This is a genomic window from Bradyrhizobium sp. CCBAU 53338, assembly GCF_015291665.1.
GTDB lineage: Bacteria > Pseudomonadota > Alphaproteobacteria > Rhizobiales > Xanthobacteraceae > Bradyrhizobium.
In genome coordinates, this window is record NZ_CP030048.1 from 3,397,963 (window position 1) to 4,298,797 (window position 900,835).

A 900,835-nucleotide genomic window follows, 5' to 3' on the forward strand; every position below is an offset into this window, starting at 1 on the left:
TGGTCGTCCTTCACCACGTAGCTGCCGGTGTAATAGAGGTAGGCATCGCCGCCAAGGATCTTGCCGTCGCGAAAAAGAATCACGCCGCTGCCCTTGCCGACTCGACCATCGAGCAGGCGCACGTGAATCGAATAAAGGCCGTTCTTCATAACGTCCCGTCGGCCGGCCGCCATCGCCCAATGGCGTAGCCGGTGAAGCTTTTATGCCAAAGCGCAATCCCGCGCGCAACGCGGCAGTTTTGCCTGCAACGGTGTCCCATGCCGGCCCGCGAACCGTAGTCGTCCCGGCTTGTCTGTGACGCAGATGTGACGGTCTCATCATGCAGCGAGGCCAGTCGTTGCGAATCAGAGTTGGCCCGCGAAATGCATATTTATTGCTGCACTGGCCGCGGGGTGCTGGAGCAAGACGAACGTGAGCAACTGGATCGATTCCGGCGGCGATAAGCCGCGTCTGTACAGTGCGTGTCCCACGATTTGCGAAGCGCAGCGACGGCGGATTGGCCGTCCCCCACGGTGGCGACGCGCGGCCAGCCTTGCTTGCATGCTGACGCTGATCGCGCTGGTTGCCCCGCTTGGGCACGCACGTGACCGCGGCCAGTTCGTCAACACCAATGCCGAACTGAAGGCCTGGTTCGACGGCTTGCATAGCGGCAAGGGGCCATGCTGCTCCGACGCCGACGGTTCGGCGATCTCGGACTCCGACTGGGAGAGCAAGGACGGGCACTATCGTGTCCGCGTCCCCCGCCTTGGCTACGTGACGGAAGGCCAACAGCAGGAGCTCGTCTGGGTCGACGTGCCGGAAGAGGCCGTGATTTCGGAGCCCAACCGGGTCGGACGTACCATGGTATGGCCGATCTACGGCTATATGGGCGTCACCATCCGCTGCTTTATGCCCGGTAGCATGACTTAGCCGGAAAGCGGCTCGCCTGCGGTATCAGGTGTATTTCTTGTCGCGCTCGAGCAGCTCGATGGAAATGCCTTCGGGACCGCGGATGAAGCAGATGCGGACCCCGGGCCGGATCGTGGTCGGCTCGCGCGTGAACGTCACGCCCTTCGACTTGATTTCTGCGGCAACGGCGTCGATGTCCTTCACCGTGAGTCCGAAATGATCGAGGCCCTGGTGCGGGTGCGGGGGCGGTGGGTTGACGGCGCTGTCGCCCTCCAGCGGCGCGATGAATATCTTTGCGCCACCGAGATTCACGTCGATTCGGCCCGGTGCGCGCGCAATCTCGCCACCGAGGATATCGCGCAGCCAAGCCGCAGTCGTTTCCGGATCGGGGCTGCGCAGATGGACGTGATCCCAGGTAACGACGACCGGCATTTCAAACTCCTCCCGACAGGTCTTCGTGATATTGCAGCGCATGTTAGCGGTCCCCGTCGACGATCGCCACCCTGGCTCCTATGCGAGATTCGGGCTGACGAGGGAACTTTCGTTCGTCTTTGCGGATTGTAAGATGGAGCGAGTAACGCACCCATGAAAGCTGCGTCTGGCCGGTCCGGACTGGGACGCTTCGTCGGCAACGGCGAGGAGCGGAAATGGTCCCAGCCGGCCGCAAGCATTTGGCTCCAGCGAGGTGTGTTGGGGCTGCTGGCCGCGGGCGTGGTCGGTGGTGCCGTCTGGCTGATGATGCCGGCATCCGAAGGCCATGTTGCGCAAACCGAGCTAGTGAAGCTGGCGCAGGCAAATATTGATCCCGATCCTCCGACGTCAGCCTCGGACACATCCACTGCTGGGATCGTCGGGCCTGACCGGATGAGGATCTCGTCGCAGACTTGGCACCGCGGCGGGCTCGGCTCGAAGGCACTGGTGACGTTCACCGTGCGAAATGACAATGATTTTGCCGTAAAGGATGTCGAGATCGTCTGCGCTTTCGCGCGGCGCGACGGCAGCCATCTGACCGATCGCAGCCGCGTCCTGGCCGATACCGTCGGCATGAAGAGCCGCAAGACCTTTGCGCGCGTCCCCGTCGGGTTCGTCAACGTAAACGCTGATCAGGCGAAGTGTTCGCTGGTGACGGCGCGGCGCGCATAAACGGCCGGAGATTCCGCTAGCGGAAAAGTTACCTTGCTTGCCTCCTAGCCAAAAAACTTGGCGTTGCCATTTGAACCAAAGGCGGGGCGTAGGAACCAATTAAAGGATCGCCGGTTAAGGCGAAAAGCCCACGCGGGGATGCGGGGGGCGGAGCGCGGTCAATGCCCATCTTCCGGTATTTCATGTTCGTTGGTGGAGCACTGCTCGCACTGTTGTTTGCAGCTGATTTCATCTGGCCGACGGCGCCGGCTGTGCAGACCATCACAGCTGCAAGCTATGATCAGCCGCTGATCCGGATCCGGTCGGACCGTCATCTACCCGAACGCGTCGTGCTCGACACCAACCAGCCGACTATTGCCGCGCCGGTGGTGAAGACGGCGGCTGTTGCCGCGCCTCAGCCGACCGCGCAGGCGGACCCATTGGCTGACATGTCGGCGAAGTCGCGGGTGCGCGATACATTCGCCCAGTTCACCCCGATGGTCGACGGCAAGCCGCAGGTCCAGGTTGCCCAGGCCCAGGTTCAGACCCAGATTCGGCCCAAGCGCAGGGTCGCCCGGGCGCATCCGGCGCCGCAGCGCGGCCAGCCGATGATGCTGGTGGCACAGCAGCCCCATTTTGGGCTGTTCAACACGACTTGGTAACAACGCCGCTGCCCCGCTCCAATCGAGGCGGAGAGGGCTTTTTATTGTCGGACCTCTCTGCTAATCCGAACCGATCCGAACGTCATGGCTCAGCTGGCTCGCCAGCGGATGACTGGCGCGTCGGTTGCGGCCCAATGCCGGGGCCAGGGCGCTCGTAGCTCAGCTGGATAGAGCATCGGATTTCGATTCCGAGGGTCGGAGGTTCGAATCCTTCCGAGCGCGCCATTTGTCGGCCTGTCCAGCCCGGAGACATGGGTAACGGAACGTACCTAAGACATGGGTGACAACCTCGTGCCGAACGGGTTGTCGAGGGGTTGCAGGGTTTTCTGCTCCAGGTCGAAGTATCCCAAATCATAGTGCATGAAGCTGACGAGCCAAATGCCCTCGTCGACTTCCCGGATTCCGAGTTTTTGGCCTGCGAGCACGAGCGAGATGTTGATTTTCTTGCGATGCAGGCAGAGGCGACCGCAGGATGTGATGACGACGTCTCGATCGTGGAAGGGATAGGTCAATTCAGGCAGGCCATCGTAGCGACGGGTTGAGGCTGTGAAGAGGTCTGCCGGGCGCCTCATGTCGAGAGCCTCGTGGGGGCGCTCCTGATTGAACTCGTGCAGGAAGCTGTCGAAGCGATCCTGCTGCTGTAAGCTGTTGAATCCCGGCGGCCGGGTCGCTTCCTTCTTGAGCGTGAGGTGCATGCGCTCATGGCGGCCGTTCTGCTGGGGATGGCCTGGCTTGATGCGCTCGATCGCAATGCCGAGCCTAAGCCACCACACCGACAGCTTTGAAAGGTTGAACAAGGCATTGGGACTGGCAAAGGGCACGCCGTTGTCGGAGCGGATGGCGTGCGGCAGGCCGCGCTCGCGGAACAGCCGCTCAAAGGCTGTAATGGCAGGGTTTTCGCGCGTTGAGTCCAGCGCTTCACAGAGTAGCAGGAAGCGCGAGGCATGGTCGGTGACGGTCAGCGGATAACAGTATCGGCCATTGCCGAGCTTGAACTCGCCCTTGAAGTCGGCGCACCACAGATCATTGGGGGCTGTGCCCTGCGACAGCGGCGTGCCGCGCGCGCGGTGGCGCGGCCCGCCGCCGCGCCTGACCAAGCCGTGGCGGTCGAGCACCGCATGGATAGTGCTCTTGGCCGGAACCCTGACATCACCGTCGAGCCGCCTGACCAGGAGCTCGCGGATCTTGCGCGCACCCCAATGCGGCTTCTCGGCCTTGAGCTGGACGATCAGGGTCTCGATCTGGGTCGGCAACTGGTTGGCATAGCGGACCGGCCGCCGGGAGCGATCGCTCAGCGCCTCGAGGCCGTGCTCCTTGTAGCGGTCGAAAATCTTGTAGCCGGTCTTGCGGGATATGCCGAACTCCCGGCAGACCTCGGTCATGGCTTCCCCATCCAGAAGCCGGGCAACAAAACGCAGGCGCTCTTCCATCACCGAACTCGCTTTCCACGGCATCCACACCTCCCGCAGAACAAAAGCGGAAAGTGTAACCCATGTGTCCGGTACGTTCTGTCACCTATGTCTCGGGCCGTTCAGGCCCAAGTCCATCGGGGCGGGCCGTTCGGAGCCGTACGCCCTCGGGTGCGATCCCACGCAATCGGTGCGGCTTTTATCAGTTCGCGTATTGACGAGTTTGCCGCGCCCGCGCCAGCGTGTCCGAGGGCGCTTCGTGGAAGGTGGCGCGGTAAGCCGCAGCAAACTCGCCGAGGTGGTGAAAGCCCTGGGCGCGCGCGCATGAGGCAACCGACACACCACCGCTCCGGAGAAGCTGTGCGCGGGTAGCCCACAGCCGCTTCAGGCGGATGTATTGATGCAGGCTCATGCCGCGTACTTTGCTCACCGCGCCGCTCAGAGTCCGGACCGAGACGCCGAATTTGCCGGCGAGATCGGCGGTGTAGATCGGCGCGGTCGGATAGGCCGTGACATAGTCGTCGATCAGCTGCACGAGCCTTGCCGATCTCGCGCCCGCGCGCGGCGCGCTGCGCTCGGACAGTGGGTCAATCTGAAACAGATCGTCGAGGGCGAGCAGCAGGCCCTCCTGGAGATGGGCTGCGACTTCGGAGGTTTCGAACAGGTGCGGCTCGATCGACGCAATCCTGAGAATGTCTTTCACAAGCTCCCGCGCGTAGAGGTGAGCGGCAGTGTCTGCGACGCGAACCCGCAACGCGTCGGGCCGATCGAACCAGCCGCGATCCTTCAGTGTTGGTGGGAACATGAGCAACGCATGATGATTGATCTGAGGCTCGACGAAATGGCAATGGTGGTTGCCGCGCAAGCCGATGAAGAAGCGGGAATCGATATCCATTCCGCTCGAGCTGGCGCGCAGATCATCGCTCATCGGCAGGATCACCATGCCGCCCGGCGCGCGGTAGGTGGTCTCGAGGATGCGCGCGAACGACCTTGCGACGATGATCCGGCACGCCGGCAGGTTCACGATCGCTCGTGCCGCGGCGAAATTGGCGACGTCGAGGGGAATGCTCCGGGAATCTTCCAACGTTTCGGCCGGTCGAAACGCGTCGACATCGGTAAACCGTGTGAGCTGGAGTGCGGAGGAGGGGGCGAGAGCGTCGAAGAACATGCGTCTGGCCGTATGCTGCAATGTAACAATAAAATGAAGCGTCGGTACGTAGCCATCAATGGCGAAATGCAGCGACTGAGTAAACCGGATTCCTGGCCGTAGTATTGCGGACATCATGCCACGACGACCGAAGGGTCGCTGTCAGGGCCAACGGTCCCGGTTCATCGGCTGGCCGGTGGTGAGGTCGATGAAATGGAGTCTCGTACAGGCAGGGCAGGCAAAGGACTCAAAGCTTTGTCCCTCACGCTCTTGCCGCTTCTCGAGATGGGTTTGCACATTCATGCCCGTCTGCGGGCATCGGAAAACAATCAAATCGGCCATCGAGACAGAATGACGGCACGGCAAATTTCAGCTTTGATCCAGATCAGTTTTGGAATCGCTCCAGCCTGATGGCCGGTGGCGGCACCGTGATCTCGCAAAAGCGAAGGGGCCCGAGGGGCCCCTTCAAACTTCACCAGCGGCGATAGCGATAGCGCGGGCCATAATAACGCGGGCCGTAATAGCGCGGCGGTCCATAATATCTGGGACCGTATCCGTAGCCGTAATAGACGTTCGGCTGCCACCAGCAGCGTCCCCAGGCGTCGCAGACCGTGCGGACCTGCTCGACGTTTGAGACCTGCGGAGCCGCAGGCGCCGGGGCAACGGGCATGGCCGACGCCGATGCCGTGAGGGCACCAAACAGGAACGCGGCGACGAGGCCGATCTTAAGCTTCATGATGTCTTCCTCCGCTTACGCAATACAGAATACCGAAATTGTTCTGATCAAATTGTGGCAGAACCAAAATGTAATGCTGATGAACAAGCCTTCAGCCGGCCGGCCGTAACCCTGATCAGGCGCCGTCAAACTATCCCGGGCCTGCGCCGATCGCCAAGGGATTGCCAAGGGATCGCCAAGGGCGCGGCGTTCACCGCCATCGTTGATCTTGCGCAATTCGCGGGTCGGGCTTCCTTCGTAGTGTTATCTTTGTTGTGGGGCGTGTTTCGAGGAGTTCGAAGCGTGCGCGACCGGGCACGACACGCCGGTGGACGCTACGCCCGCAGATTGTTGGGAGCAGTGCAATGAACAAGATGAGGATCCATAAGGGCGACTGGCTCGTCGTGTGCGACGGACGCAAGGCGCTCATCCTGGAAAATCTCGGCGATGAGATGTTTCCGAACCTTCACACCAGAGAGGTCCGTGAGCAGGCCAATCCGTCAACGGCCGCGCAAGGGACCGATGCTCCCGGCAGGCTGCATGCATCGGTGGGCGGTGCCCGCAGTTCGACGGAGCAGACCGATTGGCACGACGAGGCCGAACGCACCTTCCTGCGTAGTCTCGCCGAGCGGCTCGACGCCGCGCTCAGCGCGGGGGAGACCTCGGGCCTGACCATGGTGGCCTCACCGCGCGCGCTCGGCATGATCCGCACCGACTATTCGGACGCGGTGCGCAGGGCACTCAGGGGCGAGATTGGCAAGGATCTCGTCAAGCTGCCGGTCTACGAGATCGAGAAGCAGTTGCTGCTGTCGGGAGCCATCGGATAGGACTCCCGCCGGCAAAGGACGTCGCTCGCGCGGCGCCCCCTAGTAGCAGGGGTGCCGCCGGCGGTCCTGACCGACATAGGCCGCCGCGCTCTGGTAGCAATGGCTGGTGGACGGGCCGTCGTAGAAGGCGAAGGTGCCGGGGGTGATACCCGGGCCGTAATTGTGCAGATAGCTGATCGGGTAGGGCAGCGGATTGGCGTGATAGCGGTGGTACCGGTGATGCACCCGCGCCTCCGCGAGGCCAGGGGCTAGGATTGCCGCCGACAGGGCAGCAACCGCGGCTACAAGCTTCAACTTGCTCATCTCGATTCTCCGGAACCTGCGCGAATAGCTCCGCCATCTATAGCCATTTCGGCTCGCGAGGGCACCCGTTCCGAGCCCCGAATTCGGAGCCAATCCGGCAGATTCCCGGGGAGGTGTGACAGAATTGCCGGGATTGGGGTCGGAGCCTGCCTATTTTTGGCCTTTTCGGGATGCTTAACGAATTCCCCACACAAGTATGGCCAAAGAGAATCGGGTCAAAGATTCCTCCCGCCGGCTCTTTGGGGTTTCATTGGGGTGCTCTTCGGGGCCGGTCCGTTCCTGCAAGGTTCTTGCCGTCAAGCTGTCATGCGCATCACGCTCTTCAGCCTGCTGTTGCTCTTCGTCGCCGTCGCGCCCGCGCGGGCTCAGTTGCACATCACCCGCGACCACGGCGGCTATGTCGAGGAGTACAAGGCAAAGTACAAGCGCGTCCGGGACACCGGCGAGCGCGTGATCATCGATGGCATCTGCAACTCGGCCTGCACACTTGTGCTCGGCATCGTGCCGCTGAACAAGATTTGCGTGACGCCAAAGGCGAGCCTTGGCTTCCACCAGGCCTATTACGACAAGGCCTTCACCTTCGGCATCAAGGTCACCAGCGCGGAGGGGACGTCCGATCTGATGTCCTACTACCCCGATAAGGTGAAGGACTGGATCCGCCGCAATGGCGGGCTCACGACCGACATGAAGAAGATCAAGAACGGGGTCGAACTCTGGAAGATCATCGATCCCTGTCCGGAAGAATGGTGATCGGCTGATCCGGTCAACCGCGTCCGTCGCAGCGCAGCATCAGAAATTCGCATTGCCGCACAGTCCCTCGCTCGGGCAATGAGGGGGCAATGAATCATAATCAAGATCAATTGGCCGCGCGGGCTGCGCCGGTGCTGTTCGTCCTGCTCTGGAGCACCGGCTTCATCGGCACCAAATACGTCGTCAACAACGCCGATCCCTTGACCTATCTCGCCATCCGCATGGCGCTGGTGGTTGGCTTGATGGCGATCATCGCAGGCGTCGCCCGCCCGAAATGGCCCGATCGCGCCGGCATCGCGCACAGCGCGGTCGCCGGCATTCTGGTCCACGGCTTCTATCTCGGCGGCACCGCGATCGCGATCGCACACTCGATTCCGGCGGGCCTCTCTGCGCTCATTCCGGGCCTGCAACCGATCCTGACTTCGACCATTGCCAACCGTTGGCTCGGCGAGAAGGTGACGCCGGTGCAATGGGGCGGCCTGCTGCTGGGGCTCGGCGGCGTGGCGCTGATCCTGCACAATCGCCCGATGACTGGAGAGGCCGGGCTGGGCTGGCTCGCCTCGGTGGTCTCGCTGATCAGCATCACGCTGGGTACGCTGTATCAGCGGTGCTACTGCAACCACATCGACTGGCGCGCCGGCAATCTCGTGCAATACGTGGCGGTCACGATCTTTTTCACGACCGGCGCCTTCCTGTTCGAGGATCGGGTCGTGCACTGGACGCGCGAATTCGTGCTTGCGCTCGCCTGGCTTGCCGTCGCGCTCTCGATCGGGTCGATCGGGCTCTTGTATTGGTTGATCCGCCACGCCGCGGCGACGTCCGTTGCGAGCCTGTTCTATCTGGTGCCTGCGGTGACGGCGCTGATGGCCTATCTGCTGTTCGGCGAGAAGCTTGATGCGCTGGCGATCGCCGGCATGGCGATGTGCGCAGCCGCAGTGCTCGTGGTCAACCGGCGCTTCGGCGCGTAGGGGAGGCTTGCCGGAACACATCCCTGACGTGCAGCATCCTTCGTGTTAGGCTGACCGCATTTCAGCGGCCTTTCACACGGTGATTTGCATGAAGAAGGCGAAGCGTGCACTGCTCGGCATGTCGATGAAGCCTGTCCGGATTGCCTGCATCAACTACGCCAGGGAGTCGATCAGCGACCGCGACATGAGCCGGCTCACCGCGGCGCTGCAGAAATGTTACGACAAGCATTTCCTGCCGGTGTGGGGCTATCCGGTCGACCTCTATGTCACGCGCAAGGCCAAAGGCACCGACTGGCAATTGGTCTATTTCGACGATGCCTTGCACAAGAACATGCTCGGGCGCCACGAACTGACCCATCGGGGCCAGCCGATTTCGAAGATCTTCGTCAAGGCACTGGGTGAGGAGCCGATCAGCGTGGCAGCCTCGCACGAGCTGTTCGAGATGGTGCTCGACCCCATGGCCAATCTCTGGGCCGACAAGAACCCGAACACCCAATACGCCTATGAGGTCTGCGACGCGGTGGAGGAGGATTCCTTCGACGTCGACGGCCTGCCGATGTCGAACTTCGTCTACCCGTCCTGGTTCGAGCCATTCAAGCATCCCCGCGGCACCAGGTTCGACCACAAGGGAACGCTGAAGGCGCCATTCTCGATGACCGAGGGTGGCTACGTCATCAAGAAGGTCAACGGCAGGAAGGTGATCAAGGCGTTTGGGTCACCTGCGAAGCGGCGGCGTTTCAACGCCGAAGACCGGCGCGGCCATCGCAGCGAATTTCGCGATCCGAAGGGAATGCACCATCCGGGGCGGCGCGCCGCGAAGCGGCGCGGGTAGTGAGGGAAGCCTCCGGGCGCCCCCGCACCCGGAGACTGTCGCGCGTTGCGATCAGCGCTTGGCCTTCTTGGCCTTCTTTTTTGATTTGGCAGCTTTCCTAGCCGTTTTCTTCACGGACCTCTTGGCCGCTTTTTTCGACGACTTCTTTGTAGCCTTCTCTGCTTTCTTCTTGGAAGCCTTCTTCGGCGCGACTTTCTTCGCGACCTTCTTGGCGGCCTTTTTCACCTTTTTCACGGCGGTGACGGCGGCGTCCTTGGTCGCTTCCACGGCGGTGGAGATCGTCTCCAGCGCCTGCTCGGTGATCGGCTTTTCGTCGTCCATATCGTGTCCCCCACGGTTTGCATGGAGCGATGACGATAGCGGGTTTCATGATTGTGTCAAAGCAACGCTCAACCTTTGCGGATCTTTGCGTAAGCGGCGAGCGCGCGCTCGCGTCCCTTGGCGTGATCGACGAGCGGTTGCGGATAGCTCTTGCCCAGCGTCACGCCCGCGCTCGCAAGCTCGATCGGCGTTGCCTGCCAGGGCTGGTGGATCAGCTTCGCCGGCACGTCTTTCAGCTCCGGCACCCAGCGCCGGACGTAGGTTCCGTCAGGATCGAACTTCTCGCCCTGGAGAACCGGATTGAACACGCGGAAATAGGGTGCTGCGTCGGCGCCGCAGCCAGCGACCCATTGCCAGTTGGCCGGATTGCTGCCGGCGTCCGCGTCGACCAGCGTGTCCCAGAACCAGGCTTCGCCGTCGCGCCAGTCGATCAGCAGGTGCTTGACCAGGAACGAGGCGACCACCATCCGCACCCGGTTGTGCATCGCGCCGGTATGCCAGAGTTCGCGCATCCCGGCATCGACGATCGGATAGCCGGTGCACCCGCGCTGCCAGGCAGCGAGCGCCTTCTTGTCGGGCTTCCAGGGGAAGTCGTCGAAATTGGTTTGCAGGTTCTCGGTGGCGAGGTTTGGATGATCGTGGAGCAGGTGGCGGCAGAACTCGCGCCAGCCGAGTTCGCTCAGGAACTTGTCGACACCCGGGCCGATCGCTGGGTTCTCGGCCGCTGCGAAGCGTGCGGCGTGAAAGACCTGGCGCGGGCTGAGTTCGCCGAACCGCAAATGCGGCGAAAGGCCCGAGGTGCCCTGGCGATCGGGCCGGTCGCGATCGCCGACATAACCGCGCGCGGTGTGCTTGAGGAAGTCGCGCAGGCGGGCACGGGCGGAGGCTTCACCCGGCGTCCAGGTCTCGCGCAAGCCGCCGGCCCAGTCGGGCTTGCTCGGCTCGAGCGTCCAATTCTCCAGCGTATCGCTGGCGAGCTTCGGCGCCGGGCGCAACTCCTTCGGCGCGGGCAGCGGCCTGGGTGGGTCGCCGAGCGACAGCACTCGCCGCCAGAACGGCGTGAACACGCGCAGGCCCCGGCCTTCCTTGTTGCGGATCGCGGAGGGTGGGACCAGCAGATCGCCGGGAAGGCTTTGCGAGTCCACGCCGAGCTTTGCCAGCGCTGCTTCGAGCTGTTTCTCGACGGCCTGATGCGGGGCTTGAGCGACCGTATTCCAGTAGACAGCACAGGCCCCGCTCTCGCGCGCCACGTCAGGGATCACCCGGGCCGCCGGGCCTCTGCGCAGGACAAGCGCGCCGCCGCGGGTTGCGATCTCGGCGCCGAGCGCGCGCAGCGACTGCGCCAGCCACCAGCGCGCCGCACCGTCCGGTGCACGTCCGGCCGCATCGTCGAGCACATACAGGCAGATCGTCGGCGCTCCGGTCCTGGCGGCGGCATGCAAGGCGGGATGGTCGGACAGGCGGAGGTCGTCGCGGAACCAGACGATAACGGGTGGGAGGCTTGTCGGGGGCAGGGAATGTCCTCGTCTACGTTCTGGAAACCATGCCGCGAGTGTGTCTGTGAACGACCGTTAATGGGGTCGTAAGCGGATTGCATGATTATGCAGGAATCCCGGGGGTAGTTCCAATCATGACCAACCTGTTAACGGCGAAATTTCTGCCGCAGTTCAAGCTGGGCACCAAGGCCGTCCTGTGTGCCGTGCTGCTGATTGCGATGAACACTGCATTGGTGGTCGGGGCCGGCTACTGGTCGCTCACCTCTGCCTTCAACGATCGTGCACTGCGCGACATCGAGGTCAGCCTGCGCACGCTGGCGCTGGCCTTCGCCGAGGTCGTTCCCGACGCGAAGATCACGATTCGGGATGGCGCGGTAGCGCGCGCCGAGATCGCCAAGATGCCTGACTTCAGGGATCACGCCATCGTCGATCGCGCGGTGTCCTATGTCGGCGGCAATGCGACCCTGTTCGTGTTTGACGATGCGAGCGGGCAGTTCGTCCGCCGCTCGACCAACGTGAAGAAGGAGAACGGCGAGCGCGCCGTCGGGACCCAGCTTGCCGCCGACCACCCGGCACAAGCCGTCCTGCGACGCGGCGAGGCTTATAAGGGCCCGGCTACGCTGTTCGGCAAGTCCTTCATGACCGCATATTTTCCGATCGCGGATGCGACCGGCAAGGTCGTCGGCATTCTCTATGTCGGCATTCCGATGGCGCAGTACGAGAGCATGCTTGGCCAGGCCATGTCGAGCATGGCGGTCGCGGCCGGCATCGCGGCCCTGCTGGTCCTGGTGCTCACCATGCTGGTCGTCCGCCGCATCACCAAGCCGCTCACCTCGGTTACCCGCTCGCTGACGGCGCTAGCCAACGGCCAGAGCGATGTCGCGATCGATTGCGAGGACCGTGCCGACGAGATCGGCGAGATCGCGCGTACCGTTGCGGTGTTTAAGAGCAATTCGCTGGAGCGGGCGCGGCTGCGCAGCGAGCAGGCGGAAGCCGCGGCTGCCGCCGTCGAACAGCGCAAGGCCGACCTTCGCAACTTCGTTGCCGAATTCCGCGGCGGTGTCGGCGGCATCCTCGACAAGGTGCTGCATTCTTCCGGCGAATTCGAGCGCGTGGCGCGGCAATTGACCGACACTGCGCGCTCCACCGCTGACCTGTCGGCGAAATCGGCCGGCGCGTCCGAGCAAGCTTCCGACCACGTCCGAGCGGCGGCGTCAGCGTCGGATGAGCTGTCGCAGTCGATCTCCGAAATCACCCGTCGCGTGCAGGAATCCAACGCGATTTCCGCCGAGGCGGTGCAGCAGGCCGAGGCCACCGACCAGCGCATCGCGAAGCTCTCGGAAGCCGGCGCGCGCATCGGCGACGTCGTCAAGCTGATCACCTCGATTGCCGAGCAGACCAATCTCCTGGCGCTGAACGCGACCATCGAGGCCGCGCGCGCGGGCGATGCGGGCCGTGGCTTTGCGGTGGTGGCCCAGGAGGTCAAGACGCTCGCCGGCCAGACCGCGAAAGCGACCGACGAGATCTCGACCCAGATCGCGAGCATGCAGCTTGCGACCGAGGAGTCCGTGACCGCAATCAAGGCGATAACCGAGACCATTGAGCGCATCAGCGGCATTGCGGGCTCGATCTCGGCTGCGGTGGAGCAGCAGCGCAGCGCCACCCACAGCATCGCGGCCAGCGTTCGCGCCGCGGCCTCCGGCACGGCCGACGTCGCCGTCAATGTCCGCCATGCGGCCGAGGGCGCGAGCGAGACGGGCGAGACCTCGAGCCGGATGTTTGCCTCCGCCAAGGCCCTGTCGGGCGAGAGCCTGCATCTGAAGGCCGAGGTCGACGGCTTCCTCGACCGCGTGCAGGCGGCTTGATCCCGGACTGGCGGACTGAAACCATCAGCCCGCCGTGACGTAACTGACGGCATGATGAACTGCCCGCAAAATGGCGGGCAGGGAGGCCGCCAGTGAACCGCATCGCCGTGCTTTACGTTGCAACCCTTGTCGTCCTGATCGGCCTGGACATCCTGTTCCTCGGCCTGATCGCCAAGGGCTTCTTCACCGCTGAAGTTGGCGACATGCTGGGCGAGCTGAAGCCTTTGCCCGCGATCCTGTTCTATCTGCTCTACGTCGTCGGCATCCTGACCTTCGTCAGCGGCGCGACCGGCGCAACCTCGCAGTCAACGCTGTTATACGGCGCGCTGTTCGGGCTGTTTTGCTATGCGACGTTCGATCTCACCGCGCTGGCGCTGCTCAAGCACTGGAGCTGGCCGGTCGCGTTCCTCGACATCGGCTGGGGCGCGGTGGTGACCGCGGTCTCATCGACCGCGGGTCTGTTGGTGGCGGATCGTGTGACTTGAGACCGTCATTCCGGGGACGGTCCGCAGGATCGAACCCGGAATCTCGAGATCCCGGGTTCGATGCTGGCGCATCGCCCGGGATGACGATTGATCATTTAGGCTGCGGCACGATGCGGATATAGGGCTTCGGCTCCTTCCATCCCTGCGGATAGATCGTCTTGGCCTCGTCGTTGGAGACCGAGCCCGCGATGATGACGTCGTCGCCCTGCGACCAGTCGGCCGGCGTTGCGACGCGATGCTTTGCGGTGAGCTGGAGCGAGTCGATCACGCGCAGGATCTCCTGGAAGTTCCGGCCCGTGGTCATCGGATAGACCAGCACCAGCTTGATCTTCTTGTCCGGCCCGATGATGAACACGTTGCGGACGGTCTGGTTGTCGGCCGGCGTGCGGGTGAGGGGATCGCCCGAGGTCGAGGCCGGCAGCATGCCGTAGAGTTTGGAGACGTTGAAATCGGTGTCGCCGATCATCGGGTAGTTCGGGGCGGCGCCTTGCGTCTCCTTGATGTCCTCCGACCATTTGGAGTGGCGGTCGACCGGATCGACCGAGAGGCCCATCAGCTTGACGCCGCGCTTGTCGAATTCCGGCTTCAACTTGGCGAGAGCGCCGAGCTCTGTCGTGCAGACCGGCGTGAAGTCCTTCGGATGCGAGAACAGGAGCGCCCAACTGTTGCCGATCCAGTCATGGAACTTGATCTTCCCTTCGGTGGTCTCAGCTTCGAAGTCGGGGGCGGTGGCGCCGATCGGAAGTGTCATGGTTTGACCTCATCACATTGAAATTGCTTGAGAATTACTGTCAGGCCGTCGTGCCCAATATAAGGGCTTGGCGACCTCAAGTGAACGGCAACTGAACTGCTTGAAGTAAAATGTGAATTCCTCCTCTGAAGGGCTGATTTCCGAGCACGTTTTTGTTACGGGGGCGCCTGCGGCGAAACATCTTCACCGGGGCTTCACGGTGTCGATTGCCCCGATAATGCCTTTTATGACCCGCATCACGCCCGCCCGACGCTCTCCGGAACCGAAATGGTCCTCGCAGCGACCAATCGGCAACCATGGAGAAAAGTCGCGATCCCCATATCGAATCATTAACCACCCCTTTACGCCAGCATGAAAATGCTGGTCGATCAGAAGAAATCTGGAAGTGAACTATGTCCGCCGCACTGCCCAAGTCCGCTGAAAAGTCCGTTGAGTCGTCGTCCCTCGAACCGTCCTGCCGCGATACCGCAGCCCATGCCCTTGCCGTCGTCCGTGACGGCGTGATCACGGGCGAAGGCCCGACCACCAAGGGCCGGGTTCACTTTTCCCGCTCCATCGATGCCGATGACACCGCCTGGTGCAAGCGCATCCTGACCGCCGCCGCGGTCAACGACCAGCCGGTCAGCCGCGCCGAAGCCGAGGCGCTGTTCGAGATCAACGAGGCTGCGACCGAGCGCGCCGACGGCGGGCGCTTCGACGATTTGCTGGCCAAGGCCGTCGCCCATTACGCCGCGAGCGCCTCTGGCCTGAAGGTTCCCTCGCGCAGCGTCGCACTGGCGCAGGACACCGACATCGAGAGCTGGGCGCCGTCCTATGCCTCGAAGGTCAAGAGCGAGATGCTGGAGTGGATCGCCGGCCAGATGCGCGGCAAGCGCCAGAACAACCGCCGCCTGATGGCGCTGGTGGCGACCTTCCTGGGCGCCACCGCGCTGCCTCTGGCGGGCCAGTTGCCGAACGTGTTCGACATCGGCATGTAAGGACCAAGACATTCGCGCGCCCCTCGCGGGGGCGCGAGAAAAGCGGCGGGGTTATTTCCCCGCCGTTTTTTGTTTGCCGGCGTCCGGCTCCAGGCCCAGCGTGCGGCCGGGGAAACCGGCGGCGTCGAAATAGCGCTGGCTGCCGACACGCTGGACGTTGAGCACGGTCTCCAGACCGTTCTCGGACTTCTTCTTTGACTTTTCGACGGACTTGAAGGCCTTCGGCACGATGCCGTTGGGCAGGGCCTCGGACATCACCCGGCCGACCAGACCGCCATTCCGCGAATCGCGCAGGCCGAGCAGCTGGGCCGCCGTCATGCCGACGTCGGCATTGCTGACCGGCAGCTCGTCGACATAGCCGGCTTTGAAGTCCGGACCGATCGCAGCCATGAAGTTGTAGGTGTCGCCGCGGCTGAAGCTGCCATGCATGCCCTGGCCCTGGCGCAGTACGGTGTCGGCGACCTGCACCGAGCAATTGGTCGGCGCCTCGCCGCATTCGCTGGCGTAGGAGCGGAAGTTGACCACGATCGCCGGTGTCGGCGTCGCTGCCTTGCCGCGCAGATTGATGCTCGACAGCGGCATGGTGCCGGGGAAGCGGCCGAGCTGATCGTCCACGAACAGGCCGGAGACGTAGTCCTGCTCCATCAGCGCCTTGATGGTCCTGGCCGCCAGCTTCTTGTCCTTGCTCGGCAGGTAGATCAGGTCCGAGCCGCCGTTGGTGGCGACGACGAGGTCGGGCTTGGTCGGATCCTTGCCGAGGACGCCGTTACCGGCCTTCGGATGCGCGTTGCCGGTGACGGCCGCGTTCTTGTCGTTGGGGTCGAACAGCGGCAGGTCGAGCGCCTTGGCGAGGTCGAGAGCGACGAAGCCCATCGGCAGGAAGTCCTTCGGCGTGTCGCCATAGCTGACTTTGGCCGAGGGGCTGGTCTTGCTCTCCTTGGAGATGGTCGAGAAGCCGTGGTCGGCCTGGATCATGATGTTGGTGTTGGCGGCAAGCCCGAGCTCGTCCAGCGCCTTGCGGATCTGGGCGAGGTTGTTGTCGACATTCTTGATGCTCGCCATCGTGCTCGGGCCGTTGATGCCCGGCAGGATCTGATTGAGGCTGTCACCCTGGTTATGCTGGGTGCCGTCGGGATCGCGCGACCAGAACACCAGCACGAACGGCTTGTTGCGCGCCTTGAACATCGGCAGCACGACCTTGGTCGCAACGTCGGCGAAATAGGCCTGTTGCACGACGTTGGCCGTCGTGGTGCCGGGCGTCTTGGCGTCGCCCGCCTTGGCGTTGTCGCCGCGGCTCGGAGCGACGAGGGGCAGGCCGGCCTTGGTCAGGGCGTCCTTCATCTCGTCCGACAATGCCACGCCGGCCTTGCCGCCGGTGGAATCGTCGATGACGATCGAGTGCTTGCCCGGCTTCTCCGGATGATCGGTGTGGTCGAACTGAAAGGTCGGGCCGACCTTGCCGATCGCGGCCGTGCTCAGGCCCTTGTCGCGGGCCATCTTCAACACGGTTTCTTCGTTGAGATAGTCGCCCTTGAAATGCTCGTCGACGTCGCCGAGCACGGCGTCGTTCTCGATGAAGGGGACCACGGTGTCTCCGGCGGGTGCCGAGGTGTAGTTGGTCCAGATCGTGTTGGAGAACACCCCGGTGTCGCCGAGATAATGGCCGGTCGACATCGCCGAGCCGTTGGCCATCGTGAAGGTCGGGAACAGCGAATGCGAGTTCTTGAAGTTGACGCCCTTGTCGCGGACCTCGGCCATGGCAGGCGCGGTCTCGGGGGTGATCTTCAGCGCGCGCAGCCCGTCGGGAATGAACAGGATCAGGTTGCGGGGCGTGTTGTTCTCAGCGGAGGCAAATCCGGTGGACAGCACTGTCAATCCGGCTGACAGCAACACCAGTGAACGGCGCATCAAAATCTCCTAGCGGTGAGGCGGCTTGGCCGCCGAACCGCGGCCCCCGGCAATCGTTTAGTTTTGCTGTGTGACGGTTTTGTTACAAGAGCGGATCGGCATGCAGAAGTGACGGGGAGGCGGCCAGGCATCCTCGGATTCGTCATTGCGGGGGCGGACAGGCGGCACGAGACCCATTTCAAGGTTAGACACGGATAATCATCCTCGCGGCTTATCCGCCCGAGCTTTGCCTCAACACCTCACCCTCAAATGAAAGAGGGTGCAGGGAAGACCGGGTGCTGACCTGGCACCCGCGGTCCACTGTGCGAAGGTTGCGCTACAAGAGGCTGCACAGCGGCATACAGGTGAAGCCAAACATCCGGCCTTCCCTGCGCAGTGGTTTGACGGCTTATGTCGTGATCTCCCCGGGGAGCGATGTACTATTGCCCCCGTCGCCCTGCAGATGGCTGATGTGCGCGTCCGGTTGGACCTCGCACATCACCGCAAGGCTTGGCGCACAGGCTCCGGGCGCCAGGACCACACGATTTTGCCGTGCGTGGATCACACCGGTCGTGTGCGCGATGGTCTTGCTCACGGTTGCCCGCCCTGCAAAACCCTTCGCGCCGATGAGACCCACGTCCACCACAGCCCGGCCCGCGTCGTGACGATCGCGATACGCCCCTCTTCCAAGGGCCGGGTTGCCGCGACACATACGCCATTTCCGAATTTCGGTAAAGCGGAATATTTTGAGCGGCCGGTCTCGACCAATGGATGGCGTGTTTTGCCGGTCAGGCACCGCAAGGGGTTGTAGCCCGGATGGGGATTCTCGCGGCGCGGGCAGCGGCCCCGGATTTCGCTGGCTTCATCCGGGCAACGGTCGCCGGAAATGCCGGGCGTTCTGCCGCAGCCAGTTCTCTGTTAATCCCGTGCCTTAACCAATAATTAATTATACGTTTGCGGGCGGGCGACAGGGCGGCCTAGCGTGCGGTGGGGAGCCGCAATTTGCGAAGCCAGACGAGTTGGTGCGTATCATGATGTCCAGATCAGTTGGGGCGTTGTTCGCCTCTCTCAGCGCAGCCGCGCTGCTCCTTGCCGCCAGCGATAGTTTTGCACGACCGGGCGGCGCCGCCCCGCATGGCATGGTGGCCGCCGCCGCGCCGCCGGCCGCGGCACGACCGTCGATCTCGGCGGGTGCGCGGTTCCGCGGCCGCGGCAATCGCTTCAACAATCCCTGGGTCTACTGGCCCGGCGGCGGCGGGTTCTTCTACGACGGCGCGAGTCACAGCGAACCTTTCGTCGATGCGGGGCAGCCTGTCACCAACGACGTTCGCTATACCTACACCTACGACGTTCCCTGGGACTGGGCACACCGCTTCCCGCCGAACGTCGTGCCATCCGACCGGCCCTATGTGTCGAGCTGCCCGACGGAGCAGGTGACCGTCCCCGGCCGTGGTGGTGTCGAGCACACCGTCAACATCACGCGCTGCTACTGAGCAGCGCGCCGGGTTTCACCGAACGCTACAGGATGCCTGCCGCGGCTGCCTCGTCGCGGTCCGACTGTTTCTGCCTCACATTCGCCAGCTCGCGGCTGCAAGCCACAAACGCGTTTGTCCCCGGGCGCAGCCCGAACTGACCGCAGACATCCCGATCCTCATTGGCAATGACGCGCGCGAGCTCCGCCTCGGCGGCGTCGCGCATCGCAGACGCCGAGACGAGCGTGTGCAGCCCGAGCGCCGTCACGACCGCAAGCAGCAGCGCAGCCGCAATCCCGAGGCGCTGGGTGTCGTCGGTCGTGTGTTGAGAGGGGCGGGCCTTGGTTCTGGCTTCGGTCATGAAATCCTCTGGACGGAAAATATCGATGGTCGGAAAATGACGTTCGCGCCGGCCGGACAATTCGGCGGGCCGAACACCAATACACGCTGCATCGCAGCGGGCACGTGAAACAGATTACAAATTTCCGGCAGCATGGGCCGAAATTAAAAGTCGCTATCAGCCCAGTTCAAAGCTGGTTACCCCGAACACGCGGTCGAGCCGCAATGACGCGATCGGTCCAGTGTACATTCGCGCCGTTTCGAACGTCGGCTTCAGCCTGAGGGATTCCGCAAGCGCCATAGCATCGCCGTTCATCGCGGGGATGTCGAGCACAATCTCGTTGCTTCCGGGACTCGCCAGCAAAGCCTGCAATACGGCCTCCGCCGAGGCGCGATCATCGGCCACCAGCGGGCCGATCTTGCGACCGCTCCGGCAGGGGCGGATCACGCCCCACGCGGCAAGCTTGCCGTCGCGCAGCAGTGCACGGCCGACGTGTCCCGGTGCGTTGATCCAGGCGCGCAAAAAGGCCGGGCGCGGGGCCGGGAAGACGGTGGCGTCGTCCGCTTGCACATGCGCGAACGGGATTGCGTCGAGCGCAACAACTGCGGCGGGCGGCTTCGGTGGCGCGGCAACGATGCCACCGCAGCGGATGTTGGCATAGGCCAGCTGGAAGCCGGACTTCCTGTAATTGTCCTGCTGGGCGACGACGCCGTCGAGCCCGATCACGCGCGCGCCTGCATGCGCGATCGCGGCGTTCCAGATGCGCAGGCCGTGGCCTCTGCCGCGAAAGCCAGCGCGCACGATGTAGAATCCGAGGAACGCGAAGCGCTCGTCGTAGGTGACGCAGGAGACGGTTGCGACCGGCTCGCCGTCGATCTCGCCGACGAAGAAGCCCCGCGTATCGGGGATCGCGAAGCAGGCGGCATCGGCAAGGCCGGGATTCCAGCCCTCAGCCGCGGCCCAGTCGATCGCGACGGAGATCTCGTCGGGTCGCAAATTGCGGATCTGCAAATCGCTCATGTCGCGTCGCCTCGTGGCTATGGGCCTGTTGGCAAGTCTGGTTTGCGGGCAAGTGTAGCGGTAGAAGGCCTGACGACAGGCTGAGCCTCAACACCTTATCACAGGGATATCCGGTCATGGCAGCAGAGAAGGTCGCACTCGTCACCGCAGGCGGCAGCGGCATGGGAGCAGGGGCCGCGCGGCGGCTCGCAGCCGACGGCTTTCGCGTCGCGATCCTGTCGTCCTCCGGCAAGGGCGAAGCGCTCGCGACCGAGCTCGGCGGGTTTGGCGTCACCGGGTCGAACAAGTCCAATGACGACCTCAAGCGCCTCGTCGACGGCGCGCTGGCGAAGTGGGGACGGATCGACGTGCTCGTCAACAGCGCCGGCCACGGACCGCGCGCGGCGATCACCGAGATCACCGACGAGCAGTGGCACCTCGGCCTCGATACGTATCTGCTCAACGTGATCCGTCCGGTCAGGCTGGTGATGCCGGCGATGCAGGCGCAGAAGGGCGGTGCCGTCATCAACATTTCGACCGCCTGGGCGTTCGAACCAAGCGCGATGTTTCCGACCTCGGCGGTGTTCCGCGCGGGCCTTGCCGCCTACACAAAAATCTTCACCGACACCCATGCGGCCGACAACATCCGCATGAACAACGTGCTGCCGGGCTGGATCGACAGCCTGCCGCAAGCCGATGCGCGCCGCGACAGCGTGCCGTTGAAGCGTTACGGCAAGGTCGAGGAGATCGCGGCGACGATCTCGTTCCTGGCCTCCGACGGTGCGGCCTACATCACCGGGCAGAACATCCGCGTCGACGGCGGATTGACGCGCTCGGTTTGATACGCCGGCCATTCGAGTCGCGTTTTCTTTGTCTCGTTGTCTGATGCGACACGGCGCTGCATCGCGCGTCGCCGCTGAAGGATGATGCGTGGCCCCGGGGTCACACTCGTCATCCGTTCGTACGATGCCGCGCGCACATTGCGTCACAGTCCCTGCGAACTTCGCCGCAGCCCAAGACGCCGCGCGAGGTGCTGCCTATGCCTAGCCCGTGCCGGAAACACCTGGCCGGTGCATGTGAAGACGCGCGTTTCGATCGCGTGGGGCAAGGAGACTGGAATGAAAAGGTTTTTGCTGGCGGCTGCGATGGCCGTGTTGGGCACCGTGGCCGCGCAGGCCGCCGACCTCGCGGCGCACTACACCAAGGCGCCGATGATGGCGGCCGCCTATAACTGGACGGGTTTCTACGTCGGCGGCAATGTCGGTGGGCAGTGGGGCAGTGCTGATGCTGCGACCACCACCCTCGACCCTCCGGTCGCGTACTTCGCAAATTCGAGCGTGCCTGCCATCGCAGCGGTCGGCGCGCAGCACGTCAACTCCTCGAGCGTGACCGGAGGTTTGACCGCCGGCTACAACTGGCAGGTCAACAGCGCGGTGTTCGGCCTCGAGGGCGACATCAACTATTTCGGCTTCAAGGGCAGCGCGACCGGTTCGGCGCTCTATCCTTGTTGTGCGCCGACGGGCTTCACCGTCAACTCGCAGGTCTCGGCCGACTGGCTCGCAACGATCCGCGGCCGCATCGGCTTCCTCGCAACGCCGAGCTGGCTGATCTACGCCACGGGCGGTGCGGCGATTGCCGACGTGAAGGGCAATTTCAACTTTTCCGACACGTTCGCAGCCGCGACCGAATCCGGCGCGATCCGCGATACCCGCGTCGGCTGGACCGCAGGTGTCGGCGGCGAATATGCGGTCGGCAACGGCTGGTCGCTCAAGGCCGAGTATCTCTATGTCGATCTCGGTCGCGCCAGCATGACCAGCAACAATCTCGTCGCTGGTGGGCCGCTGCCGGCCCAGACCTTCACGCATTCGTTCGACATCAAATCGAACATCGTGCGCATCGGCGTGAACTACAAGTTCGGCGGGCCCGTGGTCGCCAGATACTGATCCCGGTTTCGATGTGGCGAGGAAAGCCCCGGCCCGGCCGGGGCTTTCTGTCTTGGGAGGGCCGGGCACCCCATTTCACATTTGCGCGTTGTGGTTCCATTGCTGTGGCCTTGTTTCGTTAGCCGGATGGAGCGTCAGCGAAATCCAGCGAGATGATTCCGCGAGGCGATAATCCCGGATTGCGCCTTGCTCCGTCCGGGCTGCGAAAAATAGTTATCTTTCTGGCTAACAATTGTTGACGCCGGATCGCGGTGGCCCTATAGTTAGCTTCATGGCTAACCAATTACCCCAGCTCGACCAGGTCTTCTCGGCGCTCGCCGATCCCACGCGGCGGGCCATCGTGATGCGGCTGTGTGCCGGCGAGGCCTCGGTCGGAGAACTCGCCGAGCCGTTCGAAATGGCGCTGCCGAGCTTCATGAAACACATCCGTGTGCTGGAGACGAGCGGGCTCGTGCAGTCGGAAAAGTCCGGCCGCGTGCGGACGTGCCGCCTCAGTCCTGAGGCGCTCGTCGGCGCGGAAGACTGGTTCCAGCACCAGCGCGCGATCTGGGAGGCGCGGCTCGACCGCTTCGAGGCCTATGTGATGAAGCTGAAGAAGGAGAGGGCGGCCGCCAGGCGGCCGTCCAAAACGACCGAGAAGACCAACAACAAGCCAAGCAAACGAGAAGGTACCTGACGATGACGAATGCTGCCAATGCCGCCCTGTCGCAATGGTCGATCGACCGCGAGATCGTGATGTCGCGCGTGATCGACGCGCCGCGCGATCTGGTGTTCGAGGCGTGGTCCGATCCAAAACACCTGCCGCAATGGTTCGGGCCGAAAGGGTTCAAGATCGAGACCTTCGAGATCGACGTGCGCGTCGGCGGCGTCTGGCGCTTCAACATGATCGGCCCCGACGGCACCGTCTATCCGAACCGCATGCGCTTCCGCCGGATCGAGCGGCCGAAGCTGATGGAGATGGACCACGGCGACGACCAGGACGACGATCCCAGCATGTTCCGCTTCATCCTGACCTTTGCCGAACAGAGCAATGGCAAGACCGTGCTGATGATGCGGCAACTGGCATCGACCTCGGAGCAGCGCGACCACATGATCGGCTTCGGCGCCGTCGAATACGGCTACCAGACGCTCGACAAGCTCGCGGCCTATGTCGGCGGTCTGAAGAAATAAAACGCTGCGCATGATTCGGGGGCGCCACGCGAAGTGGCGCCTCCTGGATGAGTTTGGAAACGCAGGCGTCTTTGCAATTATGACAGTGCGCGTGCGAATTATGACAGTGGCGTCACGCAGATTTTTGTCGCGCCGTGCGCAAAATTTATGACAGAATTGCTACCGTTGGATGTCATCTCGACTACAGCGGAGCTCATCATGTTGCAGTGGCAGGCCCGGTCAAATCCCCTCGCGTGGTGGTGGGGGTCCCTGACGCTTGTCAGTGCGGCGAACATTCTCGTCTGGTTCATGCTGTACCGCGAGTTCTATCCGAGCGTGGCCGGCAGCGTCGGCGGTGGCTCGGACATCGGGCTGATGTTCCTGTTGTGCGCGGGCTATGTGTTCGGCTGCGCCTTCCGCTCGGTGCTGCCGCGCGCCGACGTGCAGCGCATCTGCCTGTTCGACACCTGGCTCTCCAGCGTCTTCATCGGGCGCACGGTCGCGACCGTGGCAGAGGTGTGCTTCGCTGCGCAATGGGCGATCATCCTGCATCAGCTCGGCAAGATGACGGGCGCGCAGACCGCGGTGAACGTCGCGCTCGTGATCGTGCCGATCATCATCGTCGCCGAATGCTTCTCCTGGTATGCCGTCGTCACCACCAACTTCCTCTTCAACGCGATCGAGAACTCGCTGTGGGCGGTGACGTTCTTCCTTGCCGGCATCGCCCTGTGCCGTCTGATGCCGGAATTCCAGGGACCGGTGCGCTGGGCGCTGGTCGCCGGCATCGTCGGCATCGCCTGCTTCCTCGCCTTCCTCGTCACCGTCGACGTGCCGATGTATCTCAGCCGCTGGCGGGCAGGGCATGCCGAGGGCAATAGGTTCCTAGGCTTCCTCGAGGGCCTGCATGACGTTTCGACGCGATGGGTGGTGACCCACGACATCGCGCACTGGAAGGGCGAGCTGACCTGGATGTTCCTGTATTTCAGCGCCGCCGTATGGTCGAGCCTTGCGCTCTGCGCGCTCTACGCCATGGAAGGCTATCTCACGCGGTATCTGGCGTAACGGCTACTTGCCGACCAGGCTGCACCTGCTGCGGTCGAGCGGGCGGAAGGCCTGCTCGGGCGGGATGGTCGCGACCAGCTTGACGAAGTCCCACGGGCCCTTGGATTCCTCAGGCGTCTTGACCTGCACCAGGTAGAGATCGTGCACCATGCGCTGGTCCTCGCGGATGTGGCCGTTGGTGGTGTAGGCATCCGACACCGGCGTCGCTTTCATCTTCGCCATCACGGTGGCGCTGTCGTCCGAGTCCGTATCCTTCACGGCTTGCAGATAGTGCCGCACGGCGGAGTAGACGCCGGCCTGGATCTGCGAGGGCATCGCCTTGCGGCGCGCATAGAACGCGTCGGAGAATTTTCGCGCGGCCGGCGAGACGTCCTCGAAGAACGAGGTGACGATCAGATCGCCGCGCGTCGCCTTCAGGCCAACGGCTTCGATGTCGACGTTCTGGAACGACATCGGCACGATCTTGATGCCCTGGTCGGCGAGGCCGAACTCCTCAGCCTGCTTGATCGCGGTGGCATTGTCGCCGGCGACGTTGATTGCGAGGATCTTTGCGCCCGAGGACTGGGCCTGCAGCAGGAACGACGAGTAGTCGGGCGTGCCGAGCTGGGCCTTGACGCTGCCGGCGACCTTGCCGCCGAGCGCGGTGATGCGGTCGCGCGCGGTTGCCTCGATCGAATGGCCGAAGGCGTAGTCGCCGGTGATGAAGAACCACGGCTCCTTGCTGGTCTGCATGACGCCGGAGACGACGGCCGTCGCCGTGGAGTAGGCGTCCTGGGTCCATTGCACGCTCGAGGGCGCGCAGGCCTCGTCGGTGAGCTGGTTGGCGCCGGCGCCGGAGACGAGGAATATCTTTCCGTTGCCGCGCACCAGCTCCTGCACGGCGAGTGCCGCGCCGGAGCTGCCGCCGTCCGCGATCGCCTGTACGCCGTCGCTGAACCACTTTCGCGCCAACGAGGCAGCAAGGTCCGGCTTGTTCTGGTGATCGGCCTGCAGGATCTCGATCGGCTTGCCGTTGATCTTGCCGCCGAACTCCTCCGCCGCCATCCGCGCGGCCTCGACCGAGCCGGGGCCCATCGCGGTCGCGAAAATGCCGTTCATGTCGGTGAGGACGCCGATGCGGACGGCGTCGCCCTTGATCTCGGCGCGCGCGGTGCCGGCGAGCGCCAGCGAGATCAGCAGGATGGCGGTGGATGTGGTGCGGAGAGTAGCCATGGCGTTTCCTGATTTTATCGTTGGTTTGATGGCGTTGGCGGTCAGGCCGCCTCGGCGACGACCTTGTTGCGGAGCGTTCCGATGCCGGAGATCTCGACCTCGACGGTGTCGCCGGGACGCATCCACAGAGGCGGCGTGCGCTTCAGGCCGACGCCGCCCGGCGTACCCGTCACGATGACGTCGCCGGGGACGAGGGGGCAGATCGTCGAGATGTAGGCGATCAGGTCGGGGATGCCGGTGATCAGCAGATCCGTGGTGGTGTTCTGCACCACGGCGCCGTTCAGGCGCGTCTGGAGCGTGAGCTTCGACGGGTCGGGAATCTCGTCCGCCGTCACCAGCCACGGGCCAAAGCTGCCGCTCTCCGCAAAGGTCTTGCCGGAGAGGAACTGGCTGGTGTGGCGCTGCCAGTCGCGGATGCTGCCCTCATTGTAGCAGGCGTAGCCGGCGATGTGGTCGAGCGCGCGGCTCGCCGGAATGTGCCGGCCCTGCTTGCCGATGACGAGCGCAAGCTCGCCTTCGTAATCGAAATCGTCGCTCACCCTCGGTTTTACGATCGGTTGAAGATGACCGACCTGGCTGCAGGGGAAGCGGACGAACAGCGCCGGCTTCTCGGTGACGGTGCGGCCGGTCTCGGCGACGTGGTCTCGATAATTCAGGCCGACGCAGATGATCTTGCCGGGATCGGGGATGACGGGCGCGAAGCTGATGCTGTCCAGCGGATGATCCGGCGCAGTGGATGCGACCAGCTTCGTCGCTTCGGTCACGCGGCCCGCTTCGAGCAACTGCCGCAGCGTTGCGCATCCAGCCATGCGTTTGCCGAGATCGACGACGCCATTGTCCCTGACGGCCCCGAACGAGGCGCGGCCGTCGACGATGAAAGAGAGCAGCTTCATGGGATATCCTCGAGAGATGTTCGGTCAGGCCGCGGACGGCACGTGGGTGGGAGGCGTGATTGCGGCGATGAGCCGGTCGAGTTCGGCATCGTTGCGGGCGGTGCCGCGGATGTAGCGGTCGGGGCGAACCAGCGCGGCGGTGAGGCTGTGCTCGCGCAGCCAGGGGCCGATGCCTTGTGCATCATCGCCGGTCAGGATTTTGATCCCCGCTTGCGAAAGCGCGGGATGCGCGGCGCTCTCGACCAGCAGCACATGGCTGTAGCCGATCAGGTCGTCGCCGCGGCTGCCGTCCTTCAGCACGAATTGCGGCGCGAGATGTCCGGTGAGCGCGAGCTCGCCGAGCGCGAGCCCGGGGCCGAGCAGGGGCTTTTTCACCTCCAGCTTGACCGGCGCGTTCTCGCGCGCTTGCCCGGCGGCAAGGCCCGCTTCGATCGCCTTGGTGTTGATGACACCGCCCAGGCGGATGGCGAGCTCGATGAATTCGCGCACATGCGGCTGGCGTTCGCTTTGATAGGTATCGAGCAAGCCAGGCGCGGCATCACCGCGGATGACGGCCGCGAGCTTCCAGGCAAGGTTGGCGGCATCGCGGATGCCGGCGCACATGCCCTGGCCGAGAAAAGGCGGGGTCTGGTGAGCTGAATCGCCGGCCAGCAGCAGCCGGCCGTTACGCCATTGCTGTGCGATCACGGAATGAAAGGTGTAGACCGCCGCGCGCTCGAGCTCGGCATCCTCGGGCGTGATCCAGCGCGACAGCAGCTCCCAGACCTTTGCGGATTGAGCGACCTCGTTCGAATCCTCGTCAGGGAGAACCGTGATCTCCCAGCGCCGCCGCGTGCCGGTGCCGCGGACATAGGTCGCGGGACGCCTGACATCGCAGTGCTGAAGGCTGTAGTCGCCGAGATCGTCGCGCGCGCGCTTGAGCAGCACGTCGATCACCAGCCAGCGCTCGTGAAAGCCCAGGTCGTCCATGCCGGAGCCGATGAAGCGGCGAACGATAGACCGAGCCCCATCGCAGCCGATGACGTAACCGGCGCGAACTTCGCTGAGCTTTCCGTTGGAGATATCCTCGTAGCGGATTCGAACGCCGGTCTCGTCCTGGTCCAGCGCGAACACCTCGCAGCGGCTGCGCAAGGTGACGTGCGGCCAGCGCGCGAGGCCGCCGATCAGCGCGTCCTCCAGATCGGGCTGGTGGAAGCGATAGCTGAGATTCCAGCCCATCGGCGTCAGCGTCTGCGGTCGCGACCAGTCCAGCAGCATCTTGCCGTCGGCGTCGAGGAACAGCATGCCGGGGCTGAGGATGACCTGCGGCAGGATGGCGTCGGCGAGGCCGATGGTCTGGAACACGCGCATGCATTCGTCGTCGAAATGCACCGCTCGCGGCAGATGATAGGTCCGCGCCTCGCGCTCCAGCACCAGCGTCCGCGCGCCGCAGAGGCCGAGCAGATTGGCAAGCGTGGCGCCGACCGGGCCACGGCCGACGATCACGACGTCAAACTCTTCAGGAGCGGATTTATCTTGCATGGGGCTATCTCTTCCCCATCAGGTGCCACCGCTTCAACGGCGCCGGCCGAAGTGTCCGCCCAGCGGACGACCCTAAGTCTCGACCGGAATGGCCGCAGCCGTCTCCTGAAGCTGGCTGACGAACTGCGCCATGGCTTCCTCGATCCCCAGCGCCGAGCGGATCCAGATGATGGAGATACAGCCGTAGACCGCGCCATTGCGCACGATGGGAACGGCAATCGACGCGGTCTTCGGATTGTATTCGCCCTCGCTGCGGGTTGCGTAGCCGCGTGCTTGAGTCTCGGCGATCATCTGGTCGAGGCGGGTCCGCTCGAGGAAGGGGCGGTCGTCAGCTTCGTCGATGCGGCGCAGATGGCTGACGATGAGATCGCGTTCGCGCGCGGGGCAGGCAGCGAGATAGGCCCGGCCCGCGGAGGTCCGCAGCATCGGCAAGCGCTTGCCGATCATGCCGCGGTCGATCGACAGCGGGCTGCGCGAATGCGTGGTCTCCTGCACCACCATCGCCGCGTTCTCGTAAGTGGAGAGATCGACCGGCCAGACCAGCGTCTTGCTCAGCTCGGCGAGAAAAGGCGCGGCCGCCTGGCAGATCACCACGCCGGGGTCGTAGCCGTCGCCGAGGCTCAGGGCGAGCCGGGTGACGCGAAAGCGATCGTCGCTGGCGCTGCGGGCGACATAGCCGAGTTCCTCCAGCGTTTCGAGCAGGCGATAGACGGTGGGGCGGGGCAGGTCGAGCGCGCGGGCGACGTCGCCGGCGCGGATGCCGCCGGAGCGGTTGACCTCCTGCAGCACGTCCAGCCCGCGCTTGAAGGCGCGCACGCCCTCCGACTGCCGCGGCTGGCCGTTCCGCGTCCGCTCCTTGGACACTTCGCATTTCCTCCCTTGTGGCCGACGGCTTCGCGATTATCGTCTTTGCGAACGCGAAGCGATTGCGGGACGCCACCGTAGGATTGCGCGCGGCCGGTATCAAGCTCGCCGCAATGCGGCGAAGGCGATGCCCTCGGGAGGAATTCGATGGAAATCACCGCGCTCGGCTATATCGGCATCAATTCGTCGCAGCTCGACCAGTGGGGCCAAATGGCGACCGGGCTGCTCGGCATGCAGCAGGTCGATCGTGGCGGCAGGATGCGGGCATTTCGCATGGACGATCGCAAGCAGCGCCTGATCGTCGACGGCAGCAGCGATGCCGGCCTTGCGGTCATGGGCTGGGAAGTTCCGTCTGCCGCCGAGCTGGACCGGCTCGCGGCGCGACTGGAAGGCCATGGCGTCAAGGTGACGCGCGGCTCGCGCGCACTCGCCGACGAGCGGCACGTGGCCGAGCTGATCACGTTCGCGGATCCCGCCGGAAACCGGCTGGAAGCGTTCTGCGCGCCTGAGCTCGCGAGCGAACCCTTCAGACCCGGTCGGCCGATCTCGGGCTTTCGCACCGGCGCGCTGGGCATGGGGCACGTCGTGCTCAATGTCGAGGACGTCGAGCCGCTGGTGCCGTTCTATCGCGACGTGCTCGGCTTCCACGTCTCCGATTTCGGGCTGAAGCCTTACGGGCTCTATTTCTTCCACGTCAACGGCCGGCACCATTCCTTCGCAATGGTCGGCTCGGGCCGCAAGGCGCTGCATCATTTCATGGTCGAGCTCGGCAGCCTCGACGATGTCGGCCAGGGTTACGATCTCGCCCAGCTCGAAGATGGCCGTGTCGTCTATACGCTGGGTCGCCACACCAACGACCACATGACCTCGTTCTACGTGAATACGCCCTCGGGCTTCTTCATCGAATATGGCTGGGGCGGACGGATCATCGATCCCGAGACCTGGCAGCCGCACGAGACGTTTGATGGCCCGTCACTATGGGGTCACGAGCGTCTCTACATGCCCGACGAGCAGCGCAAGCGCCTGCGCGAGATGCGGCTGGATGCTGCGGCCCGCGGCGTCCGCGTCGCCGATCCGCGCGTGCCGCCGCTGAACTGCGCGTGGCTGGACTCGGTGGTCGCGCGCGAATGATCCGCGGCCACGCGGCAATGATCTGACACTCAGGGAAGGACAATATGCTCAGGACTCTCTTGCGGGCAGGCTTCGTGCTGCTCGCGTTCAGCACGGCTGCGTCGGCCGAACCGATCAAGGTCACGCTGCTCGGCACCGGCGTGCCGACACCGCGGCCGACGAGTTTCAGCGCCTCGACGCTGGTGGAGGCGGGGAGCGAAAAGCTGCTGTTCGATCTCGGCCGCGGCTCGACCATGCAGCTCTACAAGCTGAAGATCCCGCTCGGCGCGATCACCGCCAGTTTCCTCACGCATCTGCATTCCGACCACATCGTCGGCCTTCCAGATATGTGGCTGACCGGCTGGCTCGCCACGCCCTGGGCCTCGCGCAAGGGGCCGATGAATCTGTTCGGGCCCAAGGGCACCGTGGCGATGACGGAGAACCTGACCAAAGCCTTCGCCAACGACATCCGCATTCGTATCGACGACGAGCATCTAGATCCCAAGGCGGTCGAATTTGCCGCAAAGGATATCGAGCCGGGACTTGTCTACGACAACAGCGGCGTCAAGGTCACCGCGATCGAGGTCAATCACGGTGAGAAGATCAAGCCGGCGTTCGGCTATATGATCGAGTATGGTGGGCACAAGGTCGTGCTTTCGGGCGACACGAAGTATGACGAGCGGATTGCCAAGGCAGCAGCGGGTGCCGATTTGCTGATCCACGAAGTCGCGGTGATCGAGCCGGAGCTGCTGGTCAGGAATCCTGTTTACAAGGACATCCAGGCGCACCACACCTCGCCCGAGGAGGCCGGCCGCATCTTTGCCTCAGCCAGGCCGAAGCTCGCGGTCTATTCCCACATCGTGTTCGGCACGGTGAAGCCCGGACCCGATATTCCGGAGGAGCCGCTGATCGAGCGCACGCGCACCGCCTACAACGGACCGTTGCTGGTCGGTCGCGACATGATGTCGTTCAGGATCGGCGACAACGTCGAGGCGTTCGCGCCTGATGGCACGAAGCTCGTGCCGTAACGCGGGCGCTCAGGCGTCGCCGAGATCGAGCTGCGTCAGGATTCCCTGTCGCAGCGCCAGCCGGACCAGCTCGATGTCGGAGCCGACGCCGAGCTTGTCCTTGATCAGCGAATGCAAATTCGCGACCGTCTTCGGGCTGACATGCAGCGTCTCGGCGATCTCCTCCGTCGTGTTCTCGGCGAGCAACAGCCGCAGCACCTCGAACTCGCGCGGCGTGAGCACGTCGGCGGCGGAGCTCTCGCCGCTGATCCGGCTGAGCGCCAGTTCGTGGTCGATATCAGGGCTTATCGCGATCTTGCCGGCGAGCACATCCATCACCGCGCGCACCAGTGTCTCCGGAGGACTGGTCTTCGTGACGTAACCTCGTGCGCCGGCGCGGATGGCCTGGACGGCAAAGCCGGCATTGTCGTGCATGGTGAAGACGAGGATCTTTGCCGCCTTGTCCCATTGCCGGATGCGCCTGACGGCCTCGACGCCGCCGATGCCGGGCATGCTGAGATCCATGATGACGAGATCTGGTGCCTCGGACTTGAAGAGGCGATAGGCGTCCGCGCCGTCGCCGGCTTCGGCGATGACGCGCAGGCCCGGCTGCTTCTGCAACACGGAGCGATAGCCTTCGCGGACAACCGAGTGGTCGTCGACCAGTAAGATGGTCGCGGTCATGCCGCGTGCTCCAGCGCCTGCGGACCCGCGGCGACAAGGGGAATGACGACGCGCAGTGCGGAGCCGCCGTTGGGGCCGGCCTCAAAACTCAGACGGCCGCGCAGGGCTGCGACGCGTTCGCGCATGCCGAGCAGGCCCATGCCGGCTTTTGCGGCGGGATCGGTCGAGCGGCCGTCGTCATCGACGGCGAGTGCGATTTCGGCCGCACGCATCGACAGTTCGAGGTTCACCTTGGTGGCGCCGGCATGCTTGGCCGCGTTGGTGAGCGCCTCCTGCACGATGCGGTAGAGGTTGGCGCTGATCGTGGCCGGCAGCGTCCCGAACGAGCCGTCGAAACGGATCGAGAAGCGTGTCTCACCGCGGCTGCGGCCGTTCCACCCGGCAACGAGGCCTTCGAGGCTGGCGACGAGGCCGAGCTCCTCGACATCAGGCGGGCGGAGCCGGAACAGCGCGCCGCGCAGCGTCTCCATCATGCCGGTCGCGGTCCGTGCGATCCCGTCGCATTCGCCGAGCAGGGAAGGGCAGTCCTGCGCGGCGGTCTGGCGGGCGGAGGCGGCGAGCGCGCGGATCGCGGCCAGCGACTGGCCGAATTCGTCATGGAGCTCGCGGGCGAGATGGCGGCGCTCCTCGTCCTGGAGCGCGATCAGTTTTCGGGTCAGCTCGGCGCGCTCGGCGAGTGCCGTGTCGAGGCTTTCGGCGAGATGATTGAAGACGTCGCGCACCGCGGAGAGCTCGGCGAGATCGAATGGCGGCAACCGCGCGGTGAGGTCGTTGGCGGCAATCCGCTCCAGGCCGGCGCGGATCATCCGGGTCGGGCGCAGGGCGCGGGCCAGCGCTGCGTAGACCAGGACGCACAGCAGCGGCAGCGCGATAGCCAGCGCCAGCATCAGGCGGCCGGCCTCGTGCCAGGCCTCCGCCGTCCGCACAGCCGGATCGACCGAGACCACGGCCTCACCCAGCTTTGTCCCGCGCAGGATCACCGGCCGCGCCGCCTCACGGCCGGGGTCGAACAGGCCATGATAGAACGCCGTGAAGATCTGCGGCGGCGGGTCATCCGCGACAGGCGCGCCGCTACAGAAGCGCTGCAGCATCTCGCCGCTGACGCCACGGAAGGCCAGGCACAGGCCGGGCGTCATCACATAAGCCGAGACGGGGTCGAGGTTGGGAAAGTCCGACCGGGGGTTCGCGGTCCAGAGCACCTTGCCCTGTTGAAGCTCCAGCGTCTTCGCAACGATGGCGGCGATGCCGTCGATGCGCGCATGGGCTGCGCGGTCGGCCGTGATGAGAAAATAGGCTGATATAGCGGTGAAGCAGGCAGCCGAGACGGCGGCCACGCGCAAGGTCAGGCGGACCTTGAGATCAAATCTCGGGCGGTTCCACATCAGCGGGCACCTGGGGCGAACGGTATGTCGCCTGCGCATTAAAGGGCAGAACGCTGCGTGCGCAAAGCGGCACTCTTACCGCGCTGCAACGTCGTGAAATTTTCCCGGGATCAGCCGGGAGCGCCACGGCTGCTATGCGTAATGCGTCCGCCTAGTTTGCGGCCTTTCCGTCATGCGAGGCCCGCGATGCGCCGTACCCGCTCGTTGCTGTCTTTCCTTGTTCTTCTTGCGACCGGGCTGAATGGCCGGGCCGTCGCCGCCGAGACCACGATTGCGCTCGACGATTTCAGCTACACTGACACCTCCGCCGAGCCTGTTGACCAGAGCGCCGCTCATGAGCGGCGGCTGCAGGCGTTCATGGTCGCGCTCCGGCGAGACATCGCCGCCGACCCGCGCTACCGGCTTGCGCCGTCGGTGCAAGAGGGGGCGGCGTTCAAGGTGATCGGCGGCATCCAGAAGACCAGCACGCTGGTGCAATGGGCCAAGGTCGCGGTGATCGACGTTGGCGCCAGGAAGGTCGTGATGGACAAGCTCTATACCTTCCGCGGCGACAACGACGAGTCCTGGGAGCGCGCGGAGGTCTTCGTCTCCCGCGAGGTCATCGCCGCGTTGGCGCAGCCCTAAAAGGTCAGCTGCACCTTCATCGACTGCGAGCGGTCGGTAGCCAATTCAAAAGCCGCGACCGCGTTCTCGAACGGCATCGTCGCCGTGATCAGCGGCTTCACGTCGATCAGGCCTTCGCCCATCAGCCGCACCGCCAGCTCGAATTCGGGGTCGAAGCGGAAGGTGCCGCGGAGCTGCAATTCCTTGGCGACGATCGAGTTGATCGGCAGCGTCATCTCGCCGCCGAGGCCGAGTTGCACCATCGTCGCGCCGGGGCGGAGCACGTCGAGCGCGGTACGCAGCGCGGCCTGATTGCCGGAGGCTTCGAACAGCGTGTCGAACACGCCCTTGCCGGCGCGCCAGGGATCGAGCGCGGCGGCATTGGTCGCGACATTGATGGCGTGGGTGGCGCCGAGCTTCCTGGCGACAGCGAGCGGGGCGTCGGCGACGTCAGTGACAACGATCTCGGACGCACCACCGAAGCGCGAGACCAAAATCATGAGAGCGCCGATCGGGCCGCAACCGGTGATCAGCACGCGCTTGCCGAGCAGGGGCCCCGCCTGCTTGCCGGCGTGCAGGCACACCGCGAGCGGCTCGGCGACCGCGGCCTCCGCCAGCGACAGCTTGTCGGAGATCGGCACCGCCTGCGTGGCATCGACCGTCATGAACTCGCGAAAACCGCCCTGCACATGGGGAAAGCGCATCGCGCTGCCGAGGAAGCGCATGTCGAGGCATTGGTTGCGCATGCCTTCCTGGCAATGCAGGCATTGGCCGCACGGTTTGCTCGGATTGACCGCGACGCGGGTCCCGGCCTTTACGCTGGTAACGCCATCACCCACCGCTGCGACCACGCCGGCGATCTCATGCCCCAGCGCCATCGGTTGCTGGATGCGCACAACGCCGAAGCCGCCATGATGGTAGTAGTGCAGGTCCGAGCCGCAGATGCCGCCATTGGCGATCTTGATGCGGACCTCGCCCGGGCCGGGCTCCGTGTCGGGGTAGTTGTCGATCCGGAGGTCTTTCGGGGCGTGGATGACGACGGCGCGCATGGGCTTGTTCCCTCGTGTTCGCGATTACATCGCGGCGATCATGCCGCCATCGACATAGATGATCTGGCCGTTGACATAGGTGGAGGCATCCGAGGCGAGGAAGATTGCCGCACCCACCAGCTCGTCAGGCTTGCCCCAGCGCTTGGAGGGGATGCGGCCCATCAGCCAGGTGTTGAAGTCGGTGTTGTTGACCAGTGCCTCGTTCATGTCGGTCAGCATGTAGCCGGGACCGATCGCGTTGGCCTGGATGCCGTGCTGGGCCCATTCCACCGCCATCGAGCGGGTCAGGTTCTTGATGCCGCCCTTGGCGGCGGTGTAGGGCGCGATGGTGGGGCGCGCCAGCTCGCTGCCGAGCGAGCCGATATTGATGATCTTGCCGTGCTTGCGCGGGATCATCCGCTTGGCAGCTTCCCGGCCGATCACGAAGGCGCTGGTGAGGTTGGTCTCGATCACCTTGCGCCATTCGTCGGTGGTGAATTCCACCAGCGGCTTGCGGTGCTGGATGCCGGCATTGTTGACGACGATGTCGACGGCGATGCCCTTCTTGTCGAAATCGTTGAAGGCTGCGACGATCGCGGGCTCGTCGGTGACGTTGAAGGCGGCGCCTTCGGCCTGATGGCCGGCGGCGCGAAACTCGGCGACGGCCTGCTCGACGCGCTTGGGATCGACACCGTTGACGATGATCCTGGCGCCGGCCTTGGCCATGCCTTCGGCGATGGCGCGGCCGAGCCCACGCGAGGAGCCGGTCACGAGGGCGGTGCGGCCGGAAAGGTCGAAGAGGGCAGTGCTCATCTCAAGAAATCCTCAAGCGTTGGAGCGGCGCACGATCAGATCAGAGCGCTCGAATACGGCGGGCAGAAGGTCGACGCCAAGGCCGGGGCCTTCCATCGGGAAGACGTAGCCGTCCTTGATGGTGGGCATCGTGGTGACGAGCTCATTGTACCAGCCCTTGTAGAAGGCGCGCACCGATTCCTGGATCAGGGTGTTCGGCTGGCTGAACGACATGTGGATGGCGGCGATGAAGCCGATCGGGCCGATGCAGTCATGCGGCGCGAAGGGGCGGTGGTAGGTTTCTGCCATCGCCGCGATCTTGCGGCCCTCGGTGAGGCCGCCGGTCCAGCACAGATCGGCCATCACCACGTGCATGGCGTCGCGGTCGAGCATGTCCTTGTAGGGGAAGCGCGAGCCCAGCGTTTCGCTGGCGCAGACCCAGACGTCGGTCGAGCGGGCATATTCGGCCAGCGCCTGCGGCGAGTTCATGCGGATCGGGTCTTCGTACCAGGTCGGCTTGTACGGCTCGAGCGCGCGCGCGATCTGCTTGGCGGTTGGCAGATTCCAGAGCGAATGGAGTTCGACCATGATCTCCATCTTGTCGCCGACGGCCTTCCTGATCTTCTCGAACGGCTCGATCGCCTGCTTCATCTGGGCGGCCGTGATGTAGAGACCCTTGTTCTCCTGCGCCGCCGGATCGAACGGCCAGATCTTCATCGCCGAGATGCCGCTTTCCAGCAGGCTTTCGGCGAGCGCATCCGCACGGTTCATGAAGCCGTCGAGGTCCTCATAGGGGCCCTTGTTGGCCCCGAGATTCCAGTTTGCGACCGGGCTGATATTGGTCGAGCGGACATATTGCGTGCCGGCGCAGGTGTTGTAGATGCGCTGCTTGTCGCGGCAGAGGCCGCCGAGCATCTGGTGCACCGGCTGATTGCAGACCTTGCCGAACAGGTCCCACAGCGCAATGTCGATCGCCGACGCCGCGCGGTATTCGACGCCGGTCGAGGACTGCGCCATCGGCAGGTTCAGCATGTCGCGATGGATGGCCTCGATGTGCAGGGGATTGCGGCCGAGCAGGCGGCCGGCAAAGGTGTCGTGGATCTGCGCCTCGACCGCGCCGGCGCCATAGAAGGTCTCGCCGAGACCGATCACGCCGCTATCCGTGTGAACGCGCACCCAGATGACGTTGGAAAATTCCTCGGTGCGCAGCGTCTCGATCGACGTGATCTTCACGGCAGATGTCCTCCCGTCACAGGCGCCTCGCGCCGGTCTTGTTCATTTTGCACCGCAGCACGTTGCGGGCCGTCGGGGGAGTCTTACGCCTGCTTGTAATATATCACAACATGTTTTAAGGGTGCCACAAACAAGCGCCGCCTTGCGAACGACAGCGCGGGCGGACGGGAGGCAAACATGGCACGGCGCAAGCGCGCGCTCGAGGTGGTGAGACCAGAGGACGACGGCGAGGGCAGGCCCTCGCGGCGCAACCGTCTCAACTTCTTCGAGCTGGCCTATCAGAAGATCGAGGAGCTGCTCGTTCATTGCGAACTCAAGCCCGGTCAGTTCATGACCATGCTCGAGTTGCAGCAGATCACGGGCTTCGGCCGCACGCCGGTGCATCATGCCGTCAATCGTCTTTCCGCCGACACGCTCATCATCATCCGACCGCGCCACGGCCTGCACATCGCACCGATCGATCTGGCGCGCGAGCGCATGCTGCTCGCCTTGCGCCGCGACATGGAGCGATTCGTCATTCGCCTCGCGGCCGATCGCGCCAGCCTGTCCCACCGCAATCAGGCACTGCACATCGAGCGTCTGCTGCGCGAGCGCCGTGCGACTTTGACCCTCGACGAGTTCAACAACATCGACCGCCGCATCGACGCGCTGGTGCTCGAGGCTGCGGGCGAGCCGTTCCTGGTGCACACGCTGCGGCCGCTGCACACGCTTTATCGCCGCATCGGCTACATTCACCACCGCTTCATGCCGGGAAAGACCGATTTGTCCGGCACGATCGATCACCATCTCGCCATTCTCGCGGCCGTTGCCGGCCGCCGCGTCGAGGACGCGGTGAAGGCGAGCGATGCCCTGATCGACTTCATGGATTCGATGTTTGCGGGCATGGAGGCGGGGATCGATCCGCGCCTGCTCGATTGCAGCATCGAGCCGCTGCTCGGCACATAGCAGGACTAGGCGCCTAAGAGTTTTGAAGAAGGGACCAAACATGTCGACGATGGCCATGCCACAACCGACCGCGAGCGAAGCCGCGGTCCGCTATCTCATCACCAATTACAGCCCCAAGGGCAACAAGGTCGGCTGGCTGATGATGGCCTCGATCCTGGTCGAGGCCTGGGATCTCTACTCGATCGCCTTCGTCCTGATCTTCATCAAGGAGCAGTACAATCCCGATCCACTGATGCTCGGCCTTGCCGCGGCCGGCACGCAAGGTGGTGCGCTGATCGGCGCGCTGCTCGGCGGCTGGCTGTCGGACAAGATCGGCCGCCGCGTGATGTTCCTGGTCACGATGGTGATGTTCATCGTGCTGGCGCTGGCGCAGGCCTTCGTGCCCAACGTGACCTGGCTCATCGTGATCCGCTTCCTGCTCGGCGTTCCGCTCGGCTCCGACATCTCGACCGGCTACACCTACATCATGGAATCCATGGCCAAGGGTGAGCGCGAGGTCATGGGCAACCGCTGGCAGTTCATGTTCGCCGTCGGCGAAGTGCTGACCATCGGCGTCATCGTGATCTTCCTCCTGCTCGACATCAACCACGAGACGCTGTGGCGCGTGACGCTCGGCCTCGGTGCGCTGCCGGCGCTGATCATCCTGGTGATGCGTCACGACGTGCCGGAAACGGCGGTCTGGCTGGTGCAGAAGGGGCGCTATCGCGAGGCCAAGCAGGTCGCGCGCGAGATGTTCAACGACGATCTCGCCATGCTGCCCGACCAGGACGTGGTGGTGCCGAAGGTCTCGACCCGCGCCTTCCTCGCCGACCTCAAGCAGGACCCGATCCGCTGGCGTGCGACGATCTACGGCTGGATTGCCTGCTTCGTGCAAGCCAGCGAGTTCTCGACCTTCGCGTTCTATCTGCCGGTGCTCTTTGTCATGGTCGGCGTGTCGAGCGTGCTCGGCATCAATCTGGTGACGATGGCGCTGTTCTCCTTCGCCGCCGTGTCGGGCTGGGTCGGTCCGCTGCTGACGCCGAAGATCGGCCACCGCGGCATCTCGATCGCGGGCTTCTCGATCGTGCTGGTCTCGCTGCTGGTCGCGGCTTTCGCGCTCTATACCGACAACAAGATCCTGCTGCCGTTCGCGGCCGCCGCGATGCTGTGGGGCCACTATTGGGACGCGTCGAACTGCATGACGATCCCGACCATGGTCGCCAAGCCGAAGTACCGCGGCACCGCCAGCGGCTTTGCCTACATGTTCGTGAAGCTGCCGTCGTTTCTGGCGATCTTTCTGTTCCCGACGGTATTCGCCGCGATCGGGCAGGCCAATGCCACGCTGATGGTCGCGATCTTCCCGCTGATCGGGTTGTGTGCGGCAATCTTCATCCTGCCGGAAGTGTACGGCTACGAGAACGACTGACGGACAAGGCCAAGCCACAAGAACTGGAGGAAGCGTCATGACGAAGTTTTCGCGCCGCACGATGCTGACGGGGATCGCGGGAGGGCTCGTCGCTCCATCCCTGATCAGGCGGGCTGCGGCCGCCACCACGTTGAAAATCTCGACCTCGTTTCCGAACGATCCGAAGTTTTCAACGGCCCGGATTTGGTACGATCTGTTCTTGCCGCGGCTCAAGGAGGCGACGGACGGTCAGATAGCCACGCAGTTCTTCCCGGATAATCAGCTCGGCCAGGAGGCCGATGTCGTCAACCAGGTCAAGTCGGGTGTGGTCGACATGATGCTGGTTGGCACGTCGATCTGGACTAACATCGTGCCCGAGATCGGAGCCTTCGATCTCGGTTACATCTTCCAGGACTTCGACCATATGCGGCGGGTCGCCGCCTCGCCGGCCGGCGAAGCCGTGCGACAGCTCCTGGTGCAGAAAGCCTCAGTGCATTTCCCTGCGTGGGGGCGCAATCTCGGCGCGCGCAACTTCATGACGAAGTTCGCGTTCAAGACGCCCGCCGAGCTCGCCGGCAAGAAGATCCGCTGTCTTCCGAACCCGGTTGTAACCGAAACCGTCAAGCTCATGGGCGCAGCCGCGACGCCGATGGCGTTTGGCGAAATCTACACCGGCCTTCAGGCTGGCGTGATCGACGGCCTGGAGCACGACGCCCCGACGGTCCTGTCGGCGAAGTTCTATGAAACTGCCAAGAACTTCACGCTGACCAAGCACATCCATACCCCCTTCGGCGCCTTCATCAGCGACCGCACCATGACAAAGCTGCCGGCCGCGCAGCGTGACGGGCTGCTCAAGGCCATCAAGGAGGCGACCGACGATCAGTTCGCCAAGGCCAGCCAGATCGAGGCTGACGCCATGGCAGAGTTGGCGAAGCTCGGTGTAACTGTAGCTGAATGCGATCGCGCGGCGTTCCGTGAGCGCGTTCGGCCGATGTGGGATCGCTTCGTAGAGAGGACGCCCGGCGCGAAGCCGTTGCTGGATGCAATTCAGCAGACCGCGAATGGGTGAGACGGTGGCGCCATCGGTCATCATCGAGCGCGCCGGACGGCAGGTGGCCGGGAGCGGCTGGCGAACTTTCCTGATGGGGCTTCTCGCTGTTCTGGAATGGGTGACGGCCATCCTGCTCGCGGCCGATCTCCTGGTCGTGATCGGCTCAGTCCTTGTCCGGCACTTTTTCGACGCGCCGGTCGAGTGGAGTGACGATGTTGCCCGTGCGCTGCTTCTTGCCGTGACCTTCCTTGGCGCCGCCGCCGCCATGGCGCGCGGCGACAATGCCGGTGTGACCTTCTTCGTTGATCGCTTGACACCGAGGCGGCGGGAGCAGGTTGACGCCGCCGTCGCCGTGCTCGTATTGATCACGACGTCTGCCATGTTCTGGTACGCCTGCAAGCTGCTGGTTGAGACCTCCGGGCAGACCGTCGGTGCCGGACTTCCGCAGGAAGTGTTCTTCGTTCCGCTTTGCGTCGCGACCGCAGCCATGACGCTCTTCGCGCTGGATGCGTGCCTCGGCTTCCGGCTGCAGGATACGCTCAGTGCGCTGGCCGGCTATGCGATCCTCGGCGCTCTCTGGGCTGCGTGGTCGTCTCTCGCACCGGATACCACGCCGGCGCTGCCGTGGGTCATGGGCCTCGTCTTCATCGCCTCGCTGATCGCCGGCGTGGCGATCGCTTTCGTGCTCGCGCTCTCCGCGCTCGTCTTCATCTGGTGCGGCGACATGTTGCCGGGCCAGTTCCTCGCCCAACAGATGGCGCGCGGCATCGACAATTTCGTGCTGCTCGCGGTGCCGTTCTTCATCCTGGTCGGATACCTGATGGAAGCGAATGGCATGTCCGTTCGCCTCATCTCGTTGTTGCAGCGAGGCGCGGGCCGAATTCGCGGCGGCCTCGACGTTGTGATGGTTCTCGCGATGGTCATCTTCTCCGGCATCTCCGGCTCGAAGATGGCCGACATCGCGGCCGTCGGCTCGGTCCTTGTGCCGGCCGCCCGCAAGTCCGGCCAGAAGCCGGGCGATGCAGTTGCGTTGCTCGCCGCGTCCGCCGTCATGGCAGAGACAATTCCCCCTTGCGTGAACCTGATCATCCTGGGCTTCGTGGCGAACCTTTCGATCGGCGGCCTTTTCATGGCGGGCCTGCTTCCGTCAGCGCTGATGGCATCCGCCTTGATCCTTGTTGCAATCGTTGCGGGGCGCCGTACCGCACAGGCGGCGGTCGTTGGGATCTCCGGCGAGTCGACGGCGAGCATGGCCATCAGCGGCCTCGCAGCGTTCGGCCTGATCGCGCTGATCTTCGGCGGTTATCGTTCGGGCTTTGCGACCGCGACGGAGATCTCCGCCTTTGCGGTTGCCTATGCACTCGCCGTCGGCTGGATCCTGTTCCGCGAGATGACGTGGGCGTCGGTCGGTTCGGTGATGCGGCACGCCGGCGTGCGATCCGGGATGGTGCTGTTCATCGTGGCGGCCGCTCAAAGCCTCGCTTACGTGCTCACGCTCCAGCAGATTCCTCACGCGATCGCGGATGTCCTGGTCGCCTTGACCGCCCAGCACGGCCGGTGGGTCTTTCTGCTTCTCTCCGTCCTGATCCTGATCGTGATGGGATCAGTGCTGGAAGGAGCCGCCGCACTGATCATCTTCGGGCCGCTGCTGATGCCCGTTGCGCGCCAGCTCGGTGTCGATCCTCTCCACTACGGCGTCATCCTTGTCGTTGGCATGGGGATCGGGCTGTTCGCGCCTCCGCTGGGTCTCGGCCTTTACGGTGCATGTCTCATTGGCGGCGTGCGGCTCGAGGACACTATTTTGCCGATCCTGAAGTATCTCGGGATACTGTTCCTCTGCCTGCTGCTGATCGCCTTTGTCCCTGAGATCAGCACGGCCTTGCCGAGGGCGCTGGGATACTGAGGGTCGCCTCAATGGGCCACTGTGTCGTGCCGCCGATGGTGACATCATGCCTCTGTTTTGCCCGACGGGTCAAGTGAATTCGGAAAAAGCGCATGGCGCAGCCGGTCGTCGGCTACTTTGCATGGGGTTGTTTTCGACATTCTTTGGGAATGACTGATGACGCTACCTGATCGCCGCCGCCAGCGCCACGATCAGGGCCGGCGGCGTCACCAGCATGCCGAGCTTGAGGAATGGCCAGGCCCCGACCTCGATTTTCTCCCGCCGCAACGCGACCAGCCAGAGGATGGTGGCGAGCGAGCCTGTCACCGACAGGTTGGGCCCGAGATCGACGCCGATCAGGATGGCGCTGACGACGGGCGCGGGCAGATGATCGCTCGCGGCCACGGAGCCGGCGACGAGGCCGACCGGCAGATTGTTGGCGATGTTGTCGGCGATGGCGGTGGCGATACCGACGCTCCAGGCGGCTTTTGGGGCTGATTGCGCGACAGCCTGATGCAGCAGGGCGCTGAGCTGGCCGATCACGCCGGTCTTGATCAGTGTCTCCACCATCACGAAGAGACCGCCGACCAGCGGCAGCACGCTCCAGGACACGCCCTTCAGCACGGGCAGCGGCGATTGGCGGCTGATCAGCAGCACGATCGCGGCCGTGACCACGCCGCAGATGAAGGTCGGCAGGCCCAGTTGCTTGTCGAGCGCGGAGGCCGTGACCAGCACGACACCGATGGCGACGATACCGACGGCCGTCAGCTTGCCGCCGCGGCCGAGTTTGGGGTGTGGCACGCTACGCGCGATCGTTTCTTCCTTCAAAGCGCGCTGCTGGGTCAGGCGAAGCACGATATAGGTGAGCACGATCGAGGCCACTGAGGGCAGGGCGAACAGACGCAGCCATTCGCTGAGCTGCGGCATGCGTGCGCCGAACACGACGAGATTGGCGGGGTTGGAGATCGGCAGCACGAAGCTTGCGGCGTTGGCGATGAAGGCGCAGACGAACAGATAAGGCAGCGGCTTTGCGCCGGCCGCGCGCGTGGCGGCATAGACGGCGGGCGTCAGCACGATCGCGGTGGCGTCATTTGACAGCAACACGGTCACGACCGTGCCGACGATGTAGATCAGCAGGAACAGCCGCTGCGGCGAGCCGGCGGCATATTCCACCGCAAGCGCGGCGAGATAGTCGAACAGGCCTTCGAGCCGGGCCAGTTCGGCGATCAGCATCATGCCGATCAGGAACAGATAGACGTCGATGCCCTTCTCGGTGCCGAGAAGCGCATCCTGCCACGATAGGAGACCGAGCAGCACGAGCGCGCCGGCGCCGAGCACCGCCCAGATCGCCTCGGGCAGGCGAAAAGGGCGGATGATGACGCAAGCAGTCGCGACGACGATGATGCTCCAGGCCCAGATGGCGTCAGATGGCACGTTCAATCCTTGTGGAACGAGTTCATTCGGCAGCGATAGCGGAAGCCGATCCCGCTGTCTTCCCCCGTGGCCGCGGACCGCCATCCGCGATTTGGCGCGTCTCGGGCAAAGCGAGGAGGCAGATGACGGCGCCGATCACCGCAACCGCGCCAAGCGTGATGAAGGCTGCGCTGTAGCCGGCGCCGACCACGACGAAGCCGGCCAGTGTCGTCGACAGCGCGGCGCCGATGCTCTGGGCTGTGATGACGGCGCCTTGCGCGATGTTGAAGCGTCCGGTGTTGCGCATGAGATCGGCGACGATGACGGGGAAGATTGCGCCAAAGATGCCGGCGCCGACGCCGTCGAGCAGCTGCACGCCGACCAGCCAGAACGGATTGTCCGAGAGCGTGTAGAGCGCGCCCCGAACGGTCAGGATCAACAGTGCCGCGAGGAAGAAGCGTTTGTGGCCCCAGCGGTCGGCTCGCGCGCCGACCAGCATTGCGAACGGGAGCATCACGATTTGGGCTGCCACGATGCAGGCCGACATCAGGCTGGTGCCCATGTTCTTGTCCTGGAGGGCCAGCTTCTGCCCGACCAGCGGCAGCATTGCTGCATTGGAGAGGTGGAACAGCGCCGTGCAGATCGCAAAGACGAGCAGGGGGCGGCAGGTCAGGAGAACGCTAAGCCCTGACGGCTGTTCGCTATGCGTATCGGCCTCGTCCAAGCCGCGGGCGAGGTCGTGGTCGATGGCTCGTTCCGGAATCGCAAGGATGCTGATGAGGCTCGCGATCGCCATCGCGCCAAGCAGATAGAACACCACGGTCGGGCCGAACCAGTAGGCGGACACGCCCGCGAGCCCGGCCGCGACGGCGTTGCCGGCGTGATTGAAAGTCTCGTTGCGGCCGATCCTTCGGGTGAAGGCGGCATGACCGAAAATGCCGAGCGAGACGGCCGCGATCGCCGGCGGGAAGATGACGGCGGCCGCCTGTGCGACGCCTTGCGAGATCGCGACCGGCAGGAACGTCGGAAACAACGGCAGCGACAGCGACGCCACCGTCACCATGATGGCGGCGACCGCCATCACCGTCCGCTTCGCACGCGTCGCATCGACCAGCGCGCCGGCCGGCGTCTGCGCGACGATGCCGGCGATGGTTGCGATCGACATCACGAGACCGATGCGCGCCTCGTGCCAGTGCTGCTCCGTGAGGAGATAGACGGCGAGATAGGGGCCGAGCCCGTCGCGGACGTCGGCGAGGAAGAAGTTGGCGGCATCCAGCGCGTGGCCGGCCTGCCTTGCCTGATCGGGGTTTTCGCTCGACATTGGTCTCTCGATCGAGGCAGGGAAGCGCCCCGGCAGAAACCGATCTCACATCAGCTTTGTTCCCGGCTTAGAGCTTCACGGCCAGGAGAACGGCGCCCGCACCGATCATGGCGATGCCGACCCAGCCTTGCGCCGTCGGCCGCTCGCCGAGAAAGGCGAAGGCGAAAAGCGCTACAAGCACGACGCTGAGCTTGTCGATCGGCGCCACCAGCGTGGCGGGTCCGAGCTTCAGGGCGCGGAAGTAGCAAAGCCACGAAGCGCCAGTGGCGAGTCCTGACAGCACCAGGAACGACCAGGTCCTCGACGAGACCGCCGACGGCACCGCGAACTGGCCGGTAAAGAACAGCAGCACCGAGAAGGCGAGCAGCACCACGATGGTGCGGATGAAGGTGGCGAGGTCGGGATTGATGTTCTCGACACCGACTTTTGCGAAGATCGCGGTCAGCGCGGCAAAGCAGGCGGAGAGCAACGCCCAGGTCTGCCAGGCGGAGAAGAGGGCGGGTTTCATGTGAGATATCTCTTACCTTGCCACCGACAGCTTCTCCGTAATCGCCTTGCGCAAAATGCGCGAGAGCGATTCCACCGAATACGGCTTCTGGATCAATTCAAATCCGCGATGGGCGTTTTCGGCGAGCACGTTGCTGTAGCCCGAGGTGAGGACGACGGGGAGGCCCGGATAGCGCTCGCGGATGATGCCGGCGAGCTCGACGCCGTTCATGCCGGGCATGATGACGTCGGAGAATACCAGATCGACCGCGAACTCGTTCTCGCCGAGGATGGCGAGCGCGGCGTTGGCGTTGGCGACACGGCGGGTGACGTAGCCGAGATCCTCCAACAGCTCGGTCGAGAACTGGCCGACATCGTCATTGTCCTCGACCACGAGCACGCGATAGCCGCGCCCGGTGGTCGCGCCTTCGCTGGTCAGCGACGCCGCTTCCTTCTCGGCGGCCGGGCTTTGTGCCTGCGGCAGATAGATCGTGAACTTTGCGCCCTTGCCAGGCGTACTCGTCACCGCGATGTCGCCCTCGGACTGTTTGGCGAAGCCGAAGGCCTGGCTGAGGCCAAGGCCGGTGCCCTTGCCGACCTCCTTGGTGGTGAAGAACGGCTCGAAGATCGCGTCGATGTTCTCGGGCGCGATGCCGCCGCCGGTGTCGGCGACCGAGATCGCGACGTAGTCGCCGCCGCGCGCCGATTGCGCACGCAGGTTCGGGATGCCCTGAACCTTGCGCACCGAAATAGTAAGGCGGCCTTCGCCGTCCATGGCGTCGCGGGCGTTGATGGCGAGGTTGATCAGCGCGGTCTCGAATTGCGCGATGTCGGCGATGGTGAAGCAGTCGGGGTCGTCGATCTCGACGACGATCTCGATACGGCCGCCGACCAGCGGCCGCACCAGCTGCGCCACGCCCTCGACCTGGCTGCCGACATTGAAGATCTGCGGCTTCAGCGGTTGCCGTCGCGCGAAGGCCAGCAGCTGCGCGGTCAGTTTTGAGGCGCGCTCGACGGTGTCGGAGATGGCGTCGACATAGCGGCGGCGGCGCTCCTCCGGCAGCTCGCGCCGGCGCAGGAAGTCGGTCGCCGAGCGGATGATGGTGAGGAGGTTGTTGAAGTCGTGCGCGACACCGCCGGTGAGCTGGCCGATCGCCTCCATCTTCTGCGACTGCCGCAACGCTTCCTCGCCGCGGCGGCGCTCGGTGATGTCGACGGCCTCGGGCACCGCGCCTGTAATGTTGCCGTGGCGGTCGAGCACCGGGCGCATGCCGAAATCGAAATCGCGCTCGCCAATGGGCAGCCGCAGCCGCATCTCCATCCGCACCGCTTCGCCCCTCAGCACGGTGTCGAAGGCCTCGCGCACGGCGGCGCTCATACCGTGGGTGGCGGTGAACCAGGGCGTTTCCCAGAACGGCTTCCCGATCACGTCCGCCGAGTCCGCCTCGATGCCGTCCAGGGCGGTACGGTTGGCGTAAAGCAGTTCGCCCTTGAGATTGACCAGGCCCTGATACTGGTTGCTGGTCGCCAGGATCGCGCGTAGCCGGGATTCGTTGGACTCCAGCTCGGCGGTGCGCTCGACGATGCGCTCTTCCAGCGTTTCGTTGAGCTTCCGCAGCTCGATCTCGGCCTGCTTGGCAACGGTGACGTCGTGGGCGACACCGATGAAGCCGATGTGCTTGCCGGTCGGATCCCAGCGCGGCTGCGATTCCGAGCGCAGCCAGCGCCATTCGCCCGAGGCGTCCTTGTAGCGCGCCTCCAGCACGAAGGGTTTGAGCGAGGCTTCGCCCTGAACCGATTGCTGCAGGACGCGCGGCAGGTCGTCCGGGTGCAGGACCTTGCGCCAGTCGAAGGCGATGGCCTGCTCGTAGGGCAGGCCGACGAAGTCGACATAGGCCTGGTTGGCGAAGGAGCGTGTGCGGTCGAGCTTCGTCACCCAGATCGGCACCGGCGCGCTGTCGGCGATCAGGCGAAAGCGTTCCTCGCTCTCGCGCAGCGTCTCGCGCGCGAGCGCCTGGTCGGTGACATCGATATGCGCGCCGACCAGGCGGATGGCGCGGCCGTCGGCGTCGCGCTCGATCTTGGCCACGACGCGGATCCAGCGGGTCTGGCCGTCACTCGGGCGGATGATGCGGTATTCGGCGGTGTAGTCCTCGCTGGTGCCGGCCAGCGCATCGAAGAAATGCTTGACGGTGGCGTCGCGGTCGTCGCGGTGGATGCGGCTGACCCAGTCCTCATGCGTCTCGTCGGCGGCCTCGGGCGGCAGCCCATGGATCATCAGATATTCCGGCGAGCGGCGGTTCTTGAAGCCTTCGCGGAAATCGACCTCAAGTCCACCGACCTTGCCGATGCGCTGGATGCGCGCCAGCTCAGCCTCCCGCTCCTGGAGCGCATGATAGGCGTTGTCGCGCTCGCGCGCGATCTCTTCGAGGTGCTGGCGCAGCCTTTCGGCGGCAAGGGTCTCGGGCAAAGGATCGTTCAAGGCGTCGGCCGTTGTGATGCTGGAGCGCACGTGCCGGTCAGATACTCACACAGACACAGCGTGATAGCCATTGCTCAAAAGGGAATTGATCAGGAAACACCAGCCGCACCGGGCGTGGCTGACATGAGCGAACGCGGGAGCTGGCTATTTGTTCCTGAAGTTGGAACGATGAGCAGTCGGCGCGCGTATCTGCGGGGCGCCATATTTGATACCAGCAAGACACCCTTTCCGAAGAGGCTAAACCTTGAAGCTCTTTGTCTGCCAGGACTGCGGCAACGTTCTCTATTTCGAGAACCGCGCCTGCGAACGCTGCGGCCACCGCGTCGCCTTCCTGCCGGAGAAGGAGACGATGTCGGCGATCGAGCCTGATGGAGCGGGCTGGAGGACGCTCGCGGACAAGGGCGAACGCCGCATGCTCTGCCGCAATGCCGAGTACGACGCCTGCAACTGGCTGACCGATGCTACCGATACCACCGGCTATTGCCGCGCCTGCCGCCACAACGGCATCGTGCCTGACCTCTCTGACCCCCTGCAACTGGGCGGTTGGCGCGAGCTGGAGGTGGCGAAGCACCGGCTGTTCTATTCCCTGATCCGCTGGAAGCTGCCGCTCCAGACCCGGCAGGAGAATCCCGAGCACGGGTTGATCTTCAACTTCCTCGCCGACGATCCCAACAGCGGGCAGAAAGTCATGACCGGCCATGACAACGGCTTGATCACGATCGCACTGACCGAGACTGACACCATCGAGCGCGAGCGGCGCAGACTGGAGATGGGCGAGCCTTACCGGACGCCGCTCGGCCATTTTCGCCACGAGGTCGGCCACTATTTCTGGGACGTGCTGGTGCGTGAGGGCGGCAGGCTGGACGAATGCCGCGCGGTGTTCGGCGATGATTCCGTTGACTACGGCGAGGCGCTGCAACGCCACTATGCCGAAGGCGCGCCGCCGGACTGGCAGCAGAACTACGTCTCGGCCTATGCCACCATGCACCCCTGGGAAGATTTCGCGGAGACCTGGGCGCACTACCTCCACATCGTCGACACACTGGAAATGGCCTCGGAGTTCGGCATGGAGGTGCGCCCGAAGGTCGACCGCGACGGGGAGTTGTCGACGCGGATCCGTTTCAACCCCTACGAGGCGCGGGACGTCCACGCGATCGTCGACGCATGGCTGCCCTTCACCTTCGCGATGAACAGTGTCAACCGCGCCATGGGCCTGCGTGATCTCTATCCGTTCATCCTGTCACCGGCTGTGGTAGCCAAACTGGGCTTCATTCACAGCCTGGTCCGGGACGTGGCCAAGGACCGGATCAAGGACGGGACCAAGGATAGCGCCAGGGACGGAAAAGCATAGGCCGGCCGGTGGCTCAGCGAGCCTGCCGGTCTTGCGCTGGTACGCCAGAGCGGGGCGGATTTAGACCGTTGCCTCCGGCCGATTTTGCTGTACCACGACAGGATACGGCCCCGTCCCACCGGCCCGCCAACGGCGTGGGGTAGGGTCCCGCCCAAGGGACGAAGCTCAAGACAATCATGTTCAAACGCATCCTGATCGCCAATCGCGGCGAAATCGCCTGCCGGGTCATCAAGACGGCCCGCAAGATGGGGATTCAGACGGTCGCCGTCTATTCCGAGGCCGACCGCGACGCCCTCCATGTCGAGATGGCCGACGAAGCCGTCCTGATCGGCCCGCCGGCTGCGGCCGAGAGCTATCTGGTCATCGAGAAGATCGTGGAGGCCTGCCGCAAGACGGGCGCCGAGGCCGTGCACCCCGGCTACGGCTTCCTCTCCGAGCGCGAGGCGTTCCCGCGGGCGCTGGAAGCCGCAGGCATCGTTTTCATCGGCCCGAACCCCGGCGCGATCGCCGCGATGGGCGACAAGATCGAGTCCAAGAAGGCGGCCGCGAACGCCGACGTCTCGACCGTGCCGGGCTTTCTCGGCGTGATTGAAGACGCCAGGCATGCGGTCAGGATCGCCGACGCGATCGGCTACCCCGTGATGATCAAGGCCTCTGCCGGCGGCGGTGGCAAGGGCATGCGCATCGCCTACTCGACCCAGGAGGTCGCGGAGGGATTTGGGCTTGCGAAGGCGGAAGCGAAGGCGTCATTTGGCGACGACCGCGTCTTCATCGAAAAGTTCATCGTCGATCCCCGCCACATCGAGATCCAGGTGCTGGGCGACAAGCACGGCAACGTGATCTATCTCGGCGAGCGTGAATGCTCGATCCAGCGCCGCAACCAGAAGGTCATCGAGGAAGCGCCGTCACCGCTGCTCGACGAAGCCACCCGCCGCAAGATGGGCGAGCAGGCTGTCGCACTGGCCAAGGCCGTGAACTACGATTCCGCCGGCACCGTCGAATTCGTCGCCGGACAGGACAAGAGCTTCTACTTCCTGGAAATGAACACGCGCCTCCAAGTCGAGCATCCCGTCACCGAGCTGGTCACCGGCATCGACCTCGTCGAGCAGATGATCCGCGTTGCCGCCGGCGAGAAGCTCGCGCTGGCGCAGAAGGACGTCGCGCTGACCGGCTGGGCCGTGGAGTCGCGTCTCTATGCCGAAGACCCGTTCCGCAACTTCCTGCCCTCGATCGGGCGGCTGGTGAAGTACCGCCCGCCGGCGGAAGCGAGCCAGGACGGCATCACCGTGCGCAACGACACCGGCGTGCAGGAAGGCGGCGAGATCTCGATCCATTACGATCCGATGATCGCCAAGCTGGTCACGCACGCCCCGTCGCGCGCGGCTGCGATCGAAGCGCAGGCGACTGCGCTCGACTCGTTCTACGTCGACGGCATCAGGCACAACATCCCGTTCCTGTCGGCGCTGATGCACCATCCGCGCTGGCGCGAGGGCCGGCTCTCGACCGGCTTCATCGCCGAGGAATTCCCCAAGGGCTTTGCGGTGCGCGTGCCCGAAGGCGAAGTCGCGCGTCGCATCGCCGCGGTCGGCGCCGCCATCGATCACGTGTTGGGGGAGCGCAAGCGGCAGATCTCCGGCCAGATGGGCGGGCGTGTCGTGCAGCGCGAACGCCGTCGCGCGGTCTGGCTCGATCGGCAGGAAGTCCAGCTCGAGGTCGCGCGCGAAGGAGACGCCATCGCGATCCGTTTCGTCGATGCCGACGGCAAGGCAGGCAATGCGCATCTGCTGCAGTCGCCCTGGAAGCCGGGCGATCCGGTCTGGCAGGGCACCATCGACGGTCACTTCATTGCGGTGCAGACGCGCCCGATCGCCAACGGCATTCGTCTGGCGCATCAGGGCGTCGAGGTACCGGTCTATGTCTGGACCGAAGCGGAAGCGGCCTCGGCACGCCTGATGCCGGTGACGACGGCTTCCGACACCGGCAAGAAGCTGCTTTGCCCGATGCCCGGCCTCATCGTCTCGATTGCGGTGATCGAGGGGCAGGAGGTCAAGGCCGGCGAGACGCTTGCGGTGGTCGAAGCCATGAAGATGCAGAACGTGCTGCGCGCCGAGCAGGACGGCACCGTGAAGAAGATCCACGCCACCGCGGGCGCCACGCTCGCGGTGGACGCGCTGATTTTGGAGTTTGCGTAAGGCGCTCCGGAGGACAATAGGAGACCCTCACCCTGGGGAGCGCGCCCCTTGGCACGCGTCTCGAAGGGCGAGGCCACCAAGCCGTAATCCTTCGAGACGCGCGCGAGAGGGCGCTCCTCGGGATGAGGAATTGAGAGAGGGCACCATGGCCTTTCGTTCCCGCCGCGAAAAACTGCGCCTCATCCTGTCGGGCGGGACTTGCGTCCATCCCGGCTCGGTCTATGACGCGATCTCGATCCGCATCGCGGAGGACCTCGGCTTTCCCCTCGGCATGTTCGGCGGCTCGGTCGCCTCGCTCGCGGTGCTCGGCGACCCCGACGTCACGCTGATCACGCTCACCGAGCTTGCCGAGCAGATGCGGCGGATGTCGCGTGCGGCGGTGCTTCCGGTGCTGGTCGATGCCGATCACGGTTATGGCAATGCGCTCAACGTGCGCCGCACGGTGCAGGAGCTGGAGACGTCGGGCGCCGCCGGCCTCACCATCGAGGACACGCTGCTGCCGGCGGCCTTTGGCGAAGCCAAGGCCCAGCTGATCTCGCTGGAGGAGGGCGTCGGCAAGATGAAGGCCGCTCTGGACGCGCGCGGTGATCCCTCGCTCGTCGTCATGGGCCGCACCGGTGCTGCCTCGATGACCTCGATCGAGGATGCGATCCGCCGTGCCAAGGCCTATGAAGCCGCCGGCGTCGATGCGCTGTTCTTCACCGGCATCAAGTCGCGCGCGGAGCTCGAGGCCATCGTGGCCGCGACGCGTCTTCCCATCGTGCTCGGCGGCGCGCCGGATGAGCTGAGTGCGATCGACTATCTCGCGAGCCGGCGCGTTCGCATTGCGCTTCAGGGCCACGCACCGATCGCGGCGGCCATGCAGGCCGTCTACGAGGTCCAGAGGGCGTTGCGCGAGGGCACGTTGCCGAAGGCTCTCGAGGGATTGCCGTCAGCCGAGCTGACCAGTCGTGTCATGCGCGACGCCGAGGTCAGGGCGCGCAGCGCTGACCTTCTCGGACTGAAAAAATGAGCCGGGCAATCCTGCAGGTCATGATCCGCGGCCGCGTCCAGGGCGTCGGCTATCGGGCCTGGGTCGAGTACCAGGCGACCGCGAGCGGCCTCGAAGGCTGGGTCCGCAACCGCAGCGACGGCAGCGTCGAGGCGCTGTTCGCCGGATCGCCGAAGCATGTCGCCGACATGGTCGCGCTCTGTCGCCACGGCCCGCCGTCGTCCCGCGTGGACAACGTCACGAGCGAAACGGCGAGCGTGGATGAACTGAGCCTGCGCAGGACAGGGGAGGCGTTTTCGGTGTTGCCGACGGTGTGAGTGCAGCCTCAAAGAAGGTCCTCATGGCCGGGCTTGTCCGGACAAGCCCGGCGATGAGGCCGTGGAGGCGGTAGTATCACCTCGGCAGCTTCGAAATCGCTTCGCTCAGCTCGTGGATCTCATACGGCTTGCGCAGGATCGGGAAGTCGCCGCGGACGCCGGCGGCGGCTTCGCTGTAGCCGCTTGCGAGCAGGATCGGCAGTTCGGGATGGGTCTGGCGCAGATGATGGGCGAGGCCGAGCCCGTCCATCTTGCCGGGCATGACGATGTCGGAGAAGACAAAGTCGACGCCGTTGTTCTCGAGCTCGCGTAGCGCGGATTCCGCATCCGCAACCCGGCGCACGTGATAGCCGAGCTGTTCCAGCAGGCCGATGCTGACGATGGCGACGTCGGGATTGTCCTCGACCAGCAACACCGTGCCGCTGCCGCGCACTGGCAGCGTCTCAGGTGGTTCGCTCAGTGCGGCTGCGGTCGCGCGCGGCAGCAGGATGGTGAAGGTCGTGCCCTTGCCGAGTTCACTCGAGACCTTGACCGTGCCGCCGGCCTGATGCGCAAAGCCGTGCACCTGTGACAGGCCGAGGCCAGTGCCTTTTCCGACCGGCTTGGTCGTGAAGAACGGCTCGAAAATCTTGTCGACCACGTCGGAGGGGATGCCGAGCCCGGTATCGGCGACGGTGATCGCGACGTATTCGCCGCGATGGAGCGGATCGTCCAGCACGATGTTATGCGCGCCGATGGTGACCGTGCCGCCGTCGGGCATGGCATCGCGCGCGTTGATGACGAGATTGAGCAGTCCAGTCTCGAATTCCGAAATGTCGGCCTTGACCGGCCAGACGTCGCGCCCGATGTCGAAGGCGAGGCGAACCGCGCTGCCGACGCCGGCATGGAGCACCTCGCGGATCGCCTCGATGCGATCGCCGAAACGGATCGCCTGCGGATTGACGCTCTGCCGCCGCGCAAAGCTCAAGAGTTGCCCCGTCAGCGCGGCGCCGCGCTTGGCGGCGGTCTCGATCGCCAGGATCGCACGCTGGAATTTCGAATCGTCAGGGTCACCCTTCTTCAGAATGTGAAGGCTGCCGCTGATGATCATCAGCAGATTGTTGAAGTCGTGCGCGACGCCGCCGGTGAGCTGGCCGAGGGCGTCGAACTTCTGCGACTCCGCAAGCTGCGTCTGCATCGCCTCGAGCTTGATCTGGGTGTTCCGGCGCTCGGTGATGTCGCGGGTGATCTTGGCAAACCCGACCAGCGCCCCGTCCTCGTAGATCGGGTCGATGATGACACTCGCCCAGAAGAAGGTGCCGTCCTTGCGGACGCGCCAACCTTCCTCCTCGTAGCGTCCCTGGTCGCGCGCGATGCCGAGCGCACGGGCAGGCTTGCCGTTGGCCCGGTCGGTCTCGGTATAGAAGCGCGAGAAATGCTGGCCGAGAATCTCGTCTGGCGAATAGCCCTTGATCCGCTCGCCGCCGATGTTCCAGCTCGTGATGATCCCGTTGGGATCGAGCATATAGAGGGCGTAGTCCGCGACTCCCTCAACCAACAGCCGGAAACTCCGTTCGCTTTCGAACAAGTCTCTCTGTTGACTGGACTTTTTCACCATTCCGGACCCCACCTCGACGGGGGCAAACGTTCCAGAGGGCGTTTGGTTCCAGGTTTCTGGAACGTTTTTAGGCAAATCAAGCAAACGGTATGCAGGAGGCGAGGCGGCGTGACGGCGGTCGACGCCTTCGAGGCGATCCTGTGAGATGTCAGATGGCGGCCACGCCCCGGAACGTCGCGGCTACCGCGCGCAGTGCCGCCAGCTTGGCGGGATCGCTGACCTTCGAATGCAGCATCACCTTCGATCTGCCGAGCTTCGGCAGCTTGTGCGTGGAACCGATATCGATCAGCCCCGGAGGCGCGATCCGCCGTGCCAGCGGCGCCACAGCAAGGCCAGCCAGCGCGGCCGCAACGACGGCAGTAACGCCGCCACCGACAAAGCGCTCGCGCCAGGCGATGCCGGCCTTGTCGAGCGCGCGCACGGCGATCGCGCGCACCCCGCAGGGTGGGGCGAGCGTCGCAAGCGGCAGTGCTTCGCCCTTCGGCAGCGTGAAGCGTTGGGAGGCGAACCAGCCGAATTCGTCCTCGGTCAGCTTTTCGCCGTCGCGGCGGCTACCTTCCTGGCGAACGATCACCGCGTCCAACCCTCCCGCGTCATAGGCATCCTGCATCTCGCGCGAGAAGCCGATGGTGACGGCGAGAGTCAGGTTGGACGACATCGCATGCAGCCGTTCGAGCAGCGGCACCAATTCAGGGCCCGCCGCATGGTCGGAGATGCCGAGCGAGAGTGATTGCGTAGCGGGTGCCTCACCCGACAGCGCACGGTCGTGTGCTGCCATCAGCGCTCGGGCGCGATCGAGGAAGCTCGCGCCCTCGGCGGTGAGCCGAACCGCGCGCGGCGAGCGTTCGACGAGGCGTTTGCCCAGCAGGGTTTCCAGCCGCTGAAGCTTGAGGCTGACCGCCGCCTGCGTCGTGCCGAGCACTTCTGCGGCGCGGGTAAAACTGTGGAGGTCGGCGACCAGCAGGAAGGCTTTGATGGTGGCGATGTCGAGGGTATCTGTCATTATGAATAGTTATCATTGGTATCATCAGATATAAGATATCAAAATGAAGGCTGAAGGTCTAGCTTCTCACCAACGCCGCGCAGACAGCGCGACATCTTGAGGAGAACGACAATGCCCTTGATCACCGTATCCTACACCTCGTCCCGCCAGTCGCCGTCGCTGAAGGCGGACATCGCGAGCGCCGTGTCCGAACTGACCGCAAAGATCCTGCACAAGGATCCTGAGGTGACCGCCATCATCGTGAAGTCGGTGGACGCGGGCGACTGGTTCGCTGGCGGCAAGTCGCTCGCCGAGCAAAAGCTCGCCAGCTACTGGATCGATATCCACGTCACCGAAGGTACCAACACCAAGGACGAGAAGGCGGCCTATCTCGCTGCGATGTTCAAGCGCATGGCCGAGATCCTGGGACCGCTGCATCCCGAGACCTACCTGCATGTCGACGAGGTCAAGGGCGACGCCTACGGCTTTGGCGGCCTGAGCCAAGAGCGGCGCTATATCGCCGGCAAGCTCGAGGTGTCGCTGAAGGCGGCGTGAAGCTGGCAAGCTGCGGGTGAGCCATCTCACCCGCAGCCCGTTTGTCAGCTCGCGGCCCGGAACTGGACTTCGGAGTTGTTCAGGAAGCAGGTCTTGTCGAACAGTTTCAGGTCCAACGGGTTCGGCAACCTGACATCGCCGAGATCAGGGCAGGGCTTGACCGCGGGATCATAGGACCGGTCGATCTGCGAGATGAACACGACGATCAGCCCCTTGTCGCGCGCGAAGGATCTTAGCGCGCGCACCTGGACTGTGAGGTCAGGGTTTTCCCGCCGCTGGTCGAGCAGTTGCAGATAGTCGATCACGACGACCGTGCCGCGCGGCGCTGTGGCCATCTGCTTGACGATGTAATCGGCGCTGATCGCGTCGGAGCAATCGACTTCGAGCAGCTTGTCGAACGGCGCCGGCTCCACGCCGATCGTGCGCAGGCCGTCCAGCACCTCCTTCTCGGTGTATTCGAGCGAGAAGAAAGCGGCGCGATGGCCTGATTTCATCGCCTCCACGGCAAGCTCAAGACTCATCAATGTCTTGCCCTGACCGGGGCGGGCGCCGATGAGCACGAGGTCGCCGGGCCCGAATTGCGGAAACAGCTTGTTCGCGGGCGTCATCGCCGCAGCCTTCGCCGCGAGCATGCTCCAGGCGGAAAAGCCTTCCGTCGCCGCGACGCGGTCGAGCGCGTCGTGGAGCGGGATGCCGCCCTCGCGGGACAAGCGTTTTGCTTTGCGCTTCAGATGATGGATCGGTGCAGAAAGCTTCATCGTCAGAACCTCCTGATGCGAGCAGAAAGCGCAATCCCTCCTTATGCCCGGTGCTCGAACAGTCGGTCCGATGGCTTAGTCGCCCGGCATGGTCTGTACTTTCCCGGTGGAGGGGGGAGGCGTGGGCGGCACCTGATAGAAGCGTAACCGATTCCGCGCTCGCGGAGAACGCGGTCGGCGTGTCTCCAACAGGAATGAGTCAGGCGGCAGCTTCCGGCGCCAACGCTTTGGTCGGCCCGAACAGCTGTTCAAACGACTGCCGGAGCGCGACGTCGACATCCTCAAGCGTCGCGAGCCGGCCGAGATCGACCAGCGAGGTGACGCCGTAGCGGGGATCGGCAACGCCGCAAGGAATGATGCCGGCGAAATGCGACAGCTCCGGCTCGACATTGATGGCGATGCCGTGGAACGAGACCCACCGTTTCAGCCGCACGCCGATCGCCGCGATCTTGTCCTCGTGCTCGGGTCCCTTGTCCGGCCGCTTCACCCAGACGCCGACCCGGTCCTCGCGCCGCTCGCCGCGGACGTTGAAGGCGGCGAGCGTCTTCAGGATCAGTTCCTCCAGGCTTGCGACATAGGCGCGGACGTCAGGCCGGCGGCGCTTGAGGTCGAGCATGATGTAGGCCACCCGCTGGCCGGGGCCGTGATAGGTGAGCTGCCCGCCGCGCCCCGTCGCGAAGGTCGGGAAGCGGGGATCGAGCAGGTCGGCCTCCTTGCCGGACGTCCCGGAGGTGTAGAGCGGGGGGTGCTCGAGCAGCCAGACCAACTCCGCCGCGTCGCCCGCCGCGATCGCGGCGACCCGCGCCTCCATTTCGGCCACCGCCTCCGGATAGGGCACCGGCGCGTCGGAGATTCGCCACTCGACGGGCTCGCCGCCTGAGGCGGAAAACGACGTCAAATCGAGCTCTTGGCGGGGGTTTTGCGGTGAATTAACCATTGGCTAACCATAACGTGGTGATCATCGTGGGAGCAAATACCAAGTCCCCAGTTGCGGCGGTCCTGACAGTGCCCACACTCGATAAAGTCACCGTGGATCTCATGGTCGTCCTCGGGACGACCACGATGCCGATCCATCAAGTATTACGTCTTTCCCGCGGCGCCATCATCGAGCTGGACGCAACCGAGGCCGACGAGGTCAAGGTCCTCGCCAACAATCTGCCGGTGGCTTCCGGCGTCGTGCTGGTCGATCGCAACCGGATCGCGGTCGAGGTCAAGCAGATGCTGCCGCGGACGCCGGGGACGCGGTAGCGGACCCGGCCTCACCCGATAGGGCCGATCCGGGCGGGGGATCGAGACTTTCCTGCCAGGCTTGTGGATTTCAGCGTCTTTGCAGGCTTGTATCCCCCTGATGGATTTGTTAGATCGGCGCCGCTGATCCGGCCAGCCAACGACCTCAGGCCGGTATCTTCTTGCGCTCGTGGCGGAACTGGTAGACGCGCTGCCTTGAGGTGGCAGTGGGTAACACCGTGGGGGTTCGAGTCCCTCCGAGCGCACCATCTTCAAATATTATCCCTGGAAGCCAGCGGCCCGCACGGGCCTCTCAACCATATTCGTCGCCGATCCCGTATTCCCGGTAGATCTCCAGCGGATCGAGGTCGGGGAACAGGCGGCATTTGGCCTGGGCGAGGTGCAAGGTCACCGCGTTCGGTTCCTTGCCGTGCGACAGCATCCTGCGGATGTCGTCCATATGCGCGCTCGGCTGGTGCTTCGCCTCGAGCTGCTCCAGCGCGACCAGGGCGGTCGCAAGCGCCTCGGTCAGAACCCAGTCGTCGTGGCCCGTGATTCCCTTCTTCGACATCGGCAGACCCCAATCCGCAGACTTCAGGCGTGACAGCGGCAGTCTACCGTAGCTTTACGCGAATCTCCATCGAGCAGCACTGCGTGGAACAGAACGGGCGCCTCGCGCACTCGCTTGCATTACGGCGGCGCGTGGCTAAAAGGCGGCGGCGCGCGGGGGATGGTATCTTTGTCGAAACAAAGTTGGCGTAGACGAGCCTCGCGCGACTTCTCGCGGCTGGAGCCAGCATGGTCTTTCTAAGCTTCGTCTACCGCTTCCTGACCAACTTCGCGTTCATGGCGCTGGTCTATTTCAGCCTGAACTTCATGGAGAAGTATCAGAACCGGGCGATCCTCGCGATCCTGGTGCTGGTCTATAGCGGCATGCGCGCGGCCTCGACGCTGCGCGCGTTCTACTTCTTCCAGAAGATCGAGAAGCTCGAGGCCGAGACCAAGCGGCTTCAGGCGCCGATCAATGACGGCTCGGGCGGGACCAACGCGCGCAAGCAGGTCGTGGCGGACGTGGCAAGGCTGCGCCGTGACGGCGAGCTCAAATCCTATATGGACCTGTTCTTCCTGGCGCTGATCGTGCTGCTGTGCGTCGCCAACATCATGCGGCAGTAAGCGCGCTATTCAGGCGCGCTTCTTGACGCTGGTGGCGAGGCGGGTCGGATGGGACGCCGTACGCTTGGCCTGAGCGGCGGGCCTCGGCCCGGTATGCGCAGCCGTTCGCCGAGCGTGAATCTTCCCAGCCCTGATCGTCCCGGCCTTGCCCTTGCCGGCATGCGGCCCTTCGGCCGCCATCGCGAGTCGCGTCGCGGCCCGCCGCGACAAGGTCGTCGAGAGCAGCACCTCGACCGATCCCTCGGGGATGGCAAAGACATCGCGGCCGGGCGCGGGCAGGGTGGCGGCGATATCGGCCTGCGCGATGGCCTTGCGCGGCAAGACCTGCGGCTGGTGCGCGGTCTGCGCGTTGAGATCGGCGAGGCCTGGGGCCGGTAACGTCGCGGTCTGTGTGAACACGAAGCTTGGTACGGCGGGCCAGCGCGCGATCGGCGTCGTCTCGGTCGGCGGATGCAGCAGCCATTCCACCGGTGTCGTCGGCGTCGCCGGACGGTCGGCCGTGGCGGGCACCACGTGCACGATGCGATAGCCCTTCGCCTTGAGGTCGCGAATGATCTTCGGCAGCGCTGCGACCGTGCGGGCCTGGATGTCGTGCAGCAGCAGGATGCCCTTGCCCTTGGCCTCCAGCCGCTGGATCGCGAGCTGGTAGACGCGGTCGGGCGAGATGTGGCGCCAGTCGTCGGCCGGGAAGTCGGCGCTCCACACCTGGATGCCGCGCGAGATCAGATAATTCTCGACGCCGTCAGCGCGCATCAGGCCGGGAATGCGGAAGAACGGCGCGAGCCTGGAAGGGTCCGTCATGGCCGCCGAGGTCCACTCGATGCCGCCGTCGATCTCAGCCTGAGCCTTCTCGATCGGCATTTTGTTCATCGTCAGCGGATGGTTCATACTGTGCGTGCCGACGGTATGGCCCGCCGCCACAAGCTTGCGCACGCCGTCCGGATTGGCCTTTGCCTGCTGACCGATGATGAAGAAGGTCGCCTTGATGCACTCGCTCGCGAGGATCTGCAGCACCTGGTTGGAATATTTCGGCAGCGGACCGTCGTCGAAGGTCAGCACCACCTCATGGTCCTTCAGCGGCAGGGTCTCGCGGTACTGCATGGTGCCGATGCGCGGATGCTCGCGCGGATCGACCACGAGCGTGCGGGAGGTGCCGAGCGCATCGGGATGTCCCGGACATTCGGCGGCGAAGGCTGCCGGCGACGCCGTGGTCAGCAATCCCAGGAGAAGGACGGTCCACGATCGCGTCCGAAAAACAGCGCTACTGCCGATCATGAACTCCGTAAGCCCTCATCTGCGACTGTCGCCATAATAGGTCGGAGACATCTGGAAACGGTTCAGGCGCAAGCACCTTCCCGCCGATGATGTCCCTCAATCATTGCATGGCGTAGCATGAACAGAATGTTAATAGGGCTCAAATCACCCCATTTTGGTCAGCCGTGACATTCCGGCATCAACGCGCGTCGGCGTTCTTCCGCGGCGTGTTCGCCGGCACGATGTGGACCACGTGATAGCCGTTCTCCCGCAAATATCTCAAGAAGGCTGGCATCATGGCCGCGGTACGCGCCTGGGCATCGTGGAACAGGATGATACCCTTGCGGGCAGCGGCCACGCGATCAGTGATCAGCTTGAGTTCCTGCTCCGGGGTCATGTCGTTCCAGTCGCTGGCCCAGAAATCCGCCCCGAACACGACGATGCCGCGCTGCTCGAGCAGATCGAGCTGCGCCGGCGTGGACTCGAAATAGGGGAAGCGGAAGAACGGCGTCGACGGGATCGTGGTCGAGACTCCGTGCAACGCCATCTCGTCGGAGGCGATCCCGTGGTCGATTTCGTACTTCGCCGTATCGGCCGGTATCCGCGTCATATGCGGGTGCGACCAGGTGTGGTGGCCGATGGTGTGACCCTCGCGGGCGATGCGCTTGACCAGATCGGGGAATTCGGTGGCGCTCCGGCCGACCAGGAAGAAGGTCGCGCGCACGCATTCCTGCGCCAGCGCCGCCAGCACCTTGTTCGTCGACGGCGGACGCGGACCGTCGTCGAAGGTCAGCACCACTTCGTGATCGGCGAGGGGAAGTGTCTGCGGAAAGCTCTTGAGGCCGACGCGGGGCGTGGTCTTGGCATCGACGCTCATGACCCTGAAGGTGCCGAGCGCATCGCTCCGCGGGCAGTCCGCGGCCTTCGCTGAGCCGATCGCGGTGAGGGTGGCGAGAGCGAGGCCCATCGTGATCGAGGTCGATTTCGGCCGCTGCATCTTTGCCATTGCACTCCCGATTGCCTTGAGGGTATTGCCTGACCGTCAGCCCAAATCACCAACCTGTCCAACGGCGAGGCGTTCCATGGATGAACATATGGATGGCGCTGCTTCCGCCGAGACATTGGTACTCGACCACGTCCCGATGCGCAATGAAGACGGCGAAATCCGGCAGGAATTCGTCGACGAAATCGCCCATGCGATCGAGGCCGCCGACAGCGCCACGCTCCGCGCCTGCGTTGCCGATCTGCACGAGGCCGATCTCGGTGACCTCATTGCCGCTCTTGCTCCCGAAAACCGCGTTCGCCTGGTCGAGCTGACCGGCGCCGATTTCGACTTCTCCGCTCTGAACGAGGTCGACGAGACCGTTCGCGAGGAAATCCTCGACGAGCTGCCGCCGGAGACGGTTGCCGAAGGCGTCCGCGAGCTGGAATCCGACGACGCGGTCGAGCTGCTCGAGACCCTCGACGAGGAGGAGCAGGAGGAGATCCTCGAGAAGCTGCCGCTCCAGGAGCGCGTCGCGCTCGAGCGCAGCCTGCTGTACCCGGAAAACTCCGCCGGCCGGCGCATGCAGACCGAGTTCATCGCCGTGCCGCAGGATTTCACGGTCGGTCAGGCGATCGACTACATGCGCGACACGCCTGATCTGCCCGACCGCTTCTACGAGATCTACGTCGTCGACAAGGACCAGCACTGGCTGGGCGCGGTCGCGCTCGACGTGCTGCTCCGCGCGCGCCGCCCGGTACCGCTGACCGAACTGACCGACGAGGATCGCCGCCGCGTCTCCGTCCTGGAGGACCAGGAGGAGGTGGCGCGCATGTTCGGCAAGTACAACCTCGTCGCCGCGCCCGTGCTCGACACCCAGGACCGCCTCGTCGGCGTCATCACCGTCGACGACGTGGTCGACGTCATCGAGGAGGAGGCGGACGAGGACCTCAAGGCGCTCGGCGGCGTCACCAGCGACGAAGAGCTGTCGGACACGTTTCTGACCATTGCGCGCGGCCGCTTCAACTGGCTGCTGATCAATCTCGCCACCGCCTTCCTGGCGTCCTCCGTGCTCGGCCTGTTCGAGGGCCAGCTCGAACAGATGGTGGCGCTCGCCGTGCTGGCGCCGATCGTCGCGAGCCAGGGCGGCAATGCTGCGACCCAGACCATGACGGTCGCGGTGCGCGCGCTCGCGACCCGCGAGCTCGGTGCCTCCAACGCCTGGCGCGTGATCGTCCGCGAGACGCTGGTCGGTCTCGTCAACGGCATAGGCTTTGCCGTGATCACCGGCATCGCGGCGGTCGCCTGGTTCAAGATCCCGGGCCTCGGAATCGTCATCGGGCTCGCGATGATCTGCAACCTCATTGCCGGCGCGCTCGGCGGCATCCTGATCCCGATGGCGCTCGAACGCGTCAGGGCCGATCCGGCGGTGGCCTCGGGCACGTTCGTGACGACGGTGACCGACGTCGTCGGCTTCTTCTCGTTCCTCGGCATTGCGACGCTGTGGTTCGGGTTGAAATAGGTCTCTTGCGGCAACCGCGCTCTCGTGTCCCGGGCGTGCAGCAACGCTCTTGGCGTTGCTGCGCAGAGCTGGGACCCAGACGGCGGCACGGCGCACCCGGGGCACGAGACCCCCATCCTTAATCCGACCTTAAGCGACCTGCCGCATGATCGCTCGTGCTTGGGGGAATGAGCATGCGCGTGCGGCTGAAGGCGGATGGACGGATCGTTGAGGTGCGGGACGGGCAAGAGTTTCCCGTCCAGCCGGTCCAGCCTGCGGTCGAGGCGTCGCCGGCCGAGGCCGGCTCGCTCGCGGTGCGCGATTTGCGCCGGCGCGCCTGCCTCACCCAGATGGAGTTCGCCGCCAAGCTTGGCGTGCCTGTCGAGACCATCCGCAATTGGGAGCAGGGCAAGCGCGCCCCGCGCGGACCCGCCCGCGCGCTGCTGGCCGTGATCGCACATGCGCCCGACACGGTTTTCCAGGCACTCGCCAAGGCCTGACACCAAGGCCTCACCTTGCGAACCTCCCGTTAGCATTGCGGCTGAAGATCTGGTTTCGCGATCGGCCTCGTCCGTTGCACTCTGGCGGCCCGGGTCCATAATGATGCGAGAGGCTGCCGCAACAGAGAGGATTCCTCATGCGGTTCGTCGAGGCCAATGGCGCGAAGATTCCGGCGGTCGGGCTCGGGACCTGGGAGCTCAGCGGCCGGACCTGCGCCCGCGTGGTCGAGCAGGCGCTGCGACTCGGTTACCGCCACATCGACACCGCCCAAGTCTACGACAATGAACGCGAGGTCGGCGACGGCTTGCGCGCTTCCGGCGTGCGCCGCGACGACGTCTTCGTCACCACGAAGGTCTGGACCAACCATTTCGCGCCCCACGATCTCGAACGGTCGGTCAAGGAGAGCTTGGTTCGCCTAAGGCTTCCAGCCGTCGACCTCGTGCTGTTGCACTGGCCCAATCCGCACGTGCCGCTGGAGGAGACGCTGGGCGCGCTGGCGCATGCCAAGCGCATGGGCCTGACGCGCCACATCGGCGTCTCCAATTTCACGGTGGCGCTGATCGAGCAGGCGGTCGCTCTGTCGGGGGAGCCGCTGGTCTGCAACCAGGTCGAATATCATCCCTATCTCGACCAGACGAAGGTGAGGGCGGCCTGTGACCAGCACGGGATGGCGCTAGTTGCCTACAGTCCGATCGCCAAGGGGCGCATCAAGGCCGACCAGACGCTCGCGGCCATCGGTCGTGCCCATCACAAGACGCCGGCACAAATCTGCCTGCGCTGGCTGGTGCAACAGAATGTGCCGGCAATTCCCAGAACGTCGCGCATCGAGCGCCTGTCGGAAAACATCGAGATCTTCGATTTCGAGCTCTCCGACGAGGAGATGGGGCAGATCGCCGCGCTGGCGAGCCCCAAGGGCCGCCTGACCGATTTCGGCTTCGCGCCGAAATGGGATTGAGGGGGAACCCGGGTATGCTAGGAGCAAAGCGGCAACCCAAGATCGGGCGATGGAACCGCGGAAGATCATACGGCCTGATATTGCGGCGTCAGCGATCGCGCATCTGACGCTGGTGGCGCTGATCATCCTGATCAGCGAGGTCCATCCGTTTCATGCCGCGCCGGCCGAGACCGTTGCGGTCGATATCGTTACCCCGGAGGAGGTGAAGCAGGAGGAGGCCAAGGCGGAAGAGAAGGCCCGGGAGGAGGCGAGGGAGAAGCCGCCCGAACAGCTCCCCGAGTTCAAGCTGCCGAAGCTCGACTTCACCGACAAGGACAGGCTGGACACATCGCCCAAGCCTGCGCCGTCCGAAGAGAAGCCCGCGGAGAAGGCGCCACTGCAGCAGAGGCAGCAGCCTCGGCCGCCACAGGCGGCGAAGCCGCAAGAGGCCAACGCACAGTCTCAACCCCAGCAATCTCAACCGCAACAGCCACCGGCTGCGATGCCGCAGCCGCAGGCCGCGCCTCCGGCCTACAAGCAACCGGAGCCGGATGTCACCGTCAGATACCATGTGACGCTGGGCCTGCCGCCTGCATTGCCGCCCGCGCCGAAAGACGCTCCCAAGGATGATGGCGGCGATGCCAAGGACTCGATCGCAGCCAAGCTGCCGCCTGAGGTCATTGCCGAGCTTCGCCGTCACCTGAGGAGCTGCTCGAAACTGCCCGCGGGGGTCGCGCCGACCGATGCCGTGCGCATCAGGTTGCGGGCGGTGATGGCCACGGACGGTACGCTGGCGCGCGACCCGATCCTGATCGAGGCGCCGCCGTCCGCGAAGGGCGTCGCCATCGTGAAATCAGCGATCAGCGCGCTCCAGAATTGCCAGCCCTACAAGATGCTGCCAACGGACAAATACGCGGAATGGAGCGTGATGGACCTTTCCTTCACGCCGGGGGATTTCGGGTCGTAGCCGCGCGAACGGCCCGACGAGGCTGGGCAAGAATTGGGCGTTGGCGGCTTCAGGCTGGAACGAAGCGGCCAATTGGGAGCGGCGGCCGGATATTGGTCCAAAGTGCCTCTGGAGTGACCTGGATGTACTGCAGGAGGGCTGCGAGGATACCTCGGCAAATGACAAGCGTCTTTGCGAGCGCAGCCAGGAACCCGTCAAATCCAAGGATGTTGAGCGCACGGGTGAAATTGTAGCAGAGCGCCATCAGGCTCCATTCGCCGCGGACCTTGTCGAAGCCGCGGACCAGAAAATGACGATAGCCGGCACGGCATTTGAGCGTGCCAAACGGATGCTCGACAATCCCCGAACGACGGCGCATCAGCTCGCCCGCGCCCTGCATCCGTGCGCGGTGGCGTTCGAGAACATCTTCATGCTCCCAGCGACCAATGGTGCGGTAGGTGGTGGTTGGTGAGAGACAGCGGACCTTGAGCGGGCAGCTCCTGCAGGTCACTCCGCGGGCCGCGTAGCGGATCTCGACGCGGCCACTGACGTTCTTTTGCCTGCTCTTGAACGGATGCAGCAGCTGGCCCGCGGGACAGCGATAGGCGTCGATTGCGCCGTCATAGTTGAAGTCCTTGAGCGCGAAGCGGCCTTGCTTCTCGAGCCGCGCGTTAGCTTCGGGCAGCGGCACATAGGCGATGATGCCCTCGTCCTCGCAGGCCTTCAGTTCGACACTGCTGTAATAGCCCTCATCGGCCAGCGCCTGCAGTGTCTCGGCTCCAAGGGCCTCTTTGGCCGCCTTGGCCATCGCAGAGAGCTGTCGAACATCACTGCTGTCGTTGACCACCTCACTCGCGACAATGAGCTTGTGCTTGTCGTCAACCGCGGTCTGCACATTGTAGCCTGCAATGCCCTGACCGTTCTTGACCAGAAGCCGGGCATCCGGATCCGTCAGCGACATTTGTGTCTCGCCACTCTCTTCCAGCCGAGCCACATCGGCCTCGGCACGCGAACGCTTCGCCATCAACGCCGCGACCTTCGCACCGATATCGCCGCCATCTCCTCGGCCATCACCGCCCGCGCGATCCGTCCCCGGCTTCTTGGCCTCTGTTGCATCATTGTCTTCAAGAGACTTGCGGTAAGCCTCGATCTCCTGGTCCAGCCTTGCGATCTGCTCGCCAAGCCGCCTGCGCGTGAAGATGGAAGCCTTGCTGGCGTCGCCCTGGAACAGGGAACCATCAATCGCTACGATCGTGCCGCCGACAAGCCCAAGCTCCCGAGCCAGCAGCACGAAGCTCCGGTTCGTGGCCTTCAGCGCCTTCCAGTTCTCCTTGCGGAAGTTGGCAATCGTCCGATAACCCGGCTTCAGCCCCTTCAGCAGCCAGATCAGCTCCAGATTGCGGCCAGCTTCCCGCTCTAGCCGGCGCGACGACCTGACCTGGTTGATGTAGCCGTAAAGATAGAGCTTCAGCAGATCGGCAGGATCGTACGGCGGCTGCCCGACTTCTTCCGCGCCACGATCCGCGTGGCCGAAGCCAAGCTTTGCAAGATCGAGCGCGCAAACGAAGCCATCGATCGCTCGCACCGGATTGTCCGGCCCGACATAGTCCTCAATCCGCGCTGGCAGAAGACTGGGTTGCTCCCGGCTCTCGCCGGTCTTAAATATGCGATTCGCCATAAGACGAATCCTACATCAACTCTCAAAAAATCCCGTTCTTGCCCAGCCTCGACGGGCAAAACACCGCCGATGCTGTCAATCCGCGCCGGCGAAAATATTCCACTTTACCGAAATTCGGAAATAGCGTATGTGTCGCCCATCCCGGTTCATCCTTGAGGGGCGATCGTACGTCGTCACGAATTGCGAGCCGGAGTGCGGTGGACGCGGCAGCGTCGGCACGAGAGGGTGCGGGCAGGGCGGGTAGTCCCTGTGAGCCCGAAACCGCGTGCGGACGAACGGCGCTGTTCAGTTCGTCTCGCCAGCATTCTTGCGGCGCGTGTGCACACGTCTGCAAGACCCTGTGGCGGCAACGGACGCGCGTACGGCAAAACCGTGTGGTCCCGGCCGTCGTCGCTACGGTCAAGCCTGTCGCGGAGGTGTGGAGCGTCCAACCGGATCAACCACATCGTCAATTCGCGGGGCGAGGGAGGCCAGAAGGAATTCGGCTCCCGGGAGAGCGCGGCATAAGCCGTCAACCCATCGCGCAGGGAAGGCCGTGTGTTGGGCTTCACCTGTATGCCGCTGTGCGGTCTTTCACTGCGCTACATTCGCGCAGCGGACCGCGGGTGCCGCCGGCACCCGGCCTTCCCTGCACCCTCTTGGACAAGAGGGCGGAGAGAACGAGCAAAGCTCGGGCGAATTGCGTCGCGAGAGCGCGCAGGTGTGTCTGCGATTCGAAATGCAAAACTGCAGGAGCGATGCCGTTGCCTCGAACTTCGTCATTGCACGCAACGACGTTGTGGCGAGAGCCGGACTCAACGACCCCGCTTCAATCCCTCGTCACCCGCGACCACCTCCGGCGCCATCGCGGCCCATGCGCTCGACGCGAACTGCCGCCGCCAGGTCACGACCACCACCGCGGCCGTGGTCACGAACAGCACCCAGGGGCTGACGAACCAGCCGAGATAGCCGAGCGCGAAGAAGAAGGCGCGCTGGCCGCGGTTGAAATGGCGGCCGGCGGATTCGAACACGCGCGAGGTGCGGACGACATGGGCCTCGGCTTCCGCCGTGTCGCGCATGGAGGCCGGCGGCATGCCGCCGAACAGGATCGCGACGTAGTTGAACAGGCGGTATGCCCAGGCGAACTTGAAGAAGGCGTAGACGCAGATCAGCACCAGGCCGACGCATTTCAGCTCCCACAGCGCCGGCGAGGGGCTGAGGTCGATCGGCAGCTTGGCCAGAATGGCGATGGCGTCGTTGGTCGCATGCAGCAGCGCCAGCGCGCCGCCGAGCGCGAACAGGCTGGTGGAGGCGAAGAAGGCGGTGCCGTTCTGAAGCGAGGCCATGATCTGCATGTCGACCATGCGCGCCTCGCGGTCGAGCAGGCGGCGGACCCAGACCTCGCGGTAGCGGTTCATTCGCGCAGACAGGCTGTCGCGGCCATAGGCGGAGTGTTCGAGCGTGGCGGCATAGACCAGCCATTCGACGATGAAGAAGCCGACGGCGGTGATGTCGACCCAATGCCTGCTCATGTCTCTCTCCTCGCGGGCCACACGATTGCCACGCATGGTGGGGTGCGGCAACGATTGATTGGGGGCAGGCGATGGCGCTAAAAGCAGCCGCACAGACGGACTTAGGTAAGGACCAGCGACATGGCAGCGCTCAAGCTCGCGATCGGCAACAAGAACTACTCGTCATGGTCGATGCGGCCCTGGCTCGCGCTTCGCGCCAACGACATCCCGTTCGTGGAGACCGTGATCCCGCTCTACACCGACAATCCCGCGGACAAGGAGCAGATCCTGTCCTTCAGCCGTGCCGGCAAGGTCCCGGTGCTGGTCGACGGCGACATCACGGTGTGGGATTCGCTCAGCATCATCGAATACATCGCCGAACGCTATCCGGAGAAGAAGCTCTGGCCCGACGATGTCGCGGCCCGCGCCTTTGCCCGTTCGGTGTGCGCCGAGATGCATTCCGGTTTCATGGCCCTGCGCGGCGAATGCGGTATGAACCTGCACCGTCCGGTGCGGCCCGTGACGCTGTCGGCGGACGCCAGGGCCAATGTCGCGCGCGTGGAGGAGATCTGGCACACGTGCCGGACCCGTTACGGCGCCGGCGGGCCGTTCCTGTTCGGTCGCTTCGGAGCTGCGGATGCGATGTATGCCCCGGTCGTGCATCGCTTCCGCACCTATGCCATCGAGGTCACGCCGGAGACCAAGGCCTACATGGACACGATGATGGCAATGCCGGCGTTCCAGGAATGGACTCGCGACGGCATCGCCGAAACGCTCGTCATCGAAAAGTTCGAGAACGTGTAATCACGAATGTGATCGAGCGCGGCTTGACGCCATACCGGCTTGCGGCGCTCAATCCAAGGGAAGACGGGCTCTGGAGAGGGACGACGATGGGAATCCTGGACTCACTCGAAAACAATCCCGCACTGCGCAGCGCGCTCGGTCAGCTCGGCGCCGCGGTTCTGCCGGCCGTGCTGGGCGAGGTGATGGGCAGCAACAACCAGGGCGGCCTCGGTGCGATCGTTGCAAAGCTGCAGCAGGCGGGCTTCGGCGACCAGGTCAAGTCCTGGCTCGGTAACGGCCAGAACCTGCCGATCTCGGCCGACCAGCTTCGTGCCGTGCTCGGCAACGACACCGTCCGCCAGCTCGCCGCCCGCTACAACATCCCGGTCGACCAGCTCGGCGAGATCCTGGCGCAGGAGCTGCCCAAGGCCGTGGACCAGGCGAGCCCGGACGGCCATCTGCCTCACGGCGCCTGAGGGGGAGGTTCCGGCGGGCGTCGCCGGCCGCCCGGTTCCCCAGCTATCACCCTGAAAATATTGCGGGATTGGTGCGTTTGCGCTGGCTGCATACTGCTGGCCAAAACGCCGCATCGCGTGCTATAGGTCGCACCGGGTTTTCAGCCGGTCCGTCGCAGTGGGACCCTGGGCACGGCCGGCGCTGTTTGAGTGATGGAGATGGGCGTTGAAGCATAAATTCCCCGTGGGAACGCGCGTATTGTTCACTGCCAGCAACATCGCGCGCCCGGCTGCGAGTGGTTCGTACGAGGTCATTCGCCTGCTGCCGACGGAAGGCGACGACTGCCAGTACCGGATCAAGAGTTCGACCGAAGCCTTCGAACGGGTCGCCAAGGAAAGCCAGCTCGCGCTCTCGTAATGCGCTGACGGCAGCCGCGCGTTGACATCGCGGACGAATTTGCTCCGCCCGCCGTCAAATGGCCCGCTTCGCCTCGCCAAGGTGAGGTGGGGGCGGTTGCCGACTCGCGGTGCTCGCTTGACCATCAGCTCTCGCGTGGGGGGACATCGCGCATGAACTGGGCATGGGCCTCATCGCTCGACGAAATCTGGCGCTCGCCGGCCTTCCCGATGTGGATGACGCTGGCAGCTGGCGGCTTCTTCGGATTGATCCTGCTGATCACGCTGGTGCGTGCCGAGAAATCGGTCGCCAACGGGGCGCTGACCGTCATCACGCTGCTCTCGATCGGCATCGCGGTGGCCGCGACCATGCGCATCTATGGGCCGCTGGGGCACGATAACCCGATTGCGGAAGTTGGCACGCAAGCCACGGTGACAGCGAGCCTGCCGGCGCTGTCCTGCCTCGACGATCTCGCCGGTGACGCCGTCGCCGCTGGCTGCGAGAAGGCCCTGTTCGGTGCGCCCGATACCGCGGCTGCTGCGGTCGCCTATACGGCGGCCCGGATCGATCGGCTGACCGCGCTCGGCGATGCCGCGACCGCCGACAAGAGCATGACGCTCGACACCAAGGTGCTGCGCAAGTCGCTGGAGCATGATCGCTACGGCCTCGTGGCTCAGGTGCTGGTCGCGCGCGACGGCTGCACCCAGTTTGATTGCGCAGCGTTCCGCTCTCTGACGGACCAGCAGCAGGTTGCCGCCAACATGGACGCGCATCTCTATGATCAGCTGGTCGCGCGCTACGCGCCGACCTGGAATACGCCGGCCGCCGCGCCGGGAGCGCTGCCGCCCAACCCGATCGCTGCGTTACCGCCATCGATGCCGACGGGCCGGCCGACCAATGCCGAGTTCCCGAGCGCCTCGTCGACCCCGCCGGTGAGCATCATGACGCCGGAGCCGCCGACGGCAGCCACGCGGCCGCCGCCGGCCGCCAATGCGGCGGCGGCACCTGCGACGCCTCGTGCTCCGGCCGCGAAGAAGCCCCCGGCGCCGAAGGCTGCGCGCGCGCCTGTTGCTGCGCCGGTTCCGCTGACGCCACCGCCGGGCTCGGTGCCCGCGGCTGCGGATAACAACTAGTTCGGCTTTGAAAAGCTGCGCATGGCCCGCTAATGCTGGGCCATGCCACTCCATCTGATCAAGCTTGCCGTCGGCTGCGACTCCGTCAAGGAATTGAAGGGGTGGATCGCCGAACGGATGCAAACGGCCAAGAAAAAAGGCCTGCCGCAACACCACATCCACATCACCCGCATGGTGCCGAAGCGCGATGCCGAGATTCTGGCAGGCGGATCGCTCTATTGGGTCATCAAGGGCGAGATCGCCGCACGCGAGAAGATCATCGGCATCGAGCCGTTCCGCGACAAGGACGGCATCGGACGCTGCCGGATCGTCATGCAGCCGAAGGTGATCTCGGTGTCGCCGCGGCCGATGCGTCCGTTCCAGGGCTGGCGCTATCTCACCGACGATTCGGTGCCGCCCGATCTCGGCAAATCCGCCGCGGGCACGATCGCGGCGATGCCCGAGCCGATGCGGCGCGAGCTGCGCGATCTCGGGCTGCTCTGAACCGCGATATTGTCGATCAGCCGCGCAGCCGGCTAACCTTAACAAGCGGCGGTCGTGGACGCCATGCATCGACATCGGGCACAGCATTCCCGTGCTGCGATGATGTCGCGTGATCGTGGGCTGGATCACAGGCGCAATGTCGCGGCGCGATTCATGATGACCCATCATCGCACGGTGATTTCGTCATCCCGTCACGCATTTCACTTGACCGCAGACGCGGCCAACTCGAAGATATTGTTCAGGGGTGTCGAGGATCGCCATGCTCGTGCAGGCTAGCCAAAGCCAATCCGGCTCGGCGCATGTCGTCGTGCTCGGCAATGAAAAGGGCGGCTCCGGCAAATCGACCACCGCCCTGCACATCGCGGTTGCGCTCCTGAAGGCCGGCCAGCGCGTCGCCACCATCGACCTCGATTGCCGTCAGCAAAGCTTCACCCGCTACATCAACAACCGCTCGGCATGGGCGCGCCGCACCAAGGTCGATCTCGAGCTGCCGGTGCATCGCTGCATCAAACTCGGCGAGACCATGCAAATCGCCGACAACGAGAATTCCGAGTTCCAGCAGTTCATGGAGGCGGTCTCGGCGGTGGAGAGCAGTTTCGACTTCATCGTCATCGATACGCCCGGCACCGACAGCTATCTGATGCGGCTGGCCCATTCGATGGCCGACACGCTGGTTACGCCGATCAACGACAGCTTCCTCGATTTCGACGTGCTCGGCACCGTCGATCCCGCCAACTACGCCGTGACGGGGGAAAGCCACTACGCCGAGATGGTGCGCGACGTCAGGCGCAAGCGCCGCCAGCTCGACGGCTCGACCACCGACTGGATCGTGGTGCGCAACCGCCTGTCGATGCTCGGCTCGCGCAACAAGCAGCTCGTCGCCGAGGGGCTGAAGGACTTGTCGCTGCGGCTGGGCTTCCGCTACGTCGACGGTTTCGCCGAGCGCGTCGTCTATCGCGAGTTCTTCCCGCGCGGCCTGACGGCGCTTGACGAGATCGACGAGGCCACGCTCGGGATGCGGCCCAATCTCGGCCATCTCACTGCGCGGGAAGAGGTGACGAGCCTGCTGCGCCAGCTCAAGCTGCCGCTCGATGAGCGCGGCCGTCGACGTGCGGCAAATCGCGCGGAGTGGTTCAGCCAGGTCGACAAGCCGCTCGAGGTTCATGACATCCTCGGGGCCTAGGCGGTACGCTGCTACTTCCGGTCGATGATGGCGACCGGTCCTCGAGGGAACCCAACGCCGCCCCAAGTCGTTTTCCCCCGGCATTCACCGCAAAATTGAACCCGATCGTGACGGGTTGCGTCGGATGCTCATCTGCATCCGGACGTAGCGGTACCATAACAGGGTGCCCACCAAACGTGTGCGTCGCACAATGAAAGGGCTGCCGGATCACAATATTTAGCCTTCCTGTCACGCTGCTGTGACATATATTAGGGAATAGGCGACCAGGGGCCGGAGAGCCCCGGAAGAAACACGATTTTCAACAGGGATTCAGGCCGCAAGAGCCTGAGGCTGAGGACGAAAATGAAGCGTGGAATTGCCGTTCTGGTTTCTGTCGGAGCCCTCTGCGGCGTCGCCTATTTCACGGCGAGCAAGTGGGCCATCAAGCACGAGACCATCACCTTCTATGACGCCTCGCGCGACAATCGTCCCGTGCCTGTCGACATCGCCATCCGTCGCGACAAGGAAATGCAGGCCAACGCCGGCATGATCACCCTTCCGGTTGCCGTGATCAATCACGGCAACACCGTCAAGAACACCGAGTACGGCTTCCTCGCCAACATCTTCGCTGCGCGTGGTTATCTGGTCGTCAGCCCCCAGCACGATTTGCCGACCGACCCGCCGATGGTGACCAAGCCCGGCGAGCTCTATGTCGGCCGCCTGCCGCAGATCCTGCGCGGCGTCGCCAACATCCATCTGGCGATGCAGGAGATGAAGAAGGTTCAGCCCAACGCCGACTACTCCAAGGTGACGATGGTCGGTCATTCCATGGGCGGCGACATCACCATGTATTTCGCCAAGCAGTACCCGGATGAGGTCAAGAAGGTCGTCACGCTGGACAATCTCCGTGTGCCTTTCGTCACTGCGGGCAAGTTCAAGATCCTGTCGTTCCGTTCTCATGATCCGCAGTTCAAGACCGATCCAGGCGTGATCCCGACCGACGAGGAGTGCGAGAAGGCCGGTATTGAGGTTGTGAAGACCAACTTCCAGCACAACGACATGCGCGACACTGGCCCGGATGACGCCAAGAGCTCGATCCAGGGCATGCTCGATAAATTCCTGAGCGACACCGACAGTGCGATCGCACCGGTCGATACCCATTCTGCTCCGCCCAAGATCCTCGAGCCCGGCCCGGTCGCCCTGATGGCGCCAGCCAAGAGCTGATCTGAGAAGAGCTGACTCGCTCGACATAGCTCGAAATGCCTCTCAAAGCCTCCGCCGACACCGTCGGCGGAGGCTTTGCACATTGACCGGGCAGGGCGCGCTATCCACATTGGTGGCGTGACACCGAGTGTGATCCCAGATGTCCGGCGACCCCATCAAACCGCGCAATAGCGATGCCGTGTCGGCGAGAGCCGAAGGTGACGGCGCACTGCCGCAGGCAAAGACCTCGACCGCGGAGGACGTCGCCGCCTTCGTCGCCAAGGCGCATGCGCTGTCGCCGCATGCACCCGGTGCGAAAGGCCGCTTGATCTTCGCGCTGGATGCGACGATGAGCCGGCAGCCGACCTGGGACATGGCCTGCGCGCTTCAGGTCGACATGTTTCGCGAGGCCGCAGCGCTCGGCAGCCTCGACATCCGGCTCGTCTATTATCGCGGCTTCAACGAATGTCGAGCGACGGGATGGATTTCGGACAGCGGCAAGCTTGCGACGCTGATGAGCAAGATCGATTGCCGCGGCGGCGACACCCAGATCGGCAGGGTGCTGACCGATGCGCGGCGTGAGGCGGTCGCATCGGGCGTGCGTGCCGTGGTCTTCGTCGGCGACGCCATGGAAGAGAAGGTCGATGCGCTCTGCGCCAAGGCCGGCGAACTCGGCATGCTGAAAGTGCCGGTGTTCCTGTTTCAGGAAGGTCATGATGTGGTCGCCGAACACGCGTTTCGCGAAATCGCACGTCTGACGGGCGGCGCCTGGTGCCGGTTCGATCCGGGCGCGGCGGCGCAGCTGCGCGAGCTGTTGCGCGCCGCCGCGGCCTACGCTGCCGGCGGTCGCGAGGCGCTGTTGAAATTGGCGAAGACGGCGAACGGCGCGGCGCAACTGATCGGGCAGATGAAGTAGTGCGTCAAGCCGGCGCGGCCTGCGCCGGAGGCTGAGCCGCAACCGGCGGCAGCAGGCGTCCCTGCACAATCGAGCGACTCGGCCCGCGCGAAAATCCAACGCAGCGCGAAGAGAGCAATCAGCGCAGCCCAGACGACGGAGGCGAGACCGAGAATGATTTCACCGACGATGGCGGGCAAGTGCCAGACCTGGTGCGCAGCGCGCCAGGCAAGGCCAAGACCTGCAAGGCCAAGCACGATACCGAAGAACGCGGCCGGTACTATCGGTGGCTTGAACACGTTGCTCATCGTTCCCTCGAAATCCTCACCATCACCCCTGCGATAATGATGCGACCTCCGCTACCGCCGACAGTGACGGAATTGAACCTCTCGTGTCGCCTTCCGATCGTGGACTGATGGAAGGACAACATGCTTTTTGACAAGAGGGCGACTATATTCCGGCCATGACCCTGATCGCCGGCGTTGTGGCCGTTATCACGCTTTATCTGTTGCTCCAGATGTTCCGCGCCGCGAATCCGGCGGCGTTGGCGCGGGCCATCAAGGTCGGCGGCGGCGTGGTCGCGCTCGCAGTGGCCGCCTTCACCGGATTGAGGGGCGAACTGGCGGTCGCGATCCCGCTCGGAATATTCGGGGCGGGATTGCTCGGCTGGACGCCGCTCGCGAATGCGGGGTTCGGGAATATGGGGGGGCTGTTTGGCGGTGGCGCAACGCGCCCGTCCGGCCAGAGTTCGCGCGTGCGCTCGCAATTCCTGGACATGCGGCTCGATCACGAGTCAGGCCAGCTCTCGGGCGAGATCGTCGCCGGACCTTACGCCGGACGCAGCCTCGACGAGTTCGATCTCGCTAGCCTGCTGGCGATGGTCCCGGCGTTCGACGCCGAGAGCGTGGCCCTACTCGAAAGCTATCTGGACCGCCGGTTTCCCGCCTGGCGTCAGAACGCGCAAGGCAACGCGGCAGGGGGGCAACGCCGCACGACGGCGAGCGGCAAAATGACGGCGGAGGAAGCCTATCAGATCCTTGGCTTGCAGCCGGGAGCGGGGCGCGACGACATCAGCCGGGCGCACAAATCCCTCATGAAGAAACTGCATCCCGACCAGGGGGGCTCGACGTACCTCGCTGCCCGGGTAAACGAGGCCAAGGATACTCTGCTTCGTACGCATAACGGCTAACTCCGGCACCACGCCACAAACGCCCGTACCGTGTAAGCTCCGCTTGCTCCGTTTGCCGTCGCCCGATGCCCGCCATTGTCGGCGTGGTCGATCCCTTGAGCAAAGTTTTAACCGTAAATTCTTGACGAGAGGTTGTCGCGGAACAGCTTCCCGCGCCACCGCATCCCCGAAACAAAAATGCCCGCGCAAGGCGCGGGCATTTCGGTTTGGAAAGGCCGGGAGAGCTCAGTTGCGGACGGTCATGCAGGAGATGTCGGCGCGCTTCAGCGTCCGGCACACTGCCTCGGCCTGGTCCCGCTCGAGGCCGGCGAAGCGGGCGCGGTAGAGCTTGCGATTGTCCCTGGCGACGACAGGCTCCGTGAACGGGTCGGCCTTGCTAAGCAGGCCTCGGGCCGAACTGCGGGCGGTTTCGATGCGCTGCTGGGCCTCGCTCTCGCTCTCGAGCGCGCCAACCTGGACGATCCAGCCGCTATGGGTAACAGCGGGCCTGGTTGTGGCGCTCATCTGGAGCGGCTGCGGTGCCGGATCGGCCGAGGCAAGCCTGGCGACGGGAGCGGGCGCCGGGGAAGCGGCCGTGGCCGCCGGGAGCACCCCGAGGATGCCCTTGCCGGTGCCGAAGCCTGCGGGCTGCTGCGGCATTTCGGACGGGGCGGGCTCCGACCTGTTGATGACGTCGGCCCGGGCGACGACGGCGCCGGAGGTCTCGGCGACGTCGTTGCGGGGTGAAATCGTGTTGGTGACCTGCGGGGCGACCTGGGTCGGTGCGGCGGAGGCAACCTTCACTGCGCCGGCCTTGACCTGAACCGTCTTGACCCGGACCGGCTTCATCGGCTCGGACGAACCCGGAATGAGGGAGAGCGGCTGGCTCGAGATCACGCCATTGGTCAGCGGCGCGGGTTCGATCCTGGACTCCATCGGCTTGGCTTCAGGCTTGGGCTGGACCGGCGGCATCGCGGCCGTCGCGGCGGCAAGGGTCGCCAGGCGCGAGGGACGCGGCGCGGCTGCCTCGGGGGAAGGAGCGGCCGCGACCTGAACCGGCTGAGCGGGGCGGGCTGGGATATCCGACGCATCGGCGACGTCGGTGTTGGCGTCGGCGCTATTACGCTCGGTCACCGCGGCGACGGTGTGGGTGGTCGCACCCTTCTCGAGGTTCTCCGCGAGCAGGTTGCGCATGATGGCATCGCGCGAGCCGCCGCTGCGGCCGCCCAGCACCACGCCGATCAAATGGCGGTTGCCGCGGCGCAACGAGGTCACCAGGTTGAAGCCTGAGGCGCGCGTGTAGCCGGTCTTGATGCCGTCCACGCCCTCGACGCTGCCGAGCAGGTGATTGTGGTTGCGGATCTGCTCACCGCGCCAGGTGAAGGAGGTGGTCGAGAAATAGCGATAATAGCGCGGGAAGCGCTCCTGGATGGCGCGGCCGAGCGTGGCCTGGTCGCGAGCGGTGGTGACCTGTTCGTCGTTCGGCAGTCCATTGGCGTTGCGATAGACCGTCTTGGACATGCCGAGCGCGCGCGCCTTGCGCGTCATCATCGCGGCGAAATCGTCCTCGTCGCCGGCGATCGCTTCCGCGATCACCACGGCCGCGTCGTTGGCCGAGCGGGTGACGAGGCCCTTGATCGCGTCTTCCACGCGGATGGTCTGGCCGGCATGCAGATTGAGCTTGGTCGGATCCTGGTCGGCGGCGTGCTGGGACACCGGCATCTCGGTGTCGAGCTTCATCTTGCCGGACTCCAGGCGCTCGAACAGAAGATAGAGCGTCATGATCTTGGTGAGCGAAGCGGGATGGCGCAGCCCGTCGGGGTTGTTCGACTGGAGCACCGCGCCGGAATTGCCGTCGACGATGATCGACGCGAATTTCGGGCTGGAGCTCTCGGACGCTTCGCGCTGCACCCGGTGGTGTGCGTAATGGCGCCGATGGCGCCGCGCGTCGGCTGCATCGGTCGTGAAGATGACGGCAGTTGTGACCGTGAGAAGCCCGAAAACGCCGACCCGCGCCAAGCGCGAGGAAGACCAGTTGTTACGAAGCATGGAACCCCGTCCCCGTTTGTGACTTGATCACCGGCTCGTGAGGCGAAATTGTGCCCTGCGGACCCGGGATCATTACCTGCTCATGCTGTCCCTCCGCTGGTGCTCACTGCGGGGGACGTTGGGCCTGAGCCGCTGTTCTGGCTAAGGTGATGTTCTCAAACGGCTTTTGACCGTCTGCGGAAGGTGAACACGTCCAGGGAATCAGGGTAGGGTGCCGCGGTTTCCAAAAGCTTAAGGAACCCTTGCGGGAAAGCCCGGGAATCTCCGTAACTTGCATCGATTTTTGTGCGTCGCACAAGATTCTTGACTTTTTTGTGCGTTGCACTAATTGTGGGCAGAGTCAGGGAGCCGGGGCTTCCGGACACGAGCCAGGGAAAAGGATTTCAAGATGTTCAAGGTTGAAGACTTCCAGAACTACGGGAAAGAGCATTTCGAGACGTGCGTTGCGTCCGCGACCTCGGTGCAGCATGGCCTCCAGGCGATCGCCAGCGCTTATGGCGACTACACCAAGAAGTCCTTTGAAGACACCAAGTCGTTCGTCGAGAAGCTTTCCGGCGTGAAGTCGCTGGACAAGGCGATGGAAGCCCAGACCGACTTCGCCCGCTCCGCCTACGAGACCTTCGTCGCGGAATCGCAGAAGATCGCCGGCCTCTACAGCGACCTCGCCAAGCAGGCGTTCAAGCCGGTCGAGACGGTCGTGTCGAAGTTCACGCCGGCCGCGCAGTAATTTCTAAACTCCTGGAATCAAAAAGCCCGGCTGAATCAGCCGGGCTTTTTTTCGTTTGTTGCGATGGCTTCGATCAGCGTGCCACGCGCAGCTTCGACAGCGATGTGCCGATGCTCTGGAAAACCGAGACGGTCTGGTTGGCCGACGTGATCAGGAAGAACTTGTCGGTGCTGCTCGCGCAATATTGCATCACGCTCGAGGTCGGATCGGAGCCGGTGTTGACCTGCACCGTGTAGATCGTGATGCCCTGGGCCTTGATGTTGTCGCACAGGATCTTCTGCCGTGCGTCGATCGAGCCGTTGAACTGGGTGTTGCCGTTGCCGTAGGCCGGCCAACGATCTTCGGTGTTGAGGCCGTCCGACAGCAGGATGATCGCCTGCTTGTAGGTGTAGTTGCTGTCGAGCGCAGGCGCATTCATCGGCGAACTTTGCTGAAGCGTCATCCACGCCCATGCCAGTCCGATCGGTTGGTTGGTACCGCCGGTGGGCTGCATGTTGTTGATCGTCGTCTTGATCGACGTCCAGTCGTAGCTCAGCGGCATGATCGGCTGAAGCTGGGGGCTGTTGCCGGTCTTGCAGTAATATTCGCCGTTTTCATAATACTCTTCGGCCGGGAACAGGGTCGCGACGTTGCTTGTCGTCGGCGTGGTGCTCTGCGTGTCGTAGGGCTGGGTGCGGTCGGTCACGCAGCCGGTCCAGGTGTTGTGGTTGGCCGGCGTCCAGGTCGAACTGGTGCATTGGCCCCAACTGTTGCGCGCAGTGCAGGTGCTGGTGCCGTTCGCAGAATTCCAGTCCGTCCAGTCGAGCCATGACTGGCTGTAATTGGTGCTGCCGACATTGACGTCCTTGGCGAAGGGGACGACCGAGATGTAGATGTCGCCATTGGTCTTCGCGAGCGTGCTGAGCTGGTCGACCAGGTTGCTGGCGGCGGTGCGCAGGGCGCCGATCTTCCCGCTCTGGGCCATCGAGCCGGTGTTGTCGAGTGCCATGGCGACGCGCATCCGCGTCATGCCCCAGGCACTGGTGGACGACGTGTTGATGTCGAGCGTCGGGTAGCCGGCAATCTTCATGAAGGTGGTCGTGAAGTTGCCGTCACCGGTGACCTGGATGGTCGAGCCCATGGACGTGCTCGCGGTGTAGGTCGCGTTAACCGTGACGTTCGGCAGTGCCGAGGTGTCGGTGAACAGCGCGTTGAAATAGGCGGTCGCCTTCGTGCTGATCTGCGCCGTTGTGATGGCGCCTGATGACAAGTCCTTGGACAGCATCAGCGCGGTCGAGTCGAGCGCTGCCTGCATCGAGGAGCGGGCCTGCACGGCGCGACTGTAGTCGACGGCCGCGCCGACGAAGCCCAGGATCGGGACCAGCGCGATGGCAAAGATCACGGCAATGTTGCCTTGCTCGGCCCCGGCGAAGCGGGCGAGCTGTCGTCTGGTGCGGCTGACAGCGGGCAAGCAAGACATGGCGATCCCCGAGATCTGTGATTTTGCCCGATTTCACGCCACATCTTTCAACGGCGGGTAAATTGGGCCGTAGAAAAACGGAGGAATCTCGCGCCGAACCGCCCCGGCCATGTCCGTGTCGGGTTCCTGGTCAACACGGTCTGAACAGGCTGACCGGAAATTTTTGTCAAATCGGTCCGGATTGATTAACCTTGATCAGGATCGCCCGGACCGGGAATCGGGACCGCCGCGGCCGCATTGGCTGGACCTTTGCACGCTTGCGACGAGCCGGGGGCAGGCCCATATTCCCACTAATCGATCCGGTGCCGACCGGACCGATGGGAAGCGGCGATCCAACAAGGCGGCGCGCCAGTGCGAGGTCCCGTAAGGTGGGGCTGCGCGGCAGACTGTCATACGCTTCCGTGGGGAATTTGAACGCCTGAGCCATGCCGCAATTGTCTTCCAGACTCGACCTGTCCGCGGCCGCCGCCGCCCACGCTCCCCGGATGAGCAATGACGAGAACCGTTCCGGAGGCCCGGCGGGTCCGAACACGTCGGTCATCACCAAGGTCAAACCGAAGACCAAGCGGCCGAACCTCTACCGTGTGCTGATCCTCAACGACGACTACACGCCGATGGAATTCGTCGTCCACGTGCTGGAGAAGTTCTTCCAGAAGGACGTCGAGGCAGCGACCAAGATCATGCTGCATGTCCACCATCACGGCATCGGCGAGTGCGGCGTGTTCACCTACGAGATTGCCGAGACCAAGGTGACGCAGGTGATGGACTTTGCCCGCAAGCATCAACACCCGCTGCAATGCGTGATGGAAAAGAAGTAGGGCACGACAAGGCACCTTCGAAGCCGCCCCTTGCGCATGGCACAGTGTGATCGTCGCGTGATCTGTTGGCGTGGCGTCGATGACCATCGGCAAAACTACGGAAATCCGCGCCGGCGAGAATCCGTCTGGGAATCCTGCCCAAATCGGAACGGGTTTTGCATCGAAAATACCGCAGGTGTGTCGCTGCCGAGTCGCGGAACCGGTCTTTCGCCGCGATCTTGTATAACTATATGTGACAAAGGTTGTTGTTGCCTGACCGGGCGATGACGATCATGATGGTGGGGGCCATAGAGGACGCGAATGCCGACTTTTTCCCAAAGCCTTGAACAATCCCTGCATCGTGCGCTGGCGATCGCCAACGAGCGTCATCACCAATACGCGACGCTCGAGCATCTCCTGCTTTCCTTGATCGACGATTCCGACGCAGCCGCCGTGATGCGCGCCTGTAGCGTCGATCTCGACAAGCTGCGCACGAGCCTCGTCAATTATCTTGAAACCGAATTCGAGAATCTGGTGACGGACGGCGCCGATGACGCCAAGCCGACCGCCGGTTTCCAGCGCGTGATCCAGCGCGCGGTGATCCATGTGCAGTCATCCGGTCGCGAAGAGGTGACCGGTGCGAACGTGCTGATCGCGATCTTCGCCGAGCGCGAAAGCCATGCCGCGTACTTCCTGCAAGAGCAGGACATGACGCGCTATGACGCCGTCAATTACATCAGCCACGGCATTGCCAAGCGGCCGGGCGTCTCCGAGGCACGACCCGTGCGCGGTGTCGACGAGGAGACCGAGACCAAGGGCAACGAGGACGCCAAGAAGAAGGGCGAGGCGCTCGAGACCTATTGCGTCAACCTCAACAAGAAGGCGCGTGACGGCAAGATCGATCCGGTGATCGGGCGCAATTCCGAGATCAACCGCGCGATCCAGGTGCTGTGCCGCCGGCAGAAGAACAATCCGTTGTTCGTGGGTGAGGCCGGCGTCGGCAAGACCGCGATCGCGGAGGGCCTCGCCAAGCGCATCGTCGACAGTGAAGTGCCGGAGGTTCTGGCGGCTGCGACCGTGTTCTCGCTGGACATGGGCACGCTGCTCGCGGGCACGCGCTATCGCGGCGACTTCGAAGAGCGTCTCAAGCAGGTGCTCAAGGAGCTCGAGGCGCATCCCAACGCCATCCTGTTCATCGACGAGATCCACACCGTGATCGGTGCGGGCGCGACGTCGGGCGGGGCGATGGATGCTTCGAACCTGCTCAAGCCGGCGCTCGCCTCGGGCACGATCCGCTGCATGGGCTCGACCACCTACAAGGAATACCGCCAGCACTTCGAGAAGGACCGCGCGCTGGTGCGGCGTTTCCAGAAGATCGACATCAACGAGCCGACGGTCGAGGACGCCATCGCGATTCTCAAGGGCCTCAAGCCCTACTTCGAGGACTACCACCGGCTGAAATACACCAATGAGGCGATCGAGGCTGCGGTGCAACTGTCCTCGCGCTACATCCACGACCGCAAGCTGCCCGACAAGGCGATCGACGTGATCGACGAATCCGGCGCGGCGCAGATGCTGGTCGCCGAGAACAAGCGCAAGAAGACGATCGGCATCAAGGAGATCGAGACCACGATCGCCTCGATGGCGCGGATCCCGCCGAAGAGCGTGTCGAAGGACGATGCCGAGGTGCTCAAGCATCTCGAGCAGACCCTGAAGCGCACGGTGTTCGGCCAGGACAAGGCGATCGAGTCGCTTGCGGCATCGATCAAACTGGCGCGTGCCGGCTTGCGCGAGCCGGAGAAGCCGATCGGCTGCTATTTGTTCTCGGGCCCGACCGGCGTCGGCAAGACCGAGGTCGCGAAGCAACTGGCGGCGACACTCGGCGTCGAGTTGCTGCGCTTCGATATGTCCGAATACATGGAGCGGCACACCGTGTCGCGCCTGATCGGTGCGCCCCCCGGCTATGTCGGCTTCGACCAGGGCGGCTTGTTGACCGACGGCGTCGATCAGCATCCGCATTGCGTTGTGCTGCTCGACGAAATCGAGAAGGCGCATCCCGACCTCTACAACGTGCTGCTCCAGATCATGGACCACGGCCGGCTCACCGACCACAACGGCAAGCAGGTCAACTTCCGCAACGTGATCCTGATCATGACCACGAATGCGGGCGCGGCGGATCTTGCCAAGCAGGCGTTCGGCTTCACGCGTTCGAAGCGGGAAGGCGACGATCACGAGGCGATCAACCGGCAGTTCGCGCCGGAATTCCGCAACCGCCTCGATGCCATCGTCTCGTTCGGCCATCTCAGCGTCGAGGTGATCGGCACCGTGGTCGAGAAGTTCGTGCTTCAGCTCGAGGCGCAACTCGGCGACCGCGACGTCACCATCGAGCTGTCTGAGCCCGCCAAGACCTGGCTGGTCCAGCACGGCTATGACGAGCAGATGGGTGCTCGGCCGATGGCTCGCGTGATCCAGGAGCACATCAAGAAGCCGCTGGCTGACGAAGTGCTGTTCGGCAAGCTCAAGGGTGGCGGCCACGTCCGCGTCGTCCTGGTCAAGGACGAGGCCGACGAGACCAAGGACAAGATCGGTTTCGAGTTCGTCGAAGGCCCGGTCACGCCGAAGCAGGAAAAGCTGCCCGGCACCCGCAAGCGCCCGCCGGGCAAGCCCAACAAGCCGGGCGGCCCCGGCGGCTCCAAGGGGCCGACCTCGAAGGGCCCGCTGGTCAAGGCTTGATCCGCGCTTCATGAATCTAAAAAGGCCGGCTGAAGAGCCGGCCTTTTTGTTCATGCCCTGTCATAAACTGAGGACGCTATTCGCCCCGCAGGCGCTGGTCGTCCTGCACGCGGACATGTTCGGCGCCGCGCGCACCCGCGGGCGACAGCCGCAGCATGCTCAGCATCGCGCCGCAGAGGGCAAATCCGACGCCGGTGAGAAGCGCGATCCGCGTTCCCTCAACCGGGTAGCGGCCGAGGAAGAGCGCGACCAGCGCCGCGCCCGTGGTTTGGCCGAGCAGGCGCGCCGTGCCCAGCATGCCGCTCGCGCCGCCGGCGCGGTCGCGCGGGGCGGCCGCGATCATGGTGCGATTATTGGGGGTCTGGAATAGACCAAAGCCGAAGCCTGCCAGGGCCATTCGCCAGACCACGTCGAGCGGCGTCGGGCTCACAGGCAGGAAAGCGAGCGAGGCAAGGCCACAGGCGAACAGCGTCAGCCCGACGCCGCCGAGCAGGCCGGCCGGATAGCGATCGACCAGGCGGCCGGCGAGGGGCGCTGCGCACGCCACCGCGATCGGCCACGGCGTGATCAGCAGGCCCATATGCACGGCCGAATAGCCGAAGCGGCTCTGGAGGTAGAAGGGGATCGCGACGAAGGCCAGCATCTGCCCGCAGAACGAGGCGATCGAGGTCGCAATCGACAAGCCGAACACCGGAATGCGCAGCAGGTCGACCGGCAGCAGCGGCGACTTCATGTGCGTTTCGCGATAAATGAGCAGTGCGCCGGCGACGATCGCGATCGCGAACTGAACCAGGCAGGTGACGGCCGCCTCGCCATGACCGACACTGTCGATCGCGGCGATGCCGACGCCAAAGGTGATTGCCGAGAGCCCCGCGCTCTGCCAGTCGAAGGAATGGCTGGCAGCTGTCGTATGTGGCAGGCTGCGTAGGCCGAACACGAGCGTGATCACGCCGAGTGGCACGTTGATGGCGAACAGCCAGGGCCAACTGCCGACGGCGAGGATGCCGGCGGCGAGCGTAGGGCCGATAGCGGCGGAGAAGGCGACGACGAGCGCATTGAGGCCGATGCCGCGGCCGAGCAGGCTGCGCGGATAGGTGAAGCGGACCAGCGCCGAATTGACGCTCATGATGCCGGCCGCGCCAAACCCCTGGATGATGCGTGCGATCGTGAGCAGCGGCAGCGTATGTGCCAGCGCGCAGAAGGCGGATGCGAGCGTGAACAGCACGAGTCCGACCAGATAGACGCGGCGATAACCTACGATCTCGCCGAGCGAAGCCAGCGGCAAGAGCGAGATCGTGATTGCAAGCTGATAGCCGTTGACGATCCAGATCGAAAAGGCCGGGCTCGCATTCAGGTCGGTTGCGATCGTCGGCAGCGCGACATTGGCGATGGCGCTGTCCACGACGGCCATGGTGATGCCGAGCGCAATCGTCAGGATTGCCTGGTTGCGCTGTGGCTGCGGCAGGCCGTCGGCATGCTCGATTAGGACAGACATGGTCAAAGCGCGCTTGATTCGAGCCGTGAGTATCCCCTCGATTAGGAAATTGCTTCGACCATCGCAACCCGGCAGGACACCGGCGGTTCCTGTGCCTTACGCAGGTCGCCCGGCGCTCCGGGCATGGATCGGCGCGCAGTTCGTGCGCTCACCAGCGCGCGGTCGCCTTGCCGTAGATGTAGAGCGCGACCAGGCCGAGTGTCACGACCGTCGAGAAGATCAGGATGCGGCGATCCCAATCGATCCGCGTCCGCTCAGCGCGGTCGAGATTGAGGGCCGTGAACAGGGCTTTCATGGCAAATCGGCGCATCGGGCTGCCTCGCCGGCGGCACGATGCCACGATCTGCATGGGCCGGATTGATGCAGCTCAAGCCAGCCCTTGCGGGCGCGGTCAATCACACCGGCGGTGGATTGCGGTCGGAGAAAGTGCCGCGCTGGTGCCAGTACGGATAGGGCAATGTCACCTTGCTCGCGGCATCGAGCTTGTTGATCTGGTCCTTCGACAGCGACCAGCCGACCGCCCCCAGATTTTCGCGCAGTTGCGCTTCGTTGCGCGCGCCGATGATCAGCGTCGAAACGGTCGGACGCTGGAGCAACCAGTTCAGGGCGATCTGCGAGACGCTCTTTCCGGTCTCCTTGGCGACCTCGTCGATGGCGTCGACGACGCGATAGACGTGTTCGTCGGGCACGGGTGGTCCGAAATCGGCAGTCTGCGGCAGGCGGCTCACTTCAGGCTTTGGCTGGTCGCGGCGGATCTTTCCGGTGAGGCGGCCCCACCCGAGCGGCGACCAGACCACGGCGCCAAGTCCCTGGTCGAGACCGAGCGGCATCAGCTCCCACTCATAGTCGCGCCCGACCAGCGAATAATAGGTCTGGTTGGCGACATAGCGCGGGAAGCCGTGCTTGTCGGCAACGCCGAGCGATTTCATCAGGTGCCAGCCCGAGAAATTCGAGACGCCGACATAGCGGATCTTGCCGGCGCGCACGAGCACGTCGAGAGTGGCAAGCACCTCCTCGGGCGGCGTCATGGCGTCGAAGCCATGGAGTTGGAACAGATCGATATGGTCGGTGCCGAGCCGCTTCAGCGAGCCGTCGATCGCCGCGAGCAGATGCTGCCGCGACGAGCCGATGTCGTTGAGGCCGTCGCCGAAGCGGAAGGTGGCCTTGGTCGAGACCAGCACCTTGTCGCGGCGGCCCTTGATGGCTTCGCCGAGGACGCGCTCGGATTCGCCGAGCGAATAGACGTCGGCCGTGTCGAACATCGACACGCCGGCTTCCAGGCAAATGTCGAGAAGGCGCCGCGCTTCGGTCGCGTCGGTCGTCCCCCATGCCGCGAGGCGACCAACACCGCCGAAGGTGCCCGTGCCAAGGCTCAAAGCGGGCACCATGAGGCCGGACCGGCCCAAGCGTCGGTATTCCATCGAACTGCTCCTCGTGGCCGGCGGTTGATTGGCGCGACCTTGGATGCCGATCGTAATGCAAGCAAGCGCCTTGTCCTATTGCGTGCTGACATACCCGCCTTGCTCGGGAATGGCCTGGTCGTGCAGACGCATGTCGTCGAAGGCTGCATCCTGCGACGCGCGAGTACCTTCGCCTGAGGCAAAGGCTCCAAAGGTGGCTGGCCGGACTGGATGTCAGTGCCGCAATTGGCTCTGCCTGAAGTCGCGCGGTGACATCCCGAAATGCTCACGGAAGACGCGGCCGAAATGCGAGACGTCGTTGAAGCCCCAGGCAAACGCGATCTCGCTCACGTGGCGATGAGCGAGCAGGGGCGAGGCGAGGTCGCGCTTGCATTGCGCCAGGCGCACGGCAAGCACATGGCGCTGGAACGAGGTGTCCTCGTCGGCGAGGAGATCGTTGACATAGCGCGAGGAGATGCCGAGCGCTGTGGCGGTCTCAGCCAGCGAGAGATCGGGATCGGCGAGGCGCGCACGGACATGCGCCTTGAGCCGGTAGAGCAGGGCGGAGCGATGAGTCGAGGACGGCAGCGATGTCGAGCCGAGCCGCTCGCTCAGTGCCATCGCCAGCAAGTCGACAGCCTGCTCGGACAACGCGGCGGCGCTGTTCGGAGCCAGCCGGTCCGCGCTCTGGCAGAGCCTGAAGATGAAATCATAGGCCAAGCGCTCGACCGGCATGTCGGCCCCGAATGTGATCGCGGTGAGTGTCTCGGTGCCGCCGAGCCGCCGCTGCAGCATCTCGCGGGGCACCTTGAAGATGGTCTGCGAGAACGAGTCCTTGAATTTCAGCTCATAGGGACGCGTAGTGTCGTAGAGCGCGAACTCGCCGGGATGGATCACGGTGTCGCGACCGTCCTGCACCACACCGCCATCGCCGCGATTGCCGAGCGCGACCAGAACATAATCCTGATCCGAGCGGGCGATGCGCGAGGGCGTGCGGAAGACGTGCTGGCGGTCGGAGCACACTTCGGAGCAGACGGCCTTGCCGAGCGGGGCTTGCGTGACCGAGCCATGAAAGGCGCTGCCGAGGTCGGACTTGCAGTCCAGCCCGACGAAGACGTCGCAGACGATATCCTGCCAGAGGGCGAGCCGCCGATAGCCGGGGCTGCCGTCGGTCGTGAACTGGATTGTCATCGGCAGGCCTCCCTTTCACCTCGGGCAAAACCGCATGGTGGCGCAGATCCAGCCTGACCGCAGGCAAGTTCCGTACCGGGGCGCGATCCCCTCCAGTCGAGTTTTTGTTCCGCCGTGGTCGAGCGCGCGGCCGCCCGGCTTGGCCCAATAGACTGCATCGGACGCGGTCTTGGATCAACCGGCAATGGAGGCGGCAATGGGCATCGAACATCCGAAATACAAGGTCGCGGTGGTGCAGGCGGCACCCGCCTGGCTCGATCTCGACGCGTCGATCGACAAGTCGATCGCGCTGATCAGGGAAGCCGCCGAGAAGGGTGCCAAGCTGATCGCGTTTCCGGAGGCTTTCATCCCCGGCTACCCCTGGCATATCTGGATGGACTCGCCGGCCTGGGCGATCGGCCGCGGCTTCGTGCAGCGCTATTTCGACAATTCGCTGTCCTATGACAGCCCGCAGGCCGAGCGGCTGCGCGAGGCCGTGCGCAAGGCCAAGCTCACGGCCGTGATCGGACTGTCCGAGCGCGACGGCGGCAGCCTTTATCTGGCGCAATGGCTGATCGGCCCCGACGGCGAGACCATCGCCAAGCGTCGCAAATTGCGGCCGACCCATGCCGAACGCACGGTCTATGGCGAAGGCGACGGCAGCGATCTCGCGGTCCATGCCCGGCCCGACATCGGCCGCATCGGTGCGCTGTGCTGCTGGGAGCATCTCCAGCCGCTGTCGAAATACGCGATGTACGCCCAGAACGAGCAGGTGCACGTGGCGGCGTGGCCGAGCTTCTCGCTGTACGATCCTTTCGCGCCGGCATTGGGGGCCGAGGTTAACAACGCCGCCTCCCGCGTCTACGCGGTCGAGGGCTCCTGCTTCGTGCTCGCGCCTTGCGCGACGGTGTCGCAGTCGATGATCGACGAGCTTTGCGACCGGCCCGACAAGAATGCGCTGCTGCATGTCGGCGGTGGTTTCGCCGCCATCTATGGACCCGACGGCAGCCAGATCGGCGACAAGCTCGCGCCGGACCAGGAGGGCCTGCTGATCGCCGAGATCGACCTCGGCGCCATCGGCGTCGCAAAGAACGCAGCCGATCCAGCCGGGCATTATTCGCGGCCCGACGTCACGCGTTTGCTGCTCAACAAGAAGCCCTACAAGCGGGTCGAGCAGTTCGCGCTGCCGGTCGACACCGTCGAGCCTGCCGACATTGGCGCGGCGGCGAGTTGATCACCGAGATCGAGGGGAGGACATGACCATGGAATCCGCAATTCCCGCGTATCTCGAAACCCAGCGCACGCGCCACAAGCGCGTGCCTGACGATTACCAGCCGCCATATCCGTCGTTTGTGGCGCGCTACAAGCCCGGCGTGAGCCGCGTCGTGATGGCCTATTTCGGCGTGCAGCATCGTGGGGCCGCACAGGCGGCCGCGATGCAAGCGCTCGCCGAAATCGCCGGGCTGTTTGCCGGCGAGGGCGGTCCCACGCACTGGGATCGCGCACACTATGTCGATCAGGTTGGCCACGGGAACACAGTCTCGGTGGCCTATTGGGACAACATCGCGCGCTTCGACGCCTGGTTTGCGCCGGCACGCGAGGCTTGGACGGGAAGGCAGCGCAACGGCATCGGCACCTTCGTCGAGATACTACGACCCGCTGTCGCGCGGCACGAGACGCTATTCTCCTCGCTCGGCAGGCCCGAAGGTGTCGCGGCGATTGCGGACGGCATGAGCGGGGAAGTGCAGGAGCACGCGTATTGGGGCGGCATGCGCGATCGCATTCCGCTGTCGCAGATCGATCCGATGTCGCCCGGCGGCAATCCCGAGTTGATCCGTGACGGTACGCGGCTGCGGGTAAAGGCGAACGACAATCTCTGTTTGATCCGCTCCGGGCAGGACTGGAGCGATACCGAGGCATCCGAACGGAAGCTCTATCTCGACGACGTCGAACCGGTGTTGCGCGAGGGCATGGATTTCCTGCGCGACGATGGGCTCGCGATCGGCTGCTATGCCAACCGCTACATGCAGGTGCTCTCCGCCGACGGCAAGGCGAGTGAAAAATCCTACGGCCAGAGCTGGTGGAAAAGTCTTGCTGCACTGGAGCGATGGGCGGAATCGCACCCGACCCACGTCAAAATCTTCGGCGCGGCGATGAAGTATCTGTCGACGCTGGGGCCGTCAGCGAAGCTGCGACTCTATCATGAGGTTACGGTAGCCGCCGCGGATGAGCAGTTCTTCGAATATCTGAACTGTCATCCGAAGACGGGAATGCTTGCGGCGGTCGAGACTGTTACGGCTTAGGCGACGCAATGGCCGAGCAGCTCCGGGTGCGCGGCGCAGATGTGATGCGCGCCTGCGCCTCGCAGCTCGGCCTCGCTGCCATAGCCATAGAGTACGCCGATTGCCGTCATGCCGTTGGTCCGGGCGCCGACCACGTCATGGCTGCGGTCGCCGATCATGATCGCGCTACGCGCATCGACCTTGGCTTCAAGGAGCGCGTAAGCAAGCAGGTCGCGCTTGTCGGCGCGCGTGCCGTCGAGCTCTGAGCCGAACACGCGCTCGAAATACGGCTTCAGGCCGAAGTGCTCGATGATGCGGGTAGCGTAGACGGCGGGTTTGCTGGTCGCGACGAACATGCGCGCACCGGTCGCGGCCACTGCCGCCAGTGTGCCGTGAATGCCCGGATAGGGTGAGTTCTCGAACAGCCCGACCTCGGAAAACCGTTCGCGGTAGAGCAGGAGCGCCTGGTCGGCCAGCGCGTCGGTTCCGGTCAGCGCCTTCAGGCTCGCATGCAGGGGCGGCCCGATGCACCAGGCCAATTCATCCTGGCTCGGGACCGCCTGCCCAAGTTTTTTCAGGGCATACTGGATCGAACCGGTGATCCCGGGCTTGGGATCGGTCAGCGTACCGTCGAGATCAAAATAGATTGTCTGCATTCGGGCCGGGCTCAGCATTGCCAATTCCGGCCGTTGCTAGTTGCCTTGGGGTTCGAGTTCAAGAGCCGATATTGGGAGCGACATGGCGTTCGTCCGGGCTCAGAAGCTGATCTGGTGGGGGCTCGCTGTGGCGTTCGTTTTCACGCCGGCGCTTGCCGAGGATGCTCCGGTCCCTCCTACCCAGCTTGGCCCCGAGGCGCCGGCAAAACCGGCAGGGGGCGAGCCTGTGCGCGAGAGCGACACGCGGGAGTCGATCTGCCTGATCGTGGAGGCGGCCGCGCGCGATGCCAACCTGCCATTGGAATTCTTCGCCCGCGTGATCTGGCAGGAGAGCCGCTTTCAGGCCGATGCGGTCGGGCCAATGACGCGCAGCGGCGAACATGCGCAGGGCATCGCGCAGTTCATGCCGGGCACCGCGAGCGAGCGCGGATTGCTCAATCCGTTCAATCCGGTGCAAGCGCTGCCGAAATCCGCCGAGTTCTTGAACGAGTTGCGCAACCAGTTTGGCAATCTTGGTCTCGCCGCGGCCGCCTATAATGCCGGTCCGCGACGGGTGCAGGAATGGCTCGCCGGCACCGGTGGCATCCCGGACCAGACGCGCAACTACGTCTACGCCATCACCGGTGCGAGCATCGACACATGGGCCAAGACCGGCGGCGCCGGCAAGGGGCCGCCCAGTTCACCGCCGACGAGTTGCCGCGATCTCGTGGCGCTGTTGAAGCGCGCACCGAACCCGTTCGTCGCCGAGCTCGAGCAGCATGTCGAGCTCGCCGCCGCCAAGATCTGGGGGGTGCAACTCGCCGCCGGCTTTGACCGCAACAAGGCGCTGGCGATGTATTCCCGCGCGGTGACGCGCCTCAGCAGCGTCATCGGCGAGCGCGATCCCAGCCTGTTGAGCTCTGTGGTGCGCAGCCGCGGTTCGCACGCGTTCTACCAGGTGCGCATTGGGGCTGACACGCGAAGTGAGGCTGACGATCTCTGCAACCGCATCCGGAAAGCAGGCGGGGCCTGCTTCGTGCTCAAGAACCGGGGCGTGAACGGATAAGGAGTGCCGAGCGCATGCCAGCCCCGCCGCGGGCTTCCTTGACGCGGCCGCTCGCATTGCCCGTTATGCAGGCACGATTCCGCAACCCTCGGCCGAGCTCGCGTGGCGCTTCCTCCGCTCGATTCCCCTCAATGGCAAAGTCCCTGGCGCGCCTTCGTCTGGGGGCTGCGCTCGATCACGCAGACGATCCTCACGCTCGTCCTGTTCGCGACCTATCTCGGCATCGGCGCGCTCGCCCACGACACCCATTTCAGCCTGCTCTGGGCGCTCTGCTCGACGCTGTTCGTGTGGGCAGGACCGGCGCAGATCATTTTGATCACCACGCTCGGCTCGGGCGCCACCATCGTCCAGTCCGCTATTGCTGTCACCGTCAGCGCTGTCAGGCTGTTTCCGATGGTGGTCTCGGTGCTGCCGCTGATGCGCACGCCGACGACCAGGCGGCGCGAGCTGTTCTTTGCAGCCCATCTCACGGCGGTGACGCTGTGGGTCGAATGCCATCGCTTCCTGCCGCAGGTGCCGCGCGAGCGACGGATCGCCTTCGTCAACGGGCTTGGCTTCGGTCTGGTCTCGGTGTGTCTCACCGCCAACACGGTCGGCTATTTCCTCGCCGCCAATCTGACGCAGTCGCTGGGCGCTGCGATCCTGCTGCTGACGCCGTTGTCCTTCCTGTTCTCGACCGCGCGCAACAGCCGCGAGGTCGCGGACGTGGTTGCGCTCGCGCTCGGGGTTCTGCTCTATCCGCTGGCGGCGAGGATGAACTCCGGCCTCGACATCCTCGTCAGCGGCCTTGTGGCCGGCACGATCGCCTATGGCGTGCATTGGTGGCGCGAGGTGCGCGCATGAGTGCTGCGCAGCTCATTGGCGACTGGCAGGCGCTGGTCGTGCTGTTCGTCGCCGGCGTCATTCCCAACCAGATATGGCGCATGCTCGGCCTGTGGTTCGGCGGCGGTATCGACGAGGGCTCCGAGCTGCTGGTCTGGGTGAGGGCGGTCGCGACCGCGATCCTGGCCGGCGTCATCGCCCAGATCGTGGTCCAGCCGCCCGGCGCGCTAGCCAGCGTGCCAGACGTCCTGCGCTATGGCGCGGTGGCCGCCGGCCTCGTCGTATTCCTTCTGACCCGGCGTTCGATCTTCGCGGGCGTCGTCGCCGGCGAAGTCTTCATGCTGGCCGGCAAGTGGTGGTTGGGCTAAAACCGCCAGCGAACAGCCAAGGAACTGGAAATATGGTTCGCGAAAACGAACTCCGCGAGGGCGAGGTCGCCATCGAGCTGCCACCCGTGGAGGATGCCGGTCTCGTCTTCATCGGCCGCATCCGCACGCCCTGGACCTCGCGGCTGGAGACGCCGCGGCAGGGGCGCCAGGACGGCCCGATCTGCCGCCTCGAGATCTTCGAGCCGTTCGTGCAGGCCATCAAGGGCGTCGATTTCTACAGCAATCTCGAAGTGCTCTATTGGCTCGACAAGTCGCGCCGCGACATCGTGCTGCAGAGCCCGAAGAACAACGAGAAGACCCGCGGCACGTTTTCGCTGCGCTCGCCGGTGCGGCCCAACCCGATCGGAACGTCGATTGTGAAACTGGTCGGCATCGAGGGCAATACGATCCTGGTGCGGGGCCTCGACTGCCTCGACAATACGCCGCTGATCGACATCAAGCCCGACCGCTGCGAGTTCACCCCGCTGGCTGCGCCGCAGCCGGGGGATTTTCAGACTGAATGACGATCAGCCCTTCAACGCTGCGATCAGCTTGGTCGCGTTCTCTTCCAGTACCTTGACGTCTTCCTTGCGGCTCGCGGGCGGCAGCATCGCCACGCCATCGTGGCGGGGCAGGACATGCATGTGGAGATGAAACACCACCTGTCCGCCAGCGGCCTCGCTGAACTGCTGCACGGTGATGCCATCAGCCTTGAAGGCCTTCATCGCGGCAGCCGCGATCTTGTGCGCACCGCGGGCGACATGGGCGTAGTCGTCCGGCTTGACGTCGAGGATGTTGCGGGCAGGGGCCTTCGGGATCACCAGCGTGTGGCCAGGCACCCGCGGCATGATGTCGAGGAAGGCGAAGACATGCTCGTCCTCGTAGACCTTGTGGCAGGGAAACTCGCCGCGCAGGATCTTTGCGAAGATGTTGTTGGGGTCGTAGGCGGTCATGGCGGGCTCCCACAAATTTTGCGCTTACTGTCACCAGCGACGGCAAACCGTCAAGGCGCCTCGTCTACGCTTTTCCGGAACGGGCCGAGCTCGGCGAGCTCCCGTCCAGCCTCCGCGACATAGGCGCGTTCGCGCTTGAGGTAGTCATCGATGGCGCGGCGCAGGCCGGGATCGGCGATGAAATGGGCCGAGTGCGTGGTCCGCGGCAGGTAGCCGCGCGCGATCTTGTGCTCGCCCTGCGCGCCGGCCTCGACATGCGTGAGACCGTGTTTGATGGCGAAATCGATCGCCTGATAGTAGCAGACCTCGAAATGCAGGAACGGATGGTGCTCGACGGCGCCCCAGTTGCGGCCGAACAGCGTGTCCGAGCCGATGAAGTTGATCGCGCCCGCGATCCAACGGTCGTTGCGGCGAGCCATCACCAACAGCACGTCCTTGCTCATCGTCTCGCCCACCAACGAGAAGAACTCGCGCGTGAGATACGGACGGCCCCATTTGCGCGAACCGGTCTCCATGTAGAATTCGAAGAAGGCGTCCCAGGCGTCCTCCGTAATGTCCTTGCCCGTGAGCCAGTGGATGGTGACCCCTGCGGCAAGCGCGTCGCGCCGCTCGCGCTTGATCGACTTGCGGTGGCGCGAGTTCAGCGTCGCCAGGAAATCGTCGAAGGTTTCAAAACCCTTGTTGCGCCAGTGGAACTGCTGGTCGGTGCGCTGGAGGAAGCCGTGCTGGGCGAGCAGCTTCCATTCGGCCTCGCGCGCGAAGGTCACGTGTACCGAAGAGGCCTTGCTGACGCCGCACAGAGCCACCAGGCCGCTCGCCAGCGCCTCGCTGATGCGCTCGCGATCGACGCCATCGCGGACCAGGAGCCGCGGTCCTGTGGCGGGGGTGAAGGGAACCGAGACCTGAAGCTTCGGGTAATAGCGCCCGCCGGCGCGCTCATAGGCATCGGCCCAGCCGCGGTCGAAGACATACTCGCCCTGGCTGTGCGACTTCAGATAGCAGGGCACGACACCGGCGACACGGCCGTCGATCTTGGCGACGAGATGCCGCGGTCCCCAGCCGGTGCGGATCGTGGCCGAACCTGATTTCTCAACAGCGGAAAGAAAGGCGTGCGAGACGAACGGGTTATAGGCGGGCTTTAATAGGCCGCGCGAGTCGCCTGGAAGCCCGGATGAGGTTCCCAGGTCATGCCCGTTACAGGCTTTGCCGGGATTGGCGCAGGCGTCCCAATCGTCCGGCGAGACTTCGCCAATGGACGGTACGGCCTCCAGGGTGATGTCGGATGATGCCATTGCGCCCAAGATCGTGCATTGCAGCAGCGACTTCAAGGGTCGGGAACATCAAGCTTACGGCACGAAGCCCTCAAAAATCATCTGATCGGCATATTGCCCGACCCGCGTCCGCTGCTCTCCCGTGCGCACGGTCCAGCCGAGCAGGGCGCAGCCGAACACGTTCCGGGCGATCCAGGGGGCGGGCGCCGGAAGGTGGTCGACCTTGAAGGCAACGAAATGCGGCTGGGTCCGAAAACCGTGGCGCAGGTACAGCATGCTGTCGCGCTGTTCCCGGGTCAGGTAGGCCCAGTATTCGTCCTCATAGCTCCGCTGCGCGACGATGCCGCGCGGGCGGTTGGGCAGCAGCTCGCGCAGCGCCAGCACCTGGTCGGGGTCGAAGGACATGCCGACCGCTTGGCCCTGATAGGACGTCAGCACTTCGGCCATCCGCTTCACCAGCTTACGGTCGCCGTCGAAATGGCTCTTCACCTCGATCACCAGCGGCACGCGGCCGGCGACCATGGTGCAGAGGTCGCTGAGCGACATCATCCGCTCGGGCGTGTCCTTGAACGTCACGGCCCTCAGCTCCGCCGCGGTCTTTGCGACCACCGGGCCTGTGGCCTCGGTGAGGCGGCCAAGCGCATGGTCGTGATGCACCATGGCCTCGCCGTCAGCCGAGAGCTGGATGTCGACCTCGATCGCAAAATTGCCTGCGATCGCGGCCCGAACCGCGCCCGGCATGTTTTCCACGATGCCACGCGAAATGTCATGCAGGCCGCGATGGGCGACCGGCCCCGCTGTCAGCCAATCCGGAGCACGCACGATTCTGACCTCAGGCGACCTCGAACACGCCTTCGACCTCGACCGCCGCATCCGCGGGCAGCGAGGCGACGCCGACGGTGGTGCGGGCGTGGCGGCCCTTGTCACCGAAGGCGGCGACCATCAGGTCGGAGGCGCCGTTCAGCACCTTCGGCCCGTCCAGGAAGTCAGGCGCCGAGTTGATGAAGCCGCCGAGGCGCACCACGCGCGTGACCTTGTCGAGGTCGCCGATGGCCGCCTTGACCTGTGCGAGCAGGTTGACTGCACAGCCGCGTGCAGCCGCCGCGCCGTCCTCGAGCGAGACGCCGGCGCCGAGCTTGCCCTTGGCGATCAGCTTGCCTGCGGGATCGAAGCAGACCTGGCCGGAGACGAACAGCAGATTGCCGCTGCGCACGAACGGCACGTAGTTGGCCACGGGGGTGGGGGCCTCGTGCAGCTTGATGCCCTGTTCCGCCAGTTTCTGCTCGACCGTGCCCGCCATGTTCGACCTCGTTGTCCAAAATCAGTTCAAGAATTCATCTGCCCCGGCGCGTCCTGGGGACGCCGGGCGGCGCCCTGTTTCGCCCATCGTGCGGCCACATGCAAGCAACCGGCGGGGACTTCGATTTGTTGGGGTGGGGCGGGCGGTTCACGGCGAGGGCCGCAACTTTACGTGAAACGGCCTCAGTTGCGGCGCAATAGAACGGTCATTAAAATGTCGAATCTGCGCTCTCCCTAGGACGCATCCTCAAGGAACAGACATGGTGCACCTTTTCCGGACTTCGCTCGGTGTGATGGCGCTCGCGGCGGCGGCTTTTGCCCCCGGCTGCGGGGCGCAGGCGGCCAGCGGTCCGTTCCTCGCGCACCAGGCGCTGTACGACCTGAGCCTGGTCAAATCGCGCTCCAACTCGATCAACAGCGCGCGCGGCCGCATCCTCTACAATTTCACTGGAAGCTCCTGCGAGGGCTACACCTCCGAATTCCGCCAGGTCTCCGAGCTCGACAGCGGCGAGGGCAAGATCACGCTGAGTGATCTCCGCTCCAATTCCTGGGAGGATGCCGCGGCGAAAAGCTACCGCTTCAAGATCGAGACGCGGATGAACGATACCCAAAGTGGCCTCGTCGACGGTTCGGCGGAGCGCGACGGCGACCACATCAACGTCAAGCTGAAATTGCCGGCGCCGAAGAAATTCACCCTCGACGGCAAGATCGTGTTTCCGACCGAGCAGATCCGGCGCATCATTGCCGCCGCCAAGGACGGCAAATCGCTGCTGGAGCTGTCCGTCTATGACGGCTCCGACGATGGCCAGAAGGTCTACAACACGCTGACCGTGATCGGTCAGCCGATCCCCGCCGACCGCACCGCATCGCCCGATCCGTCGACGTCGGACGAGCACATGAAATCGCTGACGCGCTGGCCGGTGACCGTCAGCTATTTCGACCGCGACGTCCAGCAGAAGGAAGGCGAGCAGACCCCTGTTTACGCGATGTCGTTCGAGCTCTACGAGAACGGCGTCTCCCGCCAGCTCGTGCTCGATTACAACGATTTTGTGATCTCCGGCGTGATGGGCAAGTTCGACGTCAAGGACAGCAAGCCCTGCAATTGAGCGTCGCGGCTGGTCCTCGGCGCCGTCTTTCGCTACGCTCGCTCCCAATCACAAACGTCGGGAGCCAGCCCATGCCCAAGCTCGATCATCTCCGCCCCAGCGGCCTGCATCACAATCCCGCTTATTCCCACGTCGTCACCGCCTCCGGAGCGCGAACGATCTACATCTCCGGCCAGGTGTCGGTGGATGAAGAGGGGCGGATCGTCGGCGAGGGCGATATCGCCGCGCAGACCACGCAAGTGATGCAGAATCTCGGCCACGCCCTGAAGGCGGCCGGCGCCACCTACGCCAACATCGTCAAGATCACGACCTTCGTCGTCGGCTACAAGCCGGAGCTGCGCCCGATCATCGGCAAGGCCCGCTCGGTCTTCTTCGAAGGCATGGAGCCGCCGGCCTCGACCCTCGTCGGCGTCTCCGCGCTCGCCGCGCCGGAATGGCTGATCGAGATCGAGGCCATCGCGGTCGCGGATTGAGGTGGCCTCGCCACAAAACACCGAAAACAACCCCATGCACAGTAGAGGCGCGTTCGAAGGGTAGACGTCAATTTCGTATTTCACGAATTTCATTTGACGCGTCGAGGCTGGGCAAGAACGGGATTTTTTGAGAGTTGATGTAGGATTCGTCTTATGGCGAATCGCACATTTAAGACCGGCGAGAGCCGGGAGCAACCCAGTCTTCTGCCAGCGCGGATTGAGGACTATGTCGGGCCGGACAATCCGGTGCGAGCGATCGATGGCTTCGTTTGCGCGCTCGATCTTGCAAAGCTTGGCTTCGGCCACGCGGATCGTGGCGCGGAAGAAGTCGGGCAGCCGCCGTACGATCCTGCCGATCTGCTGAAGCTCTATCTTTACGGCTACATCAACCAGGTCAGGTCGTCGCGCCGGCTAGAGCGGGAAGCTGGCCGCAATCTGGAGCTGATCTGGCTGCTGAAGGGGCTGAAGCCGGGTTATCGGACGATTGCCAACTTCCGCAAGGAGAACTGGAAGGCGCTGAAGGCCACGAACCGGAGCTTCGTGCTGCTGGCTCGGGAGCTTGGGCTTGTCGGCGGCACGATCGTAGCGATTGATGGTTCCCTGTTCCAGGGCGACGCCAGCAAGGCTTCCATCTTCACGCGCAGGCGGCTTGGCGAGCAGATCGCAAGGCTGGACCAGGAGATCGAGGCTTACCGCAAGTCTCTTGAAGACAATGATGCAACAGAGGCCAAGAAGCCGGGGACGGATCGCGCGGGCGGTGATGGCCGAGGAGATGGCGGCGATATCGGTGCGAAGGTCGCGGCGTTGATGGCGAAGCGTTCGCGTGCCGAGGCCGATGTGGCTCGGCTGGAAGAGAGTGGCGAGACACAAATGTCGCTGACGGATCCGGATGCCCGGCTTCTGGTCAAGAACGGTCAGGGCATTGCAGGCTACAATGTGCAGACCGCGGTTGACGACAAGCACAAGCTCATTGTCGCGAGTGAGGTGGTCAACGACAGCAGTGATGTTCGACAGCTCTCTGCGATGGCCAAGGCGGCCAAAGAGGCCCTTGGAGCCGAGACACTGCAGGCGCTGGCCGATGAGGGCTATTACAGCAGTGTCGAACTGAAGGCCTGCGAGGACGAGGGCATCATCGCCTATGTGCCGCTGCCCGAAGCTAACGCGCGGCTCGAGAAGCAAGGCCGCTTCGCGCTCAAGGACTTCAACTATGACGGCGCAATCGACGCCTACCGCTGTCCCGCGGGCCAGCTGCTGCATCCGTTCAAGAGCAGGCAAAAGAACGTCAGTGGCCGCGTCGAGATCCGCTACGCGGCCCGCGGAGTGACCTGCAGGAGCTGCCCGCTCAAGGTCCGCTGTCTCTCACCAACCACCACCTACCGCACCATTGGTCGCTGGGAGCATGAAGATGTTCTCGAACGCCACCGCGCACGGATGCAGGGCGCGGGCGAGCTGATGCGCCGTCGTTCGGGGATTGTCGAGCATCCGTTTGGCACGCTCAAATGCCGTGCCGGCTATCGTCATTTTCTGGTCCGCGGCTTCGACAAGGTCCGCGGCGAATGGAGCCTGATGGCGCTCTGCTACAATTTCACCCGTGCGCTCAACATCCTTGGATTTGACGGGTTCCTGGCTGCGCTCGCAAAGACGCTTGTCATTTGCCGAGGTATCCTCGCAGCCCTCCTGCAGCACATCCAGGTCACTCCAGAGGCACTTTGGACCAATATCCGGCCGCCGCTCCCAATTGGCCGCTTCGTTCCAGTCTGAAGCCGCCAACGCCCAATTCTTGCCCAGCCTCGTCGGGCAAAACAGTGGCACTATGCCAAGCTGGCATTTTTCGAAGGGGGCAAGGGCGATATCCCCACCAGCAACGCCATCGCTTCGTCTGCCCGGTCTACGGGCACGAAAAGGTGGTCGTGATGGAAGGCTGACACGGCGTTGACGCTGATGCCGGCTGCAGCGAGACGCGCGGTAATCGCCGCCAGGAATCCCACGGCGTCGAGTGCGGAGTGGACCTTCAACGTGATCAGGCGCGAGGCGAATGCGTGGTTGAGTCCTGCCGCCTCAGCCTCTTCACGCGGAACGACCAGCGTCGTTCCTTCCTGCTCGCGGAACGTCAGCAGCGGTTTGAGCGCTGCCGGAATCCGCGCATCCGTCGCGATCGTGCAGAACACGAAGATGCTCGGTTGCATCTCGGCCTTCACGTTCTTCAGCAGCGCGGTGAGATCGCGTTCGGCTGGCATGGTCGTTACCTCTCGCGAAATTCCTCACTCCTGCGCCTTCTCAGGTCCCTCATACGCGATGCCGCGGATCACGGCGGCATTGCCGAATTTCTTGCGCAGACTGTCCACGGCACGCTCCGCATGCGCTGCGCGGCGGTCGAGCATGTCGGTGTCGTCGGCGGGGGAGCCTTCGCGTAATGCGCTCACGCCGGCGCCCATCAGGCGGAAGGCAGTGCCGTCGATTTCTTTCGCCAGCATCTCGCGGCAGATCGAGAAGATCTTCGCGGCAAGCTGCGTCGGCGCTGCGATCGACTGCGACCGCGTGCGCTGGCGGAAATCGGCGGTCTTCAGTTTTAGCGTGACGGTCGAGCCGGCCAGCTCGCCGCTCTTGAGCCTAGTCGATGTCTTCTCGCACAGCCGCCACAGGATTTTCTCCAGTGACGCGAAATCGCGGATGTCGGTCTCGAACGTGGTCTCGCTCGAAATCGTCTTGGCGCCGCGGTCGGCCTCGACGCGGCGATCGTCGATGCCGCGCGCAAGGCGCCACAGCCTGCGACCGTCGCTCGGAAACTGCCGCATCATCTCGATCTCGTCGGCCTTTTGCAGGTCGGCGATGATGCGGAAGCCGCGTTGCATCAGGCGCTCCTGCGTGGCCGGTCCAACACCGAAGATGAAGCCGACCGGCTTCGAGGCCAGCATCGTCAGCGCTTCCTCCTGGTCGAGTGCGGCGAAGCCGCGGGGCTTGTCGAGATCGGAGGCGATCTTTGCAAGGAACTTGTTGCAGGAGAGGCCGACTGAAACGGAGATGCCGATCTCGCGCTCGACGTCGCGGGCAAAGCGCGCCAGCACTTTTGCCGGGATCATGCCATGCACCCGCTCGGTGCCGGAGAGATCAAGGAAGGCTTCGTCGATCGAGAGCGGTTCGACAAGCGGCGTCAGCGCCTGCATGGCCTGTCGCACCTCGCGGCCGACGCGCACATACTTCGCCATGTCGGGCCGGATCACGGTCGCATGCGGGCAGGCCTCCAGTGCCTTGAACATCGGCATCGCCGAGCGCACGCCATAGGTGCGCGCGATGTAGCAGGCCGCCGACACCACGCCCCGTTTGCCCCCGCCGATGATGACGGGCTTGTCGGCGATGTCAGGATTGTCGCGCTTCTCGACCGTCGCATAGAAGGCGTCGCAGTCGATATGGGCGATGGTGAGCCCGGCGAGCGCGTGGTGGCGGACGAGGCGAGGGGAGCCGCAGGCGGAACAGCGTCGCCCGCCCGGGTTCTTTGCGCCGACATCCAGATCGGCCAGACAATCCCGGCAGAAGCAGCGGGGACCGGCCGCCTCCGGGGTGCTCACGGCACGTCGCGCTCCCAGGTCCGGTCGCCGAGCGCATCGCCCAGCACCTGCCGCGCTGCGGCAACGTTGGTCGGGTGCAACTCCGTGGCCTTGGCAAACGCCTTCACGGTGTCGTCATCGCGCAGCACGAAATCGAGCACGCTGAGCAGGAAATTCGGGTCCGAGGCGGCGTTCCGGAGCGTCTCGGGGCCGACCCCTGTCTCAGCCAGGAACAGGCCCAGCCTTTCAGGGTCGCCGGCAACGAAGGATAGCGCCTGAATCGCAACGATTTCAGCGACTTCGCGAGGGTTGTGAACAGGCTTTTTCAACGGCCCGGTTTGCCTTTCCGTTAACTTTCGGTGTCTACTTTGGACTATGCCCGAGTCTCGAGACTGAGTCTTGGGCTTGAGTCTTGCTGGCCCGGACAAGCAACTGGAAACCACATCGCTGAAAGTGGCCCCTCGGGTTTAACGAAACTAGAGCGAATCTGAGGCTAGTTTGAATCCAGTTTTCGAAGCGCCGGAGAGCGGCGTCTGAGGCGCTATGGCTAAGACCGTCCTGATCGTGGAAGACAACGAGCTCAACATGAAGCTCTTCCGCGACCTGTTGGAGGCGCACGGCTACCAGACCTCGGGCACCAGCAACGGCTACGAGGCGCTCGACCTCGTGCGCAAGATGCGGCCTGACCTCGTGCTGATGGATATTCAGTTGCCGCAGGTCTCGGGGCTCGAGGTGACTCGCTGGATCAAGGACGATCCGGAGCTGCGCGCCATTCCCGTCGTCGCGGTCACGGCGTTCGCCATGAAGGGCGATGAAGAGCGCATCCGCGAGGGCGGCTGCGAAGCCTATTTGTCCAAGCCGATCTCGGTCGGCAAATTCATAGAGACGGTCCGGCGTTTCATCGGATAGGAAGTGAGTTCACAGTGTCCGCGCGTATCCTTGTGGTCGACGACGTTCCTGCCAACGTCAAGCTGCTGGAGGCCCGTCTCTCGGCCGAATATTTCGATGTGATGACCGCCTCGAACGGCACCGAGGCGCTGGCGCTGGCCCGCCGCGCCGAATGCGACATCATCCTGCTCGACGTGATGATGCCCGACATGGACGGCTTCGAAGTCTGCCGCCGTATCAAGACCGACCCGGCCACGCACCACATTCCCGTCGTGATGGTCACCGCGCTCGACAGCCCCGCCGACCGCAATCGCGGCCTCGAAGCCGGTGCCGACGATTTTCTGACGAAACCCGTCTCCGACATCGTGCTGATCGCGCGCGTGCGCTCGCTGACGCGGCTGAAGATGATGACCGACGAGCTGCGCATGCGCGCCATCACCTCGCTCGAGATCGGCATGCAGGCGCCCGAGCGCAGCGCGGTCGCCGACACCGGCAAGGGAGGCCGCATCCTGCTGGTCGACGACCGCGAGTCCTCCTATGAGCGGCTGGCCACGATCCTCGCCGCCGAGCACACCGTCGACGTCGAGCCCAACCCGACCGAAGCGCTGTTCCATGCGGCCGAGGGCAACTACGATCTGCTGATCGTCTCGCTCGACCTGAACAATTTCGATGGCCTCAGGCTTTGCAGCCAGGCGCGCTCGCTGGAGCGCACCCGCCACGTGCCGATCCTCGCGATCGCCGAAGCGGAGAACTCCACGCGGCTGCTGCGCGGTCTCGAGATCGGCGTCAACGACTATCTGCTGCGCCCGATCGACAAGACCGAGCTGTTGGCGCGCGCCCGCACGCAGATCCGGCGCCGCCGCTACACCGATCATCTGCGCGACAACGTGCAGAACTCGATCGAGATGGCGATCACCGACGCGCTCACCGGCCTGCACAATCGCCGCTACATGGAGAGCCATCTGGCGACGCTCGCGGAGCAGGCCTCCACCCGCGGCAAGCCGCTGGCGCTGATGATCCTCGACATCGACTATTTCAAGTCGATCAACGACAATTATGGCCACGATGCCGGCGACGACGTGCTGCGCGAATTCGCGGTGCGCGTGCGCAAGTCGATCCGCGGCATCGACCTCGCCTGCCGCTACGGCGGCGAGGAGTTCGTCATCGTGATGCCGGAGACGGATCTCCATGTCGCCGGCATGGTTGCCGAGCGCCTGCGCCGCTCGATCGCGGGCGAGCCGTTCGCCGTCCACAAGGGCACCAAGCGCATCGAGGTCACGATCTCGATCGGGCTGACCACGCTGGAGCAGAAGGGCGAGGCGGTCGCCGACGTGCTCAAGCGCGCCGACACCGCGCTCTATCGCGCCAAGCACGATGGCCGCAATCGCGTGGTGTCGCAGGCGGCGTGAGGCTGCTCGCGCAACTGGCTCCAACGTGGGGCTTGGGGCCATAACCGTTCCCTAAACTCCGCTGTCATTCCCCGCGAAAGCGGGGAATCCAGTACGCCGCGGCGTCTCGGCTCGAACCTCACCGTCTCTGGGATACTGGATCACCCGCTTTCGCGGGTGATGACACCGAGAAGTGCGGCGACAGTCATGATTGCGGCGCGCGCTTGCCCTTCATAAGCACAGGCTTCGCCGCGTCACCCTCCACATCCACCCCCGCATTCCGCAGCAACACCTTCGCCGCTTCCTTCGCCGCACGCGCCATCGCCGGATCGTCACGCACCAAATCCTGAGCGATCGAACCATCGACAAGCAGCACCAGCTGCGTTGCGAGCGCATCGGCATCCGCAACACCCAGCTCGTTCAGCCGCTCGCGAAACCAGAGGCGGCGGCTTTCCTTGAAGGCGACGGCGATCTTCTTCACGGCGCGGTCGGAGGGGCCGAGTTCGGCGACCGCATTCACGAACGGGCAGCCGCGAAAATCCTTTGCAGCAAAGCGCCGCTCCAGCGAATCGAAGGTGCCGAGAATCTGCTCGGCCGACGGCTTGTCCGAGGGGCGCGCGTGGACGAAGCGGCGTTCCAGATAAGCCGCGATCAGTGCGTCCTTGGATGGGAAGTGGTTGTAGAGCGTGCGCTTGGAGATGCCGATCTCGGCCGCGATGGTGTCGACGCCGACGGCGCGAATGCCTTGCAGATAGAACAGCTTGTCGGCGGTCCCGAGGATCCGTTCCTTCATGTCAGACTTTTCGGCGGACGGCATAACACAGACCTGTGTAACAAGCGCCTTGACAGCGCCCGCTACCTATAGACTAATTACACAGGTCTGTGTAACCAAAATCGACTGATCTTGCGGATGCCGGCGCGGGCCCCGCGCCCAAGAGGGAGACAACAATGCCCCTGTTTCAGATCCTGCGCCCGACATTGCCGATCCTGATCGGCGCCTCGATCATGCTGACGCTGAGCATGGGGCTGCGGCAGTCGCTCGGCATCTTCATGCAGTCGCTGACGCACGACATCCACCTCTCGGTGTCGGATTTCACGCTGGCGCTCGCCGTGCAGAATCTCGCCTGGGGCTTTCTGCAGCCGCTCGCCGGCGCGATGACGGTGCGCTTCGGCTTCCGTCCCATCATGGTCGCAGGCGCGCTGATGTACATCGCGGGCCTTGCCTTGATGACGACCGCGAACGGTCTCGCCGGCATCATGATCGGCGCCGGCGTGCTGATCGGTACCTCGCTCGCCTGCACGGCGAACGCGATCGCGATGTCGGTGGCCGCGCGCGCAGTGCCGGCGACGGTACGCTCGACCGTGCTCGGCCTCGTCTCCGGCGCAGGTTCGCTCGGCGCGCTGCTGTCGGCGCCGATCGGGCAGGTGCTCAACGAGGGCTTTGGCTGGCGCATCGGCCTTGCCGGCTTCGGCATCATGTCGGCGCTGATGATCCCGGCCGCCTTGTATGCCGGCCGCGTCGACAAGGTGCCGCTGCCAAAGCCCGCCGCAGACGAGATCGGCGATGCCACGCCCGCGTCCGTCGCCAGGTCGGCGTTCGGCAATGCCTCCTTCGTGGTGATGACCTGCGCCTATCTCGTTTGCGGCATGCAGCTCGTGTTCCTCACCACGCATCTGCCGTCGTACCTGGCGATCTGCGGCCTCGACCCGATGCTCAGCGCGCAGACGCTCGGCATGATCGGCGGCTTCAATGTGCTCGGCTCGCTGTTCTTCGGCTGGGCCGGCCAGCGCTGGAACAAGCTCGCGCTGCTCGGCGGCATCTATGTGCTGCGCTCGCTGGCGCTCGCCTGGTACTTCATGCTGCCGGCAACGCCGTTCTCGACGCTATTGTTCGGCGCCATCATGGGCTTCCTCTGGATGGGCGTCGGCCCGCTGGTCGCAGGCGCCGTCGCCGAGATGTTCGGCCTGCGCTGGCAGGCGATGATCCAGGGTCTCGCCTTCATGAGCCACCAGATCGGCAGCTTCCTCGGCGCCTACGGGGGAGGGCTGATCTACGACGCGCTCGGTTCCTACACCATGGCCTGGCGCATCGGCGTCGCGCTCGGCCTTGCCGGCGGCATCGTCCAGGTCGCGTTCGCACTGATCAGGCCTTCGCAACCGCCGGCGCCGGTGTTGCGGACGGCGTAGGCGGGCCGATCGCGACGACCAGATGCAGCCATTTGTCTCGTAACCCTCGCGGGTTATGATAGCCCAAGCTCCGGGTGGGCTCATGCAATGACTGTAAGGTCTGTCGACAATTGGCTACCTGCCGCCGTGCGAGCAGCCGCGGTCGACCGCAGGCTGATGGCAGGCGAGGCGCTGTTTCGATGCGGCGACAGGACCGAGGGACTTCTGGAAGTCCTGGCGGGACGCGTTCGGCTCACGCGGACCGATCGCTCCGGCCGCGAAGTCGTGTTGCACGTGGCTGATCCCGGGGAGACTTTGGCCGAGGCGTCATTGTTTTCAAGACAGTATCATTGCGATGCAATCGCAAGCACTGACGCAATTGTGCGGCTGTATCCGAAGCGCGAAGTGTTGGCCGCGTTCGAAGCAAACCCGAAGGCTAGTCAGGCGTTCTCGGCGACCTTGGCCCATCAGGTGATGAACCTGCGCACCCGCATCGAGCAGCGCAATATCCGTTCGGCAGCGGACCGCGTCCGGCACTTTCTCGTGCTCAACGCCGGCGCAGACGGTCGTACGGTCGAGTTGCCCGGCACCTTGAAGGACCTTGCCGGTGAACTTGGTCTAACCCACGAGGCCCTCTATCGGACGCTGGCGAAGCTCGAGCATTCAGGCGAAATCAAGCGTAGGGGGTCGAAGATCACTATCGCTTCAAGCATATGATTGAGATCATATGCTTGTAGGGGCGTGGCTGTTAAAAAGCAAAAAGGGGCGCACGCAGTCGAAGAGGTCCTCATGACGAAATTTCCCCGGAAAGCGGCCATCACCGTATCGGCGATCCTTGCTGCCACCGCGTACGCCTTTGCCCAGATGCCGCCGGACGGCGCGATGGGCATGCATGGCCACATGCAGCAGGGTGGAACGATGGACCAGATGCATCAGCAGATGATGCAGCGCGGCGGCGCCGGCAACCATGGCATGATGCACGGCGCGCAAGCTGGCCCAACAAGTATTCCGACCAGCTCGGGGCAAGATGCTTTCGGTGCGATCCAGGAGATCGTTCAAATGCTGCAAGCTGATCCGAAGACGGATTGGTCGAAGGTCAACATCGAGATGTTGAGGCAGCACCTCATCGATATGAACGAGGTGACCCTACATGCCATCGCTACCCAGCGCGACGTGAACAACGGTATTGAAATCAAGGTAACCGGCGAAGGCCGTGTGCTGCCGGCGATCAAGCGGATGGTTCCTGCGCACGTGACCGAGTTGCGCGAGATGGGCTGGAATGCAAAGAGCGACGATTTGCCGGATGGCGTCACTCTCACTGTGACAGCGAGCGAAGCGCAGCCCCTGATCAAGCTGAAGGCGCTCGGCTTCATGGGAATCATGGTGCAGGGCAGCCACCATCAGCTGCATCACCTGATGATGGCAGAAGGCCAGTTCGTTCATTGAAGGCGCGTTTTCAACATTGAACCTGTGCGGGATATCGGCCCACAGGTCCGTGGGTCGCCAGCGCGTGAGGACCGTTTCGTATCTGCGGTCCTGGTGGCTTGACCATCCCCGAGCCGCTCAGGTCCGATGTTGCGGACGGCGTCGGCGGGCGTCAGTTCATCACACGAATTTACTCGGCACGATGGTTCACCAGGCCGAACCGTGATGTACATCACGCAACTTGCGCGACTTCTTGCGCATTGTGATCGCCAGACTCAATGTTAGGGTCGGTTTTTATTGGCGATTTGGAATTTTGGGGATGCGCTTCCTGGTTGGCCTTTTCGTGTCGGTCTGGCTCGTTCTGCCGACGACACCAGCGTTGGCGGACAAGCGCGTCGCGCTCGTCATCGGCAATTCGACCTACCGCAACGTCGCCAAGCTCGGTAATCCCGTCAATGACGCGGCCGCCGTTGCGGCGATGTTCAAGGCAGCCGGGTTCGATTCCGTTGAGTCCAAGCTCAACGTGACCATCAGCGAAATGCGCAAGTCGTTGCGTGATTTCGGCAATGCCAGCCGCGATGCGGACGTCGCCGTCGTCTATTATGCCGGCCACGGCATCGAGCTGGACGGCACCAATTATCTCATCCCGATCGACGCCACGCTCGAGACGGACACCGACGTCCTGGACGAGACGCTGTCGCTCGACCGCGTGCTGGTCGCGGTCGAAGCGGCCAGGCAATTGCGGCTGATCATCCTCGACGCCTGCCGCGACAATCCCTTTGCGAAGAACATGAAGCGGACGATGGCCTCGCGCGCGGTCGGCCGGGGTCTCGCCAAGGTCGAACCGACGAGCCCGAATACCGTGATCGCGTTCGCCGCCAAGGCCGGATCGACGGCATCCGACGGCACCGGCAAGAACAGCCCCTTTGCAACGGCGCTGGTGGAGCACCTCGCCAAACCGGGCCTCGATCTGCAAAGAGCATTCCGCTATGTCCGCGACGACGTTCTGAAGGCGACCAACAACACGCAGGAACCGTACACCTACACGTCGCTTGGCGGTGATGACGTTCCCCTTGTCGCCGCCGCTCCGGCAAAGCCTGTGGTTGCCGCGCCTGCCGCAGCGGCCCCGATTGACCAGAGCGCGACCATGCGGCGTGACTATGAGTTCGCCTTGCAGGTCGGCACAAAACCGGCGTGGGACGCTTTCATCGAACAATACCCGACCGGATTCTTCACTTCGCTTGCGAAGGCTCAGCGCGACAAGCTCGCGGCGGAAGCGGCGCAGATCGAAGCCACCAACAAGGCCAAGGCCGCGCGCGAAGAGCAGGCCCGGCTCGCTGCGGAGGGCGCCAAAGCTTCGGAGCAGGCCAAGGCCGCAGAGCAGGCCAAAGCCGCCGAACGGGCACGGATCGCGGCGGAAGCGGCCAAGAAGGCCGAGGACGCCAAGCTCGCCGAAGCCGAACGTGTCAAGGCTGCCGAAGCCGCCAAGGCGCAGGCCCAGGAGGCTGAACGCGTCAGGGCGCTTGAAGCGGCCAATGTCACGCGAGAGGCGAAGCTGGTTGCCGATCAAAAGGCCAGAGACGAGCAACTGGCGATCGAGCAAAAGGCCAGGGAAGACAAGCTCGCCGCGCTGACCCCGCCTGCCGACAAACCGGATCTTGCGGCTGAGGCTGATCTTCCGCGCGCGCTTCAGGCAGAACTTCGCCGCGTCGGCTGCAACACCGGTGCAGTCGACGGCAACTGGAACGCAGCCGCGCAGCGGTCGCTCGATCTCTTCAACAAGCACGCCGGGATGAAACTCGACGTCAAGACGGCCAGCGCCGATGCGCTCGATGCCGTCAAGATGAAGCCGGGTCGGGTCTGTCCGTTGGTTTGCGATCACGGGTTCAGGGCCGATGGCGACCGCTGTACGAAGATTACATGCCGGGCTGGCTATCGCGTCAATGACGACAATGAATGCGAGAAAGATTCAGGAAAGAAGCCGGTTGCTACCCGCGACGATACGATAAAGCGAGACCAGCAGCGAAAGCAGATTGAAGCAGCACCAACGAAGCCTTCCGGATCCGGTCAAATGGTTTGCAACAATGCGGGCTGCCGTCCCGTCCGGTCCGGCTGCCGTATTGCACAAACACATTGGTGGAGCGGTACCAACGTTAATAGCGAAGTCTGCGATTGAGCGGCCGCAAATGCTTTGCGCGAAACTACGGCACGACATTGCCGGTTGGCTCGAAGCCAGCGGCTACGGTCAAATCGTCCTTCATGGCCTCCGCAGTCGCACCTATCGCCGACGCGGGTTGCGGTCCGGATGAGGCGGCAGCTGCGGCACGTAAGGGTTTTGCAGGCACATGGCGGAAAGGCCCGCAGCGCTCGCTCGACACTCTTCCCATGAACGATAGTCGCACGAAATCCAGGTGACGCCGCCCCATTCCCACCTCTGAAGGCACACCGGATAATTTCCGCCGAAGCGCTGAGCTGCCGCCGGAGTGGGCGCGGACATGGTGATCCACAGGATGAGGAGACAGGGAAGCGCGCGCATCATCATCAGTGTGTCCTTCGCGGCGCCGGCTGCTTGAACCTGACGCGCGGATTTATGTCGCAATAGGTGTTCCATCGCCCGGACGCCGAGGCCAGGCACTGTTCTCGTGTCGAATACATGCACTCGCCGGGAGCGCCGAGCCCTCCGCCAAAGACGCACCAGGGATAGTCGCGCTCGGCGTGCGCTGCGGGAGCAAACCCGATGAGTGTAAGGACGAGCAGTAGGGCGAAGCGCATGCGATCCTCCGTCATGTCAGCCGACGGCGCCGGACAAGCTGGGGTCTGGCAGGATAACCCGTCGCTGACTATCGCTCAAGAATTGTTCCCCAAGCGGCAAACGCGGCGGCTGCCAGAGCGCAGCCGGAAAGGGCTTTCCGGATTGCTTGGCCGCGATGGCCCGGCTCCCTCTGCGATTCATGAATGGTGGACGATGATGCGAAGCAGCCTCGCAACAAAAAGCAGTGAGGCTGCTTCGTCCAACCACGCCAGGATTTCACGAGGCTGACGGCCCGTTGAGCGTCCGGGACTGGGGACCGAACGAAAACGGGGCCCGAAAGGGCCCCGCAAAAGTCTTCAGCTTGTCCGCGATCTCACTTGATCTTGGCTTCCTTGAATTCGACGTGCTTGCGCGCGACCGGGTCGTACTTCTTCTTGACCAGCTTGTCGGTCATGGTGCGCGAATTCTTCTTGGCGACGTAGTAGAAGCCGGTGTCGGCCGAGGACACGAGCTTGACCTTGATGGTGACCGCTTTGGCCATGTTCTGAACCTCAGAATATTGGGGAATCTGGAGCCGGCCAAATGGCCCGCGTTGGCCGGCAACCTAGCCAGAAACCGCCTGATGTCAAGGTTTTACACCCCGAAAACCACTCAAATCGGGCCCTTTACGCCTCGAAGAAGCGGTTTTTCGGCCGGGGAAGGCCCAGATTCTCCCTCAAAGTGGCTCCTTCATACTCTTTCCGGAAAATCCCGCGCCGCTGCAGCTCCGGCACGACCTTGTCGACGAAATCGTCGAGGCCCGCAGGGACGAACGGGAACATGATGTTGAAGCCGTCGGAGCCGCGCCCGACCAGCCATTCCTCCATCTGGTCGGCGATGGTCTTCGCGGTGCCGACGAAGGACAGCCCGCCATAGCCGCCGACGCGCTGGGCCAACTGGCGCACGGTGAGCTTGTCGCGCCTCGCGAGATCGACCATGCGCTGGCGGCCGCTCTTGCTGGCATTGGTCTCGGGGATGTCAGGCAGCAGTCCGTCCGGATCGAAGCCGGAAGCGTCAGTGCCGAGCACGACAGAGAGCGAGGCGATGGCGCTCTCATAGTGCACGCGGCTGTCGAGCAGCGCGCGCTTCTCCTTGGCCTCATCGACACTGTCGCCGACCACGACGAAGGCGCCGGGCAGGATCTTGAGGTGTTCAGGGTCGCGGCCGATCTTCTCCATCCGGCCCTTGATGTCGGCATAGAGTTTCTGCCCGTCGGCGAGGCTGCCGCCGCCGGTGAAGACGGCCTCCGCCGTCTCGGCCGCGAGCTGCTGGCCGTCCTCCGATGCGCCGGCCTGCACGATCAAGGGCCAGCCCTGCACGGGGCGGGCGATGTTGAGGGGGCCGCGCACCTTCAGATATTTGCCGACGTGGTCGAGCACATGCATCTTCGACGGCTCGAAGAAAAGCCCGCTCTCGACGTCGCGCACGAAGGCGTCGTCGGCGAAGGAATCCCACAAGCCCGTGACGACGTCGTAGAACTCGCGGGCGCGCTTGTAGCGCTCGGCGTGCTCCATGTGATCGTCGAGGCCGAAGTTCAGCGCCGCGTCGGGATTCGAGGTGGTGACGATGTTCCAGCCGGCGCGGCCGCCGCTGAGATGGTCGAGCGAGGCGAAGCGGCGGGCGACGTGGTAGGGCTCGTCGAAGGTGGTCGATCCCGTCGCGATCAGGCCGATCCGCTCGGTGACGGCTGACAGCGCCGACAGGAGCGTGAACGGCTCGAACGAGGTCACGGTGTGGCTGCGCTTGAGCGCGTTGACCGGCATGTTCAGCACGGCGAGGTGATCGGCCATGAAGAAGGCATCGAACTTGCCGGCCTCGAGCTTCCGGATCAGCTGCTTGATGTGGCCGAAGTTGAAGTTGGCGTCGGGCCAGGCGCCGGGATAGCGCCAGGCGCCGGTGTGGATGCTGATCGGGCGCATGAACGCGCCAAGCTTGAGTTGCCGTTGTGCCATCGCGCCCAAAATCCCGTTCTGGTGTTCGTTGGCCAAAGACATAGGCAGCCTGCGGAACTCCGCCATTGGGGGAGGCGGGAAGAATTTTTTGTTTTTCGCGGGCACTTCAGCACAATCGCGTCATACCGGGTCGGCACGTTGTGGCGAGGCGGTCGAACCAACCTGGGGCTCGCGCCGACCAAGCCAGGACTTCGCTCCCGAGGAGACCTTTCATGACCAGCGCAATGACGGTAGACGGCGGCATCGTCCGGATCGACCGGCCGATGCCCTGGTTCGGCCGGCTGCTGTCGCTGCCGCTCTTGGCGGCGAGCGCCTATCTGCTCTGGAATGTCGCGCTCGGCCTGCGCCAGGATTTTTCCGGCTTCGGCAGGCTCGCGGACGACCTCGTGCCGGTGCTGGTGTTCACGGGTCTCGGCCTGCTCATCGGCATTCCCGGACTGATCCTGCTGACGTTCCGCACCTTCGTCGTGCTCAACGAGACGCTGCGGCAGATCGTCATCACCAGGCAGTTCGGCCCGCTGAATATCAGCAGGTCCCGCGATCTCGCCGACTACCACTTCATCAGCATCACCGACGACTATGATCCCGCGCTGACGACCTACGACGTCAATCTCTGCGGCAACAAGGGCATCGAGCCGATCACGCTTGTGAGCTTCACCAAGCGCGCGGAGGCGGACGAACTCGCCAGCGAAATCGGCCGCGTCCTGAATCTGCCGGCGCGCGACTATGTCGGCACCGAGCCCGATGACGACGACGCGCGCTGATCAGCTCAAAATATCCTTCTGCATCTTGCCGCCGTAGAAATGGAAGAACGGCACCGGCGCATCGTGGCGCAAGGGGCCGGTGGCGAGGCGCGAGTCGAGCTCGTTGAGCACATTCCGCGTCATGGGATGCAGATCTGCGAGCGGCTTTGAGCCGAGTTCGACCCAGACCAGTTCGACCAGTTCCGCATCGGCATGGATGACGCCCTCGACATGATGGGTGATCGCCGATGCATCTGCCGTGAAGAAGCGCGTGTCGAAGCGCTTGACGCGGCCGGGCGGTGTGATCGCGCGCGCGATCAGGAACAGGCTGGAGGGATCGGGCAGCAGGCCCGCATCGGCGAACGGCTTCCAGGGGCCTTCGAGCCTCGCCTTGCCCTCGCTCTTGCGCCCGAGGCAGAGGCCGGTTTCCTCGCAGGCCTCGCGGATCGCGGCAATCGCAAGCGACTTGGCGCGCGAGGCCGGCGTCTTCGGGCTGCCCTTGGCGAGATTGGCTTCGAGTTCGGTGGTGATGGGAGCCGCGACCGGCACGCGATGATCGTCCTTGTCGACGCGGCCTCCGGGGAAGACGAACTTGCCGGGCATGAACACGACCTTGTCGTGGCGCTTGCCGACCAGCACCTTCGGGATACTGCCGCTGCGATCGACCAGGATCAGCGTCGCCGCATCCCGGGGCCGGAAATAGGGATGGTGGTCGGCTTCCTTTTCCTCGTGGACCTTGGCCTTCTCGGCCGTCTGCGCCGTATCGCTCATATCCTCACCCAGGCTGTTCTTGCTTATTGTGCTTACACAGGCGGAATACCATCCGGCGGGTTGTCGTCAAACCCGTGCATGCGCAGAGCCCATTGCAAGCCGACCACAGCTCCCTTGACCGGCTGCAGCAGTCCGAGCGATGCAAAGAAGGTGAAGGGCAGGTAGGCCACGAAGCTGAGCCAGACCGGCGTCGTGTAATTGGTCTCGATCCAGAGGATCGTCGGCACCACGATGTGGCCGACGATGACGATGACGAGATAGGCCGGCAGATCGTCGGCGCGGTGCGGTGTGAAATCGAGACCGCAGGACGCGCAATTGTCCGCGGTCTTCAGGAACGCGCGGAACAGTTTTCCCTCGCCGCAGCGCGGGCAGCGGCCGCGAAAGCCGCGCTTCATTGCCGCCCAGAGGTCGCGCTTCTCGACGAGGCCGGTCTCGCGCGTCCAGATTTTGGGGGCCGTGCTCATGGTCACCATGCCTTGCCCTTCTTGCCTTTACTCTTGCCCTTGTTCTTTCCTTTGCCCTTCTTGCCCGGTTTTGGCTTCGGCGGCTTGCGTTTTTTATCCGGGCTGCGGCCGGGATGGGCCTTGAACGAGGGGCGACGTTGTGGACCTGATAGCCTGCGGTCGCGCGGCGCGGTCTCGCTGGACGACGACAGCAGCTCGAAACGCAGCGCGCCCGCGACGGGAGCCGCCTCAATCAGGCGGACGTCGACGACGTCGCCAAGTTGGTACATCGTGCGGCTGCGCGTGCCGATCAGCGCGTGGCGGCTCTCGTCATAGTTGAAATATTCCGTGCCGAGGGATCGGATCGGGATCAATCCGTCGGCGCCGGTCTCGCTCAGCTTCACGAACAGGCCGGCGCGCGTGACGCCGGAGACGCGGCCCTGGAAGCTCGCGCCGATGCGGTCGGCGAGATGATGGGCGATCAGGCGATCGACGGTTTCGCGCTCCGCCTTCATCGCGCGACGCTCGGTCAGCGAAATATGCGCGGCGACTTCGCTTAGGGTTTCCGCCGTCTCGCTGTCGGGCAGAGCGCCTTCGCCGAGCCCGAGCGCGCGGACCAGCGCGCGATGCACGACGAGATCGGCGTAGCGGCGGATCGGCGAGGTGAAGTGCGCGTAGCGGCGCAAGTTCAGGCCGAAATGACCATAGTTTTCCGACGAATATTCCGCCTGCGCCTGCGCGCGCAGCACGACCTCGCTCACCAGCGGATAGTAGTCGTGACCCTCGAGCTGGGCCAGCACGCGATTGAACAGGGTTGGGCGCAGCGCGCCTGATTTGGCGAAGGGGACGTCGAGCGTCTCCAGGAATTCCGAGAGCGCGTGGACCTTCTCCAGCGTCGGCTCGTCATGCACGCGGTAGATCAGCGGGAGCGATTTCTTCTCCAGCATCTCGGCCGCCGCGACGTTGGCGAGGATCATGAACTCCTCGATCAGCTTGTGCGCGTCAAGACGCTCAGGCACGACGACGCGGTCGACCGTGCCGTCGCTCTTCAGGAGGATCTTGCGTTCGGGCAGATCGAGATTGAGCGGATCGCGCTCGTCGCGGGCGCGCTTGACGCAGGCATAGGCCGCGTAGAGCGGCCTCAGGATCGGATCGAGCAGGGGGCCGGTGGTATCATCGCGCCGCCCATCGATTGCGGCCTGCGCCTGCGCATAACTCAGCTTCGCAGCCGAGCGCATCAGGATGCGGTGAAAGCTGTGCGACTTCTTGCGGCCATCGGGGGCAATGATCATCCGCACCGCGAGCGCGCCGCGCGGCTCGCCCGGCACCAGCGAGCAGAGATTGTTGGAGATGCGCTCGGGCAGCATCGGCACGACGCGATCGGGGAAATAGACCGAGTTGCCGCGGTCGAGCGCGTCGCGGTCGAGCGCGGTGCCCGGCCGGACGTAGAAACTCACGTCGGCGATGGCGACGTCGACGATGAAGCCACCCTTGTTGTTCGGATCGGGATCGGGCTGCGCATGCACCGCGTCGTCGTGATCCTTGGCGTCAGGCGGATCGATGGTGACGAGCGGCACGTCGCGCCAGTCCTCGCGTCCCTTCAAATTCGCAGGCTCCGCCGCTTCCGCATCGCGCTCGGCGGACGAGGAGAATTGCAGGGGAATGTCGTGGGCGTAGATCGCGATCAGGCTGATCGCCTTCTCTGATTTGACCGAGCCGAGCTTCTCTTTCACGCGGCCTGAGGCAAGGCCGAAGCTGCGCGTGCGGACGATATCGACGCTGACGAGATCGCCGTCCTGCGCACCCCTCGTGTCGGCCGCGGCGATATTCAGCTCGCGGTCGGCCATCTTCTTGTCGACGGGCACGAGCCGTCCACCGCCTTCGGGAAGCTCACGGAACACGCCGAGGATTCGGCTCTTGGCCTTGTCGAAGACCTTGATGATGCGGCCGCGATAGGCCGGGCCTTCGTCCTCGCCGGTGCGTTCGACCCGCAGCAGCGCACGGTCGCCGACGCCGGCGGCGGTGCCCGGCTTGGGTCGGCGCGGCATCTCGATGAAGATCTTTGGCGGCTCGCCGTTTTCGACCTCGTCCCATTCTGTCGGGGAGGCGATCAGCTCGCCGTCGCGATCGCGCCCGGTGATGTCGGCGACCAGCGTCGGCGGCAGGCTGTCCGGTTCCGAGACCGTGTGGCGTTTTTTCTTGATGGTGCCGTCATCGGCGAGCTCGCGCAGAATGCGCTTGAGCTCGATGCGATCGGCGTTCTTCAGGCCGAACTCGCGTGCAATATCGCGAGTTCCGACCTTTCCTGGATGTGCCTTGATGAAGGCGACGATGGCTTGCCGGTCGGGAAAGCCACGGTCATTCTTGCGTTTCACTTAACCTCTAATTGGTGCCGGCACTCTTCTTGGCCGGAGCCTTGGCAGCGCCACCTGACTTGGTCGCCGACGTTTTGGCCGTCGACGCCACGCCTGCGCGCGCCTTGCTGGTGGATTCAGTTTTGGTTTTGGCCGCCTTCTTGGCGGCCGGTTTCTTCTTCGGCGCGGCGTCGTCGCCGTCCGCGGTCTTCGCTGCAGTCTTCTTGGCCTTGGCCGGCTTCGCCGCCTTCTTGGCTTTCACCTTGCCGCCGCCCTTGGCCGCGCGCTCGTCGATCAGCGCTATCGCCTGAGCCAGCGTCACCGTGTCCTTTTCGAACTCGGCCGGGATCGTCGCGTTGACGCCGCCCGCGGTGACATAGGCGCCGTAGCGGCCGCTCTTCACGGTTACCGTGCCGAGCGAGGGGTGATCACCGAGCGCCTTGCCGGGATCGGCGCCGAAGCGGCGGCTCGGACCCTTGGCGACCTTTTCCGCAATCAGCGTCACGGCGCGATTGAGGCCGATGTCGAAGACTTCATCGCCGGCTTCGAGGCTGGCATAGGTCTTCTCGTGCTTCACGAACGGCCCGAAGCGGCCGAGGCCCGCCGTGATCGGCTGGCCGGTCTCGGGATGCTTGCCGATCTCGCGCGGCAGCGACAACAGTTTCAGCGCAAGCTCGAGCTCGACATCGCTGGGCGAGGTGCCCTTGGGGATGCCCGCGCGCTTCGGCTTCTCGCCTTCCTCGTAGTCCTTCTGCTCGCCGAGCTGGATATAGGGGCCGAAGCGGCCGGCCTTCACCCAGACATCGCGACCCGTCTCGGGATCCTGGCCGAGCGAACGGTCGGCGGTGGTCTCGCTGTCGGCGGCGAGCTGGCGGGTGTAGCGGCACTCCGGATAGTTCGAGCAGCCGACGAAGGCGCCGAACTTGCCGGCCTTCAGATTCAGCCGGCCGTTGCCGCAGCTCGGGCACTGCCTGATGTCGCCGCCATCCGCGCGCGGCGGATAGATGTGCTGGCCCAGCATCTCATCGAGCACGTCGAGCACCTGGGCGACGCGCAGATCCTTGATCTCGTCGACGGCGCCGATGAAGCCGGTCCAGAAATCCTTCAGCACCTGCTGCCAGGAGATCTCGTTGTTGGAAATGCGGTCGAGCTGCTCTTCCAGATTGGCCGTGAAATCGTACTCGACGTAGCGATTGAAGAAGCTTTCGAGGAACGCGACCACGACGCGGCCCTTGTCCTCGCCATGCAGACGCTTCTTCTCGAGCTTGACGTAGCCGCGATCCTTCAGAACCTGGAGGATCGAAGCGTAGGTCGAGGGACGGCCGATGCCGAGCTCTTCCATCCGCTTGACGAGAGAGGCTTCCGAGAAGCGCGGCGGCGGCTCGGTGAAGTGCTGGGTGACGGATAGCGACTGCCGCTTGATGGGCTCGCCCCGGTTCATCGCGGGCAGGCGGCGGGAGTCCTCGTCCTCCTCGTCGTCGCGTCCTTCCTGGTACAGCGCCAGGAAGCCGTCGAACTTGACGACCTGGCCGGTGGCGCGCAGCTCCAGCGTGCGGCCGCCGGCTTTCGCCGTGATGTCGACGGTGGTGCGCTCGAGCTCGGCCGATTCCATCTGGCTCGCGATGGTGCGCTTCCAGATCAGCTCGTAGAGCCGGGCCTGGTCGGCATCGAGCTTGCGGCTCATGCTGTCGGGGCGGCGCGAGAGGTCGGTCGGGCGAATGGCTTCGTGCGCTTCCTGGGCGTTCTTGGCCTTGGCCTGGTACTGGCGCGGGGCTTCGGGCACGTAGGCGTTGCCGTAATCCTCGCCGATCACCTTGCGCGCCTGGGTGATCGCTTCCGGCGCAATCTGCACGCCGTCGGTACGCATATAGGTAATGAGTCCGGTGGTCTCGCCGCCGATGTCGATGCCTTCATAAAGGCGCTGCGCGATGCGCATCGTGTGCGCCGGGGCGAAGCCGTATTTGCGGCTGGCTTCCTGCTGCAGGGTCGAGGTGGTGAAGGGCGCCTGCGGGTTGCGGCGAGCCGGCTTGGCGTCGACCGCGGTCACCGCGTAGGTGGCCAGCTCGAGCGCCTTCTTGAAGTCTTCCGCTTCCGCGCCGGTGCCGATGTCGAGCCGCTGGATCTTCTTGCCGTCGGCACCGACGAGGCGCGCCTCGAACGCATCGCCGCGCGGTGTCAGCAACGTCGCGATCAGCGACCAGTATTCGCGGGCTACGAACTTCTCGATCTCGAGCTCGCGGTCGCAGACGAGGCGCAGCGCCACCGACTGCACGCGGCCCGCCGAGCGGGCGCCCGGCAGCTTGCGCCACAGTACGGGGGAGAGCGTGAAGCCGACCAGATAGTCCAGCGCGCGTCGCGCCATATAGGCGTCGACCAGGGCGCCGTCGATCTCGCGCGGATGCTTCATCGCATCCGTGACGGCCTGCTTGGTGATGGCGTTGAACACCACGCGCTCGATCTTCTGATCCTTGAGCGCGCGCTTCTCCTTCATCACCTCCAGCACGTGCCAGGAGATGGCCTCGCCCTCGCGATCAGGGTCGGTCGCCAGAATCAGGCGGTCGGCACCCTTCAGGGACCTGGCAATATCGTTGAGGCGGCCAGCCGCCTTGGGGTCGACCTCCCAGATCATCTTGAAATTGCTGTCGGGATCGACGGAACCGTTCTTCGCCGGCAAGTCCCGGACATGGCCGAACGAGGCCAGAACCTCATAGGACGAGCCCAAATACTTGTTGATCGTCTTGGCTTTCGCCGGCGACTCCACAATGACGATATTCATGTAGTTCCAGTGACTTACGGGAAAATCCTGGGCCGAAATCGACAAGATTCGGGTCGGCCGTTTCGACCCGAACATGGGTGGTGAGGCGGGTCCTGTCAAATCGAAGGGTGTTGAAAGCTAGCGGATTGAGAAAAGTTTCATATCGAGAAAGTTGCGAAATACCACCTTGGAGTTGTGGCCGGTGTCAGCGTAATGTTTCCGCGGGGCATGGGATTCGGGTGGGGCTGGTGGCAAAGCCAGGGAAGAAGCGCGTGCGCGCCGCGTCGGGCGCAGAAGCACGTTCGCGCAACGAGGAACCGGGGGAAGGCGGGGTCGATGAAGCCGTGACCTTCATCGCCGAGCAGGTGGGCGCCTTACGCAAGCTCGCCGAGCGCCACAAGCTGGATGTGCTGCATTATCTCCTGGGAATGACCAAGCTCGAGGCCGACGAGCACCTGCGGCTGCGGAGCAAGCGCAAGCTGTCGTGAGGATGGCTATCGGGGAAGGTGCGAGCTCTGGCCGCGATGACGGGGCAGGAGATGCAGTCATCGTTGTCCAACTGGCGTTCGGAAGGCAGGTTTACGTATCCGTTACGCGATAGACGCACGCGGCCCCTTCCACCCCCCGAAGCGGTGCATCGAACGCGACGACATCGTGACCAGCGAGAAGCTGACTTACCCCCGGTGCCGAGTAGAGCGCCTCCGACAGGCAAATTTCGCCGGCGCCGGCCAATGCCTGTACGCGTGCTGCAACATTCACGGTCTGCCCGAAATAGTCGAGATTTTCGTTCAAGGTGACCGCGATCGATGGTCCGCAATGGGCGCCTATCTTGAGGATGATACTGGGATCGCCGTGCTCCGCATTGTAGCGCTCGATATCCGCCAAAATATGCAACGCTGCCGAGACTGCATCGCGCGGGCGGGAGAATACGGCCATCACGGCATCGCCGATCGTTTTGACGATCGCGCCGGAATGCTGCTGCACGGTTGAGCCAAGCAGAGCAAAGTGCTCGCGCACCAGCGCATAGGCATTGAGGTCGCCAAGCCGTTCGTACATGGCGGTCGATCCCTTGAGGTCCGTGAACAGCAAGGTGACCTGCCTGATGCCGAGGCCTTCCTTCTCATCGACACGCTCGGACCGGAACAGACGTCGGAAAGTCTGTCGGGCAAGCAGCATGCCGCCCGACAGGTAGGGATCAAAGTCGAGCGCCGGCTTGACCGTCTGCGCCAAAATCTCCGGTGGCCAGTTGATGAGAAGCAATGAGCCGCGTGTGGCGGAGCAGTTCTCCACCTCGACCACCGCCGGTCCGGGCGGCACGGCCGATGCGAGCGGTGAAAAGCGGCGTCCGTCATATTTCACGGACAAGCGCGTCGGTATCGCCGCAGTGTCGCCAGCCACATTGACTGCGAAGCTGGCCTGCGTCTGCACATTGACCCCGGAGAGCGCTCCGGGCGCGAGTTCGACCGGGAGCGCCGTCGTCGAGCCCGGAGGCAAGAACGACATGCCGCGAGCAAGGCCGCGGAGGACATCAAGAAAGCGGGTCGGCTGACCGGGCAAGCGCCCGTCGGCGAGAAAGCGGGCCTTCCAATGGAAGTCCTCGACTGAGAGCTGTTCGAGGTCGTGAAACTGAAGCCTTCGAAGCTGCGGAGACACCGTGAAAGTCACTTCGATGAAATCATCGAGGTCGGTATCGCCGCTGACGTCGCACAGACCGCAGACATAGTGGGTCTTCAGGGTCCGCAAGGCACCAAAACTGTCCAGCACCATGCCGGATTGGGGGCAGACGACATCCCAACTCATGTCGAACAGGCCGCTGCGTGCTGCATGGAGAAACAGGTCGATGCTCTCTGCTTCGCTGATGGCGCGGTCGCGGGCAAAGCCAAGCGGATTGACGCGGTAGAGAGAGAGATCGTCGCCGCCCCGGATCAGGCTTTCGAATTTGGAGATGACGCGCGGGCTCCAAGACCGGGCCTGCTCGACCTCGATCATCTTGCTTTCGAGGAGCCGTTCTTGAACGTGATGCATCTTCCCACCCAGGTCATCGACGAGGTTGAACGGGACGTCACGCGTCAGCAAAAATGGCAGCTGCTTCCAGCAGTTCTAGAGTAGCATAAAACCCAACGGGACAAATGCATCCTTGAGTGCACGTCGGGAGTGCTCCGGCCCCGTGCGCGTGCTTTGCGCGGACGGCCGGGAGCCGATGCGCACGCAGCTATCCTGCCGCGCGCCGGCGCGGCGCGGGCCTCGGTTTCAGCATGGTGTCGGCGGGACTGAGCAGCCGCCCGTCCTCCGCGTGCATTTCGAGCTTCCTGACCGGGCGGCCCTTCGCGCGATCGACCAGGATGGTCGCGATCTGCTCGGGATGGTCGTCGAACTCCTCGCTCCATTGCCGCAGCGCCACCAGGATCGGGAAGGTGCCGCGGCCCTTCGCCGTCAATACATATTCAGAATAAGCACTGCCGTCGGAGGCGGGGGCGGTTTCCAGGATGCCGTGGTCGACCAGCGATCGCAGCCGCGCCGACAGAATGTTCCTGGCCATGCCGAGCTTGCTCTGAAATTCGCCGAAACGGCGCACGCCGAACAGCGCCTCGCGGATGACCAGCAGCGACCACCAGTCGCCGATCGCTTCCAGCGAGCGTGCGATCGGGCAGGCATCGCCCTCAAAGCTCGTTCGTTTCACCATCGTTCCGGTCCTGTCGCGTTCGCACGATTTCGGCGCCGATCACGCGGATGTGTGGTTGCATCATAAAACCATATGCCCTAGATGGCAACATAGTTTTATCATGCAACTACTGGAGGCGAGCGTGAGGCTGAAGAACAAGACGGCACTGATTACCGGCGGCAACAGCGGCATCGGACTGGCAACGGCAAGGCTGTTCGTGGCCGAAGGCGCGAAGGTAATCATCACCGGGCGCAACAAGGAGACGCTGGAGGCCGCCGCGAAGGAACTTGGCCCGAACGCGATTGCACTTGCGGCTGATGCCACCGACATCGCCGCGACCGAAGCTGCGATCAAGAAGGGCACCGACAAGTTCGGCAAGCTCGACATCTTGTTTGCCAACGCCGGCATCCCCGGCGGCACGCCGCTGGGATCAGCGACGCTCGAGGTGTTCGAGAAAGTCATCAGCACCAATCTCACCGGTGTGTTCTTCACGGTGCAGTCGGCGCTGCCTTATCTCAACGACAACGCCTCGATCATCCTCAACGGCTCGGTGATTTCAGTGCTCGGCATTCCCGGCTATTCGGCTTACGGCGCCGCGAAGGCGGGCGTGCGGGCGATGGCGCGGATCATGGCTTCGGAACTGTCGCCCCGCGGCATTCGCGTCAACGTGGTCGCGCCGGGTGCGATCCGCACGCCGATCTGGGGCGCGGCGATCGCAACACCCGAAGCGGAGAAGGCGTTCGAGAAGCGCATCGCGCTGTCGACGCCGCTCGGCCGGATTGGTGAACCCGATCACATTTCGAAGACGGTGCTGTTCCTTGCGTCTGACGATGCCGCGCATGTTCAGGGACAGGAGATCTTCGTCGATGGCGGAGCGGTGGCGTCTCCGAGCGGAGCGCCGATCTATCGCGGTTGATCAAATGCTCTGAGAATTGAATCGGCCGGCGCCAACTGAAACGGTTGCGCCGGCCGGTTCCCTCGTCTTGCAGGACGTATTTTCTGAAGCCTGCGTGATACGTTGAACCTTCGCTTATGCTGCCAAGACTTTTCTACGGGCGTGGGGTGATAAGACCCATTTAAGGGAGCCCGTTATGCCGAAACCAGCACGCATTCTTGCTCCGATTTCAGAACCGCGTATCTACACCGAACATTCCGCAGTTCCGGCCAAGCATTCCGACATGTCGGAGTTCATCGGGGTTGCCATCTTCTCCGGCGTCGGGCTGCTCGTGTCGCTCGTTGCCGTGATCCTGGGCATGCAGGGTTCCTGGTTTTAGTTTTGTCGATTTTGCAGCCGCCGCCGGGGTCCGGCGGCGGCTCTCGCCGGTGTAGCGTTACGCCGCGCGCAAACTGGTGGCCGCCTGGAGCGCGCCGGCCAGCGCTTTCTCGCGATGCTCAGGGCCAACCTGGATGCCGTCAGCGACGATGAATTCGGGGCTCGTGATGCCCATGAATGCGAACACGCCGCGCAAATAGCTTTCGAGATGCTCGAGCGCGGCGGCAGGCGTACCCGCACCGTAATAGCCGCCGCGCGAAATCGCGAAGATCACGCGCTTGCCGCCGGCAAGGCCCTCCGGGCCGCTCGCGCCATATTTGAACGTCTTCCCCGCCACCATCACGCGGTCGATCCAGGCCTTGAGCTGGCTCGGGATCGTAAAATTGTACATGGGCGCGCCGATCACGACGACGTCTGCATCGAGGAACTCATTCAGCACGGCTGCGCTTGCCGCGAGATCGGGTGCGAGTTCCGCTGGCGCGGGCGCGCCTTGGGCGGCCGCGAGGTGCGAGCCGGAGAGGTGAGCCAGCGGGGTCTGGGTCAGATCGCGATAGGCGACCTCGAGCGAGGGCGTCGCCTGCCCGAGGCGGTCGACGATGGCGGCAGAAACCTGTCTGGAGACGGAGTGGGGGCCGAGGACGCTGGAGTCGATATGGAGGAGTTTCATTGGGGTCACCCATGGTATAGATTTGTAACCCGCACTACATGAGTGACTGGCGAAACCCCCGCAAGAACGCACTTTTTTGAGCCATGGGCACATCTTTGAGACCTGCACACATCGATTTTCCTGCTCCAGCGAGACCCGATCCGAACCATGCGGACTGCCGTGGGGTGGCTTCCGTGCTGTCCCGCGTCGGCGACAAGTGGAGCGTGTTCGTCATCATGATGCTGAGCGACGGGCCGAAGCGCTTCAACGAGCTCAAGCGCATGATCAATGGCATCTCGCAGCGGATGCTGACCTTGACCCTGCGCGGGCTGGAGCGCGACGGCCTCGTCACGCGGACGATCTTCCCGACCATTCCGCCGCGCGTGGATTACGAGCTGACCGATCTCGGTCGCGGGCTGTCGCAGCCGGTCGAGGCGCTCGGCAAATGGGCGAAGGACCATCTGGTGCAGATCGAGGCGGCACGCTCGCAATTCGACGAGCGCAACGATCGTTAGATCAGCGACACCAATCCGCCACCATGACGCTCGAGCTTTCCGGCGAGTTCGAGCTCCAGCAGCACCGTGCGCACGATCGCGGGCGAGGCGCCGGACATCCGCACCAGATCGTCGATCGTGATGGGGGCAGGGCCGAGCAGGCGCGTGATCTGATCGCGGTCGTGGCCTTGCGGGTCGCTCTCGAACGGTTCGCTGTCGGGCTCGCCCATCGGATGCATCAGCGGCCGCTCCATGATCGGCTGAACCGCGTTGATGATGTCGGCGGCTTCCGTGACGAGTGTTGCGCCCTGCTTGATCAGGTCGTTGGTGCCGGCGGCGCGCGGATCGAGCGGCGAACCCGGGACGGCGAACACCTCGCGGCCCTGCTCGGCCGCCATGCGCGCGGTGATCAGCGAGCCCGAGCGATGCGCGGCCTCCACCACGACCACGCCGAGCGCGGCGCCGGAGATAAGGCGGTTGCGGCGAGGAAAGTCGCGGGCGCGCGGCTCGTGGCCGAGCGGCATTTCGGAGACCGCAGCGCCCGTGTGGTCGAGGATCGCAGTGAGCAAGTCGCCGTGCTCGGGCGGATAGATGCAGTCGTGTCCGCCGGCGAGCACGGCGATCGTGCCGCTCGCGATGCTGGTGCGATGCGCGGCCTGGTCGACGCCGCGGGCAAGGCCCGAGACAATGACGAAGCCGGCCTCGCCAAGCTCGCGCGCGAGCTGGCCGGCGAATTTCAAGCCCGCGCCGGAGGCATTGCGCGAGCCCACGATGGCGATCATCGGCCGCATCGGCGTTGCGACGTTGCCGCGCACGGCGAGCAACGGCGGCGCATCGTCGATCATCGCCAGCCGCGCCGGATAGCCGTCCTCGCCGGGCGCGAGCCAGGCGATGCCGAACTGGCGGCTCGCGGCGAGCTCGGCCTTCGCCTCGTCCGCGCTGCAGATGCGCCCGGATCGTGACGCGCCGCCGCGGCGCGCCAGGTCCGGCAGCCGCTCCAGCGCGGCTCGCGCCGAGCCGAAATGATCGACCAGCGATCGGAATGTACGCGGCCCGACATTATCGGAGCGGATCAGCCGCAGGCGGTCGATCCTGTCAGCCTCGGTCAACTCTGCGCTTCTGTTGATGGCGTCCACGGCGTCTCCTTGTGGGCGCAGCATGAAGCAACCTGAGGGCGTGGGCAACCGCGGCGTGCGCTTGCGCGGCCTCGCCCCGATGCTAAAAGCGATGCCAATAAGAAGGATTTTGCCATGATCTCGCTTGCCGACCTCCAGCGCCGCATCGAAGCGGGGGAGCTTTCGCCCGATGACGCCGTCGCCCAGTCACATGCGGCGATCGAGGCCCGGGAGAAGGACATCCGCGCCTTCGTCCGCCACGACAAGTCGGCAAAAGCGCAAACTGCCGGACCCCTGCGCGGCATCGCCGTCGGCATCAAGGACATCATCGATACCGCCAATATGCCGACCGAGATGGGCTCGGAGATCTATCGCGGCTGGCAGCCGCGCGCGGACGCGCCTGTCGTGATGATGCTGAAGCGGGCGGGCGCCACCATCATCGGCAAGACCACGACCACGGCGTTCGCCTCGCGCGATCCGACCCCTACGCTCAATCCGCACAATCCCGGCCACACGCCGGGCGGCTCGTCCTCGGGCTCGGCGGCGGCCGTCGGCGCCGGCATGATCCCGCTGGCGCTGGGCACCCAGACCGGCGGCTCGGTGATCCGTCCCGCCGCCTATTGTGGTGCTGCTGCGATCAAGCCGTCGTTCCGCATGCTGCCGACGGTCGGCGTGAAATGCTATTCGTGGGCGCTCGACACGGTCGGCCTGTTCGGGGCGCGTGCGGAGGATCTCGCGCGCGGACTTCTGGGAATGACCGGCCGCACAGAGTTCGCAGGCATCGCGCCGGCGAAGTCACCGCGCATCGGCGTGGTCAGGCAGGAGTTTGCGGAAGCCGTGGAGCCGGCGGCGGAAGAGGGCCTGCTGGCCGCGATCAAGGCGGCCGAGAAGGCCGGCGCCAGCGTACAGTCGATCGACCTGCCCGAGGCGGTCAAGGAGGCCTGGCGCATCCATCCCATCATTCAGGATTTCGAGGCGCATCGCGCGCTCGCCTGGGAGTTCGACGAACGCCATGACGAGATCGCGCCGATGCTGCGTGCCAGCCTCGATGAGACGGTCGGCCTGACGCCGAAGGAATACGACGATGCGCGCCGGATCGCCCGCCGCGGCCGTCGCGAGCTCGGCGAGCTATTCGAAGGTTTCGACGTGCTGCTGACTTATTCGGCGCCGGGCACCGCGCCGGCCAAGGAGCTCGCCTCGACCGGCTCGCCTCGCTACAACCGGCTGTGGACGCTGATGGGCAATCCTTGCGTCAACGTGCCCACGATGAAGGTCGGCGGCCTGCCGATCGGCGTGCAGGTGATCGCGCGCTTCGGCAACGATCCGGGCGCGCTGGCGGCTGCGTGGTTTCTGGAGAATGCGCTGGCGAGGTCAGGCTAGCGCGGGTTCGGCCGTGGGCAGGGCGCGCCGGGCCTCTGCGCCTGTTGCGCCTTGCCTGACCCAGCGCTCGGCGGCTTCGCGGCCGCTTCGGTGCAGCGTGCGGATGAAGCCTCGGCCGAGATCGGTGGACGAGCGTTGCGCAAGGCCCTCGATCGAATCCTCTGCGGCGATTGTCGATAGCCGCAACGTCGGTGCAGCGTGCGACTGCGCCCACGCGATCGCCGCGATCTCGGCCTTGAGCGCAGCGTTGGCGGCGATTTGGTCGAGACGGCGATCGATCGCGGCGAGGGTGATCGGGACGTAGCTGTCGCGCGTGGGCGTGACCTGGATGAGCAGAAGGTCGGCGGTTGTCGATTGCTGCGCCAGCTTGATCAGCGGCGGATTGCCACCGAAGCCACCATCCCAATACGCCGCGCCGTCGATTTCGACGGCGCAGTGAACCAGCGGCGGGCAGGTCGAGGCGAGCGCAACGTCGGCGGTGATGGCGTCGTTGCCGAAGACCTGCTGCTGCCCGTCGCGGATGCGCGTCGCTGCGATCAGGAGCTTTGGGCATTTTGGATCGCGCAAAGCTGCAAAATTGATGTCGCGCGAGAGGGCTTGCCGGAGCGGGTCGAGATCGAACGGATCGAACTGGCCCGAGCGCAGCGTCGGGCCGAACGCGACGGAGCTTCCGGCCGGCGAGAAACCGCCGACCAGCATCAGCGAGCGGAACGAGGCTTCGTGCATCAGCCGGAGCCAGAACCGGTTCAGGCGATTGCGGGCACCTTCGCGGCCGCCCTCGGCAAGACCGCCAGCGAGCAGCAGCGCGTTGATCGCGCCGGCACTCGCGCCGCTGATCGCGTCGAATGCAATGGATGGCTCTTCAAGTAGCCGTTCGACCACGCCCCAGGTGAAGGCGGCAAACGTGCCGCCACCCTGGAGCGCAAGCGACAGTTTGCGCGGCGGCCATTGAGTGGGGCGAGTCGGCTCGGCGGGCTCGGCCGTCGCGGCCACCGGCGCATGCGCTTGCACGGAGGGGGCCGGCGGCGAAACGGGAGCAGGTTCTGGCGCAGCAGGCGGCGAGGGCACGTCGGACCAGATGCTGGTCGTCAGGAGCAGGCGGCTTGCCGCAGTCTCCTGCGCGCCTTCATCGTGCGTGCCGTCAATCGTCTCGCTCATTCTGAGCAACCGCGTAACGCCATGTCCTGTGCCAGGATGACAGGCATGGAACCGGTTCGCCACTGGCACCTGCCAACCGGACAGAAGTTGCGAACAGCATTTGGGCTATAATGCGAAAGGCCGGCGGCGGTATCCGTACTTTTTCCGGCTTCTGGCTTTAGGTCTTCTCGCCGATGCGGCCTTCTTTTCCTACTTGCAGCCGCTTGATGTTCTCGCGGTGCATGTAGAACAGCAGCAGCGTCAGCACCGCGAACAGGGAGGCCAGTGCGAGGTGGCCGAACCACCACAGGAACAGCGGCGTGATGAACGCCGCCACCAGCGCCGAGAGCGAGGAATAGCGGGTGGTGAAAGCGGTCGCCAGCCACAGCAGGCAGAACACGGCGGCGCCCGGCCAGAACAGGCCGAGCAGGATGCCGATATAGACGGCGACGCCCTTGCCGCCCTTGAATTTGAGCCAGACCGGGAAGAGATGGCCGAGGAAGGCGCCGAGGCCGGCCACCATTGCGGCATTGGGGCCGGCGATGTAGCCCGAGATCACGACCGCCGCGGTGCCCTTGAGCGCGTCGAGCAGCAGGGTCGCCGCGGCGAGGCCCTTGCGGCCCGTGCGCAGCACGTTGGTGGCGCCGATATTGCCGGAGCCGATCGAGCGCAGATCCTGCGTGCCGGCGAGCCTGGTCAGCACCAGCCCGAACGGGACAGAGCCGAGCAGATAGCCGATGACGAAGGCCACCGGCAGGAATGCATCAAACCCCATGTCTGTCTCTCCCCACCTCAGACATGCTCGTACACCGTGCGCCCGCCGACGATGGTCCTGACCGCGCGACCTGTAAAGCGCGCTTCGTCGAACGGGGTGTTCTTGCAGGGCGATTTGAGGTCGGCGGGATCGACCACCCAGGGCACGTCGGGGTCGATCACGACGACGTCGGCCGGCGCGCCGGGGCGCAGGGTTCCGCCCGCTAGCCCGAGCAGTTCAGCCGGCCGTGTCGACATCGCCCGGATCAGGGTCTTGAGGTCGAGTTCGTCATTGTGAACCAGCCGCAAGCCCGCCGGCAGCATGGTCTCGAGGCCGATCGCGCCGGGGGCGGCTTCCGCGAACGGCAGGCGCTTGACCTCGACGTCCTGGGGATTGTGGTCGGACATGATGACGTCGACGAGGCCGGATGCCACCGCTTCCACCAGCGCGCGGCGGTCGTCCTCGGTGCGCAGCGGCGGCGAGACCTTCAGGAACGAGCGATAGGGGCCGATGTCGTTCTCGTTCAACGCAAGATGGTTGATAGAGACGGAGGCGCTGACGGCAAGGCCGGCTTCGCGGGCGCGCTTCAGGATCTCGAGCGACTCGATGCACGACAGCGAAGCGGCGTGATAACGGCCGCCGGTCAGCGCGACCAGGCGCATGTCGCGTTCGAGCATCACGGCCTCGGCGGCCTTCGGGATGCCCATCAGGCCGAGGCGCGAGGCGAACTCGCCCTCGTTCATCACGCCTTCGCCGACCAGATCGGGGTCCTCGGTGTGATGCACGATCAGCGCGTCGAAATCGCGGGCGTAGGTCAGCGCGCGCCGCATCACCTGCGAATTGGTCACGCTGCGGTCGCCATCGCTGAAGGCCAGGGCGCCGGCGGCCTTGAGCAGGCCGAACTCGGTCATTTCCTCGCCGCGCATGCCCTTGGTCAGCGCGGCCATCGGCTGGATGTTGACGATCGCGGTGTCGCGCGCGCGGCGCATCACGAAATCGACGGTCGCCGAATTGTCGATGACCGGCGAGGTGTCGGGCTGGCAGATGATGGTGGTGATGCCGCCGGTCGCGGCTGCCTGGCTCGCAGAGGCAAAGGTCTCGCGATGGCTGAAGCCGGGCTCGCCGACGAAGGCGCGCATGTCGATCAGGCCGGGCGCGACGATCTTGCCCGAACAGTTGATGACGTCGGTTCCTTCGGGGACGCCGGCGGCTCCAATGCCGCGGCGGGTCTCGCGGATGATGCCGTCGGCAATCAGGACGTCGCCGGGGCCGTCGAAATCGCGGGACGGATCGACGACGCGAGCGTTGGCGAGCAGGATCGGGCGGCGGTCGGTCAGCATGGGCATCACGCGTTCGGCAGGTTACGGGCGAGCGCTTCCAGCACCGCCATGCGCACGGCAACACCCATCTCCACCTGTTCGCGGATCAGGGATTGTGCGCCGTCGGCAACCGCAGTGTCGATCTCGACGCCGCGGTTCATGGGGCCGGGATGCATCACCAGCGCGTCGGGCTTGGCGTAGCCGAGCTTCTTCTGGTCGAGCCCGAAATAGTGGAAATATTCAGAGGTCGACGGCACGAAGGAGCCGTTCATACGCTCGCGCTGGAGCCGCAGCATCATGACGATGTCGGCCCCGTTGAGGCCCTCGCGCATGTCGCGCGCGACCTCGACGCCCATCCGCTCGATGCCGGGCGGCAGCAGCGTGGAGGGGCCGACGACGCGAACGCGGGCGCCCATCGTGTTGAGCAGGATGATGTTGGAGCGGGCGACCCGCGAATGCAGCACGTCGCCGCAGATCGCGACCACGAGGCCTTCGATCCGGCTCTTGTTGCGGCGGATGGTGAGCGCGTCGAGCAGCGCCTGGGTCGGATGCTCATGCGCGCCGTCGCCGGCATTGATCACGGAACCGTCGACCTTGCGGGCCAGCAGTTCCACGGCGCCGGAGGCATGATGGCGCACCACCAGGATGTCAGGGTGCATGGCGTTGAGCGTCATCGCGGTGTCGACCAGCGTCTCGCCCTTCTTGATGGACGAGGAGGACACCGACATGTTCATGACGTCGGCGCCCAGCCGTTTGCCGGCGAGCTCGAACGAGGACTGGGTTCGGGTGGAGGCCTCGAAGAAGAGGTTCACCTGCGTCCGTCCGCGCAGGACGGTGCGCTTCTTGTCAACCTGGCGGTTGAGCTCGACGTATTCTTCGGACAGGTCGAGGAGGCCGGTGATGTCGGCCGCGGAAAGGCCCTCGATGCCCAGCAAATGCCGGTGGCCGAGGACGAAGGTCGATTTCGATGTCATTAAAGCCAGAGCTATAGGCGGGGATGGCGGGGTGGGCAAGGGCCAATCGGCGGAAGGCGAGTTATCCCCTGATCTGTAGCCTTGTCGTCATCCTTGCCGTCATTCCGGGGCGATGCGAAGCATCGACCCCGGAATCTCGAGATTCCGGGTCTGGTCCTTCGGACCATCCCGGAATGACGAAGGGAATTGCGGATGCATTTCGTTAAATCAATTCGATTGGCAATCATCGCGATCGCTGCTGCTTCATCCGCCCACGCCCAATCGCTCCCCGGCGGATTCGTCTATCTGCGCGATGTCGATCCCAGCATCGTCCAAGACATCCGCTACGCCACCTCGAGCAATTTCGTCGGCCGTCCGCTCGCCGGCTACGGCGCGGGCGAATGCGTGGTGAAGCGCGAAGTCGGGTTGCGGCTGAGGGCGGTTCAGCAGGATCTCGCCGCGCAGCAGCTGTCGCTCAAGATGTTCGACTGCTACCGGCCGGCGCGCGCCTCGCTCGACATGGTGAGGTGGTCGCAGAACGGCCACGAGACGGCGGCCGACCGGCGCTACAATCCGCGGATTCCCAAGACAGAACTGTTTCGCCTCGGCTATATCGCGAGCCACTCGCAGCATTCGACGGGGGCCGCGCTCGATCTCACGCTGGTCGATCTCAAGGCGGACAATTCCGCCAAGATCGATCCCTCGAAGGCCTACGCCGATTGCACGGCGCCGGTCGCGGAGCGGCTGCCGGAAGGCAGCGTGGATATGGGCACGGGCTATGATTGCACGGATGCAATGGGGCATACCGCAGCACCATCGATCACACGGGATCAGCGCGCCTGGCGCAAGCGGCTGGTGGCTGCGATGGCGAAGCAAGGCTTTGTGAACTATTCGAAGGAGTGGTGGCATTTTTCCCTGCCGGGGGCGGGCGGGGCGGCCTATGATTTCCCGATCCAGCCGCGACGGAACTGATTCCGGCCCGAGACACGCCATGACCCAGCCGAGTTTCGCAACCCACGAGGTCTTCAACCAGTCGCCGCCTTTCGAGGATGTCGACCTGTTCGCCGTGGACCGCCCGCTGGTCGAGGCAGTCAAGGCCAATGGCGGCGCAGCGGCAGAGCAGGAGCTGTCCGAGTTCGGCAAGCATTGGGGCTCCGCGGCGATGGCCGATCGCGGCCGCGTCGCGAACGAGAATTCGCCAAAGCTGCGCACCTTCGATGCCAAGGGCAATCGCCGCGACCAGGTCGAGTTTCACCCCGGCTATCATGAACTGATGGCGCACAGCGCGCATGCCGGCTTGCACAATTCGACCTGGACCGCGGACGGGAAGCCTGCCGGTGGTGCCGCCGAAGTCATCCGCGCCGCAAAATTCTACATCGCCTCGCAGGTCGAGACCGGTCACCTCTGTCCGATCACGATGACGCGCGCCTCTGTTGCTGCCTTGGCGATGCAGCCGGACGTGCTCGCGCGCGTGATGCCGGTGCTGTCGACCAGGAGCTACGATCCCAGCTTCGCGCCGTGGTGGGAGAAGCGCGGCATGACGCTCGGCATGGGCATGACCGAGAAGCAGGGCGGCACCGACGTGCGCGCCAACATGACGCGCGCGGCGCGCGACGGGCACGCCTACCGCATCACCGGCCACAAATGGTTCATGTCGGCGCCGATGTGCGATGCGTTCCTGGTGCTGGCGCAGGCCGAGCAGGGACTGACCTGCTTCTTCATGCCGCGCTTTGCGCCTGACGGATCGGTCAACGCGATCCAGTTCCAGCGGCTGAAGGACAAGCTCGGCAACCGCTCCAATGCGTCCTCGGAAGTCGAGTTCGTCGGCGCCCATGCCGAACGCGTCGGCGAGGAGGGCAAGGGCATCCGCACCATCATCCAGATGGTGCAGCTGACGCGGCAGGATTGCGCGATCGCCTCGGTGGGCTTGATGCGCTCGGGGCTCGCGCATGCGCTGCATCACGCTCGCCACCGCAGCGTGTTCCAGAAGCATCTGGCCGATCAGCCCTTGATGCAGGCCGTGCTGTCCGACATGGCGCTGCATGTCGAGGCGAGCACCGCGCTGGTGATGCGGCTCTGCCGCGCCTTCGACCGCACGCCGCAAGATGCGGCGGAGGCCGCCTACATGCGGCTGCTGACGCCCGCGATCAAATACTGGACCTGCAAGAGTGCACCGCCGTTTCTTTTCGAGGCGATGGAGTGCCTCGGCGGCAACGGCTATGTCGAGGACGGCATTCTGGCGCGCCACTACCGGGAGTCGCCGGTCAACGCGATCTGGGAAGGCTCGGGCAACGTGATGTGCCTCGACGTGCTCCGCGCGCTCTCGCGCGAGCCGGAGGCGGCGATGGTCGTGCTGCAGGCGCTTTCGGCCGAGACGAAAGGCCTGCCCGGAGCAGGCGAGGCGGCCGCCTTCATCGGCAAGACCTTCCGCCGCGCCGACAGCGAGCGCGTCGCGCGGCTCGCGGTGGAGAAGCTGGCGCTGCTGGCTGCTGCCGCCGCGCTCAACGGCGTTTCACCGCACAGCGCCGAACTGTTCGCGGCAACGCGTCTTGCCGCCAATCATGCCAGCATGTACGGCGCAGTCGAGCTCGACAGCGGCGATGTGCGTGCGCTGCTGGAGCGTGCGCTGCCATGATTATTCATCCGTCATTCCGGGGCGCCCAAAGGGTGAGGCTGGAATCTCGCGCTTCCGGGTTCGGTCCTTCGGACCGCCCCGGAATGACGGTGTGAACCTAACGAAAGCCTCTCGATGGATTCTCTCAATCCCGACCACCCGCCGTTCACGGAGATGCCCGCGCCGCCGCGCGTCTGGAATTTCTGGGGCACCGCGCTGTGGGGTCTGTTCGTCTTCGTCGCGATGTTCGTCGGCCAGGTCGGCGCGATCCTGGTGTTGATTGCGATGCGCGGTGTGCCGCTCGACATGGGCTCGATCCAGTCGGTCGGCCGCGAGCCGCAGGCGCTGGCACTATCGGTGATCATGGGGCTGCCTGCGACGCTCGCGGCGGTGTGGCTCGCCATCCGGATCAAGAAGGCATCCTTCGTCGAATACCTCGCACTGCACTGGCCGACCTGGCGGCAGCTTCTGCTTGGAGCCGCCGGCCTCATCGTGGTCGTCATGGCCTGGGAGGTGGCATCGCGATCCCTGGGCCGTGAAGCGACACCGGGCTTCATGACCGATCTGCTGAAATCGGGTCGTGACAAGGGTGCTGCCATGTTGCTGCTGATCGCCTTCAGCGTGGCGGCGCCGATGTCGGAAGAGGTGCTCGCGCGCGGCTTCCTGTTCCGCGGCTGGTCGGCGAGCTTCCTGCGTGTGCCCGGCGCGATCATCCTGTCGTCACTGGTGTGGACGGCGGTGCATCTGCAATACGATTTGTACTTCCTCGCCGAGGTGTTCTCGATCGGACTGTGGTTCGGCTACATGCGCCACCGTGCCAACTCACTGTGGCTCACCATCGTGCTGCATGCGCTGAACAACATGACAGCGGTGGTGCTGACGATGTGGCTGGGGGAGTGAGGGCGGAATTTGCTCGCGAAGGGCCGCCGCTCATCAAGCGGCTGGTCGTCTTGCCATGCCATATGATAGGTGGAACCAGGTCCGATCCCCGCGGATAGGTTGTTCACTTATGTCAGAGCTCCCTCATTTTCCGTCAGCCATGGGCTCGCCGCGGCCTCCAAGGACGTGGGATTTCATGGAGACGCTGCTCGTTGCTCTCATCGCTTATGCCGTTCAAACTCTGACATTGAAATTTGCCCTGAACGCGATGTGGGACTTGCGCCAAATCGTGACGCAATTCTCGTTGGCACAGGTGCGGGTAGGGTTTGCCGTTATTTTCGCGTGTCCGGCGACAATGGTCGTGTTCTGGATTGCGACACGCATGGCCAACCAAAGGTTCGCTGACTACCTCGCTTTGAGCTGGCCGACTTCACATGAATTGGTAATTGCGCTCGCTCTCACGGCGGCACTTCTCTTGGCTGAATCTCTCGCTTGGCCCATTCTCAATAGATGGGAATTGACTGCCTCCGATCATTCTTTCTCGAGCTCGCCGGACGGATTGCTGATTTACTTGATGGGCGGGTGCATTGCCGCGCCAATCACGGAGGAGCTCGCCTTCCGCGGCTTTATCTTTCGCGGTTGGTCGCAATCATTTCTGCACCCACGAGGTGCCATCGCACTGACGGCCGTCGCGTGGGCATTACTCCACACTCAATATAATTGGCTCGGCCAGGCTTCGGTGTTCGCCGGCGGGTTGCTCCTTGGATACATACGCTGGCGCAGCAATTCGACTTGGCTGACAGTCATGATGCATTCGGGAGTCAACATCATCATGTTCCTCAGAGGTGGTGTCTACGTCTAGCGCTCACGCCACCAGCGCGATCGCAATCGGCATGGTGATCACCGCCAAGATCGTCTGCAGTGTGATGATCTGCGCCAGCAGCGGCGCGTCGCCGCCCATCTGGCGGGCCAGCACATAGGCGCTGGGTGAGGTCGGCACCGCCGCGCAGATCGCGACGATCGCAAGGTTGGTGCCCGTCAGCCCGAACCAGACGGCGAGCGCCAGCGCGAGCACCGGCATCAGCGCCAGCTTGAATGCGACACCGATGGTCACGCCAAGGCTTGGACGGAACAGGCCCTTGAGCTGCAGGCCGGCGCCGGTGACGAGCAGGCCAATCGCGAGCGAGGAACGGCCGAGCGCGTCGGCAACCTCGTGCCAGATCTTTGGCAACGGCAAATGGACGACGTTGATGAAGAGGCCGATGACGCAGGCCCAGATCAGGGGATTGCGGATCACCGTCATGGCGATGGCACGCGCGGACTGCTTCTCTGGCGACGCGTAATGTGCGAGCACGGCCACGCTGAACACGTTGACCAGCGGGATGATCGCGACCATTGCCACCGAGGCCAGCGCCAGCCCGACATCGCCATACAAATTGGCCGACACGGAGAGGGCCACGTAGGTCTGCCAGCGCGTCGCGCCCTGGAAGATCGACGTGAAGGCGGGGCCGTCGATGTCGAGCCGCGCCAGCACCGGGCGCAGCGCCAGGCAGAGCAGAGACATCGCCAGCGCCGACAGCAGCAGCGCGCCGCCGACGCCGGCGACCGGCACTTTTGACAGATCGGCCTTCACCAGCGTCTGGATCAAGAGCATCGTGAACAGTACGAAATAGGTCAGCCGCTCCAACCCGTGCCATTGCGTGTCGAGCCGCATCAGGCTGTGCCGGAGCACGACGCCGAGCACGATGAGGATGAAGACCGGCAGCAGCGCCGCGATCACGACGGCCATGGATCAGCCATTCTCCGACGTCGAGCGAAGATTGGCGAGGCGGTCGAGCGCGCCCTGCAGGATGAAGATCGCGGCGTGCTCGTCGATCACCTCGGCGCGCTTGGCGCGGCTGACATCCATGCCGATAAGCTCGCGCTCGACCGCTGCGGTCGACAGGCGCTCGTCCCAGAGGCCGATCGGGAGCGTTGTCAGGTTGGCCAGATTGCGGGCAAAAGCCCGGGTCGACTGCGCCCGCGGGCCCTCGCTGCCGTCCATGTTGATGGGCAGGCCAAGCACGAAGCCGACGACCTTTCGCTCGGTGGCGATGGCGAGCAGTCGCGCCGCGTCCTGCTTGAACTGCTTGCGCTGGATGGTCTCGACACCGGTCGCCAGCCGCCGGTCCGGATTGGACACGGCAACGCCGATGGTCTTGGTGCCCAAATCAAGGCCGATCAGCCCGCCACGTTCGGGCCAATGGGTTGCAGCATCAACGAGGGGCAGGATAAGAGCCGGCATGGAATTAGCGCATAACATGCGTCGCGCCGCGGAGTGAACCCTGAACGATGGATGCACTGACACTATTCGGCTTGTTTGCCGTCACCGCGATGCTGGTCACTTACGCGATGGAGGACCGCAGCCATTGGTTCGTGCTGCTGTTCGCCGCCTCCTGCGCACTCGGCTCGGCCTATGGCTTCCTGCAAGGCGCCTGGCCGTTCGGCCTGGTCGAGGCGATCTGGGCCCTGGTTGCGCTGCGGCGGTGGTGGCTCAGGCCGCGATGATCTCGTCGTCCCCTGTCAGACAGGAGCGGAAGCCTTGAAGCGCGCTGGTTTGATGGCCGGCGCGGCGCTGGATGAACAGCGTCTCGACGCGCGCATGGGACGGGCTCAATGCATGCATCGTCACGCTGGAGTTCATCGTGCTGCGTTCGACGACGGCGCGGGGCAGCAGCGTCACGCCCATGTCGGCGGCGACGCAGCCGATCATGCCGTCGAGTGTGCCGAGCTCGAAGCGCATTGCGGACGGCCAGCCGAACTCGACAAAGATCTGCTCGAGGCGCTGGCGGTAGGTGCAGCCGGTGCGGAACACCAGCGCGGTCGGGCCTGACTCGGGCGTGCCGGCGCGCAACTCGGCCAGCGAGGACCAGCGCCGCGCGCTGACCAGCACCAGCTCTTCGCGGAACACGCTTGTCGTGGCGAGGTCGGCATGCGTGATGGGGCCGGCGACGAAGGCGCCGTCGAGCGTGCCTTCGAGCACGGCGGCGACGAGATCGGCGGTCGGCGACGTGCGGAGGCTGAGGCGCACGGCCGGGAAACGGCGGTGGAAATCGGCGAGCAACGGCGGCAGCCGCACCGCGGCCGTCGTCTCCATCGAGCCGATCGCAAGCGGTCCCTTCGGCTCGCCATCATCGCGCGCCGCGAGGACGGCTTCGCGCGATAGCGCGGCCATCCGTTGCGCGTAGGGGAGGAGGCGCTTGCCGGCGCCGGTCAGCGCCATGCCGCGGCTGTGGCGCTCGAACAGCGGCGTGCCGATCTCGGCCTCCAGAGACTTGATGCGCTGGGTGACGTTGGATTGCACCGTGTTGAGCTCTTCGGCGGCGCGGGTGATGCCGCCGGTGCGGGCGACCGCGGCGAAGGTCTGGATGTCACTCAGTTCCATGGTGTCGTTTCGCTTTTGTGATGGCAGCGTTCGCAAGAATTCATTTTTCGAGAATGCTAGTTGCACCTAATCTCCGTGTCCAGAGCGGGAGATCCCATGCCAATCACGACGCCGTTGACGGAGCTTCTCGGGATCAGGCATCCGATCCTGCTGGCGCCGATGGATATCGTCGCCGGCGGTCGCCTGGTGACGGCCGTGAGCCGTGCCGGCGGATTTGGCATTCTGGGCGGCGGCTATGGCGAGAAGGCGTGGCTGGTGCAGGAGACGGCGAAGCTCGCGGCATTAGATGCGCCGTTCGGGATCGGCTTCATCACCTGGAGCCTCGCCAAACGACCCGAACTTCTCGATGTCGCGCTCGCAGCAAAGCCGTCCGCGATCATGCTCTCGTTCGGCGATCCCGCGCAGTTCGCCGCGAAAATCAAATCAGCCGGCGCGCGGTTGATCTGCCAGGTGCAGGACGAGGCGATGGCGCGGCAGGCGCTCGATGCCGGCGCCGACATTCTGGTCGCGCAGGGGACAGAGGCGGGCGGCCACGGCGCCTCGCGCACCACCATCGATCTCGTACCTGCCATTGTCGATCTGGCCGTCGGCCGTGTGCCTGTGGTGGCGGCCGGCGGCATCGCCGACGGGCGCGGATTCGCCGCCATGATGATGCTGGGCGCGAGCGGCGTGCTACTCGGCACGCGCTTCTATGCCAGCCTGGAGGCCGATGGTGCTGATGAGGCCAAGCGGCGCATCTGCGCGGCGAACAGCGGCTCCACGGTCCGCGGCATCGTCTTCGATCTCTCGCGCAATAATGTGTGGCCGGCTCCGTTCACGGGACGGTGTCTGGTCAACGACCACGCCCGTCGCTGGATCGGGCGCGAGGTCGAGCTGATGCAGAATGTCGCCGCAGTCGCGGCGGAGTATGCGGCCGCGAAAGTCTCGGGCGATTTTGATATTGCCGCGGTCATTGCGGGAGAAGCGGTCGGCCTGATCCATGATATTCCACCGGCGGCCGAGATCGTCGAACGGATTGCGTCCGAGGCCGAACAGTTGCTGGCCGGCCGACGCAACTCCATCGCCTCGCTCGCCTGAACCAGGAGAGACCCACCATGTGGCCCGACCGTCGACTGATCGATCTTTTCAAGACCGAATTCCCGATCGTGCTGGCGCCGATGGCTGGTGTGATGGATGCCGAGCTGGTGATCGCGGTGGCTGAAGGCGGCGGGCTCGGCTCGCTGCCGAGCGCGATGCTGTCACCGGAGAAGGCGCGCGAGCAGGTCAACATCATTCGCCAGCGCGTCAAGGCGCCGGTGAACATGAATTTCTTCTGCCACACGCCGGTCGATCTCACGCCGGAGGCCGAAGCGCACTGGAAGAGGCGGCTCGCGGGCTACTACACCGAGCATGGACTCGATCCGGCGGCGCCGATCAATGCGGCCAACCGGGCACCGTTCGATGTCGCCTTCTGCGAGGTCGTCGAGGAGCTGAAGCCGGAGATCGTCAGCTTCCATTTCGGCCTGCCGGAGCAAGCGCTGCTCAAGCGCGTCAAGGCGGCGGGCTGTCTCGTCATCTCGTCTGCTACGACGGTGAAGGAGGCGGTCTGGCTCGAACAGCGCGGCGTTGATGCCGTGATTGCCCAGGGCGCCGAAGCGGGCGGCCATCGCGGCATGTTCCTGACCGACAAGATTGCGGAGCAGCCCGGCACCTTTGCGCTGGTGCCGCAGGTTGCCGATGCCGTGAAGGTGCCCGTCATCGCGGCGGGCGGCATCGCGGACGGGCGCGGCATCGCCGCGGCCTTCGCGCTCGGTGCCTCCGGCGTGCAGGTCGGCAGCGCCTATCTGCGCTGTCCCGAGTCCAAGGTCAGCGCAGGCGGCCGCAAGGCGCTGGCCGAGGCGCGGGACGATTCCACCGTCATCACCAACGTCATGACCGGCCGCCCGGCGCGCGGCGTGCAGAACCGCCTGATGCGCGAGGCCGGCCCGATCTCGCCGGATGCGCCGCCGTTTCCTCATGCGGCTACCGCGCTGGGGCCGCTCAAGGCGGCGGCCGAAAAGCAGGGCAAGGTGGACTTCACCAACCTGTGGGCTGGGCAGGCCGTGGCGCTGGGCCGCGAGGTCCCTGCGGCCGAATTGACCCGGGATTTCGCCAAATCGGCGCTGGCGCGCCTCCGCCAGATGGCCGGGTAGCGTCCGCCGCCGGTTGCGGCGCAAAACCGGCCTCTGCTATACGGCACATGAGTTTTGCCGTGAGAGGCCTTATATAATGTCCGTCGACGCCGCTACCGTCCGCCGCATCGCGCATCTGGCGCGCATTGCGGTTTCCGAGGACGAGGTTCCGCATCTGCAAGGCGAGCTTAACGCCATGCTCGCCTTTGTCGAGCAGCTCTCGGAGGTCGATGTCGAGGGCGTGGAGCCGATGACCTCGGTCACCCCGATGCAGATGAAGAAGCGGCAAGACGTGGTCAACGACGGCGAGATCGCCGACGATATCGTTGCCAACGCGCCTGCGACCGAAGGTCACTTCTTTCTCGTGCCCAAAGTCGTCGAGTAACTGTTAGGACGCCGTGCGATGTGCCTGCTTTGCGACGATGAGAAGGCCTATCAGGCCTACATGAACTACCTCGACAAGATGGAGCGGCAGGGCAAGGCTGCCGATCCCAATGTCGCCGTCAACGCCGTGCTCGACGAAATGCAAGCCGCCGCGAACGCGGCCGCCAAAAAAGACGACCCGGCCAACGACAAGACCCTGTCTCCGTTCTTCTGCAGCCCGATCAATAAATGACCGATTTGACATCGCTGACGCTCGCCGAGGCCCGCAAGGGTCTCGCCGACAAGACTTTCACGTCGCTCGAGCTGACCGACGCGCATCTTTCCGCGATCGAGAAGGCGCGCGTGCTCAATGCCTTCGTGATGGAGACGCCCGACCAGGCGCGCAGCATGGCGCGCGAGGCGGACGCCAGGATCGCCAAGGGGGACGCCGGCCCGCTCGCCGGCATCCCGCTCGGCATCAAGGACCTGTTCGCGACCAGGGGCGTGCGCACCACGGCGTGCTCGAAGATCCTCGGCAATTTCGTGCCGACCTACGAGTCCACCGTCACCTCGCAGCTCTGGCGCGATGGTGCCGTGATGCTCGGCAAGCTCAACAATGACGAGTTCGCGATGGGCTCGGCGAACGAGACCTCGTGCTTCGGTCCCGTCGGCAATCCCTGGCGGCGTGAGGGGAGCAACACGACTCTGGTGCCGGGCGGCTCGTCCGGCGGCTCGGCCTCGGCCGTCGCCGCGCTGCTGTGCATGGGCGCGACCGCGACCGACACCGGCGGCTCGATCCGCCAGCCGGCCGCGTTCACCGCCACCGTCGGCATCAAGCCGACCTATGGCCGCTGCTCGCGGTGGGGCATCGTCGCCTTCGCGTCCTCGCTCGACCAGGCTGGTCCGATCGCGCGCAGCACGCGCGATGCAGCCATGCTGCTGCGCTCGATGGCCGGCCACGATCCGAAGGATACGACGTCGGTCGACATTGCCGTGCCTGACTACGAGGCTGCGATCGGCAAGTCCGTGAAGGGCATGAAGATCGGAATCCCCAGGGAGTATCGTCTCGACGGCATGCCGGCCGAGATCGAGAAGCTCTGGAGCGAGGGCGCAGCCTGGCTGAAGGCGGCCGGCGCAGAACTGGTCGAGGTGTCGCTGCCCCACACCAAGTACGCGCTGCCGGCCTATTACATCGTGGCGCCGGCGGAGGCCTCGTCGAACCTCGCGCGCTACGACGGCGTCCGCTACGGCCTCCGCGAGCAGGCCAAGAACATCATCGAGCTCTACGAGAATACCCGCGCCGAAGGATTTGGCGCCGAGGTGCGCCGCCGCGTCATGATCGGCACCTATGTGCTCTCGGCCGGCTATTACGACGCCTATTATCTGCGCGCCCAGAAGGTGCGCACGCTGATCAAGAGGGACTTTGAGGATTGCTTCGCCAAGGGCATCAACGCGATCCTGACCCCGGCGACGCCGTCGGCAGCCTTCGGCATCGGCGAGAAGGGCGGTGCCGATCCCGTCGAGATGTACCTCAACGACATCTTCACGGTGACGGTGAACATGGCGGGCCTGCCGGGCATCGCCGTGCCCGCCGGCAAGGATAGCCAGGGCCTGCCGCTCGGCCTGCAACTGATCGGCCGTCCGTTCGAGGAGGAGACGCTGTTCTCGCTCGGCGAGGTGATCGAGCAGGCGGCAGGCCGCTTCACACCCGCGAGGTGGTGGTGAATGCCGCCGACTTCATCGCAAGCCTCGACGGCGCGGCGCCCGCGCCTGGCCTGACCGCGCCGCTCGCCGGTCTCTGGTGGGCGGCGAAGGGCGACTGGGACGAGGCGCACAGGATAGTTCAGGACGACACCAGCCGCGACGCTGCCTGGGTGCACGCCTATCTGCACCGCGTCGAAGGTGATCTCGGCAATGCCGGCTACTGGTACCGGCAGGCCGGTAAGCCTGCGGCAAAGGATTCATTGGAAGCGGAGTGGGAGCTGATCGCTGTCACGCTGCTCGGGAGCACAACATGAGCACGGCCACGCACAAGCTTCTCAAGGGAGCCACCGGCGATTGGGAGATGGTCATCGGCATGGAGATCCATGCCCAGGTGACGTCGAACTCAAAGCTGTTCTCGGGGGCGTCGACCGCATTCGGCGGTGAGCCGAACACCCATGTGTCGCTCGTCGATGCCGCGATGCCGGGCATGCTGCCCGTGATCAACGAGGAATGTGTCAGGCAGGCTGTCCGGACCGGGCTCGGGCTCAACGCAAAGATCAATCTGCGTTCGGTGTTCGACCGGAAGAACTATTTCTATCCGGACCTGCCGCAGGGCTACCAGATCAGCCAGTACAAGTCGCCCGTGGTGGGCGAGGGCGAAGTTCTGGTCGAACTCGACGGCGGCCGCAGCGTTTCGGTCGGCATCGAGCGGCTGCATCTCGAGCAGGACGCCGGCAAGTTGCTGCACGACCGGTCGCCGACGATGACCAATGTGGATCTCAACCGCTCCGGCGTCGCGCTGATGGAGATCGTCTCCAAGCCCGACATCCGCGATGCCGAGCAGGCCAAGGCCTACGTGACCAAGCTCCGCTCGATCCTGCGCTATCTCGGCACCTGCGACGGCGACATGGAGAAGGGGAGCTTGCGCGCCGACGTCAACGTCTCCGTTCGCAAGCCCGGCGCACCGCTCGGCACCCGCTGCGAGATCAAGAACATGAACTCGATTAACTTCATCGGCCAGGCGATCGAGTTCGAGGCGCGCCGCCAGATCGAAATTCTCGAGGATGGTGGTGCGATCGACCAGGAGACGCGGCTCTACGACCCCAACAAGGGCGAGACGCGCTCGATGCGCTCGAAGGAAGAGGCGCACGACTACCGCTACTTCCCCGATCCGGATCTGCTGCCGCTCGAGTTCTCGCAAAGCTTCGTCGACGAGCTGAAGGCGAAGCTGCCGGAACTGCCGGACCAGAAGAAGGCGCGCTTTGTCGCAGACTTCGGCCTGTCGGCTTACGACGCGAGCGTTCTCGTCGCCGAGCGCGAGAGCGCGGTGTTCTATGAGACGGTGCTCGACAAGCTCGCCGACCGCGCCCGCGACGGCAAGATGGCGGCGAACTGGGTGATCAACGAGCTGTTCGGCCGCCTCAACAAGGAAGGCCGGGATATTACGGGCTCTCCCGTCACGTCCGAGCAGCTCTCAGGGATCATCGACCTGATCGGCGAGGGGACGATATCAGGCAAGATCGCCAAGGATCTGTTCGAGATCGTCTGGCAGGAGGGCGGCGACCCGCGTGCGCTGGTCGAAAGCCGCGGCATGAAGCAGGTCACGGATCTTTCGGCGATCGAAAAGGTTGTCGACGACATCATCGCGGCCAATCCCGACAAGGCCGCGCAGGTGAAGGACAAGCCGCAGTCGCTCGGCTGGTTCGTCGGCCAGGTGATGAAGTCTTCAGGCGGCAAGGCGAACCCGCAAGCGGTCAACGAACTGCTCAAGTCCAAGCTCGGCGTCTGATCTCGCGCGTTCGGACGATGTGGCGACGCGCTTCGTCACCTCGCTTCGCGTCGCGATGCGGCGCTCGCACGCGTCATCGACGGCAATCATCATCGCTCAAGGGCGCGCAGCGCCACCGAATCGCAGGTCGCGCGATTCGCTCGAAACGGCGACTTGCTCGCGCTCTGGCGAGCGCTTCCGCCGTTAAGCATGAAAATAATTTCGTTGCCAAAACTTCCGACTCAGAGTCCGCGACTCCGTCTCGCGACGCCATCGCGCGCTTCGCGGTGTCCGTCGTCGCGCTGATCGCATGTGGTGCGCGTGCGCAGAATCATCCTTGCTGCATAGTGTTTTCCTGCAATCGTTGCGCTCGACGACGTCGATGTTGCGAGATGCATCTGCAATCGCAGACGCATGTCGCTGCCGACGGGCAAATCAAGCGCGGCTGTCGCACGCTCGCCACGTCGTCAACACTTCCTTAAGTGAGAAGATGTTTTTTTCGTCGTGTTGGTGTATTCGGGGTGAGTGCATTCGATCCCCGAATGCGCGCAGCGATTAAAGCCATCTCACACATCGGAGGGCAACATGGCCAAGAAAGCGAAGAAGGCGAAGAAGGCGAAGAGCGCAGTGAAGAAGACTGCGAAGAAGACCCGCAAGGTCGCGAAGAAGAAGAAGTAACTTCGCTTCTGAAGTTGCCGGCTCTTCGTAGCCGGCACGTCATCAGCGCCTTTCGGGGTTCTGGTCGACGATAGAGGGTGTCGGCGAGACATCAGGTCAACGGTCGGATCGTCAGCTTCGCGAGCTTGCTCGTCAAAGTCCGGTCCGGCAGAAGAAACAAGTTTTCTTCGTTCGGTGCGGGTCTCCTTCAAAAAGGGCTCCGCAATTCCACAAGCGGCCTTCGGGCTCATTTGGAATCTGGTCCTGACGTGTTCGCCGACGCCCTCGTTCCCTGAGGCCGGGGTATTGCCGGCAATCCCTTTTCCCCACATTGTTGATCTGATCGCGACGCAGCCGCATGATCTCGGCCGCGGTGCTTCAGCCGTTCTGCCCTGAGGCAGGCGAGGGCTGAGGCCCGGTTGCGCGTTGTTTGCGCGACGCTCCTCCATGCGCGGTGTCATCGCCCGGCTCCGACCGGGCGATCCCGTACGCCGAGATGTCAGTGGGTGAATCGATGAGCCGCGGCGTACTGGATTCCCCGCCTGCGCGGGGAATGTGGGCGGACGCGGTCCGCCACCGTGCGCGATGGTTATCGATGTCCTGAAGCCGCAGGGTAAACCGAATCTGACGAATCGTGGAAGTGCCTGCAAATCAGGGACTTCTTCAATCGTCCGCGGTTGCGGCGCGGCCTCGCGTTTACGTCTGCTTCATCGCGATACTTAAACTGCCATTCAAATTTGCCCGCCATCATCGCCTCCAACAAGCCGGTAAACGGCAACGGGCAAGAAGCCCTGGGGATGAGTTGAACAGCGCGATCCGGAAGGGTCACGCACATCAGAGTTGGACGGGAGCCGCGCTCGGGGGAACGAGGCGGCCTAAGAAAAAAAGGGGATGCGTTATGTTTCAGGGTACTTTCGATTTCGAGACGGCAACGCCGATCGATGCAAGCGCGCTGTCGGACGTTCTGTTCGAGCGCGGGATCTATTGGGCGAGCGGCCGCTCCGGCCTCGTCGATCTCGTCGCCGCGCACAAATGGTTCAACCTCGCAGCCCTGAAGGGCCGCAAGGACGCCGTCGCGCTGCGCCAGGAAGTGGCAGGCCAGATGTCGGAGACCGAGATCTCGGCCGCGCAGCGTGAGGCGAGGGCGTGGGTGTCCGCGCACTGAACTGAGCGGCTCATCCGGCCCGGTGGTTCTACGGGGCGCAGGAATTGCGCTGAATCAAGTTCGCAGGGCGTATCGCCATCTAGACCTGCGCGGCATGAGCGATTCCGACAACAGCGACCCGGGACCGAGTCCAAGACCGCGCGAATGGCTGCCGATTCAGATCGCGCCCGACGATTGCGATCTGGAACTCGGACGGCCGCACAAGTCAGGCATTCTGCCGCTGACCTTTCCATGCCGCCGCAAGGGCGGCGTGTGGTTCAATGTCTGGGCGAACGAGGCCGTGCTGATATCGCCTTCGCACTGGCGGGTCTGGCGATCGCGCATCTAGGTGTGCGCACACTTATATATAAGGTGAGCGCGAATCGGGTTGAGATCGGCCGCGCGGAACCTTGCGCTTGGCCTTTGCCCCGACGGCTTTCATAGGAAGACACGCGACAGAGCTGGAATCTGCGGCTGGGTGGCGGAGAGAGAGGGATTCGAACCCTCGATACAGCTTGAGACCGTATGACGCTTTAGCAAAGCGTTGCCTTCAGCCACTCGGCCACCTCTCCGGTGCGAGCCTTATGCATCTAATTGCTTGGGCCGGTCAATTTGGAAGCGTGTGTTTTCGTTCAAATATTCCCAACGAATTCCGCATCACTGCGCGCCGATAGAGACGGTTTGCTGTCCGGTTGCGAAACATTGAGTCGAAAGGGCTGACCAGGATCCAGCGCGATCGAAAGAGGCGACGTCGAAGGGGCCGCGCAAAACGTCATCCATCTCGCGTTAAGCGATTGAATTCACTAGAAAGTTGATGCGGAGGCACGGCGCCTGCAAGGCGTCACACCGGCTGGCTGCTGCATCCGAGGCTTATGAAGGGCCGTCCGCCGGGCGACGTCGTCCGTGGCCGCCGGCCCTGATGTCCCGATCCCCCGAGCGACTTCAACCCGCGCAAAGGGGCGGCGCTGCGGTGGTCGCGTTGGTCGCTTTGCGTAGCGCCCCCCTTGAGATCACCGCAAGTTACGGCGCGTTACGCATCCCCCGAGTCGCGCGCATCGATTCCACGATTCGAGCGCGTCGGAGCCGGCTCTGTGCGTAAGCCGGCGCGCGTACGGCTGGACCGGGAATTTCGACGGCAAATGGAACCGTTCAGAAAGCGGTAATGAAAACAATGTGTTACCGGCGCAGTTTGATCACATCTGCGTGTTATTTGTGCAACACTTTCAGGGAAACACGCTTCGTGGACCCGTTTCGGAGCGTTCTGTTGTTGTGTGTGCAAGGACGTTCGGTAATTGTGATCGGGCGACGGAGGGGGGCATCCCAAGGTCGTCCCGTTTAGGTCTTTCGCTTAAGTCCCTCGCGTTCATGCGGGTGTGTCCGAAGACGCGAAGGTGACCAAAGCGGTGATTTAGAGGGGGTTGGGGAATTGGCCGTCCGGGTCAGTGACCTTCCCTGAAGAGCAACTTGGAGGTTTAACATGAAGTTGGTTAAGAGCCTTTTGCTCGGCTCAGCGGCGGGTCTGATCGCCGTGGGCGGAGCTCAAGCAGCCGATCTCCCCGTGAAGGCCAAGGCGGTCGAATACGTGAAGATCTGCTCGCTGTACGGTGCGGGTTTCTACTACATGCCGGGCACCGACACCTGCATCAAGCTGGGTGGTTACGTCCGCGCTGACATGGTTCTCGGCGGCGCCGGAGACTATAACTTCAACGCTAACGGCCCGACGCTCAACGGTGGTTCGAACAACCGTCTGACGAACTACTACTACACCCGCGCTCGTATGGACCTCAACGTCGATACGCGTACCGCGACCGAATACGGTGTTGTCCGTACCTACGCTGACATGATCTTCTCGTATGATACGGGTCAGTGGTCCGGCAGCGCTCCGTCGACGTTTACCGCTGGCGGCGTTTCGCTCGGCCTCTACCATGCGTTCATCCAGTTCGCTGGCTTCACCTTCGGCCGCACGGTCTCGATCTTCGACGCTCCGTGGCAGAGCTACAATGCTGGCGGTCCCGATACCGTTCCGGGCGGTTCCAACCACGTGACCGGTATCAATCAGGCCGCTTATACTGCTGACTTCGGCCAGGGCATCACCGGTTCGGTCGCCTTGGAAATGCCCGATACGCAGTCCAACGGTCTGGGTAACCTCTGGAACGTTTCGGCCACCACTGCTAACGCTGCGTTCATCACGGGCTCCTACGGCAACAACGGTTGGGGTGGAACGCGTTCGCCCGACATCGTCGGTGCTCTCCGTGTCGACCAGGCCTGGGGTCTGGGCCAGATTTCGGTCGCCGCGCATGAACTGCATGCTGGCTACTACGGCACGACTGAGCCCACCGGTCATCCTTCCGACAAGTGGGGTTGGGCTGTGATGGGCGCCTTGTCGATCAAGAACATCCCGACCGGTGCGGGCGACACGATCAACATGAACGCCGTCTACACCGATGGCGACACCCGCGAGAACTTCCAGGTTCTGTTCCCGCAGACCTTCTTCATGTACAGCGGCACGGGCGTGGCTGGCGCTTATCAGAGCATCGGTTTCGCTGGTATCTCTGACGGCGTGTTCAGCTCTGCTGGCGGTGGCATCGAGACCACCAAGAGCTGGGGCTTCCGCGGTGGTTACACCCACAACTGGAACCCGAACTGGGCGAGCGCCATCTACGGCGGTTACGGTGGCGTGAGCTACAGCACCACTGCCAAGGCGACGATCTGCGCTGCCTTTGCTCTGGCTGTCACGACTGCCGGTGCGACCTGTAACCCGGACTTCAACTTCGGCGTTATCGGCGTCAACACCGTCTGGACCCCGGTCAAGAACCTGGCGTTCACGGCTGACCTGAGCTGGTCGCATCTCGACCAGAAGTACTCGGGCGTCATCTCGGGTGCGAACACTGCGGTCGCTGCTGCTGCGAAGCCGGTTGCGACGTATGAGCTGAAGGATCAGAACTCGCTGACCCTGCTGCTCCGCGCCAACCGCACCTTCTAAGTTCGACCACTCCACTCGAGCCCCCGGCGGGAAACCGCCGGGGGCTCTTGCTTTTGGGCGGTACGGCGATCGTCCCGTGTCACACCAATCAGGATGACCATCGACGAGGGCCGGGCGGACGAAGTCGACCTCGTCTTTTGAAACGAAAGAGGCCGCCTTGCGGGGCGGCCTCTTCGATTCCTGTGCCCCGCCGTCCTGGCTTCGGGCCAAGGCTCGGCAGATTGTCGAGGCTTTCAATATCGCTCCCGCTTCGACCCATCCAGGCGGTTCGGTCCGGCTCGTCCAGGCCACGCAACCCGGCAGGCGCCATTCGACCGAGAAGCTTGCCGTCAGCTTCGACCGCGGGGTGACGGGGCGCGGCGCGCACGTGCAATCGACCGGGCAGCAGCAACGAAGGTGCAATGCAGCTTCGCTTCCTGTTTGTTGTCCGGAGGCAGCAGATGCTTGGCCCGGGAGCGAGCGCAAGCGCAAGCGAGCCGGCATGAAGCAGCCTCGCGCACCCCGGCCTCGCCGGAAATCGGGGTGAGTGTCTTCCGTCCGAAAGGGAGCGGCTCTATTCGACGCTGCCGACGCCGCGATGCAGGTCGGCCTCGATCTGCAAGCGCGTGCCACCGCCGAAGCGGGCGCGGTAGACCTGAAGATTCTCCATGATCCGCTGCACGTAGTTGCGAGTTTCGGAGAAGGGAATCAGCTCGACCCAGTCGACCGCGTCGACCTTTGCGTCACGTGGGTCGCCGTAGCGGTCGATCCATTTCCTCACGCTGCCGCGGCCGGCATTGTAGGCCGCGAAGGTCATGATGTAGGAGCCGCGATAATCCTCGAGCAGGCCGCCGAGTTCGGCCGCGCCGAGCGTGGCGTTGTAGGACGGATCGTTCTTCAGCCGCGACAGGTCATAGGTCGCACCGTGCCGCTTGCAGACATAGCGCGCGGCATCGGGGGTTACCTGCATCAGGCCATAGGCCTGCGCCGGCGAGACCACGGCCGGATTGAACGCGCTTTCCTGCCGCGCGATCGCGTAGACGACGCTGCGCTCGACCTCGGGGCCGATCTGGGTGAAGTGCGGAATGCCGTTGACTGGGTAGGCGTAGAAATCGAACGGCAGGCCGCGATTGAGCGCCGCCTTGCCGACCAGCAGCATGCCGCGCGCGTCGCCGTAGCGCTGGGTCAGCTCGCCGAGGCCGGTCAGCGCCTCGGGATCGCCGTTCTCGCCCATGTCGGCAAGCATCGGCACCGCCAGATCGCGCTCGTCGAGCTCGTAGAGCAATTGCGCCGCGCGCACGATCTCCAGCCGTTCGGCGCCGCGGCCGCGCGGCTGGCTGTTCAGCTCGATTTGCGGCAGGCCGAGCTTTGCGCGAGCGAGCTGGCCGTAATAGCTGGTCGACTGCTCGGCAGCACGGGCATAGGCGTTGCGCGCCTCCTGCTGCCGGCCGGCGGCCTCGGCGGCGCGGCCCTGCCAGTACCCGGCACGCGCGAGTGTGGTTGGATTGACGCTGCCGACGCCGATGCGGGCAAAATGCTGGGCGGCTGCCGCGGGATCGTTGAGGAAGCGCAGCGCGATCCAGCCCGCGGTGAACTCCTGTTCGGTCTTGTAGATGTCGCGCGAGGGCAGGGCGGCGTCGCGCGCGATCAGATAGGCGCTGCGGAAGTCTTCGCTGTCGATCATCTTGCGTGCCAGCAGGCGTCGCTCGATCCACCATTCGTCGACATTGTAGAGCCGGTTGGGGTCCTTCGGCGCCGACAGCATCAGCTGAGCCGCTTCGGGAAACTTCTCTTCGCGGCGCAGAAGCTGAATCTTGCTAAAGATGAAGCCGGGATCGCCGTGCAGCTCGCGCGGCACCTCTTCGAGCAGCGCGCGCGTGTTGGGCGCTTTCCTGAAGGAGGCGATACGGGCCCTGGCGAGCGCGACATAGCCGGCGCCAAGCCGTTTTGCCGCGCGCAGGGCCGCCTCATGCTCGCTGCCATAGAGCAGCGCGTCCATCCGCGCCTTCTGGTCGCCCGGTGTGAGTAGCGCACCGAACTGGTCGAGCGCGTTGTTCTCGGTATCCTCCGACATCGGATCGCTGCGCCAGGCTTCGCGCACCAGCCGCTCGGCATTGGCGCGGTCGCCGCGCGCCAGCATTGCCTTGGCGAGGGCGAAGCGGCCCTTGGCCGAAACAGGGGATTCGTTCTCGAACCACGACCATGCAACTGAATCGTCGCGCCTGTCGTCCCACATTGCAGCTTCGAGGCGCCGACGCAGGAAGGTCTGCGACGGCCAGCTTGGATTTGCAGTGAGGAAAGCGCGGTAGCGCTCGACGCTCGCGCCATTGTCCTCGCTGCGCAGGATGATCCATTCCGCGAGTTTTCGCGCGACTGGATCCGAGATCGAATCCGCATAACTGGTGGCATCGCCTGGTTTGCGCTTGCGCACGAGCTCGATGACGTTCTCCAGCGTGTCCTTGTCGGCTTGCGATGTCGACGAGGTCGCCGCGACGGCGGCCGGCATGACCGGCTTGCGCGGCGCGGCGTGCTGGCGCGTTGCCGGCGCGAGCACGGGCGTTGCGACAGGTCTGGCCGAGACAGGTGCCGGGGCGGTGTGTCTCACGGTAGCCGTCGCCGTCGGCGCGACGTGGGAAGCCGACGCGTTGGAGGCCGGTCGCGACTTTGACGCGGAGGCAGCTGCAGGCTTCGGCTTGTCCTTCGCAGCGTTCTTGCTGGCAGGTTTCTTCGCCGCATCCTTGGCTGGCGCCGAGGCTGCGCCCTTGCTCGCTCCCTTGGCGGCCTCTTTGCTTGCGCCCTTGGCTGTGTGCTTGGACGTTTCTTTGGACGTTTCCTTCGCGGCGCCGGTGGCGAGTCCCTTGGCAGATCCCTTCGCCGCGTCTTTCGCTGGCTGCTTGGCGGCTGGTTTCGCGGTTCCCTTCGCTGTTTGCTTTACGGGTTCCTTCGCGGCGTCCTCTGTCGTCTCCTTGGACTTGGCCAAAGCGACGCAGCCGGCCGACAGGCCGGCCATCAGGCACAGCGCCAGACCGGCTGATCGCCATGCGGCACGAGCAAAGGAGGTCACGGCGTTTCGTCGCCCCGAATCAGTCAATTGGCTCAAGACCTATCTGTACAAGATCTGGCTGTATTTGATTGAATATGCGGACAAAATACCAACAGCCGCTTACCGCCGCCGGGTTTGCACCACCACAGCGGCAAAATCGCGGCTTAAACGGTGCGTCACACGGATGCAGGCCTTTTACGGGCGGGTTAGACTCGATAAGAATGGGGCTTGCTCTAAATCTCGCCGCGTACGGAGGAAGTCCATGGCAGCCAAGACGAAATTCCGGGGATCTTTCACCGCCTTGGTCACGCCGTTCAAGAATGGCTCGCTGGACGAAGCGGCGTTCCGCTCCCTGGTCAACTGGCAGATTTCGGAAGGCACCAACGGCCTGGTCCCGGTCGGCACCACCGGCGAGAGCCCGACGCTCAGCCACGACGAGCACAAGAAGGTCGTCGAATGGTGCATCGAAGAGGCCAAGGGCCGGGTGCCCGTGATCGCCGGCGCCGGCTCCAACTCGACCAAGGAGGCTGTTGAGCTGGCCCAGCACGCGGAGAAGGCGGGCGCCAACGCCGTGCTGGTGGTGACGCCGTACTACAACAAGCCGACCCAGGAAGGCATGTATCAGCACTTCAAGGCGATCAACGATGCGATCGGGATTCCGATCATCATCTACAACATCCCGCCGCGCTCGGTGATCGACATGTCGGTCGACACCATGAAGCGTCTGTGGGAGCTGAAGAACATCGCCGGCGTCAAGGACGCCACCGCCAGTATGGTGCGCGTGTCGCAGCAGCGCGCCGCGATGGGCGAGGATTTCAACCAGCTCTCCGGCGAGGACGCCACCATCATCGGCTACATGGCCCATGGCGGCCATGGCTGCATCTCGGTGACCTCGAACGTCGCGCCGCGCCTGTGCGCCGAGTTCCATGCCGCGTGGGCGAAGGGCGATACCAAGGCGGCGCTCGCGATCCACGACAAGCTGATGCCGCTTCACAACAACCTGTTCATCGAGAGCAACCCGGCGCCGATCAAGTACGCGATGTCGCTGCTCGGCAAGCTCGACGAGACGCTGCGCCTGCCGATGGTTCCGGTCTCCGAGCCGACCCGCGTTGCCGTGCGCGACGCCATGGTTCACGCCGGCCTCATCAACTAGGCGGCGTTCGTAAACTCGTCGCCACAGGCAAATCAGGGGGATCACCGATGCTGAAGGAATTCCGCGAATTCGCGATGAAGGGCAACGTCGTCGATCTCGCCGTCGCGGTCATCATCGGCGCCGCTTTCGGGGCCATCGTGACCTCGATGGTCAACGACATCATCATGCCGATCATCGGTGCAGTCACCGGCGGCCTGGATTTCTCCAATTATTTCATCGGACTTTCCAGCAAGGTCACCGCGACCAATCTCGCTGATGCCAAGAAGCAGGGGGCGGTGCTGGCGTATGGCAGCTTCTTCACCCTGGTCGTGAACTTTGTCATCGTCGCTTTCGTGCTGTTCATGGTCATTCGCACCATGAACCAGTTCAAGCGCAAGGAAGAGGTCAAGCCCGCGGAGCCGCCGAAGCCGTCGGCCGAGGTCGTGCTGCTGACCGAGATCCGCGATCTCCTCAAGAAGTGACGCGCGCGCTTCATCCAATCTGTTAGCGTCGCTGCGCATCCCGATCAGGTTTGTCTGCCAGGTTTTTGAAGGTCATGGCCGATAAGAACGAACGTCCGATCAAGGTCATGGCGGAAAATCGCAAGGCCCGCTTCAACTACGCCATCGAGGACACGATCGAGGCGGGCATTGCGCTGACCGGAACCGAGGTGAAGTCGATCCGAAACGGCAAGAGCACGATTGCGGAGTCCTACGCCGATTCCAAGGACGGCGAGATCTGGCTGATCAACGCCACCATTCCCGAATACCTCCAGGGCAACCGCTTCAACCACGAGCCCAAGCGGCCGCGGAAGCTGCTGCTGCATCGCCGGCAGATCAACAAGCTGATGGGCGCGGTCGATCGCGAGGGCATGACGCTGATCCCGCTCAAGCTGTATTTCAACGAACGCGGGCGCGCCAAATTGCAGCTAGCGGTTGCAAAGGGTAAGAAGCTGCACGACAAGCGCGAGAGCGAGAAGAAGCGCGACTGGAGCCGGGAGAAGGGCCGGCTGATGCGGGCGAGGGGATAGGGCCGAGAGGACGGGATGACGCAGAAGAACCTGCTCGAGGTGGACTGGAGCCGAATTCCTGCACCTGATGACGATGGCGGCGCTGCCCATCTTGCAGGTCTGACGCTGCCCGCGATCAGCCTGCTTGCGACCGACGATACGTCGGTCAATCTGTCGGCGCTACCGGGGCGCACCGTGGTGTTCGCCTACCCGCGCACCGGCGAGCCCGGAAAGATCGGATTGGTCGACGATTGGGACATGATCCCCGGGGCGCGGGGCTGCACGCCGCAGACCTGTGCGTTTCGCGACCTGTTCGCCGAGTTGAAGGCCGCCGGCGCGGCGCAGGTGTTTGGTCTCTCGACCCAGAGCAACGCCTACCAGACCGAGATGGCATCCCGGCTGCATCTGCCGTTCCCGGTGCTCTCCGACGAGAAGCTGGTGCTCACGCGCGCGCTCAATCTGCCGACCATGGAGGTCGCGGGCCTGACGCTGATCAAGCGCCTCGCGCTTGTTGTCGACGACGCCAGGATCACGCATGTGTTCTATCCGGTGTTTCCGCCCGACCGGAACGCCGGCGATGTGCTGGACTGGCTGAAGGCCCATCCCGCCAAGGATTCAGCAAAAGCCTAGTCGAGATCCGTCTTCACCTTCGCGAATACGCTGCGGAACATGTCCGGCGTGAGGACGCCCGTGTTCGTGTTGTAGCGGGAGCAGTGATAGCTGTCGTACAGCTTGAACGCGCCGGCCTGGTGCACGGCGCCGTGGCCGAAGGGGGCCTGCGAGGCCTTCAGCTTCAGCGGCTTGAGCACGCTGTCGTGCGCAATCCGCCCGAGCGCAATGATGGCGCGCAGCTTCGGCATCGTTTCGAGATTGGCGACGAGAAACTGCCGGCAGGTATTGATCTCGACCGGCAGCGGCTTGTTCTGAGGCGGAACGCAATGCACGGCATTGGCGATCCGGCAGTCGACCAGCTTCAACCCGTCATCGGGACGCGCCTGGTAGCTGCCCTTGGCGAAACCGTATTCGAGCAGCGTGGCGTAGAGCAGGTCACCGGCATAGTCGCCGGTGAACGGCCGGCCGGTGCGGTTGGCACCCTGCATCCCCGGCGCGAGACCGACGATCAGGAGGCGAGCCGAGATGTCGCCGAACGGCGCAACCGGAGCATTGTGCCACAACGGCTCGCGCGCGCGGTTCGCCTCGCGAAAGGCGACCAGGCGCGGGCAGAGCGGACAGTCACGGTCGGGGACGAGGTTGGGGGCCTGGCGGCTCGACTTTGCCGCCTCACTCCTCGAAGTCGTCATCGCCCCTCGGCGCCATCGTGGTCGCGCGCTGGAGGAATTGCGGGGCGTGGTGGCGGGCCTCGCGCTCGCCGCGATCACGTGGCGCTGGGCGCTCGGACGGGTCGCGGCCAAGCTTGGACTGCAACTCGACGAGATCGGTGAAGACGTCGGCCTGGCGGCGCAGCTCGTCCGCGATCATCGGCGGCTGGCTGGCGATGGTGGAGATCACCGTGACGCGGACGCCGCGGCGCTGCACGGCCTCGACCAGCGAGCGGAAGTCGCCGTCACCCGAGAACAGCACCATCTGGTCGACGTGCTCGGCGAGCTCCATGGCGTCGACAGCGAGCTCGATGTCCATGTTGCCCTTGACCTTGCGGCGGCCGGAGGCGTCGATGAACTCCTTGGTCGCCTTGGTGACGACGGTGTAGCCGTTGTAGTCGAGCCAGTCGATCAGGGGACGGATCGAGGAATATTCCTGATCCTCGATGATCGCTGTGTAGTAGAACGCCCGCAGCAACGTCCCGCGGCTCTGAAATTCCTTCAGAAGGCGCTTGTAATCGATGTCGAAGCCGAGAGTTTTCGCCGTTGCGTAAAGATTGGCCCCGTCGATGAAGAGCGCGATCTTGTTGGTAGGGGAAGGTGACATTCAGTTTGCTCGCGTAGCGTTCGTGATAATTCGTTTTTTGTTGGCGCGATGGCAGCAAGCCGCGCAGTTTTAAAGTGCTGCCGAAACCCGTCGAAACCGCAAATCCGGAGAAGTCGGGGCAATCAAGGTATAGTTATGGCGGCCCTTCATACACCCGGCGCCGCCCACAACGGCAGCCCGGGAAACCACCCATCCCAGCCCTAATGTGGAGGTAACAGAGCCGTTTGGCGAGGCCAAATCACAAATTGGCCTTGCGAAATCGCCCCGGCCCCTATAATTAGCCCCGATCATCCACATATTTCGTCCCACCCACAACGGAGCGACAGTCTATGGCTCGCGTCACCGTAGAAGATTGTATCGACAAGGTCGACAACAGGTTTGACCTGGTCTTGCTGGCCGCCCACCGTGCCCGCATGATTTCGTCCGGTTCACAACTAACGGTTGACCGCGATAACGACAAGAACCCTGTTGTATCCTTGCGCGAGATCGCCGACACGACCATCTCGCCCGAGGATCTCCGCGAGGAGCTGGTGCATTCCCTGCAGAAGTTCGTCGAAGTCGACGAGCCGGAGCCGGATACGGTGCCGCTGATCGGTTCCGCCGGCGCCAGCGTCGATGCCGACGACACCGAAGTCGCTGTGGAGCGCATGACCGAAGAGGAGCTCCTGAAGGGCCTCGAAGGCCTCGCGCCGCCGGAAGAGCAGCCCGAGGAGGACGAGTAATCGTCTTACTCGCGATCGTCGATTTCTTGTGATCTTATCAAAGGCCCGAACCTGCGTTCGGGCCTTTGCTTTTGTTGGCGTTTTCGTGGTTACCATAGCGTTGCCGGTTCGCGCCGCCCGCCTGTCATCGAATTGATCGGCCGCGTCCGCGATCGGGCTTAGGATGTATGCAACGGGCCGTCTCATGGTCCGTTTGAAGGCAGGATGGAATGGTGTATCGACGCCGCAGACCCACGCAGATGCTGGCCGCAACCGAATCGGTTGCCGTGGCCCCGACTGCGCCGGTGGCACGGCCGGCGAAGCCGCGCGCGCGGATGATGCGTCAATACGACCTCGTCGAGCGCGTCCGGTCCTACAACCCGAACACCAACGAAGACCTGCTCAACCGCGCCTATGTCTACGCCATGAAGGCGCACGGCTCGCAGACCCGCGCCTCCGGCGATCCGTATTTCTCGCACCCGCTCGAAGTGGCGGCGATTCTCACCGACCTGAAGCTCGACGACGCCACCATTGTTGCGGCCCTCCTGCACGACACCATCGAGGACACTGAAGCGACGCGCGCCGAGATCGATCAGCTGTTCGGGCCCGAGATCGGGGCGCTGGTCGAGGGCCTGACCAAGCTGAAGCGGCTGGAGCTGGTGTCGCGCGAGGCCAAGCAGGCCGAGAACCTGCGCAAATTGTTGCTGGCCATTGCCGACGATGTCCGCGTGCTGCTGGTCAAGCTCGCCGACCGCCTGCACAACATGCGCACGCTCGACTTCGTGCCGACCGAATCGCGACGGCGCATCGCCGAGGAGACGCTCGACATTTACGCGCCGCTGGCCGGGCGCATGGGCATGCAGGAAATGCGCGAGGAGCTGGAGGATCTGTCCTTCCGCACCCTCGATCCCGAAGCCTATTCGGTGGTGATGCAGCGGCTCGATGCGCTCGCCGAGCGCAACCGAAACCTGATCGGCGAGATCGAGGACCAGCTCTCCAACAATCTGCGTCACCGCGGCTTGGGGGCGCGGGTCTATGGCCGCCGCAAGAAGCCGTTTTCGATCTGGACCAAGATGGAGCGCAAGTCGATCGGCTTCGAGCAGCTGTCCGACATCTTCGGCTTCCGCGTCGTGGTCAACGACATCGAGTCCTGCTATCGCGCGCTCGGCATCGTTCACACCACCTGGCCGGTCGTGCCGGGTCGGTTCAAGGACTACATCTCGACGCCGAAGCAGAACGATTATCGTTCGATTCACACGACGGTGATCGGCCCCGGCAACCAGCGCGTCGAGCTGCAGATCCGCACCGAGGCGATGGACCAGATCGCCGAACGCGGCATCGCCGCGCATGTCTTCTACAAGGAAGGCGTGGGCTCGCCGACCGAATTCCTCAAGCGCGAGTCCAACGCGTTCGCCTGGCTGCGCCACACCATCGGCATCCTCTCGGAGAGCGCCAACCCCGAGGAATTCCTCGAGCACACCAAGCTCGAACTGTTCCACGACCAGGTGTTCTGCTTCACCCCGAAGGGCAAGCTGATCGCGCTGCCGCGCCACGCCAACGTGATCGACTTCGCCTATGCCGTGCATACCGACGTCGGCAACAGTGCGGTGGGCTGCAAGATCAACGGCAAGTTCGCGCCGCTGTCCTCTGAACTCCAGAACGGCGACGAGGTCGAGGTGCTGACGTCGGAGGCGCAATCTGCGCCGCCCTCGGCCTGGGAGACGCTGGCGGTCACCGGCAAGGCGCGCGCCGCGATCCGCCGTGCCACCCGCACCGCCGTGCGCGATCAATATGTCGGCCTCGGCCGGCGCATCGTCGAGCGCCTGTTCGAGCGCGCCAAGATCGAATATGCCGACGACAAGCTCAAGGGCGCGCTGCCGCGGCTGGCGCGCACCTCGATCGAGGACGTCATGGCGGCGGTCGGGCGCGGCGAGATCAAGGCCTCCCACGTCGCGCGCGCCATGTATCCCGACTACAAGGAGGAGCGCGTCGCGCGCTACGGCATCAAGAAGGGGCTCGCCGCCAAGCTCAAGGAGAAGGTGCTCGAGCCGTCACGCAGCCCGGTGGCGATCCCGATCGGCGGCATCAATTCCGACCTGCCGGTGAAGTTCGCGCCGAACGGCGGCGCGGTGCCGGGCGATCGCATCGTCGGCATCGTCACGCCGGGCGAGGGGATCACGATCTATCCGATCCAGTCGCCGGCGCTGAAGGATTTCGAGGAGGAGCCGGAGCGCTGGCTCGACGTCCGCTGGGACATCGAGGATTCCGCGCCGCAACGCTTCCCGGCGCGCATCAAGGTGGAGAACGTCAACGAGCCCGGCGCGCTGGCGCAGATCGCGACTGTGATCGCCGAGCACGACGGCAACATCGACAACATCAGCATGCAGCGCCGCTCGCCCGACTTCACGGAGACGACGATCGATCTCGAAGTCTACGATCTCAAGCATTTGAGCGCGATCCTGGCCCAGCTGCGCGCCAAGGCGGTCGTCGCCAAAGTCGAACGTGTCAATGGATAGGCGCCTCTCTCTCCGATCTCGTGAGTCCTGAAATGCCCGCATCTCCGCTTCGCCTCGGCGTCAACATCGACCATGTCGCGACCGTCCGTAACGCTCGCGGCGGCCGCCATCCCGATCCGGTCCGCGCCGCGCTGCTGGCGATCGAGGCCGGTGCCGACGGCATCACCGCGCATTTGCGCGAGGATCGCCGGCACATCCGCGACGAGGACATGGCGCGGCTGAAGGCGGAGATCTCCAAGCCGCTGAACTTCGAGATGGCGGCCACCGACGACATGATGCGGATCTCGCTCGCGACCAAGCCGCATGCCGTCTGCCTGGTGCCGGAGCGCCGTCAGGAGGTGACGACCGAGGGCGGATTGGACGTAGTCGGCCAGCACAACGCGCTCGCGCCCTATATAGCGCGGCTCAATGATGCCGGAATCCGCGTCTCCCTGTTCATTGCCGCCGACCCGGCGCAGATCGAGATGGCGGCGCGGCTGCGCGCGCCCGTGATCGAGATCCACACCGGCGCGTGGTGCGACGCCGTCACCGACGGCCACACCGACAAGGCTGAAGCCGAATGGCAGCGGATCGTGGCGGGCGTGAAGGTCGCGACGGTGGCGGGGCTGGAAGTCCATGCCGGACATGGCCTCGACTATGCGACCGCGGAGAAGATCGCCGCGCTGTCCGAGATCATGGAGCTCAACATCGGTTACTACATGATCGGCGAGGCGCTGTTCGTCGGTCTTGCCGAGACGGTGCGCAAGATGCGCGCGGCGATGGATCGGGGCCGGAGCCGGGCATGATCATCGGCATCGGCTCCGATCTCATCGACATTACCCGCGTGGCCAAGGTGATCGAGCGCCATGGCGAGCGCTTTCTCGACCGCATCTTCACCGCGGCCGAGCGGGCCAAGGCGGAGCGCCGGGCCAAGAACGAGAGGATGGTGGTGGCGACCTACGCCAAGCGCTTTGCCGCCAAGGAGGCCTGCTCCAAGGCGCTCGGCACCGGCATCCGGCAGGGCGTCTGGTGGCGCGATATGGGGGTGGTCAACCTGCCCGGGGGCCGGCCGTCCATGCGGCTGACCGGGGGCGCGCTGGCCCGGCTCCAGGCCCTGACGCCAGAGGGGTTCGAGGCCCAGATTGATCTATCGATCACCGACGACTGGCCGCTCGCGCAGGCCTTCGTGATCATTTCCGCCGTCCCGATGGCCAAGCCCTGATGGCTAAATGATCGTTTTATAATTATCGTTGAAAATCAACATCTTATGAAGTTTTGATGCGATCCTTGATTGCGTGGCCTGCGACAACCGTCTAAAAGTCCGCGAACGCAAATCAGGCTGGGCGAATTCGGCTTTACGCCGGAATTGGCCCTCACTATCAGAATCAGGACAATCTCCTTGGGCCGCGAACCGGTGGGCCGTTCGCGGGAGGAGGGCGTTCTATGATCGCCGGCCGGAATTGAGAGAGCAATGAGCGTGACTTCGGGAACGAAAACTGAAAGCGGCGTCGGCGAAACGGTCCGGGTCGTTATCCACGCTCTCCTGATCGCGCTGGTGATCCGCACCTTCCTGTTCCAGCCGTTCAACATCCCCTCCGGCTCGATGAAGGCGACACTGCTGGTCGGCGACTATCTGTTCGTCTCGAAATATTCCTACGGCTACAGCCACTACTCGATCCCGCTCTCGCCGCCGCTGTTCTCGGGACGGATCTGGGGCTCGGATCCGAACCGCGGCGACATCGTCGTGTTCCGGCTGCCCAAGGACGACACCACCGACTACATCAAACGCGTGATCGGCCTGCCCGGCGACCGCATCCAGATGAAAGACGGGCTGCTCTACATCAACGACACCCCGGTCGAGCGCCAGCGCATGAGCGAGTATGTCGGCGAGGATCCCTGCGGCTCCGAGGGCGGCGGAATCTCGCGCGTGAAGCGCTGGAAGGAAACGCTGCCGAACGGCGTTTCCTACGAGACGCTCGATTGCGCGGACAACGGCTACATGGACAACACCAACGTCTACACGGTGCCGCCCGGCCATTTCTTCATGATGGGCGACAACCGCGACAACTCCACCGACAGCCGCTTCCTCGGCCAGGTCGGCTACGTGCCGCGGGAGAACTTGATCGGCCGCGCCCAGATGATCTTCTTCTCGATCGGCGAGGGTGAGCACGCCTGGATGTTCTGGCGCTGGCCGTGGGCGGTGCGCTGGAATCGCTTCTTCAAAATCGTCCGATGAAAGACGAAGCCAAGGACATCACGACCCAGCCGATCGAGGCGCAAGCCGCTCCTGAGGGCGAAGCTGCAACAAAGACGCTTGCGCCGAAGACCCCTGAAGCCAAAGCTGGTGAACACAAGGCTGGTGAAGCCAAGACCGCCGACGCCAAGACTGCCGCGAAGAAAAAGCGGACGCGGAGCAGCAAGGCCAAGGACAAGGCGAAGGCCGCGGCTGACGCGAATGCTGCGCTCGAGGCCCGCATCGGCCACGGCTTTGCCGATCCGAACCTGCTGATGCAGGCGATCACGCATGTCTCGGCGCTGAAGTCGGGACGCAAGCGCGGTGACAGCTATCAGCGGCTGGAGTTCCTCGGCGACCACGTGCTCGGGCTCGTCGTTTCCGACATGCTCTATCACGCCTTCCCGAACGCTGATGAGGGCGAGTTGTCCAAGCGGCTTGCCGAGCTCGTGCGCAAGGAAAGCTGCGCCGACGTCGCCAAGTCGCTCGGTCTGCTCGACGACATCAAGCTCGGCTCGGTCGGTTCCAGCGCCGATGCCCGTCTGCGCAAGTCCATTCTCGGCGACATCTGCGAGGCCGTGATCGGCGCGATCTTTCTCGATGGCGGCCATGCGGCGGCGGACGAGTTCGTCAAGCGCAACTGGACCGAGCGCATGCACAAGCCGCGCCGGCCCTTGCGCGATCCCAAGACCGTGCTGCAGGAATGGGCGCAGGGGAAGGGACTACCGACGCCTGTCTATCGCGAGGTCGAGCGCACCGGCCCGCATCACGATCCGCAGTTCCGCGTGGCGGTGGATCTGCCGGGACTGGCGCCGGCCGAAGGCATCGGCGGCAGCAAGCGCGCGGCGGAGAAAGTAGCAGCTTCAGTGATGATCGAACGTGAAGGCGTTGGCGGCGGCAATGACGGCTGAAGCAAGCGGTGAGGCGCCTGCCGCGACACGCTGCGGTTTCGTCGCGCTGATCGGCGCGCCCAACGTCGGCAAGTCCACGCTGGTCAATGCGCTGGTCGGGGCCAAGGTCACGATCGTCTCGCGCAAGGTGCAGACCACGCGCGCGCTGATCCGCGGCATCGTGATCGAGAACAACGCGCAGATCATCCTGGTCGACACGCCCGGCATCTTCCTGCCCAAGCGCCGGCTCGACCGCGCCATGGTCTCGACCGCCTGGAGCGGGGCGCATGACGCCGACCTCGTCTGCGTGCTGCTGGATGCCAAGACCGGGATCGACGAGGAAGCCGAGGCGATCCTGGCCAAGGCTGCCAGCGTCAACCACGACAAGATCCTGGTCATCAACAAGGTCGATCTGGTCCAGCGCGAGAAGCTGCTGGCGCTGGCGCAGGCCGCCAACGAACGGATGAAGTTCGTAAGAACCTTCATGATCGCGGCGATCTCGGGCGACGGCGTCGACGACATCCGCACCACGCTGGCCGAGATGGTACCGCCAGGTCCTTACCTCTATCCCGAGGACCAGATGTCGGACGCGCCGATGCGGCAACTGGCGGCCGAGATCACGCGCGAAAAGATCTATCAGAAGCTGCACCAGGAATTGCCCTACCAGTCCACGGTCGAGACCGACAAGTGGGAGGAGCGCAAGGACAAGTCGGTGCGGATCGAGCAGACGATCTTCGTGGAGCGCGAGAGCCAGCGCAAGATCGTGCTCGGCAAGGGCGGCGCCACCATCAAGTCGATCGGTGCGGACTCGCGCAAGGAGCTGATGCAGATCCTGGACGCGCCGGTGCATCTGTTCCTGTTCGTGAAGGTGCGCGAGAACTGGGGTGACGATCCCGATCGCTATCGCGAGATGGGCCTGGAATTTCCCAGGGAATAGCCAAGAAAAGATCAGTCGCCGATGAGTGTGCCCCGCAACGTCCAGCGTTTCGAAGCGCTGCTTTATGCCTCGCTGATGCTGGATGCGTTGTCGGTGGCGGTGCAGGACCGCACGCCCACCGCCGAGATGACCGAACAGATGATCATGACGGCGACGCTGCTCGCCGGAGGGATGATCCTGCTGCTGGTCTATTTCGTCCGGCTCGCCGCGCATTGGCGCAAGAACTGGCCGCGCTGGGTGCTGGCCGCGGCGCTGGTGCTGTCCGTGATCTCGCTCGGCCAGATTCTCGGCGAAAGGGGCCTCGAACTCGACAGCGCCATCGAGATCGTCTCCTGCGTGCTGACGGCGTTCGGGCTGTACTTCTCGTTTACCGGCGACGCGCAGGGCTGGTTCAACGCGTGAATTGATACGTTCCATCATTCCGGCGCGAGGCGAAGCATCGAACCCGCAATTTCGAGATTGCGGGTTCGCCTCTTCGAGGCGCCCCGGAATGACGGGAGATAGCGCTGCGCGCCTCACTGGAATCCTATAAGCTTCCTGCCATGGAATGGACCGACGAAGGCATCGTGCTGGGCGTGCGGCGGCATGGCGAGAGCAGCGCCATCGTCGAGCTGCTGACGCGCCAGCATGGCCGGCATCTTGGTCTCGTGCGCGGCGGTGCCAGCTCGCGGCTGCGGCCGCTCCTGCAACCCGGCAACAGCGTCAGTGCGGTGTGGCGGGCGCGGCTCGACGAGCATCTCGGTACCTACGCGATCGAGGGACTGAAGCTGCGCGCCGCGACGCTGCTCGGATCGTCCCACGGGGTCTACGGCGTGACCCATCTCGCCTCGATTGCGCGGCTGCTGCCCGAGCGGGATCCGCACGAGGAGATATTCTCGCTGCTCGAACACTCGCTCGATGATTTCGACGACATCGGCAGCGCCGCCGTGCATCTCATCCATTTCGAGCTGGCCATGCTCGCCGAGCTTGGCTTCGGGCTTGCGCTGGAGAATTGCGCGGTGACGGGGGAGACCACGGACCTGATTTACGTCTCGCCGAAATCCGGCGGCGCGGTGTCGCGCGGCGCGGGCGAGCCTTGGCGCGACCGGCTGCTGCGGCTGCCGCCGTTCCTGCGTCATGGCGAAGCCTCGCATGAGCTCACTGACGAAGATATCCAGGACGGCTTTCGACTGACCGGCCTGTTCCTGCTGCGCCATGTGCTGGAACCGCGCGGGCAGGGCCATTCCGATGCGCGCGCCGGCTTCATCAATGCCCTGATCCGGCAGCAGGCCAAGGCGGCGCTTCCCGCGCCATGAATGGATCGCGCTGCTGTGCTGCCTGAGCATCAGGGTTCCCTCGGGAACGAAACGCCGCCAGATGCGTTGGGCGGGCAGGTTCCACAACGGGGACAGCCCAAATGTTGATCAGGGGTTTTGCGCTGACCGCGGCGCTGCTTGCCTTTGCGCCTGACGCAATGGCCGGCGAGCCGCAACCTGGCGTGTTTCGCCGGGCCTCCTGCACCGTCGTCCGGTACTATGTGGCGAAATATTCCGCTGCGGCCGCAGAGACATGGGCGCGGTCCCATGGCGCGACCGATGCCGAAATCGAGGCGGCCCGCCGCTGTGTCGCCAACATGCCGGCGACGCCTCCGGTCAAGGTCCAGCCGACCGTGACCGCGGGCTGGGCAGGGCAGTAGAAGCCCACCGGGAACCAATCCATCCTTGCCCGATTCGCTTCCACGGTTTAACCGGGCGGCATGGGAAAACGAATCGTTCCGCCGGAAGAACCGGCTGAAATTCACGACGTACCGCTGCGCGAGGCGCTGGAAGAGCGCTACCTTGCGTACGCGCTTTCGACCATCATGCATCGCGCGCTCCCCGATGCGCGCGACGGCCTGAAGCCGGTGCACCGGCGCATCCTTTACGGCATGCGCCTGCTGCGGCTCGAGCCTGGCGTTATCCCTAAGAAGTCCGCGAAGATTGTCGGCGAGGTGATGGGCTCCTACCATCCTCATGGCGACCAGGCGATCTATGACGCCATGGTGCGCCTCGCGCAGGATTTCAGCTCGCGTTATCCACTCGTCGACGGCCAGGGCAATTTCGGCAATATCGACGGCGATAACCCGGCAGCCATGCGCTACACGGAAGCGCGCCTGACCGACGTGGCCCGCCTGCTTTTGGACGGGATCGATGAGGACGGCGTCGAGTTGAAGCCGACCTACGACGCCAGCGGCAAAGAGCCCGTTGTCTTGCCCGGCGGCTTCCCGAACCTGCTCGCCAATGGCGCGCAGGGCATCGCGGTCGGCATGGCGACCTCGATCCCGCCGCACAATGCAGCCGAGTTGTGCGACGCCGCGCTGCATCTGATCGAGAAGCCGGACGCCAAGTCCAAGGCGCTGATGAAATGGGTCAAGGGGCCCGATTTCCCGACCGGCGGCATCTGCGTCGATTCCAAGCAGGCGATCGCCGAAGCCTATACGACCGGCCGCGGCTCGTTCCGCGTCCGCGCCAGGTGGCAGCAGGAAGAGGGCGCGCGCGGCACTTGGGTCGTCGTCGTCACCGAGATCCCGTTCCTGGTGCAGAAGTCGCGCATGGTCGAGAAGATCGCCGAGTTGCTCGACCAGAAGAAGCTGCCACTAGTCGGCGAGGTGCGCGATGAATCCGCCGAGGACGTTCGCCTCGTCATCGAGCCGAAGTCGAAGAACGTCGATCCGGCGCTGATGATGGAATCATTGTTCCGGCTGACCGAGCTCGAAAACAAGATTCCGCTGAACCTCAACGTGCTGATCAAGGGCCGCATCCCGAAGGTGGTGGGGCTCGCGGAGTGCTTGCGCGAATGGCTCGACCATCTGCGCGACGTGCTGATACGTCGGACCAATTATCGCAAGGTGCAGATCGAGAACCGGCTCGAGGTGCTCGGCGGCTTCCTGATCGCGTTTCTGAACATCGACGAGGTGATCAGGATCATCCGCAACGAGGATGAGCCGAAGCCAGCGTTGATGAAGCGGTTCAAGCTCACCGAGGTGCAGGCCGAGGCCATCCTCAACATGCGCTTGCGCTCCTTGCGCAAGCTGGAAGAGATGGAGATACGCACCGAGGACAAGAATCTCCGTGCCGAGCTCAAGGGCATCGACGCGGTGCTCGCATCCGAAGCCGAGCAGTGGAAGAAGGTCGGCGAGCAGGTCGGCAAGGTCCGCGACATGTTCGGACCGAAGACGCCGCTCGGCAAGCGCCGCACCACTTTTGCGGACGCGCCCGAGCATGATCTCGCCGCGATGGAGGAAGCCCTCGTCGAGCGCGAGCCGGTGACCGTGGTCGTCTCCGACAAGGGCTGGATCCGCACCATGAAGGGGCATGTCGAGGATCTCTCGGGGCTCGCCTTCAAGCAGGACGATAAGCTCGGCATCGCCTTCTTCGCGGAAACGACGTCGAAGCTGCTGCTGTTCGCGACCAACGGAAAGTTCTTCTCGATCGACGTGGCGAAGCTGCCGGGCGGCCGCGGCCACGGCGAGCCGATCCGCCAGTTCATCGATCTCGAGCCGGAGGCAGCACCGGTCACGCTGTTCGTCAACAAGGGCGGGCGCAAATTCCTGGTCGCGAGCCACGAGGGCCAGGGCTTCGTCGTCAGCGAGGACGATTGTGTCGGCACCACCAAGAAGGGCAAGCAGGTTCTCAACGTGGACATGCCCAACGAGGCGCGCGCGGTTACCGAGGTGATCGGCGACACCGTCGCGGTCATCGGCGAGAACCGGAAGATGCTGATCTTCCCGCTCGAGCAGGTGCCGGAGATGGCGCGTGGCCGTGGCGTGCGCCTGCAGAAGTACAAGGACGGCGGCCTCTCCGACGTTACGGTCTTCGAGGCCAAGGCAGGCCTGACCTGGAAGGACTCTGCCGGCCGCGAATTTTCCGCGACCATGAAGGAGCTCGCGGAGTGGCACGGCACCCGCGCCGACGCCGGCCGTCTGCCGCCTAAGGGCTTCCCGAAGTCGAACAAGTTCGGCAAGGCGATCGGGTAGCCGCTCTCTTATCCCCGATGTGCAGCAATGCGCTCGCATGGCTGCATCGGTATGCGCGTTCTGATACCGTCCGCCATGCCGGTCCTTGGGACCATTGAGAAGTAGCGCGATGTACGATGTCATTGTTGTCGGCGGCGGCTCGGCCGGCGCTGCCGTTGCGGCGCGGCTGTCCGAGGATCCCGCACGGCGCGTCCTGCTGCTGGAGGCGGGCCTCGACTGGCGCGCCGACGAGGCGCCCTGGGAAGTCAGGACGCCGAACCCGATCCCGATCATCCACAAGCGCGAGTACCAGGAGAAATGGCAGTGGCCTGATCTGCTGACGCGTCGGGTGGCAGGGCAGGAGCCGCGCTTCTACTGGCGCGGCAAGGGGCTTGGCGGCTCATCGATGATGAATGGCCAGATCGCCATCCGCGGCGTCGCCGATGCCTTCGACGAGTGGGCCGCCAATGGCTGCACCGGCTGGTCGGCGAAAGAGGTGATGCCGCTCTTCTCGGTCATCGAGGACGATCTGGAATTCGGCGACGCTGTAGGTCACGGCCGCGGCGGACCCCTGCCGGTCTATCGCGCGCCGCTTGAAAAATGGGGGCCGATCGATCGCGGCCTGCGCGATGCGGCACTCGCGAGCGGTTATCCCTGGTGCGCCGATCTCAACGGTCCCGATGGTGAGGGCGTTGCCTGCTATCCCATCAACAGCCGCGACGGCCGCCGTATCACCACCAACGAGGGTTATCTCGAACCCGCGCGCGGCCGCGCCAATCTGGAGATCCGCGGCAGGACGCTGGTCGATCGCGTGCTGATCAGCGATGGCCGCGCAACTGGCCTGCGCGTTCACACCGAAGGGCAGGGCACCAGCGAGATCAGCGCACGCCAGATCGTGCTCTGCGCCGGCGCCATCCACAGCCCGGCGATCCTGCTACGCTCGGGGATCGGACCTGCCGGGGAGCTGAAGGCGATGGGGATCGCGGTCGCGCGCGATCTGCCGGTCGGCCGCCACTTCTTCGACCATCCGCTGTTCCGTGCCACGATCCAACTGCACGAGAACCTGCGGCCGATCGATCCGGACACGCGCCACACCAATTGCTGCGTGACCTATTCGTCGGGCCTTGCCAATGGCGGCAAGCGCGACATGATCCTGATCGCGTTCAACCACCGCGGCATCGGCGTGCCAGGAGCGATCGGCGCCGGCCTGTTCAACGCCTATTCGCGCGGTACGCTCAAGCTGGCATCCGCCGATCCGTCCGTCGATCCCATCGTCGAGGAGAACATGCTGGCCGATCCCCGCGACATGCTGCGCATGATGGACGCGGTGAAGCGGCTCGCCGTGATCACCTCGCAGCCGGCGCTATCAGGTATCGCCGACTGGATCAGGCTCACCGACACCGATCTGACGTTGCCGCAGGCGGCCGGCTTGCCGGATCACGAACTCGATGCGCTGCTGCGACGAGAAACCGGCGACATCCAGCATGCCGCCGGCAGTTGCCGCATGACCGGCGCGAACGACGCCGATGGCGTGGTCGATCCTGACGGCTCGGTGAAGGGCATCTCGGGCCTGCGCGTCGCCGACGCCTCGATCATGCCGTCGGACTGCCGCGCCAACACGCACTTCACGACGGTGGTGATTGGGGAGGCGATCGCGCGGATGATGATGCGGTAGCTCTTGCTCCAGCCTCTCTGTCATTCCCCGCGCAGGCGGGGAATCCAGTACGCCGCGGCTTCTCTCCTCAATCACGTCGTCTCGGAGTACTGGATCGCCCGGTCAAGCCGGGCGACGACACCGAGGGTGATCGCTCCGATGCACGTTTCAGACAGCAGACACAGCTTCGCCTTCTCGCGGCGCCGTCGCCCGAGTTTGTCTGTTCGCTTCGCGCCTTCGCGAAGACGAGGGCGCAGGGAAGGCCGGGTGCCGGCTGGCATCCGCGGTCCACTGTGCGAAGGTTGCGCTACAAGAGGCTGCACAGCGGCACACAGGTGAAGCCGAACAACCGGCCTTCCCTGCGCAGTGGGTTGACGGCTTATGTCGTGATCTCCCTGGGGGAGCGATGCACTATTGCCCCCGTCGCTTTGCGGATTGGCGAAGAGGCTTGACGTGAGAGGTAGGAACGATCGCGGCTGTTTTTGCCCGACGGGCAAATACCCGTCATCGGCGGGGCGTGTCTTTGATGTCCGATCCGGTGCGCCGATCTGCCGTCGCCGCAATCATCGATCATGCCGTTTCGCGATAGTGCACTCCAGCCCAGGTAACATGCGCGCGCGCGAACAAGGCTGGTCCGTCATCCTCACATGTATTGTCTCACACTCTGGAGAAATCGTTCTTTCTCGCCCGGCGCGTAACCTTGGGAAGCTCCATAGTAGGGTTCGTTGAATTGATTGTACGGCGCAGCCCGGTAGTGGATCCGCGGCCTGGGTGGCGTGTATGTTTGGCGAGAATTGCGCCGATTGTTCCCTCTGGCCGTTGCACCAGCATAATACGGGTTGAGGACGCACATCTGACCGTTGGCCCACGCCCTGCATTGGTCCATCGTCGTGTAGCTGCATCTGTAGTATGGGCTGGTTCCGAAAGAGACGACATACAAGCAAACGGGAAAAGCGGGATCATATCTTTGAGCCCGTGCGTGCCCCACGGTGAGGGCGATACTCACTGCCAAAACCGTCAAAGCCAATTTGCACATGAGAGCTTCCTCCAGTTGGCCCAACACACCGGTGGCACGCCGACCGTCGACAGTGCTGATCCAAGTCAATACTCACGGAGTTCCGCGCCAAACCGCCTCCAGCCTCGACGCCCGAGCTAGATCACGCCCACCATTCTCAGCGCCACGCCGGCAGCACAGCTGCCGGCAAGCACCGTCAGCATGCCCAGCTTGAAGCGGAAGATCGCGGTTGCGGCCGCGATCGACAGCACGAGCGCGGGAATGTCGACGCTCGTCAGGACCGGCCTGTCGAAATCCAGCGGGAAGGCGTGAACCGGCACGGTCTCGCGGAACAGGGTGTGGAGCGCGAACCAGATCGAGAGGTTGAGTATCACGCCGACGACGGCGGCGGTGATCGCGCCGAGTGCTCCGGCCAACCCCGTGTTGCCGCGCAGGCGCTCGATGTAGGGCGCGCCGACGAAGATCCAGAGGAAGCAGGGCGTGAACGTGACCCAGGTCGCGAGCAGTCCGCCGAGCGTTGCCGCGACCATCGGCGACAGGCCGCTTGCATCACGATAGGCCGCCATGAAGCCCACGAATTGGAGCACCATGATCAGCGGGCCTGGCGTGGTCTCGGCCATGCCGAGGCCGTCGAGCATCTCGTGCGGCTTCAGCCAGTGGTAATGCTCGACCGCCTGCTGCGCGACATAGGCAAGCACCGCGTAGGCGCCGCCGAAGGTGACCAGCGCCATCTTCGAAAAGAACAACGCGATCTGGCTGAACACGCTGGCTTGCCCGAGTATCAGAAGCAGAGCCACCACCGGCACCAGCCAGAGCGAAAGCCACAGCGCAGCGGTCCGGATCGCGCGCGCGGTATTGGGACGAACATGCTCGGGCACGGCTTCGCCGAGCATGCTGTCGATGACGGCGCCGTTGCCGCCATGGCCGTGGCCGGCGGGCGCGAATTCGGGGCGGCCGGCGCGCGCGCCGGCATAGCCGATCAGGCCGGCGGCGATGATGATGACGGGGAAGGGTATCGCGAAGAAGAAGATTGCGACGAAGGCGATCACCGCGAGCGCAATCATGATGCGGTTCTTCAGCGCGCGTTTGCCGACGCGGAAGACGGCCTCGACGACGATGGCGAGCACGGCGGCCTTCAGGCCGAAGAACAGCGCCTCGATGAAGCTGACATTGCCGTAGGCCGCGTAGACATAGCTCAGGCCCATGATGGCGATGATGCCGGGCAGGATGAAAAGCCCGCCTGCCATCAGCCCGCCCTTGGTACGATGCATCAGCCAGCCGACATAGGTGGCGAGCTGCTGCGCTTCGGGGCCTGGCAGCAGCATGCAGTAGTTCAGCGCATGCAGGAAGCGGCCTTCGGAGATCCAGTTCTTCTCCTCGACCAGGATGCGATGCATCACCGCGATCTGGCCCGCGGGCCCGCCGAAGCTGAGGCAGGCGACGCGGAGCCAGACGCGAAAGGCTTCGCCGAAGCTGATGCCGTGACCGGCATCTGCTCCTGCTTGAGCGTTACGGACATCCATCACGCCTTCACCTTGTTGGTCGGCCAGTTGTGGGTTTCGCTCGTGGCGTCGCGGCACCAGCGGTAGAAGGCATCGTAGAGTAGCATGCCGGCCTCGAGCTGTTCGAGGTCGTCATCGTACATTCGCGAAAGTCCGAGCGAGGCGGCAAGCAGGCCGGGGGCCTCCGGCGCCAGGTCCGGCCGCCCCGTGTCGGCGCCGCGCACCAGCGTGGCCAGCCGCAGCAGCGCCGGTGTCGCGAGCCCGAATTCCTCCACCATGACGTCGAAGGTGCAGACCTCGCCGCGGTGGCTCCAGAACACGTTCTCGATGTCGAACGGCGCGGCATTGAATCGCTCGCCGACAGCGACCACCTCGGATGGCGCGACAAACAAGAACACCGCGGCGGGATCGACGAAGCGGCGGATCAGCCAGGGGCAGGCAATGCGGTCGACCTTCGGCCGGGCCCGCGTCACCCAGACGGTGCGGCCCCTGGTGTCACGCGGTGGCAGTTTTCGCGTGTCGACGAGCGGCAGCTTGGCCGCCTTCCACCCCTCGAAACCGTCTTCGAGGGTCTCTGCGTCGGCGCCGAGTTGCCTCAGCCAGGCGGCCGTGCCTTGTGCGAGCTTGCCGCCGCGCAGGCACGAGACGATGGCGGAGCGGCCGGCAAAGTCGCCGCCCCATTCGGCAACGCGCTCGTGGCTCAGCCTGATCGAGCCGGGAATCAGCCGCCGGTCGGCGGCAAAATCCTCATCGGTGCGGACATCGATCAGAACAGGGGCATTGGCCGTGCCGATCAGCCGCGCCAATTTGTCAGATGATATGGTCGTGAAACTTGACATGATGCGTCCTCGCATAAATCAAACGGGACGCGATACTTGGGCATGTCGCCTCGTGGGGAGATCGCTCAAATCCCCATGGCGCTGATTACAGCGAAACCGCGCCGGCCTGTCAACCGCCTGATACATTGGCCTTGCGCGTTAGAAAGATGTGCTGCCGCGGCCTATGGTGCGTGGAGGCGGAATTCTGCGGCAGGGACGGGGTTGATCCTCGGTCGCAGCCATAGGGCGTTGCCAGGAGGGATCAACGATGACGCGCAAGATCACGCTCGCTCTCGCCATCGCAGCACTCGCGCTGTTCGCCCAGGCTGCGTCTGCGCAGAAGCCCGGCGTGGAAAGGCTTTACATCATGAATTGCGGCGAGGGCGTCGCCGGCGATATCGGGCGCTGGTCTCCCGGAGTGAACGAAGGCAAGTCGATGGACTTCGTCGATACCTGCTATCTCATCAAGCACAGCCAGGGCTGGTTCCTGTGGGACACCGGTATTCCCGACGCGGTCGCATCAATGCCGAACGGGCTTGTGCCGGTCGATCCCAAGGCCATCACCTGGCGGCGCCCGAAGACGCTCGCCGCCCAGCTCGCGCAGATCGGCGTGAAACCCGCCGACGTCAAGGCGATGGGCGTCTCGCACACGCATCCCGACCACATCGGCAATGTCGAGATGTTCCCGCAGGCGATGCTCTACGTTCAGAAGGCCGAATATGACTGGCCCGGTGCCAACAACGAGCCGCGCTTCAAGCCCTCGCATCCGGTCGAGCTGCTTGCCGGCGACAAGGACGTGTTCGGCGACGGCAGCATCACCATCCTCTCGACACCCGGCCACACGCCGGGACACCAGTCGCTGATGGTTCGACTGCCGAGGACCGGCGTGGTGGTGCTCTCGGGCGATGCCGCGCATTTCAGGGACAACTTTGACAACCGCCGTGTTCCCGCGATCAATTTCAGCAAGGAGCAGTCACTCGCCTCGATGCAGAAGCTCGCCGACACGATTTCCAGGGAAGGGGCGCAGCTCTGGATCAACCACGACAAGGCTCAGCGCGACACCCAGAGGATGTCGCCGGAGTTCTACGACTGAGGCGTTGATCAGCTCTTCGGCGCGGCCACCGCCGGCGGGCTCGCGTCCGGCGTCTTCTTCGGCTTCAGCGTGCCGGCATAGAACGAGAGCAGCCACACCAGCAGCACGGCGAGCAGATAGACGCCCCAGGCCTGCGGCGGCGTCATGGCCCAGCGCACGAGGCCTTTGAAGGTGCGGGGCGGGGGGCTGTTGTCGGTCATGTTGCGCTTGTGCGCGAAAGCTGCGGGGGCGTCAATCCGGCCGCCGTTCTGCACGGATCAGGAGCAGCGCGGCCAATGCCGACAGGCTGAGCGCCGCCGACACCATCAGCACCCTGGCGCCCATGACGTCGATGAGCAGGCCGAAAGCCAGCGGTGCGATAGCCTGCGCCATTCGCGCCGGTGCGCCGATGATGCCGAGGCGATAGCCGAAGTCCTTCGGGCCGAAGATCGAAAGCGGCAGCGTGCCGCGGGCGATCGTCAAAATGCCGTTGCCGGAGCCGTGCAGCAGCGCAAAGGCGGTCGCGGCGGGGGCGCCGAAGATGGCGACGACGGCCGCTCCAATGGGGTGGGTGAGGCAGGCGAGCCGCGTCGACCATAGCGGATGGAAGCGGCTCAGGACGCTTGCCTCGAGAATGCGCGCGATCACCTGCGCCGGGCCGATCAATGCGCCGGCCGCGATCGCCTCGACATGGCTTGCGCCGGTGGCCTCGAGGATGCGCGGGAAATGCACGGCCATGGCGCCGGTGACGGTCCAGACCGCGGCAAAGACGAAGGCGAGCAGGATCATGGTGCGATCGAGCGGAACGTGCGGCTTCTCGGCCGTCACCGCAGCCTGCTTCGCGCCCTTGATCACCGGCAGCATGAAGAAGTTGAGCGGCAGGCCGATCAGGATGTTGGCCGCGGCCCAGGCGAAACAGGTGTCGCGCCAGCCGATATGGGCAAGGCCCCAGGCGGTCAGCGGCCAGCCGACGGTCGAGGCAAAGCCCGCCATCAGCGTGATGCCGGTGATCGAGCCGCGCGCCTCGGTGCCGTAGATGCGGCCGAGCGCGGCGAAGGCGGCGTCGTACAGCCCCATCGCCATGCCGATGCCGAGCACGAGCCAGGCGAACGCCATCACCGCGACCGATTGCGAGAAGCCGAGCAGGACGAGGCCGGCGGCGATGGTCAGGTTCGAGGCCGACAGCACCTGTCGGCCGCCGACGAGATCGATCTGCCGGCCGATGCGCGGCCCCAGCAACGCGGAGATCACCAGCGAAGCCGAGAACGCACCAAAGATCCAGTTGGTGGAGATACCGAGGTCGTGCGCCATGGGATCGGCGAGCAGGGCCGGCAAATAATAACTGGAGGCCCAGGCCAGGGTCTGCGTCGTGCCGAGCGCGAGGATGATCGGAAGCTGGCGCTGGCTCATGTCAGCGGATTTCTGGTCGTCGGTGTCATCTCCAGCATTTGCGGTGCAAGGCAAGAGCGCGTCAACAGCGTCCGCGACATATTCGACCTGCTGCGGGCGGGAGCCTGGCCCGGCACACGGTGCGCGCGTGGCCTTTCGCTCGTCACGAATGCACGCCATAATGGCGCATGAAACTCACCTCCCGCCTTGCGCTGATGAACTGGCTGGCCGGCCAGGGGCTTACCGGCCTTCCCGAAAACGAGCTGTTGCGCGGATTCTGCGAGCGCTGCCGCGCCGAAGGGCTGGACCTGTCGCGCGGGCTCGTCGTCATCGACACGCTGCATCCGATCTATGAAGGCCGCGGCTTCCTCTGGAACGACCGGGCCAGCAACGAGCGCGAAATGTTCGAATATGGCTCGACCGCCGAGGGCGATGCCAACAAGAGCTGGCGCCGCTCGGTGTTCTTCCACATGCTCGAGCACGGCGACGACGAGATGGTGATCGATCTCGCCGACGCGCCCTCGATGGATTTCTCGCAGATCGGCGATCTCGCCGAAAAGGGCCACAAGCACTATCTCGCCTTCGTGCATCGCTTCGGCGAGAGCGGTGCGCTCGGGCTGATGGATTGCCTCTATTCGTGCTGGACCACGCGGCGCGACGAAGGTTTTGAGGAGGCCGAGCTGGAGGCCCTGCGCGATCTCGTGCCGGTGCTGGGGCTCGCCATCAAGTCGGCGCAGCAGATGGACATCGCGCGGACGCTGGGGCGCGTCTATCTCGGTCGCGACGCCTCCGAGCAGGTTCTGCGCGGGCGGATTTCGCGCGGCGTCACCGAGCGCATCAAGGCCGTGCTCTGGTATTCGGATTTGCGCGGCTCGACCGGGATCAGCGAGAGCATCGGGCCGGACGAGATCATCCCGTTCCTCAACGACTATGCGCAAGCCGTGATCGATGCGATCCACGAGGCCGGCGGCGACGTGTTGAAACTGATCGGCGACGGCGTGCTTGCGATGTTCTGGGGCGAGGACATGGCGGACGCGCGGCGGGCAGCGCTGCGGGCCGAGCATTTGTTCCGCCGGAACGTCGCGGCGCTGAATGCACGCCGGGCCGCGGCGGGGCGTCCGACGACATCGGCCTATATCGGGCTTCACGTCGGCGAGGTCTTTTACGGCAATATCGGCAGCGAGGACCGGCTCGATTTCACCGTGGTCGGACCGACCGTCAACGAGGTCAGCCGCATCGCCTCGATGAGCCGCTCGGTCGATCGCGAACTGCTTGCCTCAGCCGAGTTCTACAAAGGCCTGGACGCCGCCGGCCGCCGCTACCTCGTTTCCACCGGACGCTACGCGCTCCGCGGCATCGGCCGCGCGCAGGATCTCTACACGCTCGACCCCGAGGTCGACGCGAGCGAGCCGGTGACGGGCAGCTACGAGCGCTATCTGGCGAATTAGCACCGCGCCGCTGCTTCATCCCCGACCATGGCCGGCTGCCGGTCCAGCGCCACTGCGGGCGACAGCCAGATCACCAGCGCCTGCACGCCGAACACGGCGGCTGCGAGATAGAGACACGCTTCCGCGCTCCACAGGCCGCCGACGATGGCGCCGAGTGCCGAGCCGAGCGGGCGGGCGCCATAGCTCATGATGTTAATCGCGGAGACGCGGCCCAGGAGGCGCGGCGGCGTCACCGACTGGCGCAGGGTCGTGGTCGAGATCACCCACAGGATCGGCCCGACGCCGAGCAGGAAGAAGCTCAAGGCCGCGAGCCACGGCGAGGGCACTACCACGGTCAGCGCCATCACGACAGCAGCGACGAAGCCGGTGACCGGGCCGAGGCCGACCACGGTGCCGAAGGCGATGCGCTTCATCACGCGCGTTGCGAACAGCGCGCCGATCACCATGCCGACGCCGTACATCGTCAGCACGGTGCCGACACCGGCCGCGGTCAGGCCGAGATGGCGCACCGCGTAGGGCACGAACACCGCGATCTGCAAGAACCAGCCGGTGTTGAAGATGAACTGCGTGATGAACACCGGCCGCAGCAGCGGATGGTGGAAGACGAAGCCCGCGCCCTCGCGGATGTCCTGGAACGGATGGCGGCGCGGCACGGGCGCACGTGCCGGCTCATAGAGGCCGGAGAGCAGCACCACGGCGATCGCCGAGAGCGCCGCGGCAAAGCCGAAGGCCGGGCTCGCGCCCCACCATCCCACCAGTGCGCCGCCGAGTGCGGGCCCGCTGGCAAAGGCGATAGTGCGCGCGAGCTCGATGCGGGCATTCGCCGCCGGCAGCAGCTCCGCGCTCACCAGCGAGGGTACCAGCGCTGGTGCGGCCACGCTGTAGACCACGGTGCCGCACACGGCCGTGAAGCCGAGCAGCGCCAGCAGGGGCAGGTTGAGCGCGCCGAGGGCGAGCAGCAGCACGATGGCCGCGAGCGCCACGGCCCGCAGCGCCTCGGCGCCCGCCATCAGCGAACGGCGGGAGATGCGATCGGCGAGGAGGCCGGCCGGAATCGCGAACAGGACGAAGGGCAGGGTGAGCGCGGTCTGGAGCAGGCCGGTCTGGCCTTCCGCCACGCCCAGCGTCAGCACCGCGACGATGGGGGCCGCGGCCAGCGCGATCTGTTCGGCCGACTGCGCCGCCAGATTGGACCAGGCGAGGCGGTTGAAAGTGGCGGGGAGGCGCGGCGAATTTGACATGGCTCATTTCCTGCAGAGTCTCGATGGCGCCAGTATCTGCGTCCGGACACGGCCAAACCCACCCGCTTCCCGACAGGGCGGGGCATAGCAGGGCGGCAGCGGGAACCGGAGCGGCTAGATGCAGTTGCAAATGAGTTGCAATAAGGCCCAAGTTCGGTATTCTGCCCCCATGGACGCCCGCTCGCCCGATCTGACCCAAAATGCCGCCGGCTGGCGCGCTGATGCGCCGACCACCAAGAGCCTGGCCGAGGTGAATGCCACCGTCTCCATTCCGACGGCGGGGGCGTGGTGGCGGCGACTGCTGGCCTTTGTCGGCCCCGGCTACATGGTCTCGGTCGGCTACATGGACCCCGGCAATTGGGCGACCGACCTCGCCGGCGGGTCGAAGTTCGGCTACACGCTGCTCTCGGTCATCCTGCTCTCGAACCTGATGGCGATCCTGCTGCAGTCGCTGGCGGCGCGGCTCGGCATCGTCACCGACCGCGATCTCGCGCAGGCCTGCCGCGCCACCTATTCGCCGGCTGTGAACTTCCTGCTCTGGCTCGCCTGCGAGGCCGCGATCATCGCCTGCGATCTCGCCGAGGTCATCGGCACCGCGATCGCGCTCAAACTTCTGTTCGGCATCCCCCTGATCGGCGGCGCGCTGATCGCAGCGCTCGATGCCTTCCTGCTTCTCGTGCTGATGAACCGCGGCTTCCGTTTTCTCGAAGCCTTCGTGATGGCGCTGCTTGCGGTGATCGCGGTCTGCTTCGCGGTTCAGATCGTCGCCGCGGCGCCGCCGGTGGCCGAGGTGCTGCGCGGTTTTGCGCCGAAGACCGAGATATTCACCAATTCCGAGATGCTCTACATCGCGATAGGCATCATCGGCGCGACCGTGATGCCGCATAATCTCTATCTGCACTCCTCGATCGTGCAGACGCGCGCCTATGCGCGCAACGACGAGGGCCGCCGCGAAGCCATCAAATGGGCGACGACGGATTCCACCGTCGCGCTGATGCTGGCGCTGTTCATCAACGCCGCGATCCTCGTGGTGGCGGCCGCGACCTTCCACACGAGCGGGCATTCCGACGTCGCCGAGATCGGCCAGGCCTTCGAGCTGCTCTCGCCGCTGCTCGGTCTCGGTATCGCCTCCACTCTGTTCGCCGTGGCGCTGCTGGCGTCGGGCCTGAATTCGACCGTCACCGCGACGCTCGCCGGCCAGATCGTGATGGAGGGCTTTCTCGACCTGCGCCTGCCGAGCTGGGCGCGCCGCCTCGTCACGCGCGGCATCGCCATCATTCCCGTGATTGTCGTCACCGCGATCTATGGTGAGCGTGGCACGGCCGATCTCCTCGTCCTCAGCCAGGTCGTGCTGTCGATGCAGCTTCCCTTCGCCATCATCCCGCTGGTCCGCTTCGTCTCCGACCGCCGCAAGATGGGGCAGTTCGCGATACCAACATACGTCGCTGCGGCCGCGTGGATCGTCGCGGGCGTCATCGTGGTTCTGAACGTGAAGTTGCTGGTGGATACGCTGCTTGGGTAAGCGCGCTCAGTCCTGCGGCTCGGACGTTGCATCGCCCTGTGCGTCGATGCGGAGCCAGCCCGAGGGGGCGAGGCGCTGCTGCGGCAGGAAGCGGGCCTTGTAGTCCATCTTCTTGGAGCCCTCGATCCAGTAGCCGAGATAGACGTAAGGCAGGCCTTGCCGTCGCGCGCGCGCGATGTGGTCGAGGATCATGAAGGTGCCCATCGAGCGGGAGACCTGGTTCGGCTCGAAGAACGAATAGACCATCGACAGCCCATCGCTGAGCACGTCGGTGAGCGCGACCGCGATCAGCTCCTCGCCGCGACCGGTGAGCCCGCTGTCGGGGCCGCGCTTGCGGTACTCGATGATGCGGGTCTCGACATGGCTGTCCTCGACCATCATGGCGTAGTCGAGCACGGTCATGTCGGCCATCCCGCCGTGGCGGTGGCGGGCGTCGAGATAGGCGCGGAACACCGAATATTGCTCCGACGTCGGCACCGCGCTGCGCTGCTCGCCGATGATGTCGGCGTTGCGCGCCATCACCTTGCGGAAGTTGCGGGAGGGGCGGAACTCGTTGGCGACGACCCGGACCGAGACGCAGGCGCGGCACTGATCGCAAGCCGGCCGGTAGGCGATCGACTGGCTGCGGCGGAACCCGCCATGGGTCAGGAGGTCGTTGAGGTCACCGGCGCGATCACCCACGAGGTGCGTAAACACCTTGCGCTCATGCCGGCCCGGCAGATACGGGCAGGGGGACGGCGCCGTGAGGTAAAACTGTGGGGTGTCGCGCGAGTGCTGGGTCAAGGGACGTCGTGGGCCTCCGAAGTGAGTACCAGCATCGCGCTACGAAAGCCCCTGGTCAATCGGTCCGCTCGGCGGATCAGGTCAGTCAGTCTAGCGGATTCCGGTTAGTAGGTTCTTGATCACCAGGTTCTGGCGGTCTGGACTATCGGTGCACGGACCGAATTGTTGATCACGACCGTTCCCAGCACGAAATCGTGCAACAGGCGCCGGCGTCCGTTGAACAGCCCGACCAGCACCACGAACGGCGACAGGAACGAGACCGTCACCCAGAACAGCACCGCATGGGTGGCGCCGAGCACAAAGTAGCCAGGCGCGCCGTACCAGGTGCGCAACTCCAGATCCATGATCCGCATGCCGATCGTCGCCGACGAAGGCCCGCCGATGCAGGCGCCGTAATATACGATGGCCCAGATCACGGAGGCCGGCCAGGCCAGCCAGAACAGCGCCCAGCCGAGGCCGAGCGTCACCACGCCGAACACCGCGATGAAGATGTAGCCGAGGATGACGGGAACGGAGATCACGACCATGTCGATCAGGAACGCGAACGCGCGCCGGGTCGCGACACCGCGGAACAATTCCGGATGCAGATAGGGATCATAGGCGTGCGGCTGCGCTGCGCCGCCATTGCGCCAGGGGCCCGAATTGCCCGAGTTTGAATACGACATGGTCCGTTCTCCCAGGGAAAACTCCGCATGGCAGGACATGGGAACAGGCTCTTCCCCTGCCAAGGGCGCAGCGGGATCAACAAGCCGAAATATTCCGGCGATTCGGGGGCGAAGGTGAGCGCGTGGATTATCCCTGCGCCCGCAGCTTCTCCGCCGCCTTTGGCGCAAAATAGCTGAGCACGCCGTCGGCGCCCGCGCGCTTGAAGGCCAGGAGGCTTTCCATCATCGCGCGCTCGCCGTCGAGCCAGCCGTTGTTGGCGGCGGCTGCGATCATCGCGTATTCGCCGGAGACCTGGTAGGCGAAGGTCGGCATCGCGAACGTGTCCTTCACGCGGCGGACCACGTCGAGATAGGGCATGCCGGGCTTCACCATCACCATGTCGGCACCTTCGGAGATGTCGAGCTCGACCTCGCGCAACGCTTCGTCGGTGTTGGCGCTGTCCATCTGATAGGTGCGCTTGTCGCCGGTGAGTGTCTTGGCCGAGCCGATGGCATCGCGGAACGGACCGTAGAAGGCGGAGGCGTATTTCGCCGCATAGGCCATAATCTGCACGTCGAGGAGGCCGGTGTTGTCCAGCCCTTCCCGGATCGCGGCGACACGGCCGTCCATCATGTCCGAGGGCGCGATGATGTCGCAGCCGGCTTCGGCCTGCACCAGCGCCTGACGCACCAGCACCGCGACCGTCTCGTCGTTCAGAATCTTGCCGTCGGAAATCAGGCCGTCATGACCGTGGCTGGTGAAGGGATCGAGCGCGACGTCGCAGAGGACGCCGATTTCGGGAAACTCCTTCTTGATCGCGCGCACCGCCTGGCAGACCAGATTGTTCGGGTTGGTCGCCTCCGAGCCTTCGTCGTCGCGCAAGGACGGGTCTGTGTAGGGAAATAGCGCAAGGCAGGGGATCGTGAGCTTCATGGCGCGCTCGGCCTCACGCACGGCCTGGTCGACGCTGAGGCGCTCGACGCCCGGCATCGAGGCGATGGTCTCGCGCTTGTTGTTGCCGTCGATCAGGAACAGCGGCCAGATCAGGTCGTCGGTGGTGAGCACATTCTCACGCACCATGCGCCGGGCCCATTCGGCCTTGCGGTTGCGACGCGGGCGGACGGTCAGATCGAGGGCGTGAGGCACCGCGGCACCAGTCCCGCGCGCGACCTCGCGCAATTCGATCGGACGTCCGTATTTGATCGCCATTACTCTTCTCCCGGCTGGAATTATTCTTATACCAGCTCGCATGGTTCCCGTCACCGCGGCTTGACCTTCCGCAAGGGAGGGGCTGCCGATTGATTTTGCGGGGCGAAACAGCCAGAAGGGGGCCATGTCCGATATCTCCACCCGCGACGCAGCCCGCGACAACGCCAATGCCAGGGACGCCGTCAGAGACAGCGCTCGAGACAGCGCGATGTCGGTGGCTGCGATCTCGTCAGAGCGGGCCGAGTCCGACGACAATGTCTGGACGCGCCGGCTGGTCCTGTTCCTGCGGGTGATGGCGCTGCTGTCGATCCTCAAGGGACTCTATCATTGGGCACAGGTGACGGGCTTCGTCGGCGGCGAGGACGACGCGTTCGAGAACCAGTCCATGGCCTGGCAGGCCTCGACCATCTACTTTGCAGTGATCGAACTCGTCGCCGCCGTCGGCCTCTGGCTCGCCACGCCCTGGGGCGCCGTGGTGTGGCTCACGACCGTGGTCTCGATGGCGGTGATCGAGCTGATGTTCCCGGGCATCTATGGCGGCAGCCTGATCGTCGTCGGCGTCGAGGTGTTCATGCTCGCCGCCTATCTCGCGCTCGCCTGGATGGCCGCGCGCGAACGGCCGCCGTAGGGAAGACGATTTCAACACGCACATTTTCTGGTGCCCCGGACGCAGCGCAGCACGCGGTGGCGCGCTGCTGTGCCGGGGCCCCTCGTATCTACAGCCTGCGTTCCTGGCCCTCTCGTGTCCCGGACCTTCGCTTCGCTCGTCCGGGACACGAGAGTGGCATTTGTGGAGTCGTGGTGACTTGGTTGACCGCTGGTTGCCTCAAATTCGAGGTAACTTTTCATTGACCTGGCGATTTCGGCCACAGCTCTTACGCGAGCGTTTCGAAACGGGGCGGGGCTGTTCTGGAATGTGACAGCAGGTGCGGACGGAGGGTGAACAGGATCTTGCGACGGTCAACAGACGGTTGCGAAAAGTGCTTGTGGCACAGGCTTAATCCGCAATTCACTGTCTTAAATTCATGATCTCTTTATTCTCTTATTTAAGCCGATCTTCAAACGCCCCTCTTAAGTTGCACCTATCAGACGGGACAAAAGTTTCGTCGAATGAGTGTCGATAAAAACGACAACAGGGGAAGTGTCATGATGAAAGCCGTCGCAACTGCGGCAGATACCGCAGAGCGCGTTTCCGGCCCGCAGGGTTCGGTGCAGTCGCTCTATCTGGAAGCATTGACTCTGGTGGAGCGGCTGCATCGCCGGCTCCTCGACGTGATCAAGGACGAGTTCGATCGTCGTGGCCGCGCCGACATCAATTCCGTGCAGGCGCTCCTGCTCTATAACATCGGCGACAAGGAGCTGACCGCGGGCGAGCTGCGCACGCGCGGTTACTATCTCGGCTCCAACGTCTCCTACAATCTGAAGAAGCTCGTCGAGCTCGGCTTCCTCGATCATCAGCGCTCCCGCGTCGACCGTCGCTCGGTGCGCATTCGCCTGACGCCGCAGGGCCAGGAAGTCCGCCGTATCGTCGACTCTCTCTACCAGAAGCACGTCAAGACGGTGGAGCAGGTCGGCGGCATCTCCGGCGAGGAGTTCTCGACCCTCAACAAGTCGCTGCACCGCCTCGAGCGGTTCTGGACCGACCAGATCCTCTATCGCCTCTGATATTCAAGGGATCATAGGCCAAGCCGGCCATCAACAAGACCGGCAGGCCTCCCGAACGTGCCTACTTCCCCAAGCGCGCCGGCCCGGCTTGCCCCGGACCGGTGCGTTTTGATGTCGTTTCGCGCTTGCGAGAAAATTGGCCCGATAGGCGGAACCAGCTCCTCGCGTCGCAGTTGTCTCTCCGGATCGGAGGATGCGATGCTGGTCGAGCGCGGGTTGCAGGCAATGAACGTCGAACTCGTGAGCGATTCCTACGCGATCGCCGCGAATTATCTCCGCCGCTCGGGCGCAATCCCCGACACGCTCGTCACCAACGAGCGCCTGCTCGAGATCATCATCAAGCTGCTCCAGCACGGCGAATTCAACAAACTCAGGCTCGCCAACAAGGCGATCGCGCGCTTCGAGGCGCAGGCCGGGGCCAGAGCGGTTGCCTGATCAAGATTCCCAGAATTCTGTACGTCCAGAGGGTGCCATGGAAGCTGCCATTGACCGCATCATGAAGACCTATGACCTGCTCGCCAACAGGACGGCGGCGGCCAGCGACGAGGCGCGGTTAAAGGTGACGAACTACCTCAATACCCTCATGGAAGCCGGCGAGAAGGACACCCACAGGTTGACGGTCTGCGGCCTGACCTATCTGCGCCAGCTCGACGGCAGCGTCGACCCCGTGAAGGCGGGGTATACAGGGCTGTAGACGAAGCGGCCCGAAGGGCGGCGAGCCCGGGCCAATTCGACCCCTGGGGGCCACCGGCCCCGGTTCGTCAGGGTAGGATGGCGCAGCCCGCCAACCTGCGCCGGGCAATCCCGTAAGCTTGCGGGGGTTAATCCCCGGCCATCTCCACCATATCTGGCATAATTCCCACGCCCGACCCGCAAATGCTTGGCCGGGGCGGGGTGATGTGGTAGATCGCGCTCGCCGCTTCCGATCGCCACACCAAGACCCCCGTAGCCCGCCACAAGGCTGCGGCGGTGGAGATATTCGCAAGATGACCCTCGCCAAGACCGCCTCTGCGCCCGATTCGTTTTTCGCCGCCTCGCTCGAGCAGGCCGACCCGGAAATCGCTGCCGCCATCAAGGGCGAACTCGGCCGGCAGCGCCATGAAGTCGAGCTGATCGCCTCCGAGAATATTGTCAGCCGGGCCGTGCTGGAAGCGCAGGGTTCGGTCATGACCAACAAGTATGCAGAGGGTTATCCGGGCGCGCGCTACTATGGCGGTTGTGAGTGGGTCGACGTCGCCGAGAACCTCGCGATCGATCGCGCCAAGAAGCTGTTCGGCGCCAACTTCGCGAATGTGCAGCCGAACTCCGGCAGCCAGATGAACCAGGCGGTGTTTTTGGCGCTGCTCCAGCCCGGCGACACCTTCATGGGTCTCGACCTTGCGGCCGGCGGCCATCTCACCCACGGCTCGCCCGTCAACATGAGCGGCAAGTGGTTCAATGCGTCGCACTACACCGTGCGCCGCGAGGACCAGATCATCGACATGGACGCGGTCGCCAAGCAGGCCGAAGAGGTCAAGCCGAAGCTGATCGTGGCCGGTGGCTCGGCCTATTCGCGCGCCTGGGATTTCAAGCGCTTCCGCGAGATCGCGGACTCGGTCGGCGCGTACCTGCTGGTCGACATGGCGCACTTCGCCGGTCTCGTCGCCGGCGGCGTGCATGCCTCGCCGGTGCCCCATGCCCACGTCACCACGACGACGACGCACAAATCGCTGCGCGGTCCGCGCGGCGGCCTGATCCTCAGCAACGACGAAGTGCTGGCCAAGAAGCTCAACTCGGCGATCTTCCCAGGCCTGCAGGGCGGCCCGCTGATGCACGTGATCGCGGCGAAGGCGGTCGCCTTCGGCGAGGCGCTGCGTCCGGACTTCAAGGTCTACGCGAAGAACGTCGTCGAGAACGCCAAGGCGCTGGCCGAGGCGATGAAGAGCCACGGGTTCGATATTGTCTCCGGCGGCACCGATAACCATCTGATGCTGGTCGACCTCCGGCCGAAGGGCCTGAAGGGCAACGTCTCGGAGAAGGCGCTGGTTCGCGCCGCCATCACCTGCAACAAGAATGGCATTCCGTTCGACCCCGAAAAGCCGTTCGTCACCTCGGGCCTGCGTCTCGGCACGCCCGCGGCGACGACCCGCGGCTTCGGCGTCGCTGAATTCCAGCAGGTCGGCGGCATGATCGCCGAGGTCCTCAATGCAATCGCGCAGTCCGACGACGGCAAGGCGCCGCTGGTCGAGGCCGCGATCAAGGAACGGGTCAAGGCGCTCACCGATCGGTTCCCGATCTATCAGTAAGGCCAAGAAAGCTGGTTAAGGTCAACGGATGCGCTGCCCGAACTGCAACAGTCTCGATACGCAGGTAAAGGACTCGCGTCCGACCGAGGACTCTTCCGTCATCCGCAGGCGGCGCGTGTGCGTCGCCTGCAATTTCCGCTTCACCACCTTCGAGCGCGTGCAGTTGCGCGAGCTCACGGTAATCAAGCGCAACGGCCGTCGCGTGCCGTTCGATCGCGACAAGCTGATGCGTTCGGTGTCGATCAGCCTGCGCAAGCGGCCGGTCGAGCCTGAAAGGGTGGAGAAGATGGTCTCCACCATCGTGCGCGAGCTCGAGACCGGCGGTGAGGCCGAGATCTCCTCCGAGGTGATCGGCGAGACCGTGATGGAGCATCTGCGTACGCTCGACGACGTCGCCTATGTGCGCTTCGCCTCCGTCTATCGAAATTTTCGCGAGGCCAAGGATTTCGCCGACGTGCTCGGTGAGTTGTCCGGTGAGGAGGAAGCGCGGCTCGCCGCGATCCGCAAATGATCTTCCGCATCCTGGAGGATCAGTTCGCCGCGAGGATCCGCGAGTCCAAGGACGCCGATCGCCGCTTCATGCAGCTGGCGTTGGCGCTCGGTCGGCGCGGGCAGGGGCGCACCTGGCCCAATCCGGCCGTGGGGGCCGTCATCGTCAAGGACGGTGTCATCGTTGGCCGCGGCTGGACGCAAGCAGGTGGACGGCCGCATGCGGAGCCTGAAGCGTTACGGCGCGCAGGCGAGGCGGCGCGCGGCGCCACGCTCTACGTGACGCTCGAGCCCTGCTCGCATTTCGGCAAGTCGCCGCCCTGCGCCGACGCGGTGATCGCCGCCGGTATCGCGCGCGTGGTGGCGGCGATCGAGGATCCCAATCCCGAGGTCGCGGGGCAAGGCCATGCGCGCCTTCGCGCTGCCGGCATTGCCGTGGACGTGGGCCTGTGCGCGGCGGAGGCCGCGTTCGACCATGCCGGTCATTTCCGCCGTATCCGCGACAAGCGCCCGCACGTGATCCTGAAGCTTGCGGTCTCGCCCGACGGCAAGATTGGCGCTGAAGGCGGCAAGCCGCTCGCGATCACCGGCGAGGCCGTGCGCGACCGCGTGCATCTGTTGCGTGCGCAGAGCGACGCCGTCCTGGTCGGCATCGGCACGGTATTGGCGGACGATCCGCAGCTCAACTGCCGCTTGCCGGGCATGGAAGCGCGTTCTCCGGTCCGCGTGGTGCTCGACCAGAGCCTGCGTATCCCGGCCTCGAGCCGGCTCGTACGCTCCGCGCGCGAGACGCCGCTTTGGGTGATCGGCTCGGAGCTTGCGGAAGCGGCCGCTGCGACACGTCTCGGCGCGGCCGGTGCGCAAATCATGCGCATGCCGCCGAACGGTGCGGCCGGCCTCGACCTTCCGGCCGTGCTGCATGCGCTGGCCGAGAAGGGCATCACGCGGCTGATGGTCGAGGGCGGCAGCCGCGTTGCGGCGTCCTTCGTAACGGCTGACCTCGTCGACGAGATCTGGCTGTTCCGCGGCGCGGAAGAGGTGGGCGCTGGTGGGGTCGATGCACTCGATGCATTGCCCCTGTCGAAAATCACGCAGTCGCAGGCCTACGAGGTTCATGCTAGCGAGACATTCGGCCACGATACTCTCACCATCTACGAGCGCGCCTAACATGTTCACCGGCATTGTCACCGATATCGGCGAGATCGTCAGCTTCAAGCCCGTGGCGCAGGGGCAACTGCACCGCCTGCGTATCGCTTGCAGCTACGATCAGACCACCATCGCCGACGGCGCCTCGATCGCCAGCAACGGCGTGTGCCTGACTGTCGTGGCTTCCGGCGTCGCTGGCGGCAAGACGTGGTATGACGTCGATGCGGCGGCCGAGACGCTGGCGCTGACGACCGCCAAGCACTGGAAGCTCGGCACGAAGCTCAATCTCGAGCGCGCGCTCAAGATCGGCGACGAGCTCGGCGGCCATATCGTCGCCGGCCATGCCGACGGCATCGCCACCATCGTCAGCCGCGAGGACTTGCCTGACATGGCCCGGTTCGAGCTCTCGACGACGCGGGAGCTGGCGCGCTTCATCGCCACCAAGGGCTCGATCACGCTCGACGGCGTCTCGCTCACGGTGAATACGGTGAAGGATGTGACCTTTTCGGTGCTGATCATCCCGCATACGCTCGAGGTCACGACGATCGGCGGCTGGAAGGCGGGCAGTGAGGTCAATATCGAGGTCGATCTGATGGCCCGCTATGCGGCGCGGCTGACGGAAATGAAGTGACCGGCGAAGCCGGATTTGCGCTTTAAAACTTGGCTTACACGCCTGCGGCGACTACATAACGCGCCGACCCCAGTGGAACGGATTGAACGATGGCAGACGCGCGGCGCGCACCCCTGAAGGACCAGACCGACATTTCCGGCGCGCGTGCGCTTGTCGTCGAGGCCCGGTTCTATGACGATCTCCAGGACGCGCTCCTGGATGGCGCGGTCGCCGAGCTGAAGGCGGCCGGGTTGACGCACGACGTCATCACGGTTCCCGGCGCGCTGGAGATCCCGGCGGCGGTTGCGATCGCCGTCGATGCGGCTGCAGCGAACGGCAAGCCTTATGACGCCGTGATTGCGCTCGGCTGCGTGATCCGCGGCGACACCATTCATTTCGAGATCGTCTCGCAGGAATCCTCGCGCGCGCTGATGGAGCTCGCGGTGGCGCGCAAACTGCCGCTCGGCAACGGCATCCTCACCGTCAACAATGAAGACCAGGCCTGGGCACGGGCACGCGCCAGCGAACTCAACAAGGGCGGCGATGCCGCTCGCGCGGCGCTTGCGATGCTGCGCATCAAGCGCCGTCTGGCGCGGGCCTGAGCCATGGCTGACACCAGAAAACCGGCGGGCGTGGCGGAGAAGAAAGCGAACCGGCGCGGTGCGGCGCGGCTCGCAGCCGTTCAGGCGCTGTACCAGATGGATATCGCCGGTGCCGGCATCAACGACATCTTTGCCGAGTTCGAGAGCCACTGGCTCGGCAACGAGGTCGAGGGCGACACCTATCTGCCGGCGGAAGCCGCGTTCTTCCGCGACGTCGTCTCCGGCGTCGTGCGCGACCAGAAGAAGCTCGATCCCTTGATCGACGAGGCGCTGTCGAAGGGCTGGCCGCTGAAGCGCATCGAAGCGATCCTGCGCGCGGTGCTGCGGGCAGGGGCTTACGAATTGGAACATCGCAAGGACGTGCCGGGCCGCGTCGTGATCTCCGAATATGTCGACGTCGCCAACGCCTTCGTTGACCGCGAGGAGACCGGCATGGTCAACGCCGTGCTCGACCAGATCGGCCGCCAGTTTCGCGGCGACGAGTTCGGGCGGGGATAGGGCAAAGCCGGAGGTTGGGCTGACATCGATGACCACTCCGCAAAGTCCTTCCGCCGAAGACTCCCTCATCGCGCGCTATTTCAAACCGCTGGCGACCGACCCCGGTGCGTTCGGGCTGGTCGATGACGCGGCGATCCTGTCCTCGTCCGGCGACGACATCGTCGTCACCACCGATGCCGTGGTCGAGGGCGTGCATTATCTTGCCACCGATCCCCCCGACACCATCGCGCGCAAGGCGCTGCGGGTGAATCTGTCCGACATCGCCGCCAAGGGGGCGGTGCCGGCCGGCTTCGTGCTGACGCTGGCGCTGCGCAGCAAGGAGGATGCCTGGCTCAAACCGTTCGCGGATGCGCTCGGCGAGGACGTGAAGACTTTCGCGTGCCCGCTGCTCGGCGGCGACACGGTGTCGACGCCGGGGCCGCAGATGGTCTCGATCACCGCCTTCGGCCGCGTGCCGAAAGGGCGGATGGTCGGCCGCACCGGCGCGAGGCCGGGCGACCGCATCCTGGTCACGGGGACGATCGGCGATGCCGCGCTCGGCCTCGACGTGCTCACTGGCGGCAAGGCAGCCGCGGCGCTCGTATCCGATCCCGCAGCAAAGGAAGCGCTCGTTTCGCGCTATAGGATCCCTCAGCCGCGCAATGTGCTGGCGCGGGCCGTGCGCGACCACGCGACAGCCGCGATGGACGTCTCCGACGGGCTTGCCGGCGATCTGACCAAACTCTGTGCAGCTTCGGGTGTCTCGGCCACCGTCGATGTGGCGAGCGTCCCGCTCTCAGCCGTGGCGGCCGGTCTGGTGGCTCGCAAGACCATTTGCGTTGAGACGCTGCTGGCCGGCGGCGACGACTACGAAGTGCTGTGCACGGTGCCGCCGGCAGAGAGCGATGCGCTGATCGCTGCAGGGAAGGTGGCAGGCGTGGCCATCACCGCGATCGGCACGATCGTCGCGGGCCAAGAGCGGCCACGCTTCCTGGACGGGCAGGGCCGAGAACTCACCTTGACGCGCCTGTCGTACAGCCACTTCTAGGGATTACGCTGAGTCGGCGGCTAGGCGCTCGGGATCAGGTCCAAATACCTGCCGAGATCGGCCTTTTCGCACCTATCTGGCGTTGCACCCTCAATTTGATTTTGGCAAGCTTGCGACCGACTGGGGCCGCCCCTTCGGGCAAGGGGCGGCCCTGTTCAACATAAGGGCGCCACTCCGTTTGACGGAAAAACAAAAGGCGCCGGGGGTACGTACATCAAGGATCTGAGGCAAAAATCACATGACAGCATTATGGTTGATAGTGCTCTGCGGAGTGCTTTCCGTCGTCTACGCGATTTGGGCGACGTCTTCGGTGTTGAGTGCGGATGCGGGGTCACCGCGCATGCAGGAGATCGCAGGAGCGGTGCGTGAAGGCGCACAGGCCTATCTCCGGCGCCAGTACACCACGATCGGCATCGTCGGCATCGTCATCTTCGTGCTGCTTGCCTACTTCCTCGGACTCTATGTCGCGATCGGTTTTGCAATCGGCGCGATCCTGTCGGGAGCCGCCGGCTTCATCGGCATGAACGTCTCGGTCCGCGCCAATGTGCGCACCGCCCAGGCGGCGACGACGTCGCTCGCCGGCGGCCTCGAACTCGCCTTCAAGGCGGGTGCCATCACCGGTATGCTGGTGGCGGGTCTCGCTCTGCTCGGCGTGACGCTCTATTTCGGCTTCCTGGTCCATTCGTTGAAGCTCGCGCCCGACAGCCGCACGGTCGTCGACGCCATGGTGGCGCTCGGCTTCGGCGCCTCGCTGATCTCGATCTTCGCCCGTCTCGGCGGCGGCATCTTCACCAAGGGTGCGGACGTCGGCGGTGATCTCGTCGGCAAGGTCGAAGCGGGCATTCCGGAGGATGATCCGCGCAACCCGGCGACGATCGCCGACAACGTCGGTGACAACGTCGGTGACTGCGCCGGCATGGCCGCCGACCTGTTCGAGACCTATGCGGTGACCGCGGTTGCCACCATGGTGTTGGCTGCGATCTTCTTCGCCAAGACGCCGATCCTCGCCAACATGATGACGCTGCCGCTCGCCATCGGCGGCATCTGCATCATCACCTCGATCATCGGCACCTTCTTCGTGAAGCTCGGGCCCAGCCAGTCGATCATGGGCGCGCTCTACAAGGGCCTGATCGCAACCGGCATCCTGTCGCTGATCGGCATCGCCGTGGTGATCTATTACCTGATCGGCTTCGGCAAGCTCGACGGCGTCGACTACACCGGCATGGCGCTGTTCGAATGCGGCGTGGTCGGCCTCATCGTCACCGCGCTGATCATCTGGATCACCGAGTACTACACCGGCACGGACTATCGTCCGGTGAAGTCGATCGCCCAGGCCTCGGTGACCGGTCACGGCACCAACGTGATCCAGGGCCTCGCTGTCTCGATGGAAGCGACCGCGCTGCCCGCGCTCGTCATCATCGCCGGCATCCTGGTCACCTACAGCCTCGCCGGCCTGTTCGGCATCGCGATCGCGACCGCCACCATGCTGGCGCTGGCCGGCATGGTCGTCGCGCTCGACGCCTTCGGCCCGGTGACCGACAACGCCGGCGGCATCGCCGAAATGGCGGGCCTGCCCAAGGAGGTGCGCAAGTCGACCGATGCGCTCGACGCGGTCGGCAACACCACCAAGGCGGTGACGAAGGGCTACGCGATCGGCTCCGCCGGTCTGGGTGCTCTCGTGCTGTTCGCGGCCTACAACCAGGACCTCAAGTTCTTCGTTGGGGATTCCGCGAACCACGCCTACTTCGCCGGCGTCAATCCGGACTTCTCGCTGAACAATCCGTACGTCGTGGTGGGCCTCTTGTTCGGCGGCCTGCTGCCGTATCTGTTCGGGGCGATGGGCATGACGGCCGTGGGCCGTGCGGCCGGCGCGATCGTCGAGGAGGTGCGACGTCAGTTCCGTGAGAAGCCGGGCATCATGCAGGGCACCGACAAGCCTGACTACGGCAAGGCGGTCGACCTGCTGACGCGGGCGGCGATCAAGGAAATGATCATCCCCTCGCTGCTTCCGGTGCTGTCGCCGATCGTCGTCTACTTCGTGATCTATGCGATCGCGGGCGGCGGCGTGGCCGGCAAGTCGGCGGCGTTCTCGGCCGTGGGCGCGATGCTGCTCGGCGTGATCGTGACGGGTCTGTTCGTCGCGATCTCCATGACCTCGGGCGGCGGCGCCTGGGACAACGCCAAGAAGTACATCGAGGACGGCCATTTCGGCGGCAAGGGTAGTGATGCCCACAAGTCGGCGGTGACAGGCGACACCGTCGGCGATCCCTACAAGGACACGGCGGGCCCCGCGGTGAACCCGATGATCAAGATCACCAACATCGTGGCCCTGTTGCTGCTGGCGATCCTGGCGCACTGAGCGGCGTCAACGACACAAGACAAAAACCCCGCGGTGCGAGCCGCGGGGTTTCGTTTGGTGCAGAGAGGGAACTACTGCACGTCCATCTGCAATCCTTCCTTCTGGATGATGCCGGCGAATTTCTTCGTCTCGGCGTCCACGAAGTCGGCGAATTGCTGCGGGGTGCCGTAGTCGGCGCGGGCGCCCATGGCGGTGATCTGCTTCCTGATGTCGTCGCGCTCCAGCAGCGCCTTGACCTGGAGGTTGAGCGCGTCGAGCACGGGGGCGGGGACACCCTTCGGCAGAAATACCGAGAACCATGACGACACGTCGAACTTCGCAAGCTCCGGCGCGCTCTCGCGCATCGTCGGCAGGTTCGGCGCAAGTTCGCTGCGCTCGGTCGTCGTGACGCAGAGCCCGTTGAGCGTGCCGTTCTGCACCTGCGGCAGACTCGGATAGAGATTGTCGAACAGGATCTGGATGTCGCCGGCGAGCGCGGCCTGGAGCGCTGGGCCCGCGCCGCGGAACGGGATGTGCGTCATCTTGAGCCCGGTGAGCTGGAGGAACCAGGCGCCGGTGAGGTGAGGGCTCTGGCCGACGCCGGACGAGGCGTAGCTCAGCTTGTCCGGGTTGGCCTTGAGATAGGCGATCAGCTCGGCGACCGACTTGATGCCGGTCTTCGGATGCGCCGACACGATGTTCGGGATCCGGATCATGTTGCTGACGGGCTGGAGCTGGTCCGGCTTGTAGCTGAGGTTCTTGAAGATGCTGTAGGCGATCGCGTTCGGCCCGGGATTGCCGATCAGGATGGTGTGGCCGTCAGCCTTGGAGCGAACCACTTCGCCGGTCCCGATCGTGCCGCCACCACCCGAGCGATTCTCCACGACCGCGGTCTGGCCCCAGGCGGATTGGAGATGGGCGGCGAGCAATCGCCCCATCACATCGGTCGAGCCGCCGGCCGCGGCCGGCACGATGATGCGGACATTCTCGGTCGGCTTCCAGTCGGCAAGGCTCGATCGCGGCAGGATCGCGGCGGCCGAGAGGCCAGCGGCGCCCGCAAGCACGCGACGACGGGACAACAATTTGTTCTGAAGTTTCTTGAGCACGAATCCCCTCCCAGCTTCTTGTTTTGCCGGGAGGGTAGGGAACCGGTCGCACGACGGCAAGCCGCATGCGAGAGCGCGCGTCGTGCGAAGAGCGGCACGACGCCGCAGGGCGGCCGAACTCAGCTCACGATCTCAGAAGCTGAGCAGCTTGAACAGCGGCGCGAGGTAGCTCATCTCCTGACCCGACGTCGGCGTGGTCCGGCTGATGGAGTCGAAGATCTTGCCGTCCTGGAGGCCGTAATTGGCAAGCCGGCGCACGCGCCGGTTCTTGTCGAAATAGATCGCGATCACACGTTGGTCGACGACCTTCTGGTTCATGAAGGCGACGGGGCGCTCCGAGCGCTGCGAGATGTAATAGAACACTTCGCCGTCCAGGGTTGCGACGGTGGAGGGCGTGCCCATCACGATCAGCACCTGGTCCTGACTCGCGCCGATCGGAATCTGCTCCAGCGCGCCGGGCGGCAGGATATAGCCTTTCTGGAATTGCTCACCGGTGCAGCCCGCGAGCGCGGCGCCGACCAGGGTCACGGCCGCGAGCATGCGCAGGCCGCGCCAGCGCGCGGAGAGGCCGCGCCGCTTGTCTGCGTGCAGGCTGGTCTGGTTCGTTATCGTCATAGCGGAACTGATTCCGTCCCCTTGCGTCGCGCGAGGCGCTGAAGTACCGGGCGGAGGCTTGGATTGCAACTCGCGCGCGCCCGCTTGCGGAAACCACAATGCTTTGGCCGTTCAATCACTTCAGGAAACCCCGGCTAGCCCCGGCCGGCACCATTGAAGCCATCTATGGCATGATCGTGACGCAGGCGCGAGAACCCATATTTTACCGGGACTTGGGCGTGCCCGATACGGTTAATGGCCGTTTCGACCTGTTGCTCCTGCACCTCTGGCTGTTGCTGCGGCGGCTGCGGACGGCCCAAGGCGGGGTGGAGCTGTCGCAGGCCCTGTTTGACCGCTTCTGCGAGGACATGGACGACAATCTGCGCGAGATGGGGGTGGGCGACCAGACCGTCCCGAAGCGGATGCGGGCCTTTGGCGAGGCCTTTTACGGCCGCGTCCAGGCCTACGACCAGGCGATCGATGCGGGCCCCGAAGCGCTGGCGCAGGCGATCTGCAAGAATATCTTGAACGGAGCCAGCATGGATCAGGCGCGGCTGCTGGCCGCCTACGGGCTGGCCACCAATGCGGATCTCGGCGAGGCCGGCGATCCCGCGCTGCTGCTTGGATCATTCAAATTTCCCGCACCGCTTCGGGAGGATGGGGCGTCATGAACCGACCGATGACCGGATCCGAACCAGATCCCTGGCGCTCGCCGGTGATGGTGGCGCAGATTCCCGACACCGGCCTGCACCGTGCGCTCGAGGCCTCGACGGCAGAACGCCAGGCCTTGGCCGATGCCGCGGGTCTGCGCGACATCCTGTCGGCCCATGCCGACTTCGACGTGGTGCCGAGGAGCGGCGGCCGGATCCAGGTCACGGGCCGCGTCCGTGCCCGGATCGGCCAGACCTGCGTGGTCACGCTCGATCCGATCGAGAGCGAGATCGACGAGGAGGTCGACCTGACCTTCGCGCCCGAGGCCGAGACGCGGCGGCTGGAGGACCTGATCGAGGAAGGGCAGGACGATGAGGAGCCGGCGGAGGTCGCCGATCCGCACGAAGCCATCGTCAACGGAATCATCGATCTCGGCCGCGTTGCGACCGACGCGCTGTTCCTGGCGATCGATCCCTATCCCCGCAAGCCGGGAGCCGTGTTCGAAGCGGAGGTCATCGCGCCCGACCCAGAGGATCATCCCTTCGCGGCGCTGAAGGCCCTGCAGGACAACGAGCAGGGCAAGAAGAAGGGTAAATAGTCGAAGCTTCCCCGTAAGACCTCTGTGTGACGGGACGTGAGGCGTTTGCAGGACTGGTTGGAAAGACCTTCCTATCATTCTGATTTATATGATAATTGTGTGAATTGCCGGATCCGTCGTCGGATCATCCTCAAACCAAAAGGCTGGGGGCAAGAGGTTGTTTCGGGATAGCAAAACGCTATTGTCCGCCCCGGTTCGGGTGCGGCGTGGCGCTTGGCCGGTCGCCATGTCCATGGCGAACCCACTTTGCGGCCCGCTCGTTCGAGACCGCACCAGACCAGGTTTTCCGGGACTTCTATGCCAAGCAAGGTTCGCATCGCGCTGGACGCCATGGGGGGCGACGACGGCGCTGCCGTGGTCATTCCAGGCGCAGCCATCTCCCTCGCGAGGCATCGGGACATCGAATTCCTGCTGGTCGGGGACCGTGCCAGGATCGAGCCCGAGCTCGATCGGCTCCCCCAGCTCAAGAGCGCTTCGAAGATCATCCATACCGACGTTGCCGTCAGCGGCTCGGACAAGCCGAGCCAGGCCCTGCGACGCGGTCGCAAGACCTCCTCGATGTGGCTTGCCATCGATGCCGTGAAGAAGGGCGAGGCGGACGTCGCGGTCTCCGCCGGCAACACCGGCGCGCTGATGGCGATGGCCCGCTTCCATCTGCGGACGCTGCCAGGCATCGATCGCCCGGCCATTTCAGCGATCTGGCCGACCCAGCGCGGCCAGTCCGTCGTGCTCGATCTCGGCGCCACGATCGGCGGCGATGCGCGCCATCTGGTGGCGCTCGCGGTGATGGGCGCGGCCATGGTGAGCGTGGTGTTCGACAAGAAGCGTCCGACGGTCGGCCTGCTCAACATCGGGACCGAGGAGATAAAGGGGCACGAGGAGATCCGCGAGGCCGCCGAAATGCTGCGTGCGATGGACCTGCCGGAACTCGACTATATCGGCTTCGTCGAAGGCGACGGTATCGGCAAGGGCGTGGCCGACGTAGTCGTGACCGAGGGCTACAGCGGCAACATCGCGCTCAAGGCCGCCGAGGGAACCGCGCGCCAGATGGCGGAATTACTCCGTAACGAGATCCAGCGGAGCTGGCTGTCCAAGCTCGGCTATGTGTTTGCCCGCAATGCCTTCCAGGCTCTGCGTGACAAGATGGACCCGAACAAGTCGAACGGCGGCGTGTTGCTGGGTCTCAACGGACTGGTGGTCAAGAGCCACGGCGGAATCAACGCCGAAGGCTTTGCCTACGCGATCGATGTTGGCTATGAGATGGCTCACTACGATCTCCTGAACAAGATCAATCAGATGCTCAACCGCGAGGGTGGTGCACTTAATTCCGTGCAGACCGCGCAGGAGGCTGTTTCGTGACTCAAATTCGTTCGGTCGTGCTGGGCTGCGGCTCTTATTTGCCGGAGCAGGTGGTGACCAACGCCCAGTTGGCGGCGCGCATCGACACGTCCGACGAGTGGATCGTGCAGCGCACAGGCATTCGCGAACGGCACATTGCGACCGAGGGCGAATTCACTTCTCATCTCGCGATCAAGGCGGCGCAGGCCGCGCTCTCGGATGCCGGCGTGGACGCCCAGTCGATCGAACTGATCGTGCTCGCCACCTCGACGCCGGACAACACGTTTCCCGCGACCGCGGTCTCCGTGCAGCACGGGTTAGGCATCAACCACGGTGTGGCGTTCGATCTTCAGGCGGTATGCTCGGGCTTCGTGTTCGCGCTTGCCACGGCCGACAATTTCCTGCGCACCGGCGCCTACAAGCGTGCGCTCGTGATCGGCGCCGAGACCTTCTCGCGCATCCTCGACTGGAACGACCGCGGTACCTGCGTGCTGTTCGGCGACGGCGCCGGCGCGGTCGTGCTGGAGGCGCAGGAGCAGCCGGGCAATCCCGCGACTGACCGCGGCATCGTCACCACGCATCTGCGCTCCGACGGCCGCCACAAGGCCAAGCTGTTCGTCGACGGCGGACCGTCCTCGACCCAGACCGTCGGCCACCTGCGCATGGAGGGCCGCGAGGTCTTCAAGCACGCGGTCGGCATGATCACCGATGTCATCGTCGACGCCTTCCAGGCGACCGGGCTGAATGCCGACGGCATCGACTGGTTCGTGCCGCACCAGGCCAACAAGCGAATCATCGACGCCTCCGCCCACAAGCTGCACATCGCGCCGGAGAAGGTGGTGCTGACGGTGGACCGTCACGGCAACACCTCCGCGGCCTCGATCCCGCTGGCGCTGTCGGTGGCGCGCAAGGACGGCCGGATCAAGCGCGGCGACATGGTCCTCCTGGAGGCCATGGGCGGCGGCTTCACCTGGGGCTCCGCGCTGGTGCGCTGGTAAAGCCACATCGATAAAATTTTGCCGGAATCAGCGCCCAACATCGATGCGTCTGCATTGATGAGCGGTGTTGACCGCCGTATCGTAACCTCATAATTTCAGACAACAATTGTTCGCCGTGATGTGGGGCAGGGCGATGACCGATCAAAGTAAAACCGTAACGCGTGTGGATCTGTGCGAAGCCGTCTACCAGAAGGTGGGACTGTCGCGCACGGAGTCGTCCGCCTTCGTGGAACTCGTGCTGAAGGAGATCACCGACTGCCTTGAGAAGGGCGAGACGGTGAAGCTGTCGTCGTTCGGGTCCTTCATGGTCCGCAAGAAGGGTCAGCGCATCGGCCGTAATCCGAAGACCGGCACCGAGGTGCCGATCTCGCCGCGCCGGGTGATGGTGTTCAAGCCGTCGGCGATCCTCAAGCAGCGGATCAACGCCCAGCACCGCACCAATGGCGATGCCAGCAAGGCTCAACCCGAGGCGTAAAATCGCGCCTCCGCGAAGGATTTGGCATTTGGACAAGGCGCCGGATGCGTTCCGAACCATCAGCGAAGTAGCGCAGGAACTCGACATTCCGCAGCACGTGCTGCGGTTCTGGGAGACCCGCTTCTCCCAGATCAAGCCGATGAAGCGCAGCGGCGGCCGCCGCTACTACCGCCCCGACGATGTCGACCTGCTCAAGGGCATCCGCCGCCTGCTGTACGGCGAGGGCTACACCATCCGCGGCGTGCAGCGGATCCTGAAGGAGCACGGCGTCAAATCGGTGCAAGGCCTGGCTGACGGCTCGGCCGCGGTCTCGTTCGGGGCGATCGAGGACGCCATCGGGGCGAGCCTGATGGAGCCCGACGACGAGGCGCCCATCAAGGGCGTCGCCGATACCGACGATGACGACTACCAGGGCGACGAAGAGGAAGGCATCGACTTCCGCTTCACGGAGGTCGACGACGAGGAGATCCTCACGACCTTCCGCAAGGGCGGCACCGCCGCCGCGCCCATCGGCCCCAGCGCGCTGGACCGGGAGCGGCTGGAACGGGTGCTCGGCGACCTCGTCGCTTGCAAGGAGATGCTGGACCAGGCCCTGAAGGACGGCTGAGCGGCCTTTGGCCGACTTTGCGGTCCGTTTCCTCGGCCTTTCGGCCAACACACCAAAATGGCGCGGCTCGCCTTGCGCATCGCGCCGATCCTAGCTAATGGAACGACGTTCGGAGCGTGGCGCAGCCCGGTTAGCGCACTAGTCTGGGAGACTAGGGGTCGGAGGTTCAAATCCTCTCGCTCCGACCATTTTCTTCCTGAGAGATCAACGACTTACGTCTGCGCGCATTCTCGCGCGCGCTGAGGATTTGGGAACGAAACGGCACCGGTTTGCACCGGTTGGCGCCAAAAGTCCCGAAATATCCCCGAAGACCGTTCTCGGAGCGTTCGCTACGGGAGCGCGGTCGTGATGGCGGATCTGATTCCATTTCCGGCGGCTCGCCGCTTCGACCTCGTGGCCGGCATTACAAGACGCGCTTTGGAATTGTCGCCAGAGGCTGGCGAGAAGCACATCCAGAGATCGCTCGACCTGCAAGCCACCGTCATGCGTCGCAAGGGCATCGGTGAGAATCTTATCGTTCGAGACGTCGCGGACCTCTCGGCCGCGATTCGCGCGGGCATCTGGCAAGCCGTCATGAGCCGGAAGGAAGGCTGATGGCTGACCCATTTACGAAGGCCAAGCTCGCCCTTCTGGATCGAGCAAATGCAGACCCTTGCCTAACCCACCTGGACTTTCGTGTTCTCTACTACCTGACCAGCGCCATGGACCGGACGACCGGTGTGGCTCGGCGTCGTCAGAACGTCGTCGCCGAGGCCCTCGGAACCAAGGGTGCTCGCGGCATCCAGAAGTCCATAGACCGCCTAGTGGCCGGCAGCTACCTGGTCGTTGAGAGCGGCAGATACGCTGGTCAGGCCAACTCATATTCGCTGCCAGAGTGGCTGGAGGGTACGAACGCCGGTTCGTACCCGGTACGAACGGAAGCGCAACAGGGTACGAACACAGGTTCGCAGGGGTACGAACCGCCATTCGTACATGATACTTCCCTTTCTTTATCCCTTGTTGAATCCCCTGAGAGTGAGAGAGCGCGCGCGCGAGGGATTCTTCTTCCAGAAGATTTCAAGCTCACTGACGAGAACTATATCTGGGCACTCGACTTGCTCGGCGTTCCCGAGGCCGTCGACAGATCGCTTGAGCGATTTAGGGATCATTACCGACAGGTCGCAGGCGGAGCCGCATATTCGCGAGATTGGCAGAGCAAGGCTCGCCTTTGGATCGGCGCCGACGCTCGCGAGCCATTCGACCGAGCTGTCAAGATGAAGAGGGCCAGGATCAACGCGGCGGTGGATCGCGCGGTCAAGGAACTCGACGGGACACTGACACCCACTGAAGCAGAGTGGCGAGCCGTCCTCAGTCACTACGCCAAGACTGAGCAGTGGACACGCTATGTGAATCGATTTGGGCCAGACCCGACCTCGCCTGCGTGCCACGCACCAGCCGAACTTCTCAGCGAATACGGGATCAGGAAAGCAGCCGCATGATCGACCAACCGCAAGAAGCATTCTTGGCGACTGCGTACACCCACGTCGACAACGGTTGGAGGCGGTCGTTCTCGTGGACGTGGTCCCGAACGCGGAACGACTGTTTCGAAACAGTCTATACGCGACCAACAGGCGGCGGCGGGCAGCGTGTAAGGGTCCGCGTCCACAAAAGCTACATCAAGGACGCGACCGCGGCGATCTTCGAGATCAACGGCCAGTTGAAGCAGGAGGCGCAGGCCGAGGACGAAAAGCGGCATCGGCGCCGTCGCCGTCGTCCCCGGCCCGGGAAGAGAGCGCGCGAAGCAATGCGACAGGTGGCGGCCGTCAATGGTCAGTAAGGTTGAACAGGTCTTCGATCAGATTCTAGCTCTCGTCGCCAGTGGAATGACGATACGCGATGCTCTGAAATCCCGTCCTGAGTTCCCCCCAAATCCGACCTTCAAGTCATTCGCATATGGCGGTGATCCTCAGCGACGAGTTCGCTTAGAGGCTGCGAAGGCCGCCGGTAAAGTCGCGGCGGCTGGGCGCTATAAATCGCGCTCTTTCACGGTGGAAAATTACTGTCGGTCTCTCGATATCATCTTCACAAGTGATCCCGCTGTTCGCCTGGAAGATCTGGATTACGAGAATGGGCCACCGTACCACACGTTACGATATCGCGCGGTGCGCGATGCAGCATTCGCCAGCCGTCTGAACACGGCCATGAAGGACCGGAAATGGGGCGGTCGCGCAAGGACATATTCCGACGCGCAAGTCGATCAGGCGATCAACATCATTCGAACTGAAGGCCACGCGCGCTATCGCGAGTCGCACGCGCAGCGCGGGCTTCCCCACTACTGCCAGATCCTGCGCCGAGCGGAAGGTGACCCGGCTCTGTTGCGACGTTACCAAAACGCCGTGCGTGCCTGGGTTGATACCTCAGGTGAGCTTCATCGCACTTCATTGCTGGCGAACCACATTTATCGCAGCATTGATGATGCTGTGCCCCGTGGCATTGAACGCGCCGACCGTGAAGACGTGATCTCTGACCTCTTCGAACAAGTGATTTCAGGCCGCATACCGATCGACAACGTCGCGTCGTTCGCAAGTGAATTCGTTCGGCGACACGATCGAATGTTCTCCCGGCATCGCAATCGATCGTTGGACGAGCCCGTTTTCAATGGCTCGCGCATCGATTCGGTATCGGCTGATTCGCCGGAAGTGTGGGGATATTGATGCGAAGGGGAGACATGGTGCGTGCCGGCGGTTCTGCGCCAATGCTGATCGTGGGGGAGGATGGTGGAACGGCAACTTGTGTGTTCGTGGATAGCAACGGGGCGATAAGGAAACGATCGTGCCTTGTCGGCCAGTTGACGCCGCTTTGGCTCTCGCTCAGTCCGAAAACGACTTGGCCAGATATTTCGCAGATCGACGTGATCACTATCGAAAAGGAGGAGCGCGATGCTGCCTCAGCACGCAAGGCAACCCGAGCCGCATCTCGCAAGGCAGCGCGCAAGGCTCGCCGCAGCAACCGCATCAGGCGGGGCCGCAATGCGTGAAGGCGACGACAAGGTTATAGGCGCGAAGGCCATTGCATTTGAAATGGGCTGCTCAATTCGAACGGTTTACCGACGCGCGGAGGAACCGGACTCTCCCATTTACAAGCCCTGCGGTAGATACCACGCGTTCAAGAGCGAGCTGCGCGATTGGGCCAAGAGAAAGCCGGAGTGTCATGTTCTGTCAGGTTTTGGCAGGTAGTGGCAGGTTTCAGGAATAGAGATCCGGCGGCGCTCCGACTTACACATGATGTAGGCGGAGAAGATAGCTCGTTTGTTCGATCGGCTGAAAAACATCTTCGGCTTCGGCCAGAAGTCCCTCTATGACCCTGCAAGCTGGCAGGCGCTAATTGATTTTGGCGCGCAGACCGCTGCGGGCATTCTCGTATCGCCGCGTCTTGCAGATCGCTGTCCGGCTGTTCACGCTGGCAAGCGCATTCGCTGCGAAACTCTCGCGACGCTTTCGCTGAAGCTTTATCGCCGCAATGGCGATGCGAGCGAAGAGGCCGTCGACCATCCTCTGTACAACCTACTGCATGACCGTCCGAACGGATGGACTTCCGCGACTGAATTCGTCACTGCGCTCGAGAACGACGTCATCGACCACGGACACGGCTACGCCTTTGCCAATCGAGTTAACGGCAAGATCATTGAGCTGATCCGCCTCGACCCCACGTCTGTCGCTGTCACCTTCGACCTGATCACGATGGAGCCGACATACCGGGTCACCGTGTCCTCGGGGCCGGCGCGAGAGTATAGCTGGCGCGACATCCTTCATGTCTCGTCCTGGAATAAGCGGTCCGCCGTCCGCGATTGCGCGGAGGCTATCGGCCTTGCAATTGCGCTAGAGCGGCACGCCTCCAAAATCCTCGGCAATGGCGCGCGTCCGTCCGGCGTCATCAAGGCGAAGACCAAGCTTAGCGACGTCGCGTATGCCCGGCTCAAGAAGTCATGGCGTAACGAGCAGTCTGGCGAGTCGGCAGGCGGAACGGCCATCCTCGAAGATGGTGCAGAGTTCGAGGCGCTGACCTTTTCGTCGGTCGACCTTCAATTCCAGGAAATGCGCAATTTTCAGATCCTGGAGATCGGTCGAGCTCTCGGGATTCCTCCTACACTGCTTTACGAGCTCGGCCGCGCGACCTGGGCTAATGCAGAAGAGATGGGGCAGGCCTTCCTTAGCTTCACCATGCTGGGCCGCTGCAAGCTCTGGGAGGGCGCCATCTCCCGGCTGCTGACTGAGGAAGAGCAGAAGGTCTATTACCCTGAATTCCTGACCGACACGCTAGTCCGAGCCGATCTTGCTGCCCGCTTCGAGGCGTTCGCCAAGGCCTGCGGCGGCCCGTGGATGGCCCCTGACGAGGTCAGAGCAATCGACAACATGGGTCCGATTGACGGCGGAGCGACGCTGCGTCCGCCGGCAAATGCCGTAGGCGTGACGCCGGACAACAAGCCGGCGCCCAAGCCCAGCCTGCAGGTGGCCGCATGAACGGCAAATTCGAATTCAAGGCCGATATTGCGGTCGACGATGCCGGAGTGATCAGTGGCATCGCCTGGCCCTTTGGGACACCGGACAGGGTAGGGGACGAGATCGCCCCGGGCGCCTTCAAGTCGGCTAAGGCGCCGTTGCCGCTCTTGTTCGCTCATGACCCATCACAGCCGCTGGGGGCATGGGATCAACTCGAGGAGACCGCCAAAGGTCTCCAAGTCAAGGGCCGGCTGCTCGTCGACGACGTCGCCCGGGCCAAGGAAGTCCGGGCGCTGGTCAAATCCGGCGCCGTCACCGGCCTGTCGATCGGCTTCATCACGAAATCCGCCCGTGCACGCCGTGGAGGCGGGCGCGTCATTAAGGCCCTCGACCTGGTCGAGGTCTCTCTCGTCACCGTGCCGGCGCATCCCGGCGCGCGCGTGACATCAGCGAAATCCGCGACGGCTCTAATCGCGCTGGCCGACGCGATCAACCGGGCCAGCGCAGCCCTCCAACCGAAAGCATCCAAATGAGCTTCCACGACCACAAGCGCCGCATGCTGTCCGGCGCGATTGAACTGAAGGACGGCGACGAAGATCCGGCTGCGATCGTGCAGAAGGCGCTGGAAGACCTGACGAAGTCGGTCGACGATCGGCTTAAGTCGGTCGAGGGCAAGACGATCGACCACAAGAACCTTCAGGACCGCCTCGACAAGCTTGAAGCCAAGATGAACCGCCCCGGCGCCACCAGCGGCAATGAAGATCCTAGCGCCGAGATCGAAAAGAAGGCTTGGGACGCGTTCATCCGCCGCGGACCGGAACGTCTTTCCTCCGATGAGGCCAAGTCTCTGCGCGTGTCTGACGACACGGCGGGCGGCTATTTGGCGCCGGATTCCTACCAGCAAGAGCTGGACCGCAATATCGTCCTGTTCTCTCCCGTGCGTTCCGTGGCGCGCGTTATGTCGACCGGCTCCGGTGCCGTCCGTTGGCCCAAGCGTACCGGTGGCCTGACCTCTGCATGGGTGGGCGAGACCGACGACCGCTCGGAAACGACCGTGACCTTCGGTGAGAACCGCTATGAGGTCCGCGAGATCGCCGCTTATGTCGACGTGTCGAACGCCATGCTCGAGGACTCGTCCTTCGACATTGGCGCGCTGCTGGCCTTCGAATTCGCCGAGGACATGGGCGCTAAGGAAGGAACGGCGTTCGTCAATGGCGCCTCGCAGTTGTCGCCGATTGGCTTCATGCAGGACAGCAACCTGTCCTATACGCCGGGTACCGACGCCAGCAACGTCAAGGCCGACGGCCTGATCGATCTGTACCACGCCCTGAAGGCTCCTTACCGCGCCAACGCGGTCTGGGGCATGAACAGCGCTACGCTGGGCGCCATCCGCAAGCTAAAGGACACAGCGGGCAACTACCTGACCGCGATGCAGGGCATCAACAATGCGCCGGTGACCACGATCCTCGGTCGCCCGGTGGTCGAGATGCCGGATATGCCCGACGTGGCCGGCAATGCCTATCCGATCATCTTCGGCGACTTCTCGCAGGGTTATCGGATCTTCGATCGCGTGGCGCTGTCCATCCTTCGCGATCCGTACAGCCAGGCCACCAAGGGCATGACCCGCTTCCATGGTCGTCGCCGTGTGGCCGGCGGCGTCGGCAAGGCCGAAGCCATCCGCAAGCTCAAAATCGCAACCTCCTAAGGATGACCGCAATGCGCGATCAGGCAAACAACATCCATCTGAAGACGGCGTTCGCGCCGGCCGCGGCCGTCACCGACAACACGGCCCAGGTCAGCGCCATCCTCGACGTGCTGGGTTACGGCTCGGCTACGTTGGCTTTCGTGACCGGTACCCTGTCGGACGCCGACGCGACCTTCACGGTGCTGCTCGAAGAGAGCAACGACAGCGGCATGAGCGGCGCCGCTGCCGTGGCCGACAAGGACATGATCGGTACCGAGGCTTTGGCGAGCTTCACGTTCGCAGACGACGGCGAGGTCCGTAAGCTCGGTTACATCGGTTCGAAGCGGTACATCCGCGCGACGATCACGCCGTCCGCAAACACGGGCAACCTGTTCTTGGCCGGCATGTGGATTCTCGGCAAGCCGTCCAGCGTGCCAACTGCAAATCCGCCGCAGTAAACCAAACGGCCCCTGCGTCCCTCTGCGATGGCGCATATTCGAGAGATGCGCAGGTGCCTGAGCGGGTGTGGCGAAGCTCAGTCTTCCCCGCCGGTTTGACGTCGAACAACGTCACACCCGCTTTTCCTTCGAGATCCAGGAAATGATCACCGTCACCGTTGCGGCCACTGACCTCAATCTGACCCGCCTCGACACCGTCAAGGCGGAGTTGGGCATCGTCGATCGTGCATCTGACGAGAAGCTCAAGAAACTGATCGGTCAGGCAAGCGGCGTCGTCGCATCGTATTGCAACAGGGCGTTTGCCCTGGAGACAGTGCAGGAAACCTTCCGGGTTCGCTGCGGTACCCATGGCCTCACCACTGGCCGATACCCGATCACGGAAATAGCCTCGATTGCCGAAAACGACACTCAGCTTTCGGATGAAGACTTCGAGGCGGATCTCGAAGCTGGGATCATCGAACGCCTGCGCTCCGGCTGCGTGGTGAGGTGGCCACAAGGCAAGGTCACGGTCGTTTATAGCGCCGGGTACGAGCTTCCGTCTGACGTTCCAGAACCCGTCGAACGGGCCACCATTGAGCTCGTGAAGCAATTCTACGCCTCTGGCGACCGCGACCCGCTCGTCCGCAGCGAAACGGTCGAGGGCGCCGGCAGCACCGACTACTTCGCACCGTTTACCGGGGGATTCACCCCAGAGGTCGAGGCGTTGCTCGAACCCTTCAGGAAGCTCTCCAATGCTTAATCCAGGCGACTATACGCTTGCCGCGCTCGGCATCACCACTGCGCTGACGGGCCAGGCTCAGACCTCGATCCAGGATCTTGAGGGAATGAACGCTGCCACGATCGAGGCGCAATTCGCCTACGGGTCGGGCGGAACGAGCTGCAAGGTTTGGATTCAGACCACACTTGACGCCGGCCAGACATGGCTTGACGTCGCCTGCTTTGCGTTCACCACGTCGAGCGGGACCAAGGTCATCAATCTGTCCGGCCTTACACCCGTGACCACTGCCGTCGTTCCGACTGATGGCTCGATGGCAGACAACACGGTCCAAGATGGCGTGCTCGGCTCGGCGCTGCGCGCCAAGATCACCACCGTGGGCACCTACGCCGGCAGCACCGCGCTCAGCGTGAGGGCCTGCGTCCGCTAATGAACCGGCTGCTGTCCCAACTGAACCGGAGGCTGGATAAGCGCGGCGAGCCTGTCTGGCTGCAGCGCGCCACCTCGGGGACCAACGTCCGGGCTGAGGTGCCTGCCATCGTGCGCGCGCTCACTGCGGAACAGTTGATCGGCAACATCACCCAACAGAGCTTATTCATCATTATTTCGCCAACGCATCTATTCGATCGCAAGCAGTGGCCTGGTGGCGTCACCCCTACGGTGCAGACGTTCGGCATCATCGATCCAACCGACCCACGCTTTCCTCGCACCAGTGACGCCATCTTCGTGCGTGGTCCTCAGCGGACGCTTACCAACGTCAAGCCGGTCTTTGACCGCGGCGAGTGCATCCGCATTGAGCTGAGCTGTACGGGGTAGCGCCATGCCAATGCGTGCACCACGTATCTGCGTCTGTGGTCTGCGTGTGGCTGGCGGTGCTCGGTGCGTCTGCCAACAGGAACGCAAGGCCCAGGCCGATAAGCGTAGACCATCGGCACGAGAGCGCGGCTACACCACCAAGTGGGAGCGCGAGAGCAAGTCGTTCTTGGCGCGTCCAGAGAACCAGCGCTGCGCCTGTGGCTGCGGCCGATTGGCCGACATGGTCGACCACATCATCCCCCACCGAGGCGATCAGCGGCTGTTCTGGAGCCGGTCCAATTGGCAGCCGCTGGCCTCGTCACCCTGCCATTCCAGCCGGAAGCAGTCGATCGAAGCGCGGTCCGCGCGAGGCACTATGGGGCCCCCGGGGGCATCGCAGACTTCGGCTTGGGGGCCTGGGACCGGTTCCGGGATCGGATTTTTGGCCATGCAGGATACGAAAACGGGAATTGAGCCATGAGCAGGCCAGGCCCCAAGGGAAAGCCCCCGGAGCTGAAGGTCATTTCGGGCACAGATCAGCCCGTTAGGCGCCGGGAAAGGGTGGTTTCCGTGCTCGACGGCCAGCCGGTTAAGCCCGCCTGGCTGAAAGGTCGAGCGGCCAAGCTGTGGGCGGAGAAGGTCGCGACATACGTCGAGCGCGGCCAGTCGGTGGTCGGGTGTGAGAGCGCTCTGGCTCAATATTGCTCGCTTGAGGCATCCCTGATCGAGCAATTCGTGAAGAAGCTCACCCCGCCAACCAGCCAGCTCTCCGCTTACCGCACCTATGCGGCGGAGTTTTTCGACACGCCGGCATCGCAGATCGGATCGCCGAAACAGCCCAAGGCGGGCAAGTTCGCCGGGAACGGCCAGCCTCCGCCACCGGAAGGCGGCCCTTGTGCGTGATTATCCGGGCATCGCCGAGCGGTATTGCCGGGACGTGATCGCCGGAACGGTGGTTGCGGGCAAGTGGACGCGCCTTGCATGTCGGCGGCATCTCCGCGACCTGGAGCGCGCCGCCGACCCGACGTTTGCCTACACCTTCAGCGCCTGGCACGCCTCCGACGTCTGCGACTTCATCGAGAAGCTGCCCCATGTCGAGGGCAAATGGGCGTCACCGACCATCACGCTCGAGCCGTGGCAGGTGTGGTTGCTGGTGTGTGTGTTCGGATGGCGTCGGAAGTCAGATGGCGGCCGTCGATTCGAGCAATCCTATATCGAGGTGGCCCGCAAGAATGCCAAATCGGCTCTGACGTCGGGTGTGTCCCTGTATTGCCTAACGTGCGACGGCGAAGTCGGGCCGCAGATCAAGACAGCCGCGACGACCGGCGGGCAGGCGAGGATTGTGTTCGACGTAGCCAGTAAGATGGCGCGCGCGACGCCGGATCTCAGGGAAGCATTCGGCCTCGAGGTTATGGCTAATTCGGTCGTCTGCCACCAGAACAACGGCAGCATTCAGCCGATCAACGCCAAATCCTCCACGCAGGACGGTCTGAACCCGCATTTGACCGTGGTCGACGAACTCCACGCGCACAAAGACCGCTCGCTGTTCGACGTGCTCAGGTCTGCCACTGGCGCGCGGAAAAATCCGCTCATGTGGGCCATCACGACGGCCGGCTATTCCACCGTTGGCGTCTGCTACGAACAGCGGGACTATATTTGCAAGGTGCTCGAGGGCGTGGTCGAGGACGATACCTATTTCGGCGTCATCTACACGCTGGACGAGGGCGACAATCCCTTCGATGAGCGGGTGTGGCCCAAGGCTAACCCGAATCTCAATGTATCCGTCGACATCGAAAAGATGCGCGCATATGCGCGGCAGGCCAAGAATTCACCGGCCAGCGAGGGCGAGTTTCGGACCAAACGGCTCAACCTCTGGCAAAATTCACACTCGACTTGGCTGTCAATCGAGCAATGGAAGGCGTGCGCCGACACGGCGCTGAAGATCGACGACTTCGCGGGCGAGCTGGCCTGGATCGGCATCGATCTGGCGGACACGAACGACGTTGCCGCGCTCCTCATCGTCTTCGAGCGTGAAGGTGTTCATCACGCGTTCGCTCGCTTCTACTTGCCGGAAGACCTGGTCGAGATTTGCGCTCACCGCACCACAACGCACTACAAGGTGTGGGCTGACCAAGGCTTCATCACTACGACCAAGGGCGACTTTATCGACCACAACGCGATCGAGCAGGACATCCGCGCACTCTGCGAAGCGCACCAAGTGATGAGTATCCGCCTCGAACACTACGGCTCAGCGCAGATCGCTGCAAACCTCATGGAAGACGGTCTCCCGGTTGAGATCGTTCATAAGAAACCAGAAACCTACAGCGAGCCAGCGAAGCTGTTGGAGGCGTGGGTTGAGATCAAGAAATTCCGGTTTGATGGCAACCCGGTGCTGACGTGGATGGCTTCGAACTGTGTCGTCGATCGCCGCGTCAACGGTTCGATCCTGCCGAAGAAAGAGCACAAAGACAGCCCGAAGAAGATCGACGGTATCGATGCGCTGATCATGGCGATCGGCGCGGCCACTGCTGGCGAAAGCCGCTCAGCATACGATTCGGACGATAGGGCAGAGGGCATCCTGCATGTTTGAACGAGCTAGATTATGAGCACAACACGCGACGCGCTGGTGGCCATACGTTCACGACTGGAAGCCGACGACAGCGGCATAACCATTCCGTTGCGGTGGCATGGCGAGCCGTCAGATCCGCTATCTGATGAACCGGAGCCCTTTGGCTACGTAATCTTCAACAACGAGGGTTCAGGCAATGGGCCGATTGAATTCGGTGGAGGCAGAGGACAAAACCGCTACAGGAGCAACGCGACCGTAGAGGCTTACGTCTTTGTGCCAGCGCAATCGGGCTTGCCGGCCGCGCTGGACCTCGCTGAGACCGTCGCATCGAGACTCCGCAGTTTCAGGGACGATACCGTCTCTTGCTTCTCTGCCGATGTCATCCCGATCGGCGGCGGCTCCAGCATCGCACCGCCCGGTCTGGACAGCGACGTGTCGAACTTCGTCGCCGCCTTGGCCGAGGCGAGGGTTACGTTCGATCAGATTGGGTAATGGAATGCACAGCCCCCCGCTAATTGATCACACCATCACCGGAGATTTTTCATGAGCATCCAACCATTCGTTGGTCGTCCGTTCTTGCTGGGCCCCGATCCCCGTGTTCAGGCGGGCTCCGGCATCGTCACGACGGGCCTGACCCTTAACGCCGCTAACATGTCTGTGGTTTGCATCGGCCGGGTGCGTACATCGGACGGCGCCTCGCACACGATCGACACAACCGGCTCGTCTAATCTCGCCTTCCGCTCGGGGGCGCCGAACACGTTCGCCAACGGCGGATCTACGGTCAAGATCGGCATCGCGACTGTCGGGTGTGGACTGCGACTTCGTCCTCTACAGCGACCCGCTGGGCACGCCCGGGGCGCAACGCACGGTGTCGATGGTGGCCAAGACCCAGTACCAGAGCAGCGGCCAATACGTGTTCGAGACCTTCTCGTCGCCGTATGACGTTCCCGCCAATACGCCCATCGGAGCTGTGCTGAAGCCCGGCGCGTCGAGCGCGACCGCGTTCTATAAGACGCTGAATCACGCCGATCACCGGATCGCGGAGGCCTATGGCACTAGCGGTTACGGAATTAGCCGCAACACAGGCGCCTTCTCAAACGACAATTCCAGTCTCAACAACTATTACATTGGATTGATGCTGAGCGGCTTCGACGGGGGCGGTGGCACGTCGATGTACGGCGTGATTGGGGGGTGACTTGGCGACCACCAGGTTGAGCAAAAACCCGGTGGCATTTAACTGTTCAACATCGGCCGAGATGGCCGAAATAAGGAGACGCAGATGACGCGCGTTGAAACCGTTGTAACTGACAAATGGATGATTGGTCTCATAGCCGACAACCCAGCTAGGCCAACGGTTTTGATTTTTGAATTCGAAGATCGCGAGAACATCTCCCTTGCGATCTTGCCTCAGAATGCAATCGAGATTGCGAAAGCGATCTTGGCGCAATACGAAAATCCGCCGCCGCCAGTTGAGCGATATGAGCCATCCTTAGACCCTAGCTTGCCGGTGCCGCACAGGTTTTCTCGATGAGATCAGTCATCGAGTGACCAGCTATCATCATTCCCTCTGGACCGATCGGCATGATACGCCGCCCCTCCGTGAGTTTCAGTCTGGGTAGCACCCAGGTTTCTTTCATGACGATGTAGCCTGGGCCGGTTCGTTGCACATTGGCGCAAATCTGCGGGTTCAAGCGAGGGGCCGGTTGGCGGTACTCAATCGTGGCGGCTAGCATTACTGCGAAAATGATCATGGGTGCTCGGGCACGAGGGAAGGGGCGATAACGTAATCCGCGGCCCTGAGGGGCTAGGAGGTGGGGAGTTACGTTCGATCTGATTGAGTAGGATACACCCGCGTCTTGCGTCCTTGTAGCCACTCGACGGCTAGCCATCCCTTGTTTGTGATCTTGAAGGTGCGGCCGTGCAACGACCGGTCACCTTCAATCGCCAGCCCTTTTGCGATGAGTGAGTCCATACTTTTCTGGCCTACTCCACTGGCCTTTGCCAAGGGCTCAAACCCTATGGCGACCCTCGAAAATATTCTGAGAGCCTTTTTGTCGGACGCCGTGAGGCTTCTCCAGTCCTCTTCATCGAAGGTTGCTAGATCATCCTTCATCGTGGCGCCCGTCGTTTGGCTTCGAGCGGTGGTGTCGCAGATGAGGCGATCATTATCTCTTGTCCATAAGGGGTGATCATAAAGCCGCTGTTGGGATTTTGCCGCAAGCAATTGAGTTTTACGAGGTGTTCGACGGAGAATGACGCGGCAGATTGTCTTAGATGATAGGCTGCAGCTAAATCACCTTCGTTGAAGTAGGGCTTGCTGGCGTCAAGCCTATTCATCGCAAGCGTCATCGTAAGAATATCTATGGGGTGCCACGCCCGGACGGTTTCCACGAAGTCTGGGCGAACGAGGTCGGCGTAATCTGGATCCATTGCGTTGGCGAGAAGCGCCGCGAAAATCTCCTGCAGTTCTTCACGCGGCTCGCCTTGCGCCGCCTCGAGTAAGGGGACGGCTAGGCTCTCCGGAATTGGTGTGGTTTTGTCAGCAAGATCACGCTCTTCAATGATGCGCTTTGTCTTCCTCTGGAACTGATCTAAGTTCCGCTCGCGAGCCTGCGCAATGCGATCGCCGATCATCCAGTTGTAAATGTTGCTGATCGCGGGACTTGCCTTGTCGACAAGATCGACGACTTTGCCAGTAGCCTTGGCGGTTTCCGTGATCGCCTTCTCATACGGCATCTCAGGGCGCTCGGTCATAAACCATCCCTCACTAGGCGGTCCGCCTTATTCGAGCTATTTTCTTGATTGCACCACCTCTTGAAGGTCAGCCACGGCCTGCGCGGTCTCCTGTAGCGTTCCTATAAGAGCGCGCAGCAAGTCGTTCGTAGTATCCTGAGTTTCCTTCTGCTGCATGATCGCGGCCCTGAGGTCGACCAGGGCGTCGTACACGTTGTCATCCATCATCCCGCTCCCTTGGCGATGCAGTTCGGATAATCGCTCAACCTCAGCGGGCGGGCAAGGGCGCGCGAAAGCCGCCCCAGAGGGGCTTGGCAATCGCTGCAAATCAGGAATACGGTGCTGGCGGAGCGTCGAAACTCCCGCCAAAGACCCTTGCCGGGGTCCGTTTGGCACCAGGGCGATGGCAGGGCGATCCTTGCCGGGATCAACTGTCGCCATCGATTTAGAAACGCGCTGGTCAACCGCCAGCGTGAACGGCAGCACTATGCCGGGCAGGCGGCGGTTATACAAGACCCGAAAGGGAAAGACCGTCGCGCGTCGTCTCTGGCGGCGTTTCGAACTGCTCCCGGCGCCAGTGCTGACCACTGGCACACTACGGCCGTCGAAAGCCGTCAATCCAGAGACCGCCAATGAAAAATCACGCCGCAGAGGCCCTTCCGGAGCCTCAAGAATCGTTCGCCGCGCTGTCGGCTGCCGTGCACCCGGCATGGCACCAAGCCATCATACGACTCGCCAATGCCTCCGAGAGGGTTGCCTTTCGCCTTGAGGCGTTCATGGGGACACCAATCGACGGAGGGATGGCGCGCCATGCCCGGGAACTGGTCAAGGATCTGATCGACTTCCTGGACCAACTCGAGGCAGATCCTGACCTCGAACCATCTGCTGGCGGCTCCTGCACCGACGAGTGCGAGGAGATCGGCGACACCGAGCCCAGTTTGGGCAGTCTCGACCGGGCGATAAACCAGGAGCAATGGAGCAAGGGCCATTCATGGGGGCCGGGTGACGCGGACCTGGAGCTAGACCGGAGCGACGACGAGCCCGCCCTCGGAGCGACCGAAAACCATCCCAGCGCACCGGCGCCCATCGTGATCGGGCACAAAGGGCCGGGCGCGTCTTCGCACCAATACCGCGACAATAGCGGGTCTCAGGTCTTCTGGTCGTTATCCGGGCGCGACGACCGGGAGGACGAGGTCGACACAGGGATTGGCGATCAGGACGGTTTGCTCGAGCAAGTCGGCGCCGCTTGGAAGGGCGGAGGGATGGCATGAACACCATCAGCGAAGACATCATGGTCGTCGTGGATCTCACCAACCTGCTTGTGGTGCTATTGGCACAGCCCGACGCTGAAACTGCGATTGATGGGATGCACAAGGTTGCTCAGGTAATCTCTGACCGCGCGCGGTCGATCCAGGATCAGGTTGAGAGGCAGGTCGGCCCGCGGCGGGTGGCGCGCGTCCGGTAAATTGTCCTCGATGCTCAAGACGCCCGGGACAATCCCGGGCGTCTCTTTTGGGACCACCGGCGCGAACTAGGGCCGAGCAACAGCCAAGCAATTGCTCTGATTTTGCTTCGGCGAAATTTTGTAAATCCTTACAACGACAGCGGGGCGGCGCCGGGAGTAGGGTCATCCGGTAAACCGTTGGGCAACTTTTGGGATACTGACTGTTGCACTAACGGCGATCTACGTTCCGAGCCGGCAGGTGTCTCATCCCAGCTATTACCGGGGATAACCCGTACAAACTATGCAGCCCATGCCGTTTGGCCTTATGGCTCAATCCAAGTCGACTAACTGGCATCAATGTAATGTAGTTTCCGTACATGCCAAATCATCAAACCATTTGACCATTTGGCATGTGCGGAACAATGGTTTTTTAGCGAGAAATGAAAGGCGGATCGGGCTTGGCGCGCGGTATATGGCCGGGGACTCGGACAACCGCTGTTTCATAGGGGCCATCCGAGACACCTTGCGAGCCACTCGGTCGCAGGTATGAAGGGCGAATGCCTGGAATGATTTTATGGGAAGCCCTCACATGATCGACACAGGTTCGATCCTCCAAGCGGCCCCGGTCCTGCCCCCGAAGGATGCAGCACGCTATCTCGGCGTGTCGGTCAAGACGCTTCTCGCCTTCGTCCGCGATGGCGAACTCAAATACATTCATCTGGGCCGAGGCCGGAAGAAGATCCGCCGCGGTTTTGATCTTCAAGACATCGAGGAATTCAAGCAGAGTCGCACTCGGAGGGATATGCCGTGTCAGTTTACAGGCACAACATCAGCGGCATCTACCATTTCGACTTCCAGATCAAAGGTCATCGGTTTCACGGCTCGACGGGAGTTAAGAATGAGCGAGAAGCGCAGGCCATCGAGCGTGTAGAGAAGGCCAAAGCTCGCAAGTACGTTGAGGCCGCAGGCAAGGCGAAAGCGTCTCTGCGGTTGGACGATGTCGCCGACCGCTACTGGGAAGAGATCGGGCAGCACCACGTCGGTAGCGACACCACCGAGCGCGATCTGGCTCGGCTCATCGAATACTTCGGGCCGGACAAGCTGCTTACTGACATCGACGACGACGAGGTCACGAAGCTTGTCGCTTGGCGGAGAGGGCAAAAGGTAGTCCGTCGCAAGAAGGTCGATGGTCGGATGAAACAAGACCCGGAGGCGCCATTGGTGTCGCCGGCAACCGTGAACCGGAGCACCACCGAGGTGCTGAAGAAGTTATTCACGCGCGCCAAGGCTTGGCGGGTTCAATTCGACCACGAGCCGGACTGGAAGAAGCACTGGCTCCCGGAGCCCGAGGAGATCACCAGGGAGCTAAAGCCAGACGAGCTCGAGCGGTTCGACGCGACGGCGCGCGAGGACTACCGGGACATCCTCGACTTCGCAGACGCATCCGGGGTGCGGCTCAACGAGTGCCTTTTGAGGTGGTCAGAGGTCAACTGGCAGGGCCAGCAGATCGTCAAGCAGGGGAAGGGCGGCCTGAAGATCACTGTCCGAATCACGCCCCTGATCCGATCGATCCTGTGGCCGCTCCAGGGCCACCACTCCGAATTCGTGTTCACCTACGTCGCGAAGCGCACCAGGAAGGACAAGTGCCTAGTCAAAGGGCAGCGCTATCCGGTGACGTACAACGGCCTAAAGACCGAGTGGAAGCGCCACAGGGCGCGGGCCGGTGTCGAGGGCTTCAGGTTCCACGACAAGCGCCACGACTTCGCTACGAAGCTCCTACGCGACAGCAAGAACCTGAAGCTAGTCCAGAAGGCGCTCAATCACCGGAACATCAAGACGACGCTGAAGTACGCGCACGTCCTCGACGAAGAGGTCGGCAGCGCGATCGAGGCGATGCAGGAGAAGCGGGAAAAGTCCCGAAATTTGTCCCGAAGCGCGTCGAAGAACTAGCCTAACCCACTGAAGGATAGACCTAATTATGTTTCTGGCAGACCATCCTGGGAGACTAGGGGTCGGAGGTTCAAATCCTCTCGCTCCGACCATTTTCTTCAAAGAGATGAGCCTAACCCTTGCGCGATCGCTGGTCGTCAAGCGATCTCCCGTATTCCGAGCATACTGTTTCATTGGCCCGTGGGCACCGGCTTCGGGGACGTGGCTGCTCCCGCAGGAGCGCTGCCGCGGGCCCAGGTCGGAAGGGCGAAGGCAAGTTGATACTGCCCCATCGGGTCCACGAATGAGGCTTGCGCGTTCTCCAGACGCCGGGTCAACCCGCTGGCGTTCAGGTCGAGGGCGTCGACGGCCAAAAGTGACATCGACACGCATGCGATCGTCGCTGCAATCGCGATGGCCCTCCATTCTGGTGACTCAATCATGTGACTTTCTAAGGTATTTTCACCTGCCGGGATAGATAGGGCTCCCGCACGGGATTCAACCCCCTCGCACGGCGCGCGCACGCATTTTTGAAGCCCGGCAATTCTGCAACGAGGCGGCCTTGAGGCTTGCTGATGGCGACGTCTAGGCGGATGGTTTCAAAAACCCCACCACCATCCTTGTCGTCTCATCCACCAGCGTCCGCACGGTCTTCTCCGCGAGCATCGCGGCCTGGTTCAGCACCGTGTTGTGCGCGATCGCCTCGATCGCGCTGACACAGACGAAGGCTGCGATATCGAGGTCGATCTTGCGCATCTCCTTGCGGCGGCTGTCGAGATAGGCGCGCACCAAGGTGTGGACCTCGCGGTTGAAGGCTTCGACGTCGAGCTTTCCGGCGCGCGGGATCTGCTCGGCGAGGACGCGGTGCAGTTCGGGATTGATGCGGTGTGCATCGATCGCGACGGTGACGAGGCGGCGCACGGCCTTCTCGATCGGCATGTCCATGACTTCGCAGAGTGTCGTGCGGACGATGCCCATGATCTCCTCGTGATGACGGTCGATCACGGCTGCGACGAGGGCCTCCTTGCTCGGGAAATATTGATAGAGCGAGCCGACGCTGACGCCGGCGATTTCGGCGATCCGGTTGGTGCTCGTCTTCTCAAAGCCTTCGCGCACCAGAATGCGAGCAGTTGCCTCGATCAGTGCGTCAACCGTGGCGCGGGACCGCTCCTGCGAGGCATTTTTCCGGGGATTTGTCGGGGGCTTGCGCGCCATGATCCTGCATTCCGAATGCGAGTAGGAAAAGCGAGTGAATGCTCGCATTATAAGTGAGGTCGGCGGCCGATGGATAGAAGCAAGATGGCAGCGACCGGGCGCAGCAGATGAGGGCAGGACGATGAGCGTTGCGAAGATGCTGTCGATCGGGCGGCTTTGCGAATGCAATTTCTCGCTGGCGAAATCTTCAGCCGATCGCGCGCCGAGCCTGCAGAGCCGCCTTTTCAACTTGCTGCTCGGGCTGCTTCCCTACAAGCAGCAGCTTGCCTCCGCCGAGGCCGTGCAGGCGCATGTGCAGAAGCTCGCGCTGCAGCCGGCCTCGCATGAGCCTGCGGGGCTTGGCCGCGGCGTCGATGCGACGCTGACGAAGATGGGCGGATGGCCGGTCTACTACACCGCGCCCGCGTCGGGCTTCGAGGGCCGTAATCACGTCATGTTCCTGCATGGCGGCGGCTATATCAACGAGATCGTGCCGGCGCATTGGCGCCTTGTCGGTCAAATGACCCGCAAGGCGAGCGTCGTCTGCGTCGTGCCGGTCTATCCGCTTGCACCGCGCGCGACCGCGAAAGACGTCGTGCCGGCGACAGCCGAGTTGTTGCGGATGCTGCTGGAGGACGCAGGGCCCGCAAAGGTCACGGTGGTCGGCAATTCGGCCGGCGCGGGCCTTGCCGTTGCCGCGTGCCAGTGGTTGCGCGACCGCGGCCATCGGCAACCGAATCGGCTGGTGCTGATCTCGCCTGCGGCCGACGCGTCCGTCAGCCGCCCCGAGCAAGCCGAGATCGCCGTACGCGATCCGATCCAGGACATTCCCGGCATCATCGAAGCGGCGCGGCTCTATGCCGGCGAGCTCGATGTCGGCCATCCCTTCGTCAGCCCGCTCAGCGGCGCGTTCCGCTCACTCGCGCCGATGACGATCTTCTCGGGCACGCGCGATCTGCTGTACCCTGACAGCGTCGATCTCGCCGCGCGGGCGCGGGCGGCTGGCGTGTCGGTCGAGCTGCATCTGTGGCGCGACCAGCCGCACAATTTCGCGCTGATGCCGACGCCGGAGGGGCGGCGCGCGCGTGCGATGATTTTGCAGGCGGTGGCTTAAAGAGGGAGCGTGACTGATGTCACGCTGCGCGCCGTCCCGTGCGAGACTTGTAGCTGGCGAGGCTTTGTAGCTCGTGAGCCTTGGCGCTGATCGTACCGCGCGGAGGAACGACAGCGGCCCCCGGGCGTCTCCTCGGTATCAGTAGTTTTGCGGGGCCTTAGGCGTGGCCCTTGATCTCGTAATGGCCCGGCACGCACTTGTAGCGCTCGAGGCGCCAGTTGTTGTGATAGATCGGATGCTCGTCCATCCATTTTGCCAGCGGGGCCTGTGCGCCGACGGCACACGCCATCATCGACATGTCGGGCGTCATATTGCTGTCGGTCACGATCTCCTCGACACAGCTGCCCGAGGCAGCAGCGCCAAGCCGGCAGAGTACGGCAACGACGGTAATGAACATTCCAGTCACCTCATTGGTAGTTTCGACCACGAGGAGGATGCAAGCCGAGTGCCACAGCCTGTGTCGTAAACGACACGTCGGCCAGGCCTGCGCGTCCAGCGTTCCCCATTGGACGATTCGGATTGTAAAAAAATTGCCCCTAAACCGAAGCCGGACAAATACGGGGAACCCCCAGGAATCAAGTCAGGGATGAGCGATTGTGGGGGCTGCGCCGCGCCGGCAGGGCTTCACAAGGCGCAAGCAGCCGGTACGCTTCGAGGCGTGCGGAATACTCGCCAGGAGAGCGGGACCGCAGCAGGACCAACGGAAACGCGAGGGCAGACCATGAAGGTACGACCGACCGGCGTGATTCCGCCGATGACGACGCCGTTCCGGAAAGACGGCGAGATCGACACCAAGCTGGTGGCGCCGCAGGTCGACTGGATGATCGGTGCCGGCGCGCATGGCGTTGCGGCCGGCGGCTCGACCGGCGAGGGCCACACGCTCGATCACGAGGAATATCGCGACCTGATGACGGCGACGGTGGAGGCGGTGAGGGGACGCATCCCCGTCATCGCCGGCATCATCGTCGACTCCACGCGCGATGCGATCCGCCGCGGCAAGCTGGTGCGCGACATGAATGTCGCTGCCCTCCAGGTCACGCCGGTGCACTACCTGTTCAAGCCGGACGACGAGGCGATGGTCGCGCATTTTCGTGCCATGGCCGATGAAACCGGCATGCCCATCATCATCTACAACGTCGTGCCCTGGTCTTATCTGTCGCCGGCGCTGCTGACGCGGATCATGACCGAGGTGCCGCTGGTCGTCGGCGTCAAGCAGAGCGCGGGCGACCTCAAGCTGTTCGCGGACCTCATGATGATGGCGCCGGACAAGCTGATCTACAGCGCGGTCGATGCGCTGATGTATCCGTCCTACACGCTGGGCGCCCATGGCTCGATCGCCGCGATCCTGACCGCGGCGCCGCACGCTTCCGTCGCGCTGTGGGACGCGGTGAAATCAGGCGATCATCCACGCGCACTCGCGCTCCACAAGAAGCTGCTGACGCTGTGGAACGCCATCATCGCCGACAATCTGCCCGCCTGCACGCGTTACGCGCAGACGCTCCAGGGCCTGCCGAAGACGTATCCGCGCGCGCCGATGCCGGAGGCCTCACCGTCGCAGCAGGCGGCGACCCGCAAGGCGCTGGAGGCGCTTGGCGCGCTGGACGGACGGCACACCGAGGCGGCCGAATAGTCCGCATGCCGAAATAACAGACGTCGAGATGCAGCGCCGATCCGCTTTTACCTGCGGATGCGGCGCTGCTACATTTTGTGCGCGTCGCATCCGCGGCGTGCCAACGATGAAGAAACGTAACGACAAGGGGAGGGGCCGAAAGTCCCATGAAGGAATTTGCTGGAAAGACGGCTGTTATCACCGGTGGCGGTACGGGCATGGGGCGCGAGCTCGCCCGGCAGCTCGTGGCCGAGGGCTGCAATGTTGCGATGTGCGACGTCTCGGAAGCCGCGATGGCCGAGACCAAGCGACTGTGCGAGGTCGAGAAGCTGCCGCAGGGCTTGCGCGTCACCACGCATGTCGCCGACGTCTCGATCGAGGATCATCTCAAGCGCTTCCGCGACGAGCTCGTCGAGCAGCAGAAGACCGACAAGATCCACCTGCTGTTCAACAACGCCGGTATCGGCGGTGGCGGCAGCCTGTTCACCAACACGCGCGAGCAGTGGGAGCGCACCTTCAACATTTGTTGGGGCGGCGTCTATCTCGGCGTCCGCACCTTCCTGCCCATGCTGGTCAAGGCGGATGAAGCCCACATCGTCAACACCGCCAGCGTCAACGGCTTCTGGGCCTCGATCGGCATGGGCCAGGCGCACACCGCCTACAGTTCCGCGAAGTTCGCGGTGAAGGGGTTCACCGAGGCGCTGATCAACGACCTCCGTTTGCACGCGCCGCATGTCAAATGCTCGGTGGTGATGCCCGGTCATATCGGCACCTCGATCGTCTCCAATTCACGCAAGGTGCAGAGCGGCGACGGGTCGGAACGTCTCAATCCCGACGAGGTGGTGCTGACCCGCAAGCGGATGGTCGCGGCGGGCGTGCCAGATGCTGACAAGATGTCGGACGACGACATCCAGGCGGTGTTCGCCGAGCGTGCCCGCAGCTTCCTCGAGGATGCGCCGACGACCGCTGCGCAGGCTGCCAGGATCATCCTCGACGGCGTGAAGGCGGAGCGGTGGCGCATTCTCGTGGGGGACGACGCAAAGCGCCTGGACGAGCGTGTGCGCGCTGCGCCGGAGCAGGCTTACGACAGGGCGTTCTACGAAAGTTTTGCTCAGGAGGTCGGCTGGCGGCTCGGCTGAGGCCGTCTACGATCGCGCGTGTAGATAGGGATGATGATTGTCATCGCAAGAGGTACGCCAACGGTTTTACGCAGGTAATTTTACTCAGGTCACTTTACCTGCCTTCCCGCGCGTGTCTGCTTATGGCGATACGGAATGTCACGCATGCGACATGTATCACGCGTTCAAGCGATGGTGATCTCGAACGGGTCTCATTCGGCGCACGGCAGCTTGGTTAGGGAACTAAAATAGTTTAGTGAATCAGGGTCACGCCATCATAAAGCGTAGCTCCGATGATACCCGCATGCCTCTCCGACGACTTCATCCTCTGCCCGGAGAGAGAGGATATCTCTGCTGAGTTCACGCGGCTGCTGACCGCGGCACAGGAGGGCGGCGCCACCATCGCCGAATGCCTGATGATCGCGCGGCAGCTGAAGCGCGGCGACGAACAATCCTGGCATCGCGAGTGGAAGAAGCTGGCTCGGGCCAACCGGCATCGCGCCGAGGCGGCGTTCGCGGAAGGCCACTTGGTAACCGCGCAGCGCAACTGGCTGCGCGCGATGAACTATTACGGTGCGGCCGCGATGCCGCTCGATCCCGCCGACGAGCGCCGTTGGGTCGCGGTGCTCGCGATGCAGGAATGCGCCCGCCGCTTCCTCACCGCGCGCGGGCCGGCCGGTGAAGTCGTGACGATCCCCTGGATCGAAGGACATGCGCTGCAGGGCTACTTCCTGCCCGCGCCTGCGGCGAACGGTCGCGCGCCGACGGTGATCTGCATCGGCGAGCCCGGACATCGCAAAGAGGAGTTCCTGGTCAAGCTTGCCCCGCATGCGCGTGAGCGGGGCTTTGCGATGCTGGCGCTGGACCTGCTCGGCGACCAGCGCGACGACTACGCCAACACGCTGCTGCAGCGTCGCGACCTCGAGGGCTCGATTGGCAGCGTGATGGACTATCTGGAACTGCGCGGCGACGTCGATTTCGATCGCGTCGCGATCGTGGCGGACGGGTGGGGCTCTTCGTTCGTGGCGCGCGCCGTGTTGCAGGAGCCGCGCCTGGCGGCGGCGGTTTGTGACGGCGGTCTGTGGGACCTGCACGAACGATCTTTCCTGGCCAGCCGTTTCGCGATGAGCGACCTCAGCATCGTTCCGGTGCCGCATGCGCCGCTGATGGCCTCCAGTGCCGAATGTCCGGTGCTGATCACGATCGGCGAGGACGGCTGGCTCAAGGCCGACCGGGCGCGTCAGATCGTGCAGACATCCCGGCTCGGCAGCTCGGACGTCGTGCTGAAAGTGTTCACCGCGGCGGAGACCGGCGCGGCCCAGGCCCACGCCGACAATCCGAGCCTTGCCAACGAATACATCTTCGACTGGCTCGAATCGCAGCTCGGCGCGGCCGGCAAGCGGATCTGAGCGCGGCCTCCGGGCCGAGACGCGGATTTGCGCCTCAGAAGTCGAGAGAGATCCTGATGCAGGCTTTCTCGAGCCGGGTCTTCAGCGTCGCGAGCTTGGCGGTGAATTCGGTCAGCTCGTCCTCGTCGAACTCCTGGAAAACGAATTCGCGAATCGTCTTGTACTGTTCGTTGAGACTGGCGATGTGCTTCTGCGTCTTCTCGACCAGCGACAGCCGCACCACGCGCGCATCGGTAGGCGAGGGGCGACGCCGCAGCAGGCCCTTCTTCTCGAGAAGCTTGGACTGGGTTGTGACGAAGGACGGGTCGACGTGAAGGAGTTTCGAGACCACGTTGACGGGGACGCCATCGTCCTTGTCGAGATCGGAAATCGCCATCAGAATAAGCCATTGCGGTCCGCTGATGCCGAGCGTTCTGGCCCAGAACTGACGCAGCTCCTCCAGATACATGTTGATCGACGATATCTCCCAGGTGAATCGCCTGATGATATCGAGATTGCCGGCGGAGCGGAGGCGCGCCCCTTCTTTCCTCGTCGCTGACACAGCGTCACTCCCGCAGGCGGATCTCTTTCCGACCGTTAATTCGCGGCGGGCATAGTCCACGCAACTCTGCTCTGACGCAAGTGCAGGGCAGGGTAATTATGTCACGGAAATTACAAATATGATCCGATCAGCCTTTTGGCTCAGGTCCGGTGTGGCGCCGCAGACACAGGGTTAGTGAAACCACAAAGCTGATCTAATAAACTATTTTGATTAACGGAAAGGCGCAGGCATATTGCTTCGTGACGGTGGGGGGTTCTCGATCGTCCCGTTGCAGGTGGTTCGCTCACGTCCCTCGCGTTCGAATGCGGGTACGTCCGAAAGCGCGAAGCGGCCGAGCGGATTTTGAAGAGACGGGGATCTGGGGGGCCTCACGGTCCGGTCTCCGTAAAATGAGCAACTTGGAGGTTTTAAATGAAAGTGGTGAAGAGCCTTTTGCTCGGCACTGCGGCGACCCTGATCGCCGCCGGTGGAGCTCAGGCGGCTGATCTTCCGGTCAAGGCCAAGGCGGTCGAATACGTGAAGGTCTGCTCGCTCTACGGCGCCGGTTTCTACTACATGCCCGGCACCGACACCTGCATCAAGCTGGGCGGTTACCTGCGCGCTGACGCGATTCTCGGCGGCGCCGGCGACTACGGTTTCAACAACAGCACCAGCAGCGCGAACGGCGGGTCGAACAACCGCGTCACCAACTACTATTACAGCCGCGCCCGTTTCGACTTCAACGTCGACACCCGCACGGCGACCGAGTACGGCGTCGTTCGCACCTACGCCGACATGGTCTTCAGCTACGACTCGACCAACGCCACCGGCAGCAATCCGTCGACGATCTCGTCCAGTGCGGCAACGCTCGGTCTCTACCATGCGTTCATCCAGTTCGCAGGCTTCACCTTCGGTCGCACGGTCTCGATCTTCGATGCCCCGTGGCAGAGCTATCCGGCTGGCGGTCCCGATACCATCCCGGGCGGCTCCAACCACGTCAACGGTGTGAACCAGGCGGCCTACACGGCTGACTTCGGCCAGGGCATCACCGCTTCGTTCGCGTTGCAGGACGAGACGTCGGCGAACAACGGCCAGTCGAATCTCTGGAACGTATCGTCGGGTACGGCTGCCCAGTTCGTGACGGGCGTCTATGGCGCCAACGATTGGGGTGGCACGCGTTCTCCCGACATCCTCGGCAACGTGCGCGTCGACCAGGCCTGGGGTCTGGCCCAGTTGTCGGTTGTCGGGCATGACCTCCATGCCGGCTACTACGGCACGACCGAACCCTCGGGTCATCCCGCCGACAAGTGGGGCTGGGCTGTTCAGGGCGCGTTGTCGATCAAGAATATCCCGACCGGTGCGGGCGACGTGATCAACCTGCAGGCCGTCTACACGGACGGTGCAACGCGTTACAACTTCCAGAGCCTGTTCCCGCAGAGCTTCTTCATGTTCAGCGGTAGCGGCACGGGCGCGTATCAGAGCACCGGCTTCGCCGGTCTTGCCGACGGCGTCTTTGGAACGGGCACCGGCATCGACACCGTCAAGACCTGGGGTCTCCGTGGTGGCTACACTCACAACTGGAACCCGAACTGGGCGAGCGCCGTCTATGGTGGCTATGCCCAGCTGAAGTACGGCGACTCTGGCAAGGCCCTCATCTGCACCAACTTCGCCGGGATCGCAGTGGCCGGCTCGACCTGTAATCCGGACTTCAACTTCGCGGTGGTCGGTGTCAACACCGTGTGGACTCCGGTCAAGAACCTGGCGTTCACGGCCGACCTGAGCTGGTCGCGTCTGGACCAGAAGTACTCTGGCGCCATCAACAGCCCGGGCGTCGCCTCCGCTGCGAAGCCGGCGGCCGTGTACGAGCTGAAGGACCAGAACTCGGTCACCATGATGCTGCGCGCTCAGCGCAACTTCTGATCATCGACCGCGCTTATCGAGCAGAGAACCCCGGCGGGAAACCGCCGGGGTTCTTTTCTTGATGACATGTTGATTTTCGGAAGCGCGGATCTCCTCCGCGAGCCCGGAAGACGAGCTATGCGATTCGATCGCGACCAAATTTATTTACTTACCTGAGTTGCTCAGCTATATAGCTGTCAGCCGGTTTCGAAAATTCACGGCTCTTAGCTTGATGCTAAGCCTCCAGAAACCTCCGGTAGTGCCCTGCCGGAGGTTTTTCGTTGCGGGAGCCGGCATGGCCCGCTTCAGCCTCGCATGACACGAGTGCGGGAATTCGGCCGATAGGCGAGGCGGCTGTGGCCGGCGCAATAGGGCTGGCCGTCATGCGCGGCATTGCCGCAGAAACAGAAATCTTCCGCACCCGGCGTCGAGATCGGCCAGCGGCAGCGATTTTCGCCGAGCTCCATCAGCGAGCAGCGATTGGCATCGTCGATCGGCCCGGTCGCGACCGGCGCGTCCGCTTCGCCATAGATCGTGGCGAGCATTTCAAATTGCAGCCGGGGGACCGCCTTCGGCGCTCGCGGCGCGCTCGTTCGGTCCTGAGGCCTGCGCTCGTCGAGCGAGCGGCCGCGCGTGAGATTCAGTCGCGACAGCTTGCCGATCACGGCATTGCGGCTGACGCCGATGTCGGCGGCGATCTCGCGGCAGGACAGGCCGGCCTCGAAGTGCTGCTTCAGAAGTTCAACGCGTTCGTTGGTCCAGGTTGGTGAGAGAACAGGCATTTGTAACGGTCCCAGGTTGCGACATCTGGCCATCAGTCGCCGAGATCCGTCCGCTTCCCGCTCAGTGCGCGTGCGCGTTCACGTCCTGCCGTTGTCGCGAATCGACAAAAGTCCGTCCTTGATGGCGAGACGGATGCCCTCCTCGATCAAGGTACGTGCGACGCCGGGGACGCTGGTGCCGTGGGTGCCCTGCCTCACCAACTTCTCCAGGTAGGTGATGGTCGAGAGCGCCAAGGTTACGGGAATGCGGTCAGTCTCGGCTTTTTCGGTGGCCATGGCCCGAACGCTAGCCTCTTACTCAGGTACATAAAAGTAACGATTAAGACTCTATTTAGATTTAGGGGCGGAAGTCAAATCCGGGTTGTCACGGTGGAGCAGCACGTTGGAATCGCTGGAAAAAAGACGCGATCAAGCACGCCGCGCGGAATCCCGGGCGGCGGCGTCGCGTCGAGAGGTCGGGAAGATGTGGCCCGGCTCAGCCGTGCACGATCGCTTTTTCGATCATGCAATGGATGCCCTTTGAGCCGTTGACGGTCTGGGTGACGCGCAAATCGGCCGCGAGGCTGCACAGCGTATAGGCGTCCTCGCGCGACAGGTTTCGGATCTCGCCGAGCAGCACGATCATGTCGCGCAGCGCACGCACCGCGCATTGGTCGAGGTCGGGGTCCATCGCCATGGTGATGTAATGGGTCGGCGACTCCGCGCGCGGGTAGTCGAACCGCAAGTCCTTGCGCAATGTCAGCCGGAAGCGACCCTGGAGCGCGGTCTCGATCGCGGTGACGCAGACTTCGCCGTCGCCTTGCACGCCATGGCCGTCGCCGCAGGAGAACATTGCGCCCGGGACGAACACCGGCAGATACAGCGTCGCACCGGCGCCGAGCTCCTTGTTGTCGAGATTGCCGCCCATGGCGCGCGGCACGAGCGAGGAGATGCGGCCCCAGGCCGGCGGCGGCGACACGCCCATCACGCCGAAAAACGGCTTGAGGGGCAGGTCGAGACCCCAGGGCATGCGGCCGACCATCCGCGTCCGGTCCAGCGGGATGTTGAGGATGCGCGTCTCGTGAAAATCGTCGGGCAAGGTGCCCGACAACGGCCTGATCAGATTCCAGCCCCAATCCTGCCGCAGCTGGACGTCGAGGATATCGATCTGAAGCACGTCGCCGGGCTCGGCGCCGTCGACCGCGATCGGGCCGGTCAAGATATGACCGGGGAGCATGCGCTCGCTTTTGGCATGTACCTCGAACGCCTCCGGCGGAATGTGAAACTTGCTCCGGTCGGGCAGGACGTCCGGGCCGCCGCTAATGGTATCGACGGTGACTTCGTCACCGCTCCTGACGGTGAGGACGGGCTTGAGAGCGGCCTCGAAGAAGCCCCAATGGCAGGTCTCGGGACTTGAATGCAGGTGATGATGGGTCATTTGCCGCGTCCGATTGGTTTCACAGGGCTCGTCATCAGATCGTGCGATGGCCGGGCTTGACCCGGCAATCGATCCTCTTCCAAGAAGATTTCTGAAGACAAGCGGGCGGGTCAAGCCTGCGTGTCACCGGCACGATCATTTCAGCGAGGTTTCTCCTGTTCTTCGTTCTTTCCAAGACGCTCGGCGCCGCGGTGCTGCCTATCAATCTTCTGGTCGAGCTCGGGATCATCTCGGTCGTGCTGATGGCAACGCGCTTTGCCGGGCTCGGCCGGAAACTGGCCGCGACGACGCTGGTCCTGTTCGCGCTCACCGCCTTTTCGCCGCTCGGCAATTGGTTGCTCTATCCGCTGGAGTCGCGCTTTCCCGCGTGGGACCCGACGCGCGGTGCACCCGACGGCATCATCGTGTTGGGCGGCTCCGTCGACACCGAGCTGTCGGCGGCGCATCACACGCCCGTGGTCCCGCACGCTGCCGATCGCCTGTTGGCGCCGGCCGAGCTTGCGCGCCGTTATCCCAATGCGCGTATCGTCTTCACCGGAGGCTCCGCGAATCTGATCGCAAATGACGCCAGAGAGGCCGACTATTCTGCGCCGATCCTGGAAAATGCGGGCGTCCCCAAGGAACGCCTGATCCTGGAGCGGGACTCGCGCAACACCTACGAGAACGCGATCTTCACCAAGCGCCTGGTGGCGCCGAAGCCGGGTGAGCGCTGGTTGCTGGTCACCTCAGCCTATCACATGCCGCGCGCGATGGGCATTTTCCGCAAGGCTGGATTTGACGTCGAAGCCTATCCGGTCGATTGGCGGATGGGCGGCCGCGACGATCTGTTCTCGTTCACGAACAATGCTCTGGAGGGCTTCGGCCATACCGACGTGGCCGCGCGCGAATGGATAGGCCTTCTGGCCTACCGTCTCATGGGAAGGACCGGCGAGTTGCTTCCCGGGCCTGCCGAGGACTAGAACGGTTCTCGGAAGCGCAACGATCCGCGTCGGGAGGATGCCATGCAGCAGCAAGCCGCTGATACGATCGACCTTGCCGGCCTCGTGGCCGATCTGAACAGCCTGTTGCGGCTGAAGACGACGGTGATCGGCATGAAGCTGTTCGCGCATGCCGCGGACATGGAGGCGATCCCGAAAATCCGGCGGCCGAATGCTGTTCACACCACCGACCAGATCGTCAGCATGGCTTCGCGGCTCGGTTGGACCGTCGGCATCACCGGCGAGGATCTCGTCGGCGCACAGTGCCGCGCGGTGATTGGCCTTAGCCCCCAGGACGAGAACTGGCTCGCCGGCGAAAACTATGTCGGCGTCTGGCACGGCACGGCGGAGGATGCGCGCAAGCGCCAGGAGGCGCTGGACGTGGTCCCGTTCGGGCAGTATCAGGCGCTCGCGGTCAGTCCGCTCGCAAGCGGTCGGCTCAATCCGCCCGACATCTGCCTCGTCTATGCGACCCCTGGGCAGATGATCATCCTGATCAACGGGCTGCAATATACCGGCTACAAGAAGTTCGAATGGGGCGTGGTCGGCGAGACCGCTTGCGCGGATTCATGGGGCCGGGCGCTCAAGACCGGCGAGCCCAGCCTGTCCTTGCCATGCTATGCCGAACGGCGCTATGGCGGCGTGCCGGACGAGGAGATGCTGATGGCCCTGAAGCCTGCGCATCTCGCCAAGGCGATCGAGGGCATGAAGGCGCTGGCCAGGAACGGCCTGCGTTATCCGATACCGCCTTATGGAATTCAAAGCGACGTCCGCGCCGGCATGGGCGTGAGTTACGCAAAGAAATAAAGGCCGACCATGAGCTCTGCGAAGTTCGACATCGTTGTCTATGGCGCGACCGGTTTCACCGGCCAGCTCGTCGCCGAATATCTGGCGGCGCATTACAAGGGCGATAAGTCACTGAAATGGGCGATGGCGGGGCGCAGCCTCGACAAGCTGAAATCCGTGCGCGACGCCATCGGCGCGCCCGCCAATACGCCGCTGATCGTGGCCGATGCGTCCGATGCCGCCTCGCTGAAGGCGATGGCGGAGCAGACGATGTCGGTGATCACGACGGTCGGTCCGTATCAACTCTACGGCGAGGAACTGCTGGCGGCCTGCGTCGCCACCGGCACCGATTATTTCGATCTCTGCGGTGAGCCGATCTGGATGCGGCAGATGATCGACAAATACGAAGCGGCGGCGAAGGACAGCGGCGCGCGCATCGTGTTCTCCTGCGGCTTCGATTCCGTGCCGTTCGAGCTCGGCACGTTCTTCGTGCAGGAAGAGGCCAGGCGGGTGTTCGGCGCACCGGCCGTGCGCGTGAAGGGTCGCGTGCGCGACATGCGCGGCACGCTCTCGGGCGGCACCGCGGCGAGCGCGAAGGCGACGTTCGACGCGGTCGCCAAAGACATCAGCCTCGTCGCGATCCTGAACGATCCATTCGCGCTGACGCCAGGCTTCACAGGCCCGAAGCAGCCGAGGGGTAACAAGCCGCTGCTCGAGGACGACCTGCAATCCTGGGCCGCGCCGTTCATGATGGCGCTGATCAATACCCGCAATGTCCATCGCTCCAACATGCTGATGGGCTTTCCCTACGGCCAGGACTTCGTCTACGACGAGATGGTCTTGACCGGTCCCGGCGAGAAGGGCGAGGCCAACGCCAGGCGCGTGATGGCCGCCAACGCCGAGAAGACCGGCCCGAGTGCGCCGAAACCGGGTGAGGGGCCCTCGAAGGAAGAGCGCGAGAACGGGCTGTTCAACCTGCTCTATGTCGCGGTTGCGCCCGACGGCCGCATGGTCCGCGCCGGCGTCACCGGCGATCGCGATCCCGGCTACGGCTCGACCTCGAAGATGATCTCGGAATGCGCGATCTGCCTGCTGCGCGATGCGACTGACGTCGCCGCCGGCTTCTGGACGCCGGGCGCAGCGATGCAGCACAAGCTGATCAAGCGGCTGCGGGACAATGCCGGCCTGACGTTCGAGGTGGAAGCGTAAGGTCCGTGCCCTCGAAGTTCGACATCGTCGTCTACGGCGCAACCGGATACACCGGCCAGCTCGTGGCCGAATATCTCGCTGCGAACCATGTCGGCGACGGGCCGCCGACATGGGCGCTTGCCGGGCGCAGCAGAGACAAGCTCGTCTCGGTGCGCGACGCGATCGGCGCGCCCGCGGAGACGCCGCTGATCGTCGCCGACGCAGCCGATCCCGCGTCGCTGCGGGCGATGGTTGCTCAAGCCAAGCTGGTCGTCACCACGGTCGGTCCCTACCAGCTCTATGGCTCCGATCTGCTTGCCGCCTGCGTCGCTGATGGCACCGACTACATGGACCTCTGCGGTGAGCCGATCTGGCTGAAGCAGATGATCGACATGCATGAGGCGGCAGCCAAGGCCAGCGGCGCGCGCATCATGTTCTCCTGCGGCTTCGATTCCATGCCGTTCGAGCTCGGTGCGTTCTTCGTGCAGGAGGAAGCAAGGCGCGTGTTCGGAGCGCCAGTGCCGCGCGTCAAAGGGCGCGTCCGCGATCTCAGCTGGAAATTCTCCGGCGGCACCTCGGCGAGCGCGAGGGTCACCTTTGAAGCGGTGGCGCAGGATCTCAGCCTCGTGTCGATCCTCAAAGACCCCTTCGCCCTCACGCCCGGCTTCGAAGGGCCAAAGCAGCCGCGTGGCAACAAGCCTGTGTTCGAGGAGGACCTGCAATCCTGGTCCGCCCCGTTCGCGATGGCGACGCTGAACACGCGCAACGTTCACCGCTCCAACATGCTGATGGGATTCCCCTATGGCAGGGACTTCGTCTACGACGAAATGGTGCTGACGGGGGCGGGGGACGAAGGGCAGGCCAATGCGAAGCTCGTCATGGCCGCCAACAGCGAAAAGACGGGCCCCGAAGCGCTCAAGCCTGGCGAGGGACCGTCGAAAGAAGAGCGAGACGCCGGCCATTACGACCTGCTCTATGTCGCCATTGCGCCTGACGGCCGTCAGGTGCGCGCGGCAGTGAAGGGCGATCTCGATCCCGGTTACGCATCAACGGCAAAGATGGTTTCCGAATGCGCGATCTGTCTGCTGCGCGACGCGCCCGATGTGCCGGCCGGCCTCTGGACGCCGGGTGCGGCGATGCAGCACAAGCTGATCAGGCGACTGGTCGATCACGCCGGTCTGAGGTTTGAGGTCGAGACATAGCGTTTCCTGCGCCTCCCCCCGCGTGCGGGGAGAGGAGAGGAGGAAGTCACGCCGCGCGCGCGTCATACGCATACATGAAATCCATGCTCTTCGACCCCAGCGGCAGCAGCCATTTGATCATCTGATTGCGGATGAAGGCGCCGGCGGCGCCGAGTTCGCGCTTGTTGTTGCCGTTGCGGCGGGCGATGGCGACGATCTTTTCCGCACGGGGGCGCCGCTCGGCCTCGAAGGCCTGGAAGGTGGCGCTGAGTTCCTGGCCTTCCTGCATCAGGCGGGCGAGCCGCATGGCATCTTCCAGCGCGAGCGAGGCGCCCTGGCCGGCATGAGGGCTGGTTGCATGCGCAGCATCGCCGATCAGCAGCGAGCGCTTGCGCGACCAGGTCGGCAGGGTCGCGACGTCGAGCGTGTCGGTGACTACGATGTTCTCGGCAGCCTCGATGATGGCCGGGATCGGATCGTGCCAGCCCTGATGGAAACCGCGCAAATGTTGCTTCAGCGTTTGCTCGTCGAGCGCTCGGAACATCGCGGCGTCCATGCCGTGCGCGGGCTGGGTGCTCCACCACATCACGCCGTCCTTCGGATCGGAGCTGCAATAGCCGTAGCCGAAGAAGCCGCTTTGTCCAAACGTGGTCTCGACATGCCGGCCGATCGCCCTTCCGTCGAGCACGGCATGCGGTACGAAGCCGCCGAAGCCGATCAGGCCGGTGTTGAAGGGTTTGGGACCATCAGGCACCACCTGGCGCCGCGTGATCGAATGCACGCCGTCGGCGCCGATCAGGAAGTCGCCCTCGGCGGTGGTGCCGTCGGCGAAATAGGCGATAACAGGCTGGTCGCCCCGGTCCTCGATCTTGATCAGGCGCTTGTCGAAATAAAGCGAGACGCAGGCGCACCAGGCCTTGTCGATCAGGATCTCGTTCAGCGTGGCGCGGCAGACATTGACCGCGGGCTGGCCGAAGCGCCGCGCCATGTCGCGGTTGATAGAGCCGAGCCGTCGACCTTCTTGCGAATAGAAGTCGAAGGACTCCGCGATCGAGCCGCGGCTGATCAACTCTTCCGCGAGCCCGATCTCGTCCATCACATGCATGCCGTTCGGCGCGATCTGGAGGCCGCCGCCGATGCCTTTGGAGTAGGGCCATGCTTCGTAGATCGCCGATTCGATGCCGGCGCGGCGCAGCAGGATCGCGGTCACGGGCCCGGCGATGCCGGCGCCGATGATCAGGGCCTTGCGGGGACGATGAGGCATTGGCTTGCTCCGGACGTTTCCGTGGTGCTAGGAGAAATTACGGTCGCTAAATCTCTTAGCAACTAAGATATACATCGAGTAAGATATGAGGTGAGCCTTGTCAAGGACAAAGGCGCGCGCGGCGTTGCTGGGGGAATTGGAGGAGGCGATGCGTCGGTCGTCCGCGCAGGGCGTCCTCTATGGCCAGACCGTTGCGAACGTTGCCGGAATTGCCAATTCCGACCTCGAATGCATGGACATTCTCTATCTCGAGGGCCGCGTGACGGCGGGCCGGCTTGCCGAGGTGACGGGGCTGACGACGGGCGCCATCACTGGCGTGGTGGATCGGCTTGAGAAGGCGGGGTTGGTGCGCCGCGAGCGGGACGAGGCCGATCGCCGCAAGGTCTACATTGCCGTCGTACCGGAGACCGCGATGAAGATCGGCCAGCTCTACGTGCCGATGCAGCAGGCGATGGAGAAGGTGTTCAGCACCTATACCGACGAAGAGCTGCGCCTGCTGCTGCGTTTCGCCAATGAGGGCTACAAGAGCATCCTGGCTGCGACCGCGACGTTGAAGGGCCTGCTCGACACGCCGCCGGAGAAGCGGCCCGATCTCAAGCTGAAGCAGCATCGTTAGTCTTGTAGGCCTGTGCGGCTGCGATCATGCCCCACATCGCGCCCAGCATCATCCAGAAGTGCCGCCAGTGGTCGGTGTCGATCACGAAGCTTTCGCCGACAGTGCCGACGAAGGCCGAGAATACCGCCAGGTAAGCGCGCTGCCAGGGCACGCGGACGAAGATGTGGCGGAAGCCCATGACGACGGTGGTGAAGACCAGCGCGGGATAGCATACGCCGGAAAGCCAGCCGCCGGACATGAACGCGTTCAGATAGGAATTGTGGGTGTCTTCGGGGAAGAAGCGGTGGAATTGCAAGGGGCCGATGCCGAACGGCAGGTCGAGCGCCATCTCCGCACCAAGGATGTGCCGGCCGAACCGGCCGAAGCGGCCCTCGTCGTAGCTCTGGTCGAAGCTCGCGCGCTGCTTGAACATCTCGGCGACGGAGTCGAACGACAGCAGCACCGCGATCAACGCGAGGCCCAGCACCACGGCGACGATGGCCATGATGATGATGCGCGAGCGCTGCGCATTGGTGCGGCTGGTCAGCACCATCAGCGCCAGCATGAAGGCTGACGTCAGGATCAGTCCACCCCAGGCGGCGCGGGAGAAGGCGAGCAGGATCGCCAGTGACATGATGCCGAAGGCGATGACGTTCCGGAAAGCCTTGGCGAGCTTGTCCGAGACCACGCTCTGGAGCGCAAACAGCGCCGGCAGGATCAGGAAGGCACCCAGCACGTTCGGGTCTTTGAAGGTGCCGCGGGCGCGCTCATAGAGCGTCAGGAGGTCGTGGCCGCCGGGAACCAGATTGAAGTAGCCCGCGATCGCCGAGAGCGAGGCGATCATCGCACCGACCACGAGGCCGCGGCGCAGCATGTCGAGCCGCGCCGCCGTGTCCTCGGAGGTGACCATGGCGAAGAACACCACTGTTACCGCCATGTACCAGGACGTCGCGATCCAGCTTGCGACCTCGGACTGGTCGAGCAGCGGGATCGCGCTGATGGTGTAGCCGACATTGAGCAGGACCAGGGCCAACACCAGCGGCATCAGCACGAGCTTGAGCCGCAGGCCGGTGGCGAAGAAGGCGACGGTGGCGAGCAGCGTCACGATCTCGTAGGGGCTCGGCTCGATGAAGACGATCGCGCCTGATGCGCCGACCAGCCACACCAGCGCGCGCTGGAGGGCCAGCACGCCGGGTGCAGCCGGTGCGGCTGTTGTCATTCCACCGGCTGTCGCCGCATACGCCATCAGATGCTCACGCTACTGGCACGCTACAAATACCGCTGTCATCGCCCGGCCTGACCGGGCATGACGGAGAAACTCAATACGCGTTCTCGTTCTTGGTCAGCAGCGAGAGCGGCGTCTTCAGGAGAATGACGAGGTCGAACAGCACCGACCAGTTCTCGATGTAGTAGAGGTCGAACTCGACGCGCTTCTGGATCTTCTCTTCGTTGTCGATCTCGCCGCGCCAGCCGTTGATTTGGGCCCAGCCGGTGATGCCGGGCTTGACGCGGTGGCGGGCGAAATAGCCGTCGACGGCCTCGTCGAACAGGCGGCTCTGCAGCTTGCCCTGCACCGCGTGCGGACGCGGGCCGACCAGAGACAGATTGCCTGAAAACACCACGTTGAACAGCTGCGGCAGCTCGTCGAGACTGGTCTTGCGGATGAAGCGGCCGACGCGGGTGACGCGTGGATCGTTCTTGGTGACGACCTTCGAGGCGGTCGGGTCGGCCTGATGGTGATACATCGAGCGGAATTTGTAGACATCGATGCGCTCGTTGTTGAAGCCGAACCGCTTCTGGCGGAACAGCACGGGGCCGGGGCTGTCGAGCTTCACGGCCAGCGCGACCAGCGCCATCACTGGGAGGGCCGCGAGCAGTGCGAGGCCACCGACGACGCGGTCGAACAGCCATTTCATCACGAGGTCCCAATCGGTGATCGGGGCCTCGAACACGTCGAGCGTCGGCACCTCGCCGAGATAGGAATAGGAGCGCGGGCGGAAGCGCAGCCTGTTGGTATGCGCGGACAGACGGATGTCGACCGGCAGCACCCATAGCTTCTTCAGCATCTCCAGGATGCGCGTCTCCGCCGAGATCGGCAATGCGAATAGCACGAGATCGACACGGGTGCGGCGGGCGAACTCGACGATGTCGTCGACCTTGCCGAGTTTGCTTGCGCCAGCGCAGGTGTCGAGTGCGCGGCTGTCATTGCGATCGTCGAACACGCCGAGCACGTGGATGTCGGAATCCTCCTGCGCCTTCAGTGCCTCGACCAGCTCCTCGCCGTTGCTGTCGGAGCCGACGATGATGGTGCGGCGATCGAGCCGGCCCTGACGCGCCCAGCTGCGCACCAGCGAGCGCAGGACGAGGCGCTCGGCGATCAGCGCGGTGAGGCCGAGGAAGTAGAAGGCGGCGAGCCACAGCCGCGACATGTCGCTGCCGAACTTGGCGAAGAAGGAGATGCCGATGAACAGGAGGAAGACGAACGACCAGGACGAGATCATTCGCGTCATCTGCTTGAGCTGGCCGCGGAACAGCTGCACCTGGTAGATGTCAGCGGCCTGGAAGCAGACCACGGCGGCGACCGCGACGGCGACGATCTCTGCGGGATAGACCCAGCTGAATCCGATCACCGGCATGACGTAGCCGACATAGACGGCGATGCCGATCATGCTCAGCAGAACGAAATCGACGGCGCGCGCGATCCCGGCGATCACGATCGGCGAATAGGCGCGCGCGACCTTCTGATTGACGACATCGAGCGCAGCCGGCGTCAGGCGGCGGCGGCGCTCGACAAAAGGCTGTTCAGCAGGTTTGACCGCGGCGCTGGTCGCGGCATCGAGCATCGAGCGTGCGTTGAGCGGTTCCACGGGCGAACGTCCATTCCAAAGACCCGCGGGCGCGGCGTTGCGTCCCCGGGCATGCATCCCCTGGCGCTTCGATTATCGGACAAATCGGAAGATTCTCTAAAGCCGGCTTAAGAATGGTTAATGATTGGCAAATGCATCGCGGTATCCCGCGAGCACGCCGTCGACCATCGCATGCTGGGAGAAATGCGCCGAAATGCGCTCGCGCAAGGCGGATGCGCGCTGCGCGGTCGCTCCCGTATCCGCGAGTGCGGCCTCGATCGCCTGGGCCATGGCTTCGGCGTTGCTCGCCGCGAACAGGGCCTGGCTCTCGCTGCCAAATATCTCGGGAATACCGCCGACGCGCGCTGCGATCATGGGAATGCCGGCCGCGCCCGCCTCGATCACGACATAGGGCATGGAATCGCCGCGTGAGGGCACGACCAGCAGCCGGCCCTTGGAGAAGCCGTATCGCGCCTTGACGTGGCCGATGAAGCGGATCGTGTCCGTCAGGCCTAGTCTCTCGACCTGCGCCTTCAGCGCGGCGGTCTCTTCGCCATCACCGCCGAGTGTCAGCGTGACCTTGTTGCCGCGCTCATGCAGCAGCGCCACCGCGTCGACCAAGAGATCGGCGCCCTTGATGTGCCTGAACTCGCCGACATAGGCGAGGTCGGTGGCGTCGTCGGCGACGACGACCGGCTCGAACTCTTCCGGCGTCACGCCGTTGAAGACGCAACGCACCACGCCCTTGGGCGTGCCGACGATACGCTGATATGTGTCGCGGGCGAAGGCGCTCTCGAACAGGAACAGATCCGTCGAGTCCATCAGCGTGCGCTCGAGGCGCGCGTAGAATTCGCCCTTCAAGGTGTTGAGGGGATAGTGCAGCGAGCCGCCGTGCGGGGTGTAGATGCGGATGGTCTCGTCGGACCGCCGCCGCATGCGGACAAAGGCGCCGGCCTTGGCGCCGTGGCCGTGCATGACGTCCGGCTTGAGCTGGCCGATCAGGCGCCGCATCCGGAGCCAAACCAGAAAATCGTCCGGCGAAGGTTCGCGGCGGATCGCGAGCCGATGCACGCCGAGCTTCAGGCGCGGCGCGAGCTCGGTCAGCGCCTTCTCGGCGCGCTCGCCGCCGGTGAGGCTGTCCGCGAGAATCCCGACATGATGGCCGCGATCGATCTGGCCGTTGGCCAGGTCGAGAATGTGGCGGAAGATGCCGCCGACGGGCGCGCGCACGGCGTGCAGGATTCGAAGCGGCTGGTCAGGAGAGGGGGGCATTCATCAAAACCAGCGCTCGACTGCGACTGCCGACCAATGTTCTCGAAATATCGAGATGGATTAAGGGCCCTCGTGGTTAACAAACGGTGACGAGCGCGCGTACGCTGCCCGCGAGATGCCCCCGATTAACCCAGCGGCAACCTTAATGGAGTGTAATCGGCCCATCGAGGTACACGAGTGGCGTTGCCCTGCGGGAGTGTTCGATGCGTTTAGCGTTCTGGCGTGCCGGCAAGGACAAGGCCGTCATCGAGCGGGCCGTTTCGAAAGCCAAGCACGAAACCAAGCCTGAGGCCAAGCATCAGGTTGAAGCCAAGCCCGCGCCGATGGCCGTAAAGCAGGTGCCTGCCGAATCCGGCGACATCGATCTGCATGCGCTCGGTGGCGCGCTCGCGCGCAAGCGCGGCTGGATCGTCGTGCCGACGGTGCTGGCGCTCGTCGCGTCGGTCGCCGTCGTCAATCTCGTCACGCCGCGCTACAAGTCGGAAGCCCGCATCCTGATCGACGGCCGCGAGAACGTCTTCCTGCGCCCGAGCAGCGACCGCAGCACCGAGGAGCGGCAGGCGCTCGACCCCGAGGCCGTCACCAGCCAGGTGCAACTCGTGCTGTCGCGCGACCTCGCCCGCGAGATCATCAAGAAGAACAAGCTGGCCGAGCGGCCGGAATTCGATCCCGTGCTGCAAGGCGTCTCGCCGCTGAAATCGCTCGCCGCGCTGATCGGCATCGGTCGCGATCCGTTCTCGATGACGCCGGAAGAGCGCGTGCTTGACGCGTATTACGACCGGCTTCAGGCTTACGCCGTCGACAAGTCGCGCGTGATCGTGGTCGAATTCCAGTCGCAGGATCCCGAGCTTGCGGTCCGCGTCGCCAATTCGATCGCCGACGGCTATCTCGTGCTCCAGCAGGCCGCGCGCCAGGATCAGGCGCGCAACGCCAGCCAGTGGCTTGCAGGCGAGATAGAGAATCTGCGCAAGAAGGTCTCCGACGCCGAAGCCAAGGTCGAGGACTTCCGCTCGAAGTCGTCGCTGTTCGTCGGCACCAACAACACCACGCTGTCGAACCAGCAGATGGGCGAGGTCAACACCCAGCTCAACAATGCGCGCGCGCTGAAGGCGGACGCCGAGTCCAAGGCCCGGTTGATTCGCGAGATGCTTCAGAGCGGCAAGCCTATCGAGGCCTCCGAGGTCGTGAACTCCGAGCTGATGCGGCGCTTGTCGGAGCAGCGGGTGACGCTGCGTGCGCAGCTCGCGGAGCAATCGTCCACGCTGCTCGGCAATCATCCGCGCATCAAGGAACTGAAGGCGCAGCTCAGCGACCTCGACGGTCAGATCCGCGACGAGGCGGCCAAGATCTCGCGCTCGCTGGAAAACGACGCGCGGATCGCCAGTGGCCGGGTCGACGGCCTGACCACCAGCCTCGAGCAGCTCAAGAAGCAGGCCACCTCGACCAACGGCCAGGACGTCCAGCTCCGTGCGCTCGAGCGCGAAGCCAAGGCGCAGCGCGACTTGCTTGAAACCTATCTCGCCAAATACCGCGAAGCCAATACCCGCGAGACCATCGATACCGCCCCGACGGAGGGCCGCATCATCTCGCGCGCCATCGTCTCCAATACGCCGGCCTATCCGAAGAAACTGCCGATCGTGCTGATCGCGACACTGGCGACGCTGCTGCTCTCGTCCGGTCTCGTCGTCACCGGCGAGCTTCTGCGCCAGACCGCACCGCGTGCCATCGGCACGCTCGCGCCGGCGGTGGTTCGCCAAGAGCCGGTTGTCCAGGAGCCGGTCGTGCAAGAGCCGATCGCCGATGCGGTCGAGATCGAGTCTGCACCGCTCCAGCCGGAGATGACAGCCAGCGTCAATGTCAGCGAAGTCGCCGAGATCGGGCAGCTGGCCGAAAACCTCAAGGCCGCAGGTCCGGCCGCGAAGAAGGTGACCGTCCTCGGCACCGCGTCCGGCGACGCCATCACGTTGTCCGCGCTGACGCTCGCCCGGCATCTGGCGCGCGACGCGCGTGTTGTCGTGGTCGATCTCGCCGCGTCCTCGCCCACGATCGCCGCAGTGTCCGTCGATCCGACGGCGCCCGGTCTCGCCGAGCTCATGCAGGGGCAGGCTTCGTTTGCGCAGGTCATCACGCGCGACAAGCTCTCGCGGCTGCATCTGGTCATGGCCGGTCGTCCCGGCTTCGATCGCAGCGTGCTCCAGTCGCCGCGGGTGACGCTCGCCATCGACGCGTTGCTGCGTGCTTACGATCATGTGCTGGTCGATGCCGGGAGCGCCGAGGATCTGCCGGCCGAACTGCTGACGGCACATGCCCGCGCCGTCGTGGTACCCGATGTTTCGATGGAGGCCGACGCGCGCGCGCTGATGTGTGAGCAACTCAAGGCGGTCGGTTTCAGCGATGTGACCATGCTGAGCCGGCCGGTGCAGCCGTCGGATGCTGGCGAGGCGCCGCGCGTGGTGGCGGCGTAATCTCCCGCAAGCGAATCGAGTTTTCGAAAGCTTGGTCCGCTAACCGAACGCCTGGCGCAGCCGCCGTGCCAGGTCGAACAGCATCTGGTTCTGCTTCACCAGGCGCTTGCCATGGTTCAGCGAGGACATCGCCATTGCCGCGAGCTTGCCGCGCGAGGTCAAGGGCACGAAGCTGTCGAAGATGTCCTCGTCGCTCTTGCAGAACATGCGCTTGTAGTCGTCCGAGCCGATGCCGAGGTCGAGTGATCGGTAGCCGCGCTCGGCGTAACGGTCGATGATGTAACGCATCAGGATCAGGCCCGGGCTGTAACGGGCATGCTCGGACATCGTGTAAGTGTTGAACATCGAGGAGAAGCGCTGGCCGTCGGCGACGCCGGCGAAGATTGCGATCACTTCCTCCTGGCATTCGAGCACATGGATGTCGATGATCCGGCCTTCGCCGCGCGGCGTGAGGCAGGCGTTGCGGATGAACTGTTCGACCCCAGGCTCGGCAAAGACATCAGGCAGTTTCTGCTCCGCCATCCGCGCCGGCTTGACGCGGAAGAACCAGTCGAGCAGGCGGGCGATGTCGGCGTCCGTTGTCGCAAGGTGATAGCGGTAGCCGGCGAGCGCCTGAAGCTTCTTCTCCTTGCTCTTCAGCCGGCGGCGGAAGGAGTTGCTGATCCGCGAGGCTGGGGGACCGCCCGGCTCGATCGTCAGCAGCGGGCAGCCGTTGATGGCACTCTGCTGCGGCAACAACGCAAACGGGTTTTGCTGGTCGTGCCAGCGCTTGGGCTGCTGCGTCAGCGCGAGCACGTCGACCTGATCACGCAAGGGGGCGAACAGTGCGTCGATATCCGTGGCAACGGCCTGTGCCGCGAACTCGGCGTTCCACAGCCCCATGTTGAAGGTCGTATGCTTGCCGCCCATGAAGCAGGCCGTACGGACGCCGTGGCTTTGGCGGAGTGCGAGCGGCAGCAGCGCGAGCGGCCGCGCCTCGGCGTCGCGCGCAATGACGATGAAGGGGCGGGCGCCCTCGCGTTCTCCGACCGAGCGCTGCCACGAGGCGAGGAAATCGAACCGCTGATAGGGCGTGGAGAGGTGACCGGGCTCTTCGAGCGCACGCCAGGCCGCCTCGGCCTCCGCAAGATCTCGGACGACGTCGACATGCCCGATACGGCTCGCTTTCGACCGTGCTGGCGATTCTGCCGTCCGGCTTTGCACCGCCGCAGCCATGGTCATTCGCGAAACCTGTCGAGAAAACGAAAAATACGTATTTCGGCCTGTGGCCGACCTTTGCAAATAAATGTCAACAAAGGGTAATGACAATGGCTGCGGGAACCGGCCGCCGGCGAACGCGAAGGTGGGGTTTTGGCATCCGACGACAGATGGCTGGAGCGATTGCGATTGGAACTGGCCTGGCTCACCGGCCAGCCCTTGCTGCGCAGCCGTGGTGTCGGCGCGATCCTGCGGTTCGAGCGCGTGCGGCCGCATCAGCGCGGCGCATTTCAGCCGCTGCGCCAAAGCGAGATCACGCCGCGATTTCTCGATCGCGCCATCCGCGCGCTGAAGCGCTGGGACTACGACTTTCTCGGCATGGACGAAGTCTGCCGGCGCGCGGTGACGCTGCCCGAGAAGCGGCGCTTCGTGGCGCTGACCTTCGATGGCGCGTCCAAAGACCTCATCAGTCATGCCTATCCGGTGCTCGCGCGCCACGCGGTGCCGTTCGCGCTCTACGTTCCCACGGCGTTCCCTGACGGCGTCGGCGAGGCATGGTGGCTCGGGCTGGAGCAGGTGATCGCGCGCGAGAGCCGCATCAGCCTGATGATGGGTGACAAGGAGCAGCGCTTCAACGTCACTGGCAATGCCGAGAAGCAGGCGCTGTTTTCGCATCTCGAGAATTGGATGCGCTCGCTGGCACCGTCGGATCTGTCGGCCGCGATCGCCGATCTCTGCACACGCTACCGCATCGATCTCGCCGCACTCTCGCGCGAGGCCTCGATGGATTGGGAGGATCTGGCGAGGTTGGCTGCCGATCCGCAGGTCACGATCGGAAGCGCGACTGTGAACTATCCCAACCTCGCCAACATGAAGGACACGGCTGCGTTGCGCGAGATGACGATGGGCAAGGCGGTGACGGAGGCGTCGTTCCGCCGCGAGATCCGGCATCTGGCCTTTCCGTTCGGCGATCGCTCCTCGTTCCGGCGCGCCCACGTCGTGATGGCGGAGGAGGCGGGTTTCGCCAGTGCGGTGTCGACCATCTCGGGGATTGTCGATGCCGAAGGGCGCACCAATCTGCGCGCGCTGCCACGGATTTCCTGGGACGGACGACTGCGTTCACTGCGGATGATGCGCGTGCTGGTGTCGGGGGTGGTCTTTGCGCCGGTAAAACCGACGGCGAGCATTACGAGCTAGATTTGGCGCGGTCGGGCCGCTGCATCCAGCTCACGATCGGCATCGCCGGCAGCACCCAGCCCATGCCGACCACCACGTAATAGATCGCCTGCCGCCAGCCGGACTCGGCGATCCACGGCATCTGCGCCGCCGCCATGCCGAGCAGGGCCCAGACAGTGGCCAGCACCAGGAGCAGGATGGCGCCGAGGAACTTGCGGGTGCGGATCGTCATGGCAGGGACTTGCGGCCTTCACGTAACTTGCGCTGCGGGAGCGGGGGACTATAAGGGGCACGCAGCCCGGTTCAAGCCTTGGTTTCAACCCCTCAAATGACAGCGAATTCCGCCTCGACCAACCCGCATCGCGCCGTGCGCTGGTGGCTGATTTCGGTGGCCGCCCTGATCGCGCTGATGGTGCTGGTCGGGGGGGCGACGCGGCTGACGGAATCGGGCCTGTCGATCGTCGAGTGGAAGCCGGTCACCGGCAGTGTTCCGCCGTTGTCGGAGGCGCAGTGGACCGACGCGTTCGAGGCCTACAAGAGGATTCCGCAATATCGCGAGCTCAACGCGGGCATGAGCCTGTCCGAGTTCAAACAGATCTTCTGGTGGGAATGGAGCCACCGGCTGCTCGGTCGCTTCATCGGCGTCGCCTTTCTGCTGCCGTTCCTGTTCTTCCTGTGGCGCGGCGGCCTGTCCGGTGAGTTGAAGCGGCGGCTGTGGCTGCTGTTCGCGCTTGGCGGCCTCCAGGGCGCAGTGGGCTGGTGGATGGTGGCCTCTGGCCTCTCCGAGCGGGTCGAGGTGTCGCAATATCGTCTCGCAACGCATCTGGTGCTGGCGCTGCTGATCTTCGCCGGCATCGTCTGGACGGTGCGCCGGCTCGCCGACCGGCCGCAGCTCGCGGTTCCAGCGCGATTGCGGCTCACCAGCGCAGTGCTGGTGATCCTGACCTTCATCCAGATCTATTTCGGTGCGCTGGTCGCGGGCCTGCGCGCCGGACGCGCCTACAACACCTGGCCGCAGATCGACGGCGCGTTCATTCCGTCGGCGGAGCGGCTGTGGTTCGAGACGCCGTGGTGGCGCAACATGTTCAACAATGTGCTGACGGTGCAGTTCGAACACCGCATGACGGCTTACCTGCTGGCGGCGCTGGCCGTGCTGCACGCGTTCGACGCGGTGCGTTCGCGTGCAGGCTCGGCGGCGAGCGGCGCGCTTTGGCTGCTGGCGGCGGTGAGCCTGCAGGCGCTGCTCGGCATCCTCACGCTGCTCAATCAGGTGCCGATCGATCTGGCGCTTTCGCACCAGGCGGTCGCGATCGTGGTGCTCACGCTTGCGATGATCCAGGCGGAGCGGCTGGCGTCGCGACGATCAGCCGAGCCGCAGCCGCGGGCCGCTCCGCTGGGGCAGCCCGGCTGATCAGCAATAGCCGTAGATGCCGCACGAGTAGGGCAGGCGCCAGAAATAGTCGACCTGCTTCCCGCCATAGTACGAGCCTTGATAGTCGTAGTCCCAGGGGCGGCCGTAATAGCCCGGCAGCGTATGCGAGCCCGGCAGCAACGGCGTTCCCGGCAGGTTGCTGATGTAGCTGCCGATGCCATAGGCCGGCGAGATCAGCGCATCCGGATCGGTCTCGACGTAGACCTTGGGCGCGTCCTGCGGCGTTGCGGCCGCCCGCCGCTTCGGATGGGCCGACAGGTCGGCGGCATATGCGGCTGAGGCGGTCAGCATCACTGCCAGGGCAGGTACCATCCAGCGCAGCATCGTCGGCTCCGAATCAAAGGGCGATCCAACGACGATGTATGCGGTAGGTATGGTTAACGAGTGTTAACTGCGGCCCTTGCCGGGGCGTGTTTTCACGCGCTCCGCGGGTCAGGCGGGAACCGGCTCGCTTGGCTTCGGTATGGCGCGCCGCCAGATTCCAATGGGGATGGACGGTGGTGGAGTCTTACGCGCCAAGCGCCTGCTCCAAATCGGCGATCAGGTCTTCCTTGTCCTCGATGCCGATCGAGAGCCGGACCACGTCGGGGCCGGCGCCGGACTTCACCTTGGCGGCGTCGTCGAGCTGGCTGTGCGTGGTCGAGGCCGGGTGGATGACCAGCGAGCGGGTGTCGCCGACATTGGCGAGATGCGAGAACAGCTGCAACTTCGACACCAGGCTGACGCCGGCGTCGTAGCCGCCCTTGAGGCTGAAGGTGAACACGGCGCCTGCGCCCTTCGGCGCGTATTTGCGCGCGAGCTGGTTGTACTTGTCACTCGCAAGGCCCGCATAGCTGACCGAGGCCACCGCCGGATGGCCGGCGAGGAATTCCGCGACCGCCTTGGCGTTGTCGCAGTGCTTCTGCATGCGCAGCGGCAGTGTCTCGATGCCGGTGAGGATCATGAAGGCGTTGAACGGCGACAGCGCCGGTCCGAGGTCGCGCAGGCCGAGCACGCGGCAGGCGATCGCGAAGGCGAAATTGCCGAACGTCTCCTGCAGTCGGATACCGTGATATTCGGGCCGCGGCTCCGACAGCATCGGGTATTTGCCGCCGGTCGACCAGTCGAACGTGCCGGCATCGACGATGATGCCGCCGAGCGAATTGCCGTGACCGCCCAAAAACTTCGTCAGCGAGTGCACGACGATGTCGGCGCCGTGGTCGATCGGGCGGATCAGATAGGGCGAGGCCAGCGTGTTGTCGACGATCAACGGCACGCCGGCCTTGCGCGCCACCGTCGATATCGCCTCGATGTCGGTGATGCTGCCGGCAGGATTGGCGATGGATTCGATGAAAATCGCTTTCGTACGCGGCGTCACAGCGCGCTCGAAGCTCGCGATATCATCGGGATCAGCCCACACCACGTTCCAGCCAAAGCTCTTGAACGCATGCGTGAACTGGTTGATCGAGCCGCCATAGAGCTTTCGCGCGGCGATGAACTCGTCGCTGGGCTGGAGCAGTTGCTGGAGTACCACGACCTGCGCGGCGTGGCCCGAGGCGACCGCAAGCGCAGCAGTGCCGCCTTCGAGCGCGGCGACGCGCTCTTCCAGCACCGCGTTGGTCGGGTTACCGATGCGGGTATAGATGTTGCCGAACGCCTGCAAGCCGAACAGCGAGGCGGCGTGGTCGGCATCATTGAACACAAATGAGGTCGTTTGATAAATCGGAGTCGCGCGCGCACCGGTAGTCGGATCGGGCTGTGCACCGGCATGCACGGCGAGAGTGGAAAATCCCGGAAGGCGATCGCTCATTGAGGGCGTCCTGTTCTTGTGGTCTGAAATCGCGCGGCATGCTGATGGGAGCCGTGCCCGGCGTCAAGCCGCGGCTTCACGTCGCAACGATCGTGCTGCGCATCGACGCGCTCGCGAAACGAATCCTTCGCAATTGCGTCAGCTTTGCTCGCTCTTGTTCTTGGCCGCGCGATCGGAAGCCGCAGTGTCGCCGCCGCCGACACTCATCCGATTGAGGGACAGGCGCATGCCCTGTGTCGGCGCCGGCGGTCGCTTGGAACTGAGCGTGCGCGAATTGACGCCCATCCAGGAGATCTCCGACGACAGCCGGCCATATTCGATCTTGGGGCAGCGGTTCATCACGACCTTGATACCGGCGGCCTCGGCCTTTTCCGCCGCCGCGTCGTCGCGCGCGCCGAGCTGCATCCAGATGACCTTCGGCAGCGGATCGAGCGCCAGGGCCTCCTCGACGACTGGCATGATGTGGCTGGAGTTGCGGAAAATGTCGATCATGTCGATGGGGCGGCCGATGTCGCGCAGCGAGGCGACGAAGGGCTTTCCGAGCAGCTCCTTGCCGACATGGCCGGGATTGATTGGGATCATGTCGTAGCCGCGCTGCGCCAGATATTTGAACGCGAAATAGCTCGGCCGCACGTTGACCGGAGAGGCGCCGACCATCGCGATCGACTTCACGCTGTTGAGGATGCCGCGGATGTAGTTGTCGGGATAGGCGTCGTGGTTCATTGCTGGTCTTTTCTTGTTGTCACTCGTCCCGCCAGGTCGGCGTGCGCTTTTCGATGAAGGCGCCGATGCCTTCTTCGGCATCGCGCGCCATCATGTTCTCGGTCATCACCTCTGCGGCATAGCGATAGGCATCGGCAAGGCTCATCTCGGCCTGGCGGTAGAACGCCTCCTTGCCGAGCTTGACGGTGTAGGCGGATTTCAGTGCGACCTGTTCAGCGAGCGCAATCGCGGCGTCGCGCTCGGTGCCGGCGGCGACCACGCGATTGACGAGGCCGATCTCGCGGGCGCGCGCGGCCGGGACGGGCTCGCCCGTCAGCAGCATCTCCATCGCCTGCTTGCGCGGCACGTTGCGCGACAGCGCCACCATCGGCGTCGAGCAGAACAGGCCGATGTCGACGCCGGGCGTGGCGAAGCTCGCCGCTTCCGATGCGATCGCAAGGTCGCAACTCGCCACGAGCTGACAGCCGGCCGCAGTCGCAATGCCCTGGACGGCGGCGACCACCGGCTTTGGCAGATGCACGATCGCCTGCATCATCGCGCTGCAGGCGTTCATCGTTTCGGCGAAGAAGGCGCGGCCGCGATCTGGGTCGGTGCGGCGTGCGGTCAGCTCCTTCATGTCGTGACCGGCCGAGAAGGCGGGACCGTTGGCCGCCAGCACGACCCCGCGGACGGTCTTGTCGCTGCGGAGATCGTCGAGCGCGGCATGGAGGCCGGCGATCATCGCCGTCGACAGGCTGTTGCGCGCAGACGGCCGGTTGAGGGTCAGCACCGCGATGGGGCCGACCATTTCGCGCAGCAGAACTGGCTGATGCGGGGAGGGGGCACGGGCGGCCTGGGTGGACATGGCGGCGTTTCCGATTGGATTATTACAGTTGGATGATGCAGATAACCTAATGCAGCAGGCAACGTGAAGCGAGGGTGGGGAACAGCATGGCGGCAGCGAAAATGAGCGTGGCGGAGCTCGAGCAGTTTCTCCGCGACGAGTTTCCCCAGGCCTTCAGCGGCGACGACATTACGATCGAGAGTGCGGACGGCCAGACCTGCCTCCTGCGCCAGCGCTACAGCGAACGGATGCTGCGGCCGGGCGGAACCGTATCGGGTCCGACGCTCATGGCGCTCGCCGATTTCGCCATGTACGTGGTGCTGCTGTCGGCGATCGGGCCGATCGGGCTCGCGGTAACGACCAATCTCAACATCAATTTCCTGCGCAAGGGCCAGCCCGGGCAGGACGTGCTGGCGGAGGCCCGGCTACTCAAGCTGGGCAAGCGCCTCGCGGTCGGGGAGGTGAACCTGTTGTCGGGGACCTCGCCCGATCCGATTGCCCATGTCACATCGACCTATTCCATTCCAAATGTTTGATCTTTTTGCAGGTAACATAGAACCATATTTTCAAGATATTGATTTTGCTTCGATAATTTACCTCCTTGGACATTGACCGTTGCGCGTGTCTTCTCTAGAAACCAGCGCAGTCCGGCGCGGTGTTCGCGCCGATGCTCCCCGTCCACGGAAACTCTGACATGAAAACCTTTTCGGCAAAGCCGGCTGAGGTGACGAAGAAGTGGGTGCTGATCGACGCCAAGGGTCTGGTCGTCGGCCGTCTCGCCACCATCGTTGCCATGCGCCTGCGCGGCAAGCACCTCCCGACCTACACCCCGCACGTTGATTGCGGCGACAACGTCATCATCATCAACGCCCAGCATGCGGTCCTCACCGGCCGCAAGCGCGAGCAGAAGACCTATTACAAGCACACCGGCTATGTCGGTCACGTCAAGGAGCGCACCGCGCGCCAGATCCTCGAGGGCAAGCATCCCGAGCGCGTGCTCGAGAAGGCCGTCGAGCGCATGATCCCGCGTGGTCCGCTCGGTCGCGTCCAGATGGGCAACCTTCGCGTTTACGGCGGTGCCGATCATCCGCACGAGGCCCAGACGCCCGAGAAGCTCGACATCGCCAAGTTGAACCGCAAGAACACGAGGGCCGCATAATCATGGCCGAATCCATTCAGTCGCTCGACCAGCTCTCGCAGCTCAAGACCGCAGCTGTGGCGCCCGATGCGCCCAAGCACGAGAAGAAGGTCGACAAGTTCAACCGCGCCTACGCCACCGGCAAGCGCAAGGACGCGGTCGCCCGCGTCTGGATCAAGCCGGGCGCCGGCAAGGTCACCGTCAATTCGCGCGAGGTCGAGGTCTATTTCGCTCGTCCCGTGCTGCGCATGATGATCGAGCAGCCGTTCTCCGTGGCCCAGCGTTCGGGCCAGTACGACGTGATCTGCACGGTTGCCGGCGGCGGTCTGTCCGGTCAGGCCGGCGCGGTGCGTCACGGCATCTCCAAGGCTCTCACCTATTTCGAGCCCGAACTGCGCTCGGTCCTCAAGAAGGGCGGCTTCCTCACCCGTGACTCGCGCGTGGTCGAGCGTAAGAAGTACGGCAAGGCCAAGGCCCGCCGGTCCTTCCAGTTCTCGAAGCGTTAATCGCTTCGGTCACATTCGCCGCGAAAGCGGCTTCAATGAGATGTAAAAAGGCGCTGATTTCAGCGCCTTTTTTGTTACTCGTTTGTACGCAAATTGAGCGCGTGTTTCCCGAAAACTTGGGCTCGCGTGAAAACCTGAATGGAACCCGCGGGACATAGCGTCGCATTTGGAAGGGCGCGCAAGTCGGCTGGGCCGATCGCGTAACTGCTATGTTTAGAAGGGGGCCGACATGATGTCGCTCGATAGCATCACGCTCTATTTGGTCGCCACGATGGTCGCCGCATTGCTCGGCGCCATGATGGTGTTTTTCGGCAAGCAGGAGAACAGCGCCGCGCTGAAATGGTGGGGCACCGCCTATCTGCTCGGCGCGGCGTCCGTCGCGTTGTGGACGGCGACCGGCGACAAGCTCGGCCCGCACCTCTATCTCGCATTGAACGCCGTCGGCTTCGTCGCCTGCGGCATGGTGTGGAATGCGGCGCGCGTCTTCCACGGCCGCAAGCCGAACTGGCCCGGTCTCGTGCTCGGTGCGATCGCCTGGGTCGCGGCGGTGATGCTGCTCGATCCCGCAGCGTCCATGCTGCGCATGATCATCGGTGCCGGCATCGTTTCGGTCTATGCGGCGCTGACCGCGAGCGAGCTCTGGGTCGAACGGCGCAAGAGCCTGAAACGGCGCTGGCCGGCCTTTGTCGTGCCCGTCATGCACGGCTGCGTGCTGATGCTGCCGATCCTGCTCGGCAGCTTCCTGCGCCCGCACGACGCCGGCTTCTCCACCAGCGTCTGGGTCACCGTGTTCGCGGTCGAACTCGTGCTCTATGCGGTCGGCACCGTGTTCGTGATCTTCATGCTGGTGTCCGAGCGCACCGTCACCGCACACCGCACCGCGGCGTCGACCGATCCGCTCACCGGCATGCTCAACCGCCGCGGCTTCTCGGAAGCCTGCGCGCGGATGATCGAGCGCGAGGCCAAGGGCGGCCGCCCGGTCACCGTGATGATCTTCGACATCGACCATTTCAAGTCGATCAACGACCGCTTCGGCCATCCCGCCGGCGACGAGATGCTGAAACTGTTCTCGACCGTCGTCGTCAACAATCTGCGCATCTCGGACCTGTCGGGCCGCATCGGCGGCGAGGAGTTCGCTGCGCTGCTGCCTTGCGCACTGGAGGAAGGCGTGCTGGTCGCCGAGCGCGTGCGCGAGGCGTTCGAGACCTCGGGCGTCGTGGTCGATGACGGCGCGGTCGACACCACCGTCAGCATCGGCGTGGCGGGCGGTCCTGCCGGCACCGAGCTCGAGGTGTTGCTGGCCTCGGCAGATACCGCGCTCTACCAGGCCAAGCGCGGCGGCCGTAATCGTGTCGAAGCGGCGGAGGAGCTGCCGTTGTCGCTGGAGAACTGGCGCCGCCAGAGCGCCGCGCGGATCGGTGCGTCCAAGACTCAGCCGGCAACGGCCTGAGACCGGGAGAGATTGCGGTAATCCTCTGTTTACCATTCGATTCCTACCATCGCGGTCATGGAATCGATCGGTCGACAGAACCCGCAAGCCGCCCTGATCTCGCTTGAAGCCGCTGCGGCCTCGGCACGCGGCGGCTTCGCCTGTCTGTTCTCGACTGCGGACGAATACGAGACCGCGCTCATCGCCGAGCGCCGCGCCCAGGGACGTTATTCGCAGGCCCCGAACTATTGGCCGGTCGCATTATTCATCGGCTGCACGCTCATCGTACTCGGCACCGCGCTGCTGTTCGCCTGAGAGCGCCGCATTTTCGGCCGGGCAGGGCGCCGTTTCGGCGCCTTTTTCTTTGCCCCCGGCTGCGGTAGACACGGGCACCAACAAAAGGGTGGAAACCGATGATCACCGAGATCGCGCAAATCGACGTCAAGCCGGGCAGCGAGAAGGACTTTGAGGCTGCCGTCGCCAAGGCCAAGGCCGCCTTCGGCCGCTCCAAGGGCTTCCACGGCTTTGAACTGCACAAGTCGATCGAGAGGCCGCAGCGCTACCGGCTGATGGTGAAATGGGCGACGCTGGAGAACCACACCGTCGATTTCCGCGGCTCCGAGAATTTCACCGAATGGCGCGGCCTCGTCGGCCAGTATTTCGCCTCGCCCCCGGAGGTCGAGCACACCGAGACCGTGCTGACGACCTGAGGATCAGGCCGTCTCGGCGAGAGGCGGCGCCTCATATGTCTTGAAATGATCGATCATGACCTTGGCGATGGCGACGAGTGGCAGCGCCAGCGCCAGGCCCCAGATGCCGAACACGACGCCGAGCAGGATCTGGAACGCGAACAGCGTGGCCGGCGGGATGTCCAGCGCCTGGCGCTGGAGGATCGGCGTCAGCACATAGCTCTCCATCGCATGCACGCCGAGAAACAACACCAGCGCCGATAGCGCCGGAATCCAGCCCGAAGCGAGGCTCGCCAGCACCACGACGACGCCGGCGATGATGGCGCCGACGGTCGGGATGAAGGCAAGCAGGCCGGCCTGGATCCCCAGGATGAACGAGCCGGGGATGCCGATGATGGCAAGCCCGATCCAGGTCACGACGCCCACCGCAATCATCACGATGATCTGCGCGATCAGCCAGCGCTCCAGCGTCTCGCCGATGCGGTCGATGATCAGCGTCGCGCGCATGCGATGTTTCGCCGGTGTGAGAAACAACAGCCCGTCGTGATAGACGCCGGGTTGCGCGGCGAAGGCGAGCCCGAGGAACAGCACGATGAAGACATTGCCGACCGCGCTGATCGCGCCGAACAGCAGCTTGAAGGTCTGGCTCACGATCGCCCCGCCGCTGGAGGCGAGCGCGCCTGCCCCCGGCAACGGGCCGTGCGAGTTCTGGTTCGAGGCAGGCGTCGCCGGCGTGAGGTCACCCGAGGACGAGGCTGCCGAGTTGGCATTGCCGAGATCGAAGACGCTGGTGTCGATGCCGTGGCTTTCCAGGAAGGACCTCAGATGCGAGATCTGCGACTTGATGGTGTTGCTGAGTACTGAAGCCTGGTCGGCGATCGTCGCACCGCCGAGATAGGCGACGCCGGAGAGCAGCACCGCAAGCACGATGCAGACGGTCGCAAGCCGCACGGCATGTGGCAGGTGAACGTGGCGGCCCAGCGCATTGGTCAGGGCGTTGAGGCCGACCCCCAGCAGCATACCGGTGAATATCAGGAGCAGAGTGGCCGCAAAATACCAGGTGAAAACCAGAGCTGCAGTGAACAGCACGACCCCGATGCCGCCGACTGCGACAGCCCAAACGAGATCGTCGCGAGTCTGGGCCCGTTCATCTCTGGAGATCGTCACATCAAGTCCTTTTCGGCGGCTGCGGGGCAAGGCACTCTTTCGGCAAACGCGCTTGCGATCAAGACCGCGTCAACGCGCTGGTTTGACGCTGCCGCGCGAACGGTGCAGACCGGTGAGAAAAGAACAGGTGGGGGGCGCTTGAGTTTCATCAGCAAATGGGCCGGTCTGCTAGGGCTCCTGGCCGTGATCGTGATTGGCGACCAGATCCGTATCAATCGGCCTGGCCACAAATATCGCCTCACGGTCGAAGTGACGACGCCTGACGGAATCAGGACCGCCTCCGGTATCCTGGCCGTCGTGCCCGACCGCAACTACAACCGCGGCGGCCGCACCACGATCCACGGGGAGGCTGTGTTCGTCGATCTCGGACAGGGCAGGAATTTGGTGGCGCTGCTGGCGCATCAGCAGGGGACCAAGCTCGACCTCGACGACATCAACTACGTCGCCGTCCGCGCCTATGGCGCTACGCGCGGCAATCGCGTCTCATTCACCGACATCAACAGGCAAGTGGGCATCGTTCCGGTGCAGGGGGAGGTGATCCCTGTGCTCGTGAGCTTTGGCGATGTGAGGGACCCCACCACCGCACGCCTTGTCGCCGCTGATCACGCGGATGTGGTTCTGGGCGACGGTTACGCCATCCGCGGCCTCACCGCCGAGGTGGTGCCCAACGGATTTTGGCCGATCGATTTCGGCGGCGTGCTCGGGGAGCCTGTGACGCGCGGAATCGAGGCGAAATTGCCCTGGCTGGCCGCGCCGGGCGACCAGGCGGCAACCGCGCTGAAGGCGGCCGGCCTGCCTGCCACAGGTGCGGTCGAGGCCCGAGAGGCATTTGCGCGAAAATAGCATTGCCGTCCCGCGATCCCCTCTGTTGAATTTGTTCCATCCGAGGGGCATGTTTCAAGAATCTTCTTCGGCGGGGAGGTCGGAACGAGAGATGAGAAAGCCGGTCGTCGGCGTGATCGGGAACGCCCATCGTGTCGAAAATCGATTTCAGGTCCAGATGGTCGGCGAGCGCAATTTGCGCGCGGTCGCAGAGGTCTCCGGCGGCTTGCCGGTGATGTTCGCGGGCTCGCCCGACATCACCGATATTGCCGCACTCCTCGACACCGTCGACGGGATCGTGCTGACCGGCGCTCGCGCCAACGTGCATCCGACCCGCTTCAACGTCGACCCCTGCGAGAAGCACGAGCCCTACGACATCCACCGTGACGAGGTCGCGCTGGCGCTCTCGGTCGCCTGCGTTTCGCGTGGCATCCCGCTGTTCGGCATCTGCCGGGGCCTCCAGGAGATGAACGTCGCCTTCGGCGGCTCGCTGCATCCCGAGATCCGCGAAATCCCCGGCCGCATGAACCATCGCATGCCAAGGCTCGAGAACGGCGAGATTCATCCAGATCCGACCGTCGTGTTCGCCGACCGTCACGACGTCGACCTCACCCCGGGCGGCGCGTTCGCCAAGCTTCTCGGCTGCGAGAAGATCCGGGTCAATTCGTTGCACGGACAGGGCATCCTCGATCCCGGCAAGCGCGTGCTGATCGAAGGCGTCGCCGAGGACGGCACCATCGAAGCGATCCGCATCGCGGAAGCCCCGACCTTCGCACTCGGTGTGCAATGGCACGCCGAATACGACCCGCAGCGCAATCCCATCAATCGAAAGCTGTTCGAAGCTTTCGGCGAAGCGATGGTGGCGAAGCAGAAGGCCGCAGCGTAGCGGGCGCGGGCGCGGGCGAGAGGCCGTACGGCATGCTCTCGCCCGGCCGTCATTGCAAGCTCTGCAAAGCAATCCAAGTCTTTCCGTGTCGGGATTCTGGATTGCTTCGCTCGAATAAACCAATCGGCAAGAATTGGTTCGCATCAATTTTTGCGATTCCGATTCGTTCTCTGGGAACGAAATGGAGTCAGATGCAGAACGAAAGTTGATGGCTTGCACTCCACCATGCCGCGCGCGCAAGCGCGAGCGCGGAAGCCATCTCAAAACAGAGCATGCGGCCTGATGGATGCCGGGCCTGCGTGCTAGTGCGCGCATACAGGAATGACTGGGGACCTGGTCCGCGACAGGGGCGCCGCAATTCGACCGGACCGTTGCATCGCACAATAGCAATTGCGGGCGACGTGCTCCGCATTGAGGTTTGCGTGACGGCCACCATATCTTCGGCAAGGGAGCCCTTGCCGTGAAGATCATGAAGGCGACCCTCGTTGCGGCGATCGGCATCGTCGCTTGTCTTGCCTGTCTCCGTCCCGGCTCAGCGGAGGATCCTCGCCGTGTTGCGCTCACCGTCACGATCGATGGCGCCATTGGCCCGGCGTCGGCGAGCTATGTGAAGGAGGCCCTGGTCAAGGCCAGCGAACGACGCGCAGAGATCGTGATCCTTCGCATGAATACGCCCGGCGGCCTGAACTCCAGCATGCGCGAGATCATCGCAGACATGCTCGGCTCGTCCGTTCCCGTCGCCGGCTACGTCGCGCCGGCCGGCGCCCATGCGGCAAGCGCCGGGACCTATATCCTCTATGCGACCCACATCGCCGCGATGGCGCCGGGCACCAATATCGGGGCCGCGACGCCAGTGCAGATTGGCGGACCGCTTCAGGGCCTGCCCAGCGGCACGCCGGACAAAGACAGCAAGGACAGGAAGGACGAGCCGAAGGACGCGATGACGGCGAAGGTGACGAACGACGCCGTTGCCTTCATCCGGAGCCTTGCCGAACTGCGCGGCCGCAATGCCGATTGGGCGGAGAGGGCGGTGCGCGAAGCCGCCACGCTGTCCGCCAATGGCGCCTTGCAGGCGCACGCCATCGACCTCGTCGCACGCGATGAGACCGACCTGCTCAGGCAGATCGATGGTCGCGTGGTCGAGCTTGGCGGCGGCACGACGCAGCACCTGGCCACGCGGGATGCCGTCATCGAAGCCGTCGATCCCGGCTGGATCTCCCGATTCCTGGCGGTCATCACCGATCCCAACGTCGCGTTCATCCTCCTGATGGTCGGCATCTACGGCCTCATCTTCGAGTTCATGTCCCCCGGCGCCGTTGCTCCAGGCGTGGTCGGGACGATCTGCCTGCTGCTCAGCCTCTACGCACTCAATATGCTGCCGATCAATTATGCCGGGCTCGCCCTGATGCTGGTCGGCATCGCGCTCCTCGCCATCGAGGCCTTCAATCCGACCGTCGTGATTGGCCTTGGAGGCGTCGTCGCCTTTGTGCTGGGCGCCATCATGCTGGTCCGGGTCGAATCGCCGAGCTACCGGCTGTCGTGGTCGGTCATCGCCATCGTCGCGGCGATCTTCGCGGGGTTTGTTCTGGTCGTGCTCGGCGCGCTCCGGCGCGCCCGCCGCAGTTCGCCACGGGTCGGCGCGCAAGCCATGCGAGGCCTTATCGCCGAGGTGCTCGACTGGAACGAGAACGAGGGGCACGTCTTCACCCATGGCGAACGCTGGCAAGCGCGCGGCGCCGACACCTTCAAGCCCGGTGAGAGGGTCGAGGTCGCCAATATCGTCGACTTGACCCTGGTGGTCCGGCGGCCAAGCGGCGAGGGAGGTCAAGTCTGATGTTCGAATATTCGCTTTATGCAGCGCTTGCGCTGATCGTCATCCTGTTTCTCACCCAGGCCATTCGCATCCTCCGGGAATACGAGCGCGGCGTGATCTTCACGCTCGGCCGTTTCACCGGGGTGAAGGGGCCGGGCCTCGTCATCCTCATTCCGGTCGTGCAGCAGCTGGTTAAGGTCGACCTCAGGGTTATGGTGCAGGTGGTGCCGCCCCAAGATGTGATTTCGCGCGACAACGTCTCGGTCAAGGTCAACGCGGTTCTCTACTTCCGCATCGTCGATCCCGAGCGCGCCATCATCAAGGTCGGCGACTACATGGCCGCGACCAGTCAGCTCGCCCAGACCACACTGCGCTCGGTGCTTGGCAAGCACGAACTCGACGAGATGCTCGCCGAACGCGACAGGTTGAACGCCGACATCCAGGAAATCCTCGACAAGCAGACCGACGTCTGGGGCATCAAGGTGACCGGCATCGAGATCAAGGACGTCGATCTCAACGAGACCATGGTGCGCGCGATCGCCAAGCAGGCCGAAGCGGAACGGCTGCGGCGCGCCAAAGTGATCAATGCGACGGGCGAACAGCAGGCCGCCGAAAAGCTGGTCGAGGCCGGCCGGATTCTCGCGCAGGAGCCGCAGGCAATGCAGCTGCGCTACTTCGCGGCCCTCCACGACATCGCGGGCGAGCGATCGTCGACCATCGTGTTTCCGCTGCCGACGGGGCTGCTCGACCATTTGATGTCGCCGCGTGAGACGACGTGAGCGTGGATCGACGGAGAATGGGTCGAGCGCAGCGAAACCCATCGTTGTCGCGAGCCTTGAGGCGATGGGTTTCGCAAGGGCTCAACCCATCCTCGTAAGTAAAAGGCGCCCCTCGCGGAGCGCCTTTTGCCTGTCTTGATCGCTCGAGCCGCTCAGCCCGAATAGTACATGTCGAACTCGACCGGGTGCGGGGTCATCTCGAAGCGGGCGACCTCCGTCATCTTCAGCTCGATGTAAGCGTCGATGAAGTCGTCGTCGAACACGCCGCCGGCCTTGAGGAAGCCGCGGTCCTTGTCGAGGTTTTCCAGCGCCTCGCGGAGCGAACCGCAGACGGTCGGGATCTGCTTCAGTTCTTCCTTCGGCAGATCGTAGAGGTCCTTGTCCATCGCCGGACCCGGATCGATCTTGTTCTTGATGCCGTCGAGGCCGGCCATCAGCATCGCGGCGAAGCCGAGATAGGGATTGGCCATCGGATCGGGGAAGCGCACCTCGACACGCTTGGCCTTCGGCGAGGCGGTGTAGGGGATGCGGCAGGAAGCCGAACGGTTGCGCGCGGAGTAGGCGAGCAGCACGGGGGCTTCGTAGCCCGGGACCAGACGCTTGTAGGAGTTGGTCGACGGGTTGGTGAAGGCGTTGATCGCCTTGGCGTGCTTGATGATGCCGCCGATGTAGTGGAGGCAGGTCTCCGACAGGTCGGCATATTTGTTGCCGGCGAACACCGGCTTGCCGTCCTTCCAGATCGACTGGTGCACGTGCATGCCCGAGCCGTTGTCGCCGTAGATCGGCTTCGGCATGAAGGTGGCGGTCTTGCCGTAGATGTGCGCGACCTGGTGGATGCAGTACTTGTAGATCTGCATGTGGTCGGCCATCAGCGTCAGCGTGTCGAACTTCATGCCGAGCTCGTGCTGGGCGGAAGCGACCTCGTGGTGATGCTTCTCGACCTTGACGCCCATCTTGGCCATGGCGCCGAGCATTTCCGAGCGCATGTCCTGCACCGAGTCCTGCGGCGGGACCGGGAAGTAGCCGCCCTTGGTGCGGATGCGGTGGCCGAGATTGCCGCCTTCATATTCGGTGTCGGAGTTGGTCGGCAGCTCCGAGGAGTCGAGACGGAAGCCGGTCTTGTAGGGGTCCGCCGAATAGCGCACGTCGTCGAACACGAAGAACTCGGCCTCGGGACCGACGAACACGCTGTCACCCACGCCCATCGACTTCACCATCGCCTCGGCCTTCTTGGCGATGCCGCGGGGGTCGCGATTGTAGGGCTCGCCGGTGGTCGGCTCGAGCACGTCGCAGGTGATGACCATGGTGGTTTCGGCGAAGAACGGATCGATCGTCGCGGTCACCGGATCGGGCATCAGGCACATGTCGGACTCGTTGATCGCCTTCCAGCCGGCGATCGAGGATCCGTCGAACATCGTTCCTTCGGCGAAAATGTCCTCGTCGATCATGCCGACGTCGAACGTCACGTGCTGCCACTTGCCGCGCGGATCGGTGAAGCGCAGGTCGACGTACTTAACGTCGTTGTCCTTGATCGATTTCAGGACGTCTTTGGCGGTCTTCATGCATACCCCTTTTGGCTCTGCGGGTCGGTTTCCAGGTGAGCAGATTCGTTCTCGCTTTCGGCGAGTTTGGCGCAACCGCACAAACGAAATCAGGCCGCCGAAGCAGCCTTTTTTCTTTCAGAGTGTCGCAAAATTCGGGATAGCACCCGGCTCAGATAGCGTCCAGCCCGGATTCGCCGGTTCGGATGCGGATCGCCTCTTCGATGTTGGAGACGAAAATCTTGCCGTCGCCGATGCGCCCTGTTTGCGCAGCGCGGCGGATCGCGTCGATCGCGCGCTCGACCAGGTCGTCGCCGATCACGATCTCGATCTTCACCTTCGGCAGGAAATCGACGATGTATTCTGCGCCGCGGTAAAGCTCGGCGTGACCTTTCTGACGACCAAAACCCTTGGCCTCGGTCACCGTGATACCTTGAAGGCCGACTTCCTGAAGCGCTTCCTTCACCTCGTCGAGCTTGAACGGCTTGATGATGGCTTCGATTTTCTTCACTGCGCGCCTCCCGGCCTTTCGATCAATTAGCAACGTCTTCGTCAGGATGCGCTTGTCTCACGCACGATTTTGTCCTCGTCATGCCGGGACCTGACCAACCCGGCAACAGCGGCCGGCCACACCCAGATAATGCCAGTGAGCACGACGAACCGAAGCGGCTTCCTCGAAAGCAGGGTCTATGCCAAGTTGCAAATGCCCTGGATATTGGAGCGTTATCAGCCTTTTAACGAGCATCTCTGATAGGTTGAGCCGGTCGGCTCAAAATACCGAAGACTACGAAATAGGCAAACGGTTCAATATCTGTGCAAACAGTAGTTCCGGAGGCTAAATCGGCGCGGAATCTGCCTGTTGAAAAGGCGTTTGGACCAGGGAAGTGGCATGGAAGTACTGACCACCGCCGAGATGCAGCGGGCTGATCAACTCAGCATCACGGCTGGCACGCCCGGCTTCAAGCTGATGCTGAGCGCCGGCCAGGCGGTCGCGGAAGCCGCGGGCGCGCTGGTGGAGGAGGGGCCGATCCTGATTGTCGCCGGCCCCGGCAACAATGGCGGCGACGGTTTTGTCGCAGCCGCCGAGTTGGCCGCGCAAGGGCGCGAGGTCTCGGTCATCCTGATGTGCGAACGCGACCAGCTCCAGGGCGATGCGGCCTCGGCTGCGCGCGGCTGGAAGCATCCGGTGCTGCCGTTCAATCCGCAGGCGATTGGAAAGCCGGCGCTGATCATCGATGCGCTGTTCGGCGCGGGCCTCAGCCGCTCCGTCGAAGGTGAGGCGCGCGCGATGATCGAGGCAATCAACGCCAATGGCGCGCCGGTGCTCGCCGTAGATCTGCCGAGCGGCGTCAACGGTACCAGCGCTGCCGTGCTGGCCGTCGCGGTGAATGCCACCGAGACCGTCACCTTCTTCCGCAAGAAGCCCGCGCATCTCCTGCTGCCCGGCCGCATGCATTGCGGCCGCGTGCGCGTCGTCGATATCGGCATCGACGCGCAGGTGCTGGACGAGATCGCGCCGCAGACTTTCGAGAACGATCCGGATTTCTGGGGCGCCGCCTTTCCGGTGCCGCGCATCGACGGCCATAAATACGCTCGCGGTCACGTGCTGGCCGTCTCCGGCGATGCGGCCGCGACCGGCGCTGCGCGGCTCGCTGCCCGTGCGAGCTTGCGTGCCGGTGCAGGCCTTGTAACGCTTGCGACCCCGCGCGACGCGCTCGCGATCAATGCCAGTGCGCTGACGGCCGTGATGGTTCGCCCCGTCGACACTGCGGTCGAGTTCGGCGAGTTGCTCGGCGACGTCAGATACAACACCTGCATGATCGGCCCCGGTGCCGGCGTCGGTGAGCGCACCGGAGATATGGTTCACACCACGATCTCGGCACGACGCCACGTCGTGCTCGACGCGGATGCGCTGACGAGCTTCGCCGCCAATCCCGAGCGGCTGTTTGAATCGATCAAGTCGTCGCCCGAGGCTCAGGTCGTGCTGACACCGCACGAGGGTGAGTTTCCGCGGCTCTTCTCCGACCTCAGCAACAAGAATCCGGGCCGCTCGAAGCTCGAGCGCGTGCGCGCCGCCGCCGAACGCTCCGGCGCCGTCGTGCTGCTGAAGGGCCCTGACACCACCGTCGCCGCGCCCGACGGCCGCGCCACCATCGCCGCTAACGCGCCGCCCTGGCTTGCGACCGCCGGCGCCGGCGACGTGCTCGCCGGTATTGTTGCAGGCCTTCTGGCGCAGGGCGTGCCGGCCTTCGAAGCCGCCAGCATCGGCGTCTGGATGCACGGTGAAGCGGCCAGCGAAGCGGGGCCGGGCCTGATCGCCGAGGATCTCACCGAGACGCTGCCGGCCGTGCACCGCCGGATCTATGGCGCGCTTGGGATCGAGTACTGAGTTGTTGCTCGGATCGCTAGGATGGGTCTCGCTTCGCTCTGCCCATCCGACGCATCCTCACTCCACAGCATACCAACGCACCAGCCGCGGCGCCGCCCAGTCCGTCACGACGGACTCGATCAGCCATCGGCCCGGTGAGGTCGCGGCGAAGGCGATGCGCTCGGTCTGGCCGGGCTCGATCGCGAGCGTGTCGAGCCAGTAAGGCTTCCAGCCGTCGTCGAGCCGGTCGAGCAGGCGGAAATGGTGGCCGTGGAGGTGGAAAACGGTGGCGATTGGGGCAGGGTTCTTCAGCGTCAGCACGACGGTCCGGCCGGTCCTGGCACGGAAGGCGGGGTCCGAGGCGGTGGAGAAATTGGCCGTCCGGGTCCAGCCGGCCTCGATCGTACCGAGCGCGACATCGAACCGCAGGGCGCCTTTCAGGTCGAGCTTTTCAGGAAGGTCGTTCGACGGGAGAGGCTCCGGCGACGGGCGCGCCGTGCGCCCCTCCGGCTTGCCGGAAACAACGAGCCGTCCGATCGAGCGAGCCTCCTTGCCGTCGTGCAGCATGAGCGCGGCCGATGCGGCAGCGTCCACGAAGACGTCGGCCCGGGCGCCGGGGGCGAGCACCAGAGCTCCGTTGCGGGCCGGGAACGGCTCGGCCGGCTGTCCGTCCAGGGCCATCACCTGGACATCATGACCTCCTAATTTGATTGCCAGAACAGTCCGTTGCGAGCCGTTGATGAAGCGCAGCCGCAGCCGCTCGCCGGCGGACGCTGAGAGCTCGAATGAAGTTCGTCCGTTCAGCGTGTAGAGCGGGGTCGCGTCCGTGGGGTCCCGGCCAGGCGGAAGCGCGGTGCCATCCGGCCGGACGCGCCACTCCTCGATGAGCAGGACCTCGTCATGATCGACGGCGATGCGGCTGGTCTCGTCCGCGATCACGGGGAGTGGACGCGCGGGCTCCTTCAGGCGGTCTTCAAAGAGGCGAAAGTCGGCCACCAGGGTTCCGGCGTTGGGTATTGAAATAATTGAGATTTCGGTCGCGTCGGGGGCGGCGGGCGCGCGTCCCCGCAGAGGGTCGGATACACCGGCACCGTTGAGGCCGTACCAGACTGGCGCAAGTGGCACAGGCAAGGCATTCCGGAAGGCCACCTCGCAGCGGACGCCGCGCCTGAGATGGACGTTGCCGAGGTGGCTTGCGGCTGCCAGCTCCCAGATCGGTGAATGGGTTTGATCCGGTCTCAGAGCGAGGGTCGCCGGGCGGGCCTGGAGGGCGAGCTGAGTGGTCGCCACGGGCGTTGCACCCCCGCCCAGCAGCCCGGTGGCTGCGCCCCCGAGACCGGCCAAAACCTCGCGCCTATTCAGGTCAAAAATCCGCGGTTTCATGGCTCGATCCGGACCACGCGGCGCTGGATAAGTCCAGCCGTCATGCCTACTTGAAGCCTGCCTCCATCAGGCCATTTTTTTGCTGCGAACGGTCGGGCACATGCTATAAGCCCGGCCGCCCGCGGCATCGCGGCCGGTCTTGATGCAATTCACGCGGGCGTGGCGGAACTGGTAGACGCGCTGGATTTAGGTTCCAGTGACGAAAGTTGTGGGGGTTCGAGTCCCTCCGCCCGCACCAAGCGCTACTCGCGTTTGCACGGATTACTGAGGGGCCTTGCTTCGCGCGGATGTTTTTCCGTCTGGGGCCGGGCTCGATGAACCCACCGGCGTCGAGGTGTTTTGCCTCGCGCCGGATCGATTAATGACAGCGTCCCGACGCGGGTAGCGTGCCGGGACCGAACGAGAAGAAGATTGGACGCCATGCAGGTCACAGAAACCCTCTCGGAAGGTTTGAAGCACGAGTTCAAGATCAACGTTCCCGCGTCTGATCTCGACGCCAAGGCTGGCGCAAAGCTCGTCGACCTCAAGGACAAGGTGCGCCTCAACGGCTTCCGTCCAGGCAAGGTGCCGGTCGGTCACCTCAAGAAGGTCTACGGCCGCTCGGTGATGGCCGAGACGATCGACCAGACCATCCGCGACACCAACACCCAGCTTTTCACCGAGCGCGGCTTCAAGCTCGCAACCGAGCCGAAGATCACGATGCCGACCGAGAAGGCCGAGGTCGAAGAGCTGCTCTCGGGCAAGTCCGACCTGACCTACACGGTTGCGATCGAAGTGGTGCCCGCGATCGCGCTCGCCGACTTCAAGACCTTCCAGGTCGAGAAGCCCGTCGCCGACGTCTCCGATTCGGACGTTGACGAGGCGATCAAGCGCATCGCCGACACCAACCGCGGCTATGCCGCCAAGGGTGAGGGCGCCAAGGCTGCTTCCGGCGACCGCGTCACCGTCAACTTCAAGGGCACCATCAACGGCGAAGCCTTCGAGGGCGGCACGGGTGAGGGCATCCAGGTCGTGATCGGCTCCAACACGTTCATCCCGGGCTTCGAGGAGCAGCTCATCGACATCGGCGCGAACGAGACGCGCACACTGAAGGTGTCGTTCCCCAAGAACTACATGAGCGAAAAGCTCGCCGGCCAGCCGGCCGAATTCGAGACGACAGCGACGCTGATCGAGGCACCGCAGGATCTCACCATCGACGACGAGTTCGCCAAGACGCTTGGCCTCGAATCGCTCGACAAGCTCAAGGAAGCCGCGCGTGAGCGGCTCACGGCCGAGTACGCCGGTGCAACGCGCCAGCGCGTCAAGCGCTCGCTGCTCGATCGTCTCGACGAGGCGCATCGCTTCGAGGCGCCGCCCTCGCTGGTCGACGAGGAGTTCAATCTGATGTGGAACTCGGTCAAGGCCGAGATGGACTCCGCCGGCAAGACCTTTGCCGATGAGGACACCACCGAGGACAAGGCCAAGGAAGAATACCGCAAGATCGCCGACCGCCGCGTGCGTCTCGGCCTCGTGCTCTCCGAGATCGGCGAGAAGAACAAGATCACCGTGACCGACGACGAGGTCGGCCGCGCCGTGATCGAGCGCGCGCGCCAGATGCCCGGCCGCGAGAAGGAAGTCTGGGACTTCTATCGCAACAACGCCCAGGCCTTGGCCCAGCTTCGTGCACCGATCTATGAGGACAAGGTCGTGGACTTCATCCTCGAACTCGCCAACGTGACCGAGAAGAAGGTCTCGCGCGAGGAGTTGTACAAGGACGAGGAAGAAAAGACTGCCGCCTGAAGGCTTTGAGCAGCTCTCTTGAGAAAGCCTTCCATTAAGGATGATCAGCGAACGGGCCCAGCTAGCCAGATGGCCGGCTGGGCCTTTTTTCGAGAATCAGCTTCAAGTGCCACTCGGTTCGAGTGGATTAAGCCTTAATTCGCTCCGCACTTGTCTGGCGCGAATTGGGCTATATCTGTCGGTACCTACGCGTTCTACCTCTACCAACTTCCTGCATCACGGGACGTCCATCGGCCTTCCGGCAGATCCAGCCCAGCTGGCAGCCAAGACTGGCGATGTCCGCCTCTAAAAAACCTAGGTGACTCATGCGCGATCCGGTTGAAACCTACATGAACCTCGTGCCCATGGTGGTCGAGCAGACCAATCGTGGCGAGCGCGCCTACGACATTTTCTCGCGTCTGCTGAAAGAGCGCATCATCTTCGTGACCGGACCGGTCGAGGACGGCATGTCGACGCTGATCGTCGCGCAATTGTTGTTCCTTGAGGCGGAAAATCCGAAGAAGGAAATCTCGATGTACATCAACTCGCCGGGCGGCGTGGTGACGTCGGGCCTTGCGATCTACGACACCATGCAGTTCATTCGTCCGCCGGTCTCGACGCTGTGCACGGGCCAGGCGGCTTCAATGGGTTCGCTGCTGCTCTGCGCCGGCGAGAAGGACATGCGCTTCTCGCTGCCGAACGCGCGCATCATGGTGCATCAACCCTCCGGCGGCTTCCAGGGCCAGGCCACCGATATCATGCTGCACGCGCAGGAAATCCTGAACTTGAAGAAGCGGCTCAACGAGATCTACGTGAAGCACACCGGCCAGACCTACAAGACGATCGAGGACGCTCTGGAACGCGACAAGTTCCTGACCGCCAACGACGCCAAGGAGTTCGGCCTGGTCGACAAGGTCATCGACAAGCGTGCCGAGGAGGCTGCGCCCGCGAAGGCCCCGTAGCATTACCGGAACTGCAACTTTGATCCCTGGGATTGGCGGGGATCGTCAGCTCAGCGTTCATGTTAAGGACGCTTTCGCGAGGGCGCAAAAGCCGTTTTTGCGCCCTGCGACAGGCAGAAAGTTCCGCTTTCGTGCTTGTTTTTCGTGGTAATCCAGCAACGCCGGGGTGATTTCGGTCACTTCGTCCGTGCCAAGATCGGAAATCACGGTATTGTCACGGGTAGCCAGCGACCCCCCGATTAGCGAATTCTTGATAGTCGGGTGACAGCATGGTTGGCTACGAATGATCGGCTATGATCGCTGGAGAATCGAGTGACCGTGATTCGCACGGGATGTAGCGCGTAGGGTCTTTTTTGGTACGGAATTTGCTCTATTTGAATCCCTTACCCGCCAACGTTTCGGGATGGGACGATCGAGCGGACGGGATCGAACCGCGGACGGAGACATGAATGAGTAAGGTCGGCACGAGCGACTCCAAGAACACGCTATATTGCTCGTTCTGCGGCAAGAGCCAGCACGAAGTCCGCAAACTGATCGCGGGTCCCACGGTCTTCATTTGCGACGAGTGCGTCGAGCTCTGCATGGACATCATCCGCGAGGAGAACAAGTCCTCGCTGGTCAAGTCGCGCGACGGCATTCCGACGCCGAAGGAAATCTGCAAGGTCCTGGACGACTATGTCATCGGCCAGAGCCATGCGAAGAAGGTCCTGTCGGTCGCGGTGCACAACCACTACAAGCGCCTCAACCACCAGACCAAGCACAACGACGTCGAGCTTGCGAAGTCGAACATCCTGCTGATCGGTCCGACCGGTTCGGGCAAGACGTTGCTCGCGCAGACGCTCGCCCGCATTCTGGACGTGCCGTTCACGATGGCGGACGCGACCACGCTGACCGAGGCCGGCTATGTCGGTGAGGACGTCGAGAACATCATCCTGAAGCTGCTCCAGGCCGCCGACTACAACGTCGAGCGCGCCCAGCGCGGCATCGTCTACATCGACGAAATCGACAAGATCAGCCGCAAGTCCGACAACCCCTCGATCACGCGCGACGTGTCGGGTGAGGGCGTGCAGCAGGCGCTGTTGAAGATCATGGAAGGCACGGTGGCTTCGGTCCCGCCGCAGGGTGGCCGCAAGCACCCGCAGCAAGAATTCCTGCAAGTGGATACCACCAACATCCTGTTCATCTGCGGCGGTGCGTTCGCCGGCCTCGAGAAGATCATCTCGGCGCGCGGCCGGTCGACCTCGATCGGTTTCGCGGCCCAGGTGATGGCGCCGGAAGATCGCCGGACCGGCGAGATCTTCCGTCACGTCGAGCCTGAGGACTTGCTGAAGTATGGCCTCATCCCCGAATTCGTCGGCCGTCTGCCCGTCGTGGCGACGCTCGAGGACCTGGACGAGACCTCGCTGAAGAAGATCCTCACCGAGCCGAAGAACGCGCTGGTGAAACAGTACCAGCGGCTGTTCGAGATGGAGAACATCGAGCTGACCTTCGCCGACGAGGCGCTTGGCGCGGTTGCCCGCAAGGCGATCGAGCGCAAGACCGGCGCACGTGGTCTGCGTTCGATCCTCGAAGCGATCCTGCTCGAGACCATGTTCGACCTGCCGGGCCTGGAAGGTGTGGAAGAAGTCGTGATTTCCCGCGAAGTTGTGGAAGGCACGGCGCGTCCGCTCTACATCTACGCCGATCGGACCGATCGCGCCGTCGAGAACGCCAGCGCCTGATTTCTCGGCGCTGGAACGCTTCCTGTCGTCATTCATCGTAGCGGCTGCGGACATGTCCTCCGCAGCCGATGTTGCGTCGCTTGCCCAAGTGCGTAAGCGCCTGATGGCGCGTGTTTTTCAATGACTTGACACCCCCCGGGTCGATAGCCACCTAATGTCGGCGGCGAGCGAGAATTCCGTTCAAGATTCGCCTCAGTTCCGATCCGGCAAGCCCGGTCCAACCTTCAAAGGGTAGACCGGTTTTGTGGATCACCTCGGCACCTTGTGGCGGTTGCGCACCAGATGCGGGCTGCGTGCGAGGGGGCAAAGCAAAAGGAAAAGGCCATGACTAATCCAAAACCCCGGCCAACCATCGTCCATGGCGAGACGCACGCTTATCCCGTGTTGCCGCTGCGCGATATCGTCGTCTTCCCGCACATGATCGTTCCGCTCTTCGTCGGTCGCGAGAAGTCGATCCGCGCGCTCGAAGAGGTGATGAAGAACGATGCGCTGATCATGCTCGCGACGCAGAAGAATGCGTCCGACGATGATCCGGCGCCCGATGCCATTTACGAAACCGGTACGCTCGCCAGCGTGCTGCAGCTCTTGAAGCTCCCCGATGGCACCGTGAAGGTGCTGGTCGAAGGGCTCGAGCGCGCGCGCGTGCAGAAATACACCGATCGCGCCGATTACTACGAAGCCACCGCAATTGCGCTCGCCGATACCGATGCGAAGTCGGTCGAGGCCGAGGCGCTGGCGCGCTCGGTCGTGTCCGACTTCGAGAGCTATGTGAAGCTCAACAAGAAGATCTCGGCCGAGGTCGTCGGTGTCGTGCAGGCGATCACCGATTTCGCCAAGCTCGCCGACACCGTTGCCTCGCATCTCGCCGTCAAGATCGCCGATCGCCAGGGCATCCTGGAGACGCTGTCCGTCACCACGCGCCTGGAGAAGGTGCTGGGCCTGATGGAGAGCGAGATCTCGGTGCTGCAGGTCGAGAAGCGCATCCGCTCGCGCGTCAAGCGCCAGATGGAGAAGACCCAGCGCGAATATTATCTCAACGAGCAGATGAAGGCGATCCAGAAGGAACTCGGCGACGACGATGGTCGCGACGAGCTCGCCGATCTCGAAGAGAAGATCTCCAAGACCAAGCTCTCCAAGGAAGCGCGCGAGAAGGCGCAGCATGAATTGAAGAAGCTGCGCCAGATGTCGCCGATGTCCGCGGAAGCGACCGTCGTGCGCAACTATCTGGATTGGCTGCTGTCGATTCCTTGGAACAAGAAGTCCAAGGTGAAGAAGGATCTGGAATCGGCGCAGGCCATTCTGGACTCCGATCACTACGGTCTCGAGAAGGTCAAGGAACGTATCGTCGAGTATCTCGCGGTGCAGTCGCGCGCCAACAAACTGACGGGTCCGATCTTGTGCCTCGTGGGTCCTCCCGGCGTCGGCAAGACCTCGCTCGGCAAGTCGATCGCGAAGGCTACGGGGCGCGAGTTCGTGCGCGTGTCGCTCGGCGGCGTGCGCGACGAGGCCGAGATCCGCGGTCATCGCCGCACCTATATCGGCTCGATGCCCGGCAAGATCATTCAGTCGATGCGGAAGGCGAAGTCGTCCAATCCGCTGTTCCTGCTGGACGAGATCGACAAGATGGGCGCCGATTTCCGCGGCGATCCGTCCTCGGCCCTGCTCGAGGTGCTCGACCCCGAGCAGAACGGGACGTTTGCCGACCACTATCTGGAGGTCGACTACGACCTGTCGAACGTCATGTTCATCACGACCGCGAATACGCTCAATATTCCCGGGCCCCTGATGGACCGCATGGAGATCATCCGGATCGCCGGTTACACTGAGAACGAGAAGGTCGAGATCGCGCGTAAGCACCTGATCCCGAACGCGGTGTCCAAGCATGGCCTGGACTCCAGGGAGTTCTCGATCGACGACGAAGCGCTGCTGCTTCTGATCCGCCGCTACACCCGCGAAGCGGGCGTGCGTAACCTGGAGCGTGAGCTCTCCACACTCGCCCGTAAGGCGGTGAAGGAGCTGATGATCTCCAAGAAGAAGTCGGTCAAGGTCACCGAGAAGACTCTGGAAGAGCTGCTCGGCGTGCCGAAGTACCGCTTCGGCGAAATCGAGAGCGAGCCGCAGGTCGGCATCGTCACCGGCCTTGCCTGGACCGATGTCGGCGGCGAGTTGCTGACCATCGAAGGCGTCATGATGCCCGGCAAGGGCAAGATGACGGTCACCGGCAATCTGCGTGACGTCATGAAGGAATCGATCTCGGCGGCGGCGTCCTACGTTCGCTCCCGTGCGATCACCTACGGCATCGAGCCGCCGCTGTTCGACCGCCGCGACATCCACGTGCACGTGCCTGAGGGCGCGACGCCGAAGGACGGTCCGTCGGCGGGCGTGGCGATGGCCACCGCGATCATCTCGGTCATGACCGGCATCCCGGTCCGCCACGATGTCGCGATGACCGGCGAGATCACGCTGCGCGGCCGCGTGCTGCCGATCGGCGGTCTCAAGGAGAAGCTCCTGGCTGCCGCGCGCGGCGGCATCAAGACGGTGCTGATCCCCGAGGACAACGCCAAGGATCTCACGGAGATTTCCGATGCGATCAAGGGCGGCATGGAGATCATTCCGGTCTCCCGTCTGGACGACGTCATCGCCAAGGCGCTGGTGAAGAAGCCCGTGCCGATCGTCTGGGAAGAAGACACCAAGGTGACCGTGAAGCCCGACGGGGACGAAGCCGCCGGCGGTCTGACCGCTCACTGAGATCACGATCCGAAAAGATGATAAAACGGCGCCTTCGGGCGCCGTTTTTGTTTTTCGGGAAGGGGACGCGGGCGATGCAGGTCGATGGGCAGTGCCATTGCGGCAAGATCACCTTCGAGGCCGAGATCGACCCCGAGGCCGTCTCGGTCTGTCATTGCCGGGACTGCCAGACCCTGACGGGCTCGCCGTTCAGGGTGACCGCGATCTGCGCGGCTGATGACGTCAAGCTCACCGGCGGCACGCCCAAGGTCTACGGTAAGCGCGGCGACAACGGTCGGATGCGTTTCCAGCATTTTTGCGCCGATTGCGGTTCCCCTCTGTTCACCAGCGGGGAGGGGGACCAGGCCGACGATTGGGGCATCCGCTGGGGCTCGATCCGCCAGCGCGACAAATTGCGCCCGGTCAGGCAGATCTGGTGCCAGTCGGCTGCGGTGTGGATCGACGCCGTGCCGCTGCTGCCGGGCAGGCCGGGGGATTGAGGGCTTGCCGAGCAGGAGCCTGCGAAGCAGGCGAAGGCTGGTGGGCGGTCACGGATTCGAACCGCGGACCCTCTCGGTGTAAACGAGATGCTCTAACCAGCTGAGCTAACCGCCCCACGGCGCCTCTTTAGCGTCCCAACAGGGGCAGGAGCAAGGGGGTGGCAGCAGCCGAAGCCCGTCCCTCTCGGCCGGGCGGTCTCCAGCGAAACGCTGTTCTTCCGCGATCAGGCCTGGATTTTCGTGGTCAGGCTGGACGCCACCGGGAACTCGGGTGACACTCCGGCTTTATTCGGGTTTGTTCCTGGGTTTGTCATCCGTTCGATGCTGCGTATCGATGGTGATATTGCGCGGACTTATTGCCCACCGGCGCCACGTGCGCCGGAGGAGCCGCTGCGATTGTTTCGTCTGCTCGCCACGCTGAAGCGCAATCCCCTGGAATGCTGGAGCGCGGCGTTCTTTCGCGAGCCGATCGCCAAGGTGAGGCTTCCCTTTGCCGACGCCTTTCTGGTGCACGATCCAAACGCCATCAGACACGTTCTGGTCGACAACGCCGACAACTATCGCAAGGACCCGATCCAGCGTCGCATCCTGGCAAACGGCCTCTCCGACGGGCTTTTGAGCGTCGAGGACGCGCGCTGGGAGGCGCAGCGGCGCGTGCTCGCGCCGCTGTTTGCGCGACGCACGGTGATGTCGTTCACGCAAGCGATGCTCACCGCAGTCGACGGCGTGACAAAACGATGGGGGAGCCTGGGACGGGGAGCCATGATCGACGTCGCCGCCGAGATGGCACTGCTGACGCTCAACGTGCTCGCGCTCACCATTTTCTCCGACGGCATTGCCGGCGACTACGACGAATTCCGCGATGCGATGAATGCCTATTTCGCGGTGATAGGACGGATCGGCGTGCTCGATCTTCTCGGTGTTCCTCAATCCGTGCCGCGTCCCGGAGGCGGCCGCCTGCGGCGGACCATGCACTATTTCGAAGGCATCATCGACCGCATCATCGACACCCGCCGCGGCCGGCTTGCGGCCTTGCCGGCCGATGAAGCGCCGGCCGATCTCCTGACGCTGCTGCTGCGCGCGCTCGATCCTTCGACCGGGCAATCGATGTCGCTTGCCGAGGTGCGCTCCAACATTCTCACCTTTCTGTCGGCCGGCCACGAGACGACGGCGAATGCGCTGAGCTGGTCGATCTTCCTGCTGTCGCAGTCGCCCGACTGGCGCGCGCGCGTGCGGGAGGAGGCCGCGCGTGAGCTCGCGGGGCCCTTGGAAGGCCTTGCCGACCGGCTGGTGGTGACACGGGCGGCGGTCGAGGAGGCGCTGCGGCTCTATCCGCCGATCGCGGCGTTGAGCCGGATGGCAAAGGACGCCGACACGCTCGGCGGTGTCGCGGTCAAGCCGCGCGGGTTGATCGTCATCGCGCCCTACGTGCTGCACCGCCACCGCCTGCTGTGGGAGCAGCCCGACGCGTTCGATCCGTCGCGCTTCATGCCGGGACGCCGCGGCACGATCGGGCGCTTTGCCTACCTGCCCTTCGGCATCGGGCCGCGCATCTGCATCGGTGCCTCCTTTGCGTTGCAGGAGGCGACGATCGCGCTTGCCGCGCTCACGCAGCGCTTCGACCTCGAACTCGCGCCGGATGCCAAAGTTTGGCCCCTGCAAAAAATTACGCTACGACCAGAGCACGGCTTGCCGATGCGCGTGACGCCACGCGATTGCGGCGAGGGGCCGCCCCAGCGATTTGAAGAATAGGATGCCCGATGCAACAGCCAAGCGGACATGAGCGGAACGCCGACCAGATCGCCTACTGGAACGGCCCGAGCGGGCAGCGCTGGGCCGATCGCCACAGCGCGCAGGAGAGCCTGCTCGGACCTATCGCCGACGTGCTGATCGATCGCGCCCGGCTGAGGCCGGGCGAGCGCGTTCTCGACGTCGGTTGCGGCTCGGGGGCGACGACCTTTGCGTTCGCGAAGGCTGTGGCGCCCGACGGTTTTGCACTCGGCCTCGATGTGTCCGAGCCGATGCTGTCGCAGGCGCGCGCATTCGCGCCGAAAGGGCTGCCGCTCGATTTCGCGCTGGCGGATGCGACGGTGTATCCGTTCGCGCCGGCGAGCTTTGATCTGCTCGCATCGCGCTTCGGTGTGATGTTCTTTGCCGACCCGATCGCCTCCTTCACCAATCTTCGCCGTGCGCTGAAGCCGACGGGACGGCTCGCTTTCGTCTGCTGGCGCGAGCCGAAGGAAAATCCGTGGATGATGGCGCCGCTGATGGCGGTGTACAAACACGTACCCAAAATGCCGCCGGTCGGACCGGAAGAACCCGGTCCGTTCGCGTTTGCGTCCGAGGAACGCGTGACACGAATCCTCAAGGGCGCCGGCTTCGTGGATGTCGCGATGGAGCCGCATAACCTTCCGATGGACATCGCCATCGGCGGTGGTCTCGATGCGGCCGTCGACGGCTCGCTCCAGATCGGCCCGGCCAGCCGCGCGCTGCAGGGCCATCCGCCGGAGACGGTCGCGGCCGCAAAAGCCTCGATCCGCGAGACGCTGGCGCCGTTCCTGAAGGGACAGAGCGTGGCGCTGCAAGGCGCGATCTGGATCGTGACGGCGAAGGCTGGATAGGGCGCTCGCGGCTCTCTCGATCGTCATTGCGAGCGCAGCGAAGCCATCCAGTCTGTCACCACGGAAACAGTCTGGATTGATTCGTCGCGAGTGCTCCTTGCAATGACGTGGATGATCCAGCGCCGGCCCTCTACACCACATCATCCGGTGCCAGCGCGCAGCCGTTGTCCGGATGCGTCTCGACCTGGAGCGTGGTGTGGCCGATGCGGAAAGTGCTCTTCAGCAGCTGCGCGGTCTCCATCAGGAACGCATCGACGGTGCCTGATGGCATCACCAGATGACACGTCAGTGCGGTCTCGGTGGTCGAGATCGGCCAGACGTGGAGGTCGTGGATCGCCGAGACGCCCGGCCGCGCCAGCAGGAACCCCTTGATCGCGGCGAGGTCGGTGCCTTTGGGCGCGGCCGCCATCGACATGTCGATGGAGCCGCGCAGCAGGCTGGTGGTGCTCCAGAGGATGGTGACGCAAATCACGAGGCTGGTGACGGGATCGAGCCAGAGCCAGCCGGTCCAGATGATCAGCGCTGCCGAGACGACGACGCCGAGCGAGACTGCGGCATCCGCTGCCATATGCAGATAGGCGCCTTCGATGTTGATGTCGTCCTTGCGGCCGCTCGCGAACAGCATCGCGGTAAAGCCGTTGATGAGGATGCCGATGCCCGCGACCACCATCACGGTCACGCCCGCGATCGGCTCCGGCTCGCGCAGGCGCAAAATCGCCTCCCAGCCGATCGCACCGGTGGCGACCAGAAGGAACACCGCATTCGCGAGCGCCGCCAGAATGGTGGAGGCGCGAAAACCGTAGGTGAAACGGCCGGTCGGCGCGCGCCGCGCCGCGATCGAGGCGCCCCAGGCCACGACCAGCCCGAGCACGTCGGACAGATTATGGCCGGCGTCGGCGAGCAACGCTGTGGAATTGCCGAGATAGCCATAGATCGCCTCGGCCAAGACCAACGCGGTATTCAGCGCGATGCCGATCGCGAACGCCTTGCCGAAATTGGCGGGCGCATGGACATGCGCGTGACCGTGACCATGCGAATGGCCGTGGCCATGATCATGCCCGTGGTCATGGTGGTGATGACCGTGATGGTCGTGATTGCCCAAACCTAGCGCTCCCCGGCTTCAGCCAAATCAGGCGCCATCTTAGGCGTTTCGCCCGCGCCGTCACGCCGGAACAGCACGTAGAGCGCCGGCAGCACCAGCAATGTCAGCACGGTCGAGGAGATGATGCCACCGATCACGACGGTCGCGAGCGGCCGCTGCACCTCGGCGCCGGCGCCGGTCGCAAGCGCCATCGGCACGAATCCGAGCGAAGCGACCAGCGCCGTCATCAGCACCGGGCGCAGGCGCGTCAGCGCACCCTCGCGCACGGCCTCCGCGACGAGGCAGCCTTCGTTGCGGAGACGTTCGATGAAAGCGATGATGACGAGGCCGTTGAGCACGGCGACACCCGAAAGTGCGATGAAGCCGACCCCGGCACTTATCGACAGCGGAATGCCGCGCATCAAGAGCGCCGCGACGCCGCCGGTCAGCGCCAGCGGCACGCCGGAGAACACCAGCGCTGCGTCTGCCGCAGATCCCATGCTCATGAACAGCAGTAGGAACACGAGCGCGAGCGCCACCGGGACGACGATGGTCAGCCGCTTGCTGGCGGAGACCAATTGCTCGAACTGGCCGCCCCAGCCGATCCAGTAGCCCGGCGGCAATTTGACCTTCTCGGCCACTGCATCCTGCGCCTCTGTCACGAAGGAGCGCAAATCGCGCCCGCGAACGTTGGCCATGACAACCACGCGGCGCTTGCCGTTCTCGCGGCTGATCTGGTTCGGGCCGGGCGCGATCTCGATTGCGGCGACGGAGGACAGGGGCACATAACGCAACGCCGTGCCCGATGCACCGGGCCAGGCGGTCTTGGTGACGGTCGCCGCATCCTCGCCCGGCGGCAACGGGATCGGCAGCGACTTGATCGCGTCAGGGTCCGCCCGGAGGCTCTCCGGTAGCCGCACCACGATATCGAAGCGGCGGTCGCCTTCGAACAGCTTTCCAGCCGGCTTGCCGCCGATCGCGATCTCGACGAGGTTTTGCACCTCGTTGAGACTGATGCCGTAGCGCGACAGCGCCTGGCGGTCGAGCTTGACGGTCAGGATCGGCAGGCCCGCGACCTGCTCGGTCTTGACGTCGGCCGCGCCCTCAACGCCGCGGACGACGCCGTTGACCTGCTGGGCGATATTGGCGAGCACGTCGAGATCGTCGCCGAAGATCTTGATGCCGACGTCGCTACGGATGCCCGCGATGAGCTCGTTGAAGCGCATCTGGATCGGCTGGGTCATGCCATAGGCGGTGCCGGGCAGGGTGTTGGCGGCGCCTTCGATCTCCTCGATCACCTCATTCTTCGGCTTGGCGGGATCGGGCCATTCGTCGCGCGGCTTCAGCGTGACATAGGTGTCGGCGACGTTGGGCGGCATCGGATCGTTGGCGATCTCGGCGGTGCCGATCTTGGAGAAGATGGTCGCGACTTCCGGGACCTGTTTGACCGCCTTCTCCAGTCGAAGCTGCATGTCGACGCTCTGGGTCAGGCTGGTGCCGGGAATCCGGATCGTCTCGATGGTGATGTCGCCTTCGTCGAGGCTCGGGATGAACTCGCCGCCCATGCGGGTCGCGGCAAACAGGCTGGCGGCGACGATCAGGACGGCGCCGAGCGCGACGCTGCGGCGATAGCTGATAGCGAGGTCTAGCAGCGGCACATAGACCCGCTTGGCGCCGCGCATGAAGATGTTTTCCGTCTCCGAGACCTTGCCCGTGACGAAGATCGCGACCGCGGCCGGGACAAAGGTGACCGACAGCAGCGCCGCGCCAGTGAGCGCCATCAGCACGGTCAGCGCCATCGGCGTGAACATCTTGCCCTCGGTCCCGGTCAGGGTGAGCACCGGCAGGTAGACCACGGCGATGATCAGCGTGCCGAACAGGCTCGGCTTGATGACTTCGCTGCTGCCGTCGCGAATGGTCTGAAGCCGCTCGTCCAGCGTCAGCAGCCGGCCGCGCCGGTGCTGCTCGGCGGCCAGCAGCCGCAAACAGTTCTCGACGATGATGACCGCGCCGTCGACGATGATGCCGAAATCGATGGCACCTAAGCTCATCAGGTTGGCGCTCACCTTGCTCTCGACCATGCCCGTGATCGTGAACAGCATGGAGAGCGGGATGACGCAGGCTGTGATCAGCGCGGCGCGGATGTTGCCGAGGATCAGGAACAACACCGCGATCACCAGCGCCGCGCCCTCGACGAGATTCTTCTCGACGGTCCTGATGGTCGCTTCCACCAGATGGGTGCGATCGTAGACCGCGCGCGCGATGATCCCGTCGGGCAGCGATTTTGCGATCTCGCCCAGCCTCGCGGCGACGCGCTGGGCAACCGTGCGGCTGTTCTCGCCGATCAGCAGCATCGCGGTGCCGAGCACCGTCTCGCTGCCGTTTGCCGTCGCTGCGCCGGTGCGCAGGTCCTGGCCCTCGCTGACGTCCGCGACGTCGCGAATGCGAACCGGTACGCCGCCGCGCGAGCCGATCACGATGTCGCGAATGTCGGCAATGTTGGCGACCTGGCCGGGGGCGCGGACGAGATATTGCTCGCCGTTGCGCTCGATATAGCCGGCGCCGACATTGGCGTTGTTGGCGGCGAGCGCGGTCATGATGTCGCGGAAGCCGAGCTTGTAGGCCATCAGCCGGCCGGGGATCGGCAGCACGTGGAATTGCCGCTCATAGCCACCGATCGAGTTGACTTCGATGACGCCGGGAATGGTGCGCAGCTGCGGCTTGATGATCCAGTCCTGGATGGTACGGAACTCCGTCGGCGTGAACTCGGCGCCCGACGGCGACTTCGCGCCCGCCTTGGCTTCGACGGAATAGACATAGATTTCGCCGAGCCCGGTCGAGATCGGCCCCATCGCGACCTCGGTGCCAACAGGCAATTGGTCCTTGGCCTGCTGGATGCGCTCGTTGACGAGCTGGCGCGCGAAATAGATGTCGGTACCGTCCTGGAATACGACGGTGACCTGGCTGAGGCCATAGCGCGAGATCGAGCGGGTGTAATCGAGTCGGGGGAGGCCGCCCATCGCGGTCTCGATCGGGAAGGTGATGCGCTGTTCGGCCTCGAGCGGCGACAGGCCGGGTGCGCGCGTGTTGATCTGGACCTGCACGTTGGTGACGTCAGGCACGGCGTCGATCGGCAGGCGGGTGAAACTCCAGACACCGAAGGCGCCGGCTGCGAGCGCAAGCAGCACCACCAGCCAGCGCTGGCGGACCGAGAAGGAGAGGAGCGCGTCAATCATGATCGGCGTCTCCCTTGCCCATCTCCGCCTTCACCACAAAACTGTTTTCGGCGACGTACTGCTCGCCGGCGGTGAGGCCGGCCTTGATCTCGGCGAACTTCGGATCGGAGTCTCCGATCTCGACCGGACGCGCCTCGATCTTGTCCTTGTCCTCGCGCACGAACACGATGGTTCTGTTCTCCAGCGTCTGGATCGCGCTGCGGCGCACGGCGACCGCGACGTTGCGGGCGGCGAGAATCAGTCGCGCCGTGACGAACAGGCCCGGACGCAAGCGCCCGTCGGGATTCGGCAGCACCACGCGGGCCAGTGCGGTCTGGGTCTCGCTCGAGCCGATCGGAGCGATGTAGGAGATGGTGCCCTTGATCTCGCCGCGGCCATCGTCGGGATCGATCAGCACCTCGTCGTTGAGGCGGACGCGTTTGAGATCCTGCCGATAGATCGACAGGTCGACCCAGATTGTCGAGAGGTCGGCGACGACGAAGGCCGGCTTCTGCTCGGAGGCGTATTCGCCGAGCGAGATCTGCCGCTCGATGATGGTGCCGGCGAAGGGGGCCTTCAGCTCGTAGACGGTGAGGCTCTGGTTGCTCTCGATGCTGGCGAGCAGATCGTCCTTGCCGACCTTGTCGCCGATGCGCTTCTGGATCGATTTCGCCACACCCGGAAAGCGCGGGGTGACTTGAACGACCGCTTCCTGATTGGCGCGCAAGATGCCGTTGAAGGACAGTGTATCGGTCAGCGTGGCGCTCGCGGCCTCCGCCAGCACCACGCCGGCTGCCGCCAGCTTGACGTTGGAGATGCGGATGCGGTCGGCGCCATGCTCGTCCTGCTCGACATGGTCGTTTGGTTTCTCAGGCTTCTTTTCATCCGTGTGTTCGGTCGATGCAACCTTGGCCGGCGTCAGGATCGAATAGCCATAGGCGCCGAGCGCGGAGGCGACGATGGCTATGATGATAGTGGAGGATGTTTTCATCGCGCGCTCTCCCGGGCCAGCGCAAAGGGATTGCCGACGAGGCCCTCGATGGTGGCGACGCCGGCATGGAAGTTTTGCAGAGCCTCCTGCTCGCGTAACCGCGCCTGCGTCACACTTGCCTGGGCGTCGAGCACTTCGAGCAGGGTGAAGCGGCCCTGGCCGTAGCCCTGCGAGATCGCATCCGCAGCTTCCGTGGCCTTGGGAATCGCGCTCTCGCGCAACACCGCGAGCTCGCGCAGCGAGCCCTGGAGCGAGTCATAGGCGCGGCCGGCGATCACGATCAGCGTGTTCCGGTTGGCCTCGCGCTCGGCGCGGGTCTTGGCGAGGCTCTCCTGCGCCGAGAGGATGTTGCCCTGATTCTGGTCGAACACCGGGATCGGCACCGAGACGGAGAGGCGCACGGCGTCGTCATTGGTCTCGTTGAAATGGCGCCAGCCCGCCGCGATCCTGATGTCAGGATACGGTTTGAGCCGCGCCATCAGCAGCTCGGCGTTGCGCTGGGCATAGACGGCGGTCCAGCGCACCAGTTGCGGATTGGCGTCGATCGCGGCGACCACCGACTGGAACGTCGGCGGCCGTCCCGTGGTATCGAGCCGGCCGGAGACCTCACCGAATTTTGCCGCGGGACCGCCCATCAGCACCGCAAGCTCGCGCCGGGCGCTCGCCAGCGTCGCCTTGAATCGCTCGCGGTCTGCTTTCACCAAGGCGGAGGCGACCTCGGCGCGGCCTGTTTCGGCTGGCGAAGAGGCACCGGCCTCGACGCGGCGGCGCAAGAGTGGCGTCAGCTTGTCGATCGCCCCAATTTGCTCGTCGAGGATCTGGATGCGCCGCTGCGCGCCGAGCACGCTGAGGAAGGCGATCGCAGTCTCCGAAAGCACCTCCAGCCTGATGGCTTTGCGCTGGATCGCCGCAACCTCGATGCCGGCTGCACCGGCCGCGATGCGCGCCTCGCGCTTGCCGAACAGTTCGAAGGCCTGGCTGATCTGGAGCGTGGTCTCGGCCGATTTCGTGCCGCGATAGATTCCGGAGCCGAACGAATTGTCCTGCTCATAAGACAGCTCCGGATTGAGGAGGGCGCCGGCCTGGATGCGCTGGCCCGTCGCGATGCCGACATCGCGTTCCGCTGCCGTCAGGCGCGGGCTCGCGGCCAGCGCGCGAGAGAGCGCGGCGCGCATCGTCAGCGTCTGGGCATGAGCATGCTGCGTCAGCCATGGGCTGACGATAACAGCCATCGCGCACGCCACGCGCGCGGTCGTCCGTCTGCAAGACATGAAGGTGACCTGTGAACGAGAGCATCGTGGGCGCACGCAGCGCCCGGCTGATCGGTTCAGGTCAGGGGTTTTGGGGGCCGAGAGTCGGTGTCGGGCGGGACGCCTACAAGCGCAGGCACGCGCTGCATGACCGGCGCTGGAACGATATCAGCCGCCACCTCGGATTGCACGGACTGCGCAACGGCGATCGAGAAGCAGCCGTGGCAGTGATGGCCGCCCAGCGCTTTGTGATCGCCGTGGCCGTCAAAACCGGTGTCGAGGAGCGAGGCGATCTCCGAACCGCCCGAGGGGCTGGTGACATCGATATCGTGCGCGCCATGGAGCAGGCCCGAGAACAGGTACATGGTTGCGACCAGCACTGCCACGAGCCCGCGCCAGTTGCGCAGGGACCAAAAGCTTTGGGGGCGGCGGATCGCGGTCACGAGGTCACTCAGTTCCTGATCCGCTTCCGGTAGCACGGCGGCTGGAACAGTGTCGACCCGCAACATTGTTACGTGTGGGGAACTCGATGTCGCACGACAAAAACCAAAAGGCCCCAGCCGGGGCTGACCGGCTGAGGCCTCTTGTGCTCACAATCTTCATCCGTTGGGACTTGCAGAGACAATTCACGCTCCGCCGGTTCGTTCCCAGGCCCTGCCAAAATTAGGAACATTCGCCAGCCCCTCTCATTAGCGCTCCGGAGCCTTTGAGGAGGATGGGACTATGGACGGACTGATTTATCTGATCGGCCTGATCGTCGTGATCATGGCGATCTTGTCGTTCTTCGGCCTGCGTTAGCGAGACGACCGATGGCGATCGAAACGCTCGTACAGGATAACTTGATGGAAGGCGGCTTCACGGCCGCCGAGGAACGGGGGAGCATCCAGTGGAGCTCCGTCATTGCCGGCGCTTTTGCCTCAGGCGCAATGTCGTTCATTCTGGTCAGCTTTGGCGTGGCCATCGGCCTCGGTGTCAGCTCGGCCTCGCCGACCTGGCGCGATGCATCGACGGCGCTCGCGCTGCTGTCGGGGTTGTATCTGATCATTCAGGCGATCGTCAGTTTCGGCTTCGGCGGCTATATCGCCGGCCGGACGGCACGACCGGCGCCTGCGCTGGCAACGATCGAGGATGACGGCGAGCGGCGCGACGGGCTGCACGGGCTGACGTCATGGGCGCTGGCCGTGCTGATCGGTGCTGCGCTGCTGGCGATCATCGGTGCCGCGGCGATCGAACGCTCGCCGACGCGCAGCGCGAGCGGCAACACGAGCACCGCCGAACCGCTCTTGAGCTACGAGCTCGACAAGCTGTACCGCGCGCCGCGCCGTCCTCCCAACACCGACATGCGGGAAGCTCGCGCGGAGGCTGGACGCATCCTGATGACGTCATCGAGCCATAGCGGCGTCAGCATCGACGATCGCAACTATCTCGTGCAGCAGGTCGGCGCGTTGACGGGACTGTCAGCGCCCGACGCCGAGCGTCGCGTCGATGCTTCGATCGCCGACTCTCACACGGCGATCAGCCGTATCAGACGCAATTCGGTGATCGTCGCCTTCTCGATTGCGGCGGCGGCCCTGATCGGTGCCGCCGTGGCCTGGGCCGCGGCCGTCGCCGGCGGACGTCACCGCGATGGCGAGCCGCTGCCGAACTGGATGGCGAGCTCCAACCGCTTCCATCGCGGCCGGCGCGCGATGCCGGTGCCGTAAGGGGAGAAGGCTCGCTTACGCCTTCTCTTCCCAGATCATCGCAAGATGCACGATGGTCTGCACTGCCTTCTCCATGTCCTGCCGGCTGACCCATTCGAGCCGCGAATGAAACGCGTGCTCGCCGGCAAAGATGTTGGGGCAGGGCAGGCCCATGAAGGACAGGCGCGAGCCGTCGGTGCCGCCGCGGATTGCCGTGCGCATCGGGCGCAGCCCGGCGCGGCGGATCGCCTCGATCGCGTATTCGAGGATGTGCGGGTGACGGTCGATCACCTGCTTCATGTTGCGGTACTGCTCCCTGACCTCGAACTTGTAGGTCGAGCGCGGGTATTCCTTCATGACGTCCTTGACGATGTTTTCGAGCAGAACTTCCTTCTCCTTCAACCCTTCCTCGGTGAAGTCGCGGACGATGAGGGAGAGCGTCGCCTGCTCCAGCGCGCCCTCGACGCCGACGGGATGCAGGAACCCCTGTTTGCCCGACGTGGTCTCCGGCGAGCAGCCTTCCTTCGGCAGACGCTCGACGATGGCGGCAGCAATCTTGATCGCGTGCTCCATCTTGCCCTTGGCATAGCCGGGATGGGCGCTGACGCCGGTGATGGTGATGGTGGCGCCGTCGGCGGAGAACGTTTCGTCTTCGACGCTGCCGGCGCTCTCGCCGTCCATGGTGTAGCCGAAATCCGCGCCAAGTTTCTTGATGTCGACATTGTCGACGCCGCGGCCGATCTCTTCATCCGGCGTGAACAGGATCTTGATGGTGCCGTGCTTCACATCGGGGTTGTTGATGAAGAAGTGCGCGGCATCCATGATCTCCGCGACGCCGGCCTTGTTGTCGGCGCCCAGCAGCGTTGTGCCGTCGGTGGTGATGATGTCGTTGCCGATCTGGTTCTTCAGCGCCGGATGTTCAGTGAAGCGGATCACCTGGCTGGGATCGGCCGGCAGGGTGATGTCGCCGCCGCGATAGTTCTTCAGCACTTGCGGCTTGACGTCCTTGCCGGTGACGTCGGGCGAGGTGTCCATGTGCGAGCAGAAGCAGATCACCGGCACTTTCTTGGGCGTGTTGGCCGCGATCGTTGCGTAGACGTAGCCGTAGTCGTCGAGATGGGCGTCTGCGACGCCCATGGCCTTCAATTCGGTGACGAGAACGCGGCCGAGATCCTTCTGCTTCTCGGTCGAGGGCGAGGCGGGGGAATTCGGATCGGACTGGGTGTCGATGGTGACGTAGCGCAGGAAGCGCTCGGTCACGGTATGCGAAAAGGTGAGGGAGGACATTTCTGGTCAAACCGCCGGTGTCAGGGGGATGCAGGCGGTATATCAGAAAAGCGGGCCGCGTTGCGGCCGGACGTGGGCGGATCAGGCTTAACGAAAGGTAGCGTTCAGATCGCTTCCTTCAGTTCCTTGACCGGGCGGAACGCGACCTTCTTGCTGGCCTTGATGTGGATGGCTTCGCCCGTGGCGGGATTGCGGCCGGTGCGGGCGGCGCGCTTGCGGACCTGGAGGATGCCAAGGCCCACGATGCGGACGCGGTCGCCCTTCTTCAAATGCTTGGTGATCAGGTCGACCATGTCGGTCAGGACGGCCTCGGCATGCTTCTTGGAGAGGTCCTGGCTTTCGGCGATGTCGGCCGCCAGGTGCTTGAGCGTGATCGTGGCTGGAGCAGCTGCCTTCTTCGCCGAATCTTTCTTAGCCATGTCTGGCCTCCTCGGATGTCGCGCGGAAGCTTGTGAAGCTCCCAAACTGCCAAGTTCCCGCAAGGGCTAGACGATTCGGGATGGGACTGACTATGCCGGTCCTCCGCAGGCCGGGATTTCGCGCGATCCATCAAACAAATCGGGCGTGTTCCCGCCATCCCGCGATCGACAACGATACGGCACCAGCGAGTGGGCTGAAGATCTGTTGCTAAGCTTTTGAAGATGTTGCCAAAAATGGCGCGAGAGACGGGGCTCGAACCCGCGACCTCCGGCGTGACAGGCCAGACAATACCGCAATAATTTCAGCGGCTGTTCTGACTGGTGGGGTGGCCCAAAGCGGGCCTAGTTGGCCCGAAGTTGGAACGTCGGAGGTGCCGCATGGAGGCACCTGAAATGCGAAGCCCCGCCGCGTCTGGGGAGAGCGGCAGGGCGGGATCGCAGAGATTGGGTAACGAAATCGATTCTGACACTACGCCGCTTGAATTTCAAGCCGGGAAGCTGCGCCGAATCTACTGCTTTTGCCACGCCACCGCCTGCACCATCGCAAGCCTCGCCTTTGCGGGAGGGCCGCGATGAGCGCAGATGTCATCGGTCACGCCCTTAGGGGCCGGCGCAATGGCAATGGCTGGCTGGTGCCGTGCCCGGTTCCGAGCCACGGCAAGGGGCGCGGAGATCGCAGTCCCTCGCTGTCCGTCAGTGACGGTGACGACGGGCGGCTGCTGCTCCGCTGCTTTGCCGGCTGCGAATTCGCCGACATCCTGGACGAGCTGAAGCACCGCGGGCTGGTCGACGGAAAACAGCTTGCGGCCACGAAGTTCAAGCCGTCCGTCGTGCGCAGATTCGAGCCCCAACCTGATGTCGGGGCTTTGACGATATGGCGGGCGACCGTCGAGGCGCAGGAAACCGTTGTCGATGAGTATCTAAATCGTCGCGGAATCTATCTGCGACCCAAAATGCTACGCTGCCGGCTGGATCGCCGATCAATGGTGGCGGGTGTTCAGGCTCCAGACGGCAAGATCATAGCGATCCAGCAGACATGGCTAACCGGGGAGGGCGAGAAGGCGGCATCGAAGCGCCTGACAACCGGCAATCTCGGCACGGGCGCCGTGCGCTTGGGGGCAGCAAACGCGGTCATGGGGCTAGCTGAGGGCGTTGAGACGGCGCTTTCCGCAATGCAGATGACAGGCGTGACGGTATGGGCATCGCTGGGAGCTGCGCGGCTTCACAGCGTCGAATTACCGCCCGATGTCCGGGAGGTGCATGTCTTCTGCGACAATGACGGGCCTGGCCGCACCGCCGCCAAGCGGGCAGCGGATGTTCACACTACGCTAGGACGTAGCGTCTATCTGCGGTCGCCGCCGGATCAATGCGGGGACTGGAACGATTTTCTGAACCTGCTTGCCGATCGCGACGGGCGCGACCTGCCATCCTCCGACGTTGCGGAGGACGCGGCATGAATATGCGAACGATCATTGTCGGAGAGAAGGTGGAGGCAGTCAGCCCCAAGTCGGCCGCGCCGCTGTTCGTGCTTTATGACGATTTGGACGCGGAGGCATCGAAGGCGTGGCTTGTCGACAGGATGCTCGGCGCAGGCGAACTGAGCGCATTCTATGGCCCTCCAGGCTGCGGTAAGGGGGTCATCATCGAGGACATGGCCCTGCACATTGCGGCAGGCTGCGATTGGCATGGTCGGGCTGTAGCGCGCGGTTCCGTTGTTTACATCGCACTAGAGCGCAAACGGTTGGTGGAGCGCAGGGCCATCGCGTTCAGAAACAAGCATGGCCTGAGGAATGTGCCTTTTGCGATCGTCGGCGGTGTGTACGACTTCCGCGATGTAACTACAGCGGCGCAGATCGCGGAGATATGCCGAGAAGTCGAGCACAAGACCGGCCAGGCCGTGGTCCTAATCGTCATTGACACGGTTTCAAGGGCGCTTGCTGGTGGGGACGAGAACAGCCCGAAGGATATGGGCGCACTTGTTACCGTAACCGCCAAGCTCCAGGAGGACACGCAGGCTCACATCCTGTTGGTGCACCATATTCCCCATGACTCCGATCGCTTGCGTGGTCATGGCGCCCTGCTCGGTGCCGTAGATACCACTATTGCCGTTGCCAACGGCGGCGCGGCGCGCTCAGCGAGAGTCGTGAAGGCCAACGATAGCGAAGAGGGCGAGGGGATCAGCTTCACGATCGACTCGGTGGAGATCTCCCAGGACGGCACCACCGCTGCCGTGGCGGTTCCGGCAGACGCACCACCACCACCGACGTCGGTCGGACCGCGGCTCAGCGCCAATGCCAAGACCATGCTGGCGATACTCCAGGAAGCAGGCCGCGATGGTCTGCTAACCGAGGAGTGGAACGCAAGGTCTCGAGATGCCGGCATCGGAGCGCGACGCAGAGCCGACCTCACAGACGCGAGGTCGATCCTGAAGCGAGCGGGACTAGTCCGCGAATACGCCGACCGTTGGCGTTCCCAAGCATGATGTTCGGTTTGTTCGGGGTCTAAAGACCCCCGAACCGAACCGAACACCGAACATGCCCCTTCCGAACACCGAACAGAACAGAACCGAACATGACGAACACGTTGAAAGAATTGAGGTGTCCGGGGGACATCAAGGGGAAAGCCGATGGAGTGCCCGAACCGGCCAAGGCCAAAAACTCGCACAAAGCCAAATTGATTTCCTCGCCTCGCCAATGTGGCTGTGGCTTGGCGGGGGGAGTCTGAAGGTTTGCCGGGGTGCCTTGAAACCGGCTCCAGCGCCACCTTTTGCTAATCGTCCATTTTTTCGGAGATACAATTGAAGCGTGGCCGTAAATCAGCTGCAGAGGTTGCGAGCGTCGTCGTAGCGGCGGGGACGAGCATGCCGGCTCAGCCTCCTGCGGAGTTGACCGACGCGCAGGCCATGATCTGGCGTGACGCGGTTGGGTCGATGCCGGGCAACTGGCTCACACGGGCTGCCCATCCGATCCTGATTGCTTACTGCAGGCATGCCTGCCGAGCGCGCCTGTTGGAAATGCAGATCGCACAGTTCGAGGTGGAGTGGACCAGGGTCGATGGCGGCCTGGAGCGGCTCGACAAGCTGTTTGCGATGGCGGAGCGCGAGACTCGCGCCATATCAGCCTGCGCTCGTGCCCTTCGCCTGACGCCCCAGGCTTTGATGCACCCCAGGACGGCGGGCCGCAGGATCAATGATCTCCCGGCGGGGCCACGGCCGTGGGACGAGAAATGACGGACAGCAGCGATGCCGAATCACGCTTCGACGCTTTGATCGCTGATGCGCCGACACCAGCGTGCGCTGCCGCGTGGCGCCGGGCCGAAAGGGCGTACTTCCAACCAGTTCCTCCTGGGCGCACGCCGATCAATGACGATGGGGCGCTGGACGAGGTCGCGAGTCTGATCGAGTCCGGTGTAGCTCGCTCCGAGTATGCAGCTCTGACTCGTGTTGCGAGGCGAATTGCAAAACACGATTCAAAGTGGAAGTCAGTACGCGAGCGCCTACGAAGAAAATGGATCGCGCACAAAAAAAGTAGCCACGAAAATATTTAAGTGGCTAGTCAGCGCGATGCACATTGCGAGTGTCAGATTAGGAACTCGCACATGTTCGCACGTAAACGTCCGCCGGTCCAACTCGTCGAGAGTGTCACTGAAGACGCATCTCCCACCATCGCGGGCGACGTACCGTCGCTGAAGGCGGTCTCGACCCGATATGCTGAATTGACGGCCTTGCAGACCTCCCTCCGCCAGTCCGCGGCGCATCTACAGTCGGAAATCGCGGAAGCAAATCCTGAGTGCCGGGCGAGGATTGAGGTTGATCTTGCCGAGATCGATCGGAAGCAGCACGAAGTCACGGCTCAGTTGAGGCGAGAGTCGGCTGAGGCATCGGCCGCCGTCTGCAGGCTTGTCGCTCCACACTATCGCGAATTGGTCGCAAGGCTGGCCGCAGCACTCATCGAGGTGCATCGCGCGAACTCCGCTTATACCGATTTTGCCGAAAAGCTCGATCGCCGCTCGGTGAAGTGGGCTCGGCTTAAGCCAGCGTTTCCACATTTTCTCGGAAGCCCTAAAGACAAGAATTCTCACCTGGCCGTGTTTCTCAAACAGCTCGTCGCCGATGGCTTCCTGGAGCGACGGGATCTTCCGAAAGAGTTCGGGGGGAAGGCATGACACCTCTTGGCCGCCCGAAACTCGAATATTTGAACTCCGGACGCATTGATCGCGTCGGACCGGGGTCCATTACCCCCACCAGAGGCGCGCGCAAGGCCGGGGTCTTAGGCTACATCGGTGGATGGGCCACCCGATACGCTAAACCGCACATTCACAAGTCGCGCATCGAGGTCATGATGGTCGGATGCTTCGCCACAACCTTGGCGAAGCAGCAGGCTGTTCGGTTCCTGATTGACCACGATGAGGGGCAGCTCGTCGCCACGAGCGACGACAATCTCATGCTGCGCAGCGATGAGGTCGGTCTCGCATTCATTTTGACCGTGCCGGCGACAGATGCGGGCGAGAAGGCCCTTCGGGCCGTCGAGTCGGGCCGGATGGCGGCGATGTCGGTTGGTTATGAAACCGTGGAGACCGAGGCCAAGCAGCTCGCCGGGGAGCAATGTTACCTCGTTCGATCCGCGAGATTGAATGAGATCTCCCTGGTCTCGCGCGGTGCGGTATCGCAGGCCTATGCGAAGGTTATTGCGAGGCCCGATTTCTCGCTGGTTTTGGAAGACGCCGCGGGCGCTGATCGTGCCGCGGAGAAATCGAAACACGAAGCGCTTCGGGCAAGAGCAAGTGCCGCTGCGTCGGATGTGTCGTCCTCGTTCCGCAACGTCATCAATCTTCTTGGAGCGATGGGAAATGCTGCATGACGTTAGGATGTTGGGTGCAGCAGAGGACGGGGAGTGCGGTGAACGTGTCCACATCGCGCTCCCCGCTCCTCGATTTCAGGGGGCCGCGATGACCGCAGAACTGGCAAAGGGCAAATAGATGTCTGCTGCCATCATGTTGCGACAGCATAACTGCATCCATTTAGCGACTGATGCCGCGGTTTATTTCCAGGATGGCGTGGTGGCTGAATTTGTCGATAAGTGCCGCGCCTTTCCCGAGATTAGATGCGCCGTCACGATGCTCGGCGCCTCCCGTTGGCAGGATCTCGTTTTTGATGCCTTCCGCGAGACATTCACGTCGTTCGATGATGCCAAGGAGCGCATGCCGTTCCTTCTGCAGGTGTTGTGGCGCGAGCATGCAAGCACTGTCTGCGAGCCGGGAGCGTGGCCCGCTTGCGACGTGTGGGTGATTGGCTGGTCCGATCAGATCGGTGGGCCGGATGGTTTTACAGCCTTCATGGATGACTTCGAGGAGTGGAGAGATCGCGATGGCGCTAACCCCCATGCGCGGCCACCGTTTGTTGTCTATCCGCTGCATCCTGAGTTTGGCCTGAATTGGCATCCGCATCCGACCGCGGAGCAACTCTTCGAGGCGAAGTTTCCGAGAAGTCTGGCGGAGACGGAAATGTTGAGCGATGTCGATCTCCTTCAGGTGATGGAGGTCCAGCGTCGCATTCCGAGCCGATTTCACGGTCACCCGATCGTTGGCGGTTACATGGACATGACGACAGTGGATCGAAACGGCGCACTTCAGCGTCGAGTCCATACCTGGGATGACAAGGTCGGCGAATTGATCCGGCCGGGGTCAATCGATTGGGTGAAGTGGCGACAGGCGCGCGAGCGTGCTCCCAGCAATGTCGCATCAATACGCAAGGCAAGAAAGATTCTTCATGCTTAATAACCTGCAAAATCAACTGCCTGTTCTCGACGCCGTCGGGGGCGCGCAAAAGATGGCTGCGCAGTATGCCGCCGACTATGCGACCTACCTAGATCAAGGCAAGACCTCGACGGATGCCGCTGCCCTCGCCAGCGCTAATTTTGCCGCGTCGCAGGCGCAGGCCAACTCGTCCGCGAAGGAGATGTTGTTCAATCTCCAGAATCAGGCTGCCGCTGCTGGCGCGGTTACGGGCGCCGAGCGAATTGGTGCGCAGGGGCAAGCGACGTATAATTCGTTGATTCACCAGGGCGTCGACGAGACACTGGCTGCGTCGGTTGCCAACCAGCAAATGGCGAACAGCGTGGACGCCGCCAATGCAAAAGTCGAGCAGCAGACCGAAAACGTTAAAGACAATACCGCCATGATCCGGGCAGCGCGCGATGGCACAGAAGCGACCACGGCGGCAATGATCGCGTATAAAAATGCAGTCAATTCCGGTGCAGACACTGATGTTGCCATAGCTCTAAAGAACGCCGTTTTGGAAAACGGACTCGAACGGCAGGCAGACAAGGCTTACGCGGCGGCCGAGGCATACGATCGACTTGCTGAAGCAGAACGCGCTGCGGCTCGGGCTGCACATGATGCGCAATATGCCGACATCACGCCCGGCGGTGATAATTCCTTTGGATTCTTCCAACTCAAGAACGGGATCGAGGGCAATAGCGCTTACGCAGAAAGCGGATACCAGTCCTACAACTGGCAGCAGCAGGGGGTTCAATCTCTGGCGAACAGCGGGCTACTTTCCGGAAGCGCGCTCGATCAAGCCTGGTCAAATGCGTCGAAGAGCCCAGACATCAGTGCTGTCCAGGAAGCGCAAATAACTCAGGCGCTCCGCAACGGAGGTATTGATGCTGCGATAAACGTTGCAAAGCGGTTTGGAGTAGACGCGCAACAACAATTTCAGAGTGTGGATTCCCTCTATCAGATCAAAAATGGAATGACCGGCGACAACGCCGTCAAGGCCGCCAATCTGCAAGATGAACTTGCGTGGCTTCAATCCCAACCCGAAACCGTCGCCCGCGATCAGGCCATCATCAATCTGCAAAGTTCGATCGATGGCCTAACAAAGTCCACCGACAGCTTGAACAGCACAAACCAAAGTCTGCTGTCGCCGTATTATTCGCAAGACCCGAGGACGAGCCATATCGGCTTCCGCTCGCAGGGCATGGCGACGGGCGGGGAGATCACCATCCCCGGTGGCTACAGCGCCAACGACAATATGACGGTGACTGTGCCGGTCGCGTCGGGCGAGTTGCTATCGGTGCGGCGTCCTGGTCAGAGCCTCGGCAACGCCACGCAAAACGTCACGATCAATCTCGGAGGGATCACCATCAATAGCGGCGGTGGACAGGTTGACACCAACGCGATCGGAAGGACCGTCTATCAGGCGCTCCAATCCGGCGCCAAGCAACTCTCGGTGGCCGGCCGATGACAATACCGGCTTATCGTCTGCCAGAAGCCATCGAGAAGGGCTCAAGGTTCGGGCCTGCGTTCAAAAATGTAATTCAGGAGGCGATCTCCGGCAACGAGCAGCGCTTTGGGCAATGGACCAAATTGTCGCTGTGTCGGCGTCTCGGTGTGGTCGCGCCGATTTAGGGATGCCCCAAGCTTTCACGGCGAATCCCCCCATAGGTATTTACTAGCTTTGCAAATCGGTCTTTCGCGTCATCCGGACATGTAGTTCTCTCTCCGAATTTGAATATTTTCCTTGCCGGTCTTTCCTTGAGGGGTGCAATCATAGCGCTCGCCGGAAAACAGAACAGCGTCACGCCCAGACGCGCAGAGAGTGCTTGAATCGGTTCAGGTACAGCATAAACCCCGTCTTGCAGCCAATATTTACCGCGATCGACTACAAGGTCTGTTACGCCTTCGTCTGCAAGAAATTCAGACACTCTTCCCGCAACAATTGCATTAAGGTAGGCGACATTCGCTACGATTGCCTCTGTTTGGATGAGGCGGCTCCCGGCGGGCAGAAAATAGCCAAAGCTTCCGGCTCGATCCCCCATCGCGAATATAGCGTTGCTATCTGCCTGCCTTGCTTCGATCACATTGGCGACGCCCCAAGAGGGAGTTTTATTTTGAAGGTGTGCGGCAGCTAGAATTGGTGCGTTGTAGCGGACTAAATATTCAGAGCTTGACCATAGCGTTTCCAACACCAAGACAAAAACTGCCATCCATTTTTGTGGTCCAGGCTTCGTTTCCGAAAGTACCAGAAGAGTAAAATAGAAAAGGAGAGCAACAGGCCAGGCGTACCAATGCCAGATATGCCAACCTGAAAAGATGCTGTAGTAAGCGGCAGACGCAGCGATCGCAAACATGCAAATGCTGATCTCTTGCTTATGCTTGAGGTTGGCAGCGCGACGTGGGGCTAGCGAAACGATGACCAATGCTAAAGTCGGCGCAATGGCCCATCTAAGTATATCCAAACCTGCCTGGAAATTTTGGCCAAGTCTATTTCCAACGGCTTTTGCCAAACCAGAGATCGGAAGAGGCGTACCGAAGAAAGTGTAATTCAATAAAAGATAGGTGAGGATGGCGAACGCGAGAAGAAGGTTCGAGCGATAGTCGATCCGTCTATCGATCGCGAATTGAAAAATCTCTCTTCCGATGATCAGACCAACCGCATCGAGTCTCGCCAGGAACAGAAGGGTCGCAAATGTTCCGCGTTGCCAACCATCAGATCGGAAATACAGAAGTGCAATTGGTAGGCATAGGACGGTTTCCAATCCTGAAGATGAGACCATTGGAAATGCGATCGTGGTCAATGCGGCAGGCCAAGCCTTTCCGTATATCCGAGACGATAGAAACATAAACGTGCCGATGACACAGAAAATCAGCAGATGCAGTACGACGGCGAGAGCGTGATGATCGCCGCGGACCAAAAATGAAGCGGCCGCCAAAATGGCCATCCAGAGTGGCTGATATCCGTTTGTGTCGAGCGGCGGCGCGAACATGCTCCGCAAATTCACAGCTAAATTCGATGCAACTCCGAGATAATAGTATGCGTCGTCAAAGATCAGATCTACCCAAGTCGTCGGTTCAGCAAAAAGTGTGATGGTGGCGGCGACGAGCGGGACTGACAGAGCGAGCAAATTGACGAAGCCAACCACGCTCACATTCCGAGTCCCAAACGCCATAGATGAACTTTCGCGCCTTTGTTTCGATGCTACGAGCATTGTGGGAAATTACCGTTGGTGTGGCGACTTATCGCTTTGTGAGCGGGCTAGAGCGTCCGACTCCGCTTCAGCCCAGGTAGCTACCGCGTACCCCAATTCTGGCGACAATCTCACGGCGGTAACAGGGGGGCACACCCCTTTTTTGAGGGGCGGCACGCGAGGCGGGGAAGACTGCAGGGGTGGTAGCGGACCGGCTCTTACCGCATGCGATTGAAGCCGAAAACGGCCCCAAGCGCAATCCGGGGCTGGCCGGGAATTTCGCTGGAGCCGTTTCGGCGCAGCCGAATCAAACGGCGCGCACTCGCTCAGCATTCCTCGCGCTCAAATTGTGCGCAATAACATATGATCAAATTGGCCCCAGCTCCGGGGGCAGGGGGGCTCGTATGGAGCTGGGGCCAGTGGGGTCTGCCCTTCATGGCGGCGAAGGGCGAAGGGAAAACCTGGCAACCCATCGACCGTTCCTATGACCACCCGTAAATTTCCCAGTAGGCAAACGGCTGGCTAGGCCCGGAATTGCACGGGGTTGCGCTGCGTAGTTCCGACAACTACCCAGCGCACTATGCCGGAACCCATGATGCTTAAATGCCCGCGGTGTGGCTTTGCGATGCTGTCGGCCGATAAGCACCTCGATTGGCGCGAGCGCACTTACGAGTGCATAAACTGCGGCAATGAATTGAAGGGGCACGACCTCGACCCGTGGCGAGAAGACGTCAAAAACCCAATCAAGTAGGGCGCTTCCGGCATTCGGATGGTCAGCCTGAGAGGGTGTCGCCTGGCGTCAATATTCGGACGTAGGTGCCGCTCTCGTGCAGCTCGATCCACCTCGCTCTATGGCGTGCTTGATGCTGGCGCTAAATTCAGACCCGGTGGCTTTGCAGCCGTCTTTCGATAGGAACGGTGCGTTGATCTTCTCGATATGGATGCGACCGTCCTGAACCGCCTCTATCATCTTGGTCAATTCGATCAGCTTGCGAGCCGCGGCCTCGGGGTCGGAATAGGGACGCTCGCTTTTCATGTTCATGGATCAGCCCCAGCCAAATTGATGCCGATCGTATAGGCGATTCTCAATTCACGGCCGGCTATTCTTTCTCGGCAAGATCGCTTGCTCGGTGCCGTTGCTGCCGGCGACAATGTTGGACCCGCGCGTGCCGCAAGCCGTGCAGACGAACCGCGGCTCAAGCTGTGAAATCCGGAGCGCGTCCGGCCATCGGTCAACATACTCGGCTGGGAGTTTGACGTTATGGCTGCACCTGTAGTCCTCGCAGAACACAATCAGGTCGCGCACGCCCGTTGATCGCAGGTCGCCAAGCGTAATCTTGAGCGGGCGGCCATCAGGTTCGGTGCGATTGCGTCGGGGCGGTCTCGTCATGGGCGCTATCGAAGCGCGGAGCCCGTGAGAGTCAAATTGTCGATTGCTGGTGGCTGGGAACGATCACGGGCCACAATTCCTCGTGGTGCCTATCAAATCGGTGAATTGTCATTCTTGAGCCTTTGGCTCGCCCCGACTCAGGCGCGCCCTTCCGCAGCGCATTTCCGCGCTTTGTGGAGGCGAGCATGTCCCGTGTCCAAAAATTCCGTTCACATGAGGAGCGTAGCGCGGCGCGCCGGAAGTGGATGGGTGTCCCTCCAGGCATGACCGAAGACCTCGCCGCCGAGTTCATGCGGCGGCTAACAGCAGGCGAGACGCTACGAAGGATCACGTCCGGCAATAAACGATGTGGGCCGGCTCTGGTTACGCCACAACGTTTCAAGAAGCATTGCGAATTGCACCCTGCTTGGGCGATCGAAGCAAGGCGTCTTGCCAAAATCAACGAAAAGGCGGCGGACGCGCTCAAGTCCCCCAAACTGTACAAGCTATGCTGTAAACACGGCCACTCGCTGGATCTAAGATATACGTACCATAGATACGGCTACATTTGTCGAGGTTGCCGCGGGTGCGATAGGCGTCGAAACGCTGCGGCCGGCATCCTCGAGCCAGGGCAAATCGAAAAAGCATCGGCTGCTTTGCGAAACGGAGCCACGATCAACCAGATCATCCACGGCCGTCCACCGGGAAGCGGCAACTACTACGATCGAACATTGATACTGATCCATCCTTCGGTTTTTTATCGCTATCGCCGAGCAAATCCTGAATTCAATCAGTTTGTGCTGGACACGATCGAAACCAGAGTTTGCCGGCGCAATCCAATATCGGCCGTCGCGTCTGGAACGTTCAGATACGAATGGGACCCCGCTGATGCTCATGTAATCCCCGGGCTGATACCCGATGGCTTCCCCGGCAAAGACGACGTGGTCCAATCGATCTTCGTCGAACTGATTGAGGGTCGTTTAGATCGAGGCCAACTGAAACAGCATATCAGGTGGTTTTTGAAGGATTACGATCGGCAGCATCCAGGGAAATTCGCAAAGTTTGGCAACAGCCCGCTCGTATCGCTGGACGAAGCCATGTTTGATGACGGACACGGCACCCGAGGCGACTACGTGACCCGCAGCCTCTGGGACTAGGCGCGCGAAAGCCGCCCCAGAGGGGCTTGGCAATCACTGCAAATCAGGAATACGGTGCAGGCGGAGCCTGAAAACTCCCGCTGAAAGCCCTTGCCGGGGCTGTTTGGCACCAGGGCGATGGCAGGGCGATCCTTGCCGGGATCAACTGTCGCCATCGAGACGTAGACGCGCTGGTTAGCCGCCAGCGTGAACGGCAGCACTATGCCGGGAAGGCGGCGGCTATACAAGACCCGCAAGGGGAAGGCCGTCGCGCGTCGTCTCTGGCGGCGTTTTCAGCTTCCCGGCGCCAGTGCTGCCCACTGGCACTCCGGTCCTGAAAAACCGGATTATGATCCAGAGAACCACCCATGCAAGCCATTGCAGAACTACGCCCAGAGCCCTCTGGCGACATCTCGCCCGACGCGGAGGCGAGCCTCAACGATCTTTCCAACGCATTCGAATGCGCGCGGACCATCTTCAACTACGCCACCATGCTAGGGGTGCTATTGGCGAGCCCGGACGCGGAAAATGCCGTCAGTGGCATGCACCAACTAATGCACGAGGTCCGTGATCTCGCGATGACGGTCCAGAACCTCCTCAACCGAGCGAGCGGCGGACGCCTTGATCCTACCAGCAGGGAGGGGTGAGCCATGAAGGCAAAGCTTACCAAGCGCCAGCATCAGGTTATCCGGCTCATTGTCGAAGGCCTCACAAGCAAGCAGATTGCGAGAAAGTTGGAGCTTTCGCACCGCACCGTCGAGTCTCACCGGCAAAATGCCTATCGCAGGCTCGGGGTGCACAACGTCGCTGGGATGATACGCTGCATCATCGCCTTTGGTGCAGAAGCCAATCGCGCTCGCGCGCATCTGCATTAACGAGCTGTGGAAGCCCCCAAAAGGCCCGCCGGTTCACGCTGGCGGGCCACATTATTGTACCGAATTGGAAATTATTCACTTGGCAGCAAATATCATTTGACACTTCCAAATGTTCGAGCGAAACTCCCCCTCGACGCGCCACCGTAGGATTGTCAGATGCAGACGACGGATTTGTCAGATTTTCGGTGGCTTTGGCCGCTGCACGAAAACGATAGGCTGGAGTTCGCGGCAAAAGACGTTTGCCGACTTACAGGCATTGCTGCGCATTCCCTGCAGAATTGGGCCAACCGTGGTCTGCTAGACTTTTCCGGAAAATCAAATCCCGGAAAGGGTGGTGCTCGGCTCTATTCAAAAAAGGCTGTGCTCATCATCAGATTTGCTCAAGAGATGATCACGCTTGGCTTTGAGCCATCGATGGCCCTTGCTGTGGGTATGCTGATTGATCTCAAGCTATCGTTGGGGATTGCCAAGGCGGGGCGGCGGCATGACGCAACGCAGTTCGTATACGGTGCGACCGCTATAATTCACCGCAAACCAAGTGCGCCGGCGACAGCCCTCTCTGAGGGCAATAGCGAGGTAGAGCACCTTGAGTCTGAATACAATAAGCTAGGGTATGCAGTCGAAATATATGCTCGACGGGGCGAGGAGACCGATTTCGGTATTCCACTAAAAGCATTCAATCCGAGCCTTGGCGCAGCCCTTATTGTGAACGTCGGCGAACTCATCATGCAGGTTCAGAAAAAGGTGCTGCCCGATTGGCGCCGTTGGATCGAGCAGTTCAACGCGATGGACGAAGCCGCCAGAGCTACTGAAAGCGACAGAGCGAGATCTGCGCCAACTGTGAAGAGACGCTCTCGCAAGGTGCGAATTGGTTAGGTCTGTCTCTATGCATCTCGCCGCGACCCGAACTGAGCCGGCAATTCTTGGCGTGAATGATCTCACGCCGAGAGCGTTTGACTATGGTGATATGCCATCGGTCGAAACCACCGTCCTGCGCGCGCAGGCTGCTCGCATCCGTAAGCTGAACAAGTCCGTGATGGCGTCGATCATCGAGATCGGCAACGACTTGATTGCGGCGAAGCAAAAATTACCACACGGCAGCTTCGCGCGCTGGATCGAGTCCGAATGCGGCTTTTCGGACAAGACAGCCCAAAACTACATGGGCGCCGCTCGGCTCGCCGAGGGGAAAACCGAACTCATTTCGCTTTTGGCGCCGGCCGTCGCCTACAAGCTTGCTGCTAAGAGTGCCCCGCCGCCCGCCGTCGCGAATGTCATTGACCGCCTCTCCAGGGGCGAGCGCGTCTCTGAGATAGATGTCGAGACCGAGATCATCAACGCCCGGACCAAGCAGTTCGTCGCGGCGAAAAAGGAGGCGACGCAAAAGCAACGAGCGGCCTCCATTAAGGCCAACCGCGACTGGAAGGCGGGGCAAGCTGCTCGTGAGGAGGCGGCGAGAGTGCGGCGAGAGAAATACGAGGCAGCGGCGAAGGCGATTTCGGCCCGTCTGGGCTCCGAGACGGTGGCCTGGCTATTGAGCACCATGAAGGATGCGGGCCAGGGCGACATATGGGACTCAGCAACTACAATCCTATCGCTGCTGGAAGAGGGCGGGGGTCACTAATGTCCAGGGGCGCGCAGACGTTCAAGCAGGGTGATGTCACCAAGGCGCTGAAAGGCGCAGCGGCTGGGTGGATTGAGCGTGAAGCGCGTCGAAATCGACTCTCAGGGAAAAATCATTCTGATTGCGGGCGAGGGGCTGCAATCTAGCGCCTCTGGCAACGAGTGGGACGCCGTGACGGATGCGGCCTCGGTCTTGGCGATCGTAAACCTCGCGGAGATCGTCAGGCGCGCCGTGGCGCTGTTTGCAGTGCAGTGACGGCATCCGTCATCGCCCGGAGTTAGATGGGGTTGAACCCGGGTCCGGAAGAGAACTAGCGTTTCCGCATTGATTTGCTGCCACCCTGACGACAAGGAGAATGCAAAATGATGGGACGGGAAGACATCGAGCGCGTCATGTTGAGAATCCCGCGCGACATGAAGGCTTGGCTCGCCGGTCAGGCGCACAAGAATTGCAGCTCGCAAAACTACGAAATCGTGCGTGCCATCCGCCTAATGATGGAAGTCGAGCAGAGGGGCGCCGCCTGATGTCGCGCCGCTTCCATGTCATCCCAGGGGACGTGCCCGATCATGTCGCGGCGCGTCGCATGGGCATGACAATGGAAGCATTCATCGTCGCTCTGCCGAACTTGCTTTCGCGCGGCTTCCCGAAAGCAGATCCAGACACCGGGAATTTTGACCTCGACGCGATCGATGCGTGGCGTCGGCTTCGACATCCGCATCTCTATGGTGGCCGCGGCGAGTTTGCCGCCCGAGATGCCTCGACCGTAGTTGAAGACAGACTTGCGGCTCTGAGGGGGAAGTCATGACCAGCGTGAAGGTCCGACACTACGTCGTGAAGCGCGGCAAGGGCTTCTGGCAGCCGACACGCAGGATGAAGTCGCTAGGTTTCGGATCAGTGCCGTGCGGTCCTGATGGGCCTGGTGCATGGGCCGTTGCCGAGGAATGGAATCGGCGCTGGGATCAGACGAGGTCCGGCGCGTCACCGTCGCCGGCAATGGTCTCGGCTCAAAATCTGTCGTTCGAGAATTCGGAGGAGTTGACCGTCTATCCACCTCGGTCTCTCGGCGATGCATTCAGAAGATACCGCAAGACCGAGGAATGGAGTCGCAAGGCGAAACGAACGCGTGAGGACTGGTGGCGCGGCTGGAAGCGCATCAAGCCAGTCTTCGGCGATGTCGATCCGAAAACAGTTCGCCTGGATGATGTCTCAGCCTGGCGGAAGTACGTCGAGGAGACCGTATCACTACAGGAGGCGCATCGGGCTCTAAAGATCTGGCGCGCAATGTGGAAGGTCGCAGCAGCGCTCCATTTTTGCACGCGCGACGACGATCCGTCGCTGGCGGTGCGCAACTCCGCTCCCAAGGGCCGCTCAGCGAAATGGGCCGAGGGCGAGATCGCCCGGTTAGCCAAGCGAGCGTGGCGCATGGGCTACTATGGCCTCGCTGCGGCAATGGGCGTCGCCTGGGACACGCAGATGAGTCCCGGCGATGTGCGCGCCCTGCGCGCCTCTCAGGTCGCGACGGCGGGGCCGGGGACGCTGTTCTTTACCGAGCGCGGCAAGACCGGTGTGCCGGTTGGTGGCCTGCTCAGCGCGCGGTCTATGCGGCTTCTGGAGGCCTATCTGGAGAAGCTCGGCACCGAGCTGACCCGCGACGCCTACATTTTCCGGAACCGCTCAGGCCAGCCCTACAGCAAGGATACCCTAGGCGACGATTTCCGGACGGTTCGAGCGGCTGAGTTCGGCCAGCTGGAGCGCAGGATGCTGGGGCACGACTTCCGCCGATCCGGCGCCGTCGAGGCCATTGCAGGCGACGCCACGCCGGCGGCGCTGGCTCACGCGATGGGCAACACCCTGAGCGTCTCGAACACCCTGTTCGCCACCTATGTCCCGGTCAACGCGGCGACCATCAAGGCCGTTGCTGAAGCCAGGAAAAAGGGGCGCCGAGTATTGCGTTGAGTGAACAAAAAGGGCGCAAAAGTTGGAACGCGCCGGCCCTGAAGGTTGGAACAGCGAATGTCGAGAGAAACTAGGTATCTGGAAGTGATTGAAGATGTTGCCAAAAATGGCGCGAGAGACGGGGCTCGAACCCGCGACCTCCGGCGTGACAGGCCGGCGCTCTAACCAACTGAGCTACTCCCGCGTGACGCGTTGATGTCCGCGCGGAACGAGGGGGGACTTAAAGGGGGGACATGGTGAAGTCAAGGACGTTGCGTTCACGGGGGGCCAAACGCCTGTTGGAAGCGGAACGGGACCGTATCGCTACGGCCGGGCGACGGCTTCGGGGCTCCGAATCAATCAATGGTGTTACAAGCTCCACAGGCAATTTCCGGGGACATCAGGCTTGACCGTCGGCTCGCGCGCCTTCCAGAACGCAAGGCTCCAGAAGAAATTCAAGAAGGACGCTGATGCCGCGCTGGCGGCGGCCCATCAGGCCTATGCCAACGGGCGGCTCGCCGACGTCGAGACGCTGTGCCGGCGGATCCTCGAGGTGCTTCCGGATCAATTCGACACGCTGCATTTGCTCGGGGTCTGTCTCAGCGCCGATCCGAAGCGGCTCGACGAGGCCGAGCAGGTCCTGCGCGCAGCGATCGCGGTCAGCCCGCGCGCGGCCAACGTCTATTGCGATCTCGGCACGGTGCTGTTCGACCTCAAGCGCTATGAGGACGCCCGGGCCTGCCAGGAGAAGGGGATCGCGCTCAATCCGAACTTCGCAATGGCCCTGACCAATCTCGGCAACACGCTGATGCATCTGGCGCTGCCGCTGGAGGCGATCGGACTGCACGAGCGCGCCATCCGCCTGAAGCCCGACTATGCCGACGCCTATTGCAATCGCGGCATGGTCGAGCTGCGGATCTGGCACTCCGAGCAAGCCTTGCAGAGCTTCGAGCGCGCACTTGCGTTTCAGCCGAACCATCAGGAGGCCCTGGCCGGCCGCGGCATGGCCTTGCTGGAGATGCGCAATTACGCCGACGCGGAAGCTGCCCTGAACACCGCCCTGGCGATGAAGCCGAACAACGCCAAGGTCCTGGCCCATCGGGCGCGGCTCCATCTCCGGCTGATGCGCCTCGAACAAGCCGAACGCGATGTCGAGGCGGCGCTCGCGCTTGCGCCGACGCTCGAGCTGGCGCTACGCGAAAAGGCACTCGTCAGTCTCTTGCTGCACAAGCCGACACAGGCGATGGCGGCCTGCCAGAAGCTGCTCGAGCAGAATCCAAAGTCGGAAATCGCGGTCAGCTTGATGGGATCGTGCTTCGCCAGCTTCGGCGAAATTGCGACCGCGCTCGAGCATTTCGATCGGGCGCTGGAGCTCAAGCCCGACTTTGAGGATGCGATCAACAGGAAGATCTTCGCGCTCGACTTCCTGCCCGAAGCTGATTTCGCGATGTTGCAGGCCGCGCGCAAATACTGGTGGGACAACATCGGCGGCAGGATTCCGCCACGAAGGCTTCAGCCGCGCAACCTCGATCCCGACAGGCGTCTGGTTGTGGGCTACGTCTCAGCCGATTTCAGGCGCCACTCGGCCGCGTACATCTTCATGCCGGTGCTGCGCCACGGCGATCACGCCCATTTCGAGATCGTCTGCTATTCGTCATCTCCGCTTCAGGACGAGATGACCGACGAATTCCGCTCGTTCGCGGACCGCTGGGTCGATGCGGTATCGATGACCGACGAACAGTTGGGGGATCGCATCGAGGCCGATGGGATCGACATCCTGGTCGATCTCTCCGGTCATTCTGCCGGCGCTCGCCTCGGGATGTTCTCGCGCAAGCCAGCGCCGATCCAGGTCTCGGCCTGGGGGGCGCCGACCGGCACGGGCCTGAAGACCATGGACTATATCTTTGCGGACCCGGTCGCGATTCCGGAAAGCGCGCGGCCGGAGTTCGCCGAGCAGATCCACGATCTGCCGTGCATGCTGACGATGTCGGAGCCCGCACCGGCTTTGTACCGTCCGGACTTGCCGATGCTGCGCAATGGCTACGTCACCTTCGGCACTTTCAACCGGATCGACAAGATTTCGAACGAGGTGCTGCCGGTGTGGTCACGGCTGCTGCTGGAGCTGCCGGGATCGAAGCTCGTCATCAAGCACACTGCGCTCGACGACACCGGACTCCGCGACGGCCTGATCGCCCGTTTTGTCGAACAGGGCGTCAGCCCCGATAGCTTGGTCTGCCTCGGGGCGAGTGTTCGCGAGGAGCATCTTGGGGAATATGCAGGGATCGACATCTCGCTCGACCCGTTTCCGCAGAACGGCGGCGCGGGTACCTGGGAATCCCTCCATATGGGCGTGCCCGTGATCGCCAAGCTCGGCCGGACGACCTCGGCACGGGCGGCCGGCGGCATCGTCAAGGCGATCGGGCTGGACGACTGGGTCGTGGAGAACGACGAAGCCTACATCGCGGTCGCAAAGCGATTTGCGGCAGACCCGGCCGGGCTGGCCGCGCTGCGGCAGGAGCTGCCGGCCCGGATCGCCGCCTCGGCGGCGGGCAATGGCGTCACCTACACCCGCCACGTGGAGGCGGCCTACCGCCAGTTCTGGCGGGACTATTGCGCCGCTCAGGCTCGTTGATTCAATGGCTTGGCCTGAGCTCTTGAGACTCTGGCCAAAAGCAAAAGGCCGCCCCTAGGCGGCCGTTCGTCTCAAACCGGACCTTTTCCCCGCGACTAGCGGAATTCGGACATACCCGAACTCGTGATCACCACCGGCTTGCCGGCCTTGATCACATGGGTGGACTGGGCGGTCTGGCTGAAATCGGCATTGGTGCGGGCTGCAATTCCGAAGGCGGCGACTGCGATGCCGGCCACCAGCGCCACCACCACGATCTTCAGGTGGGTACCCCGATCTGCAGAGTGAATTGAGTGGTTCATCGAAGCCTCCCGACGGGCTTTGGCGCCGTCTGTAGGCTCATGTCTTAAGGAGCATCTGTTTCCGGATCGTTTCGCGGGTTCCGCAAAATGGTTTCATCTTGCGATTTGGCTGGTTTCATCGTCCGCCCCCGGGCGGCCTTACCTGCCGCGTAATCGCGGCGGCCGCACCCCTTCATCATGATCGTTTTCGTCGGCCGCCACCGTCAGGCCGAGCGATCCGGCAAGGGAGAAGCACGATGAACCGTCAAAATGTCCTCGAAGCCACGTTGCTTGGCACCGCCTTGGCGGCGGCGTCGGGTGCCGGCGCGCCCGCAGCCCAGCCGGTTGCCCGATCGCCGTTTGTCACGGCCGGGGACGGCACAAGGCTGTTCGTGCAGGACTGGGGCAGCGGCAAGCCGGTGCTGCTGCTGACGGCCTGGACCTTCGATGCCAGCACCTGGGGCAGCCAGATTGCGGCCCTCAACGAAAGAGGCTTCCGCTGTATCGCGCCCGACCGGCGCGGGCACGGTCGCTCAGAGATGCCGTCTGCAGGCTATGATCTGGACACGCTGACCGACGACGTTGCGGCCGTGATCGAGGCGCGCGACCTGCGCGATGTGACGCTAGTCGGTTTCTCGATGGGGACGACCGAGGCGGTGAACTACCTGGCGCGATACGGCTCGGACCGGATCGCAAAGCTGGTGCTGGTGGCGCCGACGACGCCGTTCCTGGTCAAGACCGAGGACAATCCAGACGCGGTCCCGAAGGCCATGATCGAGGCCGACAATGCGGCCGTCGCACGCGACTTCGCGAAGTGGATCGCGGCCAACGAAGCGCCGTTCTTCACATCAGATACGCCGGAGATCACGCGGACCTGGATCCGCGAGATGATGCTGAGCGTGCCGCTGCCGGTGGCGCTGGCATGCCGCAAGACCATCGCGTTCGCCGATCTGCGCGCGGCTGCCGCCAGGATCGACCGCCCGACGCTGATCCTCCACGGCGACAAGGATGCCAGCGCGCCGCTGCAATTGACGGGTGCCAAGACCGCGAAGCTGATCAAAGGCAGCAAGCTTGTTGTCTACGAGGGCGCGCCGCACCCGCTGCCGCTGACGCATGGCGAGAGGCTGATTGCGGACATGCTCGCTTTCATGAGCGTCTAGGCGCTCCTAGCTTGCGCGGTTGATGTCGGCGCGGATGGTCCGTGCCGCCCAGACGAACAGCAGGGCGCCGAGCGTGGTCGTGACTGCCGCCGAGAGCAGGGAATAGCGCACGGCGTCCGCGCCGTAGCTGCCCTTCAGCATGTCATTGACCACGCCGACGGCGAGCGGGCCGACGCCCTGGCCGAAGCAGGTCGCGGTGAGCGCGATCAGGGCGGAGGCGAGCGCGCGCATGCTCGGCTTTGCCACCGTCTGCGCGATCGCGAAGATCGGCCCGAGATGGAAGCCGACCAGGAACGAGGTCAGCGCCAGCATCGCGACCATCATCTTGAAGTCCTGCGTCAGCATGCAGAGCGCAAAGACGGGGCCGGCGAGGCCAGAGGTGATCGCCGGCGCCCACAGATTCCAGCGGTCGTCGCGCCGGCTCACTCGCGCCACAACGAAGCCGCCAAGCAGTGTCCCGGCCATGCCGGCGAGGCCTTTGAACGTGCCCGCATAGGTGCCGATCTCGGCGCTCGACAGATGGTGCACGCGCGCCAGGAACGGCGGGATCCAGGCCGCGGTTGCGTAATTGGTGTAGGTGGTGAGGCAGAAGCCGATCAGCACGATGACAAAACTTTGCTGCGAGGCGAGAAAGCGGAGCGTAGCCCCGAGTGGTTCAGGCACGAAGCTTTCCTGCATCGCGCCGCGCTTCGGCTCCGAGATGGTCAGCCACACGACCAAGGCGAGCAGGATGCCCGGCACCCCGGCGACATAGAAGGCCATCCGCCAGCCATAGTGCTGGTTGACGTAGCCGCCGACGAAATAGCCCAGAAAGACGCCGAGATAGGTGCCGATGGCGTAGATGCCGAGCGCGCGCGGGCGCTCGTTCTTGGCAAAGAGGTCGGCGACGATCGATTGCGAGGCGGGGGAGCCTGCGGACTCGCCGATGCCGACGCCAATTCTGGCGAGTGCCAGCGAGGTCACGCTCGAGGCGGCGCCGCACAGCGCCGTCATCGCGCTCCAGAACGCGAAGGCGAGCGCCACGATGTTGCGGCGGTTGAGCCGGTCGGCGACGCGCGCGATGGGAATGCCGAGCAGGGAGTAGAACAGCGCGAAGCCGAAGCCCGCGAGCAGGCCCATCATGGTGTCGCTGAGGTGAAACTCCTTCTTGATCGGCTCGATCAGGACGTTGAAGATCGTGCGGTCGAGGAAGTTCAGCGCGTAGATGATGGTGAGCAGGCCCAGCACGTAATAACGCCGCGCCGCGGGTTTCTCCGCGGCGGTCGCCTGCACCGACATCTGTGACGTCACATCGACCATCGCTTCCCCCAATTGTCTTTGTTGTTGTCGTTGTTCAGCCCTCGTTCGGGCTGTCTAGCCTTCGCGGATGTAATTCCCCGCTTCGAACTCCACTTGCGGCACGTTGGCGTCGAAGGAGATGCCGATCGGGTCACGGCCCGCTTCCATCGCTTCCAGTTGCTCTGCCAGCATGCGCCGGATCATCAGAATGCCGCGGTCGCTCTGGCCGAAATGCTCCTCGGAATGCACCGTGACCGGACCCTGGCCGACCTGGGCCTCGTAGTCGCCGGGGAATTGCTGGTGCTCTTCCTCCGTCATGTCCCACCAGAATTTTCCGTTGAATTTCGAGCGCATGCGGCCGATGTCGCCTGCATTCTTGACGCGGCCGGCAACGTAGATGCGGAAAGACGTGTCGTCGATCGGCAGTGTCCAGCCGATCGATTCCACTCGGGCGAACTGTGCGACGCGCGGATTCGGCACGACGCGCAAGGTAGGGAGGGCGGCTTCGGTGACGCGATAAAACACTTTGCCGTCATCCTGCTTGCGGATCGAGCGCACGGCAATGCCGCGCGGCGTCTTGTCGAACTTCACCTCCGGCATCGACGCCATCATGTTGGTGAACTGCGGTCCCGAGAACGAGCCGTGCAGCACCGGCACGTGATAGGGATCGACCACGTTCTCGAAATGCTGAAGCCAGTTGCAGGGAATGACCGCAGGGCCGCCGCCGCCGATCGAGGAATCATCGGCCTCGACGAACTCGCCGTCGTCCATGTTTTCCAGGCACTCGTAGCGCGGCAGCACCGGGCGTTTCTCCGCCGGGCCCATATAGGCGAAGATCAGCCCGTAGCGCTCCTCGACCGGGTACCAGGGCTGGCGCGCCTTGTCCTTGAACTGGCCGCCGTCGGGCTCGCAAGGCTGCTCCAGGCAATGGCCCTCGGTGTCGAACTTCCAGCCGTGATAGCAGCAGCGGATGCCGTCCTCTTCGACCTTGCCATAATAGAGCGTGGTGCCGCGGTGGCAGCAGCGGGCGTGGAGCAGGCCGACGCGGCCGAGCCTGTCGCGGAAAAGGATCAGGTCTTCACCGAGAGCGCGCACCTTCTTCGGTGTGTCGGTGGCGTCGCTGACGAGCCCGACCGGGTGCCAGTAGCGGCGGAGCAACTCGCCCATCGGTGTGCCGCGCACGACCGAAGTGAGCTCGGTGCGTGTGTGCGCTGGCTTCATCGCATAGGCCGTGCCGAGATCGCGATCCCGCTGGGTGATCGTCATGCTTGTTCCTCCCGCCGCTGGCCTTGTTGGCCGGGTCGTTTTCGGTGCGTCGACCAAGTGAAAGATAATTCGATGACAATGTCAACGATCTTCCGATGTGCCTCTTCATCGCATTCGGAACAGGTTGGGGAGGTTGCGCTACCAAGGCCCTACGAAGACTTGGCACGTGTTGGCTTTCTTGGCAGAGGTGGACCATGAGCCAGACATCGAGCAGGGACCAGCACGACGCGTCCGATGCGGGCGACAATCATTCACCTGCGCCGATCACCGTGATGCTGTCATCACGGCTGATGGTGCTGGCGAACCTGCTCAAGCGCGGTGCAATCCTGCGCTACAAGCGTCTCGCCGGATTGTCCTCGGTCGAGTTCGGGCTTGTCGCCTCGCTCGGCCGGCGGCCGCCGATGAGCGTGGCCCGGCTCGCCGAAGCCGTCGGTCAGGACAAGGGCCAGATCAGCCGTGCGCTGGCTGAGTTGGTCTCGCGCAGGCTGATTGCGAAGTCTGCGAATCCGAAAGACAGCCGCGAGGTTCTGGTGTCGCTGACGCCTGCGGGCCTCGCCGCGCATGATGTCATCGTCGAAGGCGCACAGGAGCGCAATCGGATGCTGCTCGAGCAATTGAGCAAGGACGAGCTCGAGACGCTGCTCGCGCAGATCGATCGTCTCACCGCGACTGCCGAAGCGATGCTCGAAGCCGAGAAGGTTGCGCGCTGATCGCCAGGAGATATTCAATGTCATCTCCCGACATTTTGGAGCATCTCTAAGAGACGCTCTAAGAGTGCTTCTAAGAGCCTTTCAATTAGGGATATCGCGCGCGCTGCCCTAAGCGTCACCGCAACGCATGCCGTCCCGGACAGGCGGCATGACGATCAGATGCACATTGGGGTGGCGCGTTGAACAGTCTTGGAATGCTGCGGTCGGCCGTATTGTCGACCGCGTCTGCTTTGGTTTTGATGCCGCAGGCATCGCCCGCACAATCGTCGGTGCAGAATGGTGCGCAGAGCCTGCCGCCGGTGACGATCGCAGCGCCCGAGCAGCGTCGTCGCACCGCCGCACCCGCGCCACGGCGAACGCAGCGAGAGGCGCAGACCGCGAACAAGCGAAGACCGCAGCCGCAACGCGATGTCGGCGTCGTCGAGAATCCGCGCGGCCCGGTGCAGGGCTATGTCGCCCGCCGCAGTTCGTCCGGCACCAAGACCAACACGCCGATCATGCAGACGCCGCAGGCGGTGTCGGTGATCGGCGCCGAGCAGATCCGCGACCAGAAGCCGAACAAGCTCGACGAAGTGCTGCGCTACACCGCGGGTGTCCGCGCCGGCACGTTCGGGGCCGATACCCGCAACGACTGGTGGCTGATCCGCGGCTTCAAGTCCGATGACATCGGACTGTTCCTTGACGGCATGCAGCTGTTCTACACCTCCTATGCGAGCTGGAAGCTGCAGCCCTCCAACATGGAGCGGGTCGAGGTGCTGCGCGGTCCGTCGGCCGTGCTGTACGGCGGATCGAGCCCGAGCGGCATCGTCAACGTCATCAGCAAGATGCCGTCGACCGAGCCGGTTCGCTACATCGAGACCGGCGTCAACAATTTCGGCAACGCCTATGTGGGCTTCGACGTCGGCGGTCCCGTCGCGACGCAGCCTGGCAATGGCCAGTTGCTCTACCGCGTCGTCGGCCAGGTCCAGAACGGCGGCACGCAGGTCGACTTCACGCCCGACAACAATTACTTCATCGCGCCGTCCGTCACCTGGAAGCCCGATGCCGACACCACCTTCACGGTGCTGGCCTCGGCCTCGAAGCAGGACACCCGCGGCATCAACTTCCTGCCTTACCAGGGCACGGTGACCAACGCGCCGTTCGGCAAGGTTCCGACCGGCTTCTTCGCCGGCGATCCCAGCGTCGACAAGTTCACGCGCGAGCAGGAGATGCTCGGCTACCAGTTCGAACGCAGTCTCACCGACGATCTGACGTTCCGGCAGAATGCGCGCTTTGCGCATGTCGACTTGACCTATCGCGGCTACGTCGGCAGCGGCTGGACCGATGTCAATACGGCGACGCTCGGCCGCTACAATTGGTATGCGAAGGACACCGCCAACCAGGCTGATCTCGACAACCAGCTCGAATATCGCTTCGACACCGGTCCGGTGAAGCACACCATGCTGTTCGGGGTGGACCTGAAGGGCTACCAGATCGACGACTATCAGGCCTTCGGCTTCGGTGTGTCCTCGATCAACGTCCTCAATCCATCCTACGGGGCCGCCGAGGTTCCGCTGCCGACCTCGCCGTTCCGCAACTTTCTGATCACGCAGAAGCAGGCGGGCACCTACGTTCAGGACCAGATGAAGCTCGGCAATTTCACGGTGGTGCTGAGCGGGCGCAATGATTGGGTGGAGACGTCCCAGGCCGCGCGTGATACCGGCGCCCTTGTGAGCCAGCGCGACGACAGCAAGTTCAGCGGGCGCGCCGGGCTGATCTACAATTTCGACAACGGCATCGCGCCTTACGTCTCCTATTCGACGAGCTACAATCCGATCATCGGCCTCAACGCGCAGAACCAGCTGTTCCTGCCGGAGACCGGCCGGCAGGCCGAGATCGGCGTGAAGGTCGCGCCGAAAGGATTTGACGGCTACTTCACCGCGTCGGTGTTCGACTTGAAGCGCCAGAACGTGGCGACCACCGATCCCGCGAATGTCCTGTTGCAGAACCAGACCGGCGAGGTGACCTCGCGTGGCATCGAGCTCGAAGCGGTGGCCAACGCCACCAAGGAGCTGAAGCTGATCGGCGCCTTCACCGCCTATCATCTCTTCACCAGCAAGGACCTCGATCAGTCCCTGATCGGCAAGACGCCGACCAACACGCCGGAGATGCTGATCTCGGGATGGGCGGACTACACCTTCAAGGACGGGCCGCTGGATGGATTTGGTTTCGGCGGCGGCGTTCGTTACGTCGGCTCGTCCTGGGCCGACGCCGCCAACACGCTGGAAGTGCCCGCCGTCGTGCTCGGCGATCTCGCGGTTCACTACGAATGGCAGAACTGGCGCACCGCCATCAACGTGATCAACCTGACCGACAAGATCTACGTCGCGAGCTGCGCCTCGGCCTCGTCCTGCTTCTACGGCGACCGCCGCCGCGTCACCGCGAGCGTCTCCTACAAATGGTGAGGCGAACGGTGAGGCTCGGCGAGGGGAGGGTTTTGTGAAGGCGGGCACGGTCAGGCTCTGGTCGGTGGTCCACACCTGGACCAGCCTGGTCTCGACCCTGTTCCTGCTCTTGCTCTGCCTGACCGGCCTGCCGCTGATCTTTCATCACGAGATTGATGAGCTCCTGGGCTACGCCCCCCAGCCCGAAGCTCATGCGAGCGCGGCGCGCGCGACGCCCCAAGTCGTCGCCGATGCCGCGCTCGCCGCCGATCCCGGCAAGGTGTTGCAGTATGTTTCCTGGGACAAGGACGAGCCCGGGATCGTGACAGCCTTCACCAACAGCGCGCCTGACGGAGCGCCCGACAACGCCACCGTGCGTGCCTTCGACGCCGTCTCGGCGAAGTTGCTCGGGCCGATCGGTGTCGGGCCGATGCTGATCGTGCTCAAGCTGCACACCGACATGTTTGCGGGCCAGGCCGGAAAGCTGTTTCTCGGCGCGATGGGGCTGCTGTTTGCGGTCGCCATCGTCTCCGGCGTGGTCCTGTACTGGCCGTTCACTCGCCGCCTGCGCTTTGCAACCATTCGCAACAGCGCCGCGCGTCGGGTCCGCTGGCTCGACTGGCACAATCTGATCGGCGTGGTGACGGTGGCCTGGGCGCTGGTCGTGGGCCTGACCGGCGTCGTCAACACCTGGGCCGAGCTGATGCTGGGCCAGTGGAAGGCGACCGAGCTCGCCAGCATGGTCGCGCCCTATGCCGGTAAGCCGCCGCCGGTACATCTCGCCTCGCTCGACGATGTCGTCGCGCGCGCGAGGCTGGCCGCGCCCGGCATGGAGGTCGCCTTCATCGCGTTTCCGGGCACGCCGTTCACGTCCTCGCACCATTATGCAGCTTTCATGCGCGGGGACACGGCCTTGACCGCCCGGCTGCTCAAGCCGGTCCTGCTCGACGGCGAAACGGGAGAGGTCACCGACGTCAGGGCTCTGCCGCTCTATCTCCAGGCGCTGCTGATCTCGCAGCCGCTGCATTTCGGTGATTATGGCGGCATGCCGCTCAAGGTGATCTGGGCCGCGCTCGATGGGCTCACCATCGTCGTGATCGGCAGCGGCCTCTATCTCCGGCTGGCACGGTGGAAGAAGGTGCCCGGCCGTCGTGACGCATTCGCCAGGCGAGCCCAGGTTCCGTCGTGATGCATGGCTCCTCTGACCGCGCGCGGCTGTGGATACGTGTTTTTGCGCCACCTGGCCTGCTCGCGGCCGCGACCATAACGGGTCTGCTGGCCGCGCTGCTCTGGGAAAGGAGCGGCCAGTATGTCGCCTGGGTGACAGTCGGGGCCCCGGTCGCGGTCGTTGCCTGGGTTTGGGTGCGTCGCCGCACCGAAGAAACCTAGCCATTTTCGGCGACGATCCGGGGCAAATAGCGTCCGTGGCCGGTCCGCCGCAATCTCAGAACTGCTGCCCTGCAAAACCGCGGCCGCCCTTGTCGCGTCAGGCGAGTTGCTTCATACCAGCCGCGGGGTGATTCCGGGATTTCCACCGGTCTGGGAGCAGCAAAGGGCCTGAAAAGAGCGTGTCTTGCGCCCATTGGTGCACTGCGCTAAGGCTCAGAATAATTCCAAATCGGACGAATCCGTGGCTGTCCCGAGGCTGCGGGAAAAAGGGCTCGTCAATGAGCGGCATTCTACAGAACTATCTTCCACTCGTCGTATTCATAGGGGTAGCTGCCATCATCGGCCTGGTGCTGCTGATCGCGCCCTTCATCGTCGCTTTCCAGCAGCCGGACCCGGAAAAGCTGTCGGCGTATGAGTGCGGTTTCAACGCCTTCGACGACGCCCGCATGAAGTTCGACGTCCGCTTCTATCTGGTCGCCATCCTCTTCATCATCTTCGACCTCGAGGTGGCGTTCCTGTTTCCCTGGGCGGTGGCGTTCGGCAAACTTGGCGCGACCGGCTTCTGGTCCATGCTGGTGTTCCTCGCCGTGCTGACGGTGGGCTTCGCCTACGAATGGAAGAAAGGGGCACTCGAATGGGATTGAACCCTGCAACGTCCGCCGGTCCGGCCATCGCGCCGGCCCCCAAGGGCATTTTGGATCCGTCGACCGGCAAGCCGGTCGGGGCCAATGATCCGTTCTTCCTCGAGGTCAATCACGAACTGTCCGACAAGGGCTTCTTCGTGGCCGCGACCGACGACCTCATCACCTGGGCCCGTACCGGCTCGCTGATGTGGATGACCTTCGGCCTGGCCTGCTGCGCCGTCGAGATGATGCAGGTGTCGATGCCGCGCTACGACGTCGAGCGCTTCGGCTTCGCGCCGCGTGCCTCGCCGCGCCAGTCCGACGTGATGATCGTCGCCGGCACGCTGACCAACAAGATGGCTCCGGCGCTGCGCAAGGTCTACGACCAGATGCCCGAGCCGCGTTACGTCATCTCGATGGGCTCCTGCGCCAATGGCGGCGGCTACTACCACTATTCCTACTCGGTGGTGCGCGGCTGCGACCGCATCGTGCCGATCGACATCTACGTGCCGGGCTGCCCGCCCACGGCGGAAGCGCTGCTCTACGGCGTGCTGCTGCTGCAGAAGAAGATCCGCCGCACCGGCACCATCGAACGCTAAGGTTTTACGTCATGGACGACGCCAAGCTCGACGCCCTGGGGCAGACGATCGTGAGCGCGCTTCCGGGCGCGGCCCTCGGTTATCAGGTGGCCTTCAACCAGCTGACGGTTGATGTCGAGGCCGGCAAGATCGTCGAGGTGGTCAAGTACCTCCGCGACGATCCGAACTGCCGTTTCGTCAACTTCACCGACATCACAGCCGCCGACTATCCGTCGCGCGAGAAGCGCTTCGACGTGATCTATCACTTCCTGTCACCGACCCTGAACACGCGCATCCGCCTCAAGGCCCAGGCCGACGAGACCACGCAGGTGCCGTCGCTGATCGAGGTGTTCCCGGGCGCCGACTGGTTCGAGCGCGAGGCCTACGACCTCTACGGCGTGTTCTTCGTCGGTCACCCCGACATGCGCCGCATCCTCACCGACTACGGTTTCGAGGGACATCCGCTGCGCAAGGACTTCCCGCTGACTGGCTTCCTCGAGGTCCGCTACGACGACCAGGAGAAGCGCGTGGTGTACGAGCCTGTCCGGCTCAACCAGGAATTCCGCAAGTTCGATTTCCTCTCGCCATGGGAAGGGGCGGACTATCCGCTTCCCGGTGACGAGAAGGCGGAACCGAAGGCCTGATCATGAACGAGCAACCTGAACAGCTTCGCAACTTCACCATCAATTTCGGCCCGCAGCATCCTGCGGCCCACGGTGTGTTGCGCCTCGTGCTCGAATTGGACGGCGAAGTCGTCGCCCGCGTCGATCCCCATATCGGCCTGCTTCACCGCGGCACCGAGAAGCTGATCGAGCAGAAGACCTATCTGCAGGCGATCCCTTATTTCGACCGGCTCGATTATGTCGCGCCGATGAACCAGGAGCACGCCTTCTGCCTCGCCGCCGAGAAGCTGCTCGGCATCGAGGTGCCGCGCCGCGGCCAGTTGATCCGCGTGCTCTATTGCGAGATCGGCCGCATTCTCTCTCACCTTCTCAACGTCACCACGCAGGCGATGGACGTCGGCGCGCTGACCCCGCCGCTGTGGGGCTTCGAAGAGCGCGAGAAGCTGATGGTGTTCTACGAGCGTGCCTCGGGCAGCCGTATGCACGCGGCCTTCTTCCGCGTCGGCGGCGTGCATCAGGACCTGCCGCAGAAGCTGGTCGACGACATCGAGGCCTGGTGCGATCCGTTCCTCAAAGTCGTCGACGACCTCGACCGTCTGCTCACAGCCAATCGCATCTTCAAGCAGCGCAACGTCGACATCGGCGTGGTGCCGCTGAAGGAGGCCTGGGAGTGGGGCTTCTCCGGCGTGATGGTGCGCGGCTCGGGCGCGGCCTGGGACCTGCGCAAGTCGCAGCCCTATGAGTGCTACGCCGAGATGGATTTCGACATTCCGATCGGCAAGAACGGCGACTGCTACGACCGCTACCTGATCCGCATGGAAGAGATGCGCCAGTCCGTGCGCATCATGAAGCAATGCATCCAGAAGCTGAATGCGCCTGACGGGAAGGGGCCTGTGGTCGTCGAAGACAACAAGGTCGCCCCGCCGCGCCGCGGCGAGATGAAGCGCTCGATGGAAGCGCTGATCCACCACTTCAAGCTCTACACCGAAGGCGTTCACGTGCCGGAAGGCGAAGTCTACGCCGCGGTCGAGGCGCCCAAGGGCGAGTTCGGCGTCTATCTGATCTCCGACGGCACCAACAAGCCGTACAAGTGCAAGATCCGCGCGCCGGGCTTTGCCCATCTGCAGGCGATGGACCACATCTGCCGCGGCCATCTGCTCGCCGACGTTTCGGCCATCCTTGGTTCGCTCGACATCGTGTTCGGAGAGGTCGATCGGTGATGGCGCAGGCGCCAATCCAGTTTGACCGTGCCTCGGGGGCCCTTGAAGGGGCCAACCTGTGGGAGCGGACGGCTGCCTTGGCGCTGGTGACGGGATCGAAGATCTCCTCGCACTTCTCGCACATGGGCTACATCGCCTGCGCCAATTTGCTGGCGAAGACGCTGCCCAAGCGGAACATCGCGATCAAGCTCAATCCGGACGCCGTGTTCGAATTCCCCTATGGCGACGGCTATTGGAGCAAGCTGCTCAACCGCTCCTATAACTACGAAGACGAGCTGGAGCTGCTGTTCTCGGACTCCATCGATGTCGACTACACGCTGCTCGATTGCGGCGCGAACTACGGCTATTGGTCGGTACTGGTGTCGAGCAAGCCGTTCGGCGCGCACAAGGCGATCGCGATCGAGCCGTCGGGCCAGAACTACCCGAAGCTCGCCAACAACGCCCGCGTCAATGGCAATCGCTTCGAGACCATGAAGTGCGCGATCGGCGCTGCCCGCGGCACCGCGCGTCTGTCAGGGACCAAGCACGAGGCCTTCAGCATCGCCGGCGCGCCGTCGGATGGTGGCGAGGAAGTGCCGGTGCTCGCGCTGGATAACCTCATCGACGACGGCAAGGTCTCGGCATCGGGCAAATACCTGATCAAGCTCGACGTCGAGGGCGTCGAGATCGAGGCGATCAAGGGCGGCGCCCGGCTGCTCCAGACCGACAGCGTCATCATGTGCGAGGAGCACGGCAGCGACCGTTCGCATGCGGTGTCGCGCTTCATCCTCGAGCAGACCCCCTTGAAGCTGATCGTGCTCGATCCGCGCACCAACCGGCTGGAGACCGTGACCGAGCTGTCGATCCTCGACCGCATCAAGGTCTCGACCCATGTCGGCTACAACGTTTTCGGTACCGCAAGCGCGTTCTGGCAGGGCAGGATCGATGCCCTGAATGCGAAAACCGCGCGCCGTATGCAGTGAGAGATAAGATATGTCCGTTCGCCGATTAGCGCCCAAGGAAGTCCAACCCGCGAGCTTTGCGTTCACGGACGAGAACCTTGCTTTCGCCAAGCAGCAGATCGCGAAATATCCGGCCGGACGCCAGGCCTCGGCCGTCATCGCCATCCTCTGGCGCGTTCAGGAACAGCACGAGGGCTGGGTCTCGGAAGCTGCGATCCGCGCCGTCGCCGATCTGCTCGACATGCCCTATATCCGCGTGCTCGAGGTCGCGACCTTCTACACGATGTTCCAGCTCGCTCCCGTCGGCAAGAAGGCCCACGTCCAGGTCTGCGGCACCACACCGTGCCGCCTGCGCGGCGCCGAGGATCTCATCCACGTCTGCGAGACCCGCATCCATCACGATCCCTTCCATCTCTCCAAGGACGGCAATTTCAGCTGGGAGGAGGTGGAGTGCCTGGGCGCCTGCGTGAACGCGCCGATGGTGTTGATCGGCAAGGACACCTATGAGGACCTGACCAAGGAGAGCTTCGGCAAGGTGCTCGACGGCTTTGCCTCGGGTAATCCGCCCAAGCCCGGTCCGCAGAACGGCCGCCAGTTCTCCGCACCGATGGGCGGGCCGACCACGCTGAAGGAGACCTCCTGATGGGTCTTCCGTCCAAAGCGAACCGGGGGAGCGAAGCCGTGAAGAAAATGGGCTTCATCGCCATGCACTCCGCGCTCGCGGCCGCCTTCATGTTCCTGCTGCAGCGCTTCGTGATGAACGCGACGCAGGAAACCAGTCTGCTCTGGGCGCTGACCTTCGCCGTCTGCGCCGCCGGGCTTGCCTACAAGCAGGCCAACCGTTGATCGGAAAGCACTGATATGCTCGAGGACAAGGACCGCATCTTCAAGAACCTCTACGGCCTCCATGATTGGGGTCTCGAGGGCGCGCGGCGCCGCGGCGCCTGGGATGGTACGAAGAATATCATCGACAAGGGCCGCGACTGGATCATCAACGAGATGAAGGCCTCGGGCCTGCGCGGGCGCGGTGGCGCCGGCTTCCCGACCGGCCTGAAATGGTCGTTCATGCCGAAGGAATCGACCGACGGCCGGCCGAGCTATCTCGTCGTCAATGCCGACGAATCCGAACCCGGCACCTGCAAGGATCGCGAGATCATGCGGCACGATCCGCATCTCCTGATCGAAGGCTGCCTGATCGCGAGCTGTGCGATGAACGCGCATGCCTGCTACATCTATGTTCGCGGCGAGTTCATCCGCGAGCGCGAGCATCTCCAGGCCGCGATCGACCAGGCCTATGAGGCCAAGCTCGTCGGCAAGGACAACGTCAACGGCTGGCCGTTCGACATCTACGTCGCGCACGGCGCCGGCGCCTACATCTGCGGCGAAGAGACCGCGCTGCTCGAAAGCCTCGAAGGCAAGAAGGGCCAGCCGCGCCTGAAGCCGCCGTTCCCGGCGAATGTCGGCCTGTTCGGTTGCCCGACCACCGTCAACAACGTCGAGTCCATCGCGGTTGCGCCCGACATTCTGCGCCGCGGCGCCGCATGGTTCGCCGGCATCGGCCGTCCGAACAACGTCGGCACCAAGCTCTTCTGCATCTCCGGCCATGTCGAGCGGCCCTGCAACGTCGAAGAGGCCATGGGCATTCCGTTCCGTGAGCTGATCGACAAGCATTGCGGCGGCATTCGCGGCGGCTGGGACAACCTCAAAGCCGTGATCCCAGGCGGCTCGTCGGTACGCATGGTGCCGGCCGAGCAGATCATCGACACGCCGATGGATTTCGACTCCTTGAGCAAGTTGCGCTCGGGCCTCGGCACTGCGGCCGTGATCGTGATGGACAAGTCGACCGATTTGATCCGCGCCATCGCCCGCATTTCGTACTTCTACAAGCACGAGAGCTGTGGCCAGTGCACGCCGTGCCGCGAGGGCACCGGCTGGATGTGGCGCGTGCTCACCCGCATGGCCGACGGTCGTGCGCACAAGCGCGAAATCGACATGCTGTTAGAGGTGACAAAACAGGTCGAAGGCCACACCATCTGCGCGCTCGGCGACGCAGCCGCGTGGCCGATCCAGGGCCTGATCGCGCATTTCCGCCACGAGATCGAAGCGCGTATCGACCAGTATTCGCATAAGGCCGACATCGACGATGCCGGCGTCCGCGATCCCGTGAACATGGTCGCGGCGGAGTAAGAGACATGACCAAGCTCATCATCGACGGCAAAGAGATCGATGTCCCCGCCGAATACACGCTGCTTCAGGCGTGCGAGGCGGCCGGCGCCGAGATTCCGCGCTTCTGCTATCACGAGCGCCTGTCGATCGCCGGCAATTGCCGGATGTGCCTCGTCGAGGTGAAGGGCGGCCCGAAGCCGGTCGCGAGCTGCGCCTGGGGTGTGCGCGACTGCCGTCCGGGCCCGAAGGGCGAGCCGCCGGAGATCTCGACGCGTTCGCCGATGGTGAAGAAGGCGCGCGAAGGCGTGATGGAATTCCTTCTCATCAACCATCCGCTGGATTGCCCGATCTGCGACCAGGGCGGTGAGTGCGACCTGCAGGACCAGGCGATGGGCTATGGTGTCGACACCAGCCGCTTCGCCGAGAACAAGCGCGCGGTCGAGGACAAGTATCTCGGCGCGCTGGTCAAGACCTCGATGAACCGCTGCATCCAGTGCACGCGCTGCGTCCGCTTCTCGGCGGAAGTCGCCGGCGCGCCCGAGATGGGTGCAACCGGGCGCGGCGAGGACATGGAGATCACGACCTATCTCCAGCACGCGCTGACGTCGGAATTGCAGGGCAATCTCGTCGACATCTGCCCGGTCGGTGCGCTGACCTCGAAGCCTTATGCCTTTGCGGCGCGTCCGTGGGAGCTCGGCAAGACCCAGTCGATCGACGTGATGGACGGCGTTGGATCGGCAATCCGCGTCGACACACGCGGCCGCGAGGTGATGCGCGTGCTGCCGCGCATCAACGAGGCCGTGAACGAGGAGTGGATCTCCGACAAGACCCGTCACGTCGTCGACGGTCTGCGCACCCAGCGCCTCGACCGTCCCTATATCCGTGAAGCCGGCAAGCTGCGGGCGGCGAGCTGGCCGGAAGCTTTTGCGGCGATCGCCTCCAAGGCGGCGCGCACCGACGGCAAGCGCATCGGCGCGATCGCAGGCGATCTCGCCGGCGTCGAAGAGATGTTCGCGGTGAAGGATCTGCTTGCAAAATTCGGCTCGGCCAATCTGGCGGTGCAGGGCGGCGACGCCTTCGATCCCGCGCTCGGCCGCGGCTCCTACATCTTCAATCCGACGCTCGCTGGCGTCGAGCAGGCGGATGCGCTGCTCATCATCGGCGCCAATCCGCGCAAGGAAGCGGCCGTCTTCAACGCCCGCATCCGTAAGCGCTGGCGCGCCGGCGGCTTCAAGGTCGGCGTGATCGGCGCCAAGGCGGATCTCACCTACGACTATGATCATCTCGGCGCAGGCACCGAGACGCTCGGTGAGCTCGCGGCCGGCAAGCACTCCTACATGGACTTGCTGAAGAACGCCAAGAATCCAATCATCCTGGTCGGCGCGGGCGCGGCCTCGCGTCACGACGGCGCCGCTATTCTCGCCGCCGCCGCCAAGCTCGCGCTCGACGTCGGCGCGGTGAAGGACGGCTGGAAAGGCTTTGGCGTGCTGCACGAGACCGCCTCGCGCGTCGGTGCACTCGACATTGGCTTCGTTGCCGGTGCGGGCGGGCTCAACGCCGCGCAGATGACCACCTTCGGCACGCTGGATTTGTTGTTCCTGTTGGGGGCCGACGAGGTCAAGGCGCCGGATGGCACCTTCGTGGTCTACATCGGCACCCATGGTGACCGCGGCGCGCATCGCGCCGACGTGATCCTGCCGGCGGCCGCCTACACCGAGAAGTCGGCGATCTACGTCAATACCGAAGGCCGCGTTCAGATGACTGGCCGTGCCGCGTTCCCGCCGGGCGAAGCCCGCGAGGACTGGGCGATCATCCGTGCGCTCTCCGAAGCACTCGGCAAGAAGCTCGGCTACGACTCGCTGTCCGCGTTGCGCCAGGCGATCTTCAAGGCCGTGCCGCATCTGATCCGTCTCGACCAGATCGAGGCCGGCACCGCCGACCAGATCAAGAAGCTGGCGGGGAAGGGCGGTTCGCCGGAGAAGGCGCCTCTCAAGGCTGTCATCGAGGACTTCTATTTGACCAACCCAATCGCGCGTGCGTCCGCAGTGATGGCGGAATGCTCGCGGCTTGCCTCCGGGCAGATGCTGACCGCAGCGGAGTGAGGCGATGGAATTCTTCGAAAGCGCATTCTGGACCGGCTTCCTCTGGCCGCTGATCATCATGATCGCGGAGAGCGTGCTGGTTCTCGTCGTCCTGCTGGTCGCGATCGCCTACATCCTGCTCGCCGACCGCAAGATCTGGGCGGCGGTGCAGATCCGACGCGGCCCGAACGTGGTCGGGCCCTGGGGCCTGTTCCAGTCCTTCGCCGACTTGCTCAAATTCGTGCTGAAGGAGCCGATCATTCCGGCCGGCGCCAACAAGGGCGTGTTTCTGCTGGCGCCGCTGGTGTCCTGCGTGCTCGCGCTTGCGGCCTGGGCGGTGATCCCGACCAATCTCGGCTGGGTGATCTCCGACATCAACGTCGGCATCCTCTTCATCTTCGCGATCTCGTCGCTGTCGATCTACGGCATCATCATGGCCGGCTGGTCGTCGAACTCGAAGTACCCGTTCCTGGCCGCGCTGCGCTCGGCGGCGCAGATGGTGTCCTACGAAGTCTCGATCGGCTTCGTCATCATCACGGTGCTGCTCTGCGCCGGCACGCTGAACCTCTCGGCCGTGGTCGAGGCCCAGCATGTCCGCGGCCTCGCCAGCCTGATCGGGCTGCCGCAGTTGACGATCCTCAACTGGTACGTCTGGCCGCTGTTCCCGATGTTCGTGGTGTTCTACGTTTCGGCGCTGGCGGAGACCAACCGTCCGCCCTTCGACCTCGTCGAAGCGGAATCCGAGCTCGTCGCCGGCTTCATGGTCGAATACGGCTCGACGCCCTATCTGCTTTTCATGCTCGGCGAGTACGTCGCGATCGTCACGATGTGCGCGATGGCGACCATCCTGTTCCTCGGAGGCTGGCTGCCGCCGGTCGACCTGCCTCCCTTCAACTGGGTGCCGGGGATCATCTGGTTCGCGCTGAAGCTGTTCTTCATGTTCTTCCTGTTCGCGATGGCAAAGGCGATCGTGCCGCGCTACCGCTACGACCAACTGATGCGCCTCGGCTGGAAGGTGTTCCTGCCGCTGTCGCTGGCGATGGTGGTCGTGGTAGCCGGCGTGCTGCAATTCGCCGGCATCGCGCCGAAGTGAGGGCCGTCATGGGTATCAACGTCAACGCCACTGCACGCTCGCTTCTCCTGTCGGAATTCGTCTCGGCGTTCTTTCTCGCCATGCGCTATTTCTTCCAGCCGAAGCCCACGCTGAACTATCCGTTCGAGAAGGGCCCGATCTCGCCGCGCTTCCGCGGCGAGCATGCGCTGCGCCGCTATCCGAACGGCGAAGAGCGCTGCATCGCCTGCAAGCTGTGCGAGGCGGTCTGCCCGGCGCAGGCCATCACCATCGAGGCCGGCCCGCGCCGCAACGACGGCACCCGCCGTACCGTGCGTTACGACATCGACATGGTGAAGTGCATCTATTGCGGCCTCTGCCAGGAAGCCTGCCCGGTCGACGCCATCGTCGAAGGTCCGAACTTCGAGTTCGCGACCGAGACCCGCGAGGAACTGTTCTATGACAAGGCCAAGCTGCTCGCCAACGGCGACCGCTGGGAACGCGAGATCGCGAAAGCGATCGAGCTCGACGCGCCTTACCGGTGAGATGAGAACATGATCCTTCCCGCGCTGTTCTTCTATCTCTTCGCCGGCATCTGCGTCGCCTCGGCGGTGATGGTGATTGTCTCGCGCAATCCCGTGCATTCCGTGCTGTACCTGATCCTGGCCTTCGTCAACGCCTCCGGCCTGTTCGTGCTGATGGGTGCCGAATTCCTCGGCATGATGCTGATCGTGGTCTATGTCGGCGCGGTCGCGGTGCTGTTCCTGTTCGTCATCATGATGCTCGATGTCGACTTCCTCGAGCTGCGCGAAGGCTTCATCCAGTACCTGCCGGTCGGTGTCGTGATCGGCGGCATTTTCCTGTTCGAGCTGCTCCTCACGGTCGGCGCCTGGGTCATCAATCCCGGCGTCAGCAAGACGATTACGGCGCCGATCCCGGCCAACGTCTCCAACACCGAGGCGCTCGGGCTGGTGCTCTATACGAAGTACATCCACTATTTCCAGCTCGCGGGCATGGTGTTGCTGGTCGCCATGATCGGCGCCATCGTGCTGACGCTGCGCCACAAGGCGAGCGTGAAGCGGCAGGACATCAACGTTCAGAACGCACGCACGCCCGACATGGCGATGGCGATGCGCAAGGTGGCGCCGGGGCAGGGGCTCTCGGACGCGGATGCGGCGGAGTGGGTGAAATGACGATCGGGCTCGGACATTATCTGGCGGTCGGCGCGATCCTGTTCACGCTCGGCATCCTCGGCATCTTCCTGAACCGCAAGAACATCATCGTCATCCTGATGTCGATCGAGCTGATCCTGCTCTCGGTCAACATCAACCTGGTGGCATTCTCGACCTTCCTCGGCGACATCGTCGGTCAGGTCTTCGCGCTGCTGGTCTTGACCGTCGCGGCCGCCGAAGCCGCGATCGGTCTCGCCATCCTGGTGGTCTATTTCCGCAACCGTGGCTCGATCGCGGTTGAGGACGTCAATCTGATGAAGGGCTGAGCTCTCAAATGGTTCAGGCAATCGTTTTCCTGCCGCTGCTGGGCGCCATTCTGGCCGGCCTGATCGCGCTCGCCGGCGCGCATGGCCGCAACCCCTCGGGCGACGAGGTCGAGCATCACGGCGATCACGGCCACGGCGATGCGCATGCGTCGGCCGCCCATGACGACCATGGTCACGACGATCACGCCCACGACGACCACGGCCATGGCCCGGCCGAGCCGGCGGCCGCCGGCTCGCGCGGCGCCGAGCTGATCACCACGGCCCTCCTGTTCGTCTCGGCCGCACTGTCCTGGATGACGCTGGTCGATGTCGGCTTCAACGGCCACGACGCCCGCATCCAGCTGCTGCCCTGGATCTTCTCCGGCGACCTCGAGGTCTGGTGGAGCTTGCGCGTCGACACGCTCACCGCGGTGATGCTGGTGGTGGTGACGACGGTCTCCTCGCTCGTGCACCTCTATTCCATCGGCTACATGGACGAGGATCCGAACCGGCCGCGCTTCTTCGGCTACCTCTCGCTGTTCACCTTCGCCATGCTGATGCTGGTGACGGCCGACAACCTCGTGCAGCTGTTCTTCGGCTGGGAAGGCGTCGGCCTGGCGAGCTACCTGCTGATCGGCTTCTGGTACCAGAAGCCCTCGGCGAATGCTGCCGCCATCAAGGCCTTCGTGGTCAATCGCGTCGGCGATTTCGGTTTCGCGCTCGGCATCTTCTCGATCTTCATGCTGACGAACTCGACCGATTTCGAGACCATCTTCCATGCCGCGCCGGGCCTCACCGGCAAGACCATCGACTTCCTCGGCTGGCATGCCGATGCGCTGACCCTGACGTGCCTCCTGCTGTTCATGGGTGCGATGGGCAAGTCTGCGCAGTTCCTGCTGCACACCTGGTTGCCGGATGCGATGGAAGGCCCGACGCCGGTGTCGGCGCTGATCCACGCCGCGACCATGGTCACCGCCGGCGTGTTCATGGTGGCGCGCCTGTCGCCGCTGTTCGAGCTTGCTCCGAACGCCCAGGCCGTCGTGATGTTCTTCGGCGCGACCACCGCGTTCTTCGCGGCGACAGTCGGTCTCGTCCAGAACGACATCAAGCGCATCGTCGCTTATTCGACCTGTTCGCAGCTCGGCTACATGTTCGTGGCGATGGGAGCAGGGGCCTATTCGGTCGGCATGTTCCATCTGTTCACGCACGCCTTCTTCAAGGCGCTGCTGTTCTTGGGAAGCGGCTCGGTGATCTATGCGATGCACCACGAGCAGGACATCCGCAACATGGGCGGTCTCTGGAAGAAGATCCCGTACACGTTCGCGGTGATGACCGTCGGCACGCTGGCGCTGACCGGCTTTCCGCTGTTCGCCGGCTACTTCTCCAAGGACGCGATCATCGAAGCGGCCTATGCCTCGCATAACCCGTTCTCGACCTACGCCTACATCATGACCATCGTGGCCGCCGGCCTGACCTCGTTCTATTCCTGGCGTCTGGTGTTCAAGACCTTCTTCGGCGAGCCCCACGACCAGGAGCACTACGAAGCCGCGCATGAGAGCCCGATCTGGATGCTGATCCCGATCGGCGTGCTGGCCGTCGGCTCGGTCCTGGCCGGCTTCCCGTTCAAGGAGCTGTTCACGGGTCCGCACGGCGTGGAGGAGTTCTTCCGCGAGTCCGTGAAGATGAACCCGCATATCCTCGAGGATATGGAGCACATGCCACATCTCTTGGGCTGGTTGCCCTTCGTGATGATGGTGGGCGGCTTCCTGGTGTCCTACACCTTCTACATCCGCAAGCCCTATCTGCCGGTCGAGCTCGCGAACACGCAGCCGATGCTGTACAAGTTCCTGCTCAACAAATGGTACTTCGACGAGCTCTACGACATCATCTTCGTGCGTCCGGCGAAGTGGATCGGCTACCAGCTCTGGAAGAAGGGCGACGGCTTCATCATCGACGGCTTCGGCCCCGACGGCATCTCGGCCCGCGTGCTGGATATCACCCGCAACGTCGTGAAGATCCAGACCGGCTATCTCTATCACTACGCATTCGCCATGCTGATCGGCGCTGCCGGGCTGATCACCTGGTTCATGTTCGGCTTTGGAGGCCAGTAAATGACAACCTGGCCCATCCTTTCGGTCACGACGTTCCTGCCGCTGGTCGGCGCGATCATCGTCTACCTGAGCCGCGGTGACGACGAGGCGGCCAAGCGCAACTCGCGCTGGATCGCGCTGTGGACCACGCTGATCACCTTCGCGGTGTCGGTGCTCCTGGTCATGCGCTTCGACCCTGCCAATGCCGACTTCCAGTTCGTCGAGAAGGCGAGCTGGCTTGCGACCGGCATCACCTACCACATGGGCGTCGACGGCATCTCGTTGCCGCTGGTGATCCTGACCACCGCGATCATGCCGTTCTGCATCATCGCGAGCTGGAAGGCGATCAACAACCGCGTCCGCGAATACATGATGGCGTTCCTGATCCTGGAAACGCTGATGATCGGCACCTTCTCCGCGCTCGATCTCGTGCTGTTCTACCTGTTCTTCGAAGGCGGCCTGATCCCGATGTTCCTGATCATCGGCGTCTGGGGCGGGCCGCGCCGGGTCTACGCGTCGTTCAAGTTCTTCCTCTACACGCTGCTCGGCTCGGTTCTGATGCTGCTCGCCATCATGGCGCTGTACTGGAACGGCGGCACCACCGACATCCCGACCCTGATGCACACCGCCGTGCCGCGGTCGTTGCAGACCTGGGCCTGGCTCGCCTTCTTCGCCTCGTTCGCGGTGAAGATGCCGATGTGGCCGGTGCACACCTGGCTTCCCGACGCGCACGTCGAGGCGCCGACCGCAGGCTCCGTGGTCCTCGCCGCGATCCTGCTGAAGATGGGCGGCTACGGCTTCCTGCGCTTCTCGCTGCCGATGTTCCCGCTGGCCTCGCACGACTTCGCGCCGCTGATCTTCACCATGTCGGCGATCGCCATCATCTACACCTCGCTTGTGGCGCTGATGCAGGAGGACATGAAGAAGCTGATCGCGTACTCGTCGGTCGCGCATATGGGCTTCGTCACCATGGGCATCTTCGCCGGCACCATGCAGGGCGTCGCCGGCGGCGTGTTCCAGATGATCTCGCACGGCATCGTCTCCGGCGCGCTGTTCCTTTGCGTCGGCGTCGTCTACGACCGCCTGCACACCCGCGAGATCGCGGCCTATGGCGGCCTCGTCAACCGGATGCCGCTCTACGCGCTGACCTTCATGGTCTTCACCATGGCCAATGTCGGTCTGCCCGGCACGTCGGGCTTCGTCGGCGAGTTCATGACGCTGCTCGGCACCTTCAAGGTCTCGATCCCGACCGCGTTCTTCGCCACGTCGGGCGTGATCCTGTCGGCCGGCTACGCGCTGTGGCTCTACCGCAAGGTGGTGTTCGGAGCGCTGGTCAAGCCGACGCTGATGAGCATGAAGGATCTCACGCTGCGCGAATGCGTGACGCTGTTCCCGCTGATCGCGCTGACGATCCTGTTCGGCGTCTATCCGAAGCCGGTGCTCGACATGTCGGCCGCCTCGGTCCAGCAACTCGTCAATAACTACAACACCGCTGTGACGGCCGTGAAGGCCGCCGCACTGCTCCAGTGATCGGGCAGGTCAGGATATCGCCATGAGCATTACGACTGCAGGTTATCAACTGGCGCCGGTGCTGCCCGAGCTCGTGCTCGCGATCGGCGCCATGGCGCTTCTGATGCTCGGCGCCTATCGCGGGCAGGGGACCACCAGCGCGGTCACCACGCTCGCCGTGCTGCTGCTGATCGTGGTCGGGGTGCTCGAATACACGCTGCCCGCGGGCAAGCAGGTGACGTTCGGCGGCAGCTTCATCGTCGACGACTTTGCCCGCTTCATGAAGATCCTGGCGCTGGTCGGCTCGGCCGTGACGCTGATCCTGTCGACCGAGTTCCTGGCCGATCCGTCGCGCCGAATCTTCGAATACGCCATCCTGGTGCTGCTCTCGACGCTCGGCATGATGGTTCTGATCTCGGCCGGCGATCTGATCTCGCTCTATCTCGGCCTCGAACTGATGTCGCTGGCGCTCTACGTCGTGGCAGCCTCCAACCGCGACAATGCCAAGTCGACCGAAGCTGGCCTGAAGTACTTTGTGCTGGGCGCGCTGTCCTCGGGTATGCTGCTGTACGGTTCGTCGCTGGTTTACGGCTTCACCGGCACCGTCAGCTTCACCGGCATCGCCGCGGCGGCGACCGTCTCGAATGTCGGCCTCGTGTTCGGCCTGGTGTTCCTGCTCGCCGGCCTCTGCTTCAAGGTCTCGGCCGTGCCGTTCCACATGTGGACGCCCGACGTCTACGAGGGCGCGCCGACCCCGGTCACCGCCTTCTTCGCCTCCGCGCCGAAGGTCGCGGCGCTTGCCGTGTTCACCCGCGTCACGCTGACCGCGTTCCCCGGCATCGTCTCGCAGTGGCAGCAGATCTTGGTGTTCGTGGCGATCGCCTCGATGGCGCTGGGCTCGTTCGCGGCGATCGGCCAGAGCAACATCAAGCGCCTGATGGCGTATTCCTCGATCGGCCATATGGGGTTCGCCCTGGTCGGCCTCGCCTCCGGCACCGTCGAGGGCGCGCAGGGCGTGCTGATGTACATCGTGATCTATGTCGCGATGACGCTCGGCTCGTTCTCGATCATCCTCGCCATGAAGCGCAACGGCCAGGCCGTCGAGCAGATCAGCGATTTCGCCGGTCTCTCCCGCACCAATCCGCTGCTCGCCTTCATGTTCGCGATGCTGCTGTTCTCGCTCGCGGGCATTCCGCCGCTCGCCGGCTTCTTCGCCAAATGGTACGTCTTCGTCGCCGCCATCAAGGCGAATTTGTTCACGCTCGCCGTGATCGGCGTGCTCTCAAGCGTCGTGGGCGCCTACTACTACCTCACCATCGTGAAGACGATGTATTTCGACGAGCCGGCCGGACAGGTCGATCCTGTCAGGGTCGAGGTCAAGACGGTGCTGGCGGTCGCTGGCCTGTTCAACATCCTGTTCGCGTTGTTCGCGGGGCCGGTGGTGAGCGTCGCCTCCGCCGCCGCCAAGTCGCTGTTCTAGGATGGGGTTCGCGCTCGGTCCTCGCGCGATCGCGGCGGGCTACAAGCTCGTCGCCCTTGAGCGGACCGGCTCGACCAATGCCGACGCCATCGAAGCGGCACGCGCCGGAGAGCGCGGCCCGATCTGGTTCGTCACATCGGAGCAGACGGCCGGACGCGGCCGCCGCCAGCGTCCCTGGATCGCGCCAAAGGGCAATCTCGCCGCCAGCGTCCTCGAAATTCTCGACGTTGCGCCTGCAGTGGCTGCCACCATCGGCTTCGCCGCCGGGCTGGCCGAGGAGGCCGCCCTCGAGAAGGTGAGCCTCGAAGCCGCGATGCGGCTCGGGCCCGACAGGCCCCGCTACACCCTGAAATGGCCGAATGACGTCCTTGCCAACGGCAAGAAGCTGGTCGGCATTGGCCTGGAAGCCGAGATCATCGGCGATCGCCTGGCCATCGTGGTCGGCATCGGCACGAACATCGTGGCGGCGCCCGAGGGTACGCCGACGCCAGCCGTGTCGCTGGCAGCCCTCGGCGTCCAGATCAGCGCGGAGGAGCTGTTCTCGGCGCTCTCGGACGCCTGGGTCGAATTCCGTGGCCTCTGGGACAATGGCCGAGGCTTTGGCGAGATCCGTAAGCTGTGGCTGGAGCGCGCCGCCCGCCTTGGCGAGCCGGTCGCGATCCAGACGGGGACCATGGTGCTGGAAGGCGTTTTCGACACGATCGACGACAGCGGCTGCCTGATCGTCCGCACCGCGGAGGGACGGCTCGTGCCGGTCGCGGCGGGCGAGGTGTTCTTCGGCCCGGCCCGTTCGATGGGAGCTGCGTGATGGCGAGGCCCGACGAACTGGTATTTGCGCCGCTCGGCGGTGTCGGCGAGATCGGCATGAACCTGTCGGTCTACGGCCTCGGCAACCGTCACCAGCGGTCCTGGCTCGCGGTCGATCTCGGCGTCTCCTTCGGCGACGAGGAGCATCTGCCCGGCATCGATTTGATCATGCCGGACATCTCGTTCCTGGAGAAGGAGCGCAAGAACCTGATGGGCCTCGTGCTGACGCACGCCCACGAGGATCATTTCGGCGCCATCATCGATCTCTGGCCGAAGCTGAAATGTCCAATCTACGCGACCCAGTTCAGCGCCGCGCTGTTCGAGGCCAAATGCGCCGCCGAGCGCAATGCGCCCGTGATCCCCGTGACCGTGGTCCCGTCGGGCGGCCGCATCGATGTCGGCCCGTTCAACGTCGAATTCATCCCCGTTGCGCATTCGATTCCGGAGGCGCATGCGCTGGCGATCCACACCGACGCCGGCGTGGTGCTGCACACCGGTGACTGGAAGATCGACCCGACCCCGACCTTGGGACGTCCGACCGACGAGAAGCGGTTGCGCGAACTTGGCGAGGAGGGCGTGCTCGCCCTGATCGGCGATTCCACCAACGCGGTGCGCGACGGCCGTTCGCCGTCGGAAGCCGAGGTCGCCCGCACCATCATCGATCTGGTGAAATCGGCAAAAGGCCGCGTCGCGGTCACGACCTTCGCCTCCAATGTCGCGCGCATCAAGGCTGTCGCTGACGCAGCGAAGGCCGCCGACCGCGAGGTCGTCGTGGTCGGCCGCGCCATGGAGCGCGTGGTGCAGGTCGCGCGCGAGACCGGTTTTCTCGACGGCGTGCAGAACTTCCGCTCGCCCGAGGTCTACGGCCACCTGCCGCAGGACAAGGTACTGGCGCTCTGCACCGGCAGCCAGGGCGAGTCCCGCGCGGCGCTGGCCCGCATCGCCAATGACGACCACCCGGAGATCACGCTCAACCGCGGCGACAGCGTGATCTTCTCCTCGCGCACCATTCCGGGCAACGAGAAGGCGGTCGGCTCGATCATCAACAATCTGGTGCTGCAGGGCGTCGAGGTTCTCACCGACCGCGACCACCTGGTCCACGTCTCCGGCCATCCCCGCCGCGACGAATTGCGCGACATGATCTCCTGGGTGAAGCCGCAACTGCTGATCCCCGTCCATGGCGAGGCCTTGCACCTGAACGAGCATGCCAAGCTTGCGCGCGCCGCCGGCGTGCCGCGCGTGCTGGTCATTCGCAACGGCGACCTCGTCAAGCTCGGCCCCGGCGATCCCGGCGTGGTCGGCGAGGTGCCGTCGGGCCGGCTTTACAAGGACGGCACCATCCTCGAGGATTCAAAGTCCCGCGCCGTGGTCGAGCGCCGCCGCATGGCGTTCTCGGGCTGCGCCTTCGTCGCCATCGCCATGACCGCGCAGGGCGAGCTCGCCGACGAGCCCGAGGTCGATCTGGTCGGCATTCCCGAGAAGAACCGCTCCGGCGAGCCCTTCGACGACATCGTCTTCGACGCGGTGATGTCCACGATCGAAGGCCTGCCGAAGGCGCGCCGCCGCGATCCGGACGCGCTGGCTGAATCGGTGCGCCGCGCGGTCCGGGCGGTCATCAACGAACATTGGGGCAAAAAGCCCCCCTGTCTGGTCCACGTCCTGACGGTATAAGTATATCGGCATGATCCCGCGGGCATGTCGCTCCGCGGTTGTCCGGATCATGCGCTGAGGGAGAAGAAACATGCTGGGTCGCCTCAACCACGTCGCGATCGCGACCAGGGACGCCGTCAAGTCGGCCAGGATCTACGGTGCGGCGTTTGGCGCGCAGATCTCGGAGGCCGTGCCGCTGCCGGAGCACGGCGTCACCACCGTGTTCGCGACGCTCCCCAACACCAAGATCGAGTTCATCGAGCCGCTCGGCGAGGCCTCGCCGATCGCAAAATTCCTCGAGCGCAATGCCGACGGCGGCATCCATCATGTCTGCTACGAGGTCGTCGACATCATCACCTCGCGCGACACGCTGGTGAAGGAGGGCGCGCGGGTGCTCGGCGACGGCGTGCCGAAGATCGGAGCTCACGGCAAGCCGGTGCTGTTCCTGCACCCGAAGGACTTTTCCGGCGCGCTGGTCGAAATCGAGCAGGCGTAAGCCGGATCATGGCCTATCAAATCTCAACTGGGCTCGCGATCTACTTCGTCATCTGGTGGATCGCGCTGTTTCTGACACTGCCATTCGGCGTGCGCAGCCAGCACGAGGATGGCCTCGGCGCGCCCGGCACCGACCCCGGCGCACCCGTTCTGACGGGGATGCGGCGCAAGCTGGTCTGGACCACGATCATCTCGATAATCATTTTTGCCGCGGGGCTTGCCGCCTATCACGCCGGCTATCTGTCGGTGGATCGCCTGTCGAAAATGATGGGGATGCCGTTTTAGGCTTGCGTATTGCGTCGTTGTCGGGGGAGCAAATGACTTTTCAGAGGATCGTTGTCGCGCTTCTGGTGCTCGTTGTCGCCGCCCTTGGCGGCATCGGCTATTTCGAGTGGAAGACGGCCGTGCAGGTGCGAACGTTGAAAGCGTTCGTCGAGGGCTACGTCTTCAACGAAGCCGTGATGGCCTGCGAGCAGGCCAAGAGTTCGACGCCGTTCAAATGGAACGGCGGAAAAAGCACTTCGGTGATCGGCCTGAACTCGGTCAAGCTTGATAAATACAGCGTCAGCGCCAGCTACACGCTGGTGGCGGACAACGTTTATTGCGATTACGATCCCATCAAGAGAAAGGCCGAGATCGGCTCGAGCTTCCTGGAGCGGGAGTAACGATCCGGCCCAAACATACGGGATGGGATCGCCATGACCGGGAGCCGGACGGGGGATTATCGGATTCTTCAGGAAGCGGCCTTGCGGGACTATCTCGCAGGCCTGCCTGATATCAAGGCGTTGCTCGGCGGTGAGCCGGCCGGCTGGGCCATCACCGAGGTCGGCGACGGCAATCTCAATCTCGTCTTCATCGTGAAGGGGGCGAGCGGCGGCATCGCCGTGAAGCAGGCGCTGCCCTATGTCCGCCTGGTTGGCGAGAGCTGGCCGCTGCCGCTGTCGCGGGCGCATTACGAATATCTCGCACTGTCCCGACAGGCCAAGCTCGCGCCGGGCCTGGTGCCGGCACTGCTGCATCACAACGAGACGCTGGCGCTCACCGTGATGGAGCTGCTCGAGCCCCACATTATCATGCGCAAGGGGCTGGTCGCTGGCACGCGCTATCGGGCCTTCGTTGGCGACATCACGACCTTCATCGCGCGGACGCTGTTCTTCACCTCCGACCTCGCGCGCACGGCCGCCGAGAAGAAGGAGGCCATCGCGGCCTTCGCCGGCAACCACGCGCTGTGCAAGATCACCGAGGACCTGATCTTCACCGATCCCTACCGCATCGCCGAGCAGAACCGCTGGACCGCGCCGTATCTCGATGGCCTTGCCGCATCCTTGCGCGAGGACATGGAGCTGCATGTCGCGATCAGCAGGCTGAAGCTGAAGTTCATGGCGAGCCCCGAGGCACTGCTGCACGGCGATCTCCACACCGGCTCGATCATGGTGACGGCGTCGGAGACGCGGGTGATCGACCCTGAATTCGCCTTCTACGGCCCGATGGGCTTCGACGTCGGCGCGGTGCTGGCCAATCTGCTGATGGCCTACTTCGCCTCGGCCGGCCACGAGCGGGCGCCGGGCGAGCGGCGCGAATTCGAAACCTGGGTGCTGGAGACGGTCGAGCAGGTCTGGAACGAATTCGCGCGAAAATTCCTCGACCTCTGGCGCACGGAGGCGAGCGGCGATGCCTATCCGGTTTCGCTCTTTGCCGGCGAGAAGGGCGCGATGCGCCTCGAGGCCGAGCGGCAAGCGTACGTGCAGCGCCTGTTCACCGACACGGTCGGCTTCGCCGCCGCCAAAACCATTCGCCGCATTTTCGGCCTCGCCCACAATATCGATTTCGAGCTGATCGAGGACCCGAAGACGCGGGCGATCAGCGAAGCGCGCGCCGTCAGGCTCGCGCGCGGGATGATGGTCGAGGCGGTGGCGTTTCGGACCATCGCCGACGTTACCGGGGCTGCGCGGAAGCTGCGCGACTGGCAGCCGGAGCTATCTGGCTGACGATCTCGTACGAGGTGTACCCGCTCGCAATGACGGGAACAGACGGGGATTTACGACCTGAACCAATTCACGCCGCACTGACGCTTCGACGCTGCAAGCAGCTCGCAGATCCGGTGCGGACGGCACGCCGGCCCGCCGAGACAGGTCGGGGGCGAAGGCCGCCGCCCGCGCAGGCGGTATCGTCGAATTGCGCCCGGGATATTTTGACGTACAGCGCATATTCATTTGATCCGGGCAATTCTGCACGCGCGGTTCGGAGCAAATCGGCGGTTCCCGCAGATAGTCAATAATTACCAGGGACTTGGTCGCAAGGAACCAGATCGTCCCCTTCCACGTTGATAAGGCAACCCAATCAGAAGCGACAATCCAGACAACACAGGGGGCCAGTGATGGACCAGGTGGTAAGCGATGATTCGTGCGAAAGCGGTCAGTTGGAGCAGACCATTTCTGCCGCGCGCGGCGGAATCATCTTCGTCGATGTCGACGGCCAGGTGGTGGGAATGGACAGCACCGCCAGGCGAAGCCTCGACGGTGAAGTGAAGCAGCTCGACTTGCCGCTTCGCAACGAAGACGCGCGTGCGGTCGACTGTTTCGTGTCTGCCGAAACCGTGACCATCAAAGGCATGCCAACCCCGGTTTGCGTGGTCCAGGAGCGCGAACCCGCGGAACGCGAGGCCGCCATTGCCGCGGTGCTGGCGGATACGACGTCTTTTGCCCGCAGCATCATCGATCGGATCAAGACGCTGACTTTCGCATCGTCTCATGCGACGGCACAGGATCTCGATGTTCTCACCTCGCGCGAGAAGGAGATTCTCGGACTGATCTGCAAGGGCAAGAGCGATCTCGAGATGAGCGATCGGCTCAATCTGTCGCAGAACACCGTGCGCAATCACATTTCCTCGCTGTACCGCAAGATCGGGGTGCATCGGCGCAGTGCCGCAATTCTGTGGGCCAGGGAGCGTGGCATCACTGCCGAGAGCTTGCGCGGCGCGAGGCAGCCTTTCGCCGACAAGCGAGCGCCGTAGCGATGAGGCATCTACTAGTTACCTAGTAGTTCTCGCTCTCTTGCGCGAGCGGATTGCTTGCTGTTCCCTGCGATGGCTCGTTGGATTCGCTGGGAGCATCCGTAGTTCGAATGCTGCAGCGCCGCGGGGCGCATCGCCATAGGGCGGGCGGTCAAAAGATGAGGCAATGTCTCCGTGGCCGCTCGCTTGCTCCGACTCTATGTCGCCGGGAATTCGGCCAGCTCGCGCCGGGCCCAACACAATCTGGAACTCTTGCGCGTTTCACTCGGCTCCCATGGATGGGAAGTCGAGACCGTCGACGTGCTGGAGCGGCCGGAGCTCGCCGAAAGCGCTCGCATCATCGCCACGCCTACTCTGTCTTACGAAGATGCGGTTCGTACCCGCCGCATCGTCGGTGATCTCAGCGACACGGCGCGGGTTCTTGAATTTCTCGGGATCGACGAAAAGGACGAGGCATGACTGCTGAGGAAATAGAAGTCACCGGCGTCCTGGAGCGGGTCAAGACCGGAGTCGAAGCCTTCGATGACCTCGTCATGGGCGGCTTGCCGCGGGCGCGTTCGACGGTGGTCGGCGGGACGCCCGGCAGCGGAAAAACGGTGTTTGCCACCCAGTTTCTGGCTCACGGCATTACGCACTTCGACGAGAATGGCGTGTTGGTCACCTTCGAAGAGCCGCCGGCCGACATCGAGGCAAACATGAGCGGATTCGGCTGGGATCTGGCAGAATGGAGAAAGGGCGGCCGCCTCGCATTCGTCGATGCAAGCCCGCCGCCGAACGACGAGCTCGTCATCGGAGACTTCGATCTCGCAGGCCTGCTGTCGCGAATTCAGCACGCGGCCAAGAGCGTCAATGCCCAGCGCGTCGTGCTGGATTCGCTGACGCAATTGTTCGATCACTTCATCGGCGATCCCAAGATCCTGCGTCGTGAACTGTTTCACATCAGCACTGCGCTCAAGAAGTCGGGGCTTACGGTGTTGATGACGGCGGAGCGGAACAGCGAGTACGGCGAGATCACGCGGCATCGGCTCGAGGAATTCGTCGCGGACAACGTCGTGATTCTGCGAAACGTCCTCTATCGCGAAAAGCGCCGTCGTACGATCGAGGTTCTGAAGATGCGCGGCAGCCACCACGTCGAGGGCGAAGCGCCGTTTACGCTGCTCGGCGGCCGCGGCATGGTGGCCATTCCGCTGTCGTCGCTGCGTCTGGAGCAACATTCGAGCACCGTCCGGGTCACGAGCGGCAATGCCGATATCGACGAGATGTGCGGGGGAGGCTTCTTCCGCGACAGTGTCACGCTAGTCAGTGGCGCCACGGGTACGGGCAAGACGCTCCTCGTGACCAATTTCGTGTCCGGGGGCGTCGAGGCTGGCGAGAAGGTGCTGATGTTCGGCTACGAGGAAAGTCGTGGACAGCTGTTCCGCAACGCCAGCGGCTGGGGCGCCGATTTCGCCCGCATGGAAGCCGAAGGCAGACTGAAGGTTGTCAGCCTTTATCCTGAAGCGCAGGGCCTGCCCGATCATTTGCTGACCATCCAGGGCATGGTCGACGAATTCAAGCCGAACCGGATTGCGGTGGACAGCCTCTCTGCGCTGGAGCGCATCGCCCCGGAGACCGGCTTCCGCGAGTTCCTGATCAGCCTGACCTCCTTCATCAAGAAGAGGGAGATCGCGGGCCTCTGCACGGCGACGAGCAAGTCGCTGCTCGGAGGCGAGAGTGCGAGCGAGCAGCACATCTCCACGATGACCGACTCCATCATCCTGCTGCGCTACATTCAGGAGCAGGAGATCATGCACCGCGGATTGATGGTGCTGAAGATGCGCGGCAGCGAGCATGCCAAGGAGATCCGGCGATTTTCCATCGATGGTTCGGGCATGCATCTGGGCGATCCGTTCAAGGAAGCGCCGAACGTCTTCAGAGAATGATATCCGCACGAACGGCAGTTGGAATTTGCATGGCGGACAGCGAGAGCGGCTCGAAGGTCGAGCAGTCGGATTTTCAGTTCCTGATCGAAAAGAATGCCGACGGAATCATCGTCGTGGATGGAGCCGGGCTCGTGCTGTTCGCCAATCCGGCGGCAGAGCGACTGTTCGGCCAGCCATCCAACGCCTTGATCGGATCTCCGATCGGGCTGCCGATCGTGGTTGACGAGATGAGCGAGATTGCAATCCACCAACCGGGAGGCGGATTGGTGGATGCGGAGATCCGTACCGTGGAGACCAGCTGGGACGGCCGTCCGGCGCGTCTTGCGAGCGTGCGCGATGTATCCGAGCGCCGCGCCATGGAGGATCGCACGCGGCATGCGGCCAAGATGGAGGCGATTGGGCGCCTGACCGCGGGCATCGCCCACGACTTCAACAATCTGCTGGCCGTGGTTCTTGGCAATCTGGAGAGTGCAAGGCGCCGTAACGGACGGGAAGGCAGCGAACTCGGCTCGCTGCTCGACAATGCCACGCGCGGTGCCCAGCAGGCCGTGCTCCTGACCAGCAAGCTGCTCGCTTTTGCGAGGCGCAAACCCCTCGAATTTCGCCAAGTCGACCTGTCCGGCCTGCTCGCCGGCATGTCGGATTTGCTGCAGCGAACATTCGACGAGAGGATTACGGTGCGCGCGGACATTCCGAGCCAGCTGTGGGCCGTGGAGGTCGATCCGACGGAACTGGAGGCGGCGATCCTTAACCTGGCGGTCAATGCGCGGGACGCGATGCCTGATGGCGGCGAGCTCGTGATCACGACCGAGAACATCGATTTCGCCCGTGATGATACCGATGACGCCAGCGACAAGGCGGGGCCTCACGTCAGGATCTCGGTCGCCGATACCGGAGAAGGTATGACGGCGGACGTCCTGAACCGGGTCTTGGAGCCGTTCTTTACGACCAAGGGCGATGGGCGAGGGACTGGGCTCGGGTTGAGCCAGGTCTATGGCTTCGTCAAGCAGAGCGGGGGCTATCTCAGGCTTCGCAGCGAGGTCAACGTCGGGACCAGGATCGATATTTATCTACCCAAGGCGGCGCCGGGTTCGGATCAGGTGGCGCAACATGCCGAGAGTAGCTCCGAGCTCGAGGCCATTCCGCGGGCGCGCAGCGGCGAAATCATTCTCGCGGTTGAAGACGACGAGGATGTCCGCGCCATCACCGTGGGTAACCTGCGTGAGCTCGGTTACACCGTCGTCGAGGCCGCTGACGCAGATGCGGCGCTCCGGTTGCTGCAAGGAGAGACGACCTTCGACCTGTTGTTCACTGATCTCGGACTTCCCGGCCGCATCAACGGCAAGATGCTCGCGGATCGCGCACGGGGACTGCATCCGGAATTGAAGGTCCTGATCACGACGGCTTACGCCGGCGACGTTTTGATCCGGGAAGGCCGGCTCGATCCGGAGATCGAGCTGCTCAGCAAGCCATTTTCTTTCGCCGCACTCGGCAACCGGATTCGTGGATTGCTCGACAGCAGGCGTCCAGGGCCTGGCCGTGTCCTTCTGGTCGAAGACGAATTTCTCCTGAATTTGCTCGTCTCGGACATGCTGGCGGAAGCCGGGTTCTCGGTGGATGCGGCCGCGAGTTTCGGCGAAGCCGCAGCCAAGGCGCGCTCGGGAATCGACGATCTTGTGGGGGCCATCGTCGACTTGGGGTTGCCGGACAGGCCGGGAGACGAGCTGGTTACGGAACTGCGCGCGCTGTATCCGGACCTTCCGGTCGTGCTGGCAACCGGCTACGCGGACGAGGATGTCAGAAAGCGCTTTTCCGTCGCCGAAGGCGTTCAACTGCTGACGAAGCCGTTCGACCTCGACCGCTTGACGGCGGCCCTCGGACGAGCCGGCGTGACGTTGTCTCCACCAATGTGAGTTGATCAGGCTCGCGCCGGTCAGACGGGAATACGCATCGCGAGCACAACGGCAACCTCAATCCAGCCGGCGATTCCTAAAAGTATATCCGACCTGCAGAAGGTCGCCTTTGTCGTCGCGCACTTCGATGGCCATCCGGATTACGCCGCCGTTTTTTGCCATGTCTCGTGCGACATCGCGAACCACATCGGCAAAGGACTCCGCAGCTTCAGCCTGCGCAGCTGCGAGATCCCGCAATTCCATTCCCTCTTCGTCAATGGCCAGGGTGTCGCCGTCACGCACGTCGAAATAGTATCTGGTCATGCCGGTCATGTTGGTCGCCCCAGGTCATTTCGCTGCATCTGCGACAGCGAATGACGAGCACAACGGTTCCTCCGGGAATGTCCGGAAAGCGTCGGATCGAGGCGTGGTGTTCCATCGCACCGCGGGCATTGGGCCGCCGGATGCCGATGCGGCTTCGCTTCGATGGGTGTATCCATGGTGCGTCCCCTTGGTTCCAGGCGGGAGCGCGCGTCTCTCTCAGCCACCGATGCCCACTGAGCGCGTTATCGATGATCGTTCTATTGCTATCAGGGAAAGGTCGAGGAAGTCACCAAAGTCTTTGGTTCCAAGAGTAGTCCAGCCAATGGGGAAGGTGTGAGGAGCCTTGACGGACCTGGATGAGCACGCAAACCGATCGAACCTCCCGTCGCTGGCTTGATGCCGGCGCGCTGTCCAACGGAGGAGGCGATGATGACATCGTGCTCCTGTTTTGCCCGACGTGTCAAACTGAAATTCGGAAAGAGCGCAGACTGCTCGGCGCCAAATTCCCCAATGATTTGTACTGTGCATGGGGTTGTTTTGGCGCTTTTGATGTGAAGGCGTCTAGTCCGCCGCTTTTTCTCGCAGCCGCTGGGCATAGACGTTGATGATCAGCGCGACCAGGAGGATCACGCCGCGGATCAGGATCTTCAGGAAACTGTCGATGTTGACGTGGTCGAGGCCGTTGTTGAGGACACCGAGCACGAACAGGCCGACGATGGTGTTGCCGATGCCGCCGCGGCCGCCGAACAGGCTGGTGCCGCCGACGACGACGGCGGCGATGGAGTCGAGGAGGTAGGTGTCGAACTCGTTCTGCTGCGCGCTGCCGAAATGAGCGACGCCGAGCATGCCGCCGATGCCGGAGCAGACCGCGGAGATGATCATCACGCTGCCTAAGATGAGCTTGACGTTGAGGCCGGAATATTCGGCCGCCTCGCGATTTCCCCCGACCATGTAGACGTAGCGGCCGAAGCGCGTGTAGGTCAGCACGAGGTGCCCGCCGAGCAGCATGACCGCCGCGACGATGACGATCCAGGGAATACCGCCGATCGAGCCCGAGCCGAGCGTGGTGACGAGACCAGGCACCTTGTAGGCGATCTGGCCGCGCACCAGGAGCGCCGAGATGCCGGCCGCGATCTGCATCATCGCCAGCGTCATGATGAATGAGGGAATGCCGATCACCGTCAGCCCGAGCGCGTTGACGAGACCGAGAGCTGCGCAGAGCAGGATCGACAGCAGGATGGCGACGACGCCGGGCAGCGGGATGTTGGCGATGTTGACGTAGGATTCCTGCAGCGTGAAGTAGGCGACCGCGATGCCGGTGACGTTGGCGATGCTGGCGATCGACAGGTCGATCTCGGCGCAGAGGATCACGAAGGTCAGGCCGACGGCGATGATGCCCGTCACCGACACCTGTGTCAGGATGTTGCCGAGATTGTCGATCGTCGCGAAGGAGGGGCTGGCGAAGGCGAAGAAGGCGGACAGGCAGATCAGCGTCAGGAACGGCGCGATGTTGCGCATCTGCGAGCGCAGGAAGGGCGCAAGGCCCCGTGTGCGCTGCCCCGCCGCTGCTGCCGTCTCACTGCTCGCCATGGTGCTTCTCCGTCACGCCGCCTCCAGCAGGCGGTCTTTGCTGACCGGCTCGTTCTTGAACTCCCGCACCACCGCGCCGCGCTTGAGCACGAGGATGCGGTCGGCCAGCGACAGCACCGTTTCCGGCTCGGTCGACAGCACGATGATTGCGAGCCCCTTGGCGCGGAGGTCGCGGACGATGTTGATGACGTCGTTCTTGGCGCCGACATCCATGCCGCGCGTCGGCTCGCACAGCACCAGCAGCTTGGGCGGATAGGTCAACCATTTTGCCAGCGCGACCTTCTGCTGGTTGCCGCCGGAGAGCATGCCGAGGTCGAGGCCGACGACCGGCGGCCTGATCTGCAATTGCTCGACCTGGCGCCGCGCAATCTCGCGCTCCTGCGCCGGCTTGAGCAGCAGCGAGGAGATGCGGTCCAGGATGCTGATCGAGATGTTCTTGAAGACCGGCTCCTGGTGGAACAGCATGGCGCGCCGGCTCTCCGGCACCAGCGCCACGCCCGCGCGCCGCGCCGCTGCCGTGCTGGCGAAGGTCTTTGGCGTGCCCTCGACGATCAGCGTGCCGGCGTCAGGCTTGAGCTTGCCGAACAGGATGCGCGACAGCTCCTGCTGGCCGCAGCCCATGAAACCGTAGATGCCGAGCACCTCGCCGGCGCGGGCCTCGAAGGAGACGTCCTTGAGGCTGCGTGCCAGTGACAGTTGGTCGACCTTCAGCACGACCGAACTGTCGCTTGGCCGCGGCAGCATGAGATCGTCGGTGTAACTGTGCTCGAGCGCCTCGCCGCCGCGGCCGATCATGGCCTCGATCAGCGCGCCCTTGGTAGTTGCCGCGCTTGCGGTCTCCGCGACCTTCCGGCCATTGCGGAACACGGTGACTGTGTCGGACACGCGAAGAATGTCCTCGATGAAATGCGAGATGAAGACGATGGCGGTGCCTTCCTCGCGCAGCCGCCGCAGCGTCGCGAACAGCCGCTCGACCTCCGGCGGGGAGAGGGCGGAAGTCGGCTCGTCCAGGATGACGATGCGCGCGCCCGAGAACAGCACGCGGGCGATCTCGATCAGCTGCTGGAGCCCGATCGGCAGATCGCCGAGCCGTGACATCGGATCGACGTCGATGCCGAAGCGGGAAAGCTGCTCGCCGGCCTCGCGCGCCATCCGCCGCCATTGCACCAGGCCAAGGGCGTTGGTCGGCTGGTTGCCGAGGAAGACGTTCTCGGCGACCGTCAGATCGGGCGCGACGGAGAGCTCCTGATGCACCATGGCGATGCCGGCCGCGTGCGCATCGCGTGCGGAGCGAAAATGCGTCTCCTTCCCGTCGATCAGGAAACGGCCGGAGAATTCCGTGTGCACGCCGGCGATGATCTTCATCAGCGTGCTTTTTCCCGCGCCGTTCTCGCCGACGAGACCGTGGATCTCGCCGGGCAGAAGCGCGAAGTCGACACCACGAAGTGCCTCGACGCCGCCGAAGCTCTTCGTGATGCCCTGGAGTTCCAGGATGGGCTGACGACCCTCAGGCATGGAGATTTCAGATCAGGAAGTGATCTTCCATCCACTGCATGCCTGCGGCGTTGGCCTTGGTCACGACGGGGCCGTCGGTGACCACGTTCTTGGGGATGCCCTGGCCGCTCTTCTCGCCGCCGACCACGGCCGCGACACCCGCGATGATCGCGCCGCCATGGATACGGCAGGACGGGTTGCGCACCGTCGCGAACATCCGGCCCTCGCTCACCGCCTGGATCGCCGGCGGCATCGCGTCCACGCCACCGATCAGGATGTTGGTGCGGTTGTGCGCCTTCATGATGTTGGCGGCCGCGAGCGCCATGTCGTCATTGTGGAAGAACGCCGCGTCGATCTGCGGGTACTTGGTGAGGTACGTTTCCCAGAGCCGCGCGGTCTTGGAGACGTCCCAGTCGGCTGGCTGGGTGTCGAGCACCTCGATCCCGGGGAATTGCTTGACCACCGAGTTGAAGCCCTTGGCACGGCCCTGTGCGCCGGTGTGGCCGAGGGCTCCTTGCGTCATGATGATCTTGCCCTTGCCGCCCATGGCGTTGCACAGCGCCTGCGTCACCGAGGCGCCCATGAACTCGTTGTCGGGGGCAAGGAAGGAGTGGACGTTGATTTGATCAAGAGGAGCAATCAGCGTGTCCATGTCGATGACGGGCGTGCCGGCGTCGATCATCTTCTGCACGGGCTGGGTGAGGGTGCCGATGCCAAAGGCCTGGATCGCCACGAAATCCCATTTCTGCGAGGCCATGTTGTCGATCGCGGCGCGCTGCTTCACGGCGTCGAGCTGCCCGTCGAACCAGGTCACTTCCACGTTGAACAGCTTGCCCCAGAATTCCGCGGCCTGCTTGCCCTGGGCGCACCAGGTCGCCTGAAGGCCTGCGTTGGAGAACGCCGCCTTCAGCGGCTTCTCTGATCGTCCAACTTCGGCTGCCAATGCTGGGTTTATGCCCATACTGCCGAGGATGGCAGTCGCGGCGCCGGCGGTCGCTGCCGCCTGAAGAAGATCGCGCCTCGTCGTCGAGAAATCTTTCGTCCCGGACATCGCTCGCTCCCATAGATTTTATCGTCGGCGCGTCATTGATTGCGCTACCGAGACGGAAAGTGTCTCACAAGAAATGATGCCACTCAATGTGCAATCAACGATGTGATCGCAGCAAGCCGCGTTGGTGCAGCGCAAAGCGCTAGGCTATTGTGCCAGCGAAAGCCTCGATCTCCGCGAGCAGCGTGTCCCACGCTTGAGCAATGCTCGGCGACCATTCATTGCCGAGCAGCTCGCACAGTGTGTCCCTGATGACGGCGAAGAAGGCGATGAACAGCTCGCGCGGCGTGCCATAGGCGTCGTGCGAGGCGACTTCGCAGGCAATCAGGCGGAAATGCCCGCTGCGTTCGCCGGCGAAGTCGAGGATCGCCTCGATCGTCAGAGCAAGCATCGATCCCATCACGAGTTCGCTACCTTGCGACCGGAACATCGCCCGCGTTTCGGGATGCGCGTTGAACAGCCGCTGATAAACGAGGGGCGTGAGATCCGCGCAGCGCGAGGCCGCAAGCTCGAAGCTCAGCTCAATTGGATTGGGAAATGTGCTCATCGACACGTCAGTCGAGCAGACAAAAAAAGAGCGGGGCCCTAGCCCCGCTCAAAAATTGTGTCGACCCTATTATCCCCGATTCTAAGATTTGATCTTGATTGACGGGGCGACGCTGCGTTTTGCGCGCCAGGGGCTCCTCCCGAGACTTGGACCACCAGACGTCGACCTCGCGGTCAGGCCTGAGCAAGAGGGATGCTAGATCAACTTTTCTCACTTGTCATCATTTTCGGCAACGATTGTTCAAAATTCGAGCAGTTGACGAAATGATCGGGCTGTTGATCCCGTAAGTGTATGACAAATATAAGAATTATGTGGATGGGCGAGGCCTGCACGGCTGCCTCAAATGCCGGACATGGTCCTTGGGCTGGGTCTCCTCACACATTTTTCGAGAAATTTGCGCGTCCCCAACAAGGCAGGCGAAGTGATCTCGACTCGGGGGTGGTGCGGTGTTTAGTTAGCAGGCGAACGAATGGTTCGGCGGATGCGCGCTCGGCTGCAAAAATTCTTACCGGTTGTCCTGCTCGCGTTGGTGATGCAGGTGCTGGCGCCGATTGCCGCCTGCTGGGCTGCCGGGCAGGTCGTTGCCGATCCGCTATCTGCCGCTGTCATTTGCCATAACGTCAGCGACCAGGGTACGCCGAACGATCAGAACGGCGCGCCGGCGGCGCATGCTGGTGCCTGCGCGCTGTGTTGCCTGGCACAGGCCAATGCGTCCTTTGATTCGCCGTCGCATGCGACTCTGTCCATCCCCCTTCGCTATGCCGAGCGCGTGGTGTGGCACGAGGCGGATGCGTCCACTCTCGCTGCTTACAAGGGCTCGAGCGCCCAGGCGCGGGGACCTCCCCAGTTTTCCTGACGACCCTCGTAGTCGCCTCGGTTCATCCGCGGGCGATTGATGCTGTCGAATGGCCGGAAAGAAAGCCGGCGTCAGGAATGCCCCATGTTATCTCGTCATGCCCGCCGCGGCGTGAGTGTCGTTGCCGTTCAGGCAGCGCTGCTTGCCTCGCCGAGCGGCGTTTTCGCCCAGAGCAACTCAAGGGAGTTGCCCGCGGTGACTGTCGATGCACCCGCGACGGTGAAACTCAAGCCGCGCAAGCCGATGCGGACCGCCGCTACCGGAAGGAATTCGGCCAGGCCGACGGCCGAGCGACCGACCTCGGTCGCTGCGACCGATGAGCAGGGCACGGGCAGCACCCGGGCCTCGATCGATCAGCCAGCGGCGGTGGTACGCTATCAGCTGCCGCAGCGTACGTTCGGCATCACGGCAAAGCAGGCCGACGAGACCGTCAACCTCAAGGATCCCGAGGACGCGGTCAAATACATGCCGAGCCTGTTCGTGCGGAAGCGAAATGACGGCGACAACCAGGCAGTGCTCGCAACGCGAAGCTGGGGCCTGAACTCCAGCGCACGGACGCTGATCTATTACGACGATCTGCTGATCTCGGCGCTGATCGGCAACAACAACTCCGGCGCCTCGCCCAAGTGGAATCTGATCTCGCCCGAGGCGATCGGGCGGGTCGATTTCCTCAACGGTCCGTTTGCGGCCGCCTATCCCGGCAACTCTATCGGCGGCGTCCTGCTGATCACGTCCAGGATGCCGGACAAGCCCTTTGCCGTGGCCAAGGAAACCGTCTCGGTCATGCCGTGGAATCAATACGGCACCAAGGACACCTATATGACGAGCCAGACCAGCGCTGCTGCGGGCAATCGCGACGGCAAGCTGTCCTGGTTCGTCAGCGCTAACCATCTCGACAGTTATCAGCAGCCGCTGACCTACACGACCTTTGGCACCGTGTTTGGCGTCGGCCCCGCAAATACCAGCGGAGCTATCGGCGCGTGGAACAGGACAGGCGGCGTCGCGAATGTCATAGGTACGGGCGCGCTGGCGCATTCACAGCAAACGTCCGGGAATCTGAGAGTTGCCTATGATGTCTCCCCGCTGGTGCAGGCGACTTACTCACTGGGCATCTGGAACAATCACCAGACCTCCGATCCACAGACCTACCTGACGTCGACGTTGAACGGTCAGCCGACCTTTGGCGGCCAAGGTGCGTTTGCGAACAACAAGTACACTTGGGATCAGACGCATTTGAGCAACGCTGTATCGCTCAAAAGCGATACAAGAGGCGTTTTCGATTTCGATCTCTCAGCGTCGAGCTACAACTACCTGCAAGACATTCTCCTCAATCCGTTCACCGTGACCCCGACCGGGGTCGGTTATTCGCTGAACGGCAAAATTACCCGTAACGACGGTACAAACTGGCAGAATGCCGATGCCAAAGGCATCTGGAGGCCGTCCGGTATTGATGGTCTTCACGAGGTCAGCTTCGGTATCCACGGCGACCGGTATCGGCTGGAAAATCCTGTCTATTTGTCCTCGGTCTGGTACGCGACGTCGTCGACCGGCACCGGTCAGCTTTTCACAACTGGCGTAGGCGAAACCCGCACCGGTGCACTTTGGCTGCAGGACGCCTGGAAAATCGTTCCCAATCTGAAGCTGACGGTGGGCGGGCGACTCGAGACCTGGCGCTCACTGGATGGTTTCAATATCAACTCCAATCCGACCGCCACCAGCGGTATCCCGGCGGCGCCGATTCCGGTCTTCGTTGCGGTCCCAAAGAACCAGCCAGGACTCAATTCGACCAACTTCTCTCCGAAAGCCTCGCTCTCCTATGATCTCAGCAAGGAGTGGAACGTCACCGCGAGCTTTGGTGAGTCATATCGCTATCCGACCGTCACCGAATTGTATCAGAACATAACGGTTGCAGGTGTCGCGACGTTCGCCAATCCCAACCTGAAGCCCGAGCAGGACTTCACCGGTGAATTGAACGTTGAGCGGAAATGGAACGATGGCCGCGTCAGGCTGACGCTGTTCAAGGAGAGAACCAACAATGCGATCATCTCGCAAACCACGAACGTGACGAATTCGACGGGCGGTCAGACTCCCACGACGACCATCGGCAACGTCGACGCGATCCGGATGCAGGGCATCGAGCTGTCGGTCGACAAGGATAATGTATTGGTCAATGGGTTGCAGGTATTTGGCAGCGTAACCTACGTCGACTCTCGGATTCTAAGCGATCCGACGTTTGTCAGTACGATCGGTGGCACGACCGCGACGGGCAAGCGCGTGCCCAACGTTCCAGAATGGCGCTCCACGGTCGGGGTTACCTATCGGCCGAACGACAACTGGGCCTATACGGTCGCTGGACGCTACACAGGAAAGCAATATGCGACGCTCGATAACACCGACACCTTTGCACACGTCTATCAGGCCTTCGACCCGTTTTTAGTGTTCGATATGAAGATTCACTACAAGGCGACGCAGAACTTCTCGTTCGATTTCGGCATCGACAACATCTTTAATGCGCAGTACTTCCTGTTCCATCCGTTTCCGGGACGAACTTTCGTTCTCGCCGGCAAGTATTCGTTCTGAAGGGTGGGGCACTCACGACGGCGACAAGAAAGGCAAGTCAACATGCAAAAGCTTCCAACCATATTCGCGCTCGCGGCGTTCTCGGCTGTTATGATCGCAGCCCCCGTCCGAGCTGACGACGTCAAGGTCGGTGACCTTGTGATCTCGCAGGCCTGGAGCCGGGCGACGCCCGGCGGCGCCAAGGTCGCCGGCGGCTTCCTGACCATCGAGAATAAGGGGACCGTGCCCGACAGGCTCGTGGCTGTGTCGGCGGAGATCGCCGGCAAGGCCGAGGTCCACGAGATGGCGATGGACAACGGCGTGATGAAGATGCGGCCGCTGGACAAGGGCCTCGTCATTGGGCCGGGCAAGACCGTGAAGCTCGCCCCCGGCGGCAATCACCTGATGCTCCAGGATCTGAAGGGCTCGTTCAAGGAGGGCGAGAAGGTGCCTGTGACGCTCGAGTTCGAGAAGGCCGGCAAGGTCTCCATCTCACTCGACGTCCAGGGTGTCGGCGCCCAGGCGCCGGGCGGCGGTGGAGGCATGATGATGAAGAAAATGCCCGATCATTCGGGAATGAAGATGTGATGCGTGTGATCTAACTAGCGGGAGCTCGAGCATGTCGAAGACACCCCGGCTGATCCTGATGGCCGCGCTCGCCGCATCGCCTGCGGCGGCCCACGTTTATCTGGAAGGCAAGCAGGCCACCGTCGGTGCGTCCTACAAGGCCGTCTTCGCCGTGCCGCACGGCTGTGCCGGGTCGCCCACGGTCAAGATCCGCGTGCAGATCCCTGAGGGCGTCATCGCGGCAAAGCCGATGCCGAAGGCCGGCTGGAATGTCGATGTCGTCGAAGGGCAGTATGCCAAAGCCTACGACTATCACGGCAACAAGCTGACCTCGGGGGTGAAGGAAGTGGTCTGGTCCGGAGGCAAGCTGCCGGACCAGAATTACGACGAGTTCGTGGTCAGCAGCTTCCTCACCGACACGTTGAAGCCGAACACCACGCTGTATTTCCCTGTCGTGCAGGAATGCGAAAAGGGCATCAGCCGCTGGATCGAAATCCCGGCGGACGGGGCAGGGCATTCGCACGAGGAGAAGTCGCCGGCGCCTGGCGTAAAACTGCTGCCCAAGCCGTAATGCGTCTTCTCGCCGCGCTCGTGATATTGCTCCTCGTTGCCGGCTACTCGACCGGAGCGTCGGCACATGCAGCGCTGATCTCGGTTGAGCCGGCGAGCGGCAGCATCCTTCCGAGCGCGCCGAAGACGGTCGAGTTGCGCTTCAACGAGGCGGTGACCCCAGGTGCGATCCAGTTGATCGACGGCGCGGGCCGAGCGCGCGACGATGCGCGCGTCACGGCATCGGGCGAGAGCATTTCGATGGCGATGCCGCCGGGCCTTCCGCAGGGCACGGCGGTTGTGAGCTATCGGGTGATCTCGCAGGATGGTCACCCCGTAGCGGGATCGGTGATCTTTTCGGTCGGCGCGCCGACCGCCACGCAACCTCCGGCCAATGCGGACGGTAGGTTGAACGCGCTGATCTTGATGTCGCGGATCGGGCTCTATCTCGGGCTGTTTGTCGGTGTCGGGGGCGTATTCTTTGGCCGCTGGATTGCGTGGTCCATGACGGGCATGGGCGCGCCGCGCGCCGCGCTGCTTGTCGGTCTTCCGAGCGCCGTTGTCTCGCTTGGCGTGCTGGGTCTCGATCTCCTTGGTCTCCCGCCCGCAGCGATTCTGACAAAGTCTCCCTGGGCCATCGCATTCGCAACCAGTGCAGGTCCCTCGTTGCTGGTCGCCATCGCGGCGATGCTGCTCGCGCTGATGGCTCTATCGCGAGCGTGGCATGCGCGCGCTCTCGCGGCCATCGCCTTCGCCGGCGTTGGGCTATCGCTCGCGATGACTGGGCACGCCGCAACGGCATCGCCCGAGATGCTGACGCGACCGGCGGTCTTCGTCCATGGCCTCGCTGTCGCCTTCTGGATCGGTGCGCTGGCGCCGCTTGCGGCGCTGCTGTCGAAGCCGACGCCGGCGCTGCTGCCGCTCCTGAACCGCTTCTCGCGCATCGCCATGCCGGTGGTCGCCGTGCTGGCGCTGACCGGCCTTACGCTTGCGATCATGCAGCTTGAGAAACCAAGGGCTTTGGTCGAAACCAGCTATGGTCTCATTCTCTCAGTCAAGCTGGCGTTGGTGCTGTTCCTCCTAGCGCTCGCGGCTCTCAATCGTTACAGGCTGACACCGGCGCTGGCGACGGATCAAGAAGCGGCGCCCGCGCTCAAACGTTCGATCCTGCTCGAATGCGGGGCTGCGCTCGGCATCTTCGCCCTCGTCGCCGGCTGGCGCTTCACGCCGCCGCCGCGGACGATCGTCCCGGAAACGCCGCTGGCGATCCACATCCATACCGACAAGGCGATGTTCCAGGTGCTGGTGTCCCCGGGGAAGGTGGGCGTGGACGATTTCGTGCTCCAGCTCATGACCGGCGAAGCGACGCCGCTGAAGACCAAGGAGGCGACACTGACGCTGAGCCTGCCGGAGCGTGGCATCGAGCCGATGGAGCGCGCTGCCGAGCTCGGGCCTGACGGCTATTGGCATGTGCGCAAGATGGAGCTGCCCTTCGCCGGCCGTTGGCATGTGCGGATCGATGCGCTGGTGACCGATTTCGAGAAGATCACGCTCGAGGACGACCTTGAGGTCGCACCGCCTTAAGGCCGACACGGTTCAAGTCGAACCTGAAGGCAACGGGAAAATGACAGGAATTCCGCCGCCTTAGCGGCTTTTCCTCATTCCCGGTCTTGTGTTTTCGCTCCCAATCCGGTTTCACTGCAACCCCTCACTGATTCCCAGAGTATTGCCATGCGGTTGTCGCGGTTCTTTCTGCCCATTCTGAAGGAAAATCCGAAAGAGGCGGAGATCGTCTCGCATCGCCTGATGCTGCGTGCTGGCATGATCAGGCAGGAGGCTGCGGGTATCTATGCGTGGTTGCCGCTCGGCTTCCGGGTGCTGAAGAAGATCGAGCAGATCGTGCGCGAGGAGCAGGACCGCTCCGGCGCGCTGGAACTGCTGATGCCGACGCTCCAGCTCGCCGACCTCTGGCGTGAGAGCGGCCGTTACGACGCCTATGGCCCGGAGATGCTGCGCATCGCCGACCGCCACAAGCGCGAGCTGCTGTACGGACCGACCAACGAGGAGATGATCACCGAGATCTTCCGCGCCTACGTGAAGTCCTACAAGAACCTGCCGCTGAATCTCTATCATATTCAATGGAAATTCCGCGACGAGCAGCGTCCGCGTTTCGGCGTGATGCGCGGCCGCGAGTTCCTGATGAAGGACGCTTACTCCTTCGACCTCAACGAGGCCGCCGCGCGCGTCGCCTACAACAAGATGTTCGTCGCCTATCTGCGCACCTTCGCGCGGATGGGGCTGAAGGCGATTCCGATGCGGGCCGAGACCGGCCCGATCGGCGGCGATCTCAGCCACGAATTCATCGTGCTCGCCGAAACCGGCGAATCCGGCGTGTTCATCAATCGCGACGTGCTGGACCTGCCGGTGCCGGGCGAGGACGTCGACTATGACGGTGATCTGACCCCGATCATCAAGCAGTGGACCTCGGTCTATGCTGCGACGGAAGACGTTCATGACGCAGCGCGCTTCGAGCAGGAAGTGCCTGAGGACAAGCGCGTGAACACGCGCGGCATCGAGGTCGGCCAGATCTTCTATTTCGGCACGAAGTATTCCGAGCCGATGAAGGCGATGGTGGCGGGCCCCGACGGCGTCGACGTGCCGATCCATGGCGGCTCCTATGGCGTCGGCGTCTCGCGCCTGCTCGGCGCCATCATCGAGGCCTGCCATGACGATGCCGGCATCAAATGGCCGGAGGCGGTGGCGCCGTTCCGGGTCGCGATTCTCAACCTCAAGCAGGGCGATGCGGCGGTCGATGGGGCCTGCGAGAAGCTCTATGCCGAACTGACCGCCAAGGGCGCCGATGTGCTCTACGACGACACCGACCAGCGCGCCGGCGCCAAATTCGCCGCCGCCGACCTGATCGGCATCCCCTGGCAGATCATGATCGGGCCGAAGGGGCTGGCCGACGGCAAGGTCGAGATCAAGAAACGCAGTGACGGCTCCCGCGAGACAATGTCGCCTGCGGACGCGGTCGCGCGGCTGGTCGGCTGAATATTGTTCATCGCCCGATATCCCGGCCGCCAATCCGGCCACAATTGACCCCGAATCATGGGATTATCGAGCGATGGATGAAACCATGACCGAAACCGTTCAAACTGCGCCCTTTGCACCCTTCGAGTGGATGCTGTCGGCCCGCTACCTGCGGGCACGGCGCAAGGAGGGATTCATCTCGGTCATCGCCGGGTTCTCCTTCCTCGGCATCATGCTCGGCGTCGCCACGCTGATCATCGTGATGGCCGTGATGAACGGCTTCCGGAAAGAGCTGCTCGACAAGATCCTCGGGCTGAATGGCCACATCCTTGTCCAGCCGCTGGAATCGCCGCTGACCGACTGGAAGGACGTCGCCGAGCGCATCAGCCAGGTCCAGGGCGTCCGGCTGGCTGCCCCGGTGGTCGACGGCCAGGCGCTGGCGTCCTCGCCCTGGAACGCCTCGGGCGTGCTGGTGCGCGGCATCCGCTCCGACGATCTCAACAACCTCACGTCCATCGCCAAGAACATCAAGCAGGGCTCGCTCGAGGGCTTTGACGACGGGCAGGGCGTTGCGATCGGCCGGCGGCTTGCCGACCAGCTGTCCCTGCATGCCGGCGACAGCATCACGCTGGTGGCGCCGAAGGGCGCGGTGACGCCGATGGGCACGACGCCGCGCATCAAGCCCTACAAGATCGTGGCCGTGTTCGAGATCGGCATGTCCGAATACGATCTCGGCTTCGTCTTCATGCCGCTTGCCGAGGCGCAGGCCTATTTCAACCGTAGCAGCGACGTCACCTCGATCGAGGTGTTCACCACCAACCCCGACAAGATCGATTCCTTCCGCAAATCGGTGACGGAGGCGGCGGGCCGGCCGGTGTTCCTGGTCGACTGGCGCCAGCGCAACTCGACCTTCTTCAACGCGCTCCAGGTCGAGCGCAACGTGATGTTCCTGATCCTGACCATGATCGTGCTGGTGGCAGCCCTCAACATCGTCTCCGGCCTGATCATGCTGGTGAAGGACAAGGGCAGCGACATCGCGATCCTGAGGACGATGGGCGCTTCGCAGGGCTCGATCATGCGGATATTCCTGATCACGGGCGCCTCGATCGGCGTGGTCGGCACGCTGGTCGGCTTCTTCGTCGGCCTCGTGATCTGCCTCAACATCGAATCCATCCGGCAATTCCTGTCCTGGCTGACCTCGACCGAATTGTTCTCGCCGGAGCTCTACTTCCTGTCGAAACTGCCCGCCGAGATCGACGTCGGCGAGACCACGGCCGTCGTCGTCATGGCGCTGACGCTGTCGTTCCTGGCGACGCTCTACCCGTCGTGGCGCGCCGCGCGCCTCGACCCCGTCGAAGCGCTGCGGTACGAGTGAGGGGCTGATGGAGCAGCAGCAGGGGGCTGAGGATGTACCGGTCATTTATCTCCATGAGATAAAACGGCAGTACCTCCAGGGTGAAGCGGCGCTGACGATCCTCGACAACGCCAAGCTGGCGCTGTGGGCCGGCCAATCCGTGGCGCTGGTCGCGCCGTCGGGCTCGGGCAAGTCGACGCTGCTGCACATTGCGGGCCTGCTCGAGGCGCCCGATTCCGGCGAGGTCTATGTCAACGGCGCGCCGACCTCGCAGCTGCCCGACATCGAGCGCACCCAACTCCGCCGCAGCGACATCGGCTTCGTCTACCAGTCGCACCGGCTGCTGCCGGAGTTCTCGGCGCTCGAGAACGTGATGCTGCCGCAGATGATCCGCGGCCTGAAGAAGTCCGAGAGCGTCAAGCGCGCCAAGGAGATTCTCGGCTATCTCGGCCTCGGCGACCGCATCACGCATCGGCCTGCCGAGTTGTCGGGCGGCGAGCAGCAGCGCGTCGCGATCGCGCGAGCGGTCGCCAATGCGCCTCGCGTGCTGCTGGCGGACGAGCCGACCGGCAATCTCGATCCGCACACCGCCGACCACGTGTTCCAGGCGCTGATGCAACTGGTCAAGGCGACCAGGGTCTCGATGCTGATCGCGACCCACAACATGGAGCTCGCCGGCCGCATGGACCGGCGCGTGTCGCTGGCGAACGGCCAGGTCATCGAGCTCGAATGACCAACCCGCGAAAACAACCCCATGCACAGTAGACGGCGGTTGCCGGCTACGATCGGGGTGACGTCTTCCAGCTATTTGACGGATCGGGCATATCCGCTGCGACGGCGCATCGCCGCAGCGGGCGGGGCAACTATGGCCGGATCACCGTCAGCTTGAACGGCCCGCCATTGGCGGCGGCGTGCGCCACGGCCTCGTTGACGTGATCGAGGTCGAAGTCGGTCGTCTGGTATTCGTCGAGCCGCAACAATCCGGCGCGAACGAGGCCGATCAGGCGGCTCGCCGCATCCGGCGGATACATCCAGACGCCGTGGATGGAGATGCAGTTGCGCATCAGCCAGGGGTAGGGCAGCTCGAGGCCCGGTCCTCCCGCCATGCCGACGCCGCCCATCAGCACGACGCGGCCGTAAGCGCGCACCGTCATGACCGCCGCGCGCACCACGCGCGTGCTCACCGATGGCGGCATGATGTCGAGCACGCAGTCGATCGGGCCTCCCGCGGCGCGCTTCATCGCCTCGCGGTCGTCGTCCTCGTTGCCTGTCAGCCTGACCGGCTTCACCCGCGCGCCGAAGCGGCGGACGAGGTCGGCCATGACAGCCTCGTTGCGGCCGGGCGTCACCACGCAGGCCGCGCCCATCGCGAGCGCGACGGAGACGGCGGCGCTGCCGAAATTGCCGGTGGCGCCGCTCACCAGCACGGTCTCGCCCGGCTGAAGCTTTGCGGCGAGAAAGCCGCCATAAGGCACCAGCGCCGTGCCGAGCGCGCACCATTGCGAGGCTTCCTCCGGCGTGATCTCGCCGAGCTTCTTCACGTTCTCGGTCGGCACCCGCATCTGCTCGGCATAGGAGCCGTGGCGGAAATGCCGTTGCAGCTTCATGCCGCCGGGGCCTGCGGCCGTGAGCCCCTGCAGGGCGATGTCGGGCGCCACGACGTCGTCGCGCGAACGCACCGTCGGGTCGCAGAACACCCAGTCGCCGACGCTGAGCTTGGTGGCGTCAGGGCCGACCTCGCGCACCCGGCCGATGCCGCCGGGGCCCGGAATGATCGGCAGGTCGAGCGCGTAGTTGCGCTCGCCGCTGAAGACTTCGTTCATGTAGGAGAGGACGCGCGTGGCCACGACATCGACGATGACCTCGCCGGTGCCGAGCACCGGGTCCGGAGCGGTTTCGACCACGAGCGGCGATCCCAGCGTTTTGAGTACGGCAGCTTTCATGATGTTCACCTCAGAGACTGACGACACCCATATGCGGCGGCCTTGAACGCGCAGGAAGGCCTGGTATTATCCTAGTACTCCCAAGGCCCTCCATCGCGGAACCACACCATGGCCGATCCACGCCGCGTCGAATTCGGCGACTTCCTGCGCTCCCGGCGCGAAAAGCTGTCGCCGAAATCCGTCGGCCTTCCCGCAGGCCAGCGGCGGCGCACCGCGGGGCTCCGCCGCGAGGAGGTGGCGCAGCTCGCCGGCATCGGCGTCGACTGGTACATCCGCCTCGAGCAGGGCCGCACCGTCAGCCCGTCGGTCACGACAGTCGATGCGCTCGCGCGAGCGCTGCGTCTCAGCAAGACCGAGCACGCACACCTCAAGGATCTCGCGCGCGACGGCGACAGGCGTCCCTTTACCCGAGAGGTGGTGCCGCCGCCCATTTTGCGCCTGGTCGAGAGCCTGCCGCATCCGGCCTACATCACCGGGCGGCGCTGGGACGTGCTGGCCTGGAACGAGGCGGCCGAGGAGGTCTTCGCATTTGGCCGCTTGCCGGAGGAGGATCGCAACACGCTGCTCCTGATGATGACCAACAAGAAGACCAGGAAATCCTACGGCGCGGGCTGGGCTGACGTCGCCAAGCGTATGGTCGCGATGTTTCGCGCCACCCACGACGTCTGGGCCGGCGATCCCGCTTTTGCGGAATTGCTGATGCGCCTGCGCGAAGGCAGTCCCGAGTTCGTCAAATGGTGGGGCGCGCACGAGGTGCACGGCACCCTGTCGGGCCGCAAGACCATGACGCATCCGACCAAGGGCGTGCTGCATTTCGAGCACACGAGCTTTCAGGCCAATGACGATCCGGCGCTGAAGCTCGTGATCTACACGCCGGTCTGAGGAGGGCACTCGGCAGTCCAGTGCTCACGTTCGTTTCGCGCCCAGCAAGATGGGAACGGTATCGCGGAGCTTGAGCGACTTCACCATGTCCTGAGTGATCGCCTTGTACGTCTTGAAGTGAGCCGTCTCGATGTGAGCTTTGTAAGCATCGACGTCGGCATAGATCTCGAACACGAAGACGTGCGCCGGATTTTGTTGGTCCGCCACTGCATATAACGCGAGCACTCCTGGTTCGAGCCGGACGGCAGCCTCGATCTGCTGCTTCACTGCCGCCGTGTAGGGCTCGACCTGCAACGGATCGATCTCGATCTCGGCCACTCGCACATAGGGCTGATGCATATCTTGAAGCTTCTCTTGCGCCATCTCTTGGGCTCCTGCGGAACCGGCCACGGCAAGCGTCAGTATCGACGCTCCAAGAACGAGAAATCGTCTGGCGTTCATCACGCCCTTCGGCCTGCGCTTGTGGCCAGCTCTCTTGATCACTTCCGATATTGCTCGTCGCTGACCTTCTCCATCCAGTCGACATTCTTGCCGCCGAGGGATTCCTGGATGGCGATGTGTGTCATGGCCGTCGTCGGCGAGGCGCCGTGCCAGTGCTTCAATCCCGGCGGAAACGATACGACGTCGCCGGGGCGGATTTCCTCGACCGACCCGCCCTCGCGCTGCACCCAGCCGAGCCCCGCCGTGACGATCAGCGTCTGTCCAAGCGGGTGCGTGTGCCAGGCGGTACGGGCGCCGGGTTCGAACGTGACCTGGCCTGCGCCGACGCGGGCAGGGTCGGGAGCCTGGAAGAGCGGGTCCACGCGCACCGAACCCGTGAACCAGTCCTGCGAGCCTTTCTGGGACGGACGAGATCCGTTTCGCTTGATGTCTATATCCATGGGCAACTCCTTCCGTGGTTCAGATGCGAGCGCCCGCGTCCGTCCGACTTCGATCGTCGCGGCGGCGCCGCCGCAGATGAGCACGCCTCTGCGAGTGATCATCGCAGTCCTCGGCTCATCGAGGGTCGTATCCCGGTTTCTTGTAGATGGTCTCCGGCTTGCCGATGATATCCGGTTTGTAGACCTGCTCGGTCCAGTCCCAAGGCTCGACGTCTTCAATTCCCACGGAAACGGACTCTTCTCCGTAGTTGAGAGCGCCCATTGCCGCGTCAGTGACGGCTTGCGCAAGTGCATGCTTCTGCCGCTCGGATTTGCCCGGGTAGAGCTTGACGATGATGTGGGGCATCGCTTTTCCTCCTTCAGCGCGGCCGCTTTTCGATCACGTCCTTGACGACGGGCGCCGCGGAGAACGCGTTGGGCCAGCCTGCGTAGAAGGCGAGATGACCGAGCACTTCGCCGGCTTCCTGCTGCGTCAACCCGTTATCCATCGCCCGGTTCAAATGGTAGGTAATCTGGGCGACTTGCCCCGTCGAGATGAGAGCGCTAACGGTGACCAGGCTCCGGTCCCGGGGCGTCAGACCCGGTCTCAGCCAGAGATCCCGGAAGAGCGCGTCGGTCGTGTATTGGACGAGGCTCGGTGTGATCTGGCCGAATTGTTCGCCGACCCGCGTCGCCCGCTGCTTTTCTACCGCCTCGTCGAGAGGGAGGTGTGGTCCCGATGCCGGTGAAAGCTGATCGTCCCCGATATTGCGGCTCTGGAAAACGTCCCTCGCTGCGGGAATCGCATTCATCGCGTTGGCCCATCCGGTATAGAACGCCAGATGCGTGATGATCTCGGAGATTTCCGCAGGCTTCACGCCGTTATCGAGCGCAAGTGCGAGATAACGCGGCAGTTCGACGGTCTGGTTGCGCGCGATGAGGGCCGCGATCGTGACAACGCCGCGATCACGAGGGGAAAGGCCGGCGCGCTTCCAGAGGTCACCCACCAGAAATTTCTGCTCGTACATCTCCAGCGCGGGTGCGACGGCGCGGACGTGTTCAAATCTCGACATGGGATCAGCTCCTTTGACGGCGACCTGTTCGGCGGCAGTCGCGCCGCCAACGAACAGACCGAGAGAAAACAGAGTGGCTGCAATCATTCTCATTGCGCGCTTCCTTCGGCTGTGAACGGGCGCGCCATCAGCCACCACGCAACCAGCGCGGCGCAAAGCACGGTGAGAGCGCTGGCGAGAAACAGGACGTTCAGTCTCGCTCCGGTCGCGATCAAGCCGAGCGCAGGGCTGGCGAGCCCCTGAGCCAGGTCGAGAAAGGCGGTGTAGGCGCCCATCGCAATACCGCGGCTCTGTGCGGGCACTCGGCCAACTGCCTCGACGCCAAAGCCCGGGTATACTAGCGAGAAACCGAACCCGGTCAGCGCGGCTCCTGCCAGCGCCATCTCGGGTCGGACCGCGAGCCAGATCAGCGCCTGGCCGATGGCCTCAATCACCGCGCAGACCAGCGCGACCTTCGCGCCGCCAATCGCATCTGCCAAATGGCTGAAGCAGATCCGGGCAATAATGAAGGCCACCGCATAGGCCGTATAGGCGAGCCATCCGTTGTCCCAGCCCCGCTTGGCGAACAGCAATGCGACGAACGTCGTCACTGCACCGAAGCCAACGCTTCCGAGGGCCGAGCCAAGGCCCGGCACCCAGACGGCACCGACCACTGCGGTGAATGAAGGACGCGCGTGCTGCACGGGCGCGACCATGGGAACAGGCGCAACGAGCAGCAGAGTCATCAACGGGGCCGCGGCCGTGACGATCGCGATCGCCGTGAAGCCGTAGGCGGCGTAGAGGGAGGCGCCGGCCGGCGCGCCGATCGCGAAGGCCGCGAACATCGCCGAACCAACCCAGGCAATGACCTTGCCCGTGCTCCCGGCATTGGCGAGTGCCAGTCCCCAACTGACCGCGGCTGTGATGATGAAGCTTTCCGCGGCGCCGAGCAGACCTCGTCCCAGCAGGAGAATTGCGACCGAAGCCAGCGGCACGGCGCTGAAACACAGCGAGAGCAGATAGAGCAGCCCGGACGCTGCGGCCGCGACGAGACCGATGATCACGCCGCGCTTGGCGCCGCGACTGTCGGAAAAGTGGCCCGCCCACGGGCGCGAGATCAGCGAGGCCGCGAACTGACTGCCGGCGACAAGGCCGACTACGAACGTACCCAGCCCCAGACCGTCGTGCACGTAGAGCGGAAGCACGGGCATCGCGACACCGATCACGAGGAAGGCGACGAACACCACCGCCATGATCGGCAGCAAGGCCGCCGCGGCGCGGGGGCTCGCAGCCGGCTCCTGGAGAGCGGTTACTGACATGTCGACATCGAGGGTTCCCGCTGGGTTGCGCGGTAAATGATCACGTTTTGCTGCCGGAGACGGCGTTGCCGTCCGATGGCTGATCCGAACCTAGGCCTTCCGTCGCACCGCGATTAGATGATAAATTCCGAATGCAGTTATTAAAGTGGCTAATCAATGCATCGGGACGACGCGAGCGATCTCCTGGCTTTCCTCGCAGTTGCGAGGGAACGCAACTTCACGCGCGCCGCATCGAAGCTCGGCATGACGCAGTCCGCACTCAGCCAGATCATCAGGAATCTCGAGGAGCGGCTTGGCGTCCGGCTGCTGAACCGGACAACGCGGAGCGTCACGCCAACTCAGGCCGGAGAACGGCTTTTCCTGAGTATCGGACCCAAGTTCACCGACATGGATGCCGATCTTGCTGCGCTCAGCGAATTTCGCGAGAAGCCGGCGGGATTGATCCGGCTGACGGCCACGGAGTATGCCGCCGCTGAAATCCTTTTGCCCGCGCTCGGAAAGATCTTGCCGAAGTACCCTGATATCCACGTCGAGATCATCATCGACTATGGCCTCACCAACATCGTGGCGCAGCAGGTGGATGCGGGTATTCGTCCCGGCGAACTCGTCGCCAAGGATATGATCTCAGTCCGCGTCAGTCCCGATCTGCGGATGGCCGTGGTGGGGTCGCCATCCTACTTTGCCGAGCGCAAGCGGCCCAAACTTCCTCAGGATCTCACGCATCACAACTGCCTCAACCTTCGCCTGCCAACCCACGGCGGTAGCCTCTACGCGTGGGAGTTCGAGAAGAACGGGCGCGAGCTCAATGTGCGCGTCGAGGGACAGTTGGTGTTCAACAGCGCTGGTCTCCTCCTGGATGGAGCCCTCAAGGGATTGGGTCTCGCCTACCTGACGGAGGGACACGTGCAGCCGTACATTGCGCAGGGACGGCTGGTCAGGGTCTTGTCCGATTGGTGTCCGCCGTTTTCTGGCTATCACCTCTATTATCCCAGCCGGCGTCAGCCTTCGCAGGCATTTTCGCTGCTGGTCGAGGCTCTCAGGCACCGGCGGCGAGACTGAGCATGGTTTCGTGCGATGTCGCGCGGGCCTGCAAAGCAGGGCCGAAGAACACGTATCATCGTTGCAGCCAGCACAAAGTAACGTAGCATTTTGTAGTATTGGCGCGCGGTCGACGAGGGATCGGATGAAGCGTCGGCAATTCATTTCGCTTCTCGGTGAAGCTGCCTTGGCGCCAATCGCCGGGCCTCAGGTCTGCGCTGACCCACCGGCCAATTGTGCCGCTCCGGCGAAGCTCAAGGCAGATCACGACCAATCCTACGGATATTTCTGGTGGTTGGGACGCTCTCGCCTCAATGGACGTCTGGTCCCGTGGATTGGTGCGCTCGGCCGAGGTGGCCAGTCGATCCGCATCGTCCCGGAGCTTGATCTCGTTGTCGCGGTGACCGCGGGATACTATCAAGACTACAGCCCTGAGACGTTCAGATTGCAGTACGGCGTGTTCAGGGATGTGTTGCAGGCAATCTCGCCTCCGGCGTAAGGCCCCCGCGAACCGTTTTGCGAAACGATGACCTTTCGGAGTAGGTTCGTCAGTCAATACTGCATCACCGGGGTGGGCTTGGACTGTGACTGGCAAACGAACGCGCGAGGGAAGCGGCCGGGTCAAGCTCGAGGAAGTCGCCAGTGCAGCGAATGTCTCGACGGCCACAGTGTCGCGGGTGTTCAACGAGCCGGAGAAGGTCTCCGAAGCGATCCGGGAGCGCGTGAAGGAAGCGGCGCGCGCGCTCAACTGGATCCCGAATGCGGCGGGCAGGGCACTGGCCTCGAGCCGGACGCACATCATGGGCGCGATCATCCCCACGCTCGACAACGAAATCTTCGCGCATCAGGTCGGCGGCATGCAGGCCGTCTTCAGCAATGCCGGATACACACTTTTCCTGGGATGCTCCAATTACGACCCGCTCGAAGGCTTGAGGCAGGCGGAAGCCATGCTGGCGCGGGGCGTGGAGGCGATCGCGCTCGTCGGTGAGAGCCATCCCGCGGAGCTTTTCGCGGCCCTGAAGGCCCGCAACATTCCCTATGTCGTCACCTATTCCTACAGCACGCGGTCCGAACATCCCTGCATCGGGTTCGACAATCGCGCCGCCTTCATGCGGATGACCAATCATCTGCTCTCGCTCGGACATCGCCGCTTCGCCTGCATCTTTCAGCCGGTTGCGAACAACGACCGTGTCGCCGCGCGGCTTGCCGGCGTGAGGGAGGCGTTGGCGGCCGCGGGTCTCCAGCTGGCGGACGAGGACTTGCTGATCGGTCCGTCCACGCTGGAATTCGGCGCCGAGAGTTTTTCGCACCTGATGACGCGGGACGGGAAGGCGCGACCGACGGCCATCGTGTGCGGCAACGACAACATCGCGCTCGGCGCGTTGATGGCGGCCAACGCCCTCGGCCTGAACGCGCCCAAGGATTTCTCGATCACCGGGCTCGACGATCTCGCGATCTCGTCGCGCTTTACCCCACGCCTGACCACGATGAAGGTCGACAACCAGGCGATCGGCACGTTGGCGGCCAATCAACTCCTCGCCGTCGTGGCTGGCCAACAGGCCAGCCCGAAGTCGGAAGAGGTCGTTCCTGTGCTGCAGGTCAGGGACAGCTCCGGCCCCAGGCCTGAAGAGCGCGGGTGATCATCCGGCCGGGAAGGGCGGCATTGCCGGTTCGGTTCGCGGGATAGCTGACATGCGCGCAACAAAAATCGTCTTACCTCATTGAAAGTCAAAGTAAATCGTCTCTTGGCGCAGAATTGACAGCATGTATGTAAGCGCTTACAGGCTCAAACGCCAGCAACAAAGCGAGCGCTTCCCGTGGGAAGCGCCATGGAAGGAAATGCGGGAATGCGCCTTGGTCTGTCGAAAACATTGAACGGTTGCGCGGTCGCAGCCACGCTTTTGCTGAACTCCCTGGCGATCGCGCCGGCGGCTCATGCCGAAGAGAAGCTCGTGGTCTGGTGGAACAAGGGATTCTATTCGGCCGAGGAAGACGCGCTGCTCCAGGCGATCCACAAATTCGAAGCCAAGACCGGCGTGAAGGTCGAGCTGTCGCAATACGCAACGCAGGACATGATTCCAAAAACCGTCGCCGCGCTCGATTCCGCCACGGTGCCCGACGTGGCCTACGCCGACACCTTCAACTTCCAGAGCGTCGGCAAGTGGGCGGCCGAAGGCAAGCTCGAAGATCTCAGCTCCGTCCTCGCGCCGATGAAGGACCAGTTCGACAAGTCCGCGCTCGATACCGTCATGCTGCAGAACGAGCAGACCAAGAACAGGGCGTACTACGCCTTCCCGGTCAAGCAGGCGACGGTGCATCTGCATTACTGGAAAGACATGCTCGAGGAGGGCGGTCTGAAGGAGGCCGACATTCCGAAGGACTGGCACGGCTTCTGGAATTTCTGGTGCGACAAGGCGCAGCCTGCCGTTCGCAAGGCCAGCGGCAAGCGCGTCTACGGCATCGGCCTGCCGATGGGCGTGGACAGCAGCGACAGCCTGATCGGCTTCCTGACTTTTGCCGAGGCCTACAACGTCGTCATGGTCGACGACAGCGGCAAGCTGTTGCTCGACGATCCCAAGGTGAAGGCCGGGCTCGTGTCCGCGCTCAAGGACTACACCGATATCTACAAGAAGGGCTGCGTGCCGTCCTCCGCGACGAGCTGGAAGGACGCCGACAACAACGTCGCCTTCCACAACAAGACGACGGTGATGACCTTCAACCCGACCATCTCGATTCCCGGCAAGTGGCTGGACGACTCGACCAACCAGACCCTGACCGCCGAGCAGCGGGACGAGGCCAAGAAGAACTACGAGGAGCGGATCCGGACGCTGCCCTGGCCGAGCAAGCCGGACGGCTCGCCGATGCACACCCGCAGCTCGGTCGTGGTCGGCGTGGTGTTCCGGCAGGCCAAGAACAAGGCGCGTGCCAAGGAGTTCGTGCAGTTCCTGCTCCAGGACGAAAACCTCCAGCCCTATGTCGAGGGCGCGCTGGGCCGCTGGTTCCCGGTGAAGCCAGCCGCCGTGAAGTCGGCGTTCTGGAACGAGGATCAGCATCGCAGGATGCTGCGCGACCAGTTCGCAGCCGGCGTCGGCGGCTACGAGATGACGCGGAATTACAAGTTCACCATCGTCAACAACGAGAATGTCTGGGCCAAGGCCACGATCCGTGTGGTTCTCGACAAGGTGCCGCCCGAGCAGGCCGTCGACGAAATGATCGACCGCATCAAGAAGATCGTCAGCGACTGAGGACTGGCGTCCGCAGCAGCGCGTGGTGTTGCTGCGGACGTCCCGATGTCGTTGGTCTATGTTCGCGAACCGGCAGCGAGGCCGCTGCCACATCAGCCGTTGTTTGGAGCTTGCCTGTGACCATCGCTCTCAAGGGCATCATTCCCGTGATGCTGACGCCGTTCACCGAAGCGAACGCGATCGACTATGCCGGCCTCGAAAGGCTGATCGAGTGGTACATCGCGTGTGGTGCCGACGCGCTGTTCGCGGTCGCCCAGTCGAGCGAGATGCAGTTCCTGACGCTGGACGAGCGCGTCGCGCTGGCGCGGTTCGTCGCCAAGACCGCGGCCGGCCGGCTTCCGGTCATCGCCTCGGGCCATATCAGCGAATCCCGGGAGGACCAGCTGACCGAGCTGGCGTCGATCGCGAGGACGGGCGTCGATGGCCTGGTGCTGGTGACGAATCGTCTTGCCTCGCTCGATCTGACCGGAACGACATTCACCGACAATCTGAGCTGGCTGCTCGACCGGCTGCCCCGGGAGATGACGCTTGGTCTCTATGAATGCCCGGCGCCATTCCGCCGGCTTCTCTCCGACGACGAGCTGGCCTTTTGCGCAGACAGCGGGCGCTTTGCGATTCTCAAGGACGTGTCGTGTGATCTTGCAACGGTGCAGCGTCGGGTCAGGCTGACCAGTGGCTCGCCGCTCACGATCGTCAATGCCAATGCGGCGATCGCCTTCGACGCGATGAAGTCGGGGGCTCCCGGATTCACCGGCGTGTTCACGAACTTCCACCCCGATCTCTACAAATGGCTTCTGACGAAGCACCACAAGCATCCGGAGTTGGCGAACGAGCTTTCGGTCTACCTCGCGCTGGCCGCGATGGCGGAGCCCATGGGCTATCCGAAACTCGCAAAACTCTATCACCAGCGGCTCGGTACCTTTGCCTGCGTCGAAAGCCGGGCAGTCGATTTCGACATCAAAGAGCGCTTCTGGGCGCTCGATGCGCTGATCGACAAGATCATCGAGGGGCAGCAGGCGTTCCGCGCGAAGATCGCGGCGGCGGGCTGAGCAAATGTGGCGATCGCACGCGAGAATGTGGCGACAATGGGGAGAGAAAAAACGCTGTGCGCACGCTTCGATGTTTCGATCACAGAATCGTGCGCGCGACGTTGTTACGCGCGTTCGCGGCGCATCGCGCGTCGTTCGCATTGGAACTGCTGAAGAGTCTTGTTTCAAAGGGTTTCCGCGCAAGCGCAGCTCATTTTGATTCACGAAGCGTGGCCCTTTGGCGTGAACTGTTGCGTCGAGGTTACAGCAATTCCGTCGATCACTGTTATGACGTCGCCATGGCCCGGGGGCCTAACGACGAAAACTGGAACGGGATTCAAATGAACAAGAATTTGTTGCTCGCTGCTGTGAGCCTCGTCGCGATCAGCGCGACTGCGCCGGCGCTGGCTGCTGACCTCGCTGCGCGTCCTTACACGAAGGCGCCTGCGATGATCGCCACGGTCTATGACTGGAGCGGCTTCTACATCGGTATCAACGGCGGCGGCGCTTCCGCTCACACGACCTGGGATCAGACCGCTCCGCTGGTTGGCGGCGAAGGTTCCCACAACGCCACGGGCGGCACCGTCGGTGGCCAGGTCGGCTATCGCTGGCAGTCGGCACAGTGGGTGTTCGGCCTGGAAGGCCAGGGCAACTGGGCTGACTTCTCGGGCGACAACCTCAGCGCTCTGACCGGCTTCACCGATCGTTCGAAGATCGATTCGTTCGGTCTGATCACCGGTCAGGTCGGCTACGCTTGGAACAACGTCCTGCTCTACGTGAAGGGCGGTGCGGCTGTGGTTGGCACCAAGAACGAGCTGCGTGCAGCCGGCGCGACCTTCTCCTCGGTCAGCGACACGCGTTGGGGCGGCACCATCGGTGCGGGCCTCGAGTTCGGCTTCGCTCCGAACTGGTCGGTTGGCGTCGAGTACAACCACATCTTCCTGTCGGACAAGGACGTCACCTTCGCAGGCTTCCAGACCGATCGCATCCGCCAGGACGTCGACATGGGTCTCGTCCGCCTGAACTACAAGTTCGGCGGCCCGATCATCGCGCGCTACTGAGCAAAGTACTGAGACCGATCGCTTCGAAGGAAGCGGTCGTCGAAAGCCCCGGCCTCGCGCCGGGGCTTTTTTGTTGCGTCAATTCAGCGAGTTAACCATTCCATTTTGAAGCGGCTGAGCCGGCTTGACTCCGGAGAACGAAATGAGAACAATGTTCTTCATACGTTCTAGTGATGGGAGCAAGCCATGTTCAGGATTTTCGTGGAAGAAGCCGCTGCACTGACGTCGATCGCGCTGTTCGTCGGGATGATCGCAATCTGGGCCCAAGTGATCCCGCAGCTCTAGCCAGGGGGCGCTTGGGGAAAAGCGGGATGAGGCGTTGGATCGGCAGCTCTGACGTGGACTCTGGCGCGGTGAGCCCCCACCATTGGGAGGCGAGTCGGCGAAGGTACTCCGATGGCGAGTGCAGGATGCCTCCACTGCCGGCGACCGCTCCATCTCATCTGCAAGAGGCCGTCACGCGACCATGCCGAGCGCCGGATTTGTCCACCTTCACGTTCACTCGGCCTATTCGCTGCTCAAGGGCTCGATCAAGATCGCCAAGCTCGGCGAGCTCGCGAAGAAGGACCACCAGCCGGCGCTGGCGCTGACCGACACAGACAATCTGTTCGGTGCGCTCGAATTCTCCGACAAGATGGCGGGGTCCGGCATCCAGCCGATCGTCGGCCTGGAGCTCGCGGTCGATTTCGGCGACCAGGATCCCAATGCGCGCAACGCGCTGCCGCCCTCGCGCGTGGTGCTGCTGGCCGCCCAGGAGCGCGGCTATCGCAGCCTGATGCGGCTGAATTCGCGCGCGTTCCTCGAATCGCCCGACACCCATGCGCCGTTCATCAAGTTCGACTGGTTCGACGGCGAGACCGAAGGCCTGATCGCACTGACCGGCGGCCCCGATGGGCCGATCTCGCTGGCGCTTGCCAGCGGCCAGGCCGAGGTCGCATCCGCACGCTGCGAGCGTCTCGCCGGCCTGTTCGGCGACCGCCTCTATGTCGAGATACAGCGGCACAACATCGACAAGGAACGGCGTATCGAGAGCGGGCTGATCGACATCGCCTACGCGAAGGGCCTGCCGCTGGTTGCGACCAACGAGCCGTATTTCGCCGCGAACGACGACTACGAGGCGCATGACGCGCTGCTTTGCATCGCCGGCGGCCGGCTGATCGCGGAGACCGAGCGCGAGCAGCTCACGCCGGATCACCGCTTCAAGACCCGTGCGGAGATGGCGGTGCTGTTCGCAGACATCCCGGAGGCGCTGGCTTCGACCGTCGAGATCGCCGAGCGCTGCTCGTTCCGCCCGATGACGCGCAAGCCGATCCTGCCGTTCTTCACGGTCGGCGCCGCCGGCAGCTCCGACGCGGCAGCCGTCGAGGCCGCCGAATTGAAGCGGCAGGCGGAGGAGGGGCTCGCCAACCGCCTGCGCGTCCACGGCCTGTCGCAGGGCACGAGCGAAGAGGACTACAACAAGCGCCTGGCGTTCGAGCTCGACGTCATCATGCGCATGAAATACGCGGGCTACTTCCTGATCGTGTCGGACTTCATCAAATGGGCGAAGAGCCAGGGCATTCCGGTCGGACCGGGCCGCGGCTCAGGCGCAGGCTCGCTGGTGGCGTGGGCGCTGACCATCACTGACCTCGACCCGATCAAGTTTGGCCTGCTGTTCGAGCGCTTCCTCAATCCCGAACGCGTCTCGATGCCGGACTTCGACATCGACTTCTGCCAGGATCGCCGCGGCGAAGTGATCAAGTACGTCCAGGAACGCTACGGCCGCGACCAGGTCGCGCAGATCATCACCTTCGGTACGCTGCAGGCGCGCGGCGTGCTGCGCGACGTCGGCCGCGTGCTGCAGATGCCCTACGGACAGGTCGACAAGCTGACCAAGCTGGTGCCGCAGAATCCGGCGGCGCCGGTGACGCTGGCGGCTGCGATCGAGAGCGAACCGAAACTCCAGGCGTTCCGCGATGAAGATCCGATCGTGGCGCGCGCCTTCGACATCGCCCAGCGCCTCGAAGGCCTGACGCGGCACGCCTCGACCCACGCGGCCGGCATCGTGATCGGCGATCGCCCCTTGAGCGAGCTCGTGCCGCTCTACCGCGATCCCAAATCCGACATGCCGGTGACCCAGTTCAACATGAAATGGGTCGAGCCGGCCGGCCTCGTGAAGTTCGACTTCCTCGGCCTGAAGACGCTGACCGTGCTCGACGTCGCGTGCAAGCTGCTCAAGCCGCGGGGCATCGATGTCGATCTCGCCACGCTGCCGATCGACGATGCCGAGAGCTACCAGATGCTGGCGCGCGGCGAAGTGGTCGGCGTGTTCCAGGTTGAAAGCCAGGGCATGCGGCGCGCGCTGGTCGACATGCGGCCCGACCGTTTCGAGGACATCATCGCCCTGGTGGCGCTGTATCGCCCGGGCCCGATGGCGAACATCCCGACCTATTGCGCGCGGAAGCACGGCGACGAGGAGCCGGAATATCTGCATCCGGTGCTCGAGCCGATCCTGAAGGAGACCTTCGGCGTCATCATCTACCAGGAACAGGTGATGCAGATCGCGCAGGTGATGTCGGGCTATTCGCTCGGCGACGCCGACCTCCTGCGCCGCGCCATGGGCAAGAAGATCCGCGCCGAGATGGACAAGCAGCGCGACATCTTCGTCGCGGGCGCGGTGAAGAACGGCGTGCCGAAGGGGCAGGCCGAGACCATCTTCGAATTGCTCGCCAAATTCGCCGACTACGGCTTCAACAAGAGCCACGCGGCTGCCTATGCGCTGGTGTCGTACCACACCGCCTACATGAAGGCGCATTATCCGGTGGAGTTCATCGCGGCGTCGATGACGCTCGATCTGAACAATACCGACAAGCTGTCCGAGTTCCGCTCGGAGGCGCAGCGTCTCGGCATCAAGGTCGAGCCGCCGAACATCAACCGCTCGGGCGCGACCTTCGAGGTCGGCGACAAGGTGATCTACTACGCGCTCGCCGCGCTCAAGGGCGTCGGCATCCAGGCGATCGACCAGATCATCGAGGAGCGGACCAAGCGCGGCCTGTTCACCTCGCTCGCCGACTTCGCCGCGCGCGTCAATCCGCGCGCGATTAACAAGCGCATCATCGAGAGCCTCGCCGCCGCCGGCGCCTTCGATACGCTGGAGCCGAACCGCGCCCGCGTCTTCGCCGGCGCGGACTCGATCCTCGCCGCCTGCCAGCGCGCGCATCAGGCCGAGACGATCGGCCAGAACGACATGTTCGGCATGTCGGCGGACGCGCCGACCATCATGCTGCCGCAGATCGAACCGTGGCTGCCGGCTGAAAAACTCCGCCGCGAATACGACGCCGTCGGCTTCTTCCTGTCGGGCCATCCGCTCGACGATTATGCCACCGTGCTGAAGCGGCTCCGGGTACAGTCCTGGGCCGAGTTCTCGCGCGCGGTGAAGACCGGCGCCACCGCCGGCAAGGTTGCAGCCACCGTGGTGTCGCGCATGGAGCGGCGCACCAAGACCGGCAACAAGATGGGCATCATGGGATTGTCCGATCCCACGGGCCATTTCGAAGCGGTGCTGTTCTCCGAAGGCCTGGCGCAATATCGCGACGTGCTGGAGCCGGGCGCCGCCGTGCTGCTGCAGCTCGGTGCCGAGTTGCAAGGTGAAGACGTCCGCGCGCGCGTGCTGCATGCCGAGCCGCTGGATGACGCTGCCGCCAAGACACAGAAGGGCCTGCGCATCTTCGTGCGCGACACCAAGCCGCTCGATTCGATCGCCAAGCGTCTGGCCGGACCGGAAGCTGCGCCGACAAACGGTGTCGCGCCAAAAATCGGCAGTCCCGGCATCGCGCCGCGCTCCAATGGCGACGGCGAGGTCTCGCTGGTGATGATGCTCGACCTCGAAACCGAGGTCGAAATGAAGCTGCCCGGCCGCTTCAAGGTCTCGCCGCAGATCGCCGGCGCCATCAAGGCGGTGGCCGGCGTCGTGGACGTGCAGCAGATCTAGCCGGCCGCCCCGAACGTGCATCCGCGCAACGCACGGATGTTGTGGCCTCGTCATGCGATCGCGGCTATGCTCGGCCGCGATGCAGCTCGTTGGTGAGGGCGCGTCCGTCGCGCCGGGGAGGGAGCGAAACATGTGCGATCAATGCTCTGAATCCGTGCGGGGCAAGCTGGCGCCGTCGCGCCGGTCCGCGCTGTTGCTGACGGCCGCCGCACTCGGCACTGCCTTCGCCGGCCGCGCTTTCGCCAAGGAGCACAAGGCGCCGCCCAAACCGCAGAATGTGCTGTCGCCCGATGCGGCGCTGAAGCGGTTGATGGACGGCAATGCGCGCTACGTCGAGGGCGTCACGCGGCGCCACGATTTCAGACATGAGCGCGAGGCGCTGGCCGGCGGGCAGAATCCGTTCGCGGCGGTGCTGAGCTGCGCTGACTCGCGCATTGCGCCGGAATACGCCTTCGACACCGGCCGCGGCGATCTCTTCGTCTGCCGCGTCGCCGGCAATTTTGCCGGCACCGAGACCATCGCCAGCATGGAATACGCGGTCGCCGTCCTCAATACGCCGCTGATCCTCGTGCTGGGTCACGATGCCTGCGGCGCGGTCGATGCGACGCTGAAGGCGATCAAGGACGACAAGCCGCCGCCGGGACACATTCCCTCGCTGGTCGATGCGCTTGCGCCGGCTGCAAAGGCCGCGATGCAGCAGGGCGGGAACGTGCTCGACAAGGCGATCCGGCAGAACGTGATCGACACCGTCGCCAAGCTGAAATCGGCCGCGCCGATCCTGAACGCAGCGGCCGAGCAGGGCAAGCTGAAGATCGCCGGCGGCATCTACCGCCTGACGACGGGAACGGTGGACATGATCGCGCAAGGCTGAAAGCTCAGGGCTGACGCAAAGGCTGACGCTGACGTAGAGCTGACGCGAGACGCCATGCCTCGAGGTGCGCCATGTCGCCGCCTCAATCCAAGCCTTTCGTTCAACTGCCGTTCAGCCGGCCGCGCGTCTCATGCGTGGTACCTCAACAACAATAACGGGCAAGCAAGCCATGCGCGGGACACACAAGGTCTTCCTCTGCCTCCTTCTGCCGATCCTCTTCGTTGCCGGCGTGCTCGGGCCAGTGCGCGCGCAGCAGCAGGAAAAGCGCATCGCGCTTGTGGTCGGCAACGGCGCCTATTCGAAGTCGCCGCTGGCGACCACCGCCAACGACGCCGGCCTGATCGCGCAGACGCTCGAGGCGGCTGGCTTCGACGTGGTCGGCGCGCGCGATCTCGACGGCGACACGCTGCGCAAGAGTCTTCGCGACTTCATCCAGAAGGCGCAGGCTTCGGGACCCGGCACCGTCGCGATGATCTATCTGTCCGGGTATGGCGTGCAGCTCGCCGGCGAGAACTATTTCATTCCGGTCGATTCCAACATCACGCGCGACACCGACATTCCGACCGAGGCGTTGCGCATCAGCGACTATGCCCGCCAGCTCGCTTCCATTCCGCTCAAGGCCAGCATCATCGTGCTCGACGCGGCGCGGGCGCAGCCTTTCGTCGAGGGCGGCCAGCAGCCGATCGCGAGCGGCCTGGCCCTGGTCGAGCCCGATCCGAACATGCTGATCGCCTTCAACGCCGCGCCCGGCACGGTGGCGCCGGAAGAGCCGGGGCCCTACGGCATCTATGCGCAATCGCTCGCCGAGATGATCCGCACCGGCGGGCTGTCGTTGCCGGAGGTGTTCGACCGCGTTCGCCTGCGCGTCAACGAGAACTCCAAGGGCGCGCAAGTGCCGTGGGACGATCAGAAGATCTCCGCGCAATTCAGCTTCTTCGATCGCGCCCCCGACGCGCCGCCGCAGGCGGCCGCACCCGACCAGGTCGCCGCAATCCGCAACAAGCCGATCCGCGATCTCGGCGTACAGGACGCCTACGCGGCCGCGCTCGAGCGCGACACGCTGCCGGCCTATGAGGAGTTTCTCGCAGCCTTTCCCGGCGATCCCCTCGCCAGGCGCGTGATGGCGATCGTTGCGGCGCGCCGCGAGGCGATCACCTGGCGGCGCACCTATCGCGCCGACACGCCGGATGCCTACTGGTCGTACCTGCGCCGCTATCCGCGCGGACCTCATGCGGGCGACGCGCGTCGACGACTGGCGATCCTGACGGCGCCGCTCGAGCCGCCGCCGACGTTTGCGATGATGGACTACGACGTGCCGCCGCCGCCGCCGGAGGAGGTCGTCTATGTCGATCGTCCGGTGCTGTATTTCAGCGATCCCGTGTTCGGCTTCGTGCCGCCACCGCCGCCGCCGGTCTACTATCTGCCGCCGCCGCCGCCGGATTTCGTGGTGCTGCCGCCGCCGCTGCCCGTGGTCGGCCTGTTCGTGCTGCCGCAGCCGGTGTTCGTGCCGATCCCGGTGTTCGTCCGGCCGCCGGTCTACGTCGCGCCGCCGCCGAACAACATCATCTACCAGAACATCCACAACACCACGGTCATCAACACGGTGATCAACCAGGCGCCGGCGGCACTGGCGGCCGGCAATACCGCTGCGGCCGCAGCCGTTGCCGCGAACGGACCAGGACGCCCAAGCGGGATGACGCAGGTGCCGACCGCCGTGAAGCAGCAGGCGCAGACGATCCAGGCCAATCCGAACCAGCAGCTCAAGCCGAGCCAGGCTGCGCTGGTCAGCAACCCGACGGCCAAACCGGCGGCGATGATGGTGAAGCCGGTCAACGCCGCGCCGACGGCGGTCAATCCGTCGTCGACGCCGCCGGTCGGTCATGGGCTTCCTGCGCAGCCACCGGTTCAGACGCCGAACGGCAAGCCTGCCCCGACGACAACCGCACCGGCGGCCAATGTCCCGCCGGCGCAGGCCAACGCTCCGGCAATCGCGCCCGCGCCCGGGCAGTCGAAGCAGCCTGACGCGCACGCACTTCCGGTTCCGGGTGCCCATGGCGTGCCGCTCGCGCCCGGTCGAACCGGTGCGCCGTCGTCCGCTGTCCACGCGCCCGGTGGCCAGGTTCCCGGCGGCAAGCCGGCGCCAAATGCGCCGCCGCCGCCGACCGCTGCTGCCCCCGCCACCTCAACGTCGCCAACAGCGGGACACCCGTCCGGGCCAGGCCATGCCGTCGCGCCGCCTCCGGCGCCTACGACCGCCAGGCCAGCCGCGACCTCGGTCAAACCGGCATCTCCTCCGCCGCCGCCACCGGTGGCCCGGCAGCAAACAAGGCCCGAACCGCCACGCGCCGCCGCTCCGCCGCCGCGTCCGCAGATCTCTGCACGCCCCGCGCCGGCACCGCCGCCGCCACGCGCAGCTCCACCGCCGCCGCGGATGGCCGCGCCACCACCCCGTCCGGCGCCGCCGGTTGCGGCCGCCCGTCCGGCGCCACCGCCAGTGGCGAGGCCGGCCCCGCCGCCACCGCCACGGGTCGTGGCTGCGCCGCCACCGCGTCCGGCCCCGCCGCCGCCGCCACGCCCTGCGGCCGCAGCCCCGAAAAAATGCCCGCCCAACCAGCCAAAGTGCTAGCGGAGCAGGGCGGAAATCGCTGAAAGGGCCTTTCGGGGACGGTAAAAGCCCCGAAAGGCCCTTATTTCCTTGCTTCTCGCCGAAATGGCGCTATATAGCGCGCCATCTCACACGGAAGCATGGCTCACAAGGCCGTCCGGTGGCAGCCGGGGCGACAACGCTCCGTTTTGCTCACACGCTTCCGGAGGAACCAACCGGAGAATTAGAACGATGGCACTACCCGATTTCACTATGCGTCAGCTGCTCGAAGCTGGTGTTCACTTTGGTCACCAGTCTCACCGCTGGAATCCGAAAATGGCTCCGTTCATTTTCGGCGCTCGCAACAACATCCACATCGTCGACCTCGCGCAGACCGTGCCGATGCTGCACGCGGCCCTCCAGGCCGTCAGCGACACGGTTGCCAAGGGTGGCCGCATCCTGTTCGTCGGCACCAAACGCCAGGCGCAGGACGGCGTCGCTGATGCGGCCAAGCGCTGCGCGCAGTATTTCGTCAATTCGCGCTGGCTCGGCGGCACGCTGACCAACTGGAAGACGATCTCGGCTTCGATCAAGCGCCTGCGCCACCTCGACGAGGTGCTGGCCGGCGGCGAAGCCAATTCCTACACCAAGAAGGAGCGCCTGACGCTCCAGCGCGAGCGCGACAAGCTCGATCGCTCGCTCGGCGGCATCAAGGACATGGGCGGTCTGCCCGACCTGATCTTCGTGATCGACACCAACAAGGAAGACATCGCGATCCAGGAAGCCCAGCGGCTCAACATCCCGGTCGCCGCGATCGTCGACACCAACTCCGATCCGAAGGGCATCACCTACGTGGTGCCGGGCAATGACGACGCCGGTCGCGCGATCTCGCTCTATTGCGACCTGATCGCGCGCGCCGCGATCGACGGCATCTCGCGCGCCCAGGGCGAATCCGGGGTCGACATCGGCGCTTCGGTTCGTCCGGTCGCCGAAGAGCTGCCGGCTGCGTCCTCGAGCGGCTTCCAGGGCCTTGCCGGTCCCCGCGGCACCGCCGACGACCTCAAGAAGCTTCCGGGCGTCTCGGGCGCGATCGAGAAGAAGTTCAACGACCTCGGCATTTTCCACTACTGGCAGCTTGCCGAGCTCGACCACGACACCGCGCACAAGATCGGCGAAGAAGTCGGTCTGCCGAGCCGCGCGGATGCGTGGGTGGCCAAGGCCAAGGCGCTGACCGCGGAAGCGGAATAGTCAAAACGAGCGATGCGTTGGCCGGACAGGGTCCGGCCGCCATTTCATTCAGTTGACGCGAATTCCTGAGATGGACCGCGGCGGGGCAATTGGAGCCACGCCGCGGCGAACCGGCAGGCAAGAAGGATTTTCAACGATGGCAACGATCACTGCTGCGATGGTCAAGGATCTGCGCGAGTCCACCGGCGCAGGCATGATGGACTGCAAGGCCGCGCTGACCGAGAACGACGGCAACATGGAAGCGGCGCAGGATTGGCTGCGCAAGAAGGGCCTGTCGAAGGCCGCCAAGAAGTCGGGCCGCGTCGCGGCCGAAGGCCTCATCGGCGCGCTCACCAAGGGCACCAAGGGCGTCGTGGTCGAGGTCAACTCCGAGACCGACTTCGTCGCGCGCAACGGCCAGTTCCAGGGCCTGGTGAAGATGGTCGCGCAGGTCGCTTTCGACGCCGGCGCCGACGTCGAGAAGATCAAGGTTGCCAAGGTCGGTGACGTCACGGTGGAAGCAGCGATCAACGACGCGATCGCCACCATCGGTGAGAACATGACGCTGCGCCGGGCCGCTTCGCTCGAAGTGAGCCAGGGCGTGGTGTCGAGCTATGTCCACGGTGCGGTCATCGACGGCGCCGGCAAGATGGGCGTGCTCGTTGCGCTGGAATCGCCCGGCAAGGCCGACGATCTCGCAGCGCTCGGCCGCCAGATCGCGATGCATGTCGCCGCCACCAACCCGCTCGCGCTCGACCCGACCGGCCTCGATCCGGCCGTCGTGAAGCGTGAGAAGGACGTGCTCGCGGACAAGTACCGCCAGCAGGGCAAGCCGGAGAACGTGATCGAGAAGATCGTCGAGTCCGGCCTGAAGACCTACTACAAGGAAGTCTGCCTGCTCGAGCAGGCCTTCATCCACGACACCGGCAAGTCGGTGGCGCAGGCGCTGAAGGAAGCCGAAGGCAAGGTCGGCGGCCCGGTGAAGATCGCCGGTTTCGTGCGCTATGCTCTCGGTGAGGGCATCGAGAAGCAGGAATCGGACTTCGCGGCCGAGGTCGCGGCGGCCAGCGGCAAGAAGTAAGCGCCGGAACACCTCCTTCCGGCGTGCCGCCGGAAGCGGCGCCCGGACAAGGAAAGTGCTCATGACTGATCCGGTCTATCGTCGCGTCGTGATCAAGCTGTCCGGCGAATATCTCGCGGGACAGCAGGGCTTCGGCATCGACCAGCCGACCATGGACCGGGTTGCGGACGACCTGATCGCCGCCCGCCAGCTCGGATGCGAGGTGGCGGTCGTGATCGGTGGCGGCAATATCTTTCGCGGCGTCGAGGTCTCCTCGCGCGGTGTGTCGCGCCCGACCGGCGACACCATGGGCATGCTTGCCACCATGATGAACTGCCTCGCGCTCGAAGCCACGATCGAGCGCAAGGGCGCGCCGGCGAGGGCGCTCTCTGCCTTCGTCATGCCCGAGATCTCCGAGCTGTTCACCCGCATTGCGGCGCACAAATACCTTGCCGAGGGCCGCATCCTGCTGCTCGGCGGCGGAACCGGCAATCCGTTCTTCACCACGGACACGACGGCCGTGCTGCGCGCCGCCGAGATCGGCGCCCAGGCGGTGCTGAAGGCGACCAATGTCGACGGCGTCTACTCGGCGGATCCGAAGAAGGACCCGACGGCGACGCGGTTCGACCGGCTGACGCATTCGCAGGCGATCGAGGGTGGCTACAAGGTGATGGATGCGACCGCCTTCGCACTTGCCCGCGAGACGTCGCTGCCTATCATCGTATTTTCGATCGCGGAGCCGGGGGCGATCGGCGCGATTCTGCGCGGCGCCGGCCACGGGACTGTTGTCGCCGGCTGACGGCACATCGGGTGCGCCCCGAGGGAGGGGCGCGGTGAGGTCGCCGGGTTACTGAAGGAGAAACGTGATGGCCACGGGTAATTTCGACCTCAACGAAGTGAAGCGCCGCATGCAGGGCGCGGTCGCCTCGCTCAAGCACGAGCTTGGCGGCCTGCGCACGGGCCGCGCCTCGGCCTCGATGCTCGATCCGGTGCAGGTCGATGCCTATGGCAGTCACATGCCGCTCAACCAGCTCGCCACCGTCAGCGTGCCGGAGCCGCGCCTGATCTCGGTGCAGGTCTGGGACAAGTCGATGGTCAAGGCGGTCGAGAAGGCGATCGTCGATTCCAATCTCGGCCTGTCGCCTGCGACCGAAGGCCAGGTGCTGCGCCTGCGCATTCCCGAGCTCAACGAGGAGCGCCGCAAGGAGCTGGTCAAGGTCGCGCACAAATACGCCGAGGCCGCCAAGGTCGCCGCGCGCCACGTCCGCCGCGACGGTCTCGACGTGCTGAAGAAGCTCGAGAAGAATCACGAGATGTCGGAGGACGATCAGAAGCGTCACGCCGACGAGGTGCAGAAGGCGACCGACGGCACCATCACCGAGATCGACCAGCTGCTGGCCGCCAAGGAAAAAGAAATCCTCACCGTTTAAGGCTTCTTTTCCATGCCCAACGCCGCCGCGCCTGCAACTGAAGGACCCGACCGGTCCGACGCGCCTGCGCATGTCGCCATCATCATGGATGGCAACGGGCGCTGGGCGGCGGCGCGCGGCCTGCCGCGGGCGGAGGGACACCGCCGCGGCGTCGAGGCATTGCGCCGCGTGGTGCGTGCCTCGCATGAGCTCGGCATCCGCTATCTCACCATCTTCTCGTTCTCGTCGGAGAACTGGTCGCGCCCGGCGAGCGAGATCGGCGATCTCTTCGGTCTGCTCCGCCGCTTCATCCGCAACGATCTCGCGAGCCTGCATCGTGACGGCGTCAAGGTCCGCATCATCGGCGAGCGCGACGGGCTCGAGGGCGACATCTGTGCGCTGCTCAACGAGGCCGAGGAGTTGACGCGCGACAACACGCGTCTCACGCTCGTCGTCGCTTTCAATTACGGCTCGCGGCAGGAGATCGCGAAGGCCGCACAAAAGCTTGCGCGCGAAGTCGCGGAAGGCAAACGCGATCCTGCCTCGATCGATGCCGATTCAATCGGCGCCCATCTCGATGCGCCCGACATTCCCGATCCGGATCTCATCATCCGCACCAGCGGCGAGCAGCGCCTGTCGAATTTCCTGATGTGGCAGGCCGCCTATAGCGAGCTCGTGTTCGTGCCGGTGCACTGGCCCGACTTCGACAAGGCGGCGCTCGAAGGCGCGATCGCCGAATTCGCCAGGCGCGAGCGCCGTTTCGGCGGCCTGGTCGCGAAATCAGCCTCGTGAGCGAATCGGACACCGCACCGGCAGGCACCAAGCCGGCCCCGAGCAATCTCGTGATGCGAGTCCTCGCGGCGCTGGTGCTGGCGCCGTTGGCGATCGGTGCTGCCTACGTCGGCGGCTGGCTGTGGGCGCTGCTCGTGACCCTGGTGTCGGTCGGACTGTTCGCGGAATGGCTGATGGTCGTGGGCGCAGGCTCGACCGCGCTGACCGGGGCAGGGACGATCGTCATCGCCATGATGGGTTTGTGCGTTGCCGCCGGCGCGCTCAAGACCGCCATCATCGTCGGCTGCGTCGGCGGCGCGATCATCATGCTGATCGCACGCGGCAAGTTCATGTGGGCCGCGACCGGATTTGCCTATGCGTCGGCGGCGCTGCTGGCCTCGATCCTGGTGCGGAAGGATCTGGTCAACGGCTTCTCCGCGCTGATGTTCGTGCTGCTGGTGGTGTGGGCGACCGATATCGGCGGGTATTTCGCCGGCCGCGGCATCGGCGGACCGAAGCTGTGGCCGCGCGTCAGTCCCAAGAAGACCTGGGCGGGTGCGTTCGGCGGTTTTGCGGCGAGCCTTGCCGTCGCGTCGGGGTTTGCGGCTTTCGGCGTCGGAAAGGCAGTTCCGCTGCTGCTCGTCAGCGCCGTCCTGTCGGTGGTATCGCAAGCTGGCGATCTGTTCGAATCCGCCGTCAAAAGACGCTTCGGCGTCAAGGATTCCAGTCACTTAATTCCGGGCCATGGCGGGCTTCTGGACCGCCTGGACGGCTTTGTCGCCGCCATCCTGGTGGCATGGATTATCGGTTTTCTCCGCCATGGTGTGCATAGCGCCGGAAGCGGTCTTATGGTTTGGTGAGGATATGAGCGCAGTCCCTTTGCGGAACAACAAGCTCGCTGTGTCGGACATCCGCAGCGTCACGGTTCTCGGCGCCACCGGCTCGATCGGCGACAGCACGATGGATCTGCTGCGCGCTTCGCCCGAGCGCTATCGCGTCGAAGCCCTGACGGCGAACAGCAATGTCGAAGCGCTGGCCAAGCTCGCGAAGGAGTTTTCCGCGCGCTACGTCGCGATCGCGGACAGCACCAGGCTCGCCGACCTGAAGGCTGCACTTGCCGGCACGAGCACGGAATGCGGCGCCGGCGAAAGCGCCGTGATCGAGGCCGGCGCGCGTCCGGCCGATTGGGTGATGGCGGCCGTCAGCGGCGCGGCCGGATTGAAGCCGGCCCTGGCTGCGGTCGATCGCGGTGCGCATGTCGCGCTCGCCAACAAGGAATGCCTGGTTTGCGCCGGCGATTTCTTCATGCAGCGCGCGGCGAAAGCGGGCGCCTGTATCCTGCCGGCTGATTCCGAGCACAACGCGCTGTTTCAGGCCCTGGCCTCGGGCAATCGCGACGAACTGGTCCGCGTCATCATCACCGCCTCGGGCGGACCGTTCCGGACCTGGAAGAGCGCCGACATCGAGCAAGCCACCCTCGCGCAGGCCCTGAAGCATCCGAACTGGAGCATGGGCCAGAAAATCACGATCGATTCCGCCTCGATGATGAACAAGGGTCTCGAGGTGATCGAGGCCTCCTATCTGTTCGCACTGTCGCCGGACGAGATCGACGTGCTGGTGCATCCCCAGTCGATCATCCACGGCATGGTCGAGTTCTCCGACTGCTCCGTGGTGGCCCAGCTCGGCTCGCCCGACATGCGCACGCCGATCGCCCATTGCCTCGGCTGGCCCGACCGGATCAAGGGTCCGGCGGCCAAGCTCGATCTGGCCAAGATCGGCCAGCTCACGTTCGAGGCGCCGGATTTCGAGCGATTCCCAGGGTTACGTTTGGCCTTCGATTCGCTGCGGCACGGGAAGGGCGCGACCACTGTGTACAATGCCGCCAACGAGGTCGCGGTCGCGGCCTTTATCGCGGGCAAGATCCGGTTCGGCGCCATCGCCCGGCTGGTCGAGGCGACGCTGGAGGACTGGATCCGGGGCGGGAACCACGGCCCCATGACTTCAGCGGACGACGCAATAAACATTGACCATGTTTCGCGAAATAAAGCTGCCGCCCTATTGCCTCAAATTGCCTTAAAGGCATCCTAGGTAGTTCGGGGCCAGGGCCTTGCGGCGCTGGATGAGGGGAATCGATGTCTGACTTTTTCGTCCATAGTTTCAATACGTTGAGCCATGGGCTCCTCGGCTACGCGGTTCCGTTCCTGTTCGTCCTGACCATCGTCGTGTTCTTCCACGAGCTCGGCCATTTCCTGGTCGCGCGCTGGGCCGGCGTTCGGGTGTTAACCTTTTCGCTCGGGTTCGGGCCTGAGCTGGTCGGGTTCAACGACCGTCACGGCACCCGCTGGAAGATTTCGGCGATCCCGCTCGGCGGCTACGTCAAGTTCTTCGGCGACGAGGGTGAGGCGTCCACCCCGTCGGCCGAGACGCTCGCAGCCATGACGGCAGAGGAGCGCGCCGGCAGCTTCCACTACAAGAAGGTCGGTCCGCGCGCCGCCATCGTCGCCGCTGGTCCGATTGCCAATTTCATTCTCGGAGCCCTGATTTTCGCAGGCATGGCCCTGTATTACGGCAAGCCGAGCACGATCGCGCGCGTGGACGGCATCGTTGCCGACGGCGCTGCGGCCGCCGCCGGCTTCAAGATCGGCGACGTCGTCATCCAGATCGACGGCAAGCCGATCGAGAGCTTTGCCGACATGCAGCGGATCGTCGCGACGAGCGCCGGTTCAGCGCTGGTTTTCCAGGTGAAGCGGGATGGCGGCATGGTGTCGCTCACCGCGACGCCGGCGCTGCTGGAGCGAAAGGATCCGTTCGGCAACCGCCATCGGGTCGGCGTGCTCGGCGTCGAGCACAAGTCCCAGGCGGGTGAGGTCTCGACCGCGCCGGTCGGGGTGGGCGAGGCGCTCAAGATCGGGGGCGAGCAGGTCTGGTTCATCATCAGCAGCACCTTCAAGTTCCTGGGTTCGCTCTTCATGGGGCAGGGCAATCCGAGCGAGGTCAGCGGTGTCCTCGGCATCGCCAAGATGTCGGGGCAGGCGGCCAGCGCCGGGTTCCAGTTCGTGATCAATCTGTGCGCCGTGCTCTCGGTCTCGATCGGGCTGTTGAACCTGTTCCCGATCCCGCTGCTCGATGGCGGTCATCTTCTGTTCTACACGGCCGAGGTGGTCCGCGGCCGTCCGTTGTCCGAGCGCACCCAGGAAATGGGGTTCCGAATCGGCCTTGGTCTGGTGCTGATGCTGATGGTGTTCGCGACCTACAACGACATTCTTCGGATGGCGGCGTCCTGATAGGGGCTTTTTTGTGGCGTTGCTGTTGAGCAACGTCTTGGAATGAAATTGAAATTACGGCGCGCTCGGCCGTTTGCGGCGTCGGGGAAATTGGCTACAAGCGGCTTGAACTTGGGGAATCTCCCAGACCGGCTTTGGGGTTGGGTCTGGTACGTTGATAAGGGCGCGTTGCGCATGAAGTTTGGACTGCGACTCCGGGGGGGCTTGCTCGCAACCCTGATCATGTTCGGCGCGCCGGTGATTGCCCCGGTTGGGGCTGTTTTTGTGTCTTCGTCTGCGCTCGCCCAGACCGTGCAGTCGATTTCCGTCGAAGGGAATCGCCGCGTCGAGGTGGAGACGATCCGGTCCTATTTCAAGGCCGGCCCCGGCGGTCGCCTCGATCAGGCTGCCATCGATGACGGCCTCAAGGCGCTGATCGAAACCGGCCTGTTCCAGGACGTGAAGATCAACCGCGGCGCCGGCGGCCAGCTCATTGTCTCCGTGGTGGAAAACCCGGTGATCGGGCGCATTGCGTTCGAAGGCAACAAGAAGATCAAGGACGAGCAGCTCACCGCCGAGGTCCAGTCGAAGGCCCGCGGCACGTTCTCCCGCGCCATGGTGCAGTCGGACACGCTGCGAATCGCCGAAATCTATCGCCGCTCCGGCCGGTACGACGTCACCGTCGTGCCTGAAATCATCGAGCAGCCGAACAACCGCGTCGATCTCGTCTTCACGATCAACGAAGGCGCCAAGACCGGCGTGAAGTCGATCGAGTTCATCGGCAACAATGCGTTCTCGTCCTACCGCCTGCGCGACGTCATCAAGACGCGCGAGACGAATCTGCTCAGTTTCCTCGGCAGCGGCGACGTTTACGATCCTGATCGCGTCGAAGCCGACCGCGACCTGATTCGCCGTTTCTACCTGAAGAACGGCTTCGCCGACGTTCAGGTCGTGGCCGCGCTCACCGAATACGATCCGGCCAAGAAGGGCTTCAACGTCACCTTCAAGATCGAGGAAGGCCAGCAGTACCGCGTCGGCAGCGTCGATTTCCGCACCAGCATCGCGAACTTCGACCCAAGCACGTTGCGCTCCTTCTCGCGCGTCAATGTCGGTTCGCTCTACAACGTCGAATCGGTCGAGAAATCGGTCGAGGACATGCAGATCGAGGCCTCGCGTCGCGGCTACGCCTTCGCGATGGTGCGTCCGGGTGGCGATCGCAATTTCGACGCCCACACCGTCTCCGTCGTGTTCAACGTCGACGAGGGCCCGCGCACCTATATCGAGCGCATCAACATCCGCGGCAACACCCGTACCCGCGACTATGTGATCCGCCGCGAGTTCGATATTTCGGAGGGCGATGCCTACAACCGCGCGCTGGTCGACCGCGCCGAGCGCCGCCTGAAGAACCTCGACTACTTCAAGACCGTGAAGATCACGACGGAGCCGGGCTCCTCCAGCGACCGCGTCATCCTGGTCGTCGATCTCGAAGAGAAGTCGACCGGCGACTTCTCGGTCTCGGGCGGCTACTCCACGACCGACGGTGCGCTGGCCGAAGTCTCGGTCTCCGAGCGCAACCTGCTCGGCCGCGGCCTGTTCGCCAAGGCCTCGGTGACCTATGGCCAGTATGCCCGCGGCTACTCGCTGTCGTTCGTCGAGCCCTATCTGCTCGACTATCGCGTCGCGCTCGGCCTCGACCTCTATCAGCGCACCCAGCTGTCCAACAGCTACATCTCCTACGGCACCAAGACGCTGGGCTTCAGCCCACGCCTCGGCTTCCAGCTGCGCGAGGACCTGGCGCTCCAGCTGCGTTATTCGATCTACCAGCAGGAAATCTCGCTGCCGTACTACCTGGCGAACTGCAACAACGTCCTTGGTTCGTCGGCATTCAACCCGAGCCCGGCCTTTGCTGCGACGCAGACGCCGCCGATCGACCTTAGCTCGACGAGTGGCCTCGGCTGCTACAGCGACGGCGAAGCCTCGCTGCCGGTGCGCAAGGAGCTTGCGAGCGGCAAGACGCTGACGTCGGCGCTCGGCTACACGCTGACCTACAACACGCTCGACAACAACAAGAACCCGACCGACGGCCTGCTCGTCGACTTCAGGCAGGACTTCGCCGGCGTGGGCGGCGACGTCTCCTACCTGAAGACCGTGGCCGATGCGAAGTACTACCAGTCGCTGGTGTCCGACCTCGTCGGCGTGCTCCACGTCCAGGGCGGTATCCTGAACAAGATCGGCAGCGACGACCTGCGCATGCTGGATCACTTCCAGATGGGCCCGAATCTCGTCCGAGGCTTCGCGCCGAACGGCATTGGCCCGCGCGACCTCAACCCCTACGGCACGCAGGACGCGCTCGGCGGCACCAAGTACTGGGGCGCTTCGCTCGAGTTGCAGATGCCGTTCTGGTTCCTGCCGAAGGAAGTGGGTCTGAAGGGTGCGGTCTACGCCGACGCCGGTGGTCTCTACGACTACAAGGGCCCCACGACGTGGTCTGTAACCAACGAAATGACCACGACCGCGAACTCGTCCTGTACGCCGTCGACCGTCAATCCGAATTCCACGGGAACCTGTACCGGCCTGGTTTACGACGACAGCAAGGTCATCCGGTCGTCGGTCGGTGTCGGTCTGATCTGGGCCTCGCCGTTCGGTCCGCTGCGCTTCGACTACGCGGTGCCGCTCACCAAGGGCAAGTATGACCGCGTGCAGGAATTCCGGTTCGGCGGTGGCACGTCGTTCTAATTCGAACAGGGCATGACCCGGCCTCTGGGCAGTTTCCTCGAGGCCGGTCGCCAAAAAGATCGTGCTCAATCCGTGAGATAAGGCATGATGCGGCCTGACCGCTTCATGCCGAAGCCGGACCGCGACGGGGTGGAATGGCGCAGCCGACCTTCTTCAAAAAACCTCCAGCCTCGACGCTGGCGGACATCGCCGCGCAGACCAAGGCCCAGCTGGTCGATCCCAGCAGGGGCGGTCATGTCATCACGGGTCTTGCTTCGCTCGACGAAGCCGGCCCGATGCATTTGGCGTTCTTCGACAACCTCAAATACGCCGACGAGCTGAAGGCGACCAAGGCCGGCGCCTGCCTGGTCAGCCCCCGCTTCGAGGCACAGGTGCCTCCGCATGTGGCGGTGCTGCGGGCGGCACAGCCGTTCCGCGCCTTTGTCGGCATTGCCCGGGAATGGCATGGCGACGCGCTGCGCCCGCAGTCCTGGTTCGGCAATGACGGCATTGCACCATCGGCCATCATCGATCCCTCGGCGCGGCTCGAGGACGACGTGATCGTCGAGCCGCTGACCGTCATCGGCCCTGACGTCGAGATCGGCAGCGGCACCGTGATCGGCGCCGGCGTGGTGCTTGGTCCCGGCGTCAAGATCGGACGGGACTGCAATGTCGGTGCCCGCACAGCCATCCAGTGCGCGCTGATCGGCAACAACGTGCTGATCCATCCCGGCTGCTCGATCGGTCAGGACGGCTATGGCTTCATCTTCTTCGGCCCTGAAGGCCATCTGAAAGTGCCCCAGACCGGCCGCGTGCTGATCCAGAACAACGTGGAAGTCGGCGCCGGCACCACCATCGATCGCGGGTCCTTGCGCGACACCGTGATCGGGGAGGGCACCAAAATCGACAATCAGGTCCAGATCGGCCACAATGTGACGATTGGCCGGAATTGCCTGCTGGCGGCCCAGATCGGGCTCGCGGGCAGCCTGACCATCGGCGACAACGTGGCGCTGGGAGCAAAGGTTGGCATCAACAATCACCTCAAGATCGGCGACGGGGCCCAGGTCACCGCGATGAGCGGCGTCAAGGACGACATCCCGCCGAACGGTCGCTGGGGCGGTTTCTTTGCCAAGCCCACCAAACAATGGTTCAAGGAAATCATCGCAGTGGAGCGCCTGGTACGCGACGGCAAGGCCGATCCGAAGGATGAGGGACGGGAATGACGGCGGAATCACCTGTTAAGTTCGAGCTGGTGGACATCAATGCGATCCTCCAGACGTTGCCGCACCGTTTTCCGATGCTGCTGATCGACCGTGTCATCAATATCCGGGCCGACTACAGCGGCATCGGCATCAAGAACGTCACCTTCAACGAGCCGGCCTTCCAGGGGCATTTCCCCGAACGCCCGGTCTATCCCGGTGTCATGATGATCGAGGCGATGGCGCAGACCGCCGGCGTGATCGGCATCAAGTCGGTCGAGGGCACCGAGAAGCCGCGGGCGGTGTATTTCCTCACCATCGACAAATGCAAGTTCCGCAAACCGGTGCTTCCCGGCGATACCATCGAGTATCACATGCGCTCGCTCGGCCGCCGCAAGGCGATGTGGTGGTTTCACGGTGACGCCAAGGTCAACGGCCAGGTCGTCGCCGAAGCCGACGTCGGAGCCATGCTGACCGACTGAGAACGGCGTCTCGTCCGTTCAAGTGTTGGATGAGGTCGTTGACGCAAGCGGCGCGGCTCGTTCAGCCGGCCTCTGCAACAGGCCGAGATCATACGTCACTGGACAGATCGGGCGCAGTCGCGCTAACCACCGGAAAGCCGAGCAAGTTCAACACATAGCCAGACCTTTTTGATGAGTAAGATCGACCCCACCGCGCGGGTGGAAGACGGCGCCGTGATCGGCGAGGGCACCGAGATCGGGCCCTTTTGCATCATCGGTCGCAATGCCCGGATCGGGGCCAATTGCAGGCTGCTTGGACAGGTCACCGTCATCGGCCACACCACGGTCGGCGACGCCTGCGTGATCTCGCCGTTCGCAGTGCTCGGCGGCGCGCCGCAGGATCTCAGCTACAAGGGCGAGCCGACCACGCTCGACATCGGGTCCGGCAACACCATCCGCGAGGGTGCGACGATGAATGTCGGCACCGTCAAGGGCGGGGGCAAGACGCGCGTCGGCAACGACGGCTACTTCATGAACAACAGCCATGTCGGCCATGACTGCGTGGTCGGCAACAACGCGATCTTCGCGACCTCGGCGACGCTCGGCGGCCATTGCGAGATCGGCGATGCCGTCTATATCGGTGGGCTGTCCGCGGTGCATCAGTTCACCCGCATCGGCTCCTATGTGATGGTCGGCGGCCTCTCGGGCGTGCGCGACGACATCATCCCGTATGGGCTCGCCAACGGCCAATATGCGGCGCTCGAGAGCCTCAACCTTATCGGGATGAAGCGGCGCAAGTTCACCAAGCAGCGGCTTGCGACCGTGCGGGCGTTCTACCAGAAGCTCTTCCACGGCCCCGGCACGTTCGCCGAGCGGCTGGAGTCGGTGCGGCCGCTCGAGAGCGAAGATCCCGCGATCGCCGAGATCCTCGGCTTCATCGGCAAGGGCAAGCGCCCGCTCTGCCTCCCGGCTATCGAGAAGTGATGCTGCGATGGCCGCGGACATGACATCGGCGGCTCCTGCGATTTCATCACCGGTCGGCGTGGTCGCAGGCGGGGGCGCAATGCCGTTCGCGGTCGCAGAGTCGCTCGCCGCGCGCGGCATCACCCCGGTGCTGTTTCCGCTGCGCGGCGCGTGCGATCCGGCGCAGGTCGAGAAATTCCGCCATCGCTGGATCTCGGTCGGCCAGCTCGGCCGGGCCATGCGGCTGTTCCGCGAGGAGGGCTGCCGCGACCTGATCTTCATCGGCACGCTGGTGCGGCCCTCGCTCACGGAGATCCGCTTCGACGTCAAGACGCTGCGATTGCTCGGCAACGTCATCCGTGCCTTCCGCGGCGGCGACGATCATCTGTTGTCCGGCGTCGGGCGGATCCTCGAGCAGGACGGCTTTCGCATGGTCGGCATCAAGGACGTCGCGCCCGACCTGCTGATGCCCGAGGGGTGCATCACCCGCGCCTGGCCGGCCGAAAATGCCAAGGGCGACATCGAACGCGGGCGCGCGGTGCTGACCGCGCTCGGACCATTCGACATCGGGCAGGCCGCGGTGGTGATCGACAGCCATGTGGTGGCGGTCGAGGACATCGAAGGCACAGATGCGCTGCTGGCGCGCGTGGCGCGGCTGCGCGAGGAGGGCCGCATCCGTGCCGCCACGGGACGTGGCGTGCTAGTGAAGGCGCCGAAGAGCGGCCAGGATCTGCGCTTCGACCTGCCGACGATCGGCGCGCGCACGATCGAGGGCGTCGCCAGGGCCGGCCTTGCCGGCGTCGCCGTCATCGCCGGCAACACCATCGCCGCCGAGCCGCAGGCGATGATCGCGCTCGCCGACGCCAAATATCTCTTCATCGTCGGTTTGCCCGTGTGATGCAGGTTCGCGATCCCAAGCGGAAGATTTTTCTGATCGCGACGGAGGAATCCGGCGACCGGCTCGGCTCTGCACTGATGAAGGTGCTTCGCCAGCGCCTCGGCGACGGCGTGCAGTTCGAGGGCGTCGGCGGCCGCACCATGGCGCGCGAGGGGCTGGAGACGCTGTTTCCGATCGAGGAGCTGTCGATCGTCGGTCTTGCCGCGGTGGTGCAGCAGCTGCCGAAGATCCTGCGGCTGATCCACGAGACCGCGGATGCCGTGACGGAGGCTGCTCCGGACGCGCTCGTCATCATCGACAGTCCCGACTTCACCCATCGCGTGGCGCGCCGTGTGCGAGCGAAAAATCCGGCGATCCCCGTGATCGACTACGTTTCGCCCTCGGTCTGGGCGTGGCGGCCGGGCCGCGCGCGCGCCATGCTCGGCTATGTCGATCATGTGCTCGGTCTGCTCCCGTTCGAGCCGGAGGAATACCGCAAGCTCGGCGGGCCGCCTTGCAGCTATGTCGGCCATCCCCTGATCGAGCAGTTGTCCTCGCTTCGGCCTGGTGCGGACGAGCAAAAGCGCCGCGAGGCTGAAACGCCGGTGCTGCTGGTGCTGCCGGGCAGCCGTCGCAGCGAGATCCGGCATCATCTGGACGTGTTTGGCGCGGCACTCGGGCGGTTGCGGTCCGATGGCGTCGCGTTCGAATTGATGCTGCCGACCATGTCGCATCTCGAAGCCACCATCCGTGCGGGTGTCGCGAGCTGGCCGGTCAAGCCGCAGATCGTGGTCGGCGAGGCCGAGAAGCGCGCCGCATTTCGCATCGCGCGTGCGGCGCTGGCGAAGTCGGGCACCGTGACGCTGGAGCTGGCGCTGTCAGGCATCCCGATGGTGACGGCCTATCGCGTCGGCGCGATGGAGGCGTTCATCCTGCGCCGTGCGATCCAGGTCTCCTCGGTGATCCTCGCCAATCTCGTGATCGGCAAGGACGTGATCCCCGAATATTTGCAGGAAGACTGCACGCCGGAAAAGCTCGCGAGCGCCCTGTCCGAGGTGCTGACGGAGACGCCAATGCGCCGGCAACAGGTCGAAGCCTTCGCGCAGCTCGACACCATCATGTCGACCGGCAACACATCGCCGAGCGTGCTCGCCGCCGACATCGTGCTCGCGACGATGCGGAAGGGGCACGCCGGTTAGGCGAGCCCGCCGTCCACCCGGAAGCACTGGCACGTGATGCGCCGGCTCGCGTCGGAGGCGAGGTAGAGCGCCATGTCGGCGATATCCTCAGGCGTCACCGCATCGGGAATGGCCTGGCGCGTGCGCATCTCGGTGATGACCTTCTCGTCCGGATACCACAGCTTGCGCTGCCGCTCGGTGATCACCATCCCCGGCGCGATCGCGTTGACGCGAATGCGGTCGGCGCCGAACTTGCGGCCGAGCGAATTGGTGAAGCCGACGATGGCCGCCTTGGCGCCGGCGTAGACCGGCAGCGCCGGCGCGCCGCGCATCCAGGCCACCGACGACATGTTGATGATCGAGCCGCCGCCACGCGCCTGCATCTGCGGCACCACCGCCTGCGCGGCAAAGAACACGTGCTTGAAATTGACCCCGATCATCCAGTCGAAGTCCGCCGGCGTCACGTCCGAAAGCACCTGGCGCTGGTCATTGGCGGCGTTGTTGACGAGGACCGCGGCATCGCCAAGCGATGCGTGCACCTTCGCCAGCGCGGCGCGCAGGGCGTCGATATCCATGAGATCGCAAGGCACGAACAGCGGTGCAATGCCGGAGCTCTTCGCCACATCCTGCGCCAGCGCTTCGCCAGCCTGCGTATCGAGGTCGAGGAAGGCGACGCGGGAGCCCTGAGCGGCGAACGCGCGCGTAAAGGCGGCACCGATGCCGCTCGCGCCTCCGGTGATCACCACCACGCGATTGGCGAGGTCGGCATAGGTCGTCTGGGTCATGCGATCAGTCGCTCCGTCTCGGGGTCGAACAGGCAAATGCGGCGGGTATCCAGCGCGAAGGAGGCGGTTGCGCCCGGTACGGGCCGGATGTCCGGCGAGATGCGCGCCTGCGCGGGTTCGCCGCCGAGCCGCAGCAGAACGATGGTCTCGGCGCCAGTGGGCTCGACCAGCTCGACCGGCGCGGTGACGATGACGGGCGCGCCCGCAGCGCCAGAGAACAATCGGTCGCCCTCGGCGATGCATTCCGGCCTGATCCCGAGCACCACCTCGCGGCCGAGATAGGATGCGGCTGCCTCGTAGCCTTGCAGGCGGAGACGCACCTCGTCCGGCCGGCCGGCGCCGATCACCGCCACGGGCCCGCCGCCCTCTGCCTCGAGCCGGGCCGGCATCGTGTTCATCGGCGGCGAGCCCATGAAGCGGGCGACGAACAAATTGGCGGGATAGCGGTACACCGTGTCAGGGTCAGCGAACTGCTGCACCACGCCCCGATGCATCACGGCAATGCGCGTTGCCATCGTCATCGCCTCGATCTGGTCGTGGGTGACATAGATGATGGTGGCGCCGATGCGCTGGTGCAGCCGCTTGATCTCCATGCGCATCTCGACGCGCAGCTTGGCGTCGAGATTGGAGAGTGGCTCGTCGAACAGGAAGAGCAGGGGATCGCGCACCAGCGCGCGCCCCATCGCGACACGCTGGCGCTGGCCGCCGGACAGTTGCGACGGCTTGCGGGCAAGCAGCGGCTCGATCTGGAGCAGTCTGGCCACATTCGCCAGTGCCTTTTCCTGCTCGGCCTTGGCGACGCCCCGGCATTCCATGCCGAACGTGATGTTCTGGCGCACCGTCATCGACGGGTACAGCGCGTAGGACTGGAACACCATGGCGATGTCGCGGTCCTTCGGCGGCACGTCATTGACCACCCGTCCGCCGATCTCGATCGTACCGTCGCTCGCGCGATCGAGCCCGGCGATGATGTTGAGAAGCGTGGACTTGCCGCAGCCGGAGGGGCCGACCAGCACGGTGAATTCGCCGCTCTCGATGTCGAGGTCGATGCCTTTCAGCACCTCCAGATTGGCGTAGCGCTTCGACAGGGCGCGAATGCTCAGTGCTGCCATGATTCATCCATCATTTCACGGCCCCGGCAGTGAGGCCGCGTACGAAATACCTGCCGCCGAGGAGATAGACCAACAGTGTGGGCAGCGCGGCGATGATCACCGCGGCGCTCTGCACGCCGTGTTGCGGGATGTCCGCGACCGCGGCCGACAGCGCGATGAGTGCGGCCGTGACGGGCTGCTGCTGGCCGGTCGTGAAGGTCACGCCAAAGAGGAACTCGTTCCAGATGTGCGTGAACTGCCAGATCACGGTGACGATCAGGATGGGAGGCGAGAGCGGCAGAATGATGCGCCAGAAGATCCGAAAGAACCCGGCGCCGTCGATGCGCGCGGCCCTGATCAACTCGTGCGGAATGGCGACATAGTAGTTCCGGCAGAACAGCACGGTGAAGGAGAGCCCCTGGATCGTGTGAATCAGCACGAGGCCCGTCAGCGTGTTGATGAGCCCGATGTCGCGCAGCACGATGGTCCAGGGCAGGAGGCGCATCTGCTGCGGCAGAAAGAGGCCGAGGGTGACGATACCGTAGATCCAGTTGTCGCCGCGAAAGCGCCAGAGCGACACGGCGTAACCGGCGACTGCGCCCAGCAGGGTGGAAAGGATTGTCGCGGGAATCGTGATGAGCGCGGAGTTCAGCATGTACGGCCGGATGCCGTTGCAGCTCTCGGCGACGCAGAAGCCGCCCCAGGCCAGGGCGTAGTTGCCCCAGGCGAAATGTTGCGGCCAGCCGATCATCGACCCCTGCGCGATCTCCTCGTTGGTGCGGAGCGAATTCAGGACGACGACGACGAGCGGCGCGAGCCAGGCGGCCGCGAGCAACGACACGACGAGATAGATCAGGACGCGGCTCGGCGCGAAGCTGCTTTCACGCATGGTTGGCCTGCCGCCGCTGGACATAACGCCACGCCGCATAGGGCAGCAGCACCGCGAGAAGGATGAGCAACATCAGAACCGCCGCCGCCGCGCCGCGGCCGAGCTGGCTACGCTGGAACATCAGATCATAGACGACGAGGGCCGGTAGCTGGGTCGCGATTCCAGGTCCGCCGTTGGTGAGCGCGCGGACGAGGTCGAAGGCCGAGATCGCAAATTGCAGCTGGATCACGATGACCGTGATGGTGATCGGCCAGAGCGTCGGCAGGACGACGCGCCAATAGGTTCGGATCGGTCCGGCGCCGTCGATCTGCGCGGCCTTGATGATGTCGGCGTCGACGGAGCGAAGACCGGCCAGGAAGAGGGCCATGGCGAAGCCCGAGGACTGCCAGACCGCAGCGATGACGATGGTCCAGATCGCCATGTCGCGGTTCACCAGCCAGTCGAAATGGAAGGTGGTCCAGCCGAGGTCATGGACGAGCTTCTCGATCCCGATGCCGGGATTGAGCAACCAGCTCCAGACCGTGCCGGTGACGACGAACGATACCGCCAGCGGGTACAGGAAAATGGACCGCAGCACGTTCTCGGCGCGAATGCGCTGGTCGAGCAGGATCGCGAGCACGAGGCCCGTCATCAAGCTGAACAGCACGAAGGCGATGCCGAACAGCAGAAGATTGTCGAAGGCGATCTGCCAATTCCGCGATGCGAGGACCGCGGTGTAGTTGTGCAGGCCCACCCAGCCGGAGACCGGAATGAGGGTGGATGGCGTGAACGAAATCCAGATCGTCCAGATCGAAAACGAAATGAGGTGCGCTGCCGACAACAGCAGCGGCACCCAGATCATCAGAAATTCAGGCAGTCGGCGTACCATCTCAGAGGTCGCCGGCCGGCCCGGTTGCGTTGCTGTCGAGACGGCGTTGCTCAACGCGAGCTCTCGACGGCGTCGGCGAGGCGGGTGACGGCCTCCTCCGGCTTGATCGTCTTGTTCTTCACATATTCGGTGATGACGTCGATCATCGCGGCGGTCAGGCCGTTTTCCTGCGCCATGTTGTGCGCAAGGCTCAGGACGGCCTGATTGCTGGCGACGGCGTCCTTCAGCGCTGCGGCGGTGCGCCGCTGACCGTCGGACCAGCCTGCACCGGACAGATCGACATCGGTGCGCACGGGGATCGACCCCGTGATTTGCGAATACATGGTCTGGATCGCCGGATCCATCACCAGCTGCGCCATCAGCGTCTGGCCCGCCTGCAGATCGGCCTCCTTGCGCTGCCAGAAGATGAAAGCATCGGCATTCAACAGGAACACCGGCTTGCCGTTGTCGCTGGGGCCTGGAACGATAGTGAAGTCGTCGAACTTGAAGCCGGCGTTTTTGAGCACGCCCTGCGCCCAGCCGCCCATGATCAACATGCCCATGTCGCCGTCGACGAAGCGCTTCAGATTGGTGGCATAGGGCTGAGCGCCGACATTGGGGTCACACCAGTCGGCAATCTTGCGCGTCTGTGCGAAGGCTGCCTTGATCTCCGGGCCCTGCAGCGCCTTCTTGTCAAGATTCATGATGGCGGTGCGGTATGCCGTCGGGCTGATGCCGGCGAAGGAAGCCTCGAACTTCTGCCCGTCGTCGGGACGGGTGCCACCGTTGGCGAGGGGATAAGCCATTCCGGCCGACTTCATCTTCTCGGCAAGTTCGTTGAAGTCGGCCCAAGTGACGGGGACCTTGTCGGCCTTGGCCTTGTCCATCCCGCGCTTGGAGAGAAACAGCATGTTGGTGCTGTAGATCTGCAGCGGCAGCGCGATCCACTTGCCGGCCGGCTTGTGCAATTTGGCAAGGTCCGGCGCGACAACCTTTTCATAGCCGGCAGCCGCGACCAGGGAGTCGAGATCGACGGTCGGGGCAATCTTCGACCAGGCGGCGATCTCGGGGCCCTTGAGCTGCGAGCAGGCCGGCGGATCGCCGGCGATGATCTGCGCACGCAGCTTGTTCATCATCTCGGTGGTGAAGCCGGGAACGGGCGAGTGCTGCCAGATGCCGCCCTTTTCCTCGAACTTCTTGCCGAGCGCCGTGATCGCAGCACCGTCGCTGCCCGCGGACCATTGCGAGATTGCGGTGAGGCGCGGCTTGACCGCGCCTTGCGCGCGGGCAAAGGCCGGCAGTGCGAGTGCGGCAGCAGATCCAGCGAGCAGACGACGCCTTGTTGTTGTAATTGGCATGGCAGTTCCTCCCGGGTGTGAAGTTGTTTGCGCCATTTTGGCGCTGTTGTTGGCGTGCGCGAGCCGCACGCGGCTCAAGTCATGTCAGGCGGCCTCCGTCGACGCGGCCGGCATGCCGCCAGATCTCGCCAGGCAGAATGCAGCGAAGGCGAGGGCTGCCTGCGGATCGTTCCCGTTCGAGGGCGGCACGAAGGCGAGCGACACCTGCGCGTGTTTCCGTCCGCCGAGGAGACACGCGTCGATGCCGTCGACGATGGCTTTTCGATCGTCCTCCGCGAGCAGCGATGGCCAGCCGCTGACGACAACGCCGCGGCATGGCTTGACGTTCAACGTGTTGCCGATCGCGAGGCCGAGCCGGATGAGGCGCTGGCGCAACTCCTGGCGCACCCGGGACGAGAGAGGGATCGCGGTCACCCAGTCAGGGCCGAGCTGGAGCAATTCCGCTTCGGTGGTGCGCAGCAGTTCGGCCAGCGCCGGCAGCGACGTATAGGCTTCGACGCAGCCATGATGACCGCAGCGGCAGCGGGGGCCGTCGGTTCCAAACACCATGTGGCCGAGCTCGACCGGATCGAGCGCGTCATCTTCGATCGGATCGTCCACCCAGGCGCCGGCGACGCCCTGGCCGACGAAAACGAACAGGTGTGGATCGCTGAACGGATAGCTGTCCGAGCGACAACGATGAAAGGTGGCGTGCGCCACCACCGAATTGATGAAGGCGACAGGCACACTGGGGAACATTTCGCCGAACATGCCGCCGATGCGCTCGACGTCACAGGGAATGATCGGATTGCCTGAAACGCTGAGGCGGCCGAGGCCTGGAACCGTTATGCCCACCTGCGAGAGCCTGATGTGGCGGCGCTGCGTCCAGTCGCGCAGCAAGGTGAGTGCCTCGCGAAACACCCGGCCGACGGATTCGACCGTCGGCTTCTTCGGCAGCGGCACGCGCTCGGTGTAACGCAACTCGCCCGACAGGCCGCCGACGCCGACGCTGAGCCATTGGCCGGTGAGCTCGAGAGCGCCCAGCGCCACGGTGCCGTCGAGTGAGACGAGACCAGTCGGGCCGCCGACATAAGGGGCAGGGCGCCGGACTTCCTCGATCAGGCCTTCGGCCTTCAGGTCGAACAGAATACGCGACAGGCTCGCCTCGGACAGGCGCACGGCCTTCGCCAGCGGAGGCCGGAACGAGCCGCCGGACTGAAGCAAGTGAGTCAAAATGGCAGCACGTGTCTGCCGCCGACTTCTCGGCTGCTCCGGCATTTCCATCCCTGTCGTCATTCTTACTTAGTGTAAGAATTTGCCTGCGGAGCGTTTCAACTGTCAAGCACTCGTCGGCGTGATGCGTGGACTTGTTGTTGTGCGCGGCACAAGACGAGCGGCGGCCTCATCAGTTCGTAGGGTGCGCAAGCAAAAACGGCGCCATCGCAAGATGGCGCCGTTTCGAAAGCCGTATCGGCTCGGACTTACTTGCGATCCTTCATCGCGACGTAGTCGCGGCGGGTGACGCCGGTGTAGAGCTGGCGCGGACGGCCGATCTTCTGCTGCGGGTCCTCGATCATCTCGCTCCACTGGCTGATCCAGCCGACGGTGCGGGCGACCGCGAACAGCACGGTGAACATCGAGACCGGGAAGCCCATCGCCTTCAGCGTGATGCCCGAATAGAAGTCGACGTTCGGGTAAAGCTTGCGGTCGATGAAGTACTGGTCGCTCAGCGCGATCTTCTCGAGCTCGAGCGCCACCTTCAGCATCGGATCGTCGCCATGGCCGGTCTCCTTGAGCACGGCGTGACACATCTTCTGCATGATCTTGGCGCGCGGATCGTAGTTCTTGTAGACGCGGTGACCGAAGCCCATCAGGCGGACTTCAGAGTTCTTGTCCTTCACCTTGGCGATGAACTCGGGGATCTTGTCCACGCTGCCGATCTCGGCAAGCATCGCAAGCGCAGCTTCGTTGGCGCCGCCATGTGCCGGGCCCCAGAGGCAGGCGATGCCGGCGGCGATGCAGGCGAACGGGTTGGCGCCTGAGGAGCCCGCGATGCGCACCGTCGAGGTCGAGGCGTTCTGCTCGTGGTCGGCATGCAGGATGAAGATCTTGTCCAGCGCATCGGCGAGCACCGGGTTGATCTTGTACTCCTCGCACGGCACCGCGAAGCACATGTTGAGGAAGTTCTCGGCGAAGGTGAGCGAGTTCTTCGGATACACGAAGGGCTGGCCGACCGTGTACTTGTAGGCCATCGCCGCCAGTGTCGGGATCTTCGCGATCATGCGCATGGAAGCGATCATGCGCTGCTTGGGATCGTTGATGTCGGTCGAGTCGTGGTAGAACGCGGCGAGCGCGCCGACCGAAGCCACCATCACCGCCATCGGATGGGCGTCGCGGCGGAAGCCCTGGAAGAAGCGGGCCATCTGCTCGTGCACCATCGTGTGATGGATCACGCGGTCGTCGAAATCCTTCTTCTGTGCGGCGGTCGGCAGGTTCCCGTAGAGCAGCAGGTAGCAGGTCTCGAGGAAGTCGCCGTTCTCGGCGAGCTGTTCGATCGGGTAGCCGCGGTATTCCAACACGCCCGCGTCACCGTCGATATAGGTGATCTTGGACTGGCAGCTCGCGGTCGAGGTAAAGCCGGGATCGTAAGTGAACAGGCCGGACTGGCCGTACAGCTTGCCGATATCGATGACATCAGGTCCGACGCTGCCGCTGTGAATCGGAAGATCGTAATTCTTGTTTCCGACCGTCAGCGTGGCGGTCTTGTTGCTTGGTTTTGCGTCCATCGTAGGTCCCCGATGTGTGGTGAAACGGGCCGGAGCCGGAATCCCCCAAGGGAGAAAATGGGGCAGGCCGGATGTTCCAGAATGTACGGGGAGATGGGTATATTATTGCTGTGTGCGCTGCAAGATCATGGCAGCCATGGCCTACTTACGTCTTAGGTTCGTCCTTGGCCTGATCCTCGAGCCGGGCGAGGCTCTCCTGGCGTCCCAGCACGTCCAAAACCTCAAAAATACCGGGCGAGGTGGTGCGGCCGGTCAGCGCCGCACGCAGCGGCTGGGCGACGGCGCCGAGCTTGAGACTATTTTCCTCCGCGAATGCGCGTAGTGCAGCTTCCGTGGCGGCGCCGCTCCAGGTCTCGACATTCTCCAGCGCGGAATGAAGCTGGCCGATCAGCTTGCGGTTGCCAGGCGTCAGCAGGGCGACCGCTTTCGGATCGAGCTGCAAAGGCCGGTCGGCGAAGATGAAATCAGCGCCGTCGATCAGCTCGATCAGCGTCTTGGCGCGCTCCTTCAAAGCCGGCATGGCCTTGAGCAGCTGGGCGCGCGTGGTATCGTTCAACTTGGCTTTAATCTCGTCGCGAGCAGGCACGACGTGGTCGAGCACATCTCCGAACATTTTCACGAGTGATTGATCGTCGGCGTGGCGGATGTAATGGCCGTTGAGGTTCTCGAGCTTGGCGAAATCGAAGCGGGCGGCGGCACGGCCGACGCTGGCGAGATCGAACGCGGCGATCATCTCCTCGGTCGAGAAGATTTCCTGGTCGCCATGGCTCCAGCCGAGGCGGACAAGGTAGTTGCGCAAGGCGGCCGGGAGGTACCCCATGGCGCGGTACGCGTCGACGCCGAGCGCGCCGTGGCGCTTGGACAGTTTCGAGCCGTCGGGCCCGTGGATGAGGGGGATGTGCGACATGCTCGGCAGCGCCCAGCCCATCGCGTCGTAGATCTGCTTCTGGCGCGCGGCATTGATCAGATGGTCGTCTCCGCGAATGACGTGGGTGACGCCCATGTCGTGGTCGTCCACGACCACCGCGAGCATGTAGGTCGGGTTGCCATCGCCGCGCAGCAGGACGAGGTCGTCGAGATTCTCGTTCTGCCAGACCACGCGGCCCTGAACCTGGTCCTCGATCACGGTCTCGCCGGTCTGCGGCGCGCGCAGGCGGATGGTCGGCTTGACGTCGGACGGGGCAGTCGCGGGATCGCGGTCGCGCCACATGCCGTCATAGAGGCGGGTGCGGCCCTCGCTGCGCGCCTTCTCGCGCATGGCGGCGAGCTCCTCCGCGGTAGCGTAGCAGCGATAGGCCTTGCCGTCGGCGAGCAGCTGCTCGGCGACTTCGCGGTGACGGGCGGCGCGGCTGAACTGGTAGATGACGTCGCCATCCCAGCCGAGCTCCAGCCATTTCAGCCCGTCCAGGATCGCGCCGATCGCGGCCTCGGTGGAGCGCTCCCGGTCGGTGTCCTCGATCCGGAGCAGCATCCTGCCGCCGTGCTTCTTCGCGTAGAGCCAGTTGAACAGCGCGGTGCGGGCGCCTCCGATATGGAGGAAGCCGGTCGGCGAGGGGGCAAAGCGGGTGACGACGGAATCGGTCATTCTTGGCAGGGCCTATGCATTGGAGGCGGTGGTATATAACAGGACCGGAGCATAACTAAAGCCCGGCAGCGGATGCCTTAAGGCCTTGGCGCAGCCAAGCGAATTTGGCAGAAGGACCGCTGATTTCCCTACAGGATTTTCGTAATGACAGAACCGGTGGCGACTGAGGTTGGGCGCGATTTCATTCGTGACATCATCCAGGCCGACCTCGACCAGGCCAAGTACAAGGAGATCGTGACCCGGTTCCCGCCGGAGCCGAACGGCTATCTCCACATCGGCCATGCCAAGTCGATCGCCCTCAATTTCGGCATCGCCCAGGAGTTTCCGGGCCGTTGCCATCTACGCTTCGACGATACCAATCCGGTCAAGGAAGAGCAGGAATATATCGATTCCATCCAGGCCGACGTGCATTGGCTCGGCTTCGACTGGGGCAAGAACCTGTTCTTTGCTTCGGATTATTTCGACCGCCTGTACGAATGGGCGGAGAATCTGATCCGCGACGGCCTCGCCTATGTCGACGACCAGACCCAGGAGGAGATCCGTCTCTCTCGCGGCACGTTGACGGAGCCCGGCAAGAACTCGCCGTTCCGCGACCGCAGCGTCGATGAAAATCTCGACCTGTTCCGCCGCATGAAGGCCGGCGAATTCCCGAACGGCGCGCGCGTGCTGCGGGCCAAGATCGACATGTCCGCGGGCAACATCAATCTGCGCGATCCCGTGCTCTACCGCATCCTGCATGCGCACCATCCGCGCACCGGGACCAAGTGGAGCATCTATCCGAGCTACGACTATGCCCACGGCCAGTCGGACGCGATCGAGGGCATCACGCACTCGATCTGCACGCTGGAGTTCGAGGACCACCGGCCGCTCTATGACTGGTTCATCGAGAAGCTGCCGGTGCCGTCGAAGCCGCACCAGTACGAGTTCGCGCGGCTGAACCTGACCTACACGCTGCTGTCCAAGCGTGTGCTGACACAGCTCGTCCGCGACGGCCATGTCGCCGGATGGGACGATCCGCGCATGCCGACCATGGCGGGCATGCGCCGCCGCGGCGTGCCGCCGGCCGCGCTTCGTGAGTTCGTCAAGCGCATCGGGGTTGCCAAGGCCAACAGCGTGGTCGACGTCGGCATGCTCGAGTTCTGCATCCGCGAGGAGCTGAACCGTACTGCGCAGCGGCGCATGGGCGTGCTACGGCCGCTCAAGGTCGTGATCGAGAACTATCCGGAAGGGCAGAGCGAGGAGCTCGAGGCGATCAACCATCCCGACGATCCCGGCGCCGGCACGCGCAAGATCACGTTCGGCCGCGAGCTCTATATCGAGCAGGACGACTTCATGGAGAACCCACCGAAGAAGTTCTTCCGCCTGTCGCCGGGCAACGAGGTGCGGCTGCGCTACGCCTATTTCGTCAAGTGCACCGGCGTGATCAAGAACGACAAGGGCGAGGTCGTGGAACTGCGTTGCACCTACGATCCCGCGACCAAGGGGGGCAACGCGCCCGACGGCCGCAAGGTCAAGGCGACCATGCACTGGTTGCCGGCCGCGACATCGGTGCCCGCGGAGATCCGCATCTACAACCAGCTTTTTGCCAATCCGAGCCCGGACGCCTCGAATTTCGCGGCTGATCTCAATCCGAACTCGTTGGAAATCCTGTCCGACGCGCGGATCGAAGCCTCCGTTGCCGAGAGCAACTCGATGGAGCCTATGCAGTTCGAACGCCAGGGCTATTTCGTGCGCGACAGGGACTCGACGCCGGGCAAGCCGGTGTTCTCGCGCACTATCGGCCTGCGCGATACGTTCGCGAAGGAAGTCGCCAAGGGTTGAGGGACGCGGACATGAGCAAAGAGGCCGACGCCATCGTTTCCGCCATCATCGCGAAATGGTGCGCCGGCTTCGCCAGCCTTGATGCGGCGGCTCTGTCATCGCTCTATTCGAAGAACGCATTCTTCTTTGGCTCGAACCCAACGCTTTATCGGGGCAGGGACGGCGTCACCAATTACTTCAACGGCCTGCCGCGCTGGCGCAAGCCCAGCGCGACATTTTCGGAAGTGCAGGCGACGCATGCAGGGCCTGACCTGATCAACATGGGCGCAACCATCAATTTCGATCTCGCCGGTGAACGGCCCGATCTCGTCGTGAAGATGAGCTGGGTCATCATCCGCGAGGACGGTGACTGGAAGATCGTCAATCACCACGCCTCGGCGAAGGCGCCGCTGATTTAGGGACGACGCGATCCCACAATTATCGTCATTCCGGGCTCGCGACGCAGTCGCAAGCCCCGGAATCCAATAACCACCAGCTTGAGCCTGGATTCCGGCCTTGCGCCAAGTGCGCGCCCCGGAACGACAGAAAATACGAACCGAAGCTCTTTGCGCGCGTTGAGGTGGATCCAACCGAGGATCCCACCATGCAGAACATCGCAGAGCATATGGAAGTCATCGGCGCCGACGGCGTCCATGTCGGCACCGTCGACAAGGTCGAGGGCAACCGCATCAAGCTGACCAAGAAGGACAGCGGCGAGGGCAGCCACAGGGGCCACCATCACTTCATCGACAAGCGGCTTGTCGCCGGAGTCGAGGGCAACAAGGTCCGGCTGTCGGCCAAGGCGGACGTCGCCGTGACGATGGAAGAGGAAAAGTAGGGGCTCGGCCCCTGCGTTCCCTATCCGTACCGCTATTCGGCCGGCTATTATATACTTTACACCACACGACGCTAGGGGTAGTTAAGTGACTGCCCCCGGCGGCGCTGATTACATCCCGGGAGCTGGCGCGCCCGGAACAATGTTGTGCGCTCTAGATGACGTCCGCGAACACGGCGAAGGCAGCACCGTGGAGTTGTGGCGTACAGTTGATGGGCGACTGGTGATTCGCGCTTATACCGAGTGCAGAAACGCTTCGACCTATGTTGACCTATGGGACCTGCTTGATTGGCTACAGTCTGGTTCTGGTGCAGGGACAGTGGAAGATAATGCCTCCGACAAACCCACTTGAGCCAATTCTCGAAGAGATAGAGAGGGCTCTCTCTCTTAAGCTTGGCTATCTGGCCCTGACTGTGGCGCTAACAATCCCGTCCATTTGCGTAGCTCTGGAGCATCCAAGTGGAGAGGATGACAGTGGACGCTATAGAAAGTGGTATAAGCAGCACATCGGCGCGAAATTCAAAAATCTCACACCGAGCGATTGCTGGAGTCTTCGCTGCGGAGTGGTGCATCAGGGCCGATTTGGCACCGACAGTCAGAAATATGATCGCGTTGTGTTCGTTCCGCCGACAGATAAAACACTGCGCATCAAGGGCAGCGCGATACTAAATTTTACTCGACCTGGTGCGCCCCCTACTTGCCTGCTCCTAGAATTGAGGGATTTCTGCGAGGCTATGATTGGTGGGGCGCGTGATTGGTTTGCCGCGAACCAAGCCGACCCGGTTGTTTTGCGCAACATGCAGCGGTTAGTTAAGCCACGTCCGGAAGGGCTAGACGCAGCATTCGATGTAGGTCCGGTCATATGGTGAAAAAAACAAGCGCAGATGAGTACACCGAAAAGGAGGCTCAAGAGCGTTTCGAGGCCGCACTTCGTAGCGGCCTAAAGACGGCCCCAAAGCCTCTCAAGGAAAAGCCGAAGCTACGCACGCCGCTTCGCGCGCCAGCGAAGAAACCGGCGCGCAAGGCGTGAGAAATCCTGTTTAGTGAGATTGACGATACGTCAGACGCTTGCCAGCCGCGCCTTTGATGGCAAGGTCCGCACGTTCCCCGTCGCCAATACCGAGCGCAACGCGGTTGCTGTAACGGAAGTCAAATTCTGAGAGATAGCGGTGCAGGTGCTTCTCAGCACAGTGCTGATAGACGCCCTTCATGCCGCGCTTGAAGATGCTGTAATAGCCCTCAACCGTGTTGGTCGAGATCGTCTCGCCAGCTTCGTAGCGGACATACTCGTCGCGCGAATGCACCACGGTCTTGTGGCTGGCAACGCCGTGAATATCAACGATGACGCGATAGTGGCTGGCTTCGTCCGTCATCAGCTTGGCTTCGCGGCTGAGATTATTGCGGATGATCGGAAGAATGTCGCCAGCGCTTGCGCCGTCGATATGGAATGAGCGGGCCGAACCGCCGCGCTCGACAAGGGTAAGGACGGCGTTCTTGTGGTGGCCAGCGCGGGCTTTCTTCGCGCCGAGCTTTCGGCCAATGAACGTCTCGTCGGCTTCAACGGTTTTGCCGCCGCTGCCTAGAAAGGGCGCCATCAGGCCGCCAGCGCGCATTGCCTCGCGGATGCGATGGGCGAGGAACCACGCGGTTTTGTAGGTGACGCCAAGCGAGCGGTGGAGCTGATGGGCGCTCATGCCCTTCTTGCTCGAAGCCATCAGGTAGAACGCCTGAAGCCAGACGTTGAGCTTGATGTGGCTGGACTCCATCACGCTCTTAGTCGTGACAGAGAAGTCCTTGCGGCACTCTTTGGAGGCGCAGCGATACACGCCGGGCTTCTTGGTTGCGTAGGACTCATTGACCGTGCCGCAGTGCGGGCAAACGCGCTCAGCGCTCCAGCGGAGACCTTCAAGGTATTCGCGGGCTGCTTCGTGGCTCTGAAAGTGCGGTGCCGTAAACTGAGACATGGGGCCAAATCCCTAAAGAATGCGGAGATTCTAGGGATTGGGCCTTGTGGTGTCAAGTATATAATCGCCATTCGGCCGCCTGCACGTTCCGGTAGCCTCTGCACCCATCTGATATCGCAGGGTTGCTAGGGAATGGCGGAGCCCGGCCGGCCACAACGTGCCTCGCAAGGTATCGTCGGAACCTGGCCGACAGGCGGGGCCGCGTCGGCCGGCGGGTTTGTGCCGGCAGGGTTTGGCGTCTGGCCCGCGGTCGTCGGGACGCTGCGTGAATGGGCAAAGGCTGAGGCGGGCGCCGGGCGCCTGTTCCCCTGGGTGCCGATCGCCTTCGGCTGCGGGATCGCGCTCTACTTCGCCGCCGATCATGAGCCCGTGTTGTGGGTCACGGCTGCGACGGCGGCCGCATTGACGCTTGGCGCGGTCTTGTTGCGACGAAGCCGGTGGTTCGCGCCGGCGATCATGATCGCCGCGGTCGCTGCCGGCTTTGCCATGGCGACATGGAAGACGGCGCGCATCGCGCATACCGTGCTCACAAGGCCGCTTTATTCGGTGTCGCTGTCGGGCTTCGTCGAGACCCGTGACATCCGCGAGCGCACCGACCGTTTCGTGCTGCGCGTCACCGCGATGGAGGCGCAGCACAGCGATTTGAAGCTCGAGCGCGTCCGCCTCTCCGTGCGCAAGGGGACGGCGCCTGATGTCGGCAGCTTCGTGCAGCTGAAGGCGCGGCTGATGCCGCCGCTCGCGCCGTTGCGACCGGGGAGCTACGACTTCTCGCGCGACATGTTCTTCCAGGGGATCGGCGCGTCCGGTTTCGCGATGGGGGCAATCACGACTGTGACACCGCCCGATGCCGGCGGCTTGCAGCTGCGCTATGCCGCCGTCCTGCAAGGCCTGCGCGATGGGATCGACGCGCGCATCCGCGCCGTACTCGACGGCGACAACCGCGCGATTGCGACTGCGCTTCTGACCGGCCGCCGCGATGCGATCACGACGCCCGTCAACGACGCGATGTTCATCTCCGGCCTCGGCCACGTGCTGTCGATTTCCGGCTACCACATGGCTGTCGTCGCCGGTGTCGTCTTCTTCGCGGTTCGCGCACTGCTCGCGCTGATCCCCGGGCTGGCGGCGGGATTTCCCATCAAGAAATGGTCGGCCGCCGCGGCCCTGGTCGCTTCTGCTTTCTATTTGCTGCTCTCGGGCGCTGAAGTCGCAACCCAACGATCGTTCTTCATGACTGCCGTGGTGCTGATCGCGGTGATCGTCGATCGCCGCGCCGTCACCTTCCGCACGCTGGCGGTCGCGGCGCTGATCGTGCTGGCGGTGGCGCCGGAGGCGCTCGTGCATCCGAGCTTTCAAATGTCCTTCGCCGCGACGCTCGGGCTGGTGGCCCTGGTGCAGATCGGCATGCCGAACCTGTTTGCCTCACCTGATCACTCGGCGACCGCGCGCATCGCGCTGTGGGGCGGCCGCGAGATCGCGATGCTGTTCATGGCCTCGATGATCGCCGGGTTTGCAACCACGCCTTATGCGGCCTTCCATTTCCATCGCGTCACGCCCTACGGCGTGCTCGCCAATCTCGGCGCGATGCCGGTGGTCTCGGCGCTGGTGATGCCCGCGGGGCTTCTGGGATTGCTCGCGGCTCCCTTCGGACTCGACGGTGTGTTCTGGTGGTTGATGGGGATTGGCATCGACTGGATGGTGGCGGTGTCGCGCTGGGTGGCCGCACTGCCCGGCGCGATCGGCCATGTCGCCGCCTTCGGCACTGCGCCGTTGATTGCGGCGAGCCTCGGCCTGATCCTGATGGGCCTGTTGCGCACGCCGCTGCGCTGGTCGGGTGCTTGCGTGCTCGTGGCTGCGACCGTCTGGGGGCTGTCGGTCCGGCAACCCGATATCCTGATTGCCGCTGACGGCCAGAACGTCGCAGTGCGAGGCAGGGATGGGCAACTGCACGTGATCAGAATGAAGAAGGACAATTTTCTGCTCAAGGAGTGGCTTGCCGCCGACGCTGACCCGCGCGACACGGCCAGCGCCTCGCTTGGTGACGGCGTGTCATGCGACGACGCCGGCTGCGTGACGACGCTCGCCGACGGTCGCATGATTGCGCTGTCGCTACGCATCGACGCGCTGGCCGACGATTGCAGTCGTGCCGCGCTGCTGGTGACGACCAGGCCTACGGCGCCGGATTGCGCCGCGATGGTGGTCGATCGACCGCGTCTCGCGCACCAGGGCGCGCTGGCGCTCACACAGCGCGGTGACGGTTTTGCGATTCAGGCTGTGAGGGGAAGGGGCGCAAACCGCCCCTGGTCGCCGGCGGCGACCGGCGATGGAGACTTCGAGCAGACCCTCATGCCAAGGTCGGTAGCTCCACGCTCCCGGGACGTAACACCGTCGGAGGCCGACCTTCAGGCTGAGGAGTAAGATCGACCTTTCAGCCGATCGGCAGGCGCGGCGTCGTGGTGCGGCTGTCAGCGATCCCTTGCGGCTTCTGCTCGCGCTCGCCGAGCGGCTGGGTCACGGGCAGTTGCAGCACGGTTGCGCGCTGGCCTTCGACGAGCTGCGTCACCAGCACGTATTTGCCATCGGGGAATTCGATCGCATCGTGATGACGATCGGGAATGTGCGGATCGACCTTGCCGAACTTGCCGACGCGCGAGTTGACGGTGCGCGTCCAGATCCACCTGTTATCGTAACGGACGTTGTCGGCGAACGCGAGCTCCGTTCCCGGCAGCAGGCAGACCGCGACCGACATGTCGGCTTCGGAGGCGAAGCCGCGCGTCGAGGTGCCGCGAAATGTTGTCGTGACGATCGTCTCGCCGACTTCTGCGGGACGTGTCGCGACGGCATGCAGGCTATAGTCACACATCGGGTGCTCCTCATCAGGGATAGCAACCCGCGCCTCTGGCCTGGAGGCGCAGGCCTCTATCAGAGTGGAAGCCTGCAAGACTCCGCTCGGTTGTAGGCAAATCTGCGGCTCGGATACGCAAGCCGCAATCACAATATCTTTCCCGAACCGCCAGGAACAAAGCCTGCTTCCGTGCATTCGGCGACCGTCGCCGTCAGCGTCCGGCCGGTGCCGACCAGCCCGAATATGGCCATGCCGGCCGCGAGGATTGCTCGACGGTATTATGCGCATCACGCAATTGCGCGCTCGTCGCCTGCGGCGCCTTGCGGGCGCGATGTTGCGGCTGCGCAGCGAGGGCTTGTGACGCCGATGCTGCAATCAGCGCCATCGTGACGGTGCTCAGGAAGATCTTGCGCATGGTTGTCTCCTCGGTCGCCTGGAGGCTTATGAAGCGATGCGTGCTTCGTCGCGGCGTGCCGAGGATGTAGTACTGGAGAGGGGGCCGGATAATCTGTGCAAAACCAGAAAGACCATCCGGCCGGAGCGGACAATCGTCCGCTCCGATCGTTGAATGCGCGTGAGCGCTCAGGTCGTCCGGCGCTCAGTACTTCCGATACAGTCCGATCAGCTTGCCCTGGATCTTGACCCGGTTGGGCGGGAGGATGCGGACCTCGTAGGCCGCGTTGGCCGGCTCCAGCGCGATCGAGGCGCCGCGGCGGCGGAAGCGCTTCAAGGTGGCTTCCTCGTCGTCGATCAGCGCGACCACGATATCGCCGGTGTCGCAGCTCTCGTTGCGCTGGATCAGCGCCATGTCGCCGTCGAGAATGCCGGCGTCGACCATGGAATCGCCGCGCACTTCGAGCGCGTAGTGCTCGCCAGCGCCCAGCATGTCAGGGGGGACGCTGATGGTGTGGCTGCGGGTCTGCAGCGCCTCGATGGGCGTGCCGGCTGCGATCCGGCCCATGACGGGCACCGCGACCGGACGCTCGCCCTCGTCGGCGGGCGGGCTCGATGTCGTGCGCACCTTGCCGAGATTGCCTTCGATGACGCTTGGCGTGAAGCCGCGGCGGCTACCGGCGGCGGCTTGGAGCTCCGGCAGCTTGATCACCTCGATGGCGCGGGCCCGGTTGGGCAGGCGGCGGATGAAGCCACGCTCCTCGAGCGCCGTGATCAGGCGGTGGATGCCCGACTTCGAGCGCAGATCGAGCGCGTCCTTCATCTCGTCGAAGGAGGGCGGCACGCCGCTTTCCTTCAGCCGCTCGCTGATGAACCGCAGGAGCTCGTATTGTTTGCGCGTTAACATCTCGACCAAAATCCCCCTGACGATGTCGTTCGATTCCGAGACGCTGAATTCAGCAATAAGCCGCTACATGCTCGAAACAAATCATGAACGAACACTATATGTTCGATACATGTTCCGCAACTGCTTAATTTACCGTGAACGCGGCAAAGTTCGCGGAACGGTTGCGAACGATGCGCTCAGGCGGGCAGTCGCAACACCTCGCAGTGCGCTCCCGCTTCGGCCTTCGGTGCGAATGGCGGACGCACGAGAAGTGCCTGTGCCGCAGCGAGATTCGCAAGCAGCGAGGAGTCCTGGTGATTGACGGGAAGGGCGACGAGCGTGCCGTCGGCACGCTCGTCGAGACGCGCACGCAGATAATCCTCGCGCTGGTCATTGGCGCCGACGTCGCGGCCGAGCACGGCGCGTTCGCGGCGATGATGGACAACCGAACGGCCGGACAAAGCGCGAATCAGCGGGACCATGAAGAGGAAACCGCACACGTAGGAAGACACGGGATTGCCGGGCAGGCCGATCACGCGCATCGCTCCGAGCTGTCCGTTCATCATCGGCTTGCCCGGCCGCATTGCGATCTTCCAGAACGCCATCGCAGTGCCTTCGTCCCGGAGTGCCTGCTGCACCAGATCGTGGTCGCCGACCGAGGCGCCGCCCGTCGTGATCAGGATGTCGGCGCTGGATTCTCGCGCGCGGCGGATACCGGCGCTGGTGGCGGCAAGCGTATCTGCGGCAACGCCGAGGTCGATGGTGTCGGCGCCCTCGCTGCGGGCGAGCGCGTGCAGGGCGTAGCCGTTGGAATAGACGATCTGGCCATGACCGGGCGTCGATCCCGGCATCACCAGTTCGTCGCCGGTCGCGAGGATCGCGACTTTCGGACGGCGGCACACCGCGAGCTGCGGGTGGTTCATGCCGGCGGCAAGTGCAAGGTCCCGCTCGGTGAGCCGTACGCCCTTGCGCAGGAGCACGTCGCCCTCGCGGAAATCGATGCCGGCGGGGCGAATGTGGCGCCCGGTGACGGCGGCCTCCTTGATGGTGATGCGCTTGCCGTCGGTGACGGTGTCCTCCTGGATCACGACCGCATCCGCACCATCGGGGATGACACCACCGGTGAAGATTCGCACGGCTTCGCCGGCGCTGACGGTCCCTGCGAACGGCCGGCCGGCTGCGACTTCGCCGATGACGACAAGCTGCGCCCCGGGCTTCGCCGCATCGGCCGCACGAACGGCATAGCCGTCCATCGCCGACATCGCCTGCGGCGGCTGCGTCCGCCGCGCCGCGACGTCGCGCGCGAGCACGCGGTGGAAGGCCGCGTCGAGTGCGACGACCTCTTCGGTCAGCGGCTGCGCGCCGGCAAGCACCGCGGCGAGCGCGTCGGAAACCGGCATCAGGGCCACGGGTGAAAACTCCAGCTGCGCCCGTTCGGGCAAATCGGCGGCGAGAGTTCTAGCCGAGTGCAGGCGCAGAGGCAAAACGGTGGTCGCGCAGCATGATTTATCGTGCGTCGTCAGCTTGGCGACGAAGGCGCAAGATCAAAGTCGCCGCGGCATGATCCGGAAGGCGAAGCAGACCGGTTCGAGGATGGCCATGGCGAGGATGACGAGAGCCACGGCCAGCACCGGTCAGGTCCCCGGCTGCTTGTCCGGACTGACGTCTGGCGCTTCGGGACTCTGGTCCCTGTCAGGCATCGGATCGGCCTGGGCCTTGAGATCGGCGGCCTTGCTGATCAGTTTTGCGGAAAGGTCAGAATCCGAGGTGGTTCTGGCGTATTTCATCAGCAGAGAGGCCTGCTTGGTGAGGTAGGTTTTGCCCAACACGATGATAAGTCCGATGTAGAATTCCCAACGGACTCATGAGTCCGGAAACGGGCATTCGTTCCCGGAACTCTGTATAAAAATGTACAAAGCGACTTGGTTCCAAACCCGGAGGCGAAATAGTTCCAGAGGGGCGGTCCGTTCGGGGATCAGATCCCCAGTGCCCTCAGCGCATTGCCGACGTCGTGAGGGGAGGTCACATGCACCGCGGTCAGGCCGCGGGCGCGGGCGCCTTCGACGTTCTCGGCGAGGTCGTCGAAGAAGACAACGCGGTTCGCCGGTACGCCCATCGCGGCAACGACATGGTCGAACGCTTCTGCATCCGGTTTGCGCAGACCGATGCTGGAGGACAGATAGAGCTCGCGAAAATGGCCGAGCAGGTCGGCATATTCCTTCGAGAAGTAGTCCACGTGCGGGCGGTTGGTGTTGGAGAAGGCGTAGACCGGCATCTGCTTCGCCGCGCGCGGCAGCAACTCGGCGATGTCGGGCATCTCGCCGGCAAAGATCGCGTTCCATCCTTCCAGGAACTGCCCATCCGAAATGCTGATGCCGAGCGATGAGCGGAGCGAGGCAAAGTAGTCCTCGTCGCTGATCTTGCCGACCTCGTGCAGCCGGTAGGCCTCGTCACGCACGTAGCGCGCCACGATCGCTTCCGGCTTGCAGCCTGCATGTCCCGCCCAGCAGGCGATCGCCTTGGAGAAATCGATATCAAGCACGACGCGCCCGAGGTCGAACAGAAGCGCATCCGCGCTGCCGGGAGAGAGCGAGGTCACATGCATCCTTCCAATCAGTATCGATAGGGCTCGTGGTCGAACAGCGGGAATGCGCTGAACACGCTCGGCGCATTGGTCGCGGTGGCCGGGTGCAGGCAGGACTTATTGACCTCGGCGAACGAAGTGGCTCCCAGCAGGCCGAGGCAGCGCAGCACCTCGTCCTCGAGCAGTTCCAGCATCCGCGTCACGCCGGTCTCGCCGGCCGCCGCCAAGGCCCAGCATTGCAGCCGGCCAATGCCGACGAGGTCTGCGCCCGCGGCGATCGCCTTGACGATGTCGGTGCCGCGGCAGATGCCGCCGTCGACCATGATCTTCGCGCGCCCCTTCACGGCGTCGACGATTTCAGGAAGCACATGCATCGCGCCGCGGCCGTGATCGAGCTGGCGGCCGCCATGGTTGGAAACGTAGATCCACTCGACGCCGTGATCGACCGCGATCTGCGCGTCCTCGGCGGTGGCGATGCCCTTGAGGATCAGCGGTATCCTGAACTTGTCCTTGACCATCTTCACGGTCCGCCACTCCAGGCCCTTCTGGTAGTCGCCGCCGGTGGCGCGCAGGCGGCTCTCGCGAACGTAACGCTTGGCAATGTCACGCTCACGACGGCTGTAATGGGCGGTGTCGACGGTCAGGCAGAAGGCGGCGTAGTTGGCCTTCTCGGCGCGGCTGACGACGTCGGCCACGAATGCGTCATCGCCACGGACGTAAAGCTGGTACATGCGCAGCGCATCGGGCGCGGCCTCGGCGGTCTTTTCCAGCCCGGGCTCGGAGACCGAGCTCAACATGTGCGACGCCCCGAAAGTGCCGGCCGCGCGGGCAACACTCGCTGCGCCATGCGGGTCGAAGATTTCCAATGCGCCGACGGGGGCGAGCACCACGGGCAGGCGCATCTTGCGGCCGAAATGCTCGACCGAGCCGTCGACCTTGCGCACGTCGCGCAGCACACGCGGACGGAAAGCGATCTCGTCCAGTGCCATGCGGTTGCGGCGCATCGTGGTCTCGGTCTCGGCGGCGCCGACGATATAGTCCCAGGCGTTCTGGTTGAGGTTGGAACGGGCTTTCCTGATGAATTCGTGCAGGTTCTGGAACGGCTCGTTGCTGGCGCCGAGTTCGACGTTCCGTTCCGGCCGGAGCGCTTCGTTCATTGTTGTCCTCCCGAGAATTTGAAGCCTTATCTCATCGCCTATCCCGTTCAGCCCTCCAAAACCATCCTAAAATCGCATAGCTGCGAAGCGCGGCCCGGCCGATCGATTCCCGCGCGGCGGGCGACGGCTTCGGAACGTTGCCAAAAGTTTAGGTCAGGGCGAAGGGATTTTTGCGATATACAAGCGGGCGTGGCAGCCCGGCCTTGAAGAAACCTGAATGGTATTGTGAGAACCGAATTGGACTGCCATTTGCGTGGCGTCCCGTCCCAAGCGAAAAAGGCCACCCATTCCATGCGGAAAACCCTGCTGTTCCCCCTGGGCGCGCTCACCGGAGCCTGCCTCACCCTCCTCGTGTCCGGTCCGCAGGGCGGGCTATGGGCGGCACGGGCGGCGGCGGGCGTAGGCACGGGCGATGCCTATTCCCAGCTCAATCTGTTCGGCGAGGTCTTCGAGCGCGTCAAGGCGAGCTATGTCGAGAAGCCCGACAATGCCAAGCTGATCGAAGGTGCGATCACGGGCATGGTGACCTCGCTCGATCCGCATTCGCGCTACATGAACGCCAAGGCCTGGGCCGAGATGCAGGAGACCACCTCCGGCGAGTTCGGCGGCCTCGGCATCGAGGTCACGATGCAGGACGGTCTGGTCAAGGTCGTCTCGCCGATCGACGACACGCCGGCGTCCAAGGCCGGCATCATGTCCGGTGACCTCATCAGCAAGATCGACGGTGAAAACGTGCAGGGCATGACTCTCGAGCAGGCCGTCAATAAGATGAAGGGCCCGGTCGACACCAAGACCAAGCTCACCATCATGCGCAAGGGCGCCGATGCTCCGCTCGACGTCGCGATCACGCGCGAGATCATCCATGTCCGCCCGGTCCGCTTCCACGTCGAGAATGGCGACATCGGCTACATCCGCGTCACCTCGTTCAACGAACAGACCACCGACGGCCTGAAGAAGGCGATCGCCTCGATCTCCAAGGAGGTCCCGCCGGAGAAGCTCGTCGGCTACGTGATGGACCTGCGCAACAATCCGGGCGGCCTGCTCGACCAGGCCGTGTCGGTGTCGAGCGCGTTCCTGCAGCGCGGCGAGGTCGTTTCGACCCGCGGCCGCAACCCGGAAGAAACCCAGCGCTTCACCGCGCATGGCGGCGATCTCACCAAGGGCAAGCCGCTCGTTGTCCTGATCAACGGCGGCTCGGCGTCAGCCTCGGAAATCGTCTCCGGCGCGCTGCATGACCACAAGCGCGCAACGCTGATCGGCACGCGCTCGTTCGGCAAGGGCTCGGTGCAGACCATCATTCCGCTCGGCGCCGGCAACGGTGCGCTGGCGCTGACCACAGCGCGCTACTACACCCCGTCGGGCCGCTCGATCCAGGCGCAAGGCATCGCGCCGGACATCGAGATACTCCAGGACGTGCCGCCCGAGCTGAAGGGCCGCGTCGACACCATCGCGGAATCCCAGATGCGCGGTCATCTGCAGAATACGGAGGGCGCGGAGCAGACTGGATCGCAGTCCTATGTCCCGCCGGAAGAGAAGGACGACAAGGCGCTGCACGCGGCCTATGACTTCCTGCACGGCGTCACCGTGAATGCGGCGGCCGCCAAGCCGGCGCCAAAGGCGACGGTGCCGAACTAGGCTATATCGGTCCTTGCGACCTCAAGACATCGCCCGGGAGTGGATGGCCACTCCCGGGCGAATTCGTTCTGGATACAGCCTCAGCTCGGAGGAGCCCCATTCTAGCTTGCCTCGCGGTGGCGGCTTTCGTGGCCCCCGCGCTGGGCGAGGCGGCTGCGATGGAGCGCGAACAGCTCCACGATCCTGTCGGCAGGCTTTGCGGCGCTGAACAGATAGCCCTGCATCTCGGTGCAGCCGAGCGCACGCAGCAGCCGCTGCTGCTCCTCGGTCTCGACGCCTTCGGCCGTGGTCGCCATGCGGCGGGCGCTGGCGAGGTTGACCACGGCCTGCACGATGCTGGCGGAGCCGTCGGGACCTGCGATGTCGTCGACGAAGCAGCGGTCGATCTTGATCTTGTCGAACGGGAAGCGGTGCAGGTAGCTCAGCGAGGAGTAGCCGGTGCCGAAATCGTCGAGCGCGATGCGCACGCCGATGGCACGGAGCTGGTGCAGGATCGTCAGCGCAGTGTCGTCGTCGCGGATCAGCACGGCCTCGGTGATCTCGAGCTCGAGCCGGCTCGCCGGCAGGTTGGAGGCGGCCAGCGCCGCCATGATCTTCAGGGCCAGCGTGCCGCTCTTGAACTGTACCGGTGAGACGTTGACGGCGAGGCGGATGTCGTCGGGCCAGCCGGCCGCGTCGCGGCAGGCGGTCGCCAGCACCCATTCGCCGATCTCGTTGATCAATCCGGTATCCTCGGCGATCGGGATGAACTCGGTGGGCGAGACCATGCCGCGTTCGGGGTGGCGCCACCGTACCAGCGCCTCGCAACCGGCGATGCGGTCGTCCTTCAGGTTGAGACAGGGCTGGTAATGGACCTCGAGGCCGCCATGAGCGATGGCGTGCCGAAGGTCGACCTCGAGCTGGCGCCGCTCGCGCACCTTGGCGTCCATCTCCGGCTCGAAGAATCGATAGGTGCGGCGGCCGGCGGATTTGGCGGCGTACATCGCCATGTCCGCGTTCTTCAGGATCTGATCCAGCGCAGTGCCGTGTCCCGGCGCCAGCGCGATACCGATGCTCGCGTCGGTGGTGAGGTGATGGCCCATGCAGTCGAACGGCGCCCGGATCGCCGCAAAGACCCGCGCAACGAACTCGTTGACCTGGTCCTGCGAGGTCACCGCGCTCTGCACGATCGCGAATTCGTCGCCACCGAGCCGTGCCACGAAATCGGTCGGGCCGGCGCAGTCACGCAGGCTCTTCGCCACCGACTTCAACAGCTCGTCGCCGACGAGATGGCCGAGCGCGTCGTTGACGCCCTTGAACTCGTCGATGTCGATGTAGTGCACCGCGATCTCTTCGCCGCCGACGAGGGCGAGGAGCTCGCTGCGCAGATGCTCGTGGAACATGGCCCGGTTGGGCAGGTCGGTCAGCGCGTCGTAGTGGGCGAGGTGGGTGATGCGCTCTTCGATCCGACGGCGTTCGGTGATGTCCTCGTGGGTTGCGACCCAGCCGCCGTCGTCGAGCGGCTCGTTGACGATCTGGATCGATCGGCCATCGCTGGTTTCGACCACCATGGAGTTGCGCACGTGGATGTCACGCAGCACGCGCGCGGCATACTGGTCGACGTCGCCGGCGAACGAACCCGTGTCCTTGCGATGCGCGATGATGTCACGGAAACTGTAGCCCGGTTTGACGATGTCGGCCGACAGGCCGTACATCTCGATGTAGCGCTGATTGCAGACCACGAGCCGCTGCGATGCGTCGAAGAGCAAGAGGCCCTGGGTCATGTTGTTGACGGCGCGGTCGAGGCGCTGCTTTTCCAGCGTCAGCCGCTCCCGGGACAGGCGGTGCTGCTCCAGGAGCTTGCGCACGATCGCGATCAGCACGCCGGCGATCGCAAGCGCGGAGGCGCCGGCGACCGAAATCAGGATGCCGATCTGCTCGCGCCAGTCGGCTAGCGCCGCCGCACGCGTGGTCGTCGCCATCATCAGGATCGGGAAGTGCGGCAAGGCGCGCGCCGAGGCCAGCCGGTCCTCGCCGTCGACCGGGCTGACGATGCGCCCGGCGAAATGATCGAGCGCGAAGATCTGCTGCTGCTCGAACGAGCCGTTCCTGAAATTGCGTCCCATCATGTCGCGGGACTCGGGATAGCGGGCAAGCAGGGTGCCGTCCCGATGCAGCATCGAGATCGTGGCGCCTTCACCGAGCATGACGGTCTCGAAGAACTTCTCGAAATTGGCCGGCTCGATGCCGCGACCGACGATGCCCATGAACTCGCCGTGCGGCCCCATGATCCGGCGCACGATCAGGATGGTCCAGGCCCCGGAGATGCGGCTATGCACCGGTTCGATCAGCACCTCAGGCGCCTGCGGATCGTAGCGGAAGGTGCGGTAATAGGCGCGATCGGCAACATTGACCTTCGGAGCCGGCCACGCCGTCGAGGAATTGATCAGATTTCCGTCCGCGTCGATGATATTGACGCCGCCCATGTACGGGAGCGCATCGATCTTCGAGCGCAGCATCCGGTGCACGTCCTGGCCGGAGAGGCGCGTGCGGAAGTCCTCCGCTGTCGTGATTCCACTCGCGTGCACGTGGTCGATGAAATCCTTCTGGATGACCGCGAAATCCTGCAATTGCTGGTCGAAATGATGGGTGAGCAGCAGGACCGTGTTTTCCAGCTCGCGGCCGGAATTGCGCAGCGCGCGCTCGCGGAAGTTCTGCGCCATCAGCACCGCGCCAACGGCGATGGCCGCGATCAGGAGCGCGCCGCCCACCACGAGCCAGCGGATTGGTCCGCTGCGCACGAAGGCCTGGTCGAGCAGGCGACTGCCGTATCTCGTCATCATGTCGATCGTTGCCGTCCACACGCCAGGGTCAACTCGCGAGCCCCATAACATCCGTCGGTTTACGGGATCGATGTGGAGGCGACGTTAGGAAGCGCGGTTAATGCGGCATGAACCGTAATGCGCAAATGCAATCGATGCGCATGGCAGGAGGCGTTCAGCTTTTGCCGGCGATGGTCGCGATGCCGGTCAGTTATTGCCGGTCGCGGTGACGTCAACCGACGCTTAACCATCTAACGTGTTGACGATCCTCGACGCCATGATGGCGCGCAGTTTGCAGATCAGGATCCCAACGACGAGAGAGAGGACGTGATCATGAAAAAGACTTTGAAGAATTTCTGGACCGACGAATCCGGCGCGACCGCAATCGAATACGGCCTGATCGCCGCGGGCATCGCGCTCGCCGTCATCACCGTGGTGAACGGCCTCGGCAGCAAGCTCAACACCAAGTTCGGATCGATCAGCTCGTCGCTCAAGTAGCGGCGGGATCAGGCGCGGTAGTGGCCCGACTTGCCGCCCAGCTTTTCGACGAGATGGATGCCCTCGATGCGCACGCCGCGCTCGACGGCCTTGATCATGTCGTAGATGGTGAGGCAGGCGACCGAGACGGCCGTCAGCGCTTCCATCTCGACGCCGGTCGGGCCGGTGACCTTGACGCTGGCACGCACCACGCAGCCCGGCAGCCTTGCGTCGGGCTCGATGTCGACCGTGACCTTCGACAGCGCGAGCGGATGGCAGAGCGGGATCAGCTCGGAGGTACGCTTGGCCGCCATGATTCCAGCGATGCGCGCGGTGCCGAGCACGTCGCCCTTCTTGGCGTTGCCCGACACGATCAGGTCGAGCGTGGCCTTCTCCATGACGACGCGCCCTTCGGCGACGGCGAGCCGCTCTGTCGCGGCCTTGTCCGACACGTCGACCATCCGCGCCTCGCCGGAGGCGCCGATATGGGTGAGGCCAGGGCTCGTCTTCCTTGACGGCTTGGTCTTCGCGGGCTTGCGCGCCATGTCAGCGGGTACCGGTGGCGCGGGCCTTGGTCTCGCGCGCGAGCAATGTGCGCGTCGCCGCGGTGACATCGGCCTGCCGCATCAGGCTCTCGCCGACCAGGAAGGTCGACATGCCGACGCGCTCGAGCCTTGCGAGATCGGCGGGCGTGAAGATGCCGCTTTCGCCGACCATCAAACGCTCCCGCGGAATCAGCGGCGCCAGCGTCTCGCTGGTCGCAAGCGTGGTCTCGAAGGTGCGTAAGTTACGGTTGTTGACGCCGATCATCGGCGAACGCAGCTTCAACGCCCGGTCGAGCTCGGCACGATCATGGATCTCGATCAGCACGTCCATGCCATAGGCAATGGCAGCGTCCTCGAGATCCCTGGCCGTGGCGTCATCGAGCGCGGCCATGATGATGAGGATGCAGTCGGCGCCATGCGCGCGGGCTTCGACCACCTGATAGGTGTCGAACAGAAAGTCCTTGCGCAGGACGGGAAGCGAGGTCGCCGCGCGCGCCGCCACCATGAAATCGAGATGGCCCTGGAACGAAGGCGTGTCGGTCAGCACCGACAGGCAGGCCGCTCCGCCGGCCTCATAGGCCTTGGCGAGCACGGGCGGATCGAAATCCGCGCGGATCAGCCCCTTGGAGGGCGAGGCCTTCTTCACCTCGGCGATCAGCGCGTAATCGCCATTGGCATGCTTGGCCCTGATCGCGCGCACGAAGCCGCGCGGTGCGCCTTGCGCCTTGGCCAGGGCCTCCACTGCCGCGAGCGGCTGGGCGCGTTTGGCGGCTGCGATCTCCTCGCGCTTGTAGGCTTCGATCTTGGTCAGGATGTCAGACATGACAGGCTCAGCTGTTCGAGACCGCGATCAGATGCTTCAGCCGCGCGCTCGCCGCGCCGCTGTCGAGCGATTTCGCGCCGATCGCGACGCCTTCTCTGAGGTCCTTGGCGCGTCCGGCCACGATCAGCGCGGCCGCGGCGTTGAGCAGGGCGACGTCGCGATAGGGGCTCGGCTTGCCGTCGAGCACGCTTTGCAGCGCGATCGCATTGGCATCGGCATCGCCGCCCTTGAGGGCCCCGGGCTCGCAGCGCGACAGGCCGGCATCCTCCGGCGTCACCTCGAAATTGCGGATCTCGCCATTGTGGAGCGCAGAGACGAAGGTCGGGCCGGTGAGGGTGATCTCGTCGAGGCCATCGGAGCCGTGCACCACCCAGGCGGATTCGGAGCCGAGATTCTTCAGCACCTGCGCCAGCGGCTGCACCCATTGCCTGGAGAACACACCAACCATCTGCCGCTTCACGCCGGCCGGGTTGGAGAGGGGGCCGAGCAGATTGAAGATCGTCCGGGTGGCGAGCTCGACCCGGGTCGGGCCGACGTTCTTCATCGCGGGGTGATGGGCGGGGGCGAACATGAAGCCGATGCCGCATTCGCGCACGCAGCGGCCGACCTGCTCCGGCCTGAGGTCGATCTTCACGCCGAGCGAGGCGAGCACGTCGGCGGCGCCCGAGCGCGACGACAGCGCGCGGTTGCCGTGCTTGGCGACGGGCAGGCCGGCCCCCGAGACGATGAACGAGGCACAGGTCGAGACATTGACCGAGCCCGAGCCGTCGCCGCCGGTGCCGACGATGTCGACGGCGTCCGCTGGCGCATCGACCGTGAGCATCTTCGAGCGCATCGCGGTGACCGCGCCGGTGATCTCGTCCACGGTCTCGCCGCGCACGCGCAGCGCCATCAAAAGGCCGCCCATCTGCGAGGGGGTGGCCTCGCCGGACATCACCGCGTCGAAGGCGGATGCAGCTTCCTCACGCGACAGGCTGGCGCCGGTCGCGACTTTTCCAATGATCGATTTCAGGTCGTCCATCGCTTGCTTTCAACTCACTGGTTCGCGCCGGTCACTTGCGCGAAGGCGGCCTGATTAATGCTGGTCCCGATGTCGGCTTCAAGCTTGTTGACGTAGGAGGCGACCTGCTCGTCGGTCAGCGACCGCTCGGCGGCTTCCTTCAGCTTTTTGGCGGCGTCGGAGGCGGTATCGACCGGGGGATCGACGATGTCGGTGACACGGTAGACGATCACTTCAGTGCCGCCGGTCACGGGCGCCTGTCCGACACCGTCCTTGGCGGTGCGGAAGGCGGCGGCAACGATGTTGGCGGGCACGCCGGCCGGCGTGTCGTCGCGCTTGAAGCCGCTGGCAGTCTCGACCTTGGCGTTGATCGCAGCCGCCTCGTCAGCGAGCTTGCCGCCCTGTTCGAGCTTCTGCACCATCTCGGTCGCCTTCGCCTTCAGCTTGGTGGCGATCTGGTCCTGGCGCCAGCGCGCCTCGACCTGATCGCGGACCTCGTCGAGATTGCGGTCGCGCGACGGCGTGATGGCGAGCACGTCGTACCAGACATAGCCGCCCTTGTACGAGATCGGGTCGTTGTCGACGCCGACGTCGCTGTTGAAGGCCTGCGAGACCACGTCGAGGCCCTGTGGAATGTTGGCGACGGTCTGCCCGTTCGGGGCACGGCCGGAGCGGTCGACGGCATCGATGGTCACGGCGGTGAGCCCGAGCTTCTGTGCGGCATCGGCGACGCTGGTGCCGGCGCCGCGCTCGTCCTCCATCTTGTCGCGGAGTTCGCCGACCTTGACGCGCGCGCGCTCGGTGGCGATCTGGCGCTTCGCGTCGGCGGCAAACTTGGCGTAGTCGGCCTCGACGCCAGGCTCGATCTTGTCGACCTTGACGATCGAGACGCCGAGACGGCCCTGGATCGGCTGGCTGATCTCGCCCGCGGGAAGGGCGAAGGCGGCATCGCCGACCGCGGGTTCGAGCGAAGATTTGGTGACGAGCCCGAGATCGACGTCGGTGGCGCTCAGTCCGCGCTCCTTGCCGAGATCCTCGAAGGAGAGCCCGCCGACCAGGCGCTCGCGCGCGGCCTGCGCGTCGGCGACATTCGGGAACACGATCTGCTGGATCTTGCGCTTCTCCGGAGTGGAGAGCTGCTCCTTGCGCTGGTCGAACAGCTTCTTCGCATCCTCGTCGGAGACGTCGCTCCACTTCGCGATGTCCTCCGGCGAGATCACGGTGAAGACGATCTTGCGGTATTCGGGCGCGCGGAACTGGACCTTGTGATCCTCGAAATAGGCGGCGAGGGCCTCGGGCGAGGGCGGATCGATCTGGCCCGCCTGCGCGGTGTCGAGCCGGATGAACGCGATGGCGCGCTGCTCGTTCTGGAAGCGCGTCGCGACGTCGAGCATGGTCTTCGGCGGCTCGAGGCCGGCGCCGATCGTGCCCGTGATCTGCCGACGCAGCGCCACCTTGCGCTGCTCGGCCACGTAACGCTGCTCGGTGTAGCCGAAATTGCGGATCAGGCTCTGGAAGCGGTTCGCATCGAATTTGCCGTCGACCCCCTTGAAATTGGGGTCGTTCATGATGAGCTGGCGGATCTGCTCGTCGGACTGGCCCAGTCCAAGCTGGCGCGCGTTCTCGTCGAGCGCGGCTTCCGCGATCGTCTGCTGCAGCACCTGGCGGTCAAGGCCGAACGCACGCGCCTGGTCGGGCGTCAGCGGGCGGCCGAACTGGCGGCCGATCTGCTGGAGGCGGTCGGTGTAGATCTGGCGGAACTCGTTCAGCGAAATTTCGGTATGACCGACCTTGGCCAGCGTGGACTGCCCGAAGCCCCGGAAGATGTCGGCGATGCCCCAAATGCCGAAGCTGATGATCAACACGCCCATCACGATGGCCATGATGGTCTTGCCGACCCAGTTTGATGAGGCCTTGCGCATTCCTCGAAGCATTTGGTCCAACTTGTTTGGCAGGAGGGGAACGGGAGCGCGTCTTAATGCAGATTCCGCAAAAGCGCGTCACCAAATTGATATGCCATCATAAAGTGGCGGCTTTCCCCCCGCAACCTCGCCTCAGGCCGCCCCTCGAAGCTGCGGTTAAAGGGCCTCTGGTCTCTGGAACTGCTGCTGCACCTCTGCTAGCGCATGCACAAACCTCAATTTGCTGGACATTGACATGACCGATGCCATCCGCCCCTTGATCGCCGGCAACTGGAAAATGAACGGCCTGAAAGCCGCGGCCGCTGAATTCGACGCCATGCTCGACGGCGCGGCAGGGGTGACCGGCAAGGCCGATCTGCTGGTCTGCCCGCCGGCGACCCTGATTGCGGGTTTTGCGGACAAGGCGCGCGGCAGGAAGGTCGCCGTCGGGGCCCAGGATTGCCATCCCAAGGCCTCCGGTGCCCATACCGGCGATATCGCGGCCGAAATGCTGGCGGATGCGGGTGCGACCGCCATCATCGTCGGCCATTCCGAGCGCCGCGCCGACCATGGCGAGGGCGATGCGCTTGTCAGGCAGAAGGCGGAAGCGGCCTGGCGGGCGGGGGCGGTCGCGATCGTCTGCGTCGGCGAGACCCAGAGCCAGCGCGATGCCGGCCAGACCCTGGACGTCGTCCGTGGCCAGCTCGATGGCTCGCTCCCGGACGGCTCGTCGGCCGCCAATCTGGTCGTCGCCTATGAGCCGATCTGGGCGATCGGCACCGGCCTGACCCCCACGGCCAAGGATGTCGAGCAGATTCATGGCTTTATCCGGGAGCTCCTGACCTCCAGGTTCAAGGCGGATGGGGCAAGGATGCGAATCCTCTATGGCGGTTCTGTCAAGCCGTCGAACGCAGCCGAGCTGATGGCGGTCAAAAACGTCAACGGCGCGCTGGTCGGGGGCGCCAGCCTGAAAGCGGCCGATTTCCTTGCCATTGCCCAAGGCTGTCCTAACTAAAGGCTGCCCCGAGCTAAGGGTAAAGCGCGGGCCGTGGCCGATCGGGGGTGGCAATGCCCCATCCGATCGTGTAACACCGCGCAACTTCAGGAAAACCCGCGAAGCGCGATCGGCCGCCGTCAGGCGCCGCCCGCTTGTGACGGAAGGATACTATGCAGACCGTTGTCATCGTCATCCACCTCATGATCGTTGCCGTGATGATCGGCGCCGTGCTGCTCCAGAAGTCGGAAGGCGGCGGCCTCGGCATGGGCGGTGGCGCGGGCTTCATGTCGAGCCGCGGCACCGCGAATCTGCTGTCGCGTACCACGGCAATCCTCGCCGCCGGTTTCTTCCTGACCAGCCTGTTCCTGTCCTGGTACGCGGGCTACAACCGCGCACCGTCCTCGATCATCGGCCAGCCTGCGTCGCAGACCCAGCCGGCCGGCGGCAACCCGATCACCGCGCCGACCTCGGGCGGTATTCTGGATACGCTGAAGAAGGCCGACGAGCAGCAGCAGCAGGCCCCGGCGGCGCCGAGCGGCCCGCAGGTGCCTCGCTCGCAATAAAGCAGGGGGGCCATGCAGGACGGCGGCTAGCGTCCTGCATCAACAATCCCCATCAAGGCTCTGTCACCACTCTTCGTTTTGGCTCACCCACAGGCCCGCAGATTCTTTGGGGCGGAATACGAATCGCTTTGGCGAATCGGATTCGAGGGATTAGAGGTTAGGTCCCATGGCGCGGTACATATTCATCACCGGCGGCGTGGTTTCTTCGCTCGGCAAGGGTCTGGCTTCAGCGGCACTCGGTGCGCTGTTGCAAGCCCGGGGCTACAAGGTCCGCCTCCGCAAGCTCGACCCCTATCTCAATCTCGATCCCGGAACGATGTCGCCGTATCAGCACGGCGAAGTGTTCGTGACCGATGACGGCGCGGAGACCGATCTCGATCTCGGTCACTACGAGCGCTTCACCGGACGTCCCGCGACCAAGCAGGACAACATCACGACGGGGCGCATCTACCAGGACATCATCTCGAAGGAACGCCGCGGCGACTATCTCGGCGCGACCATCCAGGTGGTGCCGCACGTCACGAACGCCATCAAGGAGTTCGTGCTGTCGGGCAATGACGATTACGACTTCGTACTGGTCGAGATCGGCGGCACCGTCGGCGACATCGAAGGCCTGCCATTCTTCGAGGCGATCCGTCAGCTCAAGAACGAGTTGCCGCGCGATCACGCCGTCTACATCCATCTGACGCTGCTGCCGTACATTCCGAGCGCCGGCGAATTGAAGACCAAGCCGACGCAGCATTCGGTGAAGGAGCTGCGCTCGATCGGCATTCAGCCCGACATCCTGCTCTGCCGGACCGATCGCGAGATCCCGAAGGAGGAGCGGCGCAAGCTCGGCCTGTTCTGCAACGTGCGCGAAAGCGCCGTGATCGAGGCGCGCGACGTCGACAACATCTACGCCGTCCCGGAGGCCTATCACAACGCCGGCCTCGACGACGAGGTGCTCGCCGCCTTCGGCATCGGCTCGCGGATTCCGCCGGCGCTTCAGAGCTGGCAGAAGATCAACGAGCGCGTCCGTAACCCGGAAGGCAACGTCACCATCGCCATCGTCGGCAAGTATACCGGCATGAAGGATGCGTACAAATCGCTGATCGAGGCGCTCTCGCACGGCGGCATCGCCAACAAGGTCAAGGTCAATCTCGACTGGATCGAGAGCGAGATCTTCGAGAAGGAAGACCCGGCGCCGTTCCTCGAGCACGTCAACGGCATCCTGGTGCCCGGCGGCTTCGGCCAGCGCGGCGCGGAGGGCAAGATCAAGGCGGCGCAGTTCGCGCGCGAGCGCGACGTGCCGTATTTCGGCATCTGTTTCGGCATGCAGATGGCTGTCATCGAGGCCGCACGAAACCTCGTCGGTATCGAGGACGCCAACTCGACCGAGTTCGGCCCGACCAAGGAGCCTCTGGTCGGCCTGATGACGGAATGGCTGCGCGGCAACGAGCTCGAGAAGCGCACGCAGGCCGGCGATCTCGGCGGCACGATGCGCCTTGGTGCTTATCCTGCCGCGCTCAATCGCGGCAGCCGCGTCTCGGAGGTCTATGGCGGCGCGACCGAAATCTCCGAGCGCCATCGTCATCGCTACGAGGTCAACACCGCGTACAAGGATCGCCTCGAGCAGCACGGCCTGAAATTCTCCGGCCTCTCGCCCGACGGCGTTCTGCCTGAGATCGTCGAGTACGAGGATCACCCCTGGTTCATCGGCGTCCAGTTCCACCCCGAGCTGAAGTCGCGCCCCTTCGAGCCGCACCCGCTGTTCGCCTCGTTCATTGCGGCGGCGGCGAAGCAGAGCCGGTTGGTGTAGGCTTTTTCCGGCCTTTGACGATCGCGCGTTTTGTTGCGACAAGCTCCCTGCAAGAACAACGATGCATGGAGTGAACTTCGATGATCTACGAAATGCGCGTCTATCGCTGTGTGCCCGGCCGCCTGCCTGCGCTGCTGAAGCGGTTCGAGACGGTGACGTTGAAGCTGTGGGAGAAGCACGGCATCAAGCAGGCGGGGTTCTTCACCACGCTGATCGGCGAATCCAATCAGGAACTGACCTATTTCCTGGCCTGGGAGTCGCTCGCCGATCGTGAGGCGAAGTGGGTCAAGTTCATGACCGACCCGGATTGGATGAAAGCGCGGGCCGAGAGCGAGGCGGACGGCCAGATCGTCGGCAACATCGTCAGCCAGATCCTGACGCCGACCGCCTTCTCGTCGGTCAAGTAGCGGCGTTCGGGCGGGGGTTGCCGCGGGAATCCCCGCGCAACCCTGATATTCCGGCAGCCCAGGGCCGAATGGGGTTGATCGGCCCCTCATCGCCGCTATGTTTCGCGGCGAAACGAGGGAATTGGCCTTGAGCTCTTCATCTTCCGCGGCGCCGGTCGTCAGCGTCGGCACGGTCAAATTCGGCAATGACCTGCCGATCTCGATCATTGCAGGACCCTGCCAGCTCGAGAGCCGCCAGCATGCGCTGGAGGTGGCCTCCGCGCTGAAGGAGATCGCGGCGCGGCTGAAGATCGGCCTCGTCTACAAGACCTCGTTCGACAAGGCCAACCGCACCAGCGCGTCGGCGGCGCGCGGCCTCGGGCTCGCGCAGTCGCTGCCGATCTTCGCGGAGCTTCGCTCCTCGCTCGGTCTGCCTGTTCTGACCGACGTGCACGATGCCGCTCAATGCGCCGAGGTGGCGCAAGCGGTCGATGTCCTGCAGATCCCGGCGTTCCTGTGTCGTCAGACCGATCTGCTGCTCGCGGCGGCCGCAACCGGCAAGGTCGTCAACGTCAAGAAGGGGCAATTCCTAGCGCCCTGGGACATGACGAATGTCGTTGCCAAGATCACCAGCGCGGGCAATCCCAACGTGCTCGTCACCGAGCGCGGCGCATCGTTCGGCTACAACACGCTGGTGTCGGACATGCGATCTCTGCCGATCATGGCGCGCACGACCGGTGCGCCCGTGATCTTCGACGCCACCCATTCGGTGCAGCAGCCGGGCGGGAAGGGCGCGTCCTCCGGCGGCGAGCGCGAATTCGTGCCGGTGCTGGCGCGTGCAGCCGTGGCCGTTGGCGTCGCCGGCGTCTTCGTCGAGACCCATCCCGATCCGGATCGGGCGCCGTCCGACGGACCCAACATGGTGCCGCTGCGCGAGTTCGAAGGGCTGATCGCCAAGCTGATGGCGTTCGACGCGGTGACGAAAAGCACAACGCGCTGATGCACCAGCCTGCGACCGGCGCGCCGTCCGACCAGAAGTTTCCACCCGCGATCAACATCATCGCGCTCGCCAGCTTCTCGGCCGCCTTGTCCACGCGCGCGCTCGATCCCGTGCTGCCGCATGTCGCCGAGGATTTCTCGATCAGCGTCACCACGGCCGCCAGCATCGCGGCCGGCTATGCCCTGATCTACGCACTGGTCCAGCCCGTGATCGGAGCTGCCGCCGACATGTTCGGCAAGGCGAGGTTGATGACGCTGTGCCTGGCGCTGCTCGGTGTCGCCTCCATTCTCGGCGCTGTCGCGACCACCTTCTCGGGCCTGTTCGCGAGCCGCATCCTGGCCGGCATCGCTTCCGGCGGCGTGTTTCCGGTCGCCCTTGGTCTGACCGCCGACCTCGTCGTCCCCGCCAAGCGGCAGGTTGCGATCGGGCGTACGCTGGCGGGCTCGATGACCGGCAACCTGTTGGGTGCGACGGCCTCCGGCATCATCGGCGAACTGATCGGCTGGCGCGGCGTGCTCATGATCCTCGGCGCGCTCGGCCTGATCGCAGCCGTCGCGGTGGCGGCGGGCTTTCGCGGGGCCGCGCTGACGGCGGCGCCGAAGACCGACCTGAAGGCTTTGCGGCAGGGCTATCGTACCATCTTCGCCAATCCCAACACGCGCTATTGCTATTCGGCGGTCTTCGTCGAGGGCTGCTGCGTGTTCGGCCTGTTTCCCTTCATCGCTGCGCTGCTGTTCGATCTCGGCGAGAAGTCGCCGTCAATCGCAGGCATCGTGATCGCCGGCTTTGCGATCGGAGGATTGTTCTACACGTTCACCGTCTCGCGCTTCCTGCCCTGGCTCGGCGTCAAGGGCATGATGATCGCTGGCGCCGGGCTTGTCGCCTTGCAACTCGGCGCGCTCGCCTTCGGTCCGCAATGGAAGCTGCAATTCCTCAGCATGCTGGCGATGGGTTGGGGCTTCTACATGATCCATGGCTGCCTGCAGGTGTTCGCCAGCGAGCTGTCGATCGGGGCGCGGGCGACCGCGATGTCGCTGCATTCGTTCTTCTTCTTCATGGGACAGACGGTTGGCCCGATCGCCTATGGCCTCGGGCTGCAGCATGGCGGCAAGATGCCGACGCTGTTTGCAAGCGCCGCGATCATGGTGGTGCTGGGCCTCGTCTGCGCCCGGATGCTCAAGCCGCGGGCACCGTCCGACGCACGGGCCTGACGGAAGTATTCAATTACCAATCACCGTAGTTTCCCGTGGAGAAACGGTAGCCAAATCCCTTCAATCTTAAATCAAATCTCACCGATCGCTCCGTAGATTGCCGCCTGAACCGCTAGCCGGCGGCAACATCTGTGGATCAGTCGATGCAAAAACAGCGTTCGGTCGCCCGCATTCTCGGGGCGGTGGTTGGATCTCTCGGTCTCATCCTTGTCGTCATCTGCGCCTACGCCCTAAAGCTGGCGGTGACGCGCTATTCGGACAGCAACCGCATCGTCTCGCTGACGATCGCGAGCCGCGACCTGACCAACACGCTGGTGATCTTCCGCCTGGAGCGCGGCGACACGCTGAGCTATCTGGCGTCCGGCGCTGCTGCGCCCGACAGCGTCATGAGCAGCCTCGCCGAGCAGCGGGCCACCGTGCAGAAGAATTACGCGCAGGCGCTGCAGAGCCTGGCTTCGGTCGATGCGCCAGGGCTCACCGAGAAGCTCGACAAGCTCCGCGGCATCTGGGGCCAGCTCGAGGAGCTCCGGCCGCGCGCCATCACGGCCTTGAAGCAGGAGAAGGGGGCACGTGACGCCAGCCTGACGCCGGCCTGGGCCAAGATCAGCGACGCCTTCATGGATGCGATCGGCGACGTCACCACCCATGTCGACAATGCGATGACCTTGATCGATCCCGTGGTCGATCGCCTTCTGATCGCCAAGCAAGCCTCCTGGCAGGCTCGCGCCAATGCCGGCCAGACCATCCTCGTCCAGTTCTCCGCGATCCTCGCCAACAAGACCTGGACCGCGGCCGACGGCGTCGCCTTCGCCGATCTGCGCGGCCGCATCCAGCAGTCCTGGCTGGTGGTGCGCGACCTCAGCCCGGCCGTGGCCTCGCCCGAGCTGTTGCAGGCGATCCGGACCGCCGAGCCGGAAATCTCCGGCGCGCTCAGCGACGAGCGCAATGCCATTGCGACCAAGCTGCTCGCCGGTGAGCCCGCCGGCGTCGTCGGCATCGATTACCGCGATCGTCAGCTTGTCGGGGCCAACAACGTCGTCATCGTCACCCAGACTGCGCTCGCCAACATGATCGCGCGGGCCGAGGAGGGCGCCTCGCGCGCCCGCTTCAGCCTGATCCTGTTCGGCCTCCTGGCGCCGGCCTCGCTGGCGCTGATGATCGGCGGGCTGATGCTGATGCGCAACCGCGTCACCCGGCCGCTGACCGCGATCACGGGCGTGATGACGCGCTTTGCCGATCATGATTTCGCCAGCGACGTGCCGGGCCTCGATCGCAACGACGAGATCGGCCGCATGGCGTCGGCCCTGCAGGTGTTCAAGGACGCCATGATCAAGGCCGAGCGTCTCTCCGGCGATCAGGCCGCCGAGCGCGCCGACAAGGAGAAGCGCGCCAGCGCGCTCTCGGGTCTCGTGCGCCAGTTCGAAAGCCGGATCGGCCAGATGGTGCAGACGCTGTCGAGCGCCTCGGGCGAGCTGGAGACGACAGCGCGTTCGATGTCGGGCACGGCGGCGGAAGCCCAGGCCCAGGCCGGCTCGGCCTCGACGCTGGCCGACCAGGTCGGCGGCGGGGTTCAGACGGTTGCGGCCGCGGCCGAGGAGCTCAACGCCTCGATCCGCGAGATCAACCGCCAGGTCGAGCAGGCAAGCCGCGCCACCGAGCATGCGGTCGTGACCGTCAGGGAGACCGACAGCACCATGCGTGCGCTCGCTGACGGCGCCGACCGCATCGGCGAGGTCATCGGTCTCATCACCTCGATCGCGGGCCAGACCAATCTGCTCGCCCTGAATGCGACCATCGAGGCCGCGCGCGCCGGCGAATCCGGGCGCGGCTTTGCGGTGGTGGCGAGCGAGGTGAAGAACCTGGCGTCGCAGACGGCGAAGGCGACCGAAGAGATCAGCGCCCAGATCACCGAGATCCAGGGCGCGACGCAGAAGGCGGTCTCCGCCATCGACGGCATCGTCAAGACCATCGAGGAGGTCTCGAGCATCAACCGCGTCATCGCCGCGGCGATCGAGGAGCAGAACAAGGCCACCGCCGAGATCGCCAACACCGTGCAGCATACCGCGGAGGCCACCTCGACCGTGACCCGCAATATCGCCACCGTCTCGTCGGCCGCGAACGAGACCGGCCGCGCCGCCGCGGGCGTGCTGAAGGCGGCCGCCGACCTGTCGAGCCAGTCGACCTCGCTCACCGGCGAGGTGGACAGCTTCATCACCCGGGTGCGCGAGGTGGCCTAGGGGCAGACCGGGTAGCGCCAGTTCGGCAGGCCGCCGCGGCGTCACGAGCCGCGGCGGCCTTTGTCGTTTTGCGTCACTGCGCCACAGTTGTCTTCGGTATACATGGCATGAGGATTGCTTCGATTTTGGGCAAATCGAGGTGTGAGATCGTGGACGTCCAGACCAGCCGTTCCAGTGCAGCCAACGTCCTTCGATCGAGTGGATATCCCACCAAGCCACCGCTGCGGCGTTTCCTCACCGATTGCCACGAGGAATTCCGGGCGGACAATTCTGGTCAGCTTGCCGACTACATCCCGGAGCTGAAGCGCGCCAACCCCGATCATTTCGGGATCGCGCTCGTCACCATCGACGGCCATGTCTACGAGGTCGGCGACAGTCAGGTGCCATTCACGATCCAGTCGGTCTCCAAGGCCTTTGTGTTCGCGTTGGCGCTGGAGATGGTCGGCGAGGAGCGGGTTGCGGCCACCATCGGCGTCGAGCCGAGCGGCGAGGCTTTCAATTCAATCCGGCTCACCAACGACAATCGTCCCTTCAACCCCATGGTCAATGCGGGCGCTATCGCCTGCTCGGGCCTGATCTACGAAGTGGACGGGAAGGGCGCCTTCGAGCGTGTCCGTGCGAAACTCAGCCAGTTCGCCGGCCACGCGCTTGGCGTCGACGAGGCCGTGCACGCCTCGGAGACCGCGACCGGCAATCGCAACCGTGCCATCGCCTGGCTGCTCCGCAACTACGCGGTGCTGCCTGACGATGTCGATGCCGTGCTCGACGTTTATTTCCGCCAATGCGCGATCCTGGTGACGGCGCGCGATCTCGCGGTGATGGCGGCAACACTCGCCAATCGCGGCGTCAATCCGGTGACCGGCGTGCAGGTGATCACGCCGCACATCGTCGCGCGCACGCTATCGGTGATGACGAGCTCGGGCATGTACGACTATGCCGGCGAATGGACCTATCGCGTCGGGATTCCCGCCAAGAGCGGCGTCGGCGGGGGAATCGTCGCAGCGCTGCCGTCCCAGCTCGGGCTCGGCACCTTCTCGCCACTGCTCGACAATCACTTCAACAGCGTGCGTGGTCTGAAGGTCTGCGAAGCCTTGTCGGCGCGGTTCGACCTGCACATGCTCAATCGCAACGCCGACGTCCGCACCAGCATCATGGCGGATTACGACGTCTACGGCATCTCCTCGCGCCGGAGCCGCCAGCCCCACGAGCAACAGATCCTCGACGAGCGCCACAGCGACATCCGCGTGCTCGAGCTGGTCGGTGCGATGAATTTCGGCACCATAGATTATGTCACGCGACGGCTCTCCAGCGAGCCGCCAAACGCGCCGCTGCTGATCGTCGACTTCCGCCGTGTCCCCGACATCACGGCGGCCGGCGCGGAGCTTCTCGGCGAGACGCTGACCGCTCTGGGCAATACCGGCGTCACCGCGATCCTGTCAGGCTTCGAGGAGACGTCTGCTGTATGGGCGGCGATCGCCGCGCGCACGGTCGAGTCGCGCCGGCTGCGCCGCTTCGCGCTGCTCGACGATGCCATCGAATGGGCTGAAGACCAGGTGATCTACCGCTCCGGCGGCTTCACCGATGTGAAGGAGAGCGCTCATCTCGGGGAGCAGGCGCTGCTCGCCGAGCTCGACGAGGGTGAAATCGCCGCGATCGTCAAACTGTCGACGACACGCCATTTCGTTGCCGGCCAGCGCATCGTCGCCGCCGGCGAGCCCGCCAACTCGCTGTTCTTCCTTCAGAGCGGCATGGTCAGCGTCAAGCTGCGGAGCGGCGTGCGGCTCGCGTCTCTCGGCCCCGGCATGGAATTCGGCGAGATGGCGATCCTCGAGCAGGGCCGCAGTGCCGACGTGTTCGCCGACACCTCCGTGACCTGCCTCGAGCTGCCACTCGACAGCTTCGCGGACTACCGCCGTTTGCACCCGGAGACGTCGCTGAAGATCATGCGCAACCTCGCCGCCATCCTGGCGCGGCGGCTGGTGCTTGCCAATGCCAAGGTCGATCTGTTGAGCGCGTACTAGCCCCGGCCACGATACGGCGCGACGCCTTGCTCGGGCACCCACAGGCCCTTCGGCACACGGCCGGTCTGCCAGAACACGTCGATCGGGATGCCGCCGCGCGGATACCAATAACCGCCGATGCGCAGCCATTTCGGCTTGATCTCGGAAGCAATGCGCTTGCCGATCATCACGGTGCAGTCCTCGTGGAAGGCGCCGTGATTGCGGAAGCTCGCGATGTAGAGTTTCAGCGATTTCGACTCCAGCAGCCACTGGCCGGGCGCGAAGTCGATCATCAGATGGGCGAAATCCGGCTGGCCGGTCACCGGGCAGAGCGAGGTGAATTCCGGCACGGTGAAGCGGACCAGATAGTCGGTGCCGGCTTGCGGATTGGGCACCCGGTCGAGCTTGGCCTTTTCGGGCGCATCGGGCCATTCCACGGCGCGGCCGAGCTGCAGGCTGGGTGAGGTCTTCGATTTGCTGGGTTTTTTCGACATGCGGCCCTCTTAGCCAATCACGGCGCAGCCGTCACCCGGCCTTTTCCGCTTCGATGCATTGCGGTAGAAGCACCCGCGAACTGCCCCCTTTGTTCCCCGAAAAGAGGCTCTCATGACCGCCATCATCGACATCATCGGACGCGAAATTCTCGATAGCCGTGGCAACCCCACCGTCGAGGTCGACGTCGTGCTGGAAGATGGCGCGCTTGGCCGCGCGGCCGTGCCGTCAGGCGCCTCCACCGGCGCCCACGAGGCGGTCGAGCTGCGCGACGGCGACAAGGCCCGCTATCTCGGCAAGGGCGTCACCAAGGCGGTCGGCGCCGTCAACGGCGAGATCTTTGAGGCCCTGAGCGGTCTCGATGTCGAGCAGCAGGCCCAGATCGACCAGATCATGATCGACCTCGATGGCACGCCGAACAAGAGCCGGTTAGGGGCCAACGCCATCCTCGGCGTCTCGCTCGCCTGCGCCAAGGCGGCCGCGAACTCGCTCGACATGCCGCTCTACCGCTACGTCGGCGGCACCTCGGCGCGGCTGCTGCCGGTGCCGATGATGAACATCATCAATGGCGGCGTGCACGCCGACAACCCGATCGATTTCCAGGAGTTCATGATCCTGCCGGTCGGCGCGTCCTCCTTCGCCGAAGGGCTGCGCTATGGCGCAGAGGTCTTCCACACGCTGAAGTCGGAGCTGAAGAAGGCCGGCCACAATACCAACGTCGGCGACGAGGGCGGCTTCGCCCCGAACCTGCCGTCGGCGGACGCTGCGCTGGAGTTCGTCATGAACGCGATCGGCAAGGCCGGCTTCAAGGCGGGCGCCGACATCGTACTCGGCCTCGACTGCGCCTCGACCGAATTCTTCAAGGGCGGCAAGTATGTCTATGAGGGCGAGGGCAAGACCCGCTCGATCTCCGAGCAGGCGAAGTATCTCGCCGACCTCGTCGGCCGCTATCCGATCGTCACCATCGAGGACGGCATGTCGGAAGACGACATGGACGGCTGGAAGGAGCTCACCGACCTCATCGGCAACAAGTGCCAGCTGGTCGGCGACGATCTGTTCGTCACCAACGTCAAGCGCCTCGCCGAGGGCATCAAGGCCGGCCGCGCCAACTCGATCCTGATCAAGGTCAACCAGATCGGCACGCTGACCGAGACCCTCGCCGCCGTCGAGATGGCGCACAAGGCCGGCTACACCTCAGTCATGTCCCATCGTTCCGGCGAGACCGAGGATTCCACCATCGCCGACCTTGCGGTCGCCACGAACTGCGGTCAGATCAAGACCGGCTCCCTTGCGCGTTCCGATCGCACCGCCAAATACAACCAGCTCCTCCGCATCGAGCAGCAACTCGGCAAGCAGGCGCTCTATGGCGGCAAGGCGGCACTGAAGGCGCTGGCATAAGCCAGCGCGTCAACAAACACAGGGGAGGATCGACATGAGCGACGGCAAGACCGGACTGCAACTGCGTTCGCTGATCAAGAAGAGCGGAGAGCTCGAGATCTCTCTTCTGGACGTGCCGACCCCCGAGCCCGCGGACGACGAGGTCGTCGTCCGCATCGAGGCGGCGCCGATCAACCCGTCCGATCTCGGCCTGCTGGTCGGCGCGGCCGACATGAGCACGGCCAAGGCGTCAGGAACGAAAGAGGCGCCAATCATCGCTGCGAAGGTGCCCGATGGTGCGATGCGTGCGATGGGCGCCCGGATCGACCAGTCCTTGCCGGTCGGCAATGAGGGGGCCGGCGTCGTCATCAGGACCGGCTCGTCGGACGCTGCGAAGGCGCTGATGGGCAAGACCGTCGCGATGATCGGCGGCGCCATGTACGCGCAGTACCGGACCCTGAAGGCGCGGGACTGCCAGCCGCTGCCGGAGGGCACGACGGCGGCGGAGGGGGCCTCCTGGTTCGTCAATCCGCTCACCGCGCTCGGGATGACCGAGACGATGCGGCGCGAAGGCCACAGGGCGCTGGTGCACACTGCGGCCGCCTCCAATCTCGGCCAGATGCTGAACAAGATCTGCATCAAGGATGGCATTGCGCTCGTGAACATCGTGCGCAGCCAGGAGCAGGCGGACATCCTGAAGAAGATCGGCGCCAAGCATATCGTCGATTCCAGCAAGCCGAGCTTCCTCGACGATCTCACCAATGCGCTGGTCGAGACCGGCGCTACGATCGCCTTCGATGCGATCGGCGGCGGCAAGCTCGCCGGCGATATCCTCAACTGCATGGAAATCGCGATCAACAAGACCGCGAAGGAATACAGCCGTTACGGCTCCAGCGTGCACAAGCAGGTCTATGTCTATGGCGCGCTCGATATCCGCCCCATCGAATTGCCGCGCGGCTTCGGCATGGCCTGGGGCGTCGGCGGTTGGCTCTTGACCCCGTTCCTCCAGAAGATCGGACCGGCCGACATCGGACGGCTGCGTCAGCGCGTCGTGAGCGAATTGAAGACCACCTTCGCCAGCCACTACACCAAGGTGGTCTCGCTGCAGGAAGCCCTCGATCCCGCCAACATCGCGGTGTACGCCAAACGCGCCACCGGCGAAAAATTCCTCATCAACCCAAATAAATAATCGTGATCTGCAACCGCGGGTCGGCCAAAAGACGTCTTGCCTTCTGAGCCAGGCGGGAGATTATTCCGCCGCGTTGAAAGCGGAACAACCGCAACGTGCGCTCAGAAGGGGACATCTCCATGATCGATCTCAATCGCCGTCATCTGCTCGCAGGCACGGCCGCCATTGGTGCGGCCGCCGTGACCGGCCTCCGGCCATCCACCGTCAATGCCTCGGTGCCGCAAACAGGCGCGCAGGCACCGGGCTTCTATCGCTACAAGGTCGGCAGCTACGAGTGCACCTCGATCAATGACGGTGCGCGCAGCTTCCCGATGCCGGACAAGTTCGTCGTCAACGTTCCGAAGGAAGAGGCGCTCGCGGCTGCCGACGCCGCCTACATGCCGAAGGGGATGGTCACTGTCCCGTTCAATCCGCAGCTCATCAACACCGGTTCCAAGCTCGTGCTGATCGACACCGGCAACGGCGTCGCCAATCTCGAGCCCAGCAAGGGTGCGGTCGGCCGCACCCTGCAGAACCTGCAAGCCGCCGGGGTCGACCCGAAGAGCATCGACATCGTGCTGCTGTCGCATCTGCATCCGGACCACACCAACGGCATCCGTCTGGCCGACGGAGGGCTTGCCTTCCCGAATGCCGAGATCATGGTGCCGGTGAAGGACTGGGAGTTCTGGGCCAGCGAGGAGAATGCGGGCAAGGCCTCCGGCGACATGATGAAGAACTACTTCGCCAACGTGAAGAAGACCTTCGCCGGCCTCGAGTCCAAGGTGACGAAGTACGAATGGGGCAAGGAGGTTGCGCCCGGCATCACCTCGATCGCGACGCCCGGCCACACGCCGGGTCACACCTCGTTCGCGGTTGCCTCAGGCGACAAGAAGGTGCTGATCCAGTCCGACGTCACCAACATTCCGGAGCTGTTCCTGCGCAATCCGGACTGGCACGTGGTCTTCGACACCGACGGCGCGCTGGCGCAGCAGACGCGACACAAATTCTACGACATGGCGGCAGCTGAGAAGGCGACCGTTGTCGGCTTCCACTTCACGTTCCCGTCGGTCGGTCATGTCGAGAAGGACGGCGCCAAGTATCGCCTGATCCCGTCGGCTTGGAATCCGACGATCTGAGCTGGCTTTCAGAGTGCACGAAAGATCGGGCCGCCGCTTGGCGGCCTGATTGTTTCGGGCGACCATCTGCTTTCGCGAAACTCAGCGTTTCCAAATCGGATCGGTTCATGCACTTGCATCCATCGACCCGGATCGCTTAAGTGCCGCCCGGCACTTCCCCCTCGAGGTTTCAAGACAAACCAAGGATAATCTGATGGCCTACAACATCGTCGTGATCGCCGGCAGCCTGCGCAAGGAGAGCTTCTCCCTGAAGATCGCCAATGCGCTCGTCAAGCTCGCGCCGGCCTCGCTCAAGCTCGAGGTCATCACCCTCGCCGGCATCTCGTTTTTCAACCAGGATCTCGAGGGCGCGCCGCCGGCCGACTGGCTCGCCTTCCGCGAAAAGCTCCAGAAGTCCGACGGCGTCATCTTCGTGACGCCGGAATACAACCGCGCCATCCCGGGCGTGCTCAAGAACGCCATCGACGTCGCCTCGCGCCCCTATGGCAAGAGCTCGTTCAACGGCAAGCCGGTCGGCATCATCTCCAACTCGCCGGGCCCGCTCGGTGGTGTCAGCGCCGCCAAGACGCTCCAGAACATCCTGCCGGGCATCGCCGGCCCGATCATGCAGCAGCCCGAGACGTATCTGAACGCGGTCGGCGACGCGTTTGATGCCGAGGGCAACCTGACCAAGGACTCGCTGAAGGGCGTGCTCCAGGCGTATGTCGACGCGTTTGCGACGCACGTTGCCAAGCATCACGGCTGAGGTCGAATAACCAGCCGATGGACTTGTCATTCCGGGACGGCTCGAAGAGCCGAACCCGGAATCTCCGCAGTCGCGGGTGCGCAATTGCGCACCTGACGATGCTACGCACCGCCCCGGAATGACGGCTTGGCTAAATTAGCACTCCCTTAACCAAGCTGGCCCATCCTGCCAAAATGGTCTCCCGCGCCCGCCTCAAATCGATCCTGACCGGTCTCGCCCTTTATGCGATGGCAGCCGCCATCGTCGGCTATTTCGGCGTCAACGCCTATACCGGCAAGTACGGCCTCAACGCCCGCCAGGAGCTCGACCAGGAGATCATCGCGCTGACCAGCGAGCTCGCCCAGCTCAAGCGCGAGCGCACCCGCAGCGAGCAGCGCGTCTCGCTGCTCCGCACCGACAAGATCGACCCCGACATGCTGGATGAACGAGCCCGGTTCCAGCTCGACTACGTCAATCCGCACGATCTGGTTCGGATGATCCCGCAGAACTAGCGCTTTCCGCCACAGGCGAAAGCCGCCCGGACTATTCCGAAGGTCGTAGAGCCGCGACCGGGCCGCCGCCTTGACGTCGGCATGGCCAGGGGAGATTGCTTGTCCGGGCGCCATGGCTGCGAAAGGTTGACGGAGATCAATCGGGTTGCGAGGGGCGCCGCCTAGACTGCTTTTCGGAGGAAACGGTGATGGATGGGTCAATGCCCCGGCATCACGCGGCTCGTGTCGAAGCCGCCATCGCATCAGGCCAGGCGGCTCGGTCCGCGCTCGTGGCCTCGTGGCGCCGTTCCTCCCGATTGCATCATCTCGATCCCGGCGGTTGCAGCGCGCCGCTGCGGCTCAGCGACGTCGAGCTTCGACGGGCGCGCGAGCGCATCGCGCCGCTGCTCGCCGCCGCGCAGGGCGCCATGGACCGGCTCTATCAGGCGGTCGGTGCGGCCGGTTGCTGCGTGCTGCTCGCGGACGGCGAGGGGGTTCCGGTGGACCGCCGTGGCACGCCGGCCGACGATGCGACCTTTCAATCCTGGGGCCTGTGGACCGGTGCGCTCTGGAGCGAGGAGCACGAGGGCACCAACGGCATCGGCACCTGCGTCGTCGAGCAGCGGCCGCTCACGATCGATCGCGACCAGCATTTCTTCACCCGCAACACGCTGCTCAGCTGCACCGCCGTTCCGATCTACGACCACGAGGCGGCCTTTGCCGGCGTGCTCGACGTCTCGTCCTGCCGCGCCGACCGTACCGATGCATTCTCCAACCTGATCGCGCTCGCGGCCGGTGAGGCGGCGAGGCGCATCGAGGCGGACCTGTTTCGCCGCGCCTTCGTCGATGCCCGCATCGTGCTGACGCAGGGGCCGGACGGCCAGTCCGTCGGCCTCGTCGCGGTCGATGCGGACGATCTCGTGATCGGTGCGACGCGGACCGCACGCGCAGCGCTCGGGATTGCGCCGGGCAGGCCGTTGCAGCCGATGCCGGCAGCCGACCTTCTCGGCGGCGAACCCGCGCAAGACCATCTCGCCGGCGGTCAGCGCGCGGTGCTGCAGCGGGCGCTGCTTCGCGCCGGCGGCAATGTGTCGGCCGCCGCCAAGGCCCTCGGCGTCAGCCGCGCCACGCTGCACCGGAAGCTGAAGCGGTTCGAGCTCAAGCACTGACTGTCGCAGAACTGCGACAGGTCCGTCCCGCCATCGCATCCACCCGGGCTGACAGAAAACACCTCCCGCGAGATCGTCGGCGCAAGTCGTGAGCACACGACGATTTGCGCAAACATCAACATCGGGAGTGATCAATGAACAAGGTGGAATTCCTCGGCGTCACCCAGAATCCCTTCGCCGAACGCTTCGACAATTTCATCGGCGGCAGGTTCGTGGCGCCGCTGGCCGGCAAATATTTCGACAACGCCTCGCCGGTGACCGGCAAGATCGTCTGCAAGATCGCGCGCTCCGACGCGCAGGACGTCGAGGCGGCCCTCGACGCCGCCCATGCCGCCAAGGGCGCCTGGGGACGGACCAGCGTCGCGGAGCGCGCTGCGATCCTCAATCGCATCGCCGACCGCATGGAGGAGAATCTCGAGCGCCTCGCGGTCGCCGAGACCTGGGACAATGGCAAGCCGATCCGTGAGACCCGGGCCGCCGACCTGCCGCTCGCCATCGACCACTTCCGCTATTTTGCCGGCGTCGTTCGCGCGCAGGAAGGTTCGATCGGCGAGATCGATCACGACACCATCGCCTATCATTTCCACGAGCCGCTCGGCGTCGTCGGCCAGATCATCCCCTGGAACTTCCCGCTGCTGATGGCGTGCTGGAAGCTCGCGCCGGCGCTCGCTGCGGGCAATTGCGTCGTGCTGAAGCCCGCCGAGCAAACACCGGCCTCGATCATGGTCTGGGCCGAGATCATCGGCGATCTCCTGCCGCCCGGTGTGCTCAACATCGTCAACGGCTTTGGCCTCGAGGCCGGCAAGCCGCTCGCCTCCAGCCCGCGCATTTCCAAGATCGCGTTCACCGGAGAGACCACGACGGGCCGGCTGATCATGCAATATGCCAGCCAGAACCTCATTCCCGTGACGCTGGAGCTCGGCGGCAAGTCGCCGAACATCTTCTTCAAGGACGTCACCGCCGAGGACGACGATTTCTTCGACAAGGCGATCGAAGGGTTCGTCATGTTCGCGCTGAACCAGGGCGAGGTCTGCACCTGTCCGAGCCGGGCGCTGGTGCACGCCGACATCTACGACCGTTTCATGGAGCGGGCGCTGAAGCGCGTCGCGGCGATCAAGCAGGGCGATCCGCGCGCGGCCGATACCATGATCGGCGCGCAGGCCTCTGGCGAGCAACTGGAGAAGATCCTCTCCTACATCGACATCGGCAAGCAGGAGGGCGCCAAGGTGCTGGCCGGCGGCGGACGGGCCGAACTCGGCGGCGATCTGTCGGGCGGCTTCTACGTCCAGCCGACGGTATTCGAAGGCAACAACAAGATGCGGATCTTCCAGGAGGAGATCTTTGGGCCCGTCGTCTCGGTCACGACCTTCAAGACCGATGACGAAGCGCTCGCGATCGCCAACGACACGCTCTATGGCCTCGGGGCGGGCGTCTGGAGCCGCGATGCCAACCGCTGCTACCGCTTCGGCCGGGCGATCCAGGCCGGCCGGGTCTGGACCAACTGCTATCACGCCTATCCCGCCCATGCCGCATTCGGTGGCTACAAGCAATCGGGCGTCGGTCGCGAGACCCACAAGATGATGCTCGATCACTACCAGCAGACCAAGAACCTCCTGGTCAGCTACAGCCCGAAGAAGCTCGGCTTCTTCTGATCGAGCAGGCACGGGCGTCGCCACAGCGGCGTCGCCCGTGCAGATCGGCGATTGCACGCCCCTTCGTCATCCGTCTGTCAGAGAATTGATCGCCGACGCACACAAGCTCGGCCTGTTCGTGCACGTCTTCACGTTCCGGAACGAGAAGAAATATTTGGCGGCCGACTATCAAGCCGATCCCGTCCAGGAATATCTCAAATTTTTCCGGCTCGGCGTCGATGGGGTCTTCACCGACTTCACGCACACTGGCGTTGCCGCCCGCACGGCGTATTTGCGCGAGCTGGGCTGGTAGGCCTGGCCATTCGAATCGGACACGCACCGGGGGCTCAGTACCCGAGTTATGCGTGGCCGATGTCGTTGCCTCGTCTGCGTGCAGAGCTCTCGTTCTTGCGGAGCAAATGTTGCCTGATCGGCGCCAAAGGTTTTGCAAAATTTCGGCCACGTTGCAGTGCGGCATAATGAAAGTCGTGGCATGCCGCTGCAGTGCTTTCACACGCGATTGAGTTAGGTTAGAGAGGACTTAGATTTCTCTGACCCGGAATTCCCATGGCCGCACCCAAGAAAGCCGCCGCAAGCGCTGAGCAGGACAAAACCAACGGCGGTTCGCCTCCGGAGTTCACCAGGCAGCAAGAGCTTAAGGCGCTTCGCGACATGCTCCTGATCCGGCGGTTCGAGGAAAAGGCCGGCCAGCTCTACGGCATGGGTGCGATCGGCGGCTTCTGCCATCTCTATATCGGCCAGGAGGCCGTGGTGGTCGGCATGCAGATGGCCCTGAAACAGGGCGATCAGGTCATCACCGGCTATCGCGATCACGGTCACATGCTTGCCACCGGCATGGAGGCCAACGGCGTCATGGCCGAGCTCACCGGCCGCCGCGGCGGTTATTCCAAGGGCAAGGGCGGCTCCATGCACATGTTCAGCAAGGAGAAGCATTTCTACGGCGGTCACGGCATCGTCGGCGCTCAGGTCTCGCTCGGCACCGGTCTTGCCTTCGCCAACAATTATCGCAGCAACGGCAATGTCAGCGTCACCTATTTCGGCGACGGCGCGGCCAACCAGGGCCAGGTCTATGAGAGCTTCAACATGGCGGAGCTCTGGAAGCTGCCGGTGATCTACGTCATCGAGAACAACCGCTACGCCATGGGCACCGCGGTCTCGCGCGCTTCGGCGCAGCAGGATTTCTCCAAGCGCGGCGCTTCGTTCAATATCCCCGGCAAGCAGGTCGATGGCATGGACGTCCGCGCCGTCAAGGCCGCGGGCGAGGAGGCGGCGGCCTGGTGCCGCGCCGGCAAGGGTCCCTTCATCCTGGAGATGCAGACCTACAGATATCGCGGCCACTCGATGTCCGATCCTGCCAAGTACCGTACGCGCGAGGAGGTCGAGAAGGTCCGTCACGACCAGGATCCGATCGAGCAGGTGCGCAATCGCCTGCTTGCGGCCAAGGTGAGCGAGGCTGACCTCAAGGCGATCGACGCCGAGGTTCGCGACATCGTCAATGCCTCCGCCGACTTTGCCCAGCATGATCCAGAGCCGGATGCCGCCGAGCTCTGGACCGACGTTTACCGCTAAACGCGCGCAAGCTTTCTTTTGGAGTCGATATGCCAATTCAAGTGCTGATGCCCGCGTTGTCGCCCACGATGGAAAAGGGCAACCTCGCCAAGTGGCTTAAAAAAGAGGGTGAGACGATCAAGTCCGGTGACGTGATCGCCGAGATCGAGACCGACAAGGCCACCATGGAGGTCGAGGCGACCGATGAGGGCACGCTCGGCAAGATCCTGATCCCGGAAGGGACCGCCGACGTCGCGGTGAACACGCCGATTGCGACCATTCTCGCCGACGGCGAGAGCGCCGCCGATCTCGCGAAAGCGCCTGCACCGGCCGCGAAGGCTGCGGAGTCCGCGCCGCCCGCCGCTGCGAAGGCCGAGGCGCCTGCGGCCAAGGCGGCACCGGCACCGCAGGCCGTCGCCGAGCCGGATCCGGAGGTGCCTGCAGGCACCGCGATGATCACCCAGACCATCCGCGAAGCGCTCCGCGACGCCATGGCCGAAGAGATGCGCCGCGACCCCGACGTCTTCGTGATGGGCGAAGAGGTGGCCGAATATCAGGGCGCCTACAAGGTGACCCAGGGCCTGCTGCAGGAGTTCGGCGCGAGGCGCGTCATCGACACTCCGATCACCGAGCACGGCTTTGCCGGCGTCGGCGTCGGCGCCGCAATGACCGGCTTGAAGCCGATCGTCGAGTTCATGACCTTCAACTTCGCCATGCAGGCGATCGACCAGATCATCAACTCCGCAGCCAAGACGCTGTACATGTCCGGCGGCCAGATGGGCTGCTCGATCGTGTTCCGCGGCCCCAATGGCGCGGCTGCGCGCGTGGCTGCCCAGCACAGCCAGGATTACTCGGCCTGGTACTCGAACGTTCCGGGCCTCAAGGTGGTCGCGCCGTTCTCCGCCGCCGACTACAAGGGCCTGCTCAAGGCCGCGATCCGCGATCCCAATCCGGTGATCTTCCTCGAGAACGAGGTGCTCTACGGTCATACCGGCGAAGTCCCGAAGCTCGACGACTTCGTGATCCCGATCGGCAAAGCGCGCATCGTCCGCTCCGGTAGCCATGTCAGCATCATCTCCTGGTCGAACGGCATGACCTATGCGCTGAAGGCCGCCGACGAACTCGCCAAGGAGGGCATCGAAGCCGAGGTGATCGACCTGCGTACGCTGCGTCCGATGGACACCGAGACTATCATCAACTCGGTCAAGAAAACCGGCCGCGCGGTCACGGTGGAAGAGGGCTGGGCCCAGAGCGGCGTCGGCGCCGAGATCGCCGCGCGCATCATGGAGAACGCCTTCGACTATCTGGATGCGCCGGTTGCGCGCGTCTCCGGCAAGGACGTGCCGATGCCTTATGCCGCGAACCTGGAGAAGCTGGCGCTGCCCTCGGCGGCGGAAGTCGTCGAGGCCGCCAAAGCCGTCTGCTACAGGTAGGCCATGGCAGGCCCGAAGGAGCAGCCACTGCCGCCCGACGTCATGACCCGCGATGATGCGGTCGAGATCCTGCGCGTGTTCGTGCTGGATGGCGGGCTGTCGATGGCATTCCAGCGCGCCTTCGAGGAGCCCGACATGTGGGGCCTGTTGCTCGTCGATCTCGCCCGCCACGCCGCGCGTGCCTATGCGCGCGAGAGCGAATACACCGAGGAGGACGCGCTGAACCGGATCCTCGACATGTTCCAGGCCGAGATCGAGCGTCCCACCGACACCGGCACCACGACGCCGCGCGGGAAGGGGCACTGACCGTGGCGATCGAAGCTCACCACTACGATTTCATGCTGGAGGCGATCCGCGAGGCCGAGGCCTCGATCGCGCAAGGCGGCCTGCCGATCGGCGCCGTGCTGACTCGCGGCGACGAGATCATCGCCCGCGGCCACAACAACCGCGTGCAGGAGAACAATCCGATCCTGCACGGCGAGATGAGCTGCCTGCGCGAAGCCGGCGCGATCTCGTTCCACGACACCGTCATGTACACCACGCTGTCGCCATGTTCGATGTGTGCCGGCGCGCTCGCTCTGTTCAAGGTCAAGCTGGTGGTGATCGGCGAATCCGTCACCTTTCCGGGATCCAAGGACATTCTCGACAAGTTCGGGATTGCCTGGATCGACCTTGCCGACGACCGCTCCATCACCATGATGAAGAATTGGCGTTCCATCCCTGCCAATGAGCGCCTGTGGCAGGGCGACATCGGCAACTAAACCTGGTCTGTTCGTCCTCACTTTCGGGGGCGACGTTTTGAGAAGTTCTTCGTGAGGTCAGCATGCCCATCAACATCCTGATGCCCGCTCTTTCGCCGACGATGGAGAAGGGCAACCTCGCCAAGTGGCTGAAGAAGGAAGGCGACAAGGTCAAGTCCGGCGATGTCATCGCCGAGATCGAGACCGACAAGGCCACCATGGAGGTCGAAGCCATCGACGAGGGCACGATCGCCAAGATCCTCGTGCCCGAGGGTACGCAGGACGTGCCGGTCAACGATGTGATCGCGGTGCTTGCCGGCGAAGGCGAGGACGTAAAGGCCGCTGGCAGCGCCAAGCCGAGCGCTTCGGCCGCGCCGCCCAAGGCCGCGGAGGCTCCCGCCGCCGCGGCTCCTGCGCCAGCCGCGCCCAAGGCTGCGCCGGCTCCCGCCGCTGCTCCGGCGCCGCAAGCCGCTGCGCCGCCCGCGCAGAGCAACGGCCATGCCGGCCGCGTGTTCTCGTCGCCGCTGGCGCGGCGTCTTGCCAAGGAAGCCGGCATCGATGTCGGCATGGTCACCGGCACCGGCCCGCACGGCCGCGTGGTCGCGCGCGACGTCGAGCAGGCCAAATCCGGCAAGGGCCTCAAGGCGCCCGCCGCGGTGCCGTCCGGCGGCGCGCCCTCGATCGCGCCGACCATGTCGGACAAGCAGATCCTGTCGCTGTTCGAGCCGGGCTCCTACGACATCGTCCCCCATGACGGCATGCGCCGCACCATCGCGCAGCGCCTGACCGCCTCGATCCAGAACGTCCCGCACTTCTACCTGACCATCGACTGCGACATCGGCAAGCTGCTCGCCGCGCGCGAGGAGATCAATGCGGCGGCTCCGAAGGACAAGGAGAAGAAGCCGCTCTACAAGATCTCGGTCAACGACTTCGTCATCAAGGCGATGGCGGTCGCGTTGCAGAAGATCCCGAACTGCAACGTCAGCTGGACGGAAAGCGGCATGGTCAAGCATCACCATTCCGACGTCGGCGTTGCCGTGGCGATGCCCGGCGGCCTGATCACCCCGATCATCCGCAAGGCGGAGACCAAGACGCTCTCGACCATCTCCAACGAGATGAAGGATTTCGCCGCGCGCGCGCGTTCCCGGAAATTGAAGCCCGAGGAATATCAGGGCGGCACCACCGCCGTCTCAAACCTCGGCATGTACGGCATCAGCCACTTCACCGCGGTGATCAACCCGCCGCACGCCACCATCCTCGCGGTCGGCACCAGCGAGGAGCGGCCGGTCGTGCGCGGCGGCAAGATCGAGATCGCGCACATGATGAGCGTCACCCTGTCCTGCGATCACCGCGCCATCGACGGCGCGCTCGGCGCCGAGCTGATCGGCGCGTTCAAGCAGCTGATCGAAAACCCCGTCATGATGATGGTCTGAGATGGCGCATGACGACGCGCTGGCCCTGGATCTCGATGTTGATCTCGCTGGTCGCGACGCTCAGCCCGCTGGGCCGCGACATCGTTGTGTCAGCCTTCCTGGCCGGTGAGGCGCTGTCGCGCAACATCTGGGCGCCGATCGCGCTCACCATCTTCGCCGTCATGACGGCGGCCATTCTCCTCGAATGGCTCGTCAGAACTTACATCATCAGTCGCCGCGCCCGCGGCGTCGCGTCTTGAGTTGAACGGGAGCCGCCATGGCCGACACATCCTTCGACGTCATCATCATCGGCTCCGGTCCCGGCGGCTACGTCACCGCGATCCGCGCCGCCCAGCTCGGCTTCAAGACCGCGATCGTCGAGAAATCCTATCTCGGCGGCATCTGCCTGAACTGGGGCTGCATTCCGACCAAGGCGCTGCTGCGCTCGGCCGAGATCTACCATTACATGCAGCACGCCAAGGACTACGGCCTGTCGGCGGAGAAGGTGTCGTTCGATCCGAAGGCGGTGGTGCAGCGTTCGCGCGGCGTCTCCAAGCGGCTGAACGACGGCGTCGGCTTCCTGATGAAGAAGAGCAAGGTCAGCGTTATCTGGGGCGCCGCCTCGATCGACGCGCCCGGCAAGATCACCGTGAAGAAATCAGACGTCGAGGGCCCGAAGGGTTCGCTGGGCGAGGGGACCTACCAGGCCAAGCACATCATCGTCGCCACCGGTGCGCGGCCGCGCGTGCTGCCGGGCCTCGAGCCCGACAAGAAGCTGATCTGGACCTATTTCGAGGCGATGGTGCCGGAGCGGATGCCGAAGTCGCTGCTGGTGGTCGGCTCCGGTGCGATCGGCATCGAGTTCGCCTCGTTCTTCCACACCATGGGGTCCGACGTCACCGTGGTCGAGGTGCTGCCGCAGATCCTGCCCGTCGAGGACGCCGAGATTGCAGGCCTCGCCCGCAAACGGCTGGAGAAGCTGGGCATCAAGATCATGTCCTCGACCAAGGTGACGAAGCTGGAGAAGAAGGCCGACAGCGTCGTTGCCACCATCGACGACGGCAAGGGCAAGCCTGTTACCACCGAGTTCGAGCGGGTGATCTCGGCTGTGGGTGTCGTCGGCAACATCGAGAATCTCGGCCTCGAGAAGCTCGGCGTGAAGACCGATCGCGGCTGCATCGTGATCGACGGCTACGGCAAGACCAACGTTCCCGGCATCTACGCCATCGGCGACGTCGCCGGTCCCCCGATGCTCGCCCACAAGGCCGAGCATGAGGGCGTGATCTGCATCGAGGCGATCAAGGGCCTGCATCCGCATCCCATGGACAAGCTGATGATCCCGGGCTGCACCTATTGCCATCCGCAGGTCGCCTCCGTCGGCCTGACGGAAGCCAAGGCCAAGGAGAGCGGCCGCGAGATCCGCGTCGGCCGCTTCCCCTTCGTCGGCAACGGCAAGGCGATCGCGCTCGGCGAGGACCAGGGCCTGGTCAAGGTGATCTTCGACAAGAAGACCGGCCAGCTGCTCGGCGCCCACATGGTCGGCGCCGAGGTCACCGAGCTGATCCAGGGCTACGTCGTCGCGATGAACCTGGAGACCACGGAAGAAGAGCTGATGCACACGGTGTTCCCGCATCCGACCCTGTCTGAGATGATGAAGGAAGCCGTGCTGGATGCCTATGGGCGGGTGTTGAATATTTGACCGGTGAGGGCGGCGCCCGCCGCCGTCACGGAGAGCCGTTCTCAAAATAAGAAGGAAATCATCCCATGCACGACAACGACAACCTCACCATCGAGCGTCCGACCTTCGTCACGCATCTCGAATGCGCCATGGAAGGCGATCATTACGCCGCCGACCAGGTCCACAATCTCTCCAAGGCCGGCAAGCCGCTGCTCGTGCGCTACGACCTCGCCGGCGTGAAGAAGGCGCTGACGAAGGACGCTCTGGCGCAGCGCCCTGGCGACCTGTGGCGCTACCGCGAGCTGCTGCCGGTGCGCAAATGCAAGGACATCGTCTCGCTCGGCGAAGTCACGACGCCCCTGATCCGCCTGCCCAAGCTCGGCAAGAAGCTCGGCGGCGGCGAGATCATCGTCAAGGACGAGGGGCGCCTGCCGACCGGCTCGTTCAAGGCACGCGGCCTCGTGATGGCGGTGTCGATGGGCAAGGCGCTCGGCATCAAGCACATGGCGATGCCGACCAACGGCAATGCCGGCGCGGCGCTGGCGGCCTACGCCACGTCCTGCGGCATCAAGACCACGATCTTCTGCCCGGCCGATACGCCCGAGGTGAATGTCAGCGAGATCGAGCTGCAGGGCGCGACGGTCTATCGCGTCAACGGCTATATCGATGATTGCGGCAAGATCGTCGGTGAAGGCAAGGCAAAGGTCGGCTGGTTCGATACCTCCACGCTGAAGGAGCCGTATCGCATCGAAGGCAAGAAGACGATGGGCCTCGAGCTCGCCGAGCAGCTCGGCTGGGACGTGCCCGACGTGATCTTCTATCCGACCGGCGGCGGCACCGGCCTGATCGGCATGTGGAAGGCGTTCGACGAGCTGGAGAAGATCGGCTTCATCGGATCGAAGCGCCCGCGCATGGTCGCTGTGCAGGCCTCCGGCTGCGCCCCGATGGTGCGGGCCTATGACGCCGGCACCGAGCACGCCACGCGCTGGGAAGACGCGCACACCATCGCATCGGGCATTCGCGTGCCGCAGGCGATCGGCGACTTCCTGATCTTGCGCGCCGTGCGCGAGAGCAAGGGGTTTGCGATCGCGGTCGACGACGACAAGATCTCGTCGGCGCTCAACGAGGTCGCGCGCGAGGAGGGGCTGCTGCTGTGCCCGGAGGGTGCCGCGACTTACGCCGCCTACAAGGAGAGCCTTGCGGACGGTCGCGTCTCGAAGGATGACCGCGTGATGCTGTTCAACTGCGCCACCGGCCTGAAATACCCGCTGCCGCCAGTCACCCGCACGCTCGATCGCCACAAGCCGATCGATTTTTCGCAGTTCTAAGCGCGGCAATACGTCTCTTCACGAACGAGCCCTCTTCCCGTACGCGGGAAGAGACAAAAGACAAAAACGACATCGTTGGGGAGCAGACAATGAAAAAGGCCGCCTGGGCCGGGCTGATCGGACTTCTCGCTTTCATCGGCGCCGCGCGCGCCGACGATTATCCCTCTCATCCCATCACCATCATCGTTCCTTTTGCGGCCGGCGGTCCGTCCGATGCAATGGCGCGCGTGCTCGCCGAGCGCATGCGTCAGTCGCTCGGCCAGCCGCTGGTGATCGAGAACGTCACCGGCGCCGGCGGCTCGATCGGGGTGGGGCGCGCCGTGCACTCGCCGCCCGACGGCTACACCATCTCCTTCGGCCATCTCGGCACCCATGTCGCCAACGGCGCGGTCTACAAGCTCAATTACGATCTCGTCACCGACCTCGAGCCGGTGGTGCTCTTGCCGAGCAACCCGATGATCGTGGTCAGCAAGAACGCGGTGCCGGCGAAATCGCTGAAGGAGCTGGTGGAGTGGCTGAAGTCGCGACCGTCGCCGCCGACCGCGGGCACGGCGGGCGCCGGCTCCGGCAGCCACATCGCCGGCGTCTATTTCGAGAGCGTTTCCGGCGTCAAGCTGCAATACGTGCCGTACCGCGGCACGGCGCCCGCGCTGAACGACCTCATCGCCGGCCAGATCGATATCATCGTCGACCAGACCTCCAACTCCATCAATCAGGTCCGCGCCGGCACCATCCGCGCCTATGCCATCACCGACAGCAAGCGCCTGGCCTCCGCGCCCGACATCCCGACCGCGGATGAAGCGGGCCTGAAGGGCTTCAACATGACGCTGTGGTCGGGCCTGTGGGTGCCGAAGGGCACGCCGAAGGACATCGTCACCAAGCTCAACGCGGCCGCCGTGGAAGCGCTCAACGATCCGGCCGTGAAGAAGCAGCTCGAAAGCCAGGGCCTGGAGATGACACCCAAGGACCAGCTCACCCCGGAGGCGCTCGGCATCAGACAGAAGGCCGAGATCGCGAAGTGGTGGCCGATCATCAAGGCGGCGAACATCAAGGTGGATTGAGGCCGGTCCGCTTCTACTCCGCTCCCCTGAACCCCACCGGCGTCGCCCTGGCGGTGGCATCCTGCGTCACGACACGCTGGTCGGTCTTGCCGGCGACCGCGCCGCTGCGCTCGAACCGCGCGCGGTAGACCAGCACGTTCTCCATCACGCGCTGGACGTAGTTGCGCGTTTCCGACAGCGGGATGCGCTCGACCCAGTCGACCGGATCGACCTTGGGATCTCGGGGATCGCCGTGCGCCTGCACCCATTCGCGCACCCGGCCACGACCGGCATTGTAGCCGGCGAAGGTCATGATCTGGTTGCCGCGATATTCCGACAGCAGCGCGCTGAGCTCGGCCGCACCCATCTGCGTGTTGTAGACGGGGTCGGAGACCATTTTGTCCCAGTCATAGGTCACGCCGAAGCGCTTGGCGGTGTCGCGGCCGGCTTCCGGCGTCACCTGCATCAAGCCGACCGCGTTGGCGGACGACTTGTCGCGCTGGTCGAATGAGCTCTCGGTGCGCGCCACCGAATAGATCACGCTGGTCTCGATCGCGGGCGCGACCTGCTTGTGCTCGGGGATGCCGATGGTCGGGAAGGCGTAATGGTCGAGCGCAAGCCCACGCGCCAACGCCGATTTGCCGACCTCCAGCATGACGCGGGCGTCGTTGCGCTGCCTGGCGAGCTCGCCGAGCGCTTCGAGGGCAGCGACGTCGGTGCTCTCCTTGGCGAAATCCTCGGCGTAGTAGAGCACCACGTCGCGTTCCCCGATGCCATACAGCATGTCCGCGGCGCGCACGCGCTCGTCCGCAGGCAGTGTGTCGGCCGCGGCCAGCACGGGCGAGGGCGCGCGCAGCTCCAGCCCCTCGAGGCCGAGCCGTGCGCGGGCGAGCTGGCCGTAATAGGCGGTCGGATAGCGCGCGGCTGCCTTGTAGCTCTGCCGCGCGTCGGCGGTCGCCCCCATGGCCTCGGCCGCACGGCCGCGCCAGTAATGGGCGCGCGCCAGCGCGATCGGATTGGCCGAGCCTTCGTCGATCGCGGCGAAATGCGCCATCGCGGCCCTGGGATCGTCGAGATAGCGCAGCGCGATCCAGCCGCACATGAAATGGTAGTCGACGCGATAGACCTCCATCGCCGGCACCGCGGCCGCGCGCACCACGTCGTAGGCGGTTCTGGACTTGCCCTGGTCGAGCAGCTTGCGCGCGAGCAGGCGGCGCTCGCGCCACCACGCATCGGTGTCCTGGGCCGCCATGGTGTCGGGCGAAGCGGCCAGGATCACTTCGGCGGCATCGTCGATGTGGTCCTTCTGCAGATGCCATTGCGCGCGGCACAGGACATAGCCGAGATCGCGGCGCGCATCGGCCGCGACGTCGTCGAGATAATCCTTGGCCTTGCTGGCCTTGCCGTTGACCGCGGCGCAGGCCTTGACGATGGCGAGCGCATCCTCGCCGAGGCGTTTTGCGGCGCGCCGTGCACCGGCATAGTCCTTGGCACCAAGGCGCTTGTCCATGCGGGCGCGATGATCCTCCGGCCGCAACAGGTCGTGGAACGCTTCGTAGGAATCCTCCTCGCTGCGTTCGGACAGTTCCTCCGAGCGCCATGCTGCGCGCACGAGGCGCGTGGCCCGGTCGCTGTCGCCCTCGGCCAGCAGCACGCGTGCGAGTGCGAAACTGCCCTTGGCGCTGGTCGGCCGGTCCATCGTGAAAGCGTGCACGGTGGCCGCATCGCTCTTCTCCTGCCACAGCCGCGCCTCGGCGCGTTTGCGCAGCAGCGCGGCGCTCGGCCAATCCGGATTGGCGGCGAGGAAGGCGGCGTAGCGCTTGAATGGCGCCGTGCTCTCGGAATGGCGCAGCATGAACCAGTCGGCGACCTTCTGTCCGGCCGGGTCGGCAATGCGGTCGCGCGCCGCGCTCGCGTCGTCGGTCTTGCCCTTGCGTGCGAGGTCGATGGCATCTTTCAGTGCGGCGAGGTCGCCCGTCAGCGCCGGCGGCGCGGGCTTGTCCGCGGGCTCCTCGTCCCGCTTCTTCGACTTGCGCCTGGTCTCGGCATGTTTGCCGTGCTTGCCGCTCGCAGCATGACGCTGCTTGCCGGCCTTCGCGACGTGCGTCTTCTTCGACGCGGATGATTTGTGACCGCTCTTCGCTGCCAGCTCGGTGGGAAGGAGGGCCAGGGCGGCCACGGCAACGACACACGCGAGCGAGCGTAGGCACTGGTTCATTCGATGGTCCCCCTGCGAAACCACTACAAACCAAGGTCCGCGACGACATGCGGCTTGAGAATCAAAGACGACACCAAAACGATGCCATGACATCGTTTCGCATTCCTCACGCTGGTTCAACAATGCGGCAAAATACGGAATGGAACCGGGGAACTTCCGAAACAGCGGAAGCGGCAGGGGGCTTTAACCTTTGTTAACGATTGGGCCTCGCGCGCCGGTTGCGGGGAGCTCTCCACGCCACGAACGGCGCGATTGCGCGTGTTCCCAAGGGAAAATCCGGTGTATTGAGTTCCATAGACCCTTCTTTTCAGCCTTTGCCCCCTCATGCCGCTTTTCAACCAGTCGATCCGGCGCAAGATCGTCGGCATCGCCCTCGGATTGATCGTCCTGATGTTGATCACCTCGATCCTGTCGATGGTGATGTCGAGCCAGGTCGGCGTTCTCCTGGACGAGCTGACCAACCGCTACATCCCGGCCTATGGCGACCTGGCGCGCGCCAATATCCGCTCGCTGGAGCGGTCGGTGGCGCTGCGGCGGATGGTCATGATGAAGATGCAGGACTCCTCGGACGAGGAGGCCTATGCGGCGCGCCTGCACGAATTCGAGGAAGCCGACCGGAAGATCGAGGAAGAGACGTCGGGCGCGCAAAAGCTGATCAACGCGATCATCGAGGATCCCAGGACCCCGTCGGACAATGCCACGCTGGCGCGGATCGACACGCGCATCGATACTGCGGTCACCGAGCTGCGCCGCGACATGAATGCGGATCACGCCAAGCTGCTCAAGCAGGTCGATGCCAAGCAGATGGCGGAGGCACGAGGGACGCTCGAGCATATCGATGCCACGCGCGATCTGTTCAACCAGAGGATCGATGCGATCCGCGCCGACATGCTCAAGCAGGTTTTCGCGAGCACCTCGAGGGTGATCGGCCATCAGCGGCAGGCGATCATCATCTCAGGTCTCGTGACGCTGCTCGCGGCCGTGGTCGGATTTGCCTTCGCGCTGCTGGTCAGCAGCGGCATCACCCGCCCGGTGCGGCTGCTGCTCGCCGGCGCCCGCGAGGTCGAGGCCGGCCGCTTCGACAAGGCCATCACGGTTTCGACCCAGGACGAGATCGGCGAGCTTGCCGCCGCCTTCAACCGCATGATCGAGCAGCTGCGCCACAATGAGCGCATCCGCGAGACCTTCGGCCGCTACATCGATCCCAAGGTCGTGCAGGGCCTGATCGACAAGCCCGAGGTCGCCATCGACGGTCAGCGCCGGGTGATGACCATCATGTTCTGCGACATGAGCGGTTTCACCTCGATGAGCGAGGGCATGACCCCGCGCGGCCTCGTCAAGGTGATGAACCACTATTTCACGGTGATGTCCGGCCCGATCCGCAACAACCGCGGCGTGATCGACAAATATATCGGCGACGCCATCATGTCCTATTGGGGCCCGCCCTTCATCGAGGAGGACGAGCAGGCGCTGCTCGCAGGCCTGTCCGCCATCGACATGGCCGAGCAGGTGCCCGCGCTGCAGAAGCAGCTTCCCGACCTCCTCGGCATCCGAGCCATGCCGGTGCCATGCGACCTGCGCATCGGCATCGCCACCGGCGAGGTCCTGACCGGCAGCATCGGCTCCGAGCTGATGATGAGCTTTACGGTGATGGGCGATGCGGTGAACCTTGCATCGCGCCTGGAGGCTGCGAACAAGGTCTACGGTACCCGCATCCTGATTTCGCAGGCGACAGCGGAGGCGACCGGCGCGCGTCTGGAGTTGCGCGAGATCGATCGTCTGGCGGTGGTCGGCCAGAGCGTGCCGCAGCCGGTGTTCGAGGTGATGGGCCGGGCAGGTGCGCTGGCTGCGCCGCAGGAAAGCCTGCGCACGCGTTATGCCGAAGGCCTTGCCGCCTATCGCGCGTGCCGCTTCGATGACGCACGCACCGCGTTCAACGCAGCGCTCGAAAGCGTTCCCGGTGATGGGCCCTCGCGCACGATGCTCGCTCGCATCGCACAGTTCGAGGCGCGTCCGCCGGCGGCCAATTGGGATGGCGCCTGGCGGATGGACAGCAAATAGCCGCCCGCTCGTGAATAATTGATTCTACCCTATAACGATGTTTGTCGTGACCTAATTTCCGGGCTTAGGTTTGCTGTCCCTAGGGCGTTTGATGGGGATACGCCGATGACAGAACTTGAGGACCGGCTGGAGCGGTTCGAGACGCTCACCGCCGAATGCGAGCTGATTGCGAAGCTCGCCACCGACAGCAGAAAGCGGGAATTCTACCTGAAGCTTGGGGAGCAATACCGCCAACTCGCGCTCGACATGCGCCAGGTGATCGCGACCAGGGCCGCGGCCTGACGCCGGACAGTGCCGCGATGCCCCGCAAGGCACGGTGTTTCCGCATCCGTGTCTTTGCGAGGCGTCGTGCCATCGCAAGCCGTTCTTAACAATTCAGACGCATCCTCGGTGGGAAGCGGGGAGTCGCGCAGTGCCACTCCTGGCGTTGGGAATGCCCGGGGCAAGGTTGCGATGCGACATTGCCCGCGAACGTAGCTCGTCCGACGGTTGACCTCCCATGCGTCTGTTTGCGGTCATCTTGTTTTCGATTCTGACGGCGGCCTGCAACCAGGAGCAGGACGTCACGGGCTCGACCCCGCTTTGCCCGATGCGCACCTACAGCACTTACAATCCTCGCGATATGAATCAGTGCGTTGCAGCCTGCAAGGCGTGCGACCATGGCAACACGGTCACCTGCAGCACCTCCTGCACGCTCAAGGGCGCGCATTGAGGGGCGTCACGGAGCCCGTCATCCCAAGGCCGCCTCTCGTCGCAATTCCGGGAAAATGGTGTCGTCCTGAAGGATGACGTCGGCCGTCCGCTGATAGTGTGCCGCGAGCCGCTTCACCGCCAGATCGGCATCACCGCTCAGCACGGCATCCATGATGGCCGCATGCTCATCACCGACGTGGCGCGAAGGGAAGGCCTTGCTGATCGACAGGCGCCGGTAGCGATAGAGCTGGTCGGCAAGTTGGCTGCAGAATGCGATCAGCGATTGCGAGCCGCATTGGCCGATCAGGGTGCGATGGTAGATGCGGTGCAGCTTTTCCCACTCGGGATTGTCCTCGAACGCGGTGGCGCTCAACGAGCGTGGCACGCGGCTCAGCCGATGTTGTGCCACGACGAGCCGCTCCTCCCATTCAGGCGTGGATGCCGCCATGGACTCGCGCAGCGCCAGGGCCTCGACCCAGCAGCGCGTTTTGGTCAATTCGGCAAGCTCCGCGCGGCTGACGTCCTTGACGTAGAAGCCGCGCTGTTCGCGGACCTCCACCAGTCCGTCGGCGGTCAGGCGGTTGAGCGCCTCGCGCAGCGGCGTTTGGCCGGTCTGATAGGCCTCCGTGAGAAATCGCATCTGCAGCTTGCGCGACGGGGCGAGGCGTCCGGACAACAGGTCCTCGCGCAGCCGGTCATAGACATGGCTCGCCTGCGTCGATGGCGCGGGCAGGGGGGATGCTGCAGTCAAGTCCACCGCTCCAGCCTCCATTGTTCGGTTAGCTCACGGTTCGCCATATATACATCTGCTGATGATTCCCTAAAATCTATAAATTTTTGTTGCCATATCGATTTTGTGTAATAAAAGAGGTTTGTTGGTCGTGAAGGTGCGACCGTGATCAAGAAAGCCGCGCCCGGTCTTCCCGGAGAGTGGCCCGGTGGAGGAGTGCGTCATGGCCCGGTTTCCGGTGACAGCGCTGCGCAGCGTCGATCTTGGCACGCCGGATCTGGATCGCTCCGTGCGGTTCTATTGCGACGTGTGGGGTCTCTCACTCGTCACGCAGGCGGCCGGATTCGTTTATCTGCGCGCGACCGGCAGCGACCATCACGTCGTCGCGCTCTATAAGAGTGAGTTGCCGGAGCTCGGTGCGGTCACCTTTCGCGTGGCGCGCGCGGACGATCTCGATTCCATCGCCGCCAAAGCGGGTGCCGAAGGCGCCCGGCTGATCCGTGGTCCAGCTCCCAACGATGCGCCCGATGGCGGCCTGATGATGGCCGTTCGCGTGCCGGAAGGCGGCATCCTGCGCTTCGTTCACGACGATGTCGGTCACGCGCCAGAGCCGTCGCAAGGCGATCGGCCCGAACGGCTCGCCCACGTCAATCTCAACAGCACGGATGTCGATCGCTCAGCGGCCTTCTACGAACGGGCGCTCGGCTTTCAGCTCTCGGACCGCTCGAAGGCGATGGCGTTCGTCCGCTGCAACAGCGATCACCATGCGGTCGTGATCGCCGACGCCGGGGTCAATGGACTCAATCACGTCGCCTTCCTGATGCCGAGCCTCGAAGTGGTGATGCGCGGTTCCGGGCGCATGATCGACGCGGGCTTTCCGATTGCCTGGGGCGTCGGTCGCCATGGACCCGGCGACAACGTGTTCTCCTACTTCATCGATCCGGTGGGGACCGTGATCGAATACACCGCCGAGGTGCTGCAGGTCGACGACGGCTACGTCGTGCGGGGCCCGGATCATTGGGTCTGGCCACCCGGCCGCACCGATCAGTGGGGCATCGCGCCGCCCAAGGCCGATTGCGTCAAGGCTGCGCAATTGTCCGTTCGCTACGCCGTGCCGTGACCGCGACGTCCCGTCAACACGCAAACGAGGCTGCGAGGTCAGTGTCCGGTTCGACCAGCGCGAACGAGTTCCAGGTCGTCGTGGTGGGCTTCGGCCCGTCAGGCGCCGTCGCGGCCAGTCTGCTCGGCGCGGAGGGCATCCGATCGCTGGCCGTCGACCGCGACCGTGCGGTCTACGACAAGCCGCGCGCGATCGCGCTCGATCACGAGATCCTGCGGCTGTTCGACAATCTCGGTGTTGCCGAACAGCTGCGCCCTTACATTGCGCCGTTCCCGGCTTCGGAACATTTCGGTGCGCGCGGCCAGTTGATCCGCCGCATCGACATGGTGAGCGAGCCGTATCCGCTCGGCTACACCCCCACCATGGTCTTCACCCAGCCGCCGGTCGAGGAGATCTTGCGCGCCCATGCGCGGTCCTATCCGTCGGTGGACGTGGAGCTTGGCACAGAGCTCCGCAGGATCGAGCAGGCGCCTGATGGCGTGACGCTCGAGCTGCGCGGCGACCGGGGCACGCGCAACCTCACGGCGGACTATATCATCGCCTGCGACGGCGCATCGAGTTCGGTCCGCCGCCAGCTCGGGATCGGCTTTGACGATCTGGTCTTCGACGAGCCCTGGCTCGTCGTCGACCTCAGGGTCAACGTTTCTGGTCTTGCGAAGCTGCCGCGCACGGCGGCACAGTTCTGCGATCCGTCACGGCCGACCACCTATATCGTCGGGCCGGGCACGCATCGGCGCTTCGAGATCATGCTGCTGCCGGGCGAGGATCCGCGCGCGATGGAGCAGCCCGAGCAGGTCTGGCGGCTTCTGGCGCGCTGGCTCACGCCCGACGATGCGACGCTGTGGCGGGCGGCGAGCTATCGCTTTCATGCCCTCGTCGCCAGCAAATGGCGCGAGGGGCGCGTCTTCCTCGCCGGCGATGCCGCCCATCAGCAGCCGCCGTTCATCGGTCAGGGCATGTGCCAGGGCGTTCGCGATGTCGCCAATCTGGTCTGGAAACTCGCGCGCGTCCTGCGCGGCGACTCCGGCGATGCGCTGCTCGACACCTATCAGGACGAGCGCAGTGCTCACGTTCGTGAGCTGACGACGCGCATCAAGGCGATCGGCCACGTCATCTGCGAGCGCGATCCGGAAGCTGCCGCTGCACGCGATATCCGCATACTCGCCGAAGGCGGCGGCGAGCCGCGCACCATCACCCGTCAGGAAATAGTGCCGCCGCTCAGCTGTGGCCTGCGTGCCGACGCGCCGCATGCCACCAATGGCACGCTGTTTCCCCAGCCATGGGTGTTGACTGCAGGCGGCCGGCAATTGCTCGACAGCGCATGCGGTGCCGGATGGCGGCTCGTTCTGAGGGGCGACAGCGCGTTGGCCCAATCGCGCGACGTGGCGGTACGCGCGGCGGAGATGGGCTTGCGCCGGATCGCCATCGCGAGGGCGGATCGCGATGCTGGGGCGGGCGTTTTGCGGGAGGAAAGCGGCGTAGTGACGGACTGGTTCGCGCGCCACGGCTGCGCTGCCGCGATCGTGCGCCCCGATCACTACGTCTACGGCGTCGCGGCAGACGAGGCCGACCTCGCGGGGGTGCTCTCGGGTCTCGCGGCACGACTTCAATGAAAACAACAACGACAAGATTCAACAGGGGGAAATGATGCCATCATCGGCGAGCTTGACGACGGAGCCTGTAGTGCCAGCGCGCGCCTACGCGGTTCTCATCATGTTGTTTCTGTTTCAGACCATCAACTTCTTCGACAAGCTGGTCTTCGGACTCTCGGCGGTACCGATGATGAAGGAGCTGTCGCTGAGCCCGAAGGAATTCGGCCTCATTGGCAGCAGCTTCTTCCTGCTGTTCTCGCTCTCGGGCATGGCGGTCGGGTTGTTCGTCGTCGGCCGCTTTCCCGCGAAGTGGATCCTGTTGCTGCTCGCCGCCATCTGGTCGGCGACGCAGCTTCCGGTGTTCTTCTCGAGCTCCGTCATGGTGCTGGTCGTGTGCCGCATTCTCCTCGGTGCGGGCGAGGGACCGGGCCTGCCGACGGCGCTGCACGCCTGCTACAACTGGTTTCCCGCCGACAAGCGCAGCGTTCCGAGCGCAGTGGTCCTTCAGGGGATCAGCGTCGGACTTCTGGCCGGTGGCCCGCTGCTGACCTATGTGATCCTCAATCACGGCTGGCGCACCGGCTTTCTGGTCTGTGGCCTGCTCGGCATCGCCTGGATGATCGCCTGGAGTGTCATCGGCGGGGAGGGACCTTACGCAGCACATGTCGGCCACGATGCGCCGGCTGCTGCGCCGAACGTGCCTGCACGTGTGTTGTGGTGGGATCCGACGGTGATCGGCGTCATCATCATGTCGACCATGTCGTACTGGATCGTCGGCATTTCCGCGACATGGCTGCCGCCGTTCCTCCAGCTTGGGCTCGGCTACAAGCCGACCGATGTCGGTTGGATCATTTCGGCCATCTACTTGTTCCAGTCGCCGCTGCTGCTCAGCGGCTCCTGGATCACGCAAGTGCTGCAGCGTCGGGGCTGGAGTCTCCGCGCGTGCCTCGGCAATGCCTCGGGTTTCGCGTTGCTGATCGCGGGTTCTGCGCTGCTGCTCAGCATCGTGACCTCGGGTGCACTCCAGCTCGCCTGCGTGGCGATTGCCTTCGCGGCGCCGAGCCTGACCACGATCTTCGGTCCGGTGGCGCTTGGTGCCGTGGCGCCCGCGGCCCAGCGCGGCCGGCTGATCGTGGTGATCTATTCGGGCAATGCGGCATCGGCCCTGTTCTCGAACGCGCTGACCGGATGGATTGTCGGCGAAGCTGGCAGCAACAGCGCGCTCGGCTATGCCCATGCCATGACGTTCACCGCCGGGATTCTCATTGTCGGCGCGGCTGCCGCGTTTGCACTCATCTTCCCGGAGCGGACCATCGCGCGTTTTGCGAAGACCTCTTCGCCGTCATCTTCAGCTACCATTCTTCCCGCCACGTCGACCTGATCGGCCTCTCTCAACGTCAAGGACACCACATGAAATTCGCAAGCTTTGTCATCAACAATTCCGCCTCATGGGGCCTGGTGGAGGGCGACAGCGTGGCCGATCTCGGGAGCCGCTACCCTGACCTGAAAACGGCGATTGCGGCAGGCGGCCTGGCCGAGGCGGCCAAGTCCGCCGCTGGCGCCAAGCGCCATCCGCTGTCGAACGTCACCTTCCTGCCTGTCATCCCGAACCCGGACAAGATCCTCTGCATCGGGTTGAACTATGAGAACCATCGCAAGGAGACCGGACGCACCGAGGTCGAGAATCCCACCGTGTTCGGCCGCTTCGCCAACAGCCAGACCGGCCATCTCACCGACATCATCCGCCCGAAGGTCTCGACCCAGCTCGACTTCGAGGGTGAGCTCGCGGTCATCATCGGCAAGCCCGGCCGCTACATTCCGCGCAGCGAAGCATGGGGCCATATCGCCGGCTATGCCTGCTACAACGAGGGCAGCGTGCGCGACTATCAGCGCCACACCCACCAGTTCACGCCGGGCAAGAATTTTCCAGCAACCGGCGGCTTCGGTCCGTTCCTGGTGACGCCGGACGAGGTCGGCAATGTCGGTCCGCTGCGCCTGCAGACCCGGCTCAACGGCGAGGTCGTGCAGGACACCACGATCGACCAGATGATCTTCGATATCCCGCGGCAGATCGAATATTGCTCGCAGTTCACCCGGCTCGAGCCCGGCGACGTCATCGCCACGGGCACGCCGGGCGGCGTCGGCTCCAGGCGCACCCCGCCGCTCTGGATGAAGGCCGGCGATGTCGTCGAGGTCGAGATCGACAAGGTCGGATGCTTGCGCAACGGGATTGCCGACGAAGCCTGATGTCTGCACTCGGGCATCGGAACGAAATCAGTGAGAAAATCATTGGAAGGGGAGCGGCAGGACACGGAGTCCTATGGAATGGGTATGCTCGATCCCGGTCGGTTTCTGGTGTCGTGCTCGCATTGCGAGGCATGGCCGATGGCCGCCAATGTGAAACGCTCGAGCTGGTCGGCGGCGCCGCACGAGGTTCGCTTCGTCTGTCCGCACTGCCGCCGCGAAGAGACCGCCGTCGTCTCCGCCTCCGGTGAGCTGACGCCGATCAAGCGCATCGACGCTCCGCCACGTGACGTCAAAGCAGCCTGGGCTCAGGCCCAGCGGCCAAGAGGGCGAGCATAGCTCGCCCGTCTTGGAATAGAGAGGGCGAGCATAGCTCGCCCGGATTGCGCGTTGCCGGACGTCGGCTGCTGTGTGGTAGGGTGGTCCGCAGGAGATCACCGATGGCCTTCATGATCCTGTCGCCGCATGCGGGACGCGCTTGAGCAGCGAGCCTCATTGGCGCGACGACATCGCCTCGCTGGTGTTTCCCGTCACCGGCCATGGCGCGATCTGCGCCGTGCACCGCGGCGCCTTCCGGACGCTGCTTGGCACCTCACCCACGCCGGAGGCCTGCCTCGGCTATTTCCAGCGGTTTGAGTCCGTCTTTCGGGCCGCAGCCAGCGCCAAGATCGCCCGCAGGGGCATTTTGTCCGGGACAAGCCTGCATCTTACCAGTCGCGACATCGCCCGGAAGCTGCTAGAAGAGCCGCAAATTGCCAATGGAGAATAGACCATGAGCCAATCCCAGCTCGCCGACGCCCAGGCCACGACTCAGGTCACGCTTCCGGTCGCCGCCGGGCAGGTGGGACGGCTGTCGCAGGCTCTGATGGCCATGGTGCTCGGCGTGTTCGTCGTCGGCATGGTCGGGTTCTCCCACATCGACGTCGTCCACAACGCCGCTCACGACGTCCGCCACTCGAACGCGTTCCCCTGCCACTAACCTCGTAGGCATGAGCACGTTTCGTTCGATCGTCTTCGCGTCGGTCATATCAGGCTTCATCGTCGGTCTCATCGTCACTGTCGTCCAGCAGTTCGGCACCGTCCCCCTGATCCTGAAGGCGGAAGTCTTCGAGAAGGCGGCCGAGACGCATCGGCATGACGCAGCGCTCGCGGTGCAACCGGCGGCGACCGGGCACGACCACGCCGGCCATGAGCATGGCGCCGGCGACCACGACCATGGCGCCGGGGCCTGGGAGCCGCGCGACGGTTTTGAGCGCAACGCCTATACGGCTGCCGCCAACGTCCTGACCGCGATCGGCTTCGCGCTGCTGCTGGCCGGCTTCTTCGCCGTGCGCAGCGGAACGACCGGTGCGAGCGTGCCCTGGCACGAAGGCCTGCTCTGGGGCCTCGCCGGCTTTGCCGTCTTTACGCTGGCGCCTGGCCTCGGCCTGCCGCCGGAGCTGCCCGGCGTGCCCTCGGCGCCGCTGCTGTCGCGGCAGATCTGGTGGCTCGCCGCCGTGCTGGCGACATCAGGAGGGCTCGCTTTGATCGCCTTCCGCCGCACGGTGCCGGCGGCAATATCGGGCGTGATCCTGCTGACCTTGCCGCATCTGATCGGTGCGCCGGAGCTCGCCAATATCGAGACCAACGTGCCGTCGTCGCTGACGCATCAGTTCGTCACCGCGGTGACGGTGACGAGCCTGGTGTTCTGGACGCTGCTGGGCGGTCTGACCAGCACCGTGTTTGCGCGTTTTGATCGCAGCGCGGAGCAGCGCGCTTAATACGCGCCTGCGACCCGTTCCGGGCGTCAGTCGTCGCTCACAACATCAGTTCGTGCAGCCCCGTCCAGCCGGTGTAGAGGCCGACGAAGACGATCAGGGCCGCCGAGACGTAGGGCGCGCGGTGCGCGTAGCGGGTGAAGCCGCCCCAGTGACGCTCGACGTGTCGCAGGCTGAGGGCTGCGAGAACGCCGGCCGACACCATCGTGATCGCGAGCCCGATGCCGAAGGACAGCACCAGGACGAAGCCGAGGCTGAACTGCTTCAGCTGAATGCAGAGCAACAGCACGGTGATGGCGGCGGGGCAGGGGATCAGTCCGCCGGAGAGGCCGAACAGCACGATCTGCGCCGTCGTGACCGTGCGCCCTGCGAAGCGCTTGCGGATGTCGGCGGCATGGGCACGCGCGTGCGCGTCGTCCTCGTCGCCGAGATCGATATGGTCGTGATCGTGCTCTTCGAAGATGATCTCGACGGCGTCCGCGCCCAGGGTCACGCGCGCCTTGAACGCATGCGGCTCGGGGATCTCGTCGATGCTTTCGAGATATCCGTCCCGGGCGGCAAACGCGAAGGTCTGCTCCGCGCCGTCCTCGCGGATCGTGGTCACCTTGACGTCGCCGGCAGAGGGAAGCGCATCGCCTTCGCTCCGGATCCGCCAGCGCGGCGGCACGCCGTCCTCGAACACTTCCAGCGACAACGACGACCCGGCGAGGGACATGGACTGCGGCTCGTCGTGATGATGATGGTCGTGCTCGTGTTCGTGGTTCTGATCCCGCCAGGTGCGCCAGACCATCCAGCCGGCGATGCCGACGATGATGACCGCGGACACCAGTTGCAGATACGCCTCGCTGCGTTCCCCGGACAGTTCCTGGCCGAAATACAACCCCGCGAGCGCGACAGCCCAGACGATCGCGGTGTGGGAGACGGTCGCCGACAGGCCGAGCAGCACGGCCTGGAACACGGTGCCCCGCACCGCGATGATGAAAGCGGCCATCATGGTCTTGGAGTGGCCGGGCTCGAGCCCGTGTAGCGCGCCGAGCAGGATGGCGCTGGGTACGAACAGCCACGCGTTCGCGCTGCTCTGCTGGAGCAGGTGAGACAGGTCGGTCATCTCTTCACTTCAAATAGGTTCGGACGACGTCGATCAGGTCGGCGGCGCCCTTGGCCTTTTCCGGATCCTTCTCGTGCGCGGGATCCACGACATGATGGCGGATATGGTCTTCCAGCAGTTCGGTGGTGAGGCCGCTGATCGCGCCCTTCACCGAAGCCACCAGCATCAGCACGTCGGCGCAGCCGATCTCCGACTCCAGCGCGCGTTCGACGGCCTCGAGCTGCCCCTTGATGCGCCGGACGCGGCCGATGAGCTTCGACTTGTGCTTGATCGTGTGTGACATCAGGGTAAGATAGGGGGGTACCCTATATGAGTCAATGCGCGCTTGCCGCGGGGCACCGGACGACCGGTAACGGGGGACGGCACTGCCGCTCGACTTTCTGCGTCTTGCTCGGCCTGAAAGGGACTAAGGTTGACGCAGCCCTCACTCACGGAGGTGCCTGAAATGTTGATGCGTGCACTTGTTCTCGGAGCTTGCCTTCTGCTCGCGAGCGCACTGCCGGCCGATTCAAGGGGAAGCTCGCCATCCAAGGACGATCCCTGGAATCCCGAGCATATCGGCGCCCTGCCGCCTGAAATCCGCCAGTACATTGCGAGCCTGTGCAGAGGACCGGCCAGCGCCCAGCACGACTTCGCAACCTATTCCCCGGCCGAGAAGCGCTGGCGCATCAACATCGAATATCTCCGTTGCGAGGGGCTCACGGAGGTCCGCCACGGCCAGCAGTGCATCGACCTCGACTTCGTCGAGGTGGGCTCGCATTTCCGGCTTGTGAGAAAGCAATATCGCGACTGCGGTTTCTGAAAATCATGATTTCGCTTGCTCGGTCGCTCCGACTCAGTCGCGGCGCCGCGCGCCATCGCCGTCAAGCCGGTCGCGCGCCCCGCATCGTGAAATCAGAGATTGCGAGATGTCATCTCTGCGAGGGTATGGGGTAAGCCGGTGCGTGTCTTCCCGGTAACGATTGTGCTGTCAGAGCAACACTCACAGCGGATTTAACCCTCATCACCGGTCGTTCGCATCGACGCCGCTTTTTGGCCACACCTGAACATGAATAAAATCTCTCTAATGTTTCAGGGGCCGGCTGGTCCCTTGCAGGCGGCGGGAAATCCCAAGGTCGATTCAAATCTTGGGTCTGATGTTCCTGAACTGACAAGGGTTGGCCAAGGAAACTGGACCCGAGGAAACTGGTCGCGATGGACGCCAAGGCCAACATCAAGCAGAGGCTGCCGAGCCGTCACGTGACGGAAGGCCCCGCGCGCGCGCCTCATCGCTCCTACTTCTACGCGATGGGTCTGACCACCGAGCAGATCCATCAACCCTTCGTCGGCGTCGCCTCGTGCTGGAACGAAGCCGCCCCCTGCAACATCGCCTTGATGCGCCAGGCGCAGGCGGTGAAGAAGGGCGTCGCGTCCGCCGGCGGCACCCCGCGCGAATTCTGCACCATCACCGTCACCGACGGCATCGCCATGGGTCATGACGGCATGCGTTCCTCGCTGCCGTCGCGCGAATGCATCGCCGATTCCGTCGAGCTGACCGTCCGCGGCCATGCCTACGACGCGCTGGTTGGGCTCGCGGGCTGCGACAAGTCGCTGCCGGGCATGATGATGGCGATGGTCCGCCTCAACGTGCCCTCGATCTTCATCTATGGCGGCTCGATCCTCCCCGGCAATTTCCGCGGCCAGCAGGTCACCGTGCAGGACATGTTCGAGGCGGTCGGCAAGCACTCGGTCGGCGCCATGTCCGACGAGGACCTCGACGAGATCGAGCGCGTGGCGTGCCCCTCGGCGGGCGCCTGCGGCGCACAGTTCACCGCCAACACCATGGCGACGGTCTCGGAGGCGATCGGGCTGGCGCTGCCTTACTCGGCCGGCGCCCCCGCACCGTACGAAATCCGCGACGCGTTCTGCATGACCGCCGGCGAGAAGGTGATGGACCTGATCGCGTCCAACCTTCGGCCGCGCGACATCGTCACCCGCAAGGCGCTCGAGAATGCCGCGGCCGTCGTGGCGGCATCTGGCGGCTCGACCAATGCTGCACTGCACCTGCCGGCCATCGCGCACGAGGCCGGTATCAAGTTTGACTTATTCGACGTCGCCGAAATCTTCAAAAAGACACCTTATGTCGCGGATTTGAAGCCGGGTGGCCGTTATGTCGCCAAAGACATGTTTGAAGTAGGTGGCATACCGCTTCTGATGAAGACGCTGCTCGACAACGGATTTCTCCACGGCGACTGCATTACGGTCACCGGTCGAACGATCGCCGAAAACCTCAAAAGCGTGAAATGGAATCCGCACCAGGACGTGGTGCACCCGGCGGACAAGCCCATCACCGTGACCGGTGGTGTGGTCGGTCTGAAGGGCAATTTGGCGCCAGAAGGTGCGATCGTGAAAGTCGCGGGAATGTCCAACCTCAAGTTTACCGGTCCGGCCAGGTGCTTCGACCGTGAGGAGGATGCGTTCGAGGCTGTCCAGAACCGCACCTACAAGGAAGGCGAAGTCATCGTGATCCGCTACGAGGGCCCCAGGGGCGGCCCCGGCATGCGGGAGATGCTCCAGACCACCGCGGCGCTGACCGGCCAGGGCATGGGCGGCAAGATCGCGCTCATCACCGACGGCCGTTTCTCCGGCGCCACGCGCGGCTTCTGCATCGGCCATGTCGGGCCGGAGGCTGCGGTCGGCGGGCCGATCGGGCTGCTCGAGGACGGCGACATCATCGAGATCGACGCCGACGTCGGGACTCTTAACGTAAAATTGAGTGACGCTGAGCTGGCTCAGCGCAAGACCAAATGGAGCGCTCGCGCGACTAACCACACGTCGGGTGCGCTCTGGAAATATGCTCAGCAGGTTGGACCAGCGGTCGGGGGGGCAGTGACCCATCCGGGCGGCGCGCACGAGAAACAGTGCTATGCGGACATCTAGGCGTGCCATAGTTGCGTTTGTGTTCGGGGCTACCGCGCTGGCCGCGCCGGCGCTCGCCTTCGACGGTGCGCCTGTCAACCCGAAGGATGCGGCCATCCCGGTCGTTACCACCTTGCCCGGCTCGGCGGCCGCAGTGCGCAGGTCGGCGCCGGCCGCGCCCCAGGAGACCTCGCTCAGCGCGCTGCAATATGCCGCCGAGGGCGGTCATCCCATTGCGCAATGGAAGCTCGGCCGCATGTACGCCAGCGGCGACGGCGTCGCCCAGGACGATGTGCGCGCCTTCGACTATTTCACCCGGATTGCGAATGCGCACGCCGAAGACAGCCCGTTGACGGCCCAGGCGCAGGTCGTGGCCAACGCCTTCGTCGCGCTCGGCCGCTATTATCTGAACGGCATCCCCAACTCGAAGGTCAAGGCCGATCCTGACAGGGCGCGGGAGATGTTCTCCTATGCGGCGTCCTATTTCGGCAATGCGGATGCCCAATACGATCTCGCCCGGCTCTATCTGAAGACGCCGGACGCCTCGCGCGAGGATTTCCGTTACGGCGCACGCTGGCTCGGCCTTGCCGCCCAGAAGGGCCAGCACGAGGCCCAGGCGCTGCTCGGCCAGATGCTGTTCAACGGCGACCGCCTGCCGCGGCAGGCCGCGCGCGGCCTGATGTGGCTGACGCTCGCGCGTGACAGTGCCGGCACCGATGAGGTCTGGATCAAGGAAAACTACAACCGCGCCTTCGCCAAGGCGTCGGACGACGACCGCGCCATGTGCCTGCAAATGCTGGAACAGTGGGTGCAAGGCCGTCGCGAGTAATCTGTTGAGGCGGCCTTACGCCGCCTCCAGATCCAGATCCGCCCACACCGGCACGTGGTCCGACGGCTTCTCCCAGGCCCGCACATAGCTGTCGATGCCGACATTGGCGAGCTTGTCGCTGGCTTGCGGCGACAGCAGCAGATGGTCGATGCGAAGGCCCTGGTTCTTCTGCCAGGCCCCGGCCTGGTAGTCCCAGAAGGTGTAGAGCCCGCCCTCGTCGGTGACGGCGCGCAAGGCGTCCGTCAGGCCGAGGCCGAGCAGGGACTGAAAACTCTCGCGTGTCTCGGTCTTGAACAGCGCGTCCTCGGTCCAGGCGGCGGGATTGGAGACGTCGCGGGCGTGCGGGATGACGTTGAAGTCGCCTGCGAGGATGAGCGGCTCCTCGGTCTTGAGGCGCTCCTTCGAATACTCAAGAAGCCTGGACATCCATTTGAGCTTGTAAGGGTATTTCTCGGTTCCGACCGGATTGCCATTGGGCAGGTAGAGGCAGGCAATGCGCAGCACGCCGCGCTTGAGCGTCACCACGCCTTCGAGGAAGCGGGCGTGCGAATCCTCGTCGTCACCGGCGAGCCCCGACTTGGTCTCGTCGAATTTGAGCCTGGAGAGCAGGGCGACGCCGTTGAACGTCTTCTGCCCGTGGGTCACCACGTTGTAGCCGAGCGCCTCGATTTCCAGCCGCGGGAACGCCTCGTCGACGCATTTGATCTCCTGGAGGCAGACGATATCGGGCTGGCACTCCTTCAGCCACGTCAGAAGAAGGTCGATCCGCTGCCGAACCGAATTCACGTTCCAGGTGGCTACACGGAGGGTCATCGCAAATCACTGTACATCATCGGGATTCATTCCTAGCCGATTGTCCACTATAGAAAAGCTCCCCCCCTAAAATACCCCAAATTTTGTTTGGTAGAGAACAGGGCGCGAACCCACAATTAGTAGTCTCATGCAGGCTAACTGCATCCAGAAGTCGATAGCAGCAATCAATCACGCCACGCAGCATCACGGCGCAAAATTCACGCATCATCAACACGCGAGATGCGCGTCAAGAGGAGCCAATGGTAAGTTCCGATGATAGTGGTGTTGTGGGCAACGATGGCGAAATCAGAGTTGGTCGGCGCGATGGACGGATTGCAGCAGCGCCTGACCCCTTGGCTGCGCCAACGCGGCTTCCGCAAACACGGCCGTACCCTTAACCGTACGACATCGGAAGGCCTGACGCATGTCGTAGGCTTTCAGATGGGATCATTCGATCCTCCAGGAACCACATATATTTCTGGACTGAGGGAAAACCTGTATGGCCGCTTCACTGTGAATCTGGGGATCTACGTTCCCGAGGTCGCACGGCATCAAGGCAGCGGCGAAGCCAAGAAGATCATTCACGACTACAATTGCTGCATTCGCTCTCGACTGGGTCGCGGCGCCAACAGCAGCGAGCGCTGGTGGACCATTTCATCCTCAGACGCACTCGTCGATGAAATACGGCGGCTCTTGGAAGCCGAAGCGATTCCATTGTTCAGGCGTTTTGAGCGTCGCGATCAAATTCTCGCTGAATTCGGCAACCAAGCCGACAACAACAACCTGATCGCTGTTCCACGAATTGTCTGCGCGCTCATCTTGTTGGAGCGGGGCAAGCGTGACGCGGCGCAGCGACTGCTCGCGTTGCAAGCCCGCGATCAAACGCGCAATCCCGGTCATGCCGCGTACGTTATGGATTTAGCGAGGCGGCTCGGCATCGATATTTCCTCATGACCGCGCAGCGTTGGGAACAGGCCTTCAAGACGATGGCGCGGGCGCGCGGAAACAACGAAGGCTGGCCAACGAAGCCGCAAACAGGGCAGCCTTTCGGGTATTAATTTCTGAAAATTAGAATGTACAAAATACCCCCACAAATACCCCCAAATCGCGCCGGTACAAAAGGCCCTAAAACTCAAAGGCTTACACGTTCTCTTTCAGAAAAGACGAGTCCGATCAGGGCGTTACGCGTGATTTGCCCGAATCCTGCGTGAATTGACGTGATCCGCAGAGATTCGTAGTCGCCTTTCAGGTGGCAACTCTGATGGGCATGGGGGCGGCTCCGGGCAGGGGCCATGGTTAGAACAAACTGCCAACGCGCCCGTCAAGGACGCCGCAAAATCTCCCACAAAATTAACCCGGCTTAAGGCGGGTCTGGGCCATTGATGCGGAAAAGGTTTTTCGAATGGGATGGCCGGACAAATCTTCACAATCCACTGAGCCGCGCGACGGCCTGTTCGGCGCATTCCTGTACTGGCTCGGCGGCTTCGAGATCGAGGACGGCCTGATCACCGGTCTCAGCGAGCGCGAGCTGCGCCGCATCCGCGCCAAGCAGATCGATGCGGTGACGAGGGCAATCCCGGTGACGATGGCCGTCACCATGCTCAACGTCGCCATCGTGCTGATCCTGTTCTGGGGCAGGGGCTGGAACGACTTCCTCGCGATCTGGGGCGCAACCCTCACGGCGGTCGCCTCGCTCGCGGTGCGCTCATGGCAGCGCTCGCACCGCAATCCACCGCAGGAAGCTTCGCCGCGCGCGGCGCGGCAGATGATGCGGCAGGCATTCTTCCTCGCCGCGATCTGGGGCACGCTGCCGCTGGCACTGTTCAGCCAGGTCGGACCGACCAGCCAGCTCATCCTGGCCTGCCTGATGGTCGGCATGATGTCCGGCGGCGCCTTTACGCTGTCGACCTTTCCGCGCGCCGGCCTCGTCTATCTCGCGACCATGACTGTGGCCTGCGCCGGTGCGCTGCTGCTGTGCGGCACGGGGCCCTATCTGGTGACCGCGGTGTTCCTGATGCTGTTCGCGTTCTTCATGGCGCGTAACATCGTCTCGCAGGGCAATCTGTTCCTCGGCAATCTCAAGGCCCAGCTCGAGCTCGAGCGCCAGACCGAGATCATCTCGCTGCTGCTGAAGGATTTTCAGGAGAACGCCAGCGACTGGCTGTGGCAGACCGACGCAGACGGGCATCTCACCGACGTGCCGCAGCGCTTCGCCGACGTCGCGCAGTTGCCGCTTCCGCTGCTGAAAGGATCTCTGTTCGCCGACGTGCTCGACATGCTCTGCCCCGAGGACAAGGCGGCCGCCTACAACGTCGTCGGCCTGATGGAGCATGCCGAGCCGCTGCACGAGATGAATTTGAAGGTCGTCGCCGGCGGCGAAGCGCGGCTGTGGTCGCTGACCGCAAAGCCAGCCTATGACCGCGACGGGCAATTTCTGGGCTATCGCGGCTTCGGCCGCGACGTCACCGAGCGCTGGCGCGCGGAGAAGGCCGAAGCCGAGAGCCGCGCCAAATCGGATTTCCTCGCCGTGATGAGCCACGAGATCCGCACGCCGATGAACGGCGTGCTCGGGCTTGCCAGCATGCTGCTCGAAACCGATCTCGATGCGGAGCAGCGCGAAGCCGTCATCACGATCCGCGAGTCCGGCGACAACCTCCAGCGCATTCTCAACGACATCCTCGATCTCTCCAAGCTCGAGGCCGGGCGCTTCCAGTTCGAGGCGATCGACTTTGCGCCGCAAGCGCTGGTCGAGACGCTTGCGACCGTCGTGCGCGCAAGCGCCAAGAGCAAGGAGCTCCTCGTCAAGGTCGAGCTCGATCCGAACCTGCCGCCGACGCTGCGCGGCGACGTCGCACGCATCCGCCAGGTGCTGCTCAATCTCGCCTCCAACGCGGTGAAGTTCACCAACCATGGCGAGGTGACGATCAAGGCCACCTGCCAGGCGCGCCGCGATCTGCTCGCGACCGTCGAATGGATCGTGACGGACAGCGGCATCGGCATTGCGCCCGAAAAGCTCGGGCAGCTGTTTTCGGACTTCGCCCAGGCCGACGCCTCGATCAGCCGCCGCTTCGGCGGCACCGGGCTCGGCCTTGCGATCTCCAGGCGCATCATCGAGCAGATGGGCGGCACCATCGGCGTCACCTCGGCGCCGGGCGAGGGCTCGACCTTCCGCTTCACGCTGGTGCTGCCCTGGAGCCAGGCGCAAACATCCGACCATGATGCAGGCCGCGACGAGATCGACGAGCTCAAGGCCCGCATTGCGAGCCTCGACCGGCCGCTGAAGGTGCTGGTCGCGGAAGACGATGCCGTCAACCGCATGGTCGTGAGCAAGATGCTGGGTGCGTTCGACGTCGAGCTGCGCGTCGTCACCGACGGTGTCGAAGCCGTCGCGGCCGCGTCCGAAGCCGACTACGACATCGTGCTGATGGACGTGCGGATGCCCGAGATGGACGGCCTTGCCGCGACCCGCGCGATCCGCGCGGAGGGAGGGCGCTTCGCGGCGTTGCCGATCATCGCGCTGACCGCCAACGCCTTCCCAGAGGACGTGAGGATCTGCCGCGAGGCCGGCATGTCCGACTTCCTGGCCAAGCCGCTGCGCAAGCCTGCGCTGGTCGCGGCCCTGCTGCGCGCGCTGGACGGCCACGTGTCGACGGAGGGCGCGCCGCTGCAGCCGGCGCTGATGCCCGATGAAGTGGAGTGGACGGACGAGGAAAGGCAGATGACGGGGGCTTAAAGCGGAATGCGTTTTGGTTGAATCGGTGTAATCACGAACTCCGAACACCTCTCCCGTAGGGAGAGGTCGGATCGCGGTCCTAACCGGCTACATGGGTAACAGAATAGACCGGCGACATGGGTAACAGGTCAACTGTCGGCAGGGAGGACCCTGCCGATGGGTTGGAAGGAGACCTGTGCCGTGGAAGAGCGGATGCGCTTTATGGTGGCGGTTGAGAAGGGCGAGGAGTCGTTTGCCGCGATCTGCCGGCGGTTCGATGTAAGCCGCCGGATTGGATACAAGTGGCTGGCGCGCTTCGAAGAGGAAGGGGTTGCCGGTCTGCTCGACCGTTCGCGAGCGCCGGCGCATCATCCGCAAGCAATTGTCCCGAAGGTCGCGGAGCGCTGCCTCGAGGTGCGTCGGGCACATCCGACCTGGGGGCCGAGGAAGGTTCGGGCCTATTTGAAGCGCGCCGCGCCCAAAACGGCTTGGCCGGCGACGAGCATGATCGGGGAGCTGTTCGACCGCGAGGGGTTGACGGTGAAGCGCAAGCTGCGCCGGCGTAGCCCGCCATCGAGTGCGCCGTTTGCCGGTTGCGAGGCCGCCAACGACGTCTGGTGCATCGACTTCAAGGGTTGGTTCCTGACCGGCGACGGCAAGCGGTGTGAACCGCTGACGTTGACCGACGCTCATAGCCGCTACCTGTTGCGCTGCCAGGCCCTCTCCCGGACGGATACCGACCATGTCTGGCCGGTGCTGGATGCGGCCTTCCGCGAGTTCGGGCTGCCCCGTTACCTGCGGTCGGACAACGGCTCTCCCTTTGCGTCGACCGGCGCGGGCGGGCTGTCGCAACTGTCGGTGAAACTGATCAAGGCCGGCGTGACGCCGGAACGCATTGCCCCGGGCAAGCCGCAGCAGAACGGCCGTCACGAGCGCATGCATCTCACTCTGTTGCAGGATGTGGCCAATCCGCCGGCGCACAGCATGCGCGAACAACTGAAGCGACTACGCAGCTTCCAGCGGCTCTACAACGAAGAACGTCCGCACCAGTCACTCGACGATGCGACGCCGGCCGAGCGCTATCGAGCTTCACCGCGACGCTTCGACGGCATCCTGCGCTCGCCGGAGTATGGAGATCGGGAGGTGCGCCGGGTTCGGCACAACGGAGAGATCAAACTCGACGGCAAGTTCATCTACATCACCGCAGCTCTGGCGGGTGAGCCGGTCGGCCTGGCTGAAGCTGAAGATGGCTGGATAGTCAGCTACGGCCCGATCACGCTCGGCACCATCGCTCACCATGCAGACGAACTGCGACGCCCTAAACGCAAAGGCCGTGGACTTGGGGACAACGCTGCGCGTTGCCCCCAGGGTCCACAGCCCCAACAACAACAGACCTGAACGAAACGAGAATTGTGTTACCCATGTCGTCGGTTTGATCTGTTACCTATGTCGCCGGTTGCTCATCGCATCGAAGATGCGGTCCGGGTGAGGGGCTCTGGTCTCACTGTTGGGCGCAGCCCCTCACCCGGATTGCTGCGCAATCCGACCTCTCCCCGCTGGGGAGAGGTGTAGAAGGCCGGCCGATCGAACTTCCACCGTCATGCTCTAACGCGGCGCCTAAAGCTTTCCATAGACTCGCGCTGCGACCGCCTTCAGATGCTCGACCGAGCCTGATTCCGGATGCGGCTTGACCGGCGCGAACAGGATCGAAGCCTGCCTGCCGTTCTTCCAGACAAAGATGTTGACGGCGTTGCCGTTGCCCTTGGTGCAGGAATGTTCGCCGAACGCTTCGCTGCCGAGCTCGGGGATCGCCACGTGTTGGCAGGGACCCGCGCGCCTCATCGTGCTGATGACCGTGTCACGCGACATCGTGATGACCGCAACAGCCATGGTGTTGGCCTCGCGATCGAACATCATGCAGCTGCCGGCGCCGGTTCGCTGGACCTGCAGCGTGCTCTTGTCGAGAAAGCCGTCGGCATCCGTGGCGTTGAGCCATTCGCAATCGCCGAACCGCTCGCTGCTCTTGGTCACATTGGCGATGGCAATGCGCGCGGCTTCGGTGACCGGCCCGAGCAGCGCGCTATCGGCGCGCCGGCCGGTCGGATAGACGCTGATCTGGAGAATCCAATCGCCGGACAAGGCGACGACCGAGGCCTCCTGGCGCTGCGCGTCAGCGGCGGTCGTCCCGCCCTGGCCTTCCTCACCAATCCCGGACACCGCGCCAAGCGGCATGCGCTCACCGAGCGTCTTGACGAAAGTCGCGTACAACTCCTTGGCGTGGTCCTTGTCGGGATTGCGGAAGACGGACAGCATCATCGTATCGCCGCGCCCGCCCTGATAGATGCAGCCGCGTCCGTCCTGATTTGAAATCAGCGACCATTTGAGCGCCGGCATCGCGCCGGTGAGCTCCTGGGCGCTGATGAACGGGCAGGTGACGGCAGCATGCGCGGGAGGCATGGGGAGGGCTGCGATTGCAAGGAGTAGGGCGAGGCAGCAGAGCAGAGGATCGATCATGCGCATTGGATAACTGACTTCCGCTATTGGTGCGCCGCGGGCGATGAAGATGGGCAATTGTGTCGCCGTGGCGCTATGACAGCATATGCAATCCCATTTTCGCCGCCACCTGCGCTTTTGCGCTCTCCCTTTTGCTACGATGATTGGTCATAGCGCGACGGGGCACCTGCACAAACTTCCAGGAGCTCGGCAAGCTGGTCGTGGCCTCCATGCCAAGCGTATTCCGCAGCGGTGTATTTTCCGATGCGGACGGCAGGGGCTGCTCCCAACTCAAGGAGACTTCCAACGATCCGTGCCGCGCCGATCCGTGCGGCGAGCATAAGCGGGGTGACTTCGTCAGCCGCGCGGTCAACCTCAGCGCCATGCTCGACAAGCGCTCTCACAAGGACCTCACTTCCGGACTGAACGGCAAGCATCAGCGCATTTGAATCGCCAGCTCGTGTAACTGCATTGGCATCTGCGCCGGCCGAGATCAGTGCCAGGATGACCGGCAGTTGATCACCCACCGCTCCCCGGAAGGCTGCCCAAAGCAAGGGAGTGGTCGTACTCATTTGGATCGTCGCCTGCGTCGAGCCGTTCCAGAACATGTTCGACGTCAGCGTGGTAAGCGGCTAGGTGCAGATCACCCATGTTCTGACAACAACCGAGTTGAGCGGTGCTTCTAGCTTTCTCGAAGGATTGGTCTGCGGCGGGCGACGCTTCGGCGTTGGACTGTATCGAACCCACCGCGCATGTGACTATCCGAGTCCCCCCGCCCTTGGGGACCTCGCGATGATCACACCTTACCCCTATTTTGCCCGACGAGGCTGGGCAAGAACGGGATTTTTTGAGAGTTGATGTAGGATTCGTCTTATGGCGAATCGCACATTTAAGACCGGCGAGAGCCGGGAGCAACCCAGTCTTCTGCCAGCGCGGATTGAGGACTATGTCGGGCCGGACAATCCGGTGCGAGCGATCGATGGCTTCGTTTGCGCGCTCGATCTTGCAAAGCTTGGCTTCGGCCACGCGGATCGTGGCGCGGAAGAAGTCGGGCAGCCGCCGTACGATCCTGCCGATCTGCTGAAGCTCTATCTTTACGGCTACATCAACCAGGTCAGGTCGTCGCGCCGGCTAGAGCGGGAAGCTGGCCGCAATCTGGAGCTGATCTGGCTGCTGAAGGGACTGAAGCCGGGTTATCGGACGATTGCCAACTTCCGCAAGGAGAACTGGAAGGCGCTGAAGGCCACGAACCGGAGCTTCGTGCTGCTGGCTCGGGAGCTTGGGCTTGTCGGCGGCACGATCGTAGCGATTGATGGTTCCCTGTTCCAGGGCGACGCCAGCAAGGCTTCCATCTTCACGCGCAGGCGGCTTGGCGAGCAGATCGCAAGGCTGGACCAGGAGATCGAGGCTTACCGCAAGTCTCTTGAAGACAATGATGCAACAGAGGCCAAGAAGCCGGGGACGGATCGCGCGGGCGGTGATGGCCGAGGAGATGGCGGCGATATCGGTGCGAAGGTCGCGGCGTTGATGGCGAAGCGTTCGCGTGCCGAGGCCGATGTGGCTCGGCTGGAAGAGAGTGGCGAGACACAAATGTCGCTGACGGATCCGGATGCCCGGCTTCTGGTCAAGAACGGTCAGGGCATTGCAGGCTACAATGTGCAGACCGCGGTTGACGACAAGCACAAGCTCATTGTCGCGAGTGAGGTGGTCAACGACAGCAGTGATGTTCGACAGCTCTCTGCGATGGCCAAGGCGGCCAAAGAGGCCCTTGGAGCCGAGACACTGCAGGCGCTGGCCGATGAGGGCTATTACAGCAGTGTCGAACTGAAGGCCTGCGAGGACGAGGGCATCATCGCCTATGTGCCGCTGCCCGAAGCTAACGCGCGGCTCGAGAAGCAAGGCCGCTTCGCGCTCAAGGACTTCAACTATGACGGCGCAATCGACGCCTACCGCTGTCCCGCGGGCCAGCTGCTGCATCCGTTCAAGAGCAGGCAAAAGAACGTCAGTGGCCGCGTCGAGATCCGCTACGCGGCCCGCGGAGTGACCTGCAGGAGCTGCCCGCTCAAGGTCCGCTGTCTCTCACCAACCACCACCTACCGCACCATTGGTCGCTGGGAGCATGAAGATGTTCTCGAACGCCACCGCGCACGGATGCAGGGCGCGGGCGAGCTGATGCGCCGTCGTTCGGGGATTGTCGAGCATCCGTTTGGCACGCTCAAATGCCGTGCCGGCTATCGTCATTTTCTGGTCCGCGGCTTCGACAAGGTCCGCGGCGAATGGAGCCTGATGGCGCTCTGCTACAATTTCACCCGTGCGCTCAACATCCTTGGATTTGACGGGTTCCTGGCTGCGCTCGCAAAGACGCTTGTCATTTGCCGAGGTATCCTCGCAGCCCTCCTGCAGCACATCCAGGTCACTCCAGAGGCACTTTGGACCAATATCCGGCCGCCGCTCCCAATTGGCCGCTTCGTTCCAGTCTGAAGCCGCCAACGCCCAATTCTTGCCCAGCCTCGTCGGGTCAAATGGATTTCGTAAAAGCAGAAGCGGGCGCACCGGCGTCCCGGCTACTGTGCATGGGGTTGTTTTGCAGATCTTGAGTTGGGCTAGATCGAGAAGCTGGTGCCGCAGCCGCAAGACGCCGTCGCGTTGGGATTGTTGACGCGGAACGAGGCGCCGATCAGGTCGTCGACGAAATCGACCTGCGAGCCCGCCAGGAACGGCTGCGAGGCGGAATCGACCAGGACCACCGCGTTCTCCTGCTCGATCACGAGATCGTCGTCGCCGCGCGCGCGGTCGATGTCGAACTTGTACTGGAAGCCGGAGCAGCCGCCGCCCTCGACCGAGATGCGCAGCATCGCGCCTGTGCCTTCGCCCTTGAGGATCTCTCCGATCCGGCGGGCGGCCCGGTCACTGATGGTCACAGGGGTGGTCATAGTTCGTCTCCGATAGGCCCGCGTCATAGCCAATTCATTTGGTATCCCGCGTCCGGCATAGTTAAGTGCAAGGATACGCAGAATCAAATGGATAGGGACTAAATTCGTCGTGTCCGTCGGAATGGCAGCCCCCCGCGCGCCCTATGCCTGCGACCCCGATCGCAGCCGCGGCCGGCTGGTCACCGAGCCGCCGAGCCGGACCCGGAGCCCGTTCCGGCGCGATTGCGACCGGGTGATCCATTCGACCGCATTCCGCCGCCTGAAGTACAAGACCCAGGTGTTCGTGTTCCACGAGGGCGACCATTACCGGACCCGGCTGACCCATTCGCTGGAGGTCGCCCAGATTGCCCGGGCGCTGGCCCGGCAGCTTGGGCTCGACGAGGACCTCACCGAAACCCTGGCGCTCGCCCATGATCTCGGCCACCCGCCGTTCGGCCATGCCGGCGAGCGGGCGCTGGATGCCTGCCTGAAGGATTTCGGCGGCTTCGACCACAATGCCCAGGCGCTCCGCGTCGTCGGCTCGCTAGAGCACCGCTATCCCGAGTTCGACGGGCTGAACCTGACCTGGGAGTCGCTCGAGGGTATCGTCAAGCACAACGGGCCGCTCACCGACCGCAGCGGCGCGCCTGTCGGCCGCTATCGCGAGCACGGTATTCCCGTCGGCATCGCCGACTACATCAGGACCTACGACCTCGAGCTCTGGAGCTTCGCCTCGCTCGAGGCCCAGGTCGCCGCGATCGCCGACGACATCGCCTATGATGCCCATGACATCGACGATGGCCTGCGGGCAGGGCTGTTCCATCTCGACGACCTCAAGGTGATGCCGCTGACCGCGGAGATCATCGCCGACACCGCGGCGCATTACCCCGACCTCGAAGACGTCAGGCGCGGCGCTGAGCTGGTGCGCGAGCTGATCTCGCATCTGATCGGTGCGGTGTTCGCGGAGGCGCAGAAGAACATTGCCGCCGTCAGGCCGCAATCGGCCCAGGACGTCCGCCAGCAGAGCCGGGCGCTGATCGCGTTCCCCGCCGCGGTCGCCGAGGAGGAGGCCGCCATCAAGCGTTTCCTCTATGGGCACATGTATCGCCACAAGCGGGTGATGCGGGTGATGGCCGAGGCGGAACAGATCCTGTTCGACCTGTTTGCAAAGTACCTATCATCTCCCGCTGACCTGCCGCCGGAATGGCTGGTAGGGGCGCAAGGCGACGACGAGGGCGACCGGGCCCGGCGGATCGGCAATTTCATTGCCGGAATGACCGACCGTTTCGCCTTGACCGAGCACCAGCGGCTCTTTGACTCGACCCCGGATTTGCGTTAGGCGGCGGCCATGCCCGACACATCCTCAAGCCCGCATCTGTTCGCCGACGTGCTCGCACGCGTGCACGCCGCCTGCCGCGCGCTCGCCGCGGAAGCCAACTGGCCCGAGGGCATCGATTTTTCGCGCGTGGTGGTCGAACCGCCGCGCGACGCCTCCCATGGCGACATGGCGACCAATGCTGCCATGGTGCTTGCGAAAGAGGCAAAGGCAAAGCCCCGTGACCTCGCCGAGCAGATCGCTGAGCGGCTGCGGGCGGATGCGCTGATCGCCAAGGTCGACGTCGCCGGACCCGGCTTCATCAACCTGACGCTGCAGCCCGCCGCCTGGGCCGAGGCGCTGCGCACGGTGCTGCGCGAGGGGGGCGATTACGGCCGCGTCCGCGGCGGCTCCAAGGTCAATGTCGAATACGTGTCGGCCAATCCGACCGGACCGATGCATGTTGGCCATTGCCGCGGCGCCGTGTTCGGCGATGCGCTGGCGAGCCTGCTGCAGTTCGGCGGCCACGACGTCACCCGCGAATATTACATCAACGATGCCGGCGCCCAGGTCGACGTGCTCGCGCGTTCCGCGTTCCTGCGGTATCGCGAGGCGCTCGGCGAGGACATCGGCGCGATCCCGGAAGGGCTCTATCCCGGCGACTATCTCAAGCCGGTCGGGCAGGCGCTGGCGAAGGAGCACGGCGACAAGCTGCGCGCGATGAGCGAGGCCGAGTGGTTGCCGACGGTGCGTGCCAAGGCGATTGCGATGATGATGGACGCGATCAAGGACGATCTCGCCGCCCTCAACATCCGCCACGACGTGTTCTTCTCCGAGCGCTCGCTGATCGAGAGCGGCAACAACAAGGTCGCCGAGACCATCGATTTCCTCAAGGCCAAGGGCGACATCTACGAGGGCCGCCTGCCGCCGCCGAAGGGCGCGCCGGTCGAGGATTGGGAAGACCGCGAGCAGCTGCTGTTCAAGGCGACCGCCTACGGGGACGACGTCGATCGTCCGCTGATCAAGTCGGACAATTCCTACACCTACTTCGCCTCCGACATCGCCTACCACAAGAACAAGTTCGACCGTGGTTTTGCGGAGATGATCGACGTCTGGGGCGCCGATCATGGCGGCTACATCAAGCGCATGCAGGCGGCGGTGAAGGCGACGACCTCAGGCAAGGGCGCGCTCGACGTCAAGATCGTCCAGCTCGTGAAGTTGCTGCGCAACGGCGAGCCGGTGAAAATGTCCAAGCGGAGCGGGGATTTCGTCACCTTGCGTGAGGTGGTGGATGAAGTCGGTCAGGACGCCGTTCGCTTCATGATGCTCTATCGCAAGAACGACGCGGTGCTCGACTTCGACCTCGCCAAGGTCATGGAACAGTCGCGCGACAATCCGGTGTTCTACGTTCAGTACGGCCACGCCCGCGGCCACTCGATCTTCCGCAATGCGCGCGCCGAGGTGTTCCCGGACCTGCCTGAGGATGCCGACAAGCGCATCTCTTGGCTCAGTGAGTCGGCCGTGGAACGGCTGTCGGACCCCGTTGAACTCGATCTTCTCAAGCGCCTTGCAATTTATCCGCGGATGCTGGAAGCGGCAGCCAGTGCCCACGAGCCGCACCGTATTGCCTTTTATCTCTATGACTTAGCGAGCGAATTTCACGCACTTTGGACGAAGGGGCGCGATTTGCCCTATTTACGCTTCATTATCAATAATGATGCAGATCTTACGAAGGCGCGACTGGCCATGGTCCAGGGCGTCGTCTCTGTCCTGGCATCGGGCCTCGCCATCCTCGGCGTCCATGCTCCGGACGAGATGCGGTAGTTTGGGGCGAACTACTTAAGGGGAATATTTGGGGGTACCGGCAGAAGCCGGATCGCTTAGACTTGGTTGAAAGCCTTGTGGGTCGAAAGTCGTGCCTTGGTCGAGGGGCGCGCGGCTTTCCCGAAGGGACGCATCATCACGATGGCCGATCGATATCAGAACAGATCTCTTCCTTCCGATGACTATGGTCGCGACGCCGATCAGCATGGGAGGGCGGACAGCGATCCCTTGGCCGAACTCGCCCGCCTGATCGGGCAGACCGACCCGTTCGCAGCGCAGGGCCGGCCAGGCGCGCGCCCGGCAGCGCCCGCACCGACGCAGAGCTATCAGGACGACGATTATTCGCAGGACGACTATCGGCAGGACTATGCCGAGCCCGCGCCGCAGGCTCAGCCAGGGCCGCCCTCATGGATGCGCCGTGCCAACGTGCAGGCGCAGCCCGCGCCGGAGCCTGACGATCCCGTTGCCGTGAATCCGGTTCATCCGCTGCATCGCTATGCGGCCCAGCCGGCCGCGCCCGAGCCGCAGTATCATCCGCCGCAGCAGGCCTATCAGGGCCGCGCCTATCAGGATCAGGCTTATCAGGATCAAGCCTACCATCAGGATCAGGCCCAGCACCAAGCTTACGAGGCGCCCTACGAGCAGCCCGATCCGGCGCGCTACGACGATGCGCTCTATGGCCGGCTTGAGTCGGGCGAGCAGGATTTTCAGCGTGAGCCGGCCTATCCGGACGACCCCTACGCATTCCAGAGCGACTATCCCGAGGCCGATCTCGACGAGCCCAAGAAGTCGCGCGGCGGCATGATGACGGTCGCTGCGATCCTTGCGCTCGCAGTGGTCGGCACTGGTGCAGCCTTCGCCTACAAGACCTATATCGGCTCGCCCCGCAGCGGTGAGCCGCCGATCATCAAGGCAGACAACACGCCGACCAAGATCGTGCCGGCGCCGTCCGACTCGGCCAAGGTGCCGGACCGCATGGTGAGCGGCGACGGCAGCGAGAAGATCGTGCCGCGCGAAGAGGCCCCCGTCGACGTCAACGCCAAGGCAGCGGGTCCCCGCGTGGTGTTTCCGCCGCTGAACCCGAATGCGAATCCGCCGGCGGTTGCGAGCGTGTCGCCGTCCAATGTTCCGCCGCCGGGCGGTCCGGTTCCGAGCAACGGGACGATGCCGAACAGCGCGCCGCGCGCGATCAAGACCGTGGCTGTGAAGGGCGACCAGACCGACAGCGCCGTGCCGCAGGCCGCCGCGCCGTCGGCCAAACCAGCCGCTTCTCCGAAGCCGGCCGCCGCGCTGCGCACGCCGCCGACCTCGGCCAATGCCAGCGCCAACCAGCCGCTCTCACTGGCGCCGCAGGCCGAGTCGCCGCAGCGGATGGCTGCAACCAATCCGACGCAGATTGCCCCCGCGAGCAGTGGTGGCGGCTATGTCGTGCAGGTGTCTTCGCAGCAGAGCGAGGATAGCGCCGCCGCGTCCTACCGGGTTCTCCAGAGCAAATATGGCAGCGTGCTCGGCTCCCGCTCGCCGGTGATCAAGCGGGTCGATCTGACCGACAAGGGCAAGGGCATCGTCTACCGCGCCTTCGCTGGACCGTATGGCACGGCCGACGAGGCGGTGCAGACTTGCAACAATCTGAAGTCGGCCGGCCTGCCGTCTTGCTTCGTCCAGAGGAATTAGCGGTCGTTTCCTTGACCCCCTTTCCGGGGCAGCGTTAATCGGCCCTATGACCACGCGGGCCTTCATTACCGGCGTATCCGGAACGGAACTGACCGCCCCTGCGCGGGTGTTTGTCCGTGCCGAATGCCCATCGAACGCGATTCCCTTCAGGCTTGGCTTCGAGATATCGATGCAAGTCGCGGTCTCTGTTGGGGAAATGACGACGGCGCGGCTGATTGAGGCTAATCTCGCCGGTCACAGCATTCCCGTGGATGGCGCCGCCGACCCGGTCCATCCCATGACGACTTCTGCGACAATGATTGCTCAGGTGATTCGCAGCGCAATCGGGTTCCAGGGTTTGTTAATGAGTAATGACGTGCCGATGAAGGCGCTGGCGGGAAGCATTGGCGGGCAAAATCACGCCATGTTGGCGGCCGGCACGCCGCTTCACAGCAACGACAATGCGCAACGGGACGCATTGACCGCAACCACGGCATCCGCATGACCGCAGAAATTCTATCGTTTGAAACCGGCCGGCCCGCAGAGCTCGCCGAGGGCGAGCCGGCGTTGGTGGTCGACGTCGAGGGCTATGAGGGCCCGCTCGACCTGCTGCTCGCGCTGGCGCGGCAGCAGAAGGTCGATCTCGCCAAGATCTCGATCCTGGCGCTGGCCGACCAGTACCTCCACTTCATCGAAGCCGCACGAAAGATCCGGCTCGAGCTTGCCGCCGACTATCTGGTGATGGCCGCCTGGCTCGCCTTCCTGAAATCGCGCCTGCTGCTTCCGGAGCCGCCGAGCGCGGAAGGCCCGAGCGCCGAGGAAATGGCGACCGCACTCGCCAATCGCCTGCGTCGCCTCGAAGCCATTCGCGAGGCGGCCAACCGGCTGATGAACCGGCAGCAATTGCTGCGCGACATTTTCCCGCGCGGCGAGCCCGAGCAGATCGCCGAGATCAGGCATCCGAAATACACCGCGACGCTGTACGATTTGCTCACGGCCTATGCCTCACAGCGCCAGTCGCGCGTGCTGGCGAGCGTGCATCTGGCCAAGCGTACCGTGTGGTCGCTCGCCGAGGCGCGCGCCACGCTTGAGCGTCTGGTCGGCAGCATCACCGAGCAGGACGATTGGGGCGTGCTCGACGATTTCCTGATCCGTCACGTCGCCGATCCGACGCAGCGCGCGACGGTGTTCGCCTCGAGCTTCGCAGCCGCGCTCGAACTCGTGCGTGAAGGTCAGCTCGAACTGAACCAGAAAGAGGCGTTTGCGCCCATCTATTTCCGCAAAGGGCGCCCGAAACCGGTCGCGGACGCAGCGCCTGCGCCCGATGCGCCGGTCGGTTAAGTGCAAGAAGGAGAAGCTGCCATGGCAAGCCTGGCTGAAGTGCGGGTAGAAGAGGCCGAGCCGATGGAGAACGAATCCCAGGCCCGTCCCGAAGAATTGCGGCTGCTGGAAGCGCTGCTGTTCGCCTCGAGTGAACCGTTGGACACCGCGACGCTGGCCAAGCGCATGCCCGAGGGCGTGGACGTGAAGGCTGCGCTCGAGCAGCTCCAGGTCGATTATGCCTCGCGCGGCGTCAACCTCGTGCGGGTCGCCAACAAATGGACCTTCCGCACCGCCGGCGATCTCGCCTGGCTGATGACCCGCGAGAGCACCGAGACCAAGCGCCTGTCGCGCGCGGCGATCGAGGTGCTGGCGATCATCGCCTACCATCAGCCGGTGACGCGCGCCGAGATCGAAGAGATCCGCGGTGTGGTCACCTCCAAGGGCACGCTCGACGTGCTGCTGGAGACGGGCTGGATCAAGCCGCGCGGCCGCCGCAAGACGCCGGGCCGTCCGCTGACCTTCGGAACCACCGAGGACTTCCTGTCGCAGTTCACCCTGGAACAGCTCGGCGATCTGCCGGGCCTCGAGGAGCTGAAGGGCACGGGCCTGCTGGATTCGCGCCTGCCGACCGGCTTCAGCGTGCCGACGCCCTCGGACGACCCGGCGCTGCGTGAGGACGAGGATCCCCTGGAACCGGGCGAGGAGCTCGATCTGGCGCTGGCGCCTGCGGTGGAGCCCGAGACCCCGCCGGAAGGCGGCAATGAGGGCGGCAGCGAGGAGTAATCCTCCGGCCGTCCACGGGGCCCCTTGCGACCGGTTAACACTAGCAAGATTACGTAGTGCCAACAGCGAATTGGCACTGCCTTGGTCCTTGTTTTTGAGGCCTGCCAAGCCTACGTTCCGGTCAAGATCGGCCGGGTCCCGGCCATGCGCGTTTGGAGGGTTGCAGGATGGGTTCACTTAGCATTTGGCACTGGATCTTGGTGATCGCAGTGGTCCTGCTGCTGTTTGGCCGTGGCAAGATTTCTGATCTGATGGGCGACGTGGCGCAGGGCATCAAGGCCTTCAAGAAGGGCATGCAGGACGACGACAAGCCCGCCGAGAAGCAGGAGCCCTCGAAGTCCATCGAGCACAATGCCGCGCCGACAGCGGCACGGTCCGACGTCGGCAGCAAGGCCGTCTGAGCCAGGAGCACGCGAGACGCGGGAAGCGGACCCGATCCTGCACGTGAGGGATTGGGCCGGTCGTGGCTTCGCGTGAACGGAAGACGTCATGTTCGACATCGGCTGGAGTGAGCTGGTCCTGATCGGGGTTGTTGCCCTGGTCGCCATTGGCCCGAAGGAGCTTCCGGGCGTGCTGCGCATGGTCGGCCAGTGGATGGGCAAGGCCCGCAAGATGGCCGCCGAATTCCAGGGCCAGTTCCAGGAAGCGATGCGCGAGGCCGAGATGGCCGACCTCAAGAAGAGCTTCGACGAGGTCAAGGAAGCCGCCTCCGGTTTCACCGGCGGCGGTCTGATGACTTCCCTCCAGAAGGACGTGAGCGACGCGCTCCGCGTCGATGCGCTCGACAAGCCGGCCGAGACGCCGGCGATGGCTGCTGTCGAACCGCCGGCAAGCCCGACACCCCCCGAAGCGCCGACCCCCGAGACCTTCGTGGAAGCGGAGGCACATTCGGCCGCGAATGAGCCGCTCGCCATCACCCGTGAGGTCGAGCAGACACCGGTTGCGCAGGACACCGCATCCGAAGCGATCAAGGACGCCAAAGCGTCATGAGCGACGCCGATATCGAGGCCAGCAAAGCCCCGCTGATGGACCATCTGATCGAGCTGCGCTCGCGGCTGATCAAGGCGCTGCTCGGCTTTGGTTTGGCCTTCATCTTCTGCTTCTTCTTCGCCAAGCAGATCTACAACGTGCTGGTCTGGCCGTTCGTTTGGGTCGCGGGTGCAGAGAACTCCAAATTCATCTACACGGCGCTGCTGGAATACTTCATCACGCAGCTCAAGCTCGCACTGTTCGGTGCGGGATTCATCTCGTTCCCGATCGTCGCGACGCAGATCTACAAGTTCGTCGCGCCCGGTCTCTACAAGCATGAGAAGCAGGCCTTCCTGCCATATCTCGTTGCGACCCCGTTCTTCTTCGTGATGGGCGCGGCGCTGGTCTATTTCGTCGTGCTGCCGATGCTGGTGCGCTTCTCGCTGGGCATGCAGCAGGTGGGCGGTGACGAGACCGCGCAGATCCAGCTCCTGCCCAAGGTCGGCGAATATCTCTCGCTGATGATGTCGCTGATCTTCGCCTTCGGCATCGCCTTCCAGCTGCCGGTGATCCTGACGCTGCTCGGGCGGGTCGGCATCATTACGTCAAAGATGCTGCGCGAGAAGCGCCGCTATTTCATTGTTCTGGCCTTCATCATCGCAGCCGTGCTGACGCCGCCTGACATCCTCAGCCAGTGCTCGCTCGCGATTCCCCTGCTTGCGCTCTACGAGGGATCGATCATCGCGGTGTCGATGGTGGAGAAGAAGGCGGCTGCCTCGCAGGCGGCCACCGGTACGGACGTGTCGACGCCGGCCAATCCGGCGGAGTAGGGCACTTTCGCTCTATCATACCGCTGTACAGCCGATGATTCGTCATGCCCGGGCTTGACCCGGGCATCCACGACTTGATCTAAGGCGGTTGATACGTGGATGGCCGGGATGAACCCGGCCATGACGGGAAAACAGCCATGCACGACATCAAATCGATCCGCGACAATCCGCACGCCTTCGACGCCGGACTCGCCCGGCGAGGTCTGAAGCCGCTGTCGGCGTCGCTGCTCGCGATCGACGAGCGTCGGCGGGCGGCGATCCTGGCTTCGGAGCAGGCACAGGCACGGCGCAACGCGGCGTCCAAGGAAATCGGTGACGCGAAGAAGGTCAAGGACGAGGCGCGTGCGGCCAAGCTGATGGCCGAAGTCGCCGAGCTGAAGACCACGATGCCCGAGCTGGAGGCCGCCGCGAAGGCGGCCGACGAGGAGCTCACCAAAGAGCTGTCCGCGATCCCGAACATTCCGTTCGATGACGTGCCAGATGGCGTCGACGAACACGGCAATGTTCAGCGCCACGTGTTCGGTGCCAAGCGCAATTATGGTTTTGCGCCGAAGCTGCACGACGATCTCGGCACCACGCTCGGCTACATGGATTTCGAAGCGGCGGCAAAGCTCTCCGGCGCGCGCTTCGTCGTGCTGAAGAAGGGGCTCGCGCGGCTCGAGCGCGCAATCGGTCAGTTCATGCTCGACCTGCACACTACCGAGCACGGCTACACCGAGATCAACCCGCCGCTCCTTGTGCGCAACGAAGTTATGTTCGGGACCGGGCAGTTGCCGAAATTCGAGGACGACCAGTTCTGGGCGATCAAGGGCGAGCTGCTTGCAGAGCCCGACCACGAGCGACTGAAGACTGAGCGCCTCGGCCTGATCCCCACCGCGGAAGTGTCGCTCACCAATCTCGCGCGAGAATCCATTCTCGACGAGAAGCAACTGCCGATGCGGCTCACCGCGCTGACGCCATGCTTCCGCGCGGAAGCGGGTGCTGCCGGGCGCGACACGCGCGGCATGATCCGCCAGCATCAATTCACCAAGGTCGAGCTGGTCTCGATCACGCCGCCGGAGACCAGCAAGGACGAGCTGGAGCGGATGCTGTCCTGCGCCGAGCAGGTGCTGCAGAAGCTCGACCTGCATTATCGCGTGATGACGCTCTGCGCAGGAGACATGGGTTTTTCGTCGCAAAAAACCTATGACATCGAAGTGTGGATGCCCGGGCAGGGCGATGGCGGCATGTTCCGCGAGATCTCGAGCTGCTCGGTCTGCGGCGACTTCCAGGCACGGCGCATGGACGCGCGCTCGCGCGGCCCGGACGGCAAGCCGCGCTTCGTGCACACGCTGAACGGCTCCGGCACGGCCGTCGGCCGCGCGCTGATTGCTGTGATGGAGACCTATCAGCAGGAGGACGGCTCGATCGCGGTTCCCAGCGTACTCCAGCCCTATATGGGCGGATTGAAGGTGATCGCTCGCGAGTAGCGAGGCGTTTTCGAGCGAAGAGGTCACCGCGTTCGCGCCAAGCAGGAACCGCGTGTTGCCGGTCTGAAGCGCGGAAACGTTTGGTTGCGAAGATCGGGCGGCCGGCTATCCTGACGCCCGCCCGCGAACGCGAAACCAACGTCCATGGCCTTGCACCGCGACATCTTCTGGATCGGCCGTCAATGGGCGGTGACAGGTGCCGGCATCCAGGCCGTCGATCAGCGTTTGCGTGGCGTGCTTGATATCGACATCGCACGGCTCTGGGACGACGCACTCATTCAAGGCCGCAGAGCGAAGGCCGGCGTCAATGTCGAGGATTTTGACCAGGCGGTGACGTTGGCACGCGGTCGTTATCCGCAGACGCCTGTGGCGGAGCCGCCCATCGCGCAACTCAACGCGCTCGGTGTGATTGAAACATCGCCCGCCACGATCCCGGTCGTGCCATCGATGCAATTACGTGCGGAGGGCAGGCTCGCGCGCTTCCTGCCGCAATGGCGAGTCCGCCGCTAGCGGAAGGGGCAATTGCTGCGTTGCGGCGATGAGCGGGAATCACGGGTGAGGTCTGCGCCGAAGCCGGTTTGCCTGATCGGTCCCAGGGGGATAAGACGACCTGATCCCAGCTCAGGAATCGACCACCGGCATGCGCATTCTCTGCACCAATGACGACGGCATCAACGCTCCCGGCCTCAAGGTCGTGGAGGAGATCGCACGCGCTCTGTCCGAGGACGTCTGGGTGGTGGCGCCCGAACTCGATCAGTCCGGTGTGTCGCATTCGCTGTCGCTGAACGATCCCCTGCGCCTGCGCGAAGTCGGACCTCGGCACTTCGCGGTGCGAGGCACGCCGACCGACTGCGTCATCATGGGCGCGCGCCATATTCTCGGCGCCAAGCTCCCCGACGTCGTCCTCTCTGGCGTCAACAAGGGCCGCAACGTTGCCGAGGACGTAGTCTATTCCGGCACCATTGCCGGCGCTCTCGAAGGCACCATTCTGGGCATCCCGTCATTCGCGCTGTCGCAGGAATTCAACGTCGAGACGCGCGAGCGGTTGCCATGGGACACCGCGCGCAAATTCGGCCCCGACATCCTGCGCAAGGTGATCAAGGCCGGCATTCCCAAGGAGACGGTCATCAACGTCAACTTTCCCTCCTGCGCGCCGGAAGACGTGCTCGGCATTCGCGTCACGCGGCAGGGCAAGCGCAACCTCGGTTTCCTCAGGATCGACGAGCGCAGGGATGGCCGCAACAATCCCTATTTCTGGATCGGCTTCGAGCGCGCAGCAATGATGGACACGCCGGCCGAGGGGACCGACCTCGCGGCGCTGCGCGAGCGCTACGTCTCGGTTACGCCGCTGCGGCTCGACCGCACCAATGAAGCGTTTTCCGAAGAACTGAGCGCGATGCTGAAGTAGCGGCTAGCCTAGCCGCCGCGCAGCGCGGCCTCGATGGTCTTGCCGAGCGCGTCGAGCTGAAACGGTTTCTGAAGCGCGGGCCGGTCGCGGTATTGCTCCGGCAGGCCCGACGAGCCGTAGCCGGTCGCGAAGATGAAGGGGCAGCCCTTGGCGCTGATGACGTCGGCGACCGGTGAGATGACCTTGCCGTTGACGTTGACGTCGAGGATGGCAATGTCGAATTCGGTGGCCTGAGCCAGCCGCATCGCCTCGGTGATGTCGCCCGCTTCGGCTGCGACCTTGTAGCCCAGCTCCTCCAGCATGTCCGCAACCATCATTCGGATCATCACCTCGTCCTCGACGAGGAATACAGAGCGGCCGGAAAGCCCTGTCGCGGTCATTGTCGTTGAGTCCTTGCCCATTCGTGAAAACGTTCGCAGATAACACGAATCGACGCAATGCGCGTTTCAGCCGGCTGGCCCATGAAAATGGCCGTGGTGGCTCGTCCGCTGCAAGCGATTTATGGTCAAATCCTAAGCCGGAAGGCTATCATGGGTTCCTGAGCAGGAACAAGATTCTGGCTCTGGAAACTGGCGCAAAAACCATCGATCCGGACCGGACGAGACGACATAAGCAGCGATGATCTCCAATCAGCCCCCACCGGAAAAGATGATGTTTCAGCTTACGCTGAGGCGTCGCGGCATCAGTGATCAGGCCGTGTTGCGGACCATGGAGGAGGTGCCGCGCGAGCTCTTCGTCGAAGCCTCCGATCGCGACGGCGCCTACCGTGACAGCGCGCTGCCGATCGCCTGCGGGCAGACCATCAGCCAGCCCTTCGTCGTGGCCTATATGACCGAGCAGCTTCAGCTCCAGAAGAGCCACCGCGTGCTCGAGATCGGCACGGGCTCCGGCTACCAGGCCGCCGTGCTGTCGAAGCTGGCGCGCGAGGTGCTGACGGTCGAGCGCTATCGCAAGCTCGCGGACACCGCGCGCGCCAGGCTCGAAAAGCTGGGCTGCCACAATGTCGAGGTGATGCTCGGCGACGGCCTCGATCTGCCAGCGAACATCGGCCCGTTCGACCGCATCATCGTTACCGCCGCGGTCGAGCAGATCCCGCAGAACCTGATCGATCGGCTCGAGCTCGGCGGCATCCTGATCGCGCCGGTCGGCCCGCATCAGGGTGTGCAGACGCTGACGCGCCTGATCCGCGGGGATCGAGGGATCGAGCGCAAGGAACTCGTCGAGGTCCGCTTCGTGCCGGCGCTCCCCGGCGTGGCGCGGGAGCTGTAGAATTCCGGATCGGCAGCGCATCCAACATCTTATTGGGAGGGTTAAGCCGTTATTTACTTGGCGCGTGTTTACTTAAAACACGAGTTCTGTTGCGTACGAGTGAGTAACCATGTCTGTTGTCGCCGAGTTGCTTTACTCGCGCCGCGTACCGCAGGTCGCGGTGCTGGCGCTGATTTCCTTCAGCTTCGCAGGGTGCAGTGCCGACATGTCGTCGCGGCTGTCCCAGTCGAATTTCTCAAATCCCTTCGCTGAATCGACCGGTTCGGTGCAGCAGGCTCCGCCTCCGCAGCGTGAGTTGCCGCAATATGCGCGGCCGCAGACCCAGCCCGGCTACTATCAGTCCCAGGCCTTGCCGCCGCCGGCGGTCGCCGCGCCGCAATCCTATCCGGTTGCCTCTGGCGGGGGAGTCTCGGGAGGCGGGCGCGGCCTCGGCTCGTACACGCCGCCGGCCCAGCCGCGTCTCGAAGCCACCGGCACGGTGCCGCCCCGCTCGGTCGCAGCCGCCCAGCCGGTCGGCGGAACCAAAATCATCGTCGGCACCAGCGATACGCTCGACGTGCTCGCGAGGCGCTATCACGTTACGCCGCAGGCGATCATGGCCGCCAACGGCTACAGGGGCCCGCGCGCGCTCTCGCCTGGCCAGCAACTGATCATCCCGCATCCGGGTGCAACGGCTGCCGCGCCGGCGCCGGCGATGGCTCCGGTCGCCGCGGCTCCCGCGATGGCGCCGAAGCCGGTTGCTGCCGCCGCTGCGCCGTCGAGCTTCCACTTCGTCAATCGCGGCGACACGCTCGTCAGCATTGCGCGCAAGAACCATATCTCCGCGGCGGAGCTGGCTCGCGCCAATGGAATGCAGCCGTCGACGAAGCTCAAGCTCGGCACCAGGTTGACCGTGCCGGGCGCGAGGACCGCCGCGGCTGCGGCTCCGCTTGCTCCGGCCCCTGTTGCTGCAGCGCCCGTTGCGGCTGCGTTGCAGCCGGTCGCGGCCGCTCCCGCGCCCGCCACCAGGATGGCCGTTGTCGCCCAGCCGGCGCAGAGTGCGCGTCTGGCCCAGGCAACCGCCAACATCGACGAGAAACCCGCTGCCGAAGCACCGGCCAAAGCGGCGGAGACCACCAGCTCGCTGCCGACCTTCCGCTGGCCGGTGCGCGGCAAGGTGATCACGAGCTACGGCACCAAGACCAATGGCAAGGCGAATGACGGCATCAACGTCGCGGTGCCCGAAGGCACGCCGGTCAAGGCGGCTGATGACGGCGTCGTTGCCTATTCCGGCAACGAGCTGAAAAACTACGGCAATCTGGTCCTGGTTCGGCACGCCAACGGCTACGTCACCGCATATGCCCATGCGAGTGAGCTGCTGGTGAAGCGCGGCGATACCATCAAGCGCGGTCAGGTCATTGCCAAGTCGGGTCAATCCGGGGAGGTGGCGTCGCCGCAGCTCCACTTCGAGATCCGTAAGGGATCGAGCCCGGTTGACCCGCTTCAATTCCTGAACGGGGCGTAAGGCCCCGTCGGGCTCTCGCTCTCTCCACAAGAACGAAATTATCGCCCGCCCTGTGTGTCATGGGGCGGGCGATCCTGTGCTTGAAATCAGTGCTACTTCGTCGTCAGCTTGACGCCGAGGCGCCCCGCCAGCTCCTGCACGAACTGCCAGGCGACGCGACCCGAGCGCGAGCCGCGCGTGGTGGACCATTCCAGCGCTTCGCGCTCCAGCGCCTCGTCGTCGACCTTGATGCCGAAATGGCTGCAATAGCCGCGCACCATGGCGAGGTATTCGTCCTGGCTGCAGCGGTGGAAGCCGAGCCAGAGGCCGAAGCGGTCCGACAGCGAGACCTTTTCCTCGACGGCCTCGCCCGGGTTGATCGCCGTCGAGCGCTCGTTTTCGATCATGTCGCGCGCCAGCAGATGACGGCGGTTGGACGTCGCATAGAGGATGACGTTGTCGGGCCGGCCCTCGATGCCACCTTCGAGCACGGCCTTGAGCGATTTGTAGGACGCGTCATTGCCGTCGAAGGAGAGGTCGTCGATGAAAACGATGAAGTGGAAGCTCGAGTCGCGAAGCTTCTCCATCAGCATCGGCAGCGTTTCGATGTCCTCGCGATGGATCTCGATCAGCTTGAGCTTTTCAGAGGGTTTGCGATCGGCGTTGATGCTGGCATGCGCCGCCTTCACGAGCGACGACTTGCCCATGCCGCGCGCACCCCAGAGCAGGGCGTTGTTGGCGGGCAAGCCGTTGGCGAAACGCTCGGTGTTCTCCATCAGGATGTCGCGCATCCGGTCCACGCCCTTCAGCAGGAACAGCTCGACGCGACTGACCCGCGGCACTGCGGCCAGGCGGCCGTCGGGGTGCCAGACATAAGCGTCCGCCCGCTCGAACGACTCGCGTTCGACGGCCGGCCTGCCCTGGGCTGCAAGGTGCGCCGCAATCGTCTCCAGCGCGCGGACGATGCGGTCCTGGGAGAGGTCCGGGACGGCCTTGGAGAGGGGGGCCTTTTGGACCGCCTTGGGGCGTTTTGCCGCGACCTGGGCGGGCTTTGTGGCAGGGGTACGGGGGCCTTTGCCGGCCGGGCTTTTGCTTGGTTTTTTTGGCATGTCCGAAGTTCCTGAGAATGCAGCCTTATCGGGCCTGACGGCGCGCCGCAAGGTGGCCAAAAGGGGCGGTCTGGCAGCGTTGCAATTGGGGCGGTGGTCGCTATAGTCCGCGCGAATTTGACCGAACCGGTCGCCTTTGAGGGCCTGACCGGTTTTCCCCCGTTTCCACGAGGATCGTCCGAATGTTCATTACCCCTGCGTATGCCCAGGCCGCGGGCGCCGGTGACACCAACAGCATGTTGATGTCGCTGCTGCCGTTCGCCCTGATCTTCGTGATCATGTACTTCCTGATTCTGCGCCCGCAGCAGAAGAAGGTGAAAGACCACGCCGAACTCGTGAAGAACATCCGCCGCGGCGACACCGTCGTGACCTCGGGCGGCCTGGTCGGCAAGGTCACCAAGGTGGTCGATGACGACCAGATCGAGTTCGAGATTTCCGACGGCGTGCGCGTGCGCCAGATGCGGTCGATGATCTCGGGCGTGCGCGCCAAGGGCGAGCCGGCCAAGGACAGCGCGAAGGAAAGCGCGAAGGACGACGCCGCGGCGAAGTGAGCGCTTTCCCGCGAGTCTTTAAAATCTCCTGATCTGACAGGTCCAGTCGATGTTGTATTTCACGCGGTGGAGGGCGCTCGGGATCATCCTGACGGCGCTGATCGTGTGCCTCTGCGCGGTCCCGAATTTCTTCCCCGAGGCGCAGGTCAAGACCTGGCCCGCCTGGGCGCAGCGTCGGCTCGTGCTCGGCCTCGACCTTCAGGGCGGCTCCTATCTGCTGCTCGAGGTCGATGCCAATTACGTCAAGAAGGAAAAGCTCGACCAGGTTCGCGACGATGTCCGCCGCGTGCTGCGCGAGGCCAAGATCGGTTATACGGGCCTCGCGACTCGCGGTGACGCCGTCGAGGTCCGGGTCAAGGACACCGAGTTCGAGACCGCGCTGGCCAAGCTGCGTGACCTCGCACAGCCGGTCGGCGGCCTGCTCGGGTCGAGCAGCCAGCGCGACCTCGACGTCTCCGATGCCGGCGGTGGATTGATTCGCCTGGCGCTGTCGCAGCCGGCGATGGTCGAGCGCATGCGCAAGACCATCGAGCAATCGATCCAGATCGTGGAGCGCCGCGTCAACGAGCTCGGCACCGTCGAGCCGGTGATCCAGCGCCAGGGCACCGACCGAATTCTGGTGCAGGTTCCGGGCCTCCAGGACCCGACGCATCTGAAGGAATTGCTGGGCAAGACCGCGAAGATGGAATTCCGCATGGTCGACACCTCGGTGCCGCCGGACCAGGCGCAACGCGGCGGCGTGCCGCCGGATTCCGAGCTCCTGATGAGCCAGAGCACGCCGAAGGTGCCTTACGTCGTCAAGAAGCAGGTGCTGGTCTCGGGCGCCGAGCTTACCGATGCGCAGCCCGGATTTGACCAGCGTACCAATGAGCCGATCGTCTCCTTCCGCTTCAACTCCACTGGGGCGCGCAAATTCGCGCAGGCCACGCAGGAGAATGTGGGGCTGCCGTTCGCGATCGTGCTCGACAACGAGGTGATCTCGGCGCCTGTGATCCGCGAGCCCATCACCGGGGGGCAGGGGCAGATCTCGGGCAACTTTACCGTCCAGTCAGCCAACGACCTCGCGATCCTGATGCGCGCCGGCGCGCTGCCGGCGCCGCTCGCTGTGGCCGAGGAGCGCACCGTCGGTCCGGGCCTCGGCCAGGACTCGATTGAGAAGGGCGAGCTTGCGGCCTATGTCGGCTCGATCATGGTCATCGTATTCATGCTGCTGACCTACCGCCTGTTCGGCGTGTTCGCCAACATCGCGGTGGCCGTCAACGTCGCCATGATCTTCGGCCTGCTGTCGCTGCTCAATGCCACGCTGACGCTGCCCGGCATTGCGGGCATCGTGCTCACCGTCGGCATCGCGGTCGACAGCAACGTGCTGATCTACGAGCGCATCCGCGAGGAGCTGCGCGGCGGCCGCAACGCGATCTCGGCGATCGACGCCGGGTTCAAGCGGGCGCTCGCGACCATCCTCGATTCCAACATCACCACCTTCATTGCCGCTGCGGTGCTGTTTTACATCGGCACTGGTCCGGTGCGCGGCTTCGCCGTGACGCTCGGCATCGGCATCATCACTACGGTGTTCACCGCCTTCACGCTGACCCGGCTGATCGTGGCCGGGTGGGTGCGGTGGAAGCGGCCGCAGAACGTGCCGATCTAGGAGCCTGACCGTGACTCACTACGTTCTCATCGGGCTCGGCATCCTGATTGCTGTCCTCACCGTGGTCTCGGTGTTCGGCTGGCTGCCGTCACTGCGCATCGTCCCGGACAATACGCATTTCGACTTTACACGCTTCCGTCGCATCAGCTTCCCGATCTCGGCGGCGCTGTCGATCGTTGCGATCACGCTGTTCTTCACCCATGGCCTGAATTTCGGCATCGACTTCCGTGGCGGCACGTTGCTGGAGGTCAGGGCGAAGTCGGGCGCCGCCGACATCGCGGCGATGCGAACCACCCTGGACGGCCTGCGTCTTGGCGAGGTCCAGTTGCAGCAGTTCGGTGGCCCGGAGAACGTCCTCATCCGCGTCGCGGAGCAGCCCGGCGGTGACGCTGCCCAGCAGGAGGCCGTGCAGAAGGTCCGCGGCGCGCTCGGTGATTCCGTCGAGTACCGCCGCGTCGAAGTGGTCGGCCCCCGCGTTTCTGGCGAACTGCTGGCATTCGGCATGCTCGGCCTGATGCTCGCGATCGTCTCGATCCTGATCTATCTCTGGTTCCGGTTCGAATGGCAGTTCGCGCTCGGCGCCATGATCGCCAACGTCCACGACATCGTGCTGACCATCGGCTTCATGTCGATCAGCCAGGTCGATTTCGACCTGACCAGCATCGCGGCGCTTCTGACCATTCTGGGCTATTCGCTCAACGACACTGTCGTCATCTATGACCGTATCCGTGAAATGCTGCGGCGCTACAAGAAGATGCCGATGCCGCAGCTGCTGAACGAGTCCATCAACTCGACGCTGTCACGCTCGATCATCACCCACTTCACGGTGACGCTGGCGTTGCTGGCGCTCCTGCTGTTCGGCGGTCATGCCATCCACAGCTTCACGGCCGTCATGATGTTCGGCGTGGTGCTGGTCGGCACCTACACCTCGATCTTCATCGCCGCACCGATCCTGATCTATCTCGGCGTCGGCGAGCATCGCGAAGATGCGAAGGAAGAGGCTCCGCCGTCGAAGAAAAACAAGGCATGATCCGAACCGGATGCCCTCGCATGAGTTTGCGAGGGCAGTAGCCTCATTCGGACGAAGCTCATGGCCGGCGATCCCAACGCTCCCCATTTCCCGCGCCCGGCGCCCATCGAGGCCTATGGCAAGGGCGGCTTCGCCTTCGCCGGCATGTCGCACCGCGGCTCGCTGCTCTGCCTGCCCGACGCGATCTGGGCCTGGGATGTGACTGATCCCGCCAAGATCGACCGCTATTCGCTGGATCGGGTTTTCGCCGCGGCCAACAGCATCGACACCCTTCTGGTTGGTACCGGAACCGGGCTCTGGCTGGCGCCGCCGGAGTTACGCCAGGCGCTGAAGGCGGTGAGGGTGGTGCTGGACACGATGCAGACCGGCCCGGCCGTGCGCACCTACAACATCATGATGGGCGAACGGCGCCGCGTCGCGGCTGCGCTGATTGCCGTGCCATGAGCAGCACTGCGCCGCCGCCGGATACCGCGACGTTCTGCGCCGACCTGGTGCGCAGCCACGACTTTCCGCGGTATGCCGCGACCCTGTTCGCGCCGGCCGCCGAGCGCCGCGCGCTGCTGGCGCTCTACGCCTTCAATGTCGAGATCGTTCGCGTTCGCGACCAGGTGAGCCAGCCTTTGCCGGGCGAAATACGCTTTCAATGGTGGACCGACCTGTTCTCCGGGCTCGTTCACGGCAGCGCCGAGGGCAATCCAGTGGCAGCCGAGTTGCTGCGCGCGATCCGCGATTTTGACCTGCCGGTCGAGCCATTGTCGTTGCTGGTCGATGAGCATCAGTTCGATCTCTACAACGATCCGATGCCGACCATGACGGCGCTTGAAGGCTATCTGGCCGCGACCTCGTCGGCTTTGTTCGCGCTGGCAGCGCGGATCATGGGGGTATCTTCGGACGAGGCCGAGCATCTCGCGCGGCACGCCGGATTGGCGCAAGGGATCACGCAGGTGATTGCGAACCTGCCGCGGGACTCGTCGCATCGGCAATTGTTTCTGCCGCAGCAATTTTTGACCAGCCATGGTTGCGGCATGGAGGACGTGTTTGCTGGCAAGGCGACACCCGATCTCCATGCCGTGCTGGACCAGCTCATCGGCGAAGCGCGACAGCATCTGGCGACGGCCTTGTCGCTGCTGGCGCACGTGCCGCTCTCGGCGCGGGCCGCCTTCCTGCCGCTGAGCCAGGTACGGGCCGATCTCGATCGGCTGTCGCGGCCGGGGCGCAATCCCTTCGCGCCGCAGCCGGTCTCGCGGTTGCGCACCTTGTGGACGCTGTGGCGGGCTTCACGATCCCGGGAATTTACCAAATAGCGGTTGGCTTGTCGCCCAAACCAGTCAAATGCTCTATGCTGTCCCATGGCTGAGATGTCCCAAATCGCATCTTCTGATCTGAGCGGCCTTCCGGTTACGCCGGCTGACATTCACGCCGCGGCCGAGGTCATCCGGGGCGCCGTCGTCGAGACGCCCTGCAGCTACAGCCGGACGCTGAGCAACATCTGCGGCTGCGACCTCTGGCTCAAGTTCGAAAACCTCCAGTTCACGTCCTCGTTCAAGGAGCGTGGTGCGCTGAACCGGCTGACTGCACTGACGCCGGAGGAGCGTGCGCGGGGCGTCGTCGCCATGTCGGCGGGCAACCATGCACAGGGCGTCGCCTATCACGCCAGGCGGCTCGGCATTCCCGCCACCATCGTGATGCCCGTGGGCACGCCGATGGTGAAGGTCGAGAACACCAGGCATCATGGTGCCGAGGTGGTCGTGACAGGCGCGACGCTGGAGGAAGCGGCTGCGTTTGCACGAAGCCATGGCGAAGCCCGCGGCATGATCTTCGTCCATCCGTATGACGATCCACGCGTCATCGCGGGGCAGGGCACGGTCGGGCTGGAGATGCTCAAGGCAGTGCCGGAACTCGACACGCTGGTCGTCCCGATCGGCGGTGGCGGCCTGATCAGCGGCATTGCCATTGCCGCAAAATCGCTAAAACCGTCGCTGCGGATTCTCGGCGTCGAAGCCTGGCTTTATCCCTCGATGTACAATGCCGTCCATGGCGGCAATCTCCCGGCGCGCGGCGATACGCTCGCCGAAGGCATCGCGGTCAAATCGCCGGGCAGGATCACCACGGAAATCGTTCGCAGCCTCGTCGACGACATCGCGCTCGTCAACGAAGCCGAGCTCGAGCGTGCGGTCGCGACCCTGATCTCGATCGAGAAGACGGTCGTCGAGGGCGCCGGCGCCGCAGGCCTGGCGGCCATCATGTCCGATCCCACGCGGTTTGCCGGCGAGAAGGTTGGTCTGGTCCTGAGCGGCGGCAATATCGACACCAGGCTCATTGCCTCGGTGCTGACGCGCGAACTCGCGCGTGAGGGGCGGCTGACGCAGCTCTCGCTCGATATTCCTGACAGGCCTGGCCAGTTGGCCGCGGTCGCGGCGCTGCTCGCAGAGGCCGGTGCCAACATCATCGAGGTCTCGCACCAGCGGACCTTCTCGGATCTGCCGGCGAAGGCGACGCTGTTGCAACTCGTCATCGAGACTCGCGACAGTGCGCATCTCGACGAGGTCATGGCCAAGCTCAGCGCCTCCGGTTTGAGCGCGCGCTGCACCTGAAGCGGACTATTCCGTCAGCCCCGCGGCGCGAAGGGCCTCACCAAGCTCCGCCGCCAACGCCGGCGCGCAGTTGACGCCCTGGAATTGACGGCCGTAGCGGAAAGTCGGGTGCAGTTCCAGCACCCGGGCTGCGGCTGCTTTTGCCTCCTGCAATCGGCCGAGCTTTGCGAGCGCCGCCGCCAATTGCACGTGGGTGATGCTGTGGCGCGGATTGGCCTGAACCGAGCGGTAGGCCGCACGGCAGGCCTCTTCAAACCGGCCGCGGTGGAAGTGTCCCATCGCCTGTGCGTCGAAGGCTGCGAACGCCCAGGAATCGAACGGGCTGAGCCGCATGCCGCGCTCGCTCCATTCGATGGCGCGGTCGGCATCGCCACCCCAGCCCAGCATGACGCTGCCGAGGATGTAAGTCAGCGCAGATGACGGGCTGATCGAAAGCGCCGCGTCGAGCGCGGTGAATGCCGCGGAGCGATCGTGCCCATCCATGCCGATCGAAAAGCCCGCCAATGTGAGCGCAACGGCGTCATCCTGCCCGTGGGCGATGGCCGATCGTGCATGATTGATCGAGGCGGCGCGGCTCGCCTCCTGCAAACCGGCACGAAGGAAAAGGCAATGATGGCACATCGCGGCGTTGCCGTGCGCCAGTGCGTAGGAGGGCTCGAGCGCGATCGCGCGCTCGAGCAGAACAAGCGCTTGCGTCACATGCTCCGGCATGCCGGAATCGACGTCAGGCTGGGCCCGCAGGACGAGGTCATAGGCATCGAGGCTGTCGGGCCGCTGGCGCTTGACCCGGTTGATTTCGGCGCGACGCAGGCTCGGCGCGATGGCACCCACGACCGACATGGCAATGTCGTCCTGAAGCGCGAAGATATCATCGGACCGGCGGTCATAGCGCTCGGCCCACACATGCATGCCGGTCGACGCATCAATCAGCTGACCCGTGATCCGCACATTGCTGCCGGTCTTGCGGACGCTGCCTTCCAGCACGTAGCGCACACCAAGCTCGCGGCCGACCTGCTTCACCTCGACCGCTCGGCCCTTGTACGTAAACGTGGAGTTCCGCGCGATCACGAACAGCCAGTTGATGCGGGACAGGCCGGTGATGATGTCGTCGACCATTCCGTCGGCAAAATAGTCCTGCTCCGCGTCGCCGCTCAGGTTCGTGAACGGAAGCACCGCGATTGATGGTCTGTCCGGCAATGTCAGCGATGGTGTGGAGGCCTTCGCCGGGTCGGACACCGTCACGGACGGACCGACATAGCGATAGCCGCGCCGTGGCAGGGTCTCGATCCATTGCGCGCCCCCGGAAGCGTCTGCCAGCGTACGCCGGACGGCGGCCATTTGGACTGTCAGGTTGCTGTCTTCAATTGCCTGGGCGGGCCACGCTGCCTCGATCAAGGCGTCCTTCGATACTGGCATGCCGGCTTGCTGCACCAGCAAGGTCAAAAGCTGCACCGCGCGCTGGCCGAGCAGGGTTGGCTCGGCCCCGCGGAACAGAATCCCTGCATCGGCGTCGAGGCGGAACGGACCAAATTCAAGGATCGCGGCCATCGCCGAAGAAGGCCACATTTCGCAGGTTTTTTGCAATGATTTCCGCGTTGGTTCGCTACTTCCCGGAGCAGGCGGGTCATCATGGTGCCGTTGCCAGGCAATCTGGCGACCAGCCATGGAGGACCACATGAACGCAAAGCCGCTCGTCCGCAGGCCCGGCGAAACCAGGGGAGTGATGCTGCGCGGTCAGCCGATGGCTTTTCTGGTGACGGGGGAGGACACCCGTCACACCAGCATGTTCGATTGGACGATTCCGGCCGGGTTCGCCACGGGCCGGCATGTTCATCGTGTGCAGGAAGAGACCTTCTACATGCTCGAAGGCGAGTGCGAATGGCACGTCGCCGAAGAGGTTGTCCGGGCCAAGCCGGGGACCTACCTCTTCATTCCTCCGGGCGTTCCTCACAACATTACCAATGTCAGCGACAAGCCCGCACGCGTGCTCATGACCGTCTCCCCACCGGGGCACGAACACTATTTCGAGGAATTGGCCAGGCTCACCGCCAGCGGAGCGCCGGACGCAAAAGCGATCAGCGAGTTGCGCGCCCGCTTCGATACGGACCAGCTGTCGCCACTGACGACGAGGGCCTGAAGCTCCTGGCGGAAAAGCGCGCTATCGCGATGCCAGGCCTGCGAGGAAGGCGACCAATCGATCGATCTCCGCTTCCGTGTTGTAGTAATGCGGGGACGCCCGCACGACCACCGGCAGCGCGCGAGCTTCGGCATCGATCCGGGTACTCGACGGATCTGATGCGCCGATGGTGATGCCGGCTGCCGCCGCTCTGCTGACGATCGCGTCTGCTTCGTAGCCGTCCATCGTGAAGCTGACGATGGCACCCGGTGTGCGGCCGAGGTCGCGAATGGTGACACCGCTGATAGCGACGAGGCCCTTGCGAAGGCGGCCGGCCAGCAGGCGGCAGCGCTGCTCGATCGGGGAGAGGCCGATCGCGAGGGCATAGTCGACGGCGGCGCCCAGACCGAGCCGCGCCGCGTAATTGTTCTCCCAGGTCTCGAACCGGCGCGCATCGTCGCGGAGCTGATAGTGGTTCCGCGAGATCCAGGGTGCCGCAAAATGGTCGATCATCGGCGGCTCCAGCCCTTGCAGCAGCGGTCTGCGGACGTAAAGGAAGCCGGTGCCGCGCGGACCGCGCAGGAACTTGCGGCCGGTGGCGGAGAGCATGTCACAGCCGATCGCTTCGACGTCGACTTGCATCTGCCCGACCGCCTGACAGGCATCGAGCAGATAGGGAATGCCTTGTGCCCGCGCGATCTTGCCGATGGCCGCGGCGGGATTGACCAGCCCGCCATTGGTCGGAACCCAGGTGATGGCGATCAGCTTCACTTTGTCGTCGATCATGCGTTCGAGCGCCTGGATGTCGAGCTCGCCGGTGGCATCGCTCGGAACCACGTCGATGACTGCGCCCGTCCGTTTGGCGACCTGAAGGAACGCGACGTAGTTGGCGGCGTATTCTGCCTCGGCGGTCAGGATTCGGTCGCCTGCGCAAAACGGCAGCGCGTAGAACGCCATCTGCCAGGCGACGGTCGCGTTCTCCATGAGTGCGATCTCGTCCGGCGCGGCATTCAGCAAACGCGCGACCGAGCCGTATACCGCGTCGAGCCGGCCGGACTCGCGGTCGGCAGCGGCATAGCCGCCGATCTCGCTCTCCAGATCGATATGCGACTTCAGCGCCTCCACAACCGGCGTGGGCATCAGTGCCGCTCCAGCATTGTGGAGATAGGCGCGCCAGGAGGCGGCCGGCGTGTCGGCGCGTATTCGATCGATGTCGATCAATCGGCTCTCCCTCTCGCGATCCATCTATCAGCATGGATTAAAGGCGCCGAACAAGGCGAGCAAGCCGGGAGCGGGCTACGTCTCAGATGCAGAGGCCGAGCAGCTTGACGTGGCAGTTGCTGGATCTTGGCTTGCTCGCAGGGGTGACCTCGCGTTTCACAGCGACCAGTGGCTCGCTGTCCTTCTTGCCCTTGCCCTTCCCTGGCTTCGGCTCGTAATCGCCGGCGATCACCATCGCCCAATAGGTGCGCTTGCCGCTGGCGTTCTTCGCGCTGGCGATGCCGACGCGCGAGGCATTGTGCAGCAGCAGGTTCTTGCGGTGGCCGGACGAGTCGATCCACTGTCCGAGCGTCTTCTCGAAGGTGTCGTAGCCGTAGGCGATGTTCTCGGCGGCGCGGCCCGCGCCTGACGGCGCGACGCGCTTGGTGAACGGGCCAAGGGCATCGTGGCTCAGATCATCCTTGGCCGCCATCGCGCGGGCCTGGTTCATCGCGATGTGGTCGAGCGTAGCGTCGCGCACGACGCGGCCCTCACCATGCTTCGCCCGGAAGGCGGAGATCTGTTCGGCGGGGGACTCCGCGGCCATCACAGGCGCGACCGCCAGCAGCACCAGACCTGCGATCAGCAGGGCGGCGCGGCGCCTCATGGTCCCCCAGCTGGTCATTGTGCCCCAAGTCTGTGTAATCTTCGGCTTCTCCACCGGCATTGTGGACGCTTCAAGGCGCTGGTGTCTGACTGGTGGGCAGGTCGGCCTCGAAGTTGAAGCGGTCGCGCAGGTTCTTGCGCTGCTCCAGGATGTCCCTCAGGAAGGCGCGGTCCTGGTCGTTCTTCATCATTGGCTCGATCAGGTCGAGCTGGTTCATGGCCACGAGTTGCAGGATCTCGGTGCGCGGCTTGCCGCCGGCATCGCGCGGCAGGGCGTGGACAACCTGGATGTGTTCTGGGGGCTTCGGACCCTTGGCAGCGGTGAGCTCGTTGCGGAGCTGGCCTTCGAGCGCGGCTTGGTCGGCTTCCACGAACGCGTAGAGCCCGACGCCGGAGCGGCGGTCGGCAAACGCGACGATGGCGGTGTCGCGCACGGCGGGGTTCTTGCGGATCAGCTTGGCCAGCACCGGCGCGTCGTTGACGAGCCGGCGGCCACCGCCTTCGCGGTCGGTGAAGTTGAACAGACCGCGGGTGATGGCGCGATAGACCTTCTTGCCGGTGGCGAGCCACAGGCTCGCGGCGAAGGATTTCTTTGCCAGGATCTTGCGCTCGCGCGGCGTCAGCGCCTCGGGCGCATAGGAGCGCTTGTGCTTGAGCAGATGCCGGAGGTCTTCATAGGCAAGGATGCGATAGAGCCGGCCGCGGCGTGCGAAGCAGGCCGCGAGCTGGAAGTCGGTCACGTAGGCGCGCCCATCGCGGCCGACCAGCCAGTTCTGCTCCTTGGCGAGATCGTTGTGGCAGATGCCGGCGCGGCGCAGCCGGCGCAGCGCCGCCTTGGCCGAGCGGAAATAGGCGAGGTCGCCATGCGGCTTGGCCAGATGCAGCGCGACGCCGTCGACGAAGCCGCGCACCAGCGCGCGGCGGCCGGCCCAGAGCAGCTCGGGACCGACATCGAGGCCCTTGGCGAGCGCCAGTGCGTGCTTCTCTCGCGCGAATAAGTGGCGTGCGAGCAGGAACGACCACCACGGCACTTCATCGAGCCGGCGCAGTACGGCGTCGACTTCGCCGCTGTCATCGCGGTAGCGGCCGCGCTCGACCGTCGAGAACACGTCGCGCTTCAGCAGCACGCCCTCGATCCAGCGCGCCGAGAGCACCGCGGCGTCGTCTTTCGGGAGACTCATCGATATCTCACGCGGCTGCGGCGATGCGCAAATGATCGGCGATCCATCGATCGAGATCGGCGAGCGCCAAGGCGCTCATCGCCTGCTTCTTGGCCACCGTCTTCTCGTTGCCGCGCAGGCGCGTGCCGTCTGGCTTCTTCGTCGGTGCGCTGGCAAGCGGCGGGAACAGGCCGAAATTGATGTTCATTGGCTGGAACGAGCGCGTGCCCGGCTCGATGGTCTCGATATGGCCGCCGGTGATGTGGCCGAGCAGCGATCCGAGCGCCGTGGTGCTGGGTGGGCTTGCAAGTGTCTCGCCGCGCGCATCCGCGGCCGCATAGAGGCCGGCGATCAGGCCGACGCTGGCGGATTCGACATAGCCCTCGCAGCCCGTCATCTGGCCGGCAAAGCGCAGCCGCGGCTGCGCGCGCAGGCGCAATTGGCCGTCGAGCAGCTTTGGCGAGTTCAGGAAGGTGTTGCGATGCAGGCCGCCGAGGCGGGCGAATTCAGCTTTCTCCAGCCCTGGAATGGTGCGGAAGATGCGCTGCTGCTCGCCGTATTTCAGCTTCGTCTGGAAGCCGACGATGTTGTAGAGCGTGCCGAGCTTGTTGTCCTGGCGCAGCTGCACGATCGCGTAGGCTTTTGTCGCGGGATCGTGCGGATTGGTGAGGCCGACCGGCTTCATCGGGCCGTGACGCAGTGTCTCGGGGCCGCGCTCCGCCATCACCTCGATCGGCAGGCAGCCGTCGAAATAGGGCGTATTGGTTTCCCACTCCTTGAACTCGGTCTTCTCGCCCGCGATCAGCGCGGCGACGAAGCCGTCATACTGCTCCTTGGTCATGGGGCAATTGATGTAGTCGGCGCCGGTGCCGCCGGGGCCGACCTTGTCGTAGCGCGACTGGAACCAGGCCACCGACATGTCGATGGATTCGCGATGCACGATCGGTGCGATCGCATCGAAGAAGGCGAGCGCGTTCTCGTCGGTCAGTTCGCGGATGGCGTCCGCCAGCGGCGCAGAGGTGAGGGGGCCGGTTGCAACGATGACGTTGCTCCATTCGGCCGGCGGCAGGCCCTTGATCTCACCGCGGGCGATCTCGATCAGGGGGTGGTCGTCCAGCGCCTTGGTCACGGCCGCGGAGAAGCCGTCGCGGTCGACGGCGAGTGCGCCGCCGGCGGGGACCTGGTTGGCGTCGGCCGCGCGCATGATCAGCGAGCCGAGGCGGCGCATCTCCGCGTGCAGCAGGCCGACGGCGTTGTTGGCGGCGTCGTCCGAGCGGAACGAGTTGGAGCAGACGAGTTCGGCAAGCCCGTCAGTGCGGTGCGCCTCGGTCATGCGGTCCGGCCGCATCTCGTGCAGCACCACGGGTACGCCTGATTTGGCCACCTGCCAGGCGGCTTCGGAACCGGCAAGGCCGGCGCCGATGACGTGCACGGTGTTGGATAGGGGTCCTGTCATGGGGCGGACAGGTAGCGCTTTTCGGCGGTCAGTGGAATCGCCGAGATCGAGTTTTCGCCATCAGAAACGACAACGCCCGCACGAGGCGGGCGCTATCGGTTCGTCCGGTAAAGAGCTGAACGATATCAGCCCTGATACTGACCGGCGGCAACGCGCGGGATGTCCGAGCGATCGAGGCCGATGTCGGCCAGTTCGCGATCGCTGAGCTGGGACAGCTCGGCAACATTGCGCTGATAGTCCCGGAAAGCCTGGATCATGCGGATGAGCGAGAGCAGCATTGGTAGTCTCCTGTAGTTCGATTCAGCCCTTGCGGGCGTCATCATTGAAATGAATATAGGTGAGCGTAGTGCAGTGCGAAAGTTCCGATGTTGCGATGCAGCTAAGCGTGAAGCGCATGGCGCGGGTAAGAAACGCTTAACCTCTGGGCGCAGCCGCCCAATAGCTGGGCGGAAACATGCATTCGATGCGATAAGTACCCGTGAAATCACGGATTTATCAACTATTCGACGGTTCCGATCGTTACGGAAATAAGTTACGTTCCAGTGATCTGCAAGGCGTCGGACCAGCTTGTAGGCCCAAGTCCGCCATGCATGATTCGCATGAATTGGAATTCATAGAAAAGAATTTATATTCATACTATGCCGTAGCTGTGATCATCCGGTTTGAAGTCAGAGAGGGCAATCAAGGCCACGAGTTAGCACCGTGAGCGCTTCAAAGGGCTCGCGGCGACCTAACGTGGTCTGCCGGGTCCATCGATGGGAGAGACCATTTCGATGGTGCGTTGCACACGCTGAACGTGCAGATCCTGATTACGAAGTTGTAATGAAAATCAGAAATTTCGCATGAGGGCTCTGCGTGATGCGCAACATCACGCAATTCTCGCGGGGAATTTATTGCGGCAAGTTGTCGCGTCCGAAGCAAAGTCATGTCGCAGATTCCGGCAATGTCGCTGGACCTGTCTCAAGAACAAAAGAAGGAAAGTAACATCATGACGAAGTTACTCGGGGTTATCGCAATTGCCGCCGTCGCATTCGCCCTCGCACCGGCCCAGGCCGCCAAGCACGGCATGGGCGGCTGCAGCTCGGGCAATCTTGAAAAGACCGAGACCGCGGTCGAGGGGATGCCGGACGGCGACGTGAAAATGGCCGCGCAGAAGGAAATTGCTTCCGCGCAGGACTCCATGCTCAACGGCAAAATGGGTGCGTGCGGCATGCACCTGAACAAGGCGATGCACGCCACCATGGGCAAGTAGTCGGGTAGGCAAGCGCAATCCAAGAGAGGGCCGGTCGCCAGGGCGATCGGCCCGACGCGCTTTGTTTCCGCGCGTGTCTTAAGGGGCGTGCGCAAGTTGGGTGGCAAAATAGGCCACCGTCTTGGAATAGACTTCGCTCTTGTTCCACTGTTGGAGCACCGCGAAGTTCGGGCTGCCCGGTTGCCAGTCCTTGCCCCTTTGCCAGCCATAGCCGGCGAGATAGTTGGCGGTCGAGGCGAGCACGTCGGGCGCGTTGTGCAGCAGGTCGCGCTTGCCGTTGCCGTCGAAATCGACGGCGTATTTCATCCATGATGAAGGCATGAACTGGGTCTGGCCGAGTTCGCCGGCCCAGGCGCCTTTCATGTCGGCGGGTGCGAGATCACCGCGTTGGACGATACGCAGCGCATCCATCAGCTCGCCGCGAAATTGCTCGGAGCGCCGGCAGTCATAGGCGAGCGTCGCCAGCGAGCGGATCGTCGCGAACTTGCCGGTGTTGACGCCGAAATCGGTTTCCAGACCCCAGATCGCGACCAGGATCTCGCCGGGCACGCCATAGGTTTGTTCGATGCGCGAGAGCACCGATCCGTACTGCTTCATCTTATTGGAGCCGCGCATCATCCGCGGCGGCACCATGCGGCCGGAAAACTCCTCGAACGTCTGCGTGAAGACCTTTTGCGACTTGTCGCGGTTGAGCACGCCCTGGTCCAACGTGACGCCGGCAAGTCCAGCGGTGATGGCCTGTTGCGAAATGCCCTTGGCCGCGGCCTCGGTTTTGAAATCCGCAAGCCAGGCGTCAAAATTGCCCGAGCCGCAAGCGACCGCGGCGAAAGCGGGCTCGGCGGACACGATGGAGGCTGAGAGGGCGAAGGCTGCGAGAGCGAGACGAGAAATCGTCAGGGTCATCAGATGTAATTGATTCCGTGAAGCGATATGACCGGCGGCGGCAATGTCAGATGTAACCGCGGCCAAAGCAAGGCCTATGACGGCAGCCGATCCCGCCCGGGACATGGGGCGGGATCGGCCCGAACGAGATCGCCGGTCCGTCGCGCTATTCCCTGTTCCGCCACGGGAAGAGATTGGCGGGGAAATCTGCGGCCGGCTTGCGCGGACGTTGCGGCGGAGGCGGCACCGGCCGCGCACCGGGCTCGGAGACGATCACCTTGCGGTAGAGATGCCAGGTGGCGTGGCCGAGCAGGGGGATGACCACGGCGAGCCCGAGGAACGCGGGGATCGTTCCGAGCGCCAGCAGCACCGCGACGATCAGGCCCCAGGCTGCCATCGGCACCGGGTTCTTGGCGACGACGCGCAGCGACGTCACCATCGCTTCGAACGCTCCGGCATGGCGGTCGAGCATCAGCGGAAACGATACGGCGCTGAGGCAGAGCGCTGCAAGCGCGAACAGGAAGCCCGTGCCGCAGCCGACCACGATCAGCCACCAGCCCTGCGATGTCGTCAGCACGCGCGTCACGAAATCCGAGATTCCGGTCACGCCCTCATAGCCGAACGCGGCGACATAGATCGCCTGCGCCGTCGCGACCCAGGTCACGAACAACGCGAGCAGCAGCGTGCCGAGGCCGAGCATGGCGCCGAAGGAGGGGGAGCGCAGCACGTCCATCGCATCCCAGGCACTGGCTTCCTCATGGCGTTCGCGGCGGCTGGAGAGCTCATAAAGGCCGAGCGCTGCGAACGGGCCGATCAGGGCGAAGCCCGCGGCCAGCGGAAACAGCAGTGGTATCACCGAATAGCCCATCGCGACGCGCGCGATCACGAGGCCGAGCACCGGATAGATCACGCAGAGGATGATGGCGTGGCTCGGAACGGCCTTGAAGTCTTCCCAACCACGCTTGAGCGCGTCGTGCAGGTCGGAGAGGTGGATGGTTCGGATGACCGGTCCAGCCGCATCTGCGGTCTGGCCCATCGTGGGGACATTGCCCTGATAGAGTGTGGCCATGGTCGGCTTGCTCCCTTGTCATGCAGCCGAATTCGGCGCCGACAACGGCGCAAGCGGCCGCTTCTCTGAGTTTCGCGAGTCCAATCAGACGCGAATTCCTGTTGGCATCGCGAGCTGAACGAGAAGCGTACGCCGATTTCCGAGTCCTGTCCCTCACGCTTGGGTGAGATTCGTTGCCGCAGTGCAACCTCGGTGACGTCATCCGGTCGTCATTTCGCCGCAGATAAGCTCATGCTGCCTGCAGGTTCGCGGAACTTCGCGGGCGCTACGACGTAACTTCGTCTATAAGTGCCCACACAGGGCCTTCCAAGGGATCCTTTTCGGGGAGCAGACATGAGCATTTTCGGGAAAATCATGGGCGCAATCTTCGGTAGCCATGCGGCTTCCGCGACGCCCGCCGGCGGCGCACCCGCGGGCAGCACGCCTGCGCCCGCAGGAGCCGCGCCGGGCGGATCGGCGCCAGCGTCTGCGCCCGCCGCAGCGCCGGCTGCAACTGTGGATGTTGCGGCGATCGTCGACAAGGCCGCCGCCGCGCACAAGGGCGAGAAGCTGGAATGGCGGACCTCGATCGTCGACCTGATGAAGGCCCTCGACGTCGATTCGAGCCTGGCTGCGCGCAAGGACCTCGCCAAGGAGCTCGGCTACACCGGCGACACGAACGACTCCGCCACCATGAACGTCTGGCTGCACAAGCAGGTGATGTCCAAGCTCGCCGCCAATGGCGGCAAGCTGCCGCCTGAAATCAAGCACTGACCGGCACGCTCCGGTCGACGCCAGGCAACTAGGGAAGGGCCCGCGACGTCGCGGGCCCTTTCGCGTTCAGGCCTTGAGATCCGCATTCTCCGGATGCCTGTCGAGATAGTCGACCACGAAGCCACAGCCCGCGATCACCTTTCTGCCGTCGCCGCGGATGATATCGAGCGCGCCCTTGATCAGCTCGGACGCAATGCCGCGGCCGCGCAGCGCGCGCGGCGTCTCGGTGTGGGTGATGATGACGGCCGAGGGCGTCAGCCGGTAATTGGCGAAGGCGATCTCGCTGCCGACATCGAGCTCGAAACGGCTGCTGTCCTTGTTGTCGCGTACCGATGCCGCCATGCTTAATCCTTCCGAAGCCATGATTATTCCGTGATCTAGGCGCCTGAACCCGCGCTTGCCAAGGCGGGACCACGGGAGGTTGTCGCAGATGAGATCTCCGGAAAGTGCGTGTCCCGGTCCGCCTCATTTGCGGCATGAATTCCTGCCGTGAACATCGCGTGGCGGTCGCGAATAATCTTCGATATTGCTCTTGCAAGTTCCACGGCGGTTCCCACGTGCCTTGAAGGACATACGCCCGAAGGCGGCCGGCAGGGTCGCTAGACGTTCGGAGTATTAAGATAGCCAGCCGCCGACGTATGCCTCTTTTGTAGGAGGGTACGATGTCGGACTTTAGTTTCTTGAATACTCATCGCACATGGGAAGACTGGTGTGGGATGCTGCTCGGCGCGCTGATTGTCGCCTCGCCGTGGTTTCCCATCCAGGATCAATCTGGGATCGCGGGGCAGCAGACGATCGTCGTGAACGCGGTCGTAGTCGGGCTCGTCATATTTGGCCTCAGCCAGCTCGAATATGTCGCCTTGCAGCGCTGGCAGGAGGCCGCGACGATCCTGATCGGGCTGTGGCTCATCGTTTCGCCCTACGTGCTCGGCTATTCCGGCGAAGGTTTTCTCAGAATCTACCACACGAGTCTCGGCGGGGTCGCAGTAGTCCTCGGCGTGCTCCAGCTGTGGCAGGACTGGGACCTGAATGATCAGGATATGCTGAAGCACGGGCAATAGGCCGTGGAATTTCGGCAGGCCCGTCGCGAGATCGGCGGGCCTGGGCCGGCTTATCTCTTCACCAGGTCCTGATAGTCCGGGTGCTTCTCGATCCACGCCTTCACGAACGGGCATTGCGGGATCAGCCTCAGGCCGCTGGCGCGGACCTGGTCCAGTGCGCCTTGCACCAGTCTCGAGCCGACGCCTTTGCCGCCGAGTTCCTTCGGCACATCGGTATGCTCGAAGGTGATGACGTTGCCGTCGAGCTTGTAATGTTCGGTCGCGATGTAGCCCTCCACCTCCAGCTCGTAGCGGTGATGGGCTTTGTTGTTGATCACGTCGCTCATGAAATCTCCGGTCAGTTCTTCAGCGAGTCCGTCAGCATCTTGCGGATCGACCAGGCTTCGCCGTCGGAGGAGCCCTTGATGTCGTCGATCTTCCAGCTGCCGGCTTCGAGCACGAAGTCGTAGCGCACGATCTGGTCGGCGGGTTTGCGGTCGTTGCGGTGGCCGGTGATTGTCACCGCAAGCTTCGCCTTGTCGGTCTCCGTCTTCTCCGCGTCAACCTTGAACGACTTCACGTCCGGTTCCTGCGAATTGGTCACCGGATCGAAGTCGATCGGCCCGACATCGCCCTTCGGCGTGTGCGCGTCCGCCTTGGCCCACAGCGCAACCAGCGCCTTGGAAAGATATTTCGCTTTGGCCGCCTTGTTCTCGGTGACGAAGGCCGCGCCACCGTCGCCCTTGCCCTTGGCGGCGCGGGTGTAGATTGCCGTCAGGATGGAAACGGGGTCGCTGGCGGCGGGGGCCTGAGCGAAGGCCGGCTTGGCGGCGACGAGGAGAGAGGCGGCAATGAGGCTGCGGCGGGTGAGCATGAATGGTCCCTGAGATGATGGCACGCGACCATAGGCCGGGACGGCCCGTGTCAGCGCGGTATCTCAGTAGACCGACGCAAGAGCCGTTCGGTTCAATCTGCGGCCCTGGCGAGCTGCGAATTCTCCGGCTGGGGATTGGGGCGCAGGCAGCCTTGGCAGATAACCAGGGAGCGGTTGACCTTGGCGTCCTGGTCGGCGTCGAGCCCGTCGCTCTCGGCTTGCGCAGCGATGCGCGATGCGTGTGCCGGCATGGCGGTGCGCGGCTGGTTGGGATTTTCGCCTGCTCCATCCCAGGCATAGCGCGCGGGCTTGAATGCGGAATCCGCGGCGAGGTGGGCTTGCGGAGCCACGGCACATCCGGCGAGCGCCAGCGAGAGCAGGAGAACGACGGGCGCTTTGACCATGATGCGGCACTCTGTACACGACAACTGAGCGAGGTTGCGCCGATCATGTTTAAAATTCCCTGAACGATGGCGGCTGCGTCTGCGACCAACGCGCATGCGATGTCTGATCGTCCTGCTCACGATGCTCACGGCCGCGGCGCGCGCCGACGACGCCAAGCCGTTCAATCCCGCCGACTATCCGCCCGCCGTGCAGAAGGCGGTGCATTACGCCAAGGAGGAATGCGACAGCCAGGGCGGCGGCGCCGTGACGTTTGCACCTGATACGGTGCGCAAAGTCGACCTGACCGGCGATGGCCGCGACGATTACATCGTCGATTTCCGCGACACCAAATGCGGCGAACGCGAGAGCACCTATTGCGGAACCGGTGGCTGCCTGCTGGACATCCTGGTGACGCGGCCCGATGGCGCCGTACTTGCCGTGTTCGACGGCTATGTCCGTAGCTACAGCATCGCGCCGCCGCCGATGAAGCGCGGTGCTGCGCGCACCATCCGCTTCGACCTGCACGGCAGCTATTGCGGCGGTTTTGGTTCGCAGGCCTGTGTCAAGGAGAAGGCGATCACGGCGACGCCGTTCGAGTTCAAAAAGCCCTAGGGGTTTTGGAATCCTTGGGGCTGGTGCGCGGCCGGCGGCCTTGCTACGCCGCAGGCGATGGCGATAAATGGGCTTCAATGAGCGGACGGCTTGCGTGCCGTTCGCCGCCCAAGAGGAAGCCCGATGCAGCCGCTCCGCATGTCCCGCCGTGTCATGAATCTCGCTCATATGCTGACGCAGAATGCGCGGCGGCATGGCTCGCGGCCCGGTTTCGTCTGGGGAGACAAAACCTGGACCTGGCGCGAGATCGATGCGCAGGTCTCGGCTCTCGCGGCGGCGCTCGCCGCACGCGGCATCGACAAGGGCGACCGCATCCTCGTTCATTCCAAGAATGGCGACGAGATGTTCTTTTCGATGTTCGCGGCTTTCCGGCTCGGCGCGGTCTGGGTGCCCACCAATTTCCGCCTGATGGCCGACGAGGTCGCCTATCTCGCACAGGCCTCGGGCGCGAAGGCGTTTCTCTGTCATGTCGATTTCCCCGAACACGCCGCGGCTGTGAAAGGCGGCGCGCTGGAATTCACCTGGAGCATCGAAGGCAAGGCATCTTTCGGCGAACGCTCGGTGGCCGATGCGATCGCATCGAAGGCGGGAGTTGCGGTCGAGAACGTCGCGGTCGAGCATGACGACCCCTGCTGGTTCTTTTTCACGTCCGGCACCACCGGCCGCTCCAAGGCCGCGGTGCTGACCCACGGCCAGATGGGCTTTGTCGTCACCAACCATCTCGCCGATCTCACCCCCGGCGTCACCGAGGCCGATGCCTCGCTGGTGGTGGCTCCGCTGTCGCATGGCGCCGGCGTGCATCAACTGGTGCAGACCGCGCGCGGCGTCTGCACGGTGCTGCTGTCGACCGAAAAATTCGACATCGACGAGGCATTCCGCCTGATCGAAAGGCATCTTGTCGCCAACCTCTTCACGGTGCCGACCATCCTGAAGATGATGGTCGAGCATCCCGCCGCAGACAAATACGATCATTCCTCGCTGCGCCACGTCATCTATGCCGGCGCGCCAATGTATCGCGAGGATCAGAAGGCCGCGCTGAAGAAACTCGGCAAGGTCATCGTGCAGTATTTCGGCCTCGGCGAGGTTACCGGCAACATCACGGTGCTGCCGGCGGCGCTGCACGACCCCGAGGACGGTCCGCATGCGAAGATCGGCACCTGCGGCTTCGAGCGCACCGGCATGCAGGTCTCGATCCAGGACGACGAGGGCCGCGAGGTCCAGGCGAACCAGAGCGGCGAGATCTGCGTGATCGGGCCCGCGGTGCTCGCGGGCTATTACGACAATCCTGAAGCCAATGCGAAGGCCTTTCGCAATGGCTGGTTCCGCACCGGCGATCTCGGCCACATGGACGAGGAGGGGTTCGTCTACATCACCGGTCGCGCCTCCGATATGTACATCTCCGGCGGCTCCAACATCTATCCGCGCGAGATCGAGGAGAAGATCCTGACGCATCCCGCGGTCGGCGAGGTCGCGGTGCTCGGCGTGCCCGACGCGACCTGGGGCGAGGTCGGCGTCGCCGTCTGCGTTCCGCGCGAGGGTGCGAAGGCTGTGAGCGAATCCGAGATGGCGGCGTTCCTCTCGCCGAAGGTCCCTCGCTACAAGATGCCGAAGCGGTTCTTCTTCTGGGAGGCACTGCCGAAATCCGGCTACGGCAAGGTGCCGAAGCGCATGGTGCGCGACGAGCTCGAGGCGCGCGGGCTGCTCGATCTCGACAAGACCAAGGCGGGCTGAGCGCGGGGCATGCGGAGCATCAAGCAGCCGGGCGCGCCGGTTACTGAACGTATCCAATGGGTGGAGGCAAGGGGGCGCGGCTTCTCGTTCACACTTCAAGCCGGCCTGCCGCTGCTCGAGGCCGCGCGCCGCGGTTTTGCGGCTGAGGGCTTTGCCGGCGGCGTGCTGAATTTCACCGCGGGCGCGCTCGGACCGTTCGGCTACGTGATGCCGGCGCTGTCGAAGACCGGCGAAAACGCGGCGTTCTATAGCGACACCTATCGGCCCGCGGGAGTGAGCCACACCAGACTCGGCAGCATGACGCTCGGCGTTCGCGACGGTGCGCCGTTCTTTCATTGCCATGGGCTGTGGACCGAGGCCGACGGTAAGGTGAGCGGCGGCCACATGCTCCCGGACGAGACTGTCGTCGCCGAGCCGTTCGAGGTCCAGGCGTTCGGCGTCGACGGCGCGATGTTCGCCGCCGAGCCAGACCCCGAGACCAATTTCAAGCTGTTCGGGCCGGTCGTTTCCGCGAACTCGGGCGCGCGCACGACCAGCCGTGCCTTCGCGCTGCGGCTGCGCCCGAACCAGGATTTTGCCGGTTGCCTCGAGGCGTTCTGCCACGCCCACCGAATTGCGCGCGCAAAAATCCACGGCGGCGTCGGCTCGACCGTCGGCGCGCGCTTCACCCATGGCGGCGTGACCGAGCCGTTCGCCACGGAGCTGGCGATCACTGCCGGGACGGTTGCGCCTGGTGCTCCCGGGGTGCTGGAAGCCGCGCTCGACGTCGCCCTTATCGACTACACTGGCGGCATCGCCGAGGGACGCCTCGTCCGCGGCGACAATCCCGTGCTGATGACGATGGAGCTGGTGCTGGAGGCGCTGGATTAGCGCACGCCTGAGGCTTGTGCCGGTCCGTCCATACCACTTGCCTGCCAGCAGCGTTCCCGTTATGTTCCGATCGGCGTCGAGCGGAGCAAACCGGGCGGGGAGGCGGCAATGGGCCGAAGAGGCAATCGCACGATCAACCTGCCTGCGCCATATCTGAAGCGGGTCTGGCTCGATCCGTCGCAGGTTCGCGATCGCGATGCTTATCCGTTTTGCTTGCCCATCTTTCCGGATGATTTCGAGTTCAACTTCGAGGCCGCGATCACAATCATCGTCGGCGAAAACGGCACCGGCAAGTCGACGATCTTGGAGGGTATCGCCGCTCTCGCCGGCTATGACGATGCCGGTGGCGGGAAGGGCTACATGCCCGTCGATCACTCCGAAGCGCGCGAAAAGATGGGCGGCCAACTTTCCAAAGCGCTGCGCGCGAGCTGGCTGCCGAAGATCACCAACGGCTGGTTCTTTCGCGCTGAGAGTTTTTTCTCGGTCGCGCGATATCTGGACAAGGCCGCGCGTGATACTGGTCAGGTCGGTCCCGATTTCCTGTCGCACTCGCACGGCGAAGGCTTTCTGCGCTTTTTCGAGGAGCGCTGCCAGCGGCAAGGCATCTTCATTTTCGACGAGCCTGAATCGGCGCTGTCGCCGGCGCGGCAGATCGAATTCCTCAAGCTGCTGCGGCGTATGGACGAGTCCCGCATTTGCCAGGTCATCATGGCGACCCATGCACCTCTCCTGATGGCCTATCCCCATGCGCAGCTGCTTCGGTTGGGGAAATACGGCCTCGAGCCTGTTACCGTGGAGCAGACCGATCACTACCGGGTCATGCGCGAATTCTGCGACGACCCACGCGGGTTCGTCGAGGCGACGCTGGCGGAATAGGCGCGGGGCGCTGCTTCCGTCGTCATTGCGAGGAGCACTTGCAACGAAGCAATCCAGAATCTTTCCGCGGGGGCACTCTGGATTGCTTCGCGGCGCTCGCAATGGCGGTCTCGGCGCAAGGTTCGACTTCAAATTGGCCCTTGAAATCGCAGACACAGTTTCACGCTCTCGCGGCACGTCATGCCCGAGCTCTGCTGGAATCACCGCCCTCGAAGGTGCCGAGGGCGCAGGGAAGGCCGGGTGCCGGCTGGCACCCGCGGTCCACTGTGCGATATCTGCGCTACAAGAGGCTGCACAGCGGCATACAGGTGAAGCCAAACAACCGGCCTTCCCTGCGCAGTGGGTTGACGGCTTATGTCGTGATCTCCCCGGGGAGCGATGCACTATTGCCCCCGTCGCCCTGCAGATGGCTGATGTGCGCGTCCGGTCGGACATCGCACGTCACCACAGGGCTTGGCGCACAGGCTCCGGGCGCCAGGACCACACGATTTTGCCGTACGCGGATCACACCGGTCGTGTGCGCGAGGTCTTGCTCACGGTTGCCCGCCCTGCAAACCCTTTGCGCCGATGTGACCCACGTCCACCACGTCCCCTCCCGCGTGTCGTGACGATCGCGATAGCGCCCCTCGGCCGGGTTGGGATGGGCGAATGATGTTGTATTTCCGAATTTTAGTAAAGCGAATTATTTCGATCAAGACGTGTTGACCTCGATCTCGCGTGTTTTGCCCGTCAGGCAACACGAGGTGTGGTGGGCACGTCGAGATGACGGGGCTCATTTTGCGCGGGCAAACGCTTCCAGCTTCACGAAGAAATCCCTCAGGATCGGATTGCGGTCCACATAGGTCACGTAGCGGATCGGATGGCGCCTTCGGTCAACGCTCCACGTCATCTGCTCCGTGAGGACAGGAGCCGGGACGATCACGCTCGGCGCCCATGCTGGGTTCAGCAGCCAGCCCACCGGCGCCATGTCCCAGATTTCCTTGGCCCAGCCCATGTGATCGGACGAATACTCCTTGAAGCGCATGGCGAGAAACGCGCCGATGCTGCCATGCGGTTCGACGTAGCGCTCGATCTCCGGCACCGTCGAATGAAGGCGCGAGGTGACACCCCGGCACGGCACCAGAACGAGCGGCACACCACTGTCGAGCAGCACCTGGGCGCCACCGACGTCCTGCTTGAGGTTGAACTCGATCGTATCTGGCCATTCCAGGGCGTGGCCGCCAAGCCAGACCACCACGATGCGGTCGATGATGTCAGGCGCCCTGAGCAGCGCCGAGGCGACGTTGCTGATGGCGCCGATTGCGATGACGTAGAGCGGATTGTCAGGCGAGCCCGCGCGGGCCCGGGCAACGAGGTCGTCCACGGCGGGGGCTGGCCGCGCCGCCTTGCCGGGCCCGACATAATCGGTGACGCCGCGATGAACCAGGCCACCAGGCGCGACGTTCAGGCGCTCCAGCAGGCGCAGGATCTCCTGATAGCTCAGCTCCATGCCGTGGCCGGGATTTTCTGCACGCGCGTTGAAGAACGGCGCGGCGTAGATCGCCTCGACGTCGAATCGTTCCGGCGACAGCAGCATCTGCACCAGCGCAAACTGGTCGTCGATCTCGTTGTAGGTGTCGGTGTCGAGCACGACGCGCAACCGGCCGGCCGGCGGGGTGAGCAGTTTGAGGCGGGCTGCATCCGTGAGTGTCATCACCGTCTCCTTGAGCCGCAGGCGATTGCGTTTCAAATTGTTGCCGGCATCCGGCCGACCGCATCCGCGATCTCATCCATCTGCGCGAACACGTAATCTGGCGCAAGAGCTCTCAACGCGGCCGGCGCGGCATAGCCCCAGCTGACGGCGCCGCAGGCAATCCCAACCGCACGCGCCGCCTCGATGTCGCGGACCTCGTCACCGATCGAAACGACATTGTCCGGGGTAACGCCGGCGCGCCGGATCACGCGGCGGAATTTCGCGGGCTTGCCGAACACCGAAGCCGCGCAGTCGAAATGCTGGAAGAGCGCGGCCGATGCGCCGAGCTTCTGCCGCGCATTGACCTCGCTGTCCGAGGTCACCAGCGCGAGCTGCACGCCAGTCTCCGCCAGCGTCCGCAGCATCGCCTCGGCCCCTGCAAACAGCGAAATCTCGCTAGCGGCTTCTCCCTTCAGCCGCCGCGCATAGCGCGCGATCGCCGGCAGCTTCCACAAGGGCACCTCGAGCTGCTTGAGTATCTCGCGCGTCGAAGCATGCCGCAGTCCCTCGATATCCTCATCCCGCACGCGTCGAAAGCCGAAGCGGTCGGCGACGTCGTTGATGGTGCGCAGGAACCACGGGAAGCTGTCGACGAGGGTGCCGTCGAGATCGAAGATGGCGAGGGAGAAGGGCATGGAGGAGAAATTACACCGCTAGGATTTCCATACGATCTCCTCGGTCCAACCGAGATCGGCAAACTCGGCCGCCCGAAGCGGGGCTTCTCCTTCCGCGAAGAATTCATCGAGCTGCGGCGGGGCAACAGCTGTTTCGGACATCATCGCGTGCGCCTGTCCGCGATGATGAATCTGATGCTGGAAGAGATGCATGAGCAGCCGGTCGCGACGCTCGGTCTGGACCCGGGTGTCGCGGTTGATCCGGACCGAGTCGTCAAGACGTTCAGGCGTCAGCGCATCGCAGATAGCGAGCAGGCGCTTGTCCATGGCAGCTTGGGCAGGCTTCAATTCGGAGAGCGAACCGTGCGGCACTTCGTTTTGCCAGGCGCGTGGTCCGAGCCAGCCACCCTCAAGGGCATCGACGTAAAAGAGGTCGATGACATAGATGTGGTTCGGCGTGCGCTGCAGGCTCGGGAAGAACCCGGTTCGCCGGGCTTCGAACTCGGCCTGGCTGAGGCCGGCGCACGCTGTGAGCAGGCGATGGTTCGCCCAGGCATTGTTGCGAGCGAAGGCGCGATAGGTTTGCACAAGTCCAGCAGGCATGTCGGCACCGGTCTCACGAGAAGAGCGCAGGCGGACTACGCTTCGCTGATCCACCCTACGGTTTCGATCTACTCCGCCGCCTCGCTCGTGCTCCGTCGTTTCGGCTTCCTTGCCTTCTTCAGCACCGGCTCCAGGAACTTGCCCGTGTAGCTCCGCTGTGCTTTCACGATGTCCTCGGGTGGACCCCAGGCGACGATCTCGCCGCCGCCGTCGCCGCCCTCGGGGCCGAGGTCGATGACCCAGTCCGCGGTCTTGATGACTTCGAGATTGTGCTCGATGACGACGACCGTGTTGCCCTGCGCGACCAGCTCGTGCAGCACCTCCAGCAGCTTCTTGACGTCGTGGAAGTGCAGGCCGGTCGTGGGCTCATCCAGGATGTAGAGGGTGCGGCCGGTGGCGCGCTTGGACAGCTCCTTTGCCAGCTTGACGCGCTGGGCTTCGCCGCCTGAGAGCGTGGTCGCCTGCTGGCCGACATGGATGTAGTCGAGGCCGACGCGGTGCAGCGTCTGGAATGTCTCGCGCACGCGCGGCACCGCCTTGAAGAACTCGGCGGCTTCCTCGACGGTCATGTCGAGCACGTCGGCGATGCTCTTGCCCTTGAACAGGACTTCCAGCGTCTCGCGGTTGTAGCGCTTGCCCTTGCAGACGTCGCAGGTGACGTAGACGTCGGGCAAAAAGTGCATCTCGATCTTGATGACGCCGTCGCCCTGGCACGCCTCGCAACGGCCGCCCTTGACGTTGAAGGAGAAGCGCCCGGGCTCGTAGCCGCGCGCCTTGGCTTCGGGCAGGCCCGCGAACCACTCGCGGATCGGTGTGAAGGCGCCGGTATAGGTCGCCGGATTCGAGCGCGGAGTGCGGCCGATCGGCGACTGGTCGATGTCGATGATCTTGTCGATGTGCTCGAGACCCTCGATGCGGTCGTGCGGCGCGGCGCCTTCGCTGGCGCCGTTGAGCTTGCGCGCGATGGCGCGGTAGAGCGTGTCGATCAGCAGCGTCGACTTGCCGCCGCCGGAGACGCCGGTGACGGCGGTGAACAGGCCGAGCGGAATCTCGGCCGTGACGTTCTTGAGGTTATTGCCGCGCGCGTTCACCACCTTGATGGTGCGGCGATGGTTCGGCGGACGCCGCTCCGGCACCTCGACTTCGAGCTCGCCGGTGAGATATTTGCCGGTCAGCGATTTCGGGTTGCGCATGATCTCGTCGGGCGTGCCTTCGGCGACGATGTTGCCGCCATGCATGCCGGCGCCGGGGCCGATGTCGAGCACGTAGTCTGCGAGCCGGATCGCGTCCTCGTCATGCTCGACCACGACCACGGTGTTGCCGAGGTCGCGCAGGCGCTTCAGCGTGTCGAGCAGGCGCGCGTTGTCGCGCTGATGCAGGCCGATCGAAGGCTCATCCAGCACGTAGAGCACGCCAGTCAGACCCGAGCCGATCTGGGAAGCCAGCCGGATGCGCTGGCTCTCGCCCCCGGACAGCGTGCCGGAGGAGCGGGAGAGGGTGAGGTAGTTGAGGCCGACGTCGAGCAGGAAGGTCAGGCGCTCGCGGATTTCCTTGAGGATGCGCCCGGCGATCTCGTTCTGCTGCTTGTTCAGCGCGTCGGGCACGGTCTCGAACCACTCGCCGGCCTTCCTGACCGACAGCTCCGAGATCTCGCCGATATGCTTGGCCCCGACCTTGACGCACAGGGCCTCGGGCTTCAGCCGGAAGCCGTTGCAGGCGCCGCAGGGTACGTCGTGGAAATACTTTGCCAGCTCCTCGCGCGCCCACTCGCTTTCGGTCTCGCGATAGCGGCGGTTGATATTGGTGATGACGCCTTCGAACGGCTTCTTGGTGTCGTAGGAACGGACGCCGTCCTCGTAGGAGAACTTGATCTCGTCCTCGCCGGAGCCGTGGAGGATCGCGTCTCTCGTCTTCTTGGGCAGATCCTTCCACTTGGTCGTCAGGGTGAACTTGTAGTGCTTGCCGAGCGCCGTCAGCGTCTGCGTGTAATAGGGCGACGACGACTTGGCCCAGGGCGCGATCGCGCCCTTGCCGATCGCGAGCTCCTTGTCCGGGATGACGAGGTCTTCGTCGACATGCTGCTCGACGCCGAGGCCGCCGCAGGCAGGGCACGCGCCGTAGGGGTTGTTGAAGGAAAAGAGTCTGGGCTCGATCTCCGGAATGGTGAAGCCGGAGACGGGGCAGGCGAACTTTTCCGAGAACAGGATGCGCTCGGGCCCGCTCTTGTCGTGGATTTTTGCCGTCTTCTTTTTCTCTTCGGCAGGCGCAGCAGCAGCCGGTGCGTCGGCATACTCGACGACGGCAAGGCCCTCGGCGAGCTTCAGCGCGGTCTCGAAGCTCTCAGCCAGGCGCTGGCCGATATCGGCGCGCACCACGATGCGGTCGACGACGACGTCGATGTCGTGCGGGAATTTCTTGTCGAGGTTAGGCGCTTCCGCGAGCTCGTAGAAGGCGCCGTCGATCTTGACGCGCTGAAAGCCCTTCTTGAGCCATTCGGCGAGCTCCTTGCGGTACTCGCCCTTGCGGCCGCGCACGACAGGCGCCAGCAGATAGAGGCGGGTGCCCTCGGGCAGCGCCAGCACGCGATCGACCATCTGCGACACGGTCTGACTCTCGATCGGCAGGCCCGTGGCGGGCGAATAGGGCACGCCGACGCGCGCCCAGAGCAGGCGCATGTAATCGTAGATCTCGGTGACGGTGCCGACCGTCGAGCGCGGGTTCTTCGACGTCGTCTTCTGCTCGATCGAGATCGCCGGCGACAGGCCGTCGATCTGGTCGACGTCGGGCTTCTGCATCATCTCCAGGAACTGGCGCGCATAGGCCGAGAGCGACTCGACGTAGCGGCGCTGGCCCTCGGCGTAGATGGTGTCGAAGGCGAGCGAGGATTTGCCGGAGCCCGATAGCCCGGTGAACACCACGAGCTTGTCGCGGGGAATCTCGACGTCGATGTTCTTGAGGTTGTGCTCGCGCGCGCCGCGGATCGTAATTGCGCGCAGGTGTGATCCCGCGTTCTGCTGTTGGCGCTTCGCCTTGATCACTTCATCCATCCGCGTTGCCCTCAAGGAATCCCACGAGCGAGCGACCGCGCCAACGTTCGGGCGCGCTTCGCCCGGAACCGGGATCGGCGCCAATGGGTATGCAGGCGAACGTAGGAAGAACGGAGACGGATTTCCAGAGGGACTTGCGAATCGTCAACGGATTGTTGGCGCGCTGGCGGGACTTGGCAGCAGCGCCTGGAGATCGGGACGGAAGGAACAACAAAAAGGCCGGCGCGAGGCCGGCCTTTCGTGACGTGATGGCGTTGGAGCCTCAGCTCAGTACTTGGCGACGACCGGGCCGTTGAAGTGATAGTTCACGCCGACCTGCACGGTGTGGAAGTTGATCGTGCCGGTGGGAATGGCGCCGAAGTACGTCTCGCCGGCCAGGCTGCGATAGAGATACTCGCCCTTGACCGACCACTGCGGAGCGAAGAACGCTTCGATGCCCGCGCCGACGGTCCAACCGGAGTGGAACTTGCTGTCCGAGATCGACGCAGCGCCGAGGGTGGCGGTGATCTTGTTGTCGATCCAGGCGTAACCACCCGTGCCGTAGAACAGGACGTTGTTGACGGCATAGCCGATACGGCCGCGCACGGTGCCCATTGCATCCGTCTTCGAGCTCACGCTGGTCGGGATCGCGCCGAGGCCGGGAACGATAACGACACCAGCGGCAGAAGCGTTGACGTCAGCCCAGGCGCCGTCAGCCTCGATACCGAACACGACGTTGCCGGTCTGCCAGTTGTAGCCGGCGGTGCCGCCGACGAAGCCACCCTTCATCTTCGGGTCGCCAGAGGCGGCTTCCCAGGCGCCGCCGCCGACGATACCGAGATAGAAGCCGGTCCAGTTGTAGACCGAGGCCATCGCGACCGGAGCCTTGGTGTAGGGGCGAGCCGCCAGGTCGGCAGCCGAAGCGGCGCCGGTGAGTACGATCAGAGCGGCCGAAGCCAACAAAATCTTTTTCATATTCAAGTAATCCCAGTCCCAGTTTCTGTTGTTGTCTTCCGTGCGTCGGAAGCACAGCGGACGCGTTGGTCCAACTGATGTCGTGCTTACACCACTGAAGCTGTAAGTTGTGTCTCTCAAAAGTCACAACAAATACAAAATGTAATACTCACTGACCTATAGTTCCCCGTCGGGAACAGGCAACAAAAAGGCCGGCACGAGGCCGGCCTTCGATTCCCGAATGATTTCAAGAAGATCAGTACTTCGCGATGATGGGGCCGCCCCAGCGATAGTTGAGGCGGACGAGGCCCATGTCGACGTCCTGGCTGATCCGGTCGGTCTGGAATGCGCCGCCGCCGACGGGTGCGTTGAGCGTGAGCGTCCGGTTGCCGAGGAAGATGTGATCGTACTCGACGCCGACCGTCCAGTTGGGCGCGAAGCCGAATTCGAGGCCGGCCCCGACCGTGCCGCCCCAGCGGGTGTCGCTGGTTGAGGCGAGCAGGGTGCCCGCACCGACGAAGCCGGGCGCCGTGTAGATGTCGAACTTGTCCGCGACCACGGCGCCGCCGCCCTTCACGTAAAACAGCACGTTGTTCCAGGCATAGCCGATCTGGCCTGTGAACAGGCCGAAGGCGTCGATCCGCGAGCGGTTACGCTGTGCCAGGAAGAAATTGCTGACATTGTCGCCGGAGAAGTCGGCCCAGTTGCCCTGGCCTTCGAGGCCGAACACCCAGCTGGCCGATTGCCAGCGATAGCCGACCTGGCCGCCGACCGTGCCGCCGGTGGCGTTGTGGCAGCCTTCGCCGCCCACGAATGCGCCGCCGCCGAGAACGACGTTGTCCCAGCATTTGTGGCTCGATCCGCCGCCGCCGTTGATGCCGATGTAGAAGCCGCTCCAGTCGTAGATGGTGGCGATCATCGGCGGCGGCGCCTTGGTGTAGGGACGAGCCGCAAGATCTGCTGCACTCGCCGGTGCAGACAGGCCCATTGCAACAATACAAATTGTACCGAATAGAATTTTCTTCATTGCAGTCTCCCCAGTGTCGTCCGCTTCAGATGTCCCCGAAGCGGCCCATCAGGCGCGACGCCCATCAGAACCAATTCCGAGAAAACCGTAATCCAATCGGACGGCCGAGTCCGTCTCTGGAATGCAACAGTCGGCGGGCAACTGACATGCGCTTAACCTGATGAATGTTAAGCGTTTTCCGGTTCGGTTCGGTTCCAATTCATGACGGCGTGCATAGCGGGGCAGAGTGTTCGTATGCACGCTTCGGTCGCATCAATTTCGATGGGAACAAATCTGGAACAAATGTCTGGCCGGTGCTATATGTGGGGATAACCGAGGGTGTAGCGGGCCGATCGGCCCTCGTAAGCGTATAGGGTCGGCCCAACGGGCGGCAGCGCGGGCGCGCCTTTTTCGATTCAGTGGCATTTGGAGTGGAGAGCGGCGATGGCGGGAAGCGTCAACAAGGTCATTCTGGTTGGAAATCTCGGCAAGGATCCGGAAATCCGCCGCACCCAGGACGGGCGGCCGATCGCGAATCTGAGCATCGCGACCTCCGAGACCTGGCGCGACAAGAACAGCGGCGAGCGCAAGGAAAAGACCGAGTGGCACCGTGTCGTGATCTTCAACGAAGGGCTGTGCAAGGTCGCCGAGCAGTATCTGAAGAAGGGCGCCAAGGTGTACATCGAGGGCGCGCTTCAGACCCGCAAATGGACTGATCAGAGCGGCGTGGAGAAGTACTCCACCGAGGTCGTGCTCCAGGGCTTCAACTCGACGCTGACGATGCTCGACGGCCGCGGCGGCGGCGGAGGAGGCGGCAGCTTCGGCGACGAGCCGGGCGGCGATTTCGGCTCCTCGGGTCCCGTCAGCAGCGCACCGCGCCGCCCGGTTGCCGCCGGCGGCGGTGGCCGCAACAACGACATGGACGACGACATCCCGTTCTGAGGCGGGCAAGTTTCGTTTCCAACTTTGCTGCGCTCGCGTAGAGCGTCAGGATTTCCTACCAATTTACAGGCTGAGCTCGGTTTTCCGGGCCGGCCTCATGTGCTGCCTGAAGCCTTTGACGGGCCACGATGTGAACGGTATTAACTTAATGTTAATCATATTCACATGGTCGATCCCGGCCGAAGGGACGCGTCACATGAGCCTCGCGCCGCTGCTTGACGCTGCTCCGGCGATCCCGCTGCACGCCTTCGCGGCGATGGCGGCCTTCGTGCTCGGCATCGTTCAGTTCGCCGCCCCCAAGGGTACGCTGCCACACCGGACGATCGGCTGGATCTGGGTGGCGCTGATGGCCCTGGTAGCGGTCTCGTCGTTCTGGATCCACCAGATCCGCCTGGTCGGGCCGTTCAGCCCGATCCATCTGCTGTCGATCTTCACGCTGGTGATGCTGCCGCTTGCGGTATGGCGGGCGCACACGCATCGCGTCGTCGCTCACCGGTGGAGCATGATCTTCATTTTCACCGGCGCGCTGGTGGTGGCGGGCCTGTTCACGCTGCTGCCCGGGCGCATCATGCACAGCGTGTTTTTCGGGGCGTAACGGGCAGTTCCGCCCGGCTCGTGCGGGCCCCGTTCCCGATGGTGGTGGACAAGGTCTAAGTCTCTGGAAAAACAGTCGGAAAAAGCGCTGTCTCGACCCTTGCAAGGGTGGTTATCAGGGCCTCGATGCGCTATATGATTCCCAGATAAAATTTCACCGGATTCCCCCTTGGCTGACGACGACAACAAGCCCGGCGACCAGCCGGCGCAACCCTCGGACATTCGCCCCGTTTCGATCTACGAGGAGATGAAGAAGTCCTATCTCGATTACGCCATGAGCGTGATCGTGTCGCGCGCGCTGCCCGATGCGCGCGACGGGTTGAAGCCGGTTCATCGCCGCATCCTGTTCTCGATGAACGAGGAAGGCTACACGCCCGACAAGAAGCACAAGAAGTCGGCCGGTATCGTCGGCAACGTCATGGGCCAATACCATCCGCATGGCGACCAGGCGATCTATGACGCGCTGGTGCGCATGGCGCAGCCTTTCTCGATGCGCGAGCTGCTGGTGGACGGGCAGGGCAATTTCGGCTCGGTCGACGGCGATCCGCCTGCGGCAATGCGCTACACCGAGTCACGCCTGACCAAGATCGCGCTCAAGCTGCTCGACGACATCGACAACGAGACCGTCGACTTCCAGGACAACTATGACGGCTCGACCAAGGAGCCGGTGGTTCTGCCGGCCCGGTTCCCCAACCTGCTGGTCAATGGCGCAGGCGGCATCGCGGTCGGCATGGCCACCAACATCCCGCCGCACAATCTCGGCGAAGTCATCGACGCGTGCCTCGCGCTGGTCGACAATCCGGCGCTGACGATCGACGAGCTCAACAACATCATCCCGGGGCCGGATTTCCCGACCGGCGGCATCATCCTCGGACGCCAGGGCATCCGCAGCGCCTACCATCTCGGCCGCGGCTCCATCGTGATGCGCGGCAAGGTCGAGTTCGAGACGATCAGGAAAGAGCGCGAGGCGATCGTCATCACCGAGATCCCGTATCAGGTGAACAAGGCGACGATGGTCGAGCGCATCGCCGAGCTCTACAAGGAAAAGAAGATCGAGGGCATCTCGGATCTGCGCGACGAATCCGACCGCGACGGCTACCGCGTCGTCGTTGAGCTCAAGCGCGACGCCGTGCCCGACGTGGTGCTCAATCAGCTTTACAAGTTTACGCCACTGCAGACCTCGTTCGGCGTCAACGCCGTCGCGCTCGATTCGGGCCGCCCGCTGACGATGAACCTGAAGGACATGCTGACGATCTTCGTCGGATTCCGCGAGCAGGTCGTCACCCGCAGGACCAAGTACAAGCTGCGCAAGGCGCGCGAGCGCGCGCATGAGCAGGTCGGCCTTGCGATTGCCGTCGCTAACATTGACGAGATCATCAAGGTCATCCGGCACTCGCCGACGCCGGCCGTTGCGCGCGAAACCCTGATGACGCGCGACTGGCCCGCGCGCGACGTCGAGGACATCATCACGCTGATCGACGATCCCCGCCATCGCATCAACGAGGACGGCACCATCCGCCTGTCGCTGGATCAGGCGAAGGCGATCCTCGAACTGCGTCTCGCACGCCTCACAGCGCTTGGCCGTGACGAGATTGGCGACGAGCTGTCAAAGCTTGCTGGCGAAATCGGCGAGTATCTCGAGATCCTGCAGTCGCGCGACCGGATTCTCGACATCATCAAGACCGAGCTCGCTGAGGTGAAGGCGGAATTCGCCACGCCGCGCAAGACCGTGATCATGGAGCAGGAAGGCGAGGTCGAGGACGAGGACCTGATCCAGCGCGAGGACATGGTCGTCACCGTCTCGCACGCCGGTTACGTCAAGCGCGTGCCGCTGTCGGCCTATCGCGCCCAGCGCCGTGGTGGCAAGGGCCGCTCCGGCATGCAGACCCGCGATGAGGATTTTGTGAGCCGCCTGTTCGTGGCGTCCACGCATACGCCGGTGCTGTTCTTCTCGTCGCGCGGCCAGGTCTACAAGGAAAAGGTCTGGCGCCTGCCGATGGCCGCGCCGAATGCGCGCGGCAAGGCGCTGATCAACATCCTGCCGCTGGAGCAGGGCGAACGCATCACCACCATCATGCCGCTGCCCGAGGATGAATCCACCTGGGCCCAGCTCGATGTGATGTTCGCCACCACAGGCGGCAACGTCCGCCGCAACAAGCTGTCCGACTTCGTCGACGTCCGCCGCTCCGGCATCATCGCCATGAAGCTCGACGACGGCGAAGCGATCGTCGACGTCCAGATCTGCACCGAGCATGACGACGTACTGCTGACTGGGGCCGGCGGCCAGTGCATCCGCTTCCCGGTTCCCGACGTGCGCGTCTTCACCGGGCGCACCTCGATGGGCGTGCGCGGCATCGCGCTTGGCGAGGGCGACAAGGTGATCTCGCTCGCGATCCTGCGCCATGTCGAGACCACCTCGGACGAGCGTTCGGCCTATCTGAAGATGCGCCGCGCGGTCGCCGGCGAAGCCGCGGCTGAAGAGCCGGCAGCGGACGCTGAGGCCGAGGAGACCTCCGGCAGCTTCCAGCTGGCGCAGGAGCGCTATGCCGAGATGTCGGCGGCCGAGCAGGTCGTGCTGACCGTCTCCGTCAACGGCTATGGCAAGCGGACCTCGTCCTACGAGTACCGCACCACGGGCCGAGGCGGCAAAGGCATCGTCGCCATGAGCGTCAACAACCGCAACGGCAATCTGGTCGCGTCCTTCCCCGTGGAGGATGCCGATCAAATCATGCTTGTGACCGACAAGGGGCAGTTGATCCGCTGCCCGGTCGAAGGCATCCGTATCGCCGGCCGCTCGACGCAGGGCGTGATCGTGTTCGACACCGCCGAGGACGAGCACGTCGTCTCGGTCGAGCACATCACGGAGGAGGCCGAGAGCGGCAACGGCGCGAATGGCGAGGCGAGCGGGGAGTAACGCCCCGTTCTAAACGCCGTCCGCAAGCTCTCGCGACAGGTCGACAAGCGCATGCGAGGCCACCCTGCGGACGATCGATTGCGCCTGATCGACCGAGATCGACAGCCGGGGCTTCAGCTGCAAAGGCGGATCGCTGGACATGGGCGCTCGCTTCCGGCAGCGCTGCGGAGCCGTGCTAGATCTCCAGCTCCGTGCCGAACTCCACCACCTGCCTGGTCGGCACGCCGAAGAACGCCGCCGAGCGTTCGGCGTTGCGCTGGAGGAAGGCGAACAGGCCTTCGCGCCACACCCACATGCCCGGGATGTCCTCGCGCGGGATGATGGTCTCGCGGCCGACATAATAGGTGATGTCGGAGAGGTCGATGCCGGGCAGCTTGCCCTGGCGGCAGGCGAGCGTCAGTCCTTCGTAGATCGTCGGGTTCTGCATGAAGCCGTAATGCAGGATCACGCGGGTGATGCCGGGAATGATCTCGATCACTTCGGCGCGGTCCTGGTCGTCGATGTGCGGCAGCTCCTCGATCAGCACGGTGACGAGGACAATGCGCTCGTGCAGCACGCGGTTGTGCTTGACGAACTGCGTCAGCGCGAGCGGCACGCCTTTCGCTGCCGAGGCCAGGAACACGGCCGTGCCGGGCAGGCGCGCGCTGCACTTGTTGACTGCGGTCTCGATCAGGTCTTCCTCGGGTTGGCGCAGTTTTGCGCGCGCAGCTTCGACGAGCTTGACGCCGGCGCGCCAGGTCAGCATCAGGAAGGCGACGAGGCCCGCGAGCAGCAACGGAAACCAGCCACCCTCGAACAACTTGATCGAGTTGGCGGAGAAGAAGATCACGTCGATCACGAAGAAGAAGCCGTTCACGGCGACCACGAGCCAGGGCGAATAGCCCCACTGCATAGCGACCAGGGCGGCGAGAAGGGTGGTGATCGCCATCAGCAGCGACACCGCGATGCCATAGGCGCCGGCGAGCGCGTCCGACGTGCCGAAGCTCAGCACCGCGCCGAGGGTTGCTGCGGCAAGCAGCCAGTTCACCAGCGGCACGTAGATCTGGCCGATCGCATCGCTCGTGGTGTGGCGGATCTGCATGCGCGGCAGGAAGCCGAGCTGGATCGATTGCTGGGTCAGCGAGAACACGCCGGAGATGATCGCCTGCGAGGCGATGACGGTCGCAACGGCGGAGAACGCGACCAGCGCGTAGTGCAGGCTGTCGGGGCAGAGCTGGAAGAACGGATTCTCGATCATGCCGGGATCGGTGATCAGCAGCGCGGCCTGGCCGAAATAGTTCAGCACCAGCGCCGGCAGGCAGATCGCGAACCAGGCGAGCCGGATCGGCAGACGGCCGAAATGCCCCATGTCGGCATACATCGCCTCGCCGCCGGTCACCGCGAGGAAGGCCGCGCCGAGGATTGCGAAGGAGACGTGGAAGTCCTGATGGATCAGGAAGTCGAAAGCATAGAGCGGGCTGAGCGCGGCAAGCACCGCCGGCGCCTTGACGATGCCGTGGATGCCGAGCGCGGCCAGAACGACGAACCAGGCCAGCATGACAGGTCCGAAGATGCGGCCGATGAAGCCGGTGCCCTGCTTCTGCATCATGAACAGGCCGACAAGGATGGCGATGGTGATGGGAACGACCACGGGCGAGAGCGAGGGAGCGTCGACCTTGAGGCCTTCGATGGCCGAGAGCACCGAGATCGCCGGCGTGATCGCGCCGTCGCCGTAGAGCAGCGCTGCGCCGACGAGGCCGACCACCAGTAGATGGGCGCGCCAGGTGCCGGATTGGGCGTGACGGGCATGCAGCAGCGCCAACAGCGCGACGATGCCGCCTTCGCCGCGATTGTCGGCGCGCAGGATCAGCATCGCATATTTCAGCGAGATGATCAGCAGCAGCGCCCAGAGGATCAGTGAGGCAACTCCCAGGACAGCCTCCGGAGTCACCGTGTCGCCGTGCGCGGCCGCCTTGGCGGCTTCCTTGAGGGCATAGAGGGGGCTGGTGCCGATATCGCCATAGACCACCCCGAGGGCGCCCATGGTCATGGCTAGCGGCAGCGGATCGGGATGATGATGGCCGGAAGCGACTGCGGGCGTACTGGACAAAGGCGTCCCCTCAATGGGATCGCGCCCATCGGGCCGATCCGATGGGCGCGAGCATCACACAGTCTGCGACGGGACGTCGCAAATAGCCATGAGATTTATACCGAGGATTATGACGCCGAGCTGACAGGCTCCTACGGGGTACGGTCCGCCGTCACGAGGCGAGCGACGCGAACGTCAGCTTTGGTGCCGGCGCGGCGCAGGCAGGACGCCTCGAAGTTCGGCCAGGCCTGCTGCGAGCAATCCCTGCCGATGGTCTTGATGTCGAGCCGGTCGCCCTTGGCAAGCGGCTGCGGCACGCTCGCTTCGACTGACGGAGCGAAACCGGGCAGGAGGGTGAGGGCTGCAGCAACACACGCAGCAAGAGCGATCGCTGAAAGAGCCTTGATCATTGACGGTCCCCTGTGATGCGGCCGCTACGCCCAGTTTGCGGCCCGTCGTTCGTTGGCCGGATTAGTAACCATGGCCAGTTTCCGGACGTCTTCGCCGATGCTGGAAATGGTTTCGTTGTCGCCCCGTTTTGTTTCGTGGACGCCCCAAGGACGAAACAAAGCCGCGCTTGCCGACGGCTTTGGGCGGAAAAACCGGCAGGGAACCTGTCCGGCTTGCCGGGCCGGGCCGGGCGCGGTAGGACGTGGACATGCCGCGCATTGCCTTCTACCCAGGTTCCTTCGACCCCATCACCAACGGCCATCTGGACGTGGTCCGGAGCAGTGTCGCGCTGTGCGACCGCCTGGTGGTCGCGGTCGGCATCCATCCCGGCAAGAAGCCGCTGTTCTCGACCGAGGAGCGGCTCAAGATGCTTCATGACGTCTGTGGGCCGGTGGCAGCCCAGGCCGGCTGCACGCTCGAGGCCGTGACCTATGACGATCTGGCGGTCAGCGCGGCGCGCAAACACGGTGCGACCATCATGATCAGGGGCCTGCGCGACGGCACCGACCTCGACTACGAGATGCAACTCGCCGGCATGAACGGCACCATGGCGCCCGAGGTGCAAACCGTCTTCCTGCCGGCCTCACCTCTGGTCCGCCCGATTACGGGCACATTGGTGCGCCAGATCGCCGGCATGGGCGGAGACGTCTCGGCCTTCGTACCGCCGCTCGTTGCGTCCCAGCTCAAGGCAAAATTCGCCTGAAAACGGCGGGCTTTTTCATCTCACCTGATCCGGAGTTTCCATGATCCGTCGTCTCGCAATTCTTGCCACGATGTTCGTCGCGCTCGTTGGTGCGGTCCCCGTGGTGGCGCAGCCGCTGCCGGCCAATCTCGACAAGGCCAATGCGCTCGTCATCGACACCACCAAGGGCCGCATCGTCATCAAGCTCAGGAACGACCTTGCGCCACAGCACGCCGAGCGCCTCAAGCAGCTCGCGCGCGAGGGCTTCTACAACAACGTGCCGTTCCACCGCGTCATGGACGGCTTCATGGCCCAGACCGGCGATGGCCAGAACGGCAACGGCACCGGTGGCTCGAAATATCCGAACCTGAAGCAGGAATTCTCCAAGGTTCACTTCGCCCGCGGCATCGTCGGCATGGCCCGGCGCGGCGACAGCGTCGATACCGCCAACTCGCAGTTCTTCATCATGTTCGCCGACGGTGGCAGCCTCGATGGCCAGTACACCGTGGTCGGCGAGGTCGTGCAGGGCATGGACGTGGTCGACAAGCTGAAGAAGGCCCCGGCCGGCTCGCCGAGCGGCACCGTCACCGATCCCGACAAGATGGTGAAGGTGCAGGTCGCCTCCGACATCAAGTAGGAGGGCTCATGGCGCCCCGCGGCGGCAGGCTCCTGATCGCTGCCGCGGCGCTGCTGTTCGGCATCTCCGGTGCGGCTGCAGAGGACGCGCAGGTCAACACCATCAAGGAGGTCTTCCAGCACTTGCGGAGCTGCTGGAAGCCGCCGCCGCCGGCCAAGGCTCGCCCACTCGACATCACCGTCGTCGTGAGCTTTAACCGCTCCGGAAACATTCTGGGCCATCCGAGGATTACCTATGAATCCGCGGAGGCCTCCGACAATGACCGGCTGCAATACCGGATCGCGGTGATGGAGGCGTTGCAACGCTGCACGCCGATGCCATTTACCGATGCAATGGCCGGCGCCGCCGCGGGACGTCCATTCGCGATCCAGTTCCGCAACCGCAAATCGTCACCCGACAAGACTTCACCTCCAACGCAAGAGAGACGAGCATGAGCGTCACCGAAAACACATTGATCCTCGAGACCACCCAGGGCCCCGTCACCATCGAGATGCGTCCCGACCTCGCGCCCGGCCACGTCGCGCGCATCAAGGAGCTGGTGCGCGAAGGCTTCTACGACGGCATCGTGTTCCATCGCGTGATCGACGGCTTCATGGCGCAGACCGGCTGTCCGCACGGCACCGGCACCGGCGGCTCCGGCAAGAAGCTGAAGGCCGAGTTCAACAAGGAGCCGCACGTGCGCGGCACCGCCTCGATGGCGCGCGCTGCGAACCCCGATTCCGGCGACAGCCAGTTCTTCATCTGCTTCGACGATGCGCGCTTTCTCGACAACCAGTACACGGTATGGGGCAAGGTCACCGAGGGCATGGAGAACGTCGACAAGATCAAGCGCGGCGAGCCGGTGCAGAACCCGGACAAGATCGTCAAGGCGCGGATGGCGGCCGACAAGGAGTAAGCTCATCATCCCAGGGGCGCGCGTAGGCGCGTCCCTGGTGGTAAGCGACGAATGCGCACTGATCTGTTTGATTTCCACCTGCCGCCCGAGCGCATCGCGTTGCGCCCCGCGCATCCGCGCGACTCCGCGAAAATGCTGGTCGTCGAGAACGATGCGTTGCGCGACCAGACCATCGCCGATCTGCCGCATTGGCTGAATCCGGGCGATCAGCTCGTCGTCAACGACACCAAGGTGATCGCCGCGCAGCTCAAGGGCCGGCGCATCGGCCGCGAGACCGAGCCGAAGATCGAGGCGACGCTGATCAAGCGGCTCGACGGTTCGCGCTGGCAGGCGCTGGTGAAGCCAGCCAAGAAGCTTGTCGCCGGTGATCGCATCCGCTTCGGCAACGAAGGCAAGGTCTGCCTGCTCGGCCATCTCGACGCCGAGGTCGAGGTCAAGGGTGCGGAAGGAGAAGTGACGTTGTCATTCTCGTTCCACGGCCCGGCGCTCGACCAGGCCATCGCCGATCTCGGCAGCCCGCCGCTGCCGCCCTACATCGCCTCCAAGCGTACGCCCGACGATCAGGATCTCGCCGACTACCAGACGATGTTTGCGGCGAATGAAGGCGCGGTCGCTGCTCCCACCGCGGGACTGCACTTCACGCCCGCGCTGGAGCAGGCGCTGAGCGCGCGCGGCGTCGGCATCAACCGCATCACGCTGCATGTCGGGGCAGGGACCTTCCTGCCGGTGAAGGTGGACGATACCGACGGCCACAAGATGCACGCCGAGTGGGGCACGATCTCGGCAGAGACCGCGGAGCGGCTCAACACCGCGCGGAACAATGGCGGCCGCATCATCGCCCTCGGCACCACATCGCTGCGTTTGCTGGAAAGCGCCGCCAGCGAGGATGGCATCATCCAGCCGTTCGCGGCGGAGACCTCGATCTTCATCACGCCCGGCTATCGCTTCCGAGCGGTCGATATCCTGATGACGAATTTCCATTTGCCGAAGTCGACGCTGTTCATGCTGGTGTCGGCTTTCGCCGGCCTGGACATGATGAAGCAGGCCTATGCGCACGCTATCGCGAGCGGCTACCGGTTTTATTCGTATGGCGATGCGTGTCTGTTGTTTAGGGCAGAGCCGTAGTTAGGGCAGAGCCGTAGGATGGGTTACCCACCCTACGGCATCTTCCGTTACGCCATCACCCGCTGCGGCAACAGCTCCGCGATCTGCACCGCATTCAGCGCCGCGCCCTTGAGCAGCTGATCGGCGGCCACGAACATCGAGATCGAATGGCCGGAGGGATCGCTGAGGTCCCTGCGGATGCGGCCGACCAGGACGTCGTCCTGGCCCGAGGCGTCGATCGGCATCGGGAAGTAGTTCTTGACGCGGTCATCGACGACCTTCACGCCCGGTGCCTGGGCCATCATGGCGCGGACCTGGTCCTCATTGATCGGCTTCTCGCATTCGAAGGTGATGGCTTCGCAATGGGCGCGCAGCACCGGCACGCGCACGCAGGTGACGCCAATCGCGATCTTCTCATCTTCGAAGATCTTGCGGGTCTCCTTGATGACCTTGGTCTCTTCGTCGTTGTAGCCGGTCTCGGGATCGACGGCGGTGTTGTGGTTGAAGAGATTGAAGGCGTAAGGGTGCGGCATCACCTTCGGTGTATAGACCTGCCCGTTGAGATTGGCGCGGGTAGACTCGACGAGTTCCTCCATCGCGGCGGCGCCGGCGCCGGAAGCCGCCTGATAGGTCGAGATGATGACGCGCTTGATGCGGTTCTTCTGATGGATCGGCCAGAGCGGCACCAGCGCGGTGATCGCAGCGCAGTTGGGATTGGCGATGATGCCCTTGTGGTCGCGGATGCGGTTGCCGTTGACCTCGGGGATCACCAGCGGCACGTTCGGATCCATGCGGAAGGCGGACGAGTTGTCGACCACGACGGCGCCGGCCTTGACAGCGATGGGCGCGAACTTCTTGGAGATGCCGCTGCCGGCCGAGAACAGGGCGATGTCGACGCCCTCGAAGGCGCGCTCGGTCAGCTCCTCGATGACGACATCCTTGCCGCGAAACGACACCGTCTTGCCGGCGGAGCGGGCGCTGGCGAGCGCCTTGAGCTTGCCGACGCGAAAGCCGCGCTTGTCCATGGTGGCGATGAATTCGGCGCCCACCGCGCCGGTGACGCCGACAATTGCGACGACGGGATCGTTACTCACTGTGTCCTCCATTTGAGATCGATTTAGACAACAAAAAAGCCCCGGACCATCGAGGGCGGGGCTTCGGTAGAGCTTGATGCGTTCTAGTCGACGACTACGCGCGCACGCCTCCCCGGGCCCCGAAGGCCGTGGTGGTTTTGGTCGTGCGTTTGGTGGTCGTGAACATGGCGGCGACTTATGCGGGAGAGTCTGGCGTCCGTCAATGGCTTTCGGGCGGGATTGTGGCCTGCGCTATTTGCCCCGCACGCCCGGCGGCTCGAGGATGACCTCCTTGAGGTCGTCGCCGCTGATCACGACGATCGCGAAATTGAGCCGGCCGCCGTCGCGAACAAGTCCGCCGCTGATGGCCTTGCCGGAGGCCGCCTTCTCGGCGACGCGCACGGCATCGGCGAGGCGGTGCCTGATACTGCCGAGCGCTGCGAGATTGCTGCGATCCTCGCGGTCCAGTTCGGCCAGGGGCAGGGCGGCTTCGCCGCCCATCACCTCGCCGGTCGCCGCGTTGATGATGTAGCGCCAGATCCGGTCGTTGTGCAGGGTCTTGACCCGGTACACCGGTACGCCGGAGCCGCCGTCGAAGCTGACATCTGCGGTCGTCGCGCCGGCATGGCGGGCTTCGGCGATCGCCATCGCCTGGCTGATCGAGATCGACGAACTGCGGAAACGTTCGATCTCGCGGCTGACGGCCTGGCGGTCCGCCGCGGCGTCACCATCTGTCTCGCTGTGAAGGGCGGCTGGTGTGCTGCCTGCCGAGACGGTTGCACGGGCCGGCGCTGCGATGAGCAGCCCCGACAGGACGATCGCCAGCAACCCGTACACCCCTGGTCTTGTCGCGCTCATGGTCCAAACCTTCGGCCGGCAAGCCTTGAACCCGCAAGTCTGCCGGATGTTCGTAAAGAATTCGCGGCCGACCTTGGGCACCGGCCGGCCGCGGAGCGTCGTGGCGGGCCGTACCCGTCGCGGCGATCTAAGCGGTCCGGTCCTCTTTTGGGGCTGGTGAAAAAAAAGTGGCCCGCACCGCTCTATAAACAAAACCATACCGTATCGTTTTGTTTCGGTCAACGAAGCGGCAATTGTCCGCAGGGGACAAATCGGCGGTCTCACGGAAATGTCAGCGGGAGTTGCGGCGCCGTTGAGTGGCTTTGGACGTGTCCGGAATACGGTCGGCAGGTCCCAGTGCGCCGGCGAGGAACAGCTTGATCGCCGCGCGCATCCGCTTTTCGGCGGCCTTGAGCTCCATCGGCGTGCCGAACGTCGCCATGCGGTGGGTGTGGCCGACGACGACGTCGAGGAACACTTCGGCTGCGATCGTCGTGTCATCGACATCGAGCGCGCCTTGCGCCACCAGATGATCGAAGAATCGCGCGGTGGTGGCGACGGCTTTCAGCCAGCCTTCCTCCTTGCCGAGCTTGGCGACGTCGGGGAAGTTGATGGCCTGCGACGTCATCATGCGGCTGAAGGCCACGGCGTCGGGTCCGCAGGTGAAATTGAGCATTTCGCGCCCGATTTCCACCAGACGCTGCTCCACCGAAATGTCGGACGAATTGCCGAGCTGCGTTTCGGCAGCCGCCGACAGCGGCGCAAGCCAGCGTGCGATCTCGCGGCGGAGCACGGCGGCGAACAAGCCCCGCTTGTCGCCGTAGCGCGAATAGACCGTGGGCTTGCTGACGCGCGCGGCTTCCGCCACCGCATCGAGCGAGGTCGCATCAAATCCGCGGTCGAGGAACAGGCGTGTGGCGACCTCGATCAGCCGCTGATCGCGCTCGATCGCGGCGCTCTTGGTCGGCCGGCCGCCGCGCGACTTCGAGGTCTCGCGGCGCGGTGCAGCCGTTCTTGTCTTGGTCGCGGCCAATCCCATGCCCGATGATCTGCCCAATGATTCCTGCGTATTCCCAACAGTATTCATTGCTCTATAACGCGCAGCAACAGGGGCGTCATCGCGAATCTGGCCGAATTGGCCTTATCGTCAACGGTCTCCGACCGATCCCGTTCCGCCGCGTGGATATCACGGCATTCGCGAGGTCCAGGCCTGGCCGCTCGCCGCTTTCTCATATCCGTACTGGTACAGCGCCCGCATATAGCCGGTGTCGAAGCCTTCGGACGGGGGCGCCGGATAGTCGCGCTCGATGTAGGAGAGATGGAAGCCGAGGTGATTGCGCTGGGCGAAATCATAGGTCGAGAAGATGATCGAGCGCGTCTGCGACTGCGTGATAGCGGACAGACTGCGTGAGGCGACGTCGATCGTGCTGTTGGCGACGAGTTCGAAGTTGCGTTCGATCTTCTTGTTGACGAGGATGTAGATGTCCATCTTCGCGTTGCCGGGTAGGCGTCCCTGGAGCAGCAGAGCCTCAGGCAAGGTCAGCAACGGGGCCGTCACGCCGCCGTCGACATGCATTTCCTGAAACCTGCGGCCCTGGCCCTCGGCCTCGATCATGATCGGCGGAAACACCAGCGGAATGCTGGCGGAGGCCGCCATCACGTCGCGAAACAGCTTTAACGCTTCGGGCGTGCCGACCGCAGCGATCTTGCCCATGTCCCAGATCGCGGTGCGCTGGGTGTCGAGATCGGTCGTGACCACCAATAGCCGCCGGCCCTTGGCGTTCTCGCGCGCGACCTGCGCCATGATCTCCGGCCCGACATAGCGCGCGACGAGTTCGCGCAGCCGCGTATTGCCGAACAGGCCGGAGCCGAACAGCACGCGCATGATGCTGGGATCGTTCAGCAGGCTTTCGGCGATGCCACTGGTGTAGAGCTCCCGCAGCGTGTCGTCATATTGCGGCCCGAGGAACGCAAACGGCGCGATCAGGCCGCCGGTGCTCACGCCGGAGACGACCGAGAAGGTCGGGCGATTGCGCGCCGCGGTCCAGCCGTTCAGTACGCCGACACCATAGGCGCCATCGGCGCCGCCGCCTGAGAGCGCCAGATAGGTTCGGCTCCCGGTCGCCTTGTCCTGCTCGAAGCCGAACTTGGTGACGGGCTCGTCGGCGTAGCGCCTGAGGCCGTCGATATCGAGGACGCGCGAGGCACTGGCGTCGGCCGCCGTATAGGGCGTGCGGGGGAGCGAGGTGCAGGCGGCAAGCGCCAGGCTGCACGTCAGCACCAGCGACCTGATCAGGCGGGCGACTGTCCCGCTTGTCCGGCCATCGGAGGTGGCGGACATGCCGGTCGAACGTGTGAGGAGGGGCATCGGCGGCTGGCTGAGGATCACGCATCTACGGCCGCCGGCAATCTGCCGCGGCGTCTCGTCCGGCCCCGCTACGAAACTATACGGTGTCGTTTTATTTATCAAGCCGCGGCGTAGATCACGTCCGCGTCAACGCTGTCCTGGTCCGGGGCATCGTGCGGGTTGATCGGGCTCGCCCGACACGCAATAAGCACCGCCATGACTCTGCCCAATCATTTCGAGCTGCTCGCCACCGATGGCACCGCGCGCACCGGTCGCCTGACCACGCCGCACGGCGTGGTGCGGACCCCGGCCTTCATGCCCGTCGGCACCGCCGGCGCCATGAAGGGCATGCACTGGCGCGAGGTGCGCGATGCCGGCGCCGACATCGTGCTCGGCAACACCTATCACCTGATGCTGCGGCCCGGCGCGGAGCGCATCAACGGCCTTGGTGGCTTGCAGCGGTTCACCGGCTGGAACGGGCCGATGCTGACGGATTCCGGCGGCTTCCAGGTGATGTCGCTGTCGGACCTGCGCAAGATCAGCGAGCATGCCGTCACCTTCCGCTCGCATATCGACGGCGCCAAGATCGAGCTGTCGCCGGAGCGCTCGATCGAGGTACAGCGCCTGCTCGGCTCGGACATCGCGATGCAGATGGACGAATGCGTGCGGCTGCCGGCCGAGCGCGACGACATCGACCGCGCGATGCGGCTGTCGCTGCGCTGGGCCGAACGCAGCAAGCGCGCGTTCGAGCGCGCGCCCCACGGCTACATGCTGTTCGGCATCGTCCAGGGCGGCGACGTCCCGCAGCTGCGCCATGCCAGTGCGCAGGGCCTGGTCGAGATCGGCTTCCACGGCTACGCGATCGGCGGTCTGGCCGTCGGCGAGCCGCAGGCCGTGATGCTGGCGATGATCGACGAGACCGCGCCGGCGCTGCCGGCCGACCGGCCGCGCTACCTGATGGGCGTCGGTACGCCGGACGACATTCTCGAGGCGGTGAAGCGCGGTGTCGACATGTTCGATTGCGTGATGCCGACGCGCAATGGCCGCCACGGGGTCGCCTTCACGCGCTTCGGCCAGGTCAACTTGCGCAACGCGCGCCACGCCGACGATCCGCGCCCGCTCGACGAAGAAAGCCCGTGGCCGTCAGCGCACAATTACGCGCGCGCCTATCTGCACCATCTCGTCAAGGCCGGCGAGACGCTGGGGGCGATGCTGCTGTCTGAAATCAATATCGCCTACTACCAGTTCCTGATGCAGGGCATCAGGGACGCGATCGCACACGGAACGTTCGATGCGTTCTATCGGCGTACGCGCGAGGATTGGGCTAGGGGCGATATCGCCCCGCGCTAGACCAATGCATTCGGCTAGTTGCACACGAGCCGCTGCTTGACGGCGTGCTTGGTGACGAAGCCATAGCCGCAGGTGTCGCAGGTCCAGAGATAGCTGATCACGTGGTCCGAGACGTAGGCAGAAGCTTCGGCGGCGACCATGGAGTCGGCGCACACGGGACAGGTGGGCAACTCGCTGCAACGCGGATCACGCCTTTGCGCGACGGTCGACAACACTTCAGCGACTGCTGACATCGTGGTGACCTCCCTGCTTCAAGACCTAAGTCTAACATAAGCAGAATCAGTTGACGAGGTCGCAACACGAATGCGTTGATTTTTCGTAATTGCGTTTGGTTCGAACGTGTCTTGGCCTTGTTCCGATTTATCGCAACGCAATGTGTGCGTTGCGATAGAGAGATGACGCCGTGGTGATGGCATCGTGATGATGTCGTGTCAGACCGCTCAGGGCGCCTGGATCTGCACCGGCTTTCCAACTTCCGTCATGGAGCCCGGCGCGATCACGAGATAACGGCGCGAGTCCGCTGTGTCGCTCTGCACAATCTGACGGATCGGACCCAACGCGTTCACGATCGCCGATCCCGCCGGGTTGGTCATGAAGCCTGCCAGAGGTTCGAGCTTGCCGCTGCCGTCGGCATGCGTGGCCAGCGCCAACACGTAGTTGTGTTTCGGCTCGAGCCCGGTCGCTGCGGCCTGCAACACCTGGGACAGGCCCTGTTCGAACAGGCTGACACTGGTCAGCGGCTTCGGATGTTCGGAGGCTTGGCCGACCGGCGCCATGGTGAAATGCGCGACCTGGCCGGCAATGCCGAGCTGCTGCAAGTTCGTGGCTTCGGGACTGGTCGTATCGTCCATCACGCTCATGGCGCCGTTTCCGGATTCACGCGCGGCAGGCACGGCATCGGGCACATAGGCGACGGCCTGAGGCGCCTGGCCGATCGGGACATTGGCGATGACCCGGTTCGTGAGCGTGTCGATGGCGGTGAGCTGGTCGTCATTCTCCAATCCGACATAGACCCGCGAGCCATCGCCCGACGGCCAGATGCCGTGAGGCAGCCTGCCGACCGGAATGGTTGCGACCTCCGTGAAGTCGTCGGTACGGTACACTTGGACCTCGTTCAGGCCGCCGACGGTGATGTAGGCGAATTGTCCGTTCGCGTTACGCACGATGTTGACGTGATTGGTGATCGGGCCGGTATCCAGCGTCTTGAGCAGGTTGAACGGAGGCCGCGCGTCGAAGACCTGCGCCTTGCCGGTATCCTTCAGCGTGAACCAGACCTGCGCGCCGTCAGGCGTCGCGGCGAGATCGGGACAGAACGGGCTCGCCTGAGCGACCTTGCCGACGATGGCGTGATCAGCGACCGAGATGACCGCAATCTCCGGATTGAACGACGAGCAGACATAGCCGTATTTGCCGTCGGGCGAGAAGATCTGCATCCCCGGTCCGTTCGCCACGACGATCCGCGTCTTCTCTTCAAAGCTGACGGGATCGAGCACGGCGACGTAGTTCTCGCCGCGCACGGTCACCCAGACTTCCTTGCCGTCCGGCGTGAAGAAGGCCTCGTGCGGCGAGCGGCCGACATAGGTCGTGTGCTTGACCATGTTGGTTGCGGTGTCGATGAACGTGATCGAGTTGGATCCGATCGAGACCACGGCCAGGGTGCGATGATCGGGCGAAAAGCCCATGCCGTGCACCAGCAACTGTCCCCGGTAGAGCGGGCTGAAGTTTTGCGGCGAGGGCGCGCCCAGTCTGATGACGCCGAGCAGCTTGTTGTCTACGGGATCGGTGACCGAGACCGTGTTGGAGAACTGCTCGGCTGCATAGACGCGGTCATGATGGCTGATGGGAACGTCGGCTGCGGCGGAAGATCCCGGCGCCTGTCCGCTCCAGGCCGGCATCGCCGAGAAACCCGACAGGCAGAGCGACGTAGTGAGCGCGAGAATTCGCTTCATGGCAGGTTCTCCTCTATCTGCGAACCAGGACCGCTGTGGCGGTCGATGGCGGCGGCGGTTGATCGAGCGCGAGTCGCATGACGGCGATCTCCTGCTGCTGATCGACAATGATTTCCTGCGCGATGCGCCGCAGGGATTCGTTGCGGCCGTAACGCAATTCGGCCTGCGCCATTGCGATGGCGCCGCGGTGATGCGGGATCATCATGGCGGAGAAATCACGATCGACGTCGCCGGATGGTGCGATGTCCATATCGCTCATCATTCGATGCATCGCCGTCTGGTTCTCAGCCATGAACGGCGCTTCATCGCCGCACAGTTCGGACATCATCATTTGCGACGCCATATGCGCGGGTTGGCTGCCGAACCTGGCACCACCGGCGAACGCGACAGCGGCGAGGGGCAGGGCGACTGCCAAGACTTTCCACATCGGACGCTCCTCAGATCTCAGATCGTTACTTCGCCGGCAGTCGCTTCTTTGTTACGGTCATTTCGGAATTCACCGGGACTTGTCTCAGGGCGGAAGAAGTCGCGCGCCGCGCATACTGCCTCCGGGCTCGCCGAGAGACACCTGAAAAGACCTGCAAGCGATTGAGTATCCGTGCGAATGCGAAATTGACGTGAGTTGATGGAAGTCGATCCCGCCTGTTGCTATTGTGATTGCACGGACGTCGACGGTCGTGCGATCCAGACGCCCGGAAACGCCACGAATCGTCGTAACAGGGAGTCGACCATGGACGCATCGCATGAAGCGGGTGCAGGACGCCAACCCGGCCGCGGCCGCATCTATGACTCCATCGTTGAGGCTTTCGGCGACACGCCGATCGTGCGCCTGCGCCGGTTGCCGGGCATGCACGGCGTCAAGGCGACCGTTCTGGCCAAGCTGGAATATTTCAATCCGGCCGCGAGCGTGAAGGACCGCATCGGCGCGGCCATGATCATCGCCATGGAGAAGGCCGGGATCATCAAGCCGGACACGGTGCTGATCGAGCCGACCTCTGGCAATACCGGTATTGCGCTTGCCTTCGTCGCGGCGTCACGCGGCTATCGCTTGAAGCTGGTGATGCCGGAATCGATGTCGATCGAGCGGCGCAAGATGCTGGCCTTCCTCGGCGCCGAGCTGGTGCTGACGCCGGCGGCTCATGGCATGAAAGGCGCGATCGCCGCGGCCGAAGAACTCCTGAAGACGACGCCGAACTCGGTGATGCCGCAGCAGTTCAAGAACCTGGCCAATCCAGAGGTGCATCGTCGCACCACCGCGGAGGAGATCTGGAACGACACATCCGGCGATATCGATTACTTCGTCGCCGGCGTCGGCACCGGCGGCACCATCACCGGCGTCGGTCAGACCCTGAAGCCGCGCAAGGCGGCCTTGCGCGTGGTCGCGGTCGAGCCCGAGGAGAGCCCGGTGCTGTCGGGCGGCCAGCACACGCCGCACAAGATCCAGGGCATCGGCGCTGGCTTCGTGCCCGACATTCTCGACCGCTCCGTGATCGACGAAATCGTGAAGATTAACTCGACCACCGCGATCGAGACCTCGCGGGCGTTGGCGCGGCATGAGGGCATCCCAGGCGGTATCTCCTCTGGTGCCGCGATTGCGGCTGCCCTCCAGATCGGCAAGCGGCCGGAAGCTGCGGGAAAAACCATTTTGGCCATCGTGCCGTCCTTCTCCGAGCGCTATCTTTCGACGGCTCTGTTTGAAGGAATCTAGGACATGGCGGATCAACCGAGGCGGCCGCGGACATTGGGCGATGCGCGCACCGAAGCCGAGGCGGCGTTCAAGAAGGTAACGGCCAAGGTCGCCGCGCCTCCGCCGAAGCAGAATGTGGCGCCCGGGATCAAGGAGCAGGTCACGCTGCGGATCGACCAGGACGTGCTCGAGTTCTTCCAGGAAGGTGGCCCCGGCTGGCAGGACCGCATCAACGAGGCGCTGCGCAAGGCAGCGGGGAAGTAGTTGTTTCTCGCGTGTGGCGTTGGCTCATCCTGATGAGGAGCCACCAAAAAAGCCCGGCGTGAGCCGGGCTTTTGTGTTTGTGAGAGAGGCTCGCCTCAGCGGCGGAACATGCCGCCCATCATGCCGCCGACGACGCCGCCCACGAAGGCCGCGCCGGCGTCGCCGCCACCGCTGTGGCGGGGCGCCGGCGCGCTCTGCGCGGGTGCGGCGCGCCGGGCCGGCTTCGGGCTGTCATCGCTCGCGGTGGTCGTCGACGCCACGATCTCTGACAGCAGGGCCTTGTGCTGGAGCTTGTTGAGGAAGCCCGTCGACGGATAGCCGCGGGCGGCCTGCCAGCGCTTCAGCACCGAGCGGGTCTGGTCGTTGAACACGCCTGAGACCTTGGTGTCGAAGCCGAGGCCGGTGAGGCGGCGCTGCACGTCGCGGCGCTGCCCCTTGTCGAGGCCGATCTGGTCCTCCGTCAGCTGGGTGGCGTCATCGGTGAAGGTGGCGGGATCGACACCGGCATTGAGATTGCGGGTCGTGGTCGACGGACCGTTCTGGATCGCCGCGAGCCGTGCCAGCGCCAGCGGCTTGAACTGGCCGTTGGGATAAGCGGAGAGGTAGGCGTTGAGCTCTTCCGGCTTGTTGGATTCCTTCACCGAGCGCCAGAATTCGAGTTCCACACCCTCGGAATTGCCGGTGGTCGCAGCTGCGGGCGCGCTGCTTGAGGCGGTCGGCGCGGCGTTGGCGACCTGCTGACCCGGCTGCGATGGATTGAGGTAGACAGCGCCGATCAGGTTGGTGTGGCCCCAGGGCAGCTGGCCCTTGTGGGTCTCCTCATTCACCTGGGCGCGCACCGAGGTCATCGCCTGCTGGATCTCGACGCCGGGCTTGGTGATGTTGTCGATCAGCGCGCGGGTGAACGGGCTGTTGTTGCCCTCCTGGCCGTCGAGCGCGGTCTGGCCCGGGCCGGTGGCGAACGCGATCAGCGTGCCTTCGCCGGATTTCATCTCGGCGAGACCGCTGCCGACGTTGACGCTGCGGGTGGCGGAGTTCGACTTGATCTTGGCGGCGAACGGATTGTCGCGGCAGGCGTCGAGGAACACCAGCTTGACCTTGGCATCGCCCATGGTCTGGTCGAGCGTCAGGTCGATGTTGATGGCGGCCCCCAGCTTGACGTCCATCTCCGACTTGATGTCGGCATCGACGGGCAGGAGATAGTTGGTGCCGCCGACGGCGATGCCGTGGCCGGCATAATAGAACACGGCGACATCGGACCCCTGCGCCTTGCGGCCGAAATCGAGCAGCTTCTCCGTCATCTGGTCGCGGGTGAGGTTGGAGCCTTCGATCACCTCGAAGCCGACATTGCGCAGTGTGGCGGCCATCGCCCTCGCGTCGATCGGCGGGTTCGGCAATTGGGCGACGTTCTTGTAGGCGCCGTTGCCGACGACAAAGGCGACGCGGCGGTCGGCCTTCGCGGCGCTGACCGACAGCGCCATGCACATCAGCGAAACGATGATGGTGAGAGTGCGCATCTGAAATCCCCAACAGAATCGAATGAAAGGCCGCAACAAATTGGTGTCGAAGCTACACGAAAGCGTCCGGCCTCGCGCCAGCAAATCGACCGATCACCCGACTGACCCAACCCGTCGCTCTGTGACCGAGTGCGCACGATGGAATGCCCCTCCAACGTGATCCAGATCACGCTCGACCACTTGGATTGGTCGCGCCAGGCGGCGCGCGGGTTCACTGCGCGCGCGCGGGAACCGGGGCGGCGGCCGGCTTCAAGTTGAGGAGGTTGCCGCACAGGATCAGGGCTGCGCCCAGCACGGTCCAGGCATCCAGCCGCTCGGAATAGAGCAGCCAGCCGGCGGTTGCGGTAAGGGGAACCCGCAGGAAATCCATGGGAACCACGATCGTGGCATCCGCGTAGCGCAGCGCGCTGGCGAGACAATAGTGCGAAAAAGTGCCGCAGATCCCGATGACGAAGAGCCAGCCCCACATCGTGGCCGAGGGCCAGGTCCAGACGTAGAGCGTCGGCACGAAGCCCACGATCATCTGGACCATGATCATCCAGAACAGGATCGACAAGGCGCTCTCGGTCCGGGTCAGCGATTTCGCCAAAGCCATGGAGACGCTGAAGCCGATCGCGGCCCCGAGCGCGATCAACTGGCCCGGATTGATCTCGCCGGTAGCCGGCCGCACGATCATGACGACGCCGACGATGCCGAGCACGATGGCGGCGATCTTCCAGGTCGTCATGCGCTCGGACAGGAAGGATGCGGCGAGCAGTGCGGTCCAGATCGGCATGGTGAATTCGATCGCGACGACCTGGCCGATTCCGATCAGCGTCAGTGCGTAGAACCAGCCGAGCTGCGCGAAATAATGCACGCCGTTGCGCGCGAGGTGCTGGGGCAGGCGTTTGGTCGCGACTGCCTTGAAGCCGCCGGACCGGTGGATGATCGGCAGTAGCAGCGTGAAGCCGATCAGCGAGCGCACCTCCATGATCTGGAACACGCTGAGGTCGCGCGTGGTCTCGCGCCCGGCCACCGCCATGACCAGCATCAGGGACAGCCAGCCGGCCATCCACAGTGCAGCCATCGTTTTGGACGGTGTTGTGCTCATCGGTGCGGGCAGGGAGATCGAACTCGAGGGGCAGCCGGTATCGGCGACATCGCCGCCGTTTGCAACGCCCAAATCTGCCGGTGCAGCGATGCAATGCGGCGTGCTAAGGCAGGTATACGTCAATAAGAAAATCGGGAGATCTCCGCTCATGCGCATCTTGCAGCCAGCCGAATGGAAAAAGCCGCGCGGTTTCTCGCATGGCGTGGTGGCGCAGGGGCCGGGCCGCTGGGTCGTGCTCGCCGGGCAGACCGGCGGCGACGAGGCCGGCAGTTACGCGCCTGACATGGCTGCTCAGGTTGCGACCGCGCTGAAGCGGATCATCAAGCTGCTCGCGGAGGCCGGCGCCGGCCCCGAGCACATCGTGCGCCTGACCTGGTACCTGACCAGCCGCAGCGAGTATGAGGCCGCAGGCGCCGGCATTGGCGCGGCCTGGAAGGAGACGCTCGGGCGCAATTTCCCGCCCTCGACGCTGCTCTATATCGGCGGTCTCGTCGACGACCGTGCCAAGGTCGAGATCGAGGTCACGGCGTTCGTGCCGGACGCATAAAAAAGACCCGGCGAGGCCGCCGGGTCGATGATCGTTCCGTCGTGTCGCCGTCTTATCTCGACAGCGAGATGTTGGCGCCGCGGAACTGGCTGTCTGCGCGGATCGTAACGCTCTGTTTGTTGCCGCTCGTTCTCAGTCCGATATTGGCGTTGAAGCCGGCCGCAGAGGCGACCACCTCGAAGTTCCCGCCACCGCCGCGGCCCTGCAGCGAGCCGGAGATGTTGCGGCTGGTTTCGGACCAACTGCCGGTGATGCTGCTGCCCTCGGCCTTGACGCTGGCGCCGAGGTTGAACTTGTAGGCGTCGCTGGCACAGGTCAGCGACATCTCCATCGTCGGTCCGATCGGGGCGTATTTGGCACGGCAGCGGATGCGTTCGGTGGACCCGTCATCCAGCGTGACGACGCCGCCGCCGCTCCAGTTGCCGGCCATTGGGGCGAATGGGCCGGATTGAGCCTTGCTTTCGGAGTTGGCGACCGCTGCCGCAAACAAAACGGCGGCCGCGATCAGCAGCCGCCGGTTGAGGAGGTTCGTCCAGAATTGCTTATTGGCGCGATGCTTCCCACCGCCCGCTGCACGGTATGCCTGCAGATGCTCCATTCCACTTTCCCGATCCGGCGTTGCCGTTGAGTTGACCGTTGGCATATGCACCATTGATCGAAACTTTCACAAGACCCCCACTGCCGATGGTGCCGGAAACGTTAGCGCCCGGCGCGGTGATCTTGCCGTCGGCAACCGTCAGCATGGAGCTTGCAGTCGGTTCGCACGAGCCGGTCTTGGTCACGATGGTGACCTGCCAATTGCCGTCAAAGGGAGTCTGGGCGAGCGCAGGAGCGGCGAGGGTGGCGGTAATGACTGATGCGGCACAGAACGCCGCGATGCGACCAAAACGCATGAATTCGTCCTTGAATGTGTCTGATATGCTGACGCTTATTCGGGCGAAATGTGACGGAAATTTGGTGCAATGCAAAGTCGAAAATTGTTCCTGTGGAAACAATGGTTTATTTGCGTTTCCGGTTCCAATTTTCGAAGCGGAATCAAGGCGCCCTCGCGTTAATCGTTAACGTCGGGACCGACTCGGGTCAGGCTGTGTCAGGACAGGCTTGGCGCCGAGGTCGCGAACTGCTCGTCCTGGGCCTTGGCCGGCAGCGCCTTGTGGACCTTGGCGTAATCGATCACGTCGGCCAGCAGCTTGAGGCCGAGCGGAGCCAGCGCACGCTCCCAGAGTTCGCGGGCGGTCTCGCCCTTCTTCACGAAGCACCAATCCTGCGCGGCGATGGCGCCGGCGTCCATACGCTCGGCGAGATGATAGATCGTGCCGCCGGCGATCGGGTCGCCTTCCCTGATGGTCCATTCCACAGCGGCCTTGCCGCGATGACGCGGCAGCAGCGAAGGGTGATAGCCGATCCCGCCGAGCTTGGCCGCGGCGAGCGCGTCCTTGCCGATCCGGGCATGGCTGTGGGCGGTGATGATCAGATCGGTGTCGGGCGCGATCTCGGAGGCCACCACAAGCTTCGGATTGGCCTGCACCACCACCTCGATGCCGGCCGCCTTGGCAGTCGCGGCCAGGCGGTCATCCGCGTCGGCCACCACGACCCGCACGACCCCGACACCGTGTTCGCGGAGCATGTTCAGGGTGGTCACGCCGAAATGGCGGGAGCCGACGAGGGTAATGCGCATGATGGTCCGATCCGTCTCGCAGCTGCGTCATTCCCCGATAACACGTCCAGCCGTCCTGTCACCACCCGCGCGGCGTTTGCGCCGGTTATCAACAATGCGCAAAGCGCGCGGGCGGAATGAACTCGGCAATTGCGTCGCCCGCCGTTCCGGTGCTTCCATGCGTGCCGTGTGACCTGCCAGGAGCGAGCCGATGCGTAGCGCGTGGTTTGTCCTTCCCACCGTCCTGATTGCGGCAGCTTCAGCCCAAGCCGGCGGGCCGTATCCGGTCGTACCGCCGGAAACCGGCGTAGCGCCCTTCATCGGCCCGACCTGGGATGGCTATCGCTGCGCGGAAGGCACGATCCACAATTTCTACTTCGGTGCCTATTATGGCGAGGAGCCGCCGGCGCTCTATCGCGGCTACGCCTACCGGCCGTATTACCGCTACAGCGCCTATCGCAAATGGCCGCGCAAATATTTCTGCGTCACGGACTGACCGTTGCCGCGCGGCCACGGTCGGCGGCAAATGACCTCCGCGCTTTTCTGCCATCGCAAAATCATCAAACGGTAACGCGTTCTCAACCTTGCCGGCGTATCGACGAATCCGTCGCGGATTTGTATTGCGTACCGCGACACCAAAAATGTCCCGCCGGCGTGGGTGCGTCGCGCGGGCACTTTTGCCGGAACCGATGTCATGTCGAACGCAATTGCGCAGATCGTGGACACCTATGTGCGGCTGATGAACCGCCGTGGCCTCGACGAGCTGATGATGCACAGACAGCGGCTTGCAGTCGATCTGAAGAGCAGGTCAGGCGCTTTCGATTTCAGCCTGCCGATCGGCAAGATCGATGCGGAGATCGCGATCATCGAGGAAGGTCTCAGCCGGCTGAAAGCCGAATCCGCCGAGACAGGCATGACACGCCCGATCTGACGTGCTCAGTCGCGCCGGCCGCCCTGGATCACGGTGAACAGTGGCCGTGCCGCGGTCGGCTCCTCCAGCAACTCCTCCACCAGCGCGCTCGCCGCATCGACATATTTGCGCGTGGGCTTGTCGAGCTCGCGTTTGGCCTCGTCGTCGAGCGCGACCTTGGCGGCCTCGACCAGCTTGCGCATGCGCGCGCCGTGGTCGTCGCCGGCGGTGAGCGTCGCACGCGCCAGCGAGCGGAGCACGAACAGCTCGCCCTCGAGGCGGAGCAGGCGGTCGTTGAGCCTGGTGATGACGGCGTTGAGGTCGGCCATGGCACATGTTCGTTGCGGAAGATCCCCGTCCATCTAGCGGCGATCGGTGAACGGAGTCCAAACGTGACAGGCGCAATTGAGGCGATCTTCCGTCACGCCGCGGTTCGCGCCAGATAGTCGCGCGCAAAGGCGAGATACCAGTCGAGGCAGGCCGGATTGGCCATCGCCTCCTTGTTGATGACTTTCTCGACGGGCTGGCCGAGCAGCAGTTTCTTGATCGGCAGCTCCTGCTTCTTGCCCGACAGCGTGCGCGGAATTTCAGTGACGGCAAAAATTTCGTTCGGCAGGAAGCGGCGGGACAGGCCTGCCTCGATCGCCTTGTTGATCTTCGCCCGCATCGCATCGTCGAACGCGACGCCCTCGCGCAGCACCACGAACAGCGGCATGTAGCTGTCGCGGCCGAGATATTCGAGATCGACGACGAGGCTGTCGAGCACTTCCGGCAGCGCCTCGATCGCGGAATAGAGCTCGCTCGTGCCCATCCGCAGGCCGTGCCGGTTGATGGTCGCATCGCTGCGGCCATAGATCACGCAGGAACCATCCAGGTTGACCTTGAGCCAGTCGCCGTGGCGCCACACCGTCCCGCGGCCGCTGCCGTCGAAATTGTCAGGATAGGTTTCAAAATAGCTGGCGAGATAGCGCGCGTTGGCCTCGTCGTTCCAGAAATACAGCGGCATCGACGGCATCGGCTCGGTGCAGACGAGTTCGCCGACCTCGTCAATCACGGCGCGGCCCTGTTCGCTGAAGGCTTCGACGGCCGCGCCGAGCAGGCGGCACTGCATCGCGCCCGGCGTCTGCGGCAATTCCCTGTTGCCGCCGATGAAGGCGCCGGCGAAATCGGTGCCGCCGGAAATGTTCGCCCACCAGATGTCGGCCTGCGCTTTGCTGCCGTTGGTTTTGGACAAGTCAGCAAAGCGCGCATTGAACCAGGCTTGCGTGTCGGCGCTGAGCGGCGAGCCGGTCGAGCCGAGACAGCGCAGCCGTGACAGGTCGCCGGCGGCGGTGAGATCGATCTCCGCCTTGGCGCAGTTGGCGAAGAACGCCGCGCCCGCGCCGAAGAAGGTCGCTTTCGATTGCGCCACGAAGCGCCACAGCGTCGACCAATCAGGTTTGTCCTTGGTGCCGCCGGGGCTGCCGTCGAAGATGCAGCAGGTGGTGCCGCTGAGCAGGCCGCCGACCTGGCTGTTCCACATGATCCAGCCCGTCGACGAGTACCAGTGATAACGCTCGCCGAACGAATTTTCGTGGTAGGAGCAGCCGATGTCGTTGTGGAGGCCGAGCAGCGCCAGCACCACGATGACGATGCCGCCATGGCCGTGCACGATCGGCTTCGGCAGGCCGGTGGTGCCGCTGGAATAGACGATCCAGAGCGGATGGTCGAACGGCAGCCACATCGGCTCGAACGCATCGATTGCAGCGCCCGTCCTTGAAGTGATGTCGGAGAGGAGGGCGTCCGGTGCGGCTGGCGCGGAGGCGTCGCTGTGCAGGATGACGTGCTCCAGGCTCGGCAGCGATCGCCGCAGTTCGGCGACGACGTCCCTGCGATCATGCCTGCGCCCGGCATACGTCACCGCGTCGCAGGCGATCAGCACCTTCGGCTCGATCTGCTTGAAGCGGTCGATCACGGCAGGCGCGGCCATGTCAGGGGCGCAGACGCTCCAGACCGCGCCGATGCTGGCGCTCGCGAGAAACGCGATGATGGTTTCGGGGATATTGGGCAGATAGGCCGCGATGCGGTCGCCGGGCTTGATCCCCCAGTCCTTCAGATGCAGCGCGAGCGCGGCCGCCTTGCGCCGCAACTCCGGCCAGCTGGTCTCCGTCAGCTTGCCGTCTTCGCCGCTGCCGACGATTGCGGGCAGGCCGGCGGCATGCGCCGCCTCGACATGCCGGAACACCTGCCGCGCATAGTTCACCTGCGCGCCGGGAAACCACACCGCGCCGGGCATCTTGCGCTCGGTGATGACGGCGGAAAATGGCGTCGGTGATTGCAGATCGTAGTAGTCCCAGATGCTGCGCCAGAACGCTTCGAGATCACGAACGGACCATTGCCGCATCTCCTCGTAGTTCGAGAAGGTGAGGCCGCGCTTGTCGGCGAGCCAGTTGCGATAGAGGGCGATCTGCGGGACGAAAGGAGCGGTCATTGCGTATCGGCTTCAGTTGTGGGGAGGGCGAACTTAGCCGGTGTCGCGCCTCGGCAAAAGCCGCGCATGTCAGTCGAATGGCAGGCATGACGCCGCGATTTCGCGTCGTGCTCCAGCAAGCTGCGATGCCGCGCCCACCGTTGATCTACGTCAACGCGGCCGTTGCGCTGGCGCTCAATTTGGGGTGGGCCGCGCTGGGGCGGCGCCTGTTAGCGCTTTACGCGTGCAACGAGGGAGGATCACCATGCGCCGGAGTGTGCGTCTTTCGATGAAGTCGGTATCGGTCGCAGCGATTGCGGCTGCCGGTCTCCTGGGGCTTGCGGGAGTGACCTTCAGCCCGACACCGGCGCATGCCGTGGTTTATTGCCAGTACATCGATTATCCGCCGTCCTGCGTCGCGCGCGCCGGCGTGGTGCTGCGGCCGCGTCCGGTCGCGCGTGCCGCGGTTCGCGCCGGCACCGCGAGCGGGACCAATCTGAATGGCGGCGTCAATCGCGTCGGCGTGCGCCGCTAGGCGAACGGCACGCAGGTCACGAACGCCGGCGACGGAGGGAGCCGGCGTCGTGAACCGCTGTCGCTACCACTGCACGCCAGCCCAGCGGCGGCCGAACACGGCCGGCTTGGTCTTCACCGCCTGCCAGCCGAAGAAATGATGCTTGCCGGACCAGCTGTGCACCACGCTGCTGCAAATGCTGCATTTGAAGCTGCCGGCATGCGCCTCGGCGTGCTCCTCTCTCGTCGCGGTGTAGTTCATGCCGCAACCCGTGCAGGTGAATTCTTCGATCGTCCAGATGCTGTTGGCCATTGCACCGCAGATGTGTTGGGGACCTGAGCCGAAGCCTAGGTGCGAGCCTTTGCATCGGCGTAAACCTGTCAGGTGAAATCCGGTTAATCGCCGTTAGGCAAACCTCGCGGCATCGGCAGATATTGCAGGATTTTCCCGATTTTTGCAGCGCCCGTCAGTCCAAACGGCACCGCCGGTCGGTCCAAGCGCATTCTTGACCCGATCGTTAGATTTTACCCCCACAGCCTCGGTTGGGAGGCGTGCGAAACGGGGGCGTGTGATGGGGAAGAAACTGGTTCTGACGGCTGCGCTGTTGTCGCTGGCAACGCCGGCGTTCGCGGCCGATATCATTCAGCCCGCGCCGGTGAAGGCGCCGATGCCGCCGGCTCCGATCTTCACATGGACCGGCTTCTATATCGGCGCCCATGGCGGCGGCGCCTGGAGCAAATGGACCGGCATCGACCCGACCGATCCGACGTCGACCTGGAGCTCGGTCTCGGCCAGCGGCGGCGTGGTCGGCGGCCAGATCGGCGGCAACTACCAGATCAGCAATTTCGTGGTGGGCCTCGAGGGCACCGGCGCCTGGTCGAGCGTCACGCTCAACGCGGGCGGCCCGTTCGGCGGCGGTGCCGGCTTCAATCTGACGCTGAAGAACGACTATGTCGCCACGGTCGCCGGTCGCCTTGGCGTCGCCTTCGACCGCGTCCTGCTCTACGCCAAGGGCGGCGCGGCCTTCACCCGTGACAAGTACAGCGCCAATAACGGTCTGGCCGGCGCGCTCGCCGGCTCCGCCGCAGGCGCCTTCAATCGCACTGGCTGGGTCGCCGGCGGCGGCGTCGAATGGATGTTCATGCCGAACTGGTCGGTGCGGGCCGAGTACGACTATCTCGGCTTCGGCGCCATCACCGAGCAGCCGGTGACATCGGGCAATCTGGTGGCCACGCCCGCAAATGTGAAGCTGAACATCCAGACCGGCACGATCGGCGTCAACTATCACTTCTAGGCCCGGCTCTGGGCGGCTTTCGTGACCGCTATGTGATCCTGACGCCCGATGCGGTCGGCCCTCCGGGGACGGGCCGCCGCATCCGCTCGTCTTGACGCACGGCCCGGGGCTGGCAATAACGCTGGGCCGCGCAAGCGCCGGAACCCGCGTTGATGCCGCAAGGAAAGCCGTGCCCGTGAAAAGTCTGCGTCAGCTCCTGACGGGCGAGGACGTTATCCAGCTCGTGATCCGGCTCGGCCTGTTGGCGCTGCTGATCATCTGGACCTTCCTGATCGTCCGGCCGTTCGTGCCGATCCTGGCCTGGAGCGGCGTTCTCGCCGTGGCATTCTATCCGGCGTTCAGCTGGGTCGCCAAAGCGCTCGGTGGCCGGCCCAAGACCGCCGCCGCCATCCTCACCTTGATCACTCTAGGCATTGTCCTCGGGCCCGCCACCTGGCTCGGCCTCAGTGCCGTGGACGGGGTGAGGGAGCTGGCGCACGAGCTTGGCACCGGGGATCTCGCGCTCCAGTCGGCGCCGGAGCAGATCAAGTCCTGGCCGGTGATCGGCCTGACGCTCTATGAGCTCTGGGATCAGGCCTATAACAACATCCGCGCCGTGCTGCGCGAAGTTGCGCCCTATCTCCAGCCGCTGGCGGGACCGCTACTGGTGCTGGCGGGCGATGCCAGCCTCGGCACGCTCCAGTTCCTGGTCTCGGTGTTTGTGGCCGGTTTCCTGTTTCCGCACGGGCCAAGGCTGGTCGCGGCCGGGCGCGGTTTCCTGTCGCGCATCGTGCCCGAGCAGAGCGAGCATTTTCTCGAGCTCGGCGGCGCCACCATCCGCGCCGTGGCGCAAGGCGTCATCGGCGTCGCCATCGTGCAGGCGCTGCTCGCCGGCATCGGCTTCAAGCTCGCAGCCGTGCCGAGCGCGGGACTGCTCGCCTTCATCGTGTTGCTGCTGTCGATCGTCCAGATCGGCGCCTTCCTGGTGCTGCTGCCGGTCATCATCTGGATCTGGACCGCCAAGGACGTCACCACGGCGCTGGTGCTCACCGTGTTCTTCGTCGTGGTCGGCTTCATCGACACCATGTTGAAGCCGCTCGTGATGGGACGCGGCCTCAACACGCCGACCATCGTGATCTTCGTCGGCGTCATCGGCGGCACGTTGGCCCACGGTATTGTCGGTCTGTTCATCGGGCCGATCATCCTGTCGGTGGCATGGGAGATGGCCGCGGCCTGGATCGGGACGGCGTCGAAGCGAGTGGCCGAGCCGCCGATACCCGACGAGACCTGATCGCGCGTCATGCGCCGATCACACCTGTCTCGCGAGATGTGGACAACTGCGCCTGCCGGTGTCGGCCGGACCGGCCATCGAACTTGTCTAATGAAATAGACAAGTTACGATGTTATCGAGATTCTTTTCTCGGTTTGCGACGGGAATGGCGAAGTCTTCCAAGCTGGTTGCCGCCAGGCGCGGCAAGGTTCTGTTGGTCAGGCGACGGTCGGACGGGCTGTGGATGTTCCCGGGCGGCCGCAAGCGTGCGCGTGAATCCGACAAGGACTGCCTGCGGCGCGAGATCAAGGAGGAGCTGCCGAAGCTGAAGCTCGGCCGGATCAGCCTCTGGAAGGAAGTGAAAGCCAAGAACAAGCGCTCCGGCCGCAAGATGAGCGACGCGATTTTCATCGCCAAGAGCGCCAAGGGGCGGCTTGCGATCGGCGACAAGAAGGAGCTCGACCGCGCCGCCTGGCAGAAGCCGCGCGGCATCCGCCTGACCGCGACCTCGCGCTACATCCGCGATCGCCTGTTTCCGAGAAAGCGGAGACGGAGCTGAAGCGCGATGGAATCGGGTTCGATCGGCGTCCGTGATCACCTCTCCCTATGGGAGAGGTGATCGGAGCTCTCCGGGTCGCATCGTTCAACAAAAATACACTCCCGCTTAGCTAGCAGTCTGAGTGTGACAAATCGTCCGATCATTCCTCGCATCATGTGTGAACCAGTTCACAAGCGGCAGAGACGAGGGCTGCTATACGGACGTTATTGCCTTACCAATCGATTTTTTTGAAGCGCCCCAGCGCCCGAAAGCGCTGGGGTTTTTCGCATGAGCGGGCGGGCTGGATTGCTCAGCCCTGCCGGCGCAAGAACCCGGTGATCGTGACCTTCTCCCAGATGCCGGCCGCCGCGAACGGGTCGGCGCGGCTGAACACCTCGACCTCGGCACTGCCGGGGGCTTCGATCAGGAACAGGCTGCTGATCATGGTGGCGCCATCGTCGGCGACCAGCGGTCCCAACATCATGATATTGACGCCATAGCGCGAGGTGTCGCTCAGGAACGTCTTGTGAGCGTCGTAATTGGCAACACATCCGCGCGCAGTCGGATGCCGGATCTGGATCGAGGCAAAATAGCCAAGGCTATTCCGATCGACCCTGAACCCGCGCTCGACCGATTGAGGATCGCGACCGGGGAGCCGCACGCGGCTCCGGCGGGGCAGCGATCCTGATCTCTTCGGCCTCTCGCTGTTCCTTCCGGGCCCTCCGCGCGTTTTTCATCGCACGCTTGATGAAGGGATGCGTCGAGTCCTCGGCGAAGAACAACACCACCTCGCAAGATGGACATTGCCTGGAATAGCCGTCCTGCAACCGTCCCGCGCGGTCGCGAAACATCGTCTTGCAACGCGTGCACTGGATCTGGACGGAATTCATGCGCCGACAACAATGAACACTGGAAATCGGCGGCCAAGGTGAGCCGAATTTCTGAAGAAAGCCTGAAGGCCGGTTGCGACCCGATCGCGCGAGTAGCGTGGAACGGTGCGCGATCCGCTATTGCTTGGCGGCCATCGCGTCGAGGCAGTGATTGACATACTCGGCCCGGTCGCGCGGCAGCACCTTTGCCAGATCCGCTTTCTGGCCGCATTCGCGCTGGCGAAGCTGCTCGGCGCGGCGCTTTTCCGCGGCCTCGCGGTATTCGGGCGCAACTTTGCTGGGATCAACAAGTGCCTGGCACCGGGCAGACGACGTCGAGAGCAGCGCGACGGCTGCGACAGCAATAATGACCTGTTTCAAATGAGCCTCCGTAAAAGGCCCACTCTAGCGCCCGGTTGCGGGCGGCTCAACGGTGCGTTCGGCGAAGGTGGGTGAGAGGCGGCTAGGCGGCCTGCTCCTCGAAGGAGGTGTAGACCCGGCCATTGGGATCGACGATCTGAACGTCCCGGCAACCGTCCTGGATCAGCTCCCTGGCCTTCTTCAGGGCGGCGGCGAGCGACTCCCGCTTGAGGTTGACGACGCCTGCCGTGTCGAAACCGGTGATTTCAAACATGCCATTCCTCCCGTTTGGGCGAATCCTACACCTTTCCAGCGGGTTGTCTTCTGGCTTTTTTTGAGCCGGCGGATGGAACAGGGGACAGAATTAGCGCGGTGCAGCACCGGGGTGCGGTAAACTGTTGAGGTTCAGCACCAGATGGACCGTGTCCGGATCCCGCTTCGGGGCGGTCACGAAGCCGAGCCGGTTGAACACATCGCGCATCGCGCGGTTCTCGGGGAGGACCTCCGCGACCAGCTCCGTCAGCCCGGCCTCGCGCGCGAGCACGATGAGATGGCGCGCCAGCGTCGAGCCGATGCCGCGTCCCTGCCAGGCGTCGATCACCATGAAGGCCATCTCGGCGCGGCCGGGCTCGGCGACGATGTAGCGGCCGCCGCCGACGATGCTGCTGCAGCCCGCGTCATCGACACAGGCCACCAGCGCGACATGCTGCACGAAATCGATCTCCATGAAGAAGTCGCGCTCCTTGTCCGAAAAATGGCGCTTCGGGATGAAGAAGCGGCGCTGGCGCGACTGCGCGCTGGTCCGGTCGAGCGCGGCCAGCATTCCGACTTCGTCGTCGGGGCGAAGCGCCCGGATCTCGACGGGCGTGCCGTCGCGCAATTGCTCCCTGCGACTATAGCTCGCGGCGTCTGTCATGCGTTGGTCTCGCTGCGCTGATGGGCCGATCACGCCGCTGGCCACGATCAACGGCTTGATCTGGATCAAGCCAGCCGCACGAGCAGGACCGCTACGCTTGCCGAGCGCCGCTTCCCGCGAAACACGGGCTCTTGATCGTGAAGACACTTCGCAGCTTCCTGCCCGCCGACGTCGTCGTCCAGCTCGTGATCCGGCTGGCATTGCTGGCGATGCTGATCGTCTGGACGTTCCTGATCGTCAAGCCGTTCATCCCGATCCTGACCTGGAGCGCCGTGCTGGCGGTGGCGTTCTATCCGGTGTTCAGCCGGCTCGCCAAACTGCTTGGTGGCAGCCCACGCATCGCGGCGGCCATTCTCACCGTGATCATGCTCGGCATTGTCATTGGCCCGGCGGCGTGGCTGGGTCTCAGTGCCGTCGACGGGATCAGGGATATCGCAAGCCAGATCAGCGCGGGCGATCTCGCGCTTCACGCCGCGCCGGAGCAGGTCAAGAGCTGGCCCCTGATCGGCCCGCAGCTCTACGATTTCTGGAATTTGGCCTACACCAACATCCGTGCAGTGCTGAAGGAGGTGACGCCGTACCTGAAGCCGCTTGCCGGGTTCATGTTGTCGTTCGTCGGCAGCGCCGGCGTTGGCACACTCCAGTTCCTGCTGTCGGTGCTGGTCGCCGGCCTCCTGTTTCCCTACGGGCCGCAGCTTGCCGGCGCGATCCGCGGTTTTCTGTTTCGGATCGTGCCGGAACAGAGCGAGCATTTTCTCGAGCTTTCGGGTGCGACCATCCGCGCGGTGTCGCAGGGCGTGATCGGCGTTGCGATCGTTCAGGCCTTGCTCGCCGGCATCGGCTTCAAGCTCGCCGCCATTCCGAGCGCCGGCCTGCTCGCCATCATCGTTCTGTTGTTGTCGATCGTGCAGATCGGTGCGGCCGTCGTGCTCCTTCCCACGATCATCTGGATCTGGATGGACAAGGACGTGACCACGGCGCTGCCGCTGACGATATTCTTCGTCATCGTCGGTCTGCTCGACAACATCCTGAAACCGCTGGTGATGGGACGCGGGTTGACCACGCCGACACTGGTGATCCTGATCGGCGTGATCGGCGGAACGCTTGCGCACGGTATCATCGGGCTCTTTATCGGGCCGATCATTCTGGCGGTCGCCTGGGAACTTGCCGCGGCCTGGATTCGTATCGAGCGCGCTGCGCCGGCGCCTGATGTTGTCGCCGACCGTTGACCTAAATCAAGGTCTGCTGATGCAGTGCACATTCAATGGCCATGAGCGACGACGAGGTCGAACATGGCGACAGAAAATATGAAACTGCCCGGTGGTCCGATGTCGGGCCTGGTCTCTTCAGCCGTGGAATACATGGTCGATGCCGGACAGCGCAGCGTGCTGTTCCTGGATATCATGCGCCAGCGCGGCGACCAGTATCGCGACCATGTCGCGCAAACGGCGCCGCATGTCCTGCAGTATGCTGCTGAATTGATCACCGACGGCCGCACGCTGGACGAGCCGGTCAATTACGCGCTGGTGCGCATCATTCCGCCGAAGGATGTCGAGATCGACATGACCCGGCGGCCGTTCGTCGTGATCGATCCCCGCGCCGGCCACGGCCCTGGCATCGGCGGCTTCAAGGCCGACAGCGAGATCGGCGTCGCGATGAGGGCAGGGCATCCCTGCTATTTCATCGGCTTCCTCCCCGAGCCGGTGCCGGGCCAGACCATCGAGCGTATCGCGCGCGCGGAAGCAAAGTTCATCGAGACCGTCATCAGTCGTCACCCCGATGCCGACGGCAAGCCCTGCGTGATCGGCAATTGCCAGGCCGGCTGGGCCCTCATGATCCTGGCCTCGCTGCGGCCGGAACTGTTCGGCCCCCTGGTCATCGCCGGCGCGCCGCTTGCTTATTGGGCAGGCGTGCACGGCCAGTATCCGATGCGCTATTCCGGCGGCCTTCTCGGCGGGAGCTGGCTGACGGCGCTGACCAGCGATCTCGGCGCCGGCAAGTTCGACGGCGCCTGGCTGGTTCAGAACTTCGAGAACCAGAACCCGTCGAACACGCTCTGGACCAAGCAGTACAACGTCTATTCCAAGGTCGACACCGAGGCCGAACGTTACCTCGATTTCGAGCGGTGGTGGGGCGGGCACGTCAACCTCAATGCCGAAGAGATCCAGTTCATCGTCGACGAGCTGTTCATCGGCAACAATCTCGCCGCGGGCCGCATCGAGATGTCGGACGGGCAGAAGGTCGACCTGCGCAACATCCGCTCGCCGATCGTGGTGTTCTGCTCCAAGGGCGACAACGTCACGCCGCCGCAGCAGGCGCTGGACTGGATTCTCGACTGCTACGCCGATGTCGACGAGATCAGGGCCTATGGCCAGACCATCGTCTACACCGTTCACGAGAGCATCGGTCATCTCGGCATCTTCGTGTCCGGCGGCGTGGCGAAGAAGGAGCACGCCGAATTCTCCAGCAACATCGACCTGATCGATGTGCTGCCGCCCGGCCTCTATGAAGCCACGTTCGAAGCGCGGAACGATGACACCCTCAACGCCGATCTCGCGGTCGGCCAGTGGGTGATGCGCTGCGAGGCCCGGACGCTCGACGATATCCGCGCCATGGGCGGCAATTCTCCCGAGGACGAGCGCCGCTTTGCGGCGGCCAAGCGCGTCTCCGAGCTCAATCTCGCGGCCTATCAGAAATTCATGCGGCCCTGGGTCAAGGGCATGGTGACGCCGCAGCTCGCCGAATGGGCGCGCAACATACATCCGCTGCGGATGCAATATGAGGCCTTCAGCAGCAAGAATCCGTGGATGGCCACGATCAAGTCGGCGGCTGACCGCGTCGAGGACAATCGCAAGCCGGTCTCGCAGGACAATCCGTTCCTGGCCTTCCAGGAGCAGATGTCGAAGCAGATCGTCCATGCCCTCGACAGCTGGCGCGACGCCCAGGAAGCGCTGAGCGAGACAATTTTCCTCAATGTCTACGGCTCGCCCGTGCTTCAGGCCGCCCTCGGCATCGATCCGAATTCGGCGCCGTCGCGCCGGCGTGAGATGTCGGCCGAGCATCAGGCCATGCTCGCGAAGCGAATTGCCGAGCTGAAGTCCCATATCGGCGAGGGCGGCCTTCGCGAGGCGGCGCTGCGGGCGCTGCTCTATGTCGGCTCCGCGCGCGGCATGGTCGACGAGCGCAGCGTCGAGGCGTTGCGGCAGGTTCGGCTTGACCATGCCGGACCACGGAAGACGCTCGCCGAGTTCAAGATGCTGGTGCGCGAGCAGTTCTTCATGCTGCTGCTGGACCGCGATGCGACTTTGGCGGCCATTCCGAAACTGCTGCCTGACGACATGAACCAGCGGCGTGCTGCCTTCACCGCGATGCGCGAAGTGCTGTCGGCGAGCGCGGACATCACCGGCGAGCGCGCCAGGCGCTTGAAGCAGGTCGCCGAGCTGTTCGGTTTGGAGGCGAACGTCGCCCCTTTCGATCCCAAGGCCGATCCAAGGGCACGGGCGTCGTAACACGCATTGGCGGAAGCGGGAGTGACAGGATGTCGACCGAGGCGGCGCAAGCTCAGACTGGCAGCAAATATGACCGCTTGATTGCGGCGGCGCGGGCGATGCCTCCGACGCCGACCGTCGTCGTCCACCCCTGCGACGAGACCTCGCTGCGCGGCGCCGTGGACAGTACCGGCGCCGGCATCATCCGGCCGATCCTGGTCGGGCCGGAGCGCAAGATCAGGGATACCGCCGCCAAATTCGATCTCGACGTCTCCGGCTTCGAGATCGTCGATGCCGCGCACAGCGACGATGCGGCAGCCAAGGGCGTCGAGCTCATTCATGCCGCGCGGGGCGAACTCTTGATGAAGGGCAGCCTGCACACCGACGAGCTGATGCGGGCGGTCACCGCCAAGGCCGGCGGCTTGCGCACCAACCGGCGCATCAGCCATGTCTTCGTCATGGACGTACCTGCCTACGCCGAGACCATCTTCGTCACGGATGCCGCCATCAACATCTTTCCCGATCTCGACGCCAAGCGCGACATCATCCAGAACGCGATCGATCTCTACAATCAGGCGGGCTTCGGCACGAAGCCGCGCGTGGCGATCCTGTCGGCCGTGGAGACGGTGACCTCGAAGATTCCCTCGACGATCGAAGCCGCGGCGCTCTGCAAGATGGCCGATCGCGGCCAGATCACCGGCGGCGTGCTCGATGGTCCCCTTGCGTTCGACAACGCCATCGATCCGGAAGCCGCGCGGATCAAGGGCATCACGTCGGAGGTGGCCGGCCGCGCGCAGATCCTGGTCGTTCCGGATCTGGAGGCCGGAAACATGCTGGCCAAGAACCTTGCCTACTTCGCCAAGGCGGATGGCGCCGGCGTCGTGCTCGGCGCCCGCGTGCCCGTTGTCCTGACCTCGCGAGCGGATTCGCCGCGGGCGCGGATGGCGTCCTGTGCAGTGGCCGCGCTTTACGCGCGCGCCCGGCGCCAGAAGGCGCCGACAGTGGCGGCGTGATCACCATGGATACCATTCTGGTCGTCAATGCCGGCTCCTCCAGCGTCAAGTTTCAGGTCTATTCGGCCGAGGGTGACGGCGCACTCCGCCGCCAGATCAAGGGGCAGATGGACGGCATCGGCAGCCGGCCGCGCCTGCGTGCCAACGGTCCAAGTGGCGATCCGCTGGCCGACCGCGCCTATCCGATCGAAGCCGTGCCAGATGTGCCCGCCGCCATGGCGGTGGCCGGCGACTGGCTTCGCGAAGAGCTTCGGGTCGCGCCGATGGCGGTCGGCCACCGCGTCGTGCATGGCGGGCCGGACTATGTCCGGCCGGTCCTGATCGACCACGGTGTCGTCTCCCGTCTCGAACGCTTTGTCAGCCTGGCGCCGCTGCATCAGCCGCATAATCTGGCGCCGATCCGCTCGCTGCTCGTGAATTTCCCGACGCTGCCGCAGGTAGCCTGCTTCGACACGGCGTTTCACCGCACCCATGATCTCGTCGCCGATCACTACGCTATCCCGCAGCGGCTCTATGCCGAGGGCGTCAGGCGCTACGGCTTTCACGGCCTTTCCTATGAATACATTGCCCGGACGCTGCCTTCGGTGGCACCCGAGATTGCCAAGGGGAGGGTGATCGTCGCCCATCTCGGCAGCGGCGCCTCGATGTGCGCGATCAGGGATGGGCGCAGCGTCGAAAGCACGATGGGCTTTACGGCGCTCGACGGACTGCCGATGGGAACGCGTCCCGGCCAGATCGATCCCGGCGTAGTGCTCTATCTCATCTCCGAGAAGGGCATGCCCGCGGCCAAGGTGCAGGATTTCCTCTACCGCGATTGCGGCCTGAAGGGGCTCTCGGGCATCAGCAACGACATGCGCGAACTCGAGGCGAGCGCCGATCCTCACGCGCGGCTCGCGATCGACCATTTCGTTTACCGCATCGGCCTCAACGCCGGCATGTTGGCGGCGGCCTTGCAGGGCCTGGACGCCTTCGTCTTCACCGCCGGGATCGGCGAGAACTCGGCCTCGATCCGCGCGCGCATCGCCGAGCAACTCGGCTGGCTCGGCGTCACGCTCGATCCCGGCGAGAACGCCCGGCATGCCCGGCTGATCTCGCGGGCAGACAGTCGCATTCCCGTCTACGTCGTGCCGACGGATGAGGAACTGATGATCGCGCAGCACACGCTGTCGCTGTTGATGAACGGTCAATCGACCAACACCAGACCTGAGAGGGTGTCATGATCCCCGTATTCCCTGACAGCAAGGTTGCCCTCAAGGGCAAGAAGGGCCTGATCGTCGGCATCGCCAATGACCAGTCGATCGCATGGGGCTGCGCGCGGGCGTTTCGCGCGCTCGGCGCCGATCTCGCGGTGACCTACCTCAACGACCGGGCCCGGAAGCATGTCGAGCCGTTGGCGCAGGCGCTGGAGGCGCCGATCTTCATGCCGCTCGACGTGATGGCAGAGGGCCAGACCGAGGCCGTGTTCGAACGCATCGCATCCGAATGGGGACAGCTCGACTTCCTGCTCCATTCCATCGCCTTCTCCCCCAAGGAAGCCTTGCACGGCCGGGTCGTCGACGTCGGCCGCGATGGTTTCCTCAAGACCATGGACGTCTCCTGCTGGTCGTTCATGCGCATGGCCCATCTCGCCGAGCCTCTGATGAAGAAAGGCGGCACGCTGTTCACGATGACCTATTACGGCAGCCAGATGGTGGTGGAGAACTACAACGTGATGGGCGTCGCGAAAGCGGCGCTCGAAGCCTCGGTTCGCTACATCGCCGCCGAGCTCGGTCCGAAGGGCATTCGCGTCCACGCGATCTCGCCGGGCCCGCTGGCGACGCGCGCGGCATCGGGCATTCCCGAATTCGACGAGCTCATGGACAAGGCGCAGTCGAAGGCGCCGACGCGCAGTCTCGTCAGCATCGACGATGTCGGCAACGCCACCGCGTTCCTCGCGCTCGACGGCGCCAAGCTGATCACGGGCGGTGTGCTCTACATCGACGGCGGTTATCACATCATCGACTGACGCGAGGGCGGGGAAGCCAGAACAACCCCATGCACAGTAGGCGGAGGCTTGTAGTCATTACGTTTTCCGCCAACGAGACAGGTCAACCAGAAACCGGTTGCTCCGTCGGGCAAAACACCGGCATAGTGGCATGATCAGTTCTCACCGCAGAGTCCCACCCGCAGCGACAGCGGACGCTCCTTTTGTTCAGCGGTAGTGCAGGGCGATCAATTCTGCGACGCAGGCCGGCTTCTTGGCGCCTTCGATCTCGATCACGAGATGGTAGTTCACGCGCAAGCCATCCGGCGGAACGTCCTCGGCCTCCGCCACCGTGACACGGCCGCGCAGCTTCGATCCGGCCGGCACCGGCGCGAGATATCTGATCCTGTCGGCGCCGTAGTTGAGCGTGTTGCGCAGGCCCTTCAATCCGATCACCGAGCGGATGAACAGCGGAGCGAGCGCGAGCGACAGGAGGCCATGGGCGATGGTCTTGCCGCCGGGCATTTCCTTGGCTGCGCGCGCCTGGTCGACATGGATCCACTGCTCGTCGCAGGTTGCTTCCGCAAACTGGTTGATGCGGTCCTGCGTCACCTCGACCCAGTCGCTGACGCCGATCTCGCTGCCGACGGCCGATTTGATCTCGTTGAAGTCGCTGAACACCCGCATGGTCGTCACCTGATCAGAGCTTCATTTCCGGGACATGGTCGGGAACAGCGACTTCGGCGTCCGTGACCGCCAGGACCTCGCCGACGCTGACGCCGGGCGCAGTCTCCAGCAGCGTCGCCTTGCCGTCGGGAAAGCCGATAACGGCCATGTCTGTCACCACCAGGCTCACCGGCCGTGCCGAGGTCAGGGGCAGGGTGCATTTCGGGACGATCTTCGATTTGCCCTTGGCCGCGTGCTGCATGGCGACGATGACGCGCCTGGCGCCGCTGACGAGATCCATCGCGCCGCCCATGCCAGGAACCATCTTGCCGGGGATCATCCAGTTGGCGAGATGGCCCTGCGCATCGACCTGCAAGCCCCCGAGCACCGTGACGTCGACATGACCGCCGCGGATCAAGCCGAACGACATCGCACTGTCGAAGGTCGCCGCACCCGGCAGCGCGCTGATCGGCCGGCCGCCGGCGTCAGTGAGCAGCGGATGCGCCATGCCTTGCTCCGGAATGGGTCCGGTGCCGATCAGGCCGTTCTCGGACTGGAAGAACACCTTGAGGTCCGATGGCACGTAGTTCGCGACCAGCGTCGGGATGCCGATGCCGAGATTGACGAGGTTGCCGCTCTTCAATTCCTTGGCGACGCGCCGGGCGATGATGATTTGCGGATCCATGGGTCACCCGTTCGCAATGAGGTAGTCGACGAGCGGCGCCGGCGTCAAAACATGGTCGGGCGCGATCACGCCGACCGGGACGATGTGCTCGGCCGTGACGATCACCGTGTCGGCCGCCATCGCCATGATCGGGTTGAAGTTGCGCGCCGTCAGCGCGTAGGTGAGGTTGCCGAGATAGTCGGCGAGGAAGGCGTGGACCAGCGCGAACTGGGCGCGGATGGCCGTCTCGAGCAAATACGGCTTGCCGTCGACCTCGATCTGGCGCTTGCCTTCCGCAACGAGCGTGCCGACGCCCGTCGGCGTGAGCACGCCGCCGAGGCCACAGCCGCCGGCCCGGATGCGCTCGACGAAAGTCCCCTGCGGCACGAGATCGACCGTGATCTGGCTACCCAGCATCTGCTGCTGCGCCTTCGGGTTGAGGCCGATATGGGTGGCGGTCAGCTTCGAGACCTGCCCCGCATCGAACAGCTTGCCGACGCCCTTGCCCGGCGTCGCCGCATCATTGCAGATCAGGGAGAGGCCGGTCTTGTTCTGGCGTACGAGCTCGTCGAGCAGACGTTCGGGCGTGCCGACGCCCATGAAGCCGCCGACCATGACGCTGGCGCCGGCCGGGATCATCGCAACGGCTTCTTCGACGGAAACGGCCTTCATGGTCGCAACTCCAATCGGCGGACGTGAGAGACGGATGGATGTTGGGCGCGCGCGGTCCCGCAGCCTTGATCTGCGTCAAGGCTTCGTGTCGTTCGCGAGCGAGATATCAATGCTGTCGAGGGCCTCTCGCCACAGCCTGCGCACCTCACCATGCCGCCGTTCGAGCGCCGCGCTGACAGCATCCCGGAAGGGAACGAGGTCGGGTCCCTTCAAGTACAGGATCTGCGCTTGCAACAGCCGGCTGCTCTCGAACTCGATCCGGCGCAGCGCGAACACAAAGGGATCATCCGCTTTCGCTTCCGTCGGGAGCAGGGCGGCCGGCCGGACCCCCGCATGCACCGCATGCGCCAGCGTCGCCAGCTGAATAGCCTGCACGTGAGCGTGGTCGGCCATCCCTTCAATCGGCGTCGGAAGCCAGGCCATCTCCCAGGATGTCGCCATCGGACCGAGTGCGAGATCCGGGACCCATGTGGTCGCGCGCATGAGCAGCGAGACGATCTCGCTCTCGCGATAGAATTGCGCGTTCAACTCGGTCTGCCAGGCTGCATCGAATTTCGCAGGCAGGGCGATGGCGAATTGCCGCGCCAGCGCGCCATGGGCAGAGACAAGGAACGCGGCCACTCGCGTCTGCTGGTGCGGCGGCACGCGGCCATCGGCCTCGAGCGGTCCAAAGAACGCACTCATGTCGCGATCCTCTGCACCGGGATCGCGCGCAGATGGTCATAACCGGCCGGAAACGGCGAAAGCTCGCCGCCCGGATCTTCCGGCGCGATCAGGACCCGCTTGTCGCCGTGCCAGCGCCCGGCCATCACGTCCTCGGCAAAGCGGGCCAGCAGGTCTGCGGTCAGTGCGGCCTTTTCGAGCGTGAAGGCGTGGTAAGCCTTTGGAATGATCACAAGGGCACTGTCGGGAATCTCGACACGCAAGGTCTCGTGCAGCGTCCGCGGCGTGAGGAAGTCGAACTCGCCGTTCAGGATCATGGTCGGCATGGCGATCGACGAAAGCAGTGGCGTCAGCGGCTTGAAGTCGAGGAAGGACTCCATCAGGTTCTGCAGGGCATAGACGTCGTTGACCAGCCAGCCCTGCCGCTTGACGCCGTCGAGCTTGTCCAGCAGCGGTTTCAGCCACGCGTCGGAGAGATTCATCGGCAGCAGCAGATCCTGAAGGTAGCTGGTGCCTCCGAGGATCAGCCCGGTGCGCAAGGCATTGCCGATCAGGAGGAGTTGCGGCGACAGCTCGGCAAAGCAGCTCATCGGCACCAGTCCCGATAGTCGTGCACCGTGCTCGATGGCGTAGCGCAGCGCGATCATGCCGCCAAAACTGATGCCGCTGAGAAAGATCGGTCCGTCGCCGAGTTCGCCAATCAGCCGGTGCAGTACGGCGACGTGATCGTCCTGATTGATGTAGAGCGCAGGCTTGTCAGAGACGCCCTGGCCGAGCAGATCGAATGTCGCGACCCGGAAACGCCGCGCGATCAGCGCGTCGCGATAAGCCCCCCACAGTTCCGAATATTGCGTAAGGCCGTTGACCAGCACATAGGCCGGCGCATCCGCCGGTCCGTCCAGCTCATAGCGGATCCGGTATGAGCCATGACTGAGAAAGGGCATTGCGGGGACCGGCTAGCGTGATGATGACGATGATCCTCAACGCGGGCGCGAGCAATCCATTGAGCTAAATCAAACCTCGGCCTGATGCCAAACCTAGCGTAGGCGCAAACATCGCCAGGAGGAAATTCGTCATGACCGGGAGAAGCGCACTCAAGCGTTGCTTCGTCAGCTTGATCTTGCTGCTGGTCGGCACCGCGCTCGCGATGGCCCAACCGTTCACGCGCCGCTCGTCGCAGATGCAGCATGACGGTCTCAAGAAGTCCTATGAGATCGCAAACTTCCGTCTCGGCGGGAAGTACGACCTCGCCGATCCCTCGAAATGGGAGAATGGCGGCGAGGGCGGCGTGACGCTGGAATCGCTGGGCGGAGGCAAGCTGCGAACCGCCTATATTGCGATCGGCAACGCCCGGAAGAATGCTGCCGGCGAGATCACGAATGCGGTCGTGATCAACTCCTACTACTCGGGCGACTCCACCGATATGTATGAGCAGTGGGTCAAAGGTGCTGCCTTGTCCGGCGGCGTTCCCATTATCGGCCCGGGCCGACCGATCGACACCGACCGCTATTACGTCATCATGGTCGATCCGCTCGGCACCTGGGGCGCCAGCAAGCCGTCGGATGGACTCGGCATCAAATTTCCGCAGTACAGCTACTACGACATGGTGCAGGCAAATTACCGCTTGCTGCGTGACGAGCTGAAGGTCGCGCGCGTCGCGCTGGTCACCGGCGTCTCCATGGGCGGCACCCAGACCTATGTCTGGGGCGTGATGCATCCGGAATACATCAACGCGCTGATGCCGATCGGCGGTACGACGCAGTCGGACAGCGAGGACCCCGTCGGCAACTGGACCTTCCAGATGATGACGGCCGCGATCGAAGCCGATCCGGTCTGGCAGGCGACCAAGGGCGACTATTACAAGCTGCCCAAGGAAAAGCATCCGATGCCCGGCGTGGCGTTCGGCTGGTCGATCCTGGGCATGACCGGTTACGACTTCGCGTTCCGCACGAGCCAGAACTGGAGGGCCGTCCAGCCCGAAATCTTCTACTGGGACCCGCCGAACGAGAAGGCGGCCTTGAATGTCATCAATCGCGCCAAGCTTTATGACGCGGTCGATCTCGTCTGGCGCAATCGGGTCGGCGAGACTCACAACATCAATCCCTATCTCGGCCGCATCCAGGCGCGCACGCTGGTGATGCACATCACCAACGACCTCTGGCTCAACTTCAAGCTGGCTCAGCAGGCGGTCGAACGCGTGCCCGGCGCGGACCTGATCGCGCAGGAAAGCCCGGTCGCGCACTACGGCGTGTTCCCGATCATCAACCAGCGCAAGAACGATCCGAAATTCGTCGCCTTCATGGACGACGTTGCGAGCCTCGATCGCGCTCAGAAATTTGTCGACAAGAACTATCGCGTGCCTGGCGTTGCCGAAAACATCGACCCCAAGAAGTCGTTCTGGAAGGACTTTGTAACCTACCCCTATCCGGTCAAGTACGCCAATGCCAAGGACAAGAGCGGCAACGCCTGGCAAATCGGCTACATGGATGAATATAACGGCACCGACAAGGATCCGAAGGTGCTCGTCATCATCCACGGCAAGGGCGCGTTCGGCGGGCACTATGGCAACATCATGCAGTATGCGCTTCGGAGCGGACTGCGCGTGATCGTGCCTGACCTGCCGCATTACGGCATGTCCGGGCCCGGCAATCTCGACAAGAGCCCGGCGCGCACCATGCAGGACATGCGCGAGGTGATCTACGATCTCGTGGTCAACCAGCTCGGCGTGAAGAAGGCCTATTATCTCGGCCATTCGCTCGGCGGCCAGTTCGTGATGGGCTACGCGCTGACCTGGCCGGACGCGGTGCAAGGCCTTGCGCTCGAGGCGCCGTCGGGCCTCGAGGAATACCCGCGCGAGATCACCATCGCCAAGGACAAGAAGGCAAAGCTGTTCGACCCGGCCTTCGACCATGATTTCGACAAGTGGAAGGCGACGTGGGACCAGACCGGCATCCTTGCCGCGGAGAAGGCGCGGGATGAGCAGAGTGTTCGCGATTTCTTCTATTTCAAGAAGCGCGATCCCAATACGGGAGCGGTCTCGGCCTCGAAGAGCGGCTATTTCTTCAGCGACAGTGAATATGCCCGCTTCCACACCGAGCAACGCGTCGGCCTCATCAAGGGCAACCCCAAAGAGCTCGATCAATGGTGCAACGTCTTCATCTACGACATCTACACCATCGGATCTGAGCTTCAGCAGGATGATCCGAAGAACCTCTATGAGCGGCTTACCCAGATCAAGGCGCCGATCTTCCTGGCGTTCGGCGACAAGGAGCCGTTCATTCCGACGCCCGCGTTCAACGGGCTGACGGATCTCGGCCGCGACGTCATCACGCCCTTCATGTCGCGCATGACGAATGCCGGCAACCGGCCGATGCTCAAAATCTATCCGGAGACTGGGCACTTCATCCATACGGATAACCCGGTCGAGTATGCAGCGGACGTCATTGATTTCGTGACCAAGGGCACGGTCGATACGTCATCGCCGCTCGGCACCGACCGAATGATCAAGGGCGCGGTGGTTTCGGCCTTGCCGGTGGCACCGACCCCGCCCGGAGCTGCGCCGACGGCCGGCCTCAACAAATAGGACCGCGCATGGCCAGAGTGCAGGCGGGTGAGGTCCAGCTTGGCTGGCGGAGTTGGGGAGAGGGCGACGTCATCGTCGTCTTCATCCACGGCAATCTCGCCAGCAAGGACTGGATCGAGCTCGCCGCACCCATGTTCCCTGCAGGCCTCCGCGTCATCGGCATCGACTGGCGCGGCTGCGGCGACAGCGATCGGCCGAAGCCTGCGGCGGATTATTCCAACTACTCGATGCAGCAGCATGCCGACGACATGCTCGCCGCGCTCGATACGCTGGGCATCCGCTACTGTCACCTCGCCACGCATTCGACCGGCGGCATCATTGCCGCACGCATGCTTCTGTCGCAGCCGCAGCGCTTCGGCCGCGTGTTTGCACTCGACCCCGTGACGCCGCTCGGCATGGCCTTCAACGCAGACCAGATCGGCCTGTTTCGCGCCATGATGGAGAGCAAGGAGCTGACGCGGACGGTCATGGCGACGGCGGCCTCGTCGCTGTTCGTGCCTGAAAGCATGGCGCCGAACGCCGTGCCTCGCCTCCGTGAAGGCCTGGGCGAGATACAGGCGCTGTTCGACCGCATCGTCGATCAGACCTTTGGCGTCTCGGAAGGTATCTGGATCGGCACGCCGGTCAATCTAACGCGGGAAAGAGAAACCCGGGAGCTCGAGCACCGCATGAAGCAGCTGCATCACCCACATCTCGTGCTGTGGGGCGAATGGGACGGCTGGATCCCGCCGGCTGATCTGCGCACGATGGCCGAGGCGATGCCGGACTGCCGCCTTGTGGTGGTGCCCCGTATTGGACATTCGATGAACCTCGAGATGCCGGCGCTCTATGCCGGCTATTTCGGTGCCTGGTTTGGAGGACTTCCCGCGTAACTGCCATTTCCTGAAAGGAGATTCGCCATGGCTGAAATCAATGTATCCGTTGAAGGCATGCGTGCGACATTGACCGAAGCGCTCGAGCGCGTGCGCAAAGCCAACACCGACTATTTCGATCTGCTGGAGAAAGGCCTGAGCTCTTCGCCGCTGCCGATCGCGAGCCAGGCGAAGGAGTTTTGTACATTCATGCGGCGCAACGTCGCAGCAACCTTCGATCTCGGCGACAAGCTGATCCATGCCAAGGATGTGCAGGATGCGCTCAAGCTTCAGGCCGAATTCTTCCAGGAGCAGATGCGGACGCTGACCGATCAGGCCAGGACGGCCGGCGAGTCCGCGATGAAAGCCGCAGGCGGCATGTTCAGCCCGAAGGCCTGAACAACGATATCTGCCCGCAGAACTATCCCTATGGATACTGACGGGCGAGGCGGCGCAGGAGAGGTCTGCCATGGCTGAGACCAACAAGCTTTCCGTCGAGAAGGCGCTCGAAAAGCTGCGCCGCGACGACCCATTGCAAACGGCAAGTGAGCAGCGGGACGAAAAAGCCGAGGCGCTCAGGCGCGAGATCAAGCGCATGCGTGCGCAAAGATCGCGCCTCGAGCGTCCGCCTGGCGATAGCGAGTAAGGTCTGGCCAGGTCAGATGCTGTTTCAGTTTCTCGTCGGCGCGCTGGTCAGCGCGATCAACATCGGCATCCACGCGCTGGTCACAGTCGTCGCCGTCGCTATAGCCCGGAGCGCCGGCCTCCGCGTGACCGTGCGGCCGAGACTGCACCTGATGGGTGTGATGGTTGCGACCGCGGCGGTGCTGGAGATCGCGCACGCGCTGGAAATCCTGGTGTGGGCCTGGACGTACGACATCGTCCGCGCGGCCCCCGTTTCCGACAGCGAACTGCTCTATTTCGCCTTCGTCAACTACACGACGCTCGGCTATGGCGATATCACGCCGGTACAGGCCTGGCGTCTCCTCGGCCCGCTGACCGCCATGAACGGCGTGCTGCTGTTCGGCTGGTCAGCCGCCATCCTGTTCGAGGTCTTGCGCAAGACGCTCGACCATGTCGGACTGATCAAGGACGACGTCATCCCATGAAAACCACAAGCCTGCAGCTCCGCATCGGCGTGCCGATCATCAATACGGGGGGATCGGAGGTCACGCGATCAATCGTGGACAATTTGTCGCGCAACGCTCATGAGGGATCAGGGATCAGGGCTGCAAATCAAGGCTAGCGAGCTGCTCCCGGTCCAACAGCACGATCTGGCGCTGGGTGTTGCCGATGAAGCCGAGAATGCCGAGCTCGTGCAGCCGCGACAATGCGCGTGAGACCGTCTCCAAGGTCAGGCCGAGATAATCGGCGATATCGCGCCGGGACATCGGCAGCGCCATGACGCCGGCGGCCGTCAAGCGCTTGTCCATCTCCAGCAGGAAGGCCGCGACCCGCTCCAGCGAGGTCTTGCGGCCGAGCAGCAGCATATGGTCTTCCGCGTGCTGGAGATTGTTCGTGGTCATGCTGAGCAGGTGCTTTGCGACCATCGCGTCGCTTTCGGCCACGATTTCGAGGCTCTGCCGCTTGATGAGCCGCACATGGGTATCGACGATCGCTTCCGCCGTGAAGCGGTGCTCCCCACCGTTCTCCAGGCCGAAAATGTCGCCGGCCAGATGAAACGCACCGATCTGCCTGCGGCCGTCCGATAGCAGCTTGTAGCTTCGCACAGCGCCAAGCTTGACCTGATAGACGTAGTCGGCAGGCTCTTTCTCGCCGTAGATCTCGGTGCCTTTCTTGTAGGAAAATTCGCTTAAACTGATGAGCGCATTTGACCCGCTGGTCATTCCGAGGTCTCGCAGGGAATTGGGGCGCAGTGCGGAATCCGTGTTTATCCGAACAAACATGGCCAACTCCTCATTGCCGAATTGGTATGTCAGACTGATACGTTTCGCAGGGAATGCGCCGCGCTATCCCACTCCCGCCGTGGTTGATTTACGGCCAAGGCGGTATTTCAATCCATTGTCCTTAGGTGCATAGTACCAAAGGGACGTTCGTGCATTATTGTTCGCGGAATGAGAAGGCGCCTGCTGCCGCGAGAATGCATCCCGTTTTCGAGGATATGCCACGATTGTCGAACTGTTTGACGAGACGTTTAGTACTTAGAGAATTTCATTCCGTCTTGATGGATCTGACGAGAGGTCAGGGGTGCCCGGTCTGGTACATGTTGTCGACGACGACGCGTCATTCCGGACGGCGATCGAGCGCCGGCTGAAACTTGCGGGCTATGATGTCGCGACCTATGCGACGGCTGAGGATCTGCTTGATGCAGATCCCGACGACATGCAGCCCGGATGCATTCTTCTGGACGTTCGGATTCCAGGGATGAGCGGACCGGACTTGCAGGGCCGACTGATCGCCCGGGGCTCGACGCTGCCAATCATCTTTCTAACCGGGCATGCCGATACGCCGACCACCGTGCGGGCCATCAAAGCGGGGGCGGAAGATTTTTTGACCAAACCAGTGTCCTCGGAGCAGTTGCTCGAGGCGATCGCGCGCGCACTGGAGCGGCAGAACACCGCACGTGCGCAACGCGGCAAGCTCGAGACCTTCCGCACACGCCTCGCAACCTTGACCCAGCGCGAACGGCAGGTGTTCGATCTCATCGTGCGCGGCCGGATCAACAAGCAGGTCGCGCATGAGCTTGGAACGACCGAGCGCACCGTGAAGGCGCACCGCCACCAGGTGATGGAAAAGATGCAGGTCCATTCGCTCGCGGAGCTCGTTTCGGTCGCGGAGCGCCTCGGAATGCTCGAGATGTAGCGCCCGGCGGTTCCGCGACCTATTGCCAGCAACGGTCGCTCATTCGTCGACGTACTGCTCCAGGACCTTGGCTGGTGCGCCTTTATGAGCGGCCGCAAATTGGGCCAGTGGCACAGATGTCGTGAGCGCCAGGAGGTTGGAGTCGACCGTTTCCAGCGTCAGGGTTTTTCCAGACTCCAGCTTCTTGATGGTCTCTGGCGGTGCGACGTCTGCGGCGATGCAGGTATTCGTCAGGCACCAGGTGTATGGCACGCGGATGGGGCTGCCGTGGTCGATGGTTAGCTTGACCGGGTGTTGCAGATACGCGCCGACGGGTACGAAAAGCTGCAGTCGCGCCGTCGAGGTGCCTTCGCGCTCGATCAGGTCGATGCGTATGGCCATCTGACCGGTGGGGAATTTGCCCGTGATCGAAGTCCGGCACAGGGTCGGTGCCCCACCTGCCTTGAAGCACAGCTTCTGCCAGTCGCCGTAGGTGATGTCCTTGGCCTCGCGTTGACCGCGCGTCGCGACCTCGGCCGGCTTATCGGCTTGGGCCGCGCGCCCGGGGAGCGCCGACGTCGCGGCGATGATGGCGACGGGAAGAGCCACGAGATTGCGATGGGTGCTGGGCATCCTTGCGTCTCCCTGCCCGGGTTCTATTTCTGCGCATCGAGAAATTTCGCCACTATTGGCGACCAGATCGGGATCGCGTCTGGTGAGCCGATGAAGAAGTGACCCTCGTTGCCGAACGGTGGCATCAAGTGGTACTCGGCCTTGCCGCCGGCGGCTGTGAAGGCGTCACGCATCCGCTTCGACAGATCAGGGCCAAAGAACGTGTCGTTCTCGATGTAGATCCACAGCATCGGCACCCGCGAGGTGCGGCCGAAATCCGCGGTTGCTTCGACCAGCTTGTCAGGTGCGCAATTGTTGTTGGGCTTGCCACCGACGCGACCGCCGCGGCCTGCGGCGAAAACGATGATCGCCTTTACCGGCGGCGGGTTCAGGCTCGACAGGGCGATCGACGCCCAGCCGCCGGCGGACTGGCCGATCACGATCACGTCTTTCGGAATGATGCGCTTTTCGGCGGCCAGGTAGTCGATGATCCAGAGATCGGCCTGAGCGACTGCCAGTCCTGCAGCATGGAAGTTGGGGTTGATGCATTTGCCGATCTTGGAGAAGAACGGGCCGTAGAGCGCCCGTTCGGGAATGTCGATGGCGGCGGCGCCATAGCCGCTGCCGACCGGCGCCACCACCAGATAGCCGCGTTTTGCGAACCATTGGGCTGCGTCGCGGAATTCAACCAGCGGAAAGAAGCTCCGTTCGGTCGGATTGAGTGAAACGCCGTGATTCATGATCACCAGCGGGAAGGGGCCGTCACCCACCGGACGGACCAGATAGGCGAACATCGGCAGCGGCAGCGGCAGCGCCCAGATCTCCTCCTGGATGCGGACCTCGTCCGCGGCATGCGCGGGCAGGGCGAATGCCGCAACCAGCGCCACGGTCGCCGTGAGGAGCCGGAGGATTGCAACTGCAAGCGCATGCATCGTAGCGTCCCTCAGCCCGTGTAGGTCAGGGCGACGATGATCGGCCCGAGCACGGTCAGGATGACATTGCCGACCGCATAGGGAACGGCGACGCCCAGCACCGGGGTCTGGCTTTCGGCCACGTCGCATGCGCCGGTCACGGCGGCATCGACCGTCATGGCGCCGGCCAGCGCGCCGCAGGTCACGACCGGATTCATGTGCAGCACGTAGCGCGCAAACAGCGTCGCGACGATGAGCGGTACGACCGTGATGACGAGGCCCATGCCGACCAGCAGCAGCCCATGAGCCTGGATGGCGGACCAGGCCGCCGCACCATTGCCAAGCCCGATGGCGGCGATGAAGCCGCCGAGGCCGAGATCGCTCAGGGTCTGTTGTGCCTGCGGCGGCAATGCGCCCATGGTCGGCCGCCGTGCGCGGAGCCAGCCACAGGCGAGACCGGCGATCAGGGCGCCGCCGCCGCCACCGAGGGTCAACGCGATGCCGCCGACCTTGAAGCTGAGGAGACCCATCAGAAGACCGGCAGCGATACCAGCGGCAAGAAAGGCTATGTCGGCGCGGTCGCCGGCGCGGAGGATCTGGCCGACGCTCTTCGCAGCCCGCTCGATGTTGCGCGTGCTCCCGACCAGGGTCATGACGTCTCCGATGTAAACCCTCGTTTCCGCGCTCAAGGGGACCTCGCGGCCCGTCCGCGTCAGGGCGCGCAGGAACACGCCGCGTGCGTCGCCGCCGACCTGGTCCGCGACCTCCCTGATCGAGCGGCCGTGAAGATGACGGCTGTCGACGAGCACCTCGAGCACGTTCCCTGGCATCGCCTTCAGGATTTCGTCCGCATCGATCTCGGTGCCGATGATCGGCTTGGCGGCGACGATCACTGCCGTGCGGCCGGTAATGACGATGTCGTCTCCGGATTCCAGCACCGTGTCCAGATGCGGCTCGATGTCCGTGCCGCCACGGACGATGCGATCGATCACCGTCCGGCTACCGATCTCCTCCTCGATGGATTTGACGGTGCGGCCGGCGCCTGCGGTCACGCGATAGGCGCGGGCCTGGAACTTGCGGTAGGAGAGATTCTCGCTTCGGGGCGGATCGCCGCCAGCGAGCTCGGCTTCGAGCTTCTTCGCCTCAGCCTTCAGATCGATCCGCATCAGCTTCGGCGCGACGAAGGGGACGTACAGAAGCGTCAGGATATAGCCGAGGACGTATGTCACGGCGTATCCGGCCGCGATGTTGGCCTCCTGCTGCTTCAGCACGTCGGCCGGCAGGCCGAGCTGGGCCAGCGCGCCGGATGCGGTACCGATCACCGAGGACTGCGTCAGCGCGCCGGCGGCGATGCCGGAAGCCGTGCCGGGATCGAGCTTGAAGCTGTGAGCGAAGATCAAGACGATGACGAGCCCGGTGCCGCCGAGCACGAGCGCCATGGCCACTTGTGCCAGCGTACGAATGCTCAGGGAGGCAAAGAATTCCGGACCCGAGCGGTAGCCGATCGTGAACACGAACAGGCTGAACAGGATCACCCGCAACAGCGATGGAAACGTGAACGTTCCGAGTTGCCCGATCAGGACCGCGACGATCAGGATGCAGGCGGTGGTACCGATCGAGAAGCCTCGAATTTTCTGCCGGCCGAGGATGGTGCCGAGCGCAATCGCCAGCAGCAGAAAAATTTCCGGAGCGGTGGTGATGATCCACCTGACAGTATCCATGATTGCAGTCCCCCGGCGCTCTGCACTGATTGAGTGCCGGCGGGAAAACATTTGCTTGATCCAGATCAAGCATCGCGGGCGTCGAGGCGCCGCCAATGAGGTATGCACTATTTGCCACAGCCGGCATTGTCGACATGAGTACCATGGACGTCGCCGCCGGCGCGATCCGCCGAGACGAAACGGTTGAGATCGTCCTGCTTCTGGCCTTTGCCGGCGGCTACATCGACGCCTATACCTGGATCATCCACGGCGTCATGGCGAATGCGCAGACCGCCAATGTGATCTTTCTCTGGGTCTATGCGATGGCCGGCGATTGGATCAAGGCCATTCACTTCGTGCCGCCGATCCTGGCCTTCACGGTCGGCATTGTGATTGCTGCCTGGTTGCGCCGTGTCGCCGGGGAGCGCGCCAGTGTGCTCAGTGTCCTGGTCGAGATCGTCTTTCTGATCGTGATCGGCATCCTGCACAACCGCGTGCCGGACCTTGCTGGAACGCTCGGTATTTCCATGGTCGCGGCCATGCAGTCGGCCATATTCATCAGGGTCGAGGGCGCGGCGTGCAGCACGGTGATGATCACCGGCAACATGCGCCAGACCGTCGAGAACATCTTCGCCGTGGTCTACGGAGGTGCGCCGCTGGGGGCGCTGCGCAAGTCCGTCATTTTCTTCGCGCTGTGCGCGGTGTTCGGCTGCGGCGCGGCTGCCGGTGCTTTCGCGACCAAGGCCATTCCCAACGTCGCGCTCGGCATTCCCGTGGTTGCGCTGCTGATTGTCCTGCTGCGGTGCGAAGTGACGCCACGCGAGGCGGTCGCATGAAGCAAACTGGACGCGCTTCCTCCCACCGACCGGCGACATGACAAGCCTGCTGCAGCGCGAATAGCACCGCACGGCATTTCGAGAATGCATGCGACCGTTGACTTGGATCAATGGAGCGATCGGCGCCAAAAGCACGATCCCGCATCACCTTTCGCCCCAAAGGATCGGGAGAGACATATGTCCAAGGACACCAAAGCCGCGCAGAAGCGCATCGACCAGTTCTTTTCCGGTCCCGGCGCGCGGGCAGACGATTGGCGCGATCTGGTCGAGGCGGCGAAGACGTGGGCCCGCGGCGGCAATCGTGCGGCCTATGATGCGGCCCTGGCCAATCTATCGGCCACCGAAGAATTCCATGGCTATCCCAGCCTGCAGTTGATGGGCGCCTTGCGCGAAGCAGCCTCGAGCGGCGATGCGGCGGCATCGCTGTCGCTTGCGTCGCGGATCACACAGGCCCTGGTGACGCGATCCTTTCGTCAACACGCCGGCGATTGGAATGCCAAGGACGACGGCAACGGCGATGTGCCCGAACTTGTGTCGCCCACCTTCGGTGCGCACAAGGCACGCCGGCCCTATTTCGAAACCTTGATTGTGACTGGCGTGTCGTCCAGCCAATGGCCGGCGCTCGCGGCCGAATGGCGCAAGCTGCGCCGCCCCGAGGACGGCTTCATCTATGAGCCCGTCATCGTCGGCAGTCTCGAAGACGCCTTCTGCGCGACCATGCTCAATCCCAACCTCGGGGCCGTCGTCATCAACGAAGGCTTCGGGCTCCGCTCGCGGCACGAGGCGCCGATCCTCCGGTCGATGACGGCCTCGGCCGGCCTCAAGGACGAATCCGACGCCTCCGCGCTGCGCCTCGCCCAGATCATCAAGCGCGCCAGGCCCGAGCTCGATCTCTACATGATCTCGAACCGCGACGTCGAAGAGCTCGCCGGCAATCCCGAGGCGGATGTCGTCCGCCGCATCTTCTACTCGGTGGAGGAGCTGCTGGAGCTGCATCTTTCGATCCTCGAGGGAATCCAGGATCGCTACGACACGCCTTTCTTCGACAACCTCAAGAAATACGCGCAGCGTCCGATCGGAACGTTCCACGCGTTGCCGATCGCCCGCGGCAAATCGATCTTCAAGTCCGACTGGATCCGCGACATGGGCGAGTTCTACGGCCCGAACCTGTTCCTGGCCGAGAGCAGCGCCACCACGGGCGGCCTCGACAGCATGCTGGAGCCGACCGGCAACATCAAGAAGGCGCAGGAGAAGGCGGCGAGGGCGCTTGGCGCCGACCGCGTCTTCTTCGTCACCAACGGCACTTCGACCTCGAACAAGATGGCGGTGCAGGCGCTGCTCGCGCCGGGGGACATCGCGATCGTCGACCGCAACTGCCACAAGTCGCACCATTACGGCATGGTGCTCGCCGGCGCGCAGCCGCTCTATGTCGAAGCCTTCCCGATGACGGAATATTCGATGTACGGCGCGGTGCCGCTGAAGACAATCAAGCAGGCGCTGCTGAACGCCAGGGCTGACGGCCGGCTCGATCGCGTGAAGATGGTCGACCTGACGAACTGCACCTTCGACGGCCATATCTACAACACTCGGCGGGTGATGGAGGAATGTCTCGCCATCAAGCCCGACCTGATCTTCCTGTGGGACGAGGCCTGGTTCGGCTTCGCGCGTTTCTCGCCGTTCCTGCGCCGCCGTACCGGATTGGGTGCCGCCAACGAGATCGAGGCGTGGATGCGTGATCCGAAGTCGGTCGAAGCGTATGAGAAGCAACAGGCCCAGCTCGGCAAGAATCCGACGGACGAGGTGCTGCTCAAGACGAGGCTGGTTCCCGATCCGCGGCAGATTCGTCTCCGCGTCTACCAGACGAACTCGACCCACAAATCGATGTCGGCGATCCGGCAGGGCTCGATGCTGTCGGTCAAGGACGTCGAATTCCACACCGTCGAACAGCAATTCAAGGAGGCCGTGTTCACCCACGCCTCCACCAGCCCGAACCAGCAACTCATCGCCAGCCTCGACATTTCGCGGCGGCAGATGGAGCTGGAAGGCTATGGCCTCGTCGCCAATGCGATCGAGATTGCGTTCGCGATCCGCCAGGCGGTCAACAACAATCCGCTGCTCTCGAAATACTTCCGTGTGCTCCCGGCCGATGCGATGGTTCCGGCGCAATACCGCCAGAGCGGCTTCACCGACTATCTCGCCGATGGCGTGAACTGGGCGAATACGCTCAAGAGCCTGGACGAGGACGAGTTCTGTCTCGATCCGACCCGCATGACGCTGGTGTGCGGCACGGCTGGCTTCGACGGCACCCAGTTCAAGGGCGTCCTGGCCAACGAGTACAACATCCAGGTCAACAAGACCTCGCGCAACTCGGTCCTGGTTCAGTCCAACATCAACAACACCCGGAGCGACGTCGCGCATCTCATCCGTGTCCTCGCCGAGATCGCGGGCGAGGTCGATCGCGGGCTGACGCAGGGCGGCGAAAATGCGCGCAAGACCTTCGAGGCACGCGTCAAGAGCCTGATGAAGGACGTGCCTGATTTGCCGAACTTCTCGCATTTCCACCCGAGCTTCCGCGGCGATGCCGGCGCCAAGACCAACGAAGGCGATATCCGTACCGGTTTCTACGCCGCCTACGACGTCGCGGGCTGCGAGCACATCCGTCTCAACGATCCCGAGATCGACCGGCGGCTGAAGGCCGGGCCCGAGCTCGTCTCGGCGAACTTCGTGATCCCGTACCCACCGGGCTTCCCGATCATGGTGCCCGGTCAGGTGATCACCCAGGAAACCATCGACTTCATGCGCAAGCTCGATGTGAAGGAGATCCACGGCTACGACGCCAAGGAAGGACTGAAGCTCGTGCGCACTGAAGCCCTGGCGAAACTCGGCCGGCCGAAGCCCGGCGCCACGCCGAAGCTCAAGGCCGCGTCATAAGCCGAAAGGGGGACCAACATGCAGGCGTTCTTCACGTTCTTGCAGCAGTATCCGTATCTGCTGCTATTCTTCGTCGTTGGCCTCGCCGTCTATATCGGCCGGGCCAGCATCAAGGGTTACGGCCTCGGCATGGTCGCCGGCGCCATCATCGTGGGTGCGGGCCTGTCCGTCTGGGCGTCGACCTACGGCGTGAAGCTCGAACTGAATAATTTTGCCAAGAGCCTTTTCTATTACCTCTTCATGTACGGCGTCGGTTTGCGCGTCGGTCCGTCCTTCATCAACAGCCTGAAGGGTGACGGACTGAAGTTCTGCATTCTGGCGGTGGTGTCGAGTGTCCTTGGTCTTGCGCTGGTGGTCATTGGTACGAAGATGTTCAGTCTGCCGGTCGGCGCGGCCGGTGGCATGCTGGCGGGATCGCAGACCATGTCGGCTGCGATCGGCTCCGCCGAACAAGCCGTCACGTCAGGTGTCGTCAAGCTGCCCGCGGGAATGAAGCCTGAAGAGGCTTCCGGCATGATCGCGCTCTCCTACGGCATCACCTACATCTGGGGTACCGTCGGCATCATCCTGATCTGCAAATATCTACCGCGCTGGTGGGGCGTCGACGCCCGCGCTGCCGCGAGGCAGTATGAGCAGGAGTTCGGCGTCAAGGATCTCGAAGGAGGCGGCTTGACCGGCTACCGCCAGTTCGGCCTCCGGGCCTACAGGCTGGAAAACCCGGCGACGGCGGGTATCAGCATCGCCAAGTTCCGCGCCATGAATCCGGAATACCGAATCGTCAATGTCGGGCGTAACGGTGAACCGCAAGGCGCTGATGCCGATCTCGTGCTGCAAAAGGGCGATATCGTCGCGCTCGGCGGCTCGACGGAAAGTCTCACCGACAAGATGGGACTGATCGGCCCTGAGGTCGCGGATGCCAAGACGCTCGGCATTCCCATGGACCAGGCTGACATCCTTGTCACCAACAAGGAGATGGTGGGACGCACTTTCGAATCTTTCCGCGACACCGCAATCGCGGGTCAATTGCAAGTCACCAAGGTCGAGCGCGGCGGCGTCCAGATTCCGGCTGGTCTCAAGACCAAGCTGGAGCGGATGGACATCGTCTCGGTGGTCGGCCTGAAGTCCGCGGTCAGTGAACTCGGCGACATGTGGGGCCGCATCGCGCGGACCAACACGTCGACGGATCTGCTGACACTCTCGGTCGGAATGATCATCGGCTTCCTGATCGGCATGGTCGAATTCCCGGCCTTCGGTGCCAAGGTCGGCCTCGGCAATGCCGGCGGTCTGCTGCTGTCCGGCGTGATCGTGTCCTCGATCGTCTCGCGGCTGCGGTTCTTCGGCAATACGCCGAATGCAGCGCGCAACGTGCTCGAGGATCTGGGTCTGGTGGTCTTCGTTGCGATCGTTGGCGTCAATGCCGGTGCGGGCCTTTTGGCTCAGCTCACCGGTGCGGTCGCCCTCAAGATCTTCATCGTCGGCTTCATCGCCTGCACGATCCCGCCGTTCATCGTCTGGGCGATCGGCTTCCACGTCTTCAAGATCAACCCGGCCGTACTGATGGGTGGCGTTGCCGGTGCGCGGTCGCATTCCGGCCCGTGCCGCGAGGCCGCAGTTGAGATCCAGAGCTCCGTGCCCTGGATCGGATTCCCGGTCGGCTATGCCGTCTCGGGCATCCTGCTCACGATCTTCGGCTACTTCGCAATGCTGCTGGCGCAGTAAAAAAAAGGGGAAGAATGCTATGAGAAAATTGACTATCGGAGCCGCCGTGGTTGCTTCGCTTGCGGTCGCCGCCGGTTTCAGCACGCCCTCGCGCGCCGATACCGGCCAGGTCGCCGTCGTCTTCACCAAGGGGGGCTTCATCGTCGGCGTTGGTGGCGGGGAGGGCGTGCTGCTCTACCGGGGCCATAAATATCCGTTCACCGTCTCCGGCATGAGTGTCGGCTTCACCATCGGTGCTTCGACCACCAAGCTGGTCGGCCGTGCGCTCAATCTGAAGGGGCCGCAATCGATCGAAGGCTCCTATGCAGCCGGTGGAGCGGGGGGTGCGATCGCCGCTGGCGGCGGTGCCGTGCAGCTCCAGAACGGCAATGGCGTGATCCTTCAGCTCAGCGGACCGAAGGTCGGCGCCGAAGTATCGGCGGCAGTCGGCGGCGTTACGATCAAGCTGAAGTAAGCTCACGAACGAGGCGTGCAAATAAAACGGGCTGCGTCGCCGCAGCCCGTTCGCATTTCAGGATTGTGCAGTTTCAGTACCGCTCTTCGACAAACTTCAGCCCGCGCAGGCTGGCCTGGTCGTTGTAGCGTCCCTTGTGGGAGCGCTGCGGCAGCTTGACCTTCTCGCGCTTGACCTTCTTGTAGGGGATCGTTTGCAGGATGTGCGAGATGACGTTGAGGCGCGCCCGCCGCTTGTCGTCGGAGCGGATCAGCCGCCATGGCGCATGCTTGGTGTCGGTCGCCTCGAACATCACGTCGCGCGCGCGCGAATAATCGTACCAGCGCCCGAACGACTCGGTGTCCATCGGGCTGAGCTTCCATTGCCGCAGGGGATCCTCGATGCGCGCCTTGAAGCGAACCTCCTGCTCCTCCATTCCGACCTCGAGCCACAGCTTGATCAGGATGATGCCGGCGTCCACGGCGAATTTCTCGACTTGCGGACATAGTTCCAGGAAGCGCTTGTGCTCGGCTGGCGAGCAGAAACCCATGACATATTCGACGCCGGCGCGGTTGTACCAGCTCCGGTCGAAGATCACGATCTCACCGCCTGCCGGGTATTGCTCGATATAGCGCTGCAGGAACAGCTGCGATTTCTGCCGGTCGGAGGGCGCGGGCAGGGCGCAGACGCGGAACACGCGCGGGCTGACCTTCTCGGTCAAGGCCTTGATGGTCCCGCCCTTGCCGGCAGCGTCGCGGCCCTCGAAGAGGATGATCACCTTGAGTTTCTGCGCCTTGACCCACTCCTGGAGGTGACACAGCTCGACCTGGAGTTTTTCGAGCTCCTTCTCGTAGACTTTGCGCTTCATTTTCTCCGTGGGCTTGTCCTTGGCCATGCCTGTCCCTTCGCTGTTGCGTTCGTCGCTCGTCCCGAAGTCACTTGTCCCAGGAAAGGGTCACGCCGATATCGCCGGGTATGCCGCCGGGGAAGTCTATGACCTGGTAGGCAATGCGATAACCGCGCGGCTGGAGATAATCGGCCCAGAGCTGGAAGATTTCCTTGGGGATGCCGGTTAGCGTCTTTTCCCAACCCTTTTCCATCTGATTGATGGCGCGTCCCTTGTCGGTGCAGAGCGAGTTGGGGAAACGATAGACGAGCACCTCGGTCAGTCCGTTGCGCACGGCCCGCTGGATGACGGTTGCGGCGAGCTTGATCTTTTCCTCCTCGCTCTTGCCGGAGGGCTTGCTCAGGCGCTCGATCAGGGCGTGCTTCTCGGCCTCGGCGGCCGCGGCGAGACGGACATATTCTTCCGCCTTCTCGGCCTCCTTGAGGGCGGCTTCCTTTCGGATCTGTTTGGCATCTGGAATGAGATCATCGAGGCCGGACATGGCAATGACTCCCTGTGACTATTCATTCGGCATCCGCAAACGCTATGTCCGGCGACGGGCATTCCCTTGATTCAAATCAAGCAAACCCGCCGGTCTCGCGAACAAGGTGTCGCAAGTGCAAGTCTGGCCGGGAGAGTCATTTGAACGATCAGCTCAATCCGATGGCGCCGCACCACCTGCCGTTCTATCTCGCGCCGGGAAGCGGCACCGATACGCTGATGGTGGTGATGGGGATATTCCTGATCGGCACCCTCCTGTGGGTCGGCACGCTCTATTGGAAGCTGCATAGCCTGCCGGAGCGGATGGCGCACAAGTCGCAGAAGCTCCAGTTCGAGTTCGTTGCCGTGCTCGGCCTGATCTCGCTGTTCACGCACATGCACATCTTCTGGATTGCAGGCCTCCTGATCGCGCTGATCGATATCCCCGATTTCGGTACGCCGCTGCGCAGCATCGCCGATTCCGTCGAGAAGATCGCCGACGCGACGCCGGGAGAGGAGGGCGAGCCGACGGAAACCCCGTCGCCGGCCGGCAAGGCCTCCGCCCCGCAGGAGAAGGAGCCCAGCCATGTTTGAGCTCATGTTCTGCTCGCTCCTGACGATCCTGCCTGATTACCTCTATCGCCGCTATGCCCAGGGCAAGCGCTTCGGCAAGGAGATCACTTTCTTCTCGGTCTGGTATGAGTTGCGCTGGGGCATCACCGGGTGCCTGATGCTGACGATTTCGCTGATCACCATGATCTTCTACTTCCACCCGGCCACGGAGTCGGCCACGCTCTATTTCCGCACCGTGCCGATCCTGCCGGAGGGATCGGGCCGGGTTGCCGAAGTGAAGGTCGGTTTCAGCCAGCCAGTGAAGAAGGGCGACGTGCTGTTCACGCTTGACAGCTCGAAGCAGCAAGCTGCGTTCGAAACCGCCAAGCGAAAAGTTGCCGAGGTCGATGCCGCGATGGAGACGGCGCAGGCCGACGTATCCAAGGCGGAGGCGCAAATTGGGGAGGCGAAAGCCAATCTTCAGCAGGCCAAGGATGAACTCGACGTCAAAAGCGAGCTACAGCGCCGCAATCCCGGCATCGTTCCGCAACGCGACATCGAAAAGTTGCAGGTGCTGGTCGATCAGCGTCAAGCCGGCGTCGATGCCGCGACCGCCGCGAAGCAGTCCGCGAGCCTGCAGGTCTCCACTCTGCTGCCGGCGCAGAAGGCCAGCGCCGCAGCGGCACTCGATCAGGCCCAGGTCGACCTCGACAAGACCATTATCCATGCCGGTGTCGATGGCCGGGTCGAGCAATTCCTGATCCGTCCCGGCGACGTCGTCAATCAGTTGATGCGTCCTGCGGGGGTTCTCATTCCGGAGGAAGCGGGCCGAAAGATATTGCAAGCCGGCTACGGGCAGATCGAGGCGGGTGTGTTGAAGGCAGGGATGGTGGCGGAAGCTGCCTGCATCTCCAAACCCTGGGTCATCATCCCGATGGTGATCACGACGGTGCAGGATTACATCGCTGCGGGACAATTCCAGACCGGACAGCAATTGCTCGAGGTTCAGAACGGTCCCAAGCCCGGCACGATCCTCGTGTTCCTCGAACCGCTCTACAAGAACGGGCTCGACGGCGTTACGCCGGGAAGCAGCTGCATCGTCAACGCCTATACAAGCAATCATGAGGAAATCGCCGCGGAGCATACCAGCACGAGCCGGGCGATCGGCCTGCACGTGATTGACGGCGTCGGCCTCGTGCACGCGTTGCTGCTGCGTATTCAAGCGTTGCTGATGCCCATCAAGACGCTGGTTTTCAGCGGTCATTGAAAGCGCGAGGGAATAGAAGATGAATCCACGCAAATCGATCGTGCTAGGTGGCCTCCTGTTCGCCTCGTTGCTTGTCACCAGCAGTAAGGTCCATGCTCTCGATCTCAACGGTCCATGGGCGACCGACGCCAACAACTGCCCAAAGGTCTTCGAGCGCAAAGGCGGCCAGATCGGCTTCACCGACATGTCCGAGGTTTTCGGCGGCGGCTTCATCGTCGACGGCGACCAGATCATCGGTAAATTCGCGCGCTGCCGGATCAAGGCGCGCAAGGACAGCGGACCAAACATCAATCTGATCGCGGCTTGCGCGACCGACATCATGCTCTCCAGCGTTCAACTCAGCCTGAAGGAGCTCGACGCCGATAGTCTCGTCCGCCTGTTCCCGGGCATGGAGGACATGGAGATCCGTTATCACCGCTGCCCGGCAAATCCGGGATAATGTTGCGCGGTCTGCAGGCTGTTGGAGCCATGCAATTGCCGCTAGGATTGCCTGGGGGAGCGGCCGTTTGAAGCTGCCCAGGAGATCAATGAGCGGGCGCGTGACCATTGGATCGGTAAAGCCGTGGCAGGTCGCGGCCGCGTTGCGTCGTTGTGACCTGCTGTTTGCCCTGCTGCTCCTCGCTTGCGTCTTGTCCGCGTCCGCCAGGGCCGACGAGCCGGACGTATTCCCGCGCCGGGAGGCCAAGCGCGTGCTCGTGCTGCATTCCTTCGGGCGTGAATTCCGCCCATGGAGCGAATATGCGCGCAGCATCAAGGCCGAGCTCGAGCGGCGGTCGCCTTGGCCACTCGACATCCAGGAGCACACTCTGCTGACGGCCCGGTTCAACAATCCCGGCCCGGAAGCCCCCTTCATCGAATACCTGGCCTCGCTCTACCAGGGCTCGTTGCCCGACATCGTCATCAGCATCGGTGCACCGGCGGCGCGGTTCGTGCAGAGATACCGGGGCAAGTTGTTTCCGGGCACGCCGATGGTGCTGACGGTGGTCGAGGAGCGGTTGGTCAATCGTTCCGATCTCACCGGGGACGACGTCGTCGTGTCGGTTCGCAACGATTTCATGGCGGCCTTCAAGAACATTCTCCAGGTGATGCCGGATACCAGGACGGTTGCCGTGGTGATCGGCGCTTCTCCGTTGGAGAAGTACTGGATCGATGAAGTGGCACGCGAACTGAAGCCGCTCGCAGACCGGCTCACCATCGTCTGGTATTCGAACCTGTCGTTCGAGGAGATCCTGAAGCGGGCCGCGAAGCTTCCTCCGCACACCGTGTTGTTCTGGGGTCTGATGTCGGTCGATGCCGCCGGAATCGTCCATGAGGGCGACATCGCGCTGCGCAGCCTGCATGCAGTCGCAAACGCACCGATTTTTTCCTACCAGGAGCCATTCTTCGGCGGCAGCACCGTCGGAGGCCCGATGCATTCCACGGCAGAGACGACCCAGAAGACGGTCGATGCCGCCATCCGCATCCTCGGTGGTGAAAGGCCGTCCAGCATCAAGTACCAACCGATCGGGTTTGCGCCACCCAAATACGACTGGCGGGAGCTACAGCGCTGGGGGATCAGCGAGAGCAATCTGCCCGCGGGAAGCGAGATTCTGTTTCGCGAGCCGACCATGTGGGAAAGCTATCGCTGGCAGATGCTGCTGATCACCGCCATCATCCTGGTACAGGCAGGCCTGATCAGCGGGTTGCTGCACGAGCGGCGCCGCCGCCAGATCGCCGAAGTCGAGTCACGCCAACGCCTGGCCGAACTCGCGCACGCCAACCGCTATTCGGCCGTCGGCGAGCTGACGACGTCGATCGCCCACGAACTGAACCAGCCGCTCGGCTCCATCCTGACCAATACCGAGACGGCCGAGCTCATGCTCAAAGGCGCCTCGCCCGATCTCGACGAAATCGGGCACATCCTCGCCGACATCAAGCGTGACGACCAGCGCGCGAGCGAGGTGATCCGCCGCCTGCGCAGCGTGCTGAGGAAGAGCCCGTTCGAGGTCCAAAATCTCGAGCTCAACGGCACGGTGTGGGAGGCGATCGGGCTCGCGGCCGCGGTCGCCGATGGCCGCCGCATTACGCTGAGCTATCTGCCTGCCATCTCCGATCTGCCCGTCAAGGGCGATCCGGTCCAGCTCCAACAGGTCATTCTCAACCTCATCATCAACGCGATGGACGCAATTTCCGATGCGGACATGAAGAAGCGGGAGGTGAGCGTCACGACGTATCGCGCCGGCAACCAGGCCGAGATCAGGATCGCCGACACCGGCCCCGGCATTGCCGCAGGCGATCTCGCAAACGTCTTCAATCCCTTCTTCACGACCAAGCCGGAAGGCATGGGAATGGGGCTCGCGATCGCCAAGACGATTGTCGAGGCCCATCACGGCACGATGGCGGCCGAGAACCTGCCGGCCGGCGGGGCGCTGTTCACGGTCAGGCTGCCGATCATGCGGTAACGGGCGGTAGTTCTACAGTTTCGATCTCACGCGGCAGTTTCGCGATGGCATCGGTTATGTCGACCGCGTCAGGTGCGGCGGCGTGATTTCGTTGATCTCGATCAACAAACGTCTGTCCTCCGGCCCGATGGTCGCGGACGGAAAGCTTTGTGGAGGTCGTGATGTATCGCTGCGGCAAGATCCTCATGGCGCTTGCGCTGGCATTGGCGGTCCCCACCGCTGCCATCGCTCAGGCCACCACGCCGGTCGCTCCAACGACGCAGGCCCAGCCCGCAGCGCCACCGGCGCCGACTGCCGAGCTCCTGAAGCCGGAGCAGCTCGAGGCTCTGGTCGCGCCGATCGCGCTCTATCCCGACGAGCTCCTTGCCAATGTGCTGGCCGCCTCGACCTATCCGCTCGAAGTGGTGCAGGCCGACCGCTGGCTGAAAGACAACAAGAGCCTGAAGGGCGACGCGCTGAAGACACAGGTCGACAAGCAGAGCTGGGACGATAGCGTCAAGGCGCTCGCCAGCACGGCGGATGTTCTGGCCATGATGAGCGACAAGCTCGACTGGACCCAGAAGCTCGGTGATGCCTTTCTCGCCCAGCAGCCCGACGTGATGGATGCGATCCAGCGATTGCGCAACAAGGCCTATGACAACAAGAAGCTGGTCACGACCAAGCAGCAGAAGGTCAGCGTCCAGTCCCAGGAAGGCAAGCAGGTCGTCGTGATCCAGCAGGCCGATCCCGCGGAGATGTACGTGCCGTATTACGATCCGGCGACGGTCTACGGCACCTGGCCCTATGCGGAATATCCGCCGTATTATTGGGGCTATCCGTCCTATATCGGCGCCGGCATGGTCGCGGCCGGCATCGCCTTCGGCACCGCCTGGGCGATCGGGCGCTGGGGCAATTACTGGGGCGGCGGCTGCAACTGGGGCAACCGCAACGTCTACGTCAATCATCGCACCACCAACATCAGTGGCGGCTGGCAGCACAATCCGGCGCATCGCGGCGGGGTGCGCTACAACAACACGAACGTTCAGAACCGCTTCGGCAACACCAACATCAGGGCCGGCGCGTCCGACCGGATGGACTTCCGCGGCCGTGACGGCAACCAGGTGCTGCGCCCGAGCCAGGGCGGCCCGGGAGATCGAGCAGGCGATCGCGCGGGGGATCGTGGCGGCCCCGGTGATCGCGGCGGCGCTGGTAATCGTGCGGATCGTCCGGGTGCCGGCGATCGCCCGAGCGCAGGGACGCGGGATCGGCCCGGTGGCGGTGATCGTGCCGGCGCCGGCGACCGTGCCAAGGGCGGAGGTGACCGTGCCAAGGCTGCAAACCGTGCTGGCGGCAGTGCTGCCGCCAACCGCGGCGGCGGCAATCGCGGCGGCGCCATGAACGTCTCTTCCGGCCGGTCGGCCGCCGCAGCTTCGGCGCGTGGAAGATCAAGCATGGCGAGCATGCCGCGCGGTGGCGGCGGCGGGCCCAGCATGGCCGGGCGCGGCGGCGGTGGCGGGATGGCTGCGCGTGGTGGAGGCGGCGGCTTCGGAGGCGGCGGAGGTCGTGGAGGCGGCGGCGGCGGTGGACGGCGGTCCGATATCGCGCTGAAGCACGACATCGTCCTGCTTGGCCATCTCTCGAGTGGCCTCGGCTATTATCGCTTCAGCTATATCGGCAGCGACAAGGCCTATGTCGGCGTGATGGCGCAGGAGGTCGAGCAAGTGATGCCCGACGCGGTGACCCGCGGCAGCGATGGTTATCTGCGCGTCTACTACGACAAGCTCGGGCTGACGTTCCGCACCTACCGCGACTGGCTCGCCGGTGGCGCGAAGATCCCTGCGGAGGTGCTGCGATGAACGGCCTGAAATCGCTCCATCGTGCGTTCCTGCCTGGCATCGTGGCGCTCAGCTTGTGCGGCTCACCGTCACTCGCACAGGAATCCTACAAATCACCGGAGGATGCCGCCGCTGCGCTCGCCGCAGCGGTCAAGAGCGGGCCGAGGGACATCCTGAAAGTGCTCGGCAGGGCCGCCGAGGACATCGTCTCCTCGGGCGACGAGGTCGCCGACAAGGACATCCGCGCGCGCTTCACGTCGTTGTACGAGGCCAAGCACGGCATCAAGGCGGAGGGCAACAAGACCGCGACCCTGATGCTGGGACCGGATGATTTCCCGTTCCCGATTCCGCTGGTCAACGGCAAGGCCGGGTGGGAGTTCAACACTGACGAGGGACGGATCGAGGTGCTTCGCCGCCGCATCGGCCGCAACGAGCTCGACGCGATCCAGACCGCGCTCGCTTATGTCGACGCGCAGAACGAATATGCCGACAAGGACCGCGGTGAGGGCGTCGGCGTCTATGCCCAGCGCATCGTCTCCTCGCCCGGCAAGAAGGATGGCCTGTTCTGGCGCGACGACAGCGATCCGAGTCCGCTCGGGGCGCTTGCGGCCGATGCGTCCAGGGAGGGCTACAAGTCCGGCGACGTCGGGCCCGCGCCCTACCACGGCTATTATTTCCACATCCTCAAAGGGCAGGGCCGCGATGCGCCCGGCGGCGCGCTGAACTATGTCGTGAAGGGCAGGATGATCGGCGGCTTCGCGCTGATCGCCTGGCCCGCCGAATACGGCAATTCCGGCATCATGACCTTCCTGGTCAATCATGCCGGCACCGTCTACCAGAAGGACCTCGGCAAGCGCACCGAGTTCATCGCCGAGCGCACCACGCTGTTCGACCCCGATGAGACCTGGAAGAAGGTCGATGCCGCAAAGCCCTGAACGGCGTGTGCGCATGCTCCGTCTGATGGCGATGCTCCTGCTCGCGCTCGGGCTCGCAGTCCCTGCGACACCATCATTCGCGCAGGCGGCCGGCCATGTCCGGGTCAAGATCGTCAAGGCCGGCCTGCTGGTCGGCGGCGGTATCGGCAGCGGAACGCTGGTCTATCGCGGCAAGACCTATCCGTTCAGGGTCACGGGCCTGAGCTTCGGCATCACGGCCGGCGCCACGATCGGTCGTCTCGACGGCTGGGCCTCCGATATCCGCGAGGTCGGTGATTTTGCCGGCACCTACAGCTCCGTCGGCGGCGGCTTTGCCCTGGTCGGCGGCGTCAACGGCGTCCACCTCCGTAACGAGAAGGGCGTCACGATCGTGCTCCAGGGCCCGAAGGCGGGACTGGAGCTGGCCGCCAATCTCGGCACCATCGTGATCTCCCTGAGGTGAGGCAACTCCGTAGTCGGCCGGGGGTCCAGGCCAGGCCGGACGGCCGCGTCGCTAACGTGGAATTAATCCGAAATGCCCACAATTTTATGCAGTTGTGTAAGTGAGTGCTGCGTAAAGGAGGCGTCGCGAGGACGTTCCGGCGACGGCCTCCTTTTGCTCGCTCATGAGGTCAATGCAGATGACCACGTCTTCAGACACGCTGTGCTTTGCCGAGCACCTCGACGCCGCAGCACTTGCGGCCGCGGCGTCCGAACCCCAACCCGAGCCTGAAGCCCCGGAAGCGCCGGCACCCGGCAAGAACTCGAGCCGGAAATCGGTCCTGGCCCTGGCAGTGTGTGCCCTGGCCATCAACGGCGCAGCGGCGATCTATACGTCGCCGTTTGATCTTTCGGTGCCGGACATCGGCAACCTGGCTGCGCTGCTTCCGAGCCGGGAAGCCGTCGCGCCAAAGCCGGATCCCGTTGTCGCTGCCTTGATGCAGATCCAATCGGCCCAGCAGCAGCAGGCGGCCGCTCTGCAGGAGATCAATTCCTCCCTGCAGCAAAACACGGCTTTGCGGCAGCAGGATTCGACGGTCCTCGTGTCGCTCCGGCAGAGCATCACCGACGAGCGGGGCGACGTGAAGAAGATCTCGCCGCAGCTTTCGACGTTGATCGCGAAGATCGACACGCTGCAAAACACGATGATGTCGGACGTCACGGCTTCCATTCGGAGAGCGCATGCTCGCTATGGACTGCCGGCGGCCTTGCGCAAGCGGATGCTCGAACGGCAGTCGAAATCCGTCGGGCCGGTTTCGGTTGGCGGCGCTCCGCTGAGCGCGCCGGCGACGGTTGCCGCGCCGGAGAGCTGAAGGCGCACCGGGGTCGATTGCTCGGGGCTGCGTTTGCGTGAACCGCGCAGGCGGGTTCACGCTGAAACCCGACTTGACCATCGATCGTTGGGAAAGATTTGGTGAGCGCGCTGGGGCTCGAACCCAGGACCCCGTGATTAAAAGTCACGTGCTCTACCGGCTGAGCTACGCGCTCCCATGGCCGCTGATGGCTCTAGAGATCGATCGCCATCGTCTTCGGACATTCGAGAAGCATGTCTTGCCGCTGCGCGTAGGGTTTGCGTCGCGGGGAAAACCGGCTGTTTCCGGATCATGCTTTCGGCCCGCGCTGTGTAGGGGGATGGGGCGCTGAGGTCAATAGCAGGAGTGGTTGCCAAAACACGCGGCAGTAACGAGGATTTGCTCGCCGCTTCCATCGCTTAGGCCGGGGTTTTCAACCCGATTGGCGGTGCGTCATCCACGTCCAAAGACCCCATGACTTTTAGTCCCGGGCTCCGAGGCGTCCAAATCTGCCCCGTCAGTTCGCTTCCCGCCGCACCTCGCTCGGCACCGGCTGCTGCCCGGTACCGGCTGGCGTCGGCAGCGCGACGGGGCGCAGCCCGATCAGTTCGGCGGTGCGGATCGCGCTGTCGCGCCAGAACTGGAACGAGTTGATGCGGCTGAGCTCGAGGATCGCAATCGCGACCGCCGCCAGGAACGGCAGGCTTTGCAGCACCAGCACGCCCGCGAAGATGTAGATCTCGGTGATCTGGCGGAAAGAGTTGGAGGCGATCAGCACGCCGGCGCCGACCAGGAGCAGGGTGCCGATCACGGCCTCCCAGAACGCCTGGAACTCGATCGACATTCTGGACAGGCCGCCCTTGGACGTCCGCGCGAACGCGATGTGCTCGGTGATCAGGCCCTGCGCGACCGCGCGTGACACCGTCCACTGCACGCTCATCGCGGCGATCATCGCGCCCAGCATCTGGCCCGGCTTGATCGCGACGCGCGCGCGGTACATCGACAGGAAGTGCACGAGCGAGACGACGAAGGCGCCGATGATCGGCAGCGTCAGGATCTTGTCGGGAATTGCGATGTCGGCGAAGGCGACGATCGGCACCCAGACGAGGTTGAGCAGCGCCACGACGACGCCAAGGCTTTCGGCCCCGAGCCAGTTCAGCCAGCCGAGACCGTATTCGCGCTTCTGGTCGGGCGTCAGCCGGCTCCGCCCGGGCAGGAAGTGCCGCCAGTGCTTCTTGACGATCTGGAGGCCGCCATAGGCCCAGCGATGACGCTGCTTCTTGAAGGCCTCGTAGGTGTCGGGGAGCAGGCCCTTGCCGTAGCGGTGGTTGGTGTAGTGGGTGGTCCAGCCGAGCTCCTGGATCGCAAGGCCGAGGTCCGAATCTTCACAGATCGTGTCGGATGACCAGCCGCCGGCCATGTCCATCGCGGCGCGGCGGATCAGGCACATCGTGCCGTGCACGATGACGGCGTTGAGCTCGTTGCGCTGGACCATGCCGATGTCGAAGAAGCCGGCATATTCGCCGTTCATGATGTAGTGCATGATCGACAGGTCGCCGTCGCGATGCTCCTGCGGCGCCTGCACGAGACCCACGCGCGGGTCGGCGAAAGCAGGCACGAGGTCCTTGAGCCAGTCGGGCTCGACCACATAGTCCGCATCGAGGATGCCGATGATCTCGGCATCGGCAGCGGTGCGGTCCATCGCGATGCGCAGCGCGCCGGCCTTGAAGCCCTGCACCTTCTCGGCGTTGATGAACTTGAAGCGCTCCCCGAGCGCGCGGCAATGGTCCTGGATCGGCTGCCAGAATACGGGATCCGGCGTGTTGTTGATGATGACCACGCATTCGTAGTTCGGATAGTCGAGCCGCGACAGCGCATCGAGCGTCTGTTTCAGCATATCGACCGGCTCGAAATACGCCGGGATATGGATCGAGACCTTCGGATGGTAATTCTCCGGCACGTTCTCGATCGGCTTGTCCTTGGCGAGCAGCCGCTGCGGCGGCCGGCCGAACGCCACCGCTGCAATCTCGTCGATGCGTGCCATCGCGATGAGGACGAGCGGAACAAGCAGAATCATGCCGAGCGTCAGCGCGAAGGCGGAGCCGAAGATGAAATAGTGCCCGTTCCAGAATGCGAACACGGTCGCGGCCCAGGCGCCGACGCCGTTGGCGGCGGCCGACAGCACGAACGCCTGTTTCGCGGTCGGCTGCTCCAGCCGCAGGATCGGCAGCGACAGGAGGATGCCGACCAAAAGCGCGATCGTCATCAGCTTCCAATAGTCGGGGTTTTCGACTGGGCCGGTCCAGGCGAATTTCGGCTCGCGGTTGGCGTTGAGGATGCCCCAGTACGGGCCGACGCCGCCCTCAAAATACTTCCAGGGCTGATCGATCGCCTCGACGATGTTGTATTCCATGCCGATCGCTTCGGCGCGGCTGACGAAGTTGCGCAGCGTCAGGGCCTGCTGGAACGGACCGGGGTCCGCGTTGCGCAAGTTATAGCCGGCGCTCGGCCAACCGAACTCGGCGATCACGATGCGCTTGCCGGGGAACTGATTGCGCAAGAGGTTGTAGCGATCCACGGCCTGGTCGACCGCCTGGTCCGAGCGGAAATTTTCCCAATAGGGCAGGACGTGCGCGGCGATGAAATCGACGTTGGAGCCGAGGTCGGGGTTGTCGCGCCAGATATTCCAGATTTCGCCTGTCGTGACGGGGACGCGGACCGCGCTCTTCACCCGCTTGATCATCTCGATGAGATCTTCGACCTTCTGCTCGCCGCGGTAGATCACCTCGTTGCCGACGACGACGCCGTTGACGTTGCTGTTCTTGCGGGCGAGCTCGATCGCAGCCTTGATCTCGCGCTCGTTGCGATCCGGGTCCTTGTCGATCCAGGCACCGACGGTGACCTTGAGGCCGAACTCCGCGGCGATAGGCGGAACCAGTTCCACGCCGCCCGTTGACGAATAGAGGCGGATCGCGCGCGTCATCGTCGACAGCTTCTTCAGGTCGGCGCGGATTTTCTCGATCGTCGGGATGTTGTCGATGTCGGGGTGGGCCGAACCTTCGAACGGTGCGTAGGAGACGCTGGGTAACAGGCCCTTGAAATCAGGCGCCGGTTCCTTGTCGCGCAGGACTCCCCAAAGGCCGGCGTGGAGCACGGACACGAACAACAGAACGGCGGCGACAACGCGCATCGCGGCTAAACCAAAAGGGGCTGAGGGGTCAGGGAAGCGGATCCGACCCCGAGATCCGACCAAGTCCGCGGCAAATGGAGCATACCTCTGCGGCGCGGTTTCACAACTGTCATGGGCTCATGTCCTTATCAGGGCATGAGCTTTTTGGAATCGCGGCAGTGCCAACCGCAGATATGACCGATCGTTCCTGAACGGAGGCTGAAACGATCGCGGCTATTTCTGGGGGGCAGGTGACGGGCTCGCCGCAGGCGCAGGGCTGGCGGCCGGCTGAGGGGCCGGCGAATTGCCGGTGCTTGGTGCGGCCGGCGGCTGGGAGGCCGTGGTCGCCGCCTGTTGCGGCTGGGCGGCCGGATTGATCCAGCAGGCGTGCACCCGGCTGTCCAGGGTTTCCGCGACCTTCGGATCGATCTGGGCGCCGAAGCGGGTCAGGCAGCGGAACGCGGCCTGGATGTGACCGCCGGGGCAGCCGAAGCGATCATAGAGGTCGAGATGGCGGAACGCGGTATCGAGATCATCCCGCCACATCAGCCGCACCACGCGGCGGCCGAGCCAGACGCATTCCGGGTTACCGGCGGGCCCGTTGATGGCCTGGGCGGCCTCGGCGAATTCGTCGGTGCGGCGCTGGCTCTGGGCGGTCGCCTCCTTGGCGGCATCGGCGGGCTGTGCAGCGGCCTTGCCCTGGTCAGGGGCCGGCGTGCCGCTCTGGGCGGAGGCGCCGCCGAGGCTGGTCAGAAGGACAAGGGAGGTGACGGCCAATGAGGCGGCGAACTGCCGCAGGACCGCATTTCGTAACTCGAACACCCGTCGCCGCATGAATTCCCCAAAAGTGTCTCAGCCGTCCGCCCGCGCGGGAGGACCTCGCGGACGCCGCCGTGATGGCGTCCAAATGGGTCTCCAATGCGGCGGAAAAGTCCCGCGAAATCCATTGACCTGTATTTGGATTTTTGTCCAGCAAAGTCACGATCCTACGGCCCATTCGAACGGCCGCAGCCCAATTCGTCGGGGAGAGGGTGCGGCCAAGGCGCGTAACCCCCCTTGGCAGACGGCGTGCGAGCAGGTAATCGACGGACCCTTCGCGGAGGACGGAACCGATTTCACTTCGTACGCCACTGGCGCTCCTGCTCGTTTCTCTGGGTGCGATTGCTGCCGTGTGGTGGTGGCTTGCCACGCCAATCACGCTTGCGCGCGCCCCGATCGATCCCAATGACAAGGTCCAATGCGTCTCCTACGCGCCGTTCCGCGGCGAGCAGACGCCGCTGAACCCATGGACTCATATCGAGGCCGACCAGATCGAGCAGGATCTGCGGCAGCTGAAGCAGATCACCGACTGCGTCCGCACCTACTCGATCGAGAACGGGCTCGACCAGGTGCCTTCGGTGGCGACCAAGGTCGGCGGGCTGAAGGTGATCCAGGGCATCTGGCTCGGCAGCAACCGCGCCAAGAATTTCGAGCAAGTGGCGACCGCCATCCGCCTCACCAAGGAATTTCCCGACACCATCTCCGCGCTCGTCGTCGGCAACGAGGTGCTCCTGCGCGGAGAGATGACGACGCAGGATCTCATCGCGATCATCCGTTCGGTGAAGGCCCAGGTCAGCGTGCCCGTGACCTATGCCGACGTATGGGAATATTGGCTGAAGAACCGCGAGGTCTATGACGCCGTCGATTTCGTCACGATTCATATCCTGCCGTACTGGGAGGATGTGCCGGTGAAGGCGAAATTCGCATCTTCCCATGTCGAGGCGATCCGCGAGCGCATGGCGGTGGCGTTCCCCGACAAGGAGATCCTGATCGGCGAGACCGGCTGGCCGAGCGAGGGCCGCATGCGCGAGGGCGCGCTGCCGTCCCGCACCAACCAGGCGCGCGTCGTCTCGGAAATCCTGGCCCTCGCAAAGTCCCAGAAGTTTCGCGTCAACCTGATCGAGGCCTATGACCAGCCGTGGAAGCGGCGGCTCGAGGGTACCGTCGGCGGCTATTGGGGCCTGCTCGATTCGGTGCGGCGCCATCTGAAATATCCGCCGGGCGAGCCGATCAGCAATTTTCCGTTCTGGAAATGGTACATGGGCGCCGGCATGGGCCTCAGCGTGCTGGTGTTCGCGGTGGCCGGCCTCACGCTGCGCCGCCGGCCCTGGACGCCGCGCTTCTCGGCCTGGCTTGGCGTCGGCATCTCCGCGACATCGGCGGGCATCCTGCTCGGGATCGCCGCCGACAAGATGTATTACGAGAGCTACGGTTGGGGCGGCTGGCTGCAATGGGGCGTGCTGCTGCTCGCCGGCATCTTCTCGCCGATCTTCTGCGCGCAGGCGCTCGTCATCGGCCGCAGCCTGCCGACCTTTCTCGACCTGCTCGGTCCGCGCGAGGGCCGGAAATGGTCAAAACTTTCCGCCTTGCTTTGCCTGACCCTGGCCGTGACGGCGGTGATCGCGGCCGAGACCGCGCTCGGCTTTGTGTTCGACCCGCGCTACCGCGACTTCCCCTATGCCTCGCTGACGATGGCGGTGGTGCCGTTTGCGCTGTTGATGCTGAACCGGCCGCAGATCGGCGTGCGCCCGATCGCGGAAGCGGTTTTCGCGGGCGTGCTGGCATTGTCGGCGGTCTACGTCATCCTGAACGAAGGACGCATCAATTGGCAGGCGATGTGGACCTGCGCAATCTATCTCTTGTTCGCGCTCACGCTGTGGCGGGCGCGGGCCGAGCAAAGCCAAGGATGAGCAGGCCGATCGCAAGGCCCGCCAGCACGATGTTGTAGAGCACGATGCCGAGGCCTGCTGCGACCACGCCGAGCGTGAGCAGCACGATCGAGGGCCGCATCAGGTTCAGCGTCGCGATGACGAGCGCGACGATGCCGAACACCGAATTCTTGAACAGCGACGTCGACACCGAGCGCGCCTTGCAGACCATGGTCTGCAAGCCGGCGTCGCAGGCGAGCGCCACCTGCGAAAACTCGATCGCGAGATAGCGCACATAGAGCGCCCAGCCGACGGTGACGAAACCGACGACGATGAGAAACTGCACCTGATAGGGCGTGAGGCGAAACGGCTTCTTTGTCATGCCGGCAATATGGTCGGGATGGCGGAACGGAGCAACAGGGCCGGGGAATTTTTACACCGGGCGCCCTGCGCGGCCGTTGCACCCTTTTTCGTCAATCAGAGCGCCTCGGAACCGTAGCCGTACGGATTTGCGAGAGTTGCTCGGCCGCCTAACATTTGGCTCGCAGCGCGGGCGGATCCCAACAGGAGCAGATCACGTCGAAGAGCGCGACTGCGAGGATGCGGGTGAGTTTGGCAATGGCTGATGCGTTGCAGATCAATTTTGCGCTGTGGGGTATGATCATCTGCGCTGCCATCAAGATCAGCCAACTGGCCGCGGTCATTTGAGAAGCGCCCTCTCGGGCGAGTCGCTGCGGTCTTTCAATCAAACGCCCTGATCGTCTCACCGTCTGAAGAACGACGATATCGTCGAACTCGCCGAGGCGGTTTCGGGCTTGGTTTGAGCAGCCGGCTGGGGCGCTGGTGCGGGCGCCGGCTCCTCGCGCCTTGACGAGCGCCTGGAGGAATAAGTGCGGCGGTGCTTTTCGGGTTTGGCGGCGGGCACGGGCGCAGGGACGGTTTCAGCTTGTGGGACCGAGTCCTGGCTCTTTTCCGAATTCTTGTCCTGGTTCTTGTCCGAGCCGCCGCGCATCGACAGGCGCTGGCCGTCGAACACCGTAGTCTCGCAATGGCGGTCGTTCTCGGCGAGGCCCGCGCAGAGCTTTGCGGCGGCGGCGGCATTGATCAGGGGGCCGGCGCCCAAGTGAAGTTGCATCCCGAGGCCATTCTTGCCTTCCTTGATCATGATGATCGGCCGCAGCGCGGCGACCTCCGGATGGGACTTGCTCAGGCCGCGCCAGAGCGCGCGCAGGCCGTCGACGGAATTCGCGCCGCCGAGATCGATGGCAAAGCGGGTCTGCTGCACCGTGATCGCGGGGGACTCGGCTTCGGTTGCCTCGGGCGGCTTGGCGGGTGCTGCGGCGACTTCGGTTGGCGCGGGCGCTGCGTCGGACTTCGTCTCGACGGCCTTCTCGGTCGTTTCCGGCTGAATCAGTTTCGACGCGGCCGGATCCGGCGGCGCCATGATGGATTTCGATGGCACCAGCGGAAGGATCGGAATCGCCGAGGTCGTCGTCGGCGATTGCGGAACGAGCGAGGCGGCGGATGCGGTTTGGGGCGGGCCCGATTGATCCTTCGCGGCCTCCTTCGAGCCGTCCGTGGGCCCCTTGCCGGCATTTCCGCGCGGCTTGTCGACCAGCGAGGCGGCAGTCGATGCGACCGGTGCGACGTCCGGCGCCGGGGTCGCGGGCTGAGCGGCGGCGACGGGGGCGTCCTGCGGCTTCGAGGCCGGCATTTGCTGCGACGTCGCATTCTGCTTGGCGATGGCGCCGGTGACGGAATCGAGCCCCTGCTCGAGCACTGTGACGCGCGAATAGAGCCGGTCACGATCGGTGTTCAGCGTCTCGATGGCGGAGGCGAGGCGACGGGTTTCGAGCTGGCTTTCCTTGGTCAGCACCTGGAGCCGGTCTGACTGGCGGGCGAGGTCGGCGGAGGCGACCTGATCGCGCCGCCAGCCGAGCTGGGCCTGGTTGGCCATCACGGCGACCACGACGGCGCCGACGGCGGCCACGCCCCAGGTGCCCAGGCGCCACAGCATGCGGCGATCGAACGTGCTTTCCTCGGCCAAAAGTCCGGAGAACAGCCCTCCGGTCTCCTTGTCGCCGAAGGCATCCGCCAGTGGGTCCGAATCCTTTGCCATGAACGTAGAGTGCCCAGCCCTGTCCGGCGTCCCCGAATCAATCACGGAACATTAACAGGAAAACCCGCGCGCACTTGAATTCCGGGTGTTTGCGGGGGTAGCAAGGCGGCATCCGCTCGCCGCCCGTCGGTGAACGATCGATTCGGCCTTATTTGACAGGATTGCGATGACCGCCCGCTCAAGCCTCACGATCGTGCTCGCCGCCGGCGAGGGCACGCGCATGCGATCGAGCGTGCCGAAGGTGCTGCATCCCGTGGCTTCTCAAACCCTGCTCGCCCACGTGCTCGGCGCCGCACCGACGGGAACCGGCACGGCGCTCGCCGTCGTGATCGGTCCCGATCATCAGGCGGTTGCCGATGAAGCGAAGCGCATCCGTTCCGACGCGCTCATCTTCGTGCAACGCGAGCGCCTCGGCACCGCGCATGCGGTGCTGGCGGCGCGCGAGGCGATCGCGCGCGGCGTGGATGATGTCCTGATCGCCTTCGGCGATACGCCGCTGATCTCGGCCGAGACGTTTGCGCGGCTCCGCGCGCCGCTCGCGAACGGTGCTGCGATTGCCGCGCTCGGCTTCCGTGCGGTGGATCCCACCGGCTATGGCCGCTTCATCGTCGAGGGCGACCGCCTGGTCGCGATCCGCGAGCATGCCGATGCCGGCGCGGAGGAGCGCAAGATCGATCTGTGCAATGCCGGCGTGATGGCGATCGACGGACGGCGCGCGCTCGCGATCCTCGACAAGATCGGCAATGCGAATTCCAAGGGCGAGTACTATCTGACCGATGCGGTCGGAATCGTCCGCGACATCGGATGGGAGTCCGTGGTGATCGAGACCAGCGAGGACGAAGTGCGCGGCATCAACACCAAGGCCCAGCTTGCGGAAGCCGAAGCCGTGATGCAGACGCGGCTGCGCAAGGCTGCGATGGAGGCCGGCGTCACGCTGGTCGCCCCTGAAACCGTCTATCTCGCCGCCGACACCGTGTTCGGCAAGGACGTCACCATCGAGCCGTTCGTGGTGATCGGCCCCGGCGTGTCGATCGCCGACGGCGCCGTGATCCATTCCTTCTCGCATATCGTCGAGACCACGCTCGGCAAGAAGGTGTCGATCGGCCCCTATGCGCGGCTGCGTCCCGGCACCTCGCTCGGCGACGGCGCGCGGATCGGCAATTTCGTGGAGACCAAGGCGGCGACGCTGGAGGCCGGCGTCAAGGTCAACCATCTCTCCTACATTGGCGATGCCACCGTCGGCGCCAATTCCAACATCGGCGCCGGCACCATCACCTGCAACTACGATGGCTTCAAGAAGCACAGGACGGTGATCGGGCAGGGTGCCTTTGTCGGCACCAACTCCTCGCTGGTCGCGCCGGTGAAGATCGGCAACGGCGCCTATATCGGATCAGGCTCGGTGATCACGCGCGATGTGCCCGACGACGCGATGGCGCTCGAGCGCAACCAGCAGACCATCCGCGAGGGCGGCGCTGCGCGCTATCGCGAGATGAAGACCGGCGGCAAGAAAACCGAGAAGTAGCCCGCGAACTCAGCGGGCGCTCATTCGTCTTCGGCGAACTCGGAGAAGATGGCGCGCGTCAGGCGCCAGCCGCGCGGCTTGGCGCGCTTGATCGGCTCGCCTTCCGGATGCTTCACGAAGACAGGCTTGCTTTCCTTGCCGCGCTGGGGCGGGGGCCAATGCGCAAGGTGTGTGCCGGAGGTCTCGCTGGCACGAATATACATCGAAGACAGACCTTTGCGGTCGGACGTGGCTTTCATGGCCCTGATCTCCTAGGCTCGAATCGTTGGCCAAACTTGTTGACGATGGGTTAATGCGTGCGGTTAAAGGCAAGCCAAATCGACGCAGGGCTCGGGATTGCCGTCGGCGAATGCTGTCGCAATCGGTCATAATTATTGAGTATCTGGTTCCTTAGGAACTTCGCTAAAAACCGAGCGCGTCGTTTAGGCGATTTTTCGACGATTTGGGGGATAGTGATCCGCATGTGCGGGATTGTCGGCATTCTCGGGCGCGAGCCGGTTGCAGAGCAATTGGTGGATTCGCTCAAACGTCTCGAATATCGCGGCTATGATTCCGCGGGCGTCGCCACGCTTGAAGGCAAGCATCTCGAGCGCCGCCGCGCCGAGGGCAAGCTGAAGAACCTGGAGAAGCGGCTGGAAGCCGAGCCGCTGAAGGGCACCACCGGCATCGGTCACACCCGGTGGGCCACCCACGGCAAGCCGACCGTCAACAATGCGCATCCGCATGCGACCGAGCGCGTCGCTGTGGTTCACAACGGCATCATCGAGAATTTCCGCGAGCTGCGCGAGGAGCTCGAGAAGAACGGCACGGTGTTCCACACCGAGACCGACACCGAGATCGTGCTGCATCTCGTCGACGACCTCCTGACCCGCGGCAACAAGCCGGTCGAAGCGGTGAAGCTGACGCTGGCGCGCCTTCGCGGCGCCTTCGCGCTCGGCTTCATCTTTGCCGGCGACGACGATCTCATGATCGGCGCCCGCAACGGCCCGCCGCTCGCGATCGGCTATGGCGACGGCGAGATGTATCTCGGCTCGGACGCGATCGCGCTCGGCCCGTTCACCGACACGATCAGCTACCTCGAGGACGGCGACTGGGTCGTGCTGACCCGCAGGAGCGCCACGATCTTCGACAAGGACGGCCAGGCCGTCGCGCGCGACAAGATCCGCCACGCCGCTTCGACCTCGCTGGTCGACAAGGCGAATTATCGCCACTTCATGGCGAAGGAGATCCACGAGCAGCCGGAAGTCGTCGGCCATACGCTGGCGCGCTACGTCGACATGGCGACCGAGCGTGTCTCGCTGCCGGTCAAGCTGCCGTTCGACTTTAACGACATCCAGCGCATCAACATCACGGCTTGCGGCACCGCGAGCTACGCCGGCATCGTCGCAAAGTACTGGTTCGAGCGCTTTGCGCGACTGCCGGTCGAAGTCGACGTCGCCTCCGAGTTCCGTTACCGCGAAGCGCCGCTGCGCAAGGGCGATCTTGCGATCTTCATCTCGCAATCCGGCGAGACCGCCGACACGCTGGCCGCCTTGCGCTACGCCAAGGCCGAGGGCGCGCACACCGTTGCCGTCGTCAACGTGCCGACCTCGACCATCGCGCGCGAGAGCGAGACCGTGCTGCAAACGCTGGCCGGCCCCGAGATCGGCGTCGCCTCGACCAAGGCCTTCACCTGCCAGCTCATGGTGCTGGCGAATCTGGCGATTGCCGCCGGCAAGGCCAGAGGCGAATTGTCCGAGCAGGACGAGACCAGGCTCGTCCACGGCCTCGTCGAGGTCCCGCGCCTGATGTCGGATGCGCTCACCACCGAGCCCCAGGTCGAGAAGCTCGCGCACCGGATCGCAAAATCCCGCGACGTGCTCTATCTCGGCCGCGGCACCAGCTTCCCGCTGGCACTGGAGGGCGCGCTGAAGCTGAAGGAAATCTCCTACATCCACGCCGAGGGCTATGCCGCCGGCGAGCTCAAGCACGGCCCGATCGCGCTGATCGACGAGACCATGCCTGTGGTGGTCATCGCGCCCCACGACCGCGTGTTCGAGAAAACCGTCTCCAACATGCAGGAGGTTGCCGCCCGCGGTGGCAACATCATCCTGATGACCGACGCCAAGGGTGCGGCGGAGGCGACGGTGGATTCGCTCGTCACCATCGTCATGCCCGACATGGCCGCGGCCTTCACGCCGATGGTCTATGCCGTCCCGGTGCAGCTGCTCGCCTATCATACGGCCGTCGTGATGGGCACGGACGTCGACCAGCCGCGCAACCTCGCCAAGTCCGTGACCGTGGAATAGGCAAGGGGGAATCCGGCCGGGACGCTTCGTGATCTTCCAAAACCTGCTAGAAGACCCTAGCTTGTGCGAAGCGACCGACCTGGAACCCGAATGACCGCCCGCGACGACGCGCCTGCGCCTCTTGACCCCGCCCCGGAACCGCATACCGGCCTGATGGGCCGTTTCCGCAATTATTTCCTGACCGGACTGATCGTCACCGGTCCGATTGCGATCACGCTGTACCTGGTCTGGTGGTTCGTCACCTGGGTCGATGGCGTGGTGCGACCCTTCGTGCCGCTGGCCTATCGGCCGGAAACCTATCTTCCCTACGGCGTTCCCGGTTGGGGACTGATTGTCGCATTCTTCACGCTGACCCTGGTCGGATTCCTCGCGGCGAACCTGATCGGCCGCACGCTGGTCGATGTCGGCGAGACGTTCCTGGGCCGGATCCCGGCCGTGCGTGCGATCTATCGCGGCCTGAAGCAGGTGTTCGAGACGCTTTTTTCGGGCAAGGGATCGAGCTTCCGCAAGGTCGGCCTCGTCGAGTTTCCATCGCCCGGCATGTGGTCGATCGTGCTGATCTCGCAATCGCCGAGCGAGGACATCGCGCGAAGCCTGCCCGGGCAGGAGGAGCATGTCTCGGTGTTTCTGCCGTGCTCGCCGAACCCGACCACCGGCTTCTTCTTCTACGTGCCCAAGAGCAAGATCATCGAGGTCGACCTCAGTGCCGAGGATGCGGCAACGCTGATCATGTCGGCCGGCGTGGTGCAGCCCGGCTCCGCGCCCGACCCGAAGAAGGCGGCTGCGCTCGCGGGCATGGCCAATGCAGCGCGCATTGCCAACGCCTCCACGCTCCAGCCCGAGCCTGCAAAGGTGGAGTAGGGCTATTCCCCGGCGGGATGGCCTGGGGTCACGCGCGCGTTCGCGTCGTCTGCTAATGTTCCGGTCGAAACTGAGCGTCGCGCTCGGAAGTCGAACTGGAGTGCCCCGATGTCGAAGACCATTGCGATCCTCGCGCCCGGTGCCATGGGCAGCGCGGTGGCGCGACGCTTGAGCGAAAACGGCGCGCGGGTGCTGACGTCGCTCAAGGGGCGCAGCGAGGCGACGCTGAAGCGGGCGGCGGATGCCGGCATGATCGGCGCCGAGGACGATGCGATCGCGGATGCCGACATCATTCTCTCGATCGTGCCGCCGGGCGAGGCGGTGGCGCTCGCCGAGCGGCTGGCGGCCCTGATCGTGAAGCGTGCGAAGAAGCCTGTCGTGGTCGACTGCAACGCCGTCAATGTCGATACGGTGAAGCGGATCGAGGAGATCATCGGATCGGCGCAGGCGCCCTTCGTCGACGGCGGCATCATCGGCTTTCCGCCGCAGCCGGGCGGCAAGAGCCCGGCCTTCTACATGTCCGGAGAGCACGCCGGGGGTCTCGCGGTACTGAGGGATTTCGGGCTCGATCTGCGCATCGTCGAGGGGCCGGTCGGCGCCGCCTCCGCGCTCAAGATGTCCTACGCCGGGATCGTCAAAGGTCTCGCCGGCATCGGCTCGGCCATGGTGGTCGCTGCGACCAAGGCAGGGGCTGCCGATGCGCTCCGCGACGAGCTCGCGCTCAGCCAGCCCGCGATCCTGGCGCGGCTCGAGGTCGCGCTCCCTGACATGATCCCGAAGGCCTATCGCTGGGTTGCGGAGATGCAGGAGATATCAGGCTTTCTCGGGCCGGATCATCCGGCCAGCCAGATCTACGAAGGCTTTGCCAAATGGTTCGAGCATCTGGCCGCCGACGCGAAAGGCGGGGCGGTCGATGCGTCGCTGTTGAAGGCGTTCGCCGCCAGTATCGCGAAGAAGAAGGCCTGATCCTCAGTCATTCGGCAGCCAAAGCTTTGGCTGACCTGTCCGGGAGCATGACGCAGGAGCTGGAATGAGAGTGCTGGTGATCGGCGCGGGAGCGCTCGGCGGTTATTACGGAGCTTGCCTGGTCCGAGCAGGCGCCGACGTTACGTTTCTGGTGCGATCCGCACGGGCCGAGCAATTGCGGCGGGATGGATTGAGGGTCAAAAGCCCGCATGGCGATTTCGCCGTGCAGCCGAAGCTCCTCCAGGCAAACGAGCTCGAGGAGCCGTTCGACGTCGTGCTCGTCGGCGTAAAGGCCTATTCGCTCGACGACGCGATGGATCAGTTCGCCCCGGCGGTTGGCGCCGGCACGATGATCTTGCCGATCCTGAACGGCTTGAAACATATCGATGCGCTGACGGCGAAGTTCGGCGCCGCGCACGTTCTCGGCGGGCTTGCGAATGTCAGCGCAGGGCTCGATGCGGATGGCCGCGTCGTTCAGTTCATGGCCAATCAGACGATTGTCTTTGGCGAGACCAAGGGGGCGCTGAGCGATCGCACGCTTGCTCTGGAAAAGCTGCTCGATGTCCCCGGTATCGACGTGCGCGCCAGCGAAGCGATCATGCAGGACATGTGGGAGAAGTTCGTCCAGCTCTCGACGCTCGCCGGCATCACCTGCCTGATGCGCGCGAGCATCGGGGACATCCTGGCTGTGCCGAACGGCGAGCAATCGATCTTCCGCCTGTTCGCGGAATGTTGTGCCGTTGCGACGGCTTCCGGCTTTGAACCGCGCGCCCCGTTCATCGAGTTCGACCGCAAACTGTTCACGACGCCGGACTCGCCGCTCAAGGCTTCCATGCTGCGCGATATCGAGCGCGGCTCGATCACCGAGGCGGAGCATATCCTCGGCGACATGGCCAATCGGGCCCGCAAGCTGAATATCGACACGCCGCTGCTGGATCTCGCCCGGGCGCATGTCGCCGCCTACGAGGTTGGACGACGAAGGGCCGCGAGCTAGCCCGCGCCGATCAACGGGATCGCTTCGTCCCGCTCGTAGAGATACAGCAGGCAGCGCAGCGCCTCGCCGCGTTCGCCCTCCAGCTTCGGATCGTCCTTCATGATCCGCAATGCCTCGTCACGGGCCTGGGTGATGAGCTGGCCATGCACCTCCGAGCGCGCGATGCGGTAGCCGGGCAGGCCGCTCTGGCGCACGCCCAGCACGTCGCCTTCGCCGCGCAGCTTCAGGTCCTCCTCGGCGATGCGAAACCCGTCGGTGGTCTCGCGGATCACCTTCAGCCGCGCCTTCGACATTTCGCCGAGCGGCTCGCTGTAGAGCAGAATGCAGGTCGAGGCCTCCGAGCCGCGTCCGATGCGGCCGCGCAACTGGTGCAGCTGGGCAAGTCCAAAGCGCTCGGCGTTCTCGATCACCATGATGGTTGCCGCCGGCACGTCGACGCCGACCTCGACGACGGTGGTCGCGACCAGAAGGCCGATCTCGTGCGCAGCGAACTGGCCCATCACGCGATCCTTCTCGGAGCCCTTCATCTGGCCGTGGACGAGGCCGGCGCGACCTCCAAAGCGCCTTTGCAGGCTTTCGAAACGCTTCGTCGCATTGGTGAGATGCTCGGTGCCTTCGGCCTCGGATTCCTCGACCAGGGGGCAGATCCAGTACACCAGCTTGCCGGATTCCAGCGCGCGGCCGACGCCGTCAATGACCTCGCCGAGCCGGCTCATGGCGACGGCGCGGGTGTCGATCGGCTGGCGGCCGGCTGGTTTTTCGCGCAGCTCCGAGATGTCCATGTCGCCGAAATAGGTCAGCACCAGCGTGCGCGGGATCGGCGTGGCGCTGAGCACCAGCACATCGACGGCTTCGCCCTTCGATGTCAGCGCCAGCCGCTCGCGTACGCCGAAGCGGTGCTGCTCGTCCACGATCGCGAGCGCGAGATCTCTGAAGATCACATCGTCCTGGATCAGCGCATGGGTGCCGACGAGGAGATCGATCTCGCCTGCGGCGAGCTGCGTGATGATCTCGCGCCGCTCCTTGCCTTTTTCGCGGCCTGTGAGGATCGCGACCCGCATGCCGGCCCGCTCGGCGAGCGGCGCTATGGTCTTGATGTGCTGGCGCGCCAGGATTTCGGTCGGGGCCATCAGCGCGGCCTGCTTGCCGACTTCGGCGACGGCCGCGGCGGCCAGCAGCGCCACCACGGTCTTGCCCGAGCCGACGTCGCCCTGGAGCAGACGCAACATGCGTACGGGCTGCTTCAGGTCTTCGGCGATGGCGGCCGCGGCGTTGCGCTGGGATGGCGTGAGCGCATAGGGCAGGGCGTCGATGATCTTGCTGCGAAGATGTCCGTCGCCGGCATTGCGCACGCCGGCGGGCCGTCGCAGTTGTGCGCGGATCAAGGCGAGCGCGAGCTGCCCGGCGAGCAATTCGTCGAAGGCGAGGCGCGACCAGAAGCGCTGGTCGGGCAGGATGTCCGTGAGCTCGACCGGCTGGTGCACGCGATGGAGCGCTTCCGTAACAGGCGGGAAATTGCAGCGGCGCAGCACCTCCGGGCTGATCCATTCCGGCAGCGCGGGCAGCTTCTGCAGCGCCTGCGTAATCGCGCGGCGCAGCGAGCCGAGCGCGAGGCCCGTGGTGAGCGGGTAGACCGGATCTATCCCGGAGAGCTTTGCGATCGCGTCCTCGTCGAGCACGCGGTCGGGATGCACGATCTGCGGGATGCCGTCGTACATCTGGAGGGTGCCTGAGACGTAGCGCTTCTCGCCTATTGGGAGCAGCTTCTCGACATAGCCCGGCTTGGCGCGGAAGAACGTCAGCACGACATCGCCGGTGTCGTCGCTGGCATAGACCAGATACGGCGCGCGCGGATTGCGCGGCGGAGGCGGGCGGTGGCGATCGACCGTGACCTCGAGCGTCGCCATGGTTCCCTGCACCGCATCGCGGATCTTCGGCCGCGCCCGGCGGTCGATGACCTGGCTCGGCAGATGCAGCAACAGGTCGACCAGCCGCGGCGTCTCGCTGCGGCTGAGCAGGTATTGCAGCAGCTTGTCCTGCTTTGGACCGACGCCGGGCAGGCTGGTCACGGGAGCAAACAGCGGATTGAGCAGGCTGGGGCGCATTCTCGCAACATTCGTCATGCGCGGGCTCGACCCGCGCATCCATCTTTTCAAGGACGATGGATTGCCGGGTCAAGCCCGGCAATGACAGTCCCCAAACAATTGCAAGAACAAAGGGCTGACACGGCAGGTTCGAGTGGCTATATCACCCCGGCCCGGCACGTCCGGGCTTTCGGCGTTTGACTGGATTTGAGACATGACGGGAACGACACGATCGAGCAACGGGCTGGACGACCGCCGCAAGCGGCTGCTGTTCCGCTGCTGGCACCGCGGCACGCGCGAGATGGACCTGATCCTCGGCCGCTTCGCCGATGCCGAGATCGGCAACCTGTCTGAGGCCGAGCTGACCGAGCTCGAGACCCTGCTCGAGGTCAACGATCCCGATCTCTATGCCGCCATCACGGGTGACAAGCTGCTGCCAGCCGACGTCAACGGCGCGTTGTTCGCCCGCATCAAGGCGTTTCCGATTGCGGACGGCGACTTATGAAGCTGGGCATGAAATCTCCGGCCGAGCTGCTGACGCCCGGCCGCGCGCTGACGCTTGCCAATGTTGCCGAGGGCGCCGAAGGCCTTATCGTCTCCGATCTCGCGCGGGCCGTTGCGGCGCGGCCGAAGAAGCCGGCCGTCAGCCTTGCGGTCGTCTGCCGCGACGGCGGACGCATGCAGCAGCTCGAACGGACGCTGCGATTCTTTGCGCCCGATCTGCCGGTGCTGACCTTTCCGGCCTGGGACTGCCAGCCCTATGACCGCGTTTCGCCGCATGGCGGCATCCTTGCGCAGCGCCTGACAACGCTGGCACGGCTCGCCGCGCTCACCGGCAGTGACAAGCCGCTGATCGTCCTGACGACGGTGAACGCCGTCGTGCAGCGCGTACCCGCGCGCGAGCTGGTCGCCGCCCAGGCACTCTCGGTCGCGCCCGGCAATGTCGTGCCGATGGACACCATCGTCGCCTGGCTCGAGCACAACGGCTACAACCGTTCCTCGACCGTGCGCGAACCCGGCGAGTACGCCGTGCGTGGCGGCATTCTCGATCTGTTTCCGGCCGGGCTCGAGCAGCCTGTTCGCTTCGACTTCTTCGGCGACAGCCTGGAATCGATACGCTCGTTCGATGCCGAGACGCAGCGCACGCTGCTCGACATGCGCTCGCTCGATCTTGTGCCGATCTCGGAATTCCAGCTCGTCACCGATACCATCCGCCGTTTCCGCATGGGCTATGTCGCCGAGTTCGGTGCGCCCGAGCGGGACGATGCGCTCTACGAGGCCGTCAGCGAAGGCCGCCGCCACCCTGGTATGGAGCACTGGCTGCCGCTGTTCCAGGACCGCATGGACACGCTGTTCGATTATCTGCAGGGCGCCGCGGTTGCGATCGAGCCGCAGGCCGAGGACGCCGTCCGCGAGCGCTTCAAGCAGATCCAGGACTATTACGAGGCCCGCCGCGATGCGATGGAGCATCCGGGCGGTGGCGCCATCTACAAGCCGCTGCCGCCGGATCGGCTCTATCTGACCGAGGAGGAGTGGGGCAAGCGCGAACGCGACATGCCGCTGATCCGGCTGACGGCCTTCTCCGTGCCGGCCGACGGCACCAGCGTCGTCGACGCCGGCGCGCGCAAGGGCCGCGACTTTGCGCCCGAGCGTAACGATACCACGGTCAACGTGTTCGAATCCGTCGTCAGCCACGTCATGGCGCTGCAAGCCCAACGCAAGAAGGTCGTGATCGCGCTGTGGAGCGAAGGCTCGCGCGACCGCATGACCTCGATGCTGCGCGATCACAAGCTTGCTCACACCACCAGCGTCAACGCCTGGCGGACGGTGCAGGCAACCCCGCGCAACGAGACCATGCTGGCCGTGCTCGGGCTCGAAAGCGGCTTCGAGACCGACGAGATCGCTGTCATCAGCGAGCAGGATATCCTGGGCGATCGTCTGGTGCGGCCGCGCAAGGCGAGCCGCAAGCTCGACAATTTCATCTCGGAGGTCACGAGCCTCACCGCCGGCGACATCGTCGTCCACGTCGATCACGGCATCGGTCGCTTCATTGGCCTGCAGACCCTCGACGTCGCCGGCGCGCCGCATGACTGTCTCGAGCTGCATTATGCCGCCGAGACCAAGCTGTTCCTGCCGGTCGAGAACATCGAACTGCTGTCGCGCTACGGCTCCGACCAGACCGCGGTCGAGCTTGATCGCCTTGGCGGCTCCGGCTGGCAGACCCGCAAGGCCAAACTCAAGAACCGTATCCGCGAGATCGCAGGCGAGTTGATCAAGATCGCCGCCGCGCGCCATCTGCACGAGGCGCCCAAACTGCCGGTGCAGCAGGGCCTCTATGACGAGTTCTGCGCGCGTTTCCCTTATGACGAGACCGAAGACCAGCTCGGGGCGATCGAATCCACGCTGAAGGACCTCGAGCTCGGCCGTCCCATGGACCGGCTGATCTGCGGCGACGTCGGCTTCGGCAAGACCGAGGTGGCGCTGCGCGCTGCGTTCGCCGTCGCGCTCGAAGGCAAGCAGGTCGCGGTCGTGGTGCCGACCACGCTGCTGGCGCGCCAGCACGCCAAAACCTTCACCGAGCGATTCAAGGGTTTTCCGGTGAATGTGGCGCAGGCCTCGCGCCTGGTCGCGACCAAGGAGCTCAACCTGGTCAAGAAGGGCATCGCCGACGGTTCGGTCGATATCGTCGTCGGCACCCACGCGCTGCTCGGCAAGGCGATCAAGTTCCGCGATCTCGGCCTCGTCATCGTCGACGAGGAGCAGCACTTTGGCGTCACGCACAAGGAGCGACTGAAGGCGCTGCGCTCCGAGGTGCATGTGCTGACGCTGTCGGCAACCCCGATCCCGCGCACGCTGCAATTGGCGCTCACCGGCGTCCGCGAGCTCTCGATCATTGCTTCGCCCCCGGTCGATCGCCTGGCGGTCCGCACTTTCGTTGCCCCGCACGATCCGTTGATGATCCGCGAGGCGCTGCTGCGCGAGCGCTATCGCGGCGGCCAGGCGTTCTACGTCGTGCCGCGCATCGACGATCTCGCCGAGGTCAAGGATTTCCTCGACAAGAACGTGCCGGAGATGAAGGTCGCGGTCGCGCACGGGCAGATGCCGCCCGCGGTGATCGAGGACATCATGACCGCGTTCTACGACGGCAAGTTCGACATCCTGCTCTCGACCACGATCGTCGAATCCGGCCTCGACATTCCCAACGCCAACACGCTGATCGTGCATCGCGCCGACATGTTCGGTCTCGCCCAGCTCTACCAGCTCCGCGGCCGCGTCGGCCGATCCAAGCTGCGGGCCTATGCGCTGTTCACGCTGCCGGCGCAGCAGAAGATCACCGCCCAGGCCGAGCGCCGGCTCACCGTGCTGCAATCGCTGGAGACGCTTGGCGCCGGCTTCCAACTCGCCTCGCATGACCTCGATATCCGCGGCGCCGGCAATCTTTTGGGCGAGGAACAGTCCGGCCACATCAAGGAGGTCGGTTTCGAGCTCTACCAGTCGATGCTGGAGGAAGCGATCGTCAACCTCAAGGCCGGCGTGTCCGAGCCCGCCGCGGACCGCTGGTCGCCGACGATCACCATCGGCATGCCCGTGCTGATCCCTGAGGATTACGTCGGCGATCTCTCGGTGCGCCTCTCGCTCTACCGGCGCCTCGCCGATCTCGACAGCGAGGAGGAGATCGAGAATTTTGGCGCCGAGATGCGCGACCGCTTCGGCGTGCTGCCGGACGAGGTGCGCTATCTCTTCAAGGTCGCCGCGATCAAGGCGTTCTGCCGCCAGGCCAATGTCGAGAAGATCGATGCGGGTCCAAAGGGCGCCGTCATCACCTTCCGCGACAATTCCTTCGCCTATCCCGATCGCCTGGTGTCGTTCATCAAGAGCCACGGCCAGGCCGCCAAGGTGCGGCCCGACATGAAGGTGGTGTTCCTGCAGGATTGGGAAACCCCGGAAGAGCGTCTCGCCGGCACCACGGAGATCATGCGGCAATTGTCGCAGCTCGCGCAGAAAAAGAAGGCGGCGTGAGAGCTATCGCTCTCGCCACGTCATTGCGAGGAGCGCCTTCGACGAAGCAATCCAGAATCTTTCCGCTGAGAGATTCCGAATAACTTCGCGACGTTCGCAATGACGGAGGCTGTTGAGGCAGTCGGCCAAAAAGCTACGACGCCGCCCGCGACGCGTCCGCCGATAGCCGGCCCAGCAACGACCTCGCCGTATCCGATGGCGACAACGAATCCACTGATACGACGGGATCGCTGCGCATCTCGTGCTTGCCGTTGGACGTGTGCTTCATCACCGCCGACAGGCGGCGGGCGATCATGTGCGCCGTGCGGAAATCCGTCTCCGCGAACACCACGATCACCGAGCCGTCCTTCTGTGCCGCGCCAAAGTCCATCTGCCGCATCAGGCGGCTGAGGATGCGCGCGGCATCGAGCTGCGCGCGGGGATTGCCGGGATCGAAGGCGAAGCGCGCCACCGACAGGCCGCCGCCGCGCGCGAGCGTCTGCTCCACGGCCTTGGAGAAATCGCGGGCAAAGGCTTCGACCGTCAAGAGACCGCTGCGCGGATCGAGCCAGCCGCCGGCGTCGATCGAGCGCAGCGTCCGGCTCAATTGCGCTTCCATGGCGTGCTGGCGGATCAGCGGCAGCGCGTTGGCCGCGACCTTGGCGGGCTCGCCCGCGATCAGCTCGAGGTTGGGCAGATCGTAGCTCTGGGTGAGCTGGTGCGCGGTGACGACCACGGGCAGGTTGCGGAAGCGAGTGTCCTCCGCGAGCACGGTAAGGAAAGCGTCGGTGACGCGCGGCGTAAATCCGTCGGAGAGCACGACGCCGTCGATGTCGCGGGTGTTGAGATGCTTGGCCGCGGCCTCGATCGAGAGCGCGCCGACGACGCCGGTACGCTCGCCGAGCGCGACGGAGAGGGCAGGATAAGCAGCGCCGCGGCCGATCAACAGCACGATGGCATCGCGCACCGGATCGGCCTCCGGCAGTGCCACCTTCGCCTCCGGCAGCCGGCGCAGCACGGTGGCATGCAGCGTGCGGACGCGAATCGCGGCGCGCAGGCGCGCGATCAGGCGTTCGGCAGCGTTGCCGCGCGTGGAGAACGGCAGCGCGTTGTGGGGTAGCGTGGCCTGCGCATCGAGCGCGACCAGCGGGAGATACAGCGGCTGATCGGCGATCTTCTTTGCGAGCAGGGGCATATGTGCTTCGTGCCCGCCGGACATCGCGGCGAGGACCGCGGCCGGCTGCACCTGCTCGACGGCACGTGCGGCGCTCGCCCAATCGGTGTCGACGACCGGGAACAGACGGGCCTCGTCCAGCGCCGCAATGAAGGCGGGGCGCTCGGTATTGGATACAAACAGGATCGGGCCCGCCTGGGACATCAGGAAACTCTGATCACGCAATCGACGCTGCGCAATCTAGTCCGCTCGCCTTAATGCAGCGTCAATGTTCCCTGCGAAACTGTTCCTAGATCGGGCCTGAGCGGTCGCGAAAAGCCTCGACCATCAGGGGGTTAAGGCCAAGTTCGCTGAGCGCCTCGCGGGCGCGGGCATTGTCCTGGGCCCGGCCCGCCAGCCGATGGCCGGAGAGGCGGTCGGGCAGGGCGGTGAGCAGCGCACCCTGGCCGAGCCGGCGCGCCCATTCCTGAAGGTCGTTGGACAGGAAGCGATAGCCGCCGACGGCCATGATGCCTGATGGCGGCGCGGTGATGCAGATCGCGCCGCTGGCCCGGTCGATCCGGGCGGCATATCCGGTATCGACATAGTCGCGCGGCGGCTGCGCGGTCAGCGTCTCGCCGACCGGCTGTGGTGGCGCGTAGGCTGCGATCGGCACCATCGGGCCGCGCAGGCCGAGCGTGCCCTTTTGGGTCAACAGGATCTCGCCTGCGATCGACGACCCCGCCTGCTCGCGCGGCGCCCCGTGCGGCCCGGGCATCACCGCGACAGGGATGCCGTCCTCGCCGCGCCGGGCGCCGAACAGACCGGCTTCGCCGAACAGATAGATGTCGGTGAGCGGCGCATGCGGCGCGATCCAGGCTTCGCTCGCCGCCACCTGCTCCGGCGCGCGCCACAGACCGATGACGTTGCGCAAGGTCGGCATCCGCGCCGCCAGACCGGAATCGCCGAGGCGCAGCGCGAGCTGGGCCGGCGCGATCAGCACGTCGCATTCGTGCTCGTTGATTTGCTGCTCGAGCACCTCGCTCTCGAAGGGATGATGCAGCGCCAGCGTGCCGCCGCACAGCAGCCACACCGCGAGCGAGGAAGCGAGGCCGGCGAACGACATCGGCGCGAACGCCGACATCACGGTCGCGCCCTGCTGGATGTCGGCTTCCAGCGACATCGCAAGGCCACCTGCGATCAGGCTGAAATGCGGCCGCGGCACCGGGCGGAAACCCTCTGCCGTGACGTCGAAGGAGATCATCGCCGCCTTGCGGCCGTCCTGGATCACCGCGCGCGTGGCACCGGGCGGACGCGCCAGCACCTCGTCGAGAGAGGCCATGCCCTCAGGCAAATCGGTTCCGAAGCCGAACACGTGGCGGATCGAGAACGCCTCGGCGGCTGCGTGCATGGCAAGATCGGCATAGCTGATGCCGTCGACCTTGCTCATGGTGACGATGGCGCGCGCCGCGGTGCGGTTGAGCGCGGCTGCAAGCTCCGCCTGCCGCCACAGCAGCGGCAGCACGGCGACAACGAGGCCGGCGCGATGGGCCGCCAGCACCGTCAGCACGAACTCGACCGTCGCGGGCAACTGGATCGCGATCACCGAATTGGCCGGCAAGCCCGATTCGACGAAATGCGCCGACAGTGCCTCGATGGCGGCGTCGGCTTCGGCGTAGGTCATCCGCCGCGGCTGGTGCCCGGTGATACGGGATTTGTTGAGGGGATCGAGCAGAGCGGGCGCGTGCGGCTGCCGCATCAGCGTCCGCTGGAACAGCGTGTCGAGCGTAGGCGATACGGCTTGCTGGTTCACGGCGTCACTTCGCTGGACTGGCTTGAGGCACACCCTTCGCCCACCAGGTCTCCGGCAGGTAGCCGGAGAGTGCGGTGGTCGATGGTCGTTCTATCCGATTCCAGCGCGCGATCCATTGCTCGGATACGTTAAACAGGGGGATTGTGTAGAAGCCCGCCATCAGAGCGCGGTCGAGTGCCCGCACCGCCGAGACAAATTCCCCGTGATCGCGGGCCTCCAGCAGGGCCCTGATCATGGCGTCGACGGCGGGATCCCTGGCTCCCATGTAGTTGCGGGTGCCCGGATTGTCCGCGGCCGCGCTGCCCCAGTAAAAATACTGCTCGTTGCCGGGCGAGAGCGACTGGTCCCATCGGTTCTGGATCATGTCGAACTCGTAGGACAGCCGGCGCTGATCGAACTGCACGGGATCGACGGTGCGCACGCTCGCGTCGATGCCGGCGCGCTTGAGGTCCCGCTGGAAGGCGAGCGCGATGCGCTCCTGGTCGCGCGTCGTCACCAGCATCTCGAAGGTGAAGGGCGCCTTCGTGGTGCGGTTGCGCAGGATGGTACCCTCGAGATCGTAGCCGGCGTCCGACAGCAACTTCAGCGCCGCGCGCAGCGTGGTGCGGTCGCGTCCCGATCCATCGGTGACCGGCAGGCGGTAGCTGCCATCCATGATGTCTTCGGGGATCTGCGCGGCGAAGGGTTTCAGGAGCTCGCGCTCACGCGCATCCGCTGGCCGCCCATAGGCCGAGAGGTCGGAGCCCGCGAAATAGCCGGCGACGCGCGAATAGAGCGAGAAGAAATAGTTGCGGTTGACCAGCTCGAAATCGAACAGCTGCGTCAGCGCCTGGCGCACGCGGATGTCGGCGAAGATCGGACGCCTGGTGTTGAACACCAGGAATTCCGAGGGCTGCGGCAGACCGGGCTTGAAGGTGTCGCGGATCACCTCGCCGTTTTTTGCGGCCGGAAAATCGTAGCCCTCGTGCCAGCGCAACGGCTCGTTCTCGACGCGGAAATCATAGAGGCCGCGCTTGAAGGCTTCGAACTGGCCGTTGCCCTCGCGGTAATAGTCGAGCCGGATCTCGTCGAAGTTGAAGAGACCGCGATTGATGGGAAGATCGCGGCCCCAATAATCGGGATTCCGCGTCAGCGTGACGCTGGCGCCGGGCTTCACCGCAGTGACGCGGTAGGGGCCCGAGGCGATCGGACCGGTCAGCGTCGTCTCCTCGAAGGTCGCGACATCGACCGCGTGCTTCGGCAGGATCGGCATCAGGCCGAGGATCAGCGGCAGTTCGCGGTCGTCGGCGCCGGTGAGGTCGAAGCGGACGGTGAGGGGATCGGTCGCCTCCGCCTTGGCGACCTTGGCGTAATATTGCCGGAGGTTCGGACGGCCATGGTCACGCAGCAATTGCCAGGAGAACAGCACGTCCTCGGCTTGCACCGGCTTGCCGTCGGAGAAGCGGGCGCGGGGATCGAGACGGAACGTGACGTAGCTCCGCTCCTTGTCGGTCTCGACGGTCTTGGCGAGCAGGCCGTAGAGCGTGAATGGCTCGTCCTGGCCGCGCGCCATCAGGCTCTCGACCACATAGGCGCGGATCGGCTGCACGGCCAATCCTTTCACGATGAACGGATTGAGACTGTCGAACGTGCCGAGAATGCCCCAAGTCAGCCGGCCGCCCTTGGGGGCATCGGGATTGGCGTAGGGCATGTGGGTGAAATCGGCCGGCAGTGCCGGCTTGCCATGCATGGCGATCGCATGGGCCTCCTCGGCCCGCGCTGCATTGGCCGTAAGGATCAGGACGAGACTGCAAAGGCGGACAAGGCTGCAAAGGCGGACGCTTGGGCCCTCGAGCAGGCGTTGGAACATGAACATTCGGACACGTTGATTCGAGGGGCGTGCCCTGAATCCTATCACAGGGATTTCACTGGGCGCCCGCCCGGATAGGGGCAAAGACGCTTGTCGGCATTGATCTTTCCGTCGACCACGTTAAGAAGGCACGCAATCGCGCAGGAGCGCCGAGCCCGTCACTTATCCGCCTCAATTGACGGGGAGAGAGCCGCGCCCAAGGCGGCTTGGTTCGGTGCTTCGGAGCGGTTCGGGCACTTCCCGTTCAGAAAGGGTTTTCTGCAATGAATTTCCGTTATTTGGCCGCGTCCGTCCGGCCGCGCGGGCGACTTCTCGCCCTGTTGACGGCGACGGCATTGGTCGTCCCGTTTGCCGCTGAGGCCCAGGCGCCCGCACCGAAGGCTGCCCCGAAAGCTGCTCCGAAGGCTGCCCCCAAGGCTCCGGCGCCGGCTCCACAGGCCCAGCAGGCCCCGGCGCAGCAGGGCGCTCCGGCGGCTCAGGGCGCCCAGCCTGCGGATCAGCAGATCCAGCTGATCTACGCACCCTGGACCAAGTTCTGCCTCAAGGGCCAGGAGGCCAACGCCAAGCAGGTGTGCTTCACCGGCAAGGACGGCCGCATCGAATCGGGCCAGCCGGTCATCGCGGCCGTGATCATCGAGCCGGAAGGCGAGCCCAAGAAGATCCTGCGCGTGACGCTGCCGCTCGGCATGCAACTCGTGCACGGCACCCGCATCATCGTCGACAACAATCCGCCGCTGCAGAGCCCGTACGTGATCTGCTTCCAGAACGGCTGCATGTCGGACTACGAGGCAACCCCCGAGCTCATCGCAAACCTGAAGAAGGGCCAGAATCTCGTTGTCCAAGCGATCAACGCCAATGGTCAGCCGCTGACCCTGCCGTTGCCGCTCACGGGTGAATTCCAGAAGGCCTATGACGGTCCGCCGACCGATCCGAAGGTGTTCGAGGAAAACCAGAAGAAGCTCCAGGAAGAGCTTCAGAAGAAGGCTGAAGAGCAACGCAAGAAGCTCGAGCAGAGCGGCGGCGCGCCTAGTGCGCCTCCGGCCGCGCAGAAGTAATCGGGCCAAATCCCGGACATGAAAAAGGCGCTCATCTCGAGCGCCTTTTTTGCTGACCGCGTGACGGCGGTGAAACTCAGTCAACCGAGCTCGGCTCAGTTCAGTGACGGATTGCGCGGGCGGTAGCCGCCGTCCTTGTTCTTGATGAAGATCTCGGCGACCTGGGAGTGGCGGATCGGCTCGCCGGACTCGTCGGGCAAAAGGTTCTGCTCGGAGACGTAGGCGACGTACTCGGACTCCGCGTTTTCCGCGAGCAGGTGGTAGAACGGTTGGTCCTTGTGGGGCCGCACCTCTTCGGGGATCGACAGCCACCACTCCTCGGTGTTGTTGAATTCCGGATCGATGTCGAAGATCACCCCCCGGAACGAGAAGATCCGGTGGCGCACGACCTGTCCGATCTGGAATTTGGCTGTCCGCGCTTTAATCATCCTTCGTCGATAGACCAGGATTGTGGCCGATGCTAGTGCCCTGATCCGGAATTAACCCGCGGCTGCGCGGCAGATAGCTCCCAAATCCTCAGAAAACACTTCATCAATGGTCGATATCCTCAATCTGGCGCTACCTTATTTCGGCTTGATCTTCGTCGGATTCGCCTGCGGCAAGGCCAAGTCGCTGCCGGAATCAGGCCTCGCCTGGATGAACTTCTTCCTGCTCTACGTGTCGCTGCCGGCGCTGCTGTTCGCGATCATGTCGAAGACGCCGTTTTCGGAATTGAACAACCCGCCGTTCCTGGTCGCGACCACGCTGTCGACGGTTGCGGCGTTCACCATCGCGCTGGTCGTCGGCAAGGTGCTCGGCGGGCTGTCCCTGCGCGAGGCGACGCTCGCGGGCCTCTCAGGCGGCTACGGCAATATCGGCTACATGGGCCCGGGACTGGCGCTCGCCGTGCTCGGGTCGAAAGCGGCGGCGCCGACCGCGCTGATCTTCTGCTGCGACAGCATCTTCCTGTTCACCATCGTGCCGCTGCTGATCGAACTGTCAGACCGCGATCATCCATCGATCGTTCACGCCTTCGGCGTCGTGCTGAAGCAGATCGTGCTCAACCCGCTGATCATGTCGGCCTGCTTTGGCGCAGCGGTGGCTGCGCTCCATATCGAGCTGCCGGTGGCGCTCGACCGCACCATCACCTTCCTCCAGAATGCGGCGGCGCCGACTGCGCTGTTCGTGCTCGGCGTGACGGTGGCGCTGCGGCCGTTCGACCGCGTGCCCTGGGAGGTGCCTGGCGTGATCGCGGTCAAACTCCTGATCCATCCGCTCGCGGCATTCGGCCTGATGCTGGCATTCGGTCCGTTCGCACAGCCCTGGGCCGCGACGGCCATCCTGATGGCCTCGCTGCCGCCGGCGCTGAATGTGTTCGTGATCGCCCGGCAAAACGATGCGTGGATCGAATCCGCCTCCGTCGCCGTGCTGCTCGGCACGTTTGCATCCGTGGTCACGCTGACCAGCGTGATGTGGCTGCTTCAAACCGGGCGATTGGTGTTTCCGTAGATCCTACCTGCGCGCAAACTACCTGCGCCAAACTACCTGCGCCAAGTCGGCGTCAGCCCTTCGCGCATCGCAAAGCGCCGGAGCGGGCCGATGGCGCCGAGCAGGTGCATGCCGACGGCGCGGACCGGCTGGAGCGGCAGGAAGTCGTTGAGCAGCGAGCGATTGGCGATGTCGATCGCAAAGGTCCGGCTCAAAATATCGGGCCGGCGTGCCCGATCATATCTCCTCAGCACGTCGTCCGTGCCGGGATCCTGCCCGGATGCGACGGCTTCGCCGGCAAGGCGGGCAATGTCGGCTGCATCCCGCAAGCCGAGATTGAGGCCCTGGGCGCCGATCGGCGGAACCACATGGGCGGCTTCGCCGACCAGCGCGATGCGGTCGCGCGCGAACGATTGCGGCCGTTCGATCGCGAGCGGGAACATGTTGCGGCCGGGCTCGACCGTCATCCGGCCGAGGATCGAATGCGACTGTTTCTCGATCGCGGCGGAGAGTTCCTCGTCGCTGAGAGCCCGAAGCCGCTCGGCCTCCGCGGGGGCAGAGACCCAGACGATGCTGCAGCGGTTGCCGGGCAGGGGTACGAACACACAGGGCCCGTGCGGAGTGTGGAACTCGGTCGACACATTGCGATGTGGCCTGGCATGGCTGACGTTGAAGGTCAGGGCGGTCTGCGTCAGGTCGCGCCGCGTGACCGCGATGCCGGCCGCCTCCCGGCACAGCGAGTGCCGGCCGTCGGCGCCGACCACGAGCCGGGCCGAGAGGAATTGCCCGGACGCCGTGCGGATGGCGACGTCATCGGCTTCGATGACGGCGCTCTCGGCCTCGTCGTCGAAGCGGACGAGATTGGGCAGCTCGGCCGCGCGCGCTTCCAGCGCCAGCATCAGCGAGCGGTTGTCGATGTTGTAGCCGAACGCGTCGCGGCCGATCTCGTGACAGGAGAACCGGACCTCCGGCGCGCGGAACAGCCTGTTGGTGTCGTCGACGAGGCGCATCACTTCGAGGGCGGCTGCCTTGTCCTTGCAGCGAGGCCAGACGTCGAGGCTCTCCAGGAGATCGACCGAGGCGCCCAGCAGCGCGGTGGTCCTGTTGTCGGCATAGGGCAGGCGCCGCGCCACCAGCGCGGTTCGCGCCCCTCGCTGCGCCAGGGCAATTCCGGCCGCAAGGCCGGCCGGTCCACCGCCGATAACGCTTACGTCAAAGAGTGTCGGTGCGTCTGTCATGTCACGACATTTGACACGCCCCGCGGCAAATTCAAGCCCACCTATTTTGCCTGATTTTATGACTGATAGCGCGGCGCAATGCCGCGACGGCGGATGTGCAAACCGGTCCCGTTCTGGTAGCAGAAAGCATGGACAGCCAAGAGGATTCCCTCAAGCCGACCCCCGCGATCCGTGCCGCGGCGTTCTCGGTGCACATCTTCACCGCCTTCGGCGCGGCCATCGCGCTGCTGGCGATGCTGGAGGCCGTGCGCGAGCACTGGGCGGCGATGTTCGGTTGGCTGGGCGTCGCGCTCATCATCGATGCGATCGACGGGCCGATCGCGCGCCTGCTCGACGTCAAGAATGTGCAGCCGAACTGGTCGGGCGATGTGCTTGACCTCGTGGTCGATTTCGTCACCTATGTGTTCGTGCCCGCCTATGCGATCGTGGCGAGCGGCATGCTGCTGCCGGTGGCGGCGCCCTTGCTCGGCATCGCCATCATCGTCACCAGCGCGCTCTATTTCGCCGATCTGCGCATGAAGGCGGACGACAACCATTTCCGCGGCTTTCCGGCGCTGTGGAATGCGGCGGCGTTCTATCTGTTCCTGCTGCACTGGCCGCCGCTGTCGTCGACGCTGCTGGTCGCAGCCCTCGTGGTGCTGACCTTCGTGCCGTTCCACGTGCTGCATCCGGTCCGCGTCGTGCGGCTGCGCTGGCTGACGATGTCGCTGATCGCGCTATGGGCAGTGCTCGGGTTCTATGCGCTGGAGATGGATTTTCGCGTCGGCGCCGGCGTGACTGTCGCGCTGTGCGCGATCGCGCTCTGGATCGCCTTCAGCGATGCATTGATCCGGTTGGTGAGGTCCTTCACGTGATGCATTTGTTGACCAGCCCCGAGGCCTGGGCCGCGCTGCTGACCCTGACTTCGCTCGAGATCGTGCTCGGCATCGACAACGTCATCTTCCTGTCGGTGATCGTCTCGCGCATCCCCGAGCCGCAGGCCCATCGTGCGCGCCAGATCGGGCTGGCGCTGGCGCTGGTCTTCCGCATCATCCTGCTCAGCGTGCTGGTCTGGCTGATCGGCCTGACGGCGCCGGTGTTTTCGCTCGCTGGCTACGATTTCTCGTGGCGCGACCTCATCCTGATCGGCGGCGGCCTGTTCCTGATCGCCAAGGCAACCCACGAGATCCACGCCGAAGTCGACGCCGACGACGAGGAGGGCGAGGGCAAGTCCGCTCGCAGCGCCTTCTTCTGGGTGATCGCTCAGATCGTCGTCATCGACATCGTGTTCTCGCTCGACTCGATCATCACCGCGATCGGCATGGCGCAGGACATCGAGATCATGATCGCGGCCGTCGTGATCGCCTGCCTGATCATGTACATTTCGTCGGGACCCGTGGCGCGATTCGTCGCGGAACATCCGACCACCAAGATGCTGGCGCTGGCATTTCTGGTGTTGATCGGCGTCGCCCTGGTCGCGGACGGATTCAAATTCCATATCCCGCGCGGCTACATCTATTTCGCAATTGCGTTCTCTGCGGCGGTGGAATTCTTCAACGTGCTGGCCAAGCGCAACCGCAAGAAAAAGCCCGGCTAGCCGCTCCGGCTGGCGTCGAGTTGACAAGGCAAGCGCTATGTCTTTCGCTGGCCTTGGAGAAGAGGAGGTCAGGTGATGACCAAAGCCGTCCGGGTGCACAAGGTCGGGGGCCCTGAGGCCCTGGTCTATGAGAGCGTCGATGTCCCGGCGCCCGGCGCCGGCGAGGTGCGCATCCGCCAGCATGCGGTCGGCCTGAACTTCATCGACGTTTATTATCGCACCGGCCTCTACAAGGCGCCGGGCTTGCCCTTCATCGCCGGCAACGAGGCCTCGGGCGAGGTGGTCGCGGTCGGGCCGGGCGTGACCAATTTCCACCCCGGTGACCGCGTCGCCTACTATCACAATCTCGGCGCGTATGCGAGCGAGCGCAACATCTCCTGGGAGAAGCTGGTCAAGCTGCCGGATCACATCACCCACGAGCAGGGCGCGGTGCTGATGCTCAAGGGCCTGACCGTCTGGTATCTCCTCCACAAGACCTTCAAGGTCGAGCCGCATCATCGCGTGCTGATCCATGCTGCGGCCGGCGGCATCGGCCTGCTCGCCTGCCAGTGGGCGAGGGCGCTCGGGGCGCACGTCATCGGCACGGTCGGCTCGCGCGCCAAGGCCGAGCTTGCTGAAGCCAATGGTTGCGACCACGTCATCCTCTACAACGAGGAAGACTTCGTTGCGCGCGTGAAGCAGATCAGCCGCAACGAGGGCTGCGACGTCGTCTATGACGGCGTCGGCAAGGCGACCTTTCCGGGCTCGCTGTCCTGCCTGAAGCCGCGTGGCATGTTCGTCTCGTTCGGCAACGCCTCAGGCCCGGTGCCGCCGTTCGCGATCGCCGAGCTGAACAATCACGGCTCGCTGTTCGCGACCCGGCCGAAGCTCAACGACTATATCGGCACGCGCAAGGAGCTGCTGGAAGGCGCCGACACGCTGTTCTCCGCCGTCATCAACGGCAAGCTGCACGTGCCGATCAATCACGCCTATGCGCTCAAGGATGCGGCCAAGGCTCATGTCGATTTGGAAAGCCGCAAGACGACCGGGGCTTCGATCTTGAAGCCGTAGGCTCGTCGTTCCGGGGCGATGCGTAGCATCGAACCCGGAACCTCGAGATTCTCAGGTGCGCAGTTGCGCACCATAGTTCGGTCCTGCGGACCGCCCCGGAACGACGGCGTTGGTTACGCCACCCGTCTTGCCGCGCCGGCCTTGGTCAAGATCTCGTCGAGACAGCCGATCATCTCGGCGATCTCCGCCTTCGCCACATTCAGCGCCGGCATGAAGCGCAGCGTGTCGAGCTGCGGCGCGTTCAGCAGCACGCCGGCCTCGAAGGCCTGCGCGACGATGCCGGGCGCGATCGGCAGCCTGAGGTCGAGCGCCAGCAGCAGGCCGCGGCCGCGCACGCCGCCGAGGCCGTGCCGCACTGATACTTTTTGCAGCTCGCATTCGAGCAGCAGGCCGGTCTCACCCACCTGCTTTAGGAAGTCGGGCTTGCCGACTTCTTCCAGCACCGCAAGACCGGCCGCGCACATCACCGGATTGCCGTTGAACGTGCCGCCCTGGTCGCCGTGCTCGAAGCACGAGGCGCGCTCGGTCGCGAGCAAGGCCGCGAGCGGTACGCCGCCGCCGATGCCCTTGCCGAGCGTCATGATATCGGGTGCAATCCCCGTGTGCTCATAGTGGAAGAGCTTTCCGGTCCGGCCCATGCCGGTCTGGATCTCGTCGAAGATGAGCAGCAGGCCGTGCGCCTCGGTGAGCGCGCGCAGCTCCCGCAGGAACTGATCGGTCGCCGGCCACACGCCGGACTCGCCCTGGATCGGCTCGAGCATGACAGCGACGGTGTTGCCGTTGATCAGGCTCTCGACCGAGGCGATGTCGTTGAGCTTCGCTTTCTTGAAGCCTGATACCTTCGGTTCGAACAGCGGCTCGAACGCCTTCTTGCCCGAGGCCGACATCGTCGCCAGCGTCCGTCCGTGGAAGCCGCCTTCGAACGTGATGATCTCGAACGCGCCGTTCTTGTGCAGGCTGCCGAATTTGCGCGCGAGCTTGATCGCGCCTTCATTGGCCTCTGCGCCTGAATTGGCAAAGAACACCTGGTCGAACGCGCTGCTCTCGACGAGGGCCTGCGCGAGCTTCAGGCTCGGCTCGTTGTAGAAGGCCGGGCTCGGCGTCAGCAGCCGCTTGGCTTGCGCGGCCAGCGCTTCGGCCACCGCGGGTGGGGAGTGGCCGAGGCAGTTGACGGCCCAGCCCTGCACGAAATCGAGATAGCGCTTGCGGCTGTCATCCCAGAGGTATGAGCCGGCACCGCGGACGAACACGGCCTTGGGTCGTGCGGTGATGTCCATCAGCGCATCATACGGATGGGTGGCGGTCGTCATGTCTCGAACTCCTCTTTGCGGTAGGAAGATCTTGGGAGGCGGGTGAAAAACGGACGCGAAAAGCAAGAAGGCCGCACTTTGCGGGTGCGGCCTTCTCGAAAACTGTGCTGAATTTACTGGTTCAGCGGCGTCGTCGGACATGGCGCAACCCATCATCGTCGCGGGAGCGACGACGCATGGCCTGGCGCAGTTGGGTCCGAGAGTTGATCATGGGGCGCGTCCGTACAGCCGAAGGGCAGGGTCTGTCAAGCGGGCAATTTGCACGATGCGGCGCCGGGCGTAGATCGCTCGGCTCAAATGCGCCGCCCTCAGTGTCACATGGCGGCGCGCATGCAGCGGCAAGAAACTCAAGGAAGTGCGAGATGCTCGTATGCGCCTGAGATCCCCACATTGATCGCCTTGGCCGCCGCAATATCGCGCGCAGCGCCTTCGCTGTCGCCCTTCTTGCGCTTCGCAAGTCCGCGCCCGTAGAGCGCGGTTTCGGAGTTCGGATTCACGCTCAGCGCGGCATCGAAATCTGCCATCGCCGCGTCGTATTGCCCGAGCCGAAGCTTGATGCGGCCTCGGCTGCTCAGCATGTTGGGTTCATTCGGCTTCATCCGCAGCGATTGATTGCAATCGGCCAGGGCCTCGGGAAACTGGTGCAGGATCTCGTGGGTTACGCAGCGCCCGTAGAATACGCCGGCGTAATTTGGATTGGCCTTGATCGAGCGGTCGAAATCCGCCTGCGCGCGCTCGTAATCATGCGCGTCGAGATACATGTCGCCGCGCGCGCGGGCATCGCCGGCATTGTTCGGATTGAGCTCAAGTGATTTGGTGAAGTCGGCCAGTGCGTGATCGCGACCGCCGCGGTCGCGATAGAGGCGGGCGCGATTGCCGTATGCGGCCGCGTAGTTTGGATCGAGCTTGATCGCCATGTCGAGATCAGCGAGCGCGCGATCGGGCTCGCGATGCCACGCACGAGCCGTGCCGCGGTTGAAATAGCACAGCGCGAATTTCGGATCGATGATGATAGCCTGGTCGAAGTCGGCGAACCCATGCTCGAAGTCGTTCTGCGCGATGCGCACATTGCCGCGGTTGCACCAGTAGGACGCGTTGTCAGGTTTCAGCTCGATCGCGTGCGTGTAGTCCGCGATGGCGTGGTCGCGATCGCCGAGATCGGCATAGGTGATCCCGCGACCGAACCAGATTTCGGGATTGTCAGGGGCCAGCTCGACGGCGCGGGTGTAGTCGGCGAGGGCCTGCTGCGTTTTTTTCTTGCGCCGAAACGATTTGCCCCGGTTCACGAGTGCGCCGACGTTCGACGGATCGGCCTGCAGCACAATCGTGCATCCGTCGATGCGCTGGTCGTCGCCGATGTCGCTGGAACCGAAGCACCATTGACGCGCCTGATCGGCTGGTGGAGATTGCGCCGCGGCGGGAAGGGCAAGCAGAATCAATGCTGCGCTGATCGCGCAGACGCCGCCCCGGATACCGATCACGTGATTGCGTGTCATTCGATTGCCGCCCAGAAACAAAAAAGCCCCTAGCGCGTTTGTGATCTCAGGACGCGAATTGGTTCGAACCGGACCCACACCGGTCGAGACCAAGAAGGCGGGACCAACCAGACAGTTTGCAGCCTTGTCCGACACCCCTTACCCGATCGACCTCGACAGTATTCGCGGCGCGTTCCCGCCGGGCATTGAGGCGCCGCCGCTTCTGGTCGACTTCGCCACCTGGCTGAAGGGGCGCCCCTGGGGCAGCGTCGGCTGCTTCTCCCTGCAGGGCCAGTTCTCCGATCAGGCGCCGATCTTCGACGGCAGCCCGTTGCGCGACAGGTTCTCGCTGTTCATGCGGCTGCCGGACGGTTCGGCTGTCGGCGGCTGGTATGGCGCGGGCCTCGACCGGGACAATCCGCCGATCGTGGGGCTGGGCTCCGAGGGCGATTATGAGTTGCTTGCGCCGTCCCTCGACGTGCTGCTCACCAAACTGACGTCGCAGCAATTCGACGAGGCCTGGCACGATCTGCGGCCGCACGACGAGGTCGAGCCGCAGACGGTCGAGCTCGCGCAATGGCTGGCCCGGCAGCCGGCCGGCGAGCCGGCGCCTTGCGAGGACGGCGAGCTGCCGGACTTCCGCGGCTTCGTCGAGAAGTGGAGCCGGGACCGCGAGGAATACTGGGCCAATCACCGCCTGATGGCCGAGCTTGGCTGGCGGCTGGCCGCGCATCTGCCCAAAGGCAAGAACGCCTGGGACAAGACCCATTTCGAGGTCGCCATCGTCGGCAAGCAGTATGAAGCGCGCGTGCTGTCGCGCGGGCCGCAGCCGTTCGAGGAGGCCGCCTCGATCGAATCCCTGCTGCGTGACCTGCGCGAGGAGATGCGCCGCGCCCAGCCCGAGCTCGGCCTGTGGTACGCGATGAAGTTCGGCCTTTCCGCCGACGGCCGCGTCATGCCGAATTTCGAGTACGATGTGCGCCCGACCATCGGGGGCGAGCCGGCGCTGCTCTCCGAAGCCAGGGCCGATCTCACCCGCGCCCCGCGCCCCGAGCGCTGGGTGCCGAAATGGCTGGCGTGAGATAGCGGAAGCTCCAGCCGCGGGTTTGCTCCCGCTCGCGGGAGAGGTTGCAGCGAGCCCCCGCGGCTAGCTCGTTCGCAACAACGAACGGTCGGCGCTCAGAACCCAGCGACGCTGCCGTGCAGATCATATTGATCCGCGCGCTCGATCTTCGCGGTGACGATCTCGCCGACGCGCAGGGGCCGGCGGCTCGACAGATAGACCGCGCCGTCAATCTCGGGCGCATCGGCCTTTGAGCGGCCCTTCGCGACGGTCGGTCCGACCTCGTCGATGATGATCTGCTGGCGCGTGCCGACCTTGCGCTTCAGCCGGCGCGCCGAGATCTTCTGCTGGCGCGCCATCAGCGCGTTGTAGCGCTCCTGCTTGACCTCTTCCGGCACGGGATTGGCGATCGCGTTCGACGTCGCGCCCGCAACCGGCTCGTACTTGAAGCAGCCGAGGCGATCGATCTCGGCTTCATCGAGCCAGTCGAGCAGATAGGCGAAGTCGGCATCGGTCTCGCCGGGGAAGCCGACGATGAAGGTCGAGCGCAGCGCAAGGTCAGGACATTCCTCGCGCCAGCGCTTGATCCGCGCCAGCGTCTTGTCCTGTGCTGCCGGGCGCTTCATCGCCTTCAGCACCTCGGGGCTCGCATGCTGGAACGGGATGTCGAGATAGGGCAACACCTTGCCCTCGTTCATCAGCGCGATGACCTCGTCGACATGCGGGTAGGGGTAAACGTATTGCAGCCGGACCCAGGCGCCGAGTTCGCCGAGCTCGCGCGCGAGATCGAGGAATTTGGCGCGGACCTGGCGATCCTTCCACGGGCTTTCGGCGTATTTGAGATCGACGCCATAGGCCGAGGTGTCCTGCGAGATCACCAGCAGCTCTTTCACGCCGGCGCTGACCAGCCGCTCGGCCTCGCGCAGTACGTCATCGGCCGGACGCGACACGAGATCCCCGCGCAGCTTCGGGATGATGCAGAAGGTGCAGCGGTTGTTGCAGCCTTCGGAAATCTTCAGGTAGGCGTAGTGGCGCGGCGTCAGCTTGATGCCCTGCGGCGGCACCAGGTCGAGATGTGGATTATGCGCCGGCGGCAGCGCGCGATGCACGGCATCGAGCACGCTCTCATATTGCTGCGGACCGGTGATGGAGAGCACGCCGGGATACGCCTGCTCGATCGCTTCCGGCTCCGCGCCCATGCAGCCGGTCACGATCACCTTGCCGTTCTCGGCCATGGCGTCGCCGATCGCCGAGAGCGATTCCTGCTTGGCGCTGTCGAGGAAGCCACAGGTGTTGACGATGACGATGTCCGCCCCGTCATGCTTGCGCGCGAGCTCGTAGCCCTCGGCGCGGAGGCGCGTGATGATACGCTCGGAATCCACCAAAGCCTTGGGACACCCGAGTGACACGAAGCTGACCTTGGGCGCAGCCGTCTGATCCATATCCAAATCTGCCTGATTGACAGGCTTGAGCTAGTCCCAATTGCCCATAATTACAACCCTTTGCATGGCCGTCCGGCATGCTATGGATGAATCGCCTGCCGTGAGTGAGCCATGAGCGCCGAACAGTCGCCCAAAATCGTGATTGTCGACGAAAGCCCTGTCCGGGCTGCGATCCTAGAGGAGGGGTTGCGGGAGGCCGGATTCACGCAGGTCGTCCATATCAGCGAGATGCAGAGCCTGCTCGCCCGTATTTATGCGGTGGACCCCGACATCATCCTGATCGATCTGGAAAACCCCAGCCGCGACGTGCTGGAGGCGATGTTCCAGGTCAGTCGTGCGGTGAAGCGGCCGATCGCGATGTTCGTCGACCAGAGCGACTCCGCCTCGATCCAGGCCTCGGTCGAGGCTGGCGTGTCTGCCTATATCGTCGACGGTCTGAAGAAGGAGCGGATCAAGCCGATCCTCGATCTCTGCGTGTCGCGCTTCAACGCCTTCGCAAAGCTTCAGGAGGAGCTGGAGCGCACCAAGTCTCAGCTCGAGGATCGCAAGATCATCGAGAAGGCCAAGGGCATTCTGATGAAGGTCAAGGGCCTCACCGAGGACGAGGCCTACGTGCTGCTGCGCTCGACCGCCATGCGCGAGAAGAAGAAAATCGGCGAGATCGCGCAGTCGATCATCACCGCGTCGGAGATGCTGAAATGACCGCTTCCCTCCGCATCGGTTTCATTCCGCTGGTCGATGCCGCCGCCCTGATCGTCGCCGTCGACAAGGGATTTGCCGCGGCCGAGGGGCTCGAGGTCGAGCTGGTGCGCGAGGTGTCGTGGTCGAACGTCCGCGACAAGCTGAACATCGGCCTGTTCGATGCCGCGCATCTGCTGGCGCCGGTCGCGATCGCGTCCTCGCTCGGACTCGGTCACGTCAAGGTGCCGATCGCCGCGCCCTTCAATCTCGGCGTCAACGGCAATGCGATCACGGTCTCGCCGGCGCTGCATGCTGCGCTGATGGATCAAATCGACGGCGACCGTTTCGATCCGCTCGCCACCGCAAAGGCGCTGGCGAAGGTCGTTGCCATCAGGCGCAAGGCGGGCGCCGATCCGCTGACCTTCGGCATGACCTTCCCGTTCTCGACCCACAATTACCAATTGCGGTTCTGGATGGCGGCCGCGGGCGTCGATCCGGACGAGGACGTGCGCCTTGTCGTGCTGCCGCCCCCCTACATGGTGGACAGCCTCAAGAGCGGCCACGTCGATGCCTTCTGCGTCGGCGCGCCCTGGAATTCGATCGCGGTCGATCTCGGTATTGGCCACATCCTGCATTTCGTTTCCGACATCCTGGTGCGTGCGGCGGAGAAGGTGCTGGCGGTCCGCCAGGTCTGGTCGGACAAGCATCCGGATGTGGTCGCGAGCCTTGTGCGTGCGGCGGTCAAGGGAGCCGCGTTCATCGAGCAGCCTGAGAACCTGGCGGAGGCCGCGCAAATCCTGGCGCAGCCCGAGCGGATCGGTGTCGATGCCGAGGTGATCCAGCGCTCGCTCACCGGGCGGCTGAAGATTTCGCCCGATGGTGCGGTGCGCGAGAGCGGCCGCTACCTCCTGGTCGGCCGCGAAGGAGCGGGGCGCCCGGACCCGGTTCAGGCGGCCTGGCTCTACGCGCAGATGGTACGCTGGGGTCAGACGGCCCTCAGCCCGGAGGCGCTCAAGACGGCGATGGCGGTATTTCGGCCGGATCTCTATGATGCCGCCATTGGGCGGAGCGGAGAGGTGCAGGCGAGCGCCCCCTTCGGCGCCTTTGCCGGACCGGCTTTTGATCCCGGCGATGTCGCCGGTTATCTCGCCTCGTTTGAGGTCGGGCGGCGCGTGCCGTAAGGCTCTGCTCAAATATTGCTCAGTTCGATTCGAAGCTTAATCTTTGGGCTATTGCTGCCCGAAGCAGCATGAACCATGATCCACTTCATGCGCTGCACATAAGATTAAATCACTGATTTTATGTGATTTTGTAGCTTATGCTGCGTTGGCACACTCCTTGAATGGAGAGAGCCCAAGCCGCTCGGCGTGGGCGCCGGCGGCTCCAGGTCCATGGTGGATTTCCGCAGCAACGAGGCTGATCGGATCGCCCGGGTTCCGGAGAGGCGCGTGCCTGTAACCGGCTCCCAGCGATCAACGTCAGTTCAACCCGTTGACGCCGCTTATCGCGCGGCAAGCTGGAGCTTCGAAATGGATTACGCGAAACCCTCCGACGTCGTGGCCTCGATGGTCGATGCCAGCCTGAAGAAGCTGGCGCTCGCCCCGCGCGACATCATGATCCGTGGCGCGATCTCGGGTGCACTGCTGGGCGCGGCCACCACGCTCGCCTTGACCGGCGCGGTCACGACGGGGCAACCGATCGTCGGCGCGCTGATCTTCCCGGTCAGCCTCGTGATGATCGTGCTGCTCGGTCTCGAACTCGTCACCGGCAGCTTCGCGATCGTTCCGCTCGCACGTCTCGAAGGCAAGGCAAGCTGGAATGCGGTCATCGCCAACTGGTCGTGGGTCTTCGTCGCCAACCTGCTCGGCAGCATTGCCGTCGGCGCGCTGATCGCCATCTCGCTCACCAACATGGGCAAGGTCGAAGTGGCCGGCGTCGCCGCAAAGATCGTTGCGGTCGCCGAGGCCAAGACGATCGGCAACGCCGCGATCGGCACGGCAGGCCTCGTCTCGGTCTTTGTAAAGGCGATCCTCTGCAACTGGCTGGTCTGCCTCGGCGTCGTCATGGCGATGACCTCGACTTCGACGGTCGGCAAGATTGCGGCGACCTGGCTGCCGATCTTCCTGTTCTTCGCGCTCGGCTACGAGCATGCCGTCGTCAACATGTTCATCATCCCGACGGGCATGATGCTCGGCGCCAAGGTCAGCGTCTCCGACTGGTGGCTGTGGAATCAGATCCCGGTGACCTTGGGAAATCTCGTCGGCGGCTTCGTCTTCACCGGCCTTGCGCTCTACACGACGTACAAGCCCGCCACGCCCACGGCCGACGTCGCGCAGGTCGCGGTCCAGGCAGCAGAGTAGGTCCATTCAGTCCATGAAACTCGATACAGCACCCACGGCCGATTTCTCCGACGAGCAGAAGCGCTATCTCGAAGGCTTCATGTCCGGCATGCAGGTCGGACGTGTCGGGCGCGCCTTTGCAGCCGGCGGCGCGCCTGCGGCCGGCGCTCCGTCTGAACCGACGGGGCCGGACGCTGCGGCGATCAAGGCGCAGGACAAGCTTACGGCGGCGGGCAAGAAGCTCGCCGACCAGGAGAAGTTCAAGCGCGAGATGCATCCGTTCGACGCCTATGAGCGGCTGAAGGACCAGGCGCGCAACAACGCCAATCCGACGCCGGCGGACAATTTCCGCTGGCGCTACTACGGCATCTTCTGGGTCGCGCCGGCACAGACCTCCTACATGGCGCGCCTGCGCATTCCCAACGGCATCCTGAAGCACTGGCAGATGTCGGGGCTCGCCGACATCGCCGAAAGCTGCGGCGGCGGCTACACCCATGTCACCACCCGCGCCAACTTCCAGATCCGCGAGATCGAGCCGAAGAACGCGGTCAGGCTGATCGAAGGCGTGCAGGACATCGGCCTGTGCTCGCGCGGTGCCGGCGCCGACAATATCCGCAACGTCACGGGCACGCCGACGGCTGGCATCGATCCGCAGGAGCTGCTCGACACGCGCCCCTATGCGCGCGAATGGCACTACCACATCCTCAACGACCGCTCGCTGTTCGGCCTGCCGCGCAAGTTCAACGTCGCCTTCGACGGCGCCGGCAAGATCGCAGCGCTGGAGGAGACCAATGACATCGCCTTCACCGCGGTCGAAGTGAAGGACGGTTTTGGCGTCGATCCGGGCGTCTGGTTCAAGCTCGGCCTCGGCGGCATCACCGGCCACAAGGACTTTGCAAAATATTCCGGCATCGTCGTTCGCCCTGAAGACGCGACCGCGGTTGCCGATGCCATCGTGCGCGTTTTCATCGAGCATGGCGATCGCACCAACCGCAACAAGGCGCGGCTGAAATACGTGCTCGACATCATGGGCCACGACGGCTTCCTCAAGCTGGTCGAGGAGCGGCTGAAGAAGCCGTTCGCGCGCGTGCCGGCGGAAGCGCTGCTGCCGCGGCCCTTGTCCGATCGCATGGCCCATATCGGCGTGCACAAGCAGAAGCAGGGCGGACTCAACTGGGTCGGTGTCGCGCTGCCGATCGGCAAGCTCACCTGCGAGCAGATGCGCGGGCTTGCCAAGATCGCGCAGGATCTCGGCGACGGCGATATCCGCCTGACGGTCTGGCAGAACCTGCTGATCTCGGGCGTCCGCGACGAGAACGTCGCGCTCGTCACCGCCGCGGTGGAGAAGCTCGACCTCGCCACTGAAGTCTCGAACGTCCGCGCCGGCCTGATCGCCTGCACCGGCAATGCCGGCTGCAAGTTCGCGGCCTCGGACACCAAGCGTCATGCCGCCGCGATCGGCGACTGGTGCGACGAGCGCATCAAACTCGACACGCCGCTCAACATCCATCTGACCGGCTGCCATCACTCGTGTGCGCAGCACTACATCTCCGACATCGGCCTGATCGCGGCCAAGGTGCCTGGCGCCAGCGAGGATGACCAGGTCGAGGGTTATCACCTGTTCACCGGCGGCGGCTTCGGTCCCGATGCCGATATCGGCCAGGAGGTGTTCCACGACGTGAAGGCCGAGGATGTGCCTGTGAGGGTGGAGGGCCTGCTCAAGGCCTATCTCGCCCATCGCGCCTCACCCGAAGAGACGTTCCTGACCTTCTCCCGTCGCCATGACGGTGAAGCCTTACGCAAACTCGCCGAAGCGGAAGTAGCAGCATGACCCAGATGTCCGTGCCTCCCAAGATCGAGATCATTCCGGCCAATGCACCGTTCACCGAGGGCCAGCGGCTGTGGCTGAACGGCTTTCTCGTCGGCATGTTCGGTCTCGACGGCTCGACGCCGCTGTCGCCGGCGGAGAACGGCGCGGTGCTGGCGCCGCAGGGCGATGGCGATGACGGGGAGGCACCCTGGCACGACCCGGCCATGCCGATCGCCGACCGCATGAAGCTCGCGGAGGGGCGTCCGCTCCGCCGCCGCATGATGGCGGCGATGGCGCAGCAGGATTGCGGCCAGTGCGGCTACAATTGCGCCGACTATTCGGACTCGATCGCCAACAAGAGCGAAGCCCGGCTCAACCTCTGCGCCCCCGGCGGCAAGGAGACGGCGCGGATGCTCAAACAGCTGTTCGAGGAGGTCGACAAGGCGCCGGCCGCCAAGCCTGGTGGCGGAGCTGCCGCGCCCGCTGCAAGCGCACCCGCTGCGCCGGAGGTGAAAGCCGAACTCGGTCGTGCCCGCGAAAATCCGGCTGACGCCACCTTCCTGTCGCGCCGCCTGCTCAACAAGGGCGGCTCGGAGAAGGAGACCTATCACGTCGAGTTCGATCTTTCCGAGAGCAAGCTCGACTACGTCGTCGGCGACAGCTTCGGCGTGTTCGCCCGCAACGACCTCGGCCTCGTCGACCAGATCATCGCACTGCTCGGCGCCTCCCACACCACCAAGGTCAACAACAAGACGCTGCGCGAGGCGCTGGTCGAGGACGTCTCGCTGTCGCCGGCGCCCGACAAGCTGTTCGAGTTGCTCTCCTTCATCACCGGCGGCGCGCAGCGCGAGAAGGCGAGGGCGCTGGCGCAGGGCGAGGATCCCGATGGCGATGCCGCAACTCTCGACGTGATGGCCGCGCTTCAGAAGTTTTCGGGTACGCGGCCGCATCCGGAGGCGTTCGTGGAGGCGCTGGAGCCGCTGCAGCCGCGGCTTTATTCGATCTCGTCGTCGCACAATGCGACGCCCGGAAAGCTCTCGCTGACGGTCGATTCCGTGCGCTACGTCATCGGCAAGCGCAAGCGGCTCGGCGTCGCCTCGACCTTCCTCGGCGAGCGCATCAACGAGGGCGACAAGCTCAAGGTCTATGTGCAGAAGGCGCATGGCTTCGGCCTGCCGGAGGATCCGAAGATTCCGGTCATCATGATCGGCCCCGGCACCGGCATCGCGCCGTTCCGCGCCTTCCTGCTCGATCGCAAGGCAACCGGTGCGCAGGGCAAGAACTGGCTGTTCTTCGGCCATCAGCGCAGCGATTGCGACTTCTTCTATCGTGACGAGCTCAACGCGATGAAGACCTCGGGCCTCCTGACGCGCTTGTCGCTGGCCTGGTCGCGCGACGGCGAGAAGAAGTTCTATGTGCAGGATCGCATGCGCGAACTCGGCCGCGAGGTCTGGACCTGGCTTGCCGAAGGCGCGCATCTCTACATCTGCGGCGATGCCAAGCGGATGGCCAAGGACGTCGAGCGCGCGCTGGTCGACATCGTCGCCCAGTTCGGAGCGCGCTCGACCGACGAGGCCGTGAGCTTTGTCGCCGACCTCAAGAAAAAGGGCCGCTTCCAGGCTGACGTATACTAGGCCGCGGCGGGATCAGGACTAATCGCCGCCGCCGCGCTGTCCGCCGGCGGTGGCTTTCTACTGTGCATGGGGTTGTTTTCGCGATTTGAGCAGCGCGCGAACCTCACGACCCGCGCCTGAACGGCGCAACCTCGATCCCCGCATCCTTCAACGCCTGACGCAGCGTTCGCGCGATCTCGACCGCCCCATGCGTGTCGCCGTGGATGCACACCGTGTCCGTGCGCATCTTGATGACCTTCCCGGTGACCGACACCACCGCGCCGTCCTGCACCATGCGCACCACGCGATCAGCAATGACTTTCGCATCGTGCAGCACCGCGCCGGGCTTCTTGCGCGAGACGAGGTTGCCGTCGTCCTCATAGGCGCGGTCTGCGAACACTTCGTGGACCATCGGCAAATTGGCTTCCTCGCCGGCCTTCACCAGTTTTGAATTGGCCAGCACGACGAAGATCAGGCTGGGGTCGACCGCCCTGATGCCGGCAGCGATCGCCTTGGCCGTCATGTCGTCCTCGCAAGCGACGTTCGAAAGCGCGCCATGCGCCTTCACATGCGTCACCTTGTGGCCGGCCGCAGTCGCGATCGCCTGCAGCGCGCCGATCTGGTAGGCGACGAGGTTCTCGATCTCGGACGCCTTCAGGCCCGCGATCGGATGGCGGCCAAAACCGTGCAGGTCGCGATACCCAGGATGCGCGCCGACCGAGACGCCGCGCGCCTTCGCCAGTTCCACCGTCCGCCGCATGATGTCGGGGTCGCCGGCGTGGAAACCGCAGGCGACGTTGACCGAGCTTGCGAGCTCGATCATCGCGGCGTCGTTGCCCATCTCCCATGCGCCAAAACCTTCGCCGAGGTCGCAATTGAGATCGATCGTCTTCATGGTTGCTCTCCGCCTTTGGTCCTGTGTCTAAGGCTCCGCCGTGACCTGCCAGGTCCCGGCATCCATGGCGCTCACGGCATAGCCCGCGACGTTGGCATCGCTCAGCGCCTCGATGTTGAGGTCGACCGTGTCGGACGAGCGCAGGCGATCGGGCAGGGTGCGGATCAGCTGTTGAAACTTGCGCGCCTCGTCCTGTGCTTCGGCCATGGTGACGGCCTTGAAGCGGAACGCCGTGCCCGCCGAGGTCTGTGCGAGGCGGCCGACATCGGCCGTGATCACGGTTGCGATCTTGGGATAACCGCCCGAGGTGCCGCGGTCCATCATCAGCGCGATCGGCGATCCGTTGCCGGGCACCTGGATGCTGCCGTTGACGGTGCCGTCGGAAACGATGTTGTGGCCGTGCAGATGCTTGATGGCGGGGCCTTCGAGCCGGTAGCCCATGCGGTCTGACGTCGCCGAGATCCTCCAGTCGCTGTCCAGGAACAGCGCCTTGTTGGCGTCGTCGAACTCGTCGTCCTGCGGGCCCAGCACGACGCGGATCGGACCGCTCGCAGGCTTCGGTAGCTCGATGCGCAGTTCCGGCGCGCCGCTCGCAAAATCGACCGCGAACTCGTCGCCGGCCTGCAGCGGGCGCGGGTAGGGGCTGCCGAGGCCCGCGCGGGCATTCACCGCGAGGCTGCCGAACACCTCTTCGCCCTTGATGGCGCCTTCGATGGCCAGATAGGTGAACGCGCCGCCGCGGGCAAAGCCGAGCGTCAGGGTCTCGCCGTCCTTCAGCGTGGCGGATGAATCCATCGGCACCGGTTTCCCGGCAATGTCGGCATTGCGCGGCGCGCCAGAAATCGCGACGCGCACGGCGCCATCCTTGGCCGTGAACGTCGCGCCGAACGGGCCGATCTCGACAGCGGCTGCGAACGGCGCGTTGCCAACGAGCGTGTTCGCCGCGGCCAGCGCCAGCCGGTCCATCGCGCCGCTGACCGTCAGCCCATAGCGCTGCGCGCCCAGCCGTCCGCCGTCCTGGACGGAGCTTGCAGGACCGATGGTGCTGACGACGAGCCGGCTCATGCGTCGACCCGCTCGGCGATGATCTCGCCAGCCTCGGCGGCGCGGTCCTGCTCCTCGAAGGTCTTGTGGTCGATGGCGAAAAACGTCACGCGATCACCGGGTTCGGTGAGGAAGGTCGGATTCCGGTGGAGCTGATAGGTCCGTACGGGCGTGCGGCCCAACAGGTGCCAGCCGCTCGGCGCGGCCAGGCACTGGATGCCCGCCTGGATGCCGCCGATCGAGATCGTGCCTGCCGGCGTGAACAGCCGCGGGCTCTCGCGCCGCGACATGTGCAGCGATTTGTCGAGGCCGCTGAGATACGACCAGCCCGGCGTGAAGCCGATCATGGCGACGCGATAGTCGCCGCCGATATGCCGGGCGATGATGTCTTCGGGCGTGGTGTTCAGCGCTTTCGCGACATCCTCGAGATCGATGCCGTGTTCGCCGCCATAGGCCACCGGAATGCGCCAGCGCCGCGCCTTGGTCGTTGGCGGCAGCTTCTGGCTGGCGATCGCAAGCAGCTTTTCGCCGAGCGCGTCGAACCCGATCTTGCCGGGATCGTAATGAACCAGCAGCGAGCGATAGGTCGGGATCGTCTCGGAGATGCCCTCGATGGGGCTTGCCGCGAGCGCCTTGTCGAGTGCGAGCACGCGCTCGTTGGCGGCATCGTCGATGGTGCGGCTGAACTCGACCGTGACGGCGCTGTCGCCGCTGGGCAGAAGGCGGGGCGGGGGAAGCGTCGCGGCCATGACTTCTCGAAATCGGTCTTGAGAAAAGCGCGGGCTCAGCCTTGAGTTCCGCGAATGCCTTTGCTTCGCGTAAATGCGCCCGCAAGTCCAATAAATTAATGCAAGGGGTGGCGATAAAGCCTTGTTATCGCGTCGCATAACAGCCCGGCAGGGCCGCATTATTGCAGGGCTTTGGGCCTTGACGGCAAGCGCCCGGCTCGCAAGATGCGCGCGTTCTTTCCTGCACCTCGGAGCTCGTTCTCGTCCATGTCGCTGTCCCCCGAAGCCCGCAAGACCCTCGCCGGCATCACCACTGCCACCATCACCACGGTCCTGCTGAAGAAGGGCCTGCGCAATGTGTGGATGCGCGGCGCGCGCCCGCTGCGCCCGGGCCTGCCGCGCCTGGTGGGACCTGCCTTTACGCTGCGCTTCGTGCCGGCGCGCGAGGATCTGGCGACGCCGGAATCCTGGTCGTCGCCGATCTCGACCCGCACCGCGATCGAGGCGATGCCCGAAGGCTGCATCGCCGTGGTCGACGCCATGGGCATCACCGACGCCGGCATTTTCGGCGACATCCTCTGCGCCCGCATGGTCAAGCGCGGCGTGACCGCGCTCGTCACCGACGGCGTGGTTCGTGACGTCGAGGGTGTGCTCGGCACCAATCTTCCGGTTTGGTGTGATGGCTATGCCGCGCCGCCGTCCGTCGCGGGTCTCACCTTCGTCGGTTGGGGCGAGCCGATCGGCTGCGGCGGTGTCGCCGTGTTCCCGAACGACATCGTCGTCGCCGACCAGGACGGCTGCGTGCTGATTCCGCAAGCGATGCTCGAGCATGTGCTCAATGAAGGTGTCGAGCAGGAGCGGATGGAAGCCTGGATCGTCAACGAGGTGAACAACGGCGCGGCGCTGCCGGGCCTCTATCCCATGAACGCCGAAACCAAGGCGCGCTACGCCGCCAGCAAGAAGTAACAGGAAACGAGGACCCCATGGACATCACGCTCGCAGGTACGCGGCCGACACGCCGTGCGCCCAAGGAAAACTTCACCGGCACCGTGTTGCAGGATCCCATCAACATGGCGCCCGCGCCGGCGCGGCTGAACGTCTCACGCGTTTCGTTCGAGCCCGGCGCCCGCACCAACTGGCACCACCATCCGCTCGGGCAGACGCTCTACGTGATTTCCGGTGTCGGCCGCGTCCAGACCAAGGGCGGTCCGGTCAAGGAAATCCGCCCCGGCGACACCGTCTGGATCCCGCCGGGTGAAGTGCACTGGCACGGCGCCTCGCCTGGCAACAGCATGTGCCACATCGCCATGCAGGAAGCGCTCGACGGCGTCTATTCGACCTGGCTCGAGCCGGTCACCGACGCCGACTATTCGGCGCCGCTCGGCTAGACTGGGCCCGTTCCTGAATACGGCGCATCGCCGGAGGGCGATGCGTCACCCATCGGCTTGGAGTTATATTCGCTCCGCCGTCCACGTACCCGAGCACATGGCGCCACGCCAGGTGCCGGAGCCTGAGGTGCCGCTGAGCCGGCCGGAGCCGACGGCGCGTTTGATGCCGGTGCTCAAGGTGACGTTGATGCTGCCGGCATCCGCGACCCGGCCCGATGCGGTCACCGCGGCGCTGCTCGACGCAATCTGCCCGTTGCTGATTCCGATCGCGACGCTCGCGCCGTTGCCGCAGGTCTCGCTCGATGAGGAGATGCGGACATTCCAGGCGCCATCGAAGGTAGAGCCCGCCGCATCCGCCTGCGTGAGCGGGACGACGATGGCGACGATGGTGGCGAAGAGACTTTTGCGAAATCCGTCCATGACACGCCCCGTGGGTTGACCATGCGGGGATCGTGTCACGGGCGCGGAACCAGCGATGTGAGGACAGTCACGCGCGCCACGCTCTCTGTGAGGTGACTCACATCGCGATAGCGTCGCGGCAGACTCAAAGCGGCCGGATGACGGGCCCCTGTCTGTCTCGCGCGACGCGTTCTAGTCTAGTTCACACGCGTCCAGGTCTGGCCGCCGCAGAACATGCCGCCGAAGGCGCAGCCTTGCACGCGCAGGCGGTCGCCTCCCTTCAACGTGATCGTGGAATCGTAGGTCGAGCCACTGTTGGGATCGAGGATGCGGCCGGACCATTTCAGGTCTTTGCCGGGCTTCATGTTGATCAGGACCTGTTCGCCGTTCTGGTTCGATTTGCTGTCGACCGAATAGCCGCAGAGGTTGTTGCCGCATTGCTCGATGCGAACCTTGCCCTCCTTCTCCTCGGTGAGCCAGACGCCGAGCGGTGAATTGAGGTCGCGTGTCGGCGCGGTTGCCGGAGGTGGCGGTGAGACAGCGGCGGCCTGAACGGGAGCCGGGGCTGGCGCTGGTGCAGGTGGCGGAGGTGGCGTCGGAGGCACCGCCGCCACGGTCGGAGCTGGTGGCGGAGGCGGTGCGGGCGGCGCGGGTGGGACCGCGGCGACCGTCGGGGCCGCACCCGGAGCAGGTTGCGGTGGCGGCACCATCGCATCGTCAGCCGGCGCCGTGCTGGCGGTTGCTGCCGGAGCAAGTTGGGGCGGTGCGGACGGAGGTGGCGCTGCGGCCGCGGCGGCAGGTGCCGCAGGCGCTTGTTCTGTAGCGGGTGGCACGGCAACAGGAACTGGAGCCGGCGGCGGTGCTGCCGGCGTTTGCGGATCGACCTTGGCCTGTTGCGGCGCCTGCGGTTCGGTCTTTGGAGTCTGCTTGGTGTCGTTTTTGGCCTTCTTGGCCTTGCCCTGAGCGGTGTTGTCGTACACGCCGGGAATTTGCACCGTGCCGCGGTCGGGATCGATCCGGATGGTGCGGCCGCCATACTCGAACGTGTACTGAGCGTGTGCTGCGGTGCTTGCCAGAAGGAATGCGGCCGTGGCCAACAGCTTCCTCATTTCCATCTCCCGAACAGGTGGTCCCCACGCCGAGGCTTACGCCCCGGTCGGATCGCGAAAAGTGATCCAGATCACTGTCAAGGTATGAGTCGTCCACCAGCGGTTCCGGGTTCAATGCACCGGGAAGCCCCCAAGGTTTGGCGGCGGACGACGCTCTAGTCGAACCACGCGGCGTAGATCTTCTTGTAGCTGCCGTCCTCCATGGAGATGTGCAGCCACTGGTCGACGAAGGCTTTCAGAGCCATGTCGGGCTGGAGCCAGTAGGCCTTCTCGGAGAAGTCGAACGGCTTGTCCGGGTGCACCGCGCACAATACGCCGGAATGCTGCTTCTGCTGGTAGCGGGTCTCGGACGCGTCCGTCATCATCAGGTCGGCGTTGCCCTTGGCGATCTCGTCGAAGATCCGGGTATTGTCGGGGAAGACCGTGATGTCGGCGTCCTTGACGTTGGCGCGCGCAAAACGCTCGTTGGTCCCGCCGGGATTGACGATGACGCGGGTGCCTTTCTTGTCGATGTCGGCGAGCGTCTGGTACTTGGCCGTGTCGGCGCAGCGCGCGATCGGCGTCTTGCCCTCGCGCATGATCGGAATCGAGAAGAAGCCCTTCTTCTGGCGATCGAGCGTCACAGAGACGCCGCCCATGGCGATGTCGAACTGGTCGGCCTCGAAATCCTTCATCAGCTTGGGCCAGGCCGTCGGCACGAACTCGACCTTGACGCCGAGCGCCTTGCCAAGCGCCTCCGCCATGTCCACGTCGAAACCAGAGAACTGCTGCGTAGTCTTGTCCAGATAGGTGAAAGGCTTGTAGTCGCCGGTCATGCCGACGCGCAAGGTGCCGCGCTTGATGATTTCGTCGAGGCGCGAGGGGGCCGGCTGCTGCGCGTAAGCCGAGAGGTTTGCCAGCAACATCACGGCCAAGGCCGCCAGGATTCGAACAGTCATATCTTTTCCACCCAAGTGCGAGCTGTCATTGTATGGCTCGTGAGACGTGGATTTAGACCAGATGCCCGTTTCTGGCGAGACGGAATTGAAAGGAATCGTAGAGTGACAATCTCGATGTACGAGGCCTCGGTCGGCCTCTTCGTGCCTTATCTGCGCAACCTGTCGGTCCTGCTCGACAAGGGCGTTGCCTATGCGGAGACCCGCAAGTTCAATCCCGCGGTCCTGCTTGGAATGCGCATGGCGCCAAACATGTACGATCTGGCGCAGCAGGTCGGCGAGGCTTGCCGGCACGCGACCGTCGCGCCGGCCTTGCTGGCCCAGTGCGAGCCCGTCACGCTACCGCCGCTGGAGCACGACATGGCCGGGCTTCAGGCGCGGATCGCCACCTCAATCGAGTTCATCGAAAGCCTGCCGCGTACCGAGATCGATGCGGCTGCGGAGCTGAAGGTCTTCTTCAAGCTGAAGAACGGGACCGAGCTGCCGTTCACTGGGAGGACGCTGCTGCTGACGAACAGCATCCCGCAATTCTTCTTTCACGTCACGACCGCGTACGACCTGCTGCGTCACGCCGGCGTCGAACTGGTGAAGAAGGATTTTTTGGGGCGGAAATAGAGTTCGGTGTTTACCTCTCCCCGCCGGGGAGAGGTCTACGGAGGGGGCGGCACAAAGAGCCTCAAGCTTCGCCCTTGCGTTCGTAGTCGGCAAGCGAGCTTCGGCCGGCGATCTCGCTGCGCAGCAGCTCGAAGCGCTTGTTCGCCTCGTTCTCGTGTTCGTCGACGAAACGCACCGCGGCCTCGCTCGTCATCGGGCCGCTGATCACGGGGGCGGACTGCTCACCGATGGTCTCGTGCACGTAATACTGGCCGTCGTCGCCGCGATGGACCGTCCATTTCAGGCGGATCGCCACCATCGGGCCGGGGCCGACCTTGCTGTAGCCGTCGGCATCGGTGTGATCAGGGACCAGCGGCTGCTCTTCGACCACTGGATGCTCTTCGGACACATGATGCTCGTCATGCTCGTCTGCGACCGCATTGTCATCGGCGGCCGCCGTTTCCGCCTCGCTGTCGCGGACGACCTGAAGCGGCTCGGGGTGATCCAAAATGCTTGCGATGGTCGCCAGCGCGTGGTCGGTCGGGTCGATCTCTGACAAGGGTCCATCCTCCAGCTCGACGCGGCTGGCAAGTCTGTCCCACTGCCGCCGCGGCCGGCTACATTACGCGGGTTTGATTAAGGCTGAGTTGGGGCCCGATCTGCACCAAAATGGGACGCATTCTGTCCGTCCGAAGGCGGACAGATCGACTGTCCGCTCCCGGATTTAGCTCAGCCCAGCACGTCCTGATTGATGATGTTCTGCCTGATGGGATCGCCGTCCAGAACACTCAGGATGTTGCGCGCGGTCTGCTCGCTCATGCGGCTGACGGCCTCGACGGTCACGCCCGCGACGTGCGGGGCCATGATGACGTTGGGCAGCGCGAACAGCGCATTGGAGACCGGCGGCGGCTCGACCTCGAACACGTCGATGCCGGCGCCGGCAATCTTGCCGGAGACGAGCGCATCGTACAGCGCCGCCTCCTTCACGATGCCGCCGCGTGCGGTGTTGATGAGATAGGACCTTGGCTTCATCCGGCCGATCCGCGCCGCGTCGAACAGTCCGACGGTCTCAGGGGTCTTCGGGCAGTGGATGGTGACGAAGTCGGCGCTCGGCAGCGCGGCGTCGAGGTCACTAACGGGCTCGCAGCCGGCGGCCTTGATGTCGGCCGCTGGCTTGTAGGGGTCGTAGACCTGTACGCTCATTTCCATCGCCAGGCAGCGCCTGGCGGTGCGGCTGCCGATGCGGCCGAAGCCGATGATCAGCACGGTCTTGCCGTAGAGATCGAACGGCAGCATGCTGAGCCGCTCGGCCCATTTGCCGTCCTTGACACAGGCGTGCATCTCGTTGGCGCGCTTGGCCAGCGTCAGCATCATGAACAGCGCCTGCTCGGCAACCGAGGGCGAGTTGGCGCTGCCTGCGACCATCAGCGGCACCCTGCGGCGGGAGAGGGCAGGCACATCGACGGCGTCGTAGCCGACGCCGATGCGGGTGACCACCTTCATGTCCTTGGCGGCGTCGAGCTCGGTCTCGCCGAATGCCGTAGCGCCCAGCGCCACGCCATGAACCGGCGCATGGCTCTTGAGCAGGGCCTCGAAATCCTTGGCGGAGATCAGGTTCGCAAACTCGACGAGCTCGATATCGTCCCGCTGGGTGAGGAGGGCGCGTGCCCCTTGCGACAAGGTTTGTGTAACGAAAATCTTCTTCTTGTTGGTCGCCATCGCTCCCTGCCTGCTAGCGCTTCTTGGATCACGGCGTCACAGCACGACGCCGGTCTCCTCGTTTAGCAGGTGCATGTTGTTGAGGTCCATCGCCAAACGCATGGGAGCCCCGTCCTTGGCGCCGGCATTGGGATTGACCCGGCCGCAGACCGGCGTGCCGTCGAGGCCGAAATAAACCAGCGTCTCCATCCCCATCGGCTCGGTGACGTCGAGTACGGTGTCGAAGGTCTCGACGCCGGGATCCAGATGCGCATGTGCCTCGGTGAGATGCTCGGGACGGATGCCGAGCAGCAGCTTGTCGGTGCGCGGCAGCGCGTTGTAGCGCGCGGCACGCGCCGGCGGCAGCGCAAAGGCGATGCGGTCGGTCAGGCGGATCTGCAGCGCGCCGCCGGCATCCTCGAGGCGGCACGGGATGAAGTTCATCGCGGGCGAGCCGATGAAGCCCGCGACGAAGCGTGTTGCCGGCTTGTGGTAGAGCTCGTTCGGCGTGCCGATCTGCTCGATCCGTCCCTTGTTCATCACCACCACGCGGTCGGCCAAGGTCATCGCCTCGACCTGGTCGTGGGTGACGTAGACGGTCGTGGTGCGTACCTTCTGGTGCACCTTCTTGATCTCGATCCGCATCTGCACGCGCAGCTTGGCGTCGAGATTGGACAGCGGCTCGTCGAACAGGAACACCTTCGGATTGCGCACGATGGCCCGGCCCATGGCGACGCGCTGGCGCTGGCCGCCGGAGAGCTGCTTCGGCTTGCGGTCGATCAGATCGGTGATGTCGAGCAGGCGCGCGGCCTCCGTCACCCGCGCCTTGATCTCGTCCTTGGGATAGTGCTTCAGCCGCAACCCGAACGACATGTTCTCTGCGACCGTCATGTGCGGGTAGAGTGCGTAGTTCTGGAACACCATCGCGATGTCGCGGTCCTTCGGCGGCACGTCGTTGACCACGTCGCCCCCGATCATGATGTCGCCGTCGCTGATGTCCTCGAGTCCTGCGATCATGCGCAGCGTGGTCGATTTGCCGCAGCCGGAGGGGCCGACCAGAACGATGAACTCGTGGTCGGAGATATCAAGATCGATGCCGCGCACCGCTTCGACATCGTCGTAACGCTTGATCACCTTACGCAGGGAAACGTCGGCCATTGCACTTCAACCTCTCGCTCTCAACCCTTTGTCGCGCCGGCGGTGAGGCCGGCAATGTAGTAGTCCATCAGGAAGGCGTAGATGATCAGCGGCGGCGCGGCGCCGAGCAGCGCGCCGGTCATGATCTGGCCCCAGTTGAAGACGTCGCCCTTGATCAGCGTCGTGGTGATGCCGACCGGCAGCACCAGCTGGTCCACCGACGTCGTGAACACGAGAGGATAGAGGAACTGGGCCCATGACACCGTGAAGGCGAAGATCGTCGCCGCGATCAGACCTGGCAGCGCCACCGGAATGAAGATGCGCGTCAGCGTCTGGAGCCAGGAGGCACCGTCGATCAGCGCAGCCTCATCCAGCTCCTTCGGAATCGAGGCGAAATAGCCGATCATGATCCAGGTACAGAACGGCACCGTCAGCGTCGGATAGACGAACAGCAGCACGTACCATCGGTTGAGCAGCGTGATGCCGGTCAGGTCCTGGATGACCCCGAGCGTCTTGAACATTGGAATGAACAGCAGGCTGTCCGGGATCAGATAGGTGAGGAAGACGCCGGTGGCGAGCGTCGCCGAGCCCCAGAACTTCATCCGCGCAAGCGCAAAGGCGGCGGGGATGCTGATCAACATGGTGATGATCACGACCACGATCGCCACGATCGACGAGTTCCAGAAGAAGCGCAGGAACTGGTTCGAGGTCAAGAGCTCCACGTAGTTCGAGAGCGTCGGATGAAACACCCACCACGGATTGGTCGCCGCCGATATCTCCGCGCTGCTCTTGAGCGAGGTGATCAGCATGTAGACCGGCGGCGTCAGGAAGAAGATCGCAAACAGAACCAGGAAAAAATAGGACCAGCGTAGCGCCCAGGCGCGATCCCTGCTCATGCTGCCGAGCTTGCGGGTTGGCCCGGCCTTGTCGATTGCCATCGTGCTCATCAGGCTTCGTTCCCGCGTTTGGTGATGTCGCGCAGGATGAAGATCGCTGCGACGGCGAGGATAGGTACCATGAACAGCGAGACGCAGGCGCCGAGCGGGATGTCGCTGCTCTGGATGCCGACCTGGAACGCCCAGGTCGCGAACAGATGCGTCGTATCCAGCGGACCGCCCGAGGTCAGGATGCGCACGATGTCGAAATTGGCGAAAGTCACGATCAACGAGAACAGCGTCGTGATGGCGATGATGTTTCGCATCATCGGCAGCGTGACGTACCAGATCTTCTGCCACCAATTGGCCCCGTCGATCGCGGCCGCCTCATAGAGCTGGTCCGGAACCGATTTGAGCGCGGCCAGGTACATGATCAGGAAGAACGGCGCGCCGTACCAGACGTTGACGAGGATGACGGAGAAGCGCGCCCAGAAGGTCTCGCCGAGCCAGGGGACCGGACCGACGCCGAAGAAGGACAGCGTGTAGTTGAAGGCGCTGTAGGAGGGGTCGAACAGCCAGAGCCAGGCCAGCGTGCTCATCGCGGGCGGAATCACCCAGGGCACCAGCAGCATGCCGCGCCATTTGCGCTGCTTCTTGCCGGGAATGTTGTGGACGAAATGCGCGACGATGAAGCCGATCAGCGCCTTGAAGATCACGGCTGTGATCGCGAAGATGCAGGACTGCTTCACCACCATCCAGAACGTTTCGCGCTTGAACAGGAAGGTGAAATTGCTCAGCCCGACGAATTTCGTCATCGCCTTGTTCAGGGTCGCCAGATAGAGCGAATAGAACGCGGGATAGAGCACGAGCAGCGCGATCAGGAGGATCAGCGGCAGCGTCAGGAAGAACGCCACGGTCGATTTCCGACCCAGCATATTGCGCAGACCTCTGCCTTTTCTCGGGCGCGCGGAGCTGACGAGGCGACCTTGCTCAACGACGACATCGGCCATGGGAGGAAAACCTCTGAGTCTTGCAGACGGATGGTTCAACGCCAAAGCCGGCGACCGGTCGGCTTGTTGTGATGTGCGCAGGCTGGGAGCGGGGCCTTGGCGGTTCACGCTATAGCGCATGAACCGCCGTGGCACACACCCGGCTCAGCTCCGCATGAAGCCTTCGCACTCGCCCTCGGCCCACGCGAGCGCGGTCTCCATCTTCTCGCCTTGTGCATAGCGCAACACGAGCTTCGTCAGTGTCGCCTGGAAATAGATCTGCTGCGCGATCTTCGGCGGCGCGGGCGATGCAGCGATCGACAGTGTCTGCTGTTTGTAGGGATCCGGGTAGTGGAACAGCGTGCCCTTCGGGGGGCCTTCCTCGGCCCAGGTCTTCAGCTTGGTCATGTTCGCATAGGCCGGGAGATCATAGCCCCCGCTCGCCACGACGAATTTTTCAATCGCTGCGGGCGAGGACATATGGGCGAGCAGGCTCTTGGCCGCCTCCTTGTTCTTGCCGAAGCTCCAGACGCCCCAGAAGTAGGGGAGGAACGGCGCGAAGCGTCCTTTCGGCCCCGACGGGAAGCCATGGGTCCAGCATTGTTCGGCAACCTGGGGCGCATCGCGCTTGGCGACGGCCCAGGCGCTCGGCGGATTCATGATCAGCGCGCCGCGGCCCGAGATCAGCCATTTGTTGTTGGAGGCATCGTCCCATGACGGCGCGTCCGTCGGCAGAACGGCGATCAGCTTCTTGTAGTACTCCATGGCCTGGCGAACCTGGTCGGTCTTGACGGTGATGTCGCCCTTGGCGTTGACCAGCTGAGCCCCGAACGACTCGAAGATCGCGCCGGCGGTATCGACACTGTCGGTGGTCTCGCCGAGGCCGATGCCGAACGGGAAGCCGCCCTTCTGGCAAGCTTCCGCGGCCTTGAGGAAGGTCTCCATCGTCCAGTTGTCGGCCTTGGGCGCGCTGCCCGCCGGATACATTTCCTGGACGTCGATATTGGCGAACTTCTTCATCAGATCGATGCGTGAGCAGGGACCCTTGATCTGGCTGCCCGGCGTCGCTGGCACTGCGAGCCATTTGCCGCCCGACTGTGCGAGATATTTGACGGTGCCGTTCACCTCGCCGTTCTGCTTGATGAGCGGCTCCATGACGTCGTTGAGCGGCTCGAGATTCTCGGAATAGGCGTGCGGCCACCAGCTTGGCATCTGAAGGATGTCGTGACCGGACTTCGCTTGCGCTTCGGCCGCCGCGGTCAATTCGATCTTCTTGTTGTTGCTGGTGATATAGTCGATGGAAACCTCGACCTTCTCCTTTGCCGCCCATTCGTTGACGAGATCGGTCGAAGCCTGGTTGGCGCCGGGCACCCAATGGTCCCAGAAGCCGATCGAGAGTTTGCCGGCGGCGTAAGCGCCCCGGACATAAGGCGCTGCGATCAGCGCCGTGGAGGACATTGCAGTGGCAGCCACAAATTGACGTCGCGTCAGTGTCTTGCGTGACATCTCGTTTCCTCGCCTTGGTGTGCTTTATTGTTCTGTCGTTTCCTCTGAATTTCCAAGTTTGCTTTTTTGTTTTTGTTGTTGGTCGTTTCTTATTGGCGCCGTCGGCCCTGGCGGCAAATCACGCGGGACGCGGCAATTTGGTAGCGCGATCAGATCATGATTGATTGCGTCTGTCGAGAAAGCCGAATGGCTTGCCCTCTAGAACTAACGTTGTGTACGGAAAGACCGCAGCCTCTATCGGTGATGGGCGACTGCTCTTATTGCGTCGCACACTGCGAAGCGCCGGCCAAGAAGTGGCCAAGAACGGTCAGTGCGCAATTACGCCGCAGTTCCGAATGAGCCTGCGCCACCGCTTCGCGGCCGAGACCTTTCAAGCCAACACCCTTTCAAACGGGGACAGCGATGGTCCGCGCCTAGACCTCGGCGCGGCGAAAACAGTAGAGTTGCAACCGGCAGGAGGCCTGCCGTTTTCGCACGAAGGCAAGCAGATCGAGATGGAGACCCAGATGATCAATCCGGCGCCGCCTGCGCGGCTTGGCCTGCGACGCTGGCTCGTGCTCGGCTGCGTGCTGACAATGCTGACTGGCGCGGCGGCAGTTGCGAATGCACAAGGTTTGGTCAAAGGTGTCCAGGACGGCGCTGCAGCCGGCAACAAGGCGGCGGGTCCGGTCGGAGGCGTTCTCGGCGGCGCCATCGGCGGTGTGGTCGGCGTCTTCACCGGCGTGCTCGGCGTGGGAAATAACAACAACGGCCAGCAGCCGGCCGCCAAGGACGCCGGCAAGGACGCATCCAAGGATGCGAAAGATGCCAAGCAGTCGGGCGCTGCCAAGGACAAGGATGCCAAGGGCGGCAAGGACACGGCCAGGGCCGGCAAGGGGGCTAAGGCGAGCAAGGAGGCCAAGAATGTGCCTGCGGCTGATGCCAAGGACAAGGACGTCACGGTCCTGACCCAGCCCGGCGCGCCGCAATTGACCGCCGACCAGATCGTCGCCAACAGCGATTCCTACATCGAGCGGATCAAGACCGAGCTCAATCTCACGCCCGATCAGGAGAAGCATTGGTTCGGCTTCTCCAGCGCCATGCACTATCTCGGACACAATGGTGCCGAGCGGCTGAACCTGCGCATTGCGCGGGCCAAGCGGGATCCGCCTGACGACATCATCGAGCAGATGCGCAACGAGGCGCAATTCCTGAACGACCGCGCGGCCGACCAGCGCAATGTCGCCGACGCCGCCGAACCGTTGTATTCGAGCCTCGACGACAAGCAGAAGGAGGTGTTCATCCAGGAGATGGTGCGCCTCAGCCACGAGCGCGGCCTGGATTGATCCTGGATTGCTCGAGCTTGAATCGGATTGCATGCATTCGTGGAAATTGAAGGCCACGAATTCGTGAATCCTTCTCGCAAATCGGGTATGATTAACTTCGCAATGAGGCTTGCGGGGTTGATATGGCGGGCGGACTCTCCGTTTTCCTGGTCGAAGACGAGGCGTTGATCCGGATGATGATCGCCGACATGGTGGAGGAGCTTGGCCACCATGTCGTTGCGGAAGCGGACAATGTGCGCGATGCGAGTGCGTTCGCGATGACCGCGCAGTACGATTTCGCAATCCTCGACATCAATCTGATGGGTGTCTACGTCGATCCCGTCGCCGATCTGATCGAGCGTCGCGGCAAGCCGTTCTTGTTCGCCACCGGCTACGGGCCGGAGTTGTTGCCGTCCTTGCTCCGGCGCCGGCCGATCCTGCGCAAGCCGATTGCGCTGGACCAGCTCAAGACCATGATCGACTCGCTGTTTCCGGATGCGCCGGCGAAGGCATCGCACTAACGCTGTCAGTGACGGGGACGGCGTTGACGAAAATGGCCGCCCGAACGGGGCGGCCATTTCGCGACGGAAGATCCGTCAGTTGTTTACATCAGGCCGGCGCTGATATCGACGCCGTGTGCCATCAGGCTGACCGAGGCAACGAGGCCCAGGCAGCAGAAGATGACAATCGCCTTGAAAGAATAATCGTTCGACCGGGTCTGGACGGCAGCCGGCATTTCGGCGAGCGAAATCATGCTCATGTTCATTCCCCCTGTTTGATCCTGAATTGCATCAGGTGAGGGCATTGCTAGAGCAAAAAGTTTGATACGGGATTGCCAGGGATCCTTAACGGAATCGCAATCGCTCGCGGGCTCGCCGCCGCGAGTTCGTAGATCGTGCAAGCGTTAGTTGCGACCGCCCTTCAGCACCGTCGCGATGGTGTGGGCCGTCATGGCCGCGCGGTCCGAGGCGCGCTGCGCGGCCAACCGGTCCCGGGCCTTCTCCTCGATCAACAGTTCGATCAGCGCCATGCGCTTGTTCTCATCGTCTGCCTCGGTCAGCAGCCGGTGATAGCGGTGATAGTCGAAGCCCACATCCTGCTTACGCATGTCACGCCCCCGTACCTACGCCACACACACGCGCGAATTGTTTCCCATGGGAAACAAGGGTGCAAGCACGATCCTGCGTGGAACCGCGGGTGCACTGCAATCAACTGTGCATGGTTAATGGCGTGTACGGCGCGTTGGCGGGGCGCGCTCAATCCAGATTGTGGTCGGCGAACATCTTCAGGCCGACGAAGCTCGCATCGGGCTTCATGACGAGGCGCGTCGGGATGTTGCGAAGGTAATCCTGGAAGCGCCCCTTGGCTTCGAAACGCGCGCGGAACGCTGAAGCCGAAAGGAATTCCGGAAAGCGCGGCACGATCCCGCCGGCAATGTAGACGCCGCCTCGGGCGCCGAATGTCACCGCGAGATTGCCGGCGACGGAGCCGAGGATGGCGCAAAACATCTCCAGGGTCGCGCGGCTGAGCTCGCAAGTACCGTCCAGCGCCGCCTTGGTGATCCCTGCGGCATCGCGTTGCGGCACCTGGGCTTCATCGACCTCGGCCATCGCCTCGTAGAGGGATTGCAGGCCGGAGCCGGAGAGAGCGCCACGCTCGATGGAGACATGGCCGAAGCGCCGGCGCATGGAGGCGATCACCCGTTCCTCGCGCTCGTTTTCTGCCGGCAGCGTCGCGTGACCGGCCTCGGTCACGACGGCGAGCCGGGAGCCATGGCGCTCGACCAGGCAGGAGACGCCAAAACCGGTCCCGGGCCCGATCACCAGCAGCGGCTCCCCGGACATGCCGTCCTGTCCGCCGAGCGGAATCAGGTCGGCCGGCTGGAGGGCGGGCAGGGACCAGGCCACCACCTCGAAATCATTGAGCACGTGGACGCTGTCGAAGCCGAGTGCGGGCTGGAGCTCGTTGCCGTCGATCACCCAGGGGCTGTTGGTCATGACGCAGCGGTTGTTGGTGACGGGACCGGCCACTGCCAGAACGGCCCGGACCGGCTTCTCGCCGTCCGCCCGCCGCAGCACGTCGGCGATGGCTTCGCGGACCGTCGGATGGTCGGCGACCTTCACATAGTCGATCGGTCCGATCCGCTCGCCGTTGCTCAGCGCAAAGCGCGCATTGGTGCCGCCGATATCGGCGAGAAGTATGTTTCCTGTCTTGCCGATACTCATGACCATCCGGCTACCGTGACCTTGCAAGCCGCGGGAACCCATCTCCTCCGATGCTTCGACCCGATCCTGAAGTTGCGGATACCAGAGAATCCGCACTCGGGTACAGCTAGTCAACACGGCCGGCGGCAAAGCGTTGCATCCGGAGCCGCCGGCCATTCGCGCGACATCGTTGCAGGATAGCAGCGGTTGCGAAGCCGCGCGGGAAGATCGACATTGCCAGGAACGGCCGGCGCCACTTCTGCGCCGGGTGGATAACATAGGATCTCTCGATGAAGATATCCGACCGCGACGTGCTGCTGGTGATCGACGTGCAGAACGATTTCTGCACGGGCGGGGCGCTCGCCGTGTCCGGCGGCGAGAAGGTCGTCCCCGCCATCAACCGGATCGCCCAAAAATTCACCAACGTGGTGCTGACGCAGGACTGGCATCCCGCCGACCACGTCTCCTTCGCGCCGAACCATCCGGGCAGGCAGCCGTTCCAGACCATCGAGCTCGACTATGGCACCCAGGTGCTCTGGCCGACACATTGCGTCCAGGGCACGGCCGGAGCCGAATTCCATCGGGATCTGGACGTCACGCGGGCAAGCCTGGTGGTGCGCAAGGGTTTTCGCCGCGTCATCGATTCCTATTCGGCCCTGTTCGAGAACGACAAGAAGACGCCGACCGGCCTGCTCGGCTATTTGCGCGAGCGTAAGCTGACGAACGTTTTCGTCGCGGGCCTGGCGCTCGACTTCTGCGTCCGCTTCTCGGCCGAGGACGCCCGCAAGGCGGGATTCGAGGTCGTGGTGATCGAGGACGCCTGCCGCGGCATCGACCTCGATGGCTCGGTCGCAGCGACCCATCGAAGTTTCAGGGAGCTCGGCATCGCCGTCGTCAGCCTGGAGGCATTCCTGTGAGGATCGCGCGATAATGGTGGAGAAGAGCGGCCAGCAGCCGGCTGGATCGGACCGTGGTCCCGACGACCCCATGCTATGGCCGTTCGCGGCGGCGCGGCTCGCGATCGACGCCTGCTTGTGGTGGCTGGAGCGCGGCCCCGTGGAGCAGGGCGAGAGCGATGTTCCCTGGACCACATCAGGCATCGCGGCGCTGGAGCTTTCCACCATGCGGCTACGCGATTGTTCGCGGACGCGATCCGGCCAGCCCGCGCTGGTCTGCGCGCCTTACGCGCTGCACCGTGCGCTGATCGCCGATTTCGCATCCGGCCACAGCGTGCTGCAGTCGCTGCAACAAGGCGGCATCGATCGGGTCTATCTCACCGATTGGCGATCGGCCTCGCCCGAGATGCGCTATCTCTCGATCGACAGCTATCTGTCCGATCTCAATGTCGCCGTCGACGAAATCGGTTCGCCCGTTGATCTCATCGGCCTGTGCCAGGGCGGCTGGCTGTCGCTGCTCTACGCGGCGCGCTTTCCGGCCAAGGTGAGGCGGCTGGTGCTGGTTGGCGCACCGGTCGATCTCTCGGTCGAGTCCAGGCTGGCGCAGCTCGCCCGCAATGCGCCCGAGATCGTCTACGACCAGCTCGTCGCGCGTGGCGGCGGCAATGTCAGCGGCGCGGAGATGCTGCATGTCTGGTCGAAGACGCCCGATCGCGACGATATCGCGGCGGCGTTGCAGCGAGACCTCTCGGACGAGGAGGGCGCGGCCCTGCTCGCGCGCTTCGACCGCTGGAACACCGAGACGCTCAATCTGCCGGGCAGCTATTATCTGGAGATCGTCAACTGGATCTTTCGCGAGAACCGGATCGCGTCGGGCAACTTCACGGCACTCGGCCGTGCGATCGACCTGAAGGACGTCAAGGCGCCGGTCTTCCTGCTGGCCGGGCTCGATGACGATGTCGTGCCGGCCACGCAGGCGCTTGCGACCGCAAATCTGATCGGCACGCCGCCGGCGTTCGTCGCAGCAGCCTCCGAACCTAGCAACCATCTCGGCCTGTTCATGGGTGCCAGGACCCACGCCCATGCCTGGCCCCGGATCGCCGAATGGCTGCGCAACGACCTCTCCAGCGTGCTGGCGCGCCGCGCCTGACATCAGGCGTGGCGTGCAAATCCGTTATGCATGATGGCGGATGGCCTGCACGCGGCCGGGTTGATGGGCTACATAGAGTCCGGAGCCGGCCGCGGCCGGTCCGATGAGATTCAAGGGTCCTTTGCGCGATGAGCTTCCACTCGATCTACGCCCACGGTTTTGCGCGCGTTGCGGCCTGCGTCACCACCTCCCACGTGGCCGATCCCGCGGCCAATGCGAAAGCGGTCATCGCGGCGGCGAGGGCTTGCGACGCGCAGTCGGCGGCGGTCGCCGTGTTTCCCGAGCTGTGCCTGTCCGGTTATGCGATCGAGGACCTCGTCAAGCAGGATCCGCTGCTCGATGCCGTCGAGCGCGGGCTCGCCGCTGTCGTCGAGGCTTCCGCGGCACTGATGACCGTGCTGATCGTCGGCGCGCCGTTGCGATTTGGCCATCGCATCTACAATTGTGCGGTCGTCATCCATCGCGGGAAAGTCCTGGGCGTCGTGCCCAAGAGCTATCTGCCGACCTATCGCGAATTCTATGAGGGCCGCCATTTCGCTTCCGGCGCCGGCATCGCCGGCGAGGCGATCGCCATCGGTGAGTTCCAGGCGCCGTTCGGGACTGACCTGCTGTTTGCGGCCGAGGATGTCCCGGGCCTCACCATCGGCGTCGAGATCTGCGAGGACATGTGGATCCCGGTGACGCCGGGGTCCGAGCTGGCGCTCGCCGGCGCCAGCGTGCTGATCAATCTCTCGGGCAGTCCGATCACGATCGGCCGGGCCCGCGCGCGTGCGCTGCTGTGCCAATCGACCTCGGCGCGCTGTCTTGCGGCCTATGTCTATTCGGCCGCCGGGGCAGGGGAATCCACCACTGATCTCGCCTGGGACGGCCAGACCTCGATCTACGAGAACGGCGCGTTGCTGGCCGAGGGCGAGCGCTTCCGGCAGGGCGGCCAGATCACGACGGCCGACGTCGATCTCGACCTGCTCAGGCAGGAACGCGCGCTGATGGGCACGTTCGACGACAACCGCCGGCAGCGCGAGGGCAGCTTCCGCAAAGTGCCGTTCGCCCTGAAGCCGCCGGCCGCCGACATCGGCTTCCTGCGCAAGGTCGAACGCTTTCCCTTCGTGCCGAGCGACGAGAGCCTGCTCGAGCAGGATTGCTACGAGGCCTACAACATCCAGGTCGCAGGGCTGGTGCAGCGCATGCGCGCCACCGGCACCAGGCGCGTCGTGATCGGCGTCTCCGGCGGCCTGGATTCCACCCATGCGCTGATCGTCGCCGCCAAGGCCGTCGACCTGCTCGGCCTGCCGCGCGAGAATATTTTGGCCTACACCATGCCGGGCTTTGCCACCGGCAGCGAGAGCAAGACCAACGCGCTGGCACTGATGAAGGCGCTCAATACGACCTGGCAGGAGCTCGACATCCGCACCACGGCCACGCAGATGCTGAAGGACATCGGCCATCCCTTCGGCAAGGGCGAGAAGGTCTACGACATCACCTTCGAGAACGTGCAGGCGGGCCTGCGTACCGACTATCTGTTCCGCCTCGCCAACCATCACGGCGGCATCGTCATCGGCACCGGCGATCTCTCCGAGCTCGCGCTCGGCTGGTGCACCTACGGTGTCGGCGACCAGATGGCGCACTATAACGTCAACGCCGGCGTGCCGAAGACGCTGATCCAGCATCTGATCCGTTGGGTGATCGCCTCGAAACAGTTCAGCGGCGATGTGAACGGAACGCTCGCCTCGATCCTGTCGGCGGAAATCTCGCCGGAGCTGGTTCCGGTCAAGCCGGGCGAGAAGCCGCAGAGCACGGAGGCCTCGGTCGGACCCTACGAGCTGCAGGATTTCAACCTGTTCTACACGCTGCGCTTCGGGATGCGGCCGTCGAAGATCGCCTTCATGGCGTGGCAGGCCTGGAAGGATGCGGCCGAGGGCGAATGGCCGCCGGCATTCCCGGCCGACAAGCGCAGGGCGTACGATCTTCAGGAGATCCGCCGCTGGCTGGAAGTGTTCCTGCGCCGCTTCTTCGCGTTCAGCCAGTTCAAGCGCTCGGCAATGCCGAACGGACCGAAGGTTTCGGCCGGCGGCTCGCTGTCGCCGCGCGGCGACTGGCGCGCGCCATCGGATTCGAGCGCGGCCGCCTGGCTCGAGGATCTCGAGCGCAACGTGCCGAAATGATCTGACGAGGAGGTCAACCCGAGATGACTTCGCGCCGCACGGCTGATCGAGCCGGCGACGCGACATCACGTTCAATCTGGAAAGCACGAGGTCCGGAGTGCCTAGGAGTCCGGACCTCGCCACCTTGCCCCAGCCTTCGATTCCCCCGCCCCAGATGGTCCCCCAACCCCGTGGTGCGCGATCAGAAGGTGATGCCCTTGGAAGGCCGCCGATCGATGTCCTGCGATGTACGCGAGATCGAAATAGGATTCCATTCCGGATCACTACGGACGTAAATGCGCTTGATCCGCGCCCGAATGCGTGTGCGTTTGCGCGCACACGCTCGCACGGGCAATCGCGCCTCGCAGCTTCAATTGTCATGCGACCTGCGCAACCGACTTCCGACGACTGGTGATGTCGCTCGCTCGTCTCGTCAACATTTTGCTGCCGGTCGGCTCGCGCTGCCGGCTTGGTCCGACCCTGCAATAGCGGCAGGGGAGGCCTGCGATCGCCCGATCTGGGCCCTTTCGCGGCAAGTTCCCGTTGCGCCAACCCACCCCGTGCGCTATCCGGCCGGAAAGGCCTGAAGCGGCTCCGGATTTTCCCGCCCAGGCAGTCAAACCCGAGGACGGAAACGCCATGCCAGCCTATCGCTCCCGCACCACCACCCACGGCCGCAACATGGCGGGCGCCCGCGGCCTCTGGCGCGCGACGGGCATGAAGGACGGCGATTTCGGCAAGCCGATCATCGCGGTCGTCAACTCCTTCACCCAGTTCGTGCCCGGCCACGTCCATCTGAAGGACCTCGGCCAGCTCGTCGCGCGCGAAATCGAACAGGCCGGCGGCGTCGCCAAGGAGTTCAACACCATCGCGGTCGACGACGGCATCGCCATGGGCCACGACGGCATGCTCTACAGCCTGCCGTCGCGCGAGCTGATCGCCGACAGCGTCGAGTACATGGCCAACGCGCACTGTGCCGACGGCCTCGTCTGCATTTCCAACTGCGACAAGATCACGCCCGGCATGCTGATGGCCGCGCTGCGCCTCAACATTCCTGCCGTGTTCGTGTCGGGCGGACCGATGGAGGCCGGCAAGGTCAAGCTGCAGGGCAAGACCAAGGCCGTCGACCTCATCGACGCCATGGTCGCCGCCGCCGACTCCAAGGTCAGCGACGAGGACGTCAAGGTGATCGAGCGCTCGGCGTGCCCGACCTGCGGCTCCTGCTCGGGCATGTTCACGGCCAATTCGATGAACTGCCTGACCGAGGCGCTTGGTCTCGCGCTGCCCGGCAACGGCACCGTGGTCGCGACCCATGCCGACCGCAAGCGCCTGTTCGTCGAGGCCGGCCACACCATCGTCGACCTCGTCCGCCGCTATTACGAGCAGGACGACGCTTCCGTGCTCCCGCGCAATATCGCGAACTTCAAGGCGTTCGAGAACGCGATGACGCTCGACATCGCGATGGGCGGCTCGACCAACACCGTGCTGCATCTGCTCGCCGCAGCCCACGAGGGCGAGGTCGCCTTCACCATGCAGGACATCGACCGCCTGTCGCGCCGCGTCCCCGTGCTCTGCAAGGTGGCGCCATCGGTCGCCGACGTTCACGTCGAGGACGTGCATCGCGCCGGCGGCATCCTGGGCATTTTGGGCGAGCTCGACCGCGCCGGCCTGATCGACACGTCGGTCTCCACCGTGCACGCGCCGACCATGAACGAGGCGCTGGAGCGCTGGGACATCAAGCGCTCGAAGAGCGAGGCTGTCAGAACCTTCTATCGCGCCTCGCCGGGCGGCATCCCCACGCAAGTCGCCTTCAGCCAGGAGCGCCGCTACGACGAGCTCGATTCCGATCGCGAGAAGGGCGTGGTGCGCGATCTCGAGCACGCCTTCAGCAAGGACGGTGGTCTTGCCGTGCTCTACGGCAACCTCGCGCAGGACGGCTGCATCGTGAAGACCGCGGGCGTCGACGCCTCGATCCTGAAATTCTCCGGCCCCGCGCGCGTGTTCGAGAGCCAGGACGCGGCTGTCGAGGGCATTCTGGGCGGCAAGGTCGTGGCCGGCGAGATCGTGGTCATCATCTACGAGGGACCGCGCGGCGGCCCCGGCATGCAGGAGATGCTGTATCCGACCAGCTATCTGAAATCGATGGGTCTCGGCAAGGCCTGTGCGCTCGTCACCGACGGACGTTTCTCCGGCGGCTCCTCGGGCCTGTCGATCGGCCATCTCTCGCCGGAAGCGGCCGAAGGCGGCAACATCGCGCTGGTGCGCACCGGCGACCGCATCGCGATCGACATTCCCAACCGCAGCATCAACCTCGAGATCTCCGACGAGGAGCTCGCGAAGCGTCGCGCGGCGGAGGAGGCGAAGGGCGATGCCGCCTGGCAGCCGGCCGCGCGCAAGCGCAACGTCTCGACCGCGCTGCAAGCCTACGCTGCGCTCACCACCAGCGCCGCGCGCGGCGCCGTGCGTGAAGTGAAGCGTCGCAAATAGGCGCGTCTCGTGCGGGCGTGATCGCGAAGCTCGCGGTCACGCCTTGCGGATGGTCAACAAGTTCTGAACGGCCGGCGCAAGCCGGCCGTTCGCATTAAGGATGCCTCGACGAACTTCGGCAGGAATGAATTTTGCGGCGTATACTGCATGCGACCTTCGCAAATCCATTTCGGGCAACTGGGGCACCACCATAATGTCTCGTACTCTTGCTGTTGTTTTCTCGACTGCCGTCGCCGCGATTTCGATGACGGGCGCGGCCTCGGCCGGCTGCTACAATTGCTACGCGCCGCCGCCGTGCACGACCTGCTATCAGCAGCAATATGTCGCGCCGCAATACCGCACCGTCGACGAGACGGTGATGGTGTCGCCCGGTGCGACCGTCGCGCATCGCACCCCGGCGCAGTATCGCACCGTGATGGTTCCGCAGACCGTGATGGTGGCGCCGCCCAGCGTCCAGTACGAACGCATCCCGCCCCAATATGCGACGCGCCAGCGCGTCGAGATGGTCTCGCCGGGCTATTCCTATTACGCTCCGGTGCAGCCTGCCTGCGGCCATTGCGGCTACTGAGCCCGAAGTCGCAAATCAAGCGCAACACACAGGCTTGGCGCGGCGCCATCGGGGCGCCGCGTTTGCTTTTGCGGCAAGCCAAACGAGGCCCGGAAATGGAGGCGAATCCAACCGGGCCTCGCGACCAGCGAACGCCCTGGGTGGCATCGCCGATGTCGGGAATGGCTGAGGGGGCGATTGCCGATGAATCAACCCGCGTGCTGCTCAGGCTAGAGGACCAGCCTGACGCCCGCCTGACAGGTCGCCGTTGGTGGCGAAGTCGATACGGGCAACCCAACTTCGCGTTGCCTTGCGCAGCCGACTGGGTTAAGCGACAGCCGTTCCGGACCTGCAATTCCGGAGCTGGAAGGGTGGCCGAGTGGTTTAAGGCACCGGTCTTGAAAACCGGCGTGCCCGCAAGGGTACCGTGGGTTCGAATCCCACCCCTTCCGCCAGCACGCCTTCCCCAGACATCCACCTACGTCCGGTTCAAACCGAATTCTTTTCGGTGGCGTCGCTATTGCGCTTGGAGCTACCAGGCTGGGCTCCTCTCCTAACTGGTCGGGAGCCACCCCTGATTGCACGTTTGTGAACAGCGTTGGTGCTCGTGACGCGGGTCGCTGTCGGAGGTCTTTCTTTTTGATCGCGTCTCGCCATTGCTGAAAGCGTGCTCGGCAACGGACAATGATGCACTCGCGGCGGCTTGGGTGGTGAGCTTGAAATGAGGCCGCCAAGCCGTGGCGGCCTCTCGTCGTCTTTGGCGACGTCCTCACAAACCCAATACGAAACCCACAGCAACGCCTGTCAGAATGAGTTCGCCCACCGTTTGACCCACACTCATGCCGGGGCCGCCGTAGGGCACATATGCACCGGGCGCTTTCGGGTCCATCTGGCCCCGGCCATCGTTCATCATGCCGCCGCCAACCGCGTCGAGATCGTCGATGGAAAGAAAATCCACATCCAGCGTGTTCATGTTCATTCTCCTTTGTAAGGGACCATTCCCTTACATGGCGGAGTATGCGGTGCGGCTTTTCGGCGCGGTGATCGCTGTCACACAGGAACCGCCAGCGCACGCGCCCGTGATTACCTTTGAACAGATGGGGGCGTCCGGGAGCGCTCAAACGCGAACATCCAAGCCGGCCGACACACGGCCCGCCGTCGATTTGCGTTGAGCGGGCCTTCCTTGCGAAGTTTACGAGTGGGTGTCCGCTGTGGGGCCGCGTTGCAGGCCTTCGATCGCTTTCCGATAGTACTCGGCCACCTTGAGAAGACCCTCTCGCTCAAGATCGAAGGAAGCGATGGACGCGTGCTCTCTGCAGGCGCGTTCGAGCCTGCGGAATTCCTTTAATTCCCGATTCAACGATAGCTCCTCAATTTGAGGCAACCCCGTTTCATGGCGGTGTCAATCTATCCAATTGCCCAAAATTCCCGCAACAACAATTATCAACCGCGGCCTGTTCCGGCTTGGAACCGCCGGGCCTTGGCCAGCCGATTGGTGCTCCCGGTGGCGACCGTGCAGCGCGAGCTGATCTATGGATGCCTCGGGATAATGTCCGACCAGAAAAACTCGTTTCGCAAATGTCGCCTATTGGTTTCGGGGCGACGCTTCCCCTGTGCCGCGAGTCTGAGAACGCACTCGGCCACATCTACGGGCGGTCGCCGACGCTGGAACGTTGGTCTGGTTAGAACTTCGCCTATGCCAAAAATTTAGGATGGCGCTTGCTCGCGGTGTCAATCGGCTAACTCGAGCTTCCTCATTTCCTGGAGGTGAGCTGAGCCAAGCAAAACTCCCGGCAAATTCTGTCAATGAATGGCCACATGACAATCCCCGTTGGTCAAACAATCGAATGCCGGGCCCCCTTATTTCAGTGGCTTTACGGCGCTAGGGAAATGGCTTCGTGGGCGAGGGGCCTTGTCAAACCTGCGTCGCGGAAACTGTACGCGCGGACGACGCCTCGCGAAGGCATGAAAGAGGCGCGCGGATTGATACAATTCGCGCGCCTCTGAGACCGTTCACGACGACTGGGGTCAGCAGCCGTTCAGAACGGCCTCCAGCGGCGCGGATGGTGCCGGTAATAATCGTAGTCGCGGTCGCAGTCGTCGTAGCCATAGTGACCGGATCCGCCGAGGACGATGGTTACACCACCCCGATGGTCGCCCCCGTGATGCCAGCCGCCAAACTCGAATGCGGAGGCGGAGGTCGGGGCCAGAGCAGCCGCACCCAATGCAACTGTGGCAACAGCAATAAAAGAGAACTTGCGCAACATGGATTGATTCCTCTCTGTCAGGTTTGATGGAAGTCCTGCGTCGACATGGCCTGGGGCCTGCGAAGCGGTGAATGGATATCGCGACACGGCGAGCACAATCTGTGACACGCGCCACACATCGGTTTGCGATACCGGACCGTGTCCTGTCGGATCGGCGAACGAGGTCGGAGAGCGGGGCGGCATTGCATGCGCAAGCAGCGAAGCGCGAATGGTGTCTACCCGACGGGAAAACTCGGAAATCGCCTGTTTAACGCAGCAAGGTCCCTTGCCCGCGCCTTGTGGGCCCAGGTTCATAAAAGGTTCCCTCGGTCCGCTTAAATTTTAAGTCTGCGCCATAAACAGTTTAGTTCGGGGGGTCCGAAACCTACCCGCCGGGCCGGTCGTTCCTAGGGGGATGGCTGCGCCATTCCACCTCCTGCGGCCGTCCGGCCCCGATGTGCTCGCGCGCCGAGGCCGTCTTTTTGTCTGGGGCATCCCCAAAACCAACAACGCCGCCCGCTTGAAATGATCGCGGACGGCGCTGCTCCAGCCCCGGGAAGGATTGGCAAAATCCCGGTAGCGGTAAATTCGCAATTTTGTGCGCTGCGGTCAATTCGGGCCGGCCGGTTATCGTCAAATTTAATGCCCGGCGTGCGATGCGCTTCTCACAGGGCGCACGAAAGTCACTACAACTCTGCCCGCCAAATGAAACCCGCCCCCTGCGTGATCGTCTTTGCGGGACGGCAGGGGGCGGGCGGCAGAGATATTACTATGCGTAGCGCCGAAGCGCTGACGTAAGCTACACCAACCGGGAAAAAGTGGCAATCCCGAGTTCCATTTCAGGTGAACCGGTCGGGCAGGTGACTGACACCGACCGTAGACAGGGGTCGGTGGCGGCGTCCGGAAGTCCAGCGCCTTAGGTGGGCGCTGCCGGTTCTGGCGATAGTGGTGGCCGTTCAGTTGGGAGGCGAGGTTGCGCTTGGGGGCAGCGCGGCCCCAAGCTTGCCGAGGAAGAGAAGATGGCTTTGCCATCACCACCTCCTCAAAATCACGGATCGAAATCCGGGAAAAAATAGCAGTTTCAGGAGCCGGGCGTCGTCCGGCGACAAGGTGAGTCCTGCACACCCTTCGCCTTCACCAACTGGCGGATGACACGTTCGCAACGACAAGCCTGTCACTGGCGAGATCGCCGGCGTTACCGCCGAGCCGGATCGTCTGGAGGTGGCGAGGCCCGCTGGTGACGCGGCGGGCCTTTTTCATCATGCAAGGCAAGCAATGATGGCGAGCACCACGTCGGTGCCGAGGTCGCCGGAATACATCCAGATGGCAAATCCGGCGCCGAGAGCAACTGCAAACACCTTGAGAGCGATCATCTTCAGTCTCCCTCCAACTCGACGCGAAGCTAGTGCCGCTCGGTTTCCGCAGTGCTTCGAGAGGAGAGAGAATGCGTTTCCTTCACCGAACCGTGTGTTTGCGGCCACCAGTCCCTGAAATGGTCGACAGGGATGTATCGGTGATCTCGCTCGGTTTCCTGGTTGATTTCGCCCGGAATCGCCGCCGCGCCTGTCAGCGACGTGGCTGCAACTTCTTCGGTGCGGGTTGGGGCTGCTGCTGTTGCTTGAACCTCACGCGCGGATTGATGTCGCAAGTCGTGTTCCAGCGGCCTGACGCCGACCACATGCATTGCTCCCGGGTCTCGTACATGCACTCGCCCGGCCAGACGAGATCGTCGCCGACGACGCACCAGGGATAGTCGCGGTCTGCGTGCGCAGCAGGGAGAGATCCCAGAAGGATCAGCAGGGCGAGGACTGTGGTGCGCATCTTGGTTCTCCAGGAAATGACGCCCTCAATGAAAGCCTCGAGGGCCGAAGCCAATGGCAAGTCCGGGCCTTGGTTCCAGCGGGGCCCATGGGGAGGTCGATCGATTTCGGAATAATCGCATTATGCCAGTGTTTTGCCCGGCGCGTCAATTGGCTTTTGCAACGTCGCGGAGGTCCGCTGCGTAAAACGTTGATTCGACATGCGTGGGCTACGGTGCATGGGGTTGTTTTGATGGTTTGGCGGGGGCTGAGTCTTTGGAGCCTTCGATGCCGTCGGGTACTTATCCGCTAAGCGATTGAAACGGTGTAGATTTCCGTTCATCCGATGCGCGCGGTCAGGCCGCGAGATGGAACCTTCTCCCCGCCACCGCGTTATCCCGGCATGACCGATGACCTTTCCTTCCGACGCAAGCCCCTGACCCCCGAACAGCGCCAGGCGCGCGATGCCGCACGCCGGATCGAGGCCGAGAAGGCCATGCGCGACCATGAGGAAGCGCAGCGGGCGTTTCATGCCAATCGCGAGCGGCTCAAGGCCGAGCGGCTCGCGCGCGAGGCGGCCGCAGCCAAAGCCTGAGAGGGCTTGTCCGTCGGGTTTCCCCGGTCGCTTTCACCGAACAGCGTATCAGTGCCGGCTGGGCGTGCGCCCTGACGTCAGCGCCAGCCTGAAGGCCTGGACGGCGGCGGCGATCGCACCGCGGGGCACCGGCTGGGCCTCGATGGCTTCGGCCGCGAGGCGGCAGTCGTCGGCAACCTTCAGCAGGCCCGACCGGGCGAGATCCATGGTCGACAGCGCCGCCTGCTCGAGGCACACGCGCTCAAGCCGTCGAAATTCCCGAAGCTCTCTGTTCATGCATCGGCTCTCGGTTTCCCCAGGGACCCATGCGGCCGTGAGTCTGTTTAACAAGTCGTAAACATGCCGTTTGGCCGGCCGGGCTGGTCCGGGCCTGACGCTCTCGCCATCCTCGACCGAGCGGCGACTTGACGGCGCCGGCCTTCGGTCGGAAGATTCAAATGATCCACAATTGACGAGAACCCACGGAGACTTTCGCTCCCGATCCAGATCCCACCAGCGATAGCGCAAATGGAGCTGACCATGACCACGTTCGACAAGCGCGAGCAGGGCTTCGAGGCCAAATTCGCCCACGACGAGGAGCTCATGTTCAAGGCCGCGGCCCGGTCGAACAAGCTGCTCGGGCTCTGGGCCGCCGGTGAGCTCGGGCTCAGCGGCGATGCCGCGTCGGCTTACGCGACGGCGCTGGTCACGGATAATCTCGGCAACCAGACGATCGTTCAGACCCTGAACAAGGTGTCGGACGATCTCGCCGCAAAAGGGATTTCGCGCGAGCAGGTCGCCCAAAAGGTTCAGGAGTGCCTGCATCAGGCGCTGGCGCAGCTCGAGGCCGCGTCGCGTCAGGCCAGCTAGGCGGGAGCCTGCGCCTCACTCGGCGGGCTTGCGCGCGGTCGCGTCGCTGAACTTGTCGACGAAGGCGATGCCGATCGCCGAGACCACGAAGGTGAGGTGGATCAGCACCTGCCACATAACGCCGTTCTCGGTGAAGCTGGCGCGGCTCGAGCCGAGATTGCCGGCCTCGATGAAGGTGCGCAGCAGGGCGATCGAGGAGATGCCGATGATCGCCATCGCGAGCTTGATCTTGAGCACGCTGGCGTTGACGTGGCCGAGCCATTCCGGCTCGTCGGGATGGCCCTGGAGATCGAGCCGCGAGACGAAGGTCTCGTAGCCACCGACGATCACCATCACCAGCAGGTTTGAGATCATGACGACGTCGATCAGCGCCAGCACGCTCATCATGATCTCCTGCTCGGTGAGATCGAGCGCGTGCCAGGAGAGGTGCCAGAGTTCTTTCAGGAACAGCACGATGTAGACGCACTGCGCCACGATCAGCCCGAGATAAAGCGGCAGCTGGAGCCAGCGTGAACCGAAGATGATCATCGGCAGCAGGCCGAGCCGCGGCGAGGGCGGGCGGGGTCCGGTGGTGGTTTCTGGCTCTACCGACATTCAACGTCCACACATCTGGATGACCTCGTCCTGATGTACCCCGTCGAGTTGGCAGGTGGAAGACGGCAGCGCCAGTTCGCCGCCTCTCATGCTATCGTGCCGAACGCAAGCCGTTCGAGCGGCGGGGAAGCGGAGTGGGGCTCAGTGCTGCGGAACGGCTCTTGGAGAGGGTTTGGCGGGCTTGCGCTTGCGGGCGCGGGGATCGTCCTCGGCGCCGGCTGGGCCGCGGAGACTTCTGCGACACCGCTGACGCCGTTCCGCTACGAGGCGCAGGCCCAGCGCCATTGCCCCGGCGACAAGGTGGTGTGGCTGGATTTCAAAAAGGGCGTCTACTACCGCAAGGGGCAGAAGCTCTATGGGCAGGGGTTCGACGGCAGCTTCGTCTGCCAGACCGAAGCGCGCGACAGTCTCTATCGCAGATCGCCGTTCGGCTTGCGCTGAGCGACCTGCACGCCGCTTCTATTTCCGGCTCGGCAGAGCCACAGGAACGTGCGGGGAGGTGCTGATGACCCGGGGGCTTCCGTCGGGGTAGTTGCGGCCGCCGCGGATCAGCGATTCCAGAACCAGGAAGAATTTCTCGGCAAGCATGTGCGTCACCTTCGTTGGTGGGGCCTCTTGAAATGTGTCGAGGCGCCGAACGCGGAAATTCAATCAACTAAACGGGAGCGGGAGAATCCGGCCTGCTGCGCCGTAGGAGCGCCGTGTCGTGAAAGCAGAAAGGTGTGAACTGTGGATTAGCCGAAGGCCAGGGCGACGAGGCTCGAGCAAAGCAGGACCAGGCCGCCTGCGGTCAAAGCCAGAAAGCCATCGGATACGAGGTCATGTCTGCGCATGTGACACCTGCTGCTCTCGTCTTCGATGTTCGATCGGATCGATTAAAATTGTCCGAACGCGCCGTCTTGAAGAGGTAATGCAATGTCGCCCGCGCGAGTGCCCTCAGGCCCTCGTGCGGTAGCCTTCAAACGCATGGGCCAGGAAAATCCCCGCGCTTACCAGACCCATCAGTGCCGAAACCGTCTCGATCATCGTTAAATTCCAATCCCGCCCCTGCAGGCGAGAAAACGCGTGCAGCCTTGCACAGTCAAAAGAATTCCAGTGAAGCCGGCGATATCGGGGGTGGAGTGAGCTTTTGGCGCAACAGCTTGTGTGGGACTGGCACATCGGAGGCAGCGTTGAGGGCCTGGTGCACCGTAGATCAACGGAGAATTGCGAACGTCCTGTTTACCATCCCGCTGCGAACGCTGCGGGCTCCCCATTTCCGCCGTGTTCGGGTTGCGTTATCGTTACCGCTGAGACGGTGGTGGGCCGTCTCGGAGCGTTGAGGTCCGGACGGCGCCCCCGCAGCAAGCGGGCTGGGTCGGTCTCCGGCGAAATGGTATTTGGGGCGAATGGGGATCCGACGGTCAGATTCGGTGGTGCGGGCTGCGCGGTGCGTCGCGGTGGTCGCCAGCTGCCTCGCGCTTGCCAATTGCGCCTCGTCCAGCAAATTCGCCAGCCGGGTCGATCCCAAATACGGCGTGTCCTCGAGCCCGCGAGTCGTGGCCTGGGGCGAGTCCGTGCCCAAGGGCGGCGGCACCTATCGCGTCGGCAAGCCCTATGTGGTGGCGGGGCGGACCTACGTGCCGGAGGAGGACGTCAACTACCGCGCCGAGGGCATGGCCTCCTGGTACGGCGATGATTTCCACGGCCGCCTGACCGCCAATGGCGAAGTGTTCGACATGGGTTCGTTGACCGCGGCGCATCCGACCCTGCCGATGCCGTCCTATGCGCGCGTGACCAACCTGTCCAACGGCAAATCGCTGATCGTCCGCGTCAATGACCGGGGGCCCTATCACGGCAACCGCCTCATCGACGTCTCGAACAAAGCCGCCGAACTGCTTGAATTCAAAGGCAACGGCGTCGCCAAGGTTCGCGTCGAATATGTTGGCCGGGCGCCGCTCGAAGGCTCCGACGACCGCCAGCTGATGGCCACCCTGCGCACCGGCGTGCCGGCGCCGTCGCCCTCCATGGTCCGGGTCGCCTCGGCGAGGTCGTTCGTGCCGGAGCTGCCGTCGTCTGGCCGCGGCGCCATCCGCGGCGAAGTGCCGATGCCGGAGGGCCGGCCCTACAGCCTCGGCAACACCTCGGCCGATGTTGCCTCGCTCAACGCGACCTCGGAGATGTCGGCCTCGAGCCGCAGCCGCGGCCGGGCCCTCCAGAATGTTCGCCAAGTATCCTACGACCAGGACGGCCGCTACGCCAGCAATAGCGCTCCCGGGCCTGCCGATGACGGCGCGGCCGAAGCGCGCAGCATCCTCACCGGCCGCGGCTTGTACTGATCCCGATATCTGCTGCAGCACGATGCCCGTCCCGTGGGGCTGCCGCTTGATGATCAGAACGGGACGCGCGCGCGTCCGGTGAATGTCCAAATCTGCGTGTTGCCGCCAATGCCGCCGAGCTCGGCGCCGAAGCCAACCGTGGCGCCGCCCGCAAGCCTTGCACCAACACCACCAGTCACGCGCGCCGACCAGCCCTGGAGCAGAGGCGTCGAGGCCAGTGGCACGGCGCCGGCGGCGACGATCGCGGCAGCATCGTCCTGGGTGAAATAGTAGTCGGCATAGACGCCGGCGTAGGGTGCCAGCACAACATTATCGAGCCACGGCACGGGAACGGAGACCTTATTGCCGGCGGAGGCGCGGCCGCTTGAGAAGGTGCGGGCGGCCTGCTGGGTGCCGAGCGAATCGACATAGGCGTTCTCCCGCTCCCACAGCGCATAGACTTTCGCCGACGGCTCGAAATTGAAATTGGCCCAGCGGTAGCTGCCTGTGAAGCCGGTCGCGAGCATCCAGCGATTGCCGTTGAAGTTGCCTTGTGCCGTGCCGGCGGTGCCGTCATAGCCGATGCCGGAATAGGTCACGGCCACGTCGTAGCGCAGCGTTGGGATGATCTTCCAGCCGAGATAGGTGCCGACGGTCCAGCCGTCGCCCTTGAGCTTTCCGTTGATGTCGGTCTCGGTGTAGCTGAAATTCTCGTAGCCTCCGACCACGCCGACCAGAAGGTCGGGCCGCACTCTATAGGTGAGGCCCGACAGCAAGTTGATCTGCTGACCGTAGAGCGTGGCCTGGGTCGCTCCGGTACCGATATTACCGGACGAGCCCCAGCGGTCGATGCCGGTGCCGCGCAGATCCATCCAGAACAGCCAGTCCTTCTGCTCCTTGAACCGCGAAGCCGGTGCCTTGGTGGGGGCTGCCTGGTCGATCGCGGCGAAGGCATCGTCGACCCGTGAGGAGCCGCGGCCGCGGCCACCGCTCCGGCCGGAGCCGCCGGCGCTCGAATAGGCGTTCAAGCCTTGAGAGCCTGACTGCTGACCGGATTTGGGCTTGTCGTCTTCATCACCGTCGGGCGCGGCAGCAAAATTGATGCGCATTCCGCCCGCGCCTGGCGTGATGTATTGCCCGCCGTCGCTGAAGCCCTCGGAAATTGCGGTGTCGATCGAGCCGGAGATCGCCTGGCCTGAACTCTGCGCCACGATCTTGGTGACGTTGACCTGCAGCGCGCGCAGCTTGGCACTGTCGGCGGGAATGTCGACCGTCTGGTTCAGGGCCGGCGAGGTCGAGGTGTTGAAGGCGGGGCTGCTGTTATAGGTCGCCGTGATGGTGTGGCTTCCGACCGCGAGTGTCGTCGTCGCAAAAGTGGCGTCGCCGCCCGAGAGCGTCGACGTGCCGATCGACGTGGCGCCGTCGAAGAACGTCACCGTACCCGTTGGTGTCCCGCCGGTGCTTCTCACTTTGGCCGTGAACGTCACGGAGTCGCCGTAACTGCTCGGATTCTTCGACGATGTGAGCTCCGTAGTGGTCGTCGCAGACAGATAGGTGAACCTGTCCGCCGGCGAGGTGGGCGATGTGCCGCCGACCGTCGTCACTGTGACATCAACCGTGCCGGCGCCGGGCGGCGACGTTGCCGTGATCGACGTTGCCGAGTTCACTGTGAAGCTCGTCGCGTTGTTGGCGCCGAATTTCACCGCGGTCGCACCCGTGAAGCCGGTACCCGTGATTGCCACGGAGATGCCGCCGATCGCGGATCCCGTGTTCGGCGAGATCGAGCTGACCGTTGGCGCCGGAGTGTAGCTGAATTGATCCGCCGCGGATGTCGCGGAAGTTCCGCCGGGTGTCGTCACGATGATGTCGACCGTGCCGGCGCCCGCCGGCGACGTCGCGGTGATCGAGGTCGCCGAATTGACCGTGAAGCTGGTCGCATTGGTCGCGCCGAACTTCACGGCAGTTGCGCCGGTCAATGCGGTGCCCGTAATGGTGACAGACGTCCCGCCCGTCGTGGGGCCCGCATTCGGTGCAACAGACGTCACCGTCGGCGCCGCGGCGTAGGTGAATTGGTCTGCCGCAGAGGTGGCCGACGTTCCGCCCGGCGTCGTCACCCTGATGTCGACGGTGCCGGTGCCGGCCGGCGATGTCGCGGTGATTTGGGTCGCCGAATTGACGGTGAAGCCGGTCGCCGCCGTTGCCCCGAACGTCACGGCGGTCGCGCCGGTGAAATTGGTGCCGGTGATCGTCACCGACGTGCCGCCAGCGAGCGGGCCGCCCGTCGGCGAGATCGACGTCACGGTCGGCAGAGCGAAATAGGTGAACTGGTCCGCGGCCGACGTCGGCGATGTGCCGCCTGTGGTCGTCACCCTGATGTCGACAGTGCCGGTGCCGGCCGGCGATGTCGCGGTGATCTGGGTCGCCGAATTGACGGTGAAGCCCGTTGCCGCCGTTGCACCGAACGTCACGGCGGTCGCGCCGGTGAAATTGGTGCCTGTGATCGTCACGACAGTGCCGCCGGCCGCGGGTCCCGCTGTCGGTGAGATCGACGTAACAGTGGGCGAGGCCACATAGGTGAACTGGTCGGCCGCCGATATCGCTGACGTGCCGCCCGGATTGGTCACGCGGAGATCAACGGTGCCAGATCCGGCCGGCGCCGTCGCGGTGATCGACGTCGCGGAATTGACCGTGAAGCCCGTGGCCGAAGTCGCGCCAAAGGTTACGGCCGTTGCGGTCGAGAATCCCGTCCCCGTGATCGTGACGGTCGTACCGCCTGCGCCCGGGCCTGCCGTCGGCGAGATCGATGTAACGGTCGGTGCGGCGAGGTAGGTGAACTGGTCCGCTGCCGACGTGGCTGACGTTCCACCCGCCGTTGTCACCCTGACATCGACGGTGCCTGTACCCGCCGGTGAGGTCGCGGTGATCTGGGTCGCCGAATTGACGGTAAAGCCCGTTGCCGCAGTTCCGCCGAAGTTCACGGCGGTTGCCCCTGACAAATTGAGACCGGTGATCACGACGCTGGTGCCGCCAGCCAGCGATCCCGACGTCGGCGAGATCGATGTAACGGACGGGGGGCCGACATAGGTGAACTGGTCGGCGGCCGATGTTGCGGATGTACCGCCAGGAGTCGTCACCCTGACGTCCACGGTGCCGGTACCGGCGGGCGCAGTCGCCGTGATCGATGTCGCCGAGTTGAATGTGAAGCTGGCCGACGTCGCCCCGAACGTTACGGCTGTGACACCCGTGAAGTTGGTACCGGTGAGTGTCACGCTTGTGCTGCCGGTATCCGGGCCGCTGGTGGGCGAGATCGATGTGACGGTCGGTGCAGCGATGTAGGTGAACTGGTCCGCCCCTGATGTCGCCGAGGTGCCGCCTGCGGTCGTCACGGTGATGTCGATGGTGCCGGCGGCATGCGCTGGCGAGGTCACCGTCAGGGACGTTGGGGAACTGACGCTGACGCCAGTGCCGGCGGTCCCGCCGAAGGTCACCGTCGTCGCGCCAACGACGAAGCCCGTGCCAGTGACCGTCACCGTGGTGCTGCCGGCGGCTGGGCCGGACGTCGGCGCGACCGAGGTGACCGTAGGCACCGGAGTATAGGTGAACTGATCGGCAGACGAGGTCGCAGACGTGCCGTTTGCTGTGGTGACCGTGACATCGACCGTGCCAGCACTGGCGGCGGCCGTGTGCGCCGTAATCTGGGTACTGGAATCGACCGAGTAGCTTGCGGCATTGGTGGCGCCGAATTTCACCGCCGTGGCGCCGGTGAAATTGGTACCGGTGATGATTACCGTCGTGCCGCCAGCCGTTGGACCAGCGGTCGGTGAGATCGAGGTCACGGTGGGCGGGCTGGGTAGATTGATCGTGAACGTGTAAGGGGTGTTCGCTATCGAACTTCCGGTGCAGCCCACGTTGAAATCGCTACAGCCCGGTGTGTAGTACAGGATGATAGAGTCCTGCCCATTACCCGTCTTGCTGTTCAGCGTAATATCGATCTCGGCCTGGCCGGCGTTTGCGCTCACACCGTTTTGGTTCGGGTTTGTTGGATGAAATGTGTAAGTTGCATTTGACGTGGTCGGACTATAGTCAGCTGCTGTGAATATTGGGCTGCCCGAATGGCCGCTCGTATTGGCGATCGGCGCATTGTAAAATGCATCTGTACCCGCGACGGAATAAACGCCGTAGACAACCGAGTCATCGGCCGAGGGCGCGGCCGTGCCAACGGTTAAGCACAGATGATAGGTCTGGCCGACTGAGGTGAAGTTGATGGTCACTCCCGTCGTGGAATCCGTCGTTTGATCGCAAGCCGCGTTCGCCGCAGCCGTTGCGCCGAGCATCAATAGCGCCGCGATGCAGAAGCGTTGAGTTGCGCGCCAAAGAGTGCGCAGGAATCGTGAGGGCGTAGCTGCGCGATCGCGCGACCGGATCGCCAATTTCCCTGCTGTATCTGGCTCGGCCACCGCAATCGCGTGACTCACCGGCCCCCCTTGGCGGCAGCTCCCTGAAAAGCGACCGCACTGAAATCCCTGATTGTGAAATTATTCGCCTACATTTTTGCGTGCATTTGGCCGAGACGCAGTGCACAACGCAAGCGTGCGAGCCGAACAAACTGCACTAGCCAGCCCTCCCGCACCACTTTTCGGCGAACCGTTGCAGGGCGGCAACAAGGGCGTGCTTTGATGGCAATCGAGGGGGCACGGCCGAGGCGCTTATGTATAGTTGCGCGTAGCTTGACTGTCAGCACAGGGTAGTGAACAATCTTTACGCGTCGTACTAGTAGTATTCATTCTATAGTTTAAGCGTCGACGTCCTGATCGAATTCGTCTCGACGGATCGCATGAATTTCAGGGGGAGGGTCATGCCGTACTCGCCAGTACTCGGCCAAATCATGCCTTTTGCGGGCACGGTCATTCCAAAAAACTGGGCGCCTTGCAGCGGCCAGCTCATGTCGATCCAGCAGAATCAAGCGCTGTTCTCGCTGCTCGGCACTTATTATGGCGGCAACGGAACGACGAATTTTGCACTGCCGGATCTGCGCGGTCGCGCGATCCTCGGCTCTACCGGCAACGCCGGTCAGTATCCCGTGGGCACGGTCGGCGGTTCCCCGACTGTCACGCTGATCGGATCTCAGCTGCCAGCTCACAATCATCTCATTCAAGTGTCTGCTGCGACCGGGGGCGGAGGACGCGGGGCCGTGCCTCCGACCAGCAACGTCTTTGCAACGAACTCTCTGCCGGCGACTAATCCGACGAAGATCTTTGCGACGGCCGGGAGTGGCGACACGTCATTGGCGCCCGGCACCAATCTGGTGAACGAGGGGCGTGGGCAAGCACACAACAACATGCAGCCCTATCTCACCATCAGCTATCTGATTGCGCTTCAGGGGATTTATCCGTCGCGAAACTGATCGACCGCGCTGAGGCGTTGTCGCAAACGAAATCCATTCACATCAATTCGAAAATATTTGCGCCTTCACGGACCAAACGAACGGGGCGCACAAGCAAAGGATCATACGCGATGTCAGATCCGTTTGTCGGCGAGATCAGGTTGTTTGGCTTTCCGCGGGTGCCGATTGGCTGGTTCGCTTGCAACGGGCAGGCGCTGCCGATTGCTCAGTATCAGGTGCTTTACACTGTGATCGGCACCACCTATGGCGGCGACGGTGTCACCACGTTCAACCTTCCCGATCTGCGAGGCCGTGTGCCGATCGGACAGGGGCAGGGTCCAAGCCTTCCGCCTTATACATTGGGCCAGCCGGGGGGTGAGGAGACGCACACGCTGATCGAAGCCGAAATGCCGATCCACAGTCACGCACTGATGTCGTCCACCACAGTGGGCACGACGCCGACACCCGGACAGACCGTCCATCTTGCGACGGCGTCAGCAGGTGAACTCTATGCACCGATTGCGAACGTCGGAACCTACGACACGATGGCCGCCTGCGTCGCCACCGCAGGAAACAGCGTCGGCCACAACAACATGATGCCGACGGTCGTTGCCAATTATTGCATCTGCAACGAGGGCATCTTCCCATCATCCGGCTAGGTTGCGCGCACCCGCATTCTCGAGGAAAGACATCATGTCCGATCAGTTTGTTGGAGAAATCCAGGCCTTTCCGTTTCCTTTTGCTGTCACCGGCTTCAATAGCGCCTGGCTGCCCTGCGGCGGCCAACTGGTGCCGATTCAGCAATTCACTGCGCTTTTTGCATTGATCGGCACCTATTACGGCGGCAACGGCACGACCAATTTCGCCCTGCCGAACTTGAACGGCGCGATCGCGATCAACCAGGGGCAAGGTCCGGGTTTGCAGAATTACGACATCGGCCAGACTGTCGGCAGCCCGACGGTGACCTTGATCGGCGATAACATGGCTCGGCACACGCATACCCTGCAACTCGGCGCCAAGACCACACAAGGCGCCACCGCGGGTCCCGGAGCGGCAGGAACGACAGCGGCGATTGATCCGAACTTCACGGGCTTCGTGCCGCCGCCAGGCAATTTGACCTTGGTGACCAATGCCGTCACGTTGACCGGGCAGAACCAGCCGCACGACAACACGCAGCCCACGCTGGCGATCGTCTGGTGTATTGCCTATGCGGGAACCTTTCCTTCCTTCGGGTGAGCAATCTGCCATGAAGCGGCGTCATGATTGATCGTGCGTCGCTCGACATCATCCCGCATGATCCGGCCCTGCGGCTGCGGCCCGCGAGCCCGATCGACGGGCCGTTCATCCGGCATCTCTTCGAGCAGGTGCGGACAGGGCAGATCACAGCGAGCGGCTTGTCTGGGCCGATCGTCAGCCAGGTGATCGCGCAACAATTCCGCAGTCAGGCGGCTGGCCATGCCATGCAGTTTCCAGGGGCGATCTCAATGATCGTCACACGGGACGGAACTGCGATCGGTCGGCTGCTGCTCGCTTGTGCGAGCGAGCGCTGGCATATCGTCGACATCGCGCTGCTGCCGCGCGATTGCGGTCGCGGCACCGGTAAGCAGATTTTCGGTGCTCTTGAAACGAGCGCGCGGCAGCGGGGTGTCGGTGCGCTGACGCTCTCGGTGCTCGCGAGCAATCTCGCCGCGCGCCGGTTCTACGCAAGGCAAGGATTTACCGAAGCCGGATCTGTGGGCGCGGCCCACATCGCCATGAAGAAGGACCTCGCCTAACTACCGCGACGCCGCCTCGCGCAGGAATCTCGCCAGTGCGGCGTTCACCTCGTCGGGCCGCTCCTGTTGCACCCAATGGCCGGCGCCCTCGATGATCATCTTGCGCGTGAGATTGGGCAGCACGCGCTCCAGCTCGTTGACGCGCTTGGCACCGATCAGGCCGGTAATGACGGCGTCCTGCGCGCCGGCGATGAAAAGCGAAGGCTGGTGAATCTGCGCGCCCTGCCAGGGCGCGGTGAGCTCCCAATTGCGATCGAGGTTGCGATACCAGTTCAGCCCGCCACGGAATCCGGACTTGCGGAAATTTTCGGTGAAATGGGCGAGGTCATCCTCGCTCAGCCACGCCGGCAGCGGCTCCTCAGCCGTCGCATGGCCGAGAAAGCCCTTGCCCTCCTGCACGAACATCGCAGCGTTCGGATCGGCAAGTGCGCGTCCACCGAGCACGATGCGCATGGTGCGGGCGACGTCGTGCTCGAACTCGCTTTCAGCAACACCAGGCACCTGGAAATACTGCCAATAGAAATTGGTGATGCCGCCCTGGCGCAGCAGCTCGAGCGGCCTGCCGCGCCCGCGGAACGGCGGCGGCACGCTCAGGCCCGCGACCGCGGTGAAGATGTCGGGCCGGAATAGCGCCGCATGCCAGGCGACCGGCGCGCCCCAATCGTGGCCGACCACCGTGGCCTTGGTCTCGCCGAGCGCCTGCACCAGGCCAACCATGTCGCCGACCAGGTCGAAGATCGAATAGGCCGCGACATCGGCGGGCGCTGCGCTCTGACCGTAGCCGCGCATGTCGGGGGCCACGACATGAAACCCGGCAGCCGCCAACGCCGGGATCTGATGACGCCAGGAATAGGACAATTCCGGCCAGCCATGGCACAGCAGCACCAGCGGCCCCTGACCTGCCTCGCGGATGAAGAGGTCGATCCCGTTGGCCTTGATCACGCGGGTGGTGGACATCGCTTTTCCGCCTTGTTTCAGGGGTTTGGTCAGGAAACGTGAGGTGCCACGATAGGGATGCGGCGAGAATCGTGCAATCTCTGGGACAGGCACCGGTCTGCGTGTTGTTCGCCCCGGTCCCATTTGTTAGAACGCCGCTCTCAGGGCTTTGCCATGGCATTTCGTCTCATCTCGTTCCGTCACGCCGGCGTCGCAGCCGGAGCGCTGGCGCGCGGGCTGGTCGCGATGGCGCTCGCCGTGAGCCTCAGCTGGGGCGGGGTGCTGTATGCCGCCAACCAGAGCGTCCAGGGCGCCAAGAAGACCGAGGATGCCGGCTTCGACGGCGACGCTCCCACCGCAATCCTGATGGAGGCCTCCAGCGGCAGCGTGCTGTTCGAGAAGAATGCGGATGAGCTGCGCGCGCCCTCCAGCATGATGAAGCTCGTCACCGCGGAGGTCGTGTTCAACGCGATCAAGAAGGGCGACATCAAGCTGACCGACGAATACCGGATCAGCGAGAACGCCTGGCGCAAGGGCGGGGCGCCCTCCGGCACCTCGACCATGTTCGCCGCCATCAACAGCAAGGTCTCGGTCGATGACCTGCTGCATGGCGCGATCATCCAGAGCGGCAACGACGCCTGCATCGCGCTGGCCGAAGGCATCGCCGGCAACGAGAAGATCTTCGCCTCCGACTTCATGACCAAGCGCGCCCGCGAGCTCGGCATGACCAAATCGACCTTCGCCAATTCCAACGGCTTGCCCGACCCCGGCAACAAGATGACGGTACGCGAGCTCGGCATGCTCGCGCGGCACATCATCCTGGACTTCCCCGAATTCTATAAACTGTTCGGCGAGAAGGAGTTCACCTGGAACAAGATTCGCCAGCCCAACCGCAATCCGCTGCTCAATTCGATGGAAGGCGCCGACGGACTGAAGACCGGTTACACCAAGGAAGGCGGCTACGGCATGGTCGGCTCGGCCGTGCAGAACGGCACGCGGTTGATCGTCGTCGTCAACGGGCTTGAAGACGTCGAGGACCGCGCCACCGAAGCCAAGAAGATGCTGGAATGGGGATTTCGAAATTTCGAGACCCGCACGCTGATCGCGGCAGACCAGCCGGTCGGCTATGCCAAGGTGTTCGGCGGCGAGAGCCGCTCGGTGAAGCTTGTCGCGAAAGAGCCGGTGAAGGTGATGGTGCACAAGAGCGGCGGCGACAAGCTGATCGCGCGCGTCGTCTATAGCGGCCCGGTGCGCGCACCGATTCAAGCGGGACAGTTGGTCGGCGTCGTCAGGGTCTGGCGCGGCGGCAATATCGCGGTGGAAACGCCTGTTTATGCGGCCGAGTCGATCGGCACCGGCTCGACCGTGCGGCGCGCGATCGACGGCGCCAGCGAGCTCGTCATCGGCATGTTCCGCGCAGGCGCCGAGAAGCTCTGATCATGAGTGAGAGCACGGGACAGCGGCCGTCCGGACGCGGACGCTTCATCACCTTTGAAGGCGGCGAGGGGACGGGCAAGTCGACCCAGATCAAGAAGCTCGCCGATCGTCTCGGCGCGGCCAGGCTCCGCACCCTGGTTACGCGCGAGCCGGGCGGTTCGCCGGGCGCCGAGATCATGCGCCATCTGGTGCTGTCTGGCATGGGCAAGCTGCTCGGACCGGAGGCGGAGACGCTGCTGTTCGCGGCGGCGCGAGATGACCACGTCCGCACCGTGATCGAGCCCGCGCTGAAGCAGGGCGTCTGGGTGCTGTGTGATCGCTTCGCCGACTCGACGCGGGCCTATCAGGGCAGTCTCGGCAGCGTGCCTGCGGAGTTGATCAACGCCATGCAGCGGGTCACGATCGGCGACCTCAAGCCTGACCTCACCATCATCCTCGATCTGCCGGTCGAAATCGGCCTGGCCCGCGCGGCGGTACGGCGCGGCAGCGGCACGCCTGACAGGTTCGAGGGCGAGAAGCTTACCTTCCATCAAGACCTGCGCGAGGCCTATCGCAAGATCGCCGCGGACGAGCCCGCGCGCTGCGTGCTGATCGACGCGAATTCCGACCCCGACACGGTCGCCGGGCGCGTCTGGACCGCGCTGCGCGATCGTCTCCTGCCGACGCCGGCCTCGGTGGTCTCGGCATGAGCCCGCGTCAGGTCGAGCGCGAGAGCGCCATTCCGCATCCGCGCGAGACGAGCCTTCTGTTCGGCCATCGCGAGGCCGAGACCGCGCTGCTGACCGCCTATCGCAGCGGGCGTATTCCGCACGCCTGGCTGATCGGCGGGCCGCAAGGGATCGGCAAGGCGACGCTGGCCTATCGCATGGCGCGCTTCGTGCTCGCCCACGGCCAGCCGCTTGCACCTGCTGTCCAGAACGCCCGGGACCTCGCGATCGATCCAGATGATGCCGTGGCGCGGCAGGTCGCAGCGAGTTCGCATGGCGGCCTGCTGACGCTGGAGCGCACCGCCAACGACCGCGGCGTCATGCGCACCGTCATCACCGTCGACGAAACGCGCGAAACCATCTCGTTCTTCGGCTCGACGGCTGCCGCGGAAGGCTGGCGCGTCTGCATCGTCGACACCGTCGACGAGCTCAACCCAAATGCTGCGAACGCGCTTCTGAAAATCCTCGAGGAGCCGCCGCAGCGATCGCTATTCCTTTTGGTAAGCCACGCACCGGCGCGCGTGCTTGCCACCATCCAGTCGCGCTGCCGCAAGCTGCGCCTGCGCGCGCTTTCAACCGACGAGGTGATAGGGGCAGCCGCCGCGGCCGCTGATCTCGCGCCGACCGATCTCGCCCTGCGCGAGGCCGCAGAAGCCTCCGAGGGCAGCGTTGCACGGGCACTGACGCTGCTCGGCGGGGATGCGCTGAAACTCCAGCAGCGCACGGCGGCACTCCTGGCGCGACTGCCGGAGGTCGATCCGCGCGAGTTGCACACCCTCGGCGAATCGCTCGGTACCAGCGACCGCGTCGCGCTTGCGGCCTTCATCGACGGCGTCGATCGCTGGATCGCGGACCGCCTGCATGCGGACGAGGCCAACGCCAACCAGAACCTGCCGCGCCTTGCGCGCCTAGCCGAGGTATGGGAAAAGATCGTCCGCGCCGCGCGCGACACCGAAACCTATAATCTGGAGCGAAAGCCCTTGGTTTTCTCGGTGTTCGGCTGGCTGGCGGACGCAACGCGCTAGAGCACGATCCGGAAAAGTGCGGAGCGGTTTTCCGAAATGAACGTGCTCAAAGCAACAACCTAACGCAAATTCGATTTCATATTTCGAGAAGCCGGTAAAGGAATTCGTCGTGGCAACGCGAGCTAAGAAAACCGCCAAGGGCAAGAAGGTTGCGAAAAAGGCAGCCAAGACGACTGCCAAGAAAGCCACGAAGAAGGCCGTGAAGGCGCTTGCGCGCAAAGCTGCCAAGAAGGTCAGAAAGACCAAGAAGGCTGCCGCGAAGAAAGGCGTGAAAAAGGCTGCCGCGAAAACAGCAAAGAAGGCAGGCAAAAAGGCTGCGAAGAAGCAGGTCGTCGCCAAGAAGACGGTGAAGAAGGCAGCTAAAAAGGCAGTCGAGGCTCCCACGAAGAAGGCGGCCAGGAACGCGACAGCACCGGCCGTCATCGCCGCACCGGCTTCTGGTGTCGCTCCGCCGAAGGCTGTGAAGCCCAAGGTCTCAAGACCCAAAGCCCGGCCTGCGCCGAAGCAGGCAGCGTCCGTTGCCGCCCCCGCGCGCGACAATGTTTTCTACATCACCACCGCGATCGCCTATCCCAATGGCAGTCCTCATATCGGCCACGCCTATGAGGCGATCGCCACCGACGTGCTGGCGCGTTTTGCGCGGCTCGACGGCAAGGATGTGTTCTTCCTGACCGGTACCGACGAGCACGGCCTGAAGATGGTCCAGACCGCGCAGAACGAGGGCCTGACACCCGCCGCGCTCGCAGCTCGCAACGCCGCCCGCTTCAAGGAGATGGACGAGCGACTGAATGTGTCGTTCGACCGCTTCATCCGCACCACGGAGGAGCAGCACCATCGCTCGACCCAGGAGATCTGGCGTCGCATGGAAGCGAACGGCGACATCTATGCCGACACCTATTCCGGCTGGTACTCCGTGCGCGACGAGGCGTATTACGCCGAGGACGAGACGCGCCTGAACGACGACGGCGTGAGGTTGGGCCCGCAGGGCACGCCGGTCGAGTGGGTCGAGGAGAAAAGCTATTTCTTCCGTCTCTCGGCCTATCAGGACAAGCTGCTGAAGCTCTACACGGATCGCCCCGACTTCATCGGACCCGACTCCCGCAAGAATGAGGTGGTGAGCTTCGTGAGGGGTGGCCTGCGCGATCTCTCGATCTCGCGCACCACGTTCGACTGGGGCGTGAAGGTACCCGGCGACGAGGAGCACGTGATGTATGTCTGGGTCGATGCGCTGACCAACTACATCACCGGCGTCGGCTTCCCCGACGAGAGCGACAAGAACTGGCGCTATTGGCCGGCGGACGTCCACATCATCGGCAAGGACATCATCCGCTTCCACGCGGTGTACTGGCCTGCATTCCTCATGTCAGCCGGCATTCCCGTGCAGAAGCGGGTCTATGCCCACGGATTCCTGTTCAACAGGGGCGAGAAGATGTCGAAGTCGGTCGGCAATGTCGTCGATCCCTTCAACCTTGCCGACCAGTACGGCGTCGACCAGATGCGCTATTTCTTCCTGCGCGAGGTGCCGTTCGGGCAGGACGGCAACTACAATCATGAAGCCATCGTCGCGCGCATCAATGCCGATCTCGCCAACGATCTCGGCAACCTCGCGCAGCGCTCGCTGTCGATGATCGCCAAGCAACTCGGTGGCGTTCTGCCGGCGCCCGGCGAGTTCAGCGACAACGACAAGGCGATCGTGGCGATGGCCGACGGCATGGTCGCCGCGTCGCGGGAGGCAATGTCGACGCAGCAGATCCATCAATGGCTCAATGCCGTGTGGGCCGTGGTCGCGGAGGCCAACCGCTATTTCGCGGGCGAGGCGCCGTGGGCGCTGGCCAAGACCGATCCTGTCAGGCAGAAAACGGTGCTCTACGTCACCGCCGAGGTCGTGCGCCAGATCGCGATCCTGGTCCAGCCGGCGATGCCGACAGCCTCGAGCTTGCTCCTCGACAGCCTCGGCATTCCCGCGGACGAGCGCAACTTCGCAATGCTCGGCGGCGCGAAGCGGATCGCACCCGGCTCGACGCTGCCAGCGCCGACGCCGGCCTTCCCGCGCTACATCGAGCCGGCGGCCTGAGGCGTTGACCGGCAACTCGGAATTCACGCGCGCCTTGGGCGACCTGCGCTGGATTCCGGGACCTGTACCATCCCTCACCTGATCACCTTAGACAGGTATCCAGATGGGTAACGAATCGCGCGACTGACGATGACTGCGCGACTTCGTCGGAGTCATTGATCCGAATCAATGCAATTCGTGTCATGGACTCCGCTCTTCGCACCTAAGCAAATAGGTGAGAATTGAATCCACTGGCCATCAAAGAGGACGGCAAGACGCTCGGAAGGTTTGGTAGTTTGCCCAGACTTGGACTGCGGCAGCGATTACGAAACCTACGATTGGGGAAGGGGGCCGCACATCGAGACCAGACAACAACCGATTTGCGCGCGAGCGAGGCGAGGTTCAAAGGAGTCCTGGCGGCCAGTCCAGACGCTGTTATCATAGTCAACGACGCGGGCCTGATCGAATTCGCCAGCGACCGTGTCACGGATATCTTCGGATATGCGCCTGGCGAGCTTGCCGACAAGCCAATTGAGGTGCTCATCCCCGAACGATTTCGTGGTGCACACCTCGATCAGCTCAAAACCTATTTCAGGAAGCCGACGACCCGGATGATGGGAAGTGGGCTGTTCCTATGGGGCCGTCGCAAGGATGCGACGGAGTTTCCAGCGGAGATCAGCCTCAGTCCGGTTGCAATGGCCGATAGAGCCGCCGCAATCGCCGCGGTGAGAGACATTTCTGCTCGCAGAGCCCTTGAAGCCCTTCAGCAAAAAGCAGCGGAAGCCTTGCGGGAAAGCGAAAGGCGCCTGAGATACTTCATCAAATACTCTCCGGCCGCGATTGCGATACTCGATAAGGAACTGCGCTACCTCGTTTACAGCGACCGGTGGCTCGCCGACTATGGCCTCGCGGGGCGGGACCTGCGCGGGCTGTCACATTATGAAGTCTTTCCTGAGATCCCGGATCGCTGGCGCGACATTCATCGCCGCGCACTTGCAGGCGAGACGCTTCGTGCCGATGAAGATTCGTTCACGAGGGGCGACGGGCGCGTGCAATGGCTGCGCTGGGAGGTGCGCCCCTGGTTTGACACCCTTGGCAATATTGGCGGCGTTGCCTTCCTGACCGAGGACATCACGGATCGCAAGCGGATGGAAGCGCAGCTGTTGCAGGCGCAGAAGATGCAGGCCATTGGGCAACTGACGGGCGGCATCGCGCACGACTTCAACAATCTCCTGACGGTCATTCTCGGCAACGCAGAAACCTTGCTGGACGAGATGAAAGATGACGATGCACATCGAAAGCTGGTCGAACCTATCTTTGCGGCCGCCGAGCGCGGCGCAGGTCTGACGCATCTGATGCTCGCCTTTGCTCGTCGCCAGGCGCTCGAGTCGAGCACTTTTGATCTGAATGAGGTCGTGACGCGCATGAATGCGCTGATGCGACGCACTATTGGCGAGAATGTCGAAGTCGATCTTCGGCTGACGAAATCGTTGTGGAGAGTAACAACCGATATCCGTCAAATGGAGACTGCAATTCTCAACGTCGTTCTCAACGCGCGCGATGCGATGCCGCAGGGAGGCAAGCTGACGATCGAGACTGGCAATGTCGAACTGTCGGAAGATTATGCGGCCCACAGTGTGGAGGTGATTCCGGGCCAATACGTCATGATGGCCCTGTCCGATACGGGAAGCGGCATTGCGCCCGAAATACTCGATCGCATCTTCGAGCCGTTCTTCACGACCAAGCCCGTCGGCAAGGGAACGGGCCTTGGGTTGAGCATGGTGCACGGCTTCGTCAAGCAGACCGGCGGCCACATCCAGATCTACAGCGAGGTCGGACACGGCACCTGCGTGAAGATCTTTTTGCCACGTGCCAAAGCCGATGCGACGACCGCTGTTCCATCAGCCTGGACTCCTGCAACTCTCGCGACGGGCACTGAATCGATCCTCGTTGTCGAGGACGATCCTCATGTGCGCCTATTCGCGGTCCAGCAATTGCGCCGCTTGGGTTACAGTGTGACCGAGGCCAGCGACGGACGTTCCGCGCTGCAGGAGGTGGCGCGTTCAGGTGCGCCCGATCTGTTGTTCACAGATGTCGTCATGCCTGGCGGCATGACCGGAAGCCAACTCGCCGAGCGGGTCGGGCAGATGGCCCCCGGCATCAAGGTCCTGTACACCTCGGGCTATACCGAGAACTCGAGCCTCCATCATGGCCGGCTGGATCCCGGTGTGCATCTGCTGCAAAAGCCATACAGGAGCGAGAAGCTCGCGCACAAGGTACGAGAGGTTTTGGACCTCTGATACCGCAGCAACTGCTGGTCTCAGCGTTTGGGTGAATGTGCTTCGGAGCCGGCCGACTGAGCCATTTTCGGTCCCGTTGACGTCCCCGCACGCTTCGCCTACCTGTGAAAGGATGGTCCCGTCCGACCTCGGGACTCTTTGGAAAGCGATACTCGAAAAATGCTGGTCGACAGCCACTGCCATCTGGATTTTCCCGACTTTGCGGAAAATCTCGACGGGATCGTGTCGCGTGCCCGTGCGGCCGGCCTCACGCGCATGGTCACGATCTCGACGCGGGTGCGCAGGCTCGATCAGCTTCTCGCCATCGCCGGGCGCTACGACGACGTCTATTGCACGGTCGGCACTCATCCGCACAACGCGGATGAGGAAGACGGCATTTCGCCGGACGAACTGATCGCCCTCACGCAGCATCCCAAAGTCGTTGGGCTCGGCGAAGCCGGGCTCGATTATTTCTACGATGACGGCTCACCGGAAGCGCAGGCGAGGGGCTTTCGTGCCCACATCGCGGCTGCCCGCGCCACCGGCCTGCCGCTGGTAATCCATACCCGCGAGGCGGATGAGGATTGCGCCCGCATCCTGGAAGAGGAGGCGGCGAAAGGATCGTTTCGCGCCGTGCTGCATTGTTACACCGGCGGGCGCGAGCTGGCGCTGAAGGCTGTGTCGCTCGGGCTCTATATCGGCTTCACGGGCATCCTGACCTTCAAGAAGTCGGATGCGTTGCGCGCTCTTGCGGCCGAATTGCCGTCCGACCGTATTCTGGTTGAAACAGACTCGCCCTACCTTGCGCCGGGCAAGTTCCGGGGCAAACGCAACGAGCCGGCCTATGTGGTCGAGGTTGCGAAGGTGCTGGCCGAGACGCGTGGCGTGTCGTTTGACGAGATCTCACGCCAGACCAGCGAAAACTTCTTCCGCCTGTTCTCCAAGGTGAAAGCTTGAGGTTCAGAGCCGCATGACGCTGACGCTGACGATCCTGGGCTGCGGCTCTTCCGCCGGCGTGCCGCGCCCGGCCCTCGGTTGGGGTGCCTGCGACCCTGCGAATCCCAAGAACCGCCGCCGCCGCTGCTCGCTGCTGGTCGAAAGGACATCGCACCACGGCACCACGCGCATCGTGATCGACACCTCGCCCGACCTGCGCGAGCAGTTGATCGCGACCGACGTCGACCACATCGACGCAGTGTTCCTGACGCATGAGCATGCCGACCAGACCCACGGTATGGACGACCTGCGCTCCGTGGTGATCCACATGCGCAAGCGCATTCCCGTTTATTTCAACCAGTCGACCGCGAAAGACATCATGGCGCGGTTCTCGTACTGCTTCATCTCGCCGGAGGGCAGCGATTATCCGCCGATCCTGACGCGGCATTCGATCGAGGCCGGCGGGAGCCAGATCGTCATCGGCAAGGGCGGAGATGTGACCATGACCGCCTTCCTGGTCCAGCACGGCAACATTCCCGCCCTCGGCTATCGCATCGGCAATGCCGCCTACACGCCCGATCTCAACGACATTCCGCGCGAGAGCTGGGGCGCCCTGGAGAACCTCGATCTCTGGATCGTCGACGGCCTGCGCTACACCGGCCATCCCAGCCATTTCAGCATCAACGACGCACTGTCCTGGATCGAACGCTTCAAGCCAAAGCGTGCCGTCATCACCAACATGACCGCCGACGTCGATTACGAGGTCATCCGGCGGACGCTGCCCGTGGGCGTGGTGCCGGCCTACGACGGGCTGCGGCTGGAGACCGTGTAGGCCCGGCTGGGGGAAATTCTCCAACGCGCCGGCATCTTCCTTGCTTGCAGGGGCCGTATCGTGTTGGTCTAACGTCTCAAAGACAGGCGTGTGACGGCGGCCATAATCAACGAAGCCGGCAACGCGCCGAATATTGGGGTGCGCGAGGATTGGGGGCCGCATTGGCGGAGCATGACGACATCGAAGCACCGGGACTGCTCCGGCGCGCTCTCGACCTTCTCTATCTCGGGGCGGGCTATGCTGCCGGCATGTTCCTGGTCGCGATATTTGCGATCATGATGGTCATGTCGGTCGGCAGGCAATTCGCGATCAACATTCCGGCCGGCGACGATTTTGCGTCCTGGTGCATGGCCGCGATGGCCTTTCTCGGCCTGGCTCACACCTTCAAACGTGGCGAGATGATCCGCGTCGGCCTTCTGCTGGAGCGTCTGCGCGGGCGCATGCGGCAGTTCGCAGAGGTCGTGGCACTCGGAATCGCGACGATCTTCATCCTCTATTTCACCCGCTGGGGGGCGCAGATGGCCTACGATTCCTGGCGCTTCAACGACGTGGCCCAGGGCGTCGTCGCCGTCCCGCTGTGGATTCCGCAGCTCGGCTTTGCCGGCGGCCTCGCGATACTGTCGATCGCGGTGATCGACGAGATGATCAACGTGCTGCGCGGCCGTCGGCCGAGCTACGAGAAGGCATCGCCGGACGAGACGCCGGACGAGTTCATCGAGCGCATCTCGCAGGGCGGGGGAGGGTGACCATGGCCAATCTCGGCATGATCGAACTCTCGTTCATTCTGCTTGGCGTAATGATCCTGCTGCTCGGGAGCGGCGTCTGGATCGCAGTGTCGCTGGGACTCGTCGGCTTCGTGGCGATGGCTCTGACCACGAGCCTGCCGCTCGGTTCGGTGCTGGCGACCACGACCTGGAGTGCGAGTTCGTCCTGGACTCTCGCCGCTTTGCCGCTGTTCATCTGGATGGGAGAGATCCTGTTCCGGACGAAGTTATCGGAAGAGATGTTCCGAGGCCTATCTCCCTGGGTGCAATGGCTGCCCGGGCGGCTGACGCATGTGAACGTCATCGGCTGCGGAATCTTTGCGGCGGTGTCGGGCTCATCGGCTGCGACTTGCGCGACGATCGGCAAGATCGCGCTACCTGAGCTCGATGGACGCGGCTACGACAAGGGCCTCAGCCTCGGCTCTCTGGCGGGCTCCGGCACACTCGGCCTGTTGATCCCACCGTCGATCCCGATGGTCGTGTATGCAGTCACGGCCAACGTCTCCGTCTTGCAGGTATTCCTTGGCGGCTTCCTGCCAGGGGCACTCGTCATGGTGCTCTACTCCGGCTACATCATCATCTGGTCGCTGCTCAATCCGACGAAGATCCCGCCGCGCGATCCCCCGATGCCGTTCCGGCGGAAGCTCAAGGAGTCGGCCAAGCTCGTACCGTGCCTGCTGCTGATCCTCGCCGTCTTCCTCTCGCTCGTGCTTGGCTTTGCAACCGCGACCGAATGCGCAGCATGGGGCGTCACGGGCGCGCTGCTGCTGGCGTGGTGGAGCGGAACGCTCACGCGCAAGAACTTCGTCGAGAGCGTCATGAGCGCGACGCGCCTGACCTGCATGATCATGCTCATCCTTGCGGGAGCCGCCTACACCACCGCCGCAATGGCCTATACGGGCATCCCGGCGGCACTCGCCACCTGGGTCCAGGGGCAGCAGCTCACGCCCGGCATGCTCGCACTGTATCTGAGCATCATGTACATCATCCTCGGCTGCCTGATCGACGGCATCTCGATGATCGTGCTGACTGCCGTCATCGTGCTGCCGATGGTGAAGCAGGCCGGGCTCGATCTGGTGTGGTTCGGCGTCTACCTCATCATTCATGTCGAGATGGCGCAGATCACCCCGCCTGTCGGCTTCAACCTGTTCGTGCTTCAGAACATGAGCGGTCGCGATACCCTGACTGTCGCCCGGGCGGCGTTCCCGTTCTTTGTGCTGCTTCTAGCCGCCGTGTTCATCATCACCGAATATCCGCAGATCGTATTGTATCTGCCCAAGCTCGCGTTCCCCGACTGAGGTTGGCGCGTTTTACCGTGAGGAGAAGTTCGATGACGTCTCGCTTGTTGCTCTCAGGACTGATCGCTGGCGCGCTGTTTGCCGCCACGCCTGCCTTCGCCCAGACCAAATGGAATTTGCCGGCGGCATATCCGGTCGACAATCCGCACTCGGAAAACCTGGTGGCGTTCGCCAAGGACGTCGAAGCCGCCACCTCCGGCAAGCTTCTGATCACGGTTCATCCCAACGCCTCGCTGTTCAAGGCGCCGGATATCAAGCGCGCCGTGGTGACCGGGCAGGCGCAAATGGGCGAATTGCTCCTTTCGATCCACGAGAACGAAGATCCGGTGTTCGGCATCGATGTCGTGCCGTTCCTTGCGACGAGCTTTCCCCAAGCGATGAAACTATATCAGGCGTCGAGGCCGCTGATCGAAAAGAAGCTGGACGCGCAAGGTCTCAAGCTTCTGTTCGCGGTGCCGTGGGCGCCGCAGGGCGTCTACGTCAACAAACCGCTCGCCTCGATCGAAGACATGAAAGGCCTCAAATGGCGCGCTTATAACGTCGGTACCGCGCGTATCGGCGACTTGGTCGGTGCCCAGTCGGTCACGATTCAGGCCGCGGAGCTGCCGCAAGCGCTGGCCACGGGCGTGGTGAATTCATTCATGTCGTCGGGCGGGACGGGCTACGATTCCAAGGCCTGGGAGTCACTGAAGTACTTCTACGATGTGCAGGCCTGGATTCCGAAGGACTACACGTTCGTCAACAAAGCCGCGTTCGAGGCGCTCGACAAGCCGACACAGGAGGCCATTCTCAAGGCCGCCGCCACCGCGGAAACGCGCGGCTGGAAGGCATGGGAAGAGAAGGCCAATTGGTACATCGATCAGCTCAAGGCCAAGGGCATGACCGTTGAGCCGCCCAGTCCGGCGCTGAAGGCGGGTTTCCAGAAGATCGGCGAGCAGCTTGCCACCGACTGGCTCAAGAAGGCCGGTGCGGACGGCCAGGCCATTATCGACGCCTATAAGAAGATGTAACGACAAAGAGAAATCCCGTTCGCAGTCGTGCATGCGGGCGGGATTTCTCGCTTGTGTCTTGCAGATCGATCACCAGGCGTAGCGGACAATCGCCTTGCCGGTGTAAGCGCGCACCAGGCTCGACAGCTCGCTGTCGAAATTTGCGCTGGCCGACCAGCCGTTCATGCCGCGCAGCTCGAGAGCTACGCCTGTCAACGCCGAGTTCGGCGCAAGCGCCGTGGTCCCGATCACGAAACCTTGGCCGGAACCTTGGCCGGAGATCGCCTGGAACACTGCAGGCATTGCCTGCATCGCGCTGAAATCATGCGCCCAGGCCACGCGCCCACGCAGATCGAGCAGACTGCCCGCCAGCACGAAGGACATGCTCGTGCGCAGGCCGAGCTCGCTCCGCCCGTCGGTGAAGCTGTTACTGATCGCTGACGGCTGGGATGGATCGGCGTAGGACGACTGTCCCGTGTAGGCGGCGAGGCGGAACATCGTCACCTGGCCGGCCACGTAGGGCGTGACGCCGAGCCATGGCGTCGCGATCCGGTAGCCGCTCTCGATACGGCTGGAATAGGCGTTGGCGTTGACGGCGGCGCTGAGCTGATCGCCGCCGGCAATGGCCGTCTGCCGATCGCTGGTGATAGCCTGCCAGCCATAAGCCAGCGCGGTCGCGACATAGGCCGCGCCGATGGAGCGCCTGACGAAGGTGCCGGCCTGGAACAGGTCGGAGCGGCCGCTCGAAAAACTATTGGCAAAGCCGGTGCCGCCGCCGGCGAGCGCAAATCCCATCCGCGTCTGCGGCGAGAGCGAGTAGTCGGCGCCGACGGCCGTGGCGTAGCTGCGGGCCGACGAACCGTTGCCGTCGGTCGTGGCCTGCGAACCGCCGAAGCCCGCAGCCCATATGCTCCAATGCGGAGCTGCAAGTGACGGCTTGCCGTAGATTGCCGCATAGGCCTCGCGCCCGATGCCGCCATGCGTGCGGTCGTTGCCGAGATCGGCATAGTTCGAGAGCTCCGTGTCGAACTCGGGACGGCCAAGGCCGCGTCCATCGATCGCGGGATCGAGCAGGGTCTGGGTGAACTGCGTCATCGCGAGGAACGTGGCCTGCGCGGTCTCGGTCTGCGAGGAAGCCGCGGAGCCGGCAAAGGCCTGTCGCATGCCGAGCCTGCCTGCGCCGGCGAGACCTGGCGGCACGGCGCTCCAGCCAGGGTTCGACTGCATCCCCGGGCCGCCAATATTGCCGGCGCCGTACGGTGCGCCACCAAAACCCGGCATCGGGGGTGGGGTAGCGAACATCGAGCCGCCGCCCATGCCGCCAAAGCCATTGCCATTGGCAAAATTGCCGAAGCCGCCGGGCGGGTTTGGACCGGGATAGCCAAAATTCTCGGAGCCTGCGAAAGCACCGTACTCGCGCATGACCTGCGCGTCCGCCGCGCGCGATAGCAGCAATCCGGCCACCAATAGCAGCAGCGCCAGACGCACACGCACGTCTGTGCTCACGACACGAACCGCATGAAGCGCCCCAACCGAGCCGGTCGCCGGCCGCGCAGCCTGCGCGGCGAATCAGGTGGAATCGGCGAATCCGACGGGAGAGAAACGTAAATGCGCCTCTAATCTTTTCCAATCTTTTCCTGCGGTGTCCCGATGTCGTCGGGCATGCACGATCATTTCAAGGTTACGACGCAGCCACATCTCCCGTGCTTCTACGGGGGTCTGAGGCCCGAGCGCGCTTCATGCCGTGATGGCCTTGGCAGAGCCGACCTCGTTGCGCAGCAGGAATTTCTGGATCTTGCCCGTGGAGGTCTTCGGGATCGGTCCAAACACGACCGCCTTCGGCGTCTTGAAGCCGCTCATATGCGTTCGGCAGAACGCGATGATGTCGGCTTCGCTTGCGCTCGCGCCGTCCTTGAGCTCGACAAAGGCGCAGGGCACTTCGCCCCATTTTGGATCGGGCTTGGCGACGACGGCCGCAAAAAGCACGGCAGGGTGCTTGTAGAGGATGTCCTCAACCTCGACGGAGGAGATGTTCTCGCCGCCGGAAATGATGATGTCCTTGGAGCGGTCCTTGATGGTGACGTAGCCGTGCGCGTCGAGCACGCCGAGATCGCCGGTGTGAAACCAGCCGCCTTCGAAAGCTTCCTTGGTCGCCTTCTCGTTCTTGAGGTAGCCCTTCATCACGATGTTGCCGCGGAACATGACCTCGCCGATGGTCTCGCCGTCGCGCGGCACCTCCTGCATGGTCTGCGGATTGATGACGGTGACGCCTTCCTCGAGCGGGTAGGGCACGCCCTGGCGCCGCTTCATCTTCGCGCGCTCGGCGGCGGGCAACTCATCCCAGCCTGGCTGCTCGGCGCAGACGGAGGCGGGGCCGTAGACTTCGGTCAGGCCGTAGACATGCGTCAGCTTGATGCCGATGCTCTCCGCGCCTTCGAGCACGGCGACCGGCGGCGCCGCGCCGGCGATCAGGCCGACGACGCGGCGGGCGGTGCCGCCCTTCGGCGCATCGGGCGCATTGATCAGCGTGTTGTAGACGATCGGCGCGCCGCACATGTGGGTCACGCCGTGCTGCTTGATCAGTTCGAATATCTTGGTCGGCTCGACCTTGCGCAGGCAGACATTGATGCCTGCGGCGGCCGCAAGGGTCCAGGGAAAGCACCAGCCGTTGCAGTGGAACATCGGCAGCGTCCAGAGATAGACCGGATGCTGGCCGAGATTGCCGGCGAGAATGTTGCTGACGGCGTTCAGATAGGCACCGCGATGATGCGTGACGACGCCCTTGGGATTGCCGGTGGTGCCTGAAGTGTAGCTCAGTGCGATTGCGTCCCATTCATCCCCAGGCGGGATCGCCGTGAAGCTCGGATCGCCTTGCGCAACGGCGGCTTCATAATCGATCTCTCCGATGCGCTTGCCCCCCTTGAAGGATACATCGTCAACGTCGACGATGAACGGCTTCGGTCCCTTCATCTGCGCGAGCGCGTCGGTGATGACGAGTGAAAATTCGGGATCGACCAGAATGATCTTGGCGCCGCCATGATCGAGCTGGAACGCGATGGACGGCGCGTCGAGGCGGATGTTGAGCGCGTTGAGCACGGCACCGGTCATCGGCACGGCAAAATGCGCCTCGTTCATCGCCGGAATGTTCGGCAGCATCGCCGCGACGGTATCGCCGACGCCGATGCCCTTACCCGCCAGATACGACGCAAAGCGCTTGCAGCGTTCATGCGTCTGGGCCCAGGTGAAGCTGCGCCCCTCATAGACCGTGCTGACGTGGTCAGGATAGACGGCGGCGCTGCGCGCGAGGAAGCTCAGCGGCGACAGCGGCACGTAGTTGGCAGGGGTCTTGTCGAGGCCGATATTGTACTGGTTGTTCCGATCGCTCATCGACATCCTCCTTGACGCCGCGCGCTCTACAGGAATCCGATCGAGATCCAGGGGAAGACCGCGACGATGATCAATCCCACCAGCAACGCCAGCAGATAGCCCCAGATCGGCCTGATACCCTCGGCCGGCTCGACCTTTCCGATGGCACAGGCGGCATAATAGCCGACGCCGAACGGCGGGGCGAATAGCCCGATACCCATAGCCAGAATGATGATCATGGCGTAGTGCACTTCATGAACGCCGACGGCGCGGGCGATCGGAAACAGCAGCGGCCCGAACAGCACGATTGCCGGAATGCCCTCCAGCACGCTGCCGAGGATGGTGAAGGCCAGGATCGACACGGCGATGAAGCTCGCAGCTCCCCCCGGCAGTCCGGTCATGGCTGATGCCAGCGAGCGTGAGAAGCCTGATTGCGTCAGGCCCCAGGCCATGCCGGTGGCGGTGCCGATGATCAGCAGGATCGCCCCCGACAGCGCGGCCGTCTCAACCAGCATCGGAAACAGTCGCCGCCAGTCGAAGCGGCGGTAGATGATCAGGCCGACGAGGGCGCCATACACGATGCCGATGGTGGAGACTTCGGTGGCGGTCGCAATGCCTTCGACGACGGCGTAGCGGATCACGAAGGGCAGCGCGAGCGCGGGCAGGGCGATAACGAAGGTCTTGCCGATCTCGGACGCTGTGGCGCGACGGACATGGCTCATGTCCTCGCGGCGATAGCGCCACCACACCAGCGTGCAGAGCGTGAGCGCGAGCACGACGCCGGGCAGCAGGCCGCCGGTGAACAGGGCGGCGATCGAGACGCCGGTGACCGAGCCGATCGTGATCAGCACCAGGCTTGGCGGGATGGTTTCAGTCTGGGCGCCGGTGGCCGCGAGCAGCGCGACGAGATCGCCGGGCTTGGCACCCCGCTGTTTCATCTCCGGGAACAGCACGGGCGCGACTGCAGCCATGTCGGCGGCCTTGGCACCGGAGATGCCGGAGACCAGGTACATGGCGCCGACCAGCACGTAATGCAGACCGCCGCGGACATGGCCGAGCAAGCTCGCCAGGAACGCCACCATGGCCCGCGCCATGCCGGTCATCTCGATCAGCAAGCCCAGGAACACGAAGAGCGGCACGGACAGCAGGATGAGATGGCTCATGCCTTCGTCCATCCGTCCGACCAGTACCATGACCGGCGTGTGCGTGGTCAGCGCCAGATAGCCGAGAATCGCAAGGCCAAAGCCGAACGCAATCGGGACGCCGGCGAATACGCAAAAGCCAGCGACACCGACGAAGAAGATGAGGAGGTTGAGGTTGCCGAGCGGCCGCAGGTAAGGCTGTGCCAGCCAGAACAGCCCGACGACGACAGCGACCGTCAGCGCGGCCGTCAGCACCGTCCGGTAATCGGCCTCGCGTACGAGACGCAACAAGGCAAAGGCCGCCATCAGGCAGATGCCGACCGGTAACGCGACGGCACGCCACATGTTCGAGATCTGGAGCGCCGGCGTGGTGATGAAGCTCTCTTCGTAGGCATAGTCGTAGGCCGGCCAGACGATCATCGCCAGAAACGCCAGCGCGGCTGAGACCGCCACCAGATCGAGCCACGCTCGCGCTGCAGGTCCTGCGCTGGCGACGATCGCGGTCATGCGCATGTGCTCGGAGCGGTGGAACGCCACCGCCGCGCCCAGCATGGCCAGCCACAGGAACAGGATCGAGGCAAGCTCGTCTGACCAGATCAGCGGCCGATGCAAGCCGTAGCGCGCGACCACACCGGCAAACAGGATCGCGATCTCGGCGACGACCAGAATCGCTGCGGGAATCTCAACGGCGAGGCCGAGAACGCGCTCCAGCGAGGCCAGCCATGAAGGTCGGCGAGGGGACTGAACAGCCACCTCGCCCACCATTTCGGTCACCTGAACCTCGACATGAGCCATGACGGCCCCAGCGCGTTACGACAGCTTGCCGACGGACTTTTCCAGGAGCTCCCAGGCCTGCTCGCCATATTTACCCTTCCATTCGGCATAGAAGCCGGCAGCCCGCAGCTTGTCGCGGAAGGGCGCGACCGTGGGCTGGTTGAAGGTCAGGCCCTTGCCGGCGAGCTCCTGCTGGAGGCTGGCGTTCAGCTTGGCGGTATCTTCACGTTCCTTGACCGCGGCGGCATTGATATTCTTGGCGACGATGGCGCGTACGTCCTGTGGGAGCTTTTCCCAGGCTCTCCGGTTGGCCAGGAACCAGAAGCCGTCCCACATGTGGTTGGTGAGCGAGCAGTATTTCTGCACCTCATAGAGCTTTGCCGTCGAGATGATCGCCAGCGGGTTCTCCTGGCCTTCGACGATCTTGGTCTGGAGCGCGGAATAGACCTCGGCGAAATTGATCGACGCGGGCGCCGCGTCGAACGCCTTGAACATCGAGGTCCACAGGGGTGACACCGGCACGCGGATCTTGAAGCCCTTGAAATCATCCGGGCCGGTGATCGGCTTGGTCGATGAGGTGGTCTGGCGGAAGCCGTTGTCCCAGATCTTGTCCATGACCTCGAGGCCGGCCTTCTTGATCTCGCCGCGGACGTAGGCACCGAGGTCGCCGTCCATGGCCTTCCAGACCGTTGGATAGTCCGGAAACGCAAAGCCGATGCCGTTGATCGAGGCCGCCGGCACCAGGGTCGACAGGATCAGGCCGGACAGCGTGAAGAACTCGACGCCGCCGGAACGGATCTGGCTCAGCATGTCGGTGTCGGAACCGAGCTGGTTGTTCGGAAAGATCTGGAGGTCGAACTTGCCGTTGGTCTCGCTCTTGATCGCCGCAGCCATCTCCTTGGCGCGGGCGTTCATCGGGTGCGAGTCAGGCAGGTTGTTGGCGTATTTGTACGAGAACTCGGCGGCCTGGGCACGGGCCACATAGGGCGCGCTGACACCGCCAAAGACGGCGGTCGCGGCGGAGGCCTTAAGAAGCGTGCGGCGGGAAAAACTCATGGGTCTGCTTCCTCGGAAGTTTGTTCTTGTTCTGAGACGCAAACCTATACGGACGTCTGGTCAGCAGTCATCTGCGATCTCGTGAGGCTCGCTTATTGCAGCCGGATCAGGTCGCGGCAATATCGGCTTTCAGACAAGATCATCGATGCTTGCGACGTGTGGATCGATGTTCGGGCCAAGGCGGCGAGAATGTCGAGCCAGTGAAGCTGCGATAGAAGGAAACGGGTGCAACTATCTGATCCAATTAGATATAAATAAATTCCATAATATACCTTATGCGAATTTCAGATAAAGGTAGGGCTGTTGTCGAACGTCGTCGGGACCATCCGCCTTGCGGAGCCCCCGTTCTTCAGCGACGTGACGGAGCAAGCCATCAGCCGGTTGGCCGGTCCAGCTGGCAGGAAGTTGCTTGGAGGGTTCCTTCGAAGCAAGAAGGACGGACGCCATGTCGCCTCGGGCGATCCATACGGCGATCAGGCGGCAACCGATTCGCTTCGCTGGGCACTCTTGCCGACCAACGGGGCAAACTGTTCCGACGTCACCGTTTCGTTTGCGATCAATAGCTCTACACCGGCTTCGAGATCGGCACGCCGCCGTTGCAGGATATCGTGGGCGCAACGCTCGCCCTCCTCGACCAGGTTCCGCACGGCAAGATCGATCTCTCGGCCGGTGGCTTCCGCGGCCGCAACGACCATATCCTGGGGGGCCGCAACAAAGGTTTGCGGTTTGGGCGCGTAGGTGCGTTGGCCGACCGTCTCGTCCATGCCGTATTTGGTCACCATCTCGATGGCGACTTCGGTCGCTCGCTGAAGATCATCTGCGGCGCCGGTCGAAATGGCCCCGTCGAAAATCAGGCGCTCCGACGCGCGTCCTCCCATCAGCACGGCGATGCGGTTTTTCAACTCCCCGGCCGTGAGCAGGAACCTGTCTTCGGTCGGTCGCTGGATGGTGTACCCCAGCGCTCCGATTCCACGTGGAATGATCGACACCTTCTGCACGGGATCGACGCCGGGCAGGCTGGCCGCGACGAGGGCATGTCCCATTTCGTGATATGCAACCCTTCGCCGTTCGTCCTTGCCGAGCACCCTGCTCTTCTTTTCGATCCCGGCCACGATCCGTTCGATCGCCGTGACAAAATCGGCGAACGACACCGCTTCGCCGCTTCGCCTGGTCGCAGCGATGGCGGCCTCGTTGATGAGGTTGGCGAGATCAGCTCCGGTGAATCCGGTCGTGAGACCTGCGACCTTGTCGAGGTCGACATCCTTGCCCAGTTGAATCTTGCGGACGTGCACCTTGAGAATGGCAACGCGTCCAGTCCTGTCCGGCCGGTCCACAAGGACCTGCCGATCGAATCTCCCGGCCCGCAACAGTGCAGGATCGAGGATTTCGGGGCGATTGGTGGCTGCGAGCAGGATCACGCCTGCGCTTGGGTCGAATCCATCGAGTTCCGACAGGAGTTGGTTGAGCGTCTGCTCTTTCTCGTCGTAACCGCCAACCGACAGCGGCCCGCGGCTGCGTCCCAGCGCGTCGAGCTCGTCCACGAAAATGATGCACGGGGCGGCCTTGCGGGCTTGCTCGAACAGATCCCGAACGCGCGCCGCGCCGACCCCGACGAACATCTCGACGAATTCAGAGCCCGAGATCGAGAAGAATGGGACACCGGCCTCGCCCGCAACCGCGCGCGCAAGCAACGTCTTTCCAGTCCCCGGCGGCCCGACCAGCAAAATTCCCTTCGGCACATGGGCCCCGAGGCGGCCGTAACTCTTGGGATCCTTCAGAAACGACACCACCTCCTGAAGCTCGAACTTCGCCTCGTCGACGCCGGCAACATCGGCGAAGGTGACCTTGATGTCCTTTTCGATATAGACCTTGGCGTGCGATTTCCCGATCGACATCAGTCCGCCGAAACCCTGGCGCCCGGCCATGCTCCGCCCAAGCCAGAACCAGATGACGAAGAAGACGATGACCGGGAAAATCCAGGATAGCAGGTTTTGCAGCCCGCTGTTTGCGGGAACGCCGGTCACGCTCACGCCCTTTGCCGCAAGCTTTTCGGCCAGCGCCAGATCAACCCGTGCGGTCACGAAGGCTGATTTTCCGCTCGAGAGCGGTTCCTTCAGTTTTCCCTGTATCGTATCCGGACCGACGGTCACTTCGACGAGCTTGTCCTGGGCGAGCAGTTGCTCAAACTGGCTGTAGGGAATGGTCTCGATCGAGTTGTAGGCAGTGAACATGAACTGCAGCACCACGAGCAGCATGCCGCCCGCGAAGATCAGGGCCATCGCTATCGTCTGCTTGCGGGAAATCTGTTCGGACTCCACCTGCTCCTCCCATCGACGTCGGCCGCAATGGTACCGGGGTCTGTTGGGCGTTTACCGCGACAGCAGTCTGAGCAGATTGCGCTAAGTCAACGCAGGAACGGTTGCGAGTGCCGCTCCAGATTGAGCAAGATCAATTTTCGCATCGCCGACCGTGAGTACGCTTGTCGGCGACCAAGATGGTCAAGCCTCTCAGGAGAAATGATCATGGCAAACGAGACCAAATTACCCGTGACGAAATCTGCAACGTCGCCGACAGTCACTGGACAGACCTGGCGACCGTTTCAGGCATTGAGGAGCGAGATCGACCAGATCTTCGACGAGTTCGGCAACGGCTTCTGGAACCGGCCTTTCCGGTCTCCTGCATGGCTCGAACGCGAACTTGCCAAGTCGATCTCGGCGCCGGCGGTCGATGTCGTCGAAAGCGCCAACGCGTATGAAATCACGGCGGAGCTTCCGGGCCTGGATGAAAAGAACATCGACATCAAGCTGGCCAATGGCGGCCTGACCATCAAGGCCGAGAAACGGGAAGAGACCGAGGAGAAGAAGAAGGACTATTACGTTTCCGAACGCCGCTATGGCACTTTCGAACGGTACTTCACCCTGCCCGACGGCGTTAACGCCGATAAGATCGAAGCGACCTTCAAGAACGGCGTCCTCAAGGTTACGCTTCCGAAGACCGAGGACGCGCAGAAGTCGGCCAAGACGATCAACGTGAAGGCCGCCTGAGCGACATTGCCGAGGCGGGACTACATTCGCAGTCTCGCCTCGGATGACGCGCAATGGTCCATTACTGCGCGGCCACAAAGAGCTTCCTGACCGCGTCGACCGGCACTGCGAACGCAAACCCGCTCCGTCGTGCGAGGACCACCCCGATCAGCTTCCCCTGCATGTTGACCAGCGCGCCGCCCGCATTCCCTTGGCTGACGCGAACGTCCGATTGGATCAGATCGGTATTGGCAATGCCCGGGCACGAACGATGCAAGGCCGACACAATTCCAAGTGTCACGCTCTGTCCCCAATCACCGGGATTGCCGATCGCCAGCACCGGGTCTCCCACGTCGAGCGCACCGGCATAATCGAGCGTCATCGCGCGAAGATGGTCGGGCTCCACCCGGAGCAGCGCAACATCATCTCGATCGGACCGCACGAGCACGAGGGCGTCCAACGCTCGCCCATCCTGGAGCTGAGCCTTTACGACGGTCGCACCGGCGACCAGCTGATTTGCGGTCACGATGAAACCTGCCAGGGCATCCACGACGACACCCGCTCCCTGCCGTTCGCGCAGCCCGGGAGGATCCGGGAATCCGGCTTCCGGATCATAGATCCTCGACTCCGATCGCATACCCCAGGCCCGGATTCCCACCACGGCCGGCGAGATGCGTTTCACGAGAGGCGCAAGGTTCGTGGTCGAAAACGCTTCTGTGTGTTCCCTGTAGAATTCATTGCCTCGGCAGACCCCGGATCCGAGGACGAGCGCCAGACTCAGCGCCGACACGCCTGTCCATTTGAGAGAATGGTAGAAGGAGCTACGCGACATGAGAGACGCCTCCGACGATCCGAGTGACGCTGCTCGGAGAGCCTAACCACAGCGGTTTGGCGCGATTTGAGGATTCTCAAGGTTCGGCACGGCCGTTTCGGAACCTTCCCGTGAACGTCGGGCGCGAGCCCCCGCGCCTTGTTGCGTGCGGCGCTACGGATATTTCCCTAGGTGACGGGCCCGAATTTCAGTTGCCCGACTGATGCGTTAGAAGCAGATCGCCAGCACGCATTCGGGTCGTTGAGCCCGCAGTGAATCACTCGATCTACATCGTAGATAAGACGACCCACCTGAAGGTGGTCGTATTGGTGCTTGTCGGCAGCATCGCCATGATGGCGATGTCGTTGACGGCCCGCATGGCACACCCGGACGTCAATGCGCGAGTGACGGCGGCCCGGACCGTGTACCAGCCTCATTCAGGCCATGCGCTTGCCGAAATGACCCGACTGGAGAAGCATCCGATCTAGATCCCATTTGGTGGAGGATACCCAAATGACGAATGAAGCGATCAAGGCGCTGATGGTGCTCGCGCTCTACGGAGTGCTCGAGATCGCGTTCTTTTCCTCGTCGATCGGCAGCTTTGCCAGGCGTACCGTGCCGTCCAGAAAGCGTCGCGCTGGTAGGTAAATTCGCGAGCGCGGCTCTGAACGATGGCGGCTTTCGCTTTGACTAGAGGGGTTCGTCATCGAGGGTGGACGGCTCCGTCTGAAGCGACACGAAGTCGCCTCCGCCGTAATCCTCCTCGGGATCGGGTTGTTCGGACTGGACACAAAGGCGGTCATCGACCCTCCGAACGCCTGGAACGTTCTCGCACGTCACGATGACTGCCCTACGCGCGTTTCCTGCCTTGACGACGCCACGCAGGGTGACTGTGCCATCCTTCACGCTGACGTTCAGGCAGACCGGTTGCCACGGTATTCCGGCCAGTGCGGCAATAACGGACCGGCGGACCTGATTGTCATCCCTGGCGTAGCCGGAAGCGCTCGTCAGCGGACCGGCAATTGCGGACAGGAAGTCTGATCGGGTGATGATGCCGACGATACGCTCGTCACGCATGATCGGAACATGATTGAAATGCCGCCGCTCCATCAAGTCCGCGACCTCCGCAAGCGTCGCCTGCTCAGTGGTCGAGACCGGTTGGCGGGTCATGACTTCCTCGACCGTGCCTCCGTGTTCCTTCACGAACTCACCTGCGATTCGATTGGTACCGAGCAGCATCGTGAGCAATCGGTTGCGCACGTGCTCCGTCCCGATTTCGGCCCGCCTGAGAAAGTCGCTCTCGCAGAGGATGCCGACCAGTTTCCCCGCCTCGTCCACGACCGGCAGGCCACTGATGTGATGGGCAAGCATCACCTTGACTGCATCGGCGATCGGCGCGTCGGGCCGGATCGTCACGACGCGTCGGGACATGATGTGGTGTGCGCGCATGTCTTTCTCTCCGAGAGACGCAAGAAGTATTTGCCGTGGCAGATGATGTCTTGATCAGGATCAAGTCCGGAACAGGCCGCGGTGCCATCCTGACCGCTGAAATCGGAACACTTCGATCATGCGCATGCGAACGGTTCTGTTGGTTTGGATCCTCGTCACGCTGTTCGCCTCCAGCGCTGCGGCCCCGGCAGACGTGTCTGTCGCACTGTCCGACCTCATGACCAAACTCCAGCTTCAGCACGCGAAATTATGGTTTGCGGGCAAGCTGAGCAATTGGCGCCTGGCGGACTACGAGGTTCAACAGATCGGGGCGAATCTCGAAGCGGCGCGCAAATTGTTGGCAGACCCGTCGCAAGCCGATCGGGTTCAGGAACGGCTTCGGGCCGTGCGCAAGGCACTCCAATCGAAGGACGTTCCCGCGTTCATGGCGTCGTATGGCGCTCTGACAAACGAGTGCAACGGGTGCCATCGGAGCAGCGGATATGCCTCGATCGTCATGCAGATCCCGCTCACCCTACCCGTCCCCAATCAGTTGTTCGTCGACCAGGTGTCCGAGGGCCGTGCGCTTGCCAATGCATCTTGCGGGACCTGCCACCTCGTCGCTGATACCGTGAGGGACACGCCTGCCTTCCGTCCACCACCACCAGGCTTTCCGGAGATCGTCAGCCGACCCTCGTTCTCCGCCGACGGCCTCCGGCAGTTCCTGACGTCAAGCCATCGGCGCCTCGGTCCGGATCAGGCCATGCCGAATCCGAGACTCTCCGAATCTCAGATCGAAGCCATCGTGGCCTATCTGGAGACTTTGCGCGCGGACCAGCGTCACTGAGACCAAGCCGTCAGCCGAAATCGGCGATACAGGCATCGAATGCGAACGTCGCTTGATAGATGTGCCCGCGTATCAGCCGGTGCCGATAGTCGGTCAGGTACTGCGCCGCGACGTCGCTCCAGATGGCGAGAAATCCCGATCCGCGCATCGCCCTCCTGCTCATGCTTTGCCCGCCGCCGCGAGCCCATGCAGAGCCGGCGGGATGGTTGCGGGCAATTGTCCGAGCCGCTGAACGGCCGCCAGCATCGCGGCGAGATAGCCATACGGGCCGAGGCCGCAAATCATGGCCGTGCAGGCGCTCGACGTGATCGAGTGGCGGTGCAACTCGTCGCGGGCGTGAATGTTCGAGATATGCAGCTCGATCTTCACGCCCTCGAAGATCTTCAGCGCATCGATCAGCGCGATCGACGTGAAGGAATAGGCGGCCGGGTTGATGATGATCGCGTCCGCCGTGCCGTGCGCGGACTGGATCAGGCTGACGAGTTCGCCCTCCATGTTGGACTGATGGAACGAGAGCGAGACCCCGAGTTGGTCGGCCATCGCCTGGCAGCCCGTCTCGATCTCCTTGAGCGTCGTCCGACCGTAAATATGCGGCTCCCTGATGCCGAGGAAATTGAGATTGGGCCCGTTGAGGATCATGATTTTGGCGGCCATTGCCCTGCTCCGTTCCAATTGTTTTTCGCTACGACCAGCCGCGAACCATTTTGCCGGAATCGTCACCAGTCCGGGGAACAATACCATCCCGAACAGGACGATCAGCTGCCCAATCATGAAGGGCCAGATCGTCGGCGTACGACGCCGCGCAGGACCTTTGGAAACACCGCATCGATTAGCGCAACGGCAATTGCTCCAACTGGCTTTGCGCCTTCCTTACGGTCGCAGCGAACCAGCTCTGGCTTGGTGCTTCCCTGGCGAAACACTTCGTGTAGGCATCCATCGCCTGATCTTCCCTGGCCATGGAATCCTGCGGGACCTTCCTGGCCATCATCTGCTTCCAGATCTTTTCGCAAGCCGCGATCTCGGCCGTCTTCACGGCTCCGCTTGCCGCGAGGAAATAGACCTTATCGCCCCGGATCGCCACCACATCGATCTCGTGCGGCGGCCCCTTCAAATCGCCATTGCCGCGGACGCCGAGCACGGCCACTGCGGCACTGACAGACGCCGGCTTTGTGATCGGCAATTCTGCATATTTGGCGAAGGCCGCGTCCTGGATGGCCTGATAGTAGAAGCGATCCGATCGGATCGCCGCATCGATCTCCTGCGGCATGCCGTCCTTGCAGTGCTCGCGCAGCCAGTGTTTGAGCAGCGAAATCGTGGTCACCACGGCCTGCTGCTTGTCGCCTTCGGTGGCAAAGCCGAGCCCGTCGAGATGGCCGAACCCGATGTCCTCCTTGAACAGCGTGTCGACGTTCGATTTGCCATCGGCCGGGAGCCCCTTGATCGTGACGGGACCGACAAAGCCACGCAGTATCCCTGTCGACTCGCTGAGGGCCGCATCGTGCTGCCTAGAGGTCTCGTCGCTTTCCTTGGCCTTCGAGAACTTTGCAATGTAGCGGTCGCGCAGGTCGAGATAGTGCTGCTCGGGAGACGCCGCGTTTACGCGCGCCGCGAAGGCGAGCAGGCAGAGCAAGGCGAGCAATCTCATTGCGACGTCCTGAAGGCCGGGAGCGATCTTCAGTCTTGGTGGCGTTGTTGGTCCGGAAGGTTCATCCCGGCGGGGCGCCCTGCCGACGGCCGGCTAGCCTTTGTGGCAGCACGACCCGCTGCCGGCGCCGGCGCGGGTCTGATCGCTGGCCAGCACGCTGCGGCTGTTACGATCAGGCGGAATGTCGCCGGCGGCGTTGGCTGCGAAGAAACCGGTCGGCTTCAGCGTGAAGCCGGCATATTCGACCGGCATGATCGGAAAATCCTCGGGCTTGCAGATATGGGTGTGGCCAAACGAGTGCCACAACACGATATCCGTATTCTCGATGCTGCGGTTCTGCGCGACGTAGCGCGGCAGGCCGTCGCCCCCGGCATGGTTGTTGGGATAATCGCCGCTGGCGTACTTTTCCGCCGCGTCGAAGGCGGTGACCCAGACATGCCTGGTGGCAAAACCGCCGCGCTTGCGCACGTAGCTGCCCTCCTGCGCCAGCATCAATGGGCTCGGATTGACGACGAGCTTGTACGCGGGCGCATTGCCGACCGAATTGGTCTCGTTGGGGTTGCTGATCTTCCAGAACCGGCCGGTCTCGCCATTGGCAATGGCCGCCGCATCCCGCTCGCGTGACAATACGCGCGTCGTCGTGTCGAACACGTTGCCGTGCGGATTGTCGCGTCCCCAGGGCCGCGGCACGAACTCGTGCTCGCTGACGGTGTTGCCGCCGCCGTCGAGATCCATGTGCATGCGCACGTTGAAGAAGTGCTGATGCGTGGGGCCGCCCAGATTGTCGTCGACCATGCCGCCCCATTTGTACTTCTCGCCCGGCTGCACGGCGGCGGTCTGGATGATGCCGGTGAGTTTTGTCTCTAACTGGATCGTTCCGTCCTGATAGAGATACCAGTAGAAGCCATAGTCGTAATTGCCGACGGTCGCGAAGAACGAGATGACGAGGCGCCTTGAACGCCGGACCTCAAACAGGCCGTTGCGGAATTCGTAGTGTTTCCAGGCAATTCCATAGTCTTCTTCATGCAAGCAGATGGCGTTCTGCATGACGAAGGGCTCGCCCTTGTTGTCGGCGGCCGGCACGTCGAAATAGTGGATATTGCCGAGGCAGTCGCAGCCGAGTTCGAGTGCGTTGGCGAGCATGCCGAGCCCGTATTCGCCGGCATCAAACGCCGACTTCCAGAAATGGTTCGCGGTCGGATCGGCGTAAGGCACCACCATCTCGGTGACGCTGGCGCGATGGATCAGCGAACGCTTCCGGTCGCCGTCCTGGTAGGCAAGCTGGTGCAGCACCAGTCCCTCGCGCGGCGTGAAGCCGGCGCGAAAGCTCCATTTCTGCCAGTCGACCTTCCAGCCATCGACCCTGAAGCTCGCGCCCTCAGGCTGCTCGATATGCAGCGGCTTGATGTCGGTGCGCGGATTGGTGACTTCGTGCGCACCGTAGTTTCGTTTCTTGCGCGGGATCGGCACGACCGGATCCTCGTCGGTGAGGTCGATGACCTTGCCGCCGATCAGATCGACGACGGCAACGACGCCCTCGATCGGATGGGCGTAGCCGTTGTCCTGGAGATACTCCCGGAAGAAGCTGACGGCACGAACGATGCGCGCACCGCGCTCGTACTCATAGTCGAAGAAGCCTGAAGAAAACGGGTCGACCTGGACCAGTTCGATGTCCTTGTCCGTGAGGCCGCGCCGAACCATTGCCGCACGCCAGCCGGGATCGGCCTTGACCACGGCCTCGCACTTGAAGAACTCCTCCAGCATGACCGATGGCTGTCCAAAGGGCGCCTCGCGGTTCGGAATGACTTTGCGGCCGACGATCTCCTTGCTTGCGAGATCGACGATGTGCTCGGTCGCTTCGCCCGTCATCACGTCGAGCGTCAGCGCAAAGGCGCGGCGCGGCACGCTGCCTGCGGCCAACTCCTGCTTGGTAGGCTCCTCCAGCCGCACAGTCGGGAAGCGGCAGCTTTCCGGCGAGACGGCTGCTGCACGCACCACCGTGCAGGCCGCGGTAATCTCCTCCGCCGTCAGCGGATCGAGCGGATGCAGCGTCGCGCTCTGCGCCTGCGATTTGGCTTTGGCGGTATCGAGCATCGTGATGTCCAGAAATCAGCGTGGAGCGAGATGTGTCGTGATGGCGCGGAAGGCCGCGAACCAGCGTTGGTCGATCGGGACGTCCATCGCCTTGGGCTGCGTCGCGAGCTTGACGATGACGGTATCCGAATCGAGATCGACATAGAGGTGCTGGCCGTGAATGCCGATCCCGGTCAGCGCATTGCGCGAGGGGTCGATCGTGAACCATTTGCTGCGGTAGCGCGCACCCGGGAAGTACTCGGCGAGGTCGCCGTCGGCCCAGGCCTTGGGATCGCCGTTCTCTCTGATATCGTCGATCCACCAGCCCGGCACCACCTGCCGCCCCTCCACCACGCCGCGATTGCGCATCATCTCGCCGAAGCGCAGCAGATCGCGCGCGGTCACGGAGATACCGCCCGCGAGGCGGCCCATGCCGTGGCTATCGAGGGTGAGCGAGCCGTCCTCCTCGGCACCCAAGGGCTGCCAGAGATAGTCGGAGAGGATACGATGGTAAGGCATGCCGCAGGCACGCTCATAGACCCAGCCTAGCACCTCGGTGTTGGTCGAGACGTAGTGAAACACCTTGCCGTGTGGCTTGCCGGTGCCGCGCAGCGTGGCGAGATAGGCCCGTTGATGGCCTGGCTCGACGCCAGGCGGCGGCACGTCCCACCCTGAAGAGAACCGGTAGCGCGCGACGTCGCCGGCGGGGTCCTCGTAGTCCTCCTCGAACTGGATGGCGACGGCCATGTCGAGCAGGTTGCGCACCGTGCAGCCGCCATAGACCGAAGTCTCGAGCTCCGGGATGTAGCGCACCACCCTCGCTTCCGGATCGACCAGGCCGCGCGCGGCAAGTACGCCGCCGAGCGTGCCGGCGATCGCCTTGCTGATCGAGCAGATCAGGTGCGGCGTGATCACGCTCATGCCGTCGCCGTACCATTCGTGGATCAGCGTGCCTCGATGCATCACCAGCAGCGCATCGGCAAAGGTTTCCCGCAGCGTCGCCTCGATCATGGTCGCCTTGCCGTCGGGCGCGGTGAAGCCAAGCTTCGCCAACTCGCGCGGCGCGCTCGGCATGGGCGTCGGTCGGGCGGAGCGGCGGATGTCGGCGGTCGGCAGCACTTCGCGAACGTGAGTGAAGCCCCAGCGTATCGCGGGAAAACTGCGCCAGTTGGCGCGGGTCACCTGGACCTCGGGCGCGGGCGGGCTGCCGCGCATGATCTCGGTCGGTCGCATCTCGATCCCTCCGCAAGGCCCGGCCTCGCTGCCGGGAATGGCAATGAGCCAGCCTGCACAGCGGCCGCGCTGAGCGTTATCGAGATCCCGCAATATTTTGCTGGACAGCGCCCGGGGCCGTGCCAAGCTGGCGCGGCCCTTGCTCGCTGTCCGGCTTGTAAATTCAGACGTATTATTATGGACTTAAGCGCAATTCTTCCGATTCAAGACTCGGCTGCAAACCTGTTCGAGGCGAGCAGCACCGATGTGGACGAGCATTGCGCAGCGCTCGGCCGCTGGCGGCTGAATTACGACCAGATCAGCGCCGGCGCATTCTCCGGCAGCTTTACCCAGCTCTCGCTCCCCCGCGTCGATGTGTTCCGCGAGATCACCAGCCAGCAGGTCCGCCAATACGGCCAACTTGGTGCCGACAGCTTTGGCATCGGCCTGCCCTGGCGCGGCGATGGCGAGGTCAATTGCAATGGCACCAGCGTTGCAGGCAAACAAGTGATCGCCTGCATCGACGCCGAGGTCGACATGTGCACGCCGAAGGCGTTTGAACTCCGCGGTGTCGTGACCGGCGTGGCTCTGATCGAGGAGCTTGCCGCCAACCTCGGCATCGAGCTGCCGCGTTCGGTCTGGCACCAACTGCTGGCGATGGAGATGGCGGAGGCGCCGGTCGCACGGCTGCGTACCCATCTTGCCGCGATCCAGGAAACCATCGCGACCGCGCCCGAACGTTTTGACGATCCGGCCGCCCGGCAGGCGCTGGAGGATGCGCTCCTCGTCGAGATCATGGATATGCTGCCCACGGCGCGCCCTGCCGATCCCGGCCGCAGCGCCCTGGCGCGCAAGCACACCGTGGACCGCGCCCGCGCGCTGATGCATGGCAGCGGCGACCGCTCGCTCTCGCTGCTGGAGGTCTGCAAGGCGGTCGGCGCCAGTCCGCGCAAGCTCGGCTATTGCTTCCAGGAGGTGTTGGGCACGAGCCCGATGCATTATTGGCGCGCGATGCGGCTCAACCGCGTCCGGCGCGACCTCAAGCGCGGCACGGATGCGTCAGTCTACGACGTCGCCGTGCAGTACGGCTTCTGGCACTTCAGCCAGTTCTCGCTCGACTATAAGCGCCATTTCTCAGAGCTGCCTTCGGAAACGCTGCGGCGGTCGAAGCTCGCCGCCTGACGCGGATCAGCGGTGCCGCGGCCGGCGATTAACCCGGCGCGCCAGATAACCGCCAGCGCTCTGCACGAGCAGCGAAGGCCTTTCGCCTCAGGTGCCTTCGAACTGGCGGTCATGCGCCCTCCCCCTGAATCGTCGTCGCACCGCGCGGCCCATCGACCGGATCGTCCCCGCAAGCGTATGGCCTAGCTAGCGCCCCTTGAAGTGCGGCTTGCGGCGCCCCAAAAACGCTTCGACGCCTTCCTTGTGGTCGTCGCTGAGGCTCGCCAGCGCGAACTGGTCGAGGTCCATGTGGCTGGCGAGATCGTCCAGCGCATGCGCAAGCCGGTTGACGGTGAGCTTGGTCATGGCAACCGAGAGCGGCGGCTGCGCGGCGACCTTGCGGGCCAGCTCCATCGCGGCATCGAAGGCCCTGCCGGGGTCCACGACCTGCTCGACCAGGCCCCATTCATAGGCTTCGTCGGCGGTGATGCGTTCATCGGCCAGGATCACCGCCTGCTTGGTGCGGGCAGGTCCGATCAGATGCAGCATGCGCGGGATGCTCTGCCAGCTCATGTTCATGCCGAGCCCGATCTCGGGCACACGCAGATGCGCGTCGCTCCCCATGACGCGAAAGTCGAGCGCGACAGCAAGCGCCACGCCGCCGCCAATGCAGAAGCCTTCGATCGCGGCGATCGTGATCTGCTCCATCTCGTGCCAGGCATGCGTCAGGCGCGGTCCGAGCTTGAGATGCCGCCGCAGCGTGCCAAGGTCCATCTCCTTGCGCGCACGCCCTTCGGCGTCCTTCAGGTCGAAACCGGCGCTGAAGGCACCCACATTCCCCGTCAAGACCACGACGGAAGTCGCCGCGTCGTCCTCGAAACTGCGCGCGGCCGCCGTGAGCTGGCGCATCGCGTCCGGCGACAGGGCGTTGATGCCGTCATCGCGGTCGAACCGCACCACCGCGATCCGTCCCTCGGGCCCAAGACCTTTCTCGATCTTGACGAAGTCTTTCATGGGCGCCTCCAAGGTCGATTTTTCTTTGATCGTAGCGCGCAAACGGCGTCAGGAATATGAGACCGATCGTGGCGCAACGAATGCTCGACAGGCAAGGGCCATGCGCTTAGTCTTTCGGGCCATGAGCGACGATCACGACCACCATCATCACGACGACGATCATTCGGAATTGTCGGAGACCGAGCTGCGCGTGCGCGCGCTCGAGACGATTCTGACAGAAAAAGGCTATGTCGAACCGGCCGCGCTCGACGCCATCATCCAGGCCTACGAGACCAAGATCGGCCCGCATAATGGCGCGCGCGTCGTCGCCAGGGCCTGGACCGATCCGGCGTTCAAGAAGGCGCTGCTGGAGGACGGCAGCAAGGCGATCGGCACGCTCGGCCATGTCAGCCGCGTCGGCGACCATCTCGTCGTGGTCGAGAACACGCCGCAGCGTCACAACATGGTCGTGTGTACGCTATGCTCCTGCTACCCCTGGGAAATGCTGGGTCTGCCGCCGGTCTGGTACAAGGCCTCGCCCTACCGTTCGCGTGCGGTGAAGGACCCGCGCGGTGTGCTCGCCGACTTCGACGTCATACTGCCGAAGGACATTGAGATCCGGGTCTGGGATTCCACCGCCGAGACGCGCTTCCTGGTGCTGCCGATGCGCCCTGCGGGCACCGAAGGCTGGAGCGAGGAACAGCTCGCCGAGCTCGTCACGCGCGACTCCATGATCGGCACTGGGTTTCCCAAAACGCCGGGAGCGCCGTCGTGAACGGCGTCCATGACATGGGCGGCATGGATGGGTTCGGCAAGGTCGAAGCCGAGCCGAACGAGCCGATGTTTCATGAGGAATGGGAGTCGCGCGTGCTCGCCATGGTGCGCGCGATGGGCGCGGCCGGTGCGTTCAACATCGACACCTCGCGCTTCTATCGCGAGACGCTTCCGCCACACGTGTACCTGTCGAGCTCCTACTACAAGAAGTGGTTCCTCGGCCTCGAGGAGATGCTGATCGAGAAGGGCTACCTTACCCGCGAGGAGGTTGCCGCCGGCCATGCGATGCAGCCCGGCAAGGCGCTCAAGCACGGCAAGTTCGATCTCGCCAATGTCGAGCGCATCATGGTGCGCGGCAAGTTTGCCCGCCCAGCGCCTGCGCCCGCCAAATTCAACATCGGCGATCGCGTTCGCGCCAAGAACATTCATCCCACCACGCACACGCGGCTGCCGCGCTACGTGCGCGGCCATGTCGGCGTGGTCGAGCTGAACCATGGCTGCCACGTGTTTCCTGACACGGCCGCGATGGAGCTCGGCGAGAATCCGCAATGGCTCTATACGGTCGTGTTTGCAGGCCGTGATCTCTGGGGCGCGGATGGTGATCCGACCCTGAAGGTCTCGATCGATGCGTTCGAGCCCTACCTGGACCCGGCGTGATGAGCAGTGAGGCTGCTGCCGCCGCGACGGCGGCCATTCCGAGCATTCCGCGCGACGATGACGGCCCGGTTTTCCGCGCGCCCTGGGAAGCCCACGCCTTTGCGATGGCCTTGAGCCTGCACGACCGTGGCGTGTTCACCTGGCCCGAATGGGCTGCAGCACTCGCCGACGAAATCAAGCGCGCGCAGGCCGCCGGCGATCCTGACACCGGCGAGACCTACTATCTGCACTGGCTCGCCACACTGGAGGGCCTCGTCGCGCGCAAGGGCGTCGCGTCGATGGATACACTGCATCGCTATCGCAATGCCTGGGATCATGCGGCTGATCGCACGCCGCACGGCAAGCCGATCGAGCTAAAGCCGGAGGATTTTGGCTAGCTGGTGCCGTTTGTCGTCGCCCGGCTTGACCAATGACCAACCAGTCAGTGATGTGTCCGAACAGGTGTCAGCCATGTCTCCAGACTAAACATTTCGCGGGCAATGACACCATTTCGTTGGCTACCTCTGCGCCACAAACTCCCGCCATCCCTTCGCGCGCAGGCTGCACGCCGGGCATTCGCCACAGCCATAGCCCCAATCGTGCTGCGCGCCGCGTTCGCCGAGATAACAGGTGTGGGACTGCTCGCGGATGAGATCGACCAGCGCGTCGCCGCCGAGGTCATGCGCGAGCTTCCATGTTGCGGCCTTGTCGATCCACATCAGCGGCGTATGCAGTTCGAACTTCCTTGCCATACCGAGCGAGAGCGCCGACTGCATCGCGCGGATGGTATCGTCGCGGCAATCGGGATAGCCGGAATAGTCGGTCTCGCACATGCCGCCGACGATGTGGGTAATTCCCCGACGATAGGCCAGCGCCGCGGCGAACGTCAAAAACACCAGATTGCGGCCGGGCACAAACGTGTTCGGCAACCCGTCGGCGCCCATTGCGATCGCGACATCGCGCGTCAGCGCCGTCTCCGACACGGCCGCCAAGGTCGGGATGGACAACGTGTGGCTCTCACCGAGTTTTGCAGCCCAATCCGCGCGAAGACCCTTGATGCCGTCGACCAGCCGGTCGCGGCAGTCGAGCTCGACGGCGTGGCGCTGGCCGTATTCGAACCCCAGCGTCTCCACGCGGGCGAAGCGGCTCAGCGCCCAGGCGAGACAGGTGGTGGAGTCCTGGCCCCCGGAAAACAGCACCAGCGCGGTTTGTGATGAAAATGCGTCACTCATGGCCTTGCGCTTTAGCATTGCAGGACGTGTCAGCCAATCGGTGGAAATCGGCCCTTTCCGGCGCGCCCCGCTGGGAACGGCGGCCCGCTTTTGGCATAAGGTTTCGGACCCAGGAGACTGCCCCGCAATGACCCCTTCCCGCGACATTTCCCGCCTGATCGAGATCATGGCGGCGCTGCGCAAGCCGGTGACCGGCTGCCCCTGGGACCTCGAGCAGAATTTCGCGACGATCGCGCCGTACACGATCGAGGAAGCGTATGAGGTGGTCGACGCCATCGACCGCGGCGACCTCGACGATCTCCGCGAGGAGCTCGGAGACCTGCTCTTGCAGGTCGTGTTCCACGCCCAGATGGCGTCGGAGCAGAACGTTTTTTCGTTCGGCGATGTCGTCGAGGCCATCACTCGAAAAATGATCCGGCGCCATCCACATGTGTTCGCCGACAAGGACGGCAACCTCGCCTCCTCGCACGTCAAGGAGGTCTGGGACCGCATCAAGGCCGAGGAGAAAGCCGAGCGCGCCGCGCGCCGGCGGCCGGAAGCTGCACCGAAGCACCAATCGCTACTCTCGGGCGTCAAGGCCGGCCAGCCTGCTCTGACGCGCGCAATGGAGCTGCAGCGCAAGGCCTCCACGGTCGGCTTCGACTGGAACGATCCGCGCGCTGTCTTGCAAAAGATCCGCGAGGAAGCTGACGAGATCGAGGCCGCGCTCGACCGCAACGACAAGCAGGAGATTGCGGAAGAAACCGGCGACCTCATGTTCGCCCTCGTCAACCTCGCCCGACACGTCGATGCCGATCCCGAAGCCGCATTGCGCGCGACCAACGCGAAGTTCGAAAAGCGCTTTGCCTATATCGAGCGGGCGCTGGAAGCGCAGGGCCGCACGCTGGAGCAGGCGTCGCTGGCGGAGATGGACGCGTTGTGGAATGCGGCGAAGACGGCAACCTGACACGGGGACACGCAGTGGAGATCAAACAGGACGACCCGAAAGCGCCCCATGTTGCCGCCTTGTTGGCGCATCATCTCGAAGAGCTGCGCAGCGTCATGGGGGAGCACGCGCAGGCACTCGACGCGAGCGGCCTGTCGGCTCCGTCCGTAACGTTCTGGACGGCCTGGCAGGACGATATGCTCGCTGGTTTTGGTGCGCTGAAGCAACTGGACGCAACGCATGGCGAAGTGAAGTCGATGCGCGCCGCACCCGCTGTGCGGCGGACCGGCGCCGGACGCTCGATTCTGAACCACATCATCGCTGAAAGCCGAAAGCGCGGATATTCGCGTCTGAGCCTGGAGACTGGGACGGCTCCCCTGCACGTTCCGGCCGTCGCGCTCTATCGCAGCGTTGGCTTCGTCTCCTGCGCGCCGTTCGCCGACTACCAGGCGAGTGCGCACAACCAGTTTCTAAGCCTCGACCTTTCGCGGTAACTTAACTAAGCGGCTCACGCCGACAAACGCGGCACCGCGTCGAACCTGTTCACCACGATATCCCGCTTGGTCTCGTCCACCCGCACGGTCATGTCGAAGCGGCCGTCGTGCAGCTCCTTGGCCAGCACCTCGGAATTGCGGTGCAGCCAGGAGATTCCCGCGCCGTCGGCAGCGTCGATCGAGAGGTCGAGCGTGGTGCGTTTGGCGGCAAGCCGTTCCTCGATCGCGGCGAGCAGCGCGTCGATGCCTTCGCCTGAGACGGCCGAGACCAGCATCGCAGGATGATCCTCCGGCCGGCGCGCGGCGATGTTCAAGAGCTCTTCGCGCTGCTCCGGATCGTAACGATCGATCTTGTTCCAGACCTCGATGATGCGGCCGGAATCGTCGGGGTTGATACCGAGCTGGCGCAGCACGGCGTCGACGTCGCTCTGCTGGGCCTCGGCATCCTCATGCGAGATGTCGCGGACATGCAGGATGACGTCGGCTTCCAGCACCTCCTCCAGCGTGGCGCGGAAGGCGGCGACGAGCTGGGTCGGCAGATTGGAGATGAATCCGACGGTATCAGACAGCATCGCCTTGCCGCCATGCGGCAGTGTCAGCGCCCGCAAGGTGGGATCGAGCGTCGCGAACAGCATGTCGGCGGCTTGCACGTCGGCGCGGGTCAGGCGGTTGAACAGTGTCGACTTGCCGGCATTTGTGTAGCCGACCAGCGCGACGACGCGGTACGGCACACGCTGGCGCCCGGCGCGATGCAGACGGCGCGTTGCCTGCACCTTCTTCAGCTCGCCCTCGAGCTTGGTGATGCGCTCCTGGATGAGGCGGCGGTCGGCTTCGATCTGCGTCTCGCCGGGGCCGCCCATGAATCCGAAGCCGCCGCGCTGGCGCTCCAGATGGGTCCACGATCGCACCAAGCGCGAACGCTGGTAGTTGAGATGCGCGAGCTCGACCTGGAGCGAGCCTTCCTTGGTCTTGGCGCGGCGGCCGAAGATCTCGAGAATGAGCCCGGTGCGGTCGAGCACCTTGGCATGCAATTCCTTCTCGAGATTGCGCTGCTGGATCGGCGCCAGCGCGCAGTCCATCACCACGAGCTCGACGTCGAGACTCTTGGCGAGCGCGGCAATCTCCTCGACCTTGCCCTTGCCGATATAAGTCGCGGGCCGGATCTGGCTGATCGGCGCAATGATGGCATCGGCAATGACGAGATCAATCGCACGCGCAAGGCCGGCGGCTTCGTCGAGCCGGGCCTCGGCGTCACGCTGGACATGACTGGCAGAGGCATGGCTCTCCGATTGCGCGTCGGCATTACCCGCACGCGCCCGCAAATAGGGGCCGATGACAAGCACCCGCCCCGTCTGCTTAACCCCTGCCGACCGCGGACGGTCGGCATCCCCGTCGAAATTCCGGGGTTCCAATCAGATCACTCTCAAGCCGGCTGATCCTCGCCGCCTTCGAACAGCTGGATCGGAGCGCCCGGCATGATGGTCGAGATCGCATGCTTGTAGACCAGCTGCGAATGACCGTCGCGCCGAAGCAGCAGACAGAAGTTGTCGAACCAGGTCACGATGCCCTGGAGCTTCACTCCGTTGACCAGAAAGATCGTCAGTGGCGTCTTGGTTTTGCGAACGTGATTAAGGAAGGTGTCCTGTAGGTTTTGTGCGCGGTCTGCCGCCATTGTTTTTTTCTCGCTTTGAGTTTCTTTTTATAGCGCCGGTCGCGGCCCTGTTTTGAAAGTTTGGGCCTTCGTCCGGTTGCCGTCCCTCATGAGATCCCCCTCTAGGGAACAGCAGGATGATTAGAAGGCAGGCGAACACTTTAGGCAAGCCGCTTCACGCGGCAGGGCGCGCCGATTTTCTCCGAAAAATTACGGAAACAGATGATTTTCCTCAGATATCCCTAAAGGTAGCGCCGCGCCGTCGCGCGTCAACCGACCCCGAGCGCCTTCAACTTCCGGTGTAGCGCCGAACGTTCCATGCCAACAAACTCGGCCGTACGAGAAATATTTCCTGAGAAACGGCTGATCTGGGCAATCAAATAGTCGCGCTCGAACACTTCACGTGCCTCGCGCAGGGGCAGGCCCATGATGTGCTCGCCATTGTTGCTGGTCGGCATCGCCGGGACCATCGAACCGACGTCCTGCGGCAGCATGTCGGCGGTGATGATCACCTCCGGCCCGCCGGCAGCCAGAATCATGACTCGTTCAACGTTGTTGCGGAGCTGGCGCACATTACCCGGCCAGACATGCGATTGCAGCACCGCCATCGCGTCCTGTCCGATCTGCCGCTTGGGCAGGCCGCTGCCGGCCGAGATCTGCTCCATGAAATAGTCGATCAGCTCAGGAATGTCCTCACGCCGCTCCGACAGCGCGGGCACGCGGATCGGCACTACCGACAGCCGATGATACAGATCTTCGCGGAAATGGCCGGCCGCGATCTCTTCTTCGAGATTGCGCGCGGTCGAGGAGATGATGCGGACGTCGACCTGCACCTTGGCGGTGCCGCCGACGCGCTGGAACGACTGCTCGACGAGCACGCGCAAAATCTTGTTCTGGGTCTCGCGCGGCATGTCCGCGATCTCGTCGATGAACAGCGTGCCGCCGTGCGCCTCTTCGAGCGCGCCGGGCTTGCGCGGCTGCTCGCCGTTGGATTGCTCGACGCCGAACAGCTCGTGCTCCATCCGCTCCGGCGTGATCGCCGCGGCGTTGATGACGACGAAGGGACCGTCGGCGCGACCCGAGGCCGTGTGCAGCGTGCGCGCGGTCAATTCCTTGCCGGCGCCGGCGGGGCCGACGATCAGGATCCGGCTGTTGGCTTTGGCCGCGCGCTCGATGGTCTGGCGCAGCTGGTTCATGCTGGGCGAGCGGCCGACGAGCTGGCTGGCGCTCGGCGCGAGCTGCTTCAGCTCCTTCACCTCGCGCTTGAGGCGCGAGTTTTCCAGCGCGCGGTTGGCGACCAGGATCAACCGGTCCGCCTTGAATGGCTTCTCGATGAAGTCATAGGCGCCGCGCTTGATCGCGGCGACTGCGGTCTCGATGTTGCCGTGGCCGGAGATCATCACGACAGGCAGGTCGGCATTGTCCTTCTTGACCTGCTCCAGGAGCTGCAAGCCGTCGAGCTTGGAGCCTTGCAGCCAGATGTCGAGGAAGACGAGGTGCGGCCTGCGGTTGGCGATTTCGGCCAAAGCCGAGTCGCTGTCGCGTGCCGTGCGGGTGACAAAACCCTCGTCTTCGAGGATGCCCGCAACGAGATCCCGAATATCGGCCTCATCATCGACAATCAGAATTTCACTTGCCATGGGTCGCGCCTGTCTTGTCAGCTGCCTGTTGAGGCTTCGATTTTCGTTGAATCATTGGTCTTTTCAGCGGGCTCTTTGGTTTCGGCCGCCGGCTCTTTTGTTTCCTGCGTCACGACGGCGCCATCGGCCTTCTTGGCCTGGCCGGAGATCGCAAAGCGCATCCGCATCCAGGCGCCACGCTGGCCCTGGCGGAAGTCGGAGGCGTCCTTCAATTCGATACGGCCGCCATGGTCTTCGAGCACGCGGCCGACGATGGCGAGGCCAAGGCCGGTGCCCTTGGCGCGCGTCGTCACATAGGGCTCGAGCAGCCGCGAGCGTGCGACCTTGGGCAGGCCGATGCCGTTGTCGATGACGTCGATCAGCACGTCCTCGCCGTCGCGCGACACCACGACGTCGATGCGACCCTTTCCCCCGTCCTTGCCAAGCTCCTCCGGCGGCACCTGCTCGATCGCCTCCGTGGCGTTCTTGACGATGTTGGTGACCGCCTGCGAGATCAGCCGCCGGTCGAACTGGGCGCGCAGCGGATCCTCCTTGAATTCGGCCTCGATATCGAGCTCGGGATGGGCGACCTTCATCAGGAACACCGCCTGCCGCACGGTGTCGGCGACGTCCTCGCCCTCCATCACGGGCTTTGGCATCCGGGCGAAGCGCGAGAACTCGTCGACCATGCGCCTGATGTCATCGACCTGGCGCACGATGGTGTCGGTGCACTGGTCGAAGATCTGCTTGTCCTTGGTCTCGGTGATGTCCTTGCCGAACTTGCGGCGGATGCGCTCGGCCGAGAGCTGGATCGGCGTCAGCGGATTCTTGATCTCGTGGGCGATGCGGCGCGCGACATCGCCCCAGGCCGAGGTGCGCTGCGCCGAGACCAGCTCGGTGATGTCGTCGAGCGTGATGATGTAGCTGTCGTGCGGCTGGTTCTTCTCGGCGCTGACCCGCACCGACAGATTGCGCTCGGTGCCGTCGCGCGTGATCGTGATCTGGCCCTGCACCAGGCGCTGGGTCCCTTCCCGCGCCGTCGTCATCATCTCCTCGAGTTCGGGCAGCACGTCGGAGAGCGGATGGCCGAGCGTCTCGGCCTCGGAATGCCCGATCAGCTTCTCGGCGGAGCGATTCAGGATGCCGACGCTGCCGGAGGTGTCGACACCGATGATGCCGGCGCTCGCCGACGACAGCACGGCCTCGATGAAGCGGCGGCGGCTGTCGATGAGGTCGCTGGCGTTGACGAGCTCGTCGCGCTGGCTGCGCAGTTCCTGCGTCATCTTGTTGAAGGTCTCGCCGAGCTGGGCCAAATCGCCTTCCGATTTGTGCACGGGCACCTGGACATGCAGATCGCCGGTCGAGACGGTGTTGGCGGCGTTCATCAGCCGCCGGATCGGCGCCACCAGAGAGTTTGCGAAGTTGAGCCCGATCAGCACCGAGGCCATCAGGATGGTCAGCGCGATCACCGCGAACATCAGCGCGAACGCGACCTGAATCCCGAGCTTGCGCGACTCGATCTGGGCGTATTCGGCGACACTCAGCTCGGTCTGCCTGAGCTGGGCGACGACCCTCGGATCGAGGGGGCGCGCGACGTAGAGGAAGGTGTTGGTGAAGCCCCTGAGCCTGATCACGGCGGCCACCAGATTTTGATCGGGCAAGACCGCGATCTCGGGCTCGTTCTCGTTGACGTTCTGAAGAAACTCCGGCGCAGGCGGCGCAAAGGCGAGCGGAACGCCACCGGTTTCCGCCGACAGGATCGGATTGGCGTCCTTGCCCATGAGCATCGCGCCCGGCAGGTTGCGTGCCGCCGCGCTCGAGGTCAGGAGCTGCAGGAACGACTGGCGGTCCTGGTCGAACAGCATCGGAACGCGCGAGACGTCGTTGGCCATGCCGAGGATGTCGCCGCGGATCACTTGCGCGTGCTCCTGCACATAGGCGCGCGCGATCGTCAGTGAGTTCTGAATCACTTCCTTGGTCGGACCCGAGAACAGCCGGTCGAGGCCGCGCTCGATCGTGACGTTGGCGACGACGGCGACCAGCACCGCCGGCAGCACGGCGACGATCGAGAACAGACCGACGATCTGGACATGCAGCCGCGCCGCTGCCCGTCCCCGCCGGCGGGCCTGGATCATCTGCCAGACCTCGCGGCCGATGATCCCGATCAGGAGCAGGATGGTGCCGGCATTGATCGCCAAGAAGGAGCTGACGACCTCCGGGGTCGGCTCGATGCTGGTCAACCCGGTCAAGACCAGGAAAGTCAGGAGCGCCGACAGCAACGCCAGCGCAACGGCAAACGGTCCCAGCCAGCGCCACACCGACCAGCGCCGGGGCTCTTCCGCTGGAGCCGTGTCAAAGGATGCGGCCGAGGTGTCTGCGCTGGTCATTCCGGGCAATGGGGTGCTGAAAACAGGTCCGCGACGCGCGGATACTGATGTATTCGTACCACATTGTTGCCGAATTGCGACAATTCCGCGGCGTCTATCCCGCGGCGGGCGGGCGCATCCACAGACGATGGTGGCCACCGGCGAGTTTCCCCGGAACGGAATCCGGCCATTCCGGCTTAAACCGGCATGGAAAGAATATTTCTCGCAATCATGGTCTCGGCGGTGCTGCTGCTGATCGTGGCCTCTGACCTTCTGGTCAACGGCTCAAGCAGGCAGGAGCAGACGGCGGAGATGGCCAATATTCAGCCGATCATGGCGCGCCTCATCAGATAGATGATGAGACGCCACGCCCTGCGGCCCGACGCTTCATTTTCCTGTGTTCCAGCGGAACATTCAGCCCGATCCGGACTTCTGCTCACCGCGCAGACCACAACGGCCAGCGCGATCCGGACAGGCTCAGCTCCGCTTTGGTAGGGGGAGCTGAGCCACTCCCGCGCAAACGCGTTGAGCGTTTGTCGCGATGATTAGCCCCCGCTCCTGTACACCTGGATATCGAGATCTCGGATCTTCTTCCGCAGCGTGTTGCGGTTGAGGCCGAGCAGGTCGGCCGCGCGGATCTGGTTGCCGCGGGTGGCGGCGAGCGCGGCCGTCAGCAGCGGCACCTCGATCTCCTTGAGGATGCGGTGATAGAGGCCCGGCGGCGGCACGCCGTTCGGAAAACCCTGGAAGTGCGACGAGAGATAGGCTTCCACCGCGCCGCCGAGATTGTCGACGCCCTGCTGGACCGCGGCCCCCGGGCTGACCGAGGGCGGCGCCAGCTCGCCGTCGATGACGGAGGCCGTGATCACGTCCTGCGGATAGAGCGCGGCGAGGCGGCGGGCGAGGTTCTCCAGCTCGCGCACGTTGCCGGGCCAGCGATGCTGCTTCAGCCGCTCCAGCGCCAGCGCGTCGAGCTTCTTCGGCGGCAATCCGTCCTTCTCGGCGAGAGCGAAGAAGTGACGCACGAGATCCGGCAAGTCCTCGATGCGTTCGCGCAAGGGCGGCAGCCGCAGCGGCACGACGTTGAGGCGGAAGAACAGATCCTCGCGGAACAGCCCCTGCTGGATCAGCACGCGCAGATCCTTGTTGGAGGCCGCGACGATGCGCACGTCGGTCTTGATCGGGGTGCGACCGCCGACGGTGGTGTATTCACCCTGCTGCAGCACGCGCAGCAATCGGGTCTGCGCCTCCATCGGCATGTCGCCGATCTCGTCCAGGAACAGCGTGCCCCCCTCGGCCTGCTCGAACCGGCCGGAGGCCCGCGTGTTGGCGCCGGTGAACGCGCCGCGCTCGTGGCCGAACAATTCGGACTCGATGAGATCGCGCGGGATCGCCGCCATGTTGACCGCGACGAACGGGCCGTTGCGGCGCTTGCCGTAATCGTGCAGCGCGCGCGCCACCAGCTCCTTGCCGGTGCCGGACTCGCCCGTGATCATCACGGTGAGGTCGGTCTGCATCAGCCGTGCGAGCACACGGTAGATTTCCTGCATGGCCGGCGACCGGCCGACCAGCGGGATCGCCTCCATCTCGGCGTCGTCGTCGGGCGTTGCAACCCGCTCTTTCGGCTCGGCGAGCGCGCGGCCGACGATCGCGATCAGCTCCTTCAGGTCGAAGGGCTTCGGCAGGTATTCGTACGCCCCACGCTCGGAGGCGCGGATCGCCGTCATGAAGGTGTTTTGTGCGCTCATGACGATGACGGGCAAATTCGGCCGCATCTTCTTGATCCGCGGCAGCAGGTCGAAGGCGTTTTCGTCCGGCATCACCACGTCGGTGATGACGAGATCGCCCTCCCCCTGGCTGACCCAACGCCACAACGTCGCGGCGTTGCCGGTCAGCCTGACTTCGTACCCGGCTCGGGAAAGTGCCTGGTTGAGAACCGTGCGGATGGCGGTGTCGTCATCAGCTACGAGAATGCTACCTGCGGGCATCGTTAATCCTCATTTTGCCCCCTGTGATGCAGACGACGACTTCCCGGCAGAGCCGTCGCGACTGCTGTGATCGGTTGTCCTGGCCGATGTCGAGTACATCGGCATCAGCACGCGGAAGGTGGTCTTGCGCGGCTGAGACTCGCATTCGATGATGCCCCCGTGATCGCCGACGATCTTGGCAACCAGAGCAAGACCGAGGCCAGAGCCGGTCTGCTTGGTGGTCACGAAGGGATCGAACAGGTTGGGCAGAAGATCATCAGGTACGCCTGGTCCATTGTCCCTCACGCAGAATTCAAGCGGCAGGGATACCCGGGTTTTTTGACCGGGGACTGACAGGCGCACGCCTGGGCGGAATGCGGTGGTGAGCTGGATCTCGGCGTCGGGCACGTCGATTAGCGCTTCGGCGGCGTTCTTCACCAGATTGAGGAAAACCTGGATGAGCTGATCCTGGTTCGCCAGCACCGGCGGCAGCGAGGGATCGTAATCCTCGATGAAGCGGATGTTGCGGGCAAAGCCGGACTGCGCCAGCCGCTTCACGTGATCGAGCACCGAATGGATGTTGACGGGGCCGCGCACCACGGGCCGCTCGTCGCCGAACACCTCCATGCGGTCGACCAGCGTCACGATGCGGTCGGCCTCGTCGCAGATCAGCCGCGTCAGCATGCGGTCTTCGGTCGAGGCCTGCTGCTCGAGCAACTGCGCCGCGCCACGGATGCCGGAGAGCGGATTCTTGATCTCATGCGCCAGCATGGCTGCCAGAGCGATCACCGAGCGCGCGGCGCTGCGGTGGGTGAGCTGCCGGTCCATCTTGTCGGCGATGGAACGCTCCTGGAGCATCACAACGATATGGCCCGGCCGCTCGGTCAGCGGGGCGACGTGGAGATCGACCTGACGATCGCCGCCCATGCGCGGCGTGCCGAGATCGACCTTGTACTCGTTGACCGGCGAATTCGACGAGCGCACCTGGTCGATCAAGGCCAGCAAGGGACTTCCGAACGGCACCAGCTCTTTCAGCGACTGCCGCTTCAGGAACTGTGTCGAGATATCGAAGAACGCTTCGGTCGCGATATTGGCGGCGACGATCTTGCCGTCCGGCCCGATCATGAGAACGGGATTGGGCAAGGCATCGAGAATCGCGTCGCTGTCGGTCGGCTTGCGATGGTCGGCGGCTGAGGTCATGCAGCGGCGCTCCATGCGAAGTCGTCGTACGCATCTTGCAGCGACTTGTGGACCAGATGCGGATCCTCAGACGTCAGAATCTTCTGGCGCCAGGCCTTCAACGTCTCGACCGGGACGCTGCTCGCTTCGGCAGCAACATCGAGCGCCCAGCCGAGATGTTTGCGTGCATGCTTGAGGCCCACGCGCATGCCGTAGAGCGCGCAGACGCCGTCATAAAGTGTGCGGACGTAATTCAGCTGCGTGGCGAGCGACGGCGTGGCTTCGGCCGCCCCGCCGTTCAGGCGGCGGCCGATCTCGCCGGGCAGCCAGGGCTGGCCCTGCGCGCCGCGGCCGATCATCACGGCGTCGGCGCCCGAGGCCTCGAGCGCCGCGAGCGCCTTCTCGAAAGTGGTGATGTCGCCATTGACGACGAGCGGAATGGTGATGGCCTCGCGGACCGCGCGGATCGCATCCCAATCGGCCTCGCCCTTGTAGAACTGGCAGCGAGTGCGGCCATGGACGGTGACGAGCTTGACGCCGGCGGTCTCCGCACGACGCGCCAGCTCGGGAGCGTTGCGGGTGCGATCGTCCCAGCCGAGTCGCATCTTCAGCGTCACCGGCACTTTCACGGCTGATATCGTGGCCTCGATCAGGCTCACGGCGTGATCGAGATCGCGCATCAGGGCCGAGCCGGACTGGCCGCCGGTGACGTGGCGTGCCGGACAGCCCATGTTGATGTCGATGATGTCGGCGCCCTCGGCTTCGGCGATCCTGGCGCCCTCCGCCATCCAATGCGCCTCGCAGCCGGCGAGCTGGACCACATGCGGGCCGACCCCGGTCGCTTCGCAGCGCAACCGCGACATGCGGTGGCCGTTGGCGAGTTCATCGCTGGCGGTCATTTCAGAGACGACCAAGCCGGCTCCAAGCTCGGCGGCAAGCCTGCGAACTGGTGAGTCCGTCACTCCCGACATCGGTGCCAGGAAGACCGGATTGGCGATATCAATATCGCCTATTTTCAACGGCTTAGAGCCTGATACTGCCGAGCCGGTCACAGGGGTCTCGTTGCGTGGGCAGGGCCTCATCGCGCCTGCCATGGCCTATCTTGCGCACAATTCTTGTGCAGTCAAGCGCCATGCCTACAGTTTAGACAGTTCTGCAGATCTTTCAAGTGCAGTGCAGCAAAATGCTGAATCCCACAATCCGGGGAAACCCCCTTTTTTTGCGGGCCTGCCGTGCTAGAGGCATGCCGGCAATCACCCCTCTTCCGACTCTTCCCTTAACAGCTGAATATTTGAGTCCTATGGCGAAATCACAGCGCACCGCAGTCGTTCTTGTCGCGGCCGGACGTGGCCTGCGCGCAGGCGTCGGCGGTCCCAAGCAATATCGCCAGATCGGCGGCGTGCCCGTGATCTATCGCGCAATGGAAGCGTTCAGCACCCACCCCGACGTGTTCGCCGTGCAGCCGGTGGTAAATCCCGACGACAGCGCCATCTTCACGGCCGCGGTCGCAGGCCTCAAGCACGAGGCGCCGACCAATGGTGGTGCGACGCGTCAGGCCTCGGTGCTGTCAGGCCTCGAAGCGCTGGCCAGGCACAAGCCCGACATCGTTCTGATCCACGACGCCGCGCGCCCCTTCGTCTCTTCGGGCGTGATCTCGCGCGCGATCGAGGCGGCAGGCCGCACGGGCGCCGCGATCCCCGTTGTCCCTGTCACCGACACCATCAAGGTCACCAGCGCGAGCGGCGATGTCGAGGACACGCCGGACCGGGCAGCCTTGCGAATCGCGCAGACGCCGCAATCCTTTCGTTTCGATGTCATCCTCGAAGCGCATCGTCGCGCGGCAAAGGACGGACGATCTGATTTCACCGATGATGCTGCGATCGCCGAATGGGCGGGATTGACGGTTGCGACCTTTGAAGGCGATGTTGCCAATATGAAGCTCACCACCCCGGAAGATTTCGTGCGCGAGGAAGCGCGCCTTGCCAGCCTGCTCGGCGACATCAGGACCGGCACGGGCTATGACGTGCACGCCTTCGGCGATGGCGACCATCTCATGCTCTGCGGCGTGCGCGTGCCGCACACCAAAGGCTTCCTGGCGCATTCCGACGGCGACGTCGGCCTGCATGCGCTGGTCGATGCCATCCTCGGCGCGCTCGCCGACGGCGATATCGGTTCGCACTTCCCGCCGAGCGATGCGAAGTGGAAGGGCGCCTCCTCCGACCGGTTCCTGAAATACGCCATCGAGCGCGTCACGGCGCGCGGCGGGCGCATCGCCAATCTCGAGGTCACCATGATCTGTGAGCGGCCGAAGATCGGCCCGCTGCGTGACGTCATGCGCGCGCGGATCGCCGAAATCTCCGGCGTCGACATCTCCCGGGTCGCCGTGAAGGCGACGACCAGCGAGCGGCTCGGCTTCACCGGCCGCGAGGAAGGCATCGCGGCCACCGCGAGCGCCACCATCCGCCTTCCCTGGAGCGTCTAGACCATGGGCGGCAGCGACGCACGCGCCCTCTCCCGCTCGCTGCTCGATCTATGCCGGATGCGCAAGCTGACGATTGCGACCGCCGAGTCCTGCACCGGGGGTCTCGTCGCCGGCGCCCTGACCGACATCCCCGGCTCGTCGGACGTGATCGACCGCGGCTTCGTCACCTATTCCAACGATGCCAAGCGCGCGATGCTGGGCGTCGAGGCCGGCACGCTCACCAATTTCGGAGCCGTCAGCAAAGAGACTGCGACCGCGATGGCCATCGGCGCACTGGAGCGCGCCGGCGTCGATCTTGCGGTCGCCATCACCGGCATTGCCGGCCCCGGCGGCGCCACGCCCGGCAAGCCGGTCGGCCTCGTGCATTTTGCCGCCGCCGCGCGCGACGGCCGCATCATCCATCGCGAGCAGCGTTTTGGCGCGATCGGCCGCACGGCGGTCCGTCAACGCTCGGTGGTCGAGGCGCTCCGCATGCTGATGGAACTCGCCCGCGGCCCGCAAGCCCCTGCCAAGCCGCGCCGCGCCGCGGCGGCAACGCGGCTCCGTCCCCGTGCCACCCGCTCGCCGCGAAGGCACGCCGTGAAACGAAGGCCGCCGCGTTCGCCGCGGCGTTGAAGTCCCGTCGCCCGGATGGAGCGAAGGGCAATCCGGGCTACAAGAGGTTGCGTTGCCCGACGAGCAAAACACCCGATCAGCGGGTCAATCGTCGCTGGCGAAAATATTCTCCTTTACCGAATTTCTGATTTGCAGTAGACATCCGCCACCTCATCCCGGTCAGGGGGCGTATCGCGATCGTCACGAACGTGGGATGAGCCGTGGTGGACGTTGGTCACACCGGCGCGAAGGGTTTTGCAGGGCGGGCAACCGTGAGCAAAGGCCTCGCGCACACGACCGGTGTGACGGCGTACGGCAAAACCGTGTCGTCCTGACGCCCGGAGTCTGTGCGTCAAGTCTTGCGGTGATGCGTGCAGCCCAACCGGGCCCGCGCATCAGCCATCTGCAAGGCGACGGGGGCAATAGTGCATCGCTCCCCGGGGAGACCACGGCATAAGCCGTCAACCCACTGCGCAGGGAAGGCCGGATGTTTTGGCTTCACCTGTATGCCGCTGTGCAGCCTCTTGTAGCGCAGATATCGCACAGTGGACCGCGGGTGCCAGCCGGCACCCGGTCTTCCCTGCACCCTCTGACATCGGAGGGATGATGCGGCGATGCAAGGCTCGGGCGCAACGCGCCGCGAGGATGAGAAGGTGTGTCTGCAAATTGAGACGAGAGCGAATGACCCTCTGTGCAGGCCTCGTACTCCGTCATCGCGAGTTCCTCGCGATGACGACGGCGAGAGAACGTGCTACGAGGACGCCAGTTTCGGCCGGCCGTAGATCGCGTCGGCGCGCTTTTCGAACGCGGTGGAGAACCGCGCGAACGCTGCGTCGAACATCGAGCCCATCAGCATCGCCAGCACGCGGCTCTTGAATTCATAGGCGAGAAAGAAGCCGACGTCGCAAAAGTCGTTGCCTTCCTGCTGGCCTTTCGGCTCGAACGTCCAGCGGTTTTCGAGATTGCTGAACGGACCTTGCAGATATTCGACCAGGATCTTCAGATTGGCGCGGTCGAGCGTCACGCGGCTGGTGAAGGATTCCTTGACCAGCTTGAACGACACCGTCATGTCGGCGACCAGCACCTCGGTGCCGTCGGGCTTGGCCATGCGCTGGCGGATTTTCAGCGCGCTGCACAGCGGCACGAATTCCGGGTAGCGCTCGACATCGGCGACCAGATCAAACATCTCGGATGCGCTGTGAGTGACACGGCGCTTGCTCGAAAATTTGGGCATGTCAGTCTAGCGGGCCGCTGCGGCCCGCGCGGCCTTCAATCTCGCAAAGTCCTCGCCGGCGTGATGCGACGAGCGGGTGAGCGGGCTTGCCGATACCATCAGGAAGCCCTTGGTGTAGGCGACCTTCTCGTAAGAGCTGAACTCGTCCGGCGGCACGTATCGCATCACGGCGTGATGCTTGCGGGTCGGCTGGAGATACTGCCCGATGGTCAGGAAGTCGACGTCGGCCGAGCGCAGATCGTCCATTACCTGCTGCACCTCGTGGCGCTCCTCGCCGAGGCCGACCATGATGCCGGACTTGGTGAAGACGGTGGGATCGAGCTCCTTGACCCGCTGCAGCAGCCGGATGGAGTGGAAGTAACGCGCGCCCGGCCGCACCGTCAGGTAACGCGACGGTACGGTCTCGAGATTGTGGTTGAAGACGTCGGGCCGCGCGGCAACGACCACCTCCAGCGCGCCTTGCTTGCGCAGAAAGTCGGGCGTCAGGATCTCGATCGTGGTCGACGGGCACGCCGTGCGGATCGCGCGAATGGTCTGGGCAAAGTGCTCGGCGCCGCCGTCGGCGAGATCGTCGCGGTCGACCGAGGTGATGACGACGTGGGTAAGGCCAAGCTTGGCGACGGCCTCGGCGACATTCTGCGGCTCGGCTGCATCGAGCGCATTGGGCAGGCCCGTCTTGACGTTGCAAAACGCACAGGCCCGGGTGCAGGTGTCACCCATGATCATGAAGGTCGCGTGCTTCTTGTCCCAGCACTCGCCGATGTTTGGACACCCCGCTTCTTCGCACACCGTGTGCAGGCCGTTGGCGCGCACGATGTTGCGGGTGTCGGCATAGCCGCGGGTATTCGGCGCGCGGACGCGGATCCAGTCCGGCTTCGGCGGCGAAGCGGAGTCCGGCCGATTCACCTTTTCGGGGTGACGCGGGCGCAACGGGTTCGTGATGGTATCGACAATAACGACCATGATCTGTCCGGTCTGTTCAGGTCCTACCTAGTCGGTCTGGCTGCCTGCCGCAACCCGGCTCGCGCCGCCTCAGGGAACATGGCAGATATGGGCAATATCCTGCTCTGTTCTCAGGCGATTCTCACCTCGAATGGCTCCAACCTCGAAGACTTCCACACCGCGGCTCGGCAAGGCCCTGAAGCGCGGTTTTTTCGACCGCGGCGTCCGCGAGGTCGCCCACGACCTGATTGGCGCGACCATGCTGGTCGATGGCGTCGGCGGGATCATCGTCGAGGTCGAGGCCTATCATCATACCGAGCCGGCGGCGCACTCCTACAATGGCCCGACGCCGCGGAACCAGATCATGTTCGGTCCGCCCGGCTTCGCTTACGTCTATCGCTCCTACGGCATCCACTGGTGTGTGAACTTCGTCTGCGAGGAAATAGGCACCGCCGCCGCAGTCTTGATCCGCGCGCTGGAACCGACGCATGGGATCGCGGCAATGCGGCGCCGCCGTCATCTCCAGGATGTGCATGCGTTGTGCTCGGGCCCGGGCAAGCTGACGGAGGCGCTCGGGATCACCATCGCGCACAACACCCTGCCCCTGGACCGGCCGCCGATCTCACTGCATGCGCGGACCGAGGACGTCGAGGTGGCAACCGGAATCCGGATCGGCATCACCAAGGCGGTCGAGCTGCCCTGGCGCTATGGCGTCAGGGGCTCGAAATTCCTCAGCAAGCCGTTTCCGAAATAGACTTACGACGCCTGCTTCAGCCGCTCCAGCGCCTCGAGCAGCTTGGCCTTGCGGGCCAGCGCTGCCTCGCGCTTCTCGCGCTCTTCCTCGACGACCTCTTCGGCCGCGTTGGCGACGAACTTTTCGTTCGCGAGTTTCGACTCAGCCCGCTTGATGTCGGCGTCGGCCTTCGCGATCTCCTTGTCGAGGCGCGTGCGCTCGGCGGCGACGTCGATAACGCCTTTGAGCGGCAACGCGGCGACCTCGCCGCGCACGAGGAGCTGGACGGCTCCATCAGGAGCGCGATCGGCGAACGAAATGTCCGACAACCGCGCCATGCGCTTGATGACGTCAGTCCAGCGCGGAGCGCGCTCCTTGGTTTCGGCCGACGCGCCTGCGAGCACAAGCGCTGTCAGCGTCGACGGCGGGATGTTCATCTCGGCGCGCACCGAGCGGATCTGCGTCACGAGGTCGATCACCCAGCCGATCTCGGCTTCCGCCTTGGGATCGGTGAAGTCGGCATGATCGAAGATCGGCATCACGAACGCCGGCGACACCAGCGGATCGGTCGGCCCGGCCGCCGCCGCGAGCATCGCGAGCTGCTCCGCCGTCGGTTCGGACCGCTTCAGCGGCCACGGCGCCAAAGCGAGCAGACCGTCGCGCTTGGCCGTCACCTCCCACAGCTCCTCGGTGATGAAGGGCATGAAGGGATGCAGCAGCTTCAGGATCTCGTCACGCGCCCACGCGACCATGGCGCGGGTCTCGTCCTTGGCGGGGCCATCAGGACCGAGCAGCACGGGCTTCGCGAGTTCGACATACCAGTCGCAATAGACGTTCCAGACGAAGCGGTAGATCGCGCCGGCGGCATCGTTGAAGCGATACGCTTCGATGGCCTCGGTCACCTCGCGCGTGGTGTGCGCGCTCTCATGGGCGATCCAGCGGTTGAGCGTTTCCTTCGCCTTGGCCGGCTCGAACCCTTCGGGCACGGCGCAGTGGTTCATCTCCGCAAAGCGGGAGGCATTCCACAGCTTGGTCGCGAAATTGCGATAGCCCTCGACGCGGCTGGTGGCGAGCTTGATGTCGCGTCCCTGCGCCGCCATCGCCGCCAGCGTGAAGCGCAGCGCGTCCGCGCCGTATTCGTCGATCAGGTTGAGCGGATCGATGACGTTGCCTTTCGACTTCGACATCTTGGCGCCCTTCTCGTCGCGGACGAGGGCGTGAATGTAGATCGTCGAGAACGGCACTTCCTTCATGAAGTGCAGGCCCATCATCATCATCCGGGCGACCCAGAAAAAGATGATGTCGAAGCCGGTGACCAGCACGTTGGTCGGGTAGTAGCGCTTGACCTCAGGCGCGTCTTCGGGCCAGCCGAGCGTCGAGAACGGCCACAGCGCCGAAGAGAACCATGTATCGAGCACGTCCTCGTCGCGGGTGATGAAGCCTTCACGCTTGTTGCGGTCGAGCGCCATCTCGCGGCCCTGCTCGGCCGTGATCACTTCCTGCTCGACGTAGTAGCCGAGCGCGTGGCTGATCGCCTCTTCCTCGGTCTCCGCGACGAACACCTTGCCGTCGGGGCCATACCATGCCGGGATCTGATGGCCCCACCAGAGCTGGCGCGAGATGCACCAGGGCTGGATGTTCTCCATCCATTCGAAATAGGTCTTTTCCCAGTTCTTCGGCACGAACGAGGTTTCGCCCGAGCGCACCGCCGCGATCGCAGGCCTCGCCAGCGTCTTGGCGTCGACGTACCACTGGTCGGTCAGGTACGGCTCGATCACGCTGTTGGAGCGATCGCCGTGCGGCACCATGTGGGTGTGCGGCTCGATCCGCTCGATGAAGCCGAAGGATTCCAGCCGCTCGACGATGCGCTTGCGCGCCGCGAAGCGGTCGACCTTGTTGAACTCCTCGGCGAATTGCGAGGCGCCTTCCGGCAGGTCGCGCAGGTAATCCTCGTTGTCGACGAGATCGAGGCAACCTTCCCTGTCGAGCACGCTGATGCGGCGCAGGCCGTGACGATTGCCGACCTCGAAGTCGTTGAAGTCGTGCGCCGGCGTCACCTTGACCGCACCCGAACCCTTCTCGGGATCGGAATATTCGTCGGCAACGATCCTGATCTTGCGGCCGACCAGCGGCAGGATCACGTTCTTTCCGATCAGCTTCAAATAGCGCTCGTCCTCGGGATGCACGGCAACGCCGGTATCGCCGAGCATGGTCTCAGGACGCGTCGTAGCGACCACGATGAAGGTCGAGCGATCCTCCGGGTCGAACGTCTTGCCCTCGATCGGATAGCGCAGATACCAGAGGTGGCCCTTCACCTCGGTCTGCTGCACTTCGAGATCGGAGATCGCCGTCAAGAGCTTGGTGTCCCAGTTCACCAGGCGCTTGTCCTTGTAGATCAGGCCGTCGCGGTGCAGCTCGACGAACACCTTGACCACCGCTTTGGACAGGCCCTCGTCCATGGTGAAGCGCTCGCGCGACCAGTCGCAGGAGGCGCCGAGGCGCTTGAGCTGGTTGATGATGGTGTCGCCGCTCTCGGCCTTCCACTGCCAGACCCGCTCCAGGAATTTCTCGCGGCCCATCTCGCGGCGGCCCGGCTGCTGGCGCTCCAGCAGCTGCCGCTCCACCACCATCTGGGTGGCAATGCCGGCATGGTCGGTCCCGGGCTGCCAAAGCACGTCGCGGCCACGCATGCGCTCGAACCGGCACAGGATGTCCTGAAGCGTGTTGTTGAGCGCGTGGCCCATGTGCAGCGAACCCGTCACGTTCGGCGGCGGGATCACGATGGTAAAGGGCACCGCGTCGCGGCGGTCGGGACGGCCGGCCTTGAAGGCAAGGCTGTCCTCCCACACGACGGACATGCGGGCTTCGATATCGGCGGGCTGGTAGTTTTTCTCGATCATGGGGCTGCTAGAAAGCCGCACGCGGGGTTCAAGTCAACGGAAAGCTCGGCGGCAGAAGGGCTTTCCGGCCCGACCGGCAGGTCAAGTATGACACGGGAGCAGGGCTTTATCGGGGCCGAGGGGCCTGCTTCAGCGACCGCCGCGCGAGACCCGCTCGATTTCGGCCTTCACGATGCGTTCGACCAAGCCGGGCAGATTGTCGTCGAGCCAGGATTTCAGCATCGGACGCAGCATTTCCTTGACGAGATCCTCCAGCGTCCGGGCGTTGCTGCTAAGCACCGTGTGAGCCAGAGAGTTGAAGGCGGACTCGACTGCCGAGACGGTCGACTGGGCCAGGATCGGCTGCTGTGGCGGCAGCGGCGGCCCGTCGAAATCCACCGGCGCATAGGATGGCGCGGGCGCCGGACGAGGCGGCGGCGCTTCGGCGAATTCGAGGTCATCGCGCGGCTCGACCCTGCGGAAGCTCGGCGGCGGCGGTGCCGGTGCGGGATCCATCGCCATCTCGTCGGTCAGCTCGAGCACGTCGGGCTCAGGCTCAGGCTCCGGTTCCGGGGCCCGCACCTCAGGAGCAGGCGTCGCCTCGTCGAGGCCCGCCAGCAGCGCGTCGATATCGTCCTGGTTGTTGGGGCCGGCATCCGCCGCAGGCGCGGGCTGAGGCGGCGGCGCAGCGGGCTTGGCAGCCGGTGGCGGCGCGGGCTTTTCAGCCGCCGGTTTTGCAGGCGCGGCGACTTTGGACGGCGGTATGTCGGCCATCGCCTGCGGCTTTGGTGCGGGCGCGGCCGGCGCCGGTGCGGGCTTGGCAGCTTCTGCCGGCGGCGGCTTGGCCTCATCATCGGCAATGATGCGCCGGATCGAGGCCAGAATCTCCTCCATGGAGGGCTCTGTGACCTTTGCAGGCTGCGTCATCTCCGACTCCACATCATCAACGCCCTCGCATGCGTTGTTTTACACCAAGCACGACAGGATTGGCCGGTTCCGGATGTGTGCCCCGACATTTTCGTCGCGACAGCCAGACTTGTCCCCAGATCACGGCTCAGCGTCAGGCGGCGCGCCCCTGCCCCGTCACTCACGCAGTACCCACGCAACATCGGATGCGGAGCGAATCGACCCGCAGCTTCTTGGCAAGGCTATGTCAGGGATTTTGATGATTGCAAGCAAAGCACCGGTCGGCGTCGACTGTTTGCGAGGCCGACCGGAGAACTACGGCAATCAGCGCCCGTCAGGCGTGCGCACGCCGGCCCAGCTGTCGCGAACCTGGTGGTAGTGCACGCTGGGATCGTAGACAGTGGTGTTGAGGCCGAGCACCTGCGGCGCGAGACGGCCAACCGCATTGAGCACGGAGTAGGACGCGACCACGCGGTCATGCTGGGCGGTGACGAGCGCAACGCGCGCGTTGACCAGCGCCTGCTGCGCGTTGAGCACGTCGAGCGTGGTGCGCTGGCCGGCCTTGGCTTCTTCGCGCACGCCGTTCAGCGCGATCTCGGAGGCCGTCACCTGCGCCTGCGCGGACTGCACCTGCGCCTTGCCGGCTTCCAGCTGACCCCAGGCCTGCACGACGTTGGCCCGGGTCTGATCGCGGGTGGTTTCGAGGTTCAGTCGCTGCTGCGCCAGGTTTTCCTTCGACTGCCGGATCAGCGCGTATTCAGCACCGCCCTGAAAGATCGGCACGGACGCTGTCGCGATGGCGGAGGCGGACGTCGTTCGGAAAACGGTCAGGGTCTGCTGATACGACTGGCTGATGCCGGCCTGAACCGTGACCGTCGGCAGCAACGCACCTTCGTTGATCTTGACCTGGAGATAGTTGACGTCGATGCCATACATCGAGGCCGTGACGTTGGGGTTCTCCACCAGGCTGAGATTGACTGCAGAGGCGATCGAAGTGGGCAGGAAGCGATCGACCGGCGAACCCGGGGCCAGGTTCGAAGGCTCGTTCCCGATGATCCGGCGGAAGTTAGAACGCGTCGTCGTGAGATTCGATTCGGCGGTCAGTGCCTGGGTCTTGCCGGCAGCCAGCTGCGCTTCGGATTGCGCGACGTCTGTGCGCGTGACCTCGCCGACATTGAAACGATCGCGCGTCTGCTTGAGCGTCTGCTCGAGCACGCGCACGTTGCTGCGCTGAACCTCGAGCGTCGCCGAATCACGCAAGTAGTCCATGTAGGTCGTTGCAGCTTGCAGAAGCACCGTCTGCTCGAGCACGCGCAAAGCCTCGCGCGCTCCCGAGACCTGGCTTTCCGCCGCGCGCGTCTTGTTGGCAGTCTGGTTGCCGTTATAGACCGTCTGGTTGACGGTCAGGCTGGCGGCGTTGGGCTGCAGCGGCGGATCGCTATGGATCCCCAGGCCCTTCTGCACCGCCTGAATGTCCTGATATTGATAGCCGGTGCTGAGACTCAGATTGACCTTGGGGCGATAGCCCGACAGGGCCTGCGGCACGTTCTCGTCGGTCGAGCGCACCTGGGCGCGCTGCGCGTTGAGCTGCGGATTGTTTTGATAGGCGCGCACCAGCGCAGCCTCGATCGTATCCGCTAATGCAGGCGTCGGCCCGGCAAGTGCCGCCAGGAGGACCGAAACCGCTGCTCCGGTGAAAAGCTTCACCCCATGCATCCCTGAAATTCCGTTCATTCTCACGCCAAGCTCGTGCCCGCGAACCTGGATACCGTATCCGAGTGGAGTCGTTGCCCCGTAGCAACATAGGACGCGGTCAAGCGCGACGGAACTACCTCAGGGTGGTTCTCAGCGGAAACTCTTCACGTGCAGCATCCCGGCCACACTTCTGATTCAGAACGGTATTTTAACAGGATTTCGGCCGTCAAAAGACGAAGGCGGCGGCCCGTTCCAGGCCGGGCAGCACCGGAGCCGCCGCGTCGAACAACGGCCGATAGCCGAATTCGCCGTGGGAACGGGTTACGATCATGGCGCGCGACGGCCGTGATTCGGCCGAGACCCCGACCAGGCGTCCACCTTCCCGAAGTTGCCCAAACAGGCCGTCCGGCGTCACCTCGGTGGCGCCGTTGAGGACGATCACGTCATAGGGTGCGGCGGACGCCTCGCCGTCGACACAGGCCGCGGCTTTGCAGGTCACATTGGTGAGCCCCAGGTTGGCGACGGCTTCCCTGGCTTTCGCGACCAGAGCCGAATCGCTTTCCGTTGCGGTGACCTGACGCGCAAGCTTGGCGGCGAGCGCAGCGAGGTAACCAGTGGCGCAGCCAACGACCAGCACGTTGTCGTCCTCGCCGATCTCGGCGGCCTGAAGCAGCTTGCCGGTAAGTTGCGGCTTGATCAGGAAGCGCTTGGCGCCGCTCTCGCTGACGTCGAGATCGAGGTCGAGATAGGCCAGAGCCTGCCGGCTCGCAGGCACGAACAGCTCACGGGGAACCGTGAGCATGGCATCGAGAATGCGGCGATCGGTGACGTCATTGGTGCGCACCTGGCCATCGACCATTTTTTGGCGCGCGGTCGAGAAACCGGACATTTGCGGACCCTGCAAGGCGGACGATGCCGCGGAGATGGATTGGCGGCATCTTTGGAGCAGGCTCCGCGAAAACGCAACACGTCCGTTGGCCGGTCCGCCAACGGTTGCACAGCGCGTGGCGGCGGAGGAGAGAGGTCCTATTCGATCGCGACGGCAAGGCGGCCGATCAGGGCTGCCACTTCGTCCAGCCGCGCTGAATCGGGGCTCTCGACTGCGCGAGCAAGACACGCGAGGCACTCATCGTCGCTCAATTCAGGAACATCCGCCGGCAAAATCGAAGGGGCCAGTTGGACACGTTCGATCTCGATGTCGGGCATGGGAATCAGCTCCGTAAGAGTCCGGCCCCACAAAGCTCGAATTGAATTAAGTCGATTTGGTGCCGTGCAGGACACGTCCGCTTGAACGCGATTCTGCGCTTGGTTCGGACGCCTCGAGGCTGCGAACTTAGTCGAGCGACGTCGCCTGTCACATCAACAGCGACCCACAAATCATTGGTGAGAAAGCGGAATTTGGCTCCCCGGGCTGGATTCGAACCAGCGACCATCCGATTAACAGTCGGATGCTCTACCGCTGAGCTACCGAGGAAAAGAGCGAACCAGTCGCTCGCGCGGGGCTGCGTATAACAAAGCCGGTTGCGCTTGCAAAGGACGAATTCGCCATCGTGCGCAAAGCATCGAGAAAGGGCTGATCCAGCCCCTCCTCGGCTTGGGTCAGGTCAAATTACTCGGCGACGAACGAGGTGGACTTGGTGCCGGAATCGTAGCGCAGGCGAAGCGCGGTGAACTTGCAGAGGTTGACGTTCTTCCAGAGCACGGACTCGTTGTAGTTCTCCCAAACAACGCGGATATTCCAGACGCAGCCTTCGTCATTATCATCGTCGAACTCGACATAGGTGCTGGCCTGGTTCTGCAAGACCTTGTCCAGTTCGTTGTCCCATTCGTCCAAGCCATCGTCCGGTGTGTTGAAGCCGAGGAATTGACGTCGATCGGCGCAAGCGCCGCGGCAACCAAGGCGTTGCCTTGAACAGTTCGTCCGGAGCGTGGTCGAGAGTTTCGACGGCCTCTCGACCCGCGCTCCGGCTCGTTGCGCGACGCGAGACGCGCAACGAGCGAAGTCATATCGTTTCGAATTCTCCGTAGCAATGAACCAACATTCATAGATCGGCGGAGTTTGTTTTCTCCGGCGCAGGCACCGCCGCCGGCACTGTCGCGGCACCGTTGGCCTTGCCTGTAACGGCGCCAACCAGCGACTTCACGGGATCATCGCCCGGTGCAAAGCCGCTCTGGCGCAGGATCTCGTCGATCATCGGACGCAGCGCGTGGACCTTGAGCAGTTCGCCGGCGAGCCCCTCGCCGAAGCCGACGCCGCCGCCTGCAGCTCCGCTGCCGTTGCCGCCGAACGCACCGCCGGTGTGCAGGATGCGAACGTCCTTGAGGTTGGCGATCGGCTTGACCATCTCGGCCAGCGCCGACGGCATCGTCTCGATCCGCTTCTTGGCAATCTCGAAATCGATGACGTTGCTGCCGAGCTTGTTCTGCGCCTCGTTCTTCATGGTGATGACGGCGGCCTCGGCCTCACCGATGTTGCGCACGCCAACCGCCTTGATCTTGTTGGACTCGGCTTCGGCCGTCGCCAGCGTCTTGACGGCTTCGGCGCGGTCGAGCGAAGCCTTCTTGTCGGCTTCGGCCGCGACGATCAACTCGGTGGATTTGCGTTCGGCCTCGGTGCGCGCGGCCAGCACCTGGGTCAGTCGGGCGCGATCCGCGACTTCGACGGCGCGCGCGGTCACGACCTTTTCCTCCGCCGATACGGCGAGTGCTTCGGCCGCCTTGGCTTCGGCTACGGCCTCTGAAGTCTGCTTGCTCTTGGACGCGATCTGGATCTCGTTTTCCTGGGTTGCGATCTGGATTTCGCGCTGCGCATCGGTCTTGCGCTTGTTGATCGCGAGATCCGACTCGATGACGGCGGTCTCCTTGACCTGCTTGGCGCCCGCCTCCTTCTCCGCGACCGCCCGGTCGGTGTCGATGCGGGCGTTCTCCTCGGTCAGGCGCGCGGTCTGCGTCGCGGTGGCGACCTCGGCGCGCGTGCTCGCGGTCTTGTTGGCAATGTCGCGCTCCTGCGACAGCTCGGCTTCCTTCTTGGTCCGCTCGATCCCCAGCGTCTGCTGGCGCGCCTCCAGATCCTTCTGCGCGATCGCGACCTCGTTGTCGCGCACGATCGCGTTGCGGTCGCGTCGGCGGGTTTCCGTGATGGTCTTGAGCTGGGTCAGGCCTTCGGCGTCGAAGAAGTTCTCGGGGTTGAAGAATTTGACATCGGTCTGGTCGAGCTTCGTGAGCGATACCGACTCCAGCTCGAGGCCGTTGGATTTCACGTCGGACTCCACGGTCGCCTGCACGTGCTTGACGAAGTCCGAACGTTTTTCCTGGAGCTCCAGGATGGTCATGGTCGCCGCCACCGAACGCAGGCCGTCGACGAATTTGGCCTCGACCTGGTTGCGCAGGGCTTCGGCGTCGTTGGTCAATGCGCCCAGGGTCTGGCTCGCCAGCGCAATGCTCTCGTCATCCGGGCGAACACGGACATAGAACTCGGCCACGATATCCACGCGCAGCCGATCCTTGGTGATGAGGGATTCCCTCTCTTTCCGCTCGACCGTAAGCCTGAGCGTTTTCAGGTTCACGCTCGCATAGGAATGGAAGATCGGCAGGATCATGGCGCCGCCGTCGAGCACGACTTTCTTGCCACCGAGGCCGGTGCGCACGAAGGCCTCATCGCGCGTGGCGCGCTTGTAGAGAATGGTGAAGATAATGCCCAAAACGACGATCAGCGCGACGCCGATCACGGCCGGGACTGCGATGTCGAACATGATTTTCTCCGATAATGACTTAGCTGCTGCTTGGAGTAGGTTTTGTCGGTTTCAGTTCATCGTCAGCCCTGACAGCCACGAAACGCGTGTCGACGCGATCGACCAGGAGCACCAATGTGCCTTGGGGCAGCGGCGATGACGTGGGCGCGGCGACCGCCGAGACGAAATGCCTGTTGCCGTGGATGTCCGCGACGCTGACACGGCCGGGCGGCCCTTGGTCGAGCGGACCGACCACGACCTCCCCGACGCGGCCGACGAGATCGCCGAGGCCGACGGCGTAGCTCTCGTCCTTGGGAATGATCCGTGCGATGCCGCCGCTGGCGGCACGGACCAGCGGCACCGAGACGACGACCGCGGCAAGGGAGGCGATCGAGGCGGGCAACGGGCCGGCCACCATCCGTGCGACGTCCTGGATCAGGAAGCCCGTGATCGAGAAGGCGCCGAGCGCCAGCAACAGGAAGATCAGCAGCGGCACGCCGCCGACGTTGATCCAGGAGATGGCGTTGATGACGCCGTTGTCGCTGGGATGGCTGAAATCGATGCTGGTGCCGAGCATCTCGCTGAGCGAGGCCCCGACCAGCATCGTGACCACTTCGAGCGTGCCGACGATGAGGATCATGGCCGCCGCGATCGCGAACGGCCGGACCTCCGGCGACATGACGTGTTCGAGCAATGCGCTCATGACACGATGCTCTCAGGAACGCGACTTCAACCGCGCGAGCCTCGCCGCAATTTCCTTGTCGCGATGGAGCGCGCTGAGTTCGTCGATGTCACTCGAATACGGAATGCCCGGCGGCACGCCGGTGACGCGCGCCACCGCCCTGCCCGCACGCAGCGCCTTCGCCGTCGCCGAGCTGCCGCCACGCTTCCGCGGCGAATTCGACGCCTGGTGGCTCGCCGCGGCCTCGCTCTTTTCAAGATCGACGCGGCGCCGTTCGGCATCCTGAAGCGCCGAGAGCACTGCGCGCAGCGAGGTGACGCATTGCTCGATCTTCTCGTTGTTCTCGTCGATGGCGCGGGAGAGCACCTCGAACTGCGCCTCCAGATCCATCTGCCGCGCGATACCGGCGCGAGCGAGATCGTCGCGGCTGTCGGCGATCGCGCCCTCGATCTTGGCAGCGAGATCGGTCATCTCGCGTTCGATCTCGGTACGACGCGCATTGAGGCGGTATTCCTCGGCGCGCGCGGCAGCAAGCGCATCGCGCGCCTCGCTCTCGGCGCGCTCGATCTCGCGAATGGCCTGGCCGACCACTTTCAGCTTGTTGTTGCCTTCCGCCTGCTCGATCGCGTCATAAGCGATGCCGGCAATGAGACGTCCGACCCGGGACAGGAAATTCTCGGGAGCGGCTGCGATGGTATCCATAGCGTTCTCCTCCTCTGGCAGACTGTTCGGCGTGACGCCGTAGTGAACTTCGAAACCGTCGTCGGTGCGGATCAGGTGCGCGGGCACGCTCTGGCCCCAGCCGTCCGCGTAACCGACGTAGTCGAAGGGCACGCTGAAGCGCCCTTGCACGGTGGAAATCGAAATGGTGGCCGGCCCCTTGATCTTGGCCAGCTTGTCGTCGAGCGGCAGGCGGCGGCCTTGCGCGGCGCGATAGTCCGCGCGGTCGCGCAGGCCCAGCGTCACCAGCCGCGACGGCAGCGCGGTTTCTTTCCGGATCGGCTCGTAGGCATGGGCATGCAGCAGCACGACATTGGAGCCCACGTTATGGGTTCGTGCGACCTCATCCAGGATCTCCATCATGCGGTCATAAGCCTGGAACGTCGCCTCCATGGCGGCCTTGGCGGCCGGATCAGGGGCAAGCCGGTATCGAAGCGCCGATGGCGCATTTCGGGGCGACGGGCTCATGGAAAGCACTAAAGCACCATTTTGGTGCTTTACAAAGGGGGAGTTCGATCACGTTCCGCTGATCCTGATGCACTCTGAAGGTTAGTCGCTGTCGCCCGGGGCCGCGTTCAAGGCGGGCCATCACTCCTAGTTCACCGCCGATCAAGACTTCCTGCACGCTCGGGTTGCAATTTTACGTAAAGTCGACAGCGACTGAGACATGAGACCAGGGTTGTGATGGGCAACTCTCTCGCCGTCATCGCCGCGTGCGGGGCACGGACTGTGCGCTATCCCTTCGCATCCCAACACGCAGACACAGCCTCGCGATCTCGCGGCGCGTTGCGCCCGAGCTTTGCATCGCCGCATCACCCCTCCTATGTCAGAGGGTGCAGGGAAGACCGGGTGCCGGCTGGCACCCGCGGTCCACTGTGCGATATCTGCGCTACAAGAGGCTGCACAGCGGCATACAGGTGAAGCCAAAACATCCGGCCTTCCCTGCGCAGTGGGTTGACGGCTTATGCCGTGGTCTCCCCGGGGAGCGATGCACTATTGCCCCCGTCGCCTTGCAGATGGCTGATGCGCGGGCCCGGTTGGGCTCCACGCATCACCGCAAGACTTGACGCACAGACTCCGGGCGTCAGGACGACACGGTTTTGCCGTACGCCGTCACACCGGTCGTGTGCGCGAGGCCCTTGCTCACGGTTGCCCGCCCTGCAAAACCCTTCGCGCCGGTGTGACCCACGTCCACCACGGCTCATCCCACGTTCGTGACGATCGCGATACGCCCCCTGACCGGGATGAGGTGGCGGATATCTACTGCAAATCAGAAATTCGGTAAAGGAGAATATTTTCGCCAGCGACGATTGACCCGCTGATTGGGTGTTTTGCTCGTCGGGCAACGCAAGGGATGGTGTTTTATGACGGACTGAGCCATCAATTCGTGACGGGACTGTCCTCAAGGATCCGCCAATGACGCGGCTCGAGACCGGGAAACATCGATGACACGTCCGCAACCGGCCACCAGCTCTCGCGCTCGAACCGGTCGGCTGCCCTGGCCGGTCGCGGCCAAGGTCACGCGCGGGCTGGTGTTGGCACTGCTCATCTGCGTGACCTGGTCTACGGCCCAGGCAGAGACCGCCAGGCTCCGGGTGGCGACCCGCGTCGTCCCACCCATGGTCGTCGAGAAGAACGGCACGCTAGGCGGCTTCAGTATCGAGCTCTGGAACAGCATCGGAAAACGACTGAACCGCGAGACCGAATATGTCGTGTTGCCGGATGTGCGCGAATTGCTCGACGCTGTGGCAAGTGGACGGGCCGATCTCGCCATCGCGGCCATCTCGATCACGTCGGAGCGAGAGGACAGATTCGACTTCTCCCAGCCGATCATGAACTCGGGCCTGCAGGTTCTGGTGCGTGGCAATGCCGTCAATGTCGCAGCCAATCCGTTGCGCGAGCTGATGCAACTGTTCTTCTCGCGCACGCTGCTGATCTGGCTCGGTGTTGCGCTTCTCCTGATCCTGGTTCCCGCGCATCTGATGTTTCTGGTCGAGCGAACGCATCACAGCGGAATCATTCCCACCCGGAAATATTTCCCCGGAATCTTCCATGCGATGTTTTGGGCGGCGGGCACGCTCGCCACCCAGGCCGACCAGATGCCGCGGCACTGGATGGCTCGCATCGTGGCCGTGCTATGGATGTTCACGGGGGTGGTGTTCGTCGCCTTCTATACGGCGCAGCTGACGGCGTCTTTGACCGTGCAGCAGATCAAGGGACCGATCAACGGCCCGCAGGATCTCGTCGGCAAGACCGTCGGCACGACACGGGGCAGCACGGCGACGGCTTATCTGAATGAGCTCAAGACCGAGGTTCGCGAATACGAGAAGGTCGATGACCTCTACCACGCGCTACTGGACCAGCAGGTCGACGCGGTCGTGTTCGATTCACCCGCCCTGCTTTACTTCACGACCCACGACGGCAGAGGATTGGCCCGGACCGTTGGCGAGGTGTTCCACAAGGAAGACTACGGCATCGTTTTTCCGATGGGCAGTCCCCTGCGCAAGCAAGTGAACGAAGCTCTTCTGGGGCTCCGCGAGGGCGACACATATCAGAGGATTTACGAGGAATGGTTCGGCAAACGTTAGATAGGTCAGCCGGAACGAGGTCCCGTCGTTCGGGCTGAGGCGTCCCGACAAATCAGACGATCTTGCTGCAAGGCGAATCTGCGTCACGAATCCGTCAGGTGTGATTCCGAGATTTCCCGGACCGGCCTCGGACCCCGGTCGTTCAACAGCTTGTCCGCAGCATATCCACAGCTCGACGCGGACGATTTGTGCAGAATTCACCAGCCACTTGCTGCGCACAAATCCACAGCCAACCCGGCTCAGCCGCCCGCCTGGTCGAACACGCTGCGGCAAGCCTCGCTCAGGCTTGAGCGGTTACGACGCAGACAGGCCGTGATGGCGCGGACGTTGGGGATCTCGCCGGCGCAGAGCCGGTAGACGTCGGGTGTGCAGGCCCGGCGCTGTTCCGGCGTGCCCTGTTGCGCCTGGGCTGTGGTGGCAAACAGCGTCAGGAACAGCCCGACCGTGGAGGCGCGGCGCGCCCGGCTTCTCACACGCGCAAACCGCAAGAACCTCGCCTTCATGACCAGTCTCCTGTCTGCCTTGCCCGCCCGGCCGCCGTTGGCCGGTGTGGGCAAAGAGGTAGGAGGATTAAATCCCGGGGAATGTGATCTCTTTCACACTGGCACCGCCGCGCAGGAACCTAGACTTTCCTTCGGGGTTTTTTCCGAGTGGGCCTCGGGGATTTTCTTTGGGGATTTTCACGAAACGCTAACCAAACGGGCCCTGATCGCCTGATCGTTAAAATGCGAGCGATCGGGTCAATCGGGTAACAAACCGGCTTTGCGACAGTGCGCCATCCGTGGTCCGGAGGGTGTGATGAGCGAAGCCGAATTCAACTTGATGCTGGATGCCGTCCGCGACGCCATGATTCATGACAATTTCGCGCCCGCACCGGAGGAGGACTTCCTGTCCCGCTCGTGGAGCTTCGACGCGACGCCGAAAGCGGCCAACGACAATGAGGGCGCCTGGCCCCTGCTGCCCTTTCCGGACGGTTGGTACGCCGCCTGCTGAGACATCCCGGCCCAGCCTGATACAACAGGTCGACGTCGCGACACGCGAGGCGCGATCACGCCGTCCGACGATCAATTCTTGACGCTGTCCTCGTCATCCTGCGGCGCCCGGTCGGGCACGGCAGGCGGGAAGATGCTGTCATAGATCGCGCGTGCCTCTTGAATGAGGCGCGCCCGCTCCAGCTCGGACTTCGGGATAAATCGTACGATCTCGCCCACGTGCTCTCCAGGGCTCGGTTGGTGGGACTGCATCACCCAGCTGATGCGAACTCTATGCCAGACCACCTGAATCGCGGGTTTCCGGCCACCCCCGGGCGAACACGGTGCCGGGCAGGCGCAAGATGCCGTCCCGGTCGCGTGCGGAACCGGCGCGAAGATTTTTTTTGCTGGGATATCAGGGAGTTGTGATGGAGGCCACGACCAGAATTGAACTGGTGTACACGGTTTTGCAGACCGTTGCGTAACCACTCCGCCACGTGGCCTCAACGAGGGCGGAGCAATATAGGGGATCAGACGTTTAGGCAACCCCGCGGGGCGGGCTCAGGCCTCCTTGTCCCGGGCTCCGCCGCGATGACCGCAAAATCAGGACCGCTTGCCTCGGCGGAAATCGCGTCGGCGGCCTTTTGGCGCCGGCTTCGGCGCGAGATCCGGCATCTCGGCCTGAACCTCGCGATAGCGTGCCAACAGCCGTTCGAAACTGGCGTTCAGCGTCTCGGCAATGTCGGGGCGCCGCTCCAGCCCCGACAGCAATGTCGCGGCCGCTTCGATTGTCGACAGTCCGTCCTTGCGTGGCTCGCGGCGCAGGCGCCCGTAGCGCGACGGGTGCTTCGGATTGAGGATCACCCGCTGGCATTTCAGCATCCAGGGATTGCGCCACCACAGCGCCTTGGCCTGGCTCCAGGTGCCGTCGAGAAGCACCACGCCTTCGAGCTTGCCGAGGATCGCGCGCTGGTTCTCCGCGACCTCGCCCTTGCGGTTGAGCGCGACGATCTCGCCGTCCACGTCGAGATCGGCCGCGCGCGCCGAGCCGAGATAGAGCACCGCCCAGTGCGAGGCATTCTCGATCGGACGGCCGAGCGCCTTGGACAGGCTCGGCCAGGACAGGCCGACCTTCACCGTCGCATCGGCGAAATGCTTGGCAAGCAGCCGCGCCGTGCCTAGCGCCCTGTCCTGCTCCTGTGGATGCTGCAGGATCAGGAGCGAGAGCTTGTTCTCGATCGGCGTGACACTGTCGCAGATGCACAGCGGCATCGGCTTCTGGCAGTGCGGGCATTCGGGAATGGGCTCGGGCGCTGCGGCCGCGGTCTCGGCTGGGTTCGACATGGTCGCCGCTATACGCTCCGCACGGCGGTTCAACAACCCGCCTATTCCGCCGGAGCTGCCAGCGCACGCGGCTCGGACCGCCGGCGCAGGCGGTCGATCAAGAGGTAGATCACGGGCGTGGTGTAGAGCGTCAGGACCTGCGAGACGAACAGGCCGCCGATGATGGTGATGCCGAGCGGGCGCCGCAGCTCGGTGCCCGGCCCGGTCGCGATGACCAGCGGAATGCCGGCGAACAGCGCCGCCATGGTCGTCATCAGGATCGGGCGGAAGCGCGCCTGGCAGGCCTCGAAGATCGCCTCGGCCGACGACAGGCCGCGTTGGCGCTCGGCATCGAGCGCGAAGTCGACCATCATGATGCCGTTCTTCTTGACGATGCCGATCAAGAGGATGATGCCGACAAAGGCGATCACCGTCAGCGGCGTATTGGTGATCTGGAGCGCCAGCAGCGCGCCGAGGCCTGCCGAGGGCAGCGTCGAGATGATCGTGAGCGGATGGGCGAGGCTCTCGTAGAGCACGCCGAGCACGATATACATCGCCACCAGCGCGCCGAGGATCAAAAGGGGTTGACGCCCGCTGGTCTTGGCGAAATCGCCGGCATTGCCGTCAAAACTGCCGCGAATACCTTCGGGCATATGCAACTCGTCCACCGCGCGCTGGATGTTCTGCGTGGCGGCCTGCAACTCCACGTCGGGCAAGGTGTTGAACGACACCGTGGTCGAGGGCACCGACTGCGAGTGATAGACCGCGAGCGCGGCGAGCCCGCGCGTCGCGTGGACCACGGCAGACAGCGGCACCTGCACGTCGCCGGCGCCGGCGACGTAGATGCGCTCCAGGTTGGACGGATCGACCTGGAATTTCGGATCGATCTCCAGCACGGTCATGTACTGGTTGCGCTGGGTGTATATGATCGAGATCTGGCGCTGCGAGAAGGCGTTGTTCAGGGCATTGTCGATGTCCTGGACCTTGACGCCGAGCGCTGCTGCCTTCTGGCGGTCGATGTTCAGCGTGAGCTGGAGTCCGCCGGGGTCGCGGTCGCTGGAAATATCGGTGATGCCTTCCACCGTCTCCATCCGCTTGGCCACGATCGGCGCCCACTTCTGCAGCAGGTCGAGGTCGGTGCTCGAGAGCGTATACTGGTAGTTGGAGTCGCTCTGGCGGCCGCCGGCGCGGACGTCCTGCGCGGCGAACATGAAGAGACGGATGCCGGGCACTGGGAACAGCGCCTTCCTGAGACGATCGATCACGACCTGGGTCGAGATGTGATCGCGCTCCTCGGGCGGCTTCAGGCTGATGTACATGACGCCGCGGTTCGAGGTCGCGCCTCCCGGCCCGGCTCCGCCGCCGACGGTCGAACCGATGCCGGCCACGGCCGGGTCCTGCATCACGATGTCGGCGAGCCTCTGCTGGAGCGTCAGCATCGACTGGAACGAGATGTCCGCCGAGGCCCGCGTCGCGCCGATGACGAAGCCGGAATCGTCAGTGGGGAAATAGCCCTTGGGCACCTTGATGTAGAGCATCACCGTCAGGCCGATGGTGGCGAAGAACACGAGCAGCGTCAGCAACGGGAAATCGAGCACGGCCCGCAGGGTGCGGGTGTAGAACGCGACGATGCGCGACAGCGAGCCTTCGATCAGGCGGTCGAACAGCGTGGCGGACCCCGAGGTGGCTTGCCTGACGTAGTGCGCGCAAATCATCGGCGTGACCGTCAGCGACACCAGGGTCGAGACGACGATCGCGAAGGTCAGCGTCAGCGAAAATTCGCGCAAGAGGCGGCCGACGATGCCGTCCATGAAGATCAGCGGCGTGAACGCCGCGATCAGCGACAGGCTGATCGAGACCACCGTGAAGCCGATCTGCCTGGCGCCCTCCAGCGCCGCCCGCATCGGCCGCATGCCATGCTCGAGATTGCGGAACATGTTCTCGATCATGACGATGGCGTCGTCGACGACGAAGCCGACCGAGATCGCGAGCGCCATCAGCGACAGATTGTCGATCGAGAAGCCGGCGACCCACATGCCGGCGCAGGTGCCGGCCAGCGCCAGCGGCACCGAGATGCCGGCAGCAATCGTCGGTGTCACGCGGCGCAGGAACACGAACACCACGACCATGACCAGAACGGCGGTCGCGAGCAGCGTCCACTGCATGTCCATCACGCTGGCGCGGATCGTCGAGGTGCGGTCGACCAGGGTGGAGACATCGACGCCGGCCGGGATCCACTGCTTCAGCGCAGGGATCAGCGCCTTGACCCGGTCGACGGTGTCGATGACGTTCGCGTCGCCCTGCTTGGTGATCTGGATCAGCACCGCCGGCTGCTTGTTGAACCAGGCGATCGAGCGCGCGTTGCGGACTGAATCCTCGATTTCGGCGACGTCGGCGAGCCGGACGAAATTGCCGTTCGAGCTCTTGATGATGATGTCGCGGAATTCCTGCGCCGTGCGCATCTGCTTGTTGAGCGACAGCGTTTCGCTCTGGCGCTCGCCGTTGAAGATGCCGACGGGCCCGAGCGGGTTGGCGTTGACGATGGCGGTCCGCACGTCGTCGGTCGCGATGCCCGCGTTCGACAGTGCCACGGGGTTGAGCTGGATCCGCACCGCCGGCTGGTCGGCGCCCGACACGGTCACGTCGCCGACGCCCGGGACCTGCGAGATGCGTTGCGCCAGCACGGTATCGGCGACGTCGTAGATCGCGCTGGCGGACAGCGTCTTGGAGGTCAGCGCCAGCACGAAGACCGGCGCGCCGGCCGTATTCGCTTTCCGGAAGCGCGGCAGCGCCGGCAGATCGCTCGGCAAATCGACCAGCGCGGCGTTGATGGCGGCCTGCACGTCGCGCGCGGCCTTGTCGATGTTGCGGCCGATGTCGAACTGGAGCTGGATGTTCGCCGTGCCGAGCGACGACGTCGAGGTGATCTGGTTGATGCCTGCGATCTCGCCGAGCCGCCGTTCCAGCGGCGCGGCGACGGTCGCCGCCATCACGGAAGGATCGGCGCCGGGACGGCTCGCCGAGACGAAGATGGCGGGGAAATCGACGTTCGGGACCGAGGCGACCGGCAGGAACTCGTAAGCGACGCCCCCCAGCAGGAACAGCCCGATCGACAGCAGCGTGGTCGCGACGGGGCGCCGGATGAAGGGCTCCGAGATCGATGCCATCACTGCATCCCCTCGGTCGCGCCGGCCGTTGGCGCTTCGGGCTCCGGCGGCGGCAGTGCCTGCTCGAGGCGGCGGTTGATGCGGTCGAGCGCGAGGTAGATCACGGGCGTCGTGTAGAGCGTCAGCAGCTGGCTCAGCAGCAGGCCGCCGATGATGGAGATGCCGAGCGGAAAGCGCAGCTCGGCGCCGGTGCCGCTCTCGATCGCCAGCGGCAGTGCGCCGAACAGCGCGGCCAGCGTCGTCATCATGATCGGGCGGAAGCGCAACAGACAGGCCTGCACGATCGCCTCATGCGCCGGCATGCCCTGCCCGCGCTCGGCCTCCAGCGCGAAGTCGATCATCATGATCGCGTTCTTCTTGACGATGCCCATCAAGAGGATGATGCCGATCAGGCCGATGACCGAGAGGTCCTGCCCGCACAGGATCAGCGCCACGATGGCGCCGACGCCGGCCGAGGGCAGCGTCGATAGGATCGTGATCGGGTGGATGTAACTCTCGTAGAGCACGCCCAGCACGATGTAGATCGTGATCACGGCGGCAAGCAAAAGCCAGGGCTGGCCGGCGAGCGCCCTGGCGAATTCGGCGGCATCGCCCGCGTACACGCCGACGATGCTGCTGGGCATTTCGATCCGGGTCTCGATCGCCTTCACCGCCTGGACGGCGTCGCCGAGCGCGGCGCCCGGCGCGAGGTTGAAGGAGAGCGAGATCGCCGGGAACTGCGCCTGGTGCGAGATCGCGAGCGGCGCCGTGGTGCGCTTCAGCGTCGCCACCGCATCGAGCGGCACCTGGGCGTTGGGCGCGCCGGCCGCGGAGTTGCTCGCGCCGCCCGGCAGATAGAGCTTCGACAGGATCGAGGGATCGCGCTGGTACATCGGCAGCGCCTCCAGCACCACCCGGTACTGGTTGGCCTGGCCGTAGATGGTCGAGATCTGCCGCTGTGCAAAGGCGTCGTTCAGCGTGTCGGTGATGGCTTGCAGGCTGACGCCGAGCTGTCCGGCGCGGGTGCGGTCGACGTCGAGCTGCGCGCGCAGGCCACCTTCCTGCGCCTCCGAGGAGACATCGCGGAACAGGGGATCGCGCCGCATCTCGTCGACGAGCTTGCGCGCCCATTCCGATACCAGCGCCGCATCGGTGCCGGTCAGCGTGTACTGGTATTGCGAGCGGCTCGACTGGGTCGAGATCTGCACGTCCTGCACCGGCTGGAAATAGACGGTCATGCCGGGAATGCCGGCAACCTTCTCCTTCAGACGGCTGATGACCACGCCGACATCGTCGCGTCGCTCACCTCGCGGCTTCAGGGTCATGACCAGGCGCCCGACATTGGTGGTCGGATTGACCGAGCCCGCGCCGATCACGGACACCACGCCCGTCACGTCAGGATCGGCCTTGATGGCGCCGGCGGCCTCGGCCTGCCGCTTTTGCATCTCGGCGAATGACACGTCAGGCCCCGCCTCCGTCACCGCCGTGATCGAGGCAGTATCCTGAAGCGGCAGAAACCCCTTGGGCGCGACGACATAGAGGAGCAGGGTCGCGACCAGCGTCGCGAACGTCACGACCAGCGTGGCGCGCTGGCGCTGCAGCACCCAGAGCAGCGTGCGGTGGTAGAATTCGACGGTACGGTCGATGAAGCGGCTCACGGCGGCAAGCCCCGGCACCGCCAGTTCCTCATGGGCGTGCTTGAGCAGCCGCGAGCACATCATCGGCGTCAGCGTCAGCGATACCACGGCCGAGGTCACGACGGCGATGGTCAGCGTCAGCGCGAACTCGCGGAACATGCGCCCGACAAGGCCCGACATGAACAACAGCGGGATGAACACCGCGATCAGCGACACCGTCAGCGAGATTACGGTGAAGCCGATCTCGCTGGCGCCCTTGAGCGAGGCCGTCATCGCGTTGTCGCCGTCCTCCATGTGGCGGACGATGTTCTCGATCATGACGATGGCATCGTCCACGACGAAACCGGTGCCGATCGTCAACGCCATCAGCGACAGATTGTCGAGGCTGAATCCGGCGAAATACATGATGCCGAAGCTGGTGATCAGCGACAGCGGCAGCGCTACTCCCGCGATCACGGTCGCGCGCAGCGAGCGCAGAAACAGCAGCACGACCAACGTCACCAGCACGACGGCAAGGACCAGCGTGAACTGCACGTCATGGACGGAAGCGCGAATGGTGACGGTGCGGTCGGAGACGATGGTGAGATTCACGCCGGCCGGAATGGCGCGCTGGACCTTGGGGATCTCGGCCCGGATCTGCTTGACGACGTCGATGACGTTGGCGCCGGGCTGGCGCTGGATGTCGATGATGACGGCCGGCGTCCCCTGGTACCAGCCGCCGGTGCGGTCGTTCTCAAGCCCGTCGACGATCTGCGCGACGTCGCCGATCGTCACGGGCGAGCCGTTGCGGTAGGCGATGATGATGGGACGGTAGGCGTCGGCGGCGGCGATCTGGTCGTTGGCCGCGATGATGTAGGCTTGCTGGGCGCCGTCGAGCGAGCCCTTTGGCCCGGAGACGTTGGCGTTTGCGATCGCGGCGCGCAGATCCTCCATCGCGATGCCGTAGGCCGCGAGCCGCGCCAGATCGGCCTGGATGCGCACGGCCGGCTTCAGGCCGCCGAGCACGGACACGCGGCCGACGCCGGATATTTGGCTGAGACGCTGCGCCAGCAGCGTGTCGGCGATGTCGCTCATCGCACGCAGCGAGATCGTGTCCGAGCGCAGCGCCAGCGTCATCACGGGCGCATCGGCCGGGTTCACCTTGGCGTAGGTTGGCGGATAAGGCAGCGTCTTGGGCAGCACGCCGGCGGCGGCGTTGATCGCAGCCTGCACGTCCTGGGTCGCGCCGTCGATGTCGCGGTTCAGGTCGAACTGGAGCGAGATCTGGCTGACACCGAACGAGCTCGTCGAGTTCATCGCCGTCAGCGACGGGATCTGCCCGAGTTGCCGTTCCAGCGGCGCCGTGATCAGCGAGGCGATGACGTCGGGGCTCGCGCCCGGCAGCTGCGTCGACACCTGCACGGTCGGGAAGTCGACCTGCGGCAGCGCGGAGACCGGCAGCGCGAAATAGCCGAGCGCACCGCCGATCAACAGCGCAATGCCGAGCAGCGAGGTCGCGATCGGACGGCGAATGAAGGGTTCGGAAACACCCATGAGATGCGCCTCGTCGTCAGTCCGGCTTTGTCGGGGTCATGGCTGCTTTGCTCCCGACCCCGACGCACCCGGACTTGCACCCGGTCCTGTCTGTCCCTTCTTCTGGCCGTCCTTCTGACCGTCCTTGGCCTGACCACCCTTCCCGTCGCCCTGCGGCGCGCGCGTGCGCTTGCGCGGGGCGAGGTCGGCCGACGGCGTCTGCTCGTTGCGGCCGATGATGACCTTGGAGCCATCGGACAGATTGGCGAAGCCCGTGGTGACAACCTTGTCGTTCGCTGTCAGGCCGCTCGCGATCACGGCGTCATGCTCGTTCTGCTGCGTCACCGTCACCGGCTTGGCCGCAACGACGTTGTCCTCGCCGATGACATAGCTGAACGTGCCGATCGGCCCGCGCTGAACCGCCGACGTCGGCACCACCAGCGCCTGGTTCAGGGTCTCGACCTTGAGGCGGACATTGACGAACTGGCCCGGCCAGAGCTGGTATTGGGCGTTGGGAAATTCCGCCTTCAGCTTGAGCGTGCCGGTGGTCTGGTCGACCTGGTTGTCGATGCCGGTGAGCTTGCCGGTGTCGATCACGGTGACGCCGTCATTGCCGAACACATCGACCGACAGCGCGCCTTTCGCGGCAGCCGCATTGACGCGCATGATCTGCTGTTGCGGCAGGCTGAACCACGCCGCGATCGGCTGCAATTGCGTGATGACGACGAGGCCGGTGGTGTCGGAGGCGTGAATGATGTTGCCCTGGTCGACCTGGCGCAGGCCGACGCGGCCCGATATAGGCGCAACGATCTTGGTGTAGCTCAGCGTCGCCGCCGCATTGTCGATCGAGGCCTGGTCGGCCTTGACCAGCGCCTCGGTCTGCGCGACTGCGGCGCGCTGGGTGTCGGCCTGCTGCTTCGAGCCGGCATTGGACGCAGCGAGCTGCTCGTAGCGCGTGAGATCAATGCGCTGGTTGGCGAGCTGGGCCTCGTCCTGGGCCTTCTTGGCGACGGCCTGGTCGTAGGTTGCCTGGTAGAGCGCCGGGTCGATCTCGCCGAGCACGTCGTCCTTCTTGACGTCCTGGCCTTCGGTGAACTTCACCGCGATCAGCTTGCCGTCGACCTGCGAGCGCACGGTGACGGTATTGAGCGCGCGGATCGCGCCGACACCGTCGAGATAGACGGGCACGTCCTGGACCCGTGGCGTGGCCGCCAGCACCGGCACCGGCAGATCGGGCCGCTGCTGGCCGCGACCGAAGGGAGCCTGCTGCTGCGGCTGCTGATGCCACAAGGTCCAGCCGAGATAGCCGAAGCCCCCGAGGATCGCGAGTGTGATCAGGGTCATGACGAAGCCGCGGCCGCGCGATTTCTTCGCCGTCCCCTCCTTCGCGCCGTCCTTCGTATCCGGCTTAAAGAGCATTGACCGGTTTCTCCATACGCGGCTCCCAGCCGCCGCCGAGCGCCTGATACAGGCTGACGATGGCAAGAAGGCGTGCAAGCTGCGCTTGCGACAGAGTGTCTTCGGCCTGGAATAGCGTCAGCTGGGTGTTGAGCACGGTCACGATATCGGCCGTGCCGGCACGCAACTGCTGCTCGGCAAGGTCGAAGGCGCGCCGCGAGGCGTTGACCACGTCGCGCTGCAATTGCAACTTGATGGTGGTCTGCTTGATTGAAAATAGTGCGTTGTCGACGTCGGTGAAGGCCTGAACGATGGTCTTGCGGTAGGTCTGCAGCAACTCATCCTGCCGCGCCTTGGCGTATTCGAAATTGCCGAGGATCTTGCCGCCGTCGAAGATCGGCTGGGCCGCGCTGCCGACGAGCTGGAAGAACGCCGCATGCGGCTGGAATAGCGAGACCAGCGCCGAGCTCTGATAGCCGCCGTTGCCGGTGAGCTGGATGGTCGGAAAGAACTGCGCGCGGGCATTGCCGATGTTGGCGGTGGCGGAGGCAAGCTGCGCCTCCTGCCGGCGGATGTCTGGCCGTTGCGTCAAGAGCTCCGACGGCAGGCCGGGCGTGACGCGCGGGATCGCGATCCTTTCAAGCGAGCCGCCTGCAAGGCGGACGCTCTCCGGCGGACGCGAGACCAGCACCGCGAGCGCATTGGTGTTCTGGTCGAGCGTCTGGCGCAGCGGCGGCACCAGCGCCTTTTGGTTGGCGAGCACGCTCTCCTGCTGCGCGACGTCGAGGTCGGTCCCCGTCCCGGCCTTGCGGCGCTCGCGGATGGCGTCGAGGATACGCTGGGCGCTGGAGATATTGCGCTGCGCGGTGCGCAGGCGGTCCTGCGAGGATAGGACCTGGAAATAGGCATTGGCGACCGCCGCCAGCGTCGTCAGCGCGACGGTGTCGCGGTCGAAGCGGCTGGCATGGGCGGTCTCCTCCGCCGTCTGCAGCGCGTCGCGATTCTGGCCCCAGAAATCGAGCTGGTAGCTGGCGCTCAGCGACGCCTGGTAGTTGACGACCTCACGGCCGCCGTTGGTGAGCCCCGACGCCGAGGAGCCGGACGTGCGCGAATAAGCCTCCTGTCCCGTTCCCGACAGGCTCGGCAACAGCGCCGCGCCGGCCTGGCGCGCCTGGGCGTCGGCCTCGACGATGCGCGAGACCGCGGCGGCGATGTCGAGGTTGACGGTCTGCGCCTCTTCCATCAGCTGCGTCAGCTCCGCCGAACGGAAGCCACGCCACCAATCCAGCGTCGGCGGTGCATCGGCCTTCCCGGCGTATTTGTATTGCGTGGGGACATCGAGCGCGGGATCTGGAAGATCCTGCGTGAGCACGCAGGCGCCCGAACTGGAAGCAAGGCACAGTACGGCCACAGCACGCAGCGTGCGGGACGCAGACTTCAGGAATGGCCGCCTGACGACGGCCGGAACCCGCTGTGTCACATCCACCCCCTGCCGGGCAGATCATGCCGCCGCCGCGCGGTCGGATGAGCCGATTCGCGGGCGGACGTCGGGAGGCCTTGATCTAACTCGTTCACAGCATGGTGCTTTCTGCGGAACATGACGACGATACTAGCCGGGCGTGGAACTGCGGGACAGTCCCGCACCTGCGAAGCGCACAGCAGAACGCAGCGCAGTCGAGACCATCGAAACACAAGATGTGCCTGTCTTGCAGTGGTTTCTTCCACCCCAGAAAAGTTCAGAAACCGAACCAAGCTTACCAAGATTTCATGTGATATTGCAGCCACAGTTGCACCGAAGCCGCAGAACCAAGGCCACACTCCACTGAAACCCGCGCCGCAACGCACCGTAGCTTGTCCACCACAAGGCAGGGGCACTTACGCATGCGCATCGCGGTCATCGGAACAGGCATCGCCGGCAACGCGGCGGCCTGGACGCTCTCCCAGCGCTATCCGGTGACGGTCTATGACCGCGAGCTGCGCCCCGGTGGCCACAGCCATACCGTCACGATCGATTACCAGGGCTCACCGGTTACGGTCGACATAGGCTTCATCGTCTACAACGAGCTCAACTATCCTGATCTGACGGCGATGTTCGCCCATCTCGAAGTCGAGACGGTCGCAAGCTGCATGAGCTTCGCGGTGTCCGCCGATGGCGGTCGCTTCGAATGGCGCGGCGGCGGCAACGATTGGTGGGCGACCGGGGCCGGCCTGTTTGCTCAACCCAGCAATCTGCTCTCCCCATCCTATCTGCGGATGCTCTCGGAGATCCCGACGTTCGGCCGGCAAAGCATCGACGACCTCCGCGACGGCCGCCTGACCGGATTGACGCTCGGCGACTATTTCGGTGAGCGGCGATTTTCCCAACGGCTGCTGACCGACTATCTTGCGCCGATGGGCGCTGCGATCTGGTCGGCGCCCGCACGCGAGATGCTCGCCTTTCCGGCCGAGAATTTCGTTGCCTTCTTCGACAATCATCGCCTGCTGCGTTACGACCGGCCGGTCTGGCGCACGGTCAAGGGCGGCAGCCGGCACTATGTCGACCGGCTCCAGGCTGCGTTCAAGGATCGTATCCGGCTCGGCTGTGCAGTCACGTCGGTCGAACGCTCCGCACAGGGCGTCGTCGTCCATGACAGCCACGGCCGGCACGAGTGCTTCGACCACGTTGTGATCGCAGCCCATAGCGATCAGGCGCTCGCGATGCTGTCCGACGCAGACAAGCGCGAGCGCGAGATCCTCGGCGCGATCGGCTATTCCCCGAACAAGGTCTATCTTCATCGTGACACAAGGCTGATGCCGAAGCGGCGGCGCGCCTGGGCGTCGTGGAATTTCCTGCGCTGGCAGCGTGAGGGAGATGCGATGAACGACGTCGCGGTGACCTACTGGATGAACAACCTGCAGGGCATCGATGCCGGCAAGCCTTTGTTCGTCAGCCTCAATCCGCCGTTCGAACCCGCGCCGGAGCTCACCTTCGGCCAATATATCTGTGAGCATCCGCAGTACAATGCCGCCGCCTTTGCCGCGCAGAAGCGGCTCGCCGAGATCCAGGGGCAGCGGCACATTTGGTTCTGCGGCGCCTGGACCGGCTATGGCTTTCACGAGGATGGCCTGCGCTCCGGCCTTCGCGTGGCCGAGGCGCTCGGGGCGACCGCGCCCTGGCGCGCGGCGCCAGTGGAACTGGCAGAAGCTGCAGAGTAGCGCGATGGTGACGACAGCCCTTTCCTCAACCGATGCCGCCGCACTTTATTTCGGCGATGTCATGCATGCGCGCCTGAGGCCGATGGGTCATCGATTCAGCTACCGCGTCATGAGCCTGCTGATCGATCTCGACAGGCTGGATGAGGCTGACGGTCAATCGGCGCTGTTCGGGGTCAACCGCGGCGCGCTCTACAGTTTCCACGAGGCGGACCACGGTCCGCGCGACGGCTCCTCGCTGCGCGCCTATGCAGAACGCTGTGCCGCCGCTGAAGGCATCGACCTCTGCGGCGGCAGGGTCGAATTGCTCTGCTATCCCCGTCTGCTCGGCTACGGCTTCAATCCGCTCTCGGTCTATTTTTGCTATGGTGCCACCGGCGCGCTGGCGCTGATGATCTACGAGGTCCGCAACACGTTTGGCGAGATTCATCCGTATATCTTGCCGGTCAAGGCAGGCGAGCTGAGCGATGCCGGCCTGCGGCAGCAGCAGGACAAGCTGTTCTACGTATCGCCCTTCCTGCCGATGGCAATGCGCTACCGTTTCCGCGTGCTGCCGCCGTCGGGTACGGTCAAGCTGCGCATCCTGGAGACCGACCGCGACGGCCCGCTGCTCGCGGCGACCTTCAACGGCCGCCGCCGCGCCCTGACCTCGCGGGCGCTGCTACGATCGTTCTTCGCCCTGCCGCTCCTGACCCTCAAGGTGATGGCGGCGATCCACTGGGAAGCGCTGCGGCTCTGGCTGAAGGGCGCCCGGCTGGTGCCACGACATGATGCCGCAGAGCAGCGTAACGGCAAAACCGCCTTGGCGCGCGGCCAAACGCACCCCTATATTAGAAATCGCTGACCGTTTGCGGGGCGCGCTCGGGTTCAGCATAGACGCGGGAGGGGCGCGCGCGGCTGGCGGTCGGACAGCATCCGTTGAGCTCATGGATCTGCCGATGTCGAATGCCATTTCCGTCGCGCCTGACGACGTCGAAACAGTGCTTGCCGACCTGCCGCGGATCGTTCGCCTTGCACTGACCTTTGGGGCACGGCTGCGTCGCGGAACGCTCGATGTCACTCTGCCCGATGGCCGCGTGATCCGGCTTGGCGGACACGAGCCGGGTCCGAATGCCGCCATGCGCCTGCACAACTACAGTTTCGCATCGCGCCTCATCAACGGCGGTGACATCGGCATTGCCGAAGCCTATCTCGCCGGCGATTGGGATACGCCTGACCTGACGCAGTTTCTCTACCTGTTCTGCGTCAACCACGATCTGATCCAGGCCATGCTGCACGACAAGCCGCTGATGCGGTTCGTGCAGATGGTGCAGCACTGGTTCAACCGCAACACGCGGCGTCAGGCGAGACGCAACATCCACGCCCATTACGACATCGGCAATGCGTTCTACTCGGCCTGGCTCGATCCGAGCATGACGTATTCCTCGGCCCTGTTCGAGGAATCGACCACCGACCTTACGGCCGCACAGACCAACAAATATCGCCGCCTCGCCGAGGCGCTCGATTTGAAGCCGGGACAAAAGCTGCTCGAGATCGGCTGCGGCTGGGGTGGCTTCGCCGAATTCGCCGCCAAGACCTTCGGCGCGCACGTCGTCGGCCTCACGATCTCGACCGAGCAGCGCGACTTCGCGCAGCGGCGCATCTTTGAGGCGGGTCTCGCCGAACAGGTCGAGATCCGGCTTCAGGACTATCGTGACGAGCGCGACCGCTACGACCGGATCGCCTCGATCGAAATGATCGAAGCGGTCGGCGAGGCGTTCTGGCCGCGCTATTTCGCCCAACTGCGTGACCGGCTGTTGCCGGACGGACTGGCCGGGATCCAGGCCATCACGATCCAGGACAAGCTTTTCCAGGGCTACCGCCGCGAGGTCGACTTCATCCAGCGCTACGTCTTCCCCGGCGGCATGCTGCCCTCGCCCGCGGTGCTGAAATCGCTCGGGGACAGGTTCGGCGTTCCTGTCATCCGCGAGCGCATCTTCGGGCAAGATTATGCCAAGACGCTTGCCACCTGGCGAAATAACTTCCGCGCGGCCTGGCCGGGCCTGGTGCCGCTCGGCTTCGACGACCGGTTCCGGCGGCTCTGGGAGTACTATCTCGCCTATTGCGAGGCCGGATTCCTCTCCGGCAATATCGACGTCCGGCAGGTCATCTTCGCAAAGCAGCAATAAGAGTTTACGCCCTCGCCTTGTGTGGCCGGCGACCCTACTTTAGGGTCGCGCCCACATCGTGAACCAGCCGGTAATTGCCTGACATGACCATAAAAAACGACGTTGTCGAAGCCATCGGCAACACCCCGCTCATCAAGCTCAAGCGCGCCTCCGAGCTCACCGGCTGCACCATTCTCGGCAAGGCCGAGTTCATGAATCCCGGCCAGTCGGTCAAGGACCGCGCCGGCAAATGGATGATCCTGGAGGCCGAGAAGCGCGGCGAGTTGAAGCCGGGCGGCCTCGTGGTGGAAGCGACCGCCGGCAACACCGGCATCGGCCTTGCGGTGGTGGCGAGCGCGCGCGGCTATCGCACGCTGATCGTGATCCCGGAGACGCAGAGCCAGGAGAAGAAGGACTTCTTGAAGCTGTGCGGCGCCGAGCTGCTGGAATCGCCGGCACTGCCCTATTCCAATCCGAACAACTACCAGCATGTCGGCCGCCGCCTCGCCGACGAATTGCGCAAGACCGAGCCGAACGGCGTGCTGTTCGCCGACCAGTGGAATAACCTGGACAACGCCAAGGCGCATTACGACTCGACCGGTCCCGAGATCTGGGCGCAGACCGGCGGCAAGATCGACGGCTTCGTCTGTTCGGTCGGCAGCGGCGGTACGCTCGCCGGCACCAGCCGTTTTCTGAAAGAGAAGAGCAAGGACGTCCGGATCGCCTGCGCCGATCCGCACGGCGCCGGCATGTTCGAGTACTTCAGGACCGGCACCGCCAAGGCGACCCCAGGCGATTCCATCACGGAGGGCATCGGCCTCGGCCGTGCGACCGCGATCGTCGAGAGCGCGAAGGTCGATGATGCCTATCTCATTCCCGATGCCGAAGCCGTCACGACGATCTACGAGCTGCTCCAGCACGAAGGCCTGTGCCTCGGCGGTTCCACAGGCATCAACATTGTCGGCGCGATGCGGCTCGCCAAGCAACTTGGGCCGGGCAAGACCATCGTCACCATTCTCTGCGATTCCGGCAGCCGCTATCAGTCGAAGCTGTTCAACGCCGACTTCATGCGCGCCAAGAACCTGCCGGTGCCGGAATGGCTGGAGAAGCGCAGCAACATCAAACTGCCGTTCGTCTAGCCAAGGCCCTAGCCCCAGGTCGGTCGCGTCGTGCCTTGAGACACGCGCGCAAGGCGCTCGTCCGACGTCGACGTCTTGCTGGCCGCGCGCGCGGGCGGCTCGAACGGGTTGGTGAAGTCGCCCTCGGCCCCCGGCCAGAACGTGAGGGCGAGCAGCAGCGCGACATTGACCAGCCCGCCGACCATCGTGCCCTGATGCTCCTGCCCCATCGCCCAGGCCGGAAACCGGCCGGCCACGACATGATCGACGAACATGAGCGCGATCCAGGCCGGGATGACGCAGACCGGATCCCAGCCGATATCGCGGATTCGCATCGATTGCAGCATGACGGTCGCTAGGCCAAAGAAGATCATCGCGGCGATGATGGCCCTGTTATGTGTAAGGTCCTCGGGGCGCACCATACTCGGCGACGTCGTGCGCAGCACCGCCATCGCGATCGCAAAGCAGATCGCGGTCATCACGAACGCCAGCGCGATCGTAGCGAAGAAAAAATGTAGTCGCCCGAGCCGGGCGTTGAGGCCGAATACGAAACCGAGCATCTGACGCACCCCCATTCGGGGCCCACATGCGCGGACAGAGCTTTCGGACGCATGAAGCGAGGGGCTGTCGTGCGCCGCATGGTTTGGGGTCGGCGACGGAATTGCGTAAACTTTTACGGGTCTGCCCCGTCTACGGGGTCATCGACGCACAATAATCGCGCCAGAACTGGCGATAGCCCGCCTCGACCCTGCCGGCGTAGATCTCGACATTGCCGGCGGGCGAAGACGCAATCCGGGCAGGCAAGCTCGCGCGCAGCTTCGCGAGTTCATCCGGCTGCGCCGCGAATTTGCAGGCGATCGCGGTATAGCCATCGTCGTCTTCGGCCACCCAGTCGTTGAGGCCGACGGCCGCCACGATCGAGGCGCCGGCGCGCGAGGACGACGCGTTGCCGAGCTTGGCGACGACGGGAACGCCGGCATAGAGCGATTCCCACGTGCTGATGCCGCCATTCTGCGGGAATGGATCGAGCGAAATGTCGACCTCGGCAAAGGCCCGGAGATGCTCGTGGCGCGGGGTCATGCCCAGGCAGGTGATGTCAGCCTCGGCAATCCCGTGCGCCACAAATCGCGCGAGCAGGCGCTGGCGCACCAGGGGATCATCGAGCAGCGTGTGCTTCAGGATGATTTTCGATCCCGTGACCTCGCGCATCAATTTCGACCACACCCGAATGGCGTCGTCCGATATCTTGTTGATGCGGTTGAACACGCCGAAGGTCACATAACCATTGCGGAGCATCGGAAGCTCCGACGTCGGCACATCCAGGATGGGATCCAGCGTGTTCAGGCACGGCAGGTCGTAGACCTTTTCTGCCAACAGATGGCGCGCCGCCTGCGGAATGAAGACCGTATCCGCAAGCACGTAATCCATGGTCTGAAGGCCCGTGCCCGACGCATGTCCGAAGGCCGTGACCTGGATGGGGGCCGGCTTGCGTGCAAAGACAGGAAGCCTGTTGCCGGTCGTATGGCCCGATACGTCGACCAGGATATCGACGTTGTCGGCCTGAATGCGATCGGCCAGTTCGTCATCCGACAGCTGCCAGGCATCGACCCAGACGTCGGCCATTTGCCTGAAGCTGGCGGTCACCTCGTCCTGGGTCGACGAGCACGCGTAGCAGACGATCTGGAATTTGGCGCGATCGTGATGGCGCAAGACCGGCAACAGCGCGAACGCCGCCGAGTGGTACCAGAACTCGGCCGAGACATAGCCGATGACGATCCGCCTGTCCGGATCAAGCGACCTCGGTGAAAGCGTCCTTTGCGTAAATCTGGTGCCGACCGCATTCCACCACTGCTTTCGCGCGGCCTGCTGGACCGCGAAATCGGCATCGGCGAGAAAGTCCAGAAAGAAGATCTTTCGTCCGATCAAGTCCGCATTCGGCGCAATGGCCACCGCAGCGTCGAGCAGTTCGATTGCGGACGCGATCTCGCCCTGGTTTGCGAAACAAGCGCTCAGCAGCGCCATCGCGACCGCAGAGCGCGGATTTTCCTCGAGCAGCGTCGTGCAGGCCAGCATGGCCTGCGCCGTATTTCCCAGGTTGAGCGAGACCTGCGCCTTGCCCTGCAAGGCCACCTCGAGCCTGGGGGACATCGCCAGCGCTGCGTCGAAATCCGCCGCCGCCTGTTCGAACCTCGACAGTTCGAGATTGACCCGTCCGCGGTTCGCCAGGATCTTCGCCGACCCGGGCCTGAGCGCGAGTGCCGCCTCTAGCGCGCTCTTCGCCTCGTCGTAGTTCTTGAGCTCGATATCGACCAATCCCTTGCCGACGAGCGCTTCCACATGCCGCGGCTGAAACAGCAAGGCGCGCTCGAAGCTTTGCCTGGCGCGATCGAAGTGCTGTAGTGCCAGCTGCGCCAGGCCACGATTGCACAGCGCATCGACATGGTCGGGCTTCAGCTCGATGGCACGGTCGTAGAGTTCAATGGCCGGCTCGACCTGGTTCAGGTGCAGCAAAGCATTGCCGAGATTGGCCAGAGCCATCGGGAAGCTCGGCTTCAGCGCGATGGCTTTCTCCAGAAACGTGCGGGCTTCCTCATACTGCCCAAGTGCGAAATGCGTCGCGCCGAGATCGGACAAGGCCTGCGCCGAGCGCGGGTCGACGGTCACGGCCTGCTCGAGAGCTTGTTTGGCTGCCTCGAAGTGCTGCCCTGCGAACGCGCACAAGCCGAGCAGGTGCAAGGCGCCGAAATGCTCCGGGAGCTCATTCAGGATCTGGCGGCAGAGCGCCTCGGCCTCAGCATGCCGGCCCTGGCCAAAGGCCGTGTTTGCGGCGGAGATGAGGGCTTCCGCCTGCTTCTTGAATTTCTTCTGCAATCGCGCGTTCTGGAACGCACGCGCGCCGGCGCTGCTCTGCAAGGTCGCTCTCCCCGGGGATGGCCGGTGGAGAGTCTAGCTGATTCGCGTCTCTCGACGGCTGGGCGGCCGCGCCCCCGGGATGTCCCCGATATCAGCGCAGGATCTGGCTCAGGAACAGCTTTGTGCGGGCGTGCTGGGGCGTGGCGAAGAACTCGTTCGGCGTGTTGGCCTCGATGATCTGGCCGGCGTCCATGAACACCACGCGGTTGGCGACTTCCTTGGCAAAGCCCATCTCGTGGGTGACGACCAGCATGGTCATGCCCTCCTCGGCGAGGTCGACCATGGTGTCGAGCACCTCCTTGACCATTTCTGGATCGAGCGCCGAGGTCGGCTCGTCGAACAGCATCACCTTCGGGTTCATGGTCAGGGCCCGTGCGATGGCGACACGCTGCTGCTGGCCGCCGGACATCTGTCCGGGAAACTTGTTGGCCTGGTGCGGGATCTTGACCCGCTCCAGAAACTTCATCGCGGTCGCCTCGGCGTCCTTCTTGGGAATGTTGCGCACCCAGATCGGTGCCAACGTGCAATTGTCGAGAACCGTGAGATGCGGGAACAGATTGAAGCTCTGGAACACCATGCCGACCTCGCGGCGCACCGCGTCGACATGCTTGAGGTTGGGTCCGAGCGAGATGCCGTCGACGACGATCTCGCCTTCCTGGAACTCCTCGAGCGCGTTGATGCAGCGGATCAAGGTCGACTTGCCCGAGCCCGAGGGCCCGCAGATCACGATGCGCTCGCCCTTGCTGACCTCGAGGTCGATGTCGCGCAGCACGTGAAATTCGCCGTACCATTTGTTCAGGCCGGAAATATTGACGATGGGTTCGGACATGGTGAGCTCGATCAGTTGCGACGATGGGCGTTGAGGCGACGCTCGACGAAGAGCGAGTAGCGCGACATTCCAAAGCAGAACAGGAAGTAGATGATGCCGGCGAAGGCAAAGCCGGTGAACAAGGTCGACGGCGCCGACCATTTCGGATCCGCAAACGAGGCGCGCAGCGAGCCCAGCAGATCGAACAGCGCGACGATCGACACCAGCGAGGTGTCCTTGAACAGCGATATGAAGCTGTTGACGAGGTTCGGGATGACGTGGCGGAGCGCCTGCGGCAGCACGATCAGCGACGTCGTCTTCCACCAGGACAATCCCAGCGCCGCCGCCGCTTCGCTCTGCCCGCGCGGGATCGCCGCAAGGCCGCCGCGGACGTTCTCGGCCTGATAGGCGCCCGTGAACAGCGCGATGCCGATCAGCGCGCGGACGAGGCCGTCGACGGAGAAATTGCCGGGCAGGAACAGCGGCAGCATGTAGGTGGCGAAGAACAGCACGGTGATCAGCGGCACGCCGCGCCAGAATTCGATGAAGGCAATCGCGAAGATCCGGATCAGCGGAATGCTGGACCGGCGGCCGAGCGCGAGCGCGATGCCGATCGGCAACGAGGTGACGATGCCGGCGACCGACACCACCAGCGTCACCAGAAGACCGCCCCACAGCCTGGTCTGGACGACGGGAAGCCCGCCGTGATCGAGCCCCATCAGCTTGATCACAGCGGCGATCGCAATGAAGGTCGCGATGCTTGCCGCCAGGGGGCGCCATCCAGTCCGCACGCCTCCGCCCATCACGAACGCAATCAAGGACACGACGACGGTCGTGATGAAGAAATCGGTCCAGAGCGACTGCCCCGACGCCTCCAGCTGATCGCGCAGCCAGGTCAGCGGGAAGATCAGCCAATGAATGGCGTTGCCGATCAAAACGATCAGACTGCCGACGACCCACAAGATCGGCGCGATCGCCGATGTCTTGCTCAGGCTGAGCAGCACCTGCCCGGCGCTGACGATGCTGTCGTCGAACAATTCCAGCAGGCCGGCCATCCAGCTGAGACCAAAGCCGCTGATGCCGCCGCCATGCAGCAGGAAGAACGCGACGACCGGAAAGGCAAAGAAGAAAAGGCTGGCGTTGAGCCCCTTCGCCGGCAGCCGTGGAATCAACAGCGGGAGCAGCAGCACTGCTGCCAGCATCAGCGCAAAATTGACCCGCCAGCGCTCGGCTTCGGGATAGAAGCCGTAGATCAGCTGCGGCAGCTTGGCCTGGATGTAGGGCCAGCAGGCGCCGTTCTCGGCCAGGCAGGCGGCGCGATCCTGGCCGGTCCATACCGCATCGACGATCAGGAATTTGACCGACGGGATGATGGTGAACCAGAGCAGCAACGCACCGACGATCGTGAGCAGGATGTTGGTCGGCGAGTTGAACAGGCGGGTGCGCAGCGTCCCGATGAAGCCCGATGTCTTGATCGGCGCCGGACGCTCGGCGACCAGGTCCTGGCGGACGAAGGATGACGCGGCGATGTCGGTCATGCCCCAAGGCTCCGGTTCAGGCGCCAGCCATAGACGCTCATCACGAAGCTGGTGAAGAGCGAAATCAGGAGATAGACGCCCATCGTCATGGCGATGATCTCGATCGCCTGGCCGGTCTGGCTCAGCGACGTGCCGGCCCAGACCGACACGAGGTCAGGATAGCCGATTGCGACCGCCAGCGACGAATTCTTGGTGAGATTGAGGTACTGGTTGGTCAGCGGCGGCACGATCACCCGCATCGCCTGCGGCACCACGATCAGCCGCAGCGTGGTGCCACGGCTCAGGCCCAGCGAGGACCCCGCCTCCATCTGTCCCTTGTGGACCGACAGGATGCCGGCGCGCACGATCTCGGCGATGAAGGCCGCGGTATAGGTCGACAGCGCCAGGGTCAGCGCGACGAATTCCGGAATGATGCGCGCGCCGCCGGCGAAGTTGAAACCCTTGAGCTGCGGCAGTTCGACCGTGAGGGGCAAACCGAACACCCCCATGGTGACAAGGGGCAGCCCGATCACGAGGCCCAGCACGTAAGGCCAGATGCGGATCATCTGCCCGCGCTGGAACAGCGCCCGCCGCGCATAAATGCGCAGGGCCAGCGCCGTGACGATGCCGAATCCCAGCACCGTCAGGAACGGCGCAAGGCCCGCCTGCCCGATCGGCTGCGGAATGACGAGGCCCCGATTGCTGATGAAGGCGACGCCGAACAGCGAGATGCTCTGCCTGGGATTGGGCAGCGCCGCGAGCACCGCCAGGTACCAGAACAGAATCTGGAACAGCAGCGGCAGATTGCGGATGATCTCGACGTAGATCTCGCCGATTCGCGAAACCAGCCAGTTCGGCGACAGCCGGCACAATGCGACGATGAAGCCGATCACCGTGGCGAACACGATGCCCACCACGGAGACCACGAGCGTGTTGAGCAGTCCGACCACGAACACCCGCAGGAACGTGTCCGAGCCGGTGTAGGAGATCAGGGTCTGGTTGACGTCGAAGCCGGCGTTGTTGCTGAGGAAGCCGAACCCGGCGGCGATGTGCTGGTTTTCGAGATTGGCGCGGGCATTGGAGATGATCTCGTAGGCAATCCAGCCCAGCACCGCAGCGAAGGCAAACTGGACGGCCACGCCGTTCCAGCCTGCCTTGCCGCCCAGAATGCGCCTGATCTTCAGCGCGATCTGGAGCGGCGGTTTACGGGCTGAGGTGCTCATTGCCGTGCGCCGGCCGATCGAGCGGGATCAGCGGATCGGCGGCGCGTACTGGAGACCACCCTTGTTCCAGAGATTGTTCAGACCGCGATTGATGGCGAGCGGCGAGCCCGCGCCGACGTTGCGATCGAACGACTCGCCGTAATTGCCGACGGCCTTCACGATGCGGACGACCCAGTCCTTGGTCAGGCCGAGCTGTTCGCCGAAATTGCCGTCGGTGCCGAGGACGCGTTTCAGCTCCGGATTCTCGATCTTGGCTTTTTCGTCGACATTCTTGGACGTGATGCCGAGTTCCTCGGCGGTGACCATCGCGAACAGCGTCCACTTCACGAGATCGAACCACTGGTCGTCGCCGTGGCGCACCATCGGGCCGAGCGGCTCCTTCGAGATGATCTCCGGCAGAACCATGTGGTCGTTGGGATTGGCGAGCTTCAGGCGATTGGCATAGAGGCCGGACTGGTCGGTGGTGAAGACGTCGCAGCGGCCGGCCTCGTAGGCCTTGATGGTTTCGTCGTTGGTGCCGAACGCGATCACCTCATACTTCATGTTGTTGGCCTTGAAGTAGTCGGCCAGATTCTGCTCCGTGGTGGTGCCGGTCTGCACGCAGACCGAAGCGCTGTTCAGTTCCAGCGCGGAATTCACCTTGAGCGACTTCTTCACCATGAAGCCCTGCCCGTCATAATAGGTCACGCCGGTGAAGTTGGCGCCGAGCGAGGTGTCGCGCGAGATGGTCCAGGTGGTGTTGCGCGACAGCACGTCGATCTCGCCGGATTGCAGCGCGGTAAAGCGGTCCTTGGCCGAGGTCGGCACGTATTTGACCTTGGTCGGATCGTTGAAGATGGCGGCTGCGATCGCGCGGCAGACATCGACGTCGAGGCCGGTCCAGTTGCCCTTGTCGTCGGGCGAGGAGAAGCCAGGCAGACCCTGGCTGACGCCGCAGGACAATACGCCCCGCTCCTTGACGGTCTTGAGCGTTTGCGCGTCGGCGGCTTGGGCAGTCAGGCCGGCGGCGAGTGCGAAAGTGAGAGCCAGGGTTACGCGTTTCATGGGCTAAAGGCCTTTCAAGGTCGTCTCAAGGACAGGAACGTTGTCTCAGGATCGTCTCTGCCAGGGCAATCCTACTTAGGATCCGCCCTGCAAGAGTCATGCTGGAAAACCTTGCCGAACACCCGCCCATCCCGAGAGGCCGCACGCCACACCCTAATCCCCGCCGCTGGCGCCCGCCTTGATGGCTGTGACGCAAGGTCCGGTCAAACGATGGATCGAAGGTCGCGGCTGCCCCTCAACATGCGGCGACTGAATAGCACCTGCGCATCACAGAACGACTGGCGAGCCGGGTCAAGGGGTTGACGGGACTCTTCTGTGTTCTGTTATTAACGTTTGCGGCCACCCGGCCGTCCCGGCCGTGCGATCCGCGCCCGGCGCAAACGCTTTTTGGAAGCAGACGCATGGATTCTTCGCACCCCGCACAGCAGCACGCCGAGACCCGGCTGGTCACCTCCGGCCGCGACACCAAGGCGCAGAAGGGGTTCGTGAATCCGCCGGTGTTCCACGGCTCGACCGTGCTCTATCCGACCGCCGAGGATCTGCATGCCCATCGCGGCGAATTCACCTATGGCCGCCACGGTACCCCGACCACCAGGGCGTTCCAGGACACGCTGATGGCGCTGGAGGGACCGCAATGCGCCGGCGTCGGCATCGTGCCGTCGGGGCTTTCGGCAATTTCGACCACCCTGCTCTCGGTGCTGAAGGCCGGCGACCACATCCTGGTCGTTGACAACATCTATCGGCCCTCGCGCAATTTCTGCAACGGCATGCTGGCCCGTTATGGCGTCGAGACCACCTATTTTGATCCGCTGATCGGCGCCGGCATCGAGAAGTTGTTCAAGCCGAACACCCGCGCGGTTCTGGTCGAAGCACCCGGCTCGCAATCTTTCGAGATGCCCGACATCCGCGCCATCGCTCACATTGCGCATGCGCGCGACGCGCTCGTCATCGACGACAACACCTGGGCAACGCCGCTCTACCATCGCTCGCTCGAGCAGGGCGTCGATATCAGCATGCAGGCTGCCACCAAATACATCGGCGGCCATTCCGACATCATGTTCGGCACGATCTCGGCCAATGCCAAGACCTGGCCGCAGATCGCCGAAGGCATCCGCCTGCTCGGCGTCTGCGCCGGTCCAGATGACGTATTCCTAGCGCTGCGCGGCCTGCGCACGCTGTCGGTGCGCCTCGCCCAGCATCATCGTTCCGGTCTGGAGATGGCGCGTTGGCTTGCCGCAAGACCCGAGGTCGCACGCGTTCTGCACCCGGGGCTCGAGACCGATCCGGGTCATGCGATCTGGAAGCGCGACTTCACCGGCGCCTCGGGCCTGTTCAGCATCGTGCTCAAGCCAGCGCCGCAGAGCGCCGTCGACGCCATGCTCAACTCGCTCAAGCTGTTCGGCATGGGCTTTTCCTGGGGCGGCTTCGAGAGCCTTGCGATTCCCTTCGACTGTGACGCCTATCGCACCGCGACCAAGTGGGCGCCGGGCGGCCCGACGCTGCGGCTCCATATCGGGCTCGAGAGCGTCGACGACCTCAAGGCCGACCTCGATCGCGGTTTCGCTGCCCTCAAAGCGGCACTGTGAGCCTGCTCACGGGGCAATGCGCCTGCGGACGCGCCAATGCACCCCGCGGCGGACGTGCCGATGCACCCCGCGGCGGGAACGAGCACGGCGCGCGGACGTTAACGCCGATGCGCCAAGAAATGGTTTGAACCTCAAGCATTTGGCGCTAGCCTCACCAATCGACTCTCGATCCGGACACGGAGCATGGGAACGTTGGTTCTGCTCGACCTGATGGGCGGCGTAGCGCTGCTGCTGTGGGGCCTGCACATGGTCCAGAGCGGCATCCTGCGCGCCTTTGGCCCCGATTTGCGACGCCTGCTCGGCAAGGCGCTCGGCAACCGCTTCAGCGCGTTCGCCGCGGGCCTCGGCCTTACCGCACTGCTTCAGAGCAGCACGGCGACCGCGCTCCTCACCAGCTCCTTTGCCGCCGAGGGCCTGCTCAGCCTCGTCGCCGCGCTCGCCATCATGCTGGGGGCCAATGTCGGCACGACGCTGATCGTGCAGGCGCTGTCGTTCAACATCGCAGCCGTCGCGCCCGTGCTGTTCGTGCTCGGCCTCGTCGCCTTCCGCTCCGGCCCGCGCTCGCGGATCAAGGATATCGGCCGGCTCTTCATCGGCCTCGGACTGATGCTGCTGTCGCTGCACATCCTGCTCGACACGCTGGCGCCGGCGGAGAACGCGCCGGGCGTGCGCGTGGTGATGTCGGCCATCACCGGCGACCCCATCCTGTGCATCATCGTCGCCGCTCTCCTGACCTGGATCGTGCATTCCAGCGTCGCCAGCGTGCTGCTGATCATGTCGCTGGCCTATTCGCAGTTCATCACCTCAGATGCGGCGCTGGCGCTCGTGCTCGGGGCCAATCTCGGCAGTGCCGTCAACCCCGTGTTCGAAGGGGCAAGGCGCGACGATCCCGCGAGCTATCGCCTGCCGGTCGGCAATCTCGTCAATCGTGTCATCGGCATCGCGCTGGTCCTGCCGTTCCTGGGCACGATCGCTGTTCACATGCATGCCTGGCAGCCCGATCTCGCCAAGATGATCGCGGCGTTCCACATCGCTTTCAACGTCGGAACGGCCCTCCTCTTCATCGGCCTGCTCGACACCATGTCGCGCCTGCTGACCCGCTTCCTGCCCGATCGCGTTCAGGAAACCGATCCCGCCCGGCCGCGCTATCTCGACGAGACCGCGCTGGAGACGCCCTCGCTTGCGCTTGCCGATGCAGCACGCGAGACGCTGCGCATGGGCGATCTGGTCGAAACCATGCTGCGCAAGGTGATGGCCGCGATGATGACCGGCGACCGCTCCCTGGTCGACCAGGTCTCGAAGACCGACAATGTCGTTGACAGCCTGGACGAAGCCATCAAGCTCTACGTCACAAAACTGACCCGCGGCAGTCTCGACGAGAGCGAGGGCCGGCGCGCGATGGAGATCATCTCCTTCGCGATCAACCTCGAGCATATCGGCGACATCATCGATAAGAATTTGAGCGAGCTCGCCACCAAGAAGATCAAGCGGCGCTTCCAGTTCTCGGCCGAGGGCGCCGAGGAGCTCGCAGCCTTCCACAAGCGCACGATGGATTCGCTGCGGATCGCCTTCGGCGTCTTCATGTCGGGCGACGCCAACGAGGCCCGCAAGCTGCTGGTGGAAAAAACCGCGCTGAAGAACACCGAGCTTGCCGCCGTGGAGCGCCATCTCGACCGGCTGCGCGAGGGCCGCCCCGAGACCATCGAGACGACGTCGCTGCATCTGGACGTGCTGCGCGATCTGCGGCGCATCCATTCGCATATCTGCTCGGTCGCCTATCCCGTGCTGGACGCGGCGGGCGAGCCCTATCGCCGACCCGAGGCGGAGACATCAGCCCTGCCCGCCGCCGGTGCCACGGCGCTGCCCCGCTAGATCAGGGCCAGGGATCAGCGATCCAGCGTCTTCGATGCGCGGCCGCGGTTCTTGATGATCAGCATGATGTTGCGGACATAGATTACGGTCGCCAGCGCCTGACCGAGAATGATGACCGGTTCGCGTTTCACGACGCCGTAGACCAGCGTCATCATGCCGCCGCCCATCGAGCAGAACCAGAACGCGATCGGCACCACGCTGTTGCCGGCGCGCTCGCTCGCGATCCATTGCACCAGGAAGCGCGCGGTGAAGAACAGCTGCGCGACGAGGCCGAAGGCGAGCCAGAAATCGAACTTGGCGACGAAGACGTCGTAGAGATAGTTGCTCAACGCCTGGCCGTATTGGATGATCATGCCCTCACCTCGGTCACTTCTGGCGTCGGCTTCTTGCGGCGGATCAGCCACCACACGCCGGCGAGATCCATGATGCCGATCCACAGGCGGTCGAAGAAACCATAGTTTGAAACGCCCGAATGGCGCGGCCGGTCGATCACATCGACATAGGCGATCTCGTAGCCCTCGCGGCGCACCAAAGCGGGCAGGAAGCGGTGCAATCCGTCGAAATAGGGCATCATCAGGAACACATCGCGCCGGAATGCCTTTAGCCCGCAGCCGGTATCGCGGGTACCGTCGTTCAGGATGGAGCCGCGCACGCCGTTGGCGATGCGCGACTGAAGCTTCTTGAAGCCGGTGTCCTTGCGCCCGACGCGCTGTCCGGCGGCAAGCCCGACATTGACGCCCTTCTCGACCGCCGCGATCAGGTCCGGCAGGAAGGCCGGATTGTTCTGGCCGTCGCCATCGAGCGTTGCCACGATCGTGCCGTGGGCCGCGCGCACGCCGCTGCGCACCGCCGCCGACTGGCCGGTCGATTTGGCGTGAAGCAACTGCCGCAGATTGTCCCGCTGCGCCATGATGGCCGCGAGCCGCTCGCCGGTCGCATCGGTCGAGCCGTCGTTGACATAGATGATCTCATAGACCCAGCGGCCATCGAGCGCGGCCGCGATCTCCTCGATCAGGGGCGCAATGTTGTCGGCTTCGTTGCGCACGGGGACGACGATGGAAACCGAAGGCTGGGACGACGACAAATCGAAGCTCGTGGTTGGAATTGGCCTGCCTCCGGGGAACCGGCAGACCCGGGAAGCAGCCGCTTTTATGGGGCAGATGCCCCGCGGGCAACCCTTTTGACGCGGCCCGGAAGCGGCACGATGGTGCCGTCGGCCCGGATGGCAAAAGCGAGCCGGCGCGCCGCAAACCAGTAGCGGACCGCCATGGCGCCGACCATGCCGACCAGGGCACCAGCCGTGACGTCACTCGGATGATGCGCCAGCAGCACCAGGCGCGTCAGCAGGATCACGATCGCGTAAGTAAACATGAACACGCGCAGGCGTGGCCAGAGCGCGGAGACCGCAAAGGCCAGGGCGAATGCCGTCACCGCGTGACCCGACGGCAGGCTGGCATAAGCCCCCGTGCCTTCGAGCGGGATGAAGTTGAACGGATCGGCCTTGCCGCCGACGAAAGGACGTCCGCGGCCGATGAGATATTTCAGGATCTCGGTGACGAACACCGACAGGGCAACGGACAGAAACAGATATTGCAGCCTCGTGCCGAAGCCGAGCAGCAGCGCGCGGCGGGTACCATGCATCCCGCCGGCAAAGAGCGCCACGATCACCAGGGCCACGCCCAGCACCGAGAGCACATTCTCGTCCCTGCCGAAATCGGTGAGGATGCGGATCGGCCAGAGCGCCGGCGTGCCGCGCGCCGGCATCAGCTGGATCTCGGTCCGATCGAACGCGAGCATCAGCACGATGACCAGGGCGGCGCCGGCCGCGCTGAGCCAGAGCGAATGCCGCGCGAGCTTTCGCGCTGCCGCGGCACGGCGGGAATGAGAAGGCGTACGCACCAGTTGCGCCAGCGCATGGCCAGCGACCGTGATCAGCTGCACGGGATAGCTCGCGCGCGGCGCAACGTTGGTGGTATCAGACATCCTATTCGGTGCCCTCGGAGCGGAAGATCGAGATCGAGATCGCGCGTCCTTGCGAGAAGTTATAGCCGTCGATGCGCGCGCCGACCTTGTAGCGCAGCCCGATCGCCTCGGCGCGCTGCACGAAGCTGCGTTCCGAGCGCTGCTCGATCAGTGCAAACCGGCAGCTTCCCTGCCGGAGAAAATCGGCAGCGCCAGAGCCGTCGGTCAGCAGCGTCTGGGTGCCCGTGAGGAAGACGAGGCTGGGCTCGGCATAGCCGGCCGAGGCCGCCTTGGGCCCGACGCAGGTCACGTTGCGGAGCGCGCGCGCAATCTCGATGCTCGGAAACAACGGCGTCAGCGAGGGCAGCACGATGCCGTAGACCACCACCGCCAGCATTAGCGCCGCGACCAGCGCGTTCAGCAGCGAACGCTCGGCGCGGTTGGTGTCGAACAGCCACCAGGCGAACAGGCCGAAGATCAGCGAGGCCGCGATGAAGGGCCAGGCGACGAAAGCCGGCTGGCGCGTCAGCATGACGGCGCCGACCACCGCGATGATCGACGCCCCGGCGGGGATCGCGAACCACCAGGCCGAGCCGCGCGCCAGCCAGGAGCGCGACAACACGTTCCGCTCCAGCGCACCGGCGGTGAGGATCGCGATCGCCGGATAGAGTGGCAGCACGTAATGCGGCAGCTTGGTCAGCACCGCCTCGAACACGATCCAGGACGGGATCAGCCAGGCCAGCAGGAATTGCGCCCCGGGCTCGCGACGCGCCCGCCACACCGCAGGCATCGCCATCGCCGCCAGCGGCGCGCCCGGCCAGAAGGTGATCCAGAACAGCACCAGGTAGAGACCGGGCGGCGCACCATGGGATTCCTGCGCGCTGAGCTTGCTCAGCATGTCGCCGCCGACGGAGTCGGCGAAGAATGCATCGCCTGCGCGCCAGAAGATCGCCACGAACCAGGGCAACACCAGCACCAGCATCCACATCAGGCCCCAGACGGGACGCAAGCGCCACAGCCAGGAGGAATCGCGGTCCTGGATCGCGAGTGCGATGATAGTGAGCCCCGCGAACATCAGGATCAGCGGCCCCTTGATCAGGATGCCGACGGCGAGCGCGGTCCAGAAGATCGCGGGCCAGCTCCAGGGCGGATGGGTCTCGTCCTCGGCGCGCTGCCACGACAGATAGGCCCGCGCCATCGCCCCCATCGCGGCGACCACCGAGAACAGCAGCACGGCGTCGGTCTTGGCGAGACGCGCCTCGACCCCCAGCAGCACGGAGGCGGACATCAGGAGCGCAGCAAGCACTGCGGCGCGTCGCGTCACGAAGCCGAGCGCCGCCCAATAGGTCGTCAGCACCGCGCCGATGGCACCGAACAGCGAGGGCAGCCGATAGACCCAGATCCGCAGTTCGGCCTTCGGCAGCTTCAGCGCGGTGGCCGCTTCGACCGCCGCGGATTGCAACCAGTAGATGCCGACCGGTTTCTTGTAGCGCACATCCTCCTGGAAGCGGATGTCGACATAGTCGCCGCTCTCGACCATCTGCTTGGTGGCCTGCGCAAAGCGCGCCTCGTCACGGTCGACCGGCGGGATGGTGAAGAAGCCGGGCAGGAACAGCAGCAGCGCGCACAGCACCAGAAAGCTCACGGCACGCGCGTGGCTGGCGGTGACGAAGTCGAGCATCAGCACGAGCCGGCTGCCCGGATTTGCGGGCTGTTTCGGCTCTCGGGGCGCTCCAAAACGGGGGGTTGGGTAGGTCTCGGCCATTGGTTCCGCTTACGCTGAAACCGCCATCGCCACAACCGCTTGAGCCAACGTCATTGAATTCGAATGACAACTGTGTCCGCGGCGCCCGTGGCGTCTATCACGGTCAGCCGTGCAAACCCCAGGCCGGGCGGATCGATCAGGCGCTGGCGCCGTCCGTCGATCTCACCGAGTGACCTACCGTTAACCATGACCGTCATCGGCAACACCCCGCCGGCGACCTTGACGGGCATTGCGGCGGCCTCGGCTCCGCCTGAGCGATCCACGTCGATCCGGGAGCCGTTAAGTGGGAACTGGATATGGAGTGCCTGCTCGCCGCCGGTGCGCACGAGTTCCCCAACGGGGCGGAACCGCTTCAACGGCAGCGGCAACTTCGCGTTGCTGGCGACCAGGGTTCCCTTGGGTGGATTGGGCAGCGGGGCCAGCGTCTTGCCGGTCCGCGCAAAGGCGTCGAACAGGATGGGCGCCGCGGCGACGCGCCCGATCAGGCCGGGAACCGGCGCCCCGTCGGGCCGGCCGACCCAGACGCCGATGGTCATCCGGCCATCGAACCCGACCGACCAGGCATCGCGATAGCCGTAGGACGTGCCGGTCTTGAAGGCGATGCGGTTGTGGACCGCGTTCTCCGGCGGCGGGGTTCCCAGCAGCACGTTGCCGACCTGCCAGGCCGCGACCGGGTCCAGCAGCCGCAGCGACTCGCGGTCGTCCTTGGCCGTCACGATCTCGCGCAGAGGCTTGGTGATCCCGAGCCGGGGAAAGCCTGCATAGAGCTGTACGAGGTCCTGAAGGCTCACGCCGACGCCGCCGAGGCCCATCGCGAGCCCCGGTGCCTCGTCCTTGGGCAGAACGAGGTTGCCGCCGGCCTGCCGCAGCCGCGACGCCAGCCGGCTCGAGCCGACGCGGTCGAGCAGCACGATCGCCGGCACGTTCAGCGACAGCTGCAGCGCCTTCTTCACCGGCACCGTGCCCTGGAACGTCATGTCGAAATTTTCCGGGGCGTACGAGCCGAAGCGCACCGGACGATCGTCGATCAGGCTATCAGGGTGAACGAAGCCGTCTTCGAAGGCGAGGCCGTAGATGAACGGCTTCAGCGTCGAGCCTGGCGAGCGAATGGCGCGGGTCATGTCGACCTGCCCTGCCCGGCTGTCGTCGAAATAACCGGCAGAGCCGACGCGGGCGAGCACGTCGCCGCTCTCGACGTCGACGACGATGATGCCGACCGAGATGTTCGGTCCCAGCGCAATTGCGCGGTCACGTGCCAGGGGCTCCAGCACCTTTTGAAGATTGGAATCCAGCGTCAGCTTGATCACCGGCGCGTCCTTGACGGTCGCCAGCGCGCTGTCGGAGGCATGCGGCGCCAGGATCGGCATGGGCTTGCGCAGTTTCGGCACAGGCACGGCCTTGGCCTGCTTCGCGTCCTCAGCGCTGACGACATGCTCCTCGACCATGCGATCGAGCACGCGATCGCGGGCGATGCGCGCGGCTTCCGGATGACGGTCGAGCCGGCGCGTTTCCGGCGATTGCGGCAGCGCCACCAGCAGGGCGGCTTCCGCCAGCGACAGCCGCTTCGGCTCCTTGCCGAGATAGGCGATCGAAGCGGCGCGGATGCCCTCGAGATTGCCGCCATAGGGCGCGAGCGCGAGGTAGAGGTTGAGGATCTCGTCCTTGCTCAAACTGCGCTCCAGCTCGATCGCGCGGACGATCTGGTGCAGTTTCGCGTAGAGCGAGCGCTGCCGCCGCGGCTCCATCAGCCGGGCGAGCTGCATCGAGATGGTCGAGCCGCCGGATACGATGTGCCCGCGCGTTCCGAGCTGCAACGCCGCGCGGCCCAGCGCCAGCGGATCGATGCCGTCATGGACATAGAAACGCTGGTCTTCATAGGCGAACAGCAACTTGAGATAAGTCGGATCGACGTTTGTCCTGGCATCGACCGGCAGCCGCCAGCGCCCATCGGCCATGGCAAAGGCGCGCAACAGCTTTCCGTTGCGGTCGACCACGGAGGTCGAAACGCGGCGCGCCTCGTCGAGCGGCAGCGGGCCGAGGGAATAGACCCAGCCGACGAAGCCGATGATGGCGAGGATCAGCGTGAAAGCGAGGGCGGAGAGGATGCGCATGGTTGTGCGTCCTCCTCTGCTGCCGTCGTTCCGGGATGGTCCGAAGGACCAGATCCGGAACCTCGAGATTCCGGGTTCGGCTCTCCGAGCCGACCCGGAATGACGAGATACTTGATTGGCTTCGTTCATCTCGCCACTCACTTCGCTGCCCGCACCTCGACCGTCCCCGTGCCGGTGCGGCCGTAGCGCGAGGGATTGTACATGTCCTCGACATAGGCCTGCGGCAGCACGTATTTGCCGGGCGAGACGACGCGCACGACGTAGGCGACGGTGAACACCGCCTTGGAGTCCGAGGCACGATCCACGGCTGCGGTGAAACGGTCGTCACGGAACTCGGTATCCGCGGGCTCCGCACCGTCCTCGATCCAGTCCAGCGTGCCGCTGTCGCCCGACGACACCAGCTTCGGATTGTCGATCTCGAGGCCCGCCGGCAGATAGTCGGACACCATGATGTGGCCGTACTCGGGCTTGGCTTCCGTAATCTTCAACACCACGGCGTAGCGATCGTTCTGCCTGACCTTGCTGATATCGGCCGGCTTGCCGTCGAGCGTAAAATAGTTCCGCTCGATCTTGAAGCCGTTCGACGCCGCCGGCTCCGGCGTGACCGGCGAGCCCGACACCGAGATCACCGCCTGCACCGGCGCATCGCCGGTGTTGGTGATCTTCAGCGGCTTGCCGCTCAGCGCGTCAGCCTTGTAGCTGCGGTAGAGCGCGGTCTTGACCGGCTGGCCGTCGACATCGATCGACAGGTTCTCCTTGGCAAGCGCCCGCGCCGCCAGCACCAACCACGCATTCTCCTGCGTGGAGGTGTAGGGCGTGAGCCCGCGCGCGGTTTCGACCCGCGCCACGGCCTGCGTCAGCGTTGCCTTCGGCGCGTTGCCTTCGCTCGCGAGGGAAACGAGCGCTGCGGCGTCTCGAAGCTGCGAGCCGTAGTCGCTGCGGCCGAACTCCAGCACCGGCTTTGGCGCGAGGCTGTCGAGCGCTGCACCATAGACCCGCTCGGCGCGGTTGCGGTCGCCGACCAGGGCGAGCGCGGCCGCAAGCTGAGACTTGGCGATCGGCGTCGCCAGATTGCTCAGCTTGGTGTCGGCGAGATAGCGGAGGTCGCCGATCGGCGCAGCACCGTTGCGGGCGAGCACGTAGAGGCCGTATGCGAGATCGCGGCCGCCGTCCTTCTCCGGCTCGTTGCCGTTGACGACGGAGTTGCGGATACGATCCAGCGCGTTCTTGAATAGGACGTCAGGCACCACAAAGCCCTTTTCACGAGCGCGGGTGAGGAAATCAGTCACGTATGCATCGAGCCACGCATCGTCACCGCCCGCCGACCACAGGCCGAACGAGCCGTTCGAGCCCTGGCGCGCCAAGAGCCGCTCGATCGCATCGCGGATGCGCTGGTCGACCTCGGTGTCCATGGCCAGATGCGCCCCGGCCGCGAGATCGTTGACGTAGAGCAGCGGCATCGCGCGGCTGGTGATCTGCTCCGAGCAGCCATAGGGATAGCGGTCGAGCGCTTTGAGGATCGTCGCCGCATCGAGCGCGGTCGACAGGCTCGCCGAGACCGAGACGCTGCCGGTGCCCGGCACGAGGTCGGAGAACATGTCCGAGGTCAGCGTCAGGCTCTCACCCTTCGCCAGCGTGCGGATCGAACGCCGCGCCAGGACTTGCGTCGCCGCCTTGACGTCGAGCGCATAGTGGCGCGCGAGGGCCAGTCCATTCGGCCCCCTGATGTCGACGTCGAGCGTCGCCGGACCCGCCGCGGTCGCATCGAGCGCCAATGCAAACGAATTGCGCTGCTTGGCGGCGAGCTTGACGGTGGTGGCAGCATTGCCTGACGTCTTCACCGGGCCGCCGGTCTTGACGCTGATGACGTAGTCGCCAGCCTGGCCCTCGACATTGTCGACCTCGAGATTGACCGTGCCGTGGTCGCCATTGAGCAGGAAGCGCGGCAGCGTCGTGGTCAGCACGACGGGATCGCGGATCACGACGTCGGTGTTGGCGCGGCCGAGCTTTGTCGCCGTCCAAGCCACCGCCATCACGCGCGCGGTGCCGGCGAAATCAGGAATGTCGAAGCTGACTTCGGCCGTGCCGTCGGCGCCAACCGTGACGATGCCGGAATAGAGCGCCAGCGGTTTCTGCGCGGGCGGCGACCCCTGCAGCTCGGCAGCCCCTGCGTCGCCACCGGATTTGATCTGGCCGCGCGTCCCCGACATGCCGTCGATCAGTTGCCCATAGAGATCGCGGATCTCGGCGCTCAACTGGCGCTGGCCGAGATAATAATCATCCGGCGCCGGCGGCTTGTAATTGGTGAGGTTGAGGATGCCGACATCGACCGCAGCGATCACCACCTTGGCGTGCTCGCCGGGATTGAGCCCGTCGAGCTTGACCGGGATCTTCAGCATCGAATTCGGCCGGATCAGATCCGGCGGCGTCAGCTTGACGGAAAGCGTGCGGGCCTGCTTGTCGATGCCGAACCATTTCAAGCCGATCGCACGGCCCGGCATGCGCTGGGCCGCCGCATCGAGTGGACGGCGCAGCGTCGCCACCACATAGGCACCGGTGCCCCAGTCTCGGCCGACCGGGATCTTCACCTGCGCAGTGCCTTCCTTGACGTCGATGGTTTGTGTGGTCAGCAGGCGGTCACCGACGACGTTGACGGTGAGCTTGCCGGCGGTGCGCGCATTGACCGACACAGTCATCGTGTCGCCGGAGGCATATTGCGGCTTGTCGATCGATGTCTCCAGCAGGTCCGGCGTGTCGGCACTGCCGTCCGAATACCAGCCGACGTCGAACTGCACCGAGGTCACCGGGCCATCCGCATCGTTCGACTTCACGTCCAGCCGGTAGCGGCCAGGGCGCGGCGCCAGCGAGATGCGGGACGGCTTGTCGGCGGCGATCGTGACGTCACCGTCGGCGACGCGCGACGTCGACTTGACCGGCTCGTACTCCCAGTAATTGTTCTGGCGATACCACTGGTAACGCGACTCCATCTTCAGGAGTTCGTAGCGCAGCCCGTCGCGGGCAAGCGTCTTGCCCTCGGGGGAGACGAAAACGACATCGAACTCGGCCTTGTCGCCTTCCGCGACGTTCTTGTCGCCGAACAGCGGCTTGATGCCGATCAGCGCGGTCGCGGGCGCGACCGGCAGCACCAGCTTGCGCTCGACGGCGCGCCCACCCGTCTCGACCATGCGGATGAAGATCTGCGCCTCCTGCGGACGCGTCGAGGCCGGCTGCTTCTCCAGCGTCACCGGGAAGGTCGCAACGCCGTTGGCGTCGGCGTCCGGCAAATTCTCCAGCGGCGTGCGCTCATTCGAGGTGGTCTCTTCGTCGGCGACACCGAACTGGTAGCCGGCAAAGCCCGGCCGTTCGGCCGCCGGTGCGATCAGCATGTCGCCTTCGAGGCTGAGGCCCGACGCCGGCGCGCCATAGAGGAAATGACCGTCGGCCTTGAGCTCCACAGGAGCGTTAGCTTTGATCAGCTTGTCCTTGGCGGACAAGTCGAATTCGATCCGGTCAGGAACGTAATCCTCGACCATGAACGTGGTCTCGCCGACCGAAGAGCCCTTCGGATCGGTGAACGCGCGTACCCGCCAGGTCCCGGTCGGAACGGCCGAGTTGAGCGGCACGGCCAGCGTGCGGCCGCCGGCGCCTTGGTCAGCGAGCATGGCGCGGCGAAACTCGACGCCATCCGGGCGCTCGATCACCAGGGTCAGCGGCCCGCCATTGACGGCATTGCCCTGCCCGTCGCGCAGCAGCGCGGTGAGGTAGACGGTCTCGCTGGAGCGATAGACGCCGCGCTCGGCATAGACGAAGGCATCGGCGCCCGCAGGCACCGCGCGGCCCGCGACGCCGCGGTCGGACAGGTCGAAGGCCGAGGTCTTCAGGCTGAGGAAGGCATAGTCGGCCTTCTCGCCGGTGACCGTCAGCATTGCCGGCGACAGGCCGCCCTCGCCGCGCGCCAGGCCCGCCTCGAACAGCACATGGCCTGCATCGTCGGTCTTGCGCGTCGCCAGGATCTCGTTGTTGCGCGCGACCAGCCGCACCTCGGCTTTGCCGACCGGATCGGTCGAGGCCAGCGAATTGACGAAGACGTGGATGCCGTCATTGCCGGAATAGGCCGTGACGCCGAGATCGGACACGATGAACCATTGGGTGGCGAGCTGATAGTCATCGTCACTGCCCGGCCCCTTGGCCGCCGCCGTCATCACGTAGACGCCGGGCTGGAGCTCGCCCAGCGCCTGGTCGACCGGAAAAGCGGTGATGACGTCCTGGTTCAGATTCATCGCGGTCGCGAGCTCGCCGGACCAGACCTTTACGCCACGCTCGTCCCCGAGATCCGAGAGCTGATATTTCGACAGCGTCTTCTGGAAGTCGCTGTCCACCACCGTGTTGATCAGATTGCGATCGCCGATGCGGAACACGTTGATGTTCACCGCGGTCGTGTTGACGCTGACCACGGGAATGCCGCGCTGGCCGGTACGCGGCAGCACATAGGCGCGGCTGGTGAAGCGCACGAACGGCTTGCGGTCGCGCACATAGATGTTGAACTCGGCCGATTTCGGCAGGCCTTCCTTGACGGTCGACGGCAGACCTGCGCGCAGATTGACGTTGTAGCGCTCGCCGTGCTTCAGCCCGTCGACGCAGAGCTGCTTGCCCTCGGCCGACAGCGCCGGCTTGTCTGTGCCTGCCAGCGCCAGAAACGGCGCGAAATCTGTGCGCTTGGCGAGTTCTTCCGAGAACTGGAAGCAGGCGCGCGGGCTCGCCGAATCCGAGTCCACGGTATAGTCGAGCAGCCGGAAGCCGTGCTCGTCGCGCAGCTTCTCATACTGACCACGGACATCCGCGACCTCGCGCATATCCAGCGACAGCCGCAATGCGTCCAACGCCGGCCGGAACAGATGCCGTTCGGCGAGCGATTTGCCGAGCACGGCGAGCGCATCGGCTTCCTCGCCCGCATTGCCCGCACGCATGTAAGCGATGTAGGCGGCAGCCGAAGCGCGCTCCCAGAGGAATGTCTGCTCGCTCGAGCTCTTCGGCGTGATCTGGAAGATGACTTTTGCGAGCCGCAGCCAGTTGCCGGCGTCCTCTGGCGTGGTCGCGGCGATCTGGCCGAGCACCGAGAGGCCGGTACGGTAGTCGTTGCGCTTGAAGGCGGCGTCGGCGTCCGTCTTCAGCGTCGCATTGGTCTTGCCGACCGGCCCCGCCTCGCTCTTGATCTGCGCCTCCAGCTTGATCGCGGAATCGGCGAGATCGTCGCGCCTGAACGCCTTGTCTGCGGCATGGGCCGCTCCCAGGCCAAACGCCAGCACGGCGCAGAATGTGACGGCGCGAACCAGACCGATCATGAAGGCACTCCCGGAAATCGCGGACGAACGCCGCGGCGGCGCTAAACTGCGCGGAAAGGGTGACAGACTCAAGGCGGGGGAACCGAAGGTGCAAAACGTCGCATTCGCCATGGCAAGGCACGCCCAGAGGAGACCGATTTAGATATCGCCGCGCACGCCGTCCTGAGGCGCAGGCAATACCTGAAACAGTCGACCGGCGACCGTGTCCCGGAAGCTGGCCAACGTTGCCGGCGACGTGATCCGTCGTCCAGTCCGCTGCCGCTCAACCCGGCACCCTGACACTCCACCGTTCCGCTTTGTCGCGCCAGTGAGGAAAACGGTTCGGTTCAGACTTGGCGAAAGACCGGATTTTTCATATTGGCATGCTATATGAACAGCCGGCCCCCAATCGGGACGGCCCAGGACGGTCCCGTAGCTCAACTGGATAGAGCATCAGATTTCTACTCTGAGGGTTGCAGGTTCGATTCCTGCCGGGATCGCCAAGCCTCGGTCTTGTCGAAGTGCGCCAGCGTTCATCCTAACACGCCACCCGTCGCTCGCTTGCCGATCTGCCGTCTTTCACGAACGCGTGGGTTGGCTCGTCCGGGCTTTGAACCGGGCGGAGGCGCCCTATCTATCGGCGGCGAGCGAAGTGCGCTCGATTTAGGACTGCTGATGCCGCGCGCCGAATTGACGAGAATGGGAATCGCCTTCGTGGTGGCGATCGTTGCGATGTCGTTTCTGGCGCTCGATGCGATCGTGGACGTCAACTCAAGCGCAATCGCAGGGCGCATCGAGGCGGCGCGCGCGTCCATTGCGGATGCCGCCATGGCTCAGCACCAACCCGCCTTCATCGTTCAGGCCTGGACACGCCACGGCCAGGAGGAGCCGGCCTTGGAGCATTGCCTCGCGATCGAGTGATTCAAGCACGCCAGCAAGTCAGCCCGCCATCCTGACAACTCGGCCGGTTTGCTTGTTCACGGTCCGATTCCGCTCCGTTCGCGGCGCACGAATCACAATCGGAAAAACCCTCACGGCGTATGTCCTAACGCCGCGTTTCGTCCAACCAGTCCGTCGACACATTCGCAGTGCGAGCACACGCCGAATCCGGCGCGGATCGTTTGCGGCATCCGACAAAATGCGCATTGGCGTGGAACGAGATCACGACCCGCAGGTTGGATGTGACGAAACAGAGTGGTGCCGACCTACCACCCCCCGGTCGGCTTTGAAGGACCCCGTGCTTGTCCCCCCGAGCACGGGGCTTTCTCATGACTGGTGACGAGACTGAACCGGACGCACTTTCCTGTCAGACAACGATCAGCTTCTCCGCTCGTCGTCGCGACGATCGCGGGCGAGCTGATGCCAGGCAAGGGCCAGTTCGATGAGTCGTTGCCGGTCCGGGCCTTCGGACGCCGCTGCGCGCTTCATCGCCGCCTCGGCTTCGTGCTGTGGGTCGTACGTCATACACATGAAGCCAAGTCTAGCCGGCCGATATGAACAAATACGTGGCAATTTCGTCCGTATGATTGCGGAGGAAAAAGTCGCATCGGCGCGCAGTTTCCTCACGATATTACCGCGATCCATTGGCGGGCGGCTGCGTGCGGCGCAAACTCACCTTTGTGCAGTAGCAACCCCCGCCGAAACGCAAAGACGTCAGTGACAACGCCAACGGCGCCGGCATTCGTATTTTCATAAACTGAGGCCGACTGCCCCCGAGGCCGGATGTCATTCCGCTGCATCTGTGAATTGCATCACAGCCAAGTTTCCGCCCGTTCGCTAAACACCACGCTACGCAAGACAAGAACACGCGACCCGGGACGGAGCGGCTGATCTTCTCATGGCTCACAAGGCAGAAGCGGCGGCACAGGCTGGCACATCATCCCGCAAGACCGACCTGTTCGGTCTCGCCCTTCTCGCCACCGTCGTCCTGGTGATGACGGCTTGGATCGGCGGCCTGGTGTGGGCTGCGATGGCGTTCATGACCTGGCTCGTCGGCTAACGCTCAACGCCGTCGCGCGCGCAAACGCAAAAGAGGCGGGCACTGGGCCCGCCTCTTCTCAGTCAGATTTCGCTCGAGAGCATCAGTAGCAGGCGCGCGGGTCGGCCTGCACGTACTGGCCGCTTGGATAGCGGTAGTAGCAATTGCCCTGGGCAAAATAATAACCGGGTCGCGACGCGGCGGTCGCGCCGGCGATGGCACCGGTCGCACCGCCGATCACGGCGCCTGCGGCTGCACCCGTGGCGTTGCCCGAAAGCAGACCACCGAGCACACCGCCGACGAGGGCCCCGCCGAGCGCACTCGCGCCGGGATCGGCGGGCGGCGGTGGAGGCGGCGGCGGTTCATAGGCGACCGGCGGACCGGGCGGCGCGTAGGCCACCGGCGCATCGTCGATATAGTCCTCGGAGATGTAGGCGGGCGGGCCATCCATCCGCTGCGGATAATAGTACCAGACGCCGCCGACATCCCACCACCAGCCGGCCCGGCCGTTGTGGACCTCGTGGCGCCAGCGTCCGCCGTCCCAGGCCAGATTGCCGCGGTAGGCATGCCCGCCCCAGTCGCGCATCGGTACTGGCCCGCGTGCCATGTGGCGACCGGGACCGGGAGGCGGGCCTCCGGCATGACGTTGGCCGGGACCTGCTCCTGGACCCGCATGGGCCTGCCCGCCCGGCGGAGGCGCCGGGTGCGTCGCCTGCTGCGGCGGAGGCCCCTTGCGCATGTTCTGATTGGCCGGGGGCGGAGCACCGGCGCCCTGCCCCGGCGGCTGTCCGCCGCCCTTGGGCGGACCCGCGTCCTGCGCTTGCGCCGACAACGCCAGCAGGGACATGGCCGAAACCATGGGAATGATGATCTTCATGCGGCTGGACGCACTCATTCGTGCCTACCCCTCAACTTCCAGAAAATGCCGTGGTTAAGGCGCGACAGACGATTCGGAGCGCGCCTGACTGATGCCGGCTGACATAACTGACCTGCCAAAGCCGGCCGTGTCCCGTTACAAATGTTTAAGATCACGGCAATTTTTCGGCCCGGGGGGCCGCGAGACTGCTCTAGCGCGCCGGCTCGATCACATTGCAATTGGTGCGCCCCGACATCAGGCAGTCCTGCATCTTGCTGGCCGCGGTGAGATCGCGGGCGAGCCACAAGCCGATACCGAGGATGACGGCGGCAATGATCAGCCCGGCGATCGCGCCCCGGCGATTGTCGCCGGATTGGGGCTTTGCCGGTGCACCGGGTTTTTTGGCGGGGCCAGGCTTGGATTCGGGCTTGGACTCAAAATTGGACATGGAGACCCTGTCGCTCGGCGAGGCGCTTTATCACCTCTGCAACGTCGCGTCACATCCAGCCCGGTACCCTCGGGACTCAGCCCTTGGTCGGCAGTAGCGCTTCCTTGCGCGAGGTCTCGACCGCCGGGATCACCTGTTGCCCGCGCGGCGCGCAGCTCGTCAGGATGAACGCGGTCTGGGTGCACTCCCAGGCGGCCCCCAGAACGGCGCTCTCGATGGGCTGGGGACGCGCGGCCAACAGCACCGCGCCTGCGACCGCCACTGCGGCGACCGTGATTGCAAGGGCTTTCAGGCTCAGCCGGAAAAACATCATGCCCGTGCTCCGTCTCGTTGGGGCGGACGCTAGGCGCCGCCGCTGGGTGCCCTTATGAGGGACATCACAATTCGGCAGTTTTTCCGGGCTACGATGGATCGGCTGGTTCAGCGATTTCGTGGACCTGATCGGCTGCGATTATGGGTGGCTTCGCGGCGCGCGGCGATGTACACGCTTCTGCGTCGCGTGGCGCCTGCTTGTGCCCAGCCGACGTACCAACACGCAGTGATGTAGGACTGAAAGCGAGGAAGACAAGGCTCGTCGATGAGTGGATTCAGGGAACCCGGCTTCGCAGACCGGCAAAAGGCGGCGCAGGACGCACGCAAAAATCTTTTGAACAAATTCAAGTCGCAGCCCGGGCCCGATGACCCAGCGGTTGCGGCGAAGCGTGCCGAGCGCGAAGCGCTCGCGGCCAAGCGCGCCGAGGCAAAAGCTACGCGCGAAGCCGAAAAGGCCGAGCAGAAGCGTCTCGCGGAAGAGGCTGCAGCGGCCGAGGCCGCGCGGATAGCCCGTGAGGCAGAGGAAGCGATCGCCAGGCAAGCTGAGCTCGAAGCCGAGCAGAAGGCCAAGCGCGACGCCCGTTACGCCGCCCGCAAGGCCAAGCGGAAGTAAGCTTCAACAGAATTTGACCTGAAGCGCATTTGCTTCAGGTCAAATCATGACGGATCAGCCGGGTGCGCGCGAACACGCGACGCGACGACGGAGTCCGGGTCGAAACCGGCTCGAGCGCATGGCCGGCGCGCCTGATCGAGGCGACCGGGGTGACGGCAGGAGATCAGTTCTTCTTCATCATCCCGTCGTCCTTCTTCATGCCGTCCTTCGACATCGTGTCCTTCTTCATGCCGTCGTCCTTGGACATGTGATCTTTCTTCATGCTGTCCTTGGACATCGTGTCCTTCTTCATCATGCCGTCGTCCTTGCCCATCTTGTCCTGGGCGAAAGCGGCCGGCGACAGCGCAAGGCCAAGCGAGAGAGCGGCAGCCGAGACGCCGAGCACGATGCGGGTGCGAATGGTCATGAGAAATCTTCCCTTCGAGGTGATGTTTGTCAGCGACGTGTGCCGCTAAACAATCTCGACGGATCGATGCACGTCCTTGTTACGCGAGATCCTAGATTTTTTCGGAGGCCGTGGGGCGCGCCTCGCCCGATCGTCACCTGATGTACGGCGTTAACGATCGGAACATCAGGCCGGGCGTGTGCAGCGCAGCAAGACGAACACTTGCCGCGGCATTCCGTCTCGCCCTATCAAATGAGAGAACTCCGGGTTGAAGACAGGCTAGGATGGCCTCCGCGCCGGTCTCATCTCATCACCCACCCAGATCACGTCCAACAAGAACCGTCCGAAGAACCGCTCCAGGGGGATACTCCAATGCTCACGCGCCGCCATCTGCTCACGACCGCCGTCGTCGCACCCGCCATTCTTCGCTTCGGCATCGGCACCGCGCATGCCGCGACCGCGCTGAAGATCTCGCACCAATTCCCCGGCGGCACCATCGACAAGGGCGATTTCCGCGACCGGCTGTGCCGCATGTTCGCAGCCGAAGTCAGCAAGCGCAGCAACGGCGACATCGCGGCCGAGATCTATCCGAACTCCTCGCTGATCAAGACGAACGCGCAGTTCTCCGCGATGCGCAAGGGCGCGCTCGACATCTCGCTCTATCCGATGCCGTATGCCGGCGGCGAACTCCCCGAGACCAATATCGGCCTGATGCCCGGCCTCGTCACCACCTACGACCAGGGCATGCGCTGGAAGAAGGAGCCGGTCGGCAAGGCGCTGACCGACTTCCTCGCCGACAAGGGCATCATCCTGCTCACCTGGGTTTGGCAGGCCGGCGGCGTCGCCAGCCGCTCCAAGCCGATCGTGGCGCCGGAAGATGCCAAGGGCATGAAGGTGCGCGGCGGCTCGCGCGAGATGGACATGGTGCTCCAGACCGCCGGCGCCTCGGTGCTGTCGGTGCCCTCCAACGAAATCTACGCGGCGATGCAGACCGGCGCGTGCGACGCCGGTATCACCTCCTCCACCAGCCTGATCTCGTTCCGCCTCGAAGAGGTCGCGAAGTCGCTGACCTCTGGTGCGGGCGCGTCCTACTGGTTCATGCTCGAGCCGCTGATGATGTCGAAGGCGATCTTCGACAAGCTGCCGAAGAACCAGCAGGACATCCTGGTCGCCGTCGGTCAGGAGCTCGAGGCCTTCGGCCGAAAGGGCGCGCAGGATGACGACATCGAGGTTGCCAAGGTCTACGAGAAGGCCGGCGCCAAGGTCTCGGCGCTCGACGCCGCGACCGTCGGCAAGTGGCGCGACATCGCGCGCGACACCGCGTGGAAGGATTACGGCGCCAAGACCGCGACCGCCGCGAACCTGCTCAAGCTCGCCTCCGACGTCGCTGCATGAGCCACGGTCCGCTGACGGATCGTGACGACACGGCGAACACTGCCGCAGGAACCGGCCTTGCGGCAGTGCTCGATCGCGGCCTCGCCATCCTCAATCGCGTCATCGTCGTGTTCGCAGCGCTGGCGCTGGTCGCGGCCTGCGCCATCCTGAGCTACAGCGTGCTGAGCCGCGCGCTGTTCAAGGCCGCCAATTACTGGCAGGACGAGGCGGCCGTGTTCCTGCTGGTCGGCGCGACCTTCATGACGGCAGCCTATGTACAGCAGAGCCGCGGCCATATCGGCATCGAAGCCTTCGTCGGCCTGCTGTCGCCCCTTGCGAACAAAATCCGGCTCTGGATCGTCGACGTCGCGACATTCCTGTTCTGCGCCTTCTTCACCTGGAAGTCGTGGACGCTGACCCACGAGGCCTATGTCGACGGCCAGGTCTCGAACTCGATGTGGTCGCCGCCGCTCGCCATTCCCTATTCCCTGATGGCGCTCGGCATGAGCCTGCTCTGCGTCCAGATCCTCGTGCAGCTGGCGCTGCCTTTCGCGGGAGCCAGGCGTCCATGAGCGTTTTCGGCATCGGCGTCGCTTATGGGCTCGTGACGCTGCTCGTGATGTTCTCGGGCATGCCGATCGCATTCGCGCTCGGCGCGGTCGCGGTCGCGTTCATGGGCATCTACATGCCCGCGGCCTCGCTCGATACGGTGACGCAGAACGTCTATGAGGAGATGGCCTCGATCACGCTGCTGTCGATCCCGCTCTTCATCCTCAAGGGCGCCGCGATCGGCAAATCGCGCGCCGGCCAGGACCTCTATTCCGCCCTGCATGCCTGGCTGCATCGCGTGCCGGGCGGTCTCGGCGTTGCCAACGTGTTCGCCTGCGCGCTGTTCGCGGCGATGGCCGGCTCGAGCCCGGCGACCTGCTCGGCGATCGGTTCGGCCGGCATCCCCGAGATGCGCAAGCGCGGCTATTCCGGCGGTTTCGCGGCCGGCATCATTGCCGCCGGCGGCACGCTCGGCATTTTGCTGCCGCCGTCGATCACCATGATCCTGTTTGCAGTCGCTGCCGAGAAGTCGCTGGGGCGCCTGTTCCTCGCCGGCATCGGCCCCGGCCTGCTGCTGGTCTCGCTGTTCGGATTCTATGCGGTCTTCCGCTTTCGCCAGGAATATGCCGCGGCCGAAGCCGCCTACAAGAACGGCGGCCCCGAGGCCGCCATTCTCGCCCGCGACGAGTACACGCTCGCCGAACGCTTCAGCGTGCTGCCGCGCGTGATCCCGTTCGTGCTGCTCCTGACCGGCGTCATGGCAGCGCTCTATGGCGGCTTCGCCACGCCGTCGGAGACGGCCGGCCTCGGCGGCCTCCTGGCGCTCGGGCTGATCGCGGCGATCTACGGCGTGTGGCGGCCCGAAGATCTCGGCCCGATCATGAAGTCGACGATCCGGGAATCCACCATGCTGATGATGATCATCGGCATGTCGCTGCTCTATTCCTACGTGATGAGCTATCTGCACATCTCGCAATCGGCGGCCGAATCCGTCGTCGCGATGCATCTGCCGCGCTGGGGGCTGTTGTTCGCGATCCTCGTCATGGTGGTCGTGCTCGGCTTCTTCCTGCCGCCGGTGTCGATCATCCTGATGACCGCGCCGATCATCCTGCCGCCGCTCCGCGCCGCCAATTTCGACATCATCTGGTTCGGCGTGGTCATGACCATCGTGATGGAGATGGGACTGATCCATCCACCCGTCGGCCTCAACATCTTCGTCATCCGCAACGTTGCTCCCGACATTTCGCTGAGCGAAGTGATCTGGGGCACGCTGCCCTTCGTGCTCTTGATGATGGCCGCGGTGCTGCTGCTGTGCCTGGTGCCGGAGATTTCGACCTGGCTGCCGGACCTGGTGATGGGGCCGGACGGGAGCAGGTAGCGCCCTCTCCGCCGGAGGACTAGTCTAGGAGGCGGCCCGCTTCTTCTTCGCGTTCAGCGCAGAGGCCACGCGGCTCACGGGCGGCTTGCCCAGCACGACACTCATCGCGTTGGTCGCCGCCAGCAGCTTCTCCATGTCGACGCCGGTCTTCACGCCCATGCCCTCAAGCATGTAGACGACGTCTTCGGTCGCGACATTGCCGGTCGCGCCGGGCGCATAGGGACAGCCGCCGAGCCCACCGGCGGCGGCATCGATGACCCGGACACCCTCCTCCATCCCGGCATAGAGATTGGCGAGCGCCTGACCGTAAGTGTCGTGGAAATGCATCGCGAGTTTTGCCGGCGGGATATTGGCGCTGACCGCGCGCAGCATCTCCTTCGCCTTGTCGGGCGTGCCGACGCCGATGGTATCGCCGAGCGAGATCTCGTAGCAGCCGAGCTCCCACAGCGTGCTCGCAAGATCTGCGACCGCCTTCGGCTTGATCTCGCCGTCGAAAGGACAGCCGAGCACGCAGGAGATATAGCCGCGCACCGGGACGCCGTCGGCCTTGGCACGCGCCAGCACCGGCTTGAACCGCTCGATGGATTCCGCGACGGTGCAATTGATGTTGGCGCGCGAAAAGCCTTCCGAGGCTGCGGCGAACACAGACACCACTTTCGCGCCCGCGGCGCGGGCGGCGTCATAGCCCTTCTCGTTCGGCACCAGCACGTGGAATTCGGCGTTCTTGATCTGGCTCACGCCGCGCAGCACGGCGTCCGAGCTTGCCATCTGAGGGATCGCCTTGGGCGAGACGAACGCGCCGACCTCAACCGTATCGAGCCCGGCGGCGACCAGCGCCTCGATGAAGGCGATGCGAGCCTCGACGCTCACAGGCGTCTTCTCGTTCTGGAGGCCGTCGCGCGGCCCCATCTCGATGATGCGGACGGGTTCGCTCATGTCACTCCCCGGAAGCCTCGACCACAGCGAGCTCGATGCCTTCCTGAACGATATCGCCGACCTTGCACTTGATCGATTTCAGCACACCGGCATAGGGCGCCCGCAGCGTCTGCTCCATTTTCATCACTTCCAGCGTGAGAATGGGGGCGCCCTTCTCGAGCTCGGCGCCCTCCTCGGCCAGCACGGCGACGACGGTGCCCGGCAGCGGCGCCGCGATCTTGTCTTCGCCGACATGCTCCTCGCTCTCGCCGCCGAACGGATCGACCCAGTGCAGGTCGAAGCGGCCGTTGCGTGTACGCAAGTAGAGCTCGTGACCGTCGATCACGACGGCAACGGAGGACTTGACGCCATCCAGCGTCAGATCGAAGCCGCCATCCTTCGGCGCAACCGTGAACGCCAGCTCACGCTCGCCGATAACGAGCGTCGACGGGCCGCTGCCATAGTTCAGCGTGATCTTCTGCTCGGACCCATGCCCGACGCGGAACGCAAAATTGCGCTGGCGGCGGCCGACCGGCTGCCAGCCAAAGATCTGCCAGGGTGACGCCGCCTCACCTAGCGCTACCTGTCGCTCGTCATTGACGATTGCGGCAACCGCGGCACACAGCTCGAGCTCGCCGGGCGCCGACGGGGCCTGCGTCAGCACCGCCAGCTCGCGCTCGATGAAGCCGGTGTCGATCGCATTCGCCCGCACCTTCGGATGCGTGATCAGCGCCGACAGGAACGGGATATTGGTGACGATGCCGCGGACATCGGAATCTTCCAGGCCGCGGTTGAGCCGATCGATCGCGACATCGCGCGTCGGCGCCCATGCGATCATTTTGGCGAGCATCGCATCGTAATACGGCGAGACGCTATCGCCCTCGCGATAGCCGGCATCGATGCGCAGGCCGCCGGTCTCGGCCGGCAAACGCCATGTCGAGATCCTGCCGACCGACGGCATGAAATTCCTCGTCGGATTCTCCGCGTAGACGCGCGCCTCGATGGCATGGCCGTTGAGCTTGATCTCGTCCTGTCTCATGGGCAGCGCCTCGCCGAAGGCGACACGCAGCTGCCATTCGACGAGGTCGATCCCCGTGATCAATTCGGTCACGGGATGCTCGACCTGGAGGCGTGTGTTCATCTCGATGAAGAACACGTCCTTGCCGTCGGAGACGAACTCGATCGTGCCGGCGCCGACATAGCTCACCGCACCCGCCGCCTTCCGCGCGGCGGCACAGACCGTCTCGCGCTGGGCCGCATTGAGCGTCGGCGACGGCGCCTCCTCGATCACCTTCTGGTGCCGGCGCTGCAAGGTGCATTCGCGCTCGAACAGCGAGAGCAGATTGCCGTGGCTGTCGCCGATGATCTGCACCTCGATATGGCGGGGATTGTCGACATATTTTTCGATCAGCATGCGGTCGTCGCCGAATGCCGCCTTGGCCTCGCGCTTGGCGCTGACGATGGCCGGCGCAAGCTCGGCCGCCGAGCGCACGATGCGCATGCCGCGACCGCCGCCGCCGGCGGACGCCTTGACCAGGATCGGGAATCCGATCTTGTCGGCGGCCTTCGCCAGCGTCGCATCGTCCTGGGCCTCGCCGTGATAGCCGGGCACCAGCGGGACGCCCGCCTTCTCCATCAGTGCTTTCGAGCCTGACTTCGAGCCCATCGCCGTCATCATCTCGGCGGTCGGGCCGACGAACACGAGGCCGGCATCGAGGCAGGCCTGCGCGAACTCGGCGTTCTCCGACAGGAAGCCGTAGCCGGGATGCACGGCCTCGGCGCCGGTCTTGCGCGCGGCCTCGATCAGCCGCTCGACATCGAGGTAGCTGTCGCGGGCGCGCGCAGGCCCGAGCAGCACGGCCTCGTCCGCGAGCGCGACATGCATCGCATCGCGATCGGCTTCGGAATAGACCGCCACCGTGCGCAGACCCATGGCGCGCGCGGTGCGGATCACGCGGCAGGCGATCTCGCCCCGGTTGGCGATCAGGAGCGTGCGAAAACGGCGGTAGAGCTTTGAGCGGTCCATCGCATCACATCCTGAACAGGCCGAACTTCGTCGGCTCGATCGGCGCATTCGACGCCGCCGAAAGGCCAAGGCCGAGCACGAGGCGAGTGTCGGCCGGGTCGATCACGCCGTCGTCCCACAGCCGCGCGGTCGCGTAATAGGGATGCCCCTGGCTCTCATATTGGTCGCGGATCGGCTTGCGGAATTTGTCCTCCGCCTCCTTCGACCAGCTATCGCCCTTGGCCTCGATATTGTCGCGGCGGACCTGACTCAGCACCATCGAGGCCTGCTCGCCGCCCATCACCGAGATGCGTGCGTTCGGCCACATCCACAGAAAGCGCGGTGAATAAGCACGGCCGCACATGCCGTAATTGCCGGCGCCGTAGGAGCCGCCGATCACCACGGTGAATTTCGGAACCGAGGCGGTCGCGACCGCCGTCACCAGCTTGGCGCCGTCGCGCGCAATGCCGCCGGCCTCGTATTTCTTGCCGACCATGAAGCCGGTGATGTTCTGCAGGAACACCAGCGGAATGCCGCGCTGGCAGCACAGCTCGATGAAATGCGCGCCTTTCAGCGAACTTTCGCTGAAGAGGATGCCGTTGTTGGCGATGATGCCGACCGGGTAGCCCCAGATGTGCGCGAAGCCACACACCAGCGTCGTGCCATAGAGTTTCTTGAACTCGTCGAACTCGGAACCGTCTACTACGCGAGCAATGATATCGCGCACGTCGAACGGCTTTCTGCCATCCACGGGCACCACGCCGTAGATCTCCTCGGCCGCAAACAGCGGATCGCGCGGCGGATGCATGTTGAGGTTTGGCCGCGCAGACGGCTTCAGCGTACCGACGATGCGACGCGCGATGCCGATCGCGTGAGCATCGTTCTGGGCATAGTGGTCGGTCACGCCCGATTGTCGCGAATGCACGTCGGCCCCGCCGAGCTCTTCGGCGCTGACGACCTCGCCGGTCGCAGCCTTCACCAGCGGCGGGCCGCCGAGGAAGATGGTGCCCTGGTTGCGCACGATGATACTCTCGTCCGACATCGCAGGCACGTAGGCGCCGCCGGCGGTGCAGGAGCCCATCACGATGGCGATCTGCGGGATGCCCTGCGAGGACATCTGGGCCTGGTTGTAGAAGATGCGGCCGAAATGGCGCTCGTCCGGAAAGATCTCGTCCTGTAGCGGCAGGAAGGCGCCGCCGGAATCGACCATGTAGACGCAGGGCAGATTGTTCTGCCGCGCGACGTCCTGCGCACGCAGATGCTTCTTCACCGTCATCGGATAGTAGGTGCCGCCCTTGATGGTGGCATCATTGGCGACGATGACGCACTCGCGCCCCGAAATGCGCCCGACGCCGGTGACGACGCTCGCCGAATGTACGTCGCCGCCATAGAGGCCATGGGCCGCGAGCGGCGACAGTTCCAGGAACGAGGTGCCGGGATCGACCAGGAGATCGACGCGCTCGCGCGCCAGCATCTTGCCGCGCGAGGTGTGGCGGTTGCGCGAGGCCTCGCCGCCGCCGCCGGCGACCTGGGCGAGCTTCTCGCGCAAATCCGCGACGAGCGCCCGCATGGATTCGGAATTGCGCGCGAAATCCTGGGAGGATGGATCGATGCTGGAATGGAGCGGCATTGAGGTCCCGCGTTTCTGGTGACGAGGTTGCGTGGAGAATTTAAGCGGTTTCCGACATCAGCTCGCGGCCGATCAGCATGCGCCGCACCTCGGACGTACCCGCCCCGATCTCGTACAGCTTGGCGTCGCGCCAGAGCCGGCCGACCGGAAACTCGCTGGTGTAGCCGACGCCGCCGAGTGCCTGGATCGCCTCGCCGGCCATCCAGGTCGCCTTCTCCGCGGAATACAGGATCGCAGCCGCCGCGTCCTTGCGCAGCGTGCGCGCGTGATTGGCGCGATCGCAGGCCTTGCCCACGGCATAGACATAGGCGCGCGTGGCCTGCCAGGTCGAATACATGTCGGCGAGCTTGCCCTGCATCAGCTGGAAATCGCCGATCGGCTGGCCGAACTGCTTGCGCTCGTGCATGTAGGGCACCACCGCATCCATGCAGGCCGCCATGATGCCGAGCGGGCCGCCAGACAGCACCGCGCGCTCATAGTCGAGACCGGACATCAGCACCTTGACGCCCTCGCCGACATTGCCGAGCACGTTCTCTGCCGGTACCTCGCACTCGTCGAAGAACAGCGGATAAGTGTTGGAGCCGCGCATGCCCAGCTTGTCGAGATGCTGGCCATGCGTAAAACCCTTGAAGCCTTTCTCGATCAGGAAGGCGGTCATGCCGCGCGGGCCGGCCTCGGGATCGGTCTTGGCGTAGACCACCAGCACGTCGGCATCGCCGCCATTGGTGATCCACATCTTCGAGCCGTTGAGCACGTAGCGGTCGCCGCGCTTGTCGGCGCGCAGCTTCATCGACACCACGTCGGAGCCGGCACCCGGCTCGGACATCGCGAGCGCACCGACATATTCGCCGGAGATCAGCTTCGGCAGATAGCGCTGTCGCTGCGCATCATTGCCGTTGCGGCGGATCTGGTTGACGCAGAGGTTGGAATGGGCGCCGTAGGACAGCCCGACCGCGGCCGAGCCACGCGAAATCTCCTCCATGGCGACGACATGGGCGAGGTAGCCCATGTTGGACCCGCCATATTGCTCCGGCGCGGTCATGCCGAGCAGGCCGAGATCGCCGAAGCGCTTCCAGAGATCGGCCGGGAACAGGTTTGCCTTTTCGACCTCGGCGGCGCGCGGGGCGACCTCCGCTTCCACGAAGGCGCGCACGGTATCGCGCAGCATGCCGATGTCTTCGCCCAGATCGAAGTCGATGCTCGGGATGTTCACGGCGATTCCTCCAATGGTCTTATCGGCCCCGAACCTACCCCCGCCCGGGCGCCGTGGCGGTCGAAAAGGTTGCATTTTCCGCCAAGTTTGGCGAGGATTTTCCAAGGGATTTTCGATGACCTTTCAGGCCGCAACCGCCACGCCCCGCCGTGCCATGACCCCTGTCGCCTTCGTCCGCGGCGTGGTCGCGGCCTATCGCCGTTACGGGCGGGATCCGGCCGAGGCGCTAGCCAGGGGACAGGTCCAGCCCGACGTGGAGGGATCGACCGATGGGCGGGTCACGGCGGCCCAGTTCGAAGCGCTGGCGGGCCACGCCATGCGCGAGCTCGACGACGAGGCGCTCGGCTGGTTTTCGCGCAGGCTGCCGTGGGGCACCTACGGCATGCTGTGCCGCGCCTCGATCACCGCACCCAATCTCGAAGTGGCGCTCAAGCGCTGGTGCCGGCATCACCGCCTGCTGACCGAGGACGTGCTGTTCGAGCTCGCGGTCAGCGGCGAGACCGCGACCGTCTCCCTTCGCGAGCAGCGCGATCTCGGACCCTTACGCGAATTCTGCCTCGTCACCCTGCTCCGCTATGTCCTCGGATTCTCCTGTTGGGCGGTGGATTCCGCGATCGCGCTCAGCGCCGCGGAATTCCCGTATCCAGAGCCCGGCCACGTCTCGGTCTATCCGACCATCTTCTGCAAGCATGTCCGCTTCGATGCGGACGGTGCCCGCATCGTCTTCGACAAGCATTACCTCTCGCTGCCGCTGACCCGCAGCGCCGCCGACCTCGACAACATGCTCAAGGGCGCGCTGCGGCTGACCGTGCTGCCCTATCGCCGCGACCGGCTGCTGGTCGAGCGCGTCAGGCGCGTGCTGCGCGAGGCGCGCGGGCGTATCCTGGGCGCGGAGGATGTCGCCAGCGAGCTCGCGCTCTCCACCCGCACCATGCACCGCCGCCTGCGCGAGGAAGCCACCTCGCTGCGCGAACTCAAGGAAGAGGCAAAACTCGAGCTCGCCAAGCAGGAGCTGATGCGCGGCCGCACCCCGATCAAGCGGATCGCGGAGATCGCCGGCTTCCGAAACGAAAAGAGCTTTTCGCGGGCCTTCCGCACCTGGACCGGCGCCAGCCCGCGCGAGTTTCGTGGCCGCTATCGCTGAAGGGCGAAGCCGCCGTCATCTCGCGTGACCCTATCCTGCCGCCGCAGCCGCGAGCTCCTGCACCGGCAGCGGTACGTCCTTGGCGACGCCGAGCACGGGAAAGCTGCGGACGTTCTTGACGTTGGGCATGGCGGCGAAATGCAGAAGCTGCTGGCGCATGCTCTCGACGCTCGGCGCCACGCATTTGAGGAGATAGTCGGTGTCGCCGGATATCCGCCAGCACTGCTGGATCCGCGGGATCGCGGCTATCGAGCCCTCGAACGCCTCGAGCACCGGCTGGGCCTGGCTGCCGAGCTGGATCGAGACGAACGACACCACCTCATAGCCGAGCAGCCGTTCGTCGATGACGGCACGGACCGCACGGATCACGCCGCGGCCGAACAGCGATTTGAGCCGCCGCAGGCAGTTCGGCGCGGATACGCCGACGCGCAGCGCCAGCTCGTTGTTGCGAACGCGCCCGTCCTGCTGCAGCTCGGAGAGTATCTTCAGATCGATGCCGTCGAGCTGGTCACGCCCGGCCATCCCCCACCTCGTCATGGTCCCGTCATGCGGGCCAGCGAAGCACGCGGTGGAAGAGGTGCCAAGGCTTCTCGCGATCAGGCGGCCGAAGGGCCCTCAGTGCGTCCAGGGCTCGCCGCGGCGGAAGGAGAAATTGTCGGCGTAGGCGACCTGGCGGTGCAGGGATTCCTGGGGCTCGATCACCTGGTAGGCGATGCCCTTGCGCTCGCAATAGGCGACCGCCTCGTCCCTGGTGTGGAAGCGCAGCGTGATCTGCTGCTTCATGTCGCCGGACGAGGTCCAGCCCATCAGCGGCTCGACCGCGCGCGGCTGCTCCGGCTCGTAGTCGAGCTGCCATTCCTTGGTCTTGGACCGGCCGGATTGCATCGCGTTCTTGGCGGGCTTGAAAATGCGTGCGGTCATTGGCGGTCCGGCCTCTTGGTCTTTCGTTCGATTTTCATGCGTCACGGTAGCGATTGGTGCAAACCGCGGGCATAGTATAGAGACACCCTTCGGGAACTGATCGGTGATTCCGGCCCTCCCGGGTCCTTCACCGATGGGTATAGTCATTATGCTGCACTGTGACAATTGCGTCCCCGCCTTCCGCCCGGAAATCCCGCCCGGCGGCCAATTCTTGCCAACATCTGCCTCGCCAACATCCGCCTCGCCGACTTCAGCGTACCCGCCCCATTCGAGAGCTTCCGTCGCATGGCCTTCCTGAACATCAACGCCACGCTCCCCGAAAAGGGCCGCGACCTCAGGCTCGACCTGTTTCGCGGCATCGCCAACTGGGCGATCTTCCTCGACCACATCCCCGACAACGTCGTGAACTGGATCACGACGCGGAATTACGGCTTTTCGGACGCAGCCGACCTGTTCGTCTTCATCTCCGGCTACACCGCCTCCTTCGTCTATGCGCGGATGATGCTGGAGCGCGGCTTCGTGGTCGGCGCGACGCGCCTGACCAAGCGGGTGTGGCAGCTCTACGTCGCCCACATCATCCTGTTCGTGATCTACATCGCCTCGATCAGCTATCTGGCGCTGCGCTTCGGCGATTCCGAGATGATCAACGAGTTCAACGTCGCAGGCCTCGTCGACAATGCCACCGAGACGTTGCGCCAGGGCCTGTTCCTGCGCTTCAAACCGCTCAATCTCGACGTGCTGCCGCTCTACATCGTGCTGATGGGCCTGTTTCCGCCGGTGCTGTGGTTCATGCTGCGAAAGCCCGATCTGACGATGGCAGTCTCCATCATCCTGTGGCTGACCGCGCGCCACTTCGGCCTGAACCTCAACGCCTATCCGGCCGGCCAGTGGTACTTCAACCCCTATTGCTGGCAGGTGCTGTTCGTGTTCGGCGCCTGGTGTGCGATGGGCGGCGCACGCCGCTCGATGACGCTGATCAACTCGCCGATCACGCTCTGGTTCTGCATTGCCTATCTGCTGTTCGCGCTGGTCATGACCATGGCCGGCCGCTTCCCCACCTTCGGCGGCATGTTTCCGGAATGGCTGTTCTCGGCGTTCAACCCGAACGACAAGACCAATCTGGCGCCCTACCGCTTCATCCACTTCGTCGTGATCGTGATCATGGTGATCCGCTTCGTGCCGAAGGAGTGGCCGGGCCTGGAGTGGAAGATCTTCGACCCTGTGATCGTGTGCGGCCAGCAATCGCTCGCCGTGTTCTGCGTCGGCGTGTTCCTGTCCTTCGTCGGCCATTTCGAGTTGTCGATGAGCTCGGGCTCGCTGTTCGCCCAGCTGTTCGTCTCCATCGCGGGCATCGCCATCATGACGACGGTCGCCTACTACATCTCCTGGTCGAAGCGACAGGACAAGCCGCTGAAGCCGCCGCCGGCGAAGCCCGCAGCTCCTCCGGCCGCCACCAAGGCTGCCGAGAAGGCCGCCTGAGACGCGTGGCGGCGTCCGTTCAGGCCGCCGCCTCGCCGTCATACTCGGTGAACTTCTTGTAGATCCAGTCACGACCGTCGTGACGGCGCCAGACCTTGCCGTAGACGAGCTGCCCGTTGATTGAACGGCGCGGCACGATGATGGTCCAGAGGTGCCAGATCTCGGTCCAGTTCGACCGTTGGCGGAGAGTTTTCGAAGTGAGATCGAAAGCCATGACGGACAACTCGCGCGAAACGAAATGCCGCGACGAATGTGATCTCGTGTGAGCCGCTGATCGGATGTCGTCGCGTGCCGGGACCGGTTTGATAGCAGCCGGCGAAACGGCCGCAACGAGAGCTCGTGCTTAACCTAACCGATCAACCTTACCTGGCGACAGACAGCAGCCTTGCCGGTTGAATCGCCTGTCTATTTTTTCTAAGATACCTGCACAATTTGAGAATACGCGCGTCGTTTGCGAAGTGCCTGCCCTCGATTTCGAGCTCAGACTGAATTTTGAAAAGCTGATTGCGCAGGTTGATCATCATGAATTTGCAGTGTGCATATTTGCAGCTGGCGATGTTTTCGCCGACACCCGGGGCCAGACCAGCTCATGAGAAGCCACCTCAAGACGCGCCGCCCCTTGAGGGGTCGCCGAACGCCGCCAACGACAACTATCAGGTCTGGCCGCTGATCCCGTTTCCGGCGGGCTGGCACGCATCGAGCTGAGCTGCAAGAAGCGCAACGCCGCGCAAGCGGAATATCATCGCTTGGCGGCGTCCGTTAGGCATTGGGCGCTGAAATCCCCAACACCGATATGTCTATGGCGACGCCCAAAGGTTCGATGAAGTCCAGGTGATTCCGCGCCGGTTCAGACGCCGCTGGCCGCGGCCGACGCGGCGTTGGTGCTCAGCGCGCCCTGCGCGTTGTAGGTCTGTCCCGCCTGGCTGTTGCCCTGGCTGGCCTGGGAGCTGGCGGCCGATGTCTCCACCTCGGTGGTTCCGTCTGAATAGGTGATCGTCGTCGTCGTGATCCCGTTGATGGTGGTCGAGACCTCGCTGACGATGGTCTTGGACGAGCTGCCGCCGCCCGATCCCGAACTGCCGCTCGCCGATTGCGACGACGATGTCGCTGACGAGGTGGTCGACGTGGACGAGGTCGACGACGTGGACGAATTTGTCGAGGACGATTTCGCGGCGCTCGACGGGGTCGCCGTCATCGCGGCGGTGGATGACGCAATCGCACTGATCGACATGAGAACCTCGCCTGAAGGGACCTCGAGGGCACGGCGTCGTTTGCGCCCTGTTCATCCCTTCAACGCCGGGACTGCGCGAATCAGGCGCTTCGCACGCATTAAAAACCTCGGCCCCATCGGTCTCGTCGTCCCGGCGAGCAACCAATCGCCCCGCGCCGAGTTGCAGGTTTTTCCCATCTGTTCACCGGGCCGGCGAGCAGTTCGCTGTCGGCTCCCGCTTGCCCGTGATGGACAGTCACCCCGTCTCACGTCCGTGTGAGTTGGAGCGCGGCCGGTGAATTTTCGTGAACCTACAGAGACCAACGAACAGGCCGCCGGCCAAGGGGATGTTGTGAGTCAAATCGATACGACCGAGAAACTGTCCGAGGTAGTGGCGCCCCGGACATCGCTGTTTGCACTGTTCTGGCTGGGGGTCGCGGCAATCGCGATGATGGGGTGGATTTGCGCGCTGGGCTGGCTCGCCTGGCATCTGGTCGACTGGCTGTTATCCTGACGGCGGAACTGGCCGGCCGCGCCCGAACCGATCAGCAGGGCGATTCAGTTCACGTCGATCGTCGCGGCATGGGAAGCACGTGATCGAGGTCGGCCACCGTGCGCATCACCGAATTATGCGGCTATCGACGGTGCATGCACGATTGCACGTACTCCTTGATGGCGGGATCTCCCGCGCTCTTGGTGAGCCCCATCGATCGGGCCTCGTCTTTGCACCTTTCCAGCCTGGCCTCGAATCCCGGATGGTTCGCGGCCGCACACTGGCGGCGAAGCGGACCCGGAGACATTTGCGCGCAGTTTTGCGCGTGAACGCTCGAGCTGCCGAGCACCAGTGAGACGGCAATCAGCTTTCGGAGGATGCCTGAATGAATGGTCTGCGCCATGTCATTTCTCCTCGCTCGGCCCCTATGAAGGAAATGCTCCAACAACCGCACAGCGCGCGCAAGCGAGAACATCCCAAGGCTCGCGACTTCAGCCGCAAGATGTCCGCGGGACCGGGCCCCCTCCAACTCAAATTTTCCGGGAGGCTGGACGACTCTCTTCTGGTGTAAGCCGTTGAAAATGCTGGTCGGGGCAGCTGGATTCGAACCAACGACCTGCAGTACCCAAAACTGCCGCGCTACCAGGCTGCGCTATACCCCGAATGTCCGGCGAGCCCCGTCGATACACGCTTCCAGAAGGCCCAGCAAGCGTCCCGCCACCGGCCAGAGCGACCAGGCGACATCCTCAGAGCCTATTTGCTGCCGAACAGGGGATGACCGACCCGATCGCCGGGGCGGATGCCGTATTTCTGCGCTGTTCCCGCCACCACCTCCAGCACCGCGCGGGCGGGCCCTTTTGACGAGATGATCCTGGTCGAGAGCGGCTCGGTGTTTTCCGCGATGCGCAGGATGCGGCCGTCGGCGCGAATGAAGATCATGTCGAGCGAGACATAGGTGTTCTTCATCCACATCGATACTTCCTGCTCGGGATTGAAGTCGAACAGCATGCCTTTGCCGTCCGCCAATTCCTTGCGGTACATCAGCCCGGTCTGCTTCTCCTCCTCCGTGGTCGCCATCTCCACCGAGAACACCTGGACGCCGTTCCTGGTGACGATCTCGAGCGGCTGGAAGCTGGCGGCGCGGACGGGCGCGCCTGAAACGGCGAACCCGACAATGACGAGAGCGGCGGCAAGCCAGCACCCGGCAACGGACCAGGCGGTCTTTCGATCAAAGCTCATGGCGGGAAACTCGGCAGGACACTGGGCAGGAAACTCGAAAGGGCAATGACTGGCCCAACGGTGTGGAATTGCGACATCCTTACGCGGCCACCGTCCCAAAAGCCAGAAGCGCGCCAGCCGGGGCCGCGCGCTTCTGCTCACGAATGCGGGAATTTGAAGCCGCTAATGCGACTGGAGGCCCGGCGATCCAGTCTCGGGATGAATCTCGGCCGCCATCATGCCCTTGGAGCCCGGCCCGAAGCGGACCAGCACGTACTGGCCCGGCCGCAGCTCGGTCATGCCGAAGCGACGCAGGGTCTCCATGTGAACGAAGATGTCGGGGGTGCCCTCCCCGCAAGTCAGGAAGCCGAAGCCGCGCAGACGATTGAACCATTTGACCTGGGCCCGCTCGAGGCCGCTGGTCGCGGTCACCGTGACGTGGGTGCGCGGCGGCAGCATCTGCGCGGGATGGATCGCGGTCGACTCGTCCATCGAGACCACGCGGAAGGCCTGGTAGCCCTTGGCGCGCTGGATGCACTCGACGACGATGCGGGCGCCCTCGTAGGCGGTCTGGAAGCCGTCGCGCCTAAGCACGGTAACGTGCAGGAGCACGTCGGCCCAGCCATTGTCGGGAACGATGAAACCGTAGCCCTTTGAGGCGTCGAACCATTTGATGACGCCATGAACCTCGACGAGGTTGGCGCTGCCCTCACCTAACCCGGTGAAGGGACTGAGTGCGCTGTCGCGACCGGCGCCGTGCTCGGCTGACGCCGGAACTCCCAGCTTCTTGGACTCAAATCCGTCCGACGACCCCATAACCCCGGACCCCACACATTTCATGCAACCCGCCACATTGGCGGCGCTCGAATCACGCGTCTTAAGAGAATCTTCTCACTTCGACGCGACGCGAATCTTTCGACTCAAAAGATAACACTCCCGGTTGCGAGGCATAGACAAAAAAGAGATTCGCCGGAACCTATGAACAGCTTGCACAGCCGCGAATCAAAATAACGCCTCAATTGCCGACGAACGGCCCGAGCGTTTCGCCGATGTCGTGGTGGATGACGAGGTCGGCGATGTCGTCCTGTTCGGTCGGCTCGCGATTGATGATCACCAAACGTGCACCGGCGTTCTTCGCCATCATCGGAAAGCCCGCCGCCGGCCACACCACCAGCGAGGAACCGATGGCGATGAAGAGATCGCAGGCCTGCGACAGCTCGGTCGCACGTTGCATTTCGTCCTCGGGCATCGCCTGACCGAATGAGATCGTTGCGGTTTTCACCGGCTCGTCGCATACGGTGCAGTTGGGCGCGGCGCCGTCGGCGTCGAAACGGCGCTTCACCCAGTCGAGCTGATAGGCCTGCCCACATCCGATGCAGCGCGCGTAAGTGGTATTGCCGTGAAGTTCAATCACGCGATCGGCGGCGAAGCCCGAGGCCTGGTGCAGATTGTCGATGTTCTGGGTGATGACCGCGGGGATCTTGCCGGCACGATGAAGCGAGGCGAGCGCGCGATGGCCGCGTCCGGGCCTGGCTGCAGCGAACACCTCCTCCATCGCAAAACGCCGCCGCCAGGATTCGTCGCGCGCCGACTGGCTCGCGACGAACTCGTCGAACTGGATCGGGCGGTTGCGAGTCCAAATTCCGCCCGGCGAGCGGAAGTCGGGAATGCCGCATTCGGTCGAGATGCCGGCGCCGGTGAACGGCACGATAATTTTCGCGCGCGCGATCATGTCGCCGAGCCGTTCGACACCGCTCTGAAGGTCTACTGCAATCACGCGCCGCCTCCCGATTCAATCTCGCGCTAGCTGCATCATGTCCAAGCGACAAGATTGTTGACGCTCTTATCCACCGCCGCGCAAGTCGTCGACGACATCAGCGCGGCAATTTTTTCCGACCATCGCTTATCACAATCCTGCAATGCCGCCTCCCCATTGACGCCCCAATCAGAAGCGCCAATGCATGTGTTGACGCGACTCAACGTGATTGCGGCGGCAGTGCTTGAGTTCAGAAGTGCACACATACTCAAGTGGAGTGGGGATTTGACATGACCGAAGACGAACAACGCAAGATCCGCGAACGCGAAGAGATCGCCGCCCGTGTCGCCGCCTTCCGTGCCACGCAGGAAAAATTCAAGCGCGAGCGCGAAGAGTATTTTGTCTCGACGCTCGAGAACGCCCGCAAGGTTGAACGGCCCTCACTGTGGCCTTGAGAGATCGCGCAGCAATGTGCGCAAACGAAAAAAGCCCGGAGCATCGCTCCGGGCTTTTCGATTCCTCAACCGTTACCAGTGACGGTAGTAACGGTGATGTCGATAATACGGCCTGCCGTAATAGGCATACGGGCCGGGACCGTAATAAGCAGGTCCGCCATAATAGGCGTAGCCCGGGCCGTAATAGCCATAGCCGTACGGATGGGACGCCGCGACCGCGCCAGCGGTGATCGCGCCAGCGGCCAGACCGAACGCCAGACCCGGGCCGATGCCGCGCGCCTGCGCAGGCGCCGGTGCCGCAACCGCGGTCACGCCGACGGCGGCGACGGTCGCAAGAACAGCGAGTGTCTTCTTCATGATCTCCTCCTTCGCATCTCGGCATGACAACGCCGATCGGGCGCGATGGTTCGCGTCTGTCGGAACCGAGCGGCGCAGAAAAAATCTCGCCGCGCAGGGAACAATGTCCGCAAGCGCGGATTGAACCTGCAAGTGCGGGAGCCTTCGCCATCCGGGTTGAGGCGACAGCACGAAGACCCCGTCAGCATCTCCGCGGTGCTGGCGGGGTTTTCAGTTTCAAACGAGAAAATGGCAGCAGGGATCAATTGCTGCCAACGGGGCGGAGGTCGAGGAGGAGAGATTGCCGATATCCGCTCTGCTGGCCCGCATTCGAAGGCTCGTTCCCAACACCAACGCACGGCACTATGACGAGATCGTCCGCAATTTCGGTGTCGGCGCGCTGCGTCCGCCGCCGACGCCGATGAGCGATGGCGAGCTCGCCCGCGCCATCGCCGAGTTCCTCAAGGATGCGCCCACGACGGAATCGGTCGCGGCGCTGGGCCGGCGGCTCGATCCCACCTCGCCGCTCTGAGGCGGCGTTTGCTTTGCAAGCCCGGAACAAGCGGCTCCCGCGCACGTTGAGGTGATCTTCCGCACGAGGAGGCTCGCCATGCCCGCCTGGCTCGAGATATTGCTCAATCTGTCCGGTTATGCCGGCTTCGTCGCGCTTGCGAGCAGCGGCGTCGCGTGCCGGCAGGACTCCGCCGACGACGAGGTCTATCGCGGCAAGCGCTAGTTGGCGTGCAGCGGCTGGCCCGCGGTGCGCACGAGCCGGTCGGCCTTGACCGCGACGCGCGAGTCCCCGAGCTGCGGCCGCAGCGAAACGCTGATGGTCACAAAGGCGAGACAGAACAGCGTGCCGACGACGGCGACGCGGCGATAGGTCTGGCGATCGCCCTGATAAAATGACGGCTCTGAAAACGGGGTCATGGCAATAGTCGGTTTTCTTGTTGTCTTTGCCAGACACCTATCCCAACCCGCGGCAAGCGCAACGCGATTGGACTCTTAACCTAACCGAATAGGGTTATCGCGCTTCCCGCAAGTTTTCGTTAGGAGATTGCGACGCGCCTCAGATCTCGGCGAGCCACTTCAGCGTCGCTTGAAAACCGAGGCTGCGATGACCGGCGACCAGCACGGTGCCGTAGACCTGGGCCCCCTCCTCGCTGAACGTGCCGGAAAAACCGCTGGTCGCCTCGCTGCCTGCGAACAGCGGCCTCACGAGCGGATCGGCGAACGGTGAATGCTGGTTGGTGGCGAGCTCGCCCTTCCAGGTGCCGTTGCCGAACGTGTAGGTGCCGCGCGACCAGAAGTAGGGTCCGCCGCCGAGCAGCACGCCATCGCGCAGGATCAACACGCCGCTGTCGCGGCCCTTCACGCCGTCGAGCATGTGGATGTGGATCGAGTAGAGCCCGTTCTTCATGGATGCGCCCGCCGTCCCCTGGTGACGATAGCGCGGGGCATGGGAAGCGTCGAGGCAGCAACCAGCTTTGTTCCGGCTTCGCTACCATTTCGTTCTCGGAGAACGAATCGGAATCGACGAAATCGGCGCGACGCAATTCTTAAACATTCGTTTGCACGCAAACGAGCGACGCTCCACGGCAAGCGAAAGATCGCACCATCACGTTGCACATCGTCCGCGGCGGCCGCAACGATGACACGGTGATTCAAGGCATCGCGCCGACCCGTTTCGATACAGGTCGCAAGCACGACTGCGAACACGCGCGACTTGTTCTGCAAACGACTCCATTTCGTTCCTGAGGAACGAATCGGAGTCGCGCAAATCAGCGCGACACGATTCCTAACGATCGATGAAGCGACGCGCCGTCACCTCGCGCGCGCGTCCGCGACGCCGCTCAGGCCGCCGCGCGCCTGGCGTTGCCCTTCTCCGAGAAGCATTCCAGGATCTGGATGCGGAGCTCTTCCGCGGCCGGGCCCTCGACCTTCCTGAGCTGGTTCCAGAGCCGGATCACTTCGCGCTGCTTCTCTGGCGTCATGAGTCATCTCCAAAGCTGATGACTCAACTAGAACAAAGGAAGAACACAAAGTCCAGCCCTTGCCCCAGATTTCTGTGCAAGCCGCGTTGAACCTTTTCGCCGCCCCGTAGACGTACGGATGCTGGGGATTTCAGCGCCCAGTTAACATGACAGCGCCGCGATGGACGAATATATTCCGTCACCGCGGCGCTGTTGCTTTTTGGATTTTCAACCTTAAGTTAAAGGCACTGCTGGCGGCCAGGCGCTGAAATCCCAACGCCGTCAGCAAGAGAGCCCCGTGCGCAAGCGCGGGGTTTTTCTTTTTGCGAATGCGGCTGACGCCTTGCGCGTCCTGCGCTGAACTTTTTCAGCGCTCGCGCGTCTAATTCAATGAAGCTTCCCCCAGGCTTCACCCCATCAGAAAACCCCGCTCCCCCCAAGCGGGGTTTTCCCCTTTTTGCTGCACACATTGCCTGCGCGCCCTTCGGACCACGCCGCGATGCGGTGGCCAGATCAGACGGCGTCCTTGGCGACCTTCAGCGGCGAGGCCTTGACCGACTTGCTCGCCGGCTTCGCCGCGAACTGCATCGGCTCCTTGGTGAAGGGATTGACGCCCATGCGGGCTTCGGTCGCGGGCTTGTTGACGACGGACATCTTCACGAAACCGGGAATAACGAACTCGCCGGCCTCGTTGAGCTCCTTGTAGCCGACCGTCGCCATGTACTCGATGACCGACTTCACGTCGTTCTTCGCGAGCTGCGTGCCCTCGGCAATCGCATCGATCAATTGAGTCTTGGTCATCTTCGCCATGTCTGGATTCCTCTGAATTGGGTGCGCGCAAGCTGCGATGGTGCTATGTCCGGGAAGCGGTAAAACTGCGCGGGCGGCGCGTCTGCTCATGCCTGTCGGCCACGAAGCAGCCGGGCTTAGAACCTATCGAGGCCGAAAACGCAAGCAGCAGTTCTACGTGAGTTCCGTGATGTTTCCGTCGGGCAATGGCGCCCGGGCAACACCGGCGAGATATTTCGCAGGCGGCTTGCCCAACGCCTTTCTGAACATCGTGATGAAGGCCGTGACGGATTCATAGCCGAGGTCCGCCGAAACCTGCTGCACGCTCGCGCCCGCGGCGAGCTCGCGGATCGCGACGATCAGATGCAGTTGCTGACGCCAGCGCCCGAACGTCAGCCCCGTCTGCTTCACAACGAGACGCGCAAGACTGCTCTGGCTGAGTGCGACGTGATCGGCCCATTCCGCCAGGGTGCGGCGGTCGGCGGGATTGTCCGCCAGGCTTGCGGCGATGCGCTTCAACCGCGGCTCGGTCGAGAGCGGCAGATGCAATTGCTGCACGGGCATGCGCGGCAACTCGCCGAGCAGCACGCCGATCAGGCGCTCCCGCCGCGCCTCGTCGTGCTGCGCGCCGTCGGACAGCTCGACGATCAGTTCGCGCAGCAAGGGCGAGATCGAAATGGTGCAGCAGCGATCCGGAAGGTCGACCAGCTCGGCCTCGATGTAGACGAAGAACAATCGCGCATTGGCGGTGGCGCGATTGCTGTGCGCCATGCGGCTCGGAATCCAGACCGCACAATGCGGCGGCACCATCCACAGGCCGTCAGGCACACGACAGGTGACGCCGCCGCCGAGCGACACCACGAGCTGTCCCTTGCGATGGCGGTGGTCGGGCACCTCGCCCCTGGTCCCGTCGGCATCGACGCGCACGGCAATGACGGGCGCGGACCGGTCGTCCACATCCAGGTCGAGCCAGGGATAGCTGAGTTTTTGCCTAACCATTGACGATTTTTAGCGACTGGTTGGAATTATATATAAATTCATCCAGCCGCAAAGCCGTTAGTTCTGAGGTCGCCCCGAATTGAGGAGAAGCGACCGTGCATGGCGCGATGATCACGAAATCCACCCCACCGGGCCGAACCGTTCGCACGCGAGCCGGCCAGGTGCGCGGCGCGCCACGCGACGCAAACGGCGTGCTCGCGTTCAAGGGCATCCCCTACGCAGCGCCTCCCGTCGGATCGCTACGGTGGCGCTCGCCGGAGCCGCCGACGCCATGGAGCGGCGTGCGCGATGCGCAGGCCTTCGGCGCGGCGTCTCTCTCGTCACTCGTAGACGATCCGCGGCCCGGGCCGCGCAATGAGGATTGCCTCACGCTCAATGTCTGGACCGCCGCGCAAGAGGCGGACGAGAAGCGGCCGGTGATGGCATGGATCCACGGCGGCGGCTTTCAGTTCGGCTCCTCCGCCAATCCCGCCACCGATGGTGCGCTGCTGGCGGCGAAGGGGGTCGTCGTCGTCAGCTTCAACTATCGCCTTGGCGTCCTCGGCTTCCTCGCCCATCCCGAGCTCGACGCGGAAGCCCCGTCTGGCAATTACGGCCTGCTGGATCAGCTCGCAGCGCTCCGCTGGGTGAAGGCCAACATCGCAGCCTTCGGCGGCGACGGCGACAACGTCACCCTGTTCGGCGAATCCGCCGGCGCGATGGCCGTCGGCATCCTGATGGCGTCGCCGCTCGCGCACGGGCTGTTTCACAAAGCCATTTGCGAAAGCGGCGCCTTCTGGGACGGCCGGCACGGGCCGCTGCAAGGTTTCGACGAAGCCCGCGCGCGAGGCACAGCGTTCGTCCGCAACTACGGCAGCGGATCGATCGCGGCCTTGCGCGCGGTGCCGGCCGAACAGTTGAACGCAGCCGCGCCGTGGAGTTTTGCGCAAGATCACGTCACGCAGGCGTTCTCGCCGAGCATCGATCGTCATGTGGTGCCGGATGTGCCCGCGCGGCGCTTCCAGCGCGGCGAGCAGATGCACATTCCCCTGCTGTCGGGGTGGAACAGCGCGGAGGAATTCCCCTTCATGCGGCTAGCGCTTCCCCATCACCAGCCGCAGGCCTTTCGCACGGCCACGGAGGCGATGTTCGGCAAGCACCGGGTCGCCGATGTCCGGACACTGTACCCCGCCGACACCGACGCACAGGCCAAGGCCTCCGCCGCGGCGCTCACGGGCGACATGGTGGTCGGCGAGCAGTGCTGGCAGGCGCTTCGCTTGCATCGCAGCAGCACGCGCGCGCCCGTCTATGGCTACCACTTCGTCTACACCTCGCCGTACACGCCGATCGCCTCGCACGTCACCGAGATCCCCTTCGTGTTCGGCACCCTGACGCCGCAGCGGGTGATCGGCAGCACGGCGCCGCCCGCCGAAGCCGACCGTGCGCTGTCGCTGACCATGATGAGCTATTGGGTCAACTTCGCGACATCAGGCGATCCCAACGGGCCGGGCCTGCCCGACTGGCCGGCCTATGACGAGACCGACATCGTGCAGATCCTGGGCGCCCCGATCGAAGCCCGCCCCAATCCGCACGCGAAGCGCTTCCGCTTCCTCGGCGGCTTCAGGGAGGACGGGGCTCTTCCGATGCGCTGGCGCGACATCGCCTAGCGACCGCAGCGCAGGGAAAGCTCCGCTTGCCCCCGGCGGAGTTGTCCACACCATGCGTCACCTCGTCGTGAAACTTTCGATACGAACGAAGTTGTTCAGACTCTGGTAACCCAACGCCGCCACTCTCAATCCCAGTCTTGTTGCGTTGGAGTACCTACAGTGCTGAATTTTGATGAGCTGCGTGAACTCGCAGCCGATGTCCGCGTGTTTGTCGATGTCGCCGAAGACAAGGCCGCGGCGCTCAGATCCGTCATCGACGCCTACGACGTCGTGCTGGCGATCTTCCCGTCCGGAGACGGCATGGGCCTCCATGTGATCAAGGGCAAGGCGATCCTGGACCAGATCGCGACGTCCCGCTCGCACGCGGCCTACAGCCACACGGCCATCGCGGTTCCCGATCTCGAGCATGCCGAAGTGCTGAAATACCTGACCGCGCCGACCGACCAGCGGATTGCGGCATAAGCGGATCATCGACAGGCCTCGTGCGGACGGAACTCCCGGCTCTGCCGCGTTTGGAGCCCAGCCCCGTTGAACCGGCTGAGCCCGATGGCGTTGTCCAAAGCACTGCCGGGTGACAACCGGACGCAATGGGGATGTCGGACGCGGAGCATTTTTCCGGTTTCTGCCCGCGACATCAACGTATCTGTACGCGCTGACGACTGACCTGTTCCCGGCAGCTGCACCTTCTTGGTTGCGACGTCGCAAATGACGGCGCCACTGCACGGTATCACTATGATTCCGATGGCGCCGTGCCGATCGGCATGATCTGCATCAAAGACCTGCAACCAACGCGCGCATATATTGCGAAGCACGTGAGCCTCCTTCGCGGGACATGCACATGCTTCCTGACCCTGCCTGCCGGTACTCCGTGTGTGTTCATGCGACCGGGCTCTTCGTCATCGAGGAGACCCACGCCGACGGAACGTCGGAGCAGCTGGTCGGGAGCTTCCACAGCCGACGTGCTGCGGAATCCTGGATTGCAAGGCAATCCCAGCATCCAGGCAGCCAATCAGCCAGATGTTACTAGCAACGGCGCGGACGCACCGAACGATTTGACGATGGCGGTCTCGACCGCGCCGAGGATCACGTCGAAGACAGGGCAGAGCAAGGCATCAAGCATCGCCGCTCATCCTGCCTCGCGATGCTTCATGCCGCTTGCCGGCTCTGCCGGTCCTGACGGTTGAATGCAGCGGCGCGCCAACGCACGAGGCGCGACTTGATGTCGACCACGAACGCGCCGGGCACCACCGCCATTCGCTGTGTGACGACGATCACGGCGGCCCGGACGCGCCTCGCGTACTCCTGACATCACAGGTGCAAGGGGAACACTCCCCGTCGACGGCGGAATGGTCCGCCGTCCGATCTCAACAGGAGCAGACCATGCAGAGCAGTGAACACAAGAACTCGGGAATGATCGAGCTGACGGATGCGGAGCTCGATTCGATCGTCGGCGGCAACTGGCTGGGCGACGCCTTCCGCGCCATCGGCAGCGCCATCGTCCACGCCGTCGAGTGGGTCGGCGGTGTCATCGCCGGCGCCTTGCAGGGCCCGGGCAATCTGCGCGGCCCGTTCGGGCCGGGGGGTGGACCGGGCCAGCCTCCCTTCTGATATCGTCTTCCCGGACGTCATCGCGAAATCCGGAGGCCGCCTCGGTTGGCGGCCTCTTCGATTCATGAACCGTTTGTCCAGATGCTTGCACCGTCGCAAGACCGGAAGATCGCGCATCCGCCGGCAGCGGCTTGCCTCCCGCTACCAATCATCTGCGGCGTCCCTGGTCGCGAAGTGGCATCCAAAGGCCACCATGGCGAGCGTGAACGTCGCGCCAAGCAGAATTCGCAGGGTCAATCCCATGTCCTCGCTGACGTAACGGATGTCGTGCCGTTGGGCGTAGCGTTCAGGATGGTTCGCATCAGGCTCTCGAGGAGAGATCGTCGTGAGCGCAAGCCACGCGAAGGTCCCGCAAAGCGCGGCAACCCGCGCAATCTTTCCAAGGCTTCGTACCCAGCGCTTCATGCCGCTCTCGCCATGAAGACCGAGGAGACCAGAAACCTAGCGGCCAGCACGGTCACGAAATCCGTCTTCAAGCTCCGAACCATGCAGCTTAGTCGCGCGGCCTCTCCGCCGGTTCAGGTGCCTCAGCTCCGCAGCCAGGAAGGCCTCTCAGATGCGATAGCCCCGGCAGGTGCTGCCGATAAACTGGATTTACTGACGGTAAACGCGAATTTAATGGCGGTAGAAACACGGAGGTTCCCTGGCTTTGAGGGAACAAACTACCGCTGGGAACCAGGAAATACCGCACTGCAGCGCGACCGTTAAGCAACAATCTAACGTCGCCTTTACCGGAGCCAGCCTAGCAGTAAAGCTGACGCTGAGGCTGGAGGAACGCATGTCCATTGATCGCACGAGTGCTCGAGCACTGGTTGAAGCCGGCTATATGCCGCTTTCGGAGTACGTCAGACTTTTCGGCGAGACCGACACCGCACCGGACATCGTCCCGTCGGTCGACGCCGGCGCGCGCGAAGGCTCGAGCCAGGAAGCCGACGCCGCTGCGCTCAAGCCTGAAGTTTGATGCGCATTCCCTGAGAGCGGACGGCCCGCCAAGAAGCGGTGGATGGATTGACGTACGTTGACTGTGCATTGAATTCATTCACCGGCAATTGCCGCCGGCAATCTTGCGACCATGCGGCTTCAGTCCATGCTTGGGGACGGAGCGAATGCTCTTTCAACTTGGTTGTTTTTGTCTTCTGCTGAGCTGAAGCAGCGCGCCCTGGACCAGACAATCACCCACTCAGGAAAGCGCGGGACGATCTCCGGCCGAAACGGGGGAACGGAGCGGTCGTTCGCTCACCTGCTCCTCTGAGATGAGAAAAAGGCCTCGGCTTTCACCGAGGCCCTGCGCTCGTCCGGTCTTGCTTCACCGACCCATGCACTTGTCCCAAGCCCTGCGCTGAGCCTTGGTGGTTTGTCCGGCCTGCCATTGCGCGAACGTGAACCCGGCCTGCCGTTGACACTCGCTTGCGGTCTTGCCGCTGGCGCCAGCGTCGGGCCTGGTGCCGCCGGCCGCACGGGCGGCTTCGCAATTGCCTGCATTGCGCAAACTCTGGCAGGTCGAATTGTGGTTGCACACCATCCCGCCACAGCCCGCGGCGAAGGCTTCAGATGCGAGAACACAGATTGCCAGTACCGCACATAATGTCGACTTCATAACTCTCCCCCAGGTTGCAATGAGGTACAATACCCACCCGACAAAATTGGACAAGGCCGGTTGGAGTGAGCATCAAGAATGAAATAAAGAGGGGAGCTACGAATTACGTAACGGGTCATGCCCGCTCGTCGCCTCACTGCGGCTTTGCCGCGCTCCGCAACCCGAGCAAGAGCAATACGGCGGCCAGGATGATGGCCATTCCGATGAATACGAATGCGCCTGTAATCATTGCCTCCTTCCAGGGCGCCGCTTCATGCTCCGCCGCCGTGATCGGCGAGAGCGCGGCTGTCCCAAGCACGGCGGCCGACGTCGTGACGACCCAATTGCCGTATGTTCCGATCAGCAGCGCCCAATAGGCCACGGCTTTGGTTCGCGCCGACAATCTGACCTCGTTCCAGATGGCGCCGACCGCCAGCAGGAACGTGCCGTTCATCACGCCCTCCAAGTGGGCGGCCAATCCCATCCTCACATTGGTGAAATGCTGCTCGACCAGCCCCGTCAGCAATCCTATCAAGAACAAGGTCGCGCCATGCCATAGGAGCCTTCGCTTCTCATCCGCCATAAGCTTGCCCTCCAGGTGCCGCGCGTTGAATCGCCGTACTCTATGTCAAGCCGTAGCAAACGGCACCCCGTCCGGTCGTTCGAACCTTAGAGCTGCAATTGCAGTGACGGTGCAGGCCAGTGCACCAATTCCATTTCCCGGTCGCTCTCCGCTGGCTTCAGTCCTGCTCGGGGACTGCGTCCATTGAGTGCACCGTCACCGTACTTCCGACGAACGGCCCAGAGCAGATATTACCCAGGGCCGGAGTCTGGATCCGAATTCAACAGTTCACATGGCCCTTGGGAGGCTCGACCACGTTGACGCGGTTGCCCTCAGCGTCAAATATCTGAGCCACGGCTCCAAACTTGCCTTCCATCTTGTTGACGAGTTGCAAGCCGAGGCTCGCCAGCCGTGCGTTCTCAACTTCGAGCACGGGAGTGACGATCGTCACGATCCCCCTGCCGGCGCGTTCGTCATCCTTCCAGACCTGCAGGCCGGCCGCGCCCATGTTGCGCCACTGGGCCATGCCCGGCATCGGCTGGTCGTCGGCCGGACGCCCCATGAGCTTTTCATACCAGACGAGAGCTTCGTCGAAGTTGGAAACGGTAGCGCAAGCGTAAATGCCTTGTACGGTCATCCTGGTCGTCATGATCGTTCTCCTGGGTTGGACAGATGGATGTCGTCCAGGAGGTCTCGATTTCGACAGGCGGCGAGAAAACATTCGCGATTAGCTCAACATTCTTGAGCGCCGTTCTTCGAGATAGCGTCGCTCCCCCTCCGACCAGCACAATCCGACGGCTATGGTGAAAGCTTCCACCGCCTCCGCCCGCTTGCCGAGATCGGCACAAATCTGCGCACGGGCCGCCCAATAGGGCAAATAGTCGGCCATCCTGATATCGCCGGCAAGGGCGTCGATGTCGGCAAGAGCCGCGTCCGTGTGCCCCATCCGTGCAAGAGCCACGGAGCGGTTGAGCGTCACGACCGGCGATGGAGCGATCCTTTCCAGCACATCATAGAGGGAAACCACAGCCTGCCAGTTCGACACGCCGCTCAAACAGCGCGCGACATGGGCGGACTGGATCGCTGCTTCGATCTGATAACGACCAGTGGGACCGTTTGCGTTGGCCTCACGCAACAGCCCCTCCGCCATTTGCAATTGCGCGCGATCCCAAAGTCCGACGTCTTGCTCGTCCAGTGGCACGAATCCCCCGTCGGGGTCCCGGCGAGATGAACGTCGCGCTTCTGCATAAAGCATCAGCGCAAGCAAGCCTTTCGCCTCCGGTTCTTGCGGAAGCAGGGATACGACCACGCGTGCAAGCCAGATTGCCTCGTGTCCAAGGGCTTTCGCCCCATCAATCTCCATCCACCCGTTCGTGTAGGCGGCATAGATGGAAGCCAGCACTGGCGGCAGGCGCGTCGGCAGTTCTTCCCTTTCAGGCACGAGGAATGGAATTTTTTCGTCCCTGATCCTCGCCTTGGCTCTCGCGAGCCTCTGGCCCATGGTCTTTGGGGAAACGAGAAATCGTGCGCTGATATCCATCGCCGTCAGGCCGAGCACGGTTTGGAGCATCAGGGGCGTTCGCGCCGCCGCATCGATGCTGGGATGCGCACAAGCAAACATGAGTGCCAGTCGTCGATCTGGAATCCCTTCATCCAGATCCGTTGCCGCAGAGAACTCGTCGGCAACGAGATCGAGATGATCTGCACTCTTTTTCCTGACCTTCTCCTTGCGCCAGTCGTCGAGCCTGCGCCTTCGCGCGATGGTCAGCAGCCAGGCATCGGGGTTATCAGGCACGCCGGTATCAGGCCATTTCTCGAGTGCCGCCAGGAATGCTTCCGCAAGTGCATCCTCCGCAGATGCCAGATCACCTGAGCGCCCGCCAAGATAAGCGACCAGGCGACCATAGCTCTCGCGCGCGACCTTCTCCGCAACGGATCGCGCGAGGGCGGACTGCGAAACCATCATCCCGCATATTCCGATCGATCCCTGATGCGGCGTACCTCGACCGAGCCCCATGTCGCGGCGGGACAGCGTGCCGCCCATTTGTTGGCTTCGTCGATATCGGCAACGTCTATGATGAAATAGCCGCCCAACTGTTCGCGAGCATCGGCATAGGGGCCGTCCAGGACACTGATTTCACCGTCCTTGACGCGCACGATGCTTGCCTCTGAGGAGCTGACCAGGGCGTCCGTTGAAATGAATACCGCGGCCTTCTCCAGAGCCTGTTGATAGGCGTACATTTGGCCCATGAAACGCGCCATATCCTGCGGCGCTACAGCTCTTCCTGCAGCTTCGTCAGCGTGGAGCATGAGCATGTAACGCATGTAATCCCGTCCTCGATGAAAGCCTGCAGCATTTAAGGTGACAGCGCAACAAACTCGACCATCGTTGCCTGGCAGATTCCGTCAACGCCTCAGGTCGGCAGTTGAGTGCATCATCATCGTAATTCCAATCACCGCAATTCCGGGCAACAAGAAAAATTGCGCCAAGATGTCGGGAGCGGCTGGGGTCGTTCGTCCTCTGGCCGCCTAGCCTCCTCTTCCCGTCCCCGGAGCCTTCCATGCCCCCGACCATCACCGCCTTCGCAAACGCGCCGGACCGCGGCCGCGGACTGGCCCGCGACATGGGGGTGCGATGGGCGCTCGAGGAGGTTGGACAGCCCTACGATGTCCGTCTGCTCTCGTTCAGCGAGATGAAGCAGGCTTCGCATCGCGCGCTGCATCCCTTCGGACAGATCCCGACCTATGAGGACGGCGGCCTCGTGCTGTTCGAGTCCGGCGCGATCGTGCTCCACATCGCCGAGCGCCATGCCGGATTGTTGCCGGACGAACCCGAAGGCCGGGCGCGCGCGATCGCGTGGATGTTCGCCGCGCTCAGCTCCTTGGAGCCACCGGTCCTCGACCTGACAATCGCAGTGATCGTGGAGCGCAATGAGGCCTGGTACGAGCAGCGACTGCCGCGCGTGAAGGACCGCATCCGGGAGCGCTTGCGGGATTTGTCCGTCCGTCTCGGCAATGCGGATTGGCTCGATGGCGCCTTCAGCGCCGGCGACCTCATGATGATCACGGTGCTGCGGCGGTTGAAGGCATCCGGCCTGCTGGACGAATATCCAAACCTCCCGGCTTATGTAGCCCGCGGCGAAACGCGGCCGGCGTTCCGGCGCGCCTTCGATGCGCAAATGGCGGTGTTCGCCGCGGCGTCGCGCAACTGAACGCGCGCCGATCGCGCGCTCCAGAAACGTCAGTGGCTATTGCTGTTACTGAGCTGTCATTATCCGATGCTAGCGCTGCGCCTCGTTTCAAAAGGAGCCCGCTGATGCGCCTCATGCTTCCCGTCGTCGCCGCTGCCGTGCTGGCGACCTCCGCCCCGGCTTTGGCCGTCGACCAGACCGTGCCTGGTGCCGGCAACGCCGCGGCGGGCGAGCTCGCCGCCCGTTCGCCGCTGGTGAAATCTGCGCTGGCGCGCATCGAGCAGGTCATCGCCAGCATCGACGACGCCCGGCTGAAGGCCGCCACCCACGACGCCCTGTTCAACCCGAACACCTGTGTCGCCCATCGCGCCAACCTCACCGCTTCGGACAAGGCCAAGATCGTCGCCGAGCTCGTCAGCCTCGGCCTGATCAACGAAGCCGACGGCAAGGGTTTTCCGGGCGGCGCGGTGACAGGCGTGTTTCCGCCGCTGCGCGACGACGGCACTGCCTGCCCGCACCTGCCGATGGCCTGGGGTGCCGCGCCCGGCAGCGGATTCACCGGCCACCACTCCTATCCCGGCGGCCTGCCGGTGCATGAATCGTTCAACCTGTCGAGCGCCATCAGCTTCAGCGAGAACTACCGCCTCAACGTCGGTCTGACCGGCGAGGACGGTCTGCCGCGGGTGGCGCCCCTGCCGCCGAACGGTTCGCGCGAGGCGGTCAGCCACTCCGATCTCGTCATCAACAACGACGCAATCATCGCAGCCCCGATGTGGCACGACTGGGCCAAGCCGATCGTGTTCCAGTGGAATGCCGACGGCAGCGAGTTCGCCGAGTTCAACTTCGGCGGCAACGGCGAGACCGATGCTGATGGAGCCAAGGGTGACAGCCGCACCGGCGGCCATCACATTCTCGGCGTCGCCGAATCCATGGCGCGCGACCTGCCCGCGCCGTTCATCGTGATCCAGGCCTCGGCCCACAGCGCGCCGACGCTCGGCCACGAGTACATGGTGGTAAACTGGCTGCGCGCCGCGGCGATCATCGCCCATGTCGCCCCGATCGCGCGCGGCTATCTGGTGAAGGATGCGAGCGGCCACTTCCGCCTGCCGCCGGCGCGCACCACCGACAACATCGACTTCCTCGCTGCCAAGCTCGGCAACCTCTCGGCCGAGACCGTGATCCACAATCTGTCGGATGCTGACTACATCTTCGCCGGCCCGGCGGTGACGGCGGCGGTGGCGATCCTCGCCAAGCTCGCGCCCGACTACGGCTTCGACCCTGCGGATGCGGCGAAGTTCAACAACGGCTTCCGCAACCCGGCGCTGTCATATCTCAGCGCCGAGCGGATTCTGATCCGCTACAACCACGACGGTCTTGCCGGCGTGCGGCACGACCTCGATGCGCTGAAGAAAGCAAAGGCGATCTGAGGCAGGCCATCGCACGAAATGGCGTGGTGCGCGCTTTCCTTGCGGCCAATGCAGGGGCCTGCCGCCGTAATTCGGCGGCGCCATCCACGGGAATTCACGAAGCTGGCACCATTCACCGCTGCTCTGTGGCGATGCGCAAACCCAGAGCAATCAGGACAACTCCCGTCACGCCCTCCACGAGGCGACGCACGGTAGGCCGTTGAAGAGCATTCCGCACCTTGTGGATAGCCGCGGCATAAAATGCGAGCCAGAGGAAGGTCATGCCTGCAAAGACAATTCCAAGAGCGAGCAGTGTCGCAAAGGTCGATCCGCCTGTCGGCACGAACTGAGGAAGCAGGCTCGTGAAGAAAACAGCCATCTTGGGATTGCCGAGATCGCTGATGAGCCCCTGCCTGAAAGCGATCCAAGGGCTTAAGCGACCATGCGCGTAGTTCTCCACCGCGATCCCCGAACCCTGCTCCGGCGACCGAAGGGCTTCGTATAACGCGAGGACGCCCAGATAGATAAGGTAAGCGGCGCCCAGATACTTGATGGCAAGAAACAGCGGCGCCGAGGCCACCAGGAGAGCAGCAAGGCCGACGCTGGTCGCCAGGGCCCAGACTGTCTGACCAACCGCTATGCCAGCCGCCGTGCAGATCCCGCCCGTCCGCCCGGCCAAAAGGGTGCTGCGGATGGTCGTGGCCGTGTCAGGCCCCGGCGTGACAATCACAACAATCGATGTCCCGATGAATGCAAGGAAGAATAACATATTCCGCTGCTCCTCCACGTTCCCGTCGATACACTGCCGAGGTCTTGGCTCGGCCCGGTGCACCCCGATGGAGATCATAAAATACGGTGACAGTGATTGCGGTCATTGTGCACTCCACTCGCTCACGTGTCGCTGGACTTAAGTGCATCGTCACTATGCTTGATTGATGTAGCCATTGGCCTTCATTTCACGCACACGTTTCCCCCGCCCCCTGCCCCTCCCGCCACTTTCCTGCTATCTCTCCCCCGCCGTTCCGGCCCAAACCAAAACCCCACCGTCCAAGGGAGCAACAACCATGCGTTATCTCCACACCATGCTGCGCGTGCGCAATCTCGATGTCGCGCTGAAGTTCTACCAGGATGCGCTCGGGCTCAAGGAGGTGCGGCGGATCGAGAACGACAAGGGGCGCTTCACGCTGGTGTTCCTGTGCTCGGCTGACGATCTCGAAGCGCTGAAGAAGCAGCCGCAGACGCGCGGTGCGCCGCTGGTCGAGCTTACCTACAACTGGGACGAGGAGAAGTACGGCGAGGACCGCTTCTTCGGCCACCTCGCCTACGAGGTCGACGACATCTACGCCACCTGCGAGAAGCTGATGAAGGCCGGCGTCACCATCAACCGTCCCCCGCGCGACGGCAACATGGCCTTCGTCCGCTCGCCCGATTTGCACTCGATCGAGCTGCTGCAGAAGGGCGAGCCGAAGGCGCCGGCCGAGCCGTGGGCGTCGATGCCGAATACCGGCCATTGGTAGGCGCTATCTGCAGGAACCACCGCCGCTCCCCCGCGTTCACTCCAAGACAATGCGATTGGACAATGCGATTGGAGGAGGACGCGATGGGACGCGGAATTTTGCTGTGGCTGCTGGGCGTGCCGATCCCGGTGATCATTCTGTTGTGGCTGTTCTTCGGCCATTGATATCAGCGCAAACGCATCTTGCGTTTGTCGCGACCGGTTGCTCTGCAATGAAAGCTCCGCTCCCAGAGCGGAGCTTTTTGCATGAGTGGCTGGCGGCAATCGGCATCGCTGCTTGCGCGAAATTCCGCTATCACGCGCGGGAAATGAACGCCGCGGGAGACGCTCGATGCCTGACACACAGCTGACGATCTGGGGCCGCGCCAATTCGGTCAACGTGCAGAAGGTGCTGTGGTGCCTCACCGAGCTTGCGCTGCCCTATCAGCGCATCGACGCCGGCATGCAATACGGCAAGACCCGCGAGGCCGATTATCTCGCGATGAACCCGAATGCGCGGATTCCGACGCTGGTCGAGGGCGACTACGTGCTGTGGGAGTCCAATTCGATCATGCGCTATCTCTGCATGGCGCATGGGCGCGGCACGCCGATCTATCCGGAGGCGCCGAAGCGCAGAGCCAGTGTCGACCGCTGGCTCGACTGGACGCTGGCGATGGTGCAGCCGGTCGACCGCCCGGTGTTCTGGGGCATCGTGCGCACGCCACCCGCCGAGCGCGACATGATCAAGGTGCAGCAGGATGCCGATGCCGCCGCCGAAGTCTGGGCGATCGCCGACCGCCTGCTCGCGACGCGGCCGTTCATGGAGGGAGACGCGTTCACGCTCGCCGATATCGCCATCGGCGCCTATGCGCGGCGCTGGCTCGGCGTCGAGGGGATCACCCGGCCGGCGCAGCCGCACCTGACGAGGTGGCTCGCCGAGCTCGGCCGGCGGCCCGGATTTGCCCAGCACGTGGCCCCGCCGATGTCCTGAGCCGCTGAAGCGGCTCAAGGTGTGGTGCGGACGTGATGAATCGCGCTTGCCGCGCAAACGCGCCGCGCGCGCCGGCTACTGTGCATGGGGTTGTTTTCGCGTTTCGTCGTGGCGGGCTGGTGCCGGCGAGGCTCGACCAGCGCGACGACGATCGGCGTCAGCTCAGCGGCCGGTCACGGCGTCGATCCGGACCGAGCCGCCGATCTTCACGCAGGTGCCCTCGACCATCGCAAAACCCCGGCCATAGGAGGCGCAGCCATTGGGCCTGGCGGCGGAGCCCTTCAGCGGCAGCGTCTTGCCGGACTGCGGCTGCTCGGCCGGCGGCAGGCGCAGGGTTTCGGCCCCGGCTGCGGCGGTCAGTGCGAATGAGGCGAGAACGAGAACGGCGGCGCGCATGGGCCGCCTTGTAGCCCGGACCGGCGGCAGGCGCCATCCGGGCCGGCTTGGGCTCAGAGGAACCGGACCCCGGCCGACTTGCCGCGGCGCCAGACCACCTGACAGCTCCGCCCGGTCCGGGCGTCGCGTGCGAAGGCCATGCGGATCACGCCCGGCAGCTGGCTCGCATCCTCGTCCATGGTGATCCTGGCGCCCGAGGCCGAAATATCCTGGACCAGGCAATGCCGTGCCGCGAATCCGCCCTCAAGCGTGATCCAGGCATGCTGCGACAGCAGTTTGCGGGCTGCGCGCTTCTTGGGCTGTGGCATCGGCGAAAAATCTCCCGCCCCAGCGCTAGCCCAGGGAACCCTAAAAAACCGTTGAAATCGCAGCCCTGATGATCCCGGGCCGGGCTATCCACCGGGCCCAAAAGAGCGTTCCGGAACGGCTTGCCCACCGGCGCAAAGGCCACTATACGTTCGCCCGCTGCAAGCCGCCGGGCACGACTCGGACCGGCCAGCGGGCCCGTCGCCACATGCTGTCAGGCCCTGCGTTTGCTCCCTTCGTCTATCGGTTAGGACGCCACCCTTTCACGGTGGAGAGAGCGGTTCGATTCCGCTAGGGAGCGCCACCCCAACCACGTCCCCTCATCGCTCGCCCAGGAAGCTGCCCTGCACCTTCGCGCAGGCGAGGTTGACGGTATAGACGTGGACCCCCGCGATCTCGCAATGGTCCGGATCGAGCGCCAGCAGCCCGATCGCATTCTCGGCGTCGAGCGCCACCGCCGAACGGACGACGATGCAGGGATAGTCCACCGCAAGCTTCGCATAGCTGGTGGGGCGAAAGTCGTTCTTGAGGACGTGCGTATAGGTGTTGTGGTCCAGCAGCGGCACCGTGAAGACGCTGGCATAGGCCCTGGAAAATCTCTCGCGCATGGCCTGGTCGCCCCAGAGCTGCAACGTCATGTCCCAGCCGTGGTTCATGTCGTTCTCCGGCGCGCGCACGAACATGCCAGAGACGTTGGCGCAGGCGGGACCGGCCGCGACCACCGCCTTCGAAAGCCGCGCCCCAACCGCGTTCAGCGCCGACGATTGCAGGGCCGCGGCGCGGGCGTCGATCAACGTCACCGCACCCGTTACGATGCACAGGCTGCCCGCCAGCAGGCTCAGCGCAGCCGACGGGACGGCCGGGACCAGGCGCCTGAGCAGCACCAGAACCAGGACCAGGACGCCCCCGGTCTGGACCCACGGCGCCAGCATGTAGTGAAGCGCAAAATGCTTCGACGTCGCCACCAGATGCGCGGCAAAGACCAGGACGGCGGCGCCGAGCGTCAGGCTGACCGGATCGCGCCAGCTCCGGCTCTTGGCGCACCAGGCCAGCACCGTGCCCGCGGCTGCGACGTAGACGCCGAGCACGAGCGGTGCCGATGCAACGATCCCGCGCATGTTGGACCAGAACGTGCCGAAGTCGATGAACCCCGCCTCGCCCTCGCCGTATTGTCCCTTGTGGGTGGCGATCTGCACGAGCCATCCGAACCCGCGCGTGATCGTTCCGGGATTGAAGATCAGACTGAAGCCGACGAAGCCGATCGCGCCGGTGACCATGGCGGCGACGAACGCTCGCCTGTTTCTGAGCAGGCACACGCCGAACACCGCCTGCGGCAGATAGAGATATTTGGTCGAGAACCCGAGCGCGAAAATCACCCCGGACATGACACCGAGGCTGGTTTCCGGCGGATGGGCGTCGAGCGCAGCCTTGACCACGATCGCCATGCCGAACAGCGCGAACGCGGCCATGAGGCCTTCCGGCGCAAGCACCGTCTGGAAGTGAAACGCGTCGGGATGCACGAACGCGCCGGCCTGAAACAGCATCGCGGCGATGGCACTCTGCGTCGTCCGTCCGACGATGAGCCCGCCCGCCAGCAGCGCGCCCGTCAGCACCACCGCCTCGCCGGTTCGCGCCGCGTATGTGATCGCATCGTAGTGCTTGAGCCCGAACGCGACGATATCCTCGGCGCGGGCGACCAGGGCCCAGCCCCTGACGATCAGTTCGACAAGCAGCGTCGTCGTCGTTCCCGGGTGGTCGAACTTCAGCGAGCCGTAACCAGCCGCCGCCACCAGCCCGTTCATGGTGTAGGCCGATTCCGGATCGACCTGGACGCCCCATACCGCCTGCCAGGCCGAATAGAGCAGCGTTGCCGCCAGATACAGCGACGGCACGATGAGGACCAGCAGCGTCCTGATCCTTCCGCTCACCCGCGCGTCGGGAAAACAGCAATCGCCAGACATCATCGTCGTCGAACCGCGGCTTCCACGGGCTAAATCGCCTTGATCTTAAGGAAGGCGAACGCCACCATCTTCAGCAGCATCCAGCCATGGCGAAACCTCGAGATCTGGGTCTCGCCATAAGTGCGCGCGGCGTAGCGGATCGGAAGATCCACGGATTTCAGATTAAGTTTCGATGCGCCGAAGATCAGGTCGAAATCGCCGAATGGATCGAAATCACCGAAATAGGCCTTGCCGGCCTTCAGGCGCAGATAGTCGCTGCGGCGCAGGACTTTGGTGCCGCACAGCGTATCCGTATAGCGCTGGTTGAGCAGCCAGGAGAACAGATAGGAAAAGATCTTGTTGGCAATCAAGTTGAGGAAACGCATGGCGCCGTCGTCCATGGGATAGACCAGACGCGATCCATTGACGAACTCGCCCTTGCCCGACAGCAGTGCTTCGGAAAATTTCGGAAGCTGCTCCGGCGGCATGGTCAGGTCGGCGTCGAGAATGATCAGCACGTCACCGCGCGCCGCATCGAAGGCGGTGAAGACGGCGTCGGCCTTGCCCTTGCCGGGCTGGCGCATCACCTTGATGTCCTTGGATGGATACGCCTGCTTGACCCGCTCCATCTCCTCGAAGGTGCCGTCCTGGCTGTGGCCTTCGATGAAGATGATCTCGATGTCGCTGCAAAAATCGGGAATGCGCTGGACCGCGGGCTCGATATTGCCGCGCTCGTTGCGCGCCGGCACGACGACGGTGGCGGATGCGAATTCTTCCCTCGCTTTGCGGCTCGAGCGTGCCACCAGATAGTGGCGGAGCGCCAGCTGGCGTATCCCCGGCAGCACGCTGACGAAACGATTGAGAAAACGCCCAAGCCCGAACATTCGCACCGGCGAGAGCACGCGTTGCTCCGACTTCACCGGGTCGAAATCCGCAAGCCTGGCAAGGCCGCGCAAGTCCGACGGCGACAGCACGTTCTGCTCCGGCTGCGGCATCCTCAGGCCGACGAACTCGGCGAATTTCAGCACGGGGTACCAGAGATGCGAGAAGTAACCGATCACCAGCCGCGTATCCCGCGTGCAAAACGGATGCAGCAGGGCGATGAACTTCTGGCAATCCTCGAGCGAACCGATCGTATCGAGGACGAGGATGAAGTCGAACGGACCTTGCAGCCCATCGAGCGTCGCGGGGTCTTCGGCATCACCCTCGACGAAAGTGAGATCGGGGTGACGCTGCCGCGCGATCCCGATTTGCTTGTGACAGAAATCGACCCCGACGCCATATGATGGCGCGAGGCTCGCGAGTGTATCGCCAACGCCGCAGCCGATGTCGAGGACGCGACTTCCGGGCGGAATTAGAAACCGGAGATAGCGTTCATCCTCGTCGTGAAAGAAGCTGTTCTTTTCACGCCAAGCCAGACGATCCGTGGCGATACGGTCGGCATGATCGAGAATACCTGCTTTCCGCGGCGACAGGCAGCCGGACATCACTGTCATGTCCATTGCGAGACACAGGCCCGGTTGGGCCTGCTCGAATTGAAACGAACTGTAAAACCGGACGCGGCTGCGCAAGACGCAGCCTTGAAAATAGCCATCAAAATGGTCCCCCAGACCTCTCGTTACACAAGCGCAACTGGGGGGCGAGATCAACAGGAAGATTGTCGAGGACGCATCCGGCGAAATCAGTTCATGTTCCTGACAAGCGGCGAGCGCATCGAGGAAGCGCGCTCGCAATTGTGCAAGTTCACTAATTCGCTAATCGCCGGCGCGTCAGGACGGCATCGACTACCGGCAGACGCCGCGGCGCGAGCGGCATCACTATCGGCGCGAGGCGATCATCACCCTGCTCGGCAACTGGACTCTCGATGAGATCCGCCAGGTCGACGGCATCATCGACAAATGCCGGAACGGCTGAAGCGGCGACAGCGTTGACCTGCTGCCGCAGATGCCATGACGTGGTTGTGAACGTGCCCACGCGACAACCGGGACGTTTTGCCGCCATCCTCGGCACATCTTCGCCCAGCCCGTTTACCGGAAATTTACCCCTGCTCACGAGCGACGGTATCATTTGCTTAGAAATTGATCGCTACCGTGGAATTACGGAAACAATCAGAAACACCATTTGGCGCCCATGTCCGTCGCAGAGTTCCTCAGGCAGCGAGCAGTGGAAGTGAGCGTGAGCGGCAGCTATTCGCTGCATCGCTGGTACGATTGTGAGGGCAAGCTGCGCAACTTCGCCTGCCGCACCAAACGCGTCTCTCCCTTCCGCATGATCGTCGACGTGCCTGTCGTCGGCAAGATCGGCGAGCGCGTGACCTCCTACTTCCAGGACTTCGGCGAATTCCAATGCACGATCAGCGCGACGCTGAAGTCGGGCTTTCTGATGGAGCTCGACATGACGCGGGCACGTCGCGCCTGGATGTCGGAAAAGTTGACCTGGCTCGAAAAGAAGCAGAAGGACGACAGCATCGAGGAACTGCGACGCGACGCGCGCTTCGTTCCCCAGGCCTCACACACTGTTCTGGCGCTCGCTGACGGCAGCACTCACCCCTGCTTCATCATCGACGTCTCCACCGCCGGCGTTGCGATCTCCTGCGAATACGACCCGCCAGTCGGAACCCCGCTTGCCGTCGGCGCCTGCGTCGGGCGCGTCATCCGCAAGTTCGACAATGGCTTCGCCGTCAAGTTCGCCGAGAGGCAGCAGCGGGACGATCTCGTGCGCCTCCTCGTGCGCCAACCCTTGTTGCAGTCCGCCTGAACCCGGCCGGTCAATCCGTTTCGCTGCCCTATCGCGGCCCCATTGCGGGATCAGCTTTGGAGCGTCTGAGCCTCGTGCCCGGACGTCATTTGCGGACTTGCGATCGGGGGACCGGATGGCAGTCAACAAAATCACCTGGGACAGGGTGGGCCGGGTCACCGAGCCCGGGCGCTACATGTACACGTTCGGCTGGCTCACCATCACGGCCGGCGACCTCGATATCTGGAAGCAATATCCGCAGGCCGCATTCACGCTGCTGACGCAGCACTCCGAGCCAGACGAGACCATCGGCGAAGAATTTCACCTTGGCGCCTTCGACATTGCACCCGAAGCACCGCCGCCCTTCACCACACATTGAGGACCGAAAGCACGGTCCTTGAGCGACCGCGGGAGCCAGCGATTCGAATTGGAGCAGGTGGCGCTTCGCCTGAGACGCCCTGCGTGGCCCGGAAGCCTTTTTGGGGAACGCATGGCACGCGGGTTGCTTATTCAACGGCATGACCCAGATCCCACCCACCGACCAGGCCTTCCTGTTGTTGCTCATCGTCTTCTGCCTTGGCACGTGTCTCATACGCGCCCTTTGGGAGTTGGAGCAGGTGCGAGCCCGCCGGATTGCGTCGCGCCCCCGTGGACGCCCGACGAAACGTGATTAGGCAATCCGGCTGATGGGTGAGGTCCGAACGAGGCTCATTCCGCCTCTGGACTCGCCGCCTTCGCGCGTGCATCGTGAATCGAAGAAACCTGCATATTGCCTTGATCTGACTTATCAATCGCAATCCGGTAACGCGCCAGCCGCCGTTGCCGTCGATGACGAGGCCGTCCTGTCATGCAATTGATTGCGCTCGCATTCTACGCCTTGCAGCCCCGATGAACGCCAGCTGTCGCGCTTGTTAAGCGACGGGACAGGGAGCACATGACAGATGGTCGCATCGGCAGACGTAGATAAGCGGACCAAGGGAACCTAGTTTCGGCGCCGATGTATCTGATTGAAGCGTTACCCACTGTCATCGGAACGGCCGCCATCGCCCCGGCGCTGCTGATGCTGTGGCTTGTCATTGCCGCCGAAGAACGACCTGGCCCCCCGGCCCAGGTTTGGACCGCCTTCCTGTTGGGGGCGGCCAGCATCTCGCTGCTGGGTCTCGCCCGGGCCCCCTTCGCCAAGATGGTTGCGGCGCCCGACAATCCCTGGACGGCGCTCGTCATGCATTCGGTGTTCGGCGTCGCCGTGCCCGAGGAGGCGGTGAAGGTGATCGCAATCGTGCTGGTGTCATCGACCAAGCGGCGGACCTTCTCAAACCCGATGGACACCGTGGTTTATGGCGCAGCCGTCGGCCTCGGCTTCGCGGCTTACGAAAACCTCGCTTATCTGGTCCAGCATGCCGAGATGTGGCGGTCGCTGGCAGCCCTGCGCAGCGTGCTCACCGTGCCGTTTCATGGCGCCCTCGGCATCATCGCAGGCGCCTATCTGACCATCGCGCGGGCCGGCACGGCGCTGGGCGCGAACCGCCATCACCGCGACTGGGCCCGCCTCTCCAGCCGCCTGCTGATCTTCGCCGGACCACTGGCGCTGCATACGGCCTTCGACCTTCCGCTCCTTACGCTCCAGCGTATGCCGGACCTCGATCCGACTTTGCGGATGTGGCTTGGCGCCGCGAGCCTGCTGATCGGCTTCAGCTCGATCGCCTTTGCCATACGCCTGGTCCGCCGCGTCGCGCGCCATCATGCACCCCGAACCGATATCGCGCGGGAACGGCTCAGCCAGTTGCGGCGAATGTGGGCGCTGCTGCTCGCCGGCGGCGGCGTCGGCTTCCTCGGCCTCGCCTTCGTGCTCACCTCGATCCACCATTGGCTCATCAACCCCGAGCGCAATCTGACTCTGGCGTTGATCCCGATCGGCTTCGTCTCGATCCTGCTCGGCCTCGCGCTCCTGATCGTCACGACCGCGATCTACGTCCTCGGCCGCAACCGCATCCGCACCAGCGGCGAAGGTTTTTCGTCAGCGCACGGCGGCGGCTGACCTGCGGGATGGCCAGCCTGGCGTGCGCATACTAGATTGTGGGCTCGTCTTTCGATCTGGAGCTTGCCAATGACATCGCCTGAAGACTTTTCACGGCTGCAATCCGCGATGAGCCGGGCGGTGAAGGCACATTGGAAGGCCTTTCTGTTCGAAGGCATTTTGCTCGCCGTCCTCGGCATCGCGGCGCTGATCCTGCCGCCGCTCGCAAGCCTTGCCATCACGATCTTCCTCGGCTGGATGTTCCTGATCAGCGGCATCGGCGGATTGATCGCAACCTATTGGGCGCGCGCCACACCTGGTTTCTGGTGGTCATTGATCTCGGCAGCCCTCGCCGTGTTCGCTGGCATGCTGCTACTGGCCCGTCCGATGCAGGCCGTGCTGACGCTGACCATCGTGCTCGGCGCCTATTTCCTCGCCGAAGGCGTCACCACCATCATGTACGCGCTGGAGCACCGCCGCGAGCTGAGCGGCCGCTGGTCGTGGCTCCTGATCTCGGGCCTCGTCGATATCGCGATTGCGTTCATGGTGATCACGGGACTGCCGAGCACGGCGGAATGGGCCATCGGCGTGCTCGTCGGCATCAACCTTTTGTTCGGCGGTGCCACCCTGATCGGCATGGCCCTGGCGGCACGCAAAAGCAACAGTTGAGGCGTTTCGAAGCCCCGCGCGCCGATTGGGGGGTGACAAGGCGCCAATGGCGCGCTATATGGCCGTCCATGATCACCGTCGCCACCAGCTATTTTTGGTACTTTAGCTACGACAGCTTGCTGGCGGCAGGAGGATCGCGCTCAATCTAGAATATTGAAGCAAACGTCCGAACAGCCGCCAGACCTGGCGGCTTTTTTATTGGCCGGCAGGTTCTGAAACAAACAGGAGCCCGCCGTGCTGAGCACGACCGACGATCTTCGTATCCGCGAACTGAAAGAGCTGAGCACGCCCGAGGACGTGATGCGGGAGGTCCCGCGCACGCTCACGGCAACCCGTGTGGTGATGGCGGCGCGCAACGCCATCCACGCCATCCTAAACGGCCAGGACGACCGGCTTCTGGTCGTGGTCGGTCCGTGCTCGGTGCATGATCCCAAGGCCGCGATCGAGTATGCCGAACACCTCGCCAAGCTGCGCGAGGACCTCGCCGACCAGCTCGAGATCGTGATGCGGGTCTATTTCGAGAAGCCGCGCACCACGGTCGGCTGGAAAGGCCTGATCAACGATCCTGATCTCGACGGCAGCTTCGACATCAACAAGGGCCTGCGGCTTGCGCGCAACGTGCTCTCGGCGGTGAACAATCTCGGCCTGCCCGCCGGCACCGAATTCCTCGACATGACCACGCCGCAATACATCGCCGACCTCGTCTCCTGGGCTGCGATCGGCGCGCGCACGACCGAGAGCCAGATCCACCGCGAGCTGGCCTCGGGGCTCTCCTGCCCCGTCGGCTTCAAGAACGGCACGGACGGCAATGTGCGGATCGCAGCGGATGCCGTGAAGTCGGCCTCGCATCCGCATCACTTCATGGCGGTGACGAAGCTCGGCCGTTCGGCGATCGCCTCGACTGCGGGAAACGAAGACTGCCACATCATCTTGCGCGGCGGCAGCAAGCCGAACTTCGACTCGGCAAGCATCGCGGCGGCCTGCAACGATCTGGCGAAATCCGGCGTTGCACCGCTGGTGATGGTGGATGCGAGCCACGCCAATTCGAGCAAGAAGCCGGAGAACCAGCCGCTGGTGATGGCCGACATTGCCGGGCAGATCTCGGGCGGCGAGAACCGCATCATGGGTGTGATGATCGAGAGCAATCTCGTCGCCGGACGTCAGGACGTGGTGCCGGGCAAGCCGCTGACTTACGGCCAGAGCATCACCGACGGATGCATTGATTGGGCGACCACTGCCAAGGTGCTCGAGCAGCTCGCTGATGCGGTCGAGATCCGCCGCAACACCGCGCGCGCCGGACTGCACGAGCGTTCTGCGTAAGCAGGGCCCAAGGCGGGCGGGGCGATGGTGTTCGCGCCCTGCCCGTTGTTGTCATCAGCAGCCGCGGCAGATGCTCTTGATCTTCTTGTCGAGCAGAGCGTCTTCCTTGTTCACGGGATTGTTCGGATCGTTCAGGCTCTTCTCGCTCGGCACGTCGCCGGCGCGCGGCTGGCGGTGACCGACGGGCGCCTGCGGCAGCGTGCCTGACGTGGCGCCGCCCGACGTCGCGCCCTTGGTCCCGGTCTGCGCGACCGCCGCACCGCCAAGCAAGACCACGAGCGATGCTGCCACCATGAACTTCTTCATGTCCGATCCTCCGTTCCTCAAACCAGCGTTCTCTCACCGCTCAAGCTTCGGGCGGATAGAGATGAACGTCGCCGCAATAGTCCACGATACGATAGCGCGTTTCCGTCACCGCATCACCCGCGTTGGCTGCGGTATTTTGCGCCGCCAACACATAATTCGGCCCGACCGGCGACTTGCCGGCGCCGCCGGGGATATCGATCACGTATTCCGGCTGACACAGCCCTGACACCCGCCCTCGCAACTGCCGCATCAAGTCCTGGCCTTGCGCCAGCGTCGTGCGCAGATGCGCCGTCCCCGGCGCGAGATCGCCGTGATGAAGATAGTACGGCTTGATCCGGCACTCGACGAAGGCCCGCATCAAATCCGACAGGGCGACGACATTGTCATTGACGCCGCGCAAAAGCACCGACTGGCTCACCATGGGAATGCCGGCGTCGACCAGCCGCGCGCAGGCGGCGCGGGCCATGTTTGTCAGCTCCCGCGCATGGTTTGCATGAAGTGCAACCCAGGTGGTGGCACCCTCGACTTTCAGCGCAGCGACCATCTCGTCGGTGATACGCGCGGGCTCGGCCACGGGCACGCGGGTGTGAAGACGGATGATCTTGACGTGATCGATCGCAGCAAGATCGGCCATGATCTCGCTCATCCGACGCGGCGACAGCATCAAGGGATCGCCGCCGGTCAAGATCACCTCCCAGATCTCGCTATGGGCGCGGATGTAGTCGATCGCGGCGCGGTAGGCGCTGTCCGACAGCGCATTCTCCTTGCCGGGACCCACCATCTCGCGGCGGAAGCAGAAGCGACAATAGACCGCGCAGACGTGAACGAGCTTGAACAGGACACGATCGGGATAGCGGTGCACGATCCCGGGAACCGGCGAATGCGGATTGTCGCCGATCGGATCGGCGCTCTCGCCGGGCTGCGTCTCCAGCTCCGCGGCGGTCGGAACGAACTGCCGCGCGATGGGGTCGTCGGGATCCGAGGTGTCGATCAGTTCAACCAGCGCCGGCGTGATCGCGACGGCATAACGCGCCGCAACGCGTTCCAGCGCAGGCAGCGCCGTGGCCGGCGCCAGGTCCGCGGCCACGAGATCGGCCGGCTCGCGCAATGTTCGCAAAGGACTGGTCTTCGTCATCTCTCATCCGCAGGCGGTGTCCACACCACCTGATCAATCCGTGTTGCACCGCTTGCCAGCATCACCAGCCGATCAAAGCCGAGCGCGACACCGCTCGCCTCCGGCATCGCGGCGACGGCGGCCAGAAAGTCGTCATCGAGCGGATAGGCCTCACCGTAACGGCGCTGCTTCTCAACCATGGCCTCCGTGAAACGCTTGCGCTGTTCCGCGGCGTCGGTGAGCTCGCCAAAGCCGTTGGCGAGTTCGACACCGCAGGCATAGACCTCGAACCGCTCCGCAACCCGTGGGTCGTCCGTCTTCACCCGTGCCAGCGCCGCCTCTGGAGATGGGTATTCGAACAGAATGGTCAAACGCCCCTGCCCCAGATGCGGCTCGACATGCTCGACCAGGACCTTGCTGAAGATGTCCGACCAGGTGTCGTCCTCGGCCACGCGAACCCTGCCGGCGGCCGCCTGGGCGAGCGCGGCACGGTTACCCTCGTTGCCAGAGATTGTCGACAGCAGGTCGATCCCGGCGAACCGCTCAAAGGCGCCGGCAACCGTCAGCAGCTCCGGCTCGGCGAAGGGGTCGGCGGTCCGGCTCCGGAAGGCAAAGGTCCCGATTCCCGTCGCCTGTGCCGCGCTGGCGATGACGACCACCGTGTCGGCCATGATGGCGTCGTAGGGCGCGCCCGCCCGGTACCATTCCAGCATGGTGAATTCGGGCAGGTGCAGGTCGCCGCGTTCGCGGTCGCGGAACACCCGGGCGAACTCGAAAATCCGCTCCTCGCCGGCCGCCAGCAGCTTCTTGCAGGCGAATTCAGGCGAAGTCCGCATGTATCGGCTGGCCCGGCTGCCATCGGGCCGGACGATCTCGGTCCGGGGGGCGTGCAGATGGGTCTCATTGCCCGGGGAGACCTGGAGGATCGAGGTTTCGACCTCGACGAAGCCCTGCTCGGCGAAAAAGTCCCTGAGAGCCCCGGTGATGGCCCCCCTGGCCTGGAGGAATGGCCGCCGGTCGAGATGCCGCGATGGGCTCCAGAACGGCGAAATCGGCTTGTCCCCAGCCATTAACCGACCGCCCTCTGAGCCAGCAAAGTGCTGGCATCCAACGGCAAAATCAGTATGTTGCGGCCCGAAAAGGGCGCCGAGGTCTGATTTGAGGCCCCAAGTCCCCCATCGATTTGACCACGTCCTGGCCTGTGCCGGGCCAAGCAAGCAGGAAATATAGCTTTGAGAGTCATCGCCAGTTCTATTCGCAAGGGCAACGTGATCGAGCAAGACGGCAAGCTCTATGTCGTCGTGAGCGCCGAGAACATCCATCCCGGCAAAGGCACGCCGGTCAGTCAGATCGAAATGCGCCGAATCTCGGACGGGGTAAAGATCTCCGAGCGCTACAAGACCACCGACCAGGTCGAAAAGGCCACGATCGAAGAGCGCAACTACACCTTCCTGTATGAAGATGGCGACGGCTTCCACTTCATGAACCCCGAGACCTACGACCAGGTCCAGGTCCCCAAGGACGTCGTCGGCGATGCCGCCGCCTATCTTCAGCCAGACATGACCGTCAAGCTGTCGACCCACGACGTCAACGTGGTCTCGCTCGCGCTGCCGCAGCGCGTGACGCTGGAAGTGGTCGAGACCGAGCCGGTGACCAAGGGCCAGACGGCTTCCTCGTCCTACAAGCCCGCAGTGCTGTCCAACGGCATCCGCACCACCGTGCCGCCGCACATTTCGGTCGGCACCCGTATCGTGGTGATGACCGAAGACGGGTCCTACTCCGAGCGCGCCAAGGACTAAGCGAGGGATCAGGGACAGGTGCCGCCGGGGGGCGAGACAGTGGTTGGGAAGAGTTTCCGCTTCGTCTCGCTGCTTCTGGCGTCGCTTTCGCTCCTCACCACCACGCCTCTCGCTGCGGATGAAATCCGCAGCCCGTCCCTCACGGCCCTGCGCGTCGATTGGCGCGCGGCGCTCGACCAGCTCCGCTCCGAGATCAACAGCCGCCCGCTGGTCGCGGGCGATTTCATCTTCGTGCCACGCCGTTCGGTGCCGCCGTTCGATCCGCGCGCGATGCCTGCGCTGGTACAGCTCAACGCCGTCTCCTCGCAGTTCTTCACCGGCATCGCCCGCAGCTCAGTTCCCGTGCTGCTGCCGTTCGACGCCGCGGCCTATCTCGAGGCGCAACGCAGCGGTGCACCGGCCACGCTCGCGCCATCGCGCTACCAGGCCGATTTCAATCCCGTCGACATGTTCGACGCTGGCCCCGCCGGCTACAGCGCGAGCTTTTCGCTCGAGCCCGGCGCCGGTGACGGCATGCCGACACGCGTCTTTACGAAGCCCGTCGAGATTCAGATCACGGGATCGGCGCTCGTCTACGACATTGCCGATCCCTCGGGCGGCAAGGGCGAGCCGGTCAAGGCGCTTGCGGCCATCTACCCGGATCTGCGCAAGTTCATCCGCGAAGGCTACGTGCGTTACGCCTTCACGCGCTTCGGCGTCGCCTATGTGGTGTCGATCCAGTGCCTCGACAGCGTCGCAAAACCGCGGCGGCTCGCCTGCAAGGAGGCGTATCCCGTTGCCGAACGCTTCCTGAAGGCGCTGCGCGTCGCAGGCGGCCAGCGCCTGCGGCCGCTGATGGATATTGCATCCTACGTGACCGATCGCCCCGCCGCGCGTTCGGCAGATTTCAGCTACCGGCCGAGCGGCGACATCATCCCGAACACCGGCTATCGCAAACAGGGCGGCCATCCCGATGCGATGGCCTATGCACAGATCCGCTTTCCGCTCGAGAAGGCGCCGGCCTTCGTGCACTCGCAATCCTACGCGAAGCGCGACAAGGATGACGGCCCGACCGCCTATCCCTGGCGCGACAATTTCTGTGAGTCCCGCAGCTTCGAGGTCTGGCAGTGCGGCGGCGGCTACGGCCACCAGGGTGAGGACATCCGCGCTGCGGACTGTCCTTCGCCCGGCGATGCCCGCGAGCCCTGCGATCCCAAGCAGCGTGGTGTCGTTGCCGTGCGCGACGCAATTGTGATCCGGGCCGCCAAGGATCAGGCCGCGACGCTCGAGGTCAACAGCCGCACCGAGCACATCCGCTTTCGCTATATGCACATGAATCCGCAGGCGTTGAACGCCGACGGGATCCTCAATGGCCGCATCGTCACTGAGGGCGAGAAGATCGGCGTGATCTCGAACTACCTTGACCATCCCGCGGGTACGTCGATGCACCTGCATTTCGACGTCCAGGTGTTCACCCGCGACGGCTGGATCTGGGTCAGCCCTTACGCCACGCTGGTCTCGGCCTATGAGCGCCTGATCCGTGCTCGCGGGCACGAGATCGGCACGGAGATCGCAGGCACCCCGCAACCGGTCGCGCATGCGCTGCCCGAAGATGTGGTCAAGCCGGATCTGCGCGAGGGATCGAGCAGCGAAGAGAACTGAAGCGGCATTGCTCAAAGCTGACCCGCTCGCGTATCCCGGATGAGCGAAGCGACATTCGGGATACGATTGGCCAGTCACTCCAGATAGGTCGTGAGCTGCGCGCCCTCATCAGCCACGAACACCGCGATCAATTCGGCCGGCTCGGTGGTGCTGGCATTGGCCGAGACCAGATGCGTGGCGCCCGGCGGCTCGAAGAAGGACTGACCGACACCGAACGTCTCAATCGGACCACCGGCGAGCTGGGAGCGGATCTCGCCCTTGGTGATGTAAGCGGTCACCGAGCCGGCATGCCGATGCGGCCGCGAAAACCCGCCCGGGCCATAGAACACGCGCACGATGGTGACGCGCTTTCCCGGAACGTTGGGCAAAGCGTAGGAACCGACCGGCTCGACCTTGTCGAGCGGCGAACTCTCCGCGGCCGTGGCGCAGAGTGGCGCGAATGCGCCCGATACGGTGTCCATAGTGACCGGCAGCACCGTGCCGATCGCAAACGCGCAAGCCAGCCCGCCGATGACGGCGAGCGCCATCGAACGCGATTGACGTGAAGCAGGCGCCAAACCCATGGCGATCATGGCCTTCCCCTTGTTGCTATCGAGATGCCGACGCATTCGCCGTCACCTGGCGCTTCGGCGGCGTCCAGCGAAAGGCGGCCCCAAAACGGTTCCAGACGTTGATCGAGGCGATCGCCGACGTCAGGTACATCAGCTCGGTCTCGGAGAATTCGCGCTGCACTTCGGCATAAACCTCCTCGCCAAAACCATCGGGCAGCAAGGTCAATGCCTCGGCCCAAGCCAGCGCCGCACGCTCGCGCGATGAGAAAATCGGCGCCTCTCGCCAGACTGCAACCAAATGCAGCTTGTCGGCGGGCACACCGAGCCGCTCCGAGAGAAGCACATGATGCTGAACGCAGAAGGCGCAAGCGTTGATCTGCGAGGCACGCAGCTTGACCAGCTCGAGCAGCTGCTTGTCGAGCCCGGCCTTGGCCGCGACCTGTCCAAGCGCCAGTACCAGATCATACGCATCGGGCGCGATCCGCTTGAAATCCTCGTATTCGCTGCGGGGGTGTGACATTGCCGTTCACCTCGTGCTATTGTAAGGCCACTTACATCTTATAAGAGTCCTTATATTATGCGCAAGCCGACCGGCATCACGAAATCGAAACCGGAGCAGAGGGCGTTCAGGGGGGAGGTTGCGACACGTGTACCCGCCCCCGGCGAAGGCAAGCGCGGCGAGCAAGGCTATCTCGGCTATCTCCTGCGCCAGGCCCACGCCGCCGTCCGGCTGAAGATGGAACGCACGCTCGCCGATCTCGGCGTGACCTCGCCGCAATTCGCCGTGCTGACCATGCTGAACGCCTATCCGGGATTGTCAGGTGCCGACGTCGCCCGCCTCACCTTCCTGACGCCGCAGACCGTCGGCGTGATCATCCGCAACCTCGATCGCGACGGCGCGATCGTGATGACGCCGCATCCCGTTCACGGCCGCATCCAGCAATGGACGCTGACGCCGCGCGGATCGACACTGCTGAAAGCTTGCAGGGAACGCGTGATCGACCTGGAGACGCGTCTGGTGACAAGACTCGACGGCAAGGCCGAAGCTACTGTCCGACGCTGGCTTGCCGGCATCGCAACAGATCTGCAGGACGGGGCCTAGTCGCCTCCTCCATCGCCACCGGCAGAGAGGCCTCAAGTTGAGATTCTTGTTAGCTGCCCTATCCGCCCTTCAACGCTCTTTTAACTTCACCGTCCGGCCAAGTCTCGCCGGCCGCAATGACACGGACGCGGCTGCGGTCCGTGCCATTGACCAGCACATGCGAACTCATCCGGTCGCCGCTCGGCTCCAGATGCAAATCCGTTTCAGGTTTCCAGCTCAGCGTCGATGCGAGATCGCCGGGGAAAATCCGCCAGCACGATCCGTCGTCGAGTTCGACGACATGGCTTTCCGCATGCGCGCGTATCTTCATTCTACCCCGAAATCTTGCTGAAGACAGGCCCCGGCGATCAGCCGGGGCCTGCTCCGTCAATCGTTGTCGTGATGAATCACGGTCTTGCTGCGGTTGCCGAATCCATCTTCCTTCTTGATGACCGTTGTCCGGTCGGCGGGCGCACGCTCCTTGATGACCGTGGTCCGATCGCGATCGCGGTCACGATACTCATGGGACTCGCCGACAGTCACGCCGGCGCCGACCGGACCGACGTGAACACCGACCTCATCCGCGAAAGCGGGGGCCGCAATAGCAGTGACCATGGCAGCCGCAAGCAGATATTTCTTCATATTGTCCTCCTCGATGTTGTGCGGAGAGAATGCGGACATGCGACACTTTGTTCCGGACGGAACGTAGGACTGGGGAGTCGCTCATATTCCAGGAACCGCCCCACATGTGCAGGATTCCGGCTACAATGCCGCGATGAAACAAGCTGATTCCTCGGCCAATCGCGTCACCCGCCGCGCCCTGCTTCGATCCACGATTGGCGCAAGCGCGCTGCTCGCAGCCCCGACGTTCGCCCTCGCATCGCCTCCCGGCTTCGATGAATGGCGCGAAGGCTTTCGTGCGCGCGCAATGGCCAAGGGCATTTCAGCTGCGACCTGGCAACGCGCGATGGCGCGGGTCGAACCCGACATGAGCGTATTCAAGCAAATGCGCAACCAGCCCGAATTCCATGAACAGCTCTGGCAATACGTCAACCGCCGCGTTTCCGACTGGCGCATCATCAACGGCAAGATCGCGCTGAAGAACAACCAAGCGCTGTTTGCGCGTATCGAGCGCGATTTCGGTGTCGAGCGCGGCACGCTGCTAGCGCTGTGGGGCGTGGAATCCGCCTACGGCGATCCCCTGGTGCAGCAGAATCACATGACGCCGGTGTTCCCGTCGCTCGCCGCGCTCGCTTGGAACGAACCGCGACGCAAGGCATATTGGGAGGCCGAACTGCTCAATGCGCTACGCATCGTCGACAAGGGCTGGAGCACGCCCGAGGAGATGCGCGGCTCATGGGCCGGCGCGATGGGGAATTCGCAATGGATGCCGGAGGTGTGGCTCAATGTCGGCATCGACTACGACGGCGACGGCAAGGTCTCGCCGTTCGGCAAGCCCGACGACGCGCTGGGGTCGACGGCAAAATATCTCGTCAATCGCGGCAAATGGCGCCGGGGCGAGCACTGGGGCTACGAGGTGCGCTCTCCCAGTGAAATGAGCGGCAGCCGGACCTATGCGGCCTGGCAGGCCGCTGGCATCACCCGCGCCGACGGCCAGCCGTTCCCGCAGCCCAACGCATCTGCGCGGATGTGGACGCCGGTCGCGGGCGGGCCGACCTTCCTGCTTGGACCGAATTTCTATTCGGTGAAGAGCTACAATCCCTCCATGAACTACGCACTCGCAATCTGCCATCTCGGCGATCGCTGCCTTGGCGCTCCGCCCTTCATCCAGCCCTTCCCCGGCTCCGAGCGCATCCTGACGCTCGCCGAGGTGCAGGAAATGCAGACGCGACTGACCAAAGCCGGCTTTGATACCGGCGGCACTGATGGCCGCGTCGGCAACGACACGATGAAGGCGATCAAGGATTTTCAGCAGCGCGCCGGGATCGCGCCTGCCGATGGATATGGCGGGCTGAAGGTGCTGGCGAAACTACGGCAGGGATCTTAAGCAGCCTCAGTGCCGGTACTGCGGCTCCTCCGCATCGAGCTGCCGTCGGATCGCGGCGAGATGCAGCCGTGCGGATTCGGAATCGCACTCGCGCATCTGCTTGTAGGTCGCGGCCGCGATCGCTGGATCGACCGGCAGAACTTTTCGTCCCGTCGACATCGCCAGCACCTGCACTTCGGCTGCGCGCTCGAGATAGTAGAGATCGTCCCAGGCTTCCGCGATCGTCGGCGCCAGCACCATGACGCCATGATGCTTCATGAAGACGATGTCGGCATCGCCGACGGCCGACGCGATGCGTGCGCCTTCGCTGGTGTCGAGCGCCAGGCCGTTGTAGTTGCGATCCACTGCCGTGCGACCGTAGAATTTCAGCGCGGTCTGCCCGGCCCAGATCAAGGGATCGCCCTCGGTCATCGACAGTGCCGTCGCATAGGGCATGTGGGTGTGGAAGGCGACCTTGGCGCGCGGCAGGCGCTTGTGCATTTCGGCATGGATATAAAACGCGGTCGCTTCGGGCTCGCCCTCGCCGTCGAGCACATGGCCGTGGAAGTCGCAGATCAGCAGCTTTGACGCCGTCAGCTCGCGGAAGGCATAGCCGTAGGGGTTGACCAGGAAGAGATCGTCATGGCCGGGCACGACAGCCGAGAAATGGTTGCAGATGCCTTCCTCAAAGCCGTTGCGCGCAGCCATGCGGAAACAAGCGGCGAGATCTTCGCGTGCGGTGCGGATCGCGTCGGTCGCGAGGTCCGGCCGGTTGGAGCGGACGGGCGCAGGTGAGGAGGCGTGAAGGCTGTGCGCCATGGCGAAGGAGACCTCTTTCGGGCAGGAGACGGCAGCGTTCTACAGGGCCCATGCCCGCGCGTCAGCCCCTGTGGCCGCCACCCTGCCCTGCGCGTCTCACGCCCGCCGCGGCACGCCGCCGGCATTCATGCCGCCGTCGATGACGAGCTCGCTGCCGGTGACGTAGCGCGAGGCGTCCGAAGCCAGATACAGCACGCCGGATGCGATCTCCGCGGCCTGGCCGGCGCGGCCAAGCGGGGTCGCGACCCTGGCGCGCTCCTCCGGATCAATCGGCGCGTTCTGGCCTGCACCGGTCGCGCCCGTCGGGATCTTGCCCCAGATCGGCGTGTCGATGATCCCCGGATGCACCGAATTGACGCGAATACCGTCGCCGGCGGCAGCACACTCCATCGCGATCGATTTGGCGAACAACCGCACACCACCTTTGGTCAGCGAATAGGCCGAGAGACCCGGCGCGCCGCGCAAGCCCGCGAGCGAGGACATCATCACGATCGAGCCGCCGCCGGTCTTGCGCATCAAGGGCAGGCAATGCTTGACCGAGAGGAACACGCCATCGAGGTTGATGGCGTTCTGCTTGCGCCAGTCAGAGAGCGTCATGTCGGTGATCGAGGGCACGGCAATGCCGATGCCGGCATTGGACACCATGATATCGAGCCGGCCGTAGCGTTTCCCGATCTCGGCGACGATCTCGATCCAGCGCTCCTCGCTGGTGACGTCCTGCTCCAGGAATATCGCCTTGCCGCCGGCCTTTGCCACCCGCTTGGCGAGTTCGGGCCCGCGCAATTCGTCGATGTCCGTGATGACGACAGTCCCGCCTTCGCGCGCAAACAACTCGACGATAGCCTCACCGATGCCGGAGGCACCGCCCGTCACCAGCGCGACCTTGCCTTCAACCTGCCCTGCCATGTTCACTCCCTTTCTTTTTGTTTGTTTCGTTCCGTCATCTAATCACGGATGGCCCCTGGTCCGGTAGTGCGACGTCGATGACGCGAAACTGCACGCGCTCGGCACCCTGATAGCGGTCGACCGACAGGGAGCCTGCGACGTGCAGCTGCTGGCCGCGATTGGCCACAAGTGCGTTGCCGAGCTTCTGGCCGACCGAGCGAAACGCGATGCCGTTGACGATGGCGCCGTCGCCCGACTTGAAGCGCAGACGCAGATGCGCCTGCCCGACTTCGTCGGCAAAGACGAGCTGATGCGCCGGCAGCGCCAGCACCGGCTCCGGATTGCCGCTGCCGAAGGGCCCGGCGCGATTAAGCGTGGTTGCAAGCTCCGTCGTCACCGCGCGCGCCGAGACCGCCCCGTCGATGTAGAGCTCGTTGACGTGGCGCGCTTCGGCGACGGCCTGCGCCAGCGCGTTCTCGAGATAGGCGCGGAATTCAGCGAGCTTCTCTTTCCGCAACGTGACGCCCGCGGCCATTGCGTGGCCACCGCCCTTGAGCAGAATGCCGTCGGCAACCGCCTGCCGGACCACCTTGCCGAGATCGACGCCGGCGATCGAGCGGCCCGAGCCGGTGCCGACGCCGCCGGGCTCCAGCGCGATGGCAAAAGCGGGCCGCGAGAACTTCTCCTTCAGCCGTGAGGCAACGAGACCGACCACGCCGGGATGCCAGCCTTCGGACGCCGTGACGATGACGCCGAGCTTGTCTTCCAGCCCGATCGACGCCAGCGCTTCCGCCTCAGCCTGCGCTTCGGCGGCCTGCTCGATGACGCGGCGCTCGCTGTTGAGGCGGTCGAGCTCGGCGGCGATCCGCGCCGCCTCGACGCTGTCGCCTTCGAGCAGAAGCCGCACGCCGAGATCGGCGCGGCCGATGCGGCCGCCGGCATTGACGCGCGGGCCCAGCATGAAGCCGAGATGCCAGGCCTCCGGCGGGCCATTGAGCCGCGCCACGTCCATCAGCGCGGTGTGGCCGACATGGTCGCGCCGCCGCATCGCGATCAGCCCCTTGGCGACGAAGGCGCGGTTGAGACCGATCAACGGGGCGACGTCGGCGACGGTCCCGAGCGCGACGTGATGCAGCATGCCGAGCAGATCGGGCTCGGGCATCTCCGCGGTCCAGAAGCCGCGCTGGCGCAGTTCTCTGTTGACCGCGACAAGCGTGACCAGCACGAGGCCGACGGCGGCGAGATGGCCAAGGCCCGAGAGATCGTCGAGCCGGTTCGGATTGACCAGTGCGTCCACCTCCGGCAACTCGGTGCCGGCCTGGTGGTGATCGATCACGACGACGGACATGCCGAGGCGCTTGGCCTCGGCCAGCGGCTCGATGCTGGTGGTGCCGCAATCGACCGTGACGAGCAGCGTGGCGCCCTTGGCCGCCAGCCCGCGCACTGCTTCGACGTTCGGGCCATAGCCCTCAAAGATGCGGTCGGGAATGTGGATCAGCGGATCGAGGCCGCAATGGCGCAGATGCCAGGCGAGCAGCGCCGCCGAGGTCGCCCCGTCGACGTCGTAGTCGCCGAAGATCGCGACGGTCTCGCTGCTGGCGGCGGCGTCCGCAATGCGCTTTGCGGCGGCCTCCATCTCCGTCACCGTGAACGGATCGGGCATCAGCTTGCGGATGGTCGGATCGAGGAAGTCGGGCACGGCGTCGATCTCGACCCCGCGGCCAGCCAGCACCCGCGCCAGCAGTTCCGGCAGCTGGTGACGCTGCACGATGGCGAGCGCCGTCGCGGCGCCGCGCGCATCCAGCCGGCTGCGCCAGAGCTTGTCGGTGAGCGAGCGCGCCACGCCCAGGAAGGCCTGGGGCATTTCGACGGGCAAGGCGGTGGCGGGCGGCGACATGATTCGAGGGTTCGAGTGGACCGGCACAAGCAGCGGCGCAACAAGCCGCCTCCGATTGCGGGATTCACCGGGAATCCCTGGCCATTTGCAATGTCAGCGGCCCACAAAACGGTGGATTGCTGAAATGCCGAGCGGGTTGACTACCATTTGAGCAGCGGCGCGGACAGCAAATTAAGCGAGCGTTAGCTGGAATCTTCGAAAACGAGTCTTATTCGATCTGTAAGTCGTTGTTCCGGGTTCATTGCAGATCAGACCTCATTGCCAAGGGAAGCCCCCGATGTCTGCTGCGCTGGGTCTGAAAACCAAGCCTGTCACCACCGAACCCGCCGACGACGATTCCGACATCTCCGCGCTGATCAACCGCCTGACCGCGGAGGTCAACCAGATCGCGGTCGACAAGACCAAGTCGATCCAGCAGATCACCAACCAGATGAAGATGCTGGCGCTGAACGCGCTGATCGAGAGCTCGCGCGCCGGCGCCCAAGGAGCGGGCTTCGCCGTGGTGGCGCAGGAGGTGCGCGGCGTCGGCCAGCAGGTCGAGACCATCGCTCGCGAACTCGAAACGCAGCTGACCAAGCGTACCGGCGATCTCGTCGCCTCGATCGAGCGCATGAGCCAGCGCTCGCGCGGCGAACGCATGATGGACCTGTCGCTCAACGCCGTCGAGTTGATCGACCGCAACCTCTATGAGCGCACCTGCGACGTCCGCTGGTGGGCAACCGACTCCGCCGTGGTCGATTGCGCGGCCTCGCCGGCTCAGGCGGCGGTCACCTATGCCTCGCAGCGGCTCGGCGTCATCCTCGGCGCCTACACCGTCTATCTCGACCTCTGGCTCTGCGACCTCGACGGCAACGTCATTGCCAACGGCCGCGCGGATCGTTTTCGCGTGGTCGGCCAGAACGTCGCCCACACCAGATGGTTTCGCGAAGCGAAGACACTGCGCTCGGGCGACGACTATGTCGCCGGCGACATCGAGAACCAGCCGCTGCTCGGCAACGCCCAGGTCGCGACCTACTGCGCCAGCGTCCGCGCCGGCGGCCAGGCCAACGGGGCGCCGATCGGCGTGCTCGCCATCCATTTCGACTGGGAGCCGCAGGCGCGCGCGATCGTGCAAGGCGTGCGCGTCGGCGACAACGACAAGGCCCGCGTGCTGCTGGTCGACTCGCATTTCCGCGTCATCGCGGCCTCCGACGGCCAAGGCATTCTGAGCGAGCGCATCTCGCTCTCGCTGGGCGGTCAGCGCTCCGGCTTCTACCAGGACCGCTCCGGCACGATGGTCGCCTTCCACGCGACGCCGGGCTACGAGACCTATCGCGGGCTTGGCTGGTACGGCGTGATCGTCTGTTCCCCGTAGGGCTCGATGCCATCCGCGAAAACAACCCCATGCACAGTAGCGGAAGGATTGTTTTCACAAGAGAATTTTCGTTTGCCATGTGACGCGTCGGGCAAAGCCGTTTCTCTGGCTCCTCTCACCCTCTCGACGGGCGTCCCAAGGCCCGCAGCACGGATGCACCTTAGGGAAAATACGTAGTCGCGCTGCTATTTGCGCCGGATCAAATCCACGCCGGCCGTCCCTGCCTAATTTTCCCGAAAATAGCGGGAGGTCCGTCCATGCTGGTGAGGATCAATTCGGCACACCGCCGTCCCGTCGATGGTCATCTGGCCGCCGTTGCAGGTGATCGCGCGTGCTGCAGCGAGTTCAGGTATCGCCGAGGCAGCGAGATCTTCGGCGAGGGCGAGGACGCGGAATTCGTCTACCAGATCACTTCTGGAGCCGTGCGCACCTACAAGCTGCTTCCGGACGGCCGGCGCCAGATCAACTCGTTTCATTTGCCCGGCGACATGTTCGGCTTCGAGAACAACGAAGCGCATCGCTTCACCGCTGAAGCCATCACCGAAACCGACGTTCGCATCATGACGCAAAGCAACCTCCTGGGAGCGATGCCGGGTCAAGCGGCGGGACCAAAAAACCTCATCGGCTTCGTCACTCAGAATCTTCAGCATGCCGAGAACCACATGCTGCTCCTGGGTCGGAAGACGTCGTTGGAGAAGGTGGCCGCATTCCTGCGTGAAATGGACGAGCGGCTGGCGCAGCCTGATGTCCTGAACTTGCCGATGACACGCCGCGACATCGCAGACTATCTCGGACTAACCCTCGAAACTGTCTCGCGTTCGCTGTCGACCTTGCGAGACGAGCACATTTTGCGATTTGACGGACCGACCCAACGTCGGGTGGAGATCCTCGACCGTGATCGACTTTCGCAGCTGGACGCCTGATTTTGCCACGGTCGGCCAAGCTGAATCACTGACTACCGGCGTGAGCCCAATAGATTCTTGCAATGCCAACGGGAGGAATGGTCATGCTCATCAAGACGCTCACATTGCACTCCCTCACCTACCTGGTCGGAATTTCCAGCTCGATCGCGGTCCATCAGAACGTCCTTTGGAGTTCGGCAGAAGCTCCAAACCACACGCATCAGACCGTGTTTCGCGCCGGCAAGAGCGACAGACTGCCCACGAGTCCGACCGGACCTCGCGCGCGGGACTTCAGGCCCGCACAGGCACCTGCAATCATCAAGCCCAATTTCAAGGTCAGGGATGCGTGCAAGGCACCGATAGATGTCCCTGGGCGCTGCTTCGCTTCCGTCACGCTGAACAATCAGGTCGGTTAACACCCTCGCTGAGGAGCCGGTCCATCCAGACGCAATGAGCCGATGATGCCTACTCGATCGACTCCCGGTAGCGGAATTCTCGGGGATCATCCGCAGGACTTTTCACTGGTCCTCGGAGGTCCGCTCTTCCAACTCCTGCGTCGGACGCATTTGTCCGGGAGCACGCTCGAACTTGCGCCGCGGCGCACGCTGGCGATCTCGTTGTTTTGCTGGTTTCCACTTCTTGCGCTTTCCCTTCTGGAGGGATCCGCGCTTCATGGCCGCGTGGCGATTCCGTTCCTGTTCGACGCGGAGGTCTACACACGATTCCTGCTCGCCATTCCGCTGCTGCTGGAAGCAGAGCTCATCGTGCACCAGCGCATGCGGCTGATCGTGAAGCAGTTTCTGGAGCGCAATTTGGTTCCGGAAGACCAGATGTTGCGGTTCAATTCAGCCATCGAATCGGTCGTTCGGCTGCGCAACTCCATGCTTGCTGAAATCCTGCTGTTCGTGTTCGTGTACGTGATCGGGATCCTGGTCGTCTGGCGACACTACATCGCGATCGACACGGTCACCTGGTACGCGAGACCCACGGATGACGGTGCACGGTTCTCACTCGCGGGGATGTGGCTCAGCTATGTGAGCCTGCCGATCTTCCAATTTCTGCTGTGCCGATGGTACTTTCGAATGTTCATCTGGGCGCGCTTTCTCTGGCAGGTATCGCGCCTCGAATTGAGCCTGATGCCGACGCACCCGGATCGCGTCGCCGGCCTTGGATTTCTGTCGGACATTGCATATGCGTTCGTCCCGCTCCTCCTGGCCCATGGCGCATTGCTTGCCGGCGTTCTCGGCAACCGCATCTATCACCTTGGCGCCAAGCTGCCTGACTTCATGCTCGAAATCCTGTTGCTGGTCGTCTTTCTCGAGTGTGTTGCGCTGGGTCCGCTGCTGGTGTTCGCGCCGCAACTCGCCCAAGCCAAGCGGATGGGCCTCCGGGAGTACGGCACGCTGGCCGAACGATACGTGCGCGAGTTCGACGCAAAATGGTTGCGGTGCGGGACGTCCTCGAACGATCAGCTCGTCGGCAGCAGCGACATTCAGTCGCTTGCCGATCTAGGCAACAGCTTTGAGGTGGTCCGGACGATGCGCCTCGCCCCCTTCACCAAGCAAACAATCATCCAGCTGGCGGTCGGAACGGCTTTGCCGATCGCCCCGCTCCTGCTGACCATGATGCCGCTCGAGGACCTCCTCAAGAAGCTGCTTGGAATCGTGTTCTAACCGGCGGGCTTCGGGCAACCGTCCCGCAGCTGCCTCGGCATTCCCCAACCCATCCGCTTCGTCGAACCCCTGGGAACGCGGCCCCTCGTGACGCAGCGCGTCTTCATGCCTCGGCTTGCGACGACCGGCCGTCCAAAGCCATTTTCCGACACATGCAGGCATGTTCCGGCAAGAGCTCGCCTCATTACTCTGGTAAGCTGCACCCGGCATCACGCTTAGCGGCGTGACGTGGTGGCTGACGATCTTGATCACGTCACGTTCGGCACATGCTCAGGAGACCTTGTCATGAAGATTGTCGTGATCGGCGGAACCGGATTGATCGGCTCCAAGCTCGTGGCGCAACTCAGGCAGCAAAGCCACGACGCCGTGGCGGCCTCGCCGAGATCGGGGGTGAACGCCGTGACCGGGGAAGGCCTCGCTCCGGCACTTGATGGCGCCGATGTTGTCGTCGATGTCGCCAACGCGCCGTCCTGGGAGCCTGCCGCCGTGCTCGCGTTCTTCGAGCGTTCGAGCAAGAATCTCGTCGCGACCGAGGCCGCCGCGGCCGTCAAGCATCACGTCGCGCTGTCGATCGTGGGGACCGATCGCTCCCCCGACATCGCATATTTCCGTGCCAAGCTGGCACAGGAGAGCATCGTCAAGGCCGGCTCGGTGCCCTACTCGATCGTTCGCGCCACCCAGTTCCTCGAATTCCTCGGCGCAATCGGCGAAGCTGGCGTCTCCGGAGACGGGATCGTTGTTCCATCGGCGTCGTTTCAGCCAATCGCCTCCGACGACGTGGCTGATTGCCTCGCGGACATCGCGACGGGACCACCGCTGAATGGCACGATCGATCTCGCGGGCCCCGAGAAGGCGCCCTTCAACGAATTCGTCGCGCGCCGTCTGAAGGCAGCCGGTGACAAGCGTACTGTGGTGGGAGACCCGAAGGCGCACTATTACGGCGCCACCATTGACGACACGTCGCTGGTCCCGCTTGGTGAAGCCCGGCTCGGAAAGACGTCGCTCGCGACATGGCTCGCGAGGCTCTGACAAATCCCGCCTTCGTAAGAGTAACCGCTGACCAGGAAGCCGCAGTGCGGATTCCTGGTCCAGACTCCTGATGGCACTTTGTTCGGCCTCGTCGAACGACTTGGCACACGCGCGCTGCAATGGCCGCGGCGGCGCTAGGCTCCGCCGATGCCATCGCCTTCGATCTGCCCTGTCGTGGCCCCGAGCGTCTGTGACGGGCGCTCTCCGAACATCGCCAGGTAATATTGCGCGAAGCGACCGAGCTCGTAAAAACCCTGCTCCATCGCCACCGACGCCACGGTTGTCGAGCCGGGCGCGCTCTGGCGCAGGACGGAATGCACCGTGCAGAGCCGCTTGTGCCGGAGGAAGCTGACCGGGCCGAGACCGAAAACCTCCTGGAAGGCGCGATGCAAGGTCCGCCGCGACACGCCCAGGACGGCGCAGATTTCCGACACATGCACCGGGCGCGTGCCCATCGCATCGAGATAGTCTTCCACCTTGCGGATCAGCCGCCGCGCCGACGGCAGCCAGCCGCTGTCATCGGGGGGAAGCGACGACATGACGTTGATCGCCATGCACTCGGCGATCGCCCGCCTCCAGTATTCGGCGGTCGACGGGGTCAGGCTGCCGTTCCGGGTCCGCAGATGCGACATGATCCGGACCAGGCGGCGGCTCGCGATCGCGCCGGTCTCGAGGTCTGCCTTGAAATGGCCGCGGGTGCGCCATGTGTCGGGATCGCTCAACCGCGCCTCGCCGCCGAACAGCGAGGCAACGTCGTCGATATCGAGGCGCATCGCCGCGTAAGCCGACCCGCCGTGAAAGACCCCGTCATGCTCGAGCAGCGGCGGGATCACCAGCACGTCGTTGAGCTGCATGTCGAACGACCAGTGTGCGACGCGGTCTTCGGCCGCCAGCAACATTCCGATGATCAGCTTGTCATCGCTGGAGACGCGCTGCGTGCGCATGCCGACGTTGAAGGCGCCGATGCTGAGCGAGAAATCGCCGATGCCGATATGCGACAACGTCCCGCGCAATCGCCCACGACCGAGCTGCATCACGTCGACATGCGATCCATGGACGGCCTGATGAAGACCTTCAAAGCCGTCCAGTTTTTTCGAATCAACCAGAAGGAATTGGCCCATGGCCGTACCCTGTTGGTTAAGCGCGACTATTCTGGGGCAATCGGCAGCAGGATACCACCATGATCCGCGTCCGGCGCAACGATCTGCTTTCGCGATTTGCGACGAACGTTATCGAAATCCGGCACCAGATCGCTGCAATACGCCGAACTCAGGGGGCACGGATTATCGCGTCTGTGCCATAGCCTCGCCCGCATTGGCACAAACTGCACATCACATTCGACGAATGTTCGGAAACCCGCGTGCGCAAAAGGAAATCATTTGACGCAATCAAGCACCATCCTTTCTCAGGGAGCCCAAAACAGGAAGCAGACGAAGCGCAGCTCTATCTGGCGGCCGCCGGAGAGACGCCTTCCGTAAACACCACCGGCGTGCCTTTCGCGACGCTGGCTGCGACCCGCTCCGCGTCCCAATTCGTCAGACGCACGCAGCCATGCGATTGCCCCTTCGAGATGTTCTGCGGCGACGGCGTACCGTGGATGCCGTAGCCATCAGCGGACAGGTTGATCCATACGATACCGACTGGATTGTTCGGGCCGGGCCTGATCTTGAAGGGCTTTTGGGAATGCACACCCTTGAAGTGATAGGCTGGGTTATAGCGATAAGTCGGATTTTGGTCGATCTCGGTGACCTTTAGCGTGCCAGAAGGCGACGGCTTCTCATCGCTGCCGACGCTCGCCGGGTAGAAGCCGATCAGCGCATTCGACTTGTCGAATAGTTTTACGGTTTGCCTGACCTTGTCGATCTCGACCCGGTCGGCCTTGGCTGGGGTCGCGCTTCCGCCATCGCTCGTGTCGACGACGGCAACGCTCTCGCCAGCGCGGTCGAAATGACGCCCAGGGTTGAGCGCCGCCAGCAGTTGCTCGCTCATGTGAAATTTCTCGGCCAGTTCCTCGCGCGGGCTGATGTAGCCAAGATGTGGAATGTCCTTCATCTCCTGCATTTTCGACGGAAGCTTGTGCAGAAACGGACCCGCGACGTCCTTGTCGGTGATGGTGTACGTCGTCGTCGGCTGCCGATCGTCCGCCTGCAGCGCCTTCCAGACGTCATCCGTCAGTTGATCCGAGTTCGGCAATTGCCGCGCTTCGGCATAAGCGCGAAGCGCCTTCTTGGCGTTCTCTCCGAATTTGCCGTCGATCTCGCCGGGCGAGAAGTGCGATCTGTCCAGCAGGACCTGGAGACGCACTCCAGCCGCGGTCGGCTTCTCGTTCGAGAGGGCCTTCTTCGACGGCTCGGCGGAAGCGATCGCGGCCACGTCCATTCCGGCGGCAAGCACTGGCGCGGCCGTCAGGGCGAAGAGTCCGACGGCGAGAGCAATTTTCATTGCCGCCATGTTCCAACTCCGACGTGGAGACGTTCGTCGGATCGGCAACTCGGTGACACGGCGAAGGTTTCCGGTTTTTCCCGGCGGGCGCGCCGGCCCAGTCAGCCGGCCCGGCGCGCCGCCATCTCCGCCGCGAGCAGCACCGCGGCGCGGCTGGCGCCCGTCGACGCGACGCCCTGCCCCGCGATGTCGTACGCGGTGCCGTGCGCGGGCGTGCAGATCGGGAACGGAAAGCCGCCGAGCAGCGTGACGCCGCGATCGAAGCCCATCAGCTTCATCGCGATCTGGCCCTGGTCGTGATACATCGTCAGCACCGCGTCGAAAGCGCCGGCCTTGGCGCGCAGGAACACGGTGTCGGCGGGAAACGGCCCCTCCACGGCAATGCCGCCGCGCCGGCCGGCTTCGACCACCGGCGCAATGACATCGATCTCCTCGCGGCCGAAATTGCCGCCGTCGCCGGCGTGCGGATTGAGGCCCGCGACCGCGATGCGCGGACGCGCGAAGCCGGCATTTCGCATGCATGTATCGGTCAGTTTGAGCGCGCGCTGGATGCGTTCGCTGGACAGCTTTGCCGCGACGTCCTTGAGCGGAATATGCGAGGTGACGCGGGCATTCCAGAGTTCGCCCAGCACGTTGAACTCGCTGGCCGGCGTCCTCAGCCCGACCACCTCCGCCGAGAAGGCGATCTCGTCGTCGTAGTCCGAGCGTGCGAGCCGCATTGCCGCCTTGTTAAAGGGCGTGAAACAGACGGCATCGACCCGGCCATCCCTGCCGAATTCGAGCGCCCGCTTGTAGTTGGCCAGCGCGAACTGCCCGCCCGCAAGGCCAGCGACGCCGCGCTCCACCCGCGCGGGATCGAGGTGACCGAGATCGAGGAACAGCGTATCGCCTGGCAGCTCATCGAAATCGGCGTCCTGCGCCGCCGCCGTCAGGTGCGGCGAGACACCTGCGACCTTCGCGCCCTCGTCGAAGATGCGGCGGTCGCCGATGACCACGAGCCGACACCGTGCGCGAATATCGTCCTGCGCCACGAGCTTCGCCGTCAGCTCCGGGCTGATGCCGGCTGGATCCCCCATCGCCAGCGCAATCAGCGGCTTCGCAGTCATATGATCACCTTTTCCTGGCTCGTCGTTTCATGGCTGGCGGACTTGCGGAAGATCCGTGCGAACAGTTGCAGCACGAGCGGAAGCAGAAGCAGCGCGATGCCCGCCACCACCAGGCTCGTCACCAGCTTGTTGGCAAAGAAGATGCCGAGCGATCCCTTGGACATCAGCATCGACTGCCGGAACGCATCCTCGGCCTTGTCCCCGATCACGATCGCGAGCACCAGCGGCGCCAGGGGATAGAACAGTTTCTTGAAGAGATATCCGACCACGCCGAAGCCGAGCATCATCACAACGTCGAGATAGGAGTTCGACACCGAATAGGCGCCGACGACGCAGATGATCACGATCAGCGGCGCGATGACCACGAAGGGGATCCGCATCAGTGCGGCAAAGACGGGCACGGTCAGCAGCACCAGCGCGACCGCGACGATGTTGCCGACATACATCGAGGCAATCAGCCCCCAGACGAAGTCCTTCTGGTCGACGAACAGCATCGGCCCGGGGTTGAGGCCCCAGATCATCAGCCCGCCCATCATCACGGCCGCGGTGGCCGAGCCGGGAATGCCGAGCGAGAGCATCGGCAGCAGCGCGCTGGTGCCGGCGGCATGATCGGCGGTCTCGGGCGAGATGATGCCTTCGACCTCGCCCGTGCCGAAATAGCGGCCGCGGCGCGAGAAGCGGCGGGCGATGCCGTAGCTCATGAAGGAGGCCGCGGTCGGGCCGCCCGGAGTGATCCCCATCCAGCAGCCGATCGTAGCGCTGCGCAGCAGCGCAACGCTGTGGCGCGGCAGGCGGCCGACGGCGCGGAACACCTCGCGCCAGTCTATCTTGGAGGAGACGGCGCGGGCGTGAAATTCCTCCTCGACCGCGACCAGGAGTTCGCCGATGCCGAACAGGCCCATCACCGCGACGACGAAGTTCACGCCCTTGACCAGTTCGTCGATGCCCATGGTGAGGCGGACGCTGCCTGACACGGTGTCGATGCCGATGGCGGCAATCGCAAAGCCGATCGCAAGCGCGACCACGGTCTTGATCGGCGCCGCGCCGCCCATGCCGACGAAGCTTGCGAAAGCGAGGAAGTAGACCGCGAAATATTCCGCCGGCCCAAAGGCGAGCGCGACCTGCGCCACCCAGGAGGCCAGGAAGGTGATGAGGATGACGCCAATCAGCGCGCCGAACGCGGCCGAGCCGAACGCGGTCGCAAGCGCCGTGGTCGGACGACCATCGCGCGCCATCGGATAGCCGTCGAATGTGGTTGCGACCGAAGAGGGCTCGCCGGGGATGTTGAACAGGATCGAGGTGACGGAGCCGCCGAACAGCGCGCCCCAATACATGCTGGAGAGCAGGATGATCGCCGAGACCGGCTGCATGCCGAAGGTCAGCGGCAGCAGCAGCGAAACCCCGTTCGGCGCGCCCAGCCCCGGCAGCACGCCGACGAGAATGCCGAGCAGCACGCCGACCGCCATCAAGGCCAGATGCGGCACGGTGACCGCGATGGTGAAGCCGTGGAGGAGTTCCGAGAGATTGTCCATCGCCCTCTCCCTCAGAATCCGAGCGCGGCGGCGAGCGCGCCGTGCGGCAGGCTCACCTGGAACATGCGCTCGAACACGACGTAGAGCGCGAGCGCCGTTGCCGCCGCCGTGACCGCCGAACGCAGGACGGATTGATGCCGGGGGATCGCGAGCACCGCGAAGACGTATGCCGCCGAGGCGACATACATCCCGAGCAGCGGGATCGCGGCGACGAAGATCGCGGCCGGCACGAACAGGCCCGCCAGCCGCCGCAGCTCAACCGACGTGATCGCGACCGGGACGTTCGCCAGCGTCCCCACCGGAACAACGCCGCGCACCAGATTGTAGAGGCTGCCGGCGATGATGATGATGCCGGTCAGAAACGGAAACGTGCCGGCATCGACACCTTCGCTCGACCAGCCGATGCCGTTGTCCAGACTCTGGACCACCACCGCGACGCCAAAGCTGCCGGTGAGGATGGCGGTCGCAAGTTCGAGCGCGCGGCGTGAGATCATCGAAGGCTCCAGTCGAGCAGCGGACCCGGCATCCAGTGTCGTCCCGGCGAACGCCGGGACGACCGCGGAGTTTGCGGCGAGCACCGCCTCACTTGACCAGCCAGCCCTGCTCGCTCGCGACCTGTTTGACGTGCTCGAGGTCTTGCTTGATGAACTTGTCGAACTCTGCACCGGTCAGGAACGTGTCGACCTGGGACGTCTTCTCGATGTAGTCCTTCCATTCCGGCGTGGCCTGCACCTTCTTCATGAGATCGACATAGTAGGCCGCCTGCTCGGGTGTGACCTTGCCGGGCAGCCACACCGTCCGCGGCTGCTCATATTGCTTGATGTCGAGGCCCTGCTCGGCGCAGGTCGGAACGTCGCTCCAGCCTTCGGTTGCGGTGATCTTGGGACCGGCCGGCAGGCGCTTCGGGCTGAAGACGCAGAGCGGGCGCTGCGTGGCGCCGCGCCACTGTCCCAGGCTTTCGCTGGGATTGTTGACGTGGGAATCGAGATGCCCGCCGGCGAGCTGCACCGCAGCCTCGGCGCCGCTCTTGAAGGGGATGTAGGTCAGCTTCACATGACCGATCTTCTCGATCATGCGCGTCAGGACCTCATCGGTGTCCTTGGACTGCGCGCCGCCCATCTTGAATTCGCCCGATGCGGCCGCCTTCAGATAGTCGCCCGCAGTCTTGTAGGGCGCGTCCTGCTTGACCCACAGCAGGAACTCGTCCTGCGCCATCGCCGCGATCGGGGTCAGGTCCGTGTAGTTGAAGGCGACCTTGGAGACGAGCGGCTGCTGCCAGGCGTTCGAGGTGCCGAAGATCACCTTGTAGGGATCGCCGGCCGAGGCCTTGCCGTAGACATAGCCTTCCGCGCCGCTGCCGCCGCCCTTGTTGACGACGACGATGGGTTGTTCGGTCAGCTTGTACTTGGTGACGATGTTCTGCACCGCGCGGGCGAGGTTGTCGGTGCCGCCGCCGGGCCCGGCGGTCGCCACGAACTCGATCGGTTTTTGCGGCTGCCAGGCCGCCAAGGCAGGCGCACTGCCTGCAAGCACGGCTGTACCGACGGACAACAGGAATAGAGACGTCGCACGCATGATTTCCTCCAACTGACTTTTTCTGTTTTGTTCGATCAGCCGTCTCGACGTCCGCTCAGGCGACGCGTTCCTTGCGCTCCCTGGATGCCGAGACGATTGCGCCTTCCTTCTCGAGCGCTTCGATTTGCGCCGTGTCGAACCCATGCTCGGCCAGCACCTCGCGCGTATGCTCGCCATAAACGGGCGCGCCTGAGGCGACCTTGCCCGGCGTCTCCGAGAATTTGACCGGCAGCCCGATCGTCTTGACCGGGCCGAGGGTGGAATGCTCGACCTCGACGACCATCTCGCGCGCCAGCGTCTGCGGATCGCTCAAGGCTTCCAGCATGTCGTGCACCGGACCGCAGGGCACGCCCTTCTCGTCGAGCGCCGCAAGCCAATGCGCGCGCGTCCGGGTGCGGAAGCGCTCGCTCAGGACGGCTTCGAGCTCCTTCAAATTCGCCATGCGGTCGGCGCCGGTGACGAAGCGCGGATCGGCGGCGAGTTCGCTCGCGCCGAGCGCCTCCAGCATCAGCAGCCAGTGCTTCTTGTTGGCGCCGCCGACGACGAGCCAGCCGTCCGAGGCCTCGAAGGCCTGATACGGCGCATTGAGCGGATGCGCAGAGCCCATCGCGCGCGGCGCCGTGCCGGCGGCGAGCGCGATGGTCGATTGCCAATAGGTCTGCACCAGCGCGGCCTCGAAGAGCGAGGTCTCGACCCACTGCCCCTCGCCGGTCTTGAGGCGATGCGTGTAGGCGGCGAGGATGCCCATGCTCGCGAGCAGGCCCGCGGTGATGTCCGATAGCGGCGGCCCGCATTTCACCGGCGGACCATCCGGGCGCTCGCCCGTGAAGCTCATGATGCCGCTCATGGCCTGCGCAACGAGATCGAAGCCACGGCGATGCCTGTAGGGACCGGTGCGGCCGAAACCCGACAGCGAGCAATAGATCAGCGCCGGGAAGGTCTCGTGCAGCTCTTCATAGCCGAAGCCGAGGCGCTCCATCGCGCCCGGCGCAAAATTCTCCACCAGCACGTCGGCATCCGCAATCAGGCGCCGCAGCACCGCCTTGCCGCCGTCGGTCTTCAGATCCAGCACGATGCCGCGCTTGTTGCGGTTCATCATCAGGAACGAGGCGGCTTCGTCGCCGATCTTCGGCGGCACCGAGTGACGGGTGTCGTCGCCGTTCGGCCATTTCTCGATCTTGATGACGTCGGCGCCCATGTCGGCGAGCATCAGGGTGCAGGTCGGCCCCGCCATGACGTGAGTGAGGTCGATGACCCTGAGGCCGGCGAGCGGGCCTGCGCGGCGGGACGTCGATTGCGACCGATCGCTCTGCATCGGGGCGTCCTATTGACCGCGCCACTGCGGGGCGCGCTTGCTGAGGAAAGCATCGAGCCCTTCGCGAAAATCCTGGCTCGTGTAGCACATCAGGATGAGGTCTTCGCCCTCGTCCCGCGTCAGCCGCCTCTGCAGGCGCGCGACCGCCTGCTTGGTCGCGTTCAGCGTCAGCGGCGCATGGCTGGCCACGAGGCGCGCGACCTCGTCGGCACGCTTGTCGAGCGCTGCGAGATCGTCGACGACCTCGCCGAGCAGCCCGATTCCCGCAGCCTCCGCGGCATCGACGAGCCGCGCGGTGAAGATCAGATCCTTGACGCGCGCTGCCCCGATCAGCGCGGTCAGACGGCTGACATTGGACATCGACAGGCAATTGCCGAGCGTCCGCGCAATGGGAAAGCCGATCCTGGCGCTCCGCGTGCCGATGCGCAGGTCGCAGGCCGCGGCGATGCCCGCCCCGCCGCCGGTGCAGAAGCCGTTGATCGCGGCGATGGTCGGCACCCGGCATTGCTCGAGCGTCGTCAGCACCCTGTCGATCCGGTTCTCGTAATCGATGGAATCCTGCGGCGTCCTGAATTCGCGGAACTGGTTGATGTCGGTTCCGGAGGCAAAAGCCTTGTCGCCGGCCCCGCGCAGCACCAGCACCCGGATGGACCTGTCGTCGTTGGCCTGCGCGCAGATGGCGGCGAGCCGCTCGTACATGGCGAAGGTGCAGGCGTTGCGCGCCTGCGGGCGATTGAAGGTGATCCGCCCGATTCCGTCGCTGCATTCAAAAACGAGGTCGTCCGCCGCCAGGGCCTGGTCCATTTCCTCGATCCCGTCTGTTTTTTGCATTTTTGAATGCAAAATTTGGGAATTTCAAGATATAATTACCTAACTTTCGTCTATTGGACCATTTTTGCATTCAAAAATAGAGATAGCCCATGCTGCACGAAGAGGTCGTCGGCCGTATCCGCGACATCCTGCTCGACGGCGAGATCCCGCCGGGCGCGCGGATTCCCGAGCGCGAACTGTGCGAGCGGCTCGAGATCTCGCGCACGCCGCTGCGTGAGGCGCTCAAGGTGCTGGCTGCAGAGGGCCTCGTGCAACTCCTGCCCCATCGCGGATCGCGTGCCGCCAAACTGACCGACAAGGACATGCGCGACCTCTTCGAAGTCTGCCAGGGCCTCGAAGCATTGGCCGGCGAGCTCGCCTGCGAGCGCATCACCGATCGCGAGATCGCCGAGATCGCCGCCGCGCACGTCGCGATGGTGCAGCATTATCGCGAAGGCGATCTGCTCCAGTATTATCGCGGCAACCGCGCCATCCACGAGGGGATCGTCAACGCCGCGGGCAATCCCGTACTGTCAGGACTCTATGCGTCGGTGACCGCGCGCATCCGCCGCGCCCGCTACGTCACGCCGATGACGCCGCAGCGCTGGGCGTTCGCCGTCAGCGAGCACGAAGCTATCCTGAACGCACTTCAGCGCCGCGACGGCGTCGGCCTCTCGCACATCCTGCGCGCCCATCTGCGCCACAAGCGCGAGGAGGTCTTGCAGGCGGGTTTCGCGGAGACGGACGGGAGCGAACCCACGCTACGGATTGCGTGAGGCCGCGGCTCGGCTAGCAGCCGAGCTTGTCGGCGATGCCGCCGAAATCCCTGGCGACGATGTCCCAGTTGCCGGTGGCGTCGAAATCGACCTTCTGCAAAGGGCCGTATTCGGTCGGCCGCGCCACGAACGCGGTCTTCAGACCGTATTTCTGTGCCGCGGCGAGATCGCCATTGTGGGCGGCGACCATCATCACCTGCTCGGGCTTGAGGCCGAGCAGCCTTGCAGCGCCGAGATAGGTTTCGGGATCGGGCTTGTAGTGCTCGAAAAGCTCGGCCGACATGATCAGGTCCCACGGCAGGCCGGCATGCTTCGCCATGTTGGTGAGCAGCGCAACGTTGCCGTTCGACAGCGGCGATATCACGAACTTGGTCTTCAGCCGCGTCAGGCCGGCGACGCTGTCGGGCCAGGGGTTGAGGCGGTGCCAGCCCTTGGTGAGGTGGTCGAGATCGGCGTCGGTAAGCGCCTTGATCGCGAACTTCTCGACCAGCTTTTCGAGGGAACGCCGATGCAGATCGTCGAGCATGACATAGCCGCGCTCGGGATGCTCGCGCACGTCCTGCATCGAGGCGACATACATGCCGCGCCAGCCGTCGACGAGCGCTGTCCAGTCGGCGCTGATGCCGCGGCCCTTCCCCCACCACATGAAATCGGTGATCAGGCTGGTGCGCCAGTCGACGACCGTGCCGAACACGTCGAAGATCAGGGCTTTGACGGCGGAGAGATCGGACATGGCGCTTCCCTGATTGTTCTTGTCGTCATTCCGGGACTCGCGAAGCGCGAACCCGGAATCCAGAAGTTGTGGCGCGAGATTCCGGGCTCTCGTTTCGCGAGTCCCGGAATGACGGCAAACGCTAGTCCAGGTGGAACTTCGCGAGCTCGCGGTGCTCGGCCTTGATGTAGCGCACGGTGCCGGTGACGGAGCGCATCACCACGGTCTCGGTCTCGATCACGCCGTCCTTGCGGAATTTGACGCCCGACAGCAGTGAACCGGTCGTGACGCCCGTGGCGGCGAACAGGCAGTCGCCGCGGGCCATGTCCTCGATGCCGTAGATCATCTTGGGATCGTTGACGCCCATCTTGGCCGCGCGCTCGCGCTTCTCGTCGGAATCCAGGATCAGCCGGCACTGCATCTGGCCGCCGATGCAACGTAGCGCGACCGCAGCGAGCACGCCTTCCGGCGCGCCGCCGGTGCCGAGATACATGTCGACGCCGGTGTTGTCGGGGTCGGCGCAGTGGATCACGCCGGCGACGTCGCCGTCGGTGATGAGGCGCACGGCCGCTCCCGTCGAGCGCACGCTCTCGATGATGCTGGCATGGCGCGGACGGTCGAGCACGAGAACCGTAATACCGTCGGGCTTGACGCCCTTGGCCTTGGCGAGGCGGCGGACGTTGTCGGCAGGGCTCGCGTCGAGCTCGACGACGCCCTTGTCGTAGCCCGGACCGATGGCGAGCTTCTGCATGTAGACGTCGGGGGCATGCAGCAGCGTGCCGCCGTCAGCCATCGCCATGGTAGCAATCGAACCCGGCATGTTCTTGGCGCACAGCGTGGTGCCTTCGAGCGGGTCGACCGCGATATCGACCTCGGGGCCCGCCTTCATGCCGACCTGCTCGCCGATATAGAGCATCGGCGCCTCGTCGCGCTCGCCCTCGCCGATCACGATGGTGCCCTGGATCGGCAGCTTGTTGAGCTCGCGGCGCATGGCGTCGACGGCGGCCTGGTCGGCCGCCTTCTCCTGCCCATGCCCGCGCAGCCGCGCCGACGACACCGCCGCCCGTTCCGTCACACGTACGATCTCCAGCGTGAGAATACGCTCGAGCAACGCCTGCGGCGGCACTGAAATATGGGTCGACATCGGCTCACTCCTTCGAAACGTTTGGGACGGAAATCTCCGTCCGCATCAACTCGTAACATCAGCAGTTCGTTCGAACCGCTTCGTGTCTTTCTCGCTCAGTTCTTCTCAATCCTGATGACCTGCGGCCGTCCGCTGATCACCTTGTCCTTTTGCACGGCCGCGAGCGCGCGGCGCACCGCGTCTTCATGGGTCGCGTACGTGATCAGGATGACGGGCACGGGCACCGCCTTGCCGTCGGCCGGCGCAGCGCCGCCGTTGGGGTGACGCTGCACGATCGACTCGATCGAAATCTTCTGCTCCGCGAGCCGGGTCGCGATCGCAGCCGCAGTACCCGGGAAATCGCGTGCCAATAGGCGGATGTAGTAGCCGCCCTCGTGTCGCTCCATCGGCGCCTTCCTGGTGTCGCGCAAATGCGCGATCGGCCGGCCGAACGGATTGGCGCGGATGCCGCGCGCGACATCGGCGATGTCGGCGACGACGGCGGATGCGGTTGCAGCGCCGCCTGCGCCCGGACCGACCAGCGTGATCGGCGGAATGCCCTCACCATCGATCGTAACCGCATTGGTGACACCCATCACCTGCGCGATCGAGGATGTCTTGGGAACCATGGTCGGGTGCACGCGCTGCTCGATGCCCTTGGCGGTGCGAACGGCAACGCCGAGCAGCTTGACGCGGTAGCCGAGATCGGCGGCCGCGCGAAGATCTTCCGGCGCGATGGAGGAGATGCCTTCGACATACACTGCGCCTTGAGCAACTTTCGTGCCGAAGGCAAGGCTGGCGAGAATGGCGAGCTTTTGTGCGGTGTCGTGACCGTCGACGTCGAAGGACGGGTTGGCCTCGGCATAGCCGAGCCGCTGCGCATCCTTGAGACACTCGGCGAACGACAGGCCCTCCTGCTCCATCCGGGTCAGGATGTAATTGCAGGTGCCGTTGAGGATGCCGTAGACGCGATTGATGCCGGTTCCGGCAAGACCTTCGCGCAAGGTCTTGATGACAGGGATCGCGGCGCCGACGGCTGCCTCGAAATTCAGCGCACCGCCATGCTTTTCGGCGGCCTTGGCGAGCTTGATTCCGTGCTTGGCGAGCAGTGCCTTGTTGGCGGTGACGACAGACTTGCCGGCGTTGAGCGCGGCTTCGACGGCGGAGAGCGCGGGGTCGCCGGCGCCGCCCATCAGCTCGACGAAGCAGTCAATGCCGGGATGCGTAGCGAGCGCAAGCGGATCCCTCACCCATTCGACGCCGCGCAGATCGATACCGCGCTTCTTGGCCTTCGAGCGCGCGGTAACGGCAACGACCCGAATACCGCGGCCGCTGCGGCCCGCGAGCACGCGCGCCTGTGTTTCAATCAAACGGACAACTTCGGCGCCCACGGTGCCGAGCCCCGCTATGCCCACTTTCAGGGGTGCAACCATGATGCTTTAGTGAACCTGCAGAAGAGAATTAGCGCCTGTTGGCGAGCGGAACGACGTTGTGCAACGTTTCGATGCCGCTTTCAAGGAAGCGGCGCACGCCGCGCGCGGCCTGCCTGATCCGTTGCTCGTTTTCCACCATGGCGATGCGGACATATCCTTCACCATGCTCGCCGAATCCGACGCCGGGCGAGACCGCGACACCTGATTTCTCCACCATGAGGGTCGCGAACTGCATGCTGCCGACGCTGCGGAACGCTTCCGGCAGCGGCACCCAGGCGAACATCGAGGCTTCCGGCGGCGGAATCTCCCAGCCGGCGCGGCCGAACGATTCCACCAGCGCGTCGCGGCGCTTGCGATAGGTGTCGCGCATCTCCTTGATGCAATCGTCGGGGCCGTTCAGCGCCGCGGTCGCGGCGACCTGCACCGGCGTGAATGCGCCATAGTCGAGGTAGGATTTGACGCGGGCGAGCGCCGCGATTACGCGCTCGTTGCCGACCGCAAAGCCCATGCGCCAGCCGGCCATCGAATAAGTCTTCGACATCGAAGTGAACTCGACGGTGACGTCGATGGCGCCCGGCACCTGGAGCACCGAGGGCGGCGGGTTGTTCTCGTCGAAATAGACCTCGGCATAGGCAAGATCAGACAGGATCAGGATCTCGTGCTTCTTCGCGAAAGCGACGAGGTCCTTGTAGAAGTCGAGGCTCGCGACATAGGCGGTCGGGTTCGACGGATAGCAGACCACAAGCGCGAGGGGCTTGGGGATCGAATGCACGATCGCCCGCTCCACCGCTTCGAAGAATTGCGGCGTCGGCTCCGAGGGCACCGAACGGATCACGCCGCCCGCCATCAAGAAGCCGAAGGCGTGGATCGGGTAGCTCGGGTTCGGACAGAGGATGACGTCACCAGGGGCGGTGATCGCCTGGGCCACGTTTGCAAAGCCTTCCTTCGAGCCCAGCGTCGCCACCACCTGGGTGTCGGGGTTGAGCTTCACGCCGAAGCGGCGGGCGTAATAGGCGGCCTGGGCCCGGCGCAGGCCGGGGATGCCGCGGGACGCCGAGTAGCGGTCGGTGCGCGGCTTGCCCAGGGTCTCCTTGAGCTTCTCCAGCACGTGCGGGGGCGCCGGCAGATCGGGATTGCCCATGCCGAGATCGATGATGTCGGCGCCGGCATTCCGCGCGGCCGCCTTGGCCCGGTTGACCTGCTCGAACACGTAAGGCGGAAGGCGGCGGATGCGGTAAAAATCTTCCATGGCTCTCTGGGCTCCGGGCAACCGGTCAGGACAGAATCGAGGGGAGATGACCGCCCCTTCGAGGAGACAGCGCCCGACGCACGAAAATCGCTCGAAATCAAACACTTGGAGCGATTTACGGCGACAAGGACTGAACTCCTTCGCCCTGACTCTCGGCTGAATTGAAGTCTTTTTAGCACGGAGTGGCGGGGGCGCCAGCGATTACCTTGCGGCTCTCTCCGGCCGTCCTCTTCCCTTTTGCCGCCCCTATTTGGCGTCTTTTGCGGCGACGGCCTGGCGGTCGCGCGCTGCGGCAAGCTCGGCTTCGATCTTGGCACGCTGGTCCGGTGGGATGATGGCCTCATCGCGATCCGGCGGCAGATCGTGTACCGGAAGGTAGCCGCCGGAATCCCTGGAATGGGCCTGCGCGTCGGTGGGGGTGTAGTCAGCCAACTGACTCGAACACCCTCCCAAGGCGAGCGCCGCGATCAGCAGCGCGCCAGCAATCGGCAGCGACTTTTGCAGGTCCCACAACGCCAACACTTGGGAACCCCCCTACCCGTCCCAACGCAAGGCTGCCGGCAACTTAACCAACAACCTGCCCAAGCTCAAACCATTGCTGCCCACAAATGGTACGAGCGAGAAATCATCCAAGGCCCACGGCACAAGACGTGCCCGCCGATTGTGACGAAAGCAAGAAGGCTTGTCGCAGTGCAGCACATCTTCGCGCCTGTTTGGCACGAAACCAGCGAGCTTCGCGGTGACGAATACGGAATCAATCGGTAGTGTTGCCTTCATGAGTACCGCCACGACCGACACGCCCACCTCAAAGCCCGAAACGAAGTTCAATGCGGAAGCCTTCGCGATGAATGTCGCGCGGGCGATGGAGAGCGGCGGCAAGGCGCTCGCCGCGTATCTGAAGCCGCGCGAAAGCGGCGAGGTGCAGGACCGTCCGCCGGCCGAGCTCACCGAGGTGGTGAAGACCTTCACCTCGGTCGCTGAATATTGGCTGTCGGACCAGTCGCGTGCGTCCGACCTCCAGACCAAGCTCGCCAAGGACTATCTCGATCTCTGGGGCTCGGCGGCGCGGCGAATGGCCGGCCAGGAGGCGCAACCCGCGATCGCGCCCTCGCCGCGCGACAAGCGCTTTGCCGATCCGGAATGGAAGTCGAACCAGTTCTTCGATTTCGTGATGCAGCTCTATCTGCTCACGGCTAAATGGGCGCAGGAGCTCGTGAACGACGCCGAGCTCGACCCGGCGACCCGCCGCAAGGCGGAGTTCTATGTGCAGCAGGTCACCAACGCGATCTCGCCGTCGAACTTCGTGCTGACCAATCCCGAGGTGCTGCGCGAGACCGTTGCCAGCAGCGGCGAGAACCTCGCGCGCGGCCTGACCATGCTGGCGGAGGACATCTCCGCCGGCAAGGGCATGCTGAAGATCCGCCAGTCCAACCCGGACAACATGGTCGTCGGCGTCAACATGGCGACGACGCCGGGCAAGGTGATCTACCAGAACGAGATGATGCAGCTGATCCAGTATGCGCCAACCACGGAGAAGGTGCTGCGCACGCCGCTGCTGATCATTCCGCCCTGGATCAACAAATTCTACATCCTCGATCTCAAGCCGGAGAAATCCTACATCAAGTGGTGCGTCGATCAGGGCATCACCGTGTTCGTGATCTCATGGGTCAATCCCGACAAGAAGCTCGGCGGCAAGAGCTGGGAAGACTACATGAAGGAAGGCCCGCTCACGGCGATGGACGTGATCGAGAAGGTCACCGGCGAGATGAAGGTTCACACCGCCGGCTATTGCGTCGGCGGCACCATGCTCGCGACCACGCTGGCCTGGCTCGCCGAGAAGCGGCGCCAGCGCGTGACCTCGGCGACCTTCTTTGCCGCACAGGTCGACTTCACCCATGCCGGCGATCTCCTCGTCTTCGTCGACGAGGAGCAGATCGCAGCGCTCGAGCAGGACATGAAGACATCGGGCGTGCTCGAAGGCTCCAAGATGGCGATGGCCTTCAACATGCTGCGCTCGAACGACCTGATCTGGTCCTACGTGGTCAGCAACTATCTGAAGGGCCAGCAGCCGAGCGCGTTCGACCTGCTGCACTGGAATTCCGATGCGACGCGGATGACGCAGGCGAACCATTCCTACTACTTGCGCAACTGCTACCTGGAGAACCGGCTGTCGACCGGCACGATGGTGCTCGACAACACCCTGCTCGACCTCTCCAAGGTCAAGGTGCCCGTCTACAACCTCGCCACGCGCGAGGATCACATCGCGCCGGCGGAGTCCGTGCTTTACGGTTCGCAATTCTTCGGCGGGCCCGTGAAATACGTGCTGTCAGGCTCGGGCCACATCGCCGGCGTCGTCAATCCGCCGGCGTCGAACAAGTACCAGTACTGGACCAACGACAACATCAAGGACGTCAACGTCGCCCAGTGGATGAAGGGCGCGGTGGAGCACAAGGGCTCGTGGTGGCCGGACTGGCGCGAATGGCTGGGCGGGCTCGATCCGGAGGAAGTGCCGGCGCGTAGCGTCGGCACCGAGGCGCTGCCCCCGATCGAGGATGCCCCCGGCAGCTACGTCAGGGTTCGCGCGTAGCGCTGGTTTTCGTATAAGCTCACGACATCGACTCTAGAGGGGACCGGGTTATGACGCGCGAATTGTTCTGGCTGACCTGTACGGTGATCTTCACTGGCATCCTGTGGGTCCCCTACATTCTCGACCGTTGCCAGGTCCGCGGCCTCTCCGGCGCGATGGCCAACCCCTCGCGCGGCGACAAGCCCCAATCGCCGTGGGCGACGCGCCTGATGTTCGCACACGACAACGCGGTCGAGAACCTCGTGATCTTCGCACCGCTGGTGCTGATCCTGAACGCGATCGACTATTCCTCGAAATGGACCGTGCTCGCCTGCGCGGTCTATTTCTGGTCGCGCGTCGCCCATCTCATCGTCTACGCAATGGGACTACCGGTGTTCCGCACCCTCGCCTTCGTCGTCGGCTTTGCCGCCCAGGCCGTGCTGGCGCTGGCGATCTTCAAGGTGCTCTAAAGCGGGATGGGTTTAATCTGAATCGATTTGGGATTCCCAAATCAGCTTGTTTCTGATTCACCATGCTGGCTGGACGGAGGCCAGCATGGATGGGCAAGCCGTATTCTCTGGATCTTCGCAAGCGCGTGGTGGCGGCAATCGAGGGCGGGATGTCCCGCAATCGAGCCGCCAAGCAGTTTGGGGTGGCGATCAGCACGGCCATCGGCTGGATGAAGCGGGTCGATAAGACCGGCAGCGTCGAGCCTGGCCAGATCGGTGGCTACAAGCCGAAGGCAATTTCGGGCGAGCACGCGATCTGGCTGTCGCAGCGGATCAAGGACGGCGATTTCACCATACGGGGTCTCGTCGCCGAGCTTAGCGGACGCGGCCTGAAGGTCGACTACCACTCGGTGTGGGACTTCGTGCATGCCGAGAAGCTCAGCTTCAAAAAAAAGCGTGGCGGCTGGCGAACGCGATCGACCGGAGGTCGCACGGCGGCGAGCCCAGTGGGCAAAGTATCAAGGTCGCGTCGAAGCTGAGCGGCTCGTCTTCATCGACGAGACCTGGACCAGGACCGATATGGCCCCCCTGCGGGGCTGGGCGCCGCGCGGGCACAGACTTCACGCCAAGGTTCCCCACGGCCGCTGGAAGACCATGACTTTCCTGGCGGCCCTGCGCCATGACCGGATTGATGCGCCATGGTTCATCGAGGGGCCGATCGATGGCGTGAGCTTTCGCACCTATGTCGAGAAGGTTCTTCAGCCCGTTCTGCGACCCGGCGATATCGTCATCCTGGATAACCTCGGCAGCCACCGGAGCAAAGCAGTTCGCCAGCTCATCCGTTCGGTCGGCGCCAAGCTCTTCTTCCTGCCAAAATACTCGCCCGACCTGAACCCGATCGAACAGGTCTTCGCCAAGCTCAAGCACCTCGTCCGCAAAGCTGCCGCGCGAACCGTCGACACCGTCTGCGCCGCAATCGGCCACGCACTCGATGCCTTCACATCCGAGGAATGCGCCAACTACCTGAAAAACTCAGGCTATCGAACTTAATGCCATCATGCTTTAGAACTACCGCTTCGGCGGCCCGGTCGTCGCGAAGTACTGAAGTCTCGTGTGCCGGACGCGCGAAGCGCGAGCCGGGCCCCAGGGAACACCAAATAGAGAAAGCATGGGCCACGGCTCTGCAGCGCACCACTGAAGAAGTGCTGCGCTGCGTCGGGGGCACGAGACTACCCTACTCTTCCGGCAGGCCCAGCATCAGCCGCATGTTCTGCACGGCTGCGCCCGAGGCGCCCTTGCCGAGATTGTCCAGCCGCGCGACCAGCACCGCCTGGTGGTATTTGTCGCTGGCGAAGACGTACAGCTCGAGCATGTTGGTCTCGTTGAGGGCTTCCGGCTCGAGCCGGCCGCCCTTGGTCGCTTCGTTCTGAAGCGGCATCACCGAGACATACTTCGAACCCGCGTAGCGCTTGGCAAGGGCGGCCTGCAGATCGGCACCGCTGGGCTTGCCCGGCAGCGTGTCGAGCTGGAGCGGCACCGAGACCAGCATGCCCTGCCGGTAGTTGCCGACCGAGGGAATGAAGATCGGCCGCCGCGTCAGGTTCGAATAGAGCTGCAGTTCCGGCAGATGCTTGTGCTCGAAGCCGAGGCCGTAGAGTTCGAACGACGGCGCGCTGCCGTCTTCGAAGCTTGCGATCATCGACTTGCCGCCGCCGGAATAGCCGCTGACCGCGTTGATGGTGATGGGATAGTCAGGCGGCAACAGGCCGGCGTCGACGATTGGACGGAGCAGCGCGATGCCGCCGGTCGGATAGCAGCCGGGGTTGGAGACCTTCTTCGCGGCCTTGATCTTGCCGGCCTGGTCCGGCGTCATTTCCGGAAAACCATAGGCCCAGTCGGGCGCGACCCGATACGCGGTCGAGGCGTCCAGCACCTTCGGGCCCGCTGCGCCCATGCTGTCGACCAACGCGACGGTTTCCCTGGCGGCGTCGTCGGGAAGGCAGAGGATGACGAGATCCACCTCCTCCATCAGCGCCTTCTTGGCCGCGGGATCCTTGCGCTTGTCGTCGGCGATGGTCTTCACAACGACATCGTTCTGAAGCTTGAGGCGCTCGTTGATGCCGAGCCCGGTGGTGCCGGAGCCGCCGTCGACGAAGACGCTGGCGGGCTTCTTGGCCGCGCCTGATGTCGGGGCTTTCGTGGTTTCGGTGAGGCTCATGACACGCTCCTTTCGAGCTTGTTCGTATCCGCAAAAACTTGATCTTCGAACGCTTGATCTTCGAACACTTGCGGCCTTGCCTGCCGCATCAATCGTGAAATCTGCCTGGCGTCGGCATCGCGCTCGCCCAGCGCAGTCGCGATCGCCGCATAGTCGGCGTCCGATTTGTGCTGGTTGAGCTTGAAGCTGCCTTCGACCTCGTCAACGGTCATCACCAGACCCACGATCGCCTTCTTCAATGTCTCGAACCGGCCGGCCGTCATCTTCGCCGACGTCCACGGCGTCTTCGGCAACAGCCAGCTCTCGAAGATGTCGCTGAGCGTGTCGATCTGAACCGCCAGCTCATCGTCCGACATCGGCCGCACCGGGCCGCCCAGATGCACCGATTGATAGAGCCAGGTCGGCACCTGATCCGGCGATACGTACCAGTCGGGCGAGACATAGGCATCGGGCCCGTTGATCGCGAGCAGCCAGGACGTCGCGCCGTCCGCAAGCTTTACCAGCGGATTGTGACGGGCAACATGAAAGGCGGCCTGCGGCGTGCCATCGGCCGCATAGGTCAGGTAAAACGGCAGCGGTGAGGCGACCGGCTTGTGGCCGTCGAAGGCGCACATCGTGCCGAAACCGCGCTCCTCGGCGAATTTCAGGCTCGCGGCGCGATCCGGCTTGAAAAAGGGTGGCGTGTACATCGTGGTCTCCTGCTGGGCCTCCTTGGGGGGCCGCCGGATCAGATCGCGCTGACAGGAGAGAGAATGCCGCGGATCGGGTCCAGCGGCAAAGACGATGATCTCAAACGCGATCGACCGCCCAAACCGCTAAAGAGCGGCGGCGGCGACGGGCGAACAGGATGGTCGCGGCGTTGATCATGGCGCGCGGCTATAGAGCGAGATCCGGTTCCCGTCAAGGTTTGCGGCGTCAGATGACGCGCCAGATCCACTCCATGGCCTTCGCGATCACGTCGCCGAACAGCAGCAGCGCCGCCGACCAGACCAGCGCGGAGACGAAATTGGCGACCTGGAAACTCCAGTAAGGCATCTCGAAAATGCCGGCGGCGAGCGGCACGGAGGCACGCAAGGGGCCGAAGAAGCGGCCGATGAAAATGCTGGGCACGCCCCAGTTGCGCACGAACGCCTCGCCCCTGGGCAGGATTTCCGGGTAGCGCGACAGCGGCCAGATCTGCGCGACGTGTTCCTTGTAGCGATAGCCGAACCAGTAGGAGACCCAGTCGCCGAGGGCAGCGCCGAACGCGCCGGCAATCCAGATTGGATAGAAACTGATGCCGCTCGCACCGATCAGCGCGCCGATGGCGACCAGCGCGCCCCAGGCCGGGATCAGCAGCGAGATGAAGGCGAGCGATTCCCCGAATGCCAGCACGAACACGATCGGGGCAGCCCAGGCCTGGTGAAGGCGCACGAAATCGGCCAGTGCGTGCGCGTACTGCTCCATTCCAGAATGCCTTCCCGCCCCGCCGTGAGGTGCTGCTCGATGAAAAACACTGGTAAGCCAGGGACTTGTGTGACATCAAGTCACAAAGCCCGGCTCCGAGCGGACGGCAGCGTCAAATTGCCGGGAATTGGTCAGGTGGCGGCGTAAAATCGCCGGGATTGGCTCCCAACGACGCCGCGGGGCCGGCCCGGCGGTGACCTTTGCCGGCCAGCCGTGGCATAGTCGCAGCAACCGATTCGCCGCCCGCGCGGCCCTCAAGACGCATCAAGATATATGTCCAAGCAATTGAAGATGAAAGCCAAAGACGATTTGTTCGAGGGTAACGAGCCGAAGGGACGCGCGAAAGCCGCTCCGCGCGCGAGCGGTGGCGAGGCCGATTACACGGCCGCCGACATCGAGGTGCTCGAAGGCCTGGAACCGGTGCGGCGCCGGCCCGGCATGTATATCGGCGGCACCGACGAAAAGGCGCTGCATCACCTCTTCGCCGAGGTCATCGACAACTCGATGGACGAGGCGCTTGCGGGACACGCGACCTTCATCGGCGTCGAGCTCAGCGCTGACGGCTTCCTCACCGTCACGGACAACGGCCGCGGCATACCGATCGATCCGCACCCCAAATTTCCGAAGAAGTCGGCGCTCGAAGTCATCATGTGCACGCTGCATTCGGGCGGCAAGTTCGACAGCAAGGTCTACGAGACATCAGGGGGTCTGCACGGCGTCGGCATCTCCGTGGTGAACGCCCTCTCCTCGCACCTCGAGGTCGAGGTCGCGCGCGGCCAGAAGCTGCATCGCATGACGTTCGAGCGCGGCCATCCCAAGGGCAAGCTCGAGGATCTCGGCAAGGTCAACAACCGCCGCGGCACGCGCGTGCGCTTCAAGCCCGACACCGACATCTTCGGCGCCAAGGCCGCGTTCAAGCCGCAGCGTTTGTTCAAAATGACGCGCTCGAAGGCTTATCTTTTCGGCGGCGTCGAGATCCGCTGGAATTGCGCGCCCGAGCTGCTCAAGGGCGTCGAGGACGTACCGGCGGAGGCAACCTTCCACTTCCCCGGCGGCCTCAAGGACTATCTGGCGGCGGCGATCCATGCCGACACGCTGGTGCATCCTGACATCTTCTCCGGCAAGTCGGGCCGCAACGGCGCGCATGGCGCCTGCGAATGGGCCGTGGCGTGGACCGCGGACGCCGACGGCTTCCTCTCCTCCTACACCAACACGGTGCCGACGCCCGATGGCGGTACGCACGAATCCGGCCTGCGCAGCGCGCTGCTGCGCGGCCTGAAGGATCACGCCGAGCGCGTCGGCCAGGGCAAGCGCGCCTCGTCCATCACCTCGGAAGACGTGATGGTGGGCGCGGCCGTGATGCTCTCGGTGTTCGTGCGCGAGCCCGAATTCCAGGGCCAGACCAAGGATCGCCTCGCTACCGCCGAAGCGCAGCGCATCGTCGAACAGGCGATGAAGGATCCGTTCGACCATTGGCTGTCGGGCAATCCGAACATGGCCAACCGGCTGCTCGATTTCGTGATCGACCGCGCCGAAGAGCGGTTGCGCCGTCGTCAGGAAAAGGAAACCGCGCGGAAAACCGCCGGCAAGAAGCTGCGGCTGCCCGGCAAGCTCGCCGACTGCACCGACCCCGGCACCGAAGGCTCCGAGCTGTTCATCGTCGAGGGCGACTCGGCCGGCGGCAGCGCCAAGCAGGCACGCGATCGCAAGACTCAAGCCGTGCTGCCGCTACGCGGCAAGATCCTCAACGTCGCCTCCGCCGGCAAGGACAAGCTGACGGCGAACGCGCAGCTTTCGGACCTCGTGCAGGCAATCGGCTGCGGCCAGCTCCTGCACTATCGCGAAGAGGATCTGCGCTATCAGCGCATCATCATCATGACCGACGCCGACGTCGACGGCGCGCACATCGCCTCGCTGCTGATCACCTTCTTCTACCGGCAGATGCCCAAGCTGATCGACGAAGGACATCTCTTCCTCGCGGTGCCGCCGCTCTACAAGCTGACCCACGGACAGAAGTCGGTCTACGCACGCGACGACAAGCACAAGGAAGAGCTGATCAAGAGCGCCTTCAACGCCAACGCCAAGGTCGAGGTGAACCGCTTCAAAGGCCTCGGCGAGATGATGCCGGCGCAGCTCAAGGAAACCACCATGGACCCGAGCAAGCGCACGCTGCTCAAGGTGGTGCTGCTGCCCGACGACCGCGACACCACTGCAGATTCGGTCGAGCGGTTGATGGGCACCAAGGCCGAGGCACGCTTCGCCTTCATCTCCGACAAGGCCGAGTTCGCGAGCGACGAGCTGCTCGACGTCTGAGGCCGCGATCCCCGCTCAAAAGCCCCGGCCCGACGCCGGGGCTTTGTCATTTTGGGGATAGGTTGACCGTGTTCCGGCGCCTGATCCGGGCGATCCGCCTCTCGAAAGCGCGACTCGGCCAACGACTCACAGCGGGCGGTGCGGCCGCCAAGGCTGGGGCAGGATTGCCTCCATTTCAGACAAAGCCGAATTCCTAACGAAAACTTACGCAAAAAGAAGAACCTAGAAAGCTCGCAATACATTGAATTTGCACGGTTTTATCTAAGTTCGGTGACAGTACTCAAAAACCCGCCCGAGGGGCGTTTTCCGGCGACTGTGCCTGCCCTGCAACAGCATTTCGGCGAGAACCGTCTATAGTCCGGGCATCAGAACACACGGACTTCAGTGCGCTCGCGCCTGCTACGAATGAAGGTTGGGGATTTCATCATGAAGAAGATTGCTCTCGCACTGACCGCGATTGCGGCGATGACCGGTTCGGCTTCGGCCGCCGACCTTGCCGCCCGTCCGTACGTGAAGGCTCCGATGGTTGCACCGGTTGCCAACTGGACCGGCTTCTACATCTTCGGTGGCGCTGGCGGCGGTCTTTCGAACTCCGACCAGTCGATCCAGACCAATCCCGGCGCGGTTCCGCTCACCATCACCCAGCGTCAGGGTGGTTCGGGCTGGTTCGGCACCGTCGGCGCCGGCTATGACTGGCAGTTCAACAGCACCTGGGTCGCCGGCGTGTTCGCTGACGGTCAGTTCGGCAGCATCCGCGCCACCCTGCAGGATCCGATCAACGGGTTCACCGGCAACCAGAAGCTGGAAGACTCGTGGGCCGCTGGTGTTCGCCTCGGCTGGCTGGTTGCCCCGAACGTTCTCTCCTACGTCAACGGCGGTTACTCCGGCGCTCACTTCGGTGGCACCACCTTCACGACCTTGGGTGGCGCTGCGACCGGCATCCACACCAACAGCTACAACCGCAACGGCTGGTTCGTCGGCGGCGGCTTCGAGAACAGCCTGAACATTTTCGGCATCTCCTCCCCCGGCTGGTTCATGAAGACCGAGTATCGTTCGGCCTTCTACGACACCAAGACCATCAACGAGCTGACCGCTGCGAACGCTTCCAATGGCTTCGACATTCGTGCGAACCACTGGAACCAGACGATCTCGACCTCGCTGGTCTACCGCTTCAACTGGACCGGCCCGGTCGTCGCCAAGTACTGATACGATCTGAACTCGACCTCAGACGTCAAAGCCCCGGCATCGCCGGGGCTTTTTCGTTGTGAGGCCTGTTGGCGCGTAACGCCGACGCGCCACATCGCGGTCTTGAGCCGCGGTGACCAATCACCCCTTGCGCACGGACATGCGTCCTCCCCGCGGCCTTGCGTCCGCAGCCATTGTATCTGAGCCGAACCTGCGGCTAGTCTTGCGGCAAGTTTTCGCGGCCCGCGGCGATCGTTCTTGCCGTGGGTCACGACAAAGCAGTCCAATGGGGAGGAATGCATGCGCAGATTTCTGCTTGTCGCAGGCCTGTTTGCCCTCGCTGTCGGGCTGCTCTGGATCGGACAGGGCACGGGCACCGTCGCGTGGCCCCGATCGAGCTTCATGATCAACCAGCTGCAATGGGCCGGCTATGGCGCCGCCATGGCCGGCCTCGGCCTGGTCCTGATCTGGCAAAGCAACCAATAGAAGAAACCAGGAAGTGAAAGCATGACATCCAACCGGTTCGATCTCCGCGGCAAGGTCGCGATCGTCACGGGAGGCAACGGCGGCATCGGGCTTGGCCTCGCGCACGGGCTCGCCGACGCCGGCGCCGATATCGCAGTGATCGGACGCAACGAAGCCAAGTCGGCCGCGGCCGTCGCCGATCTCAAAGCGCGCGGCGTGAAGGCGATACCAGTCACCACCGACGTCACCGACAAGGCCGCGGTCGCAGCCATGATCGACCGCGTCGTCAAGGAGCTCGGTCGCATCGACATTCTGATCAACAACGCCGGCATGAGCATCCGCAAGCCGCCGCACGAGCTCGAGCTCGACGAGTGGAACAAGGTGATCGACACCAACCTCACCAGCGCCTTCGTCTGCTCGAAGCTGGCCTACCCGGCGCTCAAGGCATCGGGCAACGGCAAGGTGATCAACATCGGCTCGATGATGTCGATCTTCGGCGCAAGCTTTGCGACCGCCTATGCGGCAAGCAAGGGCGGCATCGTGCAGTACACGCGCGCCTGCGCCAATGCCTGGGCACCGGACAACATCCAGGTCAATGCGATCCTGCCGGGCTGGATCGACACCGACCTCACCCGCGGCGCGCGCAAAGAGGTCTCGGGCCTGCACGAGCGCGTGCTGGCGCGGACGCCCGCGGGGCGCTGGGGCGACATCGACGACTTCGCCGGCATCGCCGTCTTCCTCGCCTCATCAGCCTCGAACTTCGTCACGGGCACCGCGATCCCCGTCGACGGCGGCTTCTCGGTCATGGCCTGAGGCGCCGCCACGGCTGCACGCAAAAAGAAGCCCCGGTGGAAACCGGGGCTTTTGAATTGATCGTGATCTTTTCTTTGATTGGTCGTTTGTTGCTCAGTAGCGCGCGATCACAGGCGCGTCGAACTTGTAGCTGGCGCGAACGACAGCCCACTGGATGTCGCGCGGCTTGGCATCGAACGTGTAGTTGCCCGCGGTGCCGCCGAGCTGATAGGTCTGGCTGCCGAAGGCCGCGTAGTTGTATTCGAGGCCGACGATCCAGTTGCGGGTGATGCCGTATTCCCAGCCGGCGCCGACGGTCCAGCCGTTGGCCCAGTGGGTCTGACCGCCCGTACCCGTTACAACGGGATCCGTGACCGAGAGCCGGTTGTTGACGCCGGCGTAGCCGCCCTTGAAGTAGAACAGGTTGTTCTGGACTGCGAAGCCGGCGCGGCCGACGACGGTAGCAAGAACGTTGGCGCGCCAGGAGAACACGTCGTTCGCTGCGCCGAATGCGGTATTCGTGAACGAGCCCTTGTTGTCGAGGCCGGAGATCGTGCCTTCCATGCCGAACACGTAGTTGTTGGCCTGCCAGTTGTAGCCGATCTGGGCGCCGCCCATGACACCGGAGTTGCGCTGGCGATAACCCTGGCCCGGCGTCAGATCGCCGAACGCCGCGCCGACGCCATTGTTGACGAACTGCTCGTTGGTCCATGCGCCGCCGATATGGCCGCCGACATAGAAACCAGTCCAGTTGAACAGCGGCTCGATATAGGCAGGCGCCTTCGTGTACGGGCGCGCGGCGAGATCGGCGGCGGAAGCAGCGCCGGTCGAAACCAGAGCGGTCGTGCAGGCGAAGGCGGCAATCAACTTGTTACGCATGGTACACCCCGTGTCCTTTGATGGGCGCACGCTCACACGCAGTTCTTACTCAAATTTGAATCAAGAAAGTTAAGGCGCCGGAATGGCCGATGGCTGTCTTTGAATCCGTCCGCGCTGTTGCACGCGCGCAACGCGGAAGCCGCAATTTAACGCGGCATTATCCCTATCAGTTGGCTGCCTCAGGGCGCCGGCGCGGCTTTCGAATGCACGTGCTCGGGTCGCACGCCGATGGCGATGAAGCGCGCGGGAATGCCCTGGAGCCACGGCCATGCGGAGATCAGACGCAGGATCAGCGGCGCCTTGAGCGGCCGATCTGCGCCCTTCAGTGCGCCGCTGATGATGTTGTTCTGCACGATCACCTGCATCGCCTGCGTCATCTTCACCGGGAACGCGCGGCGGCGCCTGACGGCATCGAGTTCGTCCTCGGAAGGACAGCCGCGCCCCAGCCTGTCCGCGAGCAGGTTTGCGGTCGCGACCGCATCCTGCACGGCAAGATTGACGCCGACGCCGCCGACGGGCGACATCGCATGCGCGGCATCGCCGATGCAGAGCAGGCCCGGCCGCGTCCAGCGCGGCAGGCGGTTGATCGCGACGGTAAGGAGCTTGACGTCGTCAATGCTCTTCACGTCGCCGATCCCATGCTTGAGGACCGGCGCCATGCGCACGACATCGTCCAGCAGCGCCTGTAGTCCCCTCGCCTTCACCGCATCGTACTGCCCCTTTGCGATGACGTAGGCGCATTGCCAGTAATCGCCGCGGTCGAAAGTGACCATCATTCTGCCGGGCTCGATGCGGGCAAACAGGTTCTCGGTCTCGTCGGCCTTGCGGCCGACGCGGAACCAGAGCACGTCCATCGGCGCGCCGATCTCCTCGACGGCAAGGCCAGCGCGTTCGCGCACCGTCGAATGCCGGCCGTCGCAGGCGATGGTGAGATCGGCCTCGATGTCGATGACGCCGTCAGACGTCCTGGCGCGCACGCCGGCGATGGCCTCGCCGCGGCGGATCAGGTCGACGGCCTCCGTGCTCATCAGCACGTCGAGCGAGGCGAAGCGTTTGCCCGCCTCGCGCAGGAAATTGAGAAAATCCCATTGCGGCATGAAGGCGATGAACGGGTACTTCGTATCCAGCCGCCTGAGATCGGCGATCCGCACCCTGGCGCCGCCGACCATGCCATCCATCGTCTGCAGGCGCTGATGCGGCAGCTTCAGGAAGCCGTCGATCAGGCCGAGCTCGTCCATCACCTGGAGCGTCGAGGGATGCACCGTGTCGCCGCGAAAGTCGCGGAAGAAATCAGCATGCTTCTCCAACACCACGACATCGATGCCGGCGCGCCCCAGCAGATAGCCGAGCATCATGCCGGCGGGACCGCCGCCAACGACGCAGCACCGGACTTTGCGCACGCGCGACGCGGGTTGATCTGACGTGGCTGGTTCCATGACCCGACTCTCGCTGCGGCATCGATCTATGTCGAGCGACTGTAGCGCCGACGCGCATCGGGAGCATGTTCAATCTTGGGAACCGCTCAATTGTTGCTGCGGTTGGACGTGCGGAAACTCTTCACCTCCGACACGCTGCCGTCACGGTAAGTCAATTCGACGGACATGAACTGCGTCGCAGGGGGAAGCTTCTCGTAGAGCAGCATCCCGGCCGTGATGGCGGAGGGATCGCGGAGATCGCAGGGCGGCAGCTTCAGCACCTTGTCCGGCACCGCCGTATCGATGCCGATCCGTGCTTCGCGGATCGCGCAGCGGTACGACACCAGATGGGAATAATAGACCAGGAGCCCGTTGAACTGACGGAACGACAACCAACTCGTCGCGGTCATGTCGAGGATCTTGCGCTGGTCGCGTATCAGCGCCGCTTCCGGGTCGAACTTGATCGGGAACGGGCCCTGCATGTCACCGGAGGCGTCGACGTAGCGCACCTCGATGGTGCCGGCCTGCGCGTCCGGGGGCAGCTCGATCGACGGGTTCGGCATCCGCTTGCGCGTGCGCGGATCGAGCGTGTCGATGAAGCCGGTTTCGCGGAAATCGCCGCTGCCGGCCATGCGCCAGGAAATGCCGATGGTGGGATCGGCGAAGGAGAACGTCACGCTCCAGCCGCCGTTGTGACGGGAAAAGCTCGCGATCGGCGCATTGGTGGTCTCCTCCTTCGGCACGCGTGGCACGGAGACCGGCGGCAGCGCTGCGACCTTCTGCGACGGCGGATCGGCCGGACGCGCTACGGCCGCCGCCGCGTCCTTCGCGGCGCCGCTGAGGAAGACGTCGTCGACCATCTGGTCGAAATAGACAGGCACCTGCTTGTGTTTGACGGTGTCGGCCATCTCGCTGACCAAGCGGCGCGTGTGCTGGGCGACCTGCACGAGGTTTTCGCCGGGCTGGAGCAGCTCCCTGGCGAAGGTGCGTGTAAACACCGAATTGGGATTGGCGTCGTCGTTGGAGAGACGATCGAGCGCGGTCTGACGCGGTCCTGCCGAGAATACCGAGAACACGCCCTCGGGCAATTGCGTCATCGGCGCAAGGCCGCCGCCGCCGGCGACTGCGCGCGTGCCTGATCGTTCGAACGGATTGTTGCGGCAGGCGTCGAACACCAGGATCGAGGTGCGCGCCTTCTTGTTCTGGAGACGCTCGACGACGCGGTCAGCCAGAATGGAGGCATCGCGCACCAGCTCTTCCTGGCCCTCGGTCGCCGCCGGCACATCGGTCGGCAGCAGGTAGTTCTGGCCCGCGATCTCGAAACCATGGCCGGCATAGAAGAAGAACGCGGTGTCGCCGGGCTCGATCACCCGGTCGAAGGCGAGCAGTGTCTCGGTGAATTGCTGACGGTTCTGGTTTTCGGCGACCATCACCTGGAAGCCGAGCTGCTTCAGCGTGTCGCCCATGGTGCGGGCGTCGTTGACGGCCTTCAGCAGTTTGGGAACGTTCTTGTAGTCGTTGTTGCCGATCACGAGCGCAACGCGCTTTTCGGCGTGTGCAGCGCCTGCGAAGCCGCTGAGGCAGGCTGCGAGGCCAAGCGCCGACAAAATCCTGAAAACCCGACGCGTCATCTTCATATTCCCGCTTCAGAACGGCTCCCCGCGGGCTCCATGCGGAACTCTACGCCGTCGATGTGATAGTCGGTCCAGCCGTAACGGCGGTTCAACCGGTCCGGCTTTCGCATTCCAGCATCTGGCCTATGGCAGATTCCGGTGGAATCTGCTTTTTTCAAGCGGATTTCCGTTCGAGACGAGGGGCTGCCGTGTATCGCTGGTGCACCGACGAGGTCGAGCCGCACGACCGCTTCGACTATTGGCGCGAGGTCCGCGCCAAGGGGCTGTTCGGTGTCACCGCGGAACTCGAGCGCGAACGGCGCGGCGACTTCTACGGCGAATTCTCGCTGAGCCAGGTCGGCAATGGCGGCCTGGTGGAGCTGAAGGCGTCATCCTACGCGGTCGAACGCAGCCAGGCCGACATCGGCTACGCGCCGGGTGACAGCATCTGCGTCTACCAGCAGCTCGGCGGCGGAGGCTGGTTCGGCGGCATGCGCTCGAGCGATTTCGCCATTGCCAATGGCAGATTCGCGACCAGCCACACTGACCTGCCCTACCGTACCAAGCCGCTGGGCGATGCCGGCTTTCACCTGCGGATCCTGAAGATCCCTGTCAGCAGTCTTGCGACCCAGGACAAGCGCATGCGCGAGCTTGCGCCCAGACCCTTCAGCGACCCCGCTCTGGCCCCGCTGCTCGAGGCCTGCTTTGCCGAGCTCGGCGAGGCTGCCGCGGTCGAGGGGGCGCCCGATGCCGTGCCGTTGGTGCAGGCGCTGGGGCAGCTCGCGCTGATCGAGCGCGGCGTCGTCAGGCCGGGCAGCCGGCGCGGACAGGCCGCGCTGCGGACCGCCCGCCTGTCGCTGGCGCGGCGTCTGATCGCGCGCCATTTACAAGACCCGGATCTGGCGCCGGGACGGGTGGCAGACCTGCTCGGCGTCTCCGTGCGACACCTGCACATGCTGTTCGAGGTCGCCGAGCGCAGCTTCTCCCAGACCGTGACGGAGGAGCGGCTGAAGAGAAGCCGCCGCCTGATGCGGGAAGCGCCGGAGCGGCTGATCGCCGACATCGCTACCGCATGCGGTTTCGAGAGCCTGGCGACCTATTACCGGGTCTTCAACGCCGCCTATGGCATGGCGCCCGGCGATTTCCGGGCCCAAGCTGCAGGTGGGCGTTAACCACCCGCCTCGCCGCGGCGGCGAAAAGCCGAGCCGTACCCGCTGTTTGGGTAAAAACCTGAGGGTTTTTAGGGCCTTCCCGCGCCTGCTCCATTGACTTTGGCCGATTCCGCCCTATGTTCCGGGTCGACGCGGTTCAGATCGAAAAGCGATTCCTGAGCCTGGCGCTTTGTTCGCGTGAGTCAGCACCCCCAGCTTCTTTGAGAGCGCGCCGTTTCGGGGTGGAACGCGATAGCCTTTTTACCCTCGATTCCGAACGGCGGTTTCGACCAGAGGCTCAATGTCCTTTTCCAATCTCGGACTGTCCGAAAAAGTCCTCGCCGCAGTGGCGGCCACCGGTTACACCAACCCCACCCCCATTCAGGAACAGGCGATCCCCCACGTCCTCGCACGCAAGGACGTGCTCGGCATCGCCCAGACCGGCACCGGCAAGACCGCAGCCTTCGTGCTGCCGATGCTCACCATCCTCGAAAAGGGTCGTGCCCGGGCGCGCATGCCGCGCACCCTTATCCTGGAGCCGACCCGCGAACTCGCGGCGCAGGTGAAGGAAAACTTCGACCGCTACGGCGCCGGCCAGAAACTCAACGTCGCCCTCCTGATCGGCGGCGTCTCCTTCGGCGACCAGGATGCCAAGCTGACGCGCGGCGTCGACGTGCTGATCGCCACGCCGGGCCGACTGCTCGACCATACCGAGCGCGGCGGCCTGCTGCTCACCGGTGTCGAACTGCTCGTCATCGACGAAGCCGACCGCATGCTGGACATGGGCTTCATTCCCGACATCGAGCGCATCTGCAAGCTCGTCCCCTTCACGCGGCAGACCCTCTTCTTCACCGCGACCATGCCGCCGGAAATCCGGCGCATCACCGAGGCTTTCCTGCACAATCCGCAGAAGGTCGAAGTCTCCAAGCCCGCCACCACCGCCGTCACCGTCACGCAGTCGCAGGTACCCGCCGGACGCGAGGCGCACGAGAAGCGCGAGCTGCTGCGCCGGCTGCTGCGCGAGGCCAAGGACCTCAAGAACGCGATCATCTTCTGCAATCGCAAGCGCGAGGTCGCGATCGTTCACAAGTCACTTCAGAAGCACGGTTTCAGCGTCGGCGCACTGCATGGCGACATGGACCAGCCGGCGCGCATGGCAGCGCTGGAGCAATTCCGCAAGGGCGAGCTGCCGCTGCTGGTCGCCTCCGACGTCGCCGCCCGCGGCCTCGACATTCCCGAGGTCAGCCACGTCTTCAATTTCGACGTCCCCCACCATCCCGACGACTACGTCCATCGCGTTGGCCGTACCGGTCGCGCGGGCCGCACCGGCACTGCGATCTCGATCGTGACGCCGCTCGACCAGAAATCGATGGTCGCCATCGAAAAGCTGATTGGCCAGAGCATTCCCCGCGCCGAAGGCGATTACGAAGTGCATGCTGACGGCGGCGAGCAGGGTGATCGCCCGCGCGAATCGCGCGGCCGCGATCGCGATCGTTCCCGCGGCGGTCGCGGCAAGCCGCAGCGCGGTCGCGACCGTGAGCGCAGCCACGAGCCGCGCGAGGCGCGACACGCCGCCGATGCAGCGCCTTCGTCGGATGCAAAGCCGGCTGCCGAAGCACGGCCTGCCCGGGAAGCGCGCCCGGCCCGCGAGGCAAGGCCTCCACGCGAAGCCCGGCAGGGGTCGGAGGCGCGTCACGGCTCTCGTCCGCAGGCCAATAATTCGCACGTGCCGTCGATAGGCCGCCCCGAGCCGCGCCGCCAGCGGGAGATCGACACCGAGCCCGGAGATCACTCGCACCTCCCGGCATTCCTTCTCCGGCCGGTCCGCTCCCCCGCCGGCGCCTGATGCTGCAAGGCGCCTCAGGTCCGAGCCGAGGCGCCCCACACTTTTTGTGCGGCATCGCCCCCCGTATATTTACTGGCCGTTCACAAACGTCCGTTAGCCTACGAACATAATTTAAGCATTGCTGCGGTCGACGGCGCATCGACCGTCGTGGGGTATGTTCCGTGGTCAAGGTTCTCGACGAACACGAACGCACGATGGCGTTCGCCGAGGTGGCGCTCGGTCAGATCCGATCGCTGAAGCAGACCGCGATTCCCCGCAATTACGAGATCTGGTACGTTTACGCGACCGGCTACAACGCCCCGCTCAACAAGATCATCAACGAGACGCTCGCACGCAACGGCAAGTTGAGCGAAGCCGATCTCGAGCAGATCTATGATACCTACCTCTCCCACATCAAAACGACCGACCGCATCGACAAGGTCGGCTCCCGCGTCATCGGCGAAATCGACGACGTGATGAGGGTCCTGAGCGACGCGCTCGGCATGACCGGTACCTATGACGCCAGCCTGTCGGGCGCGACCGAACAATTGTCCTCGGCCAAGAGCCGCGATCAGCTCAAGACGATCGTCGAAACGCTGCTGCGCTCGACCAGCGAAATGCGCGAGACAAACAAGGCGCTGGAAGACCGGCTATCGCTGTCGAAGAACGAGATCAGCAATCTCCAGCAGAGCCTGGAGGCGATCCGCGCCGAGAGCCTGACCGATCCGCTGACCGGCCTCGGCAACCGCAAATATTTCGATCGCATGATCGGCACGGCGGTGCAGAGCGCGCTTGCGAGCGGCGAGCCGCTGTCGCTGCTGCTGTTCGACATCGACCATTTCAAATCGTTCAACGATTCCTACGGACATCTCACCGGCGACCAGGTGCTCCGGCTCGTCGGGCTGTCGCTGAAGCAGACCATCAAGGGCCAGGACATCACCGCGCGCTATGGCGGCGAGGAGTTCGCTGTGGTGCTGCCCAACACCGCGCTGCGCCAGGCCCTCACCGTCGCCGACCATATCCGCCGCGCGGTGATGGCGAAGGAATTGAAGAAAAAATCGACCGGCGAGATCCTCGGCCGCGTCACCATTTCCGTCGGCGTCTCCATGCTGAAGCAGGGCGACGACACCGACGCGCTGATCGAGCGCGCCGACGCCTGCCTCTACGCCGCCAAGCGCAACGGTCGCAACCGCGTGATCTGCGAGGTCGATCCGGAATACACGGTCGAGACGCACAACCGCGTGGCGTGAATTATCGCCGCAAACCTAGTTTCGACTTGAAACCTCTCGCCTGTCGGCCCGGCTGCGCAATCTCGTCGCTCACGGCATCATGGACGCCGTACCCGCGGCAGAAGGAGGCCCCTATCAGGAGTATGAGTTGACCGAGAAAGGACGCGGGTTGTTTCTGGTTCTTGCAGCGCTCAGGCAGTGGGGTGAGGACTTCTTCTTCGCACCCGATGAGACTCACGTGCTGCTGGTGGACAAGAAATCCGCTCTTCCCGTACGCCGGCTGGAATTGCGCGCGCAGGACGGACGCATTCTCGGTCCCAGCGACACCGTCATACGACAACCGCCGAACACCCCGGAGATGAAAACGGCAAACGGACGGCCCCAACCTGCAAAGCGCCGGGCCTCGGCCTCCCGCGCGCAAAAGTAGCGGCCACGACCGCTCGACCTGCAAGTGCAACCAGCTATGCTTGACAACCTGATCTGACGAACGACATCTTCCTCGCCAATTCGCATCGGGGACTCGTCGTCGTGCCCAATCCTCATGATTTTCACGCGCCGCAGCCGTCCTACACCAGGGACGAACTGCTGAGATCTAGCGAAGGCGGCTATTTCGGCACGGGCAATGCGCGATTGCCGGCGCCGCCGATGCTGATGATGGACCGCATCACCGAGATCAGCCTCGATGGCGGCGAGTTCGGCAAGGGCCATATCGTCGGCGAGCTCGACATTGCACCTGCGCACTGGTTCTTCGATTCCCATTATCGCGGTGACGCCATCATGCCGCCGACGCTTGCACTGGACGCGATGTGGCAGATGGTCGGCTATTGGCTCGGCTGGTCGGGCTCGCCCGGCAAGGGCCGCGCCATCGGCGTCGGCGAGGTCGAGGTGACGGGGGTCATCACGCCGGAAACGCGATCGGTGCGCTATCAGGTCGCGATGCGCATGGTCCGGCGCGGCAAGCTGGTGCTCGGCATTGCCGATGGCCGCGTGGTCGCAGACGGTCTATCTGTCAGTGGCGAAGGACATGCGGGTTGGCCTGACCAAGGCCGCGGATTGATCCTCAAGCCTTCCGCTTGGCGCGCTTTCTCACCGCCTTTTTGGTCGCCTTTTTCGGCATCTTCCCGGGCTTGGCGACCTTCTTCGTTGCCGCCTTCTTCTCCTTCGGCCGCTTCTTCACCTTGGCGCGCTGGGCGGCAGCGAGCGCCGCCCTCGCCCATTGCGCCAGTTCCTCGGAATCATCAAACAGGCGCGCAGGCAGTTCCCAGTAGGAATTGACCAGCACTGTCTTGGCGCGGGTCGAGTACTGGAACGGCTTTGAGCCTTCGGCCTCGAAGTCCGGAATCGTCACCTCGTCGGCGCGGAAGAACAGGCCGGCGCGCAAGGCGAGCGCGAAATTGATGCCGTCGGCGGAGATGCCGTAGCCGGAGAACATCTTTCGGATGGCGACGGGGCCGAAATCGGCGAACAGGTCGATCAGGAATTCGCGGTCCATGGCCCAACTCTCTCCCCAACGTCGTCCCCGCGAACGCGGGGATCCATAACCACAGGGAGGAGTTTAGCGAACACTCTCAGTCGCGCCAGCTTTGGTACCGGCACCACCCATCACCGGGGGGATCACGCGGTATGTGTCCCGGCGCTCGCCGGGACGACAGCGGAGTAAGACGCGAGAGCTGGGCTTATCCGTCGATCTTGGCCGGACGCAGCTCGACCGACTCGCCGCAACCGCAGGCGGAGATCTGATTGGGATTGTTGAAGACGAACTGGGCCTGCATCTTGTCGGCCTTGTAGTCCATCTCGGTGCCGAGCAGGAACAACACGGCCTTGGGATCGACCAGGATCTTGACGCCCTTGTCCTCGACGACCTCGTCGGTCGGGCGGATCTCGTGGGCGTATTCGACCGTGTAGGACTGCCCGGCGCAGCCGCCGTTCTTCACGCCGACGCGCAGGCCCACGATCTCGGAATCGGCACGCTGGGTCAGCTCGGTGATGCGCTGGGCAGCGGCGTCCGTCAGCCGCATCACCTGCGGGCGCGGGCGCCGCGGTTTTGGAGTGGATGCCGGTGTCGAGCCTGACGAGATCTGGGTCATGTCACTGATGTGGTCCGTTGCGGAGCGAATTCAATATCGAGGTTACGCGTCACCACATGTTGAGGACGAGGCGCGCCTCGTCGCTCATGCGTTCCGGCGTCCAGGCCGGCTCCCAGACGACCTTGACGTCGACCACGCCGACGCCGGGGACGCTGGCGACCGCGTTCTCGACCATGGTCGGGAGTTCGCCGGCGGCCGGGCAATTGGGCGTCGTCAGCGTCATCTGCACGTCGACCGAACGGTCGTCCTTGATCTCGACCTTGTAGATCAGGCCAAGCTCGTAGATGTCGGCGGGAATTTCGGGGTCGAACACGGTCTTGAGCCCGGCGATGATCTCACGGGTCAGACGCTCGGTCTCCTCCGGCGGCAGCGCCGAGAGGGTCTCCATCGGATTGGCTTTGATTTCGGCCGTGTCACTCATGCGAACAAATCCCGCGCCTTGAGCAGCGCCTGTGCCAGATGATCGACTTCTTCCCGCGTATTATACATGCCGAACGAGGCACGGCAGGTGGCCGTGACGTTGAACCGCTCTAAAAGCGGCATCACGCAATGGGTGCCGGCGCGCACCGCGATGCCCTGGCGGTCGATCACGGTGGCGACGTCGTGGGCATGCGCGCCCTTGAGCTCGAAGGAGATCACCGGGCCCTTGCCCCGCGCCGTGCCGATCAGCCGCAGCGAGTTGATTTCGCGCAAGCGCTCCTGGGCGTAGGCGGTGAGATCGTGCTCGTGCGCGGCGATGCGCTCCTTGCCGATCGAGTTGACGTAGTCGATGGCGGCGCCAAGGCCGACGGCTTCGACGATCGCCGGTGTGCCCGCCTCGAATTTGTGCGGGGGATCGCCATAGGTGACGGTCTCGCGCGAGACCTCGCGGATCATCTCGCCGCCGCCGTTGAAGGGGCGCATCGCGACGAGGTGGTCGTACTTGGCCCAGAGCACGCCGATGCCGGTCGGGCCGTACACCTTGTGGCCGGTGAAGACGTAGAAGTCGCAGCCGATGTCCTGGACGTCGACGGGCAGATGCACGGCGCCCTGGCTGCCGTCGACCAGCACGGGAATGCCGCGGGTATGGGCGATCTTCACGACGTCCTTGACCGGCACGATGGTGCCGAGCGCATTCGACATCTGCGTGATCGCGACCAGCTTGGTCTTCGACGTCAGCAGCTTCTCGAACTCCTCGATGAGGAAATTGCCCTCGTCGTCGACGGGCGCCCACTTGATCACGGCGCCCTGGCGCTCCCTCAGGAAATGCCAGGGAACGATATTGGAGTGGTGCTCCATGATCGAGATGACGATCTCGTCGCCTTCACCGATGTTCGGCCCGCCCCAGGACGATGCGACCAGATTGATCGCCTCCGTCGCGTTGCGGGTGAAGATCACCTCTTCGGTGCGCGGCGCATTGATGAACTGCGCGACCTTGGTGCGACCGCCCTCATAGGCCTCCGTCGCAGCGTTGGCGAGATAGTGCAGGCCGCGATGGACGTTGGCGTATTCGCTCGTATAGGCCTGCGTCATGCGGTCGAGCACGGCGCTGGGCTTCTGCGCCGAGGCCGCGTTGTCGAGATAGACCAGCGGCTTTCCGTAGACCTGCATGGCAAGCGCAGGAAAGTCCTGGCGCACGCGTTCGACGTCATAGGCGCCGTTCCTGACCGCGGGATGCGTGCTCATGACCGCCGCTCCAGCCAGCGCTCGGCAATGCCAATCACGTGATCGCGGAGGCCATCGTCGGCGATCTGCTCGATCGCTTCACCGACGAACGCCTGGATCAGCAGCGCCTGGGCCAGCTTCTCCGGCAGTCCGCGGGCCTTCAGGTAGAACAGCAGGCTGTCGTCGAGCGCGCCGGCAGTGGCGCCGTGGCCGCAAGAGACGTCGTCGGCAAAGATCTCGAGCTCGGGTTTGTTGTCGGCCTCGGCTTCGTCCGAGAGCAACAGCGCACGGGTCATCATCTTGCCGTCGGTTTTCTGCGCGTCGGGGCGGACGATGATACGGCCCTGGAACACCGAGTGCGCGCGATCGTCAATCACCGCGCGGAAGACTTCGCGGCTGACGCAGTTCGGCACGGCGTGGTCGACCACCAGCGTGGTGTCGCCATGCTCGGTCTTCTGCAGGAGGTTGACGCCGTTGGCCGAGAGCTCGCTGCCCTCGCCCGCCAGCGTGATGAAACCCTGGAGGCGGCTGACGGCCGCGCCGGTCGTCATGTTGAAGAAGTTGAACTTCACATTGGCGCCAATGGTCACGAAATGCGACGAGATGTTCACCGCGTCAGGCGCATCGTCCATCAGGCGGATATGCGCGACATCGGCATCGTCGCCGACCGTGACAATTACGGCGTCATTGACCTGATAGGCCTCGGCGCCGGCCGCGACGAAGCTCTCGACGATGGTGGCGCGAGCGCCCTTCCCGATCGCGACCTGCGAGCGGGTGAAGCTGGACGCGGAAGCCGCAGTCGCGATGTGGAGGATCTGGATCGGCGCAGACAGCTGCGCACCGTCGGCAATACCAAGCACAACGCCGTCGGTCGCCATCGCCGCGTTGAGCGCAATCACCGCATCGGTGGACGCGGTCTCGAGCAGGCCAGCATCCTTCTCGAGCGCCTCACGCAGCGTCTTGAAGCCTGCTTCAACGGCGAGTGCCTTGACGTCGGACAGATCAGCCGCGAACACGCCGTCGACCAGCACCAGCTTGCGGGCGCCTTCGATCGCGTGCGCCTTCACGGCGTCCGCGGCGCGCTTCAGCGCGGCGGCATCGGGCGCAGCTGCCAGCGGAAGCACCTCGCCGACCAGCGCGCGCAAATCGGTGTATTTCCATTCCTCGATCCGGCGGTGCGGCAGGCCGAGACGCTCATAGGTCTCGAACGCCTCGCGGCGCGTCGCGAGCACATCAGGCGAACCCGGCAGGCGGCCTTCGGCGCTGGCGAAGAGATCGCTCACCGCGCGGCCGTTCCCGGTCTTTGCCACAGCAACGTTCATCGCAAAATTCCTTACGCGGCATCCTCGAACTGGGCGTAGCCGGACGCTTCCAGCTCCAGCGCCAGTTCCTTGCCGCCGCTCTTCACGACGCGGCCCTTCGACATCACGTGCACCACGTCGGGCACGATGTAGTTCAGCAGCCGCTGATAATGGGTGATCACGACCATCGCGCGCCCCGGCGAGCGCAGCGCGTTGACGCCGTCTGCCGCGATGCGCAGCGCGTCGATGTCCAGGCCGGAATCCATCTCGTCGAGGATGCACAGGCTGGGCTCGAACAGCGCCATCTGCAGCACCTCGTTGCGCTTCTTCTCGCCGCCGGAGAAGCCGACATTGACGCCGCGCTTGAGCATGTCCTGCGGGATGTTCAGCGACTTCGAGACCTCGCGGACCTTCTTGAGGAAATCGGGTGTCGAATATTCGCTCTCGCCGCGGGCCTTGCGCTGCGCGTTCAGCGCTGTGCGCAGGAAGGTCATGGTGGCGACGCCGGGGATCTCGACCGGATACTGGAACGCCAGGAACACGCCCTTGGCGGCGCGCTCGTCCGGCGACATTTCCAGCAGGTCCTCTCCCTTGAACAGGATCTGGCCGTCGGTGACCTCATAGCCGGGCTTGCCGGCGATGACGTGCGAGAGCGTCGATTTGCCGGAGCCGTTCGGCCCCATGATCGCGTGCACCTCGCCCTCGTTCACGGTCAGCGTCAGCCCGTGGAGGATCTCACGCTCCTCGACACGAACCTTGAGGTCTTTCACTTCAAGCAAAGCCATCTTGGTATCCAGTTTATTCAGATGATGTTGGAGCGCGAGTTGCGCACCGCGAGGGTCGGCAATTAACCGACCGACCCTTCAAGCGAGATCGAGATCAGCTTCTGCGCTTCCACCGCGAATTCCATCGGCAGTTGCTGCAGCACGTCCTTGACGAAGCCGTTGACGACGAGGCCGACGGCCTCTTCCTGCGAAAGACCGCGCTGGATGCAGTAGAACAGCACGTCCTCGGAAATCTTTGACGTCGTCGCTTCGTGCTCGAACGTCGCCGACGAGTTCTTCGCCTCGATGTACGGCACGGTGTGCGCGCCGCATTTGTCGCCGATCAACAAGGAATCGCAGGCGGTGAAGTTGCGGGCGCCGGTCGCTTTCCGATGCGCGGTGACGAGGCCGCGATAGGTGTTCTGCGACCTGCCGGCGGCGATGCCCTTGGAGATGATCCGGCTCGACGTGTTCTTGCCGAGATGGATCATCTTGGTGCCCGAATCGACCTGCTGGAAGCCGTTCGAGATCGCGATCGAGTAGAACTCGCCGCGCGAGTTGTCGCCACGCAGGATGCAGCTCGGATACTTCCAGGTGATCGCCGAACCTGTTTCGACCTGGGTCCACGAGATCTTGGAATTGTCGCCGCGGCAGTCGCCACGTTTGGTGACGAAATTGTAGATGCCGCCCTTGCCTTCCGAATTGCCGGGGTACCAGTTCTGCACCGTCGAGTACTTGATCTCGGCGTCGTCGAGCGCAACGAGTTCGACCACGGCCGCATGCAGCTGGTTTTCGTCGCGCTGCGGCGCCGTGCAGCCTTCGAGATAGGACACGTAGGAGCCCTTGTCGGCGATGATCAGCGTGCGCTCGAATTGACCGGTGTTCCGCTCGTTGATGCGGAAATAGGTCGACAGTTCCATCGGGCAGCGCACGCCGGGCGGCACGTAGACGAACGAGCCGTCGGAGAACACCGCGGAGTTCAGCGTCGCGTAGAAATTGTCGGAGGTCGGAACCACCGAGCCGAGATATTTCTGCACCAGCTCAGGATGCTCGCGGATGGCTTCCGAGATCGGCATGAAGATCACGCCGGCCTTCTTCAGCTCGGCCTTGAAGGTGGTCGCGACCGAAACCGAATCAAAGACCGCATCGACCGCGATCTTGCGGCGCGCGGGATCTTCCTCGCCGGGCTTCGGCTCGACGCCCTCGAGCATGGCAACTTCCCGCAGGGGAATGCCGAGCTTCTCGTAGGTCTTCAGGATCTCCGGATCGATCTCGTCGAGCGAGGTGACCGTCTTCTTCGGCTTCGGCGCCGCGTAATAATAGAGGTCCTGGAAGTCGATCTTGGGATAGTCGACGCGTGCCCAGGTCGGCTCGGTCATGCTCAGCCAGCGCCGATAGGCCTCAAGCCGCCACTGGAGCATCCAGGCGGGTTCATTCTTCTTCTCGGAGATGAACTTTACGATCTCTTCCGACAGACCCTTCGGGGCCTTCTCGGAGTCGATCAGGGTTTCAAACCCATAACGATACTGGTCGACGTCGATGCGCTTGACGCGATCGACCGTCTCTTGAACGGCTGGCATTCCATCCTCCGCTCGTGGTTTCAAGGACCACGGTGGATCAAACTCGAACGACTATTACGATGTTTCTGTGCGGAAAGCACGGGCTTAGAACGGTTCAAGCCGTGTTTCGTCGCTTAGCCTCTAAGTAGGGTATTACCGAGCTTTCGCCAAGCCTCTAACGCCCTGTTGATGTCCTCGGGTTCCGTGGACCAGCCCAGACTGAGGCGCACCGCTCCCTGGGCTACGGTGGCATCGTACCCCATCGCCGAGAGCACGTGGGACGGCTGTACTTTGCCCGAGGAGCAGGCGGAGCCGGAGGACACGGCAATGCCTTCGAGGTCGAATCCGATCACGGCGGTTTCGGCCTTCAGCCCCGGCGCGGTGAACAAAACGGTATTTGGTAACCTCCTCACATCATCTGAGAAGACAGTCGCCCCGGCGATTCCCTGAAGACCATTTCCCAAGCGATCTCTGAGGCTTGTCATTCGCACCGCATCCTCAGGCAGAGCCTGAAGCGCAGCTTTCACCGCGGCGCCGAAACCGGCGATCCCGGCAACATTCTCGGTTCCCGCCCGCCGGCCGAGCTCCTGTCCACCGCCCCTCAGCACCGGGTCGAGTGCGGCCACCCCTTCGGTCATGACCAGCGCGCCAACCCCTTTGGGACCGCCGATCTTGTGCGCAGAGAAGGTCGCAAGGTCTGCGCCCATCGCGTTAATATTGAACGCAATTTTGCCGAGTGCCTGGATCGCATCGACATGCAGGATACCGCCGGCCGCATGGACGATCCCTGCCGCCTCCGCGACAGGCTGGAGGGCGCCCGTCTCGTTGTTCGCCGCCATGATCGAGACCAGTGCCGGCGGACCACCGGTCAGCAGCTCCCGCAAGTGGTCGAGATCGACCACGCCGGAACGGGTGACCCGGATCTGGTTGATGTTCTCGGCCGGGAAGCGGCCGCCTGCCAAGACGGAGGCATGTTCGATCGCCGAGATCAGGAGCCGCCGCACCGGCTCGCCCGATCGGCCGCGCAAGCCCGGCGACAGCGCCAGCGCATTGGCCTCGGTTCCAGCGGAGGTGAAGACCACGTTCCGCGCCAGCGCGCCGACGGCCGTCGCCAGCTCGGCGCGTGCGTCCTCGACCAGCCGACGCGCCTCTCGTCCCTCGGCATGGACCGAAGACGGATTGCCGATCAGTTCGTACGCGGCCAGCATCGCTGCGCGGGCTTCGACGCGCAGCGGTGTGGTCGCATTCCAGTCGAGATAGACACGCTCCGGCATGGTGCCCTCTTAGCACCTTTTGCCTTCGCGCCAATCGGGCGCCGTCGCACGTCAGTCAGGCCGGCTGTTGCTGCGCGATCGCTGCCGCGGACCGCGGCTCCAACCGCAGCCCAAACAGCGGACGCAGCCAGCCGATGCGCCGCACGATCTCGTAGGTCGCCAGGCAGGTGAGCGCGGTGCCTGCAATCACGATCGTGGCCTCGCTTCCTGCAGACAACCCGCTGCCCCGCAATGCATATGCGATCACGATGATCGCGGTCTGATGCACGATGTAAAAGGGAAAGATCGCATCGGTCATATAGCGCCGCACCGGACCATCGGCGGTCAGATGGCGCCGCGCAAAGCCGAGCACCGTCGCGATCGCAAGCCACTGGTAGCAGCCATAGGCCGCGCCGGCGATCCATCGCAGCATCGGCGATCGCGGGAACAAGCCGGCATATATCAGGATGAAGGCGGCGAAGCACACGGCGGCGAGCATCAGCGCCCTCCACCGTTGCCGCTCGATCTCGCGCCAGACGTCCGCCTCGCGTGCAAGCAGGAAGCCGATCAGGAACGTGGTCGCATAGTCAGCGTGATTGTACCAGTCGCCGAACAGCGCATGGGTCGAGGGGAAGATCGGCGCGAGAAACAGCCGCCAGGCGGCGAACAGCAGGCACGGCAGCGCCAGCAGCCATGGTCCGGCGAGCAGGGCGGCGAGCCTCTCGCCGATCCAGCCTGCAGCCGCCGGCCACACCGCCAGCACGCCAACCAGGGCCATCGTGTAGACCCAGAGATAGACCACGAACCAGAGATGGTTCCAGGTCGGCTGCACGATGCAGGGGTTCGGGCAGAACTGCGCGCTGAATGCCAGATAGTGGTGGAGATAGTAGTCAGCAAAACCTGCGGGGTAGCCGAGGCTCTCGACGATCTGGAGATAGGACTGCGGCGGCACGATCACGAGCATGCCGAAAAGCAGCGGGATCAGTAGCCGCGCCGTTCGCGCCCGGGCGAAGGCGGCAAGACGAAACTTGCCCAGCATGTAGCGGCTCGCCACCCCGGAGACCAGGAACAGCAGCGACAGCCGCCAGGGATTGAGCACCAGCATGACAGGCTCGAGCCAGGTCAGCCGGTGCTCGCTCTTGATGTGAAATCCCCAGGACACGTAGAGCATGCCGACGTGGTAGAAGATCAGCAGCGCGAAGGCTAAAATCCGCACCCAGTCCAGATCGACGCGTCGTTCCGGGTTTGCTGCTTGCTGTGGTGTTGGCATGGGTCTCTGCTCCCTAGCGTCTCGATATCAGCGGTTTTCGGGCCATGGCTGACGGCCAAAATGCGCCGGAAACGGAGCCCGTCGAGACGGCTTGGGATCAGAGCCGGGCGTCAGGGGACGAGGCGTCGCCGTCAGGGACGAGCGGTTGGTCCCGCGGGATCAGTGGCGAGTGGACGATGTTCGCGGCGATCGCCGCCATCGCGCTCGCCATCGGCATCGTCAATGCGCTCTCGGGTGCACAGGACGCCACTTGGCGCGGCGACAGCGCCGATATCGGCCGGCGCCTGTTCTGGGAGATGACGAGCATCGTCGTCATTCTGGCGCTGGTTCCAATCCTGATGCTGTCGGTCCGGCGCATGCGCGCAACGACTGGCTTGGCCGCGCGAATCGGAATCGGTGCGGCCGCCCTGCTCGGCTTCTCGGCTTTTCACATCGCCGGCATGGTGGCGCTGCGCAAGTTCACGCTCTGGCTCGCGGGCAGCACCTACGACTTCCATTTCTCGCTGGCATCAATCCTCTACGAGTTCCGCAAGGATGCAGTGACAGCACTGCTGATTGGGGCAACACTCTGGCTGCTCGACAGCCGCCGTGAACTGCGCCAGGCCGCACAACAAGCCCAGTCCATTCCGGCCGCCGCGCAAGAGCAACCGTCCCCCGATCTGATCTGGCTTCGGGACGGCACCAGCCGCATTCGCGTCACACCGCGCGACATCCTGTGGGTCGCCTCCGCCGGCAATTACATCGAATACAGCCTTGCCGACGGCACCCAGCACCTGATCCGGGGAACTCTCGCGGCGACCGAAGGCGAGCTCGGCCGCTTCGCCATCGTGCGCGTTCACCGAACCAGGCTCGCCAATCTCGACCGGGTGAGCGGCGTGGACTTCAAACCGTCAGGGGATTTCGAGCTCACATTCGACAACGGCAAGACGCTCGGCGGCAGCCGCCGTTACCGGTCCGCCGTCGCCTCGCTCGGAGGCCGCACCGCGCCTACGTGAATCGTTCGCCAGATCGTCCAAAGGTGGATAAACGATCGTGATTCCAATTGGTTGCGGGCACAAATACGCGCCTGGTCATCCCCCTGTTCGACCCCGACCACCATCGGCGTGACACGGCAGTGTCCGGCTAAGGTCTTGAGCGCATTGGAAGATGTCGAAGATGCTTGCATTTTGCCCCGCAGCCTATGTTAGAACGCGCACCGTCAAGTCACCGCGCGCCATCTGCGCATCACCGCGAGGCGCACGCCTTCTCACCCTTCCATTCGCGTTTTCGTCGGCATCGCCGTCGATGAAGGCCACAATCGGTTGATTGCCGAGAACCGCCTCTCCAGCAAATCAATCCAGAGATCATCGATGCCTGAAGTTATTTTCACTGGCCCCGCCGGCCGCCTCGAGGGCCGCTACCACCCGGCCAAGCAGAAGAACGCGCCGATCGCGATGATCCTGCACCCGCATCCGCAGTTTCACGGCACGATGAACCATCAGATCGTGTACCAGTGCTACTATGCCTTTGCGCATCGCGGCTTTTCGGTGCTGCGCTTCAACTTCCGTGGCGTCGGCCGCAGCCAAGGTTCGTTCGACCACGGCACCGGCGAATTGTCGGATGCGGCCGCCGCCCTCGACTGGGCGCAGACCATCAATCCCGAAGCACGCGCCTGCTGGGTTGCCGGCTTCTCCTTCGGCGCCTGGATCGGCATGCAGCTCCTGATGCGCCGCCCCGAGGTCGAGGGTTTCATTTCGATCGCGCCGCCGGCCAACCTCTACGACTTCTCTTTCCTCGCGCCCTGCCCGTCCTCGGGCCTGATCGTGCATGGCGAGAAGGACGCGGTGGTGCCGCCGAAGGACGTCAACACGCTGGTCGAGAAGCTGAAGACGCAGAAGGGCATCGTGATCGACCAGCAGGTCATTCCCGGCGCCAACCACTTCTTCGACGCCAAGCTCGAGCCGCTGATGGAAACCATCACGGCCTATCTCGACATGCGCCTCGCAAACGTCCGTTGAGAATGGCATGGGCGCGTTCGTAGCCCTGCTGCGAGCCGTCAATGTCGGGGGCACCGGCAAGCTGCCGATGACCGAGCTCGAGGCGATGTGCGAAGAGCTCGGCTTCGGTGCCGTGCGGACCTACATCGCCAGCGGCAATGTCGTCTTCACCAGCCGCAAATCGGAAGCCGCAATCAAGGCCGCACTCGAAAAACGGCTGCACGCTTACGCCGGTGCGCCGGTCGGCGTGCTCCTACGCAGTGCGGCCGAGGTGGCAGAGGTTCTGGTCCACAATCCGTTTCCCAAGATGGCGCCCAATCGCACGGTCGCGATCTTCCTCGACAAGGCGCCACCCGCGGACACGCTCGCCGGAATTCGCGGTCAGAGGACCGAAGAGATCAAGCTCGGCCGCCGTGAGATCTATGTGCACTACGGCGAAGGCATGGGGACGTCAAAACTCGCCATCCCCGCCGCCAAGACAGGCACGGCGCGCAACATGAACACGATCGCGACGCTGGCGAAGATGGCCGCGGAGCTCTAAGCCAGCTTGAGCGCGACGATCCCCATCAGCACGAGCGCGATGCCGGCAAGCTTCATCGCACTCATGGTCTCGCCGAATAGCGCGACGCCCATGACGAAGGTGCCGGCGGCTCCGATGCCGGTCCATACCGAATAGGCGACGCCGACCTCGAGCACCTTCAAGGCGCGGCCCAGAAGGACGACGAAAGATGCGAGCAGCACGATCGAGACCATGCTCCAGCTCGCCCGCGTGTAGCCTTCGGCGTATTTCATCGAGATGGCCCAACCGACATCGAGCGCGCCGGCGATCACCAGCATCAGCCAGGCCAAAGATTGCGACATGGCTCAGGCCGCAAGCTTCAGCAGGTGCGCATCATGGCGCACGAGAAACGCGCGCAGCAATTGTGCATAGTCCGCGCCCACCGCCGTGCGGACGCTCGGACGTTGCGCGAGCTCCGCGCGCCAGCCGCGAACCTTCGGCACATCGCGGAAGATGCCGTGATCGGTCAGCTCGTCGAACAGGTCGAAATAGCGAAAGACCGGTGCGAAGACCGCATCGACGAGGCTGAGCGTTGCGCCGGCGAAATAAGGTCCAGGGCCGAGTGCAGCTTCCACGCGCGCGAATTTCGCGGCCAGCGCCTGACGCTTGCCCTCAAACGTCGCCGGGTCCGTCGCGGTCTCGAGTCCCCAGAGATCGCCGAGGATTGCCGAACCAAACTCCATCCAGGCCCGATGCTCGGCACGCTCGAGCGCGTCCGCGGGGTGCAGCTTCGTAACGCCTAGCGTCTCCTCGATGTACTCGCAGATCACGTTGCTCTCGAACAGCGCGACTTCGCCCTTGTCGGTCGTCACCACCAGCACCGGTACCTTGCCGAGCGGCGATATCTTCAGAAACCAATCGGGTTTGTTGGCGAGATCGATATCGACCCGCTCGAAAGGCACGCCTTTCTCTTTCAACGCGATCACCGCGCGCTGCACGTACGGGCAAAGCTTGTGGCTGATGAGTTTCAGTGAGGCGGTCATGGCGTTGATCCCGGCGGTTCGATGCAACTGCATCCAATATAGATGCACTTGCATGATTCCGTCAAGATCAATGCACTTGCATCAACCAGGCGTGACCTCGGGCAATCGTCCTCAGGGTCTGGCGATCACGCCTCCGGTCATTGGCATCGGCACGCCCGTGGTGGCCGGATAGGACAGCGGCAGGCCCTTCAGGCCGCGCGCGGCGAGGAAGCCGAAGGCCTGCGCCTCGATCGCGTCGGAGGCCCAGCCGAGCGTCTCGGCGGCCTCGACGGTGGCCGAGCCAACACGCTCCCGCAGCATCCGCAGCATGGTGAGGTTGCGGGCGCCGCCGCCGCAGACGATCCAGCACCGCGGCCGCCGCGGCAGCAGCGGGATGACGCGAGCGATCGCGGCGGCGGTGAAGGCCGTCAGCGTCGCGGCACCGTCGGCGGGCAGGACATCGCCGAGCTTCAGGACGGCAAAGTCATTGCGGTCGAGCGACTTTGGCGGCGGGCTTGCGAAGAACGGCAGGCCAAGCGCTCGCCCGATCCAGGCTTCATCCACCTTGCCGAGCGCTGCAAACTTGCCTTCCGCATCGAACGCCTGATTCATGGTGCGGTACATGAAATCGTCGAGCAGCGCGTTGCCGGGCCCGGTGTCGCAGGCGATCAGGGTGTCGTTGCCGTCGATATAGGTAATGTTGGAGACACCGCCGATGTTGACCACGACGATTGGCCCCTCACGCGCCAGCGAATTGGCGAGCGCGCGGTGGTAGACCGGCACTAATGGCGCGCCCTGCCCGCCGGCCTCGACATCGGCGGCGCGGAAGTCGTGCATGACAGGAATATGGATCGCCTTGGCCAGGGCCAGCGCATCGCCGATCTGCACCGTGAGCCGCCGTTCGGGCCGGTGCAGCACGGTCTGGCCGTGGAAACCGACGATGTCGATCTCCTCCGGCTTCATCCGGTTCTGGGCGACAAAGGCCGCGACGGCCTCGGCATGCGCCAGCGTGACGGCGCGCTCGGCTTCGGCCAGGATCCCCGGCCGGGCATCGCGTCGCGGCAAATGCACGGCCTCGGTCAGCGCCTGGCGCAACAGGCTGCGCTCGGCTGGGCTATAGGGCCGGTAGCCTGACGGTCCGAACGCTTTCACCTGCTTTCCGTCGGTTTCGATCAGCGCGACGTCCACCCCGTCCAGCGAGGTGCCGCTCATCAAACCGAGTGCCGTCAACATCATCTCGAGCTGGCCTCGACGCCCCCCGCCCCGACGCCTGACTTGTATCAAACAAGCACATCTTATAATGCCACAACGCGCATATTTGCGGCAGCCCGGCTGGCGCGGGTTCCTCAACTTGCGGCAATGATCGTAAAATAAGAATGATCAGGTTCGCCGACAGATGACTGCATTTAAATCGGATTTCCTCACTATCCTGCAAGAGCGTGGCTTCATCCACCAGTGCTCCGATTTCGAGGGGCTGGACGCCCTCGCCGCCAAGGGCGAGGCGATCGCCTATGTCGGCTACGACTGTACCGCTCCCTCGCTGCACATCGGCAACTACCTGACGATGATGATGCTGCACTGGTTTCAGCAGTCCGGCAACAAGCCGATCACGCTGATGGGCGGCGGCACCACCATGGTCGGGGACCCCTCCGGCAAGGACGAGACGCGCGCGATCCGCACCGTCGCCGAGATCGAGGCCAACAAGGCGTCGATCCGCGGCGTGTTCGCGAAGGTGCTGCGCTACGGCGAGGCCAAGAGCGACGCCGTCATGCTCGACAACGCGGAGTGGCTGACCAAGCTCAACTGGATCGAGATGCTGCGCGACGTCGGCAAGCATTTCTCGGTCAACCGCATGCTGACGATGGACTCCGTGCGCCTGCGCCTCGAGCGCGAGCAGGAGATGAGCTTCATCGAGTTCAACTACATGATCTGCCAGGCCTACGACTTCGTCGAACTGGCCAAGCGGACCGGCTGCCATCTGCAGATGGGCGGCTCGGACCAGTGGGGCAACATCATCATGGGCGTCGATCTCGGCCGCCGCATGGGCGCGCATCAGTTGTTCGCGCTGACGACGCCGCTGCTGACCACCGCCTCGGGCGCCAAGATGGGCAAGACCGCGCAGGGCGCGGTGTGGCTCAACGCCGACCAGTTCAGCCCTTACGATTTCTGGCAGTACTGGCGCAACACCGAGGATGCCGACGTCGGCAAATTCCTGAAGCTGTTCACGACGCTGCCGATAGCTGAGATCAGGAAGCTCGAGGCGCTCGGCGGCTCCGAGATCAACGAGGCCAAGAAGGTCCTCGCGACGGAAGCAACCGCCCTGCTGCATGGCCGCGACGCCGCGAACGAAGCGGCCGAGACCGCACGCCGCACCTTCGAGGAAGGCGCGCTTGCCGAGAGCCTGCCGACGGTGGAAATTCCGCGCGGCGAGTTGGAAGCCGGCCTCGGCGTGCTCAACGCCTTCGTCAAGGCGGGCCTCGTTGCCTCCAATGGCGAAGCACGGCGCCAGATCAAGGGTGGCGGCCTGCGCGCCAACGATGAGCCGGTCACCGACGAGAAGATGACGCTCACACCGGGCCACCTGACGCCTGAAGGCGTGATCAAGCTGTCCTTCGGCAAGAAGAAGCACATCCTGCTCAAGCCTGCATAGGCGTATGTGGTTTTGATGCTTGTCAGGGCGTGCCGAAGCGCGCTCCCTGAGGAGCAATGGATCAGAACACGCCCAAGGAAGCGGCCAGGGAGCGAGGAAGCACGCAGCAAGGTGCGGTGCGCACCGCGCTCGTCGTGCTCGCACTGTGCTTCACGCTGGCCGTGCTCGGCCGCGGCCTCAGCGAGAGCTTCACCGTCTTCCTCAAGCCGGTTTCCGAAAACTTTGGTTGGGCCCGTGCGCAGGTCGTCTCGATCTATTCGCTGACCTGGCTCATCAGCGGACTGACCGCGCCGCTGGTCGGCCGCCTGTTCGATCATTCCGGACCACGCATCGTCTACGCACTCGGCTTGTTGCTGCTCGGCTCGGCTTTCCTGATTGCGGCGCACGCGCAGTCGCTCTGGCAATTCCAGTTCTCGATCGGGCTCTGCGTCGGCATCGGCGTCGCCTTCATCGGCAACGTGCCGAACTCGATCCTGCTCGGCCGCTGGTTCGGGACGCGATTGCCGACCGCGATGGCGGTGGTCTATTCCGCGATGGGCGGCGGCGTGCTGGCGCTGCTGCCGGCCTCGCAGCTCCTGATCGATCACCTGGGCTGGCGTGAGACCTACCAGGTCTACGGCTTCGCCGCGCTCGGTCTGCTGGTGCCGCTCATGCTCCTGCCCTGGCGCATCTTCGCGGCCGGCTCGCCTCATGTCGCCAAGAAGACCGATCCTGAATTCATCGACAATGGCTGGACGCTTCTCAGCGCGATACGTCACCATGCGTTCTGGGCGCTTTTCTCGACCTTCTTCTTCACCGCGGTGGGCATGTACTGCATCGCAGCGCAGATCGTCGCCTATCTGATCGATGCCGGCTTCCCGCCGCTTCAAGCCGCAACCGCCTGGGGCTTCTCAGGTGTCGTGCTCGTGTTCGGCATGTTGGGCGTCTCCGCGCTCGACGGGCTGATCGGGCGCCGCCCATCCGTGCTGCTCAGCTACGCGATCTCGATCCTCGGCATCTTCCTGCTCTGGCTGCTTCAGTATTATCCAAACGTCATCCTGCTCACCGGCTTCGTCGTCTGCTTCGGCAGCATGATGGGCTCGCGCGGGCCGCTGATCACGGCAACCGCGATGAAGATCTTCAGGGGCAAGCGGGTCGGCACCATCTTCGGCACGATCTCGATCGGCAGCGGGCTGGGCTCCGCCTTCGGCTCCTGGAGCGGCGGCCTGATCCACGACGCTACCCACGGCTACAACGCGCTGCTCGTCTTCGCATTTGCGAGCGTCGTGCTCGGGATGATTCCATTTCTGGTTGTTCCCGCCTTGCGGCGCTAGGTCTCGCAAAGGTAACTTGAGTTCCTCTGCGTCACCGGGGAACTGCAGGCCGACGCGGCGGTTGGACCCGCAAAATAATGCGGGTGGCACGCGGTTGAAATTGCAGCCTGCGGTGTTTTGTCCGACATGACGAAAATGTCAGCGCGAATTGATCCGGCGCAGCTTGCAGGGCGGAACCGAATGCGGTCCTAGTCGCCGCATTGGATGAAGGGCACAAACCAATGAACTTTCCCTACCTCACTCGCTTTCAACCGGTTCTCTTGAGCCTGTTTCGCTTCGTCACTGGACTTTTGCTGTTCCAGTACGGCGTGGCCAAGCTGTTCAAGTTCCCGGTGCTTCCCTACTTCGCCGACATTCCTCCGCTGATCTATGTGGCCGGCACGCTCGAACTGGTGCTCGGCGCGACGCTGATGCTCGGCCTGTTCACCCGCCTCACCGCCTTCATCCTGTCGGGTGAGATGGCCTTCGCCTACTTCATGGGTCACATGCTCAAGACTGGCACGCCGGTGTTCCTGCCGCTGCTCAATGGCGGAACCGCCGCGATCCTGTTCTGCTTCGCCTGCCTTTACATCTCGGCCGCGGGCGGCGGTTCGGTCAGCGTCGATGCGCTGATCGGCAAGGAGAGCGACGCACCGGGTGGCGCCTTCGCGCGGCGCTGAGGCGCGCTATTGACTCCCACGTCACGAGACGGCGTCGGCAATCGGCCGGCGCCGCTCAGCGCGAGCCCAGCACGTTCCAGATCAGGACGAGGGCCGCGACGAGCAGCACGGACATGATGAGGCGGTGAACGAATCGGTTCATTGCAGGTCCGGCCAGGCGCAACAGCCACCAAAATCTGAGATCGTTCTTTCCAAGCGAGTGTCCCGGCACGCGGCTGATCGTCGCTAACGGCGCGCCAGGCTGCACCCGTTCGACAGCGTTCGTGCCGATCCCGTCGCGCTGTCACCGGAGTGCGCCGACGGCAGTTCGTCGATCGGCGCGTTTTGTTGCTTGCCGGTGTTGAACTCGAATATCTTGCGGAACAGTCCCGGCGCCATCGCCGAGATGGGGTTCACGCGCATCGACGGCTTGTCCGGCGTACCGACGACCTCGTAGGTGACGCCGATCAATCCCTCGTTGTTGCCGCCGCCGAGAAAGATTCCGAAGAGTGGAATCTGGCCGAAGATGTTGTTCACGCCGTACATCGGCACGAACGTGCCGCTCATGCACACCTGATTGCCGGGATAGTCGATCGAACCCTCGATGGTGGCGCCGATCATCGGACCTTTCACCACGCCGTCGCGGATCGTCAGCGCGCCGTTCTGCCGCGTGAATTCGGCACGCAACGCACTGAAGGAAACCCCGCTCCCGGTCCCGTTGGGCGCACCCGCCGCAACCCGATCGAGCTGCGCCTCGCCCCTCACGGTGAAATCGCGCACGTTGATGAGGCCTTCCCTGGGTACCGAAGCATCGGCCGCAGGAGGCTCCATTGCCACCACCATCTGGCCGCCGACCGCCTTGGTATAGGTGTCGGTGAACTTCAGCAGCGAGCCGGCATCGTTGGTCTGGAGATAGATCACCTCGCGGCTGCCCTGCGCGCGGCCGCCGCGCAGATCGGCCGCCACCGGGGTGTTCTGGCCGATCCTGCCGCTCAGCGTGAACGCCTTGATGGCCCCTGCTCGCTTCGACATCTTGGCGTCGACGCTGCGCATCGTCTCGCCGTTGAACCCGGCGACCGTGCCGAGCTTCACGTCGATGTCGAAATCGACGTTCTTGAGCTTGCTCTTGCTGTCGTCCTTGGAATTGCCTGAGATCGCCGACTTCAGGAAGCCGCGGCCGTCGAACACGTCACCGCGCATGGTGCCTCGCACCACGCCGTCCTGACCGCGCTCCACCTTCAACGAGGTCTTGTCTCCATCGGACGGCGAGTAGATCGGGAAGTTCGCATTCATGAGGTCGCCGTTCGGATCGACCTCCAGCGAACCCTTGATCGAGGCGCCGCCGCCTTCGATGACGATGTCCTCGAGCCTCGTCGATTGCGCCGTCGGCACCACCTTGAAGGTGGCCTTGCTCGATTTGCCCGGCAGCTTGACCCAGCCGGGAAGGATGTTGTCGAGCTTGACCGAGGTCAGGTCGGCCTCGATACCGAGCTTCGTCGTCTGCTCGGGGCCGCCGGCAATCTTGCCCGACACCTTGATCGGAACGGATCCGCTGACCGCGGGACTGAGGTCGAAGCCGAGACGGGCGCGGCCGGCGTCGTCCAGCGTCGTCTGGAGCTTGACGTCGGCATCGCCATCGGTTGCCTTGCGGTAGTCGAGCGAGGCCGCTTGCCCGTTGATCTTGACGTCGCCCTTGACCTGATAACCCTGGTTGTTCGCAACGATCTTGAGATTGTTGGCCTCGAGCTTCTGGTTCATCACGAGCTTGTCGGCGGCAAATCCGTTGAGATCGGCGGTGACGGCGTAGACGGTATCCGCCTTGGTCAGCTCGCCCTTGACCGGCATGCCGAGCTGGATGTTGGCCGTGAACGTGCCCTTGCTGGTGTTGGGATCGACGACGGTCGACGACAGATCGCTCAGCCGATCGTTCGCCAGCATCTCGGCCGCCGCAGGTACCGGACCGTCGACGCGGAAGCGCGTCCGCGACGGCGATGGCTTCGGCGCCATGTCAGGCACTTCGAAGGTGAAGTCGGAAATCGTGATCTTGCGGCCCGCAGGCGTGTCGGCAATGCCCTGGGCGATATTCACCGTGGCGGTGCGTCCGGTCACGTGCGCCTTGAGGTCGGCATCGTGCACGACAGGCATGCCGTCGACGGGGCGGACCGCGACGCCGCTTGCCACGATATTGACAGACAGGCCGTCGTCGGGAATGGGCGGTCCCTTGCGCGGAAGGTTGCGCGTCGGCGAGTTGACGCCGACCTCGATGCGCTGAAGCGTCCCGCGCTCGATCCGCTCGATCACCCACTGGCGCAGTTCGGGCACGACGAGCGTCGGCCACATCCGCTTCAGGGCGGAGGCCGACATCGGCGTTCCCGCAAAGCCAAGCGTCAGGCGCGGCTCGCCGGAATAGTCGATCGCACCGGTGCCGGCGACGCCGATCTCGCCGTTGCTGATATCGGCCTGCGTCAGCAGCATGCGCTTGTGATCGGTGTCGAAGCGGAAGCCGATCGCGATGCGGTTGAAGACGAGCGGCGGCTCGTTGTCGATGCCGCCGAGCAGGATCGAGCCTCCGCTGAAGCCGAGTTGCCAGTCGTTGGTGGTGCCATTCGGCGGCTCCAGATGAGCCAGCAGGGTCACGCGATTGGCGCCCGAGAGGATCTTGAAGGGTGCGACCAGCACCCGGCGTCCCGCATCCCACTCGACGTTGATCTCGGCCGAGTCGATCGCCATCGGATAATCGGGCGTGTCGGTGTCGATGATGTTGCCAGCGCCGACCGTGACCTTGCCGCGAAAGAACGTCGGCACCCCGTCACGACCGAGTTCGCCCTTCATTTCGCCGGTCAGGGGCAGATCGGCCGTATAGGTGAGATCCTTGACGCGCAGCGCCAGCAGGATGTTGGAGGTCGAGACCTTGTCGGCGCGGATATCGACCGAACGCACGCCATTCTCGGTGGGACCGATCGTGGCACGCAGCGACCACGGATGCGCGCCCTCCTCGCCGAGGCTCAGCGTGACACCGCCTTGGCTCGGCCGGCGCAGGCTGAGCGTGATGTTCTCGAACGTCCATTTGCTGCCGCGCTGCTGATCGTCGACGATCAGGTTGCCGTTCTTGAGACCGATCTCGTTGAGGTTCTGGCCGTCGAGGCCGGTCATGCTGAGGCTGTCGAGCCAGTCGAGGCCCTGAAGAATTCCACTCTGCTGCGGTGTCGGCCGAGGTGCGGCCTGAGGCGCGTCCGGGGTTGCGGGGGCCATCCCGAACGGCGGCGGCGGGACGCCGTTGCGCGGGAATGTCGGCGGCAGGCCCGCTTGCTTCTTGGACGCGACACCGGTTGCGAGCGGCTTGGCCGTGTCGCCGGCGGACACCGTGACCGTCCCGTCAGGCGCGATCCGGATCGCGAGCTCGGCATCGACGAGGTTGAGGCTTTCGGCGCGCAGATGCCCGGTGAGAAGCGCGACGCCCGAGAGCCTCACCTCGGCCTTCGGGGCGCTGGCAACGATGGCATGGTCATGATCGCGTACGATGATGTCGCGGATGCGCACCGCAATCCTGATACGCCCCGCGCGCTCGATCTGGGTGCCGCCCACCTCCACGGTGTTGCCGTGGCCGATATTGTCCTCGATCGCGGCAGCGAGCCAGGGCGTTGCCATGTCGAGATTGATCGGGCCGGCGCCAAGTCGCCACCACAGAGCGCCAAAGCAGCCGACGAAGATGACGATCATGGCCCCAAGAACGACGGACATGCGGCGCAGCCAGCGTCCGCTCGGCAGCATCCGCCGGAACGCCGAGAAGCTGTCGCCGATGCGGAAGCGCGAGCTGGAACGCGATAGCAGGCGGCGTGCGCGATGCCCCGCCTCCTCTTCCTGATCCTGATCCCAGTCGGCCTCGTCCCACTCCGGCTGCTCGTGATGGCCGCCGTGCCGATCGAAATCCCGATTGTGATCCTGGGGCGACGTATTCCTTGCCATTGCCTCTCGATACAGGCGCCCATCGTGGGATTGAGCGCCGCCGGGGCCGCAACCATTGACGGGAATCGACGCTCCCCGCCCCGGCATTGCCGCCATACCTCTGATGTTCCTGCTGTTCGTCATTTCGCCCCGGGAGCGCGTTCAACGAGCAGTGGGGTGGTGCGTGGAATTCCTTGTAACCATACTCCGTCGCCCCCAAAATTGCCCAGCCGAGGGCGCGAATCCGGCACACCGGACGAGAGCTGCAATACCGCTTCGGTTGACCCGCCGAAAGCGACGAAAGGAAGGCGTATGTCCAAGAAATCCCGAAAGAAATCGTCCAAAACGCCCTCCGGCAATCCGACGGCTAAGAACAAGGCCCTGAAAACACGGGCATCGACTCGAACACGCAGCGCGAAAATCCAGCCGGCATCGCCAGGCAAATCAACCAAGACGGGCGCGAAAGCAGCATCGCATAAGGCCGCATCGAAACGGTTAAAATCTTCTGAAAAGGCCTCCGAGCCCGCCGCGGCATCGGCCGGTGCCAAATCCGCGCTGGCCGAGGGCCAGACGGCCCCTGCGTTCCGCCTGCCTCGCGACGGCGGCAACGTCGTCACGTCGGCCGATTACGCCGGCCAGAAGCTCGTCCTGTTTTTCTACCCCCGGGCCGATACGCCGGGCTGCACCCGCGAGGCGATCGACTTCACCCGCCTCAAGGACGCCTTCACCTCTGCCGGCACTGCCGTGCTCGGCATTTCGGCCGATCCGTTAAAGGCCCAGGAGAAGTTCCGCGACAAGCACGGTCTCGGTATCCCACTGATCTCGGACGAGCAGCACGAGATGCTGGAGGCCTACGGCGCCTGGGGCGAAAAATCCATGTACGGCAGGAGTTTCCTCGGGATTCTTCGCACCACGGTGCTGATCGGTGCCAACGGCAAAGTGGCCAGGATCTGGCGCAATGTCCGGGTTGATGGACATGCTGACGAGGTGCTGGCCGCGGCAAGAAGCCTTTAACCAGCTCGTTAAAATCGGGCGCTCCCGTTTCCGGAAAATTAACCATGACTGGCTCAGATTGCCGCGGCAATTAGGCCGCAAGGAACCGTTCCGACCGGCGCGGGAGTGCCGATGTCGAAAAGTTCTGCCCAATATTCGCAGTACCCCCAGCATCATCCCCGCGACCACGGACGGGCCTTCCATCGCCGTCCTGCTGCCGTGGCGGCGGCGGCGATTCCCCTCCCCGATACCGACGACGCCTACACCATCCAGCATCACGGCAAGCAGGTTCGCCTCGGGCCGGTCGTGTTCTGGATCGTGGTCGGGACCGTCGTGCTCCTCGGACTCTGGTCGGCAGCGACGGCCACTTATTTCGCTTTCCGCGACGACGTCCTGACCCGGCTGATCGCCCGTCAGGCCGAGATGCAGTATGCCTATGAGGACCGGATCGCCGAGCTGCGGGCCAAGGTCGATCGCGCCACCAGCCGGCAGCTGCTCGACCAGGAGCAGTTCGACCAGAAGCTCGACCAGATCATGAAGCGCCAGACGGCGCTGGAGTCCCGGGCTACGGCGCTCGGCGCCATGCCTGATGTCACGGGATCGATTCCCCGCGCAGCGCCGCAGCGTGGCGAAGCGAACCAGACGACGATGCAGGGCACGCCAAAACCGTCACCGATCAGCGACACCGTGATCTTCGTGGCGCCCCCCGACCGCGAAGCGCGGCTGGAATCGCGCGCGCCTGCCGTGGTCGCCCCGCCGGTCAATCAATTCGCCAAGAACCAGGGGTTCGACAATGTCCTGGCCCGGCTGACGAACTCGCTCGATCAGGTTGAGCGCCGGCAGGTCGCAGCACTCAATGCCGTCGAGGAAGGCATGGATTCGCGGATGCGGCGGATGCGCGGCGTGGTCAGCGACCTCGGCCTGAACCTCGCCAATCTCGAGGCTGCCGTGCCGCGCGCCGCAATGGGCGGCCCGTTCGTGCCGGTGAAGCTCGCGGCGAACGCAGGGCCGTTCGAGAAGCAACTCTATCGCATCAATGTCACGCGCGCCGAAATGGATCGGCTCAATCGCACGCTCGCGCAGGTGCCTTATCGCAAGCCCGTCGTCGGTGAGGTCGAGTTCACCTCGGGCTTCGGCATTCGCAGCGATCCCTTCCTCGGCCGGCCGGCGATGCACACCGGCCTCGACTTCCGCGCCGCGACCGGCGATCCCGCACGCGTCACCGCCAACGGCAAAGTGGTCTCGGCCGGCTGGTCCGGTGGTTACGGCCGCATGGTCGAGGTCGATCACGGCAACGGGCTGTCGACCAGGTACGGCCATCTCTCCGAGATCAACGTCAAGGTCGGCGAGATCGTCAAGATCGGCCAGGTCATCGGCCTGGTCGGGTCGACCGGCCGCTCGACCGGCCCGCATCTGCACTATGAAACCCGCATCGACGGCGAAGCCGTCGACCCGCAGAAATTCCTGCGCGCCGGCGTGCGCCTGAGCGCGGGTTAGAGCCGCGCCCTGCACTTCCAGCGTGCTGAGAGCCTAGCGCCGGCCACCGCCCATCCCGCCTCCGGGACCTCCAAAGCCGCCACCACCCATTCCGCCGGGGCCCATCGGCCCGCCACCGGGCCCACCAAAACCACCGGGACCTGACGGGCCGCTTGGTCCTGACGGCGCGGAGCCGGGATTGCCACCGGGGACAGATCCGGGCGTACCCGGCGCGCTGGGCGGACTGTTGCCCGAGCCCGGCGCGCTGCGCTCCGGATGCATGATCGAGCTGCCCGGCGACCGGCCGGGATTGCCGCCGCCGGACGGAGGTGCGCCCGTCGCAGGGCCGATCGCCCGCGTCGATTCGACCTGCAAGCCACGCGAGCGATCGAACACGCCGTTGACGACCATGCGCGCCTCGCCCGCTGCCGGCCCGAAGCGCGAGCTGTCGCGGGCGACGAGCCCCGAGCCGAGTTGGAGGCTGGAGCCGGCGCGCTGCACATAGGCTTCGATCGACAGCCGGCTCGCGCCGACGAGATCCGAGAAATCCTCGATGCGGGTGCGCATGGCCTGCATCGCGCCCTGGCTCGTGCTGCCCTCGATCAGTACGCGCTGGCCGACCAGCAGGGGATCGACGCCGGTCAGCTTCAACCCGCCGATATGCAGGCCGTCGGGCCCGCGCTCGACCAGACCGGTGACGCGTTCGGCTGCATCCCTGCGCGGCTCGACCAGGCTTGCGACGATCACGCCGTCGGTCCGGCGCAAGCCGTAGACAGCCACATGCGTGCCGGCACGGAGCTTGCTGTCCTTGTTGCTCGCCACGATCTTCTGGCCGAGGACCGTCAGCTCGTTGCCCTTCACCTGCTCGATCGGCCCCGAAACCTCGCTCGCGATCGCGATGTTTCGCGTGACGAGCGTGCCGTCGGCCTGCCGCGTCGCGACCACGCGCGCGAGCTGGCCGATGCGCAGCGCCTTCGGGCTCGCCGCCTCGCCGTCGATGCGGACCGGCACGTCGCTCGCATAGGTGACGCGCTCGCCATTGACGTAGATGCTGCCGAAACGCTGGATCACGCCGACGATGCCGGTGCCGCCGATGCCGTGATCGTCACCGCGCGTGATTCCGGTCCCGCCGATACCTTGATCCGTGCCGCGCCTGACCTGCGCGCGCGCAATCGCGGTGCCGGCGAGCCAGAACCCGGTCAGCAGCAGACGGCGCGAAATCAGCGGCGGCCTGCTCATGAGGAGCTGCCCTCTTTGCCGGGGTCCTTGGCCTCGCCCACGTCATCGTCATAATCTTCGCTATAGATGTAGATGCCGAAGTTCCAGCGGGCGTCGCCGCCCTTGTCCTTCGCGAGCGCGCGGTTGGCCTCGCGGTTGGCGGTCTTCAGCGCATCCATCGCCAGCTCGCGCGAACGTGCCTCGAGGCGCCTGGCGAGCTTCGGCGAGATGTTGTTGTAATGGACGGCACGTTCGAGGAAGCGCGGCGCCGGCCCCGACACGTTCTCGGCGGCGGCCGCGATATGGTCGTGCAAATTGCGGCCGAGATAATGCCATTTGCTGTCGTCAGCACCGCTCGGAACGAACGCCGCCTCCACCAGTTCGATCTCGTCGTCCGCATTGATGGTCACGAGCTTGCGGTCGACCCATTCGTCGAGCACTGCGCGCGGGCGAACGTCCTTGGTGACGGAGCCGACGAGCTGCTCGAATGACGGCGCATCGCCTTCGGCGGTGCGCGGCAGTGCCAGCGGCTCGCCCCTTGCATCGGTGAACTCGGGCGCCGCGAGCCAGCGCGCGATCACCGCGCTCGTCAGCGACAGCGCCGCCGGCGTCTCGTTCACAGGCGCGCCGGCGCCGCGCAGGCGCGCGACCTCCTTGCGGTGGATGCCGGTGAGCAGGCTGACGCGGCTGTCGGTCTGCTCCTTGCCTTCAAGCGCGAAATCATGCTCGGCGACGTTGACGAAGAGCTCGCGGAGCAATTGCGCCAGTGCCGGAAAGGTCATGCCGCTGCGGATACAGAGCCGCACGAGCGGGCGCAGCAGCCGCGCCAGCGGCGCGTGCAGCTTTTTCGCGGCATTCGGCTCTGGAGCCGCCGCTTTGGGCCCGGACTTGGCATTCATGTCTGAATTGTACGCGCGTCACACGTGGGACACAATCCCACATTTTCCCATTACGCGATTGACGTGGTAAATTTTCCCACATATACGAAACGCCACTGAGGGCGCGACGTAAAGGGACTAAACCCATGGCTGACCGCTTGGTCCGCATTTCCAGTTCACCGCGTGCCGTGCCGGCTCCCGACTGGGGGCGCGGCGCGATCGAACCGATGCTGCCGGCCCTGCTGCGCGGCGTGATCTTCTTCTCGGTGCTGGCAGCACCGTTCGTCGCAGCACTGCTCGCGGGCTGACGCCATCATGCAAAACACCAGCGAACTCCCGCGCCGTCCGTCGGTGCTGCACATCTTCAAGATCTACTATCCCGACCTGTTCGGCGGCACGCTGACGGTGATCCGGGACATCTGCGCCAGCCTGCAGGACGCCTTCGCCTCCGCCGTGCTGGTCTGCTCGCAGTCGGCCGAGAAGCGCCAGATCGTCGTCAACGACGTGCCGGTCGAGCGCGTCCGTTCGTTCGGCAACGTGCTGTCGCTGCCGGCCGCGCCCACCTATCCCTGGCGGCTGTGGCAGAAGATAGCCGAGCACGATCTGCTGGCTCTGCATGCGCCCTTCCCGCTCGCCGATCTCGTCTTTGCCTTCGGCTTCGGCCGCAAGCGGCCGCTGGTCGTGCACTGGCACGCCGACATCGTCACCCATGCGGGCCTGCGCTGGTTGATCCAGCCCCTGATGCGGCGGACGCTGCGCCTGGCCAAGGCGATCATCGTGTCCGACCGGGTGCTGGTGGACGAGACGCCCTTGCTGCGGGAATTCGCTGACAAATGCCAAGTCGTGCCGTTCGGCATCGACACCGATGTCTACGACTGGCCGAAGATCGAGCCACACCACGTCAACGACCGCGGCCGCCTCGTGCTCGCCTGCGGTCGGCTCGTGCCCTACAAGGGGTTCGACGTGCTGATCCGCGCGGCCGTCAACCGCAACTTCGAGGTCTGGATCATCGGCGAAGGCGCCGAGCGCGCCAGGCTCGAGCAACTGATCAGCGAGCTTGGCCTCGGTGATCGCGTCCGCCTGCTCGGCTCCGTCAATGATTGCGAGCGCATCAAGCTGATGTGCCTCGCCGACGTCTTCGTGATGCCATCGGTCACCAACGCCGAGACCTTCGGCCTCGTCCAGCTGGAAGCCATGGCCGCCGGCCGTCCCGTGGTGAACACCGCGCTCGACACGGCGGTGCCGCGCGTCGCCCGTCACGGCATGGAAGCGATCACCGTGCCGCCCGGCGACGCCGAAGCGCTCGGCGAGGCCATCGACACCCTGATCAGCGATCCCGAGCGGCGGCGCCGCATGGGGCTTTCAGCCCGGACCCGCGCCGTGAGCCGGTATTCCGCCGCAGCCTTCAAGGACGGCATGGAATCCGTCTACCGCGCCGCCGTCGCGGCTCCATGCGACAGGCCCGTGCCGGCGGACGATCATGAGAAGCAGAAAGGCTGGTTCGACAGCATCCGGATCGCCGCGGCGCTGGCCTGGTCCGACATGCGTCATCGCTACGTGCGCTCGCTGCTGGGTCCATTCTGGATGTCGCTCCAGATGGCGATCGTGGTTGCAGTGCTCGGTTCGGTGATCGGACAGATGTCGAATGCCGACATGCTGGCACGCCTGCCCATGCTGGCCCTCTCGATGACCGCATGGACCTTCCTCAACAGCGTCGTGCTAGATGCTACCACCGCGCTGCAGAACTCTGCGAGCCTGATCCGCGACCGTGCCCTGCCGCCGGTGATCTTTCTGCTCCAATGCACGTTCCGCCAGGGGCTGTTCGCCCTGCACAATGCCTGCGTCCCGCTCGCGCTCTGGCTGCTGCTCACGCCGCATCATCTCTCCGGTGGGCTCGCGGCGCTGCCCGGCCTGTCGCTGTTCGTGATCTGCACCTTCGCCCTCAGCCTCGTCCTCGGCGCACTGGCGACGCGTTATCGCGACCTCAAGCCGATCATCGAATCCACGCTGATGCTCGCCTTCCTCGCCTCGCCCGTGATCTGGTCTTCGGACATCATCAATCACCGCTCGACCGTAATGCGGCTCAATCCGCTGACGCATCTGTTCGCGGTGTGGCGCGAGCCGCTCGTCGGCGGCCATGTCGATGCGACCAGCATCATCTATGTCCTGGTGACGCTGGCGCTGCTGCTCTGTGCGAGCGTGCTGACACTGGTGCATTTGCGCAAAGCCGCCTTCTGGATCTGACCGATGGCCGAGATCAGCTTGCGCAATGTCTGCCTCGACTATCCCCTCTACGGCGCCTACGACTTTTCACTCAAGCGGAGGCTGCTCGGCCATCTCATCCGCGAAAAGGGTGAGATGCGGATCATCCGCGCCGTCGACGACATCACCTTCGAGGCCGAGGCCGGGGCGCGTATCGGGCTTGCAGGCCCCAACGGATCCGGCAAGTCGACGCTGCTGCGGTTGATCGCAGGCGTCTATCCGCCGAGCAGCGGCCGCGTGGCGATCCGCGGAAATGTCGTGCCCCTGCTCGGCCTCAATGCCGGAGTGAACCTCGACTTCATCGCCGAGGACAACATTGCCCTCTTGCTGCGGATCAGCGGCCGCAAGCCGACGCGCGCCGTGATCGACGAGATCTGGGCCTTTACCGAACTCGAGGAGCGCATGCAGCGGCTGCCGCTGCGGATGTTCTCCTCGGGCATGCTGATGCGCGTGCTGTTCGCGACCGCGACCGCCTTTCCGGCCGACATCCTCCTGCTCGACGAATGGCTGAGCGTGGTCGACGAGCATTTTGCCGAGAAGGCCGAGGGGCGCCTGCAGAACCTGGTCTCGCAGGCCGCCATCGTGATCATCGCCTCGCACGACCTGCCGCTGCTGCGCCGCACCTGCACCAGCATCATCAATCTGGATCACGGCCGCATCGCCTCGACCGTCACGGTCGAGCAACCGTCGGCTCCTCCTTTCGAGCTCCGCGAGATCAGCGCATGAAGCAGAGTATCCTCGTCGTGTCCGAGTCGCTCGGACAACCCAACCACAAGCGCGGCATCTTCCACTTCACCCGGGAATTGACGCGCTCGCTCGCCTCTGAGGGCCACGAACTCACATTGCTGGTGGAGACCTCGAAGCGTTACCGCAAGCTGTGCCGGCGCGAGCGCCGCACGAAGCTGTTTCCGGCGCAGTCGCGCAACATCGAGCTGCTCGCGCTCTATCGCTTTCTGGACGAAGTCAACGTGAGCGGACCGGTGACGCTCAGCGGCACGCGGCGCAAGTTCGACTGGCTGCGCCACAGGGTCGGCATGTTGTTGTCGCGCGACAATTTTCTCTGCCTCCTCGGCGCGATCGGCCTGCGTAGCCTGCACGCGCGGCTGATCGAGAACAGGACCGCCGCGCTCGAATACATTCCGCCGGATCTGAGCCATCTCGAACTGTTTCGCGACTTTCAGCTCGAGCCCGGATTTTTCAACTATCAGGACTCCTCGGCCTTCTTCCTGCTGCCGCCGCCACGGATCGACGCGCGCGACTACGACGTCATCGTCGTGGATACACCGACACGGGTGGCGATCAAGCGCAGGCCGGACACCAAGGTCATCTGCGTGATCCACGATTTGTTGCCGCTCACCGACCTCAAGCTCAGCGACATCGCTACGCGGCAGTTCCTGGCGCGAATCCGTACCAGCCTGCGTCAGGCCGACGAACTCGCCTTCGTTTCAAACTACAGCATGATGCGGTTCAGGGAACTGTTGCCGCAATTTGCTCACCTACCGGCGCGGGTCGTGTATCCCCGCACCCGGTTCGACGCTCCGGATGTCCTGCACCTCCCAGCCCCGTCGGGGCGTCCGGGGCGGCCGAACTTCGTCATCATCGTGTCGAACGAGCCGCGCAAGAACGTCGCCACGGTCCTTCGCGCCTTTCGCAACATCCCGCAGGCCGATCTCGTGGTGATCGGCTACGCCGGCCAGATCAGCCGGATGAGCAATCTTCCGAAGAATGTCCGTTTCGCCGGTTATGTCGACGAGCAGGAGAAGGCCGCGCTGATCGCGGAGGCACACGGGCTGATCATGCCTAGCCTGGCCGAGGGTTTCGGCATCCCGATCATCGAGGCGCTCGCCGCCAATACGCCGGTGCTGTGCTCCGACATCACCGTGTTTCGTGAGGTCGCGGGCGAACTGGCCGATTATTTCGATCCGTTCTCACCTGAGTCGATCGTCGCCTCCGTCACCAGGGTGCTGGCGCGACAGGAGGAAGCTCGCAGCAAGATCCGGGCGCGCCGCTCCGAGCTTGCGGAGCGCTTCGGCTACCAGACCCAGGCCCGCGACTTCATGGGGCATTATCTGCCGCCGGAACGACTGGTCGCGGCGCAGTAGGCTCGGTGAGCATGACAGCCGACACCGCGGCGTGCGCGGGAGCCGTCACCGCACCGGCCCGGCAACGCTCGGCGGCACTGTTCAAGGCCGCCGACGTGCTCGCCATGTCGATCGCGGCGTCACTACCATGGTCAACCACCGCGCCCTCGATCTTCGTTGGCCTCTGGCTGCTCGCGGTGACGCCGACCATCGACTGGCGGGACTATGCGCGCCGCCTCGTGCAGCCTGCTTACGCCCTGCCCTTCGTCATCCTGCTGCTCGCGCTTCTGGGTGTCCTGTGGTCCGATGGGGTCTGGGTCGACCGGCTGCACGCGGTCAAGCCGGTCGCCAAGCTCGTGCTGATTCCGCCGCTGCTCTATCATTTCAGCCGGTCGGAGCGCGGCTTCCATGTTTGCGCGGCCTTTCTCGTCTCCTGCGCGCTGCTGGCGGTGTACGCCTGGATCGTGCTGCTCGATCCCGCCCTGAAGCTGACCGCAACCGCGTCATCGGGTGTTCCCGTCAAGAACTACATCGACCAGAGCCAGGAGTTCACGCTGTGCGTCTTCGCGCTCGCTCTGCCGGCGCTGTGGTTCTGGCGCGGCGGCAGCCTGATCGCCACGGCCGCATGCCTCGCGCTGATCGCTCTGTTCGTGACCAACATGGTCTTCGTCGCCTCCGCCCGCACCGCGCTGCTCTGCATTGCAGTGCTGCTGTTGCTGTTTGCGTGGCGGCACCTGAGCCGGCGCGCAGCCCTGCTGCTGTTCGCGAGTGCGGCGGCCGCGAGCGCTCTGGCCTGGACGGCGTCACCCTATCTGCGCCATCGCGTCACCGACATCGCCGTGGAATATCAGCACGGACGCGAGGACATCAGCCGCGCCTCGACTGCGCAGCGCCTGACCTATTGGCGCAAGGCAGCCACAGCCTTTGCCGAAGCACCGTTATTCGGCCACGGCACGGGATCGATCAAGCGCCAGTTCGAGCGCGCAGCTTCGGGCGAAACCAGCCTCGACGCCGAGATCGTGAGCAATCCCCATAACCAGACCCTGCATGTCGCGGTGCAATGGGGGCTATTGGGCGTCATTCTCCTCTATGCCATGTGGTTGGCACACCTTCGCCTGTTCACCGGCAACAGTCTTGCCGCCTGGATCGGCCTCGTCGTCGTCGTGCAAAACATCACGAGTTCGCTCGTGAATTCGCATCTCACTGATTTCCACGAGGGCTGGATCTACGTGCTCGGCGTCGGTGTCGCCGGCGGCATGATTCTGAGAACCAACGCCGGCCAGCGCTGATCATTGGCTGTGTTCGTGGCCGACCTCGCCGGTGATGACATCGCCGAACAGCTCCCAGGCCTGCCCGTTGAAACGCATCAGCTGCATCTGCTCGATTGGGAAATAATCATCCGGCGAGGTGTTGACCATAACGCCAGGCAGCATCAGTTCGGTGTGGAAATTCTTCAGGCTGGCGGCCTGCTTCATGACGTTGTCGCGCGTAAGATTGTCGTCGCATTGCTTCAGCACCTGCGCCATCGCCTCGGCCTGCACATAGCCATAGAGATTGTTGGCATTGGCCTTGTCGCCGTCAGGGTAATACTTGTCCATGAAGGCGCGCCACGCGATCACGGCCGGATCCTTGTCCCAGGTCGGATCGGTCGGGTCCTTCAGGTAGGCGGTCGAGATGATATCCTTGGAGTATTCGAGCCCTGCTGGCTTGAGCACCGAGGCAATCGACGTCGCAGTGTTGGCCAGAAAGAACTTCGGCTTCCAGCCGAGTTC

General features: G+C 64.2%; 876 protein-coding genes, 14 tRNA genes and 2 pseudogenes (2 of these 892 running past the window's edge). 507 read left to right on the forward strand and 385 right to left on the reverse strand.

Translation table 11 applies throughout. The features are described 5' to 3' along the window. Positions 1-149: the start of a GrlR family regulatory protein gene (locus XH90_RS15805; protein ID WP_246755831.1), read on the reverse strand. The gene continues 205 nt to the left of window position 1, outside the view; the window shows 149 of its 354 coding nt (coding positions 1-149); the start codon lies at positions 147-149; its stop codon lies beyond the left edge, outside the window. Positions 150-411: 262 nt separating this feature from the next. Here XH90_RS15805 and XH90_RS15810 point away from each other — a divergent pair, with 262 nt between their 5' ends. Further along, a complete protein-coding gene (locus tag XH90_RS15810; protein WP_194482308.1) occupies positions 412-909 on the forward strand; it encodes a hypothetical protein in 498 nt (165 codons plus the stop codon). 24 nt (positions 910-933) lie between these two features. On the opposite strand, the gene XH90_RS15815 is transcribed toward XH90_RS15810, so the two are convergent. Beyond that, positions 934-1,320 carry a VOC family protein gene (locus XH90_RS15815; protein ID WP_194482309.1) on the reverse strand — a complete coding sequence of 129 codons (387 nt, stop codon included), beginning with the start codon at positions 1,318-1,320 and terminating at the stop codon, positions 934-936. A 153-nt stretch (positions 1,321-1,473) separates the two neighbouring features. Here XH90_RS15815 and XH90_RS15820 point away from each other — a divergent pair, with 153 nt between their 5' ends. The 3 genes from XH90_RS15820 (at position 1,474) to XH90_RS15830 (ending at position 2,897) form a co-directional block, all read left to right on the forward strand. Next, the gene (locus XH90_RS15820) at positions 1,474-2,031 is read left to right on the forward strand and encodes a hypothetical protein (protein WP_194482310.1); all 558 of its coding nucleotides are present in this window, start codon (positions 1,474-1,476) and stop codon (positions 2,029-2,031) included. Positions 2,032-2,192: 161 nt separating this feature from the next. Continuing rightward, the gene (locus XH90_RS15825) at positions 2,193-2,672 is read left to right on the forward strand and encodes a hypothetical protein (protein ID WP_194482311.1); all 480 of its coding nucleotides are present in this window, start codon (positions 2,193-2,195) and stop codon (positions 2,670-2,672) included. Between the two features lie 148 nt (positions 2,673-2,820). Continuing rightward, positions 2,821-2,897: transfer RNA gene (locus XH90_RS15830), tRNA-Arg, on the forward strand. 44 nt (positions 2,898-2,941) lie between these two features. Here XH90_RS15830 and XH90_RS15835 read toward each other — a convergent pair. The 4 genes from XH90_RS15835 to XH90_RS15845 form a co-directional block, all read right to left on the reverse strand. Beyond that, positions 2,942-4,126 (reverse strand): IS481 family transposase, encoded by a 1,185-nt coding sequence (locus tag XH90_RS15835; RefSeq protein WP_194482312.1) that lies wholly within the window; start codon positions 4,124-4,126, stop codon positions 2,942-2,944. Positions 4,127-4,283: 157 nt separating this feature from the next. Then, a complete protein-coding gene (locus XH90_RS15840; protein WP_194482313.1) occupies positions 4,284-5,249 on the reverse strand; it encodes a helix-turn-helix domain-containing protein in 966 nt (321 codons plus the stop codon). Positions 5,250-5,390: 141 nt separating this feature from the next. After that, a complete protein-coding gene (locus tag XH90_RS39055; RefSeq protein WP_246755832.1) occupies positions 5,391-5,570 on the reverse strand; it encodes a hypothetical protein in 180 nt (59 codons plus the stop codon). Between the two features lie 130 nt (positions 5,571-5,700). After that, a complete protein-coding gene (locus XH90_RS15845; protein WP_194482314.1) occupies positions 5,701-5,964 on the reverse strand; it encodes a hypothetical protein in 264 nt (87 codons plus the stop codon). Positions 5,965-6,308: 344 nt separating this feature from the next. Here XH90_RS15845 and XH90_RS15850 point away from each other — a divergent pair, with 344 nt between their 5' ends. Next, positions 6,309-6,770 carry a host attachment protein gene (locus XH90_RS15850; protein WP_194482315.1) on the forward strand — a complete coding sequence of 154 codons (462 nt, stop codon included), beginning with the start codon at positions 6,309-6,311 and terminating at the stop codon, positions 6,768-6,770. 39 nt (positions 6,771-6,809) lie between these two features. On the opposite strand, the gene XH90_RS15855 is transcribed toward XH90_RS15850, so the two are convergent. Beyond that, entirely contained in the window at positions 6,810-7,073 is a 264-nt protein-coding gene (locus tag XH90_RS15855) for a hypothetical protein (RefSeq protein WP_194482316.1), read from the reverse strand. Positions 7,074-7,379: 306 nt separating this feature from the next. Between XH90_RS15855 and XH90_RS15860 the strand changes: the two genes are divergently transcribed. From XH90_RS15860 to XH90_RS15870, 3 genes are all read left to right on the forward strand, one after another. After that, a complete protein-coding gene (locus XH90_RS15860; RefSeq protein WP_194482317.1) occupies positions 7,380-7,823 on the forward strand; it encodes a hypothetical protein in 444 nt (147 codons plus the stop codon). 89 nt (positions 7,824-7,912) lie between these two features. Beyond that, complete coding sequence (locus XH90_RS15865; RefSeq protein ID WP_194482318.1) at positions 7,913-8,791, forward strand: DMT family transporter; 879 nt, start codon at positions 7,913-7,915, stop codon at positions 8,789-8,791. Between the two features lie 88 nt (positions 8,792-8,879). Next, positions 8,880-9,623: a hypothetical protein gene (locus tag XH90_RS15870; protein ID WP_194482319.1), complete on the forward strand. Its 744-nt coding sequence runs from the start codon at positions 8,880-8,882 to the stop codon at positions 9,621-9,623. Positions 9,624-9,674: 51 nt separating this feature from the next. Here XH90_RS15870 and XH90_RS15875 read toward each other — a convergent pair whose 3' ends face one another. Next, positions 9,675-9,944 (reverse strand): histone, encoded by a 270-nt coding sequence (locus XH90_RS15875; protein WP_194482320.1) that lies wholly within the window; start codon positions 9,942-9,944, stop codon positions 9,675-9,677. Positions 9,945-10,012: 68 nt separating this feature from the next. Further along, positions 10,013-11,386: a deoxyribodipyrimidine photo-lyase gene (locus XH90_RS15880; protein ID WP_246755833.1), complete on the reverse strand. Its 1,374-nt coding sequence runs from the start codon at positions 11,384-11,386 to the stop codon at positions 10,013-10,015. Between the two features lie 188 nt (positions 11,387-11,574). Between XH90_RS15880 and XH90_RS15885 the strand changes: the two genes are divergently transcribed. Together XH90_RS15885 and XH90_RS15890 are read left to right on the forward strand one after the other, a co-directional pair. Then, on the forward strand, positions 11,575-13,305 hold the full coding sequence (locus XH90_RS15885; protein ID WP_194482321.1) for a methyl-accepting chemotaxis protein: 1,731 nt from the start codon (positions 11,575-11,577) through the stop codon (positions 13,303-13,305). Between the two features lie 92 nt (positions 13,306-13,397). Then, positions 13,398-13,790, forward strand: a complete 393-nt coding sequence (locus XH90_RS15890; RefSeq protein ID WP_194482322.1) for a DUF2177 family protein — start codon at positions 13,398-13,400, stop codon at positions 13,788-13,790. A gap of 91 nt (positions 13,791-13,881) precedes the next feature. Here XH90_RS15890 and XH90_RS15895 read toward each other — a convergent pair whose 3' ends face one another. Next, positions 13,882-14,541, reverse strand: a complete 660-nt coding sequence (locus XH90_RS15895) for a peroxiredoxin (RefSeq protein ID WP_194482323.1) — start codon at positions 14,539-14,541, stop codon at positions 13,882-13,884. A gap of 392 nt (positions 14,542-14,933) precedes the next feature. Between XH90_RS15895 and XH90_RS15900 the strand changes: the two genes are divergently transcribed. Further along, entirely contained in the window at positions 14,934-15,518 is a 585-nt protein-coding gene (locus XH90_RS15900) for a hypothetical protein (protein ID WP_194482324.1), read from the forward strand. Between the two features lie 51 nt (positions 15,519-15,569). Here XH90_RS15900 and XH90_RS15905 read toward each other — a convergent pair whose 3' ends face one another. After that, complete coding sequence (locus tag XH90_RS15905; protein WP_194482325.1) at positions 15,570-17,426, reverse strand: alkaline phosphatase family protein; 1,857 nt, start codon at positions 17,424-17,426, stop codon at positions 15,570-15,572. Positions 17,427-18,436: 1,010 nt separating this feature from the next. Between XH90_RS15905 and XH90_RS15910 the strand changes: the two genes are divergently transcribed. Then, positions 18,437-18,898, forward strand: a complete 462-nt coding sequence (locus XH90_RS15910; RefSeq protein ID WP_194482326.1) for a hypothetical protein — start codon at positions 18,437-18,439, stop codon at positions 18,896-18,898. Between the two features lie 25 nt (positions 18,899-18,923). On the opposite strand, the gene XH90_RS15915 is transcribed toward XH90_RS15910, so the two are convergent. Both XH90_RS15915 and XH90_RS15920 read right to left on the reverse strand, forming a co-directional pair. Next, positions 18,924-19,238 (reverse strand): hypothetical protein, encoded by a 315-nt coding sequence (locus tag XH90_RS15915; protein ID WP_194482327.1) that lies wholly within the window; start codon positions 19,236-19,238, stop codon positions 18,924-18,926. Positions 19,239-19,394: 156 nt separating this feature from the next. Beyond that, positions 19,395-20,237 carry a GNAT family N-acetyltransferase gene (locus XH90_RS15920; RefSeq protein WP_194482328.1) on the reverse strand — a complete coding sequence of 281 codons (843 nt, stop codon included), beginning with the start codon at positions 20,235-20,237 and terminating at the stop codon, positions 19,395-19,397. A gap of 116 nt (positions 20,238-20,353) precedes the next feature. Here XH90_RS15920 and XH90_RS15925 point away from each other — a divergent pair, with 116 nt between their 5' ends. The 5 genes from XH90_RS15925 (at position 20,354) to XH90_RS15945 (ending at position 24,370) form a co-directional block, all read left to right on the forward strand. Beyond that, entirely contained in the window at positions 20,354-21,058 is a 705-nt protein-coding gene (locus tag XH90_RS15925; RefSeq protein ID WP_194482329.1) for an SDR family oxidoreductase, read from the forward strand. A 276-nt stretch (positions 21,059-21,334) separates the two neighbouring features. Further along, on the forward strand, positions 21,335-22,159 hold the full coding sequence (locus tag XH90_RS15930; RefSeq protein WP_194482330.1) for an outer membrane protein: 825 nt from the start codon (positions 21,335-21,337) through the stop codon (positions 22,157-22,159). 271 nt (positions 22,160-22,430) lie between these two features. Further along, a complete protein-coding gene (locus XH90_RS15935) occupies positions 22,431-22,835 on the forward strand; it encodes a metalloregulator ArsR/SmtB family transcription factor (RefSeq protein ID WP_194482331.1) in 405 nt (134 codons plus the stop codon). 2 nt (positions 22,836-22,837) lie between these two features. After that, entirely contained in the window at positions 22,838-23,329 is a 492-nt protein-coding gene (locus XH90_RS15940; protein WP_194482332.1) for an SRPBCC family protein, read from the forward strand. A 198-nt stretch (positions 23,330-23,527) separates the two neighbouring features. Continuing rightward, positions 23,528-24,370, forward strand: coding sequence for a hypothetical protein (locus XH90_RS15945; protein ID WP_194482333.1), 843 nt, complete (start codon positions 23,528-23,530; stop codon positions 24,368-24,370). Positions 24,371-24,373: 3 nt separating this feature from the next. Here the strand turns inward: XH90_RS15945 and XH90_RS15950 are convergent, their stop codons facing one another. The 4 genes from XH90_RS15950 to XH90_RS15965 all read right to left on the reverse strand — a co-directional run bounded on the left by XH90_RS15950 (position 24,374) and on the right by XH90_RS15965 (position 28,860). After that, positions 24,374-25,582, reverse strand: a complete 1,209-nt coding sequence (locus XH90_RS15950) for an ABC transporter substrate-binding protein (RefSeq protein ID WP_194482334.1) — start codon at positions 25,580-25,582, stop codon at positions 24,374-24,376. Positions 25,583-25,623: 41 nt separating this feature from the next. Next, positions 25,624-26,475, reverse strand: a complete 852-nt coding sequence (locus XH90_RS15955; protein ID WP_194482335.1) for a fumarylacetoacetate hydrolase family protein — start codon at positions 26,473-26,475, stop codon at positions 25,624-25,626. Positions 26,476-26,499: 24 nt separating this feature from the next. Then, a complete protein-coding gene (locus XH90_RS15960; protein ID WP_194482336.1) occupies positions 26,500-27,996 on the reverse strand; it encodes a bifunctional 3-(3-hydroxy-phenyl)propionate/3-hydroxycinnamic acid hydroxylase in 1,497 nt (498 codons plus the stop codon). A 72-nt stretch (positions 27,997-28,068) separates the two neighbouring features. After that, on the reverse strand, positions 28,069-28,860 hold the full coding sequence (locus XH90_RS15965; RefSeq protein WP_194482337.1) for a DNA-binding transcriptional regulator: 792 nt from the start codon (positions 28,858-28,860) through the stop codon (positions 28,069-28,071). A gap of 147 nt (positions 28,861-29,007) precedes the next feature. Between XH90_RS15965 and XH90_RS15970 the strand changes: the two genes are divergently transcribed. Together XH90_RS15970 and XH90_RS15975 are read left to right on the forward strand one after the other, a co-directional pair. Beyond that, positions 29,008-29,991, forward strand: coding sequence for a VOC family protein (locus XH90_RS15970; protein ID WP_194482338.1), 984 nt, complete (start codon positions 29,008-29,010; stop codon positions 29,989-29,991). Between the two features lie 44 nt (positions 29,992-30,035). Continuing rightward, the gene (locus XH90_RS15975) at positions 30,036-30,998 is read left to right on the forward strand and encodes an MBL fold metallo-hydrolase (RefSeq protein WP_194482339.1); all 963 of its coding nucleotides are present in this window, start codon (positions 30,036-30,038) and stop codon (positions 30,996-30,998) included. A gap of 9 nt (positions 30,999-31,007) precedes the next feature. Here the strand turns inward: XH90_RS15975 and XH90_RS15980 are convergent, their stop codons facing one another. Both XH90_RS15980 and XH90_RS15985 read right to left on the reverse strand, forming a co-directional pair. Beyond that, positions 31,008-31,661 (reverse strand): response regulator transcription factor, encoded by a 654-nt coding sequence (locus XH90_RS15980; protein ID WP_194482340.1) that lies wholly within the window; start codon positions 31,659-31,661, stop codon positions 31,008-31,010. Beyond that, positions 31,658-33,043 carry a HAMP domain-containing sensor histidine kinase gene (locus tag XH90_RS15985; protein WP_194482341.1) on the reverse strand — a complete coding sequence of 462 codons (1,386 nt, stop codon included), beginning with the start codon at positions 33,041-33,043 and terminating at the stop codon, positions 31,658-31,660. Before XH90_RS15985 ends, XH90_RS15980 begins: the two co-directional genes overlap by 4 nt. Before the next feature lie 186 nt (positions 33,044-33,229). Between XH90_RS15985 and XH90_RS15990 the strand changes: the two are divergent. After that, positions 33,230-33,664 (forward strand): annotated as a pseudogene (locus XH90_RS15990) (DUF2380 domain-containing protein); the annotation flags it as partial. Here the strand turns inward: XH90_RS15990 and XH90_RS15995 are convergent. From XH90_RS15995 to XH90_RS16005, 3 genes are read right to left on the reverse strand one after another with little or no spacing between them, the layout of a single operon-like run. Continuing rightward, complete coding sequence (locus XH90_RS15995) at positions 33,664-34,695, reverse strand: L-idonate 5-dehydrogenase (RefSeq protein ID WP_194482342.1); 1,032 nt, start codon at positions 34,693-34,695, stop codon at positions 33,664-33,666. The pseudogene XH90_RS15990 and the gene XH90_RS15995 overlap by 1 nt on opposite strands. A gap of 24 nt (positions 34,696-34,719) precedes the next feature. Further along, positions 34,720-35,487 carry an SDR family oxidoreductase gene (locus XH90_RS16000; protein WP_194482343.1) on the reverse strand — a complete coding sequence of 256 codons (768 nt, stop codon included), beginning with the start codon at positions 35,485-35,487 and terminating at the stop codon, positions 34,720-34,722. 12 nt (positions 35,488-35,499) lie between these two features. Then, positions 35,500-36,699 carry a mandelate racemase/muconate lactonizing enzyme family protein gene (locus tag XH90_RS16005; protein WP_194482344.1) on the reverse strand — a complete coding sequence of 400 codons (1,200 nt, stop codon included), beginning with the start codon at positions 36,697-36,699 and terminating at the stop codon, positions 35,500-35,502. A gap of 177 nt (positions 36,700-36,876) precedes the next feature. Here XH90_RS16005 and XH90_RS16010 point away from each other — a divergent pair, with 177 nt between their 5' ends. The 4 genes from XH90_RS16010 to XH90_RS16025 all read left to right on the forward strand — a co-directional run bounded on the left by XH90_RS16010 (position 36,877) and on the right by XH90_RS16025 (position 41,982). Continuing rightward, complete coding sequence (locus tag XH90_RS16010) at positions 36,877-37,644, forward strand: GntR family transcriptional regulator (RefSeq protein ID WP_194482345.1); 768 nt, start codon at positions 36,877-36,879, stop codon at positions 37,642-37,644. A 40-nt stretch (positions 37,645-37,684) separates the two neighbouring features. After that, a complete protein-coding gene (locus XH90_RS16015; RefSeq protein WP_194482346.1) occupies positions 37,685-39,049 on the forward strand; it encodes an MFS transporter in 1,365 nt (454 codons plus the stop codon). Between the two features lie 37 nt (positions 39,050-39,086). Then, positions 39,087-40,097 (forward strand): TRAP transporter substrate-binding protein, encoded by a 1,011-nt coding sequence (locus tag XH90_RS16020; protein ID WP_194482347.1) that lies wholly within the window; start codon positions 39,087-39,089, stop codon positions 40,095-40,097. Between the two features lie 73 nt (positions 40,098-40,170). Continuing rightward, positions 40,171-41,982: a TRAP transporter large permease subunit gene (locus tag XH90_RS16025; protein WP_194482708.1), complete on the forward strand. Its 1,812-nt coding sequence runs from the start codon at positions 40,171-40,173 to the stop codon at positions 41,980-41,982. 162 nt (positions 41,983-42,144) lie between these two features. Here XH90_RS16025 and XH90_RS16030 read toward each other — a convergent pair whose 3' ends face one another. From XH90_RS16030 to XH90_RS16045, 4 genes are all read right to left on the reverse strand, one after another. After that, entirely contained in the window at positions 42,145-43,395 is a 1,251-nt protein-coding gene (locus tag XH90_RS16030; RefSeq protein ID WP_194482348.1) for an arsenic transporter, read from the reverse strand. A gap of 22 nt (positions 43,396-43,417) precedes the next feature. Continuing rightward, positions 43,418-44,695, reverse strand: a complete 1,278-nt coding sequence (locus XH90_RS16035; RefSeq protein WP_194482349.1) for an MFS transporter — start codon at positions 44,693-44,695, stop codon at positions 43,418-43,420. Between the two features lie 67 nt (positions 44,696-44,762). Further along, on the reverse strand, positions 44,763-45,203 hold the full coding sequence (locus XH90_RS16040; RefSeq protein WP_194482350.1) for an EamA family transporter: 441 nt from the start codon (positions 45,201-45,203) through the stop codon (positions 44,763-44,765). A gap of 12 nt (positions 45,204-45,215) precedes the next feature. Beyond that, positions 45,216-47,693 (reverse strand): PAS domain S-box protein, encoded by a 2,478-nt coding sequence (locus XH90_RS16045; RefSeq protein ID WP_194482351.1) that lies wholly within the window; start codon positions 47,691-47,693, stop codon positions 45,216-45,218. A gap of 214 nt (positions 47,694-47,907) precedes the next feature. Between XH90_RS16045 and XH90_RS16050 the strand changes: the two genes are divergently transcribed. The 4 genes from XH90_RS16050 (at position 47,908) to XH90_RS16065 (ending at position 52,514) form a co-directional block, all read left to right on the forward strand. Continuing rightward, positions 47,908-49,014, forward strand: coding sequence for a putative zinc-binding metallopeptidase (locus tag XH90_RS16050; protein WP_194482352.1), 1,107 nt, complete (start codon positions 47,908-47,910; stop codon positions 49,012-49,014). 176 nt (positions 49,015-49,190) lie between these two features. Further along, positions 49,191-51,206, forward strand: coding sequence for an acetyl/propionyl/methylcrotonyl-CoA carboxylase subunit alpha (locus tag XH90_RS16055; RefSeq protein WP_194482353.1), 2,016 nt, complete (start codon positions 49,191-49,193; stop codon positions 51,204-51,206). Between the two features lie 145 nt (positions 51,207-51,351). Next, the gene (locus XH90_RS16060; RefSeq protein WP_194482354.1) at positions 51,352-52,218 is read left to right on the forward strand and encodes an oxaloacetate decarboxylase; all 867 of its coding nucleotides are present in this window, start codon (positions 51,352-51,354) and stop codon (positions 52,216-52,218) included. After that, positions 52,215-52,514, forward strand: a complete 300-nt coding sequence (locus XH90_RS16065) for an acylphosphatase (protein WP_194482355.1) — start codon at positions 52,215-52,217, stop codon at positions 52,512-52,514. Before XH90_RS16060 ends, XH90_RS16065 begins: the two co-directional genes overlap by 4 nt. 76 nt (positions 52,515-52,590) lie before the next feature. On the opposite strand, the gene XH90_RS16070 is transcribed toward XH90_RS16065, so the two are convergent. Both XH90_RS16070 and XH90_RS16075 read right to left on the reverse strand, forming a co-directional pair. Continuing rightward, entirely contained in the window at positions 52,591-54,111 is a 1,521-nt protein-coding gene (locus tag XH90_RS16070; RefSeq protein WP_194482356.1) for a PAS domain-containing sensor histidine kinase, read from the reverse strand. A 148-nt stretch (positions 54,112-54,259) separates the two neighbouring features. Then, on the reverse strand, positions 54,260-55,114 hold the full coding sequence (locus XH90_RS16075; protein ID WP_194482357.1) for a LysR family transcriptional regulator: 855 nt from the start codon (positions 55,112-55,114) through the stop codon (positions 54,260-54,262). Between the two features lie 111 nt (positions 55,115-55,225). Between XH90_RS16075 and XH90_RS16080 the strand changes: the two genes are divergently transcribed. After that, the gene (locus XH90_RS16080; protein ID WP_194482358.1) at positions 55,226-55,648 is read left to right on the forward strand and encodes a 4-oxalocrotonate tautomerase family protein; all 423 of its coding nucleotides are present in this window, start codon (positions 55,226-55,228) and stop codon (positions 55,646-55,648) included. 44 nt (positions 55,649-55,692) lie between these two features. On the opposite strand, the gene XH90_RS16085 is transcribed toward XH90_RS16080, so the two are convergent. Both XH90_RS16085 and lipB read right to left on the reverse strand, forming a co-directional pair. Next, the gene (locus tag XH90_RS16085; RefSeq protein ID WP_194482359.1) at positions 55,693-56,406 is read right to left on the reverse strand and encodes a DNA helicase; all 714 of its coding nucleotides are present in this window, start codon (positions 56,404-56,406) and stop codon (positions 55,693-55,695) included. A 199-nt stretch (positions 56,407-56,605) separates the two neighbouring features. Continuing rightward, entirely contained in the window at positions 56,606-57,343 is a 738-nt protein-coding gene (gene lipB / locus XH90_RS16090) for a lipoyl(octanoyl) transferase LipB (RefSeq protein ID WP_194482360.1), read from the reverse strand. Positions 57,344-57,411: 68 nt separating this feature from the next. On the opposite strand from lipB, the gene XH90_RS16095 reads away from it, so the two are divergent. Together XH90_RS16095 and XH90_RS16100 are read left to right on the forward strand one after the other, a co-directional pair. Next, positions 57,412-57,654 (forward strand): FliM/FliN family flagellar motor switch protein, encoded by a 243-nt coding sequence (locus XH90_RS16095; RefSeq protein WP_011088012.1) that lies wholly within the window; start codon positions 57,412-57,414, stop codon positions 57,652-57,654. A 163-nt stretch (positions 57,655-57,817) separates the two neighbouring features. Then, positions 57,818-57,902, forward strand: a tRNA-Leu gene (locus tag XH90_RS16100). Positions 57,903-57,946: 44 nt separating this feature from the next. Here XH90_RS16100 and XH90_RS16105 read toward each other — a convergent pair. Beyond that, positions 57,947-58,204, reverse strand: coding sequence for a hypothetical protein (locus XH90_RS16105; protein ID WP_194482361.1), 258 nt, complete (start codon positions 58,202-58,204; stop codon positions 57,947-57,949). Between the two features lie 227 nt (positions 58,205-58,431). Between XH90_RS16105 and XH90_RS16110 the strand changes: the two genes are divergently transcribed. Further along, the gene (locus tag XH90_RS16110; RefSeq protein WP_194482362.1) at positions 58,432-58,806 is read left to right on the forward strand and encodes a hypothetical protein; all 375 of its coding nucleotides are present in this window, start codon (positions 58,432-58,434) and stop codon (positions 58,804-58,806) included. A 9-nt stretch (positions 58,807-58,815) separates the two neighbouring features. On the opposite strand, the gene XH90_RS16115 is transcribed toward XH90_RS16110, so the two are convergent. Continuing rightward, positions 58,816-60,081, reverse strand: a complete 1,266-nt coding sequence (locus tag XH90_RS16115; protein WP_194482363.1) for a polysaccharide deacetylase family protein — start codon at positions 60,079-60,081, stop codon at positions 58,816-58,818. Positions 60,082-60,259: 178 nt separating this feature from the next. Further along, entirely contained in the window at positions 60,260-61,066 is an 807-nt protein-coding gene (locus XH90_RS16120; protein ID WP_194482364.1) for a polysaccharide deacetylase family protein, read from the reverse strand. Between the two features lie 76 nt (positions 61,067-61,142). Here XH90_RS16120 and mgtE point away from each other — a divergent pair, with 76 nt between their 5' ends. From mgtE to XH90_RS16140, 4 genes are all read left to right on the forward strand, one after another. After that, the gene (mgtE, locus tag XH90_RS16125; protein ID WP_194482365.1) at positions 61,143-62,564 is read left to right on the forward strand and encodes a magnesium transporter; all 1,422 of its coding nucleotides are present in this window, start codon (positions 61,143-61,145) and stop codon (positions 62,562-62,564) included. Between the two features lie 167 nt (positions 62,565-62,731). Continuing rightward, on the forward strand, positions 62,732-63,043 hold the full coding sequence (locus XH90_RS16130; RefSeq protein ID WP_194482366.1) for a DNA-binding transcriptional regulator: 312 nt from the start codon (positions 62,732-62,734) through the stop codon (positions 63,041-63,043). 137 nt (positions 63,044-63,180) lie between these two features. Next, positions 63,181-63,999, forward strand: a complete 819-nt coding sequence (locus XH90_RS16135) for an aldo/keto reductase (protein WP_194482367.1) — start codon at positions 63,181-63,183, stop codon at positions 63,997-63,999. Between the two features lie 49 nt (positions 64,000-64,048). After that, positions 64,049-64,945 (forward strand): hypothetical protein, encoded by an 897-nt coding sequence (locus tag XH90_RS16140; RefSeq protein WP_194482368.1) that lies wholly within the window; start codon positions 64,049-64,051, stop codon positions 64,943-64,945. A 49-nt stretch (positions 64,946-64,994) separates the two neighbouring features. Here XH90_RS16140 and XH90_RS16145 read toward each other — a convergent pair whose 3' ends face one another. Together XH90_RS16145 and XH90_RS16150 are read right to left on the reverse strand one after the other, a co-directional pair. Then, positions 64,995-66,602 carry an IS1182 family transposase gene (locus tag XH90_RS16145; RefSeq protein WP_194476866.1) on the reverse strand — a complete coding sequence of 536 codons (1,608 nt, stop codon included), beginning with the start codon at positions 66,600-66,602 and terminating at the stop codon, positions 64,995-64,997. Between the two features lie 794 nt (positions 66,603-67,396). Continuing rightward, the gene (locus XH90_RS16150) at positions 67,397-68,113 is read right to left on the reverse strand and encodes a DUF599 domain-containing protein (RefSeq protein ID WP_194482369.1); all 717 of its coding nucleotides are present in this window, start codon (positions 68,111-68,113) and stop codon (positions 67,397-67,399) included. A 120-nt stretch (positions 68,114-68,233) separates the two neighbouring features. Between XH90_RS16150 and XH90_RS16155 the strand changes: the two genes are divergently transcribed. From XH90_RS16155 to XH90_RS16190, 8 genes are all read left to right on the forward strand, one after another. Then, complete coding sequence (locus XH90_RS16155; protein ID WP_194482370.1) at positions 68,234-68,896, forward strand: glutathione S-transferase family protein; 663 nt, start codon at positions 68,234-68,236, stop codon at positions 68,894-68,896. 86 nt (positions 68,897-68,982) lie between these two features. Beyond that, positions 68,983-69,351 (forward strand): YidB family protein, encoded by a 369-nt coding sequence (locus XH90_RS16160; protein ID WP_194482371.1) that lies wholly within the window; start codon positions 68,983-68,985, stop codon positions 69,349-69,351. A 205-nt stretch (positions 69,352-69,556) separates the two neighbouring features. Next, positions 69,557-69,748 carry a hypothetical protein gene (locus XH90_RS16165; protein ID WP_080137309.1) on the forward strand — a complete coding sequence of 64 codons (192 nt, stop codon included), beginning with the start codon at positions 69,557-69,559 and terminating at the stop codon, positions 69,746-69,748. 152 nt (positions 69,749-69,900) lie between these two features. After that, a complete protein-coding gene (locus XH90_RS16170) occupies positions 69,901-70,860 on the forward strand; it encodes a hypothetical protein (protein WP_194482372.1) in 960 nt (319 codons plus the stop codon). Positions 70,861-70,902: 42 nt separating this feature from the next. Further along, positions 70,903-71,343: a DUF1489 family protein gene (locus tag XH90_RS16175; protein ID WP_194482373.1), complete on the forward strand. Its 441-nt coding sequence runs from the start codon at positions 70,903-70,905 to the stop codon at positions 71,341-71,343. 259 nt (positions 71,344-71,602) lie between these two features. Continuing rightward, a complete protein-coding gene (locus XH90_RS16180; RefSeq protein WP_194482374.1) occupies positions 71,603-72,526 on the forward strand; it encodes a division plane positioning ATPase MipZ in 924 nt (307 codons plus the stop codon). Positions 72,527-72,868: 342 nt separating this feature from the next. Next, positions 72,869-73,729: an alpha/beta fold hydrolase gene (locus XH90_RS16185; RefSeq protein ID WP_194482375.1), complete on the forward strand. Its 861-nt coding sequence runs from the start codon at positions 72,869-72,871 to the stop codon at positions 73,727-73,729. A 139-nt stretch (positions 73,730-73,868) separates the two neighbouring features. Further along, the gene (locus XH90_RS16190; protein ID WP_194482376.1) at positions 73,869-74,624 is read left to right on the forward strand and encodes a VWA domain-containing protein; all 756 of its coding nucleotides are present in this window, start codon (positions 73,869-73,871) and stop codon (positions 74,622-74,624) included. On the opposite strand, the gene XH90_RS39060 is transcribed toward XH90_RS16190, so the two are convergent. Then, positions 74,540-74,911 (reverse strand): hypothetical protein, encoded by a 372-nt coding sequence (locus XH90_RS39060; RefSeq protein WP_246755835.1) that lies wholly within the window; start codon positions 74,909-74,911, stop codon positions 74,540-74,542. The two genes, XH90_RS16190 and XH90_RS39060, sit on opposite strands and share 85 nt — an antisense overlap. Positions 74,912-75,066: 155 nt before the next feature. Between XH90_RS39060 and XH90_RS16200 the strand changes: the two genes are divergently transcribed. Continuing rightward, the gene (locus XH90_RS16200) at positions 75,067-75,792 is read left to right on the forward strand and encodes a DnaJ domain-containing protein (protein WP_194482377.1); all 726 of its coding nucleotides are present in this window, start codon (positions 75,067-75,069) and stop codon (positions 75,790-75,792) included. Between the two features lie 225 nt (positions 75,793-76,017). On the opposite strand, the gene XH90_RS16205 is transcribed toward XH90_RS16200, so the two are convergent. Continuing rightward, positions 76,018-77,820 carry a serine hydrolase gene (locus XH90_RS16205; RefSeq protein WP_194482378.1) on the reverse strand — a complete coding sequence of 601 codons (1,803 nt, stop codon included), beginning with the start codon at positions 77,818-77,820 and terminating at the stop codon, positions 76,018-76,020. Between the two features lie 388 nt (positions 77,821-78,208). On the opposite strand from XH90_RS16205, the gene XH90_RS16210 reads away from it, so the two are divergent. Then, positions 78,209-78,547, forward strand: coding sequence for a phasin family protein (locus tag XH90_RS16210; protein ID WP_148754857.1), 339 nt, complete (start codon positions 78,209-78,211; stop codon positions 78,545-78,547). 73 nt (positions 78,548-78,620) lie between these two features. Here the strand turns inward: XH90_RS16210 and XH90_RS16215 are convergent, their stop codons facing one another. Further along, positions 78,621-80,006 (reverse strand): pilus assembly protein, encoded by a 1,386-nt coding sequence (locus XH90_RS16215; protein ID WP_194482379.1) that lies wholly within the window; start codon positions 80,004-80,006, stop codon positions 78,621-78,623. Positions 80,007-80,491: 485 nt separating this feature from the next. Between XH90_RS16215 and clpS the strand changes: the two genes are divergently transcribed. Together clpS and clpA are read left to right on the forward strand one after the other, a co-directional pair. Then, positions 80,492-80,824, forward strand: coding sequence for an ATP-dependent Clp protease adapter ClpS (gene clpS / locus XH90_RS16220; RefSeq protein WP_027530069.1), 333 nt, complete (start codon positions 80,492-80,494; stop codon positions 80,822-80,824). A 300-nt stretch (positions 80,825-81,124) separates the two neighbouring features. Continuing rightward, positions 81,125-83,536 (forward strand): ATP-dependent Clp protease ATP-binding subunit ClpA, encoded by a 2,412-nt coding sequence (gene clpA / locus XH90_RS16225; RefSeq protein ID WP_194482380.1) that lies wholly within the window; start codon positions 81,125-81,127, stop codon positions 83,534-83,536. Positions 83,537-83,612: 76 nt separating this feature from the next. Here clpA and XH90_RS16230 read toward each other — a convergent pair whose 3' ends face one another. The 4 genes from XH90_RS16230 to XH90_RS16245 all read right to left on the reverse strand — a co-directional run bounded on the left by XH90_RS16230 (position 83,613) and on the right by XH90_RS16245 (position 87,622). After that, positions 83,613-85,031, reverse strand: a complete 1,419-nt coding sequence (locus XH90_RS16230; RefSeq protein WP_194482381.1) for an MFS transporter — start codon at positions 85,029-85,031, stop codon at positions 83,613-83,615. A gap of 148 nt (positions 85,032-85,179) precedes the next feature. Next, entirely contained in the window at positions 85,180-85,341 is a 162-nt protein-coding gene (locus tag XH90_RS16235) for a hypothetical protein (protein WP_194482382.1), read from the reverse strand. Between the two features lie 85 nt (positions 85,342-85,426). Further along, on the reverse strand, positions 85,427-86,452 hold the full coding sequence (locus XH90_RS16240) for an aldo/keto reductase (protein ID WP_194482383.1): 1,026 nt from the start codon (positions 86,450-86,452) through the stop codon (positions 85,427-85,429). 213 nt (positions 86,453-86,665) lie between these two features. After that, on the reverse strand, positions 86,666-87,622 hold the full coding sequence (locus XH90_RS16245) for a helix-turn-helix domain-containing protein (RefSeq protein WP_194482384.1): 957 nt from the start codon (positions 87,620-87,622) through the stop codon (positions 86,666-86,668). Positions 87,623-87,818: 196 nt separating this feature from the next. Here XH90_RS16245 and XH90_RS16250 point away from each other — a divergent pair, with 196 nt between their 5' ends. Further along, positions 87,819-88,835: a carbon-nitrogen hydrolase family protein gene (locus XH90_RS16250; protein WP_194482385.1), complete on the forward strand. Its 1,017-nt coding sequence runs from the start codon at positions 87,819-87,821 to the stop codon at positions 88,833-88,835. 28 nt (positions 88,836-88,863) lie between these two features. Beyond that, complete coding sequence (locus tag XH90_RS16255) at positions 88,864-89,904, forward strand: phenylacetaldoxime dehydratase family protein (protein WP_194482709.1); 1,041 nt, start codon at positions 88,864-88,866, stop codon at positions 89,902-89,904. Here the strand turns inward: XH90_RS16255 and XH90_RS16260 are convergent. Then, positions 89,901-90,539 carry an HAD family hydrolase gene (locus XH90_RS16260; protein ID WP_194482386.1) on the reverse strand — a complete coding sequence of 213 codons (639 nt, stop codon included), beginning with the start codon at positions 90,537-90,539 and terminating at the stop codon, positions 89,901-89,903. The two genes, XH90_RS16255 and XH90_RS16260, sit on opposite strands and share 4 nt — an antisense overlap. An 82-nt stretch (positions 90,540-90,621) precedes the next feature. On the opposite strand from XH90_RS16260, the gene XH90_RS16265 reads away from it, so the two are divergent. The 4 genes from XH90_RS16265 (at position 90,622) to tsaA (ending at position 93,298) form a co-directional block, all read left to right on the forward strand. Then, positions 90,622-91,584, forward strand: coding sequence for a lytic transglycosylase domain-containing protein (locus tag XH90_RS16265; RefSeq protein WP_194482387.1), 963 nt, complete (start codon positions 90,622-90,624; stop codon positions 91,582-91,584). A 102-nt stretch (positions 91,585-91,686) separates the two neighbouring features. Then, the gene (locus XH90_RS16270; protein ID WP_194482388.1) at positions 91,687-92,427 is read left to right on the forward strand and encodes an AzlC family ABC transporter permease; all 741 of its coding nucleotides are present in this window, start codon (positions 91,687-91,689) and stop codon (positions 92,425-92,427) included. After that, a complete protein-coding gene (locus tag XH90_RS16275) occupies positions 92,424-92,774 on the forward strand; it encodes an AzlD domain-containing protein (RefSeq protein ID WP_194482389.1) in 351 nt (116 codons plus the stop codon). Before XH90_RS16270 ends, XH90_RS16275 begins: the two co-directional genes overlap by 4 nt. A gap of 32 nt (positions 92,775-92,806) precedes the next feature. Continuing rightward, positions 92,807-93,298, forward strand: coding sequence for a tRNA (N6-threonylcarbamoyladenosine(37)-N6)-methyltransferase TrmO (gene tsaA, locus XH90_RS16280; RefSeq protein WP_194482390.1), 492 nt, complete (start codon positions 92,807-92,809; stop codon positions 93,296-93,298). A gap of 3 nt (positions 93,299-93,301) precedes the next feature. On the opposite strand, the gene XH90_RS16285 is transcribed toward tsaA, so the two are convergent. Genes XH90_RS16285 through XH90_RS16300 form a run of 4 tightly spaced genes read right to left on the reverse strand, consistent with a single transcriptional unit; the run spans position 93,302 to position 96,298 of the window. After that, positions 93,302-93,727 carry an HIT domain-containing protein gene (locus tag XH90_RS16285; protein ID WP_194482391.1) on the reverse strand — a complete coding sequence of 142 codons (426 nt, stop codon included), beginning with the start codon at positions 93,725-93,727 and terminating at the stop codon, positions 93,302-93,304. A 50-nt stretch (positions 93,728-93,777) separates the two neighbouring features. Next, positions 93,778-95,019 carry a GNAT family N-acetyltransferase gene (locus XH90_RS16290; RefSeq protein WP_194482392.1) on the reverse strand — a complete coding sequence of 414 codons (1,242 nt, stop codon included), beginning with the start codon at positions 95,017-95,019 and terminating at the stop codon, positions 93,778-93,780. Between the two features lie 54 nt (positions 95,020-95,073). After that, entirely contained in the window at positions 95,074-95,820 is a 747-nt protein-coding gene (locus XH90_RS16295; RefSeq protein WP_194482393.1) for a glycerophosphodiester phosphodiesterase, read from the reverse strand. A gap of 10 nt (positions 95,821-95,830) precedes the next feature. Further along, complete coding sequence (locus XH90_RS16300; protein ID WP_194482394.1) at positions 95,831-96,298, reverse strand: RidA family protein; 468 nt, start codon at positions 96,296-96,298, stop codon at positions 95,831-95,833. 259 nt (positions 96,299-96,557) lie between these two features. On the opposite strand from XH90_RS16300, the gene XH90_RS16305 reads away from it, so the two are divergent. The 3 genes from XH90_RS16305 to XH90_RS16315 all read left to right on the forward strand — a co-directional run bounded on the left by XH90_RS16305 (position 96,558) and on the right by XH90_RS16315 (position 99,637). Beyond that, positions 96,558-97,403: a cell envelope integrity EipB family protein gene (locus tag XH90_RS16305; RefSeq protein ID WP_194482395.1), complete on the forward strand. Its 846-nt coding sequence runs from the start codon at positions 96,558-96,560 to the stop codon at positions 97,401-97,403. Positions 97,404-97,474: 71 nt separating this feature from the next. Next, the gene (locus XH90_RS16310) at positions 97,475-97,876 is read left to right on the forward strand and encodes a RidA family protein (protein ID WP_194482396.1); all 402 of its coding nucleotides are present in this window, start codon (positions 97,475-97,477) and stop codon (positions 97,874-97,876) included. Between the two features lie 153 nt (positions 97,877-98,029). Beyond that, positions 98,030-99,637 (forward strand): IS1182 family transposase, encoded by a 1,608-nt coding sequence (locus XH90_RS16315; protein ID WP_194475735.1) that lies wholly within the window; start codon positions 98,030-98,032, stop codon positions 99,635-99,637. A 50-nt stretch (positions 99,638-99,687) separates the two neighbouring features. Here XH90_RS16315 and XH90_RS16320 read toward each other — a convergent pair whose 3' ends face one another. Genes XH90_RS16320 through XH90_RS16330 form a run of 3 tightly spaced genes read right to left on the reverse strand, consistent with a single transcriptional unit; the run spans position 99,688 to position 101,750 of the window. Further along, positions 99,688-100,113, reverse strand: a complete 426-nt coding sequence (locus tag XH90_RS16320; RefSeq protein ID WP_194482397.1) for an ACT domain-containing protein — start codon at positions 100,111-100,113, stop codon at positions 99,688-99,690. 24 nt (positions 100,114-100,137) lie between these two features. Further along, positions 100,138-101,442: a DNA polymerase IV gene (locus XH90_RS16325; RefSeq protein WP_194482398.1), complete on the reverse strand. Its 1,305-nt coding sequence runs from the start codon at positions 101,440-101,442 to the stop codon at positions 100,138-100,140. Beyond that, positions 101,439-101,750 carry a DUF3572 domain-containing protein gene (locus tag XH90_RS16330; RefSeq protein WP_194482399.1) on the reverse strand — a complete coding sequence of 104 codons (312 nt, stop codon included), beginning with the start codon at positions 101,748-101,750 and terminating at the stop codon, positions 101,439-101,441. The genes XH90_RS16325 and XH90_RS16330 overlap by 4 nt, the downstream gene beginning before the upstream one ends. A 214-nt stretch (positions 101,751-101,964) precedes the next feature. Between XH90_RS16330 and XH90_RS16335 the strand changes: the two genes are divergently transcribed. Together XH90_RS16335 and XH90_RS16340 are read left to right on the forward strand one after the other, a co-directional pair. Then, on the forward strand, positions 101,965-102,330 hold the full coding sequence (locus XH90_RS16335) for a response regulator (RefSeq protein ID WP_008566616.1): 366 nt from the start codon (positions 101,965-101,967) through the stop codon (positions 102,328-102,330). Between the two features lie 14 nt (positions 102,331-102,344). Then, positions 102,345-103,718, forward strand: a complete 1,374-nt coding sequence (locus XH90_RS16340) for a PleD family two-component system response regulator (protein ID WP_194482400.1) — start codon at positions 102,345-102,347, stop codon at positions 103,716-103,718. A 184-nt stretch (positions 103,719-103,902) separates the two neighbouring features. Here XH90_RS16340 and XH90_RS16345 read toward each other — a convergent pair whose 3' ends face one another. Beyond that, the gene (locus tag XH90_RS16345; RefSeq protein WP_194482401.1) at positions 103,903-104,490 is read right to left on the reverse strand and encodes a TetR/AcrR family transcriptional regulator; all 588 of its coding nucleotides are present in this window, start codon (positions 104,488-104,490) and stop codon (positions 103,903-103,905) included. 155 nt (positions 104,491-104,645) lie between these two features. Here XH90_RS16345 and XH90_RS16350 point away from each other — a divergent pair, with 155 nt between their 5' ends. From XH90_RS16350 to XH90_RS16365, 4 genes are all read left to right on the forward strand, one after another. Continuing rightward, complete coding sequence (locus tag XH90_RS16350) at positions 104,646-105,884, forward strand: MFS transporter (RefSeq protein ID WP_194482402.1); 1,239 nt, start codon at positions 104,646-104,648, stop codon at positions 105,882-105,884. A gap of 156 nt (positions 105,885-106,040) precedes the next feature. After that, positions 106,041-106,580: a Crp/Fnr family transcriptional regulator gene (locus XH90_RS16355; protein WP_194482403.1), complete on the forward strand. Its 540-nt coding sequence runs from the start codon at positions 106,041-106,043 to the stop codon at positions 106,578-106,580. Between the two features lie 72 nt (positions 106,581-106,652). Next, the gene (locus XH90_RS16360; protein ID WP_194482404.1) at positions 106,653-107,309 is read left to right on the forward strand and encodes a hypothetical protein; all 657 of its coding nucleotides are present in this window, start codon (positions 106,653-106,655) and stop codon (positions 107,307-107,309) included. A 298-nt stretch (positions 107,310-107,607) separates the two neighbouring features. Continuing rightward, entirely contained in the window at positions 107,608-109,464 is a 1,857-nt protein-coding gene (locus tag XH90_RS16365) for a caspase family protein (protein WP_194482405.1), read from the forward strand. Between the two features lie 102 nt (positions 109,465-109,566). Here XH90_RS16365 and XH90_RS16370 read toward each other — a convergent pair whose 3' ends face one another. The 4 genes from XH90_RS16370 to XH90_RS16385 form a co-directional block, all read right to left on the reverse strand. Beyond that, the gene (locus tag XH90_RS16370) at positions 109,567-109,899 is read right to left on the reverse strand and encodes a DUF3551 domain-containing protein (RefSeq protein WP_371748353.1); all 333 of its coding nucleotides are present in this window, start codon (positions 109,897-109,899) and stop codon (positions 109,567-109,569) included. Next, positions 109,830-110,075, reverse strand: coding sequence for a DUF3551 domain-containing protein (locus XH90_RS16375; protein ID WP_194482406.1), 246 nt, complete (start codon positions 110,073-110,075; stop codon positions 109,830-109,832). Before XH90_RS16375 ends, XH90_RS16370 begins: the two co-directional genes overlap by 70 nt. A gap of 338 nt (positions 110,076-110,413) precedes the next feature. Beyond that, on the reverse strand, positions 110,414-110,581 hold the full coding sequence (gene rpmG, locus XH90_RS16380) for a 50S ribosomal protein L33 (RefSeq protein WP_057756569.1): 168 nt from the start codon (positions 110,579-110,581) through the stop codon (positions 110,414-110,416). Positions 110,582-110,705: 124 nt separating this feature from the next. Then, the gene (locus XH90_RS16385) at positions 110,706-112,031 is read right to left on the reverse strand and encodes an LLM class flavin-dependent oxidoreductase (RefSeq protein WP_194482407.1); all 1,326 of its coding nucleotides are present in this window, start codon (positions 112,029-112,031) and stop codon (positions 110,706-110,708) included. A 212-nt stretch (positions 112,032-112,243) separates the two neighbouring features. On the opposite strand from XH90_RS16385, the gene XH90_RS16390 reads away from it, so the two are divergent. Beyond that, on the forward strand, positions 112,244-112,795 hold the full coding sequence (locus XH90_RS16390; protein WP_194482408.1) for a hypothetical protein: 552 nt from the start codon (positions 112,244-112,246) through the stop codon (positions 112,793-112,795). On the opposite strand, the gene XH90_RS16395 is transcribed toward XH90_RS16390, so the two are convergent. The 4 genes from XH90_RS16395 to topA are packed head-to-tail and all read right to left on the reverse strand — an operon-like array spanning position 112,796 to position 119,118. Next, the gene (locus XH90_RS16395) at positions 112,796-113,545 is read right to left on the reverse strand and encodes an NUDIX domain-containing protein (protein ID WP_194482409.1); all 750 of its coding nucleotides are present in this window, start codon (positions 113,543-113,545) and stop codon (positions 112,796-112,798) included. 32 nt (positions 113,546-113,577) lie between these two features. After that, positions 113,578-114,018 (reverse strand): DUF983 domain-containing protein, encoded by a 441-nt coding sequence (locus XH90_RS16400; protein WP_194482410.1) that lies wholly within the window; start codon positions 114,016-114,018, stop codon positions 113,578-113,580. Then, positions 114,012-116,363, reverse strand: a complete 2,352-nt coding sequence (gene rnr / locus XH90_RS16405) for a ribonuclease R (RefSeq protein ID WP_194482411.1) — start codon at positions 116,361-116,363, stop codon at positions 114,012-114,014. Before rnr ends, XH90_RS16400 begins: the two co-directional genes overlap by 7 nt. A gap of 7 nt (positions 116,364-116,370) precedes the next feature. Then, the gene (gene topA / locus XH90_RS16410) at positions 116,371-119,118 is read right to left on the reverse strand and encodes a type I DNA topoisomerase (RefSeq protein ID WP_194482412.1); all 2,748 of its coding nucleotides are present in this window, start codon (positions 119,116-119,118) and stop codon (positions 116,371-116,373) included. A 251-nt stretch (positions 119,119-119,369) separates the two neighbouring features. Here topA and XH90_RS16415 point away from each other — a divergent pair, with 251 nt between their 5' ends. Next, positions 119,370-119,585, forward strand: coding sequence for a hypothetical protein (locus XH90_RS16415; protein WP_246755837.1), 216 nt, complete (start codon positions 119,370-119,372; stop codon positions 119,583-119,585). A gap of 91 nt (positions 119,586-119,676) precedes the next feature. Here the strand turns inward: XH90_RS16415 and XH90_RS16420 are convergent, their stop codons facing one another. Next, entirely contained in the window at positions 119,677-121,122 is a 1,446-nt protein-coding gene (locus tag XH90_RS16420) for an adenylate/guanylate cyclase domain-containing protein (RefSeq protein ID WP_194482712.1), read from the reverse strand. Positions 121,123-121,309: 187 nt separating this feature from the next. Then, a complete protein-coding gene (locus XH90_RS16425; RefSeq protein ID WP_194482413.1) occupies positions 121,310-121,780 on the reverse strand; it encodes a helix-turn-helix domain-containing protein in 471 nt (156 codons plus the stop codon). 121 nt (positions 121,781-121,901) lie between these two features. Here XH90_RS16425 and XH90_RS16430 point away from each other — a divergent pair, with 121 nt between their 5' ends. Continuing rightward, entirely contained in the window at positions 121,902-122,675 is a 774-nt protein-coding gene (locus XH90_RS16430) for an SDR family NAD(P)-dependent oxidoreductase (protein ID WP_194482414.1), read from the forward strand. Between the two features lie 175 nt (positions 122,676-122,850). Further along, positions 122,851-123,033 (forward strand): hypothetical protein, encoded by a 183-nt coding sequence (locus tag XH90_RS16435; RefSeq protein ID WP_194482415.1) that lies wholly within the window; start codon positions 122,851-122,853, stop codon positions 123,031-123,033. 57 nt (positions 123,034-123,090) lie between these two features. Here XH90_RS16435 and XH90_RS16440 read toward each other — a convergent pair whose 3' ends face one another. Beyond that, positions 123,091-123,699: an FMN-dependent NADH-azoreductase gene (locus XH90_RS16440; RefSeq protein WP_194482416.1), complete on the reverse strand. Its 609-nt coding sequence runs from the start codon at positions 123,697-123,699 to the stop codon at positions 123,091-123,093. A gap of 83 nt (positions 123,700-123,782) precedes the next feature. On the opposite strand from XH90_RS16440, the gene XH90_RS16445 reads away from it, so the two are divergent. After that, positions 123,783-124,193 (forward strand): helix-turn-helix domain-containing protein, encoded by a 411-nt coding sequence (locus tag XH90_RS16445; RefSeq protein ID WP_194482417.1) that lies wholly within the window; start codon positions 123,783-123,785, stop codon positions 124,191-124,193. On the opposite strand, the gene dprA is transcribed toward XH90_RS16445, so the two are convergent. Further along, positions 124,190-125,332: a DNA-processing protein DprA gene (gene dprA, locus XH90_RS16450; protein WP_194482418.1), complete on the reverse strand. Its 1,143-nt coding sequence runs from the start codon at positions 125,330-125,332 to the stop codon at positions 124,190-124,192. The genes XH90_RS16445 and dprA overlap by 4 nt on opposite strands. Before the next feature lie 90 nt (positions 125,333-125,422). On the opposite strand from dprA, the gene XH90_RS16455 reads away from it, so the two are divergent. Then, positions 125,423-126,667: an amidase gene (locus XH90_RS16455; protein WP_194482419.1), complete on the forward strand. Its 1,245-nt coding sequence runs from the start codon at positions 125,423-125,425 to the stop codon at positions 126,665-126,667. On the opposite strand, the gene XH90_RS16460 is transcribed toward XH90_RS16455, so the two are convergent. From XH90_RS16460 to XH90_RS16475, 4 genes are all read right to left on the reverse strand, one after another. Continuing rightward, the gene (locus tag XH90_RS16460) at positions 126,659-127,825 is read right to left on the reverse strand and encodes a patatin-like phospholipase family protein (protein WP_194482420.1); all 1,167 of its coding nucleotides are present in this window, start codon (positions 127,823-127,825) and stop codon (positions 126,659-126,661) included. The genes XH90_RS16455 and XH90_RS16460 overlap by 9 nt on opposite strands. Positions 127,826-127,982: 157 nt before the next feature. After that, positions 127,983-128,579: a glycerol-3-phosphate 1-O-acyltransferase PlsY gene (gene plsY / locus XH90_RS16465; protein WP_194482421.1), complete on the reverse strand. Its 597-nt coding sequence runs from the start codon at positions 128,577-128,579 to the stop codon at positions 127,983-127,985. A gap of 17 nt (positions 128,580-128,596) precedes the next feature. After that, a complete protein-coding gene (locus tag XH90_RS16470; protein ID WP_194482713.1) occupies positions 128,597-129,898 on the reverse strand; it encodes a dihydroorotase in 1,302 nt (433 codons plus the stop codon). A gap of 5 nt (positions 129,899-129,903) precedes the next feature. Continuing rightward, positions 129,904-130,851, reverse strand: a complete 948-nt coding sequence (locus tag XH90_RS16475; protein WP_194482422.1) for an aspartate carbamoyltransferase catalytic subunit — start codon at positions 130,849-130,851, stop codon at positions 129,904-129,906. 192 nt (positions 130,852-131,043) lie between these two features. Between XH90_RS16475 and XH90_RS16480 the strand changes: the two genes are divergently transcribed. The 4 genes from XH90_RS16480 to XH90_RS16495 all read left to right on the forward strand — a co-directional run bounded on the left by XH90_RS16480 (position 131,044) and on the right by XH90_RS16495 (position 135,185). Next, positions 131,044-131,802, forward strand: coding sequence for a M15 family metallopeptidase (locus XH90_RS16480; RefSeq protein ID WP_194482423.1), 759 nt, complete (start codon positions 131,044-131,046; stop codon positions 131,800-131,802). A gap of 19 nt (positions 131,803-131,821) precedes the next feature. After that, positions 131,822-133,465, forward strand: a complete 1,644-nt coding sequence (locus XH90_RS16485; RefSeq protein WP_194482424.1) for an acyl-CoA dehydrogenase family protein — start codon at positions 131,822-131,824, stop codon at positions 133,463-133,465. Between the two features lie 114 nt (positions 133,466-133,579). Further along, on the forward strand, positions 133,580-134,344 hold the full coding sequence (locus XH90_RS16490) for a CPBP family intramembrane glutamic endopeptidase (RefSeq protein ID WP_194482425.1): 765 nt from the start codon (positions 133,580-133,582) through the stop codon (positions 134,342-134,344). Between the two features lie 175 nt (positions 134,345-134,519). Beyond that, positions 134,520-135,185: a CPBP family intramembrane glutamic endopeptidase gene (locus XH90_RS16495; protein WP_194482426.1), complete on the forward strand. Its 666-nt coding sequence runs from the start codon at positions 134,520-134,522 to the stop codon at positions 135,183-135,185. A gap of 3 nt (positions 135,186-135,188) precedes the next feature. Here the strand turns inward: XH90_RS16495 and XH90_RS16500 are convergent, their stop codons facing one another. Beyond that, positions 135,189-136,112 carry an AEC family transporter gene (locus tag XH90_RS16500; RefSeq protein WP_194482427.1) on the reverse strand — a complete coding sequence of 308 codons (924 nt, stop codon included), beginning with the start codon at positions 136,110-136,112 and terminating at the stop codon, positions 135,189-135,191. A gap of 3 nt (positions 136,113-136,115) precedes the next feature. Further along, a complete protein-coding gene (gene ruvX, locus XH90_RS16505) occupies positions 136,116-136,607 on the reverse strand; it encodes a Holliday junction resolvase RuvX (protein ID WP_194482428.1) in 492 nt (163 codons plus the stop codon). A gap of 47 nt (positions 136,608-136,654) precedes the next feature. Here ruvX and XH90_RS16510 point away from each other — a divergent pair, with 47 nt between their 5' ends. Then, positions 136,655-136,870, forward strand: coding sequence for a hypothetical protein (locus XH90_RS16510; protein WP_194482429.1), 216 nt, complete (start codon positions 136,655-136,657; stop codon positions 136,868-136,870). On the opposite strand, the gene XH90_RS16515 is transcribed toward XH90_RS16510, so the two are convergent. Then, positions 136,857-137,747, reverse strand: coding sequence for a LysR family transcriptional regulator (locus XH90_RS16515; RefSeq protein ID WP_194482430.1), 891 nt, complete (start codon positions 137,745-137,747; stop codon positions 136,857-136,859). The genes XH90_RS16510 and XH90_RS16515 overlap by 14 nt on opposite strands. 96 nt (positions 137,748-137,843) lie before the next feature. Between XH90_RS16515 and XH90_RS16520 the strand changes: the two genes are divergently transcribed. From XH90_RS16520 to XH90_RS16560, 9 genes are all read left to right on the forward strand, one after another. Continuing rightward, positions 137,844-138,824 carry a nitronate monooxygenase family protein gene (locus XH90_RS16520; RefSeq protein ID WP_194482431.1) on the forward strand — a complete coding sequence of 327 codons (981 nt, stop codon included), beginning with the start codon at positions 137,844-137,846 and terminating at the stop codon, positions 138,822-138,824. 17 nt (positions 138,825-138,841) lie between these two features. Then, positions 138,842-139,918 (forward strand): nitronate monooxygenase family protein, encoded by a 1,077-nt coding sequence (locus XH90_RS16525; RefSeq protein WP_194482432.1) that lies wholly within the window; start codon positions 138,842-138,844, stop codon positions 139,916-139,918. Positions 139,919-139,994: 76 nt separating this feature from the next. Then, on the forward strand, positions 139,995-140,282 hold the full coding sequence (gatC, locus tag XH90_RS16530) for an Asp-tRNA(Asn)/Glu-tRNA(Gln) amidotransferase subunit GatC (protein WP_194482433.1): 288 nt from the start codon (positions 139,995-139,997) through the stop codon (positions 140,280-140,282). Between the two features lie 18 nt (positions 140,283-140,300). After that, positions 140,301-140,513 carry a hypothetical protein gene (locus XH90_RS16535; RefSeq protein ID WP_194482434.1) on the forward strand — a complete coding sequence of 71 codons (213 nt, stop codon included), beginning with the start codon at positions 140,301-140,303 and terminating at the stop codon, positions 140,511-140,513. Further along, on the forward strand, positions 140,510-141,985 hold the full coding sequence (gatA, locus tag XH90_RS16540) for an Asp-tRNA(Asn)/Glu-tRNA(Gln) amidotransferase subunit GatA (protein WP_194482435.1): 1,476 nt from the start codon (positions 140,510-140,512) through the stop codon (positions 141,983-141,985). The genes XH90_RS16535 and gatA overlap by 4 nt, the downstream gene beginning before the upstream one ends. Further along, on the forward strand, positions 141,976-142,278 hold the full coding sequence (locus XH90_RS16545; protein ID WP_194482436.1) for a hypothetical protein: 303 nt from the start codon (positions 141,976-141,978) through the stop codon (positions 142,276-142,278). The genes gatA and XH90_RS16545 overlap by 10 nt, the downstream gene beginning before the upstream one ends. After that, complete coding sequence (gene gatB / locus XH90_RS16550; RefSeq protein WP_194482437.1) at positions 142,275-143,753, forward strand: Asp-tRNA(Asn)/Glu-tRNA(Gln) amidotransferase subunit GatB; 1,479 nt, start codon at positions 142,275-142,277, stop codon at positions 143,751-143,753. Before XH90_RS16545 ends, gatB begins: the two co-directional genes overlap by 4 nt. A gap of 1,534 nt (positions 143,754-145,287) precedes the next feature. Then, positions 145,288-145,554, forward strand: a complete 267-nt coding sequence (locus tag XH90_RS16555) for a hypothetical protein (protein ID WP_194482438.1) — start codon at positions 145,288-145,290, stop codon at positions 145,552-145,554. A gap of 94 nt (positions 145,555-145,648) precedes the next feature. Then, positions 145,649-145,882, forward strand: coding sequence for a hypothetical protein (locus XH90_RS16560; RefSeq protein WP_194482439.1), 234 nt, complete (start codon positions 145,649-145,651; stop codon positions 145,880-145,882). 130 nt (positions 145,883-146,012) lie between these two features. Here XH90_RS16560 and XH90_RS16565 read toward each other — a convergent pair. Further along, positions 146,013-146,105, reverse strand: a tRNA-Ser gene (locus tag XH90_RS16565). A gap of 905 nt (positions 146,106-147,010) precedes the next feature. Here XH90_RS16565 and XH90_RS16570 point away from each other — a divergent pair. After that, positions 147,011-148,516 carry a porin gene (locus tag XH90_RS16570; protein ID WP_194482440.1) on the forward strand — a complete coding sequence of 502 codons (1,506 nt, stop codon included), beginning with the start codon at positions 147,011-147,013 and terminating at the stop codon, positions 148,514-148,516. Positions 148,517-149,069: 553 nt separating this feature from the next. On the opposite strand, the gene XH90_RS16575 is transcribed toward XH90_RS16570, so the two are convergent. Further along, entirely contained in the window at positions 149,070-151,505 is a 2,436-nt protein-coding gene (locus tag XH90_RS16575; RefSeq protein ID WP_194482714.1) for a transglycosylase SLT domain-containing protein, read from the reverse strand. A gap of 295 nt (positions 151,506-151,800) precedes the next feature. Between XH90_RS16575 and dapA the strand changes: the two genes are divergently transcribed. The 4 genes from dapA to XH90_RS16595 all read left to right on the forward strand — a co-directional run bounded on the left by dapA (position 151,801) and on the right by XH90_RS16595 (position 154,309). Further along, complete coding sequence (gene dapA / locus XH90_RS16580; RefSeq protein WP_194482441.1) at positions 151,801-152,691, forward strand: 4-hydroxy-tetrahydrodipicolinate synthase; 891 nt, start codon at positions 151,801-151,803, stop codon at positions 152,689-152,691. Between the two features lie 47 nt (positions 152,692-152,738). Next, a complete protein-coding gene (gene mscL, locus XH90_RS16585; RefSeq protein ID WP_194482442.1) occupies positions 152,739-153,152 on the forward strand; it encodes a large conductance mechanosensitive channel protein MscL in 414 nt (137 codons plus the stop codon). A gap of 74 nt (positions 153,153-153,226) precedes the next feature. Then, positions 153,227-153,700: an SsrA-binding protein SmpB gene (gene smpB / locus XH90_RS16590; protein WP_035709956.1), complete on the forward strand. Its 474-nt coding sequence runs from the start codon at positions 153,227-153,229 to the stop codon at positions 153,698-153,700. A gap of 15 nt (positions 153,701-153,715) precedes the next feature. Further along, positions 153,716-154,309 (forward strand): peroxiredoxin, encoded by a 594-nt coding sequence (locus XH90_RS16595; protein WP_194482443.1) that lies wholly within the window; start codon positions 153,716-153,718, stop codon positions 154,307-154,309. Here XH90_RS16595 and XH90_RS16600 read toward each other — a convergent pair. Continuing rightward, entirely contained in the window at positions 154,306-154,980 is a 675-nt protein-coding gene (locus tag XH90_RS16600; protein WP_194482444.1) for a uracil-DNA glycosylase, read from the reverse strand. The genes XH90_RS16595 and XH90_RS16600 overlap by 4 nt on opposite strands. Next, positions 154,961-155,605, reverse strand: a complete 645-nt coding sequence (locus XH90_RS16605; protein WP_194482445.1) for an NYN domain-containing protein — start codon at positions 155,603-155,605, stop codon at positions 154,961-154,963. Before XH90_RS16605 ends, XH90_RS16600 begins: the two co-directional genes overlap by 20 nt. Positions 155,606-155,934: 329 nt before the next feature. Between XH90_RS16605 and rpoZ the strand changes: the two genes are divergently transcribed. From rpoZ to XH90_RS16665, 12 genes are all read left to right on the forward strand, one after another. Continuing rightward, positions 155,935-156,327 carry a DNA-directed RNA polymerase subunit omega gene (gene rpoZ, locus XH90_RS16610; protein ID WP_008133017.1) on the forward strand — a complete coding sequence of 131 codons (393 nt, stop codon included), beginning with the start codon at positions 155,935-155,937 and terminating at the stop codon, positions 156,325-156,327. 209 nt (positions 156,328-156,536) lie between these two features. After that, positions 156,537-158,822, forward strand: a complete 2,286-nt coding sequence (locus XH90_RS16615; protein ID WP_194482446.1) for a bifunctional (p)ppGpp synthetase/guanosine-3',5'-bis(diphosphate) 3'-pyrophosphohydrolase — start codon at positions 156,537-156,539, stop codon at positions 158,820-158,822. Between the two features lie 32 nt (positions 158,823-158,854). Beyond that, on the forward strand, positions 158,855-159,607 hold the full coding sequence (locus XH90_RS16620; protein WP_194482447.1) for a pyridoxine 5'-phosphate synthase: 753 nt from the start codon (positions 158,855-158,857) through the stop codon (positions 159,605-159,607). Further along, positions 159,604-160,023 (forward strand): holo-ACP synthase, encoded by a 420-nt coding sequence (gene acpS, locus XH90_RS16625; protein WP_194482448.1) that lies wholly within the window; start codon positions 159,604-159,606, stop codon positions 160,021-160,023. Before XH90_RS16620 ends, acpS begins: the two co-directional genes overlap by 4 nt. A gap of 249 nt (positions 160,024-160,272) precedes the next feature. Beyond that, positions 160,273-161,037: a signal peptidase I gene (lepB, locus tag XH90_RS16630; protein ID WP_194482449.1), complete on the forward strand. Its 765-nt coding sequence runs from the start codon at positions 160,273-160,275 to the stop codon at positions 161,035-161,037. Further along, complete coding sequence (gene rnc / locus XH90_RS16635) at positions 161,034-161,945, forward strand: ribonuclease III (protein WP_194482450.1); 912 nt, start codon at positions 161,034-161,036, stop codon at positions 161,943-161,945. The genes lepB and rnc overlap by 4 nt, the downstream gene beginning before the upstream one ends. Beyond that, the gene (gene era, locus XH90_RS16640) at positions 161,935-162,861 is read left to right on the forward strand and encodes a GTPase Era (protein WP_194482451.1); all 927 of its coding nucleotides are present in this window, start codon (positions 161,935-161,937) and stop codon (positions 162,859-162,861) included. Before rnc ends, era begins: the two co-directional genes overlap by 11 nt. Before the next feature lie 21 nt (positions 162,862-162,882). Next, positions 162,883-163,263 carry a hypothetical protein gene (locus XH90_RS16645; protein WP_194482452.1) on the forward strand — a complete coding sequence of 127 codons (381 nt, stop codon included), beginning with the start codon at positions 162,883-162,885 and terminating at the stop codon, positions 163,261-163,263. A gap of 140 nt (positions 163,264-163,403) precedes the next feature. After that, positions 163,404-164,156 carry a DNA repair protein RecO gene (recO, locus tag XH90_RS16650; RefSeq protein WP_194482453.1) on the forward strand — a complete coding sequence of 251 codons (753 nt, stop codon included), beginning with the start codon at positions 163,404-163,406 and terminating at the stop codon, positions 164,154-164,156. 101 nt (positions 164,157-164,257) lie between these two features. After that, positions 164,258-164,536 (forward strand): hypothetical protein, encoded by a 279-nt coding sequence (locus tag XH90_RS16655; RefSeq protein ID WP_194482454.1) that lies wholly within the window; start codon positions 164,258-164,260, stop codon positions 164,534-164,536. Between the two features lie 60 nt (positions 164,537-164,596). Further along, positions 164,597-166,855, forward strand: coding sequence for a DNA topoisomerase IV subunit A (gene parC, locus XH90_RS16660; RefSeq protein WP_194482455.1), 2,259 nt, complete (start codon positions 164,597-164,599; stop codon positions 166,853-166,855). A gap of 109 nt (positions 166,856-166,964) precedes the next feature. Then, the gene (locus XH90_RS16665; RefSeq protein ID WP_194482456.1) at positions 166,965-168,509 is read left to right on the forward strand and encodes a GMC family oxidoreductase; all 1,545 of its coding nucleotides are present in this window, start codon (positions 166,965-166,967) and stop codon (positions 168,507-168,509) included. Between the two features lie 622 nt (positions 168,510-169,131). Here XH90_RS16665 and XH90_RS39830 read toward each other — a convergent pair. The 3 genes from XH90_RS39830 to XH90_RS16680 all read right to left on the reverse strand — a co-directional run bounded on the left by XH90_RS39830 (position 169,132) and on the right by XH90_RS16680 (position 171,844). Next, complete coding sequence (locus XH90_RS39830) at positions 169,132-169,524, reverse strand: DUF3551 domain-containing protein (protein ID WP_194482457.1); 393 nt, start codon at positions 169,522-169,524, stop codon at positions 169,132-169,134. 116 nt (positions 169,525-169,640) lie between these two features. After that, entirely contained in the window at positions 169,641-171,026 is a 1,386-nt protein-coding gene (chrA, locus tag XH90_RS16675; protein ID WP_194482458.1) for a chromate efflux transporter, read from the reverse strand. Beyond that, on the reverse strand, positions 171,026-171,844 hold the full coding sequence (locus XH90_RS16680; protein WP_194482459.1) for a chromate resistance protein ChrB domain-containing protein: 819 nt from the start codon (positions 171,842-171,844) through the stop codon (positions 171,026-171,028). Before XH90_RS16680 ends, chrA begins: the two co-directional genes overlap by 1 nt. A gap of 247 nt (positions 171,845-172,091) precedes the next feature. On the opposite strand from XH90_RS16680, the gene XH90_RS16685 reads away from it, so the two are divergent. Then, positions 172,092-172,916, forward strand: coding sequence for an N-acyl homoserine lactonase family protein (locus XH90_RS16685; protein WP_194482460.1), 825 nt, complete (start codon positions 172,092-172,094; stop codon positions 172,914-172,916). A gap of 8 nt (positions 172,917-172,924) precedes the next feature. Here the strand turns inward: XH90_RS16685 and XH90_RS16690 are convergent, their stop codons facing one another. Together XH90_RS16690 and XH90_RS16695 are read right to left on the reverse strand one after the other, a co-directional pair. After that, positions 172,925-173,116, reverse strand: coding sequence for a hypothetical protein (locus XH90_RS16690; RefSeq protein WP_194482461.1), 192 nt, complete (start codon positions 173,114-173,116; stop codon positions 172,925-172,927). A gap of 31 nt (positions 173,117-173,147) precedes the next feature. Then, on the reverse strand, positions 173,148-174,305 hold the full coding sequence (locus tag XH90_RS16695) for an MFS transporter (protein ID WP_194482462.1): 1,158 nt from the start codon (positions 174,303-174,305) through the stop codon (positions 173,148-173,150). Between the two features lie 167 nt (positions 174,306-174,472). Here XH90_RS16695 and XH90_RS16700 point away from each other — a divergent pair, with 167 nt between their 5' ends. Beyond that, positions 174,473-175,732 (forward strand): adenylate/guanylate cyclase domain-containing protein, encoded by a 1,260-nt coding sequence (locus XH90_RS16700; RefSeq protein WP_194482463.1) that lies wholly within the window; start codon positions 174,473-174,475, stop codon positions 175,730-175,732. Here the strand turns inward: XH90_RS16700 and XH90_RS16705 are convergent. Beyond that, on the reverse strand, positions 175,729-176,973 hold the full coding sequence (locus XH90_RS16705; protein ID WP_194482464.1) for an MFS transporter: 1,245 nt from the start codon (positions 176,971-176,973) through the stop codon (positions 175,729-175,731). The two genes, XH90_RS16700 and XH90_RS16705, sit on opposite strands and share 4 nt — an antisense overlap. A 169-nt stretch (positions 176,974-177,142) precedes the next feature. Here XH90_RS16705 and XH90_RS16710 point away from each other — a divergent pair, with 169 nt between their 5' ends. Continuing rightward, positions 177,143-178,495 carry an Nramp family divalent metal transporter gene (locus tag XH90_RS16710; protein ID WP_194482465.1) on the forward strand — a complete coding sequence of 451 codons (1,353 nt, stop codon included), beginning with the start codon at positions 177,143-177,145 and terminating at the stop codon, positions 178,493-178,495. Between the two features lie 6 nt (positions 178,496-178,501). Here the strand turns inward: XH90_RS16710 and XH90_RS16715 are convergent, their stop codons facing one another. The 3 genes from XH90_RS16715 to hemB all read right to left on the reverse strand — a co-directional run bounded on the left by XH90_RS16715 (position 178,502) and on the right by hemB (position 181,132). Next, positions 178,502-179,278: an arginyltransferase gene (locus tag XH90_RS16715; protein ID WP_194482466.1), complete on the reverse strand. Its 777-nt coding sequence runs from the start codon at positions 179,276-179,278 to the stop codon at positions 178,502-178,504. 119 nt (positions 179,279-179,397) lie between these two features. Next, positions 179,398-179,943, reverse strand: a complete 546-nt coding sequence (locus tag XH90_RS16720; RefSeq protein ID WP_194482467.1) for an RDD family protein — start codon at positions 179,941-179,943, stop codon at positions 179,398-179,400. A 127-nt stretch (positions 179,944-180,070) separates the two neighbouring features. Next, positions 180,071-181,132: a porphobilinogen synthase gene (gene hemB / locus XH90_RS16725; RefSeq protein ID WP_194482468.1), complete on the reverse strand. Its 1,062-nt coding sequence runs from the start codon at positions 181,130-181,132 to the stop codon at positions 180,071-180,073. Positions 181,133-181,256: 124 nt separating this feature from the next. Between hemB and XH90_RS16730 the strand changes: the two genes are divergently transcribed. From XH90_RS16730 to XH90_RS16785, 12 genes are all read left to right on the forward strand, one after another. Next, positions 181,257-181,760, forward strand: a complete 504-nt coding sequence (locus tag XH90_RS16730; RefSeq protein ID WP_194482469.1) for a DUF6163 family protein — start codon at positions 181,257-181,259, stop codon at positions 181,758-181,760. A gap of 518 nt (positions 181,761-182,278) precedes the next feature. Continuing rightward, positions 182,279-182,797 carry a transcriptional regulator LdtR gene (gene ldtR, locus XH90_RS16735; RefSeq protein ID WP_027529973.1) on the forward strand — a complete coding sequence of 173 codons (519 nt, stop codon included), beginning with the start codon at positions 182,279-182,281 and terminating at the stop codon, positions 182,795-182,797. 198 nt (positions 182,798-182,995) lie between these two features. Continuing rightward, positions 182,996-183,232, forward strand: a complete 237-nt coding sequence (locus XH90_RS16740) for a hypothetical protein (protein WP_194482470.1) — start codon at positions 182,996-182,998, stop codon at positions 183,230-183,232. Between the two features lie 37 nt (positions 183,233-183,269). After that, a complete protein-coding gene (locus tag XH90_RS16745; RefSeq protein WP_194482471.1) occupies positions 183,270-183,491 on the forward strand; it encodes a hypothetical protein in 222 nt (73 codons plus the stop codon). A gap of 292 nt (positions 183,492-183,783) precedes the next feature. Beyond that, the gene (gene glyA / locus XH90_RS16750; protein ID WP_194482472.1) at positions 183,784-185,082 is read left to right on the forward strand and encodes a serine hydroxymethyltransferase; all 1,299 of its coding nucleotides are present in this window, start codon (positions 183,784-183,786) and stop codon (positions 185,080-185,082) included. A 28-nt stretch (positions 185,083-185,110) separates the two neighbouring features. Continuing rightward, on the forward strand, positions 185,111-185,593 hold the full coding sequence (gene nrdR, locus XH90_RS16755) for a transcriptional regulator NrdR (RefSeq protein ID WP_128951432.1): 483 nt from the start codon (positions 185,111-185,113) through the stop codon (positions 185,591-185,593). Beyond that, positions 185,590-186,738 carry a bifunctional diaminohydroxyphosphoribosylaminopyrimidine deaminase/5-amino-6-(5-phosphoribosylamino)uracil reductase RibD gene (gene ribD, locus XH90_RS16760; RefSeq protein WP_194482473.1) on the forward strand — a complete coding sequence of 383 codons (1,149 nt, stop codon included), beginning with the start codon at positions 185,590-185,592 and terminating at the stop codon, positions 186,736-186,738. Before nrdR ends, ribD begins: the two co-directional genes overlap by 4 nt. A gap of 1 nt (position 186,739) precedes the next feature. Further along, positions 186,740-187,348 (forward strand): riboflavin synthase, encoded by a 609-nt coding sequence (locus tag XH90_RS16765; RefSeq protein WP_194482474.1) that lies wholly within the window; start codon positions 186,740-186,742, stop codon positions 187,346-187,348. 89 nt (positions 187,349-187,437) lie between these two features. Continuing rightward, complete coding sequence (gene ribH / locus XH90_RS16770) at positions 187,438-187,929, forward strand: 6,7-dimethyl-8-ribityllumazine synthase (RefSeq protein ID WP_194482475.1); 492 nt, start codon at positions 187,438-187,440, stop codon at positions 187,927-187,929. Between the two features lie 3 nt (positions 187,930-187,932). After that, the gene (nusB, locus tag XH90_RS16775; protein WP_194482476.1) at positions 187,933-188,427 is read left to right on the forward strand and encodes a transcription antitermination factor NusB; all 495 of its coding nucleotides are present in this window, start codon (positions 187,933-187,935) and stop codon (positions 188,425-188,427) included. 28 nt (positions 188,428-188,455) lie between these two features. Beyond that, a complete protein-coding gene (thiL, locus tag XH90_RS16780; RefSeq protein ID WP_194482477.1) occupies positions 188,456-189,454 on the forward strand; it encodes a thiamine-phosphate kinase in 999 nt (332 codons plus the stop codon). A gap of 238 nt (positions 189,455-189,692) precedes the next feature. Then, on the forward strand, positions 189,693-191,813 hold the full coding sequence (locus XH90_RS16785) for a sodium-translocating pyrophosphatase (RefSeq protein WP_194482478.1): 2,121 nt from the start codon (positions 189,693-189,695) through the stop codon (positions 191,811-191,813). Positions 191,814-191,884: 71 nt separating this feature from the next. Here the strand turns inward: XH90_RS16785 and XH90_RS16790 are convergent, their stop codons facing one another. Continuing rightward, the gene (locus XH90_RS16790) at positions 191,885-192,898 is read right to left on the reverse strand and encodes a tripartite tricarboxylate transporter substrate binding protein (RefSeq protein ID WP_194482479.1); all 1,014 of its coding nucleotides are present in this window, start codon (positions 192,896-192,898) and stop codon (positions 191,885-191,887) included. Positions 192,899-193,030: 132 nt separating this feature from the next. Next, the gene (locus XH90_RS16795) at positions 193,031-193,513 is read right to left on the reverse strand and encodes an outer membrane protein assembly factor BamE (protein ID WP_194482480.1); all 483 of its coding nucleotides are present in this window, start codon (positions 193,511-193,513) and stop codon (positions 193,031-193,033) included. Positions 193,514-193,611: 98 nt separating this feature from the next. On the opposite strand from XH90_RS16795, the gene XH90_RS16800 reads away from it, so the two are divergent. From XH90_RS16800 to XH90_RS16915, 24 genes are all read left to right on the forward strand, one after another. Further along, entirely contained in the window at positions 193,612-194,163 is a 552-nt protein-coding gene (locus XH90_RS16800) for a ubiquinol-cytochrome C chaperone family protein (RefSeq protein WP_194482481.1), read from the forward strand. Then, a complete protein-coding gene (locus XH90_RS16805; RefSeq protein ID WP_194482482.1) occupies positions 194,160-194,741 on the forward strand; it encodes a DUF177 domain-containing protein in 582 nt (193 codons plus the stop codon). Before XH90_RS16800 ends, XH90_RS16805 begins: the two co-directional genes overlap by 4 nt. A gap of 297 nt (positions 194,742-195,038) precedes the next feature. After that, on the forward strand, positions 195,039-196,100 hold the full coding sequence (gene plsX / locus XH90_RS16810; RefSeq protein WP_194482483.1) for a phosphate acyltransferase PlsX: 1,062 nt from the start codon (positions 195,039-195,041) through the stop codon (positions 196,098-196,100). Then, on the forward strand, positions 196,097-197,077 hold the full coding sequence (locus XH90_RS16815) for a beta-ketoacyl-ACP synthase III (protein WP_194482484.1): 981 nt from the start codon (positions 196,097-196,099) through the stop codon (positions 197,075-197,077). Before plsX ends, XH90_RS16815 begins: the two co-directional genes overlap by 4 nt. 133 nt (positions 197,078-197,210) lie before the next feature. Next, the gene (locus XH90_RS16820) at positions 197,211-197,552 is read left to right on the forward strand and encodes an integration host factor subunit alpha (protein WP_018456841.1); all 342 of its coding nucleotides are present in this window, start codon (positions 197,211-197,213) and stop codon (positions 197,550-197,552) included. Positions 197,553-197,580: 28 nt separating this feature from the next. Next, entirely contained in the window at positions 197,581-198,159 is a 579-nt protein-coding gene (locus tag XH90_RS16825; RefSeq protein ID WP_194482485.1) for a MerR family transcriptional regulator, read from the forward strand. Between the two features lie 110 nt (positions 198,160-198,269). Continuing rightward, positions 198,270-198,347 (forward strand) — tRNA-Pro (locus XH90_RS16830). Positions 198,348-198,507: 160 nt separating this feature from the next. Further along, positions 198,508-198,753 (forward strand): DUF6074 family protein, encoded by a 246-nt coding sequence (locus tag XH90_RS16835; RefSeq protein ID WP_246755880.1) that lies wholly within the window; start codon positions 198,508-198,510, stop codon positions 198,751-198,753. After that, the gene (locus XH90_RS16840) at positions 198,753-199,637 is read left to right on the forward strand and encodes a hypothetical protein (protein WP_194482487.1); all 885 of its coding nucleotides are present in this window, start codon (positions 198,753-198,755) and stop codon (positions 199,635-199,637) included. The genes XH90_RS16835 and XH90_RS16840 overlap by 1 nt, the downstream gene beginning before the upstream one ends. Beyond that, on the forward strand, positions 199,634-199,975 hold the full coding sequence (locus tag XH90_RS16845; protein WP_194482488.1) for a hypothetical protein: 342 nt from the start codon (positions 199,634-199,636) through the stop codon (positions 199,973-199,975). The genes XH90_RS16840 and XH90_RS16845 overlap by 4 nt, the downstream gene beginning before the upstream one ends. After that, on the forward strand, positions 199,965-200,852 hold the full coding sequence (locus tag XH90_RS16850; RefSeq protein ID WP_194482489.1) for a hypothetical protein: 888 nt from the start codon (positions 199,965-199,967) through the stop codon (positions 200,850-200,852). The genes XH90_RS16845 and XH90_RS16850 overlap by 11 nt, the downstream gene beginning before the upstream one ends. Before the next feature lie 14 nt (positions 200,853-200,866). Then, complete coding sequence (locus XH90_RS16855) at positions 200,867-201,175, forward strand: hypothetical protein (protein WP_194482490.1); 309 nt, start codon at positions 200,867-200,869, stop codon at positions 201,173-201,175. A 271-nt stretch (positions 201,176-201,446) separates the two neighbouring features. Continuing rightward, positions 201,447-202,658, forward strand: a complete 1,212-nt coding sequence (locus XH90_RS16860) for a phage portal protein (RefSeq protein WP_194482491.1) — start codon at positions 201,447-201,449, stop codon at positions 202,656-202,658. Next, positions 202,655-203,170, forward strand: coding sequence for an HK97 family phage prohead protease (locus XH90_RS16865; RefSeq protein WP_194482492.1), 516 nt, complete (start codon positions 202,655-202,657; stop codon positions 203,168-203,170). Before XH90_RS16860 ends, XH90_RS16865 begins: the two co-directional genes overlap by 4 nt. A gap of 23 nt (positions 203,171-203,193) precedes the next feature. After that, positions 203,194-204,342: a phage major capsid protein gene (locus tag XH90_RS16870; protein WP_246755838.1), complete on the forward strand. Its 1,149-nt coding sequence runs from the start codon at positions 203,194-203,196 to the stop codon at positions 204,340-204,342. A gap of 11 nt (positions 204,343-204,353) precedes the next feature. After that, a complete protein-coding gene (locus tag XH90_RS16875; protein ID WP_194482494.1) occupies positions 204,354-204,779 on the forward strand; it encodes a hypothetical protein in 426 nt (141 codons plus the stop codon). Between the two features lie 67 nt (positions 204,780-204,846). After that, on the forward strand, positions 204,847-205,518 hold the full coding sequence (locus XH90_RS16880) for a hypothetical protein (RefSeq protein ID WP_194482495.1): 672 nt from the start codon (positions 204,847-204,849) through the stop codon (positions 205,516-205,518). Then, complete coding sequence (locus XH90_RS16885) at positions 205,511-205,924, forward strand: hypothetical protein (RefSeq protein WP_194482496.1); 414 nt, start codon at positions 205,511-205,513, stop codon at positions 205,922-205,924. The genes XH90_RS16880 and XH90_RS16885 overlap by 8 nt, the downstream gene beginning before the upstream one ends. Beyond that, positions 205,924-206,310, forward strand: coding sequence for a hypothetical protein (locus XH90_RS16890; RefSeq protein WP_194482497.1), 387 nt, complete (start codon positions 205,924-205,926; stop codon positions 206,308-206,310). The genes XH90_RS16885 and XH90_RS16890 overlap by 1 nt, the downstream gene beginning before the upstream one ends. Before the next feature lie 549 nt (positions 206,311-206,859). Further along, positions 206,860-207,192, forward strand: coding sequence for a hypothetical protein (locus XH90_RS16895; protein WP_194482498.1), 333 nt, complete (start codon positions 206,860-206,862; stop codon positions 207,190-207,192). Continuing rightward, positions 207,185-208,879 carry a terminase large subunit gene (locus XH90_RS16900; RefSeq protein WP_194482499.1) on the forward strand — a complete coding sequence of 565 codons (1,695 nt, stop codon included), beginning with the start codon at positions 207,185-207,187 and terminating at the stop codon, positions 208,877-208,879. Before XH90_RS16895 ends, XH90_RS16900 begins: the two co-directional genes overlap by 8 nt. Before the next feature lie 12 nt (positions 208,880-208,891). Next, entirely contained in the window at positions 208,892-209,350 is a 459-nt protein-coding gene (locus tag XH90_RS16905; RefSeq protein WP_194482500.1) for a hypothetical protein, read from the forward strand. Positions 209,351-209,666: 316 nt separating this feature from the next. Next, a complete protein-coding gene (locus XH90_RS16910) occupies positions 209,667-210,053 on the forward strand; it encodes a hypothetical protein (RefSeq protein ID WP_194482501.1) in 387 nt (128 codons plus the stop codon). An 84-nt stretch (positions 210,054-210,137) separates the two neighbouring features. Continuing rightward, positions 210,138-210,389, forward strand: coding sequence for a hypothetical protein (locus XH90_RS16915; RefSeq protein WP_194482502.1), 252 nt, complete (start codon positions 210,138-210,140; stop codon positions 210,387-210,389). A gap of 578 nt (positions 210,390-210,967) precedes the next feature. Here XH90_RS16915 and XH90_RS16920 read toward each other — a convergent pair. Then, positions 210,968-211,612: an Abi-alpha family protein gene (locus XH90_RS16920; protein ID WP_194482503.1), complete on the reverse strand. Its 645-nt coding sequence runs from the start codon at positions 211,610-211,612 to the stop codon at positions 210,968-210,970. A gap of 36 nt (positions 211,613-211,648) precedes the next feature. Beyond that, the gene (locus XH90_RS16925) at positions 211,649-212,209 is read right to left on the reverse strand and encodes a hypothetical protein (RefSeq protein WP_194482504.1); all 561 of its coding nucleotides are present in this window, start codon (positions 212,207-212,209) and stop codon (positions 211,649-211,651) included. Between the two features lie 14 nt (positions 212,210-212,223). On the opposite strand from XH90_RS16925, the gene XH90_RS16930 reads away from it, so the two are divergent. The 4 genes from XH90_RS16930 to XH90_RS16940 all read left to right on the forward strand — a co-directional run bounded on the left by XH90_RS16930 (position 212,224) and on the right by XH90_RS16940 (position 214,985). Further along, the gene (locus XH90_RS16930; RefSeq protein WP_194482505.1) at positions 212,224-212,862 is read left to right on the forward strand and encodes a hypothetical protein; all 639 of its coding nucleotides are present in this window, start codon (positions 212,224-212,226) and stop codon (positions 212,860-212,862) included. Continuing rightward, a complete protein-coding gene (locus tag XH90_RS16935; protein WP_194482506.1) occupies positions 212,859-213,056 on the forward strand; it encodes a hypothetical protein in 198 nt (65 codons plus the stop codon). The genes XH90_RS16930 and XH90_RS16935 overlap by 4 nt, the downstream gene beginning before the upstream one ends. A 568-nt stretch (positions 213,057-213,624) precedes the next feature. Beyond that, positions 213,625-213,966, forward strand: a complete 342-nt coding sequence (locus tag XH90_RS39835; RefSeq protein WP_371748354.1) for a helix-turn-helix domain-containing protein — start codon at positions 213,625-213,627, stop codon at positions 213,964-213,966. After that, the gene (locus tag XH90_RS16940; RefSeq protein ID WP_371748367.1) at positions 213,894-214,985 is read left to right on the forward strand and encodes a tyrosine-type recombinase/integrase; all 1,092 of its coding nucleotides are present in this window, start codon (positions 213,894-213,896) and stop codon (positions 214,983-214,985) included. Before XH90_RS39835 ends, XH90_RS16940 begins: the two co-directional genes overlap by 73 nt. Positions 214,986-215,549: 564 nt before the next feature. Here XH90_RS16940 and XH90_RS16945 read toward each other — a convergent pair. Beyond that, positions 215,550-216,179: a TetR/AcrR family transcriptional regulator gene (locus XH90_RS16945; RefSeq protein WP_194482508.1), complete on the reverse strand. Its 630-nt coding sequence runs from the start codon at positions 216,177-216,179 to the stop codon at positions 215,550-215,552. A 121-nt stretch (positions 216,180-216,300) separates the two neighbouring features. Here XH90_RS16945 and XH90_RS16950 point away from each other — a divergent pair, with 121 nt between their 5' ends. Next, the gene (locus XH90_RS16950; protein WP_194482509.1) at positions 216,301-217,272 is read left to right on the forward strand and encodes an alpha/beta hydrolase; all 972 of its coding nucleotides are present in this window, start codon (positions 216,301-216,303) and stop codon (positions 217,270-217,272) included. Positions 217,273-217,429: 157 nt separating this feature from the next. On the opposite strand, the gene XH90_RS16955 is transcribed toward XH90_RS16950, so the two are convergent. Continuing rightward, positions 217,430-217,669 (reverse strand): hypothetical protein, encoded by a 240-nt coding sequence (locus XH90_RS16955; RefSeq protein ID WP_194482510.1) that lies wholly within the window; start codon positions 217,667-217,669, stop codon positions 217,430-217,432. A gap of 324 nt (positions 217,670-217,993) precedes the next feature. Here XH90_RS16955 and XH90_RS16960 point away from each other — a divergent pair, with 324 nt between their 5' ends. The 3 genes from XH90_RS16960 (at position 217,994) to XH90_RS16970 (ending at position 221,408) form a co-directional block, all read left to right on the forward strand. Further along, positions 217,994-218,902: a dihydrodipicolinate synthase family protein gene (locus XH90_RS16960; protein WP_194482511.1), complete on the forward strand. Its 909-nt coding sequence runs from the start codon at positions 217,994-217,996 to the stop codon at positions 218,900-218,902. A gap of 146 nt (positions 218,903-219,048) precedes the next feature. After that, the gene (locus XH90_RS16965; RefSeq protein ID WP_194482512.1) at positions 219,049-220,020 is read left to right on the forward strand and encodes an SDR family oxidoreductase; all 972 of its coding nucleotides are present in this window, start codon (positions 219,049-219,051) and stop codon (positions 220,018-220,020) included. A 272-nt stretch (positions 220,021-220,292) separates the two neighbouring features. Beyond that, positions 220,293-221,408, forward strand: coding sequence for a S9 family peptidase (locus XH90_RS16970; protein ID WP_194482513.1), 1,116 nt, complete (start codon positions 220,293-220,295; stop codon positions 221,406-221,408). A gap of 34 nt (positions 221,409-221,442) precedes the next feature. Here XH90_RS16970 and XH90_RS16975 read toward each other — a convergent pair whose 3' ends face one another. After that, positions 221,443-221,949: a MarR family winged helix-turn-helix transcriptional regulator gene (locus tag XH90_RS16975; protein WP_194482514.1), complete on the reverse strand. Its 507-nt coding sequence runs from the start codon at positions 221,947-221,949 to the stop codon at positions 221,443-221,445. Between the two features lie 411 nt (positions 221,950-222,360). On the opposite strand from XH90_RS16975, the gene XH90_RS16980 reads away from it, so the two are divergent. Beyond that, complete coding sequence (locus tag XH90_RS16980; protein ID WP_194482515.1) at positions 222,361-223,848, forward strand: porin; 1,488 nt, start codon at positions 222,361-222,363, stop codon at positions 223,846-223,848. Positions 223,849-224,132: 284 nt separating this feature from the next. Here XH90_RS16980 and XH90_RS16985 read toward each other — a convergent pair whose 3' ends face one another. The 3 genes from XH90_RS16985 to XH90_RS16995 form a co-directional block, all read right to left on the reverse strand. Further along, complete coding sequence (locus XH90_RS16985; RefSeq protein ID WP_194482516.1) at positions 224,133-224,609, reverse strand: GcrA family cell cycle regulator; 477 nt, start codon at positions 224,607-224,609, stop codon at positions 224,133-224,135. Between the two features lie 78 nt (positions 224,610-224,687). Further along, positions 224,688-224,885 carry a hypothetical protein gene (locus XH90_RS16990; RefSeq protein WP_007603456.1) on the reverse strand — a complete coding sequence of 66 codons (198 nt, stop codon included), beginning with the start codon at positions 224,883-224,885 and terminating at the stop codon, positions 224,688-224,690. 199 nt (positions 224,886-225,084) lie between these two features. Then, a complete protein-coding gene (locus XH90_RS16995; RefSeq protein ID WP_194482517.1) occupies positions 225,085-226,026 on the reverse strand; it encodes an acetamidase/formamidase family protein in 942 nt (313 codons plus the stop codon). A gap of 191 nt (positions 226,027-226,217) precedes the next feature. Here XH90_RS16995 and XH90_RS17000 point away from each other — a divergent pair, with 191 nt between their 5' ends. Genes XH90_RS17000 through XH90_RS17015 form a run of 4 tightly spaced genes read left to right on the forward strand, consistent with a single transcriptional unit; the run spans position 226,218 to position 230,179 of the window. Beyond that, complete coding sequence (locus tag XH90_RS17000; RefSeq protein WP_194482518.1) at positions 226,218-226,985, forward strand: YdcF family protein; 768 nt, start codon at positions 226,218-226,220, stop codon at positions 226,983-226,985. 42 nt (positions 226,986-227,027) lie between these two features. Beyond that, entirely contained in the window at positions 227,028-227,810 is a 783-nt protein-coding gene (locus XH90_RS17005; RefSeq protein WP_194482519.1) for a DUF169 domain-containing protein, read from the forward strand. A gap of 9 nt (positions 227,811-227,819) precedes the next feature. Further along, the gene (locus XH90_RS17010; protein ID WP_194482520.1) at positions 227,820-228,998 is read left to right on the forward strand and encodes a trans-acting enoyl reductase family protein; all 1,179 of its coding nucleotides are present in this window, start codon (positions 227,820-227,822) and stop codon (positions 228,996-228,998) included. A 5-nt stretch (positions 228,999-229,003) separates the two neighbouring features. Next, positions 229,004-230,179, forward strand: a complete 1,176-nt coding sequence (locus XH90_RS17015) for a trans-acting enoyl reductase family protein (RefSeq protein ID WP_194482521.1) — start codon at positions 229,004-229,006, stop codon at positions 230,177-230,179. 46 nt (positions 230,180-230,225) lie between these two features. On the opposite strand, the gene XH90_RS17020 is transcribed toward XH90_RS17015, so the two are convergent. Continuing rightward, entirely contained in the window at positions 230,226-231,422 is a 1,197-nt protein-coding gene (locus XH90_RS17020; protein ID WP_194482522.1) for an NAD(P)/FAD-dependent oxidoreductase, read from the reverse strand. A gap of 148 nt (positions 231,423-231,570) precedes the next feature. Between XH90_RS17020 and XH90_RS17025 the strand changes: the two genes are divergently transcribed. After that, on the forward strand, positions 231,571-232,038 hold the full coding sequence (locus XH90_RS17025; protein ID WP_194482523.1) for a MarR family transcriptional regulator: 468 nt from the start codon (positions 231,571-231,573) through the stop codon (positions 232,036-232,038). On the opposite strand, the gene XH90_RS17030 is transcribed toward XH90_RS17025, so the two are convergent. The 3 genes from XH90_RS17030 to XH90_RS17040 all read right to left on the reverse strand — a co-directional run bounded on the left by XH90_RS17030 (position 232,016) and on the right by XH90_RS17040 (position 236,135). Next, complete coding sequence (locus XH90_RS17030; protein ID WP_194482524.1) at positions 232,016-233,263, reverse strand: O-antigen ligase; 1,248 nt, start codon at positions 233,261-233,263, stop codon at positions 232,016-232,018. The two genes, XH90_RS17025 and XH90_RS17030, sit on opposite strands and share 23 nt — an antisense overlap. Before the next feature lie 73 nt (positions 233,264-233,336). Beyond that, the gene (locus tag XH90_RS17035) at positions 233,337-234,884 is read right to left on the reverse strand and encodes an undecaprenyl-phosphate glucose phosphotransferase (protein ID WP_194482525.1); all 1,548 of its coding nucleotides are present in this window, start codon (positions 234,882-234,884) and stop codon (positions 233,337-233,339) included. A gap of 117 nt (positions 234,885-235,001) precedes the next feature. After that, the gene (locus XH90_RS17040) at positions 235,002-236,135 is read right to left on the reverse strand and encodes a glycosyltransferase family 4 protein (RefSeq protein WP_194482526.1); all 1,134 of its coding nucleotides are present in this window, start codon (positions 236,133-236,135) and stop codon (positions 235,002-235,004) included. Positions 236,136-236,338: 203 nt separating this feature from the next. On the opposite strand from XH90_RS17040, the gene XH90_RS17045 reads away from it, so the two are divergent. Then, a complete protein-coding gene (locus XH90_RS17045; protein ID WP_194482527.1) occupies positions 236,339-238,600 on the forward strand; it encodes an exopolysaccharide transport family protein in 2,262 nt (753 codons plus the stop codon). A 39-nt stretch (positions 238,601-238,639) separates the two neighbouring features. On the opposite strand, the gene XH90_RS17050 is transcribed toward XH90_RS17045, so the two are convergent. Next, a complete protein-coding gene (locus XH90_RS17050; protein WP_194482528.1) occupies positions 238,640-239,821 on the reverse strand; it encodes a GNAT family N-acetyltransferase in 1,182 nt (393 codons plus the stop codon). A gap of 129 nt (positions 239,822-239,950) precedes the next feature. Between XH90_RS17050 and XH90_RS17055 the strand changes: the two genes are divergently transcribed. Further along, the gene (locus tag XH90_RS17055; RefSeq protein ID WP_194482529.1) at positions 239,951-240,994 is read left to right on the forward strand and encodes a polysaccharide deacetylase family protein; all 1,044 of its coding nucleotides are present in this window, start codon (positions 239,951-239,953) and stop codon (positions 240,992-240,994) included. Here XH90_RS17055 and XH90_RS17060 read toward each other — a convergent pair. Further along, a complete protein-coding gene (locus XH90_RS17060) occupies positions 240,984-241,205 on the reverse strand; it encodes a DUF2842 domain-containing protein (RefSeq protein ID WP_045003154.1) in 222 nt (73 codons plus the stop codon). The two genes, XH90_RS17055 and XH90_RS17060, sit on opposite strands and share 11 nt — an antisense overlap. A gap of 96 nt (positions 241,206-241,301) precedes the next feature. Here XH90_RS17060 and XH90_RS17065 point away from each other — a divergent pair, with 96 nt between their 5' ends. After that, the gene (locus XH90_RS17065) at positions 241,302-242,384 is read left to right on the forward strand and encodes a COX15/CtaA family protein (protein ID WP_194482530.1); all 1,083 of its coding nucleotides are present in this window, start codon (positions 241,302-241,304) and stop codon (positions 242,382-242,384) included. Here XH90_RS17065 and XH90_RS17070 read toward each other — a convergent pair whose 3' ends face one another. From XH90_RS17070 to XH90_RS17085, 4 genes are all read right to left on the reverse strand, one after another. Then, the gene (locus tag XH90_RS17070; RefSeq protein WP_194482531.1) at positions 242,385-242,729 is read right to left on the reverse strand and encodes a hypothetical protein; all 345 of its coding nucleotides are present in this window, start codon (positions 242,727-242,729) and stop codon (positions 242,385-242,387) included. Positions 242,730-242,913: 184 nt separating this feature from the next. Beyond that, on the reverse strand, positions 242,914-244,194 hold the full coding sequence (locus XH90_RS17075; protein ID WP_194482532.1) for an O-acetylhomoserine aminocarboxypropyltransferase: 1,281 nt from the start codon (positions 244,192-244,194) through the stop codon (positions 242,914-242,916). A 138-nt stretch (positions 244,195-244,332) separates the two neighbouring features. Beyond that, positions 244,333-244,917, reverse strand: a complete 585-nt coding sequence (locus XH90_RS17080) for a CoA-binding protein (protein ID WP_194482533.1) — start codon at positions 244,915-244,917, stop codon at positions 244,333-244,335. Between the two features lie 19 nt (positions 244,918-244,936). Next, the gene (locus XH90_RS17085) at positions 244,937-245,761 is read right to left on the reverse strand and encodes an enoyl-CoA hydratase (RefSeq protein ID WP_194482534.1); all 825 of its coding nucleotides are present in this window, start codon (positions 245,759-245,761) and stop codon (positions 244,937-244,939) included. Positions 245,762-245,847: 86 nt separating this feature from the next. Between XH90_RS17085 and XH90_RS17090 the strand changes: the two genes are divergently transcribed. The 6 genes from XH90_RS17090 to XH90_RS17115 all read left to right on the forward strand — a co-directional run bounded on the left by XH90_RS17090 (position 245,848) and on the right by XH90_RS17115 (position 249,523). Continuing rightward, entirely contained in the window at positions 245,848-246,276 is a 429-nt protein-coding gene (locus tag XH90_RS17090) for a PaaI family thioesterase (protein ID WP_188099763.1), read from the forward strand. Between the two features lie 158 nt (positions 246,277-246,434). After that, positions 246,435-246,899 (forward strand): 50S ribosomal protein L13, encoded by a 465-nt coding sequence (rplM, locus tag XH90_RS17095; RefSeq protein WP_015685724.1) that lies wholly within the window; start codon positions 246,435-246,437, stop codon positions 246,897-246,899. 2 nt (positions 246,900-246,901) lie between these two features. Then, on the forward strand, positions 246,902-247,384 hold the full coding sequence (rpsI, locus tag XH90_RS17100) for a 30S ribosomal protein S9 (RefSeq protein ID WP_057756279.1): 483 nt from the start codon (positions 246,902-246,904) through the stop codon (positions 247,382-247,384). Between the two features lie 229 nt (positions 247,385-247,613). Next, the gene (locus XH90_RS17105; protein ID WP_194482535.1) at positions 247,614-248,834 is read left to right on the forward strand and encodes a GGDEF domain-containing protein; all 1,221 of its coding nucleotides are present in this window, start codon (positions 247,614-247,616) and stop codon (positions 248,832-248,834) included. A gap of 57 nt (positions 248,835-248,891) precedes the next feature. Beyond that, positions 248,892-249,128 carry a hypothetical protein gene (locus XH90_RS17110; RefSeq protein ID WP_194482536.1) on the forward strand — a complete coding sequence of 79 codons (237 nt, stop codon included), beginning with the start codon at positions 248,892-248,894 and terminating at the stop codon, positions 249,126-249,128. 98 nt (positions 249,129-249,226) lie between these two features. Beyond that, positions 249,227-249,523 carry an antibiotic biosynthesis monooxygenase gene (locus XH90_RS17115; RefSeq protein WP_194482537.1) on the forward strand — a complete coding sequence of 99 codons (297 nt, stop codon included), beginning with the start codon at positions 249,227-249,229 and terminating at the stop codon, positions 249,521-249,523. A gap of 3 nt (positions 249,524-249,526) precedes the next feature. Here XH90_RS17115 and XH90_RS17120 read toward each other — a convergent pair whose 3' ends face one another. Beyond that, on the reverse strand, positions 249,527-250,591 hold the full coding sequence (locus tag XH90_RS17120; protein ID WP_246755881.1) for an AI-2E family transporter: 1,065 nt from the start codon (positions 250,589-250,591) through the stop codon (positions 249,527-249,529). On the opposite strand from XH90_RS17120, the gene XH90_RS17125 reads away from it, so the two are divergent. The 4 genes from XH90_RS17125 (at position 250,472) to XH90_RS17140 (ending at position 254,969) form a co-directional block, all read left to right on the forward strand. Further along, positions 250,472-251,512 carry a hypothetical protein gene (locus XH90_RS17125; RefSeq protein ID WP_246755926.1) on the forward strand — a complete coding sequence of 347 codons (1,041 nt, stop codon included), beginning with the start codon at positions 250,472-250,474 and terminating at the stop codon, positions 251,510-251,512. The genes XH90_RS17120 and XH90_RS17125 overlap by 120 nt on opposite strands. Positions 251,513-251,603: 91 nt before the next feature. After that, positions 251,604-252,377, forward strand: a complete 774-nt coding sequence (locus tag XH90_RS17130) for a gamma-glutamyl-gamma-aminobutyrate hydrolase family protein (protein WP_194482540.1) — start codon at positions 251,604-251,606, stop codon at positions 252,375-252,377. A 460-nt stretch (positions 252,378-252,837) separates the two neighbouring features. Continuing rightward, on the forward strand, positions 252,838-254,211 hold the full coding sequence (locus XH90_RS17135) for a nodulation protein NfeD (RefSeq protein ID WP_194482541.1): 1,374 nt from the start codon (positions 252,838-252,840) through the stop codon (positions 254,209-254,211). Continuing rightward, positions 254,211-254,969, forward strand: coding sequence for a slipin family protein (locus tag XH90_RS17140; protein ID WP_371748244.1), 759 nt, complete (start codon positions 254,211-254,213; stop codon positions 254,967-254,969). Before XH90_RS17135 ends, XH90_RS17140 begins: the two co-directional genes overlap by 1 nt. Positions 254,970-255,121: 152 nt before the next feature. Here the strand turns inward: XH90_RS17140 and glnA are convergent, their stop codons facing one another. Next, on the reverse strand, positions 255,122-256,531 hold the full coding sequence (gene glnA, locus XH90_RS17145; protein ID WP_194475560.1) for a type I glutamate--ammonia ligase: 1,410 nt from the start codon (positions 256,529-256,531) through the stop codon (positions 255,122-255,124). A 151-nt stretch (positions 256,532-256,682) separates the two neighbouring features. Continuing rightward, positions 256,683-257,021, reverse strand: coding sequence for a P-II family nitrogen regulator (locus XH90_RS17150; RefSeq protein ID WP_007603495.1), 339 nt, complete (start codon positions 257,019-257,021; stop codon positions 256,683-256,685). 378 nt (positions 257,022-257,399) lie between these two features. On the opposite strand from XH90_RS17150, the gene XH90_RS17155 reads away from it, so the two are divergent. Continuing rightward, complete coding sequence (locus XH90_RS17155; RefSeq protein ID WP_194475561.1) at positions 257,400-258,899, forward strand: NAD(P)H-hydrate dehydratase; 1,500 nt, start codon at positions 257,400-257,402, stop codon at positions 258,897-258,899. Positions 258,900-258,956: 57 nt separating this feature from the next. Here XH90_RS17155 and XH90_RS17160 read toward each other — a convergent pair whose 3' ends face one another. After that, entirely contained in the window at positions 258,957-260,261 is a 1,305-nt protein-coding gene (locus XH90_RS17160) for a multicopper oxidase family protein (protein WP_194475562.1), read from the reverse strand. Positions 260,262-260,414: 153 nt separating this feature from the next. Between XH90_RS17160 and XH90_RS17165 the strand changes: the two genes are divergently transcribed. The 6 genes from XH90_RS17165 to XH90_RS17190 all read left to right on the forward strand — a co-directional run bounded on the left by XH90_RS17165 (position 260,415) and on the right by XH90_RS17190 (position 267,929). Next, a tRNA-Leu gene (locus XH90_RS17165) sits at positions 260,415-260,499 on the forward strand. Positions 260,500-260,681: 182 nt separating this feature from the next. Continuing rightward, entirely contained in the window at positions 260,682-262,040 is a 1,359-nt protein-coding gene (gene tig, locus XH90_RS17170; RefSeq protein WP_194475563.1) for a trigger factor, read from the forward strand. Positions 262,041-262,345: 305 nt separating this feature from the next. Further along, entirely contained in the window at positions 262,346-262,981 is a 636-nt protein-coding gene (locus XH90_RS17175) for an ATP-dependent Clp protease proteolytic subunit (protein WP_194475564.1), read from the forward strand. Positions 262,982-263,430: 449 nt separating this feature from the next. Continuing rightward, entirely contained in the window at positions 263,431-264,702 is a 1,272-nt protein-coding gene (gene clpX, locus XH90_RS17180) for an ATP-dependent Clp protease ATP-binding subunit ClpX (RefSeq protein WP_018642420.1), read from the forward strand. Positions 264,703-265,026: 324 nt separating this feature from the next. Further along, positions 265,027-267,450 carry an endopeptidase La gene (gene lon / locus XH90_RS17185; RefSeq protein WP_194475565.1) on the forward strand — a complete coding sequence of 808 codons (2,424 nt, stop codon included), beginning with the start codon at positions 265,027-265,029 and terminating at the stop codon, positions 267,448-267,450. 74 nt (positions 267,451-267,524) lie between these two features. Next, positions 267,525-267,929, forward strand: a complete 405-nt coding sequence (locus XH90_RS17190) for a GFA family protein (RefSeq protein WP_194475566.1) — start codon at positions 267,525-267,527, stop codon at positions 267,927-267,929. A gap of 38 nt (positions 267,930-267,967) precedes the next feature. On the opposite strand, the gene XH90_RS17195 is transcribed toward XH90_RS17190, so the two are convergent. Beyond that, a tRNA-Val gene (locus XH90_RS17195) sits at positions 267,968-268,044 on the reverse strand. Between the two features lie 281 nt (positions 268,045-268,325). Between XH90_RS17195 and XH90_RS17200 the strand changes: the two genes are divergently transcribed. Next, on the forward strand, positions 268,326-269,681 hold the full coding sequence (locus tag XH90_RS17200; RefSeq protein WP_246755514.1) for a cytochrome P450: 1,356 nt from the start codon (positions 268,326-268,328) through the stop codon (positions 269,679-269,681). Between the two features lie 8 nt (positions 269,682-269,689). Then, complete coding sequence (locus XH90_RS17205) at positions 269,690-270,550, forward strand: class I SAM-dependent methyltransferase (protein ID WP_194475568.1); 861 nt, start codon at positions 269,690-269,692, stop codon at positions 270,548-270,550. Positions 270,551-270,680: 130 nt separating this feature from the next. On the opposite strand, the gene XH90_RS17210 is transcribed toward XH90_RS17205, so the two are convergent. Genes XH90_RS17210 through XH90_RS17230 form a run of 5 tightly spaced genes read right to left on the reverse strand, consistent with a single transcriptional unit; the run spans position 270,681 to position 277,596 of the window. Further along, the gene (locus XH90_RS17210; RefSeq protein WP_194475569.1) at positions 270,681-271,652 is read right to left on the reverse strand and encodes a cation diffusion facilitator family transporter; all 972 of its coding nucleotides are present in this window, start codon (positions 271,650-271,652) and stop codon (positions 270,681-270,683) included. A 2-nt stretch (positions 271,653-271,654) separates the two neighbouring features. Further along, complete coding sequence (locus XH90_RS17215; RefSeq protein ID WP_194475570.1) at positions 271,655-274,867, reverse strand: efflux RND transporter permease subunit; 3,213 nt, start codon at positions 274,865-274,867, stop codon at positions 271,655-271,657. Next, a complete protein-coding gene (ihpB, locus tag XH90_RS17220; RefSeq protein ID WP_194475571.1) occupies positions 274,860-275,837 on the reverse strand; it encodes a divalent metal ion exporter adaptor subunit IhpB in 978 nt (325 codons plus the stop codon). The genes XH90_RS17215 and ihpB overlap by 8 nt, the downstream gene beginning before the upstream one ends. Next, complete coding sequence (gene ihpA, locus XH90_RS17225; RefSeq protein WP_194475572.1) at positions 275,834-277,108, reverse strand: divalent metal ion exporter subunit IhpA; 1,275 nt, start codon at positions 277,106-277,108, stop codon at positions 275,834-275,836. The genes ihpB and ihpA overlap by 4 nt, the downstream gene beginning before the upstream one ends. A 56-nt stretch (positions 277,109-277,164) precedes the next feature. Beyond that, on the reverse strand, positions 277,165-277,596 hold the full coding sequence (locus tag XH90_RS17230; RefSeq protein WP_371748245.1) for a hypothetical protein: 432 nt from the start codon (positions 277,594-277,596) through the stop codon (positions 277,165-277,167). A 300-nt stretch (positions 277,597-277,896) separates the two neighbouring features. On the opposite strand from XH90_RS17230, the gene XH90_RS17235 reads away from it, so the two are divergent. Next, positions 277,897-278,790: a hypothetical protein gene (locus XH90_RS17235; RefSeq protein WP_194475573.1), complete on the forward strand. Its 894-nt coding sequence runs from the start codon at positions 277,897-277,899 to the stop codon at positions 278,788-278,790. A gap of 15 nt (positions 278,791-278,805) precedes the next feature. Here the strand turns inward: XH90_RS17235 and pepT are convergent, their stop codons facing one another. After that, positions 278,806-280,056 carry a peptidase T gene (gene pepT / locus XH90_RS17240; RefSeq protein WP_194475574.1) on the reverse strand — a complete coding sequence of 417 codons (1,251 nt, stop codon included), beginning with the start codon at positions 280,054-280,056 and terminating at the stop codon, positions 278,806-278,808. A 104-nt stretch (positions 280,057-280,160) separates the two neighbouring features. Beyond that, on the reverse strand, positions 280,161-280,475 hold the full coding sequence (locus XH90_RS17245) for an HU family DNA-binding protein (RefSeq protein ID WP_018642395.1): 315 nt from the start codon (positions 280,473-280,475) through the stop codon (positions 280,161-280,163). 572 nt (positions 280,476-281,047) lie between these two features. Here XH90_RS17245 and XH90_RS17250 point away from each other — a divergent pair. The 7 genes from XH90_RS17250 (at position 281,048) to XH90_RS17285 (ending at position 287,721) form a co-directional block, all read left to right on the forward strand. Continuing rightward, entirely contained in the window at positions 281,048-281,932 is an 885-nt protein-coding gene (locus XH90_RS17250) for a toprim domain-containing protein (RefSeq protein WP_194475575.1), read from the forward strand. After that, complete coding sequence (locus XH90_RS17255; protein WP_194475576.1) at positions 281,929-282,957, forward strand: AAA family ATPase; 1,029 nt, start codon at positions 281,929-281,931, stop codon at positions 282,955-282,957. Before XH90_RS17250 ends, XH90_RS17255 begins: the two co-directional genes overlap by 4 nt. Before the next feature lie 378 nt (positions 282,958-283,335). After that, positions 283,336-283,704 (forward strand): hypothetical protein, encoded by a 369-nt coding sequence (locus tag XH90_RS17260; RefSeq protein WP_194475577.1) that lies wholly within the window; start codon positions 283,336-283,338, stop codon positions 283,702-283,704. 368 nt (positions 283,705-284,072) lie between these two features. Next, entirely contained in the window at positions 284,073-284,639 is a 567-nt protein-coding gene (locus tag XH90_RS17270) for a hypothetical protein (protein ID WP_194475579.1), read from the forward strand. Beyond that, positions 284,636-285,334, forward strand: coding sequence for an HK97 family phage prohead protease (locus XH90_RS17275; RefSeq protein WP_194475580.1), 699 nt, complete (start codon positions 284,636-284,638; stop codon positions 285,332-285,334). Before XH90_RS17270 ends, XH90_RS17275 begins: the two co-directional genes overlap by 4 nt. A gap of 118 nt (positions 285,335-285,452) precedes the next feature. Continuing rightward, on the forward strand, positions 285,453-286,250 hold the full coding sequence (locus XH90_RS17280; protein WP_194475581.1) for a hypothetical protein: 798 nt from the start codon (positions 285,453-285,455) through the stop codon (positions 286,248-286,250). Then, positions 286,243-287,721: a hypothetical protein gene (locus XH90_RS17285; protein ID WP_194475582.1), complete on the forward strand. Its 1,479-nt coding sequence runs from the start codon at positions 286,243-286,245 to the stop codon at positions 287,719-287,721. Before XH90_RS17280 ends, XH90_RS17285 begins: the two co-directional genes overlap by 8 nt. Positions 287,722-287,881: 160 nt before the next feature. Here XH90_RS17285 and XH90_RS17290 read toward each other — a convergent pair whose 3' ends face one another. Together XH90_RS17290 and XH90_RS17295 are read right to left on the reverse strand one after the other, a co-directional pair. Next, positions 287,882-289,399, reverse strand: a complete 1,518-nt coding sequence (locus tag XH90_RS17290; protein ID WP_194475583.1) for a hypothetical protein — start codon at positions 289,397-289,399, stop codon at positions 287,882-287,884. Positions 289,400-290,243: 844 nt separating this feature from the next. Next, positions 290,244-290,486 (reverse strand): hypothetical protein, encoded by a 243-nt coding sequence (locus XH90_RS17295; RefSeq protein ID WP_371748246.1) that lies wholly within the window; start codon positions 290,484-290,486, stop codon positions 290,244-290,246. A 533-nt stretch (positions 290,487-291,019) separates the two neighbouring features. Here XH90_RS17295 and XH90_RS17300 point away from each other — a divergent pair. The 9 genes from XH90_RS17300 (at position 291,020) to XH90_RS17340 (ending at position 296,401) form a co-directional block, all read left to right on the forward strand. Continuing rightward, positions 291,020-291,970: a hypothetical protein gene (locus XH90_RS17300; protein ID WP_194475584.1), complete on the forward strand. Its 951-nt coding sequence runs from the start codon at positions 291,020-291,022 to the stop codon at positions 291,968-291,970. 347 nt (positions 291,971-292,317) lie between these two features. Beyond that, complete coding sequence (locus tag XH90_RS17305; RefSeq protein WP_194475585.1) at positions 292,318-292,596, forward strand: hypothetical protein; 279 nt, start codon at positions 292,318-292,320, stop codon at positions 292,594-292,596. Positions 292,597-292,599: 3 nt separating this feature from the next. Continuing rightward, on the forward strand, positions 292,600-292,824 hold the full coding sequence (locus XH90_RS17310; protein ID WP_194475586.1) for a LuxR C-terminal-related transcriptional regulator: 225 nt from the start codon (positions 292,600-292,602) through the stop codon (positions 292,822-292,824). Positions 292,825-292,980: 156 nt separating this feature from the next. Next, a complete protein-coding gene (locus XH90_RS17315; RefSeq protein WP_194475587.1) occupies positions 292,981-293,700 on the forward strand; it encodes a MerR family transcriptional regulator in 720 nt (239 codons plus the stop codon). 52 nt (positions 293,701-293,752) lie between these two features. Beyond that, positions 293,753-294,445 carry a DUF3102 domain-containing protein gene (locus tag XH90_RS17320; protein ID WP_210348695.1) on the forward strand — a complete coding sequence of 231 codons (693 nt, stop codon included), beginning with the start codon at positions 293,753-293,755 and terminating at the stop codon, positions 294,443-294,445. Between the two features lie 78 nt (positions 294,446-294,523). Further along, a complete protein-coding gene (locus XH90_RS17325) occupies positions 294,524-294,700 on the forward strand; it encodes a hypothetical protein (RefSeq protein ID WP_194475589.1) in 177 nt (58 codons plus the stop codon). 107 nt (positions 294,701-294,807) lie between these two features. Next, on the forward strand, positions 294,808-294,969 hold the full coding sequence (locus tag XH90_RS17330) for a DNA-binding protein (RefSeq protein WP_194475590.1): 162 nt from the start codon (positions 294,808-294,810) through the stop codon (positions 294,967-294,969). Next, positions 294,969-295,250 carry a hypothetical protein gene (locus XH90_RS17335; protein WP_194475591.1) on the forward strand — a complete coding sequence of 94 codons (282 nt, stop codon included), beginning with the start codon at positions 294,969-294,971 and terminating at the stop codon, positions 295,248-295,250. The genes XH90_RS17330 and XH90_RS17335 overlap by 1 nt, the downstream gene beginning before the upstream one ends. Then, the gene (locus XH90_RS17340) at positions 295,247-296,401 is read left to right on the forward strand and encodes a tyrosine-type recombinase/integrase (protein WP_194475592.1); all 1,155 of its coding nucleotides are present in this window, start codon (positions 295,247-295,249) and stop codon (positions 296,399-296,401) included. The genes XH90_RS17335 and XH90_RS17340 overlap by 4 nt, the downstream gene beginning before the upstream one ends. Positions 296,402-296,508: 107 nt before the next feature. Here the strand turns inward: XH90_RS17340 and XH90_RS17345 are convergent. After that, a tRNA-Asp gene (locus tag XH90_RS17345) sits at positions 296,509-296,585 on the reverse strand. Positions 296,586-296,786: 201 nt separating this feature from the next. On the opposite strand from XH90_RS17345, the gene XH90_RS17350 reads away from it, so the two are divergent. Continuing rightward, entirely contained in the window at positions 296,787-299,012 is a 2,226-nt protein-coding gene (locus XH90_RS17350; RefSeq protein WP_194475593.1) for a glycosyltransferase family 41 protein, read from the forward strand. Positions 299,013-299,107: 95 nt separating this feature from the next. On the opposite strand, the gene XH90_RS17355 is transcribed toward XH90_RS17350, so the two are convergent. After that, entirely contained in the window at positions 299,108-299,311 is a 204-nt protein-coding gene (locus XH90_RS17355; RefSeq protein ID WP_194475594.1) for a hypothetical protein, read from the reverse strand. Between the two features lie 236 nt (positions 299,312-299,547). On the opposite strand from XH90_RS17355, the gene XH90_RS17360 reads away from it, so the two are divergent. Then, positions 299,548-300,450 carry an alpha/beta fold hydrolase gene (locus XH90_RS17360; protein WP_246755515.1) on the forward strand — a complete coding sequence of 301 codons (903 nt, stop codon included), beginning with the start codon at positions 299,548-299,550 and terminating at the stop codon, positions 300,448-300,450. Between the two features lie 6 nt (positions 300,451-300,456). Here XH90_RS17360 and XH90_RS17365 read toward each other — a convergent pair whose 3' ends face one another. Beyond that, positions 300,457-301,749, reverse strand: a complete 1,293-nt coding sequence (locus XH90_RS17365; protein WP_194475595.1) for an MFS transporter — start codon at positions 301,747-301,749, stop codon at positions 300,457-300,459. 54 nt (positions 301,750-301,803) lie between these two features. Then, positions 301,804-302,994 carry an aromatic ring-hydroxylating dioxygenase subunit alpha gene (locus tag XH90_RS17370; protein ID WP_194475596.1) on the reverse strand — a complete coding sequence of 397 codons (1,191 nt, stop codon included), beginning with the start codon at positions 302,992-302,994 and terminating at the stop codon, positions 301,804-301,806. A gap of 194 nt (positions 302,995-303,188) precedes the next feature. On the opposite strand from XH90_RS17370, the gene XH90_RS17375 reads away from it, so the two are divergent. The 29 genes from XH90_RS17375 (at position 303,189) to XH90_RS17515 (ending at position 333,155) form a co-directional block, all read left to right on the forward strand. Then, positions 303,189-303,704: a MarR family winged helix-turn-helix transcriptional regulator gene (locus XH90_RS17375; protein WP_194475597.1), complete on the forward strand. Its 516-nt coding sequence runs from the start codon at positions 303,189-303,191 to the stop codon at positions 303,702-303,704. Between the two features lie 194 nt (positions 303,705-303,898). After that, complete coding sequence (locus tag XH90_RS17380; RefSeq protein ID WP_194475598.1) at positions 303,899-306,148, forward strand: TonB-dependent siderophore receptor; 2,250 nt, start codon at positions 303,899-303,901, stop codon at positions 306,146-306,148. Between the two features lie 34 nt (positions 306,149-306,182). Continuing rightward, positions 306,183-307,316 (forward strand): PepSY domain-containing protein, encoded by a 1,134-nt coding sequence (locus XH90_RS17385; RefSeq protein WP_194475599.1) that lies wholly within the window; start codon positions 306,183-306,185, stop codon positions 307,314-307,316. 478 nt (positions 307,317-307,794) lie between these two features. Further along, complete coding sequence (locus tag XH90_RS17390; protein ID WP_092290902.1) at positions 307,795-308,160, forward strand: NADH-quinone oxidoreductase subunit A; 366 nt, start codon at positions 307,795-307,797, stop codon at positions 308,158-308,160. Next, positions 308,151-308,738, forward strand: a complete 588-nt coding sequence (locus tag XH90_RS17395; protein ID WP_194475600.1) for an NADH-quinone oxidoreductase subunit B family protein — start codon at positions 308,151-308,153, stop codon at positions 308,736-308,738. Before XH90_RS17390 ends, XH90_RS17395 begins: the two co-directional genes overlap by 10 nt. Positions 308,739-308,749: 11 nt before the next feature. Further along, entirely contained in the window at positions 308,750-309,361 is a 612-nt protein-coding gene (locus XH90_RS17400; protein WP_194475601.1) for an NADH-quinone oxidoreductase subunit C, read from the forward strand. A 2-nt stretch (positions 309,362-309,363) separates the two neighbouring features. Continuing rightward, the gene (locus XH90_RS17405; protein ID WP_194475602.1) at positions 309,364-310,560 is read left to right on the forward strand and encodes an NADH-quinone oxidoreductase subunit D; all 1,197 of its coding nucleotides are present in this window, start codon (positions 309,364-309,366) and stop codon (positions 310,558-310,560) included. After that, positions 310,560-311,522, forward strand: a complete 963-nt coding sequence (locus XH90_RS17410; RefSeq protein WP_194475603.1) for an FkbM family methyltransferase — start codon at positions 310,560-310,562, stop codon at positions 311,520-311,522. Before XH90_RS17405 ends, XH90_RS17410 begins: the two co-directional genes overlap by 1 nt. Before the next feature lie 10 nt (positions 311,523-311,532). After that, complete coding sequence (nuoE, locus tag XH90_RS17415; protein WP_194475604.1) at positions 311,533-312,144, forward strand: NADH-quinone oxidoreductase subunit NuoE; 612 nt, start codon at positions 311,533-311,535, stop codon at positions 312,142-312,144. After that, positions 312,144-312,347 (forward strand): hypothetical protein, encoded by a 204-nt coding sequence (locus tag XH90_RS17420; protein ID WP_194475605.1) that lies wholly within the window; start codon positions 312,144-312,146, stop codon positions 312,345-312,347. Before nuoE ends, XH90_RS17420 begins: the two co-directional genes overlap by 1 nt. A 15-nt stretch (positions 312,348-312,362) precedes the next feature. Beyond that, a complete protein-coding gene (gene nuoF, locus XH90_RS17425) occupies positions 312,363-313,688 on the forward strand; it encodes an NADH-quinone oxidoreductase subunit NuoF (RefSeq protein WP_194475606.1) in 1,326 nt (441 codons plus the stop codon). Positions 313,689-313,693: 5 nt separating this feature from the next. After that, complete coding sequence (gene nuoG / locus XH90_RS17430) at positions 313,694-315,769, forward strand: NADH-quinone oxidoreductase subunit NuoG (protein ID WP_194475607.1); 2,076 nt, start codon at positions 313,694-313,696, stop codon at positions 315,767-315,769. Positions 315,770-315,773: 4 nt separating this feature from the next. Further along, entirely contained in the window at positions 315,774-316,841 is a 1,068-nt protein-coding gene (gene nuoH / locus XH90_RS17435; protein ID WP_194475608.1) for an NADH-quinone oxidoreductase subunit NuoH, read from the forward strand. A gap of 8 nt (positions 316,842-316,849) precedes the next feature. After that, positions 316,850-317,344 carry an NADH-quinone oxidoreductase subunit NuoI gene (nuoI, locus tag XH90_RS17440; protein ID WP_191093171.1) on the forward strand — a complete coding sequence of 165 codons (495 nt, stop codon included), beginning with the start codon at positions 316,850-316,852 and terminating at the stop codon, positions 317,342-317,344. Between the two features lie 9 nt (positions 317,345-317,353). Beyond that, complete coding sequence (locus tag XH90_RS17445; RefSeq protein ID WP_194475609.1) at positions 317,354-317,992, forward strand: NADH-quinone oxidoreductase subunit J; 639 nt, start codon at positions 317,354-317,356, stop codon at positions 317,990-317,992. Beyond that, positions 317,989-318,297 carry an NADH-quinone oxidoreductase subunit NuoK gene (gene nuoK / locus XH90_RS17450; RefSeq protein WP_008547737.1) on the forward strand — a complete coding sequence of 103 codons (309 nt, stop codon included), beginning with the start codon at positions 317,989-317,991 and terminating at the stop codon, positions 318,295-318,297. Before XH90_RS17445 ends, nuoK begins: the two co-directional genes overlap by 4 nt. An 8-nt stretch (positions 318,298-318,305) precedes the next feature. Next, positions 318,306-320,387: an NADH-quinone oxidoreductase subunit L gene (nuoL, locus tag XH90_RS17455; RefSeq protein WP_194475610.1), complete on the forward strand. Its 2,082-nt coding sequence runs from the start codon at positions 318,306-318,308 to the stop codon at positions 320,385-320,387. Further along, complete coding sequence (locus XH90_RS17460) at positions 320,388-321,896, forward strand: NADH-quinone oxidoreductase subunit M (RefSeq protein WP_194475611.1); 1,509 nt, start codon at positions 320,388-320,390, stop codon at positions 321,894-321,896. It abuts the gene before it with no gap. A gap of 22 nt (positions 321,897-321,918) precedes the next feature. Further along, positions 321,919-323,355 carry an NADH-quinone oxidoreductase subunit NuoN gene (nuoN, locus tag XH90_RS17465; protein WP_194475612.1) on the forward strand — a complete coding sequence of 479 codons (1,437 nt, stop codon included), beginning with the start codon at positions 321,919-321,921 and terminating at the stop codon, positions 323,353-323,355. Position 323,356: 1 nt separating this feature from the next. Further along, positions 323,357-324,163 (forward strand): biotin--[acetyl-CoA-carboxylase] ligase, encoded by an 807-nt coding sequence (locus tag XH90_RS17470; RefSeq protein ID WP_194475613.1) that lies wholly within the window; start codon positions 323,357-323,359, stop codon positions 324,161-324,163. Then, positions 324,163-325,833, forward strand: coding sequence for a ribonuclease J (locus tag XH90_RS17475; RefSeq protein WP_194475614.1), 1,671 nt, complete (start codon positions 324,163-324,165; stop codon positions 325,831-325,833). The genes XH90_RS17470 and XH90_RS17475 overlap by 1 nt, the downstream gene beginning before the upstream one ends. A 70-nt stretch (positions 325,834-325,903) precedes the next feature. Beyond that, positions 325,904-326,308, forward strand: a complete 405-nt coding sequence (gene mce / locus XH90_RS17480; protein WP_194475615.1) for a methylmalonyl-CoA epimerase — start codon at positions 325,904-325,906, stop codon at positions 326,306-326,308. Between the two features lie 8 nt (positions 326,309-326,316). Continuing rightward, on the forward strand, positions 326,317-326,592 hold the full coding sequence (locus XH90_RS17485; RefSeq protein WP_194475616.1) for a DUF1467 family protein: 276 nt from the start codon (positions 326,317-326,319) through the stop codon (positions 326,590-326,592). Positions 326,593-326,624: 32 nt separating this feature from the next. Continuing rightward, on the forward strand, positions 326,625-326,972 hold the full coding sequence (locus XH90_RS17490) for a hypothetical protein (protein ID WP_194475617.1): 348 nt from the start codon (positions 326,625-326,627) through the stop codon (positions 326,970-326,972). Between the two features lie 33 nt (positions 326,973-327,005). Then, a complete protein-coding gene (mtnK, locus tag XH90_RS17495) occupies positions 327,006-328,295 on the forward strand; it encodes an S-methyl-5-thioribose kinase (protein WP_194475618.1) in 1,290 nt (429 codons plus the stop codon). Between the two features lie 389 nt (positions 328,296-328,684). Continuing rightward, positions 328,685-329,320: a response regulator transcription factor gene (locus XH90_RS17500; protein WP_194475619.1), complete on the forward strand. Its 636-nt coding sequence runs from the start codon at positions 328,685-328,687 to the stop codon at positions 329,318-329,320. A gap of 174 nt (positions 329,321-329,494) precedes the next feature. Beyond that, positions 329,495-329,779: a circadian clock KaiB family protein gene (locus XH90_RS17505; protein WP_194475620.1), complete on the forward strand. Its 285-nt coding sequence runs from the start codon at positions 329,495-329,497 to the stop codon at positions 329,777-329,779. Next, positions 329,776-331,242 carry a circadian clock protein KaiC gene (gene kaiC / locus XH90_RS17510; protein ID WP_194475621.1) on the forward strand — a complete coding sequence of 489 codons (1,467 nt, stop codon included), beginning with the start codon at positions 329,776-329,778 and terminating at the stop codon, positions 331,240-331,242. Before XH90_RS17505 ends, kaiC begins: the two co-directional genes overlap by 4 nt. Positions 331,243-331,271: 29 nt before the next feature. Next, positions 331,272-333,155 carry a response regulator gene (locus tag XH90_RS17515; RefSeq protein ID WP_194475622.1) on the forward strand — a complete coding sequence of 628 codons (1,884 nt, stop codon included), beginning with the start codon at positions 331,272-331,274 and terminating at the stop codon, positions 333,153-333,155. A gap of 57 nt (positions 333,156-333,212) precedes the next feature. Here XH90_RS17515 and XH90_RS17520 read toward each other — a convergent pair whose 3' ends face one another. The 5 genes from XH90_RS17520 to XH90_RS17540 all read right to left on the reverse strand — a co-directional run bounded on the left by XH90_RS17520 (position 333,213) and on the right by XH90_RS17540 (position 338,137). Beyond that, positions 333,213-333,467, reverse strand: coding sequence for a hypothetical protein (locus XH90_RS17520; protein ID WP_309493975.1), 255 nt, complete (start codon positions 333,465-333,467; stop codon positions 333,213-333,215). 552 nt (positions 333,468-334,019) lie between these two features. Continuing rightward, entirely contained in the window at positions 334,020-335,048 is a 1,029-nt protein-coding gene (locus tag XH90_RS17525; RefSeq protein ID WP_194475623.1) for an ABC transporter permease, read from the reverse strand. 12 nt (positions 335,049-335,060) lie between these two features. Then, positions 335,061-336,563 carry a sugar ABC transporter ATP-binding protein gene (locus XH90_RS17530; protein ID WP_194475624.1) on the reverse strand — a complete coding sequence of 501 codons (1,503 nt, stop codon included), beginning with the start codon at positions 336,561-336,563 and terminating at the stop codon, positions 335,061-335,063. Positions 336,564-336,570: 7 nt separating this feature from the next. After that, a complete protein-coding gene (locus XH90_RS17535; protein ID WP_177248174.1) occupies positions 336,571-337,593 on the reverse strand; it encodes a sugar ABC transporter substrate-binding protein in 1,023 nt (340 codons plus the stop codon). A gap of 139 nt (positions 337,594-337,732) precedes the next feature. After that, positions 337,733-338,137: a globin gene (locus tag XH90_RS17540; protein WP_194475625.1), complete on the reverse strand. Its 405-nt coding sequence runs from the start codon at positions 338,135-338,137 to the stop codon at positions 337,733-337,735. 481 nt (positions 338,138-338,618) lie between these two features. Here XH90_RS17540 and XH90_RS17545 point away from each other — a divergent pair, with 481 nt between their 5' ends. The 8 genes from XH90_RS17545 (at position 338,619) to XH90_RS17580 (ending at position 347,785) form a co-directional block, all read left to right on the forward strand. Then, complete coding sequence (locus XH90_RS17545; RefSeq protein ID WP_194475626.1) at positions 338,619-338,993, forward strand: DUF2946 family protein; 375 nt, start codon at positions 338,619-338,621, stop codon at positions 338,991-338,993. A 39-nt stretch (positions 338,994-339,032) separates the two neighbouring features. Continuing rightward, entirely contained in the window at positions 339,033-341,573 is a 2,541-nt protein-coding gene (locus XH90_RS17550) for a TonB-dependent receptor (RefSeq protein WP_246755516.1), read from the forward strand. Positions 341,574-341,615: 42 nt separating this feature from the next. After that, positions 341,616-342,140 (forward strand): copper chaperone PCu(A)C, encoded by a 525-nt coding sequence (locus XH90_RS17555; protein ID WP_194475627.1) that lies wholly within the window; start codon positions 341,616-341,618, stop codon positions 342,138-342,140. Between the two features lie 31 nt (positions 342,141-342,171). Beyond that, positions 342,172-342,690, forward strand: coding sequence for a YcnI family protein (locus tag XH90_RS17560; RefSeq protein WP_194475628.1), 519 nt, complete (start codon positions 342,172-342,174; stop codon positions 342,688-342,690). Beyond that, a complete protein-coding gene (locus XH90_RS17565) occupies positions 342,690-344,252 on the forward strand; it encodes a copper resistance CopC/CopD family protein (protein WP_194475629.1) in 1,563 nt (520 codons plus the stop codon). The genes XH90_RS17560 and XH90_RS17565 overlap by 1 nt, the downstream gene beginning before the upstream one ends. 147 nt (positions 344,253-344,399) lie before the next feature. Then, complete coding sequence (gene proS, locus XH90_RS17570; RefSeq protein WP_194475630.1) at positions 344,400-345,719, forward strand: proline--tRNA ligase; 1,320 nt, start codon at positions 344,400-344,402, stop codon at positions 345,717-345,719. Between the two features lie 73 nt (positions 345,720-345,792). Continuing rightward, complete coding sequence (locus XH90_RS17575) at positions 345,793-347,073, forward strand: lipoprotein-releasing ABC transporter permease subunit (protein WP_194475631.1); 1,281 nt, start codon at positions 345,793-345,795, stop codon at positions 347,071-347,073. A 7-nt stretch (positions 347,074-347,080) separates the two neighbouring features. After that, positions 347,081-347,785 (forward strand): ABC transporter ATP-binding protein, encoded by a 705-nt coding sequence (locus XH90_RS17580; RefSeq protein WP_194475632.1) that lies wholly within the window; start codon positions 347,081-347,083, stop codon positions 347,783-347,785. A gap of 130 nt (positions 347,786-347,915) precedes the next feature. Here XH90_RS17580 and XH90_RS17585 read toward each other — a convergent pair whose 3' ends face one another. Continuing rightward, a complete protein-coding gene (locus XH90_RS17585) occupies positions 347,916-348,995 on the reverse strand; it encodes a zinc-binding alcohol dehydrogenase family protein (protein ID WP_194475633.1) in 1,080 nt (359 codons plus the stop codon). A gap of 108 nt (positions 348,996-349,103) precedes the next feature. Between XH90_RS17585 and XH90_RS17590 the strand changes: the two genes are divergently transcribed. Further along, a complete protein-coding gene (locus tag XH90_RS17590) occupies positions 349,104-349,877 on the forward strand; it encodes a helix-turn-helix transcriptional regulator (RefSeq protein WP_194475634.1) in 774 nt (257 codons plus the stop codon). A 24-nt stretch (positions 349,878-349,901) separates the two neighbouring features. On the opposite strand, the gene XH90_RS17595 is transcribed toward XH90_RS17590, so the two are convergent. The 5 genes from XH90_RS17595 to XH90_RS17615 all read right to left on the reverse strand — a co-directional run bounded on the left by XH90_RS17595 (position 349,902) and on the right by XH90_RS17615 (position 353,108). Then, on the reverse strand, positions 349,902-350,318 hold the full coding sequence (locus XH90_RS17595; RefSeq protein WP_194475635.1) for a putative quinol monooxygenase: 417 nt from the start codon (positions 350,316-350,318) through the stop codon (positions 349,902-349,904). Between the two features lie 38 nt (positions 350,319-350,356). Next, positions 350,357-350,752 carry a cupin domain-containing protein gene (locus tag XH90_RS17600; protein WP_210348738.1) on the reverse strand — a complete coding sequence of 132 codons (396 nt, stop codon included), beginning with the start codon at positions 350,750-350,752 and terminating at the stop codon, positions 350,357-350,359. A gap of 121 nt (positions 350,753-350,873) precedes the next feature. Further along, positions 350,874-351,104, reverse strand: coding sequence for a tautomerase family protein (locus XH90_RS17605; RefSeq protein WP_194475637.1), 231 nt, complete (start codon positions 351,102-351,104; stop codon positions 350,874-350,876). A 13-nt stretch (positions 351,105-351,117) separates the two neighbouring features. Then, positions 351,118-351,903, reverse strand: a complete 786-nt coding sequence (locus XH90_RS17610; protein ID WP_194482720.1) for a carboxymuconolactone decarboxylase family protein — start codon at positions 351,901-351,903, stop codon at positions 351,118-351,120. After that, positions 351,900-353,108, reverse strand: a complete 1,209-nt coding sequence (locus XH90_RS17615) for an arabinose transporter (protein ID WP_194475638.1) — start codon at positions 353,106-353,108, stop codon at positions 351,900-351,902. The genes XH90_RS17610 and XH90_RS17615 overlap by 4 nt, the downstream gene beginning before the upstream one ends. Before the next feature lie 156 nt (positions 353,109-353,264). Here XH90_RS17615 and XH90_RS17620 point away from each other — a divergent pair, with 156 nt between their 5' ends. From XH90_RS17620 to lpxB, 23 genes are all read left to right on the forward strand, one after another. Next, a complete protein-coding gene (locus tag XH90_RS17620) occupies positions 353,265-354,167 on the forward strand; it encodes a LysR family transcriptional regulator (protein ID WP_194475639.1) in 903 nt (300 codons plus the stop codon). Positions 354,168-354,291: 124 nt separating this feature from the next. Continuing rightward, positions 354,292-354,645, forward strand: coding sequence for a hypothetical protein (locus XH90_RS39075; protein WP_246755517.1), 354 nt, complete (start codon positions 354,292-354,294; stop codon positions 354,643-354,645). A gap of 85 nt (positions 354,646-354,730) precedes the next feature. Next, entirely contained in the window at positions 354,731-355,786 is a 1,056-nt protein-coding gene (locus XH90_RS17630; RefSeq protein WP_194475640.1) for a LacI family DNA-binding transcriptional regulator, read from the forward strand. A 207-nt stretch (positions 355,787-355,993) separates the two neighbouring features. After that, the gene (locus XH90_RS17635; protein ID WP_194475641.1) at positions 355,994-357,391 is read left to right on the forward strand and encodes an ABC transporter substrate-binding protein; all 1,398 of its coding nucleotides are present in this window, start codon (positions 355,994-355,996) and stop codon (positions 357,389-357,391) included. A 116-nt stretch (positions 357,392-357,507) separates the two neighbouring features. Next, positions 357,508-358,440: a dihydrodipicolinate synthase family protein gene (locus tag XH90_RS17640; RefSeq protein WP_194475642.1), complete on the forward strand. Its 933-nt coding sequence runs from the start codon at positions 357,508-357,510 to the stop codon at positions 358,438-358,440. A 320-nt stretch (positions 358,441-358,760) separates the two neighbouring features. After that, positions 358,761-359,480 (forward strand): outer membrane protein, encoded by a 720-nt coding sequence (locus tag XH90_RS17645; protein WP_194475643.1) that lies wholly within the window; start codon positions 358,761-358,763, stop codon positions 359,478-359,480. A 466-nt stretch (positions 359,481-359,946) separates the two neighbouring features. Continuing rightward, positions 359,947-363,450, forward strand: coding sequence for a DNA polymerase III subunit alpha (gene dnaE / locus XH90_RS17650; protein ID WP_194475644.1), 3,504 nt, complete (start codon positions 359,947-359,949; stop codon positions 363,448-363,450). Between the two features lie 130 nt (positions 363,451-363,580). Further along, on the forward strand, positions 363,581-364,321 hold the full coding sequence (locus XH90_RS17655; RefSeq protein WP_194475645.1) for a carbonic anhydrase: 741 nt from the start codon (positions 363,581-363,583) through the stop codon (positions 364,319-364,321). 169 nt (positions 364,322-364,490) lie between these two features. Continuing rightward, positions 364,491-366,947, forward strand: a complete 2,457-nt coding sequence (locus tag XH90_RS17660; protein WP_194475646.1) for a caspase domain-containing protein — start codon at positions 364,491-364,493, stop codon at positions 366,945-366,947. Positions 366,948-367,157: 210 nt separating this feature from the next. Further along, the gene (locus XH90_RS17665) at positions 367,158-368,153 is read left to right on the forward strand and encodes a 30S ribosomal protein S2 (RefSeq protein ID WP_194475647.1); all 996 of its coding nucleotides are present in this window, start codon (positions 367,158-367,160) and stop codon (positions 368,151-368,153) included. A gap of 136 nt (positions 368,154-368,289) precedes the next feature. Next, complete coding sequence (gene tsf, locus XH90_RS17670; RefSeq protein ID WP_194475648.1) at positions 368,290-369,213, forward strand: translation elongation factor Ts; 924 nt, start codon at positions 368,290-368,292, stop codon at positions 369,211-369,213. A 61-nt stretch (positions 369,214-369,274) separates the two neighbouring features. Continuing rightward, positions 369,275-369,991, forward strand: a complete 717-nt coding sequence (gene pyrH, locus XH90_RS17675; protein ID WP_194475649.1) for a UMP kinase — start codon at positions 369,275-369,277, stop codon at positions 369,989-369,991. 67 nt (positions 369,992-370,058) lie between these two features. Beyond that, entirely contained in the window at positions 370,059-370,622 is a 564-nt protein-coding gene (frr, locus tag XH90_RS17680) for a ribosome recycling factor (protein ID WP_128951567.1), read from the forward strand. A gap of 12 nt (positions 370,623-370,634) precedes the next feature. Then, positions 370,635-371,393 carry an isoprenyl transferase gene (locus XH90_RS17685; protein WP_194475650.1) on the forward strand — a complete coding sequence of 253 codons (759 nt, stop codon included), beginning with the start codon at positions 370,635-370,637 and terminating at the stop codon, positions 371,391-371,393. Continuing rightward, the gene (locus XH90_RS17690; RefSeq protein ID WP_246755518.1) at positions 371,390-372,232 is read left to right on the forward strand and encodes a phosphatidate cytidylyltransferase; all 843 of its coding nucleotides are present in this window, start codon (positions 371,390-371,392) and stop codon (positions 372,230-372,232) included. The genes XH90_RS17685 and XH90_RS17690 overlap by 4 nt, the downstream gene beginning before the upstream one ends. Positions 372,233-372,236: 4 nt before the next feature. Then, on the forward strand, positions 372,237-373,460 hold the full coding sequence (gene dxr, locus XH90_RS17695) for a 1-deoxy-D-xylulose-5-phosphate reductoisomerase (protein ID WP_194475651.1): 1,224 nt from the start codon (positions 372,237-372,239) through the stop codon (positions 373,458-373,460). Between the two features lie 44 nt (positions 373,461-373,504). After that, positions 373,505-374,656 carry an RIP metalloprotease RseP gene (gene rseP / locus XH90_RS17700; protein WP_194475652.1) on the forward strand — a complete coding sequence of 384 codons (1,152 nt, stop codon included), beginning with the start codon at positions 373,505-373,507 and terminating at the stop codon, positions 374,654-374,656. Positions 374,657-374,830: 174 nt separating this feature from the next. Beyond that, entirely contained in the window at positions 374,831-377,371 is a 2,541-nt protein-coding gene (gene bamA, locus XH90_RS17705) for an outer membrane protein assembly factor BamA (protein ID WP_194475653.1), read from the forward strand. A gap of 134 nt (positions 377,372-377,505) precedes the next feature. Continuing rightward, positions 377,506-378,573: a UDP-3-O-(3-hydroxymyristoyl)glucosamine N-acyltransferase gene (lpxD, locus tag XH90_RS17710; protein WP_194475654.1), complete on the forward strand. Its 1,068-nt coding sequence runs from the start codon at positions 377,506-377,508 to the stop codon at positions 378,571-378,573. Beyond that, positions 378,570-379,031, forward strand: a complete 462-nt coding sequence (gene fabZ / locus XH90_RS17715; protein WP_024341283.1) for a 3-hydroxyacyl-ACP dehydratase FabZ — start codon at positions 378,570-378,572, stop codon at positions 379,029-379,031. Before lpxD ends, fabZ begins: the two co-directional genes overlap by 4 nt. 171 nt (positions 379,032-379,202) lie before the next feature. After that, complete coding sequence (gene lpxA / locus XH90_RS17720) at positions 379,203-379,994, forward strand: acyl-ACP--UDP-N-acetylglucosamine O-acyltransferase (protein ID WP_194475655.1); 792 nt, start codon at positions 379,203-379,205, stop codon at positions 379,992-379,994. Positions 379,995-380,013: 19 nt separating this feature from the next. Next, positions 380,014-380,871, forward strand: a complete 858-nt coding sequence (locus XH90_RS17725; RefSeq protein WP_194482722.1) for an LpxI family protein — start codon at positions 380,014-380,016, stop codon at positions 380,869-380,871. Next, entirely contained in the window at positions 380,868-382,049 is a 1,182-nt protein-coding gene (lpxB, locus tag XH90_RS17730; RefSeq protein ID WP_194475656.1) for a lipid-A-disaccharide synthase, read from the forward strand. Before XH90_RS17725 ends, lpxB begins: the two co-directional genes overlap by 4 nt. Here the strand turns inward: lpxB and XH90_RS17735 are convergent. The 8 genes from XH90_RS17735 to gltX form a co-directional block, all read right to left on the reverse strand. After that, on the reverse strand, positions 382,046-382,813 hold the full coding sequence (locus XH90_RS17735; protein ID WP_194475657.1) for an SDR family NAD(P)-dependent oxidoreductase: 768 nt from the start codon (positions 382,811-382,813) through the stop codon (positions 382,046-382,048). The two genes, lpxB and XH90_RS17735, sit on opposite strands and share 4 nt — an antisense overlap. Further along, positions 382,810-383,925 carry an ABC transporter ATP-binding protein gene (locus XH90_RS17740; protein WP_194475658.1) on the reverse strand — a complete coding sequence of 372 codons (1,116 nt, stop codon included), beginning with the start codon at positions 383,923-383,925 and terminating at the stop codon, positions 382,810-382,812. Before XH90_RS17740 ends, XH90_RS17735 begins: the two co-directional genes overlap by 4 nt. A 10-nt stretch (positions 383,926-383,935) precedes the next feature. Further along, the gene (locus XH90_RS17745) at positions 383,936-384,793 is read right to left on the reverse strand and encodes a carbohydrate ABC transporter permease (RefSeq protein WP_194475659.1); all 858 of its coding nucleotides are present in this window, start codon (positions 384,791-384,793) and stop codon (positions 383,936-383,938) included. Continuing rightward, positions 384,786-385,661: a carbohydrate ABC transporter permease gene (locus XH90_RS17750; protein WP_194475660.1), complete on the reverse strand. Its 876-nt coding sequence runs from the start codon at positions 385,659-385,661 to the stop codon at positions 384,786-384,788. Before XH90_RS17750 ends, XH90_RS17745 begins: the two co-directional genes overlap by 8 nt. A gap of 50 nt (positions 385,662-385,711) precedes the next feature. Continuing rightward, positions 385,712-386,998 (reverse strand): ABC transporter substrate-binding protein, encoded by a 1,287-nt coding sequence (locus tag XH90_RS17755; protein ID WP_194475661.1) that lies wholly within the window; start codon positions 386,996-386,998, stop codon positions 385,712-385,714. Between the two features lie 84 nt (positions 386,999-387,082). Next, positions 387,083-388,261 (reverse strand): ROK family transcriptional regulator, encoded by a 1,179-nt coding sequence (locus tag XH90_RS17760; protein WP_194475662.1) that lies wholly within the window; start codon positions 388,259-388,261, stop codon positions 387,083-387,085. Positions 388,262-388,458: 197 nt separating this feature from the next. Next, the gene (gene gltA, locus XH90_RS17765; protein ID WP_194475663.1) at positions 388,459-389,763 is read right to left on the reverse strand and encodes a citrate synthase; all 1,305 of its coding nucleotides are present in this window, start codon (positions 389,761-389,763) and stop codon (positions 388,459-388,461) included. Positions 389,764-389,908: 145 nt separating this feature from the next. After that, a complete protein-coding gene (gene gltX, locus XH90_RS17770) occupies positions 389,909-391,348 on the reverse strand; it encodes a glutamate--tRNA ligase (RefSeq protein WP_194475664.1) in 1,440 nt (479 codons plus the stop codon). Positions 391,349-391,492: 144 nt separating this feature from the next. Here gltX and XH90_RS17775 point away from each other — a divergent pair, with 144 nt between their 5' ends. The 4 genes from XH90_RS17775 (at position 391,493) to XH90_RS17790 (ending at position 394,852) form a co-directional block, all read left to right on the forward strand. Continuing rightward, on the forward strand, positions 391,493-393,169 hold the full coding sequence (locus XH90_RS17775; RefSeq protein WP_194475665.1) for a glutamine--tRNA ligase/YqeY domain fusion protein: 1,677 nt from the start codon (positions 391,493-391,495) through the stop codon (positions 393,167-393,169). Between the two features lie 11 nt (positions 393,170-393,180). Continuing rightward, positions 393,181-393,567, forward strand: a complete 387-nt coding sequence (locus XH90_RS17780) for a nuclear transport factor 2 family protein (RefSeq protein ID WP_194475666.1) — start codon at positions 393,181-393,183, stop codon at positions 393,565-393,567. A gap of 185 nt (positions 393,568-393,752) precedes the next feature. After that, the gene (locus tag XH90_RS17785; RefSeq protein ID WP_194475667.1) at positions 393,753-393,986 is read left to right on the forward strand and encodes a DUF2171 domain-containing protein; all 234 of its coding nucleotides are present in this window, start codon (positions 393,753-393,755) and stop codon (positions 393,984-393,986) included. Positions 393,987-394,267: 281 nt separating this feature from the next. After that, the gene (locus tag XH90_RS17790; RefSeq protein ID WP_194475668.1) at positions 394,268-394,852 is read left to right on the forward strand and encodes a hypothetical protein; all 585 of its coding nucleotides are present in this window, start codon (positions 394,268-394,270) and stop codon (positions 394,850-394,852) included. Positions 394,853-395,023: 171 nt separating this feature from the next. Here XH90_RS17790 and XH90_RS17795 read toward each other — a convergent pair whose 3' ends face one another. Beyond that, positions 395,024-395,947 carry an IS1595 family transposase gene (locus XH90_RS17795; RefSeq protein ID WP_194475669.1) on the reverse strand — a complete coding sequence of 308 codons (924 nt, stop codon included), beginning with the start codon at positions 395,945-395,947 and terminating at the stop codon, positions 395,024-395,026. A 132-nt stretch (positions 395,948-396,079) separates the two neighbouring features. On the opposite strand from XH90_RS17795, the gene XH90_RS17800 reads away from it, so the two are divergent. Next, the gene (locus XH90_RS17800) at positions 396,080-398,362 is read left to right on the forward strand and encodes a ComEC/Rec2 family competence protein (protein ID WP_194475670.1); all 2,283 of its coding nucleotides are present in this window, start codon (positions 396,080-396,082) and stop codon (positions 398,360-398,362) included. A gap of 10 nt (positions 398,363-398,372) precedes the next feature. Here the strand turns inward: XH90_RS17800 and XH90_RS17805 are convergent, their stop codons facing one another. The 7 genes from XH90_RS17805 to XH90_RS17835 all read right to left on the reverse strand — a co-directional run bounded on the left by XH90_RS17805 (position 398,373) and on the right by XH90_RS17835 (position 403,809). Further along, complete coding sequence (locus XH90_RS17805; protein ID WP_194475671.1) at positions 398,373-398,807, reverse strand: hypothetical protein; 435 nt, start codon at positions 398,805-398,807, stop codon at positions 398,373-398,375. A gap of 193 nt (positions 398,808-399,000) precedes the next feature. Then, entirely contained in the window at positions 399,001-399,204 is a 204-nt protein-coding gene (locus XH90_RS17810; RefSeq protein WP_194475672.1) for a hypothetical protein, read from the reverse strand. Positions 399,205-399,387: 183 nt separating this feature from the next. Further along, a complete protein-coding gene (gene lexA, locus XH90_RS17815; protein ID WP_128951590.1) occupies positions 399,388-400,089 on the reverse strand; it encodes a transcriptional repressor LexA in 702 nt (233 codons plus the stop codon). A 176-nt stretch (positions 400,090-400,265) separates the two neighbouring features. Continuing rightward, on the reverse strand, positions 400,266-401,477 hold the full coding sequence (glp, locus tag XH90_RS17820; protein ID WP_194475673.1) for a gephyrin-like molybdotransferase Glp: 1,212 nt from the start codon (positions 401,475-401,477) through the stop codon (positions 400,266-400,268). Positions 401,478-401,702: 225 nt separating this feature from the next. Further along, complete coding sequence (locus XH90_RS17825; protein ID WP_194475674.1) at positions 401,703-401,897, reverse strand: hypothetical protein; 195 nt, start codon at positions 401,895-401,897, stop codon at positions 401,703-401,705. A gap of 146 nt (positions 401,898-402,043) precedes the next feature. Further along, positions 402,044-402,673, reverse strand: coding sequence for an HAD family phosphatase (locus tag XH90_RS17830; RefSeq protein WP_194475675.1), 630 nt, complete (start codon positions 402,671-402,673; stop codon positions 402,044-402,046). Positions 402,674-402,681: 8 nt separating this feature from the next. Then, positions 402,682-403,809 (reverse strand): alpha-hydroxy acid oxidase, encoded by a 1,128-nt coding sequence (locus tag XH90_RS17835; protein WP_194475676.1) that lies wholly within the window; start codon positions 403,807-403,809, stop codon positions 402,682-402,684. Positions 403,810-404,100: 291 nt separating this feature from the next. Here XH90_RS17835 and XH90_RS17840 point away from each other — a divergent pair, with 291 nt between their 5' ends. After that, a complete protein-coding gene (locus XH90_RS17840) occupies positions 404,101-405,444 on the forward strand; it encodes a S41 family peptidase (RefSeq protein WP_194475677.1) in 1,344 nt (447 codons plus the stop codon). A 101-nt stretch (positions 405,445-405,545) separates the two neighbouring features. Here XH90_RS17840 and XH90_RS17845 read toward each other — a convergent pair whose 3' ends face one another. Next, positions 405,546-408,266 (reverse strand): EAL domain-containing protein, encoded by a 2,721-nt coding sequence (locus tag XH90_RS17845; protein ID WP_194475678.1) that lies wholly within the window; start codon positions 408,264-408,266, stop codon positions 405,546-405,548. Between the two features lie 312 nt (positions 408,267-408,578). Here XH90_RS17845 and XH90_RS17850 point away from each other — a divergent pair, with 312 nt between their 5' ends. Beyond that, entirely contained in the window at positions 408,579-408,743 is a 165-nt protein-coding gene (locus XH90_RS17850; protein ID WP_194475679.1) for a Flp family type IVb pilin, read from the forward strand. 8 nt (positions 408,744-408,751) lie between these two features. Here the strand turns inward: XH90_RS17850 and moaC are convergent, their stop codons facing one another. From moaC to XH90_RS17870, 4 genes are read right to left on the reverse strand one after another with little or no spacing between them, the layout of a single operon-like run. After that, positions 408,752-409,267, reverse strand: coding sequence for a cyclic pyranopterin monophosphate synthase MoaC (gene moaC, locus XH90_RS17855; protein WP_194475680.1), 516 nt, complete (start codon positions 409,265-409,267; stop codon positions 408,752-408,754). Position 409,268: 1 nt separating this feature from the next. Continuing rightward, the gene (trpC, locus tag XH90_RS17860) at positions 409,269-410,090 is read right to left on the reverse strand and encodes an indole-3-glycerol phosphate synthase TrpC (protein ID WP_194475681.1); all 822 of its coding nucleotides are present in this window, start codon (positions 410,088-410,090) and stop codon (positions 409,269-409,271) included. Between the two features lie 7 nt (positions 410,091-410,097). Next, positions 410,098-411,111 (reverse strand): anthranilate phosphoribosyltransferase, encoded by a 1,014-nt coding sequence (trpD, locus tag XH90_RS17865; RefSeq protein ID WP_194475682.1) that lies wholly within the window; start codon positions 411,109-411,111, stop codon positions 410,098-410,100. A gap of 14 nt (positions 411,112-411,125) precedes the next feature. After that, positions 411,126-413,024 (reverse strand): SurA N-terminal domain-containing protein, encoded by a 1,899-nt coding sequence (locus tag XH90_RS17870; protein ID WP_194475683.1) that lies wholly within the window; start codon positions 413,022-413,024, stop codon positions 411,126-411,128. A gap of 223 nt (positions 413,025-413,247) precedes the next feature. Here XH90_RS17870 and tpiA point away from each other — a divergent pair, with 223 nt between their 5' ends. The 8 genes from tpiA to glsA all read left to right on the forward strand — a co-directional run bounded on the left by tpiA (position 413,248) and on the right by glsA (position 423,204). Then, the gene (gene tpiA / locus XH90_RS17875) at positions 413,248-414,006 is read left to right on the forward strand and encodes a triose-phosphate isomerase (protein ID WP_194475684.1); all 759 of its coding nucleotides are present in this window, start codon (positions 413,248-413,250) and stop codon (positions 414,004-414,006) included. 152 nt (positions 414,007-414,158) lie between these two features. Beyond that, positions 414,159-414,551 (forward strand): preprotein translocase subunit SecG, encoded by a 393-nt coding sequence (secG, locus tag XH90_RS17880; RefSeq protein ID WP_194475685.1) that lies wholly within the window; start codon positions 414,159-414,161, stop codon positions 414,549-414,551. Positions 414,552-414,717: 166 nt separating this feature from the next. Beyond that, a complete protein-coding gene (locus XH90_RS17885) occupies positions 414,718-416,349 on the forward strand; it encodes a CTP synthase (RefSeq protein WP_194475686.1) in 1,632 nt (543 codons plus the stop codon). An 80-nt stretch (positions 416,350-416,429) separates the two neighbouring features. Beyond that, complete coding sequence (locus XH90_RS17890) at positions 416,430-416,756, forward strand: NIPSNAP family protein (protein ID WP_194475687.1); 327 nt, start codon at positions 416,430-416,432, stop codon at positions 416,754-416,756. A 127-nt stretch (positions 416,757-416,883) separates the two neighbouring features. Continuing rightward, complete coding sequence (gene kdsA / locus XH90_RS17895; RefSeq protein WP_194475688.1) at positions 416,884-417,735, forward strand: 3-deoxy-8-phosphooctulonate synthase; 852 nt, start codon at positions 416,884-416,886, stop codon at positions 417,733-417,735. After that, positions 417,735-418,946 (forward strand): MFS transporter, encoded by a 1,212-nt coding sequence (locus XH90_RS17900; protein ID WP_194475689.1) that lies wholly within the window; start codon positions 417,735-417,737, stop codon positions 418,944-418,946. Before kdsA ends, XH90_RS17900 begins: the two co-directional genes overlap by 1 nt. 143 nt (positions 418,947-419,089) lie before the next feature. After that, the gene (locus XH90_RS17905; RefSeq protein ID WP_194475690.1) at positions 419,090-421,183 is read left to right on the forward strand and encodes a methyl-accepting chemotaxis protein; all 2,094 of its coding nucleotides are present in this window, start codon (positions 419,090-419,092) and stop codon (positions 421,181-421,183) included. A 149-nt stretch (positions 421,184-421,332) separates the two neighbouring features. After that, positions 421,333-423,204 (forward strand): glutaminase A, encoded by a 1,872-nt coding sequence (gene glsA / locus XH90_RS17910; protein WP_194475691.1) that lies wholly within the window; start codon positions 421,333-421,335, stop codon positions 423,202-423,204. Here the strand turns inward: glsA and queF are convergent. Beyond that, a complete protein-coding gene (gene queF, locus XH90_RS17915) occupies positions 423,201-423,677 on the reverse strand; it encodes a preQ(1) synthase (protein ID WP_194475692.1) in 477 nt (158 codons plus the stop codon). The two genes, glsA and queF, sit on opposite strands and share 4 nt — an antisense overlap. A gap of 112 nt (positions 423,678-423,789) precedes the next feature. Here queF and eno point away from each other — a divergent pair, with 112 nt between their 5' ends. From eno to XH90_RS18000, 17 genes are all read left to right on the forward strand, one after another. Continuing rightward, entirely contained in the window at positions 423,790-425,073 is a 1,284-nt protein-coding gene (eno, locus tag XH90_RS17920) for a phosphopyruvate hydratase (RefSeq protein WP_194475693.1), read from the forward strand. Between the two features lie 34 nt (positions 425,074-425,107). Beyond that, positions 425,108-426,241, forward strand: a complete 1,134-nt coding sequence (locus XH90_RS17925) for a zinc-binding dehydrogenase (protein WP_194475694.1) — start codon at positions 425,108-425,110, stop codon at positions 426,239-426,241. A 119-nt stretch (positions 426,242-426,360) separates the two neighbouring features. Then, positions 426,361-427,356 (forward strand): MBL fold metallo-hydrolase, encoded by a 996-nt coding sequence (locus XH90_RS17930; protein WP_194475695.1) that lies wholly within the window; start codon positions 426,361-426,363, stop codon positions 427,354-427,356. 193 nt (positions 427,357-427,549) lie between these two features. Beyond that, positions 427,550-428,101 (forward strand): NADPH-dependent FMN reductase, encoded by a 552-nt coding sequence (locus XH90_RS17935; protein ID WP_194475696.1) that lies wholly within the window; start codon positions 427,550-427,552, stop codon positions 428,099-428,101. Between the two features lie 173 nt (positions 428,102-428,274). Next, positions 428,275-428,592 (forward strand): septum formation initiator family protein, encoded by a 318-nt coding sequence (locus tag XH90_RS17940; protein WP_194475697.1) that lies wholly within the window; start codon positions 428,275-428,277, stop codon positions 428,590-428,592. Between the two features lie 188 nt (positions 428,593-428,780). Beyond that, positions 428,781-429,740: a GAF domain-containing protein gene (locus XH90_RS17945; RefSeq protein WP_194475698.1), complete on the forward strand. Its 960-nt coding sequence runs from the start codon at positions 428,781-428,783 to the stop codon at positions 429,738-429,740. Between the two features lie 134 nt (positions 429,741-429,874). Further along, entirely contained in the window at positions 429,875-431,392 is a 1,518-nt protein-coding gene (gene adh / locus XH90_RS17950; protein ID WP_194475699.1) for an aldehyde dehydrogenase, read from the forward strand. A gap of 37 nt (positions 431,393-431,429) precedes the next feature. Then, positions 431,430-431,684: a glycerophosphodiester phosphodiesterase family protein gene (locus tag XH90_RS17955; protein WP_246755519.1), complete on the forward strand. Its 255-nt coding sequence runs from the start codon at positions 431,430-431,432 to the stop codon at positions 431,682-431,684. A 254-nt stretch (positions 431,685-431,938) separates the two neighbouring features. Then, positions 431,939-432,961, forward strand: coding sequence for a pyruvate dehydrogenase (acetyl-transferring) E1 component subunit alpha (gene pdhA, locus XH90_RS17960; protein ID WP_194475700.1), 1,023 nt, complete (start codon positions 431,939-431,941; stop codon positions 432,959-432,961). A 29-nt stretch (positions 432,962-432,990) separates the two neighbouring features. Continuing rightward, positions 432,991-434,373 (forward strand): pyruvate dehydrogenase complex E1 component subunit beta, encoded by a 1,383-nt coding sequence (locus XH90_RS17965; protein WP_194475701.1) that lies wholly within the window; start codon positions 432,991-432,993, stop codon positions 434,371-434,373. A 3-nt stretch (positions 434,374-434,376) separates the two neighbouring features. Then, positions 434,377-434,679, forward strand: coding sequence for a DUF5076 domain-containing protein (locus XH90_RS17970; RefSeq protein WP_008547332.1), 303 nt, complete (start codon positions 434,377-434,379; stop codon positions 434,677-434,679). A gap of 2 nt (positions 434,680-434,681) precedes the next feature. Further along, positions 434,682-435,134 carry a nucleoside deaminase gene (locus tag XH90_RS17975; RefSeq protein ID WP_194475702.1) on the forward strand — a complete coding sequence of 151 codons (453 nt, stop codon included), beginning with the start codon at positions 434,682-434,684 and terminating at the stop codon, positions 435,132-435,134. 62 nt (positions 435,135-435,196) lie between these two features. Then, entirely contained in the window at positions 435,197-436,546 is a 1,350-nt protein-coding gene (locus tag XH90_RS17980) for a pyruvate dehydrogenase complex dihydrolipoamide acetyltransferase (RefSeq protein WP_194475703.1), read from the forward strand. Positions 436,547-436,554: 8 nt separating this feature from the next. Then, positions 436,555-436,785 (forward strand): hypothetical protein, encoded by a 231-nt coding sequence (locus XH90_RS17985; RefSeq protein WP_194475704.1) that lies wholly within the window; start codon positions 436,555-436,557, stop codon positions 436,783-436,785. Between the two features lie 17 nt (positions 436,786-436,802). After that, entirely contained in the window at positions 436,803-438,224 is a 1,422-nt protein-coding gene (gene lpdA, locus XH90_RS17990; protein WP_194475705.1) for a dihydrolipoyl dehydrogenase, read from the forward strand. Positions 438,225-438,289: 65 nt separating this feature from the next. Then, positions 438,290-439,531, forward strand: a complete 1,242-nt coding sequence (locus XH90_RS17995) for a threonine synthase (RefSeq protein ID WP_194475706.1) — start codon at positions 438,290-438,292, stop codon at positions 439,529-439,531. Between the two features lie 89 nt (positions 439,532-439,620). Continuing rightward, on the forward strand, positions 439,621-440,592 hold the full coding sequence (locus XH90_RS18000; protein WP_194475707.1) for a tripartite tricarboxylate transporter substrate binding protein BugD: 972 nt from the start codon (positions 439,621-439,623) through the stop codon (positions 440,590-440,592). Between the two features lie 13 nt (positions 440,593-440,605). Here the strand turns inward: XH90_RS18000 and XH90_RS18005 are convergent, their stop codons facing one another. Further along, complete coding sequence (locus XH90_RS18005; protein ID WP_194475708.1) at positions 440,606-442,789, reverse strand: lytic transglycosylase domain-containing protein; 2,184 nt, start codon at positions 442,787-442,789, stop codon at positions 440,606-440,608. 324 nt (positions 442,790-443,113) lie between these two features. Here XH90_RS18005 and XH90_RS18010 point away from each other — a divergent pair, with 324 nt between their 5' ends. From XH90_RS18010 to XH90_RS18020, 3 genes are all read left to right on the forward strand, one after another. Continuing rightward, positions 443,114-444,850, forward strand: a complete 1,737-nt coding sequence (locus XH90_RS18010; protein ID WP_194475709.1) for an adenylate/guanylate cyclase domain-containing protein — start codon at positions 443,114-443,116, stop codon at positions 444,848-444,850. Positions 444,851-444,955: 105 nt separating this feature from the next. After that, complete coding sequence (locus XH90_RS18015; RefSeq protein ID WP_194475710.1) at positions 444,956-445,132, forward strand: hypothetical protein; 177 nt, start codon at positions 444,956-444,958, stop codon at positions 445,130-445,132. Positions 445,133-445,349: 217 nt separating this feature from the next. After that, positions 445,350-445,562, forward strand: coding sequence for a hypothetical protein (locus tag XH90_RS18020; RefSeq protein WP_194475711.1), 213 nt, complete (start codon positions 445,350-445,352; stop codon positions 445,560-445,562). 18 nt (positions 445,563-445,580) lie between these two features. Here the strand turns inward: XH90_RS18020 and XH90_RS18025 are convergent, their stop codons facing one another. Continuing rightward, positions 445,581-446,315, reverse strand: coding sequence for a GntR family transcriptional regulator (locus XH90_RS18025; protein WP_194475713.1), 735 nt, complete (start codon positions 446,313-446,315; stop codon positions 445,581-445,583). Between the two features lie 181 nt (positions 446,316-446,496). Here XH90_RS18025 and XH90_RS18030 point away from each other — a divergent pair, with 181 nt between their 5' ends. The 8 genes from XH90_RS18030 (at position 446,497) to XH90_RS18065 (ending at position 452,989) form a co-directional block, all read left to right on the forward strand. Next, positions 446,497-447,393 carry a VOC family protein gene (locus tag XH90_RS18030; protein WP_194475714.1) on the forward strand — a complete coding sequence of 299 codons (897 nt, stop codon included), beginning with the start codon at positions 446,497-446,499 and terminating at the stop codon, positions 447,391-447,393. A gap of 41 nt (positions 447,394-447,434) precedes the next feature. Beyond that, a complete protein-coding gene (locus XH90_RS18035) occupies positions 447,435-449,006 on the forward strand; it encodes a bifunctional 3-(3-hydroxy-phenyl)propionate/3-hydroxycinnamic acid hydroxylase (protein WP_194475716.1) in 1,572 nt (523 codons plus the stop codon). A gap of 34 nt (positions 449,007-449,040) precedes the next feature. Next, positions 449,041-450,366 (forward strand): MFS transporter, encoded by a 1,326-nt coding sequence (locus XH90_RS18040; protein ID WP_194482724.1) that lies wholly within the window; start codon positions 449,041-449,043, stop codon positions 450,364-450,366. 29 nt (positions 450,367-450,395) lie between these two features. After that, the gene (locus tag XH90_RS18045) at positions 450,396-451,232 is read left to right on the forward strand and encodes a fumarylacetoacetate hydrolase family protein (RefSeq protein WP_194475717.1); all 837 of its coding nucleotides are present in this window, start codon (positions 450,396-450,398) and stop codon (positions 451,230-451,232) included. 78 nt (positions 451,233-451,310) lie between these two features. Continuing rightward, positions 451,311-451,568, forward strand: coding sequence for a phage terminase large subunit family protein (locus tag XH90_RS18050; RefSeq protein WP_194475720.1), 258 nt, complete (start codon positions 451,311-451,313; stop codon positions 451,566-451,568). Between the two features lie 139 nt (positions 451,569-451,707). After that, complete coding sequence (locus XH90_RS18055; protein ID WP_194475722.1) at positions 451,708-451,998, forward strand: hypothetical protein; 291 nt, start codon at positions 451,708-451,710, stop codon at positions 451,996-451,998. A 3-nt stretch (positions 451,999-452,001) separates the two neighbouring features. Then, positions 452,002-452,208, forward strand: a complete 207-nt coding sequence (locus tag XH90_RS18060; protein WP_194475723.1) for a CbtB-domain containing protein — start codon at positions 452,002-452,004, stop codon at positions 452,206-452,208. Between the two features lie 10 nt (positions 452,209-452,218). After that, positions 452,219-452,989 carry a CbtA family protein gene (locus tag XH90_RS18065; RefSeq protein ID WP_194475724.1) on the forward strand — a complete coding sequence of 257 codons (771 nt, stop codon included), beginning with the start codon at positions 452,219-452,221 and terminating at the stop codon, positions 452,987-452,989. Positions 452,990-453,026: 37 nt separating this feature from the next. Here the strand turns inward: XH90_RS18065 and XH90_RS18070 are convergent, their stop codons facing one another. Together XH90_RS18070 and XH90_RS18075 are read right to left on the reverse strand one after the other, a co-directional pair. Next, the gene (locus tag XH90_RS18070; RefSeq protein ID WP_194475725.1) at positions 453,027-454,094 is read right to left on the reverse strand and encodes a nickel/cobalt efflux transporter; all 1,068 of its coding nucleotides are present in this window, start codon (positions 454,092-454,094) and stop codon (positions 453,027-453,029) included. Between the two features lie 4 nt (positions 454,095-454,098). Beyond that, complete coding sequence (locus XH90_RS18075; RefSeq protein ID WP_063706516.1) at positions 454,099-454,377, reverse strand: metal/formaldehyde-sensitive transcriptional repressor; 279 nt, start codon at positions 454,375-454,377, stop codon at positions 454,099-454,101. Between the two features lie 168 nt (positions 454,378-454,545). Here XH90_RS18075 and XH90_RS18080 point away from each other — a divergent pair, with 168 nt between their 5' ends. From XH90_RS18080 to XH90_RS18090, 3 genes are all read left to right on the forward strand, one after another. After that, positions 454,546-454,896 carry a hypothetical protein gene (locus XH90_RS18080; RefSeq protein WP_194475726.1) on the forward strand — a complete coding sequence of 117 codons (351 nt, stop codon included), beginning with the start codon at positions 454,546-454,548 and terminating at the stop codon, positions 454,894-454,896. Positions 454,897-455,288: 392 nt separating this feature from the next. Then, on the forward strand, positions 455,289-457,013 hold the full coding sequence (gene ilvD, locus XH90_RS18085; RefSeq protein WP_194475727.1) for a dihydroxy-acid dehydratase: 1,725 nt from the start codon (positions 455,289-455,291) through the stop codon (positions 457,011-457,013). After that, entirely contained in the window at positions 457,000-457,821 is an 822-nt protein-coding gene (locus XH90_RS18090; protein ID WP_194475728.1) for a tetratricopeptide repeat protein, read from the forward strand. Before ilvD (XH90_RS18085) ends, XH90_RS18090 begins: the two co-directional genes overlap by 14 nt. A gap of 15 nt (positions 457,822-457,836) precedes the next feature. On the opposite strand, the gene xth is transcribed toward XH90_RS18090, so the two are convergent. Then, positions 457,837-458,634: an exodeoxyribonuclease III gene (gene xth / locus XH90_RS18095; protein ID WP_194475729.1), complete on the reverse strand. Its 798-nt coding sequence runs from the start codon at positions 458,632-458,634 to the stop codon at positions 457,837-457,839. 252 nt (positions 458,635-458,886) lie between these two features. Here xth and XH90_RS18100 point away from each other — a divergent pair, with 252 nt between their 5' ends. The 3 genes from XH90_RS18100 to XH90_RS18110 all read left to right on the forward strand — a co-directional run bounded on the left by XH90_RS18100 (position 458,887) and on the right by XH90_RS18110 (position 463,723). Next, a complete protein-coding gene (locus tag XH90_RS18100) occupies positions 458,887-459,567 on the forward strand; it encodes a DUF4304 domain-containing protein (protein ID WP_194475731.1) in 681 nt (226 codons plus the stop codon). A 448-nt stretch (positions 459,568-460,015) separates the two neighbouring features. Beyond that, the gene (locus XH90_RS18105) at positions 460,016-462,346 is read left to right on the forward strand and encodes an ATP-binding protein (RefSeq protein ID WP_194475732.1); all 2,331 of its coding nucleotides are present in this window, start codon (positions 460,016-460,018) and stop codon (positions 462,344-462,346) included. A 156-nt stretch (positions 462,347-462,502) separates the two neighbouring features. Further along, the gene (locus tag XH90_RS18110) at positions 462,503-463,723 is read left to right on the forward strand and encodes an integrase core domain-containing protein (RefSeq protein WP_371748247.1); all 1,221 of its coding nucleotides are present in this window, start codon (positions 462,503-462,505) and stop codon (positions 463,721-463,723) included. Between the two features lie 219 nt (positions 463,724-463,942). On the opposite strand, the gene XH90_RS18115 is transcribed toward XH90_RS18110, so the two are convergent. Both XH90_RS18115 and XH90_RS39840 read right to left on the reverse strand, forming a co-directional pair. After that, entirely contained in the window at positions 463,943-464,845 is a 903-nt protein-coding gene (locus XH90_RS18115; RefSeq protein ID WP_194475733.1) for a hypothetical protein, read from the reverse strand. Between the two features lie 128 nt (positions 464,846-464,973). Beyond that, on the reverse strand, positions 464,974-465,426 hold the full coding sequence (locus XH90_RS39840) for an ankyrin repeat domain-containing protein (RefSeq protein WP_194475734.1): 453 nt from the start codon (positions 465,424-465,426) through the stop codon (positions 464,974-464,976). A 265-nt stretch (positions 465,427-465,691) separates the two neighbouring features. On the opposite strand from XH90_RS39840, the gene XH90_RS18125 reads away from it, so the two are divergent. Continuing rightward, complete coding sequence (locus tag XH90_RS18125) at positions 465,692-467,299, forward strand: IS1182 family transposase (RefSeq protein ID WP_194475735.1); 1,608 nt, start codon at positions 465,692-465,694, stop codon at positions 467,297-467,299. A gap of 122 nt (positions 467,300-467,421) precedes the next feature. Here the strand turns inward: XH90_RS18125 and erpA are convergent, their stop codons facing one another. Then, a complete protein-coding gene (gene erpA, locus XH90_RS18130; RefSeq protein ID WP_128951647.1) occupies positions 467,422-467,751 on the reverse strand; it encodes an iron-sulfur cluster insertion protein ErpA in 330 nt (109 codons plus the stop codon). Between the two features lie 109 nt (positions 467,752-467,860). Here erpA and XH90_RS18135 point away from each other — a divergent pair, with 109 nt between their 5' ends. The 12 genes from XH90_RS18135 (at position 467,861) to surE (ending at position 479,304) form a co-directional block, all read left to right on the forward strand. Then, positions 467,861-469,069: a deoxyguanosinetriphosphate triphosphohydrolase gene (locus XH90_RS18135; protein WP_194475736.1), complete on the forward strand. Its 1,209-nt coding sequence runs from the start codon at positions 467,861-467,863 to the stop codon at positions 469,067-469,069. Positions 469,070-469,078: 9 nt separating this feature from the next. Further along, a complete protein-coding gene (argS, locus tag XH90_RS18140) occupies positions 469,079-470,869 on the forward strand; it encodes an arginine--tRNA ligase (RefSeq protein ID WP_194475737.1) in 1,791 nt (596 codons plus the stop codon). A gap of 141 nt (positions 470,870-471,010) precedes the next feature. Next, positions 471,011-472,543: an SPOR domain-containing protein gene (locus tag XH90_RS18145; RefSeq protein WP_194475738.1), complete on the forward strand. Its 1,533-nt coding sequence runs from the start codon at positions 471,011-471,013 to the stop codon at positions 472,541-472,543. A gap of 46 nt (positions 472,544-472,589) precedes the next feature. Beyond that, positions 472,590-473,027, forward strand: coding sequence for a hypothetical protein (locus XH90_RS39845; RefSeq protein ID WP_371748249.1), 438 nt, complete (start codon positions 472,590-472,592; stop codon positions 473,025-473,027). Beyond that, positions 473,024-473,863 (forward strand): ScpA family protein, encoded by an 840-nt coding sequence (locus tag XH90_RS18155; RefSeq protein WP_194475739.1) that lies wholly within the window; start codon positions 473,024-473,026, stop codon positions 473,861-473,863. The genes XH90_RS39845 and XH90_RS18155 overlap by 4 nt, the downstream gene beginning before the upstream one ends. A 21-nt stretch (positions 473,864-473,884) precedes the next feature. Beyond that, on the forward strand, positions 473,885-474,628 hold the full coding sequence (gene scpB / locus XH90_RS18160) for an SMC-Scp complex subunit ScpB (protein WP_194475740.1): 744 nt from the start codon (positions 473,885-473,887) through the stop codon (positions 474,626-474,628). Between the two features lie 167 nt (positions 474,629-474,795). Beyond that, a complete protein-coding gene (locus XH90_RS18165) occupies positions 474,796-475,029 on the forward strand; it encodes a twin-arginine translocase TatA/TatE family subunit (RefSeq protein WP_027529733.1) in 234 nt (77 codons plus the stop codon). A gap of 88 nt (positions 475,030-475,117) precedes the next feature. Further along, the gene (tatB, locus tag XH90_RS18170) at positions 475,118-475,618 is read left to right on the forward strand and encodes a Sec-independent protein translocase protein TatB (protein WP_194475741.1); all 501 of its coding nucleotides are present in this window, start codon (positions 475,118-475,120) and stop codon (positions 475,616-475,618) included. After that, positions 475,615-476,427, forward strand: coding sequence for a twin-arginine translocase subunit TatC (tatC, locus tag XH90_RS18175; RefSeq protein ID WP_194475742.1), 813 nt, complete (start codon positions 475,615-475,617; stop codon positions 476,425-476,427). The genes tatB and tatC overlap by 4 nt, the downstream gene beginning before the upstream one ends. A 137-nt stretch (positions 476,428-476,564) precedes the next feature. Further along, the gene (serS, locus tag XH90_RS18180; protein ID WP_194475743.1) at positions 476,565-477,896 is read left to right on the forward strand and encodes a serine--tRNA ligase; all 1,332 of its coding nucleotides are present in this window, start codon (positions 476,565-476,567) and stop codon (positions 477,894-477,896) included. Between the two features lie 144 nt (positions 477,897-478,040). Next, positions 478,041-478,406 (forward strand): hypothetical protein, encoded by a 366-nt coding sequence (locus XH90_RS18185; protein ID WP_194475744.1) that lies wholly within the window; start codon positions 478,041-478,043, stop codon positions 478,404-478,406. 130 nt (positions 478,407-478,536) lie between these two features. Further along, positions 478,537-479,304, forward strand: coding sequence for a 5'/3'-nucleotidase SurE (gene surE / locus XH90_RS18190; RefSeq protein WP_194475745.1), 768 nt, complete (start codon positions 478,537-478,539; stop codon positions 479,302-479,304). An 8-nt stretch (positions 479,305-479,312) separates the two neighbouring features. On the opposite strand, the gene XH90_RS18195 is transcribed toward surE, so the two are convergent. Then, complete coding sequence (locus XH90_RS18195; protein ID WP_194475746.1) at positions 479,313-479,684, reverse strand: response regulator; 372 nt, start codon at positions 479,682-479,684, stop codon at positions 479,313-479,315. Between the two features lie 238 nt (positions 479,685-479,922). Between XH90_RS18195 and XH90_RS18200 the strand changes: the two genes are divergently transcribed. Both XH90_RS18200 and XH90_RS18205 read left to right on the forward strand, forming a co-directional pair. Then, the gene (locus tag XH90_RS18200; RefSeq protein ID WP_194475747.1) at positions 479,923-480,573 is read left to right on the forward strand and encodes a protein-L-isoaspartate(D-aspartate) O-methyltransferase; all 651 of its coding nucleotides are present in this window, start codon (positions 479,923-479,925) and stop codon (positions 480,571-480,573) included. Between the two features lie 109 nt (positions 480,574-480,682). Continuing rightward, the gene (locus XH90_RS18205) at positions 480,683-482,077 is read left to right on the forward strand and encodes a LysM peptidoglycan-binding domain-containing M23 family metallopeptidase (protein ID WP_194475748.1); all 1,395 of its coding nucleotides are present in this window, start codon (positions 480,683-480,685) and stop codon (positions 482,075-482,077) included. 92 nt (positions 482,078-482,169) lie between these two features. Here XH90_RS18205 and XH90_RS18210 read toward each other — a convergent pair whose 3' ends face one another. Continuing rightward, positions 482,170-483,165: an ATP-binding protein gene (locus XH90_RS18210; protein WP_194475749.1), complete on the reverse strand. Its 996-nt coding sequence runs from the start codon at positions 483,163-483,165 to the stop codon at positions 482,170-482,172. 182 nt (positions 483,166-483,347) lie between these two features. Between XH90_RS18210 and yajC the strand changes: the two genes are divergently transcribed. Genes yajC through XH90_RS18240 form a run of 6 tightly spaced genes read left to right on the forward strand, consistent with a single transcriptional unit; the run spans position 483,348 to position 488,988 of the window. Then, the gene (gene yajC / locus XH90_RS18215; RefSeq protein ID WP_148753779.1) at positions 483,348-483,716 is read left to right on the forward strand and encodes a preprotein translocase subunit YajC; all 369 of its coding nucleotides are present in this window, start codon (positions 483,348-483,350) and stop codon (positions 483,714-483,716) included. A 49-nt stretch (positions 483,717-483,765) separates the two neighbouring features. Beyond that, a complete protein-coding gene (gene secD / locus XH90_RS18220) occupies positions 483,766-485,364 on the forward strand; it encodes a protein translocase subunit SecD (RefSeq protein ID WP_194475750.1) in 1,599 nt (532 codons plus the stop codon). Between the two features lie 10 nt (positions 485,365-485,374). Beyond that, on the forward strand, positions 485,375-486,394 hold the full coding sequence (gene secF / locus XH90_RS18225) for a protein translocase subunit SecF (protein ID WP_194475751.1): 1,020 nt from the start codon (positions 485,375-485,377) through the stop codon (positions 486,392-486,394). A gap of 60 nt (positions 486,395-486,454) precedes the next feature. After that, positions 486,455-486,838, forward strand: a complete 384-nt coding sequence (locus XH90_RS18230; protein ID WP_194475752.1) for an Mth938-like domain-containing protein — start codon at positions 486,455-486,457, stop codon at positions 486,836-486,838. Continuing rightward, positions 486,835-487,698 (forward strand): phytoene/squalene synthase family protein, encoded by an 864-nt coding sequence (locus XH90_RS18235; RefSeq protein ID WP_194475753.1) that lies wholly within the window; start codon positions 486,835-486,837, stop codon positions 487,696-487,698. The genes XH90_RS18230 and XH90_RS18235 overlap by 4 nt, the downstream gene beginning before the upstream one ends. A gap of 45 nt (positions 487,699-487,743) precedes the next feature. Beyond that, a complete protein-coding gene (locus XH90_RS18240) occupies positions 487,744-488,988 on the forward strand; it encodes a threonine ammonia-lyase (protein WP_194475754.1) in 1,245 nt (414 codons plus the stop codon). Positions 488,989-488,994: 6 nt separating this feature from the next. Here the strand turns inward: XH90_RS18240 and XH90_RS18245 are convergent, their stop codons facing one another. Beyond that, positions 488,995-490,536 carry a winged helix-turn-helix domain-containing tetratricopeptide repeat protein gene (locus XH90_RS18245; RefSeq protein WP_194482725.1) on the reverse strand — a complete coding sequence of 514 codons (1,542 nt, stop codon included), beginning with the start codon at positions 490,534-490,536 and terminating at the stop codon, positions 488,995-488,997. A 127-nt stretch (positions 490,537-490,663) separates the two neighbouring features. On the opposite strand from XH90_RS18245, the gene XH90_RS18250 reads away from it, so the two are divergent. Continuing rightward, a complete protein-coding gene (locus tag XH90_RS18250; protein ID WP_194475755.1) occupies positions 490,664-491,125 on the forward strand; it encodes a cupin domain-containing protein in 462 nt (153 codons plus the stop codon). A 21-nt stretch (positions 491,126-491,146) separates the two neighbouring features. Here XH90_RS18250 and XH90_RS18255 read toward each other — a convergent pair whose 3' ends face one another. From XH90_RS18255 to XH90_RS18275, 5 genes are all read right to left on the reverse strand, one after another. Next, positions 491,147-492,325: an aminotransferase class V-fold PLP-dependent enzyme gene (locus XH90_RS18255; protein ID WP_194475756.1), complete on the reverse strand. Its 1,179-nt coding sequence runs from the start codon at positions 492,323-492,325 to the stop codon at positions 491,147-491,149. Positions 492,326-492,407: 82 nt separating this feature from the next. After that, positions 492,408-492,971, reverse strand: coding sequence for a CAP domain-containing protein (locus tag XH90_RS18260; protein WP_246755525.1), 564 nt, complete (start codon positions 492,969-492,971; stop codon positions 492,408-492,410). A 70-nt stretch (positions 492,972-493,041) separates the two neighbouring features. Beyond that, positions 493,042-494,151, reverse strand: coding sequence for a serine/threonine protein kinase (locus tag XH90_RS18265; RefSeq protein ID WP_194475758.1), 1,110 nt, complete (start codon positions 494,149-494,151; stop codon positions 493,042-493,044). A 7-nt stretch (positions 494,152-494,158) separates the two neighbouring features. Then, entirely contained in the window at positions 494,159-495,586 is a 1,428-nt protein-coding gene (gene trmFO, locus XH90_RS18270; RefSeq protein WP_194475759.1) for a methylenetetrahydrofolate--tRNA-(uracil(54)-C(5))-methyltransferase (FADH(2)-oxidizing) TrmFO, read from the reverse strand. Positions 495,587-495,711: 125 nt separating this feature from the next. Further along, positions 495,712-495,864, reverse strand: a complete 153-nt coding sequence (locus XH90_RS18275; RefSeq protein WP_007590701.1) for a DUF1127 domain-containing protein — start codon at positions 495,862-495,864, stop codon at positions 495,712-495,714. Positions 495,865-496,511: 647 nt separating this feature from the next. On the opposite strand from XH90_RS18275, the gene XH90_RS18280 reads away from it, so the two are divergent. Beyond that, entirely contained in the window at positions 496,512-496,838 is a 327-nt protein-coding gene (locus XH90_RS18280) for a hypothetical protein (protein WP_194475760.1), read from the forward strand. Between the two features lie 78 nt (positions 496,839-496,916). Here the strand turns inward: XH90_RS18280 and XH90_RS18285 are convergent, their stop codons facing one another. Both XH90_RS18285 and XH90_RS18290 read right to left on the reverse strand, forming a co-directional pair. After that, complete coding sequence (locus XH90_RS18285; RefSeq protein ID WP_194475761.1) at positions 496,917-497,741, reverse strand: lytic murein transglycosylase; 825 nt, start codon at positions 497,739-497,741, stop codon at positions 496,917-496,919. A 145-nt stretch (positions 497,742-497,886) separates the two neighbouring features. After that, the gene (locus XH90_RS18290; RefSeq protein ID WP_194475762.1) at positions 497,887-498,789 is read right to left on the reverse strand and encodes a DUF2189 domain-containing protein; all 903 of its coding nucleotides are present in this window, start codon (positions 498,787-498,789) and stop codon (positions 497,887-497,889) included. A gap of 333 nt (positions 498,790-499,122) precedes the next feature. Between XH90_RS18290 and XH90_RS18295 the strand changes: the two genes are divergently transcribed. Next, positions 499,123-499,542, forward strand: a complete 420-nt coding sequence (locus XH90_RS18295; protein WP_194475763.1) for a DUF3597 domain-containing protein — start codon at positions 499,123-499,125, stop codon at positions 499,540-499,542. Positions 499,543-499,608: 66 nt separating this feature from the next. Here XH90_RS18295 and XH90_RS18300 read toward each other — a convergent pair whose 3' ends face one another. Continuing rightward, positions 499,609-499,884 (reverse strand): GNAT family N-acetyltransferase, encoded by a 276-nt coding sequence (locus tag XH90_RS18300; RefSeq protein ID WP_194475764.1) that lies wholly within the window; start codon positions 499,882-499,884, stop codon positions 499,609-499,611. A 374-nt stretch (positions 499,885-500,258) separates the two neighbouring features. On the opposite strand from XH90_RS18300, the gene XH90_RS18305 reads away from it, so the two are divergent. After that, on the forward strand, positions 500,259-500,603 hold the full coding sequence (locus XH90_RS18305; RefSeq protein ID WP_371748250.1) for an SPW repeat protein: 345 nt from the start codon (positions 500,259-500,261) through the stop codon (positions 500,601-500,603). A gap of 50 nt (positions 500,604-500,653) precedes the next feature. On the opposite strand, the gene XH90_RS18310 is transcribed toward XH90_RS18305, so the two are convergent. The 3 genes from XH90_RS18310 to XH90_RS18320 all read right to left on the reverse strand — a co-directional run bounded on the left by XH90_RS18310 (position 500,654) and on the right by XH90_RS18320 (position 501,860). Then, the gene (locus XH90_RS18310; protein ID WP_194475766.1) at positions 500,654-500,929 is read right to left on the reverse strand and encodes a GNAT family N-acetyltransferase; all 276 of its coding nucleotides are present in this window, start codon (positions 500,927-500,929) and stop codon (positions 500,654-500,656) included. Positions 500,930-500,940: 11 nt separating this feature from the next. Continuing rightward, positions 500,941-501,456, reverse strand: coding sequence for a DUF3828 domain-containing protein (locus XH90_RS18315; RefSeq protein WP_194475767.1), 516 nt, complete (start codon positions 501,454-501,456; stop codon positions 500,941-500,943). Between the two features lie 92 nt (positions 501,457-501,548). After that, positions 501,549-501,860: a hypothetical protein gene (locus XH90_RS18320; protein ID WP_194475768.1), complete on the reverse strand. Its 312-nt coding sequence runs from the start codon at positions 501,858-501,860 to the stop codon at positions 501,549-501,551. Between the two features lie 94 nt (positions 501,861-501,954). Here XH90_RS18320 and XH90_RS18325 point away from each other — a divergent pair, with 94 nt between their 5' ends. The 4 genes from XH90_RS18325 (at position 501,955) to XH90_RS18340 (ending at position 505,929) form a co-directional block, all read left to right on the forward strand. Further along, positions 501,955-502,452 (forward strand): hypothetical protein, encoded by a 498-nt coding sequence (locus XH90_RS18325; protein ID WP_194475769.1) that lies wholly within the window; start codon positions 501,955-501,957, stop codon positions 502,450-502,452. A 123-nt stretch (positions 502,453-502,575) separates the two neighbouring features. Then, the gene (locus XH90_RS18330; protein ID WP_194475770.1) at positions 502,576-504,183 is read left to right on the forward strand and encodes an acyl-CoA synthetase; all 1,608 of its coding nucleotides are present in this window, start codon (positions 502,576-502,578) and stop codon (positions 504,181-504,183) included. A gap of 9 nt (positions 504,184-504,192) precedes the next feature. After that, the gene (locus XH90_RS18335) at positions 504,193-505,053 is read left to right on the forward strand and encodes a PCC domain-containing protein (RefSeq protein ID WP_194475771.1); all 861 of its coding nucleotides are present in this window, start codon (positions 504,193-504,195) and stop codon (positions 505,051-505,053) included. 108 nt (positions 505,054-505,161) lie between these two features. Then, the gene (locus XH90_RS18340) at positions 505,162-505,929 is read left to right on the forward strand and encodes an AAA family ATPase (RefSeq protein ID WP_194475772.1); all 768 of its coding nucleotides are present in this window, start codon (positions 505,162-505,164) and stop codon (positions 505,927-505,929) included. A 772-nt stretch (positions 505,930-506,701) separates the two neighbouring features. Here the strand turns inward: XH90_RS18340 and XH90_RS18345 are convergent. The 6 genes from XH90_RS18345 to XH90_RS18370 all read right to left on the reverse strand — a co-directional run bounded on the left by XH90_RS18345 (position 506,702) and on the right by XH90_RS18370 (position 513,885). Further along, on the reverse strand, positions 506,702-507,622 hold the full coding sequence (locus tag XH90_RS18345; RefSeq protein WP_194475773.1) for a nucleoside hydrolase: 921 nt from the start codon (positions 507,620-507,622) through the stop codon (positions 506,702-506,704). A gap of 32 nt (positions 507,623-507,654) precedes the next feature. Continuing rightward, positions 507,655-508,296 (reverse strand): HAD-IA family hydrolase, encoded by a 642-nt coding sequence (locus XH90_RS18350; protein WP_194475774.1) that lies wholly within the window; start codon positions 508,294-508,296, stop codon positions 507,655-507,657. Positions 508,297-508,314: 18 nt separating this feature from the next. Beyond that, a complete protein-coding gene (locus XH90_RS18355; RefSeq protein ID WP_194482726.1) occupies positions 508,315-508,878 on the reverse strand; it encodes a DinB family protein in 564 nt (187 codons plus the stop codon). A 68-nt stretch (positions 508,879-508,946) separates the two neighbouring features. Further along, entirely contained in the window at positions 508,947-511,925 is a 2,979-nt protein-coding gene (gene uvrA / locus XH90_RS18360) for an excinuclease ABC subunit UvrA (protein WP_194475775.1), read from the reverse strand. A 267-nt stretch (positions 511,926-512,192) separates the two neighbouring features. Beyond that, the gene (locus tag XH90_RS18365) at positions 512,193-512,879 is read right to left on the reverse strand and encodes an outer membrane protein (protein ID WP_194475776.1); all 687 of its coding nucleotides are present in this window, start codon (positions 512,877-512,879) and stop codon (positions 512,193-512,195) included. Positions 512,880-513,114: 235 nt separating this feature from the next. Next, positions 513,115-513,885, reverse strand: coding sequence for an outer membrane protein (locus tag XH90_RS18370; RefSeq protein WP_194475777.1), 771 nt, complete (start codon positions 513,883-513,885; stop codon positions 513,115-513,117). Positions 513,886-514,308: 423 nt separating this feature from the next. Here XH90_RS18370 and XH90_RS18375 point away from each other — a divergent pair, with 423 nt between their 5' ends. The 3 genes from XH90_RS18375 (at position 514,309) to gyrA (ending at position 518,314) form a co-directional block, all read left to right on the forward strand. After that, positions 514,309-514,806 (forward strand): single-stranded DNA-binding protein, encoded by a 498-nt coding sequence (locus tag XH90_RS18375; RefSeq protein ID WP_092234768.1) that lies wholly within the window; start codon positions 514,309-514,311, stop codon positions 514,804-514,806. A gap of 196 nt (positions 514,807-515,002) precedes the next feature. Then, the gene (locus XH90_RS18380; RefSeq protein WP_194475778.1) at positions 515,003-515,401 is read left to right on the forward strand and encodes a DUF2306 domain-containing protein; all 399 of its coding nucleotides are present in this window, start codon (positions 515,003-515,005) and stop codon (positions 515,399-515,401) included. 168 nt (positions 515,402-515,569) lie between these two features. After that, positions 515,570-518,314, forward strand: coding sequence for a DNA gyrase subunit A (gyrA, locus tag XH90_RS18385; protein ID WP_194475779.1), 2,745 nt, complete (start codon positions 515,570-515,572; stop codon positions 518,312-518,314). Between the two features lie 9 nt (positions 518,315-518,323). Here the strand turns inward: gyrA and XH90_RS39625 are convergent, their stop codons facing one another. The 3 genes from XH90_RS39625 to XH90_RS18400 form a co-directional block, all read right to left on the reverse strand. Further along, positions 518,324-518,455, reverse strand: coding sequence for a hypothetical protein (locus XH90_RS39625; RefSeq protein WP_256442379.1), 132 nt, complete (start codon positions 518,453-518,455; stop codon positions 518,324-518,326). Between the two features lie 34 nt (positions 518,456-518,489). After that, positions 518,490-520,343 (reverse strand): potassium transporter Kup, encoded by a 1,854-nt coding sequence (locus XH90_RS18395; RefSeq protein ID WP_194482727.1) that lies wholly within the window; start codon positions 520,341-520,343, stop codon positions 518,490-518,492. A gap of 191 nt (positions 520,344-520,534) precedes the next feature. Next, positions 520,535-520,792 carry a hypothetical protein gene (locus XH90_RS18400; protein ID WP_194475780.1) on the reverse strand — a complete coding sequence of 86 codons (258 nt, stop codon included), beginning with the start codon at positions 520,790-520,792 and terminating at the stop codon, positions 520,535-520,537. 248 nt (positions 520,793-521,040) lie between these two features. On the opposite strand from XH90_RS18400, the gene coaD reads away from it, so the two are divergent. The 5 genes from coaD to queA are packed head-to-tail and all read left to right on the forward strand — an operon-like array spanning position 521,041 to position 524,171. After that, entirely contained in the window at positions 521,041-521,535 is a 495-nt protein-coding gene (gene coaD, locus XH90_RS18405; RefSeq protein ID WP_194475781.1) for a pantetheine-phosphate adenylyltransferase, read from the forward strand. Positions 521,536-521,575: 40 nt separating this feature from the next. Continuing rightward, a complete protein-coding gene (locus XH90_RS18410; protein WP_194475782.1) occupies positions 521,576-522,151 on the forward strand; it encodes a peptidylprolyl isomerase in 576 nt (191 codons plus the stop codon). A gap of 8 nt (positions 522,152-522,159) precedes the next feature. After that, positions 522,160-522,585: a hypothetical protein gene (locus XH90_RS18415; RefSeq protein WP_194475783.1), complete on the forward strand. Its 426-nt coding sequence runs from the start codon at positions 522,160-522,162 to the stop codon at positions 522,583-522,585. Then, positions 522,582-523,046: a peptidylprolyl isomerase gene (locus XH90_RS18420; RefSeq protein ID WP_128966363.1), complete on the forward strand. Its 465-nt coding sequence runs from the start codon at positions 522,582-522,584 to the stop codon at positions 523,044-523,046. The genes XH90_RS18415 and XH90_RS18420 overlap by 4 nt, the downstream gene beginning before the upstream one ends. Before the next feature lie 51 nt (positions 523,047-523,097). Continuing rightward, positions 523,098-524,171: a tRNA preQ1(34) S-adenosylmethionine ribosyltransferase-isomerase QueA gene (queA, locus tag XH90_RS18425; RefSeq protein ID WP_194475784.1), complete on the forward strand. Its 1,074-nt coding sequence runs from the start codon at positions 523,098-523,100 to the stop codon at positions 524,169-524,171. A gap of 47 nt (positions 524,172-524,218) precedes the next feature. Here queA and XH90_RS18430 read toward each other — a convergent pair whose 3' ends face one another. From XH90_RS18430 to XH90_RS18445, 4 genes are all read right to left on the reverse strand, one after another. Further along, positions 524,219-525,256 (reverse strand): aspartate-semialdehyde dehydrogenase, encoded by a 1,038-nt coding sequence (locus XH90_RS18430; protein ID WP_194475785.1) that lies wholly within the window; start codon positions 525,254-525,256, stop codon positions 524,219-524,221. A 219-nt stretch (positions 525,257-525,475) separates the two neighbouring features. Next, a complete protein-coding gene (locus tag XH90_RS18435; RefSeq protein WP_194475786.1) occupies positions 525,476-526,081 on the reverse strand; it encodes a PepSY domain-containing protein in 606 nt (201 codons plus the stop codon). Between the two features lie 271 nt (positions 526,082-526,352). Next, positions 526,353-527,099 carry a TetR/AcrR family transcriptional regulator gene (locus tag XH90_RS18440; protein WP_194482728.1) on the reverse strand — a complete coding sequence of 249 codons (747 nt, stop codon included), beginning with the start codon at positions 527,097-527,099 and terminating at the stop codon, positions 526,353-526,355. A 147-nt stretch (positions 527,100-527,246) separates the two neighbouring features. Further along, positions 527,247-528,401 carry a patatin-like phospholipase family protein gene (locus XH90_RS18445; RefSeq protein WP_194482729.1) on the reverse strand — a complete coding sequence of 385 codons (1,155 nt, stop codon included), beginning with the start codon at positions 528,399-528,401 and terminating at the stop codon, positions 527,247-527,249. 222 nt (positions 528,402-528,623) lie between these two features. On the opposite strand from XH90_RS18445, the gene tgt reads away from it, so the two are divergent. Continuing rightward, positions 528,624-529,757, forward strand: a complete 1,134-nt coding sequence (gene tgt / locus XH90_RS18450) for a tRNA guanosine(34) transglycosylase Tgt (RefSeq protein WP_194475787.1) — start codon at positions 528,624-528,626, stop codon at positions 529,755-529,757. Positions 529,758-529,771: 14 nt separating this feature from the next. Here the strand turns inward: tgt and XH90_RS18455 are convergent, their stop codons facing one another. The 3 genes from XH90_RS18455 to XH90_RS18465 all read right to left on the reverse strand — a co-directional run bounded on the left by XH90_RS18455 (position 529,772) and on the right by XH90_RS18465 (position 532,133). Then, the gene (locus XH90_RS18455) at positions 529,772-529,990 is read right to left on the reverse strand and encodes a hypothetical protein (RefSeq protein ID WP_194475788.1); all 219 of its coding nucleotides are present in this window, start codon (positions 529,988-529,990) and stop codon (positions 529,772-529,774) included. A 207-nt stretch (positions 529,991-530,197) separates the two neighbouring features. Further along, the gene (locus XH90_RS18460) at positions 530,198-531,706 is read right to left on the reverse strand and encodes a YncE family protein (RefSeq protein ID WP_194475789.1); all 1,509 of its coding nucleotides are present in this window, start codon (positions 531,704-531,706) and stop codon (positions 530,198-530,200) included. 13 nt (positions 531,707-531,719) lie between these two features. Further along, positions 531,720-532,133, reverse strand: coding sequence for a DUF305 domain-containing protein (locus tag XH90_RS18465; protein ID WP_194475790.1), 414 nt, complete (start codon positions 532,131-532,133; stop codon positions 531,720-531,722). Between the two features lie 303 nt (positions 532,134-532,436). Here XH90_RS18465 and cysK point away from each other — a divergent pair, with 303 nt between their 5' ends. Continuing rightward, a complete protein-coding gene (cysK, locus tag XH90_RS18470; RefSeq protein ID WP_194475791.1) occupies positions 532,437-533,414 on the forward strand; it encodes a cysteine synthase A in 978 nt (325 codons plus the stop codon). A gap of 3 nt (positions 533,415-533,417) precedes the next feature. Continuing rightward, positions 533,418-533,657, forward strand: a complete 240-nt coding sequence (locus XH90_RS18475) for a BrnA antitoxin family protein (RefSeq protein ID WP_194475792.1) — start codon at positions 533,418-533,420, stop codon at positions 533,655-533,657. A gap of 95 nt (positions 533,658-533,752) precedes the next feature. Here the strand turns inward: XH90_RS18475 and XH90_RS18480 are convergent, their stop codons facing one another. Further along, complete coding sequence (locus XH90_RS18480) at positions 533,753-535,174, reverse strand: caspase family protein (RefSeq protein ID WP_194475793.1); 1,422 nt, start codon at positions 535,172-535,174, stop codon at positions 533,753-533,755. Between the two features lie 211 nt (positions 535,175-535,385). Then, positions 535,386-536,264, reverse strand: a complete 879-nt coding sequence (locus XH90_RS18485; RefSeq protein ID WP_194482730.1) for a DMT family transporter — start codon at positions 536,262-536,264, stop codon at positions 535,386-535,388. Positions 536,265-536,412: 148 nt separating this feature from the next. Here XH90_RS18485 and XH90_RS18490 point away from each other — a divergent pair, with 148 nt between their 5' ends. Next, complete coding sequence (locus tag XH90_RS18490) at positions 536,413-536,811, forward strand: RidA family protein (RefSeq protein WP_194475794.1); 399 nt, start codon at positions 536,413-536,415, stop codon at positions 536,809-536,811. 52 nt (positions 536,812-536,863) lie between these two features. On the opposite strand, the gene XH90_RS18495 is transcribed toward XH90_RS18490, so the two are convergent. From XH90_RS18495 to XH90_RS18505, 3 genes are all read right to left on the reverse strand, one after another. Beyond that, positions 536,864-537,409 carry a hypothetical protein gene (locus tag XH90_RS18495; protein WP_194475795.1) on the reverse strand — a complete coding sequence of 182 codons (546 nt, stop codon included), beginning with the start codon at positions 537,407-537,409 and terminating at the stop codon, positions 536,864-536,866. After that, complete coding sequence (locus XH90_RS18500; protein WP_194475796.1) at positions 537,354-537,704, reverse strand: hypothetical protein; 351 nt, start codon at positions 537,702-537,704, stop codon at positions 537,354-537,356. The genes XH90_RS18495 and XH90_RS18500 overlap by 56 nt, the downstream gene beginning before the upstream one ends. A gap of 197 nt (positions 537,705-537,901) precedes the next feature. Next, positions 537,902-538,489, reverse strand: coding sequence for a formyltransferase family protein (locus XH90_RS18505; RefSeq protein WP_194475797.1), 588 nt, complete (start codon positions 538,487-538,489; stop codon positions 537,902-537,904). Between the two features lie 190 nt (positions 538,490-538,679). Here XH90_RS18505 and XH90_RS18510 point away from each other — a divergent pair, with 190 nt between their 5' ends. Together XH90_RS18510 and XH90_RS18515 are read left to right on the forward strand one after the other, a co-directional pair. Next, the gene (locus XH90_RS18510) at positions 538,680-538,964 is read left to right on the forward strand and encodes a hypothetical protein (protein WP_194475798.1); all 285 of its coding nucleotides are present in this window, start codon (positions 538,680-538,682) and stop codon (positions 538,962-538,964) included. A gap of 198 nt (positions 538,965-539,162) precedes the next feature. Then, positions 539,163-539,399 (forward strand): hypothetical protein, encoded by a 237-nt coding sequence (locus XH90_RS18515; RefSeq protein WP_194475799.1) that lies wholly within the window; start codon positions 539,163-539,165, stop codon positions 539,397-539,399. A 5-nt stretch (positions 539,400-539,404) separates the two neighbouring features. On the opposite strand, the gene XH90_RS18520 is transcribed toward XH90_RS18515, so the two are convergent. Further along, positions 539,405-539,707: a hypothetical protein gene (locus tag XH90_RS18520; RefSeq protein WP_194475800.1), complete on the reverse strand. Its 303-nt coding sequence runs from the start codon at positions 539,705-539,707 to the stop codon at positions 539,405-539,407. A gap of 92 nt (positions 539,708-539,799) precedes the next feature. Next, complete coding sequence (locus tag XH90_RS18525) at positions 539,800-541,848, reverse strand: acetoacetate--CoA ligase (protein ID WP_194475801.1); 2,049 nt, start codon at positions 541,846-541,848, stop codon at positions 539,800-539,802. A 244-nt stretch (positions 541,849-542,092) separates the two neighbouring features. On the opposite strand from XH90_RS18525, the gene XH90_RS18530 reads away from it, so the two are divergent. Further along, positions 542,093-542,362: a hypothetical protein gene (locus XH90_RS18530; RefSeq protein ID WP_194475802.1), complete on the forward strand. Its 270-nt coding sequence runs from the start codon at positions 542,093-542,095 to the stop codon at positions 542,360-542,362. A 63-nt stretch (positions 542,363-542,425) separates the two neighbouring features. Here the strand turns inward: XH90_RS18530 and XH90_RS18535 are convergent, their stop codons facing one another. Continuing rightward, complete coding sequence (locus XH90_RS18535) at positions 542,426-542,653, reverse strand: hypothetical protein (RefSeq protein ID WP_194475803.1); 228 nt, start codon at positions 542,651-542,653, stop codon at positions 542,426-542,428. 259 nt (positions 542,654-542,912) lie between these two features. Here XH90_RS18535 and XH90_RS18540 point away from each other — a divergent pair, with 259 nt between their 5' ends. The 3 genes from XH90_RS18540 (at position 542,913) to XH90_RS18550 (ending at position 545,443) form a co-directional block, all read left to right on the forward strand. Beyond that, complete coding sequence (locus tag XH90_RS18540; protein WP_194475804.1) at positions 542,913-543,635, forward strand: outer membrane protein; 723 nt, start codon at positions 542,913-542,915, stop codon at positions 543,633-543,635. Between the two features lie 169 nt (positions 543,636-543,804). Then, positions 543,805-544,905 carry an AI-2E family transporter gene (locus XH90_RS18545; protein ID WP_194475805.1) on the forward strand — a complete coding sequence of 367 codons (1,101 nt, stop codon included), beginning with the start codon at positions 543,805-543,807 and terminating at the stop codon, positions 544,903-544,905. 145 nt (positions 544,906-545,050) lie between these two features. After that, a complete protein-coding gene (locus tag XH90_RS18550) occupies positions 545,051-545,443 on the forward strand; it encodes an NUDIX hydrolase (protein WP_194475806.1) in 393 nt (130 codons plus the stop codon). 289 nt (positions 545,444-545,732) lie between these two features. Here XH90_RS18550 and XH90_RS18555 read toward each other — a convergent pair whose 3' ends face one another. From XH90_RS18555 to XH90_RS18570, 4 genes are all read right to left on the reverse strand, one after another. Then, complete coding sequence (locus XH90_RS18555) at positions 545,733-546,002, reverse strand: YciI family protein (protein WP_194482731.1); 270 nt, start codon at positions 546,000-546,002, stop codon at positions 545,733-545,735. 427 nt (positions 546,003-546,429) lie between these two features. After that, on the reverse strand, positions 546,430-546,672 hold the full coding sequence (locus tag XH90_RS18560) for a hypothetical protein (protein WP_194475807.1): 243 nt from the start codon (positions 546,670-546,672) through the stop codon (positions 546,430-546,432). Positions 546,673-546,754: 82 nt separating this feature from the next. After that, positions 546,755-546,925 (reverse strand): hypothetical protein, encoded by a 171-nt coding sequence (locus XH90_RS18565; RefSeq protein WP_164933852.1) that lies wholly within the window; start codon positions 546,923-546,925, stop codon positions 546,755-546,757. A gap of 90 nt (positions 546,926-547,015) precedes the next feature. Further along, positions 547,016-547,567: a GNAT family N-acetyltransferase gene (locus XH90_RS18570; protein ID WP_194475808.1), complete on the reverse strand. Its 552-nt coding sequence runs from the start codon at positions 547,565-547,567 to the stop codon at positions 547,016-547,018. Positions 547,568-547,698: 131 nt separating this feature from the next. Between XH90_RS18570 and XH90_RS18575 the strand changes: the two genes are divergently transcribed. The 5 genes from XH90_RS18575 (at position 547,699) to fabI (ending at position 554,073) form a co-directional block, all read left to right on the forward strand. Beyond that, positions 547,699-548,796, forward strand: coding sequence for an AI-2E family transporter (locus XH90_RS18575; RefSeq protein ID WP_246755527.1), 1,098 nt, complete (start codon positions 547,699-547,701; stop codon positions 548,794-548,796). A 63-nt stretch (positions 548,797-548,859) separates the two neighbouring features. Then, positions 548,860-551,076, forward strand: a complete 2,217-nt coding sequence (locus XH90_RS18580) for a DUF3141 domain-containing protein (protein ID WP_194475809.1) — start codon at positions 548,860-548,862, stop codon at positions 551,074-551,076. 29 nt (positions 551,077-551,105) lie between these two features. After that, a complete protein-coding gene (locus XH90_RS18585) occupies positions 551,106-552,068 on the forward strand; it encodes a phosphate acetyltransferase (RefSeq protein WP_194475810.1) in 963 nt (320 codons plus the stop codon). Positions 552,069-552,073: 5 nt separating this feature from the next. Next, on the forward strand, positions 552,074-553,288 hold the full coding sequence (locus XH90_RS18590; RefSeq protein ID WP_194475811.1) for an acetate/propionate family kinase: 1,215 nt from the start codon (positions 552,074-552,076) through the stop codon (positions 553,286-553,288). Then, positions 553,285-554,073 carry an enoyl-ACP reductase FabI gene (fabI, locus tag XH90_RS18595; RefSeq protein WP_194475812.1) on the forward strand — a complete coding sequence of 263 codons (789 nt, stop codon included), beginning with the start codon at positions 553,285-553,287 and terminating at the stop codon, positions 554,071-554,073. Before XH90_RS18590 ends, fabI begins: the two co-directional genes overlap by 4 nt. Before the next feature lie 186 nt (positions 554,074-554,259). On the opposite strand, the gene XH90_RS18600 is transcribed toward fabI, so the two are convergent. From XH90_RS18600 to XH90_RS18620, 5 genes are all read right to left on the reverse strand, one after another. Further along, the gene (locus tag XH90_RS18600; RefSeq protein WP_194475813.1) at positions 554,260-554,718 is read right to left on the reverse strand and encodes a MaoC family dehydratase; all 459 of its coding nucleotides are present in this window, start codon (positions 554,716-554,718) and stop codon (positions 554,260-554,262) included. Positions 554,719-554,731: 13 nt separating this feature from the next. After that, positions 554,732-555,382 (reverse strand): 3-oxoacid CoA-transferase subunit B, encoded by a 651-nt coding sequence (locus XH90_RS18605; protein ID WP_194475814.1) that lies wholly within the window; start codon positions 555,380-555,382, stop codon positions 554,732-554,734. A 3-nt stretch (positions 555,383-555,385) separates the two neighbouring features. Continuing rightward, the gene (locus XH90_RS18610; protein ID WP_194475815.1) at positions 555,386-556,033 is read right to left on the reverse strand and encodes a CoA transferase subunit A; all 648 of its coding nucleotides are present in this window, start codon (positions 556,031-556,033) and stop codon (positions 555,386-555,388) included. A gap of 75 nt (positions 556,034-556,108) precedes the next feature. Continuing rightward, entirely contained in the window at positions 556,109-556,717 is a 609-nt protein-coding gene (locus tag XH90_RS18615) for a hypothetical protein (protein WP_194475816.1), read from the reverse strand. After that, positions 556,714-557,640: an alpha/beta fold hydrolase gene (locus tag XH90_RS18620; protein WP_194475817.1), complete on the reverse strand. Its 927-nt coding sequence runs from the start codon at positions 557,638-557,640 to the stop codon at positions 556,714-556,716. The genes XH90_RS18615 and XH90_RS18620 overlap by 4 nt, the downstream gene beginning before the upstream one ends. 131 nt (positions 557,641-557,771) lie before the next feature. Between XH90_RS18620 and XH90_RS18625 the strand changes: the two genes are divergently transcribed. From XH90_RS18625 to XH90_RS18645, 5 genes are all read left to right on the forward strand, one after another. Beyond that, the gene (locus XH90_RS18625; protein WP_194475818.1) at positions 557,772-560,279 is read left to right on the forward strand and encodes an alpha/beta hydrolase; all 2,508 of its coding nucleotides are present in this window, start codon (positions 557,772-557,774) and stop codon (positions 560,277-560,279) included. An 8-nt stretch (positions 560,280-560,287) separates the two neighbouring features. After that, positions 560,288-561,151 (forward strand): alpha/beta fold hydrolase, encoded by an 864-nt coding sequence (locus XH90_RS18630; RefSeq protein WP_194475819.1) that lies wholly within the window; start codon positions 560,288-560,290, stop codon positions 561,149-561,151. A gap of 27 nt (positions 561,152-561,178) precedes the next feature. Further along, positions 561,179-561,529 (forward strand): phasin, encoded by a 351-nt coding sequence (locus tag XH90_RS18635; RefSeq protein ID WP_194475820.1) that lies wholly within the window; start codon positions 561,179-561,181, stop codon positions 561,527-561,529. Between the two features lie 70 nt (positions 561,530-561,599). Next, on the forward strand, positions 561,600-561,776 hold the full coding sequence (locus tag XH90_RS18640; RefSeq protein ID WP_194475821.1) for a hypothetical protein: 177 nt from the start codon (positions 561,600-561,602) through the stop codon (positions 561,774-561,776). Positions 561,777-561,792: 16 nt separating this feature from the next. Further along, positions 561,793-562,239: a potassium channel family protein gene (locus tag XH90_RS18645; RefSeq protein WP_194475822.1), complete on the forward strand. Its 447-nt coding sequence runs from the start codon at positions 561,793-561,795 to the stop codon at positions 562,237-562,239. A gap of 114 nt (positions 562,240-562,353) precedes the next feature. On the opposite strand, the gene XH90_RS18650 is transcribed toward XH90_RS18645, so the two are convergent. Then, the gene (locus tag XH90_RS18650; protein WP_194475823.1) at positions 562,354-563,037 is read right to left on the reverse strand and encodes a helix-turn-helix domain-containing protein; all 684 of its coding nucleotides are present in this window, start codon (positions 563,035-563,037) and stop codon (positions 562,354-562,356) included. 301 nt (positions 563,038-563,338) lie between these two features. Here XH90_RS18650 and XH90_RS18655 point away from each other — a divergent pair, with 301 nt between their 5' ends. After that, positions 563,339-563,953, forward strand: a complete 615-nt coding sequence (locus tag XH90_RS18655; protein WP_194475824.1) for a response regulator transcription factor — start codon at positions 563,339-563,341, stop codon at positions 563,951-563,953. Between the two features lie 39 nt (positions 563,954-563,992). Here XH90_RS18655 and XH90_RS18660 read toward each other — a convergent pair whose 3' ends face one another. From XH90_RS18660 to XH90_RS18670, 3 genes are read right to left on the reverse strand one after another with little or no spacing between them, the layout of a single operon-like run. Then, positions 563,993-564,565: an invasion associated locus B family protein gene (locus tag XH90_RS18660; protein WP_194475825.1), complete on the reverse strand. Its 573-nt coding sequence runs from the start codon at positions 564,563-564,565 to the stop codon at positions 563,993-563,995. 23 nt (positions 564,566-564,588) lie between these two features. After that, a complete protein-coding gene (locus XH90_RS18665) occupies positions 564,589-565,476 on the reverse strand; it encodes a S9 family peptidase (protein WP_194475826.1) in 888 nt (295 codons plus the stop codon). 11 nt (positions 565,477-565,487) lie between these two features. Beyond that, positions 565,488-567,176, reverse strand: coding sequence for an aspartate:alanine exchanger family transporter (locus XH90_RS18670; RefSeq protein ID WP_194475827.1), 1,689 nt, complete (start codon positions 567,174-567,176; stop codon positions 565,488-565,490). 134 nt (positions 567,177-567,310) lie between these two features. Between XH90_RS18670 and XH90_RS18675 the strand changes: the two genes are divergently transcribed. From XH90_RS18675 to XH90_RS18690, 4 genes are all read left to right on the forward strand, one after another. Beyond that, on the forward strand, positions 567,311-567,991 hold the full coding sequence (locus XH90_RS18675) for a YoaK family protein (RefSeq protein ID WP_194475828.1): 681 nt from the start codon (positions 567,311-567,313) through the stop codon (positions 567,989-567,991). Between the two features lie 177 nt (positions 567,992-568,168). Then, the gene (locus tag XH90_RS18680; RefSeq protein ID WP_194475829.1) at positions 568,169-570,922 is read left to right on the forward strand and encodes a decarboxylase; all 2,754 of its coding nucleotides are present in this window, start codon (positions 568,169-568,171) and stop codon (positions 570,920-570,922) included. A gap of 18 nt (positions 570,923-570,940) precedes the next feature. Then, positions 570,941-572,641 (forward strand): aspartate:alanine exchanger family transporter, encoded by a 1,701-nt coding sequence (locus XH90_RS18685; protein ID WP_194475830.1) that lies wholly within the window; start codon positions 570,941-570,943, stop codon positions 572,639-572,641. 19 nt (positions 572,642-572,660) lie between these two features. Then, on the forward strand, positions 572,661-573,095 hold the full coding sequence (locus tag XH90_RS18690) for a hypothetical protein (RefSeq protein WP_194475831.1): 435 nt from the start codon (positions 572,661-572,663) through the stop codon (positions 573,093-573,095). 73 nt (positions 573,096-573,168) lie between these two features. Here XH90_RS18690 and ppk2 read toward each other — a convergent pair whose 3' ends face one another. Both ppk2 and XH90_RS18700 read right to left on the reverse strand, forming a co-directional pair. Beyond that, positions 573,169-573,969, reverse strand: coding sequence for a polyphosphate kinase 2 (ppk2, locus tag XH90_RS18695; RefSeq protein WP_194475832.1), 801 nt, complete (start codon positions 573,967-573,969; stop codon positions 573,169-573,171). A gap of 40 nt (positions 573,970-574,009) precedes the next feature. Next, the gene (locus tag XH90_RS18700) at positions 574,010-574,462 is read right to left on the reverse strand and encodes a hypothetical protein (RefSeq protein WP_194475833.1); all 453 of its coding nucleotides are present in this window, start codon (positions 574,460-574,462) and stop codon (positions 574,010-574,012) included. Between the two features lie 161 nt (positions 574,463-574,623). Here XH90_RS18700 and XH90_RS18705 point away from each other — a divergent pair, with 161 nt between their 5' ends. From XH90_RS18705 to XH90_RS18740, 8 genes are all read left to right on the forward strand, one after another. Further along, the gene (locus XH90_RS18705; RefSeq protein ID WP_194482733.1) at positions 574,624-575,034 is read left to right on the forward strand and encodes a hypothetical protein; all 411 of its coding nucleotides are present in this window, start codon (positions 574,624-574,626) and stop codon (positions 575,032-575,034) included. Then, entirely contained in the window at positions 575,027-576,259 is a 1,233-nt protein-coding gene (locus tag XH90_RS18710) for an HlyD family secretion protein (protein WP_194475834.1), read from the forward strand. The genes XH90_RS18705 and XH90_RS18710 overlap by 8 nt, the downstream gene beginning before the upstream one ends. Positions 576,260-576,278: 19 nt before the next feature. Continuing rightward, the gene (locus XH90_RS18715) at positions 576,279-576,698 is read left to right on the forward strand and encodes a hypothetical protein (protein ID WP_194475835.1); all 420 of its coding nucleotides are present in this window, start codon (positions 576,279-576,281) and stop codon (positions 576,696-576,698) included. 88 nt (positions 576,699-576,786) lie between these two features. Next, positions 576,787-578,700, forward strand: a complete 1,914-nt coding sequence (locus XH90_RS18720; protein ID WP_194475836.1) for a HAMP domain-containing sensor histidine kinase — start codon at positions 576,787-576,789, stop codon at positions 578,698-578,700. Between the two features lie 161 nt (positions 578,701-578,861). Then, complete coding sequence (locus tag XH90_RS18725; protein WP_194482734.1) at positions 578,862-580,535, forward strand: DUF3300 domain-containing protein; 1,674 nt, start codon at positions 578,862-578,864, stop codon at positions 580,533-580,535. Then, on the forward strand, positions 580,532-581,449 hold the full coding sequence (locus tag XH90_RS18730; RefSeq protein ID WP_194475837.1) for a DUF2950 domain-containing protein: 918 nt from the start codon (positions 580,532-580,534) through the stop codon (positions 581,447-581,449). Before XH90_RS18725 ends, XH90_RS18730 begins: the two co-directional genes overlap by 4 nt. After that, complete coding sequence (locus XH90_RS18735) at positions 581,433-581,891, forward strand: hypothetical protein (protein WP_194475838.1); 459 nt, start codon at positions 581,433-581,435, stop codon at positions 581,889-581,891. Before XH90_RS18730 ends, XH90_RS18735 begins: the two co-directional genes overlap by 17 nt. A 172-nt stretch (positions 581,892-582,063) precedes the next feature. Continuing rightward, the gene (locus XH90_RS18740) at positions 582,064-582,741 is read left to right on the forward strand and encodes a hypothetical protein (RefSeq protein ID WP_194475839.1); all 678 of its coding nucleotides are present in this window, start codon (positions 582,064-582,066) and stop codon (positions 582,739-582,741) included. A gap of 99 nt (positions 582,742-582,840) precedes the next feature. On the opposite strand, the gene XH90_RS18745 is transcribed toward XH90_RS18740, so the two are convergent. From XH90_RS18745 to XH90_RS18755, 3 genes are all read right to left on the reverse strand, one after another. After that, positions 582,841-582,916 (reverse strand) — tRNA-Lys (locus XH90_RS18745). Positions 582,917-583,237: 321 nt separating this feature from the next. Then, positions 583,238-585,910, reverse strand: coding sequence for a glycosyltransferase (locus tag XH90_RS18750; protein WP_194475840.1), 2,673 nt, complete (start codon positions 585,908-585,910; stop codon positions 583,238-583,240). Positions 585,911-586,123: 213 nt separating this feature from the next. Continuing rightward, a complete protein-coding gene (locus XH90_RS18755; protein ID WP_194475841.1) occupies positions 586,124-586,723 on the reverse strand; it encodes a beta-1-3, beta-1-6-glucan biosynthesis protein in 600 nt (199 codons plus the stop codon). Between the two features lie 335 nt (positions 586,724-587,058). On the opposite strand from XH90_RS18755, the gene XH90_RS18760 reads away from it, so the two are divergent. Beyond that, positions 587,059-588,618, forward strand: a complete 1,560-nt coding sequence (locus tag XH90_RS18760; RefSeq protein ID WP_246755528.1) for a beta-(1-6) glucans synthase — start codon at positions 587,059-587,061, stop codon at positions 588,616-588,618. Here XH90_RS18760 and XH90_RS18765 read toward each other — a convergent pair. Next, positions 588,578-588,958, reverse strand: coding sequence for a hypothetical protein (locus XH90_RS18765; protein ID WP_194475842.1), 381 nt, complete (start codon positions 588,956-588,958; stop codon positions 588,578-588,580). The two genes, XH90_RS18760 and XH90_RS18765, sit on opposite strands and share 41 nt — an antisense overlap. A gap of 381 nt (positions 588,959-589,339) precedes the next feature. Next, entirely contained in the window at positions 589,340-590,695 is a 1,356-nt protein-coding gene (locus tag XH90_RS18770; RefSeq protein ID WP_194475843.1) for a hypothetical protein, read from the reverse strand. A gap of 166 nt (positions 590,696-590,861) precedes the next feature. On the opposite strand from XH90_RS18770, the gene glmU reads away from it, so the two are divergent. Then, the gene (glmU, locus tag XH90_RS18775) at positions 590,862-592,217 is read left to right on the forward strand and encodes a bifunctional UDP-N-acetylglucosamine diphosphorylase/glucosamine-1-phosphate N-acetyltransferase GlmU (RefSeq protein WP_194475844.1); all 1,356 of its coding nucleotides are present in this window, start codon (positions 590,862-590,864) and stop codon (positions 592,215-592,217) included. 20 nt (positions 592,218-592,237) lie between these two features. Here the strand turns inward: glmU and XH90_RS18780 are convergent, their stop codons facing one another. Continuing rightward, on the reverse strand, positions 592,238-592,456 hold the full coding sequence (locus XH90_RS18780) for a hypothetical protein (RefSeq protein WP_194475845.1): 219 nt from the start codon (positions 592,454-592,456) through the stop codon (positions 592,238-592,240). Positions 592,457-592,678: 222 nt separating this feature from the next. Here XH90_RS18780 and glmS point away from each other — a divergent pair, with 222 nt between their 5' ends. The 4 genes from glmS to panE all read left to right on the forward strand — a co-directional run bounded on the left by glmS (position 592,679) and on the right by panE (position 597,326). Further along, on the forward strand, positions 592,679-594,505 hold the full coding sequence (gene glmS / locus XH90_RS18785) for a glutamine--fructose-6-phosphate transaminase (isomerizing) (protein ID WP_194475846.1): 1,827 nt from the start codon (positions 592,679-592,681) through the stop codon (positions 594,503-594,505). A gap of 90 nt (positions 594,506-594,595) precedes the next feature. Next, positions 594,596-595,366: a DUF502 domain-containing protein gene (locus XH90_RS18790; RefSeq protein ID WP_194475847.1), complete on the forward strand. Its 771-nt coding sequence runs from the start codon at positions 594,596-594,598 to the stop codon at positions 595,364-595,366. Positions 595,367-595,474: 108 nt separating this feature from the next. After that, positions 595,475-596,332 (forward strand): NAD(P)-dependent oxidoreductase, encoded by an 858-nt coding sequence (locus tag XH90_RS18795; RefSeq protein WP_194475848.1) that lies wholly within the window; start codon positions 595,475-595,477, stop codon positions 596,330-596,332. Positions 596,333-596,396: 64 nt separating this feature from the next. Next, on the forward strand, positions 596,397-597,326 hold the full coding sequence (panE, locus tag XH90_RS18800) for a 2-dehydropantoate 2-reductase (RefSeq protein WP_194475849.1): 930 nt from the start codon (positions 596,397-596,399) through the stop codon (positions 597,324-597,326). Here the strand turns inward: panE and recG are convergent. Further along, positions 597,323-599,431 (reverse strand): ATP-dependent DNA helicase RecG, encoded by a 2,109-nt coding sequence (gene recG, locus XH90_RS18805; protein WP_194482736.1) that lies wholly within the window; start codon positions 599,429-599,431, stop codon positions 597,323-597,325. The genes panE and recG overlap by 4 nt on opposite strands. Before the next feature lie 193 nt (positions 599,432-599,624). On the opposite strand from recG, the gene XH90_RS18810 reads away from it, so the two are divergent. Together XH90_RS18810 and mfd are read left to right on the forward strand one after the other, a co-directional pair. Continuing rightward, positions 599,625-599,915 carry a succinate dehydrogenase assembly factor 2 gene (locus tag XH90_RS18810; protein WP_194475850.1) on the forward strand — a complete coding sequence of 97 codons (291 nt, stop codon included), beginning with the start codon at positions 599,625-599,627 and terminating at the stop codon, positions 599,913-599,915. Then, entirely contained in the window at positions 599,912-603,430 is a 3,519-nt protein-coding gene (gene mfd / locus XH90_RS18815) for a transcription-repair coupling factor (RefSeq protein ID WP_194475851.1), read from the forward strand. Before XH90_RS18810 ends, mfd begins: the two co-directional genes overlap by 4 nt. A 133-nt stretch (positions 603,431-603,563) precedes the next feature. Here the strand turns inward: mfd and XH90_RS18820 are convergent, their stop codons facing one another. The 3 genes from XH90_RS18820 to XH90_RS18830 form a co-directional block, all read right to left on the reverse strand. Next, the gene (locus XH90_RS18820; RefSeq protein WP_194475852.1) at positions 603,564-604,787 is read right to left on the reverse strand and encodes a GGDEF domain-containing protein; all 1,224 of its coding nucleotides are present in this window, start codon (positions 604,785-604,787) and stop codon (positions 603,564-603,566) included. Positions 604,788-604,872: 85 nt separating this feature from the next. After that, positions 604,873-606,375, reverse strand: coding sequence for a class I adenylate-forming enzyme family protein (locus tag XH90_RS18825; protein ID WP_194475853.1), 1,503 nt, complete (start codon positions 606,373-606,375; stop codon positions 604,873-604,875). Positions 606,376-606,379: 4 nt separating this feature from the next. Then, entirely contained in the window at positions 606,380-608,230 is a 1,851-nt protein-coding gene (locus XH90_RS18830; protein WP_194475854.1) for an extracellular solute-binding protein, read from the reverse strand. Positions 608,231-608,487: 257 nt separating this feature from the next. Between XH90_RS18830 and XH90_RS18835 the strand changes: the two genes are divergently transcribed. After that, on the forward strand, positions 608,488-609,279 hold the full coding sequence (locus XH90_RS18835) for an invasion associated locus B family protein (RefSeq protein ID WP_194475855.1): 792 nt from the start codon (positions 608,488-608,490) through the stop codon (positions 609,277-609,279). Positions 609,280-609,374: 95 nt separating this feature from the next. Here the strand turns inward: XH90_RS18835 and hspQ are convergent, their stop codons facing one another. Beyond that, positions 609,375-609,707, reverse strand: a complete 333-nt coding sequence (hspQ, locus tag XH90_RS18840) for a heat shock protein HspQ (RefSeq protein ID WP_018317973.1) — start codon at positions 609,705-609,707, stop codon at positions 609,375-609,377. Positions 609,708-609,813: 106 nt separating this feature from the next. On the opposite strand from hspQ, the gene XH90_RS18845 reads away from it, so the two are divergent. After that, positions 609,814-610,767 (forward strand): AEC family transporter, encoded by a 954-nt coding sequence (locus XH90_RS18845; RefSeq protein ID WP_194475856.1) that lies wholly within the window; start codon positions 609,814-609,816, stop codon positions 610,765-610,767. Positions 610,768-610,799: 32 nt separating this feature from the next. Here XH90_RS18845 and XH90_RS18850 read toward each other — a convergent pair whose 3' ends face one another. Continuing rightward, positions 610,800-611,984, reverse strand: a complete 1,185-nt coding sequence (locus tag XH90_RS18850) for a UbiH/UbiF family hydroxylase (RefSeq protein ID WP_194475857.1) — start codon at positions 611,982-611,984, stop codon at positions 610,800-610,802. 128 nt (positions 611,985-612,112) lie between these two features. Here XH90_RS18850 and pcsA point away from each other — a divergent pair, with 128 nt between their 5' ends. The 3 genes from pcsA to XH90_RS18865 all read left to right on the forward strand — a co-directional run bounded on the left by pcsA (position 612,113) and on the right by XH90_RS18865 (position 614,610). Beyond that, positions 612,113-612,838 (forward strand): phosphatidylcholine synthase, encoded by a 726-nt coding sequence (gene pcsA / locus XH90_RS18855; RefSeq protein WP_194475858.1) that lies wholly within the window; start codon positions 612,113-612,115, stop codon positions 612,836-612,838. Further along, positions 612,835-613,560 (forward strand): TerC family protein, encoded by a 726-nt coding sequence (locus XH90_RS18860; RefSeq protein WP_194475859.1) that lies wholly within the window; start codon positions 612,835-612,837, stop codon positions 613,558-613,560. The genes pcsA and XH90_RS18860 overlap by 4 nt, the downstream gene beginning before the upstream one ends. Positions 613,561-613,635: 75 nt before the next feature. Further along, positions 613,636-614,610: a quinone oxidoreductase gene (locus XH90_RS18865; protein WP_194475860.1), complete on the forward strand. Its 975-nt coding sequence runs from the start codon at positions 613,636-613,638 to the stop codon at positions 614,608-614,610. Positions 614,611-614,723: 113 nt separating this feature from the next. On the opposite strand, the gene XH90_RS18870 is transcribed toward XH90_RS18865, so the two are convergent. Together XH90_RS18870 and XH90_RS18875 are read right to left on the reverse strand one after the other, a co-directional pair. Beyond that, positions 614,724-615,920, reverse strand: a complete 1,197-nt coding sequence (locus tag XH90_RS18870) for an acetylornithine transaminase (protein ID WP_194475861.1) — start codon at positions 615,918-615,920, stop codon at positions 614,724-614,726. A gap of 347 nt (positions 615,921-616,267) precedes the next feature. Continuing rightward, positions 616,268-617,416 (reverse strand): tetratricopeptide repeat protein, encoded by a 1,149-nt coding sequence (locus tag XH90_RS18875; RefSeq protein WP_194475862.1) that lies wholly within the window; start codon positions 617,414-617,416, stop codon positions 616,268-616,270. A gap of 124 nt (positions 617,417-617,540) precedes the next feature. Here XH90_RS18875 and XH90_RS18880 point away from each other — a divergent pair, with 124 nt between their 5' ends. Next, positions 617,541-618,476 carry a hypothetical protein gene (locus XH90_RS18880; protein WP_194475863.1) on the forward strand — a complete coding sequence of 312 codons (936 nt, stop codon included), beginning with the start codon at positions 617,541-617,543 and terminating at the stop codon, positions 618,474-618,476. Positions 618,477-618,574: 98 nt separating this feature from the next. Here XH90_RS18880 and rimO read toward each other — a convergent pair whose 3' ends face one another. After that, the gene (gene rimO, locus XH90_RS18885) at positions 618,575-619,900 is read right to left on the reverse strand and encodes a 30S ribosomal protein S12 methylthiotransferase RimO (RefSeq protein ID WP_194475864.1); all 1,326 of its coding nucleotides are present in this window, start codon (positions 619,898-619,900) and stop codon (positions 618,575-618,577) included. Positions 619,901-620,011: 111 nt separating this feature from the next. Here rimO and XH90_RS18890 point away from each other — a divergent pair, with 111 nt between their 5' ends. The 5 genes from XH90_RS18890 to XH90_RS18910 all read left to right on the forward strand — a co-directional run bounded on the left by XH90_RS18890 (position 620,012) and on the right by XH90_RS18910 (position 626,364). Further along, positions 620,012-620,602: an ANTAR domain-containing response regulator gene (locus tag XH90_RS18890; RefSeq protein WP_194475865.1), complete on the forward strand. Its 591-nt coding sequence runs from the start codon at positions 620,012-620,014 to the stop codon at positions 620,600-620,602. Next, positions 620,599-621,762 carry a CmpA/NrtA family ABC transporter substrate-binding protein gene (locus XH90_RS18895; RefSeq protein ID WP_194475866.1) on the forward strand — a complete coding sequence of 388 codons (1,164 nt, stop codon included), beginning with the start codon at positions 620,599-620,601 and terminating at the stop codon, positions 621,760-621,762. The genes XH90_RS18890 and XH90_RS18895 overlap by 4 nt, the downstream gene beginning before the upstream one ends. 348 nt (positions 621,763-622,110) lie before the next feature. After that, the gene (locus XH90_RS18900; protein ID WP_194475867.1) at positions 622,111-622,941 is read left to right on the forward strand and encodes a formate/nitrite transporter family protein; all 831 of its coding nucleotides are present in this window, start codon (positions 622,111-622,113) and stop codon (positions 622,939-622,941) included. A gap of 13 nt (positions 622,942-622,954) precedes the next feature. After that, positions 622,955-624,751, forward strand: a complete 1,797-nt coding sequence (locus XH90_RS18905; protein WP_194475868.1) for a NirA family protein — start codon at positions 622,955-622,957, stop codon at positions 624,749-624,751. Then, positions 624,748-626,364 (forward strand): sulfite reductase subunit alpha, encoded by a 1,617-nt coding sequence (locus XH90_RS18910; protein WP_194475869.1) that lies wholly within the window; start codon positions 624,748-624,750, stop codon positions 626,362-626,364. Before XH90_RS18905 ends, XH90_RS18910 begins: the two co-directional genes overlap by 4 nt. A gap of 103 nt (positions 626,365-626,467) precedes the next feature. On the opposite strand, the gene XH90_RS18915 is transcribed toward XH90_RS18910, so the two are convergent. Genes XH90_RS18915 through pxpB form a run of 3 tightly spaced genes read right to left on the reverse strand, consistent with a single transcriptional unit; the run spans position 626,468 to position 629,031 of the window. Then, positions 626,468-627,238 (reverse strand): LamB/YcsF family protein, encoded by a 771-nt coding sequence (locus tag XH90_RS18915; RefSeq protein WP_194475870.1) that lies wholly within the window; start codon positions 627,236-627,238, stop codon positions 626,468-626,470. A gap of 27 nt (positions 627,239-627,265) precedes the next feature. After that, the gene (locus XH90_RS18920) at positions 627,266-628,303 is read right to left on the reverse strand and encodes a biotin-dependent carboxyltransferase family protein (RefSeq protein ID WP_194475871.1); all 1,038 of its coding nucleotides are present in this window, start codon (positions 628,301-628,303) and stop codon (positions 627,266-627,268) included. Beyond that, complete coding sequence (gene pxpB, locus XH90_RS18925; protein WP_194475872.1) at positions 628,300-629,031, reverse strand: 5-oxoprolinase subunit PxpB; 732 nt, start codon at positions 629,029-629,031, stop codon at positions 628,300-628,302. Before pxpB ends, XH90_RS18920 begins: the two co-directional genes overlap by 4 nt. A 246-nt stretch (positions 629,032-629,277) precedes the next feature. Between pxpB and XH90_RS18930 the strand changes: the two genes are divergently transcribed. Next, a complete protein-coding gene (locus XH90_RS18930; RefSeq protein ID WP_194475873.1) occupies positions 629,278-629,976 on the forward strand; it encodes a ribonuclease activity regulator RraA in 699 nt (232 codons plus the stop codon). 17 nt (positions 629,977-629,993) lie between these two features. Next, positions 629,994-630,398, forward strand: coding sequence for a cupin domain-containing protein (locus tag XH90_RS18935; RefSeq protein ID WP_194475874.1), 405 nt, complete (start codon positions 629,994-629,996; stop codon positions 630,396-630,398). Between the two features lie 63 nt (positions 630,399-630,461). On the opposite strand, the gene XH90_RS18940 is transcribed toward XH90_RS18935, so the two are convergent. From XH90_RS18940 to XH90_RS18950, 3 genes are all read right to left on the reverse strand, one after another. Next, positions 630,462-630,818 carry a hypothetical protein gene (locus tag XH90_RS18940; protein ID WP_194475875.1) on the reverse strand — a complete coding sequence of 119 codons (357 nt, stop codon included), beginning with the start codon at positions 630,816-630,818 and terminating at the stop codon, positions 630,462-630,464. A gap of 176 nt (positions 630,819-630,994) precedes the next feature. Continuing rightward, positions 630,995-631,906: a DUF2147 domain-containing protein gene (locus tag XH90_RS18945; protein WP_194475876.1), complete on the reverse strand. Its 912-nt coding sequence runs from the start codon at positions 631,904-631,906 to the stop codon at positions 630,995-630,997. 155 nt (positions 631,907-632,061) lie between these two features. Then, complete coding sequence (locus XH90_RS18950; protein WP_194475877.1) at positions 632,062-632,844, reverse strand: transporter substrate-binding domain-containing protein; 783 nt, start codon at positions 632,842-632,844, stop codon at positions 632,062-632,064. A gap of 114 nt (positions 632,845-632,958) precedes the next feature. On the opposite strand from XH90_RS18950, the gene XH90_RS18955 reads away from it, so the two are divergent. Next, positions 632,959-633,456 (forward strand): DUF1993 family protein, encoded by a 498-nt coding sequence (locus XH90_RS18955; RefSeq protein ID WP_194482737.1) that lies wholly within the window; start codon positions 632,959-632,961, stop codon positions 633,454-633,456. A 61-nt stretch (positions 633,457-633,517) separates the two neighbouring features. Here XH90_RS18955 and XH90_RS18960 read toward each other — a convergent pair whose 3' ends face one another. The 6 genes from XH90_RS18960 to XH90_RS18985 form a co-directional block, all read right to left on the reverse strand. Next, the gene (locus tag XH90_RS18960) at positions 633,518-633,994 is read right to left on the reverse strand and encodes a hypothetical protein (protein WP_194475878.1); all 477 of its coding nucleotides are present in this window, start codon (positions 633,992-633,994) and stop codon (positions 633,518-633,520) included. A gap of 170 nt (positions 633,995-634,164) precedes the next feature. After that, positions 634,165-635,154 (reverse strand): hydroxyacid dehydrogenase, encoded by a 990-nt coding sequence (locus tag XH90_RS18965; RefSeq protein WP_194475879.1) that lies wholly within the window; start codon positions 635,152-635,154, stop codon positions 634,165-634,167. A 36-nt stretch (positions 635,155-635,190) separates the two neighbouring features. Then, a complete protein-coding gene (locus tag XH90_RS18970; RefSeq protein ID WP_194475880.1) occupies positions 635,191-636,291 on the reverse strand; it encodes an ABC transporter ATP-binding protein in 1,101 nt (366 codons plus the stop codon). A gap of 20 nt (positions 636,292-636,311) precedes the next feature. Next, entirely contained in the window at positions 636,312-637,217 is a 906-nt protein-coding gene (locus XH90_RS18975) for a carbohydrate ABC transporter permease (RefSeq protein WP_194475881.1), read from the reverse strand. Next, positions 637,217-638,155 (reverse strand): carbohydrate ABC transporter permease, encoded by a 939-nt coding sequence (locus XH90_RS18980; RefSeq protein ID WP_194475882.1) that lies wholly within the window; start codon positions 638,153-638,155, stop codon positions 637,217-637,219. The genes XH90_RS18975 and XH90_RS18980 overlap by 1 nt, the downstream gene beginning before the upstream one ends. A gap of 144 nt (positions 638,156-638,299) precedes the next feature. Continuing rightward, positions 638,300-639,640 carry an ABC transporter substrate-binding protein gene (locus XH90_RS18985; protein WP_194475883.1) on the reverse strand — a complete coding sequence of 447 codons (1,341 nt, stop codon included), beginning with the start codon at positions 639,638-639,640 and terminating at the stop codon, positions 638,300-638,302. A 506-nt stretch (positions 639,641-640,146) separates the two neighbouring features. On the opposite strand from XH90_RS18985, the gene XH90_RS18990 reads away from it, so the two are divergent. Further along, a complete protein-coding gene (locus XH90_RS18990; protein ID WP_194482738.1) occupies positions 640,147-640,965 on the forward strand; it encodes a Spy/CpxP family protein refolding chaperone in 819 nt (272 codons plus the stop codon). 122 nt (positions 640,966-641,087) lie between these two features. Next, complete coding sequence (locus XH90_RS18995; RefSeq protein WP_194475884.1) at positions 641,088-641,465, forward strand: response regulator; 378 nt, start codon at positions 641,088-641,090, stop codon at positions 641,463-641,465. A gap of 83 nt (positions 641,466-641,548) precedes the next feature. Here the strand turns inward: XH90_RS18995 and XH90_RS19000 are convergent, their stop codons facing one another. The 3 genes from XH90_RS19000 to glk all read right to left on the reverse strand — a co-directional run bounded on the left by XH90_RS19000 (position 641,549) and on the right by glk (position 643,169). Next, positions 641,549-641,704: a hypothetical protein gene (locus XH90_RS19000; protein ID WP_194475885.1), complete on the reverse strand. Its 156-nt coding sequence runs from the start codon at positions 641,702-641,704 to the stop codon at positions 641,549-641,551. A 144-nt stretch (positions 641,705-641,848) separates the two neighbouring features. Beyond that, on the reverse strand, positions 641,849-642,052 hold the full coding sequence (locus tag XH90_RS19005) for a hypothetical protein (protein ID WP_194475886.1): 204 nt from the start codon (positions 642,050-642,052) through the stop codon (positions 641,849-641,851). Positions 642,053-642,200: 148 nt separating this feature from the next. After that, the gene (gene glk, locus XH90_RS19010; protein WP_194475887.1) at positions 642,201-643,169 is read right to left on the reverse strand and encodes a glucokinase; all 969 of its coding nucleotides are present in this window, start codon (positions 643,167-643,169) and stop codon (positions 642,201-642,203) included. A gap of 269 nt (positions 643,170-643,438) precedes the next feature. Here glk and pncA point away from each other — a divergent pair, with 269 nt between their 5' ends. The 6 genes from pncA to XH90_RS19040 all read left to right on the forward strand — a co-directional run bounded on the left by pncA (position 643,439) and on the right by XH90_RS19040 (position 650,824). Then, positions 643,439-644,065: a bifunctional nicotinamidase/pyrazinamidase gene (gene pncA / locus XH90_RS19015; protein ID WP_194475888.1), complete on the forward strand. Its 627-nt coding sequence runs from the start codon at positions 643,439-643,441 to the stop codon at positions 644,063-644,065. A 13-nt stretch (positions 644,066-644,078) separates the two neighbouring features. Beyond that, complete coding sequence (locus XH90_RS19020) at positions 644,079-645,194, forward strand: alpha/beta fold hydrolase (protein WP_194475889.1); 1,116 nt, start codon at positions 644,079-644,081, stop codon at positions 645,192-645,194. A gap of 128 nt (positions 645,195-645,322) precedes the next feature. Then, positions 645,323-647,356, forward strand: coding sequence for an NAD(+) synthase (locus XH90_RS19025; RefSeq protein WP_194475890.1), 2,034 nt, complete (start codon positions 645,323-645,325; stop codon positions 647,354-647,356). A gap of 618 nt (positions 647,357-647,974) precedes the next feature. Continuing rightward, positions 647,975-649,822: a dihydroxy-acid dehydratase gene (ilvD, locus tag XH90_RS19030; RefSeq protein WP_194475891.1), complete on the forward strand. Its 1,848-nt coding sequence runs from the start codon at positions 647,975-647,977 to the stop codon at positions 649,820-649,822. A gap of 244 nt (positions 649,823-650,066) precedes the next feature. Continuing rightward, positions 650,067-650,390 (forward strand): hypothetical protein, encoded by a 324-nt coding sequence (locus XH90_RS19035; protein WP_194482739.1) that lies wholly within the window; start codon positions 650,067-650,069, stop codon positions 650,388-650,390. Positions 650,391-650,734: 344 nt separating this feature from the next. Continuing rightward, a tRNA-Ser gene (locus tag XH90_RS19040) sits at positions 650,735-650,824 on the forward strand. Between the two features lie 314 nt (positions 650,825-651,138). Here XH90_RS19040 and XH90_RS19045 read toward each other — a convergent pair. The 3 genes from XH90_RS19045 to XH90_RS19055 all read right to left on the reverse strand — a co-directional run bounded on the left by XH90_RS19045 (position 651,139) and on the right by XH90_RS19055 (position 654,436). Further along, positions 651,139-651,342: a hypothetical protein gene (locus XH90_RS19045; protein ID WP_194475892.1), complete on the reverse strand. Its 204-nt coding sequence runs from the start codon at positions 651,340-651,342 to the stop codon at positions 651,139-651,141. 1,066 nt (positions 651,343-652,408) lie between these two features. Further along, complete coding sequence (locus XH90_RS39850; protein WP_371748251.1) at positions 652,409-652,930, reverse strand: hypothetical protein; 522 nt, start codon at positions 652,928-652,930, stop codon at positions 652,409-652,411. 1,251 nt (positions 652,931-654,181) lie between these two features. Beyond that, positions 654,182-654,436, reverse strand: coding sequence for a DUF3551 domain-containing protein (locus XH90_RS19055; RefSeq protein WP_194475893.1), 255 nt, complete (start codon positions 654,434-654,436; stop codon positions 654,182-654,184). A gap of 381 nt (positions 654,437-654,817) precedes the next feature. Here XH90_RS19055 and XH90_RS19060 point away from each other — a divergent pair, with 381 nt between their 5' ends. After that, the gene (locus XH90_RS19060) at positions 654,818-655,009 is read left to right on the forward strand and encodes a hypothetical protein (RefSeq protein WP_194475894.1); all 192 of its coding nucleotides are present in this window, start codon (positions 654,818-654,820) and stop codon (positions 655,007-655,009) included. Between the two features lie 48 nt (positions 655,010-655,057). Here the strand turns inward: XH90_RS19060 and XH90_RS19065 are convergent, their stop codons facing one another. Continuing rightward, the gene (locus XH90_RS19065; RefSeq protein ID WP_194475895.1) at positions 655,058-655,285 is read right to left on the reverse strand and encodes a hypothetical protein; all 228 of its coding nucleotides are present in this window, start codon (positions 655,283-655,285) and stop codon (positions 655,058-655,060) included. Between the two features lie 243 nt (positions 655,286-655,528). On the opposite strand from XH90_RS19065, the gene XH90_RS19070 reads away from it, so the two are divergent. Beyond that, positions 655,529-655,858 carry a DUF1476 domain-containing protein gene (locus XH90_RS19070; RefSeq protein ID WP_194475896.1) on the forward strand — a complete coding sequence of 110 codons (330 nt, stop codon included), beginning with the start codon at positions 655,529-655,531 and terminating at the stop codon, positions 655,856-655,858. 15 nt (positions 655,859-655,873) lie between these two features. On the opposite strand, the gene XH90_RS19075 is transcribed toward XH90_RS19070, so the two are convergent. Then, complete coding sequence (locus tag XH90_RS19075; protein WP_194475897.1) at positions 655,874-656,452, reverse strand: TIGR00645 family protein; 579 nt, start codon at positions 656,450-656,452, stop codon at positions 655,874-655,876. Between the two features lie 144 nt (positions 656,453-656,596). Between XH90_RS19075 and XH90_RS19080 the strand changes: the two genes are divergently transcribed. Continuing rightward, a complete protein-coding gene (locus XH90_RS19080) occupies positions 656,597-656,893 on the forward strand; it encodes a hypothetical protein (protein ID WP_194475898.1) in 297 nt (98 codons plus the stop codon). An 18-nt stretch (positions 656,894-656,911) separates the two neighbouring features. On the opposite strand, the gene XH90_RS39630 is transcribed toward XH90_RS19080, so the two are convergent. Then, positions 656,912-657,040 carry a hypothetical protein gene (locus tag XH90_RS39630; RefSeq protein WP_256442381.1) on the reverse strand — a complete coding sequence of 43 codons (129 nt, stop codon included), beginning with the start codon at positions 657,038-657,040 and terminating at the stop codon, positions 656,912-656,914. A gap of 800 nt (positions 657,041-657,840) precedes the next feature. On the opposite strand from XH90_RS39630, the gene XH90_RS19085 reads away from it, so the two are divergent. Then, complete coding sequence (locus tag XH90_RS19085; protein ID WP_194475899.1) at positions 657,841-658,770, forward strand: septal ring lytic transglycosylase RlpA family protein; 930 nt, start codon at positions 657,841-657,843, stop codon at positions 658,768-658,770. A 53-nt stretch (positions 658,771-658,823) separates the two neighbouring features. Here XH90_RS19085 and XH90_RS19090 read toward each other — a convergent pair whose 3' ends face one another. Continuing rightward, positions 658,824-662,768, reverse strand: a complete 3,945-nt coding sequence (locus XH90_RS19090; RefSeq protein WP_246755529.1) for an IPT/TIG domain-containing protein — start codon at positions 662,766-662,768, stop codon at positions 658,824-658,826. Positions 662,769-663,604: 836 nt separating this feature from the next. Between XH90_RS19090 and XH90_RS19095 the strand changes: the two genes are divergently transcribed. From XH90_RS19095 to XH90_RS19110, 4 genes are all read left to right on the forward strand, one after another. Next, complete coding sequence (locus XH90_RS19095; protein ID WP_194475901.1) at positions 663,605-664,153, forward strand: phage tail protein; 549 nt, start codon at positions 663,605-663,607, stop codon at positions 664,151-664,153. Between the two features lie 110 nt (positions 664,154-664,263). Beyond that, on the forward strand, positions 664,264-664,791 hold the full coding sequence (locus XH90_RS19100; protein ID WP_194475902.1) for a phage tail protein: 528 nt from the start codon (positions 664,264-664,266) through the stop codon (positions 664,789-664,791). A gap of 34 nt (positions 664,792-664,825) precedes the next feature. Further along, positions 664,826-665,368 carry a phage tail protein gene (locus tag XH90_RS19105; protein WP_194475903.1) on the forward strand — a complete coding sequence of 181 codons (543 nt, stop codon included), beginning with the start codon at positions 664,826-664,828 and terminating at the stop codon, positions 665,366-665,368. Positions 665,369-665,391: 23 nt separating this feature from the next. Beyond that, positions 665,392-665,907, forward strand: a complete 516-nt coding sequence (locus tag XH90_RS19110) for a GNAT family N-acetyltransferase (protein WP_194475904.1) — start codon at positions 665,392-665,394, stop codon at positions 665,905-665,907. Here XH90_RS19110 and XH90_RS19115 read toward each other — a convergent pair whose 3' ends face one another. Further along, positions 665,908-666,864, reverse strand: a complete 957-nt coding sequence (locus tag XH90_RS19115) for an alpha/beta fold hydrolase (protein ID WP_194475905.1) — start codon at positions 666,862-666,864, stop codon at positions 665,908-665,910. It lies immediately after the preceding gene. 153 nt (positions 666,865-667,017) lie between these two features. On the opposite strand from XH90_RS19115, the gene XH90_RS19120 reads away from it, so the two are divergent. From XH90_RS19120 to XH90_RS19165, 10 genes are all read left to right on the forward strand, one after another. Beyond that, the gene (locus XH90_RS19120; RefSeq protein ID WP_194475906.1) at positions 667,018-668,280 is read left to right on the forward strand and encodes a D-alanyl-D-alanine carboxypeptidase family protein; all 1,263 of its coding nucleotides are present in this window, start codon (positions 667,018-667,020) and stop codon (positions 668,278-668,280) included. A 2-nt stretch (positions 668,281-668,282) separates the two neighbouring features. Next, the gene (tmk, locus tag XH90_RS19125) at positions 668,283-668,969 is read left to right on the forward strand and encodes a dTMP kinase (protein ID WP_194475907.1); all 687 of its coding nucleotides are present in this window, start codon (positions 668,283-668,285) and stop codon (positions 668,967-668,969) included. Further along, positions 668,966-670,012 carry a DNA polymerase III subunit delta' gene (locus XH90_RS19130; RefSeq protein ID WP_194475908.1) on the forward strand — a complete coding sequence of 349 codons (1,047 nt, stop codon included), beginning with the start codon at positions 668,966-668,968 and terminating at the stop codon, positions 670,010-670,012. The genes tmk and XH90_RS19130 overlap by 4 nt, the downstream gene beginning before the upstream one ends. Before the next feature lie 109 nt (positions 670,013-670,121). After that, positions 670,122-672,086, forward strand: a complete 1,965-nt coding sequence (gene metG / locus XH90_RS19135; protein WP_194475909.1) for a methionine--tRNA ligase — start codon at positions 670,122-670,124, stop codon at positions 672,084-672,086. 221 nt (positions 672,087-672,307) lie between these two features. Further along, on the forward strand, positions 672,308-674,365 hold the full coding sequence (locus XH90_RS19140) for a PAS domain-containing sensor histidine kinase (protein WP_194475910.1): 2,058 nt from the start codon (positions 672,308-672,310) through the stop codon (positions 674,363-674,365). A 159-nt stretch (positions 674,366-674,524) separates the two neighbouring features. Continuing rightward, a complete protein-coding gene (locus XH90_RS19145) occupies positions 674,525-675,301 on the forward strand; it encodes a TatD family hydrolase (RefSeq protein ID WP_194475911.1) in 777 nt (258 codons plus the stop codon). Between the two features lie 13 nt (positions 675,302-675,314). After that, a complete protein-coding gene (locus XH90_RS19150; protein WP_194475912.1) occupies positions 675,315-676,112 on the forward strand; it encodes an MBL fold metallo-hydrolase in 798 nt (265 codons plus the stop codon). 149 nt (positions 676,113-676,261) lie between these two features. Then, complete coding sequence (locus XH90_RS19155; protein WP_194475913.1) at positions 676,262-676,858, forward strand: TRAP transporter small permease; 597 nt, start codon at positions 676,262-676,264, stop codon at positions 676,856-676,858. 2 nt (positions 676,859-676,860) lie between these two features. Continuing rightward, positions 676,861-678,174 carry a TRAP transporter large permease gene (locus XH90_RS19160; protein ID WP_194475914.1) on the forward strand — a complete coding sequence of 438 codons (1,314 nt, stop codon included), beginning with the start codon at positions 676,861-676,863 and terminating at the stop codon, positions 678,172-678,174. Between the two features lie 32 nt (positions 678,175-678,206). Beyond that, positions 678,207-679,184, forward strand: coding sequence for a TRAP transporter substrate-binding protein (locus XH90_RS19165; RefSeq protein WP_194475915.1), 978 nt, complete (start codon positions 678,207-678,209; stop codon positions 679,182-679,184). 69 nt (positions 679,185-679,253) lie between these two features. On the opposite strand, the gene XH90_RS19170 is transcribed toward XH90_RS19165, so the two are convergent. From XH90_RS19170 to ftsH, 5 genes are all read right to left on the reverse strand, one after another. Further along, a complete protein-coding gene (locus tag XH90_RS19170) occupies positions 679,254-680,657 on the reverse strand; it encodes an autotransporter outer membrane beta-barrel domain-containing protein (RefSeq protein WP_194475916.1) in 1,404 nt (467 codons plus the stop codon). Between the two features lie 243 nt (positions 680,658-680,900). Next, a complete protein-coding gene (locus tag XH90_RS19175) occupies positions 680,901-682,550 on the reverse strand; it encodes an acyl-CoA synthetase (RefSeq protein WP_194475917.1) in 1,650 nt (549 codons plus the stop codon). Between the two features lie 26 nt (positions 682,551-682,576). After that, a complete protein-coding gene (locus XH90_RS19180; RefSeq protein ID WP_194475918.1) occupies positions 682,577-684,466 on the reverse strand; it encodes a TRAP transporter large permease subunit in 1,890 nt (629 codons plus the stop codon). 15 nt (positions 684,467-684,481) lie between these two features. Next, complete coding sequence (locus XH90_RS19185) at positions 684,482-685,501, reverse strand: TRAP transporter substrate-binding protein (RefSeq protein ID WP_194475919.1); 1,020 nt, start codon at positions 685,499-685,501, stop codon at positions 684,482-684,484. A 473-nt stretch (positions 685,502-685,974) separates the two neighbouring features. Then, positions 685,975-687,780 (reverse strand): ATP-dependent zinc metalloprotease FtsH, encoded by a 1,806-nt coding sequence (ftsH, locus tag XH90_RS19190; RefSeq protein WP_210348739.1) that lies wholly within the window; start codon positions 687,778-687,780, stop codon positions 685,975-685,977. Positions 687,781-688,023: 243 nt separating this feature from the next. Here ftsH and XH90_RS19195 point away from each other — a divergent pair, with 243 nt between their 5' ends. Next, the gene (locus tag XH90_RS19195; RefSeq protein WP_194475921.1) at positions 688,024-688,545 is read left to right on the forward strand and encodes an Hsp20/alpha crystallin family protein; all 522 of its coding nucleotides are present in this window, start codon (positions 688,024-688,026) and stop codon (positions 688,543-688,545) included. 61 nt (positions 688,546-688,606) lie between these two features. Here XH90_RS19195 and XH90_RS19200 read toward each other — a convergent pair whose 3' ends face one another. Then, positions 688,607-689,356 (reverse strand): trypsin-like peptidase domain-containing protein, encoded by a 750-nt coding sequence (locus XH90_RS19200; RefSeq protein WP_194475922.1) that lies wholly within the window; start codon positions 689,354-689,356, stop codon positions 688,607-688,609. A 251-nt stretch (positions 689,357-689,607) separates the two neighbouring features. Between XH90_RS19200 and XH90_RS19205 the strand changes: the two genes are divergently transcribed. Continuing rightward, positions 689,608-689,823 carry a hypothetical protein gene (locus tag XH90_RS19205; RefSeq protein WP_194475923.1) on the forward strand — a complete coding sequence of 72 codons (216 nt, stop codon included), beginning with the start codon at positions 689,608-689,610 and terminating at the stop codon, positions 689,821-689,823. A gap of 25 nt (positions 689,824-689,848) precedes the next feature. Continuing rightward, entirely contained in the window at positions 689,849-689,983 is a 135-nt protein-coding gene (locus tag XH90_RS39635; RefSeq protein ID WP_256442382.1) for a hypothetical protein, read from the forward strand. Between the two features lie 42 nt (positions 689,984-690,025). Here the strand turns inward: XH90_RS39635 and XH90_RS19210 are convergent, their stop codons facing one another. Next, positions 690,026-690,784, reverse strand: a complete 759-nt coding sequence (locus XH90_RS19210; RefSeq protein ID WP_194475924.1) for a CBS domain-containing protein — start codon at positions 690,782-690,784, stop codon at positions 690,026-690,028. Between the two features lie 124 nt (positions 690,785-690,908). Between XH90_RS19210 and XH90_RS19215 the strand changes: the two genes are divergently transcribed. After that, positions 690,909-691,610 carry a cytochrome c gene (locus XH90_RS19215; protein ID WP_246755530.1) on the forward strand — a complete coding sequence of 234 codons (702 nt, stop codon included), beginning with the start codon at positions 690,909-690,911 and terminating at the stop codon, positions 691,608-691,610. Positions 691,611-691,620: 10 nt separating this feature from the next. Here the strand turns inward: XH90_RS19215 and XH90_RS19220 are convergent, their stop codons facing one another. The 5 genes from XH90_RS19220 to XH90_RS19240 form a co-directional block, all read right to left on the reverse strand. Next, positions 691,621-691,773: a hypothetical protein gene (locus XH90_RS19220; protein WP_194482908.1), complete on the reverse strand. Its 153-nt coding sequence runs from the start codon at positions 691,771-691,773 to the stop codon at positions 691,621-691,623. After that, complete coding sequence (locus XH90_RS19225; RefSeq protein ID WP_194475926.1) at positions 691,770-692,264, reverse strand: type II 3-dehydroquinate dehydratase; 495 nt, start codon at positions 692,262-692,264, stop codon at positions 691,770-691,772. Before XH90_RS19225 ends, XH90_RS19220 begins: the two co-directional genes overlap by 4 nt. Positions 692,265-692,439: 175 nt before the next feature. After that, positions 692,440-693,255 (reverse strand): hypothetical protein, encoded by an 816-nt coding sequence (locus tag XH90_RS19230; protein ID WP_194475927.1) that lies wholly within the window; start codon positions 693,253-693,255, stop codon positions 692,440-692,442. A 93-nt stretch (positions 693,256-693,348) separates the two neighbouring features. Next, entirely contained in the window at positions 693,349-695,349 is a 2,001-nt protein-coding gene (locus XH90_RS19235) for a primary-amine oxidase (RefSeq protein WP_194475928.1), read from the reverse strand. A 15-nt stretch (positions 695,350-695,364) separates the two neighbouring features. After that, positions 695,365-696,561 (reverse strand): serine hydrolase, encoded by a 1,197-nt coding sequence (locus XH90_RS19240; RefSeq protein WP_194475929.1) that lies wholly within the window; start codon positions 696,559-696,561, stop codon positions 695,365-695,367. A 177-nt stretch (positions 696,562-696,738) separates the two neighbouring features. Between XH90_RS19240 and XH90_RS19245 the strand changes: the two genes are divergently transcribed. After that, positions 696,739-697,722: a helix-turn-helix domain-containing protein gene (locus XH90_RS19245; RefSeq protein WP_194475930.1), complete on the forward strand. Its 984-nt coding sequence runs from the start codon at positions 696,739-696,741 to the stop codon at positions 697,720-697,722. Between the two features lie 186 nt (positions 697,723-697,908). On the opposite strand, the gene XH90_RS19250 is transcribed toward XH90_RS19245, so the two are convergent. Next, positions 697,909-698,715 carry an enoyl-CoA hydratase/isomerase family protein gene (locus tag XH90_RS19250; RefSeq protein WP_194475931.1) on the reverse strand — a complete coding sequence of 269 codons (807 nt, stop codon included), beginning with the start codon at positions 698,713-698,715 and terminating at the stop codon, positions 697,909-697,911. 121 nt (positions 698,716-698,836) lie between these two features. On the opposite strand from XH90_RS19250, the gene nthA reads away from it, so the two are divergent. The 3 genes from nthA to XH90_RS19265 are packed head-to-tail and all read left to right on the forward strand — an operon-like array spanning position 698,837 to position 700,502. Continuing rightward, entirely contained in the window at positions 698,837-699,469 is a 633-nt protein-coding gene (gene nthA / locus XH90_RS19255) for a nitrile hydratase subunit alpha (protein ID WP_194482740.1), read from the forward strand. Further along, positions 699,466-700,125 (forward strand): nitrile hydratase subunit beta, encoded by a 660-nt coding sequence (nthB, locus tag XH90_RS19260; RefSeq protein ID WP_194475932.1) that lies wholly within the window; start codon positions 699,466-699,468, stop codon positions 700,123-700,125. The genes nthA and nthB overlap by 4 nt, the downstream gene beginning before the upstream one ends. After that, positions 700,125-700,502: a nitrile hydratase accessory protein gene (locus XH90_RS19265; RefSeq protein ID WP_194475933.1), complete on the forward strand. Its 378-nt coding sequence runs from the start codon at positions 700,125-700,127 to the stop codon at positions 700,500-700,502. The genes nthB and XH90_RS19265 overlap by 1 nt, the downstream gene beginning before the upstream one ends. Positions 700,503-700,622: 120 nt before the next feature. On the opposite strand, the gene queC is transcribed toward XH90_RS19265, so the two are convergent. Then, positions 700,623-701,336: a 7-cyano-7-deazaguanine synthase QueC gene (gene queC, locus XH90_RS19270; RefSeq protein ID WP_194475934.1), complete on the reverse strand. Its 714-nt coding sequence runs from the start codon at positions 701,334-701,336 to the stop codon at positions 700,623-700,625. 127 nt (positions 701,337-701,463) lie between these two features. Here queC and mazG point away from each other — a divergent pair, with 127 nt between their 5' ends. Together mazG and XH90_RS19280 are read left to right on the forward strand one after the other, a co-directional pair. Beyond that, a complete protein-coding gene (mazG, locus tag XH90_RS19275) occupies positions 701,464-702,282 on the forward strand; it encodes a nucleoside triphosphate pyrophosphohydrolase (RefSeq protein ID WP_194475935.1) in 819 nt (272 codons plus the stop codon). A 14-nt stretch (positions 702,283-702,296) separates the two neighbouring features. Next, positions 702,297-702,755: a GNAT family N-acetyltransferase gene (locus tag XH90_RS19280; RefSeq protein WP_194475936.1), complete on the forward strand. Its 459-nt coding sequence runs from the start codon at positions 702,297-702,299 to the stop codon at positions 702,753-702,755. A gap of 14 nt (positions 702,756-702,769) precedes the next feature. On the opposite strand, the gene hflX is transcribed toward XH90_RS19280, so the two are convergent. The 4 genes from hflX to XH90_RS19300 form a co-directional block, all read right to left on the reverse strand. Further along, positions 702,770-704,167, reverse strand: a complete 1,398-nt coding sequence (hflX, locus tag XH90_RS19285) for a GTPase HflX (protein WP_194475937.1) — start codon at positions 704,165-704,167, stop codon at positions 702,770-702,772. Positions 704,168-704,178: 11 nt separating this feature from the next. Beyond that, complete coding sequence (gene hfq, locus XH90_RS19290; RefSeq protein WP_007591126.1) at positions 704,179-704,427, reverse strand: RNA chaperone Hfq; 249 nt, start codon at positions 704,425-704,427, stop codon at positions 704,179-704,181. Between the two features lie 248 nt (positions 704,428-704,675). Continuing rightward, positions 704,676-706,046 (reverse strand): sigma-54 dependent transcriptional regulator, encoded by a 1,371-nt coding sequence (locus XH90_RS19295; protein WP_194475938.1) that lies wholly within the window; start codon positions 706,044-706,046, stop codon positions 704,676-704,678. A 17-nt stretch (positions 706,047-706,063) separates the two neighbouring features. Then, positions 706,064-708,412, reverse strand: coding sequence for a PAS domain-containing sensor histidine kinase (locus XH90_RS19300; RefSeq protein ID WP_194475939.1), 2,349 nt, complete (start codon positions 708,410-708,412; stop codon positions 706,064-706,066). A gap of 186 nt (positions 708,413-708,598) precedes the next feature. Between XH90_RS19300 and XH90_RS19305 the strand changes: the two genes are divergently transcribed. Continuing rightward, positions 708,599-708,745, forward strand: a complete 147-nt coding sequence (locus tag XH90_RS19305) for a hypothetical protein (RefSeq protein ID WP_194475940.1) — start codon at positions 708,599-708,601, stop codon at positions 708,743-708,745. A 191-nt stretch (positions 708,746-708,936) separates the two neighbouring features. Here the strand turns inward: XH90_RS19305 and ntrC are convergent, their stop codons facing one another. The 3 genes from ntrC to dusB are packed head-to-tail and all read right to left on the reverse strand — an operon-like array spanning position 708,937 to position 712,556. Next, positions 708,937-710,379 (reverse strand): nitrogen regulation protein NR(I), encoded by a 1,443-nt coding sequence (gene ntrC, locus XH90_RS19310; RefSeq protein WP_194475941.1) that lies wholly within the window; start codon positions 710,377-710,379, stop codon positions 708,937-708,939. A gap of 9 nt (positions 710,380-710,388) precedes the next feature. Then, positions 710,389-711,558, reverse strand: coding sequence for a nitrogen regulation protein NR(II) (locus XH90_RS19315; RefSeq protein ID WP_194475942.1), 1,170 nt, complete (start codon positions 711,556-711,558; stop codon positions 710,389-710,391). Then, the gene (gene dusB / locus XH90_RS19320) at positions 711,555-712,556 is read right to left on the reverse strand and encodes a tRNA dihydrouridine synthase DusB (protein ID WP_194482741.1); all 1,002 of its coding nucleotides are present in this window, start codon (positions 712,554-712,556) and stop codon (positions 711,555-711,557) included. Before dusB ends, XH90_RS19315 begins: the two co-directional genes overlap by 4 nt. A gap of 281 nt (positions 712,557-712,837) precedes the next feature. On the opposite strand from dusB, the gene XH90_RS19325 reads away from it, so the two are divergent. Continuing rightward, positions 712,838-714,019, forward strand: coding sequence for a bifunctional 2-C-methyl-D-erythritol 4-phosphate cytidylyltransferase/2-C-methyl-D-erythritol 2,4-cyclodiphosphate synthase (locus tag XH90_RS19325; RefSeq protein ID WP_194475943.1), 1,182 nt, complete (start codon positions 712,838-712,840; stop codon positions 714,017-714,019). Positions 714,020-714,022: 3 nt separating this feature from the next. Next, a complete protein-coding gene (locus XH90_RS19330) occupies positions 714,023-714,634 on the forward strand; it encodes a CinA family protein (protein ID WP_194475944.1) in 612 nt (203 codons plus the stop codon). A 730-nt stretch (positions 714,635-715,364) separates the two neighbouring features. On the opposite strand, the gene XH90_RS19335 is transcribed toward XH90_RS19330, so the two are convergent. Continuing rightward, positions 715,365-715,847: a type II toxin-antitoxin system RatA family toxin gene (locus XH90_RS19335; protein WP_194475945.1), complete on the reverse strand. Its 483-nt coding sequence runs from the start codon at positions 715,845-715,847 to the stop codon at positions 715,365-715,367. Between the two features lie 6 nt (positions 715,848-715,853). Then, positions 715,854-716,810 (reverse strand): lipoyl synthase, encoded by a 957-nt coding sequence (gene lipA, locus XH90_RS19340; protein WP_194475946.1) that lies wholly within the window; start codon positions 716,808-716,810, stop codon positions 715,854-715,856. A 130-nt stretch (positions 716,811-716,940) separates the two neighbouring features. Here lipA and XH90_RS19345 point away from each other — a divergent pair, with 130 nt between their 5' ends. Further along, positions 716,941-717,543 (forward strand): DNA-3-methyladenine glycosylase, encoded by a 603-nt coding sequence (locus XH90_RS19345; RefSeq protein WP_194475947.1) that lies wholly within the window; start codon positions 716,941-716,943, stop codon positions 717,541-717,543. A gap of 2 nt (positions 717,544-717,545) precedes the next feature. Here the strand turns inward: XH90_RS19345 and XH90_RS19350 are convergent, their stop codons facing one another. From XH90_RS19350 to XH90_RS19395, 10 genes are all read right to left on the reverse strand, one after another. After that, positions 717,546-720,422, reverse strand: coding sequence for a valine--tRNA ligase (locus XH90_RS19350; protein ID WP_194475948.1), 2,877 nt, complete (start codon positions 720,420-720,422; stop codon positions 717,546-717,548). A gap of 129 nt (positions 720,423-720,551) precedes the next feature. Next, positions 720,552-721,328 (reverse strand): PopZ family protein, encoded by a 777-nt coding sequence (locus tag XH90_RS19355; protein ID WP_194475949.1) that lies wholly within the window; start codon positions 721,326-721,328, stop codon positions 720,552-720,554. A gap of 303 nt (positions 721,329-721,631) precedes the next feature. Beyond that, positions 721,632-723,023 (reverse strand): TolC family outer membrane protein, encoded by a 1,392-nt coding sequence (locus XH90_RS19360; RefSeq protein ID WP_194482742.1) that lies wholly within the window; start codon positions 723,021-723,023, stop codon positions 721,632-721,634. 205 nt (positions 723,024-723,228) lie between these two features. Next, positions 723,229-723,891, reverse strand: coding sequence for a protein-L-isoaspartate O-methyltransferase (locus XH90_RS19365; protein WP_194475950.1), 663 nt, complete (start codon positions 723,889-723,891; stop codon positions 723,229-723,231). Between the two features lie 137 nt (positions 723,892-724,028). Next, a complete protein-coding gene (locus XH90_RS19370) occupies positions 724,029-724,208 on the reverse strand; it encodes a hypothetical protein (RefSeq protein WP_194475951.1) in 180 nt (59 codons plus the stop codon). Positions 724,209-724,401: 193 nt separating this feature from the next. Beyond that, positions 724,402-724,476: transfer RNA gene (locus XH90_RS19375), tRNA-Asn, on the reverse strand. Between the two features lie 135 nt (positions 724,477-724,611). Then, entirely contained in the window at positions 724,612-724,836 is a 225-nt protein-coding gene (locus tag XH90_RS19380) for a hypothetical protein (RefSeq protein WP_246755531.1), read from the reverse strand. A gap of 208 nt (positions 724,837-725,044) precedes the next feature. Beyond that, entirely contained in the window at positions 725,045-726,754 is a 1,710-nt protein-coding gene (locus XH90_RS19385) for a flotillin family protein (protein WP_194475952.1), read from the reverse strand. Positions 726,755-726,773: 19 nt separating this feature from the next. Then, positions 726,774-727,436, reverse strand: a complete 663-nt coding sequence (locus XH90_RS19390) for an OB-fold-containig protein (RefSeq protein ID WP_194475953.1) — start codon at positions 727,434-727,436, stop codon at positions 726,774-726,776. A 12-nt stretch (positions 727,437-727,448) separates the two neighbouring features. After that, on the reverse strand, positions 727,449-728,612 hold the full coding sequence (locus XH90_RS19395) for a PspA/IM30 family protein (RefSeq protein WP_194475954.1): 1,164 nt from the start codon (positions 728,610-728,612) through the stop codon (positions 727,449-727,451). Between the two features lie 968 nt (positions 728,613-729,580). Between XH90_RS19395 and XH90_RS19400 the strand changes: the two genes are divergently transcribed. After that, positions 729,581-730,723, forward strand: a complete 1,143-nt coding sequence (locus XH90_RS19400) for a transporter substrate-binding domain-containing protein (RefSeq protein ID WP_194475955.1) — start codon at positions 729,581-729,583, stop codon at positions 730,721-730,723. Between the two features lie 239 nt (positions 730,724-730,962). Here XH90_RS19400 and XH90_RS19405 read toward each other — a convergent pair whose 3' ends face one another. Next, entirely contained in the window at positions 730,963-731,226 is a 264-nt protein-coding gene (locus XH90_RS19405; RefSeq protein ID WP_194475956.1) for a hypothetical protein, read from the reverse strand. A 295-nt stretch (positions 731,227-731,521) separates the two neighbouring features. Here XH90_RS19405 and XH90_RS19410 point away from each other — a divergent pair, with 295 nt between their 5' ends. Then, complete coding sequence (locus tag XH90_RS19410; RefSeq protein WP_194475957.1) at positions 731,522-731,716, forward strand: hypothetical protein; 195 nt, start codon at positions 731,522-731,524, stop codon at positions 731,714-731,716. A 71-nt stretch (positions 731,717-731,787) separates the two neighbouring features. Here the strand turns inward: XH90_RS19410 and XH90_RS19415 are convergent, their stop codons facing one another. From XH90_RS19415 to XH90_RS19445, 7 genes are all read right to left on the reverse strand, one after another. Next, the gene (locus XH90_RS19415; protein WP_194475958.1) at positions 731,788-731,934 is read right to left on the reverse strand and encodes a hypothetical protein; all 147 of its coding nucleotides are present in this window, start codon (positions 731,932-731,934) and stop codon (positions 731,788-731,790) included. A gap of 189 nt (positions 731,935-732,123) precedes the next feature. Further along, a tRNA-Cys gene (locus XH90_RS19420) sits at positions 732,124-732,197 on the reverse strand. A gap of 100 nt (positions 732,198-732,297) precedes the next feature. After that, positions 732,298-733,038, reverse strand: coding sequence for a tRNA-uridine aminocarboxypropyltransferase (locus XH90_RS19425; protein ID WP_194475959.1), 741 nt, complete (start codon positions 733,036-733,038; stop codon positions 732,298-732,300). Positions 733,039-733,079: 41 nt separating this feature from the next. Beyond that, positions 733,080-736,184, reverse strand: a complete 3,105-nt coding sequence (locus XH90_RS19430) for an efflux RND transporter permease subunit (RefSeq protein WP_194475960.1) — start codon at positions 736,182-736,184, stop codon at positions 733,080-733,082. Continuing rightward, on the reverse strand, positions 736,184-739,333 hold the full coding sequence (locus XH90_RS19435; RefSeq protein WP_194475961.1) for an efflux RND transporter permease subunit: 3,150 nt from the start codon (positions 739,331-739,333) through the stop codon (positions 736,184-736,186). The genes XH90_RS19430 and XH90_RS19435 overlap by 1 nt, the downstream gene beginning before the upstream one ends. Positions 739,334-739,369: 36 nt before the next feature. After that, positions 739,370-740,731 (reverse strand): efflux RND transporter periplasmic adaptor subunit, encoded by a 1,362-nt coding sequence (locus XH90_RS19440; protein ID WP_194475962.1) that lies wholly within the window; start codon positions 740,729-740,731, stop codon positions 739,370-739,372. Further along, the gene (locus XH90_RS19445; protein WP_194475963.1) at positions 740,721-742,196 is read right to left on the reverse strand and encodes an efflux transporter outer membrane subunit; all 1,476 of its coding nucleotides are present in this window, start codon (positions 742,194-742,196) and stop codon (positions 740,721-740,723) included. Before XH90_RS19445 ends, XH90_RS19440 begins: the two co-directional genes overlap by 11 nt. 395 nt (positions 742,197-742,591) lie before the next feature. On the opposite strand from XH90_RS19445, the gene XH90_RS19450 reads away from it, so the two are divergent. The 4 genes from XH90_RS19450 to XH90_RS19465 all read left to right on the forward strand — a co-directional run bounded on the left by XH90_RS19450 (position 742,592) and on the right by XH90_RS19465 (position 747,188). Then, complete coding sequence (locus XH90_RS19450) at positions 742,592-743,905, forward strand: NAD(P)/FAD-dependent oxidoreductase (protein ID WP_194475964.1); 1,314 nt, start codon at positions 742,592-742,594, stop codon at positions 743,903-743,905. A gap of 4 nt (positions 743,906-743,909) precedes the next feature. Continuing rightward, positions 743,910-744,746 (forward strand): DUF1365 domain-containing protein, encoded by an 837-nt coding sequence (locus XH90_RS19455; protein WP_194475965.1) that lies wholly within the window; start codon positions 743,910-743,912, stop codon positions 744,744-744,746. Positions 744,747-744,840: 94 nt separating this feature from the next. Continuing rightward, positions 744,841-746,070 carry a cyclopropane-fatty-acyl-phospholipid synthase family protein gene (locus XH90_RS19460; protein WP_194475966.1) on the forward strand — a complete coding sequence of 410 codons (1,230 nt, stop codon included), beginning with the start codon at positions 744,841-744,843 and terminating at the stop codon, positions 746,068-746,070. A gap of 83 nt (positions 746,071-746,153) precedes the next feature. Then, positions 746,154-747,188, forward strand: a complete 1,035-nt coding sequence (locus XH90_RS19465) for a cysteine synthase A (protein WP_194475967.1) — start codon at positions 746,154-746,156, stop codon at positions 747,186-747,188. An 8-nt stretch (positions 747,189-747,196) separates the two neighbouring features. Here XH90_RS19465 and XH90_RS19470 read toward each other — a convergent pair whose 3' ends face one another. From XH90_RS19470 to XH90_RS19495, 6 genes are all read right to left on the reverse strand, one after another. Further along, positions 747,197-747,727: a DUF805 domain-containing protein gene (locus tag XH90_RS19470; protein WP_194475968.1), complete on the reverse strand. Its 531-nt coding sequence runs from the start codon at positions 747,725-747,727 to the stop codon at positions 747,197-747,199. 130 nt (positions 747,728-747,857) lie between these two features. After that, entirely contained in the window at positions 747,858-750,080 is a 2,223-nt protein-coding gene (locus XH90_RS19475; protein ID WP_194475969.1) for a tetratricopeptide repeat protein, read from the reverse strand. Between the two features lie 91 nt (positions 750,081-750,171). Next, on the reverse strand, positions 750,172-750,909 hold the full coding sequence (locus tag XH90_RS19480) for an amino acid ABC transporter ATP-binding protein (protein ID WP_194475970.1): 738 nt from the start codon (positions 750,907-750,909) through the stop codon (positions 750,172-750,174). An 11-nt stretch (positions 750,910-750,920) separates the two neighbouring features. Next, positions 750,921-752,426, reverse strand: coding sequence for an amino acid ABC transporter permease (locus tag XH90_RS19485; RefSeq protein WP_194475971.1), 1,506 nt, complete (start codon positions 752,424-752,426; stop codon positions 750,921-750,923). Then, entirely contained in the window at positions 752,423-753,628 is a 1,206-nt protein-coding gene (locus XH90_RS19490; protein WP_194475972.1) for an amino acid ABC transporter permease, read from the reverse strand. Before XH90_RS19490 ends, XH90_RS19485 begins: the two co-directional genes overlap by 4 nt. A gap of 27 nt (positions 753,629-753,655) precedes the next feature. Further along, on the reverse strand, positions 753,656-754,672 hold the full coding sequence (locus XH90_RS19495) for an amino acid ABC transporter substrate-binding protein (protein WP_194475973.1): 1,017 nt from the start codon (positions 754,670-754,672) through the stop codon (positions 753,656-753,658). Between the two features lie 401 nt (positions 754,673-755,073). Between XH90_RS19495 and metC the strand changes: the two genes are divergently transcribed. After that, on the forward strand, positions 755,074-756,258 hold the full coding sequence (gene metC / locus XH90_RS19500; protein ID WP_194475974.1) for a cystathionine beta-lyase: 1,185 nt from the start codon (positions 755,074-755,076) through the stop codon (positions 756,256-756,258). 183 nt (positions 756,259-756,441) lie between these two features. After that, the gene (locus tag XH90_RS19505) at positions 756,442-758,130 is read left to right on the forward strand and encodes a Na/Pi cotransporter family protein (protein WP_194475975.1); all 1,689 of its coding nucleotides are present in this window, start codon (positions 756,442-756,444) and stop codon (positions 758,128-758,130) included. Positions 758,131-758,144: 14 nt separating this feature from the next. Here XH90_RS19505 and XH90_RS19510 read toward each other — a convergent pair whose 3' ends face one another. From XH90_RS19510 to XH90_RS19535, 6 genes are all read right to left on the reverse strand, one after another. After that, complete coding sequence (locus tag XH90_RS19510) at positions 758,145-758,483, reverse strand: lipid-A-disaccharide synthase N-terminal domain-containing protein (protein ID WP_194475976.1); 339 nt, start codon at positions 758,481-758,483, stop codon at positions 758,145-758,147. Next, positions 758,480-759,214, reverse strand: coding sequence for a glycosyltransferase family 2 protein (locus XH90_RS19515; protein ID WP_194475977.1), 735 nt, complete (start codon positions 759,212-759,214; stop codon positions 758,480-758,482). The genes XH90_RS19510 and XH90_RS19515 overlap by 4 nt, the downstream gene beginning before the upstream one ends. 65 nt (positions 759,215-759,279) lie before the next feature. After that, positions 759,280-760,113: a phosphatase PAP2 family protein gene (locus tag XH90_RS19520; protein ID WP_194475978.1), complete on the reverse strand. Its 834-nt coding sequence runs from the start codon at positions 760,111-760,113 to the stop codon at positions 759,280-759,282. A gap of 1 nt (position 760,114) precedes the next feature. Continuing rightward, positions 760,115-761,857, reverse strand: coding sequence for a glycosyltransferase family 39 protein (locus XH90_RS19525; protein ID WP_194475979.1), 1,743 nt, complete (start codon positions 761,855-761,857; stop codon positions 760,115-760,117). A gap of 50 nt (positions 761,858-761,907) precedes the next feature. Continuing rightward, complete coding sequence (gene pbpC / locus XH90_RS19530; protein ID WP_194475980.1) at positions 761,908-763,968, reverse strand: penicillin-binding protein 1C; 2,061 nt, start codon at positions 763,966-763,968, stop codon at positions 761,908-761,910. A gap of 137 nt (positions 763,969-764,105) precedes the next feature. Continuing rightward, positions 764,106-769,310 carry an alpha-2-macroglobulin gene (locus tag XH90_RS19535; RefSeq protein WP_194475981.1) on the reverse strand — a complete coding sequence of 1,735 codons (5,205 nt, stop codon included), beginning with the start codon at positions 769,308-769,310 and terminating at the stop codon, positions 764,106-764,108. Between the two features lie 405 nt (positions 769,311-769,715). Between XH90_RS19535 and XH90_RS19540 the strand changes: the two genes are divergently transcribed. The 3 genes from XH90_RS19540 to XH90_RS19550 all read left to right on the forward strand — a co-directional run bounded on the left by XH90_RS19540 (position 769,716) and on the right by XH90_RS19550 (position 771,288). Continuing rightward, positions 769,716-769,792 (forward strand) — tRNA-Arg (locus XH90_RS19540). A gap of 91 nt (positions 769,793-769,883) precedes the next feature. Next, entirely contained in the window at positions 769,884-770,210 is a 327-nt protein-coding gene (locus XH90_RS19545) for a hypothetical protein (protein WP_194475982.1), read from the forward strand. Between the two features lie 916 nt (positions 770,211-771,126). Then, on the forward strand, positions 771,127-771,288 hold the full coding sequence (locus XH90_RS19550; protein WP_194475983.1) for a hypothetical protein: 162 nt from the start codon (positions 771,127-771,129) through the stop codon (positions 771,286-771,288). 82 nt (positions 771,289-771,370) lie between these two features. On the opposite strand, the gene XH90_RS19555 is transcribed toward XH90_RS19550, so the two are convergent. The 3 genes from XH90_RS19555 to XH90_RS19565 form a co-directional block, all read right to left on the reverse strand. After that, the gene (locus XH90_RS19555; protein ID WP_194475984.1) at positions 771,371-772,162 is read right to left on the reverse strand and encodes a hypothetical protein; all 792 of its coding nucleotides are present in this window, start codon (positions 772,160-772,162) and stop codon (positions 771,371-771,373) included. Between the two features lie 172 nt (positions 772,163-772,334). After that, on the reverse strand, positions 772,335-772,571 hold the full coding sequence (locus tag XH90_RS19560) for a DUF2273 domain-containing protein (RefSeq protein WP_194475985.1): 237 nt from the start codon (positions 772,569-772,571) through the stop codon (positions 772,335-772,337). A gap of 76 nt (positions 772,572-772,647) precedes the next feature. Then, positions 772,648-772,884 carry a hypothetical protein gene (locus tag XH90_RS19565; protein WP_194475986.1) on the reverse strand — a complete coding sequence of 79 codons (237 nt, stop codon included), beginning with the start codon at positions 772,882-772,884 and terminating at the stop codon, positions 772,648-772,650. Between the two features lie 264 nt (positions 772,885-773,148). Between XH90_RS19565 and XH90_RS19570 the strand changes: the two genes are divergently transcribed. Continuing rightward, positions 773,149-773,496, forward strand: coding sequence for a DUF6481 family protein (locus tag XH90_RS19570; protein WP_194475987.1), 348 nt, complete (start codon positions 773,149-773,151; stop codon positions 773,494-773,496). A gap of 163 nt (positions 773,497-773,659) precedes the next feature. Here XH90_RS19570 and XH90_RS19575 read toward each other — a convergent pair whose 3' ends face one another. Further along, positions 773,660-773,902 (reverse strand): pentapeptide MXKDX repeat protein, encoded by a 243-nt coding sequence (locus tag XH90_RS19575; protein ID WP_194475988.1) that lies wholly within the window; start codon positions 773,900-773,902, stop codon positions 773,660-773,662. Positions 773,903-774,253: 351 nt separating this feature from the next. On the opposite strand from XH90_RS19575, the gene dctP reads away from it, so the two are divergent. From dctP to XH90_RS19590, 3 genes are read left to right on the forward strand one after another with little or no spacing between them, the layout of a single operon-like run. Beyond that, positions 774,254-775,276, forward strand: coding sequence for a TRAP transporter substrate-binding protein DctP (gene dctP, locus XH90_RS19580; RefSeq protein ID WP_194475989.1), 1,023 nt, complete (start codon positions 774,254-774,256; stop codon positions 775,274-775,276). Next, positions 775,273-775,827: a TRAP transporter small permease gene (locus tag XH90_RS19585; protein WP_194475990.1), complete on the forward strand. Its 555-nt coding sequence runs from the start codon at positions 775,273-775,275 to the stop codon at positions 775,825-775,827. Before dctP ends, XH90_RS19585 begins: the two co-directional genes overlap by 4 nt. Next, positions 775,824-777,182: a TRAP transporter large permease gene (locus XH90_RS19590; protein ID WP_194475991.1), complete on the forward strand. Its 1,359-nt coding sequence runs from the start codon at positions 775,824-775,826 to the stop codon at positions 777,180-777,182. The genes XH90_RS19585 and XH90_RS19590 overlap by 4 nt, the downstream gene beginning before the upstream one ends. Before the next feature lie 24 nt (positions 777,183-777,206). Here XH90_RS19590 and XH90_RS19595 read toward each other — a convergent pair whose 3' ends face one another. Genes XH90_RS19595 through XH90_RS19610 form a run of 4 tightly spaced genes read right to left on the reverse strand, consistent with a single transcriptional unit; the run spans position 777,207 to position 782,945 of the window. Next, a complete protein-coding gene (locus XH90_RS19595; protein ID WP_194475992.1) occupies positions 777,207-778,118 on the reverse strand; it encodes a hydroxymethylglutaryl-CoA lyase in 912 nt (303 codons plus the stop codon). A gap of 1 nt (position 778,119) precedes the next feature. Continuing rightward, complete coding sequence (locus tag XH90_RS19600) at positions 778,120-780,123, reverse strand: acetyl/propionyl/methylcrotonyl-CoA carboxylase subunit alpha (protein WP_194475993.1); 2,004 nt, start codon at positions 780,121-780,123, stop codon at positions 778,120-778,122. A gap of 4 nt (positions 780,124-780,127) precedes the next feature. After that, positions 780,128-781,732, reverse strand: coding sequence for a carboxyl transferase domain-containing protein (locus XH90_RS19605; RefSeq protein WP_194475994.1), 1,605 nt, complete (start codon positions 781,730-781,732; stop codon positions 780,128-780,130). A 40-nt stretch (positions 781,733-781,772) separates the two neighbouring features. Then, on the reverse strand, positions 781,773-782,945 hold the full coding sequence (locus tag XH90_RS19610) for an isovaleryl-CoA dehydrogenase (protein ID WP_194475995.1): 1,173 nt from the start codon (positions 782,943-782,945) through the stop codon (positions 781,773-781,775). A 115-nt stretch (positions 782,946-783,060) separates the two neighbouring features. Between XH90_RS19610 and XH90_RS19615 the strand changes: the two genes are divergently transcribed. Continuing rightward, a complete protein-coding gene (locus XH90_RS19615; protein ID WP_194475996.1) occupies positions 783,061-784,089 on the forward strand; it encodes an AraC family transcriptional regulator in 1,029 nt (342 codons plus the stop codon). Between the two features lie 30 nt (positions 784,090-784,119). Here XH90_RS19615 and XH90_RS19620 read toward each other — a convergent pair whose 3' ends face one another. Together XH90_RS19620 and XH90_RS19625 are read right to left on the reverse strand one after the other, a co-directional pair. Next, positions 784,120-784,611, reverse strand: a complete 492-nt coding sequence (locus XH90_RS19620; protein WP_194475997.1) for an Lrp/AsnC family transcriptional regulator — start codon at positions 784,609-784,611, stop codon at positions 784,120-784,122. Positions 784,612-784,704: 93 nt separating this feature from the next. After that, positions 784,705-785,010 (reverse strand): ETC complex I subunit, encoded by a 306-nt coding sequence (locus XH90_RS19625; RefSeq protein ID WP_194475998.1) that lies wholly within the window; start codon positions 785,008-785,010, stop codon positions 784,705-784,707. A 285-nt stretch (positions 785,011-785,295) separates the two neighbouring features. Here XH90_RS19625 and XH90_RS19630 point away from each other — a divergent pair, with 285 nt between their 5' ends. Next, a complete protein-coding gene (locus tag XH90_RS19630) occupies positions 785,296-786,489 on the forward strand; it encodes an OpgC domain-containing protein (RefSeq protein ID WP_194475999.1) in 1,194 nt (397 codons plus the stop codon). Positions 786,490-786,508: 19 nt separating this feature from the next. On the opposite strand, the gene XH90_RS19635 is transcribed toward XH90_RS19630, so the two are convergent. Both XH90_RS19635 and XH90_RS19640 read right to left on the reverse strand, forming a co-directional pair. After that, positions 786,509-786,703 carry a hypothetical protein gene (locus XH90_RS19635; RefSeq protein WP_194476000.1) on the reverse strand — a complete coding sequence of 65 codons (195 nt, stop codon included), beginning with the start codon at positions 786,701-786,703 and terminating at the stop codon, positions 786,509-786,511. Positions 786,704-787,336: 633 nt separating this feature from the next. Next, positions 787,337-787,720 carry a hypothetical protein gene (locus XH90_RS19640; RefSeq protein WP_194476001.1) on the reverse strand — a complete coding sequence of 128 codons (384 nt, stop codon included), beginning with the start codon at positions 787,718-787,720 and terminating at the stop codon, positions 787,337-787,339. A gap of 274 nt (positions 787,721-787,994) precedes the next feature. Here XH90_RS19640 and XH90_RS19645 point away from each other — a divergent pair, with 274 nt between their 5' ends. Next, positions 787,995-788,213 carry an RNA-binding protein gene (locus tag XH90_RS19645; protein WP_194476002.1) on the forward strand — a complete coding sequence of 73 codons (219 nt, stop codon included), beginning with the start codon at positions 787,995-787,997 and terminating at the stop codon, positions 788,211-788,213. A 121-nt stretch (positions 788,214-788,334) separates the two neighbouring features. Here the strand turns inward: XH90_RS19645 and XH90_RS19650 are convergent, their stop codons facing one another. From XH90_RS19650 to XH90_RS19670, 5 genes are all read right to left on the reverse strand, one after another. Next, positions 788,335-788,595: a hypothetical protein gene (locus XH90_RS19650; RefSeq protein ID WP_194476003.1), complete on the reverse strand. Its 261-nt coding sequence runs from the start codon at positions 788,593-788,595 to the stop codon at positions 788,335-788,337. A gap of 182 nt (positions 788,596-788,777) precedes the next feature. Then, a tRNA-Pro gene (locus XH90_RS19655) sits at positions 788,778-788,854 on the reverse strand. A 91-nt stretch (positions 788,855-788,945) separates the two neighbouring features. After that, positions 788,946-789,431, reverse strand: a complete 486-nt coding sequence (locus XH90_RS19660; protein WP_194476004.1) for a DUF192 domain-containing protein — start codon at positions 789,429-789,431, stop codon at positions 788,946-788,948. Positions 789,432-789,593: 162 nt separating this feature from the next. Further along, on the reverse strand, positions 789,594-790,226 hold the full coding sequence (locus tag XH90_RS19665; RefSeq protein WP_194476005.1) for a cold-shock protein: 633 nt from the start codon (positions 790,224-790,226) through the stop codon (positions 789,594-789,596). A 199-nt stretch (positions 790,227-790,425) separates the two neighbouring features. Beyond that, a complete protein-coding gene (locus tag XH90_RS19670) occupies positions 790,426-791,187 on the reverse strand; it encodes an NAD-dependent protein deacetylase (RefSeq protein ID WP_194476006.1) in 762 nt (253 codons plus the stop codon). A 269-nt stretch (positions 791,188-791,456) separates the two neighbouring features. Here XH90_RS19670 and XH90_RS19675 point away from each other — a divergent pair, with 269 nt between their 5' ends. The 4 genes from XH90_RS19675 to XH90_RS39640 all read left to right on the forward strand — a co-directional run bounded on the left by XH90_RS19675 (position 791,457) and on the right by XH90_RS39640 (position 792,693). Continuing rightward, positions 791,457-791,621, forward strand: a complete 165-nt coding sequence (locus tag XH90_RS19675) for a hypothetical protein (RefSeq protein ID WP_164933808.1) — start codon at positions 791,457-791,459, stop codon at positions 791,619-791,621. Between the two features lie 201 nt (positions 791,622-791,822). Then, entirely contained in the window at positions 791,823-792,005 is a 183-nt protein-coding gene (locus XH90_RS39855) for a hypothetical protein (protein WP_371748252.1), read from the forward strand. Positions 792,006-792,258: 253 nt separating this feature from the next. Next, entirely contained in the window at positions 792,259-792,489 is a 231-nt protein-coding gene (locus XH90_RS19685) for a hypothetical protein (protein WP_194476008.1), read from the forward strand. 78 nt (positions 792,490-792,567) lie between these two features. Then, positions 792,568-792,693: a hypothetical protein gene (locus XH90_RS39640; protein WP_256442383.1), complete on the forward strand. Its 126-nt coding sequence runs from the start codon at positions 792,568-792,570 to the stop codon at positions 792,691-792,693. Here the strand turns inward: XH90_RS39640 and XH90_RS19690 are convergent. The 5 genes from XH90_RS19690 to XH90_RS19710 form a co-directional block, all read right to left on the reverse strand. After that, positions 792,690-792,887, reverse strand: coding sequence for a hypothetical protein (locus XH90_RS19690; protein ID WP_194476009.1), 198 nt, complete (start codon positions 792,885-792,887; stop codon positions 792,690-792,692). The two genes, XH90_RS39640 and XH90_RS19690, sit on opposite strands and share 4 nt — an antisense overlap. A 139-nt stretch (positions 792,888-793,026) precedes the next feature. Further along, positions 793,027-793,377: a GrlR family regulatory protein gene (locus tag XH90_RS19695; protein WP_194476010.1), complete on the reverse strand. Its 351-nt coding sequence runs from the start codon at positions 793,375-793,377 to the stop codon at positions 793,027-793,029. A gap of 433 nt (positions 793,378-793,810) precedes the next feature. Next, complete coding sequence (locus XH90_RS19700; protein ID WP_194476011.1) at positions 793,811-793,951, reverse strand: hypothetical protein; 141 nt, start codon at positions 793,949-793,951, stop codon at positions 793,811-793,813. Between the two features lie 492 nt (positions 793,952-794,443). Further along, positions 794,444-794,740 (reverse strand): HU family DNA-binding protein, encoded by a 297-nt coding sequence (locus XH90_RS19705; protein WP_194476012.1) that lies wholly within the window; start codon positions 794,738-794,740, stop codon positions 794,444-794,446. 153 nt (positions 794,741-794,893) lie between these two features. Further along, the gene (locus tag XH90_RS19710; RefSeq protein WP_194476013.1) at positions 794,894-795,718 is read right to left on the reverse strand and encodes a helix-turn-helix domain-containing protein; all 825 of its coding nucleotides are present in this window, start codon (positions 795,716-795,718) and stop codon (positions 794,894-794,896) included. A 107-nt stretch (positions 795,719-795,825) separates the two neighbouring features. Between XH90_RS19710 and XH90_RS19715 the strand changes: the two genes are divergently transcribed. Both XH90_RS19715 and XH90_RS19720 read left to right on the forward strand, forming a co-directional pair. Beyond that, positions 795,826-797,364 carry a carboxylesterase/lipase family protein gene (locus XH90_RS19715; RefSeq protein ID WP_194476014.1) on the forward strand — a complete coding sequence of 513 codons (1,539 nt, stop codon included), beginning with the start codon at positions 795,826-795,828 and terminating at the stop codon, positions 797,362-797,364. Between the two features lie 159 nt (positions 797,365-797,523). Then, complete coding sequence (locus XH90_RS19720; protein WP_194476015.1) at positions 797,524-797,826, forward strand: hypothetical protein; 303 nt, start codon at positions 797,524-797,526, stop codon at positions 797,824-797,826. Positions 797,827-798,510: 684 nt separating this feature from the next. On the opposite strand, the gene XH90_RS39645 is transcribed toward XH90_RS19720, so the two are convergent. Beyond that, entirely contained in the window at positions 798,511-798,639 is a 129-nt protein-coding gene (locus XH90_RS39645) for a hypothetical protein (protein WP_256442384.1), read from the reverse strand. Between the two features lie 105 nt (positions 798,640-798,744). Here XH90_RS39645 and XH90_RS19725 point away from each other — a divergent pair, with 105 nt between their 5' ends. Then, positions 798,745-798,972, forward strand: a complete 228-nt coding sequence (locus XH90_RS19725) for a hypothetical protein (protein WP_194476016.1) — start codon at positions 798,745-798,747, stop codon at positions 798,970-798,972. A gap of 141 nt (positions 798,973-799,113) precedes the next feature. Here the strand turns inward: XH90_RS19725 and XH90_RS19730 are convergent, their stop codons facing one another. Next, complete coding sequence (locus XH90_RS19730) at positions 799,114-799,377, reverse strand: hypothetical protein (protein WP_194476017.1); 264 nt, start codon at positions 799,375-799,377, stop codon at positions 799,114-799,116. Between the two features lie 373 nt (positions 799,378-799,750). Between XH90_RS19730 and XH90_RS19735 the strand changes: the two genes are divergently transcribed. Next, the gene (locus XH90_RS19735; RefSeq protein ID WP_194476018.1) at positions 799,751-799,933 is read left to right on the forward strand and encodes a hypothetical protein; all 183 of its coding nucleotides are present in this window, start codon (positions 799,751-799,753) and stop codon (positions 799,931-799,933) included. Positions 799,934-800,702: 769 nt separating this feature from the next. Here XH90_RS19735 and XH90_RS19740 read toward each other — a convergent pair. From XH90_RS19740 to XH90_RS19755, 4 genes are all read right to left on the reverse strand, one after another. Beyond that, positions 800,703-801,131 carry a hydrogenase gene (locus XH90_RS19740; protein WP_194476019.1) on the reverse strand — a complete coding sequence of 143 codons (429 nt, stop codon included), beginning with the start codon at positions 801,129-801,131 and terminating at the stop codon, positions 800,703-800,705. A gap of 259 nt (positions 801,132-801,390) precedes the next feature. Continuing rightward, a complete protein-coding gene (locus XH90_RS19745; RefSeq protein ID WP_194476020.1) occupies positions 801,391-801,759 on the reverse strand; it encodes a VOC family protein in 369 nt (122 codons plus the stop codon). A 78-nt stretch (positions 801,760-801,837) separates the two neighbouring features. After that, positions 801,838-803,073: an RNA polymerase sigma factor gene (locus tag XH90_RS19750; protein WP_371748369.1), complete on the reverse strand. Its 1,236-nt coding sequence runs from the start codon at positions 803,071-803,073 to the stop codon at positions 801,838-801,840. Beyond that, a complete protein-coding gene (locus tag XH90_RS19755; RefSeq protein ID WP_194476022.1) occupies positions 803,073-803,435 on the reverse strand; it encodes a YciI family protein in 363 nt (120 codons plus the stop codon). Before XH90_RS19755 ends, XH90_RS19750 begins: the two co-directional genes overlap by 1 nt. Positions 803,436-803,671: 236 nt before the next feature. Here XH90_RS19755 and XH90_RS19760 point away from each other — a divergent pair, with 236 nt between their 5' ends. Together XH90_RS19760 and XH90_RS19765 are read left to right on the forward strand one after the other, a co-directional pair. Then, complete coding sequence (locus tag XH90_RS19760) at positions 803,672-804,322, forward strand: glutathione S-transferase family protein (RefSeq protein ID WP_194476023.1); 651 nt, start codon at positions 803,672-803,674, stop codon at positions 804,320-804,322. A gap of 104 nt (positions 804,323-804,426) precedes the next feature. Then, a complete protein-coding gene (locus XH90_RS19765; RefSeq protein WP_194476024.1) occupies positions 804,427-805,728 on the forward strand; it encodes a hypothetical protein in 1,302 nt (433 codons plus the stop codon). 112 nt (positions 805,729-805,840) lie between these two features. Here the strand turns inward: XH90_RS19765 and XH90_RS19770 are convergent, their stop codons facing one another. Continuing rightward, positions 805,841-806,476, reverse strand: coding sequence for a LysE family translocator (locus XH90_RS19770; protein WP_194476025.1), 636 nt, complete (start codon positions 806,474-806,476; stop codon positions 805,841-805,843). Positions 806,477-806,771: 295 nt separating this feature from the next. On the opposite strand from XH90_RS19770, the gene XH90_RS19775 reads away from it, so the two are divergent. After that, the gene (locus XH90_RS19775; RefSeq protein WP_194476026.1) at positions 806,772-807,224 is read left to right on the forward strand and encodes a VOC family protein; all 453 of its coding nucleotides are present in this window, start codon (positions 806,772-806,774) and stop codon (positions 807,222-807,224) included. 330 nt (positions 807,225-807,554) lie between these two features. Further along, entirely contained in the window at positions 807,555-808,193 is a 639-nt protein-coding gene (locus XH90_RS19780; RefSeq protein ID WP_194476027.1) for a glutathione S-transferase family protein, read from the forward strand. Between the two features lie 162 nt (positions 808,194-808,355). Here XH90_RS19780 and XH90_RS19785 read toward each other — a convergent pair whose 3' ends face one another. Together XH90_RS19785 and XH90_RS19790 are read right to left on the reverse strand one after the other, a co-directional pair. After that, positions 808,356-808,589 (reverse strand): hypothetical protein, encoded by a 234-nt coding sequence (locus XH90_RS19785; RefSeq protein ID WP_194476028.1) that lies wholly within the window; start codon positions 808,587-808,589, stop codon positions 808,356-808,358. A 53-nt stretch (positions 808,590-808,642) separates the two neighbouring features. Next, the gene (locus XH90_RS19790; protein WP_194476029.1) at positions 808,643-808,897 is read right to left on the reverse strand and encodes a PilZ domain-containing protein; all 255 of its coding nucleotides are present in this window, start codon (positions 808,895-808,897) and stop codon (positions 808,643-808,645) included. Between the two features lie 227 nt (positions 808,898-809,124). Here XH90_RS19790 and XH90_RS19795 point away from each other — a divergent pair. Further along, a tRNA-Glu gene (locus tag XH90_RS19795) sits at positions 809,125-809,199 on the forward strand. 16 nt (positions 809,200-809,215) lie between these two features. Here XH90_RS19795 and XH90_RS19800 read toward each other — a convergent pair. The 3 genes from XH90_RS19800 to XH90_RS19810 all read right to left on the reverse strand — a co-directional run bounded on the left by XH90_RS19800 (position 809,216) and on the right by XH90_RS19810 (position 812,836). Next, complete coding sequence (locus XH90_RS19800) at positions 809,216-810,823, reverse strand: hypothetical protein (RefSeq protein ID WP_194476030.1); 1,608 nt, start codon at positions 810,821-810,823, stop codon at positions 809,216-809,218. A gap of 62 nt (positions 810,824-810,885) precedes the next feature. Beyond that, entirely contained in the window at positions 810,886-812,331 is a 1,446-nt protein-coding gene (locus tag XH90_RS19805; protein ID WP_194476031.1) for a glycosyltransferase, read from the reverse strand. Positions 812,332-812,581: 250 nt separating this feature from the next. Then, on the reverse strand, positions 812,582-812,836 hold the full coding sequence (locus XH90_RS19810; protein ID WP_194476032.1) for a hypothetical protein: 255 nt from the start codon (positions 812,834-812,836) through the stop codon (positions 812,582-812,584). Between the two features lie 129 nt (positions 812,837-812,965). On the opposite strand from XH90_RS19810, the gene XH90_RS19815 reads away from it, so the two are divergent. From XH90_RS19815 to XH90_RS19835, 5 genes are all read left to right on the forward strand, one after another. Then, complete coding sequence (locus XH90_RS19815; RefSeq protein WP_194476033.1) at positions 812,966-813,592, forward strand: PilZ domain-containing protein; 627 nt, start codon at positions 812,966-812,968, stop codon at positions 813,590-813,592. Between the two features lie 115 nt (positions 813,593-813,707). Next, on the forward strand, positions 813,708-813,950 hold the full coding sequence (locus XH90_RS19820) for a hypothetical protein (protein WP_194476034.1): 243 nt from the start codon (positions 813,708-813,710) through the stop codon (positions 813,948-813,950). 618 nt (positions 813,951-814,568) lie between these two features. After that, positions 814,569-815,609, forward strand: coding sequence for a PrsW family glutamic-type intramembrane protease (locus XH90_RS19825; protein ID WP_194476035.1), 1,041 nt, complete (start codon positions 814,569-814,571; stop codon positions 815,607-815,609). 69 nt (positions 815,610-815,678) lie between these two features. Then, on the forward strand, positions 815,679-816,257 hold the full coding sequence (locus tag XH90_RS19830) for an HdeD family acid-resistance protein (RefSeq protein ID WP_194476036.1): 579 nt from the start codon (positions 815,679-815,681) through the stop codon (positions 816,255-816,257). Positions 816,258-816,491: 234 nt separating this feature from the next. After that, positions 816,492-817,577, forward strand: a complete 1,086-nt coding sequence (locus XH90_RS19835) for a 3-deoxy-7-phosphoheptulonate synthase (RefSeq protein WP_194476037.1) — start codon at positions 816,492-816,494, stop codon at positions 817,575-817,577. Positions 817,578-817,631: 54 nt separating this feature from the next. Here XH90_RS19835 and XH90_RS19840 read toward each other — a convergent pair whose 3' ends face one another. The 3 genes from XH90_RS19840 to epmA are packed head-to-tail and all read right to left on the reverse strand — an operon-like array spanning position 817,632 to position 820,067. Continuing rightward, positions 817,632-817,883, reverse strand: a complete 252-nt coding sequence (locus XH90_RS19840) for a hypothetical protein (protein WP_194476038.1) — start codon at positions 817,881-817,883, stop codon at positions 817,632-817,634. 40 nt (positions 817,884-817,923) lie between these two features. Next, positions 817,924-819,018 carry a lysine-2,3-aminomutase-like protein gene (locus tag XH90_RS19845; protein WP_194476039.1) on the reverse strand — a complete coding sequence of 365 codons (1,095 nt, stop codon included), beginning with the start codon at positions 819,016-819,018 and terminating at the stop codon, positions 817,924-817,926. Further along, positions 819,015-820,067 carry an EF-P lysine aminoacylase EpmA gene (gene epmA / locus XH90_RS19850; protein ID WP_194476040.1) on the reverse strand — a complete coding sequence of 351 codons (1,053 nt, stop codon included), beginning with the start codon at positions 820,065-820,067 and terminating at the stop codon, positions 819,015-819,017. Before epmA ends, XH90_RS19845 begins: the two co-directional genes overlap by 4 nt. A 162-nt stretch (positions 820,068-820,229) precedes the next feature. Between epmA and efp the strand changes: the two genes are divergently transcribed. Both efp and XH90_RS19860 read left to right on the forward strand, forming a co-directional pair. Then, entirely contained in the window at positions 820,230-820,796 is a 567-nt protein-coding gene (efp, locus tag XH90_RS19855) for an elongation factor P (RefSeq protein WP_194476041.1), read from the forward strand. A gap of 18 nt (positions 820,797-820,814) precedes the next feature. Beyond that, positions 820,815-822,437: a M23 family peptidase gene (locus XH90_RS19860; protein WP_194476042.1), complete on the forward strand. Its 1,623-nt coding sequence runs from the start codon at positions 820,815-820,817 to the stop codon at positions 822,435-822,437. 74 nt (positions 822,438-822,511) lie between these two features. Here the strand turns inward: XH90_RS19860 and XH90_RS19865 are convergent, their stop codons facing one another. Next, positions 822,512-823,009: a cupin domain-containing protein gene (locus XH90_RS19865; RefSeq protein ID WP_194476043.1), complete on the reverse strand. Its 498-nt coding sequence runs from the start codon at positions 823,007-823,009 to the stop codon at positions 822,512-822,514. A gap of 16 nt (positions 823,010-823,025) precedes the next feature. Next, on the reverse strand, positions 823,026-823,508 hold the full coding sequence (locus XH90_RS19870; protein ID WP_194476044.1) for a carboxymuconolactone decarboxylase family protein: 483 nt from the start codon (positions 823,506-823,508) through the stop codon (positions 823,026-823,028). 54 nt (positions 823,509-823,562) lie between these two features. On the opposite strand from XH90_RS19870, the gene XH90_RS19875 reads away from it, so the two are divergent. Continuing rightward, on the forward strand, positions 823,563-824,090 hold the full coding sequence (locus XH90_RS19875; RefSeq protein WP_246755887.1) for a MarR family winged helix-turn-helix transcriptional regulator: 528 nt from the start codon (positions 823,563-823,565) through the stop codon (positions 824,088-824,090). A gap of 58 nt (positions 824,091-824,148) precedes the next feature. Here XH90_RS19875 and XH90_RS19880 read toward each other — a convergent pair whose 3' ends face one another. Continuing rightward, positions 824,149-824,400, reverse strand: coding sequence for a hypothetical protein (locus XH90_RS19880; RefSeq protein WP_194476046.1), 252 nt, complete (start codon positions 824,398-824,400; stop codon positions 824,149-824,151). A 56-nt stretch (positions 824,401-824,456) separates the two neighbouring features. Continuing rightward, positions 824,457-824,711: a hypothetical protein gene (locus tag XH90_RS19885; protein WP_194482743.1), complete on the reverse strand. Its 255-nt coding sequence runs from the start codon at positions 824,709-824,711 to the stop codon at positions 824,457-824,459. Between the two features lie 133 nt (positions 824,712-824,844). On the opposite strand from XH90_RS19885, the gene XH90_RS19890 reads away from it, so the two are divergent. Next, entirely contained in the window at positions 824,845-826,077 is a 1,233-nt protein-coding gene (locus XH90_RS19890; RefSeq protein ID WP_194476047.1) for a lytic murein transglycosylase, read from the forward strand. Positions 826,078-826,083: 6 nt separating this feature from the next. On the opposite strand, the gene XH90_RS19895 is transcribed toward XH90_RS19890, so the two are convergent. The 3 genes from XH90_RS19895 to recJ form a co-directional block, all read right to left on the reverse strand. Continuing rightward, the gene (locus tag XH90_RS19895) at positions 826,084-826,875 is read right to left on the reverse strand and encodes an aldolase (RefSeq protein WP_194476048.1); all 792 of its coding nucleotides are present in this window, start codon (positions 826,873-826,875) and stop codon (positions 826,084-826,086) included. Positions 826,876-826,971: 96 nt separating this feature from the next. Next, positions 826,972-827,781, reverse strand: coding sequence for an SDR family NAD(P)-dependent oxidoreductase (locus XH90_RS19900; RefSeq protein ID WP_194476049.1), 810 nt, complete (start codon positions 827,779-827,781; stop codon positions 826,972-826,974). Positions 827,782-827,815: 34 nt separating this feature from the next. Further along, positions 827,816-829,657 (reverse strand): single-stranded-DNA-specific exonuclease RecJ, encoded by a 1,842-nt coding sequence (recJ, locus tag XH90_RS19905; RefSeq protein ID WP_194476050.1) that lies wholly within the window; start codon positions 829,655-829,657, stop codon positions 827,816-827,818. Positions 829,658-829,934: 277 nt separating this feature from the next. On the opposite strand from recJ, the gene XH90_RS19910 reads away from it, so the two are divergent. From XH90_RS19910 to XH90_RS19930, 5 genes are all read left to right on the forward strand, one after another. Further along, a complete protein-coding gene (locus XH90_RS19910) occupies positions 829,935-831,011 on the forward strand; it encodes a methyl-accepting chemotaxis protein (RefSeq protein WP_194476051.1) in 1,077 nt (358 codons plus the stop codon). 257 nt (positions 831,012-831,268) lie between these two features. Then, a complete protein-coding gene (locus XH90_RS19915; RefSeq protein WP_194476052.1) occupies positions 831,269-831,934 on the forward strand; it encodes a helix-turn-helix domain-containing protein in 666 nt (221 codons plus the stop codon). Between the two features lie 83 nt (positions 831,935-832,017). Further along, a complete protein-coding gene (locus XH90_RS19920; RefSeq protein ID WP_194476053.1) occupies positions 832,018-832,329 on the forward strand; it encodes a hypothetical protein in 312 nt (103 codons plus the stop codon). Positions 832,330-832,593: 264 nt separating this feature from the next. Next, a complete protein-coding gene (locus XH90_RS19925) occupies positions 832,594-833,586 on the forward strand; it encodes a hypothetical protein (protein ID WP_210348696.1) in 993 nt (330 codons plus the stop codon). A gap of 285 nt (positions 833,587-833,871) precedes the next feature. Continuing rightward, the gene (locus tag XH90_RS19930) at positions 833,872-834,615 is read left to right on the forward strand and encodes an SDR family oxidoreductase (RefSeq protein ID WP_194476055.1); all 744 of its coding nucleotides are present in this window, start codon (positions 833,872-833,874) and stop codon (positions 834,613-834,615) included. Positions 834,616-834,749: 134 nt separating this feature from the next. Here the strand turns inward: XH90_RS19930 and XH90_RS19935 are convergent, their stop codons facing one another. The 8 genes from XH90_RS19935 to XH90_RS19970 form a co-directional block, all read right to left on the reverse strand. Beyond that, the gene (locus XH90_RS19935; protein ID WP_194476056.1) at positions 834,750-835,736 is read right to left on the reverse strand and encodes a helix-turn-helix domain-containing protein; all 987 of its coding nucleotides are present in this window, start codon (positions 835,734-835,736) and stop codon (positions 834,750-834,752) included. 322 nt (positions 835,737-836,058) lie between these two features. Beyond that, on the reverse strand, positions 836,059-837,066 hold the full coding sequence (locus tag XH90_RS19940) for a L,D-transpeptidase family protein (RefSeq protein ID WP_194476057.1): 1,008 nt from the start codon (positions 837,064-837,066) through the stop codon (positions 836,059-836,061). A 92-nt stretch (positions 837,067-837,158) separates the two neighbouring features. Then, the gene (locus tag XH90_RS19945; protein WP_194476058.1) at positions 837,159-838,163 is read right to left on the reverse strand and encodes a 4-hydroxythreonine-4-phosphate dehydrogenase PdxA; all 1,005 of its coding nucleotides are present in this window, start codon (positions 838,161-838,163) and stop codon (positions 837,159-837,161) included. Further along, entirely contained in the window at positions 838,160-839,695 is a 1,536-nt protein-coding gene (locus XH90_RS19950; protein WP_194476059.1) for a tripartite tricarboxylate transporter permease, read from the reverse strand. The genes XH90_RS19945 and XH90_RS19950 overlap by 4 nt, the downstream gene beginning before the upstream one ends. 11 nt (positions 839,696-839,706) lie before the next feature. Beyond that, complete coding sequence (locus XH90_RS19955; RefSeq protein WP_194476060.1) at positions 839,707-840,189, reverse strand: tripartite tricarboxylate transporter TctB family protein; 483 nt, start codon at positions 840,187-840,189, stop codon at positions 839,707-839,709. Positions 840,190-840,277: 88 nt separating this feature from the next. After that, positions 840,278-841,270 carry a tripartite tricarboxylate transporter substrate binding protein gene (locus XH90_RS19960; RefSeq protein WP_194476061.1) on the reverse strand — a complete coding sequence of 331 codons (993 nt, stop codon included), beginning with the start codon at positions 841,268-841,270 and terminating at the stop codon, positions 840,278-840,280. A 55-nt stretch (positions 841,271-841,325) separates the two neighbouring features. Further along, the gene (locus tag XH90_RS19965; RefSeq protein ID WP_194476062.1) at positions 841,326-842,585 is read right to left on the reverse strand and encodes a CaiB/BaiF CoA-transferase family protein; all 1,260 of its coding nucleotides are present in this window, start codon (positions 842,583-842,585) and stop codon (positions 841,326-841,328) included. 9 nt (positions 842,586-842,594) lie between these two features. Continuing rightward, positions 842,595-843,389 (reverse strand): enoyl-CoA hydratase/isomerase family protein, encoded by a 795-nt coding sequence (locus tag XH90_RS19970; protein ID WP_194476063.1) that lies wholly within the window; start codon positions 843,387-843,389, stop codon positions 842,595-842,597. Between the two features lie 116 nt (positions 843,390-843,505). Between XH90_RS19970 and XH90_RS19975 the strand changes: the two genes are divergently transcribed. Then, entirely contained in the window at positions 843,506-844,171 is a 666-nt protein-coding gene (locus tag XH90_RS19975; protein WP_194476064.1) for a GntR family transcriptional regulator, read from the forward strand. A 13-nt stretch (positions 844,172-844,184) separates the two neighbouring features. On the opposite strand, the gene XH90_RS19980 is transcribed toward XH90_RS19975, so the two are convergent. The 5 genes from XH90_RS19980 to XH90_RS20000 all read right to left on the reverse strand — a co-directional run bounded on the left by XH90_RS19980 (position 844,185) and on the right by XH90_RS20000 (position 849,210). Next, positions 844,185-844,904, reverse strand: a complete 720-nt coding sequence (locus XH90_RS19980) for a haloacid dehalogenase type II (RefSeq protein ID WP_194476065.1) — start codon at positions 844,902-844,904, stop codon at positions 844,185-844,187. 121 nt (positions 844,905-845,025) lie between these two features. After that, positions 845,026-846,027 (reverse strand): class II fructose-bisphosphatase, encoded by a 1,002-nt coding sequence (glpX, locus tag XH90_RS19985; protein ID WP_194476066.1) that lies wholly within the window; start codon positions 846,025-846,027, stop codon positions 845,026-845,028. Between the two features lie 95 nt (positions 846,028-846,122). Beyond that, positions 846,123-847,439 carry a homoserine dehydrogenase gene (locus tag XH90_RS19990; RefSeq protein ID WP_194476067.1) on the reverse strand — a complete coding sequence of 439 codons (1,317 nt, stop codon included), beginning with the start codon at positions 847,437-847,439 and terminating at the stop codon, positions 846,123-846,125. Positions 847,440-847,467: 28 nt separating this feature from the next. Then, positions 847,468-848,688, reverse strand: a complete 1,221-nt coding sequence (locus tag XH90_RS19995; RefSeq protein WP_194476068.1) for an LL-diaminopimelate aminotransferase — start codon at positions 848,686-848,688, stop codon at positions 847,468-847,470. Between the two features lie 246 nt (positions 848,689-848,934). Beyond that, entirely contained in the window at positions 848,935-849,210 is a 276-nt protein-coding gene (locus XH90_RS20000; protein WP_194476069.1) for a hypothetical protein, read from the reverse strand. Positions 849,211-849,463: 253 nt separating this feature from the next. Here XH90_RS20000 and XH90_RS20005 point away from each other — a divergent pair, with 253 nt between their 5' ends. From XH90_RS20005 to XH90_RS20015, 3 genes are all read left to right on the forward strand, one after another. Then, positions 849,464-851,275: an alpha/beta hydrolase gene (locus tag XH90_RS20005; RefSeq protein ID WP_194476070.1), complete on the forward strand. Its 1,812-nt coding sequence runs from the start codon at positions 849,464-849,466 to the stop codon at positions 851,273-851,275. Between the two features lie 50 nt (positions 851,276-851,325). Continuing rightward, the gene (locus tag XH90_RS20010; protein ID WP_194476071.1) at positions 851,326-851,724 is read left to right on the forward strand and encodes an MAPEG family protein; all 399 of its coding nucleotides are present in this window, start codon (positions 851,326-851,328) and stop codon (positions 851,722-851,724) included. An 89-nt stretch (positions 851,725-851,813) separates the two neighbouring features. Further along, positions 851,814-852,753, forward strand: a protein-coding gene (locus XH90_RS20015) for an IS630 family transposase (RefSeq protein ID WP_371748254.1) whose coding sequence is annotated in 2 segments (ribosomal slippage) — positions 851,814-852,149 and positions 852,151-852,753 — 939 coding nt in all. Because the reading frame shifts where the segments join, the coding sequence is not laid out codon by codon here. A 184-nt stretch (positions 852,754-852,937) separates the two neighbouring features. Here the strand turns inward: XH90_RS20015 and argC are convergent. From argC to XH90_RS20030, 3 genes are all read right to left on the reverse strand, one after another. After that, complete coding sequence (argC, locus tag XH90_RS20020; protein ID WP_194476073.1) at positions 852,938-853,921, reverse strand: N-acetyl-gamma-glutamyl-phosphate reductase; 984 nt, start codon at positions 853,919-853,921, stop codon at positions 852,938-852,940. Then, positions 853,918-854,610, reverse strand: a complete 693-nt coding sequence (locus XH90_RS20025) for an FMN-binding negative transcriptional regulator (protein ID WP_194476074.1) — start codon at positions 854,608-854,610, stop codon at positions 853,918-853,920. The genes argC and XH90_RS20025 overlap by 4 nt, the downstream gene beginning before the upstream one ends. A gap of 226 nt (positions 854,611-854,836) precedes the next feature. Further along, complete coding sequence (locus tag XH90_RS20030) at positions 854,837-855,367, reverse strand: DedA family protein (protein ID WP_194476075.1); 531 nt, start codon at positions 855,365-855,367, stop codon at positions 854,837-854,839. Between the two features lie 273 nt (positions 855,368-855,640). Here XH90_RS20030 and parE point away from each other — a divergent pair, with 273 nt between their 5' ends. The 4 genes from parE (at position 855,641) to XH90_RS20050 (ending at position 860,143) form a co-directional block, all read left to right on the forward strand. Further along, positions 855,641-857,680: a DNA topoisomerase IV subunit B gene (parE, locus tag XH90_RS20035; protein WP_194476076.1), complete on the forward strand. Its 2,040-nt coding sequence runs from the start codon at positions 855,641-855,643 to the stop codon at positions 857,678-857,680. A gap of 426 nt (positions 857,681-858,106) precedes the next feature. Beyond that, positions 858,107-858,886, forward strand: coding sequence for an outer membrane protein (locus XH90_RS20040; RefSeq protein ID WP_194476077.1), 780 nt, complete (start codon positions 858,107-858,109; stop codon positions 858,884-858,886). Positions 858,887-859,165: 279 nt separating this feature from the next. Next, positions 859,166-859,351, forward strand: coding sequence for a hypothetical protein (locus XH90_RS20045; protein ID WP_194476078.1), 186 nt, complete (start codon positions 859,166-859,168; stop codon positions 859,349-859,351). A 21-nt stretch (positions 859,352-859,372) separates the two neighbouring features. Further along, positions 859,373-860,143 (forward strand): SDR family NAD(P)-dependent oxidoreductase, encoded by a 771-nt coding sequence (locus XH90_RS20050; protein WP_194476079.1) that lies wholly within the window; start codon positions 859,373-859,375, stop codon positions 860,141-860,143. Between the two features lie 93 nt (positions 860,144-860,236). Here the strand turns inward: XH90_RS20050 and XH90_RS20055 are convergent, their stop codons facing one another. The 3 genes from XH90_RS20055 to XH90_RS20065 form a co-directional block, all read right to left on the reverse strand. Continuing rightward, positions 860,237-861,001 (reverse strand): outer membrane protein, encoded by a 765-nt coding sequence (locus XH90_RS20055; RefSeq protein ID WP_194476080.1) that lies wholly within the window; start codon positions 860,999-861,001, stop codon positions 860,237-860,239. Positions 861,002-861,180: 179 nt separating this feature from the next. After that, the gene (locus tag XH90_RS20060) at positions 861,181-862,437 is read right to left on the reverse strand and encodes an FAD-dependent oxidoreductase (protein WP_194476081.1); all 1,257 of its coding nucleotides are present in this window, start codon (positions 862,435-862,437) and stop codon (positions 861,181-861,183) included. Positions 862,438-862,523: 86 nt separating this feature from the next. Next, a complete protein-coding gene (locus tag XH90_RS20065; RefSeq protein ID WP_194476082.1) occupies positions 862,524-864,047 on the reverse strand; it encodes a caspase family protein in 1,524 nt (507 codons plus the stop codon). A 191-nt stretch (positions 864,048-864,238) separates the two neighbouring features. Between XH90_RS20065 and XH90_RS20070 the strand changes: the two genes are divergently transcribed. The 5 genes and pseudogenes from XH90_RS20070 to fabA all read left to right on the forward strand — a co-directional run bounded on the left by XH90_RS20070 (position 864,239) and on the right by fabA (position 869,291). Next, complete coding sequence (locus XH90_RS20070) at positions 864,239-865,201, forward strand: helix-turn-helix domain-containing protein (protein ID WP_194476083.1); 963 nt, start codon at positions 864,239-864,241, stop codon at positions 865,199-865,201. 280 nt (positions 865,202-865,481) lie between these two features. Next, complete coding sequence (locus XH90_RS20075; RefSeq protein WP_194476084.1) at positions 865,482-867,026, forward strand: DEAD/DEAH box helicase; 1,545 nt, start codon at positions 865,482-865,484, stop codon at positions 867,024-867,026. A gap of 161 nt (positions 867,027-867,187) precedes the next feature. Next, positions 867,188-868,255: a GGDEF domain-containing protein gene (locus tag XH90_RS20080; protein ID WP_194476085.1), complete on the forward strand. Its 1,068-nt coding sequence runs from the start codon at positions 867,188-867,190 to the stop codon at positions 868,253-868,255. A 40-nt stretch (positions 868,256-868,295) separates the two neighbouring features. Then, the gene (locus XH90_RS20085) at positions 868,296-868,661 is read left to right on the forward strand and encodes a helix-turn-helix domain-containing protein (protein WP_256442519.1); all 366 of its coding nucleotides are present in this window, start codon (positions 868,296-868,298) and stop codon (positions 868,659-868,661) included. 101 nt (positions 868,662-868,762) lie between these two features. Further along, positions 868,763-869,291, forward strand: a pseudogene (gene fabA / locus XH90_RS20090) (bifunctional 3-hydroxydecanoyl-ACP dehydratase/trans-2-decenoyl-ACP isomerase). Positions 869,292-869,294: 3 nt separating this feature from the next. Here fabA and XH90_RS20095 read toward each other — a convergent pair. The 9 genes from XH90_RS20095 to XH90_RS20135 form a co-directional block, all read right to left on the reverse strand. Then, positions 869,295-869,726: a TfoX/Sxy family protein gene (locus XH90_RS20095; protein WP_194476087.1), complete on the reverse strand. Its 432-nt coding sequence runs from the start codon at positions 869,724-869,726 to the stop codon at positions 869,295-869,297. Positions 869,727-869,910: 184 nt separating this feature from the next. After that, on the reverse strand, positions 869,911-870,321 hold the full coding sequence (locus tag XH90_RS20100; protein WP_194476088.1) for an iron-sulfur cluster assembly accessory protein: 411 nt from the start codon (positions 870,319-870,321) through the stop codon (positions 869,911-869,913). Between the two features lie 49 nt (positions 870,322-870,370). Further along, complete coding sequence (locus tag XH90_RS20105) at positions 870,371-870,742, reverse strand: SUF system Fe-S cluster assembly protein (protein WP_194476089.1); 372 nt, start codon at positions 870,740-870,742, stop codon at positions 870,371-870,373. Continuing rightward, positions 870,739-871,986, reverse strand: coding sequence for a cysteine desulfurase (locus XH90_RS20110; protein WP_194476090.1), 1,248 nt, complete (start codon positions 871,984-871,986; stop codon positions 870,739-870,741). Before XH90_RS20110 ends, XH90_RS20105 begins: the two co-directional genes overlap by 4 nt. Beyond that, on the reverse strand, positions 871,983-873,287 hold the full coding sequence (gene sufD, locus XH90_RS20115) for a Fe-S cluster assembly protein SufD (RefSeq protein WP_194476091.1): 1,305 nt from the start codon (positions 873,285-873,287) through the stop codon (positions 871,983-871,985). Before sufD ends, XH90_RS20110 begins: the two co-directional genes overlap by 4 nt. 11 nt (positions 873,288-873,298) lie before the next feature. After that, positions 873,299-874,051, reverse strand: a complete 753-nt coding sequence (sufC, locus tag XH90_RS20120; RefSeq protein WP_194476092.1) for a Fe-S cluster assembly ATPase SufC — start codon at positions 874,049-874,051, stop codon at positions 873,299-873,301. 62 nt (positions 874,052-874,113) lie between these two features. Continuing rightward, the gene (gene sufB / locus XH90_RS20125) at positions 874,114-875,610 is read right to left on the reverse strand and encodes a Fe-S cluster assembly protein SufB (RefSeq protein ID WP_194476093.1); all 1,497 of its coding nucleotides are present in this window, start codon (positions 875,608-875,610) and stop codon (positions 874,114-874,116) included. A 113-nt stretch (positions 875,611-875,723) separates the two neighbouring features. Next, positions 875,724-876,863, reverse strand: coding sequence for a cysteine desulfurase family protein (locus XH90_RS20130; RefSeq protein ID WP_194476094.1), 1,140 nt, complete (start codon positions 876,861-876,863; stop codon positions 875,724-875,726). Between the two features lie 55 nt (positions 876,864-876,918). Then, positions 876,919-878,112 carry an acyltransferase family protein gene (locus XH90_RS20135; protein ID WP_194476095.1) on the reverse strand — a complete coding sequence of 398 codons (1,194 nt, stop codon included), beginning with the start codon at positions 878,110-878,112 and terminating at the stop codon, positions 876,919-876,921. Between the two features lie 176 nt (positions 878,113-878,288). On the opposite strand from XH90_RS20135, the gene XH90_RS20140 reads away from it, so the two are divergent. From XH90_RS20140 to XH90_RS20150, 3 genes are all read left to right on the forward strand, one after another. Further along, positions 878,289-879,107, forward strand: coding sequence for a LytTR family DNA-binding domain-containing protein (locus tag XH90_RS20140; protein ID WP_246755533.1), 819 nt, complete (start codon positions 878,289-878,291; stop codon positions 879,105-879,107). Positions 879,108-879,461: 354 nt separating this feature from the next. After that, a complete protein-coding gene (locus tag XH90_RS20145) occupies positions 879,462-880,109 on the forward strand; it encodes an alpha/beta hydrolase (protein ID WP_014495555.1) in 648 nt (215 codons plus the stop codon). A 7-nt stretch (positions 880,110-880,116) separates the two neighbouring features. Further along, positions 880,117-880,629, forward strand: a complete 513-nt coding sequence (locus XH90_RS20150) for a DUF1697 domain-containing protein (RefSeq protein WP_194476097.1) — start codon at positions 880,117-880,119, stop codon at positions 880,627-880,629. Here XH90_RS20150 and XH90_RS20155 read toward each other — a convergent pair. The 3 genes from XH90_RS20155 to XH90_RS20165 form a co-directional block, all read right to left on the reverse strand. After that, a complete protein-coding gene (locus tag XH90_RS20155) occupies positions 880,626-880,949 on the reverse strand; it encodes a multidrug efflux SMR transporter (RefSeq protein ID WP_194476098.1) in 324 nt (107 codons plus the stop codon). The genes XH90_RS20150 and XH90_RS20155 overlap by 4 nt on opposite strands. A gap of 3 nt (positions 880,950-880,952) precedes the next feature. Continuing rightward, entirely contained in the window at positions 880,953-881,630 is a 678-nt protein-coding gene (locus tag XH90_RS20160) for a glutathione S-transferase family protein (protein WP_194476099.1), read from the reverse strand. Positions 881,631-881,741: 111 nt separating this feature from the next. Further along, positions 881,742-882,845 (reverse strand): anhydro-N-acetylmuramic acid kinase, encoded by a 1,104-nt coding sequence (locus tag XH90_RS20165; RefSeq protein WP_194476100.1) that lies wholly within the window; start codon positions 882,843-882,845, stop codon positions 881,742-881,744. Between the two features lie 160 nt (positions 882,846-883,005). On the opposite strand from XH90_RS20165, the gene tyrS reads away from it, so the two are divergent. The 3 genes from tyrS (at position 883,006) to XH90_RS20180 (ending at position 886,231) form a co-directional block, all read left to right on the forward strand. Then, positions 883,006-884,259, forward strand: a complete 1,254-nt coding sequence (tyrS, locus tag XH90_RS20170) for a tyrosine--tRNA ligase (protein WP_194476101.1) — start codon at positions 883,006-883,008, stop codon at positions 884,257-884,259. Positions 884,260-884,315: 56 nt separating this feature from the next. Continuing rightward, a complete protein-coding gene (locus XH90_RS20175; protein ID WP_194476102.1) occupies positions 884,316-885,572 on the forward strand; it encodes an MFS transporter in 1,257 nt (418 codons plus the stop codon). A gap of 221 nt (positions 885,573-885,793) precedes the next feature. Beyond that, positions 885,794-886,231 (forward strand): DoxX family protein, encoded by a 438-nt coding sequence (locus XH90_RS20180; RefSeq protein ID WP_194476103.1) that lies wholly within the window; start codon positions 885,794-885,796, stop codon positions 886,229-886,231. 225 nt (positions 886,232-886,456) lie between these two features. Here XH90_RS20180 and XH90_RS20185 read toward each other — a convergent pair whose 3' ends face one another. Continuing rightward, complete coding sequence (locus tag XH90_RS20185; RefSeq protein WP_194482744.1) at positions 886,457-890,263, reverse strand: DUF3971 domain-containing protein; 3,807 nt, start codon at positions 890,261-890,263, stop codon at positions 886,457-886,459. Between the two features lie 204 nt (positions 890,264-890,467). Between XH90_RS20185 and XH90_RS20190 the strand changes: the two genes are divergently transcribed. Together XH90_RS20190 and XH90_RS20195 are read left to right on the forward strand one after the other, a co-directional pair. Next, complete coding sequence (locus XH90_RS20190) at positions 890,468-891,169, forward strand: peroxiredoxin (protein WP_194476104.1); 702 nt, start codon at positions 890,468-890,470, stop codon at positions 891,167-891,169. A 111-nt stretch (positions 891,170-891,280) separates the two neighbouring features. Continuing rightward, on the forward strand, positions 891,281-892,645 hold the full coding sequence (locus tag XH90_RS20195) for a M23 family metallopeptidase (RefSeq protein WP_194476105.1): 1,365 nt from the start codon (positions 891,281-891,283) through the stop codon (positions 892,643-892,645). A 33-nt stretch (positions 892,646-892,678) separates the two neighbouring features. Here the strand turns inward: XH90_RS20195 and XH90_RS20200 are convergent, their stop codons facing one another. Together XH90_RS20200 and XH90_RS20205 are read right to left on the reverse strand one after the other, a co-directional pair. Next, positions 892,679-893,863 (reverse strand): DUF5666 domain-containing protein, encoded by a 1,185-nt coding sequence (locus XH90_RS20200; protein WP_194476106.1) that lies wholly within the window; start codon positions 893,861-893,863, stop codon positions 892,679-892,681. Continuing rightward, positions 893,860-894,741, reverse strand: coding sequence for a DUF6502 family protein (locus tag XH90_RS20205; protein ID WP_194476107.1), 882 nt, complete (start codon positions 894,739-894,741; stop codon positions 893,860-893,862). Before XH90_RS20205 ends, XH90_RS20200 begins: the two co-directional genes overlap by 4 nt. A gap of 125 nt (positions 894,742-894,866) precedes the next feature. Here XH90_RS20205 and XH90_RS20210 point away from each other — a divergent pair, with 125 nt between their 5' ends. The 5 genes from XH90_RS20210 to XH90_RS20230 are packed head-to-tail and all read left to right on the forward strand — an operon-like array spanning position 894,867 to position 900,352. After that, positions 894,867-895,028: a hypothetical protein gene (locus XH90_RS20210; RefSeq protein ID WP_194476108.1), complete on the forward strand. Its 162-nt coding sequence runs from the start codon at positions 894,867-894,869 to the stop codon at positions 895,026-895,028. A gap of 7 nt (positions 895,029-895,035) precedes the next feature. Then, entirely contained in the window at positions 895,036-896,964 is a 1,929-nt protein-coding gene (locus XH90_RS20215) for a glycosyltransferase (RefSeq protein WP_194476109.1), read from the forward strand. A gap of 3 nt (positions 896,965-896,967) precedes the next feature. Next, a complete protein-coding gene (locus tag XH90_RS20220; protein WP_194476110.1) occupies positions 896,968-897,708 on the forward strand; it encodes an ABC transporter ATP-binding protein in 741 nt (246 codons plus the stop codon). Beyond that, positions 897,705-899,084 (forward strand): glycosyltransferase family 1 protein, encoded by a 1,380-nt coding sequence (locus XH90_RS20225; protein WP_194476111.1) that lies wholly within the window; start codon positions 897,705-897,707, stop codon positions 899,082-899,084. The genes XH90_RS20220 and XH90_RS20225 overlap by 4 nt, the downstream gene beginning before the upstream one ends. A gap of 11 nt (positions 899,085-899,095) precedes the next feature. Next, positions 899,096-900,352, forward strand: coding sequence for an O-antigen ligase (locus XH90_RS20230; RefSeq protein WP_194476112.1), 1,257 nt, complete (start codon positions 899,096-899,098; stop codon positions 900,350-900,352). On the opposite strand, the gene XH90_RS20235 is transcribed toward XH90_RS20230, so the two are convergent. Further along, on the reverse strand, positions 900,353-900,835 hold the 3' portion of the coding sequence (locus XH90_RS20235; RefSeq protein WP_194476113.1) for an ABC transporter substrate-binding protein. It continues 753 nt past the right edge of the window; the window shows 483 of its 1,236 coding nt (coding positions 754-1,236); the start codon falls outside the window, past its right edge; it ends in the stop codon at positions 900,353-900,355.

What these genes read in the sequence shown, in the direction of transcription:
- XH90_RS15815 (WP_194482309.1), bottom strand. Translation starts at nt 1,320, where the DNA reads ATGCCGGTCGTCGTTACCTGGGATCACGTCCATCTGCGCAGCCCCGAT.
- XH90_RS15820 (WP_194482310.1), top strand. Translation starts at nt 1,474, where the DNA reads ATGAAAGCTGCGTCTGGCCGGTCCGGACTGGGACGCTTCGTCGGCAAC.
- XH90_RS15825 (WP_194482311.1), top strand. Translation starts at nt 2,193, where the DNA reads ATGCCCATCTTCCGGTATTTCATGTTCGTTGGTGGAGCACTGCTCGCA.
- XH90_RS15835 (WP_194482312.1), bottom strand. Translation starts at nt 4,126, where the DNA reads ATGCCGTGGAAAGCGAGTTCGGTGATGGAAGAGCGCCTGCGTTTTGTT.
- XH90_RS15840 (WP_194482313.1), bottom strand. Translation starts at nt 5,249, where the DNA reads ATGTTCTTCGACGCTCTCGCCCCCTCCTCCGCACTCCAGCTCACACGG.
- XH90_RS39055 (WP_246755832.1), bottom strand. Translation starts at nt 5,570, where the DNA reads ATGGCCGATTTGATTGTTTTCCGATGCCCGCAGACGGGCATGAATGTG.
- XH90_RS15845 (WP_194482314.1), bottom strand. Translation starts at nt 5,964, where the DNA reads ATGAAGCTTAAGATCGGCCTCGTCGCCGCGTTCCTGTTTGGTGCCCTC.
- XH90_RS15850 (WP_194482315.1), top strand. Translation starts at nt 6,309, where the DNA reads ATGAACAAGATGAGGATCCATAAGGGCGACTGGCTCGTCGTGTGCGAC.
- XH90_RS15855 (WP_194482316.1), bottom strand. Translation starts at nt 7,073, where the DNA reads ATGAGCAAGTTGAAGCTTGTAGCCGCGGTTGCTGCCCTGTCGGCGGCA.
- XH90_RS15860 (WP_194482317.1), top strand. Translation starts at nt 7,380, where the DNA reads ATGCGCATCACGCTCTTCAGCCTGCTGTTGCTCTTCGTCGCCGTCGCG.
- XH90_RS15865 (WP_194482318.1), top strand. Translation starts at nt 7,913, where the DNA reads ATGAATCATAATCAAGATCAATTGGCCGCGCGGGCTGCGCCGGTGCTG.
- XH90_RS15870 (WP_194482319.1), top strand. Translation starts at nt 8,880, where the DNA reads ATGAAGAAGGCGAAGCGTGCACTGCTCGGCATGTCGATGAAGCCTGTC.
- XH90_RS15875 (WP_194482320.1), bottom strand. Translation starts at nt 9,944, where the DNA reads ATGGACGACGAAAAGCCGATCACCGAGCAGGCGCTGGAGACGATCTCC.
- XH90_RS15885 (WP_194482321.1), top strand. Translation starts at nt 11,575, where the DNA reads ATGACCAACCTGTTAACGGCGAAATTTCTGCCGCAGTTCAAGCTGGGC.
- XH90_RS15895 (WP_194482323.1), bottom strand. Translation starts at nt 14,541, where the DNA reads ATGACACTTCCGATCGGCGCCACCGCCCCCGACTTCGAAGCTGAGACC.
- XH90_RS15900 (WP_194482324.1), top strand. Translation starts at nt 14,934, where the DNA reads ATGTCCGCCGCACTGCCCAAGTCCGCTGAAAAGTCCGTTGAGTCGTCG.
- XH90_RS15905 (WP_194482325.1), bottom strand. Translation starts at nt 17,426, where the DNA reads ATGCGCCGTTCACTGGTGTTGCTGTCAGCCGGATTGACAGTGCTGTCC.
- XH90_RS15910 (WP_194482326.1), top strand. Translation starts at nt 18,437, where the DNA reads ATGATGTCCAGATCAGTTGGGGCGTTGTTCGCCTCTCTCAGCGCAGCC.
- XH90_RS15915 (WP_194482327.1), bottom strand. Translation starts at nt 19,238, where the DNA reads ATGACCGAAGCCAGAACCAAGGCCCGCCCCTCTCAACACACGACCGAC.
- XH90_RS15920 (WP_194482328.1), bottom strand. Translation starts at nt 20,237, where the DNA reads ATGAGCGATTTGCAGATCCGCAATTTGCGACCCGACGAGATCTCCGTC.
- XH90_RS15925 (WP_194482329.1), top strand. Translation starts at nt 20,354, where the DNA reads ATGGCAGCAGAGAAGGTCGCACTCGTCACCGCAGGCGGCAGCGGCATG.
- XH90_RS15930 (WP_194482330.1), top strand. Translation starts at nt 21,335, where the DNA reads ATGAAAAGGTTTTTGCTGGCGGCTGCGATGGCCGTGTTGGGCACCGTG.
- XH90_RS15935 (WP_194482331.1), top strand. Translation starts at nt 22,431, where the DNA reads ATGGCTAACCAATTACCCCAGCTCGACCAGGTCTTCTCGGCGCTCGCC.
- XH90_RS15940 (WP_194482332.1), top strand. Translation starts at nt 22,838, where the DNA reads ATGACGAATGCTGCCAATGCCGCCCTGTCGCAATGGTCGATCGACCGC.
- XH90_RS15945 (WP_194482333.1), top strand. Translation starts at nt 23,528, where the DNA reads ATGTTGCAGTGGCAGGCCCGGTCAAATCCCCTCGCGTGGTGGTGGGGG.
- XH90_RS15950 (WP_194482334.1), bottom strand. Translation starts at nt 25,582, where the DNA reads ATGGCTACTCTCCGCACCACATCCACCGCCATCCTGCTGATCTCGCTG.
- XH90_RS15955 (WP_194482335.1), bottom strand. Translation starts at nt 26,475, where the DNA reads ATGAAGCTGCTCTCTTTCATCGTCGACGGCCGCGCCTCGTTCGGGGCC.
- XH90_RS15960 (WP_194482336.1), bottom strand. Translation starts at nt 27,996, where the DNA reads ATGCAAGATAAATCCGCTCCTGAAGAGTTTGACGTCGTGATCGTCGGC.
- XH90_RS15970 (WP_194482338.1), top strand. Translation starts at nt 29,008, where the DNA reads ATGGAAATCACCGCGCTCGGCTATATCGGCATCAATTCGTCGCAGCTC.
- XH90_RS15975 (WP_194482339.1), top strand. Translation starts at nt 30,036, where the DNA reads ATGCTCAGGACTCTCTTGCGGGCAGGCTTCGTGCTGCTCGCGTTCAGC.
- XH90_RS15980 (WP_194482340.1), bottom strand. Translation starts at nt 31,661, where the DNA reads ATGACCGCGACCATCTTACTGGTCGACGACCACTCGGTTGTCCGCGAA.
- XH90_RS15985 (WP_194482341.1), bottom strand. Translation starts at nt 33,043, where the DNA reads ATGTGGAACCGCCCGAGATTTGATCTCAAGGTCCGCCTGACCTTGCGC.
- XH90_RS15995 (WP_194482342.1), bottom strand. Translation starts at nt 34,695, where the DNA reads ATGCGCGCCGTCGTCATCCACGCCCCGAAAGACCTCCGGATCGACAAC.
- XH90_RS16000 (WP_194482343.1), bottom strand. Translation starts at nt 35,487, where the DNA reads ATGAGCACTGCCCTCTTCGACCTTTCCGGCCGCACCGCCCTCGTGACC.
- XH90_RS16010 (WP_194482345.1), top strand. Translation starts at nt 36,877, where the DNA reads ATGGCACGGCGCAAGCGCGCGCTCGAGGTGGTGAGACCAGAGGACGAC.
- XH90_RS16015 (WP_194482346.1), top strand. Translation starts at nt 37,685, where the DNA reads ATGTCGACGATGGCCATGCCACAACCGACCGCGAGCGAAGCCGCGGTC.
- XH90_RS16020 (WP_194482347.1), top strand. Translation starts at nt 39,087, where the DNA reads ATGACGAAGTTTTCGCGCCGCACGATGCTGACGGGGATCGCGGGAGGG.
- XH90_RS16025 (WP_194482708.1), top strand. Translation starts at nt 40,171, where the DNA reads ATGGGGCTTCTCGCTGTTCTGGAATGGGTGACGGCCATCCTGCTCGCG.
- XH90_RS16035 (WP_194482349.1), bottom strand. Translation starts at nt 44,695, where the DNA reads ATGTCGAGCGAAAACCCCGATCAGGCAAGGCAGGCCGGCCACGCGCTG.
- XH90_RS16040 (WP_194482350.1), bottom strand. Translation starts at nt 45,203, where the DNA reads ATGAAACCCGCCCTCTTCTCCGCCTGGCAGACCTGGGCGTTGCTCTCC.
- XH90_RS16055 (WP_194482353.1), top strand. Translation starts at nt 49,191, where the DNA reads ATGTTCAAACGCATCCTGATCGCCAATCGCGGCGAAATCGCCTGCCGG.
- XH90_RS16060 (WP_194482354.1), top strand. Translation starts at nt 51,352, where the DNA reads ATGGCCTTTCGTTCCCGCCGCGAAAAACTGCGCCTCATCCTGTCGGGC.
- XH90_RS16065 (WP_194482355.1), top strand. Translation starts at nt 52,215, where the DNA reads ATGAGCCGGGCAATCCTGCAGGTCATGATCCGCGGCCGCGTCCAGGGC.
- XH90_RS16070 (WP_194482356.1), bottom strand. Translation starts at nt 54,111, where the DNA reads ATGGTGAAAAAGTCCAGTCAACAGAGAGACTTGTTCGAAAGCGAACGG.
- XH90_RS16075 (WP_194482357.1), bottom strand. Translation starts at nt 55,114, where the DNA reads ATGACAGATACCCTCGACATCGCCACCATCAAAGCCTTCCTGCTGGTC.
- XH90_RS16080 (WP_194482358.1), top strand. Translation starts at nt 55,226, where the DNA reads ATGCCCTTGATCACCGTATCCTACACCTCGTCCCGCCAGTCGCCGTCG.
- XH90_RS16085 (WP_194482359.1), bottom strand. Translation starts at nt 56,406, where the DNA reads ATGAAGCTTTCTGCACCGATCCATCATCTGAAGCGCAAAGCAAAACGC.
- lipB (WP_194482360.1), bottom strand. Translation starts at nt 57,343, where the DNA reads ATGGTTAATTCACCGCAAAACCCCCGCCAAGAGCTCGATTTGACGTCG.
- XH90_RS16105 (WP_194482361.1), bottom strand. Translation starts at nt 58,204, where the DNA reads ATGTCGAAGAAGGGAATCACGGGCCACGACGACTGGGTTCTGACCGAG.
- XH90_RS16110 (WP_194482362.1), top strand. Translation starts at nt 58,432, where the DNA reads ATGGTCTTTCTAAGCTTCGTCTACCGCTTCCTGACCAACTTCGCGTTC.
- XH90_RS16115 (WP_194482363.1), bottom strand. Translation starts at nt 60,081, where the DNA reads ATGATCGGCAGTAGCGCTGTTTTTCGGACGCGATCGTGGACCGTCCTT.
- XH90_RS16120 (WP_194482364.1), bottom strand. Translation starts at nt 61,066, where the DNA reads ATGGCAAAGATGCAGCGGCCGAAATCGACCTCGATCACGATGGGCCTC.
- mgtE (WP_194482365.1), top strand. Translation starts at nt 61,143, where the DNA reads ATGGATGAACATATGGATGGCGCTGCTTCCGCCGAGACATTGGTACTC.
- XH90_RS16130 (WP_194482366.1), top strand. Translation starts at nt 62,732, where the DNA reads ATGAGCATGCGCGTGCGGCTGAAGGCGGATGGACGGATCGTTGAGGTG.
- XH90_RS16135 (WP_194482367.1), top strand. Translation starts at nt 63,181, where the DNA reads ATGCGGTTCGTCGAGGCCAATGGCGCGAAGATTCCGGCGGTCGGGCTC.
- XH90_RS16140 (WP_194482368.1), top strand. Translation starts at nt 64,049, where the DNA reads ATGGAACCGCGGAAGATCATACGGCCTGATATTGCGGCGTCAGCGATC.
- XH90_RS16145 (WP_194476866.1), bottom strand. Translation starts at nt 66,602, where the DNA reads ATGGCGAATCGCATATTTAAGACCGGCGAGAGCCGGGAGCAACCCAGT.
- XH90_RS16150 (WP_194482369.1), bottom strand. Translation starts at nt 68,113, where the DNA reads ATGAGCAGGCATTGGGTCGACATCACCGCCGTCGGCTTCTTCATCGTC.
- XH90_RS16155 (WP_194482370.1), top strand. Translation starts at nt 68,234, where the DNA reads ATGGCAGCGCTCAAGCTCGCGATCGGCAACAAGAACTACTCGTCATGG.
- XH90_RS16160 (WP_194482371.1), top strand. Translation starts at nt 68,983, where the DNA reads ATGGGAATCCTGGACTCACTCGAAAACAATCCCGCACTGCGCAGCGCG.
- XH90_RS16170 (WP_194482372.1), top strand. Translation starts at nt 69,901, where the DNA reads ATGAACTGGGCATGGGCCTCATCGCTCGACGAAATCTGGCGCTCGCCG.
- XH90_RS16175 (WP_194482373.1), top strand. Translation starts at nt 70,903, where the DNA reads ATGCCACTCCATCTGATCAAGCTTGCCGTCGGCTGCGACTCCGTCAAG.
- XH90_RS16180 (WP_194482374.1), top strand. Translation starts at nt 71,603, where the DNA reads ATGCTCGTGCAGGCTAGCCAAAGCCAATCCGGCTCGGCGCATGTCGTC.
- XH90_RS16185 (WP_194482375.1), top strand. Translation starts at nt 72,869, where the DNA reads ATGAAGCGTGGAATTGCCGTTCTGGTTTCTGTCGGAGCCCTCTGCGGC.
- XH90_RS16190 (WP_194482376.1), top strand. Translation starts at nt 73,869, where the DNA reads ATGTCCGGCGACCCCATCAAACCGCGCAATAGCGATGCCGTGTCGGCG.
- XH90_RS39060 (WP_246755835.1), bottom strand. Translation starts at nt 74,911, where the DNA reads ATGAGCAACGTGTTCAAGCCACCGATAGTACCGGCCGCGTTCTTCGGT.
- XH90_RS16200 (WP_194482377.1), top strand. Translation starts at nt 75,067, where the DNA reads ATGACCCTGATCGCCGGCGTTGTGGCCGTTATCACGCTTTATCTGTTG.
- XH90_RS16205 (WP_194482378.1), bottom strand. Translation starts at nt 77,820, where the DNA reads ATGCTTCGTAACAACTGGTCTTCCTCGCGCTTGGCGCGGGTCGGCGTT.
- XH90_RS16210 (WP_148754857.1), top strand. Translation starts at nt 78,209, where the DNA reads ATGTTCAAGGTTGAAGACTTCCAGAACTACGGGAAAGAGCATTTCGAG.
- XH90_RS16215 (WP_194482379.1), bottom strand. Translation starts at nt 80,006, where the DNA reads ATGTCTTGCTTGCCCGCTGTCAGCCGCACCAGACGACAGCTCGCCCGC.
- clpS (WP_027530069.1), top strand. Translation starts at nt 80,492, where the DNA reads ATGAGCAATGACGAGAACCGTTCCGGAGGCCCGGCGGGTCCGAACACG.
- clpA (WP_194482380.1), top strand. Translation starts at nt 81,125, where the DNA reads ATGCCGACTTTTTCCCAAAGCCTTGAACAATCCCTGCATCGTGCGCTG.
- XH90_RS16230 (WP_194482381.1), bottom strand. Translation starts at nt 85,031, where the DNA reads ATGTCTGTCCTAATCGAGCATGCCGACGGCCTGCCGCAGCCACAGCGC.
- XH90_RS16235 (WP_194482382.1), bottom strand. Translation starts at nt 85,341, where the DNA reads ATGCGCCGATTTGCCATGAAAGCCCTGTTCACGGCCCTCAATCTCGAC.
- XH90_RS16240 (WP_194482383.1), bottom strand. Translation starts at nt 86,452, where the DNA reads ATGGAATACCGACGCTTGGGCCGGTCCGGCCTCATGGTGCCCGCTTTG.
- XH90_RS16245 (WP_194482384.1), bottom strand. Translation starts at nt 87,622, where the DNA reads ATGACAATCCAGTTCACGACCGACGGCAGCCCCGGCTATCGGCGGCTC.
- XH90_RS16250 (WP_194482385.1), top strand. Translation starts at nt 87,819, where the DNA reads ATGGGCATCGAACATCCGAAATACAAGGTCGCGGTGGTGCAGGCGGCA.
- XH90_RS16255 (WP_194482709.1), top strand. Translation starts at nt 88,864, where the DNA reads ATGGAATCCGCAATTCCCGCGTATCTCGAAACCCAGCGCACGCGCCAC.
- XH90_RS16260 (WP_194482386.1), bottom strand. Translation starts at nt 90,539, where the DNA reads ATGCAGACAATCTATTTTGATCTCGACGGTACGCTGACCGATCCCAAG.
- XH90_RS16265 (WP_194482387.1), top strand. Translation starts at nt 90,622, where the DNA reads ATGGCGTTCGTCCGGGCTCAGAAGCTGATCTGGTGGGGGCTCGCTGTG.
- XH90_RS16275 (WP_194482389.1), top strand. Translation starts at nt 92,424, where the DNA reads ATGAGTGCTGCGCAGCTCATTGGCGACTGGCAGGCGCTGGTCGTGCTG.
- tsaA (WP_194482390.1), top strand. Translation starts at nt 92,807, where the DNA reads ATGGTTCGCGAAAACGAACTCCGCGAGGGCGAGGTCGCCATCGAGCTG.
- XH90_RS16285 (WP_194482391.1), bottom strand. Translation starts at nt 93,727, where the DNA reads ATGACCGCCTACGACCCCAACAACATCTTCGCAAAGATCCTGCGCGGC.
- XH90_RS16290 (WP_194482392.1), bottom strand. Translation starts at nt 95,019, where the DNA reads ATGGCATCATCCGACATCACCCTGGAGGCCGTACCGTCCATTGGCGAA.
- XH90_RS16300 (WP_194482394.1), bottom strand. Translation starts at nt 96,298, where the DNA reads ATGGCGGGCACGGTCGAGCAGAAACTGGCGGAACAGGGCATCAAGCTG.
- XH90_RS16305 (WP_194482395.1), top strand. Translation starts at nt 96,558, where the DNA reads ATGGTGCACCTTTTCCGGACTTCGCTCGGTGTGATGGCGCTCGCGGCG.
- XH90_RS16310 (WP_194482396.1), top strand. Translation starts at nt 97,475, where the DNA reads ATGCCCAAGCTCGATCATCTCCGCCCCAGCGGCCTGCATCACAATCCC.
- XH90_RS16315 (WP_194475735.1), top strand. Translation starts at nt 98,030, where the DNA reads ATGGCGAATCGCACATTTAAGACCGGCGAGAGCCGGGAGCAACCCAGT.
- XH90_RS16320 (WP_194482397.1), bottom strand. Translation starts at nt 100,113, where the DNA reads ATGCCAGCCGAACGCGATCTCACCGCGCTGCTGAAGAACGTGAAGGCC.
- XH90_RS16335 (WP_008566616.1), top strand. Translation starts at nt 101,965, where the DNA reads ATGGCTAAGACCGTCCTGATCGTGGAAGACAACGAGCTCAACATGAAG.
- XH90_RS16345 (WP_194482401.1), bottom strand. Translation starts at nt 104,490, where the DNA reads ATGAAGGAACGGATCCTCGGGACCGCCGACAAGCTGTTCTATCTGCAA.
- XH90_RS16350 (WP_194482402.1), top strand. Translation starts at nt 104,646, where the DNA reads ATGCCCCTGTTTCAGATCCTGCGCCCGACATTGCCGATCCTGATCGGC.
- XH90_RS16355 (WP_194482403.1), top strand. Translation starts at nt 106,041, where the DNA reads ATGGCAGGCGAGGCGCTGTTTCGATGCGGCGACAGGACCGAGGGACTT.
- XH90_RS16360 (WP_194482404.1), top strand. Translation starts at nt 106,653, where the DNA reads ATGACGAAATTTCCCCGGAAAGCGGCCATCACCGTATCGGCGATCCTT.
- XH90_RS16365 (WP_194482405.1), top strand. Translation starts at nt 107,608, where the DNA reads ATGCGCTTCCTGGTTGGCCTTTTCGTGTCGGTCTGGCTCGTTCTGCCG.
- XH90_RS16370 (WP_371748353.1), bottom strand. Translation starts at nt 109,899, where the DNA reads ATGGAACACCTATTGCGACATAAATCCGCGCGTCAGGTTCAAGCAGCC.
- XH90_RS16375 (WP_194482406.1), bottom strand. Translation starts at nt 110,075, where the DNA reads ATGACGGAGGATCGCATGCGCTTCGCCCTACTGCTCGTCCTTACACTC.
- rpmG (WP_057756569.1), bottom strand. Translation starts at nt 110,581, where the DNA reads ATGGCCAAAGCGGTCACCATCAAGGTCAAGCTCGTGTCCTCGGCCGAC.
- XH90_RS16385 (WP_194482407.1), bottom strand. Translation starts at nt 112,031, where the DNA reads ATGGCACAACGGCAACTCAAGCTTGGCGCGTTCATGCGCCCGATCAGC.
- XH90_RS16390 (WP_194482408.1), top strand. Translation starts at nt 112,244, where the DNA reads ATGACCAGCGCAATGACGGTAGACGGCGGCATCGTCCGGATCGACCGG.
- XH90_RS16395 (WP_194482409.1), bottom strand. Translation starts at nt 113,545, where the DNA reads ATGAGCGATACGGCGCAGACGGCCGAGAAGGCCAAGGTCCACGAGGAA.
- XH90_RS16400 (WP_194482410.1), bottom strand. Translation starts at nt 114,018, where the DNA reads ATGGTGACCATGAGCACGGCCCCCAAAATCTGGACGCGCGAGACCGGC.
- topA (WP_194482412.1), bottom strand. Translation starts at nt 119,118, where the DNA reads ATGAATATCGTCATTGTGGAGTCGCCGGCGAAAGCCAAGACGATCAAC.
- XH90_RS16420 (WP_194482712.1), bottom strand. Translation starts at nt 121,122, where the DNA reads ATGCATCACGTTCAAGAACGGCTCCTCGAAAGCAAGATGATCGAGGTC.
- XH90_RS16425 (WP_194482413.1), bottom strand. Translation starts at nt 121,780, where the DNA reads ATGGTGAAACGAACGAGCTTTGAGGGCGATGCCTGCCCGATCGCACGC.
- XH90_RS16435 (WP_194482415.1), top strand. Translation starts at nt 122,851, where the DNA reads ATGCCGAAACCAGCACGCATTCTTGCTCCGATTTCAGAACCGCGTATC.
- XH90_RS16440 (WP_194482416.1), bottom strand. Translation starts at nt 123,699, where the DNA reads ATGAAACTCCTCCATATCGACTCCAGCGTCCTCGGCCCCCACTCCGTC.
- XH90_RS16445 (WP_194482417.1), top strand. Translation starts at nt 123,783, where the DNA reads ATGGGCACATCTTTGAGACCTGCACACATCGATTTTCCTGCTCCAGCG.
- dprA (WP_194482418.1), bottom strand. Translation starts at nt 125,332, where the DNA reads ATGCTGCGCCCACAAGGAGACGCCGTGGACGCCATCAACAGAAGCGCA.
- XH90_RS16455 (WP_194482419.1), top strand. Translation starts at nt 125,423, where the DNA reads ATGATCTCGCTTGCCGACCTCCAGCGCCGCATCGAAGCGGGGGAGCTT.
- XH90_RS16460 (WP_194482420.1), bottom strand. Translation starts at nt 127,825, where the DNA reads ATGAGCGAGACGATTGACGGCACGCACGATGAAGGCGCGCAGGAGACT.
- plsY (WP_194482421.1), bottom strand. Translation starts at nt 128,579, where the DNA reads ATGGGGTTTGATGCATTCCTGCCGGTGGCCTTCGTCATCGGCTATCTG.
- XH90_RS16470 (WP_194482713.1), bottom strand. Translation starts at nt 129,898, where the DNA reads ATGCTGACCGACCGCCGCCCGATCCTGCTCGCCAACGCTCGCGTCGTC.
- XH90_RS16475 (WP_194482422.1), bottom strand. Translation starts at nt 130,851, where the DNA reads ATGACATCGAAATCGACCTTCGTCCTCGGCCACCGGCATTTGCTGGGC.
- XH90_RS16480 (WP_194482423.1), top strand. Translation starts at nt 131,044, where the DNA reads ATGCATTTCGTTAAATCAATTCGATTGGCAATCATCGCGATCGCTGCT.
- XH90_RS16485 (WP_194482424.1), top strand. Translation starts at nt 131,822, where the DNA reads ATGACCCAGCCGAGTTTCGCAACCCACGAGGTCTTCAACCAGTCGCCG.
- XH90_RS16490 (WP_194482425.1), top strand. Translation starts at nt 133,580, where the DNA reads ATGGATTCTCTCAATCCCGACCACCCGCCGTTCACGGAGATGCCCGCG.
- XH90_RS16495 (WP_194482426.1), top strand. Translation starts at nt 134,520, where the DNA reads ATGGAGACGCTGCTCGTTGCTCTCATCGCTTATGCCGTTCAAACTCTG.
- XH90_RS16500 (WP_194482427.1), bottom strand. Translation starts at nt 136,112, where the DNA reads ATGGCCGTCGTGATCGCGGCGCTGCTGCCGGTCTTCATCCTCATCGTG.
- ruvX (WP_194482428.1), bottom strand. Translation starts at nt 136,607, where the DNA reads ATGCCGGCTCTTATCCTGCCCCTCGTTGATGCTGCAACCCATTGGCCC.
- XH90_RS16510 (WP_194482429.1), top strand. Translation starts at nt 136,655, where the DNA reads ATGGATGCACTGACACTATTCGGCTTGTTTGCCGTCACCGCGATGCTG.
- XH90_RS16515 (WP_194482430.1), bottom strand. Translation starts at nt 137,747, where the DNA reads ATGGAACTGAGTGACATCCAGACCTTCGCCGCGGTCGCCCGCACCGGC.
- XH90_RS16520 (WP_194482431.1), top strand. Translation starts at nt 137,844, where the DNA reads ATGCCAATCACGACGCCGTTGACGGAGCTTCTCGGGATCAGGCATCCG.
- XH90_RS16525 (WP_194482432.1), top strand. Translation starts at nt 138,842, where the DNA reads ATGTGGCCCGACCGTCGACTGATCGATCTTTTCAAGACCGAATTCCCG.
- gatC (WP_194482433.1), top strand. Translation starts at nt 139,995, where the DNA reads ATGTCCGTCGACGCCGCTACCGTCCGCCGCATCGCGCATCTGGCGCGC.
- XH90_RS16535 (WP_194482434.1), top strand. Translation starts at nt 140,301, where the DNA reads ATGTGCCTGCTTTGCGACGATGAGAAGGCCTATCAGGCCTACATGAAC.
- gatA (WP_194482435.1), top strand. Translation starts at nt 140,510, where the DNA reads ATGACCGATTTGACATCGCTGACGCTCGCCGAGGCCCGCAAGGGTCTC.
- gatB (WP_194482437.1), top strand. Translation starts at nt 142,275, where the DNA reads ATGAGCACGGCCACGCACAAGCTTCTCAAGGGAGCCACCGGCGATTGG.
- XH90_RS16555 (WP_194482438.1), top strand. Translation starts at nt 145,288, where the DNA reads ATGTTTCAGGGTACTTTCGATTTCGAGACGGCAACGCCGATCGATGCA.
- XH90_RS16560 (WP_194482439.1), top strand. Translation starts at nt 145,649, where the DNA reads ATGAGCGATTCCGACAACAGCGACCCGGGACCGAGTCCAAGACCGCGC.
- XH90_RS16570 (WP_194482440.1), top strand. Translation starts at nt 147,011, where the DNA reads ATGAAGTTGGTTAAGAGCCTTTTGCTCGGCTCAGCGGCGGGTCTGATC.
- XH90_RS16575 (WP_194482714.1), bottom strand. Translation starts at nt 151,505, where the DNA reads ATGGCCGGCCTGTCGGCCGGCTGCGTCGCTTTGGCCAAGTCCAAGGAG.
- dapA (WP_194482441.1), top strand. Translation starts at nt 151,801, where the DNA reads ATGGCAGCCAAGACGAAATTCCGGGGATCTTTCACCGCCTTGGTCACG.
- mscL (WP_194482442.1), top strand. Translation starts at nt 152,739, where the DNA reads ATGCTGAAGGAATTCCGCGAATTCGCGATGAAGGGCAACGTCGTCGAT.
- smpB (WP_035709956.1), top strand. Translation starts at nt 153,227, where the DNA reads ATGGCCGATAAGAACGAACGTCCGATCAAGGTCATGGCGGAAAATCGC.
- XH90_RS16595 (WP_194482443.1), top strand. Translation starts at nt 153,716, where the DNA reads ATGACGCAGAAGAACCTGCTCGAGGTGGACTGGAGCCGAATTCCTGCA.
- XH90_RS16600 (WP_194482444.1), bottom strand. Translation starts at nt 154,980, where the DNA reads ATGACGACTTCGAGGAGTGAGGCGGCAAAGTCGAGCCGCCAGGCCCCC.
- XH90_RS16605 (WP_194482445.1), bottom strand. Translation starts at nt 155,605, where the DNA reads ATGTCACCTTCCCCTACCAACAAGATCGCGCTCTTCATCGACGGGGCC.
- rpoZ (WP_008133017.1), top strand. Translation starts at nt 155,935, where the DNA reads ATGGCTCGCGTCACCGTAGAAGATTGTATCGACAAGGTCGACAACAGG.
- XH90_RS16615 (WP_194482446.1), top strand. Translation starts at nt 156,537, where the DNA reads ATGGTGTATCGACGCCGCAGACCCACGCAGATGCTGGCCGCAACCGAA.
- XH90_RS16620 (WP_194482447.1), top strand. Translation starts at nt 158,855, where the DNA reads ATGCCCGCATCTCCGCTTCGCCTCGGCGTCAACATCGACCATGTCGCG.
- acpS (WP_194482448.1), top strand. Translation starts at nt 159,604, where the DNA reads ATGATCATCGGCATCGGCTCCGATCTCATCGACATTACCCGCGTGGCC.
- lepB (WP_194482449.1), top strand. Translation starts at nt 160,273, where the DNA reads ATGAGCGTGACTTCGGGAACGAAAACTGAAAGCGGCGTCGGCGAAACG.
- rnc (WP_194482450.1), top strand. Translation starts at nt 161,034, where the DNA reads ATGAAAGACGAAGCCAAGGACATCACGACCCAGCCGATCGAGGCGCAA.
- era (WP_194482451.1), top strand. Translation starts at nt 161,935, where the DNA reads ATGACGGCTGAAGCAAGCGGTGAGGCGCCTGCCGCGACACGCTGCGGT.
- XH90_RS16645 (WP_194482452.1), top strand. Translation starts at nt 162,883, where the DNA reads ATGAGTGTGCCCCGCAACGTCCAGCGTTTCGAAGCGCTGCTTTATGCC.
- recO (WP_194482453.1), top strand. Translation starts at nt 163,404, where the DNA reads ATGGAATGGACCGACGAAGGCATCGTGCTGGGCGTGCGGCGGCATGGC.
- XH90_RS16655 (WP_194482454.1), top strand. Translation starts at nt 164,258, where the DNA reads ATGTTGATCAGGGGTTTTGCGCTGACCGCGGCGCTGCTTGCCTTTGCG.
- parC (WP_194482455.1), top strand. Translation starts at nt 164,597, where the DNA reads ATGGGAAAACGAATCGTTCCGCCGGAAGAACCGGCTGAAATTCACGAC.
- XH90_RS16665 (WP_194482456.1), top strand. Translation starts at nt 166,965, where the DNA reads ATGTACGATGTCATTGTTGTCGGCGGCGGCTCGGCCGGCGCTGCCGTT.
- XH90_RS39830 (WP_194482457.1), bottom strand. Translation starts at nt 169,524, where the DNA reads ATGTGCAAATTGGCTTTGACGGTTTTGGCAGTGAGTATCGCCCTCACC.
- chrA (WP_194482458.1), bottom strand. Translation starts at nt 171,026, where the DNA reads ATGGATGTCCGTAACGCTCAAGCAGGAGCAGATGCCGGTCACGGCATC.
- XH90_RS16680 (WP_194482459.1), bottom strand. Translation starts at nt 171,844, where the DNA reads ATGTCAAGTTTCACGACCATATCATCTGACAAATTGGCGCGGCTGATC.
- XH90_RS16685 (WP_194482460.1), top strand. Translation starts at nt 172,092, where the DNA reads ATGACGCGCAAGATCACGCTCGCTCTCGCCATCGCAGCACTCGCGCTG.
- XH90_RS16690 (WP_194482461.1), bottom strand. Translation starts at nt 173,116, where the DNA reads ATGACCGACAACAGCCCCCCGCCCCGCACCTTCAAAGGCCTCGTGCGC.
- XH90_RS16695 (WP_194482462.1), bottom strand. Translation starts at nt 174,305, where the DNA reads ATGAGCCAGCGCCAGCTTCCGATCATCCTCGCGCTCGGCACGACGCAG.
- XH90_RS16700 (WP_194482463.1), top strand. Translation starts at nt 174,473, where the DNA reads ATGAAACTCACCTCCCGCCTTGCGCTGATGAACTGGCTGGCCGGCCAG.
- XH90_RS16705 (WP_194482464.1), bottom strand. Translation starts at nt 176,973, where the DNA reads ATGTCAAATTCGCCGCGCCTCCCCGCCACTTTCAACCGCCTCGCCTGG.
- XH90_RS16710 (WP_194482465.1), top strand. Translation starts at nt 177,143, where the DNA reads ATGGACGCCCGCTCGCCCGATCTGACCCAAAATGCCGCCGGCTGGCGC.
- XH90_RS16720 (WP_194482467.1), bottom strand. Translation starts at nt 179,943, where the DNA reads ATGTCGTATTCAAACTCGGGCAATTCGGGCCCCTGGCGCAATGGCGGC.
- hemB (WP_194482468.1), bottom strand. Translation starts at nt 181,132, where the DNA reads ATGGCGATCAAATACGGACGTCCGATCGAATTGCGCGAGGTCGCGCGC.
- XH90_RS16730 (WP_194482469.1), top strand. Translation starts at nt 181,257, where the DNA reads ATGTCCGATATCTCCACCCGCGACGCAGCCCGCGACAACGCCAATGCC.
- ldtR (WP_027529973.1), top strand. Translation starts at nt 182,279, where the DNA reads ATGATGAAAGCCGTCGCAACTGCGGCAGATACCGCAGAGCGCGTTTCC.
- XH90_RS16740 (WP_194482470.1), top strand. Translation starts at nt 182,996, where the DNA reads ATGCTGGTCGAGCGCGGGTTGCAGGCAATGAACGTCGAACTCGTGAGC.
- XH90_RS16745 (WP_194482471.1), top strand. Translation starts at nt 183,270, where the DNA reads ATGGAAGCTGCCATTGACCGCATCATGAAGACCTATGACCTGCTCGCC.
- glyA (WP_194482472.1), top strand. Translation starts at nt 183,784, where the DNA reads ATGACCCTCGCCAAGACCGCCTCTGCGCCCGATTCGTTTTTCGCCGCC.
- nrdR (WP_128951432.1), top strand. Translation starts at nt 185,111, where the DNA reads ATGCGCTGCCCGAACTGCAACAGTCTCGATACGCAGGTAAAGGACTCG.
- ribD (WP_194482473.1), top strand. Translation starts at nt 185,590, where the DNA reads ATGATCTTCCGCATCCTGGAGGATCAGTTCGCCGCGAGGATCCGCGAG.
- XH90_RS16765 (WP_194482474.1), top strand. Translation starts at nt 186,740, where the DNA reads ATGTTCACCGGCATTGTCACCGATATCGGCGAGATCGTCAGCTTCAAG.
- ribH (WP_194482475.1), top strand. Translation starts at nt 187,438, where the DNA reads ATGGCAGACGCGCGGCGCGCACCCCTGAAGGACCAGACCGACATTTCC.
- nusB (WP_194482476.1), top strand. Translation starts at nt 187,933, where the DNA reads ATGGCTGACACCAGAAAACCGGCGGGCGTGGCGGAGAAGAAAGCGAAC.
- thiL (WP_194482477.1), top strand. Translation starts at nt 188,456, where the DNA reads ATGACCACTCCGCAAAGTCCTTCCGCCGAAGACTCCCTCATCGCGCGC.
- XH90_RS16785 (WP_194482478.1), top strand. Translation starts at nt 189,693, where the DNA reads ATGACAGCATTATGGTTGATAGTGCTCTGCGGAGTGCTTTCCGTCGTC.
- XH90_RS16795 (WP_194482480.1), bottom strand. Translation starts at nt 193,513, where the DNA reads ATGACGATAACGAACCAGACCAGCCTGCACGCAGACAAGCGGCGCGGC.
- XH90_RS16800 (WP_194482481.1), top strand. Translation starts at nt 193,612, where the DNA reads ATGCTTTGGCCGTTCAATCACTTCAGGAAACCCCGGCTAGCCCCGGCC.
- XH90_RS16805 (WP_194482482.1), top strand. Translation starts at nt 194,160, where the DNA reads ATGAACCGACCGATGACCGGATCCGAACCAGATCCCTGGCGCTCGCCG.
- plsX (WP_194482483.1), top strand. Translation starts at nt 195,039, where the DNA reads ATGCCAAGCAAGGTTCGCATCGCGCTGGACGCCATGGGGGGCGACGAC.
- XH90_RS16820 (WP_018456841.1), top strand. Translation starts at nt 197,211, where the DNA reads ATGACCGATCAAAGTAAAACCGTAACGCGTGTGGATCTGTGCGAAGCC.
- XH90_RS16835 (WP_246755880.1), top strand. Translation starts at nt 198,508, where the DNA reads ATGGCGGATCTGATTCCATTTCCGGCGGCTCGCCGCTTCGACCTCGTG.
- XH90_RS16840 (WP_194482487.1), top strand. Translation starts at nt 198,753, where the DNA reads ATGGCTGACCCATTTACGAAGGCCAAGCTCGCCCTTCTGGATCGAGCA.
- XH90_RS16845 (WP_194482488.1), top strand. Translation starts at nt 199,634, where the DNA reads ATGATCGACCAACCGCAAGAAGCATTCTTGGCGACTGCGTACACCCAC.
- XH90_RS16850 (WP_194482489.1), top strand. Translation starts at nt 199,965, where the DNA reads ATGGTCAGTAAGGTTGAACAGGTCTTCGATCAGATTCTAGCTCTCGTC.
- XH90_RS16855 (WP_194482490.1), top strand. Translation starts at nt 200,867, where the DNA reads ATGGTGCGTGCCGGCGGTTCTGCGCCAATGCTGATCGTGGGGGAGGAT.
- XH90_RS16865 (WP_194482492.1), top strand. Translation starts at nt 202,655, where the DNA reads ATGAACGGCAAATTCGAATTCAAGGCCGATATTGCGGTCGACGATGCC.
- XH90_RS16870 (WP_246755838.1), top strand. Translation starts at nt 203,194, where the DNA reads ATGCTGTCCGGCGCGATTGAACTGAAGGACGGCGACGAAGATCCGGCT.
- XH90_RS16875 (WP_194482494.1), top strand. Translation starts at nt 204,354, where the DNA reads ATGCGCGATCAGGCAAACAACATCCATCTGAAGACGGCGTTCGCGCCG.
- XH90_RS16885 (WP_194482496.1), top strand. Translation starts at nt 205,511, where the DNA reads ATGCTTAATCCAGGCGACTATACGCTTGCCGCGCTCGGCATCACCACT.
- XH90_RS16890 (WP_194482497.1), top strand. Translation starts at nt 205,924, where the DNA reads ATGAACCGGCTGCTGTCCCAACTGAACCGGAGGCTGGATAAGCGCGGC.
- XH90_RS16905 (WP_194482500.1), top strand. Translation starts at nt 208,892, where the DNA reads ATGAGCACAACACGCGACGCGCTGGTGGCCATACGTTCACGACTGGAA.
- XH90_RS16915 (WP_194482502.1), top strand. Translation starts at nt 210,138, where the DNA reads ATGACGCGCGTTGAAACCGTTGTAACTGACAAATGGATGATTGGTCTC.
- XH90_RS16920 (WP_194482503.1), bottom strand. Translation starts at nt 211,612, where the DNA reads ATGACCGAGCGCCCTGAGATGCCGTATGAGAAGGCGATCACGGAAACC.
- XH90_RS16930 (WP_194482505.1), top strand. Translation starts at nt 212,224, where the DNA reads ATGAAAAATCACGCCGCAGAGGCCCTTCCGGAGCCTCAAGAATCGTTC.
- XH90_RS16935 (WP_194482506.1), top strand. Translation starts at nt 212,859, where the DNA reads ATGAACACCATCAGCGAAGACATCATGGTCGTCGTGGATCTCACCAAC.
- XH90_RS39835 (WP_371748354.1), top strand. Translation starts at nt 213,625, where the DNA reads ATGATCGACACAGGTTCGATCCTCCAAGCGGCCCCGGTCCTGCCCCCG.
- XH90_RS16945 (WP_194482508.1), bottom strand. Translation starts at nt 216,179, where the DNA reads ATGGCGCGCAAGCCCCCGACAAATCCCCGGAAAAATGCCTCGCAGGAG.
- XH90_RS16950 (WP_194482509.1), top strand. Translation starts at nt 216,301, where the DNA reads ATGAGCGTTGCGAAGATGCTGTCGATCGGGCGGCTTTGCGAATGCAAT.
- XH90_RS16955 (WP_194482510.1), bottom strand. Translation starts at nt 217,669, where the DNA reads ATGTTCATTACCGTCGTTGCCGTACTCTGCCGGCTTGGCGCTGCTGCC.
- XH90_RS16960 (WP_194482511.1), top strand. Translation starts at nt 217,994, where the DNA reads ATGAAGGTACGACCGACCGGCGTGATTCCGCCGATGACGACGCCGTTC.
- XH90_RS16965 (WP_194482512.1), top strand. Translation starts at nt 219,049, where the DNA reads ATGAAGGAATTTGCTGGAAAGACGGCTGTTATCACCGGTGGCGGTACG.
- XH90_RS16970 (WP_194482513.1), top strand. Translation starts at nt 220,293, where the DNA reads ATGATACCCGCATGCCTCTCCGACGACTTCATCCTCTGCCCGGAGAGA.
- XH90_RS16980 (WP_194482515.1), top strand. Translation starts at nt 222,361, where the DNA reads ATGAAAGTGGTGAAGAGCCTTTTGCTCGGCACTGCGGCGACCCTGATC.
- XH90_RS16985 (WP_194482516.1), bottom strand. Translation starts at nt 224,609, where the DNA reads ATGCCTGTTCTCTCACCAACCTGGACCAACGAACGCGTTGAACTTCTG.
- XH90_RS16990 (WP_007603456.1), bottom strand. Translation starts at nt 224,885, where the DNA reads ATGGCCACCGAAAAAGCCGAGACTGACCGCATTCCCGTAACCTTGGCG.
- XH90_RS16995 (WP_194482517.1), bottom strand. Translation starts at nt 226,026, where the DNA reads ATGACCCATCATCACCTGCATTCAAGTCCCGAGACCTGCCATTGGGGC.
- XH90_RS17005 (WP_194482519.1), top strand. Translation starts at nt 227,028, where the DNA reads ATGCAGCAGCAAGCCGCTGATACGATCGACCTTGCCGGCCTCGTGGCC.
- XH90_RS17010 (WP_194482520.1), top strand. Translation starts at nt 227,820, where the DNA reads ATGAGCTCTGCGAAGTTCGACATCGTTGTCTATGGCGCGACCGGTTTC.
- XH90_RS17020 (WP_194482522.1), bottom strand. Translation starts at nt 231,422, where the DNA reads ATGCCTCATCGTCCCCGCAAGGCCCTGATCATCGGCGCCGGCATCGCC.
- XH90_RS17025 (WP_194482523.1), top strand. Translation starts at nt 231,571, where the DNA reads ATGCGTCGGTCGTCCGCGCAGGGCGTCCTCTATGGCCAGACCGTTGCG.
- XH90_RS17030 (WP_194482524.1), bottom strand. Translation starts at nt 233,263, where the DNA reads ATGGCGTATGCGGCGACAGCCGGTGGAATGACAACAGCCGCACCGGCT.
- XH90_RS17040 (WP_194482526.1), bottom strand. Translation starts at nt 236,135, where the DNA reads ATGCCCCCCTCTCCTGACCAGCCGCTTCGAATCCTGCACGCCGTGCGC.
- XH90_RS17045 (WP_194482527.1), top strand. Translation starts at nt 236,339, where the DNA reads ATGCGTTTAGCGTTCTGGCGTGCCGGCAAGGACAAGGCCGTCATCGAG.
- XH90_RS17050 (WP_194482528.1), bottom strand. Translation starts at nt 239,821, where the DNA reads ATGACCATGGCTGCGGCGGTGCAAAGCCGGACGGCAGAATCGCCAGCA.
- XH90_RS17060 (WP_045003154.1), bottom strand. Translation starts at nt 241,205, where the DNA reads ATGACGATCCGCACCCGCAAGTTCCTCGGCGCCATCCTGCTCCTGGTG.
- XH90_RS17065 (WP_194482530.1), top strand. Translation starts at nt 241,302, where the DNA reads ATGACAGCGAATTCCGCCTCGACCAACCCGCATCGCGCCGTGCGCTGG.
- XH90_RS17070 (WP_194482531.1), bottom strand. Translation starts at nt 242,729, where the DNA reads ATGCTGCGCTGGATGGTACCTGCCCTGGCAGTGATGCTGACCGCCTCA.
- XH90_RS17075 (WP_194482532.1), bottom strand. Translation starts at nt 244,194, where the DNA reads ATGAGCGATCGCCTTCCGGGATTTTCCACTCTCGCCGTGCATGCCGGT.
- XH90_RS17080 (WP_194482533.1), bottom strand. Translation starts at nt 244,917, where the DNA reads ATGAACCACGACGCCTATCCCGACAACTACATCCGCGGCATCCTCAAC.
- XH90_RS17085 (WP_194482534.1), bottom strand. Translation starts at nt 245,761, where the DNA reads ATGTCCACCCAGGCCGCCCGTGCCCCCTCCCCGCATCAGCCAGTTCTG.
- XH90_RS17090 (WP_188099763.1), top strand. Translation starts at nt 245,848, where the DNA reads ATGGCGGCAGCGAAAATGAGCGTGGCGGAGCTCGAGCAGTTTCTCCGC.
- rplM (WP_015685724.1), top strand. Translation starts at nt 246,435, where the DNA reads ATGAAAACCTTTTCGGCAAAGCCGGCTGAGGTGACGAAGAAGTGGGTG.
- rpsI (WP_057756279.1), top strand. Translation starts at nt 246,902, where the DNA reads ATGGCCGAATCCATTCAGTCGCTCGACCAGCTCTCGCAGCTCAAGACC.
- XH90_RS17105 (WP_194482535.1), top strand. Translation starts at nt 247,614, where the DNA reads ATGATGTCGCTCGATAGCATCACGCTCTATTTGGTCGCCACGATGGTC.
- XH90_RS17110 (WP_194482536.1), top strand. Translation starts at nt 248,892, where the DNA reads ATGGAATCGATCGGTCGACAGAACCCGCAAGCCGCCCTGATCTCGCTT.
- XH90_RS17115 (WP_194482537.1), top strand. Translation starts at nt 249,227, where the DNA reads ATGATCACCGAGATCGCGCAAATCGACGTCAAGCCGGGCAGCGAGAAG.
- XH90_RS17130 (WP_194482540.1), top strand. Translation starts at nt 251,604, where the DNA reads ATGAGAAAGCCGGTCGTCGGCGTGATCGGGAACGCCCATCGTGTCGAA.
- XH90_RS17140 (WP_371748244.1), top strand. Translation starts at nt 254,211, where the DNA reads ATGTTCGAATATTCGCTTTATGCAGCGCTTGCGCTGATCGTCATCCTG.
- glnA (WP_194475560.1), bottom strand. Translation starts at nt 256,531, where the DNA reads ATGAAGACCGCCAAAGACGTCCTGAAATCGATCAAGGACAACGACGTT.
- XH90_RS17155 (WP_194475561.1), top strand. Translation starts at nt 257,400, where the DNA reads ATGGAAGTACTGACCACCGCCGAGATGCAGCGGGCTGATCAACTCAGC.
- XH90_RS17160 (WP_194475562.1), bottom strand. Translation starts at nt 260,261, where the DNA reads ATGAAACCGCGGATTTTTGACCTGAATAGGCGCGAGGTTTTGGCCGGT.
- tig (WP_194475563.1), top strand. Translation starts at nt 260,682, where the DNA reads ATGCAGGTCACAGAAACCCTCTCGGAAGGTTTGAAGCACGAGTTCAAG.
- XH90_RS17175 (WP_194475564.1), top strand. Translation starts at nt 262,346, where the DNA reads ATGCGCGATCCGGTTGAAACCTACATGAACCTCGTGCCCATGGTGGTC.
- clpX (WP_018642420.1), top strand. Translation starts at nt 263,431, where the DNA reads ATGAGTAAGGTCGGCACGAGCGACTCCAAGAACACGCTATATTGCTCG.
- lon (WP_194475565.1), top strand. Translation starts at nt 265,027, where the DNA reads ATGACTAATCCAAAACCCCGGCCAACCATCGTCCATGGCGAGACGCAC.
- XH90_RS17190 (WP_194475566.1), top strand. Translation starts at nt 267,525, where the DNA reads ATGCAGGTCGATGGGCAGTGCCATTGCGGCAAGATCACCTTCGAGGCC.
- XH90_RS17205 (WP_194475568.1), top strand. Translation starts at nt 269,690, where the DNA reads ATGCAACAGCCAAGCGGACATGAGCGGAACGCCGACCAGATCGCCTAC.
- XH90_RS17215 (WP_194475570.1), bottom strand. Translation starts at nt 274,867, where the DNA reads ATGATTGACGCGCTCCTCTCCTTCTCGGTCCGCCAGCGCTGGCTGGTG.
- ihpB (WP_194475571.1), bottom strand. Translation starts at nt 275,837, where the DNA reads ATGAAAACATCCTCCACTATCATCATAGCCATCGTCGCCTCCGCGCTC.
- ihpA (WP_194475572.1), bottom strand. Translation starts at nt 277,108, where the DNA reads ATGTCTTGCAGACGGACGACCGCGCGCGTGGCGTGCGCGATGGCTGTT.
- XH90_RS17230 (WP_371748245.1), bottom strand. Translation starts at nt 277,596, where the DNA reads ATGTTGCGGGTCGACACTGTTCCAGCCGCCGTGCTACCGGAAGCGGAT.
- XH90_RS17235 (WP_194475573.1), top strand. Translation starts at nt 277,897, where the DNA reads ATGGCGATCGAAACGCTCGTACAGGATAACTTGATGGAAGGCGGCTTC.
- pepT (WP_194475574.1), bottom strand. Translation starts at nt 280,056, where the DNA reads ATGTCCTCCCTCACCTTTTCGCATACCGTGACCGAGCGCTTCCTGCGC.
- XH90_RS17245 (WP_018642395.1), bottom strand. Translation starts at nt 280,475, where the DNA reads ATGGCTAAGAAAGATTCGGCGAAGAAGGCAGCTGCTCCAGCCACGATC.
- XH90_RS17250 (WP_194475575.1), top strand. Translation starts at nt 281,048, where the DNA reads ATGAGCGCAGATGTCATCGGTCACGCCCTTAGGGGCCGGCGCAATGGC.
- XH90_RS17255 (WP_194475576.1), top strand. Translation starts at nt 281,929, where the DNA reads ATGAATATGCGAACGATCATTGTCGGAGAGAAGGTGGAGGCAGTCAGC.
- XH90_RS17260 (WP_194475577.1), top strand. Translation starts at nt 283,336, where the DNA reads ATGCCGGCTCAGCCTCCTGCGGAGTTGACCGACGCGCAGGCCATGATC.
- XH90_RS17270 (WP_194475579.1), top strand. Translation starts at nt 284,073, where the DNA reads ATGTTCGCACGTAAACGTCCGCCGGTCCAACTCGTCGAGAGTGTCACT.
- XH90_RS17275 (WP_194475580.1), top strand. Translation starts at nt 284,636, where the DNA reads ATGACACCTCTTGGCCGCCCGAAACTCGAATATTTGAACTCCGGACGC.
- XH90_RS17280 (WP_194475581.1), top strand. Translation starts at nt 285,453, where the DNA reads ATGTCTGCTGCCATCATGTTGCGACAGCATAACTGCATCCATTTAGCG.
- XH90_RS17285 (WP_194475582.1), top strand. Translation starts at nt 286,243, where the DNA reads ATGCTTAATAACCTGCAAAATCAACTGCCTGTTCTCGACGCCGTCGGG.
- XH90_RS17295 (WP_371748246.1), bottom strand. Translation starts at nt 290,486, where the DNA reads ATGAACATGAAAAGCGAGCGTCCCTATTCCGACCCCGAGGCCGCGGCT.
- XH90_RS17300 (WP_194475584.1), top strand. Translation starts at nt 291,020, where the DNA reads ATGTCCCGTGTCCAAAAATTCCGTTCACATGAGGAGCGTAGCGCGGCG.
- XH90_RS17305 (WP_194475585.1), top strand. Translation starts at nt 292,318, where the DNA reads ATGCAAGCCATTGCAGAACTACGCCCAGAGCCCTCTGGCGACATCTCG.
- XH90_RS17310 (WP_194475586.1), top strand. Translation starts at nt 292,600, where the DNA reads ATGAAGGCAAAGCTTACCAAGCGCCAGCATCAGGTTATCCGGCTCATT.
- XH90_RS17315 (WP_194475587.1), top strand. Translation starts at nt 292,981, where the DNA reads ATGCAGACGACGGATTTGTCAGATTTTCGGTGGCTTTGGCCGCTGCAC.
- XH90_RS17330 (WP_194475590.1), top strand. Translation starts at nt 294,808, where the DNA reads ATGATGGGACGGGAAGACATCGAGCGCGTCATGTTGAGAATCCCGCGC.
- XH90_RS17335 (WP_194475591.1), top strand. Translation starts at nt 294,969, where the DNA reads ATGTCGCGCCGCTTCCATGTCATCCCAGGGGACGTGCCCGATCATGTC.
- XH90_RS17340 (WP_194475592.1), top strand. Translation starts at nt 295,247, where the DNA reads ATGACCAGCGTGAAGGTCCGACACTACGTCGTGAAGCGCGGCAAGGGC.
- XH90_RS17355 (WP_194475594.1), bottom strand. Translation starts at nt 299,311, where the DNA reads ATGAACCACTCAATTCACTCTGCAGATCGGGGTACCCACCTGAAGATC.
- XH90_RS17360 (WP_246755515.1), top strand. Translation starts at nt 299,548, where the DNA reads ATGAACCGTCAAAATGTCCTCGAAGCCACGTTGCTTGGCACCGCCTTG.
- XH90_RS17365 (WP_194475595.1), bottom strand. Translation starts at nt 301,749, where the DNA reads ATGGTCGATGTGACGTCACAGATGTCGGTGCAGGCGACCGCCGCGGAG.
- XH90_RS17370 (WP_194475596.1), bottom strand. Translation starts at nt 302,994, where the DNA reads ATGACGATCACCCAGCGGGATCGCGATCTCGGCACGGCCTATGCGATG.
- XH90_RS17375 (WP_194475597.1), top strand. Translation starts at nt 303,189, where the DNA reads ATGAGCCAGACATCGAGCAGGGACCAGCACGACGCGTCCGATGCGGGC.
- XH90_RS17380 (WP_194475598.1), top strand. Translation starts at nt 303,899, where the DNA reads ATGCTGCGGTCGGCCGTATTGTCGACCGCGTCTGCTTTGGTTTTGATG.
- XH90_RS17390 (WP_092290902.1), top strand. Translation starts at nt 307,795, where the DNA reads ATGAGCGGCATTCTACAGAACTATCTTCCACTCGTCGTATTCATAGGG.
- XH90_RS17395 (WP_194475600.1), top strand. Translation starts at nt 308,151, where the DNA reads ATGGGATTGAACCCTGCAACGTCCGCCGGTCCGGCCATCGCGCCGGCC.
- XH90_RS17400 (WP_194475601.1), top strand. Translation starts at nt 308,750, where the DNA reads ATGGACGACGCCAAGCTCGACGCCCTGGGGCAGACGATCGTGAGCGCG.
- XH90_RS17405 (WP_194475602.1), top strand. Translation starts at nt 309,364, where the DNA reads ATGAACGAGCAACCTGAACAGCTTCGCAACTTCACCATCAATTTCGGC.
- XH90_RS17410 (WP_194475603.1), top strand. Translation starts at nt 310,560, where the DNA reads ATGGCGCAGGCGCCAATCCAGTTTGACCGTGCCTCGGGGGCCCTTGAA.
- nuoE (WP_194475604.1), top strand. Translation starts at nt 311,533, where the DNA reads ATGTCCGTTCGCCGATTAGCGCCCAAGGAAGTCCAACCCGCGAGCTTT.
- XH90_RS17420 (WP_194475605.1), top strand. Translation starts at nt 312,144, where the DNA reads ATGGGTCTTCCGTCCAAAGCGAACCGGGGGAGCGAAGCCGTGAAGAAA.
- nuoF (WP_194475606.1), top strand. Translation starts at nt 312,363, where the DNA reads ATGCTCGAGGACAAGGACCGCATCTTCAAGAACCTCTACGGCCTCCAT.
- nuoG (WP_194475607.1), top strand. Translation starts at nt 313,694, where the DNA reads ATGACCAAGCTCATCATCGACGGCAAAGAGATCGATGTCCCCGCCGAA.
- nuoH (WP_194475608.1), top strand. Translation starts at nt 315,774, where the DNA reads ATGGAATTCTTCGAAAGCGCATTCTGGACCGGCTTCCTCTGGCCGCTG.
- nuoI (WP_191093171.1), top strand. Translation starts at nt 316,850, where the DNA reads ATGGGTATCAACGTCAACGCCACTGCACGCTCGCTTCTCCTGTCGGAA.
- XH90_RS17445 (WP_194475609.1), top strand. Translation starts at nt 317,354, where the DNA reads ATGATCCTTCCCGCGCTGTTCTTCTATCTCTTCGCCGGCATCTGCGTC.
- nuoK (WP_008547737.1), top strand. Translation starts at nt 317,989, where the DNA reads ATGACGATCGGGCTCGGACATTATCTGGCGGTCGGCGCGATCCTGTTC.
- nuoL (WP_194475610.1), top strand. Translation starts at nt 318,306, where the DNA reads ATGGTTCAGGCAATCGTTTTCCTGCCGCTGCTGGGCGCCATTCTGGCC.
- XH90_RS17460 (WP_194475611.1), top strand. Translation starts at nt 320,388, where the DNA reads ATGACAACCTGGCCCATCCTTTCGGTCACGACGTTCCTGCCGCTGGTC.
- nuoN (WP_194475612.1), top strand. Translation starts at nt 321,919, where the DNA reads ATGAGCATTACGACTGCAGGTTATCAACTGGCGCCGGTGCTGCCCGAG.
- XH90_RS17470 (WP_194475613.1), top strand. Translation starts at nt 323,357, where the DNA reads ATGGGGTTCGCGCTCGGTCCTCGCGCGATCGCGGCGGGCTACAAGCTC.
- XH90_RS17475 (WP_194475614.1), top strand. Translation starts at nt 324,163, where the DNA reads ATGGCGAGGCCCGACGAACTGGTATTTGCGCCGCTCGGCGGTGTCGGC.
- mce (WP_194475615.1), top strand. Translation starts at nt 325,904, where the DNA reads ATGCTGGGTCGCCTCAACCACGTCGCGATCGCGACCAGGGACGCCGTC.
- XH90_RS17485 (WP_194475616.1), top strand. Translation starts at nt 326,317, where the DNA reads ATGGCCTATCAAATCTCAACTGGGCTCGCGATCTACTTCGTCATCTGG.
- XH90_RS17490 (WP_194475617.1), top strand. Translation starts at nt 326,625, where the DNA reads ATGACTTTTCAGAGGATCGTTGTCGCGCTTCTGGTGCTCGTTGTCGCC.
- mtnK (WP_194475618.1), top strand. Translation starts at nt 327,006, where the DNA reads ATGACCGGGAGCCGGACGGGGGATTATCGGATTCTTCAGGAAGCGGCC.
- XH90_RS17500 (WP_194475619.1), top strand. Translation starts at nt 328,685, where the DNA reads ATGGACCAGGTGGTAAGCGATGATTCGTGCGAAAGCGGTCAGTTGGAG.
- kaiC (WP_194475621.1), top strand. Translation starts at nt 329,776, where the DNA reads ATGACTGCTGAGGAAATAGAAGTCACCGGCGTCCTGGAGCGGGTCAAG.
- XH90_RS17515 (WP_194475622.1), top strand. Translation starts at nt 331,272, where the DNA reads ATGGCGGACAGCGAGAGCGGCTCGAAGGTCGAGCAGTCGGATTTTCAG.
- XH90_RS17520 (WP_309493975.1), bottom strand. Translation starts at nt 333,467, where the DNA reads ATGACCGGCATGACCAGATACTATTTCGACGTGCGTGACGGCGACACC.
- XH90_RS17525 (WP_194475623.1), bottom strand. Translation starts at nt 335,048, where the DNA reads ATGGCGAGCAGTGAGACGGCAGCAGCGGCGGGGCAGCGCACACGGGGC.
- XH90_RS17530 (WP_194475624.1), bottom strand. Translation starts at nt 336,563, where the DNA reads ATGCCTGAGGGTCGTCAGCCCATCCTGGAACTCCAGGGCATCACGAAG.
- XH90_RS17535 (WP_177248174.1), bottom strand. Translation starts at nt 337,593, where the DNA reads ATGTCCGGGACGAAAGATTTCTCGACGACGAGGCGCGATCTTCTTCAG.
- XH90_RS17540 (WP_194475625.1), bottom strand. Translation starts at nt 338,137, where the DNA reads ATGAGCACATTTCCCAATCCAATTGAGCTGAGCTTCGAGCTTGCGGCC.
- XH90_RS17545 (WP_194475626.1), top strand. Translation starts at nt 338,619, where the DNA reads ATGCGCGCTCGGCTGCAAAAATTCTTACCGGTTGTCCTGCTCGCGTTG.
- XH90_RS17550 (WP_246755516.1), top strand. Translation starts at nt 339,033, where the DNA reads ATGCTGTCGAATGGCCGGAAAGAAAGCCGGCGTCAGGAATGCCCCATG.
- XH90_RS17555 (WP_194475627.1), top strand. Translation starts at nt 341,616, where the DNA reads ATGCAAAAGCTTCCAACCATATTCGCGCTCGCGGCGTTCTCGGCTGTT.
- XH90_RS17560 (WP_194475628.1), top strand. Translation starts at nt 342,172, where the DNA reads ATGTCGAAGACACCCCGGCTGATCCTGATGGCCGCGCTCGCCGCATCG.
- XH90_RS17565 (WP_194475629.1), top strand. Translation starts at nt 342,690, where the DNA reads ATGCGTCTTCTCGCCGCGCTCGTGATATTGCTCCTCGTTGCCGGCTAC.
- proS (WP_194475630.1), top strand. Translation starts at nt 344,400, where the DNA reads ATGCGGTTGTCGCGGTTCTTTCTGCCCATTCTGAAGGAAAATCCGAAA.
- XH90_RS17575 (WP_194475631.1), top strand. Translation starts at nt 345,793, where the DNA reads ATGGATGAAACCATGACCGAAACCGTTCAAACTGCGCCCTTTGCACCC.
- XH90_RS17580 (WP_194475632.1), top strand. Translation starts at nt 347,081, where the DNA reads ATGGAGCAGCAGCAGGGGGCTGAGGATGTACCGGTCATTTATCTCCAT.
- XH90_RS17585 (WP_194475633.1), bottom strand. Translation starts at nt 348,995, where the DNA reads ATGAAAGCTGCCGTACTCAAAACGCTGGGATCGCCGCTCGTGGTCGAA.
- XH90_RS17590 (WP_194475634.1), top strand. Translation starts at nt 349,104, where the DNA reads ATGGCCGATCCACGCCGCGTCGAATTCGGCGACTTCCTGCGCTCCCGG.
- XH90_RS17595 (WP_194475635.1), bottom strand. Translation starts at nt 350,318, where the DNA reads ATGAACGCCAGACGATTTCTCGTTCTTGGAGCGTCGATACTGACGCTT.
- XH90_RS17605 (WP_194475637.1), bottom strand. Translation starts at nt 351,104, where the DNA reads ATGCCCCACATCATCGTCAAGCTCTACCCGGGCAAATCCGAGCGGCAG.
- XH90_RS17610 (WP_194482720.1), bottom strand. Translation starts at nt 351,903, where the DNA reads ATGAGAATGATTGCAGCCACTCTGTTTTCTCTCGGTCTGTTCGTTGGC.
- XH90_RS17615 (WP_194475638.1), bottom strand. Translation starts at nt 353,108, where the DNA reads ATGTCAGTAACCGCTCTCCAGGAGCCGGCTGCGAGCCCCCGCGCCGCG.
- XH90_RS17620 (WP_194475639.1), top strand. Translation starts at nt 353,265, where the DNA reads ATGCATCGGGACGACGCGAGCGATCTCCTGGCTTTCCTCGCAGTTGCG.
- XH90_RS39075 (WP_246755517.1), top strand. Translation starts at nt 354,292, where the DNA reads ATGAAGCGTCGGCAATTCATTTCGCTTCTCGGTGAAGCTGCCTTGGCG.
- XH90_RS17635 (WP_194475641.1), top strand. Translation starts at nt 355,994, where the DNA reads ATGCGCCTTGGTCTGTCGAAAACATTGAACGGTTGCGCGGTCGCAGCC.
- XH90_RS17645 (WP_194475643.1), top strand. Translation starts at nt 358,761, where the DNA reads ATGAACAAGAATTTGTTGCTCGCTGCTGTGAGCCTCGTCGCGATCAGC.
- dnaE (WP_194475644.1), top strand. Translation starts at nt 359,947, where the DNA reads ATGCCGAGCGCCGGATTTGTCCACCTTCACGTTCACTCGGCCTATTCG.
- XH90_RS17655 (WP_194475645.1), top strand. Translation starts at nt 363,581, where the DNA reads ATGTGCGATCAATGCTCTGAATCCGTGCGGGGCAAGCTGGCGCCGTCG.
- XH90_RS17660 (WP_194475646.1), top strand. Translation starts at nt 364,491, where the DNA reads ATGCGCGGGACACACAAGGTCTTCCTCTGCCTCCTTCTGCCGATCCTC.
- XH90_RS17665 (WP_194475647.1), top strand. Translation starts at nt 367,158, where the DNA reads ATGGCACTACCCGATTTCACTATGCGTCAGCTGCTCGAAGCTGGTGTT.
- tsf (WP_194475648.1), top strand. Translation starts at nt 368,290, where the DNA reads ATGGCAACGATCACTGCTGCGATGGTCAAGGATCTGCGCGAGTCCACC.
- pyrH (WP_194475649.1), top strand. Translation starts at nt 369,275, where the DNA reads ATGACTGATCCGGTCTATCGTCGCGTCGTGATCAAGCTGTCCGGCGAA.
- frr (WP_128951567.1), top strand. Translation starts at nt 370,059, where the DNA reads ATGGCCACGGGTAATTTCGACCTCAACGAAGTGAAGCGCCGCATGCAG.
- XH90_RS17685 (WP_194475650.1), top strand. Translation starts at nt 370,635, where the DNA reads ATGCCCAACGCCGCCGCGCCTGCAACTGAAGGACCCGACCGGTCCGAC.
- dxr (WP_194475651.1), top strand. Translation starts at nt 372,237, where the DNA reads ATGAGCGCAGTCCCTTTGCGGAACAACAAGCTCGCTGTGTCGGACATC.
- rseP (WP_194475652.1), top strand. Translation starts at nt 373,505, where the DNA reads ATGTCTGACTTTTTCGTCCATAGTTTCAATACGTTGAGCCATGGGCTC.
- bamA (WP_194475653.1), top strand. Translation starts at nt 374,831, where the DNA reads ATGAAGTTTGGACTGCGACTCCGGGGGGGCTTGCTCGCAACCCTGATC.
- lpxD (WP_194475654.1), top strand. Translation starts at nt 377,506, where the DNA reads ATGGCGCAGCCGACCTTCTTCAAAAAACCTCCAGCCTCGACGCTGGCG.
- fabZ (WP_024341283.1), top strand. Translation starts at nt 378,570, where the DNA reads ATGACGGCGGAATCACCTGTTAAGTTCGAGCTGGTGGACATCAATGCG.
- lpxA (WP_194475655.1), top strand. Translation starts at nt 379,203, where the DNA reads ATGAGTAAGATCGACCCCACCGCGCGGGTGGAAGACGGCGCCGTGATC.
- XH90_RS17725 (WP_194482722.1), top strand. Translation starts at nt 380,014, where the DNA reads ATGACATCGGCGGCTCCTGCGATTTCATCACCGGTCGGCGTGGTCGCA.
- XH90_RS17735 (WP_194475657.1), bottom strand. Translation starts at nt 382,813, where the DNA reads ATGACCCAGACGACCTATGCCGACCTCGCCAATCGCGTGGTGGTGATC.
- XH90_RS17740 (WP_194475658.1), bottom strand. Translation starts at nt 383,925, where the DNA reads ATGGCAGCACTGAGCATTCGCGCCCTGTCGAAGCGCTACGCCAATCTG.
- XH90_RS17745 (WP_194475659.1), bottom strand. Translation starts at nt 384,793, where the DNA reads ATGCGTGAAAGCAGCTTCGCGCCGAGCCGCGTCCTGATCTATCTCGTC.
- XH90_RS17750 (WP_194475660.1), bottom strand. Translation starts at nt 385,661, where the DNA reads ATGGTACGCCGACTGCCTGAATTTCTGATGATCTGGGTGCCGCTGCTG.
- XH90_RS17755 (WP_194475661.1), bottom strand. Translation starts at nt 386,998, where the DNA reads ATGCCAATTACAACAACAAGGCGTCGTCTGCTCGCTGGATCTGCTGCC.
- XH90_RS17760 (WP_194475662.1), bottom strand. Translation starts at nt 388,261, where the DNA reads ATGGAAATGCCGGAGCAGCCGAGAAGTCGGCGGCAGACACGTGCTGCC.
- gltA (WP_194475663.1), bottom strand. Translation starts at nt 389,763, where the DNA reads ATGGACGCAAAACCAAGCAACAAGACCGCCACGCTGACGGTCGGAAAC.
- gltX (WP_194475664.1), bottom strand. Translation starts at nt 391,348, where the DNA reads ATGACCGATTCCGTCGTCACCCGCTTTGCCCCCTCGCCGACCGGCTTC.
- XH90_RS17775 (WP_194475665.1), top strand. Translation starts at nt 391,493, where the DNA reads ATGACAGAACCGGTGGCGACTGAGGTTGGGCGCGATTTCATTCGTGAC.
- XH90_RS17780 (WP_194475666.1), top strand. Translation starts at nt 393,181, where the DNA reads ATGAGCAAAGAGGCCGACGCCATCGTTTCCGCCATCATCGCGAAATGG.
- XH90_RS17785 (WP_194475667.1), top strand. Translation starts at nt 393,753, where the DNA reads ATGCAGAACATCGCAGAGCATATGGAAGTCATCGGCGCCGACGGCGTC.
- XH90_RS17795 (WP_194475669.1), bottom strand. Translation starts at nt 395,947, where the DNA reads ATGTCTCAGTTTACGGCACCGCACTTTCAGAGCCACGAAGCAGCCCGC.
- XH90_RS17800 (WP_194475670.1), top strand. Translation starts at nt 396,080, where the DNA reads ATGGCGGAGCCCGGCCGGCCACAACGTGCCTCGCAAGGTATCGTCGGA.
- XH90_RS17805 (WP_194475671.1), bottom strand. Translation starts at nt 398,807, where the DNA reads ATGTGTGACTATAGCCTGCATGCCGTCGCGACACGTCCCGCAGAAGTC.
- XH90_RS17810 (WP_194475672.1), bottom strand. Translation starts at nt 399,204, where the DNA reads ATGCGCAAGATCTTCCTGAGCACCGTCACGATGGCGCTGATTGCAGCA.
- lexA (WP_128951590.1), bottom strand. Translation starts at nt 400,089, where the DNA reads ATGTTAACGCGCAAACAATACGAGCTCCTGCGGTTCATCAGCGAGCGG.
- XH90_RS17830 (WP_194475675.1), bottom strand. Translation starts at nt 402,673, where the DNA reads ATGCATGTGACCTCGCTCTCTCCCGGCAGCGCGGATGCGCTTCTGTTC.
- XH90_RS17835 (WP_194475676.1), bottom strand. Translation starts at nt 403,809, where the DNA reads ATGAACGAAGCGCTCCGGCCGGAACGGAACGTCGAACTCGGCGCCAGC.
- XH90_RS17840 (WP_194475677.1), top strand. Translation starts at nt 404,101, where the DNA reads ATGCGGAAAACCCTGCTGTTCCCCCTGGGCGCGCTCACCGGAGCCTGC.
- XH90_RS17845 (WP_194475678.1), bottom strand. Translation starts at nt 408,266, where the DNA reads ATGATGACGAGATACGGCAGTCGCCTGCTCGACCAGGCCTTCGTGCGC.
- XH90_RS17850 (WP_194475679.1), top strand. Translation starts at nt 408,579, where the DNA reads ATGAAAAAGACTTTGAAGAATTTCTGGACCGACGAATCCGGCGCGACC.
- moaC (WP_194475680.1), bottom strand. Translation starts at nt 409,267, where the DNA reads ATGGCGCGCAAGCCCGCGAAGACCAAGCCGTCAAGGAAGACGAGCCCT.
- trpC (WP_194475681.1), bottom strand. Translation starts at nt 410,090, where the DNA reads ATGTCTGACATCCTGACCAAGATCGAAGCCTACAAGCGCGAGGAGATC.
- trpD (WP_194475682.1), bottom strand. Translation starts at nt 411,111, where the DNA reads ATGGACGACCTGAAATCGATCATTGGAAAAGTCGCGACCGGCGCCAGC.
- XH90_RS17870 (WP_194475683.1), bottom strand. Translation starts at nt 413,024, where the DNA reads ATGCTTCGAGGAATGCGCAAGGCCTCATCAAACTGGGTCGGCAAGACC.
- tpiA (WP_194475684.1), top strand. Translation starts at nt 413,248, where the DNA reads ATGACCGATGCCATCCGCCCCTTGATCGCCGGCAACTGGAAAATGAAC.
- secG (WP_194475685.1), top strand. Translation starts at nt 414,159, where the DNA reads ATGCAGACCGTTGTCATCGTCATCCACCTCATGATCGTTGCCGTGATG.
- XH90_RS17885 (WP_194475686.1), top strand. Translation starts at nt 414,718, where the DNA reads ATGGCGCGGTACATATTCATCACCGGCGGCGTGGTTTCTTCGCTCGGC.
- XH90_RS17890 (WP_194475687.1), top strand. Translation starts at nt 416,430, where the DNA reads ATGATCTACGAAATGCGCGTCTATCGCTGTGTGCCCGGCCGCCTGCCT.
- XH90_RS17900 (WP_194475689.1), top strand. Translation starts at nt 417,735, where the DNA reads ATGCACCAGCCTGCGACCGGCGCGCCGTCCGACCAGAAGTTTCCACCC.
- XH90_RS17905 (WP_194475690.1), top strand. Translation starts at nt 419,090, where the DNA reads ATGCAAAAACAGCGTTCGGTCGCCCGCATTCTCGGGGCGGTGGTTGGA.
- queF (WP_194475692.1), bottom strand. Translation starts at nt 423,677, where the DNA reads ATGTCGAAAAAACCCAGCAAATCGAAGACCTCACCCAGCCTGCAGCTC.
- eno (WP_194475693.1), top strand. Translation starts at nt 423,790, where the DNA reads ATGACCGCCATCATCGACATCATCGGACGCGAAATTCTCGATAGCCGT.
- XH90_RS17925 (WP_194475694.1), top strand. Translation starts at nt 425,108, where the DNA reads ATGAGCGACGGCAAGACCGGACTGCAACTGCGTTCGCTGATCAAGAAG.
- XH90_RS17930 (WP_194475695.1), top strand. Translation starts at nt 426,361, where the DNA reads ATGATCGATCTCAATCGCCGTCATCTGCTCGCAGGCACGGCCGCCATT.
- XH90_RS17935 (WP_194475696.1), top strand. Translation starts at nt 427,550, where the DNA reads ATGGCCTACAACATCGTCGTGATCGCCGGCAGCCTGCGCAAGGAGAGC.
- XH90_RS17940 (WP_194475697.1), top strand. Translation starts at nt 428,275, where the DNA reads ATGGTCTCCCGCGCCCGCCTCAAATCGATCCTGACCGGTCTCGCCCTT.
- XH90_RS17945 (WP_194475698.1), top strand. Translation starts at nt 428,781, where the DNA reads ATGGATGGGTCAATGCCCCGGCATCACGCGGCTCGTGTCGAAGCCGCC.
- adh (WP_194475699.1), top strand. Translation starts at nt 429,875, where the DNA reads ATGAACAAGGTGGAATTCCTCGGCGTCACCCAGAATCCCTTCGCCGAA.
- pdhA (WP_194475700.1), top strand. Translation starts at nt 431,939, where the DNA reads ATGGCCGCACCCAAGAAAGCCGCCGCAAGCGCTGAGCAGGACAAAACC.
- XH90_RS17965 (WP_194475701.1), top strand. Translation starts at nt 432,991, where the DNA reads ATGCCAATTCAAGTGCTGATGCCCGCGTTGTCGCCCACGATGGAAAAG.
- XH90_RS17970 (WP_008547332.1), top strand. Translation starts at nt 434,377, where the DNA reads ATGGCAGGCCCGAAGGAGCAGCCACTGCCGCCCGACGTCATGACCCGC.
- XH90_RS17980 (WP_194475703.1), top strand. Translation starts at nt 435,197, where the DNA reads ATGCCCATCAACATCCTGATGCCCGCTCTTTCGCCGACGATGGAGAAG.
- XH90_RS17985 (WP_194475704.1), top strand. Translation starts at nt 436,555, where the DNA reads ATGACGACGCGCTGGCCCTGGATCTCGATGTTGATCTCGCTGGTCGCG.
- lpdA (WP_194475705.1), top strand. Translation starts at nt 436,803, where the DNA reads ATGGCCGACACATCCTTCGACGTCATCATCATCGGCTCCGGTCCCGGC.
- XH90_RS17995 (WP_194475706.1), top strand. Translation starts at nt 438,290, where the DNA reads ATGCACGACAACGACAACCTCACCATCGAGCGTCCGACCTTCGTCACG.
- XH90_RS18000 (WP_194475707.1), top strand. Translation starts at nt 439,621, where the DNA reads ATGAAAAAGGCCGCCTGGGCCGGGCTGATCGGACTTCTCGCTTTCATC.
- XH90_RS18005 (WP_194475708.1), bottom strand. Translation starts at nt 442,789, where the DNA reads ATGAACCAGTGCCTACGCTCGCTCGCGTGTGTCGTTGCCGTGGCCGCC.
- XH90_RS18010 (WP_194475709.1), top strand. Translation starts at nt 443,114, where the DNA reads ATGCCGCTTTTCAACCAGTCGATCCGGCGCAAGATCGTCGGCATCGCC.
- XH90_RS18015 (WP_194475710.1), top strand. Translation starts at nt 444,956, where the DNA reads ATGACAGAACTTGAGGACCGGCTGGAGCGGTTCGAGACGCTCACCGCC.
- XH90_RS18020 (WP_194475711.1), top strand. Translation starts at nt 445,350, where the DNA reads ATGCGTCTGTTTGCGGTCATCTTGTTTTCGATTCTGACGGCGGCCTGC.
- XH90_RS18025 (WP_194475713.1), bottom strand. Translation starts at nt 446,315, where the DNA reads ATGGAGGCTGGAGCGGTGGACTTGACTGCAGCATCCCCCCTGCCCGCG.
- XH90_RS18030 (WP_194475714.1), top strand. Translation starts at nt 446,497, where the DNA reads ATGGCCCGGTTTCCGGTGACAGCGCTGCGCAGCGTCGATCTTGGCACG.
- XH90_RS18040 (WP_194482724.1), top strand. Translation starts at nt 449,041, where the DNA reads ATGCCATCATCGGCGAGCTTGACGACGGAGCCTGTAGTGCCAGCGCGC.
- XH90_RS18045 (WP_194475717.1), top strand. Translation starts at nt 450,396, where the DNA reads ATGAAATTCGCAAGCTTTGTCATCAACAATTCCGCCTCATGGGGCCTG.
- XH90_RS18050 (WP_194475720.1), top strand. Translation starts at nt 451,311, where the DNA reads ATGGGTATGCTCGATCCCGGTCGGTTTCTGGTGTCGTGCTCGCATTGC.
- XH90_RS18060 (WP_194475723.1), top strand. Translation starts at nt 452,002, where the DNA reads ATGAGCCAATCCCAGCTCGCCGACGCCCAGGCCACGACTCAGGTCACG.
- XH90_RS18065 (WP_194475724.1), top strand. Translation starts at nt 452,219, where the DNA reads ATGAGCACGTTTCGTTCGATCGTCTTCGCGTCGGTCATATCAGGCTTC.
- XH90_RS18070 (WP_194475725.1), bottom strand. Translation starts at nt 454,094, where the DNA reads ATGACCGACCTGTCTCACCTGCTCCAGCAGAGCAGCGCGAACGCGTGG.
- XH90_RS18075 (WP_063706516.1), bottom strand. Translation starts at nt 454,377, where the DNA reads ATGTCACACACGATCAAGCACAAGTCGAAGCTCATCGGCCGCGTCCGG.
- XH90_RS18080 (WP_194475726.1), top strand. Translation starts at nt 454,546, where the DNA reads ATGCGTGCACTTGTTCTCGGAGCTTGCCTTCTGCTCGCGAGCGCACTG.
- ilvD (WP_194475727.1), top strand. Translation starts at nt 455,289, where the DNA reads ATGGACGCCAAGGCCAACATCAAGCAGAGGCTGCCGAGCCGTCACGTG.
- XH90_RS18090 (WP_194475728.1), top strand. Translation starts at nt 457,000, where the DNA reads ATGCGGACATCTAGGCGTGCCATAGTTGCGTTTGTGTTCGGGGCTACC.
- xth (WP_194475729.1), bottom strand. Translation starts at nt 458,634, where the DNA reads ATGACCCTCCGTGTAGCCACCTGGAACGTGAATTCGGTTCGGCAGCGG.
- XH90_RS18100 (WP_194475731.1), top strand. Translation starts at nt 458,887, where the DNA reads ATGATAGTGGTGTTGTGGGCAACGATGGCGAAATCAGAGTTGGTCGGC.
- XH90_RS18105 (WP_194475732.1), top strand. Translation starts at nt 460,016, where the DNA reads ATGGGATGGCCGGACAAATCTTCACAATCCACTGAGCCGCGCGACGGC.
- XH90_RS18110 (WP_371748247.1), top strand. Translation starts at nt 462,503, where the DNA reads ATGGGTTGGAAGGAGACCTGTGCCGTGGAAGAGCGGATGCGCTTTATG.
- XH90_RS18115 (WP_194475733.1), bottom strand. Translation starts at nt 464,845, where the DNA reads ATGCGCATGATCGATCCTCTGCTCTGCTGCCTCGCCCTACTCCTTGCA.
- XH90_RS39840 (WP_194475734.1), bottom strand. Translation starts at nt 465,426, where the DNA reads ATGTTCTGGAACGGCTCGACGCAGGCGACGATCCAAATGAGTACGACC.
- XH90_RS18125 (WP_194475735.1), top strand. Translation starts at nt 465,692, where the DNA reads ATGGCGAATCGCACATTTAAGACCGGCGAGAGCCGGGAGCAACCCAGT.
- erpA (WP_128951647.1), bottom strand. Translation starts at nt 467,751, where the DNA reads ATGACCACCCCTGTGACCATCAGTGACCGGGCCGCCCGCCGGATCGGA.
- argS (WP_194475737.1), top strand. Translation starts at nt 469,079, where the DNA reads ATGCCCGACACATCCTCAAGCCCGCATCTGTTCGCCGACGTGCTCGCA.
- XH90_RS18145 (WP_194475738.1), top strand. Translation starts at nt 471,011, where the DNA reads ATGGCCGATCGATATCAGAACAGATCTCTTCCTTCCGATGACTATGGT.
- XH90_RS39845 (WP_371748249.1), top strand. Translation starts at nt 472,590, where the DNA reads ATGACCACGCGGGCCTTCATTACCGGCGTATCCGGAACGGAACTGACC.
- XH90_RS18155 (WP_194475739.1), top strand. Translation starts at nt 473,024, where the DNA reads ATGACCGCAGAAATTCTATCGTTTGAAACCGGCCGGCCCGCAGAGCTC.
- scpB (WP_194475740.1), top strand. Translation starts at nt 473,885, where the DNA reads ATGGCAAGCCTGGCTGAAGTGCGGGTAGAAGAGGCCGAGCCGATGGAG.
- XH90_RS18165 (WP_027529733.1), top strand. Translation starts at nt 474,796, where the DNA reads ATGGGTTCACTTAGCATTTGGCACTGGATCTTGGTGATCGCAGTGGTC.
- tatB (WP_194475741.1), top strand. Translation starts at nt 475,118, where the DNA reads ATGTTCGACATCGGCTGGAGTGAGCTGGTCCTGATCGGGGTTGTTGCC.
- tatC (WP_194475742.1), top strand. Translation starts at nt 475,615, where the DNA reads ATGAGCGACGCCGATATCGAGGCCAGCAAAGCCCCGCTGATGGACCAT.
- serS (WP_194475743.1), top strand. Translation starts at nt 476,565, where the DNA reads ATGCACGACATCAAATCGATCCGCGACAATCCGCACGCCTTCGACGCC.
- XH90_RS18185 (WP_194475744.1), top strand. Translation starts at nt 478,041, where the DNA reads ATGGCCTTGCACCGCGACATCTTCTGGATCGGCCGTCAATGGGCGGTG.
- surE (WP_194475745.1), top strand. Translation starts at nt 478,537, where the DNA reads ATGCGCATTCTCTGCACCAATGACGACGGCATCAACGCTCCCGGCCTC.
- XH90_RS18195 (WP_194475746.1), bottom strand. Translation starts at nt 479,684, where the DNA reads ATGACCGCGACAGGGCTTTCCGGCCGCTCTGTATTCCTCGTCGAGGAC.
- XH90_RS18200 (WP_194475747.1), top strand. Translation starts at nt 479,923, where the DNA reads ATGATCTCCAATCAGCCCCCACCGGAAAAGATGATGTTTCAGCTTACG.
- XH90_RS18205 (WP_194475748.1), top strand. Translation starts at nt 480,683, where the DNA reads ATGTCTGTTGTCGCCGAGTTGCTTTACTCGCGCCGCGTACCGCAGGTC.
- XH90_RS18210 (WP_194475749.1), bottom strand. Translation starts at nt 483,165, where the DNA reads ATGCCAAAAAAACCAAGCAAAAGCCCGGCCGGCAAAGGCCCCCGTACC.
- yajC (WP_148753779.1), top strand. Translation starts at nt 483,348, where the DNA reads ATGTTCATTACCCCTGCGTATGCCCAGGCCGCGGGCGCCGGTGACACC.
- secD (WP_194475750.1), top strand. Translation starts at nt 483,766, where the DNA reads ATGTTGTATTTCACGCGGTGGAGGGCGCTCGGGATCATCCTGACGGCG.
- XH90_RS18230 (WP_194475752.1), top strand. Translation starts at nt 486,455, where the DNA reads ATGGCCGGCGATCCCAACGCTCCCCATTTCCCGCGCCCGGCGCCCATC.
- XH90_RS18235 (WP_194475753.1), top strand. Translation starts at nt 486,835, where the DNA reads ATGAGCAGCACTGCGCCGCCGCCGGATACCGCGACGTTCTGCGCCGAC.
- XH90_RS18240 (WP_194475754.1), top strand. Translation starts at nt 487,744, where the DNA reads ATGGCTGAGATGTCCCAAATCGCATCTTCTGATCTGAGCGGCCTTCCG.
- XH90_RS18245 (WP_194482725.1), bottom strand. Translation starts at nt 490,536, where the DNA reads ATGGCCGCGATCCTTGAATTTGGTCCGTTCCGCCTCGACGCCGATGCA.
- XH90_RS18250 (WP_194475755.1), top strand. Translation starts at nt 490,664, where the DNA reads ATGAACGCAAAGCCGCTCGTCCGCAGGCCCGGCGAAACCAGGGGAGTG.
- XH90_RS18260 (WP_246755525.1), bottom strand. Translation starts at nt 492,971, where the DNA reads ATGAGGCGCCGCGCCGCCCTGCTGATCGCAGGTCTGGTGCTGCTGGCG.
- XH90_RS18265 (WP_194475758.1), bottom strand. Translation starts at nt 494,151, where the DNA reads ATGAGTCTCCCGAAAGACGACGCCGCGGTGCTCTCGGCGCGCTGGATC.
- trmFO (WP_194475759.1), bottom strand. Translation starts at nt 495,586, where the DNA reads ATGACAGGACCCCTATCCAACACCGTGCACGTCATCGGCGCCGGCCTT.
- XH90_RS18275 (WP_007590701.1), bottom strand. Translation starts at nt 495,864, where the DNA reads ATGCTGCTCTCGCTCATCCGCATGATCCAGGCTTTCCGGGACTATCAG.
- XH90_RS18280 (WP_194475760.1), top strand. Translation starts at nt 496,512, where the DNA reads ATGTCGCAGATTCCGGCAATGTCGCTGGACCTGTCTCAAGAACAAAAG.
- XH90_RS18285 (WP_194475761.1), bottom strand. Translation starts at nt 497,741, where the DNA reads ATGACCCTGACGATTTCTCGTCTCGCTCTCGCAGCCTTCGCCCTCTCA.
- XH90_RS18290 (WP_194475762.1), bottom strand. Translation starts at nt 498,789, where the DNA reads ATGGCCACACTCTATCAGGGCAATGTCCCCACGATGGGCCAGACCGCA.
- XH90_RS18295 (WP_194475763.1), top strand. Translation starts at nt 499,123, where the DNA reads ATGAGCATTTTCGGGAAAATCATGGGCGCAATCTTCGGTAGCCATGCG.
- XH90_RS18300 (WP_194475764.1), bottom strand. Translation starts at nt 499,884, where the DNA reads ATGGCGGCATCGGTACGCGACAACAAGGACAGCAGCCGTTTCGAGCTC.
- XH90_RS18305 (WP_371748250.1), top strand. Translation starts at nt 500,259, where the DNA reads ATGCTGCTCGGCGCGCTGATTGTCGCCTCGCCGTGGTTTCCCATCCAG.
- XH90_RS18310 (WP_194475766.1), bottom strand. Translation starts at nt 500,929, where the DNA reads ATGAGCGACGTGATCAACAACAAAGCCCATCACCGCTACGAGCTGGAG.
- XH90_RS18315 (WP_194475767.1), bottom strand. Translation starts at nt 501,456, where the DNA reads ATGCTCACCCGCCGCAGCCTCATTGCCGCCTCTCTCCTCGTCGCCGCC.
- XH90_RS18320 (WP_194475768.1), bottom strand. Translation starts at nt 501,860, where the DNA reads ATGGTCAAAGCGCCCGTCGTTCTCCTGCTCTCGCTGGCGCTCGCCGGA.
- XH90_RS18325 (WP_194475769.1), top strand. Translation starts at nt 501,955, where the DNA reads ATGCGATGTCTGATCGTCCTGCTCACGATGCTCACGGCCGCGGCGCGC.
- XH90_RS18330 (WP_194475770.1), top strand. Translation starts at nt 502,576, where the DNA reads ATGCAGCCGCTCCGCATGTCCCGCCGTGTCATGAATCTCGCTCATATG.
- XH90_RS18335 (WP_194475771.1), top strand. Translation starts at nt 504,193, where the DNA reads ATGCGGAGCATCAAGCAGCCGGGCGCGCCGGTTACTGAACGTATCCAA.
- XH90_RS18340 (WP_194475772.1), top strand. Translation starts at nt 505,162, where the DNA reads ATGGGCCGAAGAGGCAATCGCACGATCAACCTGCCTGCGCCATATCTG.
- XH90_RS18345 (WP_194475773.1), bottom strand. Translation starts at nt 507,622, where the DNA reads ATGACACTCACGGATGCAGCCCGCCTCAAACTGCTCACCCCGCCGGCC.
- XH90_RS18350 (WP_194475774.1), bottom strand. Translation starts at nt 508,296, where the DNA reads ATGCCCTTCTCCCTCGCCATCTTCGATCTCGACGGCACCCTCGTCGAC.
- XH90_RS18355 (WP_194482726.1), bottom strand. Translation starts at nt 508,878, where the DNA reads ATGCCTGCTGGACTTGTGCAAACCTATCGCGCCTTCGCTCGCAACAAT.
- uvrA (WP_194475775.1), bottom strand. Translation starts at nt 511,925, where the DNA reads ATGGATGAAGTGATCAAGGCGAAGCGCCAACAGCAGAACGCGGGATCA.
- XH90_RS18365 (WP_194475776.1), bottom strand. Translation starts at nt 512,879, where the DNA reads ATGAAAAAGATTTTGTTGGCTTCGGCCGCTCTGATCGTACTCACCGGC.
- XH90_RS18370 (WP_194475777.1), bottom strand. Translation starts at nt 513,885, where the DNA reads ATGAAGAAAATTCTATTCGGTACAATTTGTATTGTTGCAATGGGCCTG.
- XH90_RS18375 (WP_092234768.1), top strand. Translation starts at nt 514,309, where the DNA reads ATGGCGGGAAGCGTCAACAAGGTCATTCTGGTTGGAAATCTCGGCAAG.
- XH90_RS18380 (WP_194475778.1), top strand. Translation starts at nt 515,003, where the DNA reads ATGAGCCTCGCGCCGCTGCTTGACGCTGCTCCGGCGATCCCGCTGCAC.
- XH90_RS39625 (WP_256442379.1), bottom strand. Translation starts at nt 518,455, where the DNA reads ATGTCCAGCGATCCGCCTTTGCAGCTGAAGCCCCGGCTGTCGATCTCG.
- XH90_RS18395 (WP_194482727.1), bottom strand. Translation starts at nt 520,343, where the DNA reads ATGACCATGGGCGCCCTCGGGGTGGTCTATGGCGATATCGGCACCAGC.
- XH90_RS18400 (WP_194475780.1), bottom strand. Translation starts at nt 520,792, where the DNA reads ATGATCAAGGCTCTTTCAGCGATCGCTCTTGCTGCGTGTGTTGCTGCA.
- coaD (WP_194475781.1), top strand. Translation starts at nt 521,041, where the DNA reads ATGCCGCGCATTGCCTTCTACCCAGGTTCCTTCGACCCCATCACCAAC.
- XH90_RS18410 (WP_194475782.1), top strand. Translation starts at nt 521,576, where the DNA reads ATGATCCGTCGTCTCGCAATTCTTGCCACGATGTTCGTCGCGCTCGTT.
- XH90_RS18415 (WP_194475783.1), top strand. Translation starts at nt 522,160, where the DNA reads ATGGCGCCCCGCGGCGGCAGGCTCCTGATCGCTGCCGCGGCGCTGCTG.
- XH90_RS18420 (WP_128966363.1), top strand. Translation starts at nt 522,582, where the DNA reads ATGAGCGTCACCGAAAACACATTGATCCTCGAGACCACCCAGGGCCCC.
- queA (WP_194475784.1), top strand. Translation starts at nt 523,098, where the DNA reads ATGCGCACTGATCTGTTTGATTTCCACCTGCCGCCCGAGCGCATCGCG.
- XH90_RS18430 (WP_194475785.1), bottom strand. Translation starts at nt 525,256, where the DNA reads ATGGAGGACACAGTGAGTAACGATCCCGTCGTCGCAATTGTCGGCGTC.
- XH90_RS18435 (WP_194475786.1), bottom strand. Translation starts at nt 526,081, where the DNA reads ATGAGCGCGACAAGACCAGGGGTGTACGGGTTGCTGGCGATCGTCCTG.
- XH90_RS18440 (WP_194482728.1), bottom strand. Translation starts at nt 527,099, where the DNA reads ATGGGATTGGCCGCGACCAAGACAAGAACGGCTGCACCGCGCCGCGAG.
- XH90_RS18445 (WP_194482729.1), bottom strand. Translation starts at nt 528,401, where the DNA reads ATGTCCGCCACCTCCGATGGCCGGACAAGCGGGACAGTCGCCCGCCTG.
- tgt (WP_194475787.1), top strand. Translation starts at nt 528,624, where the DNA reads ATGACTCTGCCCAATCATTTCGAGCTGCTCGCCACCGATGGCACCGCG.
- XH90_RS18455 (WP_194475788.1), bottom strand. Translation starts at nt 529,990, where the DNA reads ATGTCAGCAGTCGCTGAAGTGTTGTCGACCGTCGCGCAAAGGCGTGAT.
- XH90_RS18460 (WP_194475789.1), bottom strand. Translation starts at nt 531,706, where the DNA reads ATGAAGCGAATTCTCGCGCTCACTACGTCGCTCTGCCTGTCGGGTTTC.
- XH90_RS18465 (WP_194475790.1), bottom strand. Translation starts at nt 532,133, where the DNA reads ATGTGGAAAGTCTTGGCAGTCGCCCTGCCCCTCGCCGCTGTCGCGTTC.
- cysK (WP_194475791.1), top strand. Translation starts at nt 532,437, where the DNA reads ATGGACGCATCGCATGAAGCGGGTGCAGGACGCCAACCCGGCCGCGGC.
- XH90_RS18475 (WP_194475792.1), top strand. Translation starts at nt 533,418, where the DNA reads ATGGCGGATCAACCGAGGCGGCCGCGGACATTGGGCGATGCGCGCACC.
- XH90_RS18480 (WP_194475793.1), bottom strand. Translation starts at nt 535,174, where the DNA reads ATGCGCACTCTCACCATCATCGTTTCGCTGATGTGCATGGCGCTGTCG.
- XH90_RS18485 (WP_194482730.1), bottom strand. Translation starts at nt 536,264, where the DNA reads ATGAGCACAACACCGTCCAAAACGATGGCTGCACTGTGGATGGCCGGC.
- XH90_RS18490 (WP_194475794.1), top strand. Translation starts at nt 536,413, where the DNA reads ATGCGCATCTTGCAGCCAGCCGAATGGAAAAAGCCGCGCGGTTTCTCG.
- XH90_RS18495 (WP_194475795.1), bottom strand. Translation starts at nt 537,409, where the DNA reads ATGGAGCATCTGCAGGCATACCGTGCAGCGGGCGGTGGGAAGCATCGC.
- XH90_RS18500 (WP_194475796.1), bottom strand. Translation starts at nt 537,704, where the DNA reads ATGCGTTTTGGTCGCATCGCGGCGTTCTGTGCCGCATCAGTCATTACC.
- XH90_RS18505 (WP_194475797.1), bottom strand. Translation starts at nt 538,489, where the DNA reads ATGCGCATTACCCTCGTCGGCTCCCGCCATTTCGGCGTGACCACCCTG.
- XH90_RS18510 (WP_194475798.1), top strand. Translation starts at nt 538,680, where the DNA reads ATGCGTAGCGCGTGGTTTGTCCTTCCCACCGTCCTGATTGCGGCAGCT.
- XH90_RS18515 (WP_194475799.1), top strand. Translation starts at nt 539,163, where the DNA reads ATGTCGAACGCAATTGCGCAGATCGTGGACACCTATGTGCGGCTGATG.
- XH90_RS18520 (WP_194475800.1), bottom strand. Translation starts at nt 539,707, where the DNA reads ATGGCCGACCTCAACGCCGTCATCACCAGGCTCAACGACCGCCTGCTC.
- XH90_RS18525 (WP_194475801.1), bottom strand. Translation starts at nt 541,848, where the DNA reads ATGACCGCTCCTTTCGTCCCGCAGATCGCCCTCTATCGCAACTGGCTC.
- XH90_RS18530 (WP_194475802.1), top strand. Translation starts at nt 542,093, where the DNA reads ATGCGCCGGAGTGTGCGTCTTTCGATGAAGTCGGTATCGGTCGCAGCG.
- XH90_RS18535 (WP_194475803.1), bottom strand. Translation starts at nt 542,653, where the DNA reads ATGGCCAACAGCATCTGGACGATCGAAGAATTCACCTGCACGGGTTGC.
- XH90_RS18540 (WP_194475804.1), top strand. Translation starts at nt 542,913, where the DNA reads ATGGGGAAGAAACTGGTTCTGACGGCTGCGCTGTTGTCGCTGGCAACG.
- XH90_RS18550 (WP_194475806.1), top strand. Translation starts at nt 545,051, where the DNA reads ATGGCGAAGTCTTCCAAGCTGGTTGCCGCCAGGCGCGGCAAGGTTCTG.
- XH90_RS18565 (WP_164933852.1), bottom strand. Translation starts at nt 546,925, where the DNA reads ATGTTTGAAATCACCGGTTTCGACACGGCAGGCGTCGTCAACCTCAAG.
- XH90_RS18570 (WP_194475808.1), bottom strand. Translation starts at nt 547,567, where the DNA reads ATGACAGACGCCGCGAGCTATAGTCGCAGGGAGCAATTGCGCGACGGC.
- XH90_RS18580 (WP_194475809.1), top strand. Translation starts at nt 548,860, where the DNA reads ATGGCGACAGAAAATATGAAACTGCCCGGTGGTCCGATGTCGGGCCTG.
- XH90_RS18585 (WP_194475810.1), top strand. Translation starts at nt 551,106, where the DNA reads ATGTCGACCGAGGCGGCGCAAGCTCAGACTGGCAGCAAATATGACCGC.
- XH90_RS18590 (WP_194475811.1), top strand. Translation starts at nt 552,074, where the DNA reads ATGGATACCATTCTGGTCGTCAATGCCGGCTCCTCCAGCGTCAAGTTT.
- fabI (WP_194475812.1), top strand. Translation starts at nt 553,285, where the DNA reads ATGATCCCCGTATTCCCTGACAGCAAGGTTGCCCTCAAGGGCAAGAAG.
- XH90_RS18600 (WP_194475813.1), bottom strand. Translation starts at nt 554,718, where the DNA reads ATGCGGGTGTTCAGCGACTTCAACGAGATCAAATCGGCCGTCGGCAGC.
- XH90_RS18605 (WP_194475814.1), bottom strand. Translation starts at nt 555,382, where the DNA reads ATGGATCCGCAAATCATCATCGCCCGGCGCGTCGCCAAGGAATTGAAG.
- XH90_RS18610 (WP_194475815.1), bottom strand. Translation starts at nt 556,033, where the DNA reads ATGAAGGCCGTTTCCGTCGAAGAAGCCGTTGCGATGATCCCGGCCGGC.
- XH90_RS18615 (WP_194475816.1), bottom strand. Translation starts at nt 556,717, where the DNA reads ATGAGTGCGTTCTTTGGACCGCTCGAGGCCGATGGCCGCGTGCCGCCG.
- XH90_RS18620 (WP_194475817.1), bottom strand. Translation starts at nt 557,640, where the DNA reads ATGCCCTTTCTCAGTCATGGCTCATACCGGATCCGCTATGAGCTGGAC.
- XH90_RS18625 (WP_194475818.1), top strand. Translation starts at nt 557,772, where the DNA reads ATGACCGGGAGAAGCGCACTCAAGCGTTGCTTCGTCAGCTTGATCTTG.
- XH90_RS18630 (WP_194475819.1), top strand. Translation starts at nt 560,288, where the DNA reads ATGGCCAGAGTGCAGGCGGGTGAGGTCCAGCTTGGCTGGCGGAGTTGG.
- XH90_RS18635 (WP_194475820.1), top strand. Translation starts at nt 561,179, where the DNA reads ATGGCTGAAATCAATGTATCCGTTGAAGGCATGCGTGCGACATTGACC.
- XH90_RS18640 (WP_194475821.1), top strand. Translation starts at nt 561,600, where the DNA reads ATGGCTGAGACCAACAAGCTTTCCGTCGAGAAGGCGCTCGAAAAGCTG.
- XH90_RS18645 (WP_194475822.1), top strand. Translation starts at nt 561,793, where the DNA reads ATGCTGTTTCAGTTTCTCGTCGGCGCGCTGGTCAGCGCGATCAACATC.
- XH90_RS18650 (WP_194475823.1), bottom strand. Translation starts at nt 563,037, where the DNA reads ATGTTTGTTCGGATAAACACGGATTCCGCACTGCGCCCCAATTCCCTG.
- XH90_RS18660 (WP_194475825.1), bottom strand. Translation starts at nt 564,565, where the DNA reads ATGCCCAGCACCCATCGCAATCTCGTGGCTCTTCCCGTCGCCATCATC.
- XH90_RS18665 (WP_194475826.1), bottom strand. Translation starts at nt 565,476, where the DNA reads ATGCATGCGCTTGCAGTTGCAATCCTCCGGCTCCTCACGGCGACCGTG.
- XH90_RS18670 (WP_194475827.1), bottom strand. Translation starts at nt 567,176, where the DNA reads ATGGATACTGTCAGGTGGATCATCACCACCGCTCCGGAAATTTTTCTG.
- XH90_RS18675 (WP_194475828.1), top strand. Translation starts at nt 567,311, where the DNA reads ATGAGTACCATGGACGTCGCCGCCGGCGCGATCCGCCGAGACGAAACG.
- XH90_RS18680 (WP_194475829.1), top strand. Translation starts at nt 568,169, where the DNA reads ATGTCCAAGGACACCAAAGCCGCGCAGAAGCGCATCGACCAGTTCTTT.
- XH90_RS18685 (WP_194475830.1), top strand. Translation starts at nt 570,941, where the DNA reads ATGCAGGCGTTCTTCACGTTCTTGCAGCAGTATCCGTATCTGCTGCTA.
- XH90_RS18690 (WP_194475831.1), top strand. Translation starts at nt 572,661, where the DNA reads ATGAGAAAATTGACTATCGGAGCCGCCGTGGTTGCTTCGCTTGCGGTC.
- ppk2 (WP_194475832.1), bottom strand. Translation starts at nt 573,969, where the DNA reads ATGGCCAAGGACAAGCCCACGGAGAAAATGAAGCGCAAAGTCTACGAG.
- XH90_RS18700 (WP_194475833.1), bottom strand. Translation starts at nt 574,462, where the DNA reads ATGTCCGGCCTCGATGATCTCATTCCAGATGCCAAACAGATCCGAAAG.
- XH90_RS18705 (WP_194482733.1), top strand. Translation starts at nt 574,624, where the DNA reads ATGGCGCCGCACCACCTGCCGTTCTATCTCGCGCCGGGAAGCGGCACC.
- XH90_RS18710 (WP_194475834.1), top strand. Translation starts at nt 575,027, where the DNA reads ATGTTTGAGCTCATGTTCTGCTCGCTCCTGACGATCCTGCCTGATTAC.
- XH90_RS18715 (WP_194475835.1), top strand. Translation starts at nt 576,279, where the DNA reads ATGAATCCACGCAAATCGATCGTGCTAGGTGGCCTCCTGTTCGCCTCG.
- XH90_RS18720 (WP_194475836.1), top strand. Translation starts at nt 576,787, where the DNA reads ATGAGCGGGCGCGTGACCATTGGATCGGTAAAGCCGTGGCAGGTCGCG.
- XH90_RS18725 (WP_194482734.1), top strand. Translation starts at nt 578,862, where the DNA reads ATGTATCGCTGCGGCAAGATCCTCATGGCGCTTGCGCTGGCATTGGCG.
- XH90_RS18730 (WP_194475837.1), top strand. Translation starts at nt 580,532, where the DNA reads ATGAACGGCCTGAAATCGCTCCATCGTGCGTTCCTGCCTGGCATCGTG.
- XH90_RS18735 (WP_194475838.1), top strand. Translation starts at nt 581,433, where the DNA reads ATGCCGCAAAGCCCTGAACGGCGTGTGCGCATGCTCCGTCTGATGGCG.
- XH90_RS18740 (WP_194475839.1), top strand. Translation starts at nt 582,064, where the DNA reads ATGCAGATGACCACGTCTTCAGACACGCTGTGCTTTGCCGAGCACCTC.
- XH90_RS18750 (WP_194475840.1), bottom strand. Translation starts at nt 585,910, where the DNA reads ATGCGCGTTGTCGCCGCCGTTCTGTTGTTCGTGTCCGTGCTCCACGCC.
- XH90_RS18755 (WP_194475841.1), bottom strand. Translation starts at nt 586,723, where the DNA reads ATGCGGCGACGGGTGTTCGAGTTACGAAATGCGGTCCTGCGGCAGTTC.
- XH90_RS18765 (WP_194475842.1), bottom strand. Translation starts at nt 588,958, where the DNA reads ATGACAAAGAAGCCGTTTCGCCTCACGCCCTATCAGGTGCAGTTTCTC.
- XH90_RS18770 (WP_194475843.1), bottom strand. Translation starts at nt 590,695, where the DNA reads ATGGCAAAGGATTCGGACCCACTGGCGGATGCCTTCGGCGACAAGGAG.
- glmU (WP_194475844.1), top strand. Translation starts at nt 590,862, where the DNA reads ATGACCGCCCGCTCAAGCCTCACGATCGTGCTCGCCGCCGGCGAGGGC.
- XH90_RS18780 (WP_194475845.1), bottom strand. Translation starts at nt 592,456, where the DNA reads ATGAAAGCCACGTCCGACCGCAAAGGTCTGTCTTCGATGTATATTCGT.
- glmS (WP_194475846.1), top strand. Translation starts at nt 592,679, where the DNA reads ATGTGCGGGATTGTCGGCATTCTCGGGCGCGAGCCGGTTGCAGAGCAA.
- XH90_RS18790 (WP_194475847.1), top strand. Translation starts at nt 594,596, where the DNA reads ATGACCGCCCGCGACGACGCGCCTGCGCCTCTTGACCCCGCCCCGGAA.
- XH90_RS18795 (WP_194475848.1), top strand. Translation starts at nt 595,475, where the DNA reads ATGTCGAAGACCATTGCGATCCTCGCGCCCGGTGCCATGGGCAGCGCG.
- panE (WP_194475849.1), top strand. Translation starts at nt 596,397, where the DNA reads ATGAGAGTGCTGGTGATCGGCGCGGGAGCGCTCGGCGGTTATTACGGA.
- recG (WP_194482736.1), bottom strand. Translation starts at nt 599,431, where the DNA reads ATGCGCCCCAGCCTGCTCAATCCGCTGTTTGCTCCCGTGACCAGCCTG.
- XH90_RS18810 (WP_194475850.1), top strand. Translation starts at nt 599,625, where the DNA reads ATGACGGGAACGACACGATCGAGCAACGGGCTGGACGACCGCCGCAAG.
- mfd (WP_194475851.1), top strand. Translation starts at nt 599,912, where the DNA reads ATGAAGCTGGGCATGAAATCTCCGGCCGAGCTGCTGACGCCCGGCCGC.
- XH90_RS18820 (WP_194475852.1), bottom strand. Translation starts at nt 604,787, where the DNA reads ATGTCCCAGGCGGGCCCGATCCTGTTTGTATCCAATACCGAGCGCCCC.
- XH90_RS18830 (WP_194475854.1), bottom strand. Translation starts at nt 608,230, where the DNA reads ATGTTCATGTTCCAACGCCTGCTCGAGGGCCCAAGCGTCCGCCTTTGC.
- XH90_RS18835 (WP_194475855.1), top strand. Translation starts at nt 608,488, where the DNA reads ATGAATTTCCGTTATTTGGCCGCGTCCGTCCGGCCGCGCGGGCGACTT.
- hspQ (WP_018317973.1), bottom strand. Translation starts at nt 609,707, where the DNA reads ATGATTAAAGCGCGGACAGCCAAATTCCAGATCGGACAGGTCGTGCGC.
- XH90_RS18845 (WP_194475856.1), top strand. Translation starts at nt 609,814, where the DNA reads ATGGTCGATATCCTCAATCTGGCGCTACCTTATTTCGGCTTGATCTTC.
- XH90_RS18850 (WP_194475857.1), bottom strand. Translation starts at nt 611,984, where the DNA reads ATGACAGACGCACCGACACTCTTTGACGTAAGCGTTATCGGCGGTGGA.
- pcsA (WP_194475858.1), top strand. Translation starts at nt 612,113, where the DNA reads ATGGACAGCCAAGAGGATTCCCTCAAGCCGACCCCCGCGATCCGTGCC.
- XH90_RS18865 (WP_194475860.1), top strand. Translation starts at nt 613,636, where the DNA reads ATGACCAAAGCCGTCCGGGTGCACAAGGTCGGGGGCCCTGAGGCCCTG.
- XH90_RS18870 (WP_194475861.1), bottom strand. Translation starts at nt 615,920, where the DNA reads ATGACGACCGCCACCCATCCGTATGATGCGCTGATGGACATCACCGCA.
- XH90_RS18875 (WP_194475862.1), bottom strand. Translation starts at nt 617,416, where the DNA reads ATGACACGCAATCACGTGATCGGTATCCGGGGCGGCGTCTGCGCGATC.
- rimO (WP_194475864.1), bottom strand. Translation starts at nt 619,900, where the DNA reads ATGGATCAGACGGCTGCGCCCAAGGTCAGCTTCGTGTCACTCGGGTGT.
- XH90_RS18890 (WP_194475865.1), top strand. Translation starts at nt 620,012, where the DNA reads ATGAGCGCCGAACAGTCGCCCAAAATCGTGATTGTCGACGAAAGCCCT.
- XH90_RS18895 (WP_194475866.1), top strand. Translation starts at nt 620,599, where the DNA reads ATGACCGCTTCCCTCCGCATCGGTTTCATTCCGCTGGTCGATGCCGCC.
- XH90_RS18900 (WP_194475867.1), top strand. Translation starts at nt 622,111, where the DNA reads ATGGATTACGCGAAACCCTCCGACGTCGTGGCCTCGATGGTCGATGCC.
- XH90_RS18905 (WP_194475868.1), top strand. Translation starts at nt 622,955, where the DNA reads ATGAAACTCGATACAGCACCCACGGCCGATTTCTCCGACGAGCAGAAG.
- XH90_RS18910 (WP_194475869.1), top strand. Translation starts at nt 624,748, where the DNA reads ATGACCCAGATGTCCGTGCCTCCCAAGATCGAGATCATTCCGGCCAAT.
- XH90_RS18915 (WP_194475870.1), bottom strand. Translation starts at nt 627,238, where the DNA reads ATGAAGACGATCGATCTCAATTGCGACCTCGGCGAAGGTTTTGGCGCA.
- XH90_RS18920 (WP_194475871.1), bottom strand. Translation starts at nt 628,303, where the DNA reads ATGAGCCGGCTCGTCGTCAGCACCATCGGTCCTGCAAGCTCCGTCCAG.
- pxpB (WP_194475872.1), bottom strand. Translation starts at nt 629,031, where the DNA reads ATGGCCGCGACGCTTCCCCCGCCCCGCCTTCTGCCCAGCGGCGACAGC.
- XH90_RS18930 (WP_194475873.1), top strand. Translation starts at nt 629,278, where the DNA reads ATGTCGCTGTCCCCCGAAGCCCGCAAGACCCTCGCCGGCATCACCACT.
- XH90_RS18935 (WP_194475874.1), top strand. Translation starts at nt 629,994, where the DNA reads ATGGACATCACGCTCGCAGGTACGCGGCCGACACGCCGTGCGCCCAAG.
- XH90_RS18940 (WP_194475875.1), bottom strand. Translation starts at nt 630,818, where the DNA reads ATGGACGGATTTCGCAAAAGTCTCTTCGCCACCATCGTCGCCATCGTC.
- XH90_RS18945 (WP_194475876.1), bottom strand. Translation starts at nt 631,906, where the DNA reads ATGAGGAAGCTGTTGGCCACGGCCGCATTCCTTCTGGCAAGCACCGCA.
- XH90_RS18950 (WP_194475877.1), bottom strand. Translation starts at nt 632,844, where the DNA reads ATGACTGTTCGAATCCTGGCGGCCTTGGCCGTGATGTTGCTGGCAAAC.
- XH90_RS18955 (WP_194482737.1), top strand. Translation starts at nt 632,959, where the DNA reads ATGTACGAGGCCTCGGTCGGCCTCTTCGTGCCTTATCTGCGCAACCTG.
- XH90_RS18965 (WP_194475879.1), bottom strand. Translation starts at nt 635,154, where the DNA reads ATGGCGACCAACAAGAAGAAGATTTTCGTTACACAAACCTTGTCGCAA.
- XH90_RS18970 (WP_194475880.1), bottom strand. Translation starts at nt 636,291, where the DNA reads ATGGCCGACGTTTCCCTGCGTAAGGTGATCAAGCGTTACGACGATGTC.
- XH90_RS18975 (WP_194475881.1), bottom strand. Translation starts at nt 637,217, where the DNA reads ATGAGCACGATGGCAATCGACAAGGCCGGGCCAACCCGCAAGCTCGGC.
- XH90_RS18980 (WP_194475882.1), bottom strand. Translation starts at nt 638,155, where the DNA reads ATGGCCGATGTCGTCGTTGAGCAAGGTCGCCTCGTCAGCTCCGCGCGC.
- XH90_RS18985 (WP_194475883.1), bottom strand. Translation starts at nt 639,640, where the DNA reads ATGTCACGCAAGACACTGACGCGACGTCAATTTGTGGCTGCCACTGCA.
- XH90_RS18990 (WP_194482738.1), top strand. Translation starts at nt 640,147, where the DNA reads ATGATCAATCCGGCGCCGCCTGCGCGGCTTGGCCTGCGACGCTGGCTC.
- XH90_RS18995 (WP_194475884.1), top strand. Translation starts at nt 641,088, where the DNA reads ATGGCGGGCGGACTCTCCGTTTTCCTGGTCGAAGACGAGGCGTTGATC.
- XH90_RS19000 (WP_194475885.1), bottom strand. Translation starts at nt 641,704, where the DNA reads ATGAGCATGATTTCGCTCGCCGAAATGCCGGCTGCCGTCCAGACCCGG.
- XH90_RS19005 (WP_194475886.1), bottom strand. Translation starts at nt 642,052, where the DNA reads ATGCGTAAGCAGGATGTGGGCTTCGACTATCACCGCTATCACCGGCTG.
- glk (WP_194475887.1), bottom strand. Translation starts at nt 643,169, where the DNA reads ATGAGTATCGGCAAGACAGGAAACATACTTCTCGCCGATATCGGCGGC.
- pncA (WP_194475888.1), top strand. Translation starts at nt 643,439, where the DNA reads ATGAAGATATCCGACCGCGACGTGCTGCTGGTGATCGACGTGCAGAAC.
- XH90_RS19020 (WP_194475889.1), top strand. Translation starts at nt 644,079, where the DNA reads ATGGTGGAGAAGAGCGGCCAGCAGCCGGCTGGATCGGACCGTGGTCCC.
- XH90_RS19025 (WP_194475890.1), top strand. Translation starts at nt 645,323, where the DNA reads ATGAGCTTCCACTCGATCTACGCCCACGGTTTTGCGCGCGTTGCGGCC.
- ilvD (WP_194475891.1), top strand. Translation starts at nt 647,975, where the DNA reads ATGCCAGCCTATCGCTCCCGCACCACCACCCACGGCCGCAACATGGCG.
- XH90_RS19035 (WP_194482739.1), top strand. Translation starts at nt 650,067, where the DNA reads ATGACGGGCGCGGCCTCGGCCGGCTGCTACAATTGCTACGCGCCGCCG.
- XH90_RS19045 (WP_194475892.1), bottom strand. Translation starts at nt 651,342, where the DNA reads ATGAACACGCTGGATGTGGATTTTCTTTCCATCGACGATCTCGACGCG.
- XH90_RS39850 (WP_371748251.1), bottom strand. Translation starts at nt 652,930, where the DNA reads ATGAACCTGGGCCCACAAGGCGCGGGCAAGGGACCTTGCTGCGTTAAA.
- XH90_RS19055 (WP_194475893.1), bottom strand. Translation starts at nt 654,436, where the DNA reads ATGCGCACCACAGTCCTCGCCCTGCTGATCCTTCTGGGATCTCTCCCT.
- XH90_RS19060 (WP_194475894.1), top strand. Translation starts at nt 654,818, where the DNA reads ATGACCGATGACCTTTCCTTCCGACGCAAGCCCCTGACCCCCGAACAG.
- XH90_RS19065 (WP_194475895.1), bottom strand. Translation starts at nt 655,285, where the DNA reads ATGAACAGAGAGCTTCGGGAATTTCGACGGCTTGAGCGCGTGTGCCTC.
- XH90_RS19070 (WP_194475896.1), top strand. Translation starts at nt 655,529, where the DNA reads ATGACCACGTTCGACAAGCGCGAGCAGGGCTTCGAGGCCAAATTCGCC.
- XH90_RS19075 (WP_194475897.1), bottom strand. Translation starts at nt 656,452, where the DNA reads ATGTCGGTAGAGCCAGAAACCACCACCGGACCCCGCCCGCCCTCGCCG.
- XH90_RS39630 (WP_256442381.1), bottom strand. Translation starts at nt 657,040, where the DNA reads ATGCTTGCCGAGAAATTCTTCCTGGTTCTGGAATCGCTGATCCGCGGC.
- XH90_RS19085 (WP_194475899.1), top strand. Translation starts at nt 657,841, where the DNA reads ATGGGGATCCGACGGTCAGATTCGGTGGTGCGGGCTGCGCGGTGCGTC.
- XH90_RS19095 (WP_194475901.1), top strand. Translation starts at nt 663,605, where the DNA reads ATGCCGTACTCGCCAGTACTCGGCCAAATCATGCCTTTTGCGGGCACG.
- XH90_RS19100 (WP_194475902.1), top strand. Translation starts at nt 664,264, where the DNA reads ATGTCAGATCCGTTTGTCGGCGAGATCAGGTTGTTTGGCTTTCCGCGG.
- XH90_RS19105 (WP_194475903.1), top strand. Translation starts at nt 664,826, where the DNA reads ATGTCCGATCAGTTTGTTGGAGAAATCCAGGCCTTTCCGTTTCCTTTT.
- XH90_RS19110 (WP_194475904.1), top strand. Translation starts at nt 665,392, where the DNA reads ATGATTGATCGTGCGTCGCTCGACATCATCCCGCATGATCCGGCCCTG.
- XH90_RS19115 (WP_194475905.1), bottom strand. Translation starts at nt 666,864, where the DNA reads ATGTCCACCACCCGCGTGATCAAGGCCAACGGGATCGACCTCTTCATC.
- XH90_RS19120 (WP_194475906.1), top strand. Translation starts at nt 667,018, where the DNA reads ATGGCATTTCGTCTCATCTCGTTCCGTCACGCCGGCGTCGCAGCCGGA.
- tmk (WP_194475907.1), top strand. Translation starts at nt 668,283, where the DNA reads ATGAGTGAGAGCACGGGACAGCGGCCGTCCGGACGCGGACGCTTCATC.
- XH90_RS19130 (WP_194475908.1), top strand. Translation starts at nt 668,966, where the DNA reads ATGAGCCCGCGTCAGGTCGAGCGCGAGAGCGCCATTCCGCATCCGCGC.
- XH90_RS19145 (WP_194475911.1), top strand. Translation starts at nt 674,525, where the DNA reads ATGCTGGTCGACAGCCACTGCCATCTGGATTTTCCCGACTTTGCGGAA.
- XH90_RS19150 (WP_194475912.1), top strand. Translation starts at nt 675,315, where the DNA reads ATGACGCTGACGCTGACGATCCTGGGCTGCGGCTCTTCCGCCGGCGTG.
- XH90_RS19160 (WP_194475914.1), top strand. Translation starts at nt 676,861, where the DNA reads ATGGCCAATCTCGGCATGATCGAACTCTCGTTCATTCTGCTTGGCGTA.
- XH90_RS19165 (WP_194475915.1), top strand. Translation starts at nt 678,207, where the DNA reads ATGACGTCTCGCTTGTTGCTCTCAGGACTGATCGCTGGCGCGCTGTTT.
- XH90_RS19175 (WP_194475917.1), bottom strand. Translation starts at nt 682,550, where the DNA reads ATGAGCGATCGGAACAACCAGTACAATATCGGCCTCGACAAGACCCCT.
- XH90_RS19180 (WP_194475918.1), bottom strand. Translation starts at nt 684,466, where the DNA reads ATGGCTCATGTCGAGGTTCAGGTGACCGAAATGGTGGGCGAGGTGGCT.
- XH90_RS19185 (WP_194475919.1), bottom strand. Translation starts at nt 685,501, where the DNA reads ATGAGTTTTTCCCGCCGCACGCTTCTTAAGGCCTCCGCCGCGACCGCC.
- ftsH (WP_210348739.1), bottom strand. Translation starts at nt 687,780, where the DNA reads ATGGCCCTGATCTTCGCGGGCGGCATGCTGCTCGTGGTGCTGCAGTTC.
- XH90_RS19195 (WP_194475921.1), top strand. Translation starts at nt 688,024, where the DNA reads ATGGCAAACGAGACCAAATTACCCGTGACGAAATCTGCAACGTCGCCG.
- XH90_RS19200 (WP_194475922.1), bottom strand. Translation starts at nt 689,356, where the DNA reads ATGTCGCGTAGCTCCTTCTACCATTCTCTCAAATGGACAGGCGTGTCG.
- XH90_RS39635 (WP_256442382.1), top strand. Translation starts at nt 689,849, where the DNA reads ATGACGAATGAAGCGATCAAGGCGCTGATGGTGCTCGCGCTCTACGGA.
- XH90_RS19210 (WP_194475924.1), bottom strand. Translation starts at nt 690,784, where the DNA reads ATGCGCGCACACCACATCATGTCCCGACGCGTCGTGACGATCCGGCCC.
- XH90_RS19215 (WP_246755530.1), top strand. Translation starts at nt 690,909, where the DNA reads ATGCGAACGGTTCTGTTGGTTTGGATCCTCGTCACGCTGTTCGCCTCC.
- XH90_RS19220 (WP_194482908.1), bottom strand. Translation starts at nt 691,773, where the DNA reads ATGAGCAGGAGGGCGATGCGCGGATCGGGATTTCTCGCCATCTGGAGC.
- XH90_RS19225 (WP_194475926.1), bottom strand. Translation starts at nt 692,264, where the DNA reads ATGGCCGCCAAAATCATGATCCTCAACGGGCCCAATCTCAATTTCCTC.
- XH90_RS19230 (WP_194475927.1), bottom strand. Translation starts at nt 693,255, where the DNA reads ATGAGATTGCTCGCCTTGCTCTGCCTGCTCGCCTTCGCGGCGCGCGTA.
- XH90_RS19235 (WP_194475928.1), bottom strand. Translation starts at nt 695,349, where the DNA reads ATGCTCGATACCGCCAAAGCCAAATCGCAGGCGCAGAGCGCGACGCTG.
- XH90_RS19240 (WP_194475929.1), bottom strand. Translation starts at nt 696,561, where the DNA reads ATGCGACCGACCGAGATCATGCGCGGCAGCCCGCCCGCGCCCGAGGTC.
- XH90_RS19245 (WP_194475930.1), top strand. Translation starts at nt 696,739, where the DNA reads ATGGACTTAAGCGCAATTCTTCCGATTCAAGACTCGGCTGCAAACCTG.
- XH90_RS19250 (WP_194475931.1), bottom strand. Translation starts at nt 698,715, where the DNA reads ATGAAAGACTTCGTCAAGATCGAGAAAGGTCTTGGGCCCGAGGGACGG.
- nthA (WP_194482740.1), top strand. Translation starts at nt 698,837, where the DNA reads ATGAGCGACGATCACGACCACCATCATCACGACGACGATCATTCGGAA.
- XH90_RS19265 (WP_194475933.1), top strand. Translation starts at nt 700,125, where the DNA reads ATGAGCAGTGAGGCTGCTGCCGCCGCGACGGCGGCCATTCCGAGCATT.
- queC (WP_194475934.1), bottom strand. Translation starts at nt 701,336, where the DNA reads ATGAGTGACGCATTTTCATCACAAACCGCGCTGGTGCTGTTTTCCGGG.
- mazG (WP_194475935.1), top strand. Translation starts at nt 701,464, where the DNA reads ATGACCCCTTCCCGCGACATTTCCCGCCTGATCGAGATCATGGCGGCG.
- hfq (WP_007591126.1), bottom strand. Translation starts at nt 704,427, where the DNA reads ATGGCGGCAGACCGCGCACAAAACCTACAGGACACCTTCCTTAATCAC.
- XH90_RS19295 (WP_194475938.1), bottom strand. Translation starts at nt 706,046, where the DNA reads ATGGCAAGTGAAATTCTGATTGTCGATGATGAGGCCGATATTCGGGAT.
- XH90_RS19300 (WP_194475939.1), bottom strand. Translation starts at nt 708,412, where the DNA reads ATGACCAGCGCAGACACCTCGGCCGCATCCTTTGACACGGCTCCAGCG.
- XH90_RS19305 (WP_194475940.1), top strand. Translation starts at nt 708,599, where the DNA reads ATGGAAAGAATATTTCTCGCAATCATGGTCTCGGCGGTGCTGCTGCTG.
- ntrC (WP_194475941.1), bottom strand. Translation starts at nt 710,379, where the DNA reads ATGCCCGCAGGTAGCATTCTCGTAGCTGATGACGACACCGCCATCCGC.
- XH90_RS19315 (WP_194475942.1), bottom strand. Translation starts at nt 711,558, where the DNA reads ATGACCTCAGCCGCCGACCATCGCAAGCCGACCGACAGCGACGCGATT.
- XH90_RS19325 (WP_194475943.1), top strand. Translation starts at nt 712,838, where the DNA reads ATGGCGAAATCACAGCGCACCGCAGTCGTTCTTGTCGCGGCCGGACGT.
- XH90_RS19330 (WP_194475944.1), top strand. Translation starts at nt 714,023, where the DNA reads ATGGGCGGCAGCGACGCACGCGCCCTCTCCCGCTCGCTGCTCGATCTA.
- XH90_RS19335 (WP_194475945.1), bottom strand. Translation starts at nt 715,847, where the DNA reads ATGCCCAAATTTTCGAGCAAGCGCCGTGTCACTCACAGCGCATCCGAG.
- lipA (WP_194475946.1), bottom strand. Translation starts at nt 716,810, where the DNA reads ATGGTCGTTATTGTCGATACCATCACGAACCCGTTGCGCCCGCGTCAC.
- XH90_RS19345 (WP_194475947.1), top strand. Translation starts at nt 716,941, where the DNA reads ATGGCTCCAACCTCGAAGACTTCCACACCGCGGCTCGGCAAGGCCCTG.
- XH90_RS19350 (WP_194475948.1), bottom strand. Translation starts at nt 720,422, where the DNA reads ATGATCGAGAAAAACTACCAGCCCGCCGATATCGAAGCCCGCATGTCC.
- XH90_RS19355 (WP_194475949.1), bottom strand. Translation starts at nt 721,328, where the DNA reads ATGACGCAGCCTGCAAAGGTCACAGAGCCCTCCATGGAGGAGATTCTG.
- XH90_RS19360 (WP_194482742.1), bottom strand. Translation starts at nt 723,023, where the DNA reads ATGCATGGGGTGAAGCTTTTCACCGGAGCAGCGGTTTCGGTCCTCCTG.
- XH90_RS19365 (WP_194475950.1), bottom strand. Translation starts at nt 723,891, where the DNA reads ATGTCCGGTTTCTCGACCGCGCGCCAAAAAATGGTCGATGGCCAGGTG.
- XH90_RS19370 (WP_194475951.1), bottom strand. Translation starts at nt 724,208, where the DNA reads ATGCCCGACATCGAGATCGAACGTGTCCAACTGGCCCCTTCGATTTTG.
- XH90_RS19385 (WP_194475952.1), bottom strand. Translation starts at nt 726,754, where the DNA reads ATGTTCGACATCGCAGTCCCGGCCGTGATCGGCGTCGCGCTGATCGTC.
- XH90_RS19390 (WP_194475953.1), bottom strand. Translation starts at nt 727,436, where the DNA reads ATGAGCGCATTGCTCGAACACGTCATGTCGCCGGAGGTCCGGCCGTTC.
- XH90_RS19400 (WP_194475955.1), top strand. Translation starts at nt 729,581, where the DNA reads ATGACACGTCCGCAACCGGCCACCAGCTCTCGCGCTCGAACCGGTCGG.
- XH90_RS19405 (WP_194475956.1), bottom strand. Translation starts at nt 731,226, where the DNA reads ATGAAGGCGAGGTTCTTGCGGTTTGCGCGTGTGAGAAGCCGGGCGCGC.
- XH90_RS19410 (WP_194475957.1), top strand. Translation starts at nt 731,522, where the DNA reads ATGAGCGAAGCCGAATTCAACTTGATGCTGGATGCCGTCCGCGACGCC.
- XH90_RS19425 (WP_194475959.1), bottom strand. Translation starts at nt 733,038, where the DNA reads ATGTCGAACCCAGCCGAGACCGCGGCCGCAGCGCCCGAGCCCATTCCC.
- XH90_RS19430 (WP_194475960.1), bottom strand. Translation starts at nt 736,184, where the DNA reads ATGGCATCGATCTCGGAGCCCTTCATCCGGCGCCCCGTCGCGACCACG.
- XH90_RS19435 (WP_194475961.1), bottom strand. Translation starts at nt 739,333, where the DNA reads ATGGGTGTTTCCGAACCCTTCATTCGCCGTCCGATCGCGACCTCGCTG.
- XH90_RS19440 (WP_194475962.1), bottom strand. Translation starts at nt 740,731, where the DNA reads ATGCTCTTTAAGCCGGATACGAAGGACGGCGCGAAGGAGGGGACGGCG.
- XH90_RS19450 (WP_194475964.1), top strand. Translation starts at nt 742,592, where the DNA reads ATGCGCATCGCGGTCATCGGAACAGGCATCGCCGGCAACGCGGCGGCC.
- XH90_RS19455 (WP_194475965.1), top strand. Translation starts at nt 743,910, where the DNA reads ATGGTGACGACAGCCCTTTCCTCAACCGATGCCGCCGCACTTTATTTC.
- XH90_RS19460 (WP_194475966.1), top strand. Translation starts at nt 744,841, where the DNA reads ATGTCGAATGCCATTTCCGTCGCGCCTGACGACGTCGAAACAGTGCTT.
- XH90_RS19465 (WP_194475967.1), top strand. Translation starts at nt 746,154, where the DNA reads ATGACCATAAAAAACGACGTTGTCGAAGCCATCGGCAACACCCCGCTC.
- XH90_RS19470 (WP_194475968.1), bottom strand. Translation starts at nt 747,727, where the DNA reads ATGCTCGGTTTCGTATTCGGCCTCAACGCCCGGCTCGGGCGACTACAT.
- XH90_RS19480 (WP_194475970.1), bottom strand. Translation starts at nt 750,909, where the DNA reads ATGTCCGAACCCATCGTCAATATTTCCGGCCTGAACAAATGGTACGGC.
- XH90_RS19485 (WP_194475971.1), bottom strand. Translation starts at nt 752,426, where the DNA reads ATGACCGACATCGCCGCGTCATCCTTCGTCCGCCAGGACCTGGTCGCC.
- XH90_RS19490 (WP_194475972.1), bottom strand. Translation starts at nt 753,628, where the DNA reads ATGAGCACCTCAGCCCGTAAACCGCCGCTCCAGATCGCGCTGAAGATC.
- XH90_RS19495 (WP_194475973.1), bottom strand. Translation starts at nt 754,672, where the DNA reads ATGAAACGCGTAACCCTGGCTCTCACTTTCGCACTCGCCGCCGGCCTG.
- metC (WP_194475974.1), top strand. Translation starts at nt 755,074, where the DNA reads ATGGATTCTTCGCACCCCGCACAGCAGCACGCCGAGACCCGGCTGGTC.
- XH90_RS19505 (WP_194475975.1), top strand. Translation starts at nt 756,442, where the DNA reads ATGGGAACGTTGGTTCTGCTCGACCTGATGGGCGGCGTAGCGCTGCTG.
- XH90_RS19510 (WP_194475976.1), bottom strand. Translation starts at nt 758,483, where the DNA reads ATGATCATCCAATACGGCCAGGCGTTGAGCAACTATCTCTACGACGTC.
- XH90_RS19520 (WP_194475978.1), bottom strand. Translation starts at nt 760,113, where the DNA reads ATGTCTGATACCACCAACGTTGCGCCGCGCGCGAGCTATCCCGTGCAG.
- XH90_RS19525 (WP_194475979.1), bottom strand. Translation starts at nt 761,857, where the DNA reads ATGGCCGAGACCTACCCAACCCCCCGTTTTGGAGCGCCCCGAGAGCCG.
- pbpC (WP_194475980.1), bottom strand. Translation starts at nt 763,968, where the DNA reads ATGCGCATCCTCTCCGCCCTCGCTTTCACGCTGATCCTCGCCATCATC.
- XH90_RS19535 (WP_194475981.1), bottom strand. Translation starts at nt 769,310, where the DNA reads ATGATCGGTCTGGTTCGCGCCGTCACATTCTGCGCCGTGCTGGCGTTT.
- XH90_RS19550 (WP_194475983.1), top strand. Translation starts at nt 771,127, where the DNA reads ATGGCTCACAAGGCAGAAGCGGCGGCACAGGCTGGCACATCATCCCGC.
- XH90_RS19555 (WP_194475984.1), bottom strand. Translation starts at nt 772,162, where the DNA reads ATGAGTGCGTCCAGCCGCATGAAGATCATCATTCCCATGGTTTCGGCC.
- XH90_RS19560 (WP_194475985.1), bottom strand. Translation starts at nt 772,571, where the DNA reads ATGTCCAATTTTGAGTCCAAGCCCGAATCCAAGCCTGGCCCCGCCAAA.
- XH90_RS19565 (WP_194475986.1), bottom strand. Translation starts at nt 772,884, where the DNA reads ATGATGTTTTTCCGGCTGAGCCTGAAAGCCCTTGCAATCACGGTCGCC.
- XH90_RS19570 (WP_194475987.1), top strand. Translation starts at nt 773,149, where the DNA reads ATGAGTGGATTCAGGGAACCCGGCTTCGCAGACCGGCAAAAGGCGGCG.
- XH90_RS19575 (WP_194475988.1), bottom strand. Translation starts at nt 773,902, where the DNA reads ATGACCATTCGCACCCGCATCGTGCTCGGCGTCTCGGCTGCCGCTCTC.
- dctP (WP_194475989.1), top strand. Translation starts at nt 774,254, where the DNA reads ATGCTCACGCGCCGCCATCTGCTCACGACCGCCGTCGTCGCACCCGCC.
- XH90_RS19585 (WP_194475990.1), top strand. Translation starts at nt 775,273, where the DNA reads ATGAGCCACGGTCCGCTGACGGATCGTGACGACACGGCGAACACTGCC.
- XH90_RS19590 (WP_194475991.1), top strand. Translation starts at nt 775,824, where the DNA reads ATGAGCGTTTTCGGCATCGGCGTCGCTTATGGGCTCGTGACGCTGCTC.
- XH90_RS19595 (WP_194475992.1), bottom strand. Translation starts at nt 778,118, where the DNA reads ATGAGCGAACCCGTCCGCATCATCGAGATGGGGCCGCGCGACGGCCTC.
- XH90_RS19600 (WP_194475993.1), bottom strand. Translation starts at nt 780,123, where the DNA reads ATGGACCGCTCAAAGCTCTACCGCCGTTTTCGCACGCTCCTGATCGCC.
- XH90_RS19605 (WP_194475994.1), bottom strand. Translation starts at nt 781,732, where the DNA reads ATGCCGCTCCATTCCAGCATCGATCCATCCTCCCAGGATTTCGCGCGC.
- XH90_RS19615 (WP_194475996.1), top strand. Translation starts at nt 783,061, where the DNA reads ATGACCTTTCAGGCCGCAACCGCCACGCCCCGCCGTGCCATGACCCCT.
- XH90_RS19620 (WP_194475997.1), bottom strand. Translation starts at nt 784,611, where the DNA reads ATGGCCGGGCGTGACCAGCTCGACGGCATCGATCTGAAGATACTCTCC.
- XH90_RS19625 (WP_194475998.1), bottom strand. Translation starts at nt 785,010, where the DNA reads ATGACCGCACGCATTTTCAAGCCCGCCAAGAACGCGATGCAATCCGGC.
- XH90_RS19630 (WP_194475999.1), top strand. Translation starts at nt 785,296, where the DNA reads ATGGCCTTCCTGAACATCAACGCCACGCTCCCCGAAAAGGGCCGCGAC.
- XH90_RS19635 (WP_194476000.1), bottom strand. Translation starts at nt 786,703, where the DNA reads ATGGCTTTCGATCTCACTTCGAAAACTCTCCGCCAACGGTCGAACTGG.
- XH90_RS19640 (WP_194476001.1), bottom strand. Translation starts at nt 787,720, where the DNA reads ATGTCGATCAGTGCGATTGCGTCATCCACCGCCGCGATGACGGCGACC.
- XH90_RS19650 (WP_194476003.1), bottom strand. Translation starts at nt 788,595, where the DNA reads ATGGCGCAGACCATTCATTCAGGCATCCTCCGAAAGCTGATTGCCGTC.
- XH90_RS19660 (WP_194476004.1), bottom strand. Translation starts at nt 789,431, where the DNA reads ATGAGCTTTGATCGAAAGACCGCCTGGTCCGTTGCCGGGTGCTGGCTT.
- XH90_RS19665 (WP_194476005.1), bottom strand. Translation starts at nt 790,226, where the DNA reads ATGGGGTCGTCGGACGGATTTGAGTCCAAGAAGCTGGGAGTTCCGGCG.
- XH90_RS19675 (WP_164933808.1), top strand. Translation starts at nt 791,457, where the DNA reads ATGACCGAAGACGAACAACGCAAGATCCGCGAACGCGAAGAGATCGCC.
- XH90_RS39855 (WP_371748252.1), top strand. Translation starts at nt 791,823, where the DNA reads ATGGGACGCCGCGACCGCGCCAGCGGTGATCGCGCCAGCGGCCAGACC.
- XH90_RS39640 (WP_256442383.1), top strand. Translation starts at nt 792,568, where the DNA reads ATGCCCGCCTGGCTCGAGATATTGCTCAATCTGTCCGGTTATGCCGGC.
- XH90_RS19690 (WP_194476009.1), bottom strand. Translation starts at nt 792,887, where the DNA reads ATGACCCCGTTTTCAGAGCCGTCATTTTATCAGGGCGATCGCCAGACC.
- XH90_RS19695 (WP_194476010.1), bottom strand. Translation starts at nt 793,377, where the DNA reads ATGAAGAACGGGCTCTACTCGATCCACATCCACATGCTCGACGGCGTG.
- XH90_RS19700 (WP_194476011.1), bottom strand. Translation starts at nt 793,951, where the DNA reads ATGACGCCAGAGAAGCAGCGCGAAGTGATCCGGCTCTGGAACCAGCTC.
- XH90_RS19705 (WP_194476012.1), bottom strand. Translation starts at nt 794,740, where the DNA reads ATGGCGAAGATGACCAAGACTCAATTGATCGATGCGATTGCCGAGGGC.
- XH90_RS19710 (WP_194476013.1), bottom strand. Translation starts at nt 795,718, where the DNA reads ATGGTTAGGCAAAAACTCAGCTATCCCTGGCTCGACCTGGATGTGGAC.
- XH90_RS19715 (WP_194476014.1), top strand. Translation starts at nt 795,826, where the DNA reads ATGATCACGAAATCCACCCCACCGGGCCGAACCGTTCGCACGCGAGCC.
- XH90_RS19725 (WP_194476016.1), top strand. Translation starts at nt 798,745, where the DNA reads ATGCAGAGCAGTGAACACAAGAACTCGGGAATGATCGAGCTGACGGAT.
- XH90_RS19730 (WP_194476017.1), bottom strand. Translation starts at nt 799,377, where the DNA reads ATGAAGCGCTGGGTACGAAGCCTTGGAAAGATTGCGCGGGTTGCCGCG.
- XH90_RS19735 (WP_194476018.1), top strand. Translation starts at nt 799,751, where the DNA reads ATGTCCATTGATCGCACGAGTGCTCGAGCACTGGTTGAAGCCGGCTAT.
- XH90_RS19740 (WP_194476019.1), bottom strand. Translation starts at nt 801,131, where the DNA reads ATGGCGGATGAGAAGCGAAGGCTCCTATGGCATGGCGCGACCTTGTTC.
- XH90_RS19745 (WP_194476020.1), bottom strand. Translation starts at nt 801,759, where the DNA reads ATGACGACCAGGATGACCGTACAAGGCATTTACGCTTGCGCTACCGTT.
- XH90_RS19750 (WP_371748369.1), bottom strand. Translation starts at nt 803,073, where the DNA reads ATGGTTTCGCAGTCCGCCCTCGCGCGATCCGTTGCGGAGAAGGTCGCG.
- XH90_RS19755 (WP_194476022.1), bottom strand. Translation starts at nt 803,435, where the DNA reads ATGCGTTACATGCTCATGCTCCACGCTGACGAAGCTGCAGGAAGAGCT.
- XH90_RS19760 (WP_194476023.1), top strand. Translation starts at nt 803,672, where the DNA reads ATGCCCCCGACCATCACCGCCTTCGCAAACGCGCCGGACCGCGGCCGC.
- XH90_RS19765 (WP_194476024.1), top strand. Translation starts at nt 804,427, where the DNA reads ATGCGCCTCATGCTTCCCGTCGTCGCCGCTGCCGTGCTGGCGACCTCC.
- XH90_RS19770 (WP_194476025.1), bottom strand. Translation starts at nt 806,476, where the DNA reads ATGTTATTCTTCCTTGCATTCATCGGGACATCGATTGTTGTGATTGTC.
- XH90_RS19775 (WP_194476026.1), top strand. Translation starts at nt 806,772, where the DNA reads ATGCGTTATCTCCACACCATGCTGCGCGTGCGCAATCTCGATGTCGCG.
- XH90_RS19780 (WP_194476027.1), top strand. Translation starts at nt 807,555, where the DNA reads ATGCCTGACACACAGCTGACGATCTGGGGCCGCGCCAATTCGGTCAAC.
- XH90_RS19785 (WP_194476028.1), bottom strand. Translation starts at nt 808,589, where the DNA reads ATGCGCGCCGCCGTTCTCGTTCTCGCCTCATTCGCACTGACCGCCGCA.
- XH90_RS19790 (WP_194476029.1), bottom strand. Translation starts at nt 808,897, where the DNA reads ATGCCACAGCCCAAGAAGCGCGCAGCCCGCAAACTGCTGTCGCAGCAT.
- XH90_RS19805 (WP_194476031.1), bottom strand. Translation starts at nt 812,331, where the DNA reads ATGACAGTGATGTCCGGCTGCCTGTCGCCGCGGAAAGCAGGTATTCTC.
- XH90_RS19810 (WP_194476032.1), bottom strand. Translation starts at nt 812,836, where the DNA reads ATGGCGGCAAAACGTCCCGGTTGTCGCGTGGGCACGTTCACAACCACG.
- XH90_RS19815 (WP_194476033.1), top strand. Translation starts at nt 812,966, where the DNA reads ATGTCCGTCGCAGAGTTCCTCAGGCAGCGAGCAGTGGAAGTGAGCGTG.
- XH90_RS19820 (WP_194476034.1), top strand. Translation starts at nt 813,708, where the DNA reads ATGGCAGTCAACAAAATCACCTGGGACAGGGTGGGCCGGGTCACCGAG.
- XH90_RS19825 (WP_194476035.1), top strand. Translation starts at nt 814,569, where the DNA reads ATGTATCTGATTGAAGCGTTACCCACTGTCATCGGAACGGCCGCCATC.
- XH90_RS19830 (WP_194476036.1), top strand. Translation starts at nt 815,679, where the DNA reads ATGACATCGCCTGAAGACTTTTCACGGCTGCAATCCGCGATGAGCCGG.
- XH90_RS19840 (WP_194476038.1), bottom strand. Translation starts at nt 817,883, where the DNA reads ATGAAGAAGTTCATGGTGGCAGCATCGCTCGTGGTCTTGCTTGGCGGT.
- XH90_RS19845 (WP_194476039.1), bottom strand. Translation starts at nt 819,018, where the DNA reads ATGACGAAGACCAGTCCTTTGCGAACATTGCGCGAGCCGGCCGATCTC.
- epmA (WP_194476040.1), bottom strand. Translation starts at nt 820,067, where the DNA reads ATGGCTGGGGACAAGCCGATTTCGCCGTTCTGGAGCCCATCGCGGCAT.
- XH90_RS19865 (WP_194476043.1), bottom strand. Translation starts at nt 823,009, where the DNA reads ATGATCGCCATGGGTTTGGCGCCTGCTTCACGTCAATCGCGTTCGATG.
- XH90_RS19870 (WP_194476044.1), bottom strand. Translation starts at nt 823,508, where the DNA reads ATGTCACACCCCCGCAGCGAATACGAGGATTTCAAGCGGATCGCGCCC.
- XH90_RS19880 (WP_194476046.1), bottom strand. Translation starts at nt 824,400, where the DNA reads ATGAAGATACGCGCGCATGCGGAAAGCCATGTCGTCGAACTCGACGAC.
- XH90_RS19885 (WP_194482743.1), bottom strand. Translation starts at nt 824,711, where the DNA reads ATGAAGAAATATCTGCTTGCGGCTGCCATGGTCACTGCTATTGCGGCC.
- XH90_RS19890 (WP_194476047.1), top strand. Translation starts at nt 824,845, where the DNA reads ATGAAACAAGCTGATTCCTCGGCCAATCGCGTCACCCGCCGCGCCCTG.
- XH90_RS19895 (WP_194476048.1), bottom strand. Translation starts at nt 826,875, where the DNA reads ATGGCGCACAGCCTTCACGCCTCCTCACCTGCGCCCGTCCGCTCCAAC.
- XH90_RS19900 (WP_194476049.1), bottom strand. Translation starts at nt 827,781, where the DNA reads ATGGCAGGGCAGGTTGAAGGCAAGGTCGCGCTGGTGACGGGCGGTGCC.
- recJ (WP_194476050.1), bottom strand. Translation starts at nt 829,657, where the DNA reads ATGTCGCCGCCCGCCACCGCCTTGCCCGTCGAAATGCCCCAGGCCTTC.
- XH90_RS19910 (WP_194476051.1), top strand. Translation starts at nt 829,935, where the DNA reads ATGTCTGCTGCGCTGGGTCTGAAAACCAAGCCTGTCACCACCGAACCC.
- XH90_RS19915 (WP_194476052.1), top strand. Translation starts at nt 831,269, where the DNA reads ATGCTGGTGAGGATCAATTCGGCACACCGCCGTCCCGTCGATGGTCAT.
- XH90_RS19920 (WP_194476053.1), top strand. Translation starts at nt 832,018, where the DNA reads ATGCTCATCAAGACGCTCACATTGCACTCCCTCACCTACCTGGTCGGA.
- XH90_RS19930 (WP_194476055.1), top strand. Translation starts at nt 833,872, where the DNA reads ATGAAGATTGTCGTGATCGGCGGAACCGGATTGATCGGCTCCAAGCTC.
- XH90_RS19935 (WP_194476056.1), bottom strand. Translation starts at nt 835,736, where the DNA reads ATGGGCCAATTCCTTCTGGTTGATTCGAAAAAACTGGACGGCTTTGAA.
- XH90_RS19940 (WP_194476057.1), bottom strand. Translation starts at nt 837,066, where the DNA reads ATGGCGGCAATGAAAATTGCTCTCGCCGTCGGACTCTTCGCCCTGACG.
- XH90_RS19945 (WP_194476058.1), bottom strand. Translation starts at nt 838,163, where the DNA reads ATGACTGCGAAGCCGCTGATTGCGCTGGCGATGGGGGATCCAGCCGGC.
- XH90_RS19950 (WP_194476059.1), bottom strand. Translation starts at nt 839,695, where the DNA reads ATGGACAATCTCTCGGAACTCCTCCACGGCTTCACCATCGCGGTCACC.
- XH90_RS19955 (WP_194476060.1), bottom strand. Translation starts at nt 840,189, where the DNA reads ATGATCTCACGCCGCGCGCTCGAACTTGCGACCGCCATCCTCACCGGC.
- XH90_RS19960 (WP_194476061.1), bottom strand. Translation starts at nt 841,270, where the DNA reads ATGCGTGCGACGTCTCTATTCCTGTTGTCCGTCGGTACAGCCGTGCTT.
- XH90_RS19965 (WP_194476062.1), bottom strand. Translation starts at nt 842,585, where the DNA reads ATGCAGAGCGATCGGTCGCAATCGACGTCCCGCCGCGCAGGCCCGCTC.
- XH90_RS19970 (WP_194476063.1), bottom strand. Translation starts at nt 843,389, where the DNA reads ATGGACCAGGCCCTGGCGGCGGACGACCTCGTTTTTGAATGCAGCGAC.
- XH90_RS19975 (WP_194476064.1), top strand. Translation starts at nt 843,506, where the DNA reads ATGCTGCACGAAGAGGTCGTCGGCCGTATCCGCGACATCCTGCTCGAC.
- XH90_RS19980 (WP_194476065.1), bottom strand. Translation starts at nt 844,904, where the DNA reads ATGTCCGATCTCTCCGCCGTCAAAGCCCTGATCTTCGACGTGTTCGGC.
- glpX (WP_194476066.1), bottom strand. Translation starts at nt 846,027, where the DNA reads ATGTCGACCCATATTTCAGTGCCGCCGCAGGCGTTGCTCGAGCGTATT.
- XH90_RS19990 (WP_194476067.1), bottom strand. Translation starts at nt 847,439, where the DNA reads ATGGTTGCACCCCTGAAAGTGGGCATAGCGGGGCTCGGCACCGTGGGC.
- XH90_RS19995 (WP_194476068.1), bottom strand. Translation starts at nt 848,688, where the DNA reads ATGGAAGATTTTTACCGCATCCGCCGCCTTCCGCCTTACGTGTTCGAG.
- XH90_RS20005 (WP_194476070.1), top strand. Translation starts at nt 849,464, where the DNA reads ATGAGTACCGCCACGACCGACACGCCCACCTCAAAGCCCGAAACGAAG.
- XH90_RS20010 (WP_194476071.1), top strand. Translation starts at nt 851,326, where the DNA reads ATGACGCGCGAATTGTTCTGGCTGACCTGTACGGTGATCTTCACTGGC.
- argC (WP_194476073.1), bottom strand. Translation starts at nt 853,921, where the DNA reads ATGAGCCTCACCGAAACCACGAAAGCCCCGACATCAGGCGCGGCCAAG.
- XH90_RS20025 (WP_194476074.1), bottom strand. Translation starts at nt 854,610, where the DNA reads ATGTACACGCCACCCTTTTTCAAGCCGGATCGCGCCGCGAGCCTGAAA.
- XH90_RS20030 (WP_194476075.1), bottom strand. Translation starts at nt 855,367, where the DNA reads ATGGAGCAGTACGCGCACGCACTGGCCGATTTCGTGCGCCTTCACCAG.
- parE (WP_194476076.1), top strand. Translation starts at nt 855,641, where the DNA reads ATGTCCAAGCAATTGAAGATGAAAGCCAAAGACGATTTGTTCGAGGGT.
- XH90_RS20040 (WP_194476077.1), top strand. Translation starts at nt 858,107, where the DNA reads ATGAAGAAGATTGCTCTCGCACTGACCGCGATTGCGGCGATGACCGGT.
- XH90_RS20045 (WP_194476078.1), top strand. Translation starts at nt 859,166, where the DNA reads ATGCGCAGATTTCTGCTTGTCGCAGGCCTGTTTGCCCTCGCTGTCGGG.
- XH90_RS20050 (WP_194476079.1), top strand. Translation starts at nt 859,373, where the DNA reads ATGACATCCAACCGGTTCGATCTCCGCGGCAAGGTCGCGATCGTCACG.
- XH90_RS20055 (WP_194476080.1), bottom strand. Translation starts at nt 861,001, where the DNA reads ATGCGTAACAAGTTGATTGCCGCCTTCGCCTGCACGACCGCTCTGGTT.
- XH90_RS20060 (WP_194476081.1), bottom strand. Translation starts at nt 862,437, where the DNA reads ATGGAACCAGCCACGTCAGATCAACCCGCGTCGCGCGTGCGCAAAGTC.
- XH90_RS20065 (WP_194476082.1), bottom strand. Translation starts at nt 864,047, where the DNA reads ATGACGCGTCGGGTTTTCAGGATTTTGTCGGCGCTTGGCCTCGCAGCC.
- XH90_RS20075 (WP_194476084.1), top strand. Translation starts at nt 865,482, where the DNA reads ATGTCCTTTTCCAATCTCGGACTGTCCGAAAAAGTCCTCGCCGCAGTG.
- XH90_RS20095 (WP_194476087.1), bottom strand. Translation starts at nt 869,726, where the DNA reads ATGGACCGCGAATTCCTGATCGACCTGTTCGCCGATTTCGGCCCCGTC.
- XH90_RS20100 (WP_194476088.1), bottom strand. Translation starts at nt 870,321, where the DNA reads ATGACCCAGATCTCGTCAGGCTCGACACCGGCATCCACTCCAAAACCG.
- XH90_RS20105 (WP_194476089.1), bottom strand. Translation starts at nt 870,742, where the DNA reads ATGAGTGACACGGCCGAAATCAAAGCCAATCCGATGGAGACCCTCTCG.
- XH90_RS20110 (WP_194476090.1), bottom strand. Translation starts at nt 871,986, where the DNA reads ATGAGCACGCATCCCGCGGTCAGGAACGGCGCCTATGACGTCGAACGC.
- sufD (WP_194476091.1), bottom strand. Translation starts at nt 873,287, where the DNA reads ATGAACGTTGCTGTGGCAAAGACCGGGAACGGCCGCGCGGTGAGCGAT.
- sufC (WP_194476092.1), bottom strand. Translation starts at nt 874,051, where the DNA reads ATGGCTTTGCTTGAAGTGAAAGACCTCAAGGTTCGTGTCGAGGAGCGT.
- sufB (WP_194476093.1), bottom strand. Translation starts at nt 875,610, where the DNA reads ATGCCAGCCGTTCAAGAGACGGTCGATCGCGTCAAGCGCATCGACGTC.
- XH90_RS20130 (WP_194476094.1), bottom strand. Translation starts at nt 876,863, where the DNA reads ATGCCGGAGCGTGTCTATCTCGACTGGAATGCGACCACACCGCTGCGC.
- XH90_RS20135 (WP_194476095.1), bottom strand. Translation starts at nt 878,112, where the DNA reads ATGCCAACACCACAGCAAGCAGCAAACCCGGAACGACGCGTCGATCTG.
- XH90_RS20140 (WP_246755533.1), top strand. Translation starts at nt 878,289, where the DNA reads ATGTTCGCGGCGATCGCCGCCATCGCGCTCGCCATCGGCATCGTCAAT.
- XH90_RS20145 (WP_014495555.1), top strand. Translation starts at nt 879,462, where the DNA reads ATGCCTGAAGTTATTTTCACTGGCCCCGCCGGCCGCCTCGAGGGCCGC.
- XH90_RS20150 (WP_194476097.1), top strand. Translation starts at nt 880,117, where the DNA reads ATGGGCGCGTTCGTAGCCCTGCTGCGAGCCGTCAATGTCGGGGGCACC.
- XH90_RS20155 (WP_194476098.1), bottom strand. Translation starts at nt 880,949, where the DNA reads ATGTCGCAATCTTTGGCCTGGCTGATGCTGGTGATCGCCGGCGCGCTC.
- XH90_RS20160 (WP_194476099.1), bottom strand. Translation starts at nt 881,630, where the DNA reads ATGACCGCCTCACTGAAACTCATCAGCCACAAGCTTTGCCCGTACGTG.
- XH90_RS20165 (WP_194476100.1), bottom strand. Translation starts at nt 882,845, where the DNA reads ATGATGTTGACGGCACTCGGTTTGATGAGCGGCACCTCGCTGGACGGG.
- tyrS (WP_194476101.1), top strand. Translation starts at nt 883,006, where the DNA reads ATGACTGCATTTAAATCGGATTTCCTCACTATCCTGCAAGAGCGTGGC.
- XH90_RS20175 (WP_194476102.1), top strand. Translation starts at nt 884,316, where the DNA reads ATGGATCAGAACACGCCCAAGGAAGCGGCCAGGGAGCGAGGAAGCACG.
- XH90_RS20180 (WP_194476103.1), top strand. Translation starts at nt 885,794, where the DNA reads ATGAACTTTCCCTACCTCACTCGCTTTCAACCGGTTCTCTTGAGCCTG.
- XH90_RS20185 (WP_194482744.1), bottom strand. Translation starts at nt 890,263, where the DNA reads ATGCCGGGGCGGGGAGCGTCGATTCCCGTCAATGGTTGCGGCCCCGGC.
- XH90_RS20190 (WP_194476104.1), top strand. Translation starts at nt 890,468, where the DNA reads ATGTCCAAGAAATCCCGAAAGAAATCGTCCAAAACGCCCTCCGGCAAT.
- XH90_RS20195 (WP_194476105.1), top strand. Translation starts at nt 891,281, where the DNA reads ATGTCGAAAAGTTCTGCCCAATATTCGCAGTACCCCCAGCATCATCCC.
- XH90_RS20200 (WP_194476106.1), bottom strand. Translation starts at nt 893,863, where the DNA reads ATGAGCAGGCCGCCGCTGATTTCGCGCCGTCTGCTGCTGACCGGGTTC.
- XH90_RS20205 (WP_194476107.1), bottom strand. Translation starts at nt 894,741, where the DNA reads ATGAATGCCAAGTCCGGGCCCAAAGCGGCGGCTCCAGAGCCGAATGCC.
- XH90_RS20210 (WP_194476108.1), top strand. Translation starts at nt 894,867, where the DNA reads ATGGCTGACCGCTTGGTCCGCATTTCCAGTTCACCGCGTGCCGTGCCG.
- XH90_RS20215 (WP_194476109.1), top strand. Translation starts at nt 895,036, where the DNA reads ATGCAAAACACCAGCGAACTCCCGCGCCGTCCGTCGGTGCTGCACATC.
- XH90_RS20220 (WP_194476110.1), top strand. Translation starts at nt 896,968, where the DNA reads ATGGCCGAGATCAGCTTGCGCAATGTCTGCCTCGACTATCCCCTCTAC.
- XH90_RS20225 (WP_194476111.1), top strand. Translation starts at nt 897,705, where the DNA reads ATGAAGCAGAGTATCCTCGTCGTGTCCGAGTCGCTCGGACAACCCAAC.
- XH90_RS20230 (WP_194476112.1), top strand. Translation starts at nt 899,096, where the DNA reads ATGACAGCCGACACCGCGGCGTGCGCGGGAGCCGTCACCGCACCGGCC.